Origin of the sequence: Geobacter sp. FeAm09 (assembly GCF_008330225.1) — a bacterium.
Classification (GTDB): Bacteria; Desulfobacterota; Desulfuromonadia; order Geobacterales; family Pseudopelobacteraceae; genus Oryzomonas.
Genome location: NZ_CP042466.1, coordinates 3,210,042 through 4,099,068 on the forward strand (window position 1 = coordinate 3,210,042; position 889,027 = coordinate 4,099,068).

The 889,027-nt window shown below is 61.8% G+C and carries 788 protein-coding genes, 12 tRNA genes, 33 pseudogenes, 8 riboswitches and 1 other annotated feature (1 of these 842 running past the window's edge); of the genes and pseudogenes, 355 read left to right on the plus strand and 478 right to left on the minus strand.

The genetic code is table 11. The annotated features are described in order from the left end of the window. The 6 genes from FO488_RS15135 to FO488_RS15160 all read left to right on the plus strand — a co-directional run. On the plus strand, positions 1–29 hold the end of the coding sequence (locus FO488_RS15135) for a GreA/GreB family elongation factor (RefSeq protein ID WP_149211320.1). 454 nt of this gene lie to the left of the window's left edge; the window shows 29 of its 483 coding nt (coding positions 455–483); its start codon lies off the left edge, out of view; the stop codon is at positions 27–29. A 70-nt stretch (positions 30–99) separates the two neighbouring features. After that, positions 100–612: a GNAT family N-acetyltransferase gene (locus FO488_RS15140; protein ID WP_149211321.1), complete on the plus strand. Its 513-nt coding sequence runs from the start codon at positions 100–102 to the stop codon at positions 610–612. Continuing rightward, positions 609–1,739 carry a M20 family metallopeptidase gene (locus FO488_RS15145; RefSeq protein ID WP_149211322.1) on the plus strand — a complete coding sequence of 377 codons (1,131 nt, stop codon included), beginning with the start codon at positions 609–611 and terminating at the stop codon, positions 1,737–1,739. Before FO488_RS15140 ends, FO488_RS15145 begins: the two co-directional genes overlap by 4 nt. A 228-nt stretch (positions 1,740–1,967) precedes the next feature. Further along, on the plus strand, positions 1,968–2,603 hold the full coding sequence (locus tag FO488_RS15150; RefSeq protein ID WP_149211323.1) for a flavodoxin family protein: 636 nt from the start codon (positions 1,968–1,970) through the stop codon (positions 2,601–2,603). Between the two features lie 65 nt (positions 2,604–2,668). Then, the gene (locus FO488_RS15155) at positions 2,669–2,962 is read left to right on the plus strand and encodes a putative quinol monooxygenase (RefSeq protein WP_149211324.1); all 294 of its coding nucleotides are present in this window, start codon (positions 2,669–2,671) and stop codon (positions 2,960–2,962) included. 165 nt (positions 2,963–3,127) lie between these two features. Next, positions 3,128–3,352: a Rho termination factor N-terminal domain-containing protein gene (locus FO488_RS15160; protein ID WP_370514284.1), complete on the plus strand. Its 225-nt coding sequence runs from the start codon at positions 3,128–3,130 to the stop codon at positions 3,350–3,352. Positions 3,353–3,400: 48 nt separating this feature from the next. On the opposite strand, the gene FO488_RS15165 is transcribed toward FO488_RS15160, so the two are convergent. From FO488_RS15165 to FO488_RS15190, 6 genes are all read right to left on the minus strand, one after another. Then, positions 3,401–3,811 carry a bacteriohemerythrin gene (locus tag FO488_RS15165; RefSeq protein WP_149211325.1) on the minus strand — a complete coding sequence of 137 codons (411 nt, stop codon included), beginning with the start codon at positions 3,809–3,811 and terminating at the stop codon, positions 3,401–3,403. A gap of 50 nt (positions 3,812–3,861) precedes the next feature. Continuing rightward, on the minus strand, positions 3,862–6,279 hold the full coding sequence (locus FO488_RS15170) for a Lon protease family protein (RefSeq protein ID WP_149211326.1): 2,418 nt from the start codon (positions 6,277–6,279) through the stop codon (positions 3,862–3,864). A gap of 56 nt (positions 6,280–6,335) precedes the next feature. Beyond that, positions 6,336–7,592, minus strand: a complete 1,257-nt coding sequence (locus FO488_RS15175) for a dihydrolipoamide acetyltransferase family protein (RefSeq protein WP_149211327.1) — start codon at positions 7,590–7,592, stop codon at positions 6,336–6,338. A 159-nt stretch (positions 7,593–7,751) separates the two neighbouring features. Then, positions 7,752–8,738 (minus strand): alpha-ketoacid dehydrogenase subunit beta, encoded by a 987-nt coding sequence (locus tag FO488_RS15180; protein ID WP_149211328.1) that lies wholly within the window; start codon positions 8,736–8,738, stop codon positions 7,752–7,754. Between the two features lie 330 nt (positions 8,739–9,068). Then, a complete protein-coding gene (gene pdhA / locus FO488_RS15185; protein ID WP_149211329.1) occupies positions 9,069–10,046 on the minus strand; it encodes a pyruvate dehydrogenase (acetyl-transferring) E1 component subunit alpha in 978 nt (325 codons plus the stop codon). Between the two features lie 36 nt (positions 10,047–10,082). Continuing rightward, positions 10,083–10,865 (minus strand): HD domain-containing protein, encoded by a 783-nt coding sequence (locus FO488_RS15190; RefSeq protein ID WP_149211330.1) that lies wholly within the window; start codon positions 10,863–10,865, stop codon positions 10,083–10,085. 90 nt (positions 10,866–10,955) lie between these two features. Between FO488_RS15190 and ligA the strand changes: the two genes are divergently transcribed. From ligA to FO488_RS15210, 4 genes are all read left to right on the plus strand, one after another. Next, positions 10,956–13,001, plus strand: a complete 2,046-nt coding sequence (gene ligA, locus FO488_RS15195; protein ID WP_149211331.1) for an NAD-dependent DNA ligase LigA — start codon at positions 10,956–10,958, stop codon at positions 12,999–13,001. 74 nt (positions 13,002–13,075) lie between these two features. Then, positions 13,076–13,978, plus strand: coding sequence for an HDOD domain-containing protein (locus FO488_RS15200; RefSeq protein WP_149211332.1), 903 nt, complete (start codon positions 13,076–13,078; stop codon positions 13,976–13,978). 10 nt (positions 13,979–13,988) lie between these two features. After that, positions 13,989–14,525, plus strand: coding sequence for a metalloprotease family protein (locus FO488_RS15205; RefSeq protein ID WP_149211333.1), 537 nt, complete (start codon positions 13,989–13,991; stop codon positions 14,523–14,525). Between the two features lie 231 nt (positions 14,526–14,756). Next, positions 14,757–15,473 (plus strand): DUF1847 domain-containing protein, encoded by a 717-nt coding sequence (locus FO488_RS15210; RefSeq protein WP_149211334.1) that lies wholly within the window; start codon positions 14,757–14,759, stop codon positions 15,471–15,473. 144 nt (positions 15,474–15,617) lie between these two features. Here FO488_RS15210 and FO488_RS15215 read toward each other — a convergent pair whose 3' ends face one another. Then, a complete protein-coding gene (locus tag FO488_RS15215) occupies positions 15,618–17,180 on the minus strand; it encodes a sigma 54-interacting transcriptional regulator (protein ID WP_149212217.1) in 1,563 nt (520 codons plus the stop codon). 269 nt (positions 17,181–17,449) lie between these two features. On the opposite strand from FO488_RS15215, the gene FO488_RS19710 reads away from it, so the two are divergent. The 4 genes from FO488_RS19710 to FO488_RS15235 all read left to right on the plus strand — a co-directional run bounded on the left by FO488_RS19710 (position 17,450) and on the right by FO488_RS15235 (position 19,574). Continuing rightward, positions 17,450–17,800, plus strand: coding sequence for a hypothetical protein (locus tag FO488_RS19710; RefSeq protein WP_205743287.1), 351 nt, complete (start codon positions 17,450–17,452; stop codon positions 17,798–17,800). Positions 17,801–17,944: 144 nt separating this feature from the next. Beyond that, positions 17,945–18,577: an FMN-dependent NADH-azoreductase gene (locus FO488_RS15225; protein WP_149211335.1), complete on the plus strand. Its 633-nt coding sequence runs from the start codon at positions 17,945–17,947 to the stop codon at positions 18,575–18,577. A 20-nt stretch (positions 18,578–18,597) separates the two neighbouring features. Then, positions 18,598–19,068 carry a DoxX family protein gene (locus FO488_RS15230; protein ID WP_149211336.1) on the plus strand — a complete coding sequence of 157 codons (471 nt, stop codon included), beginning with the start codon at positions 18,598–18,600 and terminating at the stop codon, positions 19,066–19,068. 125 nt (positions 19,069–19,193) lie between these two features. Then, a complete protein-coding gene (locus FO488_RS15235; RefSeq protein ID WP_149211337.1) occupies positions 19,194–19,574 on the plus strand; it encodes a molybdenum cofactor biosynthesis protein MoaE in 381 nt (126 codons plus the stop codon). 189 nt (positions 19,575–19,763) lie between these two features. Here the strand turns inward: FO488_RS15235 and FO488_RS15240 are convergent, their stop codons facing one another. The 6 genes from FO488_RS15240 to FO488_RS15265 all read right to left on the minus strand — a co-directional run bounded on the left by FO488_RS15240 (position 19,764) and on the right by FO488_RS15265 (position 23,846). After that, positions 19,764–20,684, minus strand: coding sequence for a bestrophin family protein (locus tag FO488_RS15240; protein ID WP_149211338.1), 921 nt, complete (start codon positions 20,682–20,684; stop codon positions 19,764–19,766). Positions 20,685–20,980: 296 nt separating this feature from the next. Further along, positions 20,981–21,247 carry a hypothetical protein gene (locus FO488_RS15245; RefSeq protein ID WP_149211339.1) on the minus strand — a complete coding sequence of 89 codons (267 nt, stop codon included), beginning with the start codon at positions 21,245–21,247 and terminating at the stop codon, positions 20,981–20,983. Between the two features lie 152 nt (positions 21,248–21,399). Beyond that, positions 21,400–21,999, minus strand: coding sequence for a transglutaminase family protein (locus FO488_RS15250; RefSeq protein WP_149211340.1), 600 nt, complete (start codon positions 21,997–21,999; stop codon positions 21,400–21,402). Positions 22,000–22,101: 102 nt separating this feature from the next. Next, positions 22,102–22,884 carry an enoyl-CoA hydratase/isomerase family protein gene (locus FO488_RS15255; protein ID WP_149211341.1) on the minus strand — a complete coding sequence of 261 codons (783 nt, stop codon included), beginning with the start codon at positions 22,882–22,884 and terminating at the stop codon, positions 22,102–22,104. Positions 22,885–22,897: 13 nt separating this feature from the next. Beyond that, positions 22,898–23,551: a DUF2238 domain-containing protein gene (locus tag FO488_RS15260; protein ID WP_205743288.1), complete on the minus strand. Its 654-nt coding sequence runs from the start codon at positions 23,549–23,551 to the stop codon at positions 22,898–22,900. An 85-nt stretch (positions 23,552–23,636) separates the two neighbouring features. Then, positions 23,637–23,846 (minus strand): hypothetical protein, encoded by a 210-nt coding sequence (locus tag FO488_RS15265; RefSeq protein WP_149211342.1) that lies wholly within the window; start codon positions 23,844–23,846, stop codon positions 23,637–23,639. A gap of 180 nt (positions 23,847–24,026) precedes the next feature. Between FO488_RS15265 and FO488_RS15270 the strand changes: the two genes are divergently transcribed. Further along, the gene (locus tag FO488_RS15270) at positions 24,027–24,473 is read left to right on the plus strand and encodes an Hsp20/alpha crystallin family protein (RefSeq protein WP_149211343.1); all 447 of its coding nucleotides are present in this window, start codon (positions 24,027–24,029) and stop codon (positions 24,471–24,473) included. Positions 24,474–24,559: 86 nt separating this feature from the next. Here the strand turns inward: FO488_RS15270 and FO488_RS15275 are convergent, their stop codons facing one another. Beyond that, a complete protein-coding gene (locus FO488_RS15275; RefSeq protein ID WP_149211344.1) occupies positions 24,560–24,883 on the minus strand; it encodes a TatA/E family twin arginine-targeting protein translocase in 324 nt (107 codons plus the stop codon). Positions 24,884–25,086: 203 nt separating this feature from the next. Here FO488_RS15275 and dusB point away from each other — a divergent pair, with 203 nt between their 5' ends. The 6 genes from dusB to FO488_RS15305 all read left to right on the plus strand — a co-directional run bounded on the left by dusB (position 25,087) and on the right by FO488_RS15305 (position 34,193). Further along, entirely contained in the window at positions 25,087–26,076 is a 990-nt protein-coding gene (dusB, locus tag FO488_RS15280) for a tRNA dihydrouridine synthase DusB (protein WP_149211345.1), read from the plus strand. Then, entirely contained in the window at positions 26,063–27,172 is a 1,110-nt protein-coding gene (locus FO488_RS15285; protein WP_149211346.1) for a nitrogen regulation protein NR(II), read from the plus strand. The genes dusB and FO488_RS15285 overlap by 14 nt, the downstream gene beginning before the upstream one ends. Positions 27,173–27,290: 118 nt before the next feature. Further along, positions 27,291–28,733 carry a sigma-54 dependent transcriptional regulator gene (locus FO488_RS15290; protein ID WP_149211347.1) on the plus strand — a complete coding sequence of 481 codons (1,443 nt, stop codon included), beginning with the start codon at positions 27,291–27,293 and terminating at the stop codon, positions 28,731–28,733. 197 nt (positions 28,734–28,930) lie between these two features. Beyond that, positions 28,931–29,497, plus strand: coding sequence for a hydrolase (locus tag FO488_RS15295; RefSeq protein ID WP_149211348.1), 567 nt, complete (start codon positions 28,931–28,933; stop codon positions 29,495–29,497). 309 nt (positions 29,498–29,806) lie between these two features. After that, entirely contained in the window at positions 29,807–33,079 is a 3,273-nt protein-coding gene (locus tag FO488_RS15300; RefSeq protein ID WP_149211349.1) for an efflux RND transporter permease subunit, read from the plus strand. Further along, a complete protein-coding gene (locus tag FO488_RS15305; protein ID WP_168206058.1) occupies positions 33,072–34,193 on the plus strand; it encodes an efflux RND transporter periplasmic adaptor subunit in 1,122 nt (373 codons plus the stop codon). Before FO488_RS15300 ends, FO488_RS15305 begins: the two co-directional genes overlap by 8 nt. A gap of 38 nt (positions 34,194–34,231) precedes the next feature. On the opposite strand, the gene FO488_RS15310 is transcribed toward FO488_RS15305, so the two are convergent. The 4 genes and pseudogenes from FO488_RS15310 to FO488_RS20705 all read right to left on the minus strand — a co-directional run bounded on the left by FO488_RS15310 (position 34,232) and on the right by FO488_RS20705 (position 37,252). Continuing rightward, entirely contained in the window at positions 34,232–34,561 is a 330-nt protein-coding gene (locus FO488_RS15310) for a multidrug efflux SMR transporter (RefSeq protein ID WP_149211351.1), read from the minus strand. 46 nt (positions 34,562–34,607) lie between these two features. Beyond that, positions 34,608–35,288, minus strand: a complete 681-nt coding sequence (locus FO488_RS15315) for a CDP-diacylglycerol diphosphatase (RefSeq protein ID WP_168206059.1) — start codon at positions 35,286–35,288, stop codon at positions 34,608–34,610. A gap of 84 nt (positions 35,289–35,372) precedes the next feature. After that, complete coding sequence (locus tag FO488_RS15320) at positions 35,373–35,954, minus strand: DJ-1/PfpI family protein (RefSeq protein WP_149211353.1); 582 nt, start codon at positions 35,952–35,954, stop codon at positions 35,373–35,375. Between the two features lie 48 nt (positions 35,955–36,002). Beyond that, positions 36,003–37,252: pseudogene (locus FO488_RS20705) on the minus strand (MFS transporter). Positions 37,253–37,360: 108 nt separating this feature from the next. Between FO488_RS20705 and FO488_RS15330 the strand changes: the two are divergent. Further along, positions 37,361–38,278: a LysR family transcriptional regulator gene (locus tag FO488_RS15330; RefSeq protein WP_149211354.1), complete on the plus strand. Its 918-nt coding sequence runs from the start codon at positions 37,361–37,363 to the stop codon at positions 38,276–38,278. Here the strand turns inward: FO488_RS15330 and FO488_RS15335 are convergent. The 6 genes from FO488_RS15335 to FO488_RS15360 all read right to left on the minus strand — a co-directional run bounded on the left by FO488_RS15335 (position 38,275) and on the right by FO488_RS15360 (position 43,820). After that, a complete protein-coding gene (locus tag FO488_RS15335) occupies positions 38,275–38,928 on the minus strand; it encodes an HAD family hydrolase (RefSeq protein WP_149211355.1) in 654 nt (217 codons plus the stop codon). The genes FO488_RS15330 and FO488_RS15335 overlap by 4 nt on opposite strands. Then, positions 38,929–39,231, minus strand: a complete 303-nt coding sequence (locus FO488_RS15340; protein ID WP_149212219.1) for an HNH endonuclease — start codon at positions 39,229–39,231, stop codon at positions 38,929–38,931. A 110-nt stretch (positions 39,232–39,341) separates the two neighbouring features. Continuing rightward, on the minus strand, positions 39,342–41,723 hold the full coding sequence (locus tag FO488_RS15345; protein WP_149211356.1) for an endonuclease MutS2: 2,382 nt from the start codon (positions 41,721–41,723) through the stop codon (positions 39,342–39,344). Continuing rightward, on the minus strand, positions 41,720–42,076 hold the full coding sequence (locus FO488_RS15350; protein WP_149211357.1) for a peptide chain release factor-like protein: 357 nt from the start codon (positions 42,074–42,076) through the stop codon (positions 41,720–41,722). Before FO488_RS15350 ends, FO488_RS15345 begins: the two co-directional genes overlap by 4 nt. Positions 42,077–42,078: 2 nt before the next feature. Continuing rightward, entirely contained in the window at positions 42,079–43,308 is a 1,230-nt protein-coding gene (locus FO488_RS15355; protein WP_149211358.1) for an EAL and HDOD domain-containing protein, read from the minus strand. Beyond that, on the minus strand, positions 43,287–43,820 hold the full coding sequence (locus FO488_RS15360; protein WP_149211359.1) for an NUDIX hydrolase: 534 nt from the start codon (positions 43,818–43,820) through the stop codon (positions 43,287–43,289). The genes FO488_RS15355 and FO488_RS15360 overlap by 22 nt, the downstream gene beginning before the upstream one ends. Positions 43,821–43,967: 147 nt before the next feature. Here FO488_RS15360 and FO488_RS15365 point away from each other — a divergent pair, with 147 nt between their 5' ends. Next, positions 43,968–44,621, plus strand: a complete 654-nt coding sequence (locus tag FO488_RS15365; RefSeq protein ID WP_149211360.1) for a 1-acyl-sn-glycerol-3-phosphate acyltransferase — start codon at positions 43,968–43,970, stop codon at positions 44,619–44,621. Then, the gene (gene rnhA / locus FO488_RS15370; protein WP_149211361.1) at positions 44,605–45,081 is read left to right on the plus strand and encodes a ribonuclease HI; all 477 of its coding nucleotides are present in this window, start codon (positions 44,605–44,607) and stop codon (positions 45,079–45,081) included. Before FO488_RS15365 ends, rnhA begins: the two co-directional genes overlap by 17 nt. 30 nt (positions 45,082–45,111) lie before the next feature. Here rnhA and FO488_RS15375 read toward each other — a convergent pair whose 3' ends face one another. From FO488_RS15375 to FO488_RS15395, 5 genes are all read right to left on the minus strand, one after another. Then, the gene (locus FO488_RS15375; protein ID WP_240731992.1) at positions 45,112–45,507 is read right to left on the minus strand and encodes a DUF2155 domain-containing protein; all 396 of its coding nucleotides are present in this window, start codon (positions 45,505–45,507) and stop codon (positions 45,112–45,114) included. 130 nt (positions 45,508–45,637) lie between these two features. Continuing rightward, positions 45,638–45,730, minus strand: a tRNA-Ser gene (locus FO488_RS15380). 73 nt (positions 45,731–45,803) lie between these two features. After that, positions 45,804–46,145 carry a hypothetical protein gene (locus FO488_RS15385; RefSeq protein ID WP_149211362.1) on the minus strand — a complete coding sequence of 114 codons (342 nt, stop codon included), beginning with the start codon at positions 46,143–46,145 and terminating at the stop codon, positions 45,804–45,806. A 77-nt stretch (positions 46,146–46,222) separates the two neighbouring features. Beyond that, a complete protein-coding gene (locus FO488_RS15390; RefSeq protein WP_149211363.1) occupies positions 46,223–46,810 on the minus strand; it encodes an ATP/GTP-binding protein in 588 nt (195 codons plus the stop codon). Positions 46,811–46,830: 20 nt separating this feature from the next. Continuing rightward, positions 46,831–47,322, minus strand: coding sequence for a roadblock/LC7 domain-containing protein (locus FO488_RS15395; protein WP_149211364.1), 492 nt, complete (start codon positions 47,320–47,322; stop codon positions 46,831–46,833). 239 nt (positions 47,323–47,561) lie between these two features. On the opposite strand from FO488_RS15395, the gene FO488_RS15400 reads away from it, so the two are divergent. The 3 genes from FO488_RS15400 (at position 47,562) to FO488_RS15410 (ending at position 48,901) form a co-directional block, all read left to right on the plus strand. Further along, positions 47,562–48,638, plus strand: a complete 1,077-nt coding sequence (locus FO488_RS15400) for a radical SAM/SPASM domain-containing protein (protein WP_149211365.1) — start codon at positions 47,562–47,564, stop codon at positions 48,636–48,638. A 76-nt stretch (positions 48,639–48,714) separates the two neighbouring features. Continuing rightward, positions 48,715–48,790 (plus strand) — tRNA-Phe (locus FO488_RS15405). A gap of 34 nt (positions 48,791–48,824) precedes the next feature. After that, positions 48,825–48,901 (plus strand) — tRNA-Arg (locus FO488_RS15410). A gap of 141 nt (positions 48,902–49,042) precedes the next feature. Here FO488_RS15410 and FO488_RS15415 read toward each other — a convergent pair. The 5 genes from FO488_RS15415 to FO488_RS15435 all read right to left on the minus strand — a co-directional run bounded on the left by FO488_RS15415 (position 49,043) and on the right by FO488_RS15435 (position 54,444). Continuing rightward, positions 49,043–50,128, minus strand: coding sequence for an MBL fold metallo-hydrolase (locus FO488_RS15415; RefSeq protein ID WP_168206060.1), 1,086 nt, complete (start codon positions 50,126–50,128; stop codon positions 49,043–49,045). A gap of 396 nt (positions 50,129–50,524) precedes the next feature. After that, positions 50,525–51,058 carry a flavodoxin gene (locus FO488_RS15420; RefSeq protein ID WP_149211367.1) on the minus strand — a complete coding sequence of 178 codons (534 nt, stop codon included), beginning with the start codon at positions 51,056–51,058 and terminating at the stop codon, positions 50,525–50,527. A gap of 73 nt (positions 51,059–51,131) precedes the next feature. Then, entirely contained in the window at positions 51,132–52,370 is a 1,239-nt protein-coding gene (locus FO488_RS15425; protein ID WP_149211368.1) for a carboxymuconolactone decarboxylase family protein, read from the minus strand. A 79-nt stretch (positions 52,371–52,449) separates the two neighbouring features. Beyond that, the gene (locus FO488_RS15430) at positions 52,450–53,673 is read right to left on the minus strand and encodes a multidrug effflux MFS transporter (RefSeq protein ID WP_205743413.1); all 1,224 of its coding nucleotides are present in this window, start codon (positions 53,671–53,673) and stop codon (positions 52,450–52,452) included. 24 nt (positions 53,674–53,697) lie between these two features. Continuing rightward, positions 53,698–54,444: an SDR family oxidoreductase gene (locus FO488_RS15435; RefSeq protein WP_149211370.1), complete on the minus strand. Its 747-nt coding sequence runs from the start codon at positions 54,442–54,444 to the stop codon at positions 53,698–53,700. 353 nt (positions 54,445–54,797) lie between these two features. Between FO488_RS15435 and FO488_RS15440 the strand changes: the two genes are divergently transcribed. The 5 genes from FO488_RS15440 (at position 54,798) to FO488_RS15460 (ending at position 63,435) form a co-directional block, all read left to right on the plus strand. After that, the gene (locus FO488_RS15440; RefSeq protein ID WP_149211371.1) at positions 54,798–55,736 is read left to right on the plus strand and encodes an AraC family transcriptional regulator; all 939 of its coding nucleotides are present in this window, start codon (positions 54,798–54,800) and stop codon (positions 55,734–55,736) included. Between the two features lie 55 nt (positions 55,737–55,791). After that, entirely contained in the window at positions 55,792–56,427 is a 636-nt protein-coding gene (locus FO488_RS15445) for a GNAT family N-acetyltransferase (protein WP_149211372.1), read from the plus strand. 882 nt (positions 56,428–57,309) lie between these two features. Continuing rightward, complete coding sequence (locus FO488_RS15450) at positions 57,310–57,501, plus strand: ferredoxin (protein ID WP_149211373.1); 192 nt, start codon at positions 57,310–57,312, stop codon at positions 57,499–57,501. A 170-nt stretch (positions 57,502–57,671) separates the two neighbouring features. Beyond that, complete coding sequence (locus FO488_RS15455; RefSeq protein ID WP_168206061.1) at positions 57,672–62,120, plus strand: chitobiase/beta-hexosaminidase C-terminal domain-containing protein; 4,449 nt, start codon at positions 57,672–57,674, stop codon at positions 62,118–62,120. Positions 62,121–62,178: 58 nt separating this feature from the next. Beyond that, a complete protein-coding gene (locus FO488_RS15460) occupies positions 62,179–63,435 on the plus strand; it encodes a hypothetical protein (protein ID WP_149211375.1) in 1,257 nt (418 codons plus the stop codon). 177 nt (positions 63,436–63,612) lie between these two features. Here the strand turns inward: FO488_RS15460 and FO488_RS15465 are convergent, their stop codons facing one another. Beyond that, on the minus strand, positions 63,613–64,104 hold the full coding sequence (locus FO488_RS15465; protein ID WP_149211376.1) for a type II secretion system protein: 492 nt from the start codon (positions 64,102–64,104) through the stop codon (positions 63,613–63,615). Positions 64,105–64,192: 88 nt separating this feature from the next. Further along, positions 64,193–65,107, minus strand: a complete 915-nt coding sequence (locus FO488_RS15470; protein WP_149211377.1) for a LysR substrate-binding domain-containing protein — start codon at positions 65,105–65,107, stop codon at positions 64,193–64,195. A 106-nt stretch (positions 65,108–65,213) separates the two neighbouring features. Here FO488_RS15470 and FO488_RS15475 point away from each other — a divergent pair, with 106 nt between their 5' ends. From FO488_RS15475 to FO488_RS15500, 6 genes are all read left to right on the plus strand, one after another. Next, complete coding sequence (locus FO488_RS15475; RefSeq protein ID WP_149211378.1) at positions 65,214–66,146, plus strand: YeiH family protein; 933 nt, start codon at positions 65,214–65,216, stop codon at positions 66,144–66,146. A 182-nt stretch (positions 66,147–66,328) separates the two neighbouring features. Beyond that, positions 66,329–66,913, plus strand: a complete 585-nt coding sequence (pal, locus tag FO488_RS15480) for a peptidoglycan-associated lipoprotein Pal (protein WP_149211379.1) — start codon at positions 66,329–66,331, stop codon at positions 66,911–66,913. 47 nt (positions 66,914–66,960) lie between these two features. After that, complete coding sequence (locus tag FO488_RS15485; RefSeq protein WP_149211380.1) at positions 66,961–67,569, plus strand: hypothetical protein; 609 nt, start codon at positions 66,961–66,963, stop codon at positions 67,567–67,569. A 219-nt stretch (positions 67,570–67,788) separates the two neighbouring features. Next, complete coding sequence (locus FO488_RS15490; RefSeq protein WP_149211381.1) at positions 67,789–68,544, plus strand: TSUP family transporter; 756 nt, start codon at positions 67,789–67,791, stop codon at positions 68,542–68,544. Positions 68,545–68,549: 5 nt separating this feature from the next. Then, the gene (locus FO488_RS15495) at positions 68,550–69,560 is read left to right on the plus strand and encodes a glycosyltransferase (protein WP_240732288.1); all 1,011 of its coding nucleotides are present in this window, start codon (positions 68,550–68,552) and stop codon (positions 69,558–69,560) included. Positions 69,561–69,632: 72 nt separating this feature from the next. Beyond that, on the plus strand, positions 69,633–69,935 hold the full coding sequence (locus FO488_RS15500) for a DUF2288 domain-containing protein (RefSeq protein WP_149211383.1): 303 nt from the start codon (positions 69,633–69,635) through the stop codon (positions 69,933–69,935). 196 nt (positions 69,936–70,131) lie between these two features. On the opposite strand, the gene FO488_RS15505 is transcribed toward FO488_RS15500, so the two are convergent. The 14 genes and pseudogenes from FO488_RS15505 to FO488_RS15570 all read right to left on the minus strand — a co-directional run bounded on the left by FO488_RS15505 (position 70,132) and on the right by FO488_RS15570 (position 85,282). Further along, a complete protein-coding gene (locus tag FO488_RS15505; protein ID WP_149211384.1) occupies positions 70,132–71,589 on the minus strand; it encodes an NADH-quinone oxidoreductase subunit N in 1,458 nt (485 codons plus the stop codon). 33 nt (positions 71,590–71,622) lie between these two features. Then, complete coding sequence (locus FO488_RS15510; protein WP_149211385.1) at positions 71,623–73,239, minus strand: NADH-quinone oxidoreductase subunit M; 1,617 nt, start codon at positions 73,237–73,239, stop codon at positions 71,623–71,625. Positions 73,240–73,275: 36 nt separating this feature from the next. Next, the gene (gene nuoL / locus FO488_RS15515; RefSeq protein ID WP_149211386.1) at positions 73,276–75,285 is read right to left on the minus strand and encodes an NADH-quinone oxidoreductase subunit L; all 2,010 of its coding nucleotides are present in this window, start codon (positions 75,283–75,285) and stop codon (positions 73,276–73,278) included. A 63-nt stretch (positions 75,286–75,348) separates the two neighbouring features. Further along, a complete protein-coding gene (gene nuoK / locus FO488_RS15520; RefSeq protein WP_149211387.1) occupies positions 75,349–75,651 on the minus strand; it encodes an NADH-quinone oxidoreductase subunit NuoK in 303 nt (100 codons plus the stop codon). 14 nt (positions 75,652–75,665) lie between these two features. Beyond that, on the minus strand, positions 75,666–76,169 hold the full coding sequence (locus FO488_RS15525) for an NADH-quinone oxidoreductase subunit J (protein ID WP_149211388.1): 504 nt from the start codon (positions 76,167–76,169) through the stop codon (positions 75,666–75,668). A 13-nt stretch (positions 76,170–76,182) separates the two neighbouring features. Then, the gene (gene nuoI, locus FO488_RS15530) at positions 76,183–76,587 is read right to left on the minus strand and encodes an NADH-quinone oxidoreductase subunit NuoI (protein ID WP_149211389.1); all 405 of its coding nucleotides are present in this window, start codon (positions 76,585–76,587) and stop codon (positions 76,183–76,185) included. 43 nt (positions 76,588–76,630) lie between these two features. Next, complete coding sequence (gene nuoH, locus FO488_RS15535; RefSeq protein ID WP_149211390.1) at positions 76,631–77,698, minus strand: NADH-quinone oxidoreductase subunit NuoH; 1,068 nt, start codon at positions 77,696–77,698, stop codon at positions 76,631–76,633. Positions 77,699–77,751: 53 nt separating this feature from the next. Beyond that, positions 77,752–80,219 (minus strand): annotated as a pseudogene (locus tag FO488_RS15540) (molybdopterin-dependent oxidoreductase). A gap of 42 nt (positions 80,220–80,261) precedes the next feature. After that, a complete protein-coding gene (nuoF, locus tag FO488_RS15545) occupies positions 80,262–82,037 on the minus strand; it encodes an NADH-quinone oxidoreductase subunit NuoF (protein ID WP_149211391.1) in 1,776 nt (591 codons plus the stop codon). A 36-nt stretch (positions 82,038–82,073) separates the two neighbouring features. Further along, positions 82,074–82,586 (minus strand): NAD(P)H-dependent oxidoreductase subunit E, encoded by a 513-nt coding sequence (locus FO488_RS15550; protein ID WP_149211392.1) that lies wholly within the window; start codon positions 82,584–82,586, stop codon positions 82,074–82,076. Between the two features lie 73 nt (positions 82,587–82,659). Next, complete coding sequence (nuoD, locus tag FO488_RS15555) at positions 82,660–83,832, minus strand: NADH dehydrogenase (quinone) subunit D (RefSeq protein ID WP_149211393.1); 1,173 nt, start codon at positions 83,830–83,832, stop codon at positions 82,660–82,662. Between the two features lie 48 nt (positions 83,833–83,880). Then, positions 83,881–84,369, minus strand: coding sequence for an NADH-quinone oxidoreductase subunit C (locus tag FO488_RS15560; RefSeq protein ID WP_149211394.1), 489 nt, complete (start codon positions 84,367–84,369; stop codon positions 83,881–83,883). Between the two features lie 50 nt (positions 84,370–84,419). After that, positions 84,420–84,935 carry an NADH-quinone oxidoreductase subunit B gene (locus FO488_RS15565; RefSeq protein WP_149211395.1) on the minus strand — a complete coding sequence of 172 codons (516 nt, stop codon included), beginning with the start codon at positions 84,933–84,935 and terminating at the stop codon, positions 84,420–84,422. After that, a complete protein-coding gene (locus tag FO488_RS15570) occupies positions 84,926–85,282 on the minus strand; it encodes an NADH-quinone oxidoreductase subunit A (RefSeq protein ID WP_149211396.1) in 357 nt (118 codons plus the stop codon). The genes FO488_RS15565 and FO488_RS15570 overlap by 10 nt, the downstream gene beginning before the upstream one ends. Positions 85,283–85,532: 250 nt before the next feature. Here FO488_RS15570 and hemL point away from each other — a divergent pair, with 250 nt between their 5' ends. From hemL to atpE, 5 genes are all read left to right on the plus strand, one after another. Then, the gene (gene hemL, locus FO488_RS15575; protein WP_149211397.1) at positions 85,533–86,819 is read left to right on the plus strand and encodes a glutamate-1-semialdehyde 2,1-aminomutase; all 1,287 of its coding nucleotides are present in this window, start codon (positions 85,533–85,535) and stop codon (positions 86,817–86,819) included. A 94-nt stretch (positions 86,820–86,913) separates the two neighbouring features. Next, entirely contained in the window at positions 86,914–87,156 is a 243-nt protein-coding gene (locus FO488_RS15580) for an AtpZ/AtpI family protein (protein ID WP_149211398.1), read from the plus strand. Beyond that, on the plus strand, positions 87,131–87,514 hold the full coding sequence (locus FO488_RS15585; protein WP_149211399.1) for an ATP synthase subunit I: 384 nt from the start codon (positions 87,131–87,133) through the stop codon (positions 87,512–87,514). The genes FO488_RS15580 and FO488_RS15585 overlap by 26 nt, the downstream gene beginning before the upstream one ends. 4 nt (positions 87,515–87,518) lie before the next feature. Next, on the plus strand, positions 87,519–88,208 hold the full coding sequence (gene atpB, locus FO488_RS15590; protein WP_149211400.1) for a F0F1 ATP synthase subunit A: 690 nt from the start codon (positions 87,519–87,521) through the stop codon (positions 88,206–88,208). A gap of 240 nt (positions 88,209–88,448) precedes the next feature. Beyond that, complete coding sequence (gene atpE / locus FO488_RS15595; RefSeq protein WP_149211401.1) at positions 88,449–88,724, plus strand: ATP synthase F0 subunit C; 276 nt, start codon at positions 88,449–88,451, stop codon at positions 88,722–88,724. Positions 88,725–88,988: 264 nt separating this feature from the next. Here atpE and FO488_RS15600 read toward each other — a convergent pair whose 3' ends face one another. The 4 genes from FO488_RS15600 to argH are packed head-to-tail and all read right to left on the minus strand — an operon-like array spanning position 88,989 to position 92,763. Then, positions 88,989–89,750, minus strand: coding sequence for a fibronectin type III domain-containing protein (locus tag FO488_RS15600; protein ID WP_149211402.1), 762 nt, complete (start codon positions 89,748–89,750; stop codon positions 88,989–88,991). A gap of 18 nt (positions 89,751–89,768) precedes the next feature. Further along, positions 89,769–90,506 (minus strand): hypothetical protein, encoded by a 738-nt coding sequence (locus FO488_RS19505; protein ID WP_168206064.1) that lies wholly within the window; start codon positions 90,504–90,506, stop codon positions 89,769–89,771. 10 nt (positions 90,507–90,516) lie between these two features. Then, a complete protein-coding gene (locus FO488_RS15610; protein WP_149211404.1) occupies positions 90,517–91,380 on the minus strand; it encodes an ExeA family protein in 864 nt (287 codons plus the stop codon). Positions 91,381–91,386: 6 nt separating this feature from the next. Then, entirely contained in the window at positions 91,387–92,763 is a 1,377-nt protein-coding gene (argH, locus tag FO488_RS15615; RefSeq protein WP_149211405.1) for an argininosuccinate lyase, read from the minus strand. Between the two features lie 224 nt (positions 92,764–92,987). Here argH and FO488_RS15620 point away from each other — a divergent pair, with 224 nt between their 5' ends. Both FO488_RS15620 and FO488_RS15625 read left to right on the plus strand, forming a co-directional pair. Beyond that, positions 92,988–93,305, plus strand: coding sequence for a type II toxin-antitoxin system MqsR family toxin (locus FO488_RS15620; RefSeq protein ID WP_149211406.1), 318 nt, complete (start codon positions 92,988–92,990; stop codon positions 93,303–93,305). Then, a complete protein-coding gene (locus FO488_RS15625; RefSeq protein WP_205743290.1) occupies positions 93,298–93,711 on the plus strand; it encodes a type II toxin-antitoxin system MqsA family antitoxin in 414 nt (137 codons plus the stop codon). Before FO488_RS15620 ends, FO488_RS15625 begins: the two co-directional genes overlap by 8 nt. Positions 93,712–93,894: 183 nt before the next feature. On the opposite strand, the gene FO488_RS15630 is transcribed toward FO488_RS15625, so the two are convergent. From FO488_RS15630 to larB (FO488_RS15690), 13 genes are all read right to left on the minus strand, one after another. Beyond that, complete coding sequence (locus tag FO488_RS15630; protein WP_149211408.1) at positions 93,895–95,124, minus strand: argininosuccinate synthase; 1,230 nt, start codon at positions 95,122–95,124, stop codon at positions 93,895–93,897. 18 nt (positions 95,125–95,142) lie between these two features. After that, entirely contained in the window at positions 95,143–95,331 is a 189-nt protein-coding gene (locus FO488_RS15635) for a hypothetical protein (RefSeq protein ID WP_168206065.1), read from the minus strand. Between the two features lie 204 nt (positions 95,332–95,535). Further along, positions 95,536–96,447, minus strand: a complete 912-nt coding sequence (gene argF / locus FO488_RS15640) for an ornithine carbamoyltransferase (RefSeq protein ID WP_149211410.1) — start codon at positions 96,445–96,447, stop codon at positions 95,536–95,538. Between the two features lie 12 nt (positions 96,448–96,459). Continuing rightward, the gene (locus FO488_RS15645; protein ID WP_149211411.1) at positions 96,460–97,656 is read right to left on the minus strand and encodes an acetylornithine transaminase; all 1,197 of its coding nucleotides are present in this window, start codon (positions 97,654–97,656) and stop codon (positions 96,460–96,462) included. A 171-nt stretch (positions 97,657–97,827) separates the two neighbouring features. After that, entirely contained in the window at positions 97,828–98,706 is an 879-nt protein-coding gene (gene argB, locus FO488_RS15650) for an acetylglutamate kinase (RefSeq protein WP_149212221.1), read from the minus strand. An 87-nt stretch (positions 98,707–98,793) separates the two neighbouring features. Next, positions 98,794–99,894, minus strand: a complete 1,101-nt coding sequence (locus FO488_RS15655) for a hybrid sensor histidine kinase/response regulator (protein WP_149211412.1) — start codon at positions 99,892–99,894, stop codon at positions 98,794–98,796. 37 nt (positions 99,895–99,931) lie between these two features. After that, entirely contained in the window at positions 99,932–102,568 is a 2,637-nt protein-coding gene (gene alaS / locus FO488_RS15660) for an alanine--tRNA ligase (RefSeq protein ID WP_149211413.1), read from the minus strand. A gap of 39 nt (positions 102,569–102,607) precedes the next feature. Beyond that, positions 102,608–103,090, minus strand: a complete 483-nt coding sequence (locus tag FO488_RS15665; RefSeq protein ID WP_149211414.1) for a regulatory protein RecX — start codon at positions 103,088–103,090, stop codon at positions 102,608–102,610. After that, on the minus strand, positions 103,077–104,231 hold the full coding sequence (locus FO488_RS15670; RefSeq protein ID WP_149211415.1) for a type IV pilus twitching motility protein PilT: 1,155 nt from the start codon (positions 104,229–104,231) through the stop codon (positions 103,077–103,079). Before FO488_RS15670 ends, FO488_RS15665 begins: the two co-directional genes overlap by 14 nt. 315 nt (positions 104,232–104,546) lie before the next feature. Then, positions 104,547–105,548: a recombinase RecA gene (gene recA, locus FO488_RS15675; protein ID WP_149211416.1), complete on the minus strand. Its 1,002-nt coding sequence runs from the start codon at positions 105,546–105,548 to the stop codon at positions 104,547–104,549. 260 nt (positions 105,549–105,808) lie between these two features. Then, complete coding sequence (locus FO488_RS15680; RefSeq protein WP_149211417.1) at positions 105,809–107,059, minus strand: competence/damage-inducible protein A; 1,251 nt, start codon at positions 107,057–107,059, stop codon at positions 105,809–105,811. Next, positions 107,056–108,243 (minus strand): nickel pincer cofactor biosynthesis protein LarC, encoded by a 1,188-nt coding sequence (larC, locus tag FO488_RS15685; protein WP_149211418.1) that lies wholly within the window; start codon positions 108,241–108,243, stop codon positions 107,056–107,058. Before larC ends, FO488_RS15680 begins: the two co-directional genes overlap by 4 nt. 1 nt (position 108,244) lies before the next feature. Continuing rightward, positions 108,245–108,994, minus strand: coding sequence for a nickel pincer cofactor biosynthesis protein LarB (gene larB, locus FO488_RS15690; protein WP_149211419.1), 750 nt, complete (start codon positions 108,992–108,994; stop codon positions 108,245–108,247). A 218-nt stretch (positions 108,995–109,212) separates the two neighbouring features. Between larB (FO488_RS15690) and FO488_RS20710 the strand changes: the two are divergent. From FO488_RS20710 to FO488_RS15705, 3 genes and pseudogenes are all read left to right on the plus strand, one after another. Next, positions 109,213–110,102: pseudogene (locus tag FO488_RS20710) on the plus strand (LysR family transcriptional regulator). A 109-nt stretch (positions 110,103–110,211) separates the two neighbouring features. After that, a complete protein-coding gene (locus FO488_RS15700; RefSeq protein ID WP_149211420.1) occupies positions 110,212–111,495 on the plus strand; it encodes a 3-isopropylmalate dehydratase large subunit in 1,284 nt (427 codons plus the stop codon). Positions 111,496–111,694: 199 nt separating this feature from the next. Beyond that, the gene (locus FO488_RS15705; protein ID WP_149211421.1) at positions 111,695–112,222 is read left to right on the plus strand and encodes a 3-isopropylmalate dehydratase small subunit 2; all 528 of its coding nucleotides are present in this window, start codon (positions 111,695–111,697) and stop codon (positions 112,220–112,222) included. A gap of 198 nt (positions 112,223–112,420) precedes the next feature. On the opposite strand, the gene FO488_RS15710 is transcribed toward FO488_RS15705, so the two are convergent. After that, positions 112,421–113,431, minus strand: coding sequence for a DUF3187 family protein (locus FO488_RS15710; protein ID WP_149211422.1), 1,011 nt, complete (start codon positions 113,429–113,431; stop codon positions 112,421–112,423). Beyond that, a complete protein-coding gene (locus FO488_RS15715; protein WP_168206066.1) occupies positions 113,424–115,121 on the minus strand; it encodes a methyl-accepting chemotaxis protein in 1,698 nt (565 codons plus the stop codon). Before FO488_RS15715 ends, FO488_RS15710 begins: the two co-directional genes overlap by 8 nt. 235 nt (positions 115,122–115,356) lie before the next feature. Between FO488_RS15715 and FO488_RS15720 the strand changes: the two genes are divergently transcribed. Continuing rightward, the gene (locus FO488_RS15720; RefSeq protein ID WP_149211424.1) at positions 115,357–115,548 is read left to right on the plus strand and encodes a twin-arginine translocase TatA/TatE family subunit; all 192 of its coding nucleotides are present in this window, start codon (positions 115,357–115,359) and stop codon (positions 115,546–115,548) included. A gap of 90 nt (positions 115,549–115,638) precedes the next feature. Here FO488_RS15720 and FO488_RS15725 read toward each other — a convergent pair whose 3' ends face one another. From FO488_RS15725 to FO488_RS15775, 11 genes are all read right to left on the minus strand, one after another. Beyond that, positions 115,639–116,943, minus strand: coding sequence for a pyridoxal phosphate-dependent aminotransferase (locus FO488_RS15725; protein WP_149211425.1), 1,305 nt, complete (start codon positions 116,941–116,943; stop codon positions 115,639–115,641). Between the two features lie 274 nt (positions 116,944–117,217). Next, the gene (locus FO488_RS15730; RefSeq protein WP_149211426.1) at positions 117,218–117,829 is read right to left on the minus strand and encodes a hypothetical protein; all 612 of its coding nucleotides are present in this window, start codon (positions 117,827–117,829) and stop codon (positions 117,218–117,220) included. An 11-nt stretch (positions 117,830–117,840) separates the two neighbouring features. Continuing rightward, positions 117,841–118,311 carry a WbuC family cupin fold metalloprotein gene (locus FO488_RS15735; RefSeq protein ID WP_149211427.1) on the minus strand — a complete coding sequence of 157 codons (471 nt, stop codon included), beginning with the start codon at positions 118,309–118,311 and terminating at the stop codon, positions 117,841–117,843. A 186-nt stretch (positions 118,312–118,497) separates the two neighbouring features. Continuing rightward, positions 118,498–118,851, minus strand: a complete 354-nt coding sequence (locus FO488_RS15740) for a VOC family protein (protein WP_149211428.1) — start codon at positions 118,849–118,851, stop codon at positions 118,498–118,500. Between the two features lie 27 nt (positions 118,852–118,878). Beyond that, on the minus strand, positions 118,879–119,904 hold the full coding sequence (gene hemE, locus FO488_RS15745; protein WP_149211429.1) for a uroporphyrinogen decarboxylase: 1,026 nt from the start codon (positions 119,902–119,904) through the stop codon (positions 118,879–118,881). Between the two features lie 115 nt (positions 119,905–120,019). Then, positions 120,020–120,232, minus strand: coding sequence for an RNA-binding S4 domain-containing protein (locus FO488_RS15750; RefSeq protein WP_149211430.1), 213 nt, complete (start codon positions 120,230–120,232; stop codon positions 120,020–120,022). 243 nt (positions 120,233–120,475) lie between these two features. Continuing rightward, positions 120,476–120,817: a hypothetical protein gene (locus FO488_RS15755; protein ID WP_149211431.1), complete on the minus strand. Its 342-nt coding sequence runs from the start codon at positions 120,815–120,817 to the stop codon at positions 120,476–120,478. Between the two features lie 124 nt (positions 120,818–120,941). Further along, a complete protein-coding gene (locus FO488_RS15760; protein WP_149211432.1) occupies positions 120,942–121,265 on the minus strand; it encodes a hypothetical protein in 324 nt (107 codons plus the stop codon). 575 nt (positions 121,266–121,840) lie between these two features. Continuing rightward, complete coding sequence (locus FO488_RS15765; protein ID WP_149211433.1) at positions 121,841–122,074, minus strand: hypothetical protein; 234 nt, start codon at positions 122,072–122,074, stop codon at positions 121,841–121,843. Positions 122,075–122,391: 317 nt separating this feature from the next. After that, the gene (locus FO488_RS15770) at positions 122,392–122,715 is read right to left on the minus strand and encodes a hypothetical protein (RefSeq protein WP_149211434.1); all 324 of its coding nucleotides are present in this window, start codon (positions 122,713–122,715) and stop codon (positions 122,392–122,394) included. 142 nt (positions 122,716–122,857) lie between these two features. Further along, the gene (locus FO488_RS15775; protein WP_149212222.1) at positions 122,858–124,540 is read right to left on the minus strand and encodes a DUF3373 domain-containing protein; all 1,683 of its coding nucleotides are present in this window, start codon (positions 124,538–124,540) and stop codon (positions 122,858–122,860) included. 406 nt (positions 124,541–124,946) lie between these two features. Here FO488_RS15775 and FO488_RS15780 point away from each other — a divergent pair, with 406 nt between their 5' ends. The 3 genes from FO488_RS15780 to FO488_RS15790 all read left to right on the plus strand — a co-directional run bounded on the left by FO488_RS15780 (position 124,947) and on the right by FO488_RS15790 (position 128,742). Next, entirely contained in the window at positions 124,947–126,695 is a 1,749-nt protein-coding gene (locus FO488_RS15780) for a cytochrome c3 family protein (protein ID WP_149211435.1), read from the plus strand. Positions 126,696–126,772: 77 nt separating this feature from the next. Then, positions 126,773–128,146, plus strand: coding sequence for a cytochrome C (locus FO488_RS15785; RefSeq protein WP_149211436.1), 1,374 nt, complete (start codon positions 126,773–126,775; stop codon positions 128,144–128,146). A 335-nt stretch (positions 128,147–128,481) separates the two neighbouring features. Continuing rightward, positions 128,482–128,742 carry a hypothetical protein gene (locus FO488_RS15790; RefSeq protein ID WP_149211437.1) on the plus strand — a complete coding sequence of 87 codons (261 nt, stop codon included), beginning with the start codon at positions 128,482–128,484 and terminating at the stop codon, positions 128,740–128,742. 255 nt (positions 128,743–128,997) lie between these two features. Here FO488_RS15790 and FO488_RS20455 read toward each other — a convergent pair whose 3' ends face one another. From FO488_RS20455 to FO488_RS15875, 17 genes are all read right to left on the minus strand, one after another. Beyond that, positions 128,998–129,090: a SelB C-terminal domain-containing protein gene (locus tag FO488_RS20455; RefSeq protein ID WP_370514344.1), complete on the minus strand. Its 93-nt coding sequence runs from the start codon at positions 129,088–129,090 to the stop codon at positions 128,998–129,000. Continuing rightward, the gene (selB, locus tag FO488_RS15795) at positions 129,072–130,904 is read right to left on the minus strand and encodes a selenocysteine-specific translation elongation factor (protein WP_304598748.1); all 1,833 of its coding nucleotides are present in this window, start codon (positions 130,902–130,904) and stop codon (positions 129,072–129,074) included. The genes FO488_RS20455 and selB (FO488_RS15795) overlap by 19 nt, the downstream gene beginning before the upstream one ends. Before the next feature lie 306 nt (positions 130,905–131,210). Beyond that, positions 131,211–131,639, minus strand: coding sequence for a hemerythrin domain-containing protein (locus FO488_RS15800; RefSeq protein ID WP_149211438.1), 429 nt, complete (start codon positions 131,637–131,639; stop codon positions 131,211–131,213). Between the two features lie 115 nt (positions 131,640–131,754). Then, a tRNA-Sec gene (locus tag FO488_RS15805) sits at positions 131,755–131,852 on the minus strand. A gap of 37 nt (positions 131,853–131,889) precedes the next feature. Next, on the minus strand, positions 131,890–133,497 hold the full coding sequence (locus FO488_RS15810) for a methyl-accepting chemotaxis protein (RefSeq protein WP_149211439.1): 1,608 nt from the start codon (positions 133,495–133,497) through the stop codon (positions 131,890–131,892). 325 nt (positions 133,498–133,822) lie between these two features. Beyond that, positions 133,823–135,385, minus strand: coding sequence for a hypothetical protein (locus tag FO488_RS15815; RefSeq protein ID WP_149211440.1), 1,563 nt, complete (start codon positions 135,383–135,385; stop codon positions 133,823–133,825). A 624-nt stretch (positions 135,386–136,009) separates the two neighbouring features. After that, the gene (locus FO488_RS15820; RefSeq protein WP_149211441.1) at positions 136,010–137,449 is read right to left on the minus strand and encodes a sigma-54 dependent transcriptional regulator; all 1,440 of its coding nucleotides are present in this window, start codon (positions 137,447–137,449) and stop codon (positions 136,010–136,012) included. Next, complete coding sequence (locus FO488_RS15825) at positions 137,446–139,314, minus strand: transporter substrate-binding domain-containing protein (protein WP_168206067.1); 1,869 nt, start codon at positions 139,312–139,314, stop codon at positions 137,446–137,448. Before FO488_RS15825 ends, FO488_RS15820 begins: the two co-directional genes overlap by 4 nt. A 384-nt stretch (positions 139,315–139,698) precedes the next feature. Continuing rightward, positions 139,699–141,453, minus strand: coding sequence for a UGSC family (seleno)protein (locus tag FO488_RS15830; RefSeq protein WP_304598749.1), 1,755 nt, complete (start codon positions 141,451–141,453; stop codon positions 139,699–139,701). 63 nt (positions 141,454–141,516) lie between these two features. Next, positions 141,517–142,014: a choice-of-anchor D domain-containing protein gene (locus FO488_RS15840; RefSeq protein ID WP_149211444.1), complete on the minus strand. Its 498-nt coding sequence runs from the start codon at positions 142,012–142,014 to the stop codon at positions 141,517–141,519. Positions 142,015–142,029: 15 nt separating this feature from the next. Then, on the minus strand, positions 142,030–142,242 hold the full coding sequence (locus FO488_RS15845; RefSeq protein WP_149211445.1) for a hypothetical protein: 213 nt from the start codon (positions 142,240–142,242) through the stop codon (positions 142,030–142,032). 3 nt (positions 142,243–142,245) lie between these two features. After that, positions 142,246–142,725, minus strand: coding sequence for a cytochrome c family protein (locus FO488_RS15850; RefSeq protein ID WP_149211446.1), 480 nt, complete (start codon positions 142,723–142,725; stop codon positions 142,246–142,248). 34 nt (positions 142,726–142,759) lie between these two features. Beyond that, on the minus strand, positions 142,760–143,185 hold the full coding sequence (locus tag FO488_RS15855; RefSeq protein WP_149211447.1) for a rhodanese-like domain-containing protein: 426 nt from the start codon (positions 143,183–143,185) through the stop codon (positions 142,760–142,762). A gap of 463 nt (positions 143,186–143,648) precedes the next feature. Beyond that, complete coding sequence (yedF, locus tag FO488_RS15860; protein WP_149211448.1) at positions 143,649–144,224, minus strand: sulfurtransferase-like selenium metabolism protein YedF; 576 nt, start codon at positions 144,222–144,224, stop codon at positions 143,649–143,651. After that, entirely contained in the window at positions 144,221–144,523 is a 303-nt protein-coding gene (locus FO488_RS15865; protein WP_149211449.1) for a DUF3343 domain-containing protein, read from the minus strand. Before FO488_RS15865 ends, yedF begins: the two co-directional genes overlap by 4 nt. 59 nt (positions 144,524–144,582) lie before the next feature. Continuing rightward, positions 144,583–145,419: a transporter gene (locus FO488_RS15870; RefSeq protein WP_240731996.1), complete on the minus strand. Its 837-nt coding sequence runs from the start codon at positions 145,417–145,419 to the stop codon at positions 144,583–144,585. 138 nt (positions 145,420–145,557) lie between these two features. Beyond that, positions 145,558–147,492, minus strand: coding sequence for a sulfurtransferase (locus tag FO488_RS15875; protein WP_149211450.1), 1,935 nt, complete (start codon positions 147,490–147,492; stop codon positions 145,558–145,560). 1,319 nt (positions 147,493–148,811) lie between these two features. Between FO488_RS15875 and FO488_RS15880 the strand changes: the two genes are divergently transcribed. The 5 genes from FO488_RS15880 to FO488_RS15900 all read left to right on the plus strand — a co-directional run bounded on the left by FO488_RS15880 (position 148,812) and on the right by FO488_RS15900 (position 153,167). Then, positions 148,812–149,249: a hypothetical protein gene (locus tag FO488_RS15880; protein ID WP_149211451.1), complete on the plus strand. Its 438-nt coding sequence runs from the start codon at positions 148,812–148,814 to the stop codon at positions 149,247–149,249. A gap of 57 nt (positions 149,250–149,306) precedes the next feature. Further along, positions 149,307–149,669: a hypothetical protein gene (locus FO488_RS15885; protein ID WP_149211452.1), complete on the plus strand. Its 363-nt coding sequence runs from the start codon at positions 149,307–149,309 to the stop codon at positions 149,667–149,669. A gap of 109 nt (positions 149,670–149,778) precedes the next feature. Next, positions 149,779–150,681 carry a hypothetical protein gene (locus FO488_RS15890; RefSeq protein WP_149211453.1) on the plus strand — a complete coding sequence of 301 codons (903 nt, stop codon included), beginning with the start codon at positions 149,779–149,781 and terminating at the stop codon, positions 150,679–150,681. A gap of 85 nt (positions 150,682–150,766) precedes the next feature. Then, entirely contained in the window at positions 150,767–151,012 is a 246-nt protein-coding gene (locus tag FO488_RS15895) for a helix-turn-helix domain-containing protein (protein ID WP_149211454.1), read from the plus strand. A 4-nt stretch (positions 151,013–151,016) separates the two neighbouring features. Continuing rightward, positions 151,017–153,167, plus strand: coding sequence for a hypothetical protein (locus FO488_RS15900; protein WP_149211455.1), 2,151 nt, complete (start codon positions 151,017–151,019; stop codon positions 153,165–153,167). 95 nt (positions 153,168–153,262) lie between these two features. Here the strand turns inward: FO488_RS15900 and FO488_RS15905 are convergent, their stop codons facing one another. The 5 genes from FO488_RS15905 to FO488_RS15925 all read right to left on the minus strand — a co-directional run bounded on the left by FO488_RS15905 (position 153,263) and on the right by FO488_RS15925 (position 157,618). Further along, positions 153,263–153,592: a hypothetical protein gene (locus tag FO488_RS15905; protein WP_149211456.1), complete on the minus strand. Its 330-nt coding sequence runs from the start codon at positions 153,590–153,592 to the stop codon at positions 153,263–153,265. 84 nt (positions 153,593–153,676) lie between these two features. Next, positions 153,677–154,588 (minus strand): DUF2971 domain-containing protein, encoded by a 912-nt coding sequence (locus FO488_RS15910; RefSeq protein WP_149211457.1) that lies wholly within the window; start codon positions 154,586–154,588, stop codon positions 153,677–153,679. 99 nt (positions 154,589–154,687) lie between these two features. Then, positions 154,688–155,494, minus strand: a complete 807-nt coding sequence (locus FO488_RS15915; RefSeq protein ID WP_149211458.1) for a DUF5677 domain-containing protein — start codon at positions 155,492–155,494, stop codon at positions 154,688–154,690. 1,193 nt (positions 155,495–156,687) lie between these two features. Further along, on the minus strand, positions 156,688–157,209 hold the full coding sequence (locus FO488_RS15920; protein ID WP_149211459.1) for a hypothetical protein: 522 nt from the start codon (positions 157,207–157,209) through the stop codon (positions 156,688–156,690). A gap of 148 nt (positions 157,210–157,357) precedes the next feature. Next, a complete protein-coding gene (locus tag FO488_RS15925; RefSeq protein WP_149211460.1) occupies positions 157,358–157,618 on the minus strand; it encodes a hypothetical protein in 261 nt (86 codons plus the stop codon). A gap of 439 nt (positions 157,619–158,057) precedes the next feature. On the opposite strand from FO488_RS15925, the gene FO488_RS15930 reads away from it, so the two are divergent. From FO488_RS15930 to FO488_RS16020, 19 genes are all read left to right on the plus strand, one after another. Next, on the plus strand, positions 158,058–158,687 hold the full coding sequence (locus FO488_RS15930; RefSeq protein WP_149211461.1) for a PIN domain-containing protein: 630 nt from the start codon (positions 158,058–158,060) through the stop codon (positions 158,685–158,687). A gap of 380 nt (positions 158,688–159,067) precedes the next feature. Further along, positions 159,068–159,286, plus strand: a complete 219-nt coding sequence (locus FO488_RS15935) for a hypothetical protein (RefSeq protein WP_149211462.1) — start codon at positions 159,068–159,070, stop codon at positions 159,284–159,286. Between the two features lie 23 nt (positions 159,287–159,309). Further along, the gene (locus FO488_RS15940; protein ID WP_149211463.1) at positions 159,310–159,906 is read left to right on the plus strand and encodes a hypothetical protein; all 597 of its coding nucleotides are present in this window, start codon (positions 159,310–159,312) and stop codon (positions 159,904–159,906) included. Then, positions 159,890–160,513, plus strand: a complete 624-nt coding sequence (locus tag FO488_RS15945; RefSeq protein ID WP_149211464.1) for a hypothetical protein — start codon at positions 159,890–159,892, stop codon at positions 160,511–160,513. The genes FO488_RS15940 and FO488_RS15945 overlap by 17 nt, the downstream gene beginning before the upstream one ends. A 258-nt stretch (positions 160,514–160,771) precedes the next feature. Beyond that, positions 160,772–161,170: a hypothetical protein gene (locus FO488_RS15950; RefSeq protein ID WP_149211465.1), complete on the plus strand. Its 399-nt coding sequence runs from the start codon at positions 160,772–160,774 to the stop codon at positions 161,168–161,170. A gap of 19 nt (positions 161,171–161,189) precedes the next feature. Then, positions 161,190–163,076, plus strand: coding sequence for a type IV secretion system DNA-binding domain-containing protein (locus FO488_RS15955; protein ID WP_149211466.1), 1,887 nt, complete (start codon positions 161,190–161,192; stop codon positions 163,074–163,076). Positions 163,077–163,199: 123 nt separating this feature from the next. Further along, positions 163,200–164,651, plus strand: a complete 1,452-nt coding sequence (locus FO488_RS15960) for a hypothetical protein (protein ID WP_149211467.1) — start codon at positions 163,200–163,202, stop codon at positions 164,649–164,651. 2 nt (positions 164,652–164,653) lie between these two features. After that, positions 164,654–164,857 carry a hypothetical protein gene (locus tag FO488_RS15965; protein WP_149211468.1) on the plus strand — a complete coding sequence of 68 codons (204 nt, stop codon included), beginning with the start codon at positions 164,654–164,656 and terminating at the stop codon, positions 164,855–164,857. After that, the gene (locus FO488_RS15970; protein WP_149211469.1) at positions 164,854–166,050 is read left to right on the plus strand and encodes a hypothetical protein; all 1,197 of its coding nucleotides are present in this window, start codon (positions 164,854–164,856) and stop codon (positions 166,048–166,050) included. Before FO488_RS15965 ends, FO488_RS15970 begins: the two co-directional genes overlap by 4 nt. Continuing rightward, positions 166,047–166,460: a hypothetical protein gene (locus tag FO488_RS15975; RefSeq protein ID WP_149211470.1), complete on the plus strand. Its 414-nt coding sequence runs from the start codon at positions 166,047–166,049 to the stop codon at positions 166,458–166,460. The genes FO488_RS15970 and FO488_RS15975 overlap by 4 nt, the downstream gene beginning before the upstream one ends. 93 nt (positions 166,461–166,553) lie before the next feature. Continuing rightward, positions 166,554–169,412: a MobF family relaxase gene (gene mobF, locus FO488_RS15980; RefSeq protein WP_149211471.1), complete on the plus strand. Its 2,859-nt coding sequence runs from the start codon at positions 166,554–166,556 to the stop codon at positions 169,410–169,412. 209 nt (positions 169,413–169,621) lie between these two features. Continuing rightward, complete coding sequence (locus FO488_RS15985) at positions 169,622–169,801, plus strand: hypothetical protein (RefSeq protein ID WP_149211472.1); 180 nt, start codon at positions 169,622–169,624, stop codon at positions 169,799–169,801. A gap of 3 nt (positions 169,802–169,804) precedes the next feature. Then, complete coding sequence (locus tag FO488_RS15990) at positions 169,805–170,137, plus strand: hypothetical protein (RefSeq protein ID WP_149211473.1); 333 nt, start codon at positions 169,805–169,807, stop codon at positions 170,135–170,137. 191 nt (positions 170,138–170,328) lie between these two features. Then, a complete protein-coding gene (locus FO488_RS15995) occupies positions 170,329–171,390 on the plus strand; it encodes a hypothetical protein (protein ID WP_149211474.1) in 1,062 nt (353 codons plus the stop codon). Positions 171,391–171,398: 8 nt separating this feature from the next. Next, entirely contained in the window at positions 171,399–172,250 is an 852-nt protein-coding gene (locus FO488_RS16000) for a hypothetical protein (protein ID WP_149211475.1), read from the plus strand. Positions 172,251–172,325: 75 nt separating this feature from the next. Beyond that, positions 172,326–172,832, plus strand: coding sequence for a hypothetical protein (locus FO488_RS16005; protein ID WP_149211476.1), 507 nt, complete (start codon positions 172,326–172,328; stop codon positions 172,830–172,832). Continuing rightward, positions 172,832–173,722, plus strand: a complete 891-nt coding sequence (locus FO488_RS16010; RefSeq protein ID WP_149211477.1) for a hypothetical protein — start codon at positions 172,832–172,834, stop codon at positions 173,720–173,722. Before FO488_RS16005 ends, FO488_RS16010 begins: the two co-directional genes overlap by 1 nt. 187 nt (positions 173,723–173,909) lie before the next feature. Beyond that, entirely contained in the window at positions 173,910–174,320 is a 411-nt protein-coding gene (locus FO488_RS16015; protein WP_205743293.1) for a hypothetical protein, read from the plus strand. Between the two features lie 124 nt (positions 174,321–174,444). After that, positions 174,445–175,002: a hypothetical protein gene (locus FO488_RS16020; RefSeq protein ID WP_149211479.1), complete on the plus strand. Its 558-nt coding sequence runs from the start codon at positions 174,445–174,447 to the stop codon at positions 175,000–175,002. A 27-nt stretch (positions 175,003–175,029) separates the two neighbouring features. Here the strand turns inward: FO488_RS16020 and FO488_RS16025 are convergent, their stop codons facing one another. After that, positions 175,030–175,281, minus strand: a complete 252-nt coding sequence (locus tag FO488_RS16025) for a hypothetical protein (protein ID WP_149211480.1) — start codon at positions 175,279–175,281, stop codon at positions 175,030–175,032. Between the two features lie 156 nt (positions 175,282–175,437). Further along, positions 175,438–175,608, minus strand: a complete 171-nt coding sequence (locus FO488_RS19510) for a hypothetical protein (protein WP_168206069.1) — start codon at positions 175,606–175,608, stop codon at positions 175,438–175,440. 325 nt (positions 175,609–175,933) lie between these two features. Here FO488_RS19510 and FO488_RS16030 point away from each other — a divergent pair, with 325 nt between their 5' ends. Continuing rightward, positions 175,934–176,488, plus strand: coding sequence for a hypothetical protein (locus FO488_RS16030; RefSeq protein ID WP_149211481.1), 555 nt, complete (start codon positions 175,934–175,936; stop codon positions 176,486–176,488). Between the two features lie 621 nt (positions 176,489–177,109). Then, on the plus strand, positions 177,110–177,721 hold the full coding sequence (locus FO488_RS16035; RefSeq protein WP_149211482.1) for a YkgJ family cysteine cluster protein: 612 nt from the start codon (positions 177,110–177,112) through the stop codon (positions 177,719–177,721). A 72-nt stretch (positions 177,722–177,793) separates the two neighbouring features. Here FO488_RS16035 and FO488_RS16040 read toward each other — a convergent pair whose 3' ends face one another. From FO488_RS16040 to serS, 3 genes and pseudogenes are all read right to left on the minus strand, one after another. Beyond that, on the minus strand, positions 177,794–179,173 hold the full coding sequence (locus FO488_RS16040; RefSeq protein WP_168206070.1) for a DUF6538 domain-containing protein: 1,380 nt from the start codon (positions 179,171–179,173) through the stop codon (positions 177,794–177,796). Between the two features lie 110 nt (positions 179,174–179,283). Further along, positions 179,284–179,371 (minus strand) — tRNA-Ser (locus tag FO488_RS16045). A gap of 52 nt (positions 179,372–179,423) precedes the next feature. Beyond that, positions 179,424–180,691 (minus strand): annotated as a pseudogene (serS, locus tag FO488_RS16050) (serine--tRNA ligase). 262 nt (positions 180,692–180,953) lie between these two features. Here serS and FO488_RS16055 point away from each other — a divergent pair. The 4 genes from FO488_RS16055 (at position 180,954) to FO488_RS16070 (ending at position 185,249) form a co-directional block, all read left to right on the plus strand. After that, complete coding sequence (locus FO488_RS16055) at positions 180,954–181,979, plus strand: CapA family protein (RefSeq protein WP_149211484.1); 1,026 nt, start codon at positions 180,954–180,956, stop codon at positions 181,977–181,979. 1 nt (position 181,980) lies between these two features. Next, complete coding sequence (locus tag FO488_RS16060; protein ID WP_149211485.1) at positions 181,981–183,687, plus strand: B12-binding domain-containing radical SAM protein; 1,707 nt, start codon at positions 181,981–181,983, stop codon at positions 183,685–183,687. A gap of 249 nt (positions 183,688–183,936) precedes the next feature. Further along, positions 183,937–184,737 carry a hypothetical protein gene (locus tag FO488_RS16065; RefSeq protein WP_149211486.1) on the plus strand — a complete coding sequence of 267 codons (801 nt, stop codon included), beginning with the start codon at positions 183,937–183,939 and terminating at the stop codon, positions 184,735–184,737. 107 nt (positions 184,738–184,844) lie between these two features. Next, a complete protein-coding gene (locus tag FO488_RS16070; protein ID WP_149211487.1) occupies positions 184,845–185,249 on the plus strand; it encodes a hypothetical protein in 405 nt (134 codons plus the stop codon). A 216-nt stretch (positions 185,250–185,465) separates the two neighbouring features. On the opposite strand, the gene FO488_RS16075 is transcribed toward FO488_RS16070, so the two are convergent. The 4 genes from FO488_RS16075 to FO488_RS16090 all read right to left on the minus strand — a co-directional run bounded on the left by FO488_RS16075 (position 185,466) and on the right by FO488_RS16090 (position 189,387). Further along, positions 185,466–186,737 carry an exo-beta-N-acetylmuramidase NamZ domain-containing protein gene (locus FO488_RS16075; protein ID WP_149211488.1) on the minus strand — a complete coding sequence of 424 codons (1,272 nt, stop codon included), beginning with the start codon at positions 186,735–186,737 and terminating at the stop codon, positions 185,466–185,468. A gap of 256 nt (positions 186,738–186,993) precedes the next feature. Then, positions 186,994–188,229: an MFS transporter gene (locus tag FO488_RS16080; RefSeq protein WP_149211489.1), complete on the minus strand. Its 1,236-nt coding sequence runs from the start codon at positions 188,227–188,229 to the stop codon at positions 186,994–186,996. Then, on the minus strand, positions 188,222–188,485 hold the full coding sequence (locus FO488_RS16085; RefSeq protein WP_168206071.1) for a DUF4911 domain-containing protein: 264 nt from the start codon (positions 188,483–188,485) through the stop codon (positions 188,222–188,224). Before FO488_RS16085 ends, FO488_RS16080 begins: the two co-directional genes overlap by 8 nt. After that, on the minus strand, positions 188,485–189,387 hold the full coding sequence (locus tag FO488_RS16090; RefSeq protein WP_149211491.1) for a polysaccharide deacetylase family protein: 903 nt from the start codon (positions 189,385–189,387) through the stop codon (positions 188,485–188,487). The genes FO488_RS16085 and FO488_RS16090 overlap by 1 nt, the downstream gene beginning before the upstream one ends. Positions 189,388–189,599: 212 nt before the next feature. Between FO488_RS16090 and FO488_RS16095 the strand changes: the two genes are divergently transcribed. The 5 genes and pseudogenes from FO488_RS16095 (at position 189,600) to FO488_RS16115 (ending at position 196,410) form a co-directional block, all read left to right on the plus strand. Then, positions 189,600–189,893: a hypothetical protein gene (locus FO488_RS16095; protein ID WP_149211492.1), complete on the plus strand. Its 294-nt coding sequence runs from the start codon at positions 189,600–189,602 to the stop codon at positions 189,891–189,893. Further along, positions 189,883–192,574 (plus strand): annotated as a pseudogene (locus tag FO488_RS20715) (DUF4118 domain-containing protein). The gene FO488_RS16095 and the pseudogene FO488_RS20715 overlap by 11 nt, the downstream one beginning before the upstream one ends. A 76-nt stretch (positions 192,575–192,650) precedes the next feature. Beyond that, a complete protein-coding gene (locus FO488_RS16105) occupies positions 192,651–193,355 on the plus strand; it encodes a response regulator (protein WP_149211493.1) in 705 nt (234 codons plus the stop codon). A gap of 212 nt (positions 193,356–193,567) precedes the next feature. Further along, positions 193,568–195,337 carry a KUP/HAK/KT family potassium transporter gene (locus FO488_RS16110; RefSeq protein ID WP_149212225.1) on the plus strand — a complete coding sequence of 590 codons (1,770 nt, stop codon included), beginning with the start codon at positions 193,568–193,570 and terminating at the stop codon, positions 195,335–195,337. A gap of 59 nt (positions 195,338–195,396) precedes the next feature. After that, positions 195,397–196,410, plus strand: a complete 1,014-nt coding sequence (locus FO488_RS16115; protein WP_149211494.1) for a sodium:calcium antiporter — start codon at positions 195,397–195,399, stop codon at positions 196,408–196,410. 158 nt (positions 196,411–196,568) lie between these two features. On the opposite strand, the gene FO488_RS16120 is transcribed toward FO488_RS16115, so the two are convergent. The 11 genes from FO488_RS16120 to FO488_RS16165 all read right to left on the minus strand — a co-directional run bounded on the left by FO488_RS16120 (position 196,569) and on the right by FO488_RS16165 (position 201,891). Then, positions 196,569–197,495 carry a TIGR01212 family radical SAM protein gene (locus FO488_RS16120; protein WP_240731999.1) on the minus strand — a complete coding sequence of 309 codons (927 nt, stop codon included), beginning with the start codon at positions 197,493–197,495 and terminating at the stop codon, positions 196,569–196,571. Then, the gene (locus tag FO488_RS20205; protein WP_240732001.1) at positions 197,495–198,001 is read right to left on the minus strand and encodes a hypothetical protein; all 507 of its coding nucleotides are present in this window, start codon (positions 197,999–198,001) and stop codon (positions 197,495–197,497) included. The genes FO488_RS16120 and FO488_RS20205 overlap by 1 nt, the downstream gene beginning before the upstream one ends. Positions 198,002–198,049: 48 nt before the next feature. Further along, positions 198,050–198,466 carry a secondary thiamine-phosphate synthase enzyme YjbQ gene (locus tag FO488_RS16125; RefSeq protein WP_149211496.1) on the minus strand — a complete coding sequence of 139 codons (417 nt, stop codon included), beginning with the start codon at positions 198,464–198,466 and terminating at the stop codon, positions 198,050–198,052. Between the two features lie 11 nt (positions 198,467–198,477). Next, positions 198,478–198,999, minus strand: coding sequence for a nitroreductase family protein (locus FO488_RS16130; RefSeq protein ID WP_149212226.1), 522 nt, complete (start codon positions 198,997–198,999; stop codon positions 198,478–198,480). A 61-nt stretch (positions 199,000–199,060) separates the two neighbouring features. Beyond that, a complete protein-coding gene (locus FO488_RS16135) occupies positions 199,061–199,453 on the minus strand; it encodes an FxsA family protein (RefSeq protein WP_149211497.1) in 393 nt (130 codons plus the stop codon). Positions 199,454–199,568: 115 nt separating this feature from the next. After that, complete coding sequence (locus FO488_RS16140; protein ID WP_149211498.1) at positions 199,569–199,814, minus strand: YheU family protein; 246 nt, start codon at positions 199,812–199,814, stop codon at positions 199,569–199,571. Then, a complete protein-coding gene (locus tag FO488_RS16145; protein ID WP_149212227.1) occupies positions 199,811–200,482 on the minus strand; it encodes a methyltransferase in 672 nt (223 codons plus the stop codon). Before FO488_RS16145 ends, FO488_RS16140 begins: the two co-directional genes overlap by 4 nt. A 4-nt stretch (positions 200,483–200,486) precedes the next feature. Beyond that, positions 200,487–200,762: a plasmid stabilization protein gene (locus tag FO488_RS16150; protein ID WP_149211499.1), complete on the minus strand. Its 276-nt coding sequence runs from the start codon at positions 200,760–200,762 to the stop codon at positions 200,487–200,489. Further along, entirely contained in the window at positions 200,762–201,034 is a 273-nt protein-coding gene (locus FO488_RS16155) for a prevent-host-death protein (protein WP_149211500.1), read from the minus strand. The genes FO488_RS16150 and FO488_RS16155 overlap by 1 nt, the downstream gene beginning before the upstream one ends. 95 nt (positions 201,035–201,129) lie before the next feature. Further along, positions 201,130–201,465: a type II toxin-antitoxin system RelE/ParE family toxin gene (locus FO488_RS16160; protein ID WP_149211501.1), complete on the minus strand. Its 336-nt coding sequence runs from the start codon at positions 201,463–201,465 to the stop codon at positions 201,130–201,132. 81 nt (positions 201,466–201,546) lie between these two features. Then, on the minus strand, positions 201,547–201,891 hold the full coding sequence (locus tag FO488_RS16165; RefSeq protein WP_149211502.1) for an HIT family protein: 345 nt from the start codon (positions 201,889–201,891) through the stop codon (positions 201,547–201,549). Between the two features lie 58 nt (positions 201,892–201,949). Between FO488_RS16165 and FO488_RS16170 the strand changes: the two genes are divergently transcribed. After that, a complete protein-coding gene (locus FO488_RS16170; protein ID WP_149211503.1) occupies positions 201,950–202,138 on the plus strand; it encodes a hypothetical protein in 189 nt (62 codons plus the stop codon). Positions 202,139–202,263: 125 nt separating this feature from the next. Here the strand turns inward: FO488_RS16170 and FO488_RS16175 are convergent, their stop codons facing one another. From FO488_RS16175 to FO488_RS16185, 4 genes are all read right to left on the minus strand, one after another. Continuing rightward, entirely contained in the window at positions 202,264–202,848 is a 585-nt protein-coding gene (locus FO488_RS16175) for a TMEM175 family protein (protein WP_149212228.1), read from the minus strand. Between the two features lie 179 nt (positions 202,849–203,027). Further along, complete coding sequence (locus FO488_RS16180) at positions 203,028–204,077, minus strand: virulence RhuM family protein (protein WP_149211504.1); 1,050 nt, start codon at positions 204,075–204,077, stop codon at positions 203,028–203,030. 17 nt (positions 204,078–204,094) lie between these two features. Beyond that, the gene (locus FO488_RS19515) at positions 204,095–204,256 is read right to left on the minus strand and encodes a hypothetical protein (RefSeq protein ID WP_168206072.1); all 162 of its coding nucleotides are present in this window, start codon (positions 204,254–204,256) and stop codon (positions 204,095–204,097) included. 511 nt (positions 204,257–204,767) lie between these two features. Further along, positions 204,768–205,796 carry a transglutaminase-like domain-containing protein gene (locus FO488_RS16185; RefSeq protein ID WP_149211505.1) on the minus strand — a complete coding sequence of 343 codons (1,029 nt, stop codon included), beginning with the start codon at positions 205,794–205,796 and terminating at the stop codon, positions 204,768–204,770. A gap of 346 nt (positions 205,797–206,142) precedes the next feature. Between FO488_RS16185 and FO488_RS16190 the strand changes: the two genes are divergently transcribed. The 11 genes from FO488_RS16190 to FO488_RS16240 all read left to right on the plus strand — a co-directional run bounded on the left by FO488_RS16190 (position 206,143) and on the right by FO488_RS16240 (position 218,555). Beyond that, a complete protein-coding gene (locus FO488_RS16190; RefSeq protein ID WP_149211506.1) occupies positions 206,143–206,772 on the plus strand; it encodes a nitroreductase family protein in 630 nt (209 codons plus the stop codon). Between the two features lie 423 nt (positions 206,773–207,195). Continuing rightward, positions 207,196–210,228 carry a formate dehydrogenase-N subunit alpha gene (fdnG, locus tag FO488_RS16195; RefSeq protein ID WP_149211507.1) on the plus strand — a complete coding sequence of 1,011 codons (3,033 nt, stop codon included), beginning with the start codon at positions 207,196–207,198 and terminating at the stop codon, positions 210,226–210,228. Then, positions 210,225–211,073, plus strand: a complete 849-nt coding sequence (locus tag FO488_RS16200) for a 4Fe-4S dicluster domain-containing protein (RefSeq protein WP_149211508.1) — start codon at positions 210,225–210,227, stop codon at positions 211,071–211,073. Before fdnG (FO488_RS16195) ends, FO488_RS16200 begins: the two co-directional genes overlap by 4 nt. Beyond that, complete coding sequence (gene nrfD, locus FO488_RS16205; RefSeq protein ID WP_149211509.1) at positions 211,070–212,281, plus strand: NrfD/PsrC family molybdoenzyme membrane anchor subunit; 1,212 nt, start codon at positions 211,070–211,072, stop codon at positions 212,279–212,281. The genes FO488_RS16200 and nrfD overlap by 4 nt, the downstream gene beginning before the upstream one ends. Positions 212,282–212,518: 237 nt before the next feature. Then, positions 212,519–213,934: a formate dehydrogenase accessory sulfurtransferase FdhD gene (gene fdhD, locus FO488_RS16210; RefSeq protein ID WP_149211510.1), complete on the plus strand. Its 1,416-nt coding sequence runs from the start codon at positions 212,519–212,521 to the stop codon at positions 213,932–213,934. A 52-nt stretch (positions 213,935–213,986) separates the two neighbouring features. Beyond that, a riboswitch (molybdenum cofactor riboswitch) is annotated at positions 213,987–214,103 on the plus strand. Positions 214,104–214,365: 262 nt separating this feature from the next. Next, the gene (locus FO488_RS16215) at positions 214,366–215,184 is read left to right on the plus strand and encodes a substrate-binding domain-containing protein (RefSeq protein ID WP_149211511.1); all 819 of its coding nucleotides are present in this window, start codon (positions 214,366–214,368) and stop codon (positions 215,182–215,184) included. Then, positions 215,185–215,871 carry an ABC transporter permease gene (locus FO488_RS16220; protein WP_149211512.1) on the plus strand — a complete coding sequence of 229 codons (687 nt, stop codon included), beginning with the start codon at positions 215,185–215,187 and terminating at the stop codon, positions 215,869–215,871. It abuts the gene before it with no gap. 155 nt (positions 215,872–216,026) lie between these two features. After that, positions 216,027–216,611 carry an energy-coupling factor ABC transporter ATP-binding protein gene (locus FO488_RS16225; RefSeq protein WP_240732290.1) on the plus strand — a complete coding sequence of 195 codons (585 nt, stop codon included), beginning with the start codon at positions 216,027–216,029 and terminating at the stop codon, positions 216,609–216,611. Between the two features lie 31 nt (positions 216,612–216,642). Beyond that, complete coding sequence (gene mobB, locus FO488_RS16230) at positions 216,643–217,155, plus strand: molybdopterin-guanine dinucleotide biosynthesis protein B (protein WP_149211513.1); 513 nt, start codon at positions 216,643–216,645, stop codon at positions 217,153–217,155. Next, entirely contained in the window at positions 217,142–218,122 is a 981-nt protein-coding gene (gene moaA, locus FO488_RS16235) for a GTP 3',8-cyclase MoaA (protein WP_149211514.1), read from the plus strand. Before mobB ends, moaA begins: the two co-directional genes overlap by 14 nt. A gap of 1 nt (position 218,123) precedes the next feature. Continuing rightward, positions 218,124–218,555, plus strand: coding sequence for an MOSC domain-containing protein (locus FO488_RS16240; protein WP_149211515.1), 432 nt, complete (start codon positions 218,124–218,126; stop codon positions 218,553–218,555). Positions 218,556–218,636: 81 nt separating this feature from the next. On the opposite strand, the gene FO488_RS16245 is transcribed toward FO488_RS16240, so the two are convergent. From FO488_RS16245 to FO488_RS16295, 11 genes are all read right to left on the minus strand, one after another. Beyond that, positions 218,637–220,610 (minus strand): cache domain-containing protein, encoded by a 1,974-nt coding sequence (locus tag FO488_RS16245; RefSeq protein WP_149211516.1) that lies wholly within the window; start codon positions 220,608–220,610, stop codon positions 218,637–218,639. Beyond that, the gene (locus FO488_RS16250; protein WP_149211517.1) at positions 220,610–222,058 is read right to left on the minus strand and encodes a sigma-54 dependent transcriptional regulator; all 1,449 of its coding nucleotides are present in this window, start codon (positions 222,056–222,058) and stop codon (positions 220,610–220,612) included. The genes FO488_RS16245 and FO488_RS16250 overlap by 1 nt, the downstream gene beginning before the upstream one ends. Before the next feature lie 212 nt (positions 222,059–222,270). Beyond that, complete coding sequence (locus tag FO488_RS16255; RefSeq protein WP_149211518.1) at positions 222,271–222,687, minus strand: F0F1 ATP synthase subunit epsilon; 417 nt, start codon at positions 222,685–222,687, stop codon at positions 222,271–222,273. Between the two features lie 40 nt (positions 222,688–222,727). Then, positions 222,728–224,143 (minus strand): F0F1 ATP synthase subunit beta, encoded by a 1,416-nt coding sequence (gene atpD, locus FO488_RS16260; RefSeq protein WP_149211519.1) that lies wholly within the window; start codon positions 224,141–224,143, stop codon positions 222,728–222,730. A gap of 54 nt (positions 224,144–224,197) precedes the next feature. Then, positions 224,198–225,064: an ATP synthase F1 subunit gamma gene (gene atpG, locus FO488_RS16265; RefSeq protein ID WP_149211520.1), complete on the minus strand. Its 867-nt coding sequence runs from the start codon at positions 225,062–225,064 to the stop codon at positions 224,198–224,200. Positions 225,065–225,082: 18 nt separating this feature from the next. Then, complete coding sequence (gene atpA, locus FO488_RS16270) at positions 225,083–226,591, minus strand: F0F1 ATP synthase subunit alpha (RefSeq protein ID WP_149211521.1); 1,509 nt, start codon at positions 226,589–226,591, stop codon at positions 225,083–225,085. A gap of 8 nt (positions 226,592–226,599) precedes the next feature. Beyond that, positions 226,600–227,142, minus strand: coding sequence for an ATP synthase F1 subunit delta (gene atpH, locus FO488_RS16275; protein ID WP_149211522.1), 543 nt, complete (start codon positions 227,140–227,142; stop codon positions 226,600–226,602). Next, a complete protein-coding gene (locus FO488_RS16280) occupies positions 227,139–227,753 on the minus strand; it encodes an ATP synthase F0 subunit B (RefSeq protein ID WP_149211523.1) in 615 nt (204 codons plus the stop codon). The genes atpH and FO488_RS16280 overlap by 4 nt, the downstream gene beginning before the upstream one ends. Before the next feature lies 1 nt (position 227,754). Beyond that, positions 227,755–228,180 carry an ATP synthase F0 subunit B gene (locus tag FO488_RS16285; RefSeq protein WP_149211524.1) on the minus strand — a complete coding sequence of 142 codons (426 nt, stop codon included), beginning with the start codon at positions 228,178–228,180 and terminating at the stop codon, positions 227,755–227,757. Between the two features lie 189 nt (positions 228,181–228,369). Beyond that, the gene (locus FO488_RS16290; RefSeq protein ID WP_149211525.1) at positions 228,370–229,224 is read right to left on the minus strand and encodes a ParB/RepB/Spo0J family partition protein; all 855 of its coding nucleotides are present in this window, start codon (positions 229,222–229,224) and stop codon (positions 228,370–228,372) included. Next, positions 229,217–229,990, minus strand: a complete 774-nt coding sequence (locus tag FO488_RS16295; RefSeq protein WP_149211526.1) for a ParA family protein — start codon at positions 229,988–229,990, stop codon at positions 229,217–229,219. Before FO488_RS16295 ends, FO488_RS16290 begins: the two co-directional genes overlap by 8 nt. Before the next feature lie 197 nt (positions 229,991–230,187). Here FO488_RS16295 and FO488_RS16300 point away from each other — a divergent pair, with 197 nt between their 5' ends. Continuing rightward, the gene (locus tag FO488_RS16300) at positions 230,188–230,469 is read left to right on the plus strand and encodes a cytochrome c3 family protein (protein WP_149211527.1); all 282 of its coding nucleotides are present in this window, start codon (positions 230,188–230,190) and stop codon (positions 230,467–230,469) included. A gap of 75 nt (positions 230,470–230,544) precedes the next feature. Here the strand turns inward: FO488_RS16300 and FO488_RS16305 are convergent, their stop codons facing one another. From FO488_RS16305 to FO488_RS16325, 5 genes are all read right to left on the minus strand, one after another. Beyond that, on the minus strand, positions 230,545–231,231 hold the full coding sequence (locus FO488_RS16305; RefSeq protein WP_149211528.1) for a response regulator transcription factor: 687 nt from the start codon (positions 231,229–231,231) through the stop codon (positions 230,545–230,547). Further along, positions 231,191–231,385 (minus strand): hypothetical protein, encoded by a 195-nt coding sequence (locus FO488_RS16310; protein WP_149211529.1) that lies wholly within the window; start codon positions 231,383–231,385, stop codon positions 231,191–231,193. Before FO488_RS16310 ends, FO488_RS16305 begins: the two co-directional genes overlap by 41 nt. 225 nt (positions 231,386–231,610) lie before the next feature. Continuing rightward, positions 231,611–232,249 carry a response regulator transcription factor gene (locus FO488_RS16315; RefSeq protein WP_149211530.1) on the minus strand — a complete coding sequence of 213 codons (639 nt, stop codon included), beginning with the start codon at positions 232,247–232,249 and terminating at the stop codon, positions 231,611–231,613. Beyond that, positions 232,242–234,194, minus strand: a complete 1,953-nt coding sequence (locus FO488_RS16320; RefSeq protein WP_149211531.1) for a sensor histidine kinase — start codon at positions 234,192–234,194, stop codon at positions 232,242–232,244. The genes FO488_RS16315 and FO488_RS16320 overlap by 8 nt, the downstream gene beginning before the upstream one ends. Further along, positions 234,194–235,072, minus strand: a complete 879-nt coding sequence (locus FO488_RS16325) for an RluA family pseudouridine synthase (protein WP_149211532.1) — start codon at positions 235,070–235,072, stop codon at positions 234,194–234,196. Before FO488_RS16325 ends, FO488_RS16320 begins: the two co-directional genes overlap by 1 nt. 146 nt (positions 235,073–235,218) lie before the next feature. On the opposite strand from FO488_RS16325, the gene FO488_RS16330 reads away from it, so the two are divergent. From FO488_RS16330 to FO488_RS16365, 8 genes are all read left to right on the plus strand, one after another. Then, entirely contained in the window at positions 235,219–235,809 is a 591-nt protein-coding gene (locus tag FO488_RS16330) for a class I SAM-dependent methyltransferase (RefSeq protein ID WP_205743296.1), read from the plus strand. 1 nt (position 235,810) lies between these two features. Then, positions 235,811–236,950: a bacteriohopanetetrol glucosamine biosynthesis glycosyltransferase HpnI gene (gene hpnI, locus FO488_RS16335; protein ID WP_149211533.1), complete on the plus strand. Its 1,140-nt coding sequence runs from the start codon at positions 235,811–235,813 to the stop codon at positions 236,948–236,950. A 256-nt stretch (positions 236,951–237,206) separates the two neighbouring features. Further along, complete coding sequence (locus FO488_RS16340) at positions 237,207–237,986, plus strand: ABC transporter permease (RefSeq protein WP_149211534.1); 780 nt, start codon at positions 237,207–237,209, stop codon at positions 237,984–237,986. Continuing rightward, the gene (locus FO488_RS16345; protein ID WP_149211535.1) at positions 237,983–238,729 is read left to right on the plus strand and encodes an ABC transporter ATP-binding protein; all 747 of its coding nucleotides are present in this window, start codon (positions 237,983–237,985) and stop codon (positions 238,727–238,729) included. The genes FO488_RS16340 and FO488_RS16345 overlap by 4 nt, the downstream gene beginning before the upstream one ends. 24 nt (positions 238,730–238,753) lie before the next feature. Continuing rightward, the gene (gene mlaD, locus FO488_RS16350) at positions 238,754–239,203 is read left to right on the plus strand and encodes an outer membrane lipid asymmetry maintenance protein MlaD (protein WP_149211536.1); all 450 of its coding nucleotides are present in this window, start codon (positions 238,754–238,756) and stop codon (positions 239,201–239,203) included. 15 nt (positions 239,204–239,218) lie between these two features. Next, a complete protein-coding gene (locus tag FO488_RS16355; RefSeq protein ID WP_149211537.1) occupies positions 239,219–240,601 on the plus strand; it encodes a TolC family protein in 1,383 nt (460 codons plus the stop codon). A 13-nt stretch (positions 240,602–240,614) separates the two neighbouring features. Then, a complete protein-coding gene (locus tag FO488_RS16360; RefSeq protein WP_149211538.1) occupies positions 240,615–241,205 on the plus strand; it encodes a phospholipid-binding protein MlaC in 591 nt (196 codons plus the stop codon). Positions 241,206–241,421: 216 nt separating this feature from the next. Beyond that, the gene (locus FO488_RS16365) at positions 241,422–241,625 is read left to right on the plus strand and encodes a cold-shock protein (protein WP_149211539.1); all 204 of its coding nucleotides are present in this window, start codon (positions 241,422–241,424) and stop codon (positions 241,623–241,625) included. Positions 241,626–241,663: 38 nt separating this feature from the next. On the opposite strand, the gene FO488_RS16370 is transcribed toward FO488_RS16365, so the two are convergent. The 6 genes and pseudogenes from FO488_RS16370 to FO488_RS16395 all read right to left on the minus strand — a co-directional run bounded on the left by FO488_RS16370 (position 241,664) and on the right by FO488_RS16395 (position 247,999). Beyond that, entirely contained in the window at positions 241,664–243,472 is a 1,809-nt protein-coding gene (locus tag FO488_RS16370) for a YgiQ family radical SAM protein (RefSeq protein ID WP_149212230.1), read from the minus strand. 14 nt (positions 243,473–243,486) lie between these two features. Continuing rightward, positions 243,487–244,527 (minus strand): N-acetyl-gamma-glutamyl-phosphate reductase, encoded by a 1,041-nt coding sequence (gene argC / locus FO488_RS16375; protein ID WP_149211540.1) that lies wholly within the window; start codon positions 244,525–244,527, stop codon positions 243,487–243,489. 243 nt (positions 244,528–244,770) lie between these two features. After that, positions 244,771–245,163 carry a 30S ribosomal protein S9 gene (rpsI, locus tag FO488_RS16380; protein ID WP_149211541.1) on the minus strand — a complete coding sequence of 131 codons (393 nt, stop codon included), beginning with the start codon at positions 245,161–245,163 and terminating at the stop codon, positions 244,771–244,773. Positions 245,164–245,184: 21 nt separating this feature from the next. Next, positions 245,185–245,613, minus strand: a complete 429-nt coding sequence (rplM, locus tag FO488_RS16385) for a 50S ribosomal protein L13 (protein ID WP_149211542.1) — start codon at positions 245,611–245,613, stop codon at positions 245,185–245,187. Between the two features lie 118 nt (positions 245,614–245,731). Further along, on the minus strand, positions 245,732–246,151 hold the full coding sequence (gene mce, locus FO488_RS16390; protein WP_149211543.1) for a methylmalonyl-CoA epimerase: 420 nt from the start codon (positions 246,149–246,151) through the stop codon (positions 245,732–245,734). Positions 246,152–246,344: 193 nt separating this feature from the next. Continuing rightward, a pseudogene (locus FO488_RS16395) lies at positions 246,345–247,999 on the minus strand (methylmalonyl-CoA mutase). Between the two features lie 165 nt (positions 248,000–248,164). Here FO488_RS16395 and FO488_RS16400 point away from each other — a divergent pair. Beyond that, on the plus strand, positions 248,165–248,380 hold the full coding sequence (locus tag FO488_RS16400; protein ID WP_149211544.1) for a hypothetical protein: 216 nt from the start codon (positions 248,165–248,167) through the stop codon (positions 248,378–248,380). A gap of 116 nt (positions 248,381–248,496) precedes the next feature. Here the strand turns inward: FO488_RS16400 and FO488_RS16405 are convergent, their stop codons facing one another. The 11 genes and pseudogenes from FO488_RS16405 to FO488_RS16450 all read right to left on the minus strand — a co-directional run bounded on the left by FO488_RS16405 (position 248,497) and on the right by FO488_RS16450 (position 263,801). Continuing rightward, positions 248,497–251,394: a biotin/lipoyl-containing protein gene (locus FO488_RS16405; protein ID WP_149211545.1), complete on the minus strand. Its 2,898-nt coding sequence runs from the start codon at positions 251,392–251,394 to the stop codon at positions 248,497–248,499. A gap of 33 nt (positions 251,395–251,427) precedes the next feature. Further along, positions 251,428–253,152 carry an acyl-CoA carboxylase subunit beta gene (locus FO488_RS16410; RefSeq protein WP_149211546.1) on the minus strand — a complete coding sequence of 575 codons (1,725 nt, stop codon included), beginning with the start codon at positions 253,150–253,152 and terminating at the stop codon, positions 251,428–251,430. A 138-nt stretch (positions 253,153–253,290) separates the two neighbouring features. After that, positions 253,291–253,853 (minus strand): annotated as a pseudogene (locus FO488_RS16415) (helix-turn-helix domain-containing protein). Positions 253,854–253,993: 140 nt separating this feature from the next. Further along, positions 253,994–255,271: a (Fe-S)-binding protein gene (locus FO488_RS16420; RefSeq protein ID WP_240732004.1), complete on the minus strand. Its 1,278-nt coding sequence runs from the start codon at positions 255,269–255,271 to the stop codon at positions 253,994–253,996. A 427-nt stretch (positions 255,272–255,698) separates the two neighbouring features. After that, entirely contained in the window at positions 255,699–257,180 is a 1,482-nt protein-coding gene (locus FO488_RS16425) for a glutamate synthase subunit beta (protein ID WP_149211548.1), read from the minus strand. 60 nt (positions 257,181–257,240) lie between these two features. Then, the gene (locus FO488_RS20215; RefSeq protein WP_370514345.1) at positions 257,241–258,323 is read right to left on the minus strand and encodes a hypothetical protein; all 1,083 of its coding nucleotides are present in this window, start codon (positions 258,321–258,323) and stop codon (positions 257,241–257,243) included. Positions 258,324–258,329: 6 nt separating this feature from the next. Then, positions 258,330–261,820, minus strand: a pseudogene (gene gltB, locus FO488_RS20225) (glutamate synthase large subunit); the annotation flags it as partial. A 332-nt stretch (positions 261,821–262,152) separates the two neighbouring features. Beyond that, a tRNA-Lys gene (locus tag FO488_RS16435) sits at positions 262,153–262,228 on the minus strand. A 42-nt stretch (positions 262,229–262,270) separates the two neighbouring features. Next, a tRNA-Glu gene (locus FO488_RS16440) sits at positions 262,271–262,348 on the minus strand. Between the two features lie 7 nt (positions 262,349–262,355). Beyond that, positions 262,356–262,431, minus strand: a tRNA-Lys gene (locus FO488_RS16445). 68 nt (positions 262,432–262,499) lie between these two features. Then, positions 262,500–263,801 (minus strand): diguanylate cyclase, encoded by a 1,302-nt coding sequence (locus FO488_RS16450; RefSeq protein WP_149211549.1) that lies wholly within the window; start codon positions 263,799–263,801, stop codon positions 262,500–262,502. Between the two features lie 103 nt (positions 263,802–263,904). Between FO488_RS16450 and FO488_RS16455 the strand changes: the two genes are divergently transcribed. After that, positions 263,905–265,053 carry a DUF362 domain-containing protein gene (locus FO488_RS16455; RefSeq protein ID WP_149211550.1) on the plus strand — a complete coding sequence of 383 codons (1,149 nt, stop codon included), beginning with the start codon at positions 263,905–263,907 and terminating at the stop codon, positions 265,051–265,053. Here the strand turns inward: FO488_RS16455 and FO488_RS16460 are convergent. The 9 genes and pseudogenes from FO488_RS16460 to gatC form a co-directional block, all read right to left on the minus strand. Continuing rightward, on the minus strand, positions 265,050–265,490 hold the full coding sequence (locus FO488_RS16460) for a TraR/DksA family transcriptional regulator (protein ID WP_149211551.1): 441 nt from the start codon (positions 265,488–265,490) through the stop codon (positions 265,050–265,052). The genes FO488_RS16455 and FO488_RS16460 overlap by 4 nt on opposite strands. 102 nt (positions 265,491–265,592) lie before the next feature. After that, positions 265,593–266,909: a 30S ribosomal protein S12 methylthiotransferase RimO gene (gene rimO / locus FO488_RS16465; protein ID WP_149212231.1), complete on the minus strand. Its 1,317-nt coding sequence runs from the start codon at positions 266,907–266,909 to the stop codon at positions 265,593–265,595. Between the two features lie 221 nt (positions 266,910–267,130). After that, positions 267,131–267,651, minus strand: a pseudogene (locus tag FO488_RS16470) (YajQ family cyclic di-GMP-binding protein). A gap of 68 nt (positions 267,652–267,719) precedes the next feature. Beyond that, complete coding sequence (locus tag FO488_RS16475) at positions 267,720–268,436, minus strand: outer membrane lipoprotein carrier protein LolA (RefSeq protein ID WP_149211552.1); 717 nt, start codon at positions 268,434–268,436, stop codon at positions 267,720–267,722. 95 nt (positions 268,437–268,531) lie between these two features. Beyond that, positions 268,532–270,163: a chemotaxis protein CheA gene (locus FO488_RS16480; RefSeq protein ID WP_149211553.1), complete on the minus strand. Its 1,632-nt coding sequence runs from the start codon at positions 270,161–270,163 to the stop codon at positions 268,532–268,534. Positions 270,164–270,166: 3 nt separating this feature from the next. Then, positions 270,167–270,532: a response regulator gene (locus FO488_RS16485; RefSeq protein WP_149211554.1), complete on the minus strand. Its 366-nt coding sequence runs from the start codon at positions 270,530–270,532 to the stop codon at positions 270,167–270,169. Between the two features lie 125 nt (positions 270,533–270,657). Further along, on the minus strand, positions 270,658–272,100 hold the full coding sequence (gatB, locus tag FO488_RS16490; protein ID WP_149211555.1) for an Asp-tRNA(Asn)/Glu-tRNA(Gln) amidotransferase subunit GatB: 1,443 nt from the start codon (positions 272,098–272,100) through the stop codon (positions 270,658–270,660). Between the two features lie 241 nt (positions 272,101–272,341). Beyond that, the gene (gatA, locus tag FO488_RS16495) at positions 272,342–273,799 is read right to left on the minus strand and encodes an Asp-tRNA(Asn)/Glu-tRNA(Gln) amidotransferase subunit GatA (RefSeq protein WP_149211556.1); all 1,458 of its coding nucleotides are present in this window, start codon (positions 273,797–273,799) and stop codon (positions 272,342–272,344) included. Between the two features lie 154 nt (positions 273,800–273,953). Beyond that, on the minus strand, positions 273,954–274,241 hold the full coding sequence (gene gatC, locus FO488_RS16500; RefSeq protein ID WP_149211557.1) for an Asp-tRNA(Asn)/Glu-tRNA(Gln) amidotransferase subunit GatC: 288 nt from the start codon (positions 274,239–274,241) through the stop codon (positions 273,954–273,956). A 520-nt stretch (positions 274,242–274,761) separates the two neighbouring features. On the opposite strand from gatC, the gene FO488_RS16505 reads away from it, so the two are divergent. The 4 genes from FO488_RS16505 to FO488_RS16520 all read left to right on the plus strand — a co-directional run bounded on the left by FO488_RS16505 (position 274,762) and on the right by FO488_RS16520 (position 280,886). After that, a complete protein-coding gene (locus tag FO488_RS16505) occupies positions 274,762–276,276 on the plus strand; it encodes a hypothetical protein (RefSeq protein ID WP_149211558.1) in 1,515 nt (504 codons plus the stop codon). Between the two features lie 167 nt (positions 276,277–276,443). After that, positions 276,444–277,958, plus strand: coding sequence for a VCBS repeat-containing protein (locus tag FO488_RS16510; RefSeq protein ID WP_149211559.1), 1,515 nt, complete (start codon positions 276,444–276,446; stop codon positions 277,956–277,958). Positions 277,959–278,087: 129 nt separating this feature from the next. Further along, complete coding sequence (locus FO488_RS16515; RefSeq protein ID WP_149211560.1) at positions 278,088–279,395, plus strand: ATP phosphoribosyltransferase regulatory subunit; 1,308 nt, start codon at positions 278,088–278,090, stop codon at positions 279,393–279,395. A gap of 198 nt (positions 279,396–279,593) precedes the next feature. Continuing rightward, positions 279,594–280,886, plus strand: coding sequence for an adenylosuccinate synthase (locus FO488_RS16520; RefSeq protein ID WP_149211561.1), 1,293 nt, complete (start codon positions 279,594–279,596; stop codon positions 280,884–280,886). 179 nt (positions 280,887–281,065) lie between these two features. Here the strand turns inward: FO488_RS16520 and FO488_RS16525 are convergent, their stop codons facing one another. From FO488_RS16525 to FO488_RS16545, 6 genes and pseudogenes are all read right to left on the minus strand, one after another. Continuing rightward, positions 281,066–283,051 carry a hypothetical protein gene (locus FO488_RS16525; RefSeq protein WP_149211562.1) on the minus strand — a complete coding sequence of 662 codons (1,986 nt, stop codon included), beginning with the start codon at positions 283,049–283,051 and terminating at the stop codon, positions 281,066–281,068. A 194-nt stretch (positions 283,052–283,245) separates the two neighbouring features. Next, positions 283,246–284,064 carry an AAA family ATPase gene (locus FO488_RS16530; protein WP_149211563.1) on the minus strand — a complete coding sequence of 273 codons (819 nt, stop codon included), beginning with the start codon at positions 284,062–284,064 and terminating at the stop codon, positions 283,246–283,248. Positions 284,065–284,080: 16 nt separating this feature from the next. Beyond that, a pseudogene (locus tag FO488_RS16535) lies at positions 284,081–284,197 on the minus strand (hydrogenase); the annotation flags it as partial. Further along, the gene (locus FO488_RS16540; RefSeq protein ID WP_370514346.1) at positions 284,198–286,825 is read right to left on the minus strand and encodes an alpha-amylase family glycosyl hydrolase; all 2,628 of its coding nucleotides are present in this window, start codon (positions 286,823–286,825) and stop codon (positions 284,198–284,200) included. Next, positions 286,807–287,742 (minus strand): hypothetical protein, encoded by a 936-nt coding sequence (locus FO488_RS20230; RefSeq protein WP_240732006.1) that lies wholly within the window; start codon positions 287,740–287,742, stop codon positions 286,807–286,809. The genes FO488_RS16540 and FO488_RS20230 overlap by 19 nt, the downstream gene beginning before the upstream one ends. A gap of 277 nt (positions 287,743–288,019) precedes the next feature. Continuing rightward, positions 288,020–289,978, minus strand: a complete 1,959-nt coding sequence (locus FO488_RS16545) for a tetratricopeptide repeat protein (protein WP_149211564.1) — start codon at positions 289,976–289,978, stop codon at positions 288,020–288,022. A gap of 179 nt (positions 289,979–290,157) precedes the next feature. On the opposite strand from FO488_RS16545, the gene FO488_RS16550 reads away from it, so the two are divergent. After that, positions 290,158–291,003, plus strand: coding sequence for an HDOD domain-containing protein (locus tag FO488_RS16550; protein WP_149211565.1), 846 nt, complete (start codon positions 290,158–290,160; stop codon positions 291,001–291,003). Positions 291,004–291,015: 12 nt separating this feature from the next. Here FO488_RS16550 and FO488_RS16555 read toward each other — a convergent pair whose 3' ends face one another. Beyond that, complete coding sequence (locus tag FO488_RS16555) at positions 291,016–291,201, minus strand: hypothetical protein (protein ID WP_149211566.1); 186 nt, start codon at positions 291,199–291,201, stop codon at positions 291,016–291,018. Between the two features lie 167 nt (positions 291,202–291,368). Between FO488_RS16555 and def (FO488_RS16560) the strand changes: the two genes are divergently transcribed. The 3 genes from def (FO488_RS16560) to FO488_RS16570 are packed head-to-tail and all read left to right on the plus strand — an operon-like array spanning position 291,369 to position 293,637. Continuing rightward, positions 291,369–291,884: a peptide deformylase gene (def, locus tag FO488_RS16560; protein WP_149211567.1), complete on the plus strand. Its 516-nt coding sequence runs from the start codon at positions 291,369–291,371 to the stop codon at positions 291,882–291,884. Beyond that, a complete protein-coding gene (gene fmt / locus FO488_RS16565) occupies positions 291,881–292,843 on the plus strand; it encodes a methionyl-tRNA formyltransferase (RefSeq protein WP_149211568.1) in 963 nt (320 codons plus the stop codon). The genes def (FO488_RS16560) and fmt overlap by 4 nt, the downstream gene beginning before the upstream one ends. Continuing rightward, positions 292,840–293,637, plus strand: a complete 798-nt coding sequence (locus tag FO488_RS16570) for a DUF116 domain-containing protein (protein WP_149211569.1) — start codon at positions 292,840–292,842, stop codon at positions 293,635–293,637. The genes fmt and FO488_RS16570 overlap by 4 nt, the downstream gene beginning before the upstream one ends. A 47-nt stretch (positions 293,638–293,684) precedes the next feature. Here the strand turns inward: FO488_RS16570 and FO488_RS20460 are convergent, their stop codons facing one another. Genes FO488_RS20460 through mtnA form a run of 3 tightly spaced genes read right to left on the minus strand, consistent with a single transcriptional unit; the run spans position 293,685 to position 298,172 of the window. Next, positions 293,685–293,939 carry a GSU3128 family (seleno)protein gene (locus FO488_RS20460; protein ID WP_304598753.1) on the minus strand — a complete coding sequence of 85 codons (255 nt, stop codon included), beginning with the start codon at positions 293,937–293,939 and terminating at the stop codon, positions 293,685–293,687. Positions 293,940–293,957: 18 nt separating this feature from the next. After that, on the minus strand, positions 293,958–297,128 hold the full coding sequence (gene glnE / locus FO488_RS16585; protein ID WP_149211571.1) for a bifunctional [glutamate--ammonia ligase]-adenylyl-L-tyrosine phosphorylase/[glutamate--ammonia-ligase] adenylyltransferase: 3,171 nt from the start codon (positions 297,126–297,128) through the stop codon (positions 293,958–293,960). A gap of 3 nt (positions 297,129–297,131) precedes the next feature. After that, entirely contained in the window at positions 297,132–298,172 is a 1,041-nt protein-coding gene (mtnA, locus tag FO488_RS16590; protein WP_149211572.1) for an S-methyl-5-thioribose-1-phosphate isomerase, read from the minus strand. Between the two features lie 193 nt (positions 298,173–298,365). On the opposite strand from mtnA, the gene FO488_RS16595 reads away from it, so the two are divergent. Then, the gene (locus tag FO488_RS16595; RefSeq protein ID WP_149211573.1) at positions 298,366–300,882 is read left to right on the plus strand and encodes a helicase C-terminal domain-containing protein; all 2,517 of its coding nucleotides are present in this window, start codon (positions 298,366–298,368) and stop codon (positions 300,880–300,882) included. A 140-nt stretch (positions 300,883–301,022) separates the two neighbouring features. Here FO488_RS16595 and FO488_RS16600 read toward each other — a convergent pair whose 3' ends face one another. After that, complete coding sequence (locus FO488_RS16600) at positions 301,023–301,505, minus strand: hypothetical protein (RefSeq protein WP_149211574.1); 483 nt, start codon at positions 301,503–301,505, stop codon at positions 301,023–301,025. A gap of 104 nt (positions 301,506–301,609) precedes the next feature. Between FO488_RS16600 and FO488_RS16605 the strand changes: the two genes are divergently transcribed. From FO488_RS16605 to FO488_RS16630, 6 genes are all read left to right on the plus strand, one after another. Next, positions 301,610–302,521, plus strand: a complete 912-nt coding sequence (locus FO488_RS16605) for a metal ABC transporter substrate-binding protein (RefSeq protein WP_149211575.1) — start codon at positions 301,610–301,612, stop codon at positions 302,519–302,521. Position 302,522: 1 nt separating this feature from the next. Continuing rightward, positions 302,523–303,458: a sensor histidine kinase KdpD gene (locus tag FO488_RS16610; protein ID WP_149211576.1), complete on the plus strand. Its 936-nt coding sequence runs from the start codon at positions 302,523–302,525 to the stop codon at positions 303,456–303,458. 13 nt (positions 303,459–303,471) lie between these two features. Then, positions 303,472–304,182, plus strand: coding sequence for a response regulator transcription factor (locus FO488_RS16615; protein WP_149211577.1), 711 nt, complete (start codon positions 303,472–303,474; stop codon positions 304,180–304,182). A 216-nt stretch (positions 304,183–304,398) separates the two neighbouring features. Further along, a complete protein-coding gene (gene selB / locus FO488_RS16620) occupies positions 304,399–306,309 on the plus strand; it encodes a selenocysteine-specific translation elongation factor (protein ID WP_149211578.1) in 1,911 nt (636 codons plus the stop codon). Positions 306,310–306,387: 78 nt separating this feature from the next. Further along, on the plus strand, positions 306,388–306,624 hold the full coding sequence (locus tag FO488_RS16625) for a CopG family transcriptional regulator (RefSeq protein ID WP_149211579.1): 237 nt from the start codon (positions 306,388–306,390) through the stop codon (positions 306,622–306,624). Continuing rightward, positions 306,617–306,961: a type II toxin-antitoxin system PemK/MazF family toxin gene (locus FO488_RS16630; protein WP_149211580.1), complete on the plus strand. Its 345-nt coding sequence runs from the start codon at positions 306,617–306,619 to the stop codon at positions 306,959–306,961. Before FO488_RS16625 ends, FO488_RS16630 begins: the two co-directional genes overlap by 8 nt. Positions 306,962–306,979: 18 nt before the next feature. Here the strand turns inward: FO488_RS16630 and FO488_RS16635 are convergent, their stop codons facing one another. Next, the gene (locus tag FO488_RS16635; RefSeq protein ID WP_149211581.1) at positions 306,980–308,992 is read right to left on the minus strand and encodes a molybdopterin oxidoreductase family protein; all 2,013 of its coding nucleotides are present in this window, start codon (positions 308,990–308,992) and stop codon (positions 306,980–306,982) included. Positions 308,993–309,105: 113 nt separating this feature from the next. On the opposite strand from FO488_RS16635, the gene FO488_RS16640 reads away from it, so the two are divergent. The 4 genes from FO488_RS16640 to FO488_RS16655 all read left to right on the plus strand — a co-directional run bounded on the left by FO488_RS16640 (position 309,106) and on the right by FO488_RS16655 (position 312,119). Further along, entirely contained in the window at positions 309,106–309,666 is a 561-nt protein-coding gene (locus FO488_RS16640; RefSeq protein WP_149211582.1) for a glycine cleavage system protein R, read from the plus strand. Between the two features lie 3 nt (positions 309,667–309,669). Next, entirely contained in the window at positions 309,670–310,176 is a 507-nt protein-coding gene (gene def / locus FO488_RS16645; RefSeq protein ID WP_149211583.1) for a peptide deformylase, read from the plus strand. Positions 310,177–310,270: 94 nt separating this feature from the next. Further along, the gene (gene amrA / locus FO488_RS16650) at positions 310,271–310,819 is read left to right on the plus strand and encodes an AmmeMemoRadiSam system protein A (RefSeq protein ID WP_149211584.1); all 549 of its coding nucleotides are present in this window, start codon (positions 310,271–310,273) and stop codon (positions 310,817–310,819) included. Between the two features lie 118 nt (positions 310,820–310,937). After that, positions 310,938–312,119 carry a methyl-accepting chemotaxis protein gene (locus FO488_RS16655; RefSeq protein WP_149211585.1) on the plus strand — a complete coding sequence of 394 codons (1,182 nt, stop codon included), beginning with the start codon at positions 310,938–310,940 and terminating at the stop codon, positions 312,117–312,119. Positions 312,120–312,182: 63 nt separating this feature from the next. Here the strand turns inward: FO488_RS16655 and FO488_RS16660 are convergent, their stop codons facing one another. From FO488_RS16660 to gspG, 5 genes are all read right to left on the minus strand, one after another. After that, positions 312,183–314,858, minus strand: coding sequence for a response regulator (locus FO488_RS16660; RefSeq protein WP_149211586.1), 2,676 nt, complete (start codon positions 314,856–314,858; stop codon positions 312,183–312,185). Then, positions 314,855–315,751 carry a transporter substrate-binding domain-containing protein gene (locus FO488_RS16665; protein WP_149211587.1) on the minus strand — a complete coding sequence of 299 codons (897 nt, stop codon included), beginning with the start codon at positions 315,749–315,751 and terminating at the stop codon, positions 314,855–314,857. The genes FO488_RS16660 and FO488_RS16665 overlap by 4 nt, the downstream gene beginning before the upstream one ends. Before the next feature lies 1 nt (position 315,752). Next, positions 315,753–319,769 carry an ATP-binding protein gene (locus FO488_RS16670; protein ID WP_168206074.1) on the minus strand — a complete coding sequence of 1,339 codons (4,017 nt, stop codon included), beginning with the start codon at positions 319,767–319,769 and terminating at the stop codon, positions 315,753–315,755. Positions 319,770–319,933: 164 nt separating this feature from the next. Beyond that, entirely contained in the window at positions 319,934–322,594 is a 2,661-nt protein-coding gene (gene ppdK, locus FO488_RS16675) for a pyruvate, phosphate dikinase (protein ID WP_149211589.1), read from the minus strand. Positions 322,595–322,730: 136 nt separating this feature from the next. Beyond that, positions 322,731–323,171: a type II secretion system major pseudopilin GspG gene (gene gspG / locus FO488_RS16680; RefSeq protein ID WP_149211590.1), complete on the minus strand. Its 441-nt coding sequence runs from the start codon at positions 323,169–323,171 to the stop codon at positions 322,731–322,733. Positions 323,172–323,590: 419 nt separating this feature from the next. On the opposite strand from gspG, the gene FO488_RS16685 reads away from it, so the two are divergent. Continuing rightward, positions 323,591–323,854 carry a cytochrome c7 gene (locus tag FO488_RS16685; RefSeq protein ID WP_149211591.1) on the plus strand — a complete coding sequence of 88 codons (264 nt, stop codon included), beginning with the start codon at positions 323,591–323,593 and terminating at the stop codon, positions 323,852–323,854. Positions 323,855–324,137: 283 nt separating this feature from the next. Here FO488_RS16685 and FO488_RS16690 read toward each other — a convergent pair whose 3' ends face one another. The 5 genes from FO488_RS16690 to FO488_RS16710 form a co-directional block, all read right to left on the minus strand. Next, positions 324,138–325,004, minus strand: a complete 867-nt coding sequence (locus tag FO488_RS16690; protein ID WP_240732008.1) for an A/G-specific adenine glycosylase — start codon at positions 325,002–325,004, stop codon at positions 324,138–324,140. A 190-nt stretch (positions 325,005–325,194) separates the two neighbouring features. Then, positions 325,195–327,210, minus strand: a complete 2,016-nt coding sequence (gene uvrB, locus FO488_RS16695) for an excinuclease ABC subunit UvrB (RefSeq protein WP_149211592.1) — start codon at positions 327,208–327,210, stop codon at positions 325,195–325,197. 52 nt (positions 327,211–327,262) lie between these two features. Continuing rightward, complete coding sequence (locus FO488_RS16700) at positions 327,263–328,384, minus strand: YhcG family protein (RefSeq protein ID WP_149211593.1); 1,122 nt, start codon at positions 328,382–328,384, stop codon at positions 327,263–327,265. After that, on the minus strand, positions 328,381–328,575 hold the full coding sequence (locus FO488_RS16705; protein ID WP_149211594.1) for a hypothetical protein: 195 nt from the start codon (positions 328,573–328,575) through the stop codon (positions 328,381–328,383). Before FO488_RS16705 ends, FO488_RS16700 begins: the two co-directional genes overlap by 4 nt. 15 nt (positions 328,576–328,590) lie before the next feature. After that, positions 328,591–330,000, minus strand: coding sequence for a Ni/Fe hydrogenase subunit alpha (locus FO488_RS16710; RefSeq protein WP_149211595.1), 1,410 nt, complete (start codon positions 329,998–330,000; stop codon positions 328,591–328,593). A 143-nt stretch (positions 330,001–330,143) separates the two neighbouring features. Between FO488_RS16710 and FO488_RS16715 the strand changes: the two genes are divergently transcribed. Continuing rightward, a complete protein-coding gene (locus tag FO488_RS16715; protein WP_240732285.1) occupies positions 330,144–331,643 on the plus strand; it encodes an IS1182 family transposase in 1,500 nt (499 codons plus the stop codon). Between the two features lie 136 nt (positions 331,644–331,779). Here FO488_RS16715 and gltX read toward each other — a convergent pair whose 3' ends face one another. The 5 genes and pseudogenes from gltX to thiS all read right to left on the minus strand — a co-directional run bounded on the left by gltX (position 331,780) and on the right by thiS (position 336,210). After that, on the minus strand, positions 331,780–333,180 hold the full coding sequence (gene gltX, locus FO488_RS16720) for a glutamate--tRNA ligase (RefSeq protein ID WP_149211596.1): 1,401 nt from the start codon (positions 333,178–333,180) through the stop codon (positions 331,780–331,782). A gap of 133 nt (positions 333,181–333,313) precedes the next feature. Then, complete coding sequence (locus FO488_RS19520; RefSeq protein ID WP_168206140.1) at positions 333,314–334,243, minus strand: TIGR01212 family radical SAM protein; 930 nt, start codon at positions 334,241–334,243, stop codon at positions 333,314–333,316. Positions 334,244–334,276: 33 nt separating this feature from the next. After that, positions 334,277–334,870: pseudogene (thiE, locus tag FO488_RS19525) on the minus strand (thiamine phosphate synthase); the annotation flags it as partial. Positions 334,871–335,146: 276 nt separating this feature from the next. Beyond that, positions 335,147–335,926 (minus strand): thiazole synthase, encoded by a 780-nt coding sequence (locus FO488_RS16730; protein WP_149211598.1) that lies wholly within the window; start codon positions 335,924–335,926, stop codon positions 335,147–335,149. 83 nt (positions 335,927–336,009) lie between these two features. Beyond that, complete coding sequence (thiS, locus tag FO488_RS16735) at positions 336,010–336,210, minus strand: sulfur carrier protein ThiS (RefSeq protein ID WP_149211599.1); 201 nt, start codon at positions 336,208–336,210, stop codon at positions 336,010–336,012. A 287-nt stretch (positions 336,211–336,497) separates the two neighbouring features. Then, positions 336,498–336,597, minus strand: a riboswitch (TPP riboswitch). 168 nt (positions 336,598–336,765) lie between these two features. On the opposite strand from thiS, the gene FO488_RS16740 reads away from it, so the two are divergent. The 5 genes from FO488_RS16740 (at position 336,766) to FO488_RS16760 (ending at position 340,216) form a co-directional block, all read left to right on the plus strand. Further along, positions 336,766–337,092: a PilZ domain-containing protein gene (locus tag FO488_RS16740; RefSeq protein ID WP_149211600.1), complete on the plus strand. Its 327-nt coding sequence runs from the start codon at positions 336,766–336,768 to the stop codon at positions 337,090–337,092. A 72-nt stretch (positions 337,093–337,164) separates the two neighbouring features. Then, on the plus strand, positions 337,165–338,256 hold the full coding sequence (locus FO488_RS16745; RefSeq protein WP_149212234.1) for an AAA family ATPase: 1,092 nt from the start codon (positions 337,165–337,167) through the stop codon (positions 338,254–338,256). Positions 338,257–338,353: 97 nt separating this feature from the next. Continuing rightward, positions 338,354–338,674: a flagellar FlbD family protein gene (locus FO488_RS16750; RefSeq protein ID WP_149211601.1), complete on the plus strand. Its 321-nt coding sequence runs from the start codon at positions 338,354–338,356 to the stop codon at positions 338,672–338,674. Between the two features lie 3 nt (positions 338,675–338,677). Further along, a complete protein-coding gene (locus FO488_RS16755) occupies positions 338,678–339,424 on the plus strand; it encodes a flagellar motor protein (protein ID WP_149211602.1) in 747 nt (248 codons plus the stop codon). Between the two features lie 6 nt (positions 339,425–339,430). After that, entirely contained in the window at positions 339,431–340,216 is a 786-nt protein-coding gene (locus tag FO488_RS16760; protein ID WP_149211603.1) for an OmpA family protein, read from the plus strand. Positions 340,217–340,541: 325 nt separating this feature from the next. On the opposite strand, the gene ttcA is transcribed toward FO488_RS16760, so the two are convergent. Both ttcA and FO488_RS16770 read right to left on the minus strand, forming a co-directional pair. Further along, positions 340,542–341,372, minus strand: coding sequence for a tRNA 2-thiocytidine(32) synthetase TtcA (gene ttcA / locus FO488_RS16765; RefSeq protein ID WP_149211604.1), 831 nt, complete (start codon positions 341,370–341,372; stop codon positions 340,542–340,544). A gap of 4 nt (positions 341,373–341,376) precedes the next feature. Further along, on the minus strand, positions 341,377–342,492 hold the full coding sequence (locus FO488_RS16770) for a homoserine O-acetyltransferase (RefSeq protein ID WP_149211605.1): 1,116 nt from the start codon (positions 342,490–342,492) through the stop codon (positions 341,377–341,379). 55 nt (positions 342,493–342,547) lie between these two features. Next, a riboswitch (SAM riboswitch) is annotated at positions 342,548–342,646 on the minus strand. 253 nt (positions 342,647–342,899) lie between these two features. On the opposite strand from FO488_RS16770, the gene FO488_RS16775 reads away from it, so the two are divergent. Beyond that, on the plus strand, positions 342,900–343,880 hold the full coding sequence (locus tag FO488_RS16775) for a hypothetical protein (protein WP_205743297.1): 981 nt from the start codon (positions 342,900–342,902) through the stop codon (positions 343,878–343,880). A gap of 92 nt (positions 343,881–343,972) precedes the next feature. On the opposite strand, the gene FO488_RS16780 is transcribed toward FO488_RS16775, so the two are convergent. The 7 genes from FO488_RS16780 to FO488_RS16810 form a co-directional block, all read right to left on the minus strand. Beyond that, positions 343,973–344,302, minus strand: coding sequence for a DUF3147 family protein (locus FO488_RS16780; RefSeq protein WP_149211606.1), 330 nt, complete (start codon positions 344,300–344,302; stop codon positions 343,973–343,975). Then, on the minus strand, positions 344,290–344,997 hold the full coding sequence (gene cobI, locus FO488_RS16785) for a precorrin-2 C(20)-methyltransferase (protein ID WP_149211607.1): 708 nt from the start codon (positions 344,995–344,997) through the stop codon (positions 344,290–344,292). Before cobI ends, FO488_RS16780 begins: the two co-directional genes overlap by 13 nt. Continuing rightward, complete coding sequence (gene cbiE, locus FO488_RS16790; RefSeq protein ID WP_149211608.1) at positions 344,997–346,220, minus strand: precorrin-6y C5,15-methyltransferase (decarboxylating) subunit CbiE; 1,224 nt, start codon at positions 346,218–346,220, stop codon at positions 344,997–344,999. Before cbiE ends, cobI begins: the two co-directional genes overlap by 1 nt. 91 nt (positions 346,221–346,311) lie before the next feature. Continuing rightward, positions 346,312–346,809, minus strand: coding sequence for a DUF3124 domain-containing protein (locus FO488_RS16795; RefSeq protein WP_240732014.1), 498 nt, complete (start codon positions 346,807–346,809; stop codon positions 346,312–346,314). Positions 346,810–346,853: 44 nt separating this feature from the next. Further along, positions 346,854–347,381, minus strand: coding sequence for a peptide deformylase (gene def, locus FO488_RS16800; protein WP_149211609.1), 528 nt, complete (start codon positions 347,379–347,381; stop codon positions 346,854–346,856). A gap of 21 nt (positions 347,382–347,402) precedes the next feature. After that, positions 347,403–347,927, minus strand: a complete 525-nt coding sequence (locus tag FO488_RS16805) for a shikimate kinase (RefSeq protein WP_149211610.1) — start codon at positions 347,925–347,927, stop codon at positions 347,403–347,405. Beyond that, the gene (locus FO488_RS16810; protein ID WP_149211611.1) at positions 347,920–348,237 is read right to left on the minus strand and encodes an MTH1187 family thiamine-binding protein; all 318 of its coding nucleotides are present in this window, start codon (positions 348,235–348,237) and stop codon (positions 347,920–347,922) included. The genes FO488_RS16805 and FO488_RS16810 overlap by 8 nt, the downstream gene beginning before the upstream one ends. 206 nt (positions 348,238–348,443) lie before the next feature. Here FO488_RS16810 and FO488_RS16815 point away from each other — a divergent pair, with 206 nt between their 5' ends. Further along, the gene (locus tag FO488_RS16815; protein ID WP_149211612.1) at positions 348,444–350,666 is read left to right on the plus strand and encodes an ATP-binding protein; all 2,223 of its coding nucleotides are present in this window, start codon (positions 348,444–348,446) and stop codon (positions 350,664–350,666) included. A gap of 39 nt (positions 350,667–350,705) precedes the next feature. Here the strand turns inward: FO488_RS16815 and FO488_RS16820 are convergent, their stop codons facing one another. Beyond that, positions 350,706–351,617 carry a rhomboid family intramembrane serine protease gene (locus FO488_RS16820; protein WP_149211613.1) on the minus strand — a complete coding sequence of 304 codons (912 nt, stop codon included), beginning with the start codon at positions 351,615–351,617 and terminating at the stop codon, positions 350,706–350,708. A 230-nt stretch (positions 351,618–351,847) separates the two neighbouring features. Here FO488_RS16820 and FO488_RS16825 point away from each other — a divergent pair, with 230 nt between their 5' ends. Together FO488_RS16825 and katG are read left to right on the plus strand one after the other, a co-directional pair. Continuing rightward, positions 351,848–352,411 (plus strand): Fur family transcriptional regulator, encoded by a 564-nt coding sequence (locus FO488_RS16825; RefSeq protein WP_240732021.1) that lies wholly within the window; start codon positions 351,848–351,850, stop codon positions 352,409–352,411. 23 nt (positions 352,412–352,434) lie between these two features. After that, positions 352,435–354,645: a catalase/peroxidase HPI gene (gene katG / locus FO488_RS16830; protein WP_149211614.1), complete on the plus strand. Its 2,211-nt coding sequence runs from the start codon at positions 352,435–352,437 to the stop codon at positions 354,643–354,645. 142 nt (positions 354,646–354,787) lie between these two features. Here the strand turns inward: katG and FO488_RS16835 are convergent, their stop codons facing one another. The 7 genes from FO488_RS16835 to FO488_RS16865 all read right to left on the minus strand — a co-directional run bounded on the left by FO488_RS16835 (position 354,788) and on the right by FO488_RS16865 (position 362,607). After that, positions 354,788–355,219, minus strand: coding sequence for an ArsC/Spx/MgsR family protein (locus FO488_RS16835; RefSeq protein ID WP_149211615.1), 432 nt, complete (start codon positions 355,217–355,219; stop codon positions 354,788–354,790). 141 nt (positions 355,220–355,360) lie between these two features. Further along, a complete protein-coding gene (nifK, locus tag FO488_RS16840; RefSeq protein ID WP_149211616.1) occupies positions 355,361–356,830 on the minus strand; it encodes a nitrogenase molybdenum-iron protein subunit beta in 1,470 nt (489 codons plus the stop codon). A gap of 192 nt (positions 356,831–357,022) precedes the next feature. Further along, positions 357,023–358,468 carry a nitrogenase molybdenum-iron protein alpha chain gene (gene nifD / locus FO488_RS16845; protein WP_149211617.1) on the minus strand — a complete coding sequence of 482 codons (1,446 nt, stop codon included), beginning with the start codon at positions 358,466–358,468 and terminating at the stop codon, positions 357,023–357,025. A gap of 57 nt (positions 358,469–358,525) precedes the next feature. After that, entirely contained in the window at positions 358,526–359,392 is an 867-nt protein-coding gene (nifH, locus tag FO488_RS16850; protein ID WP_149211618.1) for a nitrogenase iron protein, read from the minus strand. A gap of 364 nt (positions 359,393–359,756) precedes the next feature. Then, positions 359,757–360,887 (minus strand): homocitrate synthase, encoded by a 1,131-nt coding sequence (gene nifV, locus FO488_RS16855; protein ID WP_149211619.1) that lies wholly within the window; start codon positions 360,885–360,887, stop codon positions 359,757–359,759. Between the two features lie 18 nt (positions 360,888–360,905). After that, the gene (locus tag FO488_RS16860; protein ID WP_149211620.1) at positions 360,906–361,715 is read right to left on the minus strand and encodes a GNAT family N-acetyltransferase; all 810 of its coding nucleotides are present in this window, start codon (positions 361,713–361,715) and stop codon (positions 360,906–360,908) included. Between the two features lie 19 nt (positions 361,716–361,734). Beyond that, a complete protein-coding gene (locus FO488_RS16865) occupies positions 361,735–362,607 on the minus strand; it encodes a radical SAM protein (RefSeq protein WP_149211621.1) in 873 nt (290 codons plus the stop codon). Between the two features lie 342 nt (positions 362,608–362,949). Between FO488_RS16865 and draG the strand changes: the two genes are divergently transcribed. Continuing rightward, positions 362,950–363,861: an ADP-ribosyl-[dinitrogen reductase] hydrolase gene (gene draG, locus FO488_RS16870; RefSeq protein WP_149211622.1), complete on the plus strand. Its 912-nt coding sequence runs from the start codon at positions 362,950–362,952 to the stop codon at positions 363,859–363,861. Between the two features lie 210 nt (positions 363,862–364,071). On the opposite strand, the gene FO488_RS16875 is transcribed toward draG, so the two are convergent. The 4 genes from FO488_RS16875 to FO488_RS16890 form a co-directional block, all read right to left on the minus strand. Next, complete coding sequence (locus FO488_RS16875; protein ID WP_149211623.1) at positions 364,072–364,635, minus strand: ANTAR domain-containing response regulator; 564 nt, start codon at positions 364,633–364,635, stop codon at positions 364,072–364,074. Between the two features lie 132 nt (positions 364,636–364,767). Beyond that, complete coding sequence (locus tag FO488_RS16880; protein ID WP_149211624.1) at positions 364,768–366,741, minus strand: (Fe-S)-binding protein; 1,974 nt, start codon at positions 366,739–366,741, stop codon at positions 364,768–364,770. 175 nt (positions 366,742–366,916) lie between these two features. After that, positions 366,917–368,242 carry an electron transfer flavoprotein subunit alpha gene (locus FO488_RS16885; RefSeq protein WP_149211625.1) on the minus strand — a complete coding sequence of 442 codons (1,326 nt, stop codon included), beginning with the start codon at positions 368,240–368,242 and terminating at the stop codon, positions 366,917–366,919. A 172-nt stretch (positions 368,243–368,414) separates the two neighbouring features. Beyond that, positions 368,415–369,230, minus strand: coding sequence for an electron transfer flavoprotein subunit beta/FixA family protein (locus FO488_RS16890; RefSeq protein ID WP_149211626.1), 816 nt, complete (start codon positions 369,228–369,230; stop codon positions 368,415–368,417). Positions 369,231–369,719: 489 nt separating this feature from the next. On the opposite strand from FO488_RS16890, the gene gdhA reads away from it, so the two are divergent. Together gdhA and FO488_RS16900 are read left to right on the plus strand one after the other, a co-directional pair. Next, the gene (gene gdhA, locus FO488_RS16895) at positions 369,720–371,066 is read left to right on the plus strand and encodes an NADP-specific glutamate dehydrogenase (RefSeq protein WP_149211627.1); all 1,347 of its coding nucleotides are present in this window, start codon (positions 369,720–369,722) and stop codon (positions 371,064–371,066) included. Positions 371,067–371,153: 87 nt separating this feature from the next. After that, positions 371,154–373,387 (plus strand): annotated as a pseudogene (locus tag FO488_RS16900) (ATP-dependent helicase). Positions 373,388–373,397: 10 nt separating this feature from the next. On the opposite strand, the gene FO488_RS20370 reads toward FO488_RS16900, so the two are convergent. Further along, on the minus strand, positions 373,398–373,526 hold the full coding sequence (locus FO488_RS20370) for a hypothetical protein (protein ID WP_255516532.1): 129 nt from the start codon (positions 373,524–373,526) through the stop codon (positions 373,398–373,400). Between the two features lie 216 nt (positions 373,527–373,742). Here FO488_RS20370 and FO488_RS16905 point away from each other — a divergent pair, with 216 nt between their 5' ends. The 4 genes from FO488_RS16905 to FO488_RS16920 are packed head-to-tail and all read left to right on the plus strand — an operon-like array spanning position 373,743 to position 377,822. Next, positions 373,743–374,207 carry a (2Fe-2S)-binding protein gene (locus FO488_RS16905; protein WP_149211628.1) on the plus strand — a complete coding sequence of 155 codons (465 nt, stop codon included), beginning with the start codon at positions 373,743–373,745 and terminating at the stop codon, positions 374,205–374,207. Then, positions 374,204–376,372 (plus strand): xanthine dehydrogenase family protein molybdopterin-binding subunit, encoded by a 2,169-nt coding sequence (locus FO488_RS16910; RefSeq protein WP_149211629.1) that lies wholly within the window; start codon positions 374,204–374,206, stop codon positions 376,370–376,372. The genes FO488_RS16905 and FO488_RS16910 overlap by 4 nt, the downstream gene beginning before the upstream one ends. Then, a complete protein-coding gene (locus FO488_RS16915) occupies positions 376,369–377,136 on the plus strand; it encodes an XdhC family protein (protein ID WP_149211630.1) in 768 nt (255 codons plus the stop codon). Before FO488_RS16910 ends, FO488_RS16915 begins: the two co-directional genes overlap by 4 nt. Next, on the plus strand, positions 377,133–377,822 hold the full coding sequence (locus tag FO488_RS16920; RefSeq protein WP_240732024.1) for an NTP transferase domain-containing protein: 690 nt from the start codon (positions 377,133–377,135) through the stop codon (positions 377,820–377,822). The genes FO488_RS16915 and FO488_RS16920 overlap by 4 nt, the downstream gene beginning before the upstream one ends. Positions 377,823–377,920: 98 nt before the next feature. Here the strand turns inward: FO488_RS16920 and bfr are convergent, their stop codons facing one another. Then, a complete protein-coding gene (bfr, locus tag FO488_RS16925; protein WP_149211631.1) occupies positions 377,921–378,388 on the minus strand; it encodes a bacterioferritin in 468 nt (155 codons plus the stop codon). Positions 378,389–378,652: 264 nt separating this feature from the next. On the opposite strand from bfr, the pseudogene FO488_RS20465 reads away from it, so the two are divergent. The 5 genes and pseudogenes from FO488_RS20465 to FO488_RS16945 form a co-directional block, all read left to right on the plus strand. Then, positions 378,653–379,549 (plus strand): annotated as a pseudogene (locus tag FO488_RS20465) (ABC-F family ATP-binding cassette domain-containing protein); the annotation flags it as partial. Next, entirely contained in the window at positions 379,498–380,205 is a 708-nt protein-coding gene (locus tag FO488_RS20470) for an ABC-F family ATP-binding cassette domain-containing protein (RefSeq protein ID WP_304598755.1), read from the plus strand. The pseudogene FO488_RS20465 and the gene FO488_RS20470, both read left to right, overlap by 52 nt. 121 nt (positions 380,206–380,326) lie before the next feature. Further along, positions 380,327–380,527 carry a cold-shock protein gene (locus FO488_RS16935; RefSeq protein ID WP_149211632.1) on the plus strand — a complete coding sequence of 67 codons (201 nt, stop codon included), beginning with the start codon at positions 380,327–380,329 and terminating at the stop codon, positions 380,525–380,527. Positions 380,528–380,617: 90 nt separating this feature from the next. Next, entirely contained in the window at positions 380,618–381,103 is a 486-nt protein-coding gene (gene greB, locus FO488_RS16940; RefSeq protein ID WP_149211633.1) for a transcription elongation factor GreB, read from the plus strand. Positions 381,104–381,264: 161 nt separating this feature from the next. Next, on the plus strand, positions 381,265–381,696 hold the full coding sequence (locus FO488_RS16945) for a hypothetical protein (RefSeq protein ID WP_149211634.1): 432 nt from the start codon (positions 381,265–381,267) through the stop codon (positions 381,694–381,696). Between the two features lie 194 nt (positions 381,697–381,890). Here FO488_RS16945 and FO488_RS19535 read toward each other — a convergent pair whose 3' ends face one another. From FO488_RS19535 to pruA, 12 genes and pseudogenes are all read right to left on the minus strand, one after another. After that, complete coding sequence (locus FO488_RS19535) at positions 381,891–382,061, minus strand: hypothetical protein (protein ID WP_168206076.1); 171 nt, start codon at positions 382,059–382,061, stop codon at positions 381,891–381,893. A 2-nt stretch (positions 382,062–382,063) separates the two neighbouring features. After that, positions 382,064–383,128: an NADH:flavin oxidoreductase/NADH oxidase gene (locus FO488_RS16950; protein WP_149211635.1), complete on the minus strand. Its 1,065-nt coding sequence runs from the start codon at positions 383,126–383,128 to the stop codon at positions 382,064–382,066. Between the two features lie 44 nt (positions 383,129–383,172). Continuing rightward, positions 383,173–383,712, minus strand: coding sequence for a DUF2284 domain-containing protein (locus FO488_RS16955; RefSeq protein WP_149211636.1), 540 nt, complete (start codon positions 383,710–383,712; stop codon positions 383,173–383,175). 86 nt (positions 383,713–383,798) lie between these two features. Next, a complete protein-coding gene (locus tag FO488_RS16960) occupies positions 383,799–384,236 on the minus strand; it encodes a hypothetical protein (protein ID WP_149211637.1) in 438 nt (145 codons plus the stop codon). Positions 384,237–384,249: 13 nt separating this feature from the next. Beyond that, positions 384,250–384,579 (minus strand): annotated as a pseudogene (locus FO488_RS16965) (peptide chain release factor-like protein); the annotation flags it as partial. Between the two features lie 33 nt (positions 384,580–384,612). Then, positions 384,613–385,029, minus strand: a complete 417-nt coding sequence (locus FO488_RS16970) for a DUF4124 domain-containing protein (protein WP_168206077.1) — start codon at positions 385,027–385,029, stop codon at positions 384,613–384,615. 97 nt (positions 385,030–385,126) lie between these two features. After that, complete coding sequence (locus FO488_RS16975; RefSeq protein ID WP_149211640.1) at positions 385,127–385,591, minus strand: hypothetical protein; 465 nt, start codon at positions 385,589–385,591, stop codon at positions 385,127–385,129. 274 nt (positions 385,592–385,865) lie between these two features. Next, positions 385,866–387,071, minus strand: a complete 1,206-nt coding sequence (locus tag FO488_RS16980) for a class I SAM-dependent rRNA methyltransferase (protein ID WP_149211641.1) — start codon at positions 387,069–387,071, stop codon at positions 385,866–385,868. 148 nt (positions 387,072–387,219) lie between these two features. Beyond that, complete coding sequence (locus FO488_RS16985; protein WP_149211642.1) at positions 387,220–387,543, minus strand: AzlD domain-containing protein; 324 nt, start codon at positions 387,541–387,543, stop codon at positions 387,220–387,222. Further along, complete coding sequence (locus FO488_RS16990) at positions 387,540–388,241, minus strand: AzlC family ABC transporter permease (RefSeq protein WP_149211643.1); 702 nt, start codon at positions 388,239–388,241, stop codon at positions 387,540–387,542. Before FO488_RS16990 ends, FO488_RS16985 begins: the two co-directional genes overlap by 4 nt. A gap of 273 nt (positions 388,242–388,514) precedes the next feature. Next, on the minus strand, positions 388,515–389,399 hold the full coding sequence (locus FO488_RS16995) for a DMT family transporter (protein ID WP_168206079.1): 885 nt from the start codon (positions 389,397–389,399) through the stop codon (positions 388,515–388,517). 274 nt (positions 389,400–389,673) lie between these two features. Further along, positions 389,674–392,688, minus strand: a complete 3,015-nt coding sequence (pruA, locus tag FO488_RS17000) for an L-glutamate gamma-semialdehyde dehydrogenase (RefSeq protein WP_149211645.1) — start codon at positions 392,686–392,688, stop codon at positions 389,674–389,676. A 204-nt stretch (positions 392,689–392,892) separates the two neighbouring features. Between pruA and FO488_RS17005 the strand changes: the two genes are divergently transcribed. Beyond that, on the plus strand, positions 392,893–393,606 hold the full coding sequence (locus FO488_RS17005; RefSeq protein ID WP_149211646.1) for a FadR/GntR family transcriptional regulator: 714 nt from the start codon (positions 392,893–392,895) through the stop codon (positions 393,604–393,606). Positions 393,607–393,707: 101 nt separating this feature from the next. Here FO488_RS17005 and FO488_RS17010 read toward each other — a convergent pair whose 3' ends face one another. The 6 genes from FO488_RS17010 to FO488_RS17035 form a co-directional block, all read right to left on the minus strand. Further along, positions 393,708–394,895, minus strand: a complete 1,188-nt coding sequence (locus FO488_RS17010; protein WP_149211647.1) for an ABC transporter substrate-binding protein — start codon at positions 394,893–394,895, stop codon at positions 393,708–393,710. A 29-nt stretch (positions 394,896–394,924) separates the two neighbouring features. After that, positions 394,925–395,203 carry a hypothetical protein gene (locus FO488_RS17015; RefSeq protein WP_149211648.1) on the minus strand — a complete coding sequence of 93 codons (279 nt, stop codon included), beginning with the start codon at positions 395,201–395,203 and terminating at the stop codon, positions 394,925–394,927. A gap of 59 nt (positions 395,204–395,262) precedes the next feature. Next, entirely contained in the window at positions 395,263–396,702 is a 1,440-nt protein-coding gene (locus FO488_RS17020; RefSeq protein WP_149211649.1) for a hypothetical protein, read from the minus strand. 71 nt (positions 396,703–396,773) lie between these two features. After that, a complete protein-coding gene (locus FO488_RS17025) occupies positions 396,774–397,517 on the minus strand; it encodes an amino acid ABC transporter ATP-binding protein (protein ID WP_304598756.1) in 744 nt (247 codons plus the stop codon). Next, positions 397,504–398,292, minus strand: coding sequence for an amino acid ABC transporter permease (locus tag FO488_RS17030; RefSeq protein WP_149211650.1), 789 nt, complete (start codon positions 398,290–398,292; stop codon positions 397,504–397,506). Before FO488_RS17030 ends, FO488_RS17025 begins: the two co-directional genes overlap by 14 nt. A 51-nt stretch (positions 398,293–398,343) precedes the next feature. Continuing rightward, positions 398,344–399,087 (minus strand): basic amino acid ABC transporter substrate-binding protein, encoded by a 744-nt coding sequence (locus FO488_RS17035; protein WP_149211651.1) that lies wholly within the window; start codon positions 399,085–399,087, stop codon positions 398,344–398,346. Positions 399,088–399,326: 239 nt separating this feature from the next. On the opposite strand from FO488_RS17035, the gene FO488_RS17040 reads away from it, so the two are divergent. Further along, the gene (locus tag FO488_RS17040) at positions 399,327–400,247 is read left to right on the plus strand and encodes a DMT family transporter (RefSeq protein WP_149211652.1); all 921 of its coding nucleotides are present in this window, start codon (positions 399,327–399,329) and stop codon (positions 400,245–400,247) included. A gap of 12 nt (positions 400,248–400,259) precedes the next feature. On the opposite strand, the gene trmFO is transcribed toward FO488_RS17040, so the two are convergent. From trmFO to ybgF, 6 genes are all read right to left on the minus strand, one after another. After that, entirely contained in the window at positions 400,260–401,561 is a 1,302-nt protein-coding gene (gene trmFO, locus FO488_RS17045) for a methylenetetrahydrofolate--tRNA-(uracil(54)-C(5))-methyltransferase (FADH(2)-oxidizing) TrmFO (protein ID WP_149211653.1), read from the minus strand. Continuing rightward, the gene (gene topA / locus FO488_RS17050; RefSeq protein ID WP_149211654.1) at positions 401,562–403,886 is read right to left on the minus strand and encodes a type I DNA topoisomerase; all 2,325 of its coding nucleotides are present in this window, start codon (positions 403,884–403,886) and stop codon (positions 401,562–401,564) included. 70 nt (positions 403,887–403,956) lie between these two features. Next, on the minus strand, positions 403,957–405,051 hold the full coding sequence (gene dprA / locus FO488_RS17055) for a DNA-processing protein DprA (RefSeq protein WP_149211655.1): 1,095 nt from the start codon (positions 405,049–405,051) through the stop codon (positions 403,957–403,959). 87 nt (positions 405,052–405,138) lie between these two features. Then, positions 405,139–405,591: a hypothetical protein gene (locus FO488_RS20475; RefSeq protein ID WP_304598757.1), complete on the minus strand. Its 453-nt coding sequence runs from the start codon at positions 405,589–405,591 to the stop codon at positions 405,139–405,141. Continuing rightward, positions 405,564–406,151, minus strand: coding sequence for a LysM peptidoglycan-binding domain-containing protein (locus FO488_RS20480; RefSeq protein WP_304598758.1), 588 nt, complete (start codon positions 406,149–406,151; stop codon positions 405,564–405,566). Before FO488_RS20480 ends, FO488_RS20475 begins: the two co-directional genes overlap by 28 nt. Positions 406,152–406,203: 52 nt before the next feature. After that, positions 406,204–406,917 (minus strand): tol-pal system protein YbgF, encoded by a 714-nt coding sequence (gene ybgF, locus FO488_RS17065; protein ID WP_149211656.1) that lies wholly within the window; start codon positions 406,915–406,917, stop codon positions 406,204–406,206. A 336-nt stretch (positions 406,918–407,253) separates the two neighbouring features. On the opposite strand from ybgF, the gene FO488_RS17070 reads away from it, so the two are divergent. From FO488_RS17070 to FO488_RS17080, 3 genes are all read left to right on the plus strand, one after another. Continuing rightward, positions 407,254–408,489, plus strand: coding sequence for a U32 family peptidase (locus FO488_RS17070; protein ID WP_149211657.1), 1,236 nt, complete (start codon positions 407,254–407,256; stop codon positions 408,487–408,489). After that, positions 408,486–410,222 carry a phospholipid carrier-dependent glycosyltransferase gene (locus tag FO488_RS17075; protein ID WP_240732026.1) on the plus strand — a complete coding sequence of 579 codons (1,737 nt, stop codon included), beginning with the start codon at positions 408,486–408,488 and terminating at the stop codon, positions 410,220–410,222. Before FO488_RS17070 ends, FO488_RS17075 begins: the two co-directional genes overlap by 4 nt. Positions 410,223–410,449: 227 nt before the next feature. Beyond that, positions 410,450–411,616, plus strand: coding sequence for a DegT/DnrJ/EryC1/StrS aminotransferase family protein (locus tag FO488_RS17080; protein ID WP_149211658.1), 1,167 nt, complete (start codon positions 410,450–410,452; stop codon positions 411,614–411,616). A 210-nt stretch (positions 411,617–411,826) separates the two neighbouring features. Here FO488_RS17080 and FO488_RS17085 read toward each other — a convergent pair whose 3' ends face one another. After that, positions 411,827–412,381, minus strand: coding sequence for an Hsp20/alpha crystallin family protein (locus tag FO488_RS17085; protein ID WP_168206080.1), 555 nt, complete (start codon positions 412,379–412,381; stop codon positions 411,827–411,829). A gap of 208 nt (positions 412,382–412,589) precedes the next feature. Between FO488_RS17085 and FO488_RS17090 the strand changes: the two genes are divergently transcribed. From FO488_RS17090 to FO488_RS17125, 8 genes are all read left to right on the plus strand, one after another. After that, positions 412,590–413,846 carry a glutamate-5-semialdehyde dehydrogenase gene (locus FO488_RS17090; RefSeq protein ID WP_149211660.1) on the plus strand — a complete coding sequence of 419 codons (1,257 nt, stop codon included), beginning with the start codon at positions 412,590–412,592 and terminating at the stop codon, positions 413,844–413,846. A 19-nt stretch (positions 413,847–413,865) separates the two neighbouring features. Continuing rightward, the gene (locus tag FO488_RS17095; RefSeq protein ID WP_149211661.1) at positions 413,866–414,270 is read left to right on the plus strand and encodes a CoA-binding protein; all 405 of its coding nucleotides are present in this window, start codon (positions 413,866–413,868) and stop codon (positions 414,268–414,270) included. 180 nt (positions 414,271–414,450) lie between these two features. Next, positions 414,451–416,256, plus strand: a complete 1,806-nt coding sequence (typA, locus tag FO488_RS17100; RefSeq protein WP_149211662.1) for a translational GTPase TypA — start codon at positions 414,451–414,453, stop codon at positions 416,254–416,256. A gap of 405 nt (positions 416,257–416,661) precedes the next feature. Beyond that, positions 416,662–419,421, plus strand: a complete 2,760-nt coding sequence (locus tag FO488_RS17105) for a bifunctional nitrogenase iron-molybdenum cofactor biosynthesis protein NifEN (RefSeq protein ID WP_149211663.1) — start codon at positions 416,662–416,664, stop codon at positions 419,419–419,421. Positions 419,422–419,469: 48 nt separating this feature from the next. Then, complete coding sequence (gene nifX, locus FO488_RS17110; RefSeq protein WP_149211664.1) at positions 419,470–419,856, plus strand: nitrogen fixation protein NifX; 387 nt, start codon at positions 419,470–419,472, stop codon at positions 419,854–419,856. 53 nt (positions 419,857–419,909) lie between these two features. Next, complete coding sequence (fdxB, locus tag FO488_RS17115) at positions 419,910–420,173, plus strand: ferredoxin III, nif-specific (RefSeq protein ID WP_149211665.1); 264 nt, start codon at positions 419,910–419,912, stop codon at positions 420,171–420,173. Positions 420,174–420,232: 59 nt separating this feature from the next. After that, on the plus strand, positions 420,233–420,562 hold the full coding sequence (locus tag FO488_RS17120) for a NifB/NifX family molybdenum-iron cluster-binding protein (protein WP_149211666.1): 330 nt from the start codon (positions 420,233–420,235) through the stop codon (positions 420,560–420,562). Between the two features lie 52 nt (positions 420,563–420,614). After that, the gene (locus FO488_RS17125) at positions 420,615–421,412 is read left to right on the plus strand and encodes an NAD(+)--dinitrogen-reductase ADP-D-ribosyltransferase (protein ID WP_149211667.1); all 798 of its coding nucleotides are present in this window, start codon (positions 420,615–420,617) and stop codon (positions 421,410–421,412) included. On the opposite strand, the gene FO488_RS17130 is transcribed toward FO488_RS17125, so the two are convergent. The 22 genes and pseudogenes from FO488_RS17130 to FO488_RS17230 all read right to left on the minus strand — a co-directional run bounded on the left by FO488_RS17130 (position 421,409) and on the right by FO488_RS17230 (position 446,295). Beyond that, positions 421,409–421,639, minus strand: coding sequence for a DUF2892 domain-containing protein (locus FO488_RS17130; protein WP_149211668.1), 231 nt, complete (start codon positions 421,637–421,639; stop codon positions 421,409–421,411). The genes FO488_RS17125 and FO488_RS17130 overlap by 4 nt on opposite strands. 163 nt (positions 421,640–421,802) lie before the next feature. Next, positions 421,803–422,234 (minus strand): C-GCAxxG-C-C family protein, encoded by a 432-nt coding sequence (locus FO488_RS17135; protein WP_149211669.1) that lies wholly within the window; start codon positions 422,232–422,234, stop codon positions 421,803–421,805. Positions 422,235–422,314: 80 nt separating this feature from the next. After that, on the minus strand, positions 422,315–425,533 hold the full coding sequence (locus FO488_RS17140; protein WP_149211670.1) for an efflux RND transporter permease subunit: 3,219 nt from the start codon (positions 425,531–425,533) through the stop codon (positions 422,315–422,317). 3 nt (positions 425,534–425,536) lie between these two features. Beyond that, positions 425,537–426,652 (minus strand): efflux RND transporter periplasmic adaptor subunit, encoded by a 1,116-nt coding sequence (locus tag FO488_RS17145; protein WP_149211671.1) that lies wholly within the window; start codon positions 426,650–426,652, stop codon positions 425,537–425,539. Further along, a complete protein-coding gene (locus FO488_RS17150) occupies positions 426,649–427,995 on the minus strand; it encodes a TolC family protein (protein WP_149211672.1) in 1,347 nt (448 codons plus the stop codon). The genes FO488_RS17145 and FO488_RS17150 overlap by 4 nt, the downstream gene beginning before the upstream one ends. Before the next feature lie 182 nt (positions 427,996–428,177). Further along, on the minus strand, positions 428,178–428,765 hold the full coding sequence (gene pal / locus FO488_RS17155) for a peptidoglycan-associated lipoprotein Pal (RefSeq protein ID WP_149211673.1): 588 nt from the start codon (positions 428,763–428,765) through the stop codon (positions 428,178–428,180). Between the two features lie 160 nt (positions 428,766–428,925). Beyond that, positions 428,926–430,206: a Tol-Pal system beta propeller repeat protein TolB gene (gene tolB / locus FO488_RS20235; protein WP_240732293.1), complete on the minus strand. Its 1,281-nt coding sequence runs from the start codon at positions 430,204–430,206 to the stop codon at positions 428,926–428,928. A 75-nt stretch (positions 430,207–430,281) separates the two neighbouring features. After that, positions 430,282–430,992, minus strand: a pseudogene (locus FO488_RS20720) (energy transducer TonB); the annotation flags it as partial. 1 nt (position 430,993) lies between these two features. Next, complete coding sequence (gene tolR / locus FO488_RS17165) at positions 430,994–431,407, minus strand: protein TolR (protein WP_149211675.1); 414 nt, start codon at positions 431,405–431,407, stop codon at positions 430,994–430,996. Positions 431,408–431,410: 3 nt separating this feature from the next. Then, positions 431,411–432,082: a protein TolQ gene (gene tolQ, locus FO488_RS17170; RefSeq protein WP_149211676.1), complete on the minus strand. Its 672-nt coding sequence runs from the start codon at positions 432,080–432,082 to the stop codon at positions 431,411–431,413. 83 nt (positions 432,083–432,165) lie between these two features. After that, positions 432,166–432,951, minus strand: a complete 786-nt coding sequence (locus FO488_RS17175; RefSeq protein WP_149211677.1) for a TIGR00282 family metallophosphoesterase — start codon at positions 432,949–432,951, stop codon at positions 432,166–432,168. A gap of 76 nt (positions 432,952–433,027) precedes the next feature. Then, positions 433,028–434,575, minus strand: coding sequence for a ribonuclease Y (gene rny, locus FO488_RS17180; RefSeq protein ID WP_370514347.1), 1,548 nt, complete (start codon positions 434,573–434,575; stop codon positions 433,028–433,030). A 35-nt stretch (positions 434,576–434,610) separates the two neighbouring features. Further along, positions 434,611–435,243, minus strand: coding sequence for a 5-formyltetrahydrofolate cyclo-ligase (locus FO488_RS17185; protein ID WP_240732028.1), 633 nt, complete (start codon positions 435,241–435,243; stop codon positions 434,611–434,613). Between the two features lie 346 nt (positions 435,244–435,589). Beyond that, positions 435,590–435,862 carry a cell division protein ZapA gene (locus FO488_RS17190; protein ID WP_149211679.1) on the minus strand — a complete coding sequence of 91 codons (273 nt, stop codon included), beginning with the start codon at positions 435,860–435,862 and terminating at the stop codon, positions 435,590–435,592. A gap of 61 nt (positions 435,863–435,923) precedes the next feature. After that, positions 435,924–436,100 carry a cell division protein ZapB gene (locus tag FO488_RS17195; RefSeq protein WP_149211680.1) on the minus strand — a complete coding sequence of 59 codons (177 nt, stop codon included), beginning with the start codon at positions 436,098–436,100 and terminating at the stop codon, positions 435,924–435,926. Between the two features lie 118 nt (positions 436,101–436,218). After that, positions 436,219–437,270: pseudogene (ftsY, locus tag FO488_RS17200) on the minus strand (signal recognition particle-docking protein FtsY). Continuing rightward, positions 437,270–437,626, minus strand: a complete 357-nt coding sequence (locus tag FO488_RS17205; protein WP_149211681.1) for a hypothetical protein — start codon at positions 437,624–437,626, stop codon at positions 437,270–437,272. Before FO488_RS17205 ends, ftsY begins: the two are co-directional and overlap by 1 nt. Positions 437,627–437,748: 122 nt before the next feature. Continuing rightward, positions 437,749–441,279, minus strand: coding sequence for a chromosome segregation protein SMC (gene smc / locus FO488_RS17210; protein WP_149211682.1), 3,531 nt, complete (start codon positions 441,277–441,279; stop codon positions 437,749–437,751). 177 nt (positions 441,280–441,456) lie between these two features. Next, a complete protein-coding gene (locus FO488_RS17215; protein ID WP_149211683.1) occupies positions 441,457–442,128 on the minus strand; it encodes a transposase in 672 nt (223 codons plus the stop codon). A 265-nt stretch (positions 442,129–442,393) separates the two neighbouring features. Beyond that, a complete protein-coding gene (locus tag FO488_RS17220) occupies positions 442,394–443,275 on the minus strand; it encodes a hypothetical protein (RefSeq protein ID WP_149211684.1) in 882 nt (293 codons plus the stop codon). A gap of 91 nt (positions 443,276–443,366) precedes the next feature. Continuing rightward, positions 443,367–444,488 (minus strand): hypothetical protein, encoded by a 1,122-nt coding sequence (locus FO488_RS17225; protein ID WP_149211685.1) that lies wholly within the window; start codon positions 444,486–444,488, stop codon positions 443,367–443,369. 334 nt (positions 444,489–444,822) lie between these two features. Then, on the minus strand, positions 444,823–446,295 hold the full coding sequence (locus tag FO488_RS17230) for a hypothetical protein (RefSeq protein WP_149211686.1): 1,473 nt from the start codon (positions 446,293–446,295) through the stop codon (positions 444,823–444,825). Positions 446,296–447,307: 1,012 nt separating this feature from the next. Between FO488_RS17230 and FO488_RS19540 the strand changes: the two genes are divergently transcribed. Beyond that, on the plus strand, positions 447,308–447,478 hold the full coding sequence (locus FO488_RS19540) for a hypothetical protein (protein ID WP_168206082.1): 171 nt from the start codon (positions 447,308–447,310) through the stop codon (positions 447,476–447,478). Between the two features lie 12 nt (positions 447,479–447,490). Here the strand turns inward: FO488_RS19540 and FO488_RS17235 are convergent, their stop codons facing one another. The 12 genes and pseudogenes from FO488_RS17235 to FO488_RS17290 all read right to left on the minus strand — a co-directional run bounded on the left by FO488_RS17235 (position 447,491) and on the right by FO488_RS17290 (position 459,703). Continuing rightward, entirely contained in the window at positions 447,491–448,654 is a 1,164-nt protein-coding gene (locus FO488_RS17235; RefSeq protein WP_168206083.1) for a PilZ-like domain-containing protein, read from the minus strand. Between the two features lie 23 nt (positions 448,655–448,677). Continuing rightward, positions 448,678–449,139 carry a hypothetical protein gene (locus FO488_RS17240; RefSeq protein ID WP_149211688.1) on the minus strand — a complete coding sequence of 154 codons (462 nt, stop codon included), beginning with the start codon at positions 449,137–449,139 and terminating at the stop codon, positions 448,678–448,680. 31 nt (positions 449,140–449,170) lie between these two features. After that, complete coding sequence (locus FO488_RS17245; protein WP_149211689.1) at positions 449,171–451,057, minus strand: ATP-binding cassette domain-containing protein; 1,887 nt, start codon at positions 451,055–451,057, stop codon at positions 449,171–449,173. A 100-nt stretch (positions 451,058–451,157) separates the two neighbouring features. Then, entirely contained in the window at positions 451,158–451,388 is a 231-nt protein-coding gene (locus FO488_RS17250; RefSeq protein ID WP_149211690.1) for a DUF1653 domain-containing protein, read from the minus strand. Further along, complete coding sequence (locus FO488_RS17255; RefSeq protein ID WP_370514289.1) at positions 451,385–452,479, minus strand: homocysteine S-methyltransferase family protein; 1,095 nt, start codon at positions 452,477–452,479, stop codon at positions 451,385–451,387. The genes FO488_RS17250 and FO488_RS17255 overlap by 4 nt, the downstream gene beginning before the upstream one ends. Further along, positions 452,424–453,479, minus strand: a pseudogene (locus tag FO488_RS17260) (type IV pilus twitching motility protein PilT); the annotation flags it as partial. The pseudogene FO488_RS17260 and the gene FO488_RS17255, both read right to left, overlap by 56 nt. A 278-nt stretch (positions 453,480–453,757) precedes the next feature. After that, positions 453,758–454,558, minus strand: coding sequence for a hypothetical protein (locus FO488_RS17265; RefSeq protein ID WP_149211692.1), 801 nt, complete (start codon positions 454,556–454,558; stop codon positions 453,758–453,760). Between the two features lie 37 nt (positions 454,559–454,595). Then, positions 454,596–455,408, minus strand: coding sequence for a hypothetical protein (locus FO488_RS17270; RefSeq protein ID WP_149211693.1), 813 nt, complete (start codon positions 455,406–455,408; stop codon positions 454,596–454,598). A gap of 61 nt (positions 455,409–455,469) precedes the next feature. Further along, positions 455,470–456,840: a replicative DNA helicase gene (gene dnaB / locus FO488_RS17275; protein WP_149211694.1), complete on the minus strand. Its 1,371-nt coding sequence runs from the start codon at positions 456,838–456,840 to the stop codon at positions 455,470–455,472. 233 nt (positions 456,841–457,073) lie between these two features. After that, complete coding sequence (locus tag FO488_RS17280; RefSeq protein WP_149211695.1) at positions 457,074–457,499, minus strand: chemotaxis protein CheW; 426 nt, start codon at positions 457,497–457,499, stop codon at positions 457,074–457,076. Further along, a complete protein-coding gene (locus tag FO488_RS17285) occupies positions 457,496–458,776 on the minus strand; it encodes a methyl-accepting chemotaxis protein (protein ID WP_149211696.1) in 1,281 nt (426 codons plus the stop codon). Before FO488_RS17285 ends, FO488_RS17280 begins: the two co-directional genes overlap by 4 nt. A gap of 24 nt (positions 458,777–458,800) precedes the next feature. Further along, positions 458,801–459,703 carry a protein-glutamate O-methyltransferase CheR gene (locus tag FO488_RS17290; RefSeq protein ID WP_149211697.1) on the minus strand — a complete coding sequence of 301 codons (903 nt, stop codon included), beginning with the start codon at positions 459,701–459,703 and terminating at the stop codon, positions 458,801–458,803. 241 nt (positions 459,704–459,944) lie between these two features. Between FO488_RS17290 and FO488_RS17295 the strand changes: the two genes are divergently transcribed. Both FO488_RS17295 and FO488_RS17300 read left to right on the plus strand, forming a co-directional pair. Next, on the plus strand, positions 459,945–460,745 hold the full coding sequence (locus FO488_RS17295) for a hypothetical protein (RefSeq protein WP_149211698.1): 801 nt from the start codon (positions 459,945–459,947) through the stop codon (positions 460,743–460,745). Then, entirely contained in the window at positions 460,742–461,629 is an 888-nt protein-coding gene (locus FO488_RS17300) for an NlpC/P60 family protein (protein ID WP_149211699.1), read from the plus strand. The genes FO488_RS17295 and FO488_RS17300 overlap by 4 nt, the downstream gene beginning before the upstream one ends. Positions 461,630–461,720: 91 nt before the next feature. Here the strand turns inward: FO488_RS17300 and FO488_RS17305 are convergent, their stop codons facing one another. Next, entirely contained in the window at positions 461,721–462,515 is a 795-nt protein-coding gene (locus tag FO488_RS17305; protein ID WP_149211700.1) for a uracil-DNA glycosylase, read from the minus strand. A 107-nt stretch (positions 462,516–462,622) separates the two neighbouring features. On the opposite strand from FO488_RS17305, the gene FO488_RS17310 reads away from it, so the two are divergent. Next, entirely contained in the window at positions 462,623–463,531 is a 909-nt protein-coding gene (locus tag FO488_RS17310) for a zinc dependent phospholipase C family protein (protein ID WP_149211701.1), read from the plus strand. Positions 463,532–463,542: 11 nt separating this feature from the next. Here FO488_RS17310 and coaBC read toward each other — a convergent pair whose 3' ends face one another. Further along, a complete protein-coding gene (gene coaBC, locus FO488_RS17315) occupies positions 463,543–464,745 on the minus strand; it encodes a bifunctional phosphopantothenoylcysteine decarboxylase/phosphopantothenate--cysteine ligase CoaBC (RefSeq protein ID WP_149211702.1) in 1,203 nt (400 codons plus the stop codon). A 13-nt stretch (positions 464,746–464,758) separates the two neighbouring features. After that, positions 464,759–465,382, minus strand: coding sequence for an MBL fold metallo-hydrolase (locus tag FO488_RS17320; protein ID WP_149211703.1), 624 nt, complete (start codon positions 465,380–465,382; stop codon positions 464,759–464,761). A gap of 77 nt (positions 465,383–465,459) precedes the next feature. Between FO488_RS17320 and FO488_RS17325 the strand changes: the two genes are divergently transcribed. Continuing rightward, a complete protein-coding gene (locus tag FO488_RS17325) occupies positions 465,460–465,645 on the plus strand; it encodes a ferredoxin (protein ID WP_149211704.1) in 186 nt (61 codons plus the stop codon). Positions 465,646–465,669: 24 nt separating this feature from the next. Beyond that, positions 465,670–465,828, plus strand: a complete 159-nt coding sequence (rd, locus tag FO488_RS17330) for a rubredoxin (protein WP_149211705.1) — start codon at positions 465,670–465,672, stop codon at positions 465,826–465,828. Positions 465,829–465,916: 88 nt separating this feature from the next. Here rd and FO488_RS20375 read toward each other — a convergent pair whose 3' ends face one another. Together FO488_RS20375 and FO488_RS17335 are read right to left on the minus strand one after the other, a co-directional pair. Next, on the minus strand, positions 465,917–466,048 hold the full coding sequence (locus tag FO488_RS20375; RefSeq protein ID WP_255516533.1) for a hypothetical protein: 132 nt from the start codon (positions 466,046–466,048) through the stop codon (positions 465,917–465,919). Between the two features lie 99 nt (positions 466,049–466,147). Then, entirely contained in the window at positions 466,148–467,221 is a 1,074-nt protein-coding gene (locus FO488_RS17335) for an alanine--glyoxylate aminotransferase family protein (RefSeq protein WP_149211706.1), read from the minus strand. A gap of 454 nt (positions 467,222–467,675) precedes the next feature. On the opposite strand from FO488_RS17335, the gene FO488_RS17340 reads away from it, so the two are divergent. Both FO488_RS17340 and FO488_RS17345 read left to right on the plus strand, forming a co-directional pair. Then, positions 467,676–469,529, plus strand: a complete 1,854-nt coding sequence (locus FO488_RS17340) for a cytochrome c3 family protein (protein WP_149211707.1) — start codon at positions 467,676–467,678, stop codon at positions 469,527–469,529. 294 nt (positions 469,530–469,823) lie between these two features. Continuing rightward, positions 469,824–471,794 (plus strand): NapC/NirT family cytochrome c, encoded by a 1,971-nt coding sequence (locus FO488_RS17345; RefSeq protein ID WP_370514348.1) that lies wholly within the window; start codon positions 469,824–469,826, stop codon positions 471,792–471,794. Here the strand turns inward: FO488_RS17345 and trxB are convergent. Then, complete coding sequence (gene trxB / locus FO488_RS17350; RefSeq protein WP_149211709.1) at positions 471,710–472,660, minus strand: thioredoxin-disulfide reductase; 951 nt, start codon at positions 472,658–472,660, stop codon at positions 471,710–471,712. The genes FO488_RS17345 and trxB overlap by 85 nt on opposite strands. 144 nt (positions 472,661–472,804) lie before the next feature. On the opposite strand from trxB, the gene ilvA reads away from it, so the two are divergent. Then, positions 472,805–474,010 (plus strand): threonine ammonia-lyase, encoded by a 1,206-nt coding sequence (ilvA, locus tag FO488_RS17355; protein ID WP_149211710.1) that lies wholly within the window; start codon positions 472,805–472,807, stop codon positions 474,008–474,010. Here ilvA and FO488_RS17360 read toward each other — a convergent pair. The 3 genes from FO488_RS17360 to FO488_RS17370 form a co-directional block, all read right to left on the minus strand. Continuing rightward, a complete protein-coding gene (locus FO488_RS17360) occupies positions 473,989–475,254 on the minus strand; it encodes a tetratricopeptide repeat protein (protein WP_149211711.1) in 1,266 nt (421 codons plus the stop codon). The two genes, ilvA and FO488_RS17360, sit on opposite strands and share 22 nt — an antisense overlap. A gap of 91 nt (positions 475,255–475,345) precedes the next feature. Next, positions 475,346–475,732 carry a flagellar biosynthesis regulator FlaF gene (flaF, locus tag FO488_RS17365; RefSeq protein ID WP_149211712.1) on the minus strand — a complete coding sequence of 129 codons (387 nt, stop codon included), beginning with the start codon at positions 475,730–475,732 and terminating at the stop codon, positions 475,346–475,348. A gap of 119 nt (positions 475,733–475,851) precedes the next feature. Beyond that, positions 475,852–477,084 carry a tetratricopeptide repeat protein gene (locus tag FO488_RS17370; RefSeq protein WP_149211713.1) on the minus strand — a complete coding sequence of 411 codons (1,233 nt, stop codon included), beginning with the start codon at positions 477,082–477,084 and terminating at the stop codon, positions 475,852–475,854. Positions 477,085–477,236: 152 nt separating this feature from the next. On the opposite strand from FO488_RS17370, the gene FO488_RS17375 reads away from it, so the two are divergent. The 5 genes from FO488_RS17375 to FO488_RS17395 all read left to right on the plus strand — a co-directional run bounded on the left by FO488_RS17375 (position 477,237) and on the right by FO488_RS17395 (position 480,983). Continuing rightward, positions 477,237–478,442, plus strand: a complete 1,206-nt coding sequence (locus FO488_RS17375; RefSeq protein ID WP_168206084.1) for a tetratricopeptide repeat protein — start codon at positions 477,237–477,239, stop codon at positions 478,440–478,442. Beyond that, positions 478,421–478,903: a glycosyltransferase family 9 protein gene (locus FO488_RS19545; RefSeq protein ID WP_168206085.1), complete on the plus strand. Its 483-nt coding sequence runs from the start codon at positions 478,421–478,423 to the stop codon at positions 478,901–478,903. The genes FO488_RS17375 and FO488_RS19545 overlap by 22 nt, the downstream gene beginning before the upstream one ends. Before the next feature lie 99 nt (positions 478,904–479,002). Then, positions 479,003–479,872: a flagellin gene (locus tag FO488_RS17385; RefSeq protein ID WP_149211716.1), complete on the plus strand. Its 870-nt coding sequence runs from the start codon at positions 479,003–479,005 to the stop codon at positions 479,870–479,872. A 102-nt stretch (positions 479,873–479,974) separates the two neighbouring features. Next, on the plus strand, positions 479,975–480,556 hold the full coding sequence (locus FO488_RS17390) for a hypothetical protein (RefSeq protein ID WP_149211717.1): 582 nt from the start codon (positions 479,975–479,977) through the stop codon (positions 480,554–480,556). A 10-nt stretch (positions 480,557–480,566) separates the two neighbouring features. Then, entirely contained in the window at positions 480,567–480,983 is a 417-nt protein-coding gene (locus FO488_RS17395; protein ID WP_149211718.1) for a flagellar biosynthesis repressor FlbT, read from the plus strand. A gap of 6 nt (positions 480,984–480,989) precedes the next feature. Here the strand turns inward: FO488_RS17395 and FO488_RS17400 are convergent, their stop codons facing one another. From FO488_RS17400 to FO488_RS17470, 15 genes are all read right to left on the minus strand, one after another. Beyond that, a complete protein-coding gene (locus FO488_RS17400) occupies positions 480,990–484,688 on the minus strand; it encodes a glycosyltransferase (RefSeq protein ID WP_149211719.1) in 3,699 nt (1,232 codons plus the stop codon). A gap of 32 nt (positions 484,689–484,720) precedes the next feature. After that, a complete protein-coding gene (locus FO488_RS17405) occupies positions 484,721–485,449 on the minus strand; it encodes a tetratricopeptide repeat protein (RefSeq protein WP_149211720.1) in 729 nt (242 codons plus the stop codon). Next, positions 485,334–485,744 carry a tetratricopeptide repeat protein gene (locus tag FO488_RS17410; RefSeq protein ID WP_168206086.1) on the minus strand — a complete coding sequence of 137 codons (411 nt, stop codon included), beginning with the start codon at positions 485,742–485,744 and terminating at the stop codon, positions 485,334–485,336. The genes FO488_RS17405 and FO488_RS17410 overlap by 116 nt, the downstream gene beginning before the upstream one ends. A 79-nt stretch (positions 485,745–485,823) precedes the next feature. Then, positions 485,824–486,585, minus strand: coding sequence for a lipopolysaccharide assembly protein LapB (locus tag FO488_RS17415; protein WP_149211722.1), 762 nt, complete (start codon positions 486,583–486,585; stop codon positions 485,824–485,826). A gap of 16 nt (positions 486,586–486,601) precedes the next feature. Then, positions 486,602–492,235 carry a glycosyltransferase gene (locus FO488_RS17420; RefSeq protein ID WP_149211723.1) on the minus strand — a complete coding sequence of 1,878 codons (5,634 nt, stop codon included), beginning with the start codon at positions 492,233–492,235 and terminating at the stop codon, positions 486,602–486,604. A 109-nt stretch (positions 492,236–492,344) separates the two neighbouring features. Beyond that, complete coding sequence (locus tag FO488_RS17425) at positions 492,345–493,316, minus strand: glycosyltransferase (protein WP_168206087.1); 972 nt, start codon at positions 493,314–493,316, stop codon at positions 492,345–492,347. Further along, positions 493,310–494,146: a glycosyltransferase family 4 protein gene (locus FO488_RS17430; protein ID WP_149211725.1), complete on the minus strand. Its 837-nt coding sequence runs from the start codon at positions 494,144–494,146 to the stop codon at positions 493,310–493,312. Before FO488_RS17430 ends, FO488_RS17425 begins: the two co-directional genes overlap by 7 nt. A gap of 244 nt (positions 494,147–494,390) precedes the next feature. After that, positions 494,391–494,933, minus strand: a complete 543-nt coding sequence (locus FO488_RS17435; protein WP_149211726.1) for a hypothetical protein — start codon at positions 494,931–494,933, stop codon at positions 494,391–494,393. 103 nt (positions 494,934–495,036) lie between these two features. Further along, positions 495,037–496,503 (minus strand): methyltransferase domain-containing protein, encoded by a 1,467-nt coding sequence (locus FO488_RS17440; RefSeq protein ID WP_149211727.1) that lies wholly within the window; start codon positions 496,501–496,503, stop codon positions 495,037–495,039. 163 nt (positions 496,504–496,666) lie between these two features. Next, complete coding sequence (wecB, locus tag FO488_RS17445) at positions 496,667–497,743, minus strand: non-hydrolyzing UDP-N-acetylglucosamine 2-epimerase (RefSeq protein ID WP_149211728.1); 1,077 nt, start codon at positions 497,741–497,743, stop codon at positions 496,667–496,669. 18 nt (positions 497,744–497,761) lie between these two features. After that, positions 497,762–498,682 (minus strand): sugar nucleotide-binding protein, encoded by a 921-nt coding sequence (locus tag FO488_RS17450; protein WP_149211729.1) that lies wholly within the window; start codon positions 498,680–498,682, stop codon positions 497,762–497,764. A gap of 14 nt (positions 498,683–498,696) precedes the next feature. Continuing rightward, positions 498,697–499,137, minus strand: a complete 441-nt coding sequence (locus FO488_RS17455; protein WP_149211730.1) for a dTDP-4-dehydrorhamnose 3,5-epimerase family protein — start codon at positions 499,135–499,137, stop codon at positions 498,697–498,699. 33 nt (positions 499,138–499,170) lie between these two features. Beyond that, a complete protein-coding gene (locus FO488_RS17460) occupies positions 499,171–500,112 on the minus strand; it encodes an NAD(P)-dependent oxidoreductase (RefSeq protein ID WP_149211731.1) in 942 nt (313 codons plus the stop codon). 69 nt (positions 500,113–500,181) lie between these two features. After that, the gene (locus FO488_RS17465) at positions 500,182–501,576 is read right to left on the minus strand and encodes a sigma-54 dependent transcriptional regulator (RefSeq protein ID WP_149211732.1); all 1,395 of its coding nucleotides are present in this window, start codon (positions 501,574–501,576) and stop codon (positions 500,182–500,184) included. Then, complete coding sequence (locus FO488_RS17470) at positions 501,576–503,021, minus strand: ATP-binding protein (protein ID WP_149211733.1); 1,446 nt, start codon at positions 503,019–503,021, stop codon at positions 501,576–501,578. Before FO488_RS17470 ends, FO488_RS17465 begins: the two co-directional genes overlap by 1 nt. A gap of 128 nt (positions 503,022–503,149) precedes the next feature. Here FO488_RS17470 and FO488_RS17475 point away from each other — a divergent pair, with 128 nt between their 5' ends. Then, positions 503,150–504,421 carry a BamA/TamA family outer membrane protein gene (locus FO488_RS17475; RefSeq protein ID WP_240732037.1) on the plus strand — a complete coding sequence of 424 codons (1,272 nt, stop codon included), beginning with the start codon at positions 503,150–503,152 and terminating at the stop codon, positions 504,419–504,421. A 37-nt stretch (positions 504,422–504,458) separates the two neighbouring features. Here the strand turns inward: FO488_RS17475 and FO488_RS17480 are convergent, their stop codons facing one another. From FO488_RS17480 to FO488_RS17505, 6 genes are all read right to left on the minus strand, one after another. Further along, positions 504,459–506,207 (minus strand): ABC transporter ATP-binding protein, encoded by a 1,749-nt coding sequence (locus FO488_RS17480; protein ID WP_149211735.1) that lies wholly within the window; start codon positions 506,205–506,207, stop codon positions 504,459–504,461. A 219-nt stretch (positions 506,208–506,426) separates the two neighbouring features. Further along, entirely contained in the window at positions 506,427–506,855 is a 429-nt protein-coding gene (locus FO488_RS17485; protein WP_149211736.1) for a hypothetical protein, read from the minus strand. Positions 506,856–507,038: 183 nt separating this feature from the next. After that, positions 507,039–508,658: a methyl-accepting chemotaxis protein gene (locus FO488_RS17490; protein WP_168206089.1), complete on the minus strand. Its 1,620-nt coding sequence runs from the start codon at positions 508,656–508,658 to the stop codon at positions 507,039–507,041. Between the two features lie 123 nt (positions 508,659–508,781). Next, a complete protein-coding gene (locus tag FO488_RS17495; RefSeq protein WP_149211738.1) occupies positions 508,782–509,978 on the minus strand; it encodes a hypothetical protein in 1,197 nt (398 codons plus the stop codon). 83 nt (positions 509,979–510,061) lie between these two features. Further along, positions 510,062–510,583, minus strand: a complete 522-nt coding sequence (locus FO488_RS17500; protein WP_149211739.1) for a cytochrome c3 family protein — start codon at positions 510,581–510,583, stop codon at positions 510,062–510,064. An 84-nt stretch (positions 510,584–510,667) separates the two neighbouring features. Then, on the minus strand, positions 510,668–512,221 hold the full coding sequence (locus FO488_RS17505; RefSeq protein ID WP_149211740.1) for a flavocytochrome c: 1,554 nt from the start codon (positions 512,219–512,221) through the stop codon (positions 510,668–510,670). Between the two features lie 334 nt (positions 512,222–512,555). Between FO488_RS17505 and FO488_RS17510 the strand changes: the two genes are divergently transcribed. Next, the gene (locus FO488_RS17510; protein WP_149211741.1) at positions 512,556–515,687 is read left to right on the plus strand and encodes a sigma 54-interacting transcriptional regulator; all 3,132 of its coding nucleotides are present in this window, start codon (positions 512,556–512,558) and stop codon (positions 515,685–515,687) included. A 16-nt stretch (positions 515,688–515,703) separates the two neighbouring features. Here FO488_RS17510 and FO488_RS17515 read toward each other — a convergent pair whose 3' ends face one another. The 12 genes from FO488_RS17515 to FO488_RS17575 all read right to left on the minus strand — a co-directional run bounded on the left by FO488_RS17515 (position 515,704) and on the right by FO488_RS17575 (position 526,102). Then, the gene (locus tag FO488_RS17515; RefSeq protein WP_149211742.1) at positions 515,704–516,228 is read right to left on the minus strand and encodes a methylated-DNA--[protein]-cysteine S-methyltransferase; all 525 of its coding nucleotides are present in this window, start codon (positions 516,226–516,228) and stop codon (positions 515,704–515,706) included. Positions 516,229–516,428: 200 nt separating this feature from the next. Then, positions 516,429–516,968: a flavodoxin family protein gene (locus FO488_RS17520; protein ID WP_149211743.1), complete on the minus strand. Its 540-nt coding sequence runs from the start codon at positions 516,966–516,968 to the stop codon at positions 516,429–516,431. Beyond that, the gene (locus tag FO488_RS17525; protein ID WP_205743299.1) at positions 516,965–517,477 is read right to left on the minus strand and encodes a flavodoxin; all 513 of its coding nucleotides are present in this window, start codon (positions 517,475–517,477) and stop codon (positions 516,965–516,967) included. Before FO488_RS17525 ends, FO488_RS17520 begins: the two co-directional genes overlap by 4 nt. Positions 517,478–517,513: 36 nt before the next feature. Then, positions 517,514–518,344, minus strand: a complete 831-nt coding sequence (locus FO488_RS17530) for a LarC family nickel insertion protein (RefSeq protein WP_149211744.1) — start codon at positions 518,342–518,344, stop codon at positions 517,514–517,516. Next, entirely contained in the window at positions 518,341–518,994 is a 654-nt protein-coding gene (larB, locus tag FO488_RS17535; protein WP_149211745.1) for a nickel pincer cofactor biosynthesis protein LarB, read from the minus strand. The genes FO488_RS17530 and larB (FO488_RS17535) overlap by 4 nt, the downstream gene beginning before the upstream one ends. Positions 518,995–519,008: 14 nt before the next feature. Beyond that, entirely contained in the window at positions 519,009–519,989 is a 981-nt protein-coding gene (locus FO488_RS17540) for a DUF362 domain-containing protein (RefSeq protein WP_149211746.1), read from the minus strand. A gap of 260 nt (positions 519,990–520,249) precedes the next feature. Next, the gene (larE, locus tag FO488_RS17545; protein WP_149211747.1) at positions 520,250–521,077 is read right to left on the minus strand and encodes an ATP-dependent sacrificial sulfur transferase LarE; all 828 of its coding nucleotides are present in this window, start codon (positions 521,075–521,077) and stop codon (positions 520,250–520,252) included. Between the two features lie 47 nt (positions 521,078–521,124). Next, positions 521,125–522,264 (minus strand): aldo/keto reductase, encoded by a 1,140-nt coding sequence (locus tag FO488_RS17550; RefSeq protein WP_149211748.1) that lies wholly within the window; start codon positions 522,262–522,264, stop codon positions 521,125–521,127. A gap of 62 nt (positions 522,265–522,326) precedes the next feature. Then, on the minus strand, positions 522,327–523,385 hold the full coding sequence (locus FO488_RS17555; RefSeq protein WP_149211749.1) for an NAD(P)-dependent alcohol dehydrogenase: 1,059 nt from the start codon (positions 523,383–523,385) through the stop codon (positions 522,327–522,329). A 373-nt stretch (positions 523,386–523,758) separates the two neighbouring features. After that, positions 523,759–524,166 carry a cupin domain-containing protein gene (locus FO488_RS17560; RefSeq protein WP_149211750.1) on the minus strand — a complete coding sequence of 136 codons (408 nt, stop codon included), beginning with the start codon at positions 524,164–524,166 and terminating at the stop codon, positions 523,759–523,761. 52 nt (positions 524,167–524,218) lie between these two features. Beyond that, positions 524,219–525,205, minus strand: coding sequence for an aldo/keto reductase (locus FO488_RS17565; RefSeq protein ID WP_149211751.1), 987 nt, complete (start codon positions 525,203–525,205; stop codon positions 524,219–524,221). A 468-nt stretch (positions 525,206–525,673) separates the two neighbouring features. After that, on the minus strand, positions 525,674–526,102 hold the full coding sequence (locus FO488_RS17575; RefSeq protein ID WP_149211752.1) for a single-stranded DNA-binding protein: 429 nt from the start codon (positions 526,100–526,102) through the stop codon (positions 525,674–525,676). 269 nt (positions 526,103–526,371) lie between these two features. Further along, positions 526,372–526,448, plus strand: a riboswitch (cyclic di-GMP riboswitch). Positions 526,449–526,596: 148 nt separating this feature from the next. Further along, positions 526,597–526,673: riboswitch (cyclic di-GMP riboswitch) on the plus strand. 180 nt (positions 526,674–526,853) lie between these two features. On the opposite strand from FO488_RS17575, the gene FO488_RS17580 reads away from it, so the two are divergent. From FO488_RS17580 to FO488_RS17605, 6 genes and pseudogenes are all read left to right on the plus strand, one after another. Continuing rightward, the gene (locus FO488_RS17580) at positions 526,854–529,205 is read left to right on the plus strand and encodes a fibronectin type III domain-containing protein (protein ID WP_168206090.1); all 2,352 of its coding nucleotides are present in this window, start codon (positions 526,854–526,856) and stop codon (positions 529,203–529,205) included. A 206-nt stretch (positions 529,206–529,411) separates the two neighbouring features. After that, positions 529,412–530,943, plus strand: a pseudogene (gene gpmI / locus FO488_RS17585) (2,3-bisphosphoglycerate-independent phosphoglycerate mutase). A 178-nt stretch (positions 530,944–531,121) separates the two neighbouring features. After that, entirely contained in the window at positions 531,122–534,154 is a 3,033-nt protein-coding gene (locus tag FO488_RS17590; protein WP_149211753.1) for a class I SAM-dependent DNA methyltransferase, read from the plus strand. Between the two features lie 5 nt (positions 534,155–534,159). After that, entirely contained in the window at positions 534,160–534,870 is a 711-nt protein-coding gene (locus tag FO488_RS17595; RefSeq protein ID WP_149211754.1) for a hypothetical protein, read from the plus strand. Between the two features lie 54 nt (positions 534,871–534,924). Beyond that, positions 534,925–535,580: pseudogene (locus tag FO488_RS17600) on the plus strand (fumarylacetoacetate hydrolase family protein). 27 nt (positions 535,581–535,607) lie between these two features. Beyond that, the gene (locus FO488_RS17605; RefSeq protein ID WP_149211755.1) at positions 535,608–536,804 is read left to right on the plus strand and encodes a phosphatidylserine/phosphatidylglycerophosphate/cardiolipin synthase family protein; all 1,197 of its coding nucleotides are present in this window, start codon (positions 535,608–535,610) and stop codon (positions 536,802–536,804) included. Here the strand turns inward: FO488_RS17605 and FO488_RS17610 are convergent. Further along, a complete protein-coding gene (locus tag FO488_RS17610; protein WP_149211756.1) occupies positions 536,779–537,879 on the minus strand; it encodes a TIGR04283 family arsenosugar biosynthesis glycosyltransferase in 1,101 nt (366 codons plus the stop codon). The two genes, FO488_RS17605 and FO488_RS17610, sit on opposite strands and share 26 nt — an antisense overlap. Positions 537,880–537,932: 53 nt before the next feature. Here FO488_RS17610 and FO488_RS17615 point away from each other — a divergent pair, with 53 nt between their 5' ends. The 3 genes from FO488_RS17615 to FO488_RS17625 all read left to right on the plus strand — a co-directional run bounded on the left by FO488_RS17615 (position 537,933) and on the right by FO488_RS17625 (position 542,038). Continuing rightward, the gene (locus FO488_RS17615; RefSeq protein WP_240732039.1) at positions 537,933–538,730 is read left to right on the plus strand and encodes a TatD family hydrolase; all 798 of its coding nucleotides are present in this window, start codon (positions 537,933–537,935) and stop codon (positions 538,728–538,730) included. Between the two features lie 422 nt (positions 538,731–539,152). After that, positions 539,153–541,528 carry a multicopper oxidase family protein gene (locus FO488_RS17620; RefSeq protein WP_149211758.1) on the plus strand — a complete coding sequence of 792 codons (2,376 nt, stop codon included), beginning with the start codon at positions 539,153–539,155 and terminating at the stop codon, positions 541,526–541,528. Positions 541,529–541,618: 90 nt separating this feature from the next. After that, entirely contained in the window at positions 541,619–542,038 is a 420-nt protein-coding gene (locus tag FO488_RS17625; protein ID WP_149211759.1) for a hypothetical protein, read from the plus strand. A gap of 63 nt (positions 542,039–542,101) precedes the next feature. On the opposite strand, the gene FO488_RS17630 is transcribed toward FO488_RS17625, so the two are convergent. Together FO488_RS17630 and FO488_RS17635 are read right to left on the minus strand one after the other, a co-directional pair. After that, positions 542,102–545,260 carry an efflux RND transporter permease subunit gene (locus FO488_RS17630; protein ID WP_149211760.1) on the minus strand — a complete coding sequence of 1,053 codons (3,159 nt, stop codon included), beginning with the start codon at positions 545,258–545,260 and terminating at the stop codon, positions 542,102–542,104. Between the two features lie 16 nt (positions 545,261–545,276). Beyond that, on the minus strand, positions 545,277–546,674 hold the full coding sequence (locus tag FO488_RS17635; RefSeq protein ID WP_168206091.1) for an efflux RND transporter periplasmic adaptor subunit: 1,398 nt from the start codon (positions 546,672–546,674) through the stop codon (positions 545,277–545,279). A 286-nt stretch (positions 546,675–546,960) separates the two neighbouring features. Here FO488_RS17635 and FO488_RS17640 point away from each other — a divergent pair, with 286 nt between their 5' ends. From FO488_RS17640 to hypA, 3 genes are all read left to right on the plus strand, one after another. Beyond that, complete coding sequence (locus FO488_RS17640) at positions 546,961–547,296, plus strand: cytochrome C (RefSeq protein ID WP_149211762.1); 336 nt, start codon at positions 546,961–546,963, stop codon at positions 547,294–547,296. Positions 547,297–547,490: 194 nt separating this feature from the next. Beyond that, positions 547,491–547,697, plus strand: a complete 207-nt coding sequence (locus FO488_RS17645; protein WP_149211763.1) for a hypothetical protein — start codon at positions 547,491–547,493, stop codon at positions 547,695–547,697. 135 nt (positions 547,698–547,832) lie between these two features. Continuing rightward, a complete protein-coding gene (hypA, locus tag FO488_RS17650; protein WP_149211764.1) occupies positions 547,833–548,168 on the plus strand; it encodes a hydrogenase maturation nickel metallochaperone HypA in 336 nt (111 codons plus the stop codon). Positions 548,169–548,363: 195 nt separating this feature from the next. Here the strand turns inward: hypA and FO488_RS17655 are convergent, their stop codons facing one another. After that, positions 548,364–550,217, minus strand: coding sequence for a phosphoenolpyruvate carboxykinase (GTP) (locus FO488_RS17655; protein ID WP_149211765.1), 1,854 nt, complete (start codon positions 550,215–550,217; stop codon positions 548,364–548,366). A 462-nt stretch (positions 550,218–550,679) separates the two neighbouring features. Next, positions 550,680–552,641, minus strand: a complete 1,962-nt coding sequence (locus FO488_RS17660; protein ID WP_149211766.1) for an ABC-F family ATP-binding cassette domain-containing protein — start codon at positions 552,639–552,641, stop codon at positions 550,680–550,682. A gap of 331 nt (positions 552,642–552,972) precedes the next feature. On the opposite strand from FO488_RS17660, the gene FO488_RS17665 reads away from it, so the two are divergent. Beyond that, positions 552,973–554,232, plus strand: coding sequence for an EAL and HDOD domain-containing protein (locus FO488_RS17665; protein ID WP_149211767.1), 1,260 nt, complete (start codon positions 552,973–552,975; stop codon positions 554,230–554,232). Positions 554,233–554,241: 9 nt separating this feature from the next. Here the strand turns inward: FO488_RS17665 and FO488_RS17670 are convergent, their stop codons facing one another. The 4 genes from FO488_RS17670 to FO488_RS17685 form a co-directional block, all read right to left on the minus strand. Then, the gene (locus FO488_RS17670; protein ID WP_149211768.1) at positions 554,242–554,769 is read right to left on the minus strand and encodes an O-acetyl-ADP-ribose deacetylase; all 528 of its coding nucleotides are present in this window, start codon (positions 554,767–554,769) and stop codon (positions 554,242–554,244) included. Between the two features lie 174 nt (positions 554,770–554,943). Next, positions 554,944–557,955: an ATP-binding protein gene (locus tag FO488_RS17675; protein WP_205743300.1), complete on the minus strand. Its 3,012-nt coding sequence runs from the start codon at positions 557,953–557,955 to the stop codon at positions 554,944–554,946. Between the two features lie 128 nt (positions 557,956–558,083). Then, complete coding sequence (locus tag FO488_RS17680; protein WP_149211769.1) at positions 558,084–558,836, minus strand: ATP-binding protein; 753 nt, start codon at positions 558,834–558,836, stop codon at positions 558,084–558,086. Between the two features lie 107 nt (positions 558,837–558,943). Next, positions 558,944–559,300, minus strand: coding sequence for a nitrous oxide-stimulated promoter family protein (locus FO488_RS17685; protein ID WP_240732041.1), 357 nt, complete (start codon positions 559,298–559,300; stop codon positions 558,944–558,946). A gap of 297 nt (positions 559,301–559,597) precedes the next feature. On the opposite strand from FO488_RS17685, the gene FO488_RS17690 reads away from it, so the two are divergent. The 5 genes from FO488_RS17690 (at position 559,598) to FO488_RS17710 (ending at position 565,991) form a co-directional block, all read left to right on the plus strand. Further along, entirely contained in the window at positions 559,598–561,940 is a 2,343-nt protein-coding gene (locus tag FO488_RS17690; protein WP_149211770.1) for a DNA translocase FtsK, read from the plus strand. A gap of 7 nt (positions 561,941–561,947) precedes the next feature. Beyond that, positions 561,948–562,724, plus strand: coding sequence for a carbon-nitrogen family hydrolase (locus FO488_RS17695; protein ID WP_149211771.1), 777 nt, complete (start codon positions 561,948–561,950; stop codon positions 562,722–562,724). Positions 562,725–562,898: 174 nt separating this feature from the next. Then, positions 562,899–564,110 carry a tyrosine--tRNA ligase gene (gene tyrS / locus FO488_RS17700; protein WP_149211772.1) on the plus strand — a complete coding sequence of 404 codons (1,212 nt, stop codon included), beginning with the start codon at positions 562,899–562,901 and terminating at the stop codon, positions 564,108–564,110. Between the two features lie 110 nt (positions 564,111–564,220). After that, the gene (locus FO488_RS17705) at positions 564,221–565,618 is read left to right on the plus strand and encodes an aspartate ammonia-lyase (protein WP_149211773.1); all 1,398 of its coding nucleotides are present in this window, start codon (positions 564,221–564,223) and stop codon (positions 565,616–565,618) included. A 151-nt stretch (positions 565,619–565,769) separates the two neighbouring features. Continuing rightward, positions 565,770–565,991 carry a NifU family protein gene (locus FO488_RS17710; protein ID WP_149211774.1) on the plus strand — a complete coding sequence of 74 codons (222 nt, stop codon included), beginning with the start codon at positions 565,770–565,772 and terminating at the stop codon, positions 565,989–565,991. Between the two features lie 79 nt (positions 565,992–566,070). On the opposite strand, the pseudogene FO488_RS17715 reads toward FO488_RS17710, so the two are convergent. Then, positions 566,071–566,960: pseudogene (locus tag FO488_RS17715) on the minus strand (DMT family transporter). Between the two features lie 211 nt (positions 566,961–567,171). Between FO488_RS17715 and FO488_RS17720 the strand changes: the two are divergent. The 4 genes from FO488_RS17720 to FO488_RS17735 are packed head-to-tail and all read left to right on the plus strand — an operon-like array spanning position 567,172 to position 570,438. After that, complete coding sequence (locus tag FO488_RS17720; protein ID WP_149211775.1) at positions 567,172–568,047, plus strand: branched-chain amino acid ABC transporter permease; 876 nt, start codon at positions 567,172–567,174, stop codon at positions 568,045–568,047. A 2-nt stretch (positions 568,048–568,049) separates the two neighbouring features. Continuing rightward, on the plus strand, positions 568,050–568,964 hold the full coding sequence (locus tag FO488_RS17725) for a branched-chain amino acid ABC transporter permease (protein WP_149211776.1): 915 nt from the start codon (positions 568,050–568,052) through the stop codon (positions 568,962–568,964). Next, entirely contained in the window at positions 568,964–569,734 is a 771-nt protein-coding gene (locus FO488_RS17730; RefSeq protein WP_149211777.1) for an ABC transporter ATP-binding protein, read from the plus strand. The genes FO488_RS17725 and FO488_RS17730 overlap by 1 nt, the downstream gene beginning before the upstream one ends. After that, positions 569,734–570,438, plus strand: a complete 705-nt coding sequence (locus FO488_RS17735; RefSeq protein WP_149211778.1) for an ABC transporter ATP-binding protein — start codon at positions 569,734–569,736, stop codon at positions 570,436–570,438. The genes FO488_RS17730 and FO488_RS17735 overlap by 1 nt, the downstream gene beginning before the upstream one ends. Positions 570,439–570,505: 67 nt before the next feature. On the opposite strand, the gene FO488_RS17740 is transcribed toward FO488_RS17735, so the two are convergent. Both FO488_RS17740 and FO488_RS17745 read right to left on the minus strand, forming a co-directional pair. Beyond that, entirely contained in the window at positions 570,506–570,883 is a 378-nt protein-coding gene (locus FO488_RS17740) for a type II toxin-antitoxin system VapC family toxin (RefSeq protein WP_149211779.1), read from the minus strand. Next, positions 570,873–571,082 carry a DUF2281 domain-containing protein gene (locus FO488_RS17745; protein WP_149211780.1) on the minus strand — a complete coding sequence of 70 codons (210 nt, stop codon included), beginning with the start codon at positions 571,080–571,082 and terminating at the stop codon, positions 570,873–570,875. The genes FO488_RS17740 and FO488_RS17745 overlap by 11 nt, the downstream gene beginning before the upstream one ends. Positions 571,083–571,708: 626 nt before the next feature. Here FO488_RS17745 and FO488_RS17750 point away from each other — a divergent pair. From FO488_RS17750 to FO488_RS17760, 3 genes are all read left to right on the plus strand, one after another. Then, positions 571,709–572,395: an HNH endonuclease signature motif containing protein gene (locus FO488_RS17750; protein WP_149211781.1), complete on the plus strand. Its 687-nt coding sequence runs from the start codon at positions 571,709–571,711 to the stop codon at positions 572,393–572,395. Positions 572,396–572,595: 200 nt separating this feature from the next. Next, positions 572,596–573,225 (plus strand): hypothetical protein, encoded by a 630-nt coding sequence (locus tag FO488_RS17755; protein ID WP_149211782.1) that lies wholly within the window; start codon positions 572,596–572,598, stop codon positions 573,223–573,225. 44 nt (positions 573,226–573,269) lie between these two features. Beyond that, on the plus strand, positions 573,270–574,352 hold the full coding sequence (locus FO488_RS17760; RefSeq protein WP_168206092.1) for a sensor histidine kinase KdpD: 1,083 nt from the start codon (positions 573,270–573,272) through the stop codon (positions 574,350–574,352). Positions 574,353–574,548: 196 nt separating this feature from the next. Here FO488_RS17760 and FO488_RS17765 read toward each other — a convergent pair whose 3' ends face one another. Together FO488_RS17765 and FO488_RS17770 are read right to left on the minus strand one after the other, a co-directional pair. Beyond that, a complete protein-coding gene (locus tag FO488_RS17765) occupies positions 574,549–575,421 on the minus strand; it encodes a PEP-CTERM sorting domain-containing protein (RefSeq protein WP_149211784.1) in 873 nt (290 codons plus the stop codon). Positions 575,422–575,506: 85 nt separating this feature from the next. Further along, complete coding sequence (locus tag FO488_RS17770) at positions 575,507–576,763, minus strand: CAP domain-containing protein (protein ID WP_168206093.1); 1,257 nt, start codon at positions 576,761–576,763, stop codon at positions 575,507–575,509. 340 nt (positions 576,764–577,103) lie between these two features. Beyond that, positions 577,104–577,332 (plus strand) — a binding site (T-box leader). Positions 577,333–577,486: 154 nt separating this feature from the next. On the opposite strand from FO488_RS17770, the gene FO488_RS17775 reads away from it, so the two are divergent. The 7 genes from FO488_RS17775 to FO488_RS17805 all read left to right on the plus strand — a co-directional run bounded on the left by FO488_RS17775 (position 577,487) and on the right by FO488_RS17805 (position 585,182). After that, entirely contained in the window at positions 577,487–579,058 is a 1,572-nt protein-coding gene (locus FO488_RS17775; protein WP_149211786.1) for a 2-isopropylmalate synthase, read from the plus strand. Positions 579,059–579,390: 332 nt separating this feature from the next. Beyond that, positions 579,391–579,645, plus strand: a complete 255-nt coding sequence (locus FO488_RS17780; protein WP_149211787.1) for a type II toxin-antitoxin system HicA family toxin — start codon at positions 579,391–579,393, stop codon at positions 579,643–579,645. Continuing rightward, positions 579,642–579,977 (plus strand): type II toxin-antitoxin system HicB family antitoxin, encoded by a 336-nt coding sequence (locus FO488_RS17785; RefSeq protein WP_149211788.1) that lies wholly within the window; start codon positions 579,642–579,644, stop codon positions 579,975–579,977. The genes FO488_RS17780 and FO488_RS17785 overlap by 4 nt, the downstream gene beginning before the upstream one ends. 357 nt (positions 579,978–580,334) lie before the next feature. Further along, positions 580,335–580,967, plus strand: coding sequence for a hypothetical protein (locus tag FO488_RS17790; RefSeq protein ID WP_149211789.1), 633 nt, complete (start codon positions 580,335–580,337; stop codon positions 580,965–580,967). Beyond that, a complete protein-coding gene (locus FO488_RS17795; RefSeq protein WP_149211790.1) occupies positions 580,865–581,650 on the plus strand; it encodes a hypothetical protein in 786 nt (261 codons plus the stop codon). Before FO488_RS17790 ends, FO488_RS17795 begins: the two co-directional genes overlap by 103 nt. Continuing rightward, complete coding sequence (locus FO488_RS17800) at positions 581,647–582,123, plus strand: cytochrome C (protein WP_240732043.1); 477 nt, start codon at positions 581,647–581,649, stop codon at positions 582,121–582,123. The genes FO488_RS17795 and FO488_RS17800 overlap by 4 nt, the downstream gene beginning before the upstream one ends. Positions 582,124–582,137: 14 nt before the next feature. Beyond that, on the plus strand, positions 582,138–585,182 hold the full coding sequence (locus tag FO488_RS17805; RefSeq protein WP_149211791.1) for a CxxxxCH/CxxCH domain-containing protein: 3,045 nt from the start codon (positions 582,138–582,140) through the stop codon (positions 585,180–585,182). 79 nt (positions 585,183–585,261) lie between these two features. Here FO488_RS17805 and FO488_RS17810 read toward each other — a convergent pair whose 3' ends face one another. Further along, complete coding sequence (locus FO488_RS17810; protein WP_149211792.1) at positions 585,262–588,081, minus strand: GPMC system transcriptional regulator; 2,820 nt, start codon at positions 588,079–588,081, stop codon at positions 585,262–585,264. Between the two features lie 252 nt (positions 588,082–588,333). Next, complete coding sequence (locus tag FO488_RS17815) at positions 588,334–589,467, minus strand: toll/interleukin-1 receptor domain-containing protein (protein WP_205743302.1); 1,134 nt, start codon at positions 589,465–589,467, stop codon at positions 588,334–588,336. A 144-nt stretch (positions 589,468–589,611) separates the two neighbouring features. Between FO488_RS17815 and FO488_RS20725 the strand changes: the two genes are divergently transcribed. Next, complete coding sequence (locus FO488_RS20725) at positions 589,612–589,869, plus strand: helix-turn-helix domain-containing protein (protein WP_240732044.1); 258 nt, start codon at positions 589,612–589,614, stop codon at positions 589,867–589,869. Here FO488_RS20725 and FO488_RS17825 read toward each other — a convergent pair. The 25 genes and pseudogenes from FO488_RS17825 to FO488_RS17945 form a co-directional block, all read right to left on the minus strand. Next, positions 589,773–590,336, minus strand: coding sequence for a hypothetical protein (locus FO488_RS17825; protein WP_149211793.1), 564 nt, complete (start codon positions 590,334–590,336; stop codon positions 589,773–589,775). The two genes, FO488_RS20725 and FO488_RS17825, sit on opposite strands and share 97 nt — an antisense overlap. A 194-nt stretch (positions 590,337–590,530) precedes the next feature. Further along, entirely contained in the window at positions 590,531–591,037 is a 507-nt protein-coding gene (locus FO488_RS17830; protein ID WP_149211794.1) for a DUF4124 domain-containing protein, read from the minus strand. Between the two features lie 373 nt (positions 591,038–591,410). Next, complete coding sequence (locus tag FO488_RS17835; RefSeq protein ID WP_149211795.1) at positions 591,411–591,716, minus strand: addiction module antidote protein; 306 nt, start codon at positions 591,714–591,716, stop codon at positions 591,411–591,413. Beyond that, positions 591,713–592,048, minus strand: coding sequence for a type II toxin-antitoxin system RelE/ParE family toxin (locus FO488_RS17840; protein ID WP_149211796.1), 336 nt, complete (start codon positions 592,046–592,048; stop codon positions 591,713–591,715). Before FO488_RS17840 ends, FO488_RS17835 begins: the two co-directional genes overlap by 4 nt. Positions 592,049–592,153: 105 nt before the next feature. Next, positions 592,154–593,755, minus strand: coding sequence for a ribonuclease J (locus FO488_RS17845; RefSeq protein ID WP_168206095.1), 1,602 nt, complete (start codon positions 593,753–593,755; stop codon positions 592,154–592,156). Between the two features lie 134 nt (positions 593,756–593,889). After that, positions 593,890–594,291, minus strand: a complete 402-nt coding sequence (locus FO488_RS17850; protein WP_149211797.1) for a tol-pal system YbgF family protein — start codon at positions 594,289–594,291, stop codon at positions 593,890–593,892. A 3-nt stretch (positions 594,292–594,294) separates the two neighbouring features. Further along, positions 594,295–594,480, minus strand: coding sequence for a hypothetical protein (locus FO488_RS17855; RefSeq protein WP_149211798.1), 186 nt, complete (start codon positions 594,478–594,480; stop codon positions 594,295–594,297). Beyond that, the gene (locus FO488_RS17860; RefSeq protein ID WP_240732045.1) at positions 594,481–595,197 is read right to left on the minus strand and encodes a lysophospholipid acyltransferase family protein; all 717 of its coding nucleotides are present in this window, start codon (positions 595,195–595,197) and stop codon (positions 594,481–594,483) included. A gap of 280 nt (positions 595,198–595,477) precedes the next feature. Then, complete coding sequence (locus tag FO488_RS17865; protein WP_149211800.1) at positions 595,478–595,936, minus strand: 23S rRNA (pseudouridine(1915)-N(3))-methyltransferase RlmH; 459 nt, start codon at positions 595,934–595,936, stop codon at positions 595,478–595,480. Positions 595,937–596,147: 211 nt separating this feature from the next. Next, positions 596,148–596,561 (minus strand): ribosome silencing factor, encoded by a 414-nt coding sequence (gene rsfS, locus FO488_RS17870; protein WP_149211801.1) that lies wholly within the window; start codon positions 596,559–596,561, stop codon positions 596,148–596,150. Beyond that, entirely contained in the window at positions 596,552–597,202 is a 651-nt protein-coding gene (gene nadD, locus FO488_RS17875) for a nicotinate-nucleotide adenylyltransferase (protein WP_149211802.1), read from the minus strand. The genes rsfS and nadD overlap by 10 nt, the downstream gene beginning before the upstream one ends. 176 nt (positions 597,203–597,378) lie before the next feature. Continuing rightward, a complete protein-coding gene (gene gspN, locus FO488_RS17880; RefSeq protein ID WP_149211803.1) occupies positions 597,379–598,221 on the minus strand; it encodes a type II secretion system protein GspN in 843 nt (280 codons plus the stop codon). After that, complete coding sequence (locus FO488_RS17885) at positions 598,218–598,769, minus strand: general secretion pathway protein GspM (RefSeq protein ID WP_149211804.1); 552 nt, start codon at positions 598,767–598,769, stop codon at positions 598,218–598,220. The genes gspN and FO488_RS17885 overlap by 4 nt, the downstream gene beginning before the upstream one ends. Then, the gene (gene gspL / locus FO488_RS17890) at positions 598,766–600,073 is read right to left on the minus strand and encodes a type II secretion system protein GspL (RefSeq protein WP_149211805.1); all 1,308 of its coding nucleotides are present in this window, start codon (positions 600,071–600,073) and stop codon (positions 598,766–598,768) included. Before gspL ends, FO488_RS17885 begins: the two co-directional genes overlap by 4 nt. A gap of 50 nt (positions 600,074–600,123) precedes the next feature. Then, a pseudogene (locus tag FO488_RS17895) lies at positions 600,124–602,687 on the minus strand (glycosyltransferase family 1 protein). 10 nt (positions 602,688–602,697) lie between these two features. After that, complete coding sequence (gspF, locus tag FO488_RS17900) at positions 602,698–603,909, minus strand: type II secretion system inner membrane protein GspF (RefSeq protein ID WP_149211806.1); 1,212 nt, start codon at positions 603,907–603,909, stop codon at positions 602,698–602,700. Beyond that, a complete protein-coding gene (gene gspE, locus FO488_RS17905; RefSeq protein ID WP_168206096.1) occupies positions 603,890–605,461 on the minus strand; it encodes a type II secretion system ATPase GspE in 1,572 nt (523 codons plus the stop codon). The genes gspF and gspE overlap by 20 nt, the downstream gene beginning before the upstream one ends. After that, positions 605,458–607,368 (minus strand): type II secretion system secretin GspD, encoded by a 1,911-nt coding sequence (gspD, locus tag FO488_RS17910; protein ID WP_149212245.1) that lies wholly within the window; start codon positions 607,366–607,368, stop codon positions 605,458–605,460. The genes gspE and gspD overlap by 4 nt, the downstream gene beginning before the upstream one ends. A 91-nt stretch (positions 607,369–607,459) precedes the next feature. Next, positions 607,460–608,341: a type II secretion system protein N gene (locus FO488_RS17915; RefSeq protein ID WP_149211807.1), complete on the minus strand. Its 882-nt coding sequence runs from the start codon at positions 608,339–608,341 to the stop codon at positions 607,460–607,462. A 59-nt stretch (positions 608,342–608,400) separates the two neighbouring features. Then, positions 608,401–609,237: a diaminopimelate epimerase gene (dapF, locus tag FO488_RS17920; RefSeq protein ID WP_149211808.1), complete on the minus strand. Its 837-nt coding sequence runs from the start codon at positions 609,235–609,237 to the stop codon at positions 608,401–608,403. A gap of 873 nt (positions 609,238–610,110) precedes the next feature. After that, positions 610,111–610,284: a twin-arginine translocase TatA/TatE family subunit gene (locus FO488_RS17925; protein ID WP_149211809.1), complete on the minus strand. Its 174-nt coding sequence runs from the start codon at positions 610,282–610,284 to the stop codon at positions 610,111–610,113. A 40-nt stretch (positions 610,285–610,324) separates the two neighbouring features. Further along, entirely contained in the window at positions 610,325–610,768 is a 444-nt protein-coding gene (locus FO488_RS17930; RefSeq protein ID WP_149211810.1) for a hypothetical protein, read from the minus strand. Between the two features lie 14 nt (positions 610,769–610,782). Continuing rightward, positions 610,783–612,291 carry a hypothetical protein gene (locus FO488_RS17935; protein ID WP_149211811.1) on the minus strand — a complete coding sequence of 503 codons (1,509 nt, stop codon included), beginning with the start codon at positions 612,289–612,291 and terminating at the stop codon, positions 610,783–610,785. A gap of 97 nt (positions 612,292–612,388) precedes the next feature. Next, positions 612,389–614,074 (minus strand): FAD-binding protein, encoded by a 1,686-nt coding sequence (locus FO488_RS17940; RefSeq protein ID WP_149211812.1) that lies wholly within the window; start codon positions 614,072–614,074, stop codon positions 612,389–612,391. Positions 614,075–614,131: 57 nt separating this feature from the next. Next, complete coding sequence (locus FO488_RS17945) at positions 614,132–614,542, minus strand: cytochrome c (RefSeq protein WP_205743303.1); 411 nt, start codon at positions 614,540–614,542, stop codon at positions 614,132–614,134. A 526-nt stretch (positions 614,543–615,068) separates the two neighbouring features. Here FO488_RS17945 and FO488_RS17950 point away from each other — a divergent pair. The 10 genes from FO488_RS17950 to FO488_RS18000 all read left to right on the plus strand — a co-directional run bounded on the left by FO488_RS17950 (position 615,069) and on the right by FO488_RS18000 (position 625,615). Further along, positions 615,069–616,631 carry a sigma 54-interacting transcriptional regulator gene (locus FO488_RS17950; RefSeq protein WP_149211814.1) on the plus strand — a complete coding sequence of 521 codons (1,563 nt, stop codon included), beginning with the start codon at positions 615,069–615,071 and terminating at the stop codon, positions 616,629–616,631. Between the two features lie 175 nt (positions 616,632–616,806). Beyond that, positions 616,807–617,334: a gamma carbonic anhydrase family protein gene (locus tag FO488_RS17955; protein ID WP_149211815.1), complete on the plus strand. Its 528-nt coding sequence runs from the start codon at positions 616,807–616,809 to the stop codon at positions 617,332–617,334. Continuing rightward, a complete protein-coding gene (locus tag FO488_RS20255) occupies positions 617,334–618,725 on the plus strand; it encodes an EamA family transporter (RefSeq protein WP_240732046.1) in 1,392 nt (463 codons plus the stop codon). The genes FO488_RS17955 and FO488_RS20255 overlap by 1 nt, the downstream gene beginning before the upstream one ends. A 14-nt stretch (positions 618,726–618,739) precedes the next feature. Then, positions 618,740–619,663: an EamA family transporter RarD gene (rarD, locus tag FO488_RS17970; RefSeq protein ID WP_149211817.1), complete on the plus strand. Its 924-nt coding sequence runs from the start codon at positions 618,740–618,742 to the stop codon at positions 619,661–619,663. A 21-nt stretch (positions 619,664–619,684) separates the two neighbouring features. Further along, entirely contained in the window at positions 619,685–620,992 is a 1,308-nt protein-coding gene (locus FO488_RS17975; protein ID WP_149211818.1) for an Nramp family divalent metal transporter, read from the plus strand. 4 nt (positions 620,993–620,996) lie between these two features. After that, the gene (locus FO488_RS17980; protein WP_149211819.1) at positions 620,997–621,902 is read left to right on the plus strand and encodes a universal stress protein; all 906 of its coding nucleotides are present in this window, start codon (positions 620,997–620,999) and stop codon (positions 621,900–621,902) included. 119 nt (positions 621,903–622,021) lie between these two features. Continuing rightward, the gene (locus FO488_RS17985) at positions 622,022–622,780 is read left to right on the plus strand and encodes a GPMC system MBL fold metallohydrolase (RefSeq protein ID WP_149211820.1); all 759 of its coding nucleotides are present in this window, start codon (positions 622,022–622,024) and stop codon (positions 622,778–622,780) included. A 28-nt stretch (positions 622,781–622,808) separates the two neighbouring features. After that, complete coding sequence (locus FO488_RS17990; RefSeq protein WP_149211821.1) at positions 622,809–624,647, plus strand: TIGR04442 family protein; 1,839 nt, start codon at positions 622,809–622,811, stop codon at positions 624,645–624,647. A gap of 36 nt (positions 624,648–624,683) precedes the next feature. Beyond that, positions 624,684–624,745, plus strand: a riboswitch (Fluoride riboswitch). A 133-nt stretch (positions 624,746–624,878) separates the two neighbouring features. Then, positions 624,879–625,268, plus strand: a complete 390-nt coding sequence (gene crcB / locus FO488_RS17995) for a fluoride efflux transporter CrcB (RefSeq protein ID WP_149211822.1) — start codon at positions 624,879–624,881, stop codon at positions 625,266–625,268. Next, complete coding sequence (locus FO488_RS18000) at positions 625,268–625,615, plus strand: DUF190 domain-containing protein (RefSeq protein ID WP_149211823.1); 348 nt, start codon at positions 625,268–625,270, stop codon at positions 625,613–625,615. The genes crcB and FO488_RS18000 overlap by 1 nt, the downstream gene beginning before the upstream one ends. Before the next feature lie 29 nt (positions 625,616–625,644). On the opposite strand, the gene FO488_RS18005 is transcribed toward FO488_RS18000, so the two are convergent. From FO488_RS18005 to rpmH, 63 genes and pseudogenes are all read right to left on the minus strand, one after another. Beyond that, positions 625,645–626,997: an MATE family efflux transporter gene (locus FO488_RS18005; RefSeq protein WP_149211824.1), complete on the minus strand. Its 1,353-nt coding sequence runs from the start codon at positions 626,995–626,997 to the stop codon at positions 625,645–625,647. A 99-nt stretch (positions 626,998–627,096) separates the two neighbouring features. After that, complete coding sequence (gene flgL / locus FO488_RS18010) at positions 627,097–628,008, minus strand: flagellar hook-associated protein FlgL (RefSeq protein WP_149211825.1); 912 nt, start codon at positions 628,006–628,008, stop codon at positions 627,097–627,099. A gap of 11 nt (positions 628,009–628,019) precedes the next feature. Continuing rightward, positions 628,020–629,414 (minus strand): flagellar hook-associated protein FlgK, encoded by a 1,395-nt coding sequence (flgK, locus tag FO488_RS18015; RefSeq protein WP_149211826.1) that lies wholly within the window; start codon positions 629,412–629,414, stop codon positions 628,020–628,022. Further along, entirely contained in the window at positions 629,415–629,897 is a 483-nt protein-coding gene (gene flgN / locus FO488_RS18020) for a flagellar export chaperone FlgN (protein ID WP_149211827.1), read from the minus strand. Between the two features lie 9 nt (positions 629,898–629,906). Further along, positions 629,907–630,035, minus strand: coding sequence for a rod-binding protein (locus FO488_RS20490; protein WP_304598762.1), 129 nt, complete (start codon positions 630,033–630,035; stop codon positions 629,907–629,909). A 323-nt stretch (positions 630,036–630,358) separates the two neighbouring features. Continuing rightward, a pseudogene (locus FO488_RS18030) lies at positions 630,359–631,452 on the minus strand (flagellar basal body P-ring protein FlgI). A gap of 26 nt (positions 631,453–631,478) precedes the next feature. Further along, positions 631,479–632,153, minus strand: a complete 675-nt coding sequence (locus FO488_RS18035; RefSeq protein WP_149211828.1) for a flagellar basal body L-ring protein FlgH — start codon at positions 632,151–632,153, stop codon at positions 631,479–631,481. 24 nt (positions 632,154–632,177) lie between these two features. Beyond that, positions 632,178–632,900: a flagellar basal body P-ring formation chaperone FlgA gene (flgA, locus tag FO488_RS18040; RefSeq protein WP_149211829.1), complete on the minus strand. Its 723-nt coding sequence runs from the start codon at positions 632,898–632,900 to the stop codon at positions 632,178–632,180. Between the two features lie 50 nt (positions 632,901–632,950). Then, positions 632,951–633,739 (minus strand): flagellar basal-body rod protein FlgG, encoded by a 789-nt coding sequence (gene flgG, locus FO488_RS18045; RefSeq protein WP_149211830.1) that lies wholly within the window; start codon positions 633,737–633,739, stop codon positions 632,951–632,953. A 40-nt stretch (positions 633,740–633,779) separates the two neighbouring features. Next, entirely contained in the window at positions 633,780–634,517 is a 738-nt protein-coding gene (flgF, locus tag FO488_RS18050; protein WP_149211831.1) for a flagellar basal-body rod protein FlgF, read from the minus strand. A 12-nt stretch (positions 634,518–634,529) separates the two neighbouring features. Next, on the minus strand, positions 634,530–635,279 hold the full coding sequence (locus FO488_RS18055) for a sigma-70 family RNA polymerase sigma factor (protein WP_255516536.1): 750 nt from the start codon (positions 635,277–635,279) through the stop codon (positions 634,530–634,532). 3 nt (positions 635,280–635,282) lie between these two features. Beyond that, positions 635,283–636,209, minus strand: a complete 927-nt coding sequence (locus FO488_RS18060) for a MinD/ParA family protein (protein ID WP_149211832.1) — start codon at positions 636,207–636,209, stop codon at positions 635,283–635,285. Continuing rightward, complete coding sequence (flhF, locus tag FO488_RS18065) at positions 636,206–637,510, minus strand: flagellar biosynthesis protein FlhF (RefSeq protein ID WP_370514290.1); 1,305 nt, start codon at positions 637,508–637,510, stop codon at positions 636,206–636,208. The genes FO488_RS18060 and flhF overlap by 4 nt, the downstream gene beginning before the upstream one ends. Positions 637,511–637,529: 19 nt before the next feature. After that, the gene (gene flhA, locus FO488_RS18070; protein WP_149211834.1) at positions 637,530–639,614 is read right to left on the minus strand and encodes a flagellar biosynthesis protein FlhA; all 2,085 of its coding nucleotides are present in this window, start codon (positions 639,612–639,614) and stop codon (positions 637,530–637,532) included. A 215-nt stretch (positions 639,615–639,829) separates the two neighbouring features. Then, a complete protein-coding gene (gene flhB, locus FO488_RS18075) occupies positions 639,830–640,879 on the minus strand; it encodes a flagellar biosynthesis protein FlhB (protein ID WP_149211835.1) in 1,050 nt (349 codons plus the stop codon). 3 nt (positions 640,880–640,882) lie between these two features. After that, a complete protein-coding gene (gene fliR / locus FO488_RS18080) occupies positions 640,883–641,677 on the minus strand; it encodes a flagellar biosynthetic protein FliR (RefSeq protein WP_149211836.1) in 795 nt (264 codons plus the stop codon). An 88-nt stretch (positions 641,678–641,765) separates the two neighbouring features. Further along, positions 641,766–642,035 (minus strand): flagellar biosynthesis protein FliQ, encoded by a 270-nt coding sequence (gene fliQ / locus FO488_RS18085; protein WP_149211837.1) that lies wholly within the window; start codon positions 642,033–642,035, stop codon positions 641,766–641,768. Positions 642,036–642,094: 59 nt separating this feature from the next. Beyond that, entirely contained in the window at positions 642,095–642,847 is a 753-nt protein-coding gene (gene fliP / locus FO488_RS18090; protein ID WP_149211838.1) for a flagellar type III secretion system pore protein FliP, read from the minus strand. A gap of 11 nt (positions 642,848–642,858) precedes the next feature. After that, the gene (locus tag FO488_RS18095) at positions 642,859–643,272 is read right to left on the minus strand and encodes a flagellar biosynthetic protein FliO (RefSeq protein WP_149211839.1); all 414 of its coding nucleotides are present in this window, start codon (positions 643,270–643,272) and stop codon (positions 642,859–642,861) included. Next, positions 643,269–643,568 (minus strand): flagellar motor switch protein FliN, encoded by a 300-nt coding sequence (gene fliN / locus FO488_RS18100; protein ID WP_149211840.1) that lies wholly within the window; start codon positions 643,566–643,568, stop codon positions 643,269–643,271. Before fliN ends, FO488_RS18095 begins: the two co-directional genes overlap by 4 nt. Further along, positions 643,561–644,541, minus strand: a complete 981-nt coding sequence (gene fliM / locus FO488_RS18105) for a flagellar motor switch protein FliM (protein WP_149211841.1) — start codon at positions 644,539–644,541, stop codon at positions 643,561–643,563. The genes fliN and fliM overlap by 8 nt, the downstream gene beginning before the upstream one ends. Before the next feature lie 16 nt (positions 644,542–644,557). Next, positions 644,558–645,100 (minus strand): flagellar basal body-associated FliL family protein, encoded by a 543-nt coding sequence (locus FO488_RS18110; protein WP_149211842.1) that lies wholly within the window; start codon positions 645,098–645,100, stop codon positions 644,558–644,560. A gap of 153 nt (positions 645,101–645,253) precedes the next feature. Further along, on the minus strand, positions 645,254–646,138 hold the full coding sequence (locus tag FO488_RS18115) for a flagellar hook-basal body protein (RefSeq protein WP_149211843.1): 885 nt from the start codon (positions 646,136–646,138) through the stop codon (positions 645,254–645,256). 96 nt (positions 646,139–646,234) lie between these two features. Beyond that, the gene (locus tag FO488_RS18120; RefSeq protein ID WP_149211844.1) at positions 646,235–646,621 is read right to left on the minus strand and encodes a TIGR02530 family flagellar biosynthesis protein; all 387 of its coding nucleotides are present in this window, start codon (positions 646,619–646,621) and stop codon (positions 646,235–646,237) included. 8 nt (positions 646,622–646,629) lie between these two features. After that, positions 646,630–647,292: a flagellar hook assembly protein FlgD gene (locus FO488_RS18125; protein ID WP_149211845.1), complete on the minus strand. Its 663-nt coding sequence runs from the start codon at positions 647,290–647,292 to the stop codon at positions 646,630–646,632. Between the two features lie 21 nt (positions 647,293–647,313). Beyond that, positions 647,314–649,377, minus strand: coding sequence for a flagellar hook-length control protein FliK (locus FO488_RS18130; RefSeq protein ID WP_168206097.1), 2,064 nt, complete (start codon positions 649,375–649,377; stop codon positions 647,314–647,316). A 93-nt stretch (positions 649,378–649,470) separates the two neighbouring features. After that, positions 649,471–650,031 (minus strand): hypothetical protein, encoded by a 561-nt coding sequence (locus tag FO488_RS18135; RefSeq protein ID WP_205743304.1) that lies wholly within the window; start codon positions 650,029–650,031, stop codon positions 649,471–649,473. Then, positions 650,031–650,474, minus strand: coding sequence for a flagellar export protein FliJ (fliJ, locus tag FO488_RS18140; RefSeq protein ID WP_240732047.1), 444 nt, complete (start codon positions 650,472–650,474; stop codon positions 650,031–650,033). Before fliJ ends, FO488_RS18135 begins: the two co-directional genes overlap by 1 nt. A 22-nt stretch (positions 650,475–650,496) precedes the next feature. Continuing rightward, positions 650,497–651,810 carry a FliI/YscN family ATPase gene (locus tag FO488_RS18145; RefSeq protein WP_149211849.1) on the minus strand — a complete coding sequence of 438 codons (1,314 nt, stop codon included), beginning with the start codon at positions 651,808–651,810 and terminating at the stop codon, positions 650,497–650,499. A gap of 13 nt (positions 651,811–651,823) precedes the next feature. After that, positions 651,824–652,567, minus strand: a complete 744-nt coding sequence (locus FO488_RS18150; protein ID WP_149211850.1) for a FliH/SctL family protein — start codon at positions 652,565–652,567, stop codon at positions 651,824–651,826. Next, entirely contained in the window at positions 652,554–653,546 is a 993-nt protein-coding gene (gene fliG / locus FO488_RS18155) for a flagellar motor switch protein FliG (RefSeq protein ID WP_149211851.1), read from the minus strand. The genes FO488_RS18150 and fliG overlap by 14 nt, the downstream gene beginning before the upstream one ends. Positions 653,547–653,588: 42 nt before the next feature. Further along, on the minus strand, positions 653,589–655,172 hold the full coding sequence (gene fliF / locus FO488_RS18160; protein ID WP_149211852.1) for a flagellar basal-body MS-ring/collar protein FliF: 1,584 nt from the start codon (positions 655,170–655,172) through the stop codon (positions 653,589–653,591). Positions 655,173–655,258: 86 nt separating this feature from the next. Beyond that, entirely contained in the window at positions 655,259–655,561 is a 303-nt protein-coding gene (gene fliE / locus FO488_RS18165; RefSeq protein ID WP_149211853.1) for a flagellar hook-basal body complex protein FliE, read from the minus strand. Positions 655,562–655,622: 61 nt separating this feature from the next. Beyond that, positions 655,623–656,060 (minus strand): flagellar basal body rod protein FlgC, encoded by a 438-nt coding sequence (gene flgC / locus FO488_RS18170; RefSeq protein WP_149211854.1) that lies wholly within the window; start codon positions 656,058–656,060, stop codon positions 655,623–655,625. Then, positions 656,060–656,482 (minus strand): flagellar basal body rod protein FlgB, encoded by a 423-nt coding sequence (gene flgB / locus FO488_RS18175; protein WP_149211855.1) that lies wholly within the window; start codon positions 656,480–656,482, stop codon positions 656,060–656,062. Before flgB ends, flgC begins: the two co-directional genes overlap by 1 nt. A 210-nt stretch (positions 656,483–656,692) precedes the next feature. Continuing rightward, complete coding sequence (locus FO488_RS18180; protein WP_149211856.1) at positions 656,693–658,819, minus strand: tetratricopeptide repeat protein; 2,127 nt, start codon at positions 658,817–658,819, stop codon at positions 656,693–656,695. A 29-nt stretch (positions 658,820–658,848) separates the two neighbouring features. Further along, positions 658,849–659,943 (minus strand): response regulator transcription factor, encoded by a 1,095-nt coding sequence (locus tag FO488_RS18185; protein ID WP_149211857.1) that lies wholly within the window; start codon positions 659,941–659,943, stop codon positions 658,849–658,851. A gap of 70 nt (positions 659,944–660,013) precedes the next feature. After that, positions 660,014–660,520, minus strand: a complete 507-nt coding sequence (locus tag FO488_RS18190; RefSeq protein WP_149211858.1) for a chemotaxis protein CheX — start codon at positions 660,518–660,520, stop codon at positions 660,014–660,016. Next, a complete protein-coding gene (locus FO488_RS18195; RefSeq protein WP_149211859.1) occupies positions 660,517–660,882 on the minus strand; it encodes a response regulator in 366 nt (121 codons plus the stop codon). Before FO488_RS18195 ends, FO488_RS18190 begins: the two co-directional genes overlap by 4 nt. Before the next feature lie 221 nt (positions 660,883–661,103). After that, positions 661,104–661,184: riboswitch (cyclic di-GMP riboswitch) on the minus strand. Between the two features lie 119 nt (positions 661,185–661,303). Further along, positions 661,304–662,712, minus strand: a pseudogene (locus FO488_RS18200) (phosphoglucomutase/phosphomannomutase family protein). A gap of 29 nt (positions 662,713–662,741) precedes the next feature. After that, entirely contained in the window at positions 662,742–663,014 is a 273-nt protein-coding gene (locus FO488_RS18205; protein ID WP_149211860.1) for an EscU/YscU/HrcU family type III secretion system export apparatus switch protein, read from the minus strand. Then, positions 663,001–664,545 (minus strand): flagellar hook-length control protein FliK, encoded by a 1,545-nt coding sequence (locus FO488_RS18210; RefSeq protein ID WP_149211861.1) that lies wholly within the window; start codon positions 664,543–664,545, stop codon positions 663,001–663,003. The genes FO488_RS18205 and FO488_RS18210 overlap by 14 nt, the downstream gene beginning before the upstream one ends. 38 nt (positions 664,546–664,583) lie before the next feature. Next, the gene (locus tag FO488_RS18215; protein WP_149211862.1) at positions 664,584–665,249 is read right to left on the minus strand and encodes a hypothetical protein; all 666 of its coding nucleotides are present in this window, start codon (positions 665,247–665,249) and stop codon (positions 664,584–664,586) included. Positions 665,250–665,372: 123 nt separating this feature from the next. Next, entirely contained in the window at positions 665,373–666,296 is a 924-nt protein-coding gene (gene gspK, locus FO488_RS18220; RefSeq protein ID WP_149211863.1) for a type II secretion system minor pseudopilin GspK, read from the minus strand. Continuing rightward, positions 666,293–666,928 carry a type II secretion system protein GspJ gene (locus FO488_RS18225; RefSeq protein WP_149211864.1) on the minus strand — a complete coding sequence of 212 codons (636 nt, stop codon included), beginning with the start codon at positions 666,926–666,928 and terminating at the stop codon, positions 666,293–666,295. The genes gspK and FO488_RS18225 overlap by 4 nt, the downstream gene beginning before the upstream one ends. Then, positions 666,906–667,259, minus strand: coding sequence for a type II secretion system minor pseudopilin GspI (gene gspI / locus FO488_RS18230; protein ID WP_149211865.1), 354 nt, complete (start codon positions 667,257–667,259; stop codon positions 666,906–666,908). Before gspI ends, FO488_RS18225 begins: the two co-directional genes overlap by 23 nt. Then, a complete protein-coding gene (locus FO488_RS18235; protein ID WP_168206098.1) occupies positions 667,256–667,759 on the minus strand; it encodes a prepilin-type N-terminal cleavage/methylation domain-containing protein in 504 nt (167 codons plus the stop codon). The genes gspI and FO488_RS18235 overlap by 4 nt, the downstream gene beginning before the upstream one ends. Positions 667,760–667,925: 166 nt before the next feature. Next, on the minus strand, positions 667,926–668,966 hold the full coding sequence (locus FO488_RS18240) for a bifunctional UDP-4-keto-pentose/UDP-xylose synthase (protein ID WP_149211867.1): 1,041 nt from the start codon (positions 668,964–668,966) through the stop codon (positions 667,926–667,928). A gap of 196 nt (positions 668,967–669,162) precedes the next feature. After that, positions 669,163–670,065, minus strand: coding sequence for a formyltransferase (locus FO488_RS18245; RefSeq protein WP_149211868.1), 903 nt, complete (start codon positions 670,063–670,065; stop codon positions 669,163–669,165). A 66-nt stretch (positions 670,066–670,131) separates the two neighbouring features. Next, on the minus strand, positions 670,132–671,097 hold the full coding sequence (locus FO488_RS18250) for a glycosyltransferase (protein ID WP_149211869.1): 966 nt from the start codon (positions 671,095–671,097) through the stop codon (positions 670,132–670,134). Next, positions 671,087–672,241 (minus strand): ribonuclease D, encoded by a 1,155-nt coding sequence (locus tag FO488_RS18255; protein ID WP_149211870.1) that lies wholly within the window; start codon positions 672,239–672,241, stop codon positions 671,087–671,089. The genes FO488_RS18250 and FO488_RS18255 overlap by 11 nt, the downstream gene beginning before the upstream one ends. Beyond that, positions 672,238–673,308 (minus strand): cyclic dehypoxanthinyl futalosine synthase, encoded by a 1,071-nt coding sequence (gene mqnC, locus FO488_RS18260; RefSeq protein WP_149211871.1) that lies wholly within the window; start codon positions 673,306–673,308, stop codon positions 672,238–672,240. Before mqnC ends, FO488_RS18255 begins: the two co-directional genes overlap by 4 nt. After that, entirely contained in the window at positions 673,305–673,706 is a 402-nt protein-coding gene (locus tag FO488_RS18265; protein WP_149211872.1) for a thioesterase family protein, read from the minus strand. The genes mqnC and FO488_RS18265 overlap by 4 nt, the downstream gene beginning before the upstream one ends. 2 nt (positions 673,707–673,708) lie before the next feature. Continuing rightward, positions 673,709–674,431 (minus strand): glycine zipper family protein, encoded by a 723-nt coding sequence (locus FO488_RS18270; protein WP_149211873.1) that lies wholly within the window; start codon positions 674,429–674,431, stop codon positions 673,709–673,711. Between the two features lie 70 nt (positions 674,432–674,501). Then, complete coding sequence (locus FO488_RS19550; RefSeq protein WP_168206099.1) at positions 674,502–674,660, minus strand: hypothetical protein; 159 nt, start codon at positions 674,658–674,660, stop codon at positions 674,502–674,504. Between the two features lies 1 nt (position 674,661). Further along, the gene (gene rsmG / locus FO488_RS18275) at positions 674,662–675,315 is read right to left on the minus strand and encodes a 16S rRNA (guanine(527)-N(7))-methyltransferase RsmG (protein WP_149211874.1); all 654 of its coding nucleotides are present in this window, start codon (positions 675,313–675,315) and stop codon (positions 674,662–674,664) included. Continuing rightward, the gene (gene mnmG, locus FO488_RS18280) at positions 675,312–677,219 is read right to left on the minus strand and encodes a tRNA uridine-5-carboxymethylaminomethyl(34) synthesis enzyme MnmG (RefSeq protein WP_149211875.1); all 1,908 of its coding nucleotides are present in this window, start codon (positions 677,217–677,219) and stop codon (positions 675,312–675,314) included. The genes rsmG and mnmG overlap by 4 nt, the downstream gene beginning before the upstream one ends. Before the next feature lie 415 nt (positions 677,220–677,634). Next, on the minus strand, positions 677,635–679,005 hold the full coding sequence (gene mnmE / locus FO488_RS18285) for a tRNA uridine-5-carboxymethylaminomethyl(34) synthesis GTPase MnmE (RefSeq protein ID WP_149211876.1): 1,371 nt from the start codon (positions 679,003–679,005) through the stop codon (positions 677,635–677,637). Positions 679,006–679,238: 233 nt separating this feature from the next. Continuing rightward, positions 679,239–682,280: pseudogene (locus FO488_RS20730) on the minus strand (UvrD-helicase domain-containing protein); the annotation flags it as partial. A gap of 299 nt (positions 682,281–682,579) precedes the next feature. Continuing rightward, positions 682,580–684,196 (minus strand): membrane protein insertase YidC, encoded by a 1,617-nt coding sequence (gene yidC / locus FO488_RS18295; RefSeq protein WP_149211877.1) that lies wholly within the window; start codon positions 684,194–684,196, stop codon positions 682,580–682,582. Between the two features lie 25 nt (positions 684,197–684,221). Beyond that, positions 684,222–684,434 carry a membrane protein insertion efficiency factor YidD gene (gene yidD, locus FO488_RS18300; RefSeq protein WP_149211878.1) on the minus strand — a complete coding sequence of 71 codons (213 nt, stop codon included), beginning with the start codon at positions 684,432–684,434 and terminating at the stop codon, positions 684,222–684,224. Continuing rightward, positions 684,407–684,805, minus strand: coding sequence for a ribonuclease P protein component (rnpA, locus tag FO488_RS20735; protein ID WP_149211879.1), 399 nt, complete (start codon positions 684,803–684,805; stop codon positions 684,407–684,409). Before rnpA ends, yidD begins: the two co-directional genes overlap by 28 nt. Beyond that, entirely contained in the window at positions 684,792–684,941 is a 150-nt protein-coding gene (gene rpmH, locus FO488_RS18310; protein ID WP_149211880.1) for a 50S ribosomal protein L34, read from the minus strand. The genes rnpA and rpmH overlap by 14 nt, the downstream gene beginning before the upstream one ends. A gap of 370 nt (positions 684,942–685,311) precedes the next feature. Between rpmH and dnaA the strand changes: the two genes are divergently transcribed. The 4 genes from dnaA to gyrB all read left to right on the plus strand — a co-directional run bounded on the left by dnaA (position 685,312) and on the right by gyrB (position 691,527). Continuing rightward, positions 685,312–686,667, plus strand: a complete 1,356-nt coding sequence (gene dnaA, locus FO488_RS18315) for a chromosomal replication initiator protein DnaA (RefSeq protein WP_149211881.1) — start codon at positions 685,312–685,314, stop codon at positions 686,665–686,667. A 212-nt stretch (positions 686,668–686,879) separates the two neighbouring features. Continuing rightward, positions 686,880–688,001: a DNA polymerase III subunit beta gene (gene dnaN / locus FO488_RS18320; protein ID WP_149211882.1), complete on the plus strand. Its 1,122-nt coding sequence runs from the start codon at positions 686,880–686,882 to the stop codon at positions 687,999–688,001. 12 nt (positions 688,002–688,013) lie between these two features. After that, the gene (recF, locus tag FO488_RS18325) at positions 688,014–689,126 is read left to right on the plus strand and encodes a DNA replication/repair protein RecF (protein WP_149211883.1); all 1,113 of its coding nucleotides are present in this window, start codon (positions 688,014–688,016) and stop codon (positions 689,124–689,126) included. Continuing rightward, complete coding sequence (gene gyrB / locus FO488_RS18330; RefSeq protein WP_149211884.1) at positions 689,119–691,527, plus strand: DNA topoisomerase (ATP-hydrolyzing) subunit B; 2,409 nt, start codon at positions 689,119–689,121, stop codon at positions 691,525–691,527. The genes recF and gyrB overlap by 8 nt, the downstream gene beginning before the upstream one ends. 152 nt (positions 691,528–691,679) lie before the next feature. Here gyrB and FO488_RS18335 read toward each other — a convergent pair whose 3' ends face one another. Then, complete coding sequence (locus tag FO488_RS18335; protein ID WP_149211885.1) at positions 691,680–693,308, minus strand: sigma-54-dependent Fis family transcriptional regulator; 1,629 nt, start codon at positions 693,306–693,308, stop codon at positions 691,680–691,682. 215 nt (positions 693,309–693,523) lie between these two features. On the opposite strand from FO488_RS18335, the gene FO488_RS18340 reads away from it, so the two are divergent. The 3 genes from FO488_RS18340 (at position 693,524) to FO488_RS18350 (ending at position 696,723) form a co-directional block, all read left to right on the plus strand. Next, the gene (locus FO488_RS18340) at positions 693,524–693,868 is read left to right on the plus strand and encodes a cytochrome c3 family protein (RefSeq protein ID WP_149211886.1); all 345 of its coding nucleotides are present in this window, start codon (positions 693,524–693,526) and stop codon (positions 693,866–693,868) included. 153 nt (positions 693,869–694,021) lie between these two features. Next, positions 694,022–695,731 carry an FAD-binding protein gene (locus FO488_RS18345; protein WP_149211887.1) on the plus strand — a complete coding sequence of 570 codons (1,710 nt, stop codon included), beginning with the start codon at positions 694,022–694,024 and terminating at the stop codon, positions 695,729–695,731. Positions 695,732–695,874: 143 nt separating this feature from the next. Next, entirely contained in the window at positions 695,875–696,723 is an 849-nt protein-coding gene (locus tag FO488_RS18350; RefSeq protein ID WP_149211888.1) for a transporter, read from the plus strand. Between the two features lie 178 nt (positions 696,724–696,901). Here FO488_RS18350 and FO488_RS18355 read toward each other — a convergent pair whose 3' ends face one another. The 3 genes from FO488_RS18355 to FO488_RS18365 all read right to left on the minus strand — a co-directional run bounded on the left by FO488_RS18355 (position 696,902) and on the right by FO488_RS18365 (position 703,160). Beyond that, positions 696,902–701,314, minus strand: a complete 4,413-nt coding sequence (locus FO488_RS18355; RefSeq protein WP_149211889.1) for an efflux RND transporter permease subunit — start codon at positions 701,312–701,314, stop codon at positions 696,902–696,904. Continuing rightward, on the minus strand, positions 701,314–702,444 hold the full coding sequence (locus tag FO488_RS18360) for an efflux RND transporter periplasmic adaptor subunit (RefSeq protein ID WP_149211890.1): 1,131 nt from the start codon (positions 702,442–702,444) through the stop codon (positions 701,314–701,316). The genes FO488_RS18355 and FO488_RS18360 overlap by 1 nt, the downstream gene beginning before the upstream one ends. Positions 702,445–702,551: 107 nt before the next feature. Further along, on the minus strand, positions 702,552–703,160 hold the full coding sequence (locus FO488_RS18365) for a TetR/AcrR family transcriptional regulator (protein WP_149211891.1): 609 nt from the start codon (positions 703,158–703,160) through the stop codon (positions 702,552–702,554). A 390-nt stretch (positions 703,161–703,550) separates the two neighbouring features. Between FO488_RS18365 and fdnG (FO488_RS18370) the strand changes: the two genes are divergently transcribed. The 6 genes from fdnG (FO488_RS18370) to FO488_RS18395 all read left to right on the plus strand — a co-directional run bounded on the left by fdnG (FO488_RS18370) (position 703,551) and on the right by FO488_RS18395 (position 710,374). Then, positions 703,551–706,607: a formate dehydrogenase-N subunit alpha gene (gene fdnG, locus FO488_RS18370; RefSeq protein ID WP_149211892.1), complete on the plus strand. Its 3,057-nt coding sequence runs from the start codon at positions 703,551–703,553 to the stop codon at positions 706,605–706,607. Between the two features lie 10 nt (positions 706,608–706,617). Continuing rightward, positions 706,618–707,496 carry a formate dehydrogenase subunit beta gene (gene fdxH, locus FO488_RS18375; RefSeq protein ID WP_149211893.1) on the plus strand — a complete coding sequence of 293 codons (879 nt, stop codon included), beginning with the start codon at positions 706,618–706,620 and terminating at the stop codon, positions 707,494–707,496. Then, positions 707,493–708,125, plus strand: coding sequence for a formate dehydrogenase subunit gamma (locus FO488_RS18380; RefSeq protein ID WP_149211894.1), 633 nt, complete (start codon positions 707,493–707,495; stop codon positions 708,123–708,125). The genes fdxH and FO488_RS18380 overlap by 4 nt, the downstream gene beginning before the upstream one ends. Further along, positions 708,122–709,048 (plus strand): formate dehydrogenase accessory protein FdhE, encoded by a 927-nt coding sequence (fdhE, locus tag FO488_RS18385; RefSeq protein WP_168206100.1) that lies wholly within the window; start codon positions 708,122–708,124, stop codon positions 709,046–709,048. The genes FO488_RS18380 and fdhE overlap by 4 nt, the downstream gene beginning before the upstream one ends. Before the next feature lie 77 nt (positions 709,049–709,125). Beyond that, the gene (locus FO488_RS18390) at positions 709,126–710,115 is read left to right on the plus strand and encodes an AI-2E family transporter (protein WP_149211896.1); all 990 of its coding nucleotides are present in this window, start codon (positions 709,126–709,128) and stop codon (positions 710,113–710,115) included. Between the two features lie 55 nt (positions 710,116–710,170). Next, positions 710,171–710,374, plus strand: a complete 204-nt coding sequence (locus FO488_RS18395; protein ID WP_149211897.1) for a 2-hydroxymuconate tautomerase family protein — start codon at positions 710,171–710,173, stop codon at positions 710,372–710,374. Between the two features lie 166 nt (positions 710,375–710,540). Here FO488_RS18395 and FO488_RS18400 read toward each other — a convergent pair whose 3' ends face one another. From FO488_RS18400 to FO488_RS18410, 3 genes are read right to left on the minus strand one after another with little or no spacing between them, the layout of a single operon-like run. Beyond that, the gene (locus tag FO488_RS18400; RefSeq protein ID WP_149211898.1) at positions 710,541–710,957 is read right to left on the minus strand and encodes a DUF350 domain-containing protein; all 417 of its coding nucleotides are present in this window, start codon (positions 710,955–710,957) and stop codon (positions 710,541–710,543) included. 1 nt (position 710,958) lies between these two features. Continuing rightward, on the minus strand, positions 710,959–712,092 hold the full coding sequence (locus FO488_RS18405; RefSeq protein WP_149211899.1) for a glutathionylspermidine synthase family protein: 1,134 nt from the start codon (positions 712,090–712,092) through the stop codon (positions 710,959–710,961). 3 nt (positions 712,093–712,095) lie between these two features. Next, positions 712,096–713,406: a DUF1190 domain-containing protein gene (locus tag FO488_RS18410; protein ID WP_149211900.1), complete on the minus strand. Its 1,311-nt coding sequence runs from the start codon at positions 713,404–713,406 to the stop codon at positions 712,096–712,098. Between the two features lie 293 nt (positions 713,407–713,699). Here FO488_RS18410 and hslO point away from each other — a divergent pair, with 293 nt between their 5' ends. Together hslO and truA are read left to right on the plus strand one after the other, a co-directional pair. Further along, a complete protein-coding gene (gene hslO, locus FO488_RS18415) occupies positions 713,700–714,590 on the plus strand; it encodes an Hsp33 family molecular chaperone HslO (RefSeq protein WP_149211901.1) in 891 nt (296 codons plus the stop codon). A 3-nt stretch (positions 714,591–714,593) separates the two neighbouring features. Then, a complete protein-coding gene (truA, locus tag FO488_RS18420) occupies positions 714,594–715,379 on the plus strand; it encodes a tRNA pseudouridine(38-40) synthase TruA (protein WP_149211902.1) in 786 nt (261 codons plus the stop codon). Here truA and FO488_RS18425 read toward each other — a convergent pair. Next, on the minus strand, positions 715,354–715,878 hold the full coding sequence (locus FO488_RS18425) for a TlpA disulfide reductase family protein (RefSeq protein ID WP_149211903.1): 525 nt from the start codon (positions 715,876–715,878) through the stop codon (positions 715,354–715,356). The genes truA and FO488_RS18425 overlap by 26 nt on opposite strands. A gap of 5 nt (positions 715,879–715,883) precedes the next feature. Then, a complete protein-coding gene (gene trxA / locus FO488_RS18430; protein WP_149211904.1) occupies positions 715,884–716,213 on the minus strand; it encodes a thioredoxin in 330 nt (109 codons plus the stop codon). Between the two features lie 245 nt (positions 716,214–716,458). Between trxA and FO488_RS18435 the strand changes: the two genes are divergently transcribed. From FO488_RS18435 to FO488_RS18475, 9 genes and pseudogenes are all read left to right on the plus strand, one after another. Further along, positions 716,459–717,025, plus strand: coding sequence for a bifunctional precorrin-2 dehydrogenase/sirohydrochlorin ferrochelatase (locus FO488_RS18435; RefSeq protein ID WP_205743307.1), 567 nt, complete (start codon positions 716,459–716,461; stop codon positions 717,023–717,025). After that, complete coding sequence (gene ccsB, locus FO488_RS18440; protein WP_149211906.1) at positions 717,022–717,837, plus strand: c-type cytochrome biogenesis protein CcsB; 816 nt, start codon at positions 717,022–717,024, stop codon at positions 717,835–717,837. Before FO488_RS18435 ends, ccsB begins: the two co-directional genes overlap by 4 nt. 52 nt (positions 717,838–717,889) lie before the next feature. Next, positions 717,890–719,191 carry a glutamyl-tRNA reductase gene (gene hemA / locus FO488_RS18445; RefSeq protein WP_149211907.1) on the plus strand — a complete coding sequence of 434 codons (1,302 nt, stop codon included), beginning with the start codon at positions 717,890–717,892 and terminating at the stop codon, positions 719,189–719,191. A 15-nt stretch (positions 719,192–719,206) separates the two neighbouring features. Beyond that, positions 719,207–719,899, plus strand: a complete 693-nt coding sequence (gene sfsA, locus FO488_RS18450) for a DNA/RNA nuclease SfsA (protein WP_149211908.1) — start codon at positions 719,207–719,209, stop codon at positions 719,897–719,899. Between the two features lie 213 nt (positions 719,900–720,112). Next, positions 720,113–721,063 carry a hydroxymethylbilane synthase gene (gene hemC, locus FO488_RS18455; RefSeq protein ID WP_149211909.1) on the plus strand — a complete coding sequence of 317 codons (951 nt, stop codon included), beginning with the start codon at positions 720,113–720,115 and terminating at the stop codon, positions 721,061–721,063. Next, a pseudogene (gene cobA, locus FO488_RS18460) lies at positions 721,060–722,600 on the plus strand (uroporphyrinogen-III C-methyltransferase). Before hemC ends, cobA begins: the two are co-directional and overlap by 4 nt. A gap of 185 nt (positions 722,601–722,785) precedes the next feature. Then, on the plus strand, positions 722,786–723,247 hold the full coding sequence (locus tag FO488_RS18465) for a Spy/CpxP family protein refolding chaperone (RefSeq protein ID WP_149211910.1): 462 nt from the start codon (positions 722,786–722,788) through the stop codon (positions 723,245–723,247). Positions 723,248–723,353: 106 nt separating this feature from the next. Then, a complete protein-coding gene (locus FO488_RS18470; protein WP_205743308.1) occupies positions 723,354–724,136 on the plus strand; it encodes a glycine zipper family protein in 783 nt (260 codons plus the stop codon). A gap of 69 nt (positions 724,137–724,205) precedes the next feature. After that, the gene (locus tag FO488_RS18475; protein ID WP_149211911.1) at positions 724,206–724,832 is read left to right on the plus strand and encodes an SH3 domain-containing protein; all 627 of its coding nucleotides are present in this window, start codon (positions 724,206–724,208) and stop codon (positions 724,830–724,832) included. Positions 724,833–724,940: 108 nt separating this feature from the next. Here FO488_RS18475 and FO488_RS18480 read toward each other — a convergent pair whose 3' ends face one another. The 6 genes from FO488_RS18480 to FO488_RS18505 form a co-directional block, all read right to left on the minus strand. Continuing rightward, the gene (locus tag FO488_RS18480) at positions 724,941–726,173 is read right to left on the minus strand and encodes a multidrug effflux MFS transporter (protein ID WP_149211912.1); all 1,233 of its coding nucleotides are present in this window, start codon (positions 726,171–726,173) and stop codon (positions 724,941–724,943) included. A gap of 101 nt (positions 726,174–726,274) precedes the next feature. Next, a complete protein-coding gene (locus FO488_RS18485) occupies positions 726,275–726,916 on the minus strand; it encodes a CerR family C-terminal domain-containing protein (RefSeq protein ID WP_149211913.1) in 642 nt (213 codons plus the stop codon). A 302-nt stretch (positions 726,917–727,218) separates the two neighbouring features. Next, positions 727,219–727,761 (minus strand): NADH peroxidase, encoded by a 543-nt coding sequence (locus FO488_RS18490; protein WP_149211914.1) that lies wholly within the window; start codon positions 727,759–727,761, stop codon positions 727,219–727,221. Positions 727,762–727,860: 99 nt separating this feature from the next. Continuing rightward, positions 727,861–728,043 carry a hypothetical protein gene (locus FO488_RS18495; protein WP_149211915.1) on the minus strand — a complete coding sequence of 61 codons (183 nt, stop codon included), beginning with the start codon at positions 728,041–728,043 and terminating at the stop codon, positions 727,861–727,863. A 47-nt stretch (positions 728,044–728,090) separates the two neighbouring features. Continuing rightward, positions 728,091–728,693: a nitroreductase family protein gene (locus FO488_RS18500; RefSeq protein WP_149211916.1), complete on the minus strand. Its 603-nt coding sequence runs from the start codon at positions 728,691–728,693 to the stop codon at positions 728,091–728,093. A gap of 45 nt (positions 728,694–728,738) precedes the next feature. After that, positions 728,739–729,437 carry a pirin family protein gene (locus tag FO488_RS18505; RefSeq protein WP_149211917.1) on the minus strand — a complete coding sequence of 233 codons (699 nt, stop codon included), beginning with the start codon at positions 729,435–729,437 and terminating at the stop codon, positions 728,739–728,741. Positions 729,438–729,696: 259 nt separating this feature from the next. On the opposite strand from FO488_RS18505, the gene FO488_RS18510 reads away from it, so the two are divergent. From FO488_RS18510 to FO488_RS18525, 4 genes are all read left to right on the plus strand, one after another. Further along, positions 729,697–730,296: a peroxiredoxin gene (locus tag FO488_RS18510; protein WP_149211918.1), complete on the plus strand. Its 600-nt coding sequence runs from the start codon at positions 729,697–729,699 to the stop codon at positions 730,294–730,296. A 303-nt stretch (positions 730,297–730,599) separates the two neighbouring features. Next, positions 730,600–732,840, plus strand: a complete 2,241-nt coding sequence (locus FO488_RS18515) for a DNA polymerase domain-containing protein (RefSeq protein WP_240732049.1) — start codon at positions 730,600–730,602, stop codon at positions 732,838–732,840. 72 nt (positions 732,841–732,912) lie between these two features. Then, positions 732,913–733,329 (plus strand): exosortase system-associated protein, TIGR04073 family, encoded by a 417-nt coding sequence (locus tag FO488_RS18520; protein WP_149211919.1) that lies wholly within the window; start codon positions 732,913–732,915, stop codon positions 733,327–733,329. Between the two features lies 1 nt (position 733,330). After that, a complete protein-coding gene (locus FO488_RS18525; protein WP_149211920.1) occupies positions 733,331–733,714 on the plus strand; it encodes an exosortase system-associated protein, TIGR04073 family in 384 nt (127 codons plus the stop codon). A 43-nt stretch (positions 733,715–733,757) separates the two neighbouring features. Here FO488_RS18525 and galU read toward each other — a convergent pair whose 3' ends face one another. Both galU and FO488_RS18535 read right to left on the minus strand, forming a co-directional pair. Beyond that, the gene (gene galU, locus FO488_RS18530) at positions 733,758–734,624 is read right to left on the minus strand and encodes a UTP--glucose-1-phosphate uridylyltransferase GalU (RefSeq protein ID WP_149211921.1); all 867 of its coding nucleotides are present in this window, start codon (positions 734,622–734,624) and stop codon (positions 733,758–733,760) included. 387 nt (positions 734,625–735,011) lie between these two features. Beyond that, positions 735,012–735,248: an FmdB family zinc ribbon protein gene (locus FO488_RS18535; RefSeq protein WP_149211922.1), complete on the minus strand. Its 237-nt coding sequence runs from the start codon at positions 735,246–735,248 to the stop codon at positions 735,012–735,014. 605 nt (positions 735,249–735,853) lie between these two features. Here FO488_RS18535 and FO488_RS19725 point away from each other — a divergent pair. From FO488_RS19725 to rlmN, 7 genes are all read left to right on the plus strand, one after another. Continuing rightward, entirely contained in the window at positions 735,854–736,075 is a 222-nt protein-coding gene (locus FO488_RS19725; RefSeq protein WP_149211923.1) for a hypothetical protein, read from the plus strand. Between the two features lie 13 nt (positions 736,076–736,088). Then, entirely contained in the window at positions 736,089–737,306 is a 1,218-nt protein-coding gene (locus FO488_RS18545) for a hypothetical protein (protein ID WP_149211924.1), read from the plus strand. 15 nt (positions 737,307–737,321) lie between these two features. After that, on the plus strand, positions 737,322–738,011 hold the full coding sequence (locus tag FO488_RS18550; protein ID WP_149211925.1) for a cytochrome C: 690 nt from the start codon (positions 737,322–737,324) through the stop codon (positions 738,009–738,011). A gap of 27 nt (positions 738,012–738,038) precedes the next feature. Then, positions 738,039–740,345 (plus strand): C-type polyheme cytochrome OmcB, encoded by a 2,307-nt coding sequence (locus FO488_RS18555; RefSeq protein ID WP_149211926.1) that lies wholly within the window; start codon positions 738,039–738,041, stop codon positions 740,343–740,345. A gap of 182 nt (positions 740,346–740,527) precedes the next feature. After that, complete coding sequence (locus FO488_RS18560) at positions 740,528–741,676, plus strand: DUF3108 domain-containing protein (RefSeq protein WP_240732051.1); 1,149 nt, start codon at positions 740,528–740,530, stop codon at positions 741,674–741,676. Positions 741,677–741,714: 38 nt separating this feature from the next. After that, positions 741,715–742,656 (plus strand): transglycosylase domain-containing protein, encoded by a 942-nt coding sequence (locus tag FO488_RS18565; protein WP_149211928.1) that lies wholly within the window; start codon positions 741,715–741,717, stop codon positions 742,654–742,656. A 19-nt stretch (positions 742,657–742,675) separates the two neighbouring features. Beyond that, complete coding sequence (gene rlmN / locus FO488_RS18570) at positions 742,676–743,701, plus strand: 23S rRNA (adenine(2503)-C(2))-methyltransferase RlmN (protein WP_149211929.1); 1,026 nt, start codon at positions 742,676–742,678, stop codon at positions 743,699–743,701. Positions 743,702–743,854: 153 nt separating this feature from the next. On the opposite strand, the gene FO488_RS18575 is transcribed toward rlmN, so the two are convergent. Next, on the minus strand, positions 743,855–745,204 hold the full coding sequence (locus FO488_RS18575) for a DEAD/DEAH box helicase (protein WP_149211930.1): 1,350 nt from the start codon (positions 745,202–745,204) through the stop codon (positions 743,855–743,857). A gap of 399 nt (positions 745,205–745,603) precedes the next feature. Between FO488_RS18575 and mtnP the strand changes: the two genes are divergently transcribed. The 11 genes and pseudogenes from mtnP (at position 745,604) to FO488_RS18630 (ending at position 755,471) form a co-directional block, all read left to right on the plus strand. After that, positions 745,604–746,470, plus strand: coding sequence for an S-methyl-5'-thioadenosine phosphorylase (gene mtnP / locus FO488_RS18580; RefSeq protein WP_149211931.1), 867 nt, complete (start codon positions 745,604–745,606; stop codon positions 746,468–746,470). Positions 746,471–746,500: 30 nt separating this feature from the next. Next, complete coding sequence (locus FO488_RS18585; protein ID WP_149211932.1) at positions 746,501–747,424, plus strand: PfkB family carbohydrate kinase; 924 nt, start codon at positions 746,501–746,503, stop codon at positions 747,422–747,424. Positions 747,425–747,536: 112 nt separating this feature from the next. Further along, complete coding sequence (locus FO488_RS18590; RefSeq protein WP_240732053.1) at positions 747,537–748,259, plus strand: lipopolysaccharide assembly protein LapB; 723 nt, start codon at positions 747,537–747,539, stop codon at positions 748,257–748,259. A gap of 55 nt (positions 748,260–748,314) precedes the next feature. Beyond that, positions 748,315–749,187, plus strand: a complete 873-nt coding sequence (locus tag FO488_RS18595; protein ID WP_205743309.1) for a helix-turn-helix domain-containing protein — start codon at positions 748,315–748,317, stop codon at positions 749,185–749,187. A gap of 58 nt (positions 749,188–749,245) precedes the next feature. Then, a complete protein-coding gene (locus FO488_RS18600) occupies positions 749,246–749,992 on the plus strand; it encodes a GAF domain-containing protein (protein ID WP_149211935.1) in 747 nt (248 codons plus the stop codon). A gap of 55 nt (positions 749,993–750,047) precedes the next feature. Continuing rightward, on the plus strand, positions 750,048–750,416 hold the full coding sequence (locus tag FO488_RS18605; protein ID WP_149211936.1) for a response regulator: 369 nt from the start codon (positions 750,048–750,050) through the stop codon (positions 750,414–750,416). A 49-nt stretch (positions 750,417–750,465) separates the two neighbouring features. Continuing rightward, entirely contained in the window at positions 750,466–750,918 is a 453-nt protein-coding gene (locus tag FO488_RS18610) for a universal stress protein (protein WP_149211937.1), read from the plus strand. A gap of 41 nt (positions 750,919–750,959) precedes the next feature. Then, positions 750,960–752,150: a response regulator gene (locus FO488_RS18615; protein ID WP_149211938.1), complete on the plus strand. Its 1,191-nt coding sequence runs from the start codon at positions 750,960–750,962 to the stop codon at positions 752,148–752,150. Positions 752,151–752,244: 94 nt separating this feature from the next. Then, positions 752,245–752,643 carry a response regulator gene (locus tag FO488_RS18620; RefSeq protein WP_149211939.1) on the plus strand — a complete coding sequence of 133 codons (399 nt, stop codon included), beginning with the start codon at positions 752,245–752,247 and terminating at the stop codon, positions 752,641–752,643. A 3-nt stretch (positions 752,644–752,646) separates the two neighbouring features. Next, positions 752,647–754,232, plus strand: a pseudogene (locus FO488_RS18625) (NAD(P)/FAD-dependent oxidoreductase). Positions 754,233–754,361: 129 nt separating this feature from the next. Further along, positions 754,362–755,471, plus strand: coding sequence for a 3'-5' exoribonuclease YhaM family protein (locus FO488_RS18630; RefSeq protein ID WP_149211940.1), 1,110 nt, complete (start codon positions 754,362–754,364; stop codon positions 755,469–755,471). A gap of 220 nt (positions 755,472–755,691) precedes the next feature. On the opposite strand, the gene FO488_RS18635 is transcribed toward FO488_RS18630, so the two are convergent. Together FO488_RS18635 and glp are read right to left on the minus strand one after the other, a co-directional pair. Next, complete coding sequence (locus FO488_RS18635; protein ID WP_149211941.1) at positions 755,692–756,549, minus strand: deoxyribonuclease IV; 858 nt, start codon at positions 756,547–756,549, stop codon at positions 755,692–755,694. Further along, positions 756,546–757,772, minus strand: a complete 1,227-nt coding sequence (gene glp, locus FO488_RS18640) for a gephyrin-like molybdotransferase Glp (protein ID WP_149211942.1) — start codon at positions 757,770–757,772, stop codon at positions 756,546–756,548. The genes FO488_RS18635 and glp overlap by 4 nt, the downstream gene beginning before the upstream one ends. 146 nt (positions 757,773–757,918) lie before the next feature. On the opposite strand from glp, the gene FO488_RS18645 reads away from it, so the two are divergent. Both FO488_RS18645 and FO488_RS18650 read left to right on the plus strand, forming a co-directional pair. Continuing rightward, positions 757,919–758,968: an MlaD family protein gene (locus FO488_RS18645; protein WP_149211943.1), complete on the plus strand. Its 1,050-nt coding sequence runs from the start codon at positions 757,919–757,921 to the stop codon at positions 758,966–758,968. A gap of 35 nt (positions 758,969–759,003) precedes the next feature. After that, positions 759,004–759,858: a carotenoid biosynthesis protein gene (locus FO488_RS18650; protein ID WP_240732055.1), complete on the plus strand. Its 855-nt coding sequence runs from the start codon at positions 759,004–759,006 to the stop codon at positions 759,856–759,858. Between the two features lie 261 nt (positions 759,859–760,119). Here FO488_RS18650 and FO488_RS18655 read toward each other — a convergent pair whose 3' ends face one another. Beyond that, positions 760,120–760,866: a phosphorylase gene (locus FO488_RS18655; RefSeq protein ID WP_149211945.1), complete on the minus strand. Its 747-nt coding sequence runs from the start codon at positions 760,864–760,866 to the stop codon at positions 760,120–760,122. Between the two features lie 110 nt (positions 760,867–760,976). Between FO488_RS18655 and FO488_RS18660 the strand changes: the two genes are divergently transcribed. Continuing rightward, positions 760,977–761,067, plus strand: a tRNA-Ser gene (locus FO488_RS18660). Positions 761,068–761,146: 79 nt separating this feature from the next. On the opposite strand, the gene FO488_RS18665 is transcribed toward FO488_RS18660, so the two are convergent. Beyond that, positions 761,147–761,467, minus strand: a complete 321-nt coding sequence (locus tag FO488_RS18665; RefSeq protein ID WP_149211946.1) for a helix-turn-helix domain-containing protein — start codon at positions 761,465–761,467, stop codon at positions 761,147–761,149. Positions 761,468–761,813: 346 nt separating this feature from the next. Between FO488_RS18665 and FO488_RS18670 the strand changes: the two genes are divergently transcribed. Together FO488_RS18670 and FO488_RS18675 are read left to right on the plus strand one after the other, a co-directional pair. Beyond that, complete coding sequence (locus tag FO488_RS18670; RefSeq protein ID WP_149211947.1) at positions 761,814–763,445, plus strand: methyl-accepting chemotaxis protein; 1,632 nt, start codon at positions 761,814–761,816, stop codon at positions 763,443–763,445. A 13-nt stretch (positions 763,446–763,458) separates the two neighbouring features. Continuing rightward, positions 763,459–764,187 (plus strand): sensor histidine kinase, encoded by a 729-nt coding sequence (locus tag FO488_RS18675; protein WP_149211948.1) that lies wholly within the window; start codon positions 763,459–763,461, stop codon positions 764,185–764,187. A 23-nt stretch (positions 764,188–764,210) separates the two neighbouring features. On the opposite strand, the gene FO488_RS18680 is transcribed toward FO488_RS18675, so the two are convergent. Both FO488_RS18680 and hcp read right to left on the minus strand, forming a co-directional pair. After that, positions 764,211–765,986: a CBS domain-containing protein gene (locus FO488_RS18680; protein ID WP_149211949.1), complete on the minus strand. Its 1,776-nt coding sequence runs from the start codon at positions 765,984–765,986 to the stop codon at positions 764,211–764,213. Positions 765,987–766,221: 235 nt separating this feature from the next. Continuing rightward, positions 766,222–767,826, minus strand: a complete 1,605-nt coding sequence (gene hcp / locus FO488_RS18685; RefSeq protein ID WP_370514350.1) for a hydroxylamine reductase — start codon at positions 767,824–767,826, stop codon at positions 766,222–766,224. Between the two features lie 287 nt (positions 767,827–768,113). On the opposite strand from hcp, the pseudogene FO488_RS18690 reads away from it, so the two are divergent. Together FO488_RS18690 and dtd are read left to right on the plus strand one after the other, a co-directional pair. Then, positions 768,114–769,216 (plus strand): annotated as a pseudogene (locus FO488_RS18690) (DUF362 domain-containing protein). A gap of 228 nt (positions 769,217–769,444) precedes the next feature. Further along, a complete protein-coding gene (dtd, locus tag FO488_RS18695) occupies positions 769,445–769,882 on the plus strand; it encodes a D-aminoacyl-tRNA deacylase (protein WP_149211951.1) in 438 nt (145 codons plus the stop codon). Between the two features lie 6 nt (positions 769,883–769,888). Here the strand turns inward: dtd and FO488_RS18700 are convergent, their stop codons facing one another. From FO488_RS18700 to FO488_RS18710, 3 genes are all read right to left on the minus strand, one after another. Further along, positions 769,889–770,482: a hypothetical protein gene (locus FO488_RS18700; RefSeq protein ID WP_149211952.1), complete on the minus strand. Its 594-nt coding sequence runs from the start codon at positions 770,480–770,482 to the stop codon at positions 769,889–769,891. 250 nt (positions 770,483–770,732) lie between these two features. Further along, a tRNA-Pro gene (locus FO488_RS18705) sits at positions 770,733–770,809 on the minus strand. A gap of 60 nt (positions 770,810–770,869) precedes the next feature. Beyond that, positions 770,870–771,670, minus strand: coding sequence for an arylamine N-acetyltransferase (locus FO488_RS18710; protein WP_149211953.1), 801 nt, complete (start codon positions 771,668–771,670; stop codon positions 770,870–770,872). Between the two features lie 266 nt (positions 771,671–771,936). Here FO488_RS18710 and nadA point away from each other — a divergent pair, with 266 nt between their 5' ends. Both nadA and FO488_RS18720 read left to right on the plus strand, forming a co-directional pair. Beyond that, positions 771,937–772,851, plus strand: coding sequence for a quinolinate synthase NadA (gene nadA, locus FO488_RS18715; RefSeq protein ID WP_149211954.1), 915 nt, complete (start codon positions 771,937–771,939; stop codon positions 772,849–772,851). 419 nt (positions 772,852–773,270) lie between these two features. Next, positions 773,271–776,444: a PAS domain S-box protein gene (locus FO488_RS18720; protein WP_149211955.1), complete on the plus strand. Its 3,174-nt coding sequence runs from the start codon at positions 773,271–773,273 to the stop codon at positions 776,442–776,444. Between the two features lie 38 nt (positions 776,445–776,482). On the opposite strand, the pseudogene FO488_RS18725 reads toward FO488_RS18720, so the two are convergent. Together FO488_RS18725 and FO488_RS18730 are read right to left on the minus strand one after the other, a co-directional pair. Then, positions 776,483–777,141 (minus strand): annotated as a pseudogene (locus FO488_RS18725) (MlaE family ABC transporter permease). 179 nt (positions 777,142–777,320) lie between these two features. After that, positions 777,321–778,775 carry a hypothetical protein gene (locus FO488_RS18730; RefSeq protein WP_149211956.1) on the minus strand — a complete coding sequence of 485 codons (1,455 nt, stop codon included), beginning with the start codon at positions 778,773–778,775 and terminating at the stop codon, positions 777,321–777,323. A 172-nt stretch (positions 778,776–778,947) separates the two neighbouring features. Between FO488_RS18730 and FO488_RS18735 the strand changes: the two genes are divergently transcribed. From FO488_RS18735 to ahcY, 3 genes are all read left to right on the plus strand, one after another. Then, positions 778,948–780,036 (plus strand): nitronate monooxygenase family protein, encoded by a 1,089-nt coding sequence (locus FO488_RS18735; RefSeq protein WP_149211957.1) that lies wholly within the window; start codon positions 778,948–778,950, stop codon positions 780,034–780,036. 330 nt (positions 780,037–780,366) lie between these two features. After that, positions 780,367–781,278, plus strand: a complete 912-nt coding sequence (locus FO488_RS18740) for a metalloregulator ArsR/SmtB family transcription factor (RefSeq protein WP_149211958.1) — start codon at positions 780,367–780,369, stop codon at positions 781,276–781,278. Between the two features lie 82 nt (positions 781,279–781,360). Next, positions 781,361–782,755 (plus strand): adenosylhomocysteinase, encoded by a 1,395-nt coding sequence (gene ahcY / locus FO488_RS18745; protein WP_149211959.1) that lies wholly within the window; start codon positions 781,361–781,363, stop codon positions 782,753–782,755. A 90-nt stretch (positions 782,756–782,845) separates the two neighbouring features. Here ahcY and FO488_RS18750 read toward each other — a convergent pair whose 3' ends face one another. The 3 genes from FO488_RS18750 to FO488_RS18760 all read right to left on the minus strand — a co-directional run bounded on the left by FO488_RS18750 (position 782,846) and on the right by FO488_RS18760 (position 785,057). Beyond that, positions 782,846–783,484 (minus strand): OmpH family outer membrane protein, encoded by a 639-nt coding sequence (locus FO488_RS18750; protein WP_168206103.1) that lies wholly within the window; start codon positions 783,482–783,484, stop codon positions 782,846–782,848. Between the two features lie 112 nt (positions 783,485–783,596). Continuing rightward, positions 783,597–784,841, minus strand: coding sequence for an HD domain-containing phosphohydrolase (locus FO488_RS18755; RefSeq protein WP_149211961.1), 1,245 nt, complete (start codon positions 784,839–784,841; stop codon positions 783,597–783,599). A gap of 129 nt (positions 784,842–784,970) precedes the next feature. Next, positions 784,971–785,057 (minus strand) — tRNA-Leu (locus tag FO488_RS18760). Positions 785,058–785,191: 134 nt separating this feature from the next. On the opposite strand from FO488_RS18760, the gene FO488_RS18765 reads away from it, so the two are divergent. Together FO488_RS18765 and FO488_RS18770 are read left to right on the plus strand one after the other, a co-directional pair. Beyond that, on the plus strand, positions 785,192–787,684 hold the full coding sequence (locus FO488_RS18765) for a TIGR03960 family B12-binding radical SAM protein (RefSeq protein ID WP_149211962.1): 2,493 nt from the start codon (positions 785,192–785,194) through the stop codon (positions 787,682–787,684). A gap of 36 nt (positions 787,685–787,720) precedes the next feature. Next, the gene (locus tag FO488_RS18770) at positions 787,721–789,244 is read left to right on the plus strand and encodes an Rne/Rng family ribonuclease (RefSeq protein WP_149211963.1); all 1,524 of its coding nucleotides are present in this window, start codon (positions 787,721–787,723) and stop codon (positions 789,242–789,244) included. A gap of 82 nt (positions 789,245–789,326) precedes the next feature. Here FO488_RS18770 and FO488_RS18775 read toward each other — a convergent pair whose 3' ends face one another. The 5 genes and pseudogenes from FO488_RS18775 to FO488_RS18790 form a co-directional block, all read right to left on the minus strand. After that, the gene (locus FO488_RS18775; protein ID WP_149211964.1) at positions 789,327–789,515 is read right to left on the minus strand and encodes a ribbon-helix-helix protein, CopG family; all 189 of its coding nucleotides are present in this window, start codon (positions 789,513–789,515) and stop codon (positions 789,327–789,329) included. Positions 789,516–789,717: 202 nt separating this feature from the next. Then, a pseudogene (locus FO488_RS18780) lies at positions 789,718–792,017 on the minus strand (sigma 54-interacting transcriptional regulator). Positions 792,018–792,473: 456 nt separating this feature from the next. After that, positions 792,474–792,962, minus strand: a complete 489-nt coding sequence (locus tag FO488_RS18785; protein WP_168206104.1) for a ferritin family protein — start codon at positions 792,960–792,962, stop codon at positions 792,474–792,476. Between the two features lie 47 nt (positions 792,963–793,009). Beyond that, positions 793,010–793,168, minus strand: coding sequence for a hypothetical protein (locus FO488_RS19555; RefSeq protein ID WP_168206105.1), 159 nt, complete (start codon positions 793,166–793,168; stop codon positions 793,010–793,012). 64 nt (positions 793,169–793,232) lie between these two features. Next, positions 793,233–793,526: a DUF1540 domain-containing protein gene (locus FO488_RS18790; protein WP_149211966.1), complete on the minus strand. Its 294-nt coding sequence runs from the start codon at positions 793,524–793,526 to the stop codon at positions 793,233–793,235. Positions 793,527–793,979: 453 nt separating this feature from the next. On the opposite strand from FO488_RS18790, the gene FO488_RS18795 reads away from it, so the two are divergent. Then, complete coding sequence (locus FO488_RS18795; protein ID WP_149211967.1) at positions 793,980–795,425, plus strand: sigma-54 dependent transcriptional regulator; 1,446 nt, start codon at positions 793,980–793,982, stop codon at positions 795,423–795,425. Between the two features lie 118 nt (positions 795,426–795,543). Here FO488_RS18795 and FO488_RS18800 read toward each other — a convergent pair whose 3' ends face one another. The 3 genes from FO488_RS18800 to FO488_RS18810 all read right to left on the minus strand — a co-directional run bounded on the left by FO488_RS18800 (position 795,544) and on the right by FO488_RS18810 (position 800,945). After that, on the minus strand, positions 795,544–797,622 hold the full coding sequence (locus FO488_RS18800; protein ID WP_240732057.1) for a multicopper oxidase family protein: 2,079 nt from the start codon (positions 797,620–797,622) through the stop codon (positions 795,544–795,546). Positions 797,623–797,775: 153 nt separating this feature from the next. Continuing rightward, positions 797,776–798,663: a PEP-CTERM sorting domain-containing protein gene (locus FO488_RS18805; RefSeq protein WP_149211969.1), complete on the minus strand. Its 888-nt coding sequence runs from the start codon at positions 798,661–798,663 to the stop codon at positions 797,776–797,778. 86 nt (positions 798,664–798,749) lie between these two features. Further along, positions 798,750–800,945, minus strand: coding sequence for a DUF5011 domain-containing protein (locus FO488_RS18810; RefSeq protein WP_149211970.1), 2,196 nt, complete (start codon positions 800,943–800,945; stop codon positions 798,750–798,752). A gap of 109 nt (positions 800,946–801,054) precedes the next feature. Then, positions 801,055–801,134, minus strand: a riboswitch (cyclic di-GMP riboswitch). 515 nt (positions 801,135–801,649) lie between these two features. On the opposite strand from FO488_RS18810, the gene FO488_RS18815 reads away from it, so the two are divergent. The 5 genes from FO488_RS18815 to FO488_RS18835 are packed head-to-tail and all read left to right on the plus strand — an operon-like array spanning position 801,650 to position 808,474. Next, complete coding sequence (locus FO488_RS18815) at positions 801,650–802,093, plus strand: MarR family winged helix-turn-helix transcriptional regulator (protein ID WP_149211971.1); 444 nt, start codon at positions 801,650–801,652, stop codon at positions 802,091–802,093. 56 nt (positions 802,094–802,149) lie between these two features. Next, complete coding sequence (locus tag FO488_RS18820) at positions 802,150–803,562, plus strand: efflux transporter outer membrane subunit (protein WP_149211972.1); 1,413 nt, start codon at positions 802,150–802,152, stop codon at positions 803,560–803,562. Then, entirely contained in the window at positions 803,559–804,656 is a 1,098-nt protein-coding gene (locus FO488_RS18825; protein WP_205743310.1) for an efflux RND transporter periplasmic adaptor subunit, read from the plus strand. The genes FO488_RS18820 and FO488_RS18825 overlap by 4 nt, the downstream gene beginning before the upstream one ends. Before the next feature lie 4 nt (positions 804,657–804,660). Beyond that, positions 804,661–807,771 carry an efflux RND transporter permease subunit gene (locus FO488_RS18830; protein WP_149211973.1) on the plus strand — a complete coding sequence of 1,037 codons (3,111 nt, stop codon included), beginning with the start codon at positions 804,661–804,663 and terminating at the stop codon, positions 807,769–807,771. A gap of 31 nt (positions 807,772–807,802) precedes the next feature. Beyond that, positions 807,803–808,474, plus strand: coding sequence for a response regulator (locus FO488_RS18835; protein ID WP_149211974.1), 672 nt, complete (start codon positions 807,803–807,805; stop codon positions 808,472–808,474). A gap of 154 nt (positions 808,475–808,628) precedes the next feature. On the opposite strand, the gene FO488_RS18840 is transcribed toward FO488_RS18835, so the two are convergent. Then, positions 808,629–808,859, minus strand: coding sequence for a hypothetical protein (locus FO488_RS18840; protein WP_149211975.1), 231 nt, complete (start codon positions 808,857–808,859; stop codon positions 808,629–808,631). Between the two features lie 321 nt (positions 808,860–809,180). Between FO488_RS18840 and FO488_RS18845 the strand changes: the two genes are divergently transcribed. From FO488_RS18845 to FO488_RS18855, 3 genes are all read left to right on the plus strand, one after another. After that, positions 809,181–809,693: a hypothetical protein gene (locus tag FO488_RS18845; protein ID WP_149211976.1), complete on the plus strand. Its 513-nt coding sequence runs from the start codon at positions 809,181–809,183 to the stop codon at positions 809,691–809,693. Then, positions 809,690–810,415 carry a M48 family metallopeptidase gene (locus tag FO488_RS18850; protein WP_149211977.1) on the plus strand — a complete coding sequence of 242 codons (726 nt, stop codon included), beginning with the start codon at positions 809,690–809,692 and terminating at the stop codon, positions 810,413–810,415. Before FO488_RS18845 ends, FO488_RS18850 begins: the two co-directional genes overlap by 4 nt. Positions 810,416–810,532: 117 nt before the next feature. Continuing rightward, on the plus strand, positions 810,533–811,492 hold the full coding sequence (locus FO488_RS18855) for a TIM44-like domain-containing protein (protein WP_149212249.1): 960 nt from the start codon (positions 810,533–810,535) through the stop codon (positions 811,490–811,492). A 141-nt stretch (positions 811,493–811,633) separates the two neighbouring features. Here FO488_RS18855 and FO488_RS18860 read toward each other — a convergent pair whose 3' ends face one another. Continuing rightward, a complete protein-coding gene (locus FO488_RS18860; RefSeq protein ID WP_149211978.1) occupies positions 811,634–812,584 on the minus strand; it encodes an aldo/keto reductase in 951 nt (316 codons plus the stop codon). Then, entirely contained in the window at positions 812,581–812,877 is a 297-nt protein-coding gene (locus tag FO488_RS18865; protein ID WP_149211979.1) for an integration host factor subunit alpha, read from the minus strand. The genes FO488_RS18860 and FO488_RS18865 overlap by 4 nt, the downstream gene beginning before the upstream one ends. A gap of 149 nt (positions 812,878–813,026) precedes the next feature. Here FO488_RS18865 and lexA point away from each other — a divergent pair, with 149 nt between their 5' ends. From lexA to FO488_RS18885, 4 genes are all read left to right on the plus strand, one after another. Next, positions 813,027–813,632 (plus strand): transcriptional repressor LexA, encoded by a 606-nt coding sequence (gene lexA / locus FO488_RS18870; RefSeq protein WP_149212250.1) that lies wholly within the window; start codon positions 813,027–813,029, stop codon positions 813,630–813,632. Positions 813,633–813,669: 37 nt separating this feature from the next. Beyond that, the gene (gene dinB, locus FO488_RS18875) at positions 813,670–814,905 is read left to right on the plus strand and encodes a DNA polymerase IV (RefSeq protein ID WP_149211980.1); all 1,236 of its coding nucleotides are present in this window, start codon (positions 813,670–813,672) and stop codon (positions 814,903–814,905) included. 168 nt (positions 814,906–815,073) lie between these two features. Next, positions 815,074–815,553, plus strand: a complete 480-nt coding sequence (locus tag FO488_RS18880) for a class II SORL domain-containing protein (protein WP_149211981.1) — start codon at positions 815,074–815,076, stop codon at positions 815,551–815,553. Positions 815,554–815,584: 31 nt separating this feature from the next. Beyond that, the gene (locus FO488_RS18885; protein ID WP_149211982.1) at positions 815,585–815,926 is read left to right on the plus strand and encodes a c-type cytochrome; all 342 of its coding nucleotides are present in this window, start codon (positions 815,585–815,587) and stop codon (positions 815,924–815,926) included. A 76-nt stretch (positions 815,927–816,002) separates the two neighbouring features. Here the strand turns inward: FO488_RS18885 and FO488_RS18890 are convergent, their stop codons facing one another. After that, positions 816,003–817,151, minus strand: coding sequence for a hypothetical protein (locus FO488_RS18890; RefSeq protein ID WP_149211983.1), 1,149 nt, complete (start codon positions 817,149–817,151; stop codon positions 816,003–816,005). 225 nt (positions 817,152–817,376) lie between these two features. On the opposite strand from FO488_RS18890, the gene FO488_RS18895 reads away from it, so the two are divergent. The 15 genes and pseudogenes from FO488_RS18895 (at position 817,377) to FO488_RS18965 (ending at position 833,083) form a co-directional block, all read left to right on the plus strand. Further along, entirely contained in the window at positions 817,377–818,462 is a 1,086-nt protein-coding gene (locus tag FO488_RS18895) for a hypothetical protein (RefSeq protein ID WP_149211984.1), read from the plus strand. Positions 818,463–818,493: 31 nt separating this feature from the next. Continuing rightward, a complete protein-coding gene (gene rocF / locus FO488_RS18900) occupies positions 818,494–819,384 on the plus strand; it encodes an arginase (RefSeq protein ID WP_149211985.1) in 891 nt (296 codons plus the stop codon). A 259-nt stretch (positions 819,385–819,643) separates the two neighbouring features. Further along, a complete protein-coding gene (locus tag FO488_RS20740) occupies positions 819,644–819,817 on the plus strand; it encodes a DUF3311 domain-containing protein (protein ID WP_370514352.1) in 174 nt (57 codons plus the stop codon). 7 nt (positions 819,818–819,824) lie between these two features. Continuing rightward, complete coding sequence (mctP, locus tag FO488_RS18910; RefSeq protein WP_149212251.1) at positions 819,825–821,384, plus strand: monocarboxylate uptake permease MctP; 1,560 nt, start codon at positions 819,825–819,827, stop codon at positions 821,382–821,384. A 166-nt stretch (positions 821,385–821,550) separates the two neighbouring features. Continuing rightward, a pseudogene (gene folK, locus FO488_RS18915) lies at positions 821,551–822,002 on the plus strand (2-amino-4-hydroxy-6-hydroxymethyldihydropteridine diphosphokinase). 14 nt (positions 822,003–822,016) lie between these two features. Further along, positions 822,017–822,274: a YHS domain-containing protein gene (locus FO488_RS18920; protein WP_240732059.1), complete on the plus strand. Its 258-nt coding sequence runs from the start codon at positions 822,017–822,019 to the stop codon at positions 822,272–822,274. Positions 822,275–822,286: 12 nt separating this feature from the next. Then, entirely contained in the window at positions 822,287–822,931 is a 645-nt protein-coding gene (fsa, locus tag FO488_RS18925) for a fructose-6-phosphate aldolase (protein WP_149211987.1), read from the plus strand. A 239-nt stretch (positions 822,932–823,170) separates the two neighbouring features. Next, a complete protein-coding gene (locus FO488_RS18930) occupies positions 823,171–824,691 on the plus strand; it encodes a glycogen synthase (protein ID WP_240732061.1) in 1,521 nt (506 codons plus the stop codon). Positions 824,692–824,858: 167 nt separating this feature from the next. Continuing rightward, positions 824,859–826,139 carry an FAD/NAD(P)-binding protein gene (locus FO488_RS18935; protein WP_149211989.1) on the plus strand — a complete coding sequence of 427 codons (1,281 nt, stop codon included), beginning with the start codon at positions 824,859–824,861 and terminating at the stop codon, positions 826,137–826,139. Positions 826,140–826,268: 129 nt separating this feature from the next. Beyond that, positions 826,269–827,435, plus strand: coding sequence for a hypothetical protein (locus FO488_RS18940; protein WP_149211990.1), 1,167 nt, complete (start codon positions 826,269–826,271; stop codon positions 827,433–827,435). 144 nt (positions 827,436–827,579) lie between these two features. Then, on the plus strand, positions 827,580–828,638 hold the full coding sequence (locus tag FO488_RS18945; RefSeq protein ID WP_149211991.1) for a bifunctional oligoribonuclease/PAP phosphatase NrnA: 1,059 nt from the start codon (positions 827,580–827,582) through the stop codon (positions 828,636–828,638). A gap of 87 nt (positions 828,639–828,725) precedes the next feature. Next, positions 828,726–830,123 carry a UbiD family decarboxylase gene (locus FO488_RS18950; protein ID WP_149211992.1) on the plus strand — a complete coding sequence of 466 codons (1,398 nt, stop codon included), beginning with the start codon at positions 828,726–828,728 and terminating at the stop codon, positions 830,121–830,123. 200 nt (positions 830,124–830,323) lie between these two features. Continuing rightward, entirely contained in the window at positions 830,324–831,202 is an 879-nt protein-coding gene (locus FO488_RS18955) for a 4-hydroxybenzoate octaprenyltransferase (protein WP_149211993.1), read from the plus strand. Beyond that, a complete protein-coding gene (locus FO488_RS18960) occupies positions 831,199–831,807 on the plus strand; it encodes a UbiX family flavin prenyltransferase (RefSeq protein WP_149211994.1) in 609 nt (202 codons plus the stop codon). Before FO488_RS18955 ends, FO488_RS18960 begins: the two co-directional genes overlap by 4 nt. Before the next feature lie 10 nt (positions 831,808–831,817). Continuing rightward, on the plus strand, positions 831,818–833,083 hold the full coding sequence (locus FO488_RS18965; RefSeq protein ID WP_149211995.1) for a glycosyltransferase family 2 protein: 1,266 nt from the start codon (positions 831,818–831,820) through the stop codon (positions 833,081–833,083). 138 nt (positions 833,084–833,221) lie between these two features. Here the strand turns inward: FO488_RS18965 and FO488_RS18970 are convergent, their stop codons facing one another. Together FO488_RS18970 and FO488_RS20745 are read right to left on the minus strand one after the other, a co-directional pair. Further along, the gene (locus FO488_RS18970) at positions 833,222–833,551 is read right to left on the minus strand and encodes a hypothetical protein (RefSeq protein ID WP_149211996.1); all 330 of its coding nucleotides are present in this window, start codon (positions 833,549–833,551) and stop codon (positions 833,222–833,224) included. 90 nt (positions 833,552–833,641) lie between these two features. After that, the gene (locus FO488_RS20745; RefSeq protein WP_149211997.1) at positions 833,642–834,835 is read right to left on the minus strand and encodes an FprA family A-type flavoprotein; all 1,194 of its coding nucleotides are present in this window, start codon (positions 834,833–834,835) and stop codon (positions 833,642–833,644) included. Positions 834,836–835,006: 171 nt separating this feature from the next. Between FO488_RS20745 and FO488_RS18980 the strand changes: the two genes are divergently transcribed. Further along, positions 835,007–835,621, plus strand: a complete 615-nt coding sequence (locus FO488_RS18980; RefSeq protein ID WP_149211998.1) for a HEAT repeat domain-containing protein — start codon at positions 835,007–835,009, stop codon at positions 835,619–835,621. A 33-nt stretch (positions 835,622–835,654) separates the two neighbouring features. On the opposite strand, the gene FO488_RS18985 is transcribed toward FO488_RS18980, so the two are convergent. Both FO488_RS18985 and FO488_RS18990 read right to left on the minus strand, forming a co-directional pair. After that, positions 835,655–837,049: an HD-GYP domain-containing protein gene (locus FO488_RS18985; protein ID WP_149211999.1), complete on the minus strand. Its 1,395-nt coding sequence runs from the start codon at positions 837,047–837,049 to the stop codon at positions 835,655–835,657. 2 nt (positions 837,050–837,051) lie between these two features. Continuing rightward, the gene (locus FO488_RS18990) at positions 837,052–838,641 is read right to left on the minus strand and encodes a HEAT repeat domain-containing protein (protein WP_149212000.1); all 1,590 of its coding nucleotides are present in this window, start codon (positions 838,639–838,641) and stop codon (positions 837,052–837,054) included. Positions 838,642–838,805: 164 nt separating this feature from the next. Here FO488_RS18990 and radA point away from each other — a divergent pair. The 25 genes and pseudogenes from radA (at position 838,806) to FO488_RS19110 (ending at position 866,163) form a co-directional block, all read left to right on the plus strand. After that, positions 838,806–840,154 (plus strand): annotated as a pseudogene (radA, locus tag FO488_RS18995) (DNA repair protein RadA). A 92-nt stretch (positions 840,155–840,246) separates the two neighbouring features. Continuing rightward, positions 840,247–840,603 (plus strand): RNA polymerase-binding protein DksA, encoded by a 357-nt coding sequence (dksA, locus tag FO488_RS19000; protein WP_149212001.1) that lies wholly within the window; start codon positions 840,247–840,249, stop codon positions 840,601–840,603. A 41-nt stretch (positions 840,604–840,644) separates the two neighbouring features. Further along, a complete protein-coding gene (locus FO488_RS19005; protein WP_149212002.1) occupies positions 840,645–842,018 on the plus strand; it encodes a GAF domain-containing sensor histidine kinase in 1,374 nt (457 codons plus the stop codon). A gap of 14 nt (positions 842,019–842,032) precedes the next feature. Next, positions 842,033–842,108 (plus strand) — tRNA-Ala (locus FO488_RS19010). A 428-nt stretch (positions 842,109–842,536) separates the two neighbouring features. Then, positions 842,537–843,523 (plus strand): ABC transporter substrate-binding protein, encoded by a 987-nt coding sequence (locus FO488_RS19015; RefSeq protein WP_205743311.1) that lies wholly within the window; start codon positions 842,537–842,539, stop codon positions 843,521–843,523. A 127-nt stretch (positions 843,524–843,650) separates the two neighbouring features. Next, a complete protein-coding gene (locus tag FO488_RS19020; protein ID WP_149212004.1) occupies positions 843,651–846,368 on the plus strand; it encodes an ATP-binding protein in 2,718 nt (905 codons plus the stop codon). Positions 846,369–846,546: 178 nt separating this feature from the next. Continuing rightward, entirely contained in the window at positions 846,547–848,316 is a 1,770-nt protein-coding gene (locus tag FO488_RS19025) for a transporter substrate-binding domain-containing protein (protein WP_149212005.1), read from the plus strand. Continuing rightward, positions 848,313–849,728, plus strand: coding sequence for a sigma-54 dependent transcriptional regulator (locus FO488_RS19030; protein ID WP_149212006.1), 1,416 nt, complete (start codon positions 848,313–848,315; stop codon positions 849,726–849,728). Before FO488_RS19025 ends, FO488_RS19030 begins: the two co-directional genes overlap by 4 nt. A gap of 303 nt (positions 849,729–850,031) precedes the next feature. Then, positions 850,032–851,456, plus strand: coding sequence for a flavocytochrome c (locus FO488_RS19035; protein ID WP_149212007.1), 1,425 nt, complete (start codon positions 850,032–850,034; stop codon positions 851,454–851,456). A 135-nt stretch (positions 851,457–851,591) separates the two neighbouring features. Next, complete coding sequence (locus tag FO488_RS19040; RefSeq protein ID WP_149212008.1) at positions 851,592–851,924, plus strand: cytochrome c3 family protein; 333 nt, start codon at positions 851,592–851,594, stop codon at positions 851,922–851,924. 63 nt (positions 851,925–851,987) lie between these two features. Next, positions 851,988–853,475: a hypothetical protein gene (locus tag FO488_RS19045; protein ID WP_149212009.1), complete on the plus strand. Its 1,488-nt coding sequence runs from the start codon at positions 851,988–851,990 to the stop codon at positions 853,473–853,475. 210 nt (positions 853,476–853,685) lie between these two features. Beyond that, the gene (locus FO488_RS19050; RefSeq protein ID WP_149212010.1) at positions 853,686–854,900 is read left to right on the plus strand and encodes an MFS transporter; all 1,215 of its coding nucleotides are present in this window, start codon (positions 853,686–853,688) and stop codon (positions 854,898–854,900) included. Positions 854,901–855,041: 141 nt separating this feature from the next. Then, positions 855,042–855,257, plus strand: coding sequence for a hypothetical protein (locus tag FO488_RS19730; protein ID WP_149212011.1), 216 nt, complete (start codon positions 855,042–855,044; stop codon positions 855,255–855,257). Positions 855,258–855,468: 211 nt separating this feature from the next. Then, positions 855,469–856,629 (plus strand): acetoin utilization protein AcuC, encoded by a 1,161-nt coding sequence (locus tag FO488_RS19060; protein ID WP_149212012.1) that lies wholly within the window; start codon positions 855,469–855,471, stop codon positions 856,627–856,629. Next, positions 856,607–857,449 carry a hypothetical protein gene (locus tag FO488_RS19065; protein WP_149212013.1) on the plus strand — a complete coding sequence of 281 codons (843 nt, stop codon included), beginning with the start codon at positions 856,607–856,609 and terminating at the stop codon, positions 857,447–857,449. The genes FO488_RS19060 and FO488_RS19065 overlap by 23 nt, the downstream gene beginning before the upstream one ends. A gap of 5 nt (positions 857,450–857,454) precedes the next feature. Beyond that, positions 857,455–858,354: a tetratricopeptide repeat protein gene (locus tag FO488_RS19070; RefSeq protein WP_149212014.1), complete on the plus strand. Its 900-nt coding sequence runs from the start codon at positions 857,455–857,457 to the stop codon at positions 858,352–858,354. Positions 858,355–858,494: 140 nt separating this feature from the next. After that, positions 858,495–858,941, plus strand: a complete 447-nt coding sequence (locus tag FO488_RS19075; RefSeq protein ID WP_149212015.1) for a hypothetical protein — start codon at positions 858,495–858,497, stop codon at positions 858,939–858,941. A gap of 46 nt (positions 858,942–858,987) precedes the next feature. After that, entirely contained in the window at positions 858,988–859,743 is a 756-nt protein-coding gene (locus tag FO488_RS19080) for an ABC transporter ATP-binding protein (protein ID WP_149212016.1), read from the plus strand. Positions 859,744–859,773: 30 nt separating this feature from the next. Continuing rightward, a complete protein-coding gene (locus FO488_RS20750; protein ID WP_370514291.1) occupies positions 859,774–860,199 on the plus strand; it encodes a hypothetical protein in 426 nt (141 codons plus the stop codon). Then, positions 860,142–860,789 carry a DmsE family decaheme c-type cytochrome gene (locus tag FO488_RS20755; protein ID WP_370514292.1) on the plus strand — a complete coding sequence of 216 codons (648 nt, stop codon included), beginning with the start codon at positions 860,142–860,144 and terminating at the stop codon, positions 860,787–860,789. The genes FO488_RS20750 and FO488_RS20755 overlap by 58 nt, the downstream gene beginning before the upstream one ends. 3 nt (positions 860,790–860,792) lie before the next feature. Then, the gene (locus FO488_RS19090) at positions 860,793–862,805 is read left to right on the plus strand and encodes a hypothetical protein (RefSeq protein WP_149212017.1); all 2,013 of its coding nucleotides are present in this window, start codon (positions 860,793–860,795) and stop codon (positions 862,803–862,805) included. Positions 862,806–862,895: 90 nt separating this feature from the next. Further along, positions 862,896–863,846, plus strand: a complete 951-nt coding sequence (locus FO488_RS19095; protein WP_168205803.1) for an ABC transporter substrate-binding protein — start codon at positions 862,896–862,898, stop codon at positions 863,844–863,846. Between the two features lie 64 nt (positions 863,847–863,910). Beyond that, positions 863,911–864,297, plus strand: a complete 387-nt coding sequence (locus FO488_RS19100) for a response regulator (protein ID WP_149208643.1) — start codon at positions 863,911–863,913, stop codon at positions 864,295–864,297. Between the two features lie 163 nt (positions 864,298–864,460). Next, positions 864,461–865,312, plus strand: coding sequence for an OmpA family protein (locus FO488_RS19105; RefSeq protein ID WP_149208644.1), 852 nt, complete (start codon positions 864,461–864,463; stop codon positions 865,310–865,312). Next, positions 865,312–866,163, plus strand: coding sequence for a Smr/MutS family protein (locus FO488_RS19110; RefSeq protein WP_240732063.1), 852 nt, complete (start codon positions 865,312–865,314; stop codon positions 866,161–866,163). The genes FO488_RS19105 and FO488_RS19110 overlap by 1 nt, the downstream gene beginning before the upstream one ends. A gap of 98 nt (positions 866,164–866,261) precedes the next feature. Here the strand turns inward: FO488_RS19110 and FO488_RS19115 are convergent, their stop codons facing one another. Continuing rightward, on the minus strand, positions 866,262–866,963 hold the full coding sequence (locus FO488_RS19115) for an AAA family ATPase (RefSeq protein WP_149208645.1): 702 nt from the start codon (positions 866,961–866,963) through the stop codon (positions 866,262–866,264). A gap of 179 nt (positions 866,964–867,142) precedes the next feature. On the opposite strand from FO488_RS19115, the gene FO488_RS19120 reads away from it, so the two are divergent. The 3 genes and pseudogenes from FO488_RS19120 (at position 867,143) to FO488_RS19130 (ending at position 870,159) form a co-directional block, all read left to right on the plus strand. Continuing rightward, positions 867,143–867,433 (plus strand): Dabb family protein, encoded by a 291-nt coding sequence (locus tag FO488_RS19120; RefSeq protein WP_149208646.1) that lies wholly within the window; start codon positions 867,143–867,145, stop codon positions 867,431–867,433. A 260-nt stretch (positions 867,434–867,693) separates the two neighbouring features. Next, a pseudogene (locus FO488_RS19125) lies at positions 867,694–869,287 on the plus strand (acetyl-CoA hydrolase/transferase C-terminal domain-containing protein). Between the two features lie 167 nt (positions 869,288–869,454). Further along, entirely contained in the window at positions 869,455–870,159 is a 705-nt protein-coding gene (locus tag FO488_RS19130; protein WP_149208648.1) for a DUF4388 domain-containing protein, read from the plus strand. An 838-nt stretch (positions 870,160–870,997) separates the two neighbouring features. On the opposite strand, the pseudogene FO488_RS20510 reads toward FO488_RS19130, so the two are convergent. The 6 genes and pseudogenes from FO488_RS20510 to FO488_RS20285 form a co-directional block, all read right to left on the minus strand. Next, positions 870,998–871,880: pseudogene (locus FO488_RS20510) on the minus strand (tyrosine recombinase XerC); the annotation flags it as partial. 332 nt (positions 871,881–872,212) lie between these two features. Next, a complete protein-coding gene (locus tag FO488_RS19145) occupies positions 872,213–872,731 on the minus strand; it encodes a hypothetical protein (RefSeq protein WP_149212019.1) in 519 nt (172 codons plus the stop codon). Between the two features lie 240 nt (positions 872,732–872,971). Beyond that, on the minus strand, positions 872,972–873,205 hold the full coding sequence (locus FO488_RS20270; protein ID WP_240732065.1) for a methylenetetrahydrofolate reductase: 234 nt from the start codon (positions 873,203–873,205) through the stop codon (positions 872,972–872,974). Between the two features lie 29 nt (positions 873,206–873,234). Further along, positions 873,235–873,456 carry a methylenetetrahydrofolate reductase gene (locus FO488_RS20275; RefSeq protein WP_240732067.1) on the minus strand — a complete coding sequence of 74 codons (222 nt, stop codon included), beginning with the start codon at positions 873,454–873,456 and terminating at the stop codon, positions 873,235–873,237. 115 nt (positions 873,457–873,571) lie between these two features. Continuing rightward, positions 873,572–873,955, minus strand: a complete 384-nt coding sequence (locus FO488_RS20280) for a homocysteine S-methyltransferase family protein (protein WP_240732073.1) — start codon at positions 873,953–873,955, stop codon at positions 873,572–873,574. After that, positions 873,886–874,548, minus strand: a complete 663-nt coding sequence (locus FO488_RS20285) for a homocysteine S-methyltransferase family protein (RefSeq protein ID WP_240732075.1) — start codon at positions 874,546–874,548, stop codon at positions 873,886–873,888. Before FO488_RS20285 ends, FO488_RS20280 begins: the two co-directional genes overlap by 70 nt. Positions 874,549–874,653: 105 nt before the next feature. Between FO488_RS20285 and FO488_RS19155 the strand changes: the two genes are divergently transcribed. From FO488_RS19155 to FO488_RS19215, 14 genes are all read left to right on the plus strand, one after another. Continuing rightward, a complete protein-coding gene (locus tag FO488_RS19155) occupies positions 874,654–875,262 on the plus strand; it encodes a DedA family protein (RefSeq protein WP_149208653.1) in 609 nt (202 codons plus the stop codon). A 40-nt stretch (positions 875,263–875,302) separates the two neighbouring features. Beyond that, the gene (locus FO488_RS20760; protein ID WP_370514293.1) at positions 875,303–875,437 is read left to right on the plus strand and encodes a hypothetical protein; all 135 of its coding nucleotides are present in this window, start codon (positions 875,303–875,305) and stop codon (positions 875,435–875,437) included. Further along, positions 875,434–876,102, plus strand: a complete 669-nt coding sequence (gene pgeF, locus FO488_RS19160; protein WP_370514294.1) for a peptidoglycan editing factor PgeF — start codon at positions 875,434–875,436, stop codon at positions 876,100–876,102. The genes FO488_RS20760 and pgeF overlap by 4 nt, the downstream gene beginning before the upstream one ends. Before the next feature lie 162 nt (positions 876,103–876,264). Continuing rightward, positions 876,265–877,794 (plus strand): YifB family Mg chelatase-like AAA ATPase, encoded by a 1,530-nt coding sequence (locus tag FO488_RS19165; protein WP_149212020.1) that lies wholly within the window; start codon positions 876,265–876,267, stop codon positions 877,792–877,794. Between the two features lie 320 nt (positions 877,795–878,114). Beyond that, a complete protein-coding gene (locus FO488_RS19170) occupies positions 878,115–879,332 on the plus strand; it encodes a cytochrome c3 family protein (protein ID WP_240732077.1) in 1,218 nt (405 codons plus the stop codon). Between the two features lie 30 nt (positions 879,333–879,362). Beyond that, on the plus strand, positions 879,363–880,553 hold the full coding sequence (locus tag FO488_RS19175; protein WP_168205814.1) for a hypothetical protein: 1,191 nt from the start codon (positions 879,363–879,365) through the stop codon (positions 880,551–880,553). A gap of 59 nt (positions 880,554–880,612) precedes the next feature. Beyond that, positions 880,613–881,143 carry a cytochrome c3 family protein gene (locus FO488_RS19180; protein ID WP_149208719.1) on the plus strand — a complete coding sequence of 177 codons (531 nt, stop codon included), beginning with the start codon at positions 880,613–880,615 and terminating at the stop codon, positions 881,141–881,143. A 48-nt stretch (positions 881,144–881,191) separates the two neighbouring features. After that, positions 881,192–883,117: a hypothetical protein gene (locus FO488_RS19185; protein WP_149208720.1), complete on the plus strand. Its 1,926-nt coding sequence runs from the start codon at positions 881,192–881,194 to the stop codon at positions 883,115–883,117. A gap of 19 nt (positions 883,118–883,136) precedes the next feature. After that, complete coding sequence (locus FO488_RS19190; RefSeq protein WP_149208721.1) at positions 883,137–884,201, plus strand: 6-bladed beta-propeller; 1,065 nt, start codon at positions 883,137–883,139, stop codon at positions 884,199–884,201. 4 nt (positions 884,202–884,205) lie between these two features. Further along, on the plus strand, positions 884,206–885,246 hold the full coding sequence (locus tag FO488_RS19195) for a cytochrome c3 family protein (protein ID WP_149212021.1): 1,041 nt from the start codon (positions 884,206–884,208) through the stop codon (positions 885,244–885,246). Positions 885,247–885,337: 91 nt separating this feature from the next. Further along, a complete protein-coding gene (locus FO488_RS19200; protein WP_168206109.1) occupies positions 885,338–886,018 on the plus strand; it encodes a cytochrome c3 family protein in 681 nt (226 codons plus the stop codon). Positions 886,019–886,645: 627 nt separating this feature from the next. Then, positions 886,646–887,311: a hypothetical protein gene (locus tag FO488_RS20290; protein ID WP_240732079.1), complete on the plus strand. Its 666-nt coding sequence runs from the start codon at positions 886,646–886,648 to the stop codon at positions 887,309–887,311. 186 nt (positions 887,312–887,497) lie between these two features. Further along, positions 887,498–887,926, plus strand: coding sequence for a hypothetical protein (locus tag FO488_RS19210; RefSeq protein ID WP_149212023.1), 429 nt, complete (start codon positions 887,498–887,500; stop codon positions 887,924–887,926). Between the two features lie 676 nt (positions 887,927–888,602). Next, complete coding sequence (locus tag FO488_RS19215) at positions 888,603–888,818, plus strand: hypothetical protein (protein WP_149212024.1); 216 nt, start codon at positions 888,603–888,605, stop codon at positions 888,816–888,818. Positions 888,819–889,027 lie beyond the last annotated feature (209 nt).

An 889,027-nucleotide genomic window follows, 5' to 3' on the forward strand; every position in this document is an offset into this window, starting at 1 on the left:
AGACCTTCACCGTTGTGGAGGTCTGCTGATGCGCCCCTGACCGGGAAGAACGGAATTTTCTGGTATACTGGAAGAAAAATGCCGGCACGAGGTGATGCCATGGCCGAAACGACCTTAAGCGGCGAGGAGACCCCCCGCATCCGCGAGATGGAAATCGACGATTTTCCCGAGGTGTTCCATATCGGCGAGGAGGTCTTCACCGTCGAATACTCCCAGAGCCTCTACCGTACTTGGGACGAATTCGAGATCACCACCCTCTTCAATTCGGACACCGAACTGTGCCTGGTGGCGGAAATGGGGGGGCGCATCGTCGGGTTTGCCCTGGGGACCACAGTCAAGAAGCATAACTCACCCTGGATGTACGGCTACCTGGTCTGGCTGGGGGTCCGGCGGGACACCCAGAAGGGGCGCGTGGGGAGCAGGCTGTTCCATGAGATCAGGCGCCGCATGGTGGAGCAGGGGGTGCGGATGATCATCATCGATACCTCTGCCGATAATCTGGCCGCCATCAACTTCTTCAAGAAGCAGGGCTTCGACGATATCCAGGAACATGTCTACATGTCCCTCAACCTGACGCGCAAGGCCAGGAAAAAGGCGGTGAAGAAACCATGAACGCCCGCCTGGACGAGGTTTGGCAGGCCATTGACCCAACGCGGCTGCGCAGAACCCTGCTCCAGATGCTGGACATCTACTCCCCCTCCGGCAAGGAGGAGGACATCCAGCTCTACCTGGAGGAGGTTCTCAGCCGCGCCGGCTTCCGGGTGGAGCGTCAGGAGGTGGAGCGCGAACGCTACAACCTGCGGGTCACCATGGGGAGCGGCGCGCCGGCACTCTACCTGGTGGGGCACGTGGACACGGTCCCGGCCTGGGACCTGGAGGAATTCGGCGCGCGCGAGGAGGAAAACCTCATCCGCGGCCTGGGGAGCGCCGACATGAAGGGGGGGTGCGCCGCCATGGTGGAGGCGTGGCTGGCCATCTCCGACGCCCTGGGGCCGGAGGAACGGCCATCCTTGGGCCTGCTGCTGGTGGTGGGGGAGGAGGAGAACGGCGACGGCAGCGCCGCCTTCCTGCAACAGTGCCATCCCCCCTGGGTGGTGATCGGCGAGCCAACCGGGCTGGCGCCCTGCTTCGCCCATTACGGCTACCTGGAGGCGGGGTTCGTCACCCGCGGCCTGCGCCGCCACTCCTCGTTGCCCGAGCTGGGACACAACGCGGTGGAGTCCATGCTGCGCCTGCTGCTGCATCTGGGCAAGGCGCCGCTCTTCGACCGGGAGCGAGGGGAGATCGTCTACTCGATCCGGGAATTGAGTTCGTCCCGGGCCGGCTTTGTCGTCCCGGACCGGTGCGAAGCGTGGATCGATCTGCACCTGCCCCCCGGCATGGACCCCGCGGCCCTCCAGGGGGCGATCCGCGGCATCGCCGCCGAAGCGGAGCGTTTCATCCCGGGTCTGGACATGGAGGTGAGCTTCGACTTCGCCTCACCCGGCTACGACTTGGGCGATGACAGCCGACCGGCCCGGCTGGTCGAGGAAATCTACACCCGCTTGGGGCGCACGCCCCGCTTGAGCGCCTTCCGCTCCCACTCGGACGGCAACCTCTTCCATGGGGCCGGCACCCGGCCCATCATCCTGGGGCCCGGCTCCCTGGAGAGCGCCCATACGGCCGACGAGCAGGTCCCCTTCCACGAGGTGGCTGAGGCCGCCCGCATCTATGCCGCCCTGGCCCTGGGGATGGGGTGATCCGAAACATCGGGGCGCCTCCCGGTGCGCCATGCCGTCCCTACCCCATGTGTCCCCCTCTCCCGAGATACCATCGGATCATCTTTCTTCCGCAATGTTACAAAAAAGATACTACGTACCCAAATAGTCCGTTATTGACGAATGAGCGCCTATGGCAGAATATGGCGCACACCATTTAACAAGAGAAGCGCGGCGGTGAAACCCGCGCGAAAACAGGAGGACGAATCGATGAACGTTGTCGCCATCAACGGCAGCCCCAAAAAAGAGGGCAATACCTACCATGCCATCAGGATGGTTGCCGCCGAGCTTGAAAAGGAAGGTGTGGAAACCGAGATCATCCACATCGGCAACAAGGTGATCCAGGGCTGCATCGCCTGCGGCCAGTGCGCCAACAACCGGAACGAACGCTGCATCCTGCCGGGCGACGAACTCAACGACGCCCTCCAGAAGATGAAACAGGCGGATGGGATCATCCTGGGGACCCCCGTCCATTACGCCGCCATAGGCGGCACCATGAAGTCGTTTCTGGACCGGGCCTTTTACGTCGCCGGCTCCAACGGCGGGATGTTCCGGCACAAGGTCGGCGCCGCGGTGGTTGCGGTGCGGCGTTCCGGCGGCGTGCCCACCTTCGACCAGCTGAACAATTTTTTGCACTATGCCGAGATGCTGGTGCCAAGCACCAATTACTGGAACGTCATCCACGGCACCCGCCCGGGAGAGGTGGCACAGGACGACGAGGGGCAGCAGATCATGCGCGTGCTGGGCAAAAACATGGCATGGCTGATGAAACTGGTGGAACACGGCAAAGGGTCTGTTGCGGAGCCTGAGGCGGAAGCCAAAACCTTCATGAATTTCATCCGGTAAATGGCGTCGGGCGTGCGGAACGCTTTCCGCAACCCCGGCAAAAACACAGCGAGAGAGGACTACCCATGTCGAGATTAACCGTTGTCGCCAGGATACTGGCGAAGAAAGAGGCGGCCGATGCGGTCAGGGCCGAACTGCTCACCCTGATTGCGCCGACCAGAAACGAAGAGGGGTGCATCGAATACCGGCTGCACCAGGATAATGAGGACCCGGCGCTGTTCTTCTTCTACGAAACCTGGGAGAACGGAGCCTTTCTGGAAAAACACAAGGAGACGGCCCATTACCGGACCTGCTTCACCGCCATAGAGGGCATGATCCGGGAACGGTCCGTGAATAAATTGACCAAGATTGAGCCGTAACCAGGCCTCGACCGCTGCGGACCATCCATAAACCCCGTCTTTTCAGGCGGGGTTTTCCATTTTCAGGGCTATGGGCGGTTCAAGAGCCGTTTGCCCGAGTGGTGGGATGAGTGATTTTTTACGAATTGTTACGCAACCGTTGTGGAAATTCCGGCAGGCTGCGCTATGATGTTACGGGATGTCATCACCGATATGATGGGAGAACGCGTCATGAAGCTTGATGAAATCAGGGAACGGGCGAAGCAGCTCAATATCAGGGCCGGCAAGATGAAAAAGGCCGATCTGGTGCGCGCCATCCAGCAGGCCGAAGGGAACGAGTCGTGCTTCGATTCCGGCAAAGCCGCCACCTGCGGCCAGGACAACTGTCTCTGGCGGGAGGATTGCGACTGAGAACCGGGACCGGGCAGAGGGATACCCCCCTACCCCGGCCCGTTCCTCCTATGGCGCCCCGGTGGCCCGCAGGTATTTGCCCAGTTCCGCGTCAACCTTGGAGATGTGGTTTATCAGCCACTTGAGCAGCATGTTGTTGGTTTCCGTCACATGATGGACGGCCACCCCTTCCGATTTTATCTCGTCCTTCAACGCCTTGACCCGGACGATGAATCCGTCGTGCTCCTGTTTATGGGCGGCATAGGCGGGATAACGGCTGCTTCTCTGGATGGCCTCCTCGTCGCTGAAGTGGCTGATCACATATTCATCGAGAAATCCCAAAAGCCGCCGCAACTCGTCCATTCCCTTGCCCGTCTCGCAGGCCTTGAGCAGGCTGTCGAAACGCGACAGCAGCTCCTTATGCTGATTGTCGATCTCCGGCACGCCGATTGCCAGCGATTCTCTCCACGCGATTCCCATACCCGATACCCCTCTTTGACAGTCTTAAATAACAGGCCGGTCAACCCGACTCATTTTCTGGTTTTTCTTTTACCTTTTTCTTCGTGCCTTTGCAACAGTTCCGCCATCCGCCGCAGGTGGACATCCACCAGGTGGTACAGCGTCCCCTTGGGAAAGGCGCCGTTCTTGGCGCGTGCGCCGGCGGCCATGCCGGTCAGGATCTCGATCCCCTGCTCGATGGTTTCCACACTCCAGATGTGGAATTGGCCCGCTGCGACCGCCGCCACCACATCATCGCGCAGCATCAGATTCCGCTCATTGGCCTTGGGGATCATGACCCCCTGCCGCCCGGTCAGCCCCTTGGACTTGCAGACGGCAAAGAAGCCCTCGATCTTGTAGTTGACCCCGCCGATGGGCTGGATGATACCCCGCTGGTTGACGCTGCCGGTCACCGCGATCCCCTGTTTGATGGGAACGCCGGACAGGGCCGACAGGAGGGCGTACAGCTCGGTGGAGGAGGCGCTGTCCCCCTCGACGCCGTCGTAGGACTGTTCGAAACAGATGGAGGACGAGAGCGACAAGGGGTACGTGGCGGCAAAGGTCCCCCCCAGATACCCGGTCAGGATCAGGACCCCCTTGTCATGGATCGGCCCGGAGAGCTTGACCTCCCGCTCCACGTTGACCATGCCGGCCTGGCCGGTGTAGACCCGGGCGGTAATGCGCGAGGGGCGGCCAAAGGTGTGATCGCCCAGGGACATGACCGACAGGCCGTTGATCTGGCCGATCACCTCCCCGTCCGTATCCACCATGATGGTGCCGTCGTCGTACAACTCCTGCAGACGTTCTTCGATGCGGTTCACCCGGTAGAGCTTCTCTTCGGCGGCGCGCTGCACGTCGGCGCCGTTCACGATGGCATGCCCGTCTTTTTGGGCCCAGAAGCCCGCCTCCCGGATGAAGTCGGCGATCTCCATGAACTGGGAGGAGAGCTTCTCCTGGTCCTCCACCATGCGGGCGGTGTACTCCAGCAGGCGGGCGACCCCGCTGCGGTCGAAATGCAACAGCTTTTCGCACCGGCAGTGGGTGGCCACGAACAGGGCGTAGTCCCGCATGATCTCCGGTGTGCGTGCGACCCGGTTGTCGAACTCGGCCTTGACCTTGAAGAACTTGCGGTAATCCGGGTCCAGGTGGAACAGCAGATAGTAGATCCAGGGAGAGCCGACCAGGATGATCTTGGCCTGCAGCGGCACCGGCTCCGGCTTCAGGGATACCATGGTCATGAAGCGGTACTGTTCCAGCACATCCTCGATCCTGATCTCGCCGGTCCGGATGCAGCGCTTGAGCGAATCCCACACAAAGGGGTTGATCAGCACCTCCCGGGCGTCGATCACCAGGTAGCCGCCATTGGCCCGGTGGAGCGCTCCGGGCCTGATCATGGTGAAATCGGTCACCGCCACGCCGCCGTACTGCATGACGTGCTCGATGCGGCCGAAGAGATTGTTGTAGGTGGGGTTGGACTCGAAGATGACCGGCGCGCCCGCGGCCTCCCGGTTATCCACCAGCACATTGACCTCGTAGCGCTCGAAGGTCGGCTCCTGGCGGGGCATCCTCAGGCCGGGGATCTGGGGCTGGGCCGTCTGGGGCTTGAAGTCCTCAAGATTATTGAGGACATCCTCCTGCACCGCCTCCAGGTAGGCCAGTACCTTCGGAAACTCGCCATACTTCTGGCGTATCGGGTCGAGATGATGGCCCAGGCACGACATGCCCAAATCCCGGTCGGCCTGGGAAAGCGCATCCTTGGTCGCCTTTTCGTTCTCCCGCACCTGGCGCAGCACCTCGTTCAACCGCTCCGTCAGCTCCTTGCCGTCCTTCTCCAGCTTTTCGCGTTTTTTCTGGGGCAGCCCCTCGTACTCCTCCTGGGTGTAGTTGCGCCCCTCCTTCTGGGGCACGACCACCAGCCCGGAGACCGTGCGCTGCAAGGTAAAGCCGCGCTTCCCGCACGCCTTCTCGAGCACCTGGAACAGCTCGCTGTTGGTGGCCTGGTAGGTTTCCAGGATCTCGGTGCGGCGGTTCTCGTACTCCCTGCTTTCCAGGGCCTTGGGGATATCCTGTTTGAAGGACTCGATCAACTCCTTCATGTCCGCCGCCAGCCCGCCGCCCATGCCGGCCGGCAGCGACAGGGACACCGCCGCGTCGTGATCCTTGAAGTTGTGGACATAGAGCCAGTCGCAGGGCTGCGGCTCGGTTGCGGTCCGTTTCCTGAGGATGCTGCGGATGGTGGAGGCCCGGCCGGTGCCGGTCTCGCCCGAGATGTAGAGGTTGAAACCGGTGCCCTCCATGCCGAGACCGAACTCGATGGAGCGCAGGGCCCGCTCCTGCCCGATGGCGTCTTCCAGGTCGGGGAGCTCCTCGGTGGTCTCGAAATCGAGGCTGTGGGGGTCGCATTGCCAGCGGAGCTTTTCAGCGGGGATGAGCAGTTTGGTGGATGACATGGGACGCTCCTGCGCAAGGGAAAAATAGGAAGCAAACTCCGTGGCCGGAAACTGCGTCACGGCGAATCATGGGCGGCCAGCAGCAAAACCGGGTGCTCCAGGACGCGGCGCACCTCGGCCAGGAACCTGGCGGCGTAGGCGCCGTCCACCACCCGGTGGTCGCTCGACAGGGTGACCCGCATGGTGGGGGCCACGCCGAGTTGGCCGTTTCTGACCACGGGCCGCTCGGCCACGGTACCCGCCGCCAGGACGGCAACCTGTCCCGGCAGGATCAGGGCGTGGAATTCGTCCACCCCGTACATGCCCAGGTTGGAGAGGGAGAACCCCCCGCCCGACATCTCTTCCGAGGCGAGCCGCCCGCTTCTGGCCCTGTCCGCCAGGCGGGCGGCCTCCCGTTCGATCTCCGCTGCCGGCAGGTGCGCACAATCCCTGACCACCGGCATCAACAGGCCGTCCGGCAGGGCCACGGCGAAGCTGATGTTGACCGGTCCGCCGGCACCGCCGGCAATGAGCAGCGGAAACCCCGTGAGGGCAACGCCGCATGCCTTGAGCAGCAGGGCATGGTAGCCGACCTGCCCGGCGCTCCCCTTCAGTTCGCTGACCACTTCGCGACAGGCATCCATCCCCACCTCCACCGTGGCGGTGAAAAAGGGGATCTCCTGCCAGGAACGGCTGACCGTGGCGGCAATGGCCTGGCGCATGGCGCTCGGCGCCGGCGGGACGGCAGGCGAGGCGACCTCCGCCGGGCCAGGGGGTACAACAGCCGGACCTGTGGCGTCCGGTGCCGCCGGGGCCTCTGCCGGTTGTGCCGCCAGGTCTTCCTGAAGGATCCTCCCCTCGGGGCCGCTGCCGCGCACCCGGGAGAGATCGACGCCCATCTCCCGCGCCATGCGGCGCACCAGGGGCGACGCCTTTTCGTGGTCGTCACCGTCGTGCCCCGGGGGGGCGGAGGGAGGCGGCGCCAGCGGCGGCGGAGGTGCCGCCTCCTGGGCGAGAGGTGCCGGCGGTTTCGCGGGAGCGGGTGTGACGGCGGCAGCCTCGTGGGAAGGCGCTTCCGTCCCGGCCGCAACCTCGCCCGGCTCGCCGATCAGTCCGAGCACCGTGCCGACCGGGACGTTTTCGCCCTCTTTCGCCATGATTTTGAGCAGGACCCCCGAGGTAAACGCCTCCAGTTCCATGACCGCCTTGTCGGTTTCCACCTCGGCGATCACCTCGCCCCGCTCCACCCGCTCACCCACCTGTTTGCGCCAGCCGATGAAACTCCCCTCGGTCATGGTATCCGACAGCTTGGGCATGGTGATTTCAGTTGCCATGGTGCGATGCCCCCTTCTTCTCCGCCGGCGCGCAGGGCGGGCCGGTCGGGCGGTTTCATTTCAAGTCGCAATCAGTATGCTGCTACTCATATCAACCACGCCCGCCCCCCTGGGGCCTAAAGGGCCAGGGGGGCGGGCAAGGCAGGCCCTGGGCTTGAATCAATAGCGGCCGCCCGCCACGTCCTTCACGGCCTGGACGATGGTTTCCACCTGGGGGATGCAGAGTTTCTCGATCTTGCGCGAGTAGGGCATGGGCACGTCCAGCCCCGAAACGCGCCTGACCGGCGCCTGCAGGACATCGAAGCAGTTTTCGAAGATCCGGCTGGCGATCTCGGCCCCCAGGCCGCAGGTGCGCCAGCACTCCTCCACCACCACCGCCCGGCCGGTCTTTTTCACCGAGGCCATGACGGTATCGTCGTCCAGGGGCGCCAGGCTGCGCAGATCCACCACCTCGCAGGAAATCCCCTCCCGGGCCAACTCCTCGGCCGCCTGGAGGGCCAGCACGGTCATGCGGGCATAGGCCACGATGGTGACCCGCTCCCCCGGCCTCTTGACGGCGGCCTTGCCGATGGGAATCAGGTATTCCGGGTCTTCCGGCACCTCCCCCTTGCTGTTGTAGAGCAGTTCATGCTCCAGGAAGACGACCGGGTTGTTGTCGCGGATGGCGCTCTTCAGGAGCCCCTTGGCATCTCCCGGCGTGGCGGGATAGAGCACCCGCATCCCGGGGCAGTGCATGAAAAAGGTCTCCAGGCTCTGGGAGTGCTGGGCCCCCAACTGGCTCCCCCCGCCGCCCGGCATGCGGATCGTCATGGGCACCGACGCCTGGCCGCCGAACATGTAACGGATCTTGGTCATGTGGTTGACGATCTGGTCCATGGCCAGCAGGGCGAAGTTCACCGTCATCAGCTCGGCCACCGGGCGCAGGCCCCCCATGGCCGCCCCCACGGCCACGCCGATGATGGTATTCTCCGAGATGGGCGTATCCTTGACCCGCTCCTCGCCGAATTCGGCCAACAGCCCGCGGGTCACCTTGAAGGAGCCCTCGTACAGCGCCACATCCTCGCCCCAGACCACCACCGACGGGTCGCGGCGCATCTCTTCCCTGAGGGCCAGGTTGATGGCATCGCGATAGGTCATTTCCGCCATAAAAACCTCCAAAAGCTATACATCTGCCACAGAGACACGGATACACAGAGGTACACAGAGAAAACTCTAGTGGCTTCGACATCCCTTGAAATTGCATCCAGACTTAGGGCCTTGTTTAGGCCGCGCACAACCAAAATAGAGTTCTTGAGTCTTTCGGGATCGTCTTGCAACGACCACCTCGAAACCACGCTTAGGGCATGGTCCTGTAGTTTCTTTCCAAACGTCAGGACGATCCATCGGATCTTTTTTCATCTCTTTTCCCGTTTTTCTCTGTGTACCTCTGTGTATCCGTGTCTCTGTGGCAGATGTTCAGATGCTAAAGTTTAAAAATCAGACATAGATATCGCTGTACACCTCGCCATCCTCCGGCCAGGGCGATTCCTCGGCAAAGGCCACCGCCTCCGCCACCTGCGCCCGGCACCCCGCCTCGATGGCGTCCAGGGCCTCCCGGGTGGCGATCCCCTCCTCCAGCAGACGTTTGGCAAAATTGGGCAGCGGGTCGCGGGACTTCCACAATTCGTGCTCGGCGGCCGAGCGGTATTTGCCCGGATCGGCCATGGAATGCCCCCGGAAACGGTAGGTGGTGGCCTCGATGAAGTAGGGCCGCCCGGCTTCCCGCACCTTTTCGGCGGCGTGCTTCACCGCCTTGTAGACCGCGATCACGTCCATGCCGTCAACCTTTTCCGAGGGGATGTCATAGCCGCAGGTGCGGCGGTGGATGGAGGCCAGGGCCGAGGAGCGGTGCACCTCGGTGCCGATGCCGTAGAAGTTGTTCTCGCAGATGAAGAGTACCGGCAGTTCCCACAACTGGGCCCAGTTGAGGGATTCGTGGAAGGTGCCCTGGTTGACCGCGCCGTCGCCGAAGAAGCAGGCGGCGATGCGGTCCTCGCCCCGGTACTTGGCGCTGAAGGCCAGCCCGGCGGAGAGGGGGAACTGGCCGCCGACGATGGCGTAGCCCCCCATGAAGTTGAGAGACGGATCGAAGAGGTGCATGGAGCCCCCCTTCCCCTTGCAGAGGCCGGTGGCCTTGCCGAACAGTTCGGCCATGACCCGCTTCGGGTCGGCGCCCCGCACGATGGCCTGGGCATGTTCACGATAGGCCGACAGGATATAATCGTCCTTGTGCAGGCCGGCCGTCGCCCCCACCGCCACGGCCTCCTGGCCGCTGTACAGATGGAGGAATCCGGTGATATTCCCCTTGGCGTACTGTTCGGCGCAATGCTCCTCGAATTCCCGCGAAAGAAACATCTGCCCGTAGAGCCTCAGCAGTTCCTGATCCGGCAAAACCATACGCAGTCTGGTTTCCATAATCGCCTCCGCTTCGGTGGTCGCAGGGGGTACAAACTATGCAGCCCGGCGGGCGACCTCCCGCCGAATACCGTCGATGGCTGTCCCGATATCCAGTTTACCATTGATGGTGCCTGCCAGGCGAGCGATATAGTCGCGCTCCTGCAGCAGGCGATAGGACGAGGCGAACCCCAGGTCAAGGGCCCAGGAGATCTGCAAGAGCCTGAAGTCGTTGAGGACCCGGCATTGATCGAGCCTCACGACCCGCTGCGCCAGCAAGGCATCCCGGCAGGCGGGCGTGCAGCCCGGCAGATCGGGGAAATCCAGGGTGGCGGCGGAGGCCCGCCGCTCCTCCGGCAGGGTGAAAAGCTCGATGAAAACCCGCCAGATATCCAGTTTGTCCGCGTCCCGGATCAGCCGCATGAACAGCCGGGTGGGCGAAGCGACCCGTTCGGGCAGTTCCAGCAGGTTGTGGAAGCGCACCGCCTCCTCGATCAACAGGCATTCGCCCGAATCGAGGCCGGCCAGCAGGCTCTGTTCGGCGATCACCTCCACCGAAAGCCGGGCATGGTTGTCGGAGTCGCGGTCGCGGAAGGTACGCCAGCGGCGGTACTGGGGGAAACGCCCCACGTCGTGGAGCAGGGCGATGGCCTGCGCGATGCGGGCCTCCTCGGCCGAAAGCCCTTCGCCCGCCGCCAGGATGTCGCTGACCGCGCAGACCTTGCGGGTGTGCTCGATCTTGAGCCGAATATTTTCAACCCCTTCCGGGTCGGTATCGAGAAAAGTGCGGGTATAGTCGTCGAACCATCGGCCGATAGCCGCAAGGCGCTGTTGTTCCATGAATCGTCCGGTTCTCGCCTGGGGCGTTGAAATTGCTGAAATAATACTGTAATCTGCGGTGAAGTCAAATATCATCTCCCGGAGCGCCCCATGCAATTGCCCTTGTTGCCTGACATACACGATCCACTGGAGAGTGCTCGGGCCAGGGCCGAGGAACTTCGCCGCCAGATCGAGCACCACAACCGGATGTACTATGTGCTGGACACGCCGGAGGTCAGCGACGCCGAGTACGACGCCCTGTTCCGCGAACTCCAGGCGGTGGAGGCACACTACCCCGACCTGGTGACTCCCGAATCACCGACCCAGCGGGTCGGCGGCGCGGCCCTGGACAAGTTCGCCCCCCTGCCCCATCGGCTCCCCATGCTGTCGCTGGAAAACGCCACCAATGAAGAGGAGATCAGGGAGTTCGACCAGCGGGTCAAGAAGGTCCTGGCGCTGCCGGCCGAGGCGGAGGTGAGCTATGTTTGCGAGCCGAAGATGGACGGCCTGGCCGTGGAGCTGGTGTACGAGAACGGCGCACTGTCGGTGGCCTCCACCCGGGGCGACGGCCTGACCGGTGAAGACGTGACCGCGAATATCCGCACGATCCGCGCGCTCCCCCTGCGGCTTGCCGGCACCGACGCCCCGCAGGTGCTGGAGGTGCGGGGCGAGGTCTACCTTTCCCTGGAGGCATTCCAGCGCATCAACCGGGAAAAGGAGGAAAACGGCGAGCCCCCCTTTGCCAACCCGCGCAACGCGGCGGCCGGTTCGCTGCGCCAGCTGGACCCGCGCATCACGGCGCGGCGGCCGCTCTCCCTCTTCTGCTACGCCCCCGGCGTCAGCGAGGGGACGACCTACGATTCCCAGCAGGAGTTCTTCGCGTTCATTGGCGCCCACGGGCTGCCGGTCAACCCGCTGGTGCGCCCGGTGACCGGGATCGAGGCGGCGGTGGCGTATTACCACGAGATGCAGGAACGCCGGGAGTCGCTCCCCTACGAGATCGACGGCACGGTCATCAAGGTGGATTCCTATACCCTCCAGCGGGAGTTGGGAGAGAAGAGCCGTTCGCCCCGCTGGGCCATCGCCTGCAAATTCCCGCCGCGCCAGGCGGAGACCGTGGTGGAGGCCATTGTCCCGTCGGTGGGGCGCACCGGGGTGATTACGCCCGTGGCACACCTGCGGCCGGTGGTGGTTTCCGGGGTGACGGTGGCCCGCGCCACGCTGCACAACTGGGACGAGATCGCCGCCAAGGACATCCGCATCGGCGATACCGTTCTGGTGGAGCGGGCCGGCGACGTCATACCGGCGGTGGTCAGGGTGCTGACGGAAAAACGCACCGGCCGGGAGCTGCTGCTGCCACCGCCCCAGACCTGCCCGGAATGCGGCTCGGAGGTGGTCCGCATCGCCGACGAGGTGGCGGTGCGCTGCATGGGGCTTTCCTGCCCGCCCCAGATCCGCGAGTCGCTCATCCACTTCGCCTCGCGCAACGCCATGGACATCGAGGGGCTGGGGGAGAAGTTCATCGAACAGCTCCTCTCCCTGGGACTGGTGCACAACGTGGCCGACATCTACCGCCTGACCCGTGACGATTTCATGCAGTTCGAACGCATGGGGGACAAACTGGCCGGCAACCTTTTGGCGGCCATCGAGAACAGCAAACAGCGGGAGTTGGGCAGGTTCATCTTCGCCCTCGGCATCCGCCACGTGGGCGAACGCACGGCCAAGACCCTGGCCCAGTCCTACGGCAGCCTGGAGAATCTGGAGCAGGCGACCATCGAGGAACTGACCGGCATCCGCGACATCGGCGCCACCGTTGCCCACAGCATCCGCACCTTCTTTGACAACCGGGACAACGTGGCCGTCGTCCGGCGCCTGCAGGAAGCGGGCGTGGCCCCCACCGCCGAAGAGAAACGGGTCGGCGGCAGACTCACCGGCAAAAGCTTCGTATTCACCGGCGGACTTGCCGGGTTCACCCGCGATCAGGCCCGCCGGATCGTTGAAGACGAGGGGGGGCACGTGGTCGGCTCCGTCTCCCGAAAGACCGACTACGTCGTAGCCGGCGAAGAGCCGGGCAGCAAACTGGACAAGGCCAGGGAGCTGGGCGTTGCCGTGCTCTCGGAGGCCCAGTTTTCCGAACTCGTGCAGAAGACGGACTGATATGCCCCTGAATCCGTGAAGACGTCACGGATTCAGGGCATCCCACACAAGCGGAAGACCGAAAGGAACGACTCTTGGACAAAGCAGCAATGATGATCAAGGCCCGCAAGCTGTTCAAGGACGTGAGCGACCTGCCGACCATCCCGGTGATCGTTTCACGGGTCATCAGGCTCCTGGACAACCACGAGTCCAACCCGGACGAGATCGCGGACCTGATCCTCTCCGACCAGGTGCTGGCGGCACGGGTCATCAGGGTGGTGAACTCGCCGCTCTACATGCCGGGGAGCAAGATCACCTCGGTAAAACGCGCCCTGCTCTACCTGGGGTTCAGGAGCGTGCGCGAGATGATCCTCACCAGCTATTTCGTGGACGGCTTCAAGGTCCAGGAACAGCCCTTCGACCTGAACGTCTTCTGGATGCATTCCTTCAGCGTCGGCTCCATGTCCCGCCGCATCGCCGCCATGGTGGGGTACGCCGATACCGAGCTGGCCTACATGGTCGGCATCATCCACGACATCGGCAAGGTCTTCTTCGGCCATTATCTCAAGGAAGAATACGGCGAGATGCTCGCCACCATCAATTACACCCGCTGCACGACCTACGACGCCGAGCAGGAGACTTTCGGCACCACCCACTGCGAGGTGGGGCTCTGCCTGGCCCAGCGCTGGAACTTCCCGCCGGTGTACAGCGACGTCATCTCCCACCACCACACCTCCGAACTGGCCATAGAGGACCCGCTCTTGACCGCCATCGTCGCGCTGGCCGACTTTTTCTGCCTCGCCTACACCATCTCGGACAGCGTGGCCCAGGCCACCAAACCCGACCGGTCCGAGGAATACGCCTGGAACCTGCTCAGGCAGCATTCGCGCCATCCCCTTCCCGACAATATGGGAGACTTCTTCTTCATGCTCTCCGATGAGTATGTGGAGGTCTTCCGCGAGGTGAACCAGCTCTTCAACACCATGACCACGGCGTGAAGCGGCAGTCATGAGCATCCGGCTGATCGTCTCGCTTTTGACCTTTCCGGGCGTGGTGGTGCACGAATTCGCCCATGCCTGGGCCTGCCGCCGGCTCGGCATCCGCGTCGTCAAGGTCTGTTATCTGCGTCTGGGCAACCCCGTGGGGTATGTGCTCCATGAACAGCCGGCATCCGCCGTTCAGCACATCATGGTGGCGGTGGCGCCGTTTTTCGTTTCCACCGCGGCGGCCCTGGCGGTCAGCCTGCTGGCGTCCCTCCTCGCCGCAAGCCCGGCGGCGGCCGAATTCCGGGACCCTGCCGTGCTTGCCGGGGCCTGGCTCGGCTTTTCCATCGCCCTGCACGCCTTTCCCAGCAGCGGCGACGGCGATGCCCTCTGGCGGGACGTCACCAGCCCGCACATGGGCTTCCCGGGAAAACTGCTGCTCGTGCCGGCGGTGGGGCTGATCCGCCTGTGCCAGGCCGGTACCGCCATCTGGCTCGACGCCCTGTTCGCCACGGTTCTGGTCGCCCTGCCGCCGCTCCTGCTGGTGGCGTTCATGGGGTGACCCGCAACCTCAATCCCCAAAAACACTGAAAAACCTCAAATCTGCCACAGAGACACTGAGACACAGAGGTTCACAGAGAAAAACAAAAACTATTTTTCGATAATACTATCATCAAGAACCTTTTTTGCTTGTCTTACTCCTGGTTTTCTCTGTGTCTCTGTGCCTCCGTGGCGGGTTTGGATTTTCAGGGAATTTTTAGGTTCATACAATTTCAGATTCGGGAGGTTTATCATGTCGGACGAAACACCGGTTTCATGTTCCAAGTGCAGTGCCGTATGGCAGAAGTGCGGCACCACCAATTGCTGGAGCGGCGACCCGGCAAGTGCCCCCCCCAAGCCGGGCAACTGTCCGTCCGGCACCTATGACGACGTGGTGAAAGAGGCGTTCGGGGAATACCGGGGAGACAGCGAGGAGGCCCGCATCGCCCTGGTGGCGGCGCGGGTGGAGGGACTCTGCTACCAGCGGACGGCCGGGAGCGATGTGATCATGCCGCGCTGGACCCGGGTGGAGGACACCATCGCCTTTGCCAAGCTGATGGGATACACAAGGATCGGCATTGCCACCTGCATCGGCCTTCTGGACGAGGCCGACCGCCTCGTGGCCATCCTGAAGGCCCAGGGGCTCGAACCGCTGAGCGTCTGCTGCAAGGCCGGAAGCATCGACAAGCGGGAACTGGGGCTGGACGAAGGGGACAAGGTCAGGCCCGGCACCTTCGAACCGGCCTGCAACCCCATTGCCCAGGCCGAGATCTGCAACCGCCTCAAGACCGACATGAACATCATTCTCGGCCTCTGCGTCGGCCACGACATGCTTTTCAACAAACGTTCCGAGGCCCCGGTGACCACCCTGGTGGTCAAGGACCGGGTCACCGGCCACAACCCCATCGCCGTGCTATACGGACAAAACTTTTACTACAAGCGGCTGCAGAAACAGGAGATGAAAATATGATATGACCAATACATGCCTTTCCTGGCTCCCAGTTCCACGACGGCCATCTATTGAGAAGCCGGCGCCATACGGAGGCCTGCGTGGCAGCCCTCGCCCCCCTATCGCGCCGGCACCAGCCGATCATATAGACCCATCTTCATCCGTTCACCTTCTCCGGCCATACCTGATCCCCAACTTGTCCATGCGCGCCCTCAGGGTGCCGGGCTTAATGCCGAGCAGTTCTGCGGCACCGCCCGGACCGTGTATCTTGCCTTTGGCGATCTTCAAAACGGTACTGATGTGCAGCGACATGGCATGATCAAGCCTGAGCGTGCCGGGGGCACTCCCCTCTTGAAGGGGTGGCGCCACCTCTGCGGCCTCGGCGGCCAGTAACGAGTTGAACATCAGTTGCCCTCCTCGATGTCGTATGATCTCCCTTTCCACCAGGTTTTCCAATTCGCGGACATTGCCCGGCCAACCATAGCCCCTCAGCCGTTCCAGTGCGCCGGGGGCAATGGGCGGGGGGATGGCGATCCCCAGCTCCTTGCTTTTTTGGACGACAAAGTGACGGGTCAGGGCGGGGATATCTTCCTGGCGTTGGCGCAACGGAGGAATGGTTATGGGAAAGACGTTCAGCCGGAACCACAGATCTTCCCGAAAAAGATTTTCAGACACCATGTTCCCCAGGTTTCGGTGGGTTGCCGCAATTACCCGAATATCCACGGGGATAGGTTTCGTGCCGCCGACCCTTTCGATCTCCCTATTCTGGAGAACCCTCAAAAGGCGCACCTGTGCCAGCGGTGGCAGCTCGCCGATCTCGTCCAGAAAGATGGTCCCTCCCGCTGCCCGCTCGAAGCGGCCGCGCTTCTCGGTGCCCGCGCCGGTGAAGGCTCCTTTCTCGTGTCCAAACAGTTCACTGTCGATAAGGCTTTCTGGAATGGCACCACAGTTGACCTTGATGAATGGGCCGTCTTTGCGTGGCGACATGAAATGGATGGTATTGGCGATAATTTCCTTGCCGGTGCCGGTTTCTCCCAAGAGCAGCACCGTATTGTTAAGCGGCGCCACCTGGCCGACCATTTCCATGACGTTGCACAACCCGGAATTTCCGCCAATGACTTCATCACCCACTTTGGAAAAGAGCTCGTTTTTAAGGAAACGGTTATCGTCCAGGAGGATGTCCTGGTATTTCACGACCTCCTCGTGAGCCAGGGCATTGGCCAGGGCGATGGCAAAGGGTTCAACGGCGGAGGCCAGAAGATCCGCGTGCGCCGGGGTGTATTTCCCCTTGCCATAGGCCCGCAGCACAAGGTGGCCGATCCGGTTTTCCTCGATCCGCAGCGGCAGGACCAAATCGGAGTTTTCCTCCAGTTTGACAAGCGGACTCAAAGCCCGGCAGTTCGGGTCGTCCACGTCCATGATGAAGGGGACCTGTTTTCCCGCCACCCATGTCCAGAGTTTTTTGGACAGAGGAATAATCGGCTTTGGCGGCAACGTCTCACCCAGCTTGACATTCGCAATTCTTCGAATTGCCCCCAGATTAGCGTCGAGAATGTCGAGGTACAATTCGTCCAGGGGGAAATAATCGACCAAATACTCCAACGTCCTCCGGAGGGCGACTTCTATATGGAGGCTGCTGCAAATTCTGCTGGTTACCTGCTTGAAAAATTCGGCTCTGTCGACCACGCCTATCCCCCCAAACAATCCTGGATTTTCAGCAAAGTGCATTATTTCGCAATTATACCCCAGATTGCTAAATAATGAAGTTGCAATAGCAATATTTTGCAATTATTCAGCACCCACTCCATATCTACCTGATATTGCTACGTATACAATTTTGGCACGTTTATGGCTATCTGTTACGTCAGAAAGGAGAACAACGGGTAAGAAATCAGCCACCCAGCGAACCGGCAGAACCAATGGAATAGCCCCGCAGCCGAACGGTTGCCGGGTGATTCCCGCAAGATACCCGCAGGACAACCCGGGGGAGAAGGTTCATGCACTTGATCGACAAAATAGGACGTGGACCGAGAATCAAGTTAACCGCAACTAAAGAGAAAGTGAGATCTATCATGAAAAAAACATACACCGTAATGTCGATTGTGGCTGGGGCAATAATCATGTCGGCGCTGCCCGCTCTGGCCGAAGAGGCGGCAACAGCCCACCAGGTAATATGCCAGAACAATTCCGACTCGATACAGGAGAGAATTGGGCGGCTGGACAGGGAAATCGTCAGGGGAACCGCTGTGTACAGCCCCGAAGAACTGAAAAAACTCCAGAAGGAACGGAGTGACGCCGGAAAAATCAGGGATTATGTCAACAACAACGAGCCGTCAGGTTCGCTGTGATTCAGTCGGAGCAAACGAGGTGTCGTGCGGCATAAGCCGCACGACACCTCGTTTTATGCCTATCGCATACTGCAATTTCGCCTCATTGGCACTACGAAAAATTTTGCGCGGTCATAGCGCGCGGACACAGATGAAGGAACCGCCATGGCAAAAGTTCTCTACATAACCAGCAACCTGAAACCGGTAGAACAGTCCAGAAGCCTCATGGTCGCCAAGGAATTTTTGCACGCATATCTGCGCCACAATCCGGATGACGAGATATATTTCCTTGACCTCTACCGCGACAACATCCAGCGGATCGACGCAGACGTGTTGAGCGGCTGGGGAAAGTTGCGCAGTGGTACAAGCTTTGCGGCGCTGAGCGATGATGAACAGCGAAAAATAGGGCGCATCTGGAAGCTTGCAGACCAATTTGTCGGGATGGACAAGTACGTATTTGTGACGCCGATGTGGAATCTGGGGTTCCCGGCGGAACTAAAGATGTACATCGACACCATTTGCGTCGTCGGCAAAACGTTCACGTACACCCCCGCAGGAGCAGAGGGGCTGCTCAAAAATCAAGGGAGAAAGTGTTTGCATATCCACTCGACCGGCGGCTTCCATTACGGCAAGGAAGAGGATCATTCCGTACCGTACCTCAAGTCCATAATGGGCTTCATGGGCATCGATGAGTTCGAGGCCATCGTGATCGAAGGCGTTGATGCGATCCCCCAGAGGGCTGCAGAATTCAAAAACCAGGCAATCCGAAAAGCGCTGGAAGCTGCGGCGCGATTCTGAACGTGAAAGGATGGGATACCATGACAACGACAAAAAAATTGATCTTGTTTCAAACGGATGCCGGGTGGCCGGGGCTGGTGCTGCGGATCATGTTAGGCGTGGCGATGTTCCCCCACGGAGCTCAAAAGCTCTTTGGCTGGTTCGGCGGGCATGGTTTGAGCGCCACGATTGCCATGTTTGCCGATAACATGCATATTCCGGCACCGCTCACTATTCTGGTCGTTCTCGGGGAATCGCTGGGGGCGGTGGGATTGGTATTCGGCCTCTTAACCCGCGTGGCCGCATTCGGAATATTGTCCAGCATGGTCGGTGCCGCCGCGCTGGTCACGTGGCCGAACGGCTTTTTCATGAACTGGTTCGGCAAACAGGCCGGCGAGGGCATCGAGTACCATCTCCTTGCCATTGCCATCAGCGTTGCGCTACTCATCGGCGGCGGCGGACGCTGGTCCGTCGACCGGCTCATTGCGTCCGCGCGACGGAAAACGAGGTAGCCCCCCTCCCCCCCCCGCTTCATGCATCTCGGAAACGGCACAAGAAACTACAGATAGCCAAGAGACGTCAAATGGGCTATAAAACGATCCATCATCCCGGTAACATCACAGAAACGGAGTCCCCAATGGTCAGAATGACAACCGAGCCTATCGATCCTGCAAAGATCTACGACCTGATAACCACGACCAATGCCGGTTCGGTCGTGGTCCACTATGCCGTAGTGAAACCCATGGCGGGGGTTGGCGGGACCACGAGCTACATCGACTATGCCGCAAACGGCGATACCGAGGCGGAACTGCGCGACATGGCCGCCGGGCTGACCGCGGAATTCGCCCTGGAAGATGCCCTCCTGATCCGGCGCACCGGCCGGCTCCGCGTCGGCGACATCATCTCGCTCGCAGCCGTCAGCTCCCCCAACAGCGGCGATGCCTTCGAAGCCTGCAAAGAGGCCATAAGCCGGCTGAAGAAGATGAACACCATCGTCAAGACCGAGATTTGCGGCTGACACACCGCCGCCACCGGCAGAGCCGCTCCGGCAGGGCGCCGGCGAGGTAGCCGCCCCTTCCGCCGTGGCCGGTATTCTCCAAAGATACAGCATCCCTGGGCCGTCTTACGGCCGCGAGGCGCCAGGGCGACATCCAGGCGCCTCGCGGCGCGTCAGTTCAACACTCATCTCCACAATTCGGGGCAGCGCCTACAGGATGCAGAAATCAACCGGCGCAAGCGCCTCGGGCAGCTCTTCCTCCCCCAGCGCCTCACGGACACTGATTTCTATGCCGCGGCAAATCCCGGCCAGGGGCAGGTCGTTGGGCAACGTGCCGAAAGGCTCGGCAATCTCGTCACCCAACGCATCGAGCCCGAAAAAGGTGTAGGAAATCAGGCCGACGACGAACGGCGTCATGAAGCCGATGGAGTCCACCAGCCCGAAGGGGAGCATGAAGCAGTAAAGATAGGCCGTGCGGTGGATCAGCAGGGTATAGGAAAAGGGGATCGGCGTCTGCTTGATCCTCTCGCAGCCGGCCAGGATGGTGGCAAAACTCGTCAGGGTTTCGTCGATGCGCGCGGCATAGAGCGGGTTGATGGCCCGCTCATCGGCCAGGCCGCGCAGGTCGGCGGCCATGCGGCGCACCAGGAAATCCGGCTTGTTAACGGCTCCTTCGAAAGACGTGCGTTCCCCTGCCGTCAGCAGCGCGCCCACCTCCTCCCGCGGGTCTGATCCGCGCAGGTGGTGGCGGAGCGCGTGGGCAAAGGCGATGGCGCGGTATGCCATGCGGCGGCGCGCCTCAGCCGCGTCATTCCCCCCAACAAAGGTCTGCATCTGCCGCGTGACGGTACGGCAGGCGATCATCAGCTCGCCCCACAGCTTGCGCCCCTCCCAGTAGCGTTCGTAACTCGCATTGTTGCGGAAACCGAGAAAGATGGCGAGCGCCAGGCCGATAAGGCTGAAGGGGATCGGCGTCATGGTGATCTTGATGGCGAACAGCATGCCGTGGGTCAGGTACACGGCGGCGGCCACCAGCACGGTGCTGACCAGTTGCCAGCGGATGCTCTGGAGCATGGAGCCCTTGAAGATGAAATAGAGGCGCAGCCCGGAGGGGCGTTCGCGTACGATCATGGTGTCGTCCTTGGCTATGAAAAGTTGTTCGTGCGGGTGCCGCACAGGTCGCCGGGCTTCCCGGCGGCATTGTTTCGCAGGCCTGTTACGGCAGCTCATGGCACTTGAGGCGCAGCATCATGGAGCACAACGGGGGGATGCGAGGGGAGACTGCGATGGTTCCGAATCCCTGGAGGCTTAACCTGAAAAGGGTGGCACTGTAGCATGCATGGGGGGCAATGAAAAGGTATACGGACAGGTCCCGGCAGTTTGCGGCGTGGGCTTGACGCAGGGGGGAAAATCATCCCGCCGTCGGTTCAGGCGGCCGGCACGCCGTTTTTCCTCACGTACTCGATGAACGCCCGCACAAACTCGGGGGACATGTCCTCCATATTCCCGCTGATGCGCCCCCGATCCGCAAAGGAGACGGAAAACGGGCTTCTCTCGTACCCTTCGATGGCCCACAAACTGATGACCCCTTCGGGATCGCGGATGATCCGGTACGAACCGCGCTGCCGATAGCGGTGCACCAGCAGCGCCAGCGCGTTTTTGCCCTGGTTATAGAGGTGTACGTCCCTGGTCATGTTCATGGTGCCGCCACTTTTTATGCAATTCCTTCAAATGTTATCGCTTCGGTTAACTATCCGAATCACGGAGCGAACCGCTGTCGCCCAATCAGGGCGCATGCAATGCGCCCCTACGCCAAGAGGTGCATAGACCATCACCGAAGCAATAATCACAGGCATTGGGGCAGATCGTCCCACAATTCGCTTCTGCTCTTGTAGCTTCTCAGCCGGTTGACCACGCTCTCCACCGGTGCCGCAAAGATCGCCTCGTAGATGAACTCGTCCGCCTCCGGGTCCATGGCAAAGGCGAGCTGCTCCTTCCCGACGCTGAATTGGGCGTCGATCCCCTTGGTGTTGCCCCGGGCATCGACCCGAATCCACCGGTCGAGGCTCGCCAGGTAGATGCCGTTGAAGCCGTGCAACACCGGTTCGTTGTCCACGGGCGGGTCCAGCCGCAGCACCTGGTAGCAGAAACCGGCCGGGATGCCGACCGCCCGGAGCAGGGCGGCCAGGAGATGGCTTTTGGCAAAACAGATTCCGGTACCGTGCAGCAACACCTCGCTGGCCGTGCAGGTCACCACGTCCAGGCCGGCGTCATGGGAGTGGGGAATGGTGTCCCGCACCCATTCGTACAGACAGCGGGCCTTGGCGACCTCATCAGGCAACGACCCGGTAAGTTCCAGGGCCTTCTCCCGGACAGCCGGGGTCTGCCAGTCGATAACGGCATCGGAAACCAGATAGTCGTTCAGATCGTCCGACTCAGGGTACATGGGGTCCTCGTTTGATATATGATAGGTGTGGAACCAAGGGGGTCGGAAACGGTTTCCTGGGTTCGCAGCCGTCCCCATCCCGCCGGACGGATGAAACCGCCCCTATTTCCCCGTAAACGCCGCCTGGCGCTTCTCCACAAAAGCTCCCATGCCCTCCCGCTGGTCCTCGGTGGCAAAGAGCACGCCGAACAGGGCCGCCTCGTAGCGGAACCCGTCCTCCTTGCCCATGTTCAGGCCGTTGGCGATGGCGTCCTTGGCGCCGCTCACCCCCAGCGGGGCGACCCGGGCGATGGCCCGGGCCGTTTCCCGGGCCTTGGCCAGAAGCTCCTCCGGGGGAAATACCCGGTTGACGATCCCCCAGGCCCGGGCCTGGTCGGCGTCCAGCATCGTGCCGGTGAAGATCATCTCGTTGGCCCGGTTGGGGCCGATCAGGCGGGCCAGGTTCTGGGTGCCGCCGAAACCGGGCATGATCCCCAGGGTCACCTCGGGGAAACCGAACCGGGCCGTGGCGGCGGCGTAGATGAAATCGCAGGCCAGGGCCAGTTCCAGCCCGCCCCCCAGGGCGTAGCCGTTGACCGCCGCGATGACCGGCTTGTTCATCCTGTTCATGAGCAGCATCACCCCCTGCCCCTTCCGGGCAAAGGCGTGGCCCTCGAGGGCGTTCATCCCGGCCATTTCCTTGATGTCGGCACCGGCCACGAAGGCCCGCTCTCCGGCACCGGTCAGCACCACCGCCCTGACGCCCGCATCCCGGTCCAGGCCGTACAGGGCGCATTCCAGCTCGCCCAGCACCTCGCCCGTGAGGGAGTTGAGGCTCCGGGGACGGTTGACGGTCAGGGTGGCCACGTTGTCAACGGTTTCCATCAGCAGGTTCTTAAATTCCATACGCCCTCCTCCGTCACTGTTTGCGCAGATCACCGAAGCCCCCCGGAAAACGGGCGGCCAGAATGCGGTCATGCACCCTGCTCAGGAGGGTCAGCGATGCGGTCGCGCCGATAAGGCACATGAACATGTCCCACTGGGTGTCCCACACATCCCCCTGGGTTCCGAGAAAGGCATCCGCGGCCTCACCGCCGATGACGGCGCTCCACCATTCGATGAACTCGTAAAAAACGCTGACGGTCATGCAGACGCAGATCGTCAGGAAGGTGAGCCACTTCCCCGGTACGAGCGGCGACCGGCGGAGCAGGATTTCCCGCGCCAGGATGGCCGGGACAAAGCCCTGGGCAAGGTGGCCGATGCGGTCGTAGTGGTTGCGGGCAAAGCCGAAGAGGTCCTTCATCCAGAATCCCAGCGGCACCTCGGCGTAGGTGTAGTGGCCGCCGACCATCAGGATCAGGGCATGGACAAAGAGGAGCCGGTAGAGGAGCGGGGTAAGGGGAAAACGGCGATAGCTGACCATCAGGAGCGGCAGCCCGACCAGGATCGGGGCGACCTCCAGGAGCCAGGTGGTGTAGTCGTGGGGGCGGATGGCGGAAACGGCCAGGGCCGCCAGGGTGGCGACCAGCAGTAGCCGCGGCTCGCGGCACTTTGGGGGGAGCACGGTCGTCACGGCCGGTTTGCCCCGCGTTTGGCAGCGAGGCGCGCTGCCGGCCGCCTTCCTGGATGCGTGTCAGCCATGGGACAACTCGACCGGCTCAGAAATGTTTCTTGCTGAAATCCCGGTACGTCGGGCCCTTCTGGGACGGCGCAGGGGTATGGGGGGCGGTGAGGTCCCAGATGAACTTGGAAAGCCCGCGCTCGATGGGAGAAAGGAACAGGGCCAGAAGGAACATCATCAAGAATGCCAGGAAAAAGGCTACAAGCATGGTCAGTGCTATGAAGATTGCTTCCACTATCAGGGGCATGGTTCGTCTCCCGCGGCCTGTCGGCCCATTCTGCCTGCCAATCCGTTTTTACTATACACTATCGCAAAAAAATAATACACCCAGTTTAATGAGCCTCCCCTCCCCTTGACTTTGGGAGATTCGACATTATGTTTTCTGATAGAACAGGATCACCACTTTAAAAACAGGGAGGATACCCATATGGCACTGGTCAAATACAACCCGCTCAGGGAGTTGCGCACCATGCAGGAGCAGATGAATCGGCTGTTGAACGTCTCCTGGAACCATGACATTTCCGGTGAGGATACCCGCGAGGGGATCTGGCAGCCGGCGGTGGACATCTACGAGACGGAGGATGCCATCGTCATCAAGGCCGAGGTGCCGGACGTGGACCAGAAGGACATCGATGTGCGCATCGAGGACAATACCCTGATCCTCAAGGGGGAGCGCAAGCACGAAGGGTCGGTCAAAAAGGAGAACTATCACCGCATCGAGCGCTATTTCGGCTCATTCCAGCGCAGCTTCAGCCTGCCGGCGACCATCGACCAGGAGCATGTGGCGGCCACCTGCGACAAGGGCATCCTGAACATCGTCCTCCCGAAAAAGGAGGAGACCAAACCGAAACAGATCAACATCGAGGTCAAATAAGCGTCCTGCGGGCCTGAGAGCGCAAAAAAAGAGCCGGGGCGCGCCCCGGCTCTTTCCGTTTCCCCGGCACCACCCTTGCCGTCGCTTCAGGCGTGGGGGGCATCCTTTTTCTCCGCGGCATTCTGTGCCTCAGCCCCATCCTTCTTTTCCACGGCATCATGCTCGGCCGGCGCGGCCGCAGCCACATGCTCGGGCTCGGCGGGCGGCGTCACCGCCTCCTGCGGCTCCACCTTCTCCTCGGTCTTGCGGGCCTCTTCCTGGATGTTGCGCTGGAAGTCCTCGGAGGCCCTCTTGAACTCCGCCAGCCCCTTGCCCAACGACTTGGCCAGTTCCGGCAGTTTGTGCGGCCCGATGACGATCAGGGCGATGACCATAATGATGATAAGTTCCGGCATACCGATTCCAAACATGTTCAACTCCTTGATTGCGCTGGCCTGTCACCCAATGCATGCGTAATGGATAGAATAATATTAAAACCGTAAACCGCCGTCTTGGCAACAATTATTTTCTGAATTTTCCCTTGCCATTTTTTAGCGCTGTGATACTATGCCCAAAATTTAGGCATTACTCAATCTGTTTTTTCTCCTTCCGTTAGCCGTGACCTGTGTGCATCATGCTGAAACCATTGAAAATCGGTAGACTCTCCCTGGCGCACAACGTTGTGCTTGCCCCTTTGGCCGGAATCACCAACCTGCCGTTCCGTCTCCTCTGCCGCCGCAATGGTGCCGCCCTCGCCTTCACCGAGATGGTAAGCGTCAACGGCTTGGTCCGCGAAGGCACGAACACCCTGGCCCTGCTCAAGAGCTGCCCGGAAGACCGCCCCTTGGGCATCCAGCTCTTCGGGGATACGCCCGGGAGCCTGGCGGAAGCCGCCCGCATGGTGGCGGAATACGGGGAACTGCTCGATATCAACATGGGATGCCCGGTCCGCAAGGTGGTCGGCACCGGCGCCGGCAGCGCCCTCTTGCGCGACCCGGCCGGCATTGCCGCCATCGTCAAGGCCGTGCGGGCCGCCACCGCCCTGCCGCTGACGATCAAGATCCGTTCCGGCTGGCATTGCGGGGACGACACCTATCTGGAAATCGGCAAAATCGCCGAGGCCGAGGGGTGCGACGCCGTGACCCTGCATCCCCGCAGCCGCTCCCAGATGTTCTCGGGACATGCCGACTGGAGCCAGATCGCCCGGCTCAAGGAGTCCCTGGCCATCCCGGTCATCGGCAGCGGGGATATCTTCAGCGCCGACGATTGCCGGGCCATGATGGCCGAAACCGGATGCGACGGGGTGATGATCGCCCGGGGCGCCCTCGGCAATCCCTGGATATTCCGGCAGGTCCTGGAGCTGGAGGAACGGGGGACCGTGACGCCGGCCGGCGCAGCCGAGCGGGCCGACGTCATTCGCCGGCACCTGGAGCTGTTCGTTCGGGAAAGCGGCGAGGCCGTGGCCGCCCGAGAGATGAAAAAGCACATCGGCTGGTATGCGCGCGGCTTCGCGGGGGCCGCGGATATCCGCCGGGAGGCCAATTCAGTCCGCACCGTCGATGATTTATTCACCCTGATCGAAAGGATATCCGGCACACCGGATGACCACCATGCCCACGACTGACAACATCGCCGAACAAGGCAGCTATCCGGGCGATTACTACGCCACCGTGCTCGACAGCGTCGGCGACGGCGTGATCGTCGTGGACCGCAGCGGCGTGATCACGCTGTGCAACCCGGCCGCCGAGGAGATCACCGGGTTTTCCCGGCGCCAGGCCACGGGTGCCAGCTTCGACAAGCTCTTCGCCCTGGAAAAGACCCTGGTGGAGATGGTCCAGAAGACCACCCAGACCGGCATCACCATCTCGGATCACGAGAACGTGGTGGTCCGCTCCACCGGCAAGGTCAAGCCGGTGGCCGCCACCTGCTACCCGCTCATGCTGGGGACCGGCGAGAATATCGGCACCATCCTGTCCCTCAAGGACATCACGTATATCCGCGAACTGGAGGCGGCGGTCCGGCAGGCCGACCGGCTCTCCACCATAGGGACACTGGCGGCCGGCCTGGCCCACGAGGTGAAGAACCCCCTGGGAGGGATCAAGGGGGCGGCCCAACTCCTGGAGCGGGAACTGGACGCCGGCAGCGAACTGCTGGATTACACCCGGGTGATGATCCGCGAAACCGAGCGTATCGACCACATCATCCGCGAACTGCTGGAACTTGCCTCGCCGCGGGGGCTCAAGCTGGGGCCGGTCAACCTGCACAAGGTGCTGGGCGACATCCTCCTGCTGCAAAAGCAGGCCGTAACCGGGCGCGACATCACCTTCAACAAGCATTTCGACCCCAGCATCCCCCCGATCATGGCCGATGAGGAGATGCTGACCCGGCTGTTCCTGAACCTGATCTGCAATGCCATCGACGCCTTGCAGGAGACCGGGCAGTTGACGGTGGCGAGCCGGGTGCTGTCGGACTACCGCATGGCCCAGAACGACCGCCGCTCCCGCATGGTCGCCGTGGAGATCGCCGATGACGGCCCCGGCATCCCGGCCGAGGACCTGGAGAACATCTGGACGCCGTTTTTCAGCACCAAATCGTCGGGCACCGGCCTGGGGCTGGCCATCTGCCACAAGATCGTGGCGGAGCATCGCGGCATGATCAAGGTGGAATCCGATGCCGTCCACGGGACCAAGTTCACGGTGCTCCTGCCGCTGGTGCAATAACCGGGCGGCATCGCCAGCCTGACGTATCCGCCACGGGACTCTGCCGCGCTTGCCGGCCGAAAGCGCCCGTGACGTCCTATAATGCAATTTTATCCGTTAAAAACAGGGGACAACAACAATGCCGTTAAACAGAATCCTGGTGGCCGATGACGAAGAGAGCATGCGCTGGGTCCTTTCAAAGGCCCTGAAACGGAAAGGGTTCGCGGTGGACCTGGCCCACGACGGCCGGCAGGCGCTCTCCCTGGTCCAGGACAACAGCTACGACCTGGCGATTCTCGACATCAAGATGCCCGGCATCAGCGGCCTCGATCTGCTGGACAAGATCCGCGAACTGAAGAGCGACCTGCTGGTGGTCATCATGACCGCCGAGGCCAGCATGAAGAACGCGGTGGAGGCCATGAAGCGGGGGGCCTACGATTACATCACCAAGCCGTTCGACCTTGACGTGATCGACGCCATCATCGAGAAGGTGGGCCGCGCCCGCGAGATTGCCGGCCAGGTCACCCTGCTCAAGCAGGAGCTCAAGGAGCGCTACCAGGTCGAGAAGAACATCATCGGCAACTCGCCCGCCATGCGCGAGGTCTACAAGACTATCGGCAAGGTGGCGGGCAGCGACGTCACCATCCTGGTCCAGGGGGAGTCGGGGACCGGCAAGGAACTGGTGGCGCGGGCCGTCCATTTCAATTCGCGCCGCCTGGGCAAGCCGTTCGTCGCCATCAACTGCGCCGCCATCCCCAAGGAGCTTTTGGAAAGCGAGCTGTTCGGCTTTGAAAAGGGGGCCTTCACCGGCGCCGTGGAACGCAAGCTGGGCAAGTTCGAGCAGGCCAACCAGGGAACGCTCTTCCTGGACGAGATCGGCGACATGCCGCTCGACCTGCAGGCCAAGATCCTCCGCGTCCTCCAGGAACGGGAGATCACCCGCACCGGCGGCAACCAGAGCATCCCGGTGGACGTGCGGATCGTGGCCGCCACGAACCAGGAACTGATCGAAAAGGTCCGCCAGAAGGAGTTCCGCGAGGATCTCTTCTACCGGCTGAACGTCGTTCCCATCAACCTGGTCCCCTTGCGGGAGCGGCGGGAGGATATCCCCCAGCTCGTGCAGTACTTCCTGGGCCGGACCTGCGCCGAACTGGACATCAGCGACAAGCAGTGCACCGACGAGGCCATGGCGGTGCTGACCGCCCACTCCTGGCCCGGCAACGTGCGGGAACTGGAAAACACCATCAAGCGCGCCGTCATCCTCTCCAGCGACCCGCTCTTGACTCCCCGGGACTTCGAAGGGCTCGAACCGCTCTCCGGGGGGCAGCCGGCCCCGGCCCACGACGCCTCCCTGGAGTCGATCGTGGACGTGAAGCTGCGTTCCTGCATGAACGGCATCGAAAAGCTGGAAAAGGGTGACATCCATGCCATGGTGCTGGAACAGGTGGAACGCCCCCTGATCCGCTTCATCCTGGAGAAGACCCGCTGGAACCAGGTCAAGGCGGCGGATATCCTCGGCATCAACCGCAACACGCTGCGCAAGAAGATCAACGACCTGGGCATCGAGCTGAAACGGGATTAAGAGCTATTGAAAAACTCAGGTTGTTCAAAAATAGTCAGATCGCCGCACCCGCTCGACAAGCCCTGAGGAGGCGTAGCAGGCCTACTCCGCCGAAGCAGCTTTCTGCGAAGGCCGGGCGCTACGCCGCACGAAAAGGCCGTCGAGGACGAAGGCCTGATGGCTGTTTTTCAACAACCTCTTCGAAAGGAGATCGAACCATGTCGGTAAAGGACAGATTCTTTCTGGAGCGCGACAAGGCTCTGCTGGTGGTGATCGATGTCCAGGAGAAGCTCTGCCTGGCCATGGACGACAAGATCCTCCACAAACTGACCAGGAATATCGCCATTCTGCTGGAAACCGCCCGGGAATTGGGGATACCGGCGCTCATCACCGAACAGTACGTCAAGGGGCTGGGACCCACCCTGCCGGAGTTGCGGGAAAAGGCCGCGGACGCGGACTATTTCGAGAAGATGGCCTTCAGTTGCTGCGGCAGCGCCGATTTCATGGACAAGCTCAAGGCCACCGGCCGCACCCAGATCATCGTCACCGGCATGGAGACCCACGTCTGCGTGCTGCAAACCGTCATCGAACTGCGCGACGCCGGCTTCGAGGTCCACGTGGTCAGGGACGCGGTCATGAGCCGCAGCAAACGCAACTGGCAGATCGCCGCCGAAGCCATGACCCTCACCGGCGCGGTGCCCACCTGCACCGAATCGGTCCTGTTCCAGCTCCTGAAGATCGCGGGAACGGAAGAGTTCAAGAAATTGTCCAAACTGGTGCGGTAACTCACCGCTCCGGGAATCGATTGCCACAAGGTGCGGGATCGCCAGGTCCCGCACCTTTTTTTGCCCCGTCGGGACGCACCGCCCCCCCTTCCCCGCAGCATTCATTAATCGGGTTTGCAGATTAGAACGTTTATTGTACAATCATCGTATAAAAGATATAAAAGAGCTTATTGGTAATTATTGAGCATGAGGATTCTGCCATGACAGATTAGGGAACATGCCGTTTCCTGATGACGCCGCCCATCCAGTCCATCCAAAACCGGCCCGGCGACAGGACAGGAAACCTTGTAACCTCTCGCGAGGTTCGTCATGTGGATAGTCAGATTGGCACTGCGGCGCCCTTACAGCGTCGCGGTGATGGCCCTGTTGATCCTGGTGTTGGGCACCCTTTCCCTCACCAGGATGATCGTCGATATCTTCCCGGTGATCGACATCCCGGTAGTGGTCGTGGTCTGGAACTACCCCGGCCTCTCCCCGGAGGACATGGAGCGGCGCATCGTCCTCATCAGCGAACGGGCCTACTCCACCACCGTCAACGGCATCTCCCGCATCGAGTCCCAGTCGATCCCCGGCACCGGGGTCCTCAAGGTCTACTTCCAGCCCGGCACCGGGATCGGCGCCGCCATCTCCCAGATATCCTCCGTCTCCAGCACCCTGCTCCGGATCGCGCCGCCCGGCACCCAACCGCCGGCCATTGTCCAGTTCAACGCCTCCAACGTGCCGGTGGCCCAACTGACCCTGTCGAGCAAAAGTCTTCCGGAAGAAAAGATCTTCGACTACGGCCTCAACTTCATCCGGGTCAAGCTGTTCACCATCCCGGGGCTCTCCACGCCGGCGCCCTTCGGCGGCAAGAGCCGCCAGATCATGATCGACATCGATCCCACGGCCCTGGCGGCGCGGGGGCTCTCCCCGGCCGACGTGGTAAGCGCTCTCCAGGCCTCCAACGTGATCATCCCGGCCGGCACCGCCCGCATCGGCGGACAGGAGTACAACGTGCTGCTCAACTCCAGCCCGCGGATCATCGACCAGTTCAACGCCATCCCGGTCAAGGTCGTGGGCAACGCCCCGGTCTACCTGGGTGACGTGGCGCGGGTTTCGGACAGCTATGCCGAACAGAACAACATCGTGCACGTCAATGGCCGGAGGGCCACCTACCTGTCCATCCTCAAACACGCCGATGCGTCCACCCTGGCGGTGGTGGACGCCGCCCGCGAGGCCCTGCCCGCCATCAGGGAGGTGGCGCCCCAGGGGCTGGAACTGAAGATCGACTTCGACCAGTCGCTTTTCGTGCGGGCGGCGGTGGAGGGGGTGGTGCGCGAGGCGGTCGTCGGCACGATCCTGGTTTCGCTCATGATTCTGGTCTTCCTCGGCAGCCTGCGCAGCATGATCGTGGTCTCCACCTCCATCCCCCTGGCCATCTTCAGCGCCATGATCGCCATGAACCTGGCCGGGCAGAGCATCAACATCATGACCCTGGGCGGCGTGGCCCTGGCCATCGGCATGTTGGTGGACGACGCCACGGTGGAGGTGGAGAACATCCACCGCAACCGCGCCCTGGGCAAGCCGCTCACCATGGCGGTGATGGACAGCGCCCGCCAGGTGGCGATGCCGGCCATCGTGGCGACCATGGCCATCTGCGTGGTCTTCTTTCCGGTGGTATTGCTGGTCGGGCCGGCCAAGCACCTCTTCACCCCCCTGGCGTTCGCGGTGGTGACCGCCATGCTGGCCTCCTACCTGCTCTCCCGCACCCTGGTGCCGGTGCTGTCGCGGATGTTGCTGGGAGGGGAGCACCGTCAGAGAGGGGCCCCGCCATCAGCCGGGAGGATGACCACCCTCTTCCGAAAGCTGAACGAACACCGCGAGGATGGCTTCGAACGGTTCCGGGAGCGCTACGCCCGGTTGCTGGCGGTGGCCCTGCGCCACCGCGCCTTCACCCTGACGGTGGCGGCCCTGGTGGGACTGGTCAGCCTGGGGCTGGTCTTCGTCATCGGCACCGACTTTTTCCCCGCGGTGGACGTGGGGCTGATGAAACTCCATATGCGCGCCCCGGCGGGAACCCGTATCGAGGAAACCGAGAGATTGCTGGCCCGGGTGGAAGAGCAGATCCGCGGGATCATCCCGGCCAAGGAGATCGACACCATCAACGACATGATCGGGGTGCCCACGTTCTATAACCTGGCCTTTGTGCAGACCGAGAACATCAGCGGCATGGATGCCGAGATCCTGATCTCTCTCAAGCGGGGGCACCGGCCAACGGAGCGGTACCGGCACCAACTCCGCGAGGCCCTTCCCCGTGCGTTCCCCGGTGCGTCCTTCTATTTCCAGTCCGCCGACATCGTCACCCAGGTGCTCAACTTCGGCCTGACCTCCCCCATCGACATCCAGATCGAGGGGCCGGACTTCGGCAAATCCTACCCGTACGCCCTCAAGGTCAGGGATGCCCTGCTTGCCATCCCCGGCGCCGCCGACGTGCATATCAACCAGGTGCTGGATTACCCGGCCCTGCAGGTGGACGTGGACCGGGTCCGGGCTGCCCGCCTCGGTATGAGCGAACGGGATGTGGCCGCCAGTGCCCTGATCGCCCTCTCCTCCAGTATCCTGATCGCCCCCTCGTTCTTTCTCAACCCGGCCAACAACGTCAACTACACCGTGGCGGTGCAGATCCCGCGCCGGTACCAGGCCACCCTGTCGGACCTGGCGGCCATGCCGGTCACCCCGCCGGCGGCCGGCGCGCTGCTCCAGCCGCCATTCCAGCCAGGACCTGCGGATACGCCCCAGATTCCGGCCCAGGCCCTGGGCAACCTGGCGCTCATCTCCCACCGGGTGAGCCTTGAGAACATCACCCATTATACGGTGCAACGGGTACTGGACGTGGCTGCCGGCGTGGAAGGGCGCGACCTGGGTTCCGTCATCCGGGATATCGACAGGAGCATCGCGGCACTCGGGAAACTTCCCCCCGGCATGCGCATCACGGTGCGCGGCCAGAACGAGGTCATGAACCAATCCTTCCGCAGCCTGGGATTGGGGTTGGTCCTGGCCACTCTCCTGGTCTATTTTCTCATGGTGGTGCTGTTCCAGTCGTGGATCGACCCGTTCATCATCATGATGGCCGTGCCGGGCGCCCTGATGGGGATACTCTGGATGCTGGCCCTGACCGGCACCACCATCAACGTGGAGTCGCTCATGGGGTCGATCATGGCCATCGGCATCGCCACCTCCAATTCGATCCTGCTGGTGAGTTTTGCCAACGACATCAGGGTGGAAAAGGCGGTTACTCCGGCGGAAGCCGCCCTGGAGGCGGCCAGGACGCGGCTCAGGCCGGTACTGATGACCGCCCTGGCCATGATCATCGGCATGCTGCCCATGGCCTTTGCCATGGGAGAGGCGGGCGAACAGAACGCCCCCCTGGGCCGGGCCGTGATCGGCGGGTTGCTGGTGGCGACGCTCCTGACCCTGTTCGTGGTGCCGGTGATCTATTCGTTGCTGCGTACCGGGATGCCGGTCAAACATCTCCTGGACGACCGTTTCCTGGCTGCGGAGCGGGGCGAGGATGGGGAGGAGAGAGGAAATCCCAATGAATGAACGCGGTTTCACATCGCGAAGTCGATTATTTCTGGCCGGTGGCCTGTTGGTGTTGCTGGCGGTGGCTCTCGTGGCGCTGCTGCTCGGCAGTCGCCACAGTCAGGTGCGGGGGGAACTCCAGGCGCGCCAGGCCGCCCTCACGGCCGGGCCGCGGGTGCCGGTCGCCATCGCCGGCCGCTCGACCGCACAGCGAAACGTGGTGCTGTCGGGCGAGGCGCGCCCCTTTGCCGAGGTGACCCTGTACGCCAAGGTAAGCGGCTATCTACGCGAGATCCATGTGGACAAGGGGGACCGGGTTAACCGTGGTCAACTGCTGGCACAGCTCGAATCCCCCGAGTTGGACCGCCAGTACGATGCGGCCGCGGCCGATGCCCGGACCAAGCGGCTGTTCGCCGACCGGGAACGGCTTTTGATCAAGGACGGGGTGGTGGCCCGGCAGGACTACGACAATGCCGAGGCGGCGGCCCAAAGCGCCGAAGCGACCGCCGCGGGGCTGAAGAGCCAGAAAGGGTACGAGGCCCTGCGTGCTCCGTTCAGCGGCACGGTGACGGCCCGCTTCGCAGACCCCGGGGCGCTGTTGCAGAGTGCCGCCGCCAACCAGACCGCGGCGCAGCCGGTCGTGACCATCTCCCAAACCGACCGGCTGAGGGTCTACGTCTACCTGGACCAGAGAAACGCTGCGGTCGTCAGGAAGGGGGACCGGGCGGTGATCGCCGACGCGACGCGTCCGGAGGTGAAACTTTCGGCCAGCGTAACCCGCATCAGCGGCGCACTCGACCTCAAAAGCCGCACGCTCCTGGTGGAATTGGACCTGGACAACCGGACCGGCGCGATTCCGGCTGGCGGGTTCGTGCAGGTCAACCTGACGCTCACGGCCCCGTCCCAGGTGCAGGTACCGGCAGAGGCGTTACTGGTGAAGGGGGAGCGTTCCTACGTGGCGGTGGTGGACAACGACAACCGGGTGAGGTTCCGCGAGGTGGCGGTGGCCGACAGCGACGGCACGATGGTACGGAGCAGCACGGGGCTCAGGGAGGGGGAACGGGTCGTGCTCAATCCGGGCAGCGGCATGAGCGAGGGGCAGTTGGTGCAGCCGGCCGAGGCAAGCAGGAAGTAGCGGCGGCACTACTCTTTATTGCAGGCCATTCCCCGGTTTCAGGGGGTCACCGACTTGGAAAACAGGTTGATGACGGCGACCCCGGCGATGATCAGGGCCATGCCGACGATGGCGGGGAGATCGAGCGCCTGCTTGAAGAAAACGGCACCGACCACGGAAATGAGGACGATGCCCAGGCCGGACCAGATGGCATAGCTTACCCCCACCGGGATGCTTTTCAGCACCTGGCTCAGACAGTAGAACGCGATCCCGTACCCCAGCACGACGAGCGTACTGGGGATCATGCGGGAAAACCCCTCCGACGCCTTCAACGCGCTCGTGCCGATCACTTCGGCGACAATTGCCACCAGCAGATATACGTAGGCCATGCTTCTTTCTCACATCTCGATTATTCCGCCGCGCGGCCGTTGCGTGCTAACGGCAGCGCGCATCGGTGTACAGTTTTTCCGGGCTTTCCCGGGCGACCAGCACCATGAATCCCCCCTCGCGGTGGGGGGCCACCAGCACGCCGTAATCCGTCAGCCCCTCGACGGCAGCCCTTTGGGCGGCAACCTTCCAGACCTGATCAAGGCTCTGCACGCGGGTTGTCGTGCGCTGGGCGATGAGTTTGCCGGCATCACCATGCAGCCGGAGGAGGTGCACGTGGAGTTGGTCCTGACCGCGCTGCCCCTGCGGGTTGACGGCAAGGGCGATGGCCGGGTCGTCACCCATGCGCCTGCGGGCCGCCTCCCAGGCGAATGCCCAGATGCCGTCGGGACGCCGCGGGTCTTCGACGCCGGTTATCCGGGCGCGGGGGATCGCCAGTCCGTGCACAAACCCCTCCGGGCAGCCGCACATCTTGGAGTCGCGCAGCACCACGAAATCGGCCGACTCGGCCCACACCTCCGTCGTGCCTTTGCAGGCGTCCCCGGGGGAACAGGCGCTCTCGACCCGTGGCCAACGGCATGACGTGCAATAATCCGCACCGGAAGCATCCAGGCAGTTGGCGACGATGTTCCAGAGGACCGTGCGGTCGCCCGCAGCGCCTGCCGGCACGGGGATCGAAACCCAGACACACAGCAGCAGGGCGGCACACAGCGCCCGGATATGGCCCATACGCGAAAAACTCCCCATCACCGGCTACCGCACGGTGCCGGGGGGCAGGGGTATATGGTTCCGTAGCGGCGCGACGGCGCCTGATCACAGGGTAATCTCCGTCCCCAGCACCTTCAGGAATTTCGCCAGCCATTCGGGATGGGCCGGCCATGCCGGGGCCGTGACCAGGTTGCCGTCCACGTGGGCCTTGTCCACGGGGATGGCAACATAGGTCCCGCCGGAGATGGTCACCTCCGGCCCGACGGCCGGGTATGCGGAGCACCCCTTCCCCTGCAGCACCCCGGCGGCCGCCAAGAGCTGCGGCCCGTGGCAGATGGCCGCGATGGGCTTGTGGGCGGCGCTGAAATGCCGTACGATCTCCAGCACCTCCTGGTCCAGGCGGATGTATTCGGGCGCCCTGCCGCCGGGCACCACGAGGGCGTCGTAGTCCTGGGCGCGGACTTCGGCAAAGGTGGCGTTCAGGGCAAAGTTGTGCCCCGGCTTCTCGCTATAGGTCTGGTCCCCCTCGAAGTCGTGCACCGCGGTACGCACCGTGTCGCCGGCCTTCTTGCCGCTGCAGACCGCGTGCACCGTATGCCCGACCATCTGCAGGGCCTGGAACGGCACCATGACTTCGTAGTCCTCGACATAATCGCCCACCAGCATCAGAATCTTCTTTGCCGCCATAACGCCCTCCCCTTCCCTGCTCGGGTAAAATAACTCAGCCGGATCGTTTCAGATTTTCCCCACTATACCACCCCGAACCGGTTCTGTCGACAGGCGCGTGGACAGGGCGATGACCACAAACGCGGCCACGAGCAACAGGCCGATCAGCCCCGCCACGCCGCCCCATCCCCCGTGGGTCCAGCAGAACCCGCCCGCGGTCCCGGAGACGCTCGAGCCCAGGTAGTAGAAGAACAGGTAGAGGGAGGAGGCCTGCGCCCTGCCGGTTTTGGCATGGCGTCCCACCCAACTGGAGGCGACCGCGTGGGCGCCGAAAAAGCCGCAGGTGAATACGGCCACCCCGACGATGATCCAGGGGAGCGGCGCGGCCAGGGTGATGGCCGTGCCGGCGGCCATGGCGCCGAGGCCGGCGCAGATCATGGTGCGGCGGCCGAAGCGGTTCACCATCCGCCCCATGGAGCTGGAGCTGTAGGAGCCCAGGAAGTAGACCAGGAAGATCAGGCTCACCAGGGTCTGGGTCAGGTCATAGGGGTGCCCCAGGAGCCGGAAGGTGATGTAGTTGTACAGGGTGACGAAGCTCCCCATGATCAGGAAGCCGAGACCATAGAGGCAGAGGAGCGCCGGGTCCCGCATCTGCCGGTAGAGGGAGGTGAAGAGGTACCCCACCTGGAAGGGATGCCGCCGGAAATGGGCGGAGGGGGGAGATGGCGAACGAAATAGACGCTCAGTCCCAGGCAGGCGACCCCGATGACGGCCAACGCCGTACGCCATGAGGAGAGGTCGGTGACGGTGGCCGTAAAGATCCGCCCCGACATGCCACCGATGGCGTTGCCGCTGATGTAGAGCCCCATGGCGGCGCCGATGGACGGAGGGTCGATCTCTTCGCTCAGATAGGCCATGGCCACCGACGGCAGCCCCGCCAGCACCACCCCCTGCAGGAGCCGGACGGCGATCAGCGAAGAGAGGGTATGGCTGAAAGCGGTCATGAACGCCAGAAGCGAGGTCAAAAAGAGCGAGAACACCATCACCGGCTTGCGCCCCAGGGTTTCCGACACGGTCCCCGCCAGCAGCATGGCGATGGCCAGGGTGCAGGTGGTAACGGAGAGGGGCAGACTGGCAAGGGCGGCCGGAACGCCGAATTCCCGGGCGAACTCCGGCAGCAGCGGCTGGACGTCGTACAGGGTGATGAAGGTGACGAAGCCGGCGGCAAAAAAGGCCAGGTTGGTCTGGCGAAAGGTGGTGCTCCCGCTGCGGATGAACTCGGCTTCCGTACTCATCGTGCTCATGGTCAATTCGCTCATGGTTCGCTTTCCTGTTTCGGATATGGTTGTAGCGTACCACTTGCATGACGATAACAAAAATATATAATATATATCGTATCGATAACAATTTTATATGGAGGATAGGAAATGGATCTGCGCCAGTTGAGATTCTTTGCGGAGATTGCCCGCTTCAGCAACTTCACCAGGGCGGCCGAAGAGCTGCACGTGGCGCAGCCCGCCGTCAGCACGGCCATCCGCAAACTGGAAGAAGAGTTAGAGCTGGTCCTGTTCAACCGGCAAGACCGCAAGGTGTCGTTGACGGCAGAGGGAGAGATCCTGCTGGAGCATGCCCGGCGCATCCTGGGGGACCTGAAGGCGGCAGGGCAGGAAATGGCCGACCTGCGCGGCCTCGGCAAGGGGGAGGTGCGGGTCGGCGTCCCCCCCATGATGAGCGCCTACTTCTTCCCCACCATCATCTGCGCCTTTGCCAAGCGCTATCCCCACCTGCACCTGGCGGTTTCCGGCGAAGGGGCCGCCAGCATCCTGAAGATGATCATCCAGGGGGAACTGGACATGGGGGTCATTGCCGGCGGCCATGCCCCCGACAGCCTGGAGGTGCGGCACATCCTGCGGGAGGAGGTGGTGATGTGCATTCCGCCGGACCACCCCTTCACCGCCCGTTCCGCCGTTTCCCTGGAGGAGTTTGCGCGGCAGCCGCTCATCATGTTCAAGGAGGGGTACTACCAGCGGGAGATGCTCTTCGAGGAGATGAAGGAGAGCGGCATGACGCCCGAGGTGGTCTTCGAGACCAACCTGTACACCATGGTCAAGTCGCTGGTAAAAAAAGGGCTCGGCATCTCGACCCTGCTGCGCATGGTGGTGGAGGACGACGCCGAGCTGCGGGCCGTGTCCTTTGACCCGCCGCTGTACCTGGACCTGATGCTCGCCTGGAAGAAGGGGGCCTACCTGTCCCGGGCCAACCGGGCCTTCGTGGATTTTCTCATGGAGCAGGTCCGCGGTTACGGCGCGGCGTCCGAGGGCGGAGGGAGAACTACAACGGATTAGAGATCTTCTGTCCCCCCAAAGAGGTGCGGCATGATCTGGGCGTGGCATTCGATGCGGGGCTGGTCCGGCAGCGGGGTCTTGTAGGCCACGAACGGCACCCCCGCGCCGCGGGCCGAGAGCATGTCCACCTCCCCATCCCCCACGAACAGGGCCTCGTGCGGTTCGATGCCGAAATGGTCCAGCACCTTGAGGAGCGGCTCGGGGTGCGGCTTGGGATTCATCACCTGGGATGCGGTCATGACGCAGTCGAAGTAGCCGGTCAGTCCGAAGTCGTCGATGATCATATCCATGGAAGTCGCCCGATTGGTACAGATGGCCAGGGAGACCCGCCCCTTGAGTCGGTCGAGGGTCTCGATCACCCCCTCCTCCATGCGCATGTAGGGGGCCAGGTCCCGGTAATGGATGGTCTTGGCGAAACGCAGGGCCTCCTCGTGACACCGGTCGCCGGCAAAGAAGTACGCCATCACATCGTTGAAGGAATAGGTGTGCAGCACCTTCCGGGCCTGCTCGTCCCCCCGGTCCAGGGGGGGGCGGTTCAGGTGTTCCAGGACCCGGTCATAGAAGATGTAGTTGGATTCCAGGGAGTCGAACAGGACCCCGTCGCAATCGTAGATGACCACCTTGTAACGGCTCTTCGCGGCATTCGTCATTCACTGCTCCTGCTTTTCGAACTGTCTCACGTAATCATCCCACTCCATGGGGAGCAGGTACTTCTTCCGGCTGTTGCACTCCTTGCAGGCCGGCACCACGTTGTTGCGTGAGCCCTTCCCCCCCCGGGCCAGGGGGATGATATGGTCCATGGTCAGTTCATCGGGGGGAAACACGCCGCCGCACCAGTGGCAGCGCCCCAGGGCGAGGCGGTTCTGCCACCAGCGGCTTCTGCGCAACTCCCGGGACTTGTCCCGTTCCCGTTTGATGTCCTGTTCGCTGACTTCGATAATGAAGCTGTCCAGGGTAAACCTCCCCGCAGCAGGTTGTTGAAAAACAGCCATCTCGCCGCCATCCTCGAAAGCCCCTTCGTGCGGGTGCGACGATCCGACTATTGTTGAACAACCTGGGTTTTTCAACAACCTCGTAAAAGTACCACCGTGGCGCCGTCTCTCCCCTCATGGGGGCCGCCGGGACGGAACTCCGCCACCAGCGGATGGCGGGCCAGATGGTCGCGCACGGCTTCGCGCAGCCGTCCCGTGCCGACGCCGTGGATGATCCGGACCTCCAAGAGGCCGTTCAGGGAGGCATGGTTGAGGAACGGCTCCAGCAGGTCCAGGGCATCGTCAACCCGCAGGCCGATCAGCTTCAACTCCCGCTCCCCGTGTTCCACCGTCTCCACCTGCCCGGCTTTCCAGGCACCCGGGGCCGGACGCCGCGCCTTCTCTTTCCCCTGCCTGCCGGGGGCCGCCAGGTCGCCGACGGCCACCTCCACCTCCATGCTGCCGCTCCTGACCCGCACCTTCTCCTGCCGGGGGTCCACGGCAACCACGACGCCGTCGTGCCCCAGGGAGCGGATATGCACCGCATCCCCCGCCTTGACCTCCTGCAGGGGGCGCAGCTCAAGCCCTTCGGAGGTGCGGGGCTTGAGCTGTTCGGTCAGGTCCGCCTCGCTCCGGCGCAGCCGTTCGATGGTCTCGGCGCGTTTCTCCCGCTTGTACTCGTCCAGCAGTTCGTTCATCTGCCGCCGGGTCGCGGAAATCAGGTCCCGGGCCTCGGTCCAGGCCTTGTCGGAGGCCTCCCGCCGCGCCGCCTCGATGGCGCCGGCGCGCGCCTCCACCTCCTGCTGCTTTCGGCGCAGCACGTCCTTCTGCCGGTCAAGCTCCTGCTGCGCCTCCTCCAGTTCATCCCGCCTGCGGTGCAGGTCGGCCAGGAGCGCCGTGAACTCCGCCCCCCCGCTGCCCACCATCTCCCGGGCAAAGGCGATCACCCGTTCGGGCATGCCGTAGCGCCGGGCGATCTCCACGGCGTGGGAATGCCCCGGCTCGCCGCTGATCAGGCGGTAGAGCGGGGTGTAGGTCGCGGCGTCGTACTCCATGCCGGCGTTGATCATGCCCGGGGTACGGTGGACGAACCCGATGATCTCCGAAAGGTGGGTGGTGGCGATCACCGTGGCGCCCCGTTCCTGCAAGTCCCGCAGCACGCCGCAGGCGATGGCCGCCCCCTGTTGCGGCTCGGTGCCGGCCCCCAGTTCGTCCAGCAGCACCAGGGAGCGTGGGCCGGCCTGCCCCAGGATGGTGACGATACGGGCCACGTGGGCCGAAAAGGTGGACAGGCTCTGTTCGATGGATTGCTCGTCACCGATGTCCACCAGCAGGGTATCCAGCAGCGGAAAGGTGGAGCGGGCGCCGTCGCACGGCACCGGTATGGCGCAGAGGGCCATCAGGGTCAGGACCCCGGCGGTCTTTAAAGCAATGGTCTTGCCGCCGGCGTTGGGGCCGGTGATGACCATGACCCGCCCGTCGTCACCCATCTCCAGGTCCAGCGGCTGCACCCGGGGGATGGCCCCCTGACGCTGGAGCATCATGAGCAACGGGTGGCGGGCCTGGACCAGGCGCAAGGCCCCCTCGCCGTTCAGATTGGGCGTTTCCAGGCCGTAGCGCTCGGCAAAGCGGGCCATGCAGTTGAGCGCGTCCAGGGTCACCAGGGTGGCGAAGCACCCCTCCAGGGCCGGGGCATCCTCCCGGAGCCATGCCGAGAGCTGCCGCAGGATGCGGATCTCCTCGGCCTTTTCCTCGGCGCTCACGTTTTCCAGTTCGTTGACAAAGGGGATGATCTCCAGCGGCTCCATGAAGGCGGTCTCGCCCGAGGCCGAGACGTCGTGCACCACGCCGCGCACCATCCCCTTGGAGTCCATGCGTACCGGTATCACCCACCGCCCCGAACGCTGGGTGATGAAGTCGTCCTGGAGGAAGATCTCGATGGCGTTGTCCCGGACGATCTCCTCGATCTTCTTGCGGATGCGGGCCGCCAGGGAGCGTTTGGCCCGGCGGATCTCCCGGAGCTGCACCGAGGCGCTGTCCATGATGCTGCCGTCGTGGTCGATGGAAGCCGCCAACGGCTCCAGGATGTCGGGAAAGGGGCGCAAAGGAGGGGCCAGCGACGCCAGACGGGGGCAATCGCCCCGCGGGGCGAGCTGGCGCGAGATGTCGCCGAAGGCGCTCAACACCGGGATGAACAGCAGCAGATCCTGGGGCGCCAGAAAGGCTCCGGCCGGGCGGACGGCCTCCAGCAACGGGCGAATGTCCTCAAAGTCGGCCAGCCGCAGGGCGATGCCGAGGCTGAGCAGGTTGCGGACCTCATGGATCCGTCCCGCCGCAAGCCGGATCTGTTCAGGGTCGTCCAGGGGCGCGGTGGCCATCACCTGTTCGCGGGTCGCGTCGCTGTGGGCCTGGGCGGCGATTTCGGTCAGAATCTTGTCGAATTCCAACCGCTTCAGGGTTTCGGGGGTGATCATGAGACAACCTTTGTGGCGGTCCGTCTGCGGCGCCGGTCTTTCTGCTTGCGTAGTTTTTCAATCCGTTTCATCTCGGCCGTCTGCCCGCCGCCCAGCGCTTCAAGCCGCTCCAGAAGCTCGCGCCGCGCCAGGAAGCGGTTTACCGACTGGCTCCGCTCCCGGGAAGCGCTGACCATGATGCCGCTGGGCTTGTGGCGCAACTGGACGCAGGTGGAGGTTTTGTTGACATGCTGGCCGCCGTTGCCCGACGAGCGGACAAAGGTCTCCTCCAGGTCCTCCTCCGTCACCCCCAACTCGGCCATCTTGCGGATGAGCCAGCGGTTCTTCTCCTCGCTTACGGCATAGGCGGACATGGTCAGAGCATCCCGCTGCGCCAGCCGTAGGCCTTGACCTGGGCTTCCAGTATATCCTCCTGGGTAAGGCCGATCCCGTCGAGCCAATCCGTATCCAGACTGAAGTCCAGGTCCTCCAACTGTTCCGAGAGCTTTAAAAGCTGGCCCAGCGCCCCGCTCCGGGAGGTTAAAGCCTCACGGACCGCTTCGGAGAGGCTGATGTTGGCAAGGATCTCGTCGATGGAGACGTCGTAGAGGCTTCCCAAAAGCGAGAGGATACCGGCCAGGAAGGCCTGCTCGCCGGCATCCCGGTCCCCCTTCAGGGCGGGATGCCGGCCGGCCAACTGCTCCATGAAGGCGGCCCGTACCGCGGCAAGCTCCACCAATGGGTTCTCCGGACCGCTGCCGGTGTCCGAGACGAACAGGGCCAACTGCACCCAGCGCTTGATCTGCTGGCGCCCCAGAAGCGCCACGGCATGGCGGATGTTCTGGATCTTGTCCCGCAGTCCCAGGGAAACGGAATTGACCAGGAGGAGCAGCTTGTAGGTCAGGCCGGGACTCTCCCGAAATGCCTGCTCGATCATCGCCAGCTCCGCGTCCTTCATCAAAAGGTCCATCAATTTCAGGAGCGTGACGCCGGACGCGTCGATGCGCTTCTTCTCCATCACCGACGGCTTGGCGAAATAGAACCCCTGGAAGTATTCGAACCCGAGATCGCGGCAGAGGCGGAATTCTTCCCGCGTCTCCACTTTTTCGGCCAGCAGCTTGACCGGATAGGGACGGAACTTCTCGACCATCCCGGCCAGACGCGGGGATGGCGTCTGCAGGAGATCCACCTTGACGATGTCCACGATACCGTACAACGCCTCATAGGCCGGGTCGAACTCGTGGTCGTCCAGGGCAAGCTGGAACCCTTCCTGTTTCAGCACCCGGCACCGCTCCACCAATTCGGGGGTGACCTCGAGGCTCTCCAGGAGTTCCAGCACCACCCGGTCCCGGGGCAGGATGCCGAGGGAGTCGCTCAGCAACAGGTCCAGCTCCATATTGATGAACCCCTTGTGGCTCCCCAGTATCCTCTCCAGCCCGAAGCCGGACAGGGCATTGATGATCACGCTGGCGGTGGCCCGGGTGGCGTTCGTGACGGTTGCCGCGTTATACGCCCGCGCCGAACGGAACAGCAACTCGTAGGCGACAACCTCTTCATTGCGGTCGAGGATCGGCTGTCTGCCGATCACGTAGCTTGCGTCGTGCATCTCTGTTCCCATCTGAAAAGGGCCACTATGGTTTTGGCGTCGCTGATGCGCCCTTCGGCAGCCATGGCGAGGGCTTCGGCAAACGGCAGGCGGATGACCTCGATGTCCTCGTCGTCTTCCGGTTCCGCCTCCCCCTGGGAGATGCCGGTAGCCGCATAGAGGTGGATGACCTCATCGAAAACGCCGGGCGACGAATGGATCATTCCGAGCGGAAGCAACGCATCGGCCAGCATCCCGGTCTCTTCCCGCAGTTCGCGGCCGGCGCAGACGAGGGGCGCCTCCCCCGGGCCGAGGCGGCCGGCGGGAATCTCCAGGAGAACGGCGCCGACCGCCGGGCGCAACTGCCGGATCAGCGATACGCTCCCGTCTGCGTGCACCGGCAGCACCCCGGCGCCGCCGGGATGGCGGATAATCTGGAAGGTATGGCTGCCGTGGGAACCGATTTCCACCTGCATCTGTTCAATATCGTATACCAGACCGTTGAAGACGATCTCTCGGCTGTCGCAGTTCATTCTCGAACTATAGCAGCAATCTTCGGCAATTCCAACGCAGAACAGCCAGCCCCGGTCGAGGTTGCCGAATTGCGCCGGACATGGTATAAGCGGGAAGCTCACAGGGCAATTTCTGCCGCACCGCGGCATTGCGAAGGAAGCTGACGAATGAACGTATCGTTTCTGCGGCGTAGTTGGGTGACGTTTTCCTGCTGGGTGGTCGGTTCCTATGCCTCGGCATTGAACCGCTTCATCTCCAAAGGGGCCGACCGGATACCGGACAGTGGGGGGGTGCTCTTTACCTCCAACCACATTTCCGCCTACGATACGATCTTTCTCCCCTGGGCCATTGTCCGGCACCATCCCCTGCAGATGGTGTGGGCTCCGGCCAAGGAAGAGCTGTTCCGGAAATTCTTCCCGCGCCTTTTGTACTCCTCGTGGGGGGCCTTCCCGGTCAGGCGGGGACGCGACGTCAAGGCCAACCGGATCATCAACCAGCTCCTGGCGGACCAGAAGGTCATGCTCTTTCCCGAGGGAACGCGCCACAAGGACGGGCGCCTGGGGAAAGGCAACCGGGGGGTCGGCAAGATCATCTACGACACCCGCCCCACGGTCATCCCGACGGCGCTGATCGGCCTTAACCACTGGAAATTCCCGGGATTCGGCCAGCCCGCCGCCGTTGTCTTCGGCGCCCCCCTCGACTGCAGCGACCTGTATACCCTGGAAGACACGCGTGAAACCCACCAACTGATCGTCGAGCGCGTCATGGACGCCATCGCTGAGCTGCTGAAGAAAGAGGGGGCTTATGCCGGCGAAGCGTGAAACCAGCCATGAACCGTCGCGCGAGGTGGTGGAGATCTTTTGCGATGGTGCCTGCAGCGGCAATCCGGGTCCCGGGGGCTATGGCGCGATCCTGCGCTGCCAGGGGCGCACGAAAGAGATCTCGGGCGGAGAGACCCCCACCACCAACAACCGCATGGAACTGACCGCCGCCATTGCGGCGCTGCGCCAACTGACCCGCCCCTGCCGGGTGATTCTGACGACCGACTCCCAATACCTGGTAAAGGGCATGACCGAGTGGATCGCGGGGTGGCAACGGAAGGGATGGCAGAACAGCAAGAAGGAACCGGTCGTCAACCGCGATCTGTGGGAGGCGCTGTTGGAGCTTGCCCAGCGGCATTCCATAGAGTGGCGCTGGGTCCGGGGCCACAACGGCCACAGCGAGAACGAGCGTTGCGACACGCTGGCCCGGGAAGCCATCGATACCCAGGCCCGGGGATGAACACCGTGGAGCACAGGCGGTCAGGAATTGTTATTTGGCAGGAACCGCATCCACAAGGGTAAAGCCATAGTTCGGATGCATGAACGTGTTCGTCGGGAACCGCGCAAAGAGCCACCCCTTGAAGATGATGTTTCCTTTTTCGGTTATCGTGACTTTTGCGCCGGGGTTTTTCAGGTCGTTTGAGGAGGTGGTCATGACGGACCCCTCCATGATGAAGGCGGGGAGGAAGGCCTCAACTGCAATATCCAGCGAGAATGCGGGGATGGAAACGGAACTGCCGATGGGAATGGTATAGACGGTTTCCTTGATGTTGGCCTTGTCTATGACGGCGATCCGCACCGCCTTCCACGAGCTTTTCACGGCATCGGGGACAACAACCGTCGCTTCCTTCTTGACGACATGCGACCCGGCGGCATCGATCTTCACCTGAGGCTTTTGTTCTTGTCCCTTTTGCTGACACCCCACCAGGAATGCCGGCAGAAAAAACAAAACAATAATCAATACCCTGTGCATGCGAGCGACTATAGTCAAAAAAACACCCATTATCACAACGCAATGGCGGAGAGAGAGGGATTCGAACCCTCGATACCGGTTTCCCAGTATACTCGCTTAGCAGGCGAGCGCCTTCGACCTACTCGGCCATCTCTCCAAATATCGCCACCCTGATTCAGCAGGGTCTTCTAATTACCATGCAGGTTCGAAAAAATCAAGCCGAAAGAACGCTACAGGGTGTCGCTCTTGTTCCAGCGGTCCTGCATCTTCTTGCGGTGGATGGCATTCTCGCCCTCCACCTCGCTGATGATCCGGTCCGCCTCTTCCGGGCTCAGCCCCACGCTCGGCCGCACACCCATCCAGTGGGTGACTTCTTCGGTGGGATTATCGAGCGGGTACGGGATCGGCGGGCCGGGCTTGTACTTATCGTTGATGAATAAAGCTGCCTCATACTGCCCGTTCTGCATGACCAGATAGACGTCGGCAAAATAGCCGGGGGTCTGGAGACGCTTGACGAGGATCGATTTGACGATGCTCATCCCCTTGGGTACGTCGATCAGCTCCGTTGACATGTTTAAACCTCCACGAAGTACTCATTCGAAAACCCACGGGATACCGATCCCATGGGTCCTGTACGCTGGTGTCGCTCTTACTTGCCCTTTTTCAGATCGATAAGGATCAGCTTGGCCACCGCCTTGAGGGTCTCGAACACCCCTTCGCCGGTTGTGGCGCACGCATTGAATTCAGGGACATTCGTCGGATTGATGTCGCGCCGCAACTCCTCAATGGTCACGATATTGTCCAGGTCGCGCTTATTGTACTGGACAACATAGGGGAGCTTGTCAAGGTCATACCCCTGTTCCTTGAGATTGCCCCGCAGGTTATCCAGGGATTCCACATTGGCATCCATGCGCTCTTCCTGGGAGTCGGCCACAAAAACAACGCCGTCCACCCCTTTCAGGATCAGCTTGCGCGATGCATCATAGAAAACCTGCCCCGGAACGGTGTAGAGATGGAAACGGGTTTTGAACCCCCGTATCTCTCCCAGCGCCAACGGGAGAAAATCGAAGAAGAGCGTCCGCTCCGTTTCGGTTGCCAGGCTGATCATCTTGCCCTTGGCGTCCGGAGCGGTTTTTTGATAAATATACTGAAGATTCGTGGTCTTGCCGCATAAACCCGGGCCATAATAGACGATCTTGCAGTTGATCTCGCGGGATGCATAGTTGATAAAGGACATTGCCGGCTTACCTCAAAACCCTAGCTGAACAGGCTATCAATATCATCATCAGTAATCTCGGCAAAGGGAAAATCAGAAACCCCGCGTCTTTCCTTATCTTCTGCTTTTTTGAGCAATTTATCGAAAATAGCCGAAAGCTCCTCCGAAGATTTTTTGACCCGCAGGCGCACCAGCCCGAGAGAGGAGCGGCTGTCGAACAACACCACCAGAATGACCCTGCCGCCGACGATCGATATGTGCAGATTATCCTTTTCGCCCTCATGAAAGAGGATCGAGAATTCCTTTTCACCGATAAGCTTGGCGAGGCCGCCCGTTGCGGCGATGTTGCCGGCGGTGAGCGAGGCCAGTGATGTCGTGTCGAAACGCTCGGTCTCACCCACGCCGGAGATGAGCTGGCCGTTCTTGTCCACCAGAAAGATAACCTTGGCATTCGCCTCTTTCAGGAGCCTGCCGATAACCTCGTTGATCTCCTGAAACTCTTCGTCGTACATGACCATCTGCGGAGTGGACATGCCTCGCTCCTTGCATTTATCCGTGGAAATTCAAGCGGAATTGCGCGTATCTGGCTAGCGTTTTTTGTATAGCAGAATTGAGGTGCCCTTTCAAGTTTATTAAAAACCGGGTAGCGCGGATACGCCGCCCGGCGAACAAACGGCCCGCAACAATAATCCTTGAGTTTACACGCCCATTCGCGGTAAAGTCTTGAATGGGCGTCACGAATGGGCGCCCCATTCTTTGTGACGGGAGTCGTATGCGCGAGGAATTCGTACCCAAATGGATCGCCTGGGAAACCACACAGAAATGCAACCTGCGCTGTGTGCATTGCCGCTGTTCTTCGGACATGACCTCATCGGAAGGCGACTTCACGACGGACGAGGGGAAAAAGCTGCTGTCCGAAATTGCCGATTTCTCCAAACCGGTCGTCGTGCTTTCCGGAGGCGAGCCGCTCCTGCGGCCGGATATTTTCGAGCTGGCAGAGTTCGGGACCTCCCTGGGCCTGCGCATGTGCATGGCCAGCAACGGCGCCCTGGTGACCGACGAGATCTGCCAGAAGATGAAAAAGGCCGACATCAAGATGGTGTCGCTTTCCCTGGACGGCTCGACCCCGGAGATGCACGACAACTTTCGCCAGTGCCCCGGCTCGTTCGACGGGGTGGTGCGCGCGGCCGAGATCTTCCGCCGCAACGGCCAGAAATTCTTGATCAACTCATCCTTCACCAAGCGCAACCAGCACGACATTGCCGCTACGTTCAAGCTGGCCAAATCGCTGGGGGCGACCGCCTGGTACATGTTCATGATCGTCCCCACCGGCCGGGGCGAAGAGATCATGAACGAACTGATCTCCAAGGAGGATTACGAGGAGATCCTGGACTGGCACTATCAGCAGGAGAAGAACGAGGACGACATCCTCATGCGCCCCACCTGCGCCCCCCACTACTACCGGATCGTCCCCCAGAAGGCCAAGGAGGAGGGGCTCAAGTTCGAGCGGCGCTCCCTGACCTTTTCCACCGGCGGCGGCAAGGGGTGCATCGCCGCCCAGACCATCTGCCTGATCGACTGCTTCGGCAACGTCAAGCCCTGCTCCTACTTCCACCGCGTCGCCGGAAACGTCAAGCAGACCCCGTTCCGCGAGATCTGGCAGAATTCCGAGATCTTCCGGGACCTCCGCAATTTCAAAGCCTACAAGGGCAAATGCGGGCAATGCGAATACATTAATGTCTGCGGGGGGTGCCGGGCCAGGGCCGATGCAGTGCATGGCGACTACATGGAGGAAGAGCCTTTCTGCAACTACGTGCCCATCCGGGTTCAGCGGGCCGAAGAGAAATAATGTGACGCCCCCCACGTAAAGGGCAGTTTTTCATTGACAGCTCAAACAGAATCGGGGTATATAAAAAATCCTTTTCGCCCAGGTAGCTCAGTCGGTAGAGCAGAGGACTGAAAATCCTCGTGTCGGCGGTTCGATTCCGTCCCTGGGCACCATCCATCTCCAAAGGGCTCGCCCTTTACACCATTTGCGCTTGTAGCTCAGCTGGATAGAGCAACGGACTACGAATCCGTAGGTCGGGAGTTCGAATCTCTCCAAGCGCGCCAAAAATTAAGGAGTTATGGCAACAGCCATAGCTCCTTTTTTGTTAATGGGTAACACATGGGTAACTTTCACGCATGATTGTTACGTGTAAGGCCTATGTATGGCGGAAAAAATGGGTGTCGTCATAGGTATCGCCCGTCGTTTCAAAGTCGCTCGGCAGCCGGTTGCCCCTTGACCTGCACCCTCTCCGCTTCCTTGAACCTGTCCGGATTTTCCCACCAGTGCCCGACAGCCGCAGTGTCGTGGATATTCACCGGTGCACCCATCACAGGAGTTATGACCGGAATATGCCGAGCGCGGCCCAAGGCGACGATCCTGTCGAACGGTTCCCGCCAGGAGTGCATGGAGAGGTCAAACGTGCCGTTGTGAATAGGAACCAGGTTCCTGCCGTGCAGGTCGATATGTGCCTGAATGCTCTCCTCTGGGGTCACGTGGACTCCCGGCCAGTTCTCGTTATAAGCACCGGCCTCCAGCAAGGTCATATCGAACGGACCGTATTTTCCGCCGATTTCCTTGAATCCGCCAAAGTAGCCGGAGTCTCCGCTGAAGAATACGCGCACGTCGGCGGCAATGATCACCCATGAAGCCCATTGGGTGGTGTTCTTGTCGAACAGCCCGCGACCGGAGAAGTGTTGCGCAGGTGTGGCCACCAGACGGATACCGTCGATTTCGGCTGCCTGCCACCAGTCCAGGCAGCGTACCTTTGCCGGCGGCACACCCCATCCCACAAGAATGTCGCCTACCCCGAGCGGGGTCAGAAAATATTCGACCTTGCCCGCCAGCTGCATGATGGAATCATGGTCCAGGTGGTCGTAATGGTCGTGGGAGATGATCACCCCCTTGATGGGGGGCAGTTCGTCGATGCTGATGGGTGGCGGGTGAAACCGTTGCGGCCCCGCCCATGACACCGGGGAGGCCCGGCCGGAGAACATCGGATCGGTGATCCAGAAGGCATCGTGCAGCTTCATCAGGACGGTTGAGTGCCCAAGGCGATACACCGTGTTGTTCGGGGCTGCCAGCAACTGCGCCCTGGTCAAGCCCTGCACCGGGATTTTCCCGGTGGGGCGCGTGTCTGTGGGCTTGTTGAAAAAGAAATCCCACATGATGCGGGCCTGTTCGAGCCGCCCGCCCTTCGTCACCGGCACCGGACGTTTCAGGTCATTGTCAAGCGACAGAGACGACCGGGGCTGGGTCGAACCGCTGCTGCTATTGTACTGGGTGAATGCCATAACGATTAAAACTCCTGTAATCAGGCTATAGAATATGACGCGTTTCATTGTCTTCCTCTGCCCCCGGTAAACGGTGGCAAACACGTAATAAGCGATAAGGCTGCAAACGGTCCGGTTTAGCCGGCCTCGTCAAGCTTAACGCCTAGTTGCTTGAGGATGGCGTTACCACGGCCATACCTGGGTCCTATCACAATGAGGATATGTTGTCCTGCCCGGCGGATCATAACCAACTTTTTTTGGCGGTCGGTCATGGAGTACGTATCTCCCCGACGCGTGGCTTTCATGAATCGGGAACCAGCAGCCATTTTGGCGGTGGCACGGTCATAAATTCTGCGGCTTTCCGTTGCATCCCGGTAACGGGAATTCATAGCTTAGAAACTATTCGCAGGAAAGTTGTCACTCGATTGTTCCGGATTTTCTGAGCCATGCCGCAATATCGTTTTCTGCCTTCCGAACGCTTCCGCCTTTGATGGGAAGCCCTTTCAGTACCGTGGCAGCGGGGCAAAGGTTCCGGATATCGCTCTCGCTGCGCCCCATCCCGCTGCCTTCGTGAGTGCAGAAGGGAATAATGATCGTACCGGAGAAGTCGTACTCTTCAAGAAACGAATAGACCGCCATCGGCATCGTCCCCCACCAGTTGGGGTAGCCGAGATAAAGAACGCCGTAATCGGACATATCGCCGACATGCCCTGAGAGTTCCGGCCTGGCATCTCGGCGGAGTTCCTGCTTTGCCACCTCTGTCGTCCCGTAATAATCCTCGGGATAGTGCCGCACCGTATCTATTCTGAACAGATCGCCGCCGGTCCATTTCCGGATCATGTGTGCGGCCACTTCGGTGTTTCCGACCGGCAGATTCACGATGTCGCCGCCGACATAATTTTCCCCCGCCCGGGAATAGTAGGCGATAAGGCTTTTTGTTCCGTTCTTCATTCATAACTCCTTACGTTACTTTGCGGGCAATCCTGGCCTGTCATCGAGAACGTTTCCGATACCTACGGCCTCCCTATTTCAAACTTGTGTAATCTTCGTCAGATACCGGCTCCAGCCATGTCGCCGGACCTTTCTCCGGATCGACCTCAATGGCCAGGTGGACGAACCAGCTGTCCTTGGCGGCACCGTGCCAGTGCTTGACATTGGCGGGGATATTGACCACGTCACCGGCGTGAAGTTCCTGTGCCGGCTTCCCCCATTCCTGGTAATAGCCTCTGCCACCCGTTACCAGCAGCACCTGGCCACCGGCGTGCATATGCCAATTGTTGCGGCAACCCGGCTCAAAGGTCACGTTCCCGATGGGCAGGGCCGAGCCGGAGGGTGTCAGCATGTTGAGCCATACCGTACCGTTGAAATTCTTGCTGGCCAGCTTTTCCCCGACGGGGAAGATCACGCTCTGGCTAAGATTGTTGGTGCTCATGGTAATATCCTTTCCCCGATTGTTGCTGTGCTGCAATGGCTTGAAGTAGCCTGTCGAACCCTGGCTTGACGACAGGGAACCGCTCCGGGTGATATCGTTTTCCTGCCCCGCCTGCCTGTTGCCCAGAACGTTACCCAATGCTTCATCGGCATGTGCGGCCTGTTTCTTGCCGACCTTGGCGTCGAGAACAGCTACCAGGCTCCGCAGTTGAACCTCGGTCAATCCCGTATTCAGTCCGACGTTGAAATGCGCCTGTAACTGGGGATTGACCCCCTCGATGCAGGCCAGGGCCGAAATGGTTGCCAGTTCCCTGCTCTGGAAATCCAGGTTGTCGCGTCCGAAGATGTCGCCGAACAGGTGGCCCTTCAGAAATGCGTCAATGGCAGGGGTAAAGGTGATGTACTTCCCGGTGGCAGGCGCCCCGATCAGGCGGGTCTGGATTTCCGTTCCCAACTCGATGCTGCCCTTGCTGGCAGGCATGGCGCCCGGTTCTTTGCCCAAAATATCCTTGATCCCTTTCCGTTCCCGTTCCTCCAGCAGCCCAATGAAGGTATTGATGCCGTTCAGGCTGCGGGGAAATCCGGCATAGGCGTACATCTGCACGAGGACTTCCTTGATTTCGTTGATGGTCAAGCCGGCATCCAGCCCATCGCCCAAGGCCGTTTTCAGTCTCTGTAGATCGCCGTTCGCCGTGAAGGCCGCAATGGTGACGATATTTTCCTGTTTGGCGTTCAATACTCCGTTTTTCACGGTCCGTGCCTCCGAAATGGTTGTGGTGCTGACCACTGCGATAAAAACAATAGCCAGAATGTTCGAAACGACTTTGTCCATACTGTTCTCTCCCTGAAGGCTTTTTGAGGTTCAACGAATCGTTCGGTTTACTCTGCCGTCCGTCATGTCCCGACAGCCATCACCACCGGCCTCGCTTCGGGATAAGCAACAGCATCGACAGCAGACAACCGATCCCGCTCATGGCAATCACCAGCCCCAACGGCCACGGGGTGCCGTCGGCCCACAGGCCTACCAGCCCGGAACCGAAGATGCCGCTGCCGTACTGAACGGCACCGGTCAAAGCGGAGACGGCACCGGCACGGTGCGGGAAATCGGCCAGGGCACCGGTAATCGAGTTGGCGACGATGAATCCGGTGGTCGATGCAAACAGAAACAACGGCACGACCAGACCCCACAGTCCCCCCAGGCCGCCATGCGCTGCGACGCCGGCCCACATGCCGGCGCCCATGGCGGCAACGGACCCGAAGAGCAGGACCCGGTCATAGCCGAAGCGGACCACCAGCCACCGGTTCAGGATATTGGCCAGCATGATGCCGATGATGCCGAGGCCGAACAGCAGGCCGTAGAGCCGGGCCGGGAAATGGTAGAAGCTGATATAGGCAAAGGGGGTGCCCGCAACGTAGGCAAACATGCCGGCATAGAGAAAGCCGCCTACGCCGAGATAGCCCAGCAGCCTGCGATTCTGTAACAACTCCGCATAGCGCAACAGTGCCCTGACGAGCGGCTCCGGATTGCGATGTTGCACGGGCAGGGTTTCGGGAATGGTGTACAGAGCGCCCAAGGTCACCAGTCCGACCACCACCAGGAGCCAGAAGATAGCCCGCCAACTGGCCATCGCAACAATCTGGCCACCAACCAGCGGTCCGACCAGTGGCATGACGGCCATCACCGTGATCAGGGTTGACAGCATCTGCGCGGCCCTGGTTCCGTGGTAAAGATCACGCACCATGGCGCGCGAAAGGGCAACGCTGGCACAAGCCCCAAGCGCCTGTACGACTCGCCAGACGATCATCGTCGGCACGTTGTCGGACAGCGCGCAGCCGGCCGAGCCGACCACAAAGAGGATCAACCCGCTTCCGACCGCCATTCGGCGGCCGTAGCGGTCACTGATCGGCCCCCATAACAACTGGCCTAAGCTGAAACCGATCAGATAGCCCGAGATCGTCCATTCGACCATCCCGGTCGTTGCGTGTAAAGAATGGCCCATGAGCGGCATGGCGGGCAGATAAAGATCGGTGGAAATGGACGCAAACCCCATCAGCAGGCTCAGCACGGCGAGCACATACCATCCGGGCCGGGAATCCGGCAAAGCCAAGGCATCGGCATCTGCATATGGTTCCATTTCCAGTTGATTCAAGTCGGCCATTTAGAGCTCCTGAGCCGTGGGCCGATACAGGATTTCGTTGATATCCACGTCATCCGGTTGGCTCATGGCGAACGCCACGGCCCGCGCAAAGGAATCGGCCGGGATTGCATAGGCCTGGTAGAAATTGCGGATACCCTCGGCGACGTCCGGCTCGGTGACACTGTCCGGCAGCTCCGTTGCCACGGCACCGGGGGAGATCACCGTCGTCCTGATATTGTAGGGTTTCACCTCCTGGCGCAGCCCTTCCGAGAGGACCCGCACGGCATGCTTGGTAGCCGCATAGACCACGCTGCCGGGCCGGACCTTGTGACCGGCCACCGAGGAAACATTGATGATGTGTCCGGCTTTCTGCCGCTGCATGTGCGGCAGCGCCGCGGCGATTCCGTACAGCACGCCCTTGATGTTCACATCGATCATGCGGTTCCAGTCATCCACTTTGAGGCGTTCGAGCAGCGAGTGCGGCATCAGGCCGGCATTGTTGATGATGACGTCGATCCGCCCGTAGGCCTGCACCGCCGCATCGACCAATCTCCGAACCTGATCGGGATCGGTGACGTCCGTAGCGACGGCGAGCGCCTTACCGCCGTTCCGGTTCAACTCATCGGCCAGCGCCTGCAAACGATCGAGGCGCCGCGCGCCCAGCACAACGCTCGCGCCCTGTGCGGACAGGAGCCGCGCGGTCGCCTCGCCCAGTCCGCTGCTCGCTCCCGTGATGACGACAATTTTTCCCTTGATGTTATTGTTCATGATAGTAACTCCTTTTTCTTGGGTTCACCCTTCCGTATCGCCGGGCAACCTGACGGCAATGATATGCATCACCGTGTCCCAGGCGTTGTGAATACCGATCAGGGTGACCTCCGGTTGGCAGAACGGACCGGCAATACTGTTGGCACAAAAAAGCCGATTTTTCAGATTCCGACCATTTCGTATTTTGTCGTCCAGGTGATTGTCAGGTTCGTCCTGATTGGTTAAAGCCTATCCCGGAAAGCACATAAACAGATAGATCAATCCTCTCGTTTTTTTGCCTGATTCTGCGGAGCGGGGAAATGCGGTTGTAAAGCTGCATTGGAGTGGCTACTATTGAAAAAGAGGAGAAATATATGAACTACGACGCCAAAATAAACGATATCGAGGACAGCAGCCGGGAAACCGCAATTGCTGCACTGAGGGATAGTATTGCCCGATGGACCGAACAAGGAGAGTTGCACACAACGGCCATTCCGGGCTTATCGCTATTCCGGAGGGAGGAGCCGACCGAGCCGGTCAGCGGCATGTACGAACCAAGTGTTTGCCTGGTTGCACAAGGGGCCAAACGTGTCTTGCTCGGAAACGATACGTATGTCTATGATGCGCACCATTATTTGATCACGTCCGTGCATCTCCCCACGATTGTGCAGATTATCGAGGCGGGTCCGGAAAAACCGTACCTGGGCCTCAGGTTGAAATTCGATCTGCGTGAGGTTGCGCAAATGATGGCGGACAGCAATCTGCCGCAACCACGGGCGCAGCAATCCAGCCGGGGCATGGCAACCGGTGAGGTGACACAACCACTGCTCAACGCGTTCCTACGGCTGATTGCCCTGCTTGCCGACGAGCAGGATGTTCCGATTCTCGCTCCGGTCATAAAGCGGGAGATCATCTACCGTCTGCTGGTGGGGGATCAGGGGGCACGCCTGCGCCAGATAGCATCGGCGGGGAGTCAGAGCCAGCAGATAGCGCGGGCAGTTGAATGGCTGAGGAGTAATTTCATGCAGCCACTCAGCATTGATGACCTGGCAGAGAAGGCCAGCATGAGCAACTCGACGTTTCATCACCACTTCCGGTCAATAACGGCCTTGAGCCCTTTGCAATATCAAAAGCAGCTACGGCTTCAGGAAGCCAGACGCCTCATGCTGGCCGAGCGAATGGATGCTGCAAACGCAGCATTTCAGGTCGGCTACGAGAGTCCGTCCCAGTTTAACCGGGAGTATAGTCGCCATTTCGGAGCACCTCCTTTGCGGGACATCTCGAAACTGCGCCTGTTGTCCGTCACCGAATAGAATAACGGCTTCGGCATGGTACGGCCTGTTGCGACACCTCCGCGGAACCGGTAGCTTGAAAAACAGATATCACGAAGAAGGCTGGATTATGGACGACAATAAATCAATCACCGCGCGAATGCTGGTCGGGACCGCCATTGCAGACGGCCTGGACGCCATGGCGACGCTGCGTCTCGGTATCTTCCCGGAGTACCCTTATCTGTATCAGGGACGGAGAGAAGACGAGCTCCAGTACGTGAGCACGTATGCCCAGGCACCTGATGCATGCGTCATACTCGCATACGATGGTTCTGCCGTCATCGGTGCAGCTACCGGCATGCCGCTAGTCCATGAAGACGCGCAGATGCGTGATGCCTTTGCGGGAACGGCATTTCCGCTCAACGAGATATATTACGTTGGTGAACTGCTCTTTCGTCCGGCCTACCGCAATTGTGGTCTGGGCCAGAAGCTGCTTGCCCGTCTGGAAAACCACATCCGCTCCCTCGGCGACTACCGGACCCTTGCCTGTGCGACGGTTGAACGCCCCGATGACCACCCCCTGCGCCCGCATGATTACATCCCCATCACACGATTCCTTGCCCGTACCGGTTTTGTTCGGCTCCCCGAGGTGACCACCCGCTTCACGTGGCGTGAGACCGATGGTGTCAAGCGGGACCACCTCATGCAATTTTGGATCAAGAGCCTTGTTTGATTGATACTCAGCCGAGGCAGGGGGCTATTCAAGCGAGGGTGAGCGGAGTCCTCTGGGCAACGGGAATCAAACTGTGGGCGTTATTCTAGCAACCCCTCCTGCATTCACTCGAATTTTCCCGCCTGATCCCATCTCGCACCATCCGGCTTCGAGGCATGGCCGGGCGCCGCCCCGTGAATCGAGCAATAATAGTTTCACCTGTAACGTATTTTGCTGTCCGTGCAATTCCTCTCCATATCTCGGAATCCTCTATTTTCATTACCATAAGCTGCAACAATTATTGCTTAATCTCACGCCGAACACTCCGCGGGCTGTTTCTGCAACCACCTGATATTAAAATATTATTATTTGTTTTTTCTTTGGCTTGATACCTGCTAAGGGGGGTCTACCACGGGCTTACATACCCCAACGGCATCAAGTACTGCCAATTCCCTCCCGTGAGGATGGTGCAACGTGATAAATCGAGATGTTAAGCCAGTGCCGAAGGGAGCCCGCTTGGCAGTTGTCGGGTCGGCGGCCCCCTTTGGCGTTCCCCCCATGGCAAACGATAATCTCATCACCGTTTCGGGAAATTCCCCCCTGATATTCGAAAAGCGGTTTTGCCCCTCCCCCCTGCAGGATATCCACAACACGGACATGTGCCGGCCGTGGCCGTTAGACCTGAAACCGGAAGGGGCCACCAAGCTGTTCGGTTGCATCATTACGATGATTCGGCGGTGTTGAACTGAAACGACAAGGGGCGCCGCACGGTTGGTTCTGGCCAGCGTGCCCGTCAGATAGATACGGCCCTTGAACTGACGGCCGGGTTTCATGCGGGCCTGCCCATATTGCCGACAAGTTGCACACCGCGACAGCCCAAGGCGGCGCGAAGGAGAAAAGCTCATGGCACGAGTGGCGTTTGTTGACCAGAATCTGTGTATCGAATGCGGGATCTGCGTAACCAACCTTCCAGACGTATTTCATTTCAGCGACAACGGCAAGGCCGAATGCTTCGATCCAAACGGCGCACCAGAGGACGAAATTCAGCTTCAGGCCATTGATTTGTGCCCGGTGAACTGCATCAGCTGGAAATAGTCCGGTCTAGCGGCCAGCGGTGCACGGGACACTACGCACCGCAACCGACAATCAGCCCAAGAGGCTGTCAAAGGAGGAAAATGCCTGGTTTTGCGAGCAACAGCGTCACCTTTGGGGAAGACTCATCAAAAGGAGGCAGTATGGAGACACTAAGATCCAGGATGCGAGCAATGTGGCGAACCCCTCTGTGCCTGTCAGTACTGGCACTGGCCCTTTCGGGGGCACCGGGGCATGCGGGCCAGTGTCCGCCCAACATCTTTCCCGGGGTCAACCCGGCATCCCTGACAGACCCCCAGGCGGGGTTGTCAAACCTCTACACGTTCAACAACCCGATTCTCGATTCAAACAGCCTGCAAAAGTATGTGACGCCTGTGCCGAACGCCCTGGCCCCGGCCTTCATCTACTCCCCCAACGGCACACAAGGCGGCGAGACGTTGTACACCGTTTCCATGCGCGAGATAACCCAGAGCCTCGGCGTGGTCTACAACAATCCGCTTGACGCGGCGAACAACGGCTGCACCGGGACGCCCAACACCCTGTGGGCCTACGGCGACGCGCGGGACAACGGCGTCACCGCGGCACCAACCGCCGCGCACAGTGTCCCCGGGCCAACATTTGAGGTCACGAGCAATGTCCCCCACCGTACCATCTGGACCAACGAACTCCCCAACGCGAACCCATTTTACCATCCGGCCAATATCGACCCGACCCTCGACTGCGGGCCGAAGGCCCCGGGCTGTGCCCCCTTCAACCGGGTAGTGCCCCATACCCACGGCGCCCACGTGGCCGACGACAGCGACGGCAACCCCGATCAGTGGTTTACGCCCGGCTTTGCCCGCACCGGCCACAACTGGCAGCCCAATACCCACATCCCCGGTGCCGTAACCGGCACCTATCGCTTCGACAACAGCCAGGAGGCGGCTACGGTCTGGTACCACGACCATGCCATGGGACTCACCCATCTCAACGTGTTCGCAGGCCTGGCGGGATTCAACATCATCCGGGACGCCAACGAGATCGCCATGCAGACGCCGCCTGCCGGTGGCGGGCTGGCGACGCTTCCCAAGTACCCCTTCGAAAACCTGCTGGCGATCCAGGACCGGGTCTTTGACACCAATGGCAAGGTGTACTCACCCGACCGTCCGATTCAGGATCTGAATTTCCTGTTGGCCGGCGTTGCGTGCGATCCGACCCTGCCGACCACGGCGACTCCCCCGGCGACCGTGTCGCCGTATGCCTGCGCGCCAGCGAACCTGGTGGGAGGTGTCGGCTCGACACTGCTGCCTACCACCCCCTGCGACCCGGCGGCGCCCATCGCACCGGTGGCGAGTGTCTATGCGTGCCCCGTCAAGTACTTTACCCGCAATCCCGACTTTTCCCTCAACATTATCCCGACCGGCACCACGCCGCCGGCCGGCGCCCAGACCTTCCCCTCAATAACCTCCGAATACTGGGGTAACGTCATCCTGGTCAACGGTCAGGTGTGGCCCAAGCAGGATGTGGAGAAACGCGTCTACCGTTTCCGCTGGCTCAACGGTTCCGACTCCCGTACGTACCTTCTCCGCCTGGTGGACAAGAATACCGGGCTGCAGATAGCCGGCCTGGACATTTGGCAGATCGGCACCGAGCAGGGGTTCCTCCCCAAACCGGTTAAGGTGATGATAAATGATCCCACAGCCACCGGAAGCGCATCCTCCATAGTCTGTCCGGCCGGGGCGCCGCCGGAGACGGTTGTCCCCACCCCCGCGCCTCCCGGCATGACGGCGGGCCAGTGCTTCAACCAGACCAATGGCATCGTGTTGATGCCCGGCGAGCGGGTTGATGTGCTGCTCGATTTCACCAACGTGGCGGCAGGCACCCAGGTGATCCTGCAGAACCTGGGTCCAGAGTTCCCCTTTACCGGCGAATATCCTCCTTCGGCCGCCAACGGCCAGCTCCCCTCCACCATCGTGCCGGAAATCATGCTGCTGAACGTTGTGGCGGCATCGGCGGCTCCCAACACGATGGCACCCGGATCAATTGTCTCGCTTCGCGCAGCACCGGTGCCCACATTGGCGCCGACAGCAACGAGAACGCTCTACCTCGCCGAGCGCGTGGACCAGTTCGGACGGCTCTCGCTCACGATCAACGGCGTCGATTACATGACCGCGATAGACCAGTTCATACCGTTGGGAGCTACGGAGGAGTGGGACATCGTCAATCTCACCCCCGATGGCCACCCGATGCACCCGCACCTGGTTTCGCACCAGGTAATCAACCGCCAGGACCTGATCGACCCGGCCACCAACACGCCGTTCGCCGCTCCGATGAACCTGCCGATGATGGGCACGACCGTCCAGGCCCAGTTTAACGGGGTTGCCCCCAACCCGGCCATGCCGACCGCCACCGGCGCCATCTACCCGCCAGCGGCCAACGAAACCGGCGCCAGCAAAGACACCCTCTTCGTACCGCCCGGCAAAGTCACCAGGATCAAGGCATTGTTCGACATCCCCGGACTTTACGTATTCCACTGCCACATCCTTTCACATGAAGAGAACGACATGATGCGGCCTTTCGCCGTCACCACCCCGGCTGCGTCCGTGACCCTCACCGCCGGCAACGTGTCCCAGCCTTCGGGTACGGCGGGGCCGGTAGTCTTTACCGCCGCGGCGAAGACAGGGCTCACCCCCTATACCGATTCAAACGCATACGAATACAATTTCAGCGTGACCGGACCTCCGGGGGTGACGCTTACTCAGCCGGACAACATGGTCTACAACGCCGTCACCATGATGGGGATCAAGAGCCTCAATTCGGCTCTGGGATACTCCATGTACCGCGAGGCCACCTGGACACCGCCGAAGGTGCCCGGCACCTACGCCGTGACCGTTAAAGCCGTACCGATGGGCGCCGATCCGACGGTTGCCGCCAATGTTGTCGCCAGCACCCTCAATTACACGATTGCCGCCGCGGGTATAGCTGGCGCCACATCCACAACGGGCAACGGCTTCTACAAGGCAGGCAGTAGCATCAACGTAACCGTCACGTTCAGTCAGGCCGTTACCTCCACCGGTCTGGCCATAGCCCTGAATAACGGCGTGACCCTCAATACGGGGGCACTTGCCAGTGCGAGCAGCTACAGCGGCTCCTTCACGGTGGCGGCCGGGCAGAACACACCGGCCGGCCAGTCTCTGAACATCACCGGCATCACCGGCACCATCGCCGATGCAGTGGGCAATACCATCATCAACCCGGCCATTCCCGCCGGGGGGAACATTGCCGACAGCGTGTCGATCATTACCGACACCACCCCACCGGTATCTCAGGCCACACCACCGGCCGGAACCTATGGCGGATCGGTCAGCGTAACTCTCGCGGCAAACGAGGCGGCAACCATCTACTTCACCACCGATGGCACGACTCCGACAACCGCATCAACCATCTACACCGTCCCTATCGTGCTGTCATCGACAACGACGACCACGATGACCGTGAAGTTTTTCGCCGTGGACAAAGCGGGCAATACGGAAACTGCGGTGAATAGCGTCGTCTATACGCTGCACACCGCCGATCTCGTCGCCAAGGTGGCAATTAACAATGGCAAGGCTTTCACCAATTCTGCCGCCGTGACCCTCGCCATCTCAGCCAGTGATCCGGCTGGCGTGGCCGCGTACGCCGTCTCTACCGACAACGTGACGTACTCAACGCCGGTCGTCATCAATCCGCCCGTTGCCACCTATACCGCAAACGTGCCGTTAACGCTTCCGTCGACCGACGGGTTGAAGAGCGTGTACGTGAAATTCACCGACGCCCTCGGCGTTGTCTATCCGCCCGTATCTGCCCAGATTACGCTCGACACCGTACCTCCGACCACTTCGGCAACCCCGGCGGCCGGCACGTATAGCGGTGCCGTGACGGTAGCGCTGGCCGCCAACGAGAAGGCGACGATCTACTACACCACCAATGGCACTGTGCCGACCATCTCCTCACCCATCTACATTTCACCCATTACCCTCAACGATCCGGGCAAGTCGGTGCAGGTGCAGTTCTATGCCGTCGATCAGGCCGGCAACGCCGAAACGGTGAAAAGCGTTACCTACAATTTCACCCACGCTCCGGACATGACCGCCACGGTCAAAATAAACGGGGGAGCGCAGTACACGAACACCCGGAACGTTACCTTGAGCATCCGCGCCCAGGACCCCATCGGCGGCGGCGTGGCCACCATGTCGTTCTCCAATGACGGGGTCACGTTTACAACGCCGGTACCCTATGCGGCGACAGACTCCATGCCTTGGACCCTGAGCCCGGGCGACGCCCTTAAGACGGTCTATTTCCGCTTCACCGACCTGGGGGGAGCCGGGCAGGCGCCCAATACCTATACCTTCACCGATACCATCTACCTGGCGGAAGGCGTAACGACCGCCACCTGCGACCTGGATGGCGACGGCAAGGTCGACATAGGGGATATTCTCAAGTTGTTGCGGGCAAGCGCCGCACATCTGAAGCTCACCATAGCCGAACAGGCCCGCAGCGACGTGAGCCCGCTGGTAAACGGCAAGCCGAGCCCCAAAGGGAGGATCGACGTGGGCGATGCCTTGGTATGCATCAAAAAGTACTTAAAACTTATCGACTTTTGATGCTCCGTAATGACATGGCCCGGTCCGTCTGCGGACGGACCGGGCTACACCACCGACAATGGAGAACAATATGAAAACATATTTTTCCAGATGGGTACTGGCGGGAATCCTTATAATGGCAAGTTTGGCAGGCTGCGGCGGCGGCAGCGGTGGTGGCGGAGGGACCCCGGCCGCCAGCACCGTGGTCAAGGGAACGGTATCTGCCGGGATCATCTACCCCGGCACGGTATACGTCTATGCGGTAACTGCAGCCGGCGCGAAGGGAGCGCTCCTGGCGGGCCCGGTGGCAACGAACATCGACGGCACGTACAATGCGTCCCTCGGTCCTTACAGCGGCGCAATACTCCTCGAGGCCAGCGGCACCTACACGGATGAATCGACCGGCCATACCGTAACCATCACCGCAGCCAATCCGCTGCGGGCAATGGTGGATTCGGTCGACAATTCGACCAAAAACAACCGGATCGCCTCAATTACTCCGCTCACCGACCTGGCCTGGCACAAGGCCAGCAAAAACGGTACGACACCGACTCCAACGACGGCCATGCAAGGCGCCAACAAACTGGTGGACGATCTCTTCAGAATCACCGACATCATCGGCACGGAACCGGTACGGCCCGACAACGCATCCATGGCCAACGCCAGCCAGGAGGCACAGGCCTACACCCTGGCATTGGCCGCCTTGTCCAATTTGGCGAGCACGGCGTCAGGGACCACCGACGAGGACAAGTTGAACTCGGTCCTCACCTCCCTCGAAGTCGAGACGGAAGATGCGGAAAGTAGCGGCAGCATGAGTTCAGGCGCCATAACCAGTTACGAATCGGCATTGACGGCCGTGCCTTTGTGCGCCGACTTCCCGTCGGCACGCGATCAGCTCCTCGGAATGGGAAAAAAACCGCAAATAGTGACCATGGCCATCAGCGGCACGCTGCCGGCAGGAACCAAAATCTATGCAATCCAGGGAACCATCGCCTTGCCGGTAAATACGGCGGACAACCAGCTTCTGGTATCGCTTCTCGCCGATAGCAACGGCAAAACATTGTCGGATGTGCTTTTGCTCACGGGAACTGCGGCGGGAATGGCGGCTGCGGAACCGGTTGCGACTTTTCTGATACCGCAACGGCAGATGAATTTCAGCATTATACTGAGTCCCACGGGAGCAGGAATTGGTACCGGCGATTTTGCCGCCCTTACCTATTATGTATCCAGTAGCGTCGCGGTAACTGCCGCGGACTTTTCCGTAGTCAGCGGCAGCTTGGCCGTGAAGGATGCAGCGGGTGCCGACATTGCAGGCTTGACTCTCATCCTGAAATAACGCGCGAACAGCCGCCATGGAATAAAGCGGGCGGCCTTGCTGGCCTGGGCTACGACGGATGTCGTGGCCCAGGCTTTTTCATCTCACGGGGAGGAACGCGCAAATCCAGATGCCGGAATCCCTGGCGGAACCGCCGCGTTGCCGAAAGCCGCCGCATCACGCCGTCACCGCGTCCCATCACTGGGGCGCGGTGACGGTCGTCAGCTCCGCCCCCGGGTCGGTCCCGTACACGAAGCGCCAGTCGCTGTACTTCTTCTTGCCGATAAAGCCATCGAGGCCCGAGTATTCCGCGAACGAGTTTTTGAGCGGCACATCCTCACTGGTGCTCGCCACCCCGATGATCCCCTTTGCCCCGGTCTTGTCTTTAATGATGGCCCACTCCTTGCCGGTCATGGGATCTTTGTAGAGTTGCCGCAGATGCCGTTTTTTCTGAAGGTCGCGCGGGTCCTGCAGCAAGTCCTTCAGGTCATTGAGCGGCGTGACCTTCGCCTTCGACATGTTCCAGGAGCCGATGGCATTCCTGATCTGGAGGCCGCGGAAGAGCAGTTCCTTCTCCCGCTCGCGCTTCATGATCGTCTTCCACGGCTGCCCCATAAGGCCGAGCATGATCCCCATGATGACCACAATCATCAGCGCGGCCAGGAAGGTAAAACCCTTTTGGTTGAGCATGTTGTTCATGGGGAGACAATACCACAAACGCCGGTCTGTTTGCAAAACGTTAACCGCGCCCCATCCGCGGCGCCGCCCGCCGGAAAAGCTACGTTGCCAGGCCGTCACAGCCGGCAACATCCCACGCCCCCTGCGCCACATCGAGGAACGCGGACACCAGCGGCGTGCGGAAACTCGCGCGGCGCCTGATGAGCGCCAGGGAACGCGTGAGCGCCAGCGGGCTGTCGATCGCAACAAGCCAGCCGTGCTCAAGCTCGCGGTGGACGGCCAGGCGCGAAAGGCAGCTCACCCCCAGCCCCGAGGCGACGCCGTTCTTGATCGCCTCGGTGTGGCCAAGCTCCAGCGCTATGGAATAGCTGACCCCAAGGGCGTCCATTGCCGCTTCAAAGACTTCACGGGTCCCCGATCCCCGCTCCCGCATGACCCAGGGGGCCGAAGCCAGCATCTCCGCCGTGGCGCCCCCCTCCATGCCCCAGGCATGGTCCGGCCCCGCCACCACCACCAGTTCGTCGTCGCGCCACGGGACGGCCACCACCCCGCGGCTGTGGCACGGCCCTTCAATAAAGGCGATATCCAGCTTCCCTTCCTCCACCCAGGCGACCACCTGCCGGGTATTCCCCACCCGCAGCTGCACCCTGGTTTTGGGGTACATCCGGGCAAAGGCGCCCAAAAGCGCCGGCAGCAGGTAGTTGCCGACGGTCGTGCTCCCCCCCACCAACAGCTCCCCGGTCAACTCCCCGCCGTTTTTCTGCAGCCGCTGCTCCAGCCGCCTGACCGCCTGGAGGATTCCGCCGGCCTCCGCAAGCAGCAGACGGCCCCGGTCGTTGAGGATCAGCCTCCGGCCGGAGCGTTCGAACAGGGGAGCCCCGGTAAGGGACTCAAGCTGCGACACCGCCATGCTGATGGCCGACTGGGTCAGCAGAAGCTCCTCCCCCGCTCGGGTGACGTGCCCCGTCCGGGCGACCTTCTCGAATATTTCCAGTTGTCGAAACGATATGGTCATGGGATTGATAAATATTACTTATTAAATTTATCATTATTATTCATTTTTATTTATAACATTCGCGCCATAGAATGGCAACACCGAAGACGGCACAAGGATGAGACACATGAAAGGGGGCGTCACGGTGAAGATATTGTTCTGGATACTGTTTTTCGCAAGCTGCCTGCCCGCTGTCGGCGCCCCCCTGGCCCTGGCCGGGGGGATCGCCTTCGGCATCGTGGCGGGCAACCCGTGGGGCAATGCCGCCTCGGACTGGAGCCGGCGCCTGCTGCAAACATCGGTGGTCGGACTGGGGTTCGGCATGAACCTTTCCCAAGTGCTCACAACGGGCAGAGACGCCTTTGTCTACACCGCCATCAGCATCTGTTTCACCATGGCGGCGGGATACCTGCTCGGCAGGCTGTGCAAGACCCCGCAGCGCACGTCACTCCTGATAACCTTCGGCACGGCCATTTGCGGCGGCAGCGCCATCGCCGCCATGGCGCCGGTCATCAAGGCGAAGGAGGAAGAGACCGGCGTGGCCCTGGCAACGGTCTTTACCCTCAATTCCGCGGCCCTGATCCTTTTCCCTCCCCTGGGGCATCTGCTGGGCATGGGGCAGCGGCAGTTCGGACTGTGGTCGGCCCTGGCCATCCACGACACCAGCAGCGTCGTGGGGGCCGGGGCGGCATACGGCAGCCTGGCGCTGGCAATCGGCACCACGGTCAAACTGACCAGGGCGCTCTGGATCATGCCTTCCGCCCTGATTGCCGCCCGGTTCGCCAAATCGGAGGGCAGGGCCGGCATCCCGCTGTTTATTATCGGCTTTGTGGCAGCGGCAGGCATCCGCACCCTGCTGCCCCAACTGGACAGCCTCTGGCACGCCTGCACCGGGCTCGCCCGGCAGAGCCTGGTCGTCACCCTCTTTCTCATCGGCAGCAGCCTGACCAGGGAGGTCCTCGGCGCAACCGGCGTCAAACCCCTTGTCCAAGGCGCAACGCTCTGGCTGATGGTTTCCGTGGCAAGCGCCGCCGCCATCCTCCTGGGCTGGATCGCGTGAACGTCCCGGAGCCGTCATGCCCGCTCCGCGCCGGGCGCTACCGTCGGCACCACCTCCAGCCGTGCCCACCGGCCTTGCACATTTTAGCAAATATCTGATTGACTTATTAGTTAGTGTGCAAATATAATCAGTTAAAATAATGTGTACTAGAAACATTCACCATTCCAAAAGGAGAAAATGCAATGAAACCCGTTGTAGGAACAGCATTGATGGCCTGTTGTGTGTCCGTGATCATGATCGCCGGTTGCGCCAACAAAGAGGTTGTGAAGAGCGACGAACCGGTCGTTCAGAAGACCGAGGCGGCCAAACCCGCGACCTCGACGACGACAAAAGCGAACGCTGCCGACGCAGCCCAGCAGGCCCCGCAGAAAGCTGCCGAACAGAAAACGGCCAACGCAAGCCAGTCGGCGAAGGCGACGGCGCAACAGACCAGCTTCGAGACGATTTACTTCGGCTTCGACCAGGCGAACCTGAGCCAGGCGGCCCGCGACGTCCTGAGCAAGAACGCCGCCGCCATACTGAAGACGCGCTCCGATGCCAAAATCAAGATCGAAGGCAATTGCGACGATCGCGGCTCTGCGGAATACAACCTGGCCCTGGGAGAACGGCGCGCCAATGCCGCCCAGAAATACCTGGAGACCCTGGGCGTGCCTGCCGACAAGATGTCGGTCGTGAGCTACGGCAAGGAACGGCCGGCGGTGGCCGGGCATGACGAGGCGGCCTGGGCGAAGAACCGTCGTGACGATTTCGTCATCGCAACCCCCTGACAAGCAGCGGCGCCCGGGGGTGACGTCCCGGGCGCCATGAGGGTCTCATGAACAAGGCAATAACCAAAGCGGCGGTATTCGGCATGGCGGCGCTCATGCTGGCCGGCTGCATGCCGACCGCCCACAAGGTCGATGTGCTGTACAACCCGCTGGCCGTGTATCGCGGCGGCAGCGGGCAGATAACCCTGGTCACGGAGGTCGCGCACCAGGAGCAGCGAGCCTCCAGTCCCTCCATCCGCTGGGTATTGGGACAGATCACGGATAGCGACGGCGCCGTGCGGGGCGATGTGATCAGCGACTATCCGCCCCAAAGCGTGATCGCCGACGCCATGAAACGGGAGCTTTCCGCGGCGGGCTACCGGGTGGACCAGACGGCAACGCGGCAGGATCGCCAGGGCCGGGTTGTCGTCCTGACCGCCGTCACCGTGGCCCTGAACGAAGTGGCCTCCCTGGCCAAGCTTCAGGCCTCGTGCAACCTGGTGGTGAAGGTGGAACTGTGGAACGACGGCCAGGTCATCAAGCGTTCCGAGTACCACTCCAAGCTGTCCGATATGGCCATCAAGGACCGCGACGTATTGCCGCAGCAACTGTTTCAGGGGGCGCTCGCCGAGATCATGCAGCAGGCGGTCCCCGATATCATCAGGCAGTTCAACTAGTACTGCCCTCCAGTACTCTTTCTTGTCATGCCTTATCGGCGCACCCCACGGTGCGCCGTTTTTTTTTGCCGACGCCCCCAAGCGCCGGGCGGGCGGAATAGCTTGACAATCGCCGTCAAATCGCGAAAATGTGTGTTTGCACAACGCTCCGGCGCCCCTGACCCATGCCGCCGGCCTCGTTCGTTCCTGCACCACTTCAAGCCCCAGAGACGACACCCTATGCCTGCATTGCTCCTGCTACCTCTCCTGTTCCTCACCGGCCTCGTCGCCGGGCTGGTGGATTCCATCGCCGGCGGCGGCGGACTGATTACGATTCCGGTGCTTTTGGGCGTCGGCATGCCGCCCCAGGCCGCCCTCGGCACCAACAAGCTCCAGGCGAGCTTCGGCTCGGGCAGCGCCATGCTGACCTTTGTCCGTTCGGGCACGGTGCGCCTGGACGATTGCCGGGCCGGGATCGCCTATACCGCCATCGGGGCGGCCCTGGGCACCATTACGGTGCAGATGCTCGACCCCGCGCTGTTGCGCCACGCCATCCCCTGGCTTTTGGTCGCCATTGTGCTCTACACCCTTTTGACCCCCCGCCTGGGGTATGAGGACATCCACGCCCGGGTGAAACCGGGCCCGTTCTTTTTTGCGGCCGGCCTTGTCCTGGGCTTTTACGACGGTTTCCTCGGACCGGGCACCGGGTCGTTCTGGGTGATGGCGCTCATGCTCGGTCTGGGGTTCAACATGACCCGGGCAACCGGCTACACCAAGGTCATGAACTTCACCAGCAATGTGGCGTCCCTGGCCCTGTTCATCTGCGGCGGCTCCGTGCTCTGGCGGGAAGGGCTGATCATGGGGGTCGGCCAGTTCGTCGGCGCCCGCATCGGCGCCCGCATGGTGGTGCGCAAGGGGACGCGCTTCATCAGGCCGGTCTTCGTCACCATGGTCCTGGCCATCACGGCCAAGCTCATCTGGCAGAACTTTCATTGAGAACCGTGAGCAGGCCGCCCCGCGTTTCCATTCTCATGCCGGTGCGCAACGAGGCCCGCTACCTGACGGCCGCCCTGGAGTCGCTCTTCCGGCAGACCATGGTCGATTGGGAACTGGTCGTCGTGGACGACGGTTCCACGGACGCGACCCCCGCCATGCTCGCCGCGGCCGCCCGCCGCGACCCGCGCGTACGCCCCCTGCGGTGCCGGGAAGGGGGGCTGGTGGCGGCGCTCAACGAGGGGCTGGCCGCCTGCCGCGCCCCCCTCATCGCCCGCATGGACGGGGACGACATCGCCCACCCCCGGCGCCTGGAGATGCAGGCGGACCTGCTGGATGCCGAGCCGGGGATCGGGCTTGCGGCCTGTGCCTTTCGCCACTTTCCCCGCCCGGCCATCAAGCAGGGTATGGTGGCCTATGAGGCCTGGCAGAACGGGCTCCATGACCACGGGACCATCATGCGCGACCTGTTCGTGGAGTCCCCGTTCGTGCACCCCAGCGTCATGCTTCGTCGCGACCTGCTGGCCGGCGTGGGGGGGTATCGCGACTGCGGCTGGCCCGAGGACTACGACCTCTGGCTGCGGCTGGCGGCTGCCGGCTGCCGCTTTGCGCGCCTGGCGCAGCCGCTCTTCTTCTGGCGCGACCACCCGGAGCGGGCGACCCGCACCAAAGCGGAGTATGCCGCCAACGCTTTCCGCGCCTGCAAGCTGCATCACCTGCTGCCCGGCTTTCTGGCCCGCCAGCAGAGCGTCGTCATGGCCGGTGCCGGGCTGGAAGGACGCGCCTGGCAGCGTCTTTTGGCGGCAGAGGGCATCGGGGTCTCCCGCTGGCTCGATGTGGACCCCCGCAAAATAGGGCGCCAGTTGCACGGCGCGCCGATCATCCCCCCGCACCAGTTGCAGCTATCCGGCGAAAAAATGCTGGTCGCCATCGGCGTCCGCGGCGCCCGCGAGGAGTTCCGGCGCCTGATCCATCCCCTGGGACTGCGGGAAGGGCTCGACTTTATCTGCGTAGCCTGATACAAATAAGCCATCACGGTGGTACGACACATCTCTTACCGTGCACGAAAGGTGCGGGGAAAAGGGCATACAATGGAACTGAGCAAAGAGGAGCTGGCGCTTTCCATCGACGAGGCGGAATGGGACTGGCTGCGCGCCCACCTGGAGCGGGGTGGCATCATTCTCGTCAACGACAGCCTCGATCTGGCCGACGCCGCCCTGCGGGTGGCGGGCGACGATACGGAGGTCATTGCCGACTGGATCAGCGCCGGGATGATCGGCAAGCCGTCCGAGTCCCAGATTCACGCCTGGGACGGCAATCGCCACAAGAAGTTCGCCATGCTGATCGTCAGCCCCTACGTCCTCATTCAGGAGAAGACCCCCACCTTCCACTGACGCCGCGTTTCGGTTCGGCGGCGTGACGGAGCGCGCCCGTTCGCGCTCCTGTCGGCGGGCCGCCGCCTCCGCCGCGATACGCAACCGGGCAGCCGTTCCGGGCGTACGGATTCGGTATATTGCAACGACACACATGAAAAAAGGGCGGTCCCACAGTGCGGGGCCGCCCTTTTCATTGCGTACGTGCAACCGGCGATCAGATCAGCTTGACCGCCTGTTCGGCGAGTTGGAGAACCACCGACGGCACGATGCCGGGGACCAGCGTACCGGCCACGGAAATGAGCAGGGAGAGGGCGATGGGCGCGCTGACCCGGGTCCACTCGAAATCCTCGGTCGGCTCCTTCATGTACATGTAGACCATCACCCGCAGGTAGTAGTACACCGAGGCGGCGCTGTTGAGAACGCCGAGCACGGCCAGCCAGATATACCCCTTCTGGACGGCGGCGGAGAAGAGATAGAACTTCCCGATGAAGCCGGCCGTGGGGGGGATGCCGGCCAGGGAGAAGAGGAACACCGACATGGCCACCGCCAGGGCGGGGTGCTTGAAGCCGAGCCCGGCGAAGTCCATGACGTTGCCGTTGGCTTCACCCTTCTTGCCGATCAGGATGATCACGGCAAAGGCGCCGATGTTCATGAAGGCGTAGGAGAGCATGTAGAACAGGATGCCGGCGGCGCCGGTGCCGTTGCCGGCGGCGAAACCGACCAGGGCATAGCCGGCGTGGGCGATGGACGAGTAGGCCAGCATGCGCTTGATGTTATCCTGGCGCAGGGCGGTGATGTTGCCGACCGTCATGGTCAATACGGCCAATACCCACAGGAGCTGGCTCCATTCGATCTGCAGGGTGGGCAGGGCCACCAGGAAGATCCGCAGGGCGGCGGCAAAGCCGGCGGCCTTGGGACCGGCCGACATGAAGGCGGTCATGGGGGTCGGGGCCCCCTCGTAGACGTCGGGAGTCCACATGTGGAACGGCGCGGCCGCCACCTTGAAGGCAAAACCGGTCAGCATCAGCAGCATGCCGGCCAGCAGCATGATATTGGCCGAAGGCACCGTCATCTGCCCCACGACTGCGGCGATTTTGGTGATGCGGGTGGTGCCGGTGGCACCGTAGGTCAACGCCATGCCGTAGAGCAGAAACCCGGTGGAAAAGCAGCCCAGCAGGAAGTACTTGAGCCCGGCCTCGTTGGATTTCAGGCTGGCGCGGTTGAAGCCGGCCAGGACGTACAGGGCCACCGACATGACCTCCAGCCCCAGGAAGATGGTCATCAGGTCGGTTCCCGCCGCCATGAGCATCATCCCCACCACGGTGAACAGGATCAGGGGGTAGAGCTCGCCGTGGTTGCACCCTTCCCGCTCCATGTACTGGTCGGAGATCAGGATCGCCAGGCCGGCCGAGATCAGGAAGATCATCTTGAAGAAGGTGGCGAAGTTATCCTGGACAACCGACCCGCTGAAACTCTCGACCGGTGCGCCCCAGCCGGCGCCCACCAGTACCCCCGCCGCCAGAACGCCGACGAAACTGATGTACCCCAGGTAGGACTTCTGGCCGCTGGGAACAAAGACGTTGATCAGCAGCAGGGCCATGGCAAGCACGGAGAGGAATATCTCCGGCAGGATTGGGGTCATGTTGACGGCTGGAATAGTAATCATGTCCATCTAGGAAATCCTCCGGTCGGTTGACTCGTGTCGTTACTTGACTTCATTCGGTTCGGCGACAGCCGGTGCGGCCTGTTCAAATGCCGGCGGCGCAGCCATCCCGGGCACCATGGGATGCCCGGCGGGTAATCCCTGCATGGCCGGCATCTGTCGGGCGGACATGCCGAGGGGCTTGGTTTGGGCAACCAGCTTCTGGACGGCCGGGTTCATCTTCTCGATGAACGGGTTGGGGTAGACGCCCATGATGAAGATCAGGGCGATGAGCGGCACCATGATGGCGATCTCCCGGGCGTTCAGGTCGGTGAGCGTCTGGTTCTTGGGATTGTCCAGCTCGCCGAACATGACCCGCTGGAACATCCAGAGCATGTAGACGGCCGAGAGGATCACGCCGCTGGAAGCGATCACCGCCCACCAGCGCAGTTCGCTTTCGAAGGAGCCCAGAAGTATCAGGAATTCGCCGACGAAGCCGTTGGTGCCGGGCAGACCGATGGAGGAGAGGGTCACGATCATGAAGATGGTGGCAAAGATCGGCATCTGCTTGGAGAGGCCGCCGAAATCGGTGATGAGGCGGGTGTGCCGGCGTTCATAGATGAAGCCGACGATAAGGAACAGCGCGCCGGTGGAGACGCCGTGGTTGAGCATCTGCAGCATGCCGCCGGTGATCCCCTGGGTATTGAAGGCAAAGACCCCCAGCATGACGAACCCCAGGTGAGCCACCGAGGAGTAGGCCACCAGCTTCTTCACGTCCTCCTGCACCATGGCCACCAGGGCGGCGTAGATGATGCCGATCACCGCCAGGGTGGCGATCAGCGGCGTGAACCGGTGGGCGGCATCGGGGAACAGCGGCATGGCAAAACGCACGTAGCCGTAGGTACCCATCTTCAGCAGGATGGCGGCCAGGATGACCGAACCGGCCGTGGGGGCCTCGGTGTGGGCATCCGGCAACCAGGTGTGCAGCGGGAACATGGGGACCTTGATGGCGAAGGCCAGGGCGAAGGCCAAAAAGAGCCAGGTCTGGGTCGCCGGGTCAAGCCGCAGGTCGAAGAACTGCAGCAGGCCGAAGTTGCTGAAGCCGGCATCCAGCCCCTTGAAGTAGAGGAAGATCAGGGCAACCAGCATGAGCAGCGAGCCGACCATGGTGTAGATGAAGAACTTGATGGCGGCGTAGATCTTGTTCTTGCCCCCCCAGATGCCGATGATGAAGTACATCGGAATCAGCATGACCTCCCAGAAGATGTAGAAGAGGAACAGGTCCAGGGAGATGAAGGCCCCCAGCATGCCGGTTTCCAGGAGCAGCAGGCAGATCATGTACTCCTTGACCTTTTCTTCCACGGCGGTCCAGGTGGAGAGCACGGCCAGCGGCATGATGAAGGTGGTCAGGATGACGAGCCAGAGGCTGATGCCGTCGATACCCACGCTGTAGCGCATGACGAACGGGCCGGCGGCGATCCAGGGCGCGTTCTCCAGGAACTGGAACTCGGCATTGCTCTGGAAGCCGGTGAGGATCGGCAACGACACCAGGAAGGTCACCACGGTCACCGCCAGGGCGACGCCCCGCAGCACCCCCTTGCTGTCCTTGGGGATGAACAGCAGCAGCAAGACACCCAGTATCGGCAGGAATGTCGTCAGGCTCAGTAGGTGGTTACTCATGAATTCATGCTCCTTTATGCAAATTGCAAGTGTCGTTTACTTGAAGACGTAGTAGCCGAGGATCACCACCACACCGAAAGCCATGGACCAGGCGTAGTTGTAGATGAGGCCGGACTGCAGGAAACGGAACACGCCGCTGAAGGCCATCACCACATTGGCGACGCCGTTGACCACCCCGTCCACCACCACCACGTCGAACCCTTTCCAGAGGAAGCGCCCCAGCGCCTTGCAGGGGTTGACGAACAGGTAGTCGTACAGCTCGTCGATGTACCACTTGTTGTAGACGGCGCGGTGCAATGCCGGGAACGCGGCCACGAACCGTTTGGGCAGCTCCGTGTTCTTGACGTACATGGTGAATGCGACCGTGATGCCGAAGAGCGCGATCAGGACCGACAGCCCCATCAGGCCCCACTCCAGGGCGGCGCTGTGGTGCTGGGCGCCATGGGCCGCATGCTGCGCCAGGTATTCTTCCGAATACTTGAAGACCGGCTCCAGGTAGTGCTCGAAATAGTTGGGGATGCCGCCGAAGAGCTCGCCGATCACCTTGGGCAGGCCGATGTAGCCGCCCACCACCGACAGGGCGGCCAGCACGATCAGGGGGATGACGATCACCATGGGCGACTCGTGCAGGTGATCCTTGGCCTTGGGGGTGATGCGGCACTCGCCGAAGAAGGTCATGAACACCAGGCGGAACATGTAGAAGGCGGTCAGGCCGGCGGCCACGGCGCCCATGCCCCACAGCAGGTAGTTCAGCTCGCCGTGGTGCGGGTTGGAGAAGGCCTGCCAGAGGATCTCGTCCTTGGAGAAGAAGCCGGAGAAGCCCGGTATGCCGGCAATGGCGATGGTCGCCAGCAAAAACGTCAGGAAGGTCAACGGCATCTTGGATCTCAGCCCCCCCATGTTGCGCATGTCCTGAGCGTCGTCGTGGGAGTGGACATGGTGCAGGGCGTGGTGCATGGAGTGGATCACCGCGCCGGAACCGAGGAACAGGCAGGCCTTGAAGAAGGCGTGGGTCATGAGGTGGAAGATGCCGGCGGCAAAGGCCCCGGTCCCCATGGCCAGGAACATGTAGCCGAGCTGGGAAACGGTCGAATAGGCCAGGACCCGCTTGATGTCGTTCTGGGCCGTGCCGATGGTGGCGGCGAACAGGGCGGTACATCCGCCGATCACGGCCACCACCATGAGGGTTTCCGGGGAGCGGATGAACAGGTAGTTCATGCGGCCGATCATGTAGACACCGGCGGTGACCATGGTGGCGGCGTGGATCAGGGCGGAAACGGGGGTCGGGCCTTCCATGGCGTCCGGCAGCCAGGTGTAGAGCGGGATCTGGGCCGACTTGCCGGTCGCCCCCAGGAAGAAGCAGAGGGTGACCACGGTGATGATGCCGCCGGTGGGCAGGAGATGGGAGTTGGCGGCCAGTTCCGTGAACTTGATGGTCCAGACGTTGTGGGTCTGCCCCAGGTACCAGTAGAGGGTGAAGGTGCCCAGCAGGAACCCGAAGTCGCCGACGCGGTTCATGACAAAGGCCTTCTTGCCGGCGTCGCCGGCCGACTTCTTGTGGAAGTAGTAGCCGATCAAGAGGTAGGAGCAGAGGCCCACGCCCTCCCAGCCGACGAACATCAGGAGCAGGTTGTTGCCCAGCACCAGGAGGAGCATGGAGAACATGAACAGGTTCAGGTAGGCGAAGAAGCGGTAGAACCCTTCCTCGCCGTGCATGTAACCGATGGAGTAGACATGGATCAGGAAGCCGACGCCGGTGACGATCATGATCATCACGCAGGAGAGCGGGTCGATCAGGAAGGCGATGTCGGCATTGAAATTGCCGGAGGTGATCCAGGTGAACACCTTGACATTCGCCACCCGTTCCTCACCCGGCAAGGACAGGAGCGCAAGTATGGTCTTGCAGGAAACGAAGAACGAGCAGAGCACGGCAAGCGCGCCGATACCGCCGATGACGGTTTCGTTCTTGATCTTTTTCCCCAAAAGGCCGTTGATCAGGAAGCCGATGAAGGGGAAGAGCGGGATCAGCCATACGTTGTCAAACATGTAAGACTCCTTATTATGCAATCGTTAAACGTTGTCTGCTTTCCGGTCGATGCGAGGGCCCTGCTACCACTTCATGAGGTTGATGTCTTCCACGTCGATTGATTCCCGGTTGTTGTAGAAGGCGATCATCAGGGCCAGGCCGACGGCGGCCTCGGCGGCGGCGACGGTCATGACGAAGAAGACGAAGATCTGGCCGTCCAGGTTGCCCAGGTGGCGGGAGAGCGCCACGAACGTCAGGTTGACCGCATTGAGCATCAGTTCGACGCACATGAAGATGACGATGGCATTCTTGCGGGTCAGCACGCCGATGGTCCCGATGGAGAAGAGGATGGCGCTCACGATGAGGTAACTGTTCAGGTTTTCCATGTATATGCCCTCTGTTAGAGTTTTTTCTTTGCCAGGATGACCGCGCCGATGATGGCCACCAGGAGCAGGATCGAGGTGATCTCGAAGGGGAGCAGGAAGGTGGTGAACATCTCGCGGCCGATCAATTCGGTGTGCCCCTGCTGCCGGATCATGTCGCCGGTCAGCGGCCCGTTGGGCATGGCGACGCGGCTCTTCACGATGATGAAGGCGGTGTTGATCAGGGTGAAGAAGCCGATGATGGAGCCCAGCACGATCTTGTGGGAGTGCCTCTTGGTTGCGTCAACCCTGATGTTGAGCAGCATGATGGTGAACACGATCAGGACCATGATGGCACCGGCGTACACCATGACCTGTACGGCGGCCATGAACGGCGCATCCAGCATGACGTAGTAGGTCGCCAGGCAGAAGAAGGTCATGACCAGTGCCAGGGCGCTGTTGATCGGGTTCTTGCAGGTGATCACCAGCAGCGCCGACACGATGGCCACCAGCGTGATGATGAGGAAGAAAAGGGTTTCCATGCGACTCACTCCTTTATTTCTTTTCTAAGAGGCGTTCCTTGGCATAGACGAAGTCCGAGCGGTGGTAGTTGGCCAGTTCGAACTCGTCGGTCATCCTGATGGCGTCCACCGGGCAGGCCTCGACGCAGTAGCCGCAGAAGATGCAGCGCAGCAGGTCGATCTCGTACCGGGCCGCGTACTTGTCGTGGTTGGCGTCCTCGCCCGCCTCGACCGTGATGCACTTGGCCGGGCAGACCGTGGGGCAGAGATAGCAGGCCACGCACTTTGCCCGGTCATGGGAGACGTTGAGGGCGTGCAGCCCCCGGAAACGCTCGGCGACCTTGGGGCGCTCGGTCGGGTACTGCAGGGTGACCGGCTTCTTGAAGAGGTGCTCCAGGGTGATTCTCAGACCGTTTATGATCGGCGTAATCGGATTCATGATTCCATCCTTGTTCTTGGAATTACGTGGTGTCGTATGCCTCTTAGTTTATGAAGTAGCCGATGATGCCGGTGGCCACGATATTCAGCAGGGAGAGCGGCAGCAGGACCTTCCACCCCAGGTGCATGAGCTGGTCGTAGCGGTAGCGGGGCAGCGTGGCGCGGATCCACATGCAGACGAACATCAGGAAATAGACCTTGGCCACGAAATAGACCGGTCCGAGCAGGGGGACGGCGGTGGCCATCGGGCCGTTCCAGCCGCCCAGGAAGAGGGTGGTGGTCAGGGCGCAGACCGTCACCATGTTGGCGTATTCCGCCATGAAGAACATGGCGTACTTCATGCTGGAGTACTCGGTGCAGAAGCCGGATACCAGTTCGGTCTCCGCCTCCGGGAGGTCGAAGGGGGTGCGGTTGATCTCGGCCAGGGAGCAGATGAAGAACATGACCGCCGCCAGGGGTTGCTTGAAGGCGTACCAGCCGAACCCGCCGTACGCCGACTGCTGGTTGACGATCTCGTTCAAGGACAGGGTGCCGGAGAGCATGAACACCGACACGATGGCCAGTCCGGCCGAAAGCTCGTAGGAGATCATCTGGGCCGAGGCGCGCAGGCCGCCCATGAGGGAGTACTTGCTGTTGGACGCCCAGCCGGCCAGGACGATGCCGTACACCCCCAGGGAGGACATGGCCAGGATGTAGAGGACGCCGACGTTGATGTCGAAGACCCGGCCTGCGGCCGTGTCGAAATAGCTGGCGATCTGCAGCGGGATCTTGTACCCCCCCACCTCGATGACGCCGCCGAAAGGGATGACCGCAAAGGTGATGAAGGCGGGGATGAGGGCGACCAGCGGCGCAAGAAGGAAAGCGAAGGTGCTCGCCTGGCTCGGGATGATCTCTTCCTTGAAGAAGAGCTTGACCCCGTCGGCGATCGGTTGCAGCAGGCCGTGCCAGCCGGTACGCATCGGTCCCAGGCGCACCTGCATGTGGCCGATGATCTTGCGCTCGGCGTAGGTGGCGTAGGCCACGGTCAGGAGCACGAAGACAAATGCCACAAGAACCTTGGCGACCATGGCGACGTAGTACATCATCGGCAGTCCTAAAATCTCGATTCCCATCTGTCCCTCTTTTCTTGCGAGTATGAAATAAGTCCGAGAACGTTGGTGTCAGGCTACTTGGTCACGGTCACCCAGGTGACCGGCGCGCCGCTCCAGACCTGGTTGATGGCGGCCGCACCGAAGTGGTACGGGCTGAACAGCACCCCTTCGGGCATGCGCGGGGTGATCCTGGCTTTCAGCCTGGTCGCCCCGGAGGCGGAGGCCACGTTCACCAGGTCGTTTTCCTGGATCTTCAGCCTGGCGGCATCCCCGCGGGAGAGTTCCACGTACCCTTCGGGACAGACATACATGGGGCCTTCCCCGAACTGGGACAGGGTGCCGTTATGGTACAGGACGCTGCCGGTGACCAGGGCCAGCTTGCCCGCCGCCGGCTCGACGGCGGCGGCCGTGGGGGCGACGAACGAGGCCGAGACGGCCACCGGCGCAAAGGCGCCCGTCTCGCCCAGGGAGGCGTAGGACAGGCCGGCGTATCCCGGGACCGAGGCCGCAATCTCGCCGAACACGGCTGCCGGTGTGGCCGGGGCCTGCCCGCCCAGCCTGGCTATCAGGGCACCGAAGATCTCGAAATCGGTGCGGCTCTGGCCGATCTTCCCGATGGCCGGCGTGATGTGCTGGACCCGCCGGTCGACGCTGGTGAAGGTCCCTTCCTTTTCGGCAAAGGAGCAGGCGGGCAGCACCACGTCGGCCATGGCCGCGGTCTCGGTCATGAACAGGTCGGCAACCACCAGGAACTCCACCTTGTCCAGGGCGGCCGTGACGGCGGCCCGGTCCGGGTAGGAGGTCACCGGGTTCTCGCCGGCGATGAACAGGGTCTTGATCGCGCCGCTGACGCAGCCGGCCATGATCTGTCCCGCATTCAGGCCGCCGGTGGCGTAGAAGCCCATGTCCACGGCACCCTGGCTGTTGTTCTTTTCGGCCATGCAGAGGACGCCGCTCCCCTCCATGCCGAGCTTGCCGGTCAGGATGGCCAGGTTGGCCACGGCGCTGGCCAGGTCGGCGTTGTGCCCCGGATAGGCGTTGCCGATGGGGAAGAGGATCAGCGCCTTTTCGGCCGCGGCATAGTCGGCGGCAAGCTGTTTGATGGCGTCTGCGCTCAGGCCGCTCTGCCCGGCGACGGCATCGGGGGTGAAACCGGCCAGCGCCTTTTCCAGGTCGGCATAACCGGGGATGGCTGCGGCGGTGCCGGCGGCCAGCTTTTCATCCAGGATGGTCTTGGCCAGGGCGTTGATGACGGCGATCTCGCTGCCGGGGGTATGCACCAGGGTCCGGGCGTCGGGCAGCTTGGAGAGCTTGCCCCGCTTGTCCGAGAGGATGTTCAGCCGGGCGCCCTTGTTCTTGACCGCCATGTTGATCTCGAAGCCGATCACCGGGTGGGTTTCGTAGCTGTCGGTCTTGATGACCAGGAGCAGGTCGCTCTTCTGGATGTCCGGAATGGTCGCGGGGGAGGCCGCTGCCCCGAAGCTTCTGGCGAAGCCCTCGGTCAGGGCGGCATGGGCGTAGCCGGCCGAGTGGTCGTAATTGGCCGAACCGGCGGCCGCCATCAGCCGCTTGAACAGCACCAACTCCTCGTTGGTCAGGCGCGGCGTGGCCAGGGCGGCAGCCGCTGCGCCGGCGCCCTGCAGACGGGCGGCGACCAGGTCCAGGGCCTCGTCCCAGGTCGCTTCGGCCAAGGCGCCGTTCTTGCGCACCAAGGGGGTGGTCAGGCGCTTGTCCGAATTGATGAACTGGTAGCCGAACCGGCCGCGGCAGCAGAGCTGGCCGTTGTGGAAGCCCTGGTTCTCGTCGTAGACCGTGGTCAGAACCTTGTTGTCCTTGACCCCCAGGGTCAGGTTGCAGCCGGTGCCGCAGTAGCTGCACACGGATTTTTTGTTGGTGAGGGCCCAGAAGCGCGCCTTGAACTTGAAGGGGCGGGCCAGGAGCGAGCCGACCGGGCAGACGGAGACGCAGGAGCCGCAGAACTCGCAGTTGAGCGCGCCTTCGAACTCGCAGCCGATCTTGGTTTCGATACCGCGGCTGATGAAGGTCAGGGCGCCGAAGGAGACGATCTCGTCGCAGATGCGGGCGCACTTGCCGCACAGCACGCAACGGTTCATATCCCGCTCGATCAGCGGGTTAGAGTAGTCGATCTCGTGGTGGAACTTCTCGTCGCTGAAGCGGTTGGCATTCACCTGGTATTCATAGGTCAGGTTCTGCAGGTCGCAGTCCCCCCCTTGTCGCACACCGGGCAGTCGATGGGGTGGTTGAGCAGCAACAGTTCCAGCACCATCTTGCGGGCCTTGATGATGTCCGGGGTCGAGGTGCGGATGATCATCCCCTCGGTGACCGGCGTGGTGCAGGCCGGGATCTGCCGCCCCTTCATCTGTTCCACTTCCACCAGGCACATGCGACAGGCGCCGAAGGGTTTCAGCTTCTTGTCGTGGCACAGGATCGGGATCTTGATCCCGTTGATCTTTGCGGCGTCGTAAATGGTGGAGTTCTTGGGAGCCGTAACCTGCTTGTCATCTATCGTCAGATTTACCATCTCAACCTCTGTCAGTGAGTTTGACTCTGTAAGAAACCGGTTCTATTCGATCGCCATGAAGCGGCAGGCGTCATAACAGGACTTGCACTTGGTGCATTTTTCCTGGTCCAGGAAAGCGATCTGCCCCTTTTCCCAGACAATGGCATCCACCGGGCAGGCCTTCTTGCAGGCCCCGCACTTGACGCACTTGTCTTCCACGACCTGCCACAGGAGCAGCTCCTTGCAGCAGTTGGAGGGGCACCGCTTGTCGTTGATGTGGGCCTCGTACTCGTGGCGGAAATAATTGATGGTGGAGAGGATCGGGTTGGGAGCCGTCTGGCCGAGGCCGCACAGGGAGGCCTTCTTGATGGCTGTGCCCAGGTCCAGGAGGGTGTCCAGGTCGGACGGTTCGCCCCGTCCCTCGGTGATGCGCTCCAGGATGTCCAGCATGACCTTCAGGCCGATGCGGCAGGGGACGCATTTGCCGCAGGATTCCATCCTGGTGAAGGAGAGGAAGAAGCGGGCCACGTCCACCATGCAGGTGGTCTCGTCCATGACGACCAGACCGCCGGAGCCCATCATGGCGCCGGCCTTGATCAGGGAGTCGTAGTCCACCGGGGTGTCCAGGATCTCGCCGGGAATACAGCCGCCTGAGGGGCCGCCGGCCTGGACCGCCTTGAACTTGCGGTTGTTGAGGATGCCGCCGCACACGTCGTAGAGCACCGAACGGACGGTCATGCCGGCCGGGACCTCCACCAGACCGGTGTGCTTGACCTTGCCGGTAACGGCGAAGATCTTGGTCCCCTTGGTGGTCTCGGTGCCCAGCGAGGCGTACCAGGCAGCGCCCTTGTTGATGATGTGGCGGACGTTGGCGAAGGTTTCCACGTTGTTGATGTTGGTCGGCTTGCCCCACAGACCGCGCACGGCCGGGAACGGCGGACGGGGGCGGCTCATGCCGCGCTGCCCTTCGATGGAGGCCATGAGGGCGGTCTCCTCGCCGCACACGAAGGCGCCTGCCCCCATCTTGATGCGCATGTCGAAGTTGAGGCCCCACCCCTTGATGTTCTGCCCCAGGTATCCCTGCTCGTAGCAGACATCGATGGCGCGCTGGAGCCGCTGCACGGCCAGGGGGTACTCGGCGCGGACATACACGTAGCCGAAGTCGCAGCCGATGGCATAGGCGGCGATCATCATGCCTTCGATGATGCAGTAGGGGTCGCCCTCCAGGAGCGAGCGGTCCATGAACGCGCCCGGGTCCCCTTCGTCGGCGTTGCAGATCAGGTATTTGTGATCGCCGGGAGAGGCCTTGCAGAAGGACCATTTCATGCCGGTGGGGAAGCCGCCGCCCCCACGACCGCGCAGGCCGGACTTCTTGACCTCTTCGATGACCTCTTCCGGCTTCATGGTCGTGATGCACTTTTCTATGGCCTTGAAACCGTCCTCCTCCAGGAAGGCATCCAGCGACTCGGGGTTTATCTGGCCGCAGCCGGACATGACGACCCGCATCTGGGCATCGACGAAGGTGTTGTAGTACGGCTTCGCCTTCCGCTTTTCCAGGACCGTCTTGGCGACGATATGCTCGTTGACGAGTTGTTCGACCTCTTCCGGCTGAACGAAGTCGTAGGTGACCCGCCCCTGCTCTTCGGTAATGATGTCCACCAGGACGTCATTGGCGCACAGGCCGCGGCAGCCGGTGTGGATGACCTCACAACGCTTGCCCACCACGGCGTCGACGCCCTTTTCCTGGAGCACCCGGCGAAATTCAGCCTCGACCTTTTTCGCTCCGGCCGAGATACCGCCGGTCCCTTGACATATCAGAATCTTTATTGCTTCGCCCATAACGCTTTGTCCCCTGCTGGAATGGTTGAGTCGGTTCTATTTCATCGGCCGCTGGTTGTATTCGGCAATTATGTCGTCCACCCTCTGGACCGTCATCTTGCCGAAGGTGTCGTCGTTGACCATGGCCAACGGCGCCATGCCGCAGGCGCCCAGGCAGGCGACCTTCTCGAAGGTGTAGCGCAGGTCCGGCGTGGTCTCGGCATGGCCGATGTGCAGTTTGTCGAAGAAGGTTTCAACGATACGCGGAGCGCCCGAAACGTGGCAGGCGGTCCCGACGCAGACCCGGATGATGAACCGGCCGCGGGGTTTCAGGTGGAACTGGGCGTAGAAGGTGAGGACGCCGTAGATCTGGCTGGGGTAGACGTTCAACCGCTCGGCGACATGGTCGGCGACCTTGCGGGGCACATACCCGTACTCGTCCTGAACCCCTTGCAGGACCGGCATGAGGTTGCCCGGCAGGTCGATGTATTTGTCGATAACCTTGTCGGCTATGGAGAGGTCTACTTCCGGTTCCTGCTCTTCAGCCTGTTGCGCAACAGCTTCACTCATTCGCGCCGTCTCCTTTGAATCTGGTTTCCCTGCGGAAACAATTCGTTTCTCCTCCAGAGCTTCCGGATGGAACCTATCTGTCTATTTCGCCAAGAACGATGTCCAGTGTTCCGATTACCGCCACCAGGTCGGCGATCATGGCCCCCTTGGCCATCTTCTCGATGGCCTGGAGGTTCACGAATGAAGGGGGGCGGATCCTCATGCGGTAAGGCTTGGAACTGCCGTCGCTGACGATGTAGAACCCCAGTTCGCCCTTGGGGTTCTCGACCCCCTGGTAGACCTCGCCTTCCGGCATGGGGTACCCTTCGGAGGCGATCTTGAAGTGGTGGATCAGCCCTTCTATGGAATTGTAGACGTTTTCCTTGGGAGGGTAACAGACCTGCGGACAGTCGGCCAGCACCGGACCGGGCTTGAGGCGGTCGAGGGCCTGGGTGATGATCTTGCAGGCTTCGCGCATCTCCACCAGGCGCACCTTGTAACGGTCGAAGGTATCGCACTTCTCCCCCACCGGCACCTGGAACTGGTAGGTCTCGTACCCGGAGTAGGGGTCGTCGCGGCGCAGGTCCCAATCCACGCCGGAGCCGCGCAGGGCCGGGCCGGTGATGCCCATGTCGATGGCATCCTCGGCCGAGATCACGCCGTTGCCCACCGTGCGCTTGAGCCAGATCGGGTTGGTGGTCAGAAGCCCCTCGTACTGGTCCAGGTAGCCGGGCATGGCAGCGACGAAGTCGCGCACCTTCTTCTCGAATTCGGGCGGCACATCCATGGAGAGTCCGCCGGCGCGGAAGAAGTTGGAGGTCATGCGGGCGCCGGAGATCAGCTCGTAGATCTCCATGACCACTTCGCGCTCGCGGAAGGCGTAGATGAAGACCGTCATGGCGCCGATGTCGAGGGCGTGGCAGGCGACCCAGACCAGGTGGGACTCCAGACGCGTCAACTCGGCCATGATGACCCGGATGGTCTGAGCCCGCTCGGGCACCTGGATGTCCAGCAGCTTTTCGACCGCCAGGATATACCCCAGGTTGTTGTGCATGGGGGCCAGGTAGTCGAGGCGGTCGGTCAGCGGCAGTACCTGGTGGTAGGTACGGTGCTCGGAGAGTTTCTCCACCCCGCGGTGCAGATAGCCGATGTCCGGGGTGATCTTGGTGATCACTTCGCCGTCCAGTTCGAGAACGAGCCTGAGGACCCCGTGGGTACTGGGGTGCTGCGGCCCCATATTCAGCGTCATCTTTTCCGTAGTAGCCATATATCGCCTCTTCTGTGATCGTGGATACGAAGTACGTTGTGCGTGAACTTACGACAGGCGGCCTTTATAGGGTTCCCGGTCCGGCCCCTGGAGCGGGTAGTCCTTGCGCAACGGATGGCCTTCCCAGTCGGGGGTCATCAGGATGCGGCGCAGGTCGGGGTGGTTGTCGAAGGTGATGCCGAACAGGTCGTAGACCTCCCGCTCCAGCCAGTTGGCCGTGGCCCACACCTGGGTCGCGCTCTCGATATGGCACTCCGCCTCGGAAACGGCGGTCTTGATGCGCAGCCGGTCCTTGTTGGGGATGGAGTAGAGCTGGTAGACCATCATGAAGCGCTCTTCCTTCTTGCCCAGGTAGTCAACCGCGGTCACATCCGTGAGCAGATTGTACCGAAGGGCCTGCTTCAGAAAGGCAAGAACGGCCAGAAGGTCTTCCTTCTTGATCGTTACCGTCACTTCACCCCGAAACTCGACGACCTCGATGATGGAGGAGGCGAACTTTTCCTGCAACTTGACTACTGCGCGATTGTTCTCTGCCATGGCATCCAACCCTTTGTCTGGGATTTGATATATTCAGTGTACCCGGTGACTTACGCGGCAGCCGACTCGATCCGGTTACCCAGGCCGATGGCGGAGCCAAACGAGTTCTTGTCGTGCATGATCTTGTCCTGCAGCTTCATGAGGCCGTACAGGAGCGCCTCGGGGCGCGGCGGGCAGCCCGGGATATAGACATCCACCGGCAGCGCCTCGTCGATCCCCTGCACGACGCTGTAGGTATCGAAGATCCCGCCCGAACAGGCGCAGGCGCCCATGGCGATGACCCATTTCGGCTCGGGCATCTGCTCGTAGACGGTCTTGATGACCGGCAGCATCTTCTTGGTCACCGTGCCGGCGATGATGATGCAGTCGGCCTGCCGGGGGGAGGCGCGGAAGATGATGCCGAAACGGTCGAGGTCGTTATGGGAGGCACCGGTGGCCATCATCTCGATGGCGCAGCATGCCAAGCCGAAGGTCATGGGCCAGATGGACGACTTCCTGGACCAGTTGACGAGCGCATCCAGGGACGTGGTTATGATGTTGTCGCCGAGCGGATTGTCTACTCCCATTCCAGTGCTCCTTTTTTCCATACATAAATATAGCCGACGAAGAGGATGACGATGAAGGTCCCCATCTCGATCAGGCCGAACACGCCGAGCTTTTTGTAGAGGATCGCCCACGGGTAGAGGAACACGGCCTCGATGTCGAACAGGATGAACAGCATGGCGATCAGGTAGAACTTGATCGAGAAGCGTTCCCGGGCCGTGCCGACCGGCACGCAGCCGCTCTCGTACGGGGCCAGCTTGACGGGAGAAGGCTTCTTCTGGCCGATGAGCGAGGACAGGACGATGGAAACCAGCCCGAACAACACGGCGACTATGACCAGGAGAAGTATGGGAAGATATGCACCAAGCATCGGAAACCCTCCTAATTACTTGCGGTATACTGTATACAAAACGTTGTCAAAATAGGTTATTTGATTTTCTTTGTCAAGCAGATTTTTCCCCCGCTCCAGGGCGGTGAAAAATAGTCGCCCGACCTCCACAACATATTAAAATTCAACTAAAAATGCCTCTTTGAGATTGACACAAACCGGGGTCGTGTGCTATTCAAAACAGCCCATTGACAAGCTCATTTCAAAATAAAGTACGAGGGGGCCTTCCACCATGAACCATACCCGTTCCAGCGCGCTCTTCCAGCAGGCCAAGGCAGCAATCCCCGGCGGCGTCAACAGCCCGGTCAGGGCGTTCAAGTCCGTGGGAGCCGATCCCCTTTTCATCAAAAAGGCGGCCGGAAGCGCCATCTTCGATGAAGACGGCAACGCCTTCGTGGACTATGTCGGCTCCTGGGGGCCGATGATCGTGGGGCACTGCCACCCGCAGGTGATCGAGGCGGTCAAGCGGACCATGGACAACGGCGCCAGCTTCGGCGCGCCCACGGAGCAGGAAACCGTCCTGGCCGGCATGGTGATCGAGGCGGTCCCCTCCATAGAGATGGTGCGCATGGTCAGCTCCGGGACCGAGGCCACCATGAGCGCCATCCGCCTGGCCCGCGGCTACACCGGGCGGGACAACATCCTCAAGTTCTCCGGCTGCTACCACGGCCACGCCGACTCCCTGCTGGTCAAGGCCGGCTCCGGCGCGGCCACCTTCGGCGTGCCCGACTCCCCCGGCGTGCCTGCGGATTTCGCCAAGCATACCCTGACGGCGGAATACAACTCCCTCGAATCGGTCAGAACGCTGGTGGCCGAGAACAAGGGCACCATCGCCTGCATCATCGTGGAGCCGGTGGCCGGCAACATGGGAACCGTCCCCCCGCGGGAGGGATTCCTGGAAGGGCTGCGGGAGATCTGCACCAACGAGGGGATCATCCTGATCTTCGACGAGGTCATGTCCGGTTTCCGGGTGGCCTACGGCGGCGCCCAGTCCCTGTTCGGCGTCACCCCCGACATGACCACCCTGGGCAAGATCATCGGCGGCGGCCTGCCGGTGGGCGCCTTTGGCGGCAAGCGCGACATCATGGAAAAGCTCTCCCCCTCCGGCGGCATCTACCAGGCCGGCACCCTCTCCGGCAACCCCCTGGCCATGTCGGCCGGCATCGCGACCCTGACCCTGCTCAAGCAGCCCGGCTTCTACGACAAGCTGGAAGAGAAGAGCCGCCAGGTGGCGGAGGGGATCGCCGCGGCCGCCAAGGCGGCCGGCTACCCGATCTACTCCACCCGGGTCGGCAGCATGTTCTGCGCCTTCTTCAGCAGGGGCGAGGTCCACGATTGGCCCACCGCCGCCGCCTGCGACACCAAGGCGTTCGCCACATACTTCCTGGCCATGCTGGATGAGGGGATCTACTTGGCGCCGTCCCAGTTCGAGACCGCCTTCGTGTCGGCCGCCCACAGCGAGGCCGACATCGAAAAAACCATCGCCGCCGCCGCGAAATGCTTCCGGCTGATCGCCTAGGTCAAACGTCATTCTGTTATTTTGTTTGACATCATGAGCGCTGCCATGCTAAGGAATACCGATTTTGGTATCCACTTTGGGCGGGGGCTCTGTTATGGATCGTGACAAGCGCGATCTGCTCAAAAGCCTGTCCATGGTGTCCAGCATGGGCATCTCGGTCGTCCTGGCGATCGGGATCGGCGTCTGGTTCGGCCTGACGCTCGACCGGTGGTTCGGCACCAAGCCGTGGTTCTTTTATATCTTTTTGTTTATCGGGATTGCGGCCGGTTTCAAGAACATCTACGTGATAGCCGGCAGGGAGATCCGCAGGGATGACGACAGCGATCAACGAAGATAACCTCTTCGCCGTCATCATCAAAGGGAGCCTCGCCCTGTTGGCGGTTCTGAGCATCGGGGGATTCGCCCTCTTTTCGCTCAAGACCGGCATGGGCATCCTGGCGGGAGGCGGCATCGCCATCGCCAATTTTGCCTGGCTGCGCAACGTGCTCCAGCGCATCCTCGGCCTGATGCCGGCCAAGCCGAATCTCTACGCCCAAATCCGGTTCGTGGGCCGCATGGCCGTCACCGGGCTGGTACTGTACGTCGTCATCACATCGGGATGGTTCTCGCTGGCAGGGCTGCTGGTGGGACTGTCCGTCATCGTTGCCAACATAATCGCACTTTCAATATACGGTGCCCTGCGCACGGGAGGTTAGCTCCATGGTTCACCCCTTACTGTTCCTCGAATTTTTCCGCAAACTGCTGGCGCCGCTGCACGTCAGCGAGGCCAGCGCCGACGCCATCGCCTACACCTGGCTGATCATCGTCCTGCTTCTGGTGCTTTCCGTGCTGGCCACGTCGGCGCTCAAAGCGGTCCCCGGCGGCCTGCAGAACTTCATGGAAGTGGTTGTCGGCGGCATCGAAAACATGATCGTCGAGACCATGGGCGAACATGGCCGTCCCTACTTCCCGCTCATCGCCACCCTGGCGATCTTCATCCTGGTCTCCAACCTGACCGGCCTGATCCCGGGCTTCTTCCCCCCCACGGCCAACATCAACACCACGGCCGCCTGCGCCGTGATCGTCTTTCTCTCGACCCACGTGGTCGGGATCAAGCACCACGGCCTGCACTACCTGAAACATTTCATGGGCCCCATCGCCTGGCTGGCCCCGATCATGTTCTTCATCGAGGTCATCGGCCACCTGAGCCGTCCGGTTTCCCTCACCCTGCGTCTCTTCGGCAACATGAACGGCCATGAACTGGTCCTGATGATCTTCTTCGGCCTGGCTCCCTTCCTGGTGCCGCTGCCGATGATGCTCATGGGCGTGCTGGTCTCCTTCATCCAGGCCTTCGTTTTCATGCTTCTGGCCATGATCTATATCCAGGGGTCGCTGGAAGAGGCACACTAGGCGGCGGTCCTTTTCCGCCCTGGCTGCGTAAGTCTTCGGATTCGTTTGTGCGGCGTAGCGCCCGGCCTTCGCAGCCAAAGCTGCTTCGGCGGAGTAGGCCTGCTACGCCTCCGCAGGGCATTCTGCGGGTGCAACGATCTGGCTATTTTTGAACAACCTGGATGTTCAACAGTCTTTTAAGAGTTTATAAGATCCTATACTGTTTAGGATAACTACCCACAGAAGAGAGGAGAAGTAACAATGAGCTTTTTCACAATGTGCGTTCTGGCAGCAGGCATCGGCATGGCACTGGGTACCCTGGGCACCGGCATCGGTCAGGGCCTGGCAGTTAAAAGCGCCGTTGAAGGCGTTTCCCGCAACCCCGGCGCTTCCGGCAAAATCCTGACCACCATGATGATCGGTCTGGCCATGATCGAGTCCCTGGCCATCTACGCCCTGGTTGTCTGCCTGATCATCCTGTTCGCCAACCCCTACAAAGAAATCGCCACCAAACTGGCCGAAACCGTCGCCAAGTAAGTTCTTCCGGCAGCGGCAGTAACAGAAACAGAAAAGGGCATCCCGTCGGATGCCCTTTTCTGTTTCGTTCGCCTTTAAACCGTGCTCTCATCAGTCTGCTCAAAATAGCCGGCTCGCCGCACCCACCCCTCGCGAAACCCCTCACTCGGCCTTTGGCCACCCTCTCCCAGAGGGAGAGGGCAATGGCATCCCTTCCCCTTTAGGATGAGGGCCACGAAGGCGCCCACCGCACCCGGGACGAAAGCCGGATGGCTTTTAACCTGGCTATTCCTCTTCCTTCAAGACTCCTTGCGCCTCGTTCGAGGCCCCGCTCTCGGCGATCCCGCCCCACGGCATGCGCACCACCGCCCGGACCGCATAACGGTAGACGGTCTTGCGTTCCAACCCCGAATCGACGTACGTGGTATCCGCGAGCGGCGCCTTGTTCAGCGGGAGATAGGGCATGGGTTCGTCCCGGGCGGCGCGGTACACGTTATACCCCACAAAGGTACCTTCCTCGGGCGGAATGGCCACGAATTCCAGCTTGATCTCCGTGGGTGCCGGCAGGACCTGGAGCACGGGGGGAAGCGGCTGCAGCGTCACCCGCACGCGCACCGGCGCCGAGCTTGCCCCCACGGAGTTGTCCCGGGCAAAGGGGACCACGTAGTAGCTGTAGGCGGTATTCCTGCGCGTCTCGCCGTCCAGGAGCACCATCCTGTTGCCGTACACCTGGGTGGCGTCGGGCAGGTCGAGATAGAGCTTGCGAAAGAGCCGGAAATCGTCGGTACAGGCGGGACAGTCGGGCTGCTGCGGCGACGCCTCCACCCGCTTGAAGATGGTGACGCCGGCCAAATCCCTCAGGGACCGCCCGGCCATGTCCTTGTCCGGCAGATCAAAGGCGATCTTGACGCTGGAGCCGCTCTGGTTCGCGGTCAGGGACGACACGGCGGCCGGGACCAGCATGTCGGGATAGAGCAGCGGCCCCTTCTTCCCACACCCGGCAGCCAACGACGCCAGCATGAAGAACAGCAGAAAACGAACGCCCACGCGCACCTCGGTACCCATCTATTTTGCCGCTGCCGGCAAGCCGGTGGCGACCAGATACACCTCGAATGTTCCGGCACCGGAGCTGAAACGGACCCGGTTCTGGAGAATTCCCACGATCCTGGCGCCGGAAACCGTATCCCCTTCCTTCAGGAGAAAGCCGTTCACCACCGCCCGGGACGCCCCGCGATGTTCCTGCCAGGCGATGCCCGACACCTTGATGTCCGCGGGAGCGGGAACGAGGGCTGTGGCGGCGGGCCGGGCCGGCTCCGCGGGGGCGGGGACGGCTGCGCCCTCCTCGGCGGCCGGGGCGGCAGGCTGTGCCGGCTTGGCAACCGGGGGACGCCGGGGCGCCTGCGCTGGTTTGGCCGCCGGCGGGGGCGACACGACCTTCCGGGGAGCGGCCGCCGGAGGCGGCCCGGGCGGCGGAACGGGCGCCGCCGGCTTGGCGGGGAGCGCCTGCGGCACCGCCGGCTGCGGTGGCATCGGGGGCGACGGCGGGACCTGGGCCAGGGGCGGGGCAACGGCATGCCGCTTCGCCCTCCCCTTGCCGTCGTGCAGGAACAGGAAGGTGGCCCCGAAGGTGACGAGCGACGCCAGCAGCACCAGCCCCAGGATGAGGGGCCAGTTGCGGCGCTCCTTGTGGGGGGCCGAGCCGGTTTTGAACAGTTCCCCGGCAATATTGACCATGCCGGTACCGCGGGCCTTCCGCTCCTTCTCGCTCTCCAGCTTTTTCAAGGCATCTAGGATATAACTCATGGATTTCCGTTCACTTTCCTGGGAAGAGCAGTCCGGTGATTCGTTCCCACAGTCCCCTGCGGGGGGCTACGGCCCCGGCTTCGGCAATGACCCGGGCAGCGATGTCCGGCGTCACCGTCAGGCTTTCCCGCGTCCAGGCCAAAAGCAGCGCCTGTTCGCAGGCAACGTTGATCAGGCGGGGGATACCGCCCGAGAAGCGGTAGATCCGTTTCACCGCGCCAGGGGTGAAGAGCCCCGGGATGCGGCTGCCGGAAATCTTGACGCGATGGCTGATATACTCCGTCGTATCGTCGAGCCCCATGGGCGACAGCCGGCAGCGCACCGTGATCCGCTGGTTGAGCTGCCGCAGGTCGTGGCGGTTGAAGACGTCGTCCAGCTCGGGCTGACCGGCCAGGATGATCTGGATCAGCTTGTCCTGCTCCGTCTCCAGATTGGAGATGAGGCGCACCTGTTCCAGGACCTCCGGCGCCAGGTTCTGGGCCTCGTCGATCACCAGCACCAGGGTGCGGCCTGCGGCATTCTGCTCCAGGAGGTAGCGGTTGAGGGCCTCCAGGTAGGCGAAACTGTTCTTTTCAACGGGCTCGATGCCGAAATCGCGGCAGATGCTGGCCAGGAGCTGCTCGCCCGAGAGGCAGGGGTTGAAGATCAGGGCGCTCTTGTACTTTTCCGGATCGAGTTGCGACAGCAGGGTGCGCAGCACCGTGGTCTTGCCGGTTCCCACCTCGCCGGTCATGGCGATGAAACCGGCATGGCTGTCGATGCCGTACAGGAGGTGGGCGAACGCCTCCCGGTGGTTGCCGCTCAGGTAGATGAAGTGGGGATTGGGCGTGATGGTAAACGGTTTTTCGCTGAAGCCGAAAAAGTCACAGTACATCGGACGCTACTTTCCCTCTCGCGCGGTGCGGATTTCACTCTCCACCCGGGCCCGGGCGGTGCCGCCGGGCACATTGCGGGCATTGACGCTGGCTTCGACGGTTATGGCCCCGAAGATGTCATTGTCGATCTTGGCCGAAAACAGTTGCCACTCGGCCAGGGAAAGCTCGATGATGTCCATCTCGTTCTCCACGCAGTAGGCCACCGCCTTCCCCACCACCTCGTGGGCGTCGCGGAAGGGCAGCCCCTTGCGCACCAGGTAGTCGGCCACGTCGGTGGCGGTGGAGAAACCGTAACCGGCGGCACTGCGCATGGTCTCCCCGTTGATCCGCATCTCCCTGATCATGTCGGCGAAGATCTTGAGGCTCCCCTTGACCGTGTCGATGGTGTCGAAGAGCGGCTCCTTGTCCTCCTGCATGTCCTTGTTGTAGGCCAGCGGCAGCGACTTCATCACCGTCAGAAGCGCCATCAGGTTGCCGTAGACCCTGCCGGTCTTGCCCCGCACCAGTTCCGGCACGTCCGGGTTCTTCTTCTGGGGCATGATGGACGAGCCGGTGCAGAAGCCGTCCGACAGCTCGATGAACTTGAACTCGCTGGTGGACCAGAGGATCAGCTCCTCGGAGAAGCGGGACAGGTGCATCATCAGGATCGACGACGCGGCCAGGAACTCCAGGGCGAAATCCCGGTCCGAGACCGAGTCCAGGGAGTTGCGGGTGATGGTGGGGAAATTCAGTTGCTCGGCCACGTACTCCCGGTCGATGGGGAAGGTGGTGCCGGCCAGGGCGCCCGCCCCCAGGGGGAGCACGTTGACCCGCTTCAGGCAGTCCTCCATGCGCCCCTTGTCGCGCTTGAACATCTCCACGTAGGCCATGAGGTGGTGGCTGAACAGGATCGGCTGGGCGGTCTGCAGATGGGTGAAGCCGGGCATGATCACGTCCAGGTTCGCCTCGGCCTGCCCCAGCAGGGCGTCGATCAGCAGGTCCAGGTAGGTGGAGATAGCCACGATCTCGTCCCGCAGGTAGAGGCGGATGTCCAGGGCCACCTGATCGTTGCGCGAGCGGCCGGTGTGCAGGCGCTTGCCCGCCTCGCCGATCTTGGTGGAGAGCCGCGCCTCGATATTCATGTGGATGTCTTCCAGGGCGATGGAAAAGTCGAACTCGCCCGCCTCGATCTGTTGCAGGATCTGCTGCAGGCCGTGGACGATCTGCTCCACATCCTCCATGGGGATGATCCCCTGCTTGCCCAGCATGCGGGCATGGGCGATGGAGCCCCGGATATCCTGGTGGTAGAGGCGCTTGTCGAACTGGATCGAGGCGGTGAACTCCTCGACGAATTTATCGGTGGGCTGGGTGAAGCGGCCGCCCCACAGCTTGTCTTTGGACATGGTATCTCGGTTCCTCGTGCGTGGAAGTAAAGTTGATGACGGGCGCTACTATACGTGAAAAATGGATAAAATCAAAGCGGAGAGTCTTTTTGGGTGGATGACGGTGGGCGATAGAGCGAAGGGGCATCCCCTCACCCGGCCTTCGGCCACCCTCTCCCGGAAGGAGAGGGTGGTACTGTGCTTAAAAAACTTGTTTTCAACACCACTATGGTGTAAGTTTTAACATGGCCGAAAAACGGAAGCCCACATATGATCTTGATGCGTTTAAGGCCGTATTTGCAAGTACCGAAAGACTTGCCGTCACAGGTACAGCGCTACGCGGGGCCGCTTCGCTTGGATTCGGCAAAGCCGAAATAGTGACCACCATTCAGAGTATGAAGCGAGGTCATTTCTATAAATCAATGACATCCTATGCCGATGCCCGACAATGGCAGGATGTCTATCACGTACCCTCCCCAGTGGGGATGATTTATGTGAAATTTACCGCCGACGTCGTCACAGAGTTTTTGTTGTTGTCGTTTAAGGAGAAAGATAATGACTAATCCCGTCTGTCCTGAAACAGGTGCACCGATGTATCGCGGCGTGCGTCCTATGACTCTAGCCTACAAAGGGAAGAACGTCACTTTCGATATGCCTGGCTGGTATTGTGACCAATCAGAGGAGAGTATCCATACCAGCGAGGACATGAAAGTTTCCGACCGGATGTTAAACCGTCTCAAGGCACAAGGCGAGGGTTTGCTTGAGCCGGAAGAAATTCGGCGTATTCGTAAAAAACTTCATCTCTCGCAGGAAGCCGCAGGACTTTTAATCGGTGGTGGTCCGAGGGCTTTCCAAAAATATGAGAATGGAGACTTGGTGCCGAGTCGGGCTATAAGTAGTGCTCTCGCTTTGTTAGATCACGATCCAGAGTCTTTATCGGTACTTGAGATACGGAGTAAAGCTGCTTAGTCTTCTTGGAATCAAATGGGGAGTGTCCCTATTTAGCCCATAAAAAATGAATAATGGAGACGCGGCCCTTCAGCAGTTTCTCTATAACCTTTTGCAGACTGCAATGGACTGGAAACAGCAAAGGGGCATAACATAGTCATGCCCCTCCGTGTCCAACAGACAGCCTGTACCGGAAGAAAAACCCTATTTCTTCCGGTTGGCCTGCATCAGCGACCTGATCCGGAGCCGGAGCGAATTGATCTTGATGAAGCCCTCCGCATCGGCCTGGTTGAAGACCTGATCCTTTTCGAAGGTGGCGAAATCCAGGTTGAAGAGCGAATCGGTATCGGACTTGCGCCCCACGGTGCGGCAGAGTCCCTTGTACAGCTTGACGCGGGCCACGCCGTTGACGCACTTCTGGGAATCGTCGATGAGGGTCTGGAGCATCTGGCGCTCGGGGGAGAACCAGTAGCCGCCGTAGACCTGGCGGGCGTACTCGGGGATGAGGCTGTCGCGGATACGCAGGACTTCACGGTCCATGGTGATCTGCTCCACCGCCGAGTGGGCTTCGCGCAGGATGGTGCCGCCGGGGGTCTCGTACACGCCGCGGGACTTCATACCCACCGAGCGGTTTTCCAGCAGGTCCACCCGGCCGATGCCGTGCTGGCCACCCAGGAAGTTGAGGTGGGCCAAAAGCTGGGCCGGCGTCATCTGCTCGCCGTCTACGGCCACGGCGTTGCCGTTCCTGAACTCGATCTCCACGTACTGGGGCTTGTTGGGGGCCTTTTCCGGCGCCGTGGTCAGCACGTACATCTCTTCGGGCGCCTCGGCCCAGGTGTCCTCCAGGATGCCCCCCTCGAAGGAGATGTGCAGCATGTTGCGGTCCGAGGACCAGGGGCGCTTCTTGGTGACCGGGATCGGGATGCCGTTCTTCTTGGCGTATTCGATCAGGGCCTGGCGGCTGTTCAGGTCCCACTCGCGCCAGGGGGCCACGACCTTGATGGCGGGATTGAAGTGATAGTAGGCCAGTTCGAAACGGACCTGGTCGTTACCCTTGCCGGTGGCCCCGTGGGAGACGGCGTCGCACTTCTCCTTGGCGGCGATCTCCATCTGGCGCTTGGCGATCAGCGGCCGGGCGATGGAGGTGCCCAGCAGGTAGTGCCCCTCGTAGATGGCGCTGGCGCGGAACATGGGGAACACGAAATCCCGCACGAACTCTTCCCGCAGGTCGTCGATGTACACCTTGTCGGCACCCGTGGCCAGGGCCTTCTCGCGGATCGGCGCCAGTTCGTCCCCCTGCCCCAGGTCGGCCGAAAAGGCGACCACCTTGCAGCCATACTCGTTCTTGAGCCACTTGAGGATGATGGAGGTATCCAGGCCGCCCGAATAGGCCAGGACGATCTTCTTGATTTCCTGCTTCTGAGTTTTTGCCATGTCACTTCTCCCTCTGAATTATGTATGTTGGTCCTTCATAAACTTGTCCCGAATCCGCCGGGATTTCTCCGGCATGGTCGCGTGGAAAAACTCCGCCATCATCTCCAGTCGCCGCAGCTTGTCCTCCACCGGCATACTGCGATACTCCTGGATCTGCTCCCGTGTCCGGTAGTAGAGGAGAGGAGGATTCTCACCCGGTTCATTCATCTTTGATTTGCCTGAGATAGTAGACATCCACCCTGTCCTGTGGCCTGCCGGCCTCCTCTGTAACAGTTTTTGTATGAATTCCCTAAGAAACGTCGATTTTCCGTCAGTCCAAGGCGCCCAACGGAACCCGCGGAGGCGTGGCAGCGCCACGTCGCACAAGGAGTTCCCGCAGGGCAACGCCGGCATGGCGGAAAAGCGGCGTTTCTACCCCATGAGTGTCGCCATGATCGCCTTCTGCACATGCAGCCGGTTCTCGGCCTCGTCCCACACCACCGAATTTTTCCCTTCGATGACCGAGTCGGAGATCTCCTCGCCGCGGTGGGCGGGGAGGCAGTGCAGGACGACGGCGTCCGGCTTGGCCAGAGCCAGCAGGGCATCATCCAGGCAGTAGCCGGCAAAGGCCTGCTCCCGCTCCTTCTGCTCCGCTTCCTGTCCCATGCTGGCCCACACGTCGGTGTTGATCACGTCGGCCCCCGCCACCGCCGCCTTGGGATCGTCCGTCACGGTGATCCGGCCCGGGGCCTTGGCCTCGGCCCAGGCCAGCACCGTCTGGTCCGGCCGGTAGCCGGCCGGACAGGCCAGGGCCAGGTCGAAGCCGAAGATGGCCGCCGCCTCGATCCAGGTGTTGGCCATGTTGTTGCCGTCCCCCACCCAGGCGAACTTCAGTCCCTGGTAGCTGCCCTTGTGTTCCACAACCGTCAGGAGGTCGGCCATGATCTGGCAGGGATGGAACAGGTCGGTCAGGCCGTTGATCACCGGCACGGAGGCGTAGCGGGCGAATTCGTCCACGATCTCCTGGCCGAAGGTCCGGATCATCACGCCGTCGCAGTAGCGGGACATGACCCGTGCCGTATCCCTGATCGGCTCGCCGCGCCCGATCTGGGAATCCTTGTTGGAGATGAAGAGGCCGTGGCCCCCCAGTTGGAACATCCCCACCTCGAAGGAGATGCGGGTCCGGGTGGAGGACTTTTCGAAGATCATGGCCAGGGCCTTGCCGTCCAAAAGCCGGTGGGGGACGCCCTGTTTCTGCTTCGCCTTCAGCTCCCGCGCCAGGGTCAGCATGCCGTCGAGTTCTGTCTTATTGTAATCGTGCAACGCCAGAAAATGCCGCGCCATTCTTTCCTCCGTTTATGCCTCGACCTCGGCCAGAATGCCGTCGAGGATTGCGATCATCTGCGTTATTTCCTGCTTGGTGACCACCAGTGGCGGCACGAAGCGCAGCACCGTGTCGTGGGTCACGTTGAGCAGAAGGCCCTTGACGTGCCCCTTCTTGACGATCTCGGCGCCGGGGATGGCCAGACTCATGCCGATCATCAGGCCGATGCCGCGCACCCCCTTGACAAAGGGATACTTCCTCCCCAGGGTTTCCAGTTCGCCCAGCAGGTACTCGCCGATCTCCTCGGTGCGGTTGAGGATCCCCTCTTCCAGGATGGTGCGCACCGTGGCGATGGCCGCCGCGCAGACCAGCGGGTTGCCGCCGAAGGTGGAGCCGTGGGTGCCGGGTACAAAGGCTGCGGCAAACTCGTCCCGGGCCAGCATGGTGCCGATGGGCGCACCGCCGGCCAGGGCCTTGGCCAGGGTCATGATGTCGGGGAGCACGTCGAAGTGTTCGTAGGCAAAGAGCTTGCCGGTACGCCCCATGCCCACCTGCACCTCGTCGAAGATCAGGATCAGGCCGTGCTGGTCGCAGATGCGGCGCACCTCGCGGAAATAGCCGGGCGAAGGGACGTTGACGCCCCCCTCCCCCTGGATCGGCTCCAGCATGACGGCGCAGGTGTTGGGCGTGACGGCCGCCTCCAGGGCGGCGACATCGTCGAAGGGGACGTGCTTGAAGCCGTGCAGCAGCGGATCGAAGAAGCGCTGCACCTTCTCCTGTCCGGTGGCGGAGACGGTGGCCATGGTGCGGCCGTGGAACGACTCGGCGGCGGTAATGATCTCGTAGCGTTCGGGACCGAATTTGTCGCGGCTGTACTTGCGGGCCAGCTTGATGGCCGCCTCGTTGGCCTCTGCCCCGGAGTTGCAGAAAAAGGCCTTGTCGGCAAAGGAATGGCTGCACAGAAGCTCGGCCAGTTCGATCTGCTGCGGGATCTGGTAGTAGTTGGAGCAGTGGATCAGCTCGGCGGCCTGTTTCTGCAGGGCCGCGACCACCGCGGGATGGCAGTGCCCCAGGTTGTTGACCGCGACCCCGCCGAGGAAATCGAGGTATTCCCTGCCGTCGGCATCCCACAGGCGACACCCCTCTCCCTTCACCGGCACGATGGGGTAGCGTCCGTAGGTCTTCATGATGTATTTATCCGATTTTTCAATCCATTGTTGTGTGTTCATTGCATTTCCAATCTATGAAAAGCGATTTTTTCGTCAGGCCCAGGCGATCGAGGGATGACGAGGAGACGTAGCAGGCCTACTCCGCCGAAGCAGCGTTGGCTGCGAAGGCCGGGCGCTACGCCGCACGAGGAGGACCGAAGATCAACGCCGGCATGGCGGAAAAGGCGCTTTTCATTTCACGATTTCCGTGCCTATGCCGCCATCGGTAAATATCTCCAGCAGCACCGCGTGCTCCACCCGGCCATCGATGATGTGGGCCTTCTTGACCCCTTCGTTCAGGGCGTCGGCGCAGCAGACCACCTTGGGGATCATGCCGCCGGTAATGGCCTCTTCCTCGATCAGGCGGTGCATGTCGGCCACGGCGATGCTGCCGAGCAGGGTGCCGCTCTTGTCCTTGACCCCTTCGATATCGGTCAGGAGGATCAGCTTCTCGGCGTTCAGGGCCGCCGCCACCCGGCCGGCCACCAGGTCGGCGTTGATGTTGTAGCTCTCCCCTTCGGGCCCGACCCCCACCGGCGCGATCACCGGCAGATATCTCCCGCTCTCCAGGGTCTTGATCAGGTCGGTGTTGACCTTGACCACGTCCCCCACATAGCCGATGTCCACCGTCTCGTGGGAGCCGTCCTCCGTCTTGATCTCCTGGAGCAGCTTTTTGGACAGAAGCAGGGTGCCGTCCTTGCCGGAAAGCCCGACGGCGCGGCCGCCGTGCTGGTTCAGGTAGCCCACGACCTCCTTGTTCACCTGGCCGACCAGCACCATCTCCACCACCGACATGGTTTCCGCGTCGGTGACCCGCATGCCGCGGACAAATTCGGAGACGATCCCATAGCGCTTGAGGGTCTGGTTGATCTGCGGGCCGCCGCCGTGCACGATGACCGCATTGATCCCCAGGGACTTGAGCATGATCACATCCAGGGCAAAGGATGCCTTCAGCCGCTCGTCGGCCATGGCATGACCGCCGTACTTGATGACGAACGTCTTTCCCGAAAAACGCCTGATGTACGGCAGCGCCTCCATCAGCGTATTGGCCTTCCCTATCAGGTGTTCCATCATGGCGCGTACCTTGATCCCTCAATAAATAAAACTGCCGACCGTAAAGGAGGCAGTTTACCGTAAAGCAGGCAAAATCTCAAAAGGTTATTGCAAGGGCAACGTCACCGTGACCGTGCTCCCCTGCTGCGGCACGCTGTCGATGGTGATGGAACCGCCATGCTGGCGCACGAACTCGCGGGCGTAGAACAGCCCCAGCCCGAAGCCCCGCACCTGGCCGGCATTGTCCGGGTCTGCCTGGTAGAACTTCTCGAAGACCTTGGACAACTCGTCGCGGGGGATGCCGATGCCGGTATCGGCGACGGCCACGTGCACAGCGTCTCCGGTGCTGCGCAGCGTGATGGACACCTGCCCGGTTTCGCCGGAAAACTTGTAGGCGTTTTCTATGACCTGCTGAAAGGCGAAGGTGATCTTCCCCCGGTCAAGCTGCAGCACGGGCAGGGGCGATGGGTGGAACTCCGTCTCGATCCCCTCCTTGCGCTCCGACGCCCCGATGACCTCCACCAGGATGCTGTTCAGGTCGCACGGCTCCAGGCTCAGTCCCTCGCGTCCCTCCATGACCTTGCTGAAGGAGAGCAGGTCCGACACCAGGCGTCCCAGATACTCGACCTCGTTGTTGACGAGCTTGATATTCTGGCGGAATATCTGGTCGTTCTGATCGTAGATCCCCCTTTCCACGTTCTGGAGAAAGAGCGAGATGGCGGTGATCGGCGTACGCAGCTTGTGGGAGATGAGGGAGAGGAAGTTGCTCTTGAAGCGGTCGAGCCGTTTGAGGCTGGCCAACTCCTCCCTGAGCCGCTTCCTGGCCAGGGACTTTTCTACGGCGGTCCTGAGCTGCAGCAGGTTGAGGGGCTTGTTGATGAAGTCGTCCGCCCCCTCCTTGAGGGCATTGAGGATGATCTCCTTCTGGGAAAACCCGGTCATGATGATCACGACCGCGTTGGGGTCCAGGCTCTTTACCTGGCTGAGCAGGTCGATGCCCGACCCCCCCGGCATCATCACGTCGGCCAGGATCAGGTCGCAATGTTCCTGCTGATAGAGTTGCAGCGCCTCTGCGCAATTGCCGGCCTGAAGGATGCGATACTCCTTGAGGACCTTTTCGCACAGTTCGCGGATAACCTGCTCGTCGTCCACGATAAGGACCGTTTCCGGCTTGTTCGACGGCTGGAGGCCCTCGTTATGCTGCATCTGCAAAGTCATGTTGCGACCTGTTCACCCGTTCGGATTATGGTCCCGCCAGCACCTGCGCGGCGGCAGCCAAGGCTTCTTCGAGCTTCTCGGGCTGGGAGCCGCCGGCCTGGGCCAGTTCGGGCTTGCCCCCCCCGCTCCCCCCGATGAGGGGCGCCAGTTGCTTGATTATATCACCGGCCTTGACCGTGGCTGTCAGGCCTTTGGTGACCGCCACCAGCAGGTTGGCCTTGCCCCCGATGGCGGCGCCCAGGATCACGACCCCCTCCCCGATGCGGTCCTTCAGGGTATCGGAGAGATCGCGCAGCGCCTTGACGTCCTCCACCGCCACCTTGACGGCCAACAGCTTCATGCCCCGCACCTCCACAGCCTGCGCGAGCAGGTCGCCCGAGGCGGCGGCATTGAGCCTGCCCTGCAGGGCTTCAACCTCCCGCTGCAGTTCCTTCTGGCGGGCGAGGAGCCGTTCCAGGCGTTCCAGGGGGTTGCCCCCTTCGGCCTTGAGCAGCGCGGCCACGGCCCGCTGCTCATCCTCCATCTGCCGGACCAGGGCCAGGGCGCCGGTGCCGGTCAGCGCCTCGATGCGGCGCACCCCGGCGGCGATGCCGGTCTCGGCGACGATCTTGAACAGTCCGATGTCCCCGGCGGCGCGCACATGGGTGCCGCCGCACAGTTCCATGCTGACGTCGCCGACCCTGACCACGCGCACCGTGTCGCCGTACTTCTCGTCGAACAGCGCCGTGGCCCCGGCCTCGATGGCTTCCGCTATCGGCATCTGGTTCGTGGTCACCTGATCGTTGCCCATGATGTAGGTGTTGACCATATCCTCCACCCGGCGGATCTCGTCGGCGGTCATGGCGGAGAAGTGGGTGAAGTCAAAACGCAGGCGCTCGGCGGAGACCAGCGATCCCGCCTGCTTGACGTGGTCCCCCAGCACCTGGCGCAGGGCCGACTGGAGCAGGTGGGTGGCGGTATGATTGCGGGCCGTGGCGTTGCGGGTGGGCTGGGCCACTTTCAGGTCCGCGGCGTCCCCCTTTTTGAGCGCCCCCTCCTTCACCACCCCGTGGTGCACGATCAGATCCGGATAAGGACGGCTGGTGGCGCGCACCTCCAGGTGGGCATTGCCGGTGGAGATGACCCCCTCGTCCCCCTTCTGCCCCCCGGAGTCGCCGTAGAAGGGGGTCGTTTCCGTGATGATCCCGACCGACTCGCCGGCGGCTGCGGAGTCAACTTCGACCCCGTCCCTGACGATGGCCAGCACCGGCCCGTAGACCGACATCTCGTCGTACCCCACGAAGGTGCTGCGCACGCCGCGGTTGTGAAGCTCCTTGAACACCTGGGCGATCCCCTCTTCTCCCGACCCCTTCCAGTGCTCCCGGGCCTGTTCCCGCTGTTTCTCCATGCAGGTCTCGAAGCCGGCCTCGTCGATGGTGAAGCCCTCGCTCTCCACGATATCTGCGGTCAGGTCGGTGGGGAAGCCGTAGGTGTCGTACAGCTTGAAGAGGATGTCGCCTGGGATGACGCTCTTCCCGGCACCGCGCAGGGAGGCGACTTCGTCGTTCAGGATGGCCAGGCCGCGGTCGAGGGTCTCCGCGAAGCGCTGCTCCTCGGCCAGGACCACCTTCTTGATGTAGGCCTCCCGCTCCAGCAGTTCCGGGTAGGCGTCGCCCATCATGTCGCGGACCGCGTCCACCGTGTGGTAGAGCATCGGCTCGGCAAAGCCGAGCATCTTGGCATGGCGGGCGGCCCGGCGCATGATGCGGCGCAGCACGTAGCCGCGCCCCTCGTTGCTCGGCAGGGCCCCATCACAGATCAGGAAGGTCGTCGCCCGCGAGTGGTCGGCGATGACCCGCATGGAGACGTCGTCCTTCTCGTTGGCCCCGTATTTTTTCCCCGACAGCCGCTCCACGTGCCTGATGATGCCCAAAAGCAGGTCGGTATCGTAGTTGGAGATGACCCCCTGCATGACCGCCGAGATCCGCTCCAGCCCCATGCCCGTATCCACCGACGGCTTGGGCAGCGGCGTCAGCACGCCGTCGCTCGACCGGTCGAACTGCATGAACACGTTGTTCCAGATCTCCATATAGCGGTCGCAGTCGCAGCCCACGGTACAATCAGGGCTGCCGCACCCCGCCTCGGGCCCCTGGTCGTAGAAGATCTCCGAGCAGGGACCGCAGGGACCGGTGTCCCCCATGGACCAGAAGTTGTCCTTCTCGCCGAAACGGAAGATCCGCTCCCGGGGGACCCCCTCCTGAAGATGCCAGATGTCGGCGGCCTCGTCGTCGTCGTTGTACACGGACACGTACAGGCGGTTCTTGTCCAGCCCCAGATCCCTGGTGAGAAATTCCCAGGCAAAGGCGATGGCCTCCTTCTTGAAGTAATCGCCGAAGGAAAAATTGCCCAGCATCTCGAAGAAGGTATGGTGGCGGGCCGTGCGCCCCACGTTTTCCAGGTCGTTGTGCTTGCCGCCGGCGCGCACGCATTTCTGCGAGCTGCACGCCCGGGTGTAGTCCCGTTTTTCCATCCCGAGGAAACAGTCCTTGAACTGGTTCATGCCGGCATTGGTAAACATGAGCGTCGGGTCGTTCTTGGGGATGATCCCCGAACTGGACACCACCGTATGCCCCCGGTCGGCAAAAAATTTCAGAAAACGCGCGCGAATCTCATTCCCTGTCATGGGTCTCCTCATATGCAACAGCAATGGTAATTTTGGTTTTCAGTCAATTACTTCAGCTTTCAAAATCTTCATGATCGCCCCGAGCCCGAAACCGCGGCGCTGCAGGAAGGCGACGACCCGGCGCCGCTCCCGGTCGTCGGCCGCGGGAAAGGAGAAGCCGGGGAACCTGCGTTCCATGACGGACCGCAGGTCGTCCTGCTCGTCGCGCTCCTGGCGCAGGCGTCCCAGCGCCTCCTCCACCAACTCGGCCGGCACCCCGTGGCGGCGCAGCTCCTGGCGCAGACGCGGGCCGAAAAAACGGCCGCCGTTCACCGCCGTCTCGGCGAAACGCTCGGCAAAACGGCGATCATTGAGCCACCCCTGGCTCTCCAGGCGGGCCACCGCCCCTTCAACCGTCCCTTCGTCGAATCCCCGCCGCGCCAGCTTCCCGCGCATCTTCGCCGTCGTGTAATCCCGTGCGGCAAGGAGCTTCAGCCCATCCTGAAAGGCCCGTTCCGGGGACGCCGGTTCAGAATTTTTCAATGTCGAGCTTCCGCGGCTCGCCGGCCTCGTCCTCCTGGGTCTCGAAGCTTTCCCAGGATGCGTCCGAGGTCGAGGAGATGCCGGACACCTTGAGGGCGAAATCGTCCGGGTTCGTGCTCTGGCGCAAGGCCTCGTCGTAGCTGATCAGGTTCGTGGTGTAGAGCTTCATCAGCGACTGGTCGAAGGTCTGCATGCCGTAGGTGACGAATCCCTGGGAGATGGCATCGTGGAGCTGCTTGGTCTTTTCCTTGTCGTCGATGTACTCCTTGACCCTGGCCGTACCGAGCATGACCTCCACGGCCGGGACGCGCCCCTTGCCGTCGGCCCGCGGCACCAGCCGTTGGGAGATGACCCCCTTGATGATGCCGGACAGCTGGATGCGCACCTGGCGCTGGTGGTACGGGGGGAACACGCCGATAATGCGGTTGATGGTCTCGGCCGCATCCATGGTGTGCAGGGTGGACATGACCAGGTGGCCGGTCTCGGCGGCGGTCATGGCCGTTTCGATGGTTTCGTAATCGCGCATCTCGCCCACCAGGATCACGTCCGGGTCCTGGCGCAGGGCCCCCTTGAGCGCCGCAGAGAAGCTCGGCGTGTCGGTGCCCACCTCCCGCTGGCTGATGATGCTCTTGTTGTCGCGGTGGAGAAACTCCACCGGGTCTTCGATGGTGATGATGTTGGCGGTACGGTTCTGATTGATGAAATCGATCATGGCCGCCAGGGTGCTCGACTTCCCGGAGCCGGTGGTGCCGGTCACCAGGATCAGGCCGCGCTCCTCCTGGCAGATCTTCTTCAGGACCGGCGGCAGGTTCAGGCCGTCCAGCGTCGGTATGGTGAAGGAGATGGTACGGAAGACCATGGCCACCGTGCCGCGCTGACGGTAGGCGCTGACCCTGAAACGCCCCAGCCCCGGCACGGCATAGGCCAGGTCCACTTCCGAGTTCTCCTCGAACAGGCGGCGCTGGCGGTCGTTCATCATGGCCTGGCACATGTCCACCACCACATCCGGCGAGAGGCGCTGGGTGTTGGGAATGGGGTGCAGCCGCCCGTCGATGCGCACGATGGGGGGCAGGCCGGTTTTGATATGGATATCCGAGCCCTTGGCCTTGACGGCGATAGTCAGAATTTCGTCCAGATCCATGCATGCCTCCGCAAAGAAGGTTGTTGAAAAACAGCCATCTCGCCGCCGTCCTCGAAAGCCCCTTCGTGCGGCGTAGCGCTGCTACGCCTCCTCGGGTCTTCCTGCGGGTGCGACGATCTGACTATTTTTGAACAACCTGTGTTTTCAACAGCTTGTCAGAGGTCGTTCGCAAACAACTGCCGTGAGTGCCGCGCCCGGATTTGCGGTAGATTTGACCTGGCCGATTGAGCAAAACCGCAGGCGTAGCAGCTCAACGCCTACGGATTTTGCGATTGAGGCCGGGGCAAAGATGCCGTGAAGACGGGATGCGGCTTTTTATTCGGCGGGGGCCGGTCCCTTGACCAGCGCCATCAGCTTCCCTTCGATCTCGGCCAGGGTCTCGGGATGTTCGGTCAGCCAGGTGCGGGAATTCTCCCGGCCCTGGGCGATCCGCTCCTTGCCGTAGGAGAACCAGGCACCGCTCTTTTCGATGATCCCCTTGTCCACCGCCAAGTCCAGTACGTCGCCGGTTCGGGAGATGCCTTCGCCGTAGAGGATGTCGAACTCGACCTCCTTGAAGGGTGGGGCAACCTTGTTCTTGACCACCTTGACGCGGGTGCGGGAGCCGATCACCTGGTCCCCCTGCTTGAGGGTGGCGATCTTGCGGATATCCATGCGCACCGAGGCGTAGAATTTGAGTGCGTTGCCGCCGGTGGTCGTTTCGGGGTTGCCGAACATGACGCCGATCTTCATGCGGATCTGGTTGATGAAGATCACGCAGCAGTTGGATTTGCTGATGATGCCGGTCAGCTTGCGCAGGGCCTGGGACATGAGGCGCGCCTGGAGCCCTACGTGCGAGTCCCCCATCTCCCCCTCGATCTCGGCCTTGGGGACCAGGGCCGCCACCGAGTCGATCACCAGCACGTCGATGGCGCCGCTGCGCACCAGGGTTTCGGCGATTTCCAACGCCTGCTCGCCGGTGTCGGGCTGGGATACCAGCAGGTCGTCGGTCTTGACCCCCAGCTTGCGGGCATAGCCGATGTCCAGGGCGTGCTCCGCATCCACGAATGCCGCGATGCCGCCGGTCTTCTGGGCTTCCGCCACGATATGCAGCGCCAGGGTGGTCTTGCCCGAGGATTCCGGACCGTAGACCTCCACCACCCGGCCGCGGGGGACCCCGCCGACTCCCAGGGCCATGTCCAGGGATATGGCGCCGGTCGAGATCGCCTCCACGCCCGGCAACACCTCGTCATTGCCCAAACGCATGATGGCGCCCTTGCCGAACTGTTTCTCGATCTGGCTCAGGGCCAGTTCAATCGCCTTGTTTTTTTCCTGCATGGTTGCATGTCTCCTGAAAGTGGGATGAACGTGGATGAATGGGGGTTGCTACGGTATCATATCCGGCGCTTTTCCCGCAAGGATTTATCCTTGAAACGGCAGTCAAGCCACGGGACCGCAAAGGCGTCGGGAACAGGGCGAATTCATTGCCAAAACCATTCGTCGAAAGGGTGGATCACCCATGCCCCCGGATGGATGCGCCGTGCGCTTTCGTCACCTGTAGGTGCCCGGGGCCGCCGTGGCACATACTTTCCCCCGGTTCACGGGGGAAACGGGCTGCCGTCCGCCAGATAGCGCCGCAGCCAGTCCAGGGCCGTCCAGGCGGTCAGGGTGCGCACGTCATCCCGGTCGCCCCCGAACCTGAATCCCCTGGTCCAGCAGCCGTCCGGCGCCGCCAGGGCGATGAAGACCGTGCCCACCGGCTTGTCCGCCGTGCCGCCGTCCGGCCCGGCGATACCGGTCACGGCCAGCCCCACATCGCTCCCCGCCGCAGCGCGCGCCCCCGTGGCCATGGCGGCGGCGCACTCGGGGCTGACCGCCCCCCGGGTATCCAGGATCTCCCGAGGCACCCCCAAGAGGCGTTCTTTGGCACCATTGCTGTAGGTCACCGCCCCTTCCAGGAAAAAGGCGGAACTGCCCGGCACATCGGTGAGCCGCTTGGCGATCAGGCCGCCGGTACACGATTCGGCCAGGGCCAGGGTCAGGCCGCGCCGGCCGAAGAGCCCGGCCACGGCCTGCTCCATGGTTTCATGCCCTTTGGAAAAAACCGCGCTGCCCAGCCGCTCCCGTACCAGTGCCACCGCATCCTGGAGACAGGTTCGAGCCGCGGTCTCCGTATCCCCGTCGGCCCGCAGGGTCACGCGTATCCAGGGGAAGGTGACGCAGATGCTCATCCGCAGTGCATGGTTGCCGGCGAAGGCCCCCTTGAGCAGCCCGTCCACCTCCGGTTCGGAAAGGCCGTAGACGTTCAGGAACGAAGAGAGGATAACCTGCCGGTGCATCACCCGTTCGCAGAGAAAGGGCAGCACCGTCTCGCTCAGCATCCGCTCCATCTCGGAGGGGACGCCGGGCAGGAAAAAGAAAAAACACCCCCCGTGGATGAAATGGAAACCGCAGGCGGTCCCGGTCGGGTTGGGGATGATCGTCGATTTGGTGGGGATCATGGCCTGCCGGTCGGAGGCGTGCCCTCCCCCCAGCTTGGCGGTGAAACTGCGGATATGCTCCTTCAACTCCTCGTTGACCACCAGGCGCCGGCCGGTGGCATGGGCCGCGGCCAGGGCCGTCACGTCGTCCACCGTGGGCCCCAGGCCGCCGGTGACGATGACGGCGTCGCTCTTCAGGGCGAGTTCATCCAGGGCCTCGCCGATATCCGGCTCCGAATCCCCCACGGCCATGTGGCGCAGCACGCGAAGGCCGCATTCCAGCAGCTGCCCGGCAATGTGCCCGGCGTTGGTATCGGTCACCTCGCCGCAGATCAGCTCGCTGCCGATGCTCAGGGTGGAGATCCTCACGACGCCTCCCCTCCGACATGTCGCCACGCCACCACCTGCTCCATGACCTCACGGCAGGGGATGCCCCGTTCCCGGGCGATGCGGCGGCAGTCCTCGTATTCCGGGGCCGCCCGCAACAACTGCCCGCCATCGAAGACCAGCTTGAAACGCACGGGGCCGAAGGGGGTCTGGCACTCCTCCAGCCGCCGCTCCAGAATGATGCGGCCGACGGCGTAGTGGCGCAGGCCGATGGCCGAGGTCTCGGTCAGCACCAGGCGCGCCAGCTTCTCCAGCCCCTCCGGCCGGCAGAGGAAGGAGAGCTGCGTTGCCGGGCGGTTCTTTTTCATCTGCACCGGCGTGAAGAACACATCCAGCGCCCCCTCGGCCAAAAGCCGCTCCATCACGTATCCCAGGACCTCAGGGGTGGAGTCGTCGATATTGGTCTCGGCCACCACCACCGGGTCGCCGCCCCCCTGTTCCTTGTCAGCCGTGCCGAGAAAGGCCCGCAGGATGTTGGGGCAATCGGCGAAATCCTTGCCGCCGGCGCCGCTGCCGATCCGTTCCAGGCGCATGGCCGGCATCTGCCCCGTCCCTGCGGCCAGGGCGGCGACAACCGCCGCGCCGGTGGGGGTGACCCGCTCACCGGCGCCGCAGTCGCCATGCACGGCCAGGCCCTGCAGCAGGTGGGCCGTGGCCGGGGCCGGCACCGGCAGGCGGCCGTGGGCGGTCTCCACAAAGCCGCCCCCCAGGGGCAATGCCGCGGCATGAACCTCCGCAACGCCCAGGTAATCGAGGCAGATGGCGGTGCCGACGATATCGACGATGGAATCCACCGCCCCAACCTCATGGAAGTGGACCTCTTCGATAGCTACGCCGTGCACCGTGGCCTCGGCCTCGGCCAGGCGGCGGAAGATGCGCCGCGCCCGTTCCCTGACCGCATCGGCAAGGGGGCTTTCGGCAATCATGGCGTCGATGCCGCCGTAGTGGCGGTGGCTGTGGTGGTCGTGCACGGCCACGTCGAACTTCAGCGCCGGGATGTGGCGCCGTTCGGTGCGGCGGGCTGAGAGGGCGTAGGAACCGGGGGGGAGCGGGAGCTTGGCCAGCTCGGTCTGCAGGTGTGCCAACGGCACCCCCAGGTCCAGGAGCGCCCCCACGGTCATGTCGCCGGAGATGCCGGCGTGGCAGTCGAAGTAGACGATGGTCATGTTATACCCGATTGATCAGGCTCGCGGCGCAGGCCGCGCCGAAACCGTTGTCGATGTTCACCACCGTGACCCCCGCGGCGCAGGAGTTGAGCATCCCCAGAAGCGCCGCGATGCCGCCGAAGGCGGCGCCGTAGCCGATGGAGGTCGGCACCGCGATGACCGGCTTGTCCACCAGCCCGCCCACCACCGAGGGGAGCGCCCCCTCCATGCCGGCGACCACGATGATCACCGAAGCGGCGGCAAGCTCTTCGCGCCGGGCCAGCAGGCGGTGGATGCCGGCCACGCCCACGTCGTAGACGTGCTCGGCCTCGTTGCCCAGAAAACGGGCCGTGACCAGCGCCTCGGCCGCCACCGGCAGGTCGGAGGTCCCGGCCGAGATCACCAGGATCGTGCCCCTCCCCCTGATCTCCGCCGGCCGCTGTTCCAGGGTCAGGCACCGGGCATTGGCGTGGTACAGGGCGCCGAAAAAGGTCCGCTGGATCCGCTGTGCCTTGTCCGCATCGATCCGCGTCACCAGGACGTTGCTGCCGTTTTCCGCCATGGCGCCCATGATGTCGATGATCTGCTCGTCTTTCTTCCCTTCGCCGAAAATGACCTCGGGCATGCCCTGGCGCAACTCCCGATGGTGATCCACCTGGGCGCACCCCACGTCCTGGAACGGCAGGTGCCGCAGGCGCTCAAGGGCCTCCTCCACCGGGACGGCCCCCTCCTTGACGGAGTCCAGCAATAGTTTCAGTTGATCGGGTGTCATGGTTGCGTTACCTCTCGAATCTATGGTTATACACCACGCCCCCAACGCTTTCCACCTGAAATTTCCGCAAATTGCGACAAGAGACCTCCGGGGTTCCCCGGGGAAAAGGCTGCGGATAAAACTGTTGATGCAGGTCCGGCTATTGGTTTACTGTTATACCCGGTCCGGGAAACCCGGCGGCCCAGGCCGGCGGGAATAGGGCGGACCGGCGAGTCGCCATGATCATCGACCCCTTGTCACTCAAGCTGTTCGTCGCCATCGTGGAAGAGGGCACCATCGCGGGGGCGGCGCAGCGGGAGCACATCGCCGCCTCGGCCGTCAGCAAGCGCATCAGCGAACTGGAGGAAGGCTTCGGGACCCCGCTGCTCCGCCGGACGAACAAGGGGGTCGCCCCGACCGATGCCGGGATCACCCTGCTGCAGCTTGCCCGGGAGGTGCTCCACGATCTGAACAACCTCTACATGCAGATCAGCGAATATTCCAGCGGTGTGCGCGGCCACGTCAGGCTGTGCGCCAACATCTCGGCCATCAACCAGTTCCTGCCGGCGGAGATCCGGTCGTTCACGGACCTGCACCCCCGGATACACGTGCACCTGGAGGGTGCGATCAGCGAGACCATCATGAAGTCCGTCGCCGAGGGGGGGCGGACGTGGGCATCATCACCATGGGGACCCACCGCCAGGACCTGGAGTTCCTGCCGTACCACTCGGACCAGCTCATCGTCATCACCCCCAAGGATCACCCCCTGGCCCGAAAGCGGGCCGTCTCCTTCCGGGAGACCCTGGAGTTCGATTTCGTCGGTCTGACCGTGGGGAGCGCCCTCCACAACCAGGTCCTGCGGGCCGCACAGGAACTGGACCGGACCCCCAAGCTGCGCATCCAGGTGAACAGCTTCGATGCCCTCTGCCTCATGGTGGAGGCCGGCCTGGGTATCGGGATCGTGCCCAAGGGCGCCGCCAAGCCCTATTTCAAAGGGCTGCGCATCCGTCCCGTGCCCCTCGATGAACCCTGGGCCCACCGAGAGCTGAAGCTCTGCGTCCGCTCCTATGGTGCCCTGCACGCCGCCGCCCGGCTCCTGGTGGATCACCTCAGGCAACCGGCGGCATAGGCTTTTGCCATCGCCGTTCGCGATGGCAACGTCACCAGATACTGCTTTTATTGGCGAAAAGAATAAGGTATACAGGAAACCATTACAGATTTGAGCGAGGTATGAACCCATGGGTAAAACCACAGCGGAAAAGATCTTTGAGGCGCACCTGGTCGAGGAACCGTTCCCCGGCACCAAGGTGCTGAAACTGGACGTGGTGCTGTGCCACGAAATCACCACCCCCATCGCCATCGACGACCTGGTGCGGCGCGGCAAGGACCGGGTCTTCGATCCGTCCAGGATCAAGGCCGTCATCGATCACGTCACCCCCAGCAAGGACAGCAAGACCGCGACCCAGGCCAAGATCCTGCGCGACTGGTCCCGTCGCCACGGCATCAAGGACTTCTTCGATATCGGCGCCAACGGCGTCTGCCACGCCCTGTTCCCGGAAAAAGGCTTCATCCGCCCCGGCAACACGGTCATCATGGGCGACTCCCACACCTGTACCCACGGCGCGTTCGGCGCCTTTGCCGCCGGCATCGGCACCACCGACCTGGAGGTGGGCATCCTGAAAGGGGTCTGCGCCTTCCGTCAGCCCAAAACCATCAAGTTCAACGTCACCGGCGCCCTGCCCAAGGGGGTCTACGCCAAGGACGTCATCCTGCACATCATCGGCCAGATCGGCGTCAACGGCGCCACGGACCGGGTGATGGAGTTCCACGGCGACACGATCAGCGCCATGTCCATGGAATCCCGCATGACCCTGTGCAACATGGCCATCGAGGCGGGGGGCACCTCCGGCATCTGCCAGCCCGACGCCACCACCGTGGAGTTCCTCTGGCCCTTCATCCAGAGGGAATTCGCCTCCAAGGAGGCTGCGCTGGCCGACTACTCCCGGTGGGCCGCCGACCCCGACGCCGAGTACGACCAGGTGATCGCAATCGACGTCACCACGCTCCAGCCCATATCCACCTTCGGCTACAAACCGGACCAGGTCAAGTTCGTGGCCGACCTGCCGGACACGCCGCTCGACCAGGTCTACCTCGGCTCCTGCACCAACGGCCGCCTGGAGGACCTGCGCATCGCGGCGAACGTGCTGAAGGGGAAACGGATCGCCCCCACGGTGCGCGGCATCCTCTCGCCAGCCACGCCGAAGATCTACCAGGATGCCCTGCACGAAGGGCTGATCGACACCTTCATGGCGGCCGGGTTCTGCATCACCAACCCCACCTGCGGCGCCTGCCTGGGGATGAGCAACGGCGTCCTGGCCGAAGGCGAGGTCTGCGCCTCCACCACCAACCGCAATTTCATGGGGCGCATGGGCAAGGGGGGCATGGTGCACCTCATGTCGCCGGCCACCGCGGCGGCCTCGGCCATCGAAGGAAAGATCGCCGACCCACGGAAGTATCTGTAAACATAAAACCGTACAAGCGAACACCTGCCACAGAGACACAGAGCACGGAGGAGACCTGACATCAAATACCAGACGTGCACTTCCAGCCGTTCCAGTATGTTAGAGCCATATCAGTTTTGGTTTTGACGTCCTCTGTGTCTCCGTGTCTCTGTGGCGGATTTAAAATTTTAGAGAATTTATCTTTCAAGGAGTTGACCATATGAAAACATTCGGAGGCCCGGCCCTCTTCCTCGACCGTTCCGACATCAACACCGACGAGATCATCCCGGCCAAGTACCTGACCGAGATCACCAAGGAAGACCTGAAACCCTACATCCTGGAAGACCTGAAGCTGCCCGGCTTCGACCCCAAGGGGCCGAAAACGAAAAACGCCCGGGTGGTCGTCTCCCGCGCCAATTTCGGCTGCGGTTCGTCCCGGGAGCATGCCCCCTGGGTGTTCGAGGTCAACGGCATCACCGCCGTGATCGCCGAGTCCTTTGCCCGCATCTTCCGCCAGAACATGTTCAACTGCGGCATGGCCGCCATCGAGCTGCCCAAGGCGGATCTGGACCTGATCTTCTCCCACGCCGGCGATGACGATGCCGCCATCAGCATCGACATCGAGGCCCAGAGCCTGACCATGAGCGGCGGCGGCAAACAGAAAACCTTCGCCTTCGACCTCTCCCCCTTTGACAAGGCCCTGGTGCTGGCCGGCGGCTGGGTCGATTACGCCGACAAGAACTACTGATCCAGCGCCATCATCCCCCCATCAACGAAAAAGCCCCGCCAAAAGCGGGGCTACAAGCTGCTGAAAAACTCAGGTTGTTCAAAAATAGTCAGATCGTCGCGCCCGCAGAAGGCCCTGCGGAGGCGTAGCTGCGCTACGCCGCACAAAAGGGACTTCGAGGACGCGGCGAGATGGCTGTTTTTCAACAACCTCCCGGACTCAGAACTGCTTGCTCACCCCCAGGTGAAAGGCCACATCCGGCGCGGTGGCGACCGCCACGTCCTCGGAAACGCCGATGTCGAGCCGGTAATCGCCCGGGAGCCTGATCGCCCCGCCGGAGACCAGCATGAAGGATGGCTTGGAGAGCTCATCCAGGTCGCTCCCCCGGTAGAAGGCTGTATGGGCGTTGAGCTGGAACTTGAAGGAGACCCGCGACCAGGGTCCCCACCCCAGGCCGACGGTGCCGAAGCCGACCAGGTGCTGCTGCTGGTCGCGCAGCACATCTCCGTCGCTCATGGCCATCCCCCCCACGGAGCCGAAGACCCCCAGCGCCCCCCATTCGGTGAAGTTGTTCATGCTGCCGCACAGGGCCAGGCTGGCATCGGTGCTGCCGCTGCCCCGCAGGGAATTGCTGTCGCCGCTGGGCAGCTTGAGGGCTGCCCGCAACGCCAGGCTGTCGTGGGATTCCCCGTCCCGCGCCTCGTAGAGCTGCATGCCCGCTGTCAGGCTGATATCGCCGAGGCCGGAGCCGGCGTGGTCCATCTTGAGTTTCTGGACGCCGTCCTTGGTATAGCTGAAGAGCAGCCGCCCTTTCGGGGCACTGTCGCGCCCCCCCTGGGGCAGGCCGAAAAACTTGTGCCATTCGACGATGAAACTGTCCAGAAAGCCGCCGCCGTAGAGCACATAGGGGATCTCCACCCCCGCGTCGAAGCGTCCGCCGAAACCGCGGCGGGCCGCCAGGGTCCAGCGGTAGGATTCGCCGTCCAGGTGGATCTGCTCGCGGGAGGTGGCGCTGACGGTGTAGTCGCTGGCAACATCCTGCACCAGGCTGACCACGGTCTGCCCGGAGGGGACGACCGTGGCCTCCGACTGCGCGGGAAGCCCGAAGATCTGTACGAGCGGACTCTGATTGACGGTGCGGAAGGGGGTGATCTCCATGTCTTCGGCCGCAGCCGGCCCGGCCACGGCCAACAGCAGGAGCAGGGACGCCGCCAGTATTCTGTCATTCATAACTTACCACCCCTTCACCCGCTTCGGCACCCGTCTCGCCGCGGTGCTGGTCGATCACCCCCGTCAGGGCCGTGACGGCCCCCAGAATCCTCCGGGTTTCCGAGGTATTGGCCGAGATCATGTCGTCCACCTTGCACACGGCTTCAACCGCCTTTTCGGCAACGACCAACTGGCGGTAGACGTTTTCCTTCAGCCCCTTGGTCCGCTCGTTGTGCTCGATGACCCCTTGCAGATAGAGACGGTTCTCCCTGGCCTGCTCCTGGGCCGTCATATTGATGCGCTGGGCCAGGTCCCGCATGTGCTCCAGGTTTCTGACGATCAGGTTGGCCCCCTCCTGCTGGTTTTCCGTACTCAGGGTGATCTGCTGGACCCGCTCCAGATTCTTTTCGGCCTCTTCGGTGATCCGCTGGATGCCGACCGTCTGCTCCGCCGCTTCGGCGGCAATCCGTGCCACCATGTGGGAGGCCTCGTCGGCGCTCTTCTCGATCTTCACCAGGGCGTCGTTGGCCAGGGAAGAGATCTTCACCCCCTCCTTGACCTTGTCTTTCCCCTGGGTTACCGAACGCTGCACCGCGGCGGTTTCCTTCTGGATATTGCGCACCAGTTCCTCGATCTCCCGCGTGGAGGCCGAGGTGCGGGAGGCCAGGGAGCGGACCTCCTCGGCGACGACGGCAAACGCCCGCCCCCGCACGCCGGCCTGGGCAGCAATGATCGAGGCGTTCAGGGAGAGGAGCTTGGTCTGCTCCACCACCTCCTGGATGACGTTGAGGAATTCCCCCACACGGGCCGAATACCGCGAAAGACGGTTGATGGCGTCAAAGGATTCCACATTGCTCTTTTCGATCTCCTGCATTGCCCGGAGCGTGGCGGCCATGTTCCGCAACCCGTGCTGGGCCTGCTCGCGGACGTTTTCTGAAGCCAGGGCGCCGCGCTCGGCATTGTTGCGCACCTTGGCCTGGGAAACGCTGATCTGGTTGATGGACGAGACGGTCTCCTCCGTCGAGGCGGACAGGCCACGGATATTATCGGCGATCTCCCTGATGGCGCGAACCATCTGCTCGATGGAACTGGAGGTCTCGATGACGAAACTGGAGTACTGGTTGATATTGTCGGCAATGCCGTCGGTGGTCGTGCTCATCTTGGTGGACAGGCTTTCCTGCTCGGCACTGCGCCCCGACAACTCGTCGATGTCCCCGATCACCGTGGCAAAGGCGCCGTCCATGCTCTCCATGGCGGTCACGGCATCGCGCACCTGGACCAGTTCCTTCTCATCGCTGATGGACAGGCTGTGCATGACGACCTTGAGGTTTTCCTCCGCCGCGACGATCTGGGCCAGAAGCTGCCGGTGCTCGCATAAGCGCGCGTCCAACATCTCCAGGACAAAGCTGCTGCGGGACATGAGGGATCTCAGGTCGTCGTTTTCCTCCACATAGCCGGACAACTCGCCGGCAAGGCCGAGCTTTTCCACCATGGCGAGCTGTTCGCGGCGGGCGGCGGCAACCCCCCCGGCCACAATCCGGGCACACGCCAGCGAACTGAAGAGCGCCGTAACAACGACGGCGGCAATGGCCGGGACGCCACCGCCTCCGGCCGCCATCAGGCCGCACGCCGCCACGATCGCCACAACCAGTGAAACGACCACCATCCTGCCATTGATTGCCGACAAGCTTGCCTGCCGTTCGTCAGACATATAATGCCCACCCTTGCGAAACGATGTGAAGTTCATCGTTTTTATCATGCCGACCACGGGCTGTCAACGAATGAGGAGCAAACAATATCTTTAATTTCAAAGGGATGGAAAAAAAACAGCGCCGTGTGCCCGCACCGTCGGACAACCCCGCGACAGGGCTTCAGCAATGCTTGATTTTTTTGTGCACCGGTGCGATACTGACACAACTATTTACCGAATGTTTTAGGAGGATCACATGTTTGGATTTGGCATGCCCGAACTGATAATCATACTGGTCATCGTTCTGGTCGTATTCGGCGCGGGGAAGCTTCCCGAAATCGGCGGTGCCCTGGGTAAGAGTATCCGCAATTTCAAAAAGGCGTCCGAAGGGAAGGACGAGATCGAGATCAAGCCCAAGAAGGAGGGCGAGGACGACAAAAAAGCCTGATGGCGGTTTGTCGGTCCCGAATGAACTACCAAGGGGGAAAGGCCTGATGCCTTTCCCCCTTTTTTTCTCCCCGTTTTCCCAGGACGGAAACTAGGACGCCAGGTATTCGGCGATCTTCTCCGCAAGCGTGCTGTAGATGCGGCGGCACTCGTTCTCGTCCTTCTCCAGCAGCGTGACGCGGAACCCCTGCAACGGGGTGGAGAACGAGGAGAGCGGCACGACGCAGATGCCGGTTGCCGCCAGGATATGGTAGACGAAGCGCTTGTCCGGGGAGACGCCGGGCTGGTTGACCAGGCCGTTCACCAGGTCGCGCACCTCGCTGTTGGCGATGGGGACCGACTGGCGGTTGGTCAAAAGCCCCTCCTTGAACGCCACGGCCATGTAGAATGCGCCGTTGGTGCGGTTGACCTGGAGCTGTGGCACCTCTTTGAGGAAGTCGTAGGTAATGTTGCTCATCTTCTCGTAGCTGGCGATGCGCTCCGCCAGGTAGCCGGCGTAGCCGGGGTGCTGCATGATGGTGGGAATCACGGTCTGGGGCAGGGTCGTGGAACAGACCTCGTTCATCTTGCTGGTGAGGATCAGGTTGACGTATTTCTGGAACTGCTTGTCCTCGTGGCCGTTGTAGACCTCGATCCAGCCGCAGCGCGAACCGGGCCAGGGGAATTCCTTGGAAATCCCCTTCAACGAGATGGCCGGAACATCGCCGATCACGTCGCAGATCGGCACGGCGGTTTCGCCGTTGTACACGATGTTCGTGTAGACCTCGTCGGCGATGATGAACAGGTTGTGCTCCCGGGCCACCGCCACGATCTCGCGCAGCGTCTTCTCGGTATAGACCATGCCGGTGGGATTGTCGGGATTGATGATCATGATGGCGCAGATGTTGGGATTGTACTTGATATGGTTGCGCAGGTCATCCAGATCGGGATACCAGTTGTCCTCGGGCTTGAGCCGGAAGAGGGCGGGAGCGGCATGGGCATGGCCGATCTCCCCCAGGGTATGGGTCGTGTAGGAGGGGGAGGGCATCAGCACGCGGGCCTCGGGGCGCAGGCAGCCATAGATCTTGGCAATGGCGTCCCCCAGGCCGTTGAAGAAGATGATGTCCTCCGGGGTGATCTGGGCTCCGCCGCGCCGGTTGGTCATGTCGCAGATGAACTCGCGGGTTTCCAGCACGCCGCGGGTGTGGCAATAGCCCCAGGTGGCATCGTCCGCCACCGCCTTGGCCACGATCTCCTTCATCCAGGCCGGGATCGCCTCCCCTTTGACGATCGGGTCGCCGATATTCTCCCAGTTGATCTTCACGCCGTGGTTTTGCAGCTTTTCAGCCACGTTGACAATATTGCGGATCTCGTAGGTCAACTCCCCCGTCCCGGGGCTTACCAGATCGATACGCATAGCTGTCTCCTCTCAATGTATAGGTACATGCATCTCTATCATCGCAGTCATTCCCGCCTGGCCGCGAACGGGGCGGCCAGGCGCGACACAAACAAAAAAGCCGCGGGCTTCTCTGCCCACGGCTGGTAAAGGTATTCCGATCATATTCATGATCACCGGGCAGAACTCACTCCAGCGGCGTCGCTCGCCGCGGCGCTGATAGCTCGTGCTGCTGCAATGGCGGTCATCATGGTAAACATAGGTTTTTTTCTATACCACACCCAACCTGTGAGCGTCAATGTTTTTGTGAGCCGGGGTCCAGGCCCACGGAGATCAAAAGCCGCCCATCCTCATCCCGCCAGCGCAGCCAGCCGAGGGTGCTCTGGTCCGGCATGGCCAGCGCCCAGTCGCCGTCCAGCTTGACGACCCTGAAAGGCTGCTTCGCCAGCGCCGGCAGCGCCAGAGGCAGCTTGCCCGGTTGCCGGAATATCTGGTAATACTGCTTGCGCAGTCCGGGCAGCAACCGGCACGACCGCCCCTTCAGCATGGTGTTCCACGACTGGAAAGCCCCCCGTTGCCGCGGTTCCAGCCACCCCTGTCGGCCCGCGTCGTCATAGGCAACCCGCAACCACTCCCCTTTGCGGGCCGTCACGATCAACGGCACCCCGGAAGCGTTTCCCGTGAAGAGCCACTCGTAGGAAGGTGGGCGGCCGCTGTCCAGGGCCCCCATGCGCCGGACGGCCGGCTCCTCGTACAGATAAAGCGGCTCCTGCCGGCTGCCGTCTCCGCCGTGCTCGACCGCCAGGAGCAGGACGCCGATGCCGCTGTACGGGCGCATCTGCTGCTGGGAAATCGCCGGGCTGGCCCCCAGAAGCAGCAGGGCCAGCGCCAGGGCGCAACTCTTCATCGCCGAGAGCCTCACCTTGTGAAGAGTTCTCTCAGCCGTTCCAGATACGCAGGCGCTCCGGGCTCATCATCGCCGGGCGCCCACGCCGCCTTCTCGGCGTCGCCGAGCGGCAGGTAGGGTCCGGCCTTGGCCTCGTAGAAGACCGTTCCCGGCTCGAGGCTCACCGCCGTATGATAGGTGCCGGAGGGGATGTCGGCGGCAAGGGTGCCCTGTTCCCGCGAGAGCAGGACCGTTTCCGCAACGGCCCCGTCGTCGGCAAAGGTGACGATGCCCAGCGTGCCGCTCATCAGGATGAAGGCCTCGTCTTTCTCCGGGTCCAGGTGGCGGTGGGGGCGGATGTACGTGGCCGGTTCGACGGCATTCAGGAGGCGATGGCATCGGGACTCGTCACGGCGATGGATGTTGTGATTCTTGCGCAGGCGCGGGGAGGTGCGGGCTTGTTCGGAAAGTTGGCGCAGCAGGTCGGTGGTGACTATCTTCATCTATCCCCTTCTCCATGATTCGCAAGGCCTGCGTCCCGCCGCAACCACAGAGGCGGGCAGAAGAAACCTCAACAGGGATGAAGGGGATACACCGGATAAAAATCATCCTGCGCATCCCCTCCACACCTGTTGAAAACCTTGTTTTTTTATCTTGCGCCTCAGCGGCGCCGTTTCAAGGACTCTGGCTCAGCGATCCACCAGGGCGAGCTGGTTTCCGTCAAAATCGGCGACCACCGCCATCTTGCCCCAGGGGCTCGACTCCAGCGGCTCCACGAAGGTCACGCCGCCGACCCGCAAGGATTCGCACAGCGCCTCGATCCCTTCAACCCGCAGGGTGATGCCGGTATGGCGTCCCACCAGCCGGCGGGCATCTTCGTGCAGCGCCAGGGACACGCCCAAGGTGGCGGGCGCCCCGGGAAAGAACTCCATCATCATCTCGCTCTGCCCGGCAACCGGCAGGCCGAGCAGCTCGGCGTAGAACCGTTTGGCCTTGGCCAGATCGGTGACGAAGACCACGACATTTTTCATCGTTACGGCCATGAAAACCCCTTTTCCCCCGATGGCCGGTCAGGCCTTCTGCGACAGCCGGTGCACGCACTCCACCATGTGGATGGCGTTCTCCGGGGGGACCGTCGGCAGGATACCGTGCCCCAGGTTGAAGATGTGCCCCGGCCGGCCGGCGTTTTCGTCCAGGACCCGCTTGACCTCCGCCTCGATGACCTCCTTCGGCGCGTAGAGCACGGTCGGGTCCAGGTTCCCCTGCACCGCCATCCCCTGGCCGAGCACGTCACGCGCCGTGCCCAGGTTCACGTGCCAATCCAGCCCCATGACGTCGCCGCCGGCCTTTTTGACCGATTCCAGCATGGCGCCGGAGCCTTTGACGAAGTGGATCACCGGCGTTTCCAGCCGGTTGAGGCCGTTAATCAGCTTGGTGGTATAGGGAAGGACATAGGTTTCGTAATCCGACGGCGACAGGATGCCCCCCCAGGTATCGAATATCTGGATGGCCTGGGCCCCGGCCTTGATCTGGGCGTTGAGATATTCCATATCCATCATGGTGATTTTTTCCATGAGGGCCGCATAGACATCGGGCGCGGCGTACATCATACGCTTGATCTGGGCGAAATCCTTGGACCCCTTGCCTTCCACCATGTAGCAGGCCAGGGTAAAGGGAGCACCGCCGAAGCCGATCAACGGCACCTTGTTGGCCAGCTCACGGCGGAGGATCCTGATGGTCTCCAGGACGTAGGGCACGTCCTGCTCCATCTGCGGGATGCGGAGCTGCTCCACGTCGGCCATGCTTCTGACCGGGTGTTCGAACACCGGCCCCGGCACGAAGTCCAGCTTCATCCCCATCGGTTCCACCGGCGTGAGGATGTCGGAGAACAGGATGGCGGCGTCAACCCCCAGGATGTCCACCGGTTGGATGGACACCTCGGCCGCCAGTTCCGGCGTTTTGCACAATTCAAGGAAGGTGCATTTCGAGCGCACCGCCATGTATTCCGGCAGGTAGCGGCCCGCTTGGCGCATCAGCCAGACCGGCGTACGGTCCACCGGCTTACCCCAACAAGCATCGAGAAAACGTGTATTCATATCATCTCCCTGAACGTGATGACTGCAGGTAAAACTGTAAAATAGAGGGGGATTTTAGTTCGACACCACCGGAAAAGTCAAATCAATTTGCGGTTGCGCCGCCCCGGGGCGCCAATCACCGCTCTCCCTCCACCAGAAAGAAATGGCCATTCAGCTCCACCCGGTCGCCGGGGCGGAGCTTGCGCCCCCGGCGCACTTCGACGGCGCCGTTCACCCGCACCAGTCCCTCCCCGATGATCAGCTTCGCCTCTCCGCCCGACCCCACGGCGTTGACCGCCTTGAGAAAGCTGTCCAGCTTGATGTGCTCGCCCGTAATCTGAAAAGACATGTATCCCTTTCCCGCCGCCCCGGACGGCACGCGCGGCGCCAGATGCGACAAAAGGCGAAAGCGGGCGCCCGGAGGGCATTCGAATGTATCTGTATCCGGTGTATCTTGAATATGGAGCGACTCAGGAGGCTCCACGCGTCTTGGAGTATACCATAGCGCGGTTTTCGTAAAGAGTACAGGAGAGACCGTCATGGGGCGCAGGCACATGAGGCTGCCGCAGCCCCATAACCGGGTATCTCCCGGTCATCCCCCGGGAAATCCGTACCGGGTGCCGGCGCCATCATATCTGAAAAACTCCAAGGTCTTCCGTGCGTTATCCAGTTTCTGCCGGAGTATTCTCAATTCGTCCACCGTATAAACCGCCCTTCCTTTGGCAATTTCATTTTGCAGCCTCTCGATCCGCTGTTGAAGCGTATCAAAACCATTGCCGCACTTGACGGCAAGCAGCAGGCACTCATCCTTTGCCGGGCCGGACTCCTTCTCCCCACCACCCGGGGAGCCGCCTTCACCACCACCCAAGACCGAACCTTCGCTGCATGCCATTATGGCTGCCGCCAGGACAGGAATAAACCGTAACCGTCTCATGATGGGCCTCCAGGACTCTTGATCCTCACCAAAAACAAGAGGCTGTACAGCGTGATGCCGTACAGCCTCTTTCGTCCGTTGCTTACCGGGTTACCGGGGGGCGGGGCTCCTGCCGCTGCCACGTCTAACCGCCGCTGTTTTCGTTGATAAGCTCGAATTGCCTGTTGTAATCATCCACCTGTTCCCTCAGTTTCTGCAGCTCTTCCGACGTGTACACGTCCGTTCCCCGGCCGATTTCCCTGTTCAGTCGATCAATCCGTTCCTGGATGGAATCAACGTCCTTCCCGCAGTTCATGGCAACCAGCAGGCATTCATCCTTCGTCCCTTCCTGCGCCTGCGGAATCTGCGACTCCATTGATCCCATGTTTCCTTCATCGGCAAGGATCGGCACAGCCGAAAAGAGCATAGATGCCGCGATTATGGTCATCGTTCTCGCTATGCTGTTCATGGCTTACCTCCTCTCAACTTGTTGGTACTTCTTATGGTTGTATAGTACCCAATCCGATTTTAAATGTAAATGACTTTGATTGTTATTTTCAATTAATCCCATTCCCCGGCACTGCACCGTAATACCCTGACACGCACAGAGGGGGCGCGCGTCATTCGCGTGCCCCCTCCCCTTTGCCGCCATTACAGCGTCATTGTTTACGCCCCACGGGCACCCGACTGCCGAGCCTGCGCCAATCTTTCCAGTATACTCTCAATAATTATTTTAAACAGGCTATTATCTGGACAAATTGATGCTATACTATAATCAGCAGGAAGGAAGTACAAACCAGGGAAAGGAGGCTTACTACTTTATGGAAGACACTCCGCCGGGCTGGTTTCCGAAATAGAAGGCGCAGGTACCCCGATTGCAGCACACATCGGGTAACAGCTTGAAAAGCGATCAAAGACACACCCAAAAGAGAAGCCCACCGAACGACATGGTGGGCTTTTCATCTGCCGGGAAGACTGTCCGAGCTTAAAAAAGAGCCACGTCACGCGACATGGCTCTCTCTATTTGAACTGCTGAAAAGTGAATTACTTGGCAGCAGGAGCAGCTTCGGCAGCAGGGGCGGCTTCTTTCTTTTCGGCTTTGGCTTTTTTGGCTTTCTTCGCTTTTTTCGCCTTCTTCACTTCCTTTTTGGCAGCAGGAGCGGCTTTTTCGGCCGGAGCGGCAGGGGCGGCCGGAGCAGCGGCGTCAGCAGCAAAAACGACGGCAGAGAAAGACAGGGCAACGATTGCGGCTACGATAGTGGAAAGAACTTTTTTCATTTTAGATCTCCTCGTTCGGAAATGTGGTGCTGCCAAGGACATTGCAGAACGGGTGCCAATACCAAAAAATTCATATCATACTGCAATCAAAGAGATAATTTGTCGAGGCGCCCAAAGTCGCCGGAAAAGCGCACCTCGTATAAGCCCGCCGCCACCTTGAATGAGGTATCCGCCCATCCTCGCCGAGTGCCCCGGCCCCGGTCCGGACGCTGCCGCCCGTTACGGGGCGTTCACCGGCTTGAGCGGTGGCACCCGCCCGGTAACGGGCGCACCGGCGGTAGGCGCTGTGGGGCATGCGGCTCCCTGCGGGGATCAGGCTAACATCCCGCCGTTTTCTTGAAGATCTTGCTGCTGTTCTTGCCGCCTTCCTTCTCGAACTTGCAGCGGATCTCGTCGCCTTCGACGATACGTTTGTCCTTGAACTTGTCCAGGGTCAGGTCGTCGGTAACCACGATGGTTACGCTTTCGCCGCTCTTATTGTCCTTGAGGGTTGCCGTAGCCGATTTGCCGTCGGCGGCCATTTCGATTTTGGAGATGACGCCGACCATCTTGACATCTTCCGCACTGGCGGTGGACACGATCGTCAGGGTGGTGAACGCCAACAAGGCCGCCATGACGACGGCAGAGAGAACCTTTTTCATATGCTTGCTCCTTTTACGATGTGTGGTTCCGTGCCCCGCTAGCCGGGATCAATTCGGGCCGGCAAAAAAACCGGGGGAGTGGGAGGCACGGTTCCACTCCCCCGGTGTGCTGCCCGCATCATGCGCGGGCATTTCGAACCTGTCAGAAATGCACCTCGAAGGTCGCATACACGTTATGGGCGTATTCCAGCGGGGTGGTGGTCATCATCTGGCCCTTCACCTCGGAGATCTTGACCGGTGCGCCGACCCAGTTGTTGCTGCCGGTGTATTCGAAGTCGTAGTACTGGTACCCTACGCGGAAAAAGGTCTTGCTGAAGTAGGAGGAAACCGGTTTCAGGTTCAACTCCTGGATAACGTACCCTTCATACACGTTGCCGCGGGTTCCGACCTTCGAGGTCCACATGTCGTCGGCGGCAGGGGCAAAGGTGATCCAGTCCTTGGAGCCGTGATTGTACTCGAAGCCCAGCTTGGTCTTCGACGGCAGGTCGTAGCGGACGCCGGCGGATACGGCCCAGCCGGTTTTGCTGGTCGGGGCCTCAGGATTGAAGAAGCCGCCGCTCATGAGCCCCTGGAAGCCGAACTGCGCGGAAACGTTGCTGTTGGGATGGGTGACGCTCAGGGCGGCGTCGGTGAAGAAGTTCAGGTCGCCCGGGCCGACCTTCTTGAGCGTGCTCATGGCACCGGCGCCCCACCAGTCGATATCGCCCAGGTTGGTTTTCGGCGCGGTGCTGCCGAAGTAGGTGTTGCTCATGGTCGGGGCATCGAAGATATTGAAGCCGCGGTTCCACTGCAGCCAGACGCGCAGCGGGTCGGTATCGACCGGGATCACGGCGATGCCGAGCATGTCGGTATCGGCGATGGAGTTGCTGGGGGTCGAACGGAAGCCGCTCTCGAAGCCGCGGCCGTAGCAGACCTTGGCGTAGGCGCCGGGGAGCATTTCGATGTCCGGGGCATAGCCGATGGTCATACCGTCAAAGGCATAATCCACCAGGAGCGACGGGGTGCCGCCATTGCCCGGGCGTTCGTTGTTGAGACGCAGGTTGCTGGGGGCGCCGTTGGTGGAGGGGCGACGCCCGACCGAGAACCAGAGCGGCTGGTCGGCGATATTGCTCCAGGTGGCGTAGGCCCGGTCCACGTCCAGGTAGCTGCTGGAGGGGACATGGCCGAGGGTGCCGTCGAACACGCCGACGCGGTCGGCAAAGTAGGGGGCGGAGTTGCCGTTGGTGACGGCCTGGTCGTCCTGGGAGCCGAAGACCTTGTACATGACCAGGCGGGTAGTGACCGTCACGTCTTTGGTGGCCTTGACGTGGAGGTCCAGGCCGAGCCGGTTGGTGTAGAGGGTGGCGTTCTCCGGTTTGTAGGAAGGAACCGTTACCGCGTAATTGCCCAATCCTTGCAGCATGGCCTGGTTTGCTCCCAGAAAGGCAAGGGCCTGATTGTAGGTCTTGACGTTTGCCATAGCCTGGGAAAACGACGTCATCCCGGCAATGGCACCGGCCCACTGCTGGGTGGCGGCAGCATCGCCCGCCGCCACGGCATTGAAATACCCCTGCTGCATCTGGCTTTGGGCGTTGCTGAACGTGGCAGTCACGTCGGTAAACGGTTTGGTGCGGCCACTCAGGTAGTCGTAGCGGAAGCGGTAATCCCCGCCGATGGTCAGCCATCTGCCGATGGATTTGTCCTCCACCTTCTTGACCGAACCCTTCAGGGTTTCGATCTCCTTGTACAGTTTGTCGACCTTTTGCAGCAGCTCCTCATCGGCGGCCTGCGCCGGGAGAGGCAGGCTCATCCCCGCAACCAACCCGGCCAAAAGCATGGACAGCATTCTGTTCTTCACGGTCTCCTCCTTTTTGTGTGTACTGTGGCGGCACGCGACGCGCCGCCGTTTTCCCGTTCCACTGCGCGGTTTACGGCCAGTTTCGCCTTCCCCCCCCTTCCCGCGTGTCTGGCCCCCTTGAACTTTTTTTGCCGCATTGTATCATTTTATATGAATAGTGAAACATTTCTTTAAGTGTATATATAAAATGTTGAATTAAGCAAAAAAAATGCCCATAATGTGGACCGCTCCCCTTTACATTGCAACATATTGATATTTGAATATTTATGATGGTGCGGCGGCAGTCGGAGGCGTACCGCCATCCGGCACGAGCCGTGAAAGCGCTGCCGCCTTTTCCCCGACACCGGTGAAACCACCGGGCCACCACCCATAACCCGTCGTGAGGAGGTGCTTGATGAACATGTCGGCAATGAGCCTGGCGCTGGTGCTCTGGATTCTTGCCCCTCTGACCGCCTGGCCCCTGGACAGTTGCCGGGAATGCCACGAAGACGGTCAGACGATGAAAAAACTGGGATATCCCGGTTTTACGGTCACGCAGAAAGAGGTGGCAGCCCAAAGCGGTATGCCGGCCACCTGCAGCGATTGTCATCGGGGCAACCCGTCCACCCGCGTGCCGGGCGAGGCCCATCGGGGCATGGGGCGCCTCATGCCGGTGGCCCGGAAAGGCTTCGCCGTCATGACCAGTCCCCGCAGCTACCCGCTGGAATTCGGCGCCGCCCCCGCTTCCCGCCTGATCGTCAGTACCGACAAGGGGGGGAAGAAGGTCAGGGACGCCTCGGTGACCGCGCTCCTCTACCATGACAAGCGGGGCGACACCCTGTCGCAGAATTTCGCCATGATGGAACAAACCTGCGGCGCCTGCCACCAGCAGGAGTTTGCCGAATTCAGCCGCAGCACCATGGCGCAGAACGGCAAGCAGAGCCAGTACGGGGGGTGGCTTGACGTTGAGCGCGGGCCGCACAACTGCGGCCCGTGGTTCGAGGGGAACGTGAGGGCGATGCGGGGGGCAACGGCGCAGCCATTCAGCGACCAGGCCGCCGCCCTGGGGCAGAAGAGTTGCAGCACCTGCCATGTGGGGTGCCTGGACTGCCACTACGCCCCCCAGCCCAAAAGCGGGACCGACCCGGCCAAAGGCGTGCACACCTTTGTCAAGACCCCCGCGCCGGAGAGCTGCTACGGCAACGGCCGCGCTTCGGTCTGCCATGCCGGGCCGGAGGACCGCCGCCGCGGCGCCGGGTACTTCGGCGGCAGTTTCTCCTTTCCCGAAGGTGGAACGCCGGATGTCCACGTGGCCGCCAAGGTCGGCTGTCTCGATTGTCACGAAAGCAGCAAAAGCAATCCCGCCATCGGCCACGCCATGGTCAGGCGCCAGGCCCGGGACTCCTGTGTCCGCTGCCACGGGGAGATCGTCAGGAACCATGCCGCTTCCCGGCACAGAAACCTGACCTGCGAAGCCTGCCATATCCGCAACGTGGGGGGCTACCAGGGGACCTACTGGGGGCCGGGCAAGCTGGCCGGCGCAGCAACCCCCTATTTCAAATTCAAGGCCTATTACGGGATCATGGCCGATCCTTTTCTGATCAAAGACCAGAAGGGACGCTGGATTCCGGTCAAACCGTTCCCCATGGCGGTCATGAACCAGACCTCGTCCCCCTTCAAGCCGGGGCTGCACTGGCGTTTCCCCGTTGACCTTCCCGACCTGAAACGCACGGACGACGCCTGGGCCTATGTGGGGCTTTTCGACGGCCTGCCGGAGAACAACAAGGCCCTGCTCTGGATCCAGTTGGACAAGTTGTCCCACAAGTACGGCAAAAGCCGCGGCTGCGACTCCTGCCACGGCGACCTCCGAGGCGTGCAGCGCCAGCAGGTGGCCTGGGAGTACAGCGATCCCGGCGCACTCCCCTTCACCGGCAGCCACGAGGTGCTGGCCGACGCGAGCGGCCTGTTCATCCGCGCCATCCGTTCGGAGAAGATCGAACTCGAACCGGGGTACACCCTGTCGGCCCTGGCCCCCTGGGTCTACCTGAAGGATGCGTGGCAAGTGAAGGGGGATTTCTCCCTCCCCCCCATCAGGGACCGGAAGGGGTATGCCGCGGTGAAGGCAGACGCCGCGATGGCCGGGAAGCGCCATATTAGCCACTGAAATAATATTCATAAATTTGTATTGACATATATATAGTATTTTGTATATTTGTGAAAATTTCTGTCTCGGAGGGGACCATGAATCTCAAGTTGTTGGCAGCGGCGGCAGTACTGTGGGGGCTATCCGGCATCGGCCAGGCGGCGGAGCATCCCGGGCGCGACTACATCGAAAAGAACGGGTACAAAGGTCCCGCCACCTGCGAAGAGTGCCACCAGGGGACCGCGCGCAAGTTTCTGGAAACGGTCCACTGGAAGCACGCATCAAAGGTGGACAACGTGGACAACCTGGAAGCCGGCAAGGAATACGGCATGAAAAACCGTATCTACACCATGTGCAACGGCAACGACATCGTCAACAACCTGAAGGAGATCCCGGTGAACGCCGCGGGCAAGACCAAGTACACGGGATGCAACACCTGCCATCCGGGAAACCACCTGAGCGATGTGGGGAGCACGGGTCCCGAAGCCGAGGCGGCCATCGACTGCCTGATCTGCCATTCATCGGCCTACGATTTCAGCAACCGCAAACCGTACAAGGATGACAAGGGGCGGATCGTCATGGGGCAGGACCGCAGCACCAAGGCGGCACTGGCCATTGCCAAGCCCAGGGTCAAAAACTGCATGGTCTGCCACGAAGCGGCCGGCGGCGGCGTCTATATCAAGCGCGGCTTCGCCTTTACCGCGGCGAACGATGTGCACGCCGCCAAGAAGATGGAATGCGCGGACTGCCACAAGGCCAGGGATCACCGTTTCCCCACCGGCTATGACCCCAACAACTGGGCCAATGACGGCACCCGGCTGACCTGCACCACCTCCGGCTGCCACCCGGAGCGCCCCCACAAGGATGACGACTACAACCGCCATGCGGCGCGGATCGCCTGCCAGACCTGCCATATCCCCAGGACCGGCGGGGCGAGCGCCAAGGATTTTACCAAGTGGGAAAAACTGGCCAACGGATTTTACGAGCCTGCAACCCTGAAGAAGGAAGCCAACGAGACGGTCCCGGTGTACGCCTGGTATAACAGGACCGTCCGGAATGAGCCCCATTTTATCGGCCCCAAGGGGAGCAGGGGGGACGCGGCCAGCAAGATCTACCCCTTCAAGATCTTCCAGGGCAAGGCCTACTACGACAAACTGACCGGCAACCTGCTTTCCATGGATTTCGCCCAACCCATGGCCAACGGCGACACCCTGGCCGGGGTGGCCTCGGCGGCCAAAACGCTGGGGATCAAGAAGTACCAGGCGGAGCCGGGCTGGCAAACCGTCTATTTCTCCAGCAGCCACCTCGTGACCAAGACCAAGGCGCTCAGTTGCGAGAATTGCCACATCGTCAACGGCGTGCTGAACTTCCGCGCCCTCGGTTACAGCGAAGCGGAGGTCGCGAAGCTGACCTCTCCGGAATTGTATCTGGAGAAGATGCTCAAGAAGCAGCGCGAGAACGACGATTTCTAGGACACCGATGTCGTGAAAAACCGGGGAAGCTCCGTTGCTCCGGCGGCTGGCCGGGCGTTGCGTGCCCGCTGATGTCATCGCCTGCCGCCGCTTCCCGAAGCTGGCCGGCTCGGAAACGAGCCTTGTTCGACACCTATGGCGCTCAAATGGGGAAACAATGTGCAACGCTTTTGTTGCGGTTGACTTCTCCCAAGCTCAGTGCCATGGTCTGGCAACCTTCATTTGTATGCCGTACCAGACCCCCCAGGCGATCAGCCCGCCTGGGGGGTCTCCTATTAGCCAATCCCGGTGAGCGCACTTGAGGGAAAACCACACCGTAGCGAGGCCGCATTCCTGTGACCATTACCCAGCTTGTAGAACTGATCCGGCATATGGAGGAAGAACACAACTTTTTCAACCGAAAGCCAGGACAACGGGTGGTGAAACAGCTAACCCCGCACATCAGCATGCGGGGCGCCGCCAGGGTGGTTGGGGTGGATTTACAGGGTTACGGCTGGGAAAAAACCTTTGGCTGCGGGGAAGACCGCCACGATTCACCCCTGTCGTTGTACCATGCGATCATGGCTTTTCTGGATGCGGCCGACGGAGAAAGCTGAGATCGCCGCGCGCTGCATGTGGGGTGGCAAGGCCGGGACAACCACATATTCACAAGTAAGGATACTTTGTGCAAGTCACTGTTTTAATTGACTTACATCATGCCCGATGACATACTTCCATCTCCTCCTTCAATTGTGTGGCTGCACCAGGCCCCTTGGGAATTGCAGTCCCAAGGGGCCGTCTCTTTTCTGCAGCCTCCCCCGATCATATCGTTGCGGCAGCAATGGCGTAAAACCGCTTTTCTCCCCATGCCGTCATCTTCTTAAAATGCGCAACCCCCCCACACGGATCGTAAGCTTTTCACTATCGAAATATTCAAGCAGGGGGATCAGATATTTGCGTGACAGACCGGTAACAGCGCGGTATTGGGGGGGGTTATTTCACCGTTGTCTTTCAGGAGGGATACCAGTTTGTCCCGTAAGCCGCTCAAGACCTCACCCGAATAGAACAAATTATCGGAGACCCGTACCGCAGCGCCGTTGCGCGTCAGCATGGCCATGGTATCGCGGACACACTTCTCGTCGCACCGGAAGCGCTCCATGATCTCCTTGACGGTAGGGGCTTCGATGCCCTTCTCCTGGAGAAACGACGTAATGGCCTCGCCCCGGTTGACGGCAGAACTTGCCGGACGCGAGATCTGCCCGGCCGGTTTCACAATATCCCGGTCGGGAAGCAGCTTGCCTTCGTGCTCCAACGCAAGCAGCAGCGGGGTATAGAAGCGCTGGTCGCTCCTTTGCGGCAGACGTGTTTTGAGCTCTTCCTTTCCTATCCCGCTTTTCAGCGGATTGGCCGTCACATAGGTGGTCACCGCGTCCAGCAGCACCTTTTTGAGCGTTGCAAAGGCCCCCCGTCCCAGCAGGATTCTCGGTTCGCGGGACATTTGGACGATGTCGCCGGCGGACAGCAGCGCCGCGAGTGCTGCTTCAGCCGCTTTCCGGGGGATACCGGCCCGCAGCAGGACATCTTCGAACGCAATTCCGGACAGCAGGCTCTGCCCAACGAGCAACGAGATGATGCGCTGGTGTTCCCGGTTGTCCAGGGAAGAGAGCAGTTGCACGGCTTCTCCGTTCCGCCGCCGGCGCCGGGGCGGAAAGGGGTCGAGCACCACGCCTCCCCCCACGGTCGCGGCAGGCGACGCGGTGCGCAGGATATAGCTGTCGCCAGAAACCAGCAGCACCGGTTCATTCAGGCGCAATTGCACGTATGCGCTCTCCCCGGGCTGCAGGGTATTGCGGTCCAGCAGGATTACCTGGGCCTGCACTTCATACGTGGCCGAATGAAGACGTACGCAGGCCCGGTGTTTCAACTCGCGGGACGCCGCCGCCAGATAGTCGAGGCGGGCATCCACGATCCGGGTTGTCCGGAACACGCCGCGGGGCGTGACCACATCCCCCCGATGCACCTCATCCAGGTCCACGCCTTGCAGGTTGACCGCCAGGCGCTGGCCGGCCAGGCCGTTATCGACCGTGCACCCATGGGCCTGTATGCTGCGCACCCGCCCCTCTCTGCCCGTGGGCAGCACTGCCAACTCGTTTCCTACGGCAATCTCCCCGGACAACAAGGTGCCGGTCACCACCGTGCCGAAACCGGCCACGGTAAAGACCCGGTCTACGGGCAGGCGGAAATGCCCTTCGCGCCGTTTTCCGGAAGCAATGTCCGCCAGGAGTGCCAGCTCTCCCTTCAGCGATTCGAGGCCCGCGCCGGTGCGCGCCGATACCGGTACGACCGGGGCGTTTTCCAGGAAACTGCCGGCCACGAATTCCCGTACCTCTTCGGTGACAAGCTCCAGCCATTCCCTGTCCACCATGTCGCTCTTGGTCAGGGCCACCAGGCCGCTTTTGACCCCCAAAAGCCGCAGGATATCCATGTGCTCCCGCGTCTGGGGCATGATCCCCTCATCGGCGGCGATCACCAGCATGACCATATCCATGCCGCCGACGCCAGCCACCATGGCGCGGACAAACTTTTCATGCCCCGGCACATCGACTATCCCGAATCTGATCTCCCCGGGAAGTTCCAGGTGGGCAAACCCCAACTCAATGGTAATGCCCCGTGCCTTTTCCTCCTTGAGCCGGTCGGTGTCGATGCCGGTCAAGGTCCGCACCAGCGAAGTCTTGCCGTGGTCGATGTGGCCTGCCGTGCCGAGTATGAGGTGCTTCATGGGCTGCATCCCCGGATAAAGAACGAAATGTCCGACGCGGGTTCATTGAAAATCGTAACGACCGCGTGACGGGTGCCGCGCCCCCCACCCGGTGCATTCCCGATCATTTTTCCATCTTTTGGCGATATATGTGACATGACTCAAAATTGCCGCCGCAAAACGTGATGATGTTGGCGATCGTTCTGCTGGATATGATGTAGCAATAGCATTCGGGGGAAGGCTCCTGGACGAAATCGCAGAGCAAAGGCTGATCTGCTGCGACGTTGGGATTTTTTTGCGGGAGCGTCATTGGTGTGTACCCACATGTTACGTGGCCAGAAAATCAGCCAAGACGCGGTCATGCGTCTCGATATGTTCAAGCCAGAGTTGGCGAATGGCACTCAACTCCGCGGCTGATACCTGCCGTCCTTCCCGGAAACGGTGACGCAATTCGGCAGTTTTGGCGCAGACGGACTGGTGGCTCCGGCCATGCTGCATGGCCTGGGGGAAGTCCACGGCAGCCATGGAGGCGTTTTCACTGCCCACATGCTCCAGGACGGCGTCCAGCAGCAGATCGAAGTCTGCCCTCAAATCTTTTTCAGGCTGCCGGAGAAGTTGCGAAAACAGGGCGTCCAGAGGGTCTATGATGTTTTTGTACCGGCTGTCGCAGGTGGACGCCCTTACAGCAAGATGTTTGGTTGCAACGTGAATGTCGGAAAAGGGTTGCTTACGTTGTCTATAGTCAAAAGATTCCATAGCCGGCTGTTCTCATACCAAAATTTGGGGGGATTTCTCCCCCCCATTGCATGAAGGAGGCTCATTTTATGAGCCTTGTGAAGCCATTTTTTAAGCGGCAGCTCACGGTCAGGCTTGGCGGAAGCACATGGGAATCGAACCCACCAGGGAGATTTCTCATCCCCCTCACCGGTTTTGAAGACCGGGCCACCCACCAGCGATGGTAGTGCTTCCGTTGTAAGCCAGGCTGCCACCTTCCCAGCAGTTGCCATCAGGCCAGACGGAATTGCCCGACAAGCCCTTTTAGTTCATCGGCCAAACCGGACAGCTTGTCGGCGGCCTCGGTGGATCTATGGGCCGATTGGGCCGTCACCTGTATGACGTTAGTAATCTGATGCATGTTATTGCTTATTTCACGACTGGTTGAGCTCTGTTCCTCGGCTGCCGTGGCAATCTGATTTATCTGCCCGGTCACTTCGTTGACTTGGTCGAGGATTTGTTGCAAGGCGCTCCCCGATCGTGAGGCCTCAACAGTTCCCGCTTCCACCTCTCGCACTCCCTCTTCCATGGAGTCAACCGCCAGTTTGGTTTCGTTTTGTATAACCCGTATCATCTCGGATATTTCTTTGGTCGCGCGGGTCGTTCGCTCGGCAAGAGCCCGGACCTCATCGGCGACAACGGCAAAACCACGTCCCTGCTCCCCGGCTCTAGCGGCCTCGATGGCTGCATTGAGTGCCAGTAGGTTGGTCTGATCAGCGATCTCCTCGATGGTACCAACAATGGCACCTATTTCGTCGGAACGCGTTCCCAACCCTGCGACCTGACGCGCCGTTTCATGAACCCTGACGGCAATTTGCTGCATGTTGCCAACCGTCAGCATGACAACCTCAGAACCATTGGAGGCCAGTTGGCTGGCATGGTGCGAATTCCCGGCAGCGGCATTGCAATTGTCGGCAATATCATGGGAGGTTGCCGCCATTTCTTCACCCGCCGTTGACACAATGGCAGCCTGGGAGGCCACCTCTTCGGTGCCGGCAGCGATTTGAGCGGCCATATCATGCAACCCAGCGGATGCGGAAGCCACATCATGGGTGCTTCCGGCGACCCTGAGCATGACCGTTTGAAGCTTATCGACAAAACGGTCAAAATAGCCTGCAGCCTCGCCGATTTCATCGTTTGCCGTAATGTTCAACCTGACCGTCAGATCTCCTTCTCCCAGGGCAATATCGTGCATCATGGTCACCATCCGCCCCAAGGTCTGCAGCGCCTTGCGGACAAGCATGAAGGATATGAGCGAAAAGACCGATGCAAGAATGGCGGCTACGCCCGCGATGATATATTTCAGGTGGTCATAAACAGCCAGATATTCTTTCTGCTTTTGCCCCACATAAATAATTCCGACGACCTGCCCTGCCGCATTTTTTAATGGATCGTAGGCGGCGAACTGGGGAATACCATCAATCAATATTTCTCCCCGATGCCGTTTTCCCTGTTTGACGACCGTCTCGTAAACGGCACCGATAAGCTTCTTGCCTACGGCACGGCTGCCATCTGGGTTCAACTTAGTGGTGGCCACGCGGATATCGTCCATGAATATCGTGACCTCTACACCAAAGAGCTCCTTAACTTTGTCCGGCAGTTCAGAATTGTTATTGAGAACATAACTACCCTGCATGAGCTTGCCATCGGCGACCCGTAATTCACCACCTCCTTTCAATTTCAACAATTCGCGAAAGACATTCATGCAGACATCCATATCCATTGCGGATTGATGCTTAAGCTCTTTTTGCATTTCATAAAGACACAGAGATGACGATGCCGCTACAGACATCAACACAATCACTACATTGGCTATTATGAATTTATGGCTCAATTTCATAGTGTCAGTCACCGGCGCATGAGTTTTAACAACGTGTAATTTTGGAACTATTCTAACAGACCCACTATCTCGTCGGCTCCATGTTTGGCTCAAGGCACCAATGTTTCATCGATAAGAGATTGGGGAAAGCGAGAGAGACTGGCAACGATATATCGGTCACGAAGAGGTGCCTGAGACACATATTCACTATATATAACGTGTCATAGACAACGGTTGAATGTTTGTTCAGTCGTCCTGATCTTACCGCAATCGGGCACTTCTGCTGTGTAGAGTATTTGAGAGTGACTCTATGTACATGAGTCACTCTCAAATATATTAATACCCGCTAAAATACATATTGAAGAACCAATCGCGTCGTATACGGATTATCAGGATCCGTAGCTGAATTATTAGTATCTTTGACAGAATTTTTGTAATAACCACCTAAAAATACATATGCTGCCTGTACTTTTGCACTAAGATTCTCATATATTTTATATTTAGCTTCAAAGTTTATCTCAGTTCCAATATAGTTTGTTGCGTTCTGCATATTGTTGCTTTTGTCAGTCGGTTTGAGTGCATTGGTATGCGCTGCCCAGGCAGCACCAGCATTGGCAGATGCAAAAAGTTTCGGCGTAATATTAGCATCATAACCAAGCGTATAGAGATAGAGCCCTTGAGAATTTACAGTATTGGTTCCATTGCCAATATTATATACTATTGCATAATCAGTAGTAGTTCCTGTAGACAAAGCGTTCCTGTTGAGCAGAATCATGGAGCTCTCATCGTAGCTGTTTATTGATGTACTGCTCCAAGTTGCGTTTAATGACTGGTTAACCCCAACCCACCCTGTCAGATGTTTACTCTTCAAAGTCGAGGCATTATTGTCATTACCAGAGGTAAAGAGCAGAGCTGTTCTCAAAGTGCCGGGGCCGACTTGCGTTTTAGCGGCTACGTTATAAGCGAAAGCGTTAAGGAAAGCACTGTCGCCGGCACTGTTAATGTTTCTGAGGACACCTCCCTGATAGGCGGCAAAACCGCTCAGTGCCACCGGGCCAACCTTGGCGTCACCAGTCAGGCCAACGGCATGGATCTGGGTAGAGGTGTCTGTCGCAGTCGTAGCAGTCGAAGAGAGATAGAGAGGGCGACCATCGGCATAGAGGTAGTAGACAACCCCCAACTTCGTATCTTTATTAAGGGCATAACCGAACTCGGCAACGCCGATATCCAGATTTTGATTGCCGCGCACATTTGCCTGGCTGATCGGCGTGCCGGCACTGAAGAAGGATTCGTCATAGCCACGGATGTAGGCGGTGTTGATCGCAGACGCACCAAGCGTGGTTGATGCCAGGATTCCGGCGCCATCGAAATTGAACATGATTCCTTTAATTGAGTCCTTGAATGGCTGAATCCCAGCCTTTACCCGGGTGGGGATTGAGGGAATTTTAAAATCCAGATAGACCCACTTGGTTTCAAGATTTACGGCATCAGACTCCAAGGCACCGCCTGAATTTCGAAAAGCGGCTGTCGTGGTCTGAGAAGTCGCACTTGAATTTGTTGCCGTCAAACTTCCCTGGGCTTTGTCGCCCCAGGCTGAATCAATCTCAAAAGCGGTTACCAATTTCAGATCGTCACTGGCTTTTGCCGTATAATGAAGGCGGGCACGCTGTTCAAAATAGTTGTTCGCACGAAGATTTTTCGTTGAGTTTCCAGACGGGAGTGATGGCGTAGCCCCAGATAAAATATAACCCGAGCTGGCCTGCTCATAGTTGGTAACAAAGTATTTCAACGTATAAGAACCATGAAATTCATTTTCAAATGCAAAAGCTGGCATTGCTTTAAAAGTAAACACAAACATTACACAATATAATACTGTACATATTTTATTTACTACACAAAATTGTTTCACGTTATCCCCCTTTAATTGTTATTAATACCAATTATAATTCAATTTACACCCAATTAATTATATCAAATACCTCCTTTCAAATAGTTTTAGTACGATTTAATTTGTATGTTACTATTCATGAAATCTGAGCATAAAGGCAGCAGCCAGCAGCATTCTTTGCCCTTCCATATATATGCTTCCGCAATGCCCCATCACAGAAACGTGAGGGCGCCATTGCGGCAGAGCTGGAAGCGATAGAAAATCGCCTATCTCTCGGCATTACAAATACCTCAGCAATTCGGATGCCAGACGGCCCAAAACAGTTAACATACTGATATTGATTAAATTTTTGAAGGAAGGAGTTATTGCACAGACAGTAGACAATAGCTGTTGGAATGGCAACGATGCGTCAGAGCAGAACAAAGATGCTATTTTATAATACTTTAGTATTACTATAGCTATGGCTATCATACATAACCATAGCTATGGTGCCAGATATATCCATTAGCTGCTTAAACAGTTAAAAAAATAGTTGCAATATAAAAGGCAAACATAAATATAATGTTTGCCTTTTATATTGCAACAGATAAGCAATAATATTTTGTAAAATATCACATAAAATTAATTCGTATTTCAGTAAACAATCTACTGTTTTCTCGCGCAATTTTTGCCGGAATGAATACGCTTGCTGAGCCCAGGCTGAGAGATGCCAAGCATTCTAGCGGCAAGTGTCTGGTTTCCACCTGCCCTGTCTAACGCCGCCTCAGTCAGAATATTCTCAACTTCCGCATAAGTAGGTAACCGCTGGGCGCCGAGAAACGCTTGAAGGATTAAATCCTCTCCCAGCACTGTGGTATCGGAACTGAATTCCATTTCCTGCCGCAGCTCGATGAGATACTTGATCTCATCGACGGACAGCATCGTTTTATTGCGGCACACTTCATCAAAGACCATGGATCGCAGTTCACGGACGTTGCCCGGAAAAGTATAGCGAGACAATAGGGCAAGGACTTGTTTTGGGATTCCCGGGGGATGTTTCATGCCGAACTCACGCGCCGCCTCTTTTACAAAATGTTCCAGTAGCAAAGGGATGTCTTCTTTACGTTCCCTGAGTGGCGGCACGTGTATATGATGGGTCTGCAGACGATAAAAAAGATCTTTCCTGAACTCTCCAGTTTGCTGTTTTTTCAATAAATCATGATTGGTAGCCAGCACAAATCTTGCTTTTGTCCGCTTCAGTTGATCGCTGCCAACAGGATAATATTCCCCATCCTGCAAAAGCCTCAGCAGCTTAACCTGTGATGCAGGGCTTAAATCTCCAATCTCATCCAGAAACAATATTGTTTCATCCGCTTGCTCGACAAGCCCTCTGCGAAAATCATCAGCACCGGTAAAGGCACCACGCTTATGACCAAACAGGGTATCGGCAAACATATTGTCATCAAGTCCCGCTATATTTACGGAGACCATTGGCATGTCATAGCAACATGCCTTGTGGAGAGCCTTTGCGATCAACTCTTTTCCTACTCCGCTCTCGCCAGTAATCAGCACAGGTTGCTTACCAACCGATATGGCTTCCATATACTGAAAAATTGAGAACATTTTCTTGCTTGTCGTCACAATATCCGCAAACGCTTCAGGCCTTTCCAACCGATCGGTCAGCAACCTGGTGCGCACATCCTGACTTTCCCTCTGTAACTCAATTATGCGAACAGCATGCAATATCCCCGTGATAACGCGATTTGTGTCACCGGCCTTCACATAATAATCGAATGCTCCAGCTTTCATACAGCGCACGGCATCCTCAACCTGGTTTTGGCCGGTAATGACAATGACAAAAACCGATGGATAGGATTCTGAGATTGCCGAGAGAAGTTCTTCTCCCGAAATATGGGGCATCGTGAGATCGAGAAGAACGAGTCCGACCCCCTTCTGTCCTATGACATCCAATACTTGACGGCTATCTTGACACTGGATGATATTGTTGATGCCGCTCCCGTGAAGCGCCATGCTCAAAGAACGCAACCATGGCACTTCATCATCAACAAGCAAAACCGGGAAGTGGGGATAAAGACTTCTTGTCATGAGATGTCTCCGCTTTCATAAATCGGGAGTGACAAAATGGCTGTAGTGCCCTTTCCTACTGATGAATTTATGGTAAGGATTCCACCGTGGTCCTTGACGATCTTGCTGCTCACCGAGAGCCCAAGGCCTGTGCCCCCCTGTTCACGTTTTGTGGTATAAAAAGGATCGGCGATGTACTGGAGCTGATCTGAAGCAATGCCGACACCTTCATCCGTGATTTCAAGTTCAGCCATCCGATGGTCATAATCATAACGGGTCATCACGGTAATGCTTCTATCGCGACCAGCAAGAGACTGGCAGGCATTCACTATAAGATTGACAACAACTTGTTCAATGCGTTGCATATTGCCACGTATTTTAGGAATTTTCTCATCATAAGAGACAGAGAAAAAATCTGTCGATTGTTTGATTGATGTTGAAATAAGCCGTATTGCCGACTTTGTAGCTGAATTGATATCAACTATTTCATTCAATTCTGAATTATCGCGTTTACTGAAATTTTTTAAATCTTCAACAATACGTCCTACGCGCTTTGAGGCATCGAGTGTTTCACTCAATAATTGTTCCAAGTTCTCCCTTACCTCGGAATATTGCCATTTTCCAACGATAAAATCGCCATCCTTAGCAAATTTATCCTCCATAATATGCCTTATGCTTTCGTACATATCGGACAGCATAGTCACATTCAAATAAATCAAACCATTAGGATTATTGATTTCATGGGCCACGCCGGAAACGAGCGTACCAATGGCGGCCATCTTGCTTGCCTGTACCAGCTGCTCCTGGTTGCGGCGCAGCTCCTCCTCAGCCCGTTGACGCTCTTTTACCTCAAGAGAAAGTGCCGATGTGCGTTGTTCGACTTGCCTTTTCAGCATTGCGGACCAAACAAACGAGTGCAGGAGCCCGCCCAACAGGAAGAAACCGACTATCGACCCTACCTTTATGACTCGCTTTAAAGGAATGCCGCGAGGCTCAAGTACACCGAGCCATTTATCGTGAATATCCTTATATTGCCCCGTCTTTTTGAGAATCGCCATACCCGTTGCAAATCGTGCAAGCAGCTCGCGATTCCCTTTTTTAACGGCACTGCAGTACTCAATGACTTCTGATATTTCGTTAATAGGCTTAATACTGGCAAGCCCCAACTCCTGAGCGACGAATATTCCCGTCATTTTTGGAAAAAGCGCATAGTCGTAATGGCCTGAAGCCAGCAACCTCAGGCCATCGGCATAATTATCGACAAGCACGATGGAATTGCCGGTCAGCCCCTGTTCAATGGCATATTCGTGCAGCCTGCCACCCCGTAAGATTATGACCTTTTTGTCTTTCAGCTCCTTAATCGACTTAACTTTAGGCGTCCCAGATCGACCGAACAGGGAAACGTTAATTATCGTATGAGGTGGAGAAAAATCCATCAACTTTGTGCGTTCCTGCGTGTACCCCAACCCCATGAGGATATCGACTCTGCCCTGTTGGAGATCCTTCATTTTTTCGTGCCAGGGACCATACGAGAACTTTATGTCTAGACCCATCACTCTTGCAATTGCCCGATAGAGGTCAACATTATATCCGGTCAACTTCCCATTTTTATCGAGGAATTCATAGGGAGGGTAGTTAATATTGGCCCCGACAATAATAGTTTTGTTTTCTTGAACCAGATGTTCACCAGATGCATGGAGTTCTCCACAGCACGACAATGCAAGAAATATTATTGCAATAGCTTGGCATATCGCCGGCTTTATCGAAGTACACATATTCTGCATTCTCGAAATTGGGGAAATATCTGGATATACAACTGAAATTGAGCAAAGGCGTGTGTTGATTGTGGATGACGGAATATTTTTGATAAAGTTGTAGTTCACCACCAGCATCTCACTTTATAGTAGAAAATGAATCCACTAATCCTCAGCAGCGAGAGACCAAATGACATCCAGTTCGCCACAGAGTGTGGTGGATCGCAATAACTTCCTGTTTCAACCGGGAGGAATCGAATCATTAGCGTCAACAGGCCATTGATATATTCTGGGCACTACAGAACATTAAGTATGATTTTATAAAATTTTATAACATAAATCAACGCCCGCAAACGTAACAATGCTCCAAAACTGGACTATCGCGCCAGGCACCTATGGGCCACATTTACATAATTTGCACAAGGGAGCGCATGCCGGCGAAGAACCTTCCCCGGAACAACTGAACGGGAGGGTCGTACAAGACCCCCCCGCTCAACTATCAGACCGACAACGATTCTAATTTTCGATTAGCACCGAGACAGGCTTTGTTACGGTTGTGAATGTCGGCCAGATTTGCGACTGTTTTCCCGGGCCGCCCGTCACGACCAAGCGAACCTGTTCCGGCCCTGTAAACCGGGGAACCATGGTATTCGCGTCATAAGGCCCGAATTCCTTTGGTGGTTTACACAGATCAGGGGCATACATCCAGAACGGCAACACGGTCTTTTTTACAAGGTATTCCGAAGCTGATTTCTTTGTTTGAAATTCCTTATGGATAGTGTCCGCATGTTCGGGCCCCAAAAAGAGGAAGGCAAACTTAACTTTGTTTGTTATATCATACCCTTTGTCGAAGTGCGTCAGGCAGCTCGTAATACCTGTTGCAGCGCCGGCCAAGCCAGCAGCCAGGGTATTAAGCAACTCCTGCGCCTTGACACTTGTATGGTCAACGTTGTTGCTTCCCATATAAGCCGAATAGGCAGTAACAACGTTGTCGGTAGGCTTGAAGCCTTGCTCGACCGCATAGGATTGTCCCCATGGGTTCTGCTTTTCGTTTTCGCCGATGACTACAGCTACCAGATCGCCACGGCTGCCTTGCGAACTCTTGTCGATCGCAGGAGGAGTCGATCCGCCGACAACATCGCCGACCAGGTTGATAAAGTACCCAACGGCCACATTGACCGGCTGTTCACCGCCAAGCACTCCGGTTGAATAACCTATGCGCAGCTTGTCAAGTATAGGTCCGTTAATGATGACCACCGGGTTTGTCGGCGCTGTGGTCGTAGTACTTCCTCTCCAGTCATAATCCGGATGGCTGAGGGCTTTGACGACAGCCAACAGTAACGGCATATGCTCTGGCTTGCAACCTGCCATCACGCCATAAGCCGCCACAAGTTCTACGGTCAATTGCCCCATTCGTGGCGGCACAGCCCACACGACCTCATCAGGTTTGTGGGTCGTGCCTTTGAGCATTGCTGCAACTTTTTCAGGTGTAGGTGGTATTATCGGCAAGCCTATCGACCAATGCTTGTCATAGAACATCTTGTTGAGCGCCTCATAGGTCCCCTTGAACTTGATCCGTTCAGCGGGATAAGGAGGCGTGAGATCTTGGGCAGTCGCGGCCAATGGCTTCCAATGTGTCGCCGCCTGCACAATTTTGGGGAATGCTTCATCGGCTTTGGCACGAATCTCTTCCAACGGGATCATGCCAAGAGGATGTGGCACTTCTACAAAGGCCATATCCGGAAGACCCGTGCTCTTTACGGTACCTTTTGCCAACCCTACAAACTGATCGGATGCTATGGTTACAGTGGGAATACCTACTTTTTCTACTTGGGACTGGTCGACCACCAGCCATGAGGTGCACGACCCTCAATCGGCTTGGTTGCCGATCACAAGATCAGCATGCAGACCTTTTATAACCTTGGCTATGCGAGCCGACTCTTCCACTGACCCACTGATTTTTATGGTAGACGGATCAACTTCATAAAGCTTGATCACTTTGGCACTGGGGACATTCGCCTTTAAAAGCTCTGCAATCCTGTCCAGGAAATTGTTGCCATTATGCTTATTGTTCCAACGCAGGACAATGGTCTTTCCCTCAAGCGTGGTGATCCGCGGGGCAAGCTGTGCCGGTTTGACCTCAACCACCCCAGCGGGATTCAGGAACTCCCATTCCTGCACTGCCTCCTTGGCAACCGCCGACGATGGCACGAACGAACTCGCGCCGATGGCAAGCGCCGCCAGAAAGGATACTACTGATCGTTGTCGCATACTCTCTTTCCTCCTTGTGTGATGTCCCTTACGGGATGTGATATGTGGTACTGCTTTCTATTTTCACTCTTCGCTTTTTCCGGTAACCATGATTGCCACGCCGCCCTTGGGGGCATTCCTGGCATTCGACTCGATCAGGATGACGTCTTTAAGGGCTCCCGGCTTGGAAGGGGTATATTCGATCTCCATACTTTGCGTTTTGCCGGCTGCGACAATGGCATCACCCTGCTTGGCGCCATCGAAATACATCGTCGAGCCGCCTTTCAGAAAAATTTTCTTGACGGCAAGCGGCAGTTCTCCGGTATTCGAGAGCGTCAGCTTCAGCTTCTTTGAAACCCCCTGCTTCATGCTGCCGACGTCCAGCTTGCGCGGCGATACCGTAAGTTTGGCACCGGGCGCTTCCTTCACCGTGCCGGTCATGACCGCTTCTATCTGCTGCGGTTCGGGAATGTCCACGTCTATCGTCACGATTTTCTCAAACGGGCCTGGCGCCCCCTTCGTGGCAAACGTCACCTTCAGCTCAGTTTTTTCTCCAGCCTTCAGTGTGTGCTTTCCAAGCACACTTTCCGTGCATGCTCAATTGGTTTTGACGCTGCTGACATGAACATCCCTGCCGCTGACGTTCTCGACCACAGCCGTCATGGTTGCCGGCACCCCCTCATCCACCAGGCCGCAATCATGCTGCTTCGGCTGGATGTGCAGCACGTCCGCAGCAAACACCGGGCTTGCCGCCGCCAGCGTGGTCAGGGCAAACAACAGGCAGCATGCCTTCTTCAAATAATCACCCATGCTCTACTTGCCTCCTTTCTTGGCTGCTCCATGTACCAGCAGCTTTTTGTTGTGAAAATCAAACTTTGGGTCCTGCCCCTTTGTATGGCATTCCCGGCACGTATCCTCGCCGGGGCGGGCAACGAGGCCCTTTTTGCTGTCGGGATTGGCGGCGTGGGCTGCCGCGGCGCCGTGACAGACTTCGCACTGGACGCCGGCAAGGTGGGGAGTCAGTTCCCCATCCATAAAGCCGCCCTCTTTTTCAAAACCGGTGACATGACACTTCAGGCAATGGCCGAGTGTCTCCTGATGCTTCTTTTGCAGCGTGGCAAAAGCCTTGGCGTGGCGCGTCGTCTTCCAACCGGCCACAAGTTCTTCATGGCAACCGGCACAGGTTTCCACGCCGGCATATTCGTCTGCTGCAGGCTGCGAATAACCCGATTGTGCATGAACCGCCATTGCCAGCAGGAATGCCGCCGTCAAACATGCTGCTCTCTTGACCATAACGTTAATGCTCCTTATTCGAGTGGGTACCTGGCTACTTTCCGCCTTCAAGCGGATAGCCCAATTTTTTCCAGCCCCTGATGGCGGGGTTGAGCAGTATCTTTACATCGGGAAACCCCAGACCGAGCAGCTGGAAAGCCAAGTCAGAACTGTCGGTTTCCCCCGGCCCGCAGTCACAGTAAGTGACTACCAGTTTATCCTTCGGTATTTCACTCACATCAGAATCCGTTAGATCTGCCTTCCAAGGAAATGAGATGGCTCCTTTAATATGACCGGCGTCATAAATGGATTTGAGCTGAGCATCCAGAATGACAACGTCTACCTTTTTGTCGATCAGGGTTTTCAACTCATCAATGGTGATCCGTGGTATGTCGGGATGCCCCGCAAACGCCACCGGCACACCGAGCGCGCAAAGCAGCCCGAAAACCACTAACAACACAGTTACCAACCTCCGCTTCATTTGACGATCCTCCCCTACGATTTGTTTGTGGGAACCACTGGGCGAAATGCTCCCGCCCAAGCCCCATGCCGGTAGTTCAGCAATTCCGGTGCCAGCCGCACGAATGGCGCAACAACGTATAATCACACTACTTTGCAAATTTGAACGGCCCGGGAGTTCATAACCAATTTCATGGAGGCATAACTGCGGTTATCGTCGAGACAGGAGCTCCGGACTTCGTTATGTGCGGAGCCCCGAAATGAGGCGAGGGAGAGAATGGGGGTCAAGGCATTATCGGCACGGCAGGTGACGATGTTGTGTAATCGAAGGAGTTTTTCAAGAGAACCAGGCGCGCCGTGGGCACGGCAACGGCAGCGCGCCGGAGCGGGCCGTGGCCGCGGTCGACACGCGAGGCGGCCAGGGCTGGGTTATGCTTTTCTCGGCATCTGAACGGCATCGTAAAGGCAAGCCCCGGCACCTCGCTTTAGATGCGCAGCACCGGCCTTGCCGAGAGGAGAGTTTCCGCGATCATAAGCATGTTGGTAGTGCTGCCCGCTTTCAGTTTGTCCTTGAGCCTGAAAAAATCCAGACAAAGGCCGCAGGAGAGGACTTCTACGCCCATACCCGCCAGTTTTTCCAAGGCCTCCAGCACCTCTGACCCTTCAGTGGTGAGCAGCACGCCGGTGTTGACAAAAAACATCTGGGAGGGGAGGTTGTCCAGCTCAAGCAGGGTGTGAATAAAATTCCGCATCAGCAATCGCCCCAACTCCTCAGGGCCGTCTCCCAGGCGATCGGATGTGATCAGCAGTATACGTTCGCTGTCGGCAAGGTTTCCGAACGGCCTCTGACTTTGCCCACTGGCGTGAATGGTCAGCGCCCACGCATCATCGGCGCGCTCCTCATGGATCTGGCATCCCCGATTATGGGCAAAACGGGTGACATTTTCGCGTGGAGCACCGTCATCCAGCACAACCCGCAGCTCCGTCAGCGTCTCCAGGGCCTTCTTGACCTTAATGACCGGGGCAGGACAGGCCAGATTCCTGCAATCAATGGTAATCATGCACCAACTCCTCGCGTGCCATGGTTGATAATGCCCGCTTCGCACTCATAGACCGTAACAAAACGGCCGCCCCTGAACTCGCTCGCAAAGGCCGGCAAGAGCTTTTCCTGCCGCAGGACCTGCATTACCTGCTCCGTGGCATCGGCTCCGAAACGCAAGGCCAGCCCACAATCAGTCTGAAGCTGGCGAGGGGCCGGGACAAGCAGAATCGTCAGGCCGAGGGCCTTGAGAATGCCCTCGGCCTTCATTACGCGGTGACTGGAATTGAACACCGCCAACACATGTCCTTCTCGTACCATGGGTCATTATCCGTTCGTAAGCTCCGGGTGAGGCATACCGCACCCGCGTCTGGCCCCCCCTAGGGGGTCTTGTAGTACACGGCCAGGCTGTAGTTGGTGCCGGCCGCGGTATTCTGTCCATAGATGTCGGGCCGGCAGCTCAACTCCAGCCCCCATGCGGGACCGATCTTGTAGCCGACAGCCACGTCCAGCTTGCCCAGGTCGAAGTTGTTGGTGGCGGTGGGATTACCGCTGCCATCCAGCTTCCTGCCGTTGTCCATACTGTAGATGCCGTCAAGCTTCACCCGGCCGTAGACGCTTTTGGTGAAATCCAGCCCAAACTCGGCCAGGTAGCGCAACTCGTCGGCGGGACCGTCGGTGCGCCACCGGTAACCGAGTTCCACATTGGCGTATCCCGGAATGAACGGGTAGAGGGAACGGCCGTACAAAAAGCGCAGCTCGGCATCCACCTGGCCGTTGCCCAGCGGCAGGGGATCGCTCTTCCCGTAGGTGCCGGGAATCTTGACCAGCACCTGGGCGGAGACGATGCCGGCATGGCTTTCGTGCAGCTTGTACCGTGCCCCCAGATCGACATCGCCGATGCCGGCGGCGGTGGCCCGGGAATCATCGTTCTCGTTTTCCAGCCACTTGTAGGTGAGCGCATTGATGACCGTCAGGTCATCGGTCAGGCCGTATTCGGCATAGTTACTGATGTTGTTGTCCGTGAATTTCCCGTTGCCGGCGGTACCGGCGCGGTTGCCGCCACCATCGAACGTTTCATGGGCGTAGTAATAGTTATAGGAAAGCTTCTCGTAAAATGCCCCCCGTGGTTCGGTCCAGGCGCCGGCAAAAGCCGTGGCGGCCGAAACGGCAACAAGCAGCACCGGCATGATTGTCTTCAAATAGAGTTGATCCACACATGACCTCCGCAAGCGATTCAATGCGCATGAAAAAAGGAAAACGCCCAACGCCTCATTCCCCGCCGGTTGAGGCGATTGCCAACCGGCGGGGATGGCGTCGGCAGAACGGGAACCGTACAACGTTCCGCCAAGCATTTATAAGGCCGTCAGCAACGACCATCCGGTGTCTATCGGCATGTTGGAATCATTGAACGGGGCATCCCGGTGAATCGTTCCGGTTGCAAGCTCATAGAAGGTACTCCAGACATACCAGGAGTCGTAATTCTTGATATTGGGCCACCCCATCAGGTCCGCATAGAGGAAGCTCAGGGTCGAACGCCACCCGGTCCCGCAGTAGAAAATAACCGTCTTGTCGGCAGTGATGCCCTTGGCAGACCACATGTCGCGCACTTCGGTGTAACTGCGCAACGTCGAGTCGCTATCAAGATAATACCCGCTCGAACTGTCGGCATCGTAGCCCCACACCGCGCCGGGTATCCGGCCCTTGCGGGTCAGGTTCGCATCACTGTAGCCGGTAATCTCGCCCGTATACTCCTGGATGCCGCGGACATCAACAAGCACCTTTCCAGCGGCCAATGTCCCGTTTGAGCGGTAGTAATCGGCATACGTCTTGATTTCGGGGGTCAGCGCCTTGAGCCCGCTTTGCGGATTGATGGTAAAGCTTGCGGCCGTTGCGGAATGGGCGGCCGTCTCGGTTGCGCCGCCGTTTGCCGTCCAGTACCCCAACCCGCCGTTCAAGAACCTGACGTCGACTCCGGCATAGCGAAGCGCCCAGTAGACACGGGTCACGGCAATGGCGTCAGCGCCATAGACGATGACGGTCGTCGTATTGCTCACCCCCATGGCGGCAAGCCGCGCTTCAAGCAGGCTGTCCGGCACCAGGTCCCACACGATTTCGTTGGCGTCGGTAACCGGGAAGGCTGCTGTAAGGTCGAGGTAATTGCGGGCCTCCACATTGTTCGTATTGAAATGGATGGCGCCCGGGATATGGCCGGCACTGTATGCGGCTGAAGTTGTCCCCCAACTGCATTCGAATATCTGATAATTGTTCCCCGACGGGAATGTTGCCGGCGTACCGCCTGAAATGAGGGTCTGGACCCATCCCGGGTAAACCACCTGCTTGTAGTTTGCCGCATACTCCATTGGCAGGTCGGGGCTTGTGGCCGCCCATTCCTTGATGGAGCCATCGTAGTTGGCACAGCGGGAATACCCCATGAGCCGCATCAGGAAATAGGCATAGGCGCTCCGAATCCCGGAAGTGCAATGCGCAACGACTTCCTTGTCGCTTGTTATCCCCTTTGATTCGAACAGTGCCTTCAGGTTCTTGTAGTCGAGGGTGGAGCCATCCGTATTGTAGAACCTGGCATAGGGAATATTGACCGAACCGGTAATATGCCCCGGCCGCGCCTCTCCATAAAGCTGCCACCCCATGTATTCCTCATCGGTACGGGTATCAAGCACCACGAAATCACTATTGCCCAGACGATTCTCGATGTGTGTCTTCAGCGCCGAGATGTCGGTACGCAAGTTTGTCGCAGCGGTGAACGTGGCCGCGGCAAGCGTAACCGCCCCCGCCTGTACGGGCCGCTTATCCGCCGACCACGTGTCCCAGCCGCCGTTAAGAATATGGATATCGTCGCATCCCAGATAGTCCAGCATCCAGAAAATACGTCCCGCAGCACCCCAGGAATTGATGGTGTCATCGTAGATGACGATGGTTGCGTCCCGGCTGATGCCAGCCGCACCCAACTGCTGCTGCAAGGTAGCGAGCGGTTTCAACGCCATGGCGCTCCCGTCGCGGTAGTCCGCCCAGTTGAGGTTGATTGCTCCCGGGATATGGGATGCGGCATACGTCGCCGCCGCCCTGGTATCGATGACAATCAGCTTCTTGGCACCCAGGCTGTTTTGCAGTGACGCTGCCGACACGAGGAGACCGGCGTTGGGATAATCGCTCATGGCCGCCGAGAGGGTCGGCACGGCGCTGACCTTACTACCTGAAGAGCTGCCGCACCCGCTGAGCAATACGGCACCAAGTATCACGAGGACAAACATACCCCAAATCTGCTTCATTTTCCTGTTCCTCCCTTTCAATAAAAGCAAAGCATTTTTAGCAATTCAGATGCCAATGGACGTTATAAGCAAATAACATGGCGATAGTACAGCCATATTCAAATATTTAATGCAATTTGAGTTTACTATTTATTATTAAAATACCTTTGGCAATATTACGACTTAACCGTTTCATTGCAGTGGCAGCCTTAACAAGACACAAAAAAATGCCATAACCGTAGCTATGGCATTATAACTTTTATCATTTGTACAATTTTGAACGATATTTTCGAATTACTCGGGAAAGATGATCAGGGAAGACATGGGGCGGGGGATACGGCGGCGATCACAGAGTCGCGTCGAGCAAAAGAGGCCACGAGCTGCTGCCGGTGGCCTCTTCTATAATATCGCAAAGATATTGATCAGTTATGGCGGAAAGGGTGAGATTCGCTCTCCCAATCAATTTATCGCATGATATCAGGGTATTACAACCCTGCCATATTTGTCTGTGGTTTATTTTGTGGCTTAATCTGTGGTTAAGCCAAATCACACGGAAAAACTGAGAATCAAATAACACATAATCTGGACAAAATCAAAGAATAGTGTTACCCGCAGGGCCTTTTCTCCCTTTTTCCCCTCTCCCACCCATCCATCTCAGGCGTCAGTTTTCACAGAATTGACGCCTGGACACCGCTGCTCCCCTCAACCTTCAAAATCCCCACAAAGCTAGATCAGTAGTGCATTTACAGTAATGGCAAATGCGTTTAAAAATATCCTTTTGTCAAAAATTTGGCAACTAGTGTCAAAATTTTATCTATTTGTTGGAATATAGTGCTACTAGTCTTGAGTAACATATTTACTTGTTTTTGTCAAAAGTAAAATGGTTTTAAGCAACAATGTAGATACGAATTTTTTTACTGTGGACAAAAAGCAATTAATGCGATATCTCCCGCCATTTTCAACCTTACAACATATTGAAAAACAACTATTGCATTCTGTGGGGTGATAACACAATTCCGTTAATTTGTCCACAAATAGCTGTTTTTATTAGAAAAAAGTGCTTGAAATTCGTTTTTTGTGGTGATAAACGACAAATATGGGTTGCTGAGGTTAATCTAGAGTAATGGAGGGTATATTCGATGGCTACTACTACAGCACGGTATGAACGGGATGAGAAGATAGTAAAAATGGACCGATTGTCTCGCCTAGTGGCGGACAAGTGCTTTGGCGGCCTGCCGGCGATGGATCGCGAGGATCTCGCCGCCGCCGCCAGAGACCAGGCGGTGCGGGCTTGGGACCGCGCGGGGAGATGGAGGAATGGAAATATCAATTTTAGTTATATGCGACGGTTTGTTGGCGGGGAGGCGTACCGGTACCACAAGCGCGGCGTGATAATTACCCCCCAGCCGCTGCCGGTACAGATTGGTTTCTCGATCCTGAAAAAGAAAAAGGAGGACGACCATAAATTGAACGACCGCGACATCGACACCCCCAACATCGACACCAACATCGACACCCCCAACATCGACACCCCCGATGCGCGGCTCCGGCGCGAGCAGCGGGAGAGGCTGGCAGAGCTGGTCGAGATAGCAAACCACCCGCGCACCAGCGACAACCCTAAGTTGGCAGTGATGGCCAAGACGATTGAGTTGGTTATGAGCGGCGAGGCCGCCGGGGTCCGCGAGGCCGCCGCCCTACTCGGATACAGCGAGCAGCGTCTCGGCCAGATCCTGCGGCAGGCCGGGGAAATCTGCACGACTTATATGGGGTATCCGTAAAATCTCGTTGTTGAGTAAATTCAAACTCTATTGAGTTACGCAAAAAGGAGTATCCAGATGAAAATAACAATCCATACTTTCACCGGCAAAACAGCATTTAGAGTTGACGCGGAAATGTCATCCGACGATCTGGCGCGGTACGCTCGGCAGTCGGCGGAGGTCCATAATGCATGGGTTCAGTTTCGGCAGAATAACCCTCAAATTTCAGTTTTCATCCCCAGCGGCTCTGGGCCGGATTCCATTGGCTCGCATGTCTTTTTTTCCCCCACACATAGCTATCGCGGCCACATGGATTGGCGTGAGGCGGAGAAGGCCATAAAGCTTGATGCAGAGGCAGACGCCCTTTTTGTGAGCGAGATTAAGCGAGTCCTCGGAGATTTCAAGTTCTATGTTGAAGAGGCTGATGGTCATAGTGTGTAAATACGGTTACTCAATACCAACGACTTATTACGGATACCCCTTATATGTAACACGCGGAACGCGGAAGCCCTCCAGGTAAGCATCTGGGGGAAAAAGGAGGGCAGATGATATGGAGCTTACTGATTTTTTGGGCGATGTCGCAATTAGACAGGTGCGGTATTTCCCAGCACTGGTGCCGATTTGCGGGAGTGTAACCGCCACTGTCTTATTTGGCCAACTGTACTATTGGACAAAAATAGGCGGCAAAGATCCAGAAGGCTGGATATACAAATCACAGGCGGAGTTGACGCAAGAAACGGCGTTAACGCGCGAAGAACAGGAAACCGCCCGTAAATATTTAAAAAAATCTGGGATACTGCACGAGCAAAAAAAAGGTATCCCCTGTCGACTTTTTTATCGCCTCGATCTGAAAAGAGTGAATGAGTTATATAAGAAACATCAATTAAATCAACAGAATGGGCAAATGCCGCAAACAAGGATGCGGGATTCCCGCAAGCAAGATTGCGGCAATGCCGCGTGCAAGGATGAGGCAAAGCCGCAGACTACTACATTAGATTACGCAGAAAATTACCAAGGAGATTACAGCAGCAGCAGAGACAACCACACTGCTGCTGCCCCTCCCTCTTCTCTCTCCCCCAACCCCCAACCCCTCCACCCAGAGGTAACGGCGGCCATCGAGAAAATCCCGGGCCACCTGCGCCAATTTAGGCGGGACGCCGAGCTGATCGCGCAAACTGCCGATGTTGATCCGGCGCGGGTGGCCCGCAACATCCGGCTCATCGCGGCGCGCCCCTCCCCGGCAGGAAAGTTACTGCGGGCTGCGATCCGAGATGATTACAGCGCCGCTGAGCCGGACGGCCCGGCCCCGAATCTCAGGAATCCTCAGGTGCACCATCACTATTACCTTACTGACCCAAGAACCGATCCGTCCGCACAACTAGTCCCGGGAGATTCCATCCCGATCGGGACGACGGTATGGGACAAGAGTCTCCGAAGGAAGGTTTTGTGCTAAATCCCCTAAATCCCGCTTTGGTTTTTCCGCGCTACGCCGCTTTATCAATTAACAACTCAAAAATTCCATCAAGGAGGAAAAAGCCATGAAGAAGAAAAGAGACCCCTATCCGCCGTCCGACCTGATCGACAAACACGAGACCGCCGCGATGTGTGGCGTTAGTCCCTATACAGTCGCCGGGTGGGCCAAAAGGAATGTCATCCCGTCGTACAAGGTCGTCGGCGCCCGTCGTTACAGTCGGTCAGAAATCTTGGATTTCCTGGCCAAAGGCCGCCGCCCAGCCGTCACGCCGCCGTCCACGCCCACCAACACCAAAGGAAAGGAGGAGTAGAATCATGAGAAAACTGTTTTCGGCAATCCTGACGACCCTGGCGCTGGCCCTGGCCGGCTGCGGCGGGGGAGGGAGCGGTGGGGACCCGGCCGCGATCCAAACGGCGAATGGCCAGATCGCTGCCCTGCAGAGCCAGGTTGCGGCGCTGCAGGGTCAGCTCAGCAGTGCCAAGAACCAGGCGGATGCCGATCAGGCCGGCATCGGTGCCGCTATCACGTCCCTACAGTCCACGGACTCGTATCTGCAAAAGCTCGCTGTGGGCTTTTTGAACCTGTCCAGTGCCTCGACGGTGAGCTGGTCCGCGAAGCTGGCAAAACTGAAGACCGCCTCCGACCAGGTCACAGTGCTCCAGAGCGTGGCCGCCGCACTGGCTGGCGACGCTGACGACCTGGGGATTCTGACCTCGGCGGCCGTTGCGCAGCTCACCTCGCAGCGGAACGTGGTCCAGGGGCAAGTCAACACCCTCACTATGCAGCTTGCCGGCGCGAACGCCGCGAACTCCCAGCAGGCCCAGCAGATCACCGACCTGACCGGGCAGGTGAACTCGGTGCAGGGCCAGCTTGCGGCGACCGTCGCCCAGGTGGCGTCCCTGACGACTCAATTGAGCCAGGCCCAGGGAGATAATTCCGGCCTCCAGAGCCAGCTTACCGCCGCCCTGGCACAGGTGGCGAGCCTCACGAGCCAGGCCAACGACCTGAACAGCCAAGTTGCGGGCCTCAACGCCCAGGTGGCGAGCCTGAACGGCCAACTTACCACTGCCGCTGCCACGAACACCGACCTCCAAAATCAGCTTGCGGCAGCCCAGGCCCAGGTTACGACCCTGAACGGCCAGATCGCCGCCCTGGCCGGCACTGGCGACTCGCAGGCCGCCACGATCGCGAGCTTGAACGATCAGATCACTACTTTGAACCAGCAGCTCGCAGCCGTCACGGCGATCCCGGCGCCGATGTCGCTTTCCGCGACTAGCGCAGCGCCCGGGGTCAACATCACGGTCACAGCCAGCATGGGCGCCGCCAACTCCGGTAAAACCATTACCTTCTCCTCCAGCGGCGGGACCCTCGGCAGCGCGACGGTCACGGCCAATGGCTCTGGAACCGCTTCCACGACGTTTTCCGCCTCCGCCGCCGGTACCTACAATGTCTACGCCGTTTCCGGCAAATACGCCGCCGGCGCGATCGTGACTGTCACTGCGCCTGCGTGGGTGCAGAGTTGGCGGGCGACGCTGCCGGCACACGCGGAGACGGCGGCGGTGGTTGCCACGGACGGGACCAACATATATGTGCTCTCCGGCGCGACACCTAATCTCTGGCTCACGAGTTATACAACTGCCGGGGTGATGAACTGGCAGCAGCAGATTTCCGGCAATTCTACTGTTGAGAGCGGCCTGTTCATAGCGGCGAACGGGACCGGAATTTATGTCTCCTACCATGGCACCAGCAACGTCCTCGAAGAATATAGCAAATCCGCTGGCACGCTGGGATTCTCGGTGAGCTTGGATGTGAACCCTGCCGACAGCCTTTTCGCGACGAATCAGGGAGTGTGGGTCACGAGCGCCACTATGGGGCTCCTCAGGACGTTTGAGCCACTTTCCGGTGCGCTTTTGAATTCGGTTTCGGATAACGTCAGGGCGGCGGCACTCGGAACTGATGGAAACGTTTATTACCTCGATAAAAACTCGAATCTCACCAGGGTCAACCCCACCGGCTACGTCGCCACCCGGGTCTTTAACTCTGGGGGCCCGGTTCAGACCAACAATCAACTTATAGTCGGAGCTGATACAAGCGGGTTGTGGTACACGGCGCAAGATGCACCAGCCGCTGACACCTTTCTCCGCCGAGTTGACATCAGCACTGGCACTCTGGGGATCTCGCTGGATATCACGAAAGTTGGGTGGTCATATGGGAATTATGTCACATCAGGAAATGGGGCAAATCTCGGAACCACTTATCTTGAAAGCAACGGCGGGATCGCCAGATTTTCCACAATTACCAACCCTGCCGGCACGGGGTACGGCGTTGCTTGGATTTGTCCCTACAGCAATTTCACGCCAGCAACAATCAGGGGAATGGTAACCATAGTCAACGTGGTTTACGTCGTCGATGTCGATACTATGAACGGCGTTGTCCACCTCACCAAAATCACCGATCTTTTGTAGGCGGAAAGATAACAACCAATAAATAAGGTACCAGCCGAAAAGGGGCCTCAGTTGAGACCCCTTTTCCATAATGTAAAGCCACAGGGGTTCACTTTTTACTCAGATTTAATATCTTTGGACATCTCCTTCTCAAACAAGTCATCGTAAATATCCATAGCATTATTCTTGAGCCGTATTCCCAAAAAAATCGCAATTGGGAAGAACAGCACAGTCCATATCTGTACATAAAAAAGGAACTTATTTAATAAAGGTTCCGACAGTGCTGGTAGTTTACCTTGTGAAAAAAAAACTCCTACTAATGCGGTCAAAGGTGAGACGAAAATGGTTATGATTACAGTTGTGTGAATCGTGGTGCCAGCACTCATCAAACTGTCGGCCCATTTCTCCCTCGATTTGACACAACGCCCTGATATATTTTTTGCCATGTATTTTCCTTTTCCAACGTGCCGGGAGTTGGCCGGCTGTTTTTCAGTTCCGGTCCAACTCCCTTGTTGGGGTCTTGTCTTTACTCACGGGAGCGCCTCGTCGCTAGGCAACTCCGTTGAAAGACTAACTGGTGAATAACCGAATTGATGGCGATCAGCGAGGCCGAATACGAATCGTAGAGGTGGCCGCGCTTTCAAATCCTGCTTAGCCTCTGTATCAAGCCGTCTCGCCTGCAGGTCGAACGTGTCCGTCCTCGGAAAAACCTCATAGTAGTCTATATCGAAACCAGACATTAGGTTCACAATCGTGGCTTTAACAGCGTGATCGCATCTCATACCAAAGTAAATCTCAGTGAGTTCGAATGGGCTACTTTCTTCGCCAGGTTTGTCAGAAATCAGCCTCCACTCCCTCTCATACTTCCAGTCATTAGCTTTAGTGAAGAAAAACGCATCCTTTATTCTCTCTTTAGCTGTACTGCAGTCATTGACGTAGCTGTTCACGAGGTCGCTGCATTTTATACACCTCGTCCCATCATAGTCGACCTTCTTCATCAAGTCGTAGGAGGACCGAGTGGTCTCATAGCCAAGGCAGATTCCATTATGCTGATCGCCATAATGGCTCCACATCAACGGGCAGCTCCAACTCTCAGCCAATGAGAGCACTCCATTCTTCCTCAGTTCTGAATGCAGTTCCTCCTTTACTCGGTTCCCCAGCAAGTATGTAAGGTAAGCTTCCTTTTCGGTAGCATCACCGTGATGGTACCCGACAGCCAAGTTGCATTCGTGAAGAATTTGCGAGCTTCGGTCTGTCATTCTCATACACAACCCTTCAAGGCTATCCTGATCCACATCTACTAATATCTCAGGCTTGCAATCAAGCGGGTCGTTGAAGTTCATCGGATCGGAGAAGTAGACGGTGCCGTTGGTAAGCATTTTCAGGGAATAAAGGTCAAATTTCCTGTATTTGTAAAGCTTTTGGGGGGCAGAGGCGTCCATTCATCTCTCCTAGAAGTATTTTTTACTTTTCACTCAACGGGCCGGGCCTTGCCCCGCACCGGTGTTCTTCTCAGCCCCGGTCAGCGTCTAAATATCTGGTTATGTTTCTACACCGATATCTTTAAGAAACTCCATCTTCAACTGGTCGAGCGGGGGCTTGCTTTGTATTTTGAAATGCTCATACACAAGTTTCAGCGTCTGAAGAGTTGTCAGGAAAGCGACTACAAGTGCTTGAGCAGCCTGACGATATGAGTTGGGATTATATGCTGTTCTGCCGTCCTCGTTGCGCACAATGCAATCCCCAAGAGCCCTTGGTGTCCAGTGCAGCCACTGCGAAAAATCCTCATAGAGTTCATAGAGACTTTCGCCTTTGATTTCTTCAAACATGCTGCTGCGAGTTATGTGACTCCCCTCCGCATCTAGCAACCATGTCTTTTGAAAACGCCAATCTGTGTCGTTAGCACCGTCTCTTCTGGCCCGTTTCGTCAAAAACTTTGGACCATGCCGCTTCAGTCGATCACACAATCGTTTTTCCATCTCTAAGTCAACGTCTTCTCCGTTCGCTTTCTTTTCACATAAAAGCTCCCAATCCGAAACCAGCGCATATGCACGCCATTGAAGTGGCCGATTCGTACGGTCACACGCGGCCCACATCAAAGTGCTCATTCCTTCAAGCATCATTCGAGCTATTGCAGTTGCATCGCGATATTGCGCCGCATCAACGAGAATAGCCACGGAGCGAACATGTTCCGATTGCTTCATCAAAAAACAGAGCAACATGAACGCATAGTGATCTGCTTCGTTATAGTTTAAAGGCCGGTCGATCACTTTCTGAGTCGTGACGATCATTCTTTCAACATGTTTTCGCAGTGCTGGAAGATCCTTTTCTGGATCGGGTTTTTTCATGGTATTCATTCTCAATCTAACTCGGAATTATACGGGCAGAAAAGCTCCTTATATAAGGAATATTATCCGGAATCACTGTCTCATATTTACCTTAAATTCTTCGGGAATATACGTCTTCTCTGGTAGGCTGTAAATTTAAATATTAATAGGTAGGCATATGAACGCACTTCCATGCCCGCGTCGGGATTCCCTCCTCCGGCGCGGGCCTTTTTTTGCCCTTTTTCGCCGTTCCGATGTGGTTCAGAACCGTACATGCCGTCAGTGAAAACAGAATGAAATCAAAGAGTTGAGACTACATAAAGGCGTCATATATGCGCTCTATCACGCTATATATACGCTATATACGTGCTCTATATGCGGTGTATATGACGAGTATGACGCTATATATTGCTACTTAACCACACATTTTGTACTAATTTATAGTAGAAAAAGAGTGGTTACTACTTCATATACGCGCTGTATATTAACACTCACCCCGCCATATATACTTCATATATGAAGCGTTACTATATAGTATATGATATAGTAACTCGCTATATATGTGCACTTAAAGCACTATATAGTGCAGACATCAAAAAGGGCAAGGGACCTGAGCATCCGGCCGCAGGCCGTAAACTGCATCAGCCGGCGCGGCACGTCGCCGGGTCCACCACCCCCGCCGCCCGCTACGCGGGCAACCCGGCTGCTACCTTCATCCAGACATCAATCCGCGTCCTAAATACTGCTTTTCTGAAGGCCGAGAAAGTCAGGGAGATGAACCGAGGGACCCCGGGGGAGGTGAGGGGTTTTGCCGTAAATTCGAGCCAAAAATGAGGGTGACTGCCGCACGGACTGAGGGGGTTTACCGTAAAACGTGAAGGAAACCACCCTGAAACTGGGACAAAGTGAGGAGGTCTACCGTAAAATCCGAGGACTCCCTCCCGGGGAGGAGTGGTGAGGGGTTTTGCCGTAAAAAGTGAGGGAGACTGCCGTAAGCGGCCGAAAGTAGAAGTGTTACGCCGCCAGCCGTGTCGCCTGCCTGTGTGCCGGCCGACGGTGTTTCTGCATGGTGGTTAGCTTCGGCATCGCCTTATGCGAGCTCTATGTTCTTTCCTGTAAGACATATACAGGCTATTCAACGAATTGGCTGTTTCCGGTTTGAAACCAGCTTCAAAGCCAGGAAACCAGCGCGCAATTCCACTATGTCTGCGTTTTCATTCTTTCTCTATATCAGAACAGGTCTTATGATCTATCATGAGAAATCTTTTCGCGAGGTGTTCAAATCCGCTATACATCGCATTTCGGCCAATTAAATTATCTGCACCCCGATTTTTTTTGATAAGCCTTTGTATATCGTTATTACACCATGCTTTTTCCAGCTCATAGCTTAACTCGTCGTACGCCATTTGTTCAGAAATGATGCCGTCGTCAACCAGATTCCCAAGCGTTTCAAAATTTCCGATGTAGTCTTCAGTAAGTTTGCCGTCGAATTTTTTAATGATCGGAAATGTGCTGGCGTGGTCATCAATCGCATCCATGAGTTTCTGGAACTTCGGTTTGTCAAACTCGTCGCTGATTTTCAGCACGAACGTTGCAGAGTTGACTTGCTGCGCGTCCTGCATTGTTTTGGTCTGCAAATGCAACTGATAGCCCGCGAAGCATAGCCCGCCGACGACGCCTATTGCTTGAACAGCTTCAAAAAAGCCTTTCCATGTCCAATTTTCTATAATGCCCATAATGCCCCTGCGATCAATGATGATTAGCCGGCGGTTTAACGCTCTGGCGGGGCAAGCCCCCGAACCCCCGTCGGGGTTTCGGCCAGCCGGCGCCGGACGCTACCGTACAACCAAGATAAAGAGGGGCCGCACTTCACGGCCCCTTTGGTTATAGGTGGAGTATGCGAGACCAGATAGACGGCGGGCTTATGCGACGCGTTCCCGTCACAGTTATTTCAACAAAGTATTTTACACCGGTTTTGGGGGATACTGTATTACGAGCATCAACGTTGGTGACTTCCGCTTCATAAGTGCCACCCTCGCGCTTAAAAGTTATGGTGTCGCCATAACATACGCCGATGTAGTCGTTGTAGCCTTCAAATTCAGTGCAATTTGGGCCGTCAATAATGCGTGTTGTGATGTTCTCCATGCAATCCCCCTACCTTCGAAATGTGATCCAAGGCAAAAGGGGTCGTGAGTTGCGGCCCCTTGTCATTTTTGGTGCGGAGGTTTCCCGGCGCGTCAACCACCCTCTGAAGTAGCTTTTCGTATTTTGACATACGCTAAATCCTATATCAAGGCTCCGCAAAATGAAACAGATTATGGGAAGTGGGTCAGTTTGAAACCTTGGTCAGACGTCAAATTCTAAGTCACAAGTAATTTTAGCAAGTTACAAAATATGCCGTTACTGAAATTCCGAAACTGACTCACTACCCGCCGAGGGGTAAACTTGACAGAGAAAGCCACCATCTGGTCAACAAAGGTTCTTCTAGCAAGTGTCGGAAGACCTTGCTTTTTTTGTTGTCCGTTTCTTTAATCTGCATTACAATACACCTAAATAATGCAAGAATCAAATTGAGGTAAACACTATGACTACAGCATCTGCGACTGTAACCAGCCGAGGGCAGGTAACTCTCCCCCGTGTAGTACGCGAGGCGATCGGCGATAGCAAGGCGATTGAATTCCAGGTCAACGGCAACATCATCACGGTACAGCCAATTCCGGATATGGCCGGGGGCTGGCGAAGTACGCCAAAAATAAGCCGGATTTGCCGTGGGCCGAGATACGCGATCAGGTCTGGACAGAGGTTGCCAATGACAAAGCATCCCGATAGTCTCATTGACGCCAACGCGGTTCTGATCTACGTTTTAGGTAACCGGCCCGATGTAGCAGAGGCTGTAAAGTCGGTTTTTGATGGCTTACGATCAGGGGAGAAGGCCGCTTTGTTACTCGAAAGCGTCTTGGTCGAGTGTGTTTATGTGCTTCAGAAACGCTATGAAGTCCCGAAGGCTGAAATAGTCAAGCATCTGGACGGGATTTTGCGGTATCCAGGCGTCGTCAACCAGGACAAGGCCGATTTGCGGGAGGCGTTGAAACTCTACGGGGAAAACAGCCTAGATATTGTCGATTGCGTCCTGGTTGCCAAATCCCGAATAGGCGGACTGGAGATCGTTTCCTTTGACGGATCGCTGAAAAAGCTCAAGAAAAAGGTTCGCTGATCGCCAGTCCGTCTTTGAGAACAGTCAATAAACCGAATCCCCCTTAGCACAAGGCTAAGAGGGATTTTCTGTTTCAGGGGGAGACATCTGGAGTGTGGCCTGGTTGCCCAATTGTTTTTTCAACGCCTCCCCAAGCTGCCCGAAATTTCAAACTGACCCACTACCAGATTATGCGGCCTTGCCTTTGATCAGTATCACCTTTGCACCCTACCTCGTCAAGGATGTTTCAGCCTGATCGGCACTTTGACGGCGTGCCCCTTTGACCATCCGGATAACTACCATCCCATACCTCAAATATTTTTTGGAATTCGGCCTTTGGTTTTCTGCAAAAAAGCCGCTTACGGTTGTGAATGAAAATTTCAACCGGAAAGGAGATAGCTATGCCGAAGACCAAGTCGATAACCGAGCAACTGCAGGAGTTGGAGGTAAAGCGCCAAAAGCTCATGAAGAAAAAAGAGCGGGAAGAGCAGGCTTTTTTTTTGAGCATCGGCAAAGCGGTGCTCAAACATTACGAGAAAGGTTTCGCAGGTCTCACCATCGAGGGCCTTGCCGCAGAAATCAAAAATATGGTCGCGGCCGGGACTGTAAAAACCAAGTAGCCCACCCCAGGGAGGAATAAAACATGATCGCCAGAATGCTTCTCATCGTCCTTATCTCCGCCTTTATTTGCATCTGGCAGGAGCGGATGGATATGCGATTACCGCCGCAGGCGAACCGCAAAGCGGCGCTCTTCGCCCAGTTGGGGCAAAGAGGCTTGCTCGGAGCCGTTGCCTTGATCTGCCTGATTACCGTCTTTATCGACTACTCCCGTGCCGACTTCTTTGCCGCCGTCCTCGATGTCTCAATCATAGGTTGCGTCTTTTCCGGCTATTTCGTCCGGCAAATAAGGGAAGTTATGTCCCGCCGCGAAGAGCTGACAACACTCATGCCACACGGTACAGCAATATCAATTTTCAGAATCAGGAGAACGCCTACTATGGAGTTGAATGAGATGATCAAAGCCGTCCGCTCCCCTGGCTCCTTAACTATTGGCCTATCTGATCCTCTGCCGCCTTCCAAACTGATCGCGGCCGGAATGCCTAAGTTAGGAATAGAAACTCGATTAGCCCCGTCAGGGGACGTCGCAACGGCCGCCGTAATGCAGGAAGTGATGTGTCGCGAGGAACAGCAAAATCAGAAATCCAGACAGAAGGAGAACACCCATGGAGACGGGAAATAAAGCTACTCGTCGACGCAGCATGAAGGCCGTGCAACGGGAACAGAAACAGGGACAGCAAAATCAGAGACAAGCGGCAATCGACCTGTTTACCGCCCTGAAACTTTTCAAAAACTTCGATGGGTTGCCCAGTAGCTGTTCAGGCGTGAATAATCCCATTTCAATTCGGATCAGCACCGATCTCTTTAATCGCCTGGACGCCAAGGCAGCACAAAAAGGGATTATCTTTTCCGATCAGTTCCGCGAGGCGCTATATGCAGGAATGAGTGAACGCTGGATTTACGACCAGATTGACGGCCTGAAATCAAAGAGAAACGAGATGAATATCTTTGATGGGTTGTCATCAAATTATCCGAGTTCCGAGGAAGCGCATAACTACGCTGAATTGGTCTTACTGGGCACTGATGTTTCCCACAACCTTCTCCAGCTTGAAGCGGATCTGCTGGGAAACATCATGGTGAAATGCAGCGCCGCTGGAAACCGAGACAATGTGAGCCTTTATCGGGCTCTGACTGCATATACTCCGGAGGACATGGCGATACTTGCGTGCGTTGCGGAAATTCTCAAGAATTTGTCTTGGCTTGAAGCGGGTTCTGCAAAAGCCAAGTAGCTGCACCGGCTCAAAATGCTCGAAAGGCAAGAAGCCAAAAAACGAAAAGGCAAAAAGGCAAAATCCACTGAAACAGGACACACCCCACGCCCAAATTGGGCATGGGGTGTGTGGCCCAGCAAACCCGCGTAAACCAGCTTCAAACAAGGGTTTGCTGGCAAAATGCTGAATACACACAAAAGCCGCACAATAATACCTAACTAGCTGTTATGGCTGCTAAAAAACGTGTGTACGAAAAGTGTACCATAAGGGGGCAATATGTCGGCAAGGATACAACTCAAAATCCCTGAAAAGGATGCGGCGGCCTGGAAGGAGCTTGCGCGGCAGAGTGGGTCAAATCTGTCTGCTTTCATCAAAAACATCGTCAACAGCCATCTCTCTGATTATGCGTCGAAGGCGGTCGCCGATTCGAAAAAATCGTCCGACGACGAAATCAGAAGTTTGCGAGCGACCTTGGTGTTGCTTACAAAGCAGATTGATGAATTGACCAGGAATCAAACCACCGTCGTTGATGCAACCGCCAAAACGCTCAAACAGGTTCATGAGCGTGTCACCGATTTACTGAAACTCGGCATAACCGACATGCAGCTTGACGCGGAGTACAAAGCGAAAGCAATCGAGCTTTACGCAGACCTGGGTAAATACTTCAAAGAATAAGGTCGAAAGGAGAAAATTCATGGCTGACCGTAATGGTTATCAAAAAGTTGATCCTGGCATTGGACAGAAAATGTGGGACCGCAATGTTCACTTAACCCTCGAACGTTACTTCCATGCATTCTTTTTTTCGTTTCTGGCGTGGTTAGTTTCGTGGGGGGGAATCGTTGTTCTGACAACGCCGCGTGGTGCCGAAGGGGTGATCGGCGTGGCGTTGTTTGTGTTTCGAGGGCTCTATTACGGCATCTTCAGTGTGTTTTACCCGGATTACAAAATGACATTTCAGGGTAAGGATTTTGCGGCCATCTGGCTTTATGAGTCAGCCGTCAAAGCGGGTCTTTGGCATCTTGTCTTGCGTTTTTTCTCTTGTGGAGCATTTGCGCTGGTGCCTGCTTGGCTGGTTTATCTCAGGATGCAGTTTGCATACAAGGAGGAAGCGGAAAAGCTCGAAACGTTGAAGCACGTTGGCGGCACTTCCCTTGACGATGAAAAGAAGATTATGTCGAAGATGGCACGTATGAATAAGGAACAGCCAAACCGGGGACATGTCGCCACGCTTCCGCTGGCGGCAAATCTGTTCCTCAGCAAGTGCAACGAAGTTTTCGGCACCTTGATCGTCGGAGCGCCCGGCGCAGGGAAAACGGTACTGATATCCCACATGCTGGAAAAACTGAAATCAATGCCTGTTTACCGAGTCATCGCTTACACATTCAAGGGTGACTTCGTGGAGCGCTTCTATGACCCTGGCAGGGGAGATATCATCTTCAATGCTTTCGACCTGCGTAGCCTGCGTCTCAACGTCTTTGACCTGATCCGCAATTCAACGGATTTCCTCCGCGTTGCGACGATCTTGATCCCTGAGCCGAAGGGTCAAGCGGACCCTTTCTGGACCACTGCGGCCAGGGACTGTTTCGCGGCCATGCTGAACTACTGTTACATGCGCGGGGAAGAGTTCCGAAACAATGCTGAGGTCTGGAGCGTCCTGTGCTACACACGCCAGGAAATTCTGTTGAAGGTGGCCCCTTACTTCGGGTCGGAGGAGACGCTGAAGTATTTCTCTGATGAGAAACTCGCTTCAAACGTTTCTGCAGTCATCGCCGGGTATACCGGGATCTTCAAGTTCCTGCCTCGGCAGTGCGACAAGTTCGATATGAAGAAGTGGTTGGAGGGGAAGGGAGGAAACGGCTGGATTTTCATCACGAACCACGAAGATCTTTCGGCAGTGCTCAAGCCGTGGCTTACCCTGTTCGTGGATTGCTTGGTTTCCGCCCACCTGTCGTTGCCTGACAGCTACGAGCGCCGGGTGGTTTACGAGTTGGACGAACTGAACACGCTCCACGCTACCGTTGGCGGTACCATCCATAAATTGGCGATTACCGGCCGGAGCAAAGGGGCCGTACCGATCCTTGGCTTCCAGGGACTTGCAGGGATGGAGAAGACCCTCGGTAGAGAGGTGGCCCGTGATGTTTGTAATGCCATGGGCAACAGTATGTTTCTCCGGGTCGGGTCGGACCCCGAAACCGCCAAATGGATGAGCGATGTAATCTCCGACACAGTCTTTATCGAGAGCGAAATTTCGAACACCTACAAGACCGGCGACACCCCTGAAGGCGGCTCTGTCCGACAAGTCCGTAAGACGGAAAAACTTGCCCCGGCGGCGGAATTTTTGAATGTCTTGCCGAGCCTGGAAGGTTATGCGCGGCTCGCGGAATACGGCGTGACGAAGGCCCATGTCGATTACGTCGCTCGGCCGGTTTTACACGAAGCCTTTGTGCCGCGCCCCGATCTCGATCTTGCTGCCGTCGAGATGGAGGTTGCCGCAGCGCAGGCCCGCCTCAAAGCCGCCGAGTCCCAGGCGACGACGGCGCCGACGGACCCGGCGGCAGGGTCGAAGCCGGTCAACCTGTAACTGGCAGAATTCGGGGCCTCCCACCAGGGGCCCCATTTTTTTATCCAAAATGTTTCGCCGCCCTTTGGTTTTCCCGACCTGAACCGCTATCTCTATTATACAGCCACGAAAGGAGACAACACCATGGCAGCAAAACGTAGCTTCCTGCAAAACATCTGGCACCACTTCAAGCATGCGGTTGATGTGATGAACCACATCCGCACCACTGGCCACCTTCCCTCCTCAAATTGGCGCTCTCCCGCTGAACTTGAGCGCGAAGCCGAGGACCGGGCAGCAAAGGGAGGGCACAATCAGCCTGGCGGCTTTCCGGCGGGCAAAGTCGAGGCGAAGTCCCAAGCCGTCCATAAGCCTGGCTTGCTTGAGCGCCTGGGCGCTGCACTTTCCCAGCCCTTCAACCCCTACCGGACCGTTTCCGACGTGCCTGCTGCAACTCGACAGAGCTTCAAGGCGATGAAAGCGCTGACGGACGAGGCAATCATACGGCGACTTGAAGAGGCAAGACAGGCTGCTGAAAAAGTGCTGCAACCGGCGCCATCGTTGAGCGAGGCTTCGCAGCGGCTTGCCGAAGCAAGGCAGGCCGCAGAAATAGTGCTACAGGCGGATAGATTTCCGTTCTCGGAGAAATTTCTCCCACCGGAAAAGTTCATCGATCTGAAGCATCTCCACGAGCAGGAAGCGCCGGCCGAAAAGATTGATGCCCTCATCCAGCCATATCGGGATGAGTGGGAAAAGCAGCCGAAGGCATTCAGCCAGGACCGGGCGCACATTTTCTGGGAGAACACCGCGACCGAAAAAGGTGTCGACGGTGCGGAGCACTTGTTCGGTGGTATTGAGCAGTACGAACGTAGCGGAGCGCTGTACGACCCCGTCCAATTCGAAAAGATGTATGGCGATAAGATCAATGAAGCGGCGGCAGCGTTTCATTATGACAAAAATCGTGAGACTCACGAAGCCCAGATAGCGGAAGGGTACGCAGCGGACCTCACGCAGCGTACGGAACGAGCACAGGCCGCCTCGCAGCAAATTGCCGCTGAAAAGCAGGCTGTGGAAATAGAACTGCAAGCGGAGAGATTCCCCTTTTCCGAAAAGTTTCTTCCACCGGCAAAGTTCATCGACCTGAAGCATCTTCGCGAGCAGGATGCGCCGGCCGAAAAGATCGATGCCCTCATCCAGCCATACCGGGACGAGTGGGCGAAGGAGCCGAAGGCGTTCAGTCAGGATCGGGCGCACATTTTCTGGGAGAACACCGCGACCGAAAAAGGCGTGGACGGCGCGGAGCACCTGTTCGGTGGTATTGAGCAGTACGAACGCAGCGGGGCGCTGTATGACCCGGTCCAGTATCAAAAAATGCATGGCGCCGAGATCGACGGCGCGACGCAAACATTTCACGAGAACAAAGCTAAAGCTCATGAAGCCCAGCTTGCAGATGAGTACATGGCGGATCTCAGGCAGCGAGCGGAGCACGGCGTTGCCGCAGGCATGGAGCGCCAAGAAGCCATCTCGCAGCAGCTCGCTGCCGAAAAAACGCAAGCGAACGAGCGCGGAGCGGCCGATACCCTGGAGAGGGAGGTCTGACCATGATCACTAAACCAGACGATCCTGACGCACCCCTGACCGAAGCCGACAGTCTCCGTCAGCGTTCGGAAGAGTACATGCAGGGCCTGCGTGACCGCTGCGAGACTTTCTTCCAAGACCAAGCTACCCGCCGCCAGGCCGAAGAGACCGCCAAGGCCGACGACTCCAAGCCCAAGGGCAGGAGAGGAAGAGGAGGCACAAAATGAGAACACTTATCCTGTTCACCGCTACGGCGATCCTGCTGCTTTCCGCCGCCGCAGTGGTGGCTGAGACCAACACCGGATACAGCACCGAAGGCGGGCAGAGCAGCAACGACGGGCGGGTGAGCACCTTCAAGCTCGGCAAGGACAAACGTCATTCCGACAGCAACAGCCGCTCGACTACTACCTCGGCAGGCGATGACGAACAGATACAGTCGAGCATCAAACAGATGCGCGATGCTCGTAAAAGCCGCGAACTCGACGTGTCCCGGCCGGCTCAGGCTGTTTTTCTCGATTACCTGCTGACGATGGAGGCGTACCCTTCCGCGCTCGACGGGATGCCGCAGCGGCAGCTTGTCGAGGTCATTCGCCGGGGGCGGTTGTCCAATCCGCTTTTCCCGGCAAATGTCGGCCTTGGCGCGAGCAGCGGGAAGTACAGCATCGACGAGACGCGGAAGGGCTATCTCCACAGCCAGGCGGGCAATAGCGCCCGCCTGCTGGCCGTAGGGGGCGACGAGGCGGCTGTGATCGCCTACGCCCATGATCTCGCGATCCTCGGCGCGATCATCGGTCAAGCCTATCTCTTCCTTGCCGATGACATCAGCGCCTTACAGACAAAGATCGCGGAGGCGGAGGGGCGGAAAGGCCGCAGCCGCCTGATCTCTGCGCCGCTCCGGGACGCCACCGGCCGGCCCCGGCCGGTGGAAGCTGAAATCACCGAGATTGGCGCGGAAGATTTTCAACGGATGGCGCTGGGAGCGTTGATAAAAGTCTTCCGCGAGGGGATCAAGGACACGTGGGTTAAATCAATGAGTAACCGGCTCCTGTCAATCAGCGACGAATCCGGCTGTGTGCTGAAAGGGGCCATCGATACCGTCAGAGTCAGCTGCGGGCCCGCTATCCTGACCTTCGGCAACCCGGCGGTCTTAGAGATCGCGGGAATCCAGTGGGCGGGGACTGCATTTGCGGGGTTTGAGGGCCGCTACCGGCTGTCGTCAGCTTGGTCGTACAGCGAGACCTTAGATCACTTGCAGTCCATCGGAAAAAGCAGTCGGATAGCTTCTGACTATGCCAAGCGGTCGGAAGACAGCCTGAGCAAGGGTAAGAGCGTCGACGCGGTGTGGGACCTTCGCGAAGGCGTGGAGCGGAGTGCAAAATCCAGCAATTCTGTCAACTCGAAAGGAGGAGGAAAGCAATGATCACGGCAGTGAAATGGGCAATCGGTGGCATCGGGAGTACGGCGGTCGCGGTATTGCTGTACTTCGAGTATGCAACGCATGAGCAGCAGAAGATGGAGAGGAAGATGGACGTGCGGAGCATGCGTCAGGAAAAAGTCATAAACGACGTGTTTCTCCAGGACAAGGATTTCGTGCCGGACAAGAAGACCCGCGACCGGTACTCCGCGAGGTCCGCAGAGCTTGATGAGCAGATCAAGGCGACCGAGAAAACGGTTGAGGGCGCACAGGGAGTTTCCGACGCGATGGTGCGCGACGCCCGCCGCCGTGCCGGCGCCGCAGGCAAGGACCTGGACAAGATGGTAGGCAGCGAACAGGGCGACCCGGCTGAGACACCGGAGGAGATCATGAAGAGGCAGGCGGGAGGAAAGTAGCCCTCCCGAGCTGAATCATGGGGGGGCTGTTCCGCCCCCCCTTTTTTTGACGTTATCTACTCAACCTACAAAAATCCTTCAAGGAGGAACATCATGACTTCCGTATCCCCCCCTATGCCCGCCGCAGCCGCCGGAAAATACTTCACCGCCGCCGACTACTACACCAAGGACCCGGGCGTGTGGTTCGGGAAGGGTGCCGCCGCCCTTGGCCTGGAAGGCAAGGAGATCACCAAGGAGGACTTCACCGCAATTGCTCAAGGCAAAACCCCTGACGGCCGCGTCCTGGTCCGCGACAGCACGCACCAAGACGCTGAGCACCGCGCCTGCATCGATCTCACCTTTGCCCCCGACAAGAGCGTGTCCGTGCTGGCTCTCGGCGACGAGCGCATCCAGGACGCAATGATGGAGAGCGCGAAACATGTGATGGGCTTGCTGGAACGGGAGTTTGCCCAGATCCGGATCTACGACGAAAACGGCAACCGCGTCGCGATAGATACCGGTAACATCGTTGCCGGCCTGATCCAGCACATGACCAATCGCGACGGAGACCTCCACTACCATATTCACGCCGCGCTCATGAACATGAGCATGAAACCCGGTGAAACCGAGCAATGGCGGGCATTGCACAACGACGTGGTTTATAAAAACCAAATGTATCTCGGCGTCAGCTTCAACAGTGATTTTTCCAAGCGCCTGTCAGAACTTGGCTATCAGATCAATATCACAGACCCCCGCACCGGTTCATTCGAGATCGTTGGCGTCAACAAAGAGTTGACCGCCGATTTTTCGCACCGGCGGGAAGAGATCGAAGCAAAGGTCGCAGAATATAACGCCGCCGGATTGTATCAGAATGTGAACAGCGCTGAACGTCATCAGATGGCTTGCAACGAGACGAAGAGTCAGAAGCAGGAAACCACTGCGGAGGCGCTCTTCGCAGACTGGGAGCAGCGCTTCACTGAGCACGGCACGACAGTCAGGGGCGAGGTTGACAACGCACTCCGGGAAGGTATGGAGCGGCAAGGCCCCATGTTGCCCGCATCGGAATATATCCGCCTGGCAGCGGCTTCCCTCGAACAGAACGAGAGCGCCTACACTACTCAATCTATTCTCCACACCGCCGAGCGCCTGTGCATCGGCCAGCATGGCCCCGACGACCTCCGCGCAGCGATCGCGGCGGCCCAGGTGGACGGTACGCTGATGAGGATCAACGACAAGGACGGGGAGAAGGCGCAGTGGGCGACCCCGCAGATGATCGAGACCGAGAAACGGATATACGATCGCATCCGCGACACCGCCCAGGCCCGCGAACAGATTATGGATTACGCGGCCGCGACGCAGCTTGTCGCAGACCGCCAAAGCGCCCGGGCGGCCAACGGGGAGAAGACCCTGTCAGAAAATCAGCAAGATTTCGTCGCCCGGGCTCTGTCGAGCACTGCAAGCGTCGTGCTGGTTCAGGGGTACTCCGGCGCCGGCAAAACGTTCGCAGCGAAGGAGCTTGCCGACATCCTCCGCGATCAGCACGGCTTCACAATCCGCGCCTTCGGCCCGACCGCCGCTGCAAAGAGTGAGTTGGGTAAATCCCTCGGGGTCGAAGCGCAGACCATCGACAAGTTTCTTCTGCAGCCCCCATCCCCCGGGGAGTACAACACCGGCCGAGAGGCGTGGTTTGTCGATGAGACCTCCATGGTCGGGAGCTACAAATTCGCCCGCCTCGTCGAACAAGCAGCCGCCGCCGGCGCCGTGGTCTACCCGATCGGCGACCGCAATCAGCTCCAAGCCGTCGAAGCCGGGCGGCTATTCGACGAGCTTCAGCAACAAGGCGTCACCGAGACCCTCTACCTGTCGGACATCCAGCGCCAGCGCGGCGACACCCCCGAGACCGCTTACATGCGCGAGGCGGCGGGCAAGATCCGGGACATCACGCAGGCCCGCGCTGCCCTCGAAATAGTGGAAGCACAGGGGCAGGTGCGAGAGATCGAGAGCAAGCCCGACCGCCTGACGGTGATGGCGGCCGACTATGTGAGCCGGGACCCTTCAAAGACCATGCTCATCGTCCAGGGCAATGCGGAGCGCCATAGCCTGAACGCAGCGATCCACGAGGATCTGCACGCCCAGGGGCGTCTCGGGGAAGAAGAGTACAATTTGACTGTCCGGGAGAACAAGAGCCTCGACAGTGCACAGCGGCATTTCGCCGCTTCGTACCAAATCGGCGACATCATCATGAACAGCCAAAGCGGCGCAGGCATGGCGGCGGGCTATGAGGGCCGCGTGACCGGCGTCGACGCCGAGAATAACACAATTACCCTCACGGGCAGAGACGGCAAGGAACGCATCATTGACCCCATGCAGGCCGCTGACCAGCTCACTGTCTGGCGCGAGCACCAGATCACCGCCAGCGTCGGCGACAAGATCGTGTTCCTGAAAAACGACGAGGGAGAGCGGGGCATCGGCAGTGTCAATGGGGACACGGCGGTCATTTCGCACATTGACGAAAACGGCTGGATCACCGCAGTCCGCGACCGGGACGGCGCCGAGCTTTCGTGGAATATCGGCCAGTATGCGAATTTCGACTTGGGGCATGCCCTGACCTCATACAAGTCTCAAGGGCAGAGCATCGAGCACGTCATTGTTTCCGCCGACTCGAAGATGGAGAACTACAACGATTTCTACGTGGCGCTGACTCGCGGGAAGGAGGGCGTGACGATCTACACCGATGACATTGAGCGGCTGAAAGACCGCATCGGCGAGGAGCAGGAGAAAACCAGCACTCTGCTGTTCAGCTTGGCGAATGAGGGCAGGGAACAGGCCCAGGATCTCAACCTCCCTACCACTCAGGATCTCGCTATCCGTGACCCTGACCGCAATATCGAGGATATCGCGATTACTGCCGAGCGGGTCTTTGAAGCTGACAAACCGGAGCGGGAGCACGAAGGAATGGGAATGTCTATCTAATTCTTTCAGCGACGCCCCGCTCCTCGCCAGCCAGTGCCGGCGAAAGGCGGCGCTTGCGGTACTTGAACCCCCTTGCTCTCCGGCAAAGGGGTTTTTTCATTTTCTTGCCTGAAAAATTTTCCATCCCCCCTTTGGTTTTACCCCGCAAACCCGCTTTCTTATGTATCGGTTCAATTCCAGAACCACTACGTCAACAGAGGAGAAACGCCATGCAGAAAACCGCAATAATCATCAAGACCGTCTTAGCTGCCTTAGCCATCTCAACCGTTGTCCTGGCCGGATGGTGGAAAGTGTCAAAGCCAAAGCCTCTGGCAATGGCCGACGGCAAGACTGCGGTGGCCAATATCACCGTGATCGCGGGTGGTCCCGAAAAATCCGGAAAGGAGTGAGCTATGAGTGCTCACAAAAACCGATCCCCCGGGGGCCTGAATCCCCTGGCGCTGGTGCGGGAACACAGCCACATCCTCGGCCAAGTGCTCGAAGAGACGCTCAGAGACCTGGCGATGGCTGGGCGGCCCACCTCGCCGGCGGAAATCCGCCAGACGGTCGATGAGCGATATGGTCCCGCACTGGCGTACCTGATCGCCGAAAGCCTGGCGTGCCCGCTTCTCCGGCAATCCGTTGAAACCGCCGCAGCTATACGACCTTACCCGCACCGTCAACAGGCTTTTCCCCACGGCTTTCCCCATGGCCTGTTGACACGCCGCTTTGGTTTTTGGTCGTAACCCCGCTATCTGAGTCAGTAGTAGAAAATCCACGAGAAAGGAGACCCGCCATGATCATCGGACTGATCCTGGGCTTAATTGCCCTCGGCAACGCCACCGCAGCGGTCGTCACCGTTGCCGCCATGTAACTCCGCGCCTTCGGCGCACATCACCCCCGCCCCGGCACAGCGGCCGGGGCGGAAGGAGGAACTATGAAACAGAGGGTTTTCGTAACAATAGTGCTGGTGATGCTGGCCATCAGCGGGACCGGGAGTGCCTATGCCGGGGGGCTTGTGAATAGGCTGCTGACGCCCGATCCTAATTCACCGGCTGCGCAGATGAACGAACGCAACAGGAAGGCTGCGGCCGACCTCCGTTATAGTCCGGATCTCATGGCACTTGGCAAAGCGCAGTTCGCCGCCAGGGAGTCTATGCAGAAAGCCGGCGTCCTGGGACTCGAAGAGACCTGGAAGGTCTTTGCCACTGCGCTAAGCTACCCTGTTTCGGATTCGGTCAAAGCTGCCTGCAAACAGGGGGCGGCTGACCCCAGGACGCACATCGACTGCACGACCGGTGATGGCACTTACGATGCCCGCCTCGACGACAAAAATGAATATTCGAGAAAGCCGCAAAAGTACGGCTACGTCTACAAGGTCGAGGGCGGCGTGCCGGTGGGAATTACGTACGACCTTGGCGCAGAGGTAGTTATCCATCGCAATGCAATCCCCTATGCCTACGAATTGCGGCCCGACCGGCAAGAGGATGGATACGGGCTCAACAACAACTCTTCGTTTCGCAAGATAACGACCTGCACGACAAGCTTCGAGCAAAGCGGCAATCCCGAGTCCTTGGTCGTCGATCAAGCCATCGTTCGGGTATCTTGCGGAGATAACTGGATCACCGCGATCCTTGGCCATACTCAAGAAGATACCCGGATCACCGCCCTTGCCGCCCCGGGCATCTACAAAGACGGCGTTCTCACGATTTCCGGGGTCTCCCGAAAAATCGGCAAAGACGACCTACTCGCGGCTCTCACCGCACACTATAACTCTGTTCAGTCCGCAGACATTCACGGCGTCATGCTGCATCAATACCTCCGAGGCGTGCTGAGCTATCCGAACACCCAGGAGGCGGCTTTCGTCGTTGCCATCGGCTACCAGCGACAGAATGCTGTTGCTTCGGCTGCCGATGCCGCGAAGGAAGAGGCGGAGCGTGCCGAGTTCGAGCGCCTGCAACAGAAATTCCAGGGCGCGAAGCCGTCCAAACTGCAATAGGAGGGGCTATGAGACAAATGATTATCGTTGCGATCCTGTTGGTCGCCGCCCTCTCCACCCACGCCCTGGCCGCCCGGCCGGGGCAGGGGTGGGGCAAGTCGGAAGACGAATTTCGCAGTGCGCTTCGCGACGGCGATGACCTCAAAAGTAATATAAGGAACATGTGCAACGGCTTCGGCAGGCCGTATGGTAACAGCAACATATGGGGTGGTCATTACACCGGCGAGGGCGGCGATCTCACGTTAGGAGGAGGCGATTTGGGTCCTAGCATGCATATAGCTGTTAGGGATAATCTCCTCCAACAAGCCGATCAGCGGGCAATGGGACTCGCGGGCTGGCGCGGAAGCTGCGTGGCCGCAACCGGAGATTACGCCCCCGGCGCTCTGACAGCACATATCATTGCTGATCGGGTAGCATCAGTCGATAGCAGGGACGGAAAGTACACGATCACGATAATGCCAGCCGAAACGGGCGGGGGGACGGTTTTCCGCGTGGTTTACATGGATCAGTTTTACCTCGTCGGTCAAACCGACCCCAACGCTCGATATTTGGCAATCACCGACGCCAGGTTGCCGATCGCCACATCAATCAACGAAACACTACAGCGTGGCAATAGTGCGATTGGGGTGAGCAATAGCCGCAGTTTGTACAACCTGATTCGTGATTACTATACGGGAGTGGCGGAGCCGGATGGTGCCAGCGTTGTGGAATTTGCGAAAGGCTTGTTGAGCGACCCCGGAACCCAGGAAGGCTTCCTGAGCTACACCCGTAACCGTGCCGACGATGCCGCCATGACGCCTGCGGAGCGCGAGAAGCGCCGCTACGAGGAACTGCGGAGAAAATATGGAGATGGGCGATAGCCGCCTTTGGTTTTGCAGTCCTCCGCCGCTTTATCAACCATGAAGTGAAGATTTCCCCTACAAAGGAGAGAATCCATGAAAAGAGTAATTCTGATTGTCCTCGCCAGCCTGGCCGTATGCGGCTGCGCCACCGTATCGCCGTCCCCGGTCTGTGCCCCCTGGGCAGAGGTCAAGGCCCGCGCCGCTCAGGGTCTCTCCGTCAAAGAGGCTATCGATATGCTGCCGCCCGGCGACTACACCCCACACGATTCGCCCGTTCCCCTTGGCGTGTTGATGAGTCGCCTGGACAGTGCTGCCTACGATAGCTACGATAAGCGCAAATCCAGCGACCATTCCATCTACCCGTTCGACACCTTCGGCTGGATCGTACAGCCAGACAGAGACGCTTGGCCAGCCAATCCTAATGCCCGCAGTTGCGGGTATGCCTACCTGCATATCGATTACAAGGGCCGCATCCACGATGTTTCTTGCTCCACCGTTTATCCCTGCGGCCCCCGGCCGGCGGGCAACTGGACCAACAGACTGCCGCTCGTCTATCACAACCCCGGGCCGTCTTTCCTCTGGGAAAAGGGGGAGAAATAATGAGAGCCATCATTCTTGTCATTTTGCTGATTCTGTTTGCTGGCGCGGCATGGGCTGACCAGTGCGCCGAAAACTACCTCGGCGACCAGGCGGCGGTGGAAGCCCGCCTGAAGACGGCCGGCTACCGGCTCAAGGGCGTCAAGGCCGCCGACGCGGCTGGTACGGCACGAGCATACCACTGGACCAGGGAAAGCAAGGATCTCGTCGTCGTGGATCTTGTAGCGGGGTCCGGACAGATCAGGTCTGCTGATTGTGCCGCCGTTGCAGGCACGACCACTTCTGAGGGCTTGACGGTAGACTACAAGTACGCTCAGCAAGATAAGCTGATGGAGCCGCTGAAACCGTACCTATCGGTTTTGGCGGAATTCATCCTCTACGACCTTCACGAGGTCACTGAGGTCGCAACGGCGGCCACCGCCGGCATCCCAGCCACTGCGTACCTAGATTCCGTGACACGTCAGGTGGACAGGCGGGGGTGGACAGTTCCGTTCGCGAAAGCCGCCGCAGAGGAATTCAGGCGGCGAGGGTATAAGGTCGGGACGAACTGGCAGGCGGGTCCCGACTCGATCACGATCGCGAAAGGCGGCGTGGCGATCACCTGGCGCGCAGACCAGGACCGCCAAGGGGTCGGGGTCGTCATTAAAATACAGCAGGTCACGGCGGGGAGGCAAACGTATGGGGTTTCGGCGGACCAGGTCGCCAAGACCAACGAACTGGCCAGCAACCCGCGCAACGGCAACGGCCCGGGCGCATTGTCGATCCGGTACGTGTCGATGGTGAGCGGCGAAACAGGGCCCGGCGGTAACTACTACCTCAAGGGGCAGGGGGTGACGACGGAAATTCAACTGACTGAGTTTCAACTAGCGGCCGCGTACGCTGCCAAGCACTGATCCCGCCCAAACCTCGGCCCCGGAATCCAGTTTCCGGGGCTATTTTTTTGCACTGATTCAAACCGACCTACCACTATTAATGCTGCCACTAATTTCCCTTTCCTAATCTTTCAACTACAGATAAGATATCCGCGCTTCGTCGGCACCCAAAGATTAGGGAGGGAACATGAATAATCTGGGGTCATGCATGAAAAGCTTGTTCGTCACAATTGCCTTGTCGCTGCTGCCTGTCGTTGCTTTCGGTGCGGAACAATATTGGACCCAAATTGAGGCAGACCCGCCGTTGGAAAGCCCAAGCATGTATCTTGCCGACGTTATGAATGTTTCCAGCACCGTCAAAAGTGTGAAGCTCAAAGTCATCATAAAACCCGGCGATACCGTTACTCAGCTTCCCGCGCCTGTGCTCCTGCAGTACGTCCAGTTCGATTGTGCAAAAGAACAGGTCAGAATACTGGCGAGCAAAGAGTTTCAAGGTGAACCCATGTTGTACGGAGTAGTCTGCAGTCGGTATCTGGAGAGCCGGGCGGTTTATACTGAACCTTGGCGCCCTGTTGATCGCGAACTTTTCCGGCATTTTTTCCGTGCCGTGTGTCAATGATAAACAAGGATAAAGCCGACCGCCCACAGGGTCCACAGTCTCAGCCCGCCGCGAAAGCCCGGCTTTCGCTTACGGCGGACTGGCCTATGGACTTGTGGACGGATTGAGCAACTGAGAGAATGAAATGAACCCTGAACTTTTAAGTTTTATGGCACTGATTGTCGCTCTTACCTCTACGATCATCAATTACCTGATGCTGCACCATCAATATGACCCGGAGGTTATAGTTTACGCTTTACCTGATCAACGGCGCCCTACAATTATCAATATAATTATTGAAAATATCGGCAAAGGTAGGGCAACCCATATTAGGTTTGAGTCGGACCATCCGATCCCCAAGCGAGCATTCGGTTTTGACGATGCAGAAACACCAGATGTGATGGATGATGGCCCGTTTATTCATGGGATTTCGGCTCTTGCTCCAGGCGAAAAAAGGACAATTACATGGGGGCAGTACGGTGGATTGACGAAAGGTCTTAATAACAATATATTGGAAATTACAGCGATATACAAAAGTCATCCATCATTTCAGGTTACTCCTAAAAAGCACCTAACAACCTCAAATATTGACCTCAAATCGTTCGAAGGGACCGACGCTTCAGACAATAATTGGGACAAAAAGGCAGCAGAACAGCTTGAAGAAATTGCGAAGACATTGAAGAAACTTGCAGAACATCGATAAAGCTTTTCTTTTATTGCTCTGTCTTTCCTACTCCTGCTGATGTCCCGGCTTGTACCCCGGGTAGTTCGCCGCGACGATCTCCTCAGCGGTCATTGCTTGCGCCGGTGCTACGTTGACCGGAGTCGGGATCTCCTGCGCCGCCTCCGCTTGGGCTATCTCGGCGGGCCTGTGGGGCTGGTGCCCCTGCAATATCCCTCCGGTGTTCCGGTACTCACCGACCATCACCCCGCCGCTCCCGGCCGCCGCCCGTGCTGCATGGCGGGCCTTGACCCTTTCCAAAGCACCTGTCAGTCCGACGCCGCTTGTTTCTCCCCTGGCCGCAAGCTGGCTGACAGGGCCAGTGGGGAGGTGGAAGCCGTATCGTGGAAGTGCAATAGCGGCCGTGATTGCTATAGCTATGAGTATATTCGCCTTCATCATCTCCTCCTGATCTCTTTAGAAAAACAGCCGCCGTAAGAAGTCTACCAGCACGTCAATCATGCTCTTGGGGGCCATCGCCTCCAGCCGTCGCCGTTCCTCCCGGCTTGCCCGGCGCTCGTCGGCCTGGATGAGCTGGCGAAGAAATTCGTTGCTGACCATTCCGTCTTTCGTCGTGATTGCCGTCATTGTCGTGTCCTCCGGTGGTTTCGGTATGCTTCATGATTGTTTTTATTGCACTTGGTATGCCAAAATTGCTTAGCATTGCTGCCAAATAATGCAAAATAATGCAGGATGGTTTATTTATATGGATGGATTAATGTGATATACAGTGTTAGCGAAGCATGTGCGATGGGAGATGATTCGAGAGGACAGAGAACTGGTGGAGAGAATATGGAGGCTCCTGATATAAGGGATATCACAATTTATCTATGTCGAGTATAACCTCATATGTATAGGCAATAAATGACTCATATATGGAACTACTAATAATGATTTGGCATATGGAGAATCTATGAGTACATATGAAATAACAATGTCTGTATTAGGTGTTGGAGGATTTACAGGATTAAGTATGGCTTTTGTATTGAATACTCTTTTGAAAAATGGAATAAAAGAGTCTATTAGTAGTGTTTACAAAAAACAGCTTGAAGATCATAAATTTCTTTTGAAAAACTCTGAAAAAGTCTTTCAATACAAGCTTGATGCGTCAAAATATCTTTATAAAATACTACGAGATATTATTCCAAAGCGTTCCTATCCTGACATGGACTGGGATGAAGCCTGCGAAGCAATAGCATTAGGTTTTTCTGCTCACGAAAAGGCTCTTAATGACTTTCTTTGCGAATATCAATCAACATTGTCAGATGAAATTCTCAAACGAATCAGGAGTGCAATAAGTGCTTGTTCTGATGGTCAGTTCGAGTTTTATTGGGATTCTGAACAGCAAGAGCCAATCGCCAACAAAACAGCAAAAGAAAAAGCGACTGAGCTATATGATGCTCTCGATGGAGCCGTTGAGATGTTGAGGAAAGAAGTTCATGAAATGATTTCTATGCCGCGCACTTAACTAGCGATTCAACAAATGACACACGAAGGGCAAGGAGGAAATATGGCACCGAAAGAACTGTCGCAATCGGAGTTGCTGCAGATATTTGAGTTGGAACCAGAAGTCATTGATGTCGAGAAACAAGAAAACGGAAAGAGCTTACCTGTTGTGAGGGCATACGATGACGAGGAAGTTCACCTTCACTTCTGGTGCATCCATTGTAGGACTTGGCACGTCCATGGGCGAGGTGGGCGCGACTACCCATACCAAGAAGGTCGCGGAGGAATGGCTGGCCACCGAAGTGCGCATTGTACGGCTTCCAACTCTCCCTATAAAGCAAACGGGGTGGTTTTGCACGTCGTGGAGAGGTTCAGCGAAAGCATCAGAAAACGACACAAAAAAGGGACTGCCTTGTATTGCCCTGCCTGCCATAATAACTATTCGGCAGCTTTCAACGCATGTGGGTGCCTAAGTCGGTACGTTAACAAGAAGCGGAATCCTGAATATCCACAGCTTGCGGAAACTTATCAAAGACTGCTCCTTGAATAAGGTGTAGCAACACTAAAAAAAGAGTCAACCAGAGCCACGGCCGGCCCAAAAAGCCAGCCGGTCAAACTTAGAACGTTGAAATGAGGAGAATTAATGACAAGAAATCCGAATAAAGCAGCGAGAGAAACGAAACGCATCTACAAAGATGTTGATCTGAGAATGAAAAAGGTTCCAGCTGTTTGCTGTCAAGGCTGTTCTCACTGTTGTCATCAATTGATCAAGGTACACTGGGCTGAAGGAGTTCTGATAGAAAAGTACATTATTGAAACATTTTCTAAGGATCAAATTGAAACTTTCAGCGCTCGGCTTGAGCAATGGAAGAATTATTTGAAAGACTGCACACCAAACACAGATATTTTAGAAGCTTCTGATATTAATAAGTTTGCTGCAAAAGTGGCTGAAGATCATATCCCATGTTTCTTCCTCGACAATGACTCATGCGCTATTTATCCTGTCAGACCGCTTATTTGCCGTACCTTCGTAGTCACTGACGACGCTAAATTATGTGCTATTGATCCGATGAGGATAGGCGTTATGGAAGGATACTCCATTCAGGGTGATGCTATGCACGAAATTACTCGTGCTGCCGATTCCTTCCAACTGCGTCTGTTAAACTACGCAGTAGCAGAAACACTCGGAGTTAGAAACCTAAAGCCAATAGGTGATTTTGCAATTACAACACTGCAAAGAAATCATCAAACCTAATTTAAACCACTCTACCAGAGAATATACAATGAGCTTATATCACCAGCACTAAATAAAAAATAAGGGGCTGTCTTAAACAATTTCGGATGACTTGACAACGTCATAGTCGCGGCCCACCAGGCTTTTATACACCACCATCTTTGTTTCGTACTGAACCTGCTTGATTGCCTCGTATCGCACCCTGAGCGAATATTCTTTCGAATATCTGCGCATCGAGATGTTGGACACGTGATGACCGAGGATCTCCGAAATCAGACTTTCCCCCACGTCTGACTGCTTCAGTCGGTCCGCAAACACATGCCGCAGACTGTGGAACGTCTTGGTCTCGTCCTCGGTAATGTGCTCGCGGTTCCAGCGGCTGTACCACTTCTGCACGGCGTTGGAATAGCCCGTATCCGTCCTCTTCAAGTTAGGGAACAGGCGTTCTTGCTGGCGCTCCCGCGCCATCTGACAATACTCGTCAAAGCCGAGATAGGTCAACGCCGGGTGGAACGGGATAAGACGCTTGGAAGTCTTGTTTTTGAGCTTTTTGTCGCGGTCGTCGTTCACGTCGAAGTAAAGCAACATGTCCTTGTCCGGATCGTCACCGCAGCACGCAGCCTGCACATCGTCAGTGTACAACTGGCAAATTTCGTCCAGGCGCATGCCAGTAAAAGCGGAGATAATTGGCACCCAATAGCGCTCCGGCCGGGCGGTCGGACGCAGGTGCCACACGGCCCCTCCATCCAGATAACCAGGCGTGAAATCGGCGGCTTCGGCGGCAGTCAGGCCAGCCATGTTGAGGCGCTGATCGAAGAGGGTATCCAGGATCTGCTTCATCTCCGCATCGGTGTAAGGGCGTTTGATTTCGTTTTCCTTGCGCCGGTCGACGAGCAAGAGTCCTTCGGCGACGTTCAACGAGACGTACTGGCGTTTCACAGCCAGCTTCATCACACTGGACAGGATCGACATGGACTTGTTGACTGTCGACACACCCAATGTTTCGGCCAGTTCGTTGCGCCAGTTGGTGACTACGACGGCGGATAGCGCCGGGGCCGGCATCTTGCCGAACTTGTCCTTGATTTTAGAGAAAATGGTGCGGTATTCACTGGCGGATTTTGGGGACCACTTATTTTTGTTGGCCGCCTCGTATTCGTCAACGACCTGGGTGATGGTCTTGGGCTTCGGGCTGGTGGGGAGTGTTTCCAGGTCAACCGCCTGGGCCTGCGGCTTGAAAGGTTTGGCAAACAGGAGCTGCTCGATCGTCCCCCTGGCCGTGGCGGCATCGATGAACCGCAGGCGAAGGCCGGTGATGATCCGGTCTATCTCGGCATCGTAGTTGGTCTTAGCGGCGCGGGCTTCCTTCGCCGACGCGGTCTTCAGGGTCTTGGTGAATTCCGCAACCCCGAACAGTGGCTGCAAATCCTTGGGGACCCGACGCCGGTAATAGAAGATGTCGCCTTGCTTCCGCATGTGCCGTGCCTGAAAAAAAGTAGCCATATCAGCCTCAAAATGTGGACTAAAATATGGCTACCCATGATTATCGTCAAGAAAACTTAATTATTTCAAGACGTTATGTAAACTGGCGGAAGAGGTGAGATTCGAACTCACGGAGGCTTGCACCTCGGCGGTTTTCAAGACCGCTGCCTTAAACCACTCGGCCACCCTTCCGTATTTGTGAGCTGTATCCTATACCACACTCTCTCCCGAAATTCAAAGGGTATCAGGAGATTCGCTCCACCCCGCCCATGTAGGGACGGAGCGCCGTGGGAACGAGCACCGAGCCGTCCGCCTGCTGGTAGTTTTCCAGCACGGCCACCACGGTCCGCCCCACGGCCAGGCCCGAGCCGTTGAGGGTGTGGACGAACTCCGGCTTGGCCTTTTCGTCCTCGCGGAAACGGATGCCGGCACGCCGCGCCTGGAAATCGCCGAAGGTGCTGCACGAGGAGATTTCGCGGTAGCAGCTCTGCCCCGGCAGCCAGACCTCCAGGTCATAGGTCTTGGCGGCGGAGAAACCGATGTCGCCACTGCACAGGGCCATCACCCGGTAGGGGAGCCCCAGCAGTTGCAGGACCTTTTCCGCATTGGCCGTCAGCTTTTCCAGTTCGGCTGCCGACTCGGAGGGGTGGGCGAACTTGACCAGTTCCACCTTGTTGAACTGGTGCTGCCGGATCAGCCCCCGGGTGTCCTTGCCGTAGGAACCGGCCTCGCGCCGGAAGCAGGGGGTGTAGGCGGTGTAGCAGATCGGCAGGTCGGAACGCTTGAGGATCTCGCCGCGATGGATGTTGGTCACCGGCACCTCGGCCGTGGGGATGAGGAAGTATTCCGGGTCCGCCAGCCTGAACAGGTCTTCCTCGAATTTGGGAAGCTGGCCGGTGGCGGTCATGGAGTCGCGGTTGACCATGTAGGGGGGCAACACCTCCGTATAACCGTGCTGCTCCGTGTGCAGGTCGAGCATGAAGCTGGTCAGGGCGCGCTCCAGACGCGCGCCGGCGCCCCGGTAGAGGGTGAAGCGCGCGCCGGTGATCTTGGCGGCCCGCTCGAAATCCAGGATGCCCAGCCCCTCGCCGATCTCCCAGTGGGGTTTGGCCGGGAAAGCGAACGCCGGGGGCTCGCCCCACGTCCTGACCACCACGTTGTCGTTTTCCGATTTCCCCAGCGGCGTGGAGGGGTCGGGCAGGTTGGGCACGGTCATGAGCACGCCGCTCAGTTCCTCGTCCACCTGCTTGAGTTCCTCGTCCAGCGCCTTGATCCTGTTGGACACCTCGCGCATCTCCAGAATCTTGTCCTGGACCTGGCTCTTGTCCTTGACCTTGCCGATCTCCTCGGACACGCTGTTCTTGACGGCCTTGAGGGATTCGCCTTCCCGGAGCAACGCCCGGCGCCGGTCATCCAGGTCACGGAACCGCTCCAGGTAGGGGGCGCCCCCCGGGTGGCCAGGCGGCGTTCGGCCTCGTCCAGGTTTTCACGGATAAATTTCATGTCAAGCATCTGAAACACCTTTATTTTTAGGGATTAAAAGTGTATTTTTTAGCACCTGCATCACGCCACGTCAATTTAAAATAGTTTCCCATCTGGAAACTCGGGATGGGAAACTATTTGTTTTCAATTCGGAACCGAGCAATTTTTCGTCGTGGCCAGGAAATCGAAGGATTGCGCGGAAGCGTACCTGGGTACGCCGCACAAGCAAGCCTGAAGATTGACGCCGCCATGGCGGAAAAGGGCCGGTTCCGGATAAAAACAAAAGAGCTCCATGAAACGGATAGCATCCCTCGCCATAACAGTCGCCATCCTGCTCCTCGCCATGCCGCTGTGGGCCGATGGCGAAGAGATCGTCATCGGCGCCGTCGGCGACATCATGCTGGCCGGGAGGTGGACACCGCTGCTGAAGAGCAGGGGATACGACCACCCCTTCGGCGGGGTGGCGGCGACCCTGGCCGGCAGCGACATCAACCTGGGCAACCTGGAGTCCCCCATCGCAAGCAGCGGCAGGGAATACACCGCCAAGAAATTCCGCTTCCGGGCCGAACCGGGAGTGGCCGCGGCCGTGCGCAAGGCCGGCTTCAACCTGGTCACCCTGGCGAACAATCACAGCATGGACTTCGGCGCGGCGGCGCTGACCGAGACCATGGCCAACCTGGAGGCGGCGGGCATCGCCTGGATCGGTGCCGGCGAGAACCTGGCCGAGGCGCGCAGGGCGGCGATCTTTACCGTCAAGGGGAAGAAAATCGCCTTTCTGGGATATTCCCTGACCCAGCCGGTGGAGTTTTTTGCCGCCCGCCGGCACCCCGGGACCGCACCGGGCTATGAGGACATCTTTGTCCCGGATATAGCCCAGGCCCGCAAGGAGGCGGATTACGTGATCGTCTCCTTCCATTGGGGCCGGGAGGGGCAGGGTATGCCGATCCCTTTCCAGCGCAGCACCGCCCACAAGGCCATCGATGCCGGGGCGGACGTGATCATCGGCCACCATCCCCATGTGCTGCAGGGCATCGAGCGCTACGGCAAGGGCATCATCTTCTACAGCCTGGGCAACTTCACCTTTGCCAGCACGAGCACGACCGCCGACCGGAGCGTCATCATCCGCCTGCGGCTGGACGACACGCGGCGCGAGGCCGAGATACTGCCGCTGGACGTGCTCTACCGGCGGGTGGGGTTTCAGCCCCGGCTGTTGTCGGGGAAACCGGCCGCAAACGTTATAGAACGGTTGAACTCCCTGTCGAAAACGCTGGAAACAGAGATCAAATCCCACAACAATTCGTACTTTGTGAGCTTCTGACATGAAAATCCTCTTTACCACGCTCCACGCCAAATACTCCCACGCATCCCTGGCGCTCCCCTGCCTGGCGGCATACTGCCGCACCATTCCCGACGTAGCGGTCGTCATCCGGGAATGGACCACCAACGAGCCGCGCGAACAGCTCCTGCGCCACATCATGGCCGAGCAGGCGGACATGGTGGCCTTTTCCTGCTACATCTGGAACATCGAGAAGACGCTGCGCATCGCCTCCGACATCAAGAAGATCGCGCCGGACACCCGCATCGTCCTGGGCGGGCCCGAGGCCTCCTTCAACATCTTCGAGCTGATGCACGAGAACCCGGCCATCGATTTCGTGATCAAGGGCGAGGGGGAGCGGGTTTTCCACCGCTTGATCACAACCCTCGTCAAACATGGCGGCGGCAACCTGCTGGAACGCTCCCTGGGCGAGATCGACAACCTGTATTTCCGGGACGGCGACGACATAACCTCGGGCCCGCTCGGCAAACATTTCCTGGAGCTGGACACGGTCCCCTCCCCCTTCGAGGCGGGGCTGGTGGATCTGAAAAAACCGTTGATCTACTACGAGACCTCCCGCGGCTGCCCCTTCTCCTGCGCCTTCTGCCTCTCCGCCGCCGAGGGGCACGTCCGCTCCTTTGGCCCGGAGCGCATCACAAGCGACCTGACCCTCCTCATGGGGCACAAGGTGGGCACCATCAAGCTGGTGGACCGCACGTTCAACTTCGACGCCCAGAGGGCCAACCGGATCTGGGACTTCATTCTGGAGCACAACCGGGGCAGCCACTTCCATTTCGAGATCGCCGCCGACCTTCTGACCGAAGAGAACCTGACCCTGCTGAAACGCGTCCCGCCCAAAACGTTCCGCTTCGAGATCGGCGTCCAGTCGGCCTCGGAAACCACCCTGCTACGGGTCGGCCGCACGGCCAACCTGGGCCGCATCTTCGAGACCGTCCAGCGCCTGCGGGCCGAAACCGCCATAGAACTGCACCTGGATCTGATCGCCGGGCTGCCGGGTGAGGATTTCACCGGTTTTCTCGCCTCCCTGCGCGCCGTGGCCGACCTGAACCCGCACGTGATCCAGATCGAGCCGCTCAAGGTGCTCAAGGGCTCTGCCATGCGGGAGATCGCCAGCCGGGACGACTACCACTTTTCCGGGTTCCCCCCCTACACGATCCTGCGCAACCCGTGGCTCGCCTTTGCCGACATCAGCCGCATCGAAACCATCGGGCGCCTGCTGGACCTGTTTTACAACCATGACGGTTTTACCGCGACGCTGGCCCTGCTGCGGCGCAGCATCGACACCGCCTCCCTCTTCGACCGCATGGCGCGCCAGGCGGGCAACGACAACCTCTCCGGCCTTTCCACCCGGCGCGTGTACGAACTGTTCGCCCGCCTGGCGGGGCCGCTGGTGGACGACGCCACCCGGCGCCTGCTGCACGACGCGCTCTTCTTCGACTACTGCCGCCACGAGATGCCGCTCATGGGCAAGCTCCCCAGCTTTGCCGCCGAACGCCAAGCGGACTGTACCTGGCCGGCCCCGCGCGACCTGCCCAATCCCCCGGACCTGCCGGCGGACAGCCGGGTCAAGGCGTTCCGCTGCACCTTTTTTAGGGATTACCGTTGCGAGGAGTGGAAAAACGGCGCGGTGGGGATTACCTTCGTGTACGCCTCCGGGGCCGGGCGGGGATTGCAGGTGTTGGTGGTGTAGATCATTGAGCTATTTGGGGTTCGACTCTTTCGCAAAAGGGCATGGGTCAAAATAACACAAAGAGGGGCTTCCGGAGGTAATCCGGGAGCCCCTCTTTGTGTGATAACGGCGGGTTATGGGTATGGTCAAATTGTGGTAATTTTTATAACATTTTATAAAAAATGTTAATTATTTTAACATATTGATTTTACGATTGAAATTTGTGTTTGCGGAGAGTAAAAAGTGGAAAAGGGATTTGAAGGAGTAACAATGACGGTCTTCGAGAAGCTTGACGAGATTATGGCAAAGGTTGATTTGCATAAGATTGAACCACTGTTTTCCATTGAGGTATCGGCTTTGAATAGCCGATACGAAACAACTATCACAAGGGAAGGCAATAACCTTTTGCGGGTGATGGCAAAACTGATAGCGTATAGCAATAATGCTCCTTCCGACAAAATAACTCAGCTACTTGAGACGGACTATTTTGAACTGGCATTCCATAGATTTGACTTGGCAGCAGTAGCGAGCGACACCCCTGAAAGAATTGTTAAAAGTCATTGGCCAACCATCAAGGCAATTCGTTTTCAGAAAAAAGTTGGCTATATAGTGGAATGCGCAAGACTTCTTTTGGAGCATGGCAAAGATAAAGCAACCATCGAATCCCTTTATCAGCAATATAATATCCCGACAAAATTAGCCAATAGTGAAGACATAGACAGTTTCTGGCAAAAATTCGACACCTTACTTATCCGATACGAACGGGAGAGGATGCCGTATTTTAAAAACATGACGACGCTATTACATCTATTGCTTCACGTCGGCTTTCCGTGCGTAAAGCCAGACCTTGTAGTTATGAGAACCGCAGCACAGATAGGTTTAGTTCAAGGTCGAGATAACCACAACGCTTATCGTCCGGCAGAACGGAAATTAGTTGTGAAGACAATTCAGGAATATTGTCTATCACGCAGTGTTCATCCTGCAATCATCGACCTTTATCTTTTGGTCCATGGCAGGCAGCTCGACTCAATAAAGTATGTTAGCCAAGACTTTATTCCGGTAGCGGTTTAAGAGCAACAGAACATGCTTACCCCCCTCCCATAAATTCAGATGTCCTTCTCAAAGCTTTTCAAGATGTTGGCTTTGCCCTTTGGCAAATACAAGAACTTGAAAACACATTGTCCCATTACCTGGTCATAGTTCACAAAATTGAGCCAGGAGTTGCAAAGGACGTTGCCGAGGGCATTCTAGAAAAAACTCGAAAAAAGACGTTAGGACAGCTTGTAACTGATTTAAAAAGCAAGGAAAAGGTACCTGCGGAACTTCTGGAAAGACTCGAAAGATTTGTTGAACATCGGAACTGGCTCGCCCACCGTAGTCGAGGTGAAAGCAGGAAACATCTTTACCAAGAGAAATTACACCATGTTTTCTTCGAAAGGGTCGAATGGGTTGCAGACGAGGCACTATACCTCGGGAGAATATTTTGTGAAGAGATTAGAAGATATATGGAAAAACACGGCGTAAGCAAAGAATACATTGAGAAAACTGCTGCTGGCATTATGCGAGAGTGGTCTGAAGGTTAATACATCATTATACATAATTGACAGCCATCAGTTCTATATCGACGTAAATATGGCTAACCTGGTAATTGAAATTACCTAAAGTGGTGAAATGGAGCCGGTTTAAATAGGGATATCTCCATTTTAATCGGGACCGCTCTTTTTTATAAGTCTTTATCGACTGATCCAACTTAATACCAACATATCCACAAAGCTTATTGAAGCCCAGCCATTCTCCCCTCAATACAACAAATACCCGCTCCGCACCACCTTGAACCGCTCAAGTTCCCTATCCCACCGCCTAACCACATCACGGGGCGTAACCCCCTTCTGCCGCAGCAAAGGCCACGCCTCCCGATCCCCCACCTCGGTGCCGAACCCTTCATACACTTTGAATTTCCCGGGATACGTCTCGTAAAAGGCCTGGGCCAGGTGCAGGCCGGCCAGGGGCGGGTCGAGCCGGTCCCGGTCCAGGGCGGTAACGCAGACGCCGGAGCAGTGCTTGCCCCGGTAGGGGTGGCCGGCCGCGGTCGGCACAAAGCTGCACGGGGCAAAGCGGATGCCGGGGATGGTGCGCGCCGCCAGATTGCGCGCCACTGCCGCGCCGTCCACCCAGGGGGCGCCGTAGGCCAGAAAGGAGCGGTCCGTGCCGCGCCCCACCGAGAGGTCGGCCGTCTCCAGGGTGCCGGGGCCGGGGTAGAGGATGGCCGCCGTGAGGCTCTTCATGTTGGGCGAGGGGTTGACCCAGGGCAGGCCGGTGGCGTCGTAGTACATGGCGCGCCGCCACCCCTGCATGGGGACCACGGTCAGACGGCAGCCGATGCCGAACTCCGTGTTGAAGAGCCGCGCCAACTCGCCCATGGTCATGCCGTGGCGGGTGGGGATGGGGTGAATGCTGGTGAGGGCGCCGCAGCCGCTGGACCGCTCGGGCAGGGGCTGTGCCGGGACGGCGCCCTCCACCCGCTCGCCCCCCAGGGGATTGGGGCGGTCCAGGACCACGAAGGGGATGCCGGCGTCCCGGGCGGCGCGCATGGCGAGGGAGAGGGTGCCGATGTAGGTGTAGAAACGGGTGCCGATGCCCTGGATGTCGAAGACCAGAATATCCACCCCCCGCAGCATCTCCGGCGTGGGGCGGCAGGTGGCGCCGTAGAGGCTGTGCACCGGCAGGCCGGTGGCCCGGTCCGTGGCCGACGGCACCTTGTCGTCCGCCTCGCCCCGGATGCCGTGCTCGGGGCTGAACAGGGCCGTCAGGCGGCAGCCGGGGGCCCGGTTGATGATGTCGATGGTGCTGCGGCCGTCCCGGGAACGTCCGGTGTGGTTGGTGATCAGGCCGACCCGCTTCCCCTGGAGGAGGTCGAAACCACGTTGTTCCAGCACGTCGATGCCCGGGAGGACGACCGGCTCGCCGGCGGCACGCACCTGTGGGGGAAAAAAGAGGGCAACCGGGAGGCAGAGGATGGCGACCCGGCATCCGAAGTTCTGAAAAAAACGAGCAAAAATTTTGAGGTTCATCCTGTTTAGCCCTGTCAATTCCAAGTTGCAGCCTGTGCCTTCCTGACAGGTTGTTCAAAAATAGTCAGATCGTCGCACCCGCTCGACAAGCCCTGAGGAGGCCCTCACCCGGCCTTTGGCCACCCTCTCCCGGAGGGAGAGGGTAACGGTATCCCTTCTCCCTTTGGGAGAAGGAGAGGATGAGGGGCGCTACGCCGCACGAAAGGGCGTTCGAGGATGAGGGCCTGATGGCTGTTTTTCAACAACCTCATCGGATTTAAGCCTCTGCCGCCCGCTGGTCCCCGGCCACGGTACGGCCGGCCAAAAGCGCAAAGAGCGCCGCGACCAGGATGGCCGCCGGGGTGGTCAGGAGTGCGGCCGCCAGCCCCCACACATCGGAAAGGGCGCCGATGATGGCGGGGGAGACGGCGTCCCCCAGGGCATGGATGGTGAAGATCGTAATGGCGAACCCCGTGGCGCGCCGGTTGGGCGCCACGACGTTGACCAGCACGGTGTTGAGCGGGCCGGTGTTGAGAAACAGGAACAGTTCGGCGGCAAAGATGGCGGCCAGACAGAGCGGCAGGGAATGGGAGAGGATGGCCAGGGCGGCCAGGGGCGCGCCCAGGAGGAAGCCGGCGGCGGAGACGTGCAGGTAGCCGGCGGCGCTGCGGCGTTGCAGGCGGTCCCCCAGCCAGCCCCCCGCCAGGGTCCCGACGATGCCGGCCACCACGGTCAGCATGCCGAACAGGGTGTTGCCCCGGGCCACGTCCAGGCTGAAACTGCGGTGGAGGAACGAGGGGACCCACTGGGCCAGCCCCCCCAGGGCAAAGGTCATGGCCGCCATGGAGAGGGTGGCGTGCACGAAGGTGCGGTTGGCGGCGAAGCTGCGCAGCACGGCGGCCAGCCCCTCGCCCGCCGGAGATTCGTCCGGCGTCGCGCGCCCCCGGCGCGGCTCGGCCAGGAACCATAGCGGCGCGGCCAGGGCAAGTCCCGGCAGGCCGACCAGCATGAAAGCCCGGCGCCAGCCGAAGGCCTGCCCCAGGGACCCGCCCAGGATATAGCCCAGGGCGCTCCCCACCGGGATCGCCAGGAAAAAGAGCGACAGCATCCTCCCCCGGCGCTCCCGGGGGAAGAAATCGGCCACCAGCCCCGGCGAGACGGTGCCGAAGCTCGCCTCGCCCATGCCCACCAGCGAGCGGGCCGCCAGAAGCAGGCGATAGGAGGGGGCCCACCCCGAGAGCATGGTGGCCAGGCTCCAGGCGAAAAGGCCGCCGGCGGCCAGGCGGTTGCGGTTGCAGCGGTCCCCCAGCCGGCCGAAGAACGGCGCGGCCACCATGTAGCAGAGCATGAAGGCGCTGCCCAAGAGACCCAGGGCGGTGTCGGAGAGGCGCAGATCCGCCTTGATCAGGGAGAAAACGGCGTACAGGGCCTGGCGGTCCACGTAGTTCAGGAGGTTCACCGCCAAAAGCAGTGCCAGGGCATACCGGCCCCGGCGGCCGACGGCATCACTCACCCTCCTGCTCCCAGGAGACCGGCGTCATGGTCACCCTCCTCCCCAGTTCGGCCAGCAGGTCGTCCATCTCAGCCACGAAGCCGGGCATGACGGCAATGCGGATGATGCCGGCCACATTGTCCACCGTGCTCATGGTGTTCGTCCCCTCGTAGGCCTCCAGAATGAACTTGAGGTAGACCATGTCCCGGTGCTTCACCCGGAAATAACGGCAGACGGCGTCGGACAGGGGGACGGGGGGAGGGGCTTGGCACGCCATCACGGGACCTCTTCCCCCTGGATGGCCACCCGGCCCGCCCGGCCCGGAAGCTCGCCCATGAAGAGCCGGCATGCCGGCGCGCCGGAAACCCGGCCGGCGGCCTCCCCCAGGGTGACGCAGCGGATGCCCGCTGCCGCGAACCCCTCCAGCAGGCGGACAAAGGAGGCGCGGATGGCGCCCCCCTCCAGTTCGGCGTGGATGGTCAGCACGTTGAGCCCGTCCCGCAACTGCCCCAGGTAATAGTCGTGGATGTTGTCCGGGGTGATGCCGTGCTCCCCCAGGATCTCGTCGGCGGTCGGCAGGGTGGTGGGGATCTGGAGGGTGCGGAAACGGCGCCCTTCCATGACCGGGTAGAAGGGGCGGGTGCCCCGGCCGTCGCTGCAATAGCTCAGCCCCATGGCGTCCTGCACCTCCAGGGAATCGGGCGACACGGTCCAGCCGGGGGCCGCCGTGGTGGCGGCGCGATGCCCCAGGATCTCCTCGAACCGGGCGCCGGCCAGCCCCAGCTCCATGGCGGTGAGGTGCTTGGGGAACCAGGGGAGGTAGTCGTGCCATTTGACATGGTCCCAGCAGTGGATGCCCACCTCGTGGCCGCGCCGCTCCGTCTCGCGCAGCACGTCGGGAAAGGCCGCCCCGATCATGGGTGCCGGCAGGAGCGTGCCGTAGAGCATGGTCTTGATGCCGTAGGCCGCCGGCGCCTTGGTGCGCAGCATCTTCTTGAGGAACCCCTTGCGGGTGAAGATCCGCCGGATGGCCTTGCCCGAATTGTCCGGCCCCAGGGAGAAATAGAAGGTGGCCGCGACCCCGAAGCGGGCCATGTCCTCCAGCAGGGCCGGCACGCCGTCGCGCGTCCCGGCATAGGTATCCACATCCACCTTCAAAGCAACGATCTTGTCAGCCATGAAACGCCCATCCCCCGCTTGATTGCGATAGCGCTGGAGTTTATCAAGGTTTGGCCGCCGTGTACAACCCAAATATGGCTTTACCGCCGCCACCGGGCCGGGGGCGGGCATCTTGATGCCTCCTTGACGCGCCGCGCCCCCATTTTGACACCGGCCTTACGAGCCCCCTGCTATCCTGTAATCATGGAAAGAAGACGTACAGGAGGCTGGCCATGAAAGTCTACCAGTACAACCAGGAAACCGGCGTCTATGCCGGCGAGCTGTTCGAAGAGGACAAGATGCTGAAATACGTGGACGGGATCACCACCATCGCCCCACCCCCCTATGGGCCGGGGCAGGTTCCGGTCTTCGACCCGGCGCGGCGGGCCTGGGGCGTCATGCCCGCCGCGCCGCTCCGCCGTGATCCTGCCCCTGCCCTTGGGAAGCAAACGGTGGACACCAAGGGGCAATGGGCTATAATGAAACCATGCCATCCCCTGCAACGAGGCCTGCCCCATGTCCGCTAACGGCGACGACAACCGCCCCTCCCCCGAAACCCTCCTGAAGCTCGCCCAGGCCGAAGAGGCCGAGGCGGAGCAGGCCCGTCGGGGAAAACTGAAGATCTTTCTCGGCTATGCCGCCGGGGTGGGGAAGACCTACGCCATGCTGGAGGCCGCCCGGCAGCGCCGGGACGAAGGGCGCGACGTGGTGGCGGGGTATGTGGAGTCCCACGGCCGCTCCGAGACCGATGCCCTGCTGGCGGGCCTGGAACTCATCCCCCGGCGGGAGGTCGTCCACCAGGGGGTGCGGCTCCCCGAGATGGATCTGGACGGACTGCTGGCCCGCCGGCCCCAGGTCGCCCTGGTGGACGAACTGGCCCACAGCAACGCCCCGGGATCGCGCCACGACAAACGCTGGCAGGACGTGGAGGAACTCCTGGCCGCCGGCATCGATGTCTTCACCACGGTCAACATCCAGCACTTCGAAAGCCTGAACGACGTGGTGGCCCGGATCACCGGCGTGGTGGTGCGGGAGACCCTCCCCGACCACCTGCTGGACACCGCTTTCGAGATCAGACTGGTGGACATCCCCCCGAAGACCTGCTGCAACGCCTCCACGAGGGGAAGGTCTACATCGCCGACCAGGCGGCCAGGGCCATGGAGAAATTCTTCAGGCCGGGCAACCTGATGGCGTTGCGGGAGCTGTCCCTGCGCCGCACCGCTGCCCGCGTGGACGACCAGATGCGGGCTTATATGGAGACCCAGGCCATTGCCGGCCCCTGGGCTACCACGGAGCGGCTCCTGGTCTGCGTCAGCGGCAGCCCGTACAGCGAAAAGCTGATCCGCGCCACCTGCCGCCTGGCGGAAGAGCTGAAGGCCCAGTGGTACACCGTCCATATCGAAACCCCGGGCAGCGGCAGGCACGCCCGGGAGAACCGGGAGCACGTGTGGCGCCACCTGCGCCTGGCCGAGAGTCTGGGCTCCCAGGTCGCCTCCGTCACCGCCCCCTCGGTTACCGACGCGATCCTGGACTATGCCGCGCGGCACAACGTCACCAAGATCGTGATGGGCAAACCGACCAGGCCGCACTGGCGTGAGTTGGTCACCCCCCCGTGGTGGACCAGCTTATCCGCCGCAGCGGCGCCATCGACGTGGTGGTGGTCAGCTTCGAAGCGGGGGTGAAACCTGCCAGGCAAGGGAAACGCGCGGCACCGAGCCAGCTCGAACTCCGCGGCTATGCGGCGAGCCTCATGCTCGTCGCCGCGGTCTCAGGGGTGTGCGAGATTTTGCGGCCATTGCTGGACCCCACCAACATGGTCATGTTCTATTTGCTGGCGGTGGTGGTCGCGGCGGTGCGCCTCAGCAGGAAACAGGCCGTGGTCACCTCCTTTCTGGGGGTGCTGGCTTTCGACTTCTTTTTCGTCCCCCCCCGCCTCACCTTTGCCGTGGCCGACGCCCAGTACCTGATCACCTTCATCGCCCTGTTCACCGTCGGCGTGGTCATCAGCACATTGGTGGCCCGTTCGCGGGAGCGGGCCGAGGCGATGCGGACCCGCGAGGTGCAAACCGCGAGTCTCTACTACCTGAGCCGCGACCTTGCCGCAGCCGCCGACATCGGCGCGGTCATGAAGGCGCTGGTCAGGAACGTGGAAGAGGCCTTGAACGCGCATGTGGCCCTGTTTTTGCCCGAGGGGGAACGGCTGGACGTCATGGCAACGAGCGACGGCCTTACCATCGACGCCAAGGAGCAGGCCGTGGCCGACTGGGCTTTCCGCAACCGCCACCCGGCGGGGCGGGGCACCGACACCCTCGTCTCCGCCGACCTGCTCTACCTCCCCCTGCAGACCCCGGCCAGCGTCCTGGCCGTCATGGGGGTGCGCCTGGAGAACGACGTGGAGTACCGTTCCACCGAAAGCCGGAGATTGCTGGACGCCTTTGCCACCCAGGCGGCCATGGCCATGGAGCGGGTGCAGTTCTCGCGGCAGGCCGAGCAGGCCCAGATACTCCAGGCCCGGGAGAACCTGGAGCGCGCCCTGCTCAATTCCATCTCCCACGACCTGCGCACCCCCCTGTCATCGGTTACCGGCGTCCTCACCAGCCTCAGGGACGAGGGGGCCCATCTAAGCGACCCGGCGCGGCGCGAACTTCTGGATACGGCCTGCGGCGAGGCCGAGCGCCTGAACCGTTTTGTGGGCAACCTGCTGGACATGACCCGCATCGAAGCCGGCGCGGTCAGGCTCAACCTGGAGCCGTGCGACGTGCAGGACCTGGCGGGCTGCGCCCTGGCGGTGCTGGAACCGCGCATCGGGAGCCGGGAAATCTCATTCAGGACGCCCCCGGCCATGCCGCTGGTCCCCATGGACCTGGTTCTGATGACGCAGGTTCTGGTCAATCTCCTGGAAAACAGCCTGAAATACTCGCCTCCCACGGCGCCCATCGAGATTGCCGCCAAGACCTCCGCCTCGTGGCTTGTCATCGAGGTCGCCGACCATGGCCCCGGCGTTCCCGAAAAGGATCTCCAGCGCGTCTTCGACAAGTTCTACCGCATCCCGGTCCCCGAGGGCGCTGGGGGGACCGGCCTGGGACTCTCCATCTGCAAGGGGATCGTGGAGGCGCACGGCGGCAGCATCAGGGCGGAGAACCGGCCGGGGGGAGGGCTGGGGATCGTGCTGCGCCTCCCCCTCGGCGCACAAGGGGCGGAGGGATGATCGTTTCCGAGCATTGCCGGACAAGGAGCGTGACGTATGATGAAAGCGACCGCACGAGGCGGAAAGGGCACACCACATGGCCGATGACAAGGGCACCCTCCTGCCCCGCATCCTGGTGATCGACGACGAACTGGCGATACGCCGTTTTCTCCATACCATCCTGTCCAACGAGGAGTTTGCGCTCCACGAGGCGGAAGGGGGGCATAGCGGGCTGGCGGCGGCAGCCGCATTCCGCCCGGATGTGATCCTCCTGGACCTGGGACTGCCGGACCTGGACGGGATCGAGGTCATCCGGCGCATCCGCGAATGGTCCCAGGTTCCGATCATCGTGCTCTCGGTGCGGGAGCGGGAGGACGACAAGGTCGCCGCTCTGGATGCCGGCGCCGACGACTACCTCACCAAGCCCTTCGGCGTGGGAGAGTTGCTGGCCCGCATCCGGGCCGCCCTGCGCCGCACCCTCCAGCAGGCCGCAGAACCGGTCTTCACCAGCGGCGGCCTCACCCTCGACCTGAACCTCCGCCGGGTGACCGTCAACGGCGCCGAGGTCCCCTTGACCCCCACCGAGTACGACCTGCTCAGACTGCTGGTCAGCCACGCCGGCAAGGTGCTGACCCACAGCCAGATACTCAAGCAGATCTGGGGCATCGCCTACCAGGAACAGCCCCACGTGCTGCGGGTGAACATCAGCAACCTGCGCCGCAAGATCGAGGCGGACCCGGCACGCCCCCGCCACATCGTCACCGAGCCGGGCGTGGGCTACCGGCTCAAGGTCATGGAATAGGGGCAGGCTGGCGGAAAACGTCGCGGAGCAAGCCGCCCCGGCCGGGTAGCCGTGACGAGCCGCCGGACCATGCATAGGGAGGGCGGTTAGGGAGCATTCAGAAAAAACATTGAGCGCGATAGCCTCCAGTGGTATAAATTGTAATTTTCCGGAGGCATTGCGTGGTGAAACATGTTGAGGCCGACTCCTACTGGGGCGGCATCGTCAAATCAATGGGGCTGGTGTTCGGCGACATCGGTACCAGCCCCATCTATACCCTGACCGTCATCATCGCCCTGACCCAGCCGACCCGGGAGAACGTCTTCGGCATCCTCTCCCTGATCGTCTGGACCCTGATGATTCTGGTCAACATCGAGTACGCCCTCCTGGCCATGAGCCTCTCCCGCAAGGGCGAGGGTGGGACCATCGTGCTGCGCGAGATCCTGGTGCGCATGATCAAGCCGGGGCGGCAGATGGTCTTCGTGACCTTTCTCTCCTACCTGGGCGTGGCCCTGCTCCTGGGGGACGGCGTCATCACCCCGGCCATCAGTATCCTTTCGGCCGTGGAAGGCACGCTCCTGATCCCGGCCCTGAGCGGCCTTTCCCAGGGCACCATCATCCTGTGCGCCGCCGTCATCGCCCTGCTCCTGTTCATCTTCCAGTTCAAGGGGACCGACAAGGTGGCCAAGGCCTTCGGGCCGATCATGCTGGTCTGGTTCGCCTCCCTCACCCTTTCCGGCATGATCTCCCTGGCCTCGTTTCCCGGCATCATCGCCGCCATAAGCCCCCACTACGCCATCGAGTTTCTGGCCAAGAACGGCCTGGCCGGCTTCTTCGTCCTGTCGGAGGTCATCCTCTGCGCCACCGGGGGCGAGGCGCTCTACGCCGACATGGGGCACCTGGGGCGCAAACCGGTCAAGCGGGCCTGGCATTACGTCTTCGCCGCCCTGGTGATCAACTACCTGGGGCAAGGGGCCTTCGTGCTCCAGCATCCCCACACCAAGAACACCCTGTTCGGCATGGTCCAGTCCCAAGCCCCCATGCTCTACATCCCCTTCCTGATCCTGACCATCATGGCCACGGTGATCGCCTCCCAGGCCCTGATCAGCGGGGTGTTTTCCATCGTCTACCAGGGGATAACCACCCGCATCCTCCCCCTGCTCAAGGTGGATTACACCTCCCACCACTTGAAGTCGCAGATCTACATCGGCGCCGTCAACTGGCTCCTTTTGGCCCTGGTGATCATGATCATGCTGATCTTCAGGAAGTCCGACAACCTGGCGGCGGCCTACGGCCTGGCGGTGACCGGCACCATGACCATCACCGGCATCATGATGGTCATGATTTTCTCCCGCACCAAGAAGAAGTGGAAGGTGCCGGTGGCCCTGTTCGTGGTCCTGATCGACGCCGCCTTCCTGCTGTCCAATCTCCACAAGCTCCCGGCCGGCGGCTACTGGTCGCTGGTCCTGGCATCCATCCCCCTGGCGGCCATCCTGATCTGGACCAAGGGACAGCGGGCCCTGTACCGCGCCCTGAAGCCGCTGGACCTGGAAACCTACCTGATGAGCTACGAACAGATCTACCGCAAGGGGCACATCGCCGGAACCGGCCTGTTCTTCGTCAAGGAGTACATCACCATCCCCCCGTACCTGGTGCACTGCACCATCCGCAGCAACATCATCTACGAGCGCAACGTGCTCATCTCCATCATCCGCACGGATGAGCCCTATGGCCTGGAGAGCACCCTGACCGCCGGCCTGGGGACCGGCCTGGACGCCTTCGAGGTCATCGCCGGCTACATGGAGATGTTCGATATCGAGCAGTTGCTCAAGGAGAAGGGGATCCAGGAAAAGGTCATCTTCTACGGCATCGAGGACATCGCCACGGCCAACCCGGTCTGGAAGATCTTCTCCGCCATCAAGAAGCTGACTCCCAACTTCGTGCAGTTCAACAAACTTCCCGCAGCCAAGCTGCAGGGGGTCATTACCCGCGTCGAGATGTGAGCGGATGAAAGCCCGGCTTTCGCCGCCCCGCTCCAACGCAGAAAGAACGTCATCCGATCATGATCAACTGGTTACTGCTGCTGGTCGCCCTGGGCATCATCCTCCTGGGGGCGACCGTTTTTACGAACGGCCTGGAGTGGTTCGGCAAGAAGATGAACCTGTCGGACGGCGCCGTGGGGAGCATCTTCGCCGCCATCGGCACGGCCCTGCCCGAAACCCTGGTGCCGATCATCGCCATCCTCTTCGGTTCCAAGGGCTCCGGCCACGAGATCGGCGTAGGGGCCATCATCGGCGCCCCCTTCATGCTGGGCACCCTGGCTTTCTGCATCAGCGGGATCGCGGTCATGGCCAACCGCAAGAAACGGGACGACTACCCGGTCATGCGCATGGACACCAGCGTCATGCGCCGCGACATGGAATATTTCCTCACGCTCTACGCCCTGGCCATCGCCGCCTCGTTTTTGGGCGGGCACCCGGTGATCAAGACCTTCATAGCCCTGGCCCTGTTCCTGGTCTACGGCGGCTACGTGCTCAAGACCCTGCGGGGGGGGAACGGCACCAACCACGAGGTGGAGGAGGCCGACCTGGACCCGTGCTATTTCGCGCCCAGATCCCATGACCCCCACATGAGCATCATCGCGTTCCAGGTGCTCGGCTCCCTGCTCCTGATCGTGTGGGGTTCGTACATCTTCGTGGGAGAGGTCCAGGTCATCTCGGCCCGGATGGGCATCTCGGCGTTCGTGCTGGCCATGATCATCGCCCCGATCGCCACCGAACTGCCCGAGAAATTCAACAGCGTCATCTGGATCAACAAGGGGAAGGACACCCTGGCCATCGGCAACATCACCGGCGCCATGGTCTTTCAGGGGGCGGTCATCACGGCCATCGGCATCCTGATGACCGAATGGCGGTTGGACGCCACGGCCCTGACCACCGTGGGCATCACCTTCGCCTCGGTGGGCGTGGCCTACTGCCAGATCCGCTGGAAACGGCACCTGACGCCCGGAACGCTCTTGGTGGGGGGGATTTTCTACCTGGCGTTCATCGCCTGCATCGTGATGAGGGGCATCTGAAACCGTGACGCCGGAATGCCGCAGCGCCCGGAAGAGCCGGGGGCCGCACGCCGCCATGCTGTAACATCTCACTAATCCGGCCGGTACCCCGGCTGATTGTCGCAAACGCTTCAAACGCAAAGGCAGAGGCCTTCCGGACCAGCGAAGACCTGGAGGCGTCACGGATTCAGGGAGAATCTGATCCCCTGCCGGCTGGTGCGCCGCGCCAACTCGGCGTCGATCAGGTTGAGCACCTCGAACTTGTTCAGCGACCAGAGCGGCGCCACCAGGTGGTCCCGGCCGCCGTCGCCGGTCAGGCGGTGGATCAGGATCGCCGGGTCCAGCAGCTCCAGGAAATCGCACACCAGCCCCCCATAGCCGTCCCGGTCCATGAGCTCCACCTTGCCCCGCCCGTACATCTCCGCCAGGCGGGTCCCCTTCATCACATGCAGCAGGTGCAGTTTGACGCCGTCCACGCCGAGGCGGTTCAACTCCCCCGCCATGGCCAGCATCTCCTCCCGCGATTCGCCGGGCAGCCCCAGGATGACGTGGGCGCAGACCCGTATCCCACGGGCCTTGGCCCGCTGCACGGCAGCCACGGAACAGGCGTGGTCGTGACGGCGGTTGATGAACGCCAGGCTCTTGTCGTGGATGGATTGCAGCCCCAGTTCCAGCCAGAGATAGGTTTCTTCACCAACGTGGGCCAGACAGTCGAGCACCGGGTCCGGCAGGCAGTCGGGGCGGGTGGCGACGATGATGCCGACCACGCCGGGGACCGCGAGTGCCTCGCCGAACAGCGCCCGCAGCTGTTCCACCGGTGCGTAGGTATTGGAATAGGCCTGGAAATAGGCGATGAACTTCTGAGCCCGGTACTTGCGGCGCATGACCTCCTTGCCGTCCTCCACCTGGGCGGCCACGGAGAGTTCGGGGCGGATGCTGTAAGCGCCCGAGCCGGACCCGCCGCAGAAGATGCACCCCCCGGTATCCAGACTCCCGTCCCGGTTGGGACAGGTAAAGCCGGCATCAACGGAGATGCGCTGCACCTTGCAGCCGAAGAGCCGTTTCAATTCGTCGGAAAAGGCATTGTAGCGTTTGGGTTGGGACACTAGTGCTTCTTCTCCACCCGCTCCACCCAGCACTGTTCCACGGCCAGGGACTTGAGGAACTCTCCGGCGAAGAGGAACTTGCCCAGGGGGACCGGCACGCTGATGAAATCCTTGCCGCGCCCTACCGTGAGCGCATAGCCGCTCTTGCCGCCCCGCTCCCATTTTTCCACGGCCAGGGTGGTCACCGTCTCCGCCGCCTGCTCGTGGCCCGGGAACTTGTGGGGGGCGAGCTTCTCCTTGCACGGGGCCGTGGAGGCCGCCACCTGCCCGATCATGAGCGCCAGGCCGAAGGCCTCGTCCGGTTCGCAGATGAAGCGGATCTGGGTCACCTCGTCCGGCGCGGTCCTGGGGGTCAGCTTGAAGAAGCGCAGTTGCACCCTGCCGGTCCGCTCCGTGACCAGCCCCCCCTCCTCGTGGGCCTTGAACGCCTCCCGGATCTCCACCCCGGTAGACTGGGAAAAGATCTCGTAACAGCGGTACCGCTTCAGGTCGTTGGTCTGTGGCATGGCATCCTCCCGTAGGCTATGACAGGGATGTCGCGGGGCACGGCGCCCCTATTCCCCGATGATCTTCACCAGCACCCGCTTCTTGCGCATGCCGTCGAACTCGCCGTAGAAGATCTGCTCCCACGGCCCCAGGTCCAACGCACCCTCGGTCACCGCCACCACCACCTCCCGCCCCATGATGGTCCGCTTGAGGTGGGCGTCGCCGTTGTCCTCGTAACCGTTATGACGGTAGCGGGAGTGCGGCTTTTCCGGCGCCAGCCCCTCCAGCCACTCCTCGAAATCCTGGTGCAGGCCGGACTCGTCGTCGTTGATGAACACGCTGGCGGTGATGTGCATGGCGTTGCACAATAGAAGCCCCTCCCGGATGCCGCTCTCCCGGAGACATTCCTCGACCCGGGGGGTGATGTTGATCAACTCCCGGCGGCTCTTGGTCTCGAACCACAACTCCTTGCGATAACTCTTCATCTCTTCCGCCCTCAGGAATACCGGTTGCGCTTCACTTTATCGTACTGCAGCTTATCGGCCGGCACCGGTTTTTTCTCCTCGGCCGGCCGGCCGATGCCGACGATGCACTCCACCGCGAACTGCTCCGGCAGGCCGAGGAGCTTGCGGATATACTCCTCGGCGGAGCTGTCGGCGTCATGTCTGCGTTTGCGCATCTGAGCCCAGCAACTCCCCAGCCCCAGGGAAAGGGCCGCCATCTGCACCAGGATGGCCGCGATGGAACAATCCTCCACCCACACGTCCGACTGGGCGGTGTCGGCGCAGACCACGATGGCCAGGGGGGCGTTTTTGATGAATTGGGAGCCATGCTCCTTGGCGCGGGAGAGCTGCTCCAGCAGCTCCCGGTCATCCACCACCACGAATTCCCACGGGTTCTTCCCACGGGACGAGGGGGCCCGAAGCAGCGCCTCCACCAGCAGATCCACGGTTTCCGGGACCACCGGTTCCGGGGTAAAGGCGCGGATGCTGCGACGTTTCCTCAACAGTTCCATCATATCGCTCATAGGGTCTCCTTCTGATAGCGTGGTAGCGTTATTCTTGTTTTTACGGGATATTTCAGAAGCGGCGGACCACGAAGCTCCCCTGGCGCAGCCGCCGTTCAAGCCAGATCCCCAGCCACCGCTTCAGGAGCGTGCGGGTGGCGGGGATGAGGAAGAACAGGCCGATGAAGTCGGTGAAGAAACCGGGGGTCAAGAGGAGCATCCCTCCCGTCAGGATGAGGGCACCGTCCAGGATATGGGCCCCCGGCATGCGCCCCGCCACCAGTTCGTCCCGGATGGCGGCGACGACCCGGAACCCCTGGGACCGGGCCAGCCACGCCCCGGCCAGGGAGACGGCCAGCAGGACGGCCACGGTGGGAAGCGCGCCGATGACCCGGCCGATTCGGATCAGCAGCCAGACCTCGATGACCGGCACAATGGTAAATACGAGAAAAAGGCGCAGGAGCATGGGTCACTCCCTGCCCGGCGCGCGGCTGGTGTGCTTTGGTACGGGAGAGATAACGCGGTGGAGTTGTCGCGCGGCGGATATCATGGCGTAGTGAACCACGGGAATGCGCCCGCTGTCAAGAGCGGCACGGAACGATGTTGCAACTTTCCGACGCGGCGTCGAACACCACCTGCGCCGTCCCCTCGCGCAACTGCCCCAGCACCTGTTCGATCTTCTGGTCCAGGGTATAGCTGACCTCCCCCTCCTCCCACTCCCGGGTCACGAACTCACCGATCAGGTTGCGCAGGGTGTCCGGGTTGATCTGTTCATAGGGGACTTCCACCCCCTCTTCATGGTGATCGGTCAGCTTCCCTGTCGTCATATTCCTTGTCCCTCTTCCGGCTCTGCCAGCAGCAGCCGGTTCTTGGGAGTGATATCCCCCGATATGCGCTGGGTGACCACCCGATACCCCTGGGAGCGCAGCCGGGCCACCCGTGTTACGTCCATGGCCAGCGGGCCGTCCAGCCATCCCTCCAGGCCGCCCAGGTCGGCCCCCTTCAGGTCGTGGCAACAGGGCAATACCACCACCCGCGCCCGCGCCGCCACCGCCCGCTCCAGGACCAGATCCGTCAGCCCGCCGCAGGCGTGGGCCGACACCACCACATCGTCGCCGTGCAGCTCCACCTCCTCCAGGTCGGCCTCCACAAAGCGGGTGCGCCCGTGCAGGCGCGGCCAGGCCGCGTTCATGGCCGCCGCCAGGGTTGCGGCGCTCTTGGGTATCCGGCGGTCAACGGCCAGGGCCAGGGGCGAGGTGTCGTCCAGCAACAAGAGGAGTTGGGCCACGAGCCCATGGCCGCAGGCCAGGTCCACGATCCGCCCGCCCCGGAAGCGGCGGCGCACCCGGCGGGCCACCTCCCACGCCTCGTACAGCTCCTTGCGCGGCAGGCAGCCGGCCGCGCACACCGCCCGGCCCACGGCGTCGAACAGGGTGTCGCCGTTGAACTGGGGGAGGAGTTTTTCCGTAAGCCGATTGTGGGAGGAGCGGTCCATGGTATCAGCGGTACACATCGTCGTGACTGCCGATGTCCAACAGGATGATCTCTGTTTCGCTCATCAGCAGGGTCAGGGTGATCCGATAGCTGTAGGTGAGGCGCACGGCGTGGCAACCGGCGAGCTTACCCCCCAAGGGGTGCAGGGCAAGGCCCGGCTGGAACGGATCTTCTTGCAGGTCGGCCAGAACCTGGGCGAAGCGGGGCCGCAGGTCGGGATGTTTTTTGAAAAACCTGCGGGCCTGGCGCAAAAACCGCTCGGACGTGGCAATGGTGTACATTACGCCGGTTCTTCCGGGTCAAGCGCCCGCATCAGTTCGTCGACGCCGGCGAACCGCCTGACCCGTCCGGCCTTCACGTCCTCCAGCGAGGCACGGACCCGCGCCAGATACGCCTCGTTGGCCTCGGCCACCAATTCCTGATAGCGTTCCTCGGAAAGCACCACATACTGCGGCTGGTTATTCCTGATCACGTGGACGTCGCCCTTGACGATCAGGTCGTCCACCGCCGCTATGCCGCGCCGCTTGATCTCCTGGGCTGGTACGGTATTCATGACTCATACCTCTTTAGGTACTGTTTTAGATACCCAAATCATACCATGGGGGGAGCGGGAATTCAATCGGCGTGTGCAACCGAGCGCAAAAGGACTTACACCCGGCTCGCCTCGTTCTTGTGGTAGACCGTGAAGAAGATCACGCTGTTGTCCCCCACCTCGCGGCAGAAGCCGCATTTCTGTTCCAGGGTCTTGGCCTGCTTGCGGCAGATCTCGCACCAGTTGTAGATGAGGCGGTAGTCGTTGCGGCCCACGTACTTCTTGAGGCGGCCGTGGTGGTCGCCGTGCATCCAGCCGTCGGCGTCGCCGGGATTGTCCAGGATGCGGTCGATCACCCCCAGGATGCGGGCATGGCCCGGCGGGTCGTGTTTCTCGATCTTGGCCAGCTTGGCGGCGAAATCCGGGGTGGGGAAATAGGTGAAAGAGGACATGGTTCACTCCTGGCCGGCACGGACCGGCGTGAGGGTCAAACACCAAGGATCGCTATTGAATACGGTATGTCTCCGGTCTTGTCAATAGGGGCGCAACTGGGCGCCGCAGCCGATGTGCCAGTGCAGGTGCTTGGAGGACTGGTAGTCGCCCAGATTGGTGTACACCCGGCAGGCCCCGAAGCGCGCCATGAAGTCGCGGGCGATGGTTTTCGCCGTGCGCATAAGTTCCAGGAGCAGCTCGTTGTCCGCCTCCTCCAGGGTGATGAGGGACTCCACGTGCCGCTTGGGGAGCAGCACCACATGGTTCTCCCACAGGGGGTTGGTGTGGTGAAAGGCAAAGACGTGTTCGTTCTCGAAGTACACCGGCACGTCGATGAGGCCTTTCAGGACCTTGTCGCAGTAGAAGTCGCAGGCGGGTTGGGTCATGGTAGCTCGCTGCCTCTTTTTGCTCACGTTTCAGTTCGTTTTACGGTATAGTAACAGCATGAAAAAGTCACTGCTTGAAACCAACCCCTACCTGAAAAATCCCGAACAGCGCAAACGTTTGCTGCGGCGTTCGCTGGTGTCGTCGTTTGCCGTCGAGGGGATCTACCTGCAAGAAGAGACCGGCGGCGCCGTCAAGGAAGATGCGCCTGTCTTTACTGTCCGCACGCGCTCAACGTCCGCTCGATAATCCCATTTTCGATGTGTCGTAGCGATCTGCCTTTTTCATGAAGCCGCTCCACCCGAAAAAGCCTGTTGCAGGACCACATGGTATTTACCAGAGAGGGTTGGCGTGGGAAAGACAAACCCGAACCCTTACCCCTCCGCCGCCCCCAATGCCCGTTCGATGCGGCGGTCGGGCACCAGCCACATCAGCGCCACGACCACGTAGATGGCGTTGGCGATCCGGGGTTCGTAAAACGACGCCGGGATGGCGGCGGCATACAGGAGGGGCGACACCTTCCCCTTCACGTCCCGGCCCACGGCCTTTTTCAGGATCGAACCGGCCCCCTGGCTGGCGATGATCGTCTGTTGCAGGATAAAGTAGGCAACGGACGCCAGGAGGAGCACCGCTCCGTAAAGCGCCAGGGGAGCGGAGGAGAAATGGTTGGCACCGATCCAGCCGGTGGCAAAGGGAAACAGGGACAGCCAGAAGAGCAGGTGCAGGTTGGCCCAAAGGATGCCGCCGGTTACGCGGCGGACGGTGTGCAGCATGTGGTGGTGGTTGTTCCAGTAGATGCCGATGTACACGAAACTGAGGACATAGCTGAGGAATACCGGCAGGACCGGCAGCAGGTCCGGGAGGTTGGAACCGTGGGGCACCTTCATCTCCAGGACCATGATGGTGATGATGATGGCGATCACGCCGTCGCTAAAGGCTTCCAGCCGGTTTTTTTCCATGGGGCGGCACCGTTGTTTCTGGATGTGTCTCTGCTTCCCCTGTTCGTTCCCGAAGTGCACCGGCATGTCCGGAAGGTGTTTCGGGAGTTTGTCGCAATAGAAGTCACGGGTTGACGAGGGCATGGTGACTCGCTTCGTGATCTTTCAGAGTGTACGGCCATGCCGTTTCAGCGTTTCGATTATTCCTCTCGCCTCTGGCGCTTCCCAGGTTTCGGTAATGCCCGTCCTGCCTCTTCTAGCCGTTTGAACGCCTCATCATCGGCCAGCGCCTCCGTCACGGCCTCGTCATGCAGACGAGCGGCATTGAAGGCATCGTACCGTTCCAAGGCCAGCCGGTCGGCCATATCTTTGGCGACCTTGCCCGCGTCATCCAGAATATCACGTTCGTTAAAACTCAAGAAGGCATCCAACTTCGCCCGCCAATCGCGCATGAATACCTGGCGGTGGCGTTTGGCCTGGTCCTCGGCATAGTCGAGATACATGGCAACGATCCGGTTGAGCTGTTCCAATTCTTCCTGAGTGAGGTAGTTCTTGGCGATGGTCACGTCGCCGCGCCGCACTTTCGTCCCTTTCCATGATGTCAATCCCATGTTGGGCTGTGTGGCATCGGCTCGCTGGGCAATCAGTTCGGCGGCGGTCCTGCCGGAGATGGCAAAGTGCAGCTTATTCTGAACGATGCGGAAAAATTCCAGTGTCTCTTCCGCCTTTGGATCGTAATCCACGGCCAGCTTGTAAATATCTCGAATCTTTTGGTAAAAACGCTTTTCGCTGGAGCGGATATCCCGAATCCGCTCCAGGAGTTCATCGAAGTAGTCAGAACCGAGATTACCGGCCTCTTTCAAGCGCTGGTCATCCATGGTGAAACCCTTGACCAGATATTCGTTCAGTCGCTCCGTGGCCCAGCGCCGGAACTGGGTACCGCGATGGGAGCGGACCCGGTAGCCAACAGCGATAATCATATCAAGACTGTAGAACTTTACCAGATAGCTTTTGCCATCGGCGGCAGCTGTCAAGTATTCCTTGACAACTGCTCCCTCAAACAGTTCTCCCTCGGCAAGTATGTTGCGGATATGCAGGCTAATGTTTTGTTTGGTCGTCTGAAACAGCTCGACCAATTGGGCTTGCGATAGCCAAACGGTTCCATTCTCAAGTCTGACCTGAATGCGACTGTTGCCGTCCTCGGTCTGGTACAGAACAATCTGCGGGCTTTCCGGTTTTGGCTTGGCCATTTTTACTCCTTGGGCGGTCAGATCGACAACTGAGAGGCTTCTTTCACTCCTCCGTAAATACAACCCGTTTCAGCGTCATAGGACGATTGAGTAGAACCTATTATCCCCAAAGCCGATACCGCCTCTTCTGGTTTACACTCGTACCGTTCGCGGACCAGTATTTTGGCCTGTTCTTTCATGAAAAACCATACCTTACCCTCCCGGCACCTACCTGTCAACGCCGCAACTCCCCCGCCGCTCCTCCACCGCAAACCCGCCGCAACTCAGCCCACCCCTCATCCAGAGCCGGCACCTCCAACCTCCCGACAAAGGAAAAGCCCACCAGGCGATTCGGTGGGCTTCTGTAATTTTTTTGTTCTTTGTTCCTTTTGCAAGGACGTATCCGATTCAATCTGCCATCGGATTATGACTACCGGCTATGGCTTCGTTATCCTGTCGGGTGGAGTGTCTTCCATAAATGAGTAAAACCTCCTCGCTACAGTTTGTACCTCTTTTCTACGATTTCACTATACCACCGGACCGGATAATTTACAGTCTGTTAAAAAAAATATCTTCCGGGTATACTCGTCAATTGTGGATAAACTGCCACCACCGGCCCGCCCCAACGGTCTCCTCATCCCTGCCCGCTGTACCAGGCGATTTCTGCAGCCTTCATACCCTTTTTCTCTCATCACCCGGCACCGGCGCTCCCTAGCGGGCCGTATAGATGATGGAATATTTGAAGGTGGCCGGGTCGAGGGAATCGATGATCTTGCCCCCAACCCGGGCAAAGGGGTACATGAGGTAGTTGACCGGCCCGCCCGGCTGGGGCGGGTTGAGGGTCAGATCCCGGCCGGCGGAGAGCTTGACCCGGTAGGGATCGATGCCGCCCCAGAAGTAGGTGCGATACTCCCTGGTCTTGGCGTCATCCAGCTTGAGGTTCTCCACCAGCATGGCCTTGCGCACATCGGCCGGGTCAACCGGCACCCAGCCGTAGCCCGGGAGGTAGAACTCGGCCCAGCAATGCTGCCAGGTGGACACGTCTTCGGTCGCCTTCTTCCCCATGCGGATGCCGAAGGTCTCCCGGGCAGGGACGCCGGCCGCCCGGGCCAGGGCGACGAACACCGAATGGATGTCGGCGCACTTGCCCCCCGGCTGTTTGAGCAGGGCGCACACGTCGCCGGCGCCGCACCCCCGGGTCTTGGGATCGCGGTAGGTGTTCTCGCAGGTCCAGTCGTAGATCGCCCTGGCCTTTTCCAGCACCGTAGTCTTGCCGGCGGTGATGGTCCTGGCCAGTTTGCCCACTTCGCCATCCAGGGGTCCCAGGCTGGTGGCGGCCAGGTACGGGGCGAAGTCGGCCCGGTTCCAGGCTCCCTCAACGGCGGGGAAGTCCCGGCGGATCACCTCGCTGCGCTCGGCCCTGAACGAGAAGGTCAGCTTGCGGCTCGTGGCCCCCTTGTTCCAGCGGGCGTAGAGCATGGGGGTGCTGAAGGCGGCGTCGGCGTACACGGCCGAGGCGGCGAAGTCGCCGCTGACCTTCACGTCGGTGATCGCCTGGTCCCGGTCCGAGACCGGATAGGGGAGCCACAGCTCCGCTTCGCCGGCCGGGTCATAGGCGGACAGGTCCACGGTGGTGGTGATGGTGCCGGAATGTTTCCCGGGGGCCGCCCACGAGGCCGGGACAAGGGCAAGAGCCGCGAGCAGCACCGCTGCCGTGGCCGGAAATCTGCTGGTTTTCATGTACTTCTCCTTTGTGGTGCTCTCAAAAAAACGGCCACACTTATAACGCGACGCCCCGGCCAGGTCAAATTGGTAGTTTCAATCAAATCAACACTGTGCAATTACAAAACCGATACCATACCCGGCCACGACGGACATAACTGCCGGAGGTGCCGTAAGGAGGCCTGCTCCCGGCCTTGCAGAGCGGCAGGTCCGGGGAAATCACTTTCAAGAGGCGCTCAATTGTGTTAATGAGGGAATGACATATCGGGCACCGCGCGGTGCCCGTCCCAGCCCTTACCCTTGCCCCGGCACATTGTGGCGACCCGCCACCGTTGCTCTCCCCCATATTTCAATCGAGGTAATCATGCACCCAGAAGAAACGAGCTTTTCCGCAAACGAGACACTGAAAACCATAAAGGAACGGCGGAGCATCAGGGCCTTTGCCAAGGAGGAAGAGGTCTCCGACGAGCAGGTCCGCACCCTCCTTCAGGCGGCAAACGAGGCCCCCTCCGCCCACAACCAGCAGTCATGGCGTTTTATCGTCCTCAGGGGGCAGAAGAAACACGAGCTTGCCGAACTGGTGTCCGAGGGTGCCTCCCGCTTCTCCCGGCCGGCCCAGGCGCTCCTGCGCATGTCGGCCCGGAGCATCGCCAGCGCGCCGGTCGTGATCGCCGTGGCTAACACCGGGGATCTGATCGATCACGGCACGGAACTCTTCAAGGTGGAGAAGGAGATGGCCTACGACTTCTTCAGAACCATGGAGATCCAGAGTTCCGCGGCAGCGGTCGAGAACATGCTGCTTGCGGCCACGTCCCTGGGGCTGGCCTCGGTCTGGCTCGGCATCATGTTCCTGATGAAGGACGAGGTGCTGTCGTTTTTGGGAGAACCGGAGGGAGAGTTCATGGCGGTGGTTCCCGTGGGCTATGCCTCCCGGGAGGGGGGGAACGGCCCCAAGAAGGAACCGTTCGAGATGAAGGTGAAATACCTGGATTGACCCGCCAGCGACAGGTGCGAGCCGGGAGAGAGAACGGTACGGATTGAAAGTCTGCCGTCCTCTTTCCCCTCCCGGCTCGCACTCCCGCAAAAGCCGCATTTCCGGCCACACCATCGCCAGCCTGATGTGACAGTTCACCCGCCCCCCTGTCGAACCGCCCTGCCCGCATCGGACTCTTTTTATCCCATTGACAAAAGGGTGCACCCCCTGGTCAAAAGGGATCACCTCACCCCACCGTTCCCGCCATGCGTGCTTCGGGGCCGTATACAAAATATCAAGCAATTGCAGCATGTTGTCAAATACAATAGCCATTTCTCCCATTGGGCACACCAATTGCTGTATACGCGTGACCTCAAAGGCGCCGGGCACCCCACCTCTCCTCTGCTGCCCGGACAATTATTCATAGTGAAGGGAGTTAGCTGTATGGGAATGTCACGAAGAGACTTCCTGCGGGGAGGAGCGCTGGCGGCAGCCGGCGTGGCCCTTACCGGCAGGCAGGGCGAGGCGAACGCCGATGCCCCGCAGATGAGGACCAAGGGGCTTAAGAGCTCCACCACCATCTGCCCCTATTGTGCGGTCGGCTGCGGCCTGATCGTCCACACCAAGGACGGCAAGATCGTCAACATCGAGGGCGACCCCCAGCATCCGATCAACCAGGGCTCGCTCTGCTCCAAGGGAAGCTCGCTCTTCCAGGTGGCGGTCAACGAAAACCGGTTGCAGAAAGTCATGTACCGGGCACCGGGGTCGGACAAGTTCGAGGAGAAATCCTGGGACTGGGCCATGGACCGCATCGCCCTGCGCATGAAGGAGACCCGCGACAAGACCTTCAAGGCAAAAGAGGTCAACAAGAAGGACAACAAGGAATACGTGGTGAACCGCACCGAAGGTATGGCGTTCTTCGGCGGGGCCGGACTGGACAACGAGGAGTGCTACCTCTGGTCCAAGTTCTCCCGCGCCATGGGCGTCGGGATGCTGGAACACCAGGCCCGACTTTGACACTCCGCTACAGTCGCCGGTCTGGCGGCTTCATTCGGTCGTGGTGCCATGACCAACCATTGGATTGACCTGAAAAACAGCGACGCCATCTTCATCATCGGCTGCAACCCGGCCGAGAATCACCCGATCTCCTTCAAGTGGATCGAAAAGGCCATGGACGATGGCGGCAAACTGATCGTCGTCGATCCCCGCTACACCAGGAGCGCCTCCAAGGCGGACATCTACGCCCAGCTCCGTCCGGGGACCGATATCGCCTTCCTGGGGGGCATGATCAACTACGCCCTGCAGAACAACATGATCCACGAAGAGTATGTTCGGGAATACACGAACGCCGCCTTCATCATCAACGAGAAGTTCAATTTCCAGGACGGCCTGTTCTGCTCCTTCGACGACCAGGAGAAGAGCTACGACCTGAAATCCTGGGCCTACGAGAACGATGCGGCCGGCAACCCCAAGCGGGATCCGTCCATGAAGGATCCGCGCAGCGTTTACCAGTTGCTCAAAAAACACTACAGCCGTTACAACGTGGACATGGTCTGCTCCATCACCGGCACCAGCAAAGAGGACTTCCTCAAGGTAGCCAAGACCTTCTGCGCCACGGGTCGCGCCGACAAGGCCGGTACGATCCTCTACGCCATGGGCATCACCCAATCCACCCACGGCACCCAGAACGTGCGCGCCGTCGCCATGCTCCAGATGCTGCTGGGCAACATCGGCGTCGCCGGCGGCGGGGTCAACGCCCTGCGCGGGGAGTCCAACGTCCAGGGCTCCACCGACTACGGTCTGCTGTTCAACAGCCTGACCGGCTACCTCAAATCGCCCGAGTTCGACAACACCGACCTGAAGGCCTACAACGAGAAGTACACCCCCAAGACCAAGGACGCCAAAAGCGCCAACTGGTGGGGCAACACCCCCAAATACATCACCAGCCTGCTCAAGGCGTGGTACGGCGACAACGCCACGCCGGAGAACGACTTCTGCTACGACTACCTGCCCAAACGGAGCGGCAACTACTCCTACTCCAAGATCATCGAGCGCATGGGCAAGGGCGAAGTGGAAGGCCTGGTCTGCATGGGCATGAATCCGGCCATGGGCGGTCCCGATTCCAACAGCGCCCGGGATGCCCTGGGCAAACTGAAGTGGCTGGTGACGGTGGACCTGTGGCAGACCGAGACCTCCATCTTCTGGAAACGCCCCGGCGTCAACCCGAAGGATATCCATACCGAGGTGTTCATGCTGCCGGCCGCCTCGTCCGTGGAGAAGGAGGGCTCCATCTCCAACTCGGGACGCTGGGCCCAGTGGCGTTACAAGGCGGTGGAACCGGTGGGCGAATCCAAGAGCGACCTGTGGATCATCAACCAGTTCTTCAGCCGCGTACGCGCGCTCTACACCAAGGACAAGGGGACATTCCCCGAGCCGCTCACCAAGCTTGCCTGGAACTACGGCGAGGGGCACGAGCCCGACGTCCACCTGGTGGCCAAGGAGATCAACGGCTCCTTCACCAAGGACACGACCATCGTGGACAAGGACAAGACCCTGGAGTTCAAGAAGGGAGACCAGGTCCCGATGTTCAAGTACCTGCAGGCCGACGGCTCCACCACCAGCGGCTGCTGGATCTATTGCGGCTCCTACACCAAGGAGGGGAACCAGATGGCGCGGCGCGACGCGGCCGACCCCACCGGCCTGGGGCTGTTCCCCAAATGGTCCTGGTGCTGGCCGGTCAACCGCCGCATCATCTACAACCGCGCATCGGTCACACCGGACGGCGCGCCGTTCAACCCCAAGCGGCCGGTCATCGCCTGGGACGCCACCGAGAAGAAGTGGAAGGGCGATGTGCCGGACGGCCCCTGGCCTCCCATGAAGGATGCAAAAGAGGGCAAGTATCCCTTCATCATGCTGGCCGAGGGACATGGCCGGCTGTACGCCCTGGATATGAAGGACGGTCCTTTCCCCGAGCACTATGAACCGATGGAGAGCCCGGCCCGGAATCAGCTCTCCAAGGTGCAGAACAACCCGCTGGTGAAGGTCCCGGCCAACATCAGCAGCGACCTCGCCAAGTTCCCGCTCATCGGCACCACCTACCGCATGACCGAGCACTGGCAGACCGGCGGCATGACCAGAAGCCTCCCCTGGCTCGTGGAGCTGGTGCCGGACATGTTCGTGGAGATCAGCGAATCCCTGGCGAAGCAGAAGGGGATCAAAAAAGGAGACAAGGTTAAGGTGACCACAGAACGCGGCTCCATCGAGGCGGTGGCCCTGGTCACCTCCCGTCTGAAACCTCTCAACGTCAACGGCAAGCCGGTGGAACAGGTCGGCATGCCGTGGCACTTCGGCTACTCCGGCCTGGCCAAGGGAGACAGCGCCAATCTGCTGACCCCGACCGTGGGCTGCGCCAACACCAATATCCCCGAGTTCAAGGCGTTTCTCTGCAATATCGAGAAAGGGGGTACCAAGGCATGAGCAGCGGACATATCGATTTCGACAAAACCAAAACGTTCCTGATCGACACCACCAAGTGCACCGGTTGCCGCGGCTGCCAGGTGGCCTGCAAGCAGTGGAACCAGCTCAAGGCGGAAAAAACCGTATTTTTCAGCGGCGAGGGGTATCAGAATCCCCCCGCCATGTCCGAGTACACCTTTACCCGGATCAAGTTCCGGGACTACCAGAAGAACGGACAGAACGAGTTCGCCTTTTACAAAGAGATGTGCATGCACTGCAACGAGCCGGCCTGCGCCTCGGTCTGCCCGGTAGGGGCCTTCAAAAAGACCGCCGAAGGTCCGGTGGTCTATGACGAAAAACGCTGCATCGGCTGCCGTTTCTGCATGGTGGCCTGCCCCTTCGGCATCCCCAAGTACGAATGGAGCAAGGCCTTCCCCCTGGTGCGCAAGTGCACCGGCTGCTACAGCCGGGTCAAGGAAGGGCTGCAGCCGGCCTGCGCCACCGCCTGCCCCACGGCCATCACCTATGGCAGCCGGGCAGACATGCTGAAAGAGGCGGAACAGCGCCTCAAAAGCAAACCCGACCGTTATTTCCAGGCGATCTACGGCAAGGAGGAGGCCGGCGGCACCAGCGTCCTCTACCTGACCCACCAGCCCTTGGACGAATTGGGCTTCAAGCCGGTAACCAAGCGTCCCCTCCCCTCCTACACCTGGCAGGCCCTGCGCCTGGTGCCGGGCATCTTCCTGGGAGTCGGCGGCACCCTCTCGGCCATTACCTGGTTCCAGCACCGCAAGGAACGTATCCGCCGTGAGGAAGAGTTCAAAAATTCCCGTGTGAACCCGGAGCAGAAGGAGGAGAACCAATGACCGCCGCCAAGCTGGTTATCAATGAAATCAAGGGCTATCACAACTTCATCAAGCTGATGATCGTCCTGACCGGAGTTGGCGCCCTGGCTTCCCTGGTTCGCTTCATCTTCGGCCTGGGGGCCACCACCAACCTGAACGACACCTACCCCTGGGGGCTGTGGATCTCCTTCGACGTCGTCACCTCGGTGCCCCTGGCGGCCGGGGCGTTCACCATCGGCGTCGTGGCCCACGTCTTCCACATCAAGAAGCTCGAACCCCTGGTCAGGCCGGCCATCGTGACCGGCTTTCTGGGGTACTCCCTGGTCTGCATCGGCCTGCTGCTCGACCTGGGGCAGCCCCAGCGGGGCATCAACGTCCTGTTGTACTGGAACGTCCACTCCCCCATGTTCGAGGTTTCCATGTGCGTCATGGCCTATACCACGGTCCTGACGCTGGAATTCCTCCATCCGGTGGCCGAGCGCTTCGGCTGGCATCTGCCGTTGCGCCTGCTGCGCACCCTGGAGCTGCCGTTCGCCATCCTGGCGGCCATGATCTCCACTCTGCACCAGTCCACCCTGGGGACCTTCTTCCTCATCGCCGTGGACAAGCTGCACAACCTCTGGTACAACCCGCTCCTGCCGCTCCAGTTCTGGCTTTCGGCCATTTTCACCGGCCTCTCCATCGTCATCTTCGAGGCCAGCCTGGTGCATAAGTTCATGGGGCAGCCGGACGAGTCGGACCTTTTGGCAACCCTGACCAAGATCATCCCCTGGGTGATGGGGCTCTATATCATCGTCAAGGCCTATGCCCTGGCCTTCCTCACCCACGGCCCGCTCTTCGACCGGCCGGTGCTCCTGGCACTCTTCCTGGCGGAGGTGGTCTTAGGCGTCTTCGTTCCCTTCTGCATGTTCCTGACCAAGAAGATCCGCAGCGACAAGAAACTGCAGCTGCGGGCCGCCAGCCTGGTCATGTTCGGGCTGATCCTGAACCGCTTCAACGTCTCCATGTTCGGCATGGAGCAACCGGGGCAGCAGATTTACGTTCCGTCCGTTCTGGAATCCTTGGTGACCATGGGCATCATCTCCGCCCATATCCTCTTTTTCGTCCTGATCGCCAAGTATTTCCCGATCTTTGAACATCATCCCGAGGCCACCGATTACACCATCCCCGACCATTTCCGTAAAATCGAAAAGGGTCACGATGGGCTCAAGGCGGCACACGAGGCGTAGTTCATCTGTCCAGGGGAGCCGCACCGTTCGCGGTGCGGCTCCCCTTCAATCTCAAACAGCAACCCCGGAAAAGCATGTGCCACGGAGACACAGGGTCAACATTTCAGAGAGCGATACAAGTCTTTCGTTTCAGCTTCTCTTCACCCGCCCCAGATGCGGGAATATGTGAAAAACCTCTGTGATGTCCCCTGTGCCTCTGTGGCAGAAATACTATTTTGGGTAATGGGTTCATAACGTATGAAATCAATCCATGTGTACCATCAGGGCAGGCTTGAACAGGAACAGGGCGATACCGTCAAGGAGTTTCCGGTCGTGCTCCATGTCAACGGCCGGGAGATAGCCACCCTCATCGCCTCTCCCCACGACCTCCGGTCGCTGGTGGCCGGCTTTCTCCGCCTGCAGGGGTTCGTGACCTCTGTCGCCGATTTCCACATGCTGGCGGTGTGCGAGGATTTCGGCACCGCCAACGTCCGCATCAAGGGCGAACTGCCGGAACGGCTCAAACCGGTCCTCACCTCCGGCTGCGGCACCGGCATCACCTTCAATCTCCCCAGCGCCGAAGCGCGCACGGTCCCGGCCGCATCCGCACGGGTGGCGGCGGATACGATCTTCCGCCTGATGGACGAGCTGAACCGCCGCTCCGAACAGTACCGCTGCCACGGCGGCATCCATTCGGCAGCGGTGGGCGACGGGCAGGGCATCATCCTCGCCGCCGAGGATATCGGCAGGCACAACACCCTGGACCGCATCGCCGGCGAAGCACTCTTAAAGAACATCGACCTGGCCGGCAAGCTGCTGGTCACGTCGGGCCGGATCTCCACCGAGATGGCGGCCAAGGCGGCCCTCCTGGGCATCACCCTCATCGCCTCCCGCACCTCGCCCACCGACATGGCCATCACCATGTGCGAACAGGCCGGCATCACCCTCATCGGCTACGTGCGCGGCGGCAAGTTCACCGTGTACAGCCATCCCGAGGCCATTGCCGTCGAGGCGGGCCGGCACGCCTCCTCCACCGGCAGGACGATCCCGGGCGTCACGGGCGTCATCCTGGCCGGGGGCAAATCCAGCCGCATGCGGAGCAACAAGGCGCTCCTCCCCTACAAGGGGGGACGCTTCATCGAGGCCATCTACCGGCAGATGTCGGAACTCTTCGACGAGGTCATTCTCGTCACCAACACCCCGGACGAATACGCCTTCCTGCCGTGCCGCAAGGTGCCCGACCTGCACCCCGGCATGGGAGCGCTGGCCGGGCTGCACTCGGGCCTGCATCACAGCGACACCCCCCATATCTTTGCCGTGGCCTGCGACATGCCCTATCTGAACAGCGCCCTGATCAAGAGGCTTGCCGCCCTGAGAACCAAGGCCGACGTGATCATCCCCGAAGGGGAAAAGGGATTGGAACCGCTGCACGCCTTCTACGGCAAACAGTGCCGCAACGCCATGGAAAAGGCGCTCCAATCGGGCAGCAGAAGGATCGTCTCCTTCTTTCCCGAGGCCAGGGTCAGCGTCTTTTCCCGTGACGAGGTCACGACCTTCGACCCCTCGCTCGACTCCTTCAGGAACATCAATACCCCGGCCGACTACTTCGAGCTGCGTGACGGCGAGCGGGTAAAGAACCATCCCGAAGCCTCCCTAGCCGCCCACAGCGGCTAGGGGGCGTCGCCAAGAGAATTGACTCGGTTCTCCTGAGCAGGTAATATAGTTAAGGTATACACATCTCCGAGCCGTTCCGCCTGCCGGGTCAACCCGTGGCGGCCGGTCAATGGGCACTGCGGGAAACTGCGGTACCTCCCTTTTGGAAAGGAGACCCACGCGACATGCCCAGCCGCATGTTCCAGGGGCCCTTTCCGAACGGAAGGGGCTTTTTTACTTCAGAAACGATTCTGCGCGGAGACGCGGAGACTCAGAGGACGGCACGGAGAACGGCAAAGGCAATTCTCAGTTATCTGGAATGAACAGGATACAGCAGAAACCCGTTACGGGCCGGAGCACAAGGCTTTTAATCATAGTCGTCCTTGAACTGAGATTTTCTCTGTGGCTCTGTGGCAAACCGTTACCTAAATTACGATTCCAGGAGGAACACCATGAAGATGTTTTCGAGACTCTGCCTGACCCTGGCCCTGATCGCGGGCTTGTGCAGCGCAGCCAGTGCCGGCGAGCGCCTGCGCATGTCCACCACCACCTCCACCGAAAATTCGGGACTGCTCAAGGTGCTCCTGCCCCCTTTTGAAAAGAAGTACAACTGCACGGTTGACGTCATCTCCGTCGGCACCGGCAAGGCCCTGAAACTGGGGGAGACCGGCGATGTGGATGTGGTGCTGGTGCACGCCCGCGCCCTTGAGGACGCCTTTGTGGCCGCCGGTTTCGGGGTCAACCGCCGGGACGTCATGTATAACGACTTTATCATCATCGGCCCCGCCAACGATCCGGCCGGGGTCAAGAGCGCCAAAACCGCCGCCGATGCCTTCAAGCACATCGCCGCCGCCCGGGCCCCCTTCATCTCCCGCGGCGACGAGTCCGGCACCCACCAGAAGGAGAAGGAGATCTGGAAGGCTGCGGGCATGAAACCTGCCGGCACATGGTACGTGGAGTCGGGCCAGGGCATGGGCGAGGTCATCACCATGGCCACCGAGCGGCGGGCCTACACCCTGGCCGACCGGGGCACCTACAACGCCTACCGCTCCGGCAAGACCGACCTGAAGACCGTCTTCGAGGGGGAGAAGGGACTTTTCAACCCCTACGGCGTCATCGCCGTCAACCCCAAGCGTTTCCCCCATGTCAAGAACGCCCTGGCCATGAAGTTCATCGACTACATCACCGGTCCCGAGGGACAGAAGGTCATTGCGACCTTCCGGGTCCACGGGGACCCGGTCTTCTTCACCTACGGCACGAAGGGGCGCTGAGTGGGCTTCATCGCCGAATCCCTGCATACCTCGGTCGCGCTGATCGCCTCCTTCGACCCGGAGGTCTTTGCGACGGTTACGACCTCCCTGGCGGTTTCCGGCGGCGCCATCGTCCTGGCGGCGGCGGTCGGGATCCCGGCCGGGGTTGCGGTGGGACTGCACGAGTTTCCCCTGAAACGGGCCGCCATAACGCTCTTGAATACGCTCATGGCCATGCCGACCGTCGTGGTGGGCCTCCTGCTCTACGGGATACTGAGCCGCCAGGGACCGCTGGGGGCCATGGGGCTTCTGTTCACGCCGTCGGCCATGGTCATCGGCCAGACCCTCCTGGCGGTGCCCATCGTGGCCAACTATACGGTCAGCGTCATCCAGGGGGCCGACCCGCGCATCATGCCCACGGCCCTGACCCTGGGGGCCAGCCCGCTCCAGGCGGTGTTCCAGCTGATGCGCCAGGTGCGTTTCGGCATCATCGCCGCCCTGATCGCCGGCTTCGGGCGGATCATCGCCGAGGTGGGGGTGGCCATGATGCTCGGCGGCAACATCCGCGGCTATACCCGGACCATGACCACGGCCATCGCCCTGGAGACGAGCAAGGGAGAGTTCGCCTTCGGCCTGGCCCTGGGCATGATCCTGATGACCGTGGCCCTGGTGATCAACCTGTTTCTCAATACGCTTCAGCAAAGGTAGCCCGTGAACAGCATCTACAGCATACATGAGCTTACAATGGTCTTCGGCAGTCGCCGGGTGCTCGACGTGAACCGTCTGGCCATCGGGGGGAGCCGCCTCCACATCCTGACCGGCGCCAACGGAGCGGGCAAGAGCACCCTCCTCAACGTTCTGGCATTCCTTACCCCCCCACGTCGGGCGAGGTCGTCTTTGAGGGCACCCCGGTCCCCTGGGGGAGCCCCTCCCTGTTCAGACTGCGGCGCAACGTCACCCTCATGCAGCAGTTTCCCTACCTCTTCGCCGGCAGCGTCTTTGATAACGTCGCCTACGGCCTGGGGCTACGGGGGATCGGCGCGGCGGAACAGCGGCAGCGGGTTGACGAAGCCTTGGCATTGACCAACCTGACCGGCTTCGAGCGGCGCAATGCGCTGCACCTTTCCGGCGGGGAGATCCGCCGGGTGGCCATGGCCCGGGCGCTGGCCCTCAAGCCGCAGGTGCTCCTGCTGGATGAGCCGCTGGCCAATGTGGACCACGAAACCGCCCGGTTGCTGGAATCCATCATCATCTCCCTGCCCCGGCAAGGGGTATGCACCATCATGACGACCCACGAACCGAACCATGCGGACCGGCTCGGCGGCAGGACCATTCACCTGGTTGCCGGAGGTATCGAGCAGCAGGCGGAGATCATGGCGGAGCGACCCATCCCGGCCGCCATCGGAGTTCCCGTTCACCAGATCGCGGCGTCGGCCGCGACGTTTTAACCCCACAACCATATCATATCCGGAGGCGCCCATGACCGCACATGCCATTTCATTCGTCGCAAAATCGGGGACCGGCAAGACCACCCTGCTGGAGAAGGTGATTGCCGAACTCAAGAGCCGGGGCTACCGCATCGGCGTCATCAAGCATGATGCCCACCAGTTCGACATCGACCATCCGGGCAAGGACAGCCACCGCCTCACCCAGGCCGGCGCCGACACCATGCTGATCACCTCCCCGGAGAAGCTGGCCATGATCAAGAAGCACGAGGCGTCGCCCCCCATCGAAGAGTTGATCGCCGCCTACTTCGGCGATGTGGATCTGGTCCTGACCGAAGGTTTCAAGAAGAGCAGCCTCCCCAAGATCGAGGTCCATCGCCGGGAGCGGAGCGCAACCCTGCTCTGCCGGGGCGAGGAGCATGACCCCACCCTGCTGGCGGTGGCCAGTGACGAACCCCTGCAGGTGGACGTGCCGGTGCTGGATCTCAACAACCCGTCCCAGATAGCCGATTTCGTGGCAGAACGGATCATCCATGCAACTGACTGACTCCCTCGGGAGAACCATAAACTATCTGCGTCTTTCGGTGACCGACCGCTGCAACATGCGTTGTTCCTACTGCATGCCGGCCGAAGGTGTCGCCCGGAAGTGCCATGACGACGTCCTGCGCTACGAGGAGTTGCACCTGATCGCCGAAACCGCGGTGGGCCTGGGGATCGAGAAGATCCGCATCACCGGCGGTGAGCCGCTGGTGCGTGCCGGCATCGTGGAATTCCTCTCCCGCCTCTCGAACATCGACGGCCTGCGGCACCTGGCGCTGACCACCAACGGGCTGCTGCTGGACAAGATGGCCGCAGATCTGTATGAGGCGGGGGTGCAGCGTCTGAACGTCAGCCTGGACTCTCTGAAGAGCGAGACCTTTGCCGCCATCACGCGGGGCGGTGACCTGGACCGGGTCCTGGCCGGGCTGGATGCGGCGGAGAAGGCCGGTTTCCCGCCGCCCAAGATCAACATGGTGGTCATGCGCGGGGTGAACGACGGGGAGATCCTGGACTTCGCCGAACTGACCCGGAGCCGCGGCAACTCGGTGCGTTTCATCGAATACATGCCGGTGATCAAGGAAGAGGGATGGCAGCGCTACTGCATCTCCGGCGAGGAGATCCTGGAGCGCATCGCGGCCCGGCATACGCTGGAACATGTGTGCAAGGGTGCCTTTGCGGGTCCGTCGCGGGACTTCCGCATCCAGGGAGCCCGGGGCACGCTGGGGATCATCACCGCCGTTTCGGGTCACTTCTGCGGTGAGTGCAACCGCATCCGGGTGACCTCCACCGGCCAGGCCAAGGGCTGCCTGTTCTCCGACGAGACCACCGATTTGGCGCCGCATCTTCGGCCGCCGAACCCCACCGCCCTGGCGGAGGTCATGAAGCGCATCGTCGCGGGCAAGCCGCAGGGGCACCACATCACCAACAACGGGTATGAGCACCGGAATTTCACGATGGCACAGATTGGAGGATAGGATGGCACAGGTTGTCGCCGTCTGCATCAGCGAGAAGAAAGGCGAACGCAAGACGCCGGTGGCAGAGGTCACCGTGAAGGAGAACCACGGCATCGTGGGGGACGCCCATGCCGGCGACTGGCACCGCCAGGTGAGCCTTCTGGCCGAGGAGAGCATCGACAAGATGCGGGCCCTGGGGCTGAACGTCACTGCGGGGGATTTCGCGGAGAACATCACCACCAGCGGCATCGAACTGGTGACGTTGCCCATCGGGACCCGGCTGCGGGTGGGGGAGACCCTGCTGGAGGTGACCCAGATCGGCAAGGAATGCCACACCCGCTGCGCCATCTACTACCAGGCCGGCGACTGCGTCATGCCCAAGGAGGGGATCTTCGCCAAGGTCATTACCGGCGGGGCCATTCGGCCGGGGGACCAGGTGCAGCGTCTCGATTGATTCAAAGTCGCCCCACCTCATGGGACATGGAATACTTGGAGGACCTGTACCGTAAGCCTTGGCAGTCCCACTGCCTCCCCCTCAGGGTATGGTGACCCGAAAGGTGGTTCCCTCCCCTTCCACGCTCGACACCTTGATATCCCCGCCGTGATCCTTGATGATGCCGTAGGAGATGGAGAGCCCCAGGCCGCTGCCGGCGTCCTTGGTGGTGAAGAAGGGGGTGAAGATCTTTTTCAGGTGCTCGGGCCTGATCCCGGGGCCGGTGTCGGAGATGGCGACCTCGCAACCGCCCAGAGGGGACAGCCCCGTGGTCTTCAGGGTCAGGACCCCCTTGTTCCCCATGGCCTGGACCGCATTCAAGATAAGGTTGGTGAAAACCTGCCGGAGTTGGTCCCCGTCCCCCCGGATCGTGGCCAGGTCCGGGGTGTACTCCCGCACCACGGTGACGGCGTCCATGGGGACCTGGTGACCGATCTGGCCGAGGATGCCGTCCAGAAGGTCATGGATGGCGACCTGTTCCTGGTGCAGCGTCTTCTGCCGGGCGAAGACCAGCAGATTGCCTACGATCTTCGCGATCCGCTCCACCTGCTCGCTGATGATCCCCACCTCTTCCCGATTGGCGTGATCGGGCGGCAGGCACATCTCCAAAAACTCGATGTTGCCCCGGATCACAGCCAGGGGATTGTTGATCTCGTGGGCCACGCCGGCGGCGATGATGCCCAGGTCCGCCAGCTTTTCCGCCTTGGCGAGATCCGCCTGGGCCTCCAGAAGCAGCGCATTCTTCTCTTCGAGCTGCGCCGTCCGCTTCAGGACCTTCTGTTCCAGGCTGCGATTCAGCATGGTAATCTCGGACTCGCGCTGGGCCAGGGCATGGGTCATCTGGTTGAACTCCCCGGCAAGATCACCCAGCTCATCGGCGGAGCGGACATTTATGTGCAGGTCCCGCTCGCCGCGGGCCACCCGCCGGGTGAGTTGCTCCAGCTCCTTGATCGGATCGGCCAGGCGGGTGCCGATAACGCCGGAAACCGCCAGGCCGATCAGAGAGCTGATGAAGAGGACAACGGCCAGAATGGAATTGACGTTGTTCTTCAAGACGCTGTACTGTTTTTCCAGCATCCCCACGTACAGGGAGCCGATGACCTCGCCCCGCAGGTCCACGATCGGCTCGTAGGCGGTCAGGTACCAATCGTTCACCACAAACGCCCGTCCCACCCATTTTTTGTTTTCCAAGATGACCTTGTTGTAGACCTCCTCGGAGAGTTGCGTGCCGATGGCCCTTTTCCCGTCCGATGCGTGCACGTTGGTGGCGATGCGGGTGTCGCCGAGAAAGACGGTGGCGGTGCCCACATCCTGTCCCTTGAACTTCACCCCTTCGTAGACGGTATCCTTGATCTTGTCCACCAGGTCATTGTTGTTGTTGAGCAGTTCCGCGCCGTACAACGCGCCGATGATCCTGCCGGCGCTGTCGAGGACCGGCGCCGCCGCGATCATGACCATGCCCGACCGCTCCACGGAGCTCTGGCGTGGCCGGGAGTGGGGCGTGGTTACCACATCGATGCGCGCCTGGGCCGTCAGTTCGTCGTTTTCGGCAGCCAGTTGCCCGGGAGAGAGGACCGTGGTGCCGGCAACCGTTTTTCCCTTCAGGGCCTGATCGATGAAATAGGCGCCGGCCAGTTTGTCGCCGAAGCGGGCCGGGTTATGGGCCCGAAACAGGACCCGCCCCTCCCGGTCCACGGCCGTGAGGATGTCCAGGCGCTTCTTGTGCAGGAGGGGGGTGAGGAGCGAGGAGATGGCCGAGCGGTTGCCGGAGGCGATGGACATGGCGGCAAAGGGGTTGCCGGCGGTCAGTTCCAGTGGTTCGTCGATATGGCGCAGCTCGTTGCGGTACGCTTCCCGGGCCGAGTTCAGGTCGGTCCTGACCTTTTCCTGGGCCTGGCTGGTAATCTTGGCGTCGATGATATAGAGCCCGGTGAGGGAGCAGATGAAAAAGGCGACGAACAGCGGTGCCAGTGCCCCAACGGTCAGTTTGGCCCTGATGGGAAAACGCCGCGGCATCAGGCATCGTCCTCCGTATCCACCGCACTGCCCCTGTCCAGCATGCCATACTCTTCCAGTTTCCGGTCAAGGGTCCGGCGGGCGATATTGAGGATCTTGGCCGTCCGGCTCTTGTTGCAGCCGGTTTTCTGGAATACATGGAGGATATGCTCCCGCTCCACCACGTCCAGGGGAAGGAGCTGTTCCTCCCCCCGCTGGTCGATGGCGGGAGGGGGGCTTTTCCAGACCGGCAGGTTTTCGGCCGAGATCACCGTACCCCGCGCCAGGATGGCCGCCCGCTCGATGGCGTTTTCCAACTCCCTGATGTTGCCCGGCCAGGAGTAGGATTGCATGAGCAGCAGCGCCTCCGGGGTGAAGTTGACGAACTCTTTCTTCATCCGCTGGGAGATCCTGTGCAAAAAGTACCGGGCCAGGGGTTCGATGTCCTCGGCACGTTCACGCAGGGGGGGGAGGTGGATGGAGATGACGTTCAACCGGAAGAACAGGTCCTCGCGGAACCGCTTCTGGCGCACCTCTTCCTCCAGGTCCTTGTTGGTGGCCGCCAGAAAACGGATATCCACGGACCGTGCCTTGGTTTCACCCACGGGGATGTAGTCCCCCTCCTGCAGGACCCGCAACAGCTTTGCCTGGATGGCGGGGCTCATGTCGCCCACCTCGTCGAGGAACAGGGTGCCGTTGTTGGCCTCCTCCAGGAGGCCCTTCTGGTGGGTCACCGCGCCGGTGAAGGCGCCGCGCACATGGCCGAACAGCTGGCTTTCCAGAAGCGTATCCGAGAGGGTGGCGCAGTTGATGGAGAGAAAGCGCTGTTCTTTCCGGGGACTCACACTGTGGATCAGGCCGGCGATCAACTCCTTGCCGGTCCCCGACTCTCCCAGGATGACCACGTTGGCATCGCTCTGGGCCACCTGGACGGCCATTTCGTGGACCTTGCGGAACGCGTCGCTGGTATAGACCAGATAGCCCGACGGCGCGGACTTGCCCAACTCGTCCTTCAGGGCGGAGTTTTCCTTGAGCAGTTCCTTGCGTTCCAGCACCTTGTCCAGTATCCCGAAGATCTTCTCCTTGGGAAACGGCTTGGTGACATAGTCGTACGCCCCGAGCTTCATGGCCTCGATGGCCGAGTTGATGGAGGCGAAAGCGGTCATCATGACGACCGGAATCTCCAGCTTGAGTTCCCTGATCCGTCGGAGGATCTCGATGCCGTCCACATCGGGCATCTTCACATCCAGCAGCAAGAGGTCGCTTTCCTCCAGCGCGCGATGCTCCAGGGTGCGCAGCAGGGCCTCGCCGGAGGTGAAGATCTCCACTTCGAGTCCCTGGGCGGTCAGGATCTTGTTCAGATAGCGTACGATTTCCACCTCGTCGTCGCAGATGACGACCCGCGCATCGTACTTTTCCGGCGCCCGCTGCGGCTTGCCGTTGGCACCAGCGGCAACACTATTATCCATTTCTAATATCATAGGTTCAATAGTACACTGCTCCGGGGTAATGGACAACTGTTAGAAATACGGCGGCCCAAATTATTCATGCCGAAAGGGCGGCGGCACCCTTATTAACCACGCGCCGGGCCGGCAGGTGCGGGCAGCGGACGATAGCGAAGCCGTACAAAAAAAGAGCGGCATTGCTGCCGCTCTTCGGAAATGAATATCTCAAGAAAAACCTATTTGCGAACCGCCTTGCCCGCAACCTGCATGCGGATCAGGGCGCGTTCCAGGGCCGCTTCGTAGACCTTGAACTGCTTGTCTTCCGCGGTCAGGTGCTTGAGCTTTTCCTCGGCGCGCCCCAGGGCGGCCTTGGCCCGCTCCACGTCGATATCCTCGGCTGCCTCGGCGGTTTCCACCAGGACGATGATTTTGTCGTCCTTGATCTCGAAGTAGCCCCAGTTGAGGGCCATGTGCTCGACCTTGCCATCATACTTGTAGGCAAGTTCGCCGATCCTGAGGGAGGTCAGGAACGGGGCATGGCCCGGCAGGACGCCGAACTCGCCCAGCTTGCCGGTGGCGGTAACCTCTTCGACTTCTGCGTCAACCACCTTTTTGTAAGGGGTGACGATTTCCAGTTTCATCTTTTCAGCCATATATCAGTCCTTGAAAGGGGGATGCCCCCGTAAGGTTAGTTTATACCGCAGCCAGCTTGGCGGCCTTTTCGATGGCCTCTTCAATGGAGCCGACCATGTAGAAGGCCTGCTCGGGCAGGGCGTCGTGCTTGCCGGCCACGATCTCCTGGAAGCCCTTGATGGTGTCCTTCAGTTCCACGTATTTGCCGGGGGAACCGGTAAAGGCCTCGGCGACGTGGAACGGCTGGGACAGGAAGCGCTGAATCTTGCGGGCGCGAGCCACGACCAGCTTGTCCTCCTCGGAGAGCTCGTCCATACCGAGGATGGCGATGATGTCCTGGAGGTCCTTGTACTTCTGGAGCACGTACTGGACGGAACGGGCCACGGCGTAGTGCTCGTCGCCGATGACCTGGGGGTCCAGGATGCGGGAGGTGGAGTCCAGGGGGTCAACGGCCGGGTAGATACCCAGCTCGGCGATCTGGCGGGACAGAACCGTGGTGGCGTCCAAGTGGGCGAAGGCGGTGGCCGGGGCCGGGTCGGTCAAGTCGTCGGCCGGGACGTAGATGGCCTGGACCGAGGTGATGGAACCCTTCTTGGTGGAGGTGATGCGCTCCTGCAATTCACCCATTTCGGTGGCCAGGGTCGGCTGGTAACCGACGGCCGAGGGGATGCGGCCCAGGAGGGCGGAGACCTCGGAACCGGCCTGGGTGAAACGGAAGATGTTGTCGATGAACAAGAGAACGTCCTGGCCTTCTTCGTCGCGGAAGTACTCGGCGATGGAAAGGGCGGTCAGGGCGACGCGGGCGCGGGCGCCGGGAGGCTCGTTCATCTGGCCGTACACCAGGGCGGCCTTGTCGAGAACGCCGGATTCCTTCATCTCCATCCAGAGGTCGTTCCCTTCGCGGGTACGCTCGCCGACGCCGGCGAAGACGGAGAAACCGCCGTGCTGCTTGGCGATGTTGTTGATCAGCTCCATGATGAGAACGGTCTTGCCGACGCCGGCGCCGCCGAACAGGCCGATCTTGCCGCCGCGGGCGTAGGGGGCGAGGAGGTCAACGACCTTGATGCCGGTGGTGAAGGCCTCGACCTTGGTGGACTGGTTCTCGAAGGAGGGGGCTTCGCGGTGGATACCGTATTCCTTTTCGTTGCCGATGGGTCCCATCTCGTCGACCGGCTCGCCGATGACGTTGATGATGCGGCCCAGGGTCTTGTGACCGACCGGGGCGCAAATCTGCTTGCCGGTGTCGATGACAGTCTGGCCGCGCTTGAGACCGTCGGTGGAGTCCATGGCAATGGTGCGGACCGAATTCTCGCCCAGGTGCTGGGCGACTTCGAGAACCAGGTTGTTCTCCCGGTCATCGATGGCCGGATTGGTCACCCGAAGTGCATGGTAGATCTCCGGCAGCTTGCCGGGCTCGAATTCGACGTCGATAACAGCGCCGATGACCTGCGAAATTTTACCGATGTTCTGACTCATGGAACTCTGTCCTCCTGTGGCCGTGAAGCCTCATATAGTGATTCGGTTCTCTTGTTATCCTTTGATCGATTCGGCGCCGGAGATGATCTCCGTCAGCTCGGTGGTGATGGCGGCCTGACGGGCCCGGTTGTACTGGAGGGTCAGCTTGCCGATCATCTCGTTGGCGTTTTTGGACGCGCTGTCCATGGCGGTCATGCGGGCGCCGTGTTCGGCAGCCACCGACTCCAGCATGGCCTTGAAGATCTGCACCTCGATGTTCTTGGGCAGGATCTCGGCCAGAAGCTCGGCCACCGACGGCTCGTAGATGTACTCCACCGGAGTCTCGTCGGCCAGGGTCTTCTCCTCCGGTTCCACCGGCAGGAGCTGCTGGAAGGTGATGTCCTGGGACATGACCGTGCGGAAGGCGTTGAAGAGCAGGATGACCTGGTCGTACTCCTCGGCCAGGTAGCCGTCGATCACTTCGTGGGCCAGCATGGCCGCGGTCTGGTAGCTCGGCTTGGCCAGCACGTTCGGGTAGTTCTTGGTCACGGCATGGCGGTTTTTGAGCATCTCGTACCCTTTGCGCCCAACCGTCATGAGCGAAATCTGCTCGAACGCTCCCTGTTTTTCCTTGATGAAATGCTCGGCGGCCTTGCACAGGTTGCCGTTGAAACCGCCGCACAGGCCGCGGTCGGAGGTGACCACGATCAAGAGCAGCTTCTTGGCGTCGCGCTTCTCCAGAAGCGGATGCAGATCCCCTTCCAGGTTGCCGGCCAGGGACTGGAGCACTTCGGCCAGCTTGCGGGCGTAGGGGCGCGCCGCAACGACGCTTTCCTGGGCGCGGCGCAGCTTGGCGGCCGAGACCATTTTCATGGCCTTGGTGATCTGGCGCGTATTCTTTACGGATGCAATCCGTTTTTTTATGCTTTTAAGGCTTGCCATGTCTCAAACCGTCCTTGTTTACGCAGTGAATTCCTTCTTGAACTGCTCCAGCGCGGCAACGATCTTGCCTTTCAGTTCGTCGTCGATGGCCTTTTTGTCGCGCAGCACGGCCAGCACATCGGCCTGACGGTTGTCGAAAAAGGCGTACAGTTCCTGCTCGTAGCGCTTGAGCACCGCCACCGGATAGTCGTCCAGGAAGCCGTTGTTGGCGGCGAAGATGATCAGGACCTGCTTCTCGTTGGGGATCGGACGGTACTGGGGCTGCTTGAGGATCTCCACCAGGCGCTCGCCGCGCGACAACTGCATCTGGGTGGCCTTGTCCAGGTCGGAGCCGAACTGGGCGAAAGCGGCCATCTCGCGGTACTGGGCCAGACTGAGGCGCAGCGTACCGGCAACCTGCTTCATGGACTTGGTCTGGGCGGAACCGCCGACGCGGGAAACCGAGAGACCGACGTTGATGGCCGGGCGGACGCCGGAGAAGAACAGGTCGGTTTCCAGATAGATCTGGCCGTCGGTGATGGAGATGACGTTGGTCGGAATGTAGGCGGACACGTCACCGGCCTGGGTTTCGATGATCGGCAGGGCGGTGAGTGAACCGGCGCCGCACTCGTCGGACAGCTTGCAGGCGCGCTCCAGCAGACGGCTGTGGAGGTAGAAGACGTCGCCCGGGTAGGCTTCGCGCCCGGGGGGACGGCGGAGCAGCAGGGAGAGCTGGCGATAGGCGACGGCCTGCTTGGAAAGGTCGTCGTAGATGATCAGGGCGTGCTTCTTGTTGTCACGGAAGTACTCGCCCATGGTGACGCCGGTGTAGGGGGCGATGAACTGGAGCGGAGCCGACTCGGAGGCGGTGGCGGCGACGACGATGGTGTAATCCATGGCGCCGTGCTCGCTCAGCTTGGAAACGACCTGGGCGACCGTGGAACGTTTCTGGCCGATGGCGACATAGATGCAGACGACGTCGCCCCCCTTCTGGTTGATGATCGTATCGATGGCAACGGCGGTCTTGCCGGTCTGGCGGTCGCCGATGATCAGCTCGCGCTGGCCGCGTCCGATGGGAACCATGGAGTCGATCGCCTTGAGGCCGGTGGCCATGGGCTGGTGTACCGACTTGCGGCTGACGATGCCGGGGGCCTTGATCTCCACCTTGCTGAAGCTTGCGGTGTTGATGGGGCCTTTGCCGTCGATGGGCTGGCCGATGGCGTTGACCACGCGGCCGATGAGGGCGTCGCCAACCGGGACCTCGGTGATCCGGCCGGTGCGCTTGACCGTGTCGCCTTCCTTGATCTCGGCGAATTCGCCGAGAATGGCGGCGCCGACGTTGTCTTCCTCCAGGTTGAGGACCATGCCGGACACGCCGCCGGGGAACTCCAGCAGCTCGCCGGCCATGGCGCCAGCCAGGCCGTGGATACGGGCGATACCGTCACCGATGGAGATGATCGTGCCGGTTTCCGACACCTCTACCTCCTTGCCATACTCCTTGATCTGTTTCCTGATGATCTCGCTGATCTCTTCGGCTCTGATTTCCATGGAAGCATTTACCCCTTCTGTAGTATATCTTGAATCCGTTTAAGCTGAGTTTTCACGCTGCTGTCGAAGGCCGTATCGCCGATCTGGGTCACTACGCCGCCCAGAAGGGTCTGATCAACCGTCACCTGCGGGACGACCTTCTTCCCGGTCTTCTTCTCCAGGGCTCCCTGAATGGCGGCCACCTGGGCGTCGTCCAGCGGGAAGGCGGTCCTGATGAAGGGACGAATGACGCCGGAGTGCTCATCGGCCAGTTTTTTGTAGGTCTGAACGATCTGGTCGAGAAAGGCCACGCGGTTTTTGTCCACCAGGAGGAGCAGGAAGTTGCCCACCAGTTCGGAGCAGCCAGCCTTGGCCACCAACTCCTTCATGATCTCTTTCTTCTGCTCGGCGGTGAAGGCGGGATTGCCGAAAGCGGCCCGCAGTTCGCCATTGGCGGCGAAGAGGCGATCAACCCCGGCCAGTTCCTCGCTGAAGCGGTCGATCAGACCGGCCTCTGAGCCAAGCTGCACCAGCGCCTTGGCGTATCGTCTCGCAATCGTATTGTTGATCACTGGATCTGTACCACCTTGTCAAGATATTCGCCGACAAACCGGTCGTGGTCGGCCTTCTGGATGGCGCCGGTCAGCTTGCCGGCGGCAAGTTCCACCGCCAGCCGGGCGGCCTCGGCACGCAACTCGGCACGGGCCTTGAGGGTCTCCTGCTCGGCCGACTGGGCGGCCTGGTCTGCGATCTTCCGGGCGGCGACCTGTGCCTCGGCGATAATGCGCTCTTTCTCCTGCTCTCCCTCACGGATGATGGCGGCATGGAGTTCGTCGATCTCCCGGGAAGCCTGGTCGAGCTTGGCGCTGTACTCGACCAGCTTTGCCTCGGCGGCGGCTTTCCCTGCCTGGGCCTCTTTCAGGTCCTTTTCGATCTGGGCCTGACGGGCGGCCAGCGTGCCTTTGACATTGGCCTTTTTCAGGGCCCACACGAGGATGCCGACCAGCACGGCAAAGTTGAGCACGCGCCACCCCAGGTCCTTCATCTGGGCGGCGGCGTGATCGGCGTGCTGCGCGCCTTCGCCCCCTTCGTTGGCGAAACCGGCGGAGGCGGCCAGCACGATGACGGCGATACCGGCCAGGGAGAAGACGATTTTTTTCGTACGCTTGGATACCATCAACATGTTACAGGCTCCTCCCCAGGATTTTCTCGCAGATGTCGCCGGACAGGGCCTCGGCCTGCTGTTTCAGCAACGCGCGGGCATCGGCGGCTTCCTTGGCCACCTTGCCGCGGATGGCTTCCAAAGAGGCGGCGGCCTCCTTGCGTGCCTTCTCCAGCACTGCCGTCTCTTCAGCCTGGGCCTCTTTGAGGGCCTCGGCCCTGCGGCCGGCGGCTTCGGTCTTGGCGTCGCGCAGACGGGCCTCGTAGCGGGCCATCTTTTCCTGGACCTCCTGATCGACGGAAGCGGCCTTTTCGCGGGCAGAGTCGATTACCTGGCGGCGATCGGCCAGAACCTTGCGGATCGGCTTGTAGAGGAAAACGTTGAGAACGAGGACGAGAATTCCGAAGTTGATTACCTGGACAACGAATGCCAAATTTAATTCAATCACGACCTACCCCTTGCAGGCATGCATTAAGTGTATACTTGTATACTGTATCCACATATCGGACCTAGCTATCATATATTTCCGCATAATGTCAAGATGTATTGCAAACAAACCTGTAGGATTCTGGCGGACAGCGGTGGCGGGCACAGACCAGCGGGACGGGACCGGGTGGCTCCGGCCCCGCAGTTTTTCTTACAGTTCAAGCAGATCGATGATGCGGGTCAATTCGTCGGGGTCGCTGAAATGGATCTCCAGCCTCCCCCCCTTGTTTCCGACCCTGCGGATGGCGACCCGCGCCTGGAAGCGCTTCTGCAACTGCTCTTCCAGGGCGCCCATGAGCAGGTCGGGCTGCTGCGGGCGTTTGTGCGGCGCCGGGTGGGGGTTCATCTTCAGCCGCCGCACCAGATTTTCCGCCTCGCGGACACTCAGCTGGCGCTGCAGGATTTCATGGCGGGCCTTGAGGATCGACTCGGGGGCCTCCAGGGCCAGGAGGGTGCGGGCATGCCCCATGCTCATGCGCTCTTCCACGATGTCCTGCTGAACCTCGGCGGGCAGCTTGAGCAGGCGCATGGAGTTGGTGACGCTGGTGCGGTTCTTGCCGACCCGCTTGGCCACATCCTCGTGGGAGATGCCGAAATGCTCCACCAGCGAACGGTAGGCCTGGGCCTCCTCGATGGCGTTCAGATCCTGGCGCTGGATGTTCTCGATCAGGGCCAGTTCCAGCACCGTGTCTTCGCTGGCCTCGCGGATGACCACCGGCACTTCCCTGACGCCCGCTTTCTGGGCGGCGCGCCAGCGGCGCTCGCCGGCAACGATCTCGTAGAAGTCTGCCTTTTTGGTCACCACCAGCGGCTGGATGACCCCCTGCTCGCGGATGGAAGCGGCCAGTTCATCCAGCTTGTCCGCGGCAAAATGCTTGCGGGGCTGGTTGCGGTTGGGGCGGATCTTTTCGATCGGGCAGATGAAATAATCGGAGCGCCCCTCGGGTATCTCCGCAACCTGCAGCAGCGCCGCCATCCCTCTCCCGAGGCCGCCTTTCTTAACCATTGGCTGTCTCCCTCTGGATTATTTCCCGGGCCAACTGCAGATAACTGGCGGCACCGCGTGATGATATGTCGTAATGGATGACCGGCTTGCCGTGGCTGGGAGCTTCGGCCAGACGCACGTTGCGCGGGATGACCGCATCGAAGACCTGATCGGAAAAATGGGCCCTGATCTCCGCCATGACCTCTTTGCCCAGGTTGCCGCGGGAATCGAACATGGTGAGCAGGATGCCCTCGATCTTCAGCAGCGGGTTCAGCCCCCTCTGGATGAGGCGGATGGTATGCAGGATCTGGGAAAGCCCCTCCATGGCGTAGAACTCGCACTGGAGCGGGATCAGCACGGAATCGGCCAGGGTCATGGCGTTGACGGTCAAAAGGTTCAGCGATGGGGGGCAGTCGATGATGATGTAGCGGTACTGGTCCACCAGCGAGGCGAGGGCGAACTTGAGTTTCAGTTCCCGGCCGATCTCGGAGGCCAGTTCCAGTTCCGCGCCGGCAAGGTCGGAGTTGGCCGGTATGACGTGCAGGAAAGGCTGCCCGATGTCCACGATCAGGTTCTGGGCGTCGGTTTCGTTGACGAGGGCGTCGTAGATGGTCTGTTGCAGCTGGGACTTGTCGATCCCCACCCCGCTGGTCGCGTTGCCCTGCGGGTCGATATCAACCAGCAGCGTCGGCTTCTCGGCCGCCGCCAGGGAGGCGGCCAGATTGACGGCGGTGGTGGTCTTGCCGACCCCCCCCTTCTGATTGGCGATGCAGATTATCTTGGACATGACAGCATGGGCCTTGCCTGATGCGGATTGCGATTTATGGAGCCGAAGAGCGAAAAATTACCATAAAGTTCCCACGGTGCAAAGCATATTTTTCCGAAACGCCGTGCATGGTTTATTGACAACGGTCAAGGTTTTTCCGTCGGGCGTCCGCTAGAGTCAGGTTGATGGGATCATGCAAGAAGCGAGGTTACCGCCACATGCAAAAAACGCTCATGCCGTTCTTTACCCTGGCAATCGGCCTGGCCGCGGCAACGGCTGCCGCGGCTTTCGAATGCAAAGTCTGCCACAGCAAGAACCCCCGCATGGTGGCCATGCACACGGCCCTTCGGGGAGAAAACTGTTTCGGTTGCCACAAGGTGGGAGACAGGCTGATGGGCAAGAGGGAGCCCAAGGACACGGAGAGCCTGCTGCGACGGAGGGTTTCCGACGCGGAATGCGTGCGCTGCCACGGGAAGAAACAGCGGGAACCGGGCCTCTAGCGGGTTGTTGAAAAACGCCCGGGGAAGGCCGGATGCCGGACGTCCGGAACGGAGCGGCCGAGGCACGACGGCTGGTTAGCCGAGGCCGCGAGTACCGGCAACGCCGTGGACGGATTTTTCAGCAACCTGCTCGACGTTCCGGAGGGCGTAGCGCCGCAGGGCCTTCATCCCGTCGAGATGGAGCTTCTCCATGATCCGGGCGTAGTAGGTTTCCACGGTGCGGGTGCTGACGGCAAGGGTCGTGGCGATGTCCACGGTGGCGTCGCCCTGGCTGATCAGGGACAGCACCTGGCGCTCCCGTTCGCTCAGACATTCGTCCTGCACCCCGGCCGGGTCGGATACCAGCTTCCTTGCCAGACTCTGGGCGGCCCGCGGGCTGATGTGCCGCCGCCCGTCCAGGACATCCCGGACCGCCCGGATCAGATCGCTCGCCAGGTCCCGCTTGGTAACGTAGCCGTTCACGCCGGCGGCGAACGCCCGCTCGATGCTGCCCGTGTCCTCGTGCATGGAATAGATCACTACCGCTATGCCCCGCCTTTTCATATCGCCCACCAGGTCGAGGCCGCTCTCGTCCCCCAGGGAGAGATCCACCAGGGCGACATCCGCCCGGCACCCGTCGAGCACCTCCAGGGTCCCGGCCCTGTTTTCCGCCTCGCAGCAGACGGCAACCCCCTCCTGCGCAAGCAGCAGCGCAACCCCCTGGCGCACTGCCGGGTGGTCGTCAACCAGAATGATTCGCGGGTTCGTTTTCTCGTGGCGCATGGGATAATCCTTCGGGGATGCCGGCAGGGGTGGCGCTGTGTGCCACGCCCGCGGTTTTGGGAGTATCGCCGGCGCGGTCGAACCGGATGATTTTCCGGATAACGATGAGCAGGAACAGCGCCAGCACCTGAAGGACGATGTATCGTGTCTGCATGAATGATTTTCCCGTTTTCGATGACAAACAGAGCCGAAGCGGCCGGGCCGGCACATCCGTTCAGCCGGGCGCACGGCCGCGTATCTCTCACTATAGCCCAAAGGGGTTCACTTGTATGTGGGGGGAATTACGGTTTTTGTGTCGGGGTTTTTACGGACAGAAGCCCGCAACGGGGGGAAACGGCCGTCACCGGCCGGGAACCGGGGCTCCCGGCCGCCGGACCGGTTACTGGTAATGCTGGATGGCGTGGCGCCTCAGGGCCTTCATCCCATCGAGATCGAGTTTTTCCATGATCCGCGCATAATAGGTCTCCACGGTGCGGACGCTGATGGCAAGGCTTGTGGCGATGTCGGTGCTGGTGTCGCCCAGGCCGATCATGGTCATGATCTGGCGTTCCCGTTCGCTGAGCAGGCCTTCCCGGTGGCAGGCCGGGGTGGCAAGCACCCTGTTGGCGAGACTTTGGGCCGCATTGGGGCTGACGTGGCGCCGCCCGGCAAGCACGTCGCCCACCGCTTCCAGCAGGACGTCCGAGACCTCCCGTTTGGTGACGTAGCCATCGGCTCCGGCAGTGAATGCCCGCTCGATGGTCTCGGCGTCCTCGTGCATGGAGTAGATCAGGACCGCGACGCCTCGGGCGTGCAGGTCGCCGACCAGGTCGAGTCCGCTCTCCTCCCCCAGGGAAAGGTCCACCAGCGCCATGTCCGCGGGGGAGCCGTCGAGCATTTCCAGAGCCTCGGCCCGGCTGCCCGCCTCGCCGCAGACGGCATAATCCTTCTGGCCGAGAAGCAGCGCCAAACCCTGGCGCACCGCCGGATGATCGTCTATCAGAAAGACCCTGGTGCCGTTTCCCGTTTCGTCAGCCATCCTGTGCCCCCTCTCCTGCGGCGGTTTCGCACGGGACCGTGCAGGTCACCACGGTCCCGCCCCCCACGGCGTCCCCGATGTGCAGGGAACCGCCGATCATCTTGGCGCGATGCGACATGATCCCCAGCCCCAGCCCCCCCTTCGACCGGGCCGCCTGGCCCCTGCCGATGCCGTTGTCGCTGACGGCAAGGGTGATGACCCCTCCGTTCAGGCAGTTGAACGCCACCGTAATCCGGCTGGGCCGGGCATGCTTCACCGCATTGGTGATCGCCTCCTGGGCGATGCGGTACAGGTGGGTGACCTGCTCGTTGGCGCAGGAGACGCAGGCCCGCTCCTGCCGGAATTCTATGGCGATGCCGGTGGATTCGGCGAAACGCCGCGTCAGTTCTTCCAGGGAAGGGCTCATGCCGCGCGGGTCATGCTCCACCGGCCAGAGCCCGCGGGAGAGATCGTAGGCATGGTCCACCGATTCCTCCAAGAGGGAAGAGAGTTGCCGCAGTTCCGCCGTATCCTCTCCGGCCGCCGCCAGCTTGCGTTCCAGCACCGAACAGCGCAGCCTGGCACCGGTCAACTGCTGGCAGAGCCCGTCGTGCAGATTGTGGCTGATGCTCCGGCGCTCCTCTTCGCTGATCATGACGATCTTCCGCTCCAGGCGGATCCGCTCGGCCATCTCCTCTTCCAGGGAGCTGTTTTTCCCCTCCAGTTCGCCCGACAGGCGTTCAACGGCCGAAAAGGCACGGGAAAACCGCAGCGACAGGGCAAATGCCTGAAACAGGATAAAAACGAACATCCCCACCGGTATCAGGAACAGGGATCTGATCAGGTGGAGATCATAGAGCATGTCGTTGAGCCCCACAAGCCCCAGAATGAGGAACCCGACCAGGATAAAGGTCGCCCCCTCCCGCCTGCTCAGTTTTGCCCGGGCGAGCATGGCCAGGCTGTAGGGAATGAGCAGGGCGGTGCCGGCGTAGTAGAGCGGTACCAGCTTGCTCAGCGCCAGGGGGGGAAGGAGCAGGACCCCTGCCGAAAACAGCGCCGCCATGATCTGGGAAAAGCGCAGGCCGAGCACGGAAAACTCCCGGGGGTAGAGGGAGCGGAAAAAGCTGTAGCCGACCGGCACGGACAGGAAGAAACAGATCAGGTCAACCCTGATGAGAAACGGCGCCGGAATCTCGGGGAAAAAGAGCCGGATGCTCCAGTCCGCCGTATTTGAGGCCAAAAACGTCCCCGTCCACAACAGGCAGTAGCATCCGAAATAGAGTGGCGCCACGTTCTTGCGGCGGAAAAAATACAGCACCAGATGGTAGACCCCCATGACCATGAGGCTGCCGATGAAGAATAAGGCCATGGCCCAGCGCCGGATCTGGCCCGCCTCGATTACCGAGGCATCACCGAGGAGGATGGAGGAGGCGACCCCGCCATCCCGGTAGTGGTAGTTGGACACCTGAAGGACCAGCTCCAGGGGCTCTCCCGTGCTGGGGAAGCGGGCGATGCACACCGAGGGGGCGGGCACCTCTGTGGCCGCGCCGGTTCCCACGCGGCCGCTTGCGGCGAGCGGCCGGCCGTTGAGCCACAGGCGGTAGGCCGAGGCGACATCGAAGAGGCGCAGGGCCAGTTCGCGCCTGCCCGGTCCCGCCAGTATCCGCAGGCGCAGGGTGGCGCACCCCGATGCGCCGAGCCTCGCGCCGTTGAGCCGAAAATCGTTCCAGGTGGCCGGCAGGGTGAGATAGCCGGTTTTTTCCGGGGGGCGGGGGGTGTGAAAATCCTCCGGCGCCAACAGCCGCCCCCAGTAGAACTCCCATTCGCCGTCAAGGCGCACCGGCACGGTCCAGTCCCGGCTGCGGCCGGCGAGATCCAGCTCCCCCTGCCGGGCAAACGGCTCGGCGGCAAAGGTTGGGGAATGGAGCGCCGCAACCAGCATGAGAGAGAGCAGGAGCCGCAGCATCAGGGTATTCCGCACTGCCGCAGACAGGCCTCGAACGCCCGGTCCAGCGGGGCTTCGAGACGAATCTCCACCCCCTTTTCGTTTTTGAAGGAGAGGCGGGCGCAATGCAGCATCATGCGCTCCGCCGGTGCGCCGCCATAGGTGGCGTCCCCGACGATGGGCAACCCCGACGCCTCCAGGTGGACGCGGATCTGGTGGGTGCGCCCGGTCAGGGGGTGCGCCTCTATCAGCGCCCCCCCGGCGGCGGCAGCCGCCACGCGGAATTCGGTCAGGGCCGGCTTGCCCCCCGCCATGATGCCGTAGCGCGATGTGCCCAGCTTGCCGATGGGGCCGTCCATTGCCCAGGCCTCCTGCCGGGGCTGCCCGCTCACCAGGGCCAGGTAACGCTTGTCCGCCAGCCCGTCGTGAAAGCGGGCCGAAAGCCAGGCGGCCGCCCGCTTCTGCTTCGGAAACACCATCACCCCCGAGGTGCCCCGGTCGAGACGGTGGATCACCCGGGCCGGCTCGTTGATCCCCTGCCGGCGGAAGTATTCGGCGACCCAGAATTCCAGGGTCCCCTTAAGCTGATAGGGGGTGCGCTGGGTATTGGCCCCGGCCGGCTTGTTGACCGCGATCAGGTCGTCGTCCTCGTACAGGAGCGCCTCGGGGGGGAGGACAAGTTCCCGGAACCGCCCCGGTTCCATCACGCCGACCTCTACCGTATCCCCCTGCCGGACGATGCGCGACGCCACCCGAACCATGGCGCTGTTGACGCTGCACCCGCCCCGGTCGATGATCCGCCGCGCCTCGGACTTGCTGAGGCCGTCGAACAAGAGCGCCACGGCGTCGTCCAGCCGGCGCCCCCCCTGCTGTTCATCCACTGTTTTCTTGCATATCATGATCTCGTTACTACCCCGATTCCCTGCTGCAATGCAAATAGTTTCACCCGAAAATTCCAGATGGCGATTATTTGGCCGTTTACGAATGAAAACCAATCAAAATTCCCTGTGGAAAAAGGGATACGACTCTGGTACCCTCTGCCGCCATGAGTCTTGAACCGCTTCACGACATCACCCGGCTGCGCGGCCCCGTACCGCTGGTGCACCTGCTGCTGCGGCACTTCGTCCGCTCCGGCGGCCGGGCCGTCGACGCCACCTGCGGCAACGGCAACGACACGCTTCTGCTGGCGGAGCTGGTGGGGCCCACCGGCCGGGTCTGGGGCTTCGACATCCAGCAGGAGGCCGTGGACGGCACCGCCCGCAAACTGGCGGCACACGGGCTTGGGGAGCGGGTGACGCTGGTGGCCGCGGGGCACGAGACCATGGCCGGGCGGCTCGAAGCCGGCCTGAGCGCCGTGGTTTTCAACCTGGGCTACCTGCCGGGGGGCGACCGCAGCATCATCACCCGCCCGGCAACCACCGCGGCGGCCCTGGAACAGGCCCAAAGCCTCCTGGCCCCGGGCGGCATCGTGGCCCTGACCGTCTACCCCGGCCACAAGGGGGGCGACGCCGAGCGGCATATGGTGGAAGAATGGGCGGCGCGCCTCCAGGCGCCCCTGTTCCACGTCTGGCGCATGGGGCAGACCAATGCCACGGCCGATGCGCCCTACGTCGTCATCGCCCAGAAGGGGGTGTGACGTGCTGCGGCCCCTGCTCCCCTTCATCGTCATCCTGCCGTCCCTGGCCTACAGCCTGATTGCGTTTGCCTGCGCCCGGCGCTTCTTCTCCGTGCCGCCGCCCCGCTCGCCGGAGGCCCCGGCCGTGACCATCCTGAAACCGGTCAAGGGGATGGACGCCGGCAGTTACGAGAATTTCGCCTCCTTCTGCCGCCAGGAGTACGCAGGCCCGGTGCAGATGCTGTTTGCCGCCGCATCGGCCGACGATCCGGTCATCCCGGTCATCCGCCGGCTCATGGAGGAGTTCGGCGGCGACCGCATCTCCCTGGTGATCAACCCGGCCCTCCACGGGCCCAACTACAAGGTGTCCAACCTGATCAACGCTTTCCCCCAGGCCCGTCACGACATCATCATCGTCTGCGACAGCGACATCCGTGTGCCCCCGGACTACCTGAAAAGCGTAACCGCCCGTTTCAGCGATCCCCGGGTCGGGCTGGTCACCTCGCTCTACCGCACCTCCAGCGTTCCCACCATCGCCGCGGCCATCGAGGCGACCGGCTTTACCGCCGAGATGATCCCCAACGTCCTGGTGGCGCTCCACCTGGAGGGGCTCTCCTTCGCTCTGGGCGCCTCCATGGCCGTACGGCGCGAGGCCCTGGCGTCGATCGGCGGTTTCGAGGCCCTGGCCGACTATCTGGCCGACGACTACCAACTGGGGAACAAGGTCCACCGCGCCGGGTGGCACATCGCCCTGGACGGCACCTTCGTGGAAAGCATGCTCAGGGCGGAAGAGCTGCTGCCGGTGCTCGCGCGCCAACTGCGCTGGGCCCGCACCATGCGGGCCAGCAGGCCGGGGGGCTACCTGGCGTCCGGCATGACCCTCCCCTTTCCCGGGGCGCTCCTGGCGGCATTCGTCGCCCCGTCGTTCCCCCTGGCCCTGGCCGCCATTGCCCTGCTCTACGGCGTGCGCCTGGCCGTCACCACCGCCTTCAGCCGCTGCTTCGTCCGCGACGGCCTCCTCCCCGCCTGGCTCTGGCTGATCCCGCTCCGGGACATGCTGGCCTTCTTCACCTGGGCGCTCTCCTTTCTGGGCAATCGCGTCGAATGGCGCGGCAGCCGCTTTCGCCTCAGGCCGGGCGGCAAGATCGAGGAGTTGGCCTGACCACGCCGATGTCCCGCCGTACTCATACCCAATGCGGGATAGCCACGCAGCACGGCGAGCAGGCGATTCCCGCAGCCCCCCGTTTGACCGCCGTCTTTGCCGCTGCATGATTCCCCTGATTGGGGAAATTGCATGAAGTGCTTGACAAATGGCCGTGTGACCACTATAAATATGAATGACTGTTCATTCAACAATGGTACCTGCTTTACAGGTCCCGGCAACAGTCGTATAAAGTACCGTTTATTCATTTCAAAGGATGTGCGGCGTGTTCACTCCGGTCCAGGCCTTAGGCCATCTGACAATAACATACGTGCGGGACCTGGGGAGGATGGGGTGGTTCATCCTCTACTCCCTCTACATGATCGCCCGCCGGCCGGGACGACCCCGCTACATACTCAAACAGATGCGCTTCATCGGCACCAAGTCGCTGTTCGTCATCGTGCTGACCGCCGCTTTCACCGGCATGGTTCTGGGCCTGCAAGGCTATTACACCCTGGCCAAATTCGGCTCCGAGGGGATGCTGGGAACCGCCGTGGCCCTCTCCCTGATCCGCGAACTGGGGCCGGTACTGTCGGCCCTGATGGTGACCGGCCGGGCCGGCAGCGCCATTACCGCCGAGATCGGCATCATGCGCATCAGCGAGCAGATCGACGCCATGGAGACCATGGCGCTGGACCCCTTCAAGTACCTGATCACCCCGAAGTTCATCGCCGCCATGATCTCGCTGCCGCTGTTGTGCGCCCTCTTCGATGTGGTCGGCATCTACGGGGGCTGGCTGGTGGGGGTCAAATTGCTGGGAGTCAATCCCGGCGCCTATTTCTACGAGATGGAGAAATCGGTGGAGTGGCGCGATATCTCTTCCGGCATCGTCAAATCATTCTCTTTCGGAGTCATCATCGCCTGGATCGGCTGCTACAAGGGCTATTTCAGCGGCCATGGCGCCGAAGGCGTATCGCGGGCCACAACGGAATCGGTCGTACTGACCTCCGTCATCATCCTGGTGTGGGACTATTTCCTGACCTCTATACTCTTATGATCAAACTGACCGACGTACATAAATCCTTTGGCGCTCAGAAGGTTCTCGACGGCCTCGACCTGGAGATCCCCGCGGGAATGATCACGGCCATCATCGGCCCCAGCGGCGAGGGGAAGAGCGTCCTGCTCAAGCACATCATCGGTCTCCTGCAGCCGGACAGCGGCACCATCGAGGTGGACGGCGAGAACATCCAGGGCCTGCGACGCTCCCAGCTGAACCGCATCCGGGAGAAGTTCGGCATGCTGTTCCAGAACGCGGCCCTGTTCGACTCCATGAGCGTGTTCGAGAATGTGGCCTTCCCGCTCCAGGAGAAGACGAAACTGTCCGGGGAGGAGATCCGCCGGCGGGTGCTTTCGGCCCTGGAGGACGTGGGGCTCAAGAACGTGGAAAACAAGTTCCCGGACGAGCTCTCCGGCGGCATGAAGAAACGGGTGGGACTGGCGCGGGCGGTGGTGCTCAATCCCAAGATCATCCTCTTCGACGAGCCGACCACCGGACTCGATCCGGTCATCAAGCGGGCCATTCATCACCTGATCCGGGAGACCCATGCCAAATTCGGCTTTACGGCGGTGATCGTTTCCCACGAGATACCGGAGATTTTCGATATCGCCCAGAACGTGGCCATGCTCTACCAGGGAAAGATCCTCCAGCACGGGACGCCGGACGAGATCCGGGATTCAACCCACCCGGTCGTCAGCCAATTCATCAGTGGAAGCCTGGACGGCCCCATACATATGGTGTAAAACTAGAGTAAGGAAGCAGGAACCATGAACATGGCAAAATTGGAAATGATGGTCGGCGCATTCATGATCATCGGCATACTCTGCCTGGGCTACCTTTCGGTCAAGCTCGGCAAGATGGAGCTGGTTGGGGGCGACTACTACACGGTTTCGGCCAAATTCGACTCGGTTTCGGGACTGAAGCCGGGGGCGCGGGTGGAGATCGCCGGCGTGGAGATCGGCAAGGTGGACCGCATTGAACTCGATCCCAAAGGGTGGGATCAGGCCCGGACCTACCTCAAGATCAAAAGCGGCACCAGGATCGGCGACGACGTCATCGCCTCCGTCCGCACCAGCGGCATCATCGGCGACAAGTTCATCAAGCTCAAGCCGGGCGGCTCCGACCATTTTCTCAAGAACAACGACACGATCCGTGAGACCGAATCCGCCATCGACATCGAAGAACTGGTCAGTAAATTCATCCACGGCAAGGTCTGACCCAGGGGAAGCGCCATGAAATCGCTCTTCACATCGCTTTTGATCGCAGGTGCGCTCGTTGCCCCCCTTCCCAGCAGCCACGCCGCAGAGGATGGCGCGCAGGGCAAGCTGGTGCTGGGGCTGAACGACTGCATCCGCATGGCCCTGAAAGCAGCGCCGGAACTGGGCGAGGCCCAGGCCGACATCGAGCAGACCGCCAGCAAACTGGACGAAGCGAAATCCTACCGCTATCCCCAGGTCGAGGTTCTGAGCCTGCTGGGCCCGGCGCCCCAGGCCCGGGCCCAGGATATTACCCCCACGATCGCCACCGACAGAAGCACCAGGCTCGGCAAGCTCACCTGGTTTTCCAGCGCCGACGCCACGCTGATCCAGCCGCTCTACACCTTCGGCAAGATCTCGGAAAATATGAAGGCCGCCAGCCACGGCATCGAGGTGGACCGTTCCCGCAAGGAGCAGCGCGCCAACGAGATCACCCTCAAGGTGCGGGAGTACTATTACGGCCTGATGCTGGCCCGGGAACTGAAAGAGGTGGTGCTCGAGGTCCAGGAGAGCCTGGCCACGGCACGCAAGAAGGCGCAGAAACTCCTCGACGAAGGTTCCGAATCGGTGGATCAGATCGATATCTACAAACTGGACGCCTTCTCCGGCGAGGTAGCCAAACTGCTGGAAGAGGCCCAGAAGGGGGAAAAGCTGGCCCTGGCGGCACTCAGGACGCGCCTCGGGCTTCCCGCCGCCACCCCGTTGGACATCGGCAGCGAGCGACTGACCATGGACGAGGAGACGGTCCCCGCCTATGACGTTTTTGTCGACAGGGCCCGCTCGCGACGCCCCGAATTCCGCCAGATTTCGGAGGGTCTCAAGGCCCGGGCCGCCCTGGTGGAGGCGGCAAAGGCCAACTATTACCCCGACGTCTTCCTGGGCGGCCTGGTCTCCTGGGCCTACTCCGCCGGCCGCGACCACATCAACAACCCCTATATCACCGACCAGTACCAGCATTTTTACGGCGGTGCGGCCCTGGGGCTGCGCTGGAAACTGGACTTCGGCATCACCGGCGCCAAGGTGGCGGGGGAGCGGGCCCAGTACAACCGGCTGCTCAGCACCAAGGAATTTGCCGACGCCAACATTCCGTTGCAGATCAAAAAGTTCTACCTGGACCTGAAGGAGGCCGAACAGAGCGTCACGGCGACCCAGTCGGCCTACTCCAGCGGGAAAAAGTGGGCGGTGGCGGCCCTGGCCAACTTCGATTTCGGCGTCGGCCCCGCCAAGGAGATATTCGACGCCCTGCAGTCCTACGCCCGCATGCGCGCCGCCTATTTCCAGTCCATCTACAACTACAAGATTGCCAGGGCCAACCTGGATTACGCCGTCGGCGAAACGCCCCTGGACGGCACCAAATAAGCGGGAGGAAGCAATGCTGAAACGTTACGCAGTGGCTATCATCACCGGGATCTTCCTGGCAGGCACCGCCTTTGCCGGGGTTACCGACGATGTGAAAAAGACCGTGGACGAGGTGGTCCGCGTGGTCTCCGACAAAAACCTGAAGAAGCATGACCGGGAGCGGCGCCAGGCCCTCAAGAGGACCATCAGTGTCATCTTCGACTATTCCGAAATGGCCAAGCGCTCCCTCGGCAAGCACTGGAACCAGCGCAGCCCGGCAGAGCGCAGGCAGTTTACCGACCTCTTCGCCTCGCTCCTGGAAAACTCCTATGCGGGCAAGATCGAGTCCTACAACAACGAAAAGATCGCGTACCTGAAGGAGACCGTCGATGGCGACCATGCCGAGGTCAGGTCCAAGGTGATCACCCCGAAACGCGACGAATATTCCCTAGACTACCGCCTGATCAAGGAAAACGGCAAATGGATGGTGTACGACGTGGTCATCGAAGGGGTCAGCCTGGTTTCCAACTACCGCACCCAGTTCAACAAGATCATCACCACCAACGGCTATAATGAACTGGTGAAAAAACTCCAGACGAAAACCGACGAACTGAAGGCCCCGTAACAGCGTAACAAGGCACGAATTTTATCGTTAAAAGTACTTGACACGCGCTTTAGGTCTATGATAAACGACACGGGCAGCAAGTTTCGGAAGTTTTTGCAGAACGTTGCAGTATCAAGTTTTACCAAGCTTGGCGGTTTTCCTGCATCAAGACTCCGGAAACTTAAGCGGTAACCCATCTGTTCCGGCGAAGGACCGGAGAAAAAAGGAGGTAGGAAAATGGCACAGGGCAAGGTTAAGTGGTTTAACGACACCAAAGGTTTCGGCTTTATCGAGCAGGAAGGTGGCGAGGACGTATTCGTACATTTCTCCGCCATCGCAGGCGAAGGCTTCAAATCCCTCGCCGAAGGCGACGCGGTCACCTTCGACATCACCCAGGGTCCCAAGGGGCTCCAGGCTTCCAACGTCAACAAAATCAAGTAATTTCGGCACCCCATGCAACCCGAAAACCCGCTGACACCTCAGCGGGTTTTTTTTGTCCTCGGCTTCGGGGCAGGCGGCCCGCCCGGCATCCTGCCCGCCACCCCCAGCAGCGCCGCCGCATCCTCGCGCCCCATCTCCCTGAGCGCTTCCAGCACCTTGCCCCTCTCCCCCGGCTGATGCCAGAGCAGGAGCGCCTTCTGCTGCCCCTTCTCCCGGTCGCTGGCCGGAACATGCACCCGCTTGCCGTTTTCCGGGTCGATGCCGGTGTAGTACATGCAGGTGGAGAGCGTTCCCGGCGTGGGGGTGAAATCCTGAACCTGTTCGACGGCCAGCCCCAGTTTTTTGAGCGCCAGGGCCAGGTCCAGCATGTCCGCCACGGTACACCCGGGATGGCCCGAAATCAGGTAGGGTATGAGGTGCTGCCGTTTGCCGAGGCGGATGCTTTCCTCGCGGAAACGGGCCAGGAAGCGTTCGAAGGCCTTTCGCCCCGGCTTGCGCATCAGCGCCGTGACATGCTCCGCAAGATGCTCGGGGGCGATCTTGAGCAGCCCGCTCACATGATGCCCCACCAGTTCCCGGAAATAGCCCGGCTGCCGTTCCAGCAGATCGTAGCGCACCCCCGACGAGACCGCCACGTGTTTGACCCCCTGGTGGCTCCGCACCCGCTGCAGGAGGGCGACGGCGCGCTTGTCGGCGGTATCCAGATGGGCGCAGACGGCGGGATAGATGCAGCTCTCCCGGCGGCAGGCCCGCATGGCCGCTGGGTTTTTGCAGGCGAGGCCGTACATGTTGGCGGTCGGCCCGCCCACGTCGCTGATGCTGCCCCGGAACCATCCCTGGCGGACCATGGCATCCACCTCGGCGACGATCGAGGCTTCGCTGCGGGACTGGATCACCTTCCCCTGGTGCAGGGCGATGGCGCAGAAGGCACAGCCGCCGAAACAGCCCCGGTGGCTGGTGATGGATGTCTTGATCTGCTCCCAGGCCGGTATCGGTTCGCGGTAGGAGGGATGGGGCGACTTTTCGAAGGGGAGCGCATAGACCCGGTCCAGCTCCGCCTGGTTCAGGGGGAAGGCCGGGGGATTACACACCAGCAGGCGGTCGCCGTGGGGCTGGACGACCGTCCGGGCGGAGAAGGGGTTCTGCTCCCGGTAGACCAGGCGGAACGCCTCGGCGAACTTCCTCTTGTCGACGGCTACCTCGTCGTAGGAGGGGATGACAAGACGTTCCCCGTCCGCCGGGACGTCACCCCCCTTCCCCACGACATGGCAGGTGCCGCGCAGGTTGCGGATCTCTCCGAACGGTTCGCCGCCGGCCATGCGCCTGGCCAGTTCCAAAAGGGGGGATTCCCCCATACCGTAGATCAAAAGGTCGGCCTTGGCGTCCAGGAGCAGCGACCGGCGCACCTTGTTCTCCCAAAAGTCGTAGTGGGCAAAACGGCGCAGGGACGCCTCGATGCCGCCGATGACCACCGGCACATCCTTATAGGCTTCCTTCAGGCGCGAGGTGTAGATGATGGTGGCGCGGTTGGGGCGGGCCCCGTGGCGGTTGCCCGGGGTATAGGCGTCATCGTGGCGCAGCTTGCGGGCCGGGGTGTAGTGGGCCACCATGGAGTCCATGGCCCCGGCGCCCACGGCAAAGAACAGCCGCGGGCGCCCCAGCGCCATGAACGGCTCCTTGGAGCGCCAGTCCGGCTGGGGGATGATCCCCACCCGGAAGCCGTGGGCCTCCAGCCAGCGGGCCAAGAGCGGGATGCCGAAGGCCGGGTGGTCGATGTAGGCGTCGCCGCAGACAAAGACCACGTCCAGTTCGTTCCATCCCCTGGCCCGCGCTTCGGCCAGATCCATGGGCAGGTGCCGGGTCACGGGAAGAGCGCCAGCCCTTCCAGCCCCAGGGTCTCCGGGAAGCCGCAGGCGAGGTTCATATTCTGCACCGCCTGGCCCGAGGCCCCCTTGACCAGATTGTCGATGGCCGAAACCACGATGATCCGGCCGGTGCGGCCGTCCACCAGGGGGGCGATGTCGCAGAAGTTGGAGCCCCGCACGAAAGCGGTGGAGGGGAGGCTCCCCGGGGGAAGCACCCGCACGAAGGGTTCGCCGCTGTAGAACTCCCGGTAGAGGGCGGCCAGTTTCTCGGTTGTCGCCTCCTTCACCGGGGTCGCGTACATGGTGGAGAGTATCCCCCGATCCATGGGAACCAGGTGCGGGGTAAAGGTGATCTTGAGCTCCGTCCCGGCCAAAAGCGACAGTTCCTGCTCGATCTCCGGCGTATGCCGGTGGGCGCCGCCGACGCCGTAGGCCTTGAAGCCTTCATTGACCTCGCAGTACAGGCTGTCCACCTTGGCCGACCTGCCAGCGCCGCTCGTGCCCGAGGCGGAATCGGCGATGATGCTGTCCGGGTCGATCAGCCCCTTTTTCAAGAGCGGCGCCAGGCCGAGGATGATGCTGGTGGGGTAACAGCCCGGGTTGGCCACCAGGCGAGCCCCCCTGACCTTGGCCCGCCTGATCTCCGGCAGACCGTAGACCGCTTTCTTCAGGTTGACCGGGTTGAGGTGCTTTTCGTACCACGCCCCGTAGACATCCGGGTCGGAGAGCCGGTAGTCGGCCGACAGGTCGATCACCGTTTTGCCCAGCTTCAGGAAGGTGGGCACCACCTCCATGGCCGCCTTGTGGGGCAGGGCCGTGAAGACGACGTCGGCCTTCTCCGCAACCCGCACCGGCTCAAGGTTCTCCAGCGCCAGGTCGCAGCGGCCCCGCAAGGTGGGGAAAACCTCGGAGATCCGCTTGCCGGCGCTCTGCTCGGAGGTGAGGCAGGTCACGGCGACTTCGGGATGGCAGTACAGGATGCGGATCAGTTCCAGGCCGGTGTAGCCGCTGGCTCCGACAATGGCGACGTTCAACATGGCAAGCCTCCTTCTTGGGGGTTGTTGAAAAACAGCCATCTCGCCGCCGTCCTCGAAAGCCTCCTTGTGCGGCGTAGCGCTGCTACGCCTCCGCGGGTCTTTCTGCGGGCGCGACGATCTGACTATTTTTGAACAACCTGAGTTTTTCAAAAGTCAACGAGTGCTCTTCGATCCTGAAAAAACGAAAGGGGAAACCCTTGCGGATTTCCCCTTCTACCATACCAGTGCGGTGTAATCCAGCGATTAACGCTTGGAGAACTGGAACCGTGCGCGGGCTGCGGCTTTGCCGTATTTCTTGCGCTCTTTCACGCGGGAATCGCGGGTAATGAAGCCGGCCTTCTTGAGCACGCCGCGCAGTTCGGCGTCGGTCTCCAGCAGGGCTTTCGTGATGCCGTGCTTGATGGCGCCGGCCTGGCCGGAGTCGCCCCCGCCCTGTACCGTCACATAGATATCGTACACGCCGACCTTCTCCACCAGTTCCAGCGGCTGACGCACGACCATCTTGGAGGTCTCGCGGCCGAAGTACTCGTCCAGGGTCTTGTCGTTGACGGTGATCTTGCCGGCGCCCGGCTTGAGCCATACGCGGGCTATCGAGCTTTTGCGCTTTCCTGTGCCATAATAGCTGACTGCTGCCATATCGTATATCTCCTCAGAGTATTAAAATGCCAGGTTCTTGGGCTGCTGGGCGTCGTGGGGATGGCTGGCGCCCGCGTAGACCTTGAGCTTCTTGAGCATGTGCCGGGCAAGTTTATTCTTGGGGAGCATGCCCTTGACAGCCTTGCGGATGATGTCTTCCGGTTTTTTCTCCAGCAGCTTGCCGGCGGTGATCTCTTTCAGGCCGCCCGGAAAACCGGTATGGCTGTAGTAGACCTTGTCGTCCAGCTTGCGGCCGGTCAGCGCGATCTTCTCGGCGTTCACCACGATGACGAAATCGCCGGTGTCCACGCTGGGGGTGAAAATGGCCTTGTTCTTGCCGCGCAGCACATTGGCGATCTGGGTGGCAAGGCGCCCCAATACGGCGTCCTGTGCGTCCACCACATACCAGTCACGTTTTACGTTTTCCGCTTTTGCAACTTCGGTTTTCATAGCTTCCTCACATACTGCACGATCTGCCAAGAGCAGACCATGGTTTTTTCGAAGAGATGTAACTTACTGAAAGAATGGTTACGTGTCAATAAAAAAATCTGCCGGGTTGAATTTAAATTCAAGACCGTGGATTTTCGCAACCTGGCTGGCACAGCTCCGTCAGGACGCCGTTGCTGCTTTTGGGATGCACGAAGGCGATCCGCGTCCCATGGGCGCCGTTTCTCGGCCGCTCGTCGATCATCCGCGCGCCGTCGGCCAGCAGTCGGGCGATGGCGGCCTCGATGTCCTCCACCTCGTATGCCAGATGATGGATGCCGGGGCCGTTCTTTTCCAGGAACTTCGCCACCGGGCTCTCCTCGCTGGTCGGCTCCAGGAGCTCGATCTTGGATTCGCCCACCTGCAACATGGCGACCCGCACCTTCTGTTCGACGACCTCTTCGATACCCGCAAAGGCCATCCCCAGGTTGTCCCGGTAGAACGGCAGGGTCTCATCGAGGGACCGCACGGCAATGCCGATATGGTTGATCTTAGTAAGCATAATGCGCTCCTAGCAGGCTGTTGTAAAAACCCAGGTTGTTCAAAAATAGTCAGATCGTCGCACCCGCAGAAAGCTACGAGGAGGCGTAGCAGGCCTACTCCGCCGAAGCAGCGTTGGCTGCGAAGGCCGGGCGCTACGCCGCACGAAAGGGCGTTCGAGGAAGAAGGCCTGATGGCTGTTTTTCAACAGCCTCCTAAAGCACCACGGTTTCGTGGTGCTTGCCGAAGACCTCCCTAAAGACGTCCGCGATCTCTCCCAGCGTCGCATAGGCCTTGACCGCCTTCAGGATGTGGGGCATGAGATTGTCGGCCCCCCGGGCGGCCGTTTCCAGCGCGCCCAGGGCCGCCCGCACCGCCGCGGCGTCCCGCCCGGCCTTCATGGCGCCCAGGGACGCTTTCTGGGAGATCTCCACCTCTTCCTTGACCTTGAGCAGGCCGGCGGGCGGCGGCTCCTGGACGGTGAATTTGTTGACCCCCACGATGACCATGTCGCCGGATTCGATGGCCTTCTGATAGGCGTAGGCCGAGTCCTGGATCTCCTTCTGCTGGAAACCGCGGGAGATGGCCTCCACCGCCCCCCCAGCTTGTCGATCTTGTCGATATACTCCATGGCCGCCTTTTCCACCTGGTCGGTCATGGATTCCACCAGGAACGAGCCGGCCAGGGGGTCGATGGAATCGGCCACGCCCGATTCATGGGCGATCACCTGCTGGGTGCGCAGGGCGATGCGCACCGAGTCCTCGGTCGGCAGGGCCAGGGCCTCGTCCCGGGAGTTGGTGTGCAGCGACTGGGTCCCCCCCAGCACGGCCGCCAGGGCCTGGATGGTGACGCGCATGATGTTGTTGTCCGGCTGCTGGGCGGTCAGGGTGCAGCCGGCGGTCTGGGTGTGGAAGCGGAGCATCTGCGACTTGGGGTCCTTGGCGCCGAAGCGCTCCTTCATGATCCTGGCCCAGATGCGGCGGGCGGCGCGGAACTTGGCCACCTCCTCCAACAGGTTGTTGTGGGAGTTGAAGAAGAAAGCCAGGCGCGGGGCGAACTCGTCCACGTTCAGCCCGGCCCTGATGGCGGCCTCCACGTAGGCGATGCCGTCGGCCAGGGTAAAGGCCACCTCCTGCACCGCGCTGGAGCCCGCCTCGCGGATATGATAGCCCGAGATGGAGATGGTGTTCCATTTGGGCACATGATCCTTGCAGTAGGCGAAGATGTCGGTGATGATCCGCATGGACTCCTTGGGCGGATAGATGTAGGTCCCGCGGGCCATGTACTCCTTGAGGATGTCGTTCTGGATGGTGCCGGAGATCTTGTCCGCCGCGACCCCCTGTTTCTCGGCCACCGCGATGTACATGCAGAGCAGGATGGCGGCGGTGGAGTTGATGGTCATGGAGGTGGAGACCTTGTCCAGGGGGATGCCGTCGAAGAGGATCTCCATATCGGCCAGGGAGTCGATGGCCACGCCGACCTTGCCGACCTCGCCGGCGGCCATGGCCGCATCGGAGTCGTACCCCATCTGGGTCGGCAGGTCGAAGGCGACGGACAGGCCCGTCTGCCCCGCCTGGAGCAGGTACTTGTAGCGCTCGTTGGACTCCCGGGCGGTGCCGAAACCGGCATACTGGCGCATGGTCCAGAAACGGCCCCGGTACATGGTCGGCTGCACCCCCCGGGTGTAGGGATACTGGCCGGGGAACCCGAGCTGTTCTTCATAGCCGGGGTACTCGAATTCCGGCGTAAAACAGCGCTCCATCTCGATAGTGGAACTGGTGCGGAACTCCGGCTTGCGCTCCGGCGCCTTGGCGAGATTTTTTGCAACGATGCCGTCCTGCCACGCCTTCTTGTCTTCGGAAATACTCATGAGATGATCTCCTCACCCAAAATGATTGAACTATCCACCGTGCGTTCGATTAATCCGTTCTTATTTTTACATGCAAAGGGGGGCGATGGCGCTATACTAAAGATATACCTCACCTACCCCCTTATCGCCACGGTCCGCAATATGTACGGCGGAAAGGAGCAGACCATGAAATGCCCCGCATGCAGCAGCTACGACTACAGCGCCATGGACCTGCAGACCGACGGGTTTGCCGAGCAGATCATGGAGTGCCGCGCCTGCGGAACCGTCTGGTCGGTCAATCACGGTGCCGTCGAGATCGTCAGGGACCCCAACCGGAAATCGTTCCTGCAGGCACAATCGGAGTGCGTGGAAGGGGACGACTACAACTCCTCCGGGTCCTAGCGCCCACGAAATCAGCGGACCCCGCCTTTCTGGCGGGGTCCGCTGATACCTCGGGGGAATCCGCGACCGGTTCCGGTCCCTGATGCCGTTCTTTGCCCGAAAACCGGCTTGGCCGGTCAGATGACCGCTTTCAGATACTCGGCCGTCCGTTCCCGCCTCTCCCGCTCCAGGACCTTGGGGTCCACCTCGACGAATTTCTCGTCCGGGGTGATCTTGAAGAGCGGCTGCCCCTTCTGCACGATCGTCCCGTCGCCGCCGTCCATGATGATCTTGTCGATGGTCCCGGAGAACTGCGCCTTGACCGTATTGAACATCTTCATGACCTCGATGATGTAGAGCGGCTGATCCTTCTCGAAATGCATCCCCTCATGCACGAATGCGGGGAGTCCCGGCGCTTCCTGTCCATAGTACATCCCGCCGCAGGCAGCGACGATCTCATCGGCCTTGGTCGCGGGCGGCGGCACCAGGACCTTCTTCATCCGCGCCTGCAGGTCCGGATCGGTCAGATAATCGGGGATGACGATCTCCAGGTCGTCCTGGACGCGCATGTCCCAGAACCGGGTGTTGCCCCCCACCAGGAACAGCATGCCGAGCAGTTCCAGCCCGGCCTCGTAGCCGAAGTGGGCCGACCGGATCTGATCCCACTGTTCGGCGTCGAAACCGCCCTGGGGCAGGTCCTTTTTCAGCAGCTCGTTGAGCTGGAAGTATTCGTCGCGCGCCAGCCCCAGCTTCTCGCGCAGGGTGCGGTAGAAATGCAGGGACTGCTGGAGCAGTTCGTTGTCGTGGCCCCAGATGATCTCGGCCGCCGGCTTGTGCGGGCGATGGGACATGTGCAGGTACTCGTAGGTCTCGTTCAAGACGCCGAGGGGATTGCGCAGCCAGATGACGCGCCCCTTCTCGATGCGGAAGTTGATCGTGTTCATGCTGAGCCAGCCGGACAACAGGTGCGGGTCTTCCAGGAGGCGCTCCATGGGACGGGTGATCAGGGTGCCCTTGCGGTCCAGGAGGGCCGACATGTGCTTGCGCTCCCTGGCGCACACCTCGGGCTGGTCGGCGTACTGTTCGCAGACGAGCTTGTCGTAGTGCTTCTTCATCTGCAGGAAGGCGTACACCGGGTCCAGCTTGTTGGCCTCCTCCTTCAGGGTCCCGACCAGGGTCAGGTAGGGGACCACGAAGCGGGTGGTCGGCTTGGCCATGACGTTCCTGCCCAGGAACCAGTTCACGAGGCCGTAATGGAACTCCAGGTTGGTCGCCAGGGAACTGCCCCGCAGGGTGGTGCTGCGCAGGACCTCGGACAGGTGCTCGTAGCTGGCGCTGCGGTCCTCCCCCTTGGTCAGGAGGAGGGCGATGTTGGAGTCATAGGCCCCGGCCACCTTGTACTTCATGAAGACGGCGGTATCCGGGTTCAGCATGCTGATCCCCTGGTCGTCGCGGATCTCTCCCTCGATCGGCTTCGACCAGTAGCGGATCATGCCGCCGGCGTGGGGGGAAAGGGAGGCATCGGTGGCGTTCAGGCGGGCTTCCACGGCCGCATTGCAGCGCACGATCCGCTCCGGCTTGGGGAGGCGTTTCTTGTGCCGCGCCAGCAGCGCCATGGCCTCCACCAGGGATTCGACGACAAAGAAGTCGTTTTTGTTCTTGGGATTGACGAACTTTAAGCTGTAGCAGAGCTCCGTGACCCGGTGCTCCACCTGGATGCGGGTGTTCACCTCCATGAAGTAGTGACGGTCCCGATCCACGATGCACTCGAAGGTCGAGGCGGAATCCAGGCCGACCGCCTGGCCGAACCGGGCCGATTCCTCCTCCATCCGCTGGAGCACCTTCAGGTCGCTCTCCAGGGCCGTGACCTCCGCCTTCCTGCCCGCGCTCTTGGCCCGGGCGATGGCCGCGGCCAGGCTTTCCTGGGTGACGGACACCTCCAGCAGCTTCTGCTCGTGCATCTGCAGGGAGCAATCGCGCCCGCCGAGAGCGATGCACCACTCGCCGTTGCCCAGGAGCTGGATTTCGTTGTGGCGGGTCTGCTCGATGTTGAGCTCGATCAGGATATTCTTGTTGTCGCCGACGCCGTTGGCCTTGACCTCGTTGAGGATCTCCCGGACCATGGCCGGAGCCTCGGCGGCCGCCTTGGCGATCATTTTTTCATCGGCATTCTTCGCCGCCAAAAGCGCGGCGCCGACGATGCGCTGCCCCTTGCCGCCGCCGCCGATGGCCTTCAGGCGGAAACGGTTGCGGGGGTAGTTGCGGAACAGTTCGGCAACCTCGCTCTGGACCTGGGCGCACAACTCCTCGATGGTAAAGAGGTCGATCCCCTTGGCGTAGGAGGCGGTCAGGACATGGTCGGCCAACTCTTCGAGCGATACCTTGGCATCCTTGAGCACCTTGGCGTCGCAGGCGAGCCCCTCGGCCTTGACCAGCGCCAGGAGCTTCTCCCGGGTGGGATGTTTCTTGAGCAGGGTCAGGGCCGTTACGTTGTTGACGCCGGGGGTGACGCTGACGTTCACCGTCAGGGCGGTCCGCTTGGCCTCGTCCTTCTTGCCGGCGCGGGCCTGGGTGTTGGCGCAGGGGCCGATGAACGTGAGGCCGGCCTTCTCGATCTCGGCGACGAACTCCTCGTCCTCGGCCATGAAGCCGTAACCGGCGAAGATCGAGTCGTAACCGTTGTCAAGGGCGATCTCGATGATCTGGTGGATGCGCTCCACCCGTTCTTCCTTGCTGGCGCCGGTATAGTCGGGCACCCGGTGCACCCGGTTGGAATCGGTCAACTGCCGCAGTTCGGGGGCCAGGGCATTGGGGTAGACGATGGAATCCTTTTCGGAGAGCAGGATGCCGTAGTGGGTGATGCCCATCTCCTGGTACACGTCCATCGCCTCTTTCCGGATCGGGCCACGGCAGACGATGAGCGGTTTCAGGTCCTCGCAGGAAAAGGAGCGCACCCACTCGGAAGCGGCACTGTTCAGGCGGCGGTCCCGGTGGATCAGGGGGTTGCTCAGGTAGTAATCGGAAGCATGTGACATGGGTCTTTATCTCCAATCTCGACGTAAAGTAGATTAGTGGAACTCGCGCTGCACCGCCTGCATGGGCGAAGGCTTGTAATGGCGAAGGAAGAAATTCAGATTCTCGCCAAGCACCTTGCGCAGGTCCGTGGGCATCACGAGTGAGGAGATGGAGCCCAGACTGAGCGCTTCCTTGGGGTTCATCAGCTCCTTTTCATAGCGGAGGTTGAGTTCGGCCTCCCGCGCCTTCAGCCACTCGGTCGCGTCCTTTTCGGCCTCCTTTTTGGCCTCGCCCGGGTCCATGCCGGCGGCGGTCCGCTCCTGGGTCCCCTGTTTCACCTGCTCGGCAACCGCGGTGCGCACCTTGCGGAGCTCGTCTTTGTAGACGAACTCCTTGCCGGCCGGCCCCATGACCGCCAGGCGGGTGGTCGGCAGGGCCAGCACCAGGTCGGCGCCGGTGGGGTAGTTGTTGTAGGAGGCATAGGCCCCGCCGTAGGCGTTGCGGATGATCAGGAGGATGCGCGGCGTCCTGATGTCGACGATGGAGTCCAGCATGGCGCGGCCGGCCTGGACGATGCCGCGGGCCTCCTGTTCGCGCCCCGGCAGAAAGCCGGTGGTGTCTTCCATGAAGATCAGCGGGATGTTGTAGATGTTGCAGAAACGGTTGAAACGGGCGATCTTGTAGGCCGCGTCCACGTCGATCTGGCCGGAGGCCACGGCGCTGTTGTTGGCCACGAAGCCGACCACGTTGCCCCCCAGGCGGCCGAAGGCGGTGACGGCGTTACGCGCCCGGTCCCGCTGCATCTCGAAATAGTCGCCGTGGTCGCAGATCTGCTGGATCATGATCGACACGTCGAAGGGGGTATTGAAACCGGTGGGGGAGTTGAACGCCTTTTTCAGGAGCGTGTTGATCTCCCAGGTCTTGCGGTCGAGGGGGTCGCTCGTCTGCTGGAAGGGGGCCATGACCCCGTTGTTGTCCGGCAGGTAGTTGAGCAGTTGGAGCGCGCTCCTCAGCGCCCCCACCTCGTCCTCCACGGTGAGGTCGGCAACGCCCGACAGCCCGTGCACCTTGGGTCCGCCAAGCTCCTCCGGGGTGACGTCCTCCCCCAGGACCGACTTGACCACCCCGGGGCCGGTCAGGCCGAAGAACGTGTCTTCGGGCTGGATCACGAAACTCCCCTGGCGGGGGAGGTAGCTGCCGCCGCCGGCATTGAAGCCGAACATGCACATGATGCTGGGGACCACGCCGCTGATCTTCCTGAGCGCCGTAAAGGCCTCGGCATAGCCGTCAAGGCCGCCGACCCCCGCCGGCACGTAGGCGCCGGCGCTGTCGTTCATGCCGATCAGCGGGATGCCTTTTTCCCCGGCCATCTGGAACAGGCGGGCCAGCTTGTTGCCGTTGGTGGCGTCCATGGAGCCGGCCCGGACCGTGAAGTCGTGGCCGTACACGGCCACGTCCCGGCCGCGGATATTGAGGATGCCGGTGACCAGGGAGGCGCCGTCGAGATTCTTGCCCCAGTTCTGGAACAGGATGTTCGGCTCGTTTTCGGTAAGGACGCGAATCCTCTCCCAGACGGTCATCCGCTTCTTGAAGTGCTGCTTTTCGATCTGGTCGATCTTGACCGAGCGGATGGGGCGGTGAATCAGGTCGTGGCCTTCCTTCATGACCTCTTCATAGCCGCCGGTCTTGCCGGGGATCTCTCCGGGAATCGTGAATTTGACAACCTCGGGCGGGGCAAAGGGGTTTTGCAGTGACGGTTTAATCGCTTTCTTGGACATCTCCGCTATCCTTCCGATACAGGGGATTTTTCAACAGCGTCAGGTTCTATTCAGCAAACACGTCGTGTCATTGCGTATGAAGTTGCCATGAAAACAGAAGGACGGCAGGGGCGGCCCGGCCGTGTCCCGGAGGGAAAACTATCTCGTCACGACGGCCAGCACCTTCACCTCTTCACCGTCCTTGGAAAGCAGGCGGTGCTTCAGGGCGGAATCGAAGTAGACGCAATCTCCCTCGTTGAGGGTGATCCTGCGGTCGTCCAGCAGCAGGTCGGCCGTCCCCTTCATGACGAAAAGAAACTCCTCCCCGTCATGGCTGTAGGTATTTTCCTCAAGCGCCTTCTCCGCCACGGTAAGCAGAAAAGGCTCCATCTTCTTGCTCTGCTTGCGGAAGGAAAGCGATTCGTAGGAGTAGCCCTGGCTGGTGCCGGCGCGGGAGATCACCCGCGGGATGACCTTGCGCTCGTGGGAGCGGACGACCTCGAAGCGGCACTCCTCCTCGTCTTCCGCAAAGAACATCCCGATCTTGACATCAAAGAACTTGGCAATCTTGGACAACGTGGCAATGGGGGGGAGACGTTGTTATTCTCGATCTGCGAAATGAGAGCGGGAGAAAACCCCGTTTCCCTGGCCACCGCCTGAAGGGTCATTTTTTTGGCGAGGCGCAATTTTTTGATTTTTGCCCCAATATTGAAGTCGCTCATTCATACCCTACCAGAAATAGAACCCATTTTTATGCCGGGCTTTGTATACAATTTGCATTGTTATGTCAATAAAAATTATTTATCAAGAGCAAAGAATATAAGCGGTGATAAAAAACATTTAGCAACAATAAAAAGACGTATCAAAGTTTCAGGTGACGGGCCAGAAGTTGCAGCGTATGCACCACCGGAACGCGGGAGCCGTGCTGCTTCAAACCATCGGAAAGCTGCATCATGCAGCCGGGGCAGCCGGTGGCCACGGCCTGGGCGGCGGTGGCGATGATGGCGCGGCTCTTGGCGTCGTTGATGCTCATGGACGAACCGTAGTGGTAGACGTTGAACGTGCCGCCCAGGCCGCAGCAGCGGTCGGCCCCTTCCATCTCGGTCAGTTCGATGCCGGGCGTTTCCCGCAGCAGTTCCCGGGGCTGTTTGGTCAGGCCGCGGGTGCGCAGGTGGCAGGGGTCGTGGTAGGTCACGCGCAGCGCGTCGCCCTCGCCGGTCTCGGCGGGGCGAAGCCCCAGTTGGTGCAGCAGTTGGGAAGCATCCACGGTCTTTGCCGCCAGGGCATCCAGCCGCGCCCGCAGCTCGGGATTGCGCTTGCCCACCACCAGCGGGTAGAAGCGGTGCAGGGCGCCGCTGCAGGTGGCGCAGGCGCTCATGACATAGTCGGCTTCGTACCGTTCCAGCTCCGCCAGGTTCTTTTCGGCCAGCCCGCGCACGGTGGCGACGTCGCCGCCGGACATGGCCGGCAGGCCGCAGCACTGCTGCCCCTTGGGGATGATCACCGTGCAGCCCAGGTGGCGGAAGAGCGCCAGGGCCGCTTCACCGATCTCGGTATAGACGAAGTTGGTCATGCAGCCGACGAAGAAGACGATCCGCGGCTTGCCCGGTTCGCCGGGGATCACCTCGGGATGCCGGTCCAGAAACGGTTTTTTGGCGATGGCCGGGATGTGGCGTTTGCTGCCGATGAACGGCACCGGAAAGCGCAGCCGCAGCCCCGATGTTTCAGGGACCTTCCTGAAAAAGAGCGGGCCCAGAAGGCCGGCCATCTTGGCACCCATCTTCATCAGGGTGCGGTTTTTGATCACCTGGCCGACCGCCGCGTGGAAGGTGGTCAGGCCGCGACGCTGCGCCAGGGCCTCCCGGGCGGCCACCACGATCTCGTCGGTCGGCACCTCGTTGGGGCACTTCTCCACGCAACTGCCGCACAAAAGGCACTTGGACATGGCCACATAGGTCTGGTCGTCCAGCCCGATGTCGTTTTTGAGAATATGCTGGGCCAGGGCCACCTTGCCCCGGGCAACGGCCGGCTCGCGCTGGAACGCGGTGAAGGCGGGGCAGTTTGCCCGGCAGGCGCCGCATTTCACACACTTCTTCAGGTCCTTTTCAACTCGCTTGAGGGGGTCTTGGGGGTGTTCCACAGATACGTTCCTTTTCCTTTGTGCTGCAAAATGTGCCCCTATGCCCGCCCCAGGAAACAGGGGCGCCATACGGAATTTTTAATAATACCACAAAAATACAATCAGATACTAGACTAGTACTGCACGGGGCGGCTGTCAAACGATTAATCCGGTCTTTTTACCGGTGTATGGCGCGGCGAAGCACGGCGGCAGGACGGCGTGGCCGTGGCGCCGCCCCGGCTGCGGCATGGGGAAAGCCATCCACAGCGGTCAAGAAAGGGGACGGGGACACTCGGGCGCGTGCCGTCGGAAGGAGGATGGGGGGGCGCCCCACGGGGGGGGCATGAAAAAACGCCGGCAGAGGTGCATGAAGCTTCCTCTGCCGGCGCATGGTTGGTGCAGTCAAGGGTGTGGCAGACTCCCGCTTCGGGGCCGCCACGGGCCAGCTTTACGGCAGTTCCGTGGAGCCCATGAGGTAACGGTCGCACTCCCGCGCCGCGCCGCGCCCCTCGTTGAAGGCCCAGACCACCAGGCTCTGGCCGCGGCGGCAGTCGCCGGCGGCAAAGACCCCCGGCAGGCTGGTGGCGAATCGCCCATGGTCGGCCCTGACGTTGCCGCGCGGGTCGCGCTCCACGCCCAGGGCGTCGAGCAGCGCCTGCTCCGGCCCGAGGAAGCCCATGGCCAGCAGCACCAGCCCCGCGGGGCGCACCTGTTCGGTGCCCGGCACCGGCGTGGGCGTGAACTGCCCCCGGTCGTTCCTTTCCCAGGCGACCTCGACGGTGCGGACCGCCGTGACCTTGCCGTCCCCGTCCCCCTCGAACCCCGTGGCGGTGGTCAGGTAGGTCCGCGGGTCGGCGCCGAACCTGGCCGCAGCCTCCTCCTGGCCGTAGTCCACCTTGTGCACCTTGGGCCATTCGGGCCAGGGGTTGTCCGCGGCGCGTTCCTCGGGCGAGCGGGGCATGATCTCCAGCTGGGTGACGGAGCGGCAGCCGTGGCGCAGCGAGGTGCCGACGCAGTCGGTGCCGGTGTCGCCGCCGCCGATGATGATCACGTCCTGGTCCCGGGCCGAGATGACGTCGGCGTCCCGGTTGAGCAGCGCCTTGGTGTTGGCGGTCAGGAAATCCATGGCAAAGTGGACCCCCTTCAGGCCGCGCCCCTCGACGGGAAGGTCGCGCGGCACCGTGGCGCCGACGGCCAGCACCACGGCGTCGAACTCGCTGCGCAGCCGTTCCGCCGGGAAGGTCGCGCCGCCGATCTCGGTATTGCACACAAAGGCGATACCCTCCGCCTCCATCAGCTTGATGCGGCGCTGGACCACCTGGCGCTTGTCCAGTTTCATGTTGGGGATGCCGTAGGTCAGAAGCCCGCCGGGCAGATCCTCCCGCTCGAAGACCGTGACGCTGTGGCCCGCCCGGTTGAGCTGCGCCGCCGCCGAAAGGCCGGCCGGCCCCGATCCCACCACGGCCACCCGCTTGCCGGTGCGGAGCCGCGGCAGCACCGGCACGATCCACCCCTCCTCGAAGCCCCGCTCCACAATGCTGACCTCGATGTTCTTGATGGTGACGGGAGGGTCGCTGATGCCGAGCGTGCAGGAACCTTCACAGGGGGCCGGGCAGACGCGCCCGGTGAACTCGGGAAAGTTGTTGGTCTTGTGCAGCCGGTCGAGCGCCTGCCGCCAGAGATTGCGGTAGACCAGGTCGTTCCACTCCGGGATCAGGTTGTTGATCGGACAGCCGCTGGCCATGCCGCTGATGAGCTTCCCGGTATGACAGAACGGAATGCCGCAATCCATGCAGCGGGCCCCCTGGGTGCGCAGGGCCTCGTCCTCCATATGCAGGTGGAACTCGTTCCACCCCTTGATCCGCTCCAACGGCTCCCGGTCGGCCGGCACTTCCCGCTGGTATTCCAAAAATCCGGTTCTTTTTCCCATGTCGTTTTCCTATATCCGTGTGCTTGAATTCGAACAGATTCCGCCTGACGCCCAGACCGCCTAATGGGCACCGAGCCGGGCGTTTTCCTCGAAAGCGGCGGCCAGTGCCTCATCGCCGCTCAGGCCGGCGGCGTGCGCCCTTTCAAGGGCCTGCACGACCCGCTTGTAGTCCTTGGGCATGACCTTGACAAACCGGGGCAGGAACCGGTCCCAATCCGCCAATACGGCGGCTGCACGCTCACTCCCGGTCAGTTCCCCATGGCGGCCGATCATGTTTTTGAGGGTGGCCGCATCCCGGTCGTCGAGCTCCTCGAGGCCCACCATCTGGGTATTGCAGCGGCCGGCGAAATCGCCCGCTTCGTCGAGCACATAGGCCACGCCCCCGCTCATGCCGGCCGCGAAGTTGCGGCCCGTCGGGCCGAGGACCACCACCGTGCCGCCGGTCATGTACTCGCAGCCGTGGTCGCCCACCGCCTCGACCACCGCGTTGACGCCTGAGTTGCGCACGCAGAAGCGTTCGCCCGCCATGCCGCGGATGAAGGCCTCGCCGCTGGTGGCGCCGTACAAGGCCACGTTGCCGGCGATGATGTTCTCTTCCGCCTTGAAGGGCGACCCCGCGGGGGGGTAGACCAGGATCGTGCCGCCGCTCAACCCTTTGCCCAGGTAGTCGTTGGCGTCGCCGCACAGCCCCAGGGTGACCCCCCGGGGCACGAAGGCGCCGAAACTCTGGCCGGCCGAGCCGTTGAACCGCAGGTTGACGGTCCCGTCCGGGAGCCCCTGGGAGCCGTGCCGCCGGGTGATCTCGTTGCCGAGGATCGTCCCCACCACCCGGTCCACGTTGGTGATGGGCAGCTCCGCGTCAACCGGCTCTCCGCGTTCGATGGCGGGCCGGCAGAGGTCGAGGAGCACGGTCATGTCGATGGACTTCTCCAGGCCGTGATCCTGGGCCTCCATGCAGTAGCGCCCCACATCCAGGCCGACGGGGGGCTGGTACAGGATGTTGGAGAAATCGAGCCCCTGGGCCTTCCAGTGGGCAATGGCCCTGCGGGGTTCCAGGACGTCCGCGCGGCCGACCATCTCGTTCAGGGTCCGGAAACCGAGCCGGGCCATGATCTCCCGCAGTTCCTGGGCCACGAAGCGCATGAAGTTGACCACGTATTCCGGCTTGCCGGCGAACCGGGCCCGCAGGACCGGGTCCTGGGTGGCCACGCCGGCCGGGCAGGTGTTGCTGTGGCAGACCCGCATCATGATGCAGCCGAGGGACACCAGCGGCGCCGTGGCGAACCCGAACTCCTCGGCCCCCAGCAGGGCGGCGACGGCCACGTCGCGCCCGGTCTTCAACTGGCCGTCCGCCTCGATGACGATGCGGCTGCGCAGGTTGTTCAGGACCAGGGTCTGGTGGGTCTCGGCCACGCCCAGCTCCCAGGGGAGACCGGCATGCTTGATGCTGGAGACCGGCGAGGCGCCGGTGCCGCCGTCATAGCCGCTGACGAGCACCACGTCGGCATGGGCCTTGGCCACGCCGGCGGCGATGGTGCCGACCCCCACCTCGGACACCAGCTTGACGCTGATGCGGGCGCGGCGGTTGGCGTTTTTCAGGTCATGGATCAGTTCGGCCAGATCCTCGATGGAGTAGATATCGTGGTGCGGCGGCGGCGAAACCAAGCCGACCCCCGGCGTGGTATGGCGCGTCTTGGCGATCCAGGGGAACACCTTCTGGCCGGGCAGTTCGCCCCCCTCCCCCGGCTTGGCCCCCTGGGCCATCTTGATCTGGAGCTCCCGGGCGTTGGTGAGATAGTCGCTGGTAACGCCGAAGCGGCCGGACGCCACCTGCTTGATGGCGCTGTTCTTGGAATCGCCCTGTTCGTTGGTCCAGGTGAAGCGCTCCGGGTCCTCCCCCCCTCGCCGGTGTTGGAGAGGCCGCCGATCCGGTTCATGGCGATGGCCAGCGCCTCGTGGGCCTCCTGGCTGATGGAGCCGTAGGACATGGCGCCGGTCTTGAAGCGCTTCATGATCTCTTCCACCGGCTCGACCTCCTCGATCGGCACCGGGACGGTGGTTTCCCGGAACTCCAGGAGGCCGCGCAGGGTAGAGAGGCGGGTGTCCTGCTCGTCGATCAGCGCGGAGAACCGCTTGAACTCCTGGTAGTCGTCGGTGCGGACCGCCTTCTGGAGCGAACTGATGGTGAGGGGATTGTACTGGTGCTCCTCCCCGTCCTCGCGCCACTGGTAGACCCCGCCCGCGTCCAGGGTCGGATCGGCGGGCACCCGCTCGGGCCAGGCCCGGTGGTGCCGCGCCAGGAGTTCCGTGGCGATCCCGTCCAGATCGGTGCCCCCGATGCGGGACGGGGTCCAGGTGAAGTACCGCTCGATCACCGACTGGTGCAGGCCGACCGCCTCGAAGATCTGGGCGCCCCGGTAACTCTGCACGGTGGAGATGCCCATCTTGGCCATGGTCTTGACGACCCCCTTGATGGAGGCCTTGATGAAGTTCTTGACCGCCTTTTTGTAGGTGATGTCCGTCAGCATCCCCTGGCGGATCATGTCGTCCAGGGACTCGAAGGCCAGATAGGGGTTGATGGCGTTGGCGCCGTACCCGAGCAGCACGGCGAAGTGGTGGACTTCGCGCGGCTCGCCCGATTCCAGCACCAGGGAGACCCGGGTGCGGGTGGCGGTCCGGATCAGGTGGTGGTGCAGCCCGGCAACCGCCAAAAGGGCGGGAATGGCGGCATGCTCCCGGTCAACGCCGCGGTCGGAGAGGACCAGGATGGTGGTGCCGGCCTCCACCGTTATGACCGCCGCCTCGAAAAGCCGCTCCAGGGCCTTTTCCAGTCCGGCGGCGCCCTCGGCCGCCGGGAAGAGCAGCGACAGGGTGACCGCCTTGAAATCGGGCTTGTCCACGTGGCGCAGTTTTTCAAGCTCCTCGTTGGAGAGCAGGGGGTGTTCCAGCCTGATCATGCGGGCGCTGGCGGCGGCCGGCTTGAGCAGGTTGGCCTCGGAGCCGATGAGGGTGGTCGTGGAGGTGACGATCTCCTCGCGGATCGGGTCGATGGGGGGATTAGTCACCTGGGCGAACAGCTGCTTGAAATAGTTGTAGAGCAGCTGCGGCTGGTCGGACAGCACCGCCAGCGGCGTGTCGGTCCCCATGGAGCCGAGCGGCTGGACGCCGTCCATCGCCATGGGTCCCAGGATGACGCGCTGATCCTCGAAGGTGTAGCCGAAGGCCTGCTGGCGCTGCAGGACCGTATCGTGGTCCGGCCCGTACACATGGAGCGCATCGGGCAGGTCCTCGAGCAGGATGTGATTGTCCCGCAGCCACTCGGCGTAGGGCTTGGCCGCCGCCAATTCGCGCTTGATCTCCTCGTCCGGCACGATGCGCCCCTGTTCCGTATCCACCAGGAACATGCGCCCCGGCTGCAGGCGCCCCTTCATGAGGACGCGCTCCGGCTCGATGGGCAGTACGCCGGCCTCGGAGGCCATGACCACCAGGTCGTCGCTGGTGACGTAGTACCGCGACGGGCGCAGGCCGTTGCGGTCGAGCACGGCGCCGATGCTGCGGCCGTCGGTGAAGGCGATGGCCGCCGGGCCGTCCCACGGCTCCATCAGGCAGGAATGGTATTCGTAAAAGGCCTTTTTGGCGGGCTCCATGGTTTCATGGCTCTCCCACGGCTCGGGGACCATCATCGTGACCGCATGGGGCAGGGACCGCCCCGCCATGACCAGGAGCTCCAGGCAGTTGTCGAACATGGCCGAGTCGGAGCCGTCGGTATTGATGATCGGCAGCGCCTTCTTCATATCGTCCCCGAACAGGTGGCTGCTGAAGAGCGACTGCCGGGCATGCATCCAGTTGACGTTGCCGCGCAGGGTGTTGATTTCGCCGTTATGGGCCAGGAAGTGGTAGGGGTGGGCCCGGTCCCAACTGGGGAAGGTGTTGGTGGAAAAACGGGAGTGCACCAGCGCCAGCGCGGTTTCCACCGCCGGGTCGCGCAGGTCGGGGTAGTACTGGTCCACCTGGACCGGCATGAGCATCCCCTTGTAGATCATGGTGCGGGTGGACATGCTGGCGACGTACCAGTGGCTATCCACGCCGGCGCGGCGAATCTCGCCGGTTGCCCGCTGATTGAGGATGTAGAGCTTGCGGTTGAACGACAGCTCGTCCAGGTCGTCGGCGTTCGCCTTGAGGAACAGCTGGCGCACCACCGGCTCGCTGGCCCGGGCGGTGGCGCCGAGGGACGAATGGTCGGTGGGCACATCCCGCCAGCCGATGATCTTGAGCCCTTCCTCGGCAACGACCTTTTCCAGTATGTGGCGGGCGCTGTTGCGTTCCGTCGGGTTGGGCGAGGTGAACACCATGCCGACGCCGTAGCGCGAGGGCTCGGGCAGCTCCATGCCCAGCGGCGCGCAGACCTTGCGCAGAAACCGGTCCGGCATCTGGATGAGGATGCCGGCGCCATCCCCGGTATTGGGTTCGCAACCGCAGGCGCCGCGGTGATCGAGATTGACGAGGACGGTCAAGGCCTGGCGGACGATCTCGTGGGATTTTGCCCCCTTGATGTTGACCACAAAGCCGACGCCGCAGGCGTCGTGTTCGAATTGGGGATCGTAGAGGCCCTGTTTTTTGGGTGGTTCGATGTTTTTCATATGGCTGCCTTTATGTGTGGTGCTGGTATCTTGTCATGTACCGCTCGACGGTGAGGCGGGTAGAGGCTGAACGTGATACGGTGCAGTTCCCGGACGGGGGTGTGTACAAACGATACATTAAGAGGGATAACATACCTATTTGTTACGATATTTTCAACATCAAATACCGGATCGCGCAAGAAAAGGTGACGACGGGGGGCGCGCGGGAGGGGAGCGGCGCCCAAATCCGGTGCGGACAGGGGACGTCACCCGCCCGCCGCACCCGGAAAACGGGGCGCGCGGCAACGAAAACGAAAAAAGGGCCGGACGAGGTGTCCGGCCCTTCGGGTCGATGGTGGGCATAGTTGGGATCGAACCAACGACCTGCCGATTAAGAGTCGGCTGCTCTACCAGCTAAGCTATATGCCCAACGAAATAAGGCCCCGGACTGATGTCCAGGGCCATTGTTTTTGGCGTCCCCTACCGGATTTGAACCGGTGTCGCCGCCGTGAAAGGGCGGTGTCCTGGGCCGGGCTAGACGAAGGGGACGTTTCAGTGGTGAGCCGCGTTGGGATCGAACCAACGACCACCTGATTAAAAGTCAGGTGCTCTACCAACTGAGCTAGCGGCTCAAAGAGAATTGGATATTTACAACAGAAATGAGATCGAGTCAACAATTATTTTTTATCCCGCAACAAAATTAATCTCCGGCAATGCCGTCGTCCTCGCCGCGGGGCTGTTCCGCCAGGCGCCCCTTCTTGTCGTATTTGTCCTGGTACATGCGCCGGTCGGCCATCTTGAGCGAGGCGCAGAGCTCGGACGCGTCATGGGCGGTGGCCACCCCCAGGGAGAGGCCGCGCGAATAACCGTTCTTCTCCCGCCGCGGGCGGAACTCCCCCTGGACGATGCGCCGCACCGCCGCCTGGGCGGTTTCCTGGTCGGTGCGCGGCAGCAGCACGGCGAATTCGTCCCCGCCGATGCGGGAAACCACGTCGCCGGCCCGGAAGGCCGACAGGAGCGATTCGGCCGCCATGCGGATCAGCCGGTCCCCTTCGTCGTGGCCGTAGGTGTCGTTGATCATCTTGAGGCCGTCGATATCGGCGATGACGATGCTGACCGGGAAATCCCGGCTGGCCGCCAGCCGGCTCATCTCGGCCTCGAAATAGGCCCTGTTGTAGAGATTGGTGAGCGAGTCATGGGTGCTGAGATAGCGCAGGTTCTCTTCATAGTGCTTGCGCTCGGTAATATCCTGGGATACCTTGAGATACTTGATGACGCCACCCCCGGAATCGCGCAACGGGCAAAACTTCGCCAGTTCCCAATAGACCGTGCCGTCCTTGCGGCGGTTGGCCAGCTCGCACTCCCACTCCTCTCCGGCACTGATGCTGCTCCAGAGGTCCCGGTACAGCTCGGGGGGATTGAGTTCCGACTTGAAGATGCGGGGGTTGCGGCCGACGACCTCCCCTGCGCGGTACCCGGTCATCTTGGTGAAGGTGGCATTGACATATTCGATGGTGCCGTTCAAGTCCGTAATGAGAACCGAGGTGGGCGCCTGCTCCATGGCCTGGGAAAGCAGGTTGAGGGACTCGTCCTGTTTTTTGAGGCGGCGCTTCAGGTTGACGTACTCGCAGCATTGCGTCACGGCCTCCATGAGCTTGGCAACATCCACCGGCTTCCCGATGTAGTGGTTGATGCCGATGGAGACGCAGTCCAGCAGATATTCGGTATCGCTGAACGCCGTCAGGACGATGACGGGGCAATCGGGCCGGATGCGGCGGATCTCGTGCACCATCTCCATGCCGTTCATGACCGGCATCCTGATGTCGGTCACCACCACATCGGGGAGATGGGCCCGGTACATGGCGAGCCCCTCCCTGCCGTCGGCGGCCACGTACACGGTGCCGACCGCGCGCATGAGCAGGCGCGAAACCGTGTCCCGGGTGATCTGGTCGTCCTCGACATAGAGCAGCGAGATGTCGTTATGGAGCAGCGATGGCGACATGGCTTCGCACCGGTTTCATAGTGGATTCCCCTGTAGCCACCAGTGTATCGCATAATCGGCGCGCCGCAAGTAGCCCGGCGGGCCGCCGGATAAAGGAAGCCCCATGGAAAAAGTAAGCCTCGCCCAGTGCAACGACTATGACCCCGCCCGGGTACGGGAGGCGCTGATCTCGCTCCTGGAACCTCTGGGCGGCATGGCGGCCTTCGTCCGGCCGGGGGAGCGGGTGCTGCTCAAACCGAACCTGCTGGCCGCCAAGCCCCCGGAAGCGGCGGTCACCACCCACCCTGTTGTCGTGAAGGCGGTCGCGGACCTGGTCGGGGAGGCGGGGGGCAGGGTCATGATCGGCGACAGCCCCGGCATCGGCGGGTTCCGCAAGGTGGCCGACAAAAGCGGCATCAGCCTGGCGGCGCGCGAGAGCGGCGCCGAACTGGTCGAGTTCGACGAGACCGTCGAACTCAACGGTGCGGGGACCTTCCGCCGCATCGCCATAGCGCGCGCCTACTGGGAGGCCGACAAGGTCATCAACCTGCCCAAGCTGAAGACCCACGAGATGATGACCATGACCTGCGCGGTGAAGAACCTCTTCGGCGTGGTGGTGGGGACGGAAAAACCGGCGTGGCACCTGAGGGCCGGGCAATCGCGCGAGCAGTTCGCCCGGCTGTTGCTGGAGATATACCTGCTGAAAAAACCGGCCCTGAACATTGTGGACGCCATCGTGGCCATGGAGGGGAACGGACCGGGGAGCGGCGACCCGATCGGCCTTGGGGCGTTGCTCGCCGGCGTCAACCCGGTGGCGGTGGACACGGTGGCCGGCCGCCTGGCCGGGATAGCCGCCGAGCTGCTGCCTGTGGAGCGGGAGGCGGCGCGCATGGGGCTGACGGGGACGGACATGGGCGAACTGGAGCTTGCCGGCGCGCCCCTCGACCGGTTCGGCGGAAAACGGTTCAGGCTCCCCACCGGCCTGGATGTGCAATTCGGCCTGCCGGCCTTCATCAAGAACGGCCTCAGGCGCCACCTGCTGTCGTTCCCCGTGGCCGACGCCCGCCGCTGCGTGCTGTGCGGCATCTGCCGGGACGCCTGCCCGCCGGAAGCCATACAAATAAAAAACAGCTCCCTGGCGGTCAACCAAAGGAGCTGTATTCGTTGCTGGTGCTGCCGTGAACTGTGTCCCCACGACGCCATGCAGGTGCGGCGGGGGGTGCTGCTGAGGATTGCAACGGCCTTCAGCCGTTCACGGGGGAAACGGCGCTAGGCGTCCTCTTCCTCGCCGCCGAGCGGGATCTCGCGATAGGCGCGGTCCTCCTCGAAACGCTTGGTCTGGGCCTGCAGCTTCTCCAGATCGGATTTGCACTTGACGCAATGACGCGCGAACGGCATGGCCTTGAGCCGCCCCAGGGGGATTTCCTCTTCGCATTCCTCGCAGATGCCGTATTCCCCCTCGTCGATCCTGAGGAGGGCCTCGTCGATGCTGTGCAGCTTTTCCCGTTCCCGGTCCCCCAAGAGCAGCCCGAGCTCCCGGTCCCGCTCCGATGACGCCTGGTCATAGATGTCGCCGCTCGGCTCGCCGGAAACCGTGGTTTCGGCGCCGCTCTTGACGGTCTTGGATATTTCCCGCAGGGTATCCTGCTTCATTTGTTGAAGGATTTCCCTGATTTCCTGCCATTTCTTTTTTGCCGGTTTCGTGGCCATGGTGCCCTCACTCCCCTGGTCTGCTTTCGTACCACCCCTGAAAAGGGGGCAAACTATTGCAGAAAACGGATTGTTTGTCAAGCCAAACAACCGGGGGCGGCGTCAAACGACTATTTCGCCGATCAGGTCGTAATCCGACGAGTCCGTGACCTTGAGGGAAACGATGTCGCCCACCTCGGCGGTTCCGGCGGTGATGTAGACCTGCCCGTCGATATCCGGCGCCTGGCGCGACGAACGCCCCCTGAGGAGCAGTTCGGTTTCTTCGCTGTACCCCTCCACGATGACCTGCTCCGTGGTGCCGATGAGGGCCCGGTTGCGGCGGAACGACAGCCGTGCCTGGGTCCGCATCAGCTTGCGGCAGCGCTCGCGCTTGACCCGCTCCGAGACCTGGTCCGGCATGGCGGCGGCCGGCGTATTCTCTTCCCGCGAGTAGCAGAAGACCCCCAGGCGATCGAACTGCGTCTGCTCGACGAACTGCATGAGGCTGGCGAAGTCGTCCACCGTCTCCCCGGGGAACCCGACGATCAGCGAGGTGCGCAGCGCGATGCCGGGGATCTCCCGGCGCAGCGTGGCGATCAGGTTGCGGATCTGCGCCTCGCTGCTCCGGCGGTTCATCCGCTTGAGGACCTGGTCGGCGATGTGCTGGATCGGAATGTCCAGGTACTTGCAGATCTTGGGCTCGTCACGGATCAGCTCGATCAGGCCGTCGGTGATGCCGTCGGGATACGCGTACAGAAGGCGGATCCAGCGAATCCCTTCGATGGCCGCCAACCGGCGCAGCAGCGTCTCCAGAGTGGAGCCGTCGTCCAGGTCGCTGCCGTAACGGGTGACATCCTGGGAGATGACGTTGATCTCCTTGACCCCGCGGGCGGCCAGCCGTTCCGCCTCGGCCACCAGCGCATCCAGCGGGCGGGACCGGTAGGCGCCCCGCAACTGGGGGATCACGCAGTATGAGCAGCAATTGGAGCAGCCTTCGCCGATCTTGAGGTAGGAATACCATGCCGGCGAGGAGTTGAGGCGCGGCAGGGTTTCGTCGTAGATGTAGTCCGGGTCGCCCACGTAGCGCAGCTGGCCGTCCGAATCCTTTTTCTCCGCCAGGATCTCGGCAATGCGGGGGTAATCGCCGGTGCCGATGAAGATATCCACCTCGGGCAGATCGTTGGCCAGCTCCTCCTGATACCGTTGCGGCAGGCAGCCGGAGACGATCAGGGTGTGGCAGCGCCCGTCGTGTTTGCGTTCCGCCAGGTCCAGGATGGCGTCGATGCTCTCCTGCTTGGCTTCCTTGATGAACGAGCAGGTGTTGACGATGATCACGTCCGCATCCTTTTCGTCGGTCGTGATCTCGTACTCATCCTTGGCAAGCACACCGAGCATGACCTCGGCATCCACCAGGTTCTTGGGGCAGCCCAGGCTGACCATGCTTACTTTCTGTTTAACGCTTTCGCTCACACACACCCCTTTTATTCCATTAACGGCAATTAGGCCACAGAGCCACTGCGGCACAGAGAAAATCGCGGAATGTTTTCAGCCGGAACAGCCCACCGGATAATGACGCGTAAAAACGGTTATTGCCTCTCGTCCTGTTCGCTCCGCGTCTCTGTGGCTCCGTGGCACATTCTTTCCACTGATTTGTTTTTCAGCTACTCCCTGAAATTCCCGAACTGCATCTCGACCCCCAGGTCCTTCCCCTTGAGGAGCTGAATCGCCTCCTGCAGGTCGTCCCGGTTCTTGCCGGTCACCCGCACCTGGTCATCCTGGATCTGCGCCTGCACCTTGAGCTTGCTCTCCTTGATGGCGGCGACGATCTCCTTGCCCTTCTCCTTGGAGATCCCCTGCTGGACCGTGATGATCTGGCGCACCATCCCCCCGAGGCGGCCTCGACCTTGCCGTACTGCAAGGCTTTGATGGAGATGTTGCGCTTGATGAACTTGGACTGGAGCACGTCCACCACGGCCTTGAGCTTGTAGTCGTCGTCCGCCAGGATCTTGACGGCGTCCTTCTCCTGGGTGATCTCGCTCTTCGACCCCTTGAAGTCGTAGCGCTGGCCGATCTCCTTGATCGCCTGGTTGACCGCGTTGTCCACTTCCTGCATGTCCACTTTCGAAACAATGTCGAATGACGGCATAGAGGCATCCTCCGAAGTTGTAATATATACGAGCATATCCCCTCGTAGCCCACAGGGGATGCAGTGAAGCCATTCAGCCCGGCATGCCCGCACCGGGCAGGGCCTTACGGTTTGACGACCTCGACCCCTGCGGGGACCTTGAAGGTGAACGTGCCGTTGTCGAGCCCTTTGTTGACCCTGACGCGGCTGTAGTCGATGCGGGTCTGGTTGCCGGCGGCATCGTGCACGACCGAAGCCCGCACCGGGAAGAGGTCCTGCACGTTCCCCTGGCGCAGAAAACGCTCCACCGCCTCGGCCGAAACCGTCAACTGGAGCCGCGCCAGAACCGTCGTCGGCTTTTTGGGGACCAGTTCCAACTGGTAGTTGCCGTTTTTGTCACGCTGCTCCCTGGCGAAGGAAACGGTAAAATCCCGCGTCACATGCCCCAGGCCGGTCAGGTAGGAGAGCGCAATGGCATTGCCCCCCTTGAACATGTCGGCCACGGAGCTGACCATCACCTGCCGGTTTTCGGGCAGATAGAACCAGACCTGCCTGCCGTTGGAGACGATCTGCTGCTTGGGTTTGGCATAATTGAAGCGGAACATGGCGGCGCTCGAAGCGGGCCGTTTCAGGAACAGCTCGCCGCTGCCCTTCTGTTCGCGGCCGACCCCGGCGATAAGCGTCCGTTGGGAAAAATCGGCGTGAACGTCCTGCAGCCCTGCGTACCCCTTTTCCAGCGCCCCGATCACGTCCTTGAGAGCGGCGGGCTTGTCGGCAGCCTGCAGCGGTGTCCAGACCAAAACCAGCAAAAGCGTCAAACTGCATGCCAGCCAGCGTATCATGAGGTAGCCTTTCCTGAATAAATGCAAAATGGCGAAAACCGGTCGTTGATTCTGCCACAGGAGCGCACCTGGCGCAACCGCTTTCAAGAGGCGTGCTATACCAGCGCAGCGGCATCCACGACGTACACGATGCGGCCGTCTCCCGTGATGGCCCCGCCGGTAAGCCCCGTGACGCGGCTCAACGGAATGCCGAGCGGCTTCACGAAGATCTCCCGCTGGCCGAGCAGGCGGTCTGCGGCCAGCCCCACCATCATGCCGCCCGCCTCGACCACGACCGTCGGGACAAACTCCCGGGCAGCGGGCGACGGTGCCTGCCCGAGCAGGCGATTGAGGCTCCTGAGGGGGACCTGCCGGCCATCGAGCAGGAAAAAGGACTGCTCCCGCTCCTCGAAGATCTCCTCCCGCCTGACCTCGATGGTGCGCGCGACGGCATTGACCGGAAACGAGAGCGTCAGGGGCCCGCACTCCACCAGCAGGGCGTGGATGATGGAAACCGAGATGGGGAGGCGCAGCAGGAAACGGCTGCCCCGGCCCGCCTCCGATTCGATGGCGAGCCCTCCCCCCAGGGCGTGCATGGCGGCCCTGACGGCGTCCATGCCGACGCCCCGCCCCGAAATGTCGCTGACGGTTTCCGCCGTGGAAAAACCGGGGGCGCAGATCAGCATGAGCGCCTCATGCCGCGTCAGGGCATCGGCCTGTTCCCGGCTGAGCATGCCCCGCGCCACCGCCTTGCCGGCGAGCCGTGCCGGGTCCATGCCCCGGCCGTCGTCGCTGACCACGATCGTCACGCAATCCTTGTCGCGGGTCACGACGATGCGAATCGTGCCGAGGCCGGGCTTGCCGGCCGCGACCCGCTCTTCGGGCGGTTCCATGCCGTGATCCACGGCATTGCGCAGGATATGCACCAGCGGCTCGCTGATTTCTTCGAGAATGCCCCGGTCCAGCTCGATCTCTTTCCCCTCCACCCGGAAAAGGACCTCCTTGCCCTGCTTGCGGGACAGGTCGCGCACCAGCCGGGGGAAACGATCGGCGACAAAGGAAAAGGGGAGCATGCGGGCCTGGAACACTTCGTCCCGCAGTTCCCGCAGCAGCGCGGAAAGCCGGGTGAGCGGCTCTGCCAGCTCTGCGCCCTCGCAGCGCAGCGCACGGTCGGCCAGGCGGTAGCGGGTGGTGATCAGTTCGCCGGTGATGGTGACCAGGCGGTCCAGGGTCTCGGTCCTGACGCGGACGCTCTTGAAGGAATCGGCATGCCGGGGCTGGTGCTCGGGGGCCGCCTCGGCCCGCTCGCGGCCGGCGGTTCCCGGTTCGGCATCCGTGGTGACGGCCGGCGGGGGGGTGGCGGGAGTGCCGGCGGGGTCGAAGCCGGCCAGCCGGGTGACCAGGCCGGCGGCATCCGGCAAGCGCTCGTCACCGGTCTCGATGGCCGAGATCATGGCGGCGAGGGTATCGTTCCCCTGCAGCAGGAGATCGGCCAGGCCCGGGCTGAAGCCGAACGCGCCGCTGCGCACCTTGCTCAGCAGGTCTTCCATGCCGTGGGCGAGGTCGGCGATGGTCTGGTACTCCATGGTGGCGGCCATCCCCTTCAAGGAATGGGCATGGCGGAACAGCTCGTCGATGGCGGCCTGGTCGGCGGCGCCATCCTCAAGCCTGACGATCAGTTCGTTGAATACCTGGATATGCCCCCTGGATTCAGAGATGAACAAATCCCGGTATTGGGACATGTCCATGACTCATTCCCCCAGGCTTTTCAGCGCTTCCGCGATCTTTTCCGGACTGAAGGGCTTCTGGACAAAGTACCGGGCCCCCTGGTCCAGCCCCTTCCTGACGATCGCCTCCTGGCCGATGGCCGAGCAGAGGACCACCTTGGCCCGCGGCTTCATCTTGAGAATGAAGTCCAGCAGTTGGATGCCGTTGGCATCGGGCAGGATGATATCCAGAAAGATGATGTCCGGATCGCAGTCGTGGAGCTTTTTCATGGTCTCGATGCCGCTGGCCGCCTCGGCCACAACGGTGCAGCCCTTGTCCCGCAGGATGGTGCCGAGATTGTTGCGCATGAAAAGGGCGTCATCGACGATCATCACCGTAGCATTGCTCATTGCGGCCTCCATTGCGCTGACAACCGGATACATGAACCCAGAAAAGCATGTGCCACAGAGCAGCTGTGGCAGGACTGCCGATTTATAATGAATCTATCCGGTGTGGTGTGAACACCGGAGCGGTGTCATCCCTTGAGTTTGGCCAGGAGGAGTTCGTTCACCACCGCCGGGTTGGCCTTGCCCTTGCTGGCCTTCATGACCTGCCCGACGAAGAAGCCGAACACCTTTTCCTTGCCCCCCCGGTACTCCTCCACCTGGGCGGCGTTGGCGGCGATGATCCCGTCGATGACGGCTTCGATGGCGCCGGTGTCGGAAACCTGGGCCAATCCCTGCTTCTCCACGATCGCCTGGGGGTCTCCGCCGTTTTTCCACATCTCCTCGAAGACCGTCTTGGCGATCTTGCCCGAAATGGCGCCGCTGTCGATCAACGTGATCAGCTCGGCCAACTGGCGCGGGATGACGGGACACGCGGCGATGGCCGTCCCCGAATCGTTGAGCGCCCGGGTCACCTCGCCCATCAGCCAGTTGGACACGGCCTTGGCGTTGTGGTGAAAGGCCACGCACTCTTCGAAATAATCGGCCAGTTCCCGGCTGGCGGTGAGCACCAGCGCATCGTACTCCGGCAGCTCCAGCTCGGTGATGAAGCGCTGCTGCCGATGCTCCGGGAGTTCCGGCAATTCCTGCTGCGCCCGCTGCACCCAATCGGCGCCGATGACCAGCGGCACCAGGTCGGGGTCGGGGAAATAGCGGTAGTCGTGGGCCTCTTCCTTGCTGCGCATGGAACGGGTCGTCCCGCTGTTCGGATCGAACAGGCGCGTCTCCTGGACCACGCTGCCGCCATCCTCGATCAGGTCGATCTGGCGCTGGATCTCGTACTCGATGGCCTGCTTCACGAACTTGAACGAGTTGACGTTCTTGATCTCGGCCCGGGTGCCCAGGGTATCGGAACCGACCGGCATGACCGAGACGTTCGCGTCGCAGCGGAAGCTCCCCTCCTCCATGTTGCCGTCGCAGATCCCCAGCCAGGTCACGATGCGGTGCAACTGCTTCAGGTAGGCCACCGCCTCGTCCGACGAGCGCAGGTCCGGCTCGGAGACGATCTCCAGAAGCGGCGTACAGGCCCGGTTCAGGTCAACCCCGGAGCCATCCTCCAGGCCGGGGACATCGCCGTGGACCAGCTTGCCCGCATCCTCTTCCATGTGGATGCGGGTGATGCCGATGCGCTTTGGCTCCTCCCCTTCCAGTTGGATATCGAGCCACCCCCTGCGGCAGATCGGCTCCTCGAACTGGCTGATCTGGTACCCCTTGGGGAGGTCGGGATAAAAGTAGTTCTTGCGGGCAAAGACGCTGTGGTGGGCAATGGTGCAATTGGTGGCCAGCCCGGCCCTGATGGCGAATTCGACCACCTTCTTGTTCAGCACCGGCAAGGCGCCCGGCAGCCCCAGGCAGACCGGGCAGGTCTGGGAGTTGGGCTCGGAACCGAAGGTCGTGGAACAACCGCAAAAGATCTTTGACCCGGTCTTGAGTTGGGCATGGACCTCAAGGCCGATAACGGGCTGGAATTTCATATATAGTGGCTCCAAAATTAAGTTGAAAGCAGAATATCATAAACCTGCCACAGAGGCACAGAGACACGGAGAACGTCAAAGGCAGAACCTATTTTACATGGATGAACAGGATGAAAGGGATAATACCCTGAAAACCATTGGTTAAATCTTTACGCCTTATCCGGTATATCCTGTTCATCCAATGTAGTGTCCGATTTTGTCCCACTCTGCGTCTCAGTGTCTCTGTGGCAGATTTCTGCCTTTAAATCTCAGCCTTCCGCGTATGCCACTCCGTGGCCTGTTCGAAGGCGTGGCCCGCGCGCAGGATGGTCTCCTCGTCGAAGGGCCTGCCGATCAGCTGCAGGCCGATGGGGAGGCCGGAGGCGGAGAAGCCGGCCGGAACGGACATGGCGCAGGTGCCGGCCAGGTTGACCGGAATGGTGAAGATGTCCGACAGGTACATCTGCAACGGGTCATCGACCTTCTCGCCGATCCTGAAGGCCGGCGTCGGCGCCACCGGGGTCAGGACCACGTCCACATCCCCGAAGGCGCGGGTGAAATCGCCCATGATCAGGGTGCGCACCTTCTGGGCCTTGACGTAATAAGCGTCGTAGTAACCGGAGGAGAGGGCATAGGTGCCCAGCATGATGCGGCGCTTGACCTCGGCCCCGAACCCTTCGCTGCGGCTCTTGGTCATCATGTCGATCAGCCCTTCGGCCCGGTCGCTGCGATGCCCGAAACGGACGCCGTCGTAGCGGGCCAGGTTGGAGCTGGCCTCGGCGGTGGCGATCAGGTAATAGGTCGCCACGGCGTAGTCGGTGTGGGGCAGGGATATGTCGACGAACTCCGCCCCCAGGCGGCGGTAGGTCTCGATGGCCTGGTCCATGGCCGCCTGCACGTCCCGATCGAGGCCGTCGATAAAGTACTCCTTGGGCAGGCCGATTTTCAGGCCCTTGACGTCGCCGGTCAGGGCGGCCGTGTAATCGGGCACCGGCGTGTTGACGCTGGTGGAGTCCTTGGGGTCGTAGCCGGCGACCGCCCCCAGCATGATGGCGCAATCGGTCACGTCCCGCGTGATCGGGCCGACCTGGTCGAGGGAGGACGCGTAGGCGATCACCCCGTAGCGCGAGACCCGGCCATAGGTCGGCTTGAGGCCGACGCAGCCGCAGTGGGAGGCGGGCTGGCGGATGGAGCCGCCGGTATCGGTCCCCAGGGTCGCCGTGGCCTGGCGGGCGGCGATGGCCGCCGCCGAACCGCCGGACGAGCCCCCCGGGATGCGGGTGGTATCCCACGGGTTGCGGGTGACGCCGAAGGCGCTGGATTCGTTGGACGACCCCATGGCGAATTCGTCCTGGTTGAGCTTGCCCACGAGGACGCAGCCGCTGTCGCGCAGCCGTTCCCACGCGGTGGCGCTGTAGGGGGGGATGAAATTGTCGAGGATGCGCGAACCGCAGGTAGTGCGGATACCTTCGGTCAGAAAGATGTCCTTGAGGGCCAGGGGAATCCCCGTGAGCACGTGGCCATCGCCGGAAGCGATGCGCCGGTCGGCGGCCTCCGCCTCGGCCAGGGCCGACTCGGGGGTCCGGGTGATGAATGAACCGACCCGGGGCTCGACCGACTCGATGCGCTCCAGCATGGCCCGGGTCGCTTCGACGGAGGACACCTGGCGCGCTTTCAGCTTCCCGTGCAGTTCATGGATGGTAAGCTCAAAAATATCCATTTGAATAACATCTCCGATTTTTAAGGCATTTCACAGCAAAATTTCGCACGTAACGCAAACGAAACATGGCGGCAACCCTATCGCCAATTTTGCGGCGTATGGTAGGCAACTTGCGTTCTTTGAGCCTTGCGGCCCGCAGACCGGCATGCAGGCGTCATTCGATGACCTTCGGCACGCGGTAGAAGTTGTCCGCCCGGTCCGGAGCATTGGCAAGGGCCTGTGCGACACCGATGGAAGGCTGGGTGGCATCCTCGCGGAAGGCGTTTTCCACCGGAACGGCATGGGAGGTGGGACGGATGTCGGCGGTGTCCAATTCGTTCAGCTTTTCCACATAGCCGAGAATCGCATCCATCTGCCCGGCAAAGAGGTCCGTTTCAGCCGCGCTCAACTCCAGGCGGGCCAGGCGGGCCACATACTCAACGTCGGCAACCGATATTTTCATGACGCCATGCTCCACTAGTAGAGAAATTAGTCCGTGCGAGGACTGTTTTGTAGCATGAAACACGGCGCTTGACAACCACGTTCGCGGCACCGTTCACGGGCGGCAAAGCCCCGTAAAAACCACTTTTTGCTTGACTTTGGTTTTATTTATTGTATATTTTGCACAACTTTTTAGAACATATCCTGAAACAGACGATCCGCCAAAACAGCTATCCTGTTGTTTTATTGTCGCTTTTATTATTTGAAGCGACAACGACCAAAGGGAGCCGATGACACTGTGAACCGTTTCGGAGAATTATCGAAAAAAGCGAGAGGATTCCTTATTACCTTCAGGTTGCCGGTTTGATGCGGGCTACCTGGGGGTATTTGTGTTTTATAGCCATGATTCAGCGGCGGTAATAGCGGTTCCTGACGCCAAATTCGCAATGAAAGGTGGTGATCGCCGAGAACCAATCCAACGGTAACATTATGTTTGCAGCCCGCAGTAGTATCAGCATTCAATAAAAATGAAGGAGGCACACATGAGTATCAAAAAGAGGATTCTGGCAGTTGCAGCAGCAAGCGCCCTCGGCGCCATGGCCGCTGTGCCGGCAATGGCATTCGAGAACGAATTCCACGGCAGCTACACCCTGAAATACTTCCTGTCCAACTACGAAAGAGGCGCTGAAGGCAACGGCGTGATCACCCCCGGCGTCGCATACGCCAACGCCACGCAAAACCTCAAAACCAACAATTACTTCGAGCAGCGCGCCCGCATCTTCTACACCGCCAAGGCCAACGACGATCTGAAACTGGTAACCGCCTTCGAGATCGACTCCGTGTTCGGCGACAGGGCTCAGGGCAGCATCGCAGCCACCAACTCCAACGTTGCTCAATCGAACGTGACCGCCGGATTCCGCAACTCCGGCGGCGCCATGGAATCCGACGCGGTCAACCTGGAAACCAAATGGGTCTACCTGCAGTTCAAGGTGCCCTCGACCCCGACGACCGTCATCGCCGGTATCCAGCCGTTCAAAGACTCCATCAAGGGGATCTTCCTCGATGCCGACATCGCCGGCGTGATCACCTCGACCAAGCTGAACAACGCCACCCTCAACGCAGGCTACCTGCGCGCCTATGACCAGTCCTACTTCAGCGCCAGCAGCGGCCAGACCAACCTGGTGCGCGGCAACGAAAACCTGGACATCGGAGCGGTGGAACTGAAGTACGCCCTGAGCAAGGACGCAAACGTGGGCGGAGCCTACTACATCTATGCCGACGGCCGCACCAACTACGTCAGCGGTGCTGAAAACGGCTCCACCATGGTACACGTCATCGCCCTGACCGGCGACGCCAAGATCGGCAAGGTTGCCCTGAGCGGCTTCGGCGCCTACCAGGGCGGCGTAATCCGCGGCGTGACGACGCAGGGCGACAGCGCCTACCTCAACGCCTTCGCCTACAACGTGGCAGCCAAAGCCGCCGTCGGCCCCGGCACCCTGCGGAGCGCCCTGCTCTTCACCTCCGGCAACGCCAACAACCCCGGCAAGCACTACACCGGCTGGGTGGGCGTCATGCAGTCCCCCAACTCCACTTGGTCCTCGACGAACGGCGCCAACTCCTACAACGAATCGGGCATGATGCTGTTCAACCGCAACGCCGGCGCCCAGGGAACCAGCACCGACTCCTCCCTGGTGTACAACTCGGGCAACGGCACCTCCCCGATCAACGGCCAGGGCCTCTACCTCTACACCCTCGGGTATGATGCCACCATCACCCCGAAGGCCTTTGCCAGCGCCAATGTGGGCCTGGGCTGGGCAGCTCACACCAACAGCCTGAAACCGACCGACAAGAGCCTCACCGGTTCGCCCAAGAACGCTTCCAACTTCATGGGTACCGAAATCAACGTGGAAACCGGCTACAAGATGTATGACAACCTGACCGCCAAGATCCAGGCTGCCTATCTCGTCCTGGGCGGTTACTATGCAAAATCCGCCACCGGCGGCAAAGATCCGGAAAACCCCTACACGGGTCGCGTTGTGCTGAGCTACGCATTCTAAACCGTAACACCTGAAGCGGCACCGAAAGGGCGGGAGCGATCCCGCCCTTTTTTTTTGACATGTCCGGGCTATTTTGCGATAATCCATCGGTTTCCTGCTATTCGGCATTCAATGCAGAGCTGACCGCCCCCAAACAAACGTTCCCCGAAACAGGCTGAGGAGAAACCATGAAAAAAGTGATCGTACTGCTTGCCGCGCTCTTCCTTCCGCTGGCGGCCCTGCCGGCCTTTGCGGCACAGCTGCGGGTGTTCGTGTCCGAGATGAACGCCATCGGCGTCCCGAACAAGGATGAGATGAAAACCACGCTCCAGGCCCTGCTGGCGGCGCGCCTGAACAGCGACAGGATCATGGCCGTCGGCAGCGCGGCCGAGGCCGACGCCGTCGTGAGCGGGACGTACGTGGTCCTGGGCAAGGTCTTCAGCATGGATGCCCTGGCCAGAACGAGCGGCGGCAAAACCCTGACGCGCGCCTACATCCAGGGGGACAGCAGCGAAGAGCTGATTCCGGCGGTGGGGAAGCTGGCGGAGAAGCTGGCCGCCGAGCTGGATAAGATCCATCCCGGGCAACCGGCAGCCGGTGCTCCCGTTGCCGCCGTTCCGGTCGTTGCGGCGGCAGCGCCGCTGGCGGCGCCGAAGTCCGACATCATCAAAAACGAGCAGGTCCGTGTGGCCCCGGCCGGCGATTTCATCAAGCCCAAGGAAACGGAACAGGGCAACACCGGCGGCTGGCTGAGCAAGCGCCTGACCGGCGCCGCCAACCTGGTGGCCCTGGGCGCCACCCTGCCCGACGGCAGCCGGGAGGTGTTCCTGGCCGAGGAGCGCCGCCTCTCCTACTACCGCCAGGCCGGGGAGATGAAACTGGTGGCCGACACGGAGTTCAGAAGCTCCGAGAAGATCCTCTCCCTGGATACCATCGACGGCAGCAAGGGCCTTGAAATCTATGTGACCATCATTCGCGGCGACGAGCTCGCCTCACAGGTCTGGCAGGTGCAGGGCGACAAACTGGTGAAACTGGCCGGAGACCTGCCCTGGTTCTTCCGCGCCTTCAGCCTGGCCGGCGGGCCGAAAAAACTCTACGTCCAGGCCATGGGCCGTGATGCGGACTATTTCGGCGACGTCTTCGAGGCGACCCGCTCCGGCAACGAAATTGCCCTGAAGAACCCGGTCAAGATGCCCCGTTTCGGCACCATCTACACCTTCAACCAGCTCCGCGACCAGGACGGCAAGACGCTCACGGCCGTCATCAACCCGGACGGCTACCTGGTCGTCTACGATCAGGAGCAGAAAGAGTTCTGGCGCAGCAACGACAAGTTCGGCGGCTCGGAACTGTACTTCCAGAAAGAGGACACCGGTGTCAATGCCCGCGTGTCCGGGGAAAAATACCGCTGGGTCTTCATGAACATGCGTATCCAGGCAACCGCCGGGGGCGCCATCCTGGTGGGCAAAAACGACGGGTTCTGGGTGCTGGGCAATGCCCGCTCCTACAAGAAGGGCACGGTCTACTGCTTCTCCTGGAACGGCTCGAGCCTGGACGAGAAGTGGCGTACCCGCGATACCCAGAACTACATGCCGGACTACTATTTCGACGAGGCCAAAAACGAGCTGTTTATCCTGCAGACCGTGCAGCGCTCCGGGATAACCACCCGCGGGGCTTCGTCCCTGGCCATCAAGAAGGTGGAATAACCCACCCCCGGCCCTCCCGACTCCGGACCGGAAAGCCGCACTCCCCTCTGGGCGGCTTCCCGGTCCGAATGCTTTGTACGCGCCGCAGCAGGGGTGTATGAGAACCAATTCTTCCAGGAACAGAGATTCATGACCATGTTATCACCCGACATTTCACTCCCCCGCGGCGTCAGCGACTTCCTGCCGGACGCCGCCGCCAAGATCGGCTTCATCGAAGCGAAGATCCGCCATGTCTTCGAGCTGTGGGGGTTCCGGCGCATCATCCCCCCCAAGCTGGAATACGAGGACGTGCTGACCATCGGCATGGGAGAGGAGCTGAAGGGCAAGACCTACCGCTTCGACGACCGGCAGACCGGGCGCCTCTTGGCGTTCCCGCCGGACATCACCCCCCAGATCGCCCGCATCGTGGCGACCCGCCTCTCCGGCTGGCCCCTGCCCCACCGCATCAGCTACAGCGGACGCGTGCTGCGCCAGACCGAGAGCCAGACCGGCCGCAGCCGGGAGCTCTTCCAGTCGGGGGTGGAACTGATCGGCCTCGACTCGCCCGAGGCGGATGCGGAAATGGTGACCATGGCGATCGAGGCCATGCAGAAACTCGGCTTCGACAACTTCAAGATCGATCTGGGGCAGGTGGAGTTCTGCCGCGGGATCATGGCCGCCTCCGGCCTGGAGGGCCAGCCGCTGCGGGAGTTGCAGGAGGCCATCGCGCGCAAGGATGCGTCGGCCGTGTCGCGGGTACTGGCCGCCAGCACGGTTTCGGATGCCTCCCGGCGCGAGATCGCGGCCCTGCCGCGCCTCTTCGGCGGCCGCGAGGTGCTGACCGAGGCCGAAAAGGTGGTGGTCAACCAGCGTTCCCGGGCGGCGCTGGCGAATCTGCGCCAGGTGCTGGACATCCTGGACATCCACGGGGTCGGCGACCACCTGACCATTGATCTGGGGGAAACGCGCGGCCTTGGCTACCATACCGGCATCACCTTCGAGGGGTTCGTCGGCGGCCTGGGCGAACCGGTCTGCAGCGGCGGCCGCTACGACAACCTGACGGCCCGCTACGGTTTCGCCGCCCCGGCCACCGGCTTCACCTTCAACGTGCTCAGCCTGCTCCAGGCCCTGGAGCGGCGGCCCGAGGTCGAGGCCAGCACCACCCGGGACTTCCTCTTGTTCAACCGCCGCGACGACCGGCGCGAGGTGCTCGAAGTCGCACGCCTCCTCCGCTCCCGCGGGTATACCGCCGCCCGGGACATCATCCGCCGGGACTATGAAGACTCGCTGGCCTATGCCAGGCGCATGAACATCCGCAGCATGCTGGTCATCGGGGACGAGGCGGGCGGCGATGCCTATACCGCCGTGCGGGTCCGCGACGGCAAACGATTCACCATCAGCAAAGAGATGATGCTGACCGAAAATCTTGTTACTTTTATTGAAGAGACAGACTGTTGAAACACTCAGGTTGTTCAAAAATAGTCGGATCGTCGCACCCGCTCGACAAGCCGTGAGGAGACCCTCACCCGGCCTTTGGCCACCCTCTCCCAAAGGGAGAAGGATAGGATGAGGGGACGCTACGCCGCACGAAAGGGCTTTCGAGGATGGCGGCGAGACGGCTGTTTTTCAACAACCTTCACAGGGAGACCACGAGACATGGCAAACGTTGTAGTTGTAGGCGCCCAATGGGGCGATGAGGGCAAGGGCAAGGTCGTCGATATCTACACGGAGCACGCCGATGACATCGTGCGCTATCAGGGGGGCAACAACGCCGGCCACACCCTGGTGGTGGGGAACGAAAAGGTCGTCCTGCACCTGATCCCTTCGGGCATACTCCACGAGGGCAAGCGCTGCATCATCGGCAACGGGGTGGTGCTGGACCCGGAGGTGTTCATCCGGGAGATCACCAAACTGAAAGAGACCGGCCGGATCAGCGACGATTCCTGCCTGCTGCTCTCCGAATCGCTGCACATCATCATGCCCTACCACAAACAGATCGACATCGCCCGCGAAGCCAAGAGCGGCGACCGGAAGATCGGCACCACCGGACGGGGCATCGGCCCCTGCTACGAGGACAAGATCGGCCGGCGCGGCATCCGCCTGATGGACCTGCTTGACCGGGAGATCTTCACCCGCAAGCTCAAGGAGGTGCTGGCCGAAAAGAACTTCATCCTGGAAAAGCTGCTGGGTGAGGCGCCCTGCGATTTCGACGCGACCCTGGCCGAGTACAGCGGCTACGCCGAGGTGCTGAAGAAGTACGTCGCCGACACCTCGCTCATCCTCAGCAAAGACCTGAAGGCCGGCAAGAAGGCGCTCTTCGAAGGGGCGCAGGGGACGCTTCTGGACGTGGACCACGGCACCTATCCCTACGTCACCTCGTCATCCACCTGCGCCGGCGGCGCCTGCACCGGCTCCGGGGTCAGCCCGCGGGACATCCACGAGATCATCGGCATCTCCAAGGCCTACGTCACCCGCGTGGGCAGCGGCCCCTTCCCGACCGAACTGCTGGACGCCACCGGCGAGCAGTTGCGCCAGGTGGGGGGGGAATTCGGCGCCACCACCGGCCGGCCGCGGCGGTGCGGCTGGTTCGACGCCATGGTGGTGCGGTATGCCGTGCGGGTCAACGGCCTGACCGGCATCGCCCTGACCAAGCTGGACGTGCTCTCCGATTTCGACACCATCAAGATCTGCACCGGCTACACCTGCGACGGCAAGTCCCTGGAGACCCTGCCGGCCAGCCTGGAGCTCTTCGAGAAGTGCCAGCCGGTCTACGAGGAATTGCCCGGCTGGAAGAGCGACATTACCGGGGCCCAGACCTATATGGACCTGCCGCAGCAGGCCCGCGACTACGTCAAGCGCCTGGAAGAGCTGGCCGGCTGCCCGATCGTGCTGGTTTCGGTCGGCCCGCGCCGCGACCAGACCATCACCCTGCGCAACCCGTTCCAGTAACCGGTCTTTGACCAAGCAAAAGCCCCCGGAGTTTGAATGCTTCGGGGGCTTTTTTTTATCTCTCCGCCAATCGGGAGGATTGGAGCTGAAAGCTTTCACCACGGAGGACACGGAGGTGCACGGAGGAAAAGCACCAAAGCTCACGTCATCTTGCTTGGACCTCGCAGGTGCCGCTTCCGCTACCAGATGTAGTCCTTGGCGATCTCCCGCTTGTCGTGGCCGAACAGCAGGTGCAGCACCCTGATCCGCTTCAGGGCGGGGGGCGACAGGCTCCCCAGGGGGATAAAGACGATCTTCTTCCCCATGCCGGCCGCGATGCGCTTGAAGATGCTGCGCGGCGGGCGGGCCGCCGCATAGACCACATGAGTGTCCGGCGAATAATCCAGGGCGGCCATGAGCAGGATCTCGGCCTTGGTCCCCCACCCCCGGTAGGCGGGGTCCTGCCACACATCCCGCATCCGGCGCGGCGGATATGAAAGCAGCAGGCCGCCGTACTCGCAGCGGCAGATCCCCGGCCCGCTCACGTTGTCGCCCGGCTCGGTGGCGTAGAAGGCCATGTCCGACTCCTGCTCGTGCTCTCCCAGCCAGGTCATGGCAAAGGGGTAGCGGTTGCGGCGGTCCTCGTCGAAGATGACCACCACGCTCCCCACGCCCCCTTTGATCCGCAGCCGCTCCCGCACATAGATGCGGCCGTCGTGGGGCCGATTGCGGATCGTCTCGCGCAGGTCGATGCCGTCCAGCAATGACGTGCTCAGGGGTTCCACCCGGCTCTGCTCCTCGGAGAGCTGCCGCAGCCCCGTGCGCTTCAGCAGCTTGCCGTAATTTTCGATGACGATGTCCTCGGGCGGCCAGGAGCAGATCGAACCGTCGTCGAATCCCGCCAGCCATTCGCCCGGCCGCTGCTCCCGCTTCCGGTTGAGGAAGCGCAGACCGGAGCGCCCCTTGGCCGACGACGTGCGGGGACGAAAGCGGATCGTGCGGCTGTGGTCCCACAGATCCTCGACCCGCAGGCGCACCACCGGGATCTCCGCCTCCTCCCGCTGCCAGGGATAACACCCGGCCAAGCGCCAGAAGGCGTAGGCGAAGTTGTCGTCCACACACCCCCGGGCAGCGGTCAGAAGCTGGAAGAGGTCGGGGAGCAACCGCCCCGAAAGGGCGGCATAGTTGCGGCAGAAACGGAAGAAGGCCCGTTTCTGCCAGTAGTGGATATGCTCCCCCGTTTCCTGCCGGTAGTGCCGGGCGGCCTGTTCGAACAGGCGCAGATGGATGCGCTGCCGGTCCGGCATCTCGGTGCCCGCCCCCACCTTGCGCGCGCTGTTTTCCATGGCTGCCCGCATGATCTCCCGCTCGGGGAGGGCCCGTTTCCCCCCCGCGATCAACTCCAGGGCGTTGAAACGCCGCCGCAGGGAGGGCGTCGCGTCCTCCGGCTCCGGCGGCAGGCCGTTGCGCCGCATCTCGTAGACGGCCGAGGCAAAGGGGAACTCGCCCATGACCTCGCCGCAGGAGTCGGGATGGAGGCTGGAGATGCGGACGCCGTCGCGGCGCACCCTGCCCAGCGGTTCGCTGCGCGGCTGCCCGTAGAACTCCCTGATCCGCCCCACATGGGCCATCCCCCCCACGAACAGGATGCGCTCGTGGCGCTGTGCCAACTGCTGCAGCCGGAAGGCCATCCCCTGTTCCCGGCGCAGGTCCTGGCGGCACGGCGCCGTCCCCGCCGTGGCGCGGCAGTATTCCCGGTAATAGTCGGCAAGGCCGATGCGCTGAACCGCATAGGAATCGGGCAGGGATTCCGGCACCGCCGGGTAATCGTCCAGGTCCACGTCCACCAGGTGGAGCGGGATCGCCTGCTCCAGGGCGCAGCGGGCGGCCTCCGCCAGAGGGTCGGCCGGCTCCACCAGCAGGTGGATGGTGTGGTGCGCGGTACTGCCGGAGGAGGGTGGAGAAGAACGGGGGATGGTGTCGTAGGAAACGACCGAGACCTGGGGCAGGCGGCGCACCGCCTGGAGGAAGCGCTCCTCCAGAGTGGCGGGCAACTCGACGGCGATGCAGTCGGGCCTGACCTCGAGGACGGCCTGGCGCACCAGATGGGCGAACTCCAGACGGTAATGCAGGATGGGCAGGGCGTGGACGGGGCCGAAGATTTCCAGGTGGAGACGGCTGGGCATAGGTCAGGACTCTCTTACCTGAAACCGTGACGCCGGAATGCCGCAGTGTCCGGAGGGCCGGGGCCTGCCCGCCGCCCAACCGCCTCAAACCACTCACTTCATCGGTCCTCCGCCGGCTTGATGGCATCTTCTCAAGGGCAAGGGCAGAGGCCTTTCGGACCAACGAAGGCATGGAGGCGTCACGGTTTCAGGTTTTATTTCAGATATTCCAGCGCCTCGTCCCCCAGCACCCGCTCCACGGCCAGGGGGAGCAGTTCGGCGGCCTCCGTGCCCTGCATGCGCATCATCTTGAGGGCGTAGCGGGCGATGTTGATGCCGTCCCGCACGGAATACGCTTCATCGGCGGCATGGGCGCGCTGCAGGAAGTCCACCACGTACTGCAGGATCCGGCCGCTGCTGAAGGGGAGGTTCTCCCTGAGGATGAGCAACTCCTCGTCGGCCGCCGGGAAGTCGATGTAGATCTGGGGCTGGAGCCGGGAGTGGATGTATTCCGGCACCTCGAAGGTCGAGGCGTCTTCGTTCATGGTGACCACGATGCGGAAATCCCGGGCCGCCGGGATGCGCAGGCCGGTGACGATGGATTCCACGTAGCGGCGGTCGTCCAACAGCGGCGCCAGGGAGGCCCAGGCCTTCTCGCTCATGCGGTTCCCCTCGTCCAGGATCAGCACCCCTCCGGCGAGCATGGCCGAGACCAGCGACGACGCGGCGTACTGGATCTTCCCGTCCGGGCTGATCACCGGCGAGATGATCAGGTCTTCGGGCCGGGTGTCCATGGTGGCCTGGTAGAGGTAGACCGGCCGCCCCAAATGCCGGGCCGCGGCATAGGCCAGGGTGGTCTTTCCCACCCCCGGCCGCCCCACCAGGCGGGGATTGAAGGGGATGTCCCGCTCGTCGATCACCATCCAGGCGGCCAAGAGCTGGGTGAGCAACTCTTCCTGCCCCACCCATTTCAGGGCCAGGCTCACCGGCGCGGCCAGGTTCAGGGCAATACCGTCGATCATGGTCTGCTTCATCGGTCTCTCTCCTCACTCACAGCCGCGGCAACCCGTCCAGGATGGTCGGGGGATGGGGCGGGCAGCCGGGGATGGTGAGATCCGCCGGCAGAAATGTATCGACGCCGTCGTGCCCGTGCAACGGGCCGCCGGTTCAGCGGGGCCGCGTGCCGTCCGGTGTTTGTGCCGTACGCGCCCGGGCGCCGCCTCGGGCAGCCGCACCCTTTTCGCTGTCCCGTTTCGCCGGGATTCCCGCGCCGGTCTTCGCTGTCGGTTCCGATAGCTGTTGAAACAGCTGGCTGCGGTAGCCGGCATGGGCGGCCAGAGCGGTGCACGCCGCCAGCTCCCGGTCGGCCGCGGCCAACCATGCCGCGACGGTGCGGCCGGCCGGCCGTTTCAACGCCAGCGCCGCCAGAGCGGACACGCTGAGCCAGACGGCCAACTCCTCGAAGCGCTCCTTGTTGAACCACTCGGTGCCCCCGCTTTCGTGGACCAGCATGAAATCGCGGCAGGCCGGGAAGGAAAAGGCCCGCGCCATGGTTGTTCCCGGCACCCCGCCCTGGTCGCCGCCCTCCGGGGCGCTCCATGCCAGCAGAGCCCGGAGAAGCTGCACGGCCCGTTGCGAGGCGTCCCGGTCCGCAGCCCCCTCAAGCACGCGGCGCAGGGTGCAGTCGAGCCCGAACTGATCGAGGCATGCCGCGCCGTCAGACCTCAGGAGCAGCCACCCCAGCAGCACCCGGGCGCCCACCGGGGCGTCCAGCAGTTCCACCAGCCGCGCATGCGCCGCCCGGGCGGCCTTGGCGGCGGGTTTCATCGCCCGAAAGGCCGCCATGAACCCGCGCCAGGCGGAGATCGTCTGCAGCGCGGCATCAGCCCCGCTCGTTCCTTCGGCCAGCTGGGCATGCAGGACCGCCAGGAAGCGCCGGGCGGCCCGGGCCTCGGCCGCTGGTGGCGCAACGGGGCTCTCCCCGGGGCGCAGCACGGCCCGGAAGGCCTCGTTCAGGGAGGCGTACCGCTGCTGTTTGCGTTCGTCCTCCAGGCTTTCCACGCCGCGGCCGCTGAGCGCCGCGCAGAGGTCCTGCCAGCTTCCTTCCCCATCATCGCGGATCTCGCGGAAATCCATGAAGACGTGGAACTGGTATTCGCCCAGCTCCACGTAGAGTCCCTTTTCCCGCAGCTCCCGGCCGTTGCGCACGTATTCCAGACCCCGGGTATGGTCGCGGAAGGCGTAGTAGAGGTGCTCGTCCCCCCTGATGCCGAGGGCTTCCCCCAGGGTCGTGCGGCGCAGCTCGGCGGCATCGCCGGCGGTCTTGACGGCGAACGCGGCGGAATCCTTGATCCATCCCGCGCAACCGGCGTAGCGGTTGTGGTACAGGACCAGCGCCCGCTGCTCGCCCGCCCGGTTCGAATAGGCGAAGACGTTCTCGTCCACCGCGTGGCCGGCGTAGAAATCGTACAGCACGAAGTTCTCCGCGCCGGAGAAGAGCCAGCGCCGGCGCAGCAGCGGGAAGATCCACATCTCGTGGCCGCGCACCAGCCCCTCGTCAACCGCCTCGTCCCAGTAGGCCCGCTTGTACTCCATGCCGTACTTTTCGTGGAAGCCTTCGATCTGGCCATGGCCGAGCATGGGCAACCCCGGCATGGTGGCCAGCAGCACGCAGGCGCCGAAGTATTTGCCCTGGCTCCCGAATTGCTCCACAGCGGTCTTCTCGTCCGGGTTGTTCATGAAGTTGACGAAACGCTTGAGCACCTCGGGGTTGAACTCCAGGACATTCTTGATGGTCTGGCGGTACTTGGCGTTCTCCTCCATCTTGAGCATGTTCATGAAGGCGCTGTTGTAGACCCGGTGCATGCCCAGGGTCCGCACGAAATAGCCTTCCATCAGCCAGAAGGCCTCGGCCAGAAGCAGGGTGCCGGGCGCTTCGGCCGCCACCCGGTCCACCACCTCGCGCCAGAACTCCACCGGGAAGAGGGCATCGAACTCCTCCCGGCTCATGCCCTGCCCGGCCCGGGACGGGATGCCGCCCCCCAGGCCGCGGATCGGGAACCAGAGGCGCTGGTAGTGCTTCTTGGCCAGGGTCATGGCGGCGTCGAAGCGGATGATCGGGAAATTGCGCGCCACGTGCAGGATGGTCCGGATGACCGCCTCCCGCACCTCGGGGATCAGGTAGTTGAGCTGGGCCGTGTCGTTCCAGGGGATGCTGGTGCCGTCGTTGCCGTGGTAGATATAGCGGATGCGGCCGGTGGCGCGCTCGATCAGCCGGAAGACCACGGCGGCCTCGGTCCTGGTCCAGTAACCGTCCTCGAGCTGGATGCAGGCGTCGCCCGACAGGGACAGGTCCTCGCCGGTGAAGGTATAGGTGGGGAACGGGGGATAGTCGGTCTGGACGAACCAGTCCGGATGCTGGACGACCCAGCGGGAATAGATGCCGGTGTGGTTGGGGACCATGTCGCTGGCCAGGCGGATGCCCCGCCGGCCGGCCCGCTCCCGCAGGCTGCCCAGCGCCTCCCAGCCCCCCAGGTCCGCGGCGATCTCGTAGTCGTACAGGGAATAGGCCGAGGCGATGGCATCGGGGTTGCCGCTCAACTGTTTGATGCGCTGGGAGGCCGGCGAACGTTCCCACACCCCGATCAGCCAGAGCCCGGTGATGCCGGCGGCCGCAAGCCGGTCCAGCTCCCCGTCCGGCACCTGGTCCAGGCGGGCGATGGGCCAGCCGTACCGTTTGGAGAGCTGATCGAGCCAGACATAGACCATCTTGGCGATCAGCACCACGTTGGACATCCAGTCCGCATCCGGCGAGAACCGTTCGTACTCGGGGTAATCATAGCCGCCGAAGACCGACCCGCCCCCCGCCTGGCCGTGTTCCGCCCCCCCCGGCCGAACTCCAGGACCGGCGGCGGTCCCGGCTCTCCGCCACCGCCGCCCCATTCCCGCTCCTCTTCCGCCAGGATATCGAAGGCGATGGCCACCTCTTCCAGCAGGTCCGGCGGCAGCAGCGTGACCCAGCGGCTGCGGATAAAACCCAGTTGATCGGCAAGCGAGGTGGGGGCCGAACCGATGGGCGCCCACAACGCCTCGCCCAGGGTGCAATCCAGTTCATCGAGAAGCGGCCCCCGCTTCAGGGCGGCATGCATGGCGGCGGTCATGGCCGGGTAGGGCGTTCCCTGGGCCAGGGCCCGGTCGTCCAGGATCGGGCGGAAGCTGTCGAGGGCCGGGTTCTGCGCCGCCAGGCTGAGCAGCAGCATCTCCCGCAGGACCAGCCTGCGCCCCCGGTCGCCGGCGGCCTCAAGCCATTGGTCGCTCTGCTGCACCCCCTGCAGGACGCCGTCCGGCGGAAAGAACGCCACGAAACGCTCCAGGGTGGCACGCGTTTGCGCCCCGGCGGGATCGTATCCCCCGCGTTGCAGGGCATCCGCCATCACCCCCGGCGTGGCACGCTCCCCGAAGACATCGATGACATGGCGGTAGACCTTGAGCAGCGTGGCGTACAGGAGGAGCTGGCCGGTATGGACCGGAGGCGCGTCGGGGGTCTTGCCGCGATTCAGCCGTAAGGCCAGTTGGCGGTAGAACATGACGCCGGGGATGCCGCGGGCAGCGATGAGTTGGGAAAGCGCTCCCAGGTCGAGGTCGCGCCACTGGCGGGCGGCTATCTGGATGGTGCGGGGAAAATAGGCTCGTGCGCTGCTCAGTTCAGTCATATCTATGTCCAGCCGTGGGTGTTAGGAGGCTAGTAATAATAAGTTGAACAGAATTGCGCTCAGATTTTGGTCAGATTTGGCTGTAGCGATTGGACAAAACCGTAGGCGTAGCAGGGCTGCGTCGAGGATTTTGTGATTGAGCTGCGGTCAAAGATGGCCGGAAGATGAGATGCAAGATGTTCATGTTATTGTTGCCAGCCTCCTTAGGGTTACAGCGGCGGGAACGCCGGAGCGGGACTCCCCGCGATCCGCCGAACCGATGAACGCACCATGGGTGCTATTGTTTTTTCTTGGCCTTGCCCTTTTCCGCTTTTGTGGATTTGCCGCTCTTGGACGCTTTTGTCTTCTTGGCCTTTTTGGCCTTGCTCTTCTTGCTCTTGCTGCCGATCTTGCTGCTGATCTTCCGCGGTTCCGGGCTGAACTCGTCACGGATATTGTTCAGCAGCACCGAGGCCTCCTCAAGGGAGGGGTCGGCCTTCTTGGCCGCTTCGAGCGTCTCTTTCGCCTCGGTAAGCCGGCCGGTCTTCAGGTAGAGGCGTCCCAGGGCGTTGAGGGAACGGGCATGGTCCGGCTTCAGCGCCAGGGCCTTTTTATAGCTGGCAATGGCGTTTTCGTAATCCTTCTTGAAATCGTAGATCAGGCCCAGCTTGTAGTGGTTGTTGGGATCATCGGGGAAGATTTCCGCCGTGCCCTTGAGCAGTTCGGTAATCTCGTCGTAGCGTTTGTCCTTGACGTAGAGCGACACCAGGGCGTTGCGGGTCTCCACATCGTCTTTCTGCTGCACCAGCACCCGCCTGTAATGGTCGATGGCCTTGTCGTTCAAGCCTTTGGCCTTGTAGAGGGCGGCGATCTCCCGATTCGCGTCCGCGTTGTCGGGCGACTGCTTCAGCACCGCCAGATACCCCTCGATGGCCAGGTTCGTTTCCTTGGTGCGGGCGAAGAGCCGCGCCAGCTTGAGCTGGATATCGGGGCTGTTTGGCCTGAGCTTGAGGAATTCGCCGTACTGCTCCACCGCCTGGGCGTTGCTCCCGCGGTTCAGGTAGATGTCGGCCAGGCGCAGCCTGGCGTCGGCGTTCTGGGGCTTGACCTGAACCGCCTGCTTGTAGGCGACCACCGCCTCGTCCAGCAGGTCCTGCTTCTCGTAGAGAATCCCCAGGTTGAGGTACACGTCGCTGCTGGTGCTGTTGCGGTAGGCCGCTTCCTTATAGGCCGCAATGGCCTCGTTGTCCATCCCCGCGGAACGGTACAGGTTGCCGAGTTCCTCGTACGCCGCCACGCCATCGGGCTGATCCTTGATGGTTGCCTTCAACCGTGCGATCGCCTTGTCCAGCTCCGCCCGGGATTGCGGTTCGGCAGCCGGCCTGGCGACCGGTGCGGCAGCCGGCTTGGCCGCGGCGGGCGCCGGGGCAGCGGGCGGAGGCGTGACAACGGCCGCTGCGGACGCAGCCGGCTTGCCTTTGCCCCCCAGGAATTTTTCATACTCGGCCTGTTTTTTATCGCCCTTCTTCGCGTAAATATCGGCCATCATCAGATGGATTTCGCGGTTTTGCGGGCTGGACAACGCGCCTTTTTTGAGTTGGTCCAGCGCCTTGTTCAGGTCGTTGCGCTCCAGGTGGATGGCGGCGATGCCCAGATGGGCCTTTTCGGAATTCGGATCGGCCGTGAGCGCCCGCCGGTACTCCTCCAGCGCCTTGCCCTGCTGACCCATGGCGACGTACACCTCCGCCAGGCCGGTAAACACGCTGGCGTCCGAGGTCAGTTCGCGCCCCGCTTCATTGAAATGATAGATGGCCAGGGGGTAGACCTTGCGCTCCGCCAGGATCATGGCCATGGCCTTATGGTACTTGGGGTTGGAAACCGTCGCCAGGCCGCGGGCCAACTCCACCGAGGCCTCGTCGTTCATCCCCTTCTGGGCGTACAAAAGCCCCAGGTTGCCGCTTGCCAGGGGAAAAGACCGCTCCAGTTGCAGCGCCTTGCGATACTCGGCAATCGCTCCGTCCAGATTGCCGACCCGCTCGAACTGGAGGGCGGTGACGTAATGGCCGGCTGCGCCGTCGGGGCAGATGGAGAGGATCTCCGCCTCGGCCTGGCGCACCTGGGCCTCATCGCGAAGCGCCCCCAGCTGCCCGGCGAGTTCCAGGGCCTTGGGGCATTTGTCGGCCCCGAACCCCCACGTGAAACCGGTCAGCATGAGCACCGCGCAGGGCAGGGCAAGATAGGTGCGAATCATTGGCATGTTCTTGAATTGTCCTTGGCAAGATCGAGTTTTGGGAGCGGATTATACATGGCGCCTGTTCAAAATTCAATTATTTAGGCAAATATCTTTGATTATTTACATTTTCATGCAATAATCCCCTCGGGTGAAACCCGCCGGCCGCCACGTCAGCATGCCGGTATGCCGCAAGGAGCAGAGAAATGAATCACGAGCTTGAAACGCTGATCATGAATGCCGGCGACCTGCCCACCATCCCGGTAGTTGCGACCAAGGTCATGCAGCTTGTGGGCAGCGAAACCACAACGTCGGAAGCGCTGGCCAAAATCGTGGCGTCCGATCCGGCCATTACCGCCCGGGTCCTGAAGATATCCAACTCCTCCTTTTACGGCTGCCAGCGCCAGATCCAGACCCTGTCCCACGCCATCATGATCCTGGGCTTCAGCACCCTGAAAAGCCTCGTGGTGGCGGCCTCGGTCAAACAGGTGTACAAACCCTACGGCCTGACCGAGAAGATGCTGTGGGAGCACTCCTTCGGCGCCGCCCTGGCCGCCCGCATCATCGCCGGCGCAACCCGGCTGGCGAATGAGGAGGAGGCCTTCCTGGGGGGGCTGTTCCACGATATCGGCAAGATCATCATGAACACCATGGACAGCCAGCAGTTTCAGGCCGTCATGCAGAAATGCTATAACGACAGGATCTCGTTCCTTGAGGCCGAGCGGCAGGTCTATCCCTACAGCCATGCCGACGTGGGGGCGCTGGTCATCAAGAAATGGAACTTCCCCACGATCCTCATGCAGGCGGTCCAGAACCACCACACCTTCGACTTCGCCGCCGACGAGGACCCCTATCAAATGCGCCTGACCTGCGTCGTCGGCCTGGCGAACCTCTTCTGCCACAGGGTCGGGGCCGGCATGCGGGAACCGGAGGAGTTTCCTCTCCACGAGACGCCGCCCGCCATCATTCTCAACATCGACGAGGAAGAGATGAATTTCCTCCTGGAGACCTTCGTGGAATCCTTCAACCGGGACAAGGTCTTCTTCAGCTAGAGGGGGGAAGATTCAGGAGCCGCTCCCGCCCCTTTCCTCCAGCGCCTTTTCACTGGCCTCCCGTGAAATATCCACACGGTCGTCTTCCGGCCCTTTCCGGCGGCCCGCCCCCTTTTCCCGCTTGAAGACGGCGCCCTCCCGGGAGCTGTTCCTGCCGACATCCTTGACCCCGCCGATGCCCCTGACCGAATCCGTCATATCCCCTCCCGCGCCGCCGACCACGATGAAAAATTGATTTTTTTCATCTGAAATAGTATCGTTATACTTGATGTGATGTCACAATAGCCGATGAGTATTCTTCAGACCCGCAACCCAAGGAGCGCCACGATGGCGCCGAGCATGCCGAATACGCCGCAAGGATGTCTATGATCCGTACAATCCTCACCTATCCCGACCCCGAACTCAAAAAGAAGTCGGCACCCGTTACCGTTATCAACGATTCCGTCCAGCAACTGGTCAAGGACATGGCAGAAACCATGTACGACGCGCCGGGGGTCGGCCTGGCCGCCCCGCAGATCGGCGTGCACCAGCGCATCGTGGTAATCGACGTCTCCGCCAAGGGCGAGCCGCCGGCATTGATTGTAGCAATCAACCCGGTCATTGTCCACGCCGAGGGGGAGGCCTACGAAGAGGAGGGGTGCCTTTCCGTCCCGGGGTACGCCGCCAATGTCCGCCGCCATGCCAGCGTCGTGGTCAAGGGGCTGGACCTGGCCGGAAACGAAACGACCTGGCGGGCGGAAGACCTGCTGGCCATCGCCTTCCAGCACGAGATCGACCACCTGGACGGGATTCTCTTTGTCGATCACCTTTCGCCGCTCAAGCGCGACCTGTTCCAGCGCAAGTTCCGCAAGGCCGCCGAAGAGAAAAGGGGCGGAAAATGACCGGCTGGCGGATTATTTTCATGGGGACCCCCGAATTTGCGTGCCCCACGCTCCAGGTACTCATAGACCGCGGGGAAAACCTGGTGGCGGTGGTCACCCAGCCGGACCGTCCCAAGGGGCGCGGCCAGAAGCTGATGCCGCCGCCGGTGAAGGAGCTGGCGCTCGGCCACGGCATCCCGGTGCACCAGCCCCTCAAGGTGCGCGACCCGGCCTTTATCGAAGAGATTCTTAGGCTCGAACCGGACGTGATCGTGGTGGTGGCCTTCGGACAGATCCTCCCCAAGGCGCTCCTGGAAATCCCTCCCTATGGCTGCATCAACGTCCACGCCTCGCTCCTGCCCCGCTACCGCGGGGCTGCGCCCCTCAACTGGTGCATCGTCAATGGCGAGAGCGAAACCGGCGTCACGACCATGCTCATGGATGCCGGCCTGGACACCGGCCCCATGCTGCTCAGCCGCTCCACCCCCATCGACGGGGACGAGAATATCGTTGCCCTCCACGACCGCATGGCCGCCATGGGCGCCCATCTGCTGGCCGAAACCCTGGATGGGCTCAAGTCCGGTTCCGTGGCACCCCGGGAACAGGACAACGCCCTCTCCTGCTACGCCCCCCTGCTGAAGAAGGAGGACGGCCTGATCGACTGGTCCCGCGACGCCCGCGCCATCCACGACCAGGTGCGGGGCCTGTGCGTCTGGCCCGGCGCCTACACCTTCATGGACGGCCAGGTGCTCAAGATCTTCCGCACCCGGACCGGCAGCGGCAGCGGCCAGCCCGGCACGGTCCTGCGGGCGGACAAGGGGGCGTTCGAAATCGCCTGCCTGACCGGGAGCATCATCATCGAGGAATTGCAGACGGCGGGGAAGAAGCGCCTGGATGCGGCCAGCTTCCTGGCCGGCTATCCGGTTGCGGCAGGCTCCCTGCTCGGGATCGACGGCAACGGCGAGGGGGCAGCGCAATGACCGGCACCAAAGAGACCGCCACCCCGCCCCGCAAACGCCTGTTCATCTCGCTGATGGGCTTCACCTGCCTGATCGTGGTCGGCCTGATCTTTCTCGCCTGGTGGGTTCCCAATCGCGGCCTGGCCAATATCCACCCCCAATTGCCCCACATCGTCGGCATCGTCGTGGCGGTGCTCTCGGGCGTGGCCATCCTGGGGACCGGTCTTTTGGTGCTGACCACCGCCCTGGGCAAGGACATCTTTTTCACCCGCTTCATGCGCCTGGTGGTCATCAAGTTCCTCCTGCCCATGATCGAACTGGTCGGCCGCGGGCTGGGACTCGACAAGGACAGCATCCGCCAGTCCTTCATCGCCATGAACAACAGCCTGGTCATCTCCCAGCGCCAGAAGGTCAGGCCCGACCGCATCCTGGTGCTGCTCCCCCACTGCATCCAGCTGTTCGACTGCGAGATCAAGGTCACCGGGGACATCGGGAAATGCGTGCAGTGCGGCCGCTGCGACATCAAAGGCCTGGTGGGCATCGGCAGGAAGTACCATGTGGACATATCCGTGGCCACCGGCGGCACCCTGGCCCGCAAGGTGATCGTGGAGAAACGCCCGAAACTGGTGCTGGCCGTGGCATGCGAACGCGACCTCACCTCCGGCATCAAGGACTGCTACCCCTTGCCGGTCATCGGCATCCTCAACGACCGCCCCTTCGGCCCCTGTTTCAACACCACCGTGGACACCGCCAAGATCGACGCGGCCCTGAGCCAGGTGATCCTCATGGAAGAGCCGGCTTCACCAAACGCCTGATACAACAAAACAGCGAAGGGCGGGGTTCTCCCGCCCTTCGCTGTTTGTTATTCCTTTTCAATCTCCGCCAGCATATCCAGGGCAAAATTCTTGGCCCTGCCGCCGGGGGCGATGGCGCCGTAGGCGATCGCCTCACGGAGCTCCGCATCCGTGGCGCCATAGGACTTCGCGGCCGCGAAGTGTTTCTTCAGTCAGGTGGGGCACCCCACGGCGATGGCGCACCCCACGCGGATCAATTCGCGCGTGCGGCCGTCCAGCACCTCTTCGTACTCATAGTCAAGGAACTTCTTGCGGATGTTCATGGCTCCCTCCTTTCCCCGTCACGCCAACTCCCCGAGAATCCGGGCGTAGCAGTCCCGGATTCTGCCGGTGATCTCCTCGTAATCGCTGATCAGCGCCACGCCCGGATGTTTCAGGGCAGGATCGTAGCCCAGGCGCCGGGCCAGCTTGTTCAGGTAGTTTTTCGATCCCGCCAGATCATTCACCGAATAGTCGTGGATGATGCGCAGGCGGTTTTCCAGCTTGCGCAGGAAGGTGAAGCCGGAGAGCAGCACCTCGGCGCCGTTTTCCGGCACAAGACCGAGCCCCCCGATCTCCTTGAGGGCCACGAAGGTGCTGGTGGTGCGTAGTTCGGGATACCGGCACCCGTACTTGAGCTGCAGATACTGGGTGACGAATTCCACATCCACGATGCCGCCCCGGCCGGTCTTGATATTGTAGCTGCCGTCCCTCTCCCGCGCCAACTCGTTCTCCATGCGCATCCGCAGCCGGTGGATCTCCCGGCGCCCCTCGTCGTCGATGGAGGTCCCGTAGACCGTATGGCGGATCACGTCGTGCAACTGGGACCCGAGGTTCTCGTTCCCCAGCACCACCCGCGCCTTGGTGAGCGCCTGGCGCTCCCAGATCTGCGCCTCCTTGCGGTGATACTCCAGGAACGAGTCCAGGGAGGTGACCAGCGGCCCGGCATTGCCCGACGGCCGCAGGCGGGTGTCGATCTTGTACACGTACCCCTCGCGGGTCTGCATGCTCAGGATCGAAATGATCTTTTGGGCGAGCTTGGCGAAGTATTCGTGGTTGGAGATCTGTTTCTCGCCGTTGGTGGTACCCTGTCGGTCATAGACGAAGATGATGTCCAGGTCCGAATGGTAGTTGAGATCGCCCCCCCCCAGCTTGCCCATGGCGACCACCGCCAGGGAGGCCTCGGCATCGTTGTCCTCGAAGCGGAACATGGGGCGGCCGAAACGTTTCAGGTCCTGCACCGCCAGGCGGTAGGCCGCCGCCAGGCAGGCCTCTCCCAGCAGGGTCAGCTGGGCGGTGGCCTCTCCCTGACCCAGCTTGCCGTGGATGTCGTTCAGGCCGATGCGCAGGAACTCCTCGTTGCGGTACCGGCGCAGCACGTCCAGTTGTTCCTCGAAATAGTCGGACCGCTCCAGCAGGCCCACCAGTTCCCGGTCCATCATCTCCCGGGGCTTGAGCGTGGAGGCGTAGCTGCGGGCCACCATGCTGTCCAGGAGTTCCGGGTGGTTGATCAGGATCTTGGAGAGGAATTCGGACATGCCGAACAGGGACACCAGCAGCTTGAGCGTCTCGCGGTTTTCGGCCAGCAGGGCATAGTAGGAGGAACGGGTGCCGATGGCCGCCAGAAAACGCTCCAGGTTGGCCAGGGCCATGTCCGGGTCGGGCGACAGGAAGATCTCCTGCAACAGCGGGGGAGCGATCTTTTCCAGGGTGCGGCGGCCCCGCTCGGTGAGATTGCCGCTCTCGGGACCGCGCCGCAGCGCCTGGAGGTTCCCGTAGGCGCGCTCCACATCTTCGAAGCGGCGTTCGGCCAGCATATCCTTGACCAGGTCGGGATCGGCCTTGGCATCGAGGAAGAGGAGCACCTGGGGGTCCACATCCAGCTTGAGCTTCTCGTCGCGGGAATGGAACAGGTTGCCGTAGATGGCGGAGACATTGCCGCGATGCCGCTCCAGCACCTCCAGAAAGCGTTCCGGGCCGTCGGGGCGCAGGAAACCGCAGCGCCGGGCCAGGGCGCACAGCTCCTCCTCCCTGGCGGGGAGGTTGTGGGTCTGACGTTCCTGGACCACCTGGATGCGGTGCTCCACCGTGCGGAGGAAGCGGTAGGCATCGGAGAGCCTGCGGTGGTCGGCGTCCGTAATCAGCCGCGCCGCCAGCAGGGTATCCAGCGCCCTGAGGGAATTGCGCTCCCGCAGATTGGGGTTCTTGCCGGCATAGACCAGCTGCAGGGCCTGGATGAAGAATTCCACCTCCCGTATCCCCCCGCGCCCCAGCTTGAGGTTGGCCTCCCCCTCCATGGAACGGGCCAGGGAGGCATCGATCTTCTGCTTCATGTTCTTCATATCCTCGATCAGGTTGTAATCGAGATATTTGCGGTAGACGAACGGCTGGAGCATCTTCAGCAACTGGTTGCCCAGCTCCAGGGAGCCGGCCACCGGCCGCGCCTTGAGCATGGCGGTACGCTCCCACGACTGGCCCCAGGACTCGTAGTAGATCTCGGCCGAGCGCAGGGAAACCGCCATGTCGCCCGCTTTCCCCTCCGGCCGCAGCCCCACGTCCACCCGGAAGACAAAACCGTCCTCGGTCACCAGGGAGAGCGCCTTGCTGATCATCTCCCCCAATTTGTTGAAAAAGGTGTGCAGGGAGACGACCCCCTTCCGCCCGCCGGAGCCGTTCTCCAGGCCGCTGGTCTCCCCCCGGTCCGATTCGTAGAAGTAGATGATGTCGATGTCCGAGGAGAAGTTCAGTTCATTCCCCCCCAGCTTGCCCATGCCGATCACGGTCATTTCCGCCTCGCGGGGGCCGTCGTCGCTTTCCATCAGGGGGACGCCGTATTCCCGGATCAGGCAGCGGCGGCAGACCTCGTAGGCTACCTGCAGCGCCGCGGCCGCCAGGCTGGAAAGCTCGCCGGTCACCTCCTCCAGGGAGGCGAGGCCGTTCAGGTCGCGGGCGGCGATGCGCAGGATCTCGGCCCGCTTGAAGCAGCGCAGCACCCTGAGCAGTTCCGTGAAATCGGTCCCCTCGTCCACCCGGGAGCGGAGGGCGGCCAGCATCTCCCCGTCCCTGCGGGCACGATCGATGGCATTCTCCAGAAACAGCCAGCGGAATACGGCGGGGGTCTTGTAGATCAGATTGACCAGGAACGGGGAGGAGCCGCACACCTGGATGAACTGCCCCAGGCGCTTCCTGCGCCGGGCGACCTCGGCCAGATCTTCGGGGGCGATGACGCCGGTCAGGCGCTCGAAGGCGTTGAGCGCCATATCGGGCAGGGGGGTGAGGAGCGAGCCGACGATGATGCGGTGCAGCGAAGCGACGGAGAAGTGCGACCCGGTCAGGATGGCGTTCTGCGCCGAACGCTCGCCGTGGAGATAGCCGTGGGACTCCAGGAAGGCGGCCAGGGCGCGGGCCCGGTCGCCAGGCTCGGCAAGGCCCATGATACGGCCGAACTCATGGGAGAAGCGTTCCACATGCATGGGTCAGATACCCGCGATCTTTCTGAGGCCGAAGAGGTAATCGCCGCTGACGATCCCCTTTTCGGTGATGATGGCGGTAATGTAGCGGGCCGGCGTCACGTCGAAGGCCGGGTTGCGCACGCCGACGCCGGCAGGCGCGATGGCGACGCCCTTGATATGGGTGACCTCGTCCCGGTGGCGTTCCTCGATGGGGATCTGGCTGCCGTCGCTCAGGGAGAGGTCCAGGGTCGAGAGCGGCGCGGCCACGTAGAACGGGATATTGTTCTCCTTGGCCAGCACCGCCACCGAATAGGTGCCGATCTTGTTGGCCGTGTCGCCGTTGGCGGCGATCCGGTCGGCCCCCACCACGCAGCAGGTGATCTCCCCGCGGTTCATGAAAAATCCGGCCATGTTGTCGGAGATCAGGGTGGCGGGAATCCCCTCCTTGACCAGCTCCCAGGCGGTCAGGCGCGCCCCCTGCAGCCAGGGGCGGGTCTCGTCGGCAAAGACCTTGACCGCCTTGCCCGCCTCGTGGGCGGCCCGGATCACCCCCAGGGCGGTGCCGTAGCCGGCGGTCGCCAGGCCTCCGGCGTTGCAGTGGGTCAGGATCGTGGCCTCCTGGGGGATCAGGGTGGCGCCCCATTTGCCGATGTTGCGGCAGATGGTCAGGTCTTCCTCCTCGATGCGGATGGCCTCCTTCTTGAGCGCCTCGCGGATCTGGTCCAGGCTCTTGCCGCGATGGGCCTCGGCCACCCGCTTCATGCGCTCGATGCCCCAGAACAGGTTGACCGCCGTGGGACGGGTCCGGGCCATGATCTCGCAGACGTTCTCCAACTGGCGGAAAAACGACTCGTGGGTATCGGCGATGATCTCCCGCGCCCCCAGGGCGATCCCCATGGCCGCCGCAACGCCGATGGCCGGGGCCCCCCGGATGATCATCCCCCTGATGGCCTCGGCCACGGACTTGAAATCCTCGTAGGTATTGTAGACCTCTTCCCCCGGCAGGCGGGTCTGGTCGATCATGACCACGGCGTTGTCACGCCACTCGATGGTGCGGAAGGACATGCGCGGCTCCTCGGAAAGTGTTATTGCAACACGTGGATGAATGTATCACGGAGGCCCGGACGCAGGCAATCATTTCGACCGCGCCGGCGTCCCCTTTTTCCTTGCCGCTCCCCCGCGGCGCTGCTAAACTCTCAAGAGGGTTTGCGGCATCCCTCCGGCATACCGATCAGCACGAAAGAAGCACATACAGCCAATGCACAACTATTTCAGCGACGACGCGCTGCTGCTCATGCGCCACGAGATCGAGGCCGCCGCCGGCAACGAGGTTTTCTTCATCGGCCGGGCAAATATCGAAGGCATCGTTTTCGAGGTGGAGGCCATCGCCCGCGGCAGCAAGCAGGCCGTACCGGCCATCCTCACCCGTGCGGCCTGCGGCGACGTGGTCATCCACAACCACCCCTCCGGCGACCTGACCCCGTCCGGGGCCGACATGGACATCGCCTCGGTGGCCGGCAACCAGGGGATCGGCTTCGCGATCATCGACAACGGCTGCACCCGCTGCTACCAGGTGGTATCCCCCTTCACCGAGAAAAAGGGGGAATTGCTCTCCCTGGACGAGATCGCCCGGGTCTTTGCCCCGGACGGGATGATGGCCCGCCTCAAGGGGTACGAGCAGCGGGACGAACAGGTGCGCATGGCCTTCGCCGTGGCCGAGGCGTTCAACCGCGACCGGGTGGTCCTGGTGGAGGCGGGCACCGGCACCGGCAAATCCCTGGCCTACCTGGTGCCGGCCATCCTCTGGGCGGTGCGCAACAACCAGCGGGTGGTGGTTTCCACCAACACCATCAACCTCCAGGAGCAGTTGATCCGCAAGGACCTGCCGTTCCTGGCGCGCAACTCCTCCCTGGAATTCAAGGCGGTGCTGGTCAAGGGGCGCGGCAACTACGCCTGCCTGCGCAAGCTGGAAAACGCCGAGGCCGAACCATCCCTGTTCCCGGACGAATCGGCGGCGGAGCTGACCGCCATCATCGAGTGGAGCAAAAGCTGCCAGGACGGCTGCCGCAGCGACCTGGCCTTCACCCCGCGGGCAGGCACCTGGGAGGAGGTCTGCTGCGAGGCGGACCAGTGCAGCCGCTCCCGCTGCAAGCATTTCAACCGCTGCTTCTTCTACCGGGCCCGGCGCGACGCCTCGGCCGCCAGGGTGCTGGTGGTCAACCATGCCCTGCTCCTGTCGGACATCGTGCTGCGCAAGGAGACCGGCTACGACGCCACCGCCATCCTCCCCCCCTTCACCCGCCTGATCTTCGACGAAGGGCACCACCTGGAGGATGTGGCCACCAACCACCTCTCCCTGACCATCTCCCGCGGCGGCATCCTGCGCCAGCTGCAGCGGCTGGTCCCCCCGAAGGCCAACCGCAGCGGCCTGTTGACCATCATCTCGGCCCGCCTGGCCCGGGATCTGCCGGACACCATGGAGGCGCTCTACACCGAGCTGTCGGCCCTGCTGGAAAGCCACCTGCTTCCCAAGGCCCACGACCTGGCCGGGCTGACCGAACAGAGCATGGACTGGCTGGCCCTGGCCGTGGAGCGGGAAACCGGGGGCGAAGGGGGACGGGAGCGCAAGCTGCGGGTCACGCCGGCCCTGGAGCAGGGGGCCTTCTGGCGGGAGTGCAGCCAGCGGGCCCGGACCATGGCCGATGCGCTGAACGACTATACCTCGGCCCTGCGCAGTCTCCTACGCCGGTGCGAGGACCTGCCGGACCGCCTGCGGGAGAAGATGGCCGATCAGCTGCTGGATGCCGGCGGCATCGAGGGACGCCTCCAGACCATGGCCGACGGCCTTTTGTTCTTCATCTCCGATGCCGAAGGCTATTGCCGCTGGATCGAGGCCCGCTCCGGCCACCGGGGCGTGCAGGCCCGGCTCTGCGCCGCGCCGCTGGACATCGCGGGCCAGGTGAAGGAAACCATCCTGGACCGGCTCAAGACCATCATCGTCACCTCGGCCACCCTGACCGTGGGGGGCGATTTCGGCTACCTGAAGAAACGCACCGGCTTCGCCCTTCTGGCCCCGGAGCGCCTGGAAGAACTCCGCCTGGCCTCCCCCTTCGACTACGCCTCCCAGGTCTTCGCCGGCATCCCGGAGGACATGCCCGAGCCGACCGCGCCCGGGTTCCGCCAGGCGCTGGAGGAGCGCATCCTGCGGGCCGTGACCATCTCGAGGGGAGGGGCCTTTATCCTGTTCACCTCCTACGACCTGCTCAACCGCGTCCACGGCGCCCTGGCCCCGGAACTGGCCAGGCTGGGGCTTGTGGCCCTCAAACAGGGCGAAACCGGCCGCCATGCCCTGCTCTCCCGCTTTCGCACGGAGCACAACGCCGTGCTGTTCGGCACCGATTCGTTCTGGGAAGGAGTGGATGTCAAGGGGGAGGCGCTCCGGCTGGTGATCATCGCCCGGCTCCCCTTCCAGGTGCCGACCGAGCCGGTGCAGCAGGCCCGCACCGAGCAGATCCAGGCGGCCGGAGGCGATCCGTTCCGCGAGTTTTCCGTGCCCCAGGCGGTCATCAAATTCCGCCAGGGGTTCGGCCGCCTGATCCGCAGCCGGGATGACCGCGGCGCGGTGCTGATCCTGGACCGGCGGGTGACCACCAAGAACTACGGCAGGATCTTTCTGCGCTCCCTGCCCGAGACGGCGCTGGTGAAAGGGGATTCGGAGGAGGTCTTTACGAGGATGGAAGCGTTTTTTAACGGACTTCCTTTTGTAAGGCCTTAGTAGGTCGTTGAAAAACCAAGGTTGTTCAAAAATAGTCAGATCGTCGCACCCGCAGAAAGCCCTGAGGAGGCGTAGCAGCGCTACGCCGCACGAAAGGGCTTTCGAGGATGGCGGCGAGATGGCTGTTTTTCAACAACCTCTTAGAGGCCCTGCTTCATGCGCTTTCTGACACTGAAGTTGAAGCACTGGAAATAGGCCAGGCAGGCGAAGAGGAACGAGAACAGGATGCCGGAAAGCACCAGCGGCGCCGCTTTCGTCTTTGTCTGATCGGGGGCCAGGACGACGAAGGTGAGAAAGAAGATGACGGCGCAGGATTTCCACAGGTCGCCCATCAGGCGTTTCCGGCGCAACGCGGCCACCTGTTCGCCGGACAGGCCGGGCACGCTCCCCTCGATCTCGATCCCGGCGTCGCGCCAGGCAAGCCGGTACACCGGATAGATGATGAGCACCTGGACCACGATGGCGACAACGATGCTGGTTATGAACTGGTCCGGCCGGCCGCGCAGGGCAAAAAGCCTCTGGAAGTTGAACGCCATATATCCCAGCAGGGCAAGCAGCGCCACCTGGACGACGCGGTAGACCATCACGGTGCGGTTAACCCGCTTTACATCGGGACTGGACATGGTCATTTCTTCTCCCCGGCGGCAATAATGGATTGCGTTGGCGGCGCCCTGAGTTTATAACAGAATAACACGGTTATACGCAAGCGTTCATAAGGAGCTGTTACATGGTGGTAGCATCGCTCAGAACGATCACGATCGTGATCCTCTGGCTTACCGTTTTCCCCTTTGCCGCTTCGGCGGCCGAGGGGCCGGTCAGGGTGGTCGGCACGGTATCTCCCCTGAGTGACATTGTCCGCAAGATCGGCGGGCGGCACGTGGTGGTGTCCACCGTCCTGGCACCCGGGATGTACCCCTCCGAATACGTCTTTCGCGAAGGGTACCTGGCACGGATGAAGGGGACGGAACTGGTCGTCCGCATCGGGGAGGGGGGAGACCCCTGGAGCGACCGCCTCGTCGCGGCGGTCGGCGCAAACGTGCCGGTCATCAACGCCGCTCGCCAGGAAGACCTGGCCGTGGCGCGCCGCTTCGCCAAGTCGCGGGAACCGGCCGGCGGGACCATCCCCCAACTCTACGTCTGGCTGGACCCGCGGATCGTGCGCGACCGCATCGCCCCCGCCGTCCTGCAGGCCCTGGTGGAATTGCGCCCCGCGCGGGCGGCGGAATTCAAGCGCAATTCCCGCCGCTTCTTCTTCGAACTCTCGAAAATGGACAACGAAACCGGGGCGTTGCTGGCGCAGATGCCTCCCAAGCCCTTCATGGCCCAAACCGGGGCCTGGAACTTTTTCTTCAACCGCTACGGCCTGATGCCCATGGAGGTGGTGGTGCCCGACGAGAGGACGGAGATCAGCCCGGAGCGGCTGTCGCGCATGGTGGCCCGGGGGAGGCTGGCGGGGGTCCACCTGATCTTCCGCAACCACCGCCCCCCCACCCGGCAGCTCGCCCAGATCGCCAAAAGGATCGACGCCACCCTGGTGCCCCTGGGGGTGATGGGAAACGAGCACCCGGATATGATGAGCGGCAGCTACCTGGAGCTGATGCAGATGAATATCAGAAAACTGCTCATGGCGTTCCACTGACATGAGGCTCCTCCGACGCATCTTGAACCCGGTCATGGCGCTGATCGCCGTCCAGGTGGTCTGGATCACCCTGGTGGTCTGCTGGATCTACTGGTTCATCGGCAAGCACCGCGAGTTTCGCAACCTGGCGGAGAAATACCGGCCGGAACTGCTGGGCCAGGGGTACAACTGGCCGGTCATGGTCGAGGGGCTGGTCATGCTGGTGGCCATCCTGGTCGGCGTGTACGTCATCTTCCATTTCTGGAACCGCCAGTCGAACCTGTACGCCCAACAGCGCAACATCATCTCCCAGGTGACCCATGAGCTGAAATCGCCCCTGGCCTCCATCCAGCTCCACCTTGAAACCATCCGCCTGCGGCGCCCGTCCGAGGAAAAGCTGGACAACTTCGTGGGCACCATGCTGGCCGATACGGAGCGCCTGCACTACCTGATCAACAACCTGCTCATGGCGGCGCGGCTGGAACAGCGCCGCAAACCGCCCGAGCGGCGCCTGACCGACATGTCGGCGCTCCTGGATGAGCACGTGGAGCGGGAGCGGAACCGGCTGGCCCTGGGGGGAACCATCTCCCTGGAAACGGAGGCGGGGCTCAAGGCCAGCGTCGATCCCGAAGAGATGGGCATGGTGCTGCGCAATCTCTTTGAGAACGCCGAGCTCTATTCGCCGGAGACCCCCGATATCTCCGTGACCTTGGGCAAGGCCGGGGGCCAGCTCGTCCTCACGGTCAAGGACTGCGGACGCGGCCTGGAGTACCATGAGCGGAAAAAGATCTTCGAGATGTTCTACCGCGTCCGGCAGACCGACCAATACGTGCGGGGGACCGGGCTGGGACTCTATATCGTCCAGTCGGTCGTCAAGGGATACGGCGGCACGGTCGGCGTAACAAGCGAAGGGCTTGGCAAAGGAAGCACCTTTACCATCAAGATCCCCGCTGCTTGAGGATATGCAGAGTATGACGAACGACAAACCCCACATCATGCTGGTGGAGGACGAAATCCACCTGGCGCGCGGCATCTGCTTCAACCTTGAGGAGGAGGGGTGCCGCGTCAGCCATTTCGACTCGGGCGAAAAGGCGCTGGCCACCCTGGAGGTGGAGCACTTCGACCTGATCATCCTGGATGTCATGCTCCCCGGCATGAGCGGCTTCCAGGTCTGCCGCGCCATCCGCACGCTGGACCCGCGCGTGCCGATCCTCATGCTGACCGCCCGCTCCGAGGACAGCGACCGGGTGGAAGGGCTGGAGAACGGGGCCGACGACTACCTGACCAAACCGTTCAACCTGGTGGAGTTTCTGCTGCGGGTCAAGGGGATGCTGCGCCGGTCCTCCTGGTACCGGCCCGAGCCGGTGGAGGAGGGATACCGCTTCGGGGCCAACGAGGTGTTCCTCCTCTCCTACCGCGCCCGCACCGCCCAGGGGGAGATCGACCTGACCGAGATGGAGGTGCGCGTCCTTGCGCTCTTCTTCCAGAAAGAGGGGGAGATCATCCCGCGGGGCGAACTGCTCCAGTCGGTATGGGGCTACACCAGCGACACCGAGACCAGAACCCTGGACAACTTCATCGTCCGCCTGCGCAGATACTTCGAGCCCGATCCCGGCAAACCGGTCCATTTCCAGACCGTACGCGGGGTGGGCTATCGCTTCAGCCGGCAGGCATCGCCCTGAATCCGTGGCGCCGGAATGCGCCGTATCCGGAAGAGCCGGGGCCTGCACGCCGCCATGCCGTACCATCCCACTCACGAGGCCCGTACTCCGCCCGATCGCCGCAAACCTATGCAACCGCACAGGCAGAGGCCTTCCGAAACGGCGCAGGGAGGGGCCACGGATTCAGGGCACCAGCGCCCGCCCCCACCCCGGGGCCGATCCCAGGAAGGACATCCCATGAAACACCTCATTCTCGGCACCGCCGGGCACATCGATCACGGCAAGACGTCCCTGGTCAGGGCCCTAACCGGCATCGACACCGACCGCCTCAAGGAGGAGAAGGCCCGCGGCATCACCATCGAGCTGGGGTTCGCCCACCTGGAACTGCCGGGCGGCATCCGTTTCGGCATCGTGGACGTGCCGGGCCACGAGCGCTTCGTGCGCACCATGGTGGCCGGCGTGGGGGGCATGGACCTGGTCATGCTGGTGATCGCCGCCGACGAGGGGATCATGCCCCAGACCCGGGAACACCTGGACATCCTGCGGCTTCTGGGGGTGAAGAACGGACTGGTCGCCCTGACCAAGCGGGACATGGTGGAGCCGGAGTGGCTGGCCCTGGTGACCGAGGAGGTGCGGGAGTTCACGGCCGGCAGCTTTCTGGAAAATGCGCCGATCATCCCGGTGTCCGCGCGCAGCGGCGAGGGGCTGGATACGTTGAAAGCCGAGCTGGCCAGACTGGCGGAACAGAGCGCGGAAAAACGGCGGGAAGGGCACTTCCGCCTGCCGGTGGACCGGGTCTTCACCATGGCCGGCTTCGGCACGGTGGTGACCGGCACGCTCCTTTCGGGCGAGATCAGGGTGGGGGACGAACTGGAACTGCTCCCCTCGGGCCGGGAAGGGCGGGTACGCGGCATCCAGGCCCACGGCAGCAAGGTGGATACCGGTATGGCCGGGCAGCGCCTGGCGGTGAACGTGCAGGGGGTGGACCTGGACCAGGTGCACCGGGGCAACGTGCTCGTGCCGCGGGGGGTCTTCCGGGCCACCCGGACCGTGGATGCGCGCCTGGACCTTCTGGCCTCGGCCCCGCGGGAGTTGAAACACCGCGCCACCCTGCGGCTCCATTCCGCCACCTACGAGGTGCCGGCCCAGGTCATTCTCCTGGACCGCGACACGCTGTCGCCGGGAGAGAGCGCTTTCGTGCAGCTGCGCCTCAAGGAGCCGGCCCTGCTCCTGCCGGGGGACAGCTACATCCTGCGGGTCGCCTCCCCCGCCACCACGGTGGGGGGCGGCGTGGTGCTGGACCCCTTCCCGCCCCGCCGGCGCCGGCGCAGCGGCGAGGCGCTCCAGTTGCTGGAGGTGCTGGGTAGCGAGGAGCACCAGCGCATCTGCGCCCTGCTCGTCAGCCAGAGCCTGCTCTCCGGGGTCGCCTTCGAGGAGATCCTGCTCCGCTCCGGCATCCCGCGCAAGGCGGCCGAGGCCGCCCTGGCCGGGCTCCTCTCCTCCGGGGAGGTCATTCAGGTGATCCGGGAGCCCCGCACCTTCCTCGCCCGCGAGGCGTTCGCCACGCTGAAGAGCGGCCTTGTGGGGGAGGTCACCGCCTTTCTGGCCGCCAATCCGCTCAAGGAGGGGATGGGCAAGGAGGAACTGAAAACGCGCCTGCCCAAGCGGAGCGACCAGCGCTTCTTCACCCCGGTGCTGTCGGCCATGGAGCGGGACGGCACCCTGTCCCTGGAACGGGATATCGTCAAACCGGTCGGGCGGGTGGTGCAGAGCACCGCCGCCGGCGACGGCCTGGCCGGGAAGATCGCCGCGTTCCTGGGAGAGAAGGGGAGCGAGCCGCCGACCATCAAGGAGATCATGGAGCGGTTCCGCTGCGACGAAAAGGGGGTGCGCGACAACCTGGCGCTTTTGGTCAGGAAAGGGGAGGCGGTGCGCATCTCCAGCGATCTGTTCTACGCCGCCCCGGCCCTGGACGAGCTGCGGGAGAAGCTGGTGGCGCTGCTTATGGCCAAGGGGGAGATCACCCCGCCCGAATACCGGGAACAGACCGGCCTGTCGCGCAAGTACCTCATCCCGCTCCTGGAACACTTCGACAGCGAGAAGCTCACCATCCGGGTGGGGGACAAGCGGGTGCTGCGGAAGAGGTGACAACGGAAACGGCGGTCATTGACACCGAAACGTGGTTACGATAGTATTTAGTTGTGAAATGCAAAAAGGAGTACGCATATGACTTCGCTATCGTTACGCATTCCTGACAACCTGTTGCATGAGGTGGACACCTCTGCCGAGCAGTTGCACATCCCCAGGGCCGCCTACGTGCGCAAGGCCCTGGAGCAGATGAACGCGGCGGTTGCAGCGGAGCGCCGCCGGGCGAGGCTGACAGAGGCCAGCCTGAAGGTGCGGGCGGAAAGCATGCGGGTGAATGCCGAATTCGACGGGATCGAGGATGCGCCCCATGCGTAACCACGGTGAAGTCTGGCTGGCCAACCTCAATCCGGGACGCGGCACCGAACCGGGCAAAGTCAGGCCGGTGCTGATTCTGCAAAACCAGGCCCTTCTGGACGCCGAACACCCTTCCACGCTCGTTATACCTCTGACCACCAATCTGGTTGAGGATGCCGAACCGCTCCGTCTGCGCGTCCCTGCCCAAGGGCGGCTGGATAAGGACTCCGACCTGCTCGTGGATCAACTCCGCGCCATCGACAACAAGCGCCTCATCGACGGGCCGCTGTTACGGCTCGATGGTCAGGCCATGGGACGGGTGTATCAGGCAGTCAGCGAGGTTTTGGGGATGGAGTAGCGGCTCAACGTATGGAAATTACGCCCCCCTTACCTCCACCGCCACATCGTACAACGTGCTCCCCCGCCCGCCGTCGGTGAGGCGTTGCGACGTCAGGGCGTTCACCCCCCGTCCGCCGGGGCAGAACTCCCGCCACCAGACCCCTTCCGTGACCACGGTCCCCGCCGGGACCAGCTCCGTGACCCGCAGGACAAATACCACCTCGCCGAGATTATTGTAGGCCGTCACCCGCTCCCCTTCCCCCAATCCCCGGGCAGCCGCATCCTGCGGGTGCATCCGCAGCGCCATGGCTCCCTGTTTCTCCCGCAGGTCGTCCTGCTCGTAAAAGCTGGAATTGAGGGCATAGGGGGTGGTTGCCGGCTGCAGGCGCAGGGGAAAGCCGTCCCCCGCGGCATGGGTGGGGAGCAGGCGCGGCAGGGGCTCCGGCTCCCGGGAGTTCAGGATCTCGATCCGGCCCGAGGGGGTCTGCCAGCCGCCCCTGGGGCTGGCAGGGGGCGTCAGCAATACCGGCTCCCCCTGCCGCAGGCGTTGGGTCGTCTCCCGGTCCCGCCAGGGGGTGTCGAAGGCGAGCAACTGTTCCACCAACTCGTCGGCCGTCTGCCGGAAGAAGGGTTCGTCCCACCCCATGCCGGCCGCCAGGAGCGAAAACACCTCCCAGTTGGATTTGGCCTCCCCCACCGGCGGCAGGGCCGCCCCGCAGCGCTGGCTGTGGTAGCCGCCGTAGCAGCGGTACAGGTCCGGCTGTTCCAGGGAGGTGGTGGCCGGCAGGACGATGTCGGCGTAACGGGCCGTATCGGTCAGAAAGCGCTCGTGCACCACGGTGAACAGGTCGTTGCGCTCAAGCCCCCTGATGACCGCATTCTGGTCGGGGGCCACGGCGGCCGGATTGGAGTGGTAGACGTAGAGGGACATGACCGGCGGGTCGTTCAGTTCGGTCAGCGCGCTCCCCAGTTGGTTCATGCTCACCAGGCGCGTCGGCCGTTCCATGAATTCCTCCCGCGTGACCCGGTGCAGGGGGAAGGCGCCCCCGGTGGAGGTGCCGGGGAACACGCCGCCGCCGGGACGCCGCCATGCGCCGCTGAGGGCGGGGAGGCAGGCGATGGTGCGGACGGTCATGGCGCCGTTGCCGTAGCGGGAGAGGCCGCTCCCCAGACGGACGAAGGGGGCCTGCGCCGTTGCGAACTCCCGCGCCAGGCGTTCGATGACCCCGGCGGGCAGGCCGCAGGCCTCCGCCATCCGCTCCGGCGCGCACCCGGGGAGCACCTTTGCGGCGAACTCCTCGAACCCGAGGACGTTATCCCGGATGAAATCCCGATCCGCCAGGCCGTCGCGGACCATGACGTGCATCATCCCCAGGGCCAGGGCGCCGTCGCCGCCGGGGCGCACGATAAAGGCCTCGTCCGCCGCCTCGCAGGTGGGGGTGCGGTAGGTGTCGATGGCCCACACCCGGGCGCCGCGCCGCCGGGGCACCTGGGCGTCCCGCATGGCGTGGATGCTGGTGGCGCTGGCGTTGATCCCCCACAGGATCACCAGGTCGCTCTGCCCCATCTCACCCGGCTCCATGGCCGGGGTATCCCCCATGACCGCCTTCCACCCCGCATCCTTGGCCGGGGAGCAGATGGTCCGTTCCAGGCGCGAGGCCCCCAGCTTGTGGAAGAAGGGATGCCCGCTGTTCCGCTGCACCAGTCCCATGGTGCCGGCATAGGAATAGGGGAGGACGCATTCCCCCCCGTAGCTGGCGATCAGCCCCTTCCAGCAGGAGCAGATGCGCTCGATCGCCTCGGCCCAGGAGACCGGCTCGAACAGCCCCTCCCCTTTCGGGCCGGTGCGCATCAGGGGGGTCGTCAGACGGCGCGGCGAGTGAACCGTGCGCTCGTAGCGGTGCATCTTGGGGCAGAGCAGGCCGCGGGTCATGGGGTGGTCGGGGTCGCCGGTGACGCGCACGGCGCGGCCGTCCTCCACCTCCACCAGCAAACCGCAGGTGTCGGGACAGTCGTAGGGGCAGACGGAGCGTACAATGTTGAGGCTCATGGAGATTTTCCTTCCAGAGATACGGGATAACATATTATACTTGGATTTTATCTCTTGTGCAGACCAAATCCGATTCCGTCACGACGACCATGACCGAATCCCGTGGGGGTTATATGACACCGCAGCCCGAGATCCTGCATTATGCCGTATCCGTCGTCGGCAAGGACCGCACCGGCATCGTTTCCGGCATTGCCGAAGCGCTCTTCCGCCTGGGGTGCAACCTCGCCGACTCCAGTTGCACCATGCTGGCCGGCGAGTTTGCCGTGATCCTGATCGTATCCCATGTCAGGCCGTTCAGCAAGGGGCGCCTCTACGACGAACTGAAACCGGTCTGCGACGGGCTCGGCATGTCCCTGGCCGTACGCACCCTCCAGGCCGACGAGATCGCCCGCCTGGAGCCGCCCGGTGAGATCTGCCTGATCTCGGTCTACGGGGCCGACCAGCCGGGCATCGTCTACCGCGTGACCCAGGAACTGGCGGAACGGGGCGTCAATATCACGGACCTGAATACCAAACTGATCGGCACGCACGCAGAGCCGGTCTACGTAATGATGCTGGAGGCGGCCCTTCCGGAGGGGCAGACCCCCGAAGAACTCGAAGCGCTGCTGGGAGATCTGAAAAAGGAGCTGAACGTGGAAATCGGCGTGCGGGTGGTTACGCCGGTAGCCTTCTGACCTATGGCAACTCAACCTATTCTGCGCTATCCGCACCCGGTGCTCAAGAAGCTCTGCCACCGGGTGGCGACCATTGACACTGCGATACATGACCTGATCCGCGATCTGCTCGACACCATGCGCGAAGGACCGGGATCGGTGGGCGTGGCGGCCCCCCAGATCGGCGTCACCCTGCGGGTCTGCGTGGTGGACGTGTCGGCCAGCCGGCACGGCAAGGACAACAACCACGGCCAACTGTGCATGGTCAACCCGGAGATCACGGCCCGAAGCGGAACCGCCGTCATGCGCGAGGGGTGCATGAGCGTGCCGGACTACACCGGCGACGTGGAACGGGCCACCGAGATCACGGTCAGGTTCAACGAACCGGACGGAACGGAGCGGGTCATCACCGCGACCGGATTCGAGGCGGTGGCCATCCAGCACGAGATGGACCACCTGGACGGCATCCTGTTTCTGGACCGGATCGTCAGCCTGAAGACCGGACTGTTCCGGCGCAAGAACTACAAGTAGGGGCGAACTGATGTTCGCCCAATCCGGGGCGTATGCACTACGGCCGGTATTGTATACATTTGACCACCAATGCATTAACCGCAGGGGAGGCGATATGGCGGAACTCTTGACCAAAAAGGAACGGAAGGAACTGCTGAAGATTGCCCGCGACACCATCGTTGCCTATGTGGCCACCGGGCAGGTCCCCCCGGTCGGGACCCCCTCGAAGGGGCTCGCCTGTGAAAACGGCTGTTTCGTGACCATCAAGCAGCAGGAGCGCCTGCGAGGCTGCATCGGCAACTTTGTCTCGGACCGGCCACTCTACAGCCTGGTACAGGAAATGGCCGTGTCGGCCGCGACCCGCGACCCGCGCTTCTACCCCATGAAACCCCGGGACCTGGACGATTTCGACCTGGAGATATCGGTACTCTCCCCCCTGGAGAAGATCACGTCGGCCGACCAGATCCAGGTGGGGAAACACGGCATCTATATCGTCAAGGAAAGCTACCGGGGCGTCCTGCTGCCCCAGGTGGCCACCGAATACGGCTGGGACCGGGATACCTTCCTGAAACATACCTGCATCAAGGCCGGCCTGCCGGAGAACGCCTGGCAGAAGGAGTGCGACATCTACATCTTCAGCGCCCTGGTGTTCGGAGAGCAGTAGCGGCACAGCCGGTTCCGCGGCAGGGGGCTCATCCGGGCCCATGCCGTCACGGCGAGCATCCCGGGCCGAAGCGCTGCCGGCAAGGGGCCAAAACTATCGCATTTCACGGGGTAAACCAATGGAAACGCTCTGGAACATGTATCTCAACCTGACCATCCGCGTCCGCATCATCATCCTCTGCGCATGCTACAGCTTCTGCATCATCGCCGCCGGGGCGGCCGGTCAGTTCCTCTCCCCCCCGGCCACATCCCTGGCCGTCATACTCTTTACCATTCTCGGCGCCCTGTTCAGCGGGATCAACATCTGGTCCATCACCTCGTCCATCAACAGGACCATCGACTACCTCAAGGAAATGGCCACCGGCGATCTGCAGCGGGATATCCGGATCAAGCACAACAACGAGGTGAGCGCCATACTGCGTTCCCTGCGGGAACTGCAGCAGTCGGTGCGGGAAATCGTCACGGGCATCCAGACGACGTCGGGACAGGTCGCCGCCTCCTCGGAGCGGCTGCGGCAGACCTCCGCAAGCATCGCCGACGGCACCGAAAGCGCCGCCGCCCAGGCCGCCTCGGTCAGCACCGCCGTGGACGACCTGGCGGCCATGAGCGCGGACATATCCACCAGGTGCCTCGAAATGTCCGACATGGCCAGGGAGGCGGAGCAGGTCTCGCGGGAGGGGGAACGGATCATTTCCGGCATGTCGGGCACCATGGGGGCCATCGAGGGGGTCATCACCGAGACCACCGAGGCGGTAAAATCCCTGGGGGATAATTCGACGCGCATCGGCGACATCCTGGCCACCATCGGGGACATCGCCGACCAGACCAACCTGCTGGCCCTGAACGCGGCCATTGAAGCGGCGCGGGCGGGCGAGCAGGGGCGCGGATTCGCCGTGGTCGCCGATGAGGTGCGCAGCCTGGCCGAACGGACCACCGCGGCGACCCGCGAGATCCAGACCATTATCGACGCCCTGCAGCGGGATGTGCGGAACGTGGTCTCCTCCATGGAGCAGAGTTCGGGCAGCGTGCACGAGGGTGGCGAAGGGGTGCGCCACTCGTGCGAGGCCATCGGGACAATCCTCCGCCAGATCGGCGTCCTCCACGGGCAGGTGTCCCAGGTATCCACCGCCGCCACCGGCCAGTCCACGACCACCTCGGCCATAACCGGGAACATGCATCTCATCACCCGCGTCATCAGCGAGGCCGCCTCCGGGGCCGAACAGACGGAGGCGGCCGCCTCCAGCCTGGCCACGTCGGCCACGGAGCTTCAGCAGATGGTGAACCGCTTCAAGCTCTCCTAGCACATTTCACCAGCCTGCAGGTGTTCCGGGTGGCTGGCCGCGGGGAGTCATTCCGGGCACGGACTAGCCGCACGGAACACCCGGCAGCCACTTTTCCAGCAGACGCGCCACGAGCCTGGAGTGGATCGGCTTGGCGAGATAGTCGTCCATGCCCGCCGCCAGGCACCTCTCCTGCTCTTCCTGCAGCACATGGGCGGTTATGGCGATGATCGGGATTGCATGGTTCAGGACCCCCGAATGGGGGGAGCGGATCATGGCCGTAGCCTCATAGCCGTCCATTTCCGGCATCTGGCAGTCCATCAGGACCAGGTCGTAGGCGGTCGTCTGCAACGCCCCGACCGCGGCTCGGCCGTCGGCCACCGCATCGGCGCGGTAGCCCAGCTTGTGCAGGATGGCCAGAACCACCGCCTGGTTGGTCGCATTATCCTCCGCCACCAGGATGCGCGCAGGCGCCGGCGGATTTCCCGGCTCCGCCGCCCCCGCGTCCGGGATCACGACCACGGGCGGGGGGGCGTCAACCACATCTGTTTTCAAGAGCGCGGCCAGGCATTCATACAAGCGGGATTGGCGCACCGGTTTGAAAAGATGCCCTGCGAAACCGTTTTCCCGGTAGGAAGGCGCATCGCCCAACGTGGCCAGCGGCGTTACGGCGATCAGCCTCGTACCGCCGGTGTGGCCATCGGCTCCGATGTCCCGGGCCAGTTCCACGCCATCCCTGTCCGGCAGCGGCATGCTCAGCAGGGCCATCCGGAGGGGGTTCCCTTCCCGGGCCGCCCCGCGAAGCGCCAGCAGGGCGGAGGCGCCGTCCGGCGCCTCGTGGCAGATGAACCCCCACGACGTCAACGTGCTGCAGAGCTGCCTGCGGCAGGTCCGGTTGCCGTCCGCCACGAGAACCGGCACCCCCCGGAACGCAGCGCACGGCTGTCCGGGGGGCGCCGTCCCCTTCTGCACCTGCAACGCCGCGGTGAACCAGAACGTCGAACCGACCCCTTCCCTGCTTTCCACGCCGATGGCGCCCCCCATCAGCCCTGCCAGTTGCCTGCTGATGGCGAGCCCCAAACCGGTCCCGCCGTATTTGCGCGTTGCCGATCCATCCACCTGGGTAAACTGGTCGAAGAGTCCCGCCATCTGATGCTGCGGTATGCCGATGCCGGTATCGGCCACGGCGACCCGCACCAGTACCTGCTCCCCCTGCCTGCCGTCGCATCGGACATGGACGGCCACCTCGCCGCGGGGAGTGAACTTGAGGGCATTGCCCACCAGGTTGATGACGACCTGGCGCAGCCGCCCCGGATCGCCGCACAGCAGTATGGGCACGTCGGGGTCCATCAGGCAAACCAGCTCAAGCCCCTGCCTGAATGCCTGCATGGCAAACATCTCCGTGGTCTCCTCCATGACGTCCCGGAGGTTGAAGTCCTGGTTCTGCAACTGGAGCTTTCCGGCCTCTATCTTGGAGAAATCGAGGATGTCGTTGATGAGCTCCAGAAGGTTCATGCCGCTGGTGCGGACGATCTCGGCATAGGTGCGCTGCTCGCCATTCAGGTTGCTGGTCAGGAGCAGGTCGCTCATGCCGATGACCCCGTTCATGGGGGTGCGGATCTCATGGCTCATGTTGGCCAGAAATTCGCTCTTGGCCTTGTTGGCCGCTTCGGCCTGCTCCTTTGCCCGCAGCAGTTCGTCCTGCAGCCGGGTACGCGTTGCGATCTCGATTTCCAGGAGCCTGTTCCGCTCCGCCACCTCCCGCTCCCTCAAGTCCTGCTCGGCCAACCGCGCCTGCAGGAGCTTGGCGCGGGTGGCGGCCCGCAGGGACAACATCCCGCCGATCAGGATGAAGGCCCCAAAAGCGCCGGAAACCAGGAGAAACAGGCGGGGCGAATTGGCGTTGCCGTGGGAGGCGTCGGGAAAAAAGAAGACCAGGGAAAGGGGGGTATCGGGTATGGGGATGCGCGAGCCCAGCATCTGCAGGGAGACGTTTTCAGGCGTGACGATGCGGTACGGGCGGATCTCGCCCTGCTTCAAACGCCGGGGCTCGGGCAGCAGCCGGGACGGCAAGCCGCCGCCAAGCCTTTGGGTACATTGCAGATAGATCCCGTCCATGACGAGCGCATCGGTCCGCCCCGCCTCCAGGCCTTCCTCCTCCACAAAACGGGTGAAGATCTGGTCGGTGTCGAGCCAGGCCACGACGGATCCCGCCGGGGCGTCCTTGAAGCTGACCGGGGCAACGAGGATGAGATCGTGGGCGCCATCATGGTTGTCCAGAAACATCCCGCTTCCGGCGGGAGAGGCCGGCAACTGTGCGCGCCAGTTCGTCCCTCCCCCCGCGGGGGGGGTACCGGCCAAAAGCTCCCCGTTCGGCCCCAGGACCAGGATACGGCGAAAAACCGGCTTATCGGCGATGACCTTCCTCTGTTCGTAGGAAGCGGTAAATTCGCGGAGGGCGTCGAGGCTGGCGCCCAGTCCGTACTCCATGGACATGCCGAGCGCCCGGTTCTCGAAATACAACGAAAGCTCCCGGGAGCGGGCGATGCTCTGGACATCGTTGCGCCGTTCCTGAAGAAAATAACCGACCGCGATGGCCCGCTTCTCGGCCCCCTGGACGATACGCAGGGAGGTATAGCGCTGCAACTCCCGCTGCGCCTGATACTGGGCGTTGACCAGATAGATCAGGTAGCCGACCAGGGCGGCCCCCAGCAGGCACAGCAGAAAGCGGCGCTGTATGGAGGCGGGCGAAAAGTTCATTGCGGGCGATGATCGTTGCCCGTGAAAAAGTCCGGGAAATAGCGCACGGAGGAGGGATAGTACCGTTTGACGATCTTCAGGTAGCTGCCGTCCCTTTTCGACTTGTCCAGAAACCGGTTGAAGGCCGCGTGCAGCTTGACGGCATCCATCGGGAACGCGACCCCCATCATCTGCTTGCGGGAGATGGGCCCCACGACCTTGAACCTGCCGGGCCATTTCTCCAGGGCGATCAGGGCGTCGGGGAAATCGAGGATGGTCATCTCCGCCTCTTTTTTCAGGAGCGCCGGCGCCAGCTCGTTCAGCTTGCCCTTGAAGCAGACCACCCTGGCGCCGGTCTCCGACAGCTTGTAGAGTGCCGGATCGAGACAGGTCTTTTCCAGGGCCAGCACGCTCTTCCCCTTCATCAGCCCCTTGGTGACGGCGATGTCCCGGTCCACGGAGCCGGTCGGCTTTATGGGCCGCACCTTGGACTCCGCCAGGGCCACCAGCCAGATCTGGCTGGGGAACACCGGCTCCGAAAACATGAACACCTTCTCCCGCCAGGGCAGGATGGTGAAACCGTTGGCGATCAGATCCCCCCTGACCGGCGTCGCTTCCAGCAGTTTCACCGCGCTTCCCGTTACCTTGAGCCTGGTGCCGAGAAGGTCCTGGGCGATGGTGTCCCAATCGGCCGGGACATATTCGTATCTCACCCCGAGACTGGCGGCGAACCCCCTGATCAGGTCAACATCCAAACCGTCGCCGGAACCGCTGACGAAGTTGGCGTAGGGGACCCCCAGGTGGCGCAGCACCCCCCGTTGCCGGACCTCCGCCAGGTCCGCAGCGAGGACCGAAGCCATGCAGCCAAGCGACATGACCGCCGCAAGGACCATGGCGGCACCGATTCTTGCCATGTTACTCCCCTCCCTTTCCCGGGCCTTGCATTCCAGAAACGGGGGGTCGTACATACCATCCCCGTTCCGCCAGCACCCCCTTCAGCCGTTCAAACTCCCCCACCAACTCGCGCAGCACATCGCCGGCCCGGCCGAAATCCCCCTGCCTGCCCATCCTTTCCAGTTCGGCGGAGAGGCGGTTCATGGCGGGCGCGCTGACGGTGGCGGAGGCGCCTTTCAGCGAATGGGCCAGATGCAGCATCCCGGCGCCGTCGCCGGCCGCCAGCGCCTCCTGAAGCGCTGCCAGGCTCCCCGAGGCGCTCACGGCATACAGGGCGATGACGTCGCGGCCGAGCGCCTCATCATGCATATTGCGCTTCAGAAAGTCAAATTCGTCGAATATGCCGATGTGCTCCGGGGCTTTCTCCCTGTCCCCCTCTCCCCCCGGGGGGAAAGGCACGCCGGCCTGCAGCCACTTTTCCAGCACCACCGCCAACAGCTCGGGCTGGATCGGCTTGGCCAGGTAGTCGTTCATGCCCGCATCCCGGCATTTTTCCTGTTCTTCCCGCAGCACATGGGCGGTTATGGCGATAATGGGAATCTCGTGGTTCAGGACCGCCGAATGGGGAGAGCGGATCATGGCCGTGGCCTCATAACCGTCCATGCCCGGCATCTGGCAGTCCATCAGGACCAGGTCGTAGGCGGTCGTCTGCAGCGCCTCGACCGCGGCGCGGCCGTCGGCCACCGCATCGGCGCGGTAGCCCAGCTTGTGCAGGATCGCAAGGACCACCATCTGATTGGTCGGATTGTCCTCGACCACCAGGATACGTCCCTGCCGCCTCGCGGGGGCCGGGGGAGCAGGAACGGGGACCGGGGCATCATCCACGGGCTGCGCCGCTGCGCCGGGGGATTGCAGGGCCAGGCGCACGGTGAACCAGAAGGTCGAGCCCTCGCCCACCCTGCTCTCCACGGCGATCGTTCCCGCCATCAACTCCACCAGTTGCCGGGATATGGAGAGCCCCAGGCCGGTCCCCCCGTATTTGCGTGCCGTCGAGTCGTCCACCTGGACGAACGAGGAGAAGATCCCATCCAGGCGATCCTCCGGAATGCCGATCCCCGTATCCTTCACCCGGAAGCGTAGGGTGGCGTGGTGCACCTCCTGCGCATCGAGGCCCACGTGGATGTCCACCCTGCCGTGCAGCGTGAATTTCAGGGCATTCCCCGCCAGGTTGACGACGATCTGGCGCAGCCGCCCCGGGTCCCCCCGCAGCAGCCGCGGCACCTCGGGCGCTACGGCGCACGTCATGACAAGCCCCTTGTCCTGCGCAAGGGGCCGCAACATCTCCAGAGTTTCGTCCAGCAGCCGCTGCAGGTCGAAGTCTATGGCCTCCAGTTCCACCCTGCGCGCCTCGATCTTCGCCAGGTCCAGGACATCGTTGATGATGGCGAGCAGATTCTTGCCGCACGAATTGACGACTTCGGCATACCGGTGCTGCTCCACCGTCAATTCCGTGGTGAGCAGCAGGTCGCTCATGCCGATGATGCCGTTCATGGGGGTGCGGATCTCGTGGCTCATGTTGGCCAGGAACTCGCTCTTGGCTGCGCTGGCCTCATCGGCAGCGGCCTTGGCCTGTTGCAGCGCCTCTTCCGCCAGTCTGCGTTCGGTGATGTCCTGTATGATGCCGAACATGGTCACGGGCTGGCCACGTTCGTCCATCCGCAACGCTCCGAGCCCGTGCAGCCAGCGTTCGCGGCCGTCCGCACGCCGTATGATGCGATACTGGCGGTCGAAGGGCTTTCGGTCGCCGATGACGTCCGACAGGAGATAGTCCCGCATCGGCTCGCGGTCGCCGGGATGCAGCAGGTCCAGCCAGCCGTTCACATCCCGCCGGTACGTCCCGTCTATGCCGAATATTTCGTCCATGACCGCCGAGCTGGTCCACAGGCCGGAGGGGATGTCGAAGACATAGAAACCGAGCCGGGCCACCCTCTGGGCGTCCAGCAGTTGCCGTTCCCTCTCCCTGAGGGCGTCTTCCACCCGCTTGCGGTCGCTCAGGTCCATGTCCATGCAGAAGAACTCCGCCGCCCGCCCGGGCGGCTGTACCACGGCATGGCTCGAGAACACGGGGACCCGGGAGCCGTCCTTGCGCATGAGCGACAACTCGCCGGCCGGGATGGCCGTGCCGGTCTCCACCATGGAACGGATCGCCCCCCGCACCTCCTCCCGCATCTCGGGCGGGATGATCAGGTCCAGCAGATTGCGGCCCTGCACCTCCCGGGACGAGTAGCCGTAGATCATTTCCGAGGCCCTGTTCCAGTAGGTCACCGTCCCCTCGGCCGTATACCCCTGTATCGCGATGTTGGGCGTTGACTCCAAGAGCATCCGGAAACGCCCTTCACTTTCCTGGAGCGCCTTGGTGCGCTCTTCGACCCGTTCCTCCAGGGTGGCGTTCAGGCGCGTGATCTTGGTGAAGTTGTCGCTCAAGGCGCCGACCATCTCCCTGAAGTTGCCGATCAGGTGGCTGACCTCGGCGATGCCGCTTTCCGGCCAGACCACCTCTTCACCCGACAGCAGCCGGTGCGGCACGTCCGACGAAACCTCCCGCAACGCGTCAACCCAGACGATGATCTTCCGGCTGAAGGCCTCGGCCAGGGCCAATATGGCCAGGAGAATGCAGAACGCCACGATCATCGTATCGGCGCGGTGTTCGTAGAATGCCGCCAGGATGGGGGCCAGCGGCTGCTCCAGGATCAGTTGCCACGACTCCGCCATGCCGGCCTGCGTGGCGGCGATGTAGCTCGTCTTCCGCCAGCGCTCCATGGCCGGCGTATTGGCGGGCAGGGGCGGATGCCACATCAGGACATCCCCGTCGAGACGCCGGAACGCCCCCTGACGGCGGGAATAGCGCTCCATGACCTTCAGATCGTCCCGGTTGGTCGCGATGACCTTGCCATGGCCGTCCAGGAGTGTGAAGCGCATCCCGGTGTCTGCGGTGTGTTCCTTCAGGAGGTCCATCACCCTCCCCAGGTCGAGAGCGCCCGCGATATAACCGCCATGGCCGCCGCCGGAGGCCACCGGCACGACCGCCAGCACCGCCGGCTCCGGCCTGCCGAACCCGGGGATGAGCACATCGGAAAAACAGGGCTGAAGCGTCTGTTTCACCTGGGCAAGAGGCGGCACAGCGGGGGCGGCCGCGCGGCCGGCAGGGGCCAGGGCGATAAGCGCCCCCTCCCTGTCCACCAGCCCCAACGAGCCGAAACTCCGGTCCAGGGAGCGCACCTCCTCCATGCTGGCACGCATCATGGCCGGGGAATGGGAAACGGCCATCCCAGCCAGATGGGTGAGCATGGTCAGGCGGTCCCCCTGCCACGTCGCAAGATCGCTGGCGGCAAGGCGGCCGCTGTCGAGCAGCTTCTGGCGGACGCTCTGCTCAGTCCTGGCAAATTCGTACCTGCTCTCAATGGTGAGGATGATCAGCGCCGGCAGCAGCATGAAAAAGGCGAGCAGATTGAATACCACCTCCCGGAGCGGGAAGGAGATGCTCCTGAAGCGGGGCACGACGGCCATGAACAGCAGCCGGGCCAGGAGGGTGTTGGCAATGCCGTTCAGGGACATCTTGGTCATGGCCAGGACGGTGCTGTTGAACGGCACGTCCATGAGACCGTGGAACACAAGATAGGTCAGGGGGATGCCGATGAAGAGCCAATACGCCACATTGGCCGGGACCAGCGCCAGCTGCCTGCGGCGGTTGAGCCAGCCGGTGACGGCGACCTCGAGGGTCATGACGACGATGGTGTAGGGATGGTTCCAGGTTAACCAGGTGACGCTGCTGATGAGGAGCCCTGCCAGCACGCCCCGGCCGAGGCCGAGGATTTGGAGCGCCAGCATGGCGAAGATGCTGCCGAAGACGTAATCCACATCGAAAAAAAGGGGTAATTTAAAGTAATTGCCGCCAACCCCGGCGACGGCAAGGGCCAGGAAAATGGGGATCGCGTTCTTGTCGGGCCCGGCATCGTCGCCATGGTGCAGTATATCCATAAGGTCTCCACACGACATGATGAAGAACGCTTTAAAAAAAATATACTCGCATATTCACTGTTTTCAAACTTTTATTTATAACGGCGCAGGTTTAAGAAAGAGGAAGGCCCCACGGAGGGACAGCGTCCGTGGGGCCTTCGCTCCAATGGTGCGGGGGGGCGGCGTCAGGGGGCCAGAGCCGCATGGGCCGCCGCCAGCCGGGCGATGGGCACCCGGAAGGGAGAGCAGGAGACGTAGTCCAGCCCGGCCTTGTGGCAGAAGATAACCGACGCCGGGTCGCCGCCATGCTCGCCGCAGATGCCCAGCTTGATCTTCGGGCGGGTGGCGCGCCCCTTCTCCACCGCCATCTTGACCAGTTGGCCGACACCGCTCTGGTCCAGGGACACGAAGGGGTCTTCCGCCAGGATGCCGTGATCCACGTAGAACGGCAGGAATTTCCCGGCGTCGTCCCGGGAAAGGCCGAAGGTGGTCTGGGTCAGGTCGTTGGTGCCGAAGGAGAAAAACTCGGCCTCCCCGGCGATCTCGTCGGCGGTCAGCGCCGCGCGGGGCAGCTCGATCATGGTGCCGATCAGGTACTCCAGCGTGACGCCGTACCGGGCGATGACCTCGTCGCAGATGGCCACGGCGTTCTGCTTGAGCACCTGAAGCTCTTTGACCGTGGCGATCAGGGGGATCATGATCTCCGGGACGATGGAGAACCCTTCATTCTTGACCAGCTCGCAGGCCGCCTCCATGATGGCCCGCACCTGCATGTCGTAGATCTCGGGAAAGGTGATGCCCAGGCGGCAGCCGCGGTGGCCGAGCATCGGGTTGAATTCGTGCAGGAACTCCACCTTGTGCCTGAGGGCGCCCACCGGCACCTTCATGGTCTTGGACAGCTCCTCCAGGTCCTTCTCCTCCTGGGGCAGGAACTCGTGCAGCGGCGGGTCCAGGAGGCGGATGGTTACCGGCACCCCCTTCATCTCGCGGAAAAGGCCGATGAAATCCCCCTTCTGCATGGGCAGGATCTTGGTCAGGGCCTTTTCGCGCCCTGCCACCTCCTCGGAGAGGATCATCTCCCGGACGGCCGCGATGCGCTCGGCATCGAAGAACATATGTTCGGTGCGGCACAGGCCGATCCCCTCGGCGCCGAACTGGCGGGCGACCCTGGCGTCGTGGGGGGTGTCGGCGTTGGCCCGGACCCTGAGCCTGCGGTAGGTATCGACCCACGCCATCAACTGGGCGAAGTCGCCGGTCATGGCGGGGGCGACCGTCGGCACGGCGCCCAGCATCACGTCGCCGCAGGAGCCGTCCAGGGTGATCGTATCCCCCTTTTTCACCACCACGCCGCCCCGGGCCGTAAAGGTTTCGCCGGCGTAGTCCACCTTGATGTCGCCGCAGCCGGCCACGCAGCATTTCCCCATGCCGCGGGCCACCACCGCCGCGTGGGAGGTCATGCCGCCCCGTGCGGTGAGGATCCCCTGGGCGGCGTGCATGCCGTGGATGTCCTCGGGGCTGGTCTCGATGCGCACCAGGATCACCTTCCGGCCCAGCTTGGCTTCGGCCTCGGCCTCATCGGCGCTGAAGACCACCAAGCCGGAAACGGCGCCCGGCGAGGCCGGCAGCCCCTTGGCAATGACCTCTTTGGCGGCGGCGGGATCGAGGGAGGGGTGCAGGAGCTGGTCGAGCTGGGCGGGCTGGACCCGCAGGACCGCCTCCTTCTCGTCGATCAGCCCCTCCTTCACCATGTCCACGGCGATCCTGATGGCCGCCGGTGCGGTGCGCTTGCCGTTGCGGGTCTGCAACATGAAGAGCTTGCCCTTCTCGATGGTGAATTCGATATCCTGCATGTCCTTGTAATGCTTTTCCAGGATGCCGCGGATATCCACCAACTGCCGGTAGCACTCGGGCAGGACCTCCTCCATGGAGGGGAGCTTGCCGTCCTTGTCCTTGACGCGGTTGATCGGCTGGGGGGTGCGGATGCCGGCCACCACGTCCTCTCCCTGGGCGTTGACCAGGAATTCGCCGAAGAAGTAGTTTTCACCGGTGGAGGGGTCGCGGGTGAACGCCACGCCGGTGGCGCAGTCGTTGCCCATATTGCCGAACACCATGGACTGGACGTTGACGGCGGTGCCCCAGTCGGCGGGGATGCTGTTGAGCTTGCGGTAGGTAATGGCGCGCTGGTTCATCCACGAGCCGAAAACGGCCCCGATGGCGCCCCACAACTGCTCGTGGGGATCTTCGGGAAATTCCTGCCCCAGTTCCTCCTTGATCTTGAGCTTGAACGCCCCGACCAGCTCCCGCCAGTCGGCGGCCGTAAGATCCGTATCCTGGTGGACGCCCCGCTGCTCCTTCCTCTGCTCCAGCAGGTGCTCCAGGATGTCCTTCTCCATGCCCATGACCACGTCGGAATACATCTGCACGAAGCGGCGGTAGGCGTCGTAGGCGAACCGTTCGTCCCCGCTCTGGGCGATGATGCCCTGGACCGTGGTGTCGTTCAGGCCGAGGTTGAGGATGGTGTCCATCATGCCGGGCATGGAGGCGCGGGCGCCGGAGCGGACGGAGACAAGCAGGGGGTTGTGGGGGTCGCCGAATTTCCTCCCCATCAGCGCCTCGACCTTTTCGAGGTTTTCGGCCACGGTGGCGGCCAGGGATTCGGGATACGCCTGACTGTTCTTATAGTACTCGGTGCAGACCTCGGTGGTGATGGTGAAACCCGGGGGGACCGGAAGGCCGATGCTGGTCATTTCCGCCAGATTGGCCCCCTTGCCCCCCAACAGGTTTTTCATCTCGGCCCGCCCCTCGGCCTGGCCGTTGCCAAAGAAATACACATACTTCTGCGTCATGGTGCTGCCTCCTCAAGGATGATAGAGAACCGTGCTTTAGACCGGCTAAAAACTTTTATTCATAATTAAAATAATAAGTTAGGCGGTCAACTATAACGCAGAAAAACAAAATTTCAACCTTAAATGCGAAAAAGGGCTACTTCAGTTCCCAACTGCTGATATCCGCGTCCTTCCCCTCGCCCCCCTTGGCGCCGTCGGCACCGTAGGAGTAGAGGTCGTAATCCCCGTGCTCACCCGGCGACACGTAGAGGAAGTCGTTGCCCCAGCCATCCTTGGGCACGCTCTTGCTCTCCAGATACCCGCCATCCTTGAAGTTCTTGGGGATGACCCCCACGGTCGGCTTCGTCACCAGGGAGTTCAGCCCCTGTTCCGTGGTGGGGTAGACGCCGTTGTCGAGCTTATAGAGCTTGAGGGCCGACTCCAGGTTTCTGATCTGGGTCTTGGTGGTCTGGATCTTGGCGTCGTCGGTGCGGCCCATGATCTTGGGTCCGACCAGGGCAGCCAGAAGCGCCAGAATGACGATCACCACCATGATCTCGATGAGGGTGAAGCCGCGCCTGTTGTTGAGCTGTTTCATGTCTGCGTATCCTCCATTGTTGTGATTCCGTACCCCTGGGATTTTACATGAACAGGGCTGCATGGCAAGGCTTTTCAGACTAACCCAAAAGAACCAGCCGCTACCTCAATTGCGGCAGAGAGCCGGCGCCCCCCTCCGGCACCGGTTCGATCGACCGCAATGATTTCAATATATTACAAAACCATCCTCTTTTGGCACGCGCCATGTATACAACCAGGATAACGAACTGCCGGGCAGGGAAAAACACCGGCCATCCCGCTCCCGCCCCCCGGAAAGACCGGCAGCCCAACCGGGGGGAAGGCACGTGGTCCGGCCGGAAAAGGCGCGGATAAAAAATAGGTTGACGGACCTTGGCCTTACAAGGCAATATCGCGTATACAGCTTTTTTGCAGCACACCACCACCAAGGAGAGAGAAACCATGAAAAAGACCGTAATCGCCATCCTCGCCATCGCAGCTTTTGCCGGGACCGCCTTTGCCGCCGACGTGATCGAACTGAAAAAAGGCGTCAAGTTCAACCACAAGGCCCATCAGGAACTCCTGAAGGACTGTACGAAGTGCCACGCCTCCGCAGCCGGCGGCAAGATCGAAGGGTTCGGCAAGGACTGGGCCCACAAGAACTGCAAAGGGTGCCACAGCACCATGGCCAAAGGGCCGACCTCCTGCAAAGAATGCCACAAGTAACCGTTTGAACGGTTGACGACGTGCCACGAGAGGGCAGCAACGACGCTGCCCTCTTCTCGTTTTAAGAGGTTGTTGAAAAACAGCCATCTCGTCGCCGTCCTCGAAAGCCCTTTCGTGCGGCGTAGCGCTGCGGTCCCTCACCCAATCCCTCTCCCGGAGGGAGAGGGCACGGCATGCTCTCCCCCCTGGGGGAGAGATAGAGAGAGGGCTGCCTCCTCATGGCTTGTCGAGCGGATGCGACGATCTGACTATTTTTGAACAACCTGGGTTTTTCAACAGCCTGCTATCCCGTGATCCCCACTCCTTTTCCCTGTTTGCAGAGAAAGCCCTCGCGCTCCATGGCCGCAAGATTGCTCTGCACCGCCTCCGTCTCGGCCCCGAGCAGTTCGGCCAACCCTTCCGCCGTTATCCCCGGATGCACCATGACCGCCCGCAGCATGCGGCTGCGCAACTGGCGGTTCGACCCCTCGAATCGAGACTGACGGGCGTGGTGGGCGCTGCGGCGGCCCGGATTGGCATGGCTCTGCTTGAGCAGCGCGCCGTAGTCCATCAGCCCATAGTACCAGGTGCGGGGATCTTCCCGGTCCAGGGTCGCCGCAACCAGGGGCATGAGCTCCCGGTCCCCCACCTGGTCCCTGCCATGAAAAAAGAAATGGATGAAAACCGTGCGGATGTTGGTCTCGATGAACGCCTCCGCAACTCCAAAGGCAAAGGCGGCCACGGCCCGGGCCGTGTACGGGCCGATGCCGGGGAGGGATTCCAGCTCTGCGATGGCCGTGGGGAACCGGCCGGCAAAGCGGTCCGTGATCTCCTCGGCGCAGCGCTTGAGGGCCAGGGCGCGGCGGTTGTAGCCCAGCCCCTGCCATACCCGCAACACGTGCGGCAGCGGCGCACCGGCCAGGTCGGCAAGCGTGGGAAAGGCCGCCAGAAACTCGGCATACTTGGCTTTGACCCGCTCCACCTGGGTCTGCTGGAGCATGATCTCGGAGATCAGGATGCAATAAGGGTCGCGGGTCTCGCGCCACGGCATGGGGCGGGGGTTGGCCCGGTGGTGGGCCAGGATATGTTTCCGGAAGGCCGTGACCGTCGCGGGGGCGAGGGTGCCGGTTTCGTGGTAATGGTTGGTGAGACGTTCGGGGGTCAAGTTCAAACTTCGATCCTATGGTCAAAACGGCAAATCTGCCACGGAGACACAGAGACGCAGAGGTACACAGAGAAAGGCAAAAGGCTTTTTGGTGTAAAACCATTATCTGGAATCGTTGTTGTTTTGTTTGTCTTACGCCTGGTTTTCTCTGTGTCTCCGTGTCTCTGTGGCAGATTTGTTTTTAAGAGATACCGGGTTAACGCAGCGCCAACTCCATCTCCTCCAGCCGCTTGATCCGGTCCCGCAGTTTGGCGGCGCTCTCGAAATCCAGGGCCTTGGCCGCCGCCAGCATCTCCTTGCGCAGCTTCTTGATCAGCTTGGGGATCTCCCGGGGCGCCACATACTCCTCGGCCGTCTCGGCCACGCCCCCCGCCGGGGTGTAGTAATCCTTCTCCTCGACGGAATTCAGGATCGTCAGCATACTCTTTTTCACCGTCTCGGGGGTGATGCCGAACTCCTCGTTATAGGCCAGCTGCTTGACGCGGCGGCGTTCGGTCTCGTCGATGCAGGCCTGCATGGAGCGGGTCACCGTGTCGGCGTACATCAGCACCCGGCCGCCCACATTGCGGGCGGCCCGGCCGCAGGTCTGGATCAGGGAGCGGGCGGAACGGAGGAACCCCTCCTTGTCGGCGTCCAGGATGGCCACCAGGGAGACCTCCGGCAGGTCCAGCCCCTCCCGCAGCAGGTTGATCCCCACCAGCACGTCGAACTCTCCCAGCCTGAGATCGCGCAGGATCTGCATGCGCTCGATGGTGTCGATGTCCGAGTGCAGGTAACGCACCCTGACCCCCAACTCCTGGTAATAATTGGTCAGCTCCTCGGCCATGCGCTTGGTCAGGGTGGTCGCCAGCACCCGCTCCCCCTTGGCCACGGTCTCGCGGACCTCGTGGAGGAGGTCGTCCACCTGGCCCACGGACGCCGTCCCCGCCGTGGCCGGCCGGACCTCGATCCGCGGGTCCACCAGCCCGGTGGGGCGGATGACCTGCTCCACGAAGACACCGCCGCTCCGCTCCATCTCGAAATCCGCCGGCGTGGCCGAGACGTACACCGCCTGGCGGATGCGCTTTTCAAACTCCTGGAAGTTGAGCGGCCGGTTGTCCAGGGCCGCCGGCAGGCGGAAACCGTACTGCACCAGGGTTTCCTTGCGGCTGCGGTCGCCCCGGTACATCCCCCCCACCTGGGGGATGGTGATGTGGGATTCGTCCACGAAAAGCACGAAATCTTCGGGAAAATAGTCGATCAGGGTATAGGGGGGCTCCCCCTCCCTACGGCCATCGAAATAGCGGGAATAGTTCTCGATCCCCTGGCAGAAGCCCATCTCCTCCATCATCTCGATGTCGTAGAAGGTGCGCTGCTCGATGCGCTGGGCCTCCAGCAGCATGTTCCGCTCCCGGAAATAGCGGAGGCGCTCCCCCAGGTCCACGCGGATCAACTCCACCGCCCGGTCCAGGGTCTCGCGGGTGGAGACGTAATGGGAGGCCGGATAGATGGCGCATTTGGGCAGTTTGTGGAGCACCACGCCCCGCAGGGGGTCGATCTCGCTGATGGCCTCCACCTCGTCGCCGAAGAACTCGATACGGAGCGCCTTGTCGCTGTCGTAGGCCGGGAAGACCTCCACCACATCGCCCCGCACCCGGAAGGTGCCGCGGTGAAAATCCACGTCGTTGCGTTCGTACTGGATCTCCACCAGTTTTTTCAGCAGGGTGTCGCGGCCGTACTCCTCCCCCTGGTGGAAAAAGATGTGCAGGCTGGCATAGGCCTCGGGCGAGCCGATGCCGTAGATGCAGGAAACCGAGGCCACGATGATCACGTCGCGCCGGGTCAGGAGGCTGCGGGTGGCCGAGTGGCGCATCTTGTCGATCTCGTCGTTGATGGACGAGTCCTTCTCGATGAAGGTGTCGGTGGTGGGGAGGTACGCTTCCGGCTGGTAGTAGTCGTAGTAGGAGACAAAATATTCCACGGCGTTGTCCGGGAAGAGTTCCTTGAACTCGCCGTAGAGCTGGGCCGCCAGGGTCTTGTTGGGGGCCAGCACCAGGGCCGGCCGGCCGGTCTGGGCGATGACGTTGGCCACGGTGAAGGTCTTGCCCGAGCCGGTCACCCCCAGGAGCACCTGGTGCCGGTCGCCGCGCTCGATCCCCTCCACCAGTTCGGCGATGGCCTGGGGCTGGTCGCCCCGGGGGATGTAGGTTGTGGCAAGGTTGAAGGGGGACATTACTCGATCCACTCCGATGCGGTTCTTATTCGGCACATTCGTTTCTCCGGTTTCATCTCCCCGTTTCCTGCGCCCGCACCCAATCGAGCAACTTTCGGCGCAGCAATTCCTTGGATGGCAGGTAAAGCTGGTATTCCCGAGCATGGATGTTGGCGTCGTCCGGCAGGGTGAGTTCGACGATAGCCTCTTTCTTCCTTTTACAGAGCAGGATGCCGATGGTAGGGTTCTCATCGGAGGTTTTCACGAAGCGGTCGAAGTAGTTCACATACATCTGCATCTGGCCGAGATCCTGATGGCTGAGCTTATCCAGTTTGAGATCGATGATCACATAACAGCGCAGCAGACGGTTATAGAAGACAAGATCAACAAAGAAGTGGTCCTCGTCAAAGGTGAAACGCTTCTGTCGGGCCTCGAAGAGGAAGCCCTTGCCGAGTTCCAGCAGGAAGTGTTCAAGTTGATCGATGATGGCGGTTTCCAGGTCGGATTCGGAATAGCCCGCTTTCTCGTCGAGGCCGAGGAATTCAAGGACGTAAGGCTCTTTAAGCATATCCTCCGGCTTGACGATAACGTGTCCCTCATCGGCAAGCTGTCGTACCCCTTTTGCGTCTCTACTGAGAGCCAGCCGTTCATAAAGAGCAGAGGCAAGCTGGCGTTTGAGCTCCGGGACAGACCAGCCGGACCGGGCGGCTTCAATTTCGTAAAAACTGCGTTCTTCGGGATTTCTGATGGTAAGCAGCAGGACGTAATGGGACCAACTGAGGGCAAATGAAGGCTTCTGCGGATTCTGGTGCGTTACCGATTGTTCAGAAGGCTGCAGCGGAATATCCCTTGTGTTCAATTGTGCAGAAGCCTTCTGCGCAATTCGCGGCAGGCGATCCGCATAGTCCAGATAAAAACGCCGCATATACTCCAAGTTCCGCTTTGAAAAACCACGGCCAAACTCCTCGGTTAACTGTTCAGCCAGAGTTTGCACTAAAAGCTCGCCATATCCGGCACGCTCTGCCCCCTGTTGTTCGTGTTCGACAATCCGGCGTCCGATCTCAAAGTTGGTCATCACCTGCAGGGTATTAACGGTGGTGGCGACGGTATGGCGGGCGGTGCGGATAAGGCTGCGGAGTTCCGCGACAAGCGAGCCAAATTCAGGCGCTGTGGCAACGACGGGTTGTTTTTTCACCGGTTCCCCTCCACCACGGAAATTTCCTCTGTGGCCAGACCGTAAAGGGCGCAGACGAGGCGGTCAACCTCGGCAGCACCTGGTGCCGGTCGCCCCGTTCGATCCCCTCCGCAGTTCGTCGATGGCCTGGGGCTGGTCGCCTCGGGGGTGCAGGTTGTGGTCAGGTTGAAGGGGGATACGTCTGAACTCATGACGTCATTCTAGCCTTACCGGGCGGCCCTGTCCAGCACCTTCCCGTCGGCCGCCAGCAGCGTGACGGTCAGCCCCGTGCCGCCCACCGCGTGGGTGGCGCAGGAGAGGCAGGGGTCGTAGAGGCGGATGCCGTGCTCCACCCGGTTGAGCAGCCCCTCGCCGAGCCGGTCCCCCCGCAGGTGGTGCCGGGCGATGTCGGTGATGGTCCGGTCCATGGCGCGGCTGTTGTGGGCCGTGGCCACGACCAGGTTGACCCCGGTCAGGAGGCCGTGGCGGTCCACCCGGTAGTGGTGGATCAGGGTGCCCCGGGGCGCCTCGGTGACGCCCACCCCCTCGGCGGCGTTGACCCCGGCCCGGGCCAGGACCTGCCGCTCGACGCACAACGGGTCGTCCAGCAGGCCGGCGATGCGCTCCACGGCGTAGAGCATCTCGATCAGCCGGGCCTGGTGGTAATCCAGGCTGGCGGTGGCGGTCCGCCGCCCCCCCAGCAGTTCCGTGCGGGTCTGTTCCGCCCGGGGCGCCGCGAAGAACGGGGCCACGGAGAGGCGGGCCAGGGGGCCCACCCGGTAGAGGCGCTCCCCGCCAAGGGTGCATTCCGTCGGCTTCAGGTAGCTGTCGTGGGCCACGGTCTCCCGGATGGCGGCGGCATACCCCTCCGGCGCCAGGTCGCCCACCGTGCCGCCGGCAGCGTCCACGAACGTAAGCCGCCCCTCGTAATGGTCGAGGCAGCCGCCCCCCCCCACCAGCCCCAGAAAGAGGCTGGGGAAATCGCCGCAAGGCCCCATTTCGAACCGGAACCGCCCGCGCCGCTCCCGCCACAGGTCGAGGGCGAACCGCACCAGTTCCAGCGCCTCGGGGAGCAGGGCGGCAATGGCGTCCCGCCCCTCTTCCGCCAGCGGCTCACCCAGGCCCCCGGCAACGATATGCTCCGGGTGCAGGTGGCCGCCGCCGATGCGGTTGACGATCTCCTGGCCGATCCGGCGCAGGCGGACCCCCGTGCGGATCACCTCGGGGCGCCGGCGCGCCAGGCCGGCGATGTTGCGCTGTCCTGGGTCGCTGTCCAGGCCGAGGACGATGTCCGGGGCGGAGAGGTGAAAAAAACTGAGGGAATGACTGAGGATCAGTTGGGCCAGGGAGAGAATCCGGCGGAGGTGCCGGGCGGCCGGGGGGATGACGACCCCCATGATGCGTTCCCCGGCCAGGGCCGCGGCCAGGGCGTGGCTGACCGGGCAGATGCCGCAGACCCGGGCGGTGATGGTCGGCATCTCCCGGAAGGGGCGCCCCAGGCAGAAGGATTCGAACCCCCGGAATTCCCGGACGTGCAGGCGGGCCTCCGCCACCTGCCCGGCCTCGTCCAGGCGGATGGTGATGGCGGCGTGCCCCTCGATGCGGCTCACCGGGGATATGGTGACGGTCGTGCCCATGGGAAGAGTGTACCACGCTTCGGGGGGATGTCAGGAAGGGGGGGATGGTTAACGGCAAAAAACGGCGTAGGGGCGCATTGCATGCGCCCCAGACTGCTGACAAAGTCCTCGCCTCTGGCGGGGACTTTTTTTATAATGCTTGCATGCTTATCGAGAACGACACCCGTCAGATTTCCATGGAGTTTGTGAGTATTGAGGAACTGGTTCCTTCTGATCATCTGCTGCGCAAAATTGACAAGGCTATCGACTTCGGGTTTATCCGTGAGCGAGTAAAGAGCCTCTACTGCGCCGACAACGGTCGTCCGGCAATTGATCCAGTAGTCCTGTTCAAGATGCTCTTTATCGGCTACCTGTTCGGCATTCGCAGTGAGCGGCAGTTAGTCCGGGACATTCAGGTCAACGTGGCCTATCGCTGGTTTCTGGGCTTTGGCCTGACCAACAAGGTGCCCGATGCTTCAACTATCAGCCAGAACCGCCGCCGGCGTTTTTCCGAGAGCACGATCTATCAGGACATCTTTGACGAGATCGTGGTCCAGGCTGCCAATCGCAAGATGGTGGATGGCAGTGTTCTTTACAGCGATTCAACTCACCTCAAGGCCAATGCCAACAAGCACAAGTTCGAAGTCCTCGATGTTCAGAAATCGACTCGCGACTATATGGCACGACTGGAAGAGGACATTGACCAGGACCGAGAAGCCCACGGTAAGAAACCGCTAAAAGCCAAAGAGATTGCCCCGGAAGTCAAGGCAACCAAGGTAAGCACCACCGATCCCGATAGCGGCTATATGGTGCGTGAAGGCAAACCGGAAGGGTTCTTCTATCTAGACCACCGCACGGTTGACAGTCGTCACAGCATCATCACCGATACCTTTGTCACCCCTGGCAACGTCCATGACAGCATTCCCTATCTTGCTCGCCTCGACCGTCAGCGGGAACGCTTCGGCTTCGATGTGGAGGCGGTAGGTCTCGATGCCGGCTACTTCACCGCCGGCATCTGCAAAGGGCTTGAAGAGAGGGATATCTACGGCGCCATTGCCTATCGCCGCCCCACCCATATCAAAGGCTATCTGCGTAAGAGCGACTACCGCTACGATGCGGCAACCGACGTCTATAGCTGCCCTCAAGGCCACCTTCTTCGTTACCGAACCACCGATCGCATAGGCTATCGTCATTACGCTTCAGATTCATCCCAATGCAAGTCCTGCCCTCTTCAGCCCCAATGTACCAAATCTGCCAACTTCACCAAGATAGTTACCCGGCACATCTGGCAGGACCATAAAGACCGGATCAATGAGCATCGCTACACGGAACAGGGTAAAGAGATCTATCGCAGACGAAAGGAAACGGTCGAGCGGAGCTTTGCCGATTCCAAACAACTGCACGGTCATCGTTATGCGCGACTACGTGGGATCGGCAAGGTCTTTGAGCAGTGTCTGTTATGCGCAGCGGTCCAAAACATGAAAAAGATCGCCTTGGTGGTAGACCGGGACGACTTATTGCGCTTATTGGGGCTGTTACAGACGTTTAGAAAGCCATGGAAGCTCTATAAATGGATTGCCAAGGACCTCTATTCGCTAATAACAACACTCAGGCAAATTACACTCGAACCGTTCATAACCCTGAAAATAGAAAACCCCGCCTGAAAAGACGGGGTTTGTCAATGGTCTGGGGCGCATTGCATGCGCCCCGATTGGGCGAACAGCAGTTCGCCCCTACGATTCCGAGAGGTAACCACCGAAACAATCGTATCTCGAATCTGCGGCCACACGTTTTTCTTCGTTATGCCGCCACGGTTTCTCGGGCCCCGGCGATCCGTTTGACCGCCTCTCCGATCCCCAGGGTGGCGATGATGTCGCCGATGCCCGGGGCCTGGGTGCCGCCCGAGAGGGCGATGCGCACCGGCTGTCCCACCTGGCCCATCTTCCACCCCTTGTCGGCGCAGATTTCCTTGAACAGGGCGTCGATCTCCGGGACCGTGGTTGCGGCGCAGCCGGCCAGCCGCTGGGCCACCGTATCGAACACCGCCCGCAGGTGTTCCTTGTCGAACTTGGCCAGGGCGGCCTCGTCGTAGGCGTCGGGGGCCTTGAAGAAGAAGGCGGCCCGCTCGGCCATCTCTTCCAGGGTCTGGGCCCGTTCCTGGAGCGTCCGTACCACCGCGGCCACCTCGGGCCCGCCCTGGGGGTCGATGCCGCGCGTTGCCAGGTGCGGCAGGAGCAGCCCGGCCAGCCGTACCGGGTCGCCGGTCTTGATGTAATGGGCATTCAGCCACAACAGCTTCTCCGTGTTGAAGACGCTGGCGGAACGGCCGATGTTGGCGATGTCGAACTTCTGGATCATCTCCTCGCGGGTGAAAATCTCGTCGTCGCCGTGGCTCCACCCCAGGCGCACCAGGTAGTTGACCAGCGCCTCGGGAAGAAAGCCCATGTCCCGGTAGGCCATGACGCTGGTGGCGCCGTGGCGCTTGGAGAGGCGGGCCTTGTCGCTCCCCAGGATCATGGGGACGTGGGCGAACCGGGGCACCGGGAAGCCGAGCGCCTCGTAGAGCTGGATCTGGCGCGGGGTGTTGTTGACGTGGTCGTCGCCGCGGATCACGGTGGTGACCTTCATGATGGCGTCGTCGATCACCACGCAGAAGTTGTAGGTCGGCGTGCCGTCGCTGCGCTGGATGATCAGGTCGTCCAACTCCTCGGCCGGAAAGGCGATGCGCCCCTTGATCAGGTCGTCGAAGGCCACCTCCCCCTCCTGGGGGGCGCGGAAACGGACCACGTACGGCCTGTCGGCCGGCTGTTCGCCCAGTTCGCGGCAGGTGCCGTCATACTTGGGCTTGCGCCCCTCCTTCATGGCCTGGTCGCGCTTGGCCGCCAGCTCTTCGGCCGTGCAATAGCACTTGTAGGCCTTGCCCGCCGCCAGCAGTTTTTGGACATACTCCCGGTAGAGGTCGAAGTTGTGGGTCTGGTAGAAGGGGCCCTCGTCCCAGTCCAGCTCAAGCCATTCCATGGCCTGGAGGATGGCGTCGATGGACTCCTGGGTGGAGCGCTCCACGTCCGTGTCCTCGATGCGCAGGATGAAGGTGCCCCCCTGCTTTCTGGCCAGGAGCCAGTTGAACAGGGCGGTGCGGGCCCCCCCCACATGGAGGTAGCCGGTGGGGCTGGGTGCGAAACGGACGCGCAGGTCGGACATGGTGAATCTCCTTGACTATTTTTAAGTGCGGCAGAGGCGTGGCAGCGGTGCGGCCGATTACTATAGCACCGCCGGGCGGCCGAAAAAAGCACTTTCCCGGTTAAAAACGAATACATCCCCGCTCCCCGGCGCCCTAACCGGCCAGACACCCCTGCCACGTGCCGCGCCGCCGCAGTTCGTTGACCACGGCGAACCACATCTGGTTGTTCTTCAGCCCCCAGCGGGGGGCGACGCAGATCGCCAGCGGCGCCGAGCCGTACAGCCGCTGCACCGTGACGTGGGGCGGCAGCCGCTCCAGGAAATCGGCGGCCGCGGCCACGTACCGCTCCAGGGTGAGCGGCACGAATTCGCCCCGGCGGTACATGGCGGCCAGCTCAGTCCCCTCCACGGCGTGGAGCTGGTGGAGCTTGACCGAATCGATGGGGAGGGAGGCGATCAGGTCGGCGCTTTTGAGGAATTCCTCCCGGCGCTCCCCGGGAAAGCCGTAGATCAGATGGGCGCAGATGTCGAAATTCCGCCCCGCCGCCCGCCGCACGGCCGTGCAGAAATCGTCCACCGTGTGGCCGCGGTTGATCCGCTCCAGGATGGTGTCGTCCCGGGATTGCAGCCCCAACTCCAGGCAGACGTAGCGTTCGCGGGCGATCTCCGTCAAAAGCTCCAGCGCCCCGTCGGTCAGGGAGTCGGGCCGGGTGCCGACCGAGAGGCCGATGACGTCGGGATGGGCCAGGGCGCGGCGGTAGAGGTCGGCCAGCAGCTCCACGGAGGCGTAGGTGTTGGTGTATTTCTGGAAATAGACGATGAACTTCCCGGAGCCGAGACGCCGCCGATGGTAGGCCATACCCGCCGCGAGCTGTTCTTCCAGGGGGATGACCGGCTGGGTGTCCTTGGGGGAAAAGGAGACGTTGTTGCAGTAGATGCAGCCGCCGGTCCCCTTGCTGCCGTCCCGGTTGGGACAGGTGAAGCCGGCATCCACGTTGACCTTGCTGACCCGGCAGCCGAAGCGCCGCCGCAGGTAATGGCCGTAGGAGTTGATGCGCAGTTCGTGATGGATGGCGGTGGGCAGGGGGTTCCCCAGGCCGGCCAGGAGTTCCTGCGCGGCGCGGCAGGGGTCCGGGGCGGCGCTGACGGCCGAGATCAGGGCGACGCGGCTGCAGCCCGCCTCCCGCAGGGCGGGCAGGTTTTCCGGCTTCACGCCGCCCAGGGCGAACACCGGCACCGGCAGCGCCGCCACCGCCCGCCCCAGGGCCTCGCATCCCAGCGGTTCCCCGTAGGCCGCCTTGGAGGGGGTGGCAAAGACCGGGCCGAAGGTGACGAAGTCCGCCCCGTCGCGCACCGCGCGGCGCGCCTCCGCCAGGCCGTGGCTGGAATAGCCGATCAGCAGCGCCCGGCCGCAGCGGCGGCGCACCTCGGCCACGGGTGCGGAGGCCGCTCCCAGGTGGATGCCGTCGGCCCCCACCGCCAGGGCGGCATCCACCCGGCTGTTGACGAAGAACAGCGCCCCGAACTCCCGGGTGAGCGCCCGCAACGCCCGGGCAAGCTCCAGGTAGTCGCCGTCCGGCAGGTCCTTGTCCCGCAGCTGTACGGCGCGCACCCCGCCGGCCAGGGCGGCGCGCACCACGTCCACGAGCGGCCGGCCGGCGGTCTGGGCGCGGTCGGTTATCAGATAGAGAGTGAAATCAATGGGTTTCATGGGGACACGGTGAACATACGGCAAAGATCATCGGGGCGTGATCGGGCACGCCCCTGGGTGAATGCGTTACTATTGCCTGGAGACGACGCGAGAGCGAAAGAAACCGTGAAGGTGTCACGGATTCACGTATCAGGCAGTTTCCGATCCGGAAAGGAGGAATTTTTCGTCCAGGCAAGGAAATCGAGGGATTGCGCGGAGGCGTACATCGGTACGCCGCACAAGCAAGCCCGAAGATTGACGCCGCATGGGCGGAAAAGAACCCTTTCCGGGCGGAAACTAGGTGATCATGCCGTCCAGTGGGCTGGATGCGTTCGCATAGAGCTTGCGGGGAATCCTGCCGGCCTTGTAGGAAAGCCGCCCCGCCTCCACGGCCAGCTTCATGGCGCGGGCCATGGCGATGGGGTCCTGGGCCCCGGCGATGGCGGTGTTCATGAGCACGCCGGCACAGCCCAGCTCCATGGCGACGGCCGCATCGGAGGCCGAGCCGACCCCGGCGTCCACGATCACCGGGATCTTGACCGTCTCCAGGATGATCCTGATGTTGTAGGGGTTGCGGATGCCCAGGCCGCTGCCGATGGGGGCTCCCAGGGGCATGACCGCGGCGCAGCCGATATCCTCCAGCTTCCGGCACATGATCACGTCGTCGCTGGTGTAGGGGAGCACGGTAAAGCCCTCCTTGACCAGGATCCGGGCCGCCTTGAGCAGCTCCTCGTTGTCCGGGAACAGGGTCTTCTCGTCCCCCAGCACCTCGAGCTTGACGAAATCCGACATGCCCGCCTCCCGGGCCAGGCGGCAGGTGCGCACGGCGTCGTCGGCCGTGTAGCAGCCGGCGGTATTGGGGAGCAGGGTGTATTTCTTGGGATCGATGTAATCCAGGAGCGATTCCTTGCTCCGGTCCAGGTTGACCCGCCGCACCGCCACGGTGATGATCTCGGCCCCCGAGGCCTCCAGGGCCTCGGCCGTCTGCTGGAAGCTGGCGTACTTGCCGGTGCCCACCATCAGGCGGGAGGTGAACTCGCGGCCGGCGATCGTCCAGGTATCGTTGTGGGTTGTCATTGCTGGTCTCCTTTGTGCAACAGTGTCGGCTCGGGCGCAGGGCTCCGTGCGCGGTTTTTCCCGCCCCCCTCGCTACCGGTCCTTCATCCTCCGCCCACGAAGTGGACGATCTCGATCCGGTCCCCCTCCGCAAGCCCGTGGCCGTCGTAGGCCGCCTTGGGGACGATGTCCAGGTTGACCTCCACCGCCACCCGTTCGCGCGGGAGCCGCAGATGCTCCAGAAGCCCGGCGACCGTGCTCCCCTCGGCGATGGCGACCGTCTCGCCATTCAGTGTAATGTGCATGCCTTCTCCTTCGCGCCCGGTACGAACTGACTGCGCTATTGAAAAACCCAGGTTGTTCAAAAATAGTCAGATCGTCGCCCCCGCTCGACAAGCCCTGAGGAGGCCCTCACCCGGCCTTTGGCCACCCTCTCCCAGAGGGAGAGGGTAACGGTATCCCTTCCCCCTTTGGGAGAAGGATAGGATGAGGGGCGCTACGCCCCACGAAAGGGCTTTCGAGGACGAAGGCCTGATGGCTGTTTTTCAACAACCTCCTAAAACGCAAAAAAGCCGCGGAAGCGGCTTGGAACATCTGAATGTTTGCGCTTCCCTACGCCGGCATTACCCGGATCAGGTACTAAGGGTCGCGGCGCACCGCCGCTCTCAGTCGAAACTCCCCCAGCGTTTACACTAACCTAGTGTATTGGCGCCGGTCTGTCAATTGGAATTTATGCCGTCGCCGGGGCGGAAACAAAAAACTAAAATCCGCGTAGTTTCAATTCTTCTCCCGCATCCGCCGTTTTGTGATATAGTCTTGGCGTTTCCGTCACATAATAAGCTCTTTAGTTTGAGGCCATAATGACCGAAAAGAGGATTATAGGGCGTCTTAAAAAGCGTTTAACCATCCGTTTCGGCATAGACAGCGCCAGCCGCGTGGCATTCAGCGAGGACCTGTCGGCAACCGGCATGTTCATCAAAACCGCCAATGTCTGTCCACCCAACAGCAGAATCAGAATCGAGTTTACCGTCGATGACCATCTGGTTCAGGTAGACGCCCGGGTCATGTGGGCGAAGAAAGTGCCGCAAAACCTCTTCCATCTGGTCAAAAAAAGCGGCATGGGGGTGCGTTTTCTGCGCTTCCAGGCCGGCGAAGAACACTTCCAGCGGTTTCTCGGGGCGGTATGACGGCGGTTGGGGCGGACGGCTGGACTCTCGACGGTGACATGGCTTCGGGAAGGATGGTACAGCATAACAATGGTGTGCAAAAAGATCTTCATAGCCGCCACCGGCCAGCATTGCGGAAAAACCACCATCAGCCTGTCGCTCATGCATCTGGCCCGCAAGAAGTATGAGCGGGTCGGCTTCATCAAGCCGATCGGCCCCAAATGCGTGGAGTACAACGGCCTGACCATGGATATGGATGCCGCCATGATGGCCAGCGTTTACGGCCTGGACGAGGACGCGCACCTCATGTCCCCCATGACCCTGACGCCCGGCTCGACCAGGAAATACCTGGACGGCAAGATCACCCCGGAAATGCCCCGCAGGCTCATCACCGACGCGATCCGCGAACTGGAGCGGAAATACGACTTCCTCATCATCGAGGGGGCCGGCCACGGCGGGGTCGGATCGGTGGTCGGGGCGAACAATGCCCAGGTGGCGAACATGGCGGGGGCGCCGGTGCTCATGGTCACCAACGGCGGCATCGGCAACGTGATCGACGCCGTGGAGTTGAACCTGGCGCTCTATGAGCGGGAAAAGGCCGACGTCCGGGTCGTCATGGTCAACAAGCTGCTGCCGGAAAAACGCGAACGGTCCCTGGCCTATCTGAAAAAGGCCTTTGACGGCAGCAGTCTGCTGGTGACGAGCGCCTTCGATTACAGCCCGATCCTGGCCCATCCGACCCTGCAGCATGTGGCCGAGATGCTCGGCCTGCCGCTCAGGGGGAATCCGGACGAGAAAAGCCGCCTCTGCCATACCATCCAGTTGGGGGCGGCATCGTCGCAGCGGGTCATCGACCATCTGGAGGACTCCACGCTGCTCATCGTGACCAGTTCGCGGGACGAGTTGATCGTCACCGCCTCTTCGCTGCACCATATACCGGATTTCAAAAAGCGCCTGACCGGCCTGGTCATCAGCGGCCATGCCCCCATGTCGCTCATCACCCAGCAGATCCTCGACGACAGCAAGGTTCCCTATATCCGCGTCGAGGAGACCTCTTCGGAGGTCTTCTACCGCCTCAGGGAGCATGTCTCGAAGATCGGGCCGGATGATCGGGAAAAAATCGAACTGATCAACTCCACTTCGGAACGCTACATCGACTTTGCGGCTATCGATGCCCTCTTGTAAGCGCTGATCGTGTGACGCTTGTAATTCAGGCAAAAACTTCTTGACCTGACACTGTTTTTGATATTTATAGACAAACATTCATATTTCCGGTGGTATTATGATTCCATTGACCCGTCTGGACAAGCAGGTGATGTATGTCAATCCCGACCACATCGTCAGTATCGAGGAAACCCCCGATACGGTCATAACACTCTTCAATGGCTACCACTTCATCGTCAAGGAACCCGCCGCCGACATCATCACCAAGGTGGTGGCGTTCCGCGCCAGGATCATCCGGCGTGCCGGGGGTCCCGCCGGCAAGAAGTACCTCGCCAGGGCGAAAAAGAATCTTTTCCGCAGCGCCACGTTGAACAGAGACAGTTCCATCACCAATCGCGACGAGCACGAGCGCGTTCCATTTCACAGCCAGGAATTCTAGGATATGGATATAGCAACACTTATAGGTTTGTTAATGGGATTCGGTGCCGTCTTCGGCGGCGCTGCTTTGGAAGGGTTGCACATGAGCGCCCTGATCCAGCCGACCGCAGCCCTGATCGTTCTTGGCGGCACCTTTGGCGCCACGTTCGTGAGCTTCCCGCTGCCCGCCATCATCAAGGCCTTCAAGGATGTCAAAAACGCCTTCCTCCCCCCCAAGGTGGACCATGAGGCGGTCGTCAAGGACATCATCAACTATGCCACCAAGGCGCGGCGCAACGGTCTCATCTCGCTGGAGCAGGAGGCCCAGTCGGCCAAGGACCCCTTCATAAAGAAAGGGATCTCGCTGGTGGTCGACGGCATCGACCCGCAAAAACTGCGGGAAACCCTGGAAGCCGACATCATGTCCTACGAAGACCACACCAAACATAGTGCGGAGTTCTTCGAAGCGGCCGGCGGTTACTCCCCGACCATCGGTATCATCGGCGCCGTCCTCGGCCTGATTCACGTCATGAGCAACCTTTCCGACACCTCCAAACTGGGGGCCGGCATCGCCGTGGCCTTTGTCGCCACGATCTACGGCCTGATGGTGGCCAACATCGTCTGCATCCCCATGGGCACCAAGCTCAAGATCCGCATGAAGGAAGAGGTGTTGCGGCGGGTCATGATCCTGGAAGGGCTGATCGCCATCCAGAACGGTGAAAACCCGCACTTCATCGAACAGAAGCTCAAAGCCTTTGTAGGCGCCCACTAACCTGTCATGGCACTAAAGCGAGAACCCGAAAAACATCCGAACCACGAGCGCTGGCTCGTCTCCTACGGTGACTTCATCACCCTCCTGTTCGCGGTGTTCGTTACCCTGTACGCCATGTCCCAGACCGACAAGAAGAAGGTCGAAGAGGTCATGCAGTCGCTGCAGCAGTCCTTCGGCATGGTCACCGCCGGGGCGCCCGCCCCCAAGATCAACGTCATCCAGTCCAAGCCGATCAGCGTCATACCGACCATCAAGCCGGAGATGTCCATTGCCCCCTCCGGGAGAGCGCGGAGCGGCCAGGCCCGCACCCGTGCCGAGGAGAAGGATTTCCGCCAGATCAAGTCTTCCATCGAGGCCTACCTGGTCAAACAGGGCGCCCAAAGCAAGGTCAACCTCACCATTACCCGGCGGGGCCTGATCGTCAGCCTCAAGGAGGCCGGTTTTTTCGATTCCGGCCAGGCCCAAATCAAGCAGAGCGCCTATGAACTGCTCAACACCATCGCCGAGGTCATGACCCAGTACAACAATCCCCTGCGGATTGAGGGGCATACGGACAACATTCCCATCAGCACCGCCCAGTTCCCGTCCAACTGGGAGCTGTCCGCCTCCCGCGCCACCAATGTCCTCAAGTACCTCCTCAAATACTACGATGCGGAGCCCGAAAAGATCTCCGCCACCGGATACGGGGAATTCCGCCCGGTCACGGACAACTCCACGCCGGAAAACCGCGCCAAGAACCGCCGCGTGGATATGGTCCTGCTTTCCGGGGATGGCGAGCGCGGCGAGCCCTAAGAGGTTGTTAAAAGCAGCCATCTCGCCGCCATCCTCTGGGCCTTCTCCGGGTGCGATGATCTGACTATTTTTGAACAACCTGAGTTTCGCCATTCACACCGGCCGGCAATTCCTTATCACGCCATCATGCCTTGGAACGCCCTCAGGCGATCCTGCTCCCCCCAAAATCACCGCATTTTCGGCATGCGACATTTTCTGTCACATACCAGTGCTATCGTTTCCACAAATGAAGCGGAGGTGTCTTATGGAACCGATGGTATTGTTGGGATTGATCGTGGTGGCGTATGGGGGATATGTGGCGTGGCTTGACCTGCGGAAGGAAGTTTCAGCCCTGGTGCCCATCCGTGCCGTCAAGCGGGAGGGACGCGCACGGGTCCGGGATGGCTGCCTGCAATCGCCGGTCAAGAAGGTGGCGGGGGTGTACGTTTGAAATTGCCTTCAACAGGCTGTTCTTGACGTGGGGGATATCCTTTTCCAACTCCTTCAGAAGGCGTTTCATCCGCTTGCGCTGCAGGTCGGCGGTGCCGCAGACCGGGCAGCAGCAACAGACCACCGGCAGGGCGGCTTCCCGGGAAAAGCGGATGATATCCTCCTCGGGCAGATACACCAGCGGCCTGATCACCACGGTCTCGCCGTTGTCCGCCAGCATGGAGGCTGCCATGGACTTGAGCGAGCCGACAAAGAACTGGTTCAGCAACAGCGTCTCGACGAAATCGTCCTGATGGTGCCCCAGGGCCAGCTTGTTGCAGCCCAATTCCTGGGCTGCCGTATAGAGGGCGCCACGCTTGAAGCGCGCACAGATGGAACAGTAGGATGAGCCGGGCCGGCGCTTTTCCTGAATAAGGGCGTAATGCCCGGTGGGCACCATGCGGTAGGTGAAACCGTTCTCCCGCAGGAACCGCTCGATGACGTCCGTGCGGTAGCCGGGATACCCGGAATCGATGTTCACCGCCACAATCTCGAATGAAACGGGCGCGCGCCGCCGCAATTCCTCCAGCAGCAGCAACAGGGTATAGGAATCCTTCCCTCCCGACACCGCCACGGCGACCCGGTCCCCCTCCTCGATCAGGCCAAAATCGGCAACGGCCCGGCCGACCCCATGCCGCAGCTTCCTGAGAAGTCCTCTGTTTTTGAATTCGTCAAGCGCCAACGTCATAGCGTCAAAGACCCCCGTCTCGTTCCACGCGGGCGAAGAACTCCCGCACCAGGGGGGCAAAGGTTTCGTGCTCCAGCAGGAAAGCGTCGTGACCGTATGCGGAGGTGATCAGGTGGTAGTCCACCGGCTTCCCCAGCCCGCGCAGGCACGCCACCATCTCTTCGGTCTGGTAGGGGGGATAGAGCCAGTCGGAGGTGAAAGCGAAGAACTGCACCGGCGCCGCGACCTGGGCAAAGGCCTCGGCCAGCGATTCGCACCCCAGGGCCACGTCATAGAGGTCCAGCGCCTTGGCCAGGTACAGGAAGGAATTGGCGTCGAAGCGGTCCACGAAGTTGTAGCCGTTGTAATTCAGGTAGCGCTCCACCTCGAACTGGCCGAAAAAATCGAACTGGCCGTCCTTGGCCGAGAAGCGCCGGCCGAACTTGGCGTTCATGGATTCGTCCGACAGGAACGTGATGTGGCCGATGCCCCGGGCCAGGGCCAAACCGTCCTTCGGGTTGTGCTTGTACTCCCCCTTGCGCCAGGTGGGGTCGTTGAAGATGGCCCACCGGGCCACGGCGTTGAGGGAGATGGCCTGGGGGGACGGGCGCGGCGTCGTCGCCAGCATGATGGCCGAGGCGACGTTTGCGGGATACTGGGTGACCCACTCCAGGGCCTGCATCCCCCCCATGCTCCCCCCCATGACGCAGAAGAGCTTTTCGATGCCCAGGGCATCGATCAGCAGTTTCTGGGCGCGCACCATGTCGCGCACGGTGACGACCGGAAAGGTGAGGTTGTAGCGTTTGCCGGTTTTGGGGTTAATGGATGTGGGACCGGTGGAACCGTGGCACGAACCGATCACATTGGAGCAGATCACGAAATAACGGTCGGTGTCCAGCAGGCGGCCCGGCCCGACGATGGCGTCCCACCAGCCCGGCTTGGCATCCTCTTCGCGGCGCTTGCCCGCCAAGTGGGCGTCGCCGGTCCAGGCGTGCCCCACCAGGATGGCGTTGGAACGGGATTCGTTGAGACGGCCGTAGGTTTCGTACACGAGGGTGATCGGGGCAAGGATGCGCCCGCTGTCCAGCCTGATGCCGGATTCGAAGGCTCTGGATTGTTCCGTGACGATGCCGACGGACATGAAAACCCCTTCACACGGTATGAGAAGGGGCTGAAACACTGCGTTTACAGCGCACCTCTCATCTTTGCCTTTCGGCAGGAATTAGCACCTGACGCCTCATTGGCCGGTTGCTGTGGCTTCACAGGGCCTTTCCCTCCACCACTCTCGATAAGCAGGTCTATCTAATCAGAATAATGGAAGGGCATGAACATTGTCAATCAAATATGCGGCCCCAGAACGGCACGGTACGGGGATGGGAGAGGGATGCGCACAGAGGAGGCGTTCCCCTTGTCCGGGAGGTGCCGGCAAGACGGAAAAACCTCTCACCGAACGCCCTCCGCGGCGTCAAATTAGCTGGAAAAGGGGCGGGGCATCTGGTATAAAACGTGCTGAAATCATGAAAGATCAAGCACGTCTGAGGAGGTTGTATGAAACGCCTGTTCCTGTTGCCGTTTCTGGCGGTGATGTTCGGCTGCGCCCAGAACCATTTCAATGTGCCCGCGGAACATTTCGCCGCCAAGGTGAAGGTCCTCGGCGTGGCGCCCATCATCGTCGATGTGAACTCCGACATCAGGCACCCCGAGAAAGAGCAACTCGTTGCCCTGCTCGGCGACATGAACCGCAAGTATGAGCAGCAACTCGTACGCAAGCTGAAAGCGACCGGCAACTTCTACACCGTGGCGCTTCTGGACGGCGATCCGCAACGCATCTTCGCCAACCTCCTCTTCCGCAGCGAAAAACGGGACGACGCCACCATACGGTATAACAAATACTTCTGGAAAACCGACGAACTGCGGGACTATCTCAAAAAGAACAACCTGGATGCGGTCATGCTGCTGGTGGTCAGCGGCCTCACCCAGAACGAGAAGGTGTATTCCACGACGCTGCTGTCGTCCCAGACCAGCGACTTTAACTTCCTGATCCTGACCGCGCAGATCCTGGACGGCGACGGCACCATCCTCTGGGAATACCCGAACTTCCGCGGACGGCTCCTGTCGTACTCGCCCCTGATAAACCTCCAGTACCCCGATTTCAGCGAGGCGGAAGCCAATTTTTCCAGCAAGGCGGACCTGAAGTTCAAGACCCTCGACGGCATCAGGCGCACCCTGGACCAGCGGCAAAAGGATCTGTTGCTGCGGGAAACCCAGGAATCGGAGGTCTACGGCAAGCAGTTCGGGGATATCATCTCGCTGCTGAAATACGACTCGGACGACGACAAGAAGGGTACGATGCCGGCCAGCAAGCCGGTGCCCCGCCCCGCGGAACAGCCCAAGCCGGCCGAACAGCCCGCCACACCCGCAGCGGCAAGCCAGCCTGCCGCCGTTGCTCCTGCTGCACCCGTTGCTCCTGCGGCACCGGCCGCGCCGGCCACCGACGAGATCGTCCCCGCCAAGGGGAGCACGTTGTAACGGTTTAACCGGAACTTTCCCGTCCAGTGGGCCGTGCCCGAAACATCAACGCCTTTCCGGCAGTATTCGGAAAGGCGTTATTATTCTCATTCTCAGCGCAGCAGCCATTGGTGCAGGAACGCCCCTCCCAGCCAGAGGACGCCCCCCACTCCCAGTGCCGCCGGCAGCCCCATCCCTTTCCGCAGGCACAGGTATGCCGCCCCAAAAAAGACGCCGGTGGGCACGAGGCCCCACAACACCCCCTTGAGATAGCCGGTGATGAGAGCTCCGTCCCCCGGCCGGTCCGTGGCCAGCCAGGCCAGGACGATCAGGCTGATGAGCGGCATGGTGGCGATCAGCCCTCCCAGCGGCGGGACGCGCCTGCCCAGCAGCACGCAGGCTATGATGATGAGGTTGGCGACGGCAAGCTTCAGCAGGAACATCTGATGATGAGCAGCGACAGGTAATCGGGGGCATGGGCGGCAATCTCGGCAAAATCGGTCAGGACCTTCTGGCGGTCGCTCCCGACCCGCTCTACGAAGACCGTCCCCTGTTCGCGGCCCGTCTGGCGGATGAGTTCCAGAATATCCCCGAAGACCGGCTTCACCTTGAGCAGCACGACCGTTTCGAACCGCGCCAACGCCTCGGCGATCTTGTCCACGCCGGCGGTGGCGGGGATCACCGCCATTTTCTCATCGGCCTCCACCAGGGGTATGCCGGCCGCGGCCGCAGAAGCGTTGACACTGGATATGCCGGGGACGATCTCCAGGGGGACATGGGGGCAGGTCTCCCGCAGGATACGCTGGAGATAGATAAAGGTGGAATAGAACAGGGGGTCGCCGATGGTCACGAAGGCCACATCCTTGCCGGCTTCGGCCCGGACGGCGATCAGGGCGGCCGCCTCCTGCCAGGCGGGCAGCAAGCGGGCCTTGTCCGAGGTCATGGGGAACTGGTGCACAATGACCTCCTGGCGGCTTTCATCCAGAAACCCACGGATCGTCGCCAGGGCGACGCTGGCCTCGGAGGGGTTGGACACCGGCGCCAGGATCACGTCCGCCTGGCGCAGGACGCGCTCGGCCTTGCGGGTCAGCAGTTCGGGGTCGCCGGGGCCGACACCGACGGCAAAGATCGTTGCCATTATTCGCTCCCCTTGCGGGCGGTGATCACGTAGACCGGGTTCTGGGCCTCGAACATCTTGTACTCGGTCAGGTTGCGGGTCTTGGCGATATTGACGCAGGCCGCCTCGGTCGTAAAGCCGTGGTCCTCCAGGAATTCCACCGACTTGGTCAGGGTATCCAGGGTCACGGCGTTCAGCACCACCAGACCTTCCGGCTTGAGACGGCTGTCCACCGTAACGATGATCTCCTCCAGGTGCCCTCCCGACCCGCCGATGAAGACCCGGTCAGGGTCCGGCAGTTCATCCAGAACCTCCGGCGCCTCCCCTTCCACCAGCTTGACGTTGCGGGTCGTGAACTTTTTCAGGTTTTCCCGGATAAAGGCCAGGCACTGGGCGTTCTGCTCCACGGCAAAGATGCGGCCATTGGGCATCAGGTTGGACGCCTCGATGGAAACGGAGCCGCTGCCGGCCCCCACGTCCCACAGCACCAGGTCGTCCTGCAACTGGAGCTTGGCCAGGGTGACGGCCCGCACCTCCTGTTTGGTGATCAGTTTCTTCGAGGTCTGGAACTCCTCATCGTCGATGCCGATCAGGGGGTAGTGGATCAGATTCGGGGCGTAGGTCCGGATCAGGATCAGGATATTGAGGCCGGAAGGCTGCAACGGCAACTCCAGCAGGCCGCGCACCGAGGTCTTGGTGAACTTCTCGCCCGGCAGTCCCAGATCCTCGCACAGCCACGCCTCGTACCCCTCGGCGCCCCGCTCGATAAGCTCGGCGGCGATGGCGGCCGGGGTATTGACCCTGTCGGTCAGCACGCACGCCTTTTCAGCGGCCACGATCTTGTCCACCGCCGGTTGCAGGCCGCGGCCGTGCACCGACACGAAGATGGAGTCGTCCCACGGTTCCTTGATGCGGGCAAAGGCGTACTGCATGCTGGTGACATTGGGGAAGATCTCGATGCGCTCCTTGGCCAGGTTGCGCAGCAGGAAACGGGAAACGCCGAAGAAGGTGGGATCGCCCGAGGCCAGTATGGCCACACGCTTTTCGGTCTTTTTCAGAAAATCCAGGATATCGGAGAGGTCGCCGAAGGGCATCTTTTCGCCGGCAAAATCGGGAAAGCAGTCCAGGTGCCGCTCGTGGCCGATCATCACCTCGGATTTGGCGACAATCTCCAGCGCCTTGGAGCCGAAACCCTCCCAGCCCGTGATGCCCGCCCCCACCAGATAGATCTTCTGCTGTGTCATTGCCTGCGTCCCCCGCATGGGATTCAAACCTGCCTGTGGGCAGGGACTATAGCATCCCGGCCGGCAAAAATCATCTCTTTACTACCCGCCGTCAGCGCGTGTTCTCCTTAATCACCTGCCCCGGGCTGACAAAGGAGATCCCCTGGCCGGATTTGGCGCCGATCATGACGCATTCCACGATGGGCGCGTTGATGACCTTGGGGGCGTCCCAGCGGACGACGAAACTGGCCCCGAACCCACCGGCCGTATCCTGCTCCCCCAGGTAGATGTACGTCGATCCCAGCGGCGGCAGCGTCAGCGGCGCGGCAAGGTGCGAGCGGAGCAGTTTGCCGCCGGTGTCGTAGTAGTCTATGGCGGTGACCCGCACCTGGTTGTGCAGATCCACATTCCGGATGCTCAGCATGGTCGCCAGGCTGAAAGGCAGCGCTTTCGGCCCGCTGAAGACATTGGAGTAGACCGGCACGTACATGGTCTGCCCCCTGGAAAGCCGGTATTCGCCCGCGTTGGGGGCGGCCGAAGCCGGGATGTGGCTGAAGATGGCCAGGACAAGGGCCATCCCTGCCAACACGATGCGTGGGTGCTGTTTCATGTCATGCTCCTCAAGGGGGTCTGGAAGTCCATGGCCGATCCGCGTCAGGCGGAGACGAGCCGCAGGTACTCCCGTTCGCTGACCAGGTCGCGATTGTTTGCGACCCGGTCGAGGAAGACCAGGCCGCTTATGTGATCGTATTCATGCTGGAAGACGCGGGCGATAAAGCCGGACAGCTCCTCTTCGCACACCTCGCCCCTGCGGGACCGGTAGCGTACGCCGATGCGCAGGCTGCGCGGCACGAGGCCGCGGATGCCGGGCACGCTGAGGCACCCTTCCCACCCCGCTTCGGTCTCATCCGATTGCCAGATGATTTCCGGGTCGAGCATGGCGGTGGGCGCCATTGCCGGGGCCTGGGGGTAGCGGGGATTGGGGCGGGAGGCCACGATGAAGAGGCGCAACGGCTCGTAGACCTGGGGAGCGGCGATGCCGACACCATTGGCCTCGGTCATGGTCGCCAGCATATCCTCGATCAGCGCCTGGAGGAGCGGATCGGCCGGATCGCCGACACGGGCGGTTTCCTGGCGGAGGACCGGCTGGCCCAGTTGGGCGATCTGGCGAAGAATCGGCATGACACTATCCCCTTTCCCCTCTTAGCCCGGCACGTGCAGCGTACCGAGGATCGTGGTGCAAACCATGTCGTGCCCAAGCCCGTGGCAGTCAATCACCACATCGGCGCACGCCAGGTAGAGCCTGCGGCGCTCTTCGAAGAGTTCGGCAAAGCTCTGGTCCGGGTGTTTCGCGATCCCCCTCCTCCCCAGGTCCAGAGCCCGCGACTCCAGGGTGGGCAGGTCAACATCCAGGAAAACGACGACCCCGTTCTCGGCCAGATGCGCCATGGCGGCCCGGCTATAGACGGCGCTTCCCCCCGTGGCGATGACGTGCCCCCGGCACTCCAGGCCGAGCAGGATGCGTTCTTCGATCTCCCGTAGGGCCAGATACCCCTGGGAGTCGATGATGTTCTGGAGCGAGCGGTGCTCGCAACTCTGGATCAGGACGTCGGTGTCGATGAAGTCCAGCGAGGCCAGCTTGGCGAGGATCACGCCCACCGTGCTCTTACCCGCCCCCGGCATGCCGATCAGCACGATATTGGCGACATCGCCCCGCCGGTCAGACATCTGCCGCCGCCCCTCCCAGCTTGCCCTGCACGCTCTTCACCTTATCCTCCATGGTCTGGATCCGGTCCGTGCGCGTCCCCACCCGCAGGGTCGTGGAGATCCGGGGGGCGCCCATGCCGTGCACCACCTCATGGCACCGTTTGACCGCCGCGAAGACCGCATCCCACTCGCCTTCGATATTCGTCCCGTTGGCGTGCAACACCGCTTTCAGGCCCGACTGGGAAATAACCTTTTCACAGGCCGCCACATACGGGGACAACGACACGCCCACCCCTATGGGCACGATGCACAAATCCACGATCACGTTCATAAAGAACCTCCCCCCCCGCCACCCTGCCGAACCGGACGGGGCACCGGAATGCCTGCCGCAAACCCGACGCCCGCCCCACACCGGCCGGTCCCCGGACTTCTTGCTTATTATAGCATTTGTTTTAAGATTGCTATATTCTTGTTTGCCATTTTGGTCCCGGGCGAGCCGCTTGCAGCCTGCACCGTTGGAGAGGTGAACCGTTCTCCATGTCCATACGAAAGCACATCATCATCCTGATCGTCCTGATGACGGTCGTCCCCGTCGGAATCATCGCCTATTCGAGCGTCAGGGACCGCGCCCATGACATTGAAGAGGCACGGGTCCTGGCCGCCGGACTTGCCAACCAGATCGCCAACAACCAGAACATCCTCGTAGCGGGCGTCGAGCAGCTCTTGATCACCCTGACCAACCTGCCGTCGGTCCAGCGGCACCGCGGGCCGGAGACCAGCACCCTGCTCGCCGAAATCATCAGATTGAATCCCCAATACGGCACCATCGGCTTGCAGGACCTCTCCGGCAGCCTGTGGGCGTCGGCAATACCCGCCACAAGCCCCACCCTTTACGGCGATCGGCGGCATGCCCGGAACGCGATCTCGTCGGGGGGGCTCTCTTCGGGCGAATATGCGGTCGACAGCCAACTCAAGACACCGAGCATCAGCTTCGGCTACCCGGTCAAAGACGGCTCCGGGCGGGTCACCGGAGCGGCAACGGTCGCCATTGCCCTTGAAAAGTACAAGGACCTGCTCAAAAACAGCATCACCTATCCCGGCTCCTCCATCCTCCTGGTCGACCACCGGGGCATCATCCTTTATTCGGCGACCAGCCCCGGCCTCGTCGGCAAAAAAGATCGGGCCGACCTGTTCAGACGCATGCATGACGGCCCCGACGAAGGCTCGTTCGAAGCGTTCGGCAACACGGAGGTCAAGCGCATATTCGCCTACCGGAAGCTCCGCCTGCAGGGGGAGCGGACGCCGTACCTCTATATCCGTGCCGGCGTAAGGAAGGAACTGGTCGTAGGCCAGACGCGCGACACTCTTCGGCTTGACGTGGGGTTGCTGCTCTCGCTGATGCTGCTCATGATCGGCGCGGCATGGTATATCAACCAAAAAAGCGTCGTGGAAAAGGTCGATGCACTCCTGGCGGCATCACGCAGCCTGGCCCGGGGGGATCTGTCCGTCAGGATCGCCGACAGGATCCCCGGCGGGGAGTTGGGAGAACTGGGGCATGCCTTTGACGACATGGCGAAGCGCCTGGCCAGCCACATCGACGACCTCACTCGGACGCAGGGGGCGTTGCGGGAAAGCGAGGAACGCTTCCGGTCGATCATCGAATTCTCCCCCAACATGATCATGGTCCATGCGCACGGGAGGTACGTCTACCTGAACCCGACCGCCGTGGCAAAGCTCGGCGCCAGGGAGCCGCAGGAACTGATCGGCAGGCCGGTCTCCGAAACGCTTCACGCCGATTTCCTCGATCCTGTGCAGGGACGGGCCGGCGTGAGCCACGATGGGAATGCGGCCCCCCTCGCACAGGAAGGAAAACTGCTCCGGCTGGACGGCAGCGTCTTCGATGCGGAAATCACCGGCATGCCCTTCAGCTACAACAACGAAAGGGCGGTACTGACCGTCGCCGTCGACATCACCGCGCGCAAGAAAATGGAGCGTGAGCTGCAACGGGCCAAGGAGGTGGCCGATGCCGCCAACAGGGCAAAAAGCGAGTTTTTGGCCAACATGAGCCATGAGATCCGCACCCCCATGAACGGCATCATGGGCATGGCCAGCCTCCTGGGCCTGACCGGACTCACCGCCGAACAGAAGGAGTACCTGGAGGGGATCATGGACTCCTCGCAGATCCTGTTGTCGCTCATCAACGATGTGCTCGACCTGTCCAAGATCGAAGCCGGCAAAATCGAACTGGAATCCGCATCATTCGGCCTGCGGGACAGCATCGGCAGCGTGGTCCGGGCCCAGGCGCCCCGCATCCAGGCCAAAGGGCTCGCCCTGGAGACCGTCGTGTCCGACCAACTCCCCGATGCGCTGCTGGGGGACCAGCTCCGCCTGAAGCAGATCCTGCTCAATCTGATCGGCAACGCCATCAAGTTTACGGAGCACGGTTCCCTGACCGTTTCCGCCCATCTGCTCGAACGCCATGAAAATATCGTCTTTCTGTGGCTCAGCGTTGCCGATACCGGCATCGGCATCAGGCCGGAAGCCATGGAGCGGATCTTCACCCCTTTCAGCCAGGCGGACACCTCCACCACGCGAAAATACGGCGGGACGGGGCTGGGGCTTTCAATCTGCCGCCAGTTGGCGGAGCTCATGGGGGGCAGGATCTGGGCGGAGAGCAGGGAGGGAGAGGGAAGCACCTTCCACGTGGTCATCCCCTTTGTGGTCGCGGACCTGCCCGCCGATAGCGGCCTGCCGTCATGATGGACGCGGCGGGCCGGGGCTCCCTCACCGCCGGCATCATCACCCGCCAAATTCCAGCGCCGCCCACCAGGCGGCAATGACCGTAACGGCGCTGAGCGCTGCCAGCAGGGCGCTCAGCAGGCGGCCGGGACGGCCGTACCTCCCCAGCAGATATTCCGTCACCAGCCCGAGGCAGGTCCCGAACAGGAAGCCGAACAGGTGCGCCCCCAGATCGGTGTTTTTCCCCTCCGTGCCGAGCAGGGCCAACAGGGCCAGGGCCGACGCCACGGGGAGCGGCCAGCGCCGTTGCAACTGTTGCCGGTACCGCACCAGGGTGAGCGCCGCCAGGATGCCCACGGCGCCGAAGACCGCGGTGGAGGCCCCCACGGAGCCGTGGCCGGGCGCCTGCACGTAGGCGTTGGCCAGGTTGCCGAGGATTCCGGCCCCCAAGAGCAGGCTCCAGGCCAAACCGGAGCCGAGTTCGCGGCAGAGGAAAAGGACAAAGATCCCGCCGATGGCCAGGTTGCTCATCAGGTGGACGCTGTCGGCGTGCAACGTCAGGGCGGTGACGAGCCGCCACCACTGCCCCCCCCTGATCTCGGCGGCCTGGGCGGTGCCGAGCGCGACCCAGTCCGGCTGGGCGACGGTGAGCAGCATACCGTCCAGTTGGGTCAGGTTGTGGAAGGTGGCGAGAAGCACCAGGACGGAGAGGGTCGCCAGGGTGTTCTCCGCCAGCGGGTGGTGGGGAGGGGCCGCCGGGGGCCAGTCGCGGTTTTTCTCCTCGAAGAGCCGCAACTCTTCCCGGGCCCTCTCCAGCTGCCCGGCCGGCACCAGCAGGTAGAGGCTTCCCCCGCTGCGTTCAAGGCGGCACGGCACGGAGCGGGCATCAAGGACCAGCGCCCAGAGCTGGACCCGCCCCGGGAAGGAGTCACCGGCCGCCCCGCGGAAGGCCCGGGAGCCACCTCCAACCATTCTTCCTCATATGCCTCGCGCATTTCTCCCGTATGCTCCATGCAGTAACTATAACCACCACTGCCGCACTTTACCAGGGCAACGGCGAAAATTTGCCCCTTTGTCCGCGGAGAGGGCCGGCGAGCCGCCGCGCATGCAGGTCCATCCTCCGCGCACTTGACATCCTCACAACAAATAGGTATTATTCTTACATAGTAACGATTCATTTCGACCTGGAAGAAGGATGCACCATGGACGCTTTAGCGGAACAAGTGAGACGGTTTGGGGATGCCTGCCGGGCAGCCGGCCTCAAGCTCACCCACCAGCGTCTGGAGATTTTCCGCGAACTGGCGCGGTCCGCCGATCATCCCTCTGCGGAAGCGCTCCATCAACGGCTGCGCCAAAAGATCCCCACCCTGTCGCTGGATACGGTGTACCGGACACTGGCAACCTTCGCGCGACATGGTATGATTACCAAGGTGGAAACCGTCGAGAGCCAGGGGCGCTTCGAGGTGACGCTGGCTCCCCACCATCACCTGATCTGCGGCAGATGCAACACGATCATGGACTTCCAGTGGCCCTCCATGGACGAGGCCCCCTCCCGGAAGTGGCCAAGGAATGGGGCAGGATCGACAACCGGAGCGTGGTGGTCTACGGGATCTGCAAAAGCTGTCTGGACGGATAGCGGCCGGTATTTTTTTTGGCACGATTATAGTAATTTTTACTATCTACTAATTATACTTAAAAACTTTTCATGCATCGGCAGTAATGTTCAAGGGAGGGCCAACCGTTTCACGCGGTATGACCAGGCATAATCCACCATGAAAGGAGAGTCGAGATGAGTAACGAGAGCAGATGCCCGGTAACGGGCGCAGGTGGCAGGCCCACCGCCGGCAAGGGGCCTTCGAACCGGGACTGGTGGCCGAACCAGGTGAACCTCAGGATCCTGCACCAGCATTCCTCCCTGTCCAATCCGATGGGGGAAGCCTTCAACTACGCCGATGAGTTTAAAAAGCTCGACCTGGCGGCGGTGAAGAAGGACCTCTTTGCGCTGATGGCCGACTCGCAGGCGTGGTGGCCGGCTGATTACGGCCACTACGGGCCGCTCTTCATCCGCATGGCCTGGCACAGCGCGGGCACCTACCGCACCGGCGACGGCCGCGGGGGCGCGGGGTCGGGCGGCCAGCGCTTTGCGCCCCTCAACAGTTGGCCGGACAACGTCAACCTCGACAAAGCGCGCCGTCTGCTCTGGCCGGTCAAGCAGAAATACGGCAGGAAGATCTCCTGGGCCGACCTGTTGATCCTCGCCGGCAACTGCGCCCTGGAGTCCATGGGGTTCAAGACCTTCGGCTTCGGCGGCGGGCGTGAAGACGTGTGGGAACCGGAAGAGGATATCTACTGGGGGGGTGAAAAGGAGTGGCTGGCCACGAGCGACAAGCCCAACAGCCGCTACTCCGGCGAGCGGGATCTGGAAAACCCCCTCGCCGCCGTACAGATGGGGCTGATCTACGTGAACCCGGAAGGGCCGGACGGCAACCCGGACCCGGTCGCCTCCGGCCGTGACGTTCGCGAGACCTTCGCGCGCATGGCCATGAACGACGAGGAGACGGTCGCCCTCATCGCCGGCGGGCACACCTTCGGCAAGTGCCACGGCGCCGGACCTGCATCGCACGTGGGCCCGGAACCCGAGGCCGCACCCATCGAAGAACAGGGCCTCGGCTGGAGGAGCAGCTTCGGCAGCGGCAAAGGCGGCGACACCATCGGCAGCGGCATCGAGGGTGCATGGAAAGCGAACCCGACCACGTGGGACATGGGCTACCTGAACACGCTGTTCAAGTACGAGTGGGAGTTGGTGAAGAGCCCGGCCGGCGCGCATCAGTGGCTGGCCAAGGACGTGGCCGACGGGGACCTGGTGGTCGATGCCCACGACCCGTCGAAGAAACGCCGGCCGATGATGACCACGGCGGACCTCTCCCTGCGCTTCGACCCGATCTATGAGCCGATCGCGCGGCACTACCAGCAGAACCCCGACAAATTCGCGGACGCCTTCGCCAGGGCGTGGTTCAAGCTGACCCACCGCGACATGGGGCCGCGCTCGCGCTATCTCGGCGCGGAAGTGCCCCAGGAAGACCTCCTGTGGCAAGACCCGGTCCCCCCGGTCACCTATGGCTTGATCGACGAAGGTGACATCGCCGCCCTCAAGGGTACGATCCTCGCTTCGGGGCTGTCCGTATCCCAACTGGTCTCCACGGCGTGGGCATCGGCGGCCACGTTCCGCGGCTCCGACAAGCGGGGCGGGGCGAACGGCGCGCGCATCCGCCTTGCGCCGCAAAGGGATTGGGAAGTCAACCAGCCGGCCCGGCTGAGGGCCGTGCTGCAGACCCTCGAGGGGATACAAAAGGAGTTCAACGGGGCCCAGTCCGGCGGGAAGATGGTTTCACTCGCCGACCTGATCGTGCTGGGGGGATGCGCCGGCGTCGAGCAGGCGGCGCGGAATGCCGGCCATGCGGTGACCGTCCCCTTTGCGCCGGGACGCACGGATGCGCTTCAGGAGCAGACCGACGTGGCGGCGTTCACCGTCCTCGAACCGGTTGCGGACGGATTCCGCAACTACCTCAAAACCAGGTACTCCGTATCGGCGGAGGAGTTGCTGGTTGACCGGGCGCAACTGTTGACGCTGACCGCCCCCGAGATGACGGTTCTCCTTGGCGGCCTGCGCGTCCTGGACGCCAACTTCGGCCAAACCCGGCACGGCGTCTTCACCAAGCGGCCCGGGGCGCTCACCAACGACTTCTTCGTGAACCTGCTCGACATGGGCACCGCGTGGCAGGCGGCCCCGGAAGCCGACGACGTGTTCGAGGGGCGGGATCGCACGAGCGGTGAACTCAAGTGGACCGCCACCCGCGTCGATCTCATCTTCGGCTCCAACTCCCAGCTTCGGGCCCTGGCGGAGGCCTACGGATGCCAGGACTCCCAGGAGAAGTTCCTGCACGACTTTGTGGCGGCATGGGAAAAAGTGATGAACCTTGACCGCTTCGACCTCGCCTGAGCATGGCATACGCCCTTTCGAGGGATGCTGACAGGACGACGGCACAAGGCCGTCCCGGCAGGAATCGGTGCCGGGGCGGCCTTGTGTTGCTACCCGCCTCGTTTCCGGGCACGAGGCGCAGTCGGCAGCGGAGCCGCCATGCTCACGGCTCCGGGCAGCTTTCCCCTTCCGTTGTCCGGGGGCAGTGCTGCAGATCCTCCCGATCCCGGGGCGAGCCCTCCGGCCACAGGCCGATCCAGGCGTGGACGGCGTCCTGATCGAAACCGACCATGCGCCGCTGGCCCGACTGCATCAGGGGGCGCCTGATGAGGAGCGGCTCCTCCAGCATGGCGGCGATGGCGCTGTCCGGCTCCATCTGCTCCGGGACCACCTGGCCGCTCTTCACCCGCGGTGCGGCCCGGTTGAACCACTCCCGAACCGGCAGGGCACCGAAAAACGCCACAAGCTCCTCCGCAGTCCAGGGATGGGTAAGGATGCTGCGCTCCGCCAGCTCATGCCCCGCAGCCCGCAGCAACGCCTTCTGTTTCGTATTGTTGATGCATCCCGGTTTTTCGTAGAAAATCACCCGCGCCATGGCCACCTCCTCGTAATTTGGGTAGGCGGGATCTGAACGTCATCCCGCCTGGTGGATCGTTTTGCCCCCGCCTGGAAACGGAAAGAGGCGACACCATGGTCGCCTCCCCCTGTTACTTCTCTTGCATGGATCAAATCGGACCTACCGCATCAATTCGAATTGGCGATCCTCGCACGTATCGTCCTTGATATCGATGAACTTGTTGCAAATCTCGGTCATCATGTTGATGGCGCCCTGGTAACCGATCAGCGGGTAGCGATGCTTGTTGACCCGGTCGAAGATCGGGAAACCGAAGCGGAACAGCGGGACCTTTGCATCACGGGCGGCGAACTTGCCATGGGAATCGCCGATGATGCCGTCCACCGGATCGGTCATCAAAAGGCTCCGCAGGTGCCACAGGTCCTTGTTCATGTAGATTTTGCACCCCTGGCCGAACGGGGAGCTGTCCAACAGAGCCTGCAGTTCCTTTTCGACCTTCTTGTTACCCCTGCTGCACAGGATGTGGTGCGGACGGGCCCCCACCTCCAGCAGGAAGGAGACGTAACCCATCAGGTAGTCAGGGTCTCCGTACACGGCAAACTTCTTGTTGTGGATATACTGGTGGGAGTCGGTGATGGCGTCCACGGCGCGGCCGCGCTCGTTCTTCAGGGAGGCCGGCACTTCCTTGCCGAACAGCTCGGCCACCTTCATGATGAAGGCGTCGGTCTTCGCGATCCCCATGGGCATCGGCAGGGTGGCATGCTTGCCGGAGTAGTTGTCCTTGATCCAGCCAAAGGTCTTGGCGGTGGAATAGGAACCGATGGCGATGGTGGCCTTGCCGTTGATGGAGTCGGCGGCATCCTCCAGCTTGGTGCCCCCGGCATAGATATGGTAGCTGCCGTCGCAGGGCGAATCAAAGCTTTCTGAGATATCGGCCAGGATCGTGTGGGGGACGCCGAAGGCTTCAAGGATACGCTTGTACTCGCGATAGTCGCCGGTATTGAAGTCGCAGCCCGCGATCAGGTTGAGCTTGCCGGTGCAGCGCCCCTCAACCTGTTTCCCCTCGGTCAGGGTCTGCAGGATCGAGACCAGCATGGAATCATAGCCATGGATATGGGTACCGTTGAAGCTGGGGGTATTGGCATAGGGGATCGGCATTTCCTTGGGCACGAACCCCTTCTGCTTGGCGTTCTTGATGAAGGCGGTCAGGTCGTCGCCGATGACCTCCGGCATGCAGGAGGTGAAGACCGCGATCATCTTCGGCTTGTAGATGGTATTGGCGTTTTCCAGCCCCTCGTGCAGGTTGTTCTGGCCGCCGAACACCGCGCCGTCCTCGGTCATGGCGTCCGATACGGCCGGTGCCGGCTCACGGAAGTGGCGGTTGAGGGTCGAACGGTAGTAGGAGGCACACCCCTGGGAACCGTGTACGAATGGCAGCGTCCCCTCGAAACCGTGGGCTGCCAGTTGGGCGCCCAGCGGCTGGCAGGCGTGGGCCGGGTTGATCACCAGCGCCTGGCGGGCAAAGTTCTTCTCTTTATATTCTTCCGTGTTGATCCATTCCTTGACCCGCTCGATCTCTTCCGGCGGTGTCTCGACGATCTTTTTGACTTCAAGTCCCAGTGCGTTTGACATGATTTATCTCTCCTTAAGCCGTCCGGGACCAATCTGTCCACGGTACGGTATTGATATTCCCATCGGTGTCCGATTTTGATGTCAGCCCGGTGGGGGACAAGGGCTTCCGCGGAGGCGTAGCAGCGCTACGCCGCACAAGAGGAGCACGAAGGCCGCCGCCGGGATGGCGCAAAAGCGGGCGCCGCCACACGTCTAGAAAGGGGCCTTCACCAGCTTCCATGTCGGGCTGTTAATCGCCATGTCAACATCGCGGGCAAATACCTCGAATCCCTTGTAGCCGTGGTACGGACCGGAATAATCCCAACTGTGCATCTGGCGGAAGGGGATACCCATCTTCTGGAAGACGTATTTCTCCTTGATGCCGGAACCGATCAGGTCGGGCTTTAAGGCATCGGCAAACTTCTCGAACTCGTACTCGGAGGGGTCGTCGTAGACCACGGTGGCGTCCGGCATCTCCGGCGCGGTACGGTCATAGTCGTCGGTGTGGGCAAACTCGTAGCCGGAACCGACGCAGTCCATGCCCAGGTCCTCGTATGCGCCGATGGTGTGGCGCGGACGGAGTCCGCCAACCAGCAGCATGACCTTCTTCCCATCCAGGCGCGGCTTGTACTCGTCGATGATGCCCTGCATGATCGGGTCATATTTGGCGATCACCGCCTCGACCTTGGCTTTGATGGTATCGTCGAACAGCTCGGCAAGCTGCCTGAGGCTGTTACGGATCTTGGTCGGGCCGAAGAAATTGAGCTCGACCCAGGGAATGCCGTACTTCTCTTCCATAACCTTGCACATGTAGTTCATGGAGCGGTAGCAGTGGATGACGTTGAGCTTGACCTTGTGGGTGGCGGCGATCTTCTCCAGCTCGCCGTCGCCGGTCCAGACGGCCTTGACATTGAAACCGCACTCTTCGAGAAGCGGCTTGGTCGACCATGCGTCGCCGCCGATGTTGTATTCGCCGATCAGGGCAATGTCATAGGGGCTTTCCGGTTCGGCATACTCGCGGGTTCCAATGATGAAGTCGCGAATCGTGTCGTTGGAGATATGGTGCCCCAAGGACTGGGAAACGCCACGGAAGCCCTCGCAGTTACAGGGGATGATGGGGATGTCCAACTCCTTGGCCGATTGTTTGGCCACCGAGTTGATGTCATCGCCGATCAGGCCGACCGGGCATTCGGAAAGGACCGAAACCCCTTTGGCCAGCGGGAACAACTCATGGGCCTCTTCCAGCAGGGTCTTGAGTTTCTTGTCGCCGCCGTACACGATGTCCTTCTCCTGGAAATCGGAGGTGAACTGCATCGGAAAGCTGGTAACGCCGGTGATGCCGCTCATCATATTGCGGCGGGTGCCCCAGGAGTACCAGCCGCAGCCGACCGGACCATGGGAGACGTGAACCATGTCGCGGATCGGTCCCCAGACAACCCCTTTGGCGCCGGCATAGGCGCAACCGCGGGCGCTCATGACGCCGGGGACGGTCTTCTTGTTGGACTTGACGCAGGCCGAACCGGATGCCGGGTCATTGGCGCCCAGATGCGGGGCGCGCTTCTTCTTGGCCTTTTCGGGGTATGCCGCCAGGGTTTCGGCGATCAAAGCTTCCGTCGTCTCCTTGGTGATACCTTCAACTTTTCGTATCTTTTCTGACATAATAGGTCTCCTCTGATTATGAGAGGCAAATCCAGCCTCTGCTGTATGCCCCCGGAACTAGGCTGCTGCCTCTGCCACGCCGACGATGCTCTCGTCCTCGACCTCCATGATGCCGAATTCCATCAGCAACTCTTCCAACTCTTCCATCTCCAGCGGGGTCGGAACCACCAGCATCTTGTTATCGGCGATCTTCTGGGCCAGGGCACGGTACTCCTGGGCCTGCTTGTGCTCGGGCGAGTATTCGATGACCGTCATGCGGCGCAGTTCGGCGCGCTGCACCTGATTGTCGCGGGGCACGAAGTAGATCATCTGGGTGCCGAGCCGTTTTGCCAGGGCCTCGATCAGTTCGTCCTCACGGTCGGTGTTGCGGGAATTGCAGATGAGCCCCCCAAGGCGGACCTTGCCGGAAGAAGCGTATTTGAGGATACCCTTGGCGATATTGTTGGCGGCGTACATGGCCATCATTTCGCCTGAGGTGACGATATAGATTTCTTCGGCCTTGTTCTCGCGGATCGGCATGGCGAACCCGCCGCAGACAACGTCGCCGAGAACGTCGTAGAAGACGAAATCCAGGTCCGGGGTATAGGCGCCGTTCTCTTCCAGGAAGTTGATGGCGGTGATGACGCCGCGGCCGGCGCAGCCGACGCCCGGCTCGGGACCGCCGGACTCTACGCATTTCACGTCGCCGAAACCGACCTTCATGACGTTCTCCAGCTCCAGGTCTTCCACCGTGCCCAGTTCGCGCACCAGGTCCATAACCGTCGCCTGAGCCTTGGCGTGGAGGATGAGGCGGGTAGAGTCGGCTTTGGGGTCGCACCCAACGATCATGACCTTCTTGCCGATGGATGCCAGACCGGCCACCGTGTTCTGTGTCGTGGTCGATTTGCCGATGCCGCCCTTGCCGTAGATTGCGATCTGTCTCATGATACTGCTCCTTTCGCTCACCAATCCGTGAGCCTTCGTGATTTGTTCGGGGCAATTAAAAAAGGCGCCCCATTCCCCTGAATGGCGGCGCCTTTGCCGGATTCCGTTGTCTGCTTGTTCAAAGTCTGTCAGATACCTTATGTCTTGGCATATTGCATCCTGCATGCCAATTTGTAATTAGCTGTTTTCTCTACATTTACAGAAACAGGCCCCTCACATTTGCCGGGTAACGCCCCTTCGTTGCACCTTTTTTATGCACAACTGCATAATCCCCTCCTCCCGAGCCCCAAGCAGATGTGCCCACAAAAAAGGCACCGATGGCGGTGCCTTTGTGTGCAGCAGATTTCAGCATAGAAGGGGAGGATCAGGCGGCCTCCTTCATACCATACAGTTTGATCAACTGGTTGTTGTTGAGCGGCCGCCGCGTCTGCTGGGCAATCTTTCTCACCTTGTCCATCAGGTGCATGGCCTCGGCACGACTGATGGAGATCCCCATGTCCTTGTACCGTTCGATCAGGCCGCTGGTGCCGGAGTGCTTGCCCACCACGATCTGGCGTTCGAGCCCCACCTCGGCCGGATCGAAGCCTTCGTAGTTCCGGGGATCCTTGATCACGCCGTCGGCATGCAGGCCGGATTCGTGGGCAAAGACCCGTTCGCCTACCACCGCTTTCCAGGCCGGTAGCGGCCGATTGGAGGCCTTGGCCACGAACAGGGACAGCTCCCGGAAGCGGTGGGTATCGATGCCGGTGTCGATGCCGCTGGCATGCTTGAGCCCCATCACCACCTCCTCCAGTGCCGCATTGCCGGCCCGTTCCCCCAGGCCGTTGACCGTCGTGTTGACGAACTGCGCCCCGGCGCGGATACCGGCAATGGCGTTGGCGGTGGCCATCCCCAGGTCGTTATGGGTGTGGACCTCGATGGGCAGTTCGGGCACGGCCGTGCGCAGGGCATGCACCTTGTCGAAGGTGCCGAAGGGATCGAGGATGCCCAGCGTGTCGCAAAAACGGAAACGGTCCCCCCCCATGGCCCACGTGATCTGCATCAATTCGATGAGAAAGGGGATATCGGCCCGGCTGGCGTCCTCCCCCCCGACCGAGACGTACAATCCCTTCCCCTTGGCGAATCCCAGGGCCACCTTGAGCTGTTCCTTGACCCATTCCCGGGTCTTTCTGATCTTGTTGCGGATCATGACGTCCGAAACCGACAGGGAGATGTCCACTGCCGTGACGCCGCTGTCGATGCTGGCCTGGATATCCGGCACCGTGGCCCGGTTCCAGGTGATCAGCCGGGCATTGAGCCCCAGGTCCACCAATGCCTTGACGTCGCTCTGTTCGTCCTTGCCCATGGCCGGAATGCCGCATTCCAGCTCCTGTACGCCGATGGAGTCGAGCATGCGGGCAATGGCTACCTTGTCGCGCCTGCTGAAAACCACGCCGGCGGTCTGTTCACCGTCCCGCAGGGTAGTATCGTCAATGATGATGGCTGGCTCGTTCATAATTGCCTCCTTATCTCTTCATCCGCAACTGCCCATGGTTGCCAGGCCGTAGATGTACTCCGGACGGTAATCCGGCTTGACGCCGGCATACATGAGGACATTGGTGCCGTGATCCCTGAAGCCCCGTTCCTGGAGCAGCGCAACCGCGCCCGAGTTGCAGGCCGGGGTGTCGATATAGACGGTGGCGCCGGCAGGCAGGCTGCTCAGGGCCTCGTCCAGCAGCCGCGCGGCCCGATCCGGCGAAACAGCACCGAACGGCCCCACCTGTACCGCCTGGCCGCAGGGCTGAATAACCGCAAAGGCGGAATCCGCGGCCAGCACCGTCCCGCGCCGGCACGTGGCGGCGAGCAGGACGTCACGCCGGTCCCCCCAGCCGAGCCGGTCAAGGGCCGCGTCCCACGCCCCTGCCGCGGCGGGCGGGGTGCCGGTTGGCGCGCCGGCCCTGCCGGTCCAGCGGATGATGGTGTCGGTGCTGTTGAATCCGTGTTTTTCATACAGGGCCTTGCCCATTTTCGAGGCGGTCAGCCAGAAGGTCGCGACACCGGCGGTCCGCAGGCTGTCAAAGGCCCCGAGGAACAGCGCCTCGCCGATGCCGGTGCCGCGGCAGCTCCGATCGACGATAAGGTTGCCGATCCAGCCGCTGGAATCATGGCGCAGGGAGGTCACGAAGCCGACGGCAGCACCCGACTCGTCCCGTGCCGAGAGACAGCCGTCGGGGAAGGTAGACAGCAGGAAATCGAATTCCCACGGTTCCGCCACCCAGTTTTCCCCGGCAGCCAGCCTCAGAAAGCGAGGCACATCCTCTTTGCGAAACGGCTCGATGGTCATGCGCGGTTGCTCCTTGCCCCTATGCTTGCGCCGGCACCGCGCAGGCGGATTCTCCGACCGTCACATCCTGCCCGATCAGGCCAATGGCGTCGGCGCGGCACTGTTTGCAGTGGCTGAACTGGCCGATGATGGTCTCGTTGGCCTTGCGCACCTCCGCCAGCCGCTGCTCGTCGGGCGGTTCGATATGGGCCAGCTCCGCCTGGGGAATGAGCGGCATGATGTTCATCACAAAGGCGCCCAGTTTTTTGACCCGTTCGGCGATCAACGGTATCTGGTCATCGTTGATCCCCGGCACCAGCACACTGTTGACCTTGATGGTGAGCCCCAGCTCGGCGGCCCGCTTCAGGCCTTCGAACTGGTTGGCGATCAGGATGTGCGCCCCTTCCACACCGCTATAGTGGTGGCCGTGATAGATGACATGGCGGTAGATCTGGGCTCCGACCTCCGGATCGACGGCGTTGATGGTGACGGTCAGGCTGTGCAGCCCCATCTCGTACAGGCGGTCGATGGACTCGGGGAGCAGCAGACCGTTGGTGCTCATGCACAGCATGAGGTGCGGAAACTCCTTTTTGACCAGTTCGAAGGTTTCAAAGGTCTGTTCGTTGGCCAGCGGGTCGCCGGGGCCGGCAATGCCGATGACCTTGATGATCGGCCCCACCACCGGGCTGGCCATCACCTCCCGCACCTTGACGATCGCTTCCTGGGGGGTCAGCAGGCGGCTGGTCACACCGGGGCGGGATTCGTTGGCGCAGTCGTGTTTGCGGGTGCAATAACCGCACTTGATGTTACACTGGGGGGCCACCGCCAGATGCATGCGGCCGTTTTTGTGATGGTTGCCGCCAAAGCAGGGGTGCCCTTGAATTTTGTTCTTCATGTCACATGCACTCGCCATGGGTATGCTCCTTTCAAACAAAAAGCCTGCGGCTCTCTCCGCAGGCTCCGTTGCCTTGACGCTGAGTTGGTTTCGTTTGTTCCCTGAATCGCCCTACGCTGATGGGTAAGGCATAGAGTGTGCCAGAGGCGCGTCATATTTAAAATTATGCCGCAAAGGCTCATATAACGGCCCATTGCAGCCGGCTATCCCTGGCCGGCCCCGCCCGATGGCGGCGGATCGGTCCGAAATAATGCCCATTTTTTAAGCATCCATATTATTTTTGGCATTGTGGTTTCGCTTTTGCAGGCCTAGATGAGGATACGTTGAAATTCTGCCCATTCCCCTCTGGACGGTTGCCCCATGCACAACCCGTACAATCGCGCAGAAGTCAGCAGCAGAGCCACTGCGGCCTTTATCGGCATGGCCATCGGCGACGCCCTCGGCGCGACGGTGGAGTTCATGACGGCGTCGGAGATTGCCGCAAAATACGGCACCTTCAAGGACATCTCCGGCGGCGGCTGGCTTCGGCTGAAGCCGGGACAGGTAACCGACGACACCGAGATGGCCCTCTGCATCGCCCGGGCAATTGTGGAAAACCAGGGATGGTCCGTGGCGGCGATCGCCCGCAATTTCGCCGCCTGGCTCAAATCCCGGCCGGTGGATTGCGGCGACACCTGCCGCAAGGGTATCCGCGCCTACATGCTGAACGGCACCCTGGAAGCGCCCCCGAACGAGTGGGACGCCGGCAACGGTGCAGCCATGCGGATCGTGCCGGCGGCGATCTTTTCCCTCCCCGACGGCGAACTGCTGAAAAAGTATGCCCTCGAACAGGCGCACATCACCCACAACAACCCCTTGTCCGACGCGGCCTGCGTCTGCCTGGGCGAGATGCTGCACCTGGCGATCTGCGGCGCCTCCCGGGCCCGCCTGCGCCGCCAGGCCGACGACCTCGTGGCCCGGTTCCCCACCTTTCACTTCGAGCCCTACCACGGGTTGGCCACCGGCTACGTGGTGGATACGCTCCAGACCGTCTTTCACTGGTTTTTCAAGGGGAAGAGTTTCGAGGAGTGCGTCGTGGGGACCGTCAACCAGGGGGCTGACGCGGATACGACCGGGGCCATTTGCGGCATGCTGGCCGGTGCCTACTACGGGATGGAGGGGATTCCCCAGCGCTGGCTGAAGAAGATGGACAGGAACGTGATTGCCGAGATCACCACGCTGACCGGACGGCTGATTAGCGCCTGCCCGGCGGGCGGGATGATGCAGACCTGAATCACCTTGAGCTGGACCCAGGTTGTTCAAAAATAGTCAGATCGTCGTACCCGTTAGACAAGCCCTGCGGAGGCCCTCACCCGGCCTTTGGTCACCCTCTCCCGGAGGGAGAGGGTGACGGTATCCCTTCTCCCTTTGGGAGAAGGATAGGATGAGGGGCGCTGCGCCGCACAAGGATACTTTCGAGGGCGAAGGCCTGATGGCTGTTTTTCAACAACCTTTTAGGATGCCGTCCGCCACCTGGCGCAGGCTCTTGCGCTTGTCCATGGCCAGCTTCTGCATGGCGCGATAGGCGTCCGCTTCGCTCAAACGCTGCTTTTCCATCAGCGTCCCCTTGGCCTTCTCAATCACCTTGCGGTTCTCGATGGTTTCCTTGAGGTCCTCGATCTTTTCCTTGAGGTCCTCCACCTGCTCGGTATGGGCCAGGGCGATCTCGATCGCCGGGATGAGGTCCTGCTCCCGGAGCGGCTTGGTTAAAAAAGCGGCAATCCCGCTCTCCGCTGCCCGTTTCGCGGTCTGGGCATCGAAGCAGTTGGTCAGGAGCATGATGGGGATCTTGAGCTTTTTCTTGATCTCTTTCGCCGCGGTTATGCCGTCCATTACCGGCATGGCCACATCCAGCACCGCCATATCGGGAAAGCTCGCCATGGCCATTTCCACGGCGCTTTTGCCGTCGCCGCACTCCAGCACATCCTCGAAGCCAAGCTCCATGAGCATGGTCTTCAGGCTCATCCTGATGATCGGTTCGTCGTCGCATATCAAAACTGTTTTCATGTATCACCCTCCCGGTAACCATCGGATATGGATTTGTTGTGCATCTAATATGCCAGTTGCACGGAAAAGGCCCCGGCATTTACTGCCGGGGCCCCGAATTTGCACAATTGTTTCAGTCCTTTATCCGGTCAGCTATCTGAGCGCCGCCTCGGCCAGCACCTCTGCCACATCGCGCACCTTGACGCTGTCGGCCTTCACGTCCTTGAGCCCGTCCTCGAACATGGTCAGGCAGTACGGGCAGGAAACGCAGATGGTGTCAGGCTTCTCTTCCAGCGCCTCCTTGACCCGCGTAAGGTTGATCCGCTCGCCGGTATGCTCTTCCATCCACATCCTGCCGCCGCCGGCCCCGCAGCAGAAGGCGTTGTTGCGGTTGCGCCCCATCTCGGCCGGGGCGGCCCCGGTGGCCAGTTCGATCACCTCGCGGGGGGCGTCGTACACGTCGTTGTGCCTCCCCAGGTAGCAGGAGTCGTGGAACACGGTAGCTCCCAACTCCGCGGAAGACCCCTCCAGTTTGAGACGGCCGTCCTGCACCAGGTTGCGCAGCAACTCGCTATGGTGAATCACCTCCAGTTCGAGCCCGTACTGTTGGTAATCGTTTTTCAGGGTCGAGAAACAGTGGGGGCACTGGGTGATAACCTTCTTGACGCCCCGCTCGGTGAAGATCCGTACGTTCTCCCTGGCCATGCGGTCAAAGACGTACTCGTTGCCCAGGCGGCGCAGGCTGTCGCCGCAGCATTTCTCGTCCTTGCCCAGAATGCCCCAGGAGACGCCGGCCTTGTCCAGCAACTGGGCCAGGGCCACGCTGACGTGCTTGCTGCGCGAGTCGAACGAGCCGGCGCAGCCGACGTAGAGCAGGTATTCGGTGGTCGCCTTGTCGAAGGGCTTGACCTCCATCTGGGCACACCACTTGGTACGCTCCGACGGGGCGATGCCCCAGGGATTGCTGCGCCCCTCCATGTTCTCGAACAGGTTGAGCAACTCCTCGGGGAAGCGGGCCTCGTTCTCCACCAGGTGGCGGCGCATCTTGACGATCTTGGGCATCTGCTCGATGAAGACCGGGCAGGCCTCCATGCAGGCCCCGCAGGTGGTGCAGCCCCAGATGACCTCCTCCGTGACGCTCCCCTCGCCCCCGTCGCCGATCAGGGACGTGGCCGGCGCCGCCCCCTGTTTGAGCAGTGCGCCGTTCTCCAGCAGATTGACCTTGATGTCGTGGACAACTGCCCGCGGATTGAGCGGCTTGCCGGTGATATTGGCCGGGCAGACCTTCTGGCACCGGCCGCATTCGGTACAGGCCATGGAGTCCAGCAGGTCCTTCCAGGTGAAGCGGTCCGCCTGGGCGACGCCAAAGGTATTGCCGCTGACGAACTCCTCGCGGGGCTGGGTATTGGGTTTCTCCAGCCGCCGGAAGAAGCAGTTGGGGATGGCGGTCAGGATGTGCATGTGCTTGCTGTGGGGCAGATAGCACATGAAGATCAGGAGCGCGGCGGCATGGGCCCACCAACTGACGCCGAACACCAGGACGCCGGCGGAGGGAGCTATCAGGCCTGCCACGACGCTTGAAACCGGCATATAGGTGTGGGCGATGGCGAGAAAATTCTCCGGCAGGCGGGAGATCCTGGCCCCATTGATGCCGAAGTTGGCCATCATCAGGGTGGCGATCAGCGCCAGGATAAAGAACGCCTCCATGGTGCGGGCTCCGGGATAGGGGGGCGCGACGATCCGCCTGACCATGGCGATGGCCACTGCCACGAGGGCCAGGAGCGACACGATGTCGATCACCAGCAAAAGCGGGAAGTAGATGCCGTCAGGCAGGTGCGACAGGCTGATGGACGGGAAGACGCCGTGCAGCAGGAACTCGGTGTTGGAGATCAGGAGAATGATGAACGACCAGAAGATGACGAAATGATTGAGGCCGAACGGCTTGGCCAGGACCCGCTTCTGGCCGAAGGCGTACAGCAGCATCTCGCCGATGCGGGTGCCGATGTTGTCGAAGCGGTTTTCCGCTTGGCCTACGGCCACCAGGCTGAACCTGCGCCAGCATCCCCAGGCAAAGATGCCGAGGGAGACGATCAAAAGGGGAGTGAATATGGTCGGGTTGGGTGTCATAAGGCCTCACATCAAAAGCTTTTCACCACGGAGGACACGAAGGAACAGCAAAACAACGTAACAGAATGAACGTAAAGCAGGTTTTACGATGGTATCCCGTTCATCCTGCGCATCCATGTACCTGTCTAGATGCTTTTCCTCAGTGTCCCTCCGTGTCCTCCGTGGTAATGCTCTGTTATTTTTGTGTTTGTTTCTTCAATTCCCGGATACGTTTCGTTATGGCCGGCACCACCTGGAACAGGTCGCCGACGATGCCGTAGGTGGCGACCTCGAAGATCGGCGCCTGGCGGTCGCGGTTGATGGCGATGACCATGTCCGAGTCCTGCATGCCGACCAGGTGCTGAATGGCGCCGGAGATGCCGCAGGCGATGTAGATCTTGGGGCGGACGGTCTTGCCGGTCTGGCCGACCTGGCGGTCACCCGGCATCCACCCGGCATCCACGGCGCTGCGGGAGGCACCCACCACGCCGCCCAACTCCTCGGCCAGTTCCTGCAGGATGGCGAAGTTTTCAGGCGCCATCATGCCACGGCCGCCGGAGACGATGAAGTCGGCGCCGGTGATGTCCACATGGCTCTTGCTCTTGGCATCATGGATGATCTCGATGACCTTGGTGAGGATGCTCTCCTCCGGGACCACGAAGTCCACCCGGACGACGGTCCCCGTGGCGCCCTCCTTCCGTTCCGGCATCGGCATCACGTTGGGGCGGACCGTGGCCATCTGGGGGCGGAACTTGTCGCACATGATGGTCGCCATGATGTTGCCGCCGAAGGCCGGGCGGGTCTGCATCAGGTTGCGTTTGTCGTCGATATCCAGACCGGTGCAGTCGGCGGTCAGCCCCGTGGCCACGCGGGTCGCGACGGCCCCGGCCAGGTCGCGCCCCATGCCGCTGGCGCCCATGAGGATGACTTCCGGCTTGTAGGTGGCGATCAAATGGCAGCAGGCCTCCAGGTACGCCTCGGTGCGATAGTTGCGGTACACCGGCGCATCCACCAGATAGGCCTTGGCAGCCCCGTGGGCGAAGGCCTCGGTACAGAGATGCTCCACATTTTCACCGATCACCAGGGCGCACAATTCCACCCCCAGGGAAGCGGCCAGCCGAGCCCCCGCCCCGAGCAGCTCCCACGAGACCTTGGCCGGCTCCCCCTCGGTCTGCTCCACGAAGACCCAGACTCCCCGGTAGGCGGCCAGCTTTTGGGCCAGGGCCGCGGCCTCCTCGTCCACCTCTTCTTCGGCCGGGGCTGCGGCGGCCGCCAGTTGCTCCAGGATCTTCAGCTCTTCAGGGGTGAAGAACATCTCCAGGGCGCTGGCCGGGCAGATCTTGACGCACTTGATGCAGCCGATGCATTTTTCCGGGATGACGATCGGTTCGCCGGCATCGTTCATCTCGATGGCATTGACCGGGCAGACGCTCTGGCAGCGGGCGCCGCAGGCAATACATTTGCCCTCCAGCAGGCGCGCCTTGCCGCGGGGTTTTTTCACTTTCGGTTGTGGTTCGGTCATGTCGGGAAACCTTTTTTTATAAAGATAAAATCTGTCTCTCACAGAGCTCACGGAGGCACAGAGAGAACCTTTTTAACTAAGAACTTTAAAACAAATTACCTTAAGCTAACCTGACTGTTTTTTCCTTCTTTTAGGTTTTCTCCGAGTCTCTGTGCCTCTGTGAGAGAACGCTTTACAGTGGCAGCATATCCTTTGCCAGCAGCTTGTCGATCAACAGCGCCGCCGTCCCCTCGGGATCGGCGTAGCCGTCTCCCAGGATCTCCCCCTTGGCCCGTTCCGGCGAAAAGATCTTGCTGACCCAGGTGGGCGACCCCTTGAGGCCGATGGACTGCTCGTCCAGCTTGAGGACCTGGTTGTTCCAGACCTCCACCCGGGCATCGGCCGCGGCCAGACGCATGGGGACGCGGGGATAGCGCGGCCGGTTCAGTTCGCGCACCACGGTCAGCATGGCGGGCAGGGGCGCCTCCACGATCTCGTGGCGCCCCTCCAGCTTGCGGCTGACCCGGATGCGTTTGCCCTCCACGTTCAGGTTGTCGATGCGGTCCACCAGGGTGAGCTGATGATAGGCAAGCCGGGTGGCGATGCCGGGGCCGACCTGGGCCGTATCGCCGTCAATGGTCTGCTTGCCGCACAATACCAGGCCGACCTCGTCCACCTCGCTGTTCAGCTTGCGGATTGCCGCCGAAAGGACATTGCTGGTGGCCAGGGTATCGGCACCGCCGAAGACCCGGTCGGAGAGCAGGATGGCCATATCGACCCCCAGGGCCAGGGCCTTTCTCAGGGTCGCCTCGGCATTGGGCGGCCCCATGGAGAGGACGGCGACCCGGCACCCGAAGCGGTCCTTCAGACGGAGCGCCTCTTCCAGGGCATGGGTATCATAGGGGTTGACGATAAAGGGGATGCCCTCGCGCACCAGGGTGTTGGTGACCGGATCGATCTGCACCTGGGTGGTGTCGGGGACCTGTTTGATACAGGCAACTACGAGCATGGATGAAGTTCTCCTGCAGTGCCTCACGGCGAAATTTGAAAAAGAATAAAGCCCGGCACTCTGGTCAATGCCGGGCTTCGGTGCCCAATCTCGAATCCCGCCACAGACGGAATGGAGTTTAGCATGAGCAGGAAGCATGCCGATTTGACCCACGTCAAAAGTATACACAACCCCATAAAGACCAAGTCTGCTGCTACGTTAAGGGGTTGCCACGGGCAACACGCCTGCAGGGGATCGCCCGAATGCGGGTTCCCCTGGGAAGCGACGCCCTCCTGTTGTGCATTTTTTGGCGCCAAACGCCCAAAAAAGATGCACGAAGGGTAAAAAAAGTCTGCCAGCCGTGACTGAACCGGCAACAGCTCAAAAGAACAATCGTGGCAATGAGTGCCGCACCCATTGATGCACAATATTTAAACACGTGATTAATAAATTTGCAATAAATCCTGTTTTCGCATACAATGTGCCACATTTTTAATCACTGGAGGGGTCATGGCAAAGCTCGATGAGAAACTTGAAGGCATTTACCAAGAGGTCTTGAAGCGCAATCCCGGCGAGGCGGAGTTCCATCAGGCGGTTCTGGAGGTTCTGGAGTCCCTGGGGCCGGTCGTCAGCAAGCATCCCGAGTACCTGGAACGCAAGATCATCGAGCGCATCTGCGAACCGGAGCGCCAGATCATTTTCCGCGTTCCCTGGCAGGATGACAAGGGAAAAGTGCATATCAACCGGGGTTTCCGCGTTGAATTCAACAGCGCCCTGGGACCCTACAAAGGCGGCTTGCGCTTCCACCCCTCGGTCTATCTGGGGATCATCAAGTTCCTCGGTTTCGAGCAGATCTTCAAGAATTCGCTCACCGGCATGCCCATCGGCGGCGGCAAGGGGGGTTCCGATTTCGACCCGAAGGGCAAGTCCGATGACGAGGTCATGCGCTTCTGCCAGAGTTTCATGACCGAACTCTACCGCCATATCGGCGAGCATACGGATGTGCCGGCCGGCGACATCGGCGTGGGGGGCAGGGAGATCGGCTACATGTTCGGCCAGTACAAGCGGATCACAAACCGCTGGGAGGCGGGCGTCCTCACCGGCAAGGGGCTCAAGTTCGGCGGTTCCCTGGTGCGCACCGAGGCGACCGGCTACGGTGCCTCCTTTTTCATCAACGAGGCGCTCAAGACCCGCAGGGACTCGTTCGACGGCAAGACCTGCCTGGTCTCCGGCTCCGGCAACGTGGCCATCTACACCATAGAAAAGATCCACCAACTGGGCGGCACCTGCATCGCCTGCTCCGACTCCAACGGGGTCATCATGGACGAAAAGGGGCTGGACGTGGAGTTGATCAAGCAGCTGAAAGAGGTGGAGCGGCGGCGCATCCAGGATTACGCTTCCTTCCACAAACACGCCAAATACGTACCCAACGGCAACATCTGGGAGATCCCCTGCCAGGTGGCCATGCCCTCGGCCACCCAGAACGAGATCAACGGCAAGGATGCGGCCACCCTGGTGAAAAACGGCTGCCTCGCCGTGGGCGAGGGGGCCAACATGCCCACCACCCCGGAGGGGGTCAAGGTATTCCTGGACGCCGGCATCGTCTACGGACCCGGCAAGGCGGCCAACGCCGGCGGGGTCGCCACATCGGCCCTGGAAATGCAGCAGAATGCCCAGCGCGACTCGTGGCGGTTCGACTACACCGAGAAGAAACTGGAAGACATCATGGTCAACATCCACCAGCTCTGCCACGACATCGCAGAGGAGTACGGGGCGCCGGGCAACTACGTCCTCGGCGCCAACATCGCCGGCTTCACCAAGGTTGCCGACGCCATGGTGGCCCACGGCCTCGTGTAGCCGCCCGTCGGCCCTTTTCCCACAGCCCGGCCCGATGGCCGGGCTTTTTTCGTTGACGCGCCCCCCTCCAGCGACTAAAAAAGAACCATGAATCTCCTTACCAACCTCAACCCACCCCAGAAAGAGGCCGTGCTCCACGGCGAGGGGCCGCTCTTGATCCTGGCCGGGGCCGGATCGGGCAAGACCCGCGTCATCACCCACCGCATCGCCCACCTGATCCGGGAGCGGGGCGTCCACCCCCGGAACATCCTGGCCGTAACCTTCACCAACAAGGCCGCCAACGAGATGGCCGAACGGGTGAGAAAACTGCTCGGCGGCGGGGAAGTGCCCCAGATATCCACCTTCCATGCCGCCTGCGGCCGCATCCTCCGCAGCCAGATCCACCATCTGGGTTTCGAGTCGTCCTTTGCCATCTACGACGACAAGGACTCCGAGCGGCTCCTGAAGGATGTGCTGGCCGAACTGGACCTGGACGACAAACGCTTCCCCCCCAAGACCATCGGCGCCAAGATCGACGACTTCAAGAACCGGGGCCTGTTCCCCGAGGACCTGGACGCTGTGGCCACCGGCGACATCTTCAACGAGCGACTGGTGCGGATCTATGCCGCCTACCAGGAGCGGCTGAAGAAGTGCAACGCCCTGGACTTCGGGGACATGCTGATCCAGACCGTCCGCCTGCTGGCCGATTTCCCCGAGGTGCGCCACTCCTACCAGGAGCGTTTCCAGTGGATTCTGGTGGACGAATACCAGGATACCAACCCGGTGCAGTACCGCCTGATCAAACTCCTGGCCGGCGAGCGGCGCAACCTGTGCGTGGTGGGGGACGACGACCAGTCCATCTACTCCTGGCGCGGGGCCGACATCCGCAACATCCTGGAGTTCGAAAAGGATTTCCCCGGCGTGCGCGTGGTCCGGCTGGAACAGAACTACCGCTCCACCGCCACCATCCTCAAGGCGGCGGGCGAGGTGGTCAGACACAACTTCGGCCGCAAGGGCAAGACCCTCTGGACCGAGAATCCGGCCGGAGAGAACATCCGGTACCTGCGGGTGGAATCGGACCGGGAGGAGGCGCGCACCGTGTGCCGCGAAATCTCCCGCCTGCGGACAAGCGGCGTCCCCCTGGAGGAGATGGCGGTCTTCTACCGCACCAACGCCCAGTCGCGCCAGGTGGAAGAGGCGCTGGTCGCCGAGGCGCTCCCCTACCACATCGTGGGGGGCGTGAGGTTCTACGCCCGCATGGAGGTCAAGGATATCCTGGCCTACCTGCGCGTGCTGGACAACCCGGCCGACGAGATCTCCCTGAAACGGGTCATCAACGTCCCGGCCCGGGGCATCGGCACCGCCACCATCGACAAGATCGGCCTCCAGGCCGCCCGGGGGGGATCAGCATGTACGCCGCCCTGCAGGATGCCGCCGAGAGCGGCCTCCTGGGGAGCGGCCCCCGGGGCAGGGTTGCGGCCTTTGCCGCCATGATGGAACGTTTCCGGGAAACCGGCCCGTCCCTGGACCTACCGGAACTGGCCCGTATGGTGATGGAGGAGAGCGGCTACCTGACCCGGCTCAAGGAGAGCCGGGACGAGGAGGATGCGGAACGGTTGGAGAACCTGGAGCAGCTCTTGGCAGCCATGGAGGAGTTCTGCGAGAAGAACCCCGAGACCGGCCTGTCCGAGTTCCTGGAGCAGGTATCCCTGGTGTCGGACCTGGAGCAGGGGGAGCAGGGCAAGCCCTCGGTGACGCTCATGACCCTGCATGCGGCCAAGGGGCTGGAATTCAGGGCGGTCTTCATGATCGGCATGGAAGAACGCCTCTTTCCCCACGTGCGCGCCCTGGACGACCTGGACGGCATGGAGGAGGAGCGGCGCCTCTGCTACGTCGGCATGACCCGCGCCCGGGAGCGGCTCTACCTGCTGAACGCCCGGCGGCGCTACCTGTTCGGCCAGGACCAGTCCAACCCTCCCTCCCGCTTTCTCAAGGACATACCGGGGGAATTGCTGGATGAGGAGGGAACCGGAGGGGGGAGCGGGTACCGGACGGAGCGGCCGTTCGGACAGACGCAGGCTCCCCGGCAGGAATATGCCGCAAGCCACAACCTGACCGCGGCCGCGCAGTTCAGCCACACCAACGAGGTCGAGATCGTCCCCGAGCCGCCGGAGGAGTACGGCGAGGTCTTTGTGGGCATGAAGGTGCGCCACGCCAAGTTCGGCCTGGGCACCATCAGGAAGATCGAGGGGAGCGGCGAAGCCCAGAAGGCCATCGTCTGGTTCACCTCGGCCGGCCCCAAGAAGCTCCTGCTCCGGTTCGCCGGTCTGGAACGGGCCTAGGCCCGTTCAATCACCCCTCGCCCAGCACCGCTTTCCGATAGCTCGCCAACAGGTCCGGGTCATCGTTGGAACCGTGGTGGTGGACCTGTCGCCAGCGACCCTCCATGAGCCGGAAGATCCGGCTCGTCCGGATGGCCATGGGGGGGCGTGCCGCCCGTACCGAATTCCCCCGCCGCCGGAAAGCGGCCAGCCTTTTTCCGGATTTGTGCCGATATTGCAGCAGGATAACCGGCATCCCCTTATACCATTTTAATACATCCCCCTCTTGCCACGTCACGGTTTCCGGCTACAATTTTCCTGCAGCGTCCTCTCCGCTTCTCGCCCCGTGGATATATCCGGAATAAAGGAGGAAACCGTGATCACCTTTTCCCTGAATGGCACGAAACAATCCGTGGAACTGAGCCCCGACACCCCGCTCCTCTGGGTGCTGCGGGACCACCTGCATCTCACCGGCACCAAGTTCGGCTGCGGCGAGGGGCTGTGCGGCGCCTGCACGGTCCACATCGACGGCCGGGCGGAGCGCTCCTGCATCACGCCGCTGTCCGAGGTGCAGGGCAAAAAGGTCACCACCATCGAGGGGATCGCCGCAAACCATCCCGTGAAAAAGGCCTGGCTGGCGGACGAGGTATCCCAGTGCGGCTACTGCCAGCCGGGGCAGATCATGAGCGCCGTGGCGCTCATGAAAGAGAAGCCCCACCCCACGGATGCGGACATCGACAGCGCCATGAGCGGCAACCTCTGCCGCTGCGGCACCTACGGCCGCATCCGGCGGGCGATCCATACCGCCGCCACGAGCGGGAAGGGAGGAAAGCGGTCATGAGCGAGATCATCAAGCTGAGCCGCCGCGAATTCATCAAGACCGGCCTGCTGGCGGGGGGCGGGCTGGTGCTGGCCTGCCATATCCCCCTGGGGGGCCGCGCCGCGGCCGCAACGACGGCCTTCGCCCCCAACGCCTTCCTGCGCATCGGCAGCGACGACGTCGTGACCATCATCGTCAACAAGTCCGAGATGGGCCAGGGAGTCTACACCTCCCTCCCCATGCTGATCGCCGAGGAGTTGGCCTGCGACTGGCACAAGGTGCGGGTCGAGGCGGCGCCCGTGGCGCCGGAATACAACCATGCCCAGTACGGCCCGTTCATGGTGACCGGCGGCAGCAGCAGCGTGCGCTCCGAATGGGAACGACTCTCCAGGGCCGGCGCGGCGGCCCGCGAGATGCTGGTGGCGGCGGCAGCCAAGGGGTGGCGGGTGGAGCCTGCGGCCTGCCGGGCCGAGAACGGCGTGGTCATCGGTCCCGGCGGCAAGCGCTCCGGCTACGGCAGCCTGGCGGCCCGGGCCGCCAAACTGCCGGTACCCCGGGAGCCGAAACTGAAGGGTGCACAACAGCGGCGCCTGCTCGGCAAGCCGCTCCACCGCCTGGACAGCCCGGCCAAGATCAACGGCACGGCGCTCTTCGGCATCGACGTGCACGTCCCGGGCATGCTGACCGCGGTCATCGCCCGGCCGCCGGTCTTCGGCGGCACGGTGAAGGGGTTCGATGCGCAGAAGGCCCTGGCGGTGCCGGGGGTGAAACAGGTGGTGGCGGTGCCCGCCGGGGTGGCGGTGGTGGCCGATGGCTTCTGGCCGGCCCAGAAGGGGCGCGAACTGCTGGAGATCACCTGGGATGAAGGGCAGTGGGCGCAACTAGCCACGCCGGCCATGCGCGAGGAGTACGCCCGGCTCTCCGCCATGCCGGGTCTGGCGGCGCGCCATGACGGCGATGCCCCGGCCGAACTGGCCAAGGCGGCCCATCCCCTTCGGGCCGAGTACGAGGTGCCCTACCTGGCCCATGCCACCATGGAACCGCTCAACTGCTTCGTGGACCTGAAAAAGGACCGCTGCCTGATCCGCACCGGCTCCCAGTTCCAGACCGTGGACCGCGGCGCCGCCGCCCGGGAGGCCGGGCTCAAGCCGGAACAGGTCAGCCTGGAGACCACCTTCCTGGGCGGGGGGTTCGGCCGGAGGGCCTGCACCGGGTCGGATTTCGTCATCGAGGCGGTGCAGGTGGCCAAGGCGGTCGGGAAACCTGTGAAGGTGATTCGTTCCCGGGAGGACGACATGCGGGCCGGCTACTACCGCCCCATGTGGTATGACCGCATCGCCGCCTGCCTGGACAACGCGGGCTTCCCCCTGGCCTGGCGCCACACCATCGTGGGGCAGTCCATCATCGCCGGCACCCTCTTCGAGTCGGCCATGGTGAAGGAAGGCATCGACCACACCTCGGTGGAGGGGGCCGCCGACACTCCCTATGCCATACCCAACCTGCTCGTGGACCTGCACACCACGAAGAACGGGGTGCCGGTGCTCTGGTGGCGCTCGGTGGGGCATTCCCACAACGCCTTCGTGGTGGAGAGCTTCCTGGACGAACTGGCCCACAGCGCCGGCCGCGACCCCTACCAGTACCGCCGCTCCCTGTTGAAAGGGCACCCCCGCCACCTGGCCGTGCTGCAGGCGGCGGCCGAAAAGGCGGGCTGGGGTACGAAGCTGCCGGCCGGCACCGGCCGGGGCATCGCCGTGCACGAGTCCTTCGGCAGCTTCATCGCCCAGGTGGCCGAGGTTTCCCTGGATGCCGCGGGGCAGGTGCAGGTCCATCGCGTCGTCTGCGCCATCGACTGCGGCCGGACCGTCAACACTGACACCATCGCGGCCCAGATGGAATCGGGCATCGTCTTCGGGCTCTCGGCGGCCCTCTACGGGGCCATCACCCTCAAGAACGGCCGGGTGGAACAGGGCAACTTCGACACCTACCCGCTGGTGCGCATGCAGGGTTCCCCCCGGGTGGAGGTGCACATCATCCCCAGCGACGAGCCGCCCGGCGGCGTGGGGGAACCGGGCGTGCCCCCCATCGCGCCGGCCGTGGCCAACGCCCTGTTTGCCGCCACGGGCGCCCGGGTGCGTTCGCTCCCCCTGACGCCGGAGAAGGTAGCGGCCGCCCGGGGCACGGCATGACCGACCTGGACATCTACGAGGAGATGGTACGGCTCGCCCGGTTGGGCGAGCCGTTTGCCCTGGCCACCGTCATCGCCCACAGCGGCTCGTCGCCCCGCAAATCCGGCGCCAAGATGCTGGTGCGCCGCGACGGGACGGCCGTGGGGAGCGTGGGGGGCGGCAGGGTGGAGCTGGAGAGCGTCCGGGCCGCCCTGGCCGCCCTCGGCGACGGCGGGCCGCGCACGCTCCCCTTTGTGCTGACCGAGGAGCAGGGCTTTGCCTGCGGCGGCAGCATGACGGTCTTCATCGAGCCCCAGGGGCGCCGGCCGCTCCTGGTCATGTTCGGGGCCGGCCACGTGGGCAGGGCCGTCACGCTGCTCGCCCACACCTGCGGCTTCCGCGTGACCGTGGTTGACGACCGTCCCGACTGCAGCACCCATGCCCTGCTTCCCGGGGCCGACGCCATCGTCTGCGCCCCGGTGAAGGAGGCCTTCGGGCACCTGGCGCTCGACCGGGAGAGCTTCGTGGTGATCGCCACGCCGGGGCACCTGCACGACTTCGACGCCGTGCGGGGATGCCTGGCCACCGAGGCCGGGTTCGTGGGTCTGCTGGGGAGCCGGCGCAAGCGGGAGACCCTGCTGGCGCTCCTGGAGCAGGAGGGGTTTGGCGAGGAGCAGCGGAGGCGGATCGTCACCCCGGTCGGCCTGGACATCGGCGCCCAGACCCCGGAGGAGATCGCGGTCAGCATCGTGGGCGAACTGATCCGGCTCAGGAGGAAGCCGTGACGGGCCGTGCCGGTGCGATCCTCCTGGCCGCCGGCCTTTCCCGGCGCATGGGGACCTGCAAGCAGCTGCTCCCCCTGGGCGGCAAGACGGTCATTGCCCGCTGCCTGGAAGGCCTGCTGGCGGGGGGGGCGGAAGAGGTCGTGGTGGTGGTGGGCCCCCAGGGGGACGCCGTGGCCGGGGAGGCCCGCAGCCACCCGGTCCGCATCGTGCGGACAACGGACCCGGACGGCGACATGGCCTGTTCCGTCAGAACCGGCCGGGCGGCACTGTCTCCCGCCGTCGGCGGGGTCCTCATCGCCCCCTGCGACCACCCCCTGGTCTTGCCCGGGACCGTCGCCGGGTTGCTGGCGGCGCACCGCCGCGACCCGCGGGCCATCATCATCCCCTGCCACGCCGGCCGGCGCGGCCACCCCACCTGCTTCCCCCGCGGGGTTCTCGACGAACTCGACGATACCGGCACCCTGCGCGACCTGGTCCGCCGCGACCCGGCCCGGCTCCGCCATCTGGAAACCGCGGACCGGGGGGTGGTGCTGGACATGGACACCCCCGAGGATTACCAGCGTCTCGTCGAGATCTGGAGAGAACTCAGGGGGTTCAAAAGCGGTCGGGTCACCGCACCCACTCGACAAGCCCCGCGGAGGCCCTCACCCGGCCTTTGGCCACCCTCTCCCGGAGGGAGAGGGTAACGGCATCCCTTCTCCCTTTGGGAGAAGGATAGGATGAGGGGCGCTGCGTCTCCGCGGGCTTTCGAGGCCGGCGGCGAGATGGCTGTTTCTCAAACCTGTCAGTGTATCTGTTCCACCAGGTAGTTCTGGGCCCCCATCTGCTTGATCTGGTCGAGTTGCGCTTCCAGCCAGTCGATGTGCGCCTCCTCCTCCTCCAGGATATCCTCCAGCAGTTCGCGGGTCCCGTTGTCGCCCACCTCCACCGCCAGCCTGATGCTCTCGTTGTACCCCTTGATGGCGGCCTCTTCGGCACTCCAGTCGTTTGCATGCATCTTGGGCACCTCGGCGCCGATATGGATCTTGTTGAGATCGCTGACGATGGGGCGCCCTTCCAGGAAGAGGATGCGGGCAATCAGTTTTTCGGCGTGCTTCATCTCGTCGATGGCGCGCTTCTCGATGGCCTTGTGCAGCCGCTCGTAGTCCCAGTTGTCGCACATCTCCGAATGGACCATGTACTGGTTGATGGCGGTCAACTCCTCTGCCAGGCGCAGATTGAGGTGTTCGATGATCTTGTCGTTTCCTTTCATGGCGGCTGCTCCTTTACCCGGTGGTTTCCTTCGGTCCCGCTCGGGACACCACGTTTATTGAAACATACTTTCCACGCCGGTCAAGTGCCCGCAGCCGTCTCCACAAAAATTTGTTGCCCGGCGCCGTCTCCCGTGCTATCTGGTGCAGTCCATTCCAACACGAGGAGCACCAGCGCGGCGATGATCCATCTCTCCAATATCACCAAGCAGCACGGCTCGCAGGTCCTGTTCCGCGACGCCACGTTCCAGATCCTGCCCGGTACGCGCAACGGCCTGGTAGGGCCGAACGGGGCCGGCAAGACCACCATTTTCCGCATCATCACCGGTGAAGAGGAGGTGGACGGCGGCGAGATCACCTGCGCCAAACGCACCACCATCGGCTATTTCTCCCAGGATGCGGGGGAGATGGCGGGGCGCTCGGCCCTGGAGGAGGTCATGGCCGGTTCGGCGGAAACCATGCGTCTGGCGGCGGAGCTGAAAGAAATGGAAGCGGCCATGTGCCAGCCCCAGTCCGACGACGACATGGCCGCCCTGCTGGAACGCTACGGTGTGGCCCAGGAGGAGTTCGAGCACCGGGGCGGCTACGATCTGGATACCCGTGCCCAGACCGTGCTGACCGGCCTCGGCATCGGCCCGGACCGTTTCCACCATCCGGTGGAGTCCTTCAGCGGCGGCTGGAAGATGCGCATCAACCTGGCGAAGATCCTGACCATCAAACCGGATGTGCTGCTTTTGGACGAACCGACCAACCATCTGGACGTGGAGTCGATCATCTGGCTAGAGGAGTGGCTGGCCAACGACTTCGACGGCGCGCTGCTGATGACCAGCCATGACCGGGACTTCATGAACCGCATCGTCACCCGCATCATCGAGGTGGCCAACAAGACCGTTACCACCTACGGCGGCAATTACGATTTCTACGAACGGGAGCGTGACATCCGCCGGGAGCAGCTCCTGGCCAGCCACCGCCGCCAGCAGGAGATGCTGGCCAAGGAGGAGGAGTTCATCGCGCGCTTCGCCGCCCGCGCCTCCCATGCGGCCCAGGTGCAGTCGCGGGTCAAGAAGATCGACAAGATCGAGCGCATCGAGATCCCCCCGAGGAGCGGGTGGTGCGCTTCGAGTTCAGCGAGCCGCCCCGAAGCGGGGACGACGTGGTGGTGATGGAGGGGCTGGCCAAGAGCTGGCAGTTGCCCGGCGGCGGGGAACACCCGGTTTTCAGCGGGGTGTCCGGCATCATCCGCCGCCAGAACAAGATCGCCGTGGTGGGGGTCAACGGCGCCGGGAAATCCACCTTCCTCAAGGTCCTTGCCGGCCAGACCGGACAGACCGCGGGCCACGTCAACCTGGGGGCCAATGTGGAACTGGGCTATTTCAGCCAGCACGCCATGGACATCCTCGACCCGAAGAAGACCGTCTTCGAAACGGTGCAGGACGCCATGCCCCTGGCCACCATCGGCGTGATCCGCAACCTGCTGGGCGCCTTTCTCTTCCAGGGAGACACGGTGGACAAACGCATCGAGAACCTGTCCGGCGGCGAGAAGAGCCGGGTTGTGCTGGCGACGCTGCTGGCGCGGCCGGTCAATTTCCTGGTGTTGGACGAACCGACCAACCATCTGGACATCAGATCACGGGAGATCCTTCTGGACGCCCTGCAGGGGTTCGGCGGAACCGTCGTACTGGTCAGCCACGACCGCCACTTTTTGCGCCTGCTGGTTGACCGGGTATTCGAGATCGACCACGGTGAAATGCGCGTTTACGAGGGAAATTACGAATATTACCTCGGCAAGTCCCATGCCGCGGCAGCTTTGCGGGAATAAATTATTTTGCATCGGATAATTAATAAGTTTGACATTGTGGATAAAATGCTGTTACGTTGGTATAACGTCTACGGTTCATCCCGGACATATTAAACGAGTAGTATCAGGAGAAGGTAACGACATGGTAAACGGAACAGTGAAATGGTTTAACGACAGCAAGGGGTTTGGTTTTCTTGAGCAGGAAGGTGGCGAGGATGTTTTCGTCCATTTTTCCGCGATTGTTGGCGAAGGCTTCAAATCCCTCGCTGAAGGCGACAGGGTTACGTTCGAAATAACCCGTGGTCCGAAAGGTCTGCAGGCCGCCAACGTTACCAGGGTTTAATCACTTAATCCTATAGCGTGATTGATAAGGCCCCGGAGAAATCCGGGGCTTTATTTTTGTTGGTTCGAAAAAAATCGGCATGGAAGGCGTATGACAAACCTGATTACCCCGGAAGGATTGAAAAAACTGGAAGCGGAGTACCATTACCTCTGGCGGGTGGAACGCCCCAAGGTCGTTCAGGGGGTGTCCGACGCGGCGGCGGAGGGGGACCGTTCCGAAAATGCGGAATACATCTACGGCAAAAAACGGCTGCGGGAGATCGACCGCAAGCTGAAGCACCTGGGGAGCCGGCTCAAGCTGCTCAAACCGGCCACCTCCCCGGCCAACCCCCAGATGGTGTCCTTCGGCTGCTGGGTAACCTATGAAGACGAGGACGGCAACGAACGCTGTTACCAACTGGTCGGGCCGGATGAATTCGACGTGAGCCAGGGGCGGATCAGCATCGATTCGCCGGTCGGCCAGGCCCTGCTGCACAAGCGGCTCGATGACGAGGTGGTCATCCGCCGCCCCAATGGCGATCTGACGGTCTACATCACCGACATCGGCGCCACCCGCCCGGCCGGAGCCCCCCGGTAAAAACCGGCGCGTCATTCGCCAACCGCGCGCCAATCACCCCCACCCCACATTCCCGAACGGCCCGCCGCAGGGCCGATGGCGCCCTGTGGCCCATTCCGCCGTGGCAGGCCGGCGCCACACCTGCTATACTGTGGCAAGAAATCCATCGCAAAGGAGCCTCCATGCGCATGAACCTTGCGGCGTCAATCGCCGCCGTTCTGGTCATGGGCGGTGCGCCGGCCGCGGTCAACGGGGATGCGACCGGCGGCGCCCCCTCCCTCCAGCCTGGTGTCGCCCTCGGGCAGCCCAACGTGACGATCCCCAATCCGCCGCTCTTCATAACGCCGCCGCGTCTCGGCTTTTATGTGGGGGTGGAGACGCCCTACGACATCTTCTTTGCCTATGACGCCTATTACCTCTACTACGGCACCTCCTGGTACCGGGCCGCCGGTTACAAAGGGCCCTGGACCATCGTGCACCACGACACCCTGCCGCCGATCATCCGCAAGTACCGGATCGAGAGCATCCGCCAATACCGCGACATGGAATACCGCACCTTCCGCCGGGAGCGGGACCGCTACCGCGGCCGTTCCTTCCGTCCCGACAAGCGGTGAGGACACGGGGCAGCGACGCGAGAGGATACCCTCGACGAGCAAACAAAAAGGGGAAACCGGCACAACGGCTCCCCTTTCCGAAAACCTGTGAACGCCGCTCATCTGAGCACATCCCGAGGTATATCCGACCGTTACCCGCCTCTGCCTGCGAAGATTCCGGTTAGGAGGGCCGAGGACGGCATGCCCCGCCACGGCTACAGTTCGTGGCGGAACCGCACCAGCAGATAACAGCAGGCCGCGCCGCCGGTCGCCATGAACAGGTCGCGCAGCCAGGGGACCGGCAATTCGAGCATCCCGTAGATGAGGGGATCGAGCAGCGCCGAGGTCAAAAGCCCCACCGCCCCCCAGGTGAGCAATTTTTTCATCCCTATTTCCCGGCCCGCAGGTATTGATCCGGCCAGGCGACCTCCACCCCCAGTTCGCGGGCGGCATGAAGGGGCCAGTAGGGGTCGCGCAGCATCTCCCGGGCCAGGAATACGGCATCGGCCTGACCGGTGACCAGGATCTGCTCCGCCTGGGCCGGGTCGGTAATGAGGCCCACCGCGCCGGTGGGGAGAGCGGCTCCGGCACGGATTGCGGCGGCAAAGGGCACCTGGAAGCCGGGGGCAAAGGGGACCCGCTCGCCCGAGGCAACGAAACCGGACGAACAGTCGATCAGGTCTACCCCGATCTCCTTGAGGTGGCGGCAGAGACACACCGACTGGTCGAGGCTCCAGCCCCCTTCAGCCCAGTCAACACAGGAAAGCCGCACGAACAGCGGCAGCTCTCCCGGCCATTCCTCGCGCACGGCCCGGGCCACCCGCAGCGGAAAACGCATCCTGTTGTCGAGGCTGCCGCCATGGTCGTCACCCCGCCGGTTCGACAGGGGGGAGAGGAATTCGTGCAGCAGGTAGCCATGGGCCATGTGAATCTCCGCCACCTGGAAGCCGGCCGCCAGCGCCCTCCGGGCCGCGGCGCGGAACTGGTCTTCGACCAGGTCCAGGTCGGCGGGGGCAAGCTCGTGGGGCATGGGATGGCCGGGGGCAAAGGGCTCCGGGCTGGGGGCCTGCGGCTGCCAGCCCCGTGCATCCGGTCCCACCGGCCCGCCGCCGCGCCAGGGAAGGTCGCAGGACGCCTTGCGGCCGGCATGGGCCAGTTGGATGCCGGGTACGGCCCCGTTGTCACGGATGAAACGGGCAATCGGTTTGAATGCCGCAACATGGCCATCGTTCCAGATGCCGCTGTCGTCGGGGCTGATGCGGCCTTCGGGGCTCACGGCGGTGGCTTCCACCATCACCAGTCCGGCGCCCCCCACGGCCCGGCTGCCCAGATGGACCATATGCCAGTCGGTTGCCAGGCCGTCCCGGCTGGAATACTGGCACATGGGAGAGACGAAGATACGATTGCGAAAGGTAACGGAACGCATGGCGAAGGGGGTGAAGAGCTTACTCATGACGACTGTCTCCTTGATCCGTGATCGTGGGAATGACCGGAAAGCTACTCTATCATCAGGAAGGCGTAACGGTTCATCTCCTGTTCATAATCGGGCAACACCGCAAGGGGGTAGCCGAACTTGGCCACGGTGGCAAAGACGTCCACTCCCATCCCCTCGGGGGTCGGGCGGGCCAGCCTGCGATTGCGGCAGTGCCCCCGGCTGCCGGCACATTCCCGGCAAAGCGCGCAACTGTCCATGAAGAGGAGGAAGGCCTTCTGATAGCCGCTGATGAAAGCCTGGCGCTCCACCTCCAGCAGGGCGCGGTTGACCTCCCGCGACCAGGCGTGGCGCTGCTCCGGGTCCGCCAGGCGCATGGGGATATGGAAAAGCACGCCCAGGCGGAATTCATGGAAGAAGCTACGGCACTCGTCCACGGCAGGGGTGTTGGGGGGACAGGAGGCGTTCCTGCCATACTCGTTGCAGCCGAACCGGCACTTCATCCGCACCCATTGCGCAACAACGATCTCGGAAGGATCGATCCAGCGGAAATCCGAAAATCCCGCGTCATTGAATATCCGTTGCAGTTTCGTCTGGTCAGCCATCGCCCTCCCCTGTTCCCGGGCCGCCCCCCTGCCGGTAAATCGACACAACCCGCCACTAATTATGGGAAAAATCAGTCATGCCACGGCTACGGCAGGGGCACCAGCCACACATAGGGCACCATGCCGTAATTCCAGGCCAGACAGAGCCGCCGGTAGCCGGAAAAGAGCAGGGCCTCCTCCCGGCAGCAGAGGATGATGGGGGCCTTCAGGGTCAGCGTGCCGGCGCGCTGCAGGGAACTCTCCATGGCGTTGTAGCTTTTCCGGTAGCCCCGTTTGGCCTTGGCCAGGTATGTGGCATAGTCGTCATAGGTATGGTAGGCGCCGCTGACCACGACCCCCCCGATCCGGTCGGAGCGGGGGAACGGTTCCAGGCGGCCCCGGTGGAAAGCCGCCACCAACTGCGTCCATTCGATGCCGTGCCGCTGGTAGAACCCCTGCTTGTCGGGATGGTTGAGGAACTCCCACTCCTCCTCGCCGATATCGGGCTTGAGCCAGTGGATGGTATGGCCGGATGTGGAAAGCATGAATCTCCGTCTCTCAATCGAGGGTCGTGCGCAGCCGCTTGCGCCGGGACACGATCTTTTTCGCGCTCAGGCGCTCTTCCTTGGCTCTCTTGGGCACACGGGTGGCGATGCGCTTCTTCACCTTGCGCTCGCGCTTTTCCAGCGCACCCCGCAGACGCGCCATGGCGACCTCCCGGTTCTGGGCCTGGGAACGGCTCTCCGAGGCCTGGGCCACGATGCCGGTCGGCAGATGGCGGATGCGCACCGCCGAGTCGGTCACGTTCCGGTGCTGGCCGCCCGGACCCGATGCGCGGTAGAATTCCACCTTTATGTCGGACTCACGGATCTCAACCGTCATGGCATCCCCATCACCACATCTCTCTCCCACCTCGTCCCCTCATTGCTGGCTGCCGGACTGCTGGGCCTTTTCCTCTTCGGCCTTGCGCCGCTCCATATTGTCCCGGATCTTCTGGCTCCTGGTCCGCCCCGGAGGCAACTCGTCGCTTTCCACCTTGGCCGGCGCGGCCTCCGGCGGCTGGGCCGGCATATAGTCGGGGGTCGTGGCTACCGGCGGCTGGGCGGCCTGCTCCTGGCGAGCCCGTTCCTCCTGCTGTTTCACCTCTTCACTGATCCGCGGATCGCGGGTGGTGATGTCCGGCCCTTTGAGCACCCGGTGGCGGTACTTGGCCGGTACCGTCTCCAGGCTGTCGGTGAAATTGAGCACCCCCTGGTCGTCGGTCCAGCGGTATGTCGCGGCATTGCCCCCGGCGGCCGCGCAACAGAGGGCTATCGCCGCCATGGCCACGATTTTCATGGCAAACCTCCTCCCTCTCACCATTCCGGTGCGTACGTGTCCTCGTGCCCGTCTTTTATTGTAGCACCCTTTCATGGCCGCCGGCACAAAAGCCGAATCAGAAGCGCAGTTTGCGCCGGTCGAAGACAAAGGTCGCTTCCATGCGCTTCATCTCCCGGGCAAAATCGTGGAACAGGTTCCAGTAGATCTCGTCAAGGGTCAGGTTGGCCCAAAAATCCTTGCTCTCCATGCATCTGACCGTGTAGTAGCCGAACATGTAATGGGCGAGTTCCGGGCGGATCAGCCCGGAGTTCATCTGCAGGGCCACCTCCTCCAGCAGGCCGACGAAATCCCGTTTGTCCTGGGCGTCGATCTGGGCCAAGCGCGGGTCGTCGGAGAACATCAGGGAGCAGATCTCCTTGAAGCGCGGGTTCTCCTTCAGGCGGCGGCGCAGCAGGGTGAAATGCTCCTCCCGCTTCTGCCGCCCCTGGCGCCGGTATTCCAGAAGACCGTTGACGAAGGCGAAGATGGTCACCAGGCCGCCGACGATGATGGCAAAATCCTTGAGGAACCCGTAGTTCATGTTCATGGCGCACCCTCGTGCATTGTTTTTTTCCCGAATCCGCGACGGCGGAATGCCGGAGCTGCCGGAAGAGCCGGAGCCCGCACGCCGCCGTGCCGCAGCACGCCACGTGCCACGCCGGTCCGCCGCCGGGCGGTCGGCCGTCTGCATCCCGGTAGAGGCAGAGGCCTTCCGGCCAAGCGAAGGCATGGAGGCGTCACGGATTCGGGTTTTTCCGAATCGGTGGTGGCGAACGGCTGATCGGGTGAAATGCCGGAGCCACTCGCCAGCCTGCTCAGCCCCCCTTCACGCAGAGGGCGTACTTGAGATAGCGCCCCTCGGGGAAGCTGACCGGATAGGGAAAATCCTCCGGCTGTCCGGCCAGGCTGATCACCCGCAGGTCGTTCCCCGCCTGGAGCGCGCCCCGGCGCAACTCCTTGAGATACTCGGCCGTATCCACCTTCTGGTGATTGGAGGAGGCGATCAAGAGGCCGTTGGCGCTCACAAGCGGCAGGGCGGCCGCCACCAGGTCGGAGGTGCCGCCCCGGGTCGTGAAGCGGCTCTTGGCCGTGGTGGAGAAGGAGGGAGGGTCCATCAGCACCACATCGTAACGGCACCCGCGACCGCCCAGGTCGGCCAGCACCTGGTGGCAGTCCCCCACGATGAACTCATGCCGCTTGGGATTGAGCCGGTTGAGGCCGAAATTTGCCCGGGCCCACTCGGTATAGCCGGGCGAGGCGTCCACGCTCGTAACCTGCACGGCCCCCGCAGCGGCGGCAGCCACCGAGAAGGCGCCGGTGTAGGCGAACAGGTTGAGCACCCGCTTGCCGGCCACCCGCGACATCAGGTCGCGGCGGTTTTTGCGCTGGTCCAGGAACAGCCCGGTATTGAGCCCCTGCTCCAGGCTCACCAGGAACAACAGGCCGTTTTCCCGCACCTCCAGGCGCTGGGGCGCCGCCGTGCCGGCCAGCAGCCTGCCGTAGCTCTTGGTGTCGCTGACCGCTTCCAGTTCGCGGGTCTTCTGGGGGCGGCTCTTCTCGTAGATCCCCCGGGGTGCGAGCAGGTCGCCCAGGGCCTGGGTCACGAGCTTCAGGTACGGCCGCCATCCGGCGCAGTAGACCTGCACCATCAGATAGTCGCCGTAACGGTCAACCGTCAGGCCGGGAAGTCCGTCCCCCTCGGCGTTGACCAACCGGTAGGCGGTGGTGTCCCCCAGGTCGGCATGGCTGCGGCGCAGTTCGAGGGCAGCCTGAAGACGCTTCGTCAGCCAGGCGCGGTCCAGGCGCATCCGCTTTCGGGACAACACCCGCGCCACGATGCGATCCTGCGGATCGAGCAGGGCTGTTGCCAGGAAATTCCCCTGACCATCGGCCAGTTCGACCAGTTGGCCGGCCTGGCCGGTCGGCCAGCGCTTGGTATAATTGTCGGCAATGATCCACGGATGCCCCAATTCCAGCATCCGCACCGACTCCGGCCCTATCTTCCATTCTGACGCGTGCATTGTTGCCTGTCTCCGATCTTTCGTTTGCCTTTCCCTTTTACCCACAAACCGCTCCATTGGCAACCACAAAGCCTGTGCCGTTTGTACCTGCGGCTGAGATCAAGGGTAAATAGAGGCAGAGAAAGGAACGCCTTGGGCGGAGGGGAAATTATACCAGATAATGCAGGCCCCAGTAGCAGAGCATTCCCACCACCACCGTCCCGGCCAATGAGCGGGTCTTGAGGGCGAAGGCCAGGGTCGGCAGGGCGGCCAGCAGTTCTACCTTGCCCAGGGCGAACGCCCGCGGCGTTGCTTGTGCAAACAGCGTCGGAGCGATCAGGGCGCTCAGGATGGCCGGCGGGATCAGCTCCAGCCACTCCGCGAACCAGGGGGGGAGTTTCCGGCGGGAGAATGTCACCAGGGGCAGCAGGCGCGGCAGGTAGGTCACAACGCCCATGCCGATGACCAGCAGGAGATAACCGGCGGCGCTCACGGCCGCGCCCCCCGGTGGCGCAGGGAACGCTTCAGCAGAAAGCCGGCCGTGGCCGCCGCAGTGGCGGCCACGATCACATAGGCGTTGCCCGGCAGCCAGAGATAGGCCACCACGGAACAGCAGGCCGCCATCAGGGCGGTGGCAACGAAGACCGGGCCGCGCAACTGGAAAACCAGCAGGCAGATGAACATGCCGGTCAGGGCGTAGTCGATCCCCAGGGCGCCGGCGGGGATGAACTGCCCCACATAGACCCCGGCCACGGTGCTGACGAACCAGGTGGCGTTGGCCATCTGGTTGAGCGCCAGGGCGCTCTGCCGGTCCCATCCCCCCCGGTTGAACCGCACCATGTTGACGGCAAAACTTTCATCGGTCAGGCCATAGGCGAACAGGGCCAGGAACCGCCGGGAAACGCCCGGAAAATGCACCGCCATGGCCGAACTCATGAGCAGGTGGCGCAGGTTGACCATGAAGGTGGTGGTGACGATGGCCGTGATGGAGGCGCCGCTGCCGAGCATGGCAACGGCGATGAACTGGGAGCCGCCGGCAAAGACCACGAGCGACATGAGCCCGACCTGCCAGGGGGCAAGCCCCCCCTTCTGGGCGAGCACCCCCAGGGAGAGACCGATGGGGAAGTAGCCGAGGCAGATGGGCCACGCTGTCTTCACCCCTTCTTTCACATGGTCAATTGCCTGTGTCATTAATTATCTTTGCTCCGGTTAGTTGACGTCAAAAGCGATCTCTCACAGAGCTCACAGAGGCACAAAGGAAATCAGAAAGCAGACAGGCGCAGAGATTCACCGGGAAAGGCAAAAAACATCTATTGGGTAAAACAATCAAACAAGTGATTTCACTCGCCTTACCCTTGGTGTTCTTTGTGCCTCCGTGAGCTTTGTGAGATATGACTTTTGATTTGAATGGGACCGTTCGTTCAAGCTCACTGCGGAGCCGCGCGGGCCTCGCGGATTCGGGGCTCACGCCTTTGATACGTTTGCCAGCTTGACGTTCAGGAAGACCGAGCCGATGACCACCGCCATCCCCACCGCCTGCAGGGCCGAGACCCGTTCCTCCAGCACCAGGGTGATGCAGACCAGCGACAGGATCGGCACCAGCAGGGCGCAGTTGGACGAGCGGCTGGTGGGGATCATGCGCAGGGCGCGATTCCAGAGGATCAGCGCCAGGGCGGTGGTCACCACCCCCAGGTAGGCCAACAGGAGCATGTCGCTCCCCCCGGGCGTCCACCGTACGGGGTAGAAGGGTACCAGGCAGAGCAGGAACAAAAGCCCGAACAGGTTGAAGAGGAACATGCCGGCGGTTACCGGGAAACGGGCGTGCTTGATCAATACGCAGAACAGGCCAAAGGAGAAGGAGGTCCCCAGGGCCAGCGCCACCCCCATCGAGAGGCGCACGTCGCCCAGACCGCCGCCGGCCGTCACCAGCACGCAGACCCCGGCGAACCCCAGCATCACGCAGAGCACCGCCCGCCAGCCGGACCGCTCCCGGAACAGCAGCCACGACAAAAAGAGCATGACCAGGGGATAGGTATAATGCAGGATCACCGCCTGGCTGGCCGGGATATACTCGTAGGTCTTCAGGCAGAGCAGTTGCTGCACCCCCAGGCCGATCACCCCGGCTAGGACGAAAAACAGCGGCCGGCGGCGGAACTCGGCAGCCATGAGCCCGAGCCTGCGTTCCCAGGCCAGCCACGCCAGAAGGGCCAGGGTGGCCCAGATGCCCATCCAGACCACGACCGAGAAGCTGCCCAGATGCGTTACCGCCACCTTGAAACCGGTGCCGAGGGTGGCAAACAGCCCCACCGACAGCAGGGCGTAAATCGTTCCTTTGGTTGATTCCGTCATGCCGCGCATTTTTCCAGAGTTTTGCTGCTTTGAAAAGAAAAAAGCCCGCCAAGGCGAGCTTTTTCTTTGAGGTGTTATCCGGTTTATCCCCTCACCCGGCCTTCGGCCACCCTCTCCCCGAGGGAGAGGGAAGAATTCATTCCCTTCTCCTTTAGGCCCTTCGGGCTCCGGGGAGAAGGTGCCCCGAAGGGGCGGATGAGGGGGCGTGCCAGGCCGGGTCACGAGGAGATGTGAAGCCTGACGCCGGGATTGCGGAAAAGCGGCGCGTTTCTCGCTACTCGACCCAGTCGTCGTCCGCCTCTATGGGCGCAAACCCCCGGCGCATGGTGTTTTCCGTCACCACCCGCGGGTCCATGAAGTGCAGCAGGTAGTCGGGGCCGCCCGCCTTGGTGCCGACGCCCGACATGCGCGCCCCGCCGAAGGGTTGGCGCTCCACCTGGGCCCCGGTGTTGTTGCGGTTGATGTACAGGTTGCCCACCCGGAAGTCGCGGCGCGTCTGGGCCAGATGCTCGGGGCTGCGGCTGAAGATGCCGCCGGTCAGGGCAAAGCGGGTCGAGTTGGCCCACTCCAGGGCCTGGTCGAAATCCTTGGCCCGCATGATCGCCAGCACCGGGCCGAAGACCTCCTCCTGGGCCAGGCGGTGCTGCGGGGTAATGCCGCCGACAATGGTCAACGGTACCCAGTACCCCTCGCCCTGGGGGACCGGGCTCTCGTAGAGCAGCGTCCCTTCCTGCTTGCCCAGGGCGGCATACTCCAGGATGCTCTTCTGGGCGGCGGCATCGGCCACGGCGCCCATGCTGTTGGCCGGGTCCTCCGAGGGACCGACCCGATAGGCCTGGGCCGCCTTGACCAGGCGGTCCGTGAACTTGTCGTAGACCGCGTCCAGCACGATGACCCGCGAACAGGCCGAGCACTTCTGCCCCTGGAAGGCGAAGGCCGAGTAGAGCACGTGCGGCACGGCCTCGTCCAGGTCGGCGTCGTCGTCGATGATGATCGCGTTCTTGCCCCCCATCTCGGAGATGATCTTCTTCACGTTGGGCTGGCCCGGGTAGACCTTGGCGGCCCGTTCGACGATGCGCAGGCCGACCTCCATGGAACCGGTGAAGGCGATCAGGCTGATGTCGGGATGATCCACCAGGAAATCCCCCATCACGCTCCCCCGGCCGGGGACGTAGTTGAACACGCCGGCCGGCAGCCCGGCCTCCTTGAAGATCTCCACCAGGTGATGGCCGATGATGCCGGTGATGTTGGAGGGTTTGTAGATCACCGGATTGCCGGCCACGATGGCGGCCGAGGCCATGCCCATGCTGATGGCCAGCGGGAAGTTCCATGGGGCGATGACCGCCGCCAGCCCTTTGGGTTCGTAGAAATAGTGGTTCAGCTCGCCGGGGGCGTTGCCCACCCGCTGGGGGGCCCCCAGCCGGATCATCTCCCGGGCATAGTACTCCAGGAAGTCGATCGCCTCCCCCACGTCCGCATAGGCCTGGTCCCACTGCTTGCCGATCTCCAGCACCTGCCACGCCGACAGTTCGAAGGCGCGCCTGCGGGCGATCTCGGCCGCCTTGAGCAGGTACTGGGCCCGCTCCCGGGGCGGCGTGTCGCGCCAGGCCGGGAAGGCCGCCTTGGCGGCGGCGATGGCCCGGGTCACCTCGGGGATGCCGGCCTGGCAGATCTGGCCCAACACCTCAGACGGCTTGGCGGGGTTGACGGTCGGGATCCGGTCGGAGGTATCCAGTTCCTGGCCGCCGATGAAGAGCGGATAGACCTTGCCGAAGGCGGTGCGCACCTGGGCGATGGCAGCCGGGAAGGCGGCCCGGTGGTCGGCGCGGGTGAAATCCACCATGGGGTCGTTGGCGAAGCGGGGCAGACCGCCGGGGGCGGCGGGGGCCTTTTTCGGCTTTGCGGCCCGTTCGCCCCGCTCCCGTTCCGCAGTCTTGTCCGGGTCTTCCAGGAGACGCTCGATCTGGGCATCTTCGGCGAAGCTCTGGCGCAGGAAGGATTCGTTGGCGGTATTCTCCAAAAGGCGCCGCACCAGGTACCCCATACCCGGCACCATGTCGCCGTAGGGGCAGTAGAGGCGGATGCGCCCCGCCACCTTGAGGATCCCCTTGCGGACCGGTTCGGCCATGCCGTACAGCACCTGGAATTCGTAACGCGACTCGGGCACGTGCAGCGCATTGGCCATCTCCATGACGGCCGAGATGGTGCGGATATTGTGGGAGGCGCAGGCGAAATGGCAGATCTGGTGATTCTCCAGGATCAGGCGCGCCTGGCGCTCATAGGCGGCGTCGCTTTCGGCCTTGATGGTCCAGACCGGGATCGGCCACCCCATCTGCTTGGCCTTGACCGTCTCGTAATCCCAGTAGGCCCCCTTGACCAGGCGGATGGATATCTGCGTATCGTGAGCCTTGGCCCAGGACAGCATGTCGGCCAGGTCCTTGTCCGTGTCCTTCAGATAGGCCTGGAACACGATGCCGATGTGGGGATACTCCTTGTATTCCAGCTTCAGGCGGCGGAACACTTCCAGGGTGATGTCCTTGAAGCGGTAGGACTCCATGTCGATGCACAGGAAGCCTCCCATCTCCACCACCTTGGCGCAGATCCGGCGCATCTGGCGCAGGATGGCCGCCACCGAGCCCTCGAAATCCTGGGGATTGGCCAGGCAGAACAGGGCGGTCGGCTTGACAGCGATGTTGACCTTGGGCGCATGTCCCCAGTCCTGGGCCGGATCGCCCCCCTGGCCCGGGAGCCCCTTCCACCCCTTCTGCTCGTTTTTGAGGGCTTCCAGCAACTCCAGGTAGGTCGTCACGTAGACCTCCGCCTCCTCCTCGGAGAGGGTGGCCTCCCCCAGCACATCCACCACGGCGGCAAAACCGTCCTTGCGCAGCTTTTCCATGTTTTTGACGGCTTCTTTGGTGTTCTCGCCCACGATGAACTGGCGGGCCATCTCCTGGATATTGGCCGAGATGAACTTGTTGAGCATCGCCCCCCCCAGGGAGCCGAGCATGCCGGCCATCTTGGCGCCGGTGGCGAGCACCGGCGGCATATCCTTTTCCTCACCGAAGTACTCGCGGATATGGTCGGTCAAAAGCTTGGAGGTCGTCAGGGAGGGGAAAGCGTCCACAAAGCGGAACATCTGCACCTTGAACTGTTCGTTCTGCATGCTCCAGTCCATGACCTTGCCCATCCAGGCCCCCTTGTTGAAGAGGGAGGGCTTTTCCCCGGAGATGGTGGAAAAGAAATCCTTGCCGCGCGCTACGATCTTCGTGTTGATCTCTGGATTCTGCATATGACTCTCCTTGTGCCGCTGTGAGTGTGATACGGAATCTGTGGCGAATGGTTTAACCATTAGTACGAAATTTTATTCCGGGTGTCAAGCGAACAAAACGGCAAACGGCAGCCGGCGCTTGTCTCAGGCCGGTAAAAATGGTAGTGTGGTTTGACCATTAGGAGCGGGAAAACCGACAAAAGTTCCTTGGGGAAGGATAGCAACATGTTCAGACATGTCAAACAGAGCCGGGCCTATCAGGATGTGGTCGAACAGATCCAGGAGGGCATCATCGCGGGCACGCTCAAACCGGGGAGCCAGCTCCCGGCCGAGCGGGAGCTGAAGGAGCAGTTCGGCGTCAGCCGGGGAACCCTGCGCGAGGCGTTGCGGGTGCTGGAGCAGAAGGGGCTGATCGAGATCCGCACCGGCGTGGCCGGGGGCTCCATCATCAGGGAGGTCAACAGCGAACAGTTAAGCGAGAACCTGGGGCTCTTGATCCGCAACCGGACGGTTTCCCTGCGCGACCTGGCCGAGTTCCGCGAGGGGATGGAGGGAGGCGTGGCGGCCCTGGCGGCCCAGCGGGGGCGGGAGCAGGACATGGCCCTCCTGAAGCAGCTTTTGGCCGAGGCCGAGGAGCACCTGAAGGAGGGGCGCAAGGGATGGGACGCCTTTATCCGCACCGACGAGATGCTCCACATGGCCCTGGCCCGCATGAGCGGCAACCAGCTCTTCATCTCCGTCCTGGAAAGCGTCTATTACAACATCCACACCTACTACGAGAATTATCTCCCCCGGGGGAAGAAGATACTCCAGGAGAATTTCGGCGATCTGCGGGCAATCGTGGCCGCCGTGACGGAACGGGATGCAGAGGCGGCACGGGAACTGGCCCAGGGGCACGTACGGCGTTTCAACGCCTACATGGAGGAGAAGGAGGCCTAGCCTTTTTCCGGTTCAAGCTGAAAAGACAAACGCCGCGCAACCATAATGGTCGCACGGCGTTTGCATTCGCGGAGGCACCCACGAAAACGTTGCGCTGTAACTTAGTCCATCTTGACCGGAACCTTGGCCTTCAGGACATACTTGCCGCCTTTGACTTCCAGCAGGCAGAGCGGCGACTTGATCGGCTCGCGGTTGTTGCGGATGGTGATGGTGCCGGAAACGCCCTCGAAGTTCTTGATCTTGGCGATGGCATCCTTGAACACCTTCGGATCGTTGCTCTTGGCGGTGGTCATGGCGGCAACGATAAGCTTGACCGCGTCATACCCCTGGGCGTCGAACAGGCCCGGCAGGGCGCCGTTGTTCTTGCCCTTGAAGGCTTCGATGAACTTGGCGGTCACCGGTGACGCCTGCTCGGGGGAGAACCCGACGTAGGACATGGAGCCCTCGACCGCCGTGCCGCCCAGCTTGATGAACTCGGGCGAGAACAGGCCGTCGCCGCCGAACATGTTGACCTTGATCCCCTGCTTGCGGGCTTCCTTCATGAGCAGGGCGCCTTCGGTGTAGTAGCCGGAGTAGAAGAGGATATCCGGTTTCTTGGCCTTGATGTTGGTCATCTGGCCGGAGAAGTCCTTGTCCCCGTCCTTGATCTTCTCGTCAGCCACGATCTCGATGCCGGCGCCCTTGGCGGAATCGCGGAAGAGCTGCGACATGCCGACGCTGTAATCGTTGTTGTCGGAGGTGATCATGGCCACTTTTTTGAACTTGAGGTTCTTGGCGTAGTAGTCCAAAAGTGCCGGAATCGCCACGCTGTCCAGCAGCGTGTCGCGGAAGATGTAATCGCCGATCTCCACCACGCCCGTACCGGTGGCGCCGGCCGAGAGCAGCACGACCTGGGCCTTCTGGGCAATGGGGGCGGCAACCTTGGTGATGCCGGTGGTCGGGTCGCCGACGATGGCCACGACGTTGTCGCGGCTGATCAGCTTCTGGGTGACCGAGGCCCCTTCCTGCTTGTCGCCGCGGTCATCGGCCTCGACGATCTCGATCTTCTTGCCGTTGACGCCGCCGGCCGCATTGATCTCCTCGGCCGCCATCTTCATGCCGGCCAGGGTCGGTGCGCCGAACATGGCCACGTCACCGGTCAAGGCGCCGAGAAAACCGATCTTTACCGTATCGCCGGCAGCCTTGGGAGCCGCTTCAGTTTTAGCCTCTTCCTTTTTCTTGCAGCCCGCGGTTACCGACAGGGCCAGCACGCCGGCCAGCAACAGGGCGGCACTCTTCTTGAAGTTCATGGTTTCCTCCTTTGGAGAAATGGTATGGTCTAGTGTCCCGGCTTATCGAGGCTGTTCAGGATCTCGTCCGCTTCCTTCAGTTTCTGCTGCAATTTCTTCAATTCCTCTGCGGAGTAAACCTTCTTGCCCTTCTTGATCTCGTTGTTGATCTTCCTGATCTTCTGCTGGATGCTGTCCACCTGGTCCCTGCATCCCTTGGAGGCCAAGAGGCACTCGTCCTTTTCATTGCTCTTCACATCTGCGGCAAAGGCAGCGGTGGTGGCGGAAAGCGCAAAAGCCGTCAGTACGGCGATGAGAACTTTTTTCATGGGTCTGCTCCTTTTCAGTTGAAATCAAACGGGGGCGCATGCGCGCCCCCGATCGTCAATTAGAAGGTGTACTTGAAGATGATCTTGGCATCGTAGGGATTCTCGGGCGTGCCGTTGGTGGCCACGTTGTCGTAGTAGCCGCCCAGGATGGCATAACCCACGCGCACGCCGGCATTCAGGTTTTCCAGCAGCTTGTAGTTCGCTTCGGCGTTGATTTCGGTACCCAGGAAGTTGGAGCCATTCACTTTGCCGGTAGTTGCATTTAGCTTGCTATTACCGTTTTTGTGGGTGACGCCCACGAAACCGACGTTGAAGGCGGTGGCGAGCCGGTCGTTCACCGGCAGGTCGTAGCCCAAGTAGGCGCCCATCAGGCCCTGGCCCTTGTTGCCCGTGTTGTAGATGATGGAGTTGTCCGTGGTCATGGCGTTCTTGTCGCGGCCCAGGATCGTCATCTCGTTGTTGTAGTAGCCGTGCTCGCCTTCGACGTCGTAGAAGGCGTTGCGGTCGGAACCGGTTACATAGAGAAACTCGCCGCGGGCCGTACCGGGGCCGACCTTGAGGCGGGCGCCCAGGTTGCCGGCGAAGGCGTTGATATAGGTCTTGGTGCCGCTCAGATTGCTCCAGCCGGTCTCGTAGAGGGCGAAGCCGTCAACGGTCAGCGGGCCGTGGCCGTATTCGAAGTTGGCGCCAAAGGCGTGGATCTTGACGTCGTTGGTGGTGTAGGTGGTGGTGAAGGTGGTTCCCACCGGATAGACAAAGGACCCGTCAGCAAGCTGGCCGGTAGGCGCAGCGGATGCCGTCGTGTTCGACCCGGTAACCTGGTTGTCGCGGAAGAAGTAATAGGCGGCGCCGACCTTCAGCTCCTTGGTAACGGCGAACTTGCCGTCCAGCATGAACATGTCGTTGGTCTTGTGACCGAGCACGCTGTCAACGCTGCCGCCCTTGTCGCTAAAGCGGAAATAGCCGATGGAGGGGGAGAAGTTGCCGTAGCTGCTGGAGAGAAGGATACCGGCCATGTCGGCGTCGAACACCGTGCCCTTGAAGGAGTCGGTGTTGGCCATCATGCCCAGCTTCATGTTGACGTTCTTGAAGATGTTGGCGTCCAGGTAGATGTTCTTGGTTTCGATGTTGACTTCGTCGGCGCCCAGGGCGGCGCCCTGGTTGCGGTGGACGCCGTAGGAGGCATCGCCGTAGTAGGAGTAGTCCAGCTCGAAGCGGGTGACCAGTTTCAGGTCGGCGCTGGCCTTGGCGTTATATTCCAGACGGGCGCGCTGTTCGATGAAGTTGGACGAAAACTGTTTCTTGGTCGTCCCCTCCGGGTTGTAGTAGCCGTCACCCTGGGAACTGTAATCGGTCGTTGCGGTGCGGTTGAAGTTGGAGTTGATGTACTGCGCCTGGAACATGCCGTGGAACTCGTTCTCCAGCGCCATTGCGGGAGTGGTCGCAGCGGCGGACACGCCGAGTATGGCCAGCGCTGCAAGGACATTACGTCTTTTCATGGTACTTCCTCCTTTTGTGTGATGTTCTGCTGATTACATCCCCCCTTCAACGGGAGTGCGCGTACGGCGCATTACAGTATTTGACTCAAAAACAGCTTGGCCCGCTCGTGGCTGGGACTGGTGAAGAAATGCTCCGGCGTCCCCTCCTCCACGATCTGGCCGTGGTCCATGAAAATGACCCGGTCCGCCACCTCGCGGGCAAAGCCCATCTCGTGGGTCACCACCACCATGGTCATCCCTTCCCGGGCCAGATTCTTCATGACGTCCAGCACCTCGCCGATCATCTCCGGGTCGAGGGCCGAGGTCGGCTCGTCGAACAGGATCGCCTTGGGGTTCATGGCAAGGGAGCGGGCAATGGCCACCCGCTGCTGCTGGCCGCCGGAGAGTTTGGCCGGATAGGCGGCCGCCTTCTCGGCGATGCCGACCTTCTTGAGCAGCTCCAGGGCGATCTCTTCCGCTTCCCGCCGGCTGCGCTTGCGGACGACCGTCTGGGCCAGGGTCAGGTTCTCCAGCACGGTCTTGTGGGGGAAGAGGTTGAAGGACTGGAACACCATCCCGATCTCTTCCCGGACCTTGCAGATATCCACCTTCGGGTCGCTGACATCCATGCCGTCCACGATCATGGTGCCCCGGTCGATGGTCTCCAGACGGTTGATGGAACGCAGGATGGTGCTCTTGCCCGAACCGCTGGGGCCGATGATGACCACCTTTTCACCGTCCCGGACCGTGAAGGAGACATCCTTCAGCGCCTGGAACGAGCCGTAGAACTTGGAGACACCGCGCGCCTCTATCATAAGTCGGCTATTTTCCTGCATTGAGCCGCTCCTCCATGATACCGATCAACTTGGAAAAAAACAGGGTCATGACCAGGTAGATCAGGGCGATAACCGTATAGGTCTCGAAATAGCTGAAGGTCTCCGAGGCATACTCCCGGCCGCGGCGCAGCAGGTCGGAAACGGCCAGGATGGAGACCAGGGAGGAGTCCTTGAGCAGGGCGATGAATTCGTTGCCGATGGGGGGGAGCACCACCTTGAAGGCCTGGGGCAGGATGACCTGCCGCATGGCCTGGCGGCGGGACATGCCCAGGGACAGGGCCGCCTCCATCTGCCCCTTGGGGATGGACTGGATGCCGGCCCGGAAAACCTCGCCCATGTAGGCGCCGTAGCAGACCGCCATGGCGATGATGGCGCTCAGCATGTCGGGGATCTTCACGAAACGGCCCAGGGCGTAATAGATGTAGAAGATCTGGACCAGGAGCGGAATGCCGCGGATCACCTCCACGTACAGTGAGGCGGCGCCGTTGATGAAACGGTTGTCGGAGATTCGTCCCAGGCCGGTGATCAGCCCGATGCACGTGGCCAAAAGGATGGCGCCGAGGGTGACCTTGAAGGTGACCAGGACGCCGTCCGGGACGAATTTGAAGATCTCGTAGTAGGGATCCGGCTTGGCAAAGGCAAGATACAGGGAGACGAAGATCGCGCCAAAAAAGGCGATGCGCCAGGCGGTAAACAACCCGGCGTCGTTCTTGTTGGGGATGGCGGCTCCGTCGCCGACCTCTATGGGGGCATGGGATGCAGGATTTTTTGGCATGGGCATAGAGCAGGAGCAGGGGCGGCCGGAAAGCCGCCCCTGCTCAGCAGATTACTTCACCCACTTGGTGTGGATCTTGGCGTCCAGTTTCTTGGCCTTGACCGCCTTGATCCCCTTGTTGAGCAGGGCCACCAGGTCCTTGTTGCCCTTCTTCACGACCATGCCGTAGGCTTCCTTGGTGAAGGACTTGCCCACGATCTTGAATTTGTCCTTGTACTCCTTTTTCTGGAGGGCAAAGTGGGCGGCAACCGGCTCGTCGCACACCACGCCGAAGATGCGGCCGGCAGCCATGTCCTCGAAAGCCAGGCCGATCTCGTCATAGGTTTTCAGCTCGACACCGGCGACCTTCTTGATCTCCATGGCGCCCGTCGTACCGATCTGGGCGCCGACCTTCTTGCCCTTCAGGTCGGCAATGACCTTGGCGGTCTTGTTGGTCTTGGGCACCACCAGGATCTGGCCGATGCTGGTATACGGCTCGGTAAAATCATATTTCGCCTGGCGCTCCTTCGTGATGGTGACGGAAGAGATGATGGCGTCGTACTGGCCGGAATCGAGGCCGGCAAAGATGCCGTCCCACGCGGTATTCTTGATCTCGACGGCGACACCCGCCTCCTTGGCGACCGCCTTCAAAAAGTCGATATCGTAGCCAACGATCTGCTTGTTCGTGTCAACCATCTCCATGGGCGGCCAGGTGGCGTCGGTGGCGACCTTGATACTCTTGGGGGCGGCAAAAGCGGTGAGGGACAGGGCGGCCAGCAGTGCCGCAGCGGCAGAAAGCGTGCGCAATAATTTCATTGGATCCTCTCCTTTTTGATTAAACTGTAAACGGAAATGGTAAGACCACGCTGTTCTTTTAGGGGATGTAACGCAGTATTGTCAACAAAAAAACACCGGTTCGCAACGTTTTGGACACAGTTGACACAGTGGTGCAGCTTTTTGCTTGCCCTCGCGGGCGGCATCGTTTATGAAACATGTGGATATTATTCTTTTTGATGAGAACAAACCAACCCCGAGGGATTCCGGAGCATTACCCAATGAACAGATTCAAGGCAGCAGTGTTGCTGCTGACCACCACCTTTTTCTGGGGGGTGACCTTCACGGTCGTCAAGGAGGCCGTGGCAAGCGTCGATGTTTTCGTCTTTCTGGCCCAGCGCTTCATCCTGGCCTTCGCCCTGATCCTGCCGGTCACCATGGCCAAGGGGAAGCGCCTGGACATGCGGACCCTGCGCCAGGGGTGCCTGATGGGGGTCTTCCTCTTCGGCTCCTATGCCTTCCAGACCGTCGCCCTGCTCTACACCAGCGCTTCCAATACCGCCTTCCTCACCGGCCTGAATGTGGTCATGGTGCCGGTCATCTCGGCGCTCATGCTGCGCCAGCGCATTCCGAGGACCGTCAGGATCGCAGTGATCCTCTCCGTCGCCGGCCTGTTCCTTCTGTGCGGCAACGGCACCTGGAACCTCACCACCGGCGACATCCTGGCCGCCATCTGCGCCCTCTGCGTCTCGCTGCACCTGATCTATACCGGCGAATTTGCCCGCCAAAGCGACTACTACTGGCTGACCGCCATACAGCTGGGCGTCGTGGCCCTCCTGAGCACCGCCGGCGCCCTGGTCCGCGGCAAGCAGGTATTTATCTGGTATCCTCAGCTGCTGGGGACGCTGGTCGTCTGCTCGCTGATCGCCACCGTCTTCGCCTTTCTGGTCCAGACGTCCATGCAGCGCTTCATCAGCCACACCAACACGGCCCTGATCTTCTGCACCGAGCCGGTTTTTGCGGCCCTGTACGCCTGGTACGCCATCAACGAACGGCTGGGCAGCTACGGCCTGGCGGGGGCACTCCTGATCCTGGGGGGGATGATCGTTTCCATACTGCCGGAGGATGCGGGCAGGCGGGCAAAGGGTGGGGGAACTGAATCGGAGATCAGCGTGCTGGACGAGTACCGGGCGGGGGAATAGGGACGTCGCAGCCTACAGAGCGGCACGCCACTCCTCGAGCTTTTCCAGGGCGCGTTCCGCCAGCTTCTGGCGTTTTTCCTTCTTCTTCACCCTGCCCGGCAGTTCGGGGAACAGGCCGTAATTGACGTTCATGGGCTGAAAGTGACGCACGTCGGCGTTGGTGATGTGGTGCACCAGCGCCCCCAGGGCCGTTTCGGCAGGAGGCACGGGCAGGGTGCGCCCCTCATGGAGGCATGCGGCGTTTATGCCCGCCAGGAAGCCGCTGGCCGCCGACTCCACATACCCCTCCACCCCGGTGATCTGGCCGGCAAAGATGATGCGCGGGTCGCTTTTGAGCTGCTGGGTCGCCAGCAAGAGGGCCGGGGCGTTGATGAAGGTATTGCGGTGCAGGGAGCCGAGCCGGACGAACTCGGCCCGCTCCAGCCCCGGAATCATGCGGAAGATGCGGCGCTGCTCCGGCCAGGTCAGCTTGGTCTGGAAGCCCACCAGGTTGAACATGGTCCGTTCCCGGTTCTCGGCCCGAAGCTGGATCACGGCATGGGGCTCCACGCCCGTGCGGGGATCGGCCAGCCCCACCGGCTTCATGGGCCCGAACCGGAGCGTCTCCACGCCCCGCTCCGCCATCTCCTCGACCGGCATGCACCCCTCGAAGTGGACGATCTTCTCGAAATCCCGCGCCGGTACCTTTCCCCCCCCAACCAGCTCGGCCACAAACCGCCGGTATTCCTCCTCGTTCAACGGGCAGTTGAGATAGTCGTCCCCGTCCCCTTTGCCGTAGCGTGAGGCGGCGAAGATCGTGGTCATGTCGAGGGAGTCGGCGGCAACGATGGGGGCGATGGCGTCGTAGAAGTAGAGCCGGTCCCCGCTCAGCCGGGCCAGCGGTTCTGCCAGGGCGTCGCTGGTCAGGGGGCCGGAGGCGATTATGACGGTACCGGTTGCAGGTATGTCGGTGACCTCGCCCCGCTCCAGGCGAATGAGGGGGTGGGATACTATCTTGTCGGTGACATAGTCGGAGAAGAGCTGCCGGTCCACGGCCAACGCGCCCCCCGCCGGGACGCGGGTGGCTTCGGCCGCCTCCATGACAAGGGAGCCGCACCGCCGCAACTCCTCCTTCAAAAGCCCCACGGCGTTTTCCAGGGAGTCGCCCCGCAGGGAGTTGGAACAGACCAGTTCCGCCAGGCCGGGGAGATGGTGGGCCGGGGAGAAACGCTGGGGCTTCATTTCGTGGAGGACGACGGAAACGCCGCGCTGCGCCGCCTGCCACGCCGCTTCGCAGCCTGCCAGGCCGGCGCCGATGATGGTGAGAGTTTCCACTTATTTCTTTTCCTTGCCGCCCTCTTTGAAGTCGCACCCTTCCTTGGGGCACTTGACGTACTCACCCTCGCGCTTGCTGATCTTCTTCACCAAGAGCGGGAAGCCGCACTTGGGGCATTTCCGTTCCACCGGCAGGTCCCACAGGGCAAACTTGCACTGGGGGTAGCGGTTGCAGGAGTAGAACATCTTGCCGTAGCGCGATTTCTTTTCCGTCAGCTCCCCTTCCTTGCACTCCGGGCAGACCACGCCGGTGCCCCGGGGCTTGACCAGGGGCTGGATGTTCTTGCAGGCCGGATAGCCGGAACAGGCCAGGTACTTGCCGTAGCGGCCGTCCTTGATCAGCATCGGCTGGCCGCATTTCTCGCACTTCTCCTCGGACAGGACCGGCTCCGCCGCCTCGGCCCCCTTGTCCGCATCGATGTTGCGGGTATACTTGCACCCCTCCTGGAAACCGGAGCAGGCGATGAACTTGCCCCGCTTGCCCAGCTTGACCACCAGCGGCTTGCCGCACTCGGGGCAGGCCTCGTCCATGGCCTCGGTGGTCAGATCGGATTTGCTGACCTCCCCTTCCTTCTGCTTGAGCAGGGTGGAGAACGGCTCCCAGAATTCCTTCAGAAGCGGCTTCCACTGCTTCTCGCCCCGGGAGACCTGATCCAGTTCCTCCTCCAGGCCGGCGGTGAAGTTGTAGTCCACGTAGCGCGCAAAATGGGCCGTCAACAGGTCGTTCACCACCATGCCCACATCCTCGGGGAAGAAGCGCTTCTTGTCCAGGCGGGTGTACTTGCGCTCCACCAGGGTGTTCATGATCGAGGCGTAGGTGGAGGGGCGGCCGATGCCGTACTCCTCCAGGGTCTTGACCAGGGTGGCCTCGGTGTAGCGCGGCGGCGGCTGGGTGAAATGCTGTTCCGGGACGATCTCGTGCAGTTTGAGGGGCGCCCCTTCGTCCATGGCGGGCAACAGCCCTTCCTTCTCCTCGTCCTGATCGTCCAGCCCCTCGATGTAGAGCTTCATGAAGCCGGGGAAACGGATCACCGTGCCGCTGGCGCGCAGGCCGGCCTGTTTGGCTCCGCTGAACGGGCCGGCGGCGGGAGGCGCGGCCAGATCGGCCGCAATGTCCACCGAGGTCTGGTCCAGGAGCGCCTCGGCCATCTGGCAGGCCACGGTGCGCTTCCAGATCAGCTCGTACAGCTTGTGGAGATCGGGGGTCAGGAACTTCTTCAGCTCGGCCGGGGTCTTGGAGATGTAGGTCGGCCGGATGGCCTCGTGGGCCTCCTGGGCGTTCTTGGTCTTGGTGCGGTAGAGGCGCGGCTTGGCCAGGGCGTATTCCGGGCCGTAGGCGGCGGAGATGACGTCATGGGCCTCCTGGAGCGCCTGGCTGGAGAGATTGACGCTGTCGGTACGCATGTAGGTGATCAGACCGATCGTGCCCCCCTCGCCGATGTCGATCCCCTCGTACAGCTTCTGGGCCGTGGACATGGTCTTCTTGGCCGAAAAGCCCAGCTTGCGGGAGGCCTCCTGCTGAAGGGTCGAGGTGGTGAACGGCGGGGCCGGAGTGCGCTTCTTCTCGGTTTTGGTGATCTTGTCCACCCGGTAGCCACCCGACAGGAGGGCTGCCTTCAGACCGGCCGCCACCTCTTCGCCGGGGATGTCGAACTTGCCCAGCTTCTTGCCGCCCACCGCCACCAGGCCGGCCTTGAACTCCTGCCCCGGCGCAACCCCCAGGCGTGCCGCAATGGTCCAGTACTCCTGCTCGACAAAGGCCTGGATCTCCTTTTCCCGTTCACAGACCAGGCGCAGGGCCACCGATTGCACCCTGCCGGCCGAAAGGCCGTAGCGGATCTTCTTCCACAGGAAGGGGGAGAGGTTGAAGCCGACCAGGTAATCCAGCACCGAGCGGGCCTGCTGGGCGTCCACCAGTTCGGCGGCGATGGCGCGGGGGTGCTCCACGGCGTGGATGATGGCGTCCTTGGTGATTTCGTGAAACACGACGCGCTGGATCTCGATGCCCGGGTTCTTCTTTTTGTCCAGCCCCAGGGCCGCCAGCAGGTGCCAGGAGATGGCCTCCCCTTCGCGGTCGGGGTCAGTCGCCAACAGCAGCCGGCCGGATTCCTTGAGGGCCTTCTTGATGGCGTCGATATGTTTCTTGCTCTCGGGCAGCACATGGTACTTGGGTTCGAAATCGTTCCCGATATCCACCGACCCCTGCTTGCTGGGCAGGGCGCGCACATGGCCGAACGAGGCCAACACCTTGTAATCCGTGCCCAAAAACTTTTCTATGGTTTTCGCCTTGGCGGGCGATTCTACGATGACGAGATTCTGCGACATGAAGACATCCTTCTGATATAATTATTAATAGTAAATACAGCGGCGAAAGGTCCCGCAGTCCCTTTCGTCCCTACCCCGCTACGGCGAAATGCTTGCCCGGCAGCGGTGTTATCGCCCCCTTGAGCTCAAGGTGCAGTAACATAGAGGAAACCTCTCCGGCTGTCAATTCCGTTTGGGCGATGATGTCGTCGATGTGCAGCGACGAACGGGCCAGGAGTTCATACACTGCGGCTTCCCGGGGGGTCAGGCTGAAGGTCCGCGCGGCGGCCTGCGCCGGGGCGCACTCCCCGTTCAGAGCCGGGAGGCCGCGAAGCTCCTCCAGAATATCCTCAACACAGTCGACGAGCTTGGCCCCCTGCTTGATCAGGCGGTTGCTGCCGCGGCAGGCGGCAAAGGAGATGTTGCCGGGGACGGCAAAGACGTCGCGGCCATGCTCCAGGGCAAATTGGGCGGTGATCAGGGAACCGCTGTTTTCTGCCGCCTCCACCACCAGCACGCCGCGGGACAAGCCGCTGATGATCCGGTTGCGCCGGGGAAAATTTTCCGCCAGGGGCAACGTCCCCAGGGGGAACTCGGAGACCAGGCACCCTGTTTCGCACACCGCCTCGAAGAGCGGGCGGTTTTCGGGCGGGTACACCCGGTCGATGCCGCACCCCAGGACGCCGACGGTTCTGCCGCCCCCCTGGAGCGCCCCCTTGTGGGCCGCAGTATCGACCCCGCGGGCCATGCCCGAAATCACCGCCACGCCATGCGCGGCCAGCGCCTCGGCGAGACGCCCCGTGGCCATGAGGCCATAGGAGGTCGCCCGGCGCGAACCGACGACCGCCACCGCCAATTCGCTGCTGCGCAGTTCGCCCCGCACATAGAGAAAAGGGGGAGGGTCGGGGATCTCGAACAGTGACTTGGGGTAGTCGGCCGAAACGAACGTCACCAGCCGCGCACCGCTTCCCTCCAGCCGGCGGCACTCCTCATGGGCGAAGCGCTTCCAGCCGCCCTCCCTGATCGCCCCGGCCACGGCCGGGGTCACCCCCCTGACGGCCGCCAACTCCGCTGGCGATGCCGCCAGCGCCGCCCCGGGGGCGTCGAAACGTTCCAACAGGCGCCGGAACGTGACATTGCCGATGCCGGGTACCGCCTTGAGGCCGAGCCAGTAGAATTCTTCCATGTCCCACACCTTCCAGTCGCCGCTCCCGCGGGCATGAGAGAAAAAAAAGACCGGCCTCCCGGCCGGTCTCGTGTGGTGCGTTCATCCCTATTTGGTCAGGCTGACGATCTTGTCGCCCTTGTAGATCGCATCGATACTTTTGACCACCAGGGCGGTCGCCGTCTTTTTGCCGGTTTCCAGGACAACCAGCGCCCCCAGCAGCTCCTGGGGCAAACGGTCGATACGCCCCTCGACGTATTGTCGGTCGAGGGTCACATCCCGGACGATATAGAGCATGTTGCCCGCTTCGGCCCCCTGGGCGCTTCCCAGGTCGATGTAGACGATGTCGCCGGCGGCGATGATCTCGGTCCCGCTGTAGCTCTCGACGATATACCCCTTCAGATCCCTGGACGGCATCTTGAGGGCCACCTCGCGGCGCTTGTCGTCGCGGTACGGCATGAGGTAGGAGCCGGGGGAGATCTCCTGATAGGCCCTGGTAACGATGGCCCGGGAAGCCTTTTGTTCCAGATCGGTCAACTGCAGCGTGCCCAGCGGAACCACCTTGGCGCCCAGGATCTCGCTCGAAACGGGATGACTGACGGTCCCCTCCTTGCGGTAGACCGAAAACTTCTCCCCCCTTTGACCCCCTGTGCCTTGCCGATATCGGTATAGACGATGTCGTCATCCCCGGCCACGATACGGTCGTGGTGGATGGCGACGACAAAACCGGCCGGCTTGCGGTCGGTCTCCATCAAAAAGCCTTCGCTCCCCCGCACGCTGTAGGTCCGTTCGGCGGCCACCTCGGCCAGGGCTTCCGCCTGGGCCGCAGCCTTTTGGGCTCCCGGCGCACTCCCCTGCTGCTCCCGGGGTTCGAATTCCAGGCGGTCGGGGAACACCCGTACCCGTTGCCCCGGATAGATCAGGTGCGGATTGGTGATCTGGCTGTTTTTGGACCACATGTTCGGCCAGTAGCGGGGCTCTTTGATAAAACGCTCGGACAGGCCCCAGAGGGTATCGCCCTGCCGTATGACGTAGATGGTCGGCTCCTCATCCGCAGCCAGGGCCAGGCCGGGCACGAAAAGCGCTACGACGAACAGCAGCATGGCAAGTCTGGTTTTCATACGCACCTCGGTCGTTCCTGAAAAGTTAACAGCGGGAAACGCTGCAGGTCCCTCAATTGGCGGTCAGCCGTTCCCGCGCCTTGGCCGCCGCCGGGCTGCCGGGATAGGTCTTGACCAGGCGATCATAAGCTGCGGCGGCCTTGTCCTTCTCCCCCATGGCCGCCAGGGTATACCCCAGCTTCAGGAGCGCGTCCGGGGCCTTGGCGCTTTTGGCATAATCGTCAACCACCTTCCGGAAAGCGTCGCGTGCCTTGGTCAACGCGGACAGGCTGTAGTGGCATTCGCCGATCCAATAGACGGCGTTGGCGGCATAGCTGCTTTTGGGATCACTCTTGAGAAACGCTTCGAACGCCTCGATGGCGGCCGGAAAGCTGTTGGCGCTGTAGAGGCCGAACGCCTTGACATAGTCGGAAGGGGGGCCGTAATCCTTGCCCCTGGATGCGGGTTCCTGGTTGATGACCTCGATCTTGGGCGCCGCCTGGAGCAGGATGCGCGCCTTGAGCTCATCCTGGGCGGTGCGCAATTCCCTGATGGTGTCCTGAAGCTGCTTGAGCTGGACGCTCGCGGCCTTGGCCTGTTCCTCCTGGGACTGGACCTGGCCGGACAGCTCGTTCAGGCGCTGTTCGGCCCGCTTGTCGGACTGGATGAGGTGCTCCACCTTTGCCTCGGTCTCGGTCTGGCGCTTGACCATGAGGTCGTGCTGCGCACAGCCGGCCAGGGCGAGAGAAGCGGCAACACATGCGGCCCACCGGATGCCGAACGGCATAATTCCTCCAAATGTCAGGATTTTTTCATAAATTAAAGCCATAAACCTTCGTTTGTCAAGCGAAAGCTGGCTTTGCGGCCCGGGGGGCGACGGCGGAATCGGTCATGCGGCGGGATGAAACTCCGGCCGCCGACTTCTTTTCCGCCCGGTGTGGGGAATAAAGGGCTCCTGCGTCGCGCTCAGCCCGTTCTTGGGCAGAGACCGGATTTTCGGCCTGTTTTCACCGCCCCGGACAAACTGCGGCCGGCTGTTTTTCTTGGTTTAATTAACCGACAGAATATGTTAGCATTTTTCTTCTACGCATCCAGCCACCAACATCAGCGACGGGAACCATCCGTGAACACCCCCGAACTCCTGGCTCCGGCCGGCAACATGGAAAAACTCAAGATCGCCGTCCATTACGGCGCCGATGCCGTCTACCTGGGGGGGCGCTCCTTCGGTCTGCGCAATCTGTCGGACAATTTCGCCATCGAGGAGATGCCGGCTGCCCTGGACTATTGCCACAGCCGCGGGGTGAAGGCCTACCTGACGGTCAACAGCTACCCCCACAACGATGCGCTGCCGCGGCTTGAGGAGTTCCTCCGCCAGACGGCGCCGCTCCCCTTCGACGCCTACATTGTGGCCGACCCGGGCGTCATGGCCATGGCGCGCCACATCTCCCCCCAGCGCGAACTGCACCTTTCCACCCAGGCCAACACCATCAACTGGCAGAGCGCCCGGTTCTGGGCGCAGCAGGGGGTGAAGCGGATCAATCTGGCGCGGGAGATGAGCCTGGAGGCCATCCGCGAGACCGTCGCCCACGCCCCGGAGGTGGAGTTCGAGGCCTTTGTCCATGGCGCCCTGTGCATCTCTTATTCGGGCCGGTGTCTCATCTCCAGCGCCCTGGCCGGCCGCGACGCCAACCAGGGGGAGTGCGCCCACCCCTGTCGCTGGAGCTACCACCTGGTGGAGGAGAGCCGCCCCGGAGAATATTTCCCGGTGGCGGAGGACGAAAACGGCACCTTCATCTTCAACTCCCGCGATCTCTGCCTGCTGGAACACCTGCCGGCACTGGTACAGAGCGGGGTGTCCGCGCTTAAGGTCGAGGGGCGCATGAAAGGGATCAATTACGTAGCCTCCGTGCTGCGGGTCTACCGGCAGGCGCTGGACGAGTACCGGGCCAACCCCTCCGCTTGGCGCTGCCGCCCCGAATGGCTGGAGGAATTGGCCAAACTGAGCCATCGGGGGTATACCACCGGCTTCCTCTTTGGCACCCCCCGCAACGTGGGACAGGAGTATCATTCGGCCTACATCCGCAGCCACGAGTTCGTCGGCCTGGCGGAGGCGGTGCGCGCCGACGGCAAGGTAGTGATCGGGGTGCGTAACCGCATCCGCTCGGGCGACGCGCTGGAGTTCGTCGGCCCCGGCATGCGGCTGGCGAGGCTGACGGTAGGGGAGATGCGCGTCCTGACCCCGGAAGGCGATGCCGTCGCAGCCGACGTGGCCAACCCCAACCAGCGCATTCTCCTTGCGCCCCCCTTTGCGGTCGAGCCCTTTGATCTCGTGCGCCGGGAAAAGGGGGAAAGACCGTGAGAGACCTGAAGGGGTATGTCCACGACGGGGGGAGCGGCTGGCTGCGGGATCTGGTGATCCTGGCCTTTGTCATGGGCATCCCCTTTTTCCAGTTTCTGGGCGGACTGCCGCTGATCGACCCCGATGAGGGGCGTTACGCGGAGATCCCCCGGGAGATGGTGGAGCAGGGAGACTTCATCACCCCAACCCTCAACTACGTCAAATATTTCGAAAAACCGCCGCTGTTGTACTGGCTGAACGCCGCTTCGCTCAAGCTGTCCGGCCTCACCGAGCAGGCCGCCCGCTTCCCGTCGGCACTGTGCGGCCTTTTGACCATGCTGGCGACCTATGTCATCGCCCGGCGTCTTTACGGCCGGCGCACGGCCCTGATTGCGGCGGCCATCCTGGGGACTGCGGCCGGTTTCGTGCTCCAGTCGCGCATCATCCTGACCGATATGCTGCTGACCTTCTGCCTCACGGCGGCACTGGGCGCCTTCATCATCGCCAGCCAGCGCGAGGGGCGCCGCGGCACCCCGGGGCCCTGGTACGCCTTCTATCTGTTCTGCGCCCTGGCGGTGCTGGCCAAGGGGCTGATCGGCATCGTCTTCCCCGCCGGCATCATCTTCTTGTACCTGCTGTTGAGCGGCCGCTGGAACCTGCTCGGGGAGATGCGCCTCCCCACCGGCCTGGCGCTGTTCCTGGCCCTGGCCGCCCCCTGGTTTGTGGCCGTCTCCCTGCGGAATCCCGAATTTGCCCGCTTCTTCTTCATCCACGAGCATTTCGAACGCTTCACCAGCACCGTGCATGGCCGCTACCAGCCGTTCTGGTTCTTTCTGCCGGTGCTGGCGGCGACGCTGCTCCCCTGGTCGTTCTTCATCCCCGGAGCCTTGCGGCGGGCCTGGCGCGACCGCCATCACGACGACAGCCAGGCCGGGCTCTACCTGCTGATCTGGGCGGTCCTGATCTTCCTGTTCTTCTCCAAGTCCAACTCCAAGCTGGTCCCCTATATCCTGCCGGTCTTCCCGCCCCTGGCCATCCTGATCGCCAACCGTATCGACAGGGTGCTGGACGGTCAGGGACGCGAACTCAAGCTGGCCTCCATCCTGCTGGGCATGACCCTGACCCTTCTGGGCGTGGCGGCCCTGGCCTATGCCCGCCTCCCCGAACTGGCCGACCTGCTGGCCGGGGCGCTGCCGCGCCTGAGCGACCCGCTGCACCAGTTCATCAACAACGCCCCGGCGGTCAGTACAGCGGGGGGCACGGCCATCGCCGCCCTGTTTCTCATACAGGGGATAACCGCCCTGGTCTCCGCGGGCAACAACCCGCTCCGCATGGTGGCTACGCTCTGCCTCTGCTCATTTCTCCTGGTAATTTTCATCCCGCGCTCGATAATGGTGCCCATCGCCCAGGCCGAATCTCCCCGCGCCCTGGCGCTGCAAGCCCGCTCCCTGGCCGGGCCGCAGACGCGCATCGTGACCTTCGGCCCCCAGCAGGGGGTTTGCTGGTACACCCAGCGGCGGATCATGGTCACCGACAAGTTGGACGAACTGGAGTTCGGCAGCAAGCAGGGAGACCAGTCCGCCTGGTTTCCCGACCAGCAGGCGCTGCTGCGGCTGTGGGGGAGCGACACCCCGGTGCTGATCATCCTCAAAAAGGGCGAACTGGACCGCCTGCTCCCGCTGCTCCATCCCGCCCCGCGGGTTGTGGGGGAATCGGGGAGGCGGCGGCTGATATCGAACCGGCAAGGTGGTTGAAAAACAGCCATCAGCCTTCGTCCTCGAACGTCCTTGCGTGCCGCGTAGCGCCCCCATCCTATCCTTCTCCCAGAGGGAGAAGGGATACCGTTGCCCCCTCCCTCTGGGAGAGGGTGGCCAAAGGCCGGGTGAGGTCCTCTTCAGGGCTTGTCGAGCGGGTGCGACGATCTGGCTATTTTTGAACAACCTGAGTTTTTCAACTGCCTCTTAAAGGAGTTCCCAACACCATGCGCGACACCTTCCTCCCCTTCTCCACCCCAACCATCGACGACGACGAGATCAACGAGGTCGTCGATTCCCTCAAATCCGGCTGGATCACCACCGGCCCCAAGGTCAAGCGGTTCGAGGACGCCTTCAGGGCCTATGTGGGGGCCCCCTACGCCATCCCCCTGAGCTCGGCCACCGCCGGCCTGCACCTGACCCTTTTGGCGCTGGGCATCAAGGAGGGGGACGAGATCATCACCACCCCCATGACCTTCGCCTCCACGGTCAGCATGATCATCCTCTGCGGCGGCACGCCGGTGCTGGCGGACATCGAGCCCGGCACCCTCAACATCGACCCGGCACGGATCCGGGAGAAGATCACCCCCCGCACCCGTGCCGTCATCCCGGTGCACTTTGCCGGCCAGTCCTGCGACATGGACCCGATCTTCGCCCTGGCCCGGGAACGCGGCCTCACCGTCATCGAGGACGCGGCCCACGCCGCGGGCACAGAATACAAGGGCAGGCGCATCGGCTCCCTGGACTCCATCTCCATCTTTTCCTTCCACCCCAACAAGAACATCACCACCGGCGAGGGGGGCATGGTCTGCACGGCCGACGAGGCCCTGGCCGAGGAGATCTCCCTGCTCAAATTCCACGGCATGAGCCGCGAGGCCTGGAAGCGCTTTGCCGCCAGCGGCACCCCCAACTACGACATCCTCCTGCCCGGCTTCAAATACAACATGATGGATATCCAGGCCGCCATCGGCATCCACCAGCTCCCCAAGCTGGACAAATTCATCGATAAGCGGGCCGGGATCGCCGCCTATTACAACCTGGAGTTTGCCGACGTCGCCGAACTGGCGCTGCCCGTCTCTGCCCCCTACGACCAGCGCCACGCCTGGCACCTCTACACGCCGCTGGTCAGGATCGAAAAGCTGGATATCAACCGCGACCGGTTCATGGAGGAGCTGAAGAAGCACAACATCGGCAGCGGGCTGCACTACAAAGCCATCCACCACCACCCCTACTACCGCGACCACCTGGGCGTGGCCGACAGCGACCTGCCGGTGGCCAGCTATGCCTCGGAGCGAATCCTCTCCCTGCCGCTCTTCCCCAAGATGACGGAGGAGGATGCCGCCGACGTGGTGACGGCGGTCAAGGCGGTGATTGCGGCCCACCGGCGCGTGTGACAGGGGAAATATGAATCTGAATCCGTGACGCCGGAGTGCCGCAGCACCTCACCCGCGATCCTCCGTCGGGTTGTCGCTATCTTCTTTAAAGGCAAAGGCTGAGGCCTTCCGGCCACTGCGACATGGAGGCGTCACGGATTCAGGGCAAAAAAAACGGGACGGCATTTTTCTGCCCCCCCGTTCCTGACACCCGCCTCACGGTTCTTCTCGTCATTTAATGGTGATATTCTTCACCACCCGCTTGTCCTCCACCTTCGGGATCCTGACCTCCAGAACACCCTCGGTGAATCTGGCAGCCACCCTGTCGGCGTCCAGGCCTTCCGGCAACCGCAGGGTTCTGCTGAATTTGCCGTAGCTGCGCTCCAGCCTCAGGTAATCCCGCGTGTCGATCTTTTCCTCCGTCTTCTTCTCGCCGCTGATCTCAAGGGTGTTGTCGATCAGCTTCACGGTGATGTCGTTCTTGGTCAGGCCGGGCAAATCGGCCTTGACGACGATGTGGCCCGCGTCCTCGAAGACGTCCACCGATGGCGCCATCCCCCCGCGCCCCATGTCGTGCAGGAAACCCCTGAACGGTGCCATGCCCGTTTCAAAGAACGGGCGCCGGAACGTCTCGTTCATCATCCGTTCCATGTCGTCGATCAGGCTGGGAAGCCGCGTGGTTTCGAGCCAGCTCCCCCGTGTTTCGGGCACATGCTCCGCAGTTACCGGCACCGTAGCGGTTTCGCCGGTGTCACGTACCGATCTGAGATGTGTCGTACCTTTCATGACCATGCACCTCCTTTGTGCACTATAGTCACTACCGTACTAATTATAGCACTTTGAAATTGCAGGTCAATATCATTGCAACCACTCCGGGCACCCGGCACCAGCGGGTGAACCCCTCAATTATCTTGAAGGATGGGGACTTTTTGCGTAAACTGATGCCATGCCCATACCACTGGGCCAGTCACCATGGCCGCAGGAGAAACCGATTATGAGTATTGCCGAACAGATCCGACAGATCGCCGTGGAGGCCCGCCAGGCCTCGCTGGTTATGGCCCGTCTGTCCACAACCGCCAAAAACGACATGCTGGTGCGGATGGCCGCGGCCCTGGAAAAAGACACGGCCCGGATCATCGCCGAAAACGGCAGGGACCTGGAGGCGGGACGTCAGAAAGGGCTCTCCGCCGCCCTGCTCGACCGCCTGATGCTGGACGAAAAGCGTATCGCCGCCATCGCCGCCGCCCTGCGCGAGGTGGCCGCCCTCCCCGACCCGGTGGGAGAGATCACCGGGATGCGGAAACGCCCCAACGACCTGATGGTGGGCAAGATGCGCATCCCGCTGGGGGTGATCGGCATCATCTACGAGGCGCGCCCCAACGTGACCGCCGACGCGGCCGCCCTCTGCCTCAAGGCCGGCAACGCCGTGATCCTCAGGGGGGGATCGGAAGCGATCCACTCCAACCTGGCCATCGCCGCGATCCTGACCCGGGTCATGGCCGACCTGAACATCCCGCCGGCCGCCCTGGCGGTGCTCCCTTTCACCGAACGGGAGGGGGTGCTGGAGATGCTCAAACAGGAAGAGTCCATCGACCTGATCATCCCCCGGGGGGGCGAGGGCCTGATCCGGTTTGTCTCGGAAAACTCGCGCATCCCGGTCATCAAGCATTACAAGGGGGTCTGCCACGTCTTCGTGGATGCCACGGCCGACTTCGACAAGGCCGAGAAGATCGTCGTCAACGCCAAGGTGCAGCGCCCGGGGGTCTGCAATGCCCTGGAGACCCTCCTGATCCACAAGGATGTGGCGGCCGCCTTCATCCCCCGCATCACCGCCACCCTGGAAGGGCTCGGGGTGGAACTGCGCGGCGACGAGGCCTTCCGGCAGCACGCCCCCTCGGCCACGCCGGCCACCGAGGAGGATTGGCATGCGGAATACCTGGAACTGATCCTGGCCTGCCGGGTGGTGGCAGACATGGATGCGGCCATCGCCCACATCAACCGTTACGGCTCCCTGCATACCGAGGCCATCGTCACCAGCGACTACGGCCGGGCCCAGCGGTTCATCCGCGAGGTCAACTCCTCCTGCGTGCTGGTCAACGCCTCCACCCGCTTCGCCGACGGCGGCCAGCTCGGTCTGGGGGCCGAGATCGGCATCTCCACCACCAAGCTGCACTCCTTCGGCCCCATGGGGCTGGAGGATCTGACCACCACCAAGTTCATCGTCTACGGCGACGGACAGGTCCGGGTTTGACCGGAGAAATGAGCCGCTCATGACCACGCAGCAGCAGATCGACACGTTCCTCACCTCACCGGCCTTCGGGGTCGTGGGGGCATCGCAGAACCGCTCCAAGTACGGCAACAAGGTGCTGCGCTGCTACCTGCAGCACGGCTACGGGGCCATACCGGTCAACCCCAACGAGCAGGAGATCGAAGGGGTGGCCTGCGTTGCCGCCATCGGCGATCTGCCGCCGGAGGTCAAGAGCATCTCCATGATCACCCCGCCCGAGGTGACCGCCCGGCTGGTGCCCCTGGCCCTGGAGCAGGGGATCGAGAACATCTGGATGCAGCCGGGGGCGGAACATCCCGAGGCGGTGGCCCTCTGCCGGCAGCGGCAGGTCAATGTCATCGCCGACGGGAGCTGCCTCTTGGTGGTGCTGGGGTACCACGACCATTAAACCTGACGTCAAAAACCGGCTCGAACCCGCTTGCGGCCGTCGTGGGGATGCATAAATATCCGGCATTATGAATTGTTACGCGATATTTACTTGCCAGCGGCCTGAAAAGCTGACATAGTAGGAGATAATCTGGACGGGCGCATGCCCGTCCTTTTATTTTGAACGATTAGGAGCTTTACCATGCAGGAGCGTATCAGAAACATCGCCATCATCGCGCACGTCGACCATGGCAAGACCACCCTGGTTGACGCCATGCTGCGCCATTCCGGCGTCTACCGGGAAAACGAGGCCATCACCGAACGGGTCATGGACTCCAACGACCTGGAGAAGGAGCGCGGCATCACCATTTTGGCCAAGAACCTCTCCATCCACCACGGCCGCTACAAGATCAACATCGTGGACACCCCCGGCCACGCCGACTTCGGCGGCGAGGTGGAGCGCGTCCTGAAGATGGTGGATTCGGTGCTCCTGCTGGTCGACGCCCTGGACGGCCCCATGCCCCAGACCCGCTTCGTCCTCAAGAAATCCCTCGACCTGGGACTGAAGCCGATCGTGGTCATCAACAAGATCGACCGCCCCGGCAGCCGCCCGGACGAGGTGCTGAACATGGTCTTCGACCTGTTCTGCGAACTGAACGCCAGCGACGAACAGCTGGATTTCCCGGTGGTCTACACCAGCGCCAAGATGGGCTACGCCAAGCTGGACGTCAATGCGGAATCCAGCAGCATGGAGCCGCTGTTTGCCGTGATCGAAAGCAATGTCCGCCCCCCCCAGGGAGACGCCAAGGCCCCCTTCCAGATGCTGGTGGCCAACATCGACTACAACGACTACATCGGCCGCATGGCCACCGGCCGCATCTTCAACGGCAGCGTCGCCTCCGGCGAGACCGTCGCCATGATCAAGCAGGACGGCACGGTTCAGAAGGGGCGCATCACCAAGCTGCTCGGCTATGAAGGCCTGAAGCAGGTGGAAATCAGCGTGGCGGAAACCGGCGATATCGTTACCGTGGCCGGCTTCGACGAGATCGGCATCGGCGAGACCCTGGCCTCGGCCGAGAACCCCATCGCCGTCCCCTATGTCTCCATCGACGAACCGACCCTGTCCATGAACTTCATGGTCAACGCCTCCCCCTTTGCCGGCCGCGAAGGGAAGTGGGTCACCTCGCGCAACATCCGGGAGCGCCTGGCCAAGGAACTGCGCACCAACGTATCGCTTCGGGTGGAGGACACCGACTCCCCGGACACCCTGAAGGTGTCGGGCCGCGGCGAACTGCACCTGTCGATCCTGATCGAGAACATGCGCCGCGAGGGCTTCGAGCTGGCCGTATCCAAACCCGAGGTCATCGTCCGGGAACGGGACGGTCAGAAGATGGAGCCGATGGAATACCTGGTGGTGGACGTGGCCTCCGAGTTCCAGGGCGCCATCATCGAGAAGATGGGCCCGCGCAAGGGTGAAATGGCGGCCATGAGCCCCATGGGCGACATGGTGCGCCTGGAGTTCATCATCCCGGCCCGCGGCCTGATCGGCCTGCGGGGCGAGGTGCTGACCGATACCCGCGGCACGGCGGTCATGACCCACACCTTCCACGATTACGCCCCCTACAAAGGCGACATCCCGGGCCGCAAGAACGGCGTGCTGATCGCCATGGAGCACGGCGAGACCACCGCCTACTCCCTGGATGCCCTCCAGCCCCGCGGCACCCTCTTCATCGGGGCCGGGGTCGAGGTCTACGGCGGCATGATCATCGGCCAGCACGCCAAGGACAACGACCTGGACGTCAACCCCTGCAAGGGCAAGAAACTGACCAACGTGCGCGCCTCCGGCTCCGACGACGCCATCAAGCTGACGCCGCCCCGCGTCCTGACCCTGGAGCAGGCTCTGGAATTCATCGACGACGACGAATTGGTCGAGGTTACCCCTCTCTCGATCCGCATGCGCAAAAAGGAACTGGACCCGACCAAACGGAAGCGGGCCTCGAAAGGCTAAGCCGAAACCCGATTTTTCGGCAGTACACACGCGGGATGGAACCGGCCGGTTCCATCCCGCTTTCCGTATCGGCGGCCGCTTCCGGGCCGCAAGCACACCTGCCCACATCTTAGTCACCGGCACCGCCTCTCCCTGCCCCTCCACGGCGTACCAGTGCATAAAAAATCAGCAGCAACAGTCTGAATACCTCCCTCACCGCCTCACCACCAAAACATAACCATTCAATATTACAACAACAATTAGTTTGGCACACCACATGCAGTACGTCTGCATACCTAAGAAACCAGGCATGCATACAACAGAGACAGGGACGATACTTGGCAAAGGCGCCAACCATTCAACCGAAATGGCGCGCCTTTTTTATTGGGGGGCCGACAGGCCGCCCATGGAAAAGTGAGGGATATCATGGCAAAGCCCGACTGGTACGACACAACCGACTGCGAAACCCACGACAAGGGCGCGCCGAAGTTCTGCAAGAAATCCGAACCCGGCGAAGGCACGGAACGCTCCTGCGCCTACGACGGCGCCCGCGTCGTCTTGATGCCCATTACCGACGTGATCCACCTGGTGCACGGCCCCATCGCCTGCGCCGGCAACTCCTGGGACAACCGCGGCGCCCGTTCGTCCGGATCGCAGCTCTTCCGGCGGGGCTTCACCACCGAGATGCTGGAGAACGACGTCATCTTCGGCGGCGAAAAGAAGCTTTACAAGGCCATCCTGGACCTGGCGGAACGCTACAAGGGGCAAGCCAACGCCATGTTCGTCTACGCCACCTGCGTGACCGCCATGACCGGCGACGACGTGGAGGCGGTGTGCAAGGCTGCGGCGGAGAAGACCTCCATCCCCATCATCCCGGTCAACACCCCCGGCTTTATCGGCGACAAGAACATCGGCAACCGCCTGGCCGGCGAGATCCTGTTCAAACACGTGGTCGGCACGGCCGAACCCCCGGTGTTGGGCGACTACCCCATCAACCTGATCGGCGAGTACAACATCGCCGGCGACCTGTGGGGCATGCTGCCGCTCTTCAACCGCCTGGGCATCCAGATCCTCTCCTGCATCAGCGGGGACGCCAAATTCCAGGAGCTGCGCTACGCCCACCGGGCGAAGCTCAACATCATCATCTGCTCCAAATCCCTGACGAACCTGGCCAAGAAGATGCAGAAAACCTACGGCATGCCCTACCTGGAAGAGTCCTTTTACGGCATGACCGATACGGCCAAGGCGCTCAGGGACATTGCCCGGGAACTGGATAATGCGGTCAACGGCCTGGAGAAGCGGACCATGCAGGACCGGGTGGAGAAGCTGCTGGTGGAGGAAGAGGAGTTGTGCCGCCAGCGCATCGCCCCCTATCGCGCGCGGCTGGAAGGGAAGCGGGCCGTGCTGTTCACCGGCGGCGTCAAGACCTGGTCCATGGTCAACTCCCTGCGGGAACTGGGAGTGGAAATCCTGGCGGCCGGTACCCAGAATTCGACCCTGGAAGACTTCTACCGCATGAAAAGCCTGATGCACAAGGACGCCAGGATCATCGAGGACACCTCCACCGCCGGGCTTCTGGGGGTCATGGCCGAAAAACTGCCGGACCTGATCGTGGCCGGCGGCAAAACAAAATACCTGGCGCTCAAGACCAAGACCCCATTCCTGGACATCAACCATGGCCGCTCCCACCCCTACGCCGGTTACGAGGGGATGGTGACCTTCGCCCGCCAACTCGACCTGACGGTCAACAACCCGATCTGGCCGGTGGTGAACGCCCCGGCTCCGTGGGAAAAGAGCGAGGACGAGTTCGCCGCCGATGTCGCTGCGGCCGCGGGGCACGCCGCCACCTTCCTGGCCGAGGATATTTCCGCCTCGCGGGTCAAAGTCGCCACCAAATGCGCCACGGTCAACCCCCAGAAAAACTCCCCGGCCCTGGGCGCAACCATGGCCTACATGGGGATCGATAACATGCTCGCCCTCCTGCACGGCGCCCAGGGGTGCTCCACCTTCATACGCCTGCAGCTGGCGCGTCACTACAAGGAGTCCATCGCCCTCAACTGTACCGCCATGAGCGAGGATACAGCCATCTTCGGCGGCTGGGAGAACCTCAAGAAGGGGATCAAGCGGGTGATCGACAAATTCGGGCCCCGGGTGGTGGGCATCATGACCTCCGGCCTGACCGAAACCATGGGTGACGACGTGCAGAGCGCCATCGTCCACTTCCGCCAGGAAAACCCCGAGTATGCCGACGTGCCCGTTGTGTGGGCATCCACCCCCGACTACTGCGGTTCCCTGCAGGAAGGGTACGCCGCCACCGTGGAAGCGATCCTCGCCACCCTGCCGGAAGGGGGGCCGGCCATCGAGCGGCAGGTGAACCTGCTGCCGGGCGCCCACCTCACACCCGCCGACGTGGAGGAGATCAAGGAACTGGTCGAATCCTTCGGCCTGACCGTGCTGACCATCCCTGACATCGCCAACGCCATGGACGGCCACGTTGACGACGAGGTTTCACCCCTCTCCACCGGTGGCATCACGGTGGATGCGATCCGCACGGCGGGCAGGAGCGTCGCGACCGTCTATATCGGCGACTCCCTGGCCAAGGCGGGCCTGAAGCTCCAGGAACGGTTCGGCATCCCGGCCTACGGATTCAACTCCCTGACCGGCCTGGCCGAGACCGACCGCTTCATGGAGACGCTCAGCGCCATCGCCGGGCTTCCCATACCGGAAAAACACCGCCGCTGGCGGAGCCGCCTGATGGACGCCATGCTGGACAGCCACTACCAGTTCGGCAGCAAAAAGGTAGCCCTGGCCCTGGAGTCGGACGCCCTCAAGGCCCTGACCACCTTCCTGAGCGGCATGGGGTGCGAGATCCAGGCGGCCCTCAGCGCCACCCGGACCCGCGGGCTGGACGGACTGCCGAGCGCCAACGTCGCCGTGGGCGATCTGGAGGACCTGGAAGAGGCGGCCGAGGGCGTCGATCTGCTGGTGGCCAACTCCAACGGCCGTCAGGCGGCCGGCAAGCTCAAGATCGGGGCGCATCTGCGGGCGGGAGTGCCGGTCTTCGACCGCCTGGGCGCTCACCAGAAGGTATGGGTCGGCTATCGGGGGACCATGAACCTGGTCTTCGAGGCGGCCAATCTCTTTCAGGCCAATGCCAAGGAAGCGTTGCGAGTGGCCCATAACTGACGGGCAATTTCCTGCGGGGCACCCCCCGGGGCAGACAAGGAGCAAACCATGAAAATAGCGTTCACCACTTCAACCGGCGAGATGATCGACCAACACTTCGGCCAGTGCCAAAGTTTTCACATCTGGGAGGTCGGCCCGGACGAGGCGGGATTCCTCACGACCATCAGCGCCATCACCACGGCCGAAGACGAGGAAGACCGCATCATGGCCCGGGCCACCGCCATCGCCGACTGCGCCATCGTTTATACCATGCAGATCGGCGGCCCGGCGGCGGCCAAACTGGTCGCCAGGAAGATCCACCCCATGAAGACCGGCGCGGAGGTCAGCCTGAAGGAGACCGTTGAACGGCTTCAGGAAGTGCTGCGCGGCAACCCGCCGCCATGGCTCAGAAAGGCAATGAACAAGGAACAGGCCACCTCGTTCCTGGAAGATTGACCAACCCGCACGGAACAGACGCCACACCACACACCATAACGGAGGAAAGCACCATGTCTTACATCACCGCCCTGACCAAGAACAAGCAGGAATGGACCCCCCAATTCATCAAGTCCATCGACGAAGAGCTCTGTATCGGCTGCGGCCGCTGCTTCAAAGTCTGCGCCCACGACGTCCTGGCCTTCGAGGAACTGGACGAGGACGACTCGGCCAAGATGTTCATGAAGATCGAGAACGACGGCAACTGTATCGGCTGCCAGGCGTGCGGCCGCACCTGTTCCAAGAAGTGCTTTACCTTTGAGCCGATCGCACTGTAGAGGGACGGCCGGGGTCCGGCAGGTGTGAAAAATCTGCCGGATTGCGGCAAGGAGGTGGTATGCTCATCGCGGTCGCATCCAAGGACGGCAAGGAAATCAACCAGCACTTCGGCCATGCCGAGCGTTTTTTGATCTATGACGTGGAGCAGAATGAGGCCAGGCTGGTTGATGAGAAAAAGGTGGAGCGCTACTGCAGCTTCAACCCGGAGAATCCGTTGCGCGGCCACGCCCTGAGAGGGATTGCCGAGGCGCTTACGGGGTGCCGGGCGGTGGTGACGGCCCAGATGGGCGAACACCCCCAGGGTGAACTGGAGAAGCTGGGGATTACCCCCTTCGCGGTATCCGGCCCCATCAAGGCCACGCTGGTGGAACTGGCAAAGGTCCTGTAGCCGAAACCCTGCCCGTTTGGGCGAGCATTCTTTCACAATGAGGTGATAACCTGTGGAAAACGGTTCTTTCAACTACTGCAACCTGCCGCCGTGGGTTATCGCCTCGCGCCACTTCAACGAAAATCCCCAACCGCTGGAGATCCAGGGCGTCAAGGAGGGCAACCGCTTCCTGTTCGAGAAGCTGGCCGCCATCCCCTCCCAGGAGGAGCGCGCCCTGGTCTTCAACGACTTCATGTCGGTCAAATTCCAGCTCCACAACTGGCAGGACCAGGCCACCGACACCGCCCGCAAAAGCATCAAGAACAGTTACCTGCGCTTCCTGCGCGGCTGGATGATGGATTCCAACTCCATCGAGGGGGCGGTGCTCAAACGCTGGGTCGAGAGCCGCATGGGCATCACCCCCACCTTCCACCGCGCCAGGATTTCCGACATCCACAGCGAGGCGTATTTCAACTACTCGGTGGATGTCATGAAGGGAAGCGCCCGCACCAACGCCATCCAGTCCCAACTGGACCTGCTCTACGAATACTGCCAGTTTGAGCTGGCCCGCAAGTACCCGGCAGCCCTCGCCATCCCCCTCTACCGGGGCACCTACGACGCCAATGAACACAGCATCCTGGAGCAGACCGGCAAACGGGAACAGATCGTTCGTCTCAACAACCTGGTTTCCTTCACCTCGGACGAGGAACGGGCCTGGGAGTTCGGTTCCACGGTGTGGCGGGTCCAGGTGCCACTCAGCAAGATCTTCTTTTACAACGACCTGTTGCCCGGCAGCATCATGAAGGGGGAGGGAGAGTACCTCATCATCGGCGGCGAATATCGGGTGCGTCAGGTGATGTGCACGCTCTAATCCCGCGACGGACAGGCCCCCTTGGGAAAGCGCGGCACCCCCAGCTTTCCCAGGAGAGTGAACATCGGGCAGAACTGGGTGAAGCCGGACTGGAACAGGTTGAGGCCGACGAAGCCGGTGAACCAGAGCCAGTAGGGTGAATGGAAATGGGCCAGCAGCAGCGAAACAATGATAAATGATCCCGCGATGATACGGACCACCCTCTCGACGTAATATTCTTCTTTCATGTGTGTTTCTCCTCTGTTTCTCCGGGGGGACACCTTCCCCTCACCCGGCCTTTGGGCACCCTCTCCCCTGGGGAGAGGGCAAAATGTATACCCTTCTCCTTCGGGGAGAAGGTGCCCCGAAGGGGCGGATGAGGGGCGAGGGAGTCATGCCGATTTCGCTTTCTCAACGCCGCGACAGCATCTCCGCTATCTTCCCCGCCACCTCACCCGTCAATACGGGGCAGATGCCCTTGTCGTTGGTGGCGCGGATGGTCTTGCAGCAGGTGGCGCCGTACTTCTCCCTGAACCAGGTATGGAGTTCCCGGGGCAGATGGGTGATCCGCCTCTTGTCCTCCTTCAGCACCAGCCCCAGGGCCACGGTGCCGCCCGACACGGCGCCGCAGATGCAGCCGGAGCCGGAACCGGCACCGAAACCGCTGGCCATCTGCACCACCTCTTCGGGCAGGTCGGGACGGAAATGGTTTCTGACAACCGCCAGCACGGCCTCGGCGCAGTGGTATTTTCCCGAACGGTACAGCGCCTCGGCCTCGCTGCGGCACTGTTCGGTCACTTCCACCCCTTCCGCCGCCGTTTGTTTGTTTTTCGACCAGAACATGCAATCCTCTCTCGGACGTCGATATGCGGATGAACAGGATTAAGGCCCGGTGAAACCGGTTTCTGCTCATCCCTGTTTCATTATACCTCGTGCTGCCCGGTCTTGGTATGCCGTTCCTTCCAGCTCTGCACCAGATAGTACAGGATCGGGATGGTCACCCGCGACAGGGTCGTGGAGGCGATCTCGCCGCACATCATGGCGATGGCCAGCCCCTGGAAGATCGGATCGAAGACGATCACGAAGCTCCCCACCACCACGGCCGCCCCGGTCAGGAGCATGGGGCGGAAGCGTACCGCTCCGGCCTCGATGATCGCCTCGTCCAGAGGCATCCCCTCCCGGCGCTTCATCTCGGCAAAGTCGATCAGGATAATGGAGTTGCGCACGATGATACCGGCCAGGGCGATGAAGCCGATCATGGAGGTGGCGGTGAAGAACGCCCCGAACAGGGCGTGCCCCGGCAGGATGCCGATCAGGGTCAGGGGGATGGGGGCCATGATCACCAGGGGGGTGGTAAAGTCCCTGAACCAGGCCACCACCAGGATGTAGATCAGCACCATCACCGCCCCGAAGGCGATGCCCAGGTCCCGGAAGACCTCATAGGTGATGTGCCATTCACCGTCCCATTTCATGCCCACGTGCTCCTCGCTCCAGGGCTGCCGGGAGGCCAGCACCTGGATCTTTGCGCCATCCGGCGTCGGCAGGGCCGCGATCTCCCTGCGGACCTTGAGGATGGCGTAGACCGGGGCCTCGATCTCGCCGGCCACGTCACCGATCACGTAGACCACATTCTTCAGGTTTTTGCGGTACAGCGTCTCTTCCTCGGCCCCGGTGACGACCCGCACCAGTTGGGAGAGCGGCACGTTGCCCCGGGGACCGGGGAGCTGGATGGACGAGAGGTCGGCCACGGAGCTTCTCTGGGAGACCGGCAGGCGCAGGTTGATGGTGACCGGCTCCTTTGCCCGGGGCAGGTGCAGCAGCCCCACATCCTCCCCGCCCAGGGCGATCTGGAGCGTCCGCGCCACATCCTCCACCGGGATACCGGCCAGGGCCGCCTTCTCCCGGTCGACGGCCAGGGTCACCTTCGGCCGGTCGTCCTCCCGGTACCAGTCCACGTCAACCACCCCGGCGGTCCGGGCCAGGATCGCCTTGACCCTGGCGGCGACCCCCGCACGGGCGGCGTCATCCGGACCGTAGATCTCGGCCACCAGGGTCGAGAGCACCGGTGGGCCGGGGGGGATCTCCGCCACCTTGACCCGCGCCCCGTACCGGTCGGCAATCGTCTTCACAAGGGGGCGGATACGCTTGGCAATGGCATGGGACTGGTCCGTGCGTTCATCCTTGGGCAGCAGGTTCACCTGGATATCGGCCAGGTTCGCACCTTTGCGCAGGTAGTAGTGGCGCACCAGGCCGTTGAAGTTGAAGGGCGCGCTGGTGCCGATGTAGAGCTGGAAATCGCTGACCTCGGGCACACTCCGCAGGGCATCCCCCATCTCGCGGGCAATGCGGGCGGTCTGCTCCAGCGGGGTTCCGTCCGGCGCGTCGATGATCACCTGCAACTCGTTCTTGTTGTCGAAGGGGAGCATCTTGACCGTGACGGCCTTGAACCAGATGAGCGAGCAGGAGAGGAGCAGCAGGACCACCACCCCCGCCAGAAAACCGGAGCGCAGGGTGACGTTGTGGATCAGAGCCCCCATGCCCCTGCGGTAAAAGGCGGTCAGCTTCGAATCCTCGGGTGCCTCGCCGGAACCGAAATGGGACTCCCCCTTCATGAAACGGTAGGCAAAGTAGGGGGTGACGATAAAGGCGATCAGCATGGAGAACAGCATGGCCATGCTGGCCCCCACCGGAATGGGGCGCATGTACGGCCCCATCAGCCCGCCCACGAAACCCATGGGCAGGATCGACGCGATCACCGCGAAGGTGGCCAGCACCGTCGGATTGCCGATCTCGTCCACCGCGCGGACGGCGGCCTCCAGCGGCTTGAGCACCGTGGTGGTGAAGTAGCGGTGGATGTTCTCCACCACCACGATGGCGTCGTCCACCAGGATGCCGATGGAGAAGATCAGGGCGAACAGGGTGATGCGGTTGAGCGTGTAGCCGATCAGGTAGAAGATCAGCATGGTCAGGGCCAACGTGACCGGGATGGCTATGGCGGCCACCGCTCCGGCCCGCCACCCCATGAACAGGGCGATCAGGATCGTGACCGAGAGCGCCGCCAGGAACATGTGGAACAGGAGTTCGTTGTTCTTTTCCCTGGCGGTTTCGCCGTAGTTGCGGGTTACGGTGACCTGCACATCCGAGGGGATCACTTTCCCCTTGAGCGCCTCGACCTTTTTCAGCAGATCCTCGGCCACCCAGGTCGCGTTGGCCCCCTTGCGTTTGGCGATGGAGACGGTCACCGCGGCATAGTCCTGCTTGGGATCGCCGGTCAGGCCCTTGGCACGGGCTCCCGGCCCCAACCCCATGAAAACATAGGTATCCGGGACCTTCGCCCCGTCGGTCACCTGGGCCACGTCGGCCAGATATACCGGCTTGCCGTTGTACACCCCCACCACGAGACGCCTGACCGCGTCGTCGCTCTCCAGGAAATTGCCAGTTTCCACCAGCACCTCCCGATTGCCGCTGGTGAAGGAGCCGGAGGCGAACTCGGCATTGCCCCTGCGCAGGGCCGCCGCCACCTGGAGGGGGGAGAGGCCGTAACCGGCCAGTCGCGGGGCGTCCAGCACGACCCGCACCTGGCGCGTCAGCCCCCCCTTGATCTCGGTTTCGGCGGCATTCTCCCCCTTCCTCAGGTCGTCGCAGACCTCCCGGGCCAGGGTGCGGAGGGTGGCGTGATCGTAGCGCGAAGACCAGAGGGTCAGGGTCATGATGGGGACGTCGTCGATGGATTTCGGCACCACCAGCGGCTCGCCGGCCCCCGGGGGGAGGATGCCGCGGTTGCTCATGACCTTGTTGTAGAGCTTGACCAGCGACTCTTCCATGGGCTGCCCCACCAGGAAGCGCACCGTAACGATCCCCATACCGGGGCGGCTCATGGAATAGAGGTATTCGACCCCCTTGATCTCCCAGAGTTTGCCTTCGAAGGGCTTCACCACCCGCTCCTGCACCTCCTGGGGAGAGGAGCCGGGGAGAGGGAGATAGATATCCACCATGGGCACGACGATCTGGGGCTCTTCCTCCCGGGGGGTCATCTTGACCGCAAAGACGCCCAGAAGGAGCGAGGCCGCAACGATCAGCGGCGTCAGTTTGGAGTCGATGAAGGCGTGGGCGATTTTTCCGGCAAAACCGAGGCGTTCCATGAGCTATTCCACCTTCGCCCCTTCGCTGACCTTCTCCACCCCGGAGAGCACCACCCGCTCGCCGTCGGCAAGGCCGGAGACGATCTCCACCTTGCCGCCGACGGCTTTGCCGGTCTTCACCAGCCGCATGCGGGCGATATTCCCCTGTTCCACCACCCACACGGAGGTCAGGGCTCCGTGCTCCACGACGGCGCGTTCCGGGAGCAGGATAGCGTTGGCCCCGCTGCCCAGGCCGATGGCGGCGCGCCCGAACATGCCCGTTGTCACCCCTTGCCGGTCCAGGGGGACCTTGGCGACGAACGTACGGCTCTGGGGATCGGCAGCCGGGACGATCTCGGCGATCCTGGCGCTGAAGGTCGCCTTCAGGGCATCCAGGGTGACCTGCACCGGCGTCCCGGCCTTGGCCCGGGCCGCCAGCGATTCCGGCAGGGCCAGTTCCAGGAGATAGCTCCCCTGGTCGTCGATGGTCATGAGCGGCTGACCCGGGAACACGGTGGACCCCTGGTCAACCTGCTTGGCCGTGACCACCCCGGAGAGCGGCGCGACGATGCGTGCGTAATCGGCCATGCGGGAGGCGGCCCGCGCCCCCTCCCGGGCTTGCCGGTAGCGGGCCAGGGCCCGGGCCACGCCCTGGGCGGCCACCTCCCGCTCGGTCTGTTTGGTATCGAACTCCTGGCGGGTGATGGCCTGTTCCCGGTAGAGGCGCTGATAGCGCTCGAAGGTCACGTCGGCCAGCCGCTTGCGGGCCTCGGCCTCGTCCAGCGCGCGCTGCGCCTCGTCGCTCCCCGCCGCGGCTGCGGCCCCGGCCGCCCCGGTTTCCTGGGCATCCAGGCGGGCCAGAAGCTGCCCCTTCCTGACCCGTTCCCCTTCCCGCACCTTCAGCAGGGTGACGGTGCCGGGGATACGGGCCAAAACCACGGCGCTGGTGCGGGCTCTCACGGTACCCACCACCTCCGCGAGATCCGGCACGGCAACGGCTTTCACCACTTCCACCTGAACCCCCGTGACCACCGGCGCCGGCGGATTTCCCCCGCGCCCGGCTTCATGCCCTTTTTCGCCGCAACCGGCAAGGAGCGGCAACCACAGGGGGACGGCGAGCAGCAACAACGACCTCGTCATTTCATGATCTCCTTCAAAAATGTTCCGGCGGCATGATACACCCGCCCACCGGCCAGGGCATACTCCGCCTCGCTCTCAGCCAGATTGGAGCGGACCTGGTTGAGGGCGCTCTGGGCATCCAGCACCTCGACCATGGTGGTCAGGGAATTTTCGAAACGCCGCGTCAGCAGGCGCACCGTTTCCTCGGCATCCCGCAGGGCGTGGCGGGCCACCTCAAGCCGCTTGCCCATCTCCTCCCGCCGTAGGCGGGTCTCCTGCACCTGGAGGGCGATATCCCTGCGCGACTGCTCCAACTGCTCGGCAACGGCCGAACGTTCGGCGACGGCCCGGTCCCGGTCCCGATCGCGGCGAAAGCCGTCGAAGAGCTGCCAGGTGAGGCTCGCCCCGGCCGTCCAGGCGTCGTTATCGGCGCCCAGGGGGGTATCCTTGGCGTTCATCCGGTACGAGGCGAACGCCCCCACCTCGGGTAGATAGGCGCTGCGGGCCAGCTTGAGGGCCGCCTCGGATTTCCCCAGTTCGGCGTGGTACTGCCGCAGCTCGCTGCGGTGTTCCAGGGCAGCGGCCACCAGGTCCCCGGAGGGGGGCGGCAGGACGACGGCGTGCGCCTGCTCCGGGATATCCACCTCCTCACCGTTTTTGAGGCCGACCACGGCGGCCAGGCGCAGCTTGGCCAGTTCCAGGTCATTGCGCGCGGCGATCAGGTGCTGCTCCACGCCGGCCAGGTGCGTCCTGGCGCGCAGTTCGTCGGAAAGCAGCCCGACCCCCGCATCACGGCGCACCGCTGCCAGCCGCAGGTTTTCACGGGCATCACCGATGGCCTGGCCGGCAGCCCCGAGCTGGGCACGCGCCTTCTGCACATCGAGATAACGGCTGAACACCTGGAAGGCGGTCTCCTGCCGGGCTGCTTCCAGCCCCAGGTCCTGTTTCTCGGACTCCCGGACGGCCAGCTCCCGGAGCGGGGCGATGGAGGGACGGTAGAGCGGCAGGCTGACCGTCAGGGCGGTTTTGAAATCGTGCGTGGTGGCGGGATGGTTGAGATTGCTGGTGAGGAAATCGTTCTGGGTGAAGCGCGCCTCGTCAAGCTTCATCATGAAGACCTGGGTCGGGGCATTGGAGGCGGCAAGGGTTTCCTCGAAGGCGAGAGTGGGGTAATAATACGATTTCGCGATGGCGACCCCCTGGCGGGCCGCAGCGGCGCGATAGCCGGCGGCCTTGACCAGATGGTTGTTCTCCAGGGCCCTGCCGATGGCCTCTTTCAGGGTCAGCTGCTGCACCGGGGACGCAGCGCCTGCCTGCCCCGCCGTCACCGCAACCAGTATGAGAATCACGAACGCCTGTTTCACCCTAAGCTCCCTGGAATAAGATAATATATGAAAAACAATATATATTATCTTTACGAAAAGTCAAGGGGAACGTCGAGGAAAATTCCTGTCTCTACGTGGGGGCACCCAAAAATAAATACGCCGGGATGCGGTCAGCATTCCGGCGTATCTCATTTCGGCCGCAGATGAAGTATGCGACGAACCTATTGCACGATAACGAACTCGTCCCGTCTGTTTTTGGCCCAGGCCGCTTCATCATGGCCGTCCACAGCCGGTTTTTCCTTGCCGTAGCTGATGATGGAAAGCCGGTCGGCGGCAACGCCCAGGGTGATCAGGTAGTGCAGGGCCGACTTGGCACGGCGCTCGCCCAGGGCCAGGTTGTATTCGGCCGAACCGCGCTCGTCGCAATGACCCGCGATCTGAACCTTGACGCCGGGCTTGCTTTTCAGCAGGATCTCGGCGTTTTTGCTGAGCACGTCCCGGGCATCCTGGCGCAGGTCAGATTTGTCGAAATCAAAATAGACGCTTTCGAAAGCAGTTTCCACGGCCGGGGCGGCGGCAGCCGGCGCTTCAGCCTGCTTGATCGGTTCGGCGGCGGGGGCAGGCTGCTCGGGCTGGACCGGCGGGGCCGGCTGGGGGGCGACTTCCGGCTTGGCGACCTCCGGGGCCTTGGGCTGCTCGGCCTTGACCACCGGTTCCTCACTCTTCACGACTTCCTTGCTTGCGCAGCCGCCGGCCAGTAAAGCCGCCAGACTAAGCGCTGCCAGTACTGCCATGGTCCCTCGTTTCATAACAATTCTCCTTTATCCTGGATTGAGTGCGCTCTGGTGCCCGATTCTCCGAATGTAAACAAATTATACAGCAGCCCGAAAGATTTGCAATTGCAAATAAGGAATAATTTCACACCTGTTGGTGAGGGCGGCGCAGCGGGCGCCCGGCCATAACGACCCGTCAGCGGGGCGACCAGGCCGGTTGGCTTGCGTTCCCCTTCCCCTGGCCGACCCTGACCTGGCCGCTGCCGTCGGCACGCATGACATAGATCCCGTCCGGACCGCCCCGTTTCGAACTGAAGGCGATGAAACGGCCGTCCGGCGACCAGGCGGGATTCTCGTTGCTGCCCGTGGTGGTCAGTTGGGTGTCGCCGCTGCCGTCGACGTTGATGGCATAGATGTGGAACGTCCCCCCCTGCATGCGGGCATAGGCGATCCGGTCCCCCTTGGGGGACCAGCGGGGGTTGACGTTATACCCGCCGGCGGTGGTCAACCGGCGCACATTGCCGCCGTTGGCGTCCATCACGAAGATCTGCGGCTTGCCCAACCGGTCCGAGACAAAGGCGATGCGCTTGCCGTCCGGCGACCAGACCGGCGAGACCTCGATGGCCGGGTTGACGGTCAGGCGCACCGGGTTGCTGCCGTCCCGGGCAATGGTGTAGATCTCGGCGTTGCCGTCCTTGCTGAGGGCGAGGGCGATCTTCGTGCCGTCCGGCGCCCAGGCGCCGGTGATGTTGAGCCCCTTGTGGCGCGACAGGGGGATCTCCGCCGTGCTTGACAGGGCCCGCTTGTACAGGTCCGGATTGCCCCGTTTATACGAGGTGAAGAGGATCTCCCGCCCGTCGGGCGAAAAGTCGGGGTTGAGGTTGATGGAGCCGTTTCTGGTCAAGGGGAGCAGGTTGTGCCCGTCCCAGTCCATGATGGCGACCTCCTTGTTGCCGTACTGGGTCGAGATGAAGGCGATGTGGGTCGTAAAGGGGCCCCGCTCGCCGGTCATCTGCAGCAGCACCTCGTCGCAGAAGGAGTGGGCGAAGCGGCGCAAATCCTTGTTTTTTCCCAGGTAGCGCTTGGCGGTCATCATCTTGTTGTTGAGGGCGTCGTACAGGCGGAACTCCACCGTGAGGTTGTCGCCGGTGATGGCGTATTCGCCGCGTATCAGGAGGTCGAACCCCGCCGCCAGCCACGGGGCGAAGTCGGTCGCCCCGAACATGAGGCCGCCGGCAAGCGGCAGCGGCTCCCTGACCTCGGCAGTGGCCAGGCCCGACAGGTTCATGTCGAAGGCGATCACGTCGGCCATCTCCCTGGCGGCGGTCGTGTTCGCCCCGGCGTTGTTCGCATGGGGGAGTTCGACGGCCAGCTTGAGCTGGCGGTTGCCCGGCGCGGTTACCTCGATATAACCGGGCTGGGCATGGAGGGCGGTCGGCAGGACAAGCATCAGCATCAGGGTCAACAACAGTCTCATGGCTACCTCGTTACTGCTTGGTGCGGGAAATGCCCTTGGGCTTGAAGACGAACGTCCCTCGAACCCTTTGCGGTTGGGCGGCGGCACGAGTTTGTCGCCGGCCTTTTCCACCGCCCGCAGCACCGACAGCTCAAAGGTCCGGTCGCCGCTGCTCTTCTCGATCTTCTGCCGGGTCACCTTGCCGTCGGCGTCGATATAGAGGTGCACGATGACCTCGGGATTTTTGCTGGTATAGGAGATGGTCTGGTAGAAGGCGTCCTTGAGGCGCGATTGAACGTAGGCGGTATAATCGCTGCCGGCCTCGCTGCCGCTCCCGGCCGGCATCCCGGCCCTGCCGCTGCCGGCCGTCTTGAGTTTTTTGCGGAGCCGCTCCAGGGCGGCCTCCTGCTGCTGGGACTCGGCCTTGCTCTCAAGCTTCGCCATCTTTTCGGCGAAGGCCGCATCGCTCGTGGTATCCCGTGGTTCGTTCTTTTCCGCTTTGCCGGTCGGTGCGGTGCGCGCCTTGGTGCCCGGGTGCGGGGGGGTCGGCATGCTCAAGGGGGTTTCGGGGGTTGGGGGCGGGGGGGGCGCTTCGGCATCGCTCCCCTTCTGGGTCGGGCTGCCGGCCCGGGGGTTGGCGACCGGCAGGTTGACCACATCGACGTAATAGGTCTCCTGCACGGTTGTCGTGGGGGGAAAAAGCTGCCCCCACCACAGCAGCAACAAAAAAACCGCCAGATGAATGACGGCGGAAATACCGAAACTAACGCCCATGCCGGCGTCATGTGTGTCCAGCTTTGTGCTCATCTTATTTCGGAGCCGGCTCCGTCACCATGCCGAGCCGCTCGATGCCGGCCCCCTTGATATCGGCCATGATCCTGACGACCTCGCCATAGGGAACGCCGGCATCGGCCTTGAGGAACACCTCTTTCTTGGTCCGCGATTCGAACATGGCGGTCAGTTTGGCGCGCAGGTCCCCTGCCGGGGTTTCCTCCTTGTTGATGAAGACCTTGTTGTTCCTGTCGACGGTGACCACCACCGTCTCCTCCGCCGGGTTCATGGCCTTGGTATCGGCCTTGGGCAGGTTGACCTGCACCCCCTGCTGCATCATCGGCGCGGTTACCATGAAGATGACCAGGAGCACCAGCATGACGTCCACCAGCGGCGTGACGTTTATCTCCGCCATGGCGCTCCTGTTGCCGTTTTGTCCGCCCATTGCCATGGCTTATTTCCCCGCGACGTTGCGCTGCACGATATTGAGGAACTCCGTGGAAAAGCTGTCCATCTCGTTGATCAGCACCCGGATCTTGTGCTGGAAATGGTTGTAGGCCATGACGGCCGGGATGGCGGCCACCAGGCCGATGGCGGTGGCGATCAGCGCCTCGGCGATGCCGGGGGCGACCACGGCCAGCGAGGCGGAACCGGTCTTGCCGATCCCCTCAAAGGCGGTCATGATGCCCCATACCGTCCCGAACAGACCGATGAACGGCGATGTGGAGCCGGTGGTCGCCAGGAAGGTGGTGTATTTCTCGAGGCGGGTTATCTCCGAGTTGGTGGCGCGGCGCAGGGCGCGGGAGACGTTCTCGATGCCGCCCAGGTCGGTGCTGAGGATGCTGGTGTCGGTCTTGCCGCTCCCCTCGACGAACTTGCCCAACTCGCCGTACCCCTCGTTGAACAGCACCGTCAGCGGCGAACCGGCGAAGCGGTCCACCTGGGAGGCGATGGCGTCGAACCGCTTGGATTTCCAGAAAAAGTCCATGAAGCGTTCCGAATCGCTGTTGGCCTTGTAGATCTGGAAGAACTTGAACATGATGATGGTCCACGACAGGACCGAGAAGGCGATGAGAATGAGCAGGACAATCCTGACGACGAGACCGGTACCGATCAAAAGGCCCACAGGGAGCACCTCCGAGTAAATAAAGGTTTGGCTAAAAACTAGCCCGTTCACTGGGCCAAGTCAAGCCCAAATCATCAAAATGCTCAACAACTCAGGGCAATGCGCTCTATGCTGAGCGCCCTGCCGCTTTGGGCGTCAACCCCGACCAGCACCCCGTTCAGGCGGATATCTTTTTTGGGGATTTCGAACTTTGCCGGCAGTTGGGTGAGGAACTTGCGGATGGCCTCTTCCTTGCCGATGCCGATCACGGAATCGAAGCTGCCGGTCATGCCGGCGTCGGTCAGGTAGGCCGTCCCCTGGGGCAGGATGCGCTCGTCGGCGGTCTGCACATGGGTGTGGGTGCCCACGACGGCGCTGACCCGGCCGTCGAGATACCACCCCAGGGCCGATTTCTCCGAGGTGGCCTCGGCATGGAAATCGACGAAGATGAGCGGGGTCTCCTGCCGCAGTAGTTCGATCTCCCGGTCGGCCGTGCGGAAAGGGCATTCCAGGTTTTTCATGTAGACCCGCCCCTCCAGGTTGAGCACCCCGACCTTGACGCCTCCCGGGGTGGTGACGACGACGCTGCCGGCGCCGGGCACCCCCTCGGCGTAGTTGGCGGGGCGGACGATGCGCCGGTCGGCCAGCACGAGCGGGACCTGCTCCTTCTTGTCCCAGATATGGTTGCCGCTGGTAAGGCAGTGCACGCCGGTGTCGAACAGCTCCTTGGCCGTCTCGGTGGTCAGGCCGAAACCGCCGGCCGCGTTTTCGCCGTTGGCGATGATCAGATCCACCGCGTGCCGGTCAACCAGGCGGTGCAGTTCGCGGGAGAGGGCCTGGCGCCCCGGCTTGCCGATGATGTCGCCGATGAAGAGGATTTTGATGCTCATTGAACGCTTTCTCTACACCCCCCTCCCAGGGGGAGGGGGGTGCACGGGGATGTGGGGAAGGACGGAGGACGAACGATCAGCGGGCGAACTCCACGGCGCGCGTCTCGCGGATCACGTTCACCTTGATCTGGCCCGGATAGGTCATCTCGGCCTCGATCTTCTTGGCGATGTCCCGGGCCATGATCAGCGACTGCTCGTCGCTCACCTGCTCGCTGGCCACCATCACGCGGATCTCCCGGCCGGCCTGGATGGCGAAGGAGGAACTGACGCCGCTGAAGGAGGTGGCGATACGCTCCAGGTCTTCCAGGCGTTTGACGTAGGTCTCCATCATCTCGCGCCGGGCCCCGGGGCGCGCTCCGGAGAGGGCGTCGGCCGCCTGGACCAGCACCGCCAGCACGGTGGCCGGTTTCTCGTCCTCGTGGTGGGCCATGATGGCATGCACGATCTTCGGAGATTCACCGTATTTCCTGGCCAATTCGGCCCCGATCACGGCATGGGACCCCTCCACCTCGTGGTCGACCGCCTTGCCCAGGTCGTGCAACAGGCCGGCACGCTTGGCCTGCTTGACGTTGACCCCCAGTTCGGCCGCCATGATGCCGCAGAGAAACGCCACTTCCAGCGAATGCTGGTAGACGTTCTGGGTGTAGGAGGTGCGGTATTTGAGGCGCCCGATCAGCTTGAGCACCTCGGGGTGGATGCCGTGGACCCCCAGGTCGAAGGCCGCCTGCTCGCCCGCTTCCTTGATGGAGAGCTCCACCTCCTCGGTGGACTTGGCCACCACCTCTTCGATGCGGCCCGGGTGGATGCGGCCGTCGCCGATCAGCTTCTCCAGGGAGAGGCGGGCCACCTCGCGGCGGACCGGGTTGAAACCGGACAGGATGACCGCCTCGGGGGTGTCGTCGATGATCAGGTCGATGCCGGTAGCCGCCTCCAGGGCGCGGATATTGCGCCCCTCGCGGCCGATGATGCGCCCCTTCATCTCGTCGGAGGGGAGCGGCACCACCGATACCGTCCGCTCCGCCACGTATTCGCCGGCATACCGCTGGATGGCCAGGGCCATGATCTCCTTGGCCTTCTTGTCCGCAGTCTCCCGGGCTTCCTCTTCGATGATCTTGATGAGCTTGGCCGCATCATGCTTGGCCTCGCTCTCCATGGTGTTCATCAGTTCCTTTTTCGCCTCGCCGGCCGTCATGCCCGAAATCTGCTCCAGCTTGGCCATCTGGGCGCCGACGGCGTTCTTCAGTTCATCTTCACGCTCGGCAAGGGACTGTTCCTTGGCGGAATTGAGCTGTTCCTTCTTCAGGATATCCAGCTCTTTCTGATCAAAAAGGGCGACCTTCTTGTCCAGGTTTTCTTCCTTCTGCACCAAACGCTTTTCGAGATTCTGGAGGTCACGCTTCTTCTCCCGCATCTCGCGCTCGTACTCTTCCTTGGCCTCGATGGCCGCGTTCTTCGATTTGAGCTCGGCTTCCTTGGTGATGGTCTCGGACTCGCGCCGGGCATCCTCGATGACCTTGGTCGCCAGGTCCTCCGCCTGCCGGACGATGGCGTCCGCATCCTTCTTGCTGAACCTGCTGCCGGCGAAATACGCACCGGCGGCCACCACCAGGAGGGCGGCAACCATCCAGATACTCACTTCCATATCAATAACCTCCTCTATCAGGCCGTTGCAGCGCTACGCGGGGTCCTATCCCCTCTCCCCGCTCCGGGCGCGCCGGCCTGTTTTTTAATCCGGAACACCGACATGGCTCCGGTTACTTCCGCAGTGGACGACCCGCCGATCGCTGACGATGATCTCCATCCGTATATCGTGCCCTTCAGCCGGGATCGCCCCCCGACAATCTGAAAATCATGGCACAGTCCCACCAGGTGGGCCGTGCGCCCCGGATGCCGCAGGAAGCGGTCGTAAAACCCCTTGCCGTAGCCGATGCGATGCCCGTTCAGGTCAAAGGCGACCCCCGGCACTACGATCAGGTCCGGCTCGTCGGCATGGTGATCGACGCCGGTGGGGCACGGTTCAAGGATGCCGAAACTGCCCTGTTCGAGGCTTGCCAGCCCCTCCACCTGACGGAACACCATGTGCTCCCCGCAGACGGCCGGGTACAACACCCGCTTCCCGGCCCTGAAGGCGGCCGCCACGATCTCGGCGGTGTCGGTTTCGTTGTGGGCCGGGGCGTAGAGGGCAATGCACTCCGCCCGGGAGTATTCTTCAAGGCCGAGCAGATTCTGCTGGGCCAGCAGGCTGGAGGCGCGCCATGCATCCAGGCCGAGTGCCTGACGCTGGGCCAACATCTGCTGTCGTAGTGACCGCTTGGGCATACCGTCGATTCCACGCGAAAAATCGTTCAAAAGCAGACAAGTAGAGAGTGCCCGGAGGAAGAGGGTCCCGGGAAGGTCGATCAGGGAGGGTGAAAGGGGGAATGGCTCGTGAGTGCCGCAGAATTTGGTTGGGCGCTGTTTTTCTTCTCGGGAGCGATTCCTTCCTTTCGTCGTTGAATATATTCTGCGGTGTCAGGTTATCAGCAGGCGGTGGCCAGCGGCGCCACACCTACCGGGACTGATTTGTGATGCTGGTGCGAATATATGATCAAGTCTCCCTTACGAGACCTTGTACGTGCCGCCGGATACCCCGGCCACATCACGCTTTTTCCAATTTTTCCATCAGCCGCCGCAGCGCGGCATCCATCGGGCCGCCCCGCCCTGCGGAACCGCGCAGTTCCAGCAGTTCCTCGCTGATGTTGAGCAACGCCAGCATGAGCACCAATTGGGCATCGCCGTTCTTGAGGGCGCCGCCGATCTCGTGCAGCCTGGCATTGACAAACGATTCCACCGCCTGGACCTTTTCGGCGGGAGCCGAGCTCCTGACCGAAAGCTCCCGGCCAAGCACCGTCACCAGATGGGTCGTCTTCATAGGGCTTCACCGGTACCTGTCATGTCTGCCGCTGTCCCGGCACATCGGCCTTCCCGGGAATTCAAATCCCTTCGAGCTTGCCGAGAATGGCATCGACGCGCGACTTGAGGCCTTCGCGCTCCGCCAGGAGGCGCCCGTTTTCTTCAGCCAGCCGGGCGTTGTCGGCCTTCAGGCCCGAATACTTGTCAAGCAGGTCGTCGACCTTTTTCTCCAGCGCAGCAAACAGTTCCTGATCCATGGTGCAAGCTCCCTTTCGCGACACATCACTATACCCGGAGGGTACGGTGAAGTCAAGCCCTAATTGCGTGAAATCTCGGGCTTCTCCGGCCCTTCGGCGTTGTTTGGCGGCAGCTCTGTCAGGCCTGGAAGAGGGCATCCGTGAACTCCTGCGGATTAAAGTCGCGCAGGTCGTCGATCGCCTCCCCAACACCAATATAGCGGACCGGCAAGCCAAATTCATGGCTGACCGCCACCACGATCCCCCCTTGGCCGTGCCGTCCAGCTTGGTCAGGGCGATGCCGGTAACCCCGGCCGCCTCCTTGAAAAGCCGCGCCTGGGAGATGGCGTTCTGCCCGGTGGCCGCATCCACCACCAGGAGCGTCTCATGGGGGGCGCCGGGGATCTCGCGGCTGATGACGCGGTGGATCTTCTTCATCTCCTCCATCAGGTTGACCTTGGTGTGCAGCCGGCCGGCCGTATCGACGATCAGGATATCCACCTGCCGGGCCACGGCGGCCTTGCAGGCGTCGAAAACCACGGCGGACGGATCGGCCCCCTCCTTGTGGCGGACCACATCCACGCCGGAGCGCGCCCCCCACGCTTCGAGCTGTTCGGCAGCCGCGGCGCGGAAGGTGTCGGCGGCCGCCAGGAGCACCCGCTTGCCGTCGCCCGTGAAGCGCGAGGCCAGCTTGCCGATGGTGGTGGTCTTGCCGACCCCGTTCACGCCGATCACCAGCAGGACAAAGGGGTGCCGGGCCCCGGTGTCGAGCACGCTGTGGTGGGCATTCAGACGCGCCAGGATGTCCGCCTTGAGGGCAGCGCGCAGCGCCTCGCCGTCCTTCAGCTCATTGCGCCCCAGGCGCTGCTCCAGGGAGCGGATCAGTTCTACCGTGGTCTTGACGCCGATGTCCGAGGTGATCAGGATCTCTTCCAACTCCTCCAGGGTGTCGGCATCGATCTCCTTTTTCCCCAGCACCAGGGCGTCGATGCGCCCCACCAACCCATCCTTGGTCTTTTTCAGGCCGCTCTTGAGGCGCGAGAAAAAACCGGGGGCATTGTCCGGGCGCTCCGGCGCCCCGCCCGGCGGGACCGGCGGCGACGGCTCCACGCCATCGGCCTGCGGTTGCCCGGCCCCGGCAATCTTGTCCACCAACCCCCGGAAAAAGCCCTTCTTCTCCTGCTGCTCCATCAGATCTCCTTCTTGAGCCGCGTCACGGCAGTGCGAAAATGATGCAGCGCCACGGCCACCGGGCAGGCGCGCCCCACATCCATCACCAGGGAATAATCGTCGTCGATGCAGCCGATGATCAGGTGCCGTTCGCTGCCGGTCACCACCACATCCTCGATGGCCCCCACCTGCGCACTCGCCTGCATCTCCTTCAGCCGGGCCAGGATGATCCCCTTGTGGGCGCCGATAAAGCGCATCTCGTAGGGGTCGCAGAGACACCACTCCTGCACCGCCTCCCCCTCCCAGTCCACCAGGATGGCCCCCACCGCCCGGGGGGTCTCCTCCACCAGCGTCTTCAGAATACGTTGAAACGGCATTGGCATATCCTCATGACAAAATGCAATCACCCGCACGGGCATAAAAAACGAATGGCATGCCGTCCTGACGGACCGGGACCGCGGCCCTGGCCCCGGCTTCCTTCACCCCGGCACCGGCGGCCTCAGTGCAGCCTGACCGAGACGATCCGCGACGCCCCCGGTTCCTCCATGGTGATGCCGTAGAGGGTGTCGGCGACCTGCATGGTGGCCTTGTTGTGGGTGATGATGATGAACTGGGAAACAGCGCTCATCTCCCGCACCATGTCGTTGAAACGGCCGATATTGGCGTCGTCCAGGGGCGCATCCACCTCGTCCAGCAGGCAGAACGGCGTCGGCTTGATCAGGAAGATGGAAAAGATCAGCGCCACCGCCGTCAACGCCTTCTCCCCCCCCGAGAGGAGGGTCACGTTCTGGAGCTTCTTGCCCGGCGGCTGCACGATGATGTCGATGCCGGTCTCCAGCAGGTCCTCCTCGTTGGTCAGGCGCAACTCCGCCCGCCCACCGCAGAACAGGCGCGGAAAGACCTCCTGGAACGTGGCGTTGACCTGGTTGTAGGTCTCCAGAAAGCGCTGCCGGGTGGTGCGGTTGATGCGCTGGATGGCCTGCTGGAGGCTGCGCAGCGACTCTTCCAGGTCGTTTTTCTGGGACGACAGGAAATTGAAGCGCTCCTCCATGCCGGCGCACTCCTCGATGGCCAGGAGATTCACCTCGCCCATGTCGTCCAGGAGGCGCTGCAACTCCACCTGGCGCGCCCGGCGGGCCGCCTCGTCGAATTCCACCCCCGCCAGCCGCTCCAGGACCTCGGCCATGCTGGTACGGTTATTTTCTTGCACGGAACGTTCCAAGTGTTCCGCCTGCATGGTCAACGTGGAAAAACGCAGGTTCAGTTCCGCCTGAAGCTGGCGGACCGCGTCGCTCTCCTCCCGGGCCTTCTTGGTCCGGGATTCGGCCTCGGCCAGGGCCGCGGCGGCCTCCTCGCTGGCCGAGCGCACGCCGGCCAGCAGGCTCTCCGCTTCGGCCTGGCGGCGGACGAGCCCCTCCAGGCGCTCCGCCTCCGTGGCGATGGCGCTCTCCAGGCGCAGCCGTTCGCCGCCGCCCGCCTCCAGTTCCAGCCGATCGGCGGTCAGGCGCCGGGTGAGTTCCTCCACCTGGCGTTCCAGGTCGGCGATGTCCCGCAGATGGGCCTCATGCTGTTCCTTGAGGGTGGCCGTCTGCACCCGGATGGCGGTGACCCGCTCCCGGGCACCGGCCAGGTCCTTCCGGCGGGCCTCCAGATCTTCCTTCAGGCGTCCCACCTCCTGCTCAAGCTCCCGGGAGACGTCGTCGGTCTCCCCCAGGCGCTCCCGGGACTGCTTCAGTTCGGCCTCCAACCCTTCCCGTTCCTCGTCCAGGGTTGCGGTCTCCAGGGCCTGCAGGGCCAGGCGCTCCTCGATCCGGGCGATCTCGTCGGCCGTCTGCTGGCGGTCCTTGGCCAGGCCGGTCCGTTTCAACTCGGCCTGGTGCACCTGGCTCCCGGTGACCTTCAGCTCCTCCGCCACCTCCAGGGAACGGTGCCGCAATGCGTCACGCTCCCCGGCCAGGGCAGCGGTCTCCCGTTCCAGGCCGGCCACCGCCTCCTCCAACTCCTTGATCTCGCGCTTTTTATGGATGATCCCCTTCTGCACCTGTTCGGCGGAACCGCCGGTCACGATCCCCCCCAATGCCGCCATATCACCATCAGGGGTGACAAAAATGAGCTCGGGATGCTGCCGGGCCAGCCGGATGGCGTCGGCAATCCCGTCCACCAGCAGGACCTTGGCCAGCATGAAGCGGATCAGGCCGCCGAACGGCCCGCTGGCCACGACCCGGTCGGCCAGCGCCGCGGCGCCCGGCACCGCGGGGGTGCTCCCCGGTCCCAGTTCCAGGGGGAGGGCGATGCCGGCCCGGCCGCCGTTGTTCCCCTTGAGGAACTGCAGGGCCGCCAGGGCGTCGCCATCATCCGCACAGAGGATGCACTGGAGCCGGTCCGCCAGGACCGCCTCCACGGCCGCCTCGAGCTCGGGCGGGGCCTCGACGGCATCGGCCACCACCCCGCTGAAACGGGAGCGGAGCCCCTCCTCCTTCATGAGCTTGCGCACCCCCTGGCCGTAGCCGGCAAACTGGCTCTCCAGCTCCCGCAGGGAGTGGAGGCGGGACGAACTGCGATTCAATTCGTCCCGCCGGGACTGCCAGCGCTTTTCCACCTCGGGCAGGCGCTGCCGCACCTCGGCCTCCTGCCCGCGCAGGGCGTTCAACGCCACCTGGAGCTGCTCCTGCTCCACCTGCGCCTCGGCCACCTGGGCATCCAGCGTGCCGGCACGCTGGCCGGCCAGTTCCCGGCGCTCCCGGAGTTGCAACTCTTCCCGGCGGTGCCGTTCGAACCGTTCCGCCAAGCCGGCCAGACGCTTCTGGGCCGTTTCGTAGCGGAATTTGTGCTGGGACGACTCGGCCAGGGCCGCGAACAGCTCCTTGCGCCGCGCCTCCTGCCGGCGGTTCAGTTCCTCCTCGGCCTGCTGGTGCCCGGCCAGCGCCTCCTCGGCCCGTTGCAGCTCCGCCTGCATGGCGGCGGCATCGCTGGTGGAGCCGTCCCGGCGCAATTGCAGCAACCCCCGGCGCTCGGAGCATTCGGCCAGGCGCTTCTCCCGCTCGCCCGCCTCGCCGCCGAGACGCTCCAGCCGCCCCTCCAGGGCGGCCAACTCCTTGCGCTGGAACATCACGCCGTTCTCGGCGGCGCTGAACTCGCTCCTGACCCGGAAGATGTCCTCCTGGGTCACGGCCAGGCGTTTCTCCGCCTCAACCAGCCGGAGCCGTCCCTCCTCCACCTGGGATTCCCCCAGGGCCGCCCCGGCGAACGCCGTGCGGATTCGTTCGTTGAGCGCCGCCAACTCGCGCTCGGCCTCGCCGCGCCGGACCTGGGTGTCGCGGTATTCGCGCCCTACGAAGAGCAGTTCGATCTCCCGCAGTTCGTCCCGGTACGTGCGGAAATTCTCCGCCTTTTTCGCCTGGCGCTGCAACGAGGCCAACTGCCGCCGGATCTCCCCCAGCACGTCGTTCAGGCGGGAGAGGTTCTGGCGGGTCCCCTCGATCTTCTTCAGGGCCAGATTCTTGCGCGACTTGAACTTGGTGACCCCGGCCGCCTCCTCGATCAGAAAGCGGCGTTCCTCCGGCCGGGAATGGAGGATCATGCCGATCTTCCCCTGCTCGATGATCGAATAGGCGCGGGTGCCGACGCCGGTATCCATGAACAGTTCGGTGATGTCCAGCAGGCGGCAGGGGGTCTTGTTGATCAGGTACTCGCTCTCGCCGTCGCGATAGAGACGGCGGGTAAGCTGGATCTCGGCATAATCCAGGTATTTGGCCGGCGCCCGGCCGTCCTCGGTGGAGAAGACCAGGGACACCTCGGCCACCCCCAACTGCTTGCGGGTCTCGCTGCCGGCAAAGATCACGTCCTCCATGGCCTTGCCGCGCAGGTTCTTGGCCGACTGTTCGCCCATGCACCAGCGGATGGCGTCCACGATATTGGACTTGCCGCAGCCGTTGGGGCCGACCACGCCGGTCACCGCCTGCTGGAAGTCCAGCGCCACCTTGTCGGCGAAGGACTTGAAGCCGGATATTTCGAGCCGTTTGATTTTCATGGGGGTGGTTACTGTATCAGAGGGGATGAAACTCTGTCCAGCGGGATGTTTCAGAGACGCTCCGGGGAGTTACTCCCGCCGCATCCAGGGGCCCCCGAAACCTCTGAGTCCTTTTTCGAACAGGTCCTGGATCTGGTTTTTGGGGTGGCCGGAGAACAATAAGGGGACAGGCACCAATTACTCTTTCCTTTTACGCCCCTTCGGCCACCCTCTTCGCCTTAATGTGGATTCTAGTCCCAATCTTACGCAAATCTCATTTATCCAGTTTTCATGTCCGAAAGATGCCTGCCGATTGACGCTGTTTCTTACCTTCTCAATTTCTGTGTCGGTGAGTGGCGTGTCCACGAATGTAGACCAATCCTCGGGTAAGGGGAACGGCAGACGATCAGGCTGCAACTCTTTAGAGTCAGTATTACGCACTTGGTGCGATGACCACGCCCATTGTGCAGCCGTCGGAGATAACATTGCCCTTACAGGGTTTCCTTCTATGTATCGGGCTATCGTCAAGAGGTGCTCATTACCTTGGACGATAAAACTCTTGTATCTGCCTTGCCACAGATGACCGCTGGTTCCGTAATGTTTGTGATAACGGCGAACATGGGTCGTCATGACCCACTGCATCCATTTATTTAACTGAGTTGCCTCTTCCGGTTGAACGAGCAGGTGAAAATGATTTGGCATCAAACACCAGGCTAGAACCTTGACGCTGTATTTCTGGCGAGCTCCTAGTAACACATCAAGGAAGGCACTATAGTCCCCTTCCTTGTGAAAGACCTGCTGCCTGCCGTTTCCACGATTGATCACGTGATAGTAGCAGTTATTAGCTAATGCTCTGGCTGATCTTGGCATCTATCCTTTTCCAATAGCACAATTTGGTGCCTGTCCCCTTATTGCTCTCCAGCGAATAAATTTCTTGTACATGAGATGAGACGTTTGTGGTCTCCATTCTCAAAATCTTCGAGTCCTAAGGCAATAGAATCAATTGCATTATTTAAAATGCTCATAAATTTATCCTTGATTCCTCTTCAACGTGGTCGAGGCGCACCGGCGAAGCGTAGCGGAGACCGAGTGCCGCCGAGTGGTTGGGCATCATTTGATTCAAGTTGAGCAATCTCTACTTCTTATTGACAGGAAACAGTTTCCCGCCGATGGCAGTATTATGAGTAACATGGTATACAAAACGTTTTGCGCCCTCGTGGGCTCCGTGACTATCTTCCCAGTTGTCACCCCAGTTCTCTACGGTTTTTAGAGGATCATCGTAATCGGCTGGATATTCCAGGAAGTCGTAAATCGCTATGACTGATTTTGCTGCAAGTGGCACAATGTTTGATTGAGGCGTGGTTTGGTCAATTGAGATTCCGTAGACATTTGTTGTTTGTGACACTTCCTTAGCTACATCGTCCAACGGCCTTACAACGTCCCAATTCTGTACTCCGTAGAAGAATTGAGGTGGTAATGGGTTTCGGTTATGAGTCTTGGGATCGTAAATTGATAGCGCCAAATAAAGTTTATGGCGGATTTTCTCCTCTGTTAGTCGATATGCCACTTGATATTCTTTAACCGTTATGGATTCCCCAAGATTTCTAGCTCGGAGAAGGTCTCTCGCAGCTCTTATCCAAGTTACTCTGTCATTGTTTTGATCTTTTAGCATGTCATAAACTTCTTCGAGCCCCAACTTAGCTTGTTCGAAAAAGAACAACGACCTTTTATCAGTATCTTCTGCATCCTGTCTTGACTTCTGGTTATTAAACTGTTCGTAAGTTATAGAAATTGTCCAAAGAACACCAAGGAATGTCAGAAATGCTAGAATTGGATTCGTCGTACCACCAAGGAAATCGCCGAATTGGCCCCATATTTCTTGATCTTCAAATATTGCTGTTCCAAAAGTTTTCACATAAAAACCAATGGCAGCAACGACGATAACAAATCCTATGAAAGCTAACGCGTATAATTTACTCCTGTAATGCCACTTCTCAATCTTACCCCACAGCGACATCCTGATTCCTTTCTTGATTTTAAATTTCCTGCACAACGGGCATGGCTTTGACCTGCCGGGTTTTCGGGCAGGTCGTAAGCCTTGTTGAGCACTATGCCGTATTGGGACGTAGTGCTAATTCTCTTTCCTTGGCAACAAATGCCAGCGCATCAGCTGTCACACTAGCTCCAACTTGCTTAATTTCATTTATGCAATCTTCTACAGGCTTTATGTCCTTTTTCGCCTTTACAGATAGACAGATAAGGGCGTGACCTGGGAAAACCATCCATCTTCTTAAAAGCTGGATCATTCTATCAGCAGAATAACCATCCTTCTTATTTACAAGCACATTCCCGGTTGCAAGAATGAATCTAAATCCTTGCAATGCGGCTTCATATGCAGGCTCAGGGAGATAGGCAATACGACTTGCAATCCAAATAAATGGTTCAAGGCGTTTATCCTCACCATCTGGCACGACGCGCTCACCGCCAATGTTTATCCATCTAACCTCTGGCGGTGCCGGCAGTGTCAGATTTTGTATATGTAGAAGCATCGCGGCAGATAATGCCAAATCTTTAAGGGCCTCACCGATAAGCTTGCTGTATGTTTTCTCTTTTGGGTCTATAAGTCTGCGGCCAAGGCGACAAAGAACCTGACCTAACGGGTAAAACATGGGAGAGGGGCCAGACGCCGATGGGTCAAAATCTGGAAAAGATGAATCTCCCTTTATAGCTATTTCTCTGGCTTCATGAATCGCGCCCAAAAAAAGGCTGAAATCGGTGCTCGCGAAATACGTTAAGACATCTTCAGCTGCGGAAATTACAGATGCAGTTTGAACTGAATCAGAGATGCCAGTTCGCTGCCTACCACTTGTTTCACACTCGCCACCTAGCCGCAGGAGTGCGAGGAAAGCCTGTCGAGCTGCAAAAAAATCACCCTCTTCAATAGCAGCAATTTTTGCAAGGTTCTTTAGCTTTATCCCATTTGGACGGTTATGCTTCTCCAAGTTAGCTAGTTCGCGATCGTAGGCCTCAAAAATACTCCCAACAAGGTAACCAGACGAGTTGTATTGAACTTTATTTTCGCATGAAGAGCCATTTGTGGAGGGGAATGCTATTTGTAGATCTTGTTTTTGCACAACCCCAAGGAGATTGTCTCTGTAATGTTTGACTTCGTATGCAGTAATGTTTTTAGTTTGGCTTGTTCTTGAATCGTATTGGTTATGGTGTTCCAAGCACAGCCAAACTAGATTCTGCTTCTTGTTGTTTGCACGATTACCGTCAATGTGTGCTATTTGACCATTCTTAACGTTGGTATTCCCTTCAAGAAAAACGCACAAGCAGCACCTTCGCCTGCATTCAACAAGGACTTGTGTCTCTACCTGCGGCTCTATTTTCTTTCGCTGTTGATTCGCCATCATTTCTCCATACTTAGCTTCTGCTCAACGGGCTTGGCTTTGACCTGCCGGGTTTGCGGGCAGGTCCTAAGCCTTGTTAGAACCATATATCGCCTAAATGTTTTGTAAAACAGAGTGTTGCCCCTTTTTATTTTCTCCAAATTTAAGGCAATCAGCCATGAATATACTTTGACAACTTTTTTTGCTCCGTCTGTAGATCTTTCATTCCGAACCCGTATATGGCAAGGTACTCTGGACTGACCTTGGATTTCGCAAGATTCCAATTCAAAATCCTCATTAACACTCTTTCCAGAGTATACTTCAAATGCTCTCTTGCTATGATGAGTGTTCCAAATACATCATGATCAAGCGGGTCTCCATGAATGAGTTTGTTCCGAATATCAACGAGACCAACTGCATCGTTCTCTCCAAATACAGGCCATAAATCTGTGAGATAAATCGTGTACTTCTTACAGAAACTCTCGAATGCTTCCCTCAATGATACTCGATTCAATTCACCGAGTTTGTTGCAGATAGACTCCTGTTGGGCTACCGTCAGTTCTGGTTTTGTTGATTGTTTAATGCATTTTTTCAGATAGTTACGTAAATGCTTAAACTGGCCTGGAGATAAAACTAATTCAGCACCCTCTCTTCTCCTGAAATCGAGAATCAGTGTTTCAAGCCCTGCAAACATTGAAAGATATGAGGTCTCTAAAGAGTGTAGATCAGATGGGATCGCAGAGTGCAGAGCATTGCGAAGAGCCAATTTGTTTTCGTAATCTTGAAAGACTGGATAACAGCATTTCATGAAACTTTTGAAGTCTCGAATGTCCACAACCACGTCGTTTGAATTAACTTCCTTGTGAACATCTGGAAACGAGTAGTTTCCCCGATATAACTTGGTAATCGAATACTTATCGTGTGCAGTCCAACCTAAACATGCCGTTAGTCTCCGTGAAGCAACTGAAACAAGAAGTAGGAAATCATCGATATCTTCGAGAAGTTCATTCTTGATAGTGACCAACTCAACTGCTGGCATGTCTGTTTCGAAACGCGCAACAAGATGGGACCACTGTATCAGATCATTGTTTTTAAGTGTTTTTGATTTAAAATGCTTATCGAACTTGAGAACGGTTCCACCTTTAATGGTGAATTCGCATTTTTCTATTCGTTTTTGCGTTATTGCCCCAGTGTAGGATGATGTCTGACTTATGAACGGAGTAATAAAGGAATTCGGACTGACCCAGAATTCTACATGTGTTCTATCGGGCTTATCATGGTTCTTTAAGTGGTCGATTATGTGCAGATTTTGCGGTTCTCCAAGTATAGTGGATTCAGATATGTCGCTTCCCCAATACTTGGTTGAGTTTTCTGAGAAATAGACCTCAGGGGCCATCATAGTGGTCTGTATTTCTTTATCAATGCCTATGATGTCGGCTTTGAATGTTCCATTAAACAGACCGGTCATCCTAGCGGCATCAGTCCTACTTGGTTTGAAAAGCAGATATGGTTTCTCATGGATCCTTTCAGGAAAATATACCTTACATGCTACGTTTTTGATTTCTTTAGCATTTTTTATTATCGTAGCATAGACGAGACAATTCTCCTCTCGTCCGATAAGTTCTGCTTTTTTACCTTGTCCCATTGTATATCCTTAAAGTTTTTAACTCTATGATCACCAGTTATAATATTTATACATGTATAAACTGTTTATAAATGTATAAACTTTTAGTTTATATATCTATAAACTTCATTCAATCGATACCATTAAAAAAGTTTCTATATCTATAAACTTGCCTCCCCCATTTCGGTAACACGGGGGCCTGCGAAAGGGGGGAAGGCTTGAGATCCCTCAACCTCCCATTATTTTTGGCCGCCGCCAGTCGCCAACTTGCATGCTGGCCTGACTAACCCCATTACTGCTAATGCAGCAATGGGCCACTATTTCCACAGATAAAAACGAGCCCAAGCACGGTACAACTCAAGCCAGTCCTTGTTATAGCGGCGCTCGGCAACTTCCACGCCGTACTTGCCCGCGCACTTGTCATACTTGGATTGATGAAACTCAATGCTCTCGCGGAATGTCCAAACAGTACGGTAATCATAAATATCATATGAGCAATAAATCTGACGGTAGAAACCACCATCCGGAATATCAGTCCACTTCCATCGAGTACTCCGTCTAATTTTACGGTTTGCCGTCTGCTTGGCAGACTTGTTCCGTCTTTTTCCATCCTTGTTACAGGGGTACCTCTTGCGACTTCTCGACATAATTTGCCTCCCAGGGGAGGGCCTCAAGTGCCCTCACTAGGAAGACATCCGAAAACAAAAACATGCTGGTCTCCGTTCCTTATAAATACGACGGTAATATGATAACATAGGATGCGCAGTCTAGGGAGCGTTTATGCTATGTTTGACACATATGTGCTCCCCCATGCACTAGACCGTATTCCCGATATGGAAAATGGGCGATGCCCGATTGGCAAGGAAAACTCTTGGAGAGAGAGCCGGAATGTGGAGGAGGAGTAATTGGGTTCCGTCGGCGGTGGACGCTCCAGCGAAGGCGGCTGTAGCGCAAATTAGCACTTCCCTGGCAGATTGAGCGACGTTACCGAGAGACCTGAATACTTACAAGCTGCGAATACGAGGACAAATTAGTGAAAAAGAAACGCAATCTTTTTGAGGAATTAGTGAAGAGGATTGAGGAAATCAAGGAATTCGAAGCCGGCAAAATCACACTCAAGGCCACAATAGTTGAGCCTAAAACTAAGCAGGGTGGCTACTGTATCAGAGGGGATGAAACTCTGTCCAGCGGGATGTTTCAGTGACGCTCCGGGGAGTTACTCCCGCCGCATCCAGTGCCCCCCAAAACCTTTGAGCCCATTTTCGAACAGGTCCTGGATCTGGTTTTTGGGGTGGCCGGCCGCGTATCCGGAAAAATAGAGCCAGAGCAGGCCGGCAATGGCGAGCAGAAGCAGGCCGAGAGCACAATGCTGCATCATTTTCCGCCTGGTGGTCCGCTCGGGGGCGTCGCCGGCGTCAACCCCGCCGGTATAGGCGTAATGCTTGTCCGGTATGCGGGTATCGACGTTCAGGGGCTCCACGTCGGCAAAACCCTTGAATTGGCGTATCCGTTGTATCTGCACGCCGCTCACGTGCCGGTTGATGGCAAAACGGGTGCGCTCGTCGATGAACACGAACTGCATGCCGGTGTTGCAGCAGTTCCGCTCGCCGCCCACGACGGCGTTGCGATTGGAGAAGACCACCCGCGCCACAATGTCCACGATGGAGCGCGACGACGGCACGAAAATCTCCAGCAGCAGGAGTTCGTCCGGGGTAAATTCCCGGTCGGTCAGGACCTTCAGGCCGCCGGCGCTGATATTGATCGCGACCGAGGTGACGGAGCCCCAGGACTCGTAATAGGCATTATCTTCCGGCTCCTCCCGGCGCTCGAACGGGACGAAGGGCCCGGCGGCCCCGTCGAAAACGGCATCATCCAGCAGCCGCTCCCTAGCCCGCTCCTCGGCCCGGACCCTTTCGCGCCGGGCCTCCCACCGCCTCAGTTCCCGGACGCGCTCTTCCTCCCGGCGCTCCTTCTGCCGTTCCTCCCACTGTTTCTTCACCGTGGCGGGGTCCTGGTCGTGCAGCGGATGGAATTTAATGGGAAGAAAGGCGTCGATCCGGTAGAACTCCCGCAGCTCGTCGGAGACGATCTCGCCGGTGAGGCGCAGCAGCAGGTCCTGCTCGTACCCCTTGCTGACGATGAAGGCGCGGCAGGAGCAGGCCTGCCCGTCGCTTTCGCTGCGGATGGTGAGCAGTTGCCCGACGCGCAGGCTGACCCCCTCCGGCAGCATGTCGCGGGAGAGTTGCAGGGAAACCAGGTCCTCGTCCATTTCATTGACGATGGCCCAGTCGCGGAACACCCGGGCGTTCGGCAGGGGGATGCCGACCTCGACCTTCATGCCGACGACATAGCGGCTGGGATACTGTCCGGCAGCGTTCATAGGCATCGGGTCCCGCCCCCCGGTCAGGGTGCCGCCCCATCCCCCAGGGCCACCGGCAGTTCATACCCGGTCAACCGGTAGAGGCTGTGCCAGGTCGTGGCGCAGCGGCCGCAGGCGTGCCACTGGATCAGTTCCCCCTTGGCCGAGGTGATGTGGCCCGGGTTGATGTCCCGGGAGCCGCACTTGGGGCAGCGCTCGCCATGCTGTTTGACGAACACCTCCTGGGGCACGAATTCCGGCTTGATGGTCCCCTGGATGGCCTTGTAGACCGTGGAGGTGGTTGCCACGCCGGAGATGCAGGCGTCGGCTTCCGCGGCACTGGCATCGGCGATCAGGATTTCGGGCGGCGTGCTGTCCCGGTATACCAGGCTGCAGGTGTACCCCCGCGAGGTGCGTTCGATCTTCAGGCCAAAGGCCGTGTCCTTGAGCGGCCCCAGGTTCAGTTCGCTACAGCGGGCCTTGAGTTGTTTTTCCGTGACTTTCATCGTTTCCTCATCGTTCAGGATTTCGTGCGTTCTAGCAGATGGCTTCCAGCTCTTCCCAGCGGGCGTAGGCTGCGGTCAACTCCCGTTCCAGCTCCTCAAGCCGGGTATTGATGGCGGCCACCTCGGCACCGGCCGACTTGTAGAAGCCGGGATCGGCCAGGGTGGCGTGCAGCCGCCCCTGCTCCTCCTCAAGGGCGGCGATGCGGTCCGGCAGGGCGGCCAACTCCCGCTCCTCCTTGAAGGAGAGCTTGCGGGGGCGTTCCTTCGGGGGACGCCCCTTTTCCTGGGCCGGTTTGGGCACAGCCGGGGCCGCGGGTGCCTCGGCGGCGGCCTGGCGCAGCCAGTCGTCGTAGCCCCCCACGTATTCCCGGACCGTGCCGTCGCCGGTGAGCACCAGCGTACTCCCCACCACGTTGTTGAGAAATTCCCGGTCGTGGCTCACCAGCAGCAGGGTCCCGGAGTACTCGAGCAGCAGATCTTCCAGCAGGTCCAGGGTCTCGGCGTCCAGGTCGTTGGTCGGCTCGTCCATCACCAGCACGTTGGAGGGCCTGGTGAACAGCTTGGCCAACAGCAGCCGGTTGCGTTCGCCGCCGGAGAGGATCGAGACCGGGCTGCGCGCCCGTTCGGGGGAGAACAGAAAGTCCTGGAGGTAGCCGATGATGTGGCGGCTTTTGCCGTTGATCACCAGGGTGTCGTTTCCCTCCCCCACGTTCTCCTGCACGCTTTTGTCCGGGTCGAGCTGTTCCCGCATCTGGTCGAAATAGACGATCTCCAGGCGGCTGCCCGCCTTGACCGCACCCCGGTCCGGCGTCAGTTCCCCCAGCAGCAGGCGCAGCAGGGTGGTCTTGCCCGAACCGTTGGGGCCGATGATCCCCACCCGGTCCCCACGCATGATGGTGGTGGTCAGGTCGGCGATGATGGGGCGGCCGCCATAGGCAAAGGAGACGTGCTCCACCTCCGCCACCAGGCGGCCGGAACGCTCCGCCTCCTGGAGCTGGATCTTGGCCGTGCCCTGGCGTTCCCGGCGCTGGCGGTACTCCTCCCGCAGGCTCTTCAGGGCCCGCACCCGCCCCTCGTTTCGGGTCCGGCGGGCCTTGATCCCCTGCCTGATCCAGGCTTCTTCCTGGGCCAGTTTCTTATCGAACAGGGCCTGGCGGGTGACCTCGGCCAGAAGCAGCGCCTCCCGACGCTCCACGAACTCGTCGTAGCCGCAGTTGAAGGCATAGATGCGCCCCCGGTCCAACTCCGCCACCCGGTTGGCCAGGCGCCGGGCAAAGGCCCGGTCGTGGGTCACGAAGACCAGGGTCTTGACCTGGCGCAGCAGGAACTCCTCCAGCCAGAGGATGGTGTCGATGTCCAGGTGGTTGGTCGGCTCGTCCAGAAGCAGGATGTCCGGCGCCGCGATGAGCGCCCGTGCCAGCAGCACCCGGCGTTTGGTACCGCCGGAAAGGGCGGAGAAAGCGGCCTCGGCGTCCAGTTGCAGCCGGTTCAGCACCCGCTCCACCTCCTGATGCAGACTCCAGCCGCCGCTCTCCTCCAGCTTGTGCTGCAACTCCTCCAGTTCGGCCAGGAGCGCCTCGCCCCCCTCCTGGGAGAGGCGATGGGCGACCCGGTGGTAGGCGGCCAGCAGTTCGGCCGTATTGCCCATGCCCGAGGCCACCACGTCGAAGACCGTACCGTCGGTCCCCTGGGGCACATCCTGGGAGACCAGGGCGACCCTGAGCCCCTGCTGGCGCTGGATCTCGCCCCCCTCCAGGGGAAGTTCGCCGCCGATCAGCTTGAGCAGCGTCGATTTGCCGGTGCCGTTGCGTCCCAGCAGGCAGAGCCGGTCCCCCGGCTCGATCTGGAGGTTGATGCCGTCGAAGAGCGGTGGCCCGCCGAAGGCCAGGGTTATGTCGCGAAGGGTGATGAGTGCCACGGATACCTCATGGGGTGGTTCAGGATAATAATTCGGCCACGGCATCCAGCCGTTGGCTATCGTCTGTATGTGGTGTCGGGGAAATTTGCACGTCCAACTTTCACATTTCCCCTATCCATTCGAATCTCGGCACCTGCCGCCCCTCCACCGAAACCTTCTCCAGGAACATGGTCAGGGGCCGGACCCACAGGGAGCGGTCGCCGTACAACTGGCGGTAGACCACCATCTCCTCCTCGGTCTCGCTGTGGCGGGCGCTGGCGATCACCTGGTACTCGTTCCCCTTGTAGTGCCGGTAGCGGCCGGGACGCAGCGTTGTTGCAACCGCGGTCATGCGCCCCTCCCCGATGATGGCAGGCGGGCGGCGAGGCGCCGCGCCAGGGAATCGATGTGCCGCCCGTCCGTGCCGCAGCACCCACCCAGCACCTTCATGCCCAGATCCCCGTGCAGGGCGGCCACCGCCGCGCCGAAGATCTCCGGCGCCTCCTCCACCAGCTCGGTGCTGTTGTCCAGCTCTTCCGGGCTCAGGGCGGCGGTGTTGGCCAAAAGACCGATCACCCGCTCCCTCACCAGCGGCGACGAGGTGCGTTCATGGGTGACGGCGCGGCGGAAGACCGAGGCGTGGGTGCAGTTGATCAGGTAGGCCAGGGGCGGCGGCGCGGCCTGGCTGTCGATGGCCGCGATCGCCTCCTTGAGCGGCGTGCCGTCCAGCAGGGTCCCTTCCGGGCGGGCCACGAAGCTGACCAGATAGGGGAGCCCGGTGGCCGCCTGGGCCTGGGCCAAACCGACGGCCTCGCTCAGGGCCGGCAGGGTGGCGGCCAGCAGCAGATCGACCCCGGCAGCGGCCAGGGCCTCGGCCTGCCAGGCGTGGAAGGCGCGCGCCTCGGGGGCGCTCAGGGCCTCTTCCGGCCGGTAGGCATCACCCTTGCAGCTCATCAGGCCGCCGATGATCACGCTCTTGCCGTAATCCCCCTGTTCCCGGCGCAGGGCGTCCAGAAAACGAAAGTTGTCGCCGTTCAGGTCGCGCCCGGCCAGCCCGGCGACGGCGATGCGCTCGCGGCCGGCACGCCAGGTGGGGGTGGAGAGCAGCAGCGGCAGGCCGTAGCTGCGGCCGATTCCCAGATACTGGCGGCAGATCCCCGCCAGGGCTGCCCGCCCGTGGTCGTCGTAGATCAGTGCCGAGTTGACCACCTGCTCGTCCAACCGGATGCCGGGCATGCGCCGCAGGCGTTCGATGACCGCCCCTTCGGCCAGCATGACCGGGGATGCTGCCAAAAGCTCCTGAAAGGTGCACTCTTGCTCCATGCTCTCCCCTCCCGGCGCGGAGCCTTCCCTCAATGCCCCGGCATGGCCGGTGCCCCCCCTGTTGGGCAGGGAGGTACTGTTCGAACTGCTTCTTGTCGATGGAGCAGCGATAGGCCTCATCCGGGTTGATCTGCTTGGTCTTGAGCAGGTCCAGCAGGTGCTGGTCCATGAGCTGCATGCCGTCCTTTTTGGCGGTCTGGATGATGGACGGGATCTGAAAGGTTTTCCCCTCCCGGATCAGGTTGCCGATGGCCGGGGTGCCGATCATGATCTCCAGGGCCGCAGTGCGCCCCTTGCCGTCGGCGGTTTTGAGCAATTGCTGGCAGACCACTCCCTTGAGGGATTCGGACAGCATGGCGCGCACCTGCTCCTGCTGGTCCGTGGGGAAGACGTCGATAATGCGGTCGATGGTCTTGGCCGCGGTATTGGTATGCAGGGTGCCGAACACCAGGTGGCCGGTCTCCGCGGCGCTCATGGCCAGGGAGATGGTGGTCAGGTCGCGCATCTCCCCCACCAGGATGATGTCCGGGTCCTCGCGCAGGGCCGCGCGCAGGGCCGAGGCGAAGCTCTCCGTATGTTCCCCGATCTGGCGCTGGTTCAACAGCGACAGCTTGTTCTCGTGGATGAACTCCAGCGGGTCTTCCAGGGTCAGGATGTGCTCCTTGCGGGTGGAGTTGATCAGGTCGATCATGGCCGCCAGGGTGGTGGATTTGCCGGAGCCGGTCGGCCCGGTCACCAGCACCAGCCCCTTCTTGAAGTTGGTCATGCGCCGCACCCCCTCCGGCAGGTGGAGGTCGTCGGCCGAGAGGATCTTGCTGGGGATGATGCGGAACACGCCGGCGATGCCCCGGTGCTGCATGAAGATATTGCCGCGGAACCGGGCCAGGTCAGGCACGGCGTAGGCGAAATCCAGGTCCTTGGTGGCCTCGAACTGGGCGCGCTGCTTTTCGTCCAGGATCTCGAACAGGACCTCCCGGAGCTCCTCATCCGACAGGCTCTTGAAGTTGAGCCGCACCATCTCGCCGTGCAGGCGGAAAATAGGCGGATTCCCGGTGGAAAGGTGCAGGTCGGACGCCCCCTGCTCCCTCATCATCCTGAAAAGCGCATCGATCTTTGCCATGTTGGGATACCTCCACTCTTCCCACGGAGACAACGTCTTGGTTTGGAATCGGTATTACCAAGCTGTTGAAAAATTCAGGTTGTTCAAAAATAGTCAGATCGTCGCACCCGCGAGACAAGCCCTGCGGAGGCCCTCACCCGGCCTTTGGCCACCCTCTCCCAGAGGGAGAGGGTAACGGTATCCCTTCTCCCTTTGGGAGAAGGATAGGATGAGGGGCGCTACGCCGCACAAGAGGGCCTTCGAGGACGAAGGCCTGATGGCTGTTTTTCAACAACCTCTTAGAGTACTACCGAGGCGATATACTCTTCCGGCGACACCTGCCCCTCCTGCAAAAGCCGCAGCCCCTCCTGGTCGCTGCCGTGATAATCCGCCAGGCGCAGGTAGTTGTCCAGGGCCGCCACATCCGGCGACTGCTCGAAAACCCGAACGAATTCCTTGTCGAAAACCAGCGCGTCCACCAGGAAGCGCCGCGCGCTGAACCCGCTATGGCCACACTCGTCGCAGCCGCTGGTACGGTAAAAACCTGCCGGGGGCTCGGCCAGACGCATGGCGGCCTGTTCCTCCTGGGGCGGGGTATAGTGGGTCCGGCACGCGGGGCAGAGGATCTGGATTCCCCTGAAGGAAACCAGGCCGTTGACGACCCCCGGCGGGAAGGGGGTTTTCTGCTGGTAGAGCAGGAGGTGCCGCAGGACATTGCGGGTGCCGCGGATCTCCAGGCCGGCCAGCACCAGTTTGCCGCGCATGGCGGCGCGGCAGGCGGCGGCGAAGGGCATCCCCTCGGTGGCATCCTCCACCACCAGCACGTCCGGGTCATGGTCCAGGGCGTCCATGATCAGCCGGGCCCGGTCCGCCTCGGCACGGGGCAGGGGGATGCGCGGAAAGCGCTTGTTCATCCGGCCCGGCCCCTCCCCCAGGATGATGACGTTCTTTCCGGCGGTATCCGCCTCCTCCAGCATGAGATCCATGAAGCGGCACCGCTCCCGGCTGTTGCGCGAGGCGAAAAAGGTAATGCCCTGTCGTGCCTGGGCCAGCAGGTTGAAGGCGGCCTCCTGGGCTGCCGGCAGGTGCAGTTCGGCCACCCGCGGGGGACGTCGGCCCTGACATGGGTGCGCAGGGTCACGTAGTCGCCCCCCACCCCCTGCATGACCGCCACCTGAAAGGCCATGGGGCGGGCTTGGTAGGTAAAGGGGAGCAGGCCGGTGGCGCTGCGCTCGGCCAGGGGGCCGATAGCGGCGTTCCGGCGCAGCCGGAGGATAACGTCGGGGTAGTAGTTGGGCGCCAGGGTGCCGATGGGGCGGGTGATCCCCCCCGCTTCCCGGTGATGGCCACCTCGTCGCCCAGGGGTTGCAGGGAGAGGGACGAGAGGCGGTTCTGGACGATGAACACCAGCAGGTAGTTGAGCAGCGTGTCGCCGCCGACATCGCCGTTGATGGCCTCGAGGGCCTTGCCGGAAAAGGCGGCGGAGCTGAAGCCCAGGCGTTCCTGGCCCGCCGGGCCGTACCACGCGTCGATCATCTGGCGGATCTCCCGGATCAGCGCCACGGACAGGTTGACCCGCAGGCCGGTGCGGGCCTCCACCGCTTCGACCGCCGCCCGGTTGAGCGGATCGGCGACGGCGACGCTCAGTTCGCCGCCGGCGCAGATCAGGGGGATGAGGTTGTAGGCCCGGGCCACCTCCGCCGGCACGAGGGCAACGGCCTCCGGGTCGATCATCTCCTTTTTCAGGCGGATGTAGGGAAGGTCCAACTGATTGGAGAGCGCCCAGTCGATGTCCTCCTGGGTGACGACCCCCAGGTGGACCAGCGCCTCGCCGAAGCGGGTGCCGGAACGTTTCTGCTCTTCCAGGGCGCTGATGATATCCGACTCGCTGATGATCCGTGAAGACGAGAGGATATGGCCCAGGGACCCTTTTTTCACCAACTCTGTCATGCTGCCCTCCTGGAGTCGCAACGCACGTCTGCCGTCTCGAAAGGGATACCGGGAAACGGCATCACGCGTCGGGGCGGTCGCTTTTGTTCTCAAACCGGGTATGCTCGCCGAGGAATACCAGTTCCACCGTGCCGATGGCGCCGTTACGCTGCTTGCCGATGATGACTTCGGCGTTCCGGTCGTGGTTCTGGGTGCAGGAGCCGTCCCGCTTGCGGCAGTGTTCACAGTAGACCGACTCGCGGTAGACGAACATGATGACGTCGGCGTCCTGCTCGATGGCCCCCGACTCGCGCAGGTCGCTCATCATGGGGCGCTTGTCGCCGCGGCTCTCCAGGCTGCGGTTGAGCTGGGAGAGGGCCACCACCGGCACGTTCAGTTCCTTGGCCAGGGCCTTGAGCGAACGGGAGATGTCCGAGATCTCCTGCTGGCGCGATTCCACGTTGGGGCTGCCCCGCATGAGCTGCAGGTAGTCAACGATGATCAGGCCGATGTCGTGCTCGCGCTTCAGGCGCCGCGCCTTGGAGCGCAGCTCCAGCACGCTGATGGCCGGGGTGTCGTCGATGAAGATCTTGGAGTCGTACAGGATGCTGGCGGCCCGCTGCAGCCGGGGCCAATCCGAATCCTGGAAATGGCCGGTGCGCATCTTGCCGGAATCGACCCGGGCGATGGAGGCGAAGAAGCGCATCACCAGCTGTTCCTTGCCCATCTCCAGGGAGAAGATCACCGAAGGGGTCTTTTTCTTGGCTTCGGCGCTGGCATACTGGGCGATATTGAGCGCCAGGGTGGTCTTGCCCATGGAGGGGCGGGCGGCGACGATGATCAGGTCGCCCGGCTGGAAGCCGGCGGTCATGTTGTCCAGGTCCGTGTAGCCGGTGGGAACGCCGGTGACGTGTTCCTTGCGGTCGTGCAGGGTCTGGAGGATCTTGAAGGTATCCTTGATGATCTCCTGCACCGGCACGTACTGGGGCCTGAGCTTGTTCTCGGAGATCTCGTACAGGTCTTTCTGGGCCATGTCCAGAAGTTCGTTGACGTCCGTTTGCCCGTCGTAGCCGCGGGTGGCGATCTCGGTAGCCACGGAGATCAGCTTGCGGTTGACGGACTTTTCCTTCACCAGCTTGCAGTAATAGCTGACATTGGCCGCCGTGGGGACATAGTCCACCAAGGTCGCCAGGTAGGCCGCCCCTCCCACCTCCTCCAGCTCCCCCTCTTTCCTGAGCATGTCGGTCATGGTGATCAGGTCGCACGGCTCACGCAGGTCCGAGAGGCGTATCATGGCCTTGAATATCTTGCGGTGGCTTTCGCGGTAGAAGTCGTCCGCCCCGATGACCTCCAGCGCGCGGTTGACGGCGTCGTTGTCGATCAGGATCGCGCCCAGGATGGACATCTCCGCTTCCAGGCTCTGGGGGGGGAGTTTGCGTGAATCGTCTGTCATACTCATACCTTTAAGTAGGTTGTTGAAAAACAGCCATCAGGCCTTCGTCCTCGAAGGTCCTTTTGTGCGGCGTAGCGCCCCTCATCCTATCCTTCTCCCAAAGGGAGAAGGGATACCGTTACCCTCTCCCTCTGGGAGAGGGTGGCCAAAGGCCGGGTGAGGGCCTCCGCGGGACCTTCTGCGGGTGCGACGATCTGACTATTTTTGAACAACCTGAGTTTTTCAACAGCCTGTTAAAGATTTATGGTTTCCGCAGCCCGCTGCGCAATGGCGGCCACATCGAGCAGGACGCATTCGCCTTCGGGCAGATGGAGCAGGGCGCTGGCGCAGGGTTCGTCCGGCGCTTCGCCCAGGGTGGCCTGTTCCGGCGGCGCAATCCTGATGACCCGCTCCACCAGGAAAGCCAGCGAGGCGATGCGGGGAGCGGCCACGATCACCTTTTCCAGGTCGTGGCAACTGGGCAGTCCCAGGAAGGCGGCCAGATCCATGACCGCCACAATGGTGTCGTGGAAGTTCATGGCACCGGCATAACAGGGGGCCGCGCCGGGGATGGGCCAGGTGGGCGGCGGCTCGTCGACCTCGGCCACCTGCAGCAGGTTGACGGCGAACCGCCGCCCCTGCAGCGTGAACAGGAGGTATCCGTGGTGGTCCCGGGTCATGCCTGATCCGGTTCGCCGGGTTCGACCCTGAAGCGTTCCACCACCAGCAGCAGCCCTTCCGCCAGTTTCGCCAGTTCATTGGTGGCCAGCGCCATATCCTGCATGGCGGCCAACTGCTCTTCGGTGGCGGCCGAGACCTGTTCGGTGGCGGCGGCATTGTCGTCGGCCACCTTGGCGATCTCGTCCACCGCCCTGACCATCCTGCCCGAGCCGTCCATCTGCATCTGGGAAAGATCGGCGATGCTGTTGGCCCGCCGTTCGGTCTCCAGGACGGTGGTGAGGATCTCCTGAAAGGCCGTGGCGGTGACGTCGATGTTTTTCTTCCCCTCCCGGATGGTGCGGGAACTTTCCTGGATGATCTCGTGCACCCGCCGGCTTTCTTCCTTCAGGCTTTCGATCATCTCGTTGATATCCGCCGCCGATTGGGCCGACCCGTCGGCAAGCTTGCGCACCTCGTCCGCCACCACGGCGAAGCCTTTGCCGTACTCCCCCGCCCGGGCCGCCTCGATGGAGGCGTTCAGGGCCAAAAGGTTGGTCTGGCGGGCCACGTCGGCGATGAAATCGGCGATCCTGCCCACCTTCTGCAGCTTGGAACTGAACACGTCGAACTGCCGGCCGATCTGTTCCTGGCAGTCGAAAAAGTCTTTCATCCGTTCCAGGGAGTCGGTGGCCAGGGTGCCGCCGTGCTGGGCGGTAAGGCTCGTCTCCCGGGCCGCCTTGGCGGTTTCCTTGGCGCGCGAGGCGACCAGTTCGATGGAGACGGCCGTCTCGCGAATGGTCTTCGAGGTCTTTTCCACCATCTCGGCCTGGGTTTCGGCGCCGCGGGAGATCTGCTCGATGGCCTGGGCGACCTCTTCGGTGGAGGCGCTGATTTCCAGGGCGTTGGCGTTGATCTCCCGGGCGGAATTGCTGAGTTTGCCCGAGGCCTTTTTGATGTGCCCCACCAGGTCGCGCAGGTTCTGGAGCATCAAATTGATCAGGTCGGCCAGTTCATGGGTTTCGTCCGGCAGCCGGGTGGGAGGCATGTCCACCGCCCGGGTCAGGTCGCCCCGGCCGATGGATTCGGCCGATTCGGTCAGGCGGCTGATATTGGCCGTAAACCCCCTGGAAAAGAGCCACCCCAGGATGAGCCCCAGGGTCAGCGCCATGGCATATCCCAGGATGCCGGATATCTCGGGAGAATACCCGAGGAGGGCGACCAACCGGGGGCTGAAGGCCACCGCCGCCACGACCACGATGAATCCGAGGATAAATTTGTAACCTATGGGAATCCTCATAACGCCCCTCCGCCTCCGATCAATTCATGGCATCCGCCGATAGATCCGTTCGACGCGGCACACCGGCGCGAAACGGCCGCGCGAGGAGCCGGTCAGAACCTCGGATTTGCCCAGCACGAGTATACCGCCCGGCCTGAGAGCATCCGCGATCCCGTTGAGGATTCTCTCCTGTTCGGGACGCGCGAAATAGATCAGGGTGTTGCGGCAGAAAACCAGGTCGCTGGGCACGTACTCTTCCAGATTGCAGATATCGCCCCGCCGAAAGGTCACCATGTCCCGAATCTCGGGAATCAGGCGGAACAGCCGCCCGTTCCGGCGGAAATACCGTTCCCGCAGATCGACCGGCATTTCCTTGAACCGTCCCTCGTCATATTCGGCCGCCCGGGCGGCCTGGAGGGTTTTTTCGTCGATGTCGGTCGCCATGAGCGACACTCGCCCATGGCGGATCTCCCTGCCGAAAAACTCCCGCAGCATGATCGCCAGGCTGTACGGTTCCTCCCCGCCGGCGCAGCCGAGGCTCCAGAGGCGGAGCGGTTCGTCCGGCCCATCGGCCCGGGAAGCGAAAAACTCCGGGATGACCTCCCGGCGCAGTTTCTCGAACACGGAACGGTTGCGGAAAAACTGGCTGACATGGATGGTGAGCGATTTCTGGAGCAGGTCGAGTTCCTGGTCGCTCCGGCTCAGCAGGCCGCAATAGGCGGCGGCATCGCTGCTCCGCGTGGAACGGATCCTGATGGCCACCCGCCGCTTCATGCAGGTGTCCTTGTACACGGCCAGGCTGAATCCGCGCCGCCCCTGCAGGATCGCGCCGATCGCCGCAAGCTCCTCGTCGCTTATCTCCGGCAGCGCCGGAAAGATACTTACGCCAAAGGGCACCTTTTCTGCCGCCTCTCTGCCCGGGCCGCCCCCGGACGTATGCGGAAACATATCCAGCGCGTGCAAACCGGATGCCTGCTTGCCCCCTGCTCCGGGACATTTTCCCTGGTCCCATCTGTACCACGAAGCTGCCTCCGGCGCAACCGCATGTGTGGGATGCAGGGGAGGCTGTGATAAGCTGTTTCTCTGGCAGGCTGTTTGCAGTATCATTATCCGGTACAGGAGCGCGCAACAAGGGCGAACCGCCCGGAAAAAGCCGCTCCGGAACGTCCCACGGGAGAGTGCCGCCACCATGAACCAGTCTGCAAAAATTGCGGATATCGATCAAAAACTGTCACACGACCTCCAGCGGGTTCTTGCGGCCGACAAGGACGAGTTGTTCGAGATCATGCAGGTGGCCGACGGAGAGGTCCTGCTGGCGGCCCTGCGCAACCGCGCCCTCGACGAGAACCACCTGCTGGCCCTGCTGAAACGCCGCGGTCTGCCCGAAGAGGTCTTCACCTCCCTCTCTGCCGGCAGGCGTTTCGGCGAGAGCTACCCGCTCAAATTCGCCCTGGCCAGCCACCCCGATGCCCCCGCGCACATCGCCGGCAGCCTGCTGCCCCAACTGTACATCTTCGACCTCATCAAGCTCTGCACCATACCGGCCGTGCCTCCCGACCAGCGCCTTTCCGCCGAGCGCATCGTCATCCAGCGCCTGCCCGCCCAGCCGCTGGGCAACAAGCTCACCCTGGCCCGGCGGGGAACCGCGACGATTGTGGAGGCGCTCCTGCGGGAGGGGGTGCCGCCGGTGGTGGAGGCCTGTCTGGACAACCCGCACCTGAAGGAGGGGGCGGTTCACCAGTTCATAACCTCCGCGATGTCGAACGCCGAAACCATCTCCCTGATCGCCCGGAGCGGCCGCTGGAAAAACAAACCCAATATCCGCCTGGCGATCCTCAAGAATCCCCGCACCCCGGTCATCTGGTTCACCCTGTTCCTGCCGGCGCTCCCCCCCGGCACGCTGCGGGACCTGCTCTCGGCGCCGCGCCTCACCGCCGCCCAGAAGGAGTTGATCCGGCAGGCCCTGAGCAGCAGGGGAGGGAGGGCATGATGCGCCCGCTTCCCGTCATCCTGGCGGCGCTTCTCGGCTGGAGCGGCATCTGCGGGGCGGCCCCCTATGGTGTGGCCCGCAGCGCGGCGCCGGTGCTGAACAGTCCGGCCTTCAGCCGCATCTTCGGAGGGGCGGACGGCAAGTCACTGAAGACCGACCGCTGCGGCCAGGTGCGGGAGATGGAGTTCATCGCCCTGCCGGGGACCGTCTTCAGGGTGCGGGAAACGATCCCCGGGACCGGGGGGGCCGTCTACCGGGTGGAGACCGACGACTACCCCGCCCCGGCCGGCATCCCGCTCTATGTGGACAGCCGCTTCATCGAGCCGCGCGACGAAGAGCCCCCGGCGCGCGTCCGGGCCCTGCCGCCCCGGGAACGGATCACCGCCACGCTCCGGGAGGCCGTCGGCGCCCCCTACGTGTGGGGCGGCAACCTCCGGGAAGGAGCACACGCCCTGCTCGGCACGCTCTATCCCGCCGAAGCGCCCCTGGACGACCGGGCCAGACGGCGCATCACCCTGGCCGGGCTGGACTGCTCGGGACTGCTCTATCAAGCCACCAACGGGTGGACGCCCCGCAACACCTCCCGGCTGGTCGCCTACGGCGCCGGGGTGGCCGTGGAGGGGAAAAGTGCCCGGGAGATCGCCGAGAAGGTGCAGCCGCTCGACCTTATCGTCTGGAACGGCCATGTGATCATCGTCCTGGACCGGGATACGGCCATCGAAAGCCGCCTGGAGTGCGGCAGGCCCGGCAATGGCGGGGTGGTGGAGACACCGCTGGAACAACGGCTGATGGAGATCATGCGGACCCGCCGGCCGCTGGATGCCTGGCCGGCACCGGGGAAGCGGCAGGGGGTCTTTGTGGTCAGGAGGTGGTACGGCCTCTAGGAGGTTGTTGAAAAACAGCCTGCTCGTGTCCCGTGGCTTACCTGGGGAGCAATCCCGCGGTAGTGCGGCTGGTGCCGGGGCCCGGCCGCACTCACCGTTTTCTCGACTTCTCCGGCACCGGCAGCTTCAGGAGCCGCAGCACCTGGGTCATATCCTCCCACACCTCCCAGAAGGGCCCCGAATCCCCCCGGTTGCGCAGCAGGTAGGAGGGGTGATAGGTCGGCATGACCGGCACGCCGTGATAATCGCGGAACTTGCCGCGCAGCTTCGAGATTGCCTCCTTGGTGCCCAGCAGGGTCTGGGCGGCGAACCTGCCCAGCGCCACGACCACTTCGGGCTGGACCGACTGCAGCTGGCGCAGGAGGAACGGGGCGCAGGCGGCAATCTCGTCCGCCTCCGGGTCCCGATTGTTGGGCGGGCGGCACTTGACCACGTTGCAGATGTACACGTCCTCCCGTTTGAGTCCCATGGCGGTGATGATACGGTTCAGGACCTGCCCGGCCTCGCCCACGAACGGTTCCCCCTGCCGGTCCTCGTCCCCCCCCGGCCCCTCTCCCACAAACACCAGCCGCGCCTGGGGATTGCCCACGCCAAACACCAGGTTCTGCCTCCCTTTCGCCAGTTTGCAGCGTTGGCAGTCGCCCAGGCTTTTCCTGATTCTTTCCAGGGATTCGTGTTTCTGATCGTGGGGCGGCTCCCCGGTCTCCGCCGCTGCCGGTGGGACCACTGCCCTCTGCGGGGGTACTGCCGCCTGTTGCGCCGCCGCCGCTTGCGATGCCGGGGCAGAAGGCGCGGCAACGGGGAGCCCGTCCAGACCGCTTTCCTGAACGGCCAGCAGGTATTCCCGCAGGGACGATGCCGCCACTGTCTTGAACGATTGAGCCATCAATTATCCCTTGAGTTGTATCATTCCCCATTCCGGGGCAGTATTATCGTGGTATACTCTCAGGACTGTACCAGTTCCTTCAAAGCCATGTCAAAGCGAAAGAGACCATGTTTCCATTCGTGCTGTTGCTGACCATCTGCGGCGTGCTCGTCCCCGACGCGGCCCACGCCTGGGGCGGCGGAATCCATCTCCAGGCGGGCCTGAGCGTGCTGTCCGCCCTCGACACCCTGCCCCCCGCCATCGGGGCGGTCCTGGCGGCATATCCCCGCGACTATCTCTACGGCTGCATCGCCGCCGACATCATCGTGGGGAAGAAATATACCCACTACCTGCTCAACTGCCACCGCTGGCGCATCGGTCAAAAGGTGCTGCAGGCGGCCCACAGCGACGGCGAAAAGGCCTGCGCCTACGGCTACCTCTCCCACCTGGCGGCGGACGGCATTGCCCACAACTATTTCGTCCCCTACAAGATCATGCGCTCATTCGCCTCGGTAACCATGAAGCACACCTACTGGGAGATGCGCTTCGAGACCTTCGCCGACAAGGCGGTCTGGGAGCGGGCACGGGAGATCTGCACCTCCGACCAGCGGGCCAACGACGCCATGCTGCGCAGCGTGCTGACCAACACCATCTTCTCCTTCGGCACCAACAAACGCATCTTCAACTCCATCATGCTCCTGTCGCGGCTGGAAAAATGGCAGAAGGTCATGCGGACCCTGTCGGAGAACTCCCGCTACACCCTGGCGGAGAGCGATCGGGACGAATACATGACCCTGACCGAGGAGGCGGTCTTCGACTTCCTGCGCCATCCCGAAGAATCGGACTGCCTGCTGACGGACCCGACCGGGGAAAAGGCGCTGGCGGCGGCGGATGCCCTGCGCAAGAACCTGCGACTCCTCTATAAGAATGGGCGGATCTCCAAGGCCGATGGCCTGGAGCAGGTGGACCTGCTGAAGCACAAACTGCGGCAGGCGCTGCACAAGCCGGAGCTGCTGAAGGGGTTGCACCGGGGGTGAGTGGCGCGGACCTACCGGCGCGGGGCTGGGAGACGTGAGGCGATCTGGTCCAGGATGCGGTTGGCCAGTTCATCCTTGGACATGAGGGGACACTCCTGGCGGGAGCCGTCCCTGAAGAGGAAGAGCGCCCGGTTGGTGTCCACATGGAAGCCGGCATCCCCCTGGCTGACATCGTTGGCCACGATCATGTCCAGGTTCTTTTCCGCGAGCTTTCGGGCGGCGTACTCCTCCAGGCGGGTGGTCTCCGCGGCGAAGCCCACCAGAAACGGGCGTTTCTTCAGGCTGCCCAGCTCGGCCAAGATATCCGGGTTTTTGACCAGCGTCAGGGTCAGCTCGGCCGCCTGCTTCTTGATCTTGCCCCCCTTGCGCTCGGCCGGCCGGTAGTCGGCCACCGCCGCGGCCTTGACGACCACCGTGCATTCCCTGACGTGCCCCATCACCGCCGCCTGCATCTCGCGGGCGCTCTCCACGCAGATCCGCTCCACCCCCGCCGGGGCGGCAAGGCCGGTGGGGCCGCTGACCAGGATCACCCGCGCGCCGCGCTGCCGGGCGGCCCGAGCCACGGCATAGCCCATCCTGCCCGACGAGTGGTTGCTGATGAAGCGGACCGGGTCGATCTCCTCCCGGGTCGGGCCGGCCGTGACCATGACGGTCTGCCCCGCCAGGTCCCCGGGCCTGAGCGTCGCCACCACCGCCTCGAAGATCGTCTCCGGCGCCGCCAGCTTCCCCTCCCCTTCCCAGCCGCAGGCCAGGGCGCCGGTTTCGGGCGCCACGAAGAGGTAGCCGAGCCGGCGCAGCTTTTCCTCGTTTTCACGGTAGATCGGGTTGGTGTACATGTTGACGTTCATGGCCGGGGCGATCAGAACCGGGGCTTTGGTGGCCATGACGGTGGTGGTGAGCAGGTCGTCGGCGATGCCGCCCGCGATCTTGCCGATCACGTTGGCCGTGGCCGGGGCGATGACGAACAGGTCGGCCCGATCGGCCAGGGAGATGTGGCCGATCTCCTGCTCGGCGATCAGGTTGAACAGCTCGCTGTGCACCGGGTTGGCCGAGAGGGTCTGGAAGGTCAGGGGGGTGACGAATTCCTGGGCCGAGCGGGTCATGACCACGTGCACCCGGGCACCGGCCTTGGTCAAAAGGCGCAGCAGCTCCACCGCCTTGTACGCGGCAATGCCCCCGGTGACCCCCAGTACGATCCGTGTATCCTTCAACATATCGTCATGGTCCTCAAAAGTAGGGGTTATGACGCTTTTCATGGCCAATGGAGGTTTCGGGGCCGTGCCCCGGATAGGCGGCCACATCGTCCGGCAGGGTAAAGAGTTTGCTGCGGATGGAGGCCAGGAGCTGGTCGTGGGAGCCGCCCGGCAGGTCGCTGCGGCCGATGGAGTCGGCAAACAGGGTGTCGCCGGTGATGATCCGTTTCTCTTCGGCCAGGTAGAGGCAGCAGCCGCCCTGGGTATGGCCCGGCGTATGCAGCACCTGCATGCGGTGGGTCCCAAACCCGATTTCCATCCCATCGGCAAGAAAACCGTCGGCCGCGGGGGAATTCTCCCCCTGGATGCCGTACATGCGTCCCACGTCGGCAACGAGGCCGAGCATGGGGGCATCCTCCTGGTGGATCAGCAGCGGGGCCTTGAACGCCGCCACCGCTTCGCGGTTTCCGCCGACATGGTCGAAATGTCCGTGGGTGTTGATGATGTACCGTATCTCCAGCCCATGGCGCCGCACCGACTGGATGATGCGCTCCACATCGCCGCCGGGATCGACCACCACCCCTTCGCGGGTCTCCTCGCATCCCAGTATGAAGCAGTTGACCGACAGGGGCCCGACTACCACCGCATCAAATATCATCGTCTTCTCCCGCTTGGTTGACATCCATCATGAAGCTGCTACAATACCTCCCCAGAAATCCGGGAGGAGCGTTGCCAATGAAACGACCGGTTGTGGATCAGGAAAGCTGCATCAGTTGCGGTCTCTGCATTTCGACCTGCCCCGAGGTCTTTCGCTTCAACAGCGCCGGCAAGGCGGAGTGCTTCGACCCGTCCGGCGCCCCTGAAAAGGACATTCAACAGGCTATCGACGGTTGTCCCGTCCAGTGTATCAGCTGGGAATAATCTCTACCACAAAGGAGCATTGCTATGGAACGTTGGATCTGCACCATCTGCCAATATGTCTATGACCCCGCCACGGGAGACCCGGACCGGGGCATCCCTGCCGGAACGCCGTTCGAGTCATTGCCCGACGACTGGACCTGCCCCTTGTGCGGCGCGGGCAAGGATGCTTTCGAAAAGGAATAGGCCGGGCTCGCTCGCCGGGGCGGCCACCCGCCCAGGGCGCCGCCCCAAACGTCATATTGTCCCAAAACCCTCCTTGCGGAGGGTTTTTTTATTTCTTGTCGGCGGGCTTGATGATGTCGATCTTCGTCTCGCCCCCCTCGGTCTTGACCCGCCAGACAAGCCCGCACGCGCCGCACTCCTTGAGCGGCGATTCGTCCGAAGTAAATCCACCGGAATGCATGTCAAGATCCAAGGATGTCCTGTCACCGCAATTTGGGCACTTCATGGCATGTTCCTCCTGTGTGTCGGTGCCGGGCCGGGCCGTTGCAACGGCTGAACGTCAGGCCAGGTCGGGCATGATGCCGGCAATGGCGGCAAAGAGTTCCTCCAGGTCATGGCGGGTCATGTCCCCCATGTGGGCGATGCGGAAGGTCTCACCTTTGATTTTGCCATAGCCGTCGTCAAAGGCAAAGCCAATTTCGGCCAGCTTCTTTTTCAATCCCGCCAGGTCGATGCCACGGCTGTTGCGGACGCAGGTCAAGGTGAGCGAGCGGTACTCCGGATCGGGGAAAAGTCCGAAACCGCGGTCGGTCGCCCATTGGCGGACATACTCGGCCATGTCCCGGTGGCGCGCCCAGCGCGTCTCCAAACCCTCGGCAAAGATCCGCTCCAACTGGCGGTCCATGGCAAAGATCTGGGAGATGCAGGGGGTGGATGGGGTGTTGTGTTTGGCGTCGTTGGCGGCGAACTCCATGAAATCGAAGTAGTAGCCGCGCCCTTCCATGGCCGATGCCCGTTCAAGCGCCTTGTCGCTGGCGGTGAAAACCGTGAGGCCCGGCGGCAGGGCAAAGGCCTTCTGCACCCCGAAGATGCAACTGTCGATGCCCAGCTCATCCACCGGAATCTTCAGGGCGCTCATGGAGGAGACCGTATCGACGATAAACATGACGTCCGGGAATTTGCGCATCACCTCGGCGATTTCGGGCAGGGGGGACATCACCCCGGTCGAGGTTTCGTTATGGATCATGGTCATGCTGTCGTACAGGCCGGTGGCCAAGGTCCGTTCGACCGCCTCGGGCGTAACCGGCGTGCCCCAGTCGAACCTGATGGCATCGGCCTGTTTGCCGCAGCGGCGGGTGACATCGTGCCACTTGTCCGAGAAAGCGCCGTTGCAGAAATTGGCGCACCGCTTTCCCACCAGATTGCGAATGGCCCCCTCCATGACGCCGAAGGCGCTGGAGGTGGCCAGGAAGACCTTTCCTTCCGTGAACAGGACCTTTTGCAGCCCGGCGGTTACCCGCCCGTGCATTTCGGCATATTCCTTGGTGCGGTGGCCGATGAGGGGAGACGCCATGGCGGCGAGGATGTCGGGATGTACCGGCACGGGGCCGGGGATAAAGAGCTTTTTGTACATGGGGGAACACTCCGGATGTACCGCGAAGCATGTTCAGCGGCAGAATTTTTTCGACGGACCGTTTATATATAACTCTATGGCAAGCTAACAAAAGCCCTGGGCAAAGTCAAGGGAACAGCGATGTCAAGGGCCGTAAATTCGGGAGGTTAGGTATACATTCTCCCCCTGCCCCGGCACCCGCCGCCCGACCCGGGGCCAGGCGGCGGGAAAGGCGGCTTCCGGGACGGCACGTCGGAAGTCGCCGCCCTGGGCCGGGATTTGTACGGGCACCGATTATGCAACCATTAAAGACCCTGTTTATCCTATTGGAATTTCATCTTCTTTATTCAATGCATCCATCCAGAAAGTGTGTATGCAGTATTCAATTTTCGTTGATTTAGAACGTGCTGTTGTGTAGTGTATATTAAATTTATACACCCATCTTTACACCCTATTGGTATGGAGGAGCACTGTCATGCAGTTTGTTTTCTGTCGTTTGCTGCCGTTTCTGATGCTGCTAATGGTCTGGGCCGGTCCGTCGCTGGCCGAGCAGGGAATGGCAATCGACCCGGCCACCTGCCTGGGCTGCCACGGCGACAAGATTTCCGTGCGGGCGTTTGCCGAGTCGGTCCATGGCAAAAATGCCTGTACCAGTTGCCATGTGGACATCACCGATCTCGCCAAGCACATGAAAAAGGAGATCAAGGTCCAGAAGGTCCAGTGCGAGCGCTGCCATAAAAAGCAGAACGCCGAACATTATGCCAGCGTCCACATTGCCAAGGGTGTCATGTGTGCCGACTGCCATACCGATATCCATGTCCATAAATACTGGAAGAACGACAAACGCGTCGTCGTCGCCAAATGCGTCCAGTGCCACGACAAGGAGTCGGTCTACCAGAAATCGATCCACGGCAAGGCGGTTGCCGCCGGCAACAAGGATTCGGCCGCCTGCCATGACTGCCATGGCCTGCACGAGATCAAGCCCCTGGGCGACCCCAAAAGCCGCGCCAATCGGGAATTCCACACCAAGATCTGCCTGAAATGCCACAGCGACGAAGAGATGATGAAGCGCAACAACGTTTTCAACGTCGCCGTCAAGACCTACATGGAGAGCTACCACGGCAAGAACTACCGCCTCGGGTTCCCCGAAAAGGTCGCGGGGTGTGCCGACTGCCATACGGGCCACTCGGTGCTCCCCAAGGATGACCCCAACTCCAGCGTCAACCCGGCCAACCTGGTAAACACCTGCGCCAAATGCCACACCAAGGCGACCATGCTCTTTACCAAGTTCTACGCCCATGGCGAGCATACGGACCGGGAGAAGTATCCGATCCTCTACTACACCTTCCTCGCCATGACCGGCCTGCTGCTGAGCACCTTTACGATCTTCTGGATTCACACCCTGCTCTGGATGTTCCGCGGCTTCGTGGAGAACCGGGAAAAGGCCGCCAAGCTGGCCAGCGGCGAATACCACCATGTCGTGCCGGAAGCTCACAAACAGTACCGTCGCTTCAACCGCATCCATATCTTCATGCACATCCTGGTGATCACCAGCTTCCTGGGGCTTTCCCTGACCGGCCTGCCGCTCAAGTTCAGCACCCAGCACTGGGCCATCTCGCTGATGAATCTCTACGGCGGCTCGGCCAACGCCGGTTTCATCCACCGGATCTGCGCCGGCATCACCTTCGTCTATTTCGGCATGGCCCTGGTCATGAGCATCAACTTCCTCTTCTTCAAGAAGGATATACCGGGGAACCCGATCCAGCGCCTGTTCGGGCCTGATTCCCTCTGCTTCAACCTGCGGGACATCAAGGACGTCACCGCCATGGTCAGGTGGTTCTTCTTCCGGGGGCCGAAACCGACCTTCGAACGCTGGACCTACTGGGAAAAATTCGACTTTGTCGCCGTCTTCTGGGGTATGTTCGCCATCGGCGGATCGGGCCTGATGCTCTGGTTCCCGGAATTCTTCGGCCTGTTCCTGCCGGGCTGGGCGTTCAACGTGGCGACCATCGTCCACTCGGACGAGGCCCTGCTGGCCACCGGCTTCATCTTCTCGGTCCACTTCTTCAACACCCACGGGCGGCCCGAGAAGTTCCCCATGGACTTCGTCATCTTCAATGGCCAGATCGGCAAGGAAGAGATGCTTGAGGAGCGCGGCGATCAGTGGAAACGTTATGAGGAACTGGGCATCACCGAACAGTACGCCTGCAAGAGGACCAGCGGCGTGGCCTACGACTTCCTGGTCAAAGGATTCGGCTTCACCGCCCTCTTCACCGGCATCGGCCTGCTCCTGCTCATGATCCTCGCCTTTGTGAGCGGCGCCCACTAACCGGGGCCGCACCTGCCAGACCCACCGGGGGGCGAATTTTCGCCCCCCTTTTTTTGTGGCGCGCTCCCCGGCAGACGCGGAGGCCGTCCCTGCCCGCAGCCGTGCCCCCGTGCCCCGAAATCGGAGGACAGGGGAACCGCCCGGGCCCGTGAAAAAGAGCCGGACTTATTTTGTTTGACAAATCCGCAACTGCCGATGTAATAAATTAAATTTACTGTATACTTTATTTTCGCATACAGACACGCAGGGAGGTGTACGTTGGAACTTAAAAATTCGAGTATTTACCGCTATCTGATGAACGGCACCAGCATCATCGGGGCACTCATGGCATTGATCGCAACCATCCTGATCATTGCCTTTTTGCTCCTTGAAGCCTTCACCGGCCTGGAAAACCCCTATATGGGCATGTTTGTCTACTTCGCCTTCCCCGGCATGCTCATCTTCGGGCTGGTCCTCATCCCGGTCGGCGCGTGGATGGTGCGCAACCGCTTCCGCAAGAACCCGGAACTGGGGATCCCCCGATTGCCGCGCCTCGACCTGAACGACCCCCACACCCTCAAGCTTTCCATCTTCTTCATACTGGCGTCGGTGGTCTTTCTTCTGGTGGTCGGTACGGCATCCCTCAAGGGATTCGAGTTCACCGAATCCACCACCTTCTGCGGCGAACTCTGCCACGTGGTGATGCAACCGGAGCATACCGCATGGTCGAATTCGCCCCACGCCAAGGTAAAGTGCGTGGAATGCCACGTCGGCCCCGGCGCCGAATGGTACGTCAAGGCAAAGATCTCGGGACTGCGGCAGGTGTGGGCGGTGTTGACCCACTCCTGGCCCACGCCGATCGAAACCCCCATTGCAAACCTGCGCCCCGCGCGCGGCACCTGCGAACATTGCCACTGGCCCGAGAAGTTCTACGCAGGCCGCCAGAAGGTCTTTTACCACTATGCCCCGAACGAGGACAACACCCCGCGCGAGATCAACATGCTGATCAAGATCGGCGGCACCCCCAAGACGCCCAACGCCATGGGCATCCACTGGCATATCGGCCGCGAAGTGACCTTCATCCCCGGCGACAAGAAGCGTCTGACCATCCCCTACGTGGCGGTCAAGGGGAAGGACGGCAAGATCACCGAATACATGGACCCCTCGAAACCACTTTCCCGGGATGAAATCGCCAAGGCGACGAAACGCATCATGGACTGCACCGACTGCCACAACAAGCCGACCCACATCTACTATTCGCCGGGCGAGGAGATGGACAGGAACTTCGCATCCAATACCATCGACCGCAGCCTGCCCTATATCAAGAAGGTGGCCGTGGAGCTGCTCGAAAAGCCCTACGCGACGACCGAGGAGGCCGTGAAGGCGCTTGACGCCGGCATCAGGGACTACTACGCGAAAAACTACCCCGAGGTCGCGACCAAGAGGGGCGCCGCCCTCACCCAGGCCATCGGGCAGATCCAGAACATCTACAAGCGCAATTACTTCCCGAAGATGAAGGTGGCGTGGAACACCTACCCCAACCACATCGGCCATTTCTACACCGCTGGCTGCTTCCGCTGCCATGACGGCAAGCATAAATCGCCCGAGGGCAAGCTGATCTCCAAGGATTGCAAACTCTGCCACGAAGTGCTCGGCCAGATTCAGGAGAATATCCCCGCCGGGAAACGGGTAACCGAATTCGTGCATCCGGTGGATATCGGCGACGAAATCAACAAGACCAACTGCAGCGAGTGCCATGCCGCCGGCGGACACGATGTCCCCGGGGGGGCAAGCACTAGACGCACTAGCAGGTTGTTGAAAAACAGCCATCTCGCCGCCGTCCTCGAAAGTCTCCTTGTGCGGCGTAGCGCTGCTACGCGCGGGTGCGACGATCTGACTATTTTTGAACAACCTGAGTTTCTCAACAGCCTGCTAGACATCCGGCACGAACGCACAAGGCCCCTGGAAGTTTTCTTCCAGGGGCCTTGTGCGTTCGTGGGCGCTCTACCTAGAGTTCCTCGAAATCCTCATCCTCACCGTCCTCGCTGTTGTCGCTGTTGTCGTCCCCATCATCCCGTTCCTGGCCGCTGTCGGCGTCATCGGCCAGGGCCTGGAGAAAACGGCGGTTGTCGTGGATGGTCTTGTGGATTTCGCCCAGCAGGGCGTCCAGGTCGTCAGGGGTCGCCGGCATGGCATGCTCCTCAGCTGCGAAGTGTTTCCAGGTACCGCTCGGCGTCCAGGGCAGCCATGCAGCCGGTTCCGGCCGAGGTGATCGCCTGGCGGTAATAGTAATCCTGCACGTCGCCGGCGGCAAAGACCCCCTCGATGTTGGTGGCCGTCAGGTTCCCTTCGAGACTGCATTTGGTCCGGATATAGCCGTTGTCCATATCCAGCTGCCCCTCGAAGATGGTCGTGTTGGGCGTGTGGCCGATGGCGATGAACACGCCGTGGACCGGCACCTCCTTGGTGGAGCCGCTGCGGTGGCGGATCCGGATGCCGGTCACGCCGCCGGCGTCCCCCAGCACCTCGTCCAGGACATGGTGCCACTCGATGGTGACGTTGCCGTTCTTGGTCTTTTCGATCAGCCGGTCCGCCATGATCTTTTCGGCGCGGAACTGCTCACGGCGATGCACCACCGTCACGTGGCGGGCGATATTGGAGAGGTAGAGCGCCTCCTCCACCGCCGTGCTGCCGCCGCCGATAACCGCCACATCCTGGCCGCGGTAGAAAAAACCGTCGCAGGTGGCGCATGCGGAAACGCCCTTCCCCTTGAAAGCCTGCTCCGAAGGGAGCCCCAGGTACTTGGCCGAGGCGCCGGTGGCGATGATCAGCGCGTCGCAGGTATAGGTGGCGCTGTCCCCCTCCAGCACGAACGGCCTCTGGAGCAGGTCGGCACGCTTGATGTTGTCCAGGACCATGCGGGTGTTGAACCGTTCCGCATGCTGCCGCATGCGCTCCATCAGGTCGGGCCCCTGGACCCCCCCGTATTCTCCCGGCCAGTTATCCACCTCCGTTGTGGTGGTCAATTGCCCGCCCGGCTGCAGTCCGGTTATCATAAGAGGGGTCAGGTTGGCCCGTGCGGCATAAATGGCCGCGGTGTAGCCGGCCGGTCCGGCGCCCAGGATAATCAATTGATGATGCTCTGCCTCCATGATGCCTCCTGTAAGATGTTCTCCGTTTAATGTACCAGCAAAGCGAAAACTTGCCAAGGGCTCAAAACGGCGGCCCTTCACATTTGACCATGTCCGGCTCCTCTGGTACTATGATCGGACTATCCTCTGGAGCGCCCACGTCCCATGCCCTTTCACGAACTCATAGCGGAAGCCTACGACCGCCTCCGAAAACGCGTCCGCCGCACGGAGCTGATCTATTCCCACCATTATGCCGAAAGATTGGGGGTGCCGCTGTTCTTCAAGTGCGAAAACCTCCAGCGGACCGGCTCCTTCAAGATCAGGGGGGCGCTCAACTTCATGACCGCCCAGACCAAGGAGGCCCTGAAGCACGGCGTCATTACCGCATCGGCGGGCAATCATGCCCAGGGTGTGGCCTTCTCGGCGGATCTCCTGGGGGTCAAGGCGACCATCTACATGCCGGAGATCACCCCACCCCAAAAGGTGCAGGCAACCCGCGATTACGGCGCCGACATCGTACTGACCGGCAAGAATTTCGACGAGTCCTGCGAAGCGGCTCTGGAGGCCCAGCGTGCCACCGGTGCCCTCTTCGTACACCCCTTCGACGATGAGCTGGTCATGGCCGGTCAGGGAACCATCGCCCTGGAGATCCTGGAACAGCTGCCGGACGTGCAAAATCTGCTGGTCCCGGTGGGAGGGGGCGGTTTGATAGCCGGCATGGCGGCGGCGGTGCGGGAGCGTGCCCCCCATGTCCGCATCATCGGCGTCGAATCCACGGCCGCCCCGTCCATGTCGGCCTCTTTCGCGGCCGGAGCCCCCTGCGAGGCGCCGGTGAAGGTGACGCTCGCCGACGGCATTGCCGTCAAGCGCCCGGGGCGGTTGACGGTGCCCATCATCCGCGCCTGCGTCGATGAGGTCGTGAAGGTGGAGGAAGAGGAGATCGCCCAGGCCATCGTATCGCTTCTGGAACGGACGAAACTGCTGGTGGAGGGGGCCGGCGCCGTGCCCCTGGCGGCGGTGCTGCACAACAGGGTGCGGGGCCTGAAGGGCAAGACCGTCTGCCTGCTGTCGGGCGGCAATATCGACGTCAAGACCATCGCGCTGGTGGTGGAACGGGGGATGCTGGCCGCGGGGCGCTACCTGAAACTCCGCATCGAACTGGACGACCTCCCGGGCGCCCTGGCGACGCTGGCGGCAGATATCGCCGCAACCCGCGCCAACATCTCCCTCATCAATCATGAGCGGCGCTCGGAGACCATCGCCCTGGGCAAGACCTCCGTGGCGCTTGAACTGGAAACCCGCGGCCACGAGCATCGCGCCGAGGTAATCGCCCATCTCCGCGGGCGCGGCTACGCCCTGGTGACGGAGTAGGGCGCGCTCCCCCGGAGAGCGCGCCACTGGGCCAGTTCTCCGGAAACCGTCGCCACGAGGGACTCCCACCCGTTCATTTCCCCCTGCCTGAACAGCCGCATGTCCGGATACCACGGCGTGGTGCCGCCCTGCAGCCCCCAACGCCAATCCGGCGCAACAGGAAGCATGGTCCAGGTCTCCCCGCCAAGCGCCCCGGCCAGGTGCGCCACGGCCGTGTCGATGGTTATCACCAGGTCGAGCCGGCGGATCAGCGCCGCGGTATCGCCGAAATCCAGGAGCAGGGGGGCGAGGCCGCGACAGGGGAAGGGGAGCCGGGCATGTTCCTCGTCCATCTGGAGTGAATGGAATTCCACCCCGGGGACGCGGCCCAAGGCCGCCAGGAGCTCTGTCGGGCAGCTTCGGCCGGGGTCGGGGTATGGTTTCCCCTTCCAGCAGAGCCCGACCCGCACCCCCGGGCCGGGGGGAAGGATGCTGTCCCAGAAGCGGCGCTTGTCGGCGGGGACGGCGAGGTAGGGGATCCGTGCCGGGACGGTCGCCAGGGTGGTCCCGAAGATGCCGGGCAGGGACAACAGTGGGCAATGCACATCGAACGGCGGGAGCGGATGGCCGAAGGGGACGACCTGAATGCGCCCCCCCAGGGATCCCATGAGGTTGACAAGGGGGGGATGGCACGCGAAGACCACCTCCGCCCCCCGGCCCGCTACCAGCGGGAGATACCGGGAAAACTGGATGGTGTCGCCGAACCCCTGCTCCGCATGGACCAGCACGCGTTTGCCCGCGATCTCCTCACCCCGCCACGGCGGGACTTCGAACCGCCGCACGGGCGATGTGAAGCGGCGCTTCTTCCAGCGCCACTCATACTCGCGCCATCCCTGGCCGTAATCGCCGGCGAGGAGGCAGAGCAAGCCGCGGTTCCAGTGGGCCTCGGCATGCTCGGGGTGAGTCGCCAGCACAGTGTCGCACTCCGCAAGCGCCTCGTCGATCCGCCCCAGCCCCTGGAGGCAGGTGGCCAGGGCGACCCGGGTATCCGCCAGGGAGGGACGCAGGGCAAGGGCCGCCCGATAGCTTGCGGCGGCATCCCCGAGCCGGTTGAGTTCAAGAAGGGTGTTGGCTCGATTGTTCCAATAGGCGGGAGAGTTCGCACAGACGGGCCGGGCCTGCTCGTACAGGGAGAGCGCTTCCGGAAAACGCCCGGCATCGTGCAGGCTCACGGCGGCGGCGAGGTACTCGTCACAGTTCCTCAAACTTCCGCTCCTTCAGGGGTATGTTCCCCCCTCCTGCGGTCATTGCCGAGGAGTGTTCCGGTATCGCCGGGCACAGGGGGAAAGGGGGGGATTACGCCGGTTGTTCCGCTTTGGTTCGCAACCCTGCGGCGATGTTGAAATTGATGTCGATGACAATGGAGAGTTTTTCCGGGTCCGGAAACGCCAGCACCTCGAAAAGACGCTTGTCGATGAAGAGGCTCAGGCTGAGGATGTCTTCACGGAGTTTTTTGGGGAGCGGATTGGAGGGGTCGGCAAGCTCCGCCTGGAAAAAACTCCATACCTTCTGATTGAATTTTATCGCTTCCAGAAGCTTTTCGCTTCTGTTGGGAGCATTCCAGTTGTCCTGCACCTGCTTGAGCATGAGCCCGGCGCGCGAGATTACGGAAGCCTCCAGTTCCCTGCCGCTCAGGCCTTCCTTCTGGATCTCAGTATATGCATTGACGGTATACTGTTGCATGGATGAATGGTTCCCCTTTTTGCGTGTGTCTCGTCACTCTGTCTCTACGTGCCGGCGCCCTGGCGCCATCCGTAGAACTATACTCTCAAACGGCATAAATGCAAGATTTCTGCCGGGGTCTAGAATGCTTTTCCCGCAAAACCGTCGATCTGGTCGGCAGTGGTATCCATCTTCTTGCCGTTTACGTCTTTCCCGTTGAAGGAGAAGACGATCCTGGAGGTATCTATGGTCCCCGATGCCGTACTGTTTTGCCGCAGCGAGAAATAGATGGTCGCCACTTGCTTTGTGGGGTCGTAGACTACGCGCGTCGGCACCGGCGGCACGACCGTGTCCGACGACCGGTAGGCACCGTTGTCGTACAGGCCGGTATTCGTATTGATGAGAGCGCCCTGTGCCTTGCGGATGCTCCAGTTGTTGATGTTGTTGACCGTCGTGGGGTCCATGGCCGAATCGAAGATGAAGCTGACCGAGACCTCCTTCGAGGCATCGGGCTGGACGAACTGGCTGTCCAGCGCAAGCAGCGGCACCGCGCCGAGGGTCGTGTTGAAGGAGCTCTTGCTTACGTCGATCGCCAGGATCTTCGGCTGCTTGATCGTCGTCTGGAGGGTCGAGGCGTAGGAAAGGCTTTCACTCGTGTCGATCTTCTTCAGGGCGTCTATCTGGGTCTGGGCCTTGTCGCTCTGGCCGTTTTTCGCATAGGCATTGCCAAGTTCGTAGATGGCCGCCGTAAAGTCCTTCTTGAGCGACGTGGCCTTCTGCAGCGCCTGGATCGCCTCGTCGTTTTTCCCCTGCTGCTCGAGGGACAGGCCGAGGCCGTAATACGCGTTGCCGTCCTTGGGCGAAAGCTTCACAGCCTTTTTGAAATAGGGTTCCGCCTCCTGGGGCCGGTCCTGCTGCACCAGAAGCTGCCCCAGGGTATAGGGGGCAACGACATTCTGCGGATTGAGCCTCGTGGCGGTACGCAACGCCTTTTCGGCATCGGCCGGGCGGTCGTCCTGAATATAGACGTTCGCCAGGCTGACATAGACATCGTCCTGGGTAGGGTCGAACTGGAGCGACTGCTTATAGGCGGAAATGGCCTCCTTGTCCTTGCCGAGCTTCAGATAGGACTGGGCCATATAGCTGTAGGCCGTCGTAATATTATCGTAGGTGGACGAGCTGATATTGCCGGTCGTGCCCGGATTGTAGGCAAGCGCCTGCCGGAAGGCGGCGGCCGCCTGCGCGTACTTCTTGTTCTGGAAAAGGGTCAAGCCGCTGTTCAATGCATTTACGGCAGCGTTATCGCGGGCTGTCGTATCGGACATGGCCGAGAACAATGAACTCAAGCTGCTCGAATCTATTACGGACGCCATTATAACCTCCTCCGGGTGGCGTATCACGTCTACCCTTATTTATGCATATCGTCAATCCCAAATTGAATTTTACCGAAAAGTGCAGTACATCTGCAATAATGAAATCCCGATCCGCAGCAGGGCGGTTTCACCCGAGGCATCACAGACACGCCATGACGGCCATCGAACGACAACTGGAGCTCCTCAGCCAGTACGAATCCCGCCAGGAGTGGGATGCGGCGGAAGCCCTGTGCCTTGACCTCCTCTCCCAATACCCCCGGCAGGTGCCCCTGCTGGTGCAGGCGGCCGCAATGGCCAGGCGCCGGCAGGCTTCCGGCGTCGCCGAAGCGCTTCTCTACCGGGCCCTGGCAATCGACCCGCTCAATACGGCCGCCTACCTCTCCCTGGGCATGGCCCGCTACGAACAAGGCGATCCGGACGAGGCGGAGCGCTACTTCCGCAAGGCTCTCCTCGTAAGCCGCGGAGAGGATGAGGCCGGCCGGCATCTCGGTACGCTGCTCAACGAGCAGGGGCGATTCCTCGAGACGGTGGCGCTGCTCGGCGTTGCGCAGCGCCGAAACCCGGAAGCGACCGGCATCACCCTCTGCCTCGCCGATGCCTCCTACGGCGCGGGGCGCTTCGCGGAAGCATATCCCCTGTACCGCAGCGTCCTTGACCGGCAGCCGGGCAACGTCAACGCCCTCATCAGCATGGGGGCCCTGTGCGAGCACCTCGACCGCCTGGACGAGGCGTGGCGGCACCTCATACGCGCCCGGGAACTGGCCCCCGGCAACCCGAAGGTCCACCTGAACCTTGGCGGAGTCTGCCGGCGCACCCTCAGGCTCCAGGAGGCGCTTGACCATTACGGAGCGGCCCTGGCCCTGCAGCCGGGATACCCGACGGCGCTCTGGAACATCTGCCAGATAGAGTTGCTGCTGGGGCGCTACCGGGAGGGGTTCCGGGATTTCGACAGCCGCTTTGCGACCTCGCAACCGGTCAGGCTGCGCAGGACCGCACTGCCGTACTGGAACGGAGAGCCGGCTACCGGAAAGCGGCTGTTGGTGCAGTGCGAACAGGCCTACGGGGATACGCTCCAATTCGCCCGCTACATCCCCCAACTCGCCGCCGGGGGGATGCGGATCGTGCTGGAGAACCATCACGCCCCCCTCGACACCCTGCTCCTCTCCCTGGAAGGGGTGGAAAGGATGGTCAGCGACGGCTCGGGCGATGCGGCCTGCGATGCCGTCTGCCCCCTGCTCTCCCTCCCCCGGCTCCTGGGCACCACCCTGCATACGGCCCCCAGCATGTCCCCTATCTCTCCCCATCGGCGGCAAAAAGGGCGGCCTGGCAGACCCGGGTGGCCGAAGACGCCAATCTGAAAGTCGGGATATGCTGGGCCGGGCGGAGGTTCCCCGACCACAGGCGCTCCATCCTCCCCCATCTGCTCGCGCCGCTGGCCGAGTTGAGCCACATCAGCTGGTATTCTCTCCAGGTGGACGAATCCGGCGCAACGTGCGGCACGGGGAGGCCGGCGCTGCCGCTCATCGACCTGACCGGGCATATCCGCGATTTTGAGGATACCGCAGCGCTGATCGCCTGCCTCGATCTGGTCATAACCATAGACTCGGCCGTTGCCCATCTGGCCGGTTCCCTGGCCAAGCCCGTCTGGGTGCTGCTCCCCTTTGCGCCGGACTGGCGCTGGCTGCTGGGGCGTGACGACAGCCCCTGGTACCCGACGGCGCGCCTCTTCCGGCAAGCGCACCCCGGCGCCTGGGAGGAGGTCGTCACCGCGGTGGCCGGGCAATTGTGCAAAAAAATGGCCATGAACGGCAAAAGATAAAATTCTGCTAAAGTTATGGAAAAGCGGCACCGATAAGAACTCTAAACAAACCCTGCGCGGCAAGAAATGCCGCCGATAACCCAGAAAGGAGCAGTAACCATGGCAATCAATGACATTTCCCTCACCAGCGGCATGCGCAACAACCTGCTGTCCCTCCAGGACACCACCAAACTGATCAGCAGGACCCAGACCCGTCTGTCCACCGGCAAACAGGTCAACACCGCTCTCGACAACCCGACCAACTTCTTCGCAGCCCAGACCCACACCGCCCGCGCTTCCGACCTGTCGTCCCGCAAAGACGGCATGAGCGAGGCCGTGCAGATGGTTCAGGCCGCCAACGCAGGCATCACCGGCATCACCTCCCTGATCGAGTCCGCCAAAGGTGTCGCCCAGGCCGCATTGGCAACCAGCAACGTTACCGACCGCAACACCTACGCAACCACCTTCAATACCCTGATGACCCAGATCACCGAACTGGCCAGCGACTCCGGCTACCGCGGCACCAACTTCCTCAACGGCCAGAACCAGACCGTTGAATTCGCCCCCGCCACCGCCGCCGCCACCCTGCAGATCAAGGGCTTCGACGCTACGTCCACCGGCCTGGGCCTGAGCACCGCTTCCGCCACCAGCGGCGGCACCGCCGTCAGCGGCGACCTCGACTGGGGCAATGCATCCGCCACCACCGGCACCACCAACATCCAGTCTTCGGCCACCCAGCTCGAAGGCGCACTCAACACCCTGCGCAGCCAGTCGTCTTCGCTGTCCGCCAACCTGAGCGTTGTCACCACCCGTCAGTCCTTCACCGACAACATGATCAACACGCTCCAGACCGGCGCCGACAACCTGACCTTGGCCGACACCAACCAGGAAGGCGCCAACCTGCTGATGCTACAGACCCGCCAGAGCCTGGGCATCACGTCGTTGAGCCTCGCTTCCCAGGCAGCACAGGCTGTTCTGAGACTGTTCTAATCGCGGCACAGTCCGTCTGAATGGTAACGAAGGGGGGAAAAGAGCGATCGATCTTTTCCCCCCTTTTACCACTCATCGAGCCCTTCATGCAGGGATGACACCATGGACATCACTCCCATTGCAGCAGTCCAGACACCGTTGGTTCTCCCGGCCCAGGAACCGCCCCAGCCGTCGTCGCCCACCGGCGGCACTCAAACCGATGCCGCCCGGGATTCGGTCACCATCACCGCCACCTCCACCGACAAGACGCTTCAACTGGGGCACCTCAACGAGGGGAGCAACAGCGTTGCCCTGCAGACCGGAGCGGTGGACCAGAAACTTTCCGTGGTATCCGATGCGGTGGGCAAAATGAAGGAAGCGCTGGATACCATTGTCAAGAATTTCCCCCCCTTTCCGCCGGACAGCAGCGAACGCCAGAAGCTGCTCATGAGCTACCTCTCCATCAAAAAAGAGCTGGTCAAGATGATCGTCCCCGCACCGCCCCCGCCGCTCTACGAGAAGGTCAAACCCATGTGGGACAACCTCTTCCCGGCCGGTTCGCCCGATATGTCCCAACTCCCCGGCGAGATGAGCGACGGGACACCGGACACGGAACTCAGATCAAGCATCATCCAATTGAAGCACCTCCAGCAGGACATAACCTCGATCCGCACAACGCTGAAACAATCGCTTTCGGAAAGCTAAGCACACGCCCATGTCGCTGAAACTCCACCTCAAACCCCATGAAAAGATCATCGTCGGCGGCGCCGTCATCCAGTGCGGCAACCGTCCGATAGAATTCACGGTCGAAAACAGCGTGCCCATACTCCGCCAGAAGGACATCATGGCCGAGGCCGGGGCCACCTCTCCGGCCAGGCGCGTCTATTTCGTGCTCCAGCTCATGTATATCGACAGCGGCGCGAACGACACGAATTACCACGATGCGTTCCGCGAGCTGGAACGGGACATGACCGCCGCCGTACCGAGCAGCCGGCGGTTTTTCGACGAGATCAACGGGGAGATTGCGGCAGGAAGGTTCTACCAGGCCCTCAAGGCGGCCCAGGGACTCATGGCATACGAAACCCAGCTTCTGGAACAGATGGACGGCTCTCCATTGCCGACGGCAGGTTAGACAGGATCACGACCCCCCTCCCAGGCGGCACCCCGCCTTGCCGGCAGCGCCGACCACGGCAGCGGCATCAGCTCCCCTGCCCGCTTGCCGCAGGTGGCGCGCGGCCGTTTCAACGAAGGTGCCGAACTCCACATGGCGCTCCACCACGCTTCGGAAACATCCCTCCCCGCGCTCCGGTTCATGGTTGCAGCAACAGGCCACGGCCCGGACCAGGTCGAACATGACATAGTCGTCACGGTCGGCGGCCTGCCGTTCGTCGAGCAGGTGCAAGGCAGCCTGGTGCCGCCCCCTGAAGACCTCGATGAGAGCCAGGTTGGCCACGGCCTCGCGATAATCCCCCTGCAATTCCAGTGAACGTTTCGTGGCGCGGTACGCCTCGTCATAGCGCCCGAGGCAGAGGTTGGCATAGCCCAGATTGAAATAGGCCAACGCCGATTCGGGGTTGTACGGCAAAGCCCGCTGCCAGAGTTCGATGGCCTCTTCGTAGCGCTCGATGCCGGCGGCCTGGATGGCAAGTTCCACGATCGCCTTCGGCGAGCCGCCGCTTTCGGCGAGCTTCTTTACCCCTATTTCATAATACAGCGCCTTTTTCTGGTCCTGGCGCTTGTCGTCCAGATAGCCGTAGTGGTGGACCACCACCCGCGTTGCCGTTGGACAGGGTATCTTCAGACGCTCCAGCGTCGGTTCCACCATCTCGTGAATCGCGTTTTCAAACCGGATCTCCGGGCGATTTGGGAAGAGGCGCACCTTGTCGCTCGGCAGCCATCCCCGGCCGGCCTCCTCCGCAGGGTACCGGCCGTCCTGTTCCTGCCATTTTTCCACCAGCTTGTTGGTGTAGTTCCTGGTGGTGATGGTGTAGGCCACCATCCCGTCCCGGGGCCTGCCGACAAGGTCCCGAAGCGCCTCGTAATCCAGCGGGGAGATCACCTCATCCGCGTCCATGACCAGAATCCACGCCCCGGTTGCAGCGGCAAGGGCACAGTTGCGGGCCGCGCTGAAATCGCCGGTCCAGGCATGCCCGACGACTCGGGCCCCGAACGCCTCGGCGATCTCCCGCGTCCCGTCGCTTGAACCGGTGTCGCAGAGCACGATCTCATCCACCACCGGCTTGAGGCTGGCCAGACAACGGGGCAGGTCCCTGGCCTCATTCTTGGCGATCATGCAGAGGGAAACCGAGGTCCCTCGGGCAGCGGCCTCGAGGGGAATCACCAGGGGGCCGAGCGGACGCCGCAGGGCAAGGGCGGCATTCACCAGGCCCGGATCGGCGCCGAACAGCACCATGGCCCGCTCGGCATGGGCAAGTGCTGCCGGCAGGTCGCCGGCCTTGATCAGCAGGTCAATCAACAGATAGCGCAAATCCCGGTCATCGTCCCTGAAGTGCAGCGCTTCCTCGAACAGCCCGCGGGCAAGGGCCTGTTCCCCGGGCCCGGCGGCATGGCGATGGAGCCCCCGGGCCGCCTCCAGGCATGCCGGATCGACAATGCAGGCGCGCCGGTACCATTCGAACGCCGCCCCACGGTCATTGGCCGCTTCCGCAGCCTGGGCGAGACCGCAGAAGGCGTCGGGACTGGAGGGGTCCATGGCAGCGGCGGCGCCGAACGCCTCTGCGGCCAGGGCCGGCTCACCGTGGCGCAGGGCGATCACCCCCCTGATGAGGTGGAGATGCGGATAGGCGGGGTGGCAGCGGCCGGCGCGCCTGGCGGCGTCACGCGCCACCCCCTCCTGGGCGAGGAGACCGGCCGCCTGGGCCAGGAGATAGAGCGCCCACGGGGTCTCGTCGAGGCGGGGAGCCGGCCGGAGGGTCTGGAGAGCCTCGGCGGCCATGCCGCCCTCCAGGAGGATAGCAGCTATCGTGCAGTAGAAAAACATCTCGCCGGGAATCTGGGCGATGCCGTCCTTCAGCAGCACCTCCACCGCCGCGTTGGAGCGGCCCAGGCGCCTGAGCCGCTCCGCCTCCTCCAGGGTCTTGAGGGTGACCACCTTGCGGGCCAGGGCCGGCTCGGTGATGGTCCGGTTCCACTTGCGGTTGAAGACGCCCCGGTTGCCCGCCATGGACTGGGCGTAATCCAGATTGTTGCCCCGGAAACTGACGCTGCCGTAGTGATGGATGAACACGTCGCCGGCAATGAGGTTGCGGAACCCTTCCAGTTCGGCCCTGAGGCAATAATCGTCGTCCTCGAAGTTGCCGTTGCCGAAGGAGTCGTCCAGATAGCCGACACGGTTGAGCAGATCCCGGGTGAACAACATGCAAAAGCCGACGATCCTGCGGTTGTAGATGCGTCTGCCGGCAAAGCGGGCCCGGAGCGCGGCGGCAAACTCGTCGATGCCGTCCCGGGGCGCGGGAGGGGCGCCGGGAAGCCGCTGGATGCCGCTGATATTGTTGGTGAGCGGCCCGACGATGCCGGTTTCGGGGCGATGCCGGAAACAGTCCAGCAGGCCGGAGAGCCACCCCTCGGTCACCACCACGTCGTTGTTGAGCAGCAGGAGGTAATCCCCCTGGGCGGCCTCGAGCCCCTGATTGCACCCCTTGGCAAACCCCAGGTTGGCGCTGTTTTCGATAACCCGGCAGGTATCGGGTTCACGGGCGGCCAGCGCCCTGAGCCAGGGGACCGTCCCGTCCGTGGAGCCGTTGTCGATGAAGATCAGTTCATAGGGTTCCCGGGTATGGCGCTGGATGCTTGCGACGCATTCCATGGTATAGGGGAGCTGGTTGATGGTAAGGATGATGATGGAAACCAGCGGCAGGGGACGCCGCCCGACGTCGAGGAACCGCTCTTCGAGCCCGTCCGCCTGGAAATAGCGGTAATCGTCGCGGAATACCCGCCTGCCCCACTTGTCGAAAAAACGGGAGCGGTTGCGCTCGAAACGCGCCCTGATCCCCAGAAGCCGCTGCTCCACCTTCTGGTAAAGCCCGGGCAGGCGCGGGTCTGGCGGAGCCCCGGCGGCGGCCTGGCCGGAGAGCTCCTTCAGCAGGCGTTCCTCCTGGGAAAGTCCGTCATTCAGGGAGATGCTCTGGAAGTGAACCACCGTAGCGGCGGCACAGTAATGGATGCGCAGTCCCTGTTCGCGGTAGGCGTAGCAGAGGTCGTCGTCTTCCCAGCCGTTTTCGTACTGTTCGTCGAAGGGGCCGTACCGGAAGAATTCCGCCCTGCGCAGCAGCATGCAGGCCCCGGTGATGGCCTGGTAATCCCGGCTGCGGTTGACATGGGCCGCGTCGGCCGGCTCACGGTAGTAGAGGTGGTCGGGGTTCGAGCGGGGTGCCAGGTGGTCACCCCACACCTTGCCGCAGTGCTGGATCGTATCGTCGGGAAAAACGAGCTTGGGGCCCACGATCCCCACGTCCGGCCGGGATTCCAGAACCGCCACGAGGGTGGAGAGCCAGCCGGCGGTGACCATGGTGTCGTTGTTGAGGAACAGCAGGTAGTCGCCCTGGGCGAGGACCGCCCCCTGGTTGCACGATGCGGCAAAGCCGCGGTTGACGGAGTTGCGGAAATAACGCAGCCACGGCGTGGCGTCGGCAAGGGCGCGCAGCGCCTCTTCCGTGCCGTCATGGGAGGCGTCGTCGATAACGACGACCTCGAACAGGCCCGGTTCCGTGCCCTTTTCGAGGGACGCCAGGCACTGCCGGGTGAAATGCAGCTGATTATGGACCGGTATGACGATGCTGACGGCCGGCGCGGCAGAATGGGGACGGGGTGCATTCATGAGTGGGGTACGGGGCCCGCGTCGCAGGCCGGTCAGGTGATGAGCTCAAGAAACTCGCGCGCATCCTTGTTCCACGGTTCCAGCTCAAGGGCCTTGCTCACGAATACCTTGGCCTGCTCGCCCAGGTTGTTGACGGCGCTGATCTGCGCCAGTGCCAGAAGGGCCTCCACATCCTGGGGGTAGTCGCGGAGGACCTCGGTAAAGCAGTGGATGGCCTCGTCGGTCCTGCCCAGGGCGGAATAGTACAGGTTGGCCAGGTTCTTTCTGAACGTCGGGTTGCGCGGTTCCAGGCGCACCGCCTGCTCGTGGGCGGACAGGGAGCGCCCGGGATCGCCCAGCCGGTAGTACAGGACCCCAAGGTCGTTGTAGGCAACGGCGTGGTCCGGGGCTGCCTTCACCAGCTCTTCCAGTTCCTGCACCGCTTCCGCAACCATCCCCTGCTCGGCGTGAAGGACTGCCTCGCGATAGCGCTCCTCCGGGGACCGGGCCGGTGCAGCCAGGCGGGAAATCGACTGGCGGAGTCCCTGCAAGACGGCATCGAGCTGCGCCGCCGGCGCCTCCTGGGTGCATGACGGGGCGGGCGCGCTTGCGGCCTCTCCCCTGCGGAGGTCATCGAGGAGGGCCCGTGCCTCCCGGTTCCCCGGTTCAAGCGTCAAGATCCGGTCGAGAAAGATCTCGGCCTCCTGGATTCTGCCGGTCTTCACGCCGATGGCCGCCAGGGAGGCGAGGATTTCCGTATCCTCGGGCCTGCTTTTGAGCACGCCTCAGCATGGCGATGGCGTCGTCGAACCAGCCGAGCTCAACGGTGTAGAACTCGGCCAGGTTTTTGACAAAGGTGGGGTTGCCGGCATCCAGGCGATTGGCCTTTTCATAGTTGGCCAGGCTGCGGAGCAGATCGCCGGTGCGGTAATAGAGCACCCCCAGGTCATTATGGGCTTGGGCGAAGTCGGGATGGCTCGTGAGAAAAAACTCGATCCGCTCAACGGCGAGGGGCGCGTCACCCGCCAGATACGGCTGCAACTGGCTGTAAGCGGCCTGGGCTACCTGATCGTTCATCGATACTCCGTTCATATCCTTAAACCCTCTTCCCCCATACGGCGGGCGAGCCCACCGACGGAGTCATTTTCATATCACTTCACAGGGACCTTTGCAACGACAAAACATCGGCATCTCCCGGATATCGTTGCAGATACACGGCGCATACCTCCCTGCCGTCCCGCGCCAGCCCCGCATCCCCCAAACGCTGCGCCAGCGCGAGCACCGTCGCGCGGTGGAAGGGGTTGGCCTGGAAGGCGGCGACAAGGGGGGCGAGGGTGTCCGACCCGGCGGGACCGGCAGCCTCCAGCGGGCCGAGCATGGCCAGGTAATCGCGAACCTCGGGGGCATCCGGGTTCCGCGCCAGATATTTCCGGCAGTGGTCCAGGGCAGCCGGACGGTAGGGCTCGCCGCCGGGGCCTGTGGCACAACGGACCAGTTCGTCCAATGCGGCCAGGTTGTCCGGCGCCTCGTGGAGGGACTGCAGCAGCAGGTCGATCCCCTCTTCGTACCGGCCGAGCTTGAGCTGCGCCATGCCCAGGCCGCACAGCGCCTTGGGTTCGCGGGGATCGACATGGAGCACGTTGCCGAAGGCGAGGGCCGCCGCTTCGGGTGCCCCGGCCAGGAGGGAAACGATCCCCAGGCCAGCATTGGCCGGTATGTTGCGGATATCCGCTTCCAGGATCTCTTCGAACAGGACCTGCGCCTCTTCCAGCTTGCCCAGCCGGGTGAAGCACTCTCCCATGTCGGCCAGCAGCGCCAGGCGGGCCTGGACAAAGGCCTCGATGGCCTTTTCGAAACTGCCTTTCCCCCGGTAGTACTCCGCGGCCTTGATCCAATCGCTCAGGGAGTGGGTTTTCATAGTATTCCTTTCTCTATCAGTGCTCTCGAAGAGGTGGTATGTCGCCGGCGCCGGAGCCGCCCGAATAGGCCTTCAACACCGCCTTCATGCGTGGGGAGGCGGCAAGCCGGGCCAACGGGGTCTCCGCGTAGGCCCCCACCAGGGGGACCAGGGGATACCGGCCGGCCGGGCGCGCCGCTGCGGCGGGCCGTTGCCGTATGGTGCAGGAGCCGTCGGCATGCCACTGGACGCTGAAACCTTCGGCGCTGTAGATGGCCTCGTCGTCGCTGCGCACCTTCCCCTGCCAGCGCGCCAGATAGCGCTGCATGTTCTGGGCGTCGAACTGTTTGCGCCCTTCGCTCTGCTCCTCGTGGTGGATCACCAGCGCATGGGGGGTGTAGAGGACCTTTTTCCCCGCCTGCCCCGCCCGCAGGCAGAAGTCCACGTCCTCGAAGCCGTTGCGGAAATGTTCATCGAACCCGCCAAGCTCCAGAAAAAGCTGCCGGGAAACGAGCAGGCAAGCGGCGGTGACGCACTGCATGGACCGTTTTTTGTTCACCGCCGGGGCGTCGGCGGGGAAATTCCTGAAGATATGGTAGCCGATACCGTTTCGGTTGAACGCCACCCCGGCATGCTGGACCCGGCCGTTGGGATAGAGCAGTTTTCCGCCGACGATGTCCGCACCGTCCTCGTCCGCACCGGCCAGCAGGGCGTCCAGCCAGCCGGCCTGGGGCTTGGTGTCGTTGTTGAGGAACAGCAGATACGCCCCCCTGGCGGCCTGGGCGCCCTGGTTGCACGCCCGGGCAAAGCCCAGGTTGTCGCCGTTCGTGATGACGGTAACCTCAGCGCCGAGGCTTTTCACGTACTCCCCCGTCCAGTCCCGGGAGCCGTTGTCCACCAGGATCAGTTCATACCGGCCAGGATCGCCGGCCGTTGCGCGCACCGCTTCCACGCAGGCCTTTGTCAGGTGCGCCTGGTTGTACAGGGGGATGACGATGGACACCCGGGGCGCCGGCCCCGTCCCAGCCATCCCGTAGGGCCCGATGGCCGCGCCCGTCCGCTCGGCCCTGCCGTCGGCCCGGACCACCATATCCGGGGTGATCTTCCCGAGCCAGGAGCGGTGCAGACGTTCGATATTCCCGGCCACCCGGGTAAACCGCTCCGGGCCGCTCTTGGACTCGTGGTGGACCACGACGCTCCGGGGCTGGTAGACGAGCGGCCATCCCCGCTGCCCCAGCTTGAAGCAGAGGTCCACGTCTTCGTAGCCGTTCCAGTACCCCTCGTCGAACCCCGCCACCGCCTCGAAGGCGGTCCGCCTCACCAGCAGGCAGGCGGCCGTCAGGGCCTGGTAGCGGTACGGCTCGTTTGCCTCCGGCAGGTCGGCCGGCCGGCCACGCCAGATATGCTCGCCGCACAGGGGGTCATTGCCGGCACGATTATCCACCATCACCACCCCGGCATGCTGGATGGTGCCGTCGGGATACAGGAGCTTGCTCCCGGCGGCGGCCACAGCCGGGTCGTCTTCCAGCACCCGCACCAAAGGCTCAAGCCACCCCGGCTGGGGAACCGTGTCGTTATTGAGGAAGAGCAGGTATTTCCCCCGGGCGGCCCGGGCCCCCTGGTTGCAGGCCCTGGCAAACCCCTGGTTCGAACCGTTCCCGATGACGGCGACCCGGTCCCCGGCGGCACGGAGATAGTCGGCGGTCCCATCGGTGGAGCCGTTATCCACCAGGATGATTTCGTGGGGGATGGCAGCCCCGACCGTCCGGGCGAGGCCTTCCAGGCATTGCTTGGTCAAATCGACCCGGTTGAACAGCGGGATGATTATGGAAACCACGATGTCCACAGCAGGCGTGGCGACAGGTGCACCGAAGCTCGTGACCTCACCGGCGGAGGCACGATGGTGTGGCTGCCCCCCCCTGGCCGCGATGATCTGCCGATAGACGTCGAGCCAGCGGTGCGCCCCTTTTTTCACGGTATATTCGGACAGCACCTTTTGGCGGGCGTTCAGTGCGATGGCACGCCGCAGCTCCCGGTTTCGGATCAGCAGATCGATGGCGTTGAACCACTGCTGCGGATCGCTCCCGGCCAGAATCCCGGTGACGCCATGCTCCACCGTGGTGTTATAGGCGGGGAGATCGGCATAGATGCCGGCAACGCCGCACGCCGAGTACTCCAGCCACTTCACGTTGCTTTTGCAGCGGTTGAAGGGATTATCCTCAAGCGGCACGAGGGCGATATCCATGGGGACCTGCTGGAGGGTGCGCGCATAGGCCTGGTAGGTGGTTTCGAACGGGATGAACCTGAAACCGGGGAGCCGGGAGAGGCGCTCCGTCGCGCACCCCATGAAGGTGAAGGCGACCTCGCCGGGGTGTGCGGCGGCGATCCGCTCCAGGGTTTCCTCCAGGAAGGCGATATCGGGGATGTGGGTGTTGGTGCCGGTGAAGCCGATGACGACCCTGCCGTCGCCGGACGGCGGAACGGGCTGTTCCCACAGGGTGTCGTCAATGAGGTTCGGCAGCACGAATATGGAGGGGTTCAGACGGCTGAAGGCCTCTTTGAGCGCATCGGTGGAAACGGTAACGGCATCGCAGTCCCGTATGCACTCTTCCATGTGGCCGATACATTGCTGCGCCCATTCGTAACTCGGGTTCGACCGGGGAATGGCCGTGATGTAATCGTCCACCTCGAAGACAACCGGCTTGCCCGTGGCCATCAGTTGCCTGATGACCGGCATGGACATCTCGTGGGGGAAAAACCGCTGAATGATGAACAGGTCGCTCTTGTCCAGCCCCTCCAGGTCGATCTTGAACGAGCCCCCCTCGGTTTTCACCGGCCAGCGGAATTCCGCCTCGACCGGCAGGGCCCGGGCAGGGGAGTACAGGCGGTAATAGCCGCAGGCATGGCTGCTGTCGTCATGGGAAAAGACCGCCACCTTCAGCGGGGACACGCCGGCAGGGGCTGCGGCGGCCCCCGGAACGGACAATCCCGGCCGCCCCTGGGCCGCCCACCGTTCAAAAGCCTCTGATTTGGCATACAGCGGCTTCGTCCCGCTCTTGTAGGCCAGGAGGTTGCTGTCGCGCAGGCCGCTCCGGATGGTCTGGCGGCGAATCTCGTCCTTCCACAGGCGGTACGCCTGCTGCTGCTCCTCCTCGACGCCGTCGGCCGCCTCCAGGCTCTCCTCGTCGATCTTTGCCGCCCGCCCCGCCGGCAGATGGAAGCCGATGGCCTCGTCCTCCATGTAGGCGTACTGGATGCCGGCAAGGTACATGCGGTAGCAGTAGTCGAAATCCTCTTCGCTATACAGGCCGTAATCCTCGCACCAGTAGCCGAGCCGCTCCCGCGTCCGGGCCGGGATCAGGAAACAGGCCCCGCCCAGGTTGCCGTTCTTGAGGCGGACAGGATGCCCGTTCAGGCTGTGGAGCGGATAGGAGGTGGGCTCGAAACTGTAGGCCAGGGCGCCCACCTGGGGGGTGTCCTCCAGAATGCGCACCATGGCGGAAAGCCAGCCGCGCTTCTGGACGACGATGTCGTTGTCGAGCTTGAGATAGTATCCGGCATCGGGCACGAGGCTCCAGGCGATGTTGGACGCCTTCGCCACCCCGATATTCTCGTCGAGCAGCACCAGATTGGCGATCACCCCCCGCGCCTTCAGCTCCTGCAGGTACGCCTGGGTGCCGTCCTCGCTGTTGTTGTCCACCACGGTCAGGACATAGGGATGATCGGTGCATGCCACCAGCGCGTCGATGGCTTGCCGGGTGAACGCAAGCCGGTTATAGGTGATCATGCCGATATTCACGGCCGTTTTTTCCCCGTTGTTCCGTGCGGCTTTCTGCGCAGCCAGCCGTTCCCAGTACGACCACGGCAGCGCCTGGGCGAGGGAGACGGTTTTGCGGTACACCAGGGTGAAGCCGTTGCCGATCTTGTCGTCAACCTCCTGGTAATCCACCAGTTCCAGGCGCCGGCCGAAGATTTCGCCAATAAAACCCCGCATCCCGGCAATGTCGAAGACATGGTAGTGGCAATGGCCGAGCTGCCCCGCCTCCGGCTCCGAACGGCCGTCGGCCTGGTTGGCGAAATCCGCCAGGACATGCTGCCATTCGGTAAGGGGCCGGCCGGCATCGCTGGGAGAGGCGTCGCGATGCGGCACGATCATGTAGATGAGGCCGTTGTTCCTTACGATCCTGAACCATTCGAGCAGGGTTTTGATGAGGTCCGGGCAATGCTCGATGACGTGTGAGGAGAAGATGAAATCCTCAGACTCATCCCCAACCGGGATGGCATCGGCCAGCGCCTCGATGTGAATCGGCGCCACCGTGCCGGTCAGCCGCATCTGTTCCGCTTCGTAGATGGCGTCGCGCATCCCCACGTTGCGGGTATTCAGCCCGAAGGCGTTGTGCGCGGACGCCCCGATCTCAAGCCCTTTCAAGCCGTCGAGCCAGCGGTGCGCCAACCTGCTCCCCACCATGGCGGCAGCCGGCGCGCCGGCTGCCGCTGCTGTGGAAATCCGCGCCAACTCCCGGCCCAACCGTTCGGCCGCTTCGCCTTTCTGAAGCTTCATGTAACGTTCGAGCACCCCGGCCTCGTCCCCGGTGCCGGCCGTCAAAAGCTCATGGTACCGTTCGGCAAGCTCGCGGTAATAATCATGGGGGCGGTAACCGGCGCCGGCGCCATCAGTCCGGGTCAGGATGGCAGCCAATGTCCGCGACAGCCGCTCGGGCAACGAGGCCCTGAGGGATTCCGCCACGGGAACCAGCGCCTTGACAACGGTCTCCCGCACGGCGGCGTCGCAGTCGCACCAGAGCCACTCGCCGAAACGCTCCAGCAAGGCCGGCACGAAGCCGATGCCCCGGTACATATCCGCCTCCAGCGCCATCATGGTCTGCATTGTGGCGTTGACGGCCGCGACCAGATGTTCCGGCTGACGCAGATCCAGGAACGGGAACAGGGCGGCAAAGCGGTTCCTGTTGAGGAAATCCAGGCAGGAGCGGGCGACATCCATGGGCCCCGCCTCGGTGAAGCCGACCGTGCCCATGGCGCCATGCACCCTGGTTACGCAGGTGCGGCGGTCGATGTGATGCAGCCGGTAGCGGGCGCTGATGCGCAGCCACATATCCACGTCCTGGGCATACCGCAGGTCGGGGTTGAAGGTACCCACCGCCTCAAAGACCGACCGGTGGACCGCGATGCTGATGCCGTGCACATAGTTGGCCCGGAAGAAGGCGATTACCTGGGTGGCCCCGTCGGGCAGGTGCAGGTGGCGGCCGGGCGCCGATGGGGTGCGGACGCCGGAGTGGTCGTCCATCTCGGAAAACTCGCTGTGGAAAAACCGCGCATCCGGGTTTTGCCGTAGCGCCTCGGCAAAGATGGCCAGGGCATCCGGTTCGAACAGGTCGTCGGAGGAGAGCCAGCAGATCCATTCGCCCCGGGCGTGGCGCAGTCCCTCGTTCAAGGCGGTGGCCACGCCGCCGTTCTGCTTGTGGACCGGCCTGAAGCGCTCATCCCTGCCGGCATAGGCCGCCATGACCCGAGGCGTGTCGTCGCTTGAGCCGTCGTTGACGATGACCGCCTCCCACGTTGGGCAGGTTTGGGCAAGAAGGGTATCGAGGGCGTCCGGGAGGTACCGGGCCTGATTATAGGTCGGAACGATAATCGAAAAAAATGGGGTCATAAGACATGCCGTTCCCTTAATCGGTCATCCATCGTTCATGCCTGCGGCAGGCACACGGTCCGGCAGCTTTATTGCAGCAGAAACGAATCATTTGAGGCAGGTAATGCTCCTACTTTTTGACCATGCCCGCAACCACCTCGGATTTCATCTTCTGGAATGCGTCGTACTTCTTGATGACATCGATGATGTTGAGGGCTTCCACGCTTTTCGCCGTTATTCCCGGCTCAAGGTTTATGGCTTCATAAAAACAGTGTACGGCCTTCTCCAAATGCTCCGCACCGCGGGAAAACAGTTCCGCGCTACGTTGATCCACCCCCGGCTCGGCAGCGACGTCGAAATCCATCTCCCCTTCCTTCAGGTGGTACACGATGGAATCGAGGGCCGTCACATGCTGTACGCCGATCCGGGCGAGCTTATTGAAGAACACCTCGTCACCGTAGCCGACGACGTCATTGAAGGAGTTCCCGGCCAGGTTCCCTTCCGGATACAGTCCCACCTCCGCCGCCTGGTCCTTGTACAACATGCAGGGCATATAGGCCCCACCTTGTCTGAGACCGGTGATCTTCTGCCTGAGGACGAACTGCAAAAAGCCCTGCTTATCGAAATTGTCGGGAAGAGAACCGAATTCCGCGTGGTAGGCGCCGGGGAAAACATCGTACTTCGGGTGCTTGCGCTCAACCAACTGCGAACAGACGACTTTGTCGCGCCCCATGTATTTCAGCATATTTTCAAGCCAGTCGGGGGACACGTAGTTATCGCTGTTCAGCAGGACGACCAGTTCTCCCTTGGCGCGGAGTATCGCCTGGTTCCACCCCCGGTACACCCTGTGGATATATTCGGGGGTCCCATAACCGAGCCGGAACAACTCCTCTTCGGTCCTGCGGGGGTTGTGGTTGACGTAGTACGGGTACCCCTTCTGCTCCAGGAATGCGACCAGTTTCTCCGTCGGATCGTTGGCGATGAAGAAGAACTCGGCTTCACCGCTCCGCACGAGGGGGGTGAACTCGTGAATCGAGTCATACAGCCACTCGGCAAAGCGGGTAGACTTGTAGATCAGGGCCGCAATCGAAATCTTTACCATGTGATACCCCTTTGTTCCAGATATGAAGCCCATGTTTTCTTGACTGACCCGCGGTCCCACCCTAGGCGGAAGATATCGTCGCGGGGATTCTGCGACGGCTCGAAATCCTTACGGACGCCGTCCAGGATGACGACCGGCAGGTTGCTAGCCATCGCCTCCCACTCGATCATGTAAAACGGCTTGAGCATGCCGCTGCACAGGATGAAATCGGCACAGTTGAAGAGTTCGGCCAGCATCTCCTGGTTGACCAGGGTGAAATTGCTGGCGCCCGCCATCCGGGACGCCTCCGCCTCCTGTTTCCACACGATGATCCAGTGGACGTCCGGGTGTTCGCTTGCCCACTGCTGAAGGCGGCCAAACCCTTTCATGGGATGGGTCGTCCCCCCCCAGAACCCGACCCGCTTGTGGCGCGGGATGCCGTACTTGTCGCGCAAGGCGTCCCTGGCATTCATCGGCCTGAAGAGGTCGGTATTCACGCCGATGGGAATGATATCGACGGTGCCGAACGCGTCATAATACGGCTTGGCCAGGGGCGAGGCGACAACCCGATAGGTGCAGTATTTAGCGCATTCATATATCTTGTCGAGCTTCTGGTCCCACTCATGGGAGTTGAATACCACCTTCATCTCGGGCAGCAGCTCCCACAAGAGGGCGATACTCTTTACCGGGGCTCTGTTCAGAAAGCCGAGGGTGGAATAGCGCAATACCATATCATTGTTGTTGAACCCGGCCGGGTTCTCGAACAAGCTGCTGGGAAACTCCCTTTTGAACCAGGTCCAGAAGGTATCCTCGCCCAACCCGCTGACAACCTCTGCGTTAAGATAGATCATAATGTCTCCATGTACAATTTCATCACTCTCTTGATGTCCAAATAGTTGTCGTCACTTTCTCAGCGCAGGTAAAGGCGGGCACGAAGCAAGAGAAGCTATTGTTGTGGCGGCTTGGACCGTAACCGGCACACCGGGAATCGGCATACCCGAGTTTACCATCCAAATCATTTTTAAACAATTTTCGGAGTCAAAAGCAAAGGAGCGGAAAAGAGGCGCGAGCACCTCTTTTCCGCTACAAAAAATATCAGAAAGGGTTACCGCCATTTATCATTATAGAGTGGAAGCTGGGAATACTGGTGTTAAAGGCGGCAGCACCGTACTGCAAAAGCCCGTGTGCGACTATACCGACGGGAGCTTCTGAATCCTGAGTCCACTCAATAACACCATGACCATTACCCCCCTCTGTACTTGTCGGGGAATAAATCTTTATTTGTCCCGTTGTATAAGGTGCTAGGTCAAAAGTGGCAGTTGAATTGGTGCCGGATTCGTCATAATTTAGAACATCAACTGCAGTAATAAATCCAGTTGTTGACGAATTCCCGCTGTCTTTCAGAAAAACAGGAGGTATTTCACCTGCAAGAGGATTCCTAAAAAGCTTGATGGCCACATGGATATTGGCTCCAGTTACGTTAGAAATATAATAATAAGACGCCCATATTCTAGATGAGTCGGTATAGTAGTGGTACTTCGAAATATATGCTTTACCACTAGCAGCAAATACAGGTGCAACCTGTACCAACAGCATTAAAGTCACCACGGAAACCGATAGGAACAGATTTTTTTTCATGGTACTACCTCCTGGAGAGAATAGAATGCTGCTGCATAATAATTTATGGCTATTTCAAAGCGAGGATAAAACAAACTTACCATTAACTTACGTTTGAATAATATTATTGCGTTATTGATATCAGATAATTACCGCTTTCCGGCCTGGTGCCGGTAAAGTAATTCTCCATGAAGAAACCCAATTGGTGCCCGGCAGCCAGTTCCCGCTGGATATTGTCCAGCCGCATGTGCTTGCAGTAGGAGACGATCCGGGCATCGAACCTGCTGATGAAATCCGCGAGATACGCATCCGTGAAGGGGGTGATATGATAGTGTTCGTCATTGACCTCATGGTCATGGACAATGGGGGTAGAGATAAAAATTCTTTCAACGCCTGCATCGAGAGCTGATAATACTATTTCATAGGGAAATTTGAGATGCTCTATCCCCTCGACAAAAAACATCTGCTTGACGCCCCCCTGGCGGATCATTTCCTTCAAGGTGCGGATATCGTCGTACAGATTGAGATCGAGCCGATGATATTCCGTATGGGGCGACGAGTTGTTCTTGGTGGCGAACCGTAGCGCATCATCGGAGTAGTCCACGCCGATGGCCAGCCTTCCCGTATATTCGGAGATCAGTTTCGTACCGGCTCCCGACTCGGAACACAGGTCGATCGTTACGGACTTGTCCGCCAGGTGGATAAATTTCTGGTAGATCAGGTAATGCGCGACCCATATGGATTCCAGCATGCGGCCTTTATCATAGACTACCGTGTATCGCTCCGTACTGCCATTTTCAGACAAGTTGCCGCTTTTAACCACAGGCAAAACGTCTGATATATCAGATAGAGAATTACAGGCACTATCGACCTGTCTAATAATTCCATCCATATCTCCATTTGGTGTGTTATTAGCCATAATTGGCAACCTATTTAAAGTATATTCCAATGGAGATATAAATCCTTTTCCAACAATTGGCTCTTCGTTTATCCAGGTTGGTTCGTATTTCTTACCGTTTTCACCTTTCTGTTTATTGAAAATGGCCGTGATCTCATAAGGTGAATGCTCGCGCCATTTTTTGATTATCTTCGTTAAATCCATCTTTTCCCAGATAGGTATCGAGCCGCCTGCTGAAGGATCAATGGAGATTTTACCACTGTCCATTTCGCGAAATCTTTCTTCAAACCAGCCACTAGCGTGGTAGTCCCATTTGGCACGCCCTTCTCCAAAAACTGCCCCCACAAGCCATCGAAGCTGCTCTTCCGGAGTTCTAAACTTATTGTGATGATAATCAAAAACTTTTGTTATTGTCAGCATTTCAAAGTCTGGGACGATTATTGACAAAACACCGCCAGGTTTCAAAACCCTTTCACATTCCTGCAAGAATGGTATCGCTTCAGTCCTTAACTTTAAATGCTCCAAAAAATGGCTTGTAAAAATTTCATCAACAGAATTATCACCATAAGGTAATTTTTCTGTCAGATTACAAGCAATAACACCATTAGCCCGGCACTCGTAATCCAGATTATCCCATCCTGTTAATACTATATTGCCACATGCCAAGTTCAATTTTTTCAAGGCGATCACCATTCCATGTAACAACTTAATATTTCATCAAATTTTATGTGTTTATACAAATGAATCACTCCGCCGCAAGCAGCGGGGTATCTACAATCTCTAGCTGATACTTGAATCGCCCCAAGGGGCGGGGAATTCGACCCTCAGAGATTAAATGTTCATCAAACTGTCATGATTAGCGGTATCCAAGCACGATCTTCGTCACCACTTCACTTACCTGTTCGGCACGATACTCCTTCGGGGCCTCCCAGTCGCACGCGGCGGAAAGCACGGTTTTGACACAGGTCATCACCGATTCCACCTCCGCCCCGCTCAGCATGTTGCTGCCGCACTCCAATGTTTCGGGGCGCTCGGTGACGTCGCGGATGGTCACGTTGGGCACGCCGAAGATGGCGCACTCCTCCTGGACCGTGCCGCTGTCGCTCAAGACGCAGAAGGCATTCCTCTCCAGCGTGATGAACTCGAAGAAACCGAAGGGGGGCATGAAGCGGAGCAGGGGGTTGGCGGTGTCCATGCCGAACTGCTCCATGCGCGCCCTGGTCCGGGGGTGGGTGCTGATGATGAAAGGCAGCCCGTATTCCTTCTGCAACCGGGCAAACGTCGTGGTCAGGCTTTCGATGCGTTCCTTGATATCAACATTCTCGGCCCGGTGCATGGTGACAAGGAAGTATTTGCCCGCTGCCACGCCCAACTCTTCCAGTATGCGGGATTGGGCTATCTGGGGCTGGTAGTGGTTGATGACCTCGTTGATCGGGTTGCCGGTGACGTAGATGCGTTCGCCGGGAATCCCCTCCCGCAGCAGGTTCTGGCGACTGCGCTCGGTGTACGGCAACAGGATGTCGCTGGAATGGTCGATGATGCGGCGGTTGACCTCTTCCGGCACCCGGTCGTCGTAGCAGCGGTTGCCCGCTTCCATATGGTAGACCGGTATCCCCATGCGCTTGGCGGCGATGGCCCCCAGGCTGCTGTTGGTATCCCCCAGCACCAGGAACCGGTCCGGCTTTTCCCGGTCGAAGACGCGCTCCATGCCGGCGACGATGGTTCCCAACTGCTCGCCGAAGCTTCCCTTGGCGCCCAGGTAGTGGTCGGGCGCACGCACCCCCAACTGCTGGAAGAAGATGTCGTTCAGGTTGACGTCGTAGTTCTGGCCGGTATGGACCACCACATGGTCGCAGAGTTGGTCGAGCTTGGCCACGATGCGGCTCAGGCGGATGATCTCGGGCCGGGTGCCCAGAATGGTAAGGATTTTCATGCGGCCCTCTCGGTGGTTTTAGTCGAGCTTGGCAAGGCGGAAGTCGAAACGCCCCATCTCGGCGATCATGTCCGGGACCGTGGGCGGCGCGGCATAACCGGCCGCCCGCCAGATCTGCCGGTTCAGCTCCGGATCGGCGGTCTGGAGGGTGCGGTCGATAACCGTGCCGGCTTCCACGTGGTTCACGGTGATGTCGGTGCGGCCGTACGCCTGGGCGAAGCATCCCAGCATGTCGGCCTTGGTGATGGTCGCCGTGGGTACGAGATGGAGCTTTTGCGGCAGTTCCAGCCCGGCCTTGATGATGCCGGCGCATGCCTTGCCATAGTGCAGGGTCGTAACGCCGTTCCACAGATGGTTGGTAAAGCCATTGACCGTGGCACCCGGCGCCTGCCCCAGGAACCAGTCCAGGAGGGAGACGTGGGCCTTGGGCTCGGGGCCGATGATGGAACAGCGGATGTGGGCCACATTGGCGGCCGCCACCTCGCCCAGGCTCTTGCTCTTGCCGTACACGTCCAGGGCGTCGTGGGGGGCCGCCTCGCCATAGTTACCGTCGCGCCCCGAATAGACGCAGTCCGTGGCGATCTGGAGCACGCGGACGCCCCGTTCGGCGGCGGCCCGGGCCAGGATATGGGGGAACAGGGCGTTGATCCTGACGGCCCGCTCGGTCTGGGCCGGGTTGTCGTCCTTGATGTAGGGTTTGATGATGCCGATGGCGTTGATGACGGCGTCGAACGGACCGCTGGCGAGCAGGTGCCGGATGTCGCCGCTTTCGGCGTCGAAACGGGCCCACGTGCATGCGGGAATAGCGGCGGCGCATGCCTGCACAAGTTCGTCGCTGCGCACGGTTGCGGTAATCCGGAGATCGGGGTCGCGGGAGAGGACATCGGTGATCATGCCGCCGAGCATGCCGGAAGCGCCAAGGATGAGAACCTGTTTCATGATTAATTGCCTTCCTATCGTTCCATGATGTGCCACGGGTCCCAGAAGCGGGCGTCGAAACGGATGTCGTCCCCCCGGCTTTCCTCGACCGTGGAGGTGGAGAAGAACAGCAACTGGGCATCGGCGCTGAGCGACATGAAGCCGTTGGCATAGCCGGCCGGAATATACAGTACGGACGGCTTGGCCGCGCTCAGGACAAAGCGCTCCACGGGAAGCCCGGGCGAGGGATTGTCCCAGTCATCCACCTTCACGGCGCAGACGAGTGCGCTTCCCTGGCTGACGTACACGTATTTTGCCTCCCGGCGGTGGCCGTGCCAGGCGCGGATGAACCCCTGGCGGTGGTTGGCTACCGCGTAAAACCGCTTCACCCCTTCGAAGCCGAAACCATTCACAAAGGAGACCGAGCCGCGGTCGTCCACCGCCAGCCCCCCGTCCAACAGCTTTACAGAATCCATGGGCACCACTCCTTTTATCGGCAAACCGTAAAATTACAGCAGATGCGTCTTGTATGTCTCAAGGAACACCTGGTTGGTGAAGCGCGGGTTGTTGACATCCTTGATGCGGTTGTTGATTACCAGGTCCTTGACCTCCTCGATGCCGTCGTCTATGGAATACTGGGGCTTGAAGCCGAAGGTGGCGATGGCCTTGTCGCTTTTGACGCGATAGTTGCGGGCATCCTGGAAGCTCATCTCGGTCTGTTCGATGACCAGGTCCGGGAAATGGTTGCGCACCTGGTACGCCAGGTCGATGATGCGCACATTCTGGCGATGCAGGTTGTAGATCCCGGTGTGGGAGGTACCGATGTTGTCCACCACCGCCCGGGCGGCATCCTTGACGTGCAGAAGGGGGCGGAACTGGTCGCCGCCGAAAACCCGGATGACGCCGGTGGTATGGGCCTTGACCACCAGGATGTTCACCACCAGGTCGAGCCGGATGCGGGAGAAGATGTCGCCGACCCCGTAGATCGTGCCGAGGCGGAAGATGATGGCGTTCTTCCCTTCGAGGGCCTTTTCCGCCGCCAGCTTCGTGGAGGCGTAGACCGAGAGGGGGTTGGTGGGGGATTGCTCGTCGAGTTCCTTGTCCTGGGCGCCGTACACCGAGCAGGTGGACATGAAGACGATGCGCCCGTGAAAATTGTCGGCCAGCCACTTCACGGAGTAATAGTTGATCTCTTCCGCCACATCGGGATTCAGGGCACAGGCCCCGTCGCCCACCAGCGCCGCCAGCCAGACGACCGTATCGGCCCACTTCAGGAGCGGCAGGAGCGCTTCACGGCTGCGCAGGTCGCCGTACACGAAGGGAACCGGCTTGCGGTAGCTCTCCTCGTACAGCAGGGTATCGTAGACCTTGATGTCGTGCCCGCTGTCCATGAGCTGGTCCGTTATGGCCCCTCCGATATAACCGGCACCGCCGACAATGAGAATTTTCATTGCTATCTCTCTCCTTCTCAGTCTTGGTTTTCAAAAAATTGACCCTAAGCAATATATATCGGTCGGACGTCACGAAAGCTTGAATCGCTTCTCCGGCCGTTCGATCCCGAATTTGTCCAGGCGGTACTGGAGGGTTTTGTAGCTCATGCCCAACAGGGGGGCCGCCTTGCCGATCACCCAATCGGCCCGTTCCATGGCCTTGATGATGAGCCCCTTCTCCAACTCCTCGAAGGCGATCCCCTCCGGCGGCAGGTCAAAGGGGATGCCGCCGCCCAGGGCGGACGTGGCGGTGACCTCGGCCGGCAGGTCTTCCGGTTCGATGTAGTTGCTCTCCGCCATCAGGACGGAACGCTCGATGACCGATTCCAACTGGCGCACGTTGCCGGGCCAGGTGTAATTCATGAGCAGTTTGAATGCCGGCCGGGAAATGCCCTCCACTGCTATGCCGGAGGCCTGGCTGTATTTTTTCACGAAATATTCCGCCAAAGTTTTGACATCGCTTCCCCGCTCCCGCAGGGGGGGGAGGTTGATGCGGATCACATTGAGCCGGTAGAAAAGATCCTCACGGAAGTTCCCCCGCTTGATCTCCTGCTCCAGTTCCTTGTTGGTGGCGGAAAGGATGCGCACGTCCAGCGGAAGATTGACCTTGCCCCCCACCCGGCGGATCTCCTTTTCCTGGATGGCCCGCAGCAGCTTGGCCTGCATGGCCACGTTCATCTCGCCGATCTCGTCCAGGAACACCGTGCCGCCGTTGGCCGCCTCGAAGATGCCGATCTCGCGGGCATTGGCGCCCGTAAAGCTCCCCTTTTCGTGGCCGAAAAGTTCGCTTTCCATCAGGGAATCGGGGATGGCCGCGCAGTTGATGGCCATGAACGGCTTGTCCCGGCGCTGGCTGCCGTCGTGGATGGCCCGGGCGACCAACTCCTTGCCGGTGCCCGATTCACCCACGATCAGCACCGTGGAGCTGGTTGCGGCGATCTTGTTCACGACGCGGAACACCTCCCGCATCTTGGGATGTTCGCCCAGGATGTTGGGGATGGTCTGGATCTGCTCGACCCGCTTCAAGAGGACCCGGTTTTCCCGGACCAGCCCGATGCGCTCGAAGGCCCGGCGCAGGGTGAGGATCAGGTTGTCCCGTTCCAGCGGTTTTTCCAGGTAGTCGAAGGCCCCCTTCTTCATGGCCTCGACCGCGGAGTCCACCGTGCCGTGGGCAGTCATGAGAATGACGCACTGCTGGGGATCCGTGGCCTGGACCGCCTCCAAAAGGTCAAGGCCGCTCTGCCCCTGCATCTTCAGGTCGGTCATGATCAGGTCGAACTCCCGCCGCCCCAACTGTTCCAGGGCCTCGCGCACCCCGGGCACGTCGGCGACGTCGTAGCCCTCTTTCTTCAGGATCACGGTAAGGATATCCCGCTGGCCCTTTTCATCATCGACGATCAGTATACTTCCCTGTGTGGCAGCCACTACACGGCCCCCTCTTCTCTGGAATGATCCGGCTCCGCCGGTTGCAGCGGCAGCGACACGGTAAATGTCGTTCCCTCGCCGGACCGGCTTTCCACCAGAATTTCGCCGCCATGTTCCTTGATGATCCGCTCGGTTATGGCCAGGCCCAGCCCGATACCCGCCTCTTTGGTGGTAAAATAGGGCTGGAATATCTTGGCCAGGTCTTCCTCGCCGATGCCCTTCCCCTGGTCGGCAAAGGTCAGCCGCACCCGACCCGCCCCTTCGTCCCTGGCGGCCCCCAGCGTGATGACGCCGCCGTCGTTCATGGCCTGGGCGGCGTTGGTGACAAAGTTGATGATGCAGTTGCGCAGCAGTTCCTGATCGACCCACAAAAGCGGCAGGTCCGGGTCGAGGTGCTGTTCCAGCACGATGCGCTGCTCCGACAGCCGTTCGTGCAAGAGCGGCAAGGTCTTCGCCAGGATATCCCCGTAGGAGACCAGCACCCGCCGCAGCTTGAGCGGCCGCCCGTAATTCATGAAATTGAGCACCATGTAGTTGGCCCGGCGCACCTCTTCCTTGATCTTGTCGGCCAGGCTCTCCAACTCCTCCCGGCGCTCGCCGCACAGAGGGAGCATGTCGGCCCTCAGGTGATCGATGGCAAGGCTGATGTAGTTCAGCGGATTACGAATCTCATGGGCAATGCCGGACGCCAGCTGGCCGACGCGGGAGAGGTGCTCGGCCTCATAAAGCCGCTTTTCCAACGCCTCCCGTTCGCGCAGCTTCTCCACCATGGTGTTGAAGCCGGTGGCCAGGTCGCCGATCTCGTCCTTGCTGTCGGCGTGGATGGTCACCGACAGGTCGCCCGACGAAACCCGCTTGAAGACATCGACCAGGCGATGGATCGGGTCCGTATAGCGGCGCGCCAGGAAGATGGTCAGGGCGATGCCGACGACGAACACCATGGTGGTGGCAAACAGGCGGCGGATGAAGTTGGCGTGCTGGATGTCGCGGATCTTGTCCAGGAGCATGTTGATCTGCACATAGCCGAGTTGTTCGTCCCCCACGATGACCGGGACCACCACCTCGTACGGCCTCTGGGAGAGGAGGGAGCCGCCGACGGGGCGCTGGACCGCCCGGATCCCCTTTTCCAGTTTCTTCACTTCGCGCTTCTTGCCGATCTTCTCGGGGTCGGAGGAATCGATGATCTCACCTTCATTGCTGATGATGTTGATTTCATTGATCCCCTTGTCGCGGGCATTGTGGAGATAATCCGTCAGGCGGGAGGTTTCCGCTTCGGAGGTGAGGTCCGCGATACTCATCTGCACCGCCTTGGAGATCTCCTGGGAGCTTTCCTGGATCTCGCGCACCAGATCGTCCTGGGCGGACTGGTTGAGGATGAAGAGGGTCAGCATGGCCAGTACCAGCAGTGTGAGCATGATAATGACGAGTTTGGCGTTGAGCTTCATGGAGACCCTTACACAGCCGGAATAATGAAAAACTATAGCTCAGGGCGGCACCGGAAACAAGAGCTATGAGCTCGTTGCATAATTGCGGCGTTGACACCCTCCTCGGCAGAATGATACATATATCCGTTATGTCAAAAGCGTGCCACACCATAGACAGAAGCCTGATTACGTTTGCCTTTTCCCTGTTCCTTGCCGTGCTGCTCGGCGGTTGCACGAGCTACATTCCACGGGAAAAGGTTCCCGGCGTATTTGCGTCCTATACCAGCACCACCCCGGTCAAGGTGGTCACCATACCGCTGCCGGTAATCGCCTCCAGTCCCAACGAGGGGATAACCGCCGGGGCATTGACCGCCTTTCTGTTTCATAACAAGAGCGACGAGATCAATGCCCTCCTGGCGCCCCAGGTGAACCACAACACGAACTTCGGCGTCACCACGTCCCTCTACGGCGCGTTTTATCCCACGCCCGACCGGAATGCGGAGATCAACCTCTCCCAGGCCACCACCATCAACAACGATTACGAAATCAAGCTGCACGACAAGAGCCTTTTCGACAAGCAGTTGGAACTCAACCTTTTGACCTATGCCTTCAGTGACGGCTCCGCCCGTTTCTTCGGCTTCGAGGCCAAAAGCCCCAAACAGCGGGAGACCAATTACACCGATACGGAAATCGGTTTCAACCTGTCCGCGGGCTACGACATCGGCCGCCATTTCCAACTGGTTCTGGGGGAGCGCTACCGCAAGGTCCGCATCGAGCCGGGGGCGGTCAAGGGCATCCCTTACATCAAAAACCAGTTCGGGAGCGGGCATGTCCCGGGGATAGACGGATTTGCCACCCATTCCCAGCGCATCTCCCTGGTCTACAGTACGCTGGATTCCGCCACCACCCCCACCTTCGGAGGCTTTGCCAAGATAACCTTTGAACCTTCGTTCAGGGCACTCGGCGGTGCGGCCGACTTCCGCCATTACGAGGCTGAAGCCAAGGGCTTCATCCCCTTGGACAACGCCCGCTACGTCAGCGTCTTCCGCCTCATGTACAATCAGACCCTGGGGAAAGGCGTTCCTTTTCTGGAACAGAGTATTCTGGGGGGGGAGACCACCTTGCGGGGGTACGGCAGGAACCGCTTCATCGACAACAGTTTCCTTCTCTGCAACCTGGAGGAGCGGATCAGGCTGTTCCGCTGGGAGATATTCAACGTGACCGCAGATTGGGAGGTTGCCCCCTTCGTCGACCTGGGGGCGGTGATGGAAGCCTTGGACAAGGCCCGCACCAGCAACTTCGAATTCAACCCCGGCATCGGCTTCCGCGCCATTGTCCGGCCGAATATCATCGGCCGGGTCGATCTGGGGGTCGGCCGGGATGGCCCGGCCATCTTCGTCGGCCTGGGCTACCCGTTCTGAGCCGCTCCCCCGCCGTACCCAGACCGGGGGAGCGGGGCTAGAGCAGTTCCTCCTGCAGGCGCTGGCTGCGGAACATCTGCGCATACACCCCTCCCTGCTCCAGCAGGTCGGTAGGCCGCCCCTGCTCGGCGATCGCACCGTCCTTCAGCACAATCACCCGGTCGCAGTCGCGAAAGGCCGACAGGCGGTGGGAAACGATCAGCACGGTCCTGTTACGGTAGAACATCCCCAGTTGCCCCAGGATCTCTTCCTCGTGAGCGGCATCAACGGCCGAAAGGGGGTCGTCCAGCACCAGGATGGGCGGATCCGTCGCCAGTGCCCGGGCAATGGACAGCCGCTGTTTCTGCCCGCCCGACAACATCACCCCCTTTTCCCCCACCAGGGTGTCCAGGCCATCGTGAAAATTGCCCACATCCTCCAGGAACCCGGCCTGCCGCGCCGCATCGGCCACAATGGGCTCCGGGGCTCCCCCTGCCAGGCCGTAGGCGATATTCTCCCGGATGCTGCGGGAGAAAAGAAAGGCCTCCTGGGGTACATAGCCGATCAGGCGGCGCAGGCTGTTCAGGGCAATGTGGTTGATATCCCGGCCGTCGAGAAACAGTTCCCCGTCCCCCACCGGCACCAGCCGCAGCAGAAGCCTGAGCAGCGTGGACTTGCCGCTGCCGACCTCCCCGGTGATCCCCACCTTTTCACCCGGCGCGATATGGAACGAAATCCGCTCCAGCACGGTCTCGGCCCCATAGCGGAAGGACACCTCGCGAAACTCGATCCCCTGGCGCACCTCCTCCAGGGGTTCCGCGCCAGGGGCATCCGCGACCGCGGGTTCGGCTGTCAGGATCACCGCCAGGCGCGCCATGGACGCCGCGCCGCGCTGGGCCAGGGTCAGTATCCACCCCAACATCACCGTCGGCCAGGCCAGCATGGCCAGATAGCCGCTGAAGGCCACGAAATCCCCCAGGGTCATGGCCCCGGCAATGACCAGGCGCCCCCCCAGAAAGACCACCACCAGCGTACCGGCCCCGGTGGCGGCGGCCATCACCGGCAAGATGAGACCGCGCAGCCGGGCCAGGCGCAGGTTGTCGCGCAGATAACAGCCGGATATGGTTTCAAAAAGACCGAGGAAATAATCTTCGCGGCAATAGGACTTGATCAGGCGCACCGCCGAGACGGATTCTTCGGCCATGCTCGACAGGCGGGCCAACTCTTCCTGGGCCGCAAGGGACCGCAGGAACATGCTCTGGCTGATCCGCTTGACCAGCAGCACCATCAGGGGAAAAGGAAGTACGGCCCACAGGGTCAGCCAGGGCTGGATGCGCACCATCAGCGTCACCGCCGCCAGGTACAGAATCAGGGTATTCACGGCGCTCATGACCCCGAATCCGGTCAGCATGCGCACGTTGGTCAGGTCGTTGGAGAATCGGGACAGGATGTCGCCGGTCCTGCTGCGGGAAAAATACTCCAGGTCGAGGAGCATCAGGCGGCGGAAGAGGTCGTCGCGGATGCGGAACTCGATGATGCGGGCCGCATTGAGCATCAGGGTGCGGGAAAAGATACGGGTGACACAGTGGGCCAGGGCCAGGGCAACGATCACCGCGGCACAGGCGGAAGGGGAGAGCGGGGCCGAGGCCGGGCGCTGCAACCCCTCCACGGCCAGCTTCATGAACCAGGGGATCAGCAGGGCAAAGCCGTTGGTCAGCAGGAGAAAGAGCGCCCCGCCGGCGTAGCGGCGGCGGAGCGTTCCAAGGTATGGGACGAGCAGGGCGAGATCTTTAATGCGTGGCCTCATTGGACCGGACCGGGAAACGAACCCGCGCATCCTGCCCGGTTTTGGGTCGTCCGCCTTGTGGGCAGCGCTTTCAGGCGGTCAATGCGTCCCGTTCTCCCCGGTGCCGGGGAGCGGGGCCGAATCCAGCGCCCAGCGGCCGGCCGGCGCCCCTTTTCACCGCCATCCGTTGCATTTTCCTCTCGAAAGGTTTCGTTTGTCAAACGTTAAATGCACGGGGCGCTAGGAAGCCAGGAACTCCTCGAAGGCCCGGTCATGGCAATGGATGTGCTCCAGCCAGGAGAGACGCAGGGCGGCCACTTCCTCGGGCAGCACCTCCAGCCCCTTGCCGAAACGGCAGCTCAGCTCGGCGGCGTTGACCCAGAGGAACTGGTGGTGCAGGCGGTGCCGGGTTGTCTGGGGAAAGCCCACCAGTTCCATGTACTCGTTCTCCGAGCCGATGTGCTCCAGCATGACGTCCAGGAGCCGGTCCAATTCATGGGAGAGGTCCAGGCCCGGTTTCCGGCGCAGCAGTTCGATCATGGCATCCAGGTGGCCGATGATGCTCCGGTAGCGGCTGTCGCAGGCCTGCCTTCGCTCCCTGGCCTGGCGTGAACTGCCCGGCATGCGGGGCGTCCGTTTGTCCGATGGTGCGGCATCCTTTGGGTTCATGGCATTATCCGCCCTGCCCCACGCCAGGGGCCTTCCCGGCATTCGGCACGAAATGGGGCCCCGCGGAGGAAGGAGGGAAAACTCCGCGAGGCCCGTGACGCAGCCGGGGATTCGGCGCCCCCTGCTGCGTGGCCAGACCTGGGGAAAGGGGTACGGGGGAAACGGGCATTTCACACCCCCTGCTCAGGAGACCTTGAACAGGCCGACCAGCGCGCCAAGTTCATCGGACAGACGCGTCAGCTGATCCGCGGCCTGGGAGGTGGTGTGCGTCTCCCGGGCCGTTTCCCGGATGATGTCCGTGATCTTGTGCATATTGTTGCTGATCTCGCGGCTCGTGGAACTCTGCTCTTCGGCCGCCGTGGCGATCTGGTTGACCTGGCCGGTCACCTCGTTGATCTGGTTGAGGATATCCTCAAGCGCCCGGCCGGAGCGGGAGGCTTCCCCGGTGCCCCGCTCCACCTCGCCCACCCCTTCCTCCATGGAGTTGACCGCCTGGCGCGTCTCTCCCTGGATCGCCTTGATCATTTCGCCGATCTCGCGCGTGGCCCGGGTGGTCCGCTCGGCCAGGGCCCTGACCTCATCGGCGACCACGGCGAATCCCCTCCCCTGTTCGCCGGCTCGCGCCGCCTCGATGGCCGCGTTCAGGGCCAGCAGGTTGGTCTGGTCGGCGATGTCCTCGATGGTCCCGACAATAGTGCCGATCTGGTCGGAGCGGGAGCCGAGGCTCTCCACCGTGTGCGCCGTGGCGCGGACCTGTTCGGAGATGCGGGCCATGCCGTCCACCGTGCCCTGGACAATGGCGGCGCCGGACGTGGCCAGTTCGTTGGCGCGCCGGGAGCTCTGCGCGGCGGCGCTGCAATTCGCGGCGATGTCCAGCGAGGTTGCCGCCATCTCTTCGCCCGCAGCCGCTACCGTGGTTGCCTGGGAGGCGACTTCATCCGTGCCCGCGACCATGGTGTGCGATGTGGCGCGCAGTTCCCTGGCGGCATTCGTGACCAGGACCGCCGTAGCCGAAACCCGCCTGATGGCATCGCGCATGCGGGCGGTCATGTTTTCCATGGAGCGCATGAGGTGGGACGTCTCGGAGCCCCCTTCGTCCACCCGGATGGTCACCGTCAGGTCACCCTCGGCGATGCGGTCGGCCACGCCGACGCACTGCTGCAGGGGCGCGATGATGCCGCGGGTGATGAAGAACGCCGTGACGATGCTGAACACCAGAGCGATGATGCCGAAAGTAGCGATGGCTTTGATGGCGATCTCCGAGCTGGCGGCGGCCTCGGCGGTGAGCCGTTCGCTGCTTTGTTCGTAATAGGCCCGCACCGCTTCAAGGGCGCTGTCCACGTTATCGTCAACCGACTTCGCCTCGCCATTCATGATGGCGAGGAAGCCGGCCTTGTCGTCGGCGAGGGCCGCCGCGGCCAGTTTGTTGTTGACCGCCTTGCCGGCAAGGGCCGCCTTGAGATCGCCAAGCTTCTTCTTCCCCTCGGGCGTGGTGGTGTGCTTCATGAGATAGCCGAATTTTTCCCCGTATTTCTGCCGCTGTATCTTCATCTTGTCGATAGAGCGCCGCTTCTCGGCCGGATCGTCGGCCAGGCCGGCAACCTTTATCGCTTCCTCGATCTCCATGCCGTCGATCTGGAGCTTGTAGGCGGTGTCACGGAGCCCGGAGACGCGCTTGATCTCGGCGAACTCCTTCTGTCCTTTCAGGATGCTGCCGATGCCGATGGTCGTGCAGGCGATGAGCAGCACGGACACGACGGCAAAGCCTACCATCAGGCGGGTACCGATTCTGAACTTTTTCATAGTTACTTCCCTTGCACTGGTGGTGGCCGCATCACGGCCAGCCGGCCGTGAAAAATCGGGGGGATTTCTCCCCCCCATTACATGAAGGAGGCTCGTTTGTGAGCCTTGTGAAGCTGTCGTTGACTAGAAGCTCATTTCCCACTTGGCGCCGGCTTCCAGCGTCCGCGGCTCCTTGTTGCCAAGCGTGTTCGTCATGTCGTTCATGTAGCCGATCTCGGGCACGATCTTGAAGTTCTTGCTCACCTGGTAATGCGCGTTCACGAAAGCGGCAAAACGCTCGTCGGCGTGCGTCTTGCGGTTGTCGTCGGCAACGTAGGATGCGCCAGCGTAGATCTTCAGTTTCGGGTTCACCGTGTAGCCGATCTGGCCCCAGCCACCGTACGTGTACGCGTTCGCGTCGTTCGTTACGTCATAGTAGGAGGCCGTGCCCGTCGTGCTGAACGTCGCAGAGGTCGCAACATAGGCGCTCGCCGCCGAGCTCATCAGGTCGCCCAGGTTCCGGCCCGTGAAAAGGTTGTAGCTGAATTCAACCGGCGCTACGTCAACCTTGCCGTGAAAGAAGACTAGGTACGAGTGGATGTCCGTCTTGATCGGTGTGGCGTTGGCAGCCGTGACACGCTCAAGGTTGTACAGGTTGTACGATACGCCGCCGCCGTAGGTCCAGTTCGACAGTTTGCCTTCGTAGCCCGTCACGATCTTCGGCATGATGGTGTTGTAGTTCGTGTACGTCGTGGCGTAGGTGTTGGCTGTCTCGGAGAAGGCCGCAAGGCTGCTGCCGGCACCAGCGGCGTTGCTGGTGTAGACGCTGCCGGCACCGGCACGCGGCTGCATCAGGGTGAAGTAAAAGCCGTTGTTCATGGTCAGTTTGATCTGGGCGTAACGGCCGTCCCACAGCGAGCCGTAGGCGTTCATACCGCCGTCGCTGTCCCACGTCATCTGCGTGCGGTACACGTACGGGCTGGGCGCTTTACCCACGCGGATCTTGCCCTTCCCGAAATCCCATTCACCAAACAGCAACCGAACTTCAGGACCGGAGCTCGCGGCCTTCGGGTTGAAAGCGCCCATTTCAGCCACCGCCGAAAAGTCCCCTTCCTTCACGCGGACGCCCACAAGGCTGTCGCCCATCAGGTCGAGGCTGAAGTCGCTGTCGCTCCTCCGAGCGCCATAGCTCGCTCCCGCAGTGGCACTGTAATACTGGTTCTGCGTCCAGTACGTACCAACCCGGACCGCACCGTAACCACTGAAGTCCACCGCCAACGCGGGTACCGACAGCGCCACCGACGCCGCACATGCTACCACTCCAACAATCCCTCTCTTCATTCTCGTCTCCTTATGGTGAATTTACCCATTGGCAAAAGCCAATCGGTCAGACACGGGCAATGTTGATGCACGATTTCACTTCATTACGGTACGACAAAGTCGAATTTATGGCACTGCAGGCAGAAGTTCTCGGCCTTCTCGTGCTGGTGGTGGCAGTTGTTGCAATCGAGGGTTGTCCCGTAGTGGGGGGACTTGTGGGGGTTTTGCGGCTTTACGCCGGCCGTCTTTTCCGCCAGTTTGTCCGTATCGCCGTGACACGCCACACACTGCGCCATGTCGACGGGCTGCGGTTTTTTGGTCTTGCCGTGGCATTTCACGCAGGTCACGCCGCTCAGCTGGTGGATATGGCCAAGGGGCAGCTTGCCGGCCAGGCTGCTGGCGCCCCCTTTTGCGTGGCATTCCCGGCATGAGGCGAGGGTCATGCCCGCAGTACTGGGATGGCCGGCGGGCAGGACGGCCTCTTTGCCGTGGCAGGACGCACAGTTGGCCGGCTTGGCCGACGCCAGGCGCTTGGGCGCCGCATGGGCCGTCAGGGAGAACACGACCAGGGCAAACAATGGGACGAGGGCGGCCATCCGGGGGATGGAACAGATTCTGTTGTGCATGGTGTAACGGCTCCTTGTCTTTCTTTATGGTTCAAAGCTTTCGGCGAACCGGGGGACATGCGCCCCGGTCCGCCGCCATTCAAACTAGCCCCAGGGCTTTTCGTTCGCCGCGTTTTTGCCGGCGATCCGGCCGAAAACGACGCAGGAAAGCATGGAGCAGGTACCGAGACGCACGGCGCCGTGCACCCCGCCGGTGGATTCCCCGGCGGCATAGAGCCCCTGGATCGGTTTCATGTTGAAGCCTTTGACCTGGGCATCCTTGTTGATCACCAGCCCCCCCATGGTGTAGTGCACCCTCGGCCAGAGCCGGGCGACGTAGAACGGTCCCTGCTGGAGCGGGGTCGTCTCGGGGAAGATCTTGCAATTGAAGTCGGGGTCCTTTTTGGCGGCAACGTAGGAGTTCCACTTGGCCAACTCCTCCTTGAACGGGGCGAGGGGGATGCCGTAGGCTGCGGCCAGCTCTTCAATGGTGTCGTATTTCCTGATGGCGCCGTTGGCCATGCCCTTTTCCAGGGTATGGGCAAGAACCTGGCGTTTGACGTTGACTTCGTCGCTGAAGATGATGGTGTTGTACCCCAGGGCCATCATCGCGTCGGCGCGCACCTTGCGGTTGCCGGTTTCCTGGATGAAGCGCCTGCCGGTCTTGGGGTCGATCATCGGACCGTAGCCCACGAGCCGTTCGCAGAATTGCGGGACCTGGCCGAACCCCTTCTCGTCGGGACTGGTCCAGGGGCCCATCTGTATCCAGTCCATCTGTACATCCATGGCCCCGATCATGCACGCCGCCAGCGTCGCCTCCCCGGTTGCGCCGGGGTGGTTGGTGGAATCGAACCGCGCGTCGATGCGGGGGTCGTGGATCTGGCGCAGCACAACGTTCTGGGAAAAGCCGCCCGAGCCCAGCACCACGGCCTTGCGGGCCTTCAGGAAAGCGACCTTGCCGGACTTGTCGTCGGGGAATTTGTACCCTTTACGAATCTCCATGCCGACGACCCTGCCCTCCTTGTTGGTGACCAGACGCTCCATCTTGGTGGTGAACAAAAACTTCACGCCCATGGCCTTGGCCTTGGCAAACAACGGATTGACCAGCCCGGAGCCGGAAGCGTTATCGGTCTGGACGGAGCGCTTGACCGAGTGGCCGCCGTGGTAGACCAGCTTGACGAATTTGGCGCCCACGAACTGCTCGCACCAGTCGAGGGCCTCGCCGGACCGTTCGGCGCACATTTTGACCAGTTCAGGATGGTTCAGGTTGGAGCCGGCCTTCAGCATGTCTTTCAGCAACAGCTCCGGGGAGTCCTGTATCCCCGCCTCTTTCTGGAACCGGTTCCCCACCGAGGCCATTTCGCCGCCGTTGATGATCGAGTTGCCGCCGTGGGTCCGCATCTTGTCTATTACCAGCACCTCGGCACCGGCATGGCGGGCCTCGATGGCGGCGGCAAGACCGGCAAAGCCGGTACCGACAACAATCACGTCGTGGGTCTCGTCCCACTTCTTCGGCATGGTGTCCCAGGCCGCTTCGGCGTCCCGCGTGAAGGCGGTCAGGCTGCCCGCCACCATGCCGGCGGCGATGGCCGCGGTTCCCGTCGACTTCAAAAAGTCACGGCGACTGAGATCTTTTCCGTCTTTCCGTTCATCACTCATGTGCTACCTCCATGGAGTTTTATTATTACCCTGAGCCCGATACGGGGTCGGGCATGGATAAATCCGGTCATATTGCGTTCATGGAACCCGGGCACTTACCCCGTATTCGCAAAATTGGAATTCGCTCGTTAATAGAGCAACGCCTATGCCAATACACATAACATCTTTACATAAAAGACTATTTTGTCCAGGGCTTATTTTGTTGTTCGCTAAAAAGGTCAATATATCGTCCAAGAGTCAATTTATTTGTCTTTTGTTGCATCCTGTCTTGTGGTATTAACGGCCATCTCATGGAAACGGGCGTACTTTTTTCCGACGGAAAGGACATGAACGCATGGAACCGGACAAACTATGGCGCGAGCTCGAGGGGTGGGAGAGGAGCATTTTGCTGTATCTCGTCCATGGCATTTCGCCGGTTTCCATCGACATGCTCTGCATGCTGTCGGCCCGCTCCCCCGTGGAGATACTCAATGTGATGGACAAGCTGAAAAGGAAAAAGGTGGTCTGCGAGAAAAAGGACCACCCCAGGGGGACCTATTTTCTCTGCGAGCGGGCTTCGGGAGAGCTTCTTCGGGGGCATGTCCCCGAAGAGATGATGCGGGAAACCGCCGCCGCCATGATCAAGACCTACCGGCAGTTTCTCGACGAAGGGGAGGAAAAGAGCCTTATTCTGGCGAAGCTGTATATCGAGAGAGGACTGGACGAGGAGGGGCTGGAGCATGTCAGGAGCGCAGCGGACATCATGCTGCGCGCCGACCGGCAGGATGAGGCTTTCGCCTATTATACCCAGGTGATCCGCACCATCGAACGGCAGGGCCTGGGTCCCGGGAACGCGGCCCACTACCTGGCCGCCTATATGGGGAACATCGAGATAACGGGGCAATGGATACCGGTCGGCGAGATCGTGCCCCAACTGCTCGAGGCCCGCAGGATCGCCCGCGAGTTCAGGTGCTGGAAACTCCTGGGAAAGGTGCAGTTCGAACTGATCTGGCGCCTGCTGCTCAAGGAGGAGGACAAGGCGGCGGCATACTACATTTCCGCAAACCGGAAGCTGGCCGAAAAGCTGGCCGACGGGCAGATGCTCCAGATGGCCGGCATGTGGCAGTGCGAGATCTATCGCTGGCGGGGCGAGGTGGCCGAGGGAAACCGCCGCTATGAGGAGTCCGTGGGCAAGCTGGAGCGGTTCGGCGACGACAAGCCGGCGCTCTGGACCGGCGCGGCGCGGGGACTGAGCTACGTCATCTCGGGCAGGGCCGCCCAGGGGCTGGGGATGATCGAGGCGGTGCGGCTCAAGACCAACCTGCTCAACATCATGTCCCGGCGCCTGACGGTGTTTGTGGACCGGATGCTCATCATGTCGCTGCTCGAGATCCGCCGGCTCAACGAGGCCGAGGAGCGCGTAAACAACATGTTCACGCTCCCCGACGAGTTGCTCGGCCACTACATGCTGCGCGAGCTCTACCTCTTCCGGGCCTACCTGCACAGCACCCGGGGAGAATACCACCAGGCCTTCGACAACCACCGCAAGGCGGCGGGCTACGCCCGGTACGGCGGGTATACGCAGCAGAAGTTCCCTTGGAGTTTCGAGTACATGGACGCCCTGGAACAACAGGGGTTCATCCATGAAGAGATGAATTACGACGGGGAGGTGGAGCGGGTCCTCAGGGGGCACGACATCTACATGAAGGGGGTCGGGCTGCGCTACCGGGCCCTGCGCAGTCTGGATCGGCACGAGCCGTGCGAAAAGGTGCTGGCGGACCTGCTCAGGAGCGAAAAACTCCTGGGACAGGCCGGGGCCGAGATCGAACTGGCCCGGACCCGCATCGCCCTGGGGCGCGCCAGCCTGAAGCGGGACGACCTGAAGAACGCCCAGAGCTACCTGGAAAAGGCGTGGATCGTCTTCTCCAAGATCGACAAGGAACTCTTCCCCCAGGATCTGCTGGCGCTCCTCCCCCAGGAGCGGCGGAGTGAAATGGTTATCGACCGGATCGTGGCCATCAACGAGTCCCTGGGGGTCATCAGGGAAAAAACGCCGTTCGTCAATCAGGTGATCAGCGCGGCCCTGGATTTCACCATGGCCACCCGCGGGGCCTTCTTCAGCATGGGACCGGGCCGGGAGCCGCGGGTCGTGGCCAGCAGGAACATGGACCCGCTGTTCTTCACGACCGAACAGTTCCGCCTCATCAGCGACGTCGTGGCCCGGGCGGACCGGGACATGGCGGAGCGGGTCGCGCCGGGGCCGGGCGAAGAGGACGCCGTCACAGATGAGGAACTGGCCCGGGGCGGCATCACGTCCCTCATCTGCATGCCGGCGAAACTGTATGGCGCGGTCCAGGGGTATCTGTACATCGACAACCGCTTCGACGGGAGTTCCTTTACCGGAATCCAGGTGTACTATCTGCGCCTTCTGTGCAGCCAGATGGCGGTGGGGCTGTCCAACATCGAGGCCTACGAGGCCATTCGGGAGCTGAAGGACCGCTATCAGGACGAGGCGGTCTTCTACAAGCGGGAGATGGGGATCGACAACCCCATCGAGACCATCGTCGGCACCTCCACGGGGATCACCACGGTCAAGGAGGCGATCCGCCAGGTGGCGCCCACGGACAGCTCGGTGCTGGTCATGGGGGAAACCGGCGTGGGCAAGGAGTTGGTGGCCAAGGCCATCCACAACCTGAGCAACCGCAAGGACGGCCCCTTCATCCCGGTCAACCTGGCGGCCATCCCGTCCGAGCTCTTCGTCAGCGAACTTTTCGGCCACGAGAAGGGGGCCTTCACCGGGGCCGGGGACCTGTACAAGGGGCGCTTCGAACTGGCCCACGGCGGGACCATCTTCCTGGACGAGATCGGCGACCTGCCGCTGCACGTCCAGGTGAGGCTGCTGCGCGTCCTCCAGGAGGGGAGCTTCGAGCGGCTCGGGAGCTCGAAAGCGATCCGTTCCGACTTCCGGGTGGTGGCGGCCACCAACAAGGACCTGGCGCGGGAAGTGGAAAAGGGGACGTTCCGCCAGGACCTGTACTACCGGCTGAACGTCTTCCCGATCCAGGTGCCGCCGCTGCGCGAGAGGCTGGAGGACATCCGCCCCCTGGCCCAGCATTTTCTCGTCCTGTCCAGCCGCAAGATGCGCAAAAAACCGGGGCATATCCCCGCCGACGAGCTGCGCAAGCTGATGAATTACACCTGGCCCGGCAACGTGCGGGAGTTGAAGCATTCGGTGGAGCGGGCGGTGATCCTGTGCGCCGACGGCAAGATGCGTTTTTCGGGGCTTGAGCAGAACCCGCCCGGGCCGCTGGCGGGGAGGGCTCCCTTTCTGGCGCCGATGGCGGACGCCGAGCGGGAGCATATCGAAAACGTCCTGAACGCCACGCGCTGGCGGGTCAAGGGGCCGAAGGGCGCGGCAGTCGTCCTCGGGCTCAAACCGTCCACATTATTCGCCCGCATGAAAAAGCTGGGCATCAGCAGGGGGTAGTAGCCCCACCATCCCATTACAGCCCCCTTGGGGGGCGCGGCGGCGTGAATTCGGCATTTTCCAGGTCCAACAGGGCGGCCTTGCGTTCCAGGCCGCCGGCATAACCGGTCAGGGAACCGTCCGCGCCCACCACACGATGGCAGGGGATGACGATGCTGATCGGATTATGCCCCACAGCGCTGCCCACCGCCCGGGCCGAGGTGCCGCTCCCTTCGCGTTTTTCCCCCAGGTGCCGGGCCAGGGCGCCGTACGTGGTGACCGTCCCCGGAGGGATGGTGCGCAACAGCGCCCAGACCGCCTTCTGGAATTCGGTGCCCCGGGGAGCCAGGGGCAGATCGAACCGGGTGGGCCGGCCGGCGAAATAGGCCTCCAGTTGCCCCCGCAGCGCCGCAAAAACCGGGTGGTCCGGGTCCTGCCGCCACTCGCTGAAGAATTCCGGGGCATATTTCTGGCCGACGAACCAGAGCCCGCAGAGGTGTTCCTGTTCAACCAGCCCGACCATCTCCCCCAAGGGCGTCCGGATCATGCAATACCGTTCCATGGTGTCCTCCCCCGCTTTGGCCCGCGCCCGCCAGACGGCCCACCGGCCCATCCGGCAGCATGCGGCACCCGCTCATGGAGAAATCATACCATGGTGCGGCATGTCTGTGCTCGTGATTTTTCGGCCACGCCCCCCCTGTGCACGAGAACCGCGGCGACAGCGCAGGCCGCCCCCTTCACGGGGCTGCCCCGGGCGCCGATTTAGACGCGTGAGCCCATTTCATATGCCTGTCCCATGGCCTGGGTTTCCGTAATGTCCCCCATGTTCCAGGCGCCGACGCCGTAGATGATGCCTTTTTCCTGAGCGCCGGCAAGGCACGAGGTAAATCCCCTGAACCCTTCCAGGGTCCTTTCCATTGCCGGTATGCCGGTGTCCGCAGCCGCAACGATGAAGTAGAATTCCTTGTTGCTGATTTCGGTATACCGGGAACAGGTCCTGTCGATCAGCGCTTTCATTTGTGCGCACATCGTATAGAAGTAGACCGGGGTCGCCATGACGATCACATCGGCGGCAATCATTTTCTCCAGGATTTCGGCCATGTCGTCTTTCTGGGGGCAACTCTTCCTGCCATTGAGGCAGGTACCGCATCCCGTGCAGTAATTGATTTTTTTATCTTTTATAAAAATTTTTTCGGCGGGGTGCCCAGCTTCCTGCACTCCCCTGGCGAACTGGTCGCACAAAAGGTCGGAATTTCCGCCCCTCCGTGGACTGGAAGACAGCACGAGAACTCTTTTATTCATTGCAAGAGGTCACCTTTCCTTAATTTTCCCAACCACGCGGAGACATCGCTGCGCGCGGTTTTCACATCCCCGCCCTTAATGATGGCAACGCCGTCCAGCACGGTCGATTTCGGACAAAGCTTCGCGATGTCCATAACGCTCCGCCCCAACCCCCTGCCATCGTGCGTGCAAAACGGTGCAATGGCCTTCCCCGAGAAATCTGATGCCGACAGAAAAATCCTGACCGGAGCGGGAACGGTATTCCACCAGTTGGGGTAGCCTATGAAAACCAGATCATACGGCTCGATGTTCCCGATTTTTGCCTTCAGTGCCGGTTTATGGCCGGAATCCAGTTCCTGCCGCGCTTGCAGGACAAGCGCCTGGCAATCGTGGGGATACGGCTTTACGACCTGAATTTCGAAAATATCGCCGCCCATGTTTTTGTGAATGTGATTGGCAATTTCGCGAGTGTTGCCACGGTGAGAAAAATAGGCCACAAGAATCCTGCTGGAGATACCGCCGTACTGCATGCTGCTCCTCTCTCTGGGAAGCCCGGGTGGCGGGGGTCAACCGTCCCCCGGCCCCCAGGCAAAGATCGCCCCATTGGGGGCGTTGACGAAGACCCGCGAGCCATAGACAAGAGCCTGCCGCTCCACCCGCATGGCTGGCCATGGCCCGAAGGTCGCACCGAGGCTGCGCAGCAGTGCCACTGCCGTCGGCGTTATGGTTTCACCCTCATCCGGGAAGGGGCGGACCGGGATGCCCTCAAGGAGTTCCAGTACGGCGGGGGCCGGAACCGGGATGATGCCGTGGGCGCAGGCGACGCCGCCATCCGCCAGCGGCAGCGGGCTGACCACGAAACGTGCAGGGGCAAGCCGGGTGAAGAGTTCGCAGGAGAGACAAATGTCAAGAATGCTGTCCAAGGCACCGACTTCGTGGAAATGGACATCTTCAGTTTTTTTCCCGTGCACCGCAGCCTCAGCCGTTGCCAGCAGGGTGAAAGCGGCCGTGGCGAGGCGCTTCGCCGCGTCGTCCATACCGCTTACGGCAATGAGCGTGGTGATGTCCGCAAGCGTCCGGTGTTCATGCTGATGCGGCAGCGCGACTTCCGCGTGCCAGCCGCCGATGTGGTTCACCTGCCGTTTGGCCAGGCGCACGGTTCCGGACAGTTCGGGAAGGATGGCGGAGAGCAGCCGGTCCGTTTCCGCCTCTCCCGTATCCGTCATACGCAGCAGCCCGGCGAGCAAGATGTCCCCGGAGAGGCCCGAATTGGCCCGTATGGTCAGGACCCGGCCATGCCGTTTCCCGCTTTCGCTCCGGTCATGCCCGTGGTGATGGGTGTGCCCATGGTGATGGCCGTGCCCTTCCGGCGTGTGCCCCTCCCCGGCGGCACTCATAATCCGTTGACCACCCTCGCTGCGGCGCAGGCGGCACCGTAGCCATTGTCGATGTTCATGATCGCGACGCCGGGAGCGCAACTGGAGAGCATGCTGGCCAGCGCGGCCTTGCCGCCCCGGGCCACGCCGTATCCCACGGAGGTCGGCACGCCGTAAATCGGCTTGGGCGTGAGGCCGCCCATCACGCTCGCCAGGGCGGCGTCCAACCCGGCCACCACGATTACCGCGTCAAAGGCGTTGATTTCTTCCAGGCGCTCCGCAAGCCGCCATAGTCCGGCCACGCCGCAATCCTCGAAAATCTTATGCTGAATTCCCAAATAGGTCAAGGTGCGTGCCGCTTCCCACGCCACGAAGCTGTCCGACGTCCCTGCGGAGACCACGGCAACCCTTCCCCTGGCCTTGGGGGAGAGCGTATCCCCGAACGCCGTGCGGGATAACGGGTGGTAGTCATAGCCGTTGCGCACCGCTTCGGGGGCTTGGGCGAAAACATCCGGGGCAAGCCGCGTGAACAGGACAGGGGCGCCGGCCCCCCTGCCGAAGCGGGAAAGCAGTTCTGCCAACGCCGGAAACGGCTTTCCTTCGCAGAAAACCGTTTCCGGCAGACCGATTCGCGCGGTGCGGGAATGGTCGAAAAGAATACCGTGGTCCATATCGCCTCTTGTCCTTAGAGCGTAATCAACGAATACCGGTCATTGCCCATGTTCAGCTCTTTCATGTACGACAGCTGGCGCAGCCCCTTCCGGGATTCTATCCGTTCCTTGAGGTCGTGAAGTTCCGCTTCGGGCAGCTTATATACCATGTCGATGGAAGCCTGGTCTACGGCCAAAAGATCGGTGGAAGCCAGGATGCCCAGATCGCGCGCCTTGACCGGAGCCGCATTGGTGCCGGCGCAGTCGCAGTCCACGGACATATTGCGCAGCACGTTTATATAGACGATCCGCTTGCCGAAATGATCTATGGTGGCTTTGGCCGACTCCACCATGTTCTCCTGAAACGGTTCACCCTTGAGCCAGCTCTCGTAATGCTCGTTATCCGGGGCGGCGTGGACCATTTTCTTGCCGATGGGCCCGTCCGCGCAGCCTATGGCGATATTCTTCAGCGAACCTCCGAAGCCGCCCATGGCGTGCCCTTTGAAATGGGTCAGCACGACCATCGAATCATAATTGAGCATGTGCTTGCCTACGGACATCTCCTTGAAGCGCTTCCCCCCCTTGACGGGGATCATCACCGCCCCCTCCTCGTCCATGATGTCCACCGGGCAGAAATCCCAGCCATTGATCCTGATGGTTTCGCGATGGTCCGCCGTCGTGTATCGCTTGCCCTTGTAGAGGGTGTTGGTTTCCACCAGGTTGCTGTTGGCAATACGCTGCTGCAGGGCCTTCACCATGTCCCGCGGCAGTATGTTGGGGCCGTGCGGCTCGCCGGTGTGCACCTTGATCCCGACTTTGCCGGTTATGCCCTGGTTGATGTGGGAATAGACCCGCAGCAGTCCGGCGGCGCTGATGTCGTTCGTGAAGAAGACGCGGGATTTTTCCTGCTGGGCGGCAAAAACATCACTTATGCCGCCAAATCTGCTTACGGCGACGGTTCCCAGTGCAATAGCACCTGTCTGTAGAAAATTTCGACGTGAAATATCGTTTGCCATGTAACACCTCCTTGGAAATTGCGTACATTTTTTTGCGAAAAATGCTGTGATCCAGTCCCGTTACCTGCAATGTAGCCGATTTGCAATTTGTGCTGCCCGCATACGCCGGGGCAAGGCCCCGGGCTCTGGGATATTACTATGGTGAGAGCGGAGGCGATAGCCTAAACCGGTTGATTTCTTGCCCGATTGTCCGGATTCGAAAAAACAGGCGGACATGGCCCCGTCACCGTGCGGACAGGGCGGCGCGGCATGTCTCCACGCTATGCAGGTACCTCGCCGGGGCTTGCCGCATCCGGGTGCCGGTTCAGGCTGCCCCGGCGATAGCCGGCCAGATCCACGGCCACATGGCGGTATCCCAGGCCTTTCAGCCTGTCGTCGATGCCGTGCCGCCCGGCGGCGGCAATCAGGGCGGGGATCTCCTCCCCGGGGACTTCGATCCGGGCGATCTCGCCATGGCTCCGAAGCCGAACCGCAGGGAATCCGATCCGGGCCAGGAACTCTTCCCCCTCTTCGATGCGGCGCAGTTCCGCCTCTTCCACCCGTGTGCCCACGGGAATCCTCGACAGAAGGCAGGCCTTGGCCGGTTTGTCCCATACCGAAAGCCCGAGTTCCCTGGACAGCCGGCGGATATCGTCCTTGGCCAGACCGGCCCCCAGGAGCGGACTCTCGACCCCCAGTTCCCGGAGCGCCCGGAGACCGGGGCGGAAATCCTGCAGGTCGTCGGCATTGGTCCCCTCCAGGACATGGCCGATCCCCTCTCCGGCCGCCATGGCCAGCAAAGCCGAAAAAAGGTGGTGCTTGCACAGGTAGCAGTGATCCGGCGGGTTGTCCCGGATCGCCTCCGGGAACGGTTCGATGACCACCCGGTGGCGGACGCCGAGGGAGTCCGCCAGGGCCTTGGCCTCTGCAACCTCGCTGCGGGGGATGTACGGAGTCGCCAGGGTCACGGCCACGACATGCGCCCCCAGAGACTCGCGGGCGGCATACAGCAGGAAGGTGCTGTCAACACCCCCCGAGAAAGCCACAACGGCCTTTCCCATCTGCCGCAGATCCTGGAGAAGGTTCTGGTATTTCTGGTTCTCTGGCATGCGCAATCCTTGTTGAGGTGTATTTATATCCGGGCTCGCCGGAGCGACTACTTGGCCGGCAGTCCCGGGCCGTCGTCGAAGGTAGCCGACACGGCCGTCATGAGTTCTGAGATCCGGATATGCTGCGGACAGGCTTCTTCGCATTTTCTGCAGCCGATGCAGTCGCCGGCCCTGCCGTGGTCCGAGGCCAGGTTCAGGTAATAGACGAACTGGCTTGAAATGTTGTCGGTCACGGCGCGTTTCGAGCTGTTGTACAGCGCGAAGTAGCTCGGGATCGGTATATTCTGCGGACATTTGTCCACACAGTACTGGCAGGTCGTGCAGGGGACGGCCGTGTCCGCGTTGATGATGCCGGCCACCCGGTCGATGATCCGGTACTCGTCTGCGCAAAGCGGCTTGAAGTCCGTCATGTACGACGTATTGTCGAGCACCTGCTCCATGGTGCCCATGCCGCTGAGCACCATGATCACCCCTTCCAGGCTGGCCGCAAACCGCATGGCCCATGACGGGACGGACGCGCCCGGAGCGTAGGACTTCATCAGCTCTTCCGCCTGGGCGGGGACCACGGCGAGGTTGCCCCCCTTGCAGGGCTCCATGACGATGATCGGCATACCGTGCCTGCGGGCGACCTCGTAGCACCTGCGGGACTGGATGCCGGGGTTCTCCCAGTCGATGTAGTTGATCTGCAGCTGGACGAAATCCAGTTCCGGGTGTGCCGTCAGTATTTCATCAAGCAGCTCCGGCGTGTCGTGGAAGGAAATGCCCACCTTCCCGATGCGCCCCTCCTGCTTTTTCCTCTGGACGAAGTCGAAGGAGCCGTAGCGGCAGGCCTGCTGGTAGGCGCTGACGCCGAGGTTGTGCAGCAGGTAGTAGTCGAAGAATTCGACGCCGCATTTTTCCAGTTGTTCGCTGAAGATCCGCTCGTGATCCCCCTCGTCCGTCAGCATCCTGGGCGGCAGCTTCGTGGCCAGCAGGAAGTCATCCCTCCGATGCCGCTTGACCAGCGCCTCCCGAACGAATTCTTCGCTCTTGAAGCCGTGATAGGACAGGGCCGTGTCGAAATAATTGAAGCCTTTTTCCAGAAAGGCATCCACGAGCGTGTTGAATGCCTCCCTGTCCACGGACGCCTGGTCATCCCTGTTCAGAAGCGGCAGCCTCATGCAGCCGAAACCCAGTTTCTTCGTCATATGCTCCCACGTTCCCTTCTGCCGTGACCCGGCTGCGGCGCCAGCCGGACATCGTCCGGCGGTCATTCCGATTTCAAAGACGCCATATCGATGGAGAAACGGTACTTCACATCGGACTTGAGCAGCCTTTCATACGCCTCGTTGATCCTCTGGATGGCGATGACTTCCACATCCGAGGTGATGTTGTGCTCACCGCAGAAATCGAGCATCTCCTGGGTCTCGGCGATGCCGCCGATGATGGACCCGGAGAGGCTGCGGCGCCCGAACAGCAGGGCAAAGGCGGAGACGGCGAGCGGTTTTTCCGGCGCGCCGACGAGGGTGATGTTGCCGTCGCGGCCCAGCATGGTGATGTAGGCGTTGATGTCGTGATCGGCGGCAATGGTGTCGAGGATGAAATTGAACGTACCCGCGTGTTTCTTCATCTCTTCGGCGTTGGTGGAGATGATGACCTCATGGGCGCCCAGGCGGAGCGCATCCTCTTTCTTGCCGGGCGAGGTGGTGAAGACCACGACGTGGGCCCCGAAGGCGCGGGCGAACTTGACCCCCATGTGGCCCAGCCCGCCGAGGCCGACCACGCCGACCTTTTTGCCCCTGATGTCGCCCCAGCGGCGCATGGGCGAGTACGTCGTGATCCCGGCGCAGAGCAGCGGCGCGACCCCGGCAAGGTCGAGGTTGGCGGGAACGTGCAGCACGAAGCGCTCATCGACGACGATGCTGTCCGAGTAGCCGCCATAGGTAACCCCGCCCAGGTGTTTGTCCGGGGAACCGTAGGTGAGGGTCTGGTTCGGGCAGAGCTGTTCCAGGCCGTCCTGGCAATTGGGGCAGGTATGGTCCGAATCCACCAGACAACCGACGCCGGCCAGGTCGCCCGGCTTGAACTTCGTGACCGCGGAACCGACCTTGGTGACCCGGCCGACGATCTCGTGCCCCGGCACGCAGGGGTAGACCGTGGGCATGATGCTGTGCCACTCGTCGCGGGCATGGTGAAGATCGGAGTGGCAGACGCCGCAGAAGAGGATTTCGATCTGCACGTCGCGTTCCGTCGTGTCTCGTCGCGGGATGGTGCTGGAAGCCAGCGGCGCTGTTGCGCTGGCAGCGGAATATGCCTTTGCCTTGAACATGGTTTTTCTCCTTTGTTGTACCCGGTTATCTACACGGCTTTTCTTTGTGCCGGCGGCCCCGGCAGTTGGACAGGTCCTTCTGATGATTGCAGCGTACACCTGAAACGGCAAAGGGCGGTAGACCGATCCTGTCAAATTATTGCCTGATCGTACGAACCGCCGAAAGAGAGGCCTCTGCCAGGAAAAGGCTGGAGCAGGCCCGCCTGGCCAACTCACGGGAACCGTGGCTGGCCAGGGGTGAAGGGGATACGCCCGGGGCTTCGGGCGGAAGCATTGCCCGATAGGCCGAGGTCAGGCAGCAAAGGCCGGGGGGCACCCGGCTTCATCGAGGCATCGCAGGGCATTCAACGATCTTGGGTAGCCGACATGCCCCCTATTTCAGTGTGTCGTAATCGTCATCCGCGACCGGCTCCAGCCAGGTTGCCGGGCCTTTCTCGGGATGGATCTCGATGGCGAGGTGGACAAACCAGCTATCCCGGGCGGCGCCATGCCAGTGCTTCACATCGGCGGGGATATTGACCACATCTCCCGCGTGAAGCTCCCGGGCCGGCTTGCCCCATTCCTGGTAATAGCCCCTGCCGCCCGTCACCAGCAGGATCTGCCCCCCCGCGTGCGTGTGCCAACTGTTGCGGCATCCCGGCTCAAAGGTCACGTTCCCGATGGGAAGGGCCGAGCCGAAAGGGGTCAGCATGTTGAGCCATACCGTCCCGTTGAAATTGCTGCTTTCGAGTTTTTCCCCAACGGGGAAAATCACGCTCTCGCTCAGGTCGTTTACGTTCATAACGTCGTCATCCTCTCTTCCTCCGGTTGTTTTTGCCGTGACACGGCCCTGCTCAGAGCCCGGTCCTTTTCTCCAGGGCTTCCGGGTACCGCGCTCCCTGGATCGTGATCTGTGCAGCGGCGCGCTCCATGTCCCCCAGATTCTCGGGCGTCAGCTCCACAGCGACCGCGCCGTTGTTCTCGTCCAGGCGGTGCAGCTTCGTGGTGCCCGGGATCGGCACGATCCACGGCTTCTGGGTCAGCAGCCAGGCGAGCGCGATCTGGGCCGGGGTTGCACCCTTCTGCTTCGCGATGGCGCCGAGCAGATCGACCAAAGCCTGGTTCGCCCTGCGGGCCTCGGCGGTGAAACGGGGGACGATGGTGCGGAAGTCGTTCTGTGCGAACGTGGTATGCTCGTCGATCGTCCCCGTAAGAAACCCCTTGCCCAGCGGGCTGAAGGGGACGAAACCGATGCCGAGTTCCTCAAGGGTCGGCAGCAGCTCTTCTTCGGGGCGCCGCCACCAGAGCGAGTATTCGCTCTCCACGGCCGTCACGGGCTGGACGGCGTGAGCGCGGCGGATCGTCTGCACCCCCGCCTCGGAAAGGCCGAAGTGCTTGACCTTCCCCTCCCGGATCAGCTCCTGCACCGTTCCGGCCACCTCTTCGATCGGCACCTCCGGGTCCACGCGGTGTTGATAGTAGAGGTCGATGGCTTCGATCCTGAGCCGCGTGAGCGAGCCCTCGACGCTCTCCCTGATGCGTTCGGGCCGGCTGTCCTGAACTTGTTGGCCGCCGGCGTCGTACCTGATCCCGAACTTGGTGGCTATCGCCACGCGCCCGCGGAAGGGAGCGAGCGCCTCCCCCACCAGCTCTTCGTTGGCGTACGGGCCGTAAATCTCGGCGGTGTCGAAGAAGGTGATGCCGCGGTCAACGGCTTTAGCCATCAGGGCGATCATCTCCTTCTTGTCCGCGGGGGCCCCGTAGGCCATGCTCATGCCCATGCAGCCCAGCCCGAGGGCCGAAACCTCGAGACCGCTTTTTCCCAATATCCGTTTTTGCATCGTGCTCTCCTTTCGCCTGCCCGGGACTGCCCCCGTGATGATTATACCGTACCCCAAGGAGAGCAAAAAGGTATAGACCAATCCTGTTCAATTATTGCCCGATAATCCGAAACGCGGGATAATGGTCGTAACGCCGCAGGGGGGCGGGCACTGTTTCACATGGATAAATACATTCGAAACAAGGTAGTTATGCCGGGTGTCGAGGACAACGACAGGGAAGGGGCGCGTGCAGCTTTGGAGGCAAGCATTGCCCGATGGACCGAAAATGGCAGACAACACACAACCCCAGTCCCGGGCTTGTCGCTTTTCCGGCGGGGGGAACGGACCGAGCCGATCACCGGCATGTACGAACCGGGCGTGTGCGCCGGATGGCCGCCACCGAATGGACCATGCCGCACGCAGCAACAAAAAAGCCCATCAGAACTGGTTCCGACAGGCTTTAGTCTACAAATATCGTTACGGCAGATTCTAGAACGGGATATCGTCATCCTGGAACGGCGGCTCTTCGAATCCCCCCCCGCCATGTACCGGCTCCGAGGTCACGTCGCCGCCCCGGCGTCCTTCACCCTTGGGGGAGAGCATCTGCATCTTTTCGCCGACGATCTCGGTGGTGTAGCGTTCATTGCCGCTGTTGTCCTGCCACTTGCGGGTCTGCAGGCGCCCCTCGATGTAAACGGTCTTCCCCTTGGAGAGGTATTCGCCGGCGATCTCGGCCAGCTTCGACCAGAGGGTGACCCGGTGCCATTCGGTACGCTCTTCCCATTCGCCGCTCTTGTTCTTGAAGCGTTCGCTGGTGGCCAGATTGAAGCTGGCGACGGCAGCCCCGGACGGGGTATAGCGCACTTCCGGATCCTTGCCCAGATTTCCTATCAGCATGACCTTGTTCAGGCTTGCCATGTTCGTGCTCCTTTTACTGCAATAGTATCACAGGGCAACAACGCTGCAACCCGTCGCACCCCTGTCAGGCGGATGCAGAATACATCATCTGGGACGCCAGGGCAAGAATTCCCGTCCGCCCCCCGCGCCGGCCCGTTTTTCGCCCGGCGGTCGGCTCTCCCCTTGCCCTGAAGCGAAAATGACACGGAATGTGCAAATTTATTCTTGACTTTAACGGTTTATTTTCATACCGTGTAAACATTGCTGATTAAAACAGCAGCAATCAAGATAGACGACAATACTAAACCATCCGCGAGGGTGGGGCGGAAAGCCTACAGGGTCTCATCGAGACAGCCGGGTCGCCGAAATATCGTACCAGATATTCGGTCCCGGCTTTTTTCGTACCCGGAACCGACAACGGGGAGGTGAAGAGAACAGCAGCGTTGCAGCGCCTCGAAGGCGGACACCCGCACCGGCCGGAACCTCGTACTCAACCGGTGCGCAGTACCCGTGGTACACGATAATACTAAACCATCCGCGAGGGTGGGACGGAAAGCCTACAGGGTCTCATGGAGACAGCCGGGTCGCCGAAATATCACTTCGATATTGGGCCCCGGTTTTTTTGTGCCCGGTATCCAGGCAAAACCAACTCAAAAACGAAACAAAATGCTGCCCATCCTCCACCAACCGCAGCAGGAAGCAAGGAGAAGGAATGAAGACACGGATAGACATGGCAGGTAACGCACCACACGGTTCAAGGAAAGGAGCATTAATGACAAATCTGATACAAAGGACTCTGGCGGCAATCACGGTATTCTCTCTGGCAACGGCGGGTCTTATTGCCGGCTGCGGCGGCGGTGGAGGGGGGCTTTCCTCCCAGGTCGTAAGCGGCACGGCCGCCGTCGGGGCGCCCTTGTCCGGCCAGGTAAGCCTCAAGGATTCCTCCGCCACGCCACAGACGAGGACAACCGTCATCGGCAGCGACGGCTCGTTTGCCATCGACGTGACGGGCATGCAGGCGCCCTTCATCCTCGAGGCGACGGGCAGCGCCGCCGGCACCAGCTACAAACTCCACTCCTTCGCCGAAAGCACCGGCACCGCCAACATCAACCCGCTTTCCGACGCCATCGTAGCCAGCGCCGCCGGCGATACCGACGCGTCCAAGTCCTACGACAGCGCCGATCACGACAAACTGGGCAAGATCAAGGGGAACCTGGCGGCGACCGTGGACGCCCTGCTGAAAAAACTGCAGCCCCTGCTCCAGCAGTATAACGCCCAGAACACCAACCCGATCACCTCGCGCTACATCGCCAACCACCTCGACCTCGACGATATGTTCGACAACGTGAAAATCACCGTCGCCAATGGGGTCCTGTCGATCGTCAACGCCAAAACCGGCGCCGTCATCTACAGCGGCAAGGTGACCGACATCGCCAACGGCAACTTCTACCCCGACAACGTCCCCTCGACCCCGGCGGCTCCCGTAGCTCCGACAGGGGTAGCCGCAGTGGGCGGCGCCGGCCAGGCGACCATTTCCTGGACCGCCGTCAGCAATGCGACCTCCTATAACATCTATTACGCCACCACCTCCGGCGTCACCACCGCCACCGGCACCAAGATCGCCAATGCCACCACCCCGTACGTCCAGACCGGTCTCTCCGCCAGCACCACCTACTACTATGTGGTGACCGCCGTCAACAGCACCGGCGAAAGCGTCGCCTCGGCCCAGGCATCGGCCACCACCAACGCCGCCGTGCCGACCCCGACCGCCCCGGCGGCACCGACCGGCGTGACCGCCACCGGCGGCACCAAACAGGTGACCATCTCCTGGCCGGCGGTTACCGGCGCCACCTCCTATAACATCTACTACGCCACCACCAGCGGGGTTTCCAAAACGAACGGCACCAAGATCACCGGCGCCACCAGCCCCGCCGTCCAGACCGGGCTCGCCGACGCCACCACCTACTACTACGTGGTGACCGCCGTCAACAGCACCGGCGAGAGCGCCGCCTCCGTACAGGTTGCCGCGACGACCCTGGCTGCCGTCCCGGCCCCGACCGCCCCGGCGGCACCGACCGGCGTGACCGCCACCGGCGGCGCCAAACAGGCGACCATCTCCTGGTCCGCGGTTTCCGGCGCCACCTCCTATAACATCTACTACGCCACCACCAGCGGAGTCTCCAAAACGAACGGCACCAAGATCGCCGGCGCCACCAGCCCCTATGTCCAGACCGCCCTGTCCGCCGGCACCACCTATTACTACATCGTCACCGCCGTCAACAGCGTCGGCGAGAGCACCGCTTCGGCCCAGGCATCGGCCACCACCAATGCGGCGCCCCCGGCCGTTCCAACCGCGCCGACCGGCGTGACCGCCACCGGCGGCACCAACCAGATGACCGTCTCCTGGTCCGCGGTTTCCGGCGCCACCTCCTATAACATCTACTGGTCAACCGCCACGGGCGTCACCATCGCCTCCGGCACCAAAATCGCCGGCGCCACCAGCCCCTATGTCCAGACCGGGCTCGCCGCCGGAACCGCCTACTACTACATCGTCACCGCGGTGAACAGCTCCGGCGAAAGCCCCGCTTCGGCTCAGGCATCGGCAAGCACCAGCGCACCGGCCCCGGTCGTCCCGGCCGCGCCGACCGGCGTGGGCGCCACCGGCGGGACCAACCAGGTGACCGTCTCCTGGTCGGCGGTCAGCGGCGCAACCTCGTACAACATCTACTACGCCACCACCAGCGGGGTCTCCAAAACGAGCGGCACCAAGATCACCGGCGCCACCAGCCCCTATGTCCAGACCGGACTTACCGCCGGCACCACCTACTACTACATTGTCACCGCAGTGAACAGCGCCGGCGAAAGCGCCGCTTCGGCCCAGGCATCGGCGGCCACCACGGCGGCGGCGACCTGTGGGAGCTGCCACGCAATACCTCCTGCAACCGGCCAGCATTCGTTCCATATCGGCCTGGGCTACACCTGTCTTACCTGCCACGGGACCGGCTACAGCAGCACCACGGTGAACGCGGCGACTCACGCAAACGGCACCGTCAATGTCGTCACGTCCCTCAATTGGAACGGGACGTCCTGCTCTCCCGCCTGCCACGGGACCAGGAACTGGTAGAGACAGCCTGCCGCGTTGAGGGCGGCCGGCGGTAAAAAACCAGCAATCAAGGCATCATCACAAAAAAGAGCTCCGGAATCGGGGCTCTTTTTTTTATATGCGCTGCGGGCATGTTCGACATAGCGCTTGAAGCCCCGGCTGTTTTGACTTACAGTTGTGCCACGCGTTTACGGTATCCGCGATTCCATCGCATACGGAGTCCATTCATGAAAAAACCGCTTCTCCTGATGATCCTCGACGGCTGGGGGATCAACGCCAATCCCGGAAATAACGCCGTGGCTCTGGCCCACCCCCCCAACCTCACCAAGCTTTTGGAGGAATATCCCCATGTCCGGATTCACACCTCCGGCATGGCGGTGGGGCTGCCCGACGGCCAGATGGGCAACTCGGAGGTCGGCCACCTCAATATCGGCGCCGGCCGCATCGTGTATCAGGACCTGACCCGCATCACCAAATCGATCCGTGACGATGACTTCTTCGCCAACCCGGTGCTGCTGGAGTGCCTTGCCAAGACCAGGGCCGGCGGCGGCCGGCTCCACCTGGCGGGCCTCCTCTCCGACGGCGGGGTGCATTCCCACAACAGCCACCTGTATGCCCTGCTGGAGTTGGCCAAACGGGAAGGGGTGAAGGAGGTCTTCGTGCATTGCCTCCTGGACGGCCGCGATACCCCCCCCAGAGCGGCAGCGACTACCTGACCCACCTGGAGGAGGAAATCGGGCGGATCGGCGTCGGCCGCATCGCCACGGTCATGGGGCGCTACTATGCCATGGACCGGGACAACCGCTGGGAACGGGTCGAGAAGGCCTATGACGCCATGGTGTGCGGCGAAGGGGAACGGCGCGCCTCGGCCCGGGAGGCCATCGAGGCCAGCTATGGCGCCGGGGTGTACGACGAATTCGTCGTCCCGGCCGTGATCGCCGAAAACGGTACGCCGGTGGGCACGATCAGGGACGGCGACGGCTTCATCTTCTTCAACTTCCGTTCCGACCGGGCCCGGGAGATCACCCGCGCCCTGGCGCTGGACGGCTTTGACGGCTTCCCGCGCCGCTGCCGCCCGAAGCTTGCCGAATACGTGTGCATGACCGAGTACGACGCCACCTTCGGCCTGCCCATCGCCTACGGCCCCGAGCAGTTGACCAGCATCCTGGGCGACGTGCTGGCCAAAGCCGGGCTGAAGCAGCTGCGCATCGCGGAGACCGAGAAATACGCCCATGTGACCTTTTTCTTCAACGGCGGCGTGGAAACACCCTTCCCCGGCGAGGAACGCTGCCTGATCCCCTCCCCCAAGGAGGTGGCCACCTACGACCAGAAGCCGGAGATGAGCGCCTACCCGGTGACGGAGGAGCTGCTGAAGCGCCTGGACCGGGACCTCTACGACGTGATCGTCCTCAACTTCGCCAACTGCGACATGGTGGGGCACACCGGCATCCTGGACGCGGCCGTCAGGGCGGTGGCGGTGGTGGACGACTGCGTGGGGAGGATCGTGGCCAAGGTGCGGGAAAAGGGGGGCACGGCGCTGATCACGGCCGACCACGGCAACGCCGAGCAGATGGCGGACGACAACGGCGAGCCGTTCACGGCCCACACCACCAACCCGGTGTGGCTGCTCTTGGTGGATGACAACCGCAAAGATGCCGTGTTGCGCGAAGGGGGCCGGCTGGCCGACATCGCGCCGACCATGCTGAAGCTCCTGGGCCTGGCCCAACCCACGGAGATGACAGGAGAGAGCCTGCTATGAATGTGCATGTATATTGACGAGCCAGCTTATTAACGTGCAGAGCTAAAGTAAATAAATGCTTTATTGTGGACAGAATGACTTATCTTGTCATATGCTTCGAATATTATTATAAATTCAGTAAGGATGTATATTGAAACACTGGGCGCAACCAATTTATTCACTTATGGACTGAAGAAGTATGAGTGCTTTGATCGACGATAATTTCAGAGACGAATTGAGCCGTATGGAGATGCTCCCAGCCGACGGAGAGCCGACGAGTCTTTTTTTTGTCGTGGACAAGAAAGCCGCCGAACCACATATCAGAATTGCGCTGGAACAGGCAGAATCCTATGAGGCCGATGCTGTTTTCTTCCGTATATTCCCCGAAGGCGACAAACGCTCTCCAATTCCCCAGATTTATGTATATCGCGACATAGCACTTACTCTGAATGAAAAGTTCTATGCCAATATCCACCTCCGCCTCTGGAATGCCGGAGTTGTACCCCTGGTTTTTGTCATAACCTCAACCCAGGTTAAAATTCTCAATTGCCGCCAGGAACCAGATTTTAACAAGGAACGGCAAGAGCCTGTCTACACACCATTCCACAAACTTGAAGATATAGTGGCCGCCAACCAAGCGTTTGTGGCTCGCGAAGTCGCTGCTGGAACACTTTGGGAAAACCCAATATTCAAGAACGATTTCGTGCTGGAGAATACTGCCTACTTCAAGCTGCTAAGCCACCTTAAAGAATTCAGACAAAAGTTACTCAAACTTGAAATATTGTCTGAACAAACCGTAAATCGCATATTGGTTATGGCGATTTTAGTCAAATACCTGAATGATCGTAAGGATTCAGCCGGGAACCGGGTTTTTGTACAAGGTTTTCTGCGTCGCTTTTCCCATGCGAGCAATGATGACCTTGAATCGCTTTTCCGTGAAATGGGGAGTTGTATCAGGCTGTTTGACCATTTGAGTGCACATTTCAACGGCGGCATTTTCGAGTTGACCAACCATGAAAAATCGGAGCTGGAACAAGCCGATCTTTCCCCTATTGCTGACTTTCTGAAAGGAGATCAGGACCCGACGGGGCAGATGCTGTTCTGGCCGCTCTACTCGTTTCAAGACCTCCCAGTGGAGTTGATCAGCAATATCTACGAAGAGTTTCTTGCAAAAAATCATTCAAAGACAGAGAAGAAGGGATTAGGTGCTAAGGGCGCTGACAAAGAGAGTAACACTGGCGATAAGGGTATTGTCTACACTCCGCCCATGCTGGTCGATTTCCTGCTGGACCAGTGTCTACCCCTTTCGACCGAGACCCTTTTCTGGAAAATCCTCGACCCTGCTTGCGGCTCTGGTATTTTTTTGGTGGGTGCCTTCAAACGTCTGATCCAATGTTGGCGCATTGCCAACGATTGGAGACAACCGACTCATCTCGATCTGAAAGGAATTCTGAAAAACAATATCTTTGGTTTCGACGAAAAACCCGAGGCCGTTTTGATCACGGCATTCAGCCTCTGCGTGGCACTCTGTGATGAATTGGAGCCTTTAGTTATTTGGAACAAACTCAAGTTTGACAATCTACAAAAACGCAATCTTTCAGCTAGAGATTTCTTCGAGGTGGTTGAGTCGGGAGAATTCAATAATCATTTTGATCTGATAATAGGCAACCCTCCTTTTGAAAGCAAGTTGACAACAGTTGCCGCCAAGAGGGTTGAAGCCGCGAGCATCACCAATAAACGTCCCAAACTCCCGGACACACAGCTTGCTCTGCTCTTTCTTGAGCAATCATTCCGGCTTGCCCGTAAAAATGCGGCGATTTGCCTGATTCAACCAGCCGGACCACTGCTTTACAACGGTAATGCGCTGCCATTCCGTAGTCATCTGTTTGGGGAATATGACATTAATCAGGTTTTTGATTTTACTCCGCTGGAAGGAGTGCTTTTTTCAAAGGCGCAGGTCGCGGCGGCGGCGATAATCGGCTGCAACGCCCCTGCAACCTCCGATAAAATTCTGCACGTAACCTTCCGTAGAACCAGGGCTATCAAAGAAAAACTGTTGTTTGAACTGGATCCATACGATTTTCACTGGATAGCCCGCGGCTCGATTACAAAGCGTCCGTATGCCTGGAAAACCAATCTGCTCGGTGGCGGTCGTCTTCACCGGATGCTTGATCGTTTGTTTTCTGATGCCCCTACATTGGGAGAGTATCTGAAAGAAAAAAAAATAAATGACGGTTGGCAATTTGGTGAAGGTTATAGTGTAGGAAATGGAAGTGATTTTAATAGCCTACCCAACGTAAAAGAACTGGCAGAGCTGAAACCCGATGAGCTTAAAGCAATGTTTGATGTGGAAAAAATTCCCGAGATAGCTTCTTGGATTACGGGAAAACTCAACGTACCTCCGGAAGCATTGTTGCAAAAAGGCATTAATTGGAAAGCCGTCAAACCATGTGAAGATATTTTCTTTGAGAGAACGCGCAATAGTAAACGCCTCGTATTTTCCCCTCCTCATGTCCTGATAAGAGAAAAAGTTGATGGCTTAGCCATTCCAGCGGCGTATTCTGACAACTATCTGGTTTTTACAAATCAAATAGTTGGAGTTCATGCGCCGGAAAACGAAAGAGGGCAATTGCGGGTTCTTGCTAAAAGACTTAATGAGTCAAAGCTTTATGGAGTTTTGGCCGCTCTGGTCAGTGGGAGGATACTGGTCGGGAGGTCAAATTCTTTGTATGCAAGCGACATAATGTCATTACCATATCCCGATGACATGCAGGATATTGATCTGAATTTCTGGGAGCAAGCCCTTGTTGAGGATATCGGTAATTACCTCGTCGATTTTCGACGTAAGGGCGAAAAGGCCTCTGTCCTCACCAAAACGAATGAATCAGATTTGCACAGCTTCGGAGATATGTACTGTAACATTCTCAACCCCGTGTACAAAAAATTCAGCCCGTTACCACCAATCCTTATGGACTCATTCATCTGTTATCCATTTTGCTACGGTGATGCTCCTCGGATAGAATTGCCGAAAGAGGATACGGTAGTTCCTTACCTTGAGGAGCTGCTACAGCACCAACATAGCAGCCGCCTATTTGTAAATCGCATCCTACGTCTGTACGAACAGAATGTCATCTTCATGATCAAGCCGAATCAGAAGCGGTACTGGCTTCGTTCCATTGCCCTTCGCGATGCGGACGAAACCTTGATTGATCTTTTGGGGCAAGGATACTGACCGCCGTGACCAACTTCTCTGCAAAACGCATGCTCGGCGGCACCGGAACCTTGCTCGGCCCATCTCTCAACACTCAATTCAACAGTGTTGTTGAGCTCATTGAGATTTCCCTACCCACATTCGCAGAATCTGCGCTACAGAAGAATATCAGCAACGAAAATGGCCTCAATAGCCACCTCACTCTCTTTATATCGAAGGTAGCACGTCAGAAAGATCTGCCATTCATTGCCCAACATCAAAGCATGGAGGACTTGACACGCGGGGATAGCCCCGCACCGGATATCGGCATCCATCTTTATGTAGATGACGATGCAGAACCTCCACCTAAAATTACCGTTTTTGAAGGAAAGCGTCTGACATCAACTCTGGGCAAAGAGCGTCGTCAAGAATATGTTATTGGACATGAAAAAGATGGGAAGCATATACCCTGTGGAGGTATCGAACGTTTCAAATGCGCTATTCACGGTGGCGACTTCACTCATGCCGGCATGATCGGCTATATCCAGGAAGAAACTCAGGAAAACTGGCGCAAAAGCATCAACACTTGGATTTCTGATTTATGCAATCAACCCTTTGAACCAGCATGGTCCGAGGAGGAACATCTGACATATCAGATGAGTGATGGAAAAGTAACGAAGTCTTCGTCGCTTGTACATCGGACCGGCAGCGAACTTAATTTGACTCATCTGTGGGTTAACCTTGTCTTATTCCGCTGACATCAGACTCCCCAACAGGGGAAGTCTCTAAACTCTGTTTATAAAGGGAATCATATGAAAACCGCAAAAATACCGGCCACGGACAACGAATACCTGATCGGCAAGATCCTCTGCATCGGCCGCAACTATGTGGACCACATCAAGGAGTTGGGCAACGAGACCCCGGCGGCGCCGGTGGTGTTCATGAAGCCGGCCACCGCAGTCGTGGACGACGGCGGCACCGTGGTCATCCCCCCCACGGCACACAATGCCATTACGAGGCGGAACTGGCGGTCCTGATCGGCACGGACGGCAAGGACATCCCCGAGGCCCGCGCCCTCTCCCACGTGGCCGGTTATGGGGTCGCCATCGACATGACCCTGCGGGATGTGCAGGACAGCCTCAAGAAGAAAGGACTGCCCTGGGAGATCGCCAAGGCGTTCGACACCTCCTGCCCCCTGTCGGCATTTACCCCGGCGGCCCAGGTTCCCGACCCCCAGGACCTGACCATCAGGCTGCTGCTCAACGGGACAGAACGCCAGAACGGTTCCACCGGCCTGATGATCAACCCGGTGGCCACGATCATCAGCTACCTCTCCACCATCTTCACGCTTGAAGAGGGGGACGTGATCCTCACCGGCACCCCGGCCGGCGTGGGCCGGGTCCAGCCGGGCGACGGCATGGTCGCCGAAATTGCGGGGGTGGGGCGGCTTACCGTTTCCGTGGAGTGATCTTCCCCTCCGGAAGTGCGGGGTCTCATGGCACAGGGTCAGCCAATTCGGCATAACAAGCGCCTGGTGCGGATGCTGCGCCTGTTCCGGCACATCCGTTTCGTGGGGCAGCCGGTTACCTACCGGCGCAACCGGGTAGTACTCCACCCGGACGGGCCCGATTTCTTCCAGGCCCTGTTCAGCGCCATCCGCTCGGCGGAGCGCTACATCCTCCTGGAATACTACCTGATCCGCAGCGATGCCACCGGCGCCGCCTTTGCCGCCGAACTCCTCGACGCCCACCGGCGGGGGGTGCAGGTGTTCCTGATCTACGATTACATCGGCTGCGTCGAAACCCCCTCCGCCTACTTCAGGGACCTGGCCCGGCACGGCGTCAGGCTCGTTTCCTTCAACGTGCCGTCATTCAAACGGGGCATCCACTGGTTCGACAAACGCGACCACCGCAAAATGGCCATCATCGACGGCCGCCAGGCCTTCCTCGGGGGGTTCAACATCGGCGACGAATACGCCGGCCTGGTGTCGAGCCCGCTCCGTTTCCGCGACGTGGGTTTCAGCATCGTCGGCAACGCCGTGCATGAACTGGAGCGCATCTTTGCCGAGACCTGGCAGATGGAACGGGACGCGCCGCCCCCCATACCCGCCGACGGCGGGGGGGCCGGCACGCGCCGCCCCGGACGGGCCAACGTCATCATCGTCAGCGGCGGGCCGCACCACCGCAGTTCCTACATCCGCAGCGCCTTTCTGGCCGCCATCACCTCCGCCTCGGAGAGCGTCCTCGTCGTCACCCCCTACTTCGTTCCCGGCCCGCGCATCATCCGCTCCCTGCTGCGGGCGGTCCGCCGGGGCGTGCGGGTGCGCATCCTGCTCTCGGCCAAAAGCGACGTGCCGCTGATGCGGCTGGTGGGGCGCAGCTATTATACGGCCCTGCTCAAGGGAGGCATCGAGATCTGCGAACTGGAGCGGGAGGTGCTGCACGCCAAGGTCATGCTGATCGACGGGGAACGGACGGTGATCGGCTCCGCCAACCTGGACCAGCGCAGCTTCCACCGCAATTTCGAGATCAACGGCATCATCGACAACACCTCCTTCGGCAGGCAGATCGCCCTGATGCTGGAACAGGACTTCCGGGATTCCCGGGTCGTCACCCTCGCGGACCACGAGCGCCGCGGCAAGCTGCCCCAGATCCTGGAGAAGCTGGTCAACCTGTTTGCCTGGTTCCTGTAGGGGCGTTCCGGGGGCGCCCCGCAAGCATGAGGCGAAACCAGAGCCGGACCAACCCCGCCGCCGCCATGGCTGCGGGGAGGGTGCCGAAAAACCGCTTCAGGCGGCGCTCGTACAGCCCCAGCCAGCGAGGCTCGACCTCTCCCGGCCCCTGCCCCCGGAAAAAGGCGCGGCGGGTGTCCAGCCAGAAGAACGGCTGCCAGGCATTGGCGGCCACATGACGGCCGGTGGTGCGCCAGAAGGCGCGGCGCCATCCCCCCGGCCGGCGGGCAAGCAGGGCGCGGATGCCAGCCAGGAGCGGGTGGAGCGAGAGCCGCCCGGTATCGGCGTCGAGGCGGTACAGCCCGGGAAGGGCGGTAAAGAATTCCGTCCACCCCGCCACCAGGCAGTTGACGATGATGGCGTTCAACACCTGCCGCTCCCACAGCCCCTCCGCTTCAAAACGGCGGGCCGAGGTGCCGACTTCGGCCGGGAGGAGCAGCCAGTCGCACCGTTGCGCCGCCGCAGCCACGAAGTGCAGGTCCTCCAGAAAGGGCATCCGTTCGTCAAAGCCGCCCAAGGAGCGGAAAAACGGGCGGGGCAGCATGAACCCCTGGTCGCCCCGGATGCATTCGGGGCGGGCGAGGCGCGCCTTGGCCTCGTAAAAGAAGTAGGCCGGGGAGGGCGCGCCGTTGCTCCGGCAGAAACGGAGGGCAAAGCGCCCGGCGGCCTCATGGCACCCGACGGCCGCCTGCCGGGCCCGCAATGCCGACAGTCCGCGTGCCAGGGCATCGGCCGCAACGAACGTGGAATCGGCATGGAGAAACAGCAGCGTATCGGCTTGGGCAACGGCGGCGCCGGCATTCATCTGGCGGCCGCGGCCGCGGGACGCGGAGACGACCTCTGCCGGGAACGGCGCCTGCCGGGCCAGGCGGGCGGCCCGCTGGGGGGTGCCGTCCTCCGAACCGCCGTCGCAGAGGACCAGTTCGAAGCAGAGGCCCTGTTGGGCGGCAAGGGTGGCGAACAGGGATGGCAGGTGGGCGGCCTCGTTGAGGACCGGCACGATGATGGAGAGTTCAGGGGGATGATCACATGTCATTATGTCGTGGCGCTCCGGGAGAATGCAGACCAGTGTATCCGAATCAGCCACATTTGCAATCCCAAGCTGACCTGGAGTTGATCGACACCCACTGCCACCTGGACCTGGAGCCGCTGGCACCGCACCTGCCCCGGGTGCTTGCGGCGGCCCGCCGGGCCGGCGTCACCCGGTTCGTGGTGCCGGGAGTGCATCCCGACGGCTGGCAGCGGATCAGGGCATTGGCGACGGCGCACCACGAGATCCTGCCCGCCGCCGGCATCCACCCCATGCACGCCGACGTGGCAAACGACGACACCCTCGCCGCCCTAGCCGGCATGGCCGCCGACAGCGTTGCCATCGGCGAGATCGGCCTGGACCCGGCGTATCCCGTCCCCCTCGAAATCCAGGAGGCCGCGTTCCGCGAGCAACTCGGGCTGGCCATCTCCCACGGCTTGCCGGTGCTGGTGCATTGCCGCCGGGCCTTCCACCGCACCCTGCAGATCATGCGGGAGGAACGGGCCGACCGGGTCGGGGGCATCATGCACGCCTTTTCCGGGTCCCTGGAGATGGCGCGGGAGTTCATCCGTCTCGGCTTCTGCATCTCCCTGTCCGGCACCCTGACCTGGCACGAAGCGGTGCGCCCCCTGCACCTCGCCCGGGAGGTACCGCTGGACCGGCTCGTTCTGGAAACCGACGCACCCGACATGCCCCCCCAGGGCCACCGGGGGAGCCCCAACCAGCCGGCCTGGCTGGTGGAGACCCTGCTCGCCCTGGCAGCGGCAAAAAACAGTACACCGGAGGCCGTTGCCACCGCCACGCGGGAAAACAGCGTCAGGGTGCTCGGCCTCGCCAGGGAGCGCAACGTTTCTTGACTCGCCTTATCCCGTAGCAGCTTGAGCGCACCATGCGGCACACTATCGCGAACGCGGCTATTGCAGGCGCTTGCACCCCCCATGGCCGCCAGTGCATTTATTCTGCGATTTGACCGGACAGCACCGACCACCTATCCACATTTATTGCACAATCCACAAATATTGACAGATTCCCTGTTCCAATCTCCCGCAGGCCTGCGCCATGCACTCCCGCCTTCAGGCTGCAATATCTATTGCAGCCTGAAAATGAGCCGTTGGAGTCAACATGCGCCAACATTTCGATATCTTTACTATATTTTTTTGGGCTCGATACCTGCACATTTACAATCATACATAATAGAATACGCCGGTTCGGCCGCCGGAAAAGCGGCCACCCCCCGGCTTACCTCTACGATCCAAGTACACAGTGGGGAGGTGCTCGTATGACAAAGGGGAAATGCACATCGTGGATATTCCTGCCGCTTGCATGTGCGGTACTCATGGTGGGGGGATGCAGCGGCAACACGACCAACAATTACGGTTCGGGGAGCAGCCCGGCAAGCGCCTCCCAGAACCCCCTCAACCCGAAGACACTCGTCCAGTTCAAGAATCCCTTTGTCGAAATCCCCATCGCGCCGGCTCCCACGGCCAATAGCTATACGGCAACGGCGCGCAAGAACGATGACTGGGACTTCGGCCTGCGCATCGTCGATGGCGTGACCGGCCAGACCATACGCCCCAAAGATCCGGTCACCGGCCAGACCATCAAGACCCCGACGTGGTACTATGACGTCAACGACGCCCCTCTGGGAATTTACGGCGCCACGGTCGAGACCACATCCAACAACCCGGTGACCATAACCTATGTGAACGACCTGCGGGACGAGCTGCCCGATCCCAACGCGACCGGGCTCGTCAAGGGGATCAAGGGAACCGGGACGCTCCTGACCAAACACCTTCTGGCCGTCGATACGACGGTGGACGGCATGAACCTGGGCGAACCGGAGGTCAGGACCGTGCCCCACCTCCACGGCGGGCATGTGGACTGGCGTTTCGACGGCCATCCCGAGGCATGGTTCACCAATATCCCGGCCAGCCAGCAAACCGCCGTCAAATACGGCCTGGCCGCCGACCCCTCCCGGGGCTTTCCGGGGAGACCTTCGGACAACAAGGCCATCTACACCTACGCCAATGACCAGAACGCCGCGACCCTCTGGTTCCACGACCACTCCTACGGCATCACCCGGCTCCAGGCCTACGCCGGCATAGCGGCCTTCTACCTGATCCGCGACAGCTTCGAGGACGCCCTCGGCCTCCCCAGGGGGCCGCTCGGCCCCAATCCGGTGGTGCCGACGCTTACGTCCTACAAGTACGACCTGCCGCTCGTCATCCAGGACAAGGCCTTCACCGCCGACGGCGCCCTGGTCTTCCCGACGTTCACCAACCTGGGGCTGTACACCTTCAACGCCCTGCGGGACAAGAACGGCAATGCAACCAATACCATACGACCGGAGATGTTCGGCAACGTCAACGTCGTCAACGGTATGGCCTGGCCCTCCAAGACGGTGGAACAGACCGCCTACCGCTTCCGCGTTCTGAACGCTGCCGATTCGCGGGTCTACAACCTCTGGCTGGAGGATGCGGACGACGGCACCGTGATCACACCGGCCCTGGCGGCACAGGCGGCGACGGGCGCCGGCCAGCCCGGCCTCGCCTGGCCGGTCATCCAGATCGCGGCGGAGCAGGGGCTCTTCCCCACGGCCGTCCCGGTCATGACCGGTGCCCGCGATCTGGGGCTGACCCTGGCCAACGCCGAGCGTGCCGACATCGTCATCGACTTCTCCCACCCCGTATTCAGGAAGAACGGGGCGGGGCGGAAGCTGATCCTGCGCAATGACGCCCCGGCCCCCTTTGGCGGCCTGTTCGGTCCGGCCAATGAGGACATGTCCACCCTCGACCCCAACACCACCGGCAAGGTAATGCGGTTCGTGGTGGATGCCGCCACCACGGCGACCTCCTACGACGCCCAGATCAAGGCGTGGACCGCCTCGCTGCGTCCCTTTGCCCAGCAGGGGGGGGACCTCAACGCCGCAACCCCGGGCACGGTGAGGTATATCGACCTGCAGGAGCGCAAAGACGCGGCCTACGCCTTTTTCGATCCCATCGCCAATACCACGGTCTACCGCACCGAACTGCTCATCAACGGTCTCCGCTTTTCCGACCCGATCACGGAGAACGTCCCCCACGATGCGGTGGAGGAGTGGGTGATCATCAACACCACCCCCGACATGCATCCGCTCCACCTGCACCTGGTCAAGTTCCAGATCATCGAGAAGGGACATATCAAGGCGGGGCCGGGAGGTACGCCGCTCACAGATACCGAACGCGCCCTCCTGGGGTTGCCGCCCCAGCCCGCTCCCCCCGAGCCCCCCTTCTCCCCGCCGAACTATATCCGGGCGGACGGCGCCGGCGCCCTGCCGGCCCCGATCACGTCCTACACGGCCTACATGCCCAACACCGATCCGCGGGACGACCCGTCGGGCACCCCCACCGGGACCCTGGTGCCGGACACCCCCGGCAACTCGCTCTTTGCCCGCTCGGGCAACGAGATAGGCTACAAGGACATGGTGAAGGTGCCGCCGGCCATGGTCTCCTATGACCCGAACGCCGGGGGCGAGGTGGTGAACCCGGGCTACGTGCGCATCAGGGCCAGGTTCGACCTGCCGGCCGGCGCCCAGGCCCCGGCCACCTACATGTACCACTGCCACATCATTTCCCACGAGGACGAGGAGATGATGCGCCCCTTCACGGTAAAGTAGCTGCGGGGCTGCTGCAGATGATGACGGCGGGCCATCGGCCCGCCGTCATCTCGCCACCATAATCGTATCAGGGATTTGACAGGTGACACCATGACCATAAGCGGGCGTATCTATCGCAAAGCAGGGCTCTTCGTGGCAGGCTGCCTGATGGCCGGAGTGTGCGGCTGCTCGGGCAAGGCCGACCTTACCGGGAAGTGGGGAGGGAAGATGACGCTGCCGGAAACCGGCAAATCCCTGAGCGACCTGGAATTCGACCTTACCCAGAAGGGGGGAGAGATCCACGGCACCATGAACTTTACCAAGGTGGACGGCGGCAAGGTCAAGCTGAAGGGCACCCGGAACGGCGACGAACTGAAATTTACCACGGAACACAAACGGGGCCTTACGATCGGCTTTACCGGGACCGTGAAAAGCGGTTCCCGGGTCAACGGCAGCGCCATCCTTGCCTATTCCGACCCGAAGGTGCCGGTCAAGCAGGATGCCGTCACCCTGGAGCTGACAAAGAAATAGTCGGGAAGCCCACACAAGCGATCACGAGCGCCCGGTGCCACATGCCCGGGCGTTCGTGCCTTTTCATGTCCGGCGCTCCGCCCCGGAGCGGCTCGGCCGGAGCCTGCCGCGCCGAAGGTCGCGCTGTTTCATGATGACGAAGATGACCGGGGTCATGATCAGCACATGAATGGCCGAGGTGATCATGCCGCCGATCATGGGCGCGGCGATGGGACGCATCACGTCGGCGCCGGCGCCGGCGGACCACATGAGCGGCGCCAGGCCGAGCAGCGCCACCGCCACGGTCATCAACTTGGGACGCAGCCGCAGGACCGCCCCCTCGCAGGTGGCGTCAACGATATCCTGGGCGGTAACCGCCCCCTGGCGGAGCTTGCGGTCCAGGGCCTCGTGCAGGTAGAGGACCATGACCACGCCGGTCTCCACCGCGATGCCGTACAGCGCAATGAAGCCGACCCACACCGCCACCGAGAGGTGATAGTGCAGCAGGTACAGCAGGTATACGCCCCCCACCAGCGCGAACGGCACCGAGAGCATGACCATGCCCGCCTCCAGGGCCGATGAAAAGGTGAAATAGAGCAGCACGAAGATGATCAGAAGACCCAGGGGGACCATGATCTGCAGCCGCTCCCGGGCGCGGAGCTGGTTTTCCCATTGGCCCGACCAGGCGATGGAATACCCGGGGGGGAGGTTGATCTGCCGGTTCAGGGCCTGTTTGGCCTCCTGGACAAAGCCCCCCATGTCCCTGCCCCGCACGTTGAGGAAGACCAGCGAACGGAGCATGCCCCCTTCGCTGCCGATCTCGGGCGGACCGGAGCGGGTAGTGATCCGGCTCACCAGGGAGAGCGGCACCGGGGTGCCGTCCGCTCCCGCCACCAGGATACGGGGGATAGCCTCCAGGGCATCCCGCTGGTCGCGGTTGTAACGGACCCTGATGGGGAAACGTCCCCTGCCGCCCCCCATCCCCATGGCCTCCGAGATCATCCCGCCGCCGAGCGCCGTTTCGATCACGTCCTGCACATCCTGTACCTGGACCCCGTAGCGGGCCGCAGCCAGGCGATCCACGGTTATGTCCAGGTAGCCCCCCCCGGTGGTCCGCTCGGCCACCACATCGGCCGCGCCGGGAATCCGCTTGAGGACCGCCTCGGCCTGTATGGCCAGGTCCCTCAGCACGTTCAGGTCGCTGCCGTAGATCTTTACCCCCAGATCGGTGCGGACCCCGGTGGAGAGCATGTTGATGCGGTTGATGATCGGCTGGGTCCAGCCGTTGCGCACGCCGGTCTGCTGCAGCTTGCCGTCCAGTTCGGCCACGATGTCGTCTTTCGTGACGCCGGGGCGCCACAACTCCCGCGGCTTGAGGATGATGATGGATTCGAACATAGAAACCGGCGCCGGGTCGGTGGCGGTCTCCGCCCGCCCCACCTTGCCCAGGACCGAGGCGACCTCCGGCTGCCCCTTGATGACGGCGTCCTGCACCTGGATCAGGCGCTTCGCTTCGGTGATGGAGATCGTGGGAAGCGTGACCGGCATATAGAGCAGCGATCCCTCGTCCAGGTTGGGCATGAACTCGCTGCCGAGGGAGAAGAACAGCGGGATGGCCGCCAGAAGCGCGGCGGCATTGAGGGCGATGACCGTCTTCTTGCGGTGAAGCGCCCAGCGGATGACCGGGCCATACAGCCGGATGAAGAACGACGAGACCGGATTGGCGCTTTCAGGGGACATCCTGCCCCGCAGCAGCAGACACATGAGGACCGGCACCAGGGTTATGGCGCAGATGCCCGATGCCAGCATGGTGAAGGTCTTGGTGAACGCGAGCGGGTGGAAGAGCTTTCCCTCCTGCCCCTCCAGGAGAAAGACCGGCACGAACGAGAGGATGATGATCGCCAGGGAGAAGCAGATCGCCCTGCCCACCTGGCACGATGAAGAGACGACGACCTCCAGCCGGCGTTGTTTTCGCTCCTCGGGCGGCAGTTCCGCCAGGCGGCGGTAGCCGTTCTCCACCATGATGACCCCGGCGTCCACCAGGACCCCGATGGCGATGGCGATCCCCCCCAGGGACATGATGTTGGAACTGACGCCCATGAGCTTCATGGGGATAAAGGCGCAGATGACCGCCACCGGCAGGGTCAGGATGATGACCAGTGCGCTCCGCAGGTGCAGGAGGAAGAGCAGCACGACCAGCGCCACGACCAGCGATTCTTCCCCCAAGGCCCTCTTCAGGGTGGCAACGGCCCTGTCGATCAATTCCGAGCGGTCATAGGCCGTGACGATCTCGACCCCCTGGGGGAGTCCCTTGTGCAGGGAGGCGATCTTTTCCTTGACCCGCTGGATGACCTGGGCGGCGTTCTCGCCGTAGCGCATGACGATAATGCCGCCCACCGCCTCGCCCTCGCCGTTCAGGTCGAGCAGTCCGCGGCGGAACGCCCCTCCCGTCTGGACGGTCCCCAGATTCCTGACCAGGACCGGGATGCCGTTGTGATCGGTCGTAACCGGGGTATCCCCGATGTCCCCGACCGATGCGGCGGCACCTTTCCCCTGGATGATGAATTCGGCGTTGGCCTGCTCCACGACCCGGCCGCCGGCCTCCCCGTTGGACCGTTTGAGCGCCCTGATCACATCAGCCGTGGTGACACCATAGGTGAAGAGCCTTTTGGGGTCCAACTCCACCTGGTATTCCCGCACGAAACCGCCGATGGAGGCGACCTCCGCAACGCCCTGGACCGTGCCGAGCTGATAGCGCACGAACCAGTCCTGCAGGGTGCGCAACTGTTCCAGGGTGTACCCGCTGGCGCGCAGGGTGTACCAGAACACATGGCCGACGCCCGTGCCCTCGGGACCGATCCGGGGGGCGACGCCGGGGGGGAGGAAGGAAGAGGCGTAGGCGAGGCGTTCCATGACCCGTGCCCTGGCCCAATAGATATCGGCCTGGTCGTCGAAGATGACGTAGATCATGGAAAACCCGAAGGCGGAGGAGGCCCGTACCGCCTTGACCCGGGAAAGGCCCTGAAGGTTGGTCGCCAGCGGGTAGGTAACCTGGTCTTCCACCACCTGGGGGGAGCGGCCGGGGAAATCGGTGAAGACGATCACCTGATTGTCCGACAGGTCGGGGATGGCGTCGATCGGGGTGGTGCGGAACGACCAGAGGCCCCAGCCGATGAGAGCGGCAAAGCCGAGCAGGACGATGATGCGGTTTTGTGCCGAAAACGCTATAATTCGTTCGATCATACCGTCTCGTGCTCCGTCAGCGCCGTTTGGGCTGCGTCATGTCCTGCGATGTTCCGGCAGGGGACGATGGCGCCATATCCATATCCCCCATGTCCATGTCGCCCCCTGGGCCGGCCGGATGTTTCCCGCTCGCCGGCGGGGCGCCGCGCTGCGGGGAGGAAACGGCCGGCCCGGCGGGGATCTGCCGGCCGCCCGGCTTGAGCTGGGCCTCCGAATCGATCAGAAAGGCCCCGTTGACGGCCACGGCATCGTCCTTCTGCAAACCGGCCAGAATCTGGACATCGCTGCGATAGCGTACGCCGACGCCGACCTCGCGGGGAACGAAGACCCCCTGCTTCACCTGCACCCAGACCAGGTTCCGGTCGCCGGTGTTCACCACCGCTTCGGCAGGCACCGCCAGGCCGGTGCCCAGGGGAACCTGGACCGTTGCGTTGACCACCATCTCCGGCTTGAGCAGGAGCTGCCGGTTGTCCACCGCCACCCGCACCCGGTTTGTCCTGCTCTTCGGGTTGAGGAAAGGATAGATGTAGGTGATGCGGCCAATGAACTCTCGGGAGGGGTAGGAGCGGCTGGAGAGCGCTACCTGCTGGCCCGGCTTGAGAAAAGGAAACTCGTCTTCGTACACGTCCAGCTCGCCCCAGACCCGGGAGAGGTCGGCGACGCTGAACAGGGGGTCGCCCGCCTTGACGTACTGCCCCTCCTGCACATTCTTCTCCGTGACGACCCCATCCATGGGGGGATAGACCGGAATACGCACCGCCGGCCGGGAGGTCTTCTCGAGCTCCCTGAATTGGGCGTCCCCAAAGCCCAGCTGGACAAGGCGGAGCCGGGCCCGGTACAGCGGCGATGCTCCGTCCCGGAGCAGGGGCGCCCGCTCCTCCCGGCCCTTCGCCAAAAGCAGCGTGAGGTACTCTTCCTCGGCGCCGGCGAGTTCGGGAGAAAACAGTTCGGCAACGGGCTGCCCCCTGGCCACGCGCATGCCGACCATGGAGGCATGGAGCTTCTCGATCCGCCCCGCGCTCCATGCCGAGACCTTCGCCTGGCGGGTCTGGTCGTAATTGATGATCCCCGCCGCTTCGATGGCTTTGAAGAGCGGCTTGTACAGGACCTTCGCCACCTCGAGGTTCGCCATCACCTGTTGCGCCGGCGAGAGATAGACGTGCTCCTTGAGGTTCAGGTCCCGCACGTCCCCCTTCCCCGCGACCTTGGGCACCAGTTCCATATTGCAGATGGGGCAGGTTCCCGGACGGTCCTTGACGACGAAAGGGTGCATGGGGCAGGTATACTCGTGCGCTTGCCTTGCCGCCGCCGTTGCAGGCGGTGCCTGATGGCCGCGCCGAAGGAGAAGGAGTGAGGCGGCGACAAGCGACAGCAGTACGACGAAAAGCACTATCCGCTTTGTGGTGACGGCCATGGCTCGGGCTCCCGTCGCTGGTGTGGAACTGGGGAAACGATGCGGCGTCCGCCCTTCCGGGCGGCAACGACGATGTATCTTACCATAGCGCCGTCGAATTACAACCAAAGCCAACTCCCGGACGACAAACGGCGCACCCCGCAGGTCCATGCCGATCGTGCCGATGGGCAGGCCCCCCATGTCATGGTGCATCGTGTCCGCTTTTATGTTTTTTGCGCCGAAATGACTTGCACAGGCGCCGATCAGAGGGTAAGCTTTACCGTCAACCCTTGCGAGGAGCTTCGTCATGAAATATTTCGGTGTCTTTGTTGCGGCGACCCTTGGTCTGGCCCTCAGCGGTTGCGCCATGTTCACCTCCTGGAAGAGCATCCCGCCGCCCGGCGGCTGCGACCAGTGCCACACGCTGGCCATCTCCGCCAATTGGCAGGTCACCTACCGACCGGCCGTGGTGTCTGATGAGCGGGGCCGGCCATATTTCCAGACGCCGGAATACAACCTCCCCCAACAGGGCAAACAGCAATCACCCCTCGACACGAAGAAGGTCGAGGAGATGGCATGTTTCGATTGCCACAAATCGCCGACCCCGGCGCATCAGGGGCGCAAGGGACGCTTTCACCATTGATTCCCGCCGCCCACGGGCACGGCTTCCCGCAAGCGGCTTTGTTTGTGCTCTAATTATTTTTTCTAAAAAAATAGCTCAAGTTACACAAAAAAATATTGACATAGATTTTTTTGCGAGTATATTTCGTGTTTGATTTTCAAAACCATGCGCATTGCGTTCAAATGGTGAATTCTAAGAGAAAGAGGTGACACACAATGAAAAAACTGATCTCCCTGACGCTGGTACTGGCCCTTGCTACCGTTTTTGCTGCCGGCTGCAAGAAAAAAACGGAAGAAGCTCCGGCTCCGGCTCCGGCTCCGGCCGCTGCTCCTGCCCCGGCTCCCGAGCAGAAGCCGATGTCTTCCGCTAAAGCTGCTCCGGCTGCTGAAGCCCCCAAGGCTCCTGAAGCTCCCAAGAAGTAATTCCGCTTTCCCTGTTGTGGATTGCACAAGCCTGCGGGGTAACCCGCAGGCTTTTTTTATGTCCACAACCAAAGTTCGAGCATCACCAAATGCGGCGCACCTGGCGCACGCGCTTCCCGGAGGAGACAAACCGCCATGCACGAGATGTCCATAACCCAGGGAATCATCGATATCTGCGAACGGCACGCCGGCGGCCGGCGCGTACTCTCATTGGACGTGGAGATCGGGGAGTTGAGCAGCGTGGTCCCCGAAGCGGTGGAGTTCTGTTTTGAGGCATGCAGCCGCGGCACCCTGCTGGAGGGGGCGCGCCTGAACATCCTGCGCATCCCGGGCCGGGGACATTGCCTGGATTGCGGAACGGACACGCCGCTCACCGCGGCCTTCGGCTCGTGCAGTCGCTGCGGCGGCTATCGGGTCACCGTCGAAACAGGAGAAGAGATGCGGGTCCGGGAAATCGAGGTGGATGAATGAAGGGGGGGCGCTGCCGGACGGAGCGCCCCTTTTTGCGGCATCAGCCATAGCGGCCAACCGGATTGCACGACGGCGGCCACGTCCCGCAAAAGCAGAAAAGGCCGGGCCGAAATCAGTGTCGCCACGATTTCGGCCCGGCCTTTTGTTAATCCCCCTGGCCCATTGTCACCTATAAGACCAGGGTACATCCCGTCCCTATTCGTTCCACCCTTCGGAGTGGGCTTCGCCGATCTGCTCCCAGTGCTCGGGAGAACGCCACAGGCTGGAGAGGATCAGCTCGCGGATATGGAGGAACTCCTTGGGCAGACGGTCGTACATCTTGACGAACAGCTCCTCGTGGGAGAGGACCTCGTTCTGCCAGACCCCCCGGTCAACCGACATGAGCTCGTTGAACTTCTCGCGGGTCATGTCCAGCCCTTCCCAGTCCATGTCCTCGTAGCGGGGCATCCAGCCCAGGGGAGACTCGACGGCGCCGCCCTTGCCCTGAACCCGCTCGACGATCCACTTCAACACCCGCATGTTGTCGCCGTAGCCGGGCCAGATGAACTTGCCGTTGGCATCCTTGCGGAACCAGTTGACGCTGAAGATGCGCGGCGGACGGGGAATGCTGCGGCCGAACTGCAGCCAGTGGGCGAAGTAGTCGGCCATGTGGTAGCCGCAGAACGGAAGCATGGCAAAGGGATCGCGGCGCACGTTGCCCGTGGCGCCGACCGCTGCCGCCGTGGTTTCAGAGCCGAGGGTGGCGGCGAGATAGACGCCGTAGTTCCAGTTGAACGCCTGGTAGACCAGCGGCACGGTATCCTTGCGGCGGCCGCCGAAAATGAAGGCGCTCATGGGCACCCCTTTGGGGTTTTCCCACTCCGGGTCGATGCAGGGGCACTGGGAGGCCGGGGCGGTGAAACGGGCGTTGGGATGGGCCGCCGGACGGCCGCAGCCGGGCGTCCATTCCTTACCCTGCCAGTCGGTGAGCTTTGCCGGCGGCTCGTCGCTCATCCCCTCCCACCACACGTCGCCGTCCTCGGTCAGGGCTACGTTGGTGAAGATGGAATTCTTCTCGCAGGAGATCATGGCGTTGGGGTTGGTCTTGTAGTTGGTGCCGGGGGCCACGCCGAAATAGCCGAATTCCGGGTTGATGGCGTAGACCTGCCCGTCGGCGGCCGGCTTGATCCAGGCGATGTCGTCGCCGATGGTGGTTATTTTCCACCCCTTCTCCTGGAACGGCTTGGGAGGGATGAGCATGGCGAAGTTGGTCTTGCCGCAGGCGCTGGGGAAGGCGGCGCCCACGTAGGTTTTGTCACCTTTCGGCGATTCCACGCCGAGGATCAGCATGTGCTCGGCCAGCCACCCCTCATCCTTGCCCTGTTTGGAAGCGATGCGCAGGGCGAGGCACTTCTTGCCCAGAAGGGCGTTGCCGCCGTAGCCGCTGCCGAAGGACCAGATGGACCGTTCTTCCGGGAAGTGGACGATGTACTTTTCCTTGTTGCACGGCCAGGGGACATCCTGCTGGCCCGGCTGAAGCGGTGCGCCCACGGAATGGAGGCAGGGGACGAACTCGCCGTTGCCGAGTACGTCCAGGACGGCCTTGCCCATGCGGGTCATGATGCGCATGCTGACGGCAACGTAGGGAGAGTCGGAGATCTCGATCCCGATCTTGGAGATGGGGGAGCCGAGCGGACCCATGCTGAAGGGGATGATATACATGGTGCGCCCCTTCATGCACCCCTTGAAGAGCTTCTGCAGGGTTTCCTTCATCTCCTTGGGGGGCATCCAGTTGTTGGTGGGGCCTGCATCCTGTTTGGAAAGGCTGCAGATAAAGGTGCGGTCCTCGACCCGGGCCACGTCGATCGGGTCCGACCAGGCGAGATAGCTGTTGGGGCGCTTCTGCTCATTCAGCTTGCGGAAGGTGCCTGATTTGACCAGCAGGTTGCAGAGTTCGTCGTACTCCTCCTGGGAGCCGTCACACCAATGTATCCTTTCGGGCTCGCACAGGGCGGCGGCCTCTTCGACCCATTTCAGCAGCTTCTCATTTTTGGGGACCTCATAACTCATACCACTTCCTCCTCATGTCGTTAAGTTTCATACCTAAAACCGAAAAGAATCCTGGTCACGATAGGCACTATGACTATGCTGGCGATGCTTATGCGGCGGGAACGGCACCAGGAAGAAGGGCGGGCAAAACCAGCCCTGCCGGGCTGGTTGGAGCAACTGGCCGGATGTGATGAGAACCTTTTTCGGGCCTGCTTTCGACCCGTGACGACAGGTAAACACCGTTGAATTTTGCTGTCCTGCTTCCCCATGCAACAACATAAAAAATTTATCTGTAGTAAATACCACAGGGATTATCAAAATGCAAAAGCGTTTTACTAAATAAACGTCCCTGGGGGCAAATACGGTTCCGCCGGACGAAACTGCCGGAAGTCCCTTTCCATGGTCCACCAGGACGCGAAGAGGGGTCCCAACCGGTTTTAGGCAGAATAAAGGGGCCCAGCCGCGACCGTACCGGCCGGCGCCTTACCCCGACAGCCCCTCCCATTCCCCGTACAACTCCTCCAGCCGGATATTCAGTGCGGCGTGGCGTTCGCCCGCCTCGGCGCCCCGCTGCGGGTCGTCGAAGAAGCCGGGGCCGTTCATCTCCACCTCCAGGCGGGCGATTTCGGCCTCGGCGCGGGCAATCTCCGACTCCACGGCGGCCAACTGTTTCTGGCGCCCCTGTTCCTCCCGCTTGCGCTGTTTTTCCTCCTCGCGACCCCTCTTGCGTTCTTCCTTGGATACCTCCGGCAGCGGCAGCGGTGCAGCTTCGGCAGGGGCGGCCGGCCGGGACGCCGCAGGGGACGCCCCGGTGGCACCGGATGCCGGGGTGGGCATCGGATCGGACCGCTCCTTCTTTTCCCGATAATACTCGTAATCGCCGAAATAGTTGACCAGCGCCCCGCCATCCACCTCCACGATGCGGGTTGCCAGGCCGTTGACGAAATAGCGGTCGTGGGAGACAAATACCACCGTGCCGTCGAAGGAGCGGAGGGCGTCCAGCAGCACCTCCTTGCTGAACAGGTCCAGATGGTTGGTGGGTTCGTCCATCAGCAGCAGGTTGGACGGGCGCAGCAGCATCTTGGCCAGGGCCAGGCGGTTGCGCTCGCCGCCGGAGAGGACGCCGACCTTCTTGTGGATGTCGTCCCCCGAAAAGAGAAAGGCCCCCAGGATGTCACGCAACCGGGGGACCATGTCGTAGGGGGCGTCGGCATAGAGTTCGTCGTAGGCGCTACGTGCGGCATCCAGAACGCTGGCCTGGTCCTGGGCGAAGTAATCCATGACAAGGTTGTGTCCCTCGATCCGCTCGCCCCCCTGGAATTCGGCACCGGCCAGGACCGACATGAGGGTGGATTTGCCGGCGCCGTTATGACCCACCAGCGCGATCCGCTCCCCCTTTTCGATGACCAGGTCCACCCGGTCGAGGACCGCATGGTCGCCGTAGGCCTTGGTGAGTCCCCGCAGCTCCATGACGGTCTTGCCGCTTTTGGGGGCGGGGGGGAAGTGAAAACGTATCCTTTTCCGCTCCGGCGGCAGCACGATCCGTTCGACCCTCTCCAACTGCTTGATGCGCGACTGCACCAGCGAGGCCTTGTTGGCCTGATAGCGGAAGCGGCGGATAAAGTCCTCGGACTTCTCGATCTCCTCGTCCTGACGGCGTTTGGCCTCCCGCAGGGCCGTGACCCGTTCCTCCCGCTGGACGAGGTAATTGGAGTAGCTGCAATGATAATCGGTGATGGTGTGGTTCCAGACCTCGCTGATCCGGCTGCAGACCCGGTCCATGAAGAACCGGTCGTGGGACACCAGGATCACCGAGCCGGGGTAGGAACAGAGGTACTCCTCCAGCCAGTTGCGCGCCTCGATGTCCAGGTGGTTGGTCGGTTCGTCCAAAAGCAGCACGTCCGGTTTCTGCAAGAGCAGGCGGGCCAGCGCGATGCGCATCTGCCAGCCGCCGGAAAACTCGCCGCAGTCCCGCTGCCAGTCCTCCTGGGAAAACCCCAGCCCCTTCAGCACTGTCCCGATCTCGGCCTCCATGGTGTAGCCACCCCGATGGCGGAACTGTTCCTGGAGATCCCCATAACGCTGAAGGGCCGCGGGGTGGTCGGCGGAATCATGGGGGAGCCGCTCCAGTTCCCGTCCCAGGCGGTGCAACTCCTCCTCCATGGCCAAAAGTTCGGAAAGTGCCGTCCGCGCTTCATGGAACAGGGTGCGCCCGCTGGTGGCGATGCCGTCCTGGGGCAGATAGGCCGCCTTGGCGCCCCGGGCAAGCTGGATCTCGCCCGAGGTGGGCTCGCTGAGTCCTGCGATGATCTTCATCAGGGTGGATTTGCCGGCGCCGTTCTCGCCGACCAGGGCGACCCGCTCCCCCTTCTTCAGGTGCCAGGAGATGGCGGTGAAGAGCGGGTTGCCGGCAAAGTCCTTGGAGATATTCATGAGCTGAAGCATGCCCCTGTTGTAACACAACAGGGGTACCGTCGGCAAGCGACCCGCATGGTCCGCGGACATATTCCCGGGAACGGTCCTTCGCTCCGGCAAAATATGCGCCACAGAGGGGGCTTGGCGACGATCCGCCGTTTGGCGAATGGACCGGGACTGCACAAACCCCGGCATTATCTCCCTGTCCCCGTGGCGCCGTGGCCCGGCAGCCGTTGCCGGGCTGAATTTTACATTCGCATTCTTGACCGCAGGATGATAGAGTGTAACATCCTTTCGTCCGTGTGCGGGCGGAACAATCGGCAACCATTCAATACATTGCGCTTCAGACGCAGAGCCAGCCATGAACGCACCGACACTGACAAAATTCTTTCTGGGGCGCCAGCCGGTCCTGGACATCCGCCAGGAGATTGTGGGATACGAGCTCCTCTTCCGTTCCACCGAGAAAAATTACAGCGAATACGAAAGCCAGGACCAGGCCAGCATGAGCGTCATCTCCAGCGCCATGGCCAACTTCGGCTTCCGCAACGTGCTGGGGGACAAGGACGGCTTCATCAACGTCACCCACGATGTGCTCTTCTCGGATATGGTCGAAGTCCTCCCCCCCAGGCAGACCATCCTGGAACTGCTCGAGTCGGTGGAACTGACCGGCGCGGTCAAGGAGCGCTGCGTCGAACTCAAGGCCAAGAACTTCCGCATCGCCCTGGACGACCATGTCTATTCCCCGGAGCACCACGACCTGTATCGCTTCGTGGACATCGTGAAGATCGACCTCCTGGAGACCGATCCCGCCATCCTGGCGGAGACCGTCGCCGCGCTCCGCCAGTTCCCCCTCGCGCTCCTGGCGGAGCGGATAGAAACCCAGGAGCAGTTCCAGGACTGCCTCGAACTGGGCTTTGAGCTCTTCCAGGGGTACTTCTTCGAACGGCCGGTGGTACTCAAGCGCAAAGGGCTCGAACCATCCAAAATGGCGATGCTGCGGCTGCTTGGCCACCTCAAGGGCGAAACGGATTTCGGCAAGATCGAGGAGGTGTTCAGGGACCACCCGGAATTGTCGTACAACCTGCTGAAGCTGGTCAACTCGGTGCACATGGGGCTTCGGGAGAAGATCAAGAGCCTGCGGCACGCCATTATGCTGCTCGGGCTCGGCAAGCTGCGGCGCTGGGTTCAACTGGCAATCTTTGCCAGTGCCGACAGCCGGGGGATCGACAACCCCCTGCTGGAGATGGCCGCCGTTCGGGGACGTCTGCTGGAGTATCTGGTCATGGAGCGTTACAACCTCCCACGGGACGACGAGCAGGTGGAGGCGGCCTTCATGCTCGGCATCCTGTCACTGGTGGATGTGCTCTTCGAAACCTCCGTGGAGGGGGTGGTGCGCGAGTTGCAGCTGAACGACGAAATCGCCGCGGCGCTCATCCACCGCGAGGGAAGGCTGGGGGCACTCCTGGCCCTGGCGGAGACCCTTGAGCAGACCAATTTCGGCGAAGTCACCAACCTGACCGAAACCTGCGACATCCCCATCGCCACCCTGTTGACCGCCCAGTTGGACGCCTTCAACTGGCGGACCAGCATCTCGGAAGACAACAAGGAAACGTCCCACTAGCCTCCCCTCTCACCCCGCCTCCCGTTTCAGGGCAGCGGCCGCCTGCCGGTAGACCTGAAGCGCCTCGTCGTTATACACGACGAAGACGACCCGCTCCAGCGCGGGATAACATGCCGCGGCTTCTTGTGCCGCGGCCAGCGCGATCAGGGCCGCAGCCCCCATGGGATAGCCGTACACCCCGCAGCTGATGGCCGGAAACGCGATGCTCGCCAGGCCGTTCTTCGCGGCCAGCGCAAAACAGCTCCGATAGGCGCTCCGCAGAAGTTCCGGCTCTCCCCGGGTGCCGCCGTGCCAGACCGGGCCAACGGTATGAATGACGTGGCGCGCAGCCAACCGGTAGCCTCCCGTAATCTTGGCGTCGCCGGTCTCGCATCCCCCCAGGCCGGCGCATTCCGCCACCAGTTCCGGCCCCGCCGCCCGATGGATGGCGCCATCCACCCCGCCGCCTCCCAGCAGGGTGTTGTTGGCGGCGTTGACGATGGCGTCCACGGCCATGCGCGTGATATCTTCCCGTATGATCTCGATTCGTGGGTTCATGGCCTTGCCTCCGGAAGGCGGGATATGGCTGCCGGTTCAAATATACCACACCCGCCCCGCGATGGGTGGCGATGCTCTCGAATATCTTCAGTGAAGTGGCGCGGCAATAGATACCGCAACCTCACCCCATGAAAAACGATGGTTCATCGGTGCGGAAGCCGCAACAGGGCGCCGTCACCGCAGTGCCTGCCTGACCCGTTCGAGAAAGCGCTCCGCCGTGAACGGCTTCTGGAGAAAATCGATCCCTTCCTCGAGCGTCCCGTCGTGCACGAAGGGCTCGTTGGCGTAGCCGGAGATATACAGCACCCTGAGCTCGGGCAGGGATTCGTGCAGATAACCGTACAGGTCCTTGCCGTTCATCTCCGGCATGACCACATCGGTTACCAGCAGGTCGATGGCCGCGCCGTTCCGCCGGGCAAGCTCCCGGGCCGCGGCGGGATGGCCCGCCACGAGCACGCGGTAGCCCGCCGATTCCAGCAGTTCCACCGCCATCTCCCGGACCATGTCGTTGTCCTCCACAACCATGATGTTCCCGCCCCCCGGCGCGCCGCCGGCCGCCGCAACGTCCGGTTCCGGTTCCGTTATGGCCGGCTCATGGCGGCTGAGGGGGAGGTAGAGGCAAAAGGTCGTCCCCTCCCCGCGGCCGCTTCGCACGGTGATGTATCCCTCGTGCTGCTTGATGATGCCGTAGACCGTGGCCAGGCCGAGCCCGGTTCCATGCCCCACCTGCTTGGTGGTGAAGAAGGGCTCGAAGATGTGTACCAGGGTTTCGTCATCCATGCCGCAGCCATTGTCGCTGAAGGCCAGCAGGGCGTAAGGGCCGGGCCGCATGCCGGGGTGCAGGCGGGCATACTCGTTGTCAAGCACCACATGGCCGGTTTCCACGGTAATCGTGCCGTTCCCCGTGATGGCGTCCTGGGCATTGACCGCCAGATTGAGCAGGACCTGCTCTATCTGCCCACGGTCCGCCAGGATGGCGACCGTGCCCGGTGCCAGGCGGATCTTGATGGCGATGCTCTCCCGGATGGTGCGGCGCAGGATGTCCTGGAACGTGCCGATAATCCCGTTCAGGTCCACCGGCTGGATCGTGAGCATCTGCTTGCGCCCGAAGCTGAGAAGCTGCTGGGTCAGATCCCGCGCCTTGCACGCCGCCGAGATGATCCCCTGGACCTTGCTCCTCAGGGGATCGTCACTGGCCAGCTTGTTCCGCATCATCTCGGCATAGACCAGTATGGGGGTCAGGAGGTTGTTGAAATCATGGGCGATCCCGCCGGCCAATTGCCCGATGGCCTCGATCTTCTGCACATGGCGCAACTGCACCTCGAGATGGTTCCTCCGCTCCTCGACCCTGAAGCGTCCGATGGCAATGCTGGCGAGATGTGCGGCGGTCTCGATCATCTGGATCTCGAACCGGTCCGGTGTCCGGGGCTCACGGCAGTAGAGGGCGACGGCACCGAGCAGTTCGTCCTCCGACGAAAGGACCGGCTCGGCCCAGCAGGCGCGCAGACCCGCCTCCCGGGCAGGCTGGAAATCCCGCCACGAGGGATGCACACCCACATCCTCCACGATCATCCGCCGGTACCGCCGGCCATCCGTCCCGCCGGGCAGCAGCCACTGGCCGGCCCGCCGCCCCTCGACCGCCCGGTTGTAGAATTCGGGGAGGCTCGGGGCGACGCCCTGGTGCACCTGCTGGCCGTCTTCGTCCAAAAGGAGTATGGAACAGGGTATCCCCCGGCACTCCTGTTCCACAAACCCGACGATGTGGAGGAGGAGTTCCGCCAGGCCGACACCGGTCGCCATCTCCTCCAGGATGCGCAGCCTGGCATGCTCGCGCAGGTCGTTGCGTTTGCGCTCGCTGATATCCCTGACGATGCTGAGGACCAGGCTCCGCCCTGCGTCCGTCATGGTCCGCGCATGGATTTCCACCGGCAGGACCGTCCCCCCCTTGGCACGGTAAACCGACTCGAAGACCGCTTCTCCCCGTTCCAGGACCGTGGCGGCGCCGGCAGCCGCAGAGGCTACGCATTCGGGCGTCTGCAGGTCGCGGAGATTCTTGCCCAGCAATTCGCCCTGGGTATAGCCGGTCATGTGGCACAGGGTCGTATTGACGTGCAGCAGGCGCCCCTCGCGATCCGTCAACAGGATGGCGTCGTTGGCGGCATCGACCTGCGCCGCCTTGAGCCGGACCTGCTCCTGCTCCTCCCGCAGGGACTTCTGCGCCGCCTGCAGGCGGTCCAGGTGGTTCAGCAGCAGGTGCATCAGCAAGAGGATGGCGAGGCTGAGGCCGGCCAGGACGGTTGTCTGCAAAACGGCTTTCTGCCGCCAGGAGTCCAGGAAGTCGTTCTGGTGCAGGGAGACCACCGCCACAACGGGAAAGCGGGAGATTCTGTGGTATGAAATGATGCGCGGGGACGTATCCCGCGGGCTCTGATAGCCGCGGAAGGTTCCGGCCGGGGCATGGGGGAGGTACCGCCGGAAGAGGTCGGATTGCCGAAAGTCGGTCGTATATGCGTTTTGAGCAAAGGGCTCATTCACCAGCGGCGCCCCGTCGGTCCGGACCAGGAGCACCTTGCCCCGCGGGCCGAGGCTCGTCGAGGTATAGAAGCGGTGGAAATAGTCGATCTCGAAGGCTGCCGCCACCAACCCCGAAAAGCTGCCGTCCGCCGCAACGAGCGGCCGGGTCATGGTGAACCGCCAGCGGTTGCTCAGCCGGCTCACGAGGGGGCGGCTGAAGAAGAGGCCGGCGTGGGTGGCGTCCCTGTTGAAGAGATAATACTCCCGGTCGGCGACGTTGATCTGCCGGGAAGGGAATTCCAGGGAATTGACCGTCATCGTTCCGTTGCGGTCGACGATGAAGAGCGCCCCGAGCTGGGGGGTGTCGCTTCCCTGCCGCCTGATGATGCGGAACAGGGTCAGCCGATCGACCCTGTCCACCCCGCCACGCTGCTCGATCTCGCCGACGATATCCTGCAGGGCGCGATCCGCCTCGGCAAAGGCGCTGCCGGCGTGCTCGCCGAGGGCGCGGGCGTACCCCTCGGACTGCTTTTCGGCAGCACCGATGATGGCGTGGCGTTCGGAAACCATGTGCCAGGCCGAAATGCCGATGACAACCAGCAACAGCAGCCCGACGACAAGCCTGACGCGTGTTTTGAACTGGGTGGTGGTAAGCGCGGGTCGCTGCCTCAACTGCCTCACGGGGGTGCTCCAGGTCGTATTATTACCTAATTCCAATAATGCAAATTTTGTATACTAACGCAAACTCGCATCGGCTGCCAGCAATAAAAGCCTTGTCGGAACACCCCCGGAACGGGATCCTATTTTTTGATCTGCCCCTGGATGCCGATGGTAACCTCGTTGTAGGGTATCTGCTTGCCGCTGGCGGCGATGGCCTGCCGGGCAGCCACGGCGATCCCGCCGCAGCAGGGCACTTCCATCTTCAACACCGTGACGCTCTTGATGTCGGAACGGATGAACAGCTCCGTCAGCTTCTGCTGATAGAACTGATTGTCGTCCAGCTTGGGGCAGCCCATGACAACGGCCCGCCCCTTGAGGAAATCCTCATGGTAACCGGCATAGGCCACCGGCACGCAGTCGGCGGTGATCAGCAGGTCGGCACCCTGGAAATAGGGGGCGCTGGTGGAGACGAGGTGCAGTTGCACCGGCCACTGGGCCAGCTGGCTCTGGCGGCTGCCGGTCGGTTCCGAAGCGGCCGCCTCCTGCGGACGGGCAAAGCTCATGGTGCGGGAACCGGGGCAGCCGCCGCCGTGATGGTGCGGGGTGGACGCGGCAGGTACCGATGGGGCGTGATGATGCGGCGCCGGTTTCCCCTGGCTTGCCAGGTGCTGCTCGACGGCGGCCTCATCGAAGGCGTCGGCCTCGCGCTCCTCCACCGTGATGGCGTCACGCGGGCACTCGCCCAGACAGGCCCCCAGGCCGTCGCACAGGTTGTCCGCCGAAAGCTGCGCCTTGCCGTCAACGATCCTTATGGCCCCTTCGGCGCAGGAGGGGACGCACAATCCGCAGCCGTCGCATTTGTCCTGGTCTATCTTCACGATCTTTCTCAGCATGTTTTTCTCCTTTTTTAAAAGTTTTCCTCTGCTTTTTGATTCAGCCTTTATCTCTGTGTTCCTCAGTGTCTCCGTGTCTCTGTGGCAGGTTTTGAATCTTACGATTTTCAGAAAAAATAGTGCCAGATGTAATCCAGCCGCCCCCGCAGCATCAGCCTCTTTCCGGAGTACGCCATGACCTCCTTCACCTTCGCCCGGTTCGCCTCGCTGTAGCAATGGATCCGGCACCGTTTGCAGGTCGGCTTCTCCGCCTCCAGAGGGCATTTTACCCGCCGGGCCACGGCATAGGCCATGAATGCGGCGCATTCGGCGCACAGACGACGCTCGCCCAGCCCCGCCGGAAGGGAAAACAACGAACTTTCGCCGGTCCCATGTCGGCCTGCGCAGTAGACCTCGACGAACGTGCCGATCAGCCTGATATCCTTTTTTTGATGCTTCGTAAGCGTTTCCATGGTTGCCATCATGCCCCATTCTCCCGAAATCTTATATGACAAAGATCAAATAAATCCCTTTTGCGGGTCCGGCCAAGCGAGCCTTATGCAAAACGCCATGAAGGAGACCGATATGCACGGCGCAAACGAGGGAGGGAACGAGGCGTACTGTCGGTACGTTGAGTTTCCGGGCGAGCGGCACCACAGCAGATCGGCCCCGCAACAGTTTTGCAAGAGGCTCGTTTTTTCCTTTGCCTCTCCCCCCGGATTACGGGTAATATGACCCGATTTCATCACTCCCCGGATTGCGGATTTGAGCCTATAGACCCCATGGCAGAGCAAAAGAAAGAAAAACTCACCAAAGAATTGCAGGGGATGGCGCTCGCCACGGTTGGCGTCTTCATCCTGCTGGCGTTTACGACCTTCAACGCCACCGATGTCTCCTTCAACAGCTACTCCAACGAGGGGGCCGTCCACAACCTGGGGGGACGCCTGGGCGCCCAGGTGGCCGACCTGTTCTTCATCTGCTTCGGCCTGGCCTCCTACCTGGTCCCCCTGGCCCTCCTCTACATGTCCTACACCCTGTTCCGCTTCAAGGAGATCCGTCTGCGCTCCTACAAGCTCTTGGCGTTTTTCGGGCTGATGTTCACCCTGGCCGTCCTGTTCGCCTTCTTCCGGGACAGGACCATGTTCCTGGGGCAGCAGGTCCCCACCGGCGGCGCCGTGGGAGTGGTCGCCGCCCGCCTGCTCCGGGGAACGGTCGGCGTCACCGGCTCCATGCTCGTGCTGCTGCCGCTTTTGGCGGCCTCGGTCATGATCCTGTCGCGCTTCTCCTTCGTCCTCTTCGCCGGCTGGTGGCTGGAAACCCTCAGGCATAAATGGCTCGCCTGGCAGGAACGCCGCGCCCACGGACTCAAGGAACGCCAGCGGGAAAAGGCCAAGCAGGAGGGGATGCCGGTTGCCGCGGCAGCGGCCGGGCCGGTCATCAAGCCGGCCACACCGCCGCCGGCCCCGGCCAATGTTTTCAAAAAGGAGAAGGCCAGGAAAAAGGAAGCCGAAAAGAGCGCCTCGGTCCAGGAATCCTTCGAGTTCATCAAGAGCGACGGCGATTTCCTCACCCCTCCCTTCTCCCTGCTGGACAACCCGCCGCCCACCGAGAAAAAGCTGGACCGGGACGCCCTGACCATGAACGCCCGGCTTCTGGAAAAAAAGCTCAAGGACTACGGCATCGACGGCGAGGTGGTGGAGATCTGCCCCGGCCCGGTCATCACCATGTACGAATTTTCCCCGGCCCCCGGCATCAAGATCAGCCGGATCGCCGGACTGGCCGATGACCTTACCATGGCGCTGCAGGCCATGTCGATCCGTATCGTGGCCCCCATTCCGGGCAAGGGGGTGGTGGGGATCGAGGTCCCCAACCGCGACCGGGACATGGTCTTCCTGCGGGAGATCTTCAACTGCGAGGAGTTCCACCACAACAAGATGAAGCTCCCCCTGGCCCTGGGCAAGGACATCGCCGGCCTCCCGGTGGTCACCGACCTGGGCAAGGCTCCGCACCTCCTGGTGGCCGGCTCCACCGGGTCGGGCAAGTCGGTCTCCATCAACACCATGATCCTCTCCCTGCTCTACACCGCCACGCCCCACGACGTGCGCATGATCATGGTCGATCCCAAGATGCTGGAATTCTCCATGTACGAGGGGATTCCCCACCTGCTGCTGCCGGTGGTGACCGAGCCCAAGAAGGCCTCCCTGGCCCTGAAGTGGGCGGTCAACGAGATGGAGCGCCGCTACAAGCTGATGGCCAACAAGGGCGTGCGCAACATCGAGTCCTACAACAAGAAACTGGCCGGCGAGGCCCAGGAGTTGGAAGAATTGGGCGCCATCCCCGAGGCCGAGATCATCGAGGAGTTGGAGGAGATCGTCGAAGAGGGGGAGGCGGTGGTCGATCCGCTCCCCTTTGCCGTGGACGCCGAGGAGGAGTTGGAGCACAGCCACCTCCCCTACATCGTGGTCATCGTGGACGAGTTGGCCGACCTGATGATGGTGGCCGGCCGCGAGGTGGAGGAACACATCGCCCGCCTGGCACAGAAGGCCCGCGCCTCGGGCATTCACCTGATCCTGGCGACCCAGCGCCCGTCGGTGGACGTCATCACCGGCCTGATCAAGGCCAACCTGCCGTCGCGCATCTCCTTCCAGGTGTCGTCCAAGGTCGATTCGCGCACCATCTTGGACTGCAACGGGGCCGAGAGCCTCTTGGGGGCCGGCGACATGCTCTACATGCCCCCCGGCACCTCCAAGCTGCAACGCATCCACGGCGCCTTCGTCTCCGACGCCGAGGTCCAGCGGGTGGTGGACTTCCTCAAGAAACAGGGCAAGCCGGTCTACGAAAAATCGATCCTGGAGATGAAGGATACGGACGAAAAGGGGGGCGACGGGGAGGACGAGGAACTGGACGAACGCTGGGAGGACGCCCTGCGCCTGGTGGCCGAAACCAAGCAGGCCAGCATCTCCATGGTCCAGCGCCGGCTGCGCATCGGCTACAACCGGGCCGCGCGCATCATCGAGATGATGGAGCGGGAAGGGATGGTCGCCCCCAGCGATGGCACCAGCAAACCCCGGGAGATCTACACGGATATCATCCAGGCCTATCTGAATTCCCAGTTGACGCGGTGAGGTGAACATGGACTCCATACGGGCAGCCGCCATTCAGTTCCACGTCACACAGGGTGCAGTGGACGCCAACCTGGCCCAGGTCCGGGAGGCCCTGCGGCGCGGCGCCGCCCAAGGCGCCAACCTGGCTGTGCTGCCGGAGATGTGGTCCACGGGCTTCGCCTACAAGAACCTCAACGAACTGGCCCAGCGCACCGCCGGGATCGTGGACGAACTTCTCGCCCTGTCGCGGGAGCTGAACCTGGTGATCGTCGGCAGCATGCCCGAACCGGGCGGGGACAAGGTATTCAACACCGTGTTCCTGGTGGACAACGGCACCCTGGCGGGGGTCTACCGCAAGATCCACCTCTTCTCCCTGCTGGGGGAGGACCGGGCCTTTTCCGGCGGCGATCGCTGGCTGCTGGCCGAGACCTCCCTGGGCCCGGTGGGCGTGATCGTCTGCTACGACCTGCGCTTCCCCGAACTCTCCCGCCGGCTGGCCGTGGAGGGCGCCCGGGTGATCTGCATCCCGGCCCAGTGGCCCCGACCGCGGGAGGAGCACTGGCGCACCCTCGTCCGCGCCCGGGCCATCGAGAACCAGCTCTTCGTGGTGGCCTGCAACGCCTGCGGCCCCAGCGGCAAACTGAACCTCTTCGGCATGAGCATGATCGTCGATCCCCAGGGGGAGGTGCTGGCCGAGGCGGGCGACGGGGAGGGCGAAATCGTTGCCTCCCTGGACCTGCAGGCCATGGCCGACTGGCGGGCCCGGATACCCTGCTTCAACGACCGCCGGCCCGAGTTGTATTGAGATAGTGATGTCTGCCACGGAGGCGCAGAGAAAACCAGAGAGAGTATTAACTCAGGGCCCTTACCCAAAAATCCCTGTTTTAAGTTTCGGCTTTCTCAGTGTTTCTCCGTGTCTCAGTGTCTCTGTGGCAGATTTTGAGATTCCAGAATTTAATCTTTCCCAGGAGTTAGAAATATGTCCGTAGCAGAGCAGATGGCCGTCATCAAGCGCGGCGCCGTGGAGATTCTGGTCGAAAAGGAACTGGAAGACAAGTTGGAGAAGTCCCTCAAAAGCGGCGTGCCCCTGAAGATCAAGGCCGGCTTCGACCCCACCGCCCCGGACCTCCACCTGGGCCATACCGTGCTGATCCAGAAACTGCGCCAGTTCCAGCAACTGGGGCATGAGGTCAACTTCCTCATCGGCGACTTCACCGGCATGATCGGCGACCCCACCGGCAAATCCGTGACCCGCAAGGTCCTGACCCGCGAGGACGTGCTCAGGAACGCCGAAACCTACAAGGAGCAGGTCTTCAAGATCCTCGACCCGGCCAAAACCAAGGTGGTCTTCAACTCCGAATGGCTCAACAAGCTGGACGCCGGCGGCATGATCGGCCTGGCCTCCAAGTATACCGTGGCCCGCATGCTGGAGCGGGACGACTTCCACAAGCGCTTCACCAGCCAGCAGCCGATCAGCATCCACGAGTTTCTCTACCCCCTGATCCAGGGGTACGATTCGGTGGCGCTCCAGGCGGATGTGGAGTTGGGGGGCACCGACCAGAAGTTCAACCTGCTCATGGGGCGCGAACTTCAGCGGGAGTGGGGCCAGCCGTCCCAGTGCATCCTCACCATGCCGCTCCTGGAGGGACTGGACGGGGTCAACAAGATGTCCAAGTCCCTGGGCAACTACATCGGCATCAGCGAGCCCCCCGACGAGATCTTCGGCAAGGTCATGTCCATCTCCGACGACCTGATGCTGCGCTACTACGAGCTGCTCTCCGACATGTCCCTGACCGAACTGGAACAACTGAAGGCCGGCCTGAAGGACCACTCCCTCCACCCCATGGCGGCCAAGAAGGCGCTGGGGCGCGAGATCGTCTCCCGCTTCCACGGCGCCGGGGCCGGCGAGGCGGCGGAGGAGCAATTCGTCAAGCGCTTCAAGGAGAACGAGATCCCGGACGAGATGCCCCAGGTCGGCTTCTCCCTGGCCGACGGCCCGGTGCTCCTGGCCAGGGCCATGACCGAGGCCGGGCTGACCAAGTCCAACGGCGAGGGGCGGCGCTCCATCGACCAGGGGGGGGTCAGGCTGAACAACGAAAAGGTCAGCGATACCAACCTGGAACTGGCCGCCCCCGGCGAGTACATCGTCCAGATCGGCAAGCGCAGGTTTGCCCGGATCGTCGTTTCCTGAGCCGTTTTCCGGGCCCGGCCACGGCGGCTTCAGGGAAGTTTGCCGCCGCAGCCGTCACCGTCGTGGTACAATGAACAACAGATGGTGAGATCGCGAAAGGGGGTGCACGTATGACCACGCGCAGAGAAAAGGATACCCTCGGCGAGATGGAAGTCCCGGCCGAGGCGTATTATGGCGCCCAGACGGCGCGGGCGGTGCGCAACTTCCCCATCTCGGGCCTTCGGCCCCATCCCGCCTTTGTGTGGGCCACGGTGGCCATCAAGCGGGCGGCGGCCCGGGTCAACATGGCCGGCGGCAGGCTCCCCGCCCCCATCGGCAACGCCATCGTGGCGGCGGCCGACGAGGCGCTGGCGGGCAGATTCGACGAACAGTTCGTGGTCGATCCCTTCCAGGCGGGCGCCGGCACCTCCCACAACATGAACATCAACGAGGTCCTGGCCAACCGGGCCCTGGAAATCCTGGGGCGGCAGCGCGGCGATTTTTCCACCCTGCACCCCAACGACCACGTCAACATGGCCCAGTCCACCAACGACGTGATCCCCACCGCCATCCGCCTGGCGGCGCTCAGGATGCTCGATCCGCTGCTGGAGGTTCTGGAGGGGCTGGAACAGGCCCTGGCCGACAAGGCCCGGGAGTTCGACCCGATCCTCAAATCGGGGCGCACCCACCTGCAGGATGCGGTGCCGATCCGCCTGGGGCAGGAGTTCGGCGCCTATGCAGCGGCCGTACGCCGGAGCCGCGAAGGGGTGGAGGGATGCCTGCCGGCGCTCCTGGAACTGGGCATCGGCGGCACCGCCGTGGGCACCGGCCTGAACGCCGAACCGGACTACCGCAAACGCATGGTGGCGGAGTTGGCCGCTGCAACCGGTTTCCCGGTCACCGCCAGCGGCAACCTGTTCGAGGCCATGCAGAACATGGAGCCCTTCCTGGCCCTCTCCGCGGCCCTGCGGGGGGCGGCGGTCGCCATCGGCCGCATCGCCAACGACCTGCGCCTGCTCGCCTCCGGGCCGCGCACGGGGCTGGACGAAATCCGCCTGCCGGCGGTCCAGCCCGGCTCCTCGATCATGCCGGGGAAGATCAACCCCTCCATGGCCGAGATGATCAACATGGTCTGCTTCCAGGTGATCGGCTGCGACCAGGCGGTCATGCTGGCGGCCCAGGCCGGGCAACTGGAGCTGAACGTGATGATGCCGCTCATCGCCTACAATGTGCTGTTCGCCATGGAACTGCTCACAAACGGCGTGCGCAAATTCACCGAATCGTGCATACTGGGGATACAGGCCAACGAGGAACGCTGCCGCCGCTATCTGGAGGAGTCGCTGGGGCTGGTGACGGTGCTGGCGCCCTACATCGGCTACAACGCGGCGGCGGAGGTGGCCAAGGAATCGGTGGCGACCGGCACGTCCATCCGGCAGATCGTGCTGGAACGCGGCCTGATGCCGGAGGCGGAGCTGGAAGCGGTCATGAAGCCGGAACACCTGACCGAACCGGGGCTGCCGCTGCGCTGAGAGGGACGGAACGAAGAAACACAGGGCTGAAAAAAGTTTTGCAGGGTGGCGATGGGGCGAGAGGCCGGTCCGGCATATCCCCTCCCGCCGCCCCTGGTGATTCGGTTTTCACGACTTTGTGTCATTACCCATAGCAAAAAGGAGAACAGCGATGAAAGCAGAAGTCGAAAAGGTACTTGAAATGGTGCGGCCCGGCCTGCAGGCCGACGGCGGCGATGTGGAACTGGTGGAGGTGACCGACGACGGCGTCGTCAAGGTTCGCCTGAAAGGCGCCTGCGGTAGCTGCCCCATGTCCACCATGACCCTCAAGATGGGTATCGAGCGGGCCGTGAAGGAGCAGGTGCCCGGCATCAAGGAAGTGGTGCAGGTATAAGCTTGCTGACCATGGCTTGCAACGGGGGGGAAACGGCGCGCCGCTTCCCCCCCGTTGCGTGATGCGTGGCCGAAGGGCGTCAGGCCCGGCGCCAGGAGACGATCAGCACCGCCAGCAGAATCACCCCGCCCCCGGCAAAGAACGACAGGGACAGGTGCTCCCCCAGCACCAGCCACCCCAGCAGCGCCCCCACCACCGGCTGGAGAAAGAAGAAGACCGACCCGGTGCCCGCCTCCACCAGGCTCATCCCCTTGTTCCAGAGATAGAAGGCCCCTGCGGTGGAAACGACCCCCAGGTAGAGGATCGCCCCCCAGAGGACCGGATTGGCCAGCCCGCTCACCGGCAGGAAACGCCATTCGATGACCATGGCCGGGGTCGTCATCAGGGTGGCCCAGAAGATGGCCCCGGTGGTGATGACCAGGGGGAGAGGCTGGCCGAGAACTTCCGGGCCAGGACCGACAGGAGCGCCCAGGTGACGGCGGCGCCGATCAGGGCCAGATTGCCGGCCAGCACCCGGCCGCCGGTGGCGCTGGCGTCCCACCCCACGACGATGATGACCCCGATGCTCGCCAAAAGCACCGAGGAGAGCTTGCGGGGGGTCAGGCGCTCCCCCAGCATGAGCCAGGCAAAGAGCAGGATGAAGGCTGGGCTGGCGGAGGTGAGGATCGCCCCGTTGTGGGCCGAGGAGAGGCGCGTCCCGATGAACTGGAGCCCCACCGACACGAAGTAGCCCACAAAGCCGATGGCGATGAAGGCGCGGTGGTCGCTGCGGGTCAGGGGGGCGGTCTGCTGGCGCGCCGCCAGCGGGTAGAGCGTGGCAAAGGCGGTGACGTACCGCAGCCAGAGCAGGGTGAAGGGGGGGATGAAATCGAGGGTGTACTTGCTGACCACGTACATGCCGCCCCAGATGGAGGCCGCCGCAGCCAGGGCGCAGTAGCCGCGCATCGTCTGATGTCCGTTTGTGTGCATACCGTCCGTTTCCGCTGGAGAGTGGGTGATTCCGCCGCGCCGGGTGTTCGTCTGTATACCACAGATTTTTTTCCTGAAATCAAACAAAATGTCATCCTTCGCACAATTCGCTTGCAGGCATACTGTTTACCGTGATAAAAAACAGTGCTTTTTTCTTCATAAAAGGCACCTTTTTTCATACACTTTTACGCATAATCACGGGATATCCGGCATGTTCCTGCAACAGCTCATCAACGGCATCGCCCTGGGCTCCACCTACGCCCTGATCGCCCTGGGCTACACCATGGTGTACGGCATCATCGCCCTGATCAACTTCGCCCACGGCGAGATCTTCATGGCCGGGGCCTTCGTCGGCCTCCTCATGGTGGGCGTGTTCAAGCTCAACATCTTCCTGGCCATGGCCTGCTCCATGATCTTCTGCATGGTCATGGGGGTCGTGATCGAATTCATCGCCTACCGCCCCCTGCGCAAATCGTCCCGGCTCTCGGCCCTCATCTCCGCCATCGGCGTCTCCACCTTCCTCTCCTCCCTGGCCCTGATGGTCTTCGGCGCCAACGCCAAGGGGTTCCCGGACCAGGCGTTTCCCTCGCACCAGATCAGCATCGGCGACGCGGACATCTCGACCCTGCAGCTCCTCATCATCGGCGTTTCGGCGGTGCTGATGCTCGGCCTGGAGTTCATCGTCCAGAAGACCAAGATCGGCAAGGCCATGCGGGCCACCTCCGAAGACTACAACACCGCGGCCCTCATGGGGGTCAACGTCAACTTCGTCATTTCCTTCACCTTTGCCCTCGGCTCGGCCCTGGCCGCTGCCGGCGGCGTCCTGGTTGGGATGCTGTTCAACGCCGTATCCTTCAACATGGGACTGATGGCCGGCCTGAAGGCCTTCGCCGCCGCCGTCCTGGGGGGCATCGGCTCCATCCCGGGCGCCATGCTGGGGGGGCTGCTCCTGGGCGTGACCGAGGTCTTCGGGGTCGCCATCGGCTACTCCTCCTACCGCGACGCCATCGCTTTCGCCATCCTCGTACTGGTATTGCTGGTCCGGCCCACCGGCCTGTTGGGCCGCAAGATCCTGAAGAAGGTCTGACTATGCTGCATGGCTTTGTCAACTCCATCGACCCCTATTTCCTGCAGATCCTGGTCAACATCGGCATCGGCATCACCCTGGCGCTCGGGCTCAACGTCATCACCGGCCTGACCGGCCAGCTCTCCCTCGGCCATGCCGCCTTCATGAGCGTCGGCGCCTTCACGGGCGCGCTGTTGACCCTCAAGACCGGCACCCCCTTCTACCTCAACCTGATCCTGAGCGGCCTCTTCACCGCCGCCGTGGGCGCCCTGATCGGCTGGCCGATCCTGCGGCTCACCGGCGACTACCTGGCCATCTGCACCCTGGGCTTCGCCGAGATCGTCAAGGTGGTCTTCCTCAACCTGGAGATCACCAACAAGGCCCTGGGCCTCACCGTCCCCACGCCGCAGACGGCGCTGCCCATGCCGGTGATCGTCCTCATCGTCGCCATCATCATGATCGTCGCCTCCACCTTCATCCAGAACTCCCGCTTCGGCCGGGCCCTCAAGGCGATCCGGGACGACGAGATCGCCGCGGAATCCATGGGTATCAACATCGCCCGCTACAAGGTCCAGGCCTTTGCGGTCAGCACCTTCATGGCCGGGGTCGGCGGCTGCCTCTACGCCCACTTCCTGGGGTACATCAACCCGTCGGACTTCGGCTTCCTCAAGTCCGTGGACATGCTCAGCATGATCGTCCTGGGCGGCCTGGGAAGCATCCCCGGCGCGGTCATCGGCGCCTCGATCCTCTCCACGGCGCCCGAGGTCCTGCGCTTCATGTCCCAGTACCGCATGCTGGTCTACGGCGCCCTGATGGTCTTTTTGATGGTCTTCCGCCCCAACGGCCTCCTGGGGGGCGTCAACGTCACCGACCTAGTGCTGCGCAAGCTGGGGGTGAAGCCCCACGGCGCGCTGCGCAACGAGGAGGGGAAACACTGATGGCGCTGCTCAAGCTCGATAACGCCACCATCCGCTTCGGGGGCCTGGTGGCGGTGAACGGAGTCAACCTGGATGTGGAGGAAGGGGAGATCATGGCGCTCATCGGCCCCAACGGCGCCGGCAAAAGCACCATCTTCAACCTCATCACCGGCATCTATCCCCCCACGGAGGGGGGCATCAGCTTCAAGGGCAAAAGCATCGCCGGACTCCAGCCCCACGTCATCGCCGGGGGCGGCATCGGCCGCACCTTTCAGAACATCCGCCTCTTCAACGAACTGACCGTGCTCGAAAACGTCCTCATCGGCGCCCACACCCGTGGGCGGTGGGACCTGACCGGCGCGCTGCTCAAGCTCCTCCCCCCGGTGCGCCGGGAAGAGGGACGGCTCCTGGAGCTGGCCATCCGCTGCCTGTCCCAGGTGGACCTGGCCCACAAGGCCTACGAACAGGCGTGCAACCTCCCCTACGGCGAGCAGCGCCGCCTGGAGATCGCCCGGGCCCTGGCCATCGAACCGGCCCTGATCCTGCTGGACGAGCCGGCTGCCGGCATGAACCCCCAGGAAAAACAGACCCTGCTGGAGATGGTGCGCAAGATCCGCGCCTCCGGGGTGACCGTCTTTCTCGTGGAGCACGACATGAAGTTCGTCATGGGGCTCTCGGACCGCATCGCGGTGCTGGACTACGGCGTCAAGATCGCCGACGGCCGTCCCGAGGAGGTCCGGGCCAACCCGGCCGTCATCGAGGCCTACCTGGGGAAAGGAGCCACCCACTGATGCTGTCGGTCGAGAACCTTTCCGTCAACTACGGCGCCATCCGTGCCCTGCACGGCGTCTCCTGCCGCGTGGAACAGGGGGAGATCGTGGCCCTCATCGGTGCCAACGGCGCCGGCAAGACCACCATCTTGAACACCATCTCCGGCATCGTCCCCTCCATGGGCGGCGTCATCGCCTTCGAAGGGACGGAGATCACCCGCATGGCCCCCCACCTGATCGTGCGCAAGGGGATCTGCCAGGTCCCGGAGGGGCGCCGCGTCTTTGCCCGCATGAGCGTGCAGGAAAACCTGGAGATGGGCGGCTTCATCCTCTCCGGCAAGCACGAGGTGGCCCAGGGGATCGAGCGCGCCTTCGCCCTGTTCCCCCGCCTGGCCGAGCGCCGCAAGCAACCGGCCCGCACCCTCTCGGGCGGCGAGCAGCAGATGCTGGCCATGGGGCGGGCGCTTATGTCCAACCCGCGCCTGCTGCTCTTGGACGAGCCCTCCATGGGGCTGGCCCCCATGCTGGTGGAGAAGATCTTCGAGATCGTGGTGGAGATCAACAAGCAGGGCACCACCATCATGCTGGTGGAGCAGAACGCCTCCATGGCCCTCTCCATCGCCAACCGCGCCTATGTGCTGGAAACCGGCGAAGTGGTCCTGTCCGGCGACGCCGGGGAGTTGGCCCGCAACCCCGAGGTGAGGAAGGCCTACCTGGGGGAGTAACCGCCCCTTGCCCTACGTACAGCGACGCCCTGCCGGGATACCGGCGGGGCGTTTTTTGTTTGGGGGATCAACAGCTTTGAACCGTAAGGGATGGAATGCCGGAGAAATGAGAATCGTTTGTGATGATAACGGCTTTGCGGCACAGTGCGGTAGCGCCGATAATTGCATCAGGAAGCTTCAGCCGATGCTGCGTACGCAATGTCAGGGCACTATCTGCAAGTTCGTCATTATGGACAAGCGAGACGATCTCGATTCTCGAACAAAAGCGTTTGAAACTTTTTCGGTCATTGAGCGTCAAGCCATCAAAGGCGAGGAATTCGAGGTAGGTAACAACCGAGATGCCGACATAAGCCGCTGCCTCAAGCCGGACAGCCAACTCCCGGTTGCCATTCAAAAGCGATACAACGGCATTGGTGTCGAGCACATAGCGCAGTTTACCACTCATCCCGCAAACTCCGTTGAGCAGCTACCGCATCACCCTTCCAGGTCACGGTGCCGCACAGATCGCTGAAACGATAGGATGCCGCGGATTTTTTGGCGCCGGCCTGCCGGGTAAGCAGAAACTGGACAAAATCCCGCACCTCGCGGCGCTGGGGAGCAGGGAGTCCGGAAAGATCAAGCAGATCGGTTGCGGAACGTGGCATGATCACCCTCCTTGTTTTCGATGATTTTACGTTAGCATAGAGACCTGATGATGACAAGTTCGTGTTTCGGCCTTAAAACCGCGATGGTCCACGAAAAACACGAACGGCACGAACAAAGCTGGTTGATTATGGGTAATAGCCTCTTGCCTTTCGGGTGAACGATTCAATTTCGCGTTCAGACTGGCTGCTCGTTTTCGTTCGTGTTTTTCGTGCATTTCGTGGACAGGTGCCGTTTGGAGTTCGAGGCTTGCGCGAGAGGGTGCGGGACGAAATGATACAAAAGGGGCTCCCGGAGGCGGTTTGGGGGCCTTTTTTTGTGTGATGACGGGTGGTTGGGAGGACAGGAGTGGAATGTTAATTTTTTTAACATGTCGAGGAGAGTGTTAATTATTTTAACATGTTGATTTTGCGATTGAAATTTGTGGATGCGGAGAGTAGAAGGAGACTGTGCAATCAATGCCCTCTGAAGGGGACATGTGAGCCGCCGTTGCAGAATCGAATCGGTGTTTTGAAGATAGAGGAATGCAAAATGGATAGGAAGTTGTGTCTTTGGTGCGGAAAGAGTTAGAAATATAAATAATGGAGATTTGGCAGTTGTGCTTATCGCCGCTTGCAGGAATAAGGATATGAGAAGAAAAACAATATCACAAAAAATGAAGATGCTTCTTCAACAAGAGGTTGAATCTATATGCCCATTTTGTAATAGTAATGATGTTGATCACTTTCAATTTCACCATATTGACGAAAATCCTGAGAATAATACTATTGGTAATATACTAATGTTGTGCCCTACTTGCCATTCAAAAATTACTAAAGGTGATATAAGCTTGGCTACAGTTGAAGCTAAAAAACAAGGATTATTAAATAAGTTTTATAAAAAGGATAAAGAAATGGGTAAAATCATTAATTTTAATGCGAAGGTCGGGAATGCAGTAGTTGGTGACAATAATAAAGTGACACTTAACATAAAAAAAGATGTAAAAAAATCAAAATATCCTGAAGGTTGCATTGGAGCAGCTAATGTAAAAGCTAATTACATTAGCTATTTAATTACAAGGTACCACGAATATAAGGAATGGGAAGTCGGGAAGGAAAATATGAATTACGCGATCTTCCAATCCGGCTTGAAGAAAAAGTACAAGCTTGGTAAAACTAGAACAATTTATCATGTGCCAGAGCCTAGATTTGATGAACTTGCTGCCGACATCCAAGAGCGTATTGATAGAACAGTATTGGCAAACGTAAAGCGGTCAAAAGGGCAACATAAGAACTATGAAACATTTGAAGAGTACCTTGACGAAACTCAAAGCTGACATAAAAATTGAGAGACACCATACCAATTAAAGTATTCATTCATAAAATAGGTATGGTGTCCCGGCATTCTACCGATAGGAGCGTTTGGAATTACTACGCAAATGGAAATACTGAGATTAAAGCCCAGCGAAGAGTAAAATGATGGTGTTATGTCCACATATTGCCAAAATTAATTGTTATCATAATTTTAGGAGGGGATATGTCGTGGTTTAGTAAACCTTCTTGGCCTGATTACCCATTTGATGAAATTAAAAAGAGAGCAAAAATACTTGTTGTTGATGATAACGATTTCCCCTACGATAAACTCTTCTCTAGAGATGGTTACACATTTGAAAAGTGGAATGATATTGAAAATCTCCCGAAACTAGAAAGCGGATATTATGATATAATACTACTTGATATTAACGGAGTTGGACTTAATGAGTCTGAAGAGCAAGGATTAGGGATATTAAAGCACCTTAGGAAGACATCTCCATCCCAGATTATTATTGCATATTCAAATGCAGATTGGCCATTAAAATATCAAGATTTTTTTGATATGGCTGATTCAAAACTAGATAAAAGAAAAGATTATATTGAATTTAAGCAGGTTGTTGACAAGCTCTTAAAAGATAGGTTTTCTCTTGGTTTTTACGTTGATAGAATAATTAAAGCAGCAGGTAATTCCATTCCAGATACAGATAAACTTAAAAAAGTTGCTATTGATTCTATTTTAGGTAAAAATACAAAAAAACTTTCAAAATATATTGAGTCGAACACTGAAAAAAAGGATATCGTTCAAATTATCTTAGGTATCGCACAAGTTGCTATTGGATTGGCGGCATTATGAGTAGTGTTTTTTACTCCCCTTTACCATGCTTCTACAAAGAAAGGATGATTTCTGGTTTCCTCTTTGACTGGCCAGATAAATGTAAAATATGCAAAACACAGATTTGCAAATCAGGCAGGATTATGTTGATTTCTTCCTGCTCGTTTGGTTTTGATTATCTAAAAATATCGGAAGATTTGATTTTGGCAGGTTTTCTTGTAAAAGAGCACACCCCCCAAAACAAATCTCGATCCAAAAATCTCTCTCGTTTCAAAAATAACATAATTTCCAGAGACCATTATGATTCAATTATTGAGAAAACGAGACTTTCAATTATATCGTTTAATGATCTTATTGAATCAGAAAAAAATCTAGCCGTTGAAAAGTATCTCGCTTCAGGAGAGTACAAAAATGATTTTTTTGAGAGAATGAAATTAGAAATTAAAAAGGGACTTTCATTTGTACATGATTATAAGCAGATTAACGCGCAAATTGTACAAAATATTAATGTCATTATAGAAACTAGATATGATGGCGATACCTTTGATGATAAATTAAGTAAATCTACGCATGCTGAAAAAGCTATATACTTTGGTAGCAAATTCCTCCAAGAAAAACTTAATGTAGCAAAGTATTTGTTGCACCCGGAGTGGATTAATAGAGAGTCTGAAAAGACATTTTTTAGATTTCATGGCTGCCTCACAAAGTATATTAGGCTTTACAAATATATGTTTGAAGCAAAAAATATTAGTATAAAAACATTAGGTGAAAGTTACGATAACATATATACAGATCCAGAGATAATTGGTGTTATACCGCATACTTTTTTAGATAATGCTTTAAAATATTCGAAACCAAATTCTTCTATAACAATAAACGTCAATAACAATAGAGAAGGAATCTATTTTGCTATTTCTTCTTTTGGTCCATTGATAAAGGATGGTGAAAAGAAAGATATTTTTCTTCCGTTTATTCGTGGCAAAGAAGCCGAAAAGATGCAAGAAGAAGGTTCTGGTTATGGGTTGTTTATTGCCCAGGAAATTGCTAAAAGTATGGGCACAGAAATTAAAGTTCAGCAGGAAACTACTTGCGAGAGTTATGGCTATTTAACCACTTTTTCTGTTGTCTTACCATATGGCCTTGAATGATGCAAGTAAGGGCTTGAGGGTAGGTCTCCAAAACTCAAATTTGAAATTTGGCGATTCGACCCAGCAAAAAAAGTCCTAAACAAACAAAGCCCCTCCGATGCAGAGGGGCTTTATTGTGTGATCCGAAGCAAGCGGCTGGCCGCTCCGGATATTAGTATTATGTCAGATCCCGACCGGCGTTCGCCTTACAACGCTCTCAACGCCCGGCGTCCCCTTTGCCCTTGGAACGGGCACCCAGCCTGGTAGCGTTACGCCTCAGCAGGGCAACGACGGAAACACCCGTCAGCAAAAGGAGCAAGGTGGATGGTTCGGGGACCACGGTAACCGTGTTGGGTGGCTTGCCCGAACTATAGTTCTTGAAATTATCGGAACCGCCACCGGACACAAAAGGCTGCGGACCGCTGCTGGGAAAAGACCTCAAGGATTTATCGATCGGCGGCAGCGGTTCATCCTGAAAGGCCACGGTCGGGGGCGTCCGTGTTGCCACATTTCTCGCAGGGGCCACCCGGCGCGCGGGGCTGTCAACCCGCTCCACGGGGTCGGCACTGGCACTATTGGGGGGCGGAGCAGCGACATAGTCATTGCAGCAGAACGTCCGCACCGTGCGGGTCCCGTCGGTTATGTACGTATCGCCCTTCGGCAGCTTGACCGGCCGGGACGTCATCCGGATGACATCGTCTTTCCGGTAGCTCACATAGGTCCAGACGGCGCTGTCCTGTTGGCCGAGGTGGGCGGCCTGCCAGTTGAACCCCTCGAAGTGACTCGCCAGCACGGGGTCTTTCTCGACCGTGTTTCGGAAATCCTTTACCGAATGGATACTGTTTTTGGCGCACAGCCCGTAGTATTTGCCCGCTATCTCGCTCGTGGCGCTCGCCGGCTCCTCGACGGCCGGTTCCGGTATTTGTTGCTCCTGAACGACCTGTACCGGTGTTTTCCGGGCGACAATGTCGTTATTTTTGAAAAAAGAACGAACGAAGATGCCGGATGCAAGCAAAACCGCGATGATGACAGCCCAGCGGATATAGCCCGTAGCCGCCTTTGTTGGCTTATGATTTTTTGTCGTTGGCATGGTATCGGTTCACCGCCTTACGTTAGCCATTGGGGTTGCTTGGCTCTCAATGAATACTCAACAACACGCGAAACACCCCGTAAATTTAATTGCTTGCCAAGCTCATCGTCGCCTGGACGGGCCCTGCCGGGTCGGATTCGGTGCCAAGCCAGATTATTGCGTAGTTCTTGTAGACCCCTACCCCCAATGCGGCGAGCTTGCTGCCGGCCCATTGACCCTTTTCCAGCAGGATTGCATTGTGGCTGGGGCTTTTTTTCCAGGCCTCCAGCACTCTTTTCGGGTTTATTTCCTTCTCGGAGGTGGAGTACGCATTCTCATACCCATCGCCCGTGTAGGTAAAATTGGTGATTTCCCGTGGCTTATCCCACATGTACTCGGCATATTTGTTGTCTTTTGTGTAACAGACCTGGCGCCAGTTCCCCTTGTCCGACCAGCTATGGAGCGAACAGCCCAAGCCGCGGTCATCGCGCCCCTCCGCAGGGGCATTGGAATAAAGATCGATGGCGTGGACCCGGGCGACCTTGGTCAAGGAGCGCGAACTCTCGATGGCCGGCAAACCGTTTTCCTGGCGGTATTCGTTGATGAGATCCCATAATTCCAGCTCTTTTTGGGAAAAACGGGAAAACTGCCGGGATTCGTGTAGCACGCTTTGAATCATGTTCTTGGGGCCGGTATCCGTTTCGGCCGTCCCCGCTTCGCCCGATTCAACGGAAGATAGCGAAATAATGGCCGCCAACGATGCCGTGACGAGCATCTTCTGCAGCTTGATGCCATGTGCGACACCGGATGCGGAGACGTACCCCTCGTCAATGAGGATCTCGCCTAATTTCTTGTGGGACGTTTTCTGCTTGTGTAAGGCGTATTCCAGGTTTGCCCGGGTGATCTGGCCCGTTTCCACCAGCAAGTCGCCAAGGCGCAGCGGCGAAGCCGTTGCCTTGCCCTGGTTGGACTGGAAGCTCAAGATCGACTGCAACGGCAGTTCCGTCAACATCCCCAAACGGACAAAAACATCGCCGATTTTCTCGCCGGAGCATTTCTGCTCCGCCAGGGCGAAATCCAACTGATCCTGCGTTATGTAGCCGGACTGGAGCAACAGATCGCCCAACATCTGGCGTTCGCCCGCAGCGATTTCACCCGCATCAGTAATGTTTGCCAACTTTGCCTGCAAGGTTGACGGGACGGTGATATCCGGCGACTTCAGGATGCCGATCCTGGACAAAACCTGGCCCAACAGGTTTTTCGTGGTCCGCTGCACATTGCGAGCAAAACCCGATGTCCTGTGGGCTGGATACGTTCCGCCACCATTGAAATCGTCGTCTGATTTTCTAGCTGCAAATCCCATGCGAAGCCTCATTTTGCGGACAGAGCCATCCGCCAGCCCACCATACAACAATGCTTGTTAGCAAGTATAACAGCATATATTGTAGACTGAAAGCCTTTTTTTGACATAAAACGCGGAAATTCCGGGTACATCCATGACACGCCAGGGGAAAACGGCGATTTTCACGGCGTTCCCAAGCGGCGGCGGGCAGCGGCCAACGGGCCGGCGCATGCCGCCACCGCCCGACTGCGGGGCCCCCGGTTATCCGGCAAGCCGCCGTGTTTGAGCCTATCAAACCCGTGAGGCCAAAAACAAAACAGCTTGACTTTGCCGATTTTTTGCTTTTATGATGGGCCATATTTGAAAGGCAACGAAGAGGAGTAGTAGTCGTTTCAGGCTTCCCAGAGAGCCGGTGGTTGGTGCGAACCGGTAAGCGTGATCGATGAACTCGCCTCAGAGCCGCTTCGGTGAACCTATGGCTAGCCGAAGCCGTCCTCCCGCGTCAAGGGTGAATCGAGGCCCGGCAGGTCGGTTGTGCCGGGTGAAAAGGGTGGTACCGCGAATGTGCTGATAAAGCCTTCGCCCCTGTGTGGGGCGGAGGCTTTTTTTATTTTCCATCACCATACCACGACGCCGGCATGTAAGCCCCGGCCGGGCGAAAGTGCCAAAACGGGTATATACTTGCCCCAGGGCTTTCACGGGCGGACGGCGTTGTGTACAACCAGGAAAGGAGCGTAGCGCGACATGGCAAAGGCACCGACGAAAAAACAGAAGCAGGACGACCGGCAACTCATCAGGATTTTTGACACCACGCTGCGGGACGGCGAACAGGCCCCCGGCAACAGCATGAATATCGAAGAAAAACTGCGGGTGGCAAAACAGCTCCTGAAGATGAACGTGGACGTGATCGAGGCCGGCTTTCCCATTGCTTCCGAAGGCGATTTCGAGGCGGTCAAGCTGGTGGCCCAGCAGATCAAGGGACCCCAGATCGCCGGCCTGTGCCGCGCGGGCGACAAGGACATCGACCGGGCCTGGGAGGCCCTGAAGTATGCCGGGGACAAGGGGCGCATCCACACCTTCATCGCCACCTCCGACATCCACATGAAGTACAAGCTGAGGATGGAGCCTGACCGGGTGCTGGCCACGGCCATCAAGGCGGTGAAGCGGGCCGCCTCCTACACCCCCAACGTGGAGTTCTCCTGCGAGGACGCCACCCGCACCCGCCTGCCGTTTCTGGCCCAGGTGGTGGAGGCGGTCATCGACGCCGGGGCCACCACGGTCAACATCCCGGATACGGTGGGCTACACCATCCCCTTCGAGTACTTCAACATCATCACCTATCTGAAGGAGCATGTGCGGAACATCGACAAGGCCATCATCTCGGTCCACTGCCACAATGACCTGGGCCTGGCCGTGGCCAACTCCATCGCCGCCGTGCAGGCGGGCGCCCGCCAGGTGGAATGCACCATCAACGGCATCGGCGAGCGGGCCGGCAACTGCTCCCTGGAGGAGTTCGCCATGGCCCTGCGCACGCGCCACGACATCCTCCCCTTCACCACCGGCGTGGCCACCGACCAGCTCACCCCTGCCAGCCGGCTCCTGTCCAACATCACCGGCGTGGGGGTCCAGCCCAACAAGGCCATCGTGGGGGCCAACGCCTTTGCCCACGAGTCGGGCATCCACCAGCACGGCATGCTCATGGACAAGTCCACCTACGAGATCATGACGCCGGAATCGGTGGGGCTTTCCGCCAGCGCCCTGGTGCTGGGCAAGCACTCCGGCCGCCACGCCTTCAAGCAGCGCCTGGAGGAGTTGGGCCACGACCTGGACGACGACCGGCTCAACCGGGCCTTCGAGCGCTTCAAGGCCCTGGCCGACCTGAAGAAGGAGGTCTTCGACGAGGACCTGGACGCCATCGTCATGGAAGAGTCCCGGGAGGACGTGAAGTACAAGCTGGGGCACATCACCGTCACCTGCGGTTCCTTTGCCGTGGCCACCGCCACGGTGCAGCTGGAGATCGACGGCCAGCCGGTGCGCACCGCCGAACTGGGGGACGGCCCGGTGGACGCCACCCTCAAGGCCATCAAGAAGCTGACCAAGACCAAGGCCAAGCTGGTGCAGTACAACGTGGGGGCCATCACCAGCGGCACCGACGCCCAGGGGGAGGTCACCGTGCGCGTGGCCGAGGGGAACAATATCGTGGTGGGCAAGGGCTCCTCCACCGACATCATCGAGGCCTCGGCCAAGGCCTACGTCCACGCCCTCAACCGGCTGAACATGAAGCAGAAACGCCTCAAGGAAACCGTAACCGTCTGACCCGTAATCACCCTATTTTCACCCAAAAGGCCGGGCGGCGGTTACGCCCGGCCTTCGGTCGTTTAAGGGTCCGGTTGTGTGGTGGAGGGGTTGGGGATGTTTAAATGTCGAATCTGACCGTCGAGTAGTCCGCCAAAACCTGGAACGGTGGAAAAACGCCAAACGCTCCCCATCCTTGATAAGGAGGGGGCCGGGGGTGGTCGATCCCCCCTTCCCAAACAAAAAACGTCCTGCCGGTGGTACTATGATTTTGAAAAACATAGCACCACCGTGACAGATCATTCAACGCAATTCCTATTGAAGATAGTATCGCAAAGTGATACTATCTATCTGTGAAAAACAAACATCGCAAAATCCTTGAGGCGATATTTGCCACCCCAGCCCAGGCCGGGATCGACTGGAGCGACATTGAAGCGCTCCTGATACACCTGGGGGCTGAACGTTTTGAAGGTTCCGGCTCCCGCGTCCGCTTTTTGTTGAATGGGGTCAGAGCCACCTTTCACAGGCCGCACCCGCAGAAGGAAACCGACAAGGGCGCGGTGCAGTCGGTGAGGCGATTTTTGGAAACCGGAGGTATCAGGCCATGATGGAATATAAAGGATACGTGGGCAAAGTCGAGTTCGACGACACTGCCGGGATTTTCCACGGCGAGGTGATCAACACGCGTGACGTCATAACCTTCCAGGGCACCACCGTCGATGAAATTCGCGGGGCCTTTCAGGAATCCGTTGAAGACTACCTCGACTTTTGCAAGCAACTCGGCCAGGCCCCGGAGAAGCCGTTTACCGGCAAGCTTATGCTGCGCCTGACGCCCGACCTGCACCGCAAGGCGTTCATAGCGGCTACGCAGGCGGGTAAAAGCCTCAATGCCTGGATTGCCGATCGTATCGGGCAAGGCACCACCCCGTTGCATACCTGAGGGCTTGACTGCCCTGCCCCGGCATTGCTTCGGATTACCCGGCAAAGCCCCTCTGGATCGGAGGGGTTTTGTTTTAGCCTCTTTCTCCCCAATCCCCCGACATCATCGAGGCCTACGTCCACGCCCTCAACCGGCTGAACATGAAACAGAAGCGCCTCAAGGAAACCGTAACCGTCTGACCCGACCCTCCATCCTTTATCAGCCGAAAGCCGGACTTCATGGTCCGGCTTTTTTCGTGCCGTCACGATGCACACGCGGCTCAAAAAATCCCCATTATTTGCTATTTTGAAAATCTCTGGTATATGTATAAACTATTAATTTAACGGCGTTCTTATTTTTTAGCACGGGAGCATGCCCATGAAAAGAGCCCTTTGCCGCCTGCTATCTGCCGTTTCCCTCCTGCCCCTCCCCGTTGCCGCTTCGGCGGCCGAAACCGCCATCGACGCCACCACCATCTTCCGCTTTGAACAGCGCGACATTGCGGGGGCGTCCAAACAGGACCTCATGCCCGCCACCCAGTTCCTGGGCCTGGATGTGGAAAAGCTGGCCGACGGCAACCTCTCCCTGCATTTTTCCGGCTGGGGGCGCGCCGACCTGGCCGACAAAAGCTACAACAACGACAGGGTGGACGGCAGCTTCACCTACGGGTACCTCCAGTACCGCTTCAAGGAGGCCAACGCCACTGTCCGCCTCGGCCGCCTCTTCGTGCATGAGGGTATCGTGAACGAGCAGGTGGACGGCATCAGCGCCCGTACCGACCTGCCCCTGGGCTTCGGCCTGTCGGCCTTCGGCGGGGCCACCGTGCATACCCGGCACCTGTACGGGGAGAAGAGCGACGGCAAAGGAGATTCCATCATCGGCGGCCGGGGCAGCTACCGCTACCGGGGGTGCTGGAACTGGGAGCCTCCGTGGTCTACGAGGACAACGCCCCCACGCTGGTCAATTACGCCACCACCACCCACCGCCTGGTGGGGGGCGACATCTGGCTGAGCCCCGTCCGCATGGTGGAGATCATGGGACACAGCAGCTACAATACCGAGACCAGAACCCTGGCCGAGCACAGCTACCTCATCAACCTCACGCCGCTGCGCAGCCTGGTCGCCACGGTGGAGTTCAACGAACAGCGGGACCGCAGCTACCTCTCCGCCTGGGCCATGTTCTCCGGCGCCGCCCTCAACCCCTCGGACAAATCCCGCTCCCTGGGGGGGAGCGTCTCCTATGACGTCGCCAAAAACGTGGGGCTGTCCGCGGATTACAAGCACTACACCCGCGAGCTGGGCAATGCCGACCGCTACGGCGTCACCGGCCGCCTCAGCTTCCTGAACAACGCCGTCCGAACCGGCATAGGCTACCACTACCTGCGCGCCGGCTCCGGTTTCGCCATCGCCACGAACCCCAGCGCCTCCTACCACGAGCTGCACGCCTTTGCCCTGTACGACTCCGCCGGCATTTTCGCCGCCCTGGACGGCATCGACTACATCTTCAAGGACAAGGTCTACAACGAGAAAAGCGCCTGGGAGGGAACCGCCTCCCTGGGGTATCACATCACGCCGGCCCTGGCCCTTTCCGGCGACGTGAGTTACGGCCGCAACCCCCAGTTTACCGAAGAGACCAAGGGGCTCGTCCGCCTGACCTACACCACGACCTTTGACCGCAAGGGGGGGAAAAAATGAGAATCATGCACTGGATGCTTCCCATGGCGTTCCTGGCCGGGCTGATCCTGCTGCTGGCGGCCTGCGCCCAGATGCAGGGGCTCCACAGCCTGCCCGCATCCCACCCCGAGGCGTTGGCCGCGGGGCAACAGGTGGACTGTTCGGAATGCCATGACGACCAGGCCAAGGGGACCCTGAAGGCCCTCACCGCGTTCAGCCATACCCCGGCCTTCGTGAAAAACCATCGCTTCTACGCCGCCTCGGACGACCGCCTCTGCGCCGTCTGCCACAAGAGTTCCTTCTGCAACGACTGCCATACCAACAAGGTGGAGATGAAGCCGTCCTACAAATTCGGCTACCGCCCCGACCGGGAGATGCCCCACCGCGGCGATTTCCTGACGCTCCACAAGATCGAAGGCAAGCTCGACCCGGCCAGTTGCTACCGCTGCCACGGGCGAGCCAACAACGAACGCTGCGTGGCCTGCCACCGCTGACGGAGGTGCGACCCATGAAACGCCTGTTCAAGCCAGCCCTGTGTGCACTCGTTGCCGTGACGCTCTTCGCCTGCTCCAAGGGCAACGACAAGGCAGCCAACATCGACCCGCGCACCGGCAAGCATCCCGCCGGCTGGGCGGTCGCCAATACCGGCGGGAGCCACCCGGCGGCCTTTCTCAGCGTGCCCAGTTCCTGCTACGAATGCCACGGCAAGGACCTGAAGGGGGGCATCAGCGCCGTGAGCTGCTTCACCGCCTCGCGCAGCGGCATGACCTGCCATGCCAATGGGCCGTCGGGGCATCCGGCCGGCTGGGCCGCGCCCGACGTCCATGGCGCCGCGGCCAAGGCGGCCTTGAGCGGCATGAACGGCCTGGCCCACTGCCAGGTATGTCACGGCGCCGACTTCTCCGGCGGCATCGCCAAGAAATCCTGCCTGAATACCGCCGGCTGCCACGGCGCGGGCATCATGGCGGCCCATTCGCCCAAGCCCTGGCTGTCGCGCATCGGCGGGCGTAGCCACACCTCCGCCGATGCGTCCAACGCCGCGGCCTGCGCCGTCTGCCACACGGCCGGCGCCAATTCGTCACGCACCCCCGCCACCCCCGCACCGGCGGGGACCGCGCCCGGCTGCTTCAACAACACCCTCTGCCACGGCGTCGAGGGGCATGCCTTTGCCAGCTGGACCTCCGGCAGCTTCCACGGCGCGGCTGCCAAGGCCGCGGGAGGGGGCATCACCGTCAACGGCCAGTACAGCCCGGTCAGCTCCTTCGCCAGTTGCAGCGTGTGCCACGGGACTGACTATGGCGGCGGGACCGCCCAGCAGACCTGCCTGAAGACGGCCGGCTGCCACGGGGCCAACGTCGCCGCGCCCCACCCGGCCCGCCCGTGGCGCTCCACCACCGGTGGGGCGACCCACACCACCACCGACACCAGCAATGCGGGGCAGTGCGCCATCTGCCACACGAACGGCGCCAATTCCACCCGGGCACCCCGGGCCGGCGACCCCGTGGGCATCACCGGCTGCTTCAACAACACCCTCTGCCATGGCACGGAAGGCCACCCGACCGGGTGGAGCGCCGCTGCCCAGCACGGCGCCGCAGCCAAGGGAGCGCCCGGCGCGACCACCGGCTTCTCCTCGTGCCAGCCCTGCCACGGCACCACCTTCAACAACGGGGCCGAGCCGTCCTGCACCAACACCCTCGGCTGCCACGGTCTGTTCGTGTCGTCGCCCCACCCGGCCAAGCCCTGGTCGTCCACGGTGGCCGGCGCCTCCACCCACACCACCACCGATCCGGGGAATGCGGCCATCTGCGCGGCATGCCACACGGCCGGCGCCAACTCCACCGTCGTTCCCCCCAACCCGGCCAGCGGCACCGCCGGCTGCTACAACAACACCCTCTGCCACTTCCACCAGATACCCTTTGCCCCGCCCACGGTGGACCCGTCGGTCCATGGGGGGCTGGCCAAACAGGACCTGACCGTCTGCCAGACCTGCCACGGCGTCAAGGGGACCACCGCTTTCGACGGCCTGGCCCTGGCCGGCGGCGTCACGACCATCGCCTGCTCCGGTTGCCACACCTTTGCCAAGGCCCACCCGACAGCCTGGCAGGGGAGCACGGTCAACCCGGGTGAAACGGTCATCTACTCCCACCGCACGGCCGGCAACATCGCCAATGCCTGTTCCCTCTGCCATGATGTCACCCAGGGACGCACCCCGCCCCTGGCCACGGCGCCAAGCTGTTTCAGCACCACCTTCACCAACAGCCTGGCCCAGGCGGGGACCTGCCACGCCAACGGCCCGGGGGCGGCGCCCCACAGCGTGCCCTATCCCAACCACAACGCCACGGCCCGCAGCAACTTCAACTACTGCCTGGGGTGCCACCAGGTCGCGGCCAATGCCGCCGGCTCGAAACCGCCGGGATGCCAGAACTGCCACCTGAGCGATCCCACGGCCACGCCCACCGGCTGCACCTCCTGCCATGCCAAACCGCCGGCCGGGACGGCCTATCCCAACATCGCCGGGGTGCATGCCTCCCATGCCGTTCTGAACGTCACCGAGAACGCCACCCAAACCGCCGTCTGCGACCAGTGCCATACCGGCCTGGGGCTGGGGACCCTCGACCACCTCAACCGGGCCCGGGCGCGCGCCAGTGCGGTCCAGGCCAACCCGGTCGTCTTCGGCAGCCTGGCCTTCACCGGCGGCCTGGCGCCCACCTACACGGCCGCCACCCAAACCTGCACCGCCACCTACTGCCACGGCAACACCCTGGACAAACCGGCGTCCGCCATCCTCTCCCCCTCGTGGACGACGCCCTTCCTGACCGGCAGCGCCGCCAGCGACTGCATCAAGTGCCACGGCTACCCGCCCAGCTCCCACGCCGCCGGCATGACGCCGACCCAGTGCATCACCTGCCACCCCCACGTCAACAGCAGCGGCACCGGTTTCACCGACGCCACCAAGCACATCAACGGCGTTGTCGACGCCACCGGCAGCCACGCGGTGCCCTACCTGACCCATAACGCCTCGGCCGCGGCCTCCTGCCTGGCGGCCAACGGCGGCTGCCACAGCACCGGCACGGCCGCCTCACCCTATCCGGCCGCCACCGGCGTACCGCCGGACTGCATGTCGTGCCACACCCTGGCCGACCCCCTGGGCACCGGCAACGGCCTGGGCAACTGCAAATCGTGCCACGGTACCGGCGGCACCGGCACGCTGGCCGCCCCGACCGGCACCACTTGGCCCAACATCCGCGGTACCAACACGAATGCCCGCCATCCGAGCCACCAGGGGTCGAGCTGCGGCTACTGCCACCCCAATGTGGACACCACCGGCAGGTTCACCGGCACCATCGCTGCGGGCACCGTCGCCGCCGGTTCCGGTGCCGGGGTGAACCACGGCCCCAACAAGACCATGACCAGCGGCACCAGCCAGACGAACGTAGTCAACACCGCCGCCGGCATCGTGCCCAAGACGCCGCGCGGCACCGGCGCCACCTGCACCCACGGCAGCATCACCGCGGGCAACTGCCACAACGGGTCGGGCACCCAGACGTGGTAGCGGCCTGATACGCCACCCACAACAGCGACGGCCGGGCAGCATATGCGCCCGGCCTTCGTTCCGTTCCGAAGATTTCTCCTCAGCCGATCTTCACCGTCTTGTACAAAAAATTCTTGAACTTGTACAGCCGCAGCCGTTCTTCCTCCGCATCTCCGCCCCCAACCGCCTTGAGGTAGCGCGCCACGGCCGGCAGGGTCTTGCCCGCCGCGGCGCGCGCCTTTTCGATCACCAGCCGCACCGTCTCCCGGGGGATGTCGCTGCGGGAAAACGGTTCGTACACCTCGCCCCAGAAATCGCCACCACCGGCGATCCGGTGCAGGATGTCGTCGGCCAGCCGCTCGTCCAGGTCCCGGGCCGGGGGGAGCTGCCGGGCACTGTTGCCGCCATCGCCCATGCCGGCAACGGCCTGGGCGATGGCGTCGCCCGTGATGACGTTCTTGCGCCGGAAAAAGAGCGCCCGGAGCAGGATGCTGCGCAGTTCGCGGATATTCCCCTTGTAGGTATGCCGCGTGAGGATCTCCTTGGCCTCCCTGGTGAGCACGGGGGGCTTGTCCGAGGGCTCGTTTTCGCCCCGGTAGGTGCGGTACAGCTTCCCCAGGAAGTGCACCGACAGGTCGGGGATGTCCTCGCGCCGCTCGTTGAGGGACGGCAGGCGGATGGAGAGTTCGGCCAGGCGGTGGTACAGGTCCTCGCGGAAACGGCCGGCGGCGATCTCCTCCTGCAGGTTCTTGTTGGTGGCCGCCACCACCAGCACGCGGCTGTAGCGTTCCGTGTTCTCTCCCAGGCGCACGAACCCGCCGTTGTCCAGGAAGCGGAGCAGCTGCACCTGGGTCTTGGGGTCGGCATCGCCGATCTCGTCCAGGAAGACGATGCCGCCGATGGTCTCCTCCAGGATGCCGCGCCGGTCGGTGTAGGCGCCAGTGAAGGCCCCCTTCTTGTGGCCGAACAGTTCGGAATAGGTCAACTCCCCGGCATAGGCGGCGATGTTGCTCTTCTTGACCGGCAGCTCGCCCCCCGGGTTGATCTGGCTGCGGTAGAGGCCGTTTAGGTTGTTGTACAGGTTGTTGAAAAAGAACTCCTTGCCCGAACCGGTGGGGCCGGTCACCAGGATCGACGGCAGCCCGATGGTGGCCTCCTGGAGGATGTTGCGGCTCCAGAAGACGATCCGGTTGAACAGCGGCCGCGAAACGGTGCTGATGAACTCCACCACGGCCTGGGACGCGGAGCTGTTGCCGATCATGTTGCCCAGGCGGTAGGAGGAGACGTGCGGGTCCTTGTAGGCCACGTCGCTGGTCAGCCGGTTCACCTCCCCCTGGAGCCGCTCGATGCGCTGCAGGTCCGAAATATGCCGGGCGGTGAGGGAGCCGATGATCTGGAGGATGCGGCGGTGCTCCTCGCGGAAATGGTCGTAGTACAGGGAGTTGAGGCAGATCACCGCGATCACCTCGTCGTCGCAGATAACCGGCACGGCGATCTCGCTCTTCAACAGGTCGCTCATGGAGCGGTGGAAGCCGCTGGCCTGCTGCTCCTCCTCCACCCGGGCGATGATCTTGGGCTGCTTGGTGAAAGCCACGTAGCCGGTGAGGCTGCGCTCCTCGGGCGGCAATTCCTCGCCGCCGATGAGAAACGGCGGGATGTACTTCTTGAGCCACTCCTTGTTCTTGGCGCCGATGATCGTCCCGGCCTCGTCCTCCACCACCAGCCACTTGACCCCGTCCCGCTCGCTGACCACGGCGATGCTGCCGGTATCCGCGCCGATCAGCTCGGTGGCCTTGGAGAGCACCTTGGTCAAAAACGGCTGGAGGCTCTCGGTGCTCTCGTTCAGCAGGTCGGTGATCTCGGACAGCACCCGGATCTCCAGATGTTCGCCCCCCACCTCGCTGATGACCCGCTCCACCATCTCGGCATGGGTCTGCAACAGCCCCATCTCGAAATCGCTGAACCGGTACAGGTCGTGGGAAAAATAGTTCACCAGGCAGATGACGCGGCGGCTCTTGGGCTCGAAGCGCGGCACCACGTAGAGTGAGCGCAGGGCCATGGACTCGGTCAGTTCCCGCTTTTGCAGCCGGTGCTGGGTCAGGTCGGCGATGAAGATCGGCTTGAGCAGGCGCTCGTCGTCGATCACCGCCTGGTCGTCCACATACTGGGAGATCAGCGACCGGCCCCGGTGCAGATCGATGGCCCCCTGCTGGTCGTAGAGCGCCTTGAGCCCCGCGTCCTCCGAATAGCTGGCCAGGATCTCCAGTTCGCCCACCGCCGCTCCCGGCTGCTGTCCCGGCACGAGCACCGACGCCAGGGAGAGCTTCTCGATCAGCCGCACCGCCGACTGCACCATCATGCCCGCCGCCTCCCGGGCCTTGAACTCCTCCAGGCGGCGGGCCAACTGCACCTGCTGGTGATAGATGCGGGCCTGGTCGAGCCGGTCGGCCGCGAAACCGGTAAAATCGGCCAAAAGCGACTTGTCCTGGGCGTTCAGGATCTCCCCGCCCGTTTCGCTGTCGACGCAGAGCACGCCGATGGACTTGCCCAGGCTCACCACCGGCATGATCCAGGCAGAACGGAAGGAGAAGGTCTCGGCAAAGAGGCGGTCGGCCGACAGGGGCGGGGCTGCGGCGCTCTTGAAATCCACGGGATACTGGCTGACGAAGACACTGGAAACCACGGTCTCGGTGGAGATGATGGGGAAATGCACGTCGCGGATGGCCGCCGCCTGGTCGCCGGTGGCATAGACGCAGGAGAGCGCCCCCCGGGTCAGGTCCTCCAGGTAGATGCGCACCCGTTCGCTCCCGGACAGCAGGCGGGCGCCCTCGGAGAGGGCGTACAGCAGCTCCCCCTGGTTCTCCTTGCCGTAGGTGGCGATCTTGGCGCGCAAGGCGTCCAGTCTGGTATCGGTGGGCATATGTGCTCCTGAGCCGGGGTGGGATGCGCTCTGCGGGTTGGCGCGTACCGGCGCTTGGACTTGAGTAACTATTTTACACAGTTGAGTTTAGCGCGGCGGGGGTGGGGTGTCAAGAGGGAGGCGTGTCATCTTGTTCGAGTCCGTACTGGCTCCCCAGCGCGGACAAATCTGGGCGCTGGTAAGAGGAGATTTCACTATAACGGGGCTGAGGGTGTGCGGGTTCGCCGCACCACCCGAGGGTTGGACAATGAGCTATCGCCCCATAGCATCAAGCAAGTCCTTCACAACTTGTTGAAGTCCCTTTTGAGATGATGTTGCTAATCGGTCGGCAAGGAGTGGCGAGTTAGATCTGACCGTCTCCAAAGCAACATTATGCCATACTGGCAAAATAACTTTATTCCCCTCAAATTCTCTAGCTACTAAACCATCTAATTCTTTTTGCGGCCATTCCTTTTGAAGAAATGATTCACTTATCACTACTACCCCATATTTTGAGTGAGCCAAACCTTTATCGATTGATCGGCGGAGACTGTCCCCAACACGTAGGGTAAATTCATCAAACCAAACATGAAGACCAGCATCTTGCAACGCGCTAGCAAGCGGGCGTGCAAAAGCCTCTTTGTCCTCAGATGCATGAGAGATGAAAACGTCCCATTCTTTTTGTGGTTGTTTGGGGGCTGCTGATGCAGTCTTTTCAACCCGTGAAGACTTTGGAGTCTCAGCCGGAAGGGCCTCTGAAGTTACAACTAACGGTATACCCAAGAGATCAGAAATATCGTCATGAGCAGACATTCGTTGACGACGTCTGCTTATTGCAGCATATATCTGTCCCGACAATGAAACAGTGATATTTTGGAGTTGGGATGCTTGGCTGGTTAAGTAAAATTTTATATCGTCAAGAGTTCTTTCATATTGCTGCTTGATTTTCTCTGGGCCTTCATCGATTGGGGTATCAATGATTATTTCAACTGTTCCTTCTGACTTTCCGTGGGACTCATTGATGTTTGCACATGGAAAGGTAGTGCGCCAAGAGTTCGGGCGAAGTTTCCAAAGACCAGGATCTCCTTTGAAAGGAACCAATATTCTGACGCGTGTGCCATCTACGTAAAGCGGGCCACCACCTCGATTGAATATATTACGCATAGGGTCACCACTGACATCTATTTTCACCTCTTCCTTCCGCATTGTTTTCTCGGCTTCAAGAAGCTCTAGTGGTTTGACTGCTAATTGTTCCATTAATTCATTCAACAACTGTTCGTCGGTTGAAGATACGAATTTTTTAGTGGGAATAGTATCAACTATGTCTTGAGCCTTAGCGAAATGTGCTCGTAGCGTTGCATCAAGGTCGCCTTCTGCAAAAAGATAATTATCCCTGCCTCTTCTCATGCTTCATCCTCCGATTGAATATAGTTCTAGGAATTCCGGTGAATTCTATTCGTAAGTGCACCACATGAGGTAAGAGCAGGACATGATGGGATTTTCTGGTAATGTGAGAAGCACGACCAACTCACTACCGGAAAGGATCCCACCATGTCCTACACTCATCTTACCGAAAAAGGTCGATATGTCATTAGCCATTTAAGATTGGCGAAATTTAGTTTGCGAGAGATTGCCCGACGTCTTGGGCGAGGGGGAATTCCGGGGATAGCATACTTAACTCATAATTTAGTATCCTGCCCCCAGAACTCGTACTATTTGAAATTACCCCGTTCCTTCAATTTGGAGATGATCATATCGGCCTCTGCCTCATCAATTGACGTTCCAAAACGGAAAGTTTTTGCCCCATAGTCAAATGCTATGAGGCCACCACCATAGCCCCAAAACCGCATAGCGGAGTTGAAGTCAAACGGGTTAAATTCTCCAGACATTACGCGAAGATTCTTTAAATGTGAAAGATCATATTCATGCTCTTTTCCAAATCCTTTAATGTCCTTTTTGATACAAAGGACATCTGATTTCAGAGTAATAACTTCTTTTCCAAAGGCCATCCAAAACCAAATAAAAATTGCAAATCCGCCGCCGACCGTCCAAGCAACAAGCCAGGCAGCGAGAAATGCTGTGCCGCCAGCATCTTTCATTTGGCCGCCAAATAGTTGGGAGCCTGCTCCGAAAAAGCCGGCACACCAGCCTACGAGCCATGCACCCAAAAATAACATCAGAAAAATATTCTTCTTTGAAGGGATAGTAACCACAAAACCGGTTGATACATCACTGAAAGAAGAACGCAGTCCAGGAGGTGCTACGCGTGCCATCATGGTCTCCTTTTAATACACTGTCCTCACCCTTCCCCTTCTACACCACCCAAACACGCATTTCAACGCAATTTAAGCATGTTAAATAAGGGTTGTTCTAGGGGGGCAGCTCTCCAAAACTCAAATTTTAAGAATTCTGTGGACAGCATACGTAACTCTCCAATGTAATATACTCTCCCGAAATCCTCCGCCGATCATTACCTGCCGCTATTCAGATAATACTCCAGTGACTCCTGGGAAAAACCGTTCATCCTGTTCGAACCGATGATGATCAGCGGCACGCCGCGGCCACCCAGTTCCTTGTAACGTTTATGGGCGGCGCCGTCCTTTTCGATGTCGTAGGCGACGTAGGGTATGCCCCTGCCTTTCAGGTACGCCTGGGCCTTTTTGCAGTAGCCGCACCAGTCCGTGACGTAGAGTTCCACCATACCGGAGAAGCCCTCTTTCCTGGCGGGTTCGGCCGGTGCCACTATCTTCTTCGTTGTACCGCGCGGCGCGGGTTGGGGTTGTGGTTGAGCGAGGGGGGCTGGAGCGAAGTCGCTGTCGTTATAGACCTTTACCTTCCTGCGCTTCTTGGAGGCAGGTGGAGGCGTGTCCTTGAAGGTCACCACCCCGTTTTCATCCACCCATTTGTACATCTCGGCTCCGGCGAGCGAGAAGCCAAGCGACAGGATGACGAGTGCCAGCACCAGCTTTGTGAACATTTTCCCCCCATGGCGTAGTTCGAGTCTGCTTGGGAATTACGGGGACGGTATTCTTGGCTCTTAATCCGCCCATCCCCCTTCTACTCCAGCCAAACACACATTTCAACGCAATTTCAGCATGTTAATAAATTTAACATAACTGCCGCCATCATCTATCCCACTGTTTTCACACGAAAAACGGCACCCGAAACCTGTTCGGATGCCGCCGTTTGTATCACTTTGATACAAAAAAAGTTGTTCTGACCGCAAGACAAAGGGCCTGCAGATCGACCCCGCAGGCCCTTTGTCTTGATTACAACCATGCGGAGCTCTCCGCTACATTTTCATGAATGCTCCCCAAGGCCTAAGCCGGAAAACATATCGAGCGGGGTGGTTATGCCGGAACCTCTTGCATTGGCTGGATGGTAATAGTCAGCCCCATACCGTGGAGCACATTAAACAGGCTGGTAAGTTCCGGGTTGCCCCGCTTCGAAAGCATCTGGTAAAGACTTTCGCGCTTTACATGCGATCTTTCGGCAATTGCCGCCATGCCGCCGTTAGCCTGCGCCACTTCCCGCAATGCAATCAACATGGCTGACTTGTCGCCATCCTCCAGGACTGCGTTGAGATACGCAGCCGCATTTTCCGGGGATTTCAGCCACTCGTGAAGATCGGATTCATAATCGGTCATCTGTTTCATTTTCTTTGCTCCTGATGGTTTTTCCAAAACTTCCGGGCGGTTTCAATGTCGCGCTGCTGAGTCCCTTTGTCGCCGCCGCACAAAAGAAGAATAATCGTTCCGGCATCTATCGCGTAATAAACTCTGTAACCGGGGCCATGATCGATTTTCAACTCCACAACGCCTTCACCCACATTGCGGACTGTGCCAAAGTTTCCTGCTTTCACCCGCGTCAAGCGGGCACGTATGCGTACTGCCGCTACTTGGTCACGCAAGCCTTGCAGCCATTCCCGGAATGGCTTGTTCCCGTGTTCGTCGGTGTAGTAGGCTATCCGGTATGGTTCCGTTTGCATTGCTTATATTGTAAGTTATATCTTACAACGTGTCAAACGAAAACAAAAAGGGCCTACGGATCATCTCCGTAGGCCCTTACCTTGGTCGCGAATATGTGGAGAGCGCTACATCTCCATAATCACCGGCAATATCACCGGCCTGCGCTCAATGGTCTTCTTGAAGAACCGCCGCAACGCCTGGCGCACGGCGGTCTTGACCGCCTCCGTATCGCGGCGCATCTCGTCGTTCAGCTCGTCCAGGGCATCGACCACGATGCCGCGGGCGGTCTCCAGGTACTCCTGGCTCTCGTCCTCGAACACGAACCCCCGGGAGACGATATCCGGCCCGTGGATCAGCGCGCCGCTGGACTGGTTCAGGCCGATGATCACCACCACCATGCCGTCCTCGGAGAGGTGCTTGCGGTCCTTGAGCACCACGCTCCCCACGTCGCCGACCCCCTTGCCGTCCACAAAGACCCGCCCCGACTCCACTTTTTCGGTGATGGCCGCCGTATCGGCGTAAAAGGAGACCACGTCGCCGTTGACGGCCAGGATGCAGCGTTCCTCGGGGATGCCGACCTTCTGGGCCAGTTGGATATGCTTGACCAGGTGACGGTATTCGCCGTGCACCGGCACGAAGAAACGCGGCCGGACCACGTTCATCATCAGCTTGAGCTCTTCCTGGCTGGCGTGGCCCGACACGTGGACCTCGGAAACCTTCTCGTGGTAGACCTCGGCCCCACGGCGGTACAGGTGGTTGATCAGCTCCGAGATGGTCCGCTCGTTGCCCGGGATGAAGCGCGAGGAGAGGATGACCGTGTCGCCCCGCTCCAGCTTGATCTGCTTGTGGTCGTCCAGGGCGATGCGGGTCAAGGCCGACATGGGCTCCCCCTGGCTGCCGGTGGTGACCATGCACACCTGTTCGGGCGGCAGGTAGGCCAGCTCGCGCAGGTCCAGGAGCATGTCGTCGGGGATGTTCAGGTAGCCCAGCTCGCGGGCGATGCGCACGTTGGCGATCATGGAGCGGCCGTTCAGGAGGATCTTGCGGCCGCAGGCGATGGCCACGTCGGCCACCTGCTGCACCCGATGGATGTTGCTGGAAAAGGCCGCCACGATGATGCGCCCTTTGCATTTCGGGAAGATGTCGGCAAAGGCCTCGCCCACGTACTTCTCGGAGATGGTGTACCCCTCGCGCTCCACGTTGGTGGAATCGGCAAGCAGGGCCAGCACCCCCCGGTCTCCGTAGTACGAGAGCCGGGCCAGGTCGGTCAGCTCACCGTCCACCGGAGTCTGGTCGATCTTGAAGTCGCCGGTGTGGATCACCACCCCTTCGGGCGTCGTGATGGCCAGGGCGCAGCCGTCCACGACGGAGTGGGCCACCCGCAGGAATTCCACCCGGAAGCAGCCCAGCTCCACGGTATCCCGGGGCTTGACCGTGACCAGTTGGACCTCGCCGTCCAGCTTGTACTCCTTGAGCTTTTCGTTGACGAAGCCGAGGGTCAGGGCCGTGCCGTACACCGGCACGTTCAGCTCCTGCAACACGAAGGGGAGCGCGCCGATGTGGTCCTCGTGGCCGTGGGTCAGGCAGATGGCGCGGACAAACTCGCTGCGTTCCCGCAGCCAGGCGATGTCGGGGATGACGTAGTCGATGCCGAGCATCTCCGGCTCGGGGAACATGAGGCCGCAGTCGGCGATGATGATATCGTCGCCATGCTGGTAGGCCATCATGTTCAGGCCGATCTCGCCCAGCCCCCCAGGGGGATGATGTGAAGTGCGCTATTTGATTCCGTGGTATCCATAAACGTTTCTTTCTGCCGCAACGGGCCGGTGGGTCCCGCACCGCGAATGGGCCGCGCGCGAAGCTACCGTTCCCGCTGCAACGGCACCAGCATGGCGATTTTTTGATCACAGCGTTCGATCCAGTCCGCGCCGGGCTGCGTCAGCCAGCGGTCGGCGTAGAAGGCGCTCCGCAGGGCGCGGTAGGCGATCAGGGCGCGGTTGACGTCCCCCTGCCGCTCCGCGATTTCCCCCAGTTGCCAGAGCCTTTGGGCCGCTTTCGCGATGGTCGGATGGGAGGGGATATACATATGGATGGCCGATTCGTATCCCGCCAGCGCCCCGGTGAAATCGCCCTTGCCGAAGGCCGCCTCACCCGCCCGGAACTGGGTCTCCAGCCGCCACCAGGTCCCGGCGAGGAACAACAGCAGGGTAAGCACCACGATGATGACGGCATTGACGGCGGTTTTCTTGATTCGTTCGTCCATTGTTCACCTGAAAAATGTGGGGATTATGGTCAGCAGGATGCCGAGCGCCGTCAGGATGACGCCGGCCAGGACCGCCAGCGCAGCGGCGATGTCGTACGGCTTTTGCAGGCGATGGGCCGCGGGCAAACCCCAGATGACGGCGGCGAGACCGGCAACGACGAGCGCGAGATACTGATAACCGATGTCCATTCAATGCTCCAGGGCCGAAACGATGGTGGAACGGGTCCGCTCCAGCAGCACCGCCTCGGCGTCACTTTTTGAAATGTCCGGCGGCAGCACCAGCGGCGGGTGCAGCACGATGGTGATATTCCCCCGCGAGAGCCTGATCAGGCCGGCGGGATTGATCCGGCCGCTGCCGTTGATGGTGACCGGGACCACCGGCACCCCGGCCTTGCGCGCCAGGATGAAGCCGCCGCGCTTAAACGGCAGGAGTTCCCGGGTCAGGGAACGGGTCCCCTCGGGGAACATGACCACGCTCTTGCCTGCCCTGATGATCGCCGCGGCATTGTCCATGCTCTTCAGCGCCTTGCGGCCGTCGCCCCGGTCCAGGGGGATGTAGCCGCCGCGCCGCATGGAGGGGCCGAATACCGGGATATCGAAGAGCTCCTTCTTGGCGATCCAGTAGATCTGGCGCGGCATGGCCGCCAGAAGCGCCAGGATGTCGAAATTGCTCTGGTGGTTGCTCATGAAGATGACCGGCCCGGCCGGAAGGTGCTCGCTGCCGCTCACCGTGACCCTGACGCCGGCCATGGCCAGGGCCAGCCGCGCCCAGAGCCGGGCGTGGACGGCGTAGACCCGGCCGCTGCCGTCCAGCAGCGTGCCGAGAAGCGCACTGGCGGCAAAGAGAAAGGTCAGCGGGGTAAACAGCGCCAAGTACAGGTATGCCCGGATTCGGGAAACGTCCACGGTAGTCTCGTTTATCATGCCACGATGCATTCAGGATGACGGACCGGCGGCATGGTGAAGGTTGCGGAGCAGCACACTCGGCATTTGAATCTAAAAACGGCAAATCAAAACCTGCCACAGAGACACGGAGACACAGAGGACCACAGAGAAAAGCTAAAACCATTTTTCGGTAGTAAAACCATTATCAGGAATTATTGTTATTTTTTTGCCTTACTCTTGATCTTCTCTGTGTCTCTGCGTCTCTGTGGCAGAATTTAGGTTAAATGCTGTCCGGCACTCCTCAATGATGGTATGGTTCGTTATTCAGTATGCTGAACGCCCGGTAGAGCTGTTCCAGCAAAAACACCCGCACCATCTGGTGCGTAAAGGTCATCTTCGACAGCGAGAGCAGCCGCCCCCGGCTGCGGAACTCTTCGGAAAAGCCGTAGGCTCCGCCCACGGCAAAGACCAACTCGCCGGTCCCCCCGTCCCGCTGCGCCCCGACGAAGGCGGCCAAGCCGGGGGAATCCATCTGCCCGCCCCGCTCGTCCAAAAGCACCAGGGTGGCGCCGGGCGGGATCTGCTTCTCCAGCCGCTCGCACTCGCGGCGGCGCATCTCTTCGGCCCCGGCGCCCTTTTCGTCACGGACCTCGCACAACTCCAGCGGGCAGTAGCGGCGGATGCGCCCGGCATAGTCGGCCAGCGCCTCCTTGACCCACTCTTCCTTGCTCTTTCCCACCCATACGACACGGAGTTTCATTGCCTCTACCGCTCCCCTGAAGGTGTCACGTATTCAGGGTTCCGTCAGCCTAACAAACTGTTAAAACCCCAGGTTGTTCAAAAATAGTCAGATCGTCGTAACCGCAGCAGGCCTACTCCGCCGAAGCAGCTTTGGCTGCGAAGGCCGGGCGCTACGCCGCACGAAAGGGCCTGCAAGGACGGCAGCGAGATGGCTGTTTTTCAACAACCTGTCAAAAATCGTCTTCCTTGCGGGCGCTTCTGATCTGCTCCGGCAGGTCCATTTCCGGCGCCAGGTGCCAGAGCTCGTCCAGCTTGTAGTGGTGGCGGAGTTGATCGCTGAAGATATGCACGATCACGTCGCCGTAATCTATGACGATCCACTTCCCTTCGGCCTCTCCCTCGATATCCAGCACCTTGCCGTATTTCTTCAAACCGGTGCGGATCCCGTCGGCAATGGCCTGGTTCTGCTTGTCCGAGTTGCCGGAGATGATCACCAGGTAGTCGGCGATGGAGGAGACCTTCGAGATTTCCAGGGCCCGGATGTCGAAGGCCTTCTTGTCAAAGGCCAGCTCGGCGCATTTCAATGCCCGTTCCTGGGAGGAAAGCACCGGTTTCTCTGCTGCTGTCGTTTTCTTTACCGGCATGTGTTGTAGATCCCCTGTTCTGTAATGTAGGCCGCCACCTGCGGCGGCACCAGGCCGGCGATGGAACGTCCCGCGGCGGCCAGTTCGCGGATTTCGCTGGACGAGATGTCCAGCGGGCAGCCGGAAAGGAATTGGACGCTGGTGCCGGCATGGTGGTCCAGCCTGCGTGCGGCGGAAGTATAGCTGAACTCTGCCCGTATGGCAACAGGAAGGGCTTCCGCCGGGTTGCTGATGCGCTTGCCCGGCCGTTCCACCACGATCAGGTTGCAGGCGGCGAAGATCTCCCGGAAACGGTGCCACTGCCCGATCTCCAGAAACGAATCGCTGCCGATGATGAAGTAGAGTTCGTCCCGGGGAAAGCGCTCCCGGAAAGCGCGGATCGTGTCGATGGAGTAGGATTTCCCGGCCCGTTCCCCCTCCACCAGCGACAGTTCGAAAAGGGGATTGCCGCTGATGGCCAGCGTGACCATGCGGCTGCGCCGGGCAAAGGAGACCTCTCCGGCCAGCGGCTTGTGGGGGGGATCGCCGGCCGGGATAAAGATCACCCGGTCCAGGGCGCAGGCCTCCCGCGCCTCTTCGGCTATGTGAAGATGGGCAAGGTGCACCGGGTTGAAGGTGCCCCCCATCAGTCCGATTCGCATGTCGCTTTCACCGTCCGATTGAAACCAAAATCAACATCTGCCACGGAGACACAGAGACACGGAGAAAACCCTAAACAGAATAACGTCATAAAAATTCAACCACTGATTTAAGAGCGTTATCCATTTTCCGCCTTTGACGTTCTCTGTGTCTCTGCGGCAGAAGCGTTTTGTTCGTGCTACAAAATCACCGGTTTGAGCAGTGTGCCCTTGATGGGCACCTTGTACACGCCGGGGGAGGCGGCGAACTTGGCCAGAAGCAGGAACACCAGTTTCTGTTTGTCCAGGAACTCCGGCTTGGGCATGATCTCCAACGTCAGGTTGAGCGGCTGCGTCGCGGCACTGGCGCCATCGGGCAGGTCACCCGACAGCCGCATGTAGAGGCCCTCACCCTGCAGGGTGAAGCTCTCCAGCCGCGCCCGGCCGGACGTGACCCGCACCATCCCCTGGCAGCGCAGGTTGGCGGCGTCGGGCAGTGGGAAGGCCCCCAGCTTCACCCCGGTGAAGGACAATTGTTTCAACTCCAGCTTCAGGTCGCCGGACAGCCGCCCCTTCGTGCGGGTAAGCCGCCCTTCGCTCCACAGGGTGCCCCCGGCCGTGGCGCCCAGGGCGGTCTTGAAGAAGGGGATGTCCGAGAGCTGGATGCCGGCGGCGGCAAGCTCCAGGGCGTCCGTGCCGGTGATGCCGTATCCCAGGTCCAGGTGCCCCTTTCCCACGGTCCCGGTGGCGCCGACCACGGCCTGTCCCGTCACCAGCGGCAGCAGCCGGAGCCGGACCCCGAGCCGATCGAAGCGCAGGAGCGGCCCCTGGTCGGAGGAGAGGACCGGCTGGCGCCATGCCAGGCCGGGGAGCAGGCTCTTGTGCGCTTGGGGGGCAAGGCTCAGCCCCTGGTCGGCCAGCAGGCGGCCGAGCAGTTCGTTCACCCGTTGCGTGGGGAGGAAGAGGTAGGTGCAGGCCAGGAAGAGGGCAACGCCCGCCGCCGCGAGGCTTCCCACCCGCAGCAGGCGGTGCCGGGGCATCATTTGCGCTGTCCGGGGGCTGGTTTCAGGAGGGCGACGATCAGGGACAGGTCGAGCCGGGAGGGGTCGTCGAAGCGGACCCGCAGGTTGGCCTTTTTCACCAGGACCGGGCGCCCACCCTTTTCCAGGCGGTAGATGAGGTTGATGGCTTCGTTGGCCGTCAGGCCGTCGATCTTCACGTCGGCGGCGTCCTCCAGCAGGCCGCCCCGCTCTTCTCCCTTGACCGGGGCGATCTTGACCCCTTTGCCCTTGATGCCGATCTCGTCGATGACCTTGGCGACGGTGTCGTCGGGACGTACCGAGGCCATGCGCCCGGCCAGTTGGTCGGAGGTCTGTTTGGCCGTGCGGTAGAGCGCCTTGAGCGGCAGCAGTTCCTTAAGCACCGCCTCCCGGGCGTGGCGTTTCTGTTCCAGGGCGGCGGTGCGGCCGGCCAGGGCCGACCAGAGGAGGAAGAGTGCCAACAGGGCGATCAGGCAGTAGCCGACCGTGAGCCGGGTGCGGCGGTCCAGGTCGCGCCACAGGTCCTGGAGTTGCGTCAGCAGGTTCGTCATTTCCTGGCCTCCTTGAGCGTGCCGGCCAGGGTGAAGGTGACCGAGCCGTCGGGACGGCTTTTGACCTCGCCGAGTTCCACGGTGGCCATGAGCGGCGCCAGGGCGGCTTTGAAGTCGTTGGCGGCCTGGGCCGAGCGGGCATCGCCCTTGACCCGCAGGTTGCCCGCTTCGAGTTCGGCTTCGTAGAGGCCGTTGATGGTGGCCCCTTTGGCCTCGGCCAGTTTCTTGAGGACGTCGATGGCGGCGCCCCCCTCCTGCGGGCCGCCGACCATCTTTTTGATCTCCGCCTTGACTTCGGCCACTTCGTCCACGGCCTTGGGACGGGTGGGGAAGATCTCCCGGTAGATGGCGGCGATGGAGGTGTTCAGGGAGGTCAGGTCGGCCTTGGCCGCCCGGTACTGGAGCCCCTGGGAGACGAAGAGGAGGAGGATTGCCACGGCGGCCAGAGCGGCGGTGACGATCAGTTTCTTCCGCAGGGCGGCGTCGCCGGCGGTCCAGGCCAGGTCCTGCCGGCGGAAGTCGGGCAGGACGCCGGCCTGGCAGGCCCGGGCCACGGCCAACAGTCCGGCCAGTTGCTGGAAGGCCTGGTCGGTTTTGAACAGGGGGGCCAGGGGGTCGGGCATGGCCAGCCGCTGCGTGGGGAGCGGAAAGTCGTCCGGGGCAAGTCCGGCCGCCAGTTCGCCGAAGAGGATGAGCCGGGGGGGGAGGTTCCCCGCCAGTTCCAGGGCCGCCAGGGTGGCGGTGATGCCGGGGCGCGGCTCGCCGGCCAGAGCCCGGGCGAAGGTGACCCGGTCGTGACCCACGACCGTGAGGGCGCTGCCGTCGCTGATGGCGGCGTCGGCGGGGCATTCCGGCAGGAAGTTCCAGGCGAAGGGGGCGGCGGTGACCACCTGCGGTTCGCAGCCGGCCTCCCGGAAGGTGGCGATGACGTGGCCGATGTCGCTCTTGCGCGCCCACAGGGCCAGGTAGCGCCCCTCGCCCAGCGGCAGGGCGTCGAAGACCGCCTCTTCCACCGGCAGGGCGATCTCACCCTGCAGCTGTCCCGGCAGGACCTCCCGCACCTTGCGCAGGTTGTCCAGGGGGAGTTCCACCGTCCGCTGGGCGAACAGGGAGGGCGAAAGGCAGAGCACGACGCGCGGCCCGCCGCTGCTGCCGGCGGCGATCCGGCCGGCAACGGCGGAGAGCGGTTGTTCCTCGGTTAGCTCGAACTCGGCCGCTCCCGAAAAGGAGAGCGACGTGCCCCCTACTCCGAAGCGGGCCGCCAACACGCGCTGTGATTCAACCTGTAGTACCAGATAGTCCATGTCGTTCCTAAATGACGTTGTTGATCAAGAAGCCGGGCAGGGGCCGCCCGTCATCCCCAGAGCAGAAAGCCCGGTTCGTACACATTTCCCAGCACCTTGTGCCGCGGCATGACCCGCAACATGAAGCCGTGCCGGCCGCAAAAGCGGCATTCGATGGTGCCGTCGAACTGGTAAAGGCCGTTGCCGGCCGGCGTCACGCTCTCCAGGGGAACCGTTTCCCCCCCTGGATGTTTCCGGTGGAGTCCAGCACGCCGAAGTATCCCTCCACGGCCACCTCCTCCACCGGGATCTCCCCCAGGAAGACCCTGGCCGAGACCGGCACGAGGCTCCCCACCGCCACGGCGTCGGCGATCTGGGCCGAGACCTCTTCGATGCGTACCTGCGGCCAGCCCTTGAAGGTGCGCTCCTTCCAGCGGGCCAGATCCAGGGCCAGGGCCAGGTTGTCGTCCACCAGTTGTTTCCACTGGCGGTAGGAAGGGGTATAGGAGCGGTTGGCGTACTCCTGTACCATGCGGTCGGTGGAAAATACCGGGCAGAGGCTCTGCATGGAGGCCTTCATGGTGGCGACCCAGGAGCGGGGGATGCCGTCGCTGCCCCGGTCGTAAAAATGGGGTACGATCTCCTTTTCCAGCAGATCGTAGATGGCCCGGCTCTCCACCTGATTCTGGTACTCCGTATCCTCGTAGACCTCTCCCTTGCCGATGGCCCAGCCGTTGTTCCCCTGGTACCCCTCGCACCACCAGCCGTCCAGGATGCTCATGTTGAGGCCGCCGTTGAAGGCCACCTTCATGCCGCTGGTGCCGCTGGCCTCCAGGGGGCGCCGCGGGGTGTTGAGCCACACGTCCACCCCCTGCACCAGATGGCGGGCCACCGCCATGTCGTAGTCCTCGATGAAGACGATCCGGTGGCGGAAACGCTCCAGGTCCGAGACCTGGTTGATCTGGCGGATCAGTTCCTTCCCCTCCTGGTCCTGGGGATGGGCCTTGCCGGCAAAAATGATCTGCACCGGCATCTCCGCATTGTTGAGGATGCGCGCCAGGCGGTCCAAATCGCGCATCAAGAGCGTGCCGCGCTTGTAGGTGGCAAAACGGCGGGCAAACCCGATGGTCAGCACCTCCGGGTCCAGGACCTCCTCGGCCGTGGCGATCTCCTTGACCGTGGCCCCCACCTTGATCAACTGTTCCTTGAGCCGCTTGCGGGCAAAATCCACCAGCTTCTCGCGGCAGCTCTGGCGGGTGCGCCACAGTTCGGCGTCCGGGATCCGGGAGATGCGGCGCCACACGTTGTGGTCCGTCGGGTCGTCCAGCCAGCGGGTGCCCAGGTAACGTACCAGCAGGCTGGCCATGTGGTTGGACATCCAGGTGCGGGTGTGGACGCCGTTGGTGATGGAGGTGAGCGGCAGCTGCTCCTCGGGCAGTTCCGGCCAGGTGTTCTTCCACATCTTGCGCGAAACCTCGCCGTGCAGTTCGCTGACGCCGTTGGCGTGGCCGGCCAGCTTGAGGGCCAGCACCGCCATGCAGAAGGTTTCCTGGGAATTTTTCGGGTTCTGGCGCCCCAGGCCGAGGAATTCGTCGCGCCCCAGGCCGAGGGAGCGGTAGTATTTGCCGAAGTAGCGCTCCAGCAGTTCGGCGGGGAAATGGTCGATGCCCGCCTCCACCGGGGTATGGGTGGTGAAGACGTTGCCGGCGCTGACGATCTCCCGGGCCTCGTTGAAGCCGACGCCCCGCTTTTCCATCAGAAGACGGATCCGCTCCAGGGCCAGGAACGCGGCATGCCCCTCGTTCATGTGGCACACGTTGGGGATGATCCCCAAGGCGCGCAGGGCGCGGATGCCGCCGATCCCCAGCAGGATCTCCTGCAGGATGCGCATCTCCTGGTCGCCGCCGTAGAGTTGGGCGGTGATCAGGCGGTCTTCGGGGCTGTTCTCCTCCAGGTTGGTGTCCAGCAGGTAGAGCGGCACCCGGCCGACCTGCACCCGCCAGACGTGCACCTTGAACCGGCGGGGGCCGAACTCCAGCTCCACGCTGAGCGGGATGCCCTTTCCGTCCCGCTCCAGGGTCAGGGGGAGATTGTAGAAATCGTTCTCCGGGTAGTACTCCTGCTGCCACCCTTCGTTGTTGAGATACTGCCGGAAATACCCCTGGCGGTAGAGCAGCCCCACCCCCACCAGGGGGAGCCCCAGGTCCGAGGCCGATTTGAGGTGGTCGCCGGCCAGGATGCCCAGGCCGCCGGAATAAATCGGCAGCGATTCGTGCAGGCCGAACTCCATGGAAAAATAGGCGGCCTTCATCTGGGAGCTGCCGTTGCCGGTCTTCTGGAACCAGGTCTTCTCCGCCAGGTAGTCGGAAAGTTTCTCGTCCACCATGGTGAGGTGGGCCATGAACCCTTCGTCGCTCTTCAGGCTCTCCAGGGTGGTCTGCTGGAGGATGCCCAGCATCTCCACCGGGTTGTGGCGGGTGGCTTCCCACAGTTCGGTGTCCAGGCGGCGGAAGAGGTTGATGGCGTCCGGCTCCCAGCACCACCAGAAGTTGTAGGCCACCCGCTGGAGCGCCACCAACTCGTCGGTCAGCGACGGGACGACCGTGAATTTGTGCAGCATCTTGGTGAAGTCCATGGGGCCCTCCTTACTTGATCAACTGGTTCATCTCGAAGATGGGGAGAAGGACGGCCATGACCACCACGCCCACCGCCAGGCCCATGCCCAGGACCAACAGCGGTTCCATGAGACCCATGAGCCGGGTCAGACGCGTGCCGAACTCCCGCTCGTAGGCGGTACCCGCCTTGAGCAGCATCTCCTCCAGGGTGCCGCCCCGTTCCCCCACTCCCGCCAGGTGCACCAGCATGGGGGGGAAGAGCCGGCTCTTCTTCAGGCTCCCCGACAGGCTGCCCCCCTGGGAGACCTCTTCCATCACTTCCCGGAGGAAGCCGCGGTAGACCCGGTTGACCAGCACCTCGGAGGTGATCTCCAGGGCGCGGATGATCGGCACCCCGCTGGAGAGCAACAGCCCCAGCACCCGCGCAAAGCGCGACAGGAGCAGCTGCTGCACCATGCCGCCGGCCACTGGCAGTCTGAGCAGCAGTTGGTCACGTTTCAGGCGCAGGTTGTCGCGCTGCATGGCCGAGCGGTAGAGCGGCACCGAGCCGATGGCCAGGCCGGCGGGGATCCACCACCATCCCCGCAGGAAGTGGGACAGTTTGATGAGGATCACCGTGATGAGCGGCAGGGCGGCCTTGCTCTCCTCGAAGATGACCACGATCTTGGGGATGACCACGGTCAACAGGAAGAGCATGACCCCGCCCCCCACCAGGACCATGAGGATCGGGTAGGCCAGGGCGGATACCACCCGGCTCTTTACCTGTTCCTGTTCTTCCAGGAAGTCGGCCAGGCGGTCCAGGACGGCGTCCAGGGCGCCGCTGGCCTCCCCGGCAGCCACCATGCTGACGAAGCTTTCGCTGAAGGTCTTCGGTTCGGCCGCCAGGGCGCGGGACAGGGCGGCGCCTTCGGCGATCCGGTCCCGCACCCGCGCCAGGATCTGTTTGAGCTGGCCGTTCTCCTCCTGTTCGTACAGCGAGCCCATGGCTTCGAACAGGGGGACCGAGGAGGCCGTGAGGGTGGCCAGGCGCCGGGTGAAGAGGGAGAGTTCGGCGGTGGTGATGCCCCGTTTGAAGGAGAAGGCGCGCTGTGCGCCGTTCCCGGCCGTTTCTTCGCCGACCTCCCGGGGCAGGAGCCCTTTGCCTTTGAGCTGGGCCAGGGCCTGGCGTTCGGATTCGGCCTCCAGGGTGCCGGAGACGGTGGCCCCGGCGCCGGTGTATGCCTTATACCGGTACGTCGGCATAGTCTTCCTGGGTGACGCGCAGGACCTCTTCGATGGTGGTGAGGCCGGCGGCGGCACGGGCCAGGCCGTCGTCCCGCAGGGTCTTCATGCCGTGGGCCACGGCGTACTCCTTGATCTGGCCGGCATGGGCGCGTTTGATGATCATGGAGCAGATCTCCTGGTCCACCGGCATGATTTCGTAGATGGCGCTGCGCCCCATGGTGCCCAGGCCGAAGCATTTGTCGCAGCCGCGCCCACGGTAGAGCTTCTCCGGCAGGGTGATGCCGGCGTACTGTTCCGCGGGACGGTATTCCTCCCGGCAGTGGGGGCAGATCACCCGCACCAGGCGCTGGGCCATGACCGCGGTGAGGGATGAGGCGATCATGAAGGGTTCGATGCCCATGTCCACCAGGCGGGTTACGGCGGTGGGGGCGTCGTTGGTGTGCAGGGTGGAGAGCACCAGGTGGCCGGTGAGGCTGGCCTGGATGGCGATCTCGGCGGTTTCGGCGTCGCGGATCTCGCCGACCATGATGATGTCCGGGTCCTGGCGCAGGATGGAGCGCAGCCCGGCGGCAAAGGTGAGGTCGATCTTGGCGTTGACCTGGATCTGGCCGATGCCTTTGATCTGGTATTCGATGGGGTCTTCGATGGTGATGATGTTCTTTTCGCTGGTGTTGAGCCGGTTCAGGGCGGCGTAGAGGGTGGTGGATTTGCCGCTGCCGGTGGGGCCGGTGACCAGGACGATGCCGCTGGTGCGGGCAAGGACCCGTTCCATGGTGCGCACCCCGGCGTCGCCTAAACCTATGTCCTCCAGGGAGAGGACCCCTTTTTTCTTGTCCAGGAGACGCAGGACGGCCCGTTCCCCGTAGAAGGTGGGGATGATGGAGACGCGGATGTCCACGTCCCGGCCGGCGACGATGACCCGGATGCGCCCGTCCTGGGGCAGGCGCTTTTCGGCGATGTTGAGCCCGGCCATGATCTTGACCCGGGAGACCAGGGCGTCCTGGATGATCTTGGGCGGGGTCAGTTTCTCGTAGAGGATGCCGTCGATGCGGAAGCGTACCACCAGGTCGCGCTCATAGGGTTCGATGTGGATGTCGCTGACCCGTTCCTTGACCGCTTCCGAGAGGATGGAGTTCAGAAGCCGGATGACCGGGGCTTCGTCGGCAAGGTCCAGGAGGTCCTGGGGGTCGTTGAGGGCGGTGGCCACCGTGGAGAGGTCTTCTCCCTCCAACTCCTGGAGCACTTCCTGGGCGGTGCCGGAGAGGCTGCCGTAGATGTGGTTGATGGCGTCTCCCAGGGTGGTCTCCGGCACCAGGATGGCTTCCACCGGTTTGCCGAACAGCAGCCTGAGTTCGTCCAGGGCTAGAAGCGCCGCCGGGCCGGAGATGGCTACCCGCACCCGCCCTTCCTGCTCACGCAGGGGGAGGATGGCGTGGGCCCGGGCAAAGGTGAGCGACACCCGCCCCAACAGGACCGGGTCCACCTCGGCCACCGCGATCTCGGCCTGGCTGGCGAGGCCCAGGCGCTGGGCGGTGGCCGACAACTCTTCCGCAAGCGGGCTCGGACTCATTTGCCGCCGATCTCCTTCTGCACGTCCACCGGCTCCACCTTCTTCGCCGCATCGCCGAATTTGCTGCGCTGGCTGTCGGAGACCGCGGCCAGATCGGCGTTGTCCTTGACGATATGGGGGGTCAACAGGATCATCAGGTTGGTCTTGGTCTTGCTTTTGGTCTTGGTCTTGAACAGCCACCCCAAGCCCGGAATGTCCCCCAGGAACGGGACCTTGCTCTCCGATATGTCATCCTGATCCTGGATCAGGCCGCCGATCACGATCATCTCGTTGTCCTTGACCACGACGTTGGTCTTGGCCGAGCGCTTGGTGGTGATGCGGTCCGTGGTGCCGCTCCCCACCGTGACCGTGGAGCCGATGGCCGAGATCTCTTGGGAGAGGTCCATGCGGATGTAGTCACCCTCGCTGATCTGGGGTTTGATCTTGAGGGTGATGCCCACGTCCTTGCGCTCCACGGAGGTGGTCGTGACCCCGGAGGAAACCGTGGACGAGCCCTGGAACGGGACGTTCTGCCCCACCACGATCTCCGCCTCCTTGTTGTCCGAGGTGAGGATGTTCGGGGTGGAGAGGACGTTCACCAGGCCGTTGCCGTCCAGGGCCTTGAGCACGGCTCCGATGTTCGCCGGCGTGGATAAGTTGGACAGTCCGCTGGTGGATGAAATCGACGACGTGGCGCTTTCGATGGTGGAGAGGACGCCGAAGGGGTCGTAGTAGCCGGCGACGCCGAAATACCTGCTGATGGTGCTCACCCCCAGGGTGCCGAGTTGCATGCCCACTTCCCGCGACTTGGAGAGCGAAACCTCGGCGATCAGCACCTGGACGAAGACCTGCTTGCTGCGGCGGTCCAGTTTCTTGATCACCTGGACCAGGTTGTTGTAGTCGGTGGGCGAGGCCATGATCACCAGGGAGTTGGAGGCCTTGTCCGCGGTGATGGTGACCTTGCCGCTGTCGAAGGGGGACGTCTGGGGCGCAGCCGCACCGGTCTGCCCGGTGCCTGCGCCGGCCGTGGCGGTGGCGCTCATTCCCTTGATGACTCCGTCCAGCACCTTGGCCATCTCCGTGGCGTCGGTATTCTCCAGGTAGTAGACGTTGACCTTGTTGCTGGCCTCGGGGGACGCCACGTCCAGCTTGGCCACCATCTCCCGCACCGCCTGCTTGATGCTGTCGCTGCCGAAGACCAACAGCGCGTTCAGCCGCTGGTCGGCCAGCACGCTCGTCTGGCCGCCGGAGGCCGCGGCTGCGGCCGCGCCCGGCTGCCCGCCAGCCTTGCTCTCGCTGCCGGACAGCCATTGCTGGATGGTCTTGGCGGCGCTCTCGGCCGAAGCGTTCTTCAGGTAGATGATCTCGATCCCCTCACGGGTCTTGGCCGTGTCGATGATCTGCAGGATATCCTGGATCTTGCGCAGGTTGATGGCCGCATCCAGCACCAGCAGGTTGCTGGAGCCGAAGGCCGAGATGCTGCCGTCCTTGGACACCAGCGGCTGCAGGAAGGGAAGCGCCTCCTGGGCCGAGATGTTCTCCAGCTTGATCACCTGGGCGATGTAGCTGTCGTTCACCGGCGGCCGTTTGCCCGACGGCAGCAGGGGGAAGCCGGAGGTCTTGACGCTGGCCGAGGGGACGATCTTCAAGACCTTGCCGCTCTGCACCACGGTGAAGCCCTTCAGTTCCAGGACCGAGGTGAAGACGTTGTAGGCCTCGTCGATGGAGAGCTTCGTGGGGGAGTAGACCGAAATCTTACCCTTGACCCGGTCGTCCATCACGAAGTTCTTCCCGGTCAGGTCGCTGATGAACTTCACCATGGTGGAGATGTCCACCTCGTTGAAGTTCAACACCACCCCCCGGGCGGTCGCCAATGCCGGCGAGGCGTATAACACCCCTGCCAGGAGCAGGGCGCAGAATGTGCGCATCAGGTACTGTTTCAAGCGTGCCTCCACGTTGTTTCGTAACAGCGGTCGTTGAGGATCGGCAAAAGCCCGTTCCCGTTCGGGGCGGGGCCGTTCACCGTATGTCGTAGTTGAATGTCGTCGGCTGGCCGTCGCGGATCAGGTCGAGCTTGAGCTTGCTCTGCCCCTTGAGGGCGATGAACGACTGCAGCGCCTTGTCCGGCGAATCCATGGGGAAGTCGTTGAGCCGCAGGAGCACGTCCCCGTTCTTCACGCCCACCAGGGCGAACAGGCCGTTGGGTTTCACCTCCGAGGCCCGGAACCCCTCCACCTTGCCGTCCTTCTGGCTCGGCAGCAGGCGGGCGTCGCTCATGGCCTGGGCCGGGTTGTCCAGGGCGGCGTTGAGCGCCCGCTGGTCGATGACGAAGTTGCCGCCGCCGATGTTGGCGACCGCGCCGCCTCCCTGGGGAGCGCCCGACGAGGCCGGAGCCGCCGCGGGAGGGGTCATGGGGGTCAAAAGCTCCACCTTCTTGCCGCCCACCACGATGAAGGCACGCTCCTTGCGGACCTCCGCCAGCCGCCCTGCGTCGAAGACCATGTCTCCCAGGCGGAAGACCCGCTCTTCCTGTTTGGCGGTGTTGCGCACCAGGGCAAAGGTCTCGCGGAACGAGCCGACCGCCGTGCCGAGCAGCATCAGCTCGGCCGGCGCGGTGGCGGGTGCAGCAGCCTGGGCCGTAGCGGGGGCGTTCACGATGGGAGTGAGTTGCCCCTGGGTCGCCTTGCCGAACAGGCCGCTCCCCAGGATCGGGGCATAGAACCCCAGATCCTCGATCCTGGGGAGCGGTGCGGCCACGGGGGCCGGTTTGCCCCCCCCCGCGCCTCTGGGCACAAAGGCGGAGGTGAGCCGCCTCCCCAGGCTGTCGGCGGTGATGGCCGCCAACAGGGCGATAATGACGACCCCAAGCAGGGCATTTATGATGGTAAGAGCACGTGGCATAAGTGTATATCACCTTCCCCTCCGGTCAAGCCGGGGGAGCGGGGGCTTTGCGGGACGTTCTACAGTTTGATCTCGCCGCTGAACACCTCGACCGCCGGGCCGGTCATGTAGATGGTGCCGTCCTCGGCCCACTCCATCTCCAGGTCGCCCCCCGAAAGGTGGTTGAGGATCTTTTTCTCGGTCAGGCCGTTCAACACGCATGCCGCGGTCACGGCGCTGGAGCCGGTGCCGCAGGCCAGGGTTTCGCCGGCGCCCCGCTCCCAGGTCCGCTGGCGGACCTCGGTGCGCGAGAAAATCTGGACGAACTCCACATTGGTGCGGCGCGGGAACAGTTCGTGGTTCTCGATCAGCGGCCCATAGGTGGAAACCGGGAAGTTCTCCACATCGTCCACGAAGATCACGCAGTGGGGGTTGCCCATGGAGGCGCAGGTGATCGAAAAGGTGCGGTCGAGGACCGTGAGCGGCTCAGCGATCACCCGGGCGGCGGCATCGCCGGTCATGGGGATCTCGCCCCTGGTCAGCCGCGGCGGACCCATGTTGACGCGGACCTTGGCTATCGTGCCGTCGTCGCCCGGCACCAGTTGCAGGGTCAGGATGCCGGCCCCGGTTTCGGCGGTGATCTCGGTTTTCGCAACGATGCCATGGTCGTAGGCGTATTTTGCCACGCAGCGGATGCCGTTGCCGCACATCTCGGACTCGGAGCCGTCGGAATTGAACATCCGCATGCGCACGTCGGCCTTGTCCGAGGGCATGATCAGGATGAGCCCGTCCGAGCCGATGCCGAAGTTGCGGTTGGCAACCTGTATGGCCGTCTGCCGGGGGTCGGCAACCGTCTCCTCGAAGCAGTTCACATAGACGTAATCATTGCCGGCGCCCTGCATTTTGGTGAATTTCATCGTACACCGTCCCCTTTCAACAAATGCTATAGAGTAGCAAATATCATCCAGTGCCGCAACAAGACATTAAGCACATCCGCAGATACGAAAGATATCTCACAGAATATATGCTCTCCGCCTTCCCCCAAACCGGGGGCCGGAATGAACGCATACTTTTCGGCCACTGCCGCAGGAGAAGCGTTGCCGTAACGGATTCATCATAACTTTCCTGAATTCAGGGGACTCAAGGGGCGTTATCTGTGGCGGCCAACCGAATCTTATCGACAAGGCATAATTAGTGCGGAGGGTGTTTTTTCGACAGCGGCGGGAAAGGGAACCCGATTCATAAGCCTTTTCCTTCCGGTTCCATAAATGCCGGATTGGCAGGTTCTGATGCATGGTTTCGTGGGCTGGCGCCCTGCCGTGCGTACCATGCCAAACATAATCATCCCGTTGTATCCGACGATGTTCCGGCACAGCAGGCACAGGCGATCCTTTGGCTATATATGGAGCAGGACTCGAAATCATCGCCGCAGAAGGTTACTATGTTGGAAATTGTTTTGCTCGATATGGCGTAGCAATAACATTCCGGAAAGGGCGCTTCCACGAAACGGCATGTATCCTGTCGGCGCAGGCCTCTGATTTCATCATGAGTTGTCATGGTTACAGGATCGTCCCATAGATCTGCCGACAGACGTTGCAATCTCTTCTGTATGGTCGTGCGTAGCGGATTGGCGGCATGCGGGCTCCCCTGCCAGATGCCGCCCGATGACAGAAAGAAGCCCATGGAGGAAGGAGGGGAACTCCACGGGCTTCTCACCACACAGAACGAGGGGCGCGGCCCCTCCCCTGCGTACGGCAGCGGATGCGGAAAACCGATGTCTTGCCCGGCTGTCAGCTCTCCGCCTTGGGGTTGATCTCGATCTGATCTCTGCCGTCGGCGGCTTTTCGGAAATTGCTGATCGCCTTGCCGAACGAACTGCCCAGTTCCGGCAGCTTTCCCACACCAAATATCAACATCAGGATTGCCCCGATAATCAGCAGCTCGGGCACACCGAAACCAAACATAACCGACCTTCCTTTCAGGTTAGAATAACGGCCGCTGCAACTAATTGTGCGGCGTGGTCTTGTGACAGACGAAGCAGGTGCTCTCCTGAACCGGTTTGTGGCACTGGGTGCAGTGGCCGGAACTCCAGCCGCTGCGATGGCTCGCCGGCGGCGTGTTCTGATGGCATTCGATGCAGCTGTCCTCCTTGTGGCAGGCAAGGCAACTGCTCCGGTCCCAGCGGGCCTCCAGGCCATGACCCTTCCTCGCCCAGGCACCCGTGTGGTTGCGCGGCTGCACCTCCTGGTGACATTGGATGCACGACACCCGGTCCGTGTGGCATTCCAGGCATTCGGCCAGCTTCACCTTGCTCGCGGCGCCGTGGTTGTGCAGCCAGGTGGCGTCGTGGCTGGCAGGTTTGTTCGATTCCACGGCATATGCGGCAAGGGCGACGCACAGCAGTAGTGCGGCCGTCGCCAGGCTCAGTGCCGTTGTCTTGATGTTCATGGTTGTACCTCTCCCTAGAAGATGATGTTCGCCCACAGTTCCGTGGTGTAGTTCGTGTTCAGGCCGTTGTTCAGATCGTTGTAGAAGCTGCCGTGCTCCAGGTTGACGTCGGCGGAGAGGCTGATCATCTTCGTGGGCCGGTACTGGGCGCCGATATAGTAGTTGCGCGACCAGTCCATTTTCTTGGCGTAGTAGTTGTAGCCGGTGCTGTAGTCGGGGCTGAGGCTCAGGTTGAGGTTCTGGTCGTAGTCGTAGCGGTTGTAGGAGGTGCCGGCCCAGATGTCAACCGCTTTGGTGAGTTTCTGCCCCACCTGGACGCCGTACTGGATGCTGTCGTTAGAGTTGGAGATGGGGGTGCGCCTGACCCCCCAGTAGTCGGCGCTGAAGGAGATGTAGGTGTCCTTGTGGGGCAGGCCGGAGATGTCGAAGGTGCCGCCGATCCGCTCGTAGCTGCGGTTGCCGAAGTTCTCAGGGCCGGTGACGATGCGCTCCTGAAAACGGATGCCCAGGACGAAGTGGTTGAGAAACGCCTGGTGGGCGCCCAGTTCGTATTTGTTGTAGCGGCTTTCCACCCCGACCACGTCGGTCAGCGGGTTGACCACATAGCTGGCGGTGCCGACGTCGTTGAGCATGCCGTGGTATGTGGCGGTGAGAATGGTGCCGGTGGCCGCCACTTCATAGCCCATTTCCCCATTGAGGCCGACGGCGCCGTTCATAACGGTGCTCCCCAAAGAGGCGCTGCCGCCCGCAAAGGTCTGGTCGATGCGCATCTTGCCGTAGTCGGTATCCACGCCTTTGGTGCTCAGGCGGGTGTATTCCCCGGCGAATCTGGTGTGCGGCGCAAGCTGGTAGGTGGCGCCGCCACCCGCGAGCAGGTCGTGTCCCGTGTGGTAGTAGAAGCTCACCGGTTTGCCGCCGTAGACGTAGGCGGTGGCCTTGTCCCCCAGTTTGACCCCCACGTCGCCGCCGTCCAGCACAAAGTCGTTCAGGTGGCTGGTGGTGAGCCGTCCCACGGTTGCTTTGGTGTTCTTCACCACCCCGTCGAAGGTGGCGGTGCCCACATAGAAGCGCGGCGCCCATTCGTCATGTTTGAGCTGCGTATCCAAAGCATCGCGGTAATAGTAGTACAGGTCGCCGTTTCTGTTCCCTTCGTACTTGCCCTTGTCGCCGTTGACGTCGGCGGCGAACCGGGCGTAGGCGGAGAGGGAGACGGTGCCGCTGCCCAATTTCGCGGAGTCGGTGCGTACCCGCAGGTACTGGTAGAAGTCCTGGTCGTTACCCAGGTGGTTGCTGCCGAAATCGTTGAACCTGAGCCGGTACCGGGACGTAAGGGTGGTGTAGACCTTGGTGCCGCCCAGGCCGATGCCGGTGGCGCTCTCCTGCATCTGCCCCGGCGAAACCTGCCGCGACCAGCTGTCCGGGGTGGTGTAGTCCCCCTGCTCGAAGGCCGGGGCCTCGGCGGCAAGGGCGATGATACAGAGCATCGCCGCCAGCGGGATGCCCCATGATGGATGTCTGTGCACTGCGCGTCTCCTTGATGGTTGATTGCAGATATCCTTGTCAATGGAATGGGACGCCCGCAGGCGTCCCGCTGTCCATCGGGCCCCTCGGCGCGGCCTGCTAGAGCGCTGCGAGGTACTTGCCCACCAGATACCCCGACATGCAGTTGCGCGTATGGCTCAAACAGTTGAGATTGTGGGGATAGGTGTTGTAGAACATGCCGCCCGAGGTAAGGCCTATGGCGTAGAGCCCGTCGATGGGGGAACGGCTCTTGTCGAGCACCCGGCTGTTGGTGTCGACGATGAGCCCGCTGGCAGTGCAGAGCCCATCTGAGAACTCTTTCGTCGCATAGTAGGGAGGCGAGTCAATGGTCATCATCATATTCCCGGGAAAATTGAAATCGCTGTCCTTCCCGGCCGCCGCCATCTCGTTCCACCGCTTGATGGTGGCAACGAAAGCGTCCTGAGGGACCCCCATCATGACGGCAAGATCTCCGAGCGTGTCCGCCTTGATGGCGGCGCTGCTGGTCGCGGCACCGACCCAGACGCTTTTTGGAGCATAGCACGATGACGAAGGGGTCCAGATTTTATCGATCTTGGTGGCGATGGCACTGTCGACGATGTAATAATCATAGGCTCCGGGCTGAGCCTGGATGGCGAGCGCCAGGTGGCCATACGGCTCATACTCGGGAGTGAAGCGTTTCCCCAGCTTGTTCACGCGCAGGAAGGGCATGAGCTGCTCGGGATCGAGCATGATCGAATGGGGGTACTCGTCTTCGGCAGCGCCGACGGCGAGCCCCATCAGATGGCCATCGCCGGTGTTGCCCGTTGCGGTGGTGAGCCAATGCCGCGGGACGCTTCGCGGACGGCAACGCTCCTTGAGCATCTGAAGATTGAACTCATAGCCGCCGGTCGCGAGGACAACCCCCTTGGCGCAGTTGTACTTCTCATACCCCTGATCACTCTTGACGATAACCCCGGTGACCTTGCCGCCGGAGGTGACAAGCTGACAGGCCGGGCACTTGTATCGGATCTCCCCCCCGGCCGCCGTGATGAACCCGGCAACGATACCGGCCAGGTCGGAGGGCTTGTAGGGCAGGTTGAGGGAGGTGTTCCACGACCGGCTCAACGAGGTCTTGTCCCATTGGTCGCGGAAATTCGGGAAATCGCCCGCAGCGAACGTCAACGGATAGGAGTCGAGACTCTTGTTGTCGAAGTGGCTGATATACCAGTCCACGGCTTCCCCGTTGTTGTCGAGCCAATGGCGGAAAAGCTCCATGTCGCCCTGGAAGGCATTGTCCAGCATGGCGTCGGACATCCAGGCATCCGTGTCATAGGTCATGCCCCAATGCTTGTGAAGCTTCGAGGTGGTGCCCCCGATGGTGGCGGAGTTGTAATTGCCGGATGCACGCTTCTCCACGGCAACGGTCTTCAGGCCGCGCTCGGCGCAGGAGAGTGCCGCGGCGTCACCGGCGGGGCCGAGGCCGCAGACGACCACATCCACATTGTAGGTTTTCACGATAGCACTGTCGGGGATGGTGGTGGTGACGAAAGCGCTCGTGCCGCTTCCGGCGGCTGTGACTTCGAGCTCCTCAAGGACGGGCCATACCGCCTTCGACGGATCGGTCGTCTGCATCGAGCCTGCGGATTGGGTGCTGGGGGTCTGGACGACCCTGGTGACATTATCCCCGCATCCGGCGACCATCCCGCCCAAAACCGCCGTTCCCACGGCAGCGCCTCCGGCCTTCAAAAAGCCGCGGCGGGACATCTCGATGTTTATCGTTTTCTCTTTGTTGTGCTCATCCATGCCATTTCCTTTCGTACTCGTCATTCGGTAGTGGGGTGTTGGACATCATTTCCGGGCTTATTGCAGAGTTCCGAAATACGTTACGAGCGCTTTCAACTGCGCATCACTCAGCTCAAACTGCATGTTGGCCGGGATCGACGTTAGCGTTGACCACTTTATGCCGTAGGGGTCACCTGTCGTTTTGTGGCATTTGCTGCAGTATGTCTGGAACAATGTGGGCCCATCAAGAGTAGTGTCAGTCGGTGTCGTGGGGGTATCCGGTGTCGTGGTTGAGGAGCCGGTGCTTCCGTTCTCATAAATAGTTTTGTCTTCGCCACAACCGGCAATCATCATCACGGCTACCAGCAGCACTATCAGAAACGGCATTTTGCTTGAATTCATTTTATAAACCCTTTCGTTAGTAACTAGTTGCAACGTAATAATCGTAACATTTGTAAAAATACCGTTTTTCAACACCTCCTCTTTCAATCATTTGAAATATTTTTACCATCACAAGTATCAGCTTAAATTTTAATACCTCCTTTTCGGGAATTATAAGCATGTCCATGAAATGGCTTCAAATTAGATAGCAAATTATTGACGTTAATACAGATAGTTATTGCCATTAATCAATAATCCTGGTTTCGTAAGCCAGAATTATGCCAACCCCAAAAGGGAATCCTAACAGCCTGAATTCGTGTGCCACCGGGTCCCGGATTATGGAGGAACCGTGGCGTTCTCCAACATGTCGTAAAAAAGACTCAAATATTTTGTAATTAGTTCCCCAATTACGATATATTGGAAATGCGAGAGGCATTGAAAGTTAAGGGGTAATTATTCGAAAGACCTAATGTGGCGGCAGACCGGGGGCGGCTGCCGGTGGCCCTGTGGCGCTTCCAGTCTGGCGGTTTTTGGAGGTTCGGCACCGGTTCTGAGAGGCCGGGGGCGGGGAGGTGGTCCTTTTGTTGCATGATTATTTCACGATTATTGCAAAATGCCGTCTCGCGGGGGGATCGTGGTGATTGACAAAAATAAATTTTTCCGGGAAGCAACCCTCGCAATTTGCAGCAGCCTTCATATCACTACGGCCCTGGAAGGGGTATTCAGCCACCTGAGCAGTCACATGCCGTTGGACCAACTGATCCTCGGCACCTTTGACGACACCATTAGATCGCTTCGGCCAATAGCCTTTGTCGCCAACGGGCATCGTGCCGCCCCTCCGCAACCGCTTACCGCTCAGGACGGCCTCTGGGAATGGGGCTTGTCGCGACGGGAGCCATTCATCATCTCGCACACCGCCCATGACCCCTCCATCCGTGCCATTGCCCGATCCATCGGGAGAGATGACGATTCCGACCTGGTCCTGCCGCTGAGAATCGCCAACGAATGCATCGGGGTTCTGACACTTCGCGCCCAGGGGAGAGACCGCTATACCTCGGAACACCTTGACCTGCTGTCAAGTGTGGCCGAGCCGTTTGCCATCGCCCTCTCCAATGCCTTGGCCCACAGAATGCTGCTCAAGCAACGCGACCAGCTCATCGACGACAACAGCTTTCTGCAAAATGAAGTTCTTTCCCGGGCAGGCGACGAGATCATCGGCGGCAACTCCGGGCTGCGCAACGTGATGGATCTGGTGCACCAAGTGGCGCCCCAGAAGACCACCGTCCTGCTCTACGGCGAAACGGGGACCGGCAAGGAGGTGATCGCCAATGCGATCCATGCCGCCTCGCCACGCCGTAACGGCCCCTTCATCAAGCTCAACTGCGGCGCCATCGCGGAGAACCTCATCGACGACGAGCTGTTCGGCCACGAAAAGGGGGCCTTCACCGGTGCTCACGCCGTGAAGCGGGGGCGTTTCGAACGCGCCAACGGCGGCACGCTGTTCCTGGACGAAATCGGCGAATTGCCGCTCTTGAGCCAGGTGCGGCTGCTGCGGGTGCTGCAGAGCAGGTTGATCAGCCGCGTGGGCGGGGAGAAGGCCATTCCGGTTGACGTACGGGTCATCACCGCAACCAACCGGGATTTGAAACGGATGGTAGCCGAGGGGAGTTTCCGGGAGGACCTGTGGTTCCGGTTGTGCCTGTTCCCCATCACGATCCCCCCTTTGCGGGAACGGCGTAACGACATTCCGGCACTGGTCCGGCATTTTGTGGGGCAGAAGAGCCGCGAGTTGGGGATCAGCGTGCCGTCTCCCATTGTGCCGGGCGCTATGGAACGCCTGACGAACTATGCATGGCCGGGCAATGTGCGTGAGTTGGAGAACCTGGTGGAACGGGAACTGATCTGTTATCGCGGCGGCACGCTGCGCTTCGACGGCCTGGCGTTCGAGGAGAAATGCCGCGAGGAGCCGAGCCTCGTCGAGCCGCTTGACGAAGCATATCCCCTGGATCTCGACGAGGCGATGAGAGTACACTTCAGGCGGGCGCTGAAAATGACCAACGGCAAGATTCACGGGGCGGGCGGTGCGGCGGAGCTGCTCGGCATCCACCCCAATACCCTGACGGCGCGAATGCAGAAGTTGGGCATGGCCTACGGCAGGCAAAAATCACCGGCGTATCGGCACATTCAGGAGCCCTGAGGCTCCAGGCTGCTTACGCCGCCTCCCCCGGCGGTCATCGCCGCCTCGCTCCCCTGGTTGCAAAACCGTGTGAAATGCGTATACTTACCTTCCACCTTATCCCGGCACCCCCCAAGAAGCGAAACATCCCATGACGAAGAGCAGGGAGAGCAGCGGCCAGAGAGGAACTATCGTTATGATCCGACCATTTCAGGGCATCCACCCCAAGATCGACCCGTCCGCCTTCGTGGCCGAGACCGCCGTGATCATCGGCGACGTGGAGATGGGTCCCCAGAGCAGCATCTGGTACAACTGCGTGGCCCGCGGCGACGTGAACCATATCCGTATCGGCGCCCGCAGCAACGTGCAGGACCTGACCATGCTCCATGTCACCCACAAAAAGCATGCCGACGACCCCGGCGCGCCGCTCATCATCGGCGACGATGTCACCATCGGCCACAGCGTGACCCTGCACGGCTGCACCCTGCACAACGGCTGCTTCATCGGCATGCAGGCCATGGTCATGGACCGGGCGGTGGTGGGGGAGGGCGCCCTGGTGGGGGCGCGGGCCCTGGTCACCGAGGGAACGGTCATCCCGCCCCACACCCTGTGGGTCGGCGCACCGGCCAAGTACAAGCGCGACCTGACGCCGGACGAGGTGGCCTGGCTGCGCAAATCCGCCGGCAACTACGTGAATTACGCCCAGCAGTATATGAACGACTGATGCCGAGACCGGCCCTCAATCCCTATCTGGCCGTGGCGGCCGCCGTGATCGCGGTCTCCTTTTCGTCGCTGTTCGTGCGCCTCGCCACGGCGCCGCCCCTGATCATCGCCACCTACCGCCTGCTGTTCACCTTTGTGGCGCTGGCCCCCTTCACCCTCATGAAACGGGGGGTGCTGGCCGGGCTCGACCGGCGGCAGGTGGCGCTCTCCGCCATGAGCGGCCTGTTTCTGGCCCTGCATTTCGTGACCTGGTTCATCTCCCTGGGCTATACCAGCGTGGCCAGTTCCACGGTGCTGGTGACCCTGCAACCGGTCTTCGTGGTGGTCGGTTCGCTGCTTTTCTTCAAGGAGCGCATCCCGCGCCTGGCCGCCGTAGGCGGAGTACTGGCCCTGGCGGGAAGCGTCATCATCGGGGCCGCCGATTTCCAGGTCGGCATGCGGGCGCTGATCGGCGACCTGCTGGCGCTGGTGGCGGCGGTCATGGTCTCCGGCTACCTGCTGATCGGCCGCAGGCTGCGCTCGGGCATCCCCCTGGAGGGATACACCTTCGTCACCTACGGGACCAGTTCCCTGGTTCTGGTGGCCGCAACGCTGGTCACCCGGACACCCTTCACCGGCTACCCGGCCCGGGACTGGCTCTTGTTTCTGGCCCTGGCCCTGGTCTGTACGGTCATGGGGCACACGGTCTTCAACTGGGCGCTGAAATACGTTCAGGCCTCGGTGGTTTCGGTCAGCATCCTGGGCGAACCCCTGGGGGCCATCCTGTGGGCCGCCGTTTTCCTGGGGGAACCGCCGACCCTGCGCCAGATGGCGGGGGGGCGGTCATCTTCAGCGGCCTGTATCTCTTCACCAGGGTCACGGCGCGCGCTCCGCAGCCGACCTGACACATGCAAAGAAGGAAGGAAACCAGTCATGCACCATGAACTCAGCCCCAGCGCCCGCAAGGTGCAGGAAGCCCTGGAAGCGGCCGGGGTCCCCTGTCGCGTGCAGGAATTGGCCGCCAGCTCCCGCACCGCCGCCGAAGCGGCCGAAGCGGTGGGCTGCGATGTGGCCCAGATCGTCAAATCCCTGGTATTCAAGGGGACCCGCTCGGGAGCCCCGGTGCTGGCCCTGGTCAGCGGCAAAAACCGCGTCGATGAGGCCTTGCTGGCAGCAGCCTGCGGCGAACCGGTGGGCAAGGCCGATGCGGCCTTTGTCCGGGAGCGTACCGGCTTCGCCATCGGCGGCATCCCGCCCCTGGGACACCGGGAGCCGCTTTGCCCGGTCATCGACCGGGACCTTCTGGAATACCCCGAGGTCTGGGCCGCGGCCGGCACCCCCCACGCCCTGTTCCGCATCACCCCCGCCGACCTGCTGGCCGTAACCGGCGGCCGCCCGGCGCCCCTCTCCTGAACCGGGACCGGCCCATGCAATCCCCCCCCAGCCGGGAACCGCTCCGCCAAGGCCTGATCTACGGCCTGCTGGCCTATCTGGTCTGGGGTTTTTTCCCGGTCTACTTCAAGGCGTTGCACGACATCCCGCCCCTGGAGGTGGTTGCCCACCGCATCGTCTGGTCGGTCTTTTTCCTGCTGGCGCTGGCGGCCCTCTCGGGGCGCTGGGGCGAGGTCAGGGCGGCCTTCGCGTCGCGCCGCGTGCTGCTGACCCTGGCCGGCTCCACCACCCTGATCACCGTCAACTGGCTCGTGTTCATCTACGCCGTGGGCCAGGGGCAGGTGCTCCAGTCGAGCCTGGGATACTTCATCACCCCCCTGGTTAACGTGCTTTTGGGCATGGTCTTCCTGCGGGAGCGGCTGCGGCCGCTGCAAATGATCAGCCTGCTGCTGGCCGTTGCCGGGGTCGGCCTCCTGACGCTCCGGGTCGGGGCCGTGCCCTGGATCTCCCTGGCGCTCGCCGCCTCCTTCGGCCTCTACGGCCTGCTGCGCAAGACGGCCCATGTGGAATCCCTGGCCGGCCTGCTGGTGGAGACGCTCCTGACCGGGCCGCTGGCCCTGGCCTACCTGGTCTGGCTGGCCCTGCACGGCCAGGGCGCCTTTCCGGCGGCCGTGGAGCGGGGTGCCCTGTGGCTCCCCCTGGCGGGCGTCCTGACCGCCACGCCGCTTTTGCTCTTCGCCGCAGCGGCCCGCAGGCTGCGGCTGGCCACCATCGGCTTCCTGCAGTACCTGACCCCCACCCTGCATTTCGCCCTGGCCGTGCTGGTTTACGGGGAACCGTTCACCCCGGCCCATATGCTGACATTCATCTTGATCTGGAGCGGCCTGGCGCTCTATACTGCCGATGCGGTCCGCACCTTCCGCAATCCGGCGGCAAGCCGCGGCGAAGATCACTCCTGACCGCGGGGGAACGGCACCTTTATGGTAAAAGAACATCCTCCACCCGCTGCGAATTCCCCCGACTCCCGGACCGTGCAGACCGCCCTGGACATCCTGGACGGGCAGTCGCGTCCGAACCGCCTGACGCGCCTGATGCCGTTTCTGGGACCGGCCTTCATCGCCAGCGTGGCCTACGTGGACCCGGGCAACTTCGCCACCAACATCCAGGGGGGCGCCCAATTCGGCTACCTGCTGGTCTGGGTGATCGTGGCCAGCAACCTCATGGCCATGCTCATCCAGACCCTTTCGGCCAAGCTGGGCATCGCCACGGGCATGAACCTGGCGGAGCAGTGCCGGGCCCGCTTCCCCCGCCCGGTGGTCATCGCCATGTGGCTCTTGATGGAGATCGTGGCCATGGCGACGGACCTGGCCGAATTCCTCGGCGCCGCCCTGGGCTTCCAGCTCCTCATGGGCATACCGCTCTTCGCCGGCGCCCTGCTCACCGCCCTGGCAACCGTGCTGATCCTGGGGATGGAGCGGTACGGGTTCCGCCCCCTGGAGGCGGTCATCTCATCCATGGTCGGCATGATCGCCCTCTGCTACCTGCTGGAAACCATCATCGACAGGCCCGACTGGGGGCTGGTCGCCTACCACGCCGTCGTACCGCAGTTTGCGGGGACCGAAAGCGTTCTCCTGGCCTCGGGGATCCTGGGGGCCACGGTCATGCCCCACGCCATCTTCCTCCATTCCGCCCTGACCCAGGGGCGCATCGTCGTACGCGACCCGAAGCGGCTCAAAAGCCTCTACCGCTTCGAGATCGCCGATGTGGTCATCGCCATGGGCATGGCCAGCTTCGTCAATATCGCCATGCTGGTCATGGCGGCAGCCACCTTCCACACCACCGGGCACACCGCCGTCGGCACCATCGAGGAGGCCTACCGGACCCTGGAGCCGCTCCTGGGCTCGTGGGCAAAATGGATCTTCGGCCTCTCGCTGCTGCTCTCGGGGCTATCGTCGTCCACCGTGGGGACCAGCGCGGGGCAGGTGATCATGCAGGGCTTCATGCAGCGGCACATCCCGATCTGGCTCCGGCGCCTGGTGACCATGGCGCCTTCCCTGATCGTCATCGGCGTGGGGCTGGACCCGACCCGCACCCTGGTCGTCAGCCAGGTGGTGCTCAGCTTCGGGCTTCCGTTCGCAGTCATTCCCCTGGTCATGTTCACCCGCCGCCCGGACATCATGGGGGACCTGACCAACAAGCCCGTCACAACGCTCCTGGCCGGCATGATCGCGGGGATCATCCTCGCGCTCAACGGCTACCTCCTCTTCAAGACACTGGTAACGGGGTGATCCCATGTTCAAGCATTTCCTCGTCCCTTTAGACGGTTCACGCCTGGCCGAGGCGGCCTTGCCGGCCGCCGCCTTCCTGGCGGACAAACTCGACGCGCGGGTCACGCTCTTCCATGTGGTGGAAAAGAACGCCCCCAGCGAGGTCCATGGCCAGCCCCACCTGCGCAACGCGGAGGAGGCGGCGGATTACCTGCACCTCCTGGCACAGCGCGCCTTCCCCCCCGGGATCGTGGTGGACTGCCACGTGCACGCCACGGAAGCGGACGATGTGGCCGGCAGCATCGTCGCCCACGCCGACGAACTGGAACACGATCTGGTGATCATGTGTTCCCACGGCCGCGGGCAGGCCCTGCACCTGTTTCTGGGAAGCATCGCCCAGAAGGCCATTGCCCTGGGCTCCCGGCCGGTCCTCATCACCCATCCCGACGCGAAGGGGGGCGCGCCCCCCTTCGCCTGCAACAACATCCTCATCCCCCTGGACGGCGAGCCCGATCATGCCCTGGCCCTGCCGGTTTCGGAGGAGATCGCCCGGGCCTGCGGCGCGGCGCTGCACCTCATGACGGTCGTTCCCCGCTTCGCCTCCCTGTCGGGCGCGGCAAAGGTTTCCAGCAGGATGCTTCCCGCCACCACGTCCCGGATGCTGGAGATGGCCTTCCAGGATACCCGGGAGATCTTCCGGGAGCAGGTGGAATCCTTGCGGAGGCGGGGGTTTGCGGCGAGCGCCCACGTGTTGCGGGGGGACCCGGCAAAGACGATCGCCCAGGCCGCCAGCCAGACCGGGGTGGACCTGGTCGTGCTGGCCACCCACGGGAAAACCGGCATGGAGGCGTTCTGGGCGGGAAGCGTCGCCCACCGGATCTGCACCCTGAGCAAGATCTCACTGCTTTTGATCCCGCTCCCCAAGGCATAGCGGAGCGGGTCCGGCACCGCCCGCAAACGCCAGCGACATTGGCAGCTTGCAAGAAATCCGGCCTTGCCTGCATCGTGGATTTTTGTTATTTTCCTGGCACATTACGGAAAGGACGTCGAATGAAGGTAACCATCCTGGGGAGCGGGACATCCACCGGGGTCCCCATGGTGGGATGCAAATGCCGGGTATGCACGTCGGACGACCCGAAGGACCGCAGGACCCGGGCGTCCCTGCTGATCCACCATGGGGGGCGCACCATCCTGGTGGACACCTCCACCGACCTGCGGCGGCAGGCCCTGCGCGAAGGGGTGGAAAGGATCGACGCCGTTCTCTTCACCCACCCCCATGCCGACCACGTGAACGGCATCGACGACCTGCGCGGCTTCCACTTTCTGCACAAAGAGGTCGTTCCCTGCTATGCCTCCGCCGAGACCTTCCGGGGCTTGTGGACGGGGTTCCGCTACATCTTTTTCGAAACCGGCGGGTCGGGCTATACGCCGCTTTTGTCGCCCCGGGAGCTTTCCGGCCCCTTCGAGCTGTTCGGGCTGACGGTCGTCCCGATCCCGCTGCTGCACGGCAAGGGCACCGCCACAGGTTTCCGCATCGGGCCGATTGCCTACCTGACGGACTGCAGCGCCATTCCCGCCAGTTCCCTGCCGCTCCTGGAGGGACTCGACGTGCTGATCATGGACGGACTGCGCTGGACGCCCCATCCGTTCCACTTCAACATCGAGGGGGCCATTGCCGCGGTGGAACCGATCAGGCCGGCCCGCGTCGTCCTCACCCATCTGACCCACGAAGTGCTCCACAGCGAACAGGCCACGCTGCCGCCCGGCTTCGAATTCGCCTACGACGGCATGGCGTTCGATGTAATGTAATATGTGATTGTGACGGGAGAGGGAGACTATGCACAAGGACATACGGCTACATGGGCAGGTCGGCAGCCACGTCGAGTATTTCGTCATGGTGGTGGGCAACGACGCCTATCAGCGCTACTTTTTCAACATCGTCCAGGAGGAGGAGCACCTCCGCATCTTCTCGCCGGGCAACGAGTTCATTATCACGCCCCAGGGGATCGGCTACCAGGGAAACGGCGGTTATTTCTGCGAATACATGTTCGGCGTGGACCAGCCCTCCTCGGATCTCGCCAAACCGGACATCATCAACCGCCTGGTCATGTACGGAGCGCGTTCCGACGACACGGGCTCCATCCGCTTCAGCGACCGCACCCAGGGCGAGGAGAGCTTCGAGAACATCTTTTTCGAGGGCAACGCCGTCTGCAACTACTACTTTTTCGTCCACTCCACCCAACTCTCCCGCAAGCTGAAATACCAGCAGGAGGAACTGGTCAAGAATCTCGGCAAGGTCATCAAGCGCTCGGAATCGGTGGGCGACGAGCGCGACGACGCCCTGATCGCCAACATCTTCCCGCTGCTCAAGGACGATTCGGCCCAACTCTTCATCATCAAGCTGATCAACCGCCACCACCGGGAATACCGCGACCTCTTCAAAAGCCTGTACTACCGCAACAAAAAGATCGCCGACGACGATTTCGCCCGCCTGGTCAAGCTTGCGGCCACCTACCGGATCGACCGCTACCAGCAGGAGCGCATGCGCATCGACGCCATGTACCGCCATCCGTCCAACAAGCGCATCGTGGACGAATACCGCAACATCCTTCTGGCCTGCAACAGCAAGGGGGAGATCAGCCACCTGGACAACGCCCGGCTGACCCGGCTCAAGACCCTGTCGGTGCGCAACAAGATCCCCGGCGCCCTGTTCTATACCCTGGACGAAATGCTCAAAAAGGGGCGCAATCTGGTCCACCACCAGGAACAGGATTACATCGCCGCCACCCGCGAGGTGCTGCAGGGGATCTTCCTCAGGGAAAAGGAGATCGAAAGCCCGATCAACCGCGAAGACATGCTCAACCTGATCCTGGCCAAGAAAAAGGCCGTGGAGAACCGCGACCATTTCTTCGACCAGCTCATGCTGGACGCCAGCAAGGAGTGCGACGAAAAGATCCGCGACGGCGCCGACCCGGGGCTGATGGACGGCTTTTCCTACGTCATCACCTACCTGGACCGTTTCGACAGCGTCTCGAACCTGATCAGCCAACTGGCCTTCATGGAGAACGTGCGGGTCAGCGAGGAGATGCTGCAGGGGCTCCTGGAGCACAAGGCCGCCTTCGACAACCTCAAGGTGGGATGTTTCGAGGAGCTGTTCATCCGTGAACTGTTCCACAACGCCTACCTGGGCCGTTTCGGGCGGCGCAAGGTGACGGTCCTCCTGGCGGGGCTCAATGCCGTGGAGCGGCGTACCGGCACCACGGAGGAATTGCACCGGCAGCTCCAGGAAATCGACCAGGAAGAACGTCTGTCGGCGGTGCTCCTGGAACATGTGCGCGACCGGATCCGCAACTTCTACTCCCGGTTCACCACCAAGGCCGACCAGGAGGCCCTGCGCCGCGAGGTGATCGAGGAGCTGAAGAACAAGCGGCTCATCAAGGCCGACATCCCCGACCACCTGTTTCACGAAACCATCTTCACCATCAAGAAGGAGGCCATGTACCTCCACTCCCTGCTGCCCCAGATCATCGCCGAGCGCAATGTGGGGTTGCGGGAGGATTTCCTGGAAAACTCCGGCCTCGACCGTTTCTATGTGGAGGAGTTGGAGCGGGAATACTACGAGAAGAACGGCTTGAACCTGGAGGGGCTGTACCAGATCAGGAAGGGCCTCAGTTAGCGGGGGGCGTTCGCCTGCGCTTGAGGGCGGCCCCTCTTCGGGCCCGGCGATGGAGTTCGCCGCAACCGCTTGCCAAAGCTGATGACTCCTGCCTTCACCTGCGAGGCAGGAGTTTTTTATCTCCGGGGCGGACTTCGCCAGCCGGCAGAGGCACCACCCGGGGCACCCGGCGAAACAGGGGTGACATCGCCCGAAAGGCCGCTATACTTTCATGCACGGAGGAGGTTCCAGATGAAGACCGCTGCCGCCATAGCCATCTTCTGCGCCGGGGGGGGGCTTGCCCGCTACTATCTCTCGGGGTGGGTCTACAGCCAGCTCGGCCGGGTGTTCCCCTACGGCACCTTTGCCGTCAACATCATCGGCGCCTACCTCATCGGCCTGATCATGGAGATGGGTCTGCGCAGCACCGCCATCTCCGATACGCTGCGCCTGGGGCTGACCGTCGGCTTTCTCGGCGGGCTGACGACCTTCTCCACCTTCAGCTACGAAACCTTCAAGCTGCTGGAGGATGGCCAGTTCCTCATGGCCTTTGCCAACGTGCTGGCCAGCGTGGCGCTCTGCCTGCTCTTCACCTGGCTCGGCATCATTACCGTCCGGGCGGCACTTCAAGGAGGATTGTGATGACCAAATTGATCGGCGAGAATGTGCTGATGCGGATCTTCATCGGGGAGAGCGACCGCTGCGGCCGCAAGCCGCTCTACGAGGCGCTGGTGGAGCTGCTGCGCGGCGAGGGCTTTGCCGGGGCCACGGTCCTGCGCGGGATATGCGGTTTCGGCGCCCAGAGCGTGTTCCACACCCAAAAGCTCCTGGACCTGTCCGCCGACCTGCCGCTGGTGGTCGAGGTGGTGGACAGCCAGGAGCGGATCAACGCCGTCATGCCCCGCATCGACGAGATGATGGACGGCGGCATGATCACGCTGGAAAAGGCGACGGTCATCCGCTACAGCCGCAAAAACAGGGAGCCGTAAACCGAAGGCCCAACCGCCGCCGCAGGCCCCTACAGTGCGATGCCGTGCAGGTCGCGTCGGTGGTATCTCCAGGCAAAGGCCGCCCCGCGGAAGTACCAGTCGATCAGAAAGACCCCCCACACGGCGTACAGGGAGAGGTGCAGCCATTCGGCCGCAACCCACGACAACGCCACCCGTATCCCCCACATGGCCACCAGCGTGACGATGAAGACGTAGAAGGTGTCGCCCGTTCCCCGCAGACTGCCGGCATAGACGAACGAAAGCGCCAGCGGCACCTGGGCGAAGGCCACGAGCCGCAGGAAGACGCTCCCCTTTGCAATGACGTCGCCGTCATGGGTGAACAGCCCGATCAGGTAGTGGGGGGCGCAGAAGAAGACGAGCGCCATGAGGGTCATGACCAGCACGGCCAGCCGCAGCGCTTCGTTGTGGCTGATGCGGGCGCGGCGGAGTTTCCCGGCCCCCAGGGCCTGCCCCATGAGCGTGGCGGCGGCGATCCCCATGCCGGCGCCGGGCATGAAGGAGAGGGACTCGATGGAGACCCCGATCTGGTGGGCGGCGTAGGCGCCGGTGCCGTAGCCGATGATGAAGCTCGCATAGAAGAGCTGGCCGCTCTGCTGGGCGACCCGCTCCAGGGCCACCGGCCAGCCCACCCGCCAGATCCTGCCGAAAAGCGGCCCGTCCGGCCGGCCGAAGGTGAGATGCCCCTTGCGCACCGCCTGGACCAGCAGGTAGGAACAGCCGACGAATTCCGAACTGTTGATGGCGATGGCCGCCCCCTCGACCCCCAGCGCCGGCAACCCGAAGGTGCCGTAGATCAGCGGCCAGGCCAGGGCGACGTGCAGGATGTTGACCAGGATGACCGCCTCCATGGGGGTGCGGGTGTCCCCGGAGCCCTGCATGATGGCGGAGAGGATGTTGAGGCCGGTGGTCCACACGAGGCCGAGAAACACCAGGCGGATGTAGTCGGCGGCCAGGGCCTGGACATCGGACGCGGCGCCCATCATGCGGGCGATGTCGCCTCCCCAGGCGGCCCCCGCCGCCGTGCAGACCGCCGTCATGGCCAGGCAGGCGAGGCAGCTCGCGAAGGCCGCCCGGCGGGCCTCCTCGCGCCTGCCGGCGCCCCACAGATGGGCGATCACCACCGTGGCTCCGGTGGCCAGCCCCCAAAACACGGTCATGGTGACGAACATCAGGAGCTGCCCCAGCCCGGTGGCGGCGATGGAGGCGGCCCCCAAACCGCCGGTCAGGAAGATATCGACGATGGATACCAGCCTTTGGAACAGCGAGGAGAGGAGCACCGGCATGGAGAGGCGGAAGACGTCGCGCCGGATGGAAACCGGCTTGGGCCGGCGCGGGATGGTTGTGGGGAAACGAAACGGCATGGTTCAGTATACGGCCCGCCTCTCACGGACTCAAGGCATTTGAGATAAAAAAAGCGGGGCCGTGAAGGCCCCGCTTGGCGGACAGCGGCGCAGGACGGCTCAGAGATAATCCAGGAGCGACATCTGGGAGATCTTGGCCGTGGCGGACAGGGCGGCACTGAAGGCGTTCTGCTGCTGGGTCAGCTGCACCCCCAGCTTGGCCAGATCGACGTACTGGATATTGCTGGCGATATCTTCCAGGGTGTTTTTGTTGCTGGTATTCATCTTGGTCATGTTCTCGAGCCGTATCATCCGCGCGGCCAGGTCGCTCTGGGCGTTGGCGATCTGCTTGGCGCCGGTTTCCAGGTCTTTCGCCCCCTGCTGGATGGCGGTCACGTTGCTCGGGGTGGTGCTGTCCCCCACCGCCGCGATGAGGTTGTCGAAGGTTTGCAGGATATCCGTCGTGCCGTAGCTGGGGCTCGTGCCGGTCCCCTTGAGGACCCGGTCGCCGGTGAGGTTCATGGCCTGGGTGGAATTCTGGGCCACCTCGATCTGGAGCTGGGTGCCGTCGCCCGCATAGGTGTTGTTGGCGGTGTTGAACGGCGGCGTGCTGCTGTCGGCCCCCCCGAAGACGTACTGGTCCCCCGACTGGGTGTTGGCCATATCGATGATCTGCTTCTTGAGCGCCACCAGCTGGTCGTTCACCGTCTGGCGTTCCGTGGCGTCGTTGCTGCCGCTGCTGACGCTGTTGACCAGGGATTTGGCCTGGGCCAGGAAATCGGATATGCCGGTCAAAGCGGTATTGGTGACCGTCATGAAGGTGTTGGCCTTGGTGATGTTGCTCGAATACTGGTCGGTGGCCTTGAGCTTGTCGCCGATGTCCATCAGTATCCTGGCCGCGATCGGGTCATCGCTCGGGCGGTTGATATTCTGCTCGGTCGTGGACAGTTCCTGCAGCTTGTCGAGCCGGGAACGCCCCTGCTGGAGGTTGTAAATGGCATTATTGGCGGTCATGTTCGAGGTAATGCGCATGGCGGCAGCTCCTAACGTATGAGTCCGATGACCGTGTCCATCATGTCGGTCGCGGTGGTGATGATCTTGGATGACGCCTGGTAGGAACGCTGGTATTTCACCAGGTTGGTCAGTTCCTCGTCCAGCGACACCCCTGAATTGGATTCGCGCAGCGTGCTCAGTTGGTTGCTGAACGCCTCGTCCTGGGCCACGGTGTTCTGGCTCGACTGCACATCCAGGCCGACCTTGCTGGCCAGGGAGTTGTAATAGCCGGTGAAGGTGGAGCCCCCCATGGTGCTGGTGTCGTTGAGCAGCGCGGCCATGGCCACGGCGTTGCTGTTGTCCCCCGAGAGGGTGGCGCTCCCCGAGGCCGCAATCTGGTCCGTGCTGGTGAGGGCCGGGTTGATGGCGATCGTTGCCGCGCTTGCGGCGGGGCTGAACATGGCGATGCCCGCCGCGCCGGGAGGCCCGCTGATGTCGAAACCCGCCGCCTGCTGGGCATTGACCTTGGACGCAATCGTGCTCGCCAGGGCATCCACCTGGCTCAGGTAGCCGGGGATGATCGTATCGCGCAGGGCAAGGGTCGCCCCCAGCGCCCCCTGGGTCGGCGTGACCGCTGCCGCGGCGGCCCCGCCGGCGGGCGTCAGGTTGACGTCGTAGAGGCCGGTGGCGGCGTTGGTGGTCAGGGAGAAGGCGCCGGCCTGCTGGCCGGTCACCAGGGCGGCACCCCCGTCCGCGAACTTGATGTCCGTGGTGCCGTCGCTGTTCTCGGTATAGGTGATGCCGATCTGCTTGGAAAGGTTCTGTACCAGCAGGTCCCGCTGGTCCTTCAGCTCGTTGGCGTTGCCGCTTACCAGTTGGGTCGTCTTGATCTGGCTGTTGAGCTGGGCGATATCCTTCAGGGTGGCGTTGATGCTGTCCGTCATGGAGACGAGCGAGGTATTCTGGGTGGTGATGGTGTCGTTCAGGGTCTTGCTGACGGCATGGAAGTCGTCCACCAGGATCTGGGCGCGGGTCAGGACCGCCTGGCGCTCCGCCGTGCCGCCCGGATTGAGGGTCAGGTCCTGCCAGGCCCCGAAAAATTTGGAGATGGCGTCGCCCAGGCCGTCGTTTTTGACCTCGTTGAAGCTGGGTTCGATCTGCTGCAGCACGGTGGATTTGGTCGTGTCGTAACCGAGGGTGGTCTGGCCGGTCACCATCTGCTGTTGCAGCAGGCTGTCGTAGTACCGCTCCACGGTGGTGATGTTGACGCCGGTACCGATGGAGAAACCGTTGGACATGGTCTGGGGCGCGGTCTCCAGGACGGCCCGCTGGCGGGAATAGCCGGGCGTATTGACGTTGGCGATATTCTCACCGGTGACCTCGGTTGCTATCTGGTAGGCGTTGAGGCCGCTCTTGCCGATCTGCATTATGGAATTAAGGCTCATCTATGCCTCCTTGTTGATGATGGACGCGCCCGTCGGGCGCTGCTGCTGGTAGCCGCCCGATGCACCGTACACGCTCGCCTGGTTGAGGAGGCGGGTCAAAAAATTCAGCGAGGTCCCCACCGTTGCCATGAAGCGCTCCGCAATGTCCCGGTTCAGGGCGGCCCGCTCCTGCACCTGCCGGGCCGCGTCATTGAGTTCGCGGTACAGCCGTGGAATCCCCTTCTCCCGGGTTGCGGCGACCACTGCCCCCAGGGTGGCGTCCGGGCCGAGCCCGGCGGCGCGGGCGGCCGCGGCGATCGCCTGGCGCAGGGGGCCGGTATGCGCCTCGATGCGCCCCGTCAGTTCCTCCTTCAGCCGGTTCACCTCCGCCATGGCCTCCAGGTTCATGTCCCCAAGCTCGCGCGTCTCCCGCTCGAGGAGGAGCCGCAGCTCTTCGAGGAGCTGCAACTGGGTCGTGAGTATCTCGGTGAGTGTTTTATCCATGGGCGCTCTTTATTCCCGGGTGTCCGTCTTTTTGCCCGGATTGCGGCTTTCCTGGCGGATGATGTCCTTCTCGATGATGGGGGCGAGCCCCAGGCCGCCCCGCTTGGCTGCGGCCGCGGCATACTCCTGGTCCAGCATGGAGCGGTAGATCTCTTCGCCGTGCCCCCCCCGGTCAGCTTGTCCGTGCCGACCGTCGCCCGCATGGATTTCATCATCATGCCCACGAACAGGGCCTCGAAATCCTGGGACACCTTGCGGGCCTGTTTGAGCTGCTGCTGGCTCAGGCCGGCCGAAGCGCCGCTTGTCTGCCGCTGCAGTTGCCGCGCCTTTTCGGCGGCATTGTCGGTATCGGTTGTTATCGGGGAGATGCCGATATCCATAGCTATTCTTTCTTATCGCCACATCGGCCGCGTTCTTGAGCCTCTGCGGCTAAATAGTTTTCAGCAGGTCGGGACGGGGACTCAGATAATGGACAGGTCCGCCTGCAACGCCCCGGAGGCCTTGATGGCCTGGAAGATGCCGATCAGGTCGCGGGGGGTCACCCCCAACTGGTTCAAGGCCCGCACCACATCGCCGATGCTGGCGCCCTCCGGCATAACCATCAGGCGGCGCGACTCCTCTGTCACCTTCAGTTCGGTACGGGGCACGGTCACCGTTTGGCCGCCGGTGCTGAGCGCCGTGGGTTGGGACACCTGGGGCGTCTCCCTGATCACGAGGGAAAGGTTGCCGTGGGACACCGCCACCGTGGAGATGCGCACGTTCTCTCCCATGACGATGGTGCCGGTCCGCTCGTTGAGCACCACCTTGGCCTGGGTATCGGGGCGCACCTCCAGGGTTTCCAGGGCGGCCACGAACTCCACCGGGCGGTTGGCGTACGCCTCCGGGATCCGCAGGACCACCGAGCCCGGGTCGGTGGTGGTCGCGACGGCCGAGTTGAATTTGGCGTTGATGGCCGTTTCCACGCGGGATGCGGTGGTGAAATCCGCCTTGTGCAGATTGAGGCGCAGGGTCGTCTTGCCCGCCAGCACGTTGGGGATTTCCCGCTCCACAAGGGCGCCGCTGGGGATGCTGCCGGCCGTCGGGTGATTTTTCTGGGCGCTGGCCGCCTGGCCGCCGAAGGCAAAGGAGTTGGTCAGGATCGACCCCTGGGCCACGGCATACACCTGGCCGTCCCCCCCCGAAGGGGCGTCATGATGAGGGTGCCGCCGGCAATGCTCTTGGCATCGCCCAGGGACGACACCATGACATCCAACTGGTTGCCCTGCTTGGTGAAGGGGGGCAGCGTTGCCGTGACCATGACCGCGGCCACGTTTTTCAGCTTGATGGAACCGACGTTGGTGGTGATCCCCATACGCTCCAGCATATTGACGACGGACTGGAGATGGATCGAGGCCTGATCGCTGTCGCCGGAGCCGTTGAGGCCGACGACCAGGCCGTAGCCGACCAGCTGGTTCTCGCGCACCCCTTCGAAGGCCGCAATATCCTTGATCCTGATGGCATGGGCAGTGGAAGCCAGAAACAGGGCGAGCATGGTAAGGACGACTATTGTTCTCATTTCACATCACCTTTGTGCAACGGACCTTAGAAAGGCCAGATCTTGTCGACGATGTTCATCAGCCAGCCCGGGCTTTGCCGGTCGGAGATGATGCCCCGCCCGGAGTAGCTGATCTTTGCGTCGGAAACATAAATGGAGTTGACCACATTGTCCGGGCTGATGTCCCGCGGGCGCACGGTGCCGGTCAGGATGATCTCCTGGTCCTCGTTGTTGACCTTGACGTTTCGCCGCCCTTCGATCAGCAGGTTGCCGTTGGCAAGCACGTCGATCACCTTGGCGGAGATGGTTGCCGTCAGGTTTTCCTGGCGCGAGGTGGAACCGGAGCCGGAAAAGGTCGAATCGACGTTGGCGTTGATCAGCTGGCTCAGGTCCATGTTGCTTTTGAGGATGCCGGCCTTCTCCAGGCCCAGGAAATTGGGCATGCCCGCACTGACCGCCGAACTTCGCCCGGTGGCGGTGTTGGCCTTTTTGGATGCGCTGGCGGTTTCCGAGATGACGATGGTGATGATGTCCCCCCGCCGGCGCGCCTTGGCATCCTCGGTGATGCCGCCCGAGGAGGCCGCCTGCCAGAGGGAGCCGCTGGAATAATCCAGGGGCGCTTTCGGAATCTGCTCGTCGAGGCCGACCGTCCTGATCTCGGTTCTCTGCTCGGCGCAGCCCGCGCACAGCAGCATCAGAAGAAGACATATGCTCCGTTTCATACCGTATCCTTTTTTCCCGTGCACCTAAAACCCCACCTGTACCGTCGTGGCATTGATCACCTTCGCCGGGATCTCCTTGAGTGAGCTCAGGTTCTGCACCATGATGGTGTCCCCCTCCGCGCCGGCACTCCTGGCCCGGCCGGTGACGGTAATCTTCATAACCTCGTTTTCGGCCACAATGGTCACCATCTGACCGGATTTGATCAGGGGGACCTTTTCCACCTGGTCGGTGCGGATGGCGGCATTGGCCTTGATGGGCATCCTCGCCCGCCTGTCGACGACGCTGTCCAGGCTCCGGCTGTACTTGCTCCCCACCGTGGCCACATCCCGCTTCTGCAGCGTCACGTCCGCCCCGGTGATAACCGTGCCGTAGTCAAGCTGCCGCAGGGCGACCACCATATCGGCCAGCGCCTCGACCTCCACCTGGACCGGGATATTCAGCACCACGCGGTCGCGCTGCCGGGCAACCACCGCCAGGTTGGCGCTGCCCCACCCCTCCCACTGCTGCGGGGCCACCACCTCGAAATCCAGCGGCCCCTCCGGCAGGGACGGGTTGCCGTTGACGCTGATCCGCTTGATGCGGATCTCCAGCCCGAGATGGGCGGTCTTCTCCCGGATGTACCCGGACACGGCCTCGTGGACCCTGGCCTCGCCCGCCGAAACCTCCTGCCGCGCCGGGGCCGCCGTCGCCAGGGGCGGCGCCAGGAGGAGACACAAAAGGAATATGCCGATAAATCGTCGTATCATATGTTCGTCCGGTCCTGCTCCGTCGGCGCAGCCATCAAAAAGCCGCCCGATTACCTCTTCATGTTGTTGGCGGTCTGAAGCATCTCGTCGCCCGCCTGTACCGCCTTGGAATTGATTTCGTACGCCCGTTGGCCCACGATCATGTTGACCATCTCGCTCGCCACGTTGACGTTGCTCATCTCCAGGAACCCCTGGGAGATGGTGCCGATGCCGGTCTGCCCCGGGGTGCCGGTGGTGGCGTTGCCGGAGGAATCCGTCTGGAGGAACAGGTTTTTCCCCTGGGCCGAAAGCCCCGCCGGGTTGGCGAACTGGGCCAGCTGGATGTTCCCCACGTTGGTGGGGGCGGTCTGACCCGCCTGGGTCACCGACACGGTCCCGTCGTTGCCGATGCTGATCTTGGTGGCGTTGGTCGGGATGACGACCTCGGGCAGCAGCGGGTAGCCGTCGGAGGTGACGACCCGGCCCGTGCTGTCCTTCTTGAAGGCGCCGGCGCGCGAGTACGCCGTCGTGCCGTCGGGCATCTGGATCTGGAAAAAGCCGTCACCCTCGATGGCCATGTCCAGGTCGTTGCCGGTCTGGGTGAGATCGCCGGAGGTGAAGATCTTGGTGACGGCGGCAAGGCGCGTCCCGAGACCGATCTGGATGCCGGTCGGCACCTGGGTGGTGTTGGTGGACGGGGAGCCGGTCGTCTTCAGGTTCTGGTAGATCAGGTCCTGGAAATCGGCCCGGCTTTTCTTGAAGCCGGTCGTGTTGACGTTGGCCAGGTTGTTGGCAATGACGTCGATATTCGTCTGCTGGCTCTGCATACCCGAAGCGGCGGTCCAAAGCGCTCGTAACATGGTTTCCACTCCTCTTTTCGTTTAATATTGTGAGAATTCCTTACAGTCTGCCCAGATCATTGGCGGCCTTGGTGGCCATGTTGTCGTAACTCAGTATCACCCGCTGGCAGGCCTCGAAGTAGCGGTTGTTTTCGATCATCTGCACCATCTCGCCGACCGTGTCCACATTGGAACCCTCCAGGTGCCCCTGGCGGATCTCCGCCTTGGCGGGCTGGGGCGCGGCGGCCTGCGCATCGGCCGGCACGAACAGCGCGCTGCCCGCTTTCGTCAGCTTATAGGGTTTGGGGAAATCCACCAGGTTCAAGGCCCCTGCCGCGGTGCCGTCCACGGTGATCTCGCCCTTGGCGTTGATGTCGACCTTGCTGCCTTTGATGGTGATTTCGCCCCCCTGCCCCAGAACCGGATAGCCGTCCGTCGTGACCAGCGTTCCGTTCGCGGTCAGCCGAAAATTGCCCTGGCGGGTGTAGGCGGTTCCGCTGGGGGTCGAAACGGCAAAAAAACCGTCGCCGTCGAGGGCCACGTCCAGGGTATTGCCGGTCTGGCTGACCGGACCGCTGGCGTAGTCGATGTAAACGGTCTCCTTCTGCATGATCGGGTCGGCAGTCCTGGCCTGGGGATACGCCGGTGGCGTGGTGGCGCTGGTGACCAACCCCTCGAAGGTCATCTTGTCTTTTTTAAAGCCCGGGGTATTCACGTTGGCCAGGTTGTTGCTGATGGTGTCCATCCGCTTCATGGCCGCGATATTGCCCGAAAGCGCCGAATACATGCCACTGTTCATGTAAAGCCTCCTTTAGTCCCGGTACAGCTTCAGCTTGCTTTTCAGCCGGATCATGGCCTGGCTGAGGAGCTGCGATATGCGCGATTCGGTCAGACTCACGATCGCGCCGATTTCCTTGAGGTTCATCCCCTCGTTGTAGTAGAGCGTCACGGCCAGCCGCTCCTTGTCCGGCAGGGCCTCGATGGCACTCCCCAGCGCCTGGACCAGTTGCATCCGCATGACTTGGTGCTGCGGGCTCTTCTCCTCCTGTTCGCTCAGCACATCCGCCAGGGTGAGCGAGTTGCCCTCATCGTCCTCCCAACTGTCGTCCAGGCTGAGAAAGGTGAGCACATGCACATCGTCCAACAGGTCGAAGTATTCGTCGAGACTGATGGAAAGCGCCTTGGCCACCTCCTCGCTGGTGGGGTTCCTGCCCAGGGCGTGTTCCAGGGTCGTCACTTCCCGCTCCAGGCGCTTGTACTTCTCGCGCATGGAGCGGCTCAGAATATCGTAGGAGCGCAGTTCATCGATAATGGCCCCCCGCACGTGCTGCTCGGCAAAGGTCTTGAACAGCACCCCCCGTGCCGGGTCGAACCTGTCGGCGGCATTTATCAGGCCGATCACCGCCGCGCTCGTCAGGTCCTGGGGGTCCAGATGGGGCGGAAGCTGGGGGACGATACGCCCCACCAGATACTTGACCATGGGCATGTTTTCCATGATCAGGGTATCGCGCAGCATCGGTTCGGCCTCGGCGTAGGGGCAGTTTTGCTTGACGGCGCCCACGCCTTAACCGCCCGTAGGATTATCGAGGAACCGCCGGAAGAAAAACTGGATGTTCCCCTTGAGCCTGGTTTGACGCGTATTTTCGATGACCCTCCTGGCCAGGGTGGTGAAGCAGCCGGCGGCCTCGGAATCGGGGAAGAGGTCGTACACCGCCTTCTGCCGCTTGACCGCCTCCACCACCTTTTCGTCCTTGACGACGCATCCCAGGTAGTCCAGGGAGATGTCGAGAAAACGGCCGGCCACGTTGGCCAGCTTGCGGAACACCTCCAGGGCGTCCTCACTGTCCTTGGCCATGTTGACCAGCACCTTGAAATGATGCTCCGAATACCGCGTCGCCAGGAGCTTGATCAGGGCATACACGTCGGTTATGGAGGTGGGCTCGGGAGAGACCACGACGATGATCTCCTGGGCGGCCACGGTGAAGTAGGTCACATTTTCGGAGATGCCGGCCTCGGTATCCACGATCATGATGTCGAACTGCTCCTCCAGGATGTCGAGTTCGTCCAGCAGCCTGAGCTTGTCGTGCTGGCTCAGGCTGGTGACCTCCTGGACGCCGGAGCCGGCCGGGATCACCTTGATGCCGGCCGGGCCGTCGATGATGATCTCGCTGATGCTCTTCTCGCCGTTGAGCACGTGGTTCAGGTTATAGGCGGGGGAGAGCCCCAAAAGCACATCCAGGTTTCCGAGCCCCAGGTCCGCATCGACGATCAGCACCTGTTTTCCCTGGGCGGACAGGGCCATGGCCAGGTTGGAAACCACGTTGCTCTTGCCCACGCCCCCCTTGCCGCTCGTCACCGAGATGACGCGAATGCCGCGTTCCTCGCCGGCAGCGGCCGTTTCGGAATGCTCCGCCGCGGCGTTTCTCCGGCTCTGCCGGGCCATCTGGCGCAAGGTATCTGCCTGGTCGCCTGTTCCGGTCACCGTGCTCATTCGGACGCCTCCCGCAGGATCATGTCGGCCAGTTTGGCGGAGGTCGCAACTTCGATATCCTCCGGCACCCGCTGTCCGGTGGTGAAATAGGCTATCTGGAGGTTGTCCTTCATCAGCAGGTTGACCATGTTCCCGAAGCTCTCGCTCTCGTCGATCTTGGTGAACACCACCTTGCTGACCTGGAAAATTTTGAAGCGGTTGAGGATCTCTTCAAGCTCCCGGTCCTTGGTGGTGGCGGAGAGGCACAGGTAGACCTCGATCGGGGTCTTGTTGTCGAGAAAGTTCTTCATCTCGTCCAGCTTCTCTTTGTCCTTGTGGCTCCTGCCGGCCGTATCGATGAAGATCAGGTCGCAGGCGGAGTGTTTTTCCACGGCCTTTTCCAGCTCTTTGGGGGTGGAGGCCACCTCCAGGGGGATCCCCATGATGCGGGAATAGGTCTTGAGCTGTTCCACCGCGCCCACGCGGAAAATGTCCATGGTGATGAGCGCCACCTTGTTGCCCCGGTTGAGGGCATACATGGCCGCCAGCTTGGCGGTGGTGGTGGTCTTGCCCACGCCGGTCGGCCCCACCAGGGCGATGATCCGGGGGGAGTTCTTGCGCATCTTGAGGGTGCCGGCAAACTTGATCAGCTTGGAGAACGTGGCCCCCAGGCGGCTCTTGAGGCTCTGGCTGCCGTCCTCGCCCGGCAGGGCGTTGAGGGTGTCCAGGATCCTTCTGATAAGGTCCGTGGAGATGCCGGATTGGACCAGTTCCCGCGCCAGGGGCGAATCCTCGGGCAGCAGTTCCAGCCCGCTCTGGGGCTCCGCCGGGGGCGTTTCCGCCGCATTGGGCCACTGCACCGTCCTGGCGCCCCCTTCCTGGCTTTTGGCCAGGGTGTTGAGCAGGAGTTTCTTGATCTCCTCCAGGTCCTCGCGGGGCACGTTTTTCAGGTTGAAACCGAGGGGCTGGGGCTCTTCCTGGCCTTGGCCTTCCCCCGTGGCCGCCGGCTTCCTTGCTTCGTCCTCGCGCCGGGAGAGGGCATCGACCTTCTCGCGCAACTCCTTGAGTTCCCGCGCCAGGGGGGCGAACATGGAGCCTTCCAACTCCTCTTTCGCCGTCCGCTCCCGTTCCGGCCGGGGACGGGGGGTGGGGACATAGGCCGGGGCGGGGGCCGGCCGCGGCACCGGCTCTATGGCGGCGGTCACGCGATAGACCGACTTGCTGAAAAAGCCGAGAATCCCGCCGGTATTCTCCTTCTTGGTGGACAGGATCATGGCATCCGGGCCGAGTTCGGCCTTAACCATGCGGAGCGCTTCCGCCATACTTGCTGCCTGAAAGGTCTTAACCAGCATTGACGCTTACCACCCCTAGCGACTGGATTTTAATGTTCTGCGGAATTTCATTGTGGGAAAGCACCGCCATGTGCGGCACGAAACGCTCTATCAGCTTCCGGACATGCCGGCGGATGGTGGGCGACGCCAACAGCACCGGCTGCGCGCCGCTCGAACCGAAACGGTCCGCCATGGTGCGGATGGTGGTGATGATCTGCTGGGCGACGCTCGGCTCGATCGCCAGGAAACTTCCCTGGTCCGACGGCTGGATGGCCTCGGCGATGGCGTCCTCCACCTCGCGGTCCAGGGCGATGAGGTACAGGGTGTCGTCGTCCAGCTTGTATTGATCGACGATGAAGCGGCCGAGTCCCTGGCGCACGAACTCGGTCAGCACGTCCGGGTCCTTGGTAAGGCCGGCATAGTCGGCCAGCGTCTCCAGGATGGTGCGCATGTCCCGGATCGACACCCCTTCCCTGAGCAGGGCCTTGACCACCCGCAGGACCGTGCCCAGGTTGAGCTGGTTGGGGATCAGTTCCTCCACGACCTTGGGGGCGCTCACCGCAACGTTGTCCAGCAGTTGCTGAAGCTCCTGGCGCCCCACCAGTTCGTGGGCATAGCGCTTGATGATCTCGCTGATATGCGTCGCCACCACCGTGGTGCTGTCCACGACGGTATAGCCGTTGATCTGGGCCTGGTCCCGGTCGTCGGAGCGGATCCAGACCGCCGGCAACCCGAATACCGGCTCCTTGGTGGCGGTCCCCGGCAAGGCTGCGGTCACCGCGCCCGAATCCATGGCCAGGTACTGGCCGGTCAGCTCGCTGCCGCCGACACGGGCCCCGCGGATAAGCAGATTGTACTCGTACGGCCTGAGCTGCAGGTTGTCGTGGATATGAATGGGGGGAACGACGAACCCCATCTTCTGGGCGTACTGGCGGCGGATCGAACGGATGCGCTCCAAGAGCTCCCCGTCCTGGGAGGCGTCCACCATGGGGACGAGGCCGTAGCCGACCTCCAGTTCCAGCACGTCCAGCGGCCGGATGGTGGAAGCCTGGTCGATGGCCTCCTCGCCGGAGGCGGCTTCGGGCAGCCCCACCTCTTCCACGATCTGGGCCTTTTCCCGCGCCATCTTGCCGGCCAGAAGGGCCACGCCCGAAAGGAGCAGGAACGCGAAGTGCGGCAGGCCCGGAATCAGGGCGAAAAGGAACAACACCCCCGACGAGACGTAGAACGCCTTGGGGTAATTCATGAACTGGCCGGTAATTTCGACGCCGAAGTTGTTCTCGTCGGCCGACCGGGTCACGATGATGCCGGCCGCGGTGGAGATGATCAGGGCCGGGATCTGGGCCACCAGCCCCTCGCCGATGGTCAGGAGGGTATAGTTGGCCAGGGCGGCCTGGAGCGGCATCCCCTGCTGCCAGACACCGATGACCAGCCCGCCGAAGATATTGACCAGGACGATCAGGATGCCGGCCACGGCATCGCCGCGGACGAACTTGCTGGCGCCGTCCATGGAGCCGTAGAAGTCGGCTTCGCGGGAGATCTTGATGCGCCGGGCCTTGGCCTCTTTTTCGGTGATCATGCCGGCCGAGAGGTCGGCATCGATGGCCATCTGCTTGCCCGGCATGGCATCCAGGGTGAAGCGGGCCGTGACCTCGGCCACGCGGCCGGCGCCCTTGGTGATGACCACGAAATTGATGATGACCAGGATCAGGAAGATGACCGCTCCGACGACGTAATTCCCCCCGACCACGAACTGGCCGAAGGCCTTGATGACCGAGCCGGCCGCCTCGACCCCCTCGCTGCCATGCAACAGGATCAGCCGGGTCGAAGCGATGTTGAGGGCCAAGCGGAACAGCGTGGTAACCAGCAGCACGGAAGGGAACACGGAAAAATCGAGGGGGTGCTGCGTGTAGAGGCAGACCAGCAGAATGGAAAGGGCTATGGTGATATTGGTCGCCAGGAACAGGTCCAGGACGAATGCCGGCAACGGGATGATCATCAGCGAAAGCACGCCGATCAGGGCTATCGCCACATAGATATCCGAATTTTTACGGAAGCCCCGTAATTCTATCGCTTCAGTCGTTCCGTTTGCCATTGCCGTTTCCGTTGTCGCTCGTTACCTGGAGGTACCTAAAAAACCATCTGTTTTATGCATTTTCCATGCCGCGCCAGAAGCCGCCCCACGGGGGGCCCGTGGCCGCCGAAGCCAGTGAAAACGCTTCTTCGGCGGCGATGCACCGCCCATCGCCCACGTGTCAATTCCTTGAAATTGTCATAATTTTGACCTGCATCGCGCCCCCGCCGCCAGCGCTACATCTTGCCCTTCAGGCGGTACACATAGGCCAGCACCTCCGCAACCGCGGCATAGAGCGACTCGGGGATCGGGGCATTTTCGTCCACCTGGTCGTACAACTCCCGGGCCAGGAACCGGTTTTCCACCAGGATGACCTTGTGCTCCTTGGCGATTTTCTTGATGGCCTGGGCCATCACGTCAGCCCCCTTGGCAATGACCACCGGGGCGAGCATCCGCTCCCGGTCGTACTTGAGGGCCACGGCGTAGTGGGTCGGGTTGGTGATGACGACGTCGGCGGTCGGGACGATCTTGATCATCCTGCGCCGCGCCATCTGGAACTGCATCTTCTTGATCTTGCCCTTGATCTCCGGCGAGACGTCCTGCTCTTTCGTCTCTTCCTTGACCTCCTGCTTGGTCATCTTGAGGTTGTCGATGTAGCGCCACTTGACGTACATCATGTCCAGGACGCCGAGCACGATCAGAACCCCGCAGGCGTGGGTTATGATCTGGAAGGCGATGTGCCCCACATAGGTGATGATCGTCTCGATGTCGGCCGCGGCCAGAAACGCGATGTTCTGGCTCTCGTCCTTCATGACCCGGTAGGTGACGTAGCCCACCACCAGGAGCTTGAGGAGCGACTTCACCATCTCCATCAGCGCGTCCTTGTTGAAGAGCCTGCCGAAGCCGTTCATGGGGTTGAGCCGCGTGATGTCGAACTCGAGGCGCTCGGTCCGGAAATCCATCTGCCCGTTGTCCTGGATGATATTCGCCAGTATCGCCGTGACGATGACGGTGATCACCAGGGCAAAGAGCTTGAGCGACAGCGTGTACATGTTGGACTCGGTCAGGTCGAAGGTGCCCATGGTGCTCAGGATCGCCACCATGTGCTTTTTCAGGCCGTCCATCATGTAGCTGCCGAAGATGTAGAGACTGACGATCCCGGCCAGCAGGGTAAGCGACGAGGTGAGCACCTGGCTTTTGGGCGGTGCCCCCTTTTTCCGTGCTTCGCTGAGTTTTTTTGCCGTCGGTTGTTCTGTTTTGGAGTGCTTGTCGGAATCTTCCGCCAGGTGTCATCCCCCCTTTGCCATCAGCCGGAACAGGGTATCGATCTGCCCCTTCAGGTTGCCGAATGACACCTCCAAAACATGGAAAAAGATCAGCAGCGTTCCCCCCATGATGAGGAAGCCGAGCCCGATGTTCAGGGGCATGCTGACGATGAAGATATTCATCTGCGGAAAGGCCCGCGCCATGACGCCCAGGGCCACGCTGGCCAGCAGCAGGGCCACCATGACGGGCGCGGCCAGGCGGATGCCGATCACGAAAATGTCCGAGGTCCGCTGGATCAGGAAGGTGATCAGCTCGCCGGTAAGGTGCCATCCCCCGATGGGGATGACGCTGAAACTGTCCACGACGGCCCGGATGAAGACGTGGTGGACGTCCAGGGCCAGAAAGAGCAGCGTGGCGAACAGGCTCTGCAGGACGGACATGATCTGGACCTGGGTCCCCATGGTGGGATCGATGATCGAGGAGATCGTCAGCCCCATCTGTATGCCGACGATCTGCCCGCTGAACTCCACGGCCACAAAGACGATCTGGGCGATGAACGCCAGCGTCAGCCCGACCATCACCTCGCTCAGGGCCAGAAGCCCCAGCGTGAATGCGTCTGTCGGCATCGGCGGCGGCGTGATCTTCAGGACCGGGAAGCAGACCAGCGTGATCATGAACACCAAAAGCGCCTTGATGTTCATCGGCAGGCGGCGGCCGCCGAAGAGGGGCAGCGCGGCAAAGATGCCGGCCACCCGGCTCAGCACCAGGGCAAAGATGATCACCTCGCGCGGGGAGGGGAAGGGGAGGAGCGGCAGCATGCCCTAACCCCCCGCCTGCGGCCTGCTGGCACGCGGCTGTCCCGGGCTCGCCACGGGCAGCCCTTCATGGCAGCGGGCCGGCACCATGTCAGCGCCGCATGGTGGCGATGAAGGAGTACACCTCGCGGGTGAAATCGCTCATATAGCTCATCATCCAGGGGAAGAAAATGATCATGGCAACCATCACGGCGATGATCTTCGGGGCAAAGGTCAGGGTCGCCTCGTTGATGGAGGTCACCGCCTGGAAGATACTGATGAGCAACCCCACCACCAGGCTGAAGACGAGCAGCGGCGCGGCCAGCAGGAGCGTCGCCTCAAAGCTGCGGCGTGCGAGTTGAACGACGAATTCGGGTGTCATGGAAACCTCTGCGGGGCCCGGGGACGGGTACTGCCGCGGCCGTGCCCCGAGCCGTGTTGTTAGCCGAAACTCTTCACCAACGACCCTATTACCAGCCCCCATCCGTCGACCAGCACGAACAGGAGGATCTTGAAAGGGAGCGAGATCATGACCGGCGGCAGCATCATCATGCCCATGGACATCAGGACCGAGGCCACCACCATGTCAACCACGATAAAGGGGATGTAGATCAGAAAGCCGATCTGGAAGGCGGTCCGCAACTCCGAAATCATGAAGGCCGGGATGATGGTCAGGGTCGGGATGTCGTCGGCATTCTTGGGGCGCGGCAGCTTGGAGAGGCTCACGAACAGCGCCAGGTCCTTTTCCCGGGTCTGGGACAGCATGAACGTGCGCATCGGCTTGACGGCCCGCTCCAGTGCCTGGTCCTGGGTGATCTGCTGGGCCTTCCAGGGCTGGTAGGCCTCCTTGTTGATCTGCTGCCAAACCGGGCTCATAATGAAGAAGGTCAGGAACATGGAGAGCGCCAGGATGATCTGGTTGGAGGGCGCCTGCTGGGTTCCCATGGCGGTGCGCACGAAGGAGAGCACGACCGAGATCCGGGTGAACGAGGTCGTCATGATCAAAAGGCCCGGCGCCAGGGAGAGCACCGTCAGCAGCAGGAATATCTGGATGGTCATGGCGACGTCGCCCGGCTTGCTCGCCGTGCCGACGCCGATATTCAGCGAGGGGAACGGCAGCGGTTCGGCCAGGGCCACGGCGGCGGCCAGCAGCACCACGGCGGGAACCGCCAGAAAGCATACCCTTTTTGTCATACTGTTCATTTTCATGATCGTAGCCTGTCCAGAATCCCGGCAAAACCGGTTGCGGGGTCTTTCCCCTCCGGGAGTACCTCTATCTCTTCGAGCATATCGATGTGCTTGATGAGGCTGAGACGGTCGTCGGTACACGACAGGAGCAGGTACTCCCCGCCCACCTCAACGAGTATGAGCGCCTTTTTGGGGGCGATGTAGCGGCTTTCCACCAGGCGGATATGCCGTGTGGCGGAGCGGCCGGCCGTCACTCCCCGGGTGAACTTGTTGAAAAAATGCCACGTTACGAGGATCAGGCCAACAACAACGGCCAACGCGGCAATCATCTGGAGAAAGCTGGAGAAAAAGCTGAATTCCTGTCCGGTGGTGCTTTCGGCGCAGGCGATGGATGGCAGGCAGAGGAGCAGTGCGGTTACCGCACCTCTCACAAAATTTTCTCCACGCGCTCGTTGGGGCTGACGATATCGACCAGACGCACGCCGAACTTGTCGTTGATGACGACCGCCTCGCCCCGGGCCACAAGCTTGGAGTTGACAAAGATATCCAAAGGTTCGCCGGCCAGCTTGGTCAGTTCCACCACCGCCCCCTGGTTCAGCTGGAGCACGTCCTTGACCAGCAGCTTGGTGCGGCCCAGTTCCACGGTCACCTGCAAGGGGATGTCAAGGATGAAGTCGAGGTTCTTCCTATCCTGTTCCGACTCGTTCACTTCAGGCTTGTCACTCACTGCTGCCCCCTTTTATCTTGGTTATCTGGATTGCTTTGTTGCCATGGCGGATGCCGGGGACGCAATCATACTTCGGCATCCCTTCGACCTTGACCAGCAGTTCGCTGGAACAGGGTTTATCCAGCATGATCGTATCCCCCACCGCAAGGTCCAGCAGCTCCCGCAGGGAGATATTGGCATTGCCCATCTCCACGGAGATCTCCAGCGGGGCCTCGAGGATTTCGGACGAGAGCCGGTACGACCATTGCGGATCGATGGCCATCAGGTCGAACTGCATGCCCGCCTTGAGCTTGTCCCGTATGGGATCGATGGTCATGTAGGGAACGGCGAACACGATGTTCCCCACGGTTTCTTCGATCTGGATCTTGAGCGACATGGCCACGATCTGGTACTCGGGCGGGACGATGTTGACCAGGCGCGGGTTCATCTCCATGCGCAGCAGGTTCATGTGGGTCGCGTAGAGCGGCGCCCAGGCCTTCTCGAAATCCTGCAGGATGTCCTTGGCGATCTTTTCCACCAGCCGGACCTCGATGGAGGTGAACAGCCGGTTGACCACCGGTCCCTTGGAATTGCCGGCACCACCCAGCAGGCTGTCCACCAGGGAGAGCACCAGCGGGCTGTCGAAGGCGATCAGTGCCGCCCCCTTCAGCGGTTCGATCTTGAAGATGGCCATGCACGCGGGCGACGGCAGGGTCTGGAGGAAATCGTCGAACTTGTAGGAGCGGGCGCCGACCTTCTTGATCTCCACGACCTTCCTCAGCCGATTGGAAAGGGTGACGCGATTATAGCGGATCAGGCTGTCGTAGACGATGTCCAGGTTGGGGACGAACCCCTTGTGGGCCTCCGTGTTGAAGAGGTCGTAACTGACGGCAGTCCCTTCGGTTTTGGCCAGTTCCTTCTCCGGCTCGATCCTGCCGTCGAAGACGGCGTTGAGGAGCGCCTCGATTTCCGCTTTTGTGAGGATTTTTTCCATAATCGGCGGCGCGGCCCTACTGGACGACGAAATCGGTAAAGTAGATCTTGGCGACCTTGCCGGGTGGAAGAACCTTGTTTATCGCCCCCAGGATCTCTTCCTTGAGCTGGTTTTTACCCTGGACATCCTGGACATCCTGAAGGGTCTTGGCGCTCAACAGCACCAGGATCGAATCCCGGATGGGCGCCAGGCGCGCATCGATCTCCGCCTTGACCCCGACGCCGACCATCTCCATCTCCACCTTTACTTTGAGGTAGCGCAGTTCCTGGCCGTCGTAGATATTGACGATGAACGGTTCCAGGGGATAGATGTTGCTGGCGGCCGCGCCTTCCTTGCCGCCCGCTTCGCCCCCCTTGGCGCCCTCGGCCTTGGTTTCGGCCTTGCCTTCCACCTTGGCCTCGTCCTTGCCCTTATCCTTCTTGTCGCCCTTACCCCCCAACATGAAGACAACGGCACCCAGGATAACCGCTACTGCAACGGCAGCCCCGATGATGATAAACAGCTTCTTGTTGCCGCCTCCGCCTTCCGTTTCAACAGCAGCCTGATCGTCCTTGGCCATCTTCTTCCTCCGTGCTCATCAATGCTGATTCCAATGAAGTTGACAAGTAGTACCTTATTAAAACTAATTCGCCGCCAATGCAACCTATTAAACCGATGCGGAGGCGCGTTCTGCAACGCGGGACGCGCCTCCGCACACCTGCCGGCAGTTCGATTACCGCTTCAGGTTGATCACTTCCTGGGTCATCTCGTCCGCCGTGGTGATGGTCTTGGAGTTGGACGAATAGGCCCGCTGGGTGGCGATCATGTTCACGAACTCCGTCGCCATGTCCACATTGCTGTACTCCAGGTCGTTGGAGAGCAGCTTTTCGCTGGTGCCGTTGGCACTGGCGAAGACGCCGGTCGCCGGGGCCACCGGGGTGCCCGAGGAGGTGGTCAGCGTGAAGAGCGTCCCCCCCTGCTTGAGCATGCCCTGGGGATTGGGGATTTTGACCTCGGCAATCTTGACCGCCGTCGCGGCCGGCGTGGGCGCAACACCCGCCCCGGCATAGGCGAGGGTGGCCGTATTGCCGTTGGCGTCCGCATACAGGAGCGTGATGGTGCCGGTCGAATCGATGGCCGAAACCTTCTGGAACTGGAGCGTATTACCGCTGGCGTCCGTCGCCGTCTGGCTGAACACGATGGCGTTGCCGGCCGTATCGACCACCTTGTAGCCGTCGGGGTTCACCAGGCCGAGGCCGGTGCTGTCGAGCCGGAAGGAACCGGCCCGGGTGTAATATGCCGTCGAGGCGGTAGCCGTGGTGGCATTGGGGCTGGCCAGTACGAAAAAGCCGTCGCCCTGGATGGCCACGTCGGTCACGTTCGTGCTGCTCTCGTACGACCCGGCCGAAAACAGGTTGTCGATCTTCTGCACCTTCACGCCGGTGCCGATCTGGGAATTGTTGCCGACGTTCAGGGAAAGCATGTCGGAAAAGAGCGTACGGGAGTCCTTGTACCCGACGGTATTGACGTTGGACAGGTTGTTGCCTATGACGTTGATCGCATCGGCGTTGGCCAGAAGGCCGCTGACGCCGGTAAACATTGCGGATGTAAGACCCATGGTGATGCCTCCTTTATTCTTTGTGGGTTTGGGTGAAGCGCGTCAATCGGTCGGCGCTTCGGGGCTTCCTCAAGGAGGTCCAGCCCTGTTTCGTTATCAGATGATGACTGCTGAATCGATATTCGTGAACACGTTGCCCTGCATCTGGTTTCTGTCCAGTGCGGTTACCACGGTGCGGTTCGTGATGCTCACCACCAGTGCCGCATCCTTCATCATGACCAGAGATTCCTTGCCACCCTTTTGGGCCACGTTGTTGACAGCCCCTTCGAGGTTGGCGATGTCGTTGGCGGAGAGGACGATGTTGCGCGATTTGAGCCTCTCCTGGGCGTGTTGCGAGAACTTTACCCCCTGGGTCGGGAGCTTTTCATCCAGTACACGGGCAAACGAAGAATCCGAAACCTGTCCGCTCGTCGGTTGCTGCGGCTGGGGGCGTTCTTGCCTTCCCGGCTGGACGGGGTTTGGAAAAAATATCTGGTCTACCATTTTGCCGATTACGCCCCCTTAACGTTGATGACGTCGGACAAGGCCACGGACACGGAGCCGATGGTGAGGGTAGGGGTGCCGTTGACAAAGGCCACGCCGTCCACCGTGCCGGTCGTGTAGGTCGTCGCCGTCAGGGCGGAGCCGCTGGACGACGTGCTCGATACGGAGAAGGTGTAGGCTCCGGCCGGGAGCTGTGCCCCGCTGTTGTCGCGCCCGTCCCACGTATAGGTGTTGTCCCCCGCGGACTGCGCCGCGACGGTGGCGGTTCTGACCGTGTTCCCCGAGGCATCGGTGATCGTAATGGTGGACGATGCCGAGGCGCCGGAAAGGTTGTACTGGAGCGTTGCCGCCGACGTCCCGTCGAGCGCCACGCTGCTGCCGTTGGCCTTGACGGTCTTGCCGATGAACGACACGCTGTTCATGCTGGTCGTGTTGTTCTGGGCCGTGAGCAGGCTGGTCAGGTTCGTGTTCGTGTTATACGCCTGTTCCACCTGGGACATCTGGGCCAGTTGGCTCAAGAATGCCGAGGAGTCCTGGGGGTTCAGGGGGTCCTGGTTCTGCAGCTGGGCGATGAAGAGCTTCAAAAAGTCATCGCTGGTAAAGCCAAGGTCCTTTTTCATCTGGGCCGAGGCGGAGGTTGTATCGGTTGTCGATGTTACGCTGCTTACCATGAAGAATCACCTCTCTTTCTTTTAGAAATGAAGGTCCACCATCGTGTGCTGGGATGGTGCCTGGTACGCCAGCCGGCTTGCTGCCGCCGTTGCCGCAGCATCCGGCAGACGGTAGCCGCCTGACGCCAGCCAGGCGTTCTGCTGCTTTTGCTGGGCAAATTCGCGCCAGGCATCCTGCTGCTGCCCCTGGCCGGGGTTGCCGGCTCCACGACCGCCGGTCGTCACGTCGAAGGACTCCATGCTGATGTTCTGCCGCGCCAGCGACTCCTTGAGCGAGTCGGTATTTTGCAGCAGGGCGTCACGCACCATGCGGTTTTCCGCAACGATCTCGACCTTCAGACGTTGCCCGTCCATACTCAGATTAACCTTCAGGTCGCCGAGGTTTTCCGGCGAAAGCTTCAGAACGATCTGGTCGGTGCCCGTTTTGACCTCGTGATTCACGAGACGGTCCTTGACCTGCTGCATGATCTGGTCGGAAAGCTCGGACCGCTGCCCGTTGGTTTGAACCGGAGTCGCAACGCTGTTTGTGCTTGCTACGCTTACGCCTTCAATCTTCCCCTGCTGGTGTGCCGGGGTGGTGTGAACCTGACCGTTCGTGAACTGGTCCGCCGCACCTTGTTCGCCGCCGCTGAACTCGTCGCCGGTCGGTGCGTCGCCGGCCGATTGTGCCACGTCATTCACGGCACTTTCCACGGCCTTTGCCACCACGCCACGCTCAACGCGGGTCTGGAGGGTGTCCCCGCCAAGCTCCGCACTCTTTTTCCCGGCCTCGGACACAACTCCCGCCTGAATCGAGCGCGTTCCTTCGCCCATGCGGCTGGTGCGGGTGTCGGTGATTGCCGCCGCTTGGTCCGGCAGGTGCCCATCCGGGGAAACCGTTGCCGGGTCAACGAGAGCGGCCTCTTCCAAACGGGTATTCAGTGGGGCCTTCCCTGCGGAAGCCGGGAGGGTTCCCGCTGTCTGCGCATTCTGCGCCACTGGTGCCGGTGAAGCTGTTTGGGCCAGCTCCGCCGTGCTGCCGTCCTTCTGGGCGGGGTCCCCTGCCAGCGCGGCCTCAAGGGAGGCGGAGCGGGGCAGGATCACTGCCTGCTGCTGTTCTCCGTTCACCGGGGCTGGAGAGGAATGTACCGCCATGACCTCTGCGGAGACCGTCCCCGGTGTGCTGCTCGAACCGGCACGGGAGAATGCCGCCTCGCCGGCACTTCTTTTCTGCTCGCTCGGCGCTTGACCACGTTCTGTGGAAACGGCACCGGCTGTCACCGTCAGAGTGTTCTGCTCTGCCGCCATCACTACCGGCTGGACTGCCACCGGCTCCGTAACCGATGCCTCCTGCCGGGAGACACCCACCAAGGCGGCAAGACCTTGCAACAGGCTCTCCTTCGCCAGAACGGCCTGGTCGGCAGTGGCTGCCGTTTCGTTTCCGGCCGGCTTCTGCCCGCCGTCCACCCCCGCGGCCGGTGTTGCCGGGGTTCCGTCGCCATCGGTTGCGGCGGAAATTTCCTGCATCAGCGCAGCAAGCGTCTGCTGTGCTGTCGTGCCATCGGCCTGCAGCATTCTGCTGCCGTCCATCTGAAGCGCCACGACCGACCGGGCAGCGCCCGTTGTCGTGCCGACTTCCGCCACCAGCGCAGCAAGCGTCTGCTGTGCTGTCGTGCCGTCGGCTTGCAGCATTCTGCTGCCGCTCATCTGAACCAGCAGGGCCGACTGCACCCCGTCCGCATCCAGCGCCACATCCTGTGACTTCGTGTCCGAAGCGCCGGCCGTCGGCACCGCGACATCGGGCACCGTGCCCGCTGCCTGGGGCTTGGCGGTCATCTCCAGCGCACTCAGCAAGCCCGCCATCAACCCGGACATGCCATCCTGCACGGCCGTCGCTGCTGTGGCCTCGTCCTCCTTCTCCGACGCCGTAGCGTCTTTGCCGGCGGCTGGCCCAACCGCCCCCTGGGGCGCCTTCTGGGCCGTCATTCCTTGCAGCACTCCGATAAATTGACCGCCCGCCTGTTCACCCGCCTCCGGCAGTCCGGCCGCGGGGGAGGAAAACGGCACACCGGCCAGCGCTGGCGCACCGGCACTCGCCGGCATCATACTCATCTGTCCTGTATCCATTTTTGTCTCACCTCCTTTCCCGAAAGATTTTTTACAGGCAGGGACAGTTACATGCCCATAAAAGCCGATTCTCTATTTTCCCCGAAGATTTTCGCTGATCCACTTGACGACCCGCGGCTGGTTGATGAAGGGGGCCAGTTTCGCCACCGTCTTCGTGTCCAACCGGCTCAAGAGCGTCAGGGCCAGGTCTTCGTGCAAGCTGTCGATGAATTGGCCGGCCTGTTCGCCCCGCAGGGTCTTGAACAGTTTGACCATCTTCTGCACCTTTTCGTCCTGCTGTTTTTTCTGGGCCGTGGAGCGCACCTTCATGCTCTCATCGACCCTCTTTTTGCTCTCCTCCAGGGCCTTCACCTGGGCTTCGAGCTTGGCGCTGAGCTTTTTCAGCTCCTGTTCCTTGGCGGCCAGCGCGGACTCTTTTACCGCCAACTGCTGGCGGCGCGCGTCCTGGATGGCCTTTTCCTCGCGGGCGGCACGGGAGGCGTTGAACGGCTGCTCCTGCGCGGATTCTTTGCCCGCCGCTGCTCCTCTCCTGGCGGCGCCCCCGCTCTCGGCCCCGGCCACGGGGGGCAGCAGCCCCATGGCCAGACCGGTCGTGACGATGGCCGCCGTCAATAATCTGACCGGACGGGACATCACGGCTTGGGCCCCTTTTTCTGGATGGATATTTCGTCCAAAAACGCCTGTTCCTTCTGATCCATCATCTGTTTGAACTCTTTCGCCTTCTGTTCTTTGAGCGATTCCAGCACCTTTTTGTCCTTGGTCGCATCCAGCAGGAAATCCCGCCGATCGTTCATGATGGTGCCGAGCTGGTCGAGCCGTTCCTTTTGATGCTTGATGTCTTCGCGCTTGCGGGCGAAGAAGTCGGCGTACATGCGCATCTCCTGGATGCTTTCCAGTTCGCCCTGGCGGTGGCTGAATTCCTCGGCGAGGTTTGCCACACGCTCTTTCTCCCGCCTGAGCCGGTCCCCTGCGTGCTCGAACTCCCGCTTGGCGGTGGCAAACTCCTGCTTGCGCATCTTTTCGATCTCGCAGCGGTAGTTGAGCACCTGCTCCAGTTTGAAGCCATTGCCTTTCACAACGCTCACCTCGGTCTGCCGTTCAGGCCTCGAAAAGCTTCTTGAGCCCCTGAACTGCATCGAACATGGACACCGGGTCCTGGACGGCCTGCTTGAGGTAGGTCACCATGCCGTCATGGCGTGCTACAGCATAATCTATACCGGGGTTGCTGCCCGCCTTGTAGGCCCCGATGTTGATGAGGTCCTCGGACTGGCGGTAGGTTGCCAGGGCCTCCTTGAACTTGCCGGCCAAGTCCAGGTGCTCGCGGCTGGCCACATCCGCCATGACCCTGCTGGCGCTGGCCAGCACATCGATGGGAGGGTAGATGTTGCGCGCCGCCAGGCTCCGCGAGAGGACGATATGACCATCCAGGATGCTGCGCATGGCGTCCGAGATCGGCTCGTTGAAGTCGTCCCCCTCTACCAGCACGGTGTACAGGCCGGTGATGCTCCCGTCGGGGAAATTGCCGGTGCGCTCCAGCAGCTTGGGCAGGGCGGCAAAGACCGACGGCGTGTAGCCCTTGGTGGTCGGCGGCTCGCCGATAGCCAGGCCGACTTCGCGCATGGCCATGGCAAAACGGGTGGCCGAGTCCATCATCAGCAACACCTTCTTGCCCTGTTTCTGAAAATATTCGGCAATGGTGGTGGCGATGTAGGCGCCCCGCATGCGGACCAGCGGCGGCTGATCCGAGGTGGCGACCACCACCACCGTTTTTTTGAGCCCCTGCTCCTGGAGGTCCTTCTCGATGAACTCCCGGAGCTCGCGCCCCCGCTCGCCGATCAGGGCGATCACGTTGACATCCGCTTCCGTATAGCGGGCAATCATCCCCAACAGTGTCGATTTCCCGACCCCGGAACCGGCCATGATGCCGACCCGCTGCCCCTGGCCGCAGGTCAGGAGCCCGTTGATGCTGCGGATGCCCAGGTCGAGCGGCTTCCTGATGGGGGGCCGCGTCATGGGGTTGACCGGCGTTGCGTAGATCGGGTATTCCTCCTCCACCCTGATCGGCCCCTTGTCGTCTATGGGGTTGCCGAGCCCATCGATCACCCGGCCCAGCATCAGCGGCCCCACGCCCAGCGAGGCGTTTTCCCGCCGGACGGAGATGAGGCTGTCCAACCCCACCCCCCGCAACTCCCCCAACGGCATCAGGAGGGTCTTGTTGTTGCGGAAGCCGACCACCTCCGCCGGGATAGGCTCGCCGCTCTGGGGCCTGATCTCGCAGATGGCCCCCACCGAGGTATCCGGGCAATACCCCTCGATCACCAGCCCGACGACCTGGGTGACCTTGCCGTGCAGCTTGACCGGTTTGACGGACTCCAGCGCCGTTCGGTATCTCTTCAGGTTGAGGTGCGACATGCTCTCCCCGGCCTCAGGCGCCGGGAGCCGGGGCCTGGCTCCGCTCCTCGAGCAGCCGGCGGTAGATCTCGTCGAGCTGGCCATCGACGCTGGCATCGATAGTGCCCATCTCGGTGTCGATCAGGCAGTTGCCCGGCAAAACGGCAGCATCGGCCTTGAAGTTCATCCGGTCGCTCTTCAGCTCCTGCTGGAAAAAATCCCCATGGCCGCTGGTAATCATCGCATGATCGTCAGGGTGCAGGCGCACCGTGATCATGTCGCGCTCGGAGAGCCCGGCAATCGCCGTCTGGACCATATGTTCGAGGATGGAGCGGTCCGTCTTCACTTCCCGCAGGATCACCTTGCGGGCAACCATGACGATGAGCTTGAGGAGCTCTTCCTCCGACTCCCGCATGACCTTTTCCCGCAGATCGCGAATCCCCTCGGCCGCGGTCCTGAGCGAGCGGAAGACGTTGACCAGGCCGCGTTCGGCCAGGTTCTTTCCCTCCTGGAGGCCGCTGTTGAAGGCATCGCGAAGTTGCTGGTCCAGCTCTTCCTCGGTCAGGACCACCCCGGCGGGTTCCACAACCGCCGGAGCCGCCTCTTCCGGGGGCGGGGCGGCCTGTGCCCTGGTGATCTCCGACGAGTCGAAGATCCCCATGGGGATGAAGCCGGTCTCCTGGACGCCGCCGCTCGCCTGGCCGACCTGACCGAAGGCGTACTCGGTGACCACGATCCCTTCCGTTTGCGCGGATTTGAAGATCTTAGACGAGGACATCGTCTCCCCCGCGGCCGGCCAGCACGATCTTGCCTTCTTCCTCCATCTTGCGCACGACCTTGATGATCTCCGACTGGGCCTTGTCCACATCCGAGAGCCGCACCGGGCCCATGACCTCCAGGTCCTCCTTGATCATTTCCGCCGCGCGGCTGGAGATGTTCTTGAAGATCTTGTCCTTGACCTCGTCCGCGGACGTCTTCATGGCCAGGGTCAGGGTGTCGTTGGAAACCTCGCGCATGATCGCCTGGATGCTGCGGTCGTCCAGCTTGAAGATGTCTTCGAAGGTGAACAGGTGCTTGCGGATGATCTCGGCCAGGGGCGGGCTGAGCACGTCCAGCTTGTCGAGGATCTGCTTTTCCTTGCTCCGGTCGAAGTGGTTGAACATGTCCACGACCTTCTCGACACCGCCCACCTTGTAGCGCTGGACGCCACCCATGGACTTGATCTCCCGCCGGATGACGTCGTCGATCTCCTGGAGGATGTCCGGGGAGACCTGCTCCACGTCGGCAATCCGCAACACGACTTCGGCCTGCAACTCCTGGGGGAGCAGGCTGATGATCTCGCTGGTCTGTTTGGATTTCAGCTTGGCCAGGATGACCGCGACGGTCTGGGGATGTTCCTGGGACAGGAAGTTGGCGATACTCTTGGAATCCATGTTGCCCAGGATATCCACCAGGTCGCCGTAACTGGAGGCCTGCAGCTCCTCCATGAGCATATCGGCCTTGACCGGCCCCAGGGCCTTTTCCAGAATCTTGCGGACGAATTCCTCACCCTGGGAGAAGATCCCGGCCTCGGGGTTGATGACCTCGGTGAAGTCCTCCACCACCTGCATGATGGTGCTGCGCGGCACATGCCCCAGGTGGGCCATGCTCTTGCTGATCTTCTTTATCTCGTCGTCATCCATATGCTCGAACACCTTGCTGGTAACCTCGTTACCAAGGTAGAGCAGCAGGATGGCAGCTTTTTCAGACCCCGACATGGACCCCGTCATGAATGCACCCGTTCGTCTCTCTGCATGGTTTTAGTTGTTCTCTTCCCCCAACCAGTTCTGCAGTATCTGGGCGACCTGGTAGGGATCCTTTTTGGCGGTTTCGATGAGATTCTGCTGTTCGGCCACCTGCATGGCTATCTGGGCCTTTTCGGCGGACGAGAGCTTGTCGGGCACCTCGCCGATCGGCTCAAACGACTCGAACGCCGGCTGTTTTATCACCTTGAGCGATTTGAGCAGCGGCCTGATGACGAACAGGACCATGGCCAGGAAGGCCAGGCCGATCAGCAGGTTCTTGTAGAGCGCCATGAAGAAGGGGCTGCTCCACCAGGAGGACGTTTCGGCGGCGCCGGCATCGCCCATGTCCTGAAACGGGATGTTCTGGATGCTCAACTGGTCCCCCCGCTCGGCATTGAAACCGATGGCGCTCTTGACCAGGGCATCGATCTTCTGCAACTCGTCGGGCGAACGGGGGACGTATTTGGCCTTGGCCACCTGGCCGTCCTTGACGGCTGCGGGTGTCTCGTACTTGCCGTCCACCAGGACGGCAACGGACAACTTGCTCAAGGTCCCCACCGGCTCGATGGTCTTGGAGGTGGATCGGCTTACTTCGTAATTGAGGGTCTCGTCGTTCTTGGAGCCGCCGCCGGAAGCCGTAGCCGGTTTCGGGGCGGTTTTGCCCAGGTTGGTCTGGACGCCGGGGACCCCGGCGATGGCGGTGGTGGACGCGCCCTTCTCCTCGGTGCGCTGCTCGCTTCTGACGGCGATGGTCTCCGGGTCGAACTTCTCGTCAACCCGCTCCACCTGCTTGAAGTCGAAGGTTGCCGTGGCCCGCGCCACCGTCTTGCCCGATCCGACGATACGGTCCAGCAGCGATTGGATGCGCTCTTCCACGTTCTTCTCGTAGGCGCGCTGGGTATCCTGCATGGACGCGGTCATGCGGGCCGCCGGGTCGCTGCTCCCCCCCTTGCTGAGGATCTTGCCCCGGCTGTCCAGGACCGTGACATGTTCGGGGTCCATCCCTTCGATGGAAGAGGCGACCAGGTGTACCACCCCCTGGACCTCGTTGTCGCTCAGGGAACGGCTCGATTTCATCTTGAGCACGATGGAGGCGGTGGCGGGCTTTTCATTCTCCTTGAAGAGCGATTTCTCCGGCATCACCAGGTGGACGCGGGCCTGCTCCACGCCGGCGAGCTGGGAGATGGTACGGGAAAGCTCCCCCTGGAGGGCACGCTGGTAGTTGAGCTTCTGGACGAACTCGGTCATGCCGAAATTCTTGCGGTCGAAGATCTCGAAACCGACGCCGCCCCCCTGGGGCAATCCCTCGGACGCCAGGGAAAGCCGCATCTCGTAGACCTTTTCGGCCGGGACGAGGATTCCCTTGCCGTCCGCCGTGATCTGATACGGGGTCTTGGCGTCCTTCAGTTTTTTTACGATTTCCCCCGCGTCTTCCGCAGTCAGGTTGGTGAAGAGCGGCTTATAGTCGGTACGGTTGACGACAAAGATCAGCACGGCGAAGGCCAGCGCCGACAGCAGCGCAATGCCGGCGATGAGCATGCGCTTGCCGGGGGACAACGCCATGAAAGGCTCTATAAGTCTTTGGAATCCTTCGGGCATGTAGAACGCTAACATCCTTTCGGGTGCATATGGGAAACGGGGTCTCTCTGCAACTGCTGCTCCACGGCGAGTCGAGGGCTAACGCCCTATACCTGCATGCGCATCACTTCCTGGTAGGCCTCCACGGCCTTGTTGCGCACCTGGGCCAGAAACTGGAAGGAGATGCTGGCCTTTTCCATGGTGATCATGACCTCGTGGAGGTTTTTGTTCTCACCGGTGGCAAGCCCCTGGATGGCCTGGTCGGACTGGGTCTGCAGGTCATTGACCTTGGAGACGAGTTCGCTGAAAAATTTTCCGGCCCCTTCGGGCGCAGACGCCGATTTCACCCCGCTGGTCCCCGGGAATGCCGCACCGAGGCCGAGGCCGCTTTCTATACCTTTTACATCCACACGAAACCTCCCGAAGGTTCAACCCGCCACGCACATGGGGTGCGCAGGCCAGGCCGGAAAACTACTTGCTGATTTCAAGCGTCTTAAGGGCCATGCTCTTGGCTGCCTGAACAGCCGTCACGTTGGCCTCATAACTGCGGCTTGCGGTGATCATGTCGGCCATCTCCTCCACCACGTTCACGTTGGGCATGGCCACATACCCCTGGGCGTTGGCGTCGGGATGGCCGGGGTCGTACTGCATGCGCGGGGGATTCTGGTCCTCGACGATCTCGGAGACCTCCACCTGGCGGGTCTGTTGGCCGGCAGCACTGTTCAGAGCCCGGTTGAAACGGCTCTCCACGGGGGTCGCGGAAAAGACCGCATCCTTGCGCTTATAGGGGCCCCCCTCGGAAGTCCGGGTCGATGAGGCATTGGCCAGATTGCTGGAGATCAGGTTCATCCTGGTCCGCTCAGCCGTAAGGGCCGAGGAGCTGATATTCATGGAACTGAAAAAATCCATCAGTTACCTCCCTTGATCGCCGTACGCAGCCCCTCGAATTTCTTCGCGAGCATCTGGACCGAGGCGTTGTACATGATCTGGTTTTCCACCATTCTGCCCATCTCGTTCTCCAACTCCACCGCATTGCCGTCGTTGCCGGGGGTCTTGGCGGGGGTTTCCACAACCTGGCCGGTCACGGACTGGAGCCCCGTGCCGCCCCCCCGCAGCGGCAGATGCCGCGGATGGGTGATTGCCGGCGTTCCCCTGCTGCCGTTTTTGACCGCTTCCTGTAATTCCTGCTCGAAATCGAGCGATTTGGGGATGTAATTGGGGGTTTCCGCATTGGCGATATTGGACGAAATCAGGTTTTGGCTTTTGGTCCGCAGATCAATGCTTTTGCTCAGCACGTCAATCGTCGTGCCAAAAATTCCGGTAACCGGCATGCTGTAAACCTCCCTGACAGATCGCGAACGACTGGAATTTTTTGCAAAAAGCGTACCCAGCTTGCAGCCTACGGCAAAAGGGCGCCTGGCCTGCGGGAAATGCCATCTTTTATATCATCGTCAGGCAAAAGCCGCCATGCACAATTTTGTCACAATTCGTGTCGGTTTTTTGACTAGGTCTGATTCTTGACAGCCCCGGCACTTCGACGCCTACCGCTTGGCACTCCCCAGGTCCAACGACTCGATGGCCTGTTGCGCCAGCCTTTTCCAGTCATCGTCCTTGCCCTTTTTCACCACTTGCTCGAAATAGGAACGGGCAACCTGCTTCTTCCCCTCCTGGGCGGTGATCTCCCCCGCCTTGTAGAGAAATTCGTCGTTGCGCTCGTTATCGGGCAGCTTTATGCCGGCGTCAAGTATGCGCAGGGCCCCCTTGCGGTCTCCCGCCGCCAGGCGCGCCGAGGCCGCCACGTAGTAGGCGTCGGGCAGCAGGTGGACATCCTTCGCATCCCGGCCGGCAGCGGCAATATAGAGATCCATGGCCTTGCCGGCCTGGACGGTCCCCTTCTGTTCCCACAGGGAACGGCCGAGATAGTAGTAGCTCTCGCTCCTCTGGGCGTGCTCCTTCTTGTTGAGCAGCCACAACAGGGTGTCCCGGGCCTCCTGATATTTTCCCCCCAGGAAATACACCCCGCCCAAGCGCTCCAGCATGAGCCGCGCCCGGGGATGGGTGGGGTATTTGCGCAAAAAGCTGCGCAGGGTCTTCTCGGCCAGGACGCTGTCCCCCAGGAGATCCGCATTGGAAGCTATCTCCTCATAGAGATAGGGTGCATTGGCCCCCACCCATTGGTGGTCCAGGAGGGTACTGAAAAATTTGATCAATTCGATGGGCCGGCCCGCCTCGTCGTAGGCCTTGGCCACATTCGGGAGGAAATCGGGCGCCTCCATGCAGGCGGCCAGGTAGTCCTGGTGCTCCTCCACAAACCTGATCAGCCCCGGAGCGTCCTTGCCCCAGTTGTTTTCGTGGTACACCTGGGCAACCAGCACCTCCCGGATGGTCCGGCACACGGTGACATAGACCCCGCGCGGGAACCGCTTCTGGAACGAAACGACCTGCTGCAGGGCGTCGGACGCCTCACCATGAATGGCATGGAGCAGGACATGTTTGAACAGGGCCTCCTCGCGCATATCCACATCGCTGCTCTGGCGCGAGATGTTCAGGTAAAGATCGCTCAGGCGCTGGTAGTCCCACGGGGAGGTGCGGAGAAAATCGCGGTCGGCCAGACGCAACTGCGCCATCTGATTGGCCTTGTTGTCCGGGAAGTTGTCGGCAACCGTGCGGTAGATGGCCAGGGCTTCCCGGTCGTGCCCCTGGCGCGTCAGGATATCGGCCAGGCGCACCAGCAGGGTCGGGGCGTACTTCTTGTCGGCAAGCCGGGCGATCAGGCGGGCAAGGAGCACCCGGGCACCGGCCAGGTCTCCGCTGCGGGCGATACTGTCCCCGTAATAAAACGTGACGCTCGGATTGAAGGTCAGAAACGCCGGCCAGATCTTTTCGGCTTCGCGAAAGGCGGCCAGGGCCTGGGGGTACTTTTGCAGCTTGTACCACGTCTCGCCAAGCCGGTAGAGCGCCAGCGGCCTCACCGCGCTCTGCCGCCCGGCAAACTGGGTGAAGGCGTCCTCGGCTTCGGTCAGGGGCCCCTTGTAGAGCGCCGCCTCGGCCGCCATAAAGGCCTGCTGGTCGCTGTCGCTGAGGATATTCTTCAAAATCTGCCGGTCGGTCGGCACAAAGGGGATATCCGTTTTCAGCGGCGGATCGAAATCCCGCACCAGCTTCTCCACGCCGTTCCAGATTCTCTCACGGCCGGCAATGAACAGGCGGGGAGGCGCCGGGGTGAACTTCTTGCCCACATCCAGGGCAATGGCGCAGGTGCCGTCCACCGTCGCATCGCGCCATCCCGTCCCGGGAGCCGCCTGAAACGTAACCCGGAGGTCCGTCCCACGCCGGGAGAACAGCAAGCCGCCGATGCTGGTATCCGAATAGCGCCGATACTTGTGGAAAAGGGGGCCGTCCGTGTCCTGGAGCGTGAGCCGCAACCGGTTGCCGGGCAGCGACACGACGGAAAACTGCGGGTTGTCCTTGAGGCGCAGGATGATGCGGGTATACCCCTGCTTGGGACGGATATCGACCCGAAAGACCCGGTTGGGGATGGAGGCCTGGGCCGGCGCCGGAAGCAGCGCCGCAACGGCACAAACGGCCGCCAATGCCAGCGGCAGGGCCGCTTTCGCCACCATCACGCCGCGCGTCAGCGCACCTATGCCGTACCGATAAGACAACATACTGGCATCCCCCCGACCGTCACGGACCGTCACTGCACCGGCGGTTTGCAGAACCTGCGCACCTTGGCGACCAGTTCCTCTTCGCTGCAGGGCTTGATGATAATCTCCCGGGCTCCGTATTTCAATGCCTTCAGGACGGCCGTCCGGGTCCAGCGCTGAGCGCTCATGATGATCGGCGGCGGGGAGTTCTGGCGGATGGCATTGACCTTGATGCAGACCGCCAGCTCGTGGTCGTTCGCATCCTGCGAACCGATCAGCACCAGCCGCACGTTGCGGCCGGAGAAGAGCTCCTTGATGTCGGCATTGAGCGTCCCCTCAACCACTTGGTAACCGGTCACAGCAGCCGCCGTCACCATCTGGTGGCGTGCGTCGTTGTCATCCTCCAGCACCACGACGCTGTCGATCCCGGCCTCTGCCGAGCCGGGCTCCTCTTCGGGGGAGGGGGCGACCCCCTCGCCGGCCTTGGCTTGCGGCGGCACCGCGGCATCCCCCACCTCGGCGGGCGCGGGGGGCTCCTCCTCGACGGGGGGCGCGGGCGGTTCCTCGCTGGGAGGGTCGAACTGGTTGCCCAGGCCGACGGGGATGAGCACGTCCAGATAGTTCAACTCCTGGTCCGGCATCTCCAGCTTCGAGCGGAACATTAGGTAGTCGCCTTCGGGAAGCGGCTCGTTTTCGCTCAATTCATCGATTTCGGGGATGAACTTTTTGGGCGAAAGCAATTTCAGATGCACCTTGTTGGGAAGGCTGCCCTGAAAAACGGTGTTGAACGCCCCGTTGATCATATTGGCAATCTCGGCAAAGGCATCGATGTCATCGCTTTCGATGATGCAGAGACGCTTCTTCTCCTGGATGCGTGCCGGCGGGATACCCAGCAGGATGCTGCTCATCACGATGGCGTCGCGCAGGGAGAACAGCAGGTAAAACTGCCCGGTGTAGGCCTCCCGCGACTCGACGCCGATCACGAAGCAGGCATCCTCGAGGCCGCCGAAGTAGGAAGTCTTGCTGGTAGTGAGAGAATCAGAGAGGGCAATGGCGAGCTCCTGCCCCAAAAGCATGCCGCTTTCCTCACCAGCCTGCTTCAGGGCAGAGGCCAACATCTCATGTAGCGTGGTATATCCATCCATCAGAGGCTATCTTCCGGTTCGCGATCAAGCATTGGGCCGCAACGGTTACGCCTGCGCCCGCAAAGCGTTGTCAGTCTTCTTTCTTGAGGGTGAGCCCGACGAGAAACCTGTTGTCGTTGACTTTGAACGGGATAACGACACAGTCGATGTCGGAGAGTGAATTGACGGTATAATCTTCGCCGGAAATAACCGTGGGGATCGAGAGCTTGACGTCCATCCCTCCCTTGGAAAGCACCTGCTTTACGCTTCCCCCCAGCATATTGGCTATTTCACCGATGGCGTCGTTCAAGTCCTCGTTGGCCTCCTCGCATTCCATGCCCAGCATGCTGGAGGTGATCTGCAGGGCCAGGGCGACCGGGCAGTGGATGGAGATCACCCCCGAATAGATGCCCGCAAACCCCACCATACCGGTGATGCTGCATTGAAAGCGATGAATCGGGTCCTTGAGGGGATAGTCGTCCTCCGGGTCCATCATGACCATGGTGGAGAAGACGTCCTTGGTGGCATCGATGACGTACCGGGCAAGCTGCTCTTCCGTAAACCTGGCAGTGCCGGCGATGTCGGCGTTAAGGCTCATATCAGCCCCCCCAGTTTTTCCTGCAACTGCTCGGGCGTAAAGGGCTTTTTGATGCTGTCGCTGGCACCGCTCGCGATGGCTTCCTTGAGGATCTCTTCGCCCCCCTCCGTGGTGATCATGACGATCGGGACGGTGTTGCCGTTGGCCCTGACCTGCTTGATGAACTCCAGGCCGTCCATGTTGGGCATATTGATGTCGGAGAGGATCAGCGTAACCGGCTTGCCGGAGGCCAGCACGCTCAGCCCTTCAATGCCGTCGCCGGCCTCGTATATTTCATCGACCGCCAAGCCGGCCTGCCGAAGCGAACGCGAAATGATCTTGCGCATTGTGGAAGAATCGTCAACGATGAGTATATTCGCCATGCCAGTAATCCTCCTCTTTCAAGTATCCCGTTGGGCTTAGAAATTACGTGAATGTGCACGTGGGAACTTAATACCATAAAAACGATAAAATTCATCCAAATTTTATCATGTTTCTAATCTTGGAAATGGGGTTGCGGCATTCCGCGGCGGCAGGACGTGCACAATGAAGAAAGCCTACCCAGATAACCGCAGTAGGCTCTTCATCATGAACCGAGAACCGATCTTATAACCCCTCTTTCCAAGACAGTATTGGACAGGTGGCTTTGCGTCACACGGTTGCCCATGCTTTGCCCTCTGATGGCCGATTTGCAATTGTGGTTCACTGATATAAAAAATAATCTGGCGATATGTCAAGTTATTAATTTTATATCGTATATTTTTTCCGCGTCGCGCGCAGGGCGTTCGGGCCGGCGGTTGTGCCTCAAATCGCCGCCAGGACCTCCGCCGCACGCAGCAACCGGTCCACCTGTTCCCGGGTCCCGGCCTCGCTGTAGAGCCGCAGGACCGGTTCGGTGCCCGAAGGACGGATCAGGAGCCAGTCGCCGTTCTCGAAGATGAACTTGAAACCGTCGCTGAAGTTGGCGGTGGCCACCCGACGGCCGTCGATCTCGGCCGGCGGGGCCGATTTCAGGCGGGCAATGAGCCGTTCCTTGGCGTCGTTCCCGATACGCCGGTCGATCCGGCGATAGGAGAAGTGCCCGATCTCCTCCATGGTTTCGTCAAGCAGCTGGCGCAAACCTTTGCCGCTGACCGCCATGGCCTCCAGAAGCAAGAGCCCGAGCAGGATGCCGTCCCGTTCCGGGATGTGTCCCTTGACGCCCAGGCCGCCCGACTCCTCGCCACCCATGAGGATATCCTCCGCCAGCATCAGCTCGCAGATATGCTTGAAGCCGATGGGGGTTTCAAACAGCGGCAGGTCGTATTTCCGAGCCAGCAGGTCCACCATGCGGGTCGTGGAAACGGTCTTGACCACGCCGCCCCGCAACTGTTTGTGCTCGATGAGATGGCGCAGGATAACGGTAAAGATGCAGTGGGACGAGAAGAAATCGCCGTTTTCGTCCACCGCCCCGATCCGGTCGGCGTCACCGTCCAAAGCCAGCCCGACCCGGTATGCCCCCCCTTGAGGAGCGCCGAGAGTTCCGCGAGATGTTCGCCGATCGGCTCGGGAGGCTGCCCCCCGAAGGAAGGATTCTCGCTGTTGTGGATCTCGTGGACCCCGGCCAGCAGGCGGGGGAGAAAACCCGACCCGGCGCCGTACATCGGATCGACCACGACCGGGATGCCGGCCCTGGCGATCAGTTCCAGGTCTACGTAGCGGCCGATCTGGCGGAAATACCCCTCGCAGGGGTCGAATATCTCGATGAGCCCCTTCTCCAGGGCCTCGTCGAAGGGGATAGCCACCACGCGGCGATCGTTGGCCGCATTGAAGGCAACGATCTCCTCCAGCACCTTCGTGGTGGCGGGGCGGGCCGAGCCGCCGAATGCCTCCTTGACCTTGAACCCATTGTATTCCGGCGGGTTGTGGCTCGCCGTGATCATGACGCCCCCTGCGGCACCCGACTCGCGAACCGCCCACGACACGGCCGGCGTGGGCGCATAGCCGTCGGTCAGGCGGACCCGGATGCCGTTTCCGGCCGCCACCTCGGCCACGCGCCGGGCGAAATCGCGGGAAAGAAAACGCCGGTCATAACCGATTACCAGCCCTTTGTCGCCCAAGCCGTCGCGGTTGAGATAATCCATGGTGGCCTGGGCCACCAGGGACAGGTTGTCGAAGGTGAAATCACGGGCAATGACCCCGCGCCAGCCGTCGGTGCCGAATTTGATCTGCATGTTTCCTCCTCGGTATGAAAAACTATCTTTCACTGCCGTTCCTGCTCGATTCCGTACAGCCACACCAGCACCTCGGCCACGGCGCGGTACAATTCCGGCGGGATGAACGCATCGGTGTCCACCTGCATCAGCAGGTTGACCAATTCCGGCGACTCATGGACATAGACCCCCGCTTCGCGCGCGCAGGCGATGATCGCCTCGGCCATCACCCCCTTGCCCCTGGCGACGACCACCGGGGCGTAATAGCCCTGCTTGTAGGTCAGGGCTGCAGCGCGGCGCTCTTCGTCCTTACGGGATTTCATGGGTCACGCCGATCTCCGAGGGGGTAAGCCCGGACGCCTCAAGCTGTTCGGCAAGGCGCGGTATGCCGGCCGTCAGAAACTCCGCAGAGTCCGGCAGCGCGGCGTTCAGCTCGATGCTCACCCTGGTGCCGTCGAGCTTCAGGCTGGCCGTGACCTGCCCCAGTTTCGGCATCTCCAGGGTGAGCGACGTTTCCCAGGAGCGCGTCTGTTCTCCGGACTCGTTGCGGTGCGCTTCCCGCTCCCGCACCGACCACTCCAGTTGCTGGCCCGGCATCAGATCTCCGCGGAAGAGGACCTGCCCGCTCTGCAGCGCCGCCAATTGCTCCTTGACCACCGGCAGGGCCTGTTGGTCCACGACCCCCTCATGGGCCATGGCGGTGCCGGCCTTCTTGAGCGCAGCCTCCATGGCCTCCATGGCGCCACCCTTCAACCCGGCCAGCCCCATGTCGGGCGCCGCCGGGTTGCCCGCCTCCGGCCCGGGCGGGCGGTGGAGAGAGGACAACCGTCCCTGGGGCTCCCGCAAAATGTCCTCCAGAGGATAGTCGCCGCCGAACCAGCGCGCCAGGTGGGATTCGTAAAACAGGCCCCCTTCCCGCAACCCCTGCTGCAAAAGCCGGCTCACCCGGGAGGCATCGCTCGGTGGTTCGGAGAGCAGGGTTCTCAAAATTCCCAGGGTTTCCCGGGCCGCCATCTGCTCGCCCGCGGCGCCGAGAAAACCGCTCAGCCACCTGCCGGTTTCGCTGACCCGCGCATCGCCGGGCTTGCCGAAGCGGGTCATCAGGAAGGTGGGCTGCGGATCGTCGGCGACGAAGAAGAGTGTCACCATGTCGCCCCGTTTGATTCCCTTGGGCAGCATGAATTCCATGGCCTGGCCGGCCACCTGCACCATGAAGCGCCCCCCGCCCAGGGAGGTCATGATCTCGCCTTTCACCTGCTGGCCCGGGAAAAGACCGGCACCGGCGGCCTGCTGGTTGATGGCCTCGAGGAGCGCCAGGCGGTTCCCCTTGATCAGCGCCTGGAGCAGTTTGGCCATGTCGTCGCTGAGGACGATGCCGCTGCCGGGCTGCAGGGAGGGCTGCGGGTTCAGCACGGCGGCCGCGCCCGCCTGGGATGCGCCCCCCGGTTGGGCCGGCTGCTGGTCCACGGCCGGGCGGCCGCGCGCCACCGTCTGGTAGGTGATGGCCTCGTCCTGAATGGCGGTAAAGGCCGGGGAGTCCGGCGGCAGGCTTTTCAACACCGTGTTCAACCGCTCCAGCACGTACATCTGCTGCGCCGACGCGCCCCCTTCGCTGTGCTCCAGGGCGCTCAGCCACCGGCCCGCCTCGCTGAGGGAACTGGGAACCCCGGCGGCGGCCCGTTGCAGCGCGAACAGCGGCCGGGGGTCGGAGGTGATGAAGGTCAGGCGGAGGATGTCCCCGGTCTGGACCGCCCGGGGAATCATCAGTTCCAAGGACGTCCCCGCGAGCTGGACGAACACCCGGCCGCCGGGCAGGGTGCCGAGCACCGCGGCATCGACCTCTTCCCCCGGCATGAGGGGGAGCGGGGTTACCGGTTGGTTGGCCGCCTCGGTCAGGTCGAAACGGGAATTGCGGGCGACATTCTGGAGGATCTGGGCCGCATTGGCCTCGAAGGACGACAGGCGGGCCTGTTCGGGGACCGCCCCCTGTCCGGCGGTCGGTGCCCCCCTTGCTGCCCGGCGCGCCCCTGCTGGAGCGGGACATCCGGCAGAAGGGTGGGCGCTGCGTCACCCTCGCGGGCCGCCCCGTAGGTGAGCGCCTCGTCCATCAGATTGGCCAGGACGCCCGCCTCCCCCGGCGAACGCCGCAGCATGTCGCTGATGCTCAGAAGCGAGGCCCGAAGATTCGGATCGACGATCTCCTCGCTGCCGACCAGGAGGCTCAGCAGCCGGGACGCATCCGAGAGGCTGACCGGCGGGGCGGCGACGCCCTGGCGGGCCACGGCGAAGGTCGAGCGCGGCTCCCCGGCAACGAAGGTCATCTCCAGGGTCTGCCCCGAACGGACCGTCATGGGCAGCGCCAGGTTGAAGCGTTCCGTGCCGATCCGCACCTGGGTCAGGTTGTTCGGCAGCGTCGTCAGCACCTCGGCGCTCACCTGCTGGCCCGGGACGAAGCTGACCCGCGCCCCCGCCTCCTGCTCGGCGCTGACGAACGAGAGGTTGGAGGCCTGGGAGAGCAGGTTGTACACCTGGCTTTGGATGTCAGTCGGTATGGCCATGGGCTCCTGGAGCGGCAATCGCCGTACTCGGGTTGACGACGCAAGGGACAAGCGGCATCCCCGCCGGCACCGGAAGGGCTGGGGCGCAGGGTGCAGCAGGCGCGGCAGTGCGGCCGGCCGGCATCAGAACTCCTGCCACGAGAGGATCTCCGTCGTGCCGTCCACGTTGACCACGGCCTCGACGGTGCGGGCCGCCTCCTTGACGAATCCCTTGGCCGTGATCCTGAATACCTTACCCTGGACCTTCCCGGTCTTGGCCAGGGACGCGGCCAACCGGCTGTCAACCCGGGACAGCTCACCGATGGCCTTGAATGGCGTCAGGCGCCGTTCCTCCATGATCCGCTCCGCCACGCTCGCGGTGATGCTGCTGTCCAGCGCCATGAGCACCTCTTTGGGCGCGGTGTTCACGTTGACGGCCACGCTGGTGCCGAGGCCCCCGGCCTTGTTGGGATAGACGGTCACGAACGGTTTGAGCTTGTTGACCACGTCCGCCGTGAAGCCCTTGACCAGCGACAGTTCGTTCACCGTCGCCAGACTGCCGTTGCGCGCCGCGTAGGACGGGCTCAGGCTCTTGTAGTAGGTGGTCTCGGCGCCGCCCGAGCGGGGCACGTCGTCGTTGTCCAGCCAGTCCGCCAGGGCGTTCCACGCGCTTTCCGGGATGTCCAGTTGCGCACCCAGCCGTTTCAGGACCGCCAGGGTGTCGTCGTTGATCACGTTGTTCGACTGGACCAGCGCGTTGAGGTTGATCTTGCCGCTCTCCTCGGTGGTGATGATCTCGATGCGCCCGATCTCGTCATCCATTTTGAACGGCAGGGCCCAGGTGTCCGACAGCGAGGTGTAGCTTTGTTTCGCCAGCAGCGTCTTGAGCAGGGCCATGCCGCCATAGGCGCTCGATTCCGCCAGGATCGAGGCCTGCTGGCCGTCGCGGAAGCTGCGGTTGAGCGACGTGTCCACGTATACCTGGTGGATCAGTTCCACGGCGGCGGCCACCATCAGGGCGGTGACCACCAGGGTCAGGACCAGGGCAAAGCCCTTTTCGCCTCTCACGTGCCACCCACCCGGGGGGCCGTATAGACGGTAAACGCCACCAGCGCCCCCTCTTCCTCCACCTGGACCGTGATGCGCACCAGTTTCGGCAGTTTGCCGTTCAGGGTCGTGTCCCAACTCTTCACCCAGGTGGTGCCGCCGTCGCTGCTGCATTCCACCAGGAAGGAGCTGATCCGTTCCATCTGCGGGTAGGCGGGCACCGTGGTGGCCGTGTCCAGCAGGACGTCCTGTTCCTTGCGGGTCAGGAGCAGGCGCTGGTTCTCCTGTTCCACCATGCGGTACTGGACGTCGATGGTGCCCGATTCCTTCTGGGCCGTGCTCAGGGTGGAGGGGGGCGCCAGGGTGGTCAGTTCCAGGTTGGAGGCGGGACGGCCGAAGCTGTCCCGGTCTTCGACGATGAATTTGAGTTTCTTGTCCGTGCTCTTGTAGAGGGCGGAGCCGATCTCCCGCCGCAGGAGGTCCAGGGTGTTCCCCAGTTCGCGCCGCGCCTCCATGCCCTCCGCCGAGCGCTCCCGGGCACGCAGCACCGTGAAGTAGCTCCCGTAGAGGGCGGCGGTGAGGATGCCCAGCAGGACCACGGCGATCAGCACTTCCAGGAGGGTGAAGCCCTTATTGCGTGAGATAGCACTCAAGCGCCACCTCCCGTTTGTCGCCGGTCCGCCATACCCGCACCACCAGTTTCTGGAGCACGGACAGGTCGGTGGCCGTGACTTCGGCCCGCCAGGAGAGTTCCGGGTGGGCCGGGGCCAGGGTCCCTTCGCTCTTCTCGGAGAGCGTCTGCCCCTGGCTTTTCTGTTGCAGCAGTTCTGCCATCTTGGCCCGCGCCAGAAGCGTCAGGGCGGTGCTGTCCCGTTCGTTGGTAATGATCGTCAGGTGGTAGTTGACCGCCCCCAGCACCGTCAGGATGACGCTGGCCATGATGGCCAGGGCCACCATTACCTCCAGCAGGGTAAATCCTCTCATAGTGCGTCTTCCTGGTAGCCTTGGTAAATCTTGACCTTGCCGCTGGAGGGGAAGCCCATGACCGTCCAGAAAGCGCCGCCCGCCGAGCGCAGGTGGATGGTGACGAAATCGCGCAGGCCGCCGGCGCCGATGTCGAGCCGCACCTGGCCGTCGTTCAGTTTGCCCAGGCGCGGGATGACCACGTCCGCCACCACCACACCTTCCTTGGTGGGGCGTTGTTGCAGGAAGGGGTCGGTCGGCTCCATTTCGCTCCCGTCGCCCGCCGCCTGCAGGACCTTGACCGTGTCCGTGCCCGGCTCCAGGCGCAGGTAGTAGACGATCCCGGTGGTGGCCGCCCGGTCCTGGAGGTAGCGCAGCGTCGAGGCCAGGGTCCGCGCCGAGGTTTTCAGATCCTCGCCCTCCGTAGTGGGCAGGCGCGGGATCACCAGCGCCATCACCATGCCGATGACCGCCAGCACCACCACCAGCTCCAACAGCGTGAAACCCCGACGGTCGGACACCTTACTGCTCGCCTGCCACGGAGACACAGAGGCACAGAGGTTTCACCGGATTCATTTCTGCATTAACGATACGTAAAGCATGATGTTTCATGTTTGTATTCCAGGCGCCCCACCATACGTATTGTTTTTATCTCCGCGTCTTCGTGGCTCTGTGGCAATTTTGGAGTTACAGAAATTCCGACAGTTTCTCCCGCTCGTCCACCAGGTAGAATTCCAGGGTCTTGCGCAGGGCCTCGTCGGCGCTCGTCACCGGCTCCCATCCCAGGCATTCCTTGGCGCGCCGGATGGAGGGAACGCGGGTCAGCATATCCTGGTACCCCTTGCCGTAGAACTGGTCGGAGGAGGTCTCGACGATGCGGCATTTCTCGGCCTTTTCCCGGTAGAGCGGGAATTCGGCCACCATGTCGCGCAGTTTGTGGGCCAGCTCCTTGACGGACAGGTCGTTGGCCGGGTTGCCGATGTTGAAGATCTTGCCGTCGGCGCAGCCGTCCTTGTTCTCGATGATCCGCATCAGGGCGTCGATGCCGTCTTCGATAAAGGTGAAGGAGCGGCGCTGGTTGCCGCCGTCCACCAGCTGGATCGGCTCTTCGGCCAGGATGTCGTACAAAAACTGGGTCAGGACCCGGGAACTTCCCTCTTTGGCGGTATGGATGCTGTCCAGCTTGGGGCCGATCCAGTTGAAGGGGCGGAACAGGGTGAAGCGGAGCCCCTCGTGCATGCCATAGGCGTAGATCACCCGGTCGAGCATCTGCTTGGCGCAGGAGTAGATCCAGCGTTCCTTGGCAATCGGTCCCAGCATGAGGGGCGAATTGTCCTCATCGAACTCCCGGTCGGGGGACATGCCGTACACCTCTGAGGTGGAGGGGAAGATGACCCGTTTCTTGTACTTGTGGCACAGCCTGATGATCTTGAGGTTTTCCTCGAAATCCAGCTCGAAGACGCGCAGCGGGTCCTTGACGTAGGTCACCGGCGTGGCGATGGCGACCAGCGGCAGCACCACGTCGCATTTCTTGATGTTGTACTCGATCCACTCCTTGTTGATGGTGATGTCCCCCTCCAGGAAATGGAAGCGGGGGGCGCCCAGGGAACGCTCAAGCTTGTCGCAGGCCATGTCCAGGCCGTGGACCTCCCAGTCGGTGGTGGTGAGAATGCGGTGGGTCAGAGCGTTGCCGATGAAACCGTTAACGCCGAGGATCAATACTTTCATGCTCTTTTTCTCCTTAAGAGGTTGTTGAAAAACAGCCATCTCGCTGCCGTCCTCGAAAGGCCCTTCGTGCGGCGTAGCGTCCGGCCTTCGCAGCCAAAGCTGCTTCGGCGGAGTAGGCCTGCTACGCCTCCTCGGGTCTTCCTGCGGGTGCGGCGATCTGACTATTTTTGAACAACCTGAGTTATTCAACAGTCTGTTATGTAAACTGCCGTGCATCCGTGATAAATTCCGTTGCGGACATCTCGTCCCCGTTCTCCGCCTGGAGCGACCGGATCTCCAGCAACCCTGCGCCGGTGCCGACCAGAAGCGGGCGGTGCGACACGATGCGCCCCGGCTCTCCGGTTCCTTCGACCGGCCAGGCGGACCAGATGATCACCTTTTCGCCGGCCAGGTGGCTGAACGCGCCGGGGTAGGGATGGGCTACGCCCCGGATCAGGTTATAGATGCGCACGGCGCTTTGCTGCCAGTCGATCCGGCCGTCGGCGGGCTTGCGGCCGCCGAAGTAGCTCCCCTCTGCCAGGTTCATGGGACGGCACGCCGCCCTCCCCTCCCTGAGCAGCGGCCAGGCGCGGGCCATGACCGCCGCCGCCGCATCGGTAATCTTGTTGAAGACATCGAAGGCCGTATCGGTGAAGGCGATCTCCACCCGCTCCTGGTCCACGATGGCCCCGGCGTCGGGCTTCTCCACCATATGGTGCAGGGTCGCCCCGGTTTCGCTCTCGCCGTTGATCACCGCCCAGTTGACCGGCACCCGGCCGCGGTACTTGGGGAGGTACGAGCCGTGCAGGTTGAACGCCCCCCGCTTCGGGATCTCCAGCACCGCCGGTTTGATCATGGTGCGGTAGTAGAAGGAGAAGAGGAAATCCGGCCCGATGGCCCGCACCCGCTCCACGTTCTCCGGGAGGGAGATGTCCGTGGTCAGGTACGGGATGCCGTGGCGCTCCGCCAGTTCCCGCACCGACTTGAACCAGATCTCCTCCGTGGGGGAGTCCTCGTGGGTGAAGATCAGGGCGATATCCGCCCCCTGGCGCACCAGTTCCTCTATACAACGATAGCCTACATTATGGTAGGCGCAGATTATCAGTTTGTCAGCTTGCACCGTTTTTCCTCTATTGCGGCGGGTTGCGCCGGATTGTGGGACCGGCCGGGGCCGGCGGCCGCCGTATCAGAGTCCGGCCTGTTCTTCAAAGCCGTAGGTCCGCCGCACCACGTATCGGGGCCGTTTGCGCACCTCCTGATAGATCCGGCCCACGTATTCGCCCACGATGCCGATGCCGAAGATGATGATGCCGATGAAGAAGAACAGGATGGCGAACAGGGTGAAGACCCCCTCCACCTCCGCCCCGACGATGAAGCGCCGCACCAGCAGGAACAGGGCAAAGACCAGGGAGAAGAGGGCGGTGCTGATGCCGAACAGCGCGAAGATCTGCAGCGGCACCACCGAAAAGCCGGTCATCAGGTCGAAATTGAGCCTGATGAGCCGGTAGAACGAATACTTGCTCTCCCCCTCCATCCGCTCGGCATGCCCCACCTCGATCTCCGTCGGGTTGGAGGCGAAGGTCTGGGCCAGGGCCGGGATAAAGGTGGTGGATTCACGGCAGCGGTTGATATTGTCCACCACGTAACGGTGGTAGGCCCGCAGCATGCAGCCGTAATCCTGCATCTGCATGCCGGTGATCCGGTTGGTGGTGATGTTCACGATGCGCGAAGCGAACTTTCTGAAGAAGGAATCCTGGCGTTTCTGGCGGATGGTGCCGACCACGTCGTGCCCTTTTTCGATCTCCGCCACCAGGCGCGGGATCTCCTCGGGGGGGTTCTGCAGGTCGGCGTCCAGGGTGATGACGATCTCTCCCCGGGACATCTCGAAAGCCGCCAGGATGGCCATGTGCTGGCCAAAGTTGCCGTTGAACTCGATGACCTTGACCCCCGGATACTGCTGCACCATCCGGCGCAGGATCTCCAGGGAGCGGTCACGGGAGCCGTCGTTGGTGAAGATGACCTCGAAGGGCCTGCCGACGCCCTGGACCGCCGGATAGAGGCGCTCCATCAGGGGGGCGAGATTGCCCTCCTCGTTATAGACCGGCACGACGATACTTAGGTAGGGTTGTTCCGTGCGTGTTTCATTGTCCATCAGCTTCAAGCACCTCGATCAATTCTTTTCCGTAGAGCCCTTTTTGCCACTCCCGCATCCCGGCGATCACGTCCAGGCCGGCGAGCGAAACGGGGTTCATATCCGCCGCCGCCTCCAGAAGCCAGTTGGGAGCGATCACCCCCGGCTCCAGCCCCAGGGCCGCACTCGACTGCTCACGCCACGACTTGAGCCGCTTGAGCCGCTCCTTGGCCCCCTCGCCGGGGTCTTCCTTCCGCGTGCGCGGAAACCGGGGCAGACGCTCCTCGGGCAGTTCCAGGGCGGCGGCAACAGCCGCCAGCAGGGCCGTGCCATGGCGATGGAGCTGCTTGGGGGTCATCCCCTTGATGCCCGAAAGTTCGCTCAACGAGCGGGGCTTCTTCTCCGCCGCCTCCAGGAGCGTCTCGGCCGACATCACCTTGAAGGGGGGACGGTCCATCTGCTGCGCCTGGCGGTCGCGGTAGCGCAAAAGCTCCTCCAGGGTCGCCAGGCTGCGCCCTTTGAGCTTTCCCGCCCCCTTGCAGGAGAGGAACAGCGGCCCCTCCTTTTCGCTCACCCGGGCCCGGCAGACCAGGGCGCACTCCTCCTCCTGCCAGGCAAGACGGCCTTTCCCGGCCAGCTCGCCGTGCAGTTGGTCATACAGGGGGAGCAGATCGGAGGTATCGGCCGAGGCATAGGCGCACATCTCCGGGCTGAGCGGCCGCTGGCTCCAGTCCGCCTTCTGGTATTTCTTGTCCAGCTCGATGCCGAAGCGCGCCCTGAGCAGCGCGGCGAGGCCGAACTCGTTGATGCCCAGAAAGCGTGCCGCGATCATGGTGTCGAACAGGTTTCCCACTTCGATGCCGAAATCCCGGTGCAGGGAACGGATATCGTAATCCGCGCCATGCATCACGATCAGGATGGCGGGGCTGCCCAGGGGCGCGGCCAGGGGGGACAGGTCCTCCACGGCCAGCGGGTCGATCAGCCAGCTTTCGTTCCGGGTCGAGACCTGGATCAGGCAGACCTTCTCCCGATAGTGATGGAGCGAATCCATCTCCAGGTCCACGGCCAATTCATGGTGCCGGCAGAGGTGGTCTGCCAGTTCTTTCAGGCGTGCTGCGGTAGTGACGATTTCGCACGTTCCGGCCTGCCGGTTTGCATGTGTCAAGCCGGAAACTCCTTTACGATGTGGTAGGTGGTGGTGCGCTGGGCGGCGCGGAAGCCGGCCCCGCGGATAAGGTCGATCATCTCTTCCCGGGACATGCGGAAGCTGCAACCGGCTGCGGCAACGACGTTTTCTTCCAGCATGGTCCCCCCCAGGTCGTTGGCCCCGAAGAAGAGGGCGACCTGCGCCATCTTGGCCCCCTGGGTGACCCAGCTGGCCTGGATGTTGGGGATATTGTCCAGCACGATGCGGGCCAGGGCCAGCACCTTCAGGTACTCGACCCCGGTGGCGGTATCGCCCCCCAGCTCCGTATTCCCCGGCTGATAGGTCCAGGGGATGAAGGCGGTGAACGAGCCGCCCCGGTCCTGGATCTCCCGCACCCGGAACAGGTGCTCGACGATGTCTTCCGGCTTCTCGCGGCTGCCGAACATCATGGTGGCCGTGGTCGGCATGCCGAGCCCCGCGGCCCGGGACATGACCTCCGCCCACTGGCGCCAGCCGATCTTGTTGGGCGAGATGGCGCCGCGGACCTCGTCCACCAGGATTTCGGCCCCGCCGCCGGGTATGGAATCCAGGCCGGCCCGGTGGAGCCGCCCGAGGGTCTCGTCCAGCGACAGCCCCGAACTCTTTGCGATGCTGACCACCTCGGCCGGGGAGAGGGAATGGTTCTGCACCGAGGGGAACCGGGACTTGATCTCGCGGAACAACTGCTCGAAAAAGCCGATCTTCAGGTCCGGGTTGAGCCCCCCCTGCATGAGGAGTTGCGTCCCCTCCAGCCTTACCAGTTCCTCGATCTTGGCGAAGATTTCCTCCTGGGTGAGCACGTAGGCGTCCGCCGCGCCGCCATCGCGGTAGAATGCGCAAAAGGCGCATTTCGAGGTGCAGATGTTGGTGTAATTGACGTTGCGGTCCACCACAAACGTCACCACCCCTTCCGGGTGGAGCGTGCGGCGTATCCTGTCGGCGCGGCTTCCCAGTTCCAGCAGTTCGGCGCTTTCCAGCAGCCGCACCGCCTCCTCGCGCTCCATGCGCCGCCCAGGGGCGGTATCCGTGGTTTGTTGCATCATCATTGCCCCTGCACCGCCCCCTCTTCCAGCACGCGCCTGACCTCGTCGGGAAGCCGCCGCGCCCGGCGTTCCGGGCTGATGCAGGCAAGCGTGACCACCGCCTCCGCCAGGACCCTGCCGTCCGACGGCCGCACCGCTTGTTGCCTGACGATGAAGGACGCGCCGCCGACCCGCTCCGGGCGGGTAACGATGGACAGCAGGTCGTCGTGCAGCGCAGACGCCTTGAAGTCGATCTCCATCCTGATCACCGGGAAAACGAAACCGGCCGTGGCGAGTTCCGCCACTCCCAGGCCGCGCTCCCGGAAATATTCCGTCCTGGCCCGTTCGAAGAATTTAAGGTAGCTGGCATGGTAGACCACGCCGGCGGCATCCGTGTCTTCATAGTAGATGCGAACGTCCATGTCTATTTGAGCCTCAGGTTGAGCGTGCGCACCGTGCCGCTCTCGCGGAACCGGACCTGGAGGCGGAGTTCCTTGACCGATTCCGCCTCGCCCGGGAAGAAGATAAAGCCGGAGGCCAGGGCCTCGGCGGCCATGATCTTGCCTTCCATCCCTTTTTCACGGACGTCGTCGGCGATCTTGTATTCCCGTTCCCGGTCGTCGCCCTTGGAGGCGCCGCCGATGACGGCACCGCCCACCCCACCCAGGACGCCCCCTTTGACCAGGGACGAGCCGGCATCATGGCCGGACACGATCCCTATGGCCAAGCCCAGCAGCGCGCCGGCTGCGGCCCCCCAGGCAGCACCTTTGCCCGCCCCGCTGGTGATGGCCCCCGCCTGGGTAGCCTTATCGACCCGGTCCACGGCCTCGCGGTTGGAGAGGAGCTTCCAGTAGCGGTTCGAATTGTCGATCAGAAAGGTCTGGCCGGACACGACCTCGATCCCCTGGCCGCTCTTGTTGTCGATGACGACCAGCACGGGCAAAAGTCCGGCATCCCGGACATTGAAGCCAAACGCGTCTTCGGCCTGCTGCCGGTCGACAAAGGCCTCTGCCCCCACCTGCATCCCGGCAACGTCCTGGTAGTTTACGTAGTCCTGGGGCGGCCGGAACGAAACCGAACGGCTCTCGTAGGTGGCGCACGCGGAAAGATGCGCCGCCATCATCAAGAGACAGATGATTTTCTTCATGGCTCATCTCCAATCGTAAATGTACTGCCTGCTACTGTCACTTTAGTGCAGAATCGGCCCGGCTGCAACTTCATTCTATGCCAAAAGGCCGGTTTCCGGCGGCTTCCCGGGCAAAACGCCCAAATTTGGCCCAGAACGCACTTTGATGACCAAGACTGTCATGCATATGGATCACCTCCCAAAACAGCGCCAGCGGGCCATTTTGGGATTTCATCTCGCGAATGCCCATTTTAAGCGGCTTTGCGGGAGACAATCTCGATCAGGTTGCGCTCCCCCTTGTCGAAGGGCAGCCGGTACGGTGTGACCGACACGATTTCAAACCCCAGGGCGGCGAGACGCTCCTCATCCGCCCGGATCTCCCCGGCGACGCCCGGCCCCTTCATGGCGACCAACCGCCCGGTCTCCACCAAGAGCGGTGCAGCCAGGGCGACGAACTGTTCCAGGCGCGAAAAGGCCCGGGAGGTAATCAGGTCGAAGCCGTGGCCCCGTGTGCGGCACAACTCCTCCACCCGTGCGTGAACGGCCTCGAAGCCGGAGAATTTCAAAAGACGGGCCACATGCCGCTGGAAGAGGATCTTTTTCCCGACCGCATCCACGGAGGTGACCGGCTGCGCGGGCTTGACAATCTTGAGGGGGATGGCCGGCACCCCCGCCCCGGAGCCGATATCCAGCACCCGCTCACCGTCACGGACGGATCCGGCAAACACCAGGGCATCGATGATGTGCTTCACCGCAATCTCCTCATCGGAGACGATGGCGGTGAGGTTGATCTTGCGATTCCACTTTTTGAGTTGGTCGGCAAAGAGTTCGAAGGCCTGGATATGCTCCTCCGGAATCTCCAGGCCAATCTCCCGCGCCCCCTGTTCCAGTATGCGACGAATCACGAACCCTCCGTCCCGGCTTCCCGGCCGCTCTGTTTCCCGCTCCTCGTCTTCAGGGCAATGGACAGCACCGAGATGGCGGCCGGCGTCACGCCCGGGATGCGTGAAGCCTGGCCCAGGGTGCCGGGGCGATTCCTGGCCAGTTTTTCCCGCACTTCGGTGGTGAGCCCGTTGATGGAAAAGTAGTCCAGATCTTCAGGCACCTGCGTACCCTCAAGCTTGTGCGCCCGCTCCACCTGTTCGAGCTGCCGCTCGATATAGCCCTGGTATTTCACCTGGATCTCTACCTGCTCGCGCACCTCGGGGGACGTTTCACGTGAAACGTCGTCGAATTCCGCCAGCTCCCCGTAGGTGATCTCGGGGCGCCTGAGCAATTGCTCCAGGGTGGTGCCCTTCTGGATGTCCCCCAAGCCGTGCCGGGCCAAAAATTCCAGTTCCCGGTCATTCATGGCCAGCCGGCCGGAACAGATCCGCTCATGCTCTGCGGCAATCATCTCCCGTTTCCGCAGGAAGCTGCCGTAGAGCTCGTCACGCACCAGACCCACGGCGTGCCCCTTCTCGCGCAGGCGCATGTCGGCGTTGTCCTCGCGCAGCAGCAGGCGGTACTCGGCCCGCGAGGTGAACATGCGGTACGGCTCCTTGGTACCCAGGGTGACCAGGTCGTCGATCATCACCCCGATGTAGGCCTCGCTGCGGCCCAGCACCAACGGGTCCCTGCCCTTGACCCGCAAGGCGGCATTGATCCCTGCCATCAGCCCCTGCCCGGCAGCCTCCTCGTAGCCCGAGGTGCCGTTGATCTGCCCGGCGTGATAGAGGTTGCGGATCAGCTTGGTTTCAAGAGAGGCGCGCAACTGGATCGGGTCCACGTAATCGTATTCGATGGCATAGGCCGGCCGCATGATCTCCACCCGCTCCAGCCCCTCGATGGAGCGGTAAAACGGTATCTGGATATCGATGGGGAGCGAGGTGGACATGCCGCTGGGGTAGACCTCCACGGTCTCCAACCCCTCCGGCTCGATGAAGGTCTGGTGGCGTTCCTTGTCGGGAAAACGCACCACCTTGTCCTCGATGGAGGGACAGTAGCGGGGCCCGACCCCCTCGATGACCCCGGCGTACAGTGGCGAACGGTCCAGGCCGGAGCGGATGATCTCGTGGGAGCGTGGGTTGGTGTAGGCGATATGGCACGGCACCTGGGGCAGGATGATGCGCTCGGTGGCGAAGGAGAACGGCGCCGGCGGGTCGTCCCCGTACTGGGGTTCCAGCCGCGAGAAGTCGATGGTCCGCCCGTCCAGGCGCGCCGGGGTGCCGGTCTTGAGCCGCCCCACATGGAAGCCGAGCTGTCCGAGCTGGTCGGAAAGCCCCACCGACGGCAGGTCCCCCGCCCTGCCGCCAGGGTAGTTGGTCAGGCCGATGTGGATCAGGCCGCGCATGAAGGTGCCGGTGGTCAGGACGACCGTCGTGCCGAGAAAGCGGATGCCGGCGCGGGTGTCCACACCGCGCAGCTCCTCACCCTCCAGGTAGAGCCCGGTCACCTCCCCCTGCTTGAGGTACAGGTTGTCCTGCTGCTCCAGCACCCGCTTCATGCGCAGCCGGTAAAGCTGCTTGTCGGCCTGGGCGCGGGAGGCGCGCACCGCGGGTCCCTTGCGGGTATTGAGGATGCGGAACTGGATGCCGGTGGCGTCGATGTTCCGGGCCATCTCCCCCCCCAGGGCGTCGATCTCCTTCACCAGGTGCCCCTTGGCGAGACCGCCGATGGCCGGGTTGCAGGACATGAGCGCCACCGCGTCCAGATTGATGGTCAAAAGCAGTGTGGAACAGCCCATGCGGGCTGCCGCCAGGGCGGCCTCGCAGCCGGCATGGCCGGCCCCGACCACGATCACGTCATATATGGTTTCATAGCAGTGCATCAATATCCTCCCTGAATCCGTGACGCCGGAATGCCGCAGTATCCGGAAGAACCGGAGCCTGCACGCCGCCGTGTCGTGCCAGCCCGCTCACGCGGCCCGCCCCCTCGCGGTGCCACAAACCCCTAAAACGCGGCGGCAGAGACCATCCGGGCCAGCGGAGGTGGTGAGACGCCACAGGTTCAAATCGTCGCCATGTTTCACGTGAAACACGCCTGAATCCGTGATGCCGGAAAGCCGCAGTATCCGGAAGAGCCGGGACCGCACGCCGCCATGTCGTACCAGCCCCGTCACCTGGCCCGTTCCCCGTCCGATGCCGCAAACTCTCAAAGCGCAACGGCAGAGGCCTTCCGGGCCAGAGAGACAGGGAGGCGTCACGGTTCCAGGCTCTCACCATGTTTCACGTGAAACAGGAATATCATTTACCTATGCAGAATGACGAAAAGACCACGTCCAGGAGATCGTCCGTGGTGGTTTCGCCGGTGACCTGCCCCACGGCGGACAGGGCGTCGCGCAGATCAATGGCCAGGGTTTCCAGCTCGCGCCCCTCGTCCAGGCCGGAGAGAAACCGGTGGAGTGCCGACCGGGCCGAGACCAGGACGTCGCGATGACGGGCTCGGGAAATGGCCACGAATTCGCGGCTGTCCAGGGCCGCTCCGTGCAGGAAGGTCGTGCGGATCACCTCGCGCAGCTCATCGATGCCCGCGCCGGTGCCGGCGGACAGGGCGACGCAGGGCATCTCTCCCATGCCGGAGGGGAGATCAAGGGCCGGGGGGAGATCGCTCTTGTTCAAAACAGCTATGGTGATTTTCCCCTGCACGGCATCCAGGATCAGCCGGTCTTCGTCGCCGAAGGGGCGCGCCGAATCCAGGACGAACAGCACCAGATCGGCCTGGGGAATCTTGTCCAGGGTGCGGCTGATCCCCTCCCGCTCCACAACATCATCCGTGTGGCGGATGCCGGCCGTGTCCAGCAGACGCACCGCCAGCCCCCCCAGGTTCACCGTTTCCTCGATGATGTCGCGGGTGGTGCCGGGGATATGGGTGACGATGGCGCGGTTTTCCTTGAGCAGGCGGTTGAGCAGGCTGGACTTGCCGGCGTTCGGCTTGCCGACGATCAGCACGGAAATCCCCTCCCTGAGGATACGCCCTTCATCGAAACCGGTCAGCAGGGTGCCGATCTCGTTCAGGGCCTCGCCCACACCCGCCCGCAGGGCCACGGTGTCGGCCTCGCCGATGTCGTCCTCGGGGAAATCGATAAAGGCTTCCACAAAGGCCAGTCTTTTCGTCAAGCCGTGGCGGATGGCCTCGATCCTGTCGGAGAGCGCACCGGCCCGCTGGCGTTGGGCAAGGGCAAGGGACGCCTCGGTCTTGGCGGCGATCACGTCCATGACCGCCTCGGCCTGCACCAGGTCGATCCTGCCGTTGACAAAGGCCCGGCGGGTGAACTCCCCTGGTTCGGCCAGCCGCGCGCCGCAGGCCAGGACCGCGGCCAGGACACGTTCCACCACCAGCATCCCGCCATGACAGTGCAACTCCAGCACATCCTCACGGGTGTAGGAATGGGGCGCCCGCATCAGGACGGCCATGGCCTCGTCCAGCACGGCCCCGTCATCGGGCGCCACCACGGCACCATAGTGCAGGAAGTGGCTGACGAATACCGCACCCTTGCGGAAGCGGAAGAGCCGCAGGCCGATGGCTTCTGCCCCGCTGCCGCTGATCCGCACGATGCCGATGCCACCCTCCCCCTGGGGGGTGCTGATGGCTGCGATGGTGTCCTCAATATACATGGCTGCTTCCTTGTTGGGTCCGGGGCGTCAAAACAGGTCCATCTGACCCGGCCCCCCGGTCCTTTTCGCTTTTCTGCCCGGCCCGGCCTGCGCCTCCGCCAGCAACGGCCCCGGGATCTCGGCGATAAACCGTGACAGCTGGCGGGGGCGGGACCCGCCCAGGAACGGTTGGCGGAAGCGGTCAGGAGCAGACGCTCCTTGGCGCGGGTAAGGCCGACATAGAACAACCGCCGCTCCTCCTCCGTATCCGCGTCGCGCCAGAGGGTGCACGGGAGGAGCCCCTCCTCGGCGCCGGCCAGGAAGACCACCGGAAACTCCAGCCCCTTGGCGGCGTGCAGGGTCATGAGGGCCACGGCCTCGGCCCGCTCGTCGTAGACCGTTGCTTCGGCGTAGCGGCGCAGGTGGGTGGCGAAGCCCGGCAGATCGTGGCCGAAACTGCCGGCCAGCTCCAGGAATCTCGCGGTGGCGGCGTGAGCCTGATCAAGGGCGAACAACGGCAGGACCGGGAGCAACGCCGCGGCAAGGCCGTTGTCGGCCGCGGCCGCGCGGAACCGGTCCAGGGCCTGCATCAGGTCAACGATCCCGCCGCGCACTGCCCGGGAGAGGTCGAGGGGAGCAAGGGAGGCGAAAAAATCCCCCGTCAGGGGGAGCGCCGCCTCCAGGCGGCCGATGCTTGCCGCACCGATGCCCGGGAGGGCGCCTGCCAGTTGCAGCCACTCGGCTATGGTCTCCGACCCGGCGGCAGCCTGCACCCAATAGTAGGCCGGCCGTATCTCCGCAGCAAGGTAAAAGGGGGGCACCCCCACCTGCTGAAACGGGATGCCGCGTCGCGCCAGGGCGGCAGAGATCTCCTCGGCCTGTCTGCCGAGCCGAAAGAGTACGGCCATGTCGCCGAAGCTCAAGCCCCTTCCCGTTCCGCCATCGCCCCCCCGGCCGGAATTGATGGAAAAGTGCTCGATCCCCCCCAGCAGCTCCTCCATGCGGCGCACGATGAATTCGGCCTCGGCCGCCCCGGACGGCGCGGTGTGCAGTTCGATGCCCCCCCGCCGTTCGGAAGCCGCGACCAGGGGCAGTCCGCTGCGGCGGCCGTTATGGGCGATGACCGCCGTTGCCGCGGCGATGACCGGGACGGGACAGCGGTAGTTGCGGGTCAGGGAGATCCGCTCGACACCGGCCATGCCGCCGAAGCGGAAGAAAAACTCTGGGTCGCTCCCCCGGAAGCCGTAGATGGCCTGGTCGGGATCGCCGATGGCAAAGACGCGGGCCTGGTCGGCCAGGATGCATACCAGGTCGAACTGGCTGGCGTTCAGGTCCTGAAACTCGTCCACGAACAGATGCTCCACCGGTCCGCAAACCCGGCGGCGCAGTTCGGGCTCCCCGCCCAGCCGCCGGGCGAACGCCGGGATGACGGCGTCCAGGTCCAGGGCACCGAGGCGGTCCAGTTCGCCCAGGTAGCGCCGGATAGGTTCAGTGGCTGCGCCCTCCGGCCGCACGAAATGGCCGGCCAACTCCTCGCCCAGACGTTTGCGTTCCGCCGCACCCAGATCCGGGAAGAGACGTTTGAACAGGCGCTCCCGGTCCTCCGGGCCGACCACCGCAAGGCCGGGCGTCTCGTGGCGGAGCCGGTCGAGGCAGAATCGGTGGAAGGTTCCCACGAAGACCGCTTCGGCGGCCGGTCCCACCCGCTTCAGCAGCCGCTCGCGCACCTCGTCGGCCGCCTTGACGGTGAAGGTGACGGCCACCATGCGGGACGGGTCGCTTCCCGCCTCCAGCAGCGCCGCGATACGCGCTATCAGGGTAGAGGTCTTGCCGGTGCCCGGTCCGGCCGCCACCAGGACATGCCGGCTCGTGGCGGCGATGGCTGCCGCCTGCTCCGGGTTGGGGCCGGTGGCCGCCCCCGGAACGTCGTCCACGGGCTCCCCGGCAGCGGCGAACGCCGGCAACGCCACGGCCTCGGCCTTCCTTTTCCGGCGGCGCGGCGGTGGGCCGTCGCCGAACAGGCTCCCCTGGCCGGCCAGCCGCCCGACCTCCCCCTCCTCGAAAACCCTGATCACGCCGTACTCGCCGTCGAAACCGGGCGTGCGGATGACATTGCCGGCGCGCATACGCCCCACGGCCTCTCCCAGGATCGGCGAGGCCTGGCGGATCTCGTCCAGGGGGACGTGCAAGAGCAGGTTGAATTCGGACCCGAACAGCCCGATGGTGCGGCGGTACTGTTCCATGACCCCCTTGGAGGCCGGTCCGGCCCCGACGATCTCCCCCAGCACCTCGGGCAACGGGATGAGGCTGAACACCTCGGGCGAGTCATGGCGGTAGAGCGGCTTCTCCCGGTCGGCCAGCTCCATCACCCGATGGAAGACGCCGATGGTCAGGGGCCTGCCGCAGACCGGGCAGCGCAATCCGAGCCTGCGGCTCTCCACGGGGTCCAGGCACACATGGCAGGCCCGGTGGCCGTCGGCATGGTACTTACCCTCCTCGGGGAAAAACTCCACCGTGCCCCGGAAGGTATCCCGCCGGTTCCCCTTGATGGCGTCCCGCAGGGCGAAGAAATCAAGGTCGGTGGCCAACAGGTTGGCCTCGCGCCCCAGCTTGGAGGGCGAGTGGCAGTCCGAGTTGGAGATCAGGGCGAAACGGTCCAGGCCGGATATGAGCCGGTTCATGTCCGGGTCGGACGAGAGCCCGGTCTCCAGGGCAAAGATGTGGGGCGTCAGGTCGTCGAAGCATTCCTCGATGGCGTCGAAGCCGGATTTCGAACCGAACAGGGAGAACCAGGGGGTCCAGATATGGGCCGGCACCAGGAAGCCCTCGGGCGCCTCTTCCAGCAGGATCTCCAGCAGGTTGCGGCTATCCAGACCCAGGATGGGACGCCCGTCGGACTCGATGTTGCCGATGCCGGCCAGCTTGGCGTTCAGCCGCTCGGCAGAGGCAAAATCCGGCACATAGAGCAGGTTGTGGACCTTGCGCACCACACCGTGGCGCTTGTAGATGCTGCTGATCTCCGCCGAGAGGAGGAAGCGTACCGGGCCGGCAAGGGGCGCCACCCCCGGCAGCGGGGAAGCGACGGCGGCCTCGTTCTTCAGGCGGAACAGCCCCGGCTCGGCCGGCTCCAGCTCCTCCTTGAGGCGGCGGAACCAGCCGGGGTGGGTGAAGTCGCCGGTGCCGACCACCTGGATGCCCTTGACCCGCGCCCAGCCGGCCAGGCCGGCCAGGCTGCTCTCCGGGCTGGTGGCCCGGGAAAAGGGGGAATGGATATGCAGGTCGGCGATGTAGTCCATGCACGGTGTCCCTAGGAGGTTGTTCAAAAACTCAGGTTGTTCAAAAATAGTCAGATCGTCGTACCCGTTAGACAAGTCCTGCGGAGGCCCTCACCCGGCCTTTGGCCACCCTCTCCCGGAGGGAGAGGGTAACGGTATCCCTTCTCCCTTTGGGAGAAGGATAGGATGAGGGGCGCTACGCCGCACAAAAGGGCTTTCGAGGATGGCGGCGAGATGGCTGTTTTTCAACAACCTGTTAAAGCAAAAAGCGCCCGTGCGGTGCAGGGGCGCTTCGACTGTGCCGTAACCCACGGCGGTCGTCAATCCTTGACCAGTTTGTTGATATACATCTGCTGGCCGATGGTCAGGATATTGTTCACCAGCCAGTACAGGACCAGGCCGGAGGGGAAGCTCAGGAACATGAAGGTGAACACCACCGGCAGGGCCAGCATCATCTTCTGCTGGACCGGGTCCATCTGGGAGGGGGTCATCTTCTGCTGCACGAACATGGTGACCCCCATGATGACCGGGGTGACGTAATAGGGGTCCTTGTCGGAGAGGTCGGTGATCCAGAAGAAGAACGGCGCATGGCGCAGCTCGATGGAGAACATGAGCGCCTTGTAGAGGGCGAAGAACACCGGGATCTGGACGACCATGGGCAGGCAGCCCCCCAGGGGGTTGACCTTGTGGTCGCGGTACAGTTCCATGACCGCCTTGTTCATGGCGTCACGGTCGTTCTTGTACTTCTCGCGGATCTTGTTCATCTCCGGCTGGATCTTCTGCATCCCCTTCATGGACTTGTAGCTCTTGTGGGTCAGGGGGAAGAACAGCGCCTTGAGGATGATGGTGATGATGATGATGGCGATGCCGTAGTTGCCCACATAGCGGTAGAAGTATTTGAGGGTGTACAGGAGCGGCTTGGCAATGACCGCAAACCACCCCAGGTCGAGGGACTGTTCCAGCGCATTGCCCTGGGCCTTGAGGATGTCGATATCCTTGGGGCCGACGAACAGCCGCTGGGTCACCGTGGCGGCCTGGCCCGGATTGATCGTGAACTGCGGGGCCGAGGCGACGGACTCGAGGAGTCCGGCTGCGTTCTTTTTCAATTCGACGGATGCGATGCTCCCCTTCTCGGCCAGGAGGGCGCTCAGGAAATATTTGTCGGCAAAGCCGGCCCACAGGACGGCCCGGTCATACTTCTTCGAAGCCGCGGCCACATCCTTGGCCTTGTCCGCCTTGAGGCCGTTGTCGGAGTAGAGGTACGAACCGGCCGTATCCAGGCGGTTGTCCTTAACCTTGTGCTCGGCCGGATAGGTCATCACCTGCTGGATGGTCCCGACCAGGGGGGCAGCGGAGTTGTTGAACACCTGGGTGTCCAGCTTGATGCCGTAGGAGTCCCCGGTAAAGGTGTAGACCTTGCGCACGGTGAATCCCTGGCCCGACACGTAATTGAACGTCAACTGGCGGCTCTCGCCGCCGACCAGGGCCAGGGCGTCGGCATCCGGCACGAAGACGGTGCCGTCCGGGAGGTTGAAGCCGGCCCCCCTGGTGGAGAAGGTGAAGAGCGAGGAGCCGCCGCTGGTCCCGAGAACCACGAGCGGGGCAGTCGGGCTGTTCTGTTCGCGGTACTTCTTGAGGGTCAGGCTCTTGAGGCTGCCGCCCCGCCCGGAGAAAACCGCCGTATAGAGACCGGTCTCCACCGTCACGTCCTTGGCAACGGTCTGAGGTGACGGGGCAGCCTGGGCCGGGGCGCCGGTTGCCGGTGACGGGACCGGCTGGGCCGGTTGCTCAACGGCCGGGGCCGCCGACGGCGCGGCGGAGCTGGCTGCAGGGGTGGTTTTAGGCGGGATCGGTGTTTTTCCCGGGCCGAAGACCGTGGTAAAAACGTAGAAAACCGCTATTGAAAGAATGACTGCCAGGAATGCGCGCTTTTCCATAAAAGCTCCAGTGGTGCTCTCTTGATTAAGGTACCGGATCGAACCCGCCCGGATGAAAGGGGTGACATTTGCAGAGCCTGACCAGGGTAAGCCAAACGCCCCTGACAACGCCATGCCGTATAATTGATTCGCGGGAATACTCGGAACAGGAGGGATAAAACCGGCAGGTCTGCGGAAGAAGCGGCGAGAGCAGCTTCTGGTACAGCCTGATTACGATGAGCGCAACGCGCTTGAGCATGGGGATGTGCCGATATGCCTGAAGGCCTTTTCAAGTTCTCGTCGGACAGCGCCGAAGTCCATCGCCGCAGACTCGCGTCGTGCCACGACATTCAAATCCACGCACGGTAGAAGGAGCCGCACCTGCCTGAATGTTTCTCTGGTATATCGCTTGATCCTGTTGCGAACCACGGCACAGCCGACCTTTTTGCTGACCGTGACCCCCAGGCGCGCCTGGCCGCCGTCATTTTCCTGCCAGACGACAAGGAACCCCTTGGTGGCAAACTTGTGGGGAGAGTCCAAAAGCCTGAGGAATTCGAAACGCTTCCTCAGCCGAGCCGACTTTGGAAACAGCCGGCGCTCCGCTCTCCCACAAGTATTACTTGGTTGCAATGCGAACGGACAGGCTCTTACGCCCTTTGGCCCTTCTGCGCTTGATCACGAGACGGCCGTTCTTGGTGGACATGCGCACCAAAAAGCCGTGGGTACGCTTGCGGGAAGTGTTGCTGGGCTGGAATGTTCTTTTCATATCATACGCTCCTCTAAGTAATTGTATCAGGAAATGAGTTTTTAATCATATCACCTTGAAATTGTCAAGAAAATTATTACTCGTCCGGAGCGTTCGCTCCCAGGTGTTTTGCCTTGAAAAATGGCCCGGCCTCTGTTAATCTGCCCTAGCCGAAAAAAGTCCTTAATATTCAGCAAAGTATGCATAACTTTTTGATTTTATTGTGTTATAAGTTATCAACAGGTGTTGAAAATTATGTTGATAACTGTTGATATTCATAAGGGTCCGCGACGTAAAAGCAGCTCATACCACTGGTAATCTGTCACCTGCGACCATTGTGGATAACCCCACTGAACCGCCATCCCTTTGATAATGAGAATGTGATGTGAATATGCATGAAGCTTGGCAACAAGCCGCCGAAAATCTGGAAAAAGTTCTTTCCGAGCGAGATTTTGCCACCTGGATCAAGCCGGTAAGCTACAGCCATCACGATGGCACTACGGTCTACCTTTCCGTTCCCACCTCGTTTTTCAAGGATTGGCTGGAAGAGAACTATCAGAAGGTCATCCTCGGCGCCCTGTCGGTGACTTCGGGACACAACCTCTCGCTCGCCTTCGTGGTCAGGGACCACACCAGGGAGACCGAAGACCTTTTAGCGGAAGACCTCATCATCAAGGGGCACCAGGAAGATGCCGAACAGGCGAAGAGCGCCCAGTTGGACTCGACCATTACCCCCCTCAACTCCAAATACACCTTCGATCTGTTCGTCAGCGGCACCGGCAACCACTTTGCCCACGCGGCCGCCATGGCGGTGGCCCACAATCCGGCCGATACCTATAACCCGCTCTTCATCTACGGCGGCGTCGGCCTGGGCAAAAGCCACCTGTTGAACGCCATCGGGCACACCATCCGCAGTACGTCACCCTCGCTGAACGTCTGTTACTGTTCGGCGGAGAAGTTCATGTACGAGATGGTGAACCACCTCCGTCTCAAAAAGATGGATCTGTTCAGAAACCTGTTCAGAAACGTGGATGTGCTCCTCATCGACGATATCCAGTTCATATCCGGGAAAACCGGGACCCAGGAGGAATTTTTCCACACCTTCAACGCCCTCCACGAGGCCCACAAACAGATCGTCATCACCTCCGACAAGTTCCCCCGGGAGATATCGGACCTGGAGGAACGTCTCCGCTCGCGTTTCGAATGGGGGCTGATCGCGGATATTCAACCTCCCGACCTGGAAACCAAGATCGCCATTCTCAAGAAAAAGTCGGAAGTGACCAAGATCCGCCTTCCCGACGATGTCACCTATTTTCTCGCTTCCAGCGATACGAGAAACATACGCGAGTTGGAAGGCATGCTGATCAGGCTCGGCGCCTACAGCAGCCTGCAGAACATCCCCATCACCCTGGAAATGGCCAAGGAAAGCCTCAAGGACATCCTGGGCGACCGGCGCAAAGAGATCACCATAGAATTGATACAAAAAGCGGTGGCGGATCAGTTCGGCATCAAGATAGCCGATCTGAAATCGGAGAAACGGCAGAAAAACCTGGTACAGGCACGCCAGATAGCCATCTGGCTCTGCCGGGACATGACCAAGTCCTCCTACCCCGACATCGGCTCGAAGTTCGGCGGCAAGGACCACTCGACGGTCATCTATGCCACCAAGAAGATCGACAAGGCGCTGCACGACGATCAGAAACTGTTCAAGATGGTGGACGATATCAGGCAGGCGCTATTGAAATGAGACAACCCTGTTGACGGCGTGTGGATAACTGTGCATAACCGCCGTCCTGTTGATAACCGCCCCGTGCGGCCGAAAGTTGTCAACAGGGCTTAAAAGGAAAATATCCCGCCAAAACGTTATGTTGCGGGGTTTTACCCATATCAACAGGACCAACAACAAGAACAAAGGTTTTAAGATTTATAGATAAAACATCTTCCTGTAAGGAGTGACAGATGGAATTTACAATCGATAAGGAACTGTTCCTCAAGTCGCTGCAGAAGATTCAGGGCATCGTCGAAAAACGGACATCCATGCCGATCCTCTCCAATGTCCTTCTGGAGGCGACCGGTTCCGCGCTGCACGTAACGGCCACGGACCTGGAGGTGGGGATGAAGAGCACCTACCCCGCCGAAGTCGCGACACCCGGAAAGATCACGGTCGGAGCCAAGAAGCTGTACGAGATCGTCAAGGAACTCCCCAACCAGTCCATCGTCTTTTCCACCAAGGACAACGATTGGGTGGAGATCAAATGCGGCAAGGTGCAATTCAACATCGTCGGGCTGTCTCCCGATGAATTCCCCTATTTTCCCGACATCAAGGAAGAAAACCTCTTCGAGATCGAGAGTGCCCTGCTGAAAGGCATGATCGAAAAGACGTCCTACGCCATCTGCACCGACGAGACGAAATACAACTTAAACGGCATCTTCGCCAAGGTCGAGGTCACCGACAGCGGCGAAAACGCCCTTAAAATGGTCGCCACCGACGGCCACCGTCTCTCCATCGCCACCGGAGCCCTCAAGGGGACAGCCGGTCCCGAACTCCTGAAGGGGGTCATCCTCCCCAAAAAGGGCATCTACGAGATGAAAAAGATCACCGACGAGGACAGCGGCACCCTGCTGTTCGGTTTCATGGACAACAGCGCGGTGATCAAGCGGGGCGATTCCTACATGGTCATGCGCCTGGTGGACGGAGAGTTCCCGGACTACAACCGGGTCATCCCCGCGGCGAACGATCGCATCGTCACGGTCGACCGGGAGAACTTCACCCACTCCGTCCGCAGGATGGCCATACTCTCCAGCGAGAAGTTCAAGGGGATCATGCTGGAGATATCCTCCGGCGGCGTGAAGATATCCTCGAGCAACCCGGAATTGGGCGACGCCATGGAGGATATCGACGTGGCGTACGACGGCGAACCGATCTCGGTCAGGTTCAATGCCCGCTATCTCCTGGACGTGCTGGCCGTGGCCGAAACCGACAGCGTGGAGATGAAGTTCCGGGATGAACTCTCCCCCTCGATCATTGTGCCGGAAGCTTCCGACAGTTTCCTGGCGGTGATCATGCCCATGAGACTCTAGCGGCAGAGCGGGATGCTGCTCAAACACCTGGCTGTTGCCGGTTTTCGGAATATCGGGGCGGTGCGTATCACCCCCGGCCCGGGCTTTAACCTGCTCTACGGGCTCAACGGGCAGGGCAAGACCAACCTCCTGGAGGCGATCTACCTGCTGGGGAGCCCCCGCTCTTTCAGAACGGCCCGCCTTCCCGAACTTATCGGTCATGACCGGCAGATCGCCCAGATCCAGGGCGAGGTCCAGTCGGCCGGGACGCTGAACCGCATCAGGCTGACCCTGGAGGCCGCCGGCCGCCGGGTAGAGGTTGACGGCAAGGGGATACAACGGGCGTCGGACCTGCACGGCAGGCTGAATGCCGTGGTCTTTTCACCCGACGATACCGGCATGGTCAGGCTGGGACCCGACGCCAGGCGGCGCTATCTGGACCGGGCCGTCTACATGGGGGACATCGGCTACCTTCATAGCTGGCACGGCTACCACCGGATCCTCAAGCAGCGCAACCATCTCCTGAAGAGCGCCGACCGGGCCGGGCTGGATACCTGGACCGAACAGCTGGCCGAGGCGGGGGCCGAGGTTATTCAACGGCGGCTGCGCTATGTGGCGCAGTTGAACGGCATGCTTGAGCGGCACTATGCCACCATTTCCGGGGATCGGGAGACGGCGGGCATCAGCTATCAGCCCGAGGGGGTGCAGGCGGGAGAACGGGAGGCCATTCGCGGCCAGCTGCTGGAGCTGTTCGCCCGGCATGCCCGGAGCGACGAACGGTACGGCACGACAACGGCCGGCCCCCATCGGGACGACCTGATGCTCTGCCTGAACGGCCGGGCGTTGAAGAGTTTCGGTTCCCAGGGACAGCAGAAGAGTTTCGTCCTGGCCCTGAAGATGGCCGAGGTGGACAATCTCCAGGCTATTTTCCAGGAGCCGCCGCTGCTTTTGCTGGATGACATGAGTTCCGAGCTCGATGCCCGCCGGAACAGGAACCTGATGGATTTTCTCTTCTCCCGGGAGATCCAGGTGTTTATCACCACCACGGAACGATCACCCGCCCTGTTGGGCGCTGCTGCACACTGCGCCGTTTTCCGTGTGGAAGACGGCAATCTGACGTTTGAGGGAAATGAACCGCATGAGTGAACAATTGGATAACACGACGCAAGATGTGGAAGAGTATGGAGCGGAGAACATCAAGGTTCTGGAAGGCCTGGCTGCGGTACGCAAGCGCCCGGCCATGTACATCGGCTCCACCTCCAGCGCCGGCCTGCATCACCTGGTGTACGAGATCGTGGACAACTCCATCGACGAGGCCCTGGCCGGCCACTGCGACAATGTCAGCGTAACCATCAACACCGACGGCTCGGTGACGGTGGTGGACAACGGCCGCGGCATCCCCACCGACATGCATCCCACCGAGGGAAGATCGGCGGCCGAGGTCGTCCTGACCGTGCTGCACGCCGGCGGCAAGTTCGACAACGACTCCTACAAGGTTTCCGGCGGTCTGCACGGCGTCGGGGTTTCCGTGGTCAACGCCCTCTCCAAGTGGCTGGAACTGGAGATCCGCCGGGACGGCAAGGTCTGGCGCCAGTCCTATCGCCGGGGCGACCCCCAGGCCCCCCTGGAGATAACCGGCGAGACCAAGAAACGGGGCACCAAGGTCACCTTCATGCCGGACGAGGAGATATTCGAGACCACGGAGTATTCCTTCGACGTCCTCTCCCAGCGGCTCCGCGAGCTGGCGTTCCTCAACGCCGGCGTCAGGATCAGCATTACCGACGAGCGGGTGGAGAACAAGTCCCACGAGTTCTACTACGAGGGTGGCATCAACTCATTCGTGGAGTACCTGAACCGCACCAAGACGCCGCTGCACCCCAAACCTATCTACATCAAGGGGGAAAAGGGCGGGGTGGAGACCGAGGTCTCCCTGCAGTACAACGACTCCTACGACGAGAAGATCTTCACCTTTGCCAACAACATCAACACCCACGAGGGGGGAACCCACCTGGCGGGCTTCAAGGCGGCCCTGACCCGCACCATGAACAGCTACGCCACGGCCAACAACCTGCTCAAAAACGCCAAGGTGACCATCTCGGGCGACGACCTGCGGGAAGGGCTCACCTGCGTCATCTCGGTCAAGATCCCCCAGCCCCAGTTCGAGGGGCAGACCAAGACCAAGCTGGGCAACTCCGAGGTCAAGGGGTATGTGGAGACCCTGCTGAACGACAAATTGTCCCAGTTTCTGGAGGAAAACCCCCAGATCGCCAAGCGGATCCTGGAGAAGTCCATCGACGCGGCCCGGGCCCGGGAAGCGGCCCGCAAGGCCCGCGATCTGACCCGGCGCAAGGGTGCCCTCGACATGGGGGGTCTGCCGGGCAAACTGGCCGACTGCCAGGAAAAGGACCCGGCCATGTGCGAGCTCTACCTGGTCGAGGGTGATTCCGCCGGCGGCTCGGCCAAGCAGGGGCGCGACCGGAAGTTCCAGGCCATCCTGCCGCTCAAGGGAAAGATCCTCAACGTGGAGAAGGCCCGCTTCGACAAGATGATCTCCTCCCAGGAGATCCGGACCCTGATCACGGCCCTGGGCACCGGCATCGGCAAGGACGACTTCGACATCTCCAAGCTCCGCTACCACCGCATCATCGTCATGACCGACGCCGACGTGGACGGCTCCCACATCCTGACCCTGCTCCTGACCTTCTTCTACCGCAACATGCAGGAGCTGATCCAGCGGGGGCATCTGTACATCGCCCAGCCGCCGCTCTACAAGGTCAAGCGCGGCAAGAAGGAGATGTACCTGAAGAACGAAGCGGCGATGCAGAACTTCCTGCTGGAGGAGGGGACCGAGGAGTTGACCCTGCGCCTGGAGAAGGGGGACCGGACCTATATCGGAAAACAGATCATCCCGGTCATCAAGCAGCTCATCGAGAACCGCGCCATCTTCGACAAGGTGGTCAAGAAGGGGATCGCCAGCGACCTCCTCTCCCTCACCATCCGCAGCAACGTGCCGGCCGGCGTGGAGGAGCTTGCCGGCCTGGAACCGTATCTGGAGGCCATGAAGGCGCTCTCCCCCGGTTCCGACTACCAGGTGGAGGAGGATCGGATCACCTTCCGCATCGGCAATATCCGGGCCATCATCGACCATCAGGTGCTGTCCGTGCTCTCGACCCACGAATACGAGCTCCTGGTGGAGAATCACCGCCGCGTGGTGGAGACCATGGCCGACGGCCGCGCCTTCCTCGAGCAGCAGGAGGGGGCAAAGCTTCTTCTGGAAACCAGCAACCACGAAGAGCTGCTCACCTTCTTCCTGGAACAGGCCAAGAAGGGGCTCTCCATCCAGCGCTACAAAGGCCTCGGCGAGATGAACCCCGAGCAGCTCTGGGAGACGACCATGAACCCGGACAACCGGGTGCTGCTCCAGGTCAAGATCGAGGATATCGTGGAATCGGACGAGATCTTCACGATCCTCATGGGGGACCAGGTGGAGCCGCGGCGCGACTTCATCGAAAACAATGCGCTCAATGTGGTGAATCTGGATATTTGATTCCTGGTTTGCAGGTGGCCGCAGTTGGCTCTTTACCCCACATTGAAGGATAATAGCTGTTCTTTTAAACGGCCCGTAACTACGGGTCGTTTAACTTTTCAAAACAGTGGGAAATCTTCCAATGCAAGCGACCCTGAATTGAAATGGCCGAACTACAGGTAGCGTGTCAACTTGCGGTACAGCGTCGACGGACTAATCCCCAACTGGCTGGCGGCAAGCCGTTTGTTGTCGCCGGAGGCGCGCAAGACAGCCATGATGTAATCTCGTTCCGCTTCTTCGAGCTTCTTGACCCCGCTGCCTGACGAATAACCCGATATCGACTGCATGGTCTGGATATGCTTCGGCAGGTCATCCAACTCGATGTATTTCCCCCTGCAAAGCGCCACGCCTCTCGCCACAACGTTTTGCAACTCCCTCACGTTTCCCGGCCAACTGTAGTTCAGAAGGCACTCTGATGCCTGAGGGGAGAACCTCGTCACCTTCTGGCTCATGTCCTTGGTGTACTGCTGTAGAAACATCTGGGCGAGGGGCAAGATATCTTCCGGGCGCTCCCGGAGGGCTGGCACCATCACTTCAATGACGCAGAGCCGATAATAGAGGTCGCACCGGAAGCGACCCGCCGCTACCTCGTCGGCCAAGTTGCGGTTGGTTGCCGCAATGATCCTCACGTCAACCGGACGAACCTTGTTTTCCCCCACCCTCCGTACTTCCTTTTCTTGCAGGACCCTTAACAGCTTTACCTGCATGCCTGGCGAGATTTCCCCGATTTCATCGAGAAACAACGTGCCACCACAGGCCTCCTCGAATATGCCGGGACGGTCCCGGTCTGCACCAGTAAAAGCGCCTTTAGCGTGTCCAAAGAGTTCGCTCTCCAGAAGCGATTCAGTAAGAGCGCCGCAGTTTACGGCGATAAACGGTTTTGCTTTCCGGTTCGACTGACTGTGTATTATCTGCGAGATGCGCTCCTTCCCCGTACCGCTTTCGCCCATCACGATCGCCGGTGCATTGACCCGCGCGACGTGCTTTGCCAGGTCGATGACCTGCTTCATAGCCTTGCTGCGTATGATGACACCGAACTGCTCTTCGTCAGTTTTCTCGAGTAAGCCGAGTTGTCGCTGCCTGCTGGCAATATTATGCTCGGTCTTCTTTAGTTTCTTTGTCAATTCTTGGAGTTTCTCATCGACAGAGGATAAACAGTAAAAGGAAAGCTGCTCCTTGTACTCCGGTCCCCACTGTTCCTTGTATCTACCCTCCATCTGGCATGTCGCATCACCTTTTGCCGTGCATTCCCGCTCGATGAAGTATACCTCACGCCCCTTCTTGTAAGACTCATATCCGCTGGCAAAGCCGGTGAGGGTCCAGCAGACCGCTTCTTCGGCTTTTCCGATGTACAGCAGGTGCTGTTCGACCTCAAATGAGTTCGCCCATTTGACTTGAAAGAGCGGCTCCGGTCCAGTGCCGTCGGTATGCTGAAAGTCGTACGACTTGGTAAGCCCACAGAGCCCGTGTATGTAGGCTCCACCGTGGAGGTTGTTGTAAATGTGCGGATATTGGGCCCGTTGGACCTCGGCCGTCCGCCAGCCATGTGCGTATCCAAATCGGGTGAGGATCGTCCTGGCTGCGGTGTGACCCAGAGTTTTGATGAGCTCCGCCCGCAGCAGGCCGAGTGCCGTTGCGTCAAACAGCAGGACCCTGCGGTCCATCAAACGGACGATGCCGTTGGCGCTGTCATAGGTCAAAAGGTGCTCGAGATTTACATCCTTGATCTCTTCAACATCCATACCCCTGCCTCCTCCCACAGCCTACTCGTTTCAGGACGGTGCCCATATGAATACATGTGTTCTATTTTGCAACTGAATATTTGCATAATAGAACAACAACGTCAATGGCAAGACAAAAAATAATGTTAATACAGTATGTTATGCATGAGTGCTCGTGGCATGGGCGTTGCACAATAATGCGAAAACTATGAAACGCCTGAACAAGGGAGGATGGAGTGAGAAAGGAAATAGTTCTGTTAGTGACAAGCATTTTTGCAGTTAACGCCGCCTACGCACTTGGCCAGCCGAGATCTGTTTCGGGCAAGCATCGAGCCAATCAGCTTGACTGCAGGTCATGCCATGAAACATCCGAGCCGGCATTTCCCCCGACCAAGGAGGTGTGCATATCGTGCCACGGGGAAGTCGTGAAGATAAGGCCGACCGAGGTAGCGCCGGGGGTTATGGCAAATGTACATGAATCGCATTATGGCGAAATAGATTGTCTGGCCTGCCACAGGATACATGCGAAGGGTGAGCTTTACTGCAACGAGTGCCACAAGTTCGGCATAAAGGTCAAGTAGGTGGTTGCCCAAATCCCAAAACGTGAGGCTGAAAAAACGGTGCTGGATATTGCGCCGGCAATGCTGAAAGGAGGGAAAAGATGTAATCCATATGCCATGCGGCCTTCAGTTCAAAGCTTGACAGAGTGTTACTACAAATAGCGGAGGGACATCATGAACAGGGAAAACAATACAGAAAACGGTATTTCACGCAGGGATTTTTTTAAGGGTAGTACGGCGACGCTGGCTGGTCTGGCTGTCGCCAGCGCCATGCCCGTGAAAAGTGTGGCCGGCGATATTCCGGCTGCCTATGCAGAGCCCAAGTGCGGCGGCTGGAGTTGGGAGAAGAAGGTGAAGATCACTGCCGGGGAGATCAAGAAGGAAATCAAAACGGACGTTGTCGTCATCGGAGCGGGGCTTTCCGGCATCGTGGCAGCAATTTCAGCCGCTGAGCAAGGTGCAAAGGTTCATCTGGTCGACAAAAATCACATATGGGCTGCCCGCGGCGGCCATATCGCCGCGTTTGGCAGCAAGATCCAGAAGCAGATCGGGGTCAGTCCCGATTACCGCCAGATCATCCGGGCTTGGGTGGCGTGGGCCCAGGGACGGGTCGACGAAAAGCTTCTCTGGGACTTCGCCCACAAAAGCGGCGCCTGCATGGACTGGATGATGGACATTTGCCAAAAGAACGGCCTCACGGCGGCGCTGTGGGAAGGCTATTACAAGGGGCCTGACTACACCGAATATCCGGTTACCCATTTCGTCCACGAGCGTGGCGCGGACCTGACCTATGCCAACGGCAGCGCCAAAGGGGTCGGCAACATCGTCCTTCTGCCCGTGCTTGAGAAGACGGCCAAGGAGTTGGGGGTAACCATCAGCTACAAGACGCCAGCCGTGCAGGTCCTGACCGGTGACAACGGCAGGGCGACAGGCATCATAGCGGGAAAGGCGGGGAACTACACCAAGTACACCGCCAACGCCGTTATCATAGCAACTGGCGACTACGCCTCGAACAAGGAGATGGTCAAGCGCTACTCCCCGTTCTCTCTTCACGCCGACGCCCAGATATATTTCCCGAACAAGTGTAATACCGGTGACGGCTTGATCATGGCCATGCATGCCGGCGGAGCCATGCAGAAACACGAACCGCACGCTGCGGTTATTCATCTCGAGGCCGGGGCGGCCAGCTACGGTTTCCTCCATGTCAATGCCAACGGCGAGCGTTTCAAGAATGAAGACGTGAACACGCAGTCCAAGAGCTGCACCAAGGAGTTGCAGCCGCACGGTATTGCATGGTCCGTCTATGACCGGGATTGGGCCGAACAGGTGAAAGAGCAGGTCGATAACAACATCGCAGGGGGGCTGTTCTTCGGCCAGACCTTCCAGCCGTGGGGCAAGGGTTTCGATATCCGCATGGAAAAGGCTATCCAGGAAGGACACATCAAGGATGGCAAAGTCGTGGTCGCCAATTCACTTGAAGAGTTGGCAAGAAAAATGGGAGTCCCTGCCGGAAACCTCAAAAAAGCCGTCAAGCGGTACAACGACCTTTACGAGATGCAAGACGATCCTGATTACGGCAAGCGTGCGAAATTGCTCACGCCTATCGTGAAGCCTCCCTTCTATGCGGGCAAGTTGCAAAGCACGGTCCTTACCATGTGTGGCGGCCTGCACACGGACAGCCGGTTGCTGGTTCTGGACAAGGACGACAATCCCATCGAGGGGCTGTACGTGGTCGGCGCCGCCCAAGGCGACTTCTTTGCCAATGATTACCCAACGATCTGCCCAGGTATCGGGCACGGTCGCTGCCTCACCTTTGGCCGGTTGGCCGGCATCAAGGCGGCAGGCGGCGACATCGACAAAGCGGTCCCGTCGCTCAAGATTTGAGACCGGCAAACGTCACGCCCCGTATCATGAGGTGACCTTGAGGCTGTCCCTGCTTCGGCCGAGCCTTTGCCAAAGAATCTCACACTACCGGGCCCAGATTATGACGAATCGATGAGGCTTCGTCACATCACAGGGAGATTCAGATGAAAATTTTATGGAGAGCTCTATTCGCATGCCTGTTACTGCTGTCCCCGACTGTGTCGCATGGCGGCGACACCAACGCCCGAGACTACCTTCCGGCGCCATCCGGCACCAAGGTAATGTTGACCTATTACAAGCACATTACTGCCGACAGCCTTTATGTCGGCGGAGAGCGCACGAGTGGCTTCAACTATACACAGGACCTCGGCTTCTTTAGGTTCGTCTACTTCAACACCCTGTTCAACATGCCGATCGACTACCAGGTGCTGGGTTTTTACAACAATCAGACCTTGAATGGCACCATGTCCAGCTCCGGCGTGATGGACCCGTCACTGGTGTCAACCATCTGGCCGGTCAGCAATCCGGCCTCAAAAACCTGGGTTGGCTTCACCCAGTACGTTTCGATGCCGATCGGCCAATACAACAAGAACAACGCACTGAATCCGGGGAACAACGTCTGGGCTTTCAAAGAGGAATTGGGATTAGCCCAGGGCATCGGCGAAAAGCTCCTCTTCGAGTTGGAACCTTCCGTGGAGTTTTACACGGACAATGAGGACAACTCCACCGGGCGGTTATCCAAACGTCCGCTGTTTCAGCTTAACAGCCACCTGAGTTACGACGTAACCCCCAAATTTTTTGTCTCCGCCGACTATACCTATCAAAACGGCGGCGAGACCACCACAGCCGGGGTCTCCGACAACAATAGGACCCAGTCACATCGGGTCGGAGTCAGCTTCAATTACAAGATAGCTGACGATCTGCAGGCGATGGTTGACTATTCCGCGACGGTCGACACCGAGAATGGGCCCAAGGCAAATATTTCGGGTGTGAGACTCATGTACGTATTCTAGACAAGGATTCGGGAACCATCGTGGCTGTTTGCAGGATGGTGGTCATTCCGGAATCATGAAAGAAGTTCGCCGCTAGCGTCGTCGTGTGCGGACCGGGGCTACCGCTCCCGGCCTGCACAGTTGGAGCCCGTGGAATTTCCCCTCCTTCCTCCATGGGCTCCTCCCGCTGTCCCGCTCTTTAATGGCCAGCCTCGCCGGCGATCCGCTCCAACTCCGCCTGGGCAAGGCGGTATCCCAACTCAGCCTGAAGTTCATCGGCCTCGGCCTTTGCGACGGCGGCAACCGATTCGGCATGGCGGGCTGCCGTGGTGGCCCCGGCCTTCACCCGGTTGGCGCTCAGGCGCAGTTGCTCCTTCCGCAGTTGCAGCGCCTCCCGGGCCACATCCACCATCAGCCGGGTCTGTTCCAGCTTCCGGTACGCCTTGGCGACGTCGACCGCTATCCGCTGTTCCAGCCGCCTCACGTTTTCCTCGGCCTGGGTCATCTGCGCCCTGCGCTGGCCGACGACGCCCCGGCGGCTCCCCCAATCGAGGATGTTCCAGGTCATCTGCACGCCGAAGGTTCCGATGTTGTGCACCAGGAACGGCACGCCGTCCTGATAGGTGTGGCGGGCAAACAGGCTGATATCCGGGATATACTCGTCACGGGCGGCGCTCACGGCATGGCCGGCCTTTATCACGGAACCCCGTGCCGCCAGCAGTTCGGGATTGCGGGAGAGCGCGTCCCGGAGATACCCGGAGAGGGGCTGAGGGGCGGGCGGCGCTTCAGCCACCGTCGCCAGAATCAGTTCCGTATCCGGCGCAAGCCCCAGAAGGTCGTTCAGTTCCGCCGTCAAATCGGTTATCAGGATCTCGGCGGCCAGGAGCGAATGCCTGCTTTGGAGGCTCTGCACGCGGCTGCCCGCTGCCGCGACATCGAGCAGATTGCCGGCCCTGACGCCATCCTCGCTTTCCCGCACCTCTTCCCGTGTAGCCGCCACTGCCGCCTGGGCCGCCTCTTGCTGTTTGTGGGCGATCAACACGCCATAATAGAGTTGGTGTACCCCAAGGATCACCTCATGTTCCGCCTTCCTGGCGTCCGCTTCCGCGATCTTCTGGTCCGTATCCGCAATCTTGTTGGCTTCGTGGACCTTGAACAGTTGCGTCAACGGCTGGCTCAGGGTCGTGGTGCTGAGCAATGTAGCGGCGGCACCCTGGCGGAGCGTGGTGGTTTGCGACGGAAAGGGCCCTGCTCCCGGGATGGTGCCCAGGCTGCCGGCGGGTACGGTGACCAGTTCCTGGTCGGAAACGCCCACATACGACGTCGTGTTGGACAGCCGGGGGAAATAGTCCGCCCGGGCCGAAACAAGGCGCTGCCGATTCTCCCGAACCTTTGCCTGGGAGATCTTCAGCGCGGCATTCTGTTTCCGCGCCAGGTCCACCGCTTCGTGGAGCGTGAGCTTCACCTGCTCCGCCCAAGCCTGCCCCGTTCCGGCCGCCAGCAGGCCGGCCGCGGCCAGGATCACGGCCATGGCAGGGGGGGCGGCCCCCCTCCTCCGCGACATGACGAGCACGTAGAGGACCGGCACCACCAAGAGCGTAAAGAACATGGAGAGGATCAACCCCACCGCGATGACGCTGGCCAGGGGGCTCCAGAGGCTGGACCCGGAGAGGATCATGGGCGTCACCCCCACCGCAGCGGCCATGGTCGTCAGGAAGATGGGACGCAGCCGGCGTTCCCCCGCCTCCCTTGCCGCCTGCTCCAGGCTTTCGCCCTCGGCTATTTTCTCCTTGATGTAGTCCACCAGGATGATGGCGTTGCGCACCACGATGCCGCAGAGGCTGATCATCCCCATGAAGGCGGTAAAGCCGAAGGGATTGTGCGTGAGCAACAGGCCAAGCACCGCCCCGGGCAGGGCCAACGGTATGGACGACATGATGACCAGAGGTTCGCTCACGGTCCTGAACTGGACGAGAAGGACCAGGAAGATGGCCAGCAGGCTGATGCCGAGGGCCACTGTCATCTCCGGCAGGGTCTGCTCGCTGTTGGAACTTTCCCCGCCGTATTCGATCCGGTAGCCCGGGGGGAGCGGCAGGTTTTTTATGTGCGGCCGGACGGTTTTCAACAGGTCGGAGGCATACCACCCCTGCTTGACGAAACCTCGCACCGTGATGGTCCTCACGCCGTTGCGGCGGACAATCCGGCTGGTTTGCCATTCAGGCTGGAGGGTCGCAATGGAGCGGAGCGGCACGCTGGCGTTGGTAAGCCGGGATGTCAGGTAGGCGTTTTGCACATCGGCGAACGAGGTGCGGGAGCCCTGGTCGAGGCGAAGCAGTATGCTCACCGGCCGGTCCCCCTCCCACAGGGTGTTGACCGGGCCGCCGTCAAGGGCGCCGCTCAAGAGCCGGGAAACGGAGGAGTTCGTTATGCCGAGCCGGTTCGCCAGTTCGTTGTTGACGTTCACATCCACCAGGCACGAATCGTTGAAAAAATCGTTGTGGACAAACTGGGCGTACGGGACGGCGGAAACGATGGTCTGGACCTGGGCGGCCAGGCGCTTCAGTTCGCCGATATCGTCGCCGGAGATGCGGACCTCGATCGGGGCTTCCAGCAGTTCCCCCTGCTGCAGCTCCTTGACGATGACCAGCGCCTCGGGGGCCAGATTGGCCAGGCTGGTGCGCAGTTCGTCGACGAGCAGCGGCGTCGCTTCGACAGATTTCGTGTTGACGATGAACTGGCCATAGGCCGCGTCCGGCAACTGGGGGTTCACGTTGTAGTAGAAGCGCGGGGCGCTCTGCCCGACAAAGCTGGCGTAGTGGGTGATCCCGGGCCTGCTCGCCAGGTGGCTCTCGATGCGGCGCATTACCGCGTCCGTGCTCTCGATGCGCGCTCCCTGGCTCATCCACACGTCGATCACGAACTGGTTGCGCTCGGCGGAGGGGAAGAACTGCTCCCGCACGGTCCCGAAGAGGAGCACGCCGGCGGCAAAGGCGCCGGCGCCGAGCAGTACGGCAAACCTCTTTTTCGCCATGAACCGGGCAATCAGGATCTTGTAGCCGGCCTGGAGTGCATCCAGCACGCTGAACGTCTTTTTCGCACCCTTCGTTTCCCCGTTTTCGTGGTCGTGCAGCCCCTTTTTGATAAAGAACCGGCAGAGTATGGGGGTGAACAGCACCGCCACGATGAAGGAGACCGTCAGGGCGATGGCGACCGTGAGCGGCAGCGCCATGATGAACTCACCCACCGACCCGCTGATGATGAGGAGCGGCAGGAAGGAAAAGACGATCGTCACCGTCGCCGTGAATACCGGGACCACCACGTCGGTAGCCGAACGCCAGGCCGCCTCGGCTTTCGGTACCTTCCGGTCGAGAAGCTCCACATAGTTGTCCGCAATGACGATGGCGTCATCCACAACGATCCCGAGCACCACGATCAGGGCGGCGATGGAAACCTGGTGCAGGGCGATGCCCAGGGCGTTCATGACCCCCAGGGTCGCACACAGCGTGATGGGTATGGCCAGGGCCGCGATCACGGCAACGCGGATCGGCAGGAGGATGACGGTCACGAGGATCACGGAGCCGATCGCCAGGAGGAACTCGTGGCTCAGGCTCGTCATGCGGCTTTTCACGACCGCCGGCTGATTGGCGATCAATTCGAGCTGGACGTCCGGCGGCAGGGCGTTTTTCAGGCGGGTGAAGACCCGGTCGATCTGTTCCCCGAGTTGGACGATGTTCTTCCCCTTTTGCATCTCCACGGACAGAAGGATGCTCGGCTCGCCGTCGTGGCGCACCAGAAAGGTGGGGTCCTGATAGCGGCGTTCGACCGTGGCGAAGTCGCGCAGGTAGACCGGTTGCCCGGTTTTGGACACATCGACCATGGTGGAGCGGATCTGCTCCTCCGTGGTGAAAAAGCCGGTGGTGCGCAGGGGGATCTTGGCATGGGCCGCCTCGAAGTTCCCGGAGCCGGCGATGATGTTTTGCTGTTGCAGCGCCTGGACCACCCGGGACGGATCGGCAAAATACTGAGAAACCCGCTCAAGGCTGCTGGTGATCAGGATCTCCTCGCTCTGGCCGCCATAGGTGGCCAGCTTGCCGATATCCCGGACCGACCGCAGCTCATCCTGAATCCGGTCCACGTAATCGCGCAGTTCCCGGTAGCCGTAGCGTTTCCCGTGCACGGCGATGAGCATGGCCACCGTATCGCCGAAATCCGAGTTCACCATGGGGCCGCGCACGCCGTCGGGCAGTTCCGTGGCCCGGGCCTCGTTCAGTTCATTGCGCAGCTTGGCCCAGAATTGATCCGCATTTTTTACGTAGTCCTCAAGCTCCACATTGATGGCGACCAGGCCGGGGCGGCTCGTCGAATAGGTCTTGCCCTTCCTGACTTCGGGGAATTTGAAGATATGCTTTTCCAGGGTTTTGGTGACCTGCTTTTCCACCTGTTCGGATGTGGCGCCCGGGTAGAGGGCCAGCACCAGGCCGGTGCGTATCGTTATGGTGGGGTCTTCCGTGCGGGGCATGACGAGGAACGCGCGGATGCCGACGATGACCAGCAGTGCCGCGAGGATCACGGTAACGGTCGGATAACGTAAGGAGGCCTTGGCCAGATTCATTACCGCGCCCCCTTTTCAGGTGCCGCTGTCTTCTTTCCGGGAACCTCCCCGGCCGGTATGGCGGAAACGGGGGCGCCGTCCCGGAGGCGCTCCTGGCCGGCAAGGATGACAGGCTCGTCCCCCGTGAGCCCCTTGATTTCGATCTCCTTACCGTGCATGGCGCCGGTTTCGACCCGTTTGGCATACGCCCGGCCCTGGGCGGGATAGTAGACGTAGACCATGGTGGCGCCCTGCGGGTCGCGCACGATGGCCTCCACCGGCAGGGTCAGCAGCTTTACCGTCCTGTCGCCGCGGATGTGCGCTTCCGCAACCATGCCGATCCTGAGCTCGTGTTTCGGGTTCGGGACGCTGATGCGGGCCATATAGGTGCGCGTGCCGGGATCGGCGGAAACATTGACGAGACGTACGGTCCCCTCGAATGATCTCCCCGGCAATGCCGGCAGCGTAACCTCGGCCTTCTGCCCCGCCCGGACGAGGTGCACGTCGGTCTCGGGGACCCCCACGCTGATCTCTACGGTATCCAGCGTGACGATTTCAAAGACCGGGCGTCCAGGGCTCGCCATTTCGCCCGGTTCGATGGCGCGTTTGGCAATGAACCCGCTGACGGGGGCGTGGAGCGTTGCGTCGGCCACATGTTTCCGGGACAGCTTTTCCGAGGCAGCGGCCTGCTCCACCTGCTGCCGGGCGGATTCGAATGCGGCCCTGAATTTCTGGTAGTCGTTGGGCGCCAGGCTCTTGGAGTCGAACAGCATCTTCATCCGCCGATGCTCGTCCTCGGCACGTTCACAGGCGACCCGGGCCATGTCGGCCTGTGCCGTGGCCGTTGCCAGGGCCAGCCGGTAATCGGTGGGATCGACCGATGCCAGCAGTTGCCCCTTCCTGACGGGGTCCCCTTCCCGCGGGCCGACCTGGATCACCTTGCCGGATACGAGGAACGAAACATTTGCCGGCGCATCCGGAGCGGCGGTGGTCCCGCTGACCGACACGGCCTGCCGGTCTTCCCGATGGTACGGCGTGCCGATCTTCACCGGTATCGCCGAAGCGGCGCCCTGTTCACTCTTTTTGCCCGATGAACAGGCCGGAAGCGTCATGGCCACCACCCCTGCCAGAAATAGAACGACTGCTTTCATTGCTGACTCCTCCAATGTGTTCTCTACCGTAATGTGTGTCGATTAGCACTGTGAATCAAAAGAACAGTGTTAAGTTGCTGGGTAAAAAAAAGTCGCGCGACGGCGGGTCAGCGCAGTAACCCCTTCAAGCTTATATCGATGTTCGTTCCAATGAGCTTGTCCCGTTCAACCCAGGGGAAGTCGGGGCAGCTTATCAAAAGCGACACGAGGCCGTGACTATGGGCCCAGAGCGCCTGGAAGACGCTTTCCGGGTCCAGGGCCGACCCGGATTCCACGAGTACGTCGTTCAGCCGCCGCCGCACCAATTCGAGCAGCTTATTGCCGAAGCTCCCTTCGTTCAATATGCTGGTCACGCTGACATACGGGGAAATATCGGTCATGTAGGTAATCTGGTAGCGGTCCGGTTCGGAGAGGCCGAAATCGATATAGGCCCGCAACGTTGCGCGTAACCGCGCCAGGGGGGATGATTTGTCGTCGGCCGCCGCATCCATAGCCTCGAATTGGCGCTCCAGCGATTCGTCGCAGAGGTGGAAGAGGATTTCGTCCTTGTTTTTGAAATAGAGGTAGATCGTGGTGGGGGAATACTCGATGCGCTTGGCTATGCTGCGCATGGACAGCTTGGCATATCCCTCGGCGAGGAGGATTTCCCGCGCTGCGTCGAGAATCTCCTGCCGGAGCGATTCTTTCTGCCGTTCTTTTCGTTCGACTATGCCCATGGGATGGCCCGTCTTTATTCCGTGGAGTACTATTGTTATTGTAATTAACACTGTTAAGCAGCTTTGTCAAGCCACTCGGCGAAGGTGCCTCCCTCCCTCCCGCTCCCTGGTTTTGAGTCCTTCCTGCCGTTGCCCCATGGCCGTGACGCCTCCCTCTGACCGAAAATTCATTTCTGTGCACCTCTGGGGGCCGGTGTCAAATTATCGTTGCATCCTGCAGGGAAAGGGGCGTTCTGAAGGGTGTCCCTTTGGTGTTGTGGCCTTCTTCAGACCAAAATAATTTTTAGCGGGGGTTGATGTTTGGTCATTGTGGCAATAGAATAGTAGCTTATGAAAATAGGCATGTTGACCAACATTCTCGGCATCCGACCATCCTGAGGAGGCGTGGCAATGAACGTGACACGAAGACAGTTTTTCAAGATTTCCGCCGGCGGACTGGGCAGTTCCAGCATCGCCATGCTGGGCTTTTCACCCGGCAAGGCCCAGGCCGAGGTCCGCACCTTCAAGCTGGCCCGCAGCACCGAAACCCGCAACACCTGTCCCTACTGTTCGGTGAGCTGCGGCCTGATCATGCACAGCCTGGGGGACCGGGCCAAAAACGCCGAGTCGGCGATCTTCCACATCGAGGGCGACCCGGACCATCCGGTGAATCGCGGCACCCTCTGTCCCAAGGGGGCGGGGCTGCTGGATTTCGTCCATAGCGAAAGCCGGCTCAAGTATCCGGAGTACCGGGCCCCCGGTTCCAAGGAATGGAAGCGCATCTCCTGGGACGAAGCACTCACCAGGGTGGCCCGGCTGATGAAGGACGACCGGGACAAAAATTTCATCGCCACAAACGCCGCCGGCGCCACGGTCAACCGCTGGGTGACCACCGGCTTCCTGGCGGCCTCCGCCTCCAGCAACGAGGCGGGCTACATCACCCAGAAAGTCATCCGCAACCTGGGAGCCCTGGCGTTCGACAACCAGGCCCGAGTCTGACACGGACCCACGGTGGCCAGTTTGGCCCCCACATTCGGTCGCGGTGCCATGACCAACCATTGGGTTGACATCAAGAACGCCAACGTCATCATCGTCATGGGGGGCAACGCCGCCGAGGCGCACCCCTGCGGCTTCAAATGGGTGACCGAGGCCAAGGCCCACAACCGGGCCACGCTCCTCGTGGTGGACCCCCGCTTCACCCGTTCCGCATCGGTGGCGGACTTCTACGCCCCCATCCGTACCGGCACGGATATCGCCTTTCTGGGGGGGGTGATCAACTACCTGCTCTCCCACGACACGATCCAGCACGAATACGTCAAGGCCTATACCAACGCCACCTTCATCGTCAATGAAGGGTACAAATTCGACGAGGGGCTCTTCTCGGGCTATGACGCGGCCACGCGCAAGTACGATCGCTCAACCTGGTCCTACGAGATCGGGCCGGACGGCTTTGCCCGGGTGGACGAAACCATGCAGCACCCCCGCTGCGTCATGCAACTGCTCAGGCAGCACTACTCCCGCTACACGCCGGAGGTGGTGACCTCGACCTGCGGTACGCCCAGGGACGCCTTCCTCAAGGTGTGCGAGACCATCGCCACCACCGCGGCGCCCGACCGCACCCTGACCCTCCTGTACGCCCTGGGGTGGACCCAGCACTCGGTGGGGTCGCAGATGATCCGCACCGCGGCCATGCTGCAGCTCCTCCTGGGGAACCTGGGCATGGCGGGCGGGGGGATCAACGCCCTGCGGGGCCACTCCAACATCCAGGGGCTTACCGACCTGGGGCTCCTGTCCGACCTCCTGCCCGGGTATCTCACCCTGCCGGGTGAAAAGGAGACCGATTACCAGGCGTACATCGACAAGCGGGCCCTCAAGCCGCTGCGCCCCGGCCAGATGTCCTACTGGCAGAACTACGCCAAGTTCCACGTCAGCCTGATGAAGTCCTGGTACGGCGACATGGCGGCCAAGGAGAACAACTGGTGCTTCGACTGGCTGCCCAAGCTGGACAAGGTGTACGACGTGCTTCAGGTGTTCGAGCTGATGCACCAGGGCAAGCTGAACGGCTACGTCTGCCAGGGCTTCAACCCCCTGGGGTCGATCCCCCACAAGGGCAAGCTGATCAAGGCCATGTCCCAGTTGAAATACCTGGTGGTGATCGACCCCCTGGCCACGGAGACCTCGTGCTTCTGGGAAAACCACGGGGAATACAACGACGTGGACCCGGCCGCGATCCAGACCGAGGTGATCCGTCTCCCCTCCACCTGCTTCGCCGAGGAGAACGGGTCGCTGACCAACAGCGGGCGCTGGCTGCAGTGGCACTACAAGGGCGCCGAACCGCCGGGAGAGGCCAGGCCCGATGTGGACATCATCGCCGGACTCTTCCTCAAGCTGCGGGAACTGTACCGGAAGGAGGGGGGCGCCTTCCCCGACGCGCTCATGAACCTCACCTGGAACTACAAGATTCCCCATGCGCCGGCTCCCGAGGAACTGGCCATGGAGTACAACGGCAAGGCCCTGGCGGACCTGGCCGATCCCAAGGACCCGACCAAGGTCATCCTGAAGAAGGGGCAGCAACTGGACGGCTTCGCCCAGCTCAAGGACGACGGCACCACTGCGTGCGGCTGCTGGATCTATTCGGGGGCATGGACCGAGAAGGGGAACATGATGGCCCGGCGGGACAACTCCGACCCCTCGGGGCTGGGCAACACCCTCAACTGGGCTTTCGCCTGGCCGGCCAACCGGCGCGTCCTGTACAACCGCGCCTCCTGCGACCTGTCCGGGAAACCGTGGGACCCGAAGCGCAAACTGGTGTACTGGGACGGCAGCAAGTGGGCCGGCCCCGACGTGCCCGATTTCAAGCCCGATTCCGACCCCGCGGACCACATGAACCCGTTCATCATGCTCCCGGAGGGCGTGGGGCGGCTCTTTGCCCTGGACAAGATGGCGGAAGGGCCCCTGCCGGAGCACTACGAACCCTTCGAGACCCCCATCGACACCAATCTCCTGCACCCGAAGGTCGTCAGCAACCCGGCGGCCCGGGTGTTCAAGGGTGACCTGGCGGCTTTCGGCAAGAGCAAGGAATACCCCTACGCCGCCACCACCTATCGCCTCACCGAGCACTTCCACTTCTGGACCAAGCACACCAAGCTGTCGTCCATCATGCAGCCGGAGCAGTTCGTGGAGATCAGCCAGGAATTGGCCAGGGAAAAGGGGATCAAGGAGGGGGACCGGGTCAAGGTCTGGTCCGCCCGCGGCTTCATCAAGGCGGTGGCGGTGGTGACCAAGCGCATCAAGCCGCTCCAGGTGAACGGCAAGACCGTCCACCACGTGGGCATCCCGTTCCACTGGGGGTTCAAGGGGGTTGCCAAGAGCGGGTACCTGGCCAACACCCTGACCCCTTTCGTGGGCGATGCGAACACCCAGACGCCGGAATTCAAGTCGTTCCTCGTCAACATCGAGAAGGCATAGGAGGTGGCTCATGGCACTGCAATCCCTTGACATCACCCGCCGTTCCGCCACCACCACCCCTCCGCCGGGCCAACGCCAGGCGCTGGAGGTGGCCAAGCTGATCGACGTCACCAAGTGCATCGGCTGCAAGGCCTGCCAGGTGGCGTGCATGGAGTGGAACGACACCCGCGACGCCGTAGGCCAAAACCACGGCGTCCTGGACAACCCGACCGACCTGACCGAAAACTCCTGGACCGTGATGCGCTACGCCGAGGTGGAACTGGAACCGGGCAAGCTCGAGTGGCTGATCCGCAAGGACGGCTGCATGCACTGCGGCAATCCGGGCTGTCTCAAGGCCTGCCCGGCGCCGGGGGCCATCGTCCAGTACAGCAACGGCATCGTGGATTTCCACGAGGAAAACTGCATCGGCTGCGGCTACTGCATCACCGGCTGCCCGTTCAACATCCCCCGCCTCTCCAAAAAGGACAGCAAGGTCTACAAGTGCACCCTCTGCTCCGACCGGGTGGCGGTGGGGCTGGAGCCGGCCTGCGCCAAGACCTGCCCCACCGGCGCCATCGTGTTCGGTTCCAAGGAGGCGATGCTTCACCACGCCGAGGAGCGGATCGCGGACCTGAAGAGCCGTGGCTTCGCCAAGGCGGGGGTCTACGACCCCAAAGGGGTGGATGGCACCCACGTGATCTACGTGCTGCACCACGCGGACCGGCCCGAGATCTACAGCGGCCTCCCCAAGGACCCCTCCATCGGCCCCCTGGTCGAGCTCTGGAAGGGGGCCGCCAAGCCGCTGGCCTCCCTGGCGCTGGGTGCGGTCGCCGCCGGCGCGTTTGTCCACTACGTGACCAAGGGTCCCAACGAGGTCTCGGAGGAGATCGAGAAGGAGTTCGAGGAATGAAACGAGATCCCGAAAAATTAGACCGTTATACGGCCCCCGAGCGGCTCAACCACTGGCTGGTGGCGCTTACCTTCATCCTCCTGGCCCTGACCGGCCTGGCGCTGTTCCACCCGTTCTTCTTCCCCCTGAGCCAGCTGTTCGGCGGCGGCGTCTGGACCCGCATCCTCCACCCCTTCATCGGGGTGGCGCTCATCTGCTTCTTCGGCAGCATGTTCTTCCGGTTCCGGAAACTGTGCCTCCTGACGCCGGGTGATTGGGAGTGGCTGCGCCATGCCCACGAGATGATGCTCGGCGAGCACCGGAACATGCCGGAAGCGGGCAAACTGAACGGCGGCCAGAAGCTTCTGTTCTGGCTGCTGGCCGCCTGCATGGCGCTGCTCGTCCTCTCCGGCATCGTCATGTGGCGCGCCTATTTCTCGTTTCTCTTCCCCCCGGTCGTGATCCGCCTGGCCGCGGTCGTGCATGCGGCGACCGGGGCGGGGATGATCTCCCTGATCATGGGGCACATCTACCTCGCCATCTGGACCAAGGAGAGCATCGGCGCCATGCTGTCCGGCAAGGTCAGGCGCGCCTGGGCGAAACAGCACCACCCGGCATGGTTCCGGCAGATGACGGGAGGGGACAAATGAACAACACCGAAACCCGCATCCTCGAACCGGGTCAGATTGCGCCCCCGACCGGGGAGATCCGTTTTCTGCTCCTCCCCGGCCGCGACCTGTTTGCCCGTCGCGCCGAGCGTTTCCGGGTGCTTGCCCCCGGCCATCCCGTGGGGGAGTATCTGGGCTTTCTGGCACTGCTGGCCGATGCCCAGCAGGAGGCCCTGGACCGGTTCCCCCCGCTGCCTTTGCCCACCCCCGAAGAACAGGCGCTCTGCCGCCGGCACGGCATGCCGCTTCTGGCCGTCCGTTCCTGGCCGCGCAACCCGGCCTGGCGCGAGGGGCTGGCCCTGATCCTGCGCCGCATGGCCGGGGCGGACGTGCCGGCGGCTGTCCGCGAGACCGTAGACGGCTTGGTGTCTCTGCCCGAAAACAGGCTGGAGGAGATGGCAGACGGGATACTGTCGGGCGACCTGGCCGCGGCCCCTCCCCGGGAGCTGCCGTTCGTGGCCGCAGCCCTGCAGGTCTACTGGGTGTACCTGGCGACGGCCGTGGGAGAGCAGGCCTTTGCCCGGCTGGAGGCGGGGGGGGTATGCCCGGTGTGCGGGTCGCACCCGGCCGCCGGCATCGTGCGCGCCGACGGGACGGAGCAGGGGTTGCGCTACCTCTCCTGCTCCCTCTGCGCCTCCCAGTGGCACATGGTGCGGATCAAGTGTAGCGCCTGCGAGGCCACCGAGGGGATCGGCTACTATAGCCTGGAGGGGAGCAACGGCGCGATCAAGGCGGAGAGCTGCGCCGGGTGCAACACCTACCTGAAGCTGCTCTACCTCGGCAAGGACGGCGCCATGGAGGCCACGGCCGACGACCTGGCGAGCCTGGCGCTGGATATGCTCATGGCCGAGGCGGGCAAGGTGCGCGGCGGCCCGAACCTGTTTCTCCATCCCGGCGGGGCCTGACGGCCCGGAAGCCGTACCGGAGAGGATGGGGGCCACCCCCATCCTCTCCGAATTTCAACCCATGTGAGAAGGTACCCATGCCCCGCTCCACCACGATCAGCTATGTCCTGGCCGTAACGGCCACCGTGGCCGTCCTCCATTTCCATCTGCTGCCGGCCGCATTTGCCGGGCTTGCGGTGTATGTACTGACGTTGAAACTCGCCCGCCACCTCCCCCGGAACATGAACCGGGTTGCGCACACGGTCGCCCTGGGTGTCGTCGTCCTGTGCGTCATCACCGGCCTCATCAGCGTGTGCACCGCCGTCTGGTCCTTCGTCGGCAGCAGCCAGGGCGTCGGCGCCCTCCTGGCCATGGTGATGGAGACCCTCGACAGCCTGCGCCGGACCCTCCCGGCATCGGTTGCCGAGCTGCTGCCGACGACCATCGAGGGGCTGCGCCAGCAGATGGCCGAGATGGTGGGCGACCATGTGCAGAAGATCTCCATCGCCGGCATGGAGGGGCTCAAGGTCTTTGCCCATATCCTCCTGGGCATGGTCGTCGGCGGGATGGCGGCCGTCCATCACTTCAAGGAGCACGACCAGGTGCCGCCGTTCGTGGCGGCGCTGCGCTCCCGGCTGCGCGCCCTGACCACCGCCTTCGACAAGGTGGTGTTCGCCCAGGTGAAGATTTCCGCCCTCAACACCACCTTGACCGCCGTCTACCTGCTGATCGCCCTGCCGCTCTGCGGCGTGCGCCTCCCCATGGCGACGGTTCTGGTCCTGCTGACCTTTGCCGTCGGGCTGCTCCCCGTGGTGGGCAACCTGGTGTCCAATACGGTGATCGTGGTGATCAGCCTCGGGGTTTCCCTGGGGGTCGGCGCCGCCTCGCTGCTCTTTTTGGTGGTGATCCACAAGGCCGAGTACTTCATGAACGCCAGGATTGTGGGGCACGAGGTGCAGGCGACCGCCTGGGAGCTCCTGAGCGCCATGCTGCTCATGGAGGCGGTGTTCGGCCTTGTGGGGCTGGTGGCGGCGCCGGTGGTGTATGCCTGGCTCAAGGCGGAGGTCAAGGAACAGGGGTTCATCTGACGCAACGGCGGCCGGGCAGACCGGGCCGCTACCGTTTTTTCGAGGAGGCCACGGCATGCCGTACGTGAACATCAGGATCACCCGTGAAGGGGCGACCGCCGAGCAGAAGGCGCGCCTGATCGAGGGCGCCACCCAACTGCTGGTGGACGTGCTGGGGAAGAACCGGGCCACCACGGTGGTGGTGATCGACGAGGTGGAGACGGACAACTGGGGCATCGGCGGGGAGACCGTGACGACGCTGCGCACGCGGAAGGGCTGAACCGGGAAAAGGCATGTGCCGCAGAGCAACGGAGGTAACCAAGCGAGAGCGGCTTCCGTTGTGGCACGTGGTTTTCTGGTAAAGGGTTTCCTGGTTTTCTCCGTGCCTTCATGGCCAACCTGCCGTTTTCAGGGTTAGCCGCCGGTTGCCCTGTGAAAAGGGGGGATCAGTACGTCATGCAGGCGGCGCTGAGTATCCCGGCCGCCACCGAGAGCACCGCCAGGAGGATGGCCGGGGCGCGCTGGTCGTCGGCTATCCCCCGGCAGAGCCCGGCACAGCAGCTGCGCAGCGCCAGAAACACCAGGACCTGGACCACGAGGGCGACCACTGACCAGACCAGCATGTCCAGGAATGAGACGCTTTCGGATATGGCCCCGGCCAGGGGGATGACGAACCCGAGGAGCGCCCCGCCGAAGCTGATGGCCGGGGCTACCTTCCCCTCGCGGATGAGCCTGAACTCGGCGTAGGGGGTGATCCACACGTAGAGCGCCGAAAAGAGCGCGACCAGCACCACGGCAGCCAGGAAATGGAGGAGAAAGCCGTTCAACCCTCCCAACGATTCTGCCATTGTCACGGTATCCATATTACCCCTCCACGAAATAGTGCGGAATGAACCTGCTCCCGTTGGTGGTGATCTCCGTCCGGTCCTCGCGAATGCCGATCCCCGCCGGCTCGCCGCCGATTATCCACGACCCGATCACCGGGTAGTTGCCGTCGAACGCGGGAAGCGGCGCGTAGCGCTGGCAGATGTACCCCTCGCTGCCGTAGCTTCCCGGGGTCCCCACCACAGAGCCGCCCCGGTGGATCTCGATGTTGCTCCCCTCCCGGGAAAAGAGCGGTTTTTTGACGTGGTCCCCGGGCAGGGGGTCCTCCCCAAAGGTGGCCGGGAGGAGATTGGGGTGCCCTTCGAACAGCTCCCAGAGGATCGGGAGAATCCCCTTGGTGCTGAGGATCATCTTCCAGGCCGGCTCCATGATGCGCAGGCCGCTCTCCGCCAGGTGGGGGCCGAACTCCTCCCGCACCAGCCATTCCCACGGATAGAGCTTGAACAGCGTACGGATCGGTTCGTCGGCCAGGTCGACAAAGCGGCGGCGCTCCCGGTCCCACCCCACCTCCTCCACGAACAGCCGTTGGGTGGCGAAGCCCCCCTGCACCGCGGTGTCCCGCAGGTACTCCACGTTTCCCAGGTCTTCCACGCTCCCGGAGGAGCAGATGAAGTGGACCGGGTCCCGCTGCACGTAGGGCCACCGCTCCCAGAAGGAGATCAGTTTCTCGTGGATGGAGTTGAACTGGTCGGCCCCGGGATACCGGTCCCGGAGCCAGAACCACTGGACCACGCTCGCCTCCAGGAGCGAGGTCGGGGTGTCGGCGTTGTACTCGAGCATCTTCGGCGGGCCGCTGCCGTCCCAGGCCAGGTCGAAGCGGCCATAGACGGACGGTTCGTCCATCTCCCAGGAGTACGTGACGGTGGGGACAAGCCACTCCGGTATGCAGAGGCGGGAGAAGAGGTTGCGGCGGATCACCTCCTCGACCGCCTGGAGGCAGAGGGCGTGCAGTTCCGTCGTGGCCAGGTCGAGGGTGTCAACCTCGCGGCTCGTGAACCGGTAGCAGGCGGATTCGTCCCAGTAGAGCTCGTCGTCAATGGTGTGGTAGAGCATACCCACCGATTCCACCCGTTCCCGCCAGTCAGCCCGCGGTGCTATGGCCACCCGTTCCATCCCCTACCCTCCGAACGAGGCGTGGAAGCTCCCGAGGGAGCCGAACCCGCCGCGGCTGATGGTGCCCACCCCCACGGAGCGGGTGGCCCGGCCGCCGGCGCTTCCGTACCTCGGGCCATAGTAGCGCCCGCCAGCGTAATGGCCGCTCCCGGCCGGGGCCTCCTGGCAATCCTTGTCCCCCCAATCCTCCCGGCAATCCTGACGGTTGGCATAGAGGTAGCGGTTGGTTTCCCCGTAGCTTAACACCGAAAGGGTGCCCATGAGCACGAGGGAGACCTGAAGCGACCGCCGGGGCGATACGGCCACCTCCCCCGGGGCGGGTGCCGCTGCGCCTTCGCCGCGGACGATCCGCTCCCAGGTGGACAGGCGCGGGTAATAATCGAAGAAGGAGAGGATGCCCACGATGATGAAGAGATAGAAATCGAGCATGTTGCCGAACAGGAGGAAGAGGAGGACCCCGAGGCCCGCCATGCCGTTTGCCGTCAGGGCGGAGAGGAAGGCGCGCCGGTCCGCCCTTTGCAGCCGTACCGTCACGGGGGTTCCCTGGGCGGGCCCCCCCTGGGCGATAGGCGTCGCCAGCCGCCGCAGCAGGAGGAAACCGGCAATGGCCAGGCCGATGCAGGCGAGCCGGGCAAGATCGGCGGAGAGGGCCGGCGCCAGGCCGAAAAATCTTTCCGAGAGCCCGGCGGTAAAGATCGCGATCAGGGCGTAGACGGCGAAAAACACGGCCGTGGTCCGGTAGGTCGAAACCGATCGTTGATACTCGACCAGGGCCAGCCCGCTCGGCCCCTGGTTCCCCCCGGCGTTGCCCGCCTTTTTCCGGTTGGCGCCGACGTGATAGGCGCCCTTGGCATATGCCTGTATGCCGGCGCTTTCATCGGGGGTTATGAAATAGCGGCGGATCGTCACCGCTTCGCGGATGTTCCTGTCGGTCCCGCGGGAAAGCCGGATGGTCTGCTCGGTGACGGTCATGACCAGCCCATCGGCCGGCAGAACGGTTTGGCCGATGAAGCCCCGCTTGACGACCCTGTCGGGGGAGAAGGTGAAGTCGCGGGTCATGAGGCAATCGCCCAGATACCAGACGCCGATGGCAACCGCCGCGGCCGCCAGGGCCTCAAAGGCAAAAAAACCGCTGGAGAGAAGGGATTGGAGAACGAGCCCCGCGAACAGGGGGTAGAGGAGGAGTACCGCCTTTTTTCCCGGCTGGTAGGCGACGGTGAGCGTCGCCCCGGGCCGCGGCCGGGACGGCTGGGGGGCGTCTCCCGGTTCTTCCGGCTCTATCGGCTCAAGCTCGATCTTTTCAAAAAGCCCCATGGTGGACTCCCGGGATGGTTTCACGGACGCTGGCGGTGATGCTTATCCTTCTACAGGATGGCGGCATATATTTCAACTGTACTATCAGCACGTTAAAATATTGTCGCCGGTTTTGGGCGATTACGTGGCGTGTCCGCAGGGGATGCCGGCTGGAACAGTGGCCCCTGTGCCGGAACTGGTGCCGGGCAGGGGGATTTTTTCATCCCGGTACCGTGGCTGAGAAATATGGTTGCCGTCACCGCCGGGAACTTGTACCCTTGGGAAAGGTTGAAAAGGAGAAGGAGAAAGATATCATGACCGATAGGATCGTCCGCGCCATGAGCGCGTCCGGCGGGATACGCGTACTGGCCGGCAGCGTCAGCGGGCTTGCCCGTGAGATATGCTCGTTGCAGCAGGCGTCAGCCACGGTAAGCGTGGCCCTGGGCCGCGGCCTGGCGGGTGGCGCATTGCTTGGAGCCCAACTCAAGCCGGGCCAGAGGGTGGCGCTCAAATTCGAGGGCAACGGCCCCATGCGCAAGATGATCATCGAGGCGGAAGCGGATGGCGCGGTGCGGGGATGCGTTGGCGACCCCGGCGCCGAGGCCGAACCGCGCAACGGAAAATGGAATGTCCCGGGGGTGCTGGGGAATGCCGGCTTTCTCACGGTCTCAAAGGATCTGGGGTTGGGGGGGGAGCCGTACCACGGCATGGTGCAGCTGCGCACCAGCGAGATCGGCGACGATCTGGCCTACTACCTGACCGACTCGGAGCAGGTCCCCTCGGCTGTCGGCCTGAGCGCTTCGCTGGATGAAGGGGGCGCCGTGGTGTTGTGCGGCGGTTTTCTGGTGCAGGCCCTGCCCAAGGCGGACAGCGCGGAGATCGATGGGATGATGCGGCGGATTACGGAACTGCCGGCGCTCCCGGCGCTTTTGCAGGAGGGTGGGCCTGAAGCGATCGTGGAGCGGCTGTTCGGCGGCGCGGCCTACAACCTGCTGGAGACGCGCGAGGTGTTCTTCCGCTGCGGCTGCAGCAGGGCAAAGGTCGAACGCGCCCTGCTGACCCTGGGACCGGATGAACTCAGGGAGATGGGGGAGAAGGAGCATGGCGCCGACATCACCTGCGAGTTCTGCCGGCAACGGTACCGTTTCGACGAGGCCGAACTGGGGGCGCTTGCCGACCGGTCCCCCGCGCCGGCCGGCGCCTGACGGATGCGAACCGTCAAGCTGACCATAGAGTACGATGGCACCAACTATGCCGGTTGGCAGATCCAGCCCAACGGCCTGGCGGTACAACAGGTCGTCGAGGAGGCCCTGGAGCGCCTGCTGGGCGAAGCGGTGCGGCTCCGCTCGTCGGGGCGGACCGACGCCGGCGTGCACGCCCGCGGCATGGCGGCGGCCTTTACCACGCACCGCGACCTGCCGCTGCGCGCGTTCGTGGAGGGAACCAACAGGTTTCTGCCGGCGGACATCGCCATCATCGACGCCAGCGAGGCCCCCCGCGGTTTCAAGCCGATCGGCGATGCCCTGGCCAAGCATTACCGCTACACCATTCTCCTCTCGCCGGTGCGCTCGCCGCTACACCGTTTCCACGCCTGGCACGTCAAGGACCCGCTCGACCTTGAGGCCATGGGCGAAGCCCTGCCCGCCTTCGAGGGGCGGCACGATTTCGCGGCGTTCCGAGCCTCCAACTGCGCCGCCAAGACGACGGTGCGGAGGATCGACTCCGTCGCCATGCGCCGGGAGGACGGGTTTCTGTTCATCGACGTGGTGGGAGAGGGATTCCTGAAAAACATGGTGCGGGTCATGGTGGGGACGCTGGTCGATATCGGCAGGGGGCGTTTTGCGCCGGACCACGTCGCCTGGCTGCTGCAGAACCGGGATAGAAAAAAGGCCGGCGTTACGGCGCCGGCCTGTGGACTCTGTCTGATGAAGGTCTTCTACGCCCCGGATGACGGGGGCGACGAGCGGCCTATTTTTCAGCCAGCAGTTTTTTGACCAGGGTCTCCATGGAGCCGGCGATCTCGTCGGAAAATCCCCGGAACACCTCGGCAACCCTGCCCCGCTTGTCGATGACGATCATGACCGGAACCGACCGGACGCCGAACCCTTCCGTCACCGGGTCTCCCGCCAGGGCGACGGGATAGTTGATGCGGTGTTCCGCGGCAAACGATTTGACGACCCGCTCCCCATCCTCATCGGCGCTCAGGCCCAGCACCTGCAGCCCCTGCTTTCCGTATTTCTGGTTCATCTTCACCAGGTGGGGGATGGACATGCGGCAGGGCTCGCACCACGTGGCGAAGAAATCCAGCACCAGCACATAACCACGGTAGTTTTCCTGGGTCACCGGCTGGCCCGACGTGGTGACCACCTTGAACGCGGGGGCCGGCTGCCCCGCCTTGGGCAGGGCCAGGAGCTGGGCCGGCGCCAGGGCCATGAGCCCGGTCATGAGAAGGCCCAGGACAAGCCGTCGGACAGGTCCGATACGTTTCGTCATGGTTGTCAGAGCGCCTTGGCGATCAGGGCGTCCAACTGGGATTTGGGCACCGCCCCCACGATCTGGTCGATGACGGCCCCACCCTTGAACAGGATGATGGTGGGGATGCCGCGCACGCCGTATTTGCCGGGCGTTGCCTGGTTTTCGTCCACATTGACCTTGCCGACCTTGACCTTGCCGGCATATTCGTCGGCAACCGCGTCCACAAGCGGGGAGATGGCCTTGCAGGGGGCGCACCACGTGGCCCAGAAATCAACGAGCACCGGAATATCGGACTGGATTACCTCGCGCTCAAAATTTGCATCGGTGAATGCAAGAACTTTTTCACTGGACATAAAAAGCATCTCCTTTTGGTGAGTTCATATCTAAAAAATCATATACCAGCCGGGGAAAAAATCAAGAATAAACTCGGTAGGTATCCCATTTGTTGAATTACGGCGCCAAAGGTTGTATGTTGTCAATTCTTCGACCAAAATAGCAGATTTCAGCCGGTCCCTCCGCCTTTCCGGCTCAAGAAGCCGGGGCGGCCGGAGACCTGGTGCGGAAGAGAACGATGCCATACCTGGCCCTTAACATAGATATGGGGAAGCGGACCGCCCTGCTCGTGGGGGGCGGGAGAGTGGCCGCCCGCAAGCTGCGGACCCTGCGCGAGGCGGGGGCCAGGGTCCGGGTCGTTGCCCCGGCAGTGCTCCCCGCGATACGGGAGCAGGAAGCGCCCGGCGCCGTGACGATACGGATCGGCGGCTATGAGACCGCGGACCTGGACGGCGTTGCCCTGGTGGTGGCGGCGACCGATGACCCCGCCGTGAACCGCAGGGTGGCGGCAGAGGCCGGAGAGAGAGGCCTCCTGGTCTCCGTCGCCGACCAGCCGGAAGTTGGGGATTGCCACTTCCCCGCGCTCCTGCGGCGGGGCGGGCTGGAGATCGCCGTTGCCACGGGAGGGCGCTGCCCGGCCCTCGCCGCCGAGGTGCGCGACGCTATCGCCGACGTGATCGGCAATGATTACGCAGACCTTGTGGAGCAACTGGCCGCCGACCGAGAAAAGCTATTGACGGAAGGGAACGGCACCACATACAATAAAGAGCTGTTACGCACGAAGGCGAGACGCCTGATCGCCGAGCTTTCCGCACCCAAGGACATTTCATGAGCCAAATTTTCTTCTCTTGCACCCTGGCGTTGTACGGTTTGGCCACCGCGCTCTACCTGGCCTATCTGCTGCGCACCACGCAGGGCATGGCGACCTGGGCGAGCCGGATGGTCGCCGCCGGCTTCGTGACCCATTTCCTCTCCACCATCCACCGCTTCAATTCGGCCGGCTACCTGCCGATCACCAACATGCACGAATCCCTCTCCTTCTTCAGCCTGGTCATCGTGGGGGCGTTCCTCCTGTTCGTGCGCAAGTACAAGATCGCCATCCTGGGCTCGTTCGTCATCCCCCTGGCGCTGCTCATGATCATCGCCTCCAGCGCGTTCCCGTCGGTGATCAAGGAGCTCAACCCGGCCCTCAAGAGCGGCTGGCTGTGGGTGCATACCATCATGGCCTTCGTCAGCTATGCGACCTTCACCATCGCTTTCGCCGCTGCCGTGATCTACCTGATCCAGCAGCATTTTCTCAAGAAAAAGAAGTTCGGCGCCCTGTTCCAGAAGCTTCCCTCCCTCGACACCCTGGACGACATCAACTACCGCTGCCTGACGGTCGGGTTTCCGCTTTTGACGGTTGCGATCATCTCGGGCGCCATCTGGGCCGAAAAGGCCTGGGGCACCTACTGGAGCTGGGACCCCAAGGAGACGTGGTCGCTGATCACCTGGTTCATCTACGCCGCCCTCCTGCACGGCCGCATGACCACCGGCTGGCGCGGCAAGCGCGCCGCCCTGCTCTCCATCGCCGGATTCCTGATCATGCTGTTTACCTTTGTCGGGGTGAACATGTGGCTGCCCGGCCTTCACAGCTACAAATAGGATTGGCTCATCGTTTCAGCAGTTATCACATGCTGTAAGGAATGCGTGCTGAATGAACATTATCGTCGTTGGTCTCTCCCATAAGACCGCAACCGTTGAAATACGGGAAAAGGTTGCTTTTTCGCCCAACCTGATCGAGAAACCGCTCCGTGACCTGGTGTCGCTCGACGAGATCGTCGAAGGGGTGATCGTCTCCACCTGCAACCGGGTGGAGATCTACGCCACGACCCGCGACATCGCGGGGGGCATCGCCCGGATCAAGCGTTTCATGGCGGAATACCACCATCTCCCCTTTGAAGCCCTCGAGCCCCACCTCTACAGCTACCATTCCGAGGCGGCCATCCGCCACGTCTTCCGGGTCGCGTCAAGCCTGGATTCCATGGTCGTGGGGGAGCCCCAGATCCTGGGCCAGATCAAGACCTCCTACGGCTACGCCGCCGAGTACAAATCCTCCGGCATCATCCTGAACCGTTTCCTCCACAAGGCCTTCTCCGTCGCCAAACGGGTGCGCACCGAGACCAAGATCGCCTCCTCGGCGGTTTCCGTGGCCTTTGCCGCGGTGGAGCTGGCCAAGAAGATCCTGGGCAACCTGTCCGACAAGACCGTGATGCTGATCGGCGCCGGCGAGATGTGCGAACTGGCCGCCAAGCACTTCCTGAACAGCGGCGCCCGGGGCGTGATGGTGGCCAACCGCACCTTCGAGCGGGCCGAGCGCCTGGCCGAGGAGTTCGGCGGCGAGGCGGTGCCCTTCGAGGAGTTGTTCCAGCACCTCCATCGGGCCGACATCGTCCTCTCCTCCACCGGCGCGCCCCATGTCATCATCGGCCCCAAGGACGTGGTGGAGGTGGTCAAACGGCGCAAGTTCAAGCCCATGTTCTTCATCGACATCGCCGTGCCCCGGGACATCGACCCCAAGGTGGACGACCTGGAGAACGCCTACCTCTTCACGGTGGACAACCTGCAGGAGATCGTCCAGGCCAATCTGGCCCAGCGGAGCCTGGAGGCGGAGAAGGCCGAGGAGATCGTCAACCAGGAGATCGGCCAGTTCTTCAAGTGGCTTTCGTCCCTGGAGGTCACCCCCACCATCGTCGCCCTGCGCAACCACTTCGACGAGATCCGCAGGGCGGAGCTGGAAAAAACCCTGGCCGGCTGGAAGGACCTCCCCCCGGACGCCGAGAAGCGGCTGGAGGCCCTGACCATGGCCATGATGAACAAACTGCTCCACACCCCCACCACGGTGCTGAAAAAGGCCGGCCAGGGGGGGCGCGTCGATCTGTACGTGGATGGCCTGCGGCAGCTCTTCGAGCTTGAAGCCGCCCACGAAGACCACGAAGAGCTGGAACTTGAAGCGTAGTCGCCGCGTCGCGCCGTGAGATTGCCGCCGCTGATTCCGGGCCGCCTGGTCAAACGTTACAAACGCTTTCTGGCGGATGTGGCACTGGAGGACGGCACGGTCGTCACCGCCCACTGCCCCAATTCGGGCAGCATGAAGGGATGCGCCGTTCCCGGCAGCCGGGTGTACCTCTCCCGCAGCGCCAACGCGGGGCGCAAATTCCCCTTCACCTGGGAACTGGTGGAGGCGGACGGCTTCTGGGCCGGCATCAACACCGCCCTGCCCAACCGTTTGACGCGGGAGGCGATCGAAGACGGTACGGTGGCCGAGGTGCAGGGGTACGGGTCGATCCGCCCCGAGGTGCCCTACGGCGAGCACAGCCGTATCGACCTGCTCCTGGAAGGGGTAAAGGGGCGCTGCTTTGTGGAGGTCAAGAACGTCACCCTGGTGGAAGACGGCCGAGCCCTGTTCCCGGATGCCGTCACCACCCGCGGCCAGAAACACCTGCGGGAGTTGATGCGGGTCGTCGCGGAGGGGGACCGGGGCGTGATCTTCTTCACGGTCCAGCGCGGGGACGGCCACTCGGTCTCCCCGGCCGACGCCATCGACCCGGAATACGGGCGCTTGCTCAGGCTGGCCCTGGACAACGGCGTGGAGGCCCTGGCCTACCGGGCCCTGGTGACGCCGGAGGAGATCAGGCTGACGGAGCGGCTGCCGGTCATCGTGTAAGGCCCGAAAGCTAAACGGCATAAATCTGCCACAGAGACACGGAGACACAGAGAAAACCAAAAGAGCAGGGCAGACAAAAAGAGAGAATTCCCGTTTTTCCCGAAAACCGCTTTGCCTTTCTCTGTGAACCTCTGTGTCTCCGCGTCTCTGTGGCAGATGTCGATTTTTGAAAAGCATTGAATGTTTGAATTTCCCCGTGAATGGAGACAGATTATGCCCCCCAAACAGTTACGCATCGGCACCCGCGCCAGTCAACTGGCCCTCTGGCAGGCAAACTGGGTCAAGTCCGAGCTGGAGAAACGCTATCCCGGCATGGAGGTCACCCTGACCAAGATCAAGACCATCGGCGACAAGATCCTCGACGTGCCCCTGGCCCAGGTCGGCGGCAAAGGGCTGTTCGTCAAGGAGATCGAAGAGGCGATGCTGCGGGGGGAGATCGACATCGCCGTGCACAGCATGAAGGATGTCCCGACCGAGTTCCCGGAAGGGCTGGGACTGCACTGCATCACCGAGCGGGAAGACCCGCGCGACGCCGTCATATCCCGCAATGTCACGTTCAGCGAGCTGCCCCAGGGAGCTCGCATCGGCACCAGCGCCCTGCGCCGCCAGGCCCAACTTTTGAAGGTGCGCCCCGACCTGCAGATGGTAATTATCCGCGGCAACGTGGAGACCCGCATCCGCAAGCTGGAGGACGACAATCTGGACGCCGTCATCCTGGCCGCGGCCGGCCTGAAGCGGCTCGGTTTCACCGAAAAGGTCGCCGAATACCTGGATACGGACCTCTCCATCCCGGCCATCGGCCAGGGGGCGCTGGGGATCGAGTGCCGCCTGGACGACGCCGTAATCACGGAGACCATCGATTTCTTCAACCACCCGGACACCAGCTATGCGGTACGGGCCGAACGCGCCCTTTTGAAGCGCTGCGAGGGGGGGTGCCAGGTGCCCATCGCGGCCCACGGCACCGTCTCCGGCGGGACCTTGCGCCTGGTCGGCTTCATCGCCGCGGTGGACGGCCAGCGCTCCGTACGGGGCGAGGTCAGCGGCCCGATGGCGGAATGCGAGAAGCTGGGCATCCAACTGGCCGACCACCTCCTCGGCGAGGGGGGCAAGGCCATCCTCGAAGAGGTCTACCAGCGGGAGATCGCCTCCCCGTCCCATCCATGAGCGACCCGAGCCGCCATACCGGGATGATTTATCTCGTCGGCGCCGGTCCCGGCGACCCGGGGCTGATCACGCTCAAGGGGGTGGAGTGCCTGCAACGGGCCCAGGTGGTGGTCTACGACTACCTGGCCAACGAGCAGCTGCTGGCCCATGCGCCGGCGGATGCGGAACTGATCTATGCCGGCAAGATCGGCGGCCGCCACAACCAGGACCAGGAGGAGATCAACCGCCTCCTGGTGGCAAAGGGGCGCGAGGGGAAGGCCGTGGTCCGGCTCAAGGGGGGGACCCCTTCGTGTTCGGGCGGGGCGGCGAGGAGTGCGAGGCGCTGAGCGACGCCGGGATCCCCTTCCAGGTCGTGCCGGGGGTTACCGCCGCCGTGGGTGCGGCGGCCTATAGCGGCATCCCCCTGACCCACCGCAATTTCACCGCCTCGGTGGCCTTCGTCACCGGCCACGAGGGAAAAGACAAGAGCGAGTCGGCCATCGACTGGGACCGCCTCTCCCTGGGCAACGGCACGGTGGTCTTTTACATGGGGATCACCACCCTGCGGAGCAACATGGAGCGTTTGCTGCGGCACGGCCGCAGCCCGCAGACGCCGGTGGCGCTGGTGCGCTGGGGGACGGCGCCGACCCAGCAGGTCCTGACCGGCACCCTGGGCGACATCGCCGACCGGGCCGAGGCTGCCGGCTTCAAGCCGCCGGCCGTGACCATCGTGGGGGAGGTGGTTGCCCTCAGGGACCGGTTGCGCTGGTTCGACAACCGCCCGCTCTTCGGCCGCAAGGTCCTGGTGACGCGGGCCGCCGACCAGGCGGGAGAATTTGCCGCCATGCTGGCTGACCGCGGGGCGCTGGTCATGGAGTGCCCCACCATCAAGCTGGTGGACCCGGAATCCTGGGAACCGCTGGATGCCGCCATCCGTACCATGGGCAGCTACGACTGGCTGGTGCTGACCTCGGTCAATGGTGCGCGCCGCTTCTTCCAGCGCCTCGCCGCCCTTGGCCTGGATGCCAGGGCGGTGGGAAACTGCCGGGTCTGCGCGGTGGGGCCGAAGACGGCCGAAGCGATACGCGCCTGTGGCATCTGCCCCGACATGGTGCCCTCGGATTACAAGGCGGAAGGGGTGGTGGCCGAGTTCGCCAAGCTGGCGATGGACGGCGCCCGGGTGCTTTTCCCCCGTGCCGACAAGGCCCGGGAGGTCATCCCCTGCGAGCTGAAGCGCCTGGGGGCCCAGGTGGACAGCCCGGTGGCCTACCGCAACGTGATGCCCGACCGGTTGCCGCCCGAAGCGCTCTTTTCCCTTGAAAAGCGCACCGTGGACTGCATCACGTTCACCTCCTCCTCCACGGTCCACAACCTGGCCGACATGCTGGGCAGCGACCTGCTGGTGAACATGCTGAAAGGGGTGTCGGTGGCCAGCATCGGGGCCATTACCTCCAAGGCCTGCCGGAGCCTGGGGCTCAAGGTCGATATCGAGCCTGCCAGTTCCACCCTGGCGCACTTGGCCGAAGAGATCGAACGCCATTACCGCACCGCCCGCTAGACCGTCCAACCCCACACCACCATCGCACGATGACGGCGCGGCTTCCCCGACCGAAGCGGTGCCGCCGCGGCCTTTCCCCATCCCCATCCACCCTGATGCGCAGGGTTTTTTCAGGGTAGAGTAACCTTTTCGGGGGCAGTGATGTCTAGAAGGTAGATGTCACTATTTACCGGAGGTGCAAAACCATGGGAAATTCTCACAACGGTATCAAAAGAATTGCCGCGATGCTGTGCATCACGGCAGCAACGGCCTTCGCCGGCATTGCCCAGGCGCACGACGGCGGGTGGGAAGACGGCGGCTGCGGCCGGCAACACCACAAGCACGTGGGTAAACTCTTCGGCAAGCTCGGCCTGACCGACGCCCAGAAGGCCCAGGCCAAGGCGATCTTCCAGGGGAACAGGGAGGTGGTGAAGCCGATAGTCGCCAATCTCAGGGCCGAGCGTAAAAACCTGGAGACGCTGCTCCATGCCGACAGCATAGACGAAGCGGCCATCCGTGCCCAAACCGCCAAGATTGCCGGCATCCAGGCGGACCTGAATATCAACAAGGCCAAGGTCGGCGCCAAGTTCCGGGCCATCCTGACGCCGGACCAGCTTGCCAAGTTGAAGGCGCTGCAGCAGAAACACACTGAAGCCAAGGATAAGTAACCGGAGAGGGGGCGCCTATCGCCGCTGGGGGATAGGCGCCCAAAGATCGGTCCACAAGGCCGGGCCGCGCGGTCCGGCTGCTTTTTGCTTTCTGGAGAGCCGAACGATGAAGAGAATCCTGAGTGCCATGGTTATTGCCGCCCATCTTACGGGATGCGTCGCGTATCAAAGCAGGTCCGTCCCCTTTCTCGCCCCCCAGGACAACGCCGCCTCCCTGGAGGTGAACGGCGTGCGGGTCGGGGCCGAGGCCTTTGCCGATCCCGTCAGGGCGGAGGATGCTTTTGGCTTCGATGTCAGAAGCGCCGGCCTCCTCCCGGTCCAGCTGGTGCTGGACAACCAGAGCGGCCAGGGGGTTGAAGTCATGGCGGCGCAAACCTTCCTCATTGACGGGGGCAACCGTTACTGGAAGGTTCTGGCACCGGGCGAGGCCGCAAGCCGTGTCGATGCGGCGACCGCCGGAGGCGCCATCGGCAGCGGCGCCGGCAAGGGGGCCATGTACGGCGCTGCGGCCGGCTCTATCCTCGGTTTGGCCCTGGGGGTCGTCTCGGGCCATGGGGCGGGCGGCGCGGCGCTGACGGGCGGCGTCCTGGGCGCAGCTGGCGGCGCCGTCATCGGCGGGGCAGCGAAAGCCGACGATCGGGAAGAGCGGTCGCGGATTGCCGGCGATGTCCGGGAAAAGGTGATAGAAGGCAAGGCCATCCCGGCCGGTTCACTGACCAGCGGCTTCATCTTCTTCCCGGGGGAGGCCCAAAGCGCCAAGGCGCTGCGGCTGCAGATCCGCTTTCGGAGCAGCGGGCTCCAGCAGACCCTGCTGCTGCCGCTCACGCCGGGCGAATCCCCCCGGATTCTGCCCGGATCACCCGTGCGGCCGACGCCCGCCGATGGTTAGCGTCTTGTACGGAGTTCCGCGAACGGGGCGGTGCGACGTACCACAAGGTAAAAACAGGAGGTCATGGCTATGACAATGTTCAAGAAACGGGGATGGTACCCCCTGGCGGCGGGCCTGGCGCTCCTCGGGACGTCGCTTGTGACGTTCGGGGACGCGTGGGCATGGCGGTCGCCGCCACCCGCATACTGGTCCGGTCCGCGTTTCCGGGAACTGCCCCGGGAACACCGGGTTATAGGGTACGGCAGGGATTCGTTCTATTACACCCGGGGCCGCTATTATCGCCGGGGGGCTGACGGGTTCTTCCTGGTGGCGCCGCCGTTCGGCCTGGTCGTCCCCACGCTTCCCCTGGGCTTTGCCGCGCTGGTGGTGGGTGGACTCACCTACTACGAGCTGAACGGCATCTACTACCGGCAGGCCCCGGAGGGGTATGTGGTGGTGGAACCGCCGGCGGCGGTGGGCGCCCCCGCACCGAGCGCCGGTCAATCCGGCCAGCGGGTCGTGGTGCAGAGCGAGTTGTTGAATGTGCGCAGTGGCCCGAGCCTGGAGCAGGATATCCTGACGGAGGTCGGCCGGGGAACGGTCTTGAACGTGCTCGGCAAGGTGCCGGACTGGTACTATGTGGAGTTGACGAACGGCGAGCGCGGCTGGGTCATGGAACGGTTCGTCACGCCGGTGAAACCGGTGCCCGAGGGATAGCGCGGCTGTTGACCGGGACATTTTGGAGAGTGGAGCACGGGGCCCCGAAACAGGGGCCTCTTTTTTTGCCCTGGGCAGTGCCCCGCTTCCCGTGGGAATGCACCGTGCTCATTGTCGGTGGCTCTGCAATCGACCCATAAGCAGGACGCCCCCGGCCAGCAGCCCGCACGCCAGGATCATGGCGGCCATGGGGTAGGCCGTGCCGTTATGCAGCATGCTCACCAGGGCACTGACGAGACTTGCCAGGCCGAATTGCAGAACGCCCACAAGGGATGAGGCGCTGCCGGCATGGCGGCCGCTTTGGGCCATGGCCGCGGCGACGGCATTGGCGCCGATTACCGGGATCGTGGCAAGGCAAAAGAAGAGCGGCAGCATCAGCAGCGCCAGATGGGTGGTCGTGGCCAGGGCGAGCAACAGCGCCGCCGCGACGACATGCACCAGCAGGGCCCTGATGAAGATGGTCCGGGGTGAAAACCGCCGCAGCAGCAACCTGTTGAGCTGGCTGGCGGCAACCATGCCCACGGTGTTGACGCCGAACAGCCACCCGTATTGCTGCTGGCTCACACCGTGCAGACCCATGAAAACGAAAGGCGACCCGCTGATAAAGGCGAACATGGAGGCCAGAACCAGGCTGCTGGCAAGGGCCGGGACCATGAACTCCCGCCGGCGCATCAGGTTGCCGAAGGCCTTGAGCACGTGGCCGGCCCCCTGTCTCTGGCGGTCATGCACCGGCAGGGTCTCCGGCAGTCCCCGCGCCGCAAGGATGAAGCAGGCCGCACCGAAGAGCGTCAGGGACACGAACACGGCCGGCCAGCCGCCGATCAGGTGGATGTAGCCGCCAATGATCGGCGCCGCTATGGGGCCCGCCCCCTGCACGAGCATCACCGCCGATAATGCCTGGGCCGCCTGCTGCTCATCGAAGAGATCCGTGATCACGGCCCGGCTGACAATCATGCCGGCGCAGCCTCCCACGGCCTGCAGGAAGCGCAGGCCGGTAAAGGTGGCAATGTCCGGCGCCCAGACCGTCAGCAGGGAGGTGACGGTGAATATGGCGACCCCCGCCAGGAGCGGAAGCCGCCTGCCGAACCGGTCGATCAGCGGGCCGTAGAACAACTGGCCCACCGCCAGGCCGAGGACAAACGCGGAAAGGCTGTACTGTACCTGCTCCACGCCGCAGCCCAGGCTTGCCGCTATGCTCGGAAAGCTGGACAGGTACATGTCGGTGGAAAGCGGGGCAAAGACAAAGAGCATACCCAGGATCAGGGTGATTTTGTTGATGTTGACGGCCGTCCTGTGTTCAAGGGGCTCTAGTTCGGCGAGCTGGAGAGAGTTTTCCTGCATGATGGCGGGTCCTCGTTGCGTCGTATCGGAAAGGGGGCAGCGGATGCTGCCCCCCCCCGTTGGAGTGTCTGTGGCGGCAACCGCCCGGCGGTTGCCGGTCTTCAGAGCTGTCTGCGGAGGGCGGCAATGCCGGCCAGGGCGAACGCCACCACATGGTCGGCAAATGCCCCAAGGTCGTCAACAAAGGCGACGGGCGGGCCGATGGCCGTCGCTCCGTGCCGGAGCCGAACCCTGCGCATCATCATGGGGTAGATGCACATGCTGATGATGCCGGTCTCGCAAAAATCAACGTGTCGTTCCGTAGCGTCAGGCCCGAGCAGTTCGCGCACAACAGCCAGGGTCTTGTCACGCAGCGGGTCGAACTCAAGTCTCATGACCTCCTCCAAGAGCCCGGTCGGGTTGGCGACCTCCATCTGGGAGATGAAGAAGTCCCGGGTGCTCTCGTCGGCGATCCGCTCGACGAGAGCTTTCAGATGGCCACGCAGGCGCTCTTCGGCGGGGGCGTCTGCGCTCACCCCGCCGTCTTGGGGGTGGGCCTTCATTGATTCGGCGAAAGAGTGGTGCCACGTCTCCTGGTACAGGGCCTCTTTGCTGCCGAAGTAATAGTTCACGGCGGAGATGTTGGCGCCGGCCCGTTTGCAGATCTCCGCCACCGTGGCATCCCGGAACCCTTTCTCCACAAACACGTCGCACGCCGCCGACAGTATCTTTTCCCTGGTGGTATGTGACTTTTTCCGTGACATGGCGCCCCATTGAAACAAATTGTTATTTCAATTTTTAATTTAAAATATGTATTTGAATAAGTCAAGCGGGAAAAGGGTGGGAGGGGGGTGCTCGGCGCGGGGGGAATGCGCCAAAGGTTGGCAAGGCTTCACTGTGGGGCCGTTCAAGGGGTCTTTGCGGCGGCTAAGGCGGTGGGGAAAACCGGGGGAGCCGCCTGTGAAGGCGGCGGGCGGGGCAGAAAACCGCGGGGCATGTCGGCCTGGGTACTGTCCGGGTTACTCCCTTTCACCCGGACAGTGCCCAGCGCTTTTCCCTGATCGGATCAGAAGTAACGTTTCAACAGTCCGGCAAAGACCTGCCCGTGGCGGGCCTCGTCCTTGCACATCTCGTGAACGGTGTCGTGGATGGCGTCATAGTTGAGCTGCTTGGCCTTGGTCGCCAGATCCTTCTTGCCTTTGCAGGCCCCGTTTTCCGCTTCGATGCGCACGGTGAGGTTTGCCTTGGTATCGGCCTTGACGACCTCACCCAGCAGCTCGGCAAACTTGGCGGCATGCTCGGCCTCCTCGAAAGCGATCCGCTTATAGGCTTCAGCCACTTCGGGGTAGCCCTCCCGGTCGGCCTGGCGGCTCATGGCCAGATACATGCCGACTTCGGTACATTCTCCCATGAAGTTGCTTCTGAGCCCTTCGATGACCTCCTGATCAACCCCTTGTGCGACACCGATCCGGTGTTCATCGGCCCAACTGAGATCACGGTCGTCCTTCAGGGCGAATTTCTCGGCCGGCGCCTTGCATTGGGGGCACTCGGCCGGGGGGGCGTCTCCCTCGTGGACATAACCGCAGATGGTGCAGACAAACTTCTTCATTACCTTCTCCTTTTCATTTCAGTCGATTTTTGCCGCGCCGTTACGCGGGCCCTGCCGTGCGACGCTGCACCGGGGCCAGGAAACAAGCGTTGATGACTATTACTCCAAATCGCCAGGCATGCAAACGTTTTTGGCGGAATTTGCCACATTGCCGCAATTTTCGCACCTCACGGCGGGGCGGTCGGTGACCTGGCGGATGATATCCCACTCCTGTTGGCTTTCCAATTCGCAGAGGTGCCCCTGGTGCTCCTCGCAGCTGCTGCAGGCCGTGTCTTCAGTCATGGCATCATGCTCCTTTCTTTGTGGTCGCTGCAGAAAACGGGCAGCGGTTATTTGAAGAGTTTTATCCGATCCGCGCACGGCTGGAACGCTTTTTCATCGGGTTGGGAGACCGGTTTGCCGAAAGGCATCTGGGCCATCAGCTTCCACGTTGCCGGGATGTTCCAGGCGGTCTTTACCGCCTCGTCGATAACCGGATTGTAATGCTGCAGCGTGGCGCCGAACCCTTCTATTTCCAGGGCCGTCCAGATGGCAAACTGCAGCATGCCCGACGACTGGCTGGACCAGACGGGGAAATTGTCCTTGTATAAAGGGAACTTCTGCTGCAACCCCTCGACGATGCCGGTGTCTTCGAAATAGAGGATCGAACCGTAGCCGCTGCGAAACGCCCCGTCGATCTTGCCTTCGGTCGTTTTGAAGGCCTCCGTCGGCACGATCTTGCGCAATTCGTCCTTGGTCAGATCCCACAACCGGTCATGCTGCTCACCCAGGAGGATAACCACCCGGGAGCTTTGGGAATTGAACGACGACGGCACGTGCTTTACCGCCTCCCCCACAATCTCCGCGATCCGTTCGTCGGAGGTGACCGGTTCTTTGCTGATGGTGTAGCAGGACCTTCTTGTCTTCACGGCATCCCAAAATGAACTCTGCATAAAACGTCTCCTTTTTCTCGATTCGTGTTGTATGGTTTTTCTGCATCAGGCCAGGTCGAAGAGCAGCAGTTCCGCCTTTTCCCGTCCTGTTATCAGCACCTGCTCCTCACCGCTTACGGCAGCGCCGTCACCCTGCTCCAGCGCCAGGCCATTCACGAGAACCGGGCCGCGGGCAACCTGGAGCCAGGCATGCCGGCCGGCGGGAATGGGGTGAACAAGCTCTTCGCCCGGCACCAGCGCCGTCGCATACAGATTCACATCCTGATGGATCATGACCGACCCGGCCCGGCCATCGGGAGAAGCAACCAGCCTGAGGACGCCACGCTCTTCCCGCTCGGGAAAAGTCTTCTGCTCATACCCCGGCGCCACACCCTCCCGTGAGGGCAGAATCCATATCTGGAGGAAATGAACCTGTTCCGTTGGGGAATGGTTGTATTCGCTGTGGGTTATGCCGGTGCCGGCACTCATGCGCTGCACGTCGCCGGGGCGGATGACCGAGCCGTTGCCCATGCTGTCCCGATGCTCCAGCGCCCCTTCCAGGACGTAGGAGATGATCTCCATGTCCCGGTGCGGGTGAGTGGGGAAACCTTTCCCCGGTTGGACCCGGTCTTCGTTGATGACCCGCAGCGCCCTGAACCCCATGTGCCGCTGGTCGTAGTAGTCGGCGAAGGAGAAGGTATGCTGGCTGTTCAGCCAGCCGTGGTCGGCATGCCCGCGGTCGTGTGATTTTCGTATGGTGATCATCTTCGCTGCCCCCCTGTGGCGGACTGTGGTGGGTGCTTGGTTGTCAAATGGTTTAATATTAAACTATATCCCCCGCTGCAAAGAGTCAAGAACATTTTTTGCCGCACAGTTTCCAGCGGCACCCGGATAGAACCAGTTCACGACCCTCCCCGAAACGAAAAAGACTAAAAGACTATTTTTATCCTCTTGACAGGTGCGGGATTGGCTGGTATTAGTTTAGTGCATTCGATGCAACTATCTACAAAAAGGAGAGAATCCCATGTCCATCGCGACCCTCGTCACCCAACAGGCCCCCGATTTCACTGCGGATGCAGTCCTGCCGGACAATACTTTCGGTCAGCTTACCCTTTCCGGCTTCAAGGGGAAGAATGTCGTCCTGTTTTTCTACCCGCTGGACTTTACCTTTGTCTGCCCGTCCGAGATCCTGGCCTTCAACAAGAAGCTGGATGAATTCAAGAAGCGCAATACCGAGGTGATCGGGGTTTCCATCGATTCCAAATTCACCCATCTGGCCTGGAAAAACACCCCGGTCGAGGACGGCGGTATCGGCCAGATCCAGTATCCGCTGGTGTCCGACCTGAACAAGAACATCGCCCGGGAATACGGCATCCTGTTCAATGAATCCGTCGCCCTGCGCGGCCTCTTTCTCATCGATACCAAGGGCGTCATCCGCCACGCCGTCATCAACGACCTGCCCTTGGGGCGCAATGTGGCCGAAGCGCTGCGCATGGTGGACGCCCTCCAGTTCGTCGAAACCCACGGCGACCAGGTCTGCCCGGCCAACTGGCAGGAAGGCGAGGAAGCCATGAAGCCGACCGAGGAAGGGGTTGCCAGCTACCTTGCCAAGCACGCCAAATAGTTTCCATCCGGAAATACCGGATGAGAAACTATTGATTACGCGGAAAGGCGCGGCAGGAATTGCTGCGCCTTTTTTGTTCAGCCGCCAGTAACCACGGCTACGAGCAGGTTGTTCAAAAATAGTCAGTCGCACCCGCGAGACAAGACCAGAGGAGGCCCTCACCCGGCCTTTGGCCACCCTCTCCCAGAGGGAGAGGGTAACGGTATCCCTTCTCCCCTTGGGAGAAGGATAGGATGAGGGGCGTTACGCCGCACGAAAGGGCTTTCGAGGACGGCGACGACAACAACCACAGAGGGTTGCGCCATGCAGATGAGCGATATGGGACAGAATCCGCTGCTGTTCGGCCATGACAGCCGGCCCGGCATCATCGCCGTCGAGCCGGCCGGCCCCTTTGTGCGCCTCTTCTTCCGGACGGCCCACGGCGTCCAGTTTCACGACGAGCCGTTCCGTCCCTTCATCCTGCTCAGCGACCCGGCCCTGGTGAGCGGCTGCCGGGCGCCCTGCTCGGTGCGCCAACTGGCGGGCGACGACTTCTACCGTTTCCAGCTCCTGTTCGATTCATGGGGCGATTGCCTGACGGCGCGGGATTTCCTTGCCGCCAAGACCGGGATGCCGGCCGGCAGCGCCGATGCCCCCTACCTGTTCATCTCCGACCTTTCCCACCAGTATCTCCTGGCCACCGGCGCGACGCTGTTCAAGGGGCTGGACTTCGGCGACCTGCGCTGCCTGGCGCTGGACATCGAGACCTATTGCGCCGAGGGGTTCGAGTTCTCGAACCCCAAGCGCCGGGAAGACCGGATCGTTTCCATCGCCCTCAAGGATTCCCACGGCACGGAGACCGTGCTGCGCGGGGACCAGCTCGACGAGCCGGCCATGCTCCGGGCGCTCAACGAGGCCATCCGGGGCTGCGACCCGGACGTCATCATCGGCCATAACATCTTCCGGTTCGATCTGGAGTACATCGCCGCCCGCGCCGAACTGCACGGCATCCGCCTCGGCTGGGGGCGCAACGGCGCCCCACCCCACATCACGGCGAATTCCCGCTGGTCCCTGGCGGAAAAGGTCATCGACTATCCCCGGTGGGACGTGTACGGCCGCCATATCATCGACACCTATTTCCTGGTGCAGCTCTACGACATCTCGCTCCGCAGCCTGGAGAGCCACGGGCTGAAACAGGTGGCCCGGCATTTCGGCATCGCGGCGGATGAGCGGGTCTACCTGGCGGGGGGCGGGATCGCCGCCGCCTTCGACAGCGACCCGGAGACGCTCTACCGCTACAACCTGGACGATGTCCGCGAGACCCTGGACCTGTTCCGCCTGCTGGGCTACCCCTGGTTCCTGCAGACCCGCATCTTCCCCTACTCCTTTCAGAACTGCCCCCTGCGGGGCAACGCAACACGCATCAATGCGCTGTTCGTGCGGGAATACCTCCACCGCGGCCATGCGGTGCCCCGGCGCACCGGCGCGGCGCCCGCCTTCGAAGGGGGATACACGGAGAGTGCGGCGCAGGGGGTGTGGGGGCCGATCGTCCATTGCGACGTGGCGTCCCTTTACCCCTCCCTGATGCTGACCTACCGCCTCGGGCCGGCCAAGGACACCCTGGGGCTCTTCCTGCCGATGCTGGCGGAACTGCGCCGCTTCAGGCTGGAGGCGAAACGGGCCGCCCGGGAGAGCACCGCCCCGGGCGAGCGCCACTACTACGACGCCCTCCAGCAGGTCTTCAAGGTGCTGATCAATTCGTTTTTCGGCTATCTGGGTGCCCCGCTGCACAACTTTTCCGACCCCGAGGCCGCCGCCGAGGTGACCCGCCTGGGGCGGCTGACCATCAGGAACATGATCGGCCTGCTGAAGGCGGAGGGGGCGGTGCCGGTGGAGGTGGATACGGACGGAATCTACTTCAGGCCGCCGGAGTCGTGCGCCACGGAGGCGGACGAGGCGGCCCTGGTGGCCCGGGTGTCCCAAGGGGTTCCCGAGGGGATCGAGGTGGAGATGGATGGCAGGTACCGGTCCATGTTCGCCTACAAGGCCAAGAATTACGCCCTCCTGGGGTATGACGGCCGGATCGTCATCAGGGGGAGCGGGCTCCGTTCCCGCGGCATGGAGCGCTACCTGCGGGAGTTCATGCGCGACGCCATTACGCTGCTGTTGGCCGGCTCGCCGGCGGAGTTGGAGCGGTTGTACCAGCAGTACCTGGCCCGTCTCCGGTCCAAAGAGCTGGACGTGGCATGGGTCGCCCGCACGGAGACGCTCAACGAGTCGCCGGCAACCTACCGGGAGAAGGTGGAAAAGGGGCGGCGCAACCCCGCCGCCGCCTTTGAAATCGCCCTGGCGTCGCAGCGCCTTTACCGGGCCGGCGATCAGGTCAGCTACTATGTCGGCGGATCGGCCCGGGACGCGACGGCGTACGAGCACTGCCGCCCCGTGAGCGCCTTCGCCCCCGAACATCCCGACATCAACATCCCCTACTACGTCGATAAGCTGCGCCATCTCAAGCGGCGTTTCGATCCGTATCTTCCCAAGGAGCCAACGCTTTTCGAGCTGTGAACCTTCTTGCATGCCGAGGTCGTTTGTGGTAAGAGGCTACAGAAACAGTAATCGCCGACCAAAGGAGATGCCATGAAGACGAATCTGCTGCTTTCCGTTATGCTGCTGGCCGTCGTACTGACGGTGCCGGTTACGGCCCGGGCCGAGCAGCAGCCCGAGATGATCGCCGAAAAGATGGCCGTCAAACTCACCCGCGGCGTCACCAACGTCGCCACCAGCATTGTCGAAATACCCAAACAGTCGATGCTGACCGTCCGCGACATGGGCAAGGCCGGGTATGTGGTCGGCCCGCTCAAGGGGATCGGCATGACGCTCTACCGGGGCTTCATCGGCGTGGCGGAGGCGGTGTTCTTCCTCGTCCCCCAGCCCGGGTACTACGATCCCATGATCGACCCGGCCTACGTGTGGGAAGGGTGGGACCCCAAGCGGGATACGTCGGCGATTGCCTCCCAAAGCGGCCAGGAGCCTTCCCAACAGGAGGCGCACTAGCATGGGGCAGCTTCGTTCTCTGGTGGCGACGGCCCTCCTTCTGGCGGCAAGCCTCTGTGTGCAGCCGGCCCAGGCTACGGACCAGTTTAAAACGGTGGAGACCTCGACCCCCCAGGAGGTGGTGGGGGGCATGTCCGTCAAGATGGTCCGCGGGGTGGCCAATGCTACGCTGGGATGGTGGGAGTTGCCGAAGCAGGTCTATCAGACCTTTCACGAGGAAGGGGTTGGGATGGGGCTCACCGTCGGCCCGCTCAAGGGGCTCGGCATGACGCTGGTCAGGACGTTGAGCGGCGTGGGCGAGGTACTTACCTTTCCTTTCCCCTACCCCGGTTTTTACGCCCCTTATTTCGAACCGGAATTCGTCTGGCAGAAGGAACGGAAATAGACGGCCGCCGCCCCGGGGAAACGGCCCGGGACGGCATCGTCCCTCACTGTGCCAGTCTCTGATGCAGGTAGCGCTCGAATTCCACCTTAAACTCGCTCCGTTTCAGGGCCATGTCCACCGTGGCCTTGAGGAAGCCCAGCTTGTCGCCGCAGTCGTGGCGCAATCCCTCGAAAAGACAGCCGTAGACCGCCTCTTCCTTTGAAAGTTTGAGGATGGCGTCGGTAAGCTGGATCTCCCCCCCCTTCCCCGGTTCCTGCTGCTCCAGAATCTTGAAGATCCGCGGCGTCAGGACGTAGCGGCCGATGATGGCCATGTCCGAAGGCGCTTCCTCCTGCCGGGGCTTCTCCACCATGTCCTCGACCTGGAAGACGTGCTCGGAGAGCCGGTTCGCCTTTACGCAGCCGTAGGAGGAAATGTTCTCCATGGGGACCTTCTCCAGCGCCAGCACCGAGCCGGCGCGCTCTTCGAAAACATCCAGCAGTTGCCGCAAGCAGGGGCGTTCGCTGTCGATGATGTCGTCGCCCAGAAGGACGGCAAAAGGCTCGTTGCCCACAAAATCCTTGGCGCAGAGGATGGCGTGCCCCAGGCCGAGCGCCTTCTTTTGGCGGACATAAAAGATATCGAGCATTTCCGCGATTTCGCGGATGGCCTTCAGGGTCTTCTGTTTCCCCTTTTCCTCCAGGTGCCATTCCAGTTCGATGGAGATGTCGAAATGGTCCTCAATGGCCCGCTTGCCCCTGCCGGTGACGAACAGGATCTGCTCGATACCCGAGGCAACCGCCTCCTCGACCACGTACTGCACCAGCGGCTTGTCGATCAGCGGCAGCATTTCCTTTGGTGAGGACTTGGTGGCCGGTAGAAACCTGGTGCCGAGTCCGGCAACCGGAAATACCGCTTTCTTGACTTTCATGTGAGCCCCCCTCGATCATGCCCCGCGCGCTTGGTTCGTAAGCCGTCCGTACCGGCTCTTCCGTCCGTCGCCATGGTTGCGGCCCCTGGATGCGGCCCTGCTGCACCTCGCGTCGCCGCACCCCGGCCCCAGCCTAAGGCGGCTCGGGATTACTTCCCACGACCAACCGCACGGGCACCTGTTCTGTATTCGGCTGGCCGCTGCTCCCCGCCCGGTACAATCCGGCCGTGTGCAGCAAGCCCTGCCCGTTCCAGGTTGTCAAAGCCCGTGTATACTACGTGCCAACCCATGGATTTGTAAAGAAAGATTCGAGGGTTGCCCGAATGCGCCCGTGGTGGCCAAAAAAAATCCCCCAAAAGGGGGATTTTCAAAGTGGATTGGGGGGAATCAGTGCCCCCCGCAACAGCCGCCGCCCGCACAGGCCGCCGGTTTAGGGGCATCCGTCTTTGGGCAGTATCCCTGATCGAACCAGCCGCCCCCTTTCAGGCTGAAACTGGTGGCGGATATCATTTTTTCCACGGCCCCGCCGCACTTGGGGCATTCGCTGGCCGGCGGATCGGAAAATTTCTGGCGGAGCTCGAACTGATGGTTGCAAGCGGAACAACAATACTCGTAGACAGGCATACTCTTTATTCCAACCTCCTTGGCTGATCGGTTTTTCCTTGGTGCACAAAATATAGTAATAACTATGCGGCCTGTTTGTCAATGTCGATGCTTGACTTTTGCAATATGTCTAGTATGTCTTTTGTATACGACAGAAGGCCCACCCTTGCAGCGCTGGCCCCCTCTACGGTGAAGCGTGGAGGGGGCTTCGGCCAGTTGGCGGTGCCGGTTTGGTCAAATCGCGGAGAGCCGCCCCCGAGGGTTCAGATCATTGCCGGCCGTTGCCGTACAACAACTCCCTATCCTGCTATTTTTTCGTCACTTTTATAAAACATAATTCTTATCAGCAAGTTACAAACGCTATTGGCCTGTATCGTGCATTCATTAACAGGTCCGTATACGCGTGAGCCCTTGTGTTTGCGCCACTGGAAGCGGATGACGCGACGTAACGGCCACTAATTAGTATGTTTTTTGGTAGTTCCCTGTCGTTGGGGCAGGCCAATGCGCCAGAAATAAGTCGCACCATGATCCGGTTATCTCGCGGAGCGAGGCGTGATTTAACAACCTTGCCGGCAGGTTTGTGAGGCGCAACAAAGTTCCCGATGGTTGTCCGGCCCGGCCGTGACGTGGTTTATGTTTTCGATTTCATGCTGTTATGCGATTGCCGCTTTGCGCCGGATGGTAATGAGCACATGCCCAAAGGCGGGTGTTGGCCGCTATTTCACGGCAAAGTCGGTGCATCTGTGTTGTGTTTTGGCAATGTTCCCGTTGACCAGATTTTAGAGGAAAGAAAGGTGGTGAAGAGAAGCAAGACCTTGCTTGGTTGTATTGAGTTGGAGATTACATGAAAGGAGGTTTCTGATGACATGTAAAAGATTTTTCTGCCTGTTGGCCTGTGCAACGGTTGTGTTGGCATCGACTGCTGCCTGGTCGGCGGAGATCCACGGCAGAAGCTCGACCCAGTTTGGCTGGTTCAACGACATCTACACCGGCAACAAACAGGCCGAATTCGGAGAGTATCTCAACCTGTCGATCACCAAGATCGACAAGGAAGGCAAGCTGACATTTCAGGGCTATGGCCGTGTCACCGAAGACATCCGCACCGGCGAGGGCGTCAATGGCCGTCTCTATTACCTGTACGGCGACTACAGCAACCTGTTCGACAAGGTCGATATCCGCCTCGGCCGCCAGTTCGTCAACTATGCGGCCGGTACGGCCCTGATCGACGGCGGCAAGATCGACCTGAAGAACGTCGGCCCGTTCGCTTTCTCGGTGATGGGGGGGCGTAACGTCTTCTTTGACCTGAACGGCGAGGCTACCCGCTCCCGGGACTTTGCCCTCGGCGCAGCCGCCTACCTGACCGGGTTCAAGAATTTCGACCTTGAGGCGAGCTACTTCATGAAGCTGGACAACGACGGCATTGCCCGCGACCAGGTTGGCGGCGCCCTCAAGTGGTACCTGCTCGACGCGGTCAAACTCTACGGCAACACCCGTTTCGACATCCCGAGCGAGACCTTCAGCGAAGTCCTGGCAGGCATCAAGTACTTCCCCACTGCCAATCTGGTCCTGACCGGTGAATGGTACCAGAGCTATCCGGTCTTCGACTCCACGTCGATTTTCTCGGTATTTGCCGTGGACCGTTACCAGGAATTCATAGGCCGGGTGGACTACACCATCAACGACATGCTGTCGGTCAACGCCGGCTACAACAAGGAGTTCTACGGCGACAGCGGCGATGCTGCCGATGTCGTGGAAGTGGGGTGCCGCATCCGGCCGATCGACAAGGTCGAGTTGCGTCTGAACTACGACCACCGCAACGGCTACGGCGGCAACCTGAACGGCGGCACCGCCGACCTGACCTTCACGCCGGTCAAGCCGCTGGAGTTGAACGCCGGCATCGACTTCGACGTGTACGAGCGCGACCGGGTCACCGGCGAGGAAACTGCCCGCAAATACTGGCTGGGCGGCAAATACAAGCTGGCCAAGAACATGTCCGCGTCCGTCCGGGTTGAAGACAACGTCAATGCCCGCTACAAAAGCGACTGGCAAGGTCGTGCCGTCTTCAACTACGACTTTTAGAAAGGAGGGACCTACGTGAAGAGAATTGTATTAATCCTGGCACTTCTCGGTTTCGGCCTGGTTTGTCTGCAGCAGCGGTCGTACGCCGACAAGAAGATGTCTCACACGGAATACGCCAAGATGGCGATCAAGGAATGCAACGACTGCCATAAGGGCGAAGGCATTGCACCCAACCACGACGCCGACTTTGTGCGGGGCCACCGGGTCCTGGCCAGCAGGGCGGGCAACAACTGCAGCCAGTGCCACGACCAGGCCTGGTGCCTCGACTGTCACCAGGGGGGCGGCACGGGCGACAGCCTGTCCCAAAGCAATGCGGGGCGCGATTACAAGCCGAAGACTCACCGCAGCGACTGGATCAGCATGCACCCGATCAAGGCGCAGGACAACCAGCAGCAATGCTACCGCTGCCATGACCAGAAATACTGCACGGCCTGCCACAGCAAGCTGCCCCAGACCGGCCTGAAATCGCTGGGCTTCAAATCCCACGACAACCAGCAGGGGGCTCGGTGGGGGATGGAGCATTCCGGCGAGGCGCGCCGGAATCTGCAAGCCTGCCAGACCTGCCATGCCGATGGCAACACCTGCAAGAAATGCCACAGCTCCGGCGGGGTAAGTCCCCATCCGAGGGGCTTCAAGGCCGGCAACTACAAGGACAGGAGCAACAGCAAGGTTTGTCTGCAGTGCCACTTGCCGGGAAGATTTTAAGTAATTACCAATTGAAGGAGGAAAATTATGCAGATCAAGAAGTTAAGCATCATGATGCTGTTGGCATTGTCGTCTGCCGCTTTCATTACTGGCTGCGGCTCGTCGAACAAGGAAGGATCGGCGTCGCTGAACGACGTGGCCACGGTTGGGGATACCGTTTGTATCCAGTGCCACGGCGGCAGCAATGCCGATTCGGTAACGGGCGAGGACAAGGTGGTGGAGTATCAGAGAAGTTCTCCGCATCTTGGTGATCCGGGCGGCTGCGAGGCGTGCCACGGCGGCGGTGCCCAGCACTACGGCGTGGGCCCGATTCCGTATCCCAGCCCTGACGTCGCGCGTTGCCAGACCTGCCATGACGGCAAAACCGCCCCGATCACGTCGGCACAGAACTATGCAAGCTCGCAGCACACGAACCTCGCCCACCAGTCGGGGGTCTGCATCCGCTGCCACACCAATGAGGGAGCACTGCTCTCCAATATGGTCGGTCTGACCGGCGGCGACATTACGCCCACCGGCGGGACGTATTCCGGCCAGTCTTTCTACAACAGGAATATCGGCAAGGTGTCGTGGGGTTATGCCTACACGGCCATCAACTGCCAGACCTGCCATGAGCACGGCGCCGGCCTCCGCTCCGTCTACGCCCTCTACTCCACGGTTTCCGGCAGGGACGCCGGCAAGACCGTGTGGAACCCGAGCAAGGCTGCGGCTGGCTCCCCCACCGGCGACCGCCAGGCCGACAACAAGAACAACCAGTTCAACCTCTGCACCAGCTGCCACAACATGTATGATTACAGCGGCACCAACGTACTCTACAGCGGCACCGCCGCCTCCGGCACCCTCACGGCCGGCCACCACAACACGAGCTGGTACCGGCTCATCCCCAGCACCCACAAGGAAAAAGGGATGACCAAGGTAACCCTGCCCTACGCCAACATGAGCTCTTCGGCCACCGGGACCAACACCCTGATCACCGGGTACGTCATCCGCAAGGTTGCGCCTACCGGGGCGGCCACGGCAGCTGATGCCACCAAAACCTATTACACCGATCCCTACTACAACGGCCCCTGCTTCGACTGCCACGGCCACGAAGCCAAAACCACCGGCGCCACCAACCCCACGAGCGCCAGCGCCGCCACCACAATCCACACGGACTGGGCCCAGTCGGCCCATGCCGGCATGATCCTGAGCGCCAAGAAGGTCAATAACGGCGCCACGGCAACGGATAACACCGACAAGGCGATGCAGGCCTACAGCGACGATACCTTCATGGGCGGCACCAGCGCCTGGAGCCATTACAACTGGGATTCGACCCTGACCAGCGCCGGAGCTGACGACCGCGGTTCCTGCCAGAAGTGCCACACCGCAACCGGCTTCTCGAACTTCGCCGACAACCCCACCAGCTACGATGCGACGCGCAACGACTTCTCGCATCTGCTGAACTGGACGCAGAAAACCGCGAGCGGCGCCGCCACCGGCGGTTCGAAGAAACAGAACGAAGTCCTGTACTGCTGGGGCTGCCACAAGAGCGCCGGCAGCGGCACACTGCGCAATCCGGGTGCGGTCACGGCTGATTACACCTACAATGGCGTAGCCGTTACCTTCCCCAATGTGGGCAACTCCAACGTCTGCGTCGTCTGCCACGGCGGCCGCGGCAACACCCAGACCGCCCGTTCCTCGCGGTTTGAAGGGCACCACGGGACCACCGCCGGCATGCTGTTCGCCTCGGTGAGCCACATCGGTTCCGAATTTACCGGGAAGGACTACACGCCTCCCACCTTCTTCGCCCACGACAAGATCAACGCCACAACCTCCGGCCCCTGCGCAAGCTGCCATATGCAGGCTGCCGCCAAGCACACCTTCTCGGTGGTTTCGACCTCTTCCGTGGACGGCACCATCGCCAAGATCAGAAGCCAGGCGATCTGCGATAGCTGCCACACCGGCACCTACGCCATGACCCCGGCCAAGCTGGAAGAAGAAAAAACCGGCTTCACGGAGGCAACGAACCTGCTCATCGCCTACCTGGCGAACACGGAGGTGAACGCCTACAACACCAACATCACAACCGCGTCCAGCACCGCCGCCGGTCTTGCCGCCCTGTCCAACGCGCAGTACAGCGCCTTCCAGAACGCCAAACTGCCGGCCGACTCTCCGGGTGCCTGGGCACATAACCGGTACTACGCCAAGCGGCTGATCTTCGACTCGCTGGATTGCATGCAGCACGGCGATACCCTCACGGGTTCGATTACCCTGTCTGCGACACAACTGGCCGCATATCCCAATGCGGCAACATGGCTGGGTGCCAACGCCACCACCGGGGTGGCAGCTCGCCCCTAGCAAGCGCTTCCGCAGGGGCGTAGTTGTGTGCCCGCCCCTGCGCAGCATGGCACCTGTTCAAAAGAAAGGCCCCGGAGAAGTCTTCCGGGGCCTTTTCCATCGATGCCTGGTGAAGGCTTCGGTTTTTTTACGTGCGGCAGAAGGGTGGGGTTACCGGGGTGGAAGCGGACTACGCTATGGACATGCATGTTAAAAGAAAGCGCGTGCTGCCTTTGTACCTTGCGCTGTCGGTGCTGGCACACGGCCTGTTCCTGTTTTCCATGGGGCGGTTCGGGAGCTATACCTTCGTGGCGCCGGTCAATCATATCCAGGCCGTCATGGTGGATCTGACCAAACCCCGCGACAACAGCGCGCCGGTTGCGCCCCCCAAAGCCCGGGAGGTCAGCGATGAAGGCGCGGGCCCGCAGGAGGTGCAAGGGGAAAAGCGGCAGGCGCCGCCGGCGAAAAAGGCGGACAGCCCGGCACCAACGACGGTACAGGATGAACGCGGCAAGCAGAAGCCCGTCGATGGCGACGTTCCCGCGAAACAGAAGATCGCCCCTCCCGTGGAGGATACAAAGCCGGCAAGCGCCCCGGCACCCCATGTCCCGCGGAAAGCCGCATCAGCGCCGGTCATCGCCCCGCCGCTGAGAACGGCAGGAGAGTTCCTGGCGTCGAAGAACGAAAAACTCACCTACCTCATAAGCCTGCTCGGCCTCCCGGTGGGGAGCGCCGAACTGGAGGCCAAAAACGAAAAGGGCGAAGTCCGGATTACCCTGAGGATCACGTCGAATACCGCCATTTCCAGCGTCTACCCCGTGGACGACTCTGTCGAAACCCGCCACATCGCCGGAAACTTCCTCATTACGAAGATCAAGCAGCAGGAAGGTTCGTTCAGGAGCGATACCGGGTTCACCCTGTTTCTCCGGGACAAGAGCGTCTTCTGGGTCGATCTCCTGAAGAAGCGCAGTTCGCGGGAAACCGTCCCGACGAGCGATGTGCTCGACACCCTGTCGGGGTTCTATTACCTCCGCAACCGGCCGCTGCTGGCCGGCACCACGGAGACGCTCCACATCTACGACAGCGAGACCTATGCAGATGTGCCGGTGGAGGTGGTGCGCCGGGAGACGATACGCCTGCGCAATTTCAAGGAAGTAAATACCGTGGTGGTCCGCCCGCTCCAGCAGACCGCCGGGATCTTCAGGCACAGCGGAGAAATCCTGATCTGGATGACCGACGACGCCAACAAGGTGCCGGTCAAAATCGTCACCTCCATTGCGCTTGGCACGGTAACGGCCGAGCTCGTGTCGGCCGAAACCACACCCGCGGAAGAAAAAGCCAAGGAAAAATAGTTCCCGCCGCAGTCATATTCTGGTAATAATAGTTGCTTATGAAAAAGTTCAGCTATTACATCCTGCTGGTAGTCGTCTGCTATTTTGCCTACATCGTCATTTCCCTGAGCCTGGTCCCGCCGGTGTCCGACCTGGCCGACCGAAAATTCAGCATGACCATCCAGGTCAAGGACTGGCAGGGGGAGTACCATCCCTTTGTGGTCGGGCCCCCCAACCGCTATTGGACCCCTTCCGGGCGCATCCCCCCCGAGATGAAGTGGGCCGTGATCCTGGCCGAGGACAGCAATTTCTATACTCATGAAGGTTTCGACGTCAAGGCCATCAAGAACGCCATCAAGTACGACCTGGAAAAGAAGAGCCTCAAGCGCGGCGCCTCCACCATCACCCAGCAGGCTGCCAAGAACCTGTTCCTCTCCCGGGAGAAGACCATCACCCGCAAGCTCAAGGAGATCTACCTGGCCTGGCGCATGGAGCAGGAGCTGAGCAAGGGGCGCATCATCGAGCTCTATCTGAACGTGGTCGAGTTGGGGCCCATGGTCTACGGCATCGGCAACGGCGCCCACTACTACTTCGGCAAGCCGGCCTCGGCCCTGACCCCGAGGGAATGCGCCTTTCTGGCCGCCATGCTGCCCGGGCCGCGGGTCGCCTACAACCCCTACAAGAACCTGGGGAAGGTGCTGCGCCGTTCCAACATGATCCTGCGGCTGTTGCGCCAGAAAGGGGTCCTGAGCGAGGGCGAGTACCAGGCCGCCCTGGCCCAGCAGCCGAATATCGCGGGGATGCAGCGCAAGGTGGACAAGAGCATCGCGACGCCGCCGGTGTTCACGGCGCCGTCGTCGGCTAGGAACGAGCCTGCCGAGCCGCCGGCCGATGCGGCACAGGAGAAGGCGCCCGAGGGAGAGAGTGCGCCCTCCGGGGAGTCCCCGGCCGGTGGCGCGCCGCCGGCGGCATCGGAAGATGCCGGCCAGGAAAAGAAGTGATGACGCCATGGATATGCTCATGACCGGAAAGACCGACCTCAAAAATCTGACGCTGCCGGCTCTGGAACGGTTCCTCCAGGGCAAGGGCAAGGAGCGCTTCCGCGCCACCCAGATCTTCAAGTGGATCTACCAGCAGGATGCCCGTTCGTTCGAGGAGATGAGCAACATCTCCAAGGACCTGCGGGCCGAGTTGGCCGAGACCGCCTTCATCAGCGACCTCGCGCCGGAGGCGGTGGAGGAGGGGAGCGACGGGACGCGCAAGTACCTCTTCGCCCTTGCCGACGGCAATGCCGTGGAAGCGGTGCTGATCCCGGACGAAGGGCGCAACACCCTGTGCATCTCATCCCAGGCCGGCTGCGCCATGGGGTGCGAATTCTGCCTCACCGGGACCTTCAAACTGACCCGCAACCTGACCACGGCCGAGATCGTCAACCAGATCATGGCGGTCAGGCGGGAGTTCGACATCCGCAACATCGTCATGATGGGCATGGGCGAGCCGCTCCACAATCTGGACAACGTCATCCCGGCCATCCAGATCATGATCGACGGCAACGGCCTGCAGTTCTCCAACCGGCGGGTGACGGTCTCGACCTGCGGGCTGGTGCCGGAGATGGAGCGGCTCGGCCGCGAGGTGCCGACCGTCAACCTGGCGGTCTCGCTGAATGCCACCACCGACGAGCTGCGCGACCGGCTCATGCCGGTCAACCGGCGCTATCCGCTCAGGGAGCTGCTCAGGGCCTGCAAGGAGTTTCCGTTGCCGGGCCGGCGCAAGGTCACCTTCGAATATGTCATGCTGGGAGGACTGAACGATACGCTGGAGGATGCCAAGCGTCTGTTGCGCCTGACCAGCGACATCCCCAACAAGGTGAACCTGATCCCCTTCAACGAACATGAGGGGTGCGACCTCAAGGCACCGACCCGCGCCGCCGTGGACGCCTTCCACAAATACCTGATCGACCGCCATGTGACGGTCATCACCCGGGACAGCCGCGGCGGAGATATCTCGGCCGCCTGCGGCCAGTTGAAGGGACGGCTGAAAAAATAAGGGAATGCAACGACAAAACCCCGGAGGCTTTCAAAGCCACGGGGTTTTGTTCATTCAAAGGCTAATTTCAGGTTGTCCAAAAATAGTCAGATTGTCGCACCCGCGAGACAGGCCCTGAGGATGGCGGCAAGATGGCTGTTTTTCAATAACCTCCTAACGAGGTTCGGACGGCGCCCGTCTGCTGCGATACTCCACCACCGGCTGGTGGCCCGGTGCACGACGCGGCTTGGCGGCGGATGACTTCCCGGCGTTATTCCACGGTTTTCCCTGACCCTGGGAGGCGTTGGACTTGCCGCCAGGTTTGGAGAAACGGTTCCCTCCCGGGCCTCCCGGCCGTTTTGCACCTCCCGAACTCCGCCGCAGGACGGCCAGCGGGGCCAGCCCTTCGATATTCTGCTCCGGCAGCCGTTTGCCGATGAAGCGCTCGATCTTTTCCAGATAACTCACTTCAGACCGGGAAACAAAGGAGATGGCGATGCCGGAAGCGCCGGCGCGGCCGGTGCGACCGATGCGGTGGACATAGTCCTCGGCGAAGCGCGGCAGGTCGAAGTTGATCACGTGGCTGATCCCGGTGACGTCCAGGCCGCGTGCGGCCACGTCGGTGGCCACCAACAGGCGGATGCCGCCGCGGCGCATGCGCTCGATGGTCTTGTTGCGGGCGATCTGGTTCATGTCGCCGTGCAACGCCGCGGCCTGGTGGCCGTTGCGGGACAGTTCGCGCGCCAGTTCGTCGGCATCGCGTTTGGTGGCCGAGAAGATAATGGCCCGGGTGAGCGTCTGGTCACTGACCAGATGGTTGAGGAGTTCCTTCTTGTGGTGAAGGTTGTCGGCCACGTGCAGGCGCTGCTCGATCAGGGCGTGGGAGGCGGTGCGCACGGCCAACTCCACCCGTTGCGGGTTGCGCAGCATGCGCTCCGCCATCCTGCTGACGGTGGCGTCCATGGTGGCGGTGAACATGAGGGTCTGGCGGTCCGCAGGGGCGCGGGCCACGATCTTCTCCATGTCCTCGCTGAATCCCATGTCCAGCATGCGGTCGGCCTCATCCAGGATCAGCATCTCCAGGCGGTCCAGGCGGACGCTGCCGCGCTCCAGGTGGTCCAGCAGGCGCCCCGGCGTGGCGACGATGATGTCCACCGGCGCGGAGAGCAGGCGCAGCTGTTCGCGATAGGGCATCCCGCCCAAGAGCGTGCCGCAGCGGGGGCGAAAACCGCGGCCGTAGGCACGGGCGGCGTCCATGACCTGGCCCGCCAGTTCGCGGGTCGGGGTGAGGACCAGGATGCGGGGGCCCTTGCCCGGTACGGTGGAGGGCGCGGTCAGGCGTTGCAGGGCCGGCAGTACGAATGCGGCCGTTTTACCGGTTCCGGTTTGGGCCGTGGCGATCAGGTCGTGGCCGGCCATGGCCAGCGGTATGGATTGTTCCTGCACGGGTGTGGGGGTCGCGTAGCCGCAGTCGGCCACCGCCTTGAGGATGGCCGCGTTGAGGCCCAGTTCGTCAAACGTCATTGAGTCTATTCCTTTTCTGTGGTGTAGAGACAGGCGCGCGCGGGCCGCAGGATCAACCGGAATGATCCATGGACAAGACGGCAGTGCCGTGCGGCAGACATAATCTTCGCCTGCCAAAGGGTCTGCTTGGTTCAATGGGATAATTGAATGCAGGAGGGGCAGAATGCGATGATCAAAAGAAAAACGACGGACACCATGCCGTCGTTTCGGGTGTAAGTCTTTCGCCAGCATAAAGGTCTTGACGCAGAAAGGCAAGCACTAAATTTCGCCGGCGGGAGGCGGGCCCTATGGGGAGCCGCCCGGAAAGCGGCATTGGTGGAAAAAACGGTTGAAGTTTATGCCCAAAACACTTACAGTTTACGACGCTTTACCGACGCTATTCGAGAAGGAGCGGGAACCATGAAGGATGCGGCAATCGGGGTTATCGGCGGGAGCGGGCTCTACGAGATGGAAGGGCTGGAAGATGTCCGGCGGGTGCAGGTGGAAACGCCCTTCGGCACCCCTTCGGACGAGTACGTTACCGGCGTGCTGAACGGCGTGCGGATGGCGTTCCTCCCCCGCCACGGCCGCGGCCACCGCCTGCTCCCTTCCGAAGTCAACTACCGCGCCAACATCTATGGCATGAAAAAGCTGGGGGTGGAGCGGATCATCTCCGTATCGGCCGTGGGCAGCCTCAAGGAGATCATCGCTCCGGGCCACATCGTCATACCCGACCAGTTCATCGACCGGACCAAGGGCATCCGCAAGGATACCTTCTTCGGCGAGGGGATCGTGGCCCATGTGGGGTTTGCCGACCCGGTCTGCCTCGATCTGTCGGAGGCGCTTCATGCGGCGGCCCTCAAGGCCGGGGCGGTCGCCCACAAGGGGGGCACCTACATCTGCATGGAGGGGCCGGCCTTTTCGACCCGCGCCGAATCGTTCATGTACCGCGAGCGCGAGGCGGCGGTCATCGGCATGACCAACCTGACCGAGGCCAAGCTGGCGCGCGAAGCCGAGATCTGCTACGGCATCATCGCCCTTTCCACCGATTACGACTGCTGGCACACCTCCCATGACGACGTGTCGGTCGAGGCGGTGGTTCAGATCATCCAGCAGAACGTCGCCATGGCCAAGGAGATCATCCGCCACGCCGTGGCCGCCATCGACGGCCGGGAACAGAGCTGCCCCTGCGGCAGCGCCCTCCGCTACGCCATCATCAGCGACAGGTCGGTCATTCCGGCTGAAACGAAACAAAATCTCGAACTGCTCATCGGCAAATATCTGTAGCTCGTATTCATAACAAGGAGATGCTTTTCTATGGGAATCGTTGTCGTCGGCACCGTGGCCTTTGATACGGTGGAGACCCCTTTCGGCAGGGGCGAGAATGTCCTGGGGGGCTCGGCCACCTATTTTTCCACCTCGGCCAGTTTTTTTACCGATGTCTCGCTGGTGGCGGTCGTGGGGGAGGATTTCCCCGCGGAGCACGTGAGCTTCCTCCAGTCGCGGGATATCAATACCGACGGTCTGCAGCGGATCCCCGGCAAGACCTTCCACTGGAGCGGCAAGTACGGCTACGACCTGAACGAGGCCCAGACCCTGGATACGCAGCTCAACGTCCTGACGGAGTTCCGCCCCAACCTGCCCGAGTCCTACCGCGATGCCGACTACCTCTTCCTGGCGAACATCGACCCGGACCTGCAGATGGAGGTGCTGGACCAGGTGCGCCGGCCGAAGCTGGTGGCGTGCGATACCATGAATTTCTGGATCTCGTCCAAGCCCGAGGAATTGAAGAAGGTGCTCCGGAAGGTTGACATCGTGGTGATCAACGAGGGGGAGGCGCGCCAGTTCACCAACCAGTCGAACCTGGTCAAGGCGGCCCGCGAGATCATCGCCCTGGGGTGCAAGCGGCTGGTGGTCAAGCGGGGCGAGTACGGGGTGCTGATGTTCACGGCGGACTCCGTGTTTGCGGCGCCGGCCTACCCGCTGGAAGAGGTCTTCGACCCGACCGGCGCTGGCGACACCTTTGCCGGAGGCTTCATGGGGTACCTGGCCAATACGGGCGACCTGTCCGAGGAGGGGCTCCGCCAGGCCATCGTCTTCGGCTCGGTGATGGCCTCCTTCAATGTGGAGGATTTCAGCCTCGACCGCATGAAGCGCCTGGAATACCGGGAAATCGAGGCCCGCTACCGGAGCTTCAAGGCGTTGACGAGTTTCCGGGATATTAGCGAGCTCAAATCGTAACCATTGGATTTATTGACAAGTTTGGATTGTTTTGCTAGTTTTGCCGCGGGGTTGAATACGGTTTGATCGGATGCCCATGAAATTCTGCCGGTTGCACATCGTTTGCCTTCTTATGGCCCTGGCTGTCGCCGGCTGCGCCACCGGGCGCCAGCAGGAGGGGAAGAAGGAGCCGGGCTCCTACCATTACCAGATGGGGCTTTCCTACCTGGGAGAACGCAACTATACCAACGCGCTGATCGAGCTGACCGAGGCGGAGAAATTCGATCCCGAGAACCCGGAACTGCTCTATAACCTGGGCCTGGCCTACCTGGGCAAGAAGCGTTTCGCCCTGGCCGAGCAGAAGCTCCAACAGGCCATCATGCTGAAGCAGAACTACTCCCCGGCCCGTAACGACCTGGGGGTGGTCTATCTCGAACTCAAGCGGTGGGACAACGCCATCCAGCAGTTCAAGATCGTCAAGGACGATATCTTCTACCAGGACAGCGAAAGTGCGGCCATCAACCTGGGGCTGGCCTACCTCGGCAAGGGGGACTACCCCAAGGCGCTCGAGGAGCTGCGGGCGGTGATCGTCGCCAATCCGCGCAATCCCGTGGCCCGGCTTTCCCTGGGCCGGGTCTGGTTTGCCATGGACAAGACCGAGCAGGCTGTCGCCGAATACCGCAAGGCGCTGGAGATCTTCAAAGAGTTCGGCGCCGCGTATTATTATCTCGGTCTGGCCCAACTCAAGCAGAACAACCTTGATGCCGCCAGAAGCTCCTTCAACGAGGTGCTGCGCATCATTCCCGACTCTGAATTGGGACATGCGTCCCTGGGGTATCTGGAGCTTCTCAAGTAGTTTTCATCCGGAAACGGATGGAAACCAAGTAAGCGAGGACTGTTTGTCCGAAACCGTGCACAACGATGATTCCTCTCCCGCCACCCTGGGAGCCGTTCTCAGGCGATGCCGCGAGTACCACGGCATATCCCTCGATGAGGCCGCCGAGGCGACCAAAATGGGCAAGAACTATCTTCAGGCCCTGGAAAACGAACGCACCAAGGAATTTGCCAACCAGGCCTATCTGAAGGGCTTCCTGCGCATCTACGCCACCTACCTCGGCCTCAATCCCGACGACATGATCCGGCTGTATGACAAACAGCAGGCCCAGGGCAGCTCCCTGTCGGCGGCGGCGCACCCCAAAGGGGCTACCGGCGACGCCGAGGCCCCGAAGAAACGCATCTCCCTGCAAAAATTCGCCTTGCCGGCATTTCTGCTGTTGCTGATCATTATCACGGCGAGCATCATCAACCGCTCGGACGCCCCCCCCCGGCGGGAGCAGCCCCCGCCCCAGGCTTCCCTGGCGCCGCCGGCGCCGGCCGTCGCGCCGCAGCCCCCGGTCCTGCCGGCACGTTCCAGCGCCCAGGCGCCGCCCCCGCCGGAGAAAGCGGAAAAGAAGCCGGTTTCCGCCGAGCAGCCCAAGGATGCGCCGCCGCCCGATCCGGGGAGCGCCGCGTCCCAACCGGCCGAGCAGGCGAAAAGTTTCATCGCGCACATGAAAGTGAGCCAGAACGGGACCCTCAGCGTCACCATCGACGGGGCGGTATCCCAGACCTATGATTTGATGGCCGGCGATGCCATCGAATGGAAGGCCGAAAAGAGCATCGCCCTTGAATTGTCCAACGGGGGAGGGGTGGAGGTCGAGATAAACGGCAGACCGCTCAAACCGTTCGGACCCGCCGGGAAGCCGGTTTCCATCGTGCTTGACGCCAACGGCGTCCGGCCGTAGTCCCATGAGTAACTGCGCGGGGCACGAGCCGATCTGAAAACGTTCCAAGGAGAGCACCATGCAGATAGCAGCGCGTTGCCGTAAGTGCGGTAAGGTCATGAGCAGCCAGCGTATCGACAACTACCGGGTCAAGATGACCTGCTCCTGCGGATTTTCCGACTTCCGCACCCAGACGGAAAAGGTCAAGACCGTCAACCCGTTCTACCACAAGGCCAATTTCACCCCCTATGTGGAAAGCGAAAAGGGGAAGATGGTGCTGACCATGCAGCGGGCGAACCGGGAGCACATGGAGATCATCTCCCTGGAAGAGATCAGCATGCTGGTGTCGTCCGATTTCGAGCTCTCCGAAGTGCTGCACATGGTGGCGACCAAGCTGGCCGTGCAGCTCCATGCCAGCGTCTGCAACATCTACCTCCTGGAGGATGGGGAACTGGTGCTGAAGGCCACCTACGGGTACGAGCAGGAAAAGATCGGCCTGATCCGCCTCAAGATCGGCGAGGGGATCACCGGCACCGTGGCCCGGGAGATGCAGCCCATCAACCTGAGCCGTGCCTCCCAGGACCCGCGTTACAAGGTCTTCCCCGAGCTGAACGAAGAGAAATACAACTCCATGCTTTCCTTCCCCATAACCGACAAGAAGGACGTCTACGGGGTCATCAACCTGCAGACCACCTCCATGCGGAGTTTCCCCGAAGACGAGATTTACTTCGTCTCGATCATCGCCAACCTGATCCTTTCGGCCATCAAGCTCCGCCAGAAAGCCGCATCCGCCAAAAACGGAGAGAAAAAGCCCGCGCTTTCTTGACACGGCGGGGCCCCGTGCTAGACTCACAATACGAGTCCAAGGCGGGGAGTTCGCTGTGGTTGAGCAACAAAAACGCATACTGGTGGTCGATGACGAGGAAAACGCCCGTATTGCGCTCTCGAAAATCCTGAGCCGCGAGGGGTACGAGGTGGCGTCGGCCGGCAACGGTTACGAGGCGCTCAATTACCTGCGGGGCAAAGAGGTGGAATTGATCATCACCGACATCAACATGCCGGAGATGAACGGGCTGACCTTTTTGCGGGAACTGAGCAGGAGCCACCCCGACAGCAATGTGATCATGGTCACCGCCTATGGCGAGGTGGAATCGTACATCGAGGCCATGAACCTGGGGGCCTTCGAGTATATCAACAAGCCGGTCAAGATCGACGAACTCAAGAAGATAATCAGGAAAATATTCAATTGATTTTGCACCGGTGCGGCATCTTACTCCATTCACATGAGGGGGTTGTGACATGAAACCGTTCAGCAAGATCCTGACGGCCATCGATTTTTCGGAAAACTCGGATTACGCTTTCGACTATGCACTCACCTTGGCGAAACAGTTCGATTCCCAGCTTGTGGTGCTGCATGTCATCAATGAACCGGTCGATTTGCGCGGCTTTTATGTCCCCCACATCTCCTTCGAACAGTTGGAGAAGGAGATCGAAGAGGGGGCCGAAAAGATGATGGCCAAATTCTGCAGTGCGAAGATGGGCGATTTCACCAACTTCACCACCTCCATCGTCACCGGCATCCCCTACGAAGAGGTCATCCGCACGGCGGAGGAAACGGCCGCCTCGCTGATCGTGCTCGGCACCCACGGCCGTACCGGGATCGACCACCTGATCTTCGGCAGCACTGCCGAGCGTGTCGTCCGCGGGGCTTCCTGCCCGGTCCTGACGATCCGCCTGCCGGCGGAACAATGAACGGTGCGTCCGGCACCTTTGCGGCGCGACGCGCCTAAATCATGGACATCCCCCTTCCCGACAGCAAGGCCGCGGTCGTCGTCATCGACGACGACCCCCATATCCTCGAACTCGCCGGCCTGATCCTTTCCCGCAAAGGGTATCACGTGCTTGCGGCCTCCACGGCCCGCCAGGGGATGGACATCATTGCCGCCCAGGCGCCGGAGCTGGCGCTTCTGGACTACATGATGCCCGAGATGGACGGCCTTGCGACCTTGCGGGAGATCAAGGCGCGCTACCCGGACACCTACGTCATCATGTTCACCGGCAAGGGGAACGAGGAGATTGCCGTCGAGTTGATGAAGGGGGGCGCCTCCGAGTATATCCTCAAGCCGTTCAACAACCGGGACCTGACCGACCGCCTCGACAGCGTCCTGCGCATCCGCGAGATAGAGCTCCACAACAAGGCGCTGCAGCAGGAGCACGTGCGGCTTCTCGAGGAGATCGACACCTGGAACCAGGAGTTGCAGAAGCGGGTCCGGGAGAAGACCGAGGCGCTGCAGAAGGCCCAGTCCGAGATCGCCCAATCGGAAAAGCTGGCCGCCCTGGGCTACCTTTCCGCCGGCATGGCCCACGAGATCCGCAATCCGCTCAATTCCATCTCGCTCTTTGCCCAGCTCATGCGCCAGAACGCCGCCGACCATGAGCAGCGGGAGTACCTGGGCAAGATCCTGAAGGAGATCGACCGGATCGACGTCATCATCTGCAAGCTGCTGGACGCCTCGCGCCGCAGCCGCACCATCTCCTCGGACGTGCAGATCGACCGGGTGGTGGACAACGCCATCGATGCCTTCTCACCCCAGATCGAGGCCGGCAACATCCGCGTCGAGCGTCGCTATCACGGGGTGCCTCCCGCCATCAAGGCCGACCCTGCGGAGGTGGAGCAGATCTTCACCAACCTGTTCCTGAACGCCCTGGACGAGATGCCGGGCGGGGGCCGCCTCGACATAGAGATCTACGAAGAAAACGGCTGGGTGGTGGTCACGGTCGGCGACAGCGGCGGCGGCATCCCCGCCGAGGTCCTGCCCAACATCTTCGAGCCGTTTTTCACCACCAAGTCCCGGGGCACCGGCATGGGACTGCCGGTGGTCCAGCGCATCGCCCGCATCTACCAGGGGACCGTTTCCGTCGAAAAGAGTTCGGCGGAGGGGACGGTTTTCCGCCTGGAATTTCCTGCCGTTGTGCCCGCCTGAAGCGTTAAAATTCCGGGGAGCCCGAGCATTCCACTTTTCTTTTGCACCACAAGTGGGATATAGTTGCCCTTATTTTCCCTTGGACGGGCCAGCCATGAAGGAATCGCGCGGAAAAATCCTGATTATCGACGACGACCCCTTTTTCCAGAAAGTGCTTTCCGACGCCTTCAACGAGAACGGGTTTACCCCCCTCAACGCCAGCGACGGCATCGAGGGGATCAAGGTGTTCCTGGAAAAGGCCCCTGATGCCGTTCTTTCCGACCTGGTCATGCCGCGCATGGGTGGCGTCAGCACCTGCATGGAGATCAGCCGTCTGGCCGGCGACCGGCAGCCGGTGATCGTCCTGTTGACCTCCATGTTCCATGAGCCTCCCCACGAGCATGAAACCCCCGACATGGGGGCCAAGGTGCATATCCCCAAGTCCACCAAAGCGGTGGACATCGTCATCATTGTCGAGCAACTCCTGGGACGGAAGAAGGTGCAGCAAGGCTGACGGATGCCGTTTATCTATCGTAATCTCATGCTCTCGCCCCATGAGGGGGAAGACCGCCTGCCGGCGCTTGTCGCCGCGCAGTTCGGCGTCCCCCGCGCAGCCCTGCACGGGTTCCGCATCCTCCGCAAGGGGATCGACGCCCGCCGCAAGCCGCGCATCAAGGTGATCTACACCGTCTCCTTCTCCCTTGCCGACGACGCGCCCCTTTTGGCCCGCCTCGACCGCGAGCCGGACCTGGAATGGCAACCGGCGCCGGCGCCGGAGGTCTTCCCGACGGTCGGGTCATCCCGGCGGATCGTCATCGTGGGGAGCGGCCCGGCCGGGCTGTTCGCGGCGCTGCGCCTGGCCAGGTACGGCCTGCCGGCCACCCTGGTGGAGCGGGGGCAGCCGGTGGAGCAGCGCAGCCTGGACGTGCAGAAGTTCTGGAAGACCGGGCTCTTGGACCCGGAGAGCAATGTCCAGTTCGGCGAAGGGGGGGCCGGCACCTTCTCCGACGGCAAGCTGACCTGCCGCTCCAAAGACCCTCTGGGCTCCTGGGTGCTGGAACAGATGGCCGATTTCGGCGCGCCGCCGGAAATCCGCTACCTGGCCAAGCCCCATATCGGCACCGACCGCCTGCGCACGGTGGTGGCCGCCATGCGGCGGCACCTCCTGGAGCGGGGGTTCGCCATCCGCTTCGGCTGCCGGCTCACCGACATCGTGACCGCCCGGGGGGCGTTGCCTCGGTCATCGTCAATGACGGGACGGAGCTGCCGTGCGACCTCTTGGTGCTGGCCAGCGGCCACAGCGCCCGGGACACCTACGAGATGCTGGAGCGGCGCCGTGTGCCGCTGGAGCGCAAGGCCTTCGCCATGGGGCTGCGGGTGGAGCACCCCCAGGCCCTGATCGACCGCATTCAGTACGGCGGCCCGCGCCACCCCAACCTTCCGGCGGCCGACTATGCCGTCGCCTGGAACAACGGCGCCACCGGCCGCAGCGCCTATTCCTTCTGCATGTGCCCCGGCGGGGTGGTCATCGGCGGCGCCTCCGAGGAGGGGGGCGTGGTCACCAACGGCATGAGCGGCCAGATGCGGGATACCCCGTTCGCCAACAGCGCCCTGGTGGTAAACGTCACCCCGGACGATTTTAGCGGCGCCGACCCCCTGGCGGGCGTCCGGTTCCAGCGCCACTGGGAGCGCCAGGCCTTCCTGGCCGGCGGGGGCGGCTACCGTGCCCCGGCGAGCAACCTCATGGGGTTTTTGGGGCTGCCGGGCAAAGGGCTGCTCTCGTCCAGCTACCGCCCGGGCATCGTCGAGGCCGACCTGGATACGGTGCTGCCGCGGTTCATCACCCAGACCCTGCGGGAAGGGATCAACGAATTCGGGCGCAAGCTGCGGGGCTTCGTCACCGCTGAGGCCGTGCTGGTGGGCATCGAGTCCCGCACCTCGGCGCCGGTGCGCATCCCGCGCAATGAGCACTACGAGTCGGTGGGGCTGGCGGGGCTCTACCCGGCCGGCGAGGGCGCCGGCTATGCCGGCGGCATCATGAGCGCGGCCATCGACGGCATCAGGATCGCGGACACCATCGCGGCCCGGTTGAAAGGTTGTTGAAAAACAGTCATCTCGCCGATTTTCTCCATGGCCCTCCGCGTTCTCCGTGGTACATGTTGTTTCAGGATGCTTTTCGCTTTCCTGATGAAGTGAGTACAAGGTCGTGTTCGTACGATAAAGGAGCGTCACGTGGCAAAACAATTCGTAGCCGACATCAAGGACCGGGACCCGGTCTCCGCCGTTTTCCTGGTCAAGGAAAAGATCATGGCCATGGCCAAGAACGGCAAACCCTATATGAACCTGCGCCTCATGGACAAGAGCGGCGAGGTGGACGCCAAGGTCTGGGACAACGTGGACGTTCTGGACAAGCTCTTCGAGCGGGACGATTTCGTGCAGGTGCGCGGCAAGGCGTCGGTCTATCTGAACAAGATGCAGGTGGTGGTGGCCGAGATCACCCGGATTCCCGAGGAGGCGGTCAACCTGGCCGACTTTCTGCCCGAATCCCCCCGGGACAAGGACGACATGTCCCGGGAGTTGGATGCGCTGGTGGCCGCCATTGCCGATCCGCACCTCAAGGGGCTCATGGATACGTTCCTGGCGGATGAACCGCTCATGGCCAAGTACCGCACGGCCCCGGCGGCCAAGGGGATGCACCACGTGTACCTGGGGGGGCTCATGGAGCATTCCCTCTCGGTGGCCCGGCTGGTGAAGACCATTGTGCCGTTGTACGAGGGGATCAACGAGGACCTGCTGGTGGTGGGGGCGCTGCTGCACGATGTGGGCAAGATCCACGAGATGAGCTACGAGCGCGCCTTCGACTATACGGACGAGGGGAAGCTTTTGGGGCACATCACCATCGGCGTGGAACTGGTGGAGGACAAGATTCGCACGGTGGAGGGGTTCCCGCGGGAGCTGGCCATGCTGCTCAAGCACATGCTCCTCTCCCACCACGGCCAGTACGAGTACGGTTCGCCCAAGCGCCCCAAGACCGTGGAGGCCACCATCCTCAACTACCTGGACGATATGGACTCCAAGATCAACGGCATCCAAGCCCACATCGCCCGGGAAAGCGCCAGCAGTTCCCGCTGGACCTCCCACCACCGGCTCTACGACCGCTATTTCTTCAAGGGCAACGGCATGGACGGCGAGCAGGAGGTGGTGCATGAGGAGTGCGAAGAGCAGGCGCCGGAGGAGCCGGTCATCCAGCGGGAATCCCCCGTTCGCCCGACGCAGCGGGAGGAAAAGCCGCACTTCAGCAATCAGCCTCTGAAGGCGTTGGAGAACCTGGACCTGTTCTAGTTGGTTGTTGAAAAACAGCCATCGGGCCTTCGTCCTCGAAAGCCCTTTCGTGCGGCGGAGCGCCCCTCATCCTATCCTTCTCCCAAAGGGAGAAGGGATACCGTTACCCTCTCCCTCCGGGAGAGGGTGGCCAAAGGCCGGCTGAGGGCCTCCGCAGGGCTTGTCGAGCGGGTGCGCTGATCTGACTATTTTTGAACAACCTCATTTTTTCAACAATCTGCTATGGCGTTTTCACCAGCCCCCGCAGCACCCCCAGATTGACCCCGTCCATCTCGTCGTTGTCCCCCTTTGGGGTCTCCAGGATCTTGGGGATCTTCGCAAAGCGCGGGTCGTTGAGGATGAAGCGGAACGGATTCAGCCCCAGGGCACCCTGGCCGATGTGGTCGTGCCGGTCCACCCGGGAGCCGAGCCCCTTCTTCGAGTCGTTGAAATGGAAGCATTGCAGGAGCCCCAGGCCGATGATGCGGTCGAACTGGGCCATGGTATCGGCGTACCCCTCATCCGTGGCGGTGTCGTAGCCCGCGGCAAAGGTGTGGCAGGTGTCGAAGCAGACGCCGAATTTGTCCGGGAATTTCGAGCCGTCGATGATGGCCTGCAACTCCTCGAAGGTCCTTCCCAGGTTGGTCCCCTGGCCGGCGGTGGTCTCCAGCAGCACTTTTCCCTCGAATTGGGGGACCTCCCGGAACAACTGGTCGAAAGCCTCGATCACCCGCCCCAGGCCGGCCGCAGGCTCATCCGCCAGGTGCGAGCCGGGGTGCATGACCACCTTGGCGATGCCGAGCCGGGCGCAGGTCTCCAGCTCGTCCCGGAAGGCGGCCAGGCTCTTGTCCCGCACCTCGCCGGGTGCCGCCGCCAGGTTGATCAGGTAGATGTCGTGGGAGATCACCTCGTGCAGGCCGGAGGCGGCGAATTTTTCCCGGAACAGGGCGGCGTCCGCCTCGCTCACCGGCTTGCCCTTCCACTGGTTGGAATTGCGGGTGAAGATCTGCACCACGCCGCAACCGGCGGCAACGGCCCGGTCGATGGCCAGGTGCAGGCCGCCGGAGATGGACATGTGGGCGCCGAGATAGTCGTTCATGGGGCCGCCTCCAGAAGGTCGATGTGGTTCCCGTAAAAATGTGCGTCCACCTCGTCGCCGGCGGCGAACCGGGTGGCCTCGGCCGGCAGCACGGCGATGGCCTCGGCGTCCACCATGGTCTTGAGGATCGCGGTCTGCTGGTTGCCGGCCGACGTGGCGTACCAGCGCCCCTCCTCCCGCTCCAGGCGAAGGCGCACGATCTGGACCTTGCCCGCCTTCTTGCGCACCTCGTCGCGCAGCACGACCTTGAAGAGCGGCCGCAGTACCCGGCCATGCCCCTGCATTGCAAGCAGGGCCGGCCGCACGAACTCCTCGAAGGTGATCATGGTGGAGACCGGGTTGCCGGGGAGGGAGAACACGGGGGTCGTGCCGTGGAGGGCAAAAGCCGTAGGCCCCCCCGGCTTGATGCCGACCTTCCAGAACACCTGCCGCGCCCCCAACTCCTCCAGTACGTCGCGCACCAGGTCCCGGTCGCCGGCCGAAACGCCGGCCGAGGTAATCAGGACGTCGGCCTTCAGCCCCGCCCCCAGTTTTTCCAGGTGGCTCGCCCGCGTATCCCGGGCGATGCCCAGGATGAGGGGGGCCGCCCCCGCCTCCCGCACCGCCGCCGCCAGGGAGATGGCGTTGCTGTTGACGATCTCCCCCGGCCCCGGGGTGGCGCCCAGTTCCACGAGTTCGTCGCCGGTGGAGAGGATCGCCACGGTGGGGCGGCGATAGACCGGCACCAGCGCCTTGCCGAAGCTGGCCAGCATGTTCACCTCCGGCGGACGGATGACCGACCCGGCCCGGAGGAAGGTCACCCCGGCCGCCACGTCCTCGCCCCGGAAACGGATGTGCTGCCCCTGCTGGACCGGCTCATTCAGGGTGACCTCCCGGTCGCCGTTGTCGGTCTCCTCCACCGGCACCACTGCGTCACACCCCTCGGGGGTGGGGGCGCCGGTCATGATCCTGACGGCGCAGCCCGGTTCCACGCGCACGCCGTCGGCCTTGGCCCCGGCCGGCAAAAAGCCGCTGACCCGCAGCGTGGCGGGGGTTGCCGCGCAATCGGCGGACCTGACGGCATAGCCGTCCATGGCCGAGTTGTTCCACAAGGGCATGTCCCACGGTGCGGCCACATCCTCGGCCGCGACGCGGCCCACGGCGTCCAGGAGATGAATCCGCTCCGTGCCGACGGGCGTGACGGAGGACAGGATGACCTTCCGGGCTTCTTCGAATGAAACCATGCAATCCCTCCTGGCAGATGATGGGACCACAATAGCGGGAACACCGCAAAAACACAATATGATTGCTAACCTCGCGGTGATGGGTATAATGACAGACCGGAGGCACCGGAACCAGGTGCCGTCATGCCACGGTAGGAGAATCACGTATGACCCTGTCCCACGAAGCAAAAGTCGGCCTGTTCTTCATCCTCAGCATCGTCCTGTTCGGCCTGATGCTGGAGGTGGGCAATCGCTGGAAGATCTTTGACCGGGGAGTCCCCTACAAGGTGTTCCTCTCCTCCACCACCGGGCTCAAGCAGGGGGACGCCGTCAAGCTGGCCGGCGTCGAGGTGGGGACGATCGAAAAGATCGCCGTTCAGGACGGCAGGGTGCAGGTGGACTTCGAGGTCAAGCCGGGTACCCATATCAAGCAGGACACGGTGGCCAGCATCCGCATGACGAGCATGCTGGGCGGCCAATTCCTGGGGCTTTCCTTCGGCTCGCCCGCAAGCCCCGAACTTCCTCCGGGCAGCACGGTAAAAAGTACCGAAGCGTTCGGCATCGACGCCATTATGGATAATGTGGGGGGGCTGACCAAGGACGCCAAGCAGCTGATCGTCGATCTGAACCGCAACCAGAACGAGGTCATGGCCAAGGTCTCCGCCATCCTGGACGAGAACCGTGCCGCGGTGAACACCTCGCTCAAGAGCATCTCCAGCATTACCACCAAGATCGACCGGGGCGAGGGCGCCCTGGGGATGCTGGTGAACGACAAACAGTTGGGGCGGGACATCCGGGACGTGGCCGGCAGCCTGAAGACGGTCAGCGCCCGACTGGAGCGGGGCGAGGGGACGGCCGGCAAGCTGTTGACCGACGACCGCCTCTACACCGACGCCCTGGCCACGGTGCGGGAGATGCGTGACGGGATGGGGTCGCTGAACCGCATTGCCGCCCGCATCGACAAGGGGGAAGGGACGGCCGGCAAACTGGTCAACGACCCGGCCCTCTACAACGAACTGAAGGACACGGTGGCCAACTTGAAGGAGATTACCCGCAAGATCAACAGCGGGGAGGGCACCATCGGCAAGCTGGTCAACGACGACAAGCTGTACCTGAATGCCATATCGACCCTCAAGAAGACCGAAAAGACCATGGAAGGGCTGCAGGACACCGGCCCCATCTCGGTTATCGGCAGCGTCGTCGGCACACTGTTCTGAGCCCGGCCATGGCACCCGCAACCGGTAGCAGTATTATGGATATCGTCCTCGGCACCTTCACCATGCGCCCCTACGTGTTTGCCTTCTTCGGGGCGTACCTCCTGGCCTGCGTGCCCCATGTGGGGTGGCGCAGGACCATGCTCTTCACCCTGGCCGGCTATCTCATCGCCTTTGCCTCGGAGTGGCTCTCCATCAACACCGGCTTCCCCTACGGCTGGTACTACTACATCGACACCACCAGCAGCAGGGAGTTGTGGCTTGCCGGGGTGCCGTTCTTCGATTCGCTCTCCTACGTCTTTTTGACCTATTGCAGCTACACCACGGCCCTGTTCATCATTTCGCCCCTCAAGTCCTGGCGCTGGAACGTGGCCACCCTGGAGACGCGCGCCATCCGCCGTTCCCTGTCGGCGCTGGTCCTGGGGGCGTTCCTGCAAACCTTTCTCGACATCGTGATCGACCCGGTGGCCCTCCAGGGGCGGCGCTGGTTTCTCGGGCAGATCTACGGCTACCGGGAACAGGGCCTCCACTTCGGCGTGCCGTTCTCCAACTATTGGGGGTGGCTCTTGACCAGTTTCTGCCTGGTGGCCGCCTTCCAGATGATCGACGCCCGCCGCCTGGACGACGCGCCCAGGGGCGTCTGCAACCTCCCCTTCCGCTCCCTTTTGGGGCCGGTCCTCTACCTGTCGGTGCTCGTCTTCAACATCACCATGACCATCCTGATCGGCGAGCGCTTCATGGCCCTGTGCAGCATCCTTGTCTACAGCCTGCCGCTGGTGATGGTCGTCACCCTGGCGCTGCGGCGGGTCAACCGCTACACCAAGGAGGAGTTCGGCGACCATGTGCGGGACTACCCCTGGTCCCCGGCGGCTACCACGCCGAAAGCCCGCTAGCTACCTCCCCGATACACGGCAAAACGGCAATTCTGCCACTGGGACGCAGAGAAAACCACGGGGATTTTCACCTGTTGTTCCGGCGATTACATGGGCAAATCCTGGCGTAGGGGCGCATTGCATGCGCCCTGGTTGGGCGAATAGCAGTTCGCCCCCACGGTTCGGATCTGCAGCCACCGAGACAATACCGTCAGATCAGGAATAAAGAACAGGGATAAAGGTTGCCTGATCCTTATCCCTGTTCATCTCCGTGGCTAATGTTTATAGGGACGCCAGCAACCGGGCGACGGCCTGGGCAAGGCTGTCCGTGGCGATGCGGCTGTTGCGGGCCAGGCGGATGAGCTGGGGCATGATCCACGGCTTGCGCAGGATGGTGAGGGCGACTTTGTGGGGGCGGATGCGCAGGTCGCGGTCGGTGAACTCGTCCAGGGAGAAGCCCAACTCCTCGTCGGCCGGGTCGCTGACGGTGCGGATGCCCAGGAAGGGGATGCCGTGTTCCGCGGCCACGATGGCGATGGCGGCGCTCTCCATCTCCACCACCGGGCAGGAGGCGCCGGGGGGGAGCAGCGGGGCGAGCTGCCTTTTCTCCATGATCGTGGGGGTGCCGGCAAACAGGCTGGCGAACACCCGCGCACCCGCCGCCGACTGCCGGGCGACGAAGTTGTGCCCCGCCGCGGCCAGCTCCACGGGGACCTGCTGAACCGTCCCCTGGGCGACGATACACAACTCCCTGCTCACCGCCACGTCGCCGACGCGCAGTTCCGGCGCAACGCCGCCGCACAAGCCGGCCGAGATCAGCAGGTCGGGGCGGTATTCCCCCAAGAGCGCCTCCACCGCAGCCGCGGCATTTTTGAAGCCCATGCCGGACTCGACCAGCAGCAGCCCACATTCCGGCGTGCGGCGGCAAAAAGCCCTGAAACGCCCGATCCGCAGGGACTCAGCCGCCCCGGCGGCCTTCCGGCAGGCCCGTGTCTCCTCGGGCATGGCGGTGATGATGGCAATGTTCATAACGTGGTCGCTCCTGGCCGGACTGTACAATTATCGCGGCTGTTTTTCAAAGCCTAATATGAAATGCTGGACAAATGCCTCCGACTATACTATATTTTCCGTTCACTTGCGGAGAGATGTCCGAGAGGTTGAAGGAGCACGCCTGGAAAGCGTGTGTACGTTAATAGCGTACCGAGGGTTCGAATCCCTCTCTCTCCGCCATGAAGCATAACGGCACCGTCCGATGCAGTTTAGAAGGCCCCCGGGAAACCAGGGGCCTTCTGCTTTTCACCGTCGGCCCCTACTCCCTGAAGACGCTTACGATCCGGTAAACCAGCCGCTGGTGCTCTTCCTTCATCCCCTTCATCATATTTTCCATGTTCTCGACGCGTATGTCGGGGCTTTCCAGGTGTATGAAGTCGAAAAGATCCTTGATCGGCCTGCCGAGCGCTTTGGCAATCAACTCCACGCGATTGAGCGAAGGGTAGCTGCTGCCCACCTCGATGCGGCTGATGTGTTTCGGCTCGACCCCCACGATCTCGGCCAGGTGTTCCTGAGAAAAACCGCATGATTTCCGTAATTCCTTGATGCGGGCCCCCAACAATTCTTTGGTGGATTTCATTTTTTACCCCTGAATTCATGTGGTTATTGTGACAGGCCTATAGAACATTGCTGCATCAAAATATAAACAATATTTAATAACGATTTTATTGACATAATCATCATTAAATGGGTAATTATCGTCATTGTAGGTAGATATAGCGCCATGTAATCCACATTAAATAGGTATATTGCATGGCGGGGATGGCAGGGTCGGGAGGGGCGCGATAAGGGACGGATAGGCATGAAACCGCGTGTGGTCGTGGTCTCGGCGGTGCAAGCTGCACTGGTGTCGTGGTAAAAATGGGTGGCCATCGGGTCCCCCTGTTCAGGCAGTCGGCTGTACATATCCCAAAGGAGAAGACTTCATGAACTGGTTTGGAAACCTCAGGATCGGCACGAAACTTTTTACGGCATTTGGCTGCGTCATCGCCCTGACCGCGTTTCTGGGCTTTTTCGCCATCTACCAGATGGCGCGGGTGAACCAGGGGGCGGTCCAGTTGGGGACCGATTGGATGCCGAGCACCAACTCCATATCGTCCATGACCTCCAAGCTTGGGCTGTTCCGCCGGGCGGAACTCCAGCATGCGCTCTCCACGGCGGGACAGGACAAGGACTCCTACGAGAGAATCATGGCGGGGACCCTTGCCGATCTGAAAAAGGAGGAGGACGCCTATCAGAAGCTGATCAGCACCCCCGAGGAAAAAAAGCTGTATGAAGAGTTTACCAAAGCTTTCGGCCAGTATCTGGACACCCACAAGACATTTATCGACCTGTCGCGCCAGAACAGGAACGATGAGGCGATTGAACTACTGCGGGGCGATGCCAAGAAGTTTTACGACCAGGCTGAAGGGGCCCTGCTGAAGGGCATCGAGATCAACATCAAGGGTGGCGAGGCTGAATATCGGCATGCCGGGGCCGTCTATGGCGCGGCCCGGTCGCTGATCCTCGGCATGCTCCTGTTGTGTGTCGCCGCCGGCGTCGTTCTCGCCGTGGTGATCGCGCGCGCCATCAGGCGTCCTTTGGAGGAGGGGGTGGAGGTGGCCCACCGTCTTGCCCGGGGAGACCTGACCATGGAGGTCCACGTGCTGTCGCGGGACGAAACCGGCCAATTGATGACGGCAATGAAGGAGATGGTCGAAAATCTGCGCCAATTGATCACGCGCACCGCGGACATCTCCGCTTCCATCGCCTCGGCCTCCAACCAGCTCCACTCCACGTCGGAGCAGATCGCCACCGGGGCCGAGGAGGTGGCGTCCCAGACCAATACCGTGGCCACCGCCAGCGAAGAGATGTCCGCCACCAGCGGCGATATTGCCCGCAACTGCACCATGGCCGCCGATGCCGCCCGGCAGACGACCGATTCCGCCACCGCCGGGGCCGAGGTAGTGAATGAAACCATCGGCGGCATGAACGTGATCGCCGAACGGGTGCGCCAGACCTCGAAGACGGTGGAGGCGCTGGGGGCGCGTTCGGAGCAGATCGGCGATATTGTGGGGACTATCGAGGACATCGCCGACCAGACCAACCTGTTGGCGCTGAATGCCGCCATCGAGGCCGCGCGCGCCGGGGAGCAGGGGCGGGGGTTTGCGGTGGTCGCCGATGAGGTGCGGGCCCTGGCGGAACGCACGACCAAGGCCACCCGCGAGATCGGGGAGATGATCAAGGCCATCCAGGGGGAGACCCGCGAGGCTGTGCATGCCATGGAAGTGGGGGTCAGCGAGGTGGAGAAGGGCGCGGTCAGCTCGCAGAAATCAGGCGTGGCGCTGGACGAGATCCTCGGCCGGATTAACGAGGTCGGCATGCAGATCAACCAAATCGCCACGGCGGCCGAAGAACAGACCGCGGCCACCGGCGAGGTGACCACCAATATCCAGCAGATCACCGACGTGGTGCAGCAGACCGCCCGCGGCGCCGAGGAAACCGCTGCCGCCGCCGCCCAACTGGCGAACCAGGCCCAGGAACTGCAGAGCCTGGTCAGCCGCTTCAAGCTGCCCTGAGAAAGGAGGCCCCGTGAACGATCTGCCGGCCGCCGCGGGCGGAGAGCCCGCCGCCGTCTTTGTCGGCGGGATTGCCCACGACTTCAACAATATCGTCACGGTCATCGCCGGTACGGCCCAGCTCATCGAACTCAGGTCGGCCCCCGGCGACCCCGCCGGACGGCTGGCCCGGCATATTATCGAGGCCACCAGCCGGGCCTCGGTGCTGGTGGCGGACCTGTTGTCGTTCAACCGTGCGAGGGCCGCGGAGCCTGCCCAGGCGGACCTCAATACGGTTGTGGGCAATGCCGGCAGGTTTGTCGAGCATTTGGTCGGCGAACGTATCGCCCTTGATCTGGCGCTTACCGATGGGGAGCTGCCGGTCTCGGTCGATGCCTACCAGATCGAGCAGGTATTGCTGAACCTTGCGGCCAATGCGCGTGACGCCATGCCGTACGGCGGCCGGATCACGATCACGACCGGTTGCCCCGATGGGGGGGATGCCGCTGATGGGGAGGCGCCGGCCGGGCCGGGCCGGTATGCCGTTCTGACCTTTGCCGACAATGGGGCGGGCATGGATGCGGAGACGAGGGAGCGCATCTTCGAGCCGTTTTTCACCACCAAGAAGGATGGCCGCGGTACCGGTCTGGGGCTTGCCATGGTGCGTTCCGTCGTGGAGCGGCATGGGGGAACGGTTGCGGTATCCAGCGACTTCGGGGAGGGGACCTGCGTCGTCCTCCGGCTCCCCCTGCGGCAGGATTAGCACCCGGTGCGGCGGGCCGGGCCTTATGCCACCCGGTTGTCCTGCTGGCCGTTTCCCGGCGGGGGGGTGTAGCGCTGGAAGTCGTTTCTGCCCGCCTCCTTGACCCGGTACAGGGCGATGTCCGCATTCTTCAAGAGGGTTTCCGCATCCCCGCCGTCATCGGGGAAGTCGGCGATCCCGATGCTGGCGGTGACGGAGAGGGGGCGGCCGCTGCAGACGAACGGCTTGTTGAACGCCGTGACGATCTTGGCGGCGGTCACGGCCGCACTTTCCGCCGAGGCGATGGACGGCAAGAGCAGCACGAATTCGTCCCCCCCCATGCGCGAGACCGTATCGCTCTTGCGCAGGAGCCCCCGCAACCGGTCGCCCACCGCCTGGAGCAGCAGGTCGCCCATACTGTGTCCCAGGCTGTCGTTAATATCCTTGAAGCGGTCCAGGTCGAGGATCATCAGCGCCCCCCGCGTACCGGTGCGGCGCGCCGAGGCCAGGGCCTGGCCAAGCCGGTCGTTGAGCAGTATCCTGTTGGGGAGCCCGGTCAAGGCATCGTGGTACGCCAGGTGGTGGATCGTATCCTCGTGCTGCCGGCGTTCGGTGATGTCGTTGAGCATCAGCACGAAACCGGCCAGTTTGTCCTGCTTGTCCAGGATGCCGGACAGGCTGCCGTCGTAGTAGAAGGTGGCCCCGTTCCGGTGTATCTCGACGGGAAAGGTGCATTTCCCCTCACTCAGCACGGTCTCCCGCGCCCTCATCAGGCCGAGGGGGGCGATATCCTCCAGGATGAGCACCTCCGCCGCAGAACGGCCGATGACCGAAGCCGCTTCATACCCGAATACCTGCTCCGCCACCGGGTTGAAGTACTTGATCCGCAAGCTGCTGTCGGTGGCGACGATCGCCATGCTGATGGAGGAGCGGAGGATATTGTCCAGAAAGATCGTTTTGTCCAGAAGTTCCCGGGCGGTCTGCTGGAAGATGTTCTCCTTCTTCCGGATGATTTCCTTCAGGGACTCGATATAGCGTCCTTCCAGCCCCTTGATGATATCGGACTGGGTGATGATCCCCTCGATCCTGCCCTCCTTGTCGACCACCACCACCCGGCGGATTTTCTCCCGCTTCATGGCCAGGGCGGCATCGTACACCGTTGTCCCGGTGGTCACGGTCAGCACCGGGCTGCTCATGGCCCTACTGACCGGAACGGTTGCCAGGTCAACGCCCTCGGCCACCAGACGGACGGCGTCCCGCTCGGTCATGATGCCCAGGGGCTGGCGCTGGTCCGCCACGACCACGCAACTGATCCCCGGGCCGGCCATGATACCGAGGGCCTCGCTGATGGGGGCGTCGCTGGCGACGGTCATGACGCCGGTGGTCATGACCTGCTCGATCTTGCGCAACTCCACGAAGTATTCGTGCCCCAGGTGGTTGATCAGGTCGGACTGGGTCATGAGCCCCAGGATCCGGCCGGCATGGTCCACCACGACATGGTGGCGGATCCTGTTGGTGAGCATGAGGCTGTAGGCCTCGTAGATGTTCAGATTGCCGGAGATGGTCACCACCGGGCTGGTCATGAGGTCGCGGATCGGCCGGTTGCCGAAGGGCACCTGCTGGTTGGCCAGCTTGACCAGGTCGCGCTCGGTGAAGATCCCCAGCGGCCTCTTCTTTTCCGCCACGATGAGGCAGCTGATCCTGGCCCGCGCCATGGTGGCCACCGCCTCCTCCGCCGGCGTTTCCGGCGTGACGCTGATCACCTGCCGGGAGATTATCTGCCGAATCCTCGTTTTTGTCGTGCCTGTGGTCATGCCCATTGGTCCCGTCCCCTGAATGATTGCCAAACTTGTCTGCCGCGGCCCCACGCACCATGAAAGGGGACCAAATATATCCAATACCACATTCCTGAGCTCATTTACAGTCACAATGCCGAGATCAGGAGAAAATAGTCACACTGCAAACAGGTAGTTAGGTGGAATATGCGCCAGAAACGCAACAAAGGCGCGGAGCCGAAGCCCGCGCCTTTGTCGTTGAGATGCGGCAGGAAAAAGATTATCCCAGGATCGCCTTCATGTCCGCCTCGACCGTGGTGATGGGGCCGATGTTGAAGTTCTCCACCAGGAAATTGAGAACGTTGGGGGAGATGAAGGCCGGCAGGGACGGGCCGATCTTGATGTTTTTGATCCCCAGGTGCAGCAGGGTAAGGAGGATGACCACGGCCTTCTGCTCGTACCAGGAGAGGATCATGGAGAGCGGCAGATCGTTGACCCCGCAGTTGAAAGCGCCTGCCAGGGCCACGGCGATCTGGATGGCCGAGTAGGCGTCGTTGCACTGGCCCACGTCCAACAGGCGCGGGATGCCGCCGATATCGCCGAATTCCAGCTTGTTGAAGCGGAATTTGCCGCAGGCCAGGGTTAGGATGACCGTATCCTGGGGGAGCTTCTCGGCGAATTCGGTGTAGTAGTTGCGCCCCGATTTGGCGCCGTCGCAGCCGCCGATCAGGAAGAAGTGCTTGATGGCGCCGGACTTGACCGCCGCGACCACCTTGTCGGCCACGCCCAGGACGGCGTTGTGGCCGAAGCCGGTCAGGATCTCCTGGCCCGGATTGTCGGGGAAGCCGGGCAGTTCCTGGGCCTTGGCGATAACCTCGGAGAAGTCCCAGCCGCTCACATGCTTCACGTCAGGCCACGCCACCAGACCCCAGGTAAAGAGGCGGTCCTTGTAGGTGTCGGACGGACGCTGGATGCAGTTGGTGTTGAAGATGATGGCGCCGGGGAAGTTGACGAACTCCTTGGCCTGGTCCTGCCAGGCGCCGCCGAAGTTGCCGGCCAGATGGCCGTATTTCTTCAGCCCGGGGTAGCCGTGGGCCGGAAGCATCTCGCCGTGGGTGTAGATGTTGATCCCCGTGCCTTCGGTCTGCTTGAGCAGTTCCTCCAGCATCTTCAGGTCGTGGCCCGAAACCAGGATGGCCTTGCCTGCCTTGGTGCCGAGCTGTACCGGCGTGGGGACCGGATGGCCGTAGGCGTCGGTGTGGGCGTTGTTCAAAAGCCCCATCACGGTCAGGTTGTGCTTGCCGCACTCCATGGAGAGGCCGACAAAGTCCATGAGCCCCAGGTTGGGGTCGGTGGTGGCGGCCAACGCCCTCTGGACAAAGGCCAGCACCTCATCGTCGCTGCGCCCCAGGATCATGGCGTGGTCCAGGTAGGCGGCCATGCCCTTCAGGCCGTACATGAGGATCTCGATCACGGAGCGGATATCCTCGTTGACGTGCTGGGCGTTGATGCCGTACGCCTCGCCCTGGGCAATCATGCCGTTCAGGTCTTCGGCAGGCTTCCATTCGGCCACGGGGCCGGAGAGGGTGGTGCCCCTGGCGGCCAGGGCGGCGCGGGCCTTTTCCTTGAGCTCAAAGCAGTGCTTGATGATGCCGCCGATGCGGGGCGCGTCGAAATCCACGTTGGTGACGGTGGTGAAGAGCCCCTCGATGGTGAAGCGGTCGATCTCCGGGTCGCGTCCCAGCTTGTCGGCATAGAGCGCCAGGCTCTTCAAGCCGTAGAGCAGGTGGTCCTGCAGGGTCGCTACCTCGGGCTTCTTGCCGCATACGCCGGAGATGTTGCAGCCGACGCCGTTTGCCGCCTGTTCGCACTGGTTACAGAACATTCCCATAGTTGTTTCCTCCCGTGTGTTGAGTGCCTGAATAAACTCGCAGGTGAGTTTTGAGCGTTTCTATGGTATGAACAGTATACCGGATCTTTCCGGCTTTGCTTGACCCGGGTCAAAAAAATAGAATTAGGGGGTTGTTGAAAAACAGCCATCTCGCCACCGTCCTCGAAAGCCCATTTGTGCGGCGTAGCGCTGCTACGCCTCCGCTGGGCTGTCTGCGGGTGCGACGATCTGACTATTTTTGAACAACCTGGATTTTTCAAGAAACCAGTTAGGAGGAAACCATGTCCAAGGTGTATTTTGCCGATATGCGGGCCAGTCATAAGGAAAACCTGTTCGACAAGATCGGCAAGCTTTTGGCCCTGGCCGGTATGGGGCAGCACATCGCCGAGGGGGATCTGACGGCGGTCAAGATTCATTTCGGCGAGAAGGGAAACAGCGCTTTCATCCGCCCGATCTTTGCCCGGCGGGTGGTGGAGGAGATCAAGAAACTGGGGGCCAAGCCCTTTCTGACCGATTCATCGACCCTCTACCCCGGCGAGCGCAAGGAAGCGGTCTCGGCCCTGGTCTGCGCCATCGAGAACGGCTTCGGCTATGCCTGCGCCGGGGCGCCGCTGGTCATCAGCGACGGCCTGCGCGGGGTGACCGAGACGGATGTGGCCATTGACGGCGAACTGCTAAAAAAGGTCCATATCGGCACCGAGATCGTGGAGGCCGACTCGCTGGTCTGCCTGAGCCACTTCAAATGCCACGAATTGACCGGCTTCGGCGGGGCCATCAAGAATCTGGGCATGGGGTGCGCCAGCCGCAAGGGCAAACTGGTGCAGCACTCCACCGTGGCTCCCAAGGTGGCTGAAGCGTATTGCACCGGGTGCGGCGCCTGTCTCAAGGCCTGCGCCCACGACGCCATCAGGATCATCGAGGGGAAGGCGACCATCGATCCCGGGCTCTGTGCCGGTTGCAGCCGCTGCATCAGCATCTGTCCGGTGAAGGTCATCAACGTCCAATGGAACGAGGCGGCCGACCTGGTGATGAGGAAGATGGCCGAATACGCCAAGGGAGCCGTGACCGGCAAGGAGGGACGGGCGGTCTACCTGAGCTTCATCACCCAGGTATCCCCCGCCTGCGACTGCTACGGTCACGCCGATGCGCCGATCGTCAACGACATCGGCATCTGCGCCTCCACCGATCCGGTGGCCATCGACCAGGCCTGCGCCGATCTGGTCAATGGAGCCCGGGGCAACGAGGGGGCGGCCCTGAAGAGCGGCCATGAGCCGGGGGGGACAAGTTCCGCGGCGTCTACCCCCAGATCCCCTGGGAGGTGCAGTTGGAACATGGCGAAAAGGTCGGCCTGGGGTCGAGGAGCTACGAACTGGTCAGGATCTGAACGGGCACATCTGCCGCAGTGCCGCGGCGGCAGGTAATGGGGACCCTGAATCCGTGACGCCTTCATGCCTTCGCTGGTCCGGAAGTCCTCTGCCTTTGCGTTTGAATAGAGTGCGACAATCAGGCGGCGGACGGGCCTCGTGAGTGGGCTGTTACGACATGGCGACGCGCGGGCTCCGGATCTTCCGGACGTTGCGGTATTCCGGCGTCACGGATTCAGGGAGACATTATGAAAGCAGTTGTCCAACGCGTCAGTTTTGCTTCCGTTACCGTGGATGAAAGGCTTGTGGGCCGGATCGGGAAAGGTGTCCTGGTCCTTTTGGGCGTGGAGAAGGGGGATGACGAGTCGCGGGCCGACTGGCTGGCGGAAAAGATCGCCGGCCTGCGCATCTTCGCGGATGAGGAGGGGAAGATGAACCTTGCCCTCGCGGATGTGGAGGGGGCGGTCCTGGTGGTGTCCCAGTTCACCCTGGCCGGCAATTGCGACAAGGGGCGGCGCCCTTCCTTCGATACGGCGGCAGCGCCGGAGGAGGGCAAGCGGCTGTACGACCATTTCACGGCGGCGGTGGAGCGGCTCGGCCTGCCGGTGCAGACCGGCATCTTCCAGGCCGACATGAAGGTGCACCTGGTCAACGACGGGCCGGTCACCTTTATCCTGGAGCGCTGACGCCGGTCACCGGTTGATGCGCAGGTCGAGGACCACCCCCGGCGGCAGCGGCTGGCCGTTGAACAGATCGGCCGGTGGGCTGGGGGTTGACGATGTGTTTCCGAAGGCGTACTCCAGGACGGCATGGCGCCCATTATCGTCAAGCCAGACGATCCGGTCGTTCTCCACGCCGCTTTCCTCGCCGGCGGTATAGGATTTGGTCGCGCGATCACGGCAGTCAAGCGGGTCGTTGGTCGCGTTGATGGAATCCAGGCACCGCTCCAGGTGCTTTGCCCGGGCCACGATGTCGCGGCCGGCCCTTGCCAGCTCCTTTTTCCCCGCGATCTCGCCATATCCCATGGCGCCCGAAAATGCGGTTCTGATCCAGCCCCCCTCGACGCTCCTGATTACCCATGCGGTGACCAGCACCCCATCCGTCCGTTTTTCCACGGTAATCGACGCCGGGCACTTGGCCGGCGGCTTGCCCGACCATTTTTGGGTTCGGTTGATCTCGCCGAAGACCTTGGTGGTGCAGGTGGCAAGCAGCGCCACGTCACCGCCATGGGCCGGGACGGCGGCAAGCATGAGCAACAGTGCAAGCAGTGAAGCGGGATAACGCATCGCCTTCTCCTCGTGGCCGGCCGGGCCTGTGGATTTGCCTCCAGTATAGCACGTACCGCCGCCGATGGCATGAGTTTCGGCAGCGCCCTGCGGGCGGCTTTCGCCCGCGCGCCCATTCCTGCCTTGCTTTTGGAGAGAAACGGTGGCATAACGCGAAAGGCTGTATACGGAAAAAGGGGGGGCGAAGCGCGACGGCAGACGGGACGAAAAAGGGGCCAACCCTATCCGGCTGACCCCTTTGGTGTTTGAATGGTCGGGATGACTGGATTTGAACCAGCGGCCCCCTGCTCCCGAAGCAGGTGCGCTACCAGGCTGCGCTACATCCCGAAGAATCTTTTTTCTAACGTGTTCGATGCGTTTTGTCAAGCGGAAAGACGACATACGCCGCTACTCGGCAAATACCCCCTGGAGACGTGCCTCAAGCGCGGCAACATCCAGTCCCGCCAGACCGAAGTAGTCTTCCAGCGCCTGGACCAGCCCGGTGATTGTCTGCAGCGGCACCTCCCGTTCGCCGGTGCCCTCCACAATGCGGAGGGTGCGTCCCCGCAGGGTGACGCGACCGTCTTCCCGGTTGAGCGCTGCCATGGGTAGCTGGGTGAAGATGGAATCCGGATGGGTGGAGGTGTAGTGGTTGGCGGGGATATAGTCCTGGGAGCGGACGGTGCAGGGAAGCAGGCTGTACAGGTCCCGCCAGCCATTGTCGGAGAGCCGTGCGAGCATGGTTTCGCCGTTGGCGGCGGCGGTCAGGCGGAAGGTGTCCGATCCCTGCGCGAACGGCTGCTCCAGGCGCCACGGCAGTGGTTCCCGCAGGGTTCCGCCGCCGAAACCCGCATCGCACAGGTACGTCGTTCCGGCAACCGTCACCCGTATCGCCATGTGGGTGGGGAGAGGGGCGGGCGCGCCGTTGACCCAGACCCTCCCCAGGAGCCGCTCTACGGAGTATCCCAGGGTTTCCAGCGCCCAGGCGAACAGGCTGTTCAGCTCGAAGCAGTAGCCGCCGCGGCCGCGTTCCACGACTTTGGCCAGGATATCCGCCGGTTCGAGGCTGATGGCACAGCCTTCCAGGATGGCGAGGTTCTCGAAGGGTACGCGCAGCACCATGGCCCGGTGCAGTTCCCGGAGCCGCTCCAGGGGGGCTGCGGGCAATGACGTGAGGCCGATGCGCTGGAGGAATCTGTCGAAGGCCATGGTGCGTGGGGCTCCTCAGGAGGGGGCGGAGGTGTGCCGCACCCCGAAAATACCCTTCTCTAGCCGGTTCCGGGGACATTGTCAACGGGAAAGGCGGGGCGGGCGCCCTCAGGATGGCTTCGGCACCGGGAGCGTCATGCCTTGTTTTTTGAGGCACTTTCGGGTAGCATGGCCGCCTGCGTGGCCAGGGCGGACGGGATGACGGAACGCGAAGGGCCGGGAAGGAAACCAGCGGTGGACAAGCATCTCCGGGAGGATCGGGAACGATGAACGACAGTATCGGACAGGAAATCAGGGATCTGCTCAAGGCGCACAATGCCGTGCTCTTGGCCCATAACTACATGCGTGACGAGGTGCAGGAGGTCGCGGACATCACCGGGGATTCCCTGGCCCTGTCCATGGAGGCGGCCCGGACCGGGGCGGATGTGATCGTCTTTTGCGGCGTGCACTTCATGGCCGAGTCGGCCGCCATCCTCTCCCCCGACAAGAAGGTGCTGCTGCCCCGCCCCGATGCCGGCTGTCCCATGGCCGACATGGTCACGGTGGCGGAGCTGGAGGCGCTCAAAGCCAAACATCCCGGCGTGCCGGTGGTGACCTATGTCAACTCGTCGGCCGAGATCAAGGCCCACTCCGATATCTGCTGCACCTCGGCCAACGCCATACGGGTGGTCAGGTCGCTTGCGGAGGACGAGCTCATCTTTGTCCCGGACCGCAACCTGGGGCGCTGGGTGGCCCGGTTCGTCCCGGAAAAACGTTTCGTCTTCTGGGAAGGGTTCTGCCCGACCCACGAGCGCATGACCGTGGCGGCCGTCGAGCAGCAGAAGAGTGAACACCCCGACGCCCTGTTCATCTGCCACCCGGAAAGCGCGCCCGAGGTTTCGGCCCTGGCCGATCACGTCTGTTCCACCAGCGGCATGTACGACTACTGCCGCACCAGCCCGGCAAAAAAGTTCATCGTGGGCACCGAGGCCGGCATCCTCTACAAGCTGCGGCTGGAAAACCCCGGCAAGGAGTTTATCCTGGCCTCGCCGGCCCTCATTTGCCCCAACATGAAGCTGACCTCCCTTGAGGACGTGCTCTACTCCCTCCAGACCATGTCGCCGGTGGTGACCGTTACCGAAGCGGTCCGCGCCAAAGCCAGGCAAGCCCTGGACAGGATGCTGGCCGTGCCGCGGGACTGACGGCTGTTTGAACATCGTCACGAGACAGGCATACCGCGGGATGCTGAACTTTTAGCGGGGCGACAATACCGCTCCCCATACGTTCCTCCGGCGGTTCTCTCCGCGTGGTTTTTCGCCCTGCCGGCCCATCATGCCCACCACGTCAACGACATCCTCCCCACAATCCGGACGGCCATGGCGAAACCGGTCTCTGGAAGGCCGTACAGCGCTTTGATCGGTTTGTTGTTACGAGCCGCGCCAGCAGTGTTGTTCCATCTGAATCACCTTGACATCGTTTGCCGCACTGTTAAAATGAAATTAGTGCTGACTAATTTAGTGACGTTCCGGGCCAGGGAGAGCTTTTGGAAATCGACAAAGATGAAAGCAGTAAATTTTCGCTTTGGCACGCCACCCCATGGCTTTTAGCCGGGCTCATAGCAATGCTTGGCGCACTGCTGAGCTTCAAGGTGGCGAAGATCAGCGCCGAAAACCGTCTGAGCGATGCAAAAAGCCAGGCCATCAGCGACCTTGCAACTGTCCGGGCCCGGCTTGAGGCGGTTGCCAATTCCGTATTCAGCGCCACCTCCGGCCTTGTGAATGTCGTTGGGTACCAGGGCAACATCAGTCCTGAGCTCTTTACCGCCCTCGCCTCTCAGGCAATCAAATCGCACCCCCATATTCGTACTATTGCGCTGGCCCCGGACAACAGGGTGGCCATGATTTATCCCGTTACCGGCAATGAGCGGATGCTGGGGCTGCATTACTCGACCATAGCCGAGCAATACGGTGCTGTCGAAGAAGCCATGCAGACCCGCGTTCCCATACTTTCCGGGCCCCACAAGCTGATCCAGGGGGGCGAGGGGTTTATCCTGCGTTCTCCCGTGTTCACCGGCAAGGGTGCTTTTCGCTCCCGGTACTGGGGGGTGGTTTCGATTGTCGCCAGTGTTAAGGATCTCATGGAGGCAGGGGGCATTACTTCTTCCGCGAACCTCGAGATTGGGTTGCGCCAGGGCAAATCCGCTTCCGGCGGGGGCGGGTCGCCGATCTGGGGCGATGACTCCGTTTTCAGCCGCCAGCCGGTAAGCATGACCGTCGCTATTCCCGGGGGGGCATGGCAGATTGCGGCTATTCGCAAGGGTGGTTGGCCTACGGTAACCGTTTTTGCATCCCCGCTCTTTTATGTCGGCTTGCTCAACAGCATTTTGCTGGCCGGATTTGCGTGGGTCGCCGCCTCGCGCCACCATCGCGTGCAGGGTGAAAACCGCAAGTTGCTGGAGGAGGTCGAGGAGCGGACCAGGATGGAAAAAGAACTGCGGCTTTCCCAGCAAAAATATTTGAATATCTTCAATATGATGCCGGATATGGTGGGAATCACCCGTTTGGCGGACGGCACGTTGATGGAGGTCAACAACGGTTTCGAGGTCTGGACCGGCTGGCAGGCCTGCGAAGCCATCGGCCGCACCTCCCTTGAGCTTGGCTTGTGGGACGAGGAAACACGCTCCCGGGCCATAAGTATTGTCAAGGAGACCGGACGGCTTGAGAACTATGAGTTTCTGTTAGGCACCAAATCGGGCGAGAAGCGTAACGCCCTGATGTATCTGACCACCATAAAGGCCGGGGGGGAAGATTGCCTCTATTTCATGGCCCATGACATCACCGCGCTGAAACAGGCGCAAACCATCCTGGAAAATGAGCGCAGCAGGCTGCGCATCCTGATCCAGACCATACCGGCCCTGGTCTGGATGAAGGATGCCGATGGCATCTACCTTATCTGCAATTCCCGATTTGAACGTTTCTTCGGCGCCTGCGAGCCTGATATCATCGGCAAGACGGATTATGATTTCGTCAACACGAAACAGGCCGACATTTTTCGCGAAAATGACCGCAAGGCCATTGCCGCCGGGAAACCGACCATAAATGAAGAATGGATCACCTTTGCCGATGACGGCCATCGTGAGTTGCTGGAAACCACCAAAACCCCGGTGCGGGATGCCGAAGGAAACCTGATCGGCGTGTTGGGGATCGCCCGCGACATCACCGAGTACCGAAGAACCGAGGAGGAGCTCAAAACCGAACGGCTGCGTTTCAGGAACCTGGTCGATTCGGTCGACAGCATTGTCTGGGAGGCGGATGCCGAGACCCTCTCGTTCGTCTACGTGAGCCAGCAGGCGGTGCGGCTCCTGGGCTACCCCGTGGAGGAGTGGTATCGGCAGGGGTTCTGGGTTGATCACCTGCACCCGGAAGACAGGGAGTGGGCTCCGGCATTTTGCATGAAAAAAATCGCGCAGGGCCAGGACCATGATTTCGAATTCCGCTTCATCGCCTGCGACGGGCGGGTCATCTGGCTGCACGACATCGTGACGGTTGTTACGGAGGCTGGCCGACCACGCTGGCTGCGCGGCATCATGGTCGACACCACGGAAGCCAAACGGGAAGAGGCGGCGAAGCTCAAGTTGGAGGCCCAACTGCGCCAGGCGCAGAAGATGGAGGCCATCGGCCGGCTGGCCGGAGGGGTCGCCCATGACTTCAATAACAAGCTGGCGGTCATCTTGGGCTATGCCGAGATGGCCAACAGGGCGGGGAGCGGAGCGGAGCGCTATCGTGACTACCTTGGCCGGATCATCAAGGCCGCCGGCCAGTCGCGGGAGATCACGCGCCAGTTGCTGGCGTTCTCGCGACAAGAGGTGGTCTCGCCCCGGGTCATTGACCTCAACGACGTGGTTGCGGATTCCCAGAAAGGGTTGTGCCGCTTTATCGGCGAAGACATCCGTCTCGAGGCTCGTTTGGCTGAAAGGCTGTGGCCGGTCAACATCGATCCGACACAGTTCGACCAGATCATCATGAATCTGGTGGTCAATGCCCGCGATGCCATGGCGGACGGCGGCAGCCTGACCATTGAAACGCGCAATGTCAGCATCGGCATGGCCTCTGCTGCCGAGCATCCCGACGTGCCGCCCGGCGACTATGTGCAGATGACCGTCAGCGACACGGGCTGCGGCATGGATCAAGAGACCCTGCAGCATATCTTCGAGCCCTTCTTCACCACCAAGGAAGCGGCCAAGGGGACCGGGCTCGGCCTTGCCACCGTCTACGGCATCGTCAGCCAGAACCAAGGGGTCGTCAATGTTTGCAGCGAGCCGGGAACGGGTACAACGTTTGTCATCTATTTCCCGCGGTGCGATGATCTGGCGTCCGCTCCGGAACCGGCCGAACCGGCGCTGCAGCTTGACCACCCGGCCACGATTCTGCTGGTGGAAGACGATGACTCGGTGCGGGAAATAGCTGCCGAGATATTACAGGAGATCGGCTACACCATCCTGATTGCGGCAACCGCGCGGGACGCAGTGGAGATCTGCACCGACAGCCGCAGACGCATCGATCTGCTGCTGACCGACGTCATCATGCCGGAAATGAACGGCAGGGAACTCTCCCACCGGATCGCGGCCCTGAAACCGGATATACGGGTACTCTTCATGTCGGGCTACACTGCCGAGGTCATAGATCAGAAAGGGATTCTTGCCGAGGGTCTTCAGTTTGTCCAGAAGCCGTTTGACCGGGCCGTCCTGCATCGCAAGATCCAGAGCATTTTGCATGATAGCGCCACGTCCGGCTGAAAGCGGACGATGGTTGTCGGCGGCATCATGCTGGGTTGTTACATCAGTATTCGCGTGAGGAAATAATCCGCCACCAGGATCAGCATGAAGGAGAGCACCACCGACCGGGTGGTGGAGACGCCGATCCCCCGCGCCCCCCCGAGGTGTTGAAGCCCACGTAACAGCAGATGATGGCGATGATGCCGCCGAAGACGAAGGATTTGGTCAGGCCGGCGGCGATCTCCCGGAATTTGAGCGCTGTGCGCAGGGAGTCGGTGTAGGTGGCGTAGGAGATGAACAGCCGGGGATGGAGATGGCTGATGATGGCGCCGCCGAGCATGCCGACGCAATCGGAGTAGACCGTCAGGACCGGTACGCAGATCAGGGCCGCGATCAGGCGCGGCATGGCCAGGTAGCGGACCGGGTCGATCTCCAGGGTGGTGAGGGCATCGATCTCCTCGTAGACCTTCATGACGCCGATCTCCGCCGCCATGGCGCTCCCCGCCCGTCCCGCCACCAGGAAGCTGACCATGACCGGCCCCATTTCCCGTACCATGGAGAGGCCGACGATGCTGCCGACGATATCCTGGGTGCCGTACTTGGAGAGCTCCACCCCGGTCTGCAGCGCCAGGACCATGCCGACGAAAAAGGCCATCACCGAGGCCACTGGCAGGGTCTCATAGCCGATGATGGCCACCTGGGCCAGGATGGACGGCATGTTGCGGGGCGCTTCGCGGAAGGCGAAGACGGTCCGTTTGAGCAGGATCAGCACCTCGCCGACGATGCCGAAGGAGTAGAGCAGTTTTTTGCCGATGAATTCGAGAAATCTGGTCATTGTCTGTCCTGAAAGATGCCTGCTCCCGCACGGTCCGAAGCGGCCATGGTGTACAGCATACCCTATATCCCGAACGGTATCCAGAAGATACTCAGGGATGTCTTCCCCTTGTCCGTGGCATAGCCGAACAGCCCCTTCAACAGTCTGAATTCGCTTCCCTCCCGGGCGGAGCGGTACGACACCAGCGGCGAAAGCTCCCAGGCGCTCTCGTTGCCCCGTTTCTCACGCCAGAAGAGGTTCCAGAGGATCGACGTGGCGCCGTTGCCCTGGCCGTCCCACGTGCTGATGAAGATCCTCCAGAGCGGCGCCAGGTTGCGCTCGACCCCCTCGTTCCAAATGACCGGCTCCACCAGGGCGGGCATGGAGAGCGTCCTCAGGCCGTTTTCGTCCCTTTTCCAGGCGTAGAGCGGCCAGAAGGCGCTCTGGGCGCGCTCTTTGCCCGCCTGGGGCCAGGATTCGTCCGAGCGGTGGAACAGGAAATAGAACAGGCTGGTCTTCTCCTGGCGGAACAGGGGGGAGTCGATGGTCGAGTTACGGTAGATGGGCCACATGACCCAGCGGCTCCCTCCCTCCTTGGCCCTGGTTTCGGCGTAAAAGGGGAGATAGCGTTCGGTGGTGGCGGTGGCGCTTTGGGTGGTCATCCAAAAGGGCCAGAGGAAATCCCGCTCCACGACCGCTCCCGTACCGTCCCGCACCACACCGCACAGGGGCCAGAGGACGTGGGTCGAACTGCGCTGCGGCGACTCCGACGAGGCGTAGAACGGCAGCAGGTACAGATTCCTGGTCGGATTGTCCGTGTCCAGGCCCAGGCGCTCGTCGCTGTAGATCGGCCAAAGGGCGAAGCGCTTCTCGTAGACCCCCTCCTTGTGTGACTGGCCGTACAGGGGCCAGACGGCGAAACCGCTCTCCTTTTCGCCCGACACGCTGTTGAAGATCGGGTAGAGCCAGTTGGTGGAGGTGGTGCCCCGCTTTACGGTGCGCCCGTAGAGGGGGAAGAGGACGTAATGGTACTCGTCGCGCCAGAAACGCTCGTAGATGTCCCCGTACAGGGGGAATACGGAGGTGTAGGGACCGTATTTGTCCGAGCTGCCGCTGATGTAGAAGGGGAACAACATGCTGCTGCGCCGTTCCTCAGCCGTGCCGGAACGTTCGGCGTGTTTTCGGAACAGGTGGAGCACCTGGGTGTCGGAATCGCTTTCGCTGCTGCTGGTGCCGGCCAGGGGGTAGAGGATGTCGCTTTCGTCGCCCGCCGGGGTCGATTGGGTGAAAAAGAGCGGCCTGACCGCGGTCCTGGTCGTATCGCCATTGTGCTCCCGTTTGAAGAGCGGCCCCAGGATGGAGAGGTTGCTGTAGCCGGTGGCCGGGCTGGAGCGGTAATCGAACAGCGGCCAGAGGGTGACGATGGCCCCTGCTGGCGTCGGTGGCGGCGTCTTCGCAGGTCCGGCGGTCTCCTCCCCATGGACGAGGGCGGCGCTTACGAGCAGGACCGCGAGGCAGTGTGCAAAGGTTGTTCTCATCCATACTCCCGGGAAACGTCAACGGCAAGGGGCATTATTCCTTATCGGCCCGGGAGAGTCAACCGCGAAAGGGGCCACACTTGTCGGCCGCTTTTACAAAACTATTACAATCGTCCAATTCGATCCCTTGTATGATAACTCCAAAGATGTCCGAGTCTCTTTGGAGGAAAATATGGCGCAGTCGTTGACGATAGGAAAATACACCGTACCGTATCCGATTATCCAGGGAGGCATGGGGGTGCGCATCTCCGCCGGCCGCCTGGCCGGCACCGTGGCCAAGTGCGGCGGCATCGGGCTGGTTGCTGCGGCGGGCATCGGCCTGGGCAGCGGTTTTTACAACGGCAGGAATTTTTTCCAGGCCGATGCCGAGGGCTTCAAGGCAGAGATCCGCAAGGCCTATGAGATCGCCCCGAACGGGGTCATCGGTGTCAACGTCATGGTGGCGCTGTCCGATTTCGAGCAGCTCGTCAAGGCTGCCGTGGAGGCGGGCGCCAAGGTGATCGTCTGCGGCGCGGGGCTCCCCATGAGCCTGCCGGAGCTGACCGCCGAGCATCCCGATGTGGCCCTGGTGCCGATCGTTTCCTCCCTGCGGGCGGCCCAGCTCATTGCCCGCAAATGGCTGAAGGCCTATGATCGCCTGCCGGATGCGGTGGTGGTGGAAGACCCGGATACCGCCGGCGGCCACCTGGGCGAAAAAATGGAAAATATCGGTACCGGCGAGTATGATCAGTACGCCACCGTCCGCCAGGTCAGGGCCTTTTTCCGCGACGAATGCGGCGTCGAGGTCCCGGTGATCGCCGCCGGCGGCGTGTGGGACCGGGGCGACCTGGAGCATGCCCTGGCGGAAGGCGCCGACGGCGTGCAGATGGCCAGCCGTTTTGTCTGCACCGAAGAGTGCGATGCCGACGATGCCTTCAAACAGGCCTACCTCCGCTGCACCAAGGAGGACATCGGGCTGATCATGAGCCCGGCCGGCCTGCCGGGGCGCGCCATCCTGAACAACAAGGACGATATCCGCCGCTACGATGTGGAGAACAGCACCCCCTGCCGCATGGGCTGCCTGAAGAAATGCTCCTACAAGGAAACCGGCGAGCGTTTCTGCATCGTCTCCTCCCTGGACCGCGCCCAGCGGGGTGCGGTGGACACCGGCCTGGTATTCTGCGGCACCAATGCCTGGAAAGCCGACCGCATCACCACCGTGCAGGAGATCTTCGACGAACTGTTCGGCGAGGCGGAAGAGGCGCTGCAGGAAGCGGCCTGATTCCCGAGAGTACACCAAACAAAATATACGCACAGACCGCGGCCTGCCGGTGCTCCATCCGGCGGGCCGTTTCCGTCCGACCCGCCAGCGACGGGCCGGCCACGGAACCACAAGGGCGCAGAGGGCAAGCACCATGAAGGCTTTGGCCAATCCGGGACTCTTCTCCCGCCGGTGCACTCTTTCTCTCCTGTCGCCTCGGCGCCCTGTGGCTCCGGGGCAACTATTCCTCCCCAATTGATGATCCCCCTCCCCGTTTTTCTTGACCATCACCCCAGGCGATGTTATATAAAGAAAAGTTGATTTAATAAAATTGACAATTGCGATATTGATATGCTCGATACCCTCAAAGCCCTTGCCGACCCTTCCCGGCTCCGCCTGGTGGCGGTACTCCTGCATGGCGAATTTACCGTCCAGGAACTGACCCGTATCCTGGCCATGGGGCAGTCGCGCATCTCCCGGCACCTGAAGATCCTGACCGAGGCCGGTGTGCTGGCGGTCAAACACCAGGGGACCTGGAGCTACTACCGGGCGGGCGAGGTGAACCGCTTTTTCAACGCCATCCGGCCGGCCTTCGAGGGGGAACTGGGCGGCCTGCCCGAACGGGGGCGCGACCTGTCCGCAGTGGCGGAGGTGCTGGAGGAGCGCCGCCGGCGCAGCCAGGAGTTCTTCGACCGTCACGCCCGCCAGTGGGACGACCTGGCCCGGACGCTCCTGCCGGTCCCGGAGTACCGTCGGCACCTGCTTGAACTTGTGCCCGACGATGGTACCGTTTTAGAGATCGGCACCGGTACCGGCGGACTGCTGGTCGAGCTGGCGACGCGGGCGGCGCGGGTGATCGGCGTGGACCATTCCCCGGCCATGCTGGAGGAGGCCCGCCGCCGGCTGGCGCACCGCGGAGCGGGCGGCATCGAGCTGCGTCTGGGGGAGATGACCCACCTGCCGCTGCCCGACGCGTCGGTGGGATGTGTGGTGGCGAACATGGTGCTGCACCATGCCGCCAACCCGGCGGCCGTACTGGGCGAAATCAGGCGGGTGCTGGCCCTCGGCGGGGTCCTGGTGCTGGCCGATCTCGCCCGCCATGAACGGGAGGCGGCCCGGGAGCAGTTGGCCGACCAGTGGCTGGGGTTTGAGGATGCGGAGCTGGCCGCGTGGCTTGCGGCGGCGGGCTTTGCCCATGTCCGTAGCGAGAGGATCGAAGGAACGCCCGGGCAGGAGGCGGTGCTGGTGGTGAGGGCATCGTGACAACGCCGGGAAAGGCTTGCCGCCGGCGGGGCGGCATCGAAGAGAGAAGCACCGACTACACCAGATAAAGGAGAGTAAACAGATGGCACAGGATTTTATCGTCGCAGACCTTGCCCTGGCCGATTGGGGCCGCAAGGAGATCAAGATTGCCGAAACCGAGATGCCGGGCCTCATGGCCATCCGCGAGGAGTATGCCGCGGCCAGGCCGCTCAAGGGCGCCCGCATTACCGGCTCGCTGCACATGACCATCCAGACCGCCGTGCTGATCGAGACCCTGGTTGCCCTGGGCGCCGAGGTGCGCTGGGCCTCCTGCAACATCTTCTCGACCCAGGACCACGCCGCCGCCGCCATTGCCGCCGCCGGCGTGCCGGTCTTCGCCGTCAAGGGCGAAACCCTGGAGCAGTACTGGGACTACACCCACCGGATCTTCGAGTGGCCCGACGGCGGCTTCTCCAACATGATCCTGGACGACGGGGGGGACGCCACCCTGCTGCTGCACCTGGGTACACGGGCCGAGCAGGATGCCGGCGTGCTGGATAACCCCGGTTCCGAGGAGGAAACCATCCTCTTTGCCGCCATCAGGAAAAAGCTGGCCACCGATCCGGCCTGGTACTCCACCCGCATCGCCCGGATCCAGGGCGTGACCGAGGAAACCACCACCGGCGTGCACCGCCTCTACCAGATGCACGAGCGGGGTGAGCTGCGCTTCCCGGCCATCAACGTCAACGACTCGGTGACCAAGTCCAAGTTCGACAACCTCTACGGTTGTCGGGAATCCCTGGTGGACGGCATCAAGCGCGCCACCGACGTGATGGTCGCCGGCAAGGTGGCCCTGATCTGCGGCTACGGCGACGTGGGCAAAGGCTCGGCCCAGGCCATGCGGGCGCTGTCGGCCCAGGTATGGGTGACCGAGGTCGATCCGATCTGCGCGTTGCAGGCCGCCATGGAGGGGTACCGCGTGGTGACCATGGAGTACGCCGCCGACAAGGCCGACATCTTCGTCACCTGCACCGGCAACTACCACGTCATCACCCATGACCACATGGCCCGCATGAAGGATCAGGCCATCGTCTGCAACATCGGCCACTTCGACAACGAGATCGAGGTCGCCGCCCTGGAGAAATACCAGTGGGAAGAGATCAAGCCCCAGGTGGATCACGTCATCTTCCCGGACGGCAAGCGCATCATCCTGCTGGCCAAGGGGCGCCTGGTCAACCTGGGCTGCGCCACCGGCCACCCCAGCTATGTGATGAGCTCGTCCTTCGCCAACCAGACCATCGCCCAGATCGAGATCTTCACCAATCCGGGCAAATACCCGGTGGGGGTCTACACCCTGCCCAAGCACCTGGACGAAAAGGTGGCCCGCCTGCAGCTCAAGAAGCTCAATGCCCAGTTGACGGTGCTGAGCGACGAACAGGCCGCATACATCGGGGTGAAGAAGGAAGGCCCCTACAAGGCGGAGCATTACCGGTATTGATCCGGTCCGGCAAGGGGATTGACCAGCAAAAACGAAACGGGGCGGCATCGCATGATGCCGCCCCGTTTCGTTTCGTGTGCCGCGGAAAAGCTACTTCTTTTTGGCCGCTGCGTCCATTGCCGCGATAAGCGCGTCGGTCACGTCCTGGGCGTCCACGTCGCTGCCCACATAGAGCAGCTGCTTTTTGATGATGATAACGGCAAAGCCGTTGGCCTTGCCGTAGGCGGCGGCAGCCCGTTCGGTTTCATCGTAGAGCGCCTTGGTCTCCTTTTCCTGCAGGGAGAACAGCTCCTCTTCAAGTTGTTTGCCGAGCTTCTGGAATTCTTCCACCTTCTTCTGGAACTCCTTCTCCTTGGCGGCGCGCTGCGCCGGGGAGAGGCTGGGGAGCTTGGCCTGGATGCCGGCGCGCAGTTTGTCCAACTGCTTCCGTTTGCCGTCGATCCTGGTCTGGAGTTTATCCTTCTTTTCCTGGAGTTTGGCCTGGACCGCCTTGCCCTGCGCGGTTTCGTCGCCGATACGGGTCAGGTCGACGGACCCCAGCTTGGTGCTCTGGCGGGCCGTGGCGCCGTCGGACGGTTTCTTTTCCGGCGCGGTCGTTGCGGGGGTGGTAGGGGCGGGTGCTGCCACGGCAGGCTTTGTGTCGGCCGGGGTCGGATCGGCGGCGGCTGCCAGGCCCGGGAGGCTTGCGGCAAGGGCAGCGACGAGAAGTGTTTTTAACAGGGTGGTCATAACGGCTCCATTTCGATTGGGGGTAGTGATGCTACCGCCCCAGCATAAAAGGATTGGCGCCGCGAGGCAACACAATTTCCCGCCCCAGGGAGGGCGCGCCGCCAGCGCATCGTCAGTTGAGGACCTCCATGTAGATGTCGAACGCGGTCTTCTGATACAGGGCCCTGATGTCGTTGATTTCGTCATAGGCCGATACCAGCGTCGAGGTGACATAGGGGTCCAGGTGGGTGCCGGTGAGGCTGTTCAGGGTGCTGATGGTATCGCGCTTGCACATCCCCTTGCGGTAGGGGCGGTCCTCGGAAAGGGCCGTAAAGATATCGGCGACCGCCAGGACCCGGGACCCCAAAGAGAGCTCGCTGTCCGTGCGCCTGAAGGGGTAGCCGCTGCCGTCCAGCTTCTCGTGGTGCTCGCATGCCCATTTGACGACATTCTCCATGCCCCGAACCTTTCTGAGCGCGGCGAAGGTGATGTAGGAGTGGGACCTCATGACCGCCATTTCCTCCCTGTTCAGGCCCGCCGGCTTGTAGAGTATCTCGGCCGGGACGGAAAGCTTGCCGAGGTCGTGCAGGTGGCCGGCGATTTCAAAGAGGATGCCTTCGGCGCTGCTGAAGCCTATTTTGCGGCTGACCGCCTGCGCCACCCGGGCGACGCCGATGGAGTGGGTCGCCGTAAACCGGCACTTGTAGTCGATGATGTTGGAGATGAGGCGGGAAAACTCGTAAAGTTCGTCAATGCCGATATCGATGGAAGAAGAGCGGATCGAACTGTTGACCAGATATTTCACGTCGTTGCTGGTGACGTCGAGCCAGAACGAATCCCGCTGGGCCAGTTCATGGAATACGGCCACGATATCGGGGTGGAATACGGTGTCGGCATGTTCCCTGACCGTTTCCAGAATGTCCCGGGAGTGCAGGAGGATGTTGCCGTTGACCGCGGAAAGCGTGGCAACGCGATCCGCCAGGTGGATGATGTGGCTGGCGAACGGTACGGGGCGGCCGTCTCTGGCGCCGGCTCCCTCGCCATGTTTCCAGGGAGTGTGGTGAAACCGGACTATTTCCGAGATCTCGATGAAGGTGAGGCCCTTGAGGAGTTTCGAGCCGATCTCGGCATGGTTGTTCGCCGATGTGTCGAATTCGAAGCGCGCGATCGAGTTCGCCTCACCGGCGGTAAAGACCCCGCAGTCGTGGAGCAGGGCGGCATAGATCATCTTTTCGATGTCGTTGTTGCCCATGCCGAGCATGGTGCCGATCCGCATGGAGATGTAGGCGACCTTGCCGTGGTGCTCGGACAGGTTGCTGTTGATCATGTCCAGGGCGTTTGAAACCGATTCGATGAGATCCCATACCATTATCTTCATAGTGCTTCCCTTGCGGATCGGATACCCGCGCTGTTTGCCGGTGCCAACCGGGAGACGCCCGGCCGGCGTTAACGCCGCTTGAAAACGGAAAAGGCTTTGCAGAAGTCTGCAAAGCCTTAATTCCTTAACTGGTGCCGAAGACTGGAATCGAACCAGCACTCCCTTGCGAGAACCAGAACCTGAATCTGGCGCGTCTACCAATTCCGCCACTTCGGCAACTAGAATCTCTTCTTTACCATTAATGGCAGGCCGATGCAAGAAAAAAATGGCTATTTCCCTTGCCATCATCCCTTCCGATTTGGTACAGTCCCTTGCCTTATCATCACATTCTCAAGGATTGTCTTCCATTTATGAATCTCCTTGCCGTTGAAAAGCCCGCCCGTTACATGGGGGGAGAGATGGGCTCCATTCGCAAGGATGAGGCCGAACTGCGTTTTGCCCTGGCCTTCCCGGACGTCTATGAAGTGGGCATGAGCCACCTGGGGCTGCGGATTCTGTACCACGTCCTCAATGAAGTGGAGGGGATTGCCGCGGAACGCGTCTATGCCCCGTGGCCGGACATGGAGTCCCAGATGGAGGCCGCCGGCGCCCCCCTGGCGACCCTGGAAAGCGCCACGCCGCTGGCGAAGTGCGATATCGTCGGTTTTACCCTGCAGTACGAGCTCTCCTATACCAATATCCTCAATATGCTGCGCCTGGCCGGCATACCGCTTTTGGCCGGCGAGCGCCCCGATGCCTTCCCGCTGGTCATCGCCGGCGGCCCCTGCGCCTATAACCCCGAGCCGCTTGCCCCCTTCTTCGACGCCTTCCTGCTGGGCGACGGTGAAGAGGCGGTGCTGGAGATCGCCGAGGCGGTGCGCCGGGCAAAGCGCGCAGGCCTGGGGAAGGCGGCGCTCCTGGAACGCCTGGCCGCCATCGAGGGGGTGTACGTCCCCTCGTATTTCGAGCCCCGGTACCATCCGGACGGGAGCATCGCGGAGATTGTCCCGCTCAGGCCCGGCATGGGGCGCGTGCGCCGTCGTTTTCTCGCCGACCTTGATGCCGCCCCCTATCCCGCTGCGCCGGTCGTCCCCTTCATGAAGACCGTCCACGACCGGGTGGCGGTGGAGATCGCCCGGGGCTGCACCCGCGGCTGCCGCTTCTGCCAGGCCGGCTATATCTACCGGCCGGTGCGCGAGCGTTCGCCGGCAACCGTCTTCGATCTGGTGGAAAAATCCCTGGGGGCCACCGGTTACGACGAGGTGTCGCTCCTGTCGCTCTCCTCGGGGGATTATTCCTGCATCGCCCCGCTTTTGGCCGGGTTGATGGAGCGCTACGCCCGTGACCGGGTGGCGGTTTCCCTGCCGTCGCTCAGGGTCGGGACCCTTACCGAAGGGTTGATCGCCGAAATCAGGAAGGTGCGCAAGACCGGCTTCACCCTGGCGCCGGAGGCGGGCAGCGAGCGGATGCGGGGCGTGATCAACAAGGGGATTACCGAGGCGGGCCTCCTGGAGGGGGCGGCCAACGTCTACCGGGCCGGGTGGCGGCTCATCAAGCTCTATTTCATGATCGGCCTGCCGGGGGAGACCCTGGATGACGTGCTGGCGATCGCCGCACTGGCGCGCCGGGTCAAGGACCAGGCCAAGGGAGCGGGCGTTTCGGGCGAGGTCAACGTATCGGTCAGCAGTTTCGTCCCCAAGGCCCATACCCCGTTCCAGTGGGAACCGCAGATCTCCCAGGAGGAGATCAGGGAGCGGCAGGGGCTGCTGCGTGGCGAACTGAAGCGGCGCAAGCTCAATTTCAAGTGGCAGGATGCCCCGCTGTCCTTCATGGAGGGGGTCTTTGCCCGGGGCGACCGGCGGCTGGCGCCGGTGCTGGCGCGGGCGGTGGAGCTGGGCTGCCGTTTTGACGGCTGGGGGGAGCACTTTTCCGTGGAGCGGTGGCACCAGGCTTTCGTCGACTGCGGCATCCAGCCCGAATGGTACTTGCGGCGCCGGTCCCTGGATGAGGTCCTGCCGTGGGACCATCTGGACTGCGGCGTTACGCGGGAGTTCTTGCTGGCGGAGCGGGAGCGAGCCTTTGCCGGGGCCGCCGCGACCGAGGATTGCCGCAACGGCCGGTGCAGCGCCTGCGGCGTCTGCGATTTCAGCGTCGTGGCGCCGCGGCTTTCGCCCCATGACGCAGGCGTGCCGGCCCCTGCCGCTGCGCCTGTGGGTGAGCCGGTGCCGGCGCGGATACGGCTGCGCTTTGCCAAGACCGGCGCCATGAGCTTCCTGAGCCATCTGGAGCTTATTACCGTATTCACGCGCGCCGTCAGCCGGGCCGGGGTGCCGATCCTTTTTTCCCACGGTTTCCACCCCCATCCCAAATTCTCCTTTGCCACCGCCACCTCGGTTGGTATAGAATCCCAGGCGGAGTACATGGATATGGTGGTGGCGGCCGGCTGTGAAGCGGCTGAGGTGCAGCGCAGGCTGAACGGCGTCCTCCCCGGCGGGCTGCGGATTCTGGACGCGGAACGGGTGGACGTGAAATCACCGTCCCTTTCGGCCCAGATGATCGCCACGCATTATCGTATAACCTTCAATAGCGCGCCCTGCGACGATCTGTCCCAAAAAAGTGAGCGCTTTCTGGCACACGACAGTTTCGTCATTCAACGGATTAAAAAGGGTGAGCGTCAAACCATTGATCTGCGGTCGGAAACCGTGTCGCTCATTGCCGGGCCCGACTCCCTGGATCTGGTTGCCGGTCGGGGCAAGCCGGTGGAATACGCCCGCGCCATCACCGGCAACGATGCGCTCGCCATGGACGACCTGCGGGTTGAGAAGCTCGACGTCGTTTTTGCCGCACCGCCGCCACGGGACTGATTTTCGAATACATTTCAGATAGACGGAGACACAGATATGGGAGCAGAACTGGTCATCAACGCCGCCTCCCACGAAACGCGCATCGCGATGATAGAAAACGGCACCATTGCCGAACTTTATATCGAGCGCAGCCGCGAAAGAGGGATTGTCGGCAACATCTACAAGGGGCGGGTCATCAGGGTGCTGCCCGGAATGCAGGCCGCCTTCGTGGACATCGGCCTGGAAAAGGCGGCATTTCTCTATGTGGCTGATGTCTTTGACGCCATCGAGGAGTATGAGTCGCTTCTGGACGAGGGCAAGAAGGAGCATGAGCCGAGCGGCGAACAGCCGGAATCCGCCCATCCCGATTACAAGCCGCTGCACCCCATCGAAGAGCTGCTCCAGGAGGGGCAGGAGCTGCTGGTCCAGATTTCCAAGGAGCCGATCGGCACCAAGGGCGCGCGCATCACCTCCCACATCTCCCTGCCGGGCCGCCACCTGGTGTACATGCCGACGGTGGACCATGTGGGCATTTCCCGCCGTATCGAGGACGAGGCCGAACGGGAGCGCCTGCGTGAAATCGTCGACCGCCTCAAACAGAGCGGTTCGGGGTACATCGTCAGGACGGTTTCGGAGGGGAAGAGCGAAGAGGACCTGCTGTCGGACATGCAGTACCTCTCCACCCTGTGGGCCGAGATCGCCAAGCGCAAGGAAAAGGCTTCGGCCCCTTCGCTGGTCCACTCCGACCTGGATGTGGTCCAGAAGGTGGTGCGCGACATCGTCACCGAGCAGGTGGACCGGATCATCGTGGATTCGAAGCCGGATTTCGACCGGATCGTCCAGTTCATTTCCACCTTCATGCCCAAGATGAAGTATTCCATCGAGCTGTACGACGACGAAGAGCCGATCTTCGACCATTTCGGGCTGGAGGTCGAGATCAGCCGGGCGCTGGGCAGAAAAGTCTGGCTGAAGAGCGGCGGCTACATCATCATCGAGCAGACCGAGGCGCTGACCGCCGTGGACGTGAACACCGGCCGCTTCGTGGGCAAGCACAACCTGGAGGACACCATCCTCAAGACCAATCTTGAGGCGGTCAAGGAAATCTCCTACCAGTTGCGGCTGCGCAACATCGGCGGCATCATCATCATCGATTTCATCGACATGGAGAAAGAGGTCAACCGGGACAAGGTCTTCGCCGCGCTGGAGGAGGCCCTCAAGGGGGACAAGTCGAAGAGCAACATCCTCAAGATCTCCGAGCTGGGCCTGGTGGAGATGACCCGCAAGCGGGTGCGGGAAAGCATCGGCCGGATGATGTGCGAACCGTGTCCGTACTGCGAAGGGCGCGGCTACATCAAGTCGAAGATCACGGTATGCCATGAGATCTTTCGGGAGTTGCGCCGCGAAATGCTGGATATCAAGGGGACCAAGGCCACGGTGTCGGTCCATCCCCAGGTGGCGGACCTGCTCTACGATGAGGAGCGGCGGGGGTTGGAAGAGCTGGAAAAGCGCTTCAAGAAACGGATTACCGTGCGGGCCAAGCCCGGTTTTCACCAGGAGCAGTTCGAGATCCTGATAAACTGACCGGCTGCGGCCATTGGTGGACGACAAAAGGCGGGGGCCAATGCCCCCGCCTTTTGTCGTGTCGTCTACCTGTGGAAAAGGCTTAGGCGGCCTTCTGCTTCAGGCTGGTCTGCTGATCATACTGGGCCGAGAAGTATTCCATGGCCTCGCGCATGATGTCGGATACGCTTTTTTTGGTCTTGCTCATCAGGTTTTCCAGATGCTCGCGCTCCTCGTCGCTGATACGCATCGAAATGACATTGTAACGCGGATTCTCTCTCATTCTGCCCATGGTTTGCTCCCTCCGTTTTTTATGTGGTGTGATATGACGAGCTCAAGTTAGTGCTCACATTACTGCCATATCTATGCCAAGACGGAGTATACATTAAATATAATAGTAATATCAGTATGTTGTTTGTTTAGGCCGAATCGTTCGTCCGCGGTTTTGGAAAAAAGCGTGCACAAAGTGGCGCACATATGGTCAAAAGTATACACTATTCCGGGGGGGGCTGTTCCGCTGACTTTGTCCGCACCCGCTGGACGATTTCCAGGCCGTGCTTTTCCAGGAGGCGGTAAAAGGTCCGGCGGGGGATGTTGGCCATCCGGGCCGCCTTGGCCACGTTGCCGCCGGTTTCTTCCAGATAGCGCTGGATCAGGTTCTTTTCGGTGCGGCTGATGTGCAGTTCCCGTTCCGCCTTGAACGAGGCGTGACGGCGGTTGACCTCCCCGTTGCTGCACCGTTCGTAGGTGTCGGCAAAGACGGTGGGGAGGTTTTCCAACCTGATGATCGTGCCTTTGGTGAGGACCGAGGAGCGCTCGATGACGTTTTGCATCTCGCGGATATTGCCGGGCCAGGGGTAGTGCTGCATGGCCTTGACGGCCCGGTCCTCGATCCCGGCGATGTTCTTGTTCAGCTTTTTGCGGGCCTTGTCCAGGAAGTGCTCGGCCAGGCTCGGGATGGAATCCTGCCGGTTGCGCAGCGGCGGCAGGTGGATGTTGAAGACGTTCAGACGGTAGTACAGGTCCTCGCGGAACCACCCTTCGTGCACGCCCAGTTCCAGGTCCTTGTTGGTGGCCGCGATCAGGCGCACATCCACCTTTTTGGGCGCAGCCCCCCCACCGGCCGCACCTCGCCCAGGTCGAGAACCCGCAGGAGCTCCGCCTGCAGTTTGGGGGTGATGTCCCCGATCTCGTCCAGGAAGATGGTGCCGCCGTTGGCGGCTTCGAAGAGCCCCTTCTTGTCCCCGATGGCCCCGGTGAAGGCCCCTTTCTTGTGGCCGAACAGTTCGCTCTCCAGCAGCGAATCGGTGATGGTCGTGCAGTTGACCGTAACCAGCGGCTTGTCGTTGCGCAGGCTCAGGCGATGGATGGCCCGGGCCGTCAACTCCTTGCCGGTGCCGGTCTCCCCCCTGATGAGGACCGTGGTCGGCGTCGGCCCCACCTGGCGGATCAGTTCCAGCACCTCCTGGATCTTGCTGTCGTTCCCCACGATCGGGTCGTCGCCCAGCTGCCGGTCCAGTTCGCGCCGGATCAGTTCGTACTTCTGCATCAACCGCCCCCGGTCGTCCTCGACCTGCTGCAAATTGTGGGGGAGGCACATCTCGATGTCCGCCAGCCCCTGGAAGACCGCCACGGCGTGTTCCCGGCAGGTGTTGTAGCCGCAGGCGCGGCAATTGAGCTCGTCGCTTTGCGTGAACTTGTTGGTGGAGTGCAGGATGCGCTTGATGTCGTCTTTGCCCGGGCTCGGCAGCCGGCACGACTTGTCCGAGTAGGGGCGCATCAGGTCCGGCAGGGCCTCCGCGGCGCGGTAGTGGGGCGCCGTTTTGTAGGGGAGCGTGCTGCCGTTGTAGTTGACGATCAGCTTGCGCTTGTAGAAATGGTTGAGGGTCCGGTCCCGGGCCGGGCCATCGACGCAGCCGCCGTCGCAGAGCCGTAAATCCACGAAGGATGGGGTGATCCGGCCGGCAGCCAGGTCGCGGATGATGTCGATGGCGTGGTTTTCCCCCTCGGCGGAGATGATCTCCGTATCGAGAAAATCCGGTTCCACCTCGAACACCTTGAACGGGCCGCCGGTAAGGGTGAAGATGCGCGCGTTGTCCGGGTCGAGCCCGTCGAAGGGCGCTTCCACCAGGGATGCGGGGTTGATGCCGCGGCTCTTGAAGAATTTGTCGATCTCGTGGTAGGTGAGAACCACATCGATGACGCTGGACGATTCAGCCGCCTGCACCTCGAATTTTCCGGCAATGCAGGTGCTGATGTAGACGACCTTGGTCTCCTTGCCGAGGACCCCCTTGATGAAGCGCCCCATGGCGATCATGGGGGAGACGACCCCCGCCAGGTTCGGGATCAGTTTGGGGTAATGGCGTTCGATCAGGCTGACCACCGCCGGGCAGTGGGAGGAGATCAGGGGGCGGTCGGTCTGCCGGAGCACCTGCTTGTAGGCGTCGGCGATCATGCGGGCGCCGTAGGCCCCCTCATGCACCTCGCGGAAGCCGAGATTTTTCAGGGCCGCCACCAACTGTCCGGGGGTGATGGCGTGGAAGAATGCCGGGAACGAGCACCCCAGCACGGCCACGACGGGTGCACCCGACGTCAGCAGCTCCTGGGTCTGCCCCATCCTGTCCACCACGGCCTTTGCCTGTTGCGGGCAGCTCAGGCAATTGCCGCAGCCGATGCAGCGGTCGTACATGATCTGGGCAAACCCGTTGTCTACCTTGATGGCCTTGACCGGGCAACTGCGTACGCACGAATAACAGAGCCGGCAGCGCTCCTTGAAGGTGATGATCGGTTCCATGGCGGGATCCTTGGGATTTTGTGGAATGATGTTGGAAAAATGATACACTGAAAAATACATGTGTGCAAGTAGTGACACATATGTGATGATTTTTTTACACGTCATTGTACCGGTGGTTCCTGGGCAACCGTTTCCCCACCCCGGAGGGATACGAGCGGGCGTTCCGTTTCCCGGACCGTATCCGCGCCCGCGTGCCGGTCTTCAAGAAGACCGGTTTGGAACCTTTATGGGTGATCTGCGCATTTGCCGACGTTTTCAAACACGAAAGCCGCCCATTGCTGAGCGGCTTCCCCCTTTTCCCCTCTCCCCATGCCCTGCAAACGTCCAACAACGCAGGAAAACGAACCTGGGATTGCCGGCCGCCACCACTGCATCCGGCCATGGCAGGTAGCGGTATCCTGCTCCCCGCTTTCATGGGGCAATTCTTCTTTGTGCCGAACCTTCGACCTTCCCTGCCTACTCGCGGACAAAGGTGTCCTGGTCTGAAGCGTCGACCATCCCCATGACGCGCAGATACTCGGCATTGACCAGTTCGAAGTGCTTGCAGGTTTGCTCCAGGGCCTCCTGGAAGATATCGCGCAATTGTGGGTCCCGGAGGGCCATGGTGATGGCCGAGTAGCGTTCGATGCAGGAAGCCTCCTCCCGCAACGAAATTTCGAGGGCATCCTTCTCATTGACGTCCAGTACTGCCGACAGGTCGGCAGCACCATAATCGGGTGGCTCACCATCCTCCGGGCGGTCAAGCAGCTTCAGCAGGTCGAAGCCGCTGCCCGGATATACCTTGATGAATGCGTCCAGATGGCCTGCCTCTTCATCGGCCAGAAGCTCGAAAACCTTCCTGGTTCTGCCGTCTTTTACCACCGTGGCCATATTCCGGTAGAAGTCGTAGCTTTGTTTCTCGATACGTATCGCCGTGTGGAACGCTTCCGTTACAAAAATGTCCATGCGCATCCCTCCTGGAATCTGGAGACAACAAGGCGTTATCCATCTGCTCAACCACCCGGTTCCGCCAGGCAGCCCGGAAAGCCCACATGCATCGATTGGTTGGCGGAGCCGCCACCGAGGCTCCACTGCGGTTGTTCAAAAATGACATCGAATGGTTTTGGTACGGAATAACGATAGAACAGTTCTTCCTGTGCCACGTACGGCATGTTCAGCCTCCTGTCGGCAGGTATTCCCCGGTGAACCGGCAAAGTCGCTTTTTGCCGTGCCTCGTTATCTGGCCGAATACGTCATACAGTCGGGATGGCTGTTGTTCATGTCGACGGCAATGGCTCCGGCGGTGCATCCCCGGTCGGTATTGTGGGAGCAGGTGGATGCCTCGCATGCCCCTACCACGCCCCTGATGCCCTGCAGCCCCCCCTTTTGCGTGCTGTGCAGGAAGGTGCTGCACTGCGGGCTATCCCCGAATCCGCCGACGGTTATGGCCATGGTGCTGCAGGAGCTGTCCCTGTTGTAGGAACAGTCCGTTGCGTGGCATGAAGCCACGTGCGACATCTCTTTCATCATGGTTTTTCTCCTTCCGGGCGCCTGTGCCCCCTTGAGACCCGACTGCATTGAGGCATGCCTTTGTGTGATGGCTGGACATGTATAAGCATGAAAAGGGCCAATCTGGTCTTTTGATATTTATAGTGCACTTTCGGAGTGTTATGGGTATTTGGCCAGGCTGCGCCACCATGATAAGATGCAATATATGTTTATTGAAAATTGCGTGAGTCGGCTGGCGCAGAGATAGCCACCCATCTGGCGGGTACAAATGGTTTGTTGCATCGTGCAACCGGTGTTGCCTTTTCACGACAAGTCGATCCGGCGGCCATGGGCAACCATAAATGCTCTATCTGCTTGTTTTTGTGAAAAACCTTGGTATTGTGTTTGTTAGTGTATACAAACAATTTCATGGCTATTGGCCATGGCAGGTAGTGCCCGCGCCATGTCCGGCGCCACTTTGCCAGGGAGAACAGCATGCAGCCCAGCGATTTCAACGCCTGCCCCATAATGCTCGTGGATGATGAGACAAGCGCCCTGTCGGTATTGCAAACGCTCCTTTCCCATGCCGGCCTCACCAACGTGGTGACGTTTGACGACAGTCAGATGGCCCTGGAGTATTTCGAAAAGGAAGAAGCGGCCGTGGTGGTCATGGATTTGATGATGCCGAAGCTGCACGGCAGGTACCTTCTGGATGCCTTCCTGCAGGCAAAACCGCATATTCCGGTCATCATTGTCACGGGAGAAGGCCAGGTGGAGTCGGCCATCGACTGCATGAAGGCTGGTGCCGTCGATTATCTGGTAAAGCCGATCGAAATCAAGCGTTTCGTGGCCGGTGTCAAGAGAGCGCTGGAGTTGCGGGCGCTCAACGAAGACATCATGCTTCTCGACAAGTGGGCGGGTACGGTGGGTGGCATGCCCCTGCCGCGCATCGGCTCCATCATCACCCAGAACAAGGAGATGATGACCCAACTGCGCTATGCCGAGGTCGTATCCAAATCCCGGCAGCCGGTGCTGATATCCGGGGAAACCGGCGTGGGGAAAGAGCTTTTCGCCAATGCGGTCCATACCCTGAGCGGTCTGCCCGGCAGTTTTATCTGCGTCAACATCGCCGGCCTGGACGACCAGATGTTTTCCGACACGCTGTTCGGCCATTGCAAAGGCGCCTACACCGGTGCACACAACGACCGGGAGGGGCTGATCATGAAGGCCGCCGACGGCACCATCTTCCTTGACGAGATCGGCGACCTGAATGAGTACTCCCAGATCAAACTGCTCAGGCTGCTTCAGGAGAACGAATACTATCCCCTCGGCTCGGACACCGCGATCAAAAGCCATGCCCGCCTCGTGGTTGCCACAAACCGCAATCTGCGCCAGTGCGTGAATGAGGGGACCTTTCGCAAAGACCTTTATTATCGCCTCAGTACGCATCAGATCTTCATCCCGCCTCTCAGGGACCGCCCGGACGACATCCCGCTCCTGCTGGGGCATTTCATAAAGGAGGCGGCCCGCGTCATGGGGAAAGACCGCCTTTCCTACCGCAAGGAGTTGCTGAACCTGCTCAAGAGCTATGACTTCCCCGGCAATGTGCGTGAATTGCAATCCATGGTGTTTGATTTTGTCAGCAGGACCGCGACATCGCGGCTCTCCACCCTGCTTTTCAAAAAAATCATCGAACGGGAGAAGAGCCTGGGCCGCCCCTCCAAAGAGGGAGAAAATAGAGAGGGAGCGGTGGGTTTCAACAGCGTTTTTTTCTCCACCTTTCCCACCATCAGGCATGCGGAACAGGTCCTGATCGACAAGGCGCTGGCCATTGCCAACGGCAATCAGGGGATTGCCGCCCAACTGCTGGGAGTGACCCGCCAGGCATTGAACAACCGCCTGAGGAGGGCAAAAGGCACCGCCCCGCCTGCCCGGCAGTGATGCTTGCCGGCGCCGCCGGTTGCGCACCCGGTGGAACCGGGAAGATGCGCCAGGCGATGGACGCCAAAAAGGGCTCCGAGCGGAGCCCTTTTTGCTGTTGATTTGCAAGGTGCCAGGCTCAAACGACCACGAGCGGCCTCATCATGTCGTGTTCCTCGTGTTCGAGGATATGGCAGTGCCAGACATATTCCTTCCCACTCACTCCCAACATCGGATTCAGGCTGTCCGGGACACTGAACGGCAACCCTGTCGGGAGGTCGAACCTCATCAATATCCTCGTTACCGTGCCGGGATTCATGCGCGCGGTTTCTTTCCACCCGGCCTCGTTCGGGTCCGGGCCGACGGCGGGTCCGGTGAAGACGGTATTGCCCGCCATATACTGCGCCACGTCAAAGGGCTGCCGATTGAGAATCTGGAAATTGACCAGATGGAGATGGATCGGGTGGGTGTCGCCGGTGAGGTTGTAAATCTCCCACACCTCGCTGGTACCTGAATTGACGACTTCCGAAGCCATATCCATGTACGCCTGGCCGACTCCCCGCACCGCCAGGGCGTCCGTTCCCAGCCTCTGCAGAAGGCGGCCCCATGCATCGAAATTCTCATTGAGGGTCAGGCGCCGCGGCGTCCCTCCCGGAGGCGTGAGGAACGGATCGATGCCAAGGGACAGGTCGGTATTCGTGGTAATGGCAAGCGGCAGGTCGGCGCCGGTAGCCGCTTTGACCTTAAAGCGCATGAGAATGCGCGTGTTGGGCCCGAACCCGGGACTCGTCAACCCGTTGACCGGATTTCCCGTTTTGTTGAAGCCCGGGAAGTAGTCGTTACGCGGGTCACCCATGGGGAACGGAGCGGGCGCGTCACTGTAAAGGATGATGTTCTTTCCGACATAGTTGCTGAAGTCGAGGATCAGGTCGGCCCGTTCGGCCGGCGCCATGATGAGTGAACCACTCATTGTGAGCGGGTTGAACGGCACATTGGTGGGGACAAGCGTCGGCTTCGGCAGGAAGCCGGCTTCGGCGGCGATCTGCAATATGGCCGGTTGATTCTGGGCACCATCGACAAAAGGCGCGTTTTTCGGAATGCCCGTAACGGGGTCCAGGGTTATCCCGTCAGGGCTGCCGTCGTCCACATAGAGCTGCAGGTTCATGAACCGGGCCTGACAGGCATTGAGGACCCGCAGACGATAACGGCGCGCTTCCACCTCGGCTTCCGGGAAGACCGTGCCGTTGACGAGCATGGTGTCGCCGAACATCTCGGGGATGATCGACGGGTTGGGGAGAGTGAGGGGGCTGTAGGTCCTGCGCCAGCGGTTCCGCTCGTAAACGTGGGGATACCAGAGGCTCCCGGGTGTCGTCGCAGCCGGGGAAACCACAGAGCTCCATGTCGGGTCCACAAGTTTGATGTTGGCGCCGACAAAGATCTTGTCCTGGAAAACGAGTGGCAGTTCCTGGATTACGTGCCCGTTCACGACCGAATCCTCGATGAACGGCGGCAGCCCCATGTTCAGGAGACCGATCTCAAAGTCGTCCCGGATAATATAGGCCGTGGCGATCCCCGAGTAGGCATTCGTCCGGGTGACGTCATGGGCGTGGTCGTGGTACCAGAGCAGCCGGGCGCTTTGGTTGTTCGGGTAATAGTATTCGGCCTGCCCGGGCAGGAGTCCGGGATTCAGAATCTTGTAGAGATTGGTTGCCCCATTTGCTATCGACGAGCCATAGTCACCCTTGGGATCGAAATAGGTCATGGGCCCGCCATCGCTGATCCAGGGGACGAAGCCGCCGTGAAGGTGCACCGTGACACGGTTCACGCTGCGGGCCGCATCGGGGAATATGGAACTCGTATCTACCGGGATGATGCCCTTTGCCGGAAGTTTATTGGTAACCGTCAGCTGGGTCGGCACCCCCTTTTTTGCTACGATGATGCCGCCGAGGTGTTTCTGCGGCTGACTCCCCCCCAAAGGCGTGACCGGGTTATATCCCCACAGGGTCGTTGGGCCGAGGGTGGGGCAGACGCCGCTATCCTGAAACTGGTTGATATCGATGGCGTAGTGGGCCGCACCCGTCACCGCCGAGACTCCATCCGACGCCGCCACCGGTATCCCCCCCGGCCCAACGCCGCGCAATCCGGTTTTATAGAGCGGGATTTTGTTGGAAGGGCTCTGATAGAACGCCAGGGCTTCGCCGCTTCCCAACCATTTCATGGGCAATGGCATCAACATTGCTCCCGTTGCCAAGCCGCTCACCTGTAAAAATTTCCTTCTACTGATCTTTTTCATAAGGGAATCCTCCTTTTTCTCCCTGGCGGGAGGATGTAGAAATGCCGAAAGCCTCGATTTACGCGGAATAAAATGGTCCTAGCAGCCTGTTGACATGCCTTTGCGCCGACGGTAGAGCAGTATGCCGAGGAGGCCGCCGCCAAAGAGAATGATGGCGGACGGTTCGGGAACAGAAGTGACCTCGGCCAGGGTACCTGCCGTTGCGGTCAGGGTCCACGTTTGACCGCCGAAAACATCGATGGTGCCGAAGAGATCGCCAAGGGTTGTAAGGCCGGTAAGCGAGTCCACGGTTCCGAGCATGAGCACATCCTGGCCAAACATGCGAAGCGGGTTGGTCACCCTGACCTGGTAGTTTTTGCTGGAACCATCGCTCAAGAGGAAATCGAGCCACGCCTCCGCCCTCGCTGTGTAGGTAGTCGTGTCGTCGGGAAAGAGCATGAAGTTGTAGAGCCCCAGAGCTCCGAGGGTCATGGTCCCGGCGCCGGAACCATTGACCGTGAAGGTCTGGGTGTAATTCGCCGTGTCGGTGGCGGTCACCGTTCCACCAAGCAGCGACGAGACGTTGCTGTTTCCCAGCACGACAAAGTCGGAGGCCAGGGGATTGGCGAGCGGGTCGGGGTTTGCGGCGGCAGGCGCCGCGGAGACCAGCGTGCCGAGGTAAGCGAATTGGGTCCCGGCCACGTCGGAATACGTGGTGGAAAGCGGCCCGACGCTGCCGTCAACACCGGTCGTGAAGGAGCCGGCTCCCGTGGCGCTGTCGTTCGCCACCAGGCTTCCGTTGCTGTAAATGCTCCCCGATGCGCTTGTGGCGATGTCGCCGAAGGTAATCCCCAGGGACGAGCTTATGGTGATCGTGTCTATCTGAGCCTCGGTAGCGAGTGACACCCCCCATGACGCCGATACCTGCGCCAGCATACCCAACAAGCAGAGGTTGAAAACAACAAAGAGCTTACGTTCCTTTTTCATGGCCGACTCCTCCTCTATCTGGATTTTGCCTGCGTTCGCCGGGCAATTGCAGCCGAATGCAGCAACCTGGGCACTCCAACCTGATTTTAGTCGTCGTTATTGCGGTGTTCCTCGTCGCTTCCCTCGGGCCGGTAAATGACATTGCGGGTTACGGTGCTGCTGTTGCCGGCCGCATCCGTCGCGGTGACGGTAATGGTGTACAGTTTGGCGCGGGTAAAGGTAAGCCGCTGCCGGAAAATACCGTTGGTCACCAACTGGGTGTACGTTTTGCCTGACATGGTGACGGTCACGGTGATCTCCTTGGTGGTGTTGGTGACTTTACCGAGGAGAATCAGGGGAGAACGGCTGGTGGTCATGTCCTGGGCGGGGTTGGTGACCGCCAGTGTGAACTTGGACGTATCGTATGATACTGTCCGCTTGGCACTGGAGGTGTTGCCCGCCAGGTCGGTCGCCACGATAGTGATGGTATTCACGCCCGACGTCAGATTGACGGTGGCACTGAAATTGTTGCCGCTCATGGTGGCGGATTGGGGGCTGCCGCCGTTGTTGGCGATAGCCACCGTGGAGGTTTCGCTGACGCTGCCGGTCACGGCGGCGAATGACGATGTCGTGGTGCTGTTGTCGATGGGGGACGCAACCGTCAGTACCGGAGCAGACGGATCATAGTTGATGGTGCGGGTATCGCTTTTCTGGTTGCCGGCGCTGTCGGTGGCGATGACCGCAATGGTGTTGGCCCCGGCAATCAGGGTGATGGCGGTGGAGAAGGAGCCGTCGGACATGATGGTGACGTTCTGGCCGTTGACGGTGACGGACTGGGTGCCGGCACTGACGCTGCCGCTGATGTTGAGCGTGGCATTGTTGGTGTATGAACCGTCGGAAAGTGCCGAAACCGTAAGTGTCGGGGCGCTTGACCGTATCGTAATGCTGAAGGCGCTGGAGGCGCTCCCCCCGGTCGTCGTGACGGTGACGGTTCCGGCGCCGGTGGCGGCATTGGCGGCGACGCTGACCGGCAGGCTGACCGAGGTGGCGGTTGCGGTGGCCGTACCACCGGTAACCCCGCTGTTGCTGAAGCTTACCGCTGCGCCCGTCAGATTGGCGCCCGTGATGGTGACGACCTGATTGACTGCCCCCTGTACGAGGCTGTTGGGGCTCACCGAGCTGATTGCCGGTAGCGGAATGGCGCTGGCGGTGACGCTGAAGGCCTTGGAGGCGTTACCGTTGGCCGTGGTGACGGTGACCGTCCCGGTACCGGTAGCAGCGGCGGCCCCGACACTGACCGGTACGTTGATGGAGGTGGCGGTCCCGGTGGCTGCGCCGGCGGTCACCCCGCTGTTGCTGAAGTTCACCATGGCGCCGGTCAGGTTGGTGCCGGTTATGGTGATGGTTTGACCGGTAGCCCCCTGAGCAAGGCTGTTGGGGGAAACCGAGTCGATCGTCGGCGCCATGGCGGCGCTGGCGGTGACGTTGAAGGCGCTGGAGGCGCTGCCCCCGGCCGTGGTGACGGTGACCGTCCCGGTGCCGGTGGCGGCGGTGGCGGTTACGCTGACCGGTACGCTGATGGAGGTGGCGGTGCCGGTGGCGGCGCCGGCGCTGACCCCGCTGTTGCTGAAGCTCACCGTGGCGCCGGTCAGGTTGGTTCCGGCGATGGTGACGCTCTGGCCGGCAGCCCCCTGCACGAGGCTGTTGGGAGCCACCGAACTGATCGTGGGCGCCGGCAGGGTGGCCGAGGCGACGGTAAAGGGGGTGGAGATATTGACAATTTCCGAACCATGGTCAGGATTATTGGGGTCTGGTGTCCAACCGGAACCGAAGGCCGCCCCCCCGGCGTCGGACTGGTTGCCGTACCAGCCGACTTTCCAGGTGTAGGTGCCCGGCGTTGCCGGTGCGGCTGCGCTCAGCGTGGCGGGATAGGTGGCCGAACTGCCCATGCCGCTGTCATTGCCGGTGGACCTTGCCAACTCGACGCTGTTCTGGTCATAAAGCACGGCCCGGAACCAGCCGCTGCGGTAGCCGCCGGTAATGGTGACCGTTACCAACTCCCCCGGGGCGTAGGAACTCTTGTTGGTTGTGCCCGCCACATTGATGGAGCTCTTGGCGCTGCTCGGGTGGGTGCCGTGGGCATGACAGCCGTTGCAGGTGGCAACGACCGGTGAGGCATGGCAACCGGAACACCCTTGACCGGTGAAGTAACTGGATTGAGCCCATGCCTCGAAACCCCACAGGTGGGTCACAACCACTGCTGCAAAGAAACAGAGCGCGGCAACTTTTCCGACAAGCTTCATAATCATCTCCTTCCTGACATGCAGCGATCACGCTGCGGACACGTAGAGAGCCCTGAACCAATGACGCTCAGGAGCAAAAAATGGCCGGGTTGCACAAAGAAACACATTCTTTGGCAACCCGGCCATCTTCCCGGATGAAGATCCGTGGCTTTCCGTCCCCTCCTCACGAAGGGTTAGGCTTTATCGGCATATTTTTCAGGTCGGCGCGTATGGGGCATCACACCAGCGATGCTGTTTTTTGCCGCTGTGGTGTCGGACGTGACACGATTGGGACAAGGCAATGATTACTTTTAAGCACCATGTGTGCCACGGGATCTGAAAAAAATTGTGCAGTTATTTCAATTTGATATGCTTTTGCTGGGCTGTCGGGGATGCGTTCGAATATGCAACAAATAAGGCTGCGATCATTGGGGGGGAATGGGGCGGAGGGCCTGCAGCAAGGCTTGCAGCGGGGTAAAACGAATTTTGCTTATGCAACAAATATGGCACGTTCTTGCCCCATCATCCATGGGGCGCCAGCGACACCGCAAGCGGCAACGGCTCCACGGGCGTCCCAGGCTAGCCGTGCGGGTTCCCGGTGTTGTTTGCAGGCACGCCAAACGCCTATTGTGGCTCCCCTCATTTCGTCGCCGGGGTAATGACAGATTTTTGTTGATTCCATTTTGGAAATATTGTAAGTTGAAATTAAGTTGACGGGAGGTCGTATGATCGACGAAAAACTGTCCAGGCAGGCAATGGAATTGACGGCGAAGATGACCCAACTGATCGATGCCTCGGTCGCGCCCGGAAAGGACCATCCCTTTCCGGACCTGGCGCTTACCCCGCGGGAGGTCAATATCCTGATTCTGCTGGGTAAGCGTGAGGAACTCATCATGACCGAACTGGCTGCCATGACCGACTCCCCTCTCAGTACCGCGACACGCGTCGTGGACCGGTTGGTGAAAAAGAATCTGGTCCAGAGAGAGCGTTCGGAGCGGGATCGCCGGATTGTGGTCATCCGTGCCAGCGAAGAGGGGAAGTTGTTCTACCGGAGCATGCAACAGCAACATTTGGCCGCCAGTTACAAGATGCTCCAGGCTCTCACCGAGGAGGAGCGAGAGGTGTATGTCGGGTTGGTGGGAAAGCTTGCCGCGGTGCTGCGCCGGTAGCGGTCTTTTTTTTTGCACAATATTTCCAAAAATCAATTATTGCTAAATGGTGAGTCATGAAAAACTATCTCAAATTCGCCGGGCCGACACTGGGTGCCCTCGCTCTGGCCGGTTGCGTCACCGTCGGCCCCGATTACCGCAAGCCGGACCTCGCGATGCCGGAAACGTGGTCCGTATCGGCCTCCAAAGAGAAGCTGACGGACCTCACGAAGTGGTGGTCCACCTTCAAGGACCCGGTCCTCGAAAAACTGGTCGATGCAGCTGAAAAGGACAACCCGACGCTCTCGAAGGCCGCGGCGGCCATCGAAAAAGCCCGTGCGAACCGCTCTTCAGTCGATTCGGGCTTTTTGCCGGAGCTTAGTGCCACGGCCAGCGGAAGCGGTGCCGGCTCCCTGAATAAGAGTGCCGGCACCTCCGGCAGCGTCGGCACGACCTATAGCGCAAGTGCCGGCTTGGATGCTTCGTGGGAGCTCGACATCGTGGGGAAGAACCGCCGCTCGTCCGAATCGGCGAACGACCTTGTCCAGGCGCGAGTCGCGGACTGGCATGACGCCAGGGTCTCGCTGGCTGCCGAGGTGGCAACGGCGTACGTCGATTATCGGGCATGCCGGCTGAAGGAAATGTATTACGCGGAGCAGGCCGACTCCCAGGAAAAGACCGGCAGGCTTACCAACCTTTCCGCCAATGCCGGTTTTACGGCTCCGGCGGACGCGAGACTGGCCGAGGCGTCGGCCGCTTCGACCCGCTCGACGGCCCTGGCGCAGAAAACGGAATGCCAGGTCCTGGTAACGTCCCTGGTCGCCCTTACCGGACTGACGGACGCCGCGCTGCGGCAGCACCTCGGGGGCGCCGCAGCGAGCTTGCCCAAGCCCGAAGAGCTCCGTGTGACATCGGTCCCCGCGGACCTTTTGCGCCAGCGGCCGGATATCGTCTCCGCGGAACGGACCCTCGCCTCCACCAACGCCCTGATCGGGGTGGCCGAGGCCGGCCGCTACCCCAGTCTGAGCCTTTCCGGCTCCGTCAGCCTCTCGGCCACGAGCGGTACGGCCATGAGCGCGCCCTGGTCGTTCGGCCCAACGTTGAACCTTCCGCTCTTCAACGGCGGCAAGACGGAGGCCTCTATCAAGAGCGCCAGATCGGACTATGACTCGGCTCTGGCGGATTACCAGCAGACCGTCCGTACTGCCGTAAAGGAGGTCGAACAGGCCCTGACGCGTCTTGACAGCATGGCCAAAAGGGAGGACCAGGCCCGCATCAGCGCCGAGGGGTATCGTGCCTATTTGTCGGCCACCGAACAGAACTGGCGCGTCGGGCGCAGCAGCCTCCTGGATCTGGAAACGGCGCGTCGCTCAAGCATCAGTGCGGATATAACCTTGCTCGAACTACAGCAAAGCCGGCTGGAATACTGGATCGCGCTTTATAAGGCGGTCGGCGGAGGCTGGAAAGAAAACGATGGAGGAGCCAAGTGAAATTGAACGTGAAGAAGATGGCCATTTTCATTGCAGCCACCCTTGCCGCAGGCGGTATCGCCTTGGGCTTGAGGAGTCCCTCGCCCTCCACAAAGGCACAGACCAAGGTTGCCAAGTCGGTCCTGAGCGTGGCCTCCACCCGGCCGGTGCACAAGCAGTGGCCGATAGAACTCTCCGCCAGCGGCAGCGTCGTGGCGTGGCAGGAGGCGCTGATCAGTGCCGAGACCGGCGGGTTGCGCATCACCGCGCTTCGCGTGGATGTGGGCGACCATGTCAGGCGCGGGCAAATACTGGCCGAATTGTCCCAGGCCTCCGTTCAGGCGGATGTGCGCCGCTACGAGGCCGCGCTCTCTTCGGCGCGGGCGAGCCTGGCGCAGGCGAAAGCCAACGCCGACCGGGCGCGTCTTGTGAAGGGAAGCGGCGCCATCTCCGAGCAGCAGGTCAATGAATACCTGGCCACGGAGAAGACCGCCAAGGCGAGCGTCGAGGTGGCCGAGGCCCAACTCGCGGCGCAGAAGGTTACCCTGTCCCAGACCCATATCGTTGCGGTGGACGACGGCACCATCACCTCGCGAAGCGCGGTACTCGGCCAAGTCGTCAGCGTCGGCACCGAACTGTTCCGGCTGCATCGCCAGGACCGGCTGGAATGGCAGGCCGAGGTGGACGCGAAACAGCTCTTGGCCGTTAAAGCCGGCGCAACGGCCGAAGTAACCCTTCCCTCCGGCCAGAATCTCCGGGGGACGGTCCGGGTGGCCGCTCCGACCCTTTCCACCACTACCAGCCGGGCGAATGTCTTTGTCGGCCTGCCGGTCCAGAGCGGCGCCAAAGCCGGCATGTTCGCCAGCGGCCGCATCATGGCAGGCGACAAAGGCGTTCTTGCCGTACCGGAATCGGCCCTGGTGCAGCGCGACGGCCGGAACTACCTCTTCGAAATCGGCGTCGGCAACAAGGTGATTCGGCGCATAGTGGCAACGGGGACACATCGTGACGGCCTGGTCGAGATCACAAGCGGTATCGGTGCCGCGGCCGTCCTGGTGGCCTCGGGGGGAGGATTCCTTTCCGATGGCGATCTCGTCACGGTAACAAAGGAGTAACAACATGAACTTTTCCGCCTGGGCCATTCGCAATCCTGTCCCGTCCCTGCTTCTTTTCATACTGCTGACCATCTCCGGGATCTACGGGCTGGATAAGTTGGGCATCCAGAACTTCCCCGACATGGACCTCCCCACCATCAAGATCAGTGCAACACTGGAGGGGGCCGCGCCGGCCCAGCTCGAAACCGAAGTCGCGAGAAAGATCGAGGACAAGCTCACCTCACTGACAAAGCTCGACCACATCACCACTACCATCACCGACGGTTCGGTCGCCATCTCGGTCTCGTTCGAGATCGACAAGAACACCGAAGAGGCCCTGAATGAGGTCCGAAATGCCGTCGATTCGGCCAAAGCCGACCTGCCGGCGAGCATGAACAGCCCGACCGTCTCCAAGGTCACCGACGCCGGCAGCGCCATCCTCACCTATACCGTCGAATCGGGCAATATGAGCGAGGAGGAGCTGTCCTGGTTCGTGGACAACGACGTGGCAAAAACGCTGCTGTCGGTGAAGGGGGTCAATACGGTCTCACGGCTGGGGGGCGTAAGCCGTGAGGTGCATGTGGATCTCGACCCGGCCGTGATGGGCGGGATGGGGGTGACCCTTGCCGATGTCTCGTCACAGCTCAATGCCGTCCAGCAGGACGCTTCGGGGGGGCGGGGCGAAGTCGGAAAGTCGATCCAGTCGCTTCGGACCTTGGGGGCGGTGCATACGGCCGATGAGGTGGCCGCGCTGACGATCCCCCTGAGCGACGGCCGGCGCATCAGGCTCGACCAGATCGCCAAGGTGACCGACAGTTATGCGGAGCGGAGCACGCTCGCCTATGTGGACGGCAAACGGGTGATCGGCTTTCAGCTCACCCGCTCGAAGGGGTTCTCGGACGTCGGCGTTGCGGATGGGGTGCGCGAGGCGGTGGCAAAATTCTCCGCCGCCCATCCCCAGGTGAAGATCCACGAGGCCAGCAACAGCGTGGCATCGATCAAGGAGAACTACCACGGTTCCATGCACCTGCTTCTGGAAGGGGCCCTCCTCGCCGTTATCGTGGTGTGGCTCTTCCTGCGCGACTGGCGGGCGACGGTGATCTCGGCCACGGCGCTCCCCCTTTCGATCATCCCGACCTTCATAGTGATGAAATTCTTTGATTTCAGCCTCAATACCATAACACTCTTGGCGCTTTCGCTGGTGATCGGCATCCTGGTCGACGACGCCATCGTGGAGGTGGAGAACATCGCACGGCACCTGCGCATGGGCAAAAGCCCCTACCAGGCTGCGATGGAGGCCGCCGACGAGATCGGCCTCGCCGTGATCTCCACGACGCTGACGCTGGTGGCGGTATTTCTGCCGACCGCCTTCATGGGAGGGATTCCCGGCAAGGTCTTCAAACAGTTCGGCATTACGGCCGCGACGGCGGTGCTCGCCTCGCTGCTGGTGGCGAGGCTTTTGACCCCCATGATGTCGGCCTATTTCATGAAGGAAACGGGGCACGCCGAGTCGGATTCCGCGCTTATGACGCGCTACCTCGGGTGGTTGCGCGCCTGTCTTGCCAACCGCCGCCGAACGGCCATAGCGGCGCTTCTGTTCCTGGTGGGCTCTCTGGCGCTGATCCCGTTCATTTCCACCGGCTTCATGCCGGCGCAGGACGATGGCCAAACCAAGGTCACCCTCACCCTGGCTCCAGGAAGCTCGCTTGACGACACCGCCCGGCTTGCCCTGCGGGCCAGCACGCTGATCAAACAGCTGCCGGACGTCACCCAGGTCTTCGCTTCAGTCGGCACCGCAAGTTCGGGCGGTGGTATGGATACCTCCACAAGTACCGAGGTCAATTCGGCAACCCTCACCGTCGACATGAAGCCGCGCAAGGAAAGACACAAACAGGTCGTGGTGGAAGAGCAGATTCGCGACGCCCTGCGCGTGCTCCCGGGGGCGCGGGTCACCATCGGCCGCGGGAACAGTGGTGAAAAACTGGAGGTGACCCTCGCCAGCGACGACTCACAGGTGCTGGAGAGTGCGGCGGCCTCGCTGGAACGCGATATGCGCACCCTGAAAGGGGTGGGAAGCGTCACCTCCGGCCAGGCCCTGCAGCGCCCCGAGATCCAGATCCGGCCCGATTATGCCCGGGCCTCCCAGTTGGGCGTCACCGTCGAAGCATTAGGTGATGCGGTCCGGCTGGGTACCTACGGCGACTACTCCTCAAAGCTCAACAAGCTGAACCTGCCGCAGCGTCAGATAGCCGTCCGGGTGCGCCTCGATCCGGAAGTCCGCAACGATCTGGGCCGCATCGGCATGATCCGGGTGGCGGGGAGCAAGGGGCAGGCCACCCTTGCCTCGCTTGCCGACATCCGCATGGGGAGCGGCGCCTCCCAGATCGATCGGCTGGACCGCTACCGGAACATTACCATCTCCGTAGAGCTGAACGGCCGTTCCCTGGGGGAGGTCATGAACGAGGTGCGTCAGCTCCCGGCAATGAAGAACCTTCCCAAGGGGGTATCCACCGCCCAGCAGGGGGAACTGCAGCGCATGAGCGAGCTTTTCGGGAGCTTCGGCGTCGCCATGGCCGTCGGCATCCTCTGCATATATGTCGTGCTGGTGTTGTTGTTCCACGACTTTCTCCAGCCCGTGACCATCCTGGCCGCGCTGCCGCTCTCCCTGGGGGGGGCGCTGCTGGCGATCCTGGCAACCCGCAACAATTTCTCGATGCCTGCCGTCATCGGCCTTTTGATGCTGATGGGGATCGTTACCAAGAACTCCATCCTCCTGGTGGAGTATGCCATCGTTGCGCGGCGGCAGCATGGGATGAGCCGGTTTGAAGCGCTGGTGGACGCCTGTCACAAGCGTTCGCGCCCGATCCTCATGACCACCATCGCCATGGGCGCCGGCATGCTTCCTATCGCTCTCGGCCTGGGCGCAGACCCGAGTTTCCGCCAGCCGATGGCCATCCTCGTGATCGGCGGCCTGCTCACCTCGACATTGCTGAGCCTCTTGGTGATCCCCGTGGTTTTCACCTACATCGACGATCTTCTCCAGCTCTTCCGCCGCCGCTTGCTCTCCGCGCATCAGAAAGGGGCCGATTCGGGCGGCGTGGCAAAGGGGGAAGCACTACAGGGGGGAATCGATTGAAATTACGGAAAATGCACACGAAGGAACCGACATGGCTGAACATATTCTGATTGTGGAAGATGAGCTGAAACTGGTCGATATTTTGCGGGGCTATCTCCACATGGCCGGATTTGAAACCTCCAGTTTATGCGATGGCACCGAGGTCGTTCCCTGGGTAAAGTATAACGAACCGGACCTTATCCTTCTCGATGTGGTGCTCCCGGGGCGCGATGGCTTGGATATCTGCAAGGAAATCAGGATATTTTCCCCTGTGCCGATTATCATGATGTCCGCCCGCATCGATGAAATCGACCGGCTGCTCGGGCTCGAACTTGGCGCCGACGACTATGTGTGCAAGCCCTTCAGCCCTCGGGAGGTCGTCGCCAGGGTCAAGGCGGTCCTGCGCCGTATGGGCGATGAACAGGCTACACGAATTGCCGGGCTGACCCTTGATGAATCGCGCTATCGGGCCACGCTTGCCGAGCGCGAACTGGACCTGACTGCGGTTGAGTTCAAGCTGCTGCAGTTGCTGGCAACCAAGCCGGGACGTATCTACAGCCGGCAGCAGCTCATGGAAAAGATTTATCCCGACCGCCGTGTCGTCAGCAACCGCACCATAGACAGCCACATCAAAAAGCTGCGGAAGAAGATGGCGAATGTAAAGCCCGAACAGGAGTTCATTCATTCCGTGTATGGTGCCGGCTACAAGTTCGAGGTCGCTTGATTGTGCCGCTGCCCGGTGCATACGGGGAAAGGCGGGACTCTGTGGCAACGGCTCTCATGCCGTTTTGATTGCCCGGCCATGGCACCGGGACGCAAAAAGGCCGCATACAGGATGTATGCGGCCTTTTTGCGTTTTCCTTTAGGAGGAAAAAGAATTACTTCGCAGCCGGAGCAGCAGCGTCAGCGGCCGGAGCAGCTTCTTTTTTCTCAGCTTTTTTGGCTTTTTTAGCTTTTTTGGCTTTTTTAGCCGGTTTTTTCACTTCTTTTTTCTCAGCAGCCGGAGCAGCGGCGTCGGCAGCCGGAGCAGCAGCGTCAGCAGCGAAAACAACAGCCGAGAAGGACAGAGCAACGATAGCGGCAACGATGGTGGAGAGAACTTTTTTCATTTGTACTACCTCCGAAGAAATTTAAAAGCTTGTCCATGAAAATAGCATAAGTGGTGCCAACTATGGTTTTTTTGTGAATATCGATAGTAATCAGCGGGTTGCGCCGGACGCCGTGGTGCGGCCCGAGAAACTCTATACCCGATATGAGGTAGTGTCCGCCGCAAATAAGTATGAACTTCCGGTTGGAGCTTTGCCGTCATCCCCTCGGATGGGCTCCGTACGGCACGGGGCGAAGATGCCCGGCACCCATCCGCTTGACCGGAGGGTGCCGCCTGGCGTACCATTTTACCCTGAGACCGCCTCGGAAAGGAGCACCCAGCAGTGCCCGAACAAGAGCCTTTGAACGATGTTACGCTCCATAAGGACAGTTCCGGCGCCTGGCGTCGCGCGCAGAGGTGGCGCGACCTGAGGGGGTGGCATCGTCTCTGGCTGGTGACGGGGGCACTCTACCTGCTCCTGCTTGCCGCCGCCGGCTGGCTGCTCATGCCGGAGCGCCGCCAAGTGGACAAGGCCATGGTGTTCGCCGTTACGGAAGAGGTGCGCCGCTACGACGGCCTCGCCTTTGTGGGGGATTCCCCGGAGGGGGTATTCGAAACGGCCCGCGCCCAGGGGTACGGCCCGTGGATCGCCCATGTGCGCACGACTTACCGGATCGGCAGGGAGGGGGACCAGGGCTTTGACAGGATAGAGCGGGAGTACCGCCGGGCCGTGGCCGCCCTGGGCTGGAGGCGCCTGAAGCTTACGGGCTGGCTCCTTGCGGGCTGGGTCGCGCCCATGGGGCTCCTCTACGTCATGGGCAGCCTGGTGGCCTGGATCAGGCAGGGGCGGCCATGACCGCAGCCAAAGACGGGCTCCGTCCCGATGCCATCGAATGCCGGGGCATGGTGATCCCGTTCCGGTACTGCCATGCCCGGCGCAGGACCCTGGGGATGACGGTCAGGCCGGACAAGTCGGTGATCGTCAGGGCTCCGCTGCGGGCCTCCCTCGGGGAGATCCGGGACTTCGTCTCCCGGCGGGCGGCGTGGATCGCCAAGGTGTGGCGGGAGTTCGACGCCATGCCGCCCAAGCCTCCCCGAACCTACGAAAGCGGCACGGTTTTCCGGTTCCTGGGGAGAGAATATGGGCTGACCCCGGAGCGCGGGGCGACGGAATCGGCAGGGCTCAGGGGGGACGCGCTGGTGGTGGCCGCCCCGGACGAGCCGGACCCTCGGACGGCGCGCCGGCTCGTGGACGCGTGGTACCGCGATCAGGCGGCGGTCATCTTCCGGGAACGGGCAATCCTGTGCCATCGGAGGCTGGCGGCGGAAGGCATTCCCCTCCCCGCCATCGTGATCCGCCCCATGAAGAGCCGCTGGGGAAGCTACTCGTACCGCACCGGCCGGATGACGCTCAACCTCCACCTCATCGAAGCGCCCCCAGCCTGCCTCGACTACGTGATCATCCACGAGCTGTGCCACATCCGGGAACGGCACCACGGGCCCGGCTTCTGGAGGCTGGTCGAACGTTACGTGCCGGACCACGCCGCGCTGCGCAGGCTGCTCAACGCCCTCGTATAATGCCGGTCCCTGGAGCGCCTCTCCTCCGTATACCCGGGGACACGCCGCCCGCATTGACATATGGCACGGCAGTGATTACCCTTTCTCCATACATACCTCGGGTACAAAGGAGTCATGATGAAAAATAGATATCTTCCGGTGGTGGTTTTCAGCCTGCTGGCCCTGCTGGCAGGCACAACCCTCGTCGCCGTCAACGCGGAGGCCCGGGCCGGCGGCGGCAAGTCCCTCGGCAGCCGCGGGTCGCGCAGCTATTCCCAGCCGGTGTCCCCCTCTTCCCAGCCCCGTCCCAGCCAGCAGGCTGCACCCCAGCCGTTCTCGCCGTCGCCCTACCAGGCCCCCCAGCCCGCCGGCGGCGGTTTCCTGCGCAGCATGGCCGGTGGCCTCGTGGGTGGCATGCTGGGCGGCATGCTGTTCCGCAGCCTTGGCTTCGGCGGGATGGGAGGAGGTTTCGGCGGCGGGATCGGACTGTTCGAGATCATCCTCATCGCCGGCATCATTTACCTGGTCTACCGGATCGTGAAGGGAAGGCGTAATGAAGCCGCTCCCTACCAGAGCCCCTCCGCCATGGGGGGATATGGGGAGCCCGAGGCGCCCCGTCCCATCCAGCCGGCCTACGCCGATACCGCCGGCGACCTGGCGGCGGGCCTTTCCCACATCAGGCAGATGGACCCCGGTTTCGATGAACAGCGCTTTGCCGATACGGCCATGGACATCTTTTTCAAGATCCAGGGCGCCTGGATGAACCGGGACCTGAACGGCGTGGCCCCGCTATTGACCCCGGATATGCGGCGGATCTTTCAGGAGGATATCGACCGGCTGCTGCGCGAGCACCGGGTGAACCGGCTGGAGAATATCGCCGTGCGCAAGGTGGAGGCCTGCGAGGCGTGGCAGGAGTCGGGCCAGGACTACATCACGGCCCTGATCTACGCCAACCTGCTGGACTACACGACCGACGACACCAGCGGCCAGGTGGTGGAGGGGAGCAAGACCGATCCGGTAAAATTCGAGGAGTTCTGGACGTTTACCCGGCCGGTGGGCAATAACCCGTGGCAGCTTTCGGGGATCGATCAGAAATAATTCCGTTCGGAGCGTCACACAGGCAAACGGCCCGGCCAGTTCTCTCACTGGCCGGGCCGTTTGTGTTCATGGCTCTGTATGTTCCTGAATCCGGGATGCCGCTCGCTCCGCCGTTCAGGTCTCCCGAATCCGGGGTTTCGTTCAGACCACCCGGATGAAGAACTCGGGGCAGCCGGACCCGCAGTAGCCGCACAGCACGCAGGCCGCCTCGTCCACCACCGCCTTGCCCCCCACCAGCGACAGCGCCTTGCTGCCGCAGATTTCGAGACATTTGCCGCAGCCCTTGCAGAACTGCTCCATGATCAGCAGCCGGCGGCGCCGGCTCTCCAACCCGCGCCAGACCGCCTCGTCCATCGCCCCGTGCTCGAAGAAGGCGACGTTGGCGTCGATCTCCTGTTCGGACAGCATGCCGACGGCGATGCCGTGGACCCCTTCCAGGCCGGCCACAAAGGCCATGCTTTGCCGCGCCTCGGATATCAGGTTGCCCCCCGCCAGGGCCTTCATGGCATAGACCCCCTGGCCGGAACGGGCGCAGGCGGCGATGGCTTCGGCCATCTCGGCGGCGGTGCCGTCCAGGATGCCCATGCCGTTCTTGTTGATCAGGGGGTGGACCACCTCGATCTCCGGGTGGGAAGCGGCCCTGCGGAAGGCCGCGATGTAGTGGGAGGAGAATCCCACATGGGCGATCTTCCCCTCCTGCTTCATGGCGAGGAGTTCTTCCAGCACCTGGGCTCGCTCCGTGAAGGGGTCGGCCACCCGCGCGCCGTGGATATGCACGATGTCGAGCCGTTCCCGCCCCAGTTCCCGCAGGGCCTGCTCCACATGGGCCCGGGCGGTGGCCGCATCGGCGGCATGGGTTTTGGTCGCGATGGTCACCTCGCCCCGCCAGCCGTCGAGTCCCTCCCGGACATGGGGATAGGTCCCGTAGAGGGCGGCCGTGTCGAGCATGGTCACCCCCTGCTCAAGGGCGTGGCGGATGAGCCTCCCCCCGTCGCGGGGGGTAACGCCGGCCTGGAGGGGCCCCAGGGGGAGAGTGCCGTAAATGAGCGGGAAGATGCCGATGCCGGTGGCGCCCAGTTGTACCCGTTTCACGCCGGCTCCCGCCCCTCATCGCCGTTGATCGCCGCCCGCAGCAGGTTGCTCGGCTTGAAGGTGAGCACGCGCCGGGGATCGAGTATGATCGACTCTCCGGTCTGGGGGTTGCGGCCGCGGCGGGCGTTCTTCTGCTTGACCTCGAACTTGCCGAAGCCTGAGATCTTGACCTCCTGGCCGGTTTCCAGGGTGGCCTTGACGATGCTGAAAACCGATTCAACCAGATCGTAGGATTCCTTCTTGGCGAATCCGCACGTTCTGGATACGTTTTCCACGATGTCTGCTTTGGTCATGTTTGCCTCTCATCTAAGTAATATTTCAGAAACATACACTAAATGACTCAGTTATCGCAAGCCCGGCGAAAAAAATTTCGCAGCCGGGCGGACTTGACACCCGATGCGTCATGTTCTATGGTATTCATATGAATACCATAGGGGGTGCCATGGAGGAGTTGACCGGTCGCCAGCGCCAAGTATTGGATTTTATTGTTTCGCATATTGACGGCAGCGGCTACCCCCCCACCCAGCGGGAGATCGCCCGCCACCTGGGGGTCAGCGGAACACTGCCCGTGGCCAAGCACCTGGCGGCCCTGGAACGCAAGGGATGCCTCAGGCGGGACGAAGGCTCCCGGAGCATCGCCCTGAACAGGCCCACGGGGGGGACGCAACCGCTGCCCATCGTAGGAACGGTGCGGGCCGGCAACCTTTCCCCCGCCATCGAGGACATCCAGGGCTATTTTGCCGTTGACCGGAACGAAATCAAGGGCGCCGGCTGTTTCTTCCTCCGGGTCAGCGGCGATTCCATGATCACGGCCGGCATCTTCGACGGCGACCTGGCGCTGGTGCGTCCCCAGCCCACCGCCGAAAACAGGGATACCGTGGTGGCCATGGTGGACGGCGAGGCCACCCTGAAATGGTTTTACCGCGAGCAGGACCATATCCGCCTCCAGCCTGCCAATCCCAACATGAAGGCCATCATCCTCCGCCCCGGCGCCGGCGAGGTGAGCATCGTCGGCAAAGTCATCGGCATCTACCGCAGGATGGGGTGACCGGGATTCCCCGGCGCATCCCCAACAACACAAGACCATGGAACCAAGAATCATCCTCCACATCGACATGGACGCCTTCTTCGCCTCGGTGGAACAGCAGGCCAACGCCGACCTGCGGGGCAAGCCGGTGGCCGTCACCGGCGCCGGCCACCGCACCGTCGTGACCACCTCCTCCTACGAGGCCCGGGCCTTTGGCGTCAAAACCGGCATGGCGGTGTGGGAGGCGAAGCGCTGCTGCCCGCACCTGATCGTCGTCACCGGCAACAACCGGAACTACACCAGGATCTCTCGGGAGATCATGGGGATCATGCAGGATTATACCCCCGAGGTGGAGGTCTTCTCCATCGACGAGGCCTTCATGGATGTGACCCATTCCCTTTCGATCTTCGGGAGTGCGGAAAAGATCGCCGGCCAGATCAAGGCCCGCATCAGGGAGGCCTTCGGCATCACCTGCTCCATCGGCATCGCCCCCAACAAACTGCTCGCCAAGCTGGCCAGCGACATGCACAAGCCGGACGGGTTGACGGCCATCGCTCCCGCGGACGTGCCGCGGGTCATGGAGCACCTGCCCATAGGGGCGTTGTGCGGCGTCGGCAAGAAGATGCGGCGCCATCTCAACCTGATGGGCATCGCTACCTGCGGCCAGTTGGGGCGGTGCGACGAAGCCCGGCTGACGCGGAGGTTCGGGGTCGTCGGCAGCCATCTCAAACGGATGGGGCGGGGCCTGGACGACTCCCCGGTCGTCCCCTGCGGGGAAGAGGACGAGGTCAAGTCGGTCAGCCACAGCATGACCCTTGAGCGGGACATCGAGGCGCGGGACGATATCCTCCGTTTCCTGCTGCAGCTCTCCCACATGGTCGGCAGCCGGGCGCGCAGGTACAACGTGGCCGGCAAGACCGTCGGCCTGTACGTGCGCTACGCCGATTTTTTCACCAGCTTCGGCAGGCAGGCAACGCTGCCCGGCTACGTCAGCCTGAGCGACGATATCTACCGGGCTGTCCTGTCGATCCTGGACAGCGTGGAGCTTGAGCAGCCGGTAAGGTTGCTGGGGGTGCGGCTCACGAACCTGAAGCACCAGTCGGAGCAGTTGCCGCTGTTTGAGAACGAGCGCAAAAGGGTGGCGGCCGCCCGGGCGGTGGACGACCTCAACCGGCGCTTCGGCTCCCTGGTCGTTACCTTCGGCACCCTGCTCCCCGCCGGGGAATCGGGGGGCTCCCACGTCATCTCCCCGGCCTGGCGGCCAAGCGGGATCAGGAACGTGGAGGTGACCTGAGCGCCGCAGGCAGGAAAACGTTTTCTCCGGCGGTTGTCCCGTTGCGCAACCGGCAACCTTTGGTATCATAGTGTGGTGATGGCGAAAGCGCCAAGGTCATCAGCGACTATATCGCCGCCTATTACGGAACAGGGTCGTAGCCGGCGCCATTCGAAAGGAGAATGCCCCATGGACAGACGCACATTTCTGAAAGCAACGGCCATCGGCTCGATCGCCACCGGCATCGGTTCCACCCTGGCGGCGGCGGAACGCTATTTCCCCGCCAAGGTGGACCAGGCGCTTTTCGAGGGGATCAACCGGGCCAAGGACCCGGCCAGGAAGACCCCCCTGGAAAAATCCCATGCCCCGGCCATCTCGGCGCCCGCTTCGGTAAAGGCCGGCGAGCCGTTTACCGTTGAGGTCTCGGTCGGCGAAAACCTGCATGTCATGGGGCCGGCCCACTGGATCGAGTACATCGCGCTTGCCGTCGGCAACGAACCGGCCGGCCGCGTGGACCTCCAGCCCAGGGGATTTCTCAAGCCCAAGGTCACGTTCACGGTGGTCATCCCCAAGGAAGCGGCCCCGGCCGGCAAGGTCACCCTGGTTGCGTCGCAGCACTGCAACCTCCACGGGACCTGGGAGTCGGGCCTGGACATCTCGGTTGTCTGACGGACCGGCGCACGCAAGGGGGGAGCACGGGATGGAGAATGCGAGGAAACGCTTTGTTGCTCTGTTGGCGCTGCTGGGGGTGGCACTCCTGCACCCCTTCGCCGCCTCCGGTGGGGAGAGGCCCCTTGCCCGGGGCGAGGCGGCATTTCTGCAAAACTGCGGTGCCTGCCATGCCGATGGCGGCAATGAGGTCAACCCGGTAAAGACCCTCTCCCGGGCGGATCTGAGGCGGAACAACATCCTCACCCCCGACGATATCGTCAGGCTCATGAGGAACCCCGGCCCCGGCATGCTGAAATTCGACCCGGCCACCCTTCCGGACGAGGATGCCCGGGCTATTGCGGAGTATGTCCTGACCACCTTCAACAAATAGGCTCATCCTCCCCGCCTCTTGGCGGGGAAAGCCCCTGCCCGAAGTGGGTGTCCTGTGTGGTTCGCCGCACAGGGCGCTAGCGCCGGCCTCGGGCGGAAAACCCCCCGCTCCGGAAGGTTGTCCCCATCGCCCCGTCTCTCCTGAAGGATTCACCCGGGAACCTACTCTGGGGCATTGGTGTGCTGCTGAAGCTGTTTCCCCGGCCCGAATAGGCGGCTACGCTGTTGCCCCGAGAGGAACGGGATGGGGCGATGGAGGGGGCGTTACCCCGGTAGATGCTTCTCTGCTGGGTGATCGCCGTGCGGGGAGCCGCTGCCGGCGCATTGAACGCTCCGCGGCCCCGGTATGACGGCGTGCCGTACGTACCGCCCCCACGGGAAGCCGGGGCGCTGAACCTGCTGTTGGGCGCCAGGTGCGGGGTGCTGCCGTTGCCGCCCGTCCCCCGACCCCCCCGGGAGACCCCGGCAGGCGGCAGTCCGCTCCTTACCGGCCCACCGCTTGTCGCCGCCGGTCTGCCGCTGAATCGTGCCACCGGATCGATGCGCGTATAGCGCTGCCCGCCCATGTCGCGGTAGTGGTTCGAAACGAATACCCCCCGGCGCCCTGCGTAGGCGACCCGGTGGAAGTCGTTCAGGATATAGTAGCCGGGGAACCAGAAGCCGTAGCACCAGAACGGGTAGGGCACCCAGGCATACAGGTAGAGATAATCGTAGGGAGGGGAATAGTAGGTGACGATCGGCGGGCCTTCATTGTCGTAATAGTCATTGATGGTCGCCTCGCCGGGCGCGCTCGCGGTACCCGCATATCCGTTCGATCCCGCTCCCTCGGAAGCGGCTGTGGCCGACAGGCCCGCCTCTGCCATTGCGCCGTTCAATCGCTCCAGTGCGCTTTCGACACTCAGCCCGATCCTGCCCCCGGCAGCGGCATCCCGCACCGCTTTATAGATCTCTCCGCAGATATCCGGAGTCATGGGATAATCGGCGATCCAGCCGTTTTTGGGGCTGATGCCGCCTTCTGCCAGGCGGCTCTCCGCTTCCGCCTCGTTTTCCGCCGTGCCCATGCCTAAAACGGCCGCCATCCTGACGGCAAAATCGCCTTCCCGTACTACCTGCTGCCCTATGGGTGGAGCGGTTGCCCGGTCCGAATCTGCGTGGCCCGCCACCGGCACGAGCAACAGTCCGCAGGCGGCCCCCATAAGCATCATTCTCAAGACCAGCCGTTTCATGGAACTCACTTCCTCTCCTCACGTGGGCATCCTCTGCATCACCCAGAGATAACGCCCCACCCTCCTTCATATAATTATAGACCTTTCCCCTGATCGTGGCGCATAAACATTTGCCCGCCCCGCCGCACCTTGACAACCACTCCAGGCGGTTGTTTACTTGTCACAAGAATCGGTTATCCGGAACATCCCGTAACGGAGAGGGGCGCCGGAAGAGAGGAGGACGTCATGTCAGCCATACCCGCCTATACACCGCCGGATTTCAGCCGGCCCGACCTGGCCGCTGCGCCGGCGGTGCGCACTGAACCCGCTCCGGCCGACGGGGTGCTGCCCCGCGGTTTCCACGCCACTTCCAACCACCCCGAATATCTCCATCTGGGGGGCGGGGATTGGCTGCTCGCCCGGGAAAGCCGCATGGATGCCGCCATGGTCCTGCGGGGCAGGGAGGTGCAGGTCATGGAGCCCCGGCTGGTGAAGCGGGGCGACCCGGTGGTGACGGGCAGGAGCGAGGACGGCGAGGAGGGCGTCTATGTGCATTCGACAGGCTTTCCGTCGTCCGAGGCCGTTGCCGGCAAGTTCGCCTTCCGTACCCGCGGCACCAGGGAAACGCCCTTTTCCCGTTCCTACGACGAACTCTACTCGGTGCTGCGGCATGACCGTGCGCACGGCCACATCGTGTGGGTGCTCGGCCCGGCGGTGGCCTTCGACAAGGACAGCCGCGACGCGATGGAATTCATGGTCGAGCACGGCTACTGCCATGCCCTGCTGGCCGGCAACGCCCTGGCCACCCACGACCTGGAGGCCGCCCGTTTCCGCACCGGCCTCGGCCAGGATATCTATACCCAGGTGTTGCAGCCCCACGGCCATTACAACCACCTGGACATCATCAACGAGGTGCGCCTGTGCGGTTCGATCCCCCGGGCCATTCGGGAGCTGGGGTTGTCCGACGGCATCATCCCCGCCTGCGAGCGGCGGGGAGTCCCCTATGTGCTGGCCGGCTCCATCAGGGATGACGGGCCGCTGCCCGGCGTCATCTCCGATGTCTACCTGGCCCAGGATGCCATGCGGGCCCATGCCCGCCGGGCGACGACGGTGATCGCCCTTGCGACCCAGCTCCATACCATCGCCTTCGGCAACATGGTTCCCGGCTACCACGTCACCGCGGAGGACGTGGTGCGCCCGGTCTTCTTCTATGTGGTCGACATGACGGAGTTCAGCACCGACAAACTGGCCAACCGGGGGTCACAGCAGGCGGTTGCCATCCTGACCAATGCCCAGGATTTCATGGTCAATCTGTGGCACAACTTGAAATGAACGGGAACGGCGGCCGCCGGGAGGAGACGCAATGAGCACGACCATTCAGATCATCGGTGTCCCGATCGACCTGGGCCAGACCCACCGCGGGGTTGACATGGGGCCGGGCGCCATGCGCTATGCCGGCCTGGCCTCCCGGTTGGCGGCACTGGGGTATCACATCCGGGACGCCGGCAACATCGCGGTCCCGATCCGGGAAACCCTGTCCGAGGAGCGGCAGCAGCACTACCTGCCCGCAATCCGCCAGGCCTGCCAGGCCGCCTACGAAGCCGGACGCCGGGCGGTGGAAGAGGGAGCGGTCCCCCTGTTCATCGGCGGAGACCATACCCTCGCCATCGGCTCCATCGGCGGAGTCACCCATACTGCGCCGGCAGGGCTGATCTGGATCGACGCCCACGCCGATTTCAATACCCCCGCAACGACCCTGACCGGGAATATCCACGGCATGACCCTGGCCGCGCTGTTGGGCGAGGGGTATCGGGAACTGGTCGATGTGGGCCGCCCCGGCCCCAAGCTGGAGCCGAGCGACGTGGTCATGATCGGCATCCGCGACCTGGACCCGGAAGAGCGGACGCGTCTGAGGGCGAGCGGCATCACGGTCTACACCATGCGCGACATCGACGAACGGGGGGTCGGCGCCGTTACCCGCGAGGCGCTGGAGCGCCTCGAACACCGGGAGCGGCTGCACGTCAGCCTCGATATGGACTGCCTCGATCCCCAGGTCGGCCCGGGCGTCGGCACCACCTCGCCGGGCGGCCTCAGCTACCGCGAGGCCCAGTTGCTGATGGAGGTGCTTGCCGACTCGGAACGGGTGTGCGCCCTGGACGTCGTGGAGATCAACCCTATCCTGGACCAGCGCAACCAGACCGCCGTCCTGGCGGTCGAACTGGCCGCATCGCTGTTCGGCAAGCGGATCCTCTGATCGAAAACAGCCCCACCGCGACCCCCTGTTATTCCAGCCGTGTCCCATCTCCTGGGTCATTTCAGCCCATGCGCCACACTTAAACAAATCCTGCTGATATGATATTATTTATATATAGAAAATAATCACGATAGAGGGGAAAGGGGATGATCGCATGTACGGCCTTCATGCCAGGTCCGCAGCCGGAACCAGGATCATTGGGGCAGGAGCAGAGGGTCGTTCCGCGGCGCACGAGGCACAACGGGTAAAAAGACGGAGGGTGTGGTACCTGCTGCTGGCGCTCCCCTACGTCGGCTTGCTCTGGCCATCGTGGTACACGCGGATAGAGCCGGTGTTGTGGGGTTTCCCGTTTTTCTACTGGTACCAGTTTCTGTGGGTGCCGATCAGCGCGGTCTTGACCGGCGTTGCCTATCTAGCCGCGCGAAGGAGGTAGCGTCATGATCAACTGGACTGCGCTGACGGTTTTCACGTTTTTTTTCATGCTCGTAACGGTGGTCGGGTTTGTGGCCGCACGGTGGCGGCGGGGCAACCTGAATCTGCTCGACGAATGGGGGCTGGCGGGGCGGCGATTCGGGACCTTCGTCACCTGGTTCGTGGTGGGCGGCGATTTTTACACCGCCTATACGGTAATCGCGGTGCCGGCGCTGGTGTTCGGCGTCGGCGCGGCAGGCTTTTTCGCCCTCCCCTATACGATCATCGTCTATCCCTTTGTCTTTCTCACCATGCCGCGCCTGTGGGCGGTGGCCAAACAGCACGGATTCATCACGCCGGCCGATTTCGTCCGGGGACGGTACGGGTCGAGCGGGCTGGCACTGGCGGTGGCCGTCACCGGCATGCTTGCCACCATGCCCTATATTGCGCTGCAATTGGTGGGCCTCCAGGTGGTGATCAGGGCGATGGGCATCATGGGGACCGGCCTGATGCGCGAGTTGCCGCTCATCATCGCTTTCACGATCCTGGCGCTTTATACTTACACCAGCGGCTTGCGCGCACCGGCGCTCATCGCATTCGTCAAGGATGTGATGATCTACATCATGGTCATCGTCGCCGTAACGGCAATACCAACGGTGCTGGGCGGATACGGGGAGGTCTTCCGGGCGGCGGGCGAAGCGCTGGCCGCTAAAAAACCTCCGGGGTATCTCATTCTGCCGCCTGCCGGTTTCAGCCCCTATGCGACGCTGGCATTCGGTTCGGCACTGGCCGCCTTTGTCTACCCCCACACCGTGACCAGCATTCTCAGTTCCTCCAGCGGCCACGTGATCAAGCGCAACGCCGTGCTGCTGCCGGCCTATACGTTCCTGCTCGGCCTGATCGCGCTCCTCGGCCTGATGGCGCTGGCCGCCGGCGTGAAACCGGTGACACCGAACGATGCGGTGCCGCAACTGTTCCTTAAAATTTTCCCCTCCTGGTTTACGGGCTTCTGCTTCGCGGCCATCGCCATCGGCGCCCTGGTGCCGGCGGCGATCATGTCCATCGCCGCGGCCAACACGTTCACACGCAATGTCTACCGGGAATACATCAACCCGGACTGCAGCCTGCAACAGGAGGCCCAGATGGCGAAAATCGTATCCCTGGTGGTGAAGGTCGGCGCGCTGGCGTTCATCATTTTCCTGCCGCTTCAGTACGCCATCCTGCTGCAACTGCTGGGAGGAATATGGATTCTCGAGACGTTTCCGGCGATCATCTTCGGCCTGTTCACCCGCTGGCTGCACCATCGCGCCCTGCTGGCGGGCTGGGCCACGGGCATGATTACGGGGACGGCCATGGTGGCCGCTTCCGGCTTCAAATCATCGATCTATACGATACATGTCGGCACTCTGGCGATCTCCGCCTATGCCGGCGTCTTTGCCCTGGCGCTCAACCTGCTGGTTTCGGTCGCTCTGACGCCGCTCTGCGACGCCTTTGGCATGAAACGCCTGGATGACACAACCAGGCCGGAGGACTACGATGAGGATGCGGCTGAGGTGTTCGCAATGAATTCCGGAAGACCGGCGCATTAAACGGCCCTTCGTTTCGGCCGTTGGCCAGGGATGCAGCCAGGTAACGGCTTTGCAAAGGCTATGGCGCCGTGATTCCCGGGGCTCCATCGGCGCGGTTGACGCCGTCGGCAGGTTATGCTTTAATCATAGCGTGGAGACAGACGCCTATATCGCCCTTGGCTCAAATATGGGGGACCGCGAGCTCAACCTGCTGCGGGCGGTGGCCGAGGTCGGCAAACTACCCGGCTGCCGGGTTACAGGTCTGTCCGCGTTCTATGAGACATCCCCCGTCGGGGGCATTGACCAGCCTTCTTTCTACAATGGTGTCCTCAGGCTTGCTACCGAACTCCCCCCCGCGAACTGTTGGAACGACTGCTGCACATCGAAAGCGAGGTCTTTGGCCGGGTACGGACCGTCCCGTGGGGACCGCGGCCCATGGACCTGGACCTGTTGCTCTACGGTTCAATGATCGTGGAGGAGGAAGGGCTGATCGTCCCGCACCCGCGCATGGCGGAGCGGCGTTTCGTGTTGGAACCGCTCTGCGACCTGGCTCCGGGGCTGGTACATCCGCTCCTGGGGCAGACCGTTGCCCACCTGCTGAAAACGCTGCGCTCCGATGAGACCGTAGCGAAATTATAATCGGAGAGAATAACGTGATCAGACTATTGATGTGGGGACTTCTGATCTATATCGGCTACCGTGTCGTCGTGGCACTGACAAAAGGGAAAAAAACGGAGATCAAGACATCGGGAAAGCGGGATGCGGCGGCGACCCACCGCGACCCGGTCTGCGGCGTCTACGTTTCCGAGGAAGACGCAGTGGTGGGCAGGCTCGAGGGAGAGCGCCACTATTTCTGCTCCATGAACTGCCTGGAAAAATTCCGCGAACAGCTTGACCATAAACCATCATAAACGGAGGAACACATGAAGTTTTTCATCGACACAGCCGACGTCAAGGAGATCCGCGCGGCCCATGAACTGGGGTTGGTGGACGGCGTTACCACCAACCCTTCCCTGATCGCCAAGTCGGGGCGCAAGTTCAAGGATGTCATCAAGGAGATCGTCTCCATCGTGGACGGCCCGATCTCGGCCGAGGTCATCTCCCTGGACGCCCCCGGCATGATCAAGGAAGCCAAGGAACTGGTCAAGATCCACAAGAACATCGTGGTCAAGGTGCCCATGACGCCGGAAGGGCTCAAGGCCACCAAGGCCCTGTCGGAAAAGGGGATCAAGACCAACGTGACCCTGATCTTCACCCCCCTGCAGGCGCTCCTGGCCGCCAAGGCCGGCGCCACCTACGTCTCCCCCTTCGTCGGCCGGCTGGACGACATCTCCCAGGACGGCATGGGGATCATCGAAGAGATCCGCACCATCTTCGACAACTACGGCTACACCGCCGAGATCATCGTGGCCAGCGTGCGCAACCCGATCCATGTCCTCAATTCGGCCCTGATCGGCGCCGATATCGCCACGATCCCCTACTCGGTCATCATGCAGCTTGCCAAGCACCCCCTGACCGATGCCGGCATCAAGAAGTTCCTGGCCGACTGGGAAAGCGTGCCCAAGTAAAGAAGGCCCATCGTGGCCACGGGGTCACGGAGGCGCAAAGAAAACCGGGAGCACGATGCGGTGACCGGTTTTTTCTCCGTGGCCCTGTGGCAGATCGTTGCCCCTGATTGCTTCGGTGATTAATATATGCAAATCCTGGTGTAGGGGCGCATTGCATGCGCCCTGATTGGGCGAACAGCAGTTCGCCCCTACGATTCAGATATTTAACCACCGAAACGGTATCTTCTCCCGGAGTTCCCGTGAAGCCTTCCCTTCCCAAACTTTCCATCCTCTTCTCCGCCTCCGAGGCCGCACCCTTTGCCAAGGAGGGGGGGCTGGGGGATGTGGTCGGCGCCCTGCCCAAGTACCTGTCGCGCATGGGGCACGATGTGCGCGTGGTCATCCCGCGCTACTATGCCGTCAACCGGGAGAAGTACGGCCTCAAGCAGCTGCCGGGGACGCTGGTGGTGCCCATGGGCATCATCGGCCGCATGTACTGCGGCGTCTACGAGGGCAAGCTGCCGGGGAGCGAGGTCCCGGTCTATTTCCTGGAGCACGAGCAGTTCTACGGCCGCTCCGGGCTCTACCAGCAGGACGGCCGGGGGTATCAGGACAACGACAACCGCTTCGTCTTCCTCTCCAAGGCCTCCCTGGAACTGTGCAAGATGCTCGACTGGGCGCCGGACGTGATCCATGCCCACGACTGGCACACCGGCGCCATTCCCCTCCTGCTCAACACCTCCTACCTGCACGACCGCTACGTGGGCAACGCCGCCTCGCTCCTCTCCATCCACAACATGCAGCACCAGGGCAACTACTATCCCGGCCTGATGGAGGTGCTCGGCGTCGGCTGGAAACACTTCAATTACCTGGAACTGGAAAAGGACGATCAGGTCAACCTGCTCAAGGGGGGGATCTACCACGCCACGCTCCTTTCCACGGTCAGCGAGGGATATGCCCGGGAGATCCAGACGGCGGAGTACGGCTGGGGGCTGGAGGGGGTGGTGCGGGAGCGGGCGGCCGACCTGTACGGCATCCTGAACGGCGTGGATTACGAGGAGTGGGACCCGGCCACCGACCACTGCATCGCCGCCACCTATACGGCCCGGACCGTGAAAAAGGGGAAGGCCGCCTGCAAGCGCGACCTGCAAGAGCGCATGGGGCTGCCCCTGCGTGCAGACGTGCCGCTGTTCGGCGTGGTCTCCCGCATGGTCAGGCAGAAGGGGACCGACCTGATCGCCGAGGCCATCCACCGCATCCTGGAGATGGATGTGCAGTTCGTCATGGTCGGCAACGGCGAGCCGTGGGCACACTTCTTTTTCGGCGACGTGGCCGCCGCCCATCCGGACAAGTTCGCCTGTTACATCGGCTACAGCGAGGAGTTGGCCCACAAGGTGGAGGCAGGGGCCGATTTCTTCGTCATGCCTTCGTCGTTCGAGCCGTGCGGCCTCAACCAGATGTACTCCCTGGCCTACGGCACCCCGCCCGTGGTGCGCGCCACCGGCGGCCTGGAGGACAGCGTGGAGAATTTCGACGAAGAGGCCCTGGCCGGCGACGGCTTCAAGTTCCACCACCATACCGCCGCTGCGCTCTTCGACACCATCGGCTGGGCGACCTGGACCTTCTTCAACAATCCCGCGGGGCTGGCGGCCCTCAGGAAAAACGGCATGAAGAAACGCTTCACCTGGGAGGCCGCGGCACTCAGGTACGACAAGCTCTATCGCCTGGCCGTCCGCCGGCGCCGCGGCGAGGAATACTTTCGCAATCGTTTCGGCGATTAGCAGGCTGTTGACCATAGTTGAACAACTCGGGTTGTTCAACTATGGTCAGATCGTCGCACCCGCTCGACAAGCCCTGAGGATACGTAGCCGGCCTTCGCCGCACGAAAGGGCGTTCGAGGACGAAGGCCCGATGGCTGTTTTTCAACAACCTACTTAGAGGTCCTGCCATGGCATCCGACCAGTACGACGTCGTCATCATCGGCACCGGCCCTGCAGCCCTCGGGGCCGCATTCCACCTCACCGACAAACTCCCCTCCCTCGCCATCCTGATGATCGACAAGGAAGCGGTCTGCTCCGGCGGCCTCCTGAACGACTGCAAGCAGAACTACTCCTATCCCATCGGCTTTGCCCAAGAGTACTGGACCAGGGAAGAGGCCGAACGGCTGCTGCCGCTCGTGGAGGAAAAGCTTCGGCCGGCCTTCAAGGAGCGGCACAACCTGGAGACCTACCGCCGGCGCGCCGAACGGATCGGGGTGACCCTCTACGACATCCGCCAGGCCCACGTGGGCACCGACCAAAGCACGTTTCTGATCCGGCGCCTGATGGCCGAACTCGCCGGCCGCGGGGTCCGCATCCTGCTGAAGCGCGAGGTGACCGACGTGCGGGAGTCGGGCGGCGGGGCGGAGCTGACCATCGACGGTGCGGAGCGGGTCCGGGCGGGCGCGGTGATCATGGCGCCGGGCAGAAAGGGGTTCGGCTTTCTGCAGCGCATCATGGAGCAACTCGGCATCCCCTACATCGACAACATCGTGGATGTGGGCATCCGTGTCGAGACGCGGCTGGCCAACTACCCCATCGTCAGGGATTATTACGATCCCAAGTTCTACTTTCCCGAACGGGTGCGGACCTTCTGCACCAATTCGGGGCACGCCCGGGTGGTGCTGGAGCGCTATGAGGACTTCAGCCTCGTCAACGGCCACGCCCTGTCGGAGCAGAAGAGCGGCAACGACCTGGTCAATTTCGCCCTCCTGAAGACCATCGGGCTGAAGGACCCGGTCCGCAGCGGCCAGCAGATGGCCCTCTTTCTCGGCCGGCTGGCCCACGAGATCGGCGGCGGCCGGCCGCTCATGCAGCGGGTGGGGGACTTCAGGATGGGGAAGCGCTCCTCGGCCGAGACCTTCAACGACGACCTCTACTCCTTCCGCCCCACCTGCCCGGTAACCGCCGGCGACCTGGGGCTGGCGGTCCCGGCCAAGATCATGCGCCACCTCTGGGCGGCCCTGAAGAAGCTCGACACCATCGTCCCCGGGGTCCTGCACCCCAGCACCATCATGTACTACCCCGAGATCAAGATGTACGCCAACAAGCCCACCTTCATCGACGCCCACTTCCGGGTCAGCCCCCACCTCTCCATGATCGGGGACGGTGCCGGCACCTCCCGGGGCATCACCGGCGCCTGGGCCAGCGGGATCAGGGCGGCCGAGGGGATCGTGCAGGCGCGGGGGTGAGGCGGTTCACGGCGCCGCATGCCGCACGGCTTGGCGGGAGCCCTTGTGAATTGCGCCGGGATTGGGTATGGTGTCCGGAATTGCCCCATTAGGTTCAGCACTATTACCGGGCGTAAGGAGCGAACGACCATGAAACGGATGATTGCGGCGATTCTGGGCACGGCGGTTATCTGCCTCGGCGGCTGCGCCGCGAGCCTGCCCCCCCATGAGGAACTGAACCGGGCGGTGAAAAAGAGCCTCGAGGCCACCGGGTTCAACTATAGCGCGAAGAGCAGGATCACCGATCTCTCCCTGCCGAAACGGGATGCGGAAACCACGGCCTCGGGCGCCAGGGGCTTGAAATACCTGGGGGCGGGCCTCGATATCGTCCGGGGATTTTCCGTGAACATGGACGGCGCCGTCGATATGAAGGCCAAAAAATCGGAGGTGCTGTACGACCTGCATTACGACAGGGACAACGTGGAGGTCTCCATCAGGCTGCCCCTGCTGATGGATTACGGCACCCAGACGATCTACGTCGGCCCGTCGCTTCTGCATACGGTCCTTGATGCCGTCGCTCCCCACTCCCCTGATACCAGGGGCCGGCTCATAAAGATAAACATCGGCGAACTGCTCCAGGAGGGCGCGGCAAACACCCCGGAACTTGCAAAGCTGCTCGGCGGGGACCGTTTCAGCGCACAGAGCATGGACCGGTACAACGACGTGTTCAAGGCCGTGCTCATGGCGGCCGTCACCAGGCTGGACGACTCCAACTGCAGCGACCAGCCGCTTACCGAGCGGGACGGGAAAGCCGGCGTGGCGCGGCGTATCCGGGTAACGTTGGGACATAGGGATGCCGTTGCCCTGGCTGTGGACATTATCGACGGCGTGGCCCAGGCCCTCTTTCGGGAGGGGGTCATCAACGAGCAAGAGCGTGCGCGACTGCTTACGCTTACGGACCGGCAGATGCTGGACGGCCTTGCCGACACATTGGTCCTGGCGATGACCAATGATGTGGGCATCGGGCATACGGGCCACATCGGCTTATGGGAGACCCGGCTGAGCGTTGCCGACAAGAAGGGGGGGTACCGGGTCGGCGTTGAGACGGTCAGCACGTTTGACCGCTACGATGCGCCGCGCTTCACCATGGCCCCCGAGGCCAGCCGGGCCGTTGACTTCAAAGAGGTGCTGAACGCCATACTGGCGGCCACGGCGAAGGACGAGGAGGACGCTTCGCAGATGGGCGAGGAGGACCCCGACGACGATTCCTGCACCCCGGAGGCCCCGGCCCCGGGTGGCCCGGAATCAACATTGTAGGGCTGTGGCGGCTTATTTTTCCCTCTTCCTTTGGCCCGCCGCTCCTTTCACCCGCATGCGCGAAAGTGGGCACGGCACCATGGCGCTTTGCCGCAGGTTTGGTATGATGGAGGAGTGTCGCACACCGTGTGAAAGGGAAACGCCATGACGGATGACAACAGCGTACCGGAAGGGCTCCGGCGCTCCAGGGAACATTCCGACGAGATGCTGGAATGGCTGCAGGGGCGGGGAAAGACCATCATCGTCATCCACGACAACCCGGACCCCGATTGCCTGGCCTCGGCCATGGCGTTCCGCCATCTGCTGGCCATGAAACTGAGCAGGGATGCGGTCATCACCTTTTCCGGCATGATCGGGCGCAGTGAAAACCTCGCCATGGCAAAGGCGTTGGAGATGACGCTCCACCCCCTGGAAATGGTCGATATGGCGGAGGTCAGCGCGGTCTGCATGCTGGACACCCAGCCGGGCACGGGGAACAACTCCCTCCCCCCGGGATGCCGGGTGGATATCCTCATCGACCATCATCCCCTACGGGATGCGAGCCGAACGTGCCGTTGGGCGGATGTGCGCGACGGTTACGGCGCCACCGCCACGATCCTCTACGAATACCTGGTGGCGCAGAACATCACCATCGGCACGAAACTGGCCACGGCCCTGTTCTACGCCATCAAATCCGAGACCCAGGACCTGGGACGGGAGGCGAACCGGCCCGACCGGGACGCATACCTGCGCCTTTTCCCCGTGGCCAACAAGCGGATTCTGTACGAAATAACCCATCCCAAGCTGCCGGTGGAGTACTTCCTGGCAATCCACAACGGCCTTGAAAACACGCTGATCTACGGGAAGCTGCTGGTGGTGAACCTGATGGCCATCTGCTTTCCCGAAATGGTGGCGGAGGTGGCCGACTACCTGATCAGGCTGGAGGGGGCCGAGACCGTGCTGAGCATGGGGCATTACAACGACGGGGTGATCCTCTCCCTCCGTACCACCGACAGCCTCCTCAACGCGGGCGAGACGATCAAGCGGCTGGTTGCGGGGCGGGGGACGGCCGGAGGGCACGGCACGATGGCGGGGGGCAAGCTGGACCGTGTGCCGTTTGACCCCGCTCTGCTGGCGGAGACCGAGGCGTTCCTGACCCAGGGGCTGTTGCGGGAGCTCTCCCTGGGGGACGTGACCCCCACCCGGCTGATCAAGCCCCGGTAGGCGAACGGGTCGGCCCGGCTTTCCCCCAACCCGTGTCGCCCCGCCGGCGAACCGTATCCTGCCGCCACCGGCACCGGAGCAGTGGACATGACCGCACCGATCCAAAACCTTCACCAGTTTCTCGCCCTTCTGGAAGAGCAAGGGGAACTGAGCCGCATCGAGGCAGAGGCCGATCCCATCCTGGAGATCGCCGCCATCACCGACCGGATCTGCAAAGAGCCGGCCGGCGGCCGGGCGCTCCTCTTCCAGCGCCCGAAGGGGAGCAGCCTCCCCGTGGCCACCAACCTGTTCGGCTCCCTCCGGCGGGTGTGCCTGGCCCTGGGCGTGGACCGGCTTGACCGCTTGACGGAGCGCATGGCCGCATTGCTGGCCCCGCTGCCGGATCAGGAGGTTGCCGGCCTCGACCGCCGGATCGGCGCCCTGCCGGAGTTCTCCCGTTTCGCCCCCGTTGCCGGGCGGGACCCTGACCTCGTGGCCATGGAGGAGCCCGACCTGGGCCGGTTCCCGTTCCTCCAGAGCTGGCCGGGGGATGGCGCCGGCGAGGGGCATGGGCGGTACATCACCCTGCCCCAGGTGTTCACCGCCGCCCCGGACGGCACCGGCCCCAACTGCGGCATGTACCGCTGCCAGGTGCGCGGCCCCCGAGAACTGGGCGTGCGCTGGCATCCGGGGAGCGGTGCGGCGCGGCATTTCGAGGCATACCGCCTGCGGGGCGAACCGATGCCGGTGGCGATCGCTCTGGGCGGGCCCCCGGCGGCGCTCTTCAGCGCCATGCTGCCGTTGCCGGGCGACCTGGATGAGATGACCTTTGCCGGCTTCCTGCGAAGAGCACCCCTTGACCTGGCCCCCTGCCGGAGCGTCCCGCTGCGGGTTCCGGCCGGATGCGAGGTGGTGATCGAGGGCTACGCCGATCCGGCTGAAACGGTTATGGAAGGGCCCTTCGGCAACCACACCGGCTTTTATGCACCCCCGGCACCGGTTCCCCTGGTGCGGGTGACCGCCGTCAGCCTCCGGGCCGATGCCGTTGTCCCGGCGACCCTGGTGGGGCCGCCCCCCATGGAGGACTGCTGGATGGCCGCGGCCTGGGAACGGCTGCTCGTCGCCTTGGTGCGCCGCATGGCGCCGGCGGTGGCCGATATCCGTTTTCCCCGGGAGTGGGTCTTCCACCAGAGCGCCATCATTTCCCTTGAAAACCCGCACCCCGGCATGGTAAGGGAGATGGCCGGCCTGCTCTGGCGGACCCCCTGGTTCGGGGCGGCCCGCCTGCTGCTCTTCGTCGCTGCGGATGCCGTCCCGGCGGACCTGTCCCGGGCGGCCTGGCGTAGCATCAACCTGGCGGACGCCGGCTGCGACCTGATCCGGGACGAGAGCGGCCTGCGGCTGGCGCTGGATGCCACCGGCAGCCGCGCGCCCCGCCCGCCGGTCGTCACGGACGGGGCAATTGCGGAGCAGGTGGCGCTGCGCTGGCGGGAATATGGGGTGTGAGTCCCCAACCGCTCTAAACGTTGAAGGCGATCTCTCGCAAAGCTCACAAAGGCACAAAGAGAAGGCAAGGCTCTCTGCCGTAACGTAACTGCCTTGTTTTGCGATGTTCTCTGGGCCTTCGTGAGCTTTAACGAACAGCGGTGAGCGGGTGAGAGAATCGTTCTGATTAAATTTTTGAAAGGTTCCCTGGAATGATAGCTATGGCAACGGAAACACGACTCATGCGCAAGATCACCGTATTCCTGGAGATGATCAAGTTCTCCCATACAGTCTTTGCGCTCCCCTTTGCCCTGACCGGGGCGCTTCTGGCGGCCAACGGCCTTCCCACCGGCCGTCAGGTCCTCTGGATCATCCTGGCCATGGCCGGTGCCCGCACGGCGGCCATGGGGCTGAACCGCCTGATCGACGCCGAGATCGACGCCAAGAACCCCCGTACCGCCAATCGCGCCATCCCGGCCGGCCTGATCGGCAAGGGGGCAACCCTGGTATTCATCGTTGCGGCCACGCTGGTTTTGCTCTTTGCCGCCATGATGCTCAACCCGCTCTGCCTGAAGCTGGCCCCGGTGGCCATCTTCTTCCTGGTGCTCTACTCCTTTTGCAAGCGCTTTACCGCCCTGGCCCACGTGGTGCTGGGGATTTGCCTGGCAGCGGCCCCCATGGGGGCCTGGATCGCCATTCGCGGCAGCATCGACACCCCCGCCCTGATCCTGGGGGGCATCGTCCTCTTCTGGGTGGCCGGCTTCGACATCCTCTACGCCCTCCAGGACCTGGAGTTCGACCGCGCCGCCGGGCTGCACTCCATCCCGGTCATGCTCGGGGTCGGGGGATCGCTCTGGGCGGCGCGCCTGTTCCACCTGGTGATGCTGGGACTGCTCCTGCTGCTGTTCGTCACCATGCACCTGGGGGTGCTGTTTTTGGCCGGCATCCTGGTGGCCAGCGCCATGCTGCTGTACGAACACCTGCTGCTCAAGGACGGCAACCTGGACAAGCTGGATGCGGCCTTTTTCAACATGAACGGCTATATCAGCATCGCCATCCTGGCCTTCACGGCAGCAGAGCTGCTGGTGAAGTGGCCATGACCACGCAAAAAAGGGTATTCGTCGCCCTGACCGGGGCATCGGGGGCGATCTACGGCATCCGCCTGATGGAGGAACTCCTCAAGCGGGGCTTTCTGCTCACCGTGGCGGCCAGCGAGAGCGGGCAACTGGTCTGTCGCGAGGAGACCGGCCTGGATCTGGGGGGCGCTCCCTCCGCCGCCACGGCGCGGCTCTGCGCCCATCTCGGCGTGAAACTGGGGGTGGAGGTGGTGGCGGCCGACGACCTCCTGGCCTGCGCTGCCAGCGGTTCCGCCGCGCCGGCGGCAATGGCCGTGGCGCCGTGCAGCATGGGCACCCTGGCGCGCATCGCCCACGGCACCTCCGGCAACCTGATCGAGCGGGCGGCGGATGTGATGCTCAAGGAGCGCCGCCCCCTGCTGCTGGTCCCGCGGGAGACGCCGCTCTCGGAGATCCATCTGGAAAACATGCTCAAGCTTGCCCGTGCCGGGGTCCGCATCATCCCGGCCATGCCGGCCTTTTACCACCGGCCGGCAACCATCGACGACCTGGTGAACTTCGTGGTGGGCAAGGTCCTGGACCAGTTGGACATCCCCAACGACCTCTTCAAACGCTGGGGCGATCGCTGACGCCCGCACCATGCCCCACCCGCCTCCACCCATCGCCGCCTACCTGCGCAGCCGTGCCGTTGCCGCTCCCTGGCAGATCCAAGGCCTGCCCGCCGGGCCGTTTACGGGCGCCGTGGTCATCCCCAGCCTGGCGGAGTGCCGCAACCTCCCCCTGACGCTCCACTCCCTGGCCGCCAATCCGCCCGAGGTCCGCGCCCGTTTCCTGCTCCTGGTGGTGGTCAACCAGCGGGGGGACGCCTCCCCCGGGGAACAGGCCGACAACCGGGCAACCCTGGAGATGTTGCCCGCCTGGAAAGGGGAGTACGGGCTGGAGCATCTGCACTGGGTGGATGCCGCCTCGCCGGGCAGCGAACTGCCGCCGAAGCAGGGGGTGGGGCTGGCGCGCAAGATCGGCCTGGATCTGGCCCTGGCGCACCTGGATTTTGCCGGGGGCGATCCGCTTCTGGTCTGCCTCGACGCCGACACCACCGTCCAGCCCGACTATCTGGCGGCCATAGAAGAACACTTTGCCTGCACGGCAGAGGGGGGAGCGAGCATCCCCTACCGCCATCGCCCGGCCGGCGACCCGGCAGGCCAGGCGGCCATCGACCGCTACGAGCTGTTCCTGCGGGCCTATGTGCTGGGGTTGCAGCAGGCCGGTTCGCCCTATGCCTTCCCCACCGTGGGGAGCGCCATGGCCTGTCGGGCCTCGGCCTACGCCGCCAGCGGGGGGATGAACCGCCGTCTGGCCGGCGAGGACTTCTACTTCCTCCAGCAGGTGCACAAGGTGGCCGGGGTAGCCTCCCTCACAGGCACCGTCGTCCACCCGTCGCCCCGTGCTTCCCACCGGGTTCCCTTCGGCACCGGCCGGGCGGTGGGGGATATGCTCGCGTCCGGGGAGGGGCGGCTGCTCTTCTATCAGCCGGTGCTGTTCCGGATCCTGGGGGAGTGGCTGGCGTGCGTGGCGGGGCATGGGGGTGCCGACGGTGCCGGGCTGCTGGACCGCGCAGGCGCCATTTCGCCCCACCTGCGGGAATTCCTGGGACAGGCCGGTTTCGGTGCGGCCTGGGACAACCTGCTGCGGCACAACCCCGGCGAGGGGCGCCTGATGACCGCCTTTCACGGCTGGTTCGACGCCTTCCGCACCATGCGCCTGCTGCATCACTTAAGCGACAACGGCTGGCCCCGCGTCCCGCCGGAAGAGGCCGTGGGGCCGCTGCTGGAACGGGCCGGGTCCGAGGGTGCCCCTGATGTGGGAGGGCTGCTGGAGCGGCTGAGGGGACTCCAGGGGGTGTGAAAAGCATACGGGAAGATAAACAAAGGGCGCACCGTCTGTTGGCCAAGCCGGTCGGTTAAGGTGTTGAAAGTTGAAATGCAAAAGGTCTTCTGGCAAACGCTGGAAGACCTTTTTGTTGTGTACAAATCTCATAGAAATTCATGTTGTTTTATTAGACTTTTGCGATTTCTTCGCCAAATACCAGACCAAGAGGAGTATCGGCGCGCAAAGAACTAGAGCGGGGAGACGAAGAGACTGAGTTGTAGCTAAATTCCCATCAAGCAACATATCCAATAAAGATGGGTAATAGCGGTTTATCAGGGAGTAGTTCCCGACCATGATCGCAATGACAAAAGGAGCAAATAGCAGCGAGAGTAGGCTCAAGGGCCAATGCCAGCGCGATTCCTTTGTGTTCCGCCAGACGATTCCTGCAACCGGCAGACTTAGGATGAGCAGAAATGTAAAGGTGAAGGCGAAGAATACAAACATGCGCATTGCTCCTTTATCAATACCTTAACCGACCGGCTTGGTCTGTTGGCGGTAAGCCCTTTTGTCCCTCCATGTCGCACAAGTTGCGCGTCAGCTCTTCTGCAATACCGCCTCGGCAACGGCCCGGCCCAGGGCCCGGCACTGTTCCAGGGCCTCCGCCTTGGGGTTGAAAGGGGTGCGGACCGATTCGCCCACCAGTTTGAAACCGATCCCCTTCAACCGCTCCTCGGCCATCTTGCACGCCTCGCCGCTCCAGCCGTAGCTGCCGAACACCGCCGCCAGGCTGCTCTTGAGCTTGACGGTGCTGAGGTAGGCTAAAACGTCCCACATGGGCTTGGGGATGTCGCGGTTGATGGTGGGGATGCCGAAGATGAGGGCTTCGGCCTCTTCCATGATGTTGCGCACCTCGTCGGCGCCCAAATGGCTGATGTGGTAACTGATGACCTCCACGCCGTCGGCCTTGGCGCCGTCGGCCACCGCCGTGGCCATCTTTTCCGTGTTGCCGTGGGGCGACAGGTAGAGGATGAAGATCTTTTTCACCAGGGTCGTCGGCTTGCTCCAGCTCTCGAACTGCTCGATGGCCTTCCAGGGGTCCTGTCTGATGATCGGGCCGTGGCTGGGGCAGATCATGTCGATCACGTCGTGGCGGATCTTTTCCACCGCGGAGAGCACCTTGTCCTTGAAGGGGCGCATGAGGCAGTCGTAGTAGAAGCGGCGGGCCGAGGTGATGTCCTCTATCTCGTCGTTGAAAAGGTGCCCCGGGCTGCAGTAATGGGAGCCGAAGGCGTCGCAGGTGAAGAGGATGTTGTCCCCCTCCAGGCGGGTGAACATGGTGTCGGGCCAGTGCAGAAACGGGGCCATGATGAAGCGCAGCTTGCGGCCCCCCAGATCGATGGTGTCGCCGTCCTTGACGACCTGGGAGGTGAACGGTTTGTGTATCAGGTTGCCGAGGAAGGTCTTGGCGGCGGTGGTGGACACCACCGTGGCCTGGGGGCAGTGCTCCAGCAGGTAGGCGACCGACCCGGAGTGGTCGGGCTCGGCGTGGTTGACGATGATGTAGTCGATACTCTTCGGATCGACCAGCGATTTGATCTTGTCCATGAACTCATCGGCCCGTTTGCCTTTGACCGTGTCGATGATGGCGACCTTCTCGCTCCCCTTGATCAGGTAGGAATTATAGGTGGTGCCGTGTTCGGTGGGGAAGAGGTCGTCAAAGAGGCGCAGGTCCGGGTCTTCCGATCCGATCCAGTAAAGTCCCGGTTTTATTTCAACAGTTCCCAGCATGGCGGCAGTTCTCCTTTTCGTCGTTTCTTGCAGTGAACCACGACGGCGCTGTCGTAAATCCCCGTTCTTGACAAATTTTGTCCTTTATTATACCAGACCATTTCCCCATGGACAAGATATATCAGAAGAAGGAGGTTGTGCCGGGGCCCCTGATCTGCTACAAATTCAGCCATGAGCCAGATTGTTCGGACAAGGATCGATGCCCTGCGGCCGCTTCTCCGGGACGCGGACCCGGAGGTGCGCGCCGCCGTTGCCACGGCGATCGAGCGGCTGGAGGCCACCGGCGGCATCGACGAGATCCTCCACGCGCTGAAAACCGGGAATACGGGCGCGCGGGTCGCCGCCATCCATGCCCTGGGCGAGATCGGCGGCGACCGGGCGGTCGCCCCGCTGGTCTACTGCGCCGGCCGGCCGGAGGCCGACATTCGCTCCGCAGCGGTGGAGGCGCTCGGCCGGCTGGCCGTCCCTTCCACGCTGCCGGTGCTGCTGGAGCGTCTCGATGATGAGAATACCGCCATCCGGGGGCGGGCGATAGGGGCCTTGGCCGCTTTCCCCCCCTCGCAGCTTCTGTACGAACGGCTGCGGCCGTTTCTGGCGGCGGCGGACGGGACTCTGGAGGCCGAAGCCGCCCTGGCCCTGGCCCGGCTCAAGGATCTTTCCTCCGAGGGGCGCATCACGACGCTTCTGGCCTCGCCCCACGCCGCCACCCGCCAGGCTGCCGCTACGGCCCTGAGCCTGCTCCCGCTGGAGTTTCAATTTCTCCCGGCATCGAACGGCGAAAAGTAACGGCTACCCGCCGCTGCGCGGGACGCTGGGCCGTCAGTAATGCCGGGAGTTGATCAGGCTCCCCACGTCGATGTTCTTCAGGAGCGGATCCACCACCGCCACAATCCTGGCATAGCTTGTTCCGTCCCGTTCCGCCAGCTTCTGTTCCCGGGGCGCGGGGAGGCGGGCGCCGTCCGCTGTCAGCACGATCCTGACCACCGGCGCCTCTTCGTCCAGCGGGTTGGGGCGGTGGACGAGGGCCACCTCGTTGGTGTCCAGGCGCACCAGCGTTCCCACCGGGTATCTGCCCATCATCCCCACGAAGCGGGTCACCAGGTCGCCGTCCAGGATGGTCCCCATCAGTTTCTGCATCACCCCCAGGGCGGCCCGCGGGGTGACGGGATGCTGGTAGACCCGCAGGGTGGTGATGGCGTCGTAGGTGTCGGCGATGGCGATGATGTCGATCATCCGGTCGTAGTCGAAGCCGCGGGCCCATTCGGGATACCCGCTGCGGTTGTAGTGCAGGTGGTGCCCCAGGACGGCCTGGCCGACCCGGGGACCGAGCCCTTCCATCTCGCGGATGATCTTGGCCCCCAGTTCCGAGTGGCGCTGCATCTCCCGGAACTCCGCACCGGACAATTTGCCCGGCTTGTTGACGATCTCCTTGGGAATCATGGTCTTGCCGATGTCGTGCAGCTGCCCGGCAATGCCGACCTCCCTGACGCCGTCCGCGTCCATGCCGAGGGCGGCCCCCAGGGACATGGCCAGCACCCCCACGTTGACGCAGTGGTTGAAGGTGTAGTTGTCGTAGTCCTTGATCATGGCGAGTCCCAGGAGGGTGGAGGGATCGCGCAGGGTGATGCCGGCCAGCCGCTGTACCGCGCCGATCACCGGGGCGCTGCTGGGGATCCGTCCCTGCTCGATGTCGCGGCAGACGCCCCGGATGGCACCCAGGGCCTGGCCGTAGGTGGCCAGGGCGTAGCCTTCACCCATCTCGTCGTCCCCCTCCTCCGGCTGATCGGGCAGGGGGGCGTCCTTCCGGCGCGCCACCAGGATGTGGCGTATCTGCTGCCGCTCCATCCGGGCGCGGAGTTCGTCGGGTCCGTCCGTGGTGCCGGAGAGGAGGCGCACGAACTCCTGAAGCTCGTCAAAGGTCAGTCCGCTCTCCATGACGATCCGGTCGATCCCCTTTTCCATCATCCGGTTGGTCAGATCGGCAACAGCGGTGGAGGGTGTGATGAAGAGATGCTCCCCGAAGAACATGAGGCCATCCACAGTCCCCCAGGTGATGTGGCCGTTCTGGGCCAGAGCGGCGCCGAAAAGCCGGTCCAGCTCAAGCAGGGGCTGGCGGATGGCGGGATGGGAGGGGGGGTAGAAGGCCATGCCCTTGACCGCGCCGGAGAAGAGGGTGATCATCCGCAGGGCGAGTTGTTTGTCCACCTCCCCCATGGTCACTCCTTTGCCCGCTCGATGGCGCCGAGGGCTTCGGTGCAGGCACGGGCCAGCTCGCCCGAGCCGCGCGCCTTCTTTCTCAGGGCCGGCAGGGCGCGGCTGTCGTCCAGTTTGGCCAGACAGCCGGCGATGCCGATCTTGAACTGGGTCCAGCGGCTGCGCGCGAACAGGTGCCTGCTTTCGAGGAGCCGTACGAGGCGCGGGGTTGCCTGCTGGTCGCCGATCATGGCGATTGCCGCCAGGGCGTCGCATTTCAGGGCGAGGTTTTGCAGGAACCGGTCATCGGCGCAGACGATCTGCAAGAGCACGGCAAGGGCCTTGCGGCTCTTCATGCCGCCGAGGGAGGCGATCGCCTGGGGCCACAGCGCCGAGTCGGCGCTGCGCAGAATGTCGATGACGGCCGTCTCCGCCTGGGGACCGCCGATTTTCGCCAGGCTGCGGATCGCCTCCTTGGCGACCCTGCCGTCAGGGTTCCGCAGGCATTTCTCCAGTTCGGGGACCGCCTCCCGGCTGCCCATGTCCCCGAGGATGGCGGCCAGGTTTCTGGCCACATACCAGCGCTTGTCGTTCAGCATGGCCAGGATGGGGGCAACGGCGGACTCTCCCAGGCGTCCCAGCAGTTGGATCAGCTTTTTGCGCACGGCCGGGGTATCGGCCAGGGCCATCTTCTCCACGGCGTGCTGGATTGCAGCCTCGCCGCCGGCCACCATAACGGCCAGGCCACCCCGGGGAGAAATTCCGTTGGCCGTGCCCAGGCTCTCCAGAACGAATTCGAGGAACTCCTCCCGCGCGGCAAGCTGCTCAAGTCCGAAGCGGGCAACCCCCATGATCTTTTTCCCGCGTCCCGGATCGCCCATATGCTGGGCGAGGATCTCCGCCAGGGGGAGTACGGGCGCCAGCTCGCGGCGGGCCATGAGCGCCTCGCAGCAGGCAATGCCCTGACGGGCGAGCATGGGGTAGATGTCTTCGTCAACGGTCGTGCTCAGGCGGCTCAGGAGGGCGTACAGGGCCTGCTCCGGGTCGGCGTCTTCGGGGGCGGTGGGCGAAAGTTCCTGGGCGGCCGGGTGCTCCCAGCCGCCCCTTTCGATCTCGTCGAGCCCCGGCGGAACCACCCCCCGGGACTCGACTTCGCGACGTTTGCCCCTGATGGCCGCGAGGTCGAATTCGTTGGCCCAGATGGTGCGGATGCCGTGGTCGCCCATGACCCTTGCCAGGCCGCCTGCCTGCTGGATGGCGTCGGGTGACGCGGAGACGATCCTGATGAAGCCCAGGAGATCTTCCTGGAAGAGGTCGCGGAGAAAGGTGATTTTTTGCGCCCGCCGGGCAAAGAGCTCGAAGGAGAGGGCAGCGGTCATGCGCATGCCGTCCTGAAGCGGCTCACCGTTCGGCAGGCTGAATCCGCCGCGCCCGCACACAAGGGACAGATCGCTGCCGTCCAGCGCCCGCTGGAGGGAGAGGTACGCCTGGAGGATACTGTTCTTGCGGCTGGGGTGCCCTTTGGGGTAGAACTGCCATGCACGCAACGCCCGGCTGACGTTGCCCAGGGCCTCCAGAACGGCGGGGGGCGATGAAGGAGTGGTGACCTGCATGTGCGCTTCCTTGTGGAATGCCGGAGTGATGTGCAATACTATACGGATTATGGCGGGTTTTTGTCAAATCCAATGCGGGCGGCGGCTGCGCCGGTCATGTCGGGAACCGGGCCGCGCGGTCGGCTCCTTGCCCGGCGGCCGCATCGGACATAGAGAGGTGAAGCATGAAGCATAAAACCGTTTTTGCCTGCCAGAAGTGCGGCTGCCAATCACCGAAATGGTTGGGGAAATGCCCCGATTGCGGCGCCTGGAACAGCATGGCCGAAGAGGCGGCCGCCAAACCGGCCCCCGGCCTGCCGGCGGGCGGGGCCTCCCGCCCGGTACCGATCTGTGATGTGCCGTGCCAAGCGGAGACGCGCATCAGCTGCGGCATCGTCGAACTGGACCGGGTACTGGGGGGGGGATCGTACCCGGTTCCCTGGTGCTGATCGGCGGTGACCCCGGCATCGGCAAGTCAACCCTGCTGCTCCAGGCCATGAACAATCTGGCTGCGGGCGGCGGACCGGTGCTGTATGTGTCCGGCGAGGAGTCCGCCTCCCAGACCCGCTTGCGGGGGGAGCGGCTGGGGGCCTCCCACAAGGGGCTGCTGGTCCTGGCGGAAAATTCGCTGGAGGCCATCGTCGCCCAGGCCGCAGCCCTCAAGCCGCAGGCGCTGGTGGTGGACTCCATCCAGACGGTCTGGACCTCCTCGCTGGAGTCCGCCCCCGGCAGCGTCAGCCAGGTCAGGGAGTCGGCCGGCAAACTGATGCTCCTGGCCAAGGGGCACAACATCCCGGCTTTTCTGGTGGGGCACGTCACCAAGGACGGCGCCATCGCCGGGCCGCGGGTGCTCGAACACATGGTGGATACGGTGCTGTACTTCGAGGGGGACGGCAGCCATCCTTTCCGCATCCTGCGGGCGGTCAAGAACCGTTTCGGCTCCACCAACGAGATCGGTGTGTTCGAGATGAAGCAGGAGGGGCTGCGCTGTGTGGACAACCCTTCGGAACTCTTCCTTGCCGAGCGGCCCCTCGGGGTCGCCGGCTCCGTGGTCACCACCTCCCTCGAAGGGAGCCGGCCGCTGCTGGTGGAACTCCAGGCGCTGGTGAGCCAGTCGTCCTACGGCGTCCCCCGCCGCACCACCATCGGGGTGGACCACAACCGCCTGGCGCTGTTGGTGGCGGTACTGGAAAAAAAGGTCGGGCTGCACCTGGCCGGGCAGGACATCTTTCTCAACGCCGCCGGGGGGGTACGGCTCAACGAACCGGCAGCCGACCTGGCCATGATCATGGCGGTGGCCTCCAGCCACCTGGACAAGGTGATCGCCCCCCAGACCGTCATCCTGGGCGAGGTGGGGCTGGCCGGGGAGGTGCGGGCCGTGACCCAGCCGGAGCAGCGTATTGCCGAAGCGGAAAAGCTCGGCTTCCAGACCGCCATCCTGCCTGCCGGCAACCTGAAAAGGCTCAAGAAGGGAAAGATCAAGCTCGTGGGGGTTTCCTCGGTTGATGAGGCCATGAACCACGTTCTGGAATAGCGCCCGGCCCGGCCCGCAGCCATTTTTTTCTGGACTTGGACTACGGTAACCTATAAAATCTGTACATTTATATGAATTCAGGAGCAGAGGCCATGGAAGCGGAAAAGGTTGAATACTTCAGAAATGTTCTGATCGAAGAGATGAAATCCCTGCTCGGCGAGGCGGACAAGACGGTCACGGAAATGACCTCCGATGCGGCCAACTTTCCCGATCCCACCGACCGCGCCACCCAGGAGTCGGACCGTAACTTCGAACTGCGCATACGGGACCGTGAGCGCAAGTTGATCAACAAAATAAAAGACGCCCTGGAGCGCATCGACGCCGGCGAATTCGGCATTTGCGAGGAGTGTGGCGAGGAGATCGGCGAAGCGCGTCTCAAGGCGCGTCCGGTAACGACGCTCTGCATCAACTGCAAAATGGAAGAGGAAGAAAAAGAACGACGTCAATAGGCATTCAGCAACCCCCGCATACCCTGCGGCAGGTGTACGACATGGAAGCCCGCACCCCCCCCAAACAGGCCGCATCCCACAAGCAACTCGTCGAACTGACGATTCTTTATCAGTTCAGTAATACCATGCTGTCCACCATTCGCCTCAACAAGCTGACCCATCTCATCCTTACCGCCCTTACCTCAGACAGCACCAGGCTCTTTGAACGGGCGATGCTGTTTCTGCGCAACGAGAAATCGGGGGTGCTGCAGGGTATGCTCGGCGTCACCCGGGATACCGCCGGGGGGATGAAGGTGGTAGGGGGGGAGGACGCCCTCAGCAGCCGCTGGGATATCGACGATGAGGCCATTGTCCTCCAGCGGGAATCCGCTTTTTCGAAGCATGTCCGCTCGACCCGGATCGAGGCCAGCGCGAATTGCACCATTATCCGGCGCGTCATCCACGAGCACCGTCTCTATGCCCTGGGGGAGGATGACTGCCGCGTCTGCGAAACCTGCGATTTCATCCACCGTCTCGGCATCGCGGCCTTTGCCGTCGTTCCCCTCATCGCCCGGGACAAGGCCCTGGGGATCATCGTCGTGGACAACCCCGTCTCAAGCAAGGAGATCGGCCGGGACGACCTGCATTTTTTGCAGCTCATCGCCAACCAGGCCGGCATGGCGGTTGAAAACTCCATGCTCTACAACCGTATCGAAGAGGCCCACTCCAACCTGCGCGATGCCCGGGAGCGCCTCGTCCACGGCGAACGCCTGGCGGCCATCGGCGAGATGGCGGCCAACCTGGCCCATGAGCTCAAAAATCCGCTCATAACCATCGGCGGTTTTGCCGGGCGGCTGGTCAAGGGACTTTCCTGCAACTCCCGCGAACATCACTACGCCGACACCATTGTGAAGGAGATCAGCCGGCTGGAGCGGATGCTGGCCGATATCCTGGCGTTTTCGCGCAAGCCGACCATCTGCTACAGTGTCTGCGACGCGGGCGATATTCTGAACGACTGCTTTGCCAGCTGCGCCACGACCCTCGAGGATCACTGCGTCACGCTCGCCACCTCCTTTGAGGACGGCCCCTGGCCGACCCTCGGCGATGCCCACCAACTCAAGCAGGTTTTTCTGAATCTCATGCTGAACGCCTGCGAAGCGATGCCTGACGGAGGCTCGCTCCATGTGGCACTCCAAAAAGTATCCCTTGACAAAAAATACATATTGGTTAGCATACAGGACTCGGGTGGAGGCATACCGGCCGACATGCTGCCGAAGATCTTCACCCCCTTCTTCACCACCAAGCCGCATGGCACGGGCCTGGGACTTGCCATCGTCAACCGCATCCTGCAGAATCACGGCGGTAGTATCGAAGCGGGTAACGAAGGTAAAGGGGCGGTGTTCACCGTCACCCTGCCGCAGGCGGCGGTGCAATAGAATTCATGTGATCTGGGGCTGTAGCTCAGTTGGGAGAGCGATGCGTTCGCAACGCATAGGTCGACGGTTCGATCCCGTTCAGCTCCACCAGATACATCGAGGAGTTATGGTTTACGCCATAGCTCCTTTTGTTTTTAGTGGACCGCACGCGTTGTGGCCGGGTTCTTGGCCCAAGCTCTGCCCCGGGAAATGACACGACATGGCATGGAGGGTGACGGCATTTTATTTACACCTGAACAATTAGATTGCATTAATTTATCAAGCCTAATTGTCGTTGACAAAAATCGAGCGAATGGTATGATATAAAACACTTTTTTGTCGTTATGCCTGTGGGGCGCCTCCTTTCGCAGGAGCGTGAAAAGGGGGGGCGCCTGATGGCCCATTTTCATGTGCCGATGGGCACATAATTCGAGCAGGCTTCTTGCCTTCCTCCGCACGAAGCGCGGCAAGGTGCGCCTGCGGCCGGGCGGGATCGGCGGCCGGGAAGCATCATCGCAGAGGTCATGGCCATGAAAAACATGATTGGGCTGCTGCTGGCATGCCTGTGTGCTGGCATGCCCCCTTCCTGCGCGCTGGCTGCCGGGGGCTGCCGGGTGCTTGTGGTGATGAGTTATGAAGAGGATTATCCCTGGGTTAAACAGCAGAAGGAGGGGATTGATTCCCAATTGGGTGGCGTCTGTGAGGTTAAGTATTTTTACCTGAACACCAAGCGGAATTTTGCCGGCGGAGGGGAGCGGAGCAAGGAAGCCTATGCCCTCTACCGTTCTTTTCGCCCCGACGGCGTTATCGCTGCCGATGACGACGCCCAGGCCATGTTCGTGGTCCCCTATCTCAGGGACAAGGTGAAGACGCCGGTCATGTTCTGCGGCGTGAATGCGGAGCCGGAACAATACGGCTATCCGGCCAGCAACGTGTCCGGCGTTCTCGAACGCCACCATATCGCCGAATCCATCGTGCTGGCACGGCAACTCATCCCCTCCGTCAAGACCATCGGCTTCATAATGAAGGAGAGCCCGGTAGCCGGGTTAGTCAGGAACCAGGTAAACCAGGAGTACGCATCGTATCCCATCAGGGTCGTGGGTTTCAAAATGCCAAAGACCCTGATGGAGGCTGTTGCCATGGCCAGGGAGTTCAGAAAGAGCGCCGATGTGCTGTACGTGGAGACCCTCGAGGGGATCGTCGACGCGGCCGGCAGCCCGATCAAGGACCGTGAGGCCATGTCGACCGTGGCCAGGGCCTTCGGCAAGGCGACCCTGACGGGGAACTCCTACTACATCGAATATGGTCTCCTGGCGGCCGTTGTCCTGTCGGGCCAGGAACAGGGTGCAACCGTCGCTCGCATGCTTCAGCAGGCCATGGGGGGCACCCCTGTTGCCAGGATTCCTGTCGTCAAAAATCACAGCGGCAAACGGATGATCAACGTGACGGTTATGAAGAAGCTGGGTATAACCCCCAAACCGCTCGTTCTGCGGGGGGTCGAACTGGTTCGGACGAAGGAGCCGTGACATGCGTGACAATCATCGCAATCGTGCCGTCTCTCGTGCCGTGACGTCGAAGGCCTTGGTGGAGGTACCGGGCTCACCGCCAGACCCGCGCTGTTGCGGAACAACACGCTCGTGACCACCGACTGATATGGGCAGTAATCTAACCAAAGGTATGGGGATCGCCACCCGGCTGATCCTCATGAATCTGTTGCTTGTGACGCTGTTTGCCGTCATGAGCGTATTGGCCCATTACACGTTTGCCAAGGTGGAACGGTTGGTGGGCACGAGCGTCGGCTCCGATGTCAAGCAGAACATGGCTAACGCCCGCATGCTGCGGGAACTGGCGGCAATATTTTCTCAAACCGACCAACTGTTGGGGAATTTTCTCAAGAACGAGAAGGTTCTTGAAAAACAGAGCAGGCAGGTGGTGGCCGCCGTGGAGCGCCTGGGCGCCGAGAGCAGCGACCGCCGTCTGACCTTGCCGCTTCAGGCGTATGCCCGCAGGTTGGATACGCTTTTCGAGGTCTGCACCGGAGTCAATACGGCTCTCCGGCAGGTTGAGCAGTTGGAACAGCGTCTGCACGGGGAGCTCGACGCCCTCGAGCAGACCATCAGCGACGCCAAGATCGCACTGGTTCTCAAGGGGCTCGATCCGGTCATCATGGACCAGTTGACGGTTCTTACCGCCGGCTTCCAGGATTCTCTCCAGAGCATCAACCTGCTGTTTTTCCGGTCCATCAGCGACAAATCTACGGTTGTTGCCGCCGCGCGGCACAAGCAACTGCTTACCATGATCGACGATTTCACCCTGCAACTCCAGGCCTTGACGGCATCGGAGCCGCAAATCGCCGCGTACGCCCCCCGGGTGGTCGCCTCCATGCGGACCTATCGCGCCATGGTTGACCGCTATTACCTGTCCATGGAGGAGTTGCAGCGCCAGAGCCGTCAATTGGAAGAGGCAAAGGCGATGGTGAACGGCATCATGCAGCGCATGGACGAAGAGCTTGCCGTCTCTTCCAGTGGCATCAGCCGCCATGTGCACGATATCATGGTCACCTCCCGCCGCGGCACCCAGGTGATTGCGGTGGTATCGGTCCTGGCCTCCGGTATTGCGGCCATATTCTTCATCCTCTCCGTTATCCGCCGGCCGATGGCCCAGATCATAAAGGGGATCGAAGGTATTGCGGCCGGCAATCTCGATACCAGGATCAACCTCAACAGAAACGATGAGTGGAGCCATATAGAAACCGCCCTGAACCGTATGGCCGGGGAGCTTAAGCAGTCCTACCTGGAGCTGGAGCGGTCCAACCACGAATTGCAGGCCGAGATCCTCGAACACCGGCAAACGGAAGAAAACCTGCGGCGGGCCAAGGAGTACACGGAGAACCTCATTCAGGGGGCCAGCGTGATTGTCGTTGGCCTTGACGTCGACGGCTGCGTGAACCTGTTCAACCAGACGGCCGAGATGATCACCGGCTACTCTCCCGGAGACTTGGTGGGGAAGGAGTGGTGTGAAGCCATCTGCCCCCGGGAGCGTTTTCCCGAGGTCCATGCCGAATTCGAACGGCTCAGAGAGAGCGCAATCGTTGGCACGTTCGAAAATCAGTTTTTGACCAAGCATGGCAAAACGAGGACCATTTCCTGGAGAAACAACCCGATCATAGAAGACGGGGTAGTTGTCGGGACGCTTTTGTTCGGTATGGACCTGACCGAACACCGCACGACGGAGGAGCAACTCCAGCAGTCCCAGAAGATGGAGGCTATCGGCCGCCTGGCCGGTGGTGTCGCCCACGACTTCAACAACATGCTCGGCGTCATCCTCGGCTATGCGGAACTGTCCATGCTCACCGTTGCCGAAGGGAGCAAGCTCCGGCGCAACCTCGTTGAGATCTCCAAGGCGGCGCAACGCTCCCGCGACATCACCCGCCAACTCCTGGCTTTTTCCCGCAAGGAGGTTATCGCCCCCCAACCGACCAACCTCAATACCCTGATCGTGGAGACGGAGAAGACCCTGGGGCGGCTCATCGGCGAGGATATCGACCTGGCTTTCCGACCGGCCCAAGACCTCTGGACGGTCAAGGTCGACCCGTCCCAGATAGACCAAATCCTGATGAACCTGGCGGTGAATGCCCGCGACGCCATGCCGGATGGCGGCCGTCTGAGCATAGAAACATCAAATATCCGCATCGATGAATCCTACTGCCAGTACCAACTGGATGCGCAGCCCGGTGATTTTGTCAGGATAGCGGTCAGCGACACCGGCATCGGCATGGACGACGAAACCCAAAGGCACATCTTCGAACCGTTCTTTACCACCAAAGAGGTCGGCAAGGGAACAGGGCTCGGCTTGGCCACAACCTTTGGCATCGTCAAGCAGAACAACGGCTTCATCCAGGTTTACAGCGAGCCGGGGCACGGCTCCACCTTCAACATATATCTGCCCAGTACCGCTGAATCCGCCGTGGCCCCGCCGTCCCACGGGGAAAAACCGCCTGCGGGGGCCGGCGCCGTCCTTGTGGTGGAAGACGACAAGACCGTGCTCACGATGTCAACGATGATGCTGGAGGAGATCGGCTACACCGTCCACGCGACCGGCGACCCCCAGGAGGCGATCGCGTTGTGCCGTGATCCGGGAACGGTTCTCGACATGATCCTTAGCGATGTCATCATGCCCGCCATGAGCGGCAAGGAGATGGTCGAGCAGATTTTGCAGGTACGGCCGGCAATCAAGGTCCTGTACATGTCCGGCTATACCTCCGACATCATTGCCCAGAAGGGGGTACTGGAGGAGGGAATGCACTTCATTCACAAGCCGTTCGATATGCATACCCTGCATGAAAAGATCAAGGAAACATTGAACGGGTAACAGGGACCAGGCCTTTCAGGCGTCCCCCACTCCACTGTGCACCACTTTCCCGGTATGGTTTCCGATTTGAGTGCTTGCCTTTTACGCGCTATTATCTAATAATTTCCGCCCAACCCAATGCCAAGCCGCGAGGTTCCGGATTATGGGCCGCTGGCCGGGCCCGTTGAGAAAGCCCTCTATGATGCGACATTCCAGGGGACATGAACGCCGTAATCGCCCCGTACCGGTCCTGCTCCGGTTGTGGGTGTTCTGTGCCGTTGCGGGCCTGATCCTTGCCATCTGCTTCCCTTGTGCCGCCGGTGCCGATGCCGGCAAACGGAAAAGCTCCGTTATTATCGTCGGCGGCGGGTGGGACCTGCCCCCGTACGAATTCATCGACCGGGACGGCAAGCCGGCCGGCTATAACGTGGAACTCACGAAGGCGGTGGCCGAGGTCATGGGACTCAAGGTCGAGTTCCGCCTGGGCAATTGGCCGGAGATGCGGGACAAGCTGCAAACCGGGGAGATCGACCTGCTCCAGGGGATGTTCTATACCGATGAACGGGCCCGGATTTTCGATTTTTCCAATCCGCACAACAACGTCAACCACGCCATCTTCGCCCGGCGCGGGATGCCGACCCTGCAATCGCTCGAAGGGTTGCGCGGCAAGGAGGTCATCGTCGCCCGCGGCAGCCTGATGCACGACTTCCTGGCCCGTCAGGGGATTGCCGGGAAGCTCATCCTGACCGATACCCCGGCCGACGCATTGCGGCTTTTGGCTTCCGGAAAACATGACTACGCGGGGGTTGGGCTTTTGGGGGGGATCTACCTGGCCCGGGAACTGAAGCTCACGAATATTGTCCCCGTGGTACGCAGCGTTGTCTCGTACCGCTATTGTTTTGCGGTGAAAAAAGGCAACTCGGAACTGCTGGCCGATTTCAATGAAGGCCTGGCCATCCTCAAACAGACGGGCCAGTACCAGAAGATCTACGAAAAGTGGCTCGGTGTCCAGGAATCTCCGCGCATCACGTGGAAGGAGATTGCCAAATACGTGGTGATCGCCGTCATTCCCCTGCATCTCATCCTGCTCGGCACCATATTCTGGTCACGCTCCTTGAGGAAGCAGGTTGCCCAAAGGACCGAATCGCTCACGAAAGCGCTGCACGAGCTGCAGATAAACCAAAAACAACTCGTCCAGGCCGACAAGCTGGCCGCCCTCGGCACCCTGGTCTCCGGCGTCGCCCATGAAATCAACAACCCCAACGGCCTGATCCTGCTCAGCATCCCGACCCTGATGAAAGCCCACAGGGACACGGCGCATATCCTCGAGGAATATTACCGCGACCACGGAGACTTTACCGTGGCAGGCCTGCCCTACATCCGCATGAAGGCGGAGATTCCCCGCATACTCGAAGAAATGCAGGATAGCGGCCAACGCATCAAACGAATCGTCTCCGACCTGAAGGATTTTGCGCGGCGCGATGACAGTGCCGGTCAGGAGTTGCTTGATTTCAATACGGCGGTGCAGACGGCAGTGCGCCTTGCCGAGCCGACATTCCGCAAGGCAACGGATTCCTTCACGGTCGATTACGGAGCGGGGCTCCCGCGGGTGCGGGGCAATGCCCAACGGATCGAGCAGGTCATCATCAATTTGATTCTCAACGCCTGTCAGGCCCTGCCGGATGCCAGCCGGAGCATCCAGCTCTCGACCTCGTACCACCAACCGTCCGGTGCCGTGATCCTCAGGCTGCGGGACGAGGGGGTCGGGATCAGCCCCGAGCATATGTCCCAGTTGACGGACCCCTTTTTCACCACCAAGCGGGAGAGTGGGGGGACCGGCCTCGGATTGTCGGTATCCGCCAAGATCGTCAGGGACCATGACGGCACCCTGGCGTTCGACTCGGAGCCCGGCGAGGGCACCACCGTGACCCTCTCCTTTCCCATTGCCAAAGAGGAGCAGACCGCATGACCCAAAATCCGTACCCCAGCTTCGGTATCCTGCTGGTTGACGACGAACCGGCCTGGCTCAACATGCTTGCCATTACCCTGGAGGGAAGCGCCGGCATCACCAACATCGTCACCTGTTCCGACAGCCGGGAAGTCCTGCCGCTCCTGGACAAGGGGGGAATCGGCCTGGTGCTCCTCGACCTGACCATGCCCCACCTGACCGGCGAAGAACTCCTCAGGAAGATCGGCGAGAGCCATCCGGAGATCACCACCATCATCGTCAGCGGCATGAACCAGATTGCGACCGCGGTGCGCTGCATAAAACAGGGGGCCTTCGATTACTTCATCAAGACCGATGAGGAGGACCGGATTGTGGGCGGGGTGCTCCGGGCGGTCCGCATGCTGGAGATGCAGCGGGAGTACGATGAGATGTCGAGCCGGGTCGTGTCCGGGGAGTTGCGTCATCCCGAGGCGTTCACCGCCATCGTGACCGGCGACCGCTCCATGCTGGCGCTGTTCACCTATGTGGAAGCGGTGGCCAAGAGTCCCCAGCCGTTGCTCATCACCGGGGAGAGCGGCACCGGCAAGGAGTTGCTCGCCCAGGCCGCCCACAACCTCAGCGGTTGCCGCGGCAGGCTGGTAACGGTCAATGTGGCGGGGCTCGATGACGCCGTCTTTTCCGATACGCTCTTCGGCCATGTGCGCGGCGCATTTACCGGTGCCGATTCCGTGCGGCGTGGCATGATCGAGGAAGCCGAAAACGGGACCCTTTTCCTCGACGAGATCGGCGACCTCGGCATCGCCTCCCAGGTGAAGCTGCTGCGCCTTCTCCAGGAGGGGGAGTACTTCCCCCTCGGCAGCGACCGGCCCAAACGCCTCAAGGCGCGCATCGTCGTGGCCACCCACCAGAACCTGCCGGCAAAGGAGGCGGATGGCTCATTCCGTCGGGACCTGTACTACCGCCTCCGCACCCATCAGGTCCGCATCCCGCCGCTTCGGGAACGCAAGGGGGACATCCCCCTGCTGCTCAACCATTTTCTGGCCGAAGCGGCGAGCGCCCTGGGCAAGAAAAGGCCGACCCCGACCCAGGGGCTGGCCCAGTACCTCACCACCTACGGGTTCCCCGGGAATATCCGCGAACTCAAGGCCATGGTCTACGACGCCGTCAGCGTGCACAACGACCGGATGCTGACCTTGGAGCCGTTCGTCGATGCCATTGAGCGCGCCCGGCACGACACCGGCCCGGCCGGCGCCGCGGCTGCCAGAGAGAACCCCTTTGCCGGGTTCGAAGAACTTCCCACCTTCGGTGATGCCGCCGGATTTCTCGTGATGGAGGCCATGAACCGCGCCGGCGGCAACCAGACCCTGGCGGCGCGCCTCCTCGGCATCTCCCAGCCGGCCCTCAACAAGCGCCTCAAGCTGCTGCGCGGCTGAAGGGGCTATAACCCCAGGTTATTTTTATAACCATTGCTCATACCCATGCCCGGGGGTTATGGGCGTCTTTTTAGCTTGTATTGACTAATATCTTGAAATTAAAGCAGTTAATAGTGAAATCCCGCCACCCGGCATAACCTCCGGTTATGCCTCTGAATCGCGCTTTCGCCGTGCCATCCCTAAAAAATAATGTAATTACAGGTTGTTGTAATTATTCCGCCAACTGGCATCCTCCGTGCTCTTACTCGTGCAGATCGATATCGGCATACCCGGTACCACACAACACGAGACAGGAGGAAGCAAATGAAGCTCAACAGCATGTGGAGGATTGTAGTCGCGGCCGCCGTGATCTGCGTCAGCGGCACAACGGCATTCGCCGCAGGGCGGGTGTTCACGAACGACGTGGTCATCATCGGCGCCGGCGGGGCCGGCCTGGCGGCGGCGGTGAGCGCGGCACAGTCCGGAGCGAAGGTCACGGTGCTGGAGAAATTGCCGGTCATCGGCGGCCACACCATCATCTCCGGCGGTTCCGTCAACGCCCCTGACCCGGAACGCCAGGCCAAGGCCGGCATCAAGGATTCCCCCGACCTTTTCTACGAGCAGACCCTGAAAGCCGGCGATTACCGCAACGACCCCGCCGTGGTCAGGGTGCTGGCCGATAACGCCACCGACATGCTCACGTGGTTCGAATCCCTCGGGCTCAAATGGGACGACCGGGTGTTCGAGGCGTGGGGCGGCCTCTATCCCCGCAGCCACAACTCCGGCGCAGCCGCAGCCGGCAAGGACTACATCAGGGTGCTCAACGACAGCGCCAAGAAACTGGGCGTCACCGTCAAGACCAACACCAAGGTCATGGACCTGCTCAGGGACGGCAGTGAAGGGCGCGTGTACGGCGTCAAGGCACTGAACAAATCCGGCGACACCGACACCTACCTGGCAAAGGCCGTCATCATCGCCAGCGGCGGGTTTACGGCTAACATCCCCATGCGCATGAAATACAACCCCCGCCTCAACGAGAAATTCCGCACTACCGCCAACCCCCAGGGCAAGGCTCTCGACGGCAGCACCGGCGACGGCATCATCATGGCCAAGAAGATCGGCGCCGACGACGTGGGGATGGATTACATCCAGTTGATCCCCTTCTCCGGCGGCCGGGTCATCGACTACGTGGGCGGCGACATCTTCGTGAACTTCGACGGCAAGCGCTTCGTCAACGAAGGTGGCCGGCGCGACGCCATTGCCGATGCGATCCTGAGCCAGCGCGGCCAGAAGATGTGGGTCATCACCGACGACCAATCCATCAAGGGCGCCAGTCTCAAGACCAAGCTGGAAAAGGGGATCGTTTTCAAGGCGGACACGGTTGAAGAGATGGCCCGGAAGATGGAGGTGGATCCGAAGGTTCTGCAGCAGACGCTCGACCGTTACAACCAGTACGCCAAAGACAAGCAGGACCCCGACTTCGGCAAGGCCATGTTCACCCAGACCGTCGACAAGGCCCCGTACTATTTCGGCATTGAAACCGCCGACGTCCACTTCACCTGCGGCGGCCTGCGCATCAGCCCGAAAGCGGAAGTGATCGACCTGGACGGCAAGGCGATTCCGGGCCTCTTCGCAGCCGGCGAGGTTGCCGGCGGCATCCATGGCACCAACCGGGCCGGCGGCAACTCCCTGACCGCCATCTTCGTCTTCGGCCGCATCGCAGGTACCAACGCGGCACAACTGAAGTAACCGGCCATCCCGCGCGAAAGTTCGTGCTGGCAACGGACCAAGGTTCCCTCGGCGCCTCTGCCGGGGGAACGGTCCTCTGATCTTACGATAGTGCGCCGGACAGCCCGTTCCGCACGAAGCAAAAGGAGAAACGATATGAAGAGCAAAACCATAATGATGCTTGCGGCGGTATGTGCGGTGTGCTGGGCGGGTGTTCCGGCATTTTCCGGAGACCAGCTTGCCGACAGGCACAAGGCGGCAGGGCTCGGCTGCAAGGATTGCCACGGCGACAAGGACAAAAAGGACGGCGTCGATATGGACAAATGCCTGAGCTGCCATGAATCGTACGCAAAGCTCAAGCTTTCCCCCAGGACGATGAAACTGCATCCCAACCCGCATGACGGGCATTATCCGGACCTGGATTGCAACAACTGCCACCATGGCCATAAGCCCTTAGAGATTTACTGCGATCAGTGCCACAAGAAATGAGCGCGGCACAACGTCGCGAAGTGACGATCCCATAGATTCGGAATGTGGAAAGGAGACGGGCAGGTGAAACATAACATCAAGATCATGGCAGCGTTAGTGGCCTGCGCCCTGACGGCTGCGGGCACAACTCCGGCGCAGGCCCTGGAGAACGAGTTCCACGGCATGTATCGCTTGGCCGCTGTCGACAGCAACTATCTGGGGTCGCAGGCAGCCAGTTACTATACCTACAACGGCTCCAACATCTTCGCCCAGGACCCGAAGACCGCAAATATCAGGGAGCAGCACCCGGCAACGGCCAACTTCCTCGATCAGCGCCTCCGGCTCATGTACATCGCACGGGTGGATGAAGAGCTGAAGCTGGTGACCAATTTCGAGATCAACTCCCGCTGGGGCGACAACAACTATGGCACCGGCATTTCCGGGGGCGGGGCCGTGGGTGCCGATTATGTGAACCTGCGCACCAAGTCGGCCTATCTCGATTATTCCTTCAATATCGGCATACCGGTCAACAGCAGGCTCGGTATCCAGCCGGTGGCCGACAGTTACAAAGGGATCATCCTCGACAACGACGCCGCGGCGGCAGTCCTGTCTTCGAAAATAGGCGCAACGACCCTGACCGTCGGTTTCTCCCGTTTTGCCGACAACGGCAGCCTGAACAGCTATTCCGCCACCACCGATTACACCGGCACCGGCGAGCCCACGCCCAACACCAACGGCAACCTGTTCGGCGGGGGGCTGGCAGTGACGAATACCAATGGGGCAAACGGCGCCGCCTACGGCGACGTGTCAGCCGACTTCTGGATCCTGGACGCCAAATACGACGTCAACAACAACCTCACGGTGGGCGCCAGTTATTACCTGCTCTACAGCGACATCGCCAAAAAGCTCTCCAGCACCAACGCCACAGCCAAGTATCGTGAGAATGTGCACATGCTGGGGGTAAGCGCCAAAGGCAAGTTCGGCCCCGCCCAGATCGACGGCTTTTTCGTCTACCAGATCGGCAGGACGACCAACCGCGACATCCATGCCATGGCCGGCAACCTGGGAGCCAGGATCAAGGCAGGTCCCGGCACCGTCAAATCGGAATTCCTCTACATGAGCGGCGACAGCGGCACCTCGACGGGACGGACCTCTTCCTTCCAGGTCATCGGCGGCGAGGCCGGCTACACCTGTAGCGGCTTGCAGATCCTGAGTCGCGATTCCCTGGTCATGAGCAGGAACAATGCCCTCTTCTATGACAACAATGCGGGCATGGGGGTCGTTTTGGGAGCCATCGGCTATGACCTGCCCTTGACCGGCCGCCTGTCGGCCAATGTCAATGCCGGCTTCGGCGCCGTCGAAAGCGTCAATTCGAATATTGTCGCCGCATCGGGCGAATATCTGGGCACGGAAGCCAATGTGTCCCTGCCGTTCAAGGCAAAGGAAAACCTGACGATCACACCACGCTTCGCCTACGTGTTTCTCGGGGACTTCTACAAAAACCTGGCCGCAAATGGCAAAACGCCGGACAACCCGTACCTGGCAAGCCTGCTGGTGAACTTCAAGTTCTAGTGATTTTTCACTATGGGACGGTGCGGCGCTCCCATGCACTACGGAAACCGTGAAAACCTTTGAGAGCGCATGGCGTGTTTCAAGCCCGGGCCAACGCCGCCGAACCTTGGCCCGGATGACGGGCCCGTGGGGTTCTCCCTCCTTCCTCCACGGGCCTTTTTTCCGCGGCTTACCGGCATAGGGCATCTTCGGCACGCCAAGGGAGAAACCATGGAAACCCGCACCCTGTTCCGGGGGTTGTTCCTGATCAACTTCGCCATCACCCTGGGCTTCGGCATCGCCGACGCCTTCTTCTCCCTCTACGTCTTCAGCCTGGGCGCACGGGGAGCACTCCTGGGACTGCCGCTGGTCCTCTACTCCCTCTCCAAGATCGTCCTCAGCCCCTTCATGGGCGCCTGGGCCGACCGCATCGGCCGCAAGAAGGTCGCCGCCGCCAGCCTCGGCCTCTACCTCTTCGTCTCCCTCTCCTACCTCTTCACCGCCAGTCTCCCCCTCATCACCCTTCTGCGCCTGCTCCAGGGCATCGGCTGCGCCATGTTCCGCCCCGTGGTGCTCTCCCTGGTGGGCGAAGCCTCCCCGGACCACAAGCGGGCCACGGTCATGGGCACCTTCGACATCTCCTTCTACGGCGCCCTGAGCCTGGGGCCGGTGATGGGGGGGATGCTCAAGGACCTGTGGGGCTTCCAGGGGATCTTCGCCACCCTGGCCCTCCTGTGCGTCGTCGCCCTGGCCGTGGCCCTCATCTGCATCCCCGGCCACACCCCCCCGCCACGGCAGGCCAGCCACAGCGAACGCCTCGGTGACCTCCTGGGCGCCACCCGCCACAGCTCCTTGCGGGGCCTTCTGGCCTTCGTCTTCGGCCGGGCCTGCGGCATCTCGCTGTTGGGGGCCTTTCTCCCCATCATGCTCACGGCCCGGCTGGGGCTGAGCGGCACCCGGGCCGGGCTGGTCATGGCCTCCTCCACCCTGGTGATGACCCTCTTGCTCCGTCCCATGGGCATGCTCTCGGACCGGGCGCCGCGCAAGTCCCTGGTGGTTGCCGGGGGCACCGTGGTCTCGCTGCTCTACTTCCTGATCCCGGTGGCGGTAGGTTTTGGTCAGATCCTGGCGCTGGGGGTGGGTATCGGCCTGTTCAGCGTGTTGTCCCAGCCTGCGAGCACGGCGCTGCTGGTGGAGGAGGGGAGCCGCCACGGCATGGGTGCGACGGTTGGCACCTGCAACGCGGTGCTGAACCTTGGGTTCGTTTCCGGCCCGCTGTTGGGTGCGGGACTGCAGAGCGCCCTGGGGCTGACGGCGGTGTTCTACGCCGCTGGGGTTCTGGGGCTCGGGGCCGTGGCGCTGTTCATGGCCAACGTCGGAACGGTGGTGGCGGGCAGCGCCGCCGGATACCGACACCCCTGTCCACAGCAGCACTCGGTTCGCTGAAGGGCTTTTTTCATGGCGGGGTGGTCTTTTGAGCCGATGGGGCCCGTTAGGGGAGGATAGAGGTCATCTTAAAATTAATGCGGTTTTTTAATATATTACGTGCTTGACACGCGGTTTTGGTTGGTGACATAATTCACCATCATGGCGCCGACCAAGGAACAGTGCAGCCATTGCGGAAGCATCGTCAAAGCAGGGAGCAATGGCATTTATTCTGTCAGGGTGGACAGCAAGGGCTACCTGATGGAGATAATGGACGGAGAGATTCTCCCCGATACGTTCCACTATTGCTCTCCAGGCTGCATGTTCAAGCGTGAGCGGGGCGTGGTCCCCAGAGCCAAGATCGCATTTCACTTTTAGGCGCGCGCCGCAGTATCGCGTCGCGCCGCCACCAGGGTACACGTACCGACCATCGCGAGCCGCCATTCTTGGGCGGCTTTTTTTGTCGCTTGTCGCCGCACCGCGAAGTTCTGCAAATTAAGCTGGATTTATTCGGCTTTCCCCATAGACGAATGCTAAAAAATAGGGCATTATACCGGGGTCTTGCGTGTCATGTTGCAGAGGAGTCGCCGTGCCGGCCTGCCGCACCGCCCTGATATACTCGTCGTTGTTCGGAAACTTCAGCTACGGGGACGACCATCCGTTCAAGTTGCAGCGCTACCGCATCGTACGGGACCTGATGGAATCTTACGGGCTGCTGAAGCTGCCGGGCATGGCGATCCGCGGGTGCCGGCCGATCGACGACGAACTGGCGTTGAGCTTCCACGCCCCCGAATATCTGGCGCGCCTCAAGGAGTTCAGCACCTCCGACGAGCCTCGGGCCGACTTCCGTTTCGGCCTGGGCGATGCCGACTGCCCCGTCTTCAAGGGGCTGTACGATTGCGCGGCATTGGGGGCCGGTGCGACCTTCGAGGCGGCCCGCCTAGTGGAGGAAGAGGGGTTCGACATCGCCTTCAACCTGGCCGGCGGCTGGCACCATGCCCATCGGGCCAAGGCCTCGGGTTTCTCCTATCTGAACGATGCCGTGCTCGCCATCAACTGGCTGGTGGCCCGGGGGCGGCGGGTGGTCTATCTGGATATCGACGCCCACCACGGCGACGGGGTGCAGGAAGGGTTCTACGACAGTGACCAGGTCCTGACCATCTCGCTGCACGAAAGCGGCATCTATTTTTTTCCCGGCACCGGCTTCGAAAGCGAAACCGGTACCGGCCGGGGGCGGGGCTATTCGGTGAACGTGCCGCTGCTTGCCCACACCGACGACGCCCTCTACATGAAGGCCTTCGACGAGGTGGCCTATCCGCTGATAGCCGCCTACGACCCGGATGTCATCGTCACCCAGATCGGCGCCGATGCGTTTCGCACCGACCCGCTGACCCGGCTCGAGATCACGACCCATAGCTACGGCTATATCATGCGCAAGCTCAAGGCGCTCAAGATTCCCTGGGTTGCGTTGGGCGGGGGGGGCTACGACCTGATGAACACGGCCCGGGCCTGGACCATCGCCTGGGCGGTCATGAACGGCGTGGAGCTCAATCCCCGCCTGCCGGCGGCCTTTGTGCGGAGGATAGAGCCGCTGGGGTATCCGCATCGGGCCTTGCTGGACGCCATGCACTGGTCCGAGGAGTATGAGCGCAACCTGGCCCTCGATGCGGTGGAGAAAAGCATTGCGCGGATCAGGGCGGCCATCTTTCCTGGTATAATTGGAACCTATGGCACAACTTCCGGGAAATAGCCAGTTGCTGGATGGGGCCGGCCGGCCGCTGCGGTCGCTGTTGGCCATCAACCGGCTGGACGATCCGGAAAAAGAACTGCTGTACGCTTCCTTGCTGCCGCTGCGCCTGCGCGAACTGCTGGGGCTGGCCGCCGACGGGCTCCATGCTGCGTCGGGGGAGCGTCTGACCACCATCATCGCGCCCACCGGGCTTGCGCTTTTGCGGATCGAGGTCCGCGCCCGGCCGGATGATGCGGATACGGCGTTCTTCCTCGAGTTGGCCGATACCCAGTATCACCAGATGGAGCTCTCCTTCTGCATCATCTGCGATCCGGCAGCGCCCCGCTACGATGTGGATGTGGACGAGAGCGGCAGAAGGAACTGGTTCGCCTCCCGGGGGCGGAATCTGCCCGAAGAGGTGCGCGCCATGGAGGACGGGCTGTTTCCCAACCAGACCCGGCGCGGCTTGCGCCTGTTCGCCGAGTTTTTCCCGCTCCTGGAGCGCTTCACCGATGCCCTGGGGATGGAGATGATCGTGGCCGAGCCGCTGAGTTACGACAACGCCATCCGCTACGAAAAATACGGTTTCGACTACCTGCGGGGCAAGCGCCTCATGCTGGAGATCGACCGGGAATTCCGGCCCGGTGGCCGCTATCATGGCCGGCTGGACGGCTCCACCCCTTTTCGCATGCCGGGCATGGAACGCACGGTGCGGGGGAGGAGTTGGGCCATCCACGACGGCGTTTTGGACGAGCCGTGGGATGAGGTGCAGATCTACAAGATGATCGGCGTTCATGCCGGCATCGATACCTTTCCCGGGAGGGAGCGGGGAGCCCGATGAATAGCGTGGATCCTTCGACAGTCACACCGCTTGACGGCATCAGCTATTTTGCGCCGCCGGCAGGCTATACGCTTACCGGGCGCGACGGCCGGGTGGCCATCCCCTGGGATGGCAAGCCCCCCATCCCGCTTCTGGACGAGGATCTCGCCGCCGTGAAGCAGGGGGCGCCCGACTACGACATGGTGGGCCGGGGCATCTACCGGGCGCTGCGTCTCGACCCCGAATGCGCCCATGCCGCCGAGTACGCCGCCGTGTTGGGTGAGGCTTACCCCCACATCGTTTCCGAGCTGGGGGGGCAGGTCATCATGCTGGACGCCAAAGAGGTCGATACCCCCTATCTGGACCGCAAGATCACGTCCCTCAAGATCCTTGCCCTGCTCGATCCCGCCAATGCCGGCCTGCAGGCGGAGATAGGCCGGACCTTTGCCGACAGGGGCGCGCGTCTCGCCGTACTGCATCAGGCCGTGGAGAGCTGGTACGGGGCGGAGAAACATCTGAAGAAGGCCCTGGCGCTGGACCCGTCCGACGGCCATGCCGCTTATGAATACGGCGAGGCGCTCTACATCCTGGGGCGCTACGATCAGGCGGCCGAGGTCTGGGCCGAGGCGCTGGCCGGCCTGGCGGAGGGTGAGCGGGCGCGCCTTGAGACGCGCATCGCCGCAGTTCTGGCCGGCAAGGTCCCGCTGGTCCCCCCCCTGGATTATCTGACGGCCCTGTCGGTGGCATTGGGGGAGCGCCAGGCCGGGCGCAACGATGAGGCCGCCGCCATCATCGAAGATGTGCTGGCAGACCCTTTCTTTGCCGAGCAGTTCCCCATGGGCGAGGTCTATTACCTGCTGGGCACCTGTTACCAGGAGATGGGCATGGAGAACGAAGCGGCAGAGGCATTCAGGAGGAGCGCATAAATGTTGTTCGGGTTCAGTGTCGCCGATTGGATTTTCATAGGATTCATCCTGGTCGTCATCTTTGTCTGCGTGGTCCTGAGCGACATGCGGCGGAGCAATAAGCGGGACAAGGCCGCATAACGGCATTTGCCGAGGTGCCCATGGAAGAGATCGACAACGACGGCGAAGAGCGGCGGCCCCTGGGCATTGTCCTGCTGGGGGGACTGTACCTGTTCTTCTTCATGCTGACCGTATCCACCTTCGGCCATCCTTTTCCGCTGCTGGGGACGATCTACCAGGGGCGCGTAGCGGAAGCGCTGGTGTTCGCGGACAGCCTGATCAGCCTCTATCTCTTCCTGGGCCTGATGAAGCGGCAGACCCTGACCTGGTACCTGCTGATCGGTTACAATGCTTTCGAAGTGGTGAATACGCTGATCAATCTGATAGGAATTTCCGCGGGAGAACTGGAAAAAGCGCTCGGCCAACCGGTCGATGTGCGCGGATTGGCGGCTGACAACCTGTCGGTCATGGTGGCCATACTGTTGCTGACGGCCTTTATTTACAAGCATCGCGGGTATTTCACCAACCGGTCCAAGTATCTGCTCTGACCCGGTAGGCACGTATACTGCATTTAAATTTTTTCGAGAGTCCTCCATGTCCGTGCACGGCATTGCCGTTCGAATTGAAAAGCTGAATAAATCCTTTGGCGGCAATCATGTCCTCAAGGATATCGATCTCGATATCGCGCCGGGAGAGACCTTTTCCATCATCGGTCCCTCCGGCACCGGCAAGAGCATCCTGCTGAGGCACATTATCCGCCTGGAAACGCCCGATAGCGGCCAGATCTACTTTAACGGCCAGCCGGTGTTCGACAATGGCCGCCCGCTGCCCCAAACGTTCCGCAGCAGCATGGTGTTCCAGTCGTCGGCCCTGTTCAACTCACTGACCGTTGCCGAGAACGTGGGACTCTGGCTGCGGGAGCACCGCATCTGCCCCGAGGCGCGCATCCGCGAGCTTATTACGGAGAAGCTCGCCATCGTCGGGCTGGAAGGTACGGAAGGGCTGAACACCTCGGAATTGTCGGGCGGTATGCGGAAGCGGGTCGCCATTGCCCGCTCCCTGGCGATGGAGCCGGACCTGGTTCTCTACGATGAACCGACCGCCGAACTGGACCCGGTCACCACTGACGAGCTGGCGGAGACGATTCTCTCCCTGAGAAAAAAGACCGGCAATACGACGATCATCGTCACCCATGACCTGAACTTTGCCCTGTACCTGTCCGACCGCATCGCCATGATGCACCGGGGCGAGATCATCGAAATCGGCGTGCCGGACCAGATACGGAACAGCGCCAATCCGATCGTGCAGCGCTTCATCCGCACCACCACCAAGGGGATTCAGGGGGGCTGATTGCAGTCCGGAAGCGTGAAGGAGACCGCGATGAACAAACGTTGTGGCAGAGCTGTTGTGTTTGCGGGCATCGTCCCGGGCGCCCTGGTCCTCGTGTCGCTGCTGGCCGCCGGGTGCGCCGGGATGAAGCAGTCCCATCCGCTCCTGCCGGTCGCCGAGTACGAGAAGATGATCGTCGGCCGCCTGGATGCCGACTACGTGGGGACGGACAACTGCGTGGCCAAGTGCCACAAGCATGACAAGATCACCAGCGATTTCAAGCGGAGCGTGCACGGCGAGCAGATCAAGCCTGAAACCGGGTTGCCGCTGGTCAACTGCGAATCGTGTCACGGGCCGGGGAGCCTGGCCATCGCCAATATTGAGGAAACCAAGCGGCTTCACGGCGAAAAAGGGGACAAATGCGACGTCTCCACCCTGCTCGATCTGAAAAAACTCCCCCCCAGGCCCAATCCCTGATCTGCCTGAAATGCCACTCCGCCGCCTCGACCCCGGCCCTGGCCCACTGGCATTCCAGCCCCCATGCCCTGAACGATTTGAGCTGTTTTTCCTGCCACCAGTTGCATGAGGGGCCCCAGCAGAAGGTGAGCCACGACAAGATGGCCGAACTCTGCTATGGCTGCCACCCCGACGTCAAGGCCCAGTTCAGCCTGTTTTCCCACCACCCGGTGCGGGAAAAGAAGATGGGATGCTTCGACTGCCATGATCCCCACGGTTCAATGCAGCCCAAGCTGTTGAAGGGGAGCACGCAGCGCGACCTCTGCACCCGCTGCCACATGGAGAAGAGCGGCCCGTTCGTCTACGAGCACGGGGATGTCACCGAGACCTGCACCAATTGCCACGTGCCCCACGGTTCGGTCAATCGCCGGCTGCTCTCGGCGGCCATGCCGTTCCTCTGCCTGCAGTGCCACAATCCGGGGCACCGCAGCGTCATGAACAGCGACTCATCCATGAAATCGCTTTTTTCCAACCGGTGTACCGACTGCCATTCATCTGTCCATGGTTCCGATACCCCCGATAACCGCGGGTACGGAACATTGAGGAAGTGAGCCATGTCGAGCCGTTCTCGCCAAACAATGCTGTTTGCTCCGCTGGTCGTCTGTTCTGGCCTGATGTTGCTGACGCTGCCGGCCCTTGCCTCCGACGGCGCCGCGCCCGACGTCGGGGTGGAAAATCATGAGGCCCAGGCGGAGTCGGAAACCGAGGCCTATCGTTTCGCCCACCTCCAGGCGGGATACCAGTTCCTCACCCCCGATGGCCCAGGCGCGGCGGCGGCCCCCTACACGCGTCTGAAATCCGGCCTGGCGGGTGGGTTCTCCGCCGGCACGCTCGACTCCTGCCTCAAGTTGTCGGGGGAGGGCCTCATACTCCACGAGGACGATTATCGCGCCAACCTGTTTCTCGACTATGGCGGCTACTACCGTCTGCACCTGGAAACCGAGGCCTTCTGGCACAACCTGCTGACGGAGCAGCTTCCCCGGTCAGCCACCGGCCAGTATGCGACAACCCAGTCGCCCGCCCCGGCGGACGGCTATGGCATGCGTATCGGCATCTCCCAGGTGGAAAACCGCATCAAGCTGGGCAACAACCCCGTCCACATCAACCTGGGATACTGGGAGCTGAGCCGCCGGGGGACCGATCAGCTCCGTTTCGCCGACTACTATTTCAGCGATCCGCAAAACAGGATCGTCTCCATCAACCGGCAGGTCAACCAGGTCACGCGGGAGGGGAGTGCGGGGGCCGACGCCCACCTGGGATTCTTCGACGTCGCCTACGGGTTCCGCATCAGGGAGTTCTCGAACCAGGCCCCGGACACCCGCTACCCCTTTGCCGTAACCGGCAACGGGGCGCTCGTGCCGGGCACCCAGGCGACCAACGTCGTTTCCGACAGCCGGGTGACGTCCCACACGGTCAGGGTTTATACCGACATGAGCGGCGGTCTGGTGGGGACGGCCGCCTATGTCCTGACCCAGCGGGAAAACGATGCCGACCGCGGCGATGCGCGCCCCTCGTCCAAACCTACCCAGACGCTCCATTCGGTGGCGGGAGACCTGACCTATACGCCGTTCAAGGAGCTGTCCCTCGCCCTGAAATACCGGCGGCAGGAGAGCCAGCGGGAGACGCCCGCGACGATTTCATCCTCCTATTCCCAGATTCCGTCCACGACCACGCTGCCCGGCGTCTATACCTCCACGTCGGGGGTTCTGCTGGTGCGGCCCGGCATCGACACGACCAAGGATACCTTCACCCTTTCCGGCATGTACCGTCCCAGCCAACAGGTGACGTACCGCCTGGAGTACCGTGCCGTCCTGGAGTCCCGTGACAACGTGCCCAACAGCGACCTCTCGCCCGGCGACCCGGCGGCGATCCACAACGAATACCGCCAGACCCATACCGGCCTGGCCAACGTCGCCTGGCGACCGTTGCCGGGGTTCAAGATGAACGCCACCTACACCTACAAGACGGCGGATAATCCGGAATGGAAGACCTCCGCATCGGAAAGCCACAAGGGGGAGCTGTTTGCCACCTATGCGAAAAGCGGCGTCTGGGGGGGTACCGCCAGCTTCATCACCACGTTTGAGCAGAGCGAAAGCTCTGCCTCCACCGTCGCCCCGGCCCCGGTCGCCAGCTATACCCTCCCCCGGGAGAACCGCTCCTATTCGGCCAATGCGAGCCTGTGGTTCACCCCTGTGGAGCGCCTGACCATCACCGCCAACTATTCGTACCTGGAGACGGTGACGGACCAGTCCATGCTGTTTTCCAATATCATTGTGGACCCGGACCCGCTCGTGGCGACCACCTACCGGTCCACGGCGCATGTGTACGGCATCGATGCCGTCTATGCCGTGGCGGAGCCGCTGGACCTCTCCTTCGGCATTCAGCAGGTGCGTTCGGCGGCGCGGTTCGATGTCCCGGTCAGGGTGTTTACCCTCGCAAACGTGACGGGCAGTTTCGATACCAGCGGCATCACCAGCCTCACCCGGCTGGACACGGTGGAAACCGGCGTAACGGCCCGGGCCCGACTGGCGCATCAGCAAGCATGTGGGTTGTTCGATGAACTATAGTTTCCGGAATTACAATTCCGGCGATGCTCTCTACGACGGCTCGGTCCACACGACCATGGTGTCGTTGACTTCACGGTGGTAGCGGAAGGTATGCGCCGAAGAATCCTCTCCATAACGCTGATGGTCCTTTTCCTGTCGTGCTGGTGCTGGCCTTCGGATTGCCGCGCCGCCGGCAAGGTCATCGCCGCCATCATGAGCAGCGACCAGCCCCGCTATCGCGAGGCGCACCAGGCGTTCATCAAATCCCTGGCCGCTTTGGGCTATACCTCTGCCAATGTGGAGATCATCCTGCAAGTGCCGAACCCCGATCCGCTCTCCTGGTCCAATACGATCAGGAAATTCAACGCCTACCGTCCCGATTTGATCGTGGCCTACGGGGCTCCGGCGGCATTCGTGGCCATGAGGGAGTCGGACGGGATCCCGGTGGTGTCCGTGGATGTCTTTGTCTCGGACGGACCGCATCGGGGCATGTGCGGCGTCAGTTCGCGGGTGCCGTTGGTCACGCTGATAAAGACCCTGAAGGACAGCCGTGAGCACATCAAACCGTACCGGCGGGTCGGGGTCGTTTACAATTCCCGTGAAAGCGGCTCGCAGAGGCAGCTTGAGGAAATCAGGAAATTCGCGCCCCAGTACGACATGGTGGTGGCGGAGGCAAACGTTGCCTCGTCCGCTGCCCTGGACTCGGCGCTCCCCTCCCTGCTCGACCATTCCGATGTCATCTTCGCCACGGAGAGCGGCGTCGTTTCCCGGCAGTTCGCCAAGATCGTCGCCCGCGCCCGGGCCCGCAACATCCCGGTGCTCTCCACCATGCCCGGCGCCGCCGAACGGGGCGCACTCATCTCCCTTGAGATCCATCCCGAAGAGCAGGGGCACCTGGCGGCCGACATCGCCACCCGCATCCTGGAGGGCGCCCGGCAGAGCCATCTCTCCCTGATCTCACCCCGCCGTATCGAGCTGGTCATCAACATGCGCGCTGCCCAGGAGCTTGGGATCAACCTCCCCTTCACGGTCTTGAGCAATGCCACGCGCGTCATCAAGTAGCGTCCTGCGGGCCCCGTATTTTTTTGCTTCATGGGCGCGGTAAAATCGACTATATTGTACTACTATGGGTAGAATATTATTGATCGACGACGACCAGGCCTTTACCGAATTCCTGGCCGGGTACATACATGACGCCTATCCCCTGTTGCGGGTTGATATCTGCAACAGCCCGGTAACGGCCTTGAACTCCATCAGGGCCGGCGGATACGACCTGTTGCTCATCGACCTGGAAATGCCGGCCATGGATGGTTTGAAGCTGCTTTCGTTCGCGACCCAGGCGGGGATGGACAAAAACCGGGTGGTGATCCTCTCCGGCCGGGATGCCGACTTTCTCCACGACCTCTGTCCCATGGGCACCTGCCTGGCGGTGCTCAACAAGTTCGAGGCCCGGCAGAAAACGGTGCTGGACATGATCTTCAGCTCTCTCAGCAAAAAAACCGCCGGGCGGTAGCGCCGGCAGTCCCTGCATACCCCCGCTCCCAGAGCGGTTCCCCATGAAAAACCTCATTGCAAAACCTGCCGAGAAGTATAAAATCGAAGCCAGGGTACCGCCCGAAGCCCGAACGGATGGGCCGGTGCCGTGTGCCTGCCGAGAAACCCCAAGGAGGTCGCGTATGCTGAAACGAGTCATATATCTGGCAGTGGCAGGTCTGATGGTCCTGGTGTTCACGGGCTGTGTTTCCCAGGGGACGTATCAATTGAAGGAAAACGAAGCCAAGGGATTGGCGGGGGAGCTTGGCGACCTGAAGCAGAAATACGGGCAGTTGAGTTCCGACAACAACGCGTTGAAGGCCGAGTTCGACAAGCTGAAGACCGAGGCCGCCGGGCTTGAGAAGGACCGGCAGGCGCTCACCAAGGACAGGAATGAACTGGAGCAGGTGCTCAAAGCCAAATCAGACACCCTTTCCAGGAATATCAGCGACCTGCGCCAGAAGATAACCGATCTGGAAGGGGAGAACGGGCGGCTCAAGGGTGAGATCGCCAGCCTCCAGAAGGCCAAGGAGGAGAAGGTCAAGGAGGTCAGCAGCACGTACGAGCATCTGCTGGAGAACATGAAGAGCGAGATCGCCCAGGGACAGGTGACCATTTCGGAATTGAAGGGGAAACTGACCGTCAACATGGAGGCCGCCATCCTGTTCGATTCCGGCAAGGCCGATGTCAAACCGGACGGCGTCACCATCCTGCTCAAGATGATCCCGACCCTGAAAGAGGTCAAGGACAAGTCGATCCGCATCGAGGGGCACACCGACAACGTGCCGATCAGGTCGGCCCAGTTCCCCTCCAACTGGGAGCTTTCCGCGGCCCGTGCCATCAACGTGGCCAAATATCTCCAGCAGCAGGGGCTCGACCCGGCGAATCTCTCCGCTGCGGCCTTTTCCGAATATAGGCCGGTGGCCGACAACGACACCAGGGAAGGGCGCGCCAAGAACCGCCGCATCGAGATCACTCTGGTGGCCAAGGACTGATGGGCAAGAAGCAGCGCCACGAAAAGCCGGCAGCGGCCGCTCAGTTTCGCGCCAGCCATTTTGCTGCCCTGAAAGGGGTGGCTCTCGCCCCGAAGGAGGAGCCGGCTCCGGCTGCGCCCCCTCCCCAGCCGCCCCGCCGCGAAACGCAGCCGGTGGAGGATGACGACCTGTTTCTGCGGGCCATGGCCGATGTCAAGGTTGTGCGCACCCGCGGAGGGGGCCCCAAGGCCGGAACGGAGCGTGAACGACCGGCTCCGGGCGGCCCGGCCGAGGATGGGGAGGCTGAACTGTTCCGGCGCGCCATGTCCGGCGTGAAAGCGTTGTCCGTACCTCCGGAGGGCGCGGCAAAGGCCGGGACGGCTCCGCCTGGTGCCCGCGCGCAGGCCCCGTTGCCATCTCCTCCCCCCCCGGACGGCGACCGTGAATCCGCGGAACTGTTTCTGCAGGAGATCGGGCGCTTGAAGCTGGAAACGAAATTCGCCGATGCGCTGCCGGCCGATGACGAGTTGAAACCGCTTTCGGGCAATCGCCTGCGCCAGGTGAAGCAGGGGATCATCGCCGTCACCCACCAACTCGACCTGCACGGATTGACGCGGGAGGAGGCCCTGGCGGCGTTGCCCCGTTTTTTGAACACGGCACGCCACAAGGGGCAGAAAGCGGCCCTGGTCATTACCGGCAAGGGGAACAACTCGCCGGGCGAGCCGGTGCTCCAGCAGGCGGTCGCATCCTGGCTGCGGGACGCCGGGCGCGGGATGGTGCTGGAATTTGCGCCGGCCCCGCGGGAGATGGGCGGAAGCGGTGCCTTTATCGTCTTTCTCCGCCCCCTGGCGGAAGCTCCCGCCGGTGCCTGACCCGGCGCTGCCGGCAACAGTCCGCACATGCGAAGAGGGGTGCTTTCCGGCACCCCTCTTCATTTTTTTCGCCCCCCGTATCCTCCGGCGGGGTGGCGCTACAGGGCCGTCACATACTCCGCAATGGTGCGGGCCATGGTGTCCACACTGTTCTTGTCGTTGTTGAGCACCAGGTGGTAAAAGCCCAGGTCGCGGGCATCCCGGTCCAGAAAGTCGCGGATGAAGTTGTCCCGCTGCTTCTGCTGTTTGGCGATGATTTTTTCGGCCTCTTCGGCCTCAACCCCCATCCGGTGCGCTATGGAGCGCACCTTGAACCCCGGTGAGGCGAACAGGCGGAAATGGAAGCAGTTTTTCAGGGGCTGGGTGACAATCGAGCTGCCCCGGCCCACGATGATCACGTTGCCCTGTTCCGCCAGGGAAAGCACATGGCGGCACAGTACCCGGAAATGGTCCTTCTCGCTTTTCCAGCGTGAAGAGAACGTGGCCAGGATCTCGTCCAGGAAACGGCTCTTCTCTCCCAGGCTGTTCAGCACGTTGGCGGACAGGTGGTGGTCCTGGGCGACCTCGTCGAGCAGCCCTTTGTCCAGCAACACCCACGGTTCGCCGTGCTTCTTCTCCATGATCTCCCGCAGGCGTTCCGCCATGGGGTATGCCTCGCAGCCGAACTCCCGTGAGATGGTGATGGTCTGCCGCTTTTTGTGTTTGGCGGGGGATGATGCCTCCATGTCACGCTTGCGGTTGAACTCCAGCAAGGAGCCGAGCCTCATTTCCACGGACGGTATCAAGAGTTTTTCCGGCATGGCGACCTCCGTAGCCTCGAAATGGTCTGTCTGGCATCAACTGTAGCACGCGGGCGGCGATCCGCAAGTGCGGCGCTGATTGGTGCGACGGCGCCATTGACACGGGCGGTGCGGCGCGGTATACGGATAGGCATTCCCTCGAGGCCACCGCCAGCCATCAGCCAAGGAGCTATCTTGCCATGATCACCCATATCGTTTTTTTCAAGCTGTCCGACGCGAGCCCTGAAAGTCTTGCGGTTACCCGGGAAAAACTGCTCAGCATGCAGGGTAACGTCCCCCAACTGCGCCACCTGGAGGCCGGCATCGATGTCATCCGCTCCGAACGCTCCTATGACATCGCCCTGGTGACGAAGTTCGACTCCCTGGACGACCTCGAGGCCTACCAGATCCACCCCTACCATGCCGGAGAGGTGCTCCCCCATATGAGGTCGGTATGCTCCTCCATCGTCGCCGTCGATTACCGGGACTGACCGGCTTCAAACCGCCCGGACCTGCGCGCCGCGCCGGGATGGGCGGCTTTTCGTGCGGCGGTGATCCCCAAACTGTATACATTTTGACTTGACTAAACATGTTTGCACGCGTAAAATCCAGTTCTATTCACACTGCTTCTCGTTTGACCGTACAATATTCTGTAATTGCTGATTATTTGCTGACATGGTGTAGTTCTGCTCGCAAGGGTGCCGGAATAGTTTTGAGGCTGTAGACACTAAATGCAAACAGGAGGTAGAAAATGTCGGAGTATGGTACATTACAGGATCGCGTACGTCACAAATCGCTTCTGAGCAAGGTCATGACAGCCGAAGAGACCATCCAGTTCTTCAAGCCGGGGATGAACCTGGGGTGGTCCGGCTTTACCCCCGCCGGCTACCCGAAGGTGGTCCCGATTGCGCTGGCTGACCATGTGGAGAAGAACAACCTCCAGGGGAAATGGAAATTCAACCTGTTCATCGGCGCTTCGGTAGGGGCTGAAACCGAGGACCGCTGGGCTTCTCTCGACATGATCGACCGCCGCTGGCCGTATCAGACCGGTAAGAACATCGCCGCCGGCATCAACGAGGGACGCATCCGCATGGGCGACAAGCACCTCTCCCTGTTCGCCCAGGACCTGGGGTACGGTTTCTACACCAAGGACACCGAAACCGGCAAGCTCGACCTGGCCATCATCGAGGTTTCGGCCATCACCGAGGACGGGGCTTGGTCCCCACCTCCTCCTGCGGCGTCATTCCGGAGATCCTGATGATCTGCGACAAGATCATCATCGAGGTCAACACCGGCGAGCCGTCGTTCGAGGGGATCCACGACCTGGTTTCCTGCGGCACTCCGCCGAATCGCCAGGTGTTGAACATCACCAAGGCCGGCTCCCGCATCGGCTCCACGTCGATCCCCTGCGACCCGAAGAAGATCGTGGCCGTGGTGGAATCGAAACTCCGCGACCAGGGGCGCGCCTTCGCCGAGCAGGACGACACGTCCGAAGCCATCGCCAGCCATATCATCGATTTCTTCACCCATGAAGTCAAGATGGGGCGCCTGCCGGACAACCTGCTGCCGATCCAGTCGGGGTCGGTTCCATCGCCAACGCCGTAATCGGCGGCCTGGCCAAGGGGCCGTTCTACAACCTGTCCGTCTATACCGAGGTGCTCCAGGATACCATGCTCGACCTGTTCGATTCGGGCAAGCTGGACCACGCCTCCTCTTGCTCGCTCTCCCTTTCGGCGACACCCGGCTTCCCCAAGTTCTTCGAGAACATGGACAAGTATTTCGACAAGATCACCCTGCGGCCGCTCTCCATCTCCAACGCCCCGGAGCCGATCCGGCGCCTGGGGGTCATCGCCATGAACACCCCGGTGGAGATCGATATCTACGCCCACGCCAACTCGACCCTGGTCGGCGGCACCCGCATGATCAACGGCCTGGGCGGCTCCGGCGACTTCCTGCGCAACGGCTTCCTCAAGATGATGCATACCCCGTCGAGCCGTCCGAGCAAAACCGACCCGACCGGCATCTCCTGCGTGGTGCCCCACTGCTCCCACATCGACCACACCGAGCACGACCTGGACTGCGTCATCACCGAGCAGGGGTTGGCCGACCTGCGCGGCCTCTGCCCGCGGGACCGGGCCAAGGTCATCATCGACAAGTGCGCCCATCCGGACTACAAGCCGATCCTCACCGAGTACTTCGAAATGGCCAAGGCCGACTGCCTCAGGCGCAAGGTCGGGCATGAGCCCCAGTTGTGGGACCGTGCCTTCAAGATGCATCTCAACCTGGAGAAGAACGGCACCATGAAGATCAAGAACTGGGACGTGAAGGTGGACCTCTGCGAATAGCGGCGTCACCCATTCCCGCAAACGACCCCGCCGGCACAGCCGGCGGGGTTTTTCATGCTACCCCGCCCATATACTGCTTGAACTTGTCCCGCACTTATGCTTTAAATAACACGATTTACCTGCCTGTCACCACCATGAGAATCAATTTCACTCCCGGGGCGGTAGCGATGGCTGATACGATAAGCGGTTTCCAAGGCGCCGTGGTGGGTCTTTCCCTTACGGACGTCATCCAGCTCAAGGGACACAACAAGTATACCGGCGGCATCACGATCGAATACGGTGAGCAAAAAGGGGCCATCTATTTCGCCGACGGCGAGATCATCCATGCCGAACTGGGGCCGGAGATCGGCGAGGAGGCCATCTACCGGATTATCAAGTGGCCGGGCGGCATCTTCAATATCCACCCCGAAATGACCTCCAACGTCTGCACGATCCACTACCGCACCGATTACCTGCTGCTCGAAGCCCTGCGCCGCATGGATGAAGAAAACGCCGGAGCGCCCGGATCAGGCGGCGAATCGGCCCCGGCAGTGGCCCCGCGGCGGACCATGAGCAAGGTCGCGGCGCGGCTCCAGGACATTGAGGCGGTCACGTACGCGGTGCTGCTGGACAAAGCAGGCAACCCGCTCCAGGATAACAGCATCGAAGCCGTGGCCCTGGCCGCCAAGGGACTCTTCCTGGCCACCACCGGCAACCGTTTCGGTGAGCTTCTGGGGCTGGGAGAGATCAAGGCGGCGGCCGTGCAGACGAAGCAGTATCACCTGCTGATGTACGACTCCAAACAACATTATCTCAGCATCGCCGTCAAACCGGAAGCCAACCTGGAGAGTGTGGAGAGAGAGATCAGGGCGGTATTGATCCCCGGCAAGTAGGAGATTGGCACCATGCAGGATATCTTGCAGCATATCAACAGTGTCGAGGGGTTATCGGCAGCGCCGTTTTCGGCGGCAGGGGCGAGGTCCTCGCCCACGCCTTTCCCTCGCTGATCGATGCTGAATCCTCAAAAAAACGGCGGCCCTGTCGCTGGAGTGCACCTACGGGCTGCAGATCGAACAGAACCTCGATATCCTGGACCTGCGCTACGCCGATGGCCGCATCCTGGTGAAGGCCTTTCCCGGGCCATGCTCTGCCTTCTGTGCGCCAAGAATATCAATCTCCAGGTTCTGTTCATCACCTCAACCTGGCGGTCAAGAAACTGGAATCGCTTCTGCCAAGCAGGGCGAGCCCACGGCGGCGGTGCGGCAGACCGACGCCCCGGCTGACCAGGGAGGGGCGGCCGCCGCCCTGAGGCTGCGCATCAGCCACCTTGCGAACAAGGAGGCCAGCAGCAGCTTCGATTCGTTCGGCATGGTCGCCATCAGTCAGCCCACTCCAAGTATATCGGCGATTTCTACAAGGCGCCGTTCAAAAAGCTCAGGCTGGTCAACGAGGCTGCGGGCACGAGCGGACATTCCCGGTCATGGTCATGAACGACATGGGCAGCAGTACGACGGCACGATCATCGTCGGACCGGGGATCGAAAAGAAGCTCAAGGTGAGCGACGGGGACAAGATCGAGGTGGCGCTCGGCTGACGCCGGCAGGCAGCAGTGAACGTAACGGGGGGCGGGATTCCGCCTCCCGTTTTTTGTGGCCGGGCGGTGGCGTAACGAAGGGGCCGGGGCGGTACGGTTGCAGGTGCCGTGAGCCGGATGGCAGGGGTTACCCCGGTTCTTTGCCTTGGGATGCGCCTTGTCGTAGACCTCCATCAGGCGGTCGATGCCGACGTGAGTGTATTTCTGGGTGGTGGAGAGGGAGGCGTGGCCCAAAAGCTCCTGGATCGACCTGAGGTCGGCCCCCCCTTCCAGCATGTGGGTGGCGAAGGTGTGCCGCAGGGTATGGGGGGAGATACGCCTGAAGGCGGCCACCCGCAGGACGTGGGCATCGATGATGCGCGTCACGCTGCGGCGGTTGAGGCGTTGGCCGCGGGTATTGAGGAAGAGCGGGCCGGTTCCGGCCAGTTCCCCGCGCTGGGCCAGGTACTCCCGGACGGCCTGGGCGGCGCGGCTCCCCACCGGCACTATACGCTCCTTGCCCCCCTTGCCCAGCACCCGCACCATGCCGCCGGACAGATCGAGATCGCCAACGTTCAGGCCGGTCATTTCGGAAACGCGCAGCCCGCTGGAATAGAGCAGCTCCAGGACTGCCCGTCCCTGAGGCGTACTTCTCGTCTGGCGAGGGGCCTCCATGAGGGCGGTAGCCTGGTCGATGTCCAGGTGAAATGGCAGGCGTTGTTCCCTCTTGGGCGTGGCGGTCAACTCGGCCGGTTTTTGTCGATCTCGCCCCGCCGCAGCAGGAAACGGAAAAAGGTCCGTATGGCGGCCAACTTCCGGCCGATGGAGCTTTTCATCGCCGTTTTGCCGAGCAGGGCCAGATAGCGCCGCAGCAAAAGATGGTCCATCTCCCCGGCCGAGACGTCATCGCCCCGCTCTTTGGCGACAAAGAGCGCCAACTGCTCCAGGTCGCGGCGATAGGCGGCCAGGGTGTGGGCGAAACGTTGCGCTCCGTCTCCAGGTAGGCACAGAAGGCGGTTATCTGTTCGGCAAGACGTGCCACGGTAAAAGCCTCAAAAGCGAAAATCGTTTCTCACAGAGCACACAGAGGCACAGAGAAAAGATTGGAATATATTCGCCTCTATCTGTAATCGTTCGGTTTTATTTGTGTCTTTCGTATTTTTCGTGAATAACCGTTATTTAGATAGAGAGCCAGCGTTGTCCGGTTTAGTCTTTGCAATAGAGTTTAGACCCTGCTTTATCCCTCACCCGGCCTTCGGCCACCCTCTCCCGACGGGAGAGGGGATGGTGAATATCCCTTCTCCCACCGGGAGAAGGTGCCCCGAAGGGGCGGATGAGGGGGCTTTTGACATGCTACGCAAACCTAACCGGACATTACGGATAGAGAGCCATTTTTTTGATGTTCTCCGTGCCTCTGTGAGCTCTAGCGAACGAAGTGAGCGAGTGAGCGAGTGAGAGATGCCTTTGACTCTCATTCAAAGGAGGTAGGCCGCTCTTCACCTTCCAGCTCTTCCGTTCGTTGATGTCGCGGTAGACCCAATCCTGCCGGTAGCTCTGGGTCTTGATACGGTTGGAGGGGAGGATGTAGTAGTCGAATTCGGCCACCACCTCGCCGGTCCCCTTGTCCGGCAGGCATTCGGAAGTCAGGATGCGGAAATCGGTGATGGCGACCTCCCGCTTTTTGATGTCGGCGGCGGCTTTCACGAACTCGTCGCGCAACTCGGGCACCATGTAGGCCATGCCGGCCCCCTCGATCTCATGCCAGCGCAGCAGCTTGTTGTAGGCCTTCATGCTCTTTTCGAACTCCTCGCGGATGGTCGAGTTCGGTGTGCTGCAGGCGGTTGTCATCAGGCAGCAGAGCAGGAGCAGCCCCGCCTTGAACGTTTGTATCATCGCCGTTCCCCTTCCCGTGCGTGAATATAGTCGATCAACTCCAGGGCCAGTTCGCATTTTCCGAAGGGGGGATCAGGTAGTAGCCTCCGGCGGCAGTGAAGGTGGCGTCGATGAACTCCTTGGCAATGGCCAGCCCTCCCGGGCGCCGGCTTCCTTCTCCAGGCCTTCATGCGGGCGCGGATCGCGTCCGGGACGCTGATGCCGGCACCTCGTTGTGCAGATACTCGGCATTGCGTTCGCTTACCAGCGGCATGATCCCGGCAGAAGCGGGATGCCGCAATCCCGGGTCTGTTCAAGGGCCTCCAGGAACAGACCCGGGTCATAGACCGGCTGGGTCTGGGCAAAACGGGCGCCGTTGGCCGCTTTCTTGCGCAGCCGTTCGGCCTGGAGCGCCATGTTCTTCGTATTGGGATTGAAGGCCGCCCCGACGGTAAAGCCGGTCCCGCTGCCGATGGGGTTGCCGATGGCGTTCACGCCGCGGTTCATGTCGGTGAGGAGCTTGATCAGGGTGAAGGAGTGGAGATCGAAGACCGACGTGGCCCCGGCATGGTCCCCATGGCGGCGGGATCGCCGGTCACCGCCAGGATCGTGTGCAACCCCAGCAGGCTGGCGCCCATCATGTCCGACTGCATGCCGATCAGGTTGCGGTCCCGGCCGGTGACGTGGATGATGACCTCGATGCCGACCTCGCGCTGGATGATGCTCCCCAGGGCGATGTTCCCCATGCGGGGGCGGCCAGGGGATTCTCGGCCAGGTTGATGGCATCCACCCCGGCCTCCTTCAGGCGCCGGCTGCTCTCGATGATCCGGCGGCAGTCCATCCCCTTGGGCGGGTCGAGCTCTACGGTGATGACCTTGCGGCGCCCCCACGGATCCAGAAACGAAGCCCTGTGGGGCCGGGAGCCTTCCTGGACCCCAGCGGCGGCATGGGCAGACACGGGGGGCGCGGAGAGGGCCGCCTGCCTGCCAGGGTGCGGGCGAGTGCGGCGATATGTTCCGGCGTGGTCCCGCAGCAGCCGCCGATCAGGCTGGCTCCGGCGGCGGCCATCTCTTCCGCCATGGCGGCGAAATAATCGGGGGTGGCGCGGTAGATGTAGCGCCCTTCATGGTACTCGGGAAAGCCGCTGTTGGCATAGGCTGAGATCGGCTTGGCGGTCAGGGCCGCCAGGCGGCGCACCACCTTGACCAGTTCCAGCGGGCCGGCACCGCAGTTGGCGCCCAGCATATCGGCTCCGGCCGCTTCCACGGCGGCGCAGAACGCCTCCACCGTCGTGCCGTCGCCGCTGCGCCCCCCTCCATGAAGGCCATGGAGGCGCAGACCGGCAGGCCGGTCTCCCGGGCCGCCCGTACCGCTGCGACCAATTGCTCCAGCGAGCCAAAGGTCTCCAGCAGGAGCAGATCCACCCCCCTTCGGCCAGAGCGATGCACTGTGCCCGGAAATGCCCTGCCATGACGTCGGGGGTCAACTCCTGTTCCTCGCCCTTCATGCGCACCAGGGGCCCACCGAACCGGCGACGAGTTTGTCGCCATTCCCGGCCGCCTCCCGGGCGATGCGCGCCCCGGCCCGGTTGATCTCGCCGACCTTGTGCCCAGGCCGATGGCCGCCAGTTTGGTATGGTTGGCGCCGAAGGTGTTGGTCTCGATCACCTGGGCCCCGGCGGCGGCGTACTCGCGGGCCAGTTCCAGCACCAGGGCCGGACGCACCAGGTTCAAGTGCTCGAAGTTGCTGTCGAGCCCGATCCCCCTGGCGTAAAGCATGGTGCCAACGGCCCCGTCTCCGGTAAGGATCTCTGTTGTGAGTCTGTCGAGAATAGTCATGGGTAACCACGTTCTTAGGAGCTGGCGTATCTGCTGTTGCCCGAATCCCCGAGATGGGGTATATAGAACATTCTCCTATTTTTGCTCCAGGATGGAATACTTACGATGCATGCTCTTATTCAATGGCTTCTCCACACCATCGGCACCATGGGCTATCCCGGCATATTCCTGCTTATGGCCATGGAGAGTTCGGTGATCCCGGTGCCGAGCGAGTTGGTCATGCCGCCGGCCGGCTACCTGGCCTTCCAGGGAAAGATGAACCTGGCGGCCGCCATTGCGTGCGGTACCCTGGGAAGCCTCGTGGGGGCCTACGCCAACTATTTCGCCTCCCGCTACCTGGGGAGGCCGCTGATCATCAGGTATGGCAAATACGTCCTGATCCCGCCGGAGAAGTTTGAACGGGTGGAGCGTTTTTTCCTCCAGCACGGCGAGATCTCGACCTTCATCGGCCGGCTGCTGCCGGTGGTCCGCCATCTGATCTCCATTCCGGCCGGCCTGTCCGGCATGGGGCACATCCGCTTCTCGCTCTACACCCTGGCAGGCGCCGGCCTCTGGTGCAGCATCCTGGCCGTCATCGGCTATGCCATCGGCGAGAACCAGCAGTTGATCATGCAGTACTCGCACAAGGCCCTCGCCTGGGTCATTGTGTTCAGCATTATTCTGGTTGCAGTCTATGTATGGCGCTATCGCCGGCGCAACGGTATTAAAGCGTAAAGCCGGCGAGAAGGCAAAAGATTTTTCAGAAGGAGCACGCATGCAGATCAAGCGCACGGGGCGCATCCACTACGTTGCCGTCGATTTTGCCGGTTCACCCGGATCGGTTCAGGGGTTTACCACCCGCCACGAGGGGGTATCCCGTCCCCCTACAATTCGCTCAACCTGGGGATGAACACCCAGGACCAACCGTTCAACGTCGAGGGTAACCGCAGCATCCTGACCCGCACGTTCGGCGTCAACCAGGAGGCCCTGGTCAGCGTGCGGCAGGTGCACGGCACCGATATCCTGGTAATCGACGAACCCAACGAGGATTACAGCCACTTCTTGAGCGTGGAGAGCGACGCCATCATCACCAATCAGCCCGGCGTCATGATCGGCATCTGCGTGGCCGACTGCGTGCCGATCCTCCTCTGCGATCCCCGCAACAGGGTTGTGGCTGCGGTCCATGCCGGCTGGCAGGGCACCGCGGCCAAACTGGTTGCCAAAACAGTGGCCGGGATGGGTTCGCTCTTCGGCAGCGATCCCAAAGAGTTGCAGGCCGCCATCGGCCCCAGCATCGGCAAATGCTGCTACGAGGTGGATGCTCCGGTCAGGCAGGCCTTTCTCCAGAACGGGATGCCCTGGAACTCCTTTGCCGAGGCCCGCGGCGAGGGCACGTGGCTGCTCGATATGGCCGCCGCCAACCGGGACCTGCTCCTGACCGCCGGCGTGCCGGCCGCCGGGATACAGGTCTCCGATATGTGCGTCTGCTGCCGGAAGGACCTGTTCTTCTCCTACCGCCGGGATAGTGGGGATACGGGCAGGCAGATGGGCTTCATTATGCTGACGCCGCCATAACCGGGGCTTTCCTTGCCGCTCTGAACACCTCTTGACATAGTTGATACGTAAGCACCGCCGTTCTGGACTCGCTGACCCTGGTATCATCCGCATTCTGACGACGTATCCGCGAAGGCCCCGCTGCCGGACGATTCCCGGGTACCATGGATTGAGAGGTGAGATATGCTTGCCAAAGTCCTCAGCAGCGCCCTGATCGGGATCGATGCCCTGCTTGTGGATGTGGAGGTGGATCTGGCCCCCGGCCTGCCCGCCTTTGCCACGGTCGGCCTGCCCGACGGCGCCGTCAAGGAGAGCAAGGACCGGGTCAAGGCGGCCCTCAAGAACTCGGGCTACGATTTCCCGGCCCGGCGCATCACCGCCAATCTGGCGCCGGCCGACATCAAGAAGGAAGGGGCGGCCTTCGACCTCCCCATCTCCATCGGCATCCTGGCGGCGACCGGCGTGGTGAAGACGCCCCGCCTGCGGGAGTACCTGCTTTTGGGGGAGCTCTCCCTGGATGGCGGCCTCAAGGCGATCCGCGGCGCCCTTTCCATGGCGGTCGCCGCCAAGCGAGCCGGCCTGGCCGGCGTCATCCTGCCCGCGGAGAACGCGTCCGAAGCTGCGGTGGTGGAGGGAATCGACATCATTGCCGCCACCGCCCTTTCCCAGGTGGTGGAATTCCTCAATGGCCGTGACGGGATCGACCCCTTTGCGGTGGACCTCCAATCCCTCTTCACCAGCGGTTGCGAATATGGCGAAGACTTCAGCGAGGTCAAGGGGCAGGAACACGCCAAGCGGGCCCTCGAAGTCGCCGCCAGCGGCGGACACAATATCCTCATGATCGGCCCTCCAGGGTCGGGCAAGACCATGCTGGCCCGCCGCATCCCCACCATTCTGCCGCGCATGTCGTTTGACGAGGCCATCGAGACCACCAAGATCTTCAGCGTCAGCGGCATGCTGGAGAGCGGCCGGGCGCTCCTGGCGGCCCGGCCGTTTCGTTCCCCGCACCATACCATCTCCGACGTCGGCCTGATCGGCGGCGGCACCACGCCCAAGCCGGGGGAGGTCTCCCTGGCCCACAACGGCGTCCTGTTTCTGGACGAGTTGCCCGAATTCAAAAAAAACGTCCTGGAGGTGCTGCGCCAGCCGCTGGAAGACGGCCGCGTCACCATCTCCCGCTCCCTTCTGACCCTGACCTATCCCTCCCGGGTAATGCTGGTCGCGGCCATGAACCCCTGCCCCTGCGGCTACCTGGCCGATCCGGTCCACCCCTGCGTCTGTACCCCCCTTGCCATTCACCGTTACCGGTCGCGCATCTCCGGCCCGCTTCTGGACCGGATCGACATCCATATCGAGGTGCCGGCCGTCACCTACCGCGACCTGTCCGACCGGGGAGAGGCCGAGAGTTCCCGGGATATCGCCGAGCGGGTGGCGCGTTCCCGAAAGCGCCAGGCCGAGCGTTACCAGGGGACCAGGGTCCATTGCAACGCCCAGATGACGCCACGCTTCATCAAGAAGTTCTGCGAGCTGGACAGCGCCGGCAGCCGCATGCTGGAACTGGTTACCGATCGTCTCGGTTTTTCCGCCCGGACCTACAACCGTATCATCAAGGTCGCCCGCACCATCGCCGACCTGTCGGACAGCGAGCAGATCCGCGAAGAGCATATCGCCGAAGCGATCCAGTACCGCAGCCTGGACCGCAAGGCGCCGTAAACAATTATTCTGTTTAAAAAAATGTATCGATAGTATACATTTATAAATCAGGCTTTTATGTCTGAAACAGGGCGGGCCCGGCCCAGGGGGCGGGGCAGGCTGGTACGGTACTTGCTCGTAATAATTCCGGCGAGTTAGATATATTCAAACCTGCCGCCGTTTTTTTTGCCTTTCGGGCCTTTTTGATGGAGATAATCTCGATGAATCTTAGATCTGTGGGCCTCCTCCTGCTGACGGCGATATTTCCGTGCGTCGCCCAGGCTGCCGATGTGTCATGTAAAACCGCAGAGTGCCATACGTCAATTGGCGGAACGCAGAACATGCATGAACCGATCAAGGAGGGGGACTGCTCGGGGTGCCACAAACAGACCAACCAGCTTCACCCGATCAAAGGCGCCAAGAGCTTTGCCCTGACCGCGCAGGGGGCCGCCCTCTGCTACCAGTGCCATGACACCTTCGGCAAGAAAAAGGACGTGCATCCTCCGGTCAAGGACGGGGAGTGCGCGTACTGCCACAAGCCTCACGGCGGCGCCGGCCGCTTCCTGCTGGAGGGGGGGGACGACCAGACCGCTCTCTGCATGGGATGCCACGATGCCGCCGATTTTAAGAAGAAAGTCAGGCATGGCCCGGTAGCCGTAGGTTCCTGTAGCCGGTGCCACAATCCCCACGAGTCGGATGAGAAGAAACTGCTCAGGGGACCGGTGTGGGAAAGCTGCCTTAAATGTCATGCCGATTTTTTGAAAACACTCCAGGACTCGCCGTTCATCCATCCGCCGGTCAAAAAGGGCCCCTGCACCTCCTGTCATACCCCGCACAGTAGTGAAAATGGCCAACTGCTCAAGAAAAAGATGCCGGATATCTGCATCAGTTGCCATCCAGGGGTGGAAAAGAAGCTGAAACTGAAGCTTGTGCACAAGCCGCTCAAAGAGGCGGGGGGATGCGGCAACTGCCATTCCAGCCATTTTTCCAAGGCCAAAGGACTGCTGTCGGGGGACGACAGGAGCGTTTGCCTCGGATGTCATGATACGGATAAGCTCGGCAAGCCGCCCCTCAGGAACATCAAGAAGGAAATCGAAGGAAAGAAATACCTGCACGGCCCGCTGGAGCTCGGTGAATGCCGGGCATGTCATGACCCTCACGGCAGCGACAATTTCCGCCTGCTCAAGGGGAGCTATCCGACGGACCTCTATGTTGCCTACAAGGAGGGACTCTATGGCGTATGTCTGTCGTGCCACGAGAAGAATCTGCTCCGCTTCCCGGAAACCACGATTTATACCAAGTTCCGCAACGGGAATCGCAATCTGCACTATGTCCACGTCGTCAATCGTAAGGGGCGCACCTGCCGTGTCTGCCATGAGCCCCACGCCAGCACCGGAGAAAAGTTGATCAGCAAGGAGGGGGTACAATTCGGCGACTGGAAGATCCCGATCAATTTCAAGCTCACGGCAACGGGGGGGAGTTGTTCGCCGGGCTGCCACCGCCCCTTTACGTACGACCGGGAGAAACCGCAAAATTATCAGGCAGAGGACAAGAAATAGAACAGGTGAACGTCAGCAAGGAGATTACGTATGCATACAGAGACAAGACCGTTGCAGGGAGTTGTAAGGATCCTAAAAACCATTGCCATGATCATGACCGGTACGCTGCTGCTGGCAGGCTGCGCCGCTGCGCCGGTTGCAAAGAAGACCTCGGTGTTTTTCCCCGCTCCGCCCAATGAACCCCGGGTCCAGTTTTTGAGAGCGATCTCGGGCTCCAAGGATGTGGAAGACCAGCAGAGCAAGTTTTCACTGCTTCTGAGCGGTGCCAGCGATCGCGACGTCAACAAGCCGATCACCAGGCCATACGGGATTCACTATACCAGGGGGAAGCTGTATATCTGCGATACTCAGGGGGCTTCCACCGTTGTCATCATCGACCTTCAGAAAAAGACCTTCGAGTATATGAAGGAAAATCCCGGGCTCGGGAAGCTGAAAAAGCCGATCAACCTGGCGGTCGACAAGGACGGCAGCATCTATGTCGCCGACACGCTCCGGAAAGAGGTCCTGATCTACGACCCGTCCGGTTCCTATGTCGGGAGCATCGGCAAGGGAAGCAGCATGAAACCCGTGGATGTGGCACTGGATGGCGACAATGTGTATATCCTTGACCTGAATGGCAACGACATCAAAATTTTCGACAGGAAGAGCCGGGAACTCATACGCAGTATCGGGCAATTCGAGGACAAATCCCTGGGGCTCGCCCTGCCCACGAACTTCACCCTCGACGACAAGGGCTTGATCTATGTCACCAATATCAACGACGGCAGCGTCAAGATCCTGGACAAGGATGGCCATTTTATCAGCAAATTCGGTAAATTGGGTGACGCTTTCGGTGAGTTCACGCGTCCGAAGGGGATCGCCGTCGATGCCAGACATCGTATCTGGGTCGTTGACGGGGGGTTCCAGAATGTGCAGATTTTTAATGAAAAACAGCGTTTGCTGATGTTTTTCGGCGATCCTCCGCTGCTCTCGGGCGCCTTGAACCTGCCGGCCGGGATCGACGTGACAACGGACAACCTGGATTATTTCCAGCAATTCGCCGATCCTGATTTCATACTGGAGGCGGTCGCCTTTGTCACCAACCAGATGGGGGACGCCATGGTTTCCATATATGGGTTGGGGCATAAAAAGGGGGCAGCCGACGTCCCGGAGGGACAACAGCAGGGTGTGACCGGACAGTTCGGTGCCAAAAAGGCGGGTGACAGCCGGGGTACGGAGTGATATCGGATCGCTTTCTCCATAGGCTCCGGCAGGTTGTATATTTTGCCGCTATTGCCTGTATGATCTGGGGCTGCAGCCCGCTTACCAGGTATAAGCTGACCTCGACCCTGTTCGACGGCGTCCCGAGCATGCCTCCAGCCGAACAGTACTGCGCCGACTATGCCGCCCAAGTGGTCGCCAAGACGCGCGCCGAGGCTGAAGGGAAGAGCAGTGCCGCCGGGGATGCGGGCAAGGCGTCGTCCCACAACCCCTATGACGAAAAAAAATGCGATAACTGCCATGACAAGACCACCGAAAGCGGCCTTGTCGTCAAATCCAAAAATGAACTCTGTTTCGTCTGCCACACCGGGTTCGTCAAGGGCTCCTTTGTGCATGGCCCGGTGGCGGTTGGGGATTGCCTTGTCTGCCACGAGCCGCACAATTCGCCCAACCCCGCGCTCCTGAAGGTGCGTCCGTCGGAGGTCTGCGCTGCCTGCCACCACGAAAAACGGCAGGCGGCTTCTCTGCACGAGAAAGCGGCAAGCCACGGCCTGATCTGTATCAATTGCCACGATCCCCATTTCGGGAATGTGCTCTTTTTCCTGAAGTAACCGGGAGCGTGCATGCGGCAGCCAACCCTCCCTCTCATACTTCTGTTTTTGCTGCTGACATCCGTTCGGGAGGCCGGAGCGGCCAGGTTGGGTCTTTTGCTGCTCGGCACTCCGCAACAGCGCGTTGACTTCACCTATCAGTTCAACGGACAGCAGCAGGCCACTACCTCGCAGCAGCACCAGATGGAGGAGGATTACACCTTCAAGATCGATTACGGCATCATCAGGCCGAGTCTGCTGAAGGGCTCCTTCAGGACCGCGCTGCGTTTCAACCAGGGGCTGACCTATCAGAGCGGTTCCCGGGATCAGTCGTCTTCGAAAATTGGATTTTTGTATGACATCAAGGGGCTCCTGCTCGGGCAATCGGTCGCTCCGGCAGAATTTTCCGCCAAATCGGACATCACCCAGGTTTCGGTCCCATTTTCAAAATCATACCAGGTGACCAATACGACGTATAACCTCTCGTGGTCGCTGAAAAACAGGATGCTGCCGTTCTCCATCGAATACGCCACAGGCACCTCGGAAACCAGCGGATTGCAGGTAGACACCAAGCGGGTTCGCGACGAGATCCGGCTGCATGCCGCCCATAATGCCGCCATCAGCACCACCGCCGTCGATGTGTACAACATACACAATACCTACAGCCCCGCCCAGGGGGGGCTCAATTTCGACAACCATTATGAAATCAGACTCCAGAACGATTTGGTGTGGGCAGACGGTGCGAAAGCCCGCAGGGTGAGTTCCCGGCTGCAGGCATCGGAATCGACCGGGATCAACTTCACAAAAAATTTCGAGTGGAGCGAAGCAGTCCACTGGGATTGGGGGAAAAGCCTCCGCAGCGGCGCCAACTACTCCTTTGGGAGCACGGGCGGAGACCCCGGCGCCCAAAAACATAATACCGGTGGCGCCTGGCTCCAGCACCAACTCTTCAAGAGCCTGACCACGCGGCTGGACCTACGGGCCCGGAAAAACGACTACCCCACGGGCTACGATCAGGAGATCAACGGTGGCGTGTCGTTCAACTATGTCAAACAGCTCCCGGCCCAGAGCACGCTTTCGCTCAACGGCTATCGCCAGTACACCCTGGACACTCGCGACCTTGGCACCGACCGGCTGCACATATATAATGAACAGCATACGGTGTCCTTTGCCTCCCATCTCTATCTGGCACAACCGAACGTGATCGCCAGCAGCATCACCGTGCGCAACGCCGACGCCTTGAAACGCCTGGCTCCCTATGACCTGAACGTGGATTACCAGGTGACCGTCAGCGGGGCCCTGACCGAGATCGTCCCGTTGACCAGCGGGGCGATCAAGGATGGGGACAGCCTGTTGATCAGTTATGACTACCAGGTGGATCCCCAGTTGAAGACCACAACCAATGCGTACGGCTTTGGGGGCAATATCCAGTTTCTGGGCGGGAAATATCGCCTGTACGGTGATTTTTCCCAATCGCACATGGACCGTTCCGCCGGCCAGGGGCAGTTGGCCAGTCTGACGGCCCAAATAAGGTCTACGCTTGGTCTGGAGCGGAAATGGGACTCCGTTACGCTTGGCGCCGAATACAACAGCTTTGATTCGGAAGCGGACAAGCACGAATCGCTTACGGCGCAGATGCGCTACAGCAACGAACTGCGTGACGGGGTCCTGTCGCTGACACTGGTCGACCAGTATCTCTGGTACGGGCCGGTTACCACCGGCACGACCACCAGCCGCAGGGCAGACGAAAACTCCTTCACGGCAACCGCCGGTTATGGCAAGCGACTCTTTTCCACGACATACATGACGCTCAACTCGACCTATATTAACGTAACGGGCGCCAACACGAAGGACAGTCTCACGGTTGGTGCCTCCCTGCGCTGGTCCCTCGGGAAGATGATTGCATCGTTGAACACCTCCCTGGGGCTGCGCCGCGAGGGAGGCACTACGGCCACCGACGAAACGGTGCGTTTCACGGTGTCACGTTATTTCTAAATCAACGGTAGGTGCCCCAATGGGAGAATACAACCACACACCGACGCGGGGAACATTGGTCGGCCGTCTCGCAGCCATCGGCATCCTCTGCATGCTGCTGGCCGCCTGCGCCGGTTCGGCGGCACAGACGACGCGGCGGATAGAATGGCCGCCTCCACCCGCACAGCCCCAGATCGCCTGGGCCGGAGAAGTCGGCAGCTATCTGGATGCAGGGATACGCAAAGGCTTCTGGCGCCGGCTGGCGGATGTCTTCGTAGGGGAAAGCGATGTTCGTATCGGCCGCCCCTACGGCATCTACGTTGACGAAACCGGGCGGCTCCTTATCGCCGATCCCGCCTTTGGCGTTGTCCACGTCATGGATGCCGGCCAGAACACCTATACGATCATCGGCCAAGGGGAAGGGCCCGCTTTCAAGAACCCGATCGCCATTACCGGCGACGGGGCGGGCAACGTTTATATTACCGACTCGGCGGCCAGTCTGGTGTACCGCTATAGCTTCCGGGATAACGCCCTGACCCCTTTTATCCATTCCGTCGAACGCCCGACCGGGATCGCCTTCAACCGGAGGAACCGGCTGCTATACGTGAGCGATACTACCTCCAGCCAGGTTGTCGTCTGCGACCTGAGCGGCAACGAACGCTTTCGCATCGGAGGAACAGGCTCCGGGCCGGGGCAATTCAACCGCCCCACCGATCTTTTTATCGACAACAGCGGCACATTGTACGTCACCGATCCCCTGAACTCACGCATCCAGGTGTTTTCCGCCGAGGGGGTCTTCCGGAGGGCGTTTGGGCGGCCGGGCGACGGCGGCGGCGACTTCTCCAAGCCGAAAGGGGTTGCCGTGGACAGTAACGGCACCATCTATGTGGCCGATGCCCAACTCGATGCGGTACAGGTATACAACATGTCGGGCGGCTTCCGTTTTGAATTCGGTGCAAGCGGGAGCGAGGCCGGCACGTTCTGGATGCCGTCGGGCGTGCATATCGACCGCAACGACAGGATCTACGTGGCAGATACCTACAACCGGCGTATCCAGATCTTCCGGATTGTCCCGCCCGCGGCCCCGCAAGGAAAGGAGAAGTGACGCCATGAAACTCTTCCGCGCCATCCTGGCGGCTCTGGCGGTAGCAACCATGGCCCTGCCTTCCCGATCAGGCGCCGACAGCATCGTCAACTCTCCCCACAACCTGTCGTCGGGAAGCACGGCCCGGGTGATGTCCACGGAAGAGACGCGGGTCTGCATCTTCTGCCATACCCCCCACCACGCGACCAAGCTTTCCGATACCAGCTATACCGGGCCGCTCTGGAGCCGCGAGGAGAACACCGCCCAGGACTATACTCCCTACGCGTCCACTACCATCGCAGCCAGCCCGGGCCAGCCCCAGGGGCCTTCACGACTCTGCCTGAGTTGCCACGACGGCACCATTGCCCTTGGCGCCCCGGGCACCCACGCCACCTCGGCGACACTTGGTCCCCTTACGCCGCCTCCCACCGGGAAATCGACCGTTCTGGGCAAGGACCTGCGCGACGACCATCCGATCTCCATGGAGTATGGCCGCAAGACCTCCGAATTCCGGGATGCCGCCACGGTGACCGGAACCACCCGCATCAAACTGGTGAGGCGCGCAAGCACCCTGTACGTGGAGTGCACCTCCTGCCACGACCCCCATGACAACCAGTACGGCAATTTTTTGGTGTTGGACACCTCCAGCCACCGGGATGCACTCTGCACCGTCTGCCACGCCAAGACCGACTGGACGGGGAGTGCCCACGAGAACGGCGGCACCCGCTCCAGCGGGAGCATCCCGGCCGATGTGGCCAAGAACGGCTGCGTCAACTGCCACACCCCCCACGGGGCCCAGCAGGGGGTCGATCTGCTGACGCTCACCGCCGCCGGGGCCAGCATGGACACGAACTGTTACGCCTCCTGCCACAACAGCTCCTCGTACCCGTCCAACGTCTACAGCCAGTTCGCCGTCTCCGGCGCACACCACCCGTCCGGCGGTTATGACAGCGCCGCCAACAAGCATAGTGAAACGGAAACGCTTCCCCTGCCGGCAACCGACAAGCATGTCCATTGCGTGGATTGCCACAATCCCCACCAGGCGATCTGGCAGAACGCCCCCTGAGCAACGCCACGGCCTCGCCCAACGGCCCGCCCAGCGTGAACGGCGTCCTCAAGGGGGTGCGGGCATCGACATCAACGGCAGTCAGAAGACCGTGGCCAGCTACGAGTACGAGATCTGCTTCCGGTGCCACTCCGGCGATGCCGCCCTGGCAGGCAACTATAACACCTATCCGCAGGTGTCACGCACCTTCGGCTCGCTGGACGAGCGCGAGCGTTTCGACTGGGGGAGCGCCAAGTCCTGGCACCCGGTGGCCAAGGAATTCGTCCGGGTCGGGAACAGCCAGGGGCTGAGCCTCAAAAGCGCCAGCATGACCATGATCTACTGCAACGACTGCCACGACTCCCACGGCTCGGGCAGCCACCTGCTGCGCCTGGAAAACCCGGACACCTTCTCCCAGGGGCAGAGCATCTCGAACTACCCGCTCTGCTATAGCTGCCACGACGAAACCTATCTCACGAGTTCCGCCACCAACATCGGGAAACTGCACCGGGCCCACGTCTGGGGCCAGCACAACCCGCTCAGCACCAACAGCAGCTACCGGGCCTCCTGCTCCGCCTGTCACGACCCCCACGGCGTCCCGTACAAGGCCGGGCTCACCACCAGTTCCAATGCCCTGCACCTGATAAATTTCGACCTGCGCTACGCCGGCAGCGGGTCCTCCTACGATGCGTCAACCAGCAGCTGCCTCGTCACCGGCACCGGCACCAGCGGGCTTTCCTGCCACCCCACGACAACCGGCACGGCCAGTTTCAACCCCTATCCCTACCCCTGACATCCCCGGCTGGCGGCCAGGCAAACCGTGCGACCCCTCTTCTTCCGTTTCGGGAGGAGAGGGGTCTTTTGTCATACCACGTGAAAAAACAGTGCCTCCGTGAAATAACCGTAATGGGGGGACGCTAAGTAACCAATAAACCGCAAAAACGACGAAAAATATATATGGTTAATTTTGAATGTTTGAGCGCCCCGAATAGGGGAAAAAACTCGTAAGCATTCTCAATTATTTAAACTATTGTTCCCACCTCCCTCCCTGATCCCGACCGCCACGGTGTGCAATCCCCCATTTTTGTTTGTTGGCACTCATGTTGCTATCAAGACCTGTGGATAAATATCTGAAATATAGTAACAACCTGGAATTACAGGCCCAGGGTAAAAAACAGCACCAGGCTTTTCCGGTACTGACAAACCGGCGAGAGGAAAGGCGGAAAGGAGACGAGGCAGACAGATACCAAACCCGAATGCTGTACGAAGAGACTGGCAGTAGAATCCAATTTTAGACGAAAGAAAAGGAGACAGCTTACAATGAGAAAACAGATTTGACTGCACTTGTGTTTGGTGCTCTCGGCGTTGCCTCGGCTGCACTCGCCGCGCCTGGGGATGGTGTTCTCACTCGCCCCACAACATGACGACTTACGGCTATACCGATTCCAACGGGCGCGTGTGCGCATTCTGCCACACCCCTCACCATGCCGCCACCAGCACGAATGTCAGCGATTATCTGCCGCTTTGGTCCCGCGCCACGGATACCACGGTGTTCACCACCGCTTATGCCAGCTCGACCATCAACGCCGCCGAACTGCAGGAAACCACCAGCGACAAGGCTATCGGCCCGACCCGTCTCTGCATGAGCTGTCATGACGGCACGATCGCCCCTGACCAGCACTACGGCAACACCGGCACCGCCGCCATGTTGACCGGCGACAACTTCCCGACCTCGGCAACGGCGCAGGCGTTGGTGCCGGCACCGCCGGTCTGTCCAACGACCATCCGGTCGGCTTCAGCTACACCGATGTGCCGTCGGCCCGCCACGGGCAGCCCGTCCGCCAGCGATATCTCCGCCGCCACCGCCAATCAGGATCCCTGGATTCGTCAGGCGAGCGTCACCTACACCGGCAACACCTACAATATCACGGTTCAGGACCGCCTCTATTTCTCCAACGGTAAATCGTACATGACTGCGCTACCTGCCACGACGTGCACAACAAGAAGAACACGTACACGACTACGGGCACCGAGCCGGTCAACTACCTGGTGCTGGCACCGCAGAAGGATTCCGCCCTCTGCCTGACCTGCCACATCAAGTAGACCGGCCTGTAGGCAGAAACTTAGCGATTGAGAATCTGAAAGGAGAAAAGAATGCGTAAATCTGCAGGCTTACTTATAACAGTCCTGCTTCTCCTGGTCGTTCCGGTCCTCGCCAGCGCGATGACATTGACGATCAAGGTAACGGGACCCACCGGCGTGGCGGGCAACAATGTCGCGCTCTCCGTGGAACTGCGGCAACGTGACGTCGGGTCTGAAATACTACTACCCGACCACCGCCACCTCGGCCACCATCAGCATGGCTGCCGGCTATACCTCCACGGTCAAGGTCGACGGCATTACCCAGAACCCCAACTATACGGGTACGGTCGGTCCCTGGACCTCCGGCTCCCACTCCGTTGAGGTCGCCTACAGCGGCACCGCCGCCACGACCTATGCCGTGACCATCACCCAGACCACGGGCGGCACCGTGTCCATCAAGCTGCCCAACGGCACCTCCAACTCCAGCGGCGCTTCCGGCGTCTCCTCCGGGACGAGCATGCCGATCACCATCTCGGCAGCCGCCGCTACAAGATCGCCACCTATAACATCGGCGCAGGCGTCGTGGCCTACGGCGGCACCGTTGCCGGCGAAGTCCTGACGCTGCCGTTCACCTGCACCGCCAACACGGCCGGTAACGGCCACCTACACCCAGGCCCCACGCTCAGCGCATCGCTGTCCGTCCGCTGAACGGCTACACGAACACCGCGGTCAACGTCAAGACCACCGCAACCAGCACCGCTTTGCCGCCTACACCTCCTCCACCGGCATCATGTACAAGTACAATGCCAGGAAAGCAGCCGCCGGTTCCGCTTCGGTCGGCGCCGCCGACGCACCACCAAGACCTTTGCCTTCACCCCGGATACCGTCACGGACTACATCGTTTCCGTGAAGGCATACCTCACCGCCAATACGGCGGTCTTCAAAACATGTCGAGCCGCGTCCCGGTGACCTCCCTGACCGCCGCCATGAACACCAGTGCACCTCCTGCCACGGTCCTTCCCGCTGACCTTCTCCCAGATCGTGGCTGACTACAACGCCGGCGTCAATGCCGGGTAACCGCATGTAACAACGCGGCCTGCCACGGCGGTTCGCCCCACACCAGCCTGGACCTGCAGAAGGGTAATTTTGCTGTCCTCGCACAAAAACGGCGCTCACGGCATCCTGTACGGAGCTAACATCTGTACTACGTGCCACAGCCATAAGACAAACCCCACGGCCGCCTATGTTGCGTACTCCTCTACCGGCAAAGTCTCCCGTACGCAAGCTTGCCAACAGTGCCACGCAATCGGTTCCGCTATGGCGTGTTCAACAGCCAGACCGACACCGACCTGAAGAAGCCCCACGGCAACGCCAACAAGGTCTTCACCATGAACGTAGGCGTCACCACCGTCGGCTGGTACTCGGGCAGCAGGTACGTCTTTGCCAATGCATCGACCTCCTACGTCTCCCCGGCCGACGCCTGCTCCAACTGCCACGGCACAACAACGTGATCAACGGCGAATACGCCGAGAACTACCATTCGGCCAACAACCGCTGGAAAACCTCGTCGAGCCGCCTGGAAATACCAGGGGTACAGCTCGGCGGTAACGCCGGCCAACGTCTCCACCGACGGCTGCGTACGCTGCCACACCACCACCGGTTATGTGAATTTCGTAGCTAACTTCACCAACCTGCAGGCCTGGGGCTTCCAGGAGACCGG

Excerpts from the sequence above, each read along its gene's own strand:
- FO488_RS15140 (WP_149211321.1), top strand. The coding sequence starts at position 100 with ATGGCCGAAACGACCTTAAGCGGCGAGGAGACCCCCCGCATCCGCGAG.
- FO488_RS15145 (WP_149211322.1), top strand. The coding sequence starts at position 609 with ATGAACGCCCGCCTGGACGAGGTTTGGCAGGCCATTGACCCAACGCGG.
- FO488_RS15150 (WP_149211323.1), top strand. The coding sequence starts at position 1,968 with ATGAACGTTGTCGCCATCAACGGCAGCCCCAAAAAAGAGGGCAATACC.
- FO488_RS15155 (WP_149211324.1), top strand. The coding sequence starts at position 2,669 with ATGTCGAGATTAACCGTTGTCGCCAGGATACTGGCGAAGAAAGAGGCG.
- FO488_RS15160 (WP_370514284.1), top strand. The coding sequence starts at position 3,128 with ATGATGTTACGGGATGTCATCACCGATATGATGGGAGAACGCGTCATG.
- FO488_RS15165 (WP_149211325.1), bottom strand. The coding sequence starts at position 3,811 with ATGGGAATCGCGTGGAGAGAATCGCTGGCAATCGGCGTGCCGGAGATC.
- FO488_RS15170 (WP_149211326.1), bottom strand. The coding sequence starts at position 6,279 with ATGTCATCCACCAAACTGCTCATCCCCGCTGAAAAGCTCCGCTGGCAA.
- FO488_RS15175 (WP_149211327.1), bottom strand. The coding sequence starts at position 7,592 with ATGGCAACTGAAATCACCATGCCCAAGCTGTCGGATACCATGACCGAG.
- FO488_RS15180 (WP_149211328.1), bottom strand. The coding sequence starts at position 8,738 with ATGGCGGAAATGACCTATCGCGATGCCATCAACCTGGCCCTCAGGGAA.
- pdhA (WP_149211329.1), bottom strand. The coding sequence starts at position 10,046 with ATGGAAACCAGACTGCGTATGGTTTTGCCGGATCAGGAACTGCTGAGG.
- FO488_RS15190 (WP_149211330.1), bottom strand. The coding sequence starts at position 10,865 with ATGGAACAACAGCGCCTTGCGGCTATCGGCCGATGGTTCGACGACTAT.
- ligA (WP_149211331.1), top strand. The coding sequence starts at position 10,956 with ATGCAATTGCCCTTGTTGCCTGACATACACGATCCACTGGAGAGTGCT.
- FO488_RS15205 (WP_149211333.1), top strand. The coding sequence starts at position 13,989 with ATGAGCATCCGGCTGATCGTCTCGCTTTTGACCTTTCCGGGCGTGGTG.
- FO488_RS15210 (WP_149211334.1), top strand. The coding sequence starts at position 14,757 with ATGTCGGACGAAACACCGGTTTCATGTTCCAAGTGCAGTGCCGTATGG.
- FO488_RS15215 (WP_149212217.1), bottom strand. The coding sequence starts at position 17,180 with ATGCACTTTGCTGAAAATCCAGGATTGTTTGGGGGGATAGGCGTGGTC.
- FO488_RS19710 (WP_205743287.1), top strand. The coding sequence starts at position 17,450 with ATGCACTTGATCGACAAAATAGGACGTGGACCGAGAATCAAGTTAACC.
- FO488_RS15225 (WP_149211335.1), top strand. The coding sequence starts at position 17,945 with ATGGCAAAAGTTCTCTACATAACCAGCAACCTGAAACCGGTAGAACAG.
- FO488_RS15230 (WP_149211336.1), top strand. The coding sequence starts at position 18,598 with ATGACAACGACAAAAAAATTGATCTTGTTTCAAACGGATGCCGGGTGG.
- FO488_RS15235 (WP_149211337.1), top strand. The coding sequence starts at position 19,194 with ATGGTCAGAATGACAACCGAGCCTATCGATCCTGCAAAGATCTACGAC.
- FO488_RS15240 (WP_149211338.1), bottom strand. The coding sequence starts at position 20,684 with ATGATCGTACGCGAACGCCCCTCCGGGCTGCGCCTCTATTTCATCTTC.
- FO488_RS15245 (WP_149211339.1), bottom strand. The coding sequence starts at position 21,247 with ATGACCAGGGACGTACACCTCTATAACCAGGGCAAAAACGCGCTGGCG.
- FO488_RS15250 (WP_149211340.1), bottom strand. The coding sequence starts at position 21,999 with ATGTACCCTGAGTCGGACGATCTGAACGACTATCTGGTTTCCGATGCC.
- FO488_RS15255 (WP_149211341.1), bottom strand. The coding sequence starts at position 22,884 with ATGGAATTTAAGAACCTGCTGATGGAAACCGTTGACAACGTGGCCACC.
- FO488_RS15265 (WP_149211342.1), bottom strand. The coding sequence starts at position 23,846 with ATGCCCCTGATAGTGGAAGCAATCTTCATAGCACTGACCATGCTTGTA.
- FO488_RS15270 (WP_149211343.1), top strand. The coding sequence starts at position 24,027 with ATGGCACTGGTCAAATACAACCCGCTCAGGGAGTTGCGCACCATGCAG.
- FO488_RS15275 (WP_149211344.1), bottom strand. The coding sequence starts at position 24,883 with ATGTTTGGAATCGGTATGCCGGAACTTATCATCATTATGGTCATCGCC.
- dusB (WP_149211345.1), top strand. The coding sequence starts at position 25,087 with ATGCTGAAACCATTGAAAATCGGTAGACTCTCCCTGGCGCACAACGTT.
- FO488_RS15285 (WP_149211346.1), top strand. The coding sequence starts at position 26,063 with ATGCCCACGACTGACAACATCGCCGAACAAGGCAGCTATCCGGGCGAT.
- FO488_RS15290 (WP_149211347.1), top strand. The coding sequence starts at position 27,291 with ATGCCGTTAAACAGAATCCTGGTGGCCGATGACGAAGAGAGCATGCGC.
- FO488_RS15295 (WP_149211348.1), top strand. The coding sequence starts at position 28,931 with ATGTCGGTAAAGGACAGATTCTTTCTGGAGCGCGACAAGGCTCTGCTG.
- FO488_RS15300 (WP_149211349.1), top strand. The coding sequence starts at position 29,807 with ATGTGGATAGTCAGATTGGCACTGCGGCGCCCTTACAGCGTCGCGGTG.
- FO488_RS15305 (WP_168206058.1), top strand. The coding sequence starts at position 33,072 with ATGAATGAACGCGGTTTCACATCGCGAAGTCGATTATTTCTGGCCGGT.
- FO488_RS15310 (WP_149211351.1), bottom strand. The coding sequence starts at position 34,561 with ATGGCCTACGTATATCTGCTGGTGGCAATTGTCGCCGAAGTGATCGGC.
- FO488_RS15315 (WP_168206059.1), bottom strand. The coding sequence starts at position 35,288 with ATGGGCCATATCCGGGCGCTGTGTGCCGCCCTGCTGCTGTGTGTCTGG.
- FO488_RS15320 (WP_149211353.1), bottom strand. The coding sequence starts at position 35,954 with ATGGCGGCAAAGAAGATTCTGATGCTGGTGGGCGATTATGTCGAGGAC.
- FO488_RS15330 (WP_149211354.1), top strand. The coding sequence starts at position 37,361 with ATGGATCTGCGCCAGTTGAGATTCTTTGCGGAGATTGCCCGCTTCAGC.
- FO488_RS15335 (WP_149211355.1), bottom strand. The coding sequence starts at position 38,928 with ATGACGAATGCCGCGAAGAGCCGTTACAAGGTGGTCATCTACGATTGC.
- FO488_RS15345 (WP_149211356.1), bottom strand. The coding sequence starts at position 41,723 with ATGATCACCCCCGAAACCCTGAAGCGGTTGGAATTCGACAAGATTCTG.
- FO488_RS15350 (WP_149211357.1), bottom strand. The coding sequence starts at position 42,076 with ATGTCCGCCTATGCCGTAAGCGAGGAGAAGAACCGCTGGCTCATCCGC.
- FO488_RS15355 (WP_149211358.1), bottom strand. The coding sequence starts at position 43,308 with ATGCACGACGCAAGCTACGTGATCGGCAGACAGCCGATCCTCGACCGC.
- FO488_RS15360 (WP_149211359.1), bottom strand. The coding sequence starts at position 43,820 with ATGAACTGCGACAGCCGAGAGATCGTCTTCAACGGTCTGGTATACGAT.
- FO488_RS15365 (WP_149211360.1), top strand. The coding sequence starts at position 43,968 with ATGAACGTATCGTTTCTGCGGCGTAGTTGGGTGACGTTTTCCTGCTGG.
- rnhA (WP_149211361.1), top strand. The coding sequence starts at position 44,605 with ATGCCGGCGAAGCGTGAAACCAGCCATGAACCGTCGCGCGAGGTGGTG.
- FO488_RS15385 (WP_149211362.1), bottom strand. The coding sequence starts at position 46,145 with ATGTCAACGGAGCTGATCGACGTACCCAAGGGGATGAGCATCGTCAAA.
- FO488_RS15390 (WP_149211363.1), bottom strand. The coding sequence starts at position 46,810 with ATGTCCTTTATCAACTATGCATCCCGCGAGATCAACTGCAAGATCGTC.
- FO488_RS15395 (WP_149211364.1), bottom strand. The coding sequence starts at position 47,322 with ATGTCCACTCCGCAGATGGTCATGTACGACGAAGAGTTTCAGGAGATC.
- FO488_RS15400 (WP_149211365.1), top strand. The coding sequence starts at position 47,562 with ATGCGCGAGGAATTCGTACCCAAATGGATCGCCTGGGAAACCACACAG.
- FO488_RS15415 (WP_168206060.1), bottom strand. The coding sequence starts at position 50,128 with ATGGCATTCACCCAGTACAATAGCAGCAGCGGTTCGACCCAGCCCCGG.
- FO488_RS15420 (WP_149211367.1), bottom strand. The coding sequence starts at position 51,058 with ATGAAGAACGGAACAAAAAGCCTTATCGCCTACTATTCCCGGGCGGGG.
- FO488_RS15425 (WP_149211368.1), bottom strand. The coding sequence starts at position 52,370 with ATGGACAAAGTCGTTTCGAACATTCTGGCTATTGTTTTTATCGCAGTG.
- FO488_RS15430 (WP_205743413.1), bottom strand. The coding sequence starts at position 53,673 with ATGGAACCATATGCAGATGCCGATGCCTTGGCTTTGCCGGATTCCCGG.
- FO488_RS15435 (WP_149211370.1), bottom strand. The coding sequence starts at position 54,444 with ATGAACAATAACATCAAGGGAAAAATTGTCGTCATCACGGGAGCGAGC.
- FO488_RS15440 (WP_149211371.1), top strand. The coding sequence starts at position 54,798 with ATGAACTACGACGCCAAAATAAACGATATCGAGGACAGCAGCCGGGAA.
- FO488_RS15450 (WP_149211373.1), top strand. The coding sequence starts at position 57,310 with ATGGCACGAGTGGCGTTTGTTGACCAGAATCTGTGTATCGAATGCGGG.
- FO488_RS15455 (WP_168206061.1), top strand. The coding sequence starts at position 57,672 with ATGTGGCGAACCCCTCTGTGCCTGTCAGTACTGGCACTGGCCCTTTCG.
- FO488_RS15460 (WP_149211375.1), top strand. The coding sequence starts at position 62,179 with ATGGAGAACAATATGAAAACATATTTTTCCAGATGGGTACTGGCGGGA.
- FO488_RS15465 (WP_149211376.1), bottom strand. The coding sequence starts at position 64,104 with ATGCTCAACCAAAAGGGTTTTACCTTCCTGGCCGCGCTGATGATTGTG.
- FO488_RS15470 (WP_149211377.1), bottom strand. The coding sequence starts at position 65,107 with ATGACCATATCGTTTCGACAACTGGAAATATTCGAGAAGGTCGCCCGG.
- FO488_RS15475 (WP_149211378.1), top strand. The coding sequence starts at position 65,214 with ATGAAAGGGGGCGTCACGGTGAAGATATTGTTCTGGATACTGTTTTTC.
- pal (WP_149211379.1), top strand. The coding sequence starts at position 66,329 with ATGAAACCCGTTGTAGGAACAGCATTGATGGCCTGTTGTGTGTCCGTG.
- FO488_RS15485 (WP_149211380.1), top strand. The coding sequence starts at position 66,961 with ATGAACAAGGCAATAACCAAAGCGGCGGTATTCGGCATGGCGGCGCTC.
- FO488_RS15490 (WP_149211381.1), top strand. The coding sequence starts at position 67,789 with ATGCCTGCATTGCTCCTGCTACCTCTCCTGTTCCTCACCGGCCTCGTC.
- FO488_RS15500 (WP_149211383.1), top strand. The coding sequence starts at position 69,633 with ATGGAACTGAGCAAAGAGGAGCTGGCGCTTTCCATCGACGAGGCGGAA.
- FO488_RS15505 (WP_149211384.1), bottom strand. The coding sequence starts at position 71,589 with ATGGACATGATTACTATTCCAGCCGTCAACATGACCCCAATCCTGCCG.
- FO488_RS15510 (WP_149211385.1), bottom strand. The coding sequence starts at position 73,239 with ATGAGTAACCACCTACTGAGCCTGACGACATTCCTGCCGATACTGGGT.
- nuoL (WP_149211386.1), bottom strand. The coding sequence starts at position 75,285 with ATGTTTGACAACGTATGGCTGATCCCGCTCTTCCCCTTCATCGGCTTC.
- nuoK (WP_149211387.1), bottom strand. The coding sequence starts at position 75,651 with ATGGAAAACCTGAACAGTTACCTCATCGTGAGCGCCATCCTCTTCTCC.
- FO488_RS15525 (WP_149211388.1), bottom strand. The coding sequence starts at position 76,169 with ATGGAAACCCTTTTCTTCCTCATCATCACGCTGGTGGCCATCGTGTCG.
- nuoI (WP_149211389.1), bottom strand. The coding sequence starts at position 76,587 with ATGAATCCGATTACGCCGATCATAAACGGTCTGAGAATCACCCTGGAG.
- nuoH (WP_149211390.1), bottom strand. The coding sequence starts at position 77,698 with ATGGGAATCGAGATTTTAGGACTGCCGATGATGTACTACGTCGCCATG.
- nuoF (WP_149211391.1), bottom strand. The coding sequence starts at position 82,037 with ATGGGCGAAGCAATAAAGATTCTGATATGTCAAGGGACCGGCGGTATC.
- FO488_RS15550 (WP_149211392.1), bottom strand. The coding sequence starts at position 82,586 with ATGAGTGAAGCTGTTGCGCAACAGGCTGAAGAGCAGGAACCGGAAGTA.
- nuoD (WP_149211393.1), bottom strand. The coding sequence starts at position 83,832 with ATGGCTACTACGGAAAAGATGACGCTGAATATGGGGCCGCAGCACCCC.
- FO488_RS15560 (WP_149211394.1), bottom strand. The coding sequence starts at position 84,369 with ATGGCAGAGAACAATCGCGCAGTAGTCAAGTTGCAGGAAAAGTTCGCC.
- FO488_RS15565 (WP_149211395.1), bottom strand. The coding sequence starts at position 84,935 with ATGGGAGTAGACAATCCGCTCGGCGACAACATCATAACCACGTCCCTG.
- FO488_RS15570 (WP_149211396.1), bottom strand. The coding sequence starts at position 85,282 with ATGCTTGGTGCATATCTTCCCATACTTCTCCTGGTCATAGTCGCCGTG.
- hemL (WP_149211397.1), top strand. The coding sequence starts at position 85,533 with ATGAACCATACCCGTTCCAGCGCGCTCTTCCAGCAGGCCAAGGCAGCA.
- FO488_RS15580 (WP_149211398.1), top strand. The coding sequence starts at position 86,914 with ATGGATCGTGACAAGCGCGATCTGCTCAAAAGCCTGTCCATGGTGTCC.
- FO488_RS15585 (WP_149211399.1), top strand. The coding sequence starts at position 87,131 with ATGACGACAGCGATCAACGAAGATAACCTCTTCGCCGTCATCATCAAA.
- atpB (WP_149211400.1), top strand. The coding sequence starts at position 87,519 with ATGGTTCACCCCTTACTGTTCCTCGAATTTTTCCGCAAACTGCTGGCG.
- atpE (WP_149211401.1), top strand. The coding sequence starts at position 88,449 with ATGAGCTTTTTCACAATGTGCGTTCTGGCAGCAGGCATCGGCATGGCA.
- FO488_RS19505 (WP_168206064.1), bottom strand. The coding sequence starts at position 90,506 with ATGAGTTATATCCTAGATGCCTTGAAAAAGCTGGAGAGCGAGAAGGAG.
- FO488_RS15610 (WP_149211404.1), bottom strand. The coding sequence starts at position 91,380 with ATGTACTGTGACTTTTTCGGCTTCAGCGAAAAACCGTTTACCATCACG.
- argH (WP_149211405.1), bottom strand. The coding sequence starts at position 92,763 with ATGTCCAAAGACAAGCTGTGGGGCGGCCGCTTCACCCAGCCCACCGAT.
- FO488_RS15620 (WP_149211406.1), top strand. The coding sequence starts at position 92,988 with ATGGCCGAAAAACGGAAGCCCACATATGATCTTGATGCGTTTAAGGCC.
- FO488_RS15625 (WP_205743290.1), top strand. The coding sequence starts at position 93,298 with ATGACTAATCCCGTCTGTCCTGAAACAGGTGCACCGATGTATCGCGGC.
- FO488_RS15630 (WP_149211408.1), bottom strand. The coding sequence starts at position 95,124 with ATGGCAAAAACTCAGAAGCAGGAAATCAAGAAGATCGTCCTGGCCTAT.
- FO488_RS15635 (WP_168206065.1), bottom strand. The coding sequence starts at position 95,331 with ATGAATGAACCGGGTGAGAATCCTCCTCTCCTCTACTACCGGACACGG.
- argF (WP_149211410.1), bottom strand. The coding sequence starts at position 96,447 with ATGGCGCGGCATTTTCTGGCGTTGCACGATTACAATAAGACAGAACTC.
- FO488_RS15645 (WP_149211411.1), bottom strand. The coding sequence starts at position 97,656 with ATGAACACACAACAATGGATTGAAAAATCGGATAAATACATCATGAAG.
- argB (WP_149212221.1), bottom strand. The coding sequence starts at position 98,706 with ATGGAACACCTGATAGGGAAGGCCAATACGCTGATGGAGGCGCTGCCG.
- FO488_RS15655 (WP_149211412.1), bottom strand. The coding sequence starts at position 99,894 with ATGCAGCATAACGAGGGCCTCCAGCCGTCGAACAAGCCGGAAACGGTC.
- alaS (WP_149211413.1), bottom strand. The coding sequence starts at position 102,568 with ATGACAGGGAATGAGATTCGCGCGCGTTTTCTGAAATTTTTTGCCGAC.
- FO488_RS15670 (WP_149211415.1), bottom strand. The coding sequence starts at position 104,231 with ATGGATCTGGACGAAATTCTGACTATCGCCGTCAAGGCCAAGGGCTCG.
- recA (WP_149211416.1), bottom strand. The coding sequence starts at position 105,548 with ATGCAGGAAAAAAACAAGGCGATTGAACTGGCCCTGAGCCAGATCGAG.
- larC (WP_149211418.1), bottom strand. The coding sequence starts at position 108,243 with ATGACCATCGTCTACTTCGACTGCCACGCCGGCATCTCCGGCGACATG.
- larB (WP_149211419.1), bottom strand. The coding sequence starts at position 108,994 with ATGACACCCGATCAACTGAAACTATTGCTGGACTCCGTCAAGGAGGGG.
- FO488_RS15700 (WP_149211420.1), top strand. The coding sequence starts at position 110,212 with ATGGGTAAAACCACAGCGGAAAAGATCTTTGAGGCGCACCTGGTCGAG.
- FO488_RS15705 (WP_149211421.1), top strand. The coding sequence starts at position 111,695 with ATGAAAACATTCGGAGGCCCGGCCCTCTTCCTCGACCGTTCCGACATC.
- FO488_RS15710 (WP_149211422.1), bottom strand. The coding sequence starts at position 113,431 with ATGAATGACAGAATACTGGCGGCGTCCCTGCTCCTGCTGTTGGCCGTG.
- FO488_RS15715 (WP_168206066.1), bottom strand. The coding sequence starts at position 115,121 with ATGTCTGACGAACGGCAGGCAAGCTTGTCGGCAATCAATGGCAGGATG.
- FO488_RS15720 (WP_149211424.1), top strand. The coding sequence starts at position 115,357 with ATGTTTGGATTTGGCATGCCCGAACTGATAATCATACTGGTCATCGTT.
- FO488_RS15725 (WP_149211425.1), bottom strand. The coding sequence starts at position 116,943 with ATGCGTATCGATCTGGTAAGCCCCGGGACGGGGGAGTTGACCTACGAG.
- FO488_RS15730 (WP_149211426.1), bottom strand. The coding sequence starts at position 117,829 with ATGAAGAGTTGCGCCCTGGCGCTGGCCCTGCTGCTTCTGGGGGCCAGC.
- FO488_RS15735 (WP_149211427.1), bottom strand. The coding sequence starts at position 118,311 with ATGAAGATAGTCACCACCGACCTGCTGCGCCAACTTTCCGAACAAGCC.
- FO488_RS15740 (WP_149211428.1), bottom strand. The coding sequence starts at position 118,851 with ATGGCCGTAACGATGAAAAATGTCGTGGTCTTCGTCACCGATCTGGCC.
- hemE (WP_149211429.1), bottom strand. The coding sequence starts at position 119,904 with ATGAATACACGTTTTCTCGATGCTTGTTGGGGTAAGCCGGTGGACCGT.
- FO488_RS15750 (WP_149211430.1), bottom strand. The coding sequence starts at position 120,232 with ATGTCTTTTCAGATTACGGGCGAGCACATCAAGCTGGACAGCTTTCTC.
- FO488_RS15755 (WP_149211431.1), bottom strand. The coding sequence starts at position 120,817 with ATGAGACGGTTACGGTTTATTCCTGTCCTGGCGGCAGCCATAATGGCA.
- FO488_RS15760 (WP_149211432.1), bottom strand. The coding sequence starts at position 121,265 with ATGAACAGCATAGCGAGAACGATGACCATAATCGCGGCATCTATGCTC.
- FO488_RS15765 (WP_149211433.1), bottom strand. The coding sequence starts at position 122,074 with ATGAAAAAAGTTCTTTCCACTATCGTAGCCGCAATCGTTGCCCTGTCT.
- FO488_RS15770 (WP_149211434.1), bottom strand. The coding sequence starts at position 122,715 with ATGAAAAAGGTTCTCTCTGCCGTCGTCATGGCGGCCTTGTTGGCGTTC.
- FO488_RS15775 (WP_149212222.1), bottom strand. The coding sequence starts at position 124,540 with ATGCTGTCCATGCTTTTGGCCGGGTTGGTTGCGGGGATGAGCCTGCCT.
- FO488_RS15780 (WP_149211435.1), top strand. The coding sequence starts at position 124,947 with ATGAACATGTCGGCAATGAGCCTGGCGCTGGTGCTCTGGATTCTTGCC.
- FO488_RS15785 (WP_149211436.1), top strand. The coding sequence starts at position 126,773 with ATGAATCTCAAGTTGTTGGCAGCGGCGGCAGTACTGTGGGGGCTATCC.
- selB (WP_304598748.1), bottom strand. The coding sequence starts at position 130,904 with ATGAAGCACCTCATACTCGGCACGGCAGGCCACATCGACCACGGCAAG.
- FO488_RS15800 (WP_149211438.1), bottom strand. The coding sequence starts at position 131,639 with ATGGAATCTTTTGACTATAGACAACGTAAGCAACCCTTTTCCGACATT.
- FO488_RS15810 (WP_149211439.1), bottom strand. The coding sequence starts at position 133,497 with ATGAAATTGAGCCATAAATTCATAATAGCCAATGTAGTGATTGTGTTG.
- FO488_RS15820 (WP_149211441.1), bottom strand. The coding sequence starts at position 137,449 with ATGACAAGAAGTCTTTATCCCCACTTCCCGGTTTTGCTTGTTGATGAT.
- FO488_RS15845 (WP_149211445.1), bottom strand. The coding sequence starts at position 142,242 with ATGGGTGATTATTTGAAGAAGGCATGCTGCCTGTTGTTTGCCCTGACC.
- FO488_RS15850 (WP_149211446.1), bottom strand. The coding sequence starts at position 142,725 with ATGGTCAAGAGAGCAGCATGTTTGACGGCGGCATTCCTGCTGGCAATG.
- FO488_RS15855 (WP_149211447.1), bottom strand. The coding sequence starts at position 143,185 with ATGAAGCGGAGGTTGGTAACTGTGTTGTTAGTGGTTTTCGGGCTGCTT.
- yedF (WP_149211448.1), bottom strand. The coding sequence starts at position 144,224 with ATGATTACCATTGATTGCAGGAATCTGGCCTGTCCTGCCCCGGTCATT.
- FO488_RS15865 (WP_149211449.1), bottom strand. The coding sequence starts at position 144,523 with ATGGTACGAGAAGGACATGTGTTGGCGGTGTTCAATTCCAGTCACCGC.
- FO488_RS15875 (WP_149211450.1), bottom strand. The coding sequence starts at position 147,492 with ATGAAGCAGATTTGGGGTATGTTTGTCCTCGTGATACTTGGTGCCGTA.
- FO488_RS15880 (WP_149211451.1), top strand. The coding sequence starts at position 148,812 with ATGCGACGGTTTGTTGGCGGGGAGGCGTACCGGTACCACAAGCGCGGC.
- FO488_RS15885 (WP_149211452.1), top strand. The coding sequence starts at position 149,307 with ATGAAAATAACAATCCATACTTTCACCGGCAAAACAGCATTTAGAGTT.
- FO488_RS15890 (WP_149211453.1), top strand. The coding sequence starts at position 149,779 with ATGGAGCTTACTGATTTTTTGGGCGATGTCGCAATTAGACAGGTGCGG.
- FO488_RS15895 (WP_149211454.1), top strand. The coding sequence starts at position 150,767 with ATGAAGAAGAAAAGAGACCCCTATCCGCCGTCCGACCTGATCGACAAA.
- FO488_RS15900 (WP_149211455.1), top strand. The coding sequence starts at position 151,017 with ATGAGAAAACTGTTTTCGGCAATCCTGACGACCCTGGCGCTGGCCCTG.
- FO488_RS15905 (WP_149211456.1), bottom strand. The coding sequence starts at position 153,592 with ATGGCAAAAAATATATCAGGGCGTTGTGTCAAATCGAGGGAGAAATGG.
- FO488_RS15910 (WP_149211457.1), bottom strand. The coding sequence starts at position 154,588 with ATGGACGCCTCTGCCCCCCAAAAGCTTTACAAATACAGGAAATTTGAC.
- FO488_RS15915 (WP_149211458.1), bottom strand. The coding sequence starts at position 155,494 with ATGAAAAAACCCGATCCAGAAAAGGATCTTCCAGCACTGCGAAAACAT.
- FO488_RS15920 (WP_149211459.1), bottom strand. The coding sequence starts at position 157,209 with ATGGGCATTATAGAAAATTGGACATGGAAAGGCTTTTTTGAAGCTGTT.
- FO488_RS15925 (WP_149211460.1), bottom strand. The coding sequence starts at position 157,618 with ATGGAGAACATCACAACACGCATTATTGACGGCCCAAATTGCACTGAA.
- FO488_RS15930 (WP_149211461.1), top strand. The coding sequence starts at position 158,058 with ATGACTACAGCATCTGCGACTGTAACCAGCCGAGGGCAGGTAACTCTC.
- FO488_RS15935 (WP_149211462.1), top strand. The coding sequence starts at position 159,068 with ATGCCGAAGACCAAGTCGATAACCGAGCAACTGCAGGAGTTGGAGGTA.
- FO488_RS15940 (WP_149211463.1), top strand. The coding sequence starts at position 159,310 with ATGATCGCCAGAATGCTTCTCATCGTCCTTATCTCCGCCTTTATTTGC.
- FO488_RS15945 (WP_149211464.1), top strand. The coding sequence starts at position 159,890 with ATGGAGACGGGAAATAAAGCTACTCGTCGACGCAGCATGAAGGCCGTG.
- FO488_RS15950 (WP_149211465.1), top strand. The coding sequence starts at position 160,772 with ATGTCGGCAAGGATACAACTCAAAATCCCTGAAAAGGATGCGGCGGCC.
- FO488_RS15955 (WP_149211466.1), top strand. The coding sequence starts at position 161,190 with ATGGCTGACCGTAATGGTTATCAAAAAGTTGATCCTGGCATTGGACAG.
- FO488_RS15960 (WP_149211467.1), top strand. The coding sequence starts at position 163,200 with ATGGCAGCAAAACGTAGCTTCCTGCAAAACATCTGGCACCACTTCAAG.
- FO488_RS15965 (WP_149211468.1), top strand. The coding sequence starts at position 164,654 with ATGATCACTAAACCAGACGATCCTGACGCACCCCTGACCGAAGCCGAC.
- FO488_RS15970 (WP_149211469.1), top strand. The coding sequence starts at position 164,854 with ATGAGAACACTTATCCTGTTCACCGCTACGGCGATCCTGCTGCTTTCC.
- FO488_RS15975 (WP_149211470.1), top strand. The coding sequence starts at position 166,047 with ATGATCACGGCAGTGAAATGGGCAATCGGTGGCATCGGGAGTACGGCG.
- mobF (WP_149211471.1), top strand. The coding sequence starts at position 166,554 with ATGACTTCCGTATCCCCCCCTATGCCCGCCGCAGCCGCCGGAAAATAC.
- FO488_RS15985 (WP_149211472.1), top strand. The coding sequence starts at position 169,622 with ATGCAGAAAACCGCAATAATCATCAAGACCGTCTTAGCTGCCTTAGCC.
- FO488_RS15990 (WP_149211473.1), top strand. The coding sequence starts at position 169,805 with ATGAGTGCTCACAAAAACCGATCCCCCGGGGGCCTGAATCCCCTGGCG.
- FO488_RS15995 (WP_149211474.1), top strand. The coding sequence starts at position 170,329 with ATGAAACAGAGGGTTTTCGTAACAATAGTGCTGGTGATGCTGGCCATC.
- FO488_RS16000 (WP_149211475.1), top strand. The coding sequence starts at position 171,399 with ATGAGACAAATGATTATCGTTGCGATCCTGTTGGTCGCCGCCCTCTCC.
- FO488_RS16005 (WP_149211476.1), top strand. The coding sequence starts at position 172,326 with ATGAAAAGAGTAATTCTGATTGTCCTCGCCAGCCTGGCCGTATGCGGC.
- FO488_RS16010 (WP_149211477.1), top strand. The coding sequence starts at position 172,832 with ATGAGAGCCATCATTCTTGTCATTTTGCTGATTCTGTTTGCTGGCGCG.
- FO488_RS16015 (WP_205743293.1), top strand. The coding sequence starts at position 173,910 with ATGAAAAGCTTGTTCGTCACAATTGCCTTGTCGCTGCTGCCTGTCGTT.
- FO488_RS16020 (WP_149211479.1), top strand. The coding sequence starts at position 174,445 with ATGAACCCTGAACTTTTAAGTTTTATGGCACTGATTGTCGCTCTTACC.
- FO488_RS19510 (WP_168206069.1), bottom strand. The coding sequence starts at position 175,608 with ATGACGGCAATCACGACGAAAGACGGAATGGTCAGCAACGAATTTCTT.
- FO488_RS16030 (WP_149211481.1), top strand. The coding sequence starts at position 175,934 with ATGAGTACATATGAAATAACAATGTCTGTATTAGGTGTTGGAGGATTT.
- FO488_RS16035 (WP_149211482.1), top strand. The coding sequence starts at position 177,110 with ATGACAAGAAATCCGAATAAAGCAGCGAGAGAAACGAAACGCATCTAC.
- FO488_RS16040 (WP_168206070.1), bottom strand. The coding sequence starts at position 179,173 with ATGCGGAAGCAAGGCGACATCTTCTATTACCGGCGTCGGGTCCCCAAG.
- FO488_RS16055 (WP_149211484.1), top strand. The coding sequence starts at position 180,954 with ATGAAACGGATAGCATCCCTCGCCATAACAGTCGCCATCCTGCTCCTC.
- FO488_RS16060 (WP_149211485.1), top strand. The coding sequence starts at position 181,981 with ATGAAAATCCTCTTTACCACGCTCCACGCCAAATACTCCCACGCATCC.
- FO488_RS16065 (WP_149211486.1), top strand. The coding sequence starts at position 183,937 with ATGACGGTCTTCGAGAAGCTTGACGAGATTATGGCAAAGGTTGATTTG.
- FO488_RS16075 (WP_149211488.1), bottom strand. The coding sequence starts at position 186,737 with ATGAACCTCAAAATTTTTGCTCGTTTTTTTCAGAACTTCGGATGCCGG.
- FO488_RS16085 (WP_168206071.1), bottom strand. The coding sequence starts at position 188,485 with ATGGCGTGCCAAGCCCCTCCCCCCGTCCCCCTGTCCGACGCCGTCTGC.
- FO488_RS16090 (WP_149211491.1), bottom strand. The coding sequence starts at position 189,387 with ATGGCTGACAAGATCGTTGCTTTGAAGGTGGATGTGGATACCTATGCC.
- FO488_RS16095 (WP_149211492.1), top strand. The coding sequence starts at position 189,600 with ATGAAAGTCTACCAGTACAACCAGGAAACCGGCGTCTATGCCGGCGAG.
- FO488_RS16105 (WP_149211493.1), top strand. The coding sequence starts at position 192,651 with ATGGCCGATGACAAGGGCACCCTCCTGCCCCGCATCCTGGTGATCGAC.
- FO488_RS16110 (WP_149212225.1), top strand. The coding sequence starts at position 193,568 with ATGGGGCTGGTGTTCGGCGACATCGGTACCAGCCCCATCTATACCCTG.
- FO488_RS16115 (WP_149211494.1), top strand. The coding sequence starts at position 195,397 with ATGATCAACTGGTTACTGCTGCTGGTCGCCCTGGGCATCATCCTCCTG.
- FO488_RS20205 (WP_240732001.1), bottom strand. The coding sequence starts at position 198,001 with ATGCCACAGACCAACGACCTGAAGCGGTACCGCTGTTACGAGATCTTT.
- FO488_RS16125 (WP_149211496.1), bottom strand. The coding sequence starts at position 198,466 with ATGAAGAGTTATCGCAAGGAGTTGTGGTTCGAGACCAAGAGCCGCCGG.
- FO488_RS16130 (WP_149212226.1), bottom strand. The coding sequence starts at position 198,999 with ATGATGGAACTGTTGAGGAAACGTCGCAGCATCCGCGCCTTTACCCCG.
- FO488_RS16135 (WP_149211497.1), bottom strand. The coding sequence starts at position 199,453 with ATGCTCCTGCGCCTTTTTCTCGTATTTACCATTGTGCCGGTCATCGAG.
- FO488_RS16140 (WP_149211498.1), bottom strand. The coding sequence starts at position 199,814 with ATGACGACAGGGAAGCTGACCGATCACCATGAAGAGGGGGTGGAAGTC.
- FO488_RS16145 (WP_149212227.1), bottom strand. The coding sequence starts at position 200,482 with ATGGACCGCTCCTCCCACAATCGGCTTACGGAAAAACTCCTCCCCCAG.
- FO488_RS16150 (WP_149211499.1), bottom strand. The coding sequence starts at position 200,762 with ATGTACACCATTGCCACGTCCGAGCGGTTTTTGCGCCAGGCCCGCAGG.
- FO488_RS16155 (WP_149211500.1), bottom strand. The coding sequence starts at position 201,034 with ATGAATACCGTACCAGCCCAGGAGATCAAGCGGCGCGGCATAGCGGCG.
- FO488_RS16160 (WP_149211501.1), bottom strand. The coding sequence starts at position 201,465 with ATGTCCTCTTTCACCTATTTCCCCACCCCGGATTTCGCCGCCAAGCTG.
- FO488_RS16165 (WP_149211502.1), bottom strand. The coding sequence starts at position 201,891 with ATGACCCAACCCGCCTGCGACTTCTACTGCGACAAGGTCCTGAAAGGC.
- FO488_RS16170 (WP_149211503.1), top strand. The coding sequence starts at position 201,950 with ATGAAAAAGTCACTGCTTGAAACCAACCCCTACCTGAAAAATCCCGAA.
- FO488_RS16175 (WP_149212228.1), bottom strand. The coding sequence starts at position 202,848 with ATGGAAAAAAACCGGCTGGAAGCCTTTAGCGACGGCGTGATCGCCATC.
- FO488_RS16180 (WP_149211504.1), bottom strand. The coding sequence starts at position 204,077 with ATGGCCAAGCCAAAACCGGAAAGCCCGCAGATTGTTCTGTACCAGACC.
- FO488_RS19515 (WP_168206072.1), bottom strand. The coding sequence starts at position 204,256 with ATGAAAGAACAGGCCAAAATACTGGTCCGCGAACGGTACGAGTGTAAA.
- FO488_RS16185 (WP_149211505.1), bottom strand. The coding sequence starts at position 205,796 with ATGAAAACCAGCAGATTTCCGGCCACGGCAGCGGTGCTGCTCGCGGCT.
- FO488_RS16190 (WP_149211506.1), top strand. The coding sequence starts at position 206,143 with ATGCACCCAGAAGAAACGAGCTTTTCCGCAAACGAGACACTGAAAACC.
- FO488_RS16200 (WP_149211508.1), top strand. The coding sequence starts at position 210,225 with ATGAGCAGCGGACATATCGATTTCGACAAAACCAAAACGTTCCTGATC.
- nrfD (WP_149211509.1), top strand. The coding sequence starts at position 211,070 with ATGACCGCCGCCAAGCTGGTTATCAATGAAATCAAGGGCTATCACAAC.
- fdhD (WP_149211510.1), top strand. The coding sequence starts at position 212,519 with ATGAAATCAATCCATGTGTACCATCAGGGCAGGCTTGAACAGGAACAG.
- FO488_RS16215 (WP_149211511.1), top strand. The coding sequence starts at position 214,366 with ATGAAGATGTTTTCGAGACTCTGCCTGACCCTGGCCCTGATCGCGGGC.
- mobB (WP_149211513.1), top strand. The coding sequence starts at position 216,643 with ATGACCGCACATGCCATTTCATTCGTCGCAAAATCGGGGACCGGCAAG.
- moaA (WP_149211514.1), top strand. The coding sequence starts at position 217,142 with ATGCAACTGACTGACTCCCTCGGGAGAACCATAAACTATCTGCGTCTT.
- FO488_RS16240 (WP_149211515.1), top strand. The coding sequence starts at position 218,124 with ATGGCACAGGTTGTCGCCGTCTGCATCAGCGAGAAGAAAGGCGAACGC.
- FO488_RS16245 (WP_149211516.1), bottom strand. The coding sequence starts at position 220,610 with ATGCCGCGGCGTTTTCCCATCAGGGCCAAACTGACCGTTGGGGCACTG.
- FO488_RS16250 (WP_149211517.1), bottom strand. The coding sequence starts at position 222,058 with ATGGATAATAGTGTTGCCGCTGGTGCCAACGGCAAGCCGCAGCGGGCG.
- FO488_RS16255 (WP_149211518.1), bottom strand. The coding sequence starts at position 222,687 with ATGGCTGAAAAGATGAAACTGGAAATCGTCACCCCTTACAAAAAGGTG.
- atpD (WP_149211519.1), bottom strand. The coding sequence starts at position 224,143 with ATGAGTCAGAACATCGGTAAAATTTCGCAGGTCATCGGCGCTGTTATC.
- atpG (WP_149211520.1), bottom strand. The coding sequence starts at position 225,064 with ATGGCAAGCCTTAAAAGCATAAAAAAACGGATTGCATCCGTAAAGAAT.
- atpA (WP_149211521.1), bottom strand. The coding sequence starts at position 226,591 with ATGGAAATCAGAGCCGAAGAGATCAGCGAGATCATCAGGAAACAGATC.
- FO488_RS16280 (WP_149211523.1), bottom strand. The coding sequence starts at position 227,753 with ATGTTGATGGTATCCAAGCGTACGAAAAAAATCGTCTTCTCCCTGGCC.
- FO488_RS16290 (WP_149211525.1), bottom strand. The coding sequence starts at position 229,224 with ATGGTTAAGAAAGGCGGCCTCGGGAGAGGGATGGCGGCGCTGCTGCAG.
- FO488_RS16295 (WP_149211526.1), bottom strand. The coding sequence starts at position 229,990 with ATGTCCAAGATAATCTGCATCGCCAATCAGAAGGGGGGGGTCGGCAAG.
- FO488_RS16300 (WP_149211527.1), top strand. The coding sequence starts at position 230,188 with ATGCAAAAAACGCTCATGCCGTTCTTTACCCTGGCAATCGGCCTGGCC.
- FO488_RS16305 (WP_149211528.1), bottom strand. The coding sequence starts at position 231,231 with ATGCGCCACGAGAAAACGAACCCGCGAATCATTCTGGTTGACGACCAC.
- FO488_RS16310 (WP_149211529.1), bottom strand. The coding sequence starts at position 231,385 with ATGCAGACACGATACATCGTCCTTCAGGTGCTGGCGCTGTTCCTGCTC.
- FO488_RS16315 (WP_149211530.1), bottom strand. The coding sequence starts at position 232,249 with ATGGCTGACGAAACGGGAAACGGCACCAGGGTCTTTCTGATAGACGAT.
- FO488_RS16320 (WP_149211531.1), bottom strand. The coding sequence starts at position 234,194 with ATGCTGCGGCTCCTGCTCTCTCTCATGCTGGTTGCGGCGCTCCATTCC.
- FO488_RS16325 (WP_149211532.1), bottom strand. The coding sequence starts at position 235,072 with ATGATATGCAAGAAAACAGTGGATGAACAGCAGGGGGGGCGCCGGCTG.
- FO488_RS16330 (WP_205743296.1), top strand. The coding sequence starts at position 235,219 with ATGAGTCTTGAACCGCTTCACGACATCACCCGGCTGCGCGGCCCCGTA.
- FO488_RS16340 (WP_149211534.1), top strand. The coding sequence starts at position 237,207 with ATGTGCGGCGTGTTCACTCCGGTCCAGGCCTTAGGCCATCTGACAATA.
- FO488_RS16345 (WP_149211535.1), top strand. The coding sequence starts at position 237,983 with ATGATCAAACTGACCGACGTACATAAATCCTTTGGCGCTCAGAAGGTT.
- mlaD (WP_149211536.1), top strand. The coding sequence starts at position 238,754 with ATGAACATGGCAAAATTGGAAATGATGGTCGGCGCATTCATGATCATC.
- FO488_RS16355 (WP_149211537.1), top strand. The coding sequence starts at position 239,219 with ATGAAATCGCTCTTCACATCGCTTTTGATCGCAGGTGCGCTCGTTGCC.
- FO488_RS16360 (WP_149211538.1), top strand. The coding sequence starts at position 240,615 with ATGCTGAAACGTTACGCAGTGGCTATCATCACCGGGATCTTCCTGGCA.
- FO488_RS16365 (WP_149211539.1), top strand. The coding sequence starts at position 241,422 with ATGGCACAGGGCAAGGTTAAGTGGTTTAACGACACCAAAGGTTTCGGC.
- FO488_RS16370 (WP_149212230.1), bottom strand. The coding sequence starts at position 243,472 with ATGGATCTGGCCGAAGCGCGGGCCAGGGGATGGAACGAACTGGACGTG.
- argC (WP_149211540.1), bottom strand. The coding sequence starts at position 244,527 with ATGTTGAACGTCGCCATTGTCGGAGCCAGCGGCTACACCGGCCTGGAA.
- rpsI (WP_149211541.1), bottom strand. The coding sequence starts at position 245,163 with ATGGCAGCAGTCAGCTATTATGGCACAGGAAAGCGCAAAAGCTCGATA.
- rplM (WP_149211542.1), bottom strand. The coding sequence starts at position 245,613 with ATGAAAACCGAAGTTGCAAAAGCGGAAAACGTAAAACGTGACTGGTAT.
- mce (WP_149211543.1), bottom strand. The coding sequence starts at position 246,151 with ATGCTTACTAAGATCAACCATATCGGCATTGCCGTGCGGTCCCTCGAT.
- FO488_RS16400 (WP_149211544.1), top strand. The coding sequence starts at position 248,165 with ATGAAATGCCCCGCATGCAGCAGCTACGACTACAGCGCCATGGACCTG.
- FO488_RS16405 (WP_149211545.1), bottom strand. The coding sequence starts at position 251,394 with ATGTCACATGCTTCCGATTACTACCTGAGCAACCCCCTGATCCACCGG.
- FO488_RS16410 (WP_149211546.1), bottom strand. The coding sequence starts at position 253,152 with ATGTCCAAGAAAGCGATTAAACCGTCACTGCAAAACCCCTTTGCCCCG.
- FO488_RS16425 (WP_149211548.1), bottom strand. The coding sequence starts at position 257,180 with ATGGGAAAAAGAACCGGATTTTTGGAATACCAGCGGGAAGTGCCGGCC.
- FO488_RS20215 (WP_370514345.1), bottom strand. The coding sequence starts at position 258,323 with ATGCGCTTCGTGGCCCAGGAACTGCGGGAGATCATGGCCCGGCTCGGT.
- FO488_RS16450 (WP_149211549.1), bottom strand. The coding sequence starts at position 263,801 with ATGTCGCCATCGCTGCTCCATAACGACATCTCGCTGCTCTATGTCGAG.
- FO488_RS16455 (WP_149211550.1), top strand. The coding sequence starts at position 263,905 with ATGGAAAAAGTAAGCCTCGCCCAGTGCAACGACTATGACCCCGCCCGG.
- FO488_RS16460 (WP_149211551.1), bottom strand. The coding sequence starts at position 265,490 with ATGGCCACGAAACCGGCAAAAAAGAAATGGCAGGAAATCAGGGAAATC.
- rimO (WP_149212231.1), bottom strand. The coding sequence starts at position 266,909 with ATGGTCAGCCTGGGCTGCCCCAAGAACCTGGTGGATGCCGAGGTCATG.
- FO488_RS16475 (WP_149211552.1), bottom strand. The coding sequence starts at position 268,436 with ATGATACGCTGGCTGGCATGCAGTTTGACGCTTTTGCTGGTTTTGGTC.
- FO488_RS16480 (WP_149211553.1), bottom strand. The coding sequence starts at position 270,163 with ATGGACATGTCCCAATACCGGGATTTGTTCATCTCTGAATCCAGGGGG.
- FO488_RS16485 (WP_149211554.1), bottom strand. The coding sequence starts at position 270,532 with ATGAGCAATGCTACGGTGATGATCGTCGATGACGCCCTTTTCATGCGC.
- gatB (WP_149211555.1), bottom strand. The coding sequence starts at position 272,100 with ATGAAATTCCAGCCCGTTATCGGCCTTGAGGTCCATGCCCAACTCAAG.
- gatA (WP_149211556.1), bottom strand. The coding sequence starts at position 273,799 with ATGGATATTTTTGAGCTTACCATCCATGAACTGCACGGGAAGCTGAAA.
- gatC (WP_149211557.1), bottom strand. The coding sequence starts at position 274,241 with ATGAAAATATCGGTTGCCGACGTTGAGTATGTGGCCCGCCTGGCCCGC.
- FO488_RS16505 (WP_149211558.1), top strand. The coding sequence starts at position 274,762 with ATGAGTATCAAAAAGAGGATTCTGGCAGTTGCAGCAGCAAGCGCCCTC.
- FO488_RS16510 (WP_149211559.1), top strand. The coding sequence starts at position 276,444 with ATGAAAAAAGTGATCGTACTGCTTGCCGCGCTCTTCCTTCCGCTGGCG.
- FO488_RS16515 (WP_149211560.1), top strand. The coding sequence starts at position 278,088 with ATGACCATGTTATCACCCGACATTTCACTCCCCCGCGGCGTCAGCGAC.
- FO488_RS16520 (WP_149211561.1), top strand. The coding sequence starts at position 279,594 with ATGGCAAACGTTGTAGTTGTAGGCGCCCAATGGGGCGATGAGGGCAAG.
- FO488_RS16525 (WP_149211562.1), bottom strand. The coding sequence starts at position 283,051 with ATGCCCAGCCGTCTCCACCTGGAAATCTTCGGCCCCGTCCACGCCCTG.
- FO488_RS16530 (WP_149211563.1), bottom strand. The coding sequence starts at position 284,064 with ATGAAGCAGACCATGATCGACGGTATTGCCCTGAACCTGGCCGCGCCG.
- FO488_RS16540 (WP_370514346.1), bottom strand. The coding sequence starts at position 286,825 with ATGTCCAACGTGGTGCTGATCGCCAAGATGGTCTATGTCTGGCTCGAT.
- FO488_RS20230 (WP_240732006.1), bottom strand. The coding sequence starts at position 287,742 with ATGACTGAACTGAGCAGCGCACGAGCCTATTTTCCCCGCACCATCCAG.
- FO488_RS16545 (WP_149211564.1), bottom strand. The coding sequence starts at position 289,978 with ATGCCAATGATTCGCACCTATCTTGCCCTGCCCTGCGCGGTGCTCATG.
- FO488_RS16550 (WP_149211565.1), top strand. The coding sequence starts at position 290,158 with ATGAATCACGAGCTTGAAACGCTGATCATGAATGCCGGCGACCTGCCC.
- FO488_RS16555 (WP_149211566.1), bottom strand. The coding sequence starts at position 291,201 with ATGACGGATTCGGTCAGGGGCATCGGCGGGGTCAAGGATGTCGGCAGG.
- def (WP_149211567.1), top strand. The coding sequence starts at position 291,369 with ATGATCCGTACAATCCTCACCTATCCCGACCCCGAACTCAAAAAGAAG.
- fmt (WP_149211568.1), top strand. The coding sequence starts at position 291,881 with ATGACCGGCTGGCGGATTATTTTCATGGGGACCCCCGAATTTGCGTGC.
- FO488_RS16570 (WP_149211569.1), top strand. The coding sequence starts at position 292,840 with ATGACCGGCACCAAAGAGACCGCCACCCCGCCCCGCAAACGCCTGTTC.
- glnE (WP_149211571.1), bottom strand. The coding sequence starts at position 297,128 with ATGCATGTGGAACGCTTCTCCCATGAGTTCGGCCGTATCATGGGCCTT.
- mtnA (WP_149211572.1), bottom strand. The coding sequence starts at position 298,172 with ATGTCCTTCCGCACCATCGAGTGGCGTGACAACGCCGTGGTCATGATC.
- FO488_RS16595 (WP_149211573.1), top strand. The coding sequence starts at position 298,366 with ATGCACAACTATTTCAGCGACGACGCGCTGCTGCTCATGCGCCACGAG.
- FO488_RS16600 (WP_149211574.1), bottom strand. The coding sequence starts at position 301,505 with ATGTCCAGTCCCGATGTAAAGCGGGTTAACCGCACCGTGATGGTCTAC.
- FO488_RS16605 (WP_149211575.1), top strand. The coding sequence starts at position 301,610 with ATGGTGGTAGCATCGCTCAGAACGATCACGATCGTGATCCTCTGGCTT.
- FO488_RS16610 (WP_149211576.1), top strand. The coding sequence starts at position 302,523 with ATGAGGCTCCTCCGACGCATCTTGAACCCGGTCATGGCGCTGATCGCC.
- FO488_RS16615 (WP_149211577.1), top strand. The coding sequence starts at position 303,472 with ATGACGAACGACAAACCCCACATCATGCTGGTGGAGGACGAAATCCAC.
- selB (WP_149211578.1), top strand. The coding sequence starts at position 304,399 with ATGAAACACCTCATTCTCGGCACCGCCGGGCACATCGATCACGGCAAG.
- FO488_RS16625 (WP_149211579.1), top strand. The coding sequence starts at position 306,388 with ATGACTTCGCTATCGTTACGCATTCCTGACAACCTGTTGCATGAGGTG.
- FO488_RS16630 (WP_149211580.1), top strand. The coding sequence starts at position 306,617 with ATGCGTAACCACGGTGAAGTCTGGCTGGCCAACCTCAATCCGGGACGC.
- FO488_RS16635 (WP_149211581.1), bottom strand. The coding sequence starts at position 308,992 with ATGAGCCTCAACATTGTACGCTCCGTCTGCCCCTACGACTGTCCCGAC.
- FO488_RS16640 (WP_149211582.1), top strand. The coding sequence starts at position 309,106 with ATGACACCGCAGCCCGAGATCCTGCATTATGCCGTATCCGTCGTCGGC.
- def (WP_149211583.1), top strand. The coding sequence starts at position 309,670 with ATGGCAACTCAACCTATTCTGCGCTATCCGCACCCGGTGCTCAAGAAG.
- amrA (WP_149211584.1), top strand. The coding sequence starts at position 310,271 with ATGGCGGAACTCTTGACCAAAAAGGAACGGAAGGAACTGCTGAAGATT.
- FO488_RS16655 (WP_149211585.1), top strand. The coding sequence starts at position 310,938 with ATGGAAACGCTCTGGAACATGTATCTCAACCTGACCATCCGCGTCCGC.
- FO488_RS16660 (WP_149211586.1), bottom strand. The coding sequence starts at position 314,858 with ATGAACTTTTCGCCCGCCTCCATACAGCGCCGCTTTCTGCTGTGCCTG.
- FO488_RS16665 (WP_149211587.1), bottom strand. The coding sequence starts at position 315,751 with ATGGCAAGAATCGGTGCCGCCATGGTCCTTGCGGCGGTCATGTCGCTT.
- FO488_RS16670 (WP_168206074.1), bottom strand. The coding sequence starts at position 319,769 with ATGGATATACTGCACCATGGCGACGATGCCGGGCCCGACAAGAACGCG.
- ppdK (WP_149211589.1), bottom strand. The coding sequence starts at position 322,594 with ATGACGCAGAAGTATGTGTATTTCTTTGGCAACGGCCAGGCCGAGGGG.
- gspG (WP_149211590.1), bottom strand. The coding sequence starts at position 323,171 with ATGAAACAGCTCAACAACAGGCGCGGCTTCACCCTCATCGAGATCATG.
- FO488_RS16685 (WP_149211591.1), top strand. The coding sequence starts at position 323,591 with ATGAAAAAGACCGTAATCGCCATCCTCGCCATCGCAGCTTTTGCCGGG.
- uvrB (WP_149211592.1), bottom strand. The coding sequence starts at position 327,210 with ATGTCCCCCTTCAACCTTGCCACAACCTACATCCCCCGGGGCGACCAG.
- FO488_RS16705 (WP_149211594.1), bottom strand. The coding sequence starts at position 328,575 with ATGAGTTCAGACGTATCCCCCTTCAACCTGACCACAACCTGCACCCCC.
- FO488_RS16710 (WP_149211595.1), bottom strand. The coding sequence starts at position 330,000 with ATGGGCACGACCGTCACCATATCCCCGGTGAGCCGCATCGAGGGGCAC.
- FO488_RS16715 (WP_240732285.1), top strand. The coding sequence starts at position 330,144 with ATGCTTATCGAGAACGACACCCGTCAGATTTCCATGGAGTTTGTGAGT.
- gltX (WP_149211596.1), bottom strand. The coding sequence starts at position 333,180 with ATGTCCGACCTGCGCGTCCGTTTCGCACCCAGCCCCACCGGCTACCTC.
- FO488_RS16730 (WP_149211598.1), bottom strand. The coding sequence starts at position 335,926 with ATGACAACCCACAACGATACCTGGACGATCGCCGGCCGCGAGTTCACC.
- thiS (WP_149211599.1), bottom strand. The coding sequence starts at position 336,210 with ATGCACATTACACTGAATGGCGAGACGGTCGCCATCGCCGAGGGGAGC.
- FO488_RS16740 (WP_149211600.1), top strand. The coding sequence starts at position 336,766 with ATGACCGAAAAGAGGATTATAGGGCGTCTTAAAAAGCGTTTAACCATC.
- FO488_RS16750 (WP_149211601.1), top strand. The coding sequence starts at position 338,354 with ATGATTCCATTGACCCGTCTGGACAAGCAGGTGATGTATGTCAATCCC.
- FO488_RS16755 (WP_149211602.1), top strand. The coding sequence starts at position 338,678 with ATGGATATAGCAACACTTATAGGTTTGTTAATGGGATTCGGTGCCGTC.
- FO488_RS16760 (WP_149211603.1), top strand. The coding sequence starts at position 339,431 with ATGGCACTAAAGCGAGAACCCGAAAAACATCCGAACCACGAGCGCTGG.
- ttcA (WP_149211604.1), bottom strand. The coding sequence starts at position 341,372 with ATGACGTTGGCGCTTGACGAATTCAAAAACAGAGGACTTCTCAGGAAG.
- FO488_RS16770 (WP_149211605.1), bottom strand. The coding sequence starts at position 342,492 with ATGTCCGTCGGCATCGTCACGGAACAATCCAGAGCCTTCGAATCCGGC.
- FO488_RS16775 (WP_205743297.1), top strand. The coding sequence starts at position 342,900 with ATGAAACGCCTGTTCCTGTTGCCGTTTCTGGCGGTGATGTTCGGCTGC.
- FO488_RS16780 (WP_149211606.1), bottom strand. The coding sequence starts at position 344,302 with ATGTTCCTGCTGAAGCTTGCCGTCGCCAACCTCATCATCATAGCCTGC.
- cobI (WP_149211607.1), bottom strand. The coding sequence starts at position 344,997 with ATGGCAACGATCTTTGCCGTCGGTGTCGGCCCCGGCGACCCCGAACTG.
- cbiE (WP_149211608.1), bottom strand. The coding sequence starts at position 346,220 with ATGACACAGCAGAAGATCTATCTGGTGGGGGCGGGCATCACGGGCTGG.
- FO488_RS16795 (WP_240732014.1), bottom strand. The coding sequence starts at position 346,809 with ATGAAACAGCACCCACGCATCGTGTTGGCAGGGATGGCCCTTGTCCTG.
- def (WP_149211609.1), bottom strand. The coding sequence starts at position 347,381 with ATGCCGATTCTTCGCCAGATCGCCCAACTGGGCCAGCCGGTCCTCCGC.
- FO488_RS16805 (WP_149211610.1), bottom strand. The coding sequence starts at position 347,927 with ATGTCTGACCGGCGGGGCGATGTCGCCAATATCGTGCTGATCGGCATG.
- FO488_RS16810 (WP_149211611.1), bottom strand. The coding sequence starts at position 348,237 with ATGAACGTGATCGTGGATTTGTGCATCGTGCCCATAGGGGTGGGCGTG.
- FO488_RS16815 (WP_149211612.1), top strand. The coding sequence starts at position 348,444 with ATGTCCATACGAAAGCACATCATCATCCTGATCGTCCTGATGACGGTC.
- FO488_RS16820 (WP_149211613.1), bottom strand. The coding sequence starts at position 351,617 with ATGGTTGGAGGTGGCTCCCGGGCCTTCCGCGGGGCGGCCGGTGACTCC.
- FO488_RS16825 (WP_240732021.1), top strand. The coding sequence starts at position 351,848 with ATGGACGCTTTAGCGGAACAAGTGAGACGGTTTGGGGATGCCTGCCGG.
- katG (WP_149211614.1), top strand. The coding sequence starts at position 352,435 with ATGAGTAACGAGAGCAGATGCCCGGTAACGGGCGCAGGTGGCAGGCCC.
- FO488_RS16835 (WP_149211615.1), bottom strand. The coding sequence starts at position 355,219 with ATGGCGCGGGTGATTTTCTACGAAAAACCGGGATGCATCAACAATACG.
- nifK (WP_149211616.1), bottom strand. The coding sequence starts at position 356,830 with ATGTCAAACGCACTGGGACTTGAAGTCAAAAAGATCGTCGAGACACCG.
- nifD (WP_149211617.1), bottom strand. The coding sequence starts at position 358,468 with ATGTCAGAAAAGATACGAAAAGTTGAAGGTATCACCAAGGAGACGACG.
- nifH (WP_149211618.1), bottom strand. The coding sequence starts at position 359,392 with ATGAGACAGATCGCAATCTACGGCAAGGGCGGCATCGGCAAATCGACC.
- nifV (WP_149211619.1), bottom strand. The coding sequence starts at position 360,887 with ATGAACGAGCCAGCCATCATCATTGACGATACTACCCTGCGGGACGGT.
- FO488_RS16860 (WP_149211620.1), bottom strand. The coding sequence starts at position 361,715 with ATGACCATCGAGCCGTTTCGCAAAGAGGATGTGCCTCGCTTTCTGAGG.
- FO488_RS16865 (WP_149211621.1), bottom strand. The coding sequence starts at position 362,607 with ATGGCGAGTGCATGTGACATGAAGAACAAAATTCAAGGGCACCCCTGC.
- draG (WP_149211622.1), top strand. The coding sequence starts at position 362,950 with ATGCACAACCCGTACAATCGCGCAGAAGTCAGCAGCAGAGCCACTGCG.
- FO488_RS16875 (WP_149211623.1), bottom strand. The coding sequence starts at position 364,635 with ATGAAAACAGTTTTGATATGCGACGACGAACCGATCATCAGGATGAGC.
- FO488_RS16880 (WP_149211624.1), bottom strand. The coding sequence starts at position 366,741 with ATGACACCCAACCCGACCATATTCACTCCCCTTTTGATCGTCTCCCTC.
- FO488_RS16885 (WP_149211625.1), bottom strand. The coding sequence starts at position 368,242 with ATGACCGAACCACAACCGAAAGTGAAAAAACCCCGCGGCAAGGCGCGC.
- FO488_RS16890 (WP_149211626.1), bottom strand. The coding sequence starts at position 369,230 with ATGCTCGTAGTTGCCTGTATCAAACAGGTCCCCGACACCACCCAGGTG.
- gdhA (WP_149211627.1), top strand. The coding sequence starts at position 369,720 with ATGGCAAAGCTCGATGAGAAACTTGAAGGCATTTACCAAGAGGTCTTG.
- FO488_RS20370 (WP_255516532.1), bottom strand. The coding sequence starts at position 373,526 with ATGGCCATCCGGACGAGCCGGATCTTCCGGCTCATGGAGGGTCGCTGG.
- FO488_RS16910 (WP_149211629.1), top strand. The coding sequence starts at position 374,204 with ATGAGCGAGATCATCAAGCTGAGCCGCCGCGAATTCATCAAGACCGGC.
- FO488_RS16915 (WP_149211630.1), top strand. The coding sequence starts at position 376,369 with ATGACCGACCTGGACATCTACGAGGAGATGGTACGGCTCGCCCGGTTG.
- bfr (WP_149211631.1), bottom strand. The coding sequence starts at position 378,388 with ATGAAAGGAAACGACAAGATCATCGAACACCTCAATCTGCGCCTGGCA.
- FO488_RS16935 (WP_149211632.1), top strand. The coding sequence starts at position 380,327 with ATGGTAAACGGAACAGTGAAATGGTTTAACGACAGCAAGGGGTTTGGT.
- greB (WP_149211633.1), top strand. The coding sequence starts at position 380,618 with ATGACAAACCTGATTACCCCGGAAGGATTGAAAAAACTGGAAGCGGAG.
- FO488_RS16945 (WP_149211634.1), top strand. The coding sequence starts at position 381,265 with ATGCGCATGAACCTTGCGGCGTCAATCGCCGCCGTTCTGGTCATGGGC.
- FO488_RS19535 (WP_168206076.1), bottom strand. The coding sequence starts at position 382,061 with ATGAAAAAATTGCTCACCTGGGGGGCGGTGGGGCTTTTGACCTCGGCG.
- FO488_RS16950 (WP_149211635.1), bottom strand. The coding sequence starts at position 383,128 with ATGAGTAAGCTCTTCACCCCCTTCGCCATGCGTTCCGTTACCTTTCGC.
- FO488_RS16955 (WP_149211636.1), bottom strand. The coding sequence starts at position 383,712 with ATGGCTGACCAGACGAAACTGCAACGGATATTCAATGACGCGGGATTT.
- FO488_RS16960 (WP_149211637.1), bottom strand. The coding sequence starts at position 384,236 with ATGCTTTCCACATCCGGCCATACCATCCACTGGCTCAAGCCCGATATC.
- FO488_RS16970 (WP_168206077.1), bottom strand. The coding sequence starts at position 385,029 with ATGAAAATCGTGGCCATGGCGGCGATAGCCCTCTGTTGCGCGGCCGCC.
- FO488_RS16975 (WP_149211640.1), bottom strand. The coding sequence starts at position 385,591 with ATGAACTACGGGTTCCTCAAGGATTTTGCCATCATCGTCGGCGGCCTG.
- FO488_RS16980 (WP_149211641.1), bottom strand. The coding sequence starts at position 387,071 with ATGCACGCGTCAGAATGGAAGATAGGGCCGGAGTCGGTGCGGATGCTG.
- FO488_RS16990 (WP_149211643.1), bottom strand. The coding sequence starts at position 388,241 with ATGACACAGGCAATTGACCATGTGAAAGAAGGGGTGAAGACAGCGTGG.
- FO488_RS16995 (WP_168206079.1), bottom strand. The coding sequence starts at position 389,399 with ATGACGGAATCAACCAAAGGAACGATTTACGCCCTGCTGTCGGTGGGG.
- pruA (WP_149211645.1), bottom strand. The coding sequence starts at position 392,688 with ATGCAGAATCCAGAGATCAACACGAAGATCGTAGCGCGCGGCAAGGAT.
- FO488_RS17005 (WP_149211646.1), top strand. The coding sequence starts at position 392,893 with ATGTTCAGACATGTCAAACAGAGCCGGGCCTATCAGGATGTGGTCGAA.
- FO488_RS17010 (WP_149211647.1), bottom strand. The coding sequence starts at position 394,895 with ATGAACTTCAAGAAGAGTGCCGCCCTGTTGCTGGCCGGCGTGCTGGCC.
- FO488_RS17015 (WP_149211648.1), bottom strand. The coding sequence starts at position 395,203 with ATGAAAAAAGTTCTCATCGCCGTACTGACGGCTTTTGCGCTTTCCGCC.
- FO488_RS17020 (WP_149211649.1), bottom strand. The coding sequence starts at position 396,702 with ATGAAAAGACGTAATGTCCTTGCAGCGCTGGCCATACTCGGCGTGTCC.
- FO488_RS17025 (WP_304598756.1), bottom strand. The coding sequence starts at position 397,517 with ATGCAGGAAAATAGCCGACTTATGATAGAGGCGCGCGGTGTCTCCAAG.
- FO488_RS17030 (WP_149211650.1), bottom strand. The coding sequence starts at position 398,292 with ATGCCAAAAAATCCTGCATCCCATGCCCCCATAGAGGTCGGCGACGGA.
- FO488_RS17035 (WP_149211651.1), bottom strand. The coding sequence starts at position 399,087 with ATGAAATTATTGCGCACGCTTTCTGCCGCTGCGGCACTGCTGGCCGCC.
- FO488_RS17040 (WP_149211652.1), top strand. The coding sequence starts at position 399,327 with ATGAACAGATTCAAGGCAGCAGTGTTGCTGCTGACCACCACCTTTTTC.
- topA (WP_149211654.1), bottom strand. The coding sequence starts at position 403,886 with ATGTCGCAGAATCTCGTCATCGTAGAATCGCCCGCCAAGGCGAAAACC.
- dprA (WP_149211655.1), bottom strand. The coding sequence starts at position 405,051 with ATGGAAGAATTCTACTGGCTCGGCCTCAAGGCGGTACCCGGCATCGGC.
- FO488_RS20480 (WP_304598758.1), bottom strand. The coding sequence starts at position 406,151 with ATGAAAACCAGACTTGCCATGCTGCTGTTCGTCGTAGCGCTTTTCGTG.
- ybgF (WP_149211656.1), bottom strand. The coding sequence starts at position 406,917 with ATGCCGTTCGGCATCCGGTGGGCCGCATGTGTTGCCGCTTCTCTCGCC.
- FO488_RS17080 (WP_149211658.1), top strand. The coding sequence starts at position 410,450 with ATGCGCGACACCTTCCTCCCCTTCTCCACCCCAACCATCGACGACGAC.
- FO488_RS17085 (WP_168206080.1), bottom strand. The coding sequence starts at position 412,381 with ATGAAAGGTACGACACATCTCAGATCGGTACGTGACACCGGCGAAACC.
- FO488_RS17090 (WP_149211660.1), top strand. The coding sequence starts at position 412,590 with ATGAGTATTGCCGAACAGATCCGACAGATCGCCGTGGAGGCCCGCCAG.
- FO488_RS17095 (WP_149211661.1), top strand. The coding sequence starts at position 413,866 with ATGACCACGCAGCAGCAGATCGACACGTTCCTCACCTCACCGGCCTTC.
- typA (WP_149211662.1), top strand. The coding sequence starts at position 414,451 with ATGCAGGAGCGTATCAGAAACATCGCCATCATCGCGCACGTCGACCAT.
- FO488_RS17105 (WP_149211663.1), top strand. The coding sequence starts at position 416,662 with ATGGCAAAGCCCGACTGGTACGACACAACCGACTGCGAAACCCACGAC.
- nifX (WP_149211664.1), top strand. The coding sequence starts at position 419,470 with ATGAAAATAGCGTTCACCACTTCAACCGGCGAGATGATCGACCAACAC.
- fdxB (WP_149211665.1), top strand. The coding sequence starts at position 419,910 with ATGTCTTACATCACCGCCCTGACCAAGAACAAGCAGGAATGGACCCCC.
- FO488_RS17120 (WP_149211666.1), top strand. The coding sequence starts at position 420,233 with ATGCTCATCGCGGTCGCATCCAAGGACGGCAAGGAAATCAACCAGCAC.
- FO488_RS17130 (WP_149211668.1), bottom strand. The coding sequence starts at position 421,639 with ATGAAAGAAGAATATTACGTCGAGAGGGTGGTCCGTATCATCGCGGGA.
- FO488_RS17135 (WP_149211669.1), bottom strand. The coding sequence starts at position 422,234 with ATGTTCTGGTCGAAAAACAAACAAACGGCGGCGGAAGGGGTGGAAGTG.
- FO488_RS17140 (WP_149211670.1), bottom strand. The coding sequence starts at position 425,533 with ATGGAACGCCTCGGTTTTGCCGGAAAAATCGCCCACGCCTTCATCGAC.
- FO488_RS17145 (WP_149211671.1), bottom strand. The coding sequence starts at position 426,652 with ATGACGAGGTCGTTGTTGCTGCTCGCCGTCCCCCTGTGGTTGCCGCTC.
- pal (WP_149211673.1), bottom strand. The coding sequence starts at position 428,765 with ATGAAACGAGGGACCATGGCAGTACTGGCAGCGCTTAGTCTGGCGGCT.
- tolB (WP_240732293.1), bottom strand. The coding sequence starts at position 430,206 with ATGAGACTGTTGTTGACCCTGATGCTGATGCTTGTCCTGCCGACCGCC.
- tolR (WP_149211675.1), bottom strand. The coding sequence starts at position 431,407 with ATGGCAATGGGCGGACAAAACGGCAACAGGAGCGCCATGGCGGAGATA.
- FO488_RS17175 (WP_149211677.1), bottom strand. The coding sequence starts at position 432,951 with ATGAGCATCAAAATCCTCTTCATCGGCGACATCATCGGCAAGCCGGGG.
- rny (WP_370514347.1), bottom strand. The coding sequence starts at position 434,575 with ATGGTTGCCGCCCTCCTGGTGGTGGCCGCCGGTGCGTATTTCGCCGGC.
- FO488_RS17185 (WP_240732028.1), bottom strand. The coding sequence starts at position 435,243 with ATGTTGGCCCAGCGTCAGGCACTCGGCCTGGATGCATGGCGCGCCTCC.
- FO488_RS17190 (WP_149211679.1), bottom strand. The coding sequence starts at position 435,862 with ATGAAGACGACCCATCTGGTGACGGTGCTTGGCCGGGAGCTTTCGGTC.
- FO488_RS17195 (WP_149211680.1), bottom strand. The coding sequence starts at position 436,100 with ATGGATCAGGAACTGTTTGCTGCGCTGGAGAAAAAGGTCGACGACCTG.
- FO488_RS17205 (WP_149211681.1), bottom strand. The coding sequence starts at position 437,626 with ATGCCGTTTCAACGTATTCTGAAGACGCTGGTGGAGGAGACCCCCCGG.
- smc (WP_149211682.1), bottom strand. The coding sequence starts at position 441,279 with ATGAAAATCAAACGGCTCGAAATATCCGGCTTCAAGTCCTTCGCCGAC.
- FO488_RS17215 (WP_149211683.1), bottom strand. The coding sequence starts at position 442,128 with ATGCCAAGATCAGCCAGAGCATTAGCTAATAACTGCTACTATCACGTG.
- FO488_RS17220 (WP_149211684.1), bottom strand. The coding sequence starts at position 443,275 with ATGTCGCTGTGGGGTAAGATTGAGAAGTGGCATTACAGGAGTAAATTA.
- FO488_RS17230 (WP_149211686.1), bottom strand. The coding sequence starts at position 446,295 with ATGGGACAAGGTAAAAAAGCAGAACTTATCGGACGAGAGGAGAATTGT.
- FO488_RS17235 (WP_168206083.1), bottom strand. The coding sequence starts at position 448,654 with ATGAACGCTGCCGGACAGTATCCCAGCCGCTATGTCGTCGGCATGAAG.
- FO488_RS17240 (WP_149211688.1), bottom strand. The coding sequence starts at position 449,139 with ATGAAAGTCACGGAAAAACAACTCAAGGCCCGCTGTAGCGAACTGAAC.
- FO488_RS17250 (WP_149211690.1), bottom strand. The coding sequence starts at position 451,388 with ATGACCGCGGTTGCAACAACGCTGCGTCCCGGCCGCTACCGGCACTAC.
- FO488_RS17255 (WP_370514289.1), bottom strand. The coding sequence starts at position 452,479 with ATGAGGCCTATCGCTGCTCCATCGACAAGAAGCAGTTCGAACAGTACC.
- FO488_RS17270 (WP_149211693.1), bottom strand. The coding sequence starts at position 455,408 with ATGACAGAGTTGGTGAAAAAAGGGTCCCTGGGCCATATCCTCTCGTCT.
- dnaB (WP_149211694.1), bottom strand. The coding sequence starts at position 456,840 with ATGACAGACGATTCACGCAAACTCCCCCCCCAGAGCCTGGAAGCGGAG.
- FO488_RS17280 (WP_149211695.1), bottom strand. The coding sequence starts at position 457,499 with ATGACCCGGGACCACCACGGATACCTCCTGTTCACGCTGCAGGGGCGG.
- FO488_RS17285 (WP_149211696.1), bottom strand. The coding sequence starts at position 458,776 with ATGAGGATTCCCATAGGTTACAAATTTATCCTCGGATTCATCGTGGTC.
- FO488_RS17290 (WP_149211697.1), bottom strand. The coding sequence starts at position 459,703 with ATGTTTCCGCATACGTCCGGGGGCGGCCCGGGCAGAGAGGCGGCAGAA.
- FO488_RS17295 (WP_149211698.1), top strand. The coding sequence starts at position 459,945 with ATGAACCAGTCTGCAAAAATTGCGGATATCGATCAAAAACTGTCACAC.
- FO488_RS17300 (WP_149211699.1), top strand. The coding sequence starts at position 460,742 with ATGATGCGCCCGCTTCCCGTCATCCTGGCGGCGCTTCTCGGCTGGAGC.
- FO488_RS17305 (WP_149211700.1), bottom strand. The coding sequence starts at position 462,515 with ATGGCTCAATCGTTCAAGACAGTGGCGGCATCGTCCCTGCGGGAATAC.
- FO488_RS17310 (WP_149211701.1), top strand. The coding sequence starts at position 462,623 with ATGTTTCCATTCGTGCTGTTGCTGACCATCTGCGGCGTGCTCGTCCCC.
- coaBC (WP_149211702.1), bottom strand. The coding sequence starts at position 464,745 with ATGTTGAAGGATACACGGATCGTACTGGGGGTCACCGGGGGCATTGCC.
- FO488_RS17320 (WP_149211703.1), bottom strand. The coding sequence starts at position 465,382 with ATGATATTTGATGCGGTGGTAGTCGGGCCCCTGTCGGTCAACTGCTTC.
- FO488_RS17325 (WP_149211704.1), top strand. The coding sequence starts at position 465,460 with ATGAAACGACCGGTTGTGGATCAGGAAAGCTGCATCAGTTGCGGTCTC.
- rd (WP_149211705.1), top strand. The coding sequence starts at position 465,670 with ATGGAACGTTGGATCTGCACCATCTGCCAATATGTCTATGACCCCGCC.
- FO488_RS20375 (WP_255516533.1), bottom strand. The coding sequence starts at position 466,048 with ATGCATTCCGGTGGATTTACTTCGGACGAATCGCCGCTCAAGGAGTGC.
- FO488_RS17335 (WP_149211706.1), bottom strand. The coding sequence starts at position 467,221 with ATGTACAAAAAGCTCTTTATCCCCGGCCCCGTGCCGGTACATCCCGAC.
- FO488_RS17340 (WP_149211707.1), top strand. The coding sequence starts at position 467,676 with ATGCAGTTTGTTTTCTGTCGTTTGCTGCCGTTTCTGATGCTGCTAATG.
- FO488_RS17345 (WP_370514348.1), top strand. The coding sequence starts at position 469,824 with ATGAACGGCACCAGCATCATCGGGGCACTCATGGCATTGATCGCAACC.
- trxB (WP_149211709.1), bottom strand. The coding sequence starts at position 472,660 with ATGGAGGCAGAGCATCATCAATTGATTATCCTGGGCGCCGGACCGGCC.
- ilvA (WP_149211710.1), top strand. The coding sequence starts at position 472,805 with ATGCCCTTTCACGAACTCATAGCGGAAGCCTACGACCGCCTCCGAAAA.
- flaF (WP_149211712.1), bottom strand. The coding sequence starts at position 475,732 with ATGCAACAGTATACCGTCAATGCATATACTGAGATCCAGAAGGAAGGC.
- FO488_RS17370 (WP_149211713.1), bottom strand. The coding sequence starts at position 477,084 with ATGGCGTCCGTAATAGATTCGAGCAGCTTGAGTTCATTGTTCTCGGCC.
- FO488_RS17375 (WP_168206084.1), top strand. The coding sequence starts at position 477,237 with ATGACGGCCATCGAACGACAACTGGAGCTCCTCAGCCAGTACGAATCC.
- FO488_RS17385 (WP_149211716.1), top strand. The coding sequence starts at position 479,003 with ATGGCAATCAATGACATTTCCCTCACCAGCGGCATGCGCAACAACCTG.
- FO488_RS17390 (WP_149211717.1), top strand. The coding sequence starts at position 479,975 with ATGGACATCACTCCCATTGCAGCAGTCCAGACACCGTTGGTTCTCCCG.
- FO488_RS17395 (WP_149211718.1), top strand. The coding sequence starts at position 480,567 with ATGTCGCTGAAACTCCACCTCAAACCCCATGAAAAGATCATCGTCGGC.
- FO488_RS17400 (WP_149211719.1), bottom strand. The coding sequence starts at position 484,688 with ATGAATGCACCCCGTCCCCATTCTGCCGCGCCGGCCGTCAGCATCGTC.
- FO488_RS17410 (WP_168206086.1), bottom strand. The coding sequence starts at position 485,744 with ATGAACGATCAGGTAGCCCAGGCCGCTTACAGCCAGTTGCAGCCGTAT.
- FO488_RS17415 (WP_149211722.1), bottom strand. The coding sequence starts at position 486,585 with ATGAAAACCCACTCCCTGAGCGATTGGATCAAGGCCGCGGAGTACTAC.
- FO488_RS17420 (WP_149211723.1), bottom strand. The coding sequence starts at position 492,235 with ATGACCCCATTTTTTTCGATTATCGTTCCGACCTATAATCAGGCCCGG.
- FO488_RS17425 (WP_168206087.1), bottom strand. The coding sequence starts at position 493,316 with ATGGTAAAGATTTCGATTGCGGCCCTGATCTACAAGTCTACCCGCTTT.
- FO488_RS17430 (WP_149211725.1), bottom strand. The coding sequence starts at position 494,146 with ATGATCTATCTTAACGCAGAGGTTGTCAGCGGGTTGGGCGAGGATACC.
- FO488_RS17435 (WP_149211726.1), bottom strand. The coding sequence starts at position 494,933 with ATGAAAAAAAATCTGTTCCTATCGGTTTCCGTGGTGACTTTAATGCTG.
- FO488_RS17440 (WP_149211727.1), bottom strand. The coding sequence starts at position 496,503 with ATGGTGATCGCCTTGAAAAAATTGAACTTGGCATGTGGCAATATAGTA.
- wecB (WP_149211728.1), bottom strand. The coding sequence starts at position 497,743 with ATGAAAATCCTTACCATTCTGGGCACCCGGCCCGAGATCATCCGCCTG.
- FO488_RS17450 (WP_149211729.1), bottom strand. The coding sequence starts at position 498,682 with ATGAAACAGGTTCTCATCCTTGGCGCTTCCGGCATGCTCGGCGGCATG.
- FO488_RS17455 (WP_149211730.1), bottom strand. The coding sequence starts at position 499,137 with ATGGATTCTGTAAAGCTGTTGGACGGGGGGCTGGCGGTGGACGACCGC.
- FO488_RS17460 (WP_149211731.1), bottom strand. The coding sequence starts at position 500,112 with ATGAAAATTCTCATTGTCGGCGGTGCCGGTTATATCGGAGGGGCCATA.
- FO488_RS17470 (WP_149211733.1), bottom strand. The coding sequence starts at position 503,021 with ATGAAGCTCAACGCCAAACTCGTCATTATCATGCTCACACTGCTGGTA.
- FO488_RS17475 (WP_240732037.1), top strand. The coding sequence starts at position 503,150 with ATGTCAAAAGCGTGCCACACCATAGACAGAAGCCTGATTACGTTTGCC.
- FO488_RS17480 (WP_149211735.1), bottom strand. The coding sequence starts at position 506,207 with ATGAGGCCACGCATTAAAGATCTCGCCCTGCTCGTCCCATACCTTGGA.
- FO488_RS17485 (WP_149211736.1), bottom strand. The coding sequence starts at position 506,855 with ATGAACCCAAAGGATGCCGCACCATCGGACAAACGGACGCCCCGCATG.
- FO488_RS17490 (WP_168206089.1), bottom strand. The coding sequence starts at position 508,658 with ATGAAAAAGTTCAGAATCGGTACCCGCCTGATGGTAGGCTTTGCCGTC.
- FO488_RS17495 (WP_149211738.1), bottom strand. The coding sequence starts at position 509,978 with ATGAAGAGAGGGATTGTTGGAGTGGTAGCATGTGCGGCGTCGGTGGCG.
- FO488_RS17500 (WP_149211739.1), bottom strand. The coding sequence starts at position 510,583 with ATGCACAACAGAATCTGTTCCATCCCCCGGATGGCCGCCCTCGTCCCA.
- FO488_RS17505 (WP_149211740.1), bottom strand. The coding sequence starts at position 512,221 with ATGAGTGATGAACGGAAAGACGGAAAAGATCTCAGTCGCCGTGACTTT.
- FO488_RS17510 (WP_149211741.1), top strand. The coding sequence starts at position 512,556 with ATGGAACCGGACAAACTATGGCGCGAGCTCGAGGGGTGGGAGAGGAGC.
- FO488_RS17515 (WP_149211742.1), bottom strand. The coding sequence starts at position 516,228 with ATGGAACGGTATTGCATGATCCGGACGCCCTTGGGGGAGATGGTCGGG.
- FO488_RS17520 (WP_149211743.1), bottom strand. The coding sequence starts at position 516,968 with ATGAATAAAAGAGTTCTCGTGCTGTCTTCCAGTCCACGGAGGGGCGGA.
- FO488_RS17525 (WP_205743299.1), bottom strand. The coding sequence starts at position 517,477 with ATGCAGTACGGCGGTATCTCCAGCAGGATTCTTGTGGCCTATTTTTCT.
- FO488_RS17530 (WP_149211744.1), bottom strand. The coding sequence starts at position 518,344 with ATGAGTGCCGCCGGGGAGGGGCACACGCCGGAAGGGCACGGCCATCAC.
- larB (WP_149211745.1), bottom strand. The coding sequence starts at position 518,994 with ATGGACCACGGTATTCTTTTCGACCATTCCCGCACCGCGCGAATCGGT.
- FO488_RS17540 (WP_149211746.1), bottom strand. The coding sequence starts at position 519,989 with ATGGCAAACGATATTTCACGTCGAAATTTTCTACAGACAGGTGCTATT.
- larE (WP_149211747.1), bottom strand. The coding sequence starts at position 521,077 with ATGCCAGAGAACCAGAAATACCAGAACCTTCTCCAGGATCTGCGGCAG.
- FO488_RS17550 (WP_149211748.1), bottom strand. The coding sequence starts at position 522,264 with ATGACGAAGAAACTGGGTTTCGGCTGCATGAGGCTGCCGCTTCTGAAC.
- FO488_RS17555 (WP_149211749.1), bottom strand. The coding sequence starts at position 523,385 with ATGTTCAAGGCAAAGGCATATTCCGCTGCCAGCGCAACAGCGCCGCTG.
- FO488_RS17560 (WP_149211750.1), bottom strand. The coding sequence starts at position 524,166 with ATGAACGTAAACGACCTGAGCGAGAGCGTGATTTTCCCCGTTGGGGAA.
- FO488_RS17565 (WP_149211751.1), bottom strand. The coding sequence starts at position 525,205 with ATGCAAAAACGGATATTGGGAAAAAGCGGTCTCGAGGTTTCGGCCCTC.
- FO488_RS17575 (WP_149211752.1), bottom strand. The coding sequence starts at position 526,102 with ATGGCAAGCCTGAACAAGGTCATGCTGATAGGAAATCTGGGCAAGGAT.
- FO488_RS17580 (WP_168206090.1), top strand. The coding sequence starts at position 526,854 with ATGACAAATCTGATACAAAGGACTCTGGCGGCAATCACGGTATTCTCT.
- FO488_RS17590 (WP_149211753.1), top strand. The coding sequence starts at position 531,122 with ATGAGTGCTTTGATCGACGATAATTTCAGAGACGAATTGAGCCGTATG.
- FO488_RS17605 (WP_149211755.1), top strand. The coding sequence starts at position 535,608 with ATGGCACAGGGTCAGCCAATTCGGCATAACAAGCGCCTGGTGCGGATG.
- FO488_RS17610 (WP_149211756.1), bottom strand. The coding sequence starts at position 537,879 with ATGACATGTGATCATCCCCCTGAACTCTCCATCATCGTGCCGGTCCTC.
- FO488_RS17620 (WP_149211758.1), top strand. The coding sequence starts at position 539,153 with ATGACAAAGGGGAAATGCACATCGTGGATATTCCTGCCGCTTGCATGT.
- FO488_RS17625 (WP_149211759.1), top strand. The coding sequence starts at position 541,619 with ATGACCATAAGCGGGCGTATCTATCGCAAAGCAGGGCTCTTCGTGGCA.
- FO488_RS17630 (WP_149211760.1), bottom strand. The coding sequence starts at position 545,260 with ATGATCGAACGAATTATAGCGTTTTCGGCACAAAACCGCATCATCGTC.
- FO488_RS17635 (WP_168206091.1), bottom strand. The coding sequence starts at position 546,674 with ATGGCCGTCACCACAAAGCGGATAGTGCTTTTCGTCGTACTGCTGTCG.
- FO488_RS17640 (WP_149211762.1), top strand. The coding sequence starts at position 546,961 with ATGAAATATTTCGGTGTCTTTGTTGCGGCGACCCTTGGTCTGGCCCTC.
- FO488_RS17645 (WP_149211763.1), top strand. The coding sequence starts at position 547,491 with ATGAAAAAACTGATCTCCCTGACGCTGGTACTGGCCCTTGCTACCGTT.
- hypA (WP_149211764.1), top strand. The coding sequence starts at position 547,833 with ATGCACGAGATGTCCATAACCCAGGGAATCATCGATATCTGCGAACGG.
- FO488_RS17655 (WP_149211765.1), bottom strand. The coding sequence starts at position 550,217 with ATGAGTTATGAGGTCCCCAAAAATGAGAAGCTGCTGAAATGGGTCGAA.
- FO488_RS17660 (WP_149211766.1), bottom strand. The coding sequence starts at position 552,641 with ATGCTTCAGCTCATGAATATCTCCAAGGACTTTGCCGGCAACCCGCTC.
- FO488_RS17665 (WP_149211767.1), top strand. The coding sequence starts at position 552,973 with ATGAACGCACCGACACTGACAAAATTCTTTCTGGGGCGCCAGCCGGTC.
- FO488_RS17670 (WP_149211768.1), bottom strand. The coding sequence starts at position 554,769 with ATGAACCCACGAATCGAGATCATACGGGAAGATATCACGCGCATGGCC.
- FO488_RS17680 (WP_149211769.1), bottom strand. The coding sequence starts at position 558,836 with ATGCTGAGAAAGATCGTGAAGATAGACCAGGACAAATGCGACGGCTGC.
- FO488_RS17685 (WP_240732041.1), bottom strand. The coding sequence starts at position 559,300 with ATGATGGCAACCATGGAAACGCTTACGAAGCATCAAAAAAAGGATATC.
- FO488_RS17690 (WP_149211770.1), top strand. The coding sequence starts at position 559,598 with ATGGCAGAGCAAAAGAAAGAAAAACTCACCAAAGAATTGCAGGGGATG.
- FO488_RS17695 (WP_149211771.1), top strand. The coding sequence starts at position 561,948 with ATGGACTCCATACGGGCAGCCGCCATTCAGTTCCACGTCACACAGGGT.
- tyrS (WP_149211772.1), top strand. The coding sequence starts at position 562,899 with ATGTCCGTAGCAGAGCAGATGGCCGTCATCAAGCGCGGCGCCGTGGAG.
- FO488_RS17705 (WP_149211773.1), top strand. The coding sequence starts at position 564,221 with ATGACCACGCGCAGAGAAAAGGATACCCTCGGCGAGATGGAAGTCCCG.
- FO488_RS17710 (WP_149211774.1), top strand. The coding sequence starts at position 565,770 with ATGAAAGCAGAAGTCGAAAAGGTACTTGAAATGGTGCGGCCCGGCCTG.
- FO488_RS17720 (WP_149211775.1), top strand. The coding sequence starts at position 567,172 with ATGTTCCTGCAACAGCTCATCAACGGCATCGCCCTGGGCTCCACCTAC.
- FO488_RS17725 (WP_149211776.1), top strand. The coding sequence starts at position 568,050 with ATGCTGCATGGCTTTGTCAACTCCATCGACCCCTATTTCCTGCAGATC.
- FO488_RS17730 (WP_149211777.1), top strand. The coding sequence starts at position 568,964 with ATGGCGCTGCTCAAGCTCGATAACGCCACCATCCGCTTCGGGGGCCTG.
- FO488_RS17735 (WP_149211778.1), top strand. The coding sequence starts at position 569,734 with ATGCTGTCGGTCGAGAACCTTTCCGTCAACTACGGCGCCATCCGTGCC.
- FO488_RS17740 (WP_149211779.1), bottom strand. The coding sequence starts at position 570,883 with ATGAGTGGTAAACTGCGCTATGTGCTCGACACCAATGCCGTTGTATCG.
- FO488_RS17745 (WP_149211780.1), bottom strand. The coding sequence starts at position 571,082 with ATGCCACGTTCCGCAACCGATCTGCTTGATCTTTCCGGACTCCCTGCT.
- FO488_RS17750 (WP_149211781.1), top strand. The coding sequence starts at position 571,709 with ATGAGAAGAAAAACAATATCACAAAAAATGAAGATGCTTCTTCAACAA.
- FO488_RS17755 (WP_149211782.1), top strand. The coding sequence starts at position 572,596 with ATGTCGTGGTTTAGTAAACCTTCTTGGCCTGATTACCCATTTGATGAA.
- FO488_RS17760 (WP_168206092.1), top strand. The coding sequence starts at position 573,270 with ATGATTTCTGGTTTCCTCTTTGACTGGCCAGATAAATGTAAAATATGC.
- FO488_RS17765 (WP_149211784.1), bottom strand. The coding sequence starts at position 575,421 with ATGCCAACGACAAAAAATCATAAGCCAACAAAGGCGGCTACGGGCTAT.
- FO488_RS17770 (WP_168206093.1), bottom strand. The coding sequence starts at position 576,763 with ATGGGATTTGCAGCTAGAAAATCAGACGACGATTTCAATGGTGGCGGA.
- FO488_RS17775 (WP_149211786.1), top strand. The coding sequence starts at position 577,487 with ATGGCAAAGGCACCGACGAAAAAACAGAAGCAGGACGACCGGCAACTC.
- FO488_RS17785 (WP_149211788.1), top strand. The coding sequence starts at position 579,642 with ATGATGGAATATAAAGGATACGTGGGCAAAGTCGAGTTCGACGACACT.
- FO488_RS17790 (WP_149211789.1), top strand. The coding sequence starts at position 580,335 with ATGAAAAGAGCCCTTTGCCGCCTGCTATCTGCCGTTTCCCTCCTGCCC.
- FO488_RS17800 (WP_240732043.1), top strand. The coding sequence starts at position 581,647 with ATGAGAATCATGCACTGGATGCTTCCCATGGCGTTCCTGGCCGGGCTG.
- FO488_RS17805 (WP_149211791.1), top strand. The coding sequence starts at position 582,138 with ATGAAACGCCTGTTCAAGCCAGCCCTGTGTGCACTCGTTGCCGTGACG.
- FO488_RS17810 (WP_149211792.1), bottom strand. The coding sequence starts at position 588,081 with ATGCCCACCGATACCAGACTGGACGCCTTGCGCGCCAAGATCGCCACC.
- FO488_RS17815 (WP_205743302.1), bottom strand. The coding sequence starts at position 589,467 with ATGAGAAGAGGCAGGGATAATTATCTTTTTGCAGAAGGCGACCTTGAT.
- FO488_RS20725 (WP_240732044.1), top strand. The coding sequence starts at position 589,612 with ATGTCCTACACTCATCTTACCGAAAAAGGTCGATATGTCATTAGCCAT.
- FO488_RS17825 (WP_149211793.1), bottom strand. The coding sequence starts at position 590,336 with ATGATGGCACGCGTAGCACCTCCTGGACTGCGTTCTTCTTTCAGTGAT.
- FO488_RS17830 (WP_149211794.1), bottom strand. The coding sequence starts at position 591,037 with ATGTTCACAAAGCTGGTGCTGGCACTCGTCATCCTGTCGCTTGGCTTC.
- FO488_RS17835 (WP_149211795.1), bottom strand. The coding sequence starts at position 591,716 with ATGAAACAGATGACCGATTATGAATCCGATCTTCACGAGTGGCTGAAA.
- FO488_RS17840 (WP_149211796.1), bottom strand. The coding sequence starts at position 592,048 with ATGCAAACGGAACCATACCGGATAGCCTACTACACCGACGAACACGGG.
- FO488_RS17845 (WP_168206095.1), bottom strand. The coding sequence starts at position 593,755 with ATGATGGCCTACCAGCATGGCGACGATATCATCATCGCCGACTGCGGC.
- FO488_RS17850 (WP_149211797.1), bottom strand. The coding sequence starts at position 594,291 with ATGGACGAACGAATCAAGAAAACCGCCGTCAATGCCGTCATCATCGTG.
- FO488_RS17855 (WP_149211798.1), bottom strand. The coding sequence starts at position 594,480 with ATGGACATCGGTTATCAGTATCTCGCGCTCGTCGTTGCCGGTCTCGCC.
- FO488_RS17865 (WP_149211800.1), bottom strand. The coding sequence starts at position 595,936 with ATGAAACTCCGTGTCGTATGGGTGGGAAAGAGCAAGGAAGAGTGGGTC.
- rsfS (WP_149211801.1), bottom strand. The coding sequence starts at position 596,561 with ATGCCGGTAAAGAAAACGACAGCAGCAGAGAAACCGGTGCTTTCCTCC.
- nadD (WP_149211802.1), bottom strand. The coding sequence starts at position 597,202 with ATGCGAATCGGACTGATGGGGGGCACCTTCAACCCGGTGCACCTTGCC.
- gspN (WP_149211803.1), bottom strand. The coding sequence starts at position 598,221 with ATGATGCCCCGGCACCGCCTGCTGCGGGTGGGAAGCCTCGCGGCGGCG.
- FO488_RS17885 (WP_149211804.1), bottom strand. The coding sequence starts at position 598,769 with ATGACGAACCTGCTGACGCAACTCCAGGACCTGTGGCGCGACCTGGAC.
- gspL (WP_149211805.1), bottom strand. The coding sequence starts at position 600,073 with ATGGACTATCTGGTACTACAGGTTGAATCACAGCGCGTGTTGGCGGCC.
- gspF (WP_149211806.1), bottom strand. The coding sequence starts at position 603,909 with ATGCCGACGTACCGGTATAAGGCATACACCGGCGCCGGGGCCACCGTC.
- gspE (WP_168206096.1), bottom strand. The coding sequence starts at position 605,461 with ATGAGTCCGAGCCCGCTTGCGGAAGAGTTGTCGGCCACCGCCCAGCGC.
- gspD (WP_149212245.1), bottom strand. The coding sequence starts at position 607,368 with ATGCGCACATTCTGCGCCCTGCTCCTGGCAGGGGTGTTATACGCCTCG.
- FO488_RS17915 (WP_149211807.1), bottom strand. The coding sequence starts at position 608,341 with ATGCCACGTGCTCTTACCATCATAAATGCCCTGCTTGGGGTCGTCATT.
- dapF (WP_149211808.1), bottom strand. The coding sequence starts at position 609,237 with ATGAAATTCACCAAAATGCAGGGCGCCGGCAATGATTACGTCTATGTG.
- FO488_RS17925 (WP_149211809.1), bottom strand. The coding sequence starts at position 610,284 with ATGTTTGGTTTCGGTGTGCCCGAGCTGCTGATTATCGGGGCAATCCTG.
- FO488_RS17930 (WP_149211810.1), bottom strand. The coding sequence starts at position 610,768 with ATGAACATCAAGACAACGGCACTGAGCCTGGCGACGGCCGCACTACTG.
- FO488_RS17940 (WP_149211812.1), bottom strand. The coding sequence starts at position 614,074 with ATGGATGAGCACAACAAAGAGAAAACGATAAACATCGAGATGTCCCGC.
- FO488_RS17955 (WP_149211815.1), top strand. The coding sequence starts at position 616,807 with ATGATCCGACCATTTCAGGGCATCCACCCCAAGATCGACCCGTCCGCC.
- FO488_RS20255 (WP_240732046.1), top strand. The coding sequence starts at position 617,334 with ATGCCGAGACCGGCCCTCAATCCCTATCTGGCCGTGGCGGCCGCCGTG.
- rarD (WP_149211817.1), top strand. The coding sequence starts at position 618,740 with ATGCAATCCCCCCCCAGCCGGGAACCGCTCCGCCAAGGCCTGATCTAC.
- FO488_RS17975 (WP_149211818.1), top strand. The coding sequence starts at position 619,685 with ATGGTAAAAGAACATCCTCCACCCGCTGCGAATTCCCCCGACTCCCGG.
- FO488_RS17980 (WP_149211819.1), top strand. The coding sequence starts at position 620,997 with ATGTTCAAGCATTTCCTCGTCCCTTTAGACGGTTCACGCCTGGCCGAG.
- FO488_RS17985 (WP_149211820.1), top strand. The coding sequence starts at position 622,022 with ATGAAGGTAACCATCCTGGGGAGCGGGACATCCACCGGGGTCCCCATG.
- FO488_RS17990 (WP_149211821.1), top strand. The coding sequence starts at position 622,809 with ATGCACAAGGACATACGGCTACATGGGCAGGTCGGCAGCCACGTCGAG.
- crcB (WP_149211822.1), top strand. The coding sequence starts at position 624,879 with ATGAAGACCGCTGCCGCCATAGCCATCTTCTGCGCCGGGGGGGGGCTT.
- FO488_RS18000 (WP_149211823.1), top strand. The coding sequence starts at position 625,268 with ATGACCAAATTGATCGGCGAGAATGTGCTGATGCGGATCTTCATCGGG.
- FO488_RS18005 (WP_149211824.1), bottom strand. The coding sequence starts at position 626,997 with ATGCCGTTTCGTTTCCCCACAACCATCCCGCGCCGGCCCAAGCCGGTT.
- flgL (WP_149211825.1), bottom strand. The coding sequence starts at position 628,008 with ATGCGCATTACCTCGAACATGACCGCCAATAATGCCATTTACAACCTC.
- flgK (WP_149211826.1), bottom strand. The coding sequence starts at position 629,414 with ATGAGCCTTAATTCCATAATGCAGATCGGCAAGAGCGGCCTCAACGCC.
- flgN (WP_149211827.1), bottom strand. The coding sequence starts at position 629,897 with ATGGATAAAACACTCACCGAGATACTCACGACCCAGTTGCAGCTCCTC.
- FO488_RS20490 (WP_304598762.1), bottom strand. The coding sequence starts at position 630,035 with ATGCTGGACCAGGAGTATGCCGCGGCCGCAGCCAAGCGGGGCGGCCTG.
- FO488_RS18035 (WP_149211828.1), bottom strand. The coding sequence starts at position 632,153 with ATGAAACGGAGCATATGTCTTCTTCTGATGCTGCTGTGCGCGGGCTGC.
- flgA (WP_149211829.1), bottom strand. The coding sequence starts at position 632,900 with ATGATACGACGATTTATCGGCATATTCCTTTTGTGTCTCCTCCTGGCG.
- flgG (WP_149211830.1), bottom strand. The coding sequence starts at position 633,739 with ATGTTACGAGCGCTTTGGACCGCCGCTTCGGGTATGCAGAGCCAGCAG.
- flgF (WP_149211831.1), bottom strand. The coding sequence starts at position 634,517 with ATGAACAGTGGCATGTATTCGGCGCTTTCGGGCAATATCGCGGCCATG.
- FO488_RS18060 (WP_149211832.1), bottom strand. The coding sequence starts at position 636,209 with ATGAGCACGGTGACCGGAACAGGCGACCAGGCAGATACCTTGCGCCAG.
- flhF (WP_370514290.1), bottom strand. The coding sequence starts at position 637,510 with ATGGCGGAAGCGCTCCGCATGGTTAAGGCCGAACTCGGCCCGGATGCC.
- flhA (WP_149211834.1), bottom strand. The coding sequence starts at position 639,614 with ATGGCAAACGGAACGACTGAAGCGATAGAATTACGGGGCTTCCGTAAA.
- fliR (WP_149211836.1), bottom strand. The coding sequence starts at position 641,677 with ATGCTGCCGCTCCTCCCCTTCCCCTCCCCGCGCGAGGTGATCATCTTT.
- fliQ (WP_149211837.1), bottom strand. The coding sequence starts at position 642,035 with ATGACACCCGAATTCGTCGTTCAACTCGCACGCCGCAGCTTTGAGGCG.
- fliP (WP_149211838.1), bottom strand. The coding sequence starts at position 642,847 with ATGACAAAAAGGGTATGCTTTCTGGCGGTTCCCGCCGTGGTGCTGCTG.
- fliM (WP_149211841.1), bottom strand. The coding sequence starts at position 644,541 with ATGGAAAAAATCCTCACAAAAGCGGAAATCGAGGCGCTCCTCAACGCC.
- FO488_RS18110 (WP_149211842.1), bottom strand. The coding sequence starts at position 645,100 with ATGGCCAAGGACGATCAGGCTGCTGTTGAAACGGAAGGCGGAGGCGGC.
- FO488_RS18115 (WP_149211843.1), bottom strand. The coding sequence starts at position 646,138 with ATGGGTCTTACATCCGCAATGTTTACCGGCGTCAGCGGCCTTCTGGCC.
- FO488_RS18120 (WP_149211844.1), bottom strand. The coding sequence starts at position 646,621 with ATGGTAGACCAGATATTTTTTCCAAACCCCGTCCAGCCGGGAAGGCAA.
- FO488_RS18125 (WP_149211845.1), bottom strand. The coding sequence starts at position 647,292 with ATGGTAAGCAGCGTAACATCGACAACCGATACAACCTCCGCCTCGGCC.
- FO488_RS18130 (WP_168206097.1), bottom strand. The coding sequence starts at position 649,377 with ATGATGCCGGCGAGTGCCGGTGCGCCAGCGCTGGCCGGTGTGCCGTTT.
- FO488_RS18135 (WP_205743304.1), bottom strand. The coding sequence starts at position 650,031 with ATGTCCCGTCCGGTCAGATTATTGACGGCGGCCATCGTCACGACCGGT.
- FO488_RS18145 (WP_149211849.1), bottom strand. The coding sequence starts at position 651,810 with ATGTCGCACCTCAACCTGAAGAGATACCGAACGGCGCTGGAGTCCGTC.
- FO488_RS18150 (WP_149211850.1), bottom strand. The coding sequence starts at position 652,567 with ATGTCCTCGTCTAAGATCTTCAAATCCGCGCAAACGGAAGGGATCGTG.
- fliG (WP_149211851.1), bottom strand. The coding sequence starts at position 653,546 with ATGTCGGGGTCTGAAAAAGCTGCCATCCTGCTGCTCTACCTTGGTAAC.
- fliF (WP_149211852.1), bottom strand. The coding sequence starts at position 655,172 with ATGCCCGAAGGATTCCAAAGACTTATAGAGCCTTTCATGGCGTTGTCC.
- flgC (WP_149211854.1), bottom strand. The coding sequence starts at position 656,060 with ATGGATTTTTTCAGTTCCATGAATATCAGCTCCTCGGCCCTTACGGCT.
- flgB (WP_149211855.1), bottom strand. The coding sequence starts at position 656,482 with ATGCCGGTTACCGGAATTTTTGGCACGACGATTGACGTGCTGAGCAAA.
- FO488_RS18180 (WP_149211856.1), bottom strand. The coding sequence starts at position 658,819 with ATGTTGTCTTATCGGTACGGCATAGGTGCGCTGACGCGCGGCGTGATG.
- FO488_RS18185 (WP_149211857.1), bottom strand. The coding sequence starts at position 659,943 with ATGGATGGATATACCACGCTACATGAGATGTTGGCCTCTGCCCTGAAG.
- FO488_RS18190 (WP_149211858.1), bottom strand. The coding sequence starts at position 660,520 with ATGAGCCTTAACGCCGACATCGCCGGCACTGCCAGGTTTACGGAAGAG.
- FO488_RS18195 (WP_149211859.1), bottom strand. The coding sequence starts at position 660,882 with ATGGCGAATATACTCATCGTTGACGATTCTTCCACAATGCGCAAGATC.
- FO488_RS18205 (WP_149211860.1), bottom strand. The coding sequence starts at position 663,014 with ATGAAATCCCGTAAGGACGAAGAGCGCCGCGCTGCAGCCCTGACCTAC.
- FO488_RS18210 (WP_149211861.1), bottom strand. The coding sequence starts at position 664,545 with ATGCCGGGGGAAGAGGTCGATGCCGCGGTGCTCGGCACCCTGCCCGGC.
- FO488_RS18215 (WP_149211862.1), bottom strand. The coding sequence starts at position 665,249 with ATGGCCATACCGACTGACATCCAAAGCCAGGTGTACAACCTGCTCTCC.
- gspI (WP_149211865.1), bottom strand. The coding sequence starts at position 667,259 with ATGAGAGGATTTACCCTGCTGGAGGTAATGGTGGCCCTGGCCATCATG.
- FO488_RS18240 (WP_149211867.1), bottom strand. The coding sequence starts at position 668,966 with ATGAAAGTATTGATCCTCGGCGTTAACGGTTTCATCGGCAACGCTCTG.
- FO488_RS18250 (WP_149211869.1), bottom strand. The coding sequence starts at position 671,097 with ATGGACAATGAAACACGCACGGAACAACCCTACCTAAGTATCGTCGTG.
- mqnC (WP_149211871.1), bottom strand. The coding sequence starts at position 673,308 with ATGATGATGCAACAAACCACGGATACCGCCCCTGGGCGGCGCATGGAG.
- FO488_RS18265 (WP_149211872.1), bottom strand. The coding sequence starts at position 673,706 with ATGGACGTTCGCATCTACTATGAAGACACGGATGCCGCCGGCGTGGTC.
- FO488_RS18270 (WP_149211873.1), bottom strand. The coding sequence starts at position 674,431 with ATGAAGAAAATCATCTGTCTCTTGATGATGGCGGCGCATCTTTCCGCG.
- FO488_RS19550 (WP_168206099.1), bottom strand. The coding sequence starts at position 674,660 with ATGGGCATTCGCGAGATGAAATCCCAAAATGGCCCGCTGGCGCTGTTT.
- mnmG (WP_149211875.1), bottom strand. The coding sequence starts at position 677,219 with ATGCACTGCTATGAAACCATATATGACGTGATCGTGGTCGGGGCCGGC.
- mnmE (WP_149211876.1), bottom strand. The coding sequence starts at position 679,005 with ATGTATATTGAGGACACCATCGCAGCCATCAGCACCCCCCAGGGGGAG.
- yidC (WP_149211877.1), bottom strand. The coding sequence starts at position 684,196 with ATGGAAAAGCGCGCATTCCTGGCAGTCATTCTTTCAATAGCGGTTTTC.
- yidD (WP_149211878.1), bottom strand. The coding sequence starts at position 684,434 with ATGCTCAAGCGCGTTGCGCTCATCGTAATCAGGCTGTACCAGAAGCTG.
- rpmH (WP_149211880.1), bottom strand. The coding sequence starts at position 684,941 with ATGAAAAGAACATTCCAGCCCAGCAACACTTCCCGCAAGCGTACCCAC.
- dnaA (WP_149211881.1), top strand. The coding sequence starts at position 685,312 with ATGCATGAAGCTTGGCAACAAGCCGCCGAAAATCTGGAAAAAGTTCTT.
- dnaN (WP_149211882.1), top strand. The coding sequence starts at position 686,880 with ATGGAATTTACAATCGATAAGGAACTGTTCCTCAAGTCGCTGCAGAAG.
- recF (WP_149211883.1), top strand. The coding sequence starts at position 688,014 with ATGCTGCTCAAACACCTGGCTGTTGCCGGTTTTCGGAATATCGGGGCG.
- gyrB (WP_149211884.1), top strand. The coding sequence starts at position 689,119 with ATGAGTGAACAATTGGATAACACGACGCAAGATGTGGAAGAGTATGGA.
- FO488_RS18335 (WP_149211885.1), bottom strand. The coding sequence starts at position 693,308 with ATGGATGTTGAAGAGATCAAGGATGTAAATCTCGAGCACCTTTTGACC.
- FO488_RS18345 (WP_149211887.1), top strand. The coding sequence starts at position 694,022 with ATGAACAGGGAAAACAATACAGAAAACGGTATTTCACGCAGGGATTTT.
- FO488_RS18350 (WP_149211888.1), top strand. The coding sequence starts at position 695,875 with ATGAAAATTTTATGGAGAGCTCTATTCGCATGCCTGTTACTGCTGTCC.
- FO488_RS18355 (WP_149211889.1), bottom strand. The coding sequence starts at position 701,314 with ATGAATCTGGCCAAGGCCTCCTTACGTTATCCGACCGTTACCGTGATC.
- FO488_RS18360 (WP_149211890.1), bottom strand. The coding sequence starts at position 702,444 with ATGAAAGCAGTCGTTCTATTTCTGGCAGGGGTGGTGGCCATGACGCTT.
- FO488_RS18365 (WP_149211891.1), bottom strand. The coding sequence starts at position 703,160 with ATGGGCATAGTCGAACGAAAAGAACGGCAGAAAGAATCGCTCCGGCAG.
- fdxH (WP_149211893.1), top strand. The coding sequence starts at position 706,618 with ATGGCACTGCAATCCCTTGACATCACCCGCCGTTCCGCCACCACCACC.
- FO488_RS18380 (WP_149211894.1), top strand. The coding sequence starts at position 707,493 with ATGAAACGAGATCCCGAAAAATTAGACCGTTATACGGCCCCCGAGCGG.
- fdhE (WP_168206100.1), top strand. The coding sequence starts at position 708,122 with ATGAACAACACCGAAACCCGCATCCTCGAACCGGGTCAGATTGCGCCC.
- FO488_RS18390 (WP_149211896.1), top strand. The coding sequence starts at position 709,126 with ATGCCCCGCTCCACCACGATCAGCTATGTCCTGGCCGTAACGGCCACC.
- FO488_RS18395 (WP_149211897.1), top strand. The coding sequence starts at position 710,171 with ATGCCGTACGTGAACATCAGGATCACCCGTGAAGGGGCGACCGCCGAG.
- FO488_RS18400 (WP_149211898.1), bottom strand. The coding sequence starts at position 710,957 with ATGGATACCGTGACAATGGCAGAATCGTTGGGAGGGTTGAACGGCTTT.
- FO488_RS18405 (WP_149211899.1), bottom strand. The coding sequence starts at position 712,092 with ATGGAACGGGTGGCCATAGCACCGCGGGCTGACTGGCGGGAACGGGTG.
- FO488_RS18410 (WP_149211900.1), bottom strand. The coding sequence starts at position 713,406 with ATGGGGCTTTTTGAAAAGATCGAGCTTGAGCCGATAGAGCCGGAAGAA.
- hslO (WP_149211901.1), top strand. The coding sequence starts at position 713,700 with ATGACCGATAGGATCGTCCGCGCCATGAGCGCGTCCGGCGGGATACGC.
- truA (WP_149211902.1), top strand. The coding sequence starts at position 714,594 with ATGCGAACCGTCAAGCTGACCATAGAGTACGATGGCACCAACTATGCC.
- FO488_RS18425 (WP_149211903.1), bottom strand. The coding sequence starts at position 715,878 with ATGACGAAACGTATCGGACCTGTCCGACGGCTTGTCCTGGGCCTTCTC.
- trxA (WP_149211904.1), bottom strand. The coding sequence starts at position 716,213 with ATGTCCAGTGAAAAAGTTCTTGCATTCACCGATGCAAATTTTGAGCGC.
- FO488_RS18435 (WP_205743307.1), top strand. The coding sequence starts at position 716,459 with ATGGGGAAGCGGACCGCCCTGCTCGTGGGGGGCGGGAGAGTGGCCGCC.
- ccsB (WP_149211906.1), top strand. The coding sequence starts at position 717,022 with ATGAGCCAAATTTTCTTCTCTTGCACCCTGGCGTTGTACGGTTTGGCC.
- hemA (WP_149211907.1), top strand. The coding sequence starts at position 717,890 with ATGAACATTATCGTCGTTGGTCTCTCCCATAAGACCGCAACCGTTGAA.
- hemC (WP_149211909.1), top strand. The coding sequence starts at position 720,113 with ATGCCCCCCAAACAGTTACGCATCGGCACCCGCGCCAGTCAACTGGCC.
- FO488_RS18465 (WP_149211910.1), top strand. The coding sequence starts at position 722,786 with ATGGGAAATTCTCACAACGGTATCAAAAGAATTGCCGCGATGCTGTGC.
- FO488_RS18470 (WP_205743308.1), top strand. The coding sequence starts at position 723,354 with ATGAAGAGAATCCTGAGTGCCATGGTTATTGCCGCCCATCTTACGGGA.
- FO488_RS18475 (WP_149211911.1), top strand. The coding sequence starts at position 724,206 with ATGACAATGTTCAAGAAACGGGGATGGTACCCCCTGGCGGCGGGCCTG.
- FO488_RS18480 (WP_149211912.1), bottom strand. The coding sequence starts at position 726,173 with ATGCAGGAAAACTCTCTCCAGCTCGCCGAACTAGAGCCCCTTGAACAC.
- FO488_RS18485 (WP_149211913.1), bottom strand. The coding sequence starts at position 726,916 with ATGTCACGGAAAAAGTCACATACCACCAGGGAAAAGATACTGTCGGCG.
- FO488_RS18490 (WP_149211914.1), bottom strand. The coding sequence starts at position 727,761 with ATGAAGAAGTTTGTCTGCACCATCTGCGGTTATGTCCACGAGGGAGAC.
- FO488_RS18495 (WP_149211915.1), bottom strand. The coding sequence starts at position 728,043 with ATGACTGAAGACACGGCCTGCAGCAGCTGCGAGGAGCACCAGGGGCAC.
- FO488_RS18500 (WP_149211916.1), bottom strand. The coding sequence starts at position 728,693 with ATGCAGAGTTCATTTTGGGATGCCGTGAAGACAAGAAGGTCCTGCTAC.
- FO488_RS18505 (WP_149211917.1), bottom strand. The coding sequence starts at position 729,437 with ATGATCACCATACGAAAATCACACGACCGCGGGCATGCCGACCACGGC.
- FO488_RS18510 (WP_149211918.1), top strand. The coding sequence starts at position 729,697 with ATGTCCATCGCGACCCTCGTCACCCAACAGGCCCCCGATTTCACTGCG.
- FO488_RS18515 (WP_240732049.1), top strand. The coding sequence starts at position 730,600 with ATGCAGATGAGCGATATGGGACAGAATCCGCTGCTGTTCGGCCATGAC.
- FO488_RS18520 (WP_149211919.1), top strand. The coding sequence starts at position 732,913 with ATGAAGACGAATCTGCTGCTTTCCGTTATGCTGCTGGCCGTCGTACTG.
- FO488_RS18525 (WP_149211920.1), top strand. The coding sequence starts at position 733,331 with ATGGGGCAGCTTCGTTCTCTGGTGGCGACGGCCCTCCTTCTGGCGGCA.
- galU (WP_149211921.1), bottom strand. The coding sequence starts at position 734,624 with ATGAAAGTCAAGAAAGCGGTATTTCCGGTTGCCGGACTCGGCACCAGG.
- FO488_RS18535 (WP_149211922.1), bottom strand. The coding sequence starts at position 735,248 with ATGCCTGTCTACGAGTATTGTTGTTCCGCTTGCAACCATCAGTTCGAG.
- FO488_RS18545 (WP_149211924.1), top strand. The coding sequence starts at position 736,089 with ATGACATGTAAAAGATTTTTCTGCCTGTTGGCCTGTGCAACGGTTGTG.
- FO488_RS18555 (WP_149211926.1), top strand. The coding sequence starts at position 738,039 with ATGCAGATCAAGAAGTTAAGCATCATGATGCTGTTGGCATTGTCGTCT.
- FO488_RS18560 (WP_240732051.1), top strand. The coding sequence starts at position 740,528 with ATGCATGTTAAAAGAAAGCGCGTGCTGCCTTTGTACCTTGCGCTGTCG.
- FO488_RS18565 (WP_149211928.1), top strand. The coding sequence starts at position 741,715 with ATGAAAAAGTTCAGCTATTACATCCTGCTGGTAGTCGTCTGCTATTTT.
- rlmN (WP_149211929.1), top strand. The coding sequence starts at position 742,676 with ATGACCGGAAAGACCGACCTCAAAAATCTGACGCTGCCGGCTCTGGAA.
- FO488_RS18575 (WP_149211930.1), bottom strand. The coding sequence starts at position 745,204 with ATGACGTTTGACGAACTGGGCCTCAACGCGGCCATCCTCAAGGCGGTG.
- mtnP (WP_149211931.1), top strand. The coding sequence starts at position 745,604 with ATGAAGGATGCGGCAATCGGGGTTATCGGCGGGAGCGGGCTCTACGAG.
- FO488_RS18585 (WP_149211932.1), top strand. The coding sequence starts at position 746,501 with ATGGGAATCGTTGTCGTCGGCACCGTGGCCTTTGATACGGTGGAGACC.
- FO488_RS18590 (WP_240732053.1), top strand. The coding sequence starts at position 747,537 with ATGGCCCTGGCTGTCGCCGGCTGCGCCACCGGGCGCCAGCAGGAGGGG.
- FO488_RS18600 (WP_149211935.1), top strand. The coding sequence starts at position 749,246 with ATGCAGATAGCAGCGCGTTGCCGTAAGTGCGGTAAGGTCATGAGCAGC.
- FO488_RS18610 (WP_149211937.1), top strand. The coding sequence starts at position 750,466 with ATGAAACCGTTCAGCAAGATCCTGACGGCCATCGATTTTTCGGAAAAC.
- FO488_RS18615 (WP_149211938.1), top strand. The coding sequence starts at position 750,960 with ATGGACATCCCCCTTCCCGACAGCAAGGCCGCGGTCGTCGTCATCGAC.
- FO488_RS18620 (WP_149211939.1), top strand. The coding sequence starts at position 752,245 with ATGAAGGAATCGCGCGGAAAAATCCTGATTATCGACGACGACCCCTTT.
- FO488_RS18635 (WP_149211941.1), bottom strand. The coding sequence starts at position 756,549 with ATGAACGACTATCTCGGCGCCCACATGTCCATCTCCGGCGGCCTGCAC.
- glp (WP_149211942.1), bottom strand. The coding sequence starts at position 757,772 with ATGGTTTCATTCGAAGAAGCCCGGAAGGTCATCCTGTCCTCCGTCACG.
- FO488_RS18645 (WP_149211943.1), top strand. The coding sequence starts at position 757,919 with ATGACCCTGTCCCACGAAGCAAAAGTCGGCCTGTTCTTCATCCTCAGC.
- FO488_RS18650 (WP_240732055.1), top strand. The coding sequence starts at position 759,004 with ATGGATATCGTCCTCGGCACCTTCACCATGCGCCCCTACGTGTTTGCC.
- FO488_RS18655 (WP_149211945.1), bottom strand. The coding sequence starts at position 760,866 with ATGAACATTGCCATCATCACCGCCATGCCCGAGGAGACACGGGCCTGC.
- FO488_RS18665 (WP_149211946.1), bottom strand. The coding sequence starts at position 761,467 with ATGAAATCCACCAAAGAATTGTTGGGGGCCCGCATCAAGGAATTACGG.
- FO488_RS18670 (WP_149211947.1), top strand. The coding sequence starts at position 761,814 with ATGAACTGGTTTGGAAACCTCAGGATCGGCACGAAACTTTTTACGGCA.
- FO488_RS18680 (WP_149211949.1), bottom strand. The coding sequence starts at position 765,986 with ATGGGCATGACCACAGGCACGACAAAAACGAGGATTCGGCAGATAATC.
- hcp (WP_370514350.1), bottom strand. The coding sequence starts at position 767,826 with ATGTTCTGTAACCAGTGCGAACAGGCGGCAAACGGCGTCGGCTGCAAC.
- dtd (WP_149211951.1), top strand. The coding sequence starts at position 769,445 with ATGAAAGCAGTTGTCCAACGCGTCAGTTTTGCTTCCGTTACCGTGGAT.
- FO488_RS18700 (WP_149211952.1), bottom strand. The coding sequence starts at position 770,482 with ATGCGTTATCCCGCTTCACTGCTTGCACTGTTGCTCATGCTTGCCGCC.
- FO488_RS18710 (WP_149211953.1), bottom strand. The coding sequence starts at position 771,670 with ATGGCCTTCGACAGATTCCTCCAGCGCATCGGCCTCACGTCATTGCCC.
- nadA (WP_149211954.1), top strand. The coding sequence starts at position 771,937 with ATGAACGACAGTATCGGACAGGAAATCAGGGATCTGCTCAAGGCGCAC.
- FO488_RS18720 (WP_149211955.1), top strand. The coding sequence starts at position 773,271 with ATGCTTGGCGCACTGCTGAGCTTCAAGGTGGCGAAGATCAGCGCCGAA.
- FO488_RS18730 (WP_149211956.1), bottom strand. The coding sequence starts at position 778,775 with ATGAGAACAACCTTTGCACACTGCCTCGCGGTCCTGCTCGTAAGCGCC.
- FO488_RS18735 (WP_149211957.1), top strand. The coding sequence starts at position 778,948 with ATGGCGCAGTCGTTGACGATAGGAAAATACACCGTACCGTATCCGATT.
- FO488_RS18740 (WP_149211958.1), top strand. The coding sequence starts at position 780,367 with ATGCTCGATACCCTCAAAGCCCTTGCCGACCCTTCCCGGCTCCGCCTG.
- ahcY (WP_149211959.1), top strand. The coding sequence starts at position 781,361 with ATGGCACAGGATTTTATCGTCGCAGACCTTGCCCTGGCCGATTGGGGC.
- FO488_RS18750 (WP_168206103.1), bottom strand. The coding sequence starts at position 783,484 with ATGACCACCCTGTTAAAAACACTTCTCGTCGCTGCCCTTGCCGCAAGC.
- FO488_RS18755 (WP_149211961.1), bottom strand. The coding sequence starts at position 784,841 with ATGAAGATAATGGTATGGGATCTCATCGAATCGGTTTCAAACGCCCTG.
- FO488_RS18765 (WP_149211962.1), top strand. The coding sequence starts at position 785,192 with ATGAATCTCCTTGCCGTTGAAAAGCCCGCCCGTTACATGGGGGGAGAG.
- FO488_RS18770 (WP_149211963.1), top strand. The coding sequence starts at position 787,721 with ATGGGAGCAGAACTGGTCATCAACGCCGCCTCCCACGAAACGCGCATC.
- FO488_RS18775 (WP_149211964.1), bottom strand. The coding sequence starts at position 789,515 with ATGGGCAGAATGAGAGAGAATCCGCGTTACAATGTCATTTCGATGCGT.
- FO488_RS18785 (WP_168206104.1), bottom strand. The coding sequence starts at position 792,962 with ATGGACATTTTTGTAACGGAAGCGTTCCACACGGCGATACGTATCGAG.
- FO488_RS19555 (WP_168206105.1), bottom strand. The coding sequence starts at position 793,168 with ATGCCGTACGTGGCACAGGAAGAACTGTTCTATCGTTATTCCGTACCA.
- FO488_RS18790 (WP_149211966.1), bottom strand. The coding sequence starts at position 793,526 with ATGATGAAAGAGATGTCGCACGTGGCTTCATGCCACGCAACGGACTGT.
- FO488_RS18795 (WP_149211967.1), top strand. The coding sequence starts at position 793,980 with ATGCAGCCCAGCGATTTCAACGCCTGCCCCATAATGCTCGTGGATGAT.
- FO488_RS18800 (WP_240732057.1), bottom strand. The coding sequence starts at position 797,622 with ATGAAATGGTTGGGAAGCGGCGAAGCCCTGGCGTTCTATCAGAGCCCT.
- FO488_RS18805 (WP_149211969.1), bottom strand. The coding sequence starts at position 798,663 with ATGAAAAAGGAACGTAAGCTCTTTGTTGTTTTCAACCTCTGCTTGTTG.
- FO488_RS18810 (WP_149211970.1), bottom strand. The coding sequence starts at position 800,945 with ATGAAGCTTGTCGGAAAAGTTGCCGCGCTCTGTTTCTTTGCAGCAGTG.
- FO488_RS18815 (WP_149211971.1), top strand. The coding sequence starts at position 801,650 with ATGATCGACGAAAAACTGTCCAGGCAGGCAATGGAATTGACGGCGAAG.
- FO488_RS18820 (WP_149211972.1), top strand. The coding sequence starts at position 802,150 with ATGAAAAACTATCTCAAATTCGCCGGGCCGACACTGGGTGCCCTCGCT.
- FO488_RS18830 (WP_149211973.1), top strand. The coding sequence starts at position 804,661 with ATGAACTTTTCCGCCTGGGCCATTCGCAATCCTGTCCCGTCCCTGCTT.
- FO488_RS18835 (WP_149211974.1), top strand. The coding sequence starts at position 807,803 with ATGGCTGAACATATTCTGATTGTGGAAGATGAGCTGAAACTGGTCGAT.
- FO488_RS18840 (WP_149211975.1), bottom strand. The coding sequence starts at position 808,859 with ATGAAAAAAGTTCTCTCCACCATCGTTGCCGCTATCGTTGCTCTGTCC.
- FO488_RS18850 (WP_149211977.1), top strand. The coding sequence starts at position 809,690 with ATGACCGCAGCCAAAGACGGGCTCCGTCCCGATGCCATCGAATGCCGG.
- FO488_RS18855 (WP_149212249.1), top strand. The coding sequence starts at position 810,533 with ATGAAAAATAGATATCTTCCGGTGGTGGTTTTCAGCCTGCTGGCCCTG.
- FO488_RS18865 (WP_149211979.1), bottom strand. The coding sequence starts at position 812,877 with ATGACCAAAGCAGACATCGTGGAAAACGTATCCAGAACGTGCGGATTC.
- lexA (WP_149212250.1), top strand. The coding sequence starts at position 813,027 with ATGGAGGAGTTGACCGGTCGCCAGCGCCAAGTATTGGATTTTATTGTT.
- dinB (WP_149211980.1), top strand. The coding sequence starts at position 813,670 with ATGGAACCAAGAATCATCCTCCACATCGACATGGACGCCTTCTTCGCC.
- FO488_RS18880 (WP_149211981.1), top strand. The coding sequence starts at position 815,074 with ATGGACAGACGCACATTTCTGAAAGCAACGGCCATCGGCTCGATCGCC.
- FO488_RS18885 (WP_149211982.1), top strand. The coding sequence starts at position 815,585 with ATGGAGAATGCGAGGAAACGCTTTGTTGCTCTGTTGGCGCTGCTGGGG.
- FO488_RS18890 (WP_149211983.1), bottom strand. The coding sequence starts at position 817,151 with ATGAAACGGCTGGTCTTGAGAATGATGCTTATGGGGGCCGCCTGCGGA.
- FO488_RS18895 (WP_149211984.1), top strand. The coding sequence starts at position 817,377 with ATGTCAGCCATACCCGCCTATACACCGCCGGATTTCAGCCGGCCCGAC.
- rocF (WP_149211985.1), top strand. The coding sequence starts at position 818,494 with ATGAGCACGACCATTCAGATCATCGGTGTCCCGATCGACCTGGGCCAG.
- fsa (WP_149211987.1), top strand. The coding sequence starts at position 822,287 with ATGAAGTTTTTCATCGACACAGCCGACGTCAAGGAGATCCGCGCGGCC.
- FO488_RS18935 (WP_149211989.1), top strand. The coding sequence starts at position 824,859 with ATGGCATCCGACCAGTACGACGTCGTCATCATCGGCACCGGCCCTGCA.
- FO488_RS18940 (WP_149211990.1), top strand. The coding sequence starts at position 826,269 with ATGAAACGGATGATTGCGGCGATTCTGGGCACGGCGGTTATCTGCCTC.
- FO488_RS18945 (WP_149211991.1), top strand. The coding sequence starts at position 827,580 with ATGACGGATGACAACAGCGTACCGGAAGGGCTCCGGCGCTCCAGGGAA.
- FO488_RS18950 (WP_149211992.1), top strand. The coding sequence starts at position 828,726 with ATGACCGCACCGATCCAAAACCTTCACCAGTTTCTCGCCCTTCTGGAA.
- FO488_RS18955 (WP_149211993.1), top strand. The coding sequence starts at position 830,324 with ATGGCAACGGAAACACGACTCATGCGCAAGATCACCGTATTCCTGGAG.
- FO488_RS18960 (WP_149211994.1), top strand. The coding sequence starts at position 831,199 with ATGACCACGCAAAAAAGGGTATTCGTCGCCCTGACCGGGGCATCGGGG.
- FO488_RS18965 (WP_149211995.1), top strand. The coding sequence starts at position 831,818 with ATGCCCCACCCGCCTCCACCCATCGCCGCCTACCTGCGCAGCCGTGCC.
- FO488_RS18970 (WP_149211996.1), bottom strand. The coding sequence starts at position 833,551 with ATGTTTGTATTCTTCGCCTTCACCTTTACATTTCTGCTCATCCTAAGT.
- FO488_RS20745 (WP_149211997.1), bottom strand. The coding sequence starts at position 834,835 with ATGCTGGGAACTGTTGAAATAAAACCGGGACTTTACTGGATCGGATCG.
- FO488_RS18980 (WP_149211998.1), top strand. The coding sequence starts at position 835,007 with ATGAGCCAGATTGTTCGGACAAGGATCGATGCCCTGCGGCCGCTTCTC.
- FO488_RS18985 (WP_149211999.1), bottom strand. The coding sequence starts at position 837,049 with ATGGGGGAGGTGGACAAACAACTCGCCCTGCGGATGATCACCCTCTTC.
- FO488_RS18990 (WP_149212000.1), bottom strand. The coding sequence starts at position 838,641 with ATGCAGGTCACCACTCCTTCATCGCCCCCCGCCGTTCTGGAGGCCCTG.
- dksA (WP_149212001.1), top strand. The coding sequence starts at position 840,247 with ATGGAAGCGGAAAAGGTTGAATACTTCAGAAATGTTCTGATCGAAGAG.
- FO488_RS19005 (WP_149212002.1), top strand. The coding sequence starts at position 840,645 with ATGGAAGCCCGCACCCCCCCCAAACAGGCCGCATCCCACAAGCAACTC.
- FO488_RS19015 (WP_205743311.1), top strand. The coding sequence starts at position 842,537 with ATGATTGGGCTGCTGCTGGCATGCCTGTGTGCTGGCATGCCCCCTTCC.
- FO488_RS19020 (WP_149212004.1), top strand. The coding sequence starts at position 843,651 with ATGGGCAGTAATCTAACCAAAGGTATGGGGATCGCCACCCGGCTGATC.
- FO488_RS19025 (WP_149212005.1), top strand. The coding sequence starts at position 846,547 with ATGATGCGACATTCCAGGGGACATGAACGCCGTAATCGCCCCGTACCG.
- FO488_RS19030 (WP_149212006.1), top strand. The coding sequence starts at position 848,313 with ATGACCCAAAATCCGTACCCCAGCTTCGGTATCCTGCTGGTTGACGAC.
- FO488_RS19035 (WP_149212007.1), top strand. The coding sequence starts at position 850,032 with ATGAAGCTCAACAGCATGTGGAGGATTGTAGTCGCGGCCGCCGTGATC.
- FO488_RS19040 (WP_149212008.1), top strand. The coding sequence starts at position 851,592 with ATGAAGAGCAAAACCATAATGATGCTTGCGGCGGTATGTGCGGTGTGC.
- FO488_RS19050 (WP_149212010.1), top strand. The coding sequence starts at position 853,686 with ATGGAAACCCGCACCCTGTTCCGGGGGTTGTTCCTGATCAACTTCGCC.
- FO488_RS19730 (WP_149212011.1), top strand. The coding sequence starts at position 855,042 with ATGGCGCCGACCAAGGAACAGTGCAGCCATTGCGGAAGCATCGTCAAA.
- FO488_RS19065 (WP_149212013.1), top strand. The coding sequence starts at position 856,607 with ATGGCACAACTTCCGGGAAATAGCCAGTTGCTGGATGGGGCCGGCCGG.
- FO488_RS19075 (WP_149212015.1), top strand. The coding sequence starts at position 858,495 with ATGGAAGAGATCGACAACGACGGCGAAGAGCGGCGGCCCCTGGGCATT.
- FO488_RS19080 (WP_149212016.1), top strand. The coding sequence starts at position 858,988 with ATGTCCGTGCACGGCATTGCCGTTCGAATTGAAAAGCTGAATAAATCC.
- FO488_RS20750 (WP_370514291.1), top strand. The coding sequence starts at position 859,774 with ATGAACAAACGTTGTGGCAGAGCTGTTGTGTTTGCGGGCATCGTCCCG.
- FO488_RS20755 (WP_370514292.1), top strand. The coding sequence starts at position 860,142 with ATGCGACGTCTCCACCCTGCTCGATCTGAAAAAACTCCCCCCCAGGCC.
- FO488_RS19090 (WP_149212017.1), top strand. The coding sequence starts at position 860,793 with ATGTCGAGCCGTTCTCGCCAAACAATGCTGTTTGCTCCGCTGGTCGTC.
- FO488_RS19095 (WP_168205803.1), top strand. The coding sequence starts at position 862,896 with ATGCGCCGAAGAATCCTCTCCATAACGCTGATGGTCCTTTTCCTGTCG.
- FO488_RS19100 (WP_149208643.1), top strand. The coding sequence starts at position 863,911 with ATGGGTAGAATATTATTGATCGACGACGACCAGGCCTTTACCGAATTC.
- FO488_RS19105 (WP_149208644.1), top strand. The coding sequence starts at position 864,461 with ATGCTGAAACGAGTCATATATCTGGCAGTGGCAGGTCTGATGGTCCTG.
- FO488_RS19110 (WP_240732063.1), top strand. The coding sequence starts at position 865,312 with ATGGGCAAGAAGCAGCGCCACGAAAAGCCGGCAGCGGCCGCTCAGTTT.
- FO488_RS19115 (WP_149208645.1), bottom strand. The coding sequence starts at position 866,963 with ATGCCGGAAAAACTCTTGATACCGTCCGTGGAAATGAGGCTCGGCTCC.
- FO488_RS19120 (WP_149208646.1), top strand. The coding sequence starts at position 867,143 with ATGATCACCCATATCGTTTTTTTCAAGCTGTCCGACGCGAGCCCTGAA.
- FO488_RS19130 (WP_149208648.1), top strand. The coding sequence starts at position 869,455 with ATGGCTGATACGATAAGCGGTTTCCAAGGCGCCGTGGTGGGTCTTTCC.
- FO488_RS19145 (WP_149212019.1), bottom strand. The coding sequence starts at position 872,731 with ATGATACAAACGTTCAAGGCGGGGCTGCTCCTGCTCTGCTGCCTGATG.
- FO488_RS20275 (WP_240732067.1), bottom strand. The coding sequence starts at position 873,456 with ATGGGGAACATCGCCCTGGGGAGCATCATCCAGCGCGAGGTCGGCATC.
- FO488_RS20280 (WP_240732073.1), bottom strand. The coding sequence starts at position 873,955 with ATGCTGGGCGCCAACTGCGGTGCCGGCCCGCTGGAACTGGTCAAGGTG.
- FO488_RS20285 (WP_240732075.1), bottom strand. The coding sequence starts at position 874,548 with ATGACTATTCTCGACAGACTCACAACAGAGATCCTTACCGGAGACGGG.
- FO488_RS19155 (WP_149208653.1), top strand. The coding sequence starts at position 874,654 with ATGCATGCTCTTATTCAATGGCTTCTCCACACCATCGGCACCATGGGC.
- FO488_RS20760 (WP_370514293.1), top strand. The coding sequence starts at position 875,303 with ATGCAGATCAAGCGCACGGGGCGCATCCACTACGTTGCCGTCGATTTT.
- pgeF (WP_370514294.1), top strand. The coding sequence starts at position 875,434 with ATGAACACCCAGGACCAACCGTTCAACGTCGAGGGTAACCGCAGCATC.
- FO488_RS19165 (WP_149212020.1), top strand. The coding sequence starts at position 876,265 with ATGCTTGCCAAAGTCCTCAGCAGCGCCCTGATCGGGATCGATGCCCTG.
- FO488_RS19170 (WP_240732077.1), top strand. The coding sequence starts at position 878,115 with ATGCATGAACCGATCAAGGAGGGGGACTGCTCGGGGTGCCACAAACAG.
- FO488_RS19175 (WP_168205814.1), top strand. The coding sequence starts at position 879,363 with ATGCATACAGAGACAAGACCGTTGCAGGGAGTTGTAAGGATCCTAAAA.
- FO488_RS19180 (WP_149208719.1), top strand. The coding sequence starts at position 880,613 with ATGATCTGGGGCTGCAGCCCGCTTACCAGGTATAAGCTGACCTCGACC.
- FO488_RS19190 (WP_149208721.1), top strand. The coding sequence starts at position 883,137 with ATGGGAGAATACAACCACACACCGACGCGGGGAACATTGGTCGGCCGT.
- FO488_RS19195 (WP_149212021.1), top strand. The coding sequence starts at position 884,206 with ATGAAACTCTTCCGCGCCATCCTGGCGGCTCTGGCGGTAGCAACCATG.
- FO488_RS20290 (WP_240732079.1), top strand. The coding sequence starts at position 886,646 with ATGACGACTTACGGCTATACCGATTCCAACGGGCGCGTGTGCGCATTC.
- FO488_RS19210 (WP_149212023.1), top strand. The coding sequence starts at position 887,498 with ATGTCGCGCTCTCCGTGGAACTGCGGCAACGTGACGTCGGGTCTGAAA.